This is a genomic window from Enterocloster sp. OA13 (assembly GCF_022440595.1).
In the GTDB taxonomy this organism is placed as follows: Bacteria; Bacillota; Clostridia; order Lachnospirales; family Lachnospiraceae; genus Enterocloster; species Enterocloster hominis.
Genome location: NZ_JAKNTF010000001.1, coordinates 3,056,591 through 3,979,336 on the forward strand (window position 1 = coordinate 3,056,591; position 922,746 = coordinate 3,979,336).

At 49.4% G+C, this 922,746-nt stretch carries 818 protein-coding genes, 3 tRNA genes, 1 other RNA gene, 17 pseudogenes, 1 CRISPR repeat array and 4 riboswitches (2 of these 844 only partly in view); of the genes and pseudogenes, 168 read left to right on the plus strand and 671 right to left on the minus strand.

What is annotated here, in order from left to right; genetic code table 11:
- Window positions 1-918 carry the 5' portion of a MalY/PatB family protein gene (locus MCJ35_RS13525; protein WP_025486757.1) on the minus strand. 246 nt of this gene lie to the left of the window's left edge, so the window shows 918 of its 1,164 coding nt (coding positions 1-918); it begins with the start codon at window positions 916-918; the stop codon falls past the left edge of the window.
- Between the two features lie 185 nt (window positions 919-1,103).
- Window positions 1,104-2,024: an AraC family transcriptional regulator gene (locus tag MCJ35_RS13530; RefSeq protein WP_025486756.1), complete on the minus strand. Its 921-nt coding sequence runs from the start codon at window positions 2,022-2,024 to the stop codon at window positions 1,104-1,106.
- Window positions 2,025-2,289: 265 nt separating this feature from the next.
- Between MCJ35_RS13530 and MCJ35_RS13535 the strand changes: the two genes are divergently transcribed.
- Window positions 2,290-3,777, plus strand: coding sequence for an alanine/glycine:cation symporter family protein (locus MCJ35_RS13535; RefSeq protein ID WP_025486755.1), 1,488 nt, complete (start codon window positions 2,290-2,292; stop codon window positions 3,775-3,777).
- 64 nt (window positions 3,778-3,841) lie between these two features.
- Here the strand turns inward: MCJ35_RS13535 and MCJ35_RS13540 are convergent, their stop codons facing one another.
- From MCJ35_RS13540 to MCJ35_RS13610, 15 genes and pseudogenes are all read right to left on the minus strand, one after another.
- On the minus strand, window positions 3,842-4,066 hold the full coding sequence (locus MCJ35_RS13540) for a hypothetical protein (RefSeq protein WP_240299526.1): 225 nt from the start codon (window positions 4,064-4,066) through the stop codon (window positions 3,842-3,844).
- A gap of 15 nt (window positions 4,067-4,081) precedes the next feature.
- Window positions 4,082-4,747, minus strand: coding sequence for a nitroreductase family protein (locus MCJ35_RS13545; protein WP_025486753.1), 666 nt, complete (start codon window positions 4,745-4,747; stop codon window positions 4,082-4,084).
- A 27-nt stretch (window positions 4,748-4,774) separates the two neighbouring features.
- Window positions 4,775-5,380, minus strand: a complete 606-nt coding sequence (locus MCJ35_RS13550; protein WP_025486752.1) for a TetR/AcrR family transcriptional regulator — start codon at window positions 5,378-5,380, stop codon at window positions 4,775-4,777.
- A 157-nt stretch (window positions 5,381-5,537) separates the two neighbouring features.
- Complete coding sequence (locus tag MCJ35_RS13555) at window positions 5,538-7,790, minus strand: diguanylate cyclase domain-containing protein (protein WP_155858506.1); 2,253 nt, start codon at window positions 7,788-7,790, stop codon at window positions 5,538-5,540.
- A gap of 177 nt (window positions 7,791-7,967) precedes the next feature.
- A complete protein-coding gene (locus MCJ35_RS13560) occupies window positions 7,968-8,126 on the minus strand; it encodes a hypothetical protein (RefSeq protein WP_155858505.1) in 159 nt (52 codons plus the stop codon).
- Window positions 8,123-9,808, minus strand: a complete 1,686-nt coding sequence (locus MCJ35_RS13565; protein WP_240299527.1) for an O-antigen ligase family protein — start codon at window positions 9,806-9,808, stop codon at window positions 8,123-8,125. Before MCJ35_RS13565 ends, MCJ35_RS13560 begins: the two co-directional genes overlap by 4 nt.
- Before the next feature lie 26 nt (window positions 9,809-9,834).
- Window positions 9,835-10,365 (minus strand): hypothetical protein, encoded by a 531-nt coding sequence (locus MCJ35_RS13570; RefSeq protein ID WP_025486748.1) that lies wholly within the window; start codon window positions 10,363-10,365, stop codon window positions 9,835-9,837.
- A gap of 57 nt (window positions 10,366-10,422) precedes the next feature.
- Entirely contained in the window at window positions 10,423-14,832 is a 4,410-nt protein-coding gene (locus MCJ35_RS13575) for an InlB B-repeat-containing protein (RefSeq protein WP_025486747.1), read from the minus strand.
- 10 nt (window positions 14,833-14,842) lie between these two features.
- Window positions 14,843-21,061: an InlB B-repeat-containing protein gene (locus MCJ35_RS13580; RefSeq protein ID WP_025486746.1), complete on the minus strand. Its 6,219-nt coding sequence runs from the start codon at window positions 21,059-21,061 to the stop codon at window positions 14,843-14,845.
- Between the two features lie 21 nt (window positions 21,062-21,082).
- Window positions 21,083-22,723, minus strand: a complete 1,641-nt coding sequence (locus MCJ35_RS13585; protein WP_008717278.1) for a PspC-like choline-binding domain-containing protein — start codon at window positions 22,721-22,723, stop codon at window positions 21,083-21,085.
- A 61-nt stretch (window positions 22,724-22,784) separates the two neighbouring features.
- Window positions 22,785-23,636: a 3D domain-containing protein gene (locus MCJ35_RS13590; RefSeq protein ID WP_240299528.1), complete on the minus strand. Its 852-nt coding sequence runs from the start codon at window positions 23,634-23,636 to the stop codon at window positions 22,785-22,787.
- Window positions 23,637-23,654: 18 nt separating this feature from the next.
- On the minus strand, window positions 23,655-24,386 hold the full coding sequence (locus MCJ35_RS13595) for a transglutaminase domain-containing protein (protein WP_008717282.1): 732 nt from the start codon (window positions 24,384-24,386) through the stop codon (window positions 23,655-23,657).
- A gap of 296 nt (window positions 24,387-24,682) precedes the next feature.
- Window positions 24,683-25,611, minus strand: a pseudogene (locus tag MCJ35_RS13600) (tyrosine-type recombinase/integrase).
- A 352-nt stretch (window positions 25,612-25,963) separates the two neighbouring features.
- A complete protein-coding gene (locus MCJ35_RS13605) occupies window positions 25,964-26,956 on the minus strand; it encodes a penicillin-binding transpeptidase domain-containing protein (RefSeq protein WP_081739257.1) in 993 nt (330 codons plus the stop codon).
- A 127-nt stretch (window positions 26,957-27,083) separates the two neighbouring features.
- The gene (locus tag MCJ35_RS13610; RefSeq protein WP_025486743.1) at window positions 27,084-27,527 is read right to left on the minus strand and encodes an Rrf2 family transcriptional regulator; all 444 of its coding nucleotides are present in this window, start codon (window positions 27,525-27,527) and stop codon (window positions 27,084-27,086) included.
- Between the two features lie 136 nt (window positions 27,528-27,663).
- Between MCJ35_RS13610 and MCJ35_RS13615 the strand changes: the two genes are divergently transcribed.
- Window positions 27,664-28,191: a nitroreductase family protein gene (locus tag MCJ35_RS13615; RefSeq protein WP_025486742.1), complete on the plus strand. Its 528-nt coding sequence runs from the start codon at window positions 27,664-27,666 to the stop codon at window positions 28,189-28,191.
- 74 nt (window positions 28,192-28,265) lie between these two features.
- On the opposite strand, the gene MCJ35_RS13620 is transcribed toward MCJ35_RS13615, so the two are convergent.
- Complete coding sequence (locus MCJ35_RS13620; RefSeq protein WP_025486741.1) at window positions 28,266-29,066, minus strand: PhzF family phenazine biosynthesis protein; 801 nt, start codon at window positions 29,064-29,066, stop codon at window positions 28,266-28,268.
- A gap of 160 nt (window positions 29,067-29,226) precedes the next feature.
- On the opposite strand from MCJ35_RS13620, the gene MCJ35_RS13625 reads away from it, so the two are divergent.
- A complete protein-coding gene (locus MCJ35_RS13625) occupies window positions 29,227-30,096 on the plus strand; it encodes a LysR family transcriptional regulator (protein WP_025486740.1) in 870 nt (289 codons plus the stop codon).
- Window positions 30,097-30,293: 197 nt separating this feature from the next.
- Here the strand turns inward: MCJ35_RS13625 and MCJ35_RS13635 are convergent, their stop codons facing one another.
- The 5 genes from MCJ35_RS13635 to MCJ35_RS13655 form a co-directional block, all read right to left on the minus strand.
- Complete coding sequence (locus MCJ35_RS13635; protein WP_025486739.1) at window positions 30,294-30,683, minus strand: NAD(P)H-dependent oxidoreductase; 390 nt, start codon at window positions 30,681-30,683, stop codon at window positions 30,294-30,296.
- A 252-nt stretch (window positions 30,684-30,935) separates the two neighbouring features.
- Complete coding sequence (locus MCJ35_RS13640; protein ID WP_008717331.1) at window positions 30,936-31,499, minus strand: 6-pyruvoyl trahydropterin synthase family protein; 564 nt, start codon at window positions 31,497-31,499, stop codon at window positions 30,936-30,938.
- A gap of 108 nt (window positions 31,500-31,607) precedes the next feature.
- On the minus strand, window positions 31,608-31,985 hold the full coding sequence (locus tag MCJ35_RS13645) for a Fur family transcriptional regulator (RefSeq protein WP_008717334.1): 378 nt from the start codon (window positions 31,983-31,985) through the stop codon (window positions 31,608-31,610).
- 134 nt (window positions 31,986-32,119) lie between these two features.
- Window positions 32,120-32,857 (minus strand): dihydrofolate reductase family protein, encoded by a 738-nt coding sequence (locus MCJ35_RS13650; RefSeq protein ID WP_025486738.1) that lies wholly within the window; start codon window positions 32,855-32,857, stop codon window positions 32,120-32,122.
- A 157-nt stretch (window positions 32,858-33,014) separates the two neighbouring features.
- Complete coding sequence (locus MCJ35_RS13655) at window positions 33,015-33,542, minus strand: TetR/AcrR family transcriptional regulator (protein ID WP_025486737.1); 528 nt, start codon at window positions 33,540-33,542, stop codon at window positions 33,015-33,017.
- A gap of 153 nt (window positions 33,543-33,695) precedes the next feature.
- Between MCJ35_RS13655 and MCJ35_RS13660 the strand changes: the two genes are divergently transcribed.
- A complete protein-coding gene (locus tag MCJ35_RS13660) occupies window positions 33,696-34,472 on the plus strand; it encodes a nitroreductase family protein (protein ID WP_240299529.1) in 777 nt (258 codons plus the stop codon).
- A gap of 48 nt (window positions 34,473-34,520) precedes the next feature.
- On the opposite strand, the gene MCJ35_RS13665 is transcribed toward MCJ35_RS13660, so the two are convergent.
- The 15 genes from MCJ35_RS13665 to MCJ35_RS13735 all read right to left on the minus strand — a co-directional run bounded on the left by MCJ35_RS13665 (window position 34,521) and on the right by MCJ35_RS13735 (window position 50,112).
- Window positions 34,521-36,335, minus strand: a complete 1,815-nt coding sequence (locus tag MCJ35_RS13665) for an ABC transporter permease (protein ID WP_025486736.1) — start codon at window positions 36,333-36,335, stop codon at window positions 34,521-34,523.
- Window positions 36,332-37,015: an ABC transporter ATP-binding protein gene (locus MCJ35_RS13670; protein WP_025486735.1), complete on the minus strand. Its 684-nt coding sequence runs from the start codon at window positions 37,013-37,015 to the stop codon at window positions 36,332-36,334. Before MCJ35_RS13670 ends, MCJ35_RS13665 begins: the two co-directional genes overlap by 4 nt.
- Window positions 37,016-37,088: 73 nt before the next feature.
- A complete protein-coding gene (locus MCJ35_RS13675; RefSeq protein WP_025486734.1) occupies window positions 37,089-38,126 on the minus strand; it encodes a sensor histidine kinase in 1,038 nt (345 codons plus the stop codon).
- A gap of 8 nt (window positions 38,127-38,134) precedes the next feature.
- Entirely contained in the window at window positions 38,135-38,821 is a 687-nt protein-coding gene (locus MCJ35_RS13680) for a response regulator transcription factor (protein WP_025486733.1), read from the minus strand.
- Window positions 38,822-38,885: 64 nt separating this feature from the next.
- Window positions 38,886-39,710 (minus strand): hypothetical protein, encoded by an 825-nt coding sequence (locus MCJ35_RS13685; RefSeq protein ID WP_240299530.1) that lies wholly within the window; start codon window positions 39,708-39,710, stop codon window positions 38,886-38,888.
- A gap of 200 nt (window positions 39,711-39,910) precedes the next feature.
- Complete coding sequence (locus MCJ35_RS13690) at window positions 39,911-41,455, minus strand: BCCT family transporter (RefSeq protein ID WP_025486732.1); 1,545 nt, start codon at window positions 41,453-41,455, stop codon at window positions 39,911-39,913.
- Window positions 41,456-41,505: 50 nt separating this feature from the next.
- A complete protein-coding gene (locus MCJ35_RS13695; RefSeq protein WP_025486731.1) occupies window positions 41,506-41,931 on the minus strand; it encodes an aconitase X swivel domain-containing protein in 426 nt (141 codons plus the stop codon).
- The gene (locus MCJ35_RS13700) at window positions 41,919-43,184 is read right to left on the minus strand and encodes an aconitase X (RefSeq protein ID WP_008717394.1); all 1,266 of its coding nucleotides are present in this window, start codon (window positions 43,182-43,184) and stop codon (window positions 41,919-41,921) included. The genes MCJ35_RS13695 and MCJ35_RS13700 overlap by 13 nt, the downstream gene beginning before the upstream one ends.
- A 26-nt stretch (window positions 43,185-43,210) precedes the next feature.
- Entirely contained in the window at window positions 43,211-44,728 is a 1,518-nt protein-coding gene (locus MCJ35_RS13705) for a BCCT family transporter (RefSeq protein ID WP_008717396.1), read from the minus strand.
- A 2-nt stretch (window positions 44,729-44,730) separates the two neighbouring features.
- Window positions 44,731-45,117: a RidA family protein gene (locus MCJ35_RS13710; protein ID WP_008717398.1), complete on the minus strand. Its 387-nt coding sequence runs from the start codon at window positions 45,115-45,117 to the stop codon at window positions 44,731-44,733.
- Between the two features lie 265 nt (window positions 45,118-45,382).
- On the minus strand, window positions 45,383-47,464 hold the full coding sequence (locus tag MCJ35_RS13715; RefSeq protein ID WP_240299531.1) for an acetate--CoA ligase family protein: 2,082 nt from the start codon (window positions 47,462-47,464) through the stop codon (window positions 45,383-45,385).
- Between the two features lie 37 nt (window positions 47,465-47,501).
- On the minus strand, window positions 47,502-48,041 hold the full coding sequence (locus MCJ35_RS13720) for a 2-oxoacid:ferredoxin oxidoreductase subunit gamma family protein (protein WP_025486728.1): 540 nt from the start codon (window positions 48,039-48,041) through the stop codon (window positions 47,502-47,504).
- Window positions 48,034-48,792 carry a thiamine pyrophosphate-dependent enzyme gene (locus MCJ35_RS13725; protein WP_025486727.1) on the minus strand — a complete coding sequence of 253 codons (759 nt, stop codon included), beginning with the start codon at window positions 48,790-48,792 and terminating at the stop codon, window positions 48,034-48,036. The genes MCJ35_RS13720 and MCJ35_RS13725 overlap by 8 nt, the downstream gene beginning before the upstream one ends.
- Window position 48,793: 1 nt before the next feature.
- Window positions 48,794-49,879 carry a 3-methyl-2-oxobutanoate dehydrogenase subunit VorB gene (vorB, locus tag MCJ35_RS13730; protein WP_025486726.1) on the minus strand — a complete coding sequence of 362 codons (1,086 nt, stop codon included), beginning with the start codon at window positions 49,877-49,879 and terminating at the stop codon, window positions 48,794-48,796.
- A gap of 20 nt (window positions 49,880-49,899) precedes the next feature.
- Entirely contained in the window at window positions 49,900-50,112 is a 213-nt protein-coding gene (locus MCJ35_RS13735) for a 4Fe-4S binding protein (protein WP_008717410.1), read from the minus strand.
- A gap of 232 nt (window positions 50,113-50,344) precedes the next feature.
- Here MCJ35_RS13735 and MCJ35_RS13740 point away from each other — a divergent pair, with 232 nt between their 5' ends.
- Both MCJ35_RS13740 and MCJ35_RS13745 read left to right on the plus strand, forming a co-directional pair.
- Window positions 50,345-51,121, plus strand: coding sequence for an IclR family transcriptional regulator (locus tag MCJ35_RS13740; RefSeq protein WP_008717414.1), 777 nt, complete (start codon window positions 50,345-50,347; stop codon window positions 51,119-51,121).
- A 192-nt stretch (window positions 51,122-51,313) separates the two neighbouring features.
- Complete coding sequence (locus tag MCJ35_RS13745) at window positions 51,314-51,739, plus strand: LysR family transcriptional regulator substrate-binding protein (RefSeq protein WP_353656073.1); 426 nt, start codon at window positions 51,314-51,316, stop codon at window positions 51,737-51,739.
- A 55-nt stretch (window positions 51,740-51,794) separates the two neighbouring features.
- Here the strand turns inward: MCJ35_RS13745 and MCJ35_RS13750 are convergent, their stop codons facing one another.
- The gene (locus tag MCJ35_RS13750; protein WP_025486724.1) at window positions 51,795-52,688 is read right to left on the minus strand and encodes a LysR family transcriptional regulator; all 894 of its coding nucleotides are present in this window, start codon (window positions 52,686-52,688) and stop codon (window positions 51,795-51,797) included.
- 238 nt (window positions 52,689-52,926) lie between these two features.
- Here MCJ35_RS13750 and MCJ35_RS13755 point away from each other — a divergent pair, with 238 nt between their 5' ends.
- Window positions 52,927-54,870, plus strand: a complete 1,944-nt coding sequence (locus tag MCJ35_RS13755; RefSeq protein ID WP_008717427.1) for an oxidoreductase — start codon at window positions 52,927-52,929, stop codon at window positions 54,868-54,870.
- A gap of 26 nt (window positions 54,871-54,896) precedes the next feature.
- Complete coding sequence (locus tag MCJ35_RS13760) at window positions 54,897-55,946, plus strand: DUF7973 family transport facilitator (RefSeq protein ID WP_240299532.1); 1,050 nt, start codon at window positions 54,897-54,899, stop codon at window positions 55,944-55,946.
- 133 nt (window positions 55,947-56,079) lie between these two features.
- Here the strand turns inward: MCJ35_RS13760 and MCJ35_RS13765 are convergent, their stop codons facing one another.
- The 6 genes from MCJ35_RS13765 to MCJ35_RS13790 all read right to left on the minus strand — a co-directional run bounded on the left by MCJ35_RS13765 (window position 56,080) and on the right by MCJ35_RS13790 (window position 63,746).
- Window positions 56,080-57,345, minus strand: coding sequence for a DUF3298 domain-containing protein (locus MCJ35_RS13765; protein WP_025486722.1), 1,266 nt, complete (start codon window positions 57,343-57,345; stop codon window positions 56,080-56,082).
- Window positions 57,342-57,833, minus strand: coding sequence for a sigma-70 family RNA polymerase sigma factor (locus MCJ35_RS13770; protein WP_008717433.1), 492 nt, complete (start codon window positions 57,831-57,833; stop codon window positions 57,342-57,344). Before MCJ35_RS13770 ends, MCJ35_RS13765 begins: the two co-directional genes overlap by 4 nt.
- Window positions 57,834-58,024: 191 nt before the next feature.
- Window positions 58,025-59,413 (minus strand): MATE family efflux transporter, encoded by a 1,389-nt coding sequence (locus MCJ35_RS13775; protein ID WP_008717434.1) that lies wholly within the window; start codon window positions 59,411-59,413, stop codon window positions 58,025-58,027.
- Window positions 59,410-60,033, minus strand: coding sequence for a TetR/AcrR family transcriptional regulator (locus MCJ35_RS13780; RefSeq protein ID WP_008717437.1), 624 nt, complete (start codon window positions 60,031-60,033; stop codon window positions 59,410-59,412). The genes MCJ35_RS13775 and MCJ35_RS13780 overlap by 4 nt, the downstream gene beginning before the upstream one ends.
- 269 nt (window positions 60,034-60,302) lie before the next feature.
- A complete protein-coding gene (locus tag MCJ35_RS13785) occupies window positions 60,303-62,507 on the minus strand; it encodes a sensor domain-containing diguanylate cyclase (protein ID WP_025486721.1) in 2,205 nt (734 codons plus the stop codon).
- Between the two features lie 345 nt (window positions 62,508-62,852).
- Entirely contained in the window at window positions 62,853-63,746 is an 894-nt protein-coding gene (locus MCJ35_RS13790) for a helix-turn-helix domain-containing protein (RefSeq protein ID WP_025486720.1), read from the minus strand.
- 125 nt (window positions 63,747-63,871) lie between these two features.
- Between MCJ35_RS13790 and MCJ35_RS13795 the strand changes: the two genes are divergently transcribed.
- From MCJ35_RS13795 to MCJ35_RS13805, 3 genes are read left to right on the plus strand one after another with little or no spacing between them, the layout of a single operon-like run.
- Window positions 63,872-64,327 (plus strand): histidinol-phosphatase HisJ family protein, encoded by a 456-nt coding sequence (locus MCJ35_RS13795; RefSeq protein ID WP_025486719.1) that lies wholly within the window; start codon window positions 63,872-63,874, stop codon window positions 64,325-64,327.
- Complete coding sequence (locus tag MCJ35_RS13800) at window positions 64,314-64,601, plus strand: LbetaH domain-containing protein (RefSeq protein WP_240299533.1); 288 nt, start codon at window positions 64,314-64,316, stop codon at window positions 64,599-64,601. Before MCJ35_RS13795 ends, MCJ35_RS13800 begins: the two co-directional genes overlap by 14 nt.
- Complete coding sequence (locus MCJ35_RS13805) at window positions 64,591-64,821, plus strand: DapH/DapD/GlmU-related protein (protein ID WP_240299534.1); 231 nt, start codon at window positions 64,591-64,593, stop codon at window positions 64,819-64,821. The genes MCJ35_RS13800 and MCJ35_RS13805 overlap by 11 nt, the downstream gene beginning before the upstream one ends.
- Window positions 64,822-64,888: 67 nt before the next feature.
- Here MCJ35_RS13805 and purD read toward each other — a convergent pair whose 3' ends face one another.
- The 10 genes and pseudogenes from purD to MCJ35_RS13855 form a co-directional block, all read right to left on the minus strand.
- On the minus strand, window positions 64,889-66,175 hold the full coding sequence (gene purD / locus MCJ35_RS13810) for a phosphoribosylamine--glycine ligase (RefSeq protein WP_025486718.1): 1,287 nt from the start codon (window positions 66,173-66,175) through the stop codon (window positions 64,889-64,891).
- Between the two features lie 39 nt (window positions 66,176-66,214).
- A complete protein-coding gene (gene purN, locus MCJ35_RS13815) occupies window positions 66,215-66,808 on the minus strand; it encodes a phosphoribosylglycinamide formyltransferase (RefSeq protein WP_025486717.1) in 594 nt (197 codons plus the stop codon).
- Window positions 66,802-67,836 (minus strand): phosphoribosylformylglycinamidine cyclo-ligase, encoded by a 1,035-nt coding sequence (gene purM / locus MCJ35_RS13820; RefSeq protein ID WP_008717448.1) that lies wholly within the window; start codon window positions 67,834-67,836, stop codon window positions 66,802-66,804. Before purM ends, purN begins: the two co-directional genes overlap by 7 nt.
- Before the next feature lie 41 nt (window positions 67,837-67,877).
- Window positions 67,878-68,393: a 5-(carboxyamino)imidazole ribonucleotide mutase gene (purE, locus tag MCJ35_RS13825; RefSeq protein WP_008717449.1), complete on the minus strand. Its 516-nt coding sequence runs from the start codon at window positions 68,391-68,393 to the stop codon at window positions 67,878-67,880.
- Window positions 68,394-68,685: 292 nt separating this feature from the next.
- Window positions 68,686-69,588 carry a DUF3137 domain-containing protein gene (locus MCJ35_RS13830; RefSeq protein ID WP_162158553.1) on the minus strand — a complete coding sequence of 301 codons (903 nt, stop codon included), beginning with the start codon at window positions 69,586-69,588 and terminating at the stop codon, window positions 68,686-68,688.
- Between the two features lie 56 nt (window positions 69,589-69,644).
- Window positions 69,645-71,690, minus strand: coding sequence for an FUSC family protein (locus MCJ35_RS13835; RefSeq protein WP_025486715.1), 2,046 nt, complete (start codon window positions 71,688-71,690; stop codon window positions 69,645-69,647).
- Between the two features lie 68 nt (window positions 71,691-71,758).
- Entirely contained in the window at window positions 71,759-72,508 is a 750-nt protein-coding gene (locus MCJ35_RS13840) for a carboxymuconolactone decarboxylase family protein (protein WP_051400705.1), read from the minus strand.
- Window positions 72,509-72,526: 18 nt separating this feature from the next.
- A pseudogene (locus MCJ35_RS32080) lies at window positions 72,527-72,925 on the minus strand (cupin domain-containing protein); the annotation flags it as partial.
- Between the two features lie 104 nt (window positions 72,926-73,029).
- A complete protein-coding gene (locus tag MCJ35_RS13850) occupies window positions 73,030-73,872 on the minus strand; it encodes an aldo/keto reductase (protein ID WP_025486713.1) in 843 nt (280 codons plus the stop codon).
- Window positions 73,850-74,392 carry a flavodoxin gene (locus tag MCJ35_RS13855; protein ID WP_025486804.1) on the minus strand — a complete coding sequence of 181 codons (543 nt, stop codon included), beginning with the start codon at window positions 74,390-74,392 and terminating at the stop codon, window positions 73,850-73,852. Before MCJ35_RS13855 ends, MCJ35_RS13850 begins: the two co-directional genes overlap by 23 nt.
- Before the next feature lie 123 nt (window positions 74,393-74,515).
- Between MCJ35_RS13855 and MCJ35_RS13860 the strand changes: the two genes are divergently transcribed.
- On the plus strand, window positions 74,516-75,412 hold the full coding sequence (locus MCJ35_RS13860; RefSeq protein WP_025486712.1) for a LysR family transcriptional regulator: 897 nt from the start codon (window positions 74,516-74,518) through the stop codon (window positions 75,410-75,412).
- Window positions 75,413-75,719: 307 nt separating this feature from the next.
- On the opposite strand, the gene MCJ35_RS13865 is transcribed toward MCJ35_RS13860, so the two are convergent.
- The 8 genes from MCJ35_RS13865 to MCJ35_RS13900 form a co-directional block, all read right to left on the minus strand.
- A complete protein-coding gene (locus tag MCJ35_RS13865) occupies window positions 75,720-76,556 on the minus strand; it encodes an MBL fold metallo-hydrolase (protein WP_034578071.1) in 837 nt (278 codons plus the stop codon).
- Window positions 76,516-77,229, minus strand: a complete 714-nt coding sequence (locus MCJ35_RS13870; RefSeq protein WP_025486710.1) for a 4'-phosphopantetheinyl transferase family protein — start codon at window positions 77,227-77,229, stop codon at window positions 76,516-76,518. The genes MCJ35_RS13865 and MCJ35_RS13870 overlap by 41 nt, the downstream gene beginning before the upstream one ends.
- Window positions 77,230-77,281: 52 nt before the next feature.
- The gene (locus MCJ35_RS13875; RefSeq protein WP_240299535.1) at window positions 77,282-77,866 is read right to left on the minus strand and encodes a DUF1097 domain-containing protein; all 585 of its coding nucleotides are present in this window, start codon (window positions 77,864-77,866) and stop codon (window positions 77,282-77,284) included.
- Between the two features lie 61 nt (window positions 77,867-77,927).
- Entirely contained in the window at window positions 77,928-79,040 is a 1,113-nt protein-coding gene (buk, locus tag MCJ35_RS13880; RefSeq protein WP_025486709.1) for a butyrate kinase, read from the minus strand.
- Window positions 79,037-80,056 carry a phosphate acyltransferase gene (locus MCJ35_RS13885; protein ID WP_008717469.1) on the minus strand — a complete coding sequence of 340 codons (1,020 nt, stop codon included), beginning with the start codon at window positions 80,054-80,056 and terminating at the stop codon, window positions 79,037-79,039. Before MCJ35_RS13885 ends, buk (MCJ35_RS13880) begins: the two co-directional genes overlap by 4 nt.
- Window positions 80,057-80,091: 35 nt before the next feature.
- Window positions 80,092-80,331 (minus strand): acyl carrier protein, encoded by a 240-nt coding sequence (locus tag MCJ35_RS13890; protein ID WP_025486707.1) that lies wholly within the window; start codon window positions 80,329-80,331, stop codon window positions 80,092-80,094.
- A gap of 60 nt (window positions 80,332-80,391) precedes the next feature.
- Window positions 80,392-80,805 carry a Zn-ribbon domain-containing OB-fold protein gene (locus MCJ35_RS13895; RefSeq protein WP_002573870.1) on the minus strand — a complete coding sequence of 138 codons (414 nt, stop codon included), beginning with the start codon at window positions 80,803-80,805 and terminating at the stop codon, window positions 80,392-80,394.
- Between the two features lie 18 nt (window positions 80,806-80,823).
- Entirely contained in the window at window positions 80,824-82,134 is a 1,311-nt protein-coding gene (locus MCJ35_RS13900; protein WP_025486706.1) for a thiolase family protein, read from the minus strand.
- Between the two features lie 136 nt (window positions 82,135-82,270).
- Between MCJ35_RS13900 and MCJ35_RS13905 the strand changes: the two genes are divergently transcribed.
- A complete protein-coding gene (locus tag MCJ35_RS13905; protein ID WP_025486705.1) occupies window positions 82,271-83,821 on the plus strand; it encodes a PucR family transcriptional regulator in 1,551 nt (516 codons plus the stop codon).
- Between the two features lie 395 nt (window positions 83,822-84,216).
- Here MCJ35_RS13905 and MCJ35_RS13910 read toward each other — a convergent pair whose 3' ends face one another.
- The 5 genes from MCJ35_RS13910 to MCJ35_RS13930 form a co-directional block, all read right to left on the minus strand.
- A complete protein-coding gene (locus tag MCJ35_RS13910) occupies window positions 84,217-84,789 on the minus strand; it encodes an NADH-ubiquinone oxidoreductase-F iron-sulfur binding region domain-containing protein (RefSeq protein ID WP_025486704.1) in 573 nt (190 codons plus the stop codon).
- A gap of 13 nt (window positions 84,790-84,802) precedes the next feature.
- Window positions 84,803-86,893, minus strand: coding sequence for an FAD-dependent oxidoreductase (locus tag MCJ35_RS13915; protein WP_025486703.1), 2,091 nt, complete (start codon window positions 86,891-86,893; stop codon window positions 84,803-84,805).
- 36 nt (window positions 86,894-86,929) lie between these two features.
- Window positions 86,930-88,417: an FAD-dependent oxidoreductase gene (locus MCJ35_RS13920; protein WP_025486702.1), complete on the minus strand. Its 1,488-nt coding sequence runs from the start codon at window positions 88,415-88,417 to the stop codon at window positions 86,930-86,932.
- A 43-nt stretch (window positions 88,418-88,460) separates the two neighbouring features.
- Window positions 88,461-90,476, minus strand: a complete 2,016-nt coding sequence (locus MCJ35_RS13925; RefSeq protein ID WP_025486701.1) for an oxidoreductase — start codon at window positions 90,474-90,476, stop codon at window positions 88,461-88,463.
- A gap of 162 nt (window positions 90,477-90,638) precedes the next feature.
- Window positions 90,639-91,583 (minus strand): flavodoxin family protein, encoded by a 945-nt coding sequence (locus MCJ35_RS13930; RefSeq protein ID WP_240299536.1) that lies wholly within the window; start codon window positions 91,581-91,583, stop codon window positions 90,639-90,641.
- Between the two features lie 216 nt (window positions 91,584-91,799).
- Between MCJ35_RS13930 and MCJ35_RS13935 the strand changes: the two genes are divergently transcribed.
- Window positions 91,800-93,416, plus strand: a complete 1,617-nt coding sequence (locus MCJ35_RS13935) for a PucR family transcriptional regulator (protein ID WP_025486700.1) — start codon at window positions 91,800-91,802, stop codon at window positions 93,414-93,416.
- 27 nt (window positions 93,417-93,443) lie between these two features.
- Here the strand turns inward: MCJ35_RS13935 and MCJ35_RS13940 are convergent, their stop codons facing one another.
- The 6 genes from MCJ35_RS13940 to MCJ35_RS13965 form a co-directional block, all read right to left on the minus strand.
- Window positions 93,444-93,923 (minus strand): ureidoglycolate lyase, encoded by a 480-nt coding sequence (locus MCJ35_RS13940; RefSeq protein ID WP_025486699.1) that lies wholly within the window; start codon window positions 93,921-93,923, stop codon window positions 93,444-93,446.
- Window positions 93,920-94,825, minus strand: coding sequence for an ABC transporter permease (locus MCJ35_RS13945; protein ID WP_008717492.1), 906 nt, complete (start codon window positions 94,823-94,825; stop codon window positions 93,920-93,922). Before MCJ35_RS13945 ends, MCJ35_RS13940 begins: the two co-directional genes overlap by 4 nt.
- A 5-nt stretch (window positions 94,826-94,830) precedes the next feature.
- The gene (locus MCJ35_RS13950; RefSeq protein WP_008717494.1) at window positions 94,831-95,916 is read right to left on the minus strand and encodes an ABC transporter permease; all 1,086 of its coding nucleotides are present in this window, start codon (window positions 95,914-95,916) and stop codon (window positions 94,831-94,833) included.
- Complete coding sequence (locus tag MCJ35_RS13955) at window positions 95,906-97,432, minus strand: ABC transporter ATP-binding protein (protein ID WP_008717496.1); 1,527 nt, start codon at window positions 97,430-97,432, stop codon at window positions 95,906-95,908. The genes MCJ35_RS13950 and MCJ35_RS13955 overlap by 11 nt, the downstream gene beginning before the upstream one ends.
- A 107-nt stretch (window positions 97,433-97,539) precedes the next feature.
- Window positions 97,540-98,646 (minus strand): BMP family ABC transporter substrate-binding protein, encoded by a 1,107-nt coding sequence (locus tag MCJ35_RS13960; RefSeq protein ID WP_025486698.1) that lies wholly within the window; start codon window positions 98,644-98,646, stop codon window positions 97,540-97,542.
- A 24-nt stretch (window positions 98,647-98,670) separates the two neighbouring features.
- The gene (locus tag MCJ35_RS13965) at window positions 98,671-100,077 is read right to left on the minus strand and encodes an ADP-ribosylglycohydrolase family protein (RefSeq protein WP_008717500.1); all 1,407 of its coding nucleotides are present in this window, start codon (window positions 100,075-100,077) and stop codon (window positions 98,671-98,673) included.
- A 149-nt stretch (window positions 100,078-100,226) separates the two neighbouring features.
- Between MCJ35_RS13965 and MCJ35_RS13970 the strand changes: the two genes are divergently transcribed.
- Window positions 100,227-101,420: a PucR family transcriptional regulator gene (locus MCJ35_RS13970; protein ID WP_034578062.1), complete on the plus strand. Its 1,194-nt coding sequence runs from the start codon at window positions 100,227-100,229 to the stop codon at window positions 101,418-101,420.
- Window positions 101,421-101,432: 12 nt separating this feature from the next.
- Here MCJ35_RS13970 and MCJ35_RS13975 read toward each other — a convergent pair whose 3' ends face one another.
- Entirely contained in the window at window positions 101,433-102,191 is a 759-nt protein-coding gene (locus tag MCJ35_RS13975) for a creatininase (RefSeq protein WP_240299537.1), read from the minus strand.
- Window positions 102,192-102,407: 216 nt separating this feature from the next.
- Here MCJ35_RS13975 and codA point away from each other — a divergent pair, with 216 nt between their 5' ends.
- The 5 genes from codA to MCJ35_RS14000 all read left to right on the plus strand — a co-directional run bounded on the left by codA (window position 102,408) and on the right by MCJ35_RS14000 (window position 109,255).
- Complete coding sequence (gene codA, locus MCJ35_RS13980; protein ID WP_051400701.1) at window positions 102,408-103,694, plus strand: cytosine deaminase; 1,287 nt, start codon at window positions 102,408-102,410, stop codon at window positions 103,692-103,694.
- A gap of 159 nt (window positions 103,695-103,853) precedes the next feature.
- Window positions 103,854-103,950: riboswitch (purine riboswitch) on the plus strand.
- 81 nt (window positions 103,951-104,031) lie between these two features.
- A complete protein-coding gene (gene xdhA, locus MCJ35_RS13985) occupies window positions 104,032-106,458 on the plus strand; it encodes a xanthine dehydrogenase subunit XdhA (protein ID WP_025486695.1) in 2,427 nt (808 codons plus the stop codon).
- Window positions 106,459-106,483: 25 nt separating this feature from the next.
- Window positions 106,484-107,374 carry a xanthine dehydrogenase subunit XdhB gene (gene xdhB, locus MCJ35_RS13990; RefSeq protein ID WP_025486694.1) on the plus strand — a complete coding sequence of 297 codons (891 nt, stop codon included), beginning with the start codon at window positions 106,484-106,486 and terminating at the stop codon, window positions 107,372-107,374.
- Window positions 107,367-107,861, plus strand: coding sequence for a xanthine dehydrogenase subunit XdhC (gene xdhC / locus MCJ35_RS13995; protein ID WP_008717513.1), 495 nt, complete (start codon window positions 107,367-107,369; stop codon window positions 107,859-107,861). The genes xdhB and xdhC overlap by 8 nt, the downstream gene beginning before the upstream one ends.
- Before the next feature lie 53 nt (window positions 107,862-107,914).
- A complete protein-coding gene (locus tag MCJ35_RS14000) occupies window positions 107,915-109,255 on the plus strand; it encodes a uracil-xanthine permease family protein (protein ID WP_025486693.1) in 1,341 nt (446 codons plus the stop codon).
- A gap of 86 nt (window positions 109,256-109,341) precedes the next feature.
- Here MCJ35_RS14000 and MCJ35_RS14005 read toward each other — a convergent pair whose 3' ends face one another.
- The 14 genes from MCJ35_RS14005 to MCJ35_RS14065 form a co-directional block, all read right to left on the minus strand.
- Entirely contained in the window at window positions 109,342-110,652 is a 1,311-nt protein-coding gene (locus MCJ35_RS14005; protein WP_025486692.1) for a DUF4261 domain-containing protein, read from the minus strand.
- A gap of 110 nt (window positions 110,653-110,762) precedes the next feature.
- Window positions 110,763-112,043: a hypothetical protein gene (locus MCJ35_RS14010; protein WP_025486691.1), complete on the minus strand. Its 1,281-nt coding sequence runs from the start codon at window positions 112,041-112,043 to the stop codon at window positions 110,763-110,765.
- Complete coding sequence (locus MCJ35_RS14015) at window positions 112,040-113,524, minus strand: hypothetical protein (RefSeq protein WP_025486690.1); 1,485 nt, start codon at window positions 113,522-113,524, stop codon at window positions 112,040-112,042. The genes MCJ35_RS14010 and MCJ35_RS14015 overlap by 4 nt, the downstream gene beginning before the upstream one ends.
- Before the next feature lie 251 nt (window positions 113,525-113,775).
- Window positions 113,776-114,747 carry a PepSY domain-containing protein gene (locus MCJ35_RS14020; protein WP_025486689.1) on the minus strand — a complete coding sequence of 324 codons (972 nt, stop codon included), beginning with the start codon at window positions 114,745-114,747 and terminating at the stop codon, window positions 113,776-113,778.
- 138 nt (window positions 114,748-114,885) lie between these two features.
- The gene (locus MCJ35_RS14025; protein ID WP_025486688.1) at window positions 114,886-115,710 is read right to left on the minus strand and encodes a nitroreductase family protein; all 825 of its coding nucleotides are present in this window, start codon (window positions 115,708-115,710) and stop codon (window positions 114,886-114,888) included.
- On the minus strand, window positions 115,685-116,026 hold the full coding sequence (locus tag MCJ35_RS32555) for a DUF6783 domain-containing protein (RefSeq protein ID WP_488473299.1): 342 nt from the start codon (window positions 116,024-116,026) through the stop codon (window positions 115,685-115,687). Before MCJ35_RS32555 ends, MCJ35_RS14025 begins: the two co-directional genes overlap by 26 nt.
- Window positions 115,917-117,161 (minus strand): anti-sigma-I factor RsgI family protein, encoded by a 1,245-nt coding sequence (locus tag MCJ35_RS32560; RefSeq protein WP_240299538.1) that lies wholly within the window; start codon window positions 117,159-117,161, stop codon window positions 115,917-115,919. The genes MCJ35_RS32555 and MCJ35_RS32560 overlap by 110 nt, the downstream gene beginning before the upstream one ends.
- Window positions 117,158-117,889 (minus strand): sigma factor, encoded by a 732-nt coding sequence (locus MCJ35_RS14035; protein WP_025486685.1) that lies wholly within the window; start codon window positions 117,887-117,889, stop codon window positions 117,158-117,160. The genes MCJ35_RS32560 and MCJ35_RS14035 overlap by 4 nt, the downstream gene beginning before the upstream one ends.
- 228 nt (window positions 117,890-118,117) lie before the next feature.
- Window positions 118,118-119,194: a sugar ABC transporter substrate-binding protein gene (locus tag MCJ35_RS14040; protein WP_240299539.1), complete on the minus strand. Its 1,077-nt coding sequence runs from the start codon at window positions 119,192-119,194 to the stop codon at window positions 118,118-118,120.
- 33 nt (window positions 119,195-119,227) lie between these two features.
- On the minus strand, window positions 119,228-120,169 hold the full coding sequence (locus MCJ35_RS14045; RefSeq protein ID WP_025486682.1) for an ABC transporter permease: 942 nt from the start codon (window positions 120,167-120,169) through the stop codon (window positions 119,228-119,230).
- A 31-nt stretch (window positions 120,170-120,200) separates the two neighbouring features.
- Window positions 120,201-121,697, minus strand: a complete 1,497-nt coding sequence (locus MCJ35_RS14050) for a sugar ABC transporter ATP-binding protein (protein WP_025486681.1) — start codon at window positions 121,695-121,697, stop codon at window positions 120,201-120,203.
- Window positions 121,698-121,713: 16 nt separating this feature from the next.
- Window positions 121,714-122,943, minus strand: coding sequence for a hypothetical protein (locus MCJ35_RS14055; RefSeq protein WP_008717528.1), 1,230 nt, complete (start codon window positions 122,941-122,943; stop codon window positions 121,714-121,716).
- Window positions 122,936-123,907 (minus strand): N-acetylglucosamine kinase, encoded by a 972-nt coding sequence (locus tag MCJ35_RS14060; RefSeq protein WP_008717530.1) that lies wholly within the window; start codon window positions 123,905-123,907, stop codon window positions 122,936-122,938. The genes MCJ35_RS14055 and MCJ35_RS14060 overlap by 8 nt, the downstream gene beginning before the upstream one ends.
- A 4-nt stretch (window positions 123,908-123,911) precedes the next feature.
- Window positions 123,912-125,027, minus strand: a complete 1,116-nt coding sequence (locus tag MCJ35_RS14065; RefSeq protein ID WP_025486679.1) for an ROK family transcriptional regulator — start codon at window positions 125,025-125,027, stop codon at window positions 123,912-123,914.
- A 230-nt stretch (window positions 125,028-125,257) separates the two neighbouring features.
- On the opposite strand from MCJ35_RS14065, the gene MCJ35_RS14070 reads away from it, so the two are divergent.
- Window positions 125,258-125,932 carry a FadR/GntR family transcriptional regulator gene (locus MCJ35_RS14070; RefSeq protein ID WP_025486678.1) on the plus strand — a complete coding sequence of 225 codons (675 nt, stop codon included), beginning with the start codon at window positions 125,258-125,260 and terminating at the stop codon, window positions 125,930-125,932.
- 100 nt (window positions 125,933-126,032) lie between these two features.
- Here the strand turns inward: MCJ35_RS14070 and MCJ35_RS14075 are convergent, their stop codons facing one another.
- On the minus strand, window positions 126,033-126,185 hold the full coding sequence (locus tag MCJ35_RS14075; RefSeq protein ID WP_155858504.1) for a hypothetical protein: 153 nt from the start codon (window positions 126,183-126,185) through the stop codon (window positions 126,033-126,035).
- Window positions 126,186-126,321: 136 nt separating this feature from the next.
- Here MCJ35_RS14075 and MCJ35_RS14080 point away from each other — a divergent pair, with 136 nt between their 5' ends.
- Window positions 126,322-126,963, plus strand: coding sequence for a CatA-like O-acetyltransferase (locus MCJ35_RS14080; RefSeq protein WP_025486676.1), 642 nt, complete (start codon window positions 126,322-126,324; stop codon window positions 126,961-126,963).
- A gap of 44 nt (window positions 126,964-127,007) precedes the next feature.
- Here the strand turns inward: MCJ35_RS14080 and MCJ35_RS14085 are convergent, their stop codons facing one another.
- From MCJ35_RS14085 to pyrE, 5 genes are read right to left on the minus strand one after another with little or no spacing between them, the layout of a single operon-like run.
- The gene (locus tag MCJ35_RS14085; protein ID WP_025486675.1) at window positions 127,008-129,308 is read right to left on the minus strand and encodes an aminopeptidase; all 2,301 of its coding nucleotides are present in this window, start codon (window positions 129,306-129,308) and stop codon (window positions 127,008-127,010) included.
- A gap of 16 nt (window positions 129,309-129,324) precedes the next feature.
- Window positions 129,325-129,648, minus strand: coding sequence for a hypothetical protein (locus tag MCJ35_RS14090; RefSeq protein ID WP_025486674.1), 324 nt, complete (start codon window positions 129,646-129,648; stop codon window positions 129,325-129,327).
- On the minus strand, window positions 129,645-130,118 hold the full coding sequence (locus MCJ35_RS14095) for a VanZ family protein (protein ID WP_025486673.1): 474 nt from the start codon (window positions 130,116-130,118) through the stop codon (window positions 129,645-129,647). The genes MCJ35_RS14090 and MCJ35_RS14095 overlap by 4 nt, the downstream gene beginning before the upstream one ends.
- 15 nt (window positions 130,119-130,133) lie before the next feature.
- Complete coding sequence (locus MCJ35_RS14100; protein ID WP_025486672.1) at window positions 130,134-130,283, minus strand: hypothetical protein; 150 nt, start codon at window positions 130,281-130,283, stop codon at window positions 130,134-130,136.
- A 31-nt stretch (window positions 130,284-130,314) separates the two neighbouring features.
- Entirely contained in the window at window positions 130,315-130,992 is a 678-nt protein-coding gene (pyrE, locus tag MCJ35_RS14105; RefSeq protein WP_025486671.1) for an orotate phosphoribosyltransferase, read from the minus strand.
- Window positions 130,993-131,466: 474 nt separating this feature from the next.
- Here pyrE and MCJ35_RS14110 point away from each other — a divergent pair, with 474 nt between their 5' ends.
- Window positions 131,467-132,444 carry a hypothetical protein gene (locus MCJ35_RS14110; RefSeq protein WP_240299540.1) on the plus strand — a complete coding sequence of 326 codons (978 nt, stop codon included), beginning with the start codon at window positions 131,467-131,469 and terminating at the stop codon, window positions 132,442-132,444.
- A 169-nt stretch (window positions 132,445-132,613) separates the two neighbouring features.
- Here MCJ35_RS14110 and MCJ35_RS14115 read toward each other — a convergent pair whose 3' ends face one another.
- From MCJ35_RS14115 to pyrF, 3 genes are read right to left on the minus strand one after another with little or no spacing between them, the layout of a single operon-like run.
- Window positions 132,614-133,516: a dihydroorotate dehydrogenase gene (locus tag MCJ35_RS14115; RefSeq protein WP_025486669.1), complete on the minus strand. Its 903-nt coding sequence runs from the start codon at window positions 133,514-133,516 to the stop codon at window positions 132,614-132,616.
- Between the two features lie 17 nt (window positions 133,517-133,533).
- On the minus strand, window positions 133,534-134,466 hold the full coding sequence (locus MCJ35_RS14120) for a dihydroorotate dehydrogenase electron transfer subunit (RefSeq protein ID WP_240299541.1): 933 nt from the start codon (window positions 134,464-134,466) through the stop codon (window positions 133,534-133,536).
- A 60-nt stretch (window positions 134,467-134,526) separates the two neighbouring features.
- Window positions 134,527-135,444, minus strand: coding sequence for an orotidine-5'-phosphate decarboxylase (pyrF, locus tag MCJ35_RS14125; protein WP_008717553.1), 918 nt, complete (start codon window positions 135,442-135,444; stop codon window positions 134,527-134,529).
- A gap of 161 nt (window positions 135,445-135,605) precedes the next feature.
- Between pyrF and MCJ35_RS14130 the strand changes: the two genes are divergently transcribed.
- Window positions 135,606-136,496, plus strand: coding sequence for a class I SAM-dependent methyltransferase (locus tag MCJ35_RS14130; RefSeq protein WP_025486666.1), 891 nt, complete (start codon window positions 135,606-135,608; stop codon window positions 136,494-136,496).
- Between the two features lie 38 nt (window positions 136,497-136,534).
- Window positions 136,535-137,479: a GNAT family N-acetyltransferase gene (locus tag MCJ35_RS14135; RefSeq protein WP_240299542.1), complete on the plus strand. Its 945-nt coding sequence runs from the start codon at window positions 136,535-136,537 to the stop codon at window positions 137,477-137,479.
- A gap of 19 nt (window positions 137,480-137,498) precedes the next feature.
- Here the strand turns inward: MCJ35_RS14135 and MCJ35_RS14140 are convergent, their stop codons facing one another.
- The gene (locus tag MCJ35_RS14140) at window positions 137,499-138,281 is read right to left on the minus strand and encodes a PHP domain-containing protein (RefSeq protein ID WP_025486663.1); all 783 of its coding nucleotides are present in this window, start codon (window positions 138,279-138,281) and stop codon (window positions 137,499-137,501) included.
- A gap of 422 nt (window positions 138,282-138,703) precedes the next feature.
- On the opposite strand from MCJ35_RS14140, the gene MCJ35_RS14145 reads away from it, so the two are divergent.
- A complete protein-coding gene (locus tag MCJ35_RS14145) occupies window positions 138,704-139,147 on the plus strand; it encodes an Hsp20/alpha crystallin family protein (protein WP_025486662.1) in 444 nt (147 codons plus the stop codon).
- A 141-nt stretch (window positions 139,148-139,288) separates the two neighbouring features.
- On the opposite strand, the gene MCJ35_RS14150 is transcribed toward MCJ35_RS14145, so the two are convergent.
- The gene (locus MCJ35_RS14150; protein WP_025486661.1) at window positions 139,289-140,947 is read right to left on the minus strand and encodes an amidohydrolase; all 1,659 of its coding nucleotides are present in this window, start codon (window positions 140,945-140,947) and stop codon (window positions 139,289-139,291) included.
- A 121-nt stretch (window positions 140,948-141,068) separates the two neighbouring features.
- On the opposite strand from MCJ35_RS14150, the gene MCJ35_RS14155 reads away from it, so the two are divergent.
- The gene (locus tag MCJ35_RS14155) at window positions 141,069-142,631 is read left to right on the plus strand and encodes a phospholipase D family protein (RefSeq protein ID WP_240299543.1); all 1,563 of its coding nucleotides are present in this window, start codon (window positions 141,069-141,071) and stop codon (window positions 142,629-142,631) included.
- A gap of 27 nt (window positions 142,632-142,658) precedes the next feature.
- Here the strand turns inward: MCJ35_RS14155 and MCJ35_RS14160 are convergent, their stop codons facing one another.
- From MCJ35_RS14160 to MCJ35_RS14180, 5 genes are all read right to left on the minus strand, one after another.
- Window positions 142,659-143,162 (minus strand): GNAT family N-acetyltransferase, encoded by a 504-nt coding sequence (locus MCJ35_RS14160; protein WP_025486660.1) that lies wholly within the window; start codon window positions 143,160-143,162, stop codon window positions 142,659-142,661.
- 1 nt (window position 143,163) lies between these two features.
- Window positions 143,164-144,555: an MATE family efflux transporter gene (locus MCJ35_RS14165; protein ID WP_025486659.1), complete on the minus strand. Its 1,392-nt coding sequence runs from the start codon at window positions 144,553-144,555 to the stop codon at window positions 143,164-143,166.
- A complete protein-coding gene (gene pepF, locus MCJ35_RS14170) occupies window positions 144,552-146,336 on the minus strand; it encodes an oligoendopeptidase F (RefSeq protein WP_025486658.1) in 1,785 nt (594 codons plus the stop codon). Before pepF ends, MCJ35_RS14165 begins: the two co-directional genes overlap by 4 nt.
- A gap of 87 nt (window positions 146,337-146,423) precedes the next feature.
- Window positions 146,424-147,131, minus strand: a complete 708-nt coding sequence (locus MCJ35_RS14175) for an LrgB family protein (RefSeq protein WP_025486657.1) — start codon at window positions 147,129-147,131, stop codon at window positions 146,424-146,426.
- A gap of 5 nt (window positions 147,132-147,136) precedes the next feature.
- Complete coding sequence (locus tag MCJ35_RS14180) at window positions 147,137-147,517, minus strand: CidA/LrgA family protein (protein ID WP_025486656.1); 381 nt, start codon at window positions 147,515-147,517, stop codon at window positions 147,137-147,139.
- 227 nt (window positions 147,518-147,744) lie between these two features.
- Between MCJ35_RS14180 and MCJ35_RS14185 the strand changes: the two genes are divergently transcribed.
- The gene (locus MCJ35_RS14185; RefSeq protein WP_025486655.1) at window positions 147,745-148,638 is read left to right on the plus strand and encodes a GNAT family N-acetyltransferase; all 894 of its coding nucleotides are present in this window, start codon (window positions 147,745-147,747) and stop codon (window positions 148,636-148,638) included.
- A 32-nt stretch (window positions 148,639-148,670) separates the two neighbouring features.
- Here MCJ35_RS14185 and MCJ35_RS14190 read toward each other — a convergent pair whose 3' ends face one another.
- Entirely contained in the window at window positions 148,671-149,384 is a 714-nt protein-coding gene (locus MCJ35_RS14190) for a GTP pyrophosphokinase (RefSeq protein WP_025486654.1), read from the minus strand.
- A gap of 141 nt (window positions 149,385-149,525) precedes the next feature.
- On the minus strand, window positions 149,526-150,362 hold the full coding sequence (locus MCJ35_RS14195; protein ID WP_025486653.1) for an Mrp/NBP35 family ATP-binding protein: 837 nt from the start codon (window positions 150,360-150,362) through the stop codon (window positions 149,526-149,528).
- Between the two features lie 308 nt (window positions 150,363-150,670).
- On the opposite strand from MCJ35_RS14195, the gene MCJ35_RS14200 reads away from it, so the two are divergent.
- On the plus strand, window positions 150,671-151,213 hold the full coding sequence (locus MCJ35_RS14200) for a hypothetical protein (RefSeq protein ID WP_025486652.1): 543 nt from the start codon (window positions 150,671-150,673) through the stop codon (window positions 151,211-151,213).
- Window positions 151,214-151,396: 183 nt separating this feature from the next.
- The gene (locus tag MCJ35_RS14205; protein WP_240299544.1) at window positions 151,397-152,257 is read left to right on the plus strand and encodes a Nif3-like dinuclear metal center hexameric protein; all 861 of its coding nucleotides are present in this window, start codon (window positions 151,397-151,399) and stop codon (window positions 152,255-152,257) included.
- Here MCJ35_RS14205 and MCJ35_RS14210 read toward each other — a convergent pair.
- The 19 genes from MCJ35_RS14210 to MCJ35_RS14305 all read right to left on the minus strand — a co-directional run bounded on the left by MCJ35_RS14210 (window position 152,252) and on the right by MCJ35_RS14305 (window position 172,403).
- Window positions 152,252-153,484: an NAD(P)/FAD-dependent oxidoreductase gene (locus MCJ35_RS14210; protein WP_025486650.1), complete on the minus strand. Its 1,233-nt coding sequence runs from the start codon at window positions 153,482-153,484 to the stop codon at window positions 152,252-152,254. The genes MCJ35_RS14205 and MCJ35_RS14210 overlap by 6 nt on opposite strands.
- Window positions 153,481-153,933, minus strand: coding sequence for a 4Fe-4S dicluster domain-containing protein (locus MCJ35_RS14215; RefSeq protein WP_008717597.1), 453 nt, complete (start codon window positions 153,931-153,933; stop codon window positions 153,481-153,483). Before MCJ35_RS14215 ends, MCJ35_RS14210 begins: the two co-directional genes overlap by 4 nt.
- Before the next feature lie 11 nt (window positions 153,934-153,944).
- Window positions 153,945-155,828 (minus strand): anaerobic carbon-monoxide dehydrogenase catalytic subunit, encoded by a 1,884-nt coding sequence (gene cooS / locus MCJ35_RS14220; protein WP_025486649.1) that lies wholly within the window; start codon window positions 155,826-155,828, stop codon window positions 153,945-153,947.
- A 146-nt stretch (window positions 155,829-155,974) separates the two neighbouring features.
- Entirely contained in the window at window positions 155,975-156,376 is a 402-nt protein-coding gene (locus tag MCJ35_RS14225) for an RrF2 family transcriptional regulator (protein ID WP_227807818.1), read from the minus strand.
- 138 nt (window positions 156,377-156,514) lie between these two features.
- Complete coding sequence (locus MCJ35_RS14230) at window positions 156,515-157,279, minus strand: nitroreductase family protein (RefSeq protein WP_025486648.1); 765 nt, start codon at window positions 157,277-157,279, stop codon at window positions 156,515-156,517.
- 338 nt (window positions 157,280-157,617) lie between these two features.
- Entirely contained in the window at window positions 157,618-158,130 is a 513-nt protein-coding gene (locus MCJ35_RS14240; protein ID WP_025486647.1) for a dihydrofolate reductase family protein, read from the minus strand.
- A gap of 250 nt (window positions 158,131-158,380) precedes the next feature.
- Window positions 158,381-158,785 carry a GNAT family N-acetyltransferase gene (locus tag MCJ35_RS14245; protein WP_025486646.1) on the minus strand — a complete coding sequence of 135 codons (405 nt, stop codon included), beginning with the start codon at window positions 158,783-158,785 and terminating at the stop codon, window positions 158,381-158,383.
- 44 nt (window positions 158,786-158,829) lie between these two features.
- Window positions 158,830-159,339 (minus strand): GNAT family N-acetyltransferase, encoded by a 510-nt coding sequence (locus MCJ35_RS14250; RefSeq protein WP_025486645.1) that lies wholly within the window; start codon window positions 159,337-159,339, stop codon window positions 158,830-158,832.
- A gap of 304 nt (window positions 159,340-159,643) precedes the next feature.
- Window positions 159,644-160,651 carry a PDDEXK nuclease domain-containing protein gene (locus MCJ35_RS14255; protein WP_227795498.1) on the minus strand — a complete coding sequence of 336 codons (1,008 nt, stop codon included), beginning with the start codon at window positions 160,649-160,651 and terminating at the stop codon, window positions 159,644-159,646.
- 535 nt (window positions 160,652-161,186) lie between these two features.
- On the minus strand, window positions 161,187-162,362 hold the full coding sequence (gene fliB, locus MCJ35_RS14260) for a flagellin lysine-N-methylase (RefSeq protein WP_025486644.1): 1,176 nt from the start codon (window positions 162,360-162,362) through the stop codon (window positions 161,187-161,189).
- Window positions 162,359-162,925, minus strand: coding sequence for a methylated-DNA--[protein]-cysteine S-methyltransferase (locus MCJ35_RS14265; protein WP_025486643.1), 567 nt, complete (start codon window positions 162,923-162,925; stop codon window positions 162,359-162,361). The genes fliB and MCJ35_RS14265 overlap by 4 nt, the downstream gene beginning before the upstream one ends.
- A 64-nt stretch (window positions 162,926-162,989) precedes the next feature.
- A complete protein-coding gene (locus MCJ35_RS14270; RefSeq protein ID WP_008717619.1) occupies window positions 162,990-163,589 on the minus strand; it encodes an HD domain-containing protein in 600 nt (199 codons plus the stop codon).
- A 261-nt stretch (window positions 163,590-163,850) separates the two neighbouring features.
- Window positions 163,851-164,984, minus strand: a complete 1,134-nt coding sequence (locus MCJ35_RS14275; RefSeq protein WP_025486642.1) for a mandelate racemase/muconate lactonizing enzyme family protein — start codon at window positions 164,982-164,984, stop codon at window positions 163,851-163,853.
- On the minus strand, window positions 164,981-166,555 hold the full coding sequence (locus MCJ35_RS14280) for a BCCT family transporter (RefSeq protein WP_025486641.1): 1,575 nt from the start codon (window positions 166,553-166,555) through the stop codon (window positions 164,981-164,983). Before MCJ35_RS14280 ends, MCJ35_RS14275 begins: the two co-directional genes overlap by 4 nt.
- Window positions 166,556-167,782 carry an MFS transporter gene (locus MCJ35_RS14285; protein WP_025486640.1) on the minus strand — a complete coding sequence of 409 codons (1,227 nt, stop codon included), beginning with the start codon at window positions 167,780-167,782 and terminating at the stop codon, window positions 166,556-166,558. It abuts the gene before it with no gap.
- A 5-nt stretch (window positions 167,783-167,787) separates the two neighbouring features.
- Window positions 167,788-169,215 carry a HAMP domain-containing sensor histidine kinase gene (locus MCJ35_RS14290; RefSeq protein WP_025486639.1) on the minus strand — a complete coding sequence of 476 codons (1,428 nt, stop codon included), beginning with the start codon at window positions 169,213-169,215 and terminating at the stop codon, window positions 167,788-167,790.
- On the minus strand, window positions 169,212-169,880 hold the full coding sequence (locus MCJ35_RS14295) for a response regulator transcription factor (RefSeq protein WP_025486638.1): 669 nt from the start codon (window positions 169,878-169,880) through the stop codon (window positions 169,212-169,214). Before MCJ35_RS14295 ends, MCJ35_RS14290 begins: the two co-directional genes overlap by 4 nt.
- A 101-nt stretch (window positions 169,881-169,981) precedes the next feature.
- Complete coding sequence (locus MCJ35_RS14300) at window positions 169,982-171,151, minus strand: MalY/PatB family protein (RefSeq protein ID WP_025486637.1); 1,170 nt, start codon at window positions 171,149-171,151, stop codon at window positions 169,982-169,984.
- Between the two features lie 13 nt (window positions 171,152-171,164).
- Window positions 171,165-172,403, minus strand: a complete 1,239-nt coding sequence (locus MCJ35_RS14305) for an MFS transporter (RefSeq protein ID WP_120056321.1) — start codon at window positions 172,401-172,403, stop codon at window positions 171,165-171,167.
- A 291-nt stretch (window positions 172,404-172,694) separates the two neighbouring features.
- Here MCJ35_RS14305 and MCJ35_RS14310 point away from each other — a divergent pair, with 291 nt between their 5' ends.
- Complete coding sequence (locus MCJ35_RS14310; protein ID WP_025486635.1) at window positions 172,695-173,837, plus strand: aldo/keto reductase; 1,143 nt, start codon at window positions 172,695-172,697, stop codon at window positions 173,835-173,837.
- 65 nt (window positions 173,838-173,902) lie between these two features.
- On the opposite strand, the gene MCJ35_RS14315 is transcribed toward MCJ35_RS14310, so the two are convergent.
- The 4 genes from MCJ35_RS14315 to MCJ35_RS14330 are packed head-to-tail and all read right to left on the minus strand — an operon-like array spanning window position 173,903 to window position 177,872.
- Window positions 173,903-175,174 carry a TRAP transporter large permease gene (locus tag MCJ35_RS14315; RefSeq protein WP_008717628.1) on the minus strand — a complete coding sequence of 424 codons (1,272 nt, stop codon included), beginning with the start codon at window positions 175,172-175,174 and terminating at the stop codon, window positions 173,903-173,905.
- Entirely contained in the window at window positions 175,168-175,653 is a 486-nt protein-coding gene (locus MCJ35_RS14320) for a TRAP transporter small permease (protein WP_008717631.1), read from the minus strand. Before MCJ35_RS14320 ends, MCJ35_RS14315 begins: the two co-directional genes overlap by 7 nt.
- Before the next feature lie 8 nt (window positions 175,654-175,661).
- Window positions 175,662-176,759, minus strand: coding sequence for a TRAP transporter substrate-binding protein (locus tag MCJ35_RS14325; RefSeq protein ID WP_025486634.1), 1,098 nt, complete (start codon window positions 176,757-176,759; stop codon window positions 175,662-175,664).
- 21 nt (window positions 176,760-176,780) lie between these two features.
- Entirely contained in the window at window positions 176,781-177,872 is a 1,092-nt protein-coding gene (locus MCJ35_RS14330) for a mandelate racemase/muconate lactonizing enzyme family protein (protein ID WP_025486633.1), read from the minus strand.
- A gap of 361 nt (window positions 177,873-178,233) precedes the next feature.
- Between MCJ35_RS14330 and MCJ35_RS14335 the strand changes: the two genes are divergently transcribed.
- Complete coding sequence (locus tag MCJ35_RS14335) at window positions 178,234-178,929, plus strand: GntR family transcriptional regulator (protein WP_025486632.1); 696 nt, start codon at window positions 178,234-178,236, stop codon at window positions 178,927-178,929.
- A gap of 195 nt (window positions 178,930-179,124) precedes the next feature.
- On the opposite strand, the gene MCJ35_RS14340 is transcribed toward MCJ35_RS14335, so the two are convergent.
- Window positions 179,125-179,649 carry a flavodoxin domain-containing protein gene (locus MCJ35_RS14340; RefSeq protein WP_025486631.1) on the minus strand — a complete coding sequence of 175 codons (525 nt, stop codon included), beginning with the start codon at window positions 179,647-179,649 and terminating at the stop codon, window positions 179,125-179,127.
- Window positions 179,650-179,870: 221 nt separating this feature from the next.
- Window positions 179,871-180,233: a winged helix-turn-helix transcriptional regulator gene (locus MCJ35_RS14345; protein ID WP_008717641.1), complete on the minus strand. Its 363-nt coding sequence runs from the start codon at window positions 180,231-180,233 to the stop codon at window positions 179,871-179,873.
- A gap of 123 nt (window positions 180,234-180,356) precedes the next feature.
- Here MCJ35_RS14345 and MCJ35_RS14350 point away from each other — a divergent pair, with 123 nt between their 5' ends.
- A complete protein-coding gene (locus MCJ35_RS14350; RefSeq protein ID WP_008717643.1) occupies window positions 180,357-180,752 on the plus strand; it encodes a pyridoxamine 5'-phosphate oxidase family protein in 396 nt (131 codons plus the stop codon).
- 107 nt (window positions 180,753-180,859) lie between these two features.
- Here MCJ35_RS14350 and MCJ35_RS14355 read toward each other — a convergent pair whose 3' ends face one another.
- Together MCJ35_RS14355 and MCJ35_RS14360 are read right to left on the minus strand one after the other, a co-directional pair.
- Window positions 180,860-181,426 carry a DUF3795 domain-containing protein gene (locus tag MCJ35_RS14355; protein ID WP_025486630.1) on the minus strand — a complete coding sequence of 189 codons (567 nt, stop codon included), beginning with the start codon at window positions 181,424-181,426 and terminating at the stop codon, window positions 180,860-180,862.
- A 19-nt stretch (window positions 181,427-181,445) separates the two neighbouring features.
- Complete coding sequence (locus MCJ35_RS14360; protein ID WP_025486629.1) at window positions 181,446-182,159, minus strand: metallophosphoesterase; 714 nt, start codon at window positions 182,157-182,159, stop codon at window positions 181,446-181,448.
- A 261-nt stretch (window positions 182,160-182,420) separates the two neighbouring features.
- Between MCJ35_RS14360 and MCJ35_RS14365 the strand changes: the two genes are divergently transcribed.
- Window positions 182,421-182,654 (plus strand): PF20097 family protein, encoded by a 234-nt coding sequence (locus MCJ35_RS14365; RefSeq protein WP_025486628.1) that lies wholly within the window; start codon window positions 182,421-182,423, stop codon window positions 182,652-182,654.
- A gap of 72 nt (window positions 182,655-182,726) precedes the next feature.
- Here the strand turns inward: MCJ35_RS14365 and MCJ35_RS14370 are convergent, their stop codons facing one another.
- From MCJ35_RS14370 to MCJ35_RS14380, 3 genes are all read right to left on the minus strand, one after another.
- A complete protein-coding gene (locus MCJ35_RS14370; protein ID WP_025486627.1) occupies window positions 182,727-183,746 on the minus strand; it encodes an SDR family oxidoreductase in 1,020 nt (339 codons plus the stop codon).
- A 184-nt stretch (window positions 183,747-183,930) separates the two neighbouring features.
- The gene (locus MCJ35_RS14375; RefSeq protein WP_025486626.1) at window positions 183,931-184,803 is read right to left on the minus strand and encodes a methionyl aminopeptidase; all 873 of its coding nucleotides are present in this window, start codon (window positions 184,801-184,803) and stop codon (window positions 183,931-183,933) included.
- Between the two features lie 62 nt (window positions 184,804-184,865).
- Window positions 184,866-185,450 (minus strand): hypothetical protein, encoded by a 585-nt coding sequence (locus tag MCJ35_RS14380; RefSeq protein ID WP_240299546.1) that lies wholly within the window; start codon window positions 185,448-185,450, stop codon window positions 184,866-184,868.
- Window positions 185,451-185,775: 325 nt separating this feature from the next.
- On the opposite strand from MCJ35_RS14380, the gene MCJ35_RS14385 reads away from it, so the two are divergent.
- Window positions 185,776-186,006, plus strand: a complete 231-nt coding sequence (locus tag MCJ35_RS14385; RefSeq protein WP_008717650.1) for a hypothetical protein — start codon at window positions 185,776-185,778, stop codon at window positions 186,004-186,006.
- 96 nt (window positions 186,007-186,102) lie between these two features.
- On the opposite strand, the gene ahpC is transcribed toward MCJ35_RS14385, so the two are convergent.
- The 13 genes from ahpC to MCJ35_RS14450 all read right to left on the minus strand — a co-directional run bounded on the left by ahpC (window position 186,103) and on the right by MCJ35_RS14450 (window position 198,740).
- Complete coding sequence (gene ahpC, locus MCJ35_RS14390) at window positions 186,103-186,666, minus strand: alkyl hydroperoxide reductase subunit C (protein ID WP_025486624.1); 564 nt, start codon at window positions 186,664-186,666, stop codon at window positions 186,103-186,105.
- Between the two features lie 228 nt (window positions 186,667-186,894).
- Entirely contained in the window at window positions 186,895-188,190 is a 1,296-nt protein-coding gene (gene eno, locus MCJ35_RS14395) for a phosphopyruvate hydratase (protein WP_025486623.1), read from the minus strand.
- A gap of 475 nt (window positions 188,191-188,665) precedes the next feature.
- Window positions 188,666-188,851, minus strand: coding sequence for a hypothetical protein (locus MCJ35_RS14400; RefSeq protein WP_240299547.1), 186 nt, complete (start codon window positions 188,849-188,851; stop codon window positions 188,666-188,668).
- Window positions 188,852-188,856: 5 nt separating this feature from the next.
- Window positions 188,857-189,426, minus strand: a complete 570-nt coding sequence (locus MCJ35_RS14405; protein WP_025486622.1) for a hypothetical protein — start codon at window positions 189,424-189,426, stop codon at window positions 188,857-188,859.
- Window positions 189,427-189,448: 22 nt separating this feature from the next.
- On the minus strand, window positions 189,449-190,843 hold the full coding sequence (locus MCJ35_RS14410) for an amidohydrolase (RefSeq protein WP_008717665.1): 1,395 nt from the start codon (window positions 190,841-190,843) through the stop codon (window positions 189,449-189,451).
- A 205-nt stretch (window positions 190,844-191,048) separates the two neighbouring features.
- Entirely contained in the window at window positions 191,049-192,125 is a 1,077-nt protein-coding gene (locus tag MCJ35_RS14415; protein ID WP_034577969.1) for an immunoglobulin-like domain-containing protein, read from the minus strand.
- A gap of 519 nt (window positions 192,126-192,644) precedes the next feature.
- Entirely contained in the window at window positions 192,645-194,720 is a 2,076-nt protein-coding gene (locus MCJ35_RS14420; protein ID WP_025486620.1) for a heavy metal translocating P-type ATPase, read from the minus strand.
- Between the two features lie 112 nt (window positions 194,721-194,832).
- Complete coding sequence (locus MCJ35_RS14425) at window positions 194,833-195,150, minus strand: DUF6110 family protein (RefSeq protein ID WP_008717672.1); 318 nt, start codon at window positions 195,148-195,150, stop codon at window positions 194,833-194,835.
- 92 nt (window positions 195,151-195,242) lie between these two features.
- Window positions 195,243-195,614 (minus strand): heavy-metal-associated domain-containing protein, encoded by a 372-nt coding sequence (locus MCJ35_RS14430; protein WP_025486619.1) that lies wholly within the window; start codon window positions 195,612-195,614, stop codon window positions 195,243-195,245.
- On the minus strand, window positions 195,584-195,862 hold the full coding sequence (locus tag MCJ35_RS14435) for a Fur family transcriptional regulator (RefSeq protein WP_025486618.1): 279 nt from the start codon (window positions 195,860-195,862) through the stop codon (window positions 195,584-195,586). The genes MCJ35_RS14430 and MCJ35_RS14435 overlap by 31 nt, the downstream gene beginning before the upstream one ends.
- Before the next feature lie 149 nt (window positions 195,863-196,011).
- Window positions 196,012-198,186: a ferrous iron transport protein B gene (feoB, locus tag MCJ35_RS14440; protein ID WP_025486617.1), complete on the minus strand. Its 2,175-nt coding sequence runs from the start codon at window positions 198,184-198,186 to the stop codon at window positions 196,012-196,014.
- 85 nt (window positions 198,187-198,271) lie between these two features.
- Complete coding sequence (locus MCJ35_RS14445) at window positions 198,272-198,493, minus strand: FeoA family protein (RefSeq protein WP_008717677.1); 222 nt, start codon at window positions 198,491-198,493, stop codon at window positions 198,272-198,274.
- A gap of 37 nt (window positions 198,494-198,530) precedes the next feature.
- Window positions 198,531-198,740, minus strand: a complete 210-nt coding sequence (locus MCJ35_RS14450; protein WP_025486616.1) for a FeoA family protein — start codon at window positions 198,738-198,740, stop codon at window positions 198,531-198,533.
- A 171-nt stretch (window positions 198,741-198,911) separates the two neighbouring features.
- Between MCJ35_RS14450 and MCJ35_RS14455 the strand changes: the two are divergent.
- Window positions 198,912-199,028 (plus strand): annotated as a pseudogene (locus MCJ35_RS14455) (metal-dependent transcriptional regulator); the annotation flags it as partial.
- A 9-nt stretch (window positions 199,029-199,037) separates the two neighbouring features.
- Here the strand turns inward: MCJ35_RS14455 and MCJ35_RS14460 are convergent.
- From MCJ35_RS14460 to MCJ35_RS32565, 9 genes are all read right to left on the minus strand, one after another.
- Window positions 199,038-199,718, minus strand: a complete 681-nt coding sequence (locus MCJ35_RS14460; protein WP_008717680.1) for a DUF554 domain-containing protein — start codon at window positions 199,716-199,718, stop codon at window positions 199,038-199,040.
- A gap of 16 nt (window positions 199,719-199,734) precedes the next feature.
- Window positions 199,735-200,160, minus strand: coding sequence for a MarR family winged helix-turn-helix transcriptional regulator (locus MCJ35_RS14465; RefSeq protein ID WP_025486614.1), 426 nt, complete (start codon window positions 200,158-200,160; stop codon window positions 199,735-199,737).
- Between the two features lie 190 nt (window positions 200,161-200,350).
- A complete protein-coding gene (gene dpaL, locus MCJ35_RS14470; protein WP_008717682.1) occupies window positions 200,351-201,556 on the minus strand; it encodes a diaminopropionate ammonia-lyase in 1,206 nt (401 codons plus the stop codon).
- Between the two features lie 15 nt (window positions 201,557-201,571).
- Window positions 201,572-202,735, minus strand: a complete 1,164-nt coding sequence (locus MCJ35_RS14475; RefSeq protein ID WP_008717683.1) for a M20 aminoacylase family protein — start codon at window positions 202,733-202,735, stop codon at window positions 201,572-201,574.
- A gap of 68 nt (window positions 202,736-202,803) precedes the next feature.
- Window positions 202,804-204,204 (minus strand): alanine/glycine:cation symporter family protein, encoded by a 1,401-nt coding sequence (locus tag MCJ35_RS14480; RefSeq protein WP_025486613.1) that lies wholly within the window; start codon window positions 204,202-204,204, stop codon window positions 202,804-202,806.
- 283 nt (window positions 204,205-204,487) lie between these two features.
- Window positions 204,488-206,203, minus strand: a complete 1,716-nt coding sequence (locus MCJ35_RS14485; RefSeq protein WP_227795519.1) for a sigma 54-interacting transcriptional regulator — start codon at window positions 206,201-206,203, stop codon at window positions 204,488-204,490.
- 99 nt (window positions 206,204-206,302) lie between these two features.
- Complete coding sequence (locus MCJ35_RS14490) at window positions 206,303-207,085, minus strand: protein-ADP-ribose hydrolase (protein ID WP_008717689.1); 783 nt, start codon at window positions 207,083-207,085, stop codon at window positions 206,303-206,305.
- A 99-nt stretch (window positions 207,086-207,184) separates the two neighbouring features.
- A complete protein-coding gene (locus MCJ35_RS14495) occupies window positions 207,185-208,132 on the minus strand; it encodes an SIR2 family NAD-dependent protein deacylase (RefSeq protein WP_025486610.1) in 948 nt (315 codons plus the stop codon).
- Between the two features lie 6 nt (window positions 208,133-208,138).
- On the minus strand, window positions 208,139-208,342 hold the full coding sequence (locus MCJ35_RS32565) for a DUF6783 domain-containing protein (protein ID WP_371829070.1): 204 nt from the start codon (window positions 208,340-208,342) through the stop codon (window positions 208,139-208,141).
- Window positions 208,343-208,421: 79 nt separating this feature from the next.
- Between MCJ35_RS32565 and MCJ35_RS14500 the strand changes: the two genes are divergently transcribed.
- On the plus strand, window positions 208,422-208,745 hold the full coding sequence (locus MCJ35_RS14500; RefSeq protein WP_008717697.1) for a winged helix-turn-helix transcriptional regulator: 324 nt from the start codon (window positions 208,422-208,424) through the stop codon (window positions 208,743-208,745).
- Between the two features lie 34 nt (window positions 208,746-208,779).
- Here MCJ35_RS14500 and MCJ35_RS14505 read toward each other — a convergent pair whose 3' ends face one another.
- The 3 genes from MCJ35_RS14505 to MCJ35_RS14515 all read right to left on the minus strand — a co-directional run bounded on the left by MCJ35_RS14505 (window position 208,780) and on the right by MCJ35_RS14515 (window position 212,574).
- Window positions 208,780-209,175, minus strand: a complete 396-nt coding sequence (locus MCJ35_RS14505; protein WP_008717699.1) for a pyridoxamine 5'-phosphate oxidase family protein — start codon at window positions 209,173-209,175, stop codon at window positions 208,780-208,782.
- A gap of 224 nt (window positions 209,176-209,399) precedes the next feature.
- The gene (locus MCJ35_RS14510; RefSeq protein WP_008717700.1) at window positions 209,400-211,649 is read right to left on the minus strand and encodes a putative bifunctional diguanylate cyclase/phosphodiesterase; all 2,250 of its coding nucleotides are present in this window, start codon (window positions 211,647-211,649) and stop codon (window positions 209,400-209,402) included.
- A gap of 172 nt (window positions 211,650-211,821) precedes the next feature.
- Complete coding sequence (locus tag MCJ35_RS14515; protein ID WP_008717702.1) at window positions 211,822-212,574, minus strand: SseB family protein; 753 nt, start codon at window positions 212,572-212,574, stop codon at window positions 211,822-211,824.
- Between the two features lie 289 nt (window positions 212,575-212,863).
- Between MCJ35_RS14515 and MCJ35_RS14520 the strand changes: the two genes are divergently transcribed.
- Window positions 212,864-214,900, plus strand: a complete 2,037-nt coding sequence (locus tag MCJ35_RS14520; protein WP_025486609.1) for a VIT and vWA domain-containing protein — start codon at window positions 212,864-212,866, stop codon at window positions 214,898-214,900.
- Entirely contained in the window at window positions 214,890-215,684 is a 795-nt protein-coding gene (xrtK, locus tag MCJ35_RS14525; protein WP_240299548.1) for an exosortase K, read from the plus strand. Before MCJ35_RS14520 ends, xrtK begins: the two co-directional genes overlap by 11 nt.
- A gap of 190 nt (window positions 215,685-215,874) precedes the next feature.
- On the opposite strand, the gene MCJ35_RS14530 is transcribed toward xrtK, so the two are convergent.
- The 5 genes from MCJ35_RS14530 to MCJ35_RS14550 all read right to left on the minus strand — a co-directional run bounded on the left by MCJ35_RS14530 (window position 215,875) and on the right by MCJ35_RS14550 (window position 222,247).
- The gene (locus MCJ35_RS14530; RefSeq protein WP_025486607.1) at window positions 215,875-216,594 is read right to left on the minus strand and encodes an aspartate/glutamate racemase family protein; all 720 of its coding nucleotides are present in this window, start codon (window positions 216,592-216,594) and stop codon (window positions 215,875-215,877) included.
- 2 nt (window positions 216,595-216,596) lie between these two features.
- On the minus strand, window positions 216,597-218,123 hold the full coding sequence (locus tag MCJ35_RS14535) for an alanine/glycine:cation symporter family protein (RefSeq protein WP_025486606.1): 1,527 nt from the start codon (window positions 218,121-218,123) through the stop codon (window positions 216,597-216,599).
- Window positions 218,124-218,153: 30 nt separating this feature from the next.
- Window positions 218,154-218,996 (minus strand): polysaccharide deacetylase family protein, encoded by an 843-nt coding sequence (locus MCJ35_RS14540; RefSeq protein WP_025486605.1) that lies wholly within the window; start codon window positions 218,994-218,996, stop codon window positions 218,154-218,156.
- Window positions 218,997-219,869, minus strand: a complete 873-nt coding sequence (locus tag MCJ35_RS14545) for a polysaccharide deacetylase family protein (protein ID WP_025486604.1) — start codon at window positions 219,867-219,869, stop codon at window positions 218,997-218,999. It abuts the gene before it with no gap.
- 281 nt (window positions 219,870-220,150) lie between these two features.
- Window positions 220,151-222,247: a sigma-54 interaction domain-containing protein gene (locus MCJ35_RS14550; RefSeq protein WP_227807785.1), complete on the minus strand. Its 2,097-nt coding sequence runs from the start codon at window positions 222,245-222,247 to the stop codon at window positions 220,151-220,153.
- A 135-nt stretch (window positions 222,248-222,382) separates the two neighbouring features.
- Here MCJ35_RS14550 and MCJ35_RS14555 point away from each other — a divergent pair, with 135 nt between their 5' ends.
- The gene (locus tag MCJ35_RS14555) at window positions 222,383-223,768 is read left to right on the plus strand and encodes an AraC family transcriptional regulator (RefSeq protein ID WP_240299549.1); all 1,386 of its coding nucleotides are present in this window, start codon (window positions 222,383-222,385) and stop codon (window positions 223,766-223,768) included.
- A 47-nt stretch (window positions 223,769-223,815) separates the two neighbouring features.
- Here the strand turns inward: MCJ35_RS14555 and MCJ35_RS14560 are convergent, their stop codons facing one another.
- The 3 genes from MCJ35_RS14560 to arcA form a co-directional block, all read right to left on the minus strand.
- A complete protein-coding gene (locus tag MCJ35_RS14560) occupies window positions 223,816-224,916 on the minus strand; it encodes a putative NPN-dependent ornithine cyclodeaminase (RefSeq protein WP_025486601.1) in 1,101 nt (366 codons plus the stop codon).
- Between the two features lie 71 nt (window positions 224,917-224,987).
- Window positions 224,988-225,980, minus strand: a complete 993-nt coding sequence (gene argF / locus MCJ35_RS14565; RefSeq protein WP_008717722.1) for an ornithine carbamoyltransferase — start codon at window positions 225,978-225,980, stop codon at window positions 224,988-224,990.
- 63 nt (window positions 225,981-226,043) lie between these two features.
- Window positions 226,044-227,264, minus strand: coding sequence for an arginine deiminase (gene arcA / locus MCJ35_RS14570; protein WP_025486600.1), 1,221 nt, complete (start codon window positions 227,262-227,264; stop codon window positions 226,044-226,046).
- 285 nt (window positions 227,265-227,549) lie between these two features.
- On the opposite strand from arcA, the gene MCJ35_RS14575 reads away from it, so the two are divergent.
- The gene (locus MCJ35_RS14575; RefSeq protein ID WP_034577960.1) at window positions 227,550-228,449 is read left to right on the plus strand and encodes a LysR family transcriptional regulator; all 900 of its coding nucleotides are present in this window, start codon (window positions 227,550-227,552) and stop codon (window positions 228,447-228,449) included.
- 22 nt (window positions 228,450-228,471) lie between these two features.
- On the opposite strand, the gene metF is transcribed toward MCJ35_RS14575, so the two are convergent.
- The 6 genes from metF to MCJ35_RS14605 form a co-directional block, all read right to left on the minus strand.
- Window positions 228,472-229,335, minus strand: coding sequence for a methylenetetrahydrofolate reductase [NAD(P)H] (metF, locus tag MCJ35_RS14580; RefSeq protein WP_130789858.1), 864 nt, complete (start codon window positions 229,333-229,335; stop codon window positions 228,472-228,474).
- Between the two features lie 88 nt (window positions 229,336-229,423).
- Window positions 229,424-230,848 (minus strand): DUF512 domain-containing protein, encoded by a 1,425-nt coding sequence (locus tag MCJ35_RS14585; protein ID WP_025486599.1) that lies wholly within the window; start codon window positions 230,846-230,848, stop codon window positions 229,424-229,426.
- Between the two features lie 135 nt (window positions 230,849-230,983).
- The gene (locus MCJ35_RS14590) at window positions 230,984-231,721 is read right to left on the minus strand and encodes an ABC transporter permease (protein ID WP_025486598.1); all 738 of its coding nucleotides are present in this window, start codon (window positions 231,719-231,721) and stop codon (window positions 230,984-230,986) included.
- A complete protein-coding gene (locus MCJ35_RS14595; protein ID WP_025486597.1) occupies window positions 231,712-232,560 on the minus strand; it encodes an ABC transporter ATP-binding protein in 849 nt (282 codons plus the stop codon). The genes MCJ35_RS14590 and MCJ35_RS14595 overlap by 10 nt, the downstream gene beginning before the upstream one ends.
- Window positions 232,547-233,272: a precorrin-2 C(20)-methyltransferase gene (gene cobI / locus MCJ35_RS14600; protein ID WP_025486596.1), complete on the minus strand. Its 726-nt coding sequence runs from the start codon at window positions 233,270-233,272 to the stop codon at window positions 232,547-232,549. Before cobI ends, MCJ35_RS14595 begins: the two co-directional genes overlap by 14 nt.
- Before the next feature lie 78 nt (window positions 233,273-233,350).
- A complete protein-coding gene (locus MCJ35_RS14605; RefSeq protein ID WP_025486595.1) occupies window positions 233,351-235,783 on the minus strand; it encodes a response regulator in 2,433 nt (810 codons plus the stop codon).
- Between the two features lie 220 nt (window positions 235,784-236,003).
- Here MCJ35_RS14605 and MCJ35_RS14610 point away from each other — a divergent pair, with 220 nt between their 5' ends.
- Window positions 236,004-237,476 (plus strand): GntR family transcriptional regulator, encoded by a 1,473-nt coding sequence (locus tag MCJ35_RS14610; RefSeq protein WP_025486594.1) that lies wholly within the window; start codon window positions 236,004-236,006, stop codon window positions 237,474-237,476.
- A gap of 72 nt (window positions 237,477-237,548) precedes the next feature.
- On the opposite strand, the gene MCJ35_RS14615 is transcribed toward MCJ35_RS14610, so the two are convergent.
- From MCJ35_RS14615 to MCJ35_RS14700, 18 genes are all read right to left on the minus strand, one after another.
- On the minus strand, window positions 237,549-238,652 hold the full coding sequence (locus tag MCJ35_RS14615) for an ABC transporter ATP-binding protein (protein WP_025486593.1): 1,104 nt from the start codon (window positions 238,650-238,652) through the stop codon (window positions 237,549-237,551).
- A gap of 10 nt (window positions 238,653-238,662) precedes the next feature.
- Window positions 238,663-239,682 carry a FecCD family ABC transporter permease gene (locus MCJ35_RS14620; RefSeq protein ID WP_025486592.1) on the minus strand — a complete coding sequence of 340 codons (1,020 nt, stop codon included), beginning with the start codon at window positions 239,680-239,682 and terminating at the stop codon, window positions 238,663-238,665.
- Window positions 239,683-239,694: 12 nt separating this feature from the next.
- Window positions 239,695-241,005, minus strand: coding sequence for an ABC transporter substrate-binding protein (locus MCJ35_RS14625; protein WP_025486591.1), 1,311 nt, complete (start codon window positions 241,003-241,005; stop codon window positions 239,695-239,697).
- Entirely contained in the window at window positions 241,002-241,964 is a 963-nt protein-coding gene (locus MCJ35_RS14630; RefSeq protein ID WP_488473300.1) for a hypothetical protein, read from the minus strand. The genes MCJ35_RS14625 and MCJ35_RS14630 overlap by 4 nt, the downstream gene beginning before the upstream one ends.
- A 101-nt stretch (window positions 241,965-242,065) precedes the next feature.
- Complete coding sequence (locus MCJ35_RS14635; RefSeq protein ID WP_025486590.1) at window positions 242,066-243,145, minus strand: sirohydrochlorin cobaltochelatase; 1,080 nt, start codon at window positions 243,143-243,145, stop codon at window positions 242,066-242,068.
- A 475-nt stretch (window positions 243,146-243,620) separates the two neighbouring features.
- A riboswitch (cobalamin riboswitch) is annotated at window positions 243,621-243,831 on the minus strand.
- A 101-nt stretch (window positions 243,832-243,932) separates the two neighbouring features.
- Window positions 243,933-245,294, minus strand: coding sequence for an MATE family efflux transporter (locus MCJ35_RS14640; protein WP_008717755.1), 1,362 nt, complete (start codon window positions 245,292-245,294; stop codon window positions 243,933-243,935).
- 21 nt (window positions 245,295-245,315) lie between these two features.
- Window positions 245,316-246,233 carry an alpha/beta hydrolase fold domain-containing protein gene (locus MCJ35_RS14645; protein WP_025486588.1) on the minus strand — a complete coding sequence of 306 codons (918 nt, stop codon included), beginning with the start codon at window positions 246,231-246,233 and terminating at the stop codon, window positions 245,316-245,318.
- A 91-nt stretch (window positions 246,234-246,324) separates the two neighbouring features.
- Window positions 246,325-247,203 (minus strand): DAPG hydrolase family protein, encoded by an 879-nt coding sequence (locus MCJ35_RS14650; RefSeq protein WP_034577980.1) that lies wholly within the window; start codon window positions 247,201-247,203, stop codon window positions 246,325-246,327.
- Window positions 247,204-247,222: 19 nt separating this feature from the next.
- A complete protein-coding gene (locus MCJ35_RS14655) occupies window positions 247,223-248,452 on the minus strand; it encodes a lactonase family protein (protein ID WP_008717760.1) in 1,230 nt (409 codons plus the stop codon).
- 39 nt (window positions 248,453-248,491) lie between these two features.
- On the minus strand, window positions 248,492-249,445 hold the full coding sequence (locus tag MCJ35_RS14660) for an ABC transporter ATP-binding protein (protein WP_025486586.1): 954 nt from the start codon (window positions 249,443-249,445) through the stop codon (window positions 248,492-248,494).
- A gap of 2 nt (window positions 249,446-249,447) precedes the next feature.
- Window positions 249,448-250,425: an ABC transporter ATP-binding protein gene (locus tag MCJ35_RS14665; protein WP_025486585.1), complete on the minus strand. Its 978-nt coding sequence runs from the start codon at window positions 250,423-250,425 to the stop codon at window positions 249,448-249,450.
- Between the two features lie 11 nt (window positions 250,426-250,436).
- Window positions 250,437-251,324, minus strand: a complete 888-nt coding sequence (locus tag MCJ35_RS14670) for an ABC transporter permease (protein ID WP_025486584.1) — start codon at window positions 251,322-251,324, stop codon at window positions 250,437-250,439.
- Window positions 251,314-252,276 (minus strand): ABC transporter permease, encoded by a 963-nt coding sequence (locus MCJ35_RS14675; RefSeq protein ID WP_008717764.1) that lies wholly within the window; start codon window positions 252,274-252,276, stop codon window positions 251,314-251,316. Before MCJ35_RS14675 ends, MCJ35_RS14670 begins: the two co-directional genes overlap by 11 nt.
- Window positions 252,277-252,312: 36 nt before the next feature.
- Window positions 252,313-253,923 (minus strand): ABC transporter substrate-binding protein, encoded by a 1,611-nt coding sequence (locus MCJ35_RS14680; protein ID WP_081739250.1) that lies wholly within the window; start codon window positions 253,921-253,923, stop codon window positions 252,313-252,315.
- Between the two features lie 378 nt (window positions 253,924-254,301).
- On the minus strand, window positions 254,302-254,784 hold the full coding sequence (locus MCJ35_RS14685; protein ID WP_025486581.1) for a hypothetical protein: 483 nt from the start codon (window positions 254,782-254,784) through the stop codon (window positions 254,302-254,304).
- Between the two features lie 14 nt (window positions 254,785-254,798).
- Window positions 254,799-256,169, minus strand: a complete 1,371-nt coding sequence (locus MCJ35_RS14690) for an MATE family efflux transporter (protein WP_025486580.1) — start codon at window positions 256,167-256,169, stop codon at window positions 254,799-254,801.
- Window positions 256,166-257,551, minus strand: a complete 1,386-nt coding sequence (locus MCJ35_RS14695) for a neutral/alkaline non-lysosomal ceramidase N-terminal domain-containing protein (protein ID WP_155858500.1) — start codon at window positions 257,549-257,551, stop codon at window positions 256,166-256,168. The genes MCJ35_RS14690 and MCJ35_RS14695 overlap by 4 nt, the downstream gene beginning before the upstream one ends.
- Before the next feature lie 32 nt (window positions 257,552-257,583).
- Window positions 257,584-259,650 (minus strand): PHB depolymerase family esterase, encoded by a 2,067-nt coding sequence (locus MCJ35_RS14700; RefSeq protein ID WP_025486578.1) that lies wholly within the window; start codon window positions 259,648-259,650, stop codon window positions 257,584-257,586.
- 141 nt (window positions 259,651-259,791) lie between these two features.
- Between MCJ35_RS14700 and MCJ35_RS14705 the strand changes: the two genes are divergently transcribed.
- The 3 genes from MCJ35_RS14705 to MCJ35_RS14715 all read left to right on the plus strand — a co-directional run bounded on the left by MCJ35_RS14705 (window position 259,792) and on the right by MCJ35_RS14715 (window position 263,488).
- On the plus strand, window positions 259,792-260,727 hold the full coding sequence (locus MCJ35_RS14705; RefSeq protein ID WP_025486577.1) for a LysR family transcriptional regulator: 936 nt from the start codon (window positions 259,792-259,794) through the stop codon (window positions 260,725-260,727).
- Between the two features lie 274 nt (window positions 260,728-261,001).
- A complete protein-coding gene (locus MCJ35_RS14710) occupies window positions 261,002-262,210 on the plus strand; it encodes a GGDEF domain-containing protein (RefSeq protein WP_025486576.1) in 1,209 nt (402 codons plus the stop codon).
- Window positions 262,211-263,488, plus strand: coding sequence for a GGDEF domain-containing protein (locus tag MCJ35_RS14715; protein WP_025486575.1), 1,278 nt, complete (start codon window positions 262,211-262,213; stop codon window positions 263,486-263,488).
- 71 nt (window positions 263,489-263,559) lie between these two features.
- On the opposite strand, the gene MCJ35_RS14720 is transcribed toward MCJ35_RS14715, so the two are convergent.
- From MCJ35_RS14720 to MCJ35_RS14785, 14 genes are all read right to left on the minus strand, one after another.
- A complete protein-coding gene (locus MCJ35_RS14720) occupies window positions 263,560-264,606 on the minus strand; it encodes a LacI family DNA-binding transcriptional regulator (RefSeq protein WP_025486574.1) in 1,047 nt (348 codons plus the stop codon).
- A 19-nt stretch (window positions 264,607-264,625) separates the two neighbouring features.
- On the minus strand, window positions 264,626-266,104 hold the full coding sequence (gene malQ / locus MCJ35_RS14725) for a 4-alpha-glucanotransferase (protein WP_025486573.1): 1,479 nt from the start codon (window positions 266,102-266,104) through the stop codon (window positions 264,626-264,628).
- A 41-nt stretch (window positions 266,105-266,145) separates the two neighbouring features.
- The gene (locus MCJ35_RS14730) at window positions 266,146-267,015 is read right to left on the minus strand and encodes a carbohydrate ABC transporter permease (RefSeq protein ID WP_025486572.1); all 870 of its coding nucleotides are present in this window, start codon (window positions 267,013-267,015) and stop codon (window positions 266,146-266,148) included.
- Complete coding sequence (locus MCJ35_RS14735; RefSeq protein ID WP_025486571.1) at window positions 267,015-267,857, minus strand: carbohydrate ABC transporter permease; 843 nt, start codon at window positions 267,855-267,857, stop codon at window positions 267,015-267,017. The genes MCJ35_RS14730 and MCJ35_RS14735 overlap by 1 nt, the downstream gene beginning before the upstream one ends.
- Window positions 267,858-267,977: 120 nt before the next feature.
- Entirely contained in the window at window positions 267,978-269,369 is a 1,392-nt protein-coding gene (locus tag MCJ35_RS14740) for an ABC transporter substrate-binding protein (protein WP_025486570.1), read from the minus strand.
- 175 nt (window positions 269,370-269,544) lie between these two features.
- On the minus strand, window positions 269,545-270,681 hold the full coding sequence (locus MCJ35_RS14745; RefSeq protein ID WP_025486569.1) for a LacI family DNA-binding transcriptional regulator: 1,137 nt from the start codon (window positions 270,679-270,681) through the stop codon (window positions 269,545-269,547).
- Window positions 270,682-270,740: 59 nt separating this feature from the next.
- Window positions 270,741-272,996: an alpha-galactosidase gene (locus tag MCJ35_RS14750; RefSeq protein WP_240299550.1), complete on the minus strand. Its 2,256-nt coding sequence runs from the start codon at window positions 272,994-272,996 to the stop codon at window positions 270,741-270,743.
- Between the two features lie 27 nt (window positions 272,997-273,023).
- Window positions 273,024-275,795: a sigma 54-interacting transcriptional regulator gene (locus MCJ35_RS14755; protein WP_240299551.1), complete on the minus strand. Its 2,772-nt coding sequence runs from the start codon at window positions 275,793-275,795 to the stop codon at window positions 273,024-273,026.
- A 150-nt stretch (window positions 275,796-275,945) separates the two neighbouring features.
- A complete protein-coding gene (locus MCJ35_RS14760; protein ID WP_008717787.1) occupies window positions 275,946-276,773 on the minus strand; it encodes a PTS system mannose/fructose/sorbose family transporter subunit IID in 828 nt (275 codons plus the stop codon).
- Window positions 276,766-277,605 carry a PTS mannose/fructose/sorbose/N-acetylgalactosamine transporter subunit IIC gene (locus tag MCJ35_RS14765; protein ID WP_008717789.1) on the minus strand — a complete coding sequence of 280 codons (840 nt, stop codon included), beginning with the start codon at window positions 277,603-277,605 and terminating at the stop codon, window positions 276,766-276,768. Before MCJ35_RS14765 ends, MCJ35_RS14760 begins: the two co-directional genes overlap by 8 nt.
- A 26-nt stretch (window positions 277,606-277,631) precedes the next feature.
- Window positions 277,632-278,117: a PTS sugar transporter subunit IIB gene (locus tag MCJ35_RS14770; RefSeq protein WP_025486568.1), complete on the minus strand. Its 486-nt coding sequence runs from the start codon at window positions 278,115-278,117 to the stop codon at window positions 277,632-277,634.
- 73 nt (window positions 278,118-278,190) lie between these two features.
- Window positions 278,191-278,607, minus strand: coding sequence for a PTS sugar transporter subunit IIA (locus MCJ35_RS14775; protein ID WP_025486567.1), 417 nt, complete (start codon window positions 278,605-278,607; stop codon window positions 278,191-278,193).
- 277 nt (window positions 278,608-278,884) lie between these two features.
- Window positions 278,885-280,558, minus strand: a complete 1,674-nt coding sequence (locus MCJ35_RS14780) for a glycoside hydrolase family 13 protein (protein WP_025486566.1) — start codon at window positions 280,556-280,558, stop codon at window positions 278,885-278,887.
- Between the two features lie 118 nt (window positions 280,559-280,676).
- On the minus strand, window positions 280,677-281,261 hold the full coding sequence (locus tag MCJ35_RS14785) for a LysE family transporter (RefSeq protein ID WP_025486565.1): 585 nt from the start codon (window positions 281,259-281,261) through the stop codon (window positions 280,677-280,679).
- A gap of 128 nt (window positions 281,262-281,389) precedes the next feature.
- Between MCJ35_RS14785 and MCJ35_RS14790 the strand changes: the two genes are divergently transcribed.
- Together MCJ35_RS14790 and MCJ35_RS14795 are read left to right on the plus strand one after the other, a co-directional pair.
- Window positions 281,390-281,941 (plus strand): helix-turn-helix domain-containing protein, encoded by a 552-nt coding sequence (locus MCJ35_RS14790; RefSeq protein ID WP_008717798.1) that lies wholly within the window; start codon window positions 281,390-281,392, stop codon window positions 281,939-281,941.
- Between the two features lie 268 nt (window positions 281,942-282,209).
- Window positions 282,210-283,637: an MATE family efflux transporter gene (locus MCJ35_RS14795; protein WP_025486564.1), complete on the plus strand. Its 1,428-nt coding sequence runs from the start codon at window positions 282,210-282,212 to the stop codon at window positions 283,635-283,637.
- Between the two features lie 83 nt (window positions 283,638-283,720).
- Here MCJ35_RS14795 and MCJ35_RS14800 read toward each other — a convergent pair whose 3' ends face one another.
- The 4 genes from MCJ35_RS14800 to MCJ35_RS14815 form a co-directional block, all read right to left on the minus strand.
- Complete coding sequence (locus MCJ35_RS14800; RefSeq protein WP_240299552.1) at window positions 283,721-284,704, minus strand: MarR family winged helix-turn-helix transcriptional regulator; 984 nt, start codon at window positions 284,702-284,704, stop codon at window positions 283,721-283,723.
- A gap of 21 nt (window positions 284,705-284,725) precedes the next feature.
- Window positions 284,726-285,097, minus strand: coding sequence for a metal-dependent transcriptional regulator (locus tag MCJ35_RS14805; RefSeq protein ID WP_025486562.1), 372 nt, complete (start codon window positions 285,095-285,097; stop codon window positions 284,726-284,728).
- 23 nt (window positions 285,098-285,120) lie between these two features.
- Window positions 285,121-286,011, minus strand: a complete 891-nt coding sequence (locus MCJ35_RS14810; protein ID WP_025486561.1) for a cation diffusion facilitator family transporter — start codon at window positions 286,009-286,011, stop codon at window positions 285,121-285,123.
- A 165-nt stretch (window positions 286,012-286,176) separates the two neighbouring features.
- Window positions 286,177-288,099 (minus strand): sensor domain-containing diguanylate cyclase, encoded by a 1,923-nt coding sequence (locus MCJ35_RS14815; RefSeq protein WP_234852331.1) that lies wholly within the window; start codon window positions 288,097-288,099, stop codon window positions 286,177-286,179.
- Between the two features lie 354 nt (window positions 288,100-288,453).
- Here MCJ35_RS14815 and MCJ35_RS14820 point away from each other — a divergent pair, with 354 nt between their 5' ends.
- A complete protein-coding gene (locus MCJ35_RS14820; protein ID WP_025486559.1) occupies window positions 288,454-289,893 on the plus strand; it encodes a GntR family transcriptional regulator in 1,440 nt (479 codons plus the stop codon).
- A 131-nt stretch (window positions 289,894-290,024) separates the two neighbouring features.
- Here the strand turns inward: MCJ35_RS14820 and MCJ35_RS14825 are convergent, their stop codons facing one another.
- The 9 genes from MCJ35_RS14825 to MCJ35_RS14865 form a co-directional block, all read right to left on the minus strand.
- Window positions 290,025-291,110, minus strand: coding sequence for a response regulator transcription factor (locus MCJ35_RS14825; RefSeq protein WP_025486558.1), 1,086 nt, complete (start codon window positions 291,108-291,110; stop codon window positions 290,025-290,027).
- Window positions 291,107-292,555, minus strand: a complete 1,449-nt coding sequence (locus MCJ35_RS14830; protein WP_008717815.1) for a sensor histidine kinase — start codon at window positions 292,553-292,555, stop codon at window positions 291,107-291,109. The genes MCJ35_RS14825 and MCJ35_RS14830 overlap by 4 nt, the downstream gene beginning before the upstream one ends.
- Window positions 292,556-292,619: 64 nt before the next feature.
- A complete protein-coding gene (gene nhaC, locus MCJ35_RS14835; RefSeq protein ID WP_240299553.1) occupies window positions 292,620-294,020 on the minus strand; it encodes a Na+/H+ antiporter NhaC in 1,401 nt (466 codons plus the stop codon).
- The gene (locus MCJ35_RS14840) at window positions 294,004-294,915 is read right to left on the minus strand and encodes a DMT family transporter (protein WP_025486555.1); all 912 of its coding nucleotides are present in this window, start codon (window positions 294,913-294,915) and stop codon (window positions 294,004-294,006) included. Before MCJ35_RS14840 ends, nhaC (MCJ35_RS14835) begins: the two co-directional genes overlap by 17 nt.
- A 133-nt stretch (window positions 294,916-295,048) precedes the next feature.
- Window positions 295,049-296,464, minus strand: a complete 1,416-nt coding sequence (gene nhaC, locus MCJ35_RS14845; RefSeq protein WP_008717820.1) for a Na+/H+ antiporter NhaC — start codon at window positions 296,462-296,464, stop codon at window positions 295,049-295,051.
- 8 nt (window positions 296,465-296,472) lie between these two features.
- Window positions 296,473-298,542, minus strand: coding sequence for a molybdopterin-containing oxidoreductase family protein (locus tag MCJ35_RS14850; RefSeq protein WP_025486554.1), 2,070 nt, complete (start codon window positions 298,540-298,542; stop codon window positions 296,473-296,475).
- A 15-nt stretch (window positions 298,543-298,557) separates the two neighbouring features.
- A complete protein-coding gene (locus tag MCJ35_RS14855) occupies window positions 298,558-299,034 on the minus strand; it encodes a 4Fe-4S dicluster domain-containing protein (protein ID WP_008717822.1) in 477 nt (158 codons plus the stop codon).
- A 19-nt stretch (window positions 299,035-299,053) separates the two neighbouring features.
- Entirely contained in the window at window positions 299,054-300,292 is a 1,239-nt protein-coding gene (locus tag MCJ35_RS14860; RefSeq protein ID WP_008717823.1) for an NAD(P)/FAD-dependent oxidoreductase, read from the minus strand.
- A gap of 277 nt (window positions 300,293-300,569) precedes the next feature.
- Window positions 300,570-301,280, minus strand: coding sequence for a Crp/Fnr family transcriptional regulator (locus MCJ35_RS14865; RefSeq protein WP_008717824.1), 711 nt, complete (start codon window positions 301,278-301,280; stop codon window positions 300,570-300,572).
- 279 nt (window positions 301,281-301,559) lie between these two features.
- Between MCJ35_RS14865 and MCJ35_RS14870 the strand changes: the two genes are divergently transcribed.
- Together MCJ35_RS14870 and MCJ35_RS14875 are read left to right on the plus strand one after the other, a co-directional pair.
- A complete protein-coding gene (locus MCJ35_RS14870; protein ID WP_240299795.1) occupies window positions 301,560-302,438 on the plus strand; it encodes a TylF/MycF/NovP-related O-methyltransferase in 879 nt (292 codons plus the stop codon).
- A gap of 20 nt (window positions 302,439-302,458) precedes the next feature.
- Window positions 302,459-302,791 carry a hypothetical protein gene (locus MCJ35_RS14875; protein WP_025486552.1) on the plus strand — a complete coding sequence of 111 codons (333 nt, stop codon included), beginning with the start codon at window positions 302,459-302,461 and terminating at the stop codon, window positions 302,789-302,791.
- On the opposite strand, the gene MCJ35_RS14880 is transcribed toward MCJ35_RS14875, so the two are convergent.
- The 4 genes from MCJ35_RS14880 to MCJ35_RS14895 form a co-directional block, all read right to left on the minus strand.
- On the minus strand, window positions 302,784-303,236 hold the full coding sequence (locus tag MCJ35_RS14880; RefSeq protein ID WP_162158548.1) for a leucine-rich repeat protein: 453 nt from the start codon (window positions 303,234-303,236) through the stop codon (window positions 302,784-302,786). The genes MCJ35_RS14875 and MCJ35_RS14880 overlap by 8 nt on opposite strands.
- Window positions 303,237-303,354: 118 nt before the next feature.
- Window positions 303,355-305,790: an FAD-dependent oxidoreductase gene (locus MCJ35_RS14885; protein ID WP_025486550.1), complete on the minus strand. Its 2,436-nt coding sequence runs from the start codon at window positions 305,788-305,790 to the stop codon at window positions 303,355-303,357.
- Window positions 305,791-305,804: 14 nt separating this feature from the next.
- Window positions 305,805-308,081, minus strand: coding sequence for a xanthine dehydrogenase family protein molybdopterin-binding subunit (locus tag MCJ35_RS14890; RefSeq protein WP_008717828.1), 2,277 nt, complete (start codon window positions 308,079-308,081; stop codon window positions 305,805-305,807).
- A gap of 1 nt (window position 308,082) precedes the next feature.
- Window positions 308,083-308,598, minus strand: coding sequence for a (2Fe-2S)-binding protein (locus MCJ35_RS14895; protein WP_008717830.1), 516 nt, complete (start codon window positions 308,596-308,598; stop codon window positions 308,083-308,085).
- A gap of 268 nt (window positions 308,599-308,866) precedes the next feature.
- Here MCJ35_RS14895 and MCJ35_RS14900 point away from each other — a divergent pair, with 268 nt between their 5' ends.
- The gene (locus tag MCJ35_RS14900; protein ID WP_025486549.1) at window positions 308,867-309,754 is read left to right on the plus strand and encodes a TylF/MycF/NovP-related O-methyltransferase; all 888 of its coding nucleotides are present in this window, start codon (window positions 308,867-308,869) and stop codon (window positions 309,752-309,754) included.
- A gap of 440 nt (window positions 309,755-310,194) precedes the next feature.
- A complete protein-coding gene (locus MCJ35_RS14905; RefSeq protein ID WP_008717838.1) occupies window positions 310,195-310,722 on the plus strand; it encodes a hypothetical protein in 528 nt (175 codons plus the stop codon).
- Window positions 310,723-310,915: 193 nt separating this feature from the next.
- Here MCJ35_RS14905 and MCJ35_RS14910 read toward each other — a convergent pair whose 3' ends face one another.
- On the minus strand, window positions 310,916-311,158 hold the full coding sequence (locus MCJ35_RS14910) for a hypothetical protein (RefSeq protein ID WP_025486547.1): 243 nt from the start codon (window positions 311,156-311,158) through the stop codon (window positions 310,916-310,918).
- 191 nt (window positions 311,159-311,349) lie between these two features.
- Here MCJ35_RS14910 and MCJ35_RS14915 point away from each other — a divergent pair, with 191 nt between their 5' ends.
- Window positions 311,350-311,697, plus strand: a complete 348-nt coding sequence (locus MCJ35_RS14915; RefSeq protein WP_025486546.1) for a hypothetical protein — start codon at window positions 311,350-311,352, stop codon at window positions 311,695-311,697.
- A gap of 200 nt (window positions 311,698-311,897) precedes the next feature.
- Here MCJ35_RS14915 and MCJ35_RS14920 read toward each other — a convergent pair whose 3' ends face one another.
- The 8 genes from MCJ35_RS14920 to MCJ35_RS14955 all read right to left on the minus strand — a co-directional run bounded on the left by MCJ35_RS14920 (window position 311,898) and on the right by MCJ35_RS14955 (window position 318,988).
- Window positions 311,898-312,926 carry an immunity protein Imm33 domain-containing protein gene (locus MCJ35_RS14920; protein ID WP_025486545.1) on the minus strand — a complete coding sequence of 343 codons (1,029 nt, stop codon included), beginning with the start codon at window positions 312,924-312,926 and terminating at the stop codon, window positions 311,898-311,900.
- A 69-nt stretch (window positions 312,927-312,995) separates the two neighbouring features.
- Window positions 312,996-313,271 carry a hypothetical protein gene (locus MCJ35_RS14925; protein ID WP_025486544.1) on the minus strand — a complete coding sequence of 92 codons (276 nt, stop codon included), beginning with the start codon at window positions 313,269-313,271 and terminating at the stop codon, window positions 312,996-312,998.
- Window positions 313,272-313,440: 169 nt separating this feature from the next.
- Window positions 313,441-315,804, minus strand: a complete 2,364-nt coding sequence (locus tag MCJ35_RS14930; RefSeq protein ID WP_025486543.1) for a xanthine dehydrogenase family protein molybdopterin-binding subunit — start codon at window positions 315,802-315,804, stop codon at window positions 313,441-313,443.
- Window positions 315,797-316,288: a (2Fe-2S)-binding protein gene (locus tag MCJ35_RS14935; RefSeq protein ID WP_008717848.1), complete on the minus strand. Its 492-nt coding sequence runs from the start codon at window positions 316,286-316,288 to the stop codon at window positions 315,797-315,799. Before MCJ35_RS14935 ends, MCJ35_RS14930 begins: the two co-directional genes overlap by 8 nt.
- A 12-nt stretch (window positions 316,289-316,300) precedes the next feature.
- Complete coding sequence (locus tag MCJ35_RS14940; RefSeq protein WP_008717850.1) at window positions 316,301-317,167, minus strand: FAD binding domain-containing protein; 867 nt, start codon at window positions 317,165-317,167, stop codon at window positions 316,301-316,303.
- A 140-nt stretch (window positions 317,168-317,307) separates the two neighbouring features.
- The gene (locus tag MCJ35_RS14945; protein ID WP_165443075.1) at window positions 317,308-317,481 is read right to left on the minus strand and encodes a PF20097 family protein; all 174 of its coding nucleotides are present in this window, start codon (window positions 317,479-317,481) and stop codon (window positions 317,308-317,310) included.
- 127 nt (window positions 317,482-317,608) lie between these two features.
- Complete coding sequence (locus MCJ35_RS14950) at window positions 317,609-318,301, minus strand: YoaK family protein (RefSeq protein ID WP_025486542.1); 693 nt, start codon at window positions 318,299-318,301, stop codon at window positions 317,609-317,611.
- 183 nt (window positions 318,302-318,484) lie between these two features.
- A complete protein-coding gene (locus MCJ35_RS14955) occupies window positions 318,485-318,988 on the minus strand; it encodes a CarD family transcriptional regulator (protein ID WP_008717856.1) in 504 nt (167 codons plus the stop codon).
- A 290-nt stretch (window positions 318,989-319,278) separates the two neighbouring features.
- On the opposite strand from MCJ35_RS14955, the gene MCJ35_RS14960 reads away from it, so the two are divergent.
- A complete protein-coding gene (locus MCJ35_RS14960; RefSeq protein WP_025486541.1) occupies window positions 319,279-319,821 on the plus strand; it encodes a hypothetical protein in 543 nt (180 codons plus the stop codon).
- Here the strand turns inward: MCJ35_RS14960 and MCJ35_RS14965 are convergent.
- Window positions 319,818-320,072, minus strand: coding sequence for a hypothetical protein (locus MCJ35_RS14965; RefSeq protein ID WP_025486540.1), 255 nt, complete (start codon window positions 320,070-320,072; stop codon window positions 319,818-319,820). The two genes, MCJ35_RS14960 and MCJ35_RS14965, sit on opposite strands and share 4 nt — an antisense overlap.
- A 182-nt stretch (window positions 320,073-320,254) precedes the next feature.
- Here MCJ35_RS14965 and MCJ35_RS14970 point away from each other — a divergent pair, with 182 nt between their 5' ends.
- Window positions 320,255-320,545: a DUF2325 domain-containing protein gene (locus MCJ35_RS14970; protein ID WP_025486539.1), complete on the plus strand. Its 291-nt coding sequence runs from the start codon at window positions 320,255-320,257 to the stop codon at window positions 320,543-320,545.
- Between the two features lie 32 nt (window positions 320,546-320,577).
- Here the strand turns inward: MCJ35_RS14970 and MCJ35_RS14975 are convergent, their stop codons facing one another.
- The 14 genes from MCJ35_RS14975 to dapA form a co-directional block, all read right to left on the minus strand.
- Complete coding sequence (locus MCJ35_RS14975) at window positions 320,578-321,744, minus strand: aminotransferase class V-fold PLP-dependent enzyme (RefSeq protein WP_240299554.1); 1,167 nt, start codon at window positions 321,742-321,744, stop codon at window positions 320,578-320,580.
- A 28-nt stretch (window positions 321,745-321,772) separates the two neighbouring features.
- A complete protein-coding gene (gene yqeB, locus MCJ35_RS14980) occupies window positions 321,773-322,600 on the minus strand; it encodes a selenium-dependent molybdenum cofactor biosynthesis protein YqeB (protein WP_025486538.1) in 828 nt (275 codons plus the stop codon).
- A gap of 64 nt (window positions 322,601-322,664) precedes the next feature.
- A complete protein-coding gene (gene yedF / locus MCJ35_RS14985; RefSeq protein ID WP_025486537.1) occupies window positions 322,665-323,396 on the minus strand; it encodes a sulfurtransferase-like selenium metabolism protein YedF in 732 nt (243 codons plus the stop codon).
- A gap of 33 nt (window positions 323,397-323,429) precedes the next feature.
- A complete protein-coding gene (selD, locus tag MCJ35_RS14990; protein WP_008717867.1) occupies window positions 323,430-324,455 on the minus strand; it encodes a selenide, water dikinase SelD in 1,026 nt (341 codons plus the stop codon).
- Window positions 324,456-324,469: 14 nt separating this feature from the next.
- Window positions 324,470-324,847 (minus strand): winged helix-turn-helix domain-containing protein, encoded by a 378-nt coding sequence (locus MCJ35_RS14995; RefSeq protein ID WP_025486536.1) that lies wholly within the window; start codon window positions 324,845-324,847, stop codon window positions 324,470-324,472.
- A 189-nt stretch (window positions 324,848-325,036) separates the two neighbouring features.
- Window positions 325,037-325,246 (minus strand): sulfurtransferase TusA family protein, encoded by a 210-nt coding sequence (locus MCJ35_RS15000; RefSeq protein ID WP_025486535.1) that lies wholly within the window; start codon window positions 325,244-325,246, stop codon window positions 325,037-325,039.
- A 15-nt stretch (window positions 325,247-325,261) separates the two neighbouring features.
- Complete coding sequence (gene yedE / locus MCJ35_RS15005; RefSeq protein WP_025486534.1) at window positions 325,262-326,323, minus strand: YedE family putative selenium transporter; 1,062 nt, start codon at window positions 326,321-326,323, stop codon at window positions 325,262-325,264.
- Window positions 326,324-326,556: 233 nt separating this feature from the next.
- Window positions 326,557-327,348 (minus strand): alpha/beta hydrolase, encoded by a 792-nt coding sequence (locus MCJ35_RS15010; RefSeq protein ID WP_025486533.1) that lies wholly within the window; start codon window positions 327,346-327,348, stop codon window positions 326,557-326,559.
- Window positions 327,349-327,368: 20 nt separating this feature from the next.
- Window positions 327,369-328,217, minus strand: coding sequence for an MBL fold metallo-hydrolase (locus tag MCJ35_RS15015; protein WP_025486532.1), 849 nt, complete (start codon window positions 328,215-328,217; stop codon window positions 327,369-327,371).
- Window positions 328,218-328,235: 18 nt separating this feature from the next.
- The gene (locus MCJ35_RS15020) at window positions 328,236-329,522 is read right to left on the minus strand and encodes a TRAP transporter large permease (RefSeq protein WP_240299555.1); all 1,287 of its coding nucleotides are present in this window, start codon (window positions 329,520-329,522) and stop codon (window positions 328,236-328,238) included.
- A complete protein-coding gene (locus MCJ35_RS15025; protein WP_025486531.1) occupies window positions 329,519-330,007 on the minus strand; it encodes a TRAP transporter small permease in 489 nt (162 codons plus the stop codon). Before MCJ35_RS15025 ends, MCJ35_RS15020 begins: the two co-directional genes overlap by 4 nt.
- Before the next feature lie 77 nt (window positions 330,008-330,084).
- Window positions 330,085-331,188 carry a TRAP transporter substrate-binding protein gene (locus tag MCJ35_RS15030; RefSeq protein WP_025486530.1) on the minus strand — a complete coding sequence of 368 codons (1,104 nt, stop codon included), beginning with the start codon at window positions 331,186-331,188 and terminating at the stop codon, window positions 330,085-330,087.
- Between the two features lie 330 nt (window positions 331,189-331,518).
- Complete coding sequence (locus tag MCJ35_RS15035) at window positions 331,519-333,825, minus strand: helix-turn-helix transcriptional regulator (protein ID WP_025486529.1); 2,307 nt, start codon at window positions 333,823-333,825, stop codon at window positions 331,519-331,521.
- Window positions 333,826-334,005: 180 nt separating this feature from the next.
- A complete protein-coding gene (gene dapA / locus MCJ35_RS15040; protein WP_240299556.1) occupies window positions 334,006-334,896 on the minus strand; it encodes a 4-hydroxy-tetrahydrodipicolinate synthase in 891 nt (296 codons plus the stop codon).
- A 127-nt stretch (window positions 334,897-335,023) separates the two neighbouring features.
- On the opposite strand from dapA, the gene MCJ35_RS15045 reads away from it, so the two are divergent.
- Both MCJ35_RS15045 and MCJ35_RS15050 read left to right on the plus strand, forming a co-directional pair.
- Complete coding sequence (locus MCJ35_RS15045; protein WP_025486528.1) at window positions 335,024-335,848, plus strand: dipicolinate synthase subunit DpsA; 825 nt, start codon at window positions 335,024-335,026, stop codon at window positions 335,846-335,848.
- A 36-nt stretch (window positions 335,849-335,884) separates the two neighbouring features.
- Entirely contained in the window at window positions 335,885-336,472 is a 588-nt protein-coding gene (locus tag MCJ35_RS15050; RefSeq protein WP_008717889.1) for a dipicolinate synthase subunit B, read from the plus strand.
- A 16-nt stretch (window positions 336,473-336,488) separates the two neighbouring features.
- On the opposite strand, the gene MCJ35_RS15055 is transcribed toward MCJ35_RS15050, so the two are convergent.
- From MCJ35_RS15055 to MCJ35_RS32105, 3 genes are all read right to left on the minus strand, one after another.
- A complete protein-coding gene (locus tag MCJ35_RS15055) occupies window positions 336,489-337,610 on the minus strand; it encodes a pyrroline-5-carboxylate reductase family protein (protein WP_240299557.1) in 1,122 nt (373 codons plus the stop codon).
- 174 nt (window positions 337,611-337,784) lie between these two features.
- Window positions 337,785-338,540, minus strand: coding sequence for a 4Fe-4S binding protein (locus tag MCJ35_RS15060; protein ID WP_025486525.1), 756 nt, complete (start codon window positions 338,538-338,540; stop codon window positions 337,785-337,787).
- A gap of 11 nt (window positions 338,541-338,551) precedes the next feature.
- Complete coding sequence (locus MCJ35_RS32105) at window positions 338,552-338,815, minus strand: DUF6783 domain-containing protein (protein ID WP_353656120.1); 264 nt, start codon at window positions 338,813-338,815, stop codon at window positions 338,552-338,554.
- Here MCJ35_RS32105 and MCJ35_RS32110 point away from each other — a divergent pair.
- On the plus strand, window positions 338,720-338,926 hold the full coding sequence (locus tag MCJ35_RS32110; protein WP_353656121.1) for a DUF6783 domain-containing protein: 207 nt from the start codon (window positions 338,720-338,722) through the stop codon (window positions 338,924-338,926). The two genes, MCJ35_RS32105 and MCJ35_RS32110, sit on opposite strands and share 96 nt — an antisense overlap.
- Before the next feature lie 67 nt (window positions 338,927-338,993).
- Here the strand turns inward: MCJ35_RS32110 and hydA are convergent, their stop codons facing one another.
- The 5 genes from hydA to MCJ35_RS32115 all read right to left on the minus strand — a co-directional run bounded on the left by hydA (window position 338,994) and on the right by MCJ35_RS32115 (window position 344,182).
- Complete coding sequence (gene hydA, locus MCJ35_RS15065) at window positions 338,994-340,376, minus strand: dihydropyrimidinase (RefSeq protein ID WP_025486524.1); 1,383 nt, start codon at window positions 340,374-340,376, stop codon at window positions 338,994-338,996.
- A gap of 5 nt (window positions 340,377-340,381) precedes the next feature.
- The gene (locus tag MCJ35_RS15070; RefSeq protein WP_008717893.1) at window positions 340,382-340,900 is read right to left on the minus strand and encodes a GNAT family N-acetyltransferase; all 519 of its coding nucleotides are present in this window, start codon (window positions 340,898-340,900) and stop codon (window positions 340,382-340,384) included.
- A 163-nt stretch (window positions 340,901-341,063) separates the two neighbouring features.
- Window positions 341,064-343,646: a selenium-dependent xanthine dehydrogenase gene (gene xdh, locus MCJ35_RS15075; RefSeq protein WP_025486523.1), complete on the minus strand. Its 2,583-nt coding sequence runs from the start codon at window positions 343,644-343,646 to the stop codon at window positions 341,064-341,066.
- 38 nt (window positions 343,647-343,684) lie between these two features.
- Window positions 343,685-343,924 carry a putative Se/S carrier protein gene (locus tag MCJ35_RS15080; RefSeq protein ID WP_008717899.1) on the minus strand — a complete coding sequence of 80 codons (240 nt, stop codon included), beginning with the start codon at window positions 343,922-343,924 and terminating at the stop codon, window positions 343,685-343,687.
- A 156-nt stretch (window positions 343,925-344,080) separates the two neighbouring features.
- Window positions 344,081-344,182, minus strand: a complete 102-nt coding sequence (locus tag MCJ35_RS32115; protein WP_327395555.1) for a DUF6783 domain-containing protein — start codon at window positions 344,180-344,182, stop codon at window positions 344,081-344,083.
- On the opposite strand from MCJ35_RS32115, the pseudogene MCJ35_RS32120 reads away from it, so the two are divergent.
- Window positions 344,141-344,287, plus strand: a pseudogene (locus MCJ35_RS32120) (DUF6783 domain-containing protein); the annotation flags it as partial. The gene MCJ35_RS32115 and the pseudogene MCJ35_RS32120 sit on opposite strands and share 42 nt — an antisense overlap.
- A 194-nt stretch (window positions 344,288-344,481) precedes the next feature.
- Here the strand turns inward: MCJ35_RS32120 and ygfK are convergent.
- Together ygfK and ssnA are read right to left on the minus strand one after the other, a co-directional pair.
- Window positions 344,482-347,466: a putative selenate reductase subunit YgfK gene (ygfK, locus tag MCJ35_RS15085; protein WP_025486521.1), complete on the minus strand. Its 2,985-nt coding sequence runs from the start codon at window positions 347,464-347,466 to the stop codon at window positions 344,482-344,484.
- A 249-nt stretch (window positions 347,467-347,715) separates the two neighbouring features.
- A complete protein-coding gene (ssnA, locus tag MCJ35_RS15090) occupies window positions 347,716-349,047 on the minus strand; it encodes a putative aminohydrolase SsnA (protein WP_025486520.1) in 1,332 nt (443 codons plus the stop codon).
- A gap of 339 nt (window positions 349,048-349,386) precedes the next feature.
- On the opposite strand from ssnA, the gene MCJ35_RS15095 reads away from it, so the two are divergent.
- The 9 genes from MCJ35_RS15095 (at window position 349,387) to MCJ35_RS15135 (ending at window position 358,577) form a co-directional block, all read left to right on the plus strand.
- A complete protein-coding gene (locus MCJ35_RS15095; protein WP_008717908.1) occupies window positions 349,387-350,049 on the plus strand; it encodes a helix-turn-helix transcriptional regulator in 663 nt (220 codons plus the stop codon).
- Between the two features lie 47 nt (window positions 350,050-350,096).
- On the plus strand, window positions 350,097-351,305 hold the full coding sequence (dpaL, locus tag MCJ35_RS15100; RefSeq protein WP_008717909.1) for a diaminopropionate ammonia-lyase: 1,209 nt from the start codon (window positions 350,097-350,099) through the stop codon (window positions 351,303-351,305).
- Window positions 351,306-351,417: 112 nt separating this feature from the next.
- Window positions 351,418-352,734 carry a YgeY family selenium metabolism-linked hydrolase gene (locus MCJ35_RS15105; RefSeq protein ID WP_025486519.1) on the plus strand — a complete coding sequence of 439 codons (1,317 nt, stop codon included), beginning with the start codon at window positions 351,418-351,420 and terminating at the stop codon, window positions 352,732-352,734.
- 311 nt (window positions 352,735-353,045) lie between these two features.
- A complete protein-coding gene (gene ygeW / locus MCJ35_RS15110; RefSeq protein WP_025486518.1) occupies window positions 353,046-354,239 on the plus strand; it encodes a knotted carbamoyltransferase YgeW in 1,194 nt (397 codons plus the stop codon).
- Window positions 354,240-354,378: 139 nt separating this feature from the next.
- The gene (gene arcC, locus MCJ35_RS15115; protein ID WP_025486517.1) at window positions 354,379-355,326 is read left to right on the plus strand and encodes a carbamate kinase; all 948 of its coding nucleotides are present in this window, start codon (window positions 354,379-354,381) and stop codon (window positions 355,324-355,326) included.
- A 20-nt stretch (window positions 355,327-355,346) separates the two neighbouring features.
- The gene (locus tag MCJ35_RS15120; RefSeq protein ID WP_025486516.1) at window positions 355,347-356,717 is read left to right on the plus strand and encodes a uracil-xanthine permease family protein; all 1,371 of its coding nucleotides are present in this window, start codon (window positions 355,347-355,349) and stop codon (window positions 356,715-356,717) included.
- Window positions 356,718-356,941: 224 nt separating this feature from the next.
- Window positions 356,942-357,283: a hypothetical protein gene (locus MCJ35_RS15125; RefSeq protein ID WP_025486515.1), complete on the plus strand. Its 342-nt coding sequence runs from the start codon at window positions 356,942-356,944 to the stop codon at window positions 357,281-357,283.
- A gap of 27 nt (window positions 357,284-357,310) precedes the next feature.
- Window positions 357,311-357,805, plus strand: coding sequence for an RNA polymerase sigma factor (locus tag MCJ35_RS15130; protein ID WP_008717915.1), 495 nt, complete (start codon window positions 357,311-357,313; stop codon window positions 357,803-357,805).
- Window positions 357,780-358,577 (plus strand): anti-sigma-I factor RsgI family protein, encoded by a 798-nt coding sequence (locus tag MCJ35_RS15135; protein WP_051400689.1) that lies wholly within the window; start codon window positions 357,780-357,782, stop codon window positions 358,575-358,577. Before MCJ35_RS15130 ends, MCJ35_RS15135 begins: the two co-directional genes overlap by 26 nt.
- On the opposite strand, the gene MCJ35_RS15140 is transcribed toward MCJ35_RS15135, so the two are convergent.
- On the minus strand, window positions 358,574-359,614 hold the full coding sequence (locus MCJ35_RS15140; protein WP_008717919.1) for an amidohydrolase family protein: 1,041 nt from the start codon (window positions 359,612-359,614) through the stop codon (window positions 358,574-358,576). The two genes, MCJ35_RS15135 and MCJ35_RS15140, sit on opposite strands and share 4 nt — an antisense overlap.
- A 109-nt stretch (window positions 359,615-359,723) precedes the next feature.
- On the opposite strand from MCJ35_RS15140, the gene MCJ35_RS15145 reads away from it, so the two are divergent.
- Window positions 359,724-360,599, plus strand: a complete 876-nt coding sequence (locus tag MCJ35_RS15145; protein ID WP_025486513.1) for a LysR family transcriptional regulator — start codon at window positions 359,724-359,726, stop codon at window positions 360,597-360,599.
- 17 nt (window positions 360,600-360,616) lie between these two features.
- Here MCJ35_RS15145 and MCJ35_RS15150 read toward each other — a convergent pair whose 3' ends face one another.
- The 9 genes from MCJ35_RS15150 to MCJ35_RS15190 form a co-directional block, all read right to left on the minus strand.
- Window positions 360,617-361,360 (minus strand): SDR family NAD(P)-dependent oxidoreductase, encoded by a 744-nt coding sequence (locus MCJ35_RS15150; RefSeq protein WP_240299558.1) that lies wholly within the window; start codon window positions 361,358-361,360, stop codon window positions 360,617-360,619.
- Window positions 361,361-361,371: 11 nt separating this feature from the next.
- Window positions 361,372-362,634: a lipase family protein gene (locus MCJ35_RS15155; protein ID WP_025486511.1), complete on the minus strand. Its 1,263-nt coding sequence runs from the start codon at window positions 362,632-362,634 to the stop codon at window positions 361,372-361,374.
- Window positions 362,635-362,682: 48 nt separating this feature from the next.
- Complete coding sequence (locus MCJ35_RS15160; protein ID WP_025486510.1) at window positions 362,683-363,642, minus strand: ABC transporter ATP-binding protein; 960 nt, start codon at window positions 363,640-363,642, stop codon at window positions 362,683-362,685.
- A gap of 3 nt (window positions 363,643-363,645) precedes the next feature.
- The gene (locus MCJ35_RS15165; protein WP_025486509.1) at window positions 363,646-364,626 is read right to left on the minus strand and encodes an ABC transporter ATP-binding protein; all 981 of its coding nucleotides are present in this window, start codon (window positions 364,624-364,626) and stop codon (window positions 363,646-363,648) included.
- Window positions 364,627-364,643: 17 nt separating this feature from the next.
- Window positions 364,644-365,507, minus strand: coding sequence for an ABC transporter permease (locus MCJ35_RS15170; RefSeq protein ID WP_025486508.1), 864 nt, complete (start codon window positions 365,505-365,507; stop codon window positions 364,644-364,646).
- Window positions 365,504-366,463 (minus strand): ABC transporter permease, encoded by a 960-nt coding sequence (locus MCJ35_RS15175; protein ID WP_025486507.1) that lies wholly within the window; start codon window positions 366,461-366,463, stop codon window positions 365,504-365,506. The genes MCJ35_RS15170 and MCJ35_RS15175 overlap by 4 nt, the downstream gene beginning before the upstream one ends.
- Window positions 366,464-366,518: 55 nt before the next feature.
- Window positions 366,519-368,228, minus strand: a complete 1,710-nt coding sequence (locus tag MCJ35_RS15180; protein WP_240299559.1) for an ABC transporter substrate-binding protein — start codon at window positions 368,226-368,228, stop codon at window positions 366,519-366,521.
- 251 nt (window positions 368,229-368,479) lie between these two features.
- Window positions 368,480-369,358: a DMT family transporter gene (locus MCJ35_RS15185; protein ID WP_008717931.1), complete on the minus strand. Its 879-nt coding sequence runs from the start codon at window positions 369,356-369,358 to the stop codon at window positions 368,480-368,482.
- 175 nt (window positions 369,359-369,533) lie between these two features.
- Window positions 369,534-370,307 carry an SIMPL domain-containing protein gene (locus tag MCJ35_RS15190; protein ID WP_025486505.1) on the minus strand — a complete coding sequence of 258 codons (774 nt, stop codon included), beginning with the start codon at window positions 370,305-370,307 and terminating at the stop codon, window positions 369,534-369,536.
- A gap of 253 nt (window positions 370,308-370,560) precedes the next feature.
- On the opposite strand from MCJ35_RS15190, the gene MCJ35_RS15195 reads away from it, so the two are divergent.
- A complete protein-coding gene (locus MCJ35_RS15195; protein WP_025486504.1) occupies window positions 370,561-370,899 on the plus strand; it encodes a YqfO family protein in 339 nt (112 codons plus the stop codon).
- A gap of 126 nt (window positions 370,900-371,025) precedes the next feature.
- Here the strand turns inward: MCJ35_RS15195 and ssrA are convergent.
- From ssrA to MCJ35_RS15230, 7 genes are all read right to left on the minus strand, one after another.
- Window positions 371,026-371,365, minus strand: a transfer-messenger RNA (tmRNA) gene (gene ssrA / locus MCJ35_RS15200).
- A 157-nt stretch (window positions 371,366-371,522) separates the two neighbouring features.
- Window positions 371,523-372,086 (minus strand): hypothetical protein, encoded by a 564-nt coding sequence (locus MCJ35_RS15205; RefSeq protein WP_025486503.1) that lies wholly within the window; start codon window positions 372,084-372,086, stop codon window positions 371,523-371,525.
- A 25-nt stretch (window positions 372,087-372,111) separates the two neighbouring features.
- Window positions 372,112-372,594 carry a hypothetical protein gene (locus MCJ35_RS15210; RefSeq protein ID WP_025486502.1) on the minus strand — a complete coding sequence of 161 codons (483 nt, stop codon included), beginning with the start codon at window positions 372,592-372,594 and terminating at the stop codon, window positions 372,112-372,114.
- Window positions 372,595-373,113: 519 nt separating this feature from the next.
- Window positions 373,114-373,458 (minus strand): hypothetical protein, encoded by a 345-nt coding sequence (locus MCJ35_RS15215; protein ID WP_008717937.1) that lies wholly within the window; start codon window positions 373,456-373,458, stop codon window positions 373,114-373,116.
- A gap of 264 nt (window positions 373,459-373,722) precedes the next feature.
- Window positions 373,723-374,388: a phosphatase PAP2 family protein gene (locus tag MCJ35_RS15220; RefSeq protein ID WP_025486501.1), complete on the minus strand. Its 666-nt coding sequence runs from the start codon at window positions 374,386-374,388 to the stop codon at window positions 373,723-373,725.
- Window positions 374,389-374,547: 159 nt separating this feature from the next.
- A complete protein-coding gene (locus MCJ35_RS15225) occupies window positions 374,548-375,162 on the minus strand; it encodes a helix-turn-helix domain-containing protein (RefSeq protein ID WP_025486500.1) in 615 nt (204 codons plus the stop codon).
- A 34-nt stretch (window positions 375,163-375,196) separates the two neighbouring features.
- Window positions 375,197-375,772, minus strand: coding sequence for a hypothetical protein (locus MCJ35_RS15230; protein ID WP_025486499.1), 576 nt, complete (start codon window positions 375,770-375,772; stop codon window positions 375,197-375,199).
- Window positions 375,773-375,985: 213 nt separating this feature from the next.
- Here MCJ35_RS15230 and MCJ35_RS15235 point away from each other — a divergent pair, with 213 nt between their 5' ends.
- Window positions 375,986-377,296, plus strand: a complete 1,311-nt coding sequence (locus MCJ35_RS15235) for an O-acetylhomoserine aminocarboxypropyltransferase/cysteine synthase family protein (RefSeq protein WP_025486498.1) — start codon at window positions 375,986-375,988, stop codon at window positions 377,294-377,296.
- A gap of 120 nt (window positions 377,297-377,416) precedes the next feature.
- Here the strand turns inward: MCJ35_RS15235 and MCJ35_RS15240 are convergent, their stop codons facing one another.
- The 4 genes from MCJ35_RS15240 to MCJ35_RS15255 form a co-directional block, all read right to left on the minus strand.
- Window positions 377,417-377,776: a hypothetical protein gene (locus tag MCJ35_RS15240; RefSeq protein ID WP_025486497.1), complete on the minus strand. Its 360-nt coding sequence runs from the start codon at window positions 377,774-377,776 to the stop codon at window positions 377,417-377,419.
- Between the two features lie 108 nt (window positions 377,777-377,884).
- Window positions 377,885-378,814, minus strand: a complete 930-nt coding sequence (locus tag MCJ35_RS15245) for an N-acetylmuramoyl-L-alanine amidase family protein (RefSeq protein ID WP_025486496.1) — start codon at window positions 378,812-378,814, stop codon at window positions 377,885-377,887.
- A 273-nt stretch (window positions 378,815-379,087) separates the two neighbouring features.
- Window positions 379,088-379,456 (minus strand): desulfoferrodoxin family protein, encoded by a 369-nt coding sequence (locus MCJ35_RS15250; RefSeq protein ID WP_008717952.1) that lies wholly within the window; start codon window positions 379,454-379,456, stop codon window positions 379,088-379,090.
- Window positions 379,457-379,561: 105 nt separating this feature from the next.
- The gene (locus tag MCJ35_RS15255) at window positions 379,562-380,065 is read right to left on the minus strand and encodes a DUF6933 domain-containing protein (protein WP_025486494.1); all 504 of its coding nucleotides are present in this window, start codon (window positions 380,063-380,065) and stop codon (window positions 379,562-379,564) included.
- Between the two features lie 284 nt (window positions 380,066-380,349).
- On the opposite strand from MCJ35_RS15255, the gene MCJ35_RS15260 reads away from it, so the two are divergent.
- Entirely contained in the window at window positions 380,350-380,835 is a 486-nt protein-coding gene (locus tag MCJ35_RS15260) for a hypothetical protein (RefSeq protein ID WP_008717956.1), read from the plus strand.
- A gap of 497 nt (window positions 380,836-381,332) precedes the next feature.
- Window positions 381,333-381,404: transfer RNA gene (locus MCJ35_RS15265), tRNA-Glu, on the plus strand.
- 72 nt (window positions 381,405-381,476) lie between these two features.
- Here the strand turns inward: MCJ35_RS15265 and MCJ35_RS15270 are convergent.
- The 7 genes from MCJ35_RS15270 to MCJ35_RS15300 form a co-directional block, all read right to left on the minus strand.
- Window positions 381,477-382,031, minus strand: coding sequence for an HD domain-containing protein (locus MCJ35_RS15270; protein WP_025486493.1), 555 nt, complete (start codon window positions 382,029-382,031; stop codon window positions 381,477-381,479).
- Between the two features lie 17 nt (window positions 382,032-382,048).
- Window positions 382,049-382,516, minus strand: coding sequence for an SsrA-binding protein SmpB (smpB, locus tag MCJ35_RS15275; RefSeq protein WP_008717959.1), 468 nt, complete (start codon window positions 382,514-382,516; stop codon window positions 382,049-382,051).
- A 4-nt stretch (window positions 382,517-382,520) separates the two neighbouring features.
- Window positions 382,521-384,842 carry a ribonuclease R gene (rnr, locus tag MCJ35_RS15280; protein ID WP_240299796.1) on the minus strand — a complete coding sequence of 774 codons (2,322 nt, stop codon included), beginning with the start codon at window positions 384,840-384,842 and terminating at the stop codon, window positions 382,521-382,523.
- A 116-nt stretch (window positions 384,843-384,958) separates the two neighbouring features.
- Window positions 384,959-385,213 (minus strand): preprotein translocase subunit SecG, encoded by a 255-nt coding sequence (gene secG / locus MCJ35_RS15285; protein ID WP_008717963.1) that lies wholly within the window; start codon window positions 385,211-385,213, stop codon window positions 384,959-384,961.
- 168 nt (window positions 385,214-385,381) lie between these two features.
- Complete coding sequence (locus MCJ35_RS15290) at window positions 385,382-386,329, minus strand: type I phosphomannose isomerase catalytic subunit (RefSeq protein WP_008717964.1); 948 nt, start codon at window positions 386,327-386,329, stop codon at window positions 385,382-385,384.
- Window positions 386,330-386,494: 165 nt separating this feature from the next.
- The gene (eno, locus tag MCJ35_RS15295; RefSeq protein WP_025486492.1) at window positions 386,495-387,775 is read right to left on the minus strand and encodes a phosphopyruvate hydratase; all 1,281 of its coding nucleotides are present in this window, start codon (window positions 387,773-387,775) and stop codon (window positions 386,495-386,497) included.
- Window positions 387,776-387,850: 75 nt separating this feature from the next.
- The gene (locus MCJ35_RS15300; RefSeq protein WP_025486491.1) at window positions 387,851-388,816 is read right to left on the minus strand and encodes a hypothetical protein; all 966 of its coding nucleotides are present in this window, start codon (window positions 388,814-388,816) and stop codon (window positions 387,851-387,853) included.
- Window positions 388,817-389,107: 291 nt separating this feature from the next.
- Here MCJ35_RS15300 and MCJ35_RS15305 point away from each other — a divergent pair, with 291 nt between their 5' ends.
- From MCJ35_RS15305 to MCJ35_RS15320, 4 genes are all read left to right on the plus strand, one after another.
- Complete coding sequence (locus MCJ35_RS15305) at window positions 389,108-390,211, plus strand: glycosyltransferase (RefSeq protein ID WP_025486490.1); 1,104 nt, start codon at window positions 389,108-389,110, stop codon at window positions 390,209-390,211.
- A 16-nt stretch (window positions 390,212-390,227) separates the two neighbouring features.
- On the plus strand, window positions 390,228-391,610 hold the full coding sequence (locus tag MCJ35_RS31650) for a collagen-like protein (protein ID WP_275891636.1): 1,383 nt from the start codon (window positions 390,228-390,230) through the stop codon (window positions 391,608-391,610).
- 117 nt (window positions 391,611-391,727) lie between these two features.
- Window positions 391,728-392,336 carry a helix-turn-helix domain-containing protein gene (locus MCJ35_RS15315; protein ID WP_025486488.1) on the plus strand — a complete coding sequence of 203 codons (609 nt, stop codon included), beginning with the start codon at window positions 391,728-391,730 and terminating at the stop codon, window positions 392,334-392,336.
- Window positions 392,303-392,743: an integrase core domain-containing protein gene (locus MCJ35_RS15320; protein ID WP_025486487.1), complete on the plus strand. Its 441-nt coding sequence runs from the start codon at window positions 392,303-392,305 to the stop codon at window positions 392,741-392,743. Before MCJ35_RS15315 ends, MCJ35_RS15320 begins: the two co-directional genes overlap by 34 nt.
- A gap of 146 nt (window positions 392,744-392,889) precedes the next feature.
- On the opposite strand, the gene MCJ35_RS15325 is transcribed toward MCJ35_RS15320, so the two are convergent.
- Both MCJ35_RS15325 and MCJ35_RS15330 read right to left on the minus strand, forming a co-directional pair.
- Window positions 392,890-394,683 (minus strand): M56 family metallopeptidase, encoded by a 1,794-nt coding sequence (locus MCJ35_RS15325; protein WP_025486486.1) that lies wholly within the window; start codon window positions 394,681-394,683, stop codon window positions 392,890-392,892.
- On the minus strand, window positions 394,680-395,060 hold the full coding sequence (locus MCJ35_RS15330) for a BlaI/MecI/CopY family transcriptional regulator (protein WP_008717981.1): 381 nt from the start codon (window positions 395,058-395,060) through the stop codon (window positions 394,680-394,682). Before MCJ35_RS15330 ends, MCJ35_RS15325 begins: the two co-directional genes overlap by 4 nt.
- A gap of 353 nt (window positions 395,061-395,413) precedes the next feature.
- On the opposite strand from MCJ35_RS15330, the gene MCJ35_RS15335 reads away from it, so the two are divergent.
- The 3 genes from MCJ35_RS15335 (at window position 395,414) to MCJ35_RS31655 (ending at window position 398,501) form a co-directional block, all read left to right on the plus strand.
- Window positions 395,414-395,677 carry a DUF6870 family protein gene (locus MCJ35_RS15335; RefSeq protein ID WP_025486485.1) on the plus strand — a complete coding sequence of 88 codons (264 nt, stop codon included), beginning with the start codon at window positions 395,414-395,416 and terminating at the stop codon, window positions 395,675-395,677.
- Between the two features lie 120 nt (window positions 395,678-395,797).
- A complete protein-coding gene (locus tag MCJ35_RS15340; RefSeq protein WP_025486484.1) occupies window positions 395,798-397,489 on the plus strand; it encodes a recombinase family protein in 1,692 nt (563 codons plus the stop codon).
- 625 nt (window positions 397,490-398,114) lie between these two features.
- The gene (locus MCJ35_RS31655) at window positions 398,115-398,501 is read left to right on the plus strand and encodes a BclA C-terminal domain-containing protein (protein WP_025486482.1); all 387 of its coding nucleotides are present in this window, start codon (window positions 398,115-398,117) and stop codon (window positions 398,499-398,501) included.
- A 196-nt stretch (window positions 398,502-398,697) separates the two neighbouring features.
- Here the strand turns inward: MCJ35_RS31655 and MCJ35_RS15350 are convergent, their stop codons facing one another.
- From MCJ35_RS15350 to MCJ35_RS15530, 37 genes are all read right to left on the minus strand, one after another.
- A complete protein-coding gene (locus tag MCJ35_RS15350; protein ID WP_240299560.1) occupies window positions 398,698-399,672 on the minus strand; it encodes a peptidylprolyl isomerase in 975 nt (324 codons plus the stop codon).
- A gap of 46 nt (window positions 399,673-399,718) precedes the next feature.
- Entirely contained in the window at window positions 399,719-400,504 is a 786-nt protein-coding gene (locus MCJ35_RS15355) for an HAD family hydrolase (RefSeq protein WP_025486480.1), read from the minus strand.
- Window positions 400,497-401,111 carry a Maf family protein gene (locus MCJ35_RS15360; protein WP_008717994.1) on the minus strand — a complete coding sequence of 205 codons (615 nt, stop codon included), beginning with the start codon at window positions 401,109-401,111 and terminating at the stop codon, window positions 400,497-400,499. The genes MCJ35_RS15355 and MCJ35_RS15360 overlap by 8 nt, the downstream gene beginning before the upstream one ends.
- An 86-nt stretch (window positions 401,112-401,197) precedes the next feature.
- Window positions 401,198-401,749 carry a putative ABC transporter permease gene (locus MCJ35_RS15365; RefSeq protein ID WP_008717996.1) on the minus strand — a complete coding sequence of 184 codons (552 nt, stop codon included), beginning with the start codon at window positions 401,747-401,749 and terminating at the stop codon, window positions 401,198-401,200.
- Window positions 401,750-401,796: 47 nt separating this feature from the next.
- Complete coding sequence (locus MCJ35_RS15370; protein ID WP_025486479.1) at window positions 401,797-402,243, minus strand: divergent PAP2 family protein; 447 nt, start codon at window positions 402,241-402,243, stop codon at window positions 401,797-401,799.
- A gap of 42 nt (window positions 402,244-402,285) precedes the next feature.
- Window positions 402,286-402,798, minus strand: a complete 513-nt coding sequence (locus tag MCJ35_RS15375; protein ID WP_040380747.1) for an HD domain-containing protein — start codon at window positions 402,796-402,798, stop codon at window positions 402,286-402,288.
- Window positions 402,799-402,855: 57 nt separating this feature from the next.
- On the minus strand, window positions 402,856-404,301 hold the full coding sequence (gene glgA, locus MCJ35_RS15380; RefSeq protein WP_008718001.1) for a glycogen synthase GlgA: 1,446 nt from the start codon (window positions 404,299-404,301) through the stop codon (window positions 402,856-402,858).
- Between the two features lie 97 nt (window positions 404,302-404,398).
- Window positions 404,399-405,217: a sporulation transcription factor Spo0A gene (spo0A, locus tag MCJ35_RS15385; protein ID WP_008718004.1), complete on the minus strand. Its 819-nt coding sequence runs from the start codon at window positions 405,215-405,217 to the stop codon at window positions 404,399-404,401.
- A gap of 926 nt (window positions 405,218-406,143) precedes the next feature.
- Window positions 406,144-406,887, minus strand: coding sequence for a hypothetical protein (locus MCJ35_RS15390; RefSeq protein ID WP_025486477.1), 744 nt, complete (start codon window positions 406,885-406,887; stop codon window positions 406,144-406,146).
- 815 nt (window positions 406,888-407,702) lie between these two features.
- A CRISPR array of direct repeats spans window positions 407,703-409,008; the repeat unit is 33 nt; unit sequence GCTTCAATCCACTCCCTTCGCAAGAAGGGAGAC.
- A gap of 171 nt (window positions 409,009-409,179) precedes the next feature.
- Entirely contained in the window at window positions 409,180-409,470 is a 291-nt protein-coding gene (gene cas2, locus MCJ35_RS15395) for a CRISPR-associated endonuclease Cas2 (RefSeq protein ID WP_025486476.1), read from the minus strand.
- Window positions 409,471-409,478: 8 nt separating this feature from the next.
- Window positions 409,479-410,510, minus strand: coding sequence for a type I-C CRISPR-associated endonuclease Cas1c (gene cas1c, locus MCJ35_RS15400; RefSeq protein ID WP_025486475.1), 1,032 nt, complete (start codon window positions 410,508-410,510; stop codon window positions 409,479-409,481).
- 76 nt (window positions 410,511-410,586) lie between these two features.
- On the minus strand, window positions 410,587-411,246 hold the full coding sequence (cas4, locus tag MCJ35_RS15405) for a CRISPR-associated protein Cas4 (RefSeq protein ID WP_025486474.1): 660 nt from the start codon (window positions 411,244-411,246) through the stop codon (window positions 410,587-410,589).
- Complete coding sequence (gene cas7c / locus MCJ35_RS15410) at window positions 411,236-412,093, minus strand: type I-C CRISPR-associated protein Cas7/Csd2 (protein WP_025486473.1); 858 nt, start codon at window positions 412,091-412,093, stop codon at window positions 411,236-411,238. The genes cas4 and cas7c overlap by 11 nt, the downstream gene beginning before the upstream one ends.
- Window positions 412,090-414,039 carry a type I-C CRISPR-associated protein Cas8c/Csd1 gene (gene cas8c / locus MCJ35_RS15415; protein WP_025486472.1) on the minus strand — a complete coding sequence of 650 codons (1,950 nt, stop codon included), beginning with the start codon at window positions 414,037-414,039 and terminating at the stop codon, window positions 412,090-412,092. Before cas8c ends, cas7c begins: the two co-directional genes overlap by 4 nt.
- The gene (gene cas5c / locus MCJ35_RS15420) at window positions 414,027-414,767 is read right to left on the minus strand and encodes a type I-C CRISPR-associated protein Cas5c (RefSeq protein ID WP_275891638.1); all 741 of its coding nucleotides are present in this window, start codon (window positions 414,765-414,767) and stop codon (window positions 414,027-414,029) included. Before cas5c ends, cas8c begins: the two co-directional genes overlap by 13 nt.
- 30 nt (window positions 414,768-414,797) lie before the next feature.
- Window positions 414,798-417,242 carry a CRISPR-associated helicase/endonuclease Cas3 gene (locus tag MCJ35_RS15425; RefSeq protein ID WP_025486470.1) on the minus strand — a complete coding sequence of 815 codons (2,445 nt, stop codon included), beginning with the start codon at window positions 417,240-417,242 and terminating at the stop codon, window positions 414,798-414,800.
- A gap of 378 nt (window positions 417,243-417,620) precedes the next feature.
- Complete coding sequence (gene spoIVB / locus MCJ35_RS15430) at window positions 417,621-418,898, minus strand: SpoIVB peptidase (RefSeq protein WP_025486469.1); 1,278 nt, start codon at window positions 418,896-418,898, stop codon at window positions 417,621-417,623.
- 166 nt (window positions 418,899-419,064) lie between these two features.
- Complete coding sequence (recN, locus tag MCJ35_RS15435) at window positions 419,065-420,723, minus strand: DNA repair protein RecN (protein WP_025486468.1); 1,659 nt, start codon at window positions 420,721-420,723, stop codon at window positions 419,065-419,067.
- A 23-nt stretch (window positions 420,724-420,746) separates the two neighbouring features.
- Window positions 420,747-421,199 carry an arginine repressor gene (argR, locus tag MCJ35_RS15440; protein ID WP_008718047.1) on the minus strand — a complete coding sequence of 151 codons (453 nt, stop codon included), beginning with the start codon at window positions 421,197-421,199 and terminating at the stop codon, window positions 420,747-420,749.
- 1 nt (window position 421,200) lies between these two features.
- A complete protein-coding gene (locus tag MCJ35_RS15445; protein WP_008718050.1) occupies window positions 421,201-422,043 on the minus strand; it encodes an NAD(+)/NADH kinase in 843 nt (280 codons plus the stop codon).
- Between the two features lie 64 nt (window positions 422,044-422,107).
- The gene (locus MCJ35_RS15450; protein ID WP_034577905.1) at window positions 422,108-422,932 is read right to left on the minus strand and encodes a TlyA family RNA methyltransferase; all 825 of its coding nucleotides are present in this window, start codon (window positions 422,930-422,932) and stop codon (window positions 422,108-422,110) included.
- Window positions 422,932-424,797 (minus strand): 1-deoxy-D-xylulose-5-phosphate synthase, encoded by a 1,866-nt coding sequence (gene dxs, locus MCJ35_RS15455; protein WP_025486466.1) that lies wholly within the window; start codon window positions 424,795-424,797, stop codon window positions 422,932-422,934. The genes MCJ35_RS15450 and dxs overlap by 1 nt, the downstream gene beginning before the upstream one ends.
- Window positions 424,798-424,827: 30 nt before the next feature.
- On the minus strand, window positions 424,828-425,739 hold the full coding sequence (locus MCJ35_RS15460) for a polyprenyl synthetase family protein (protein ID WP_025486465.1): 912 nt from the start codon (window positions 425,737-425,739) through the stop codon (window positions 424,828-424,830).
- The gene (gene xseB / locus MCJ35_RS15465) at window positions 425,732-425,959 is read right to left on the minus strand and encodes an exodeoxyribonuclease VII small subunit (RefSeq protein ID WP_371829079.1); all 228 of its coding nucleotides are present in this window, start codon (window positions 425,957-425,959) and stop codon (window positions 425,732-425,734) included. Before xseB ends, MCJ35_RS15460 begins: the two co-directional genes overlap by 8 nt.
- A 90-nt stretch (window positions 425,960-426,049) precedes the next feature.
- The gene (xseA, locus tag MCJ35_RS15470; RefSeq protein WP_008718061.1) at window positions 426,050-427,336 is read right to left on the minus strand and encodes an exodeoxyribonuclease VII large subunit; all 1,287 of its coding nucleotides are present in this window, start codon (window positions 427,334-427,336) and stop codon (window positions 426,050-426,052) included.
- A 3-nt stretch (window positions 427,337-427,339) separates the two neighbouring features.
- Window positions 427,340-427,789: a transcription antitermination factor NusB gene (nusB, locus tag MCJ35_RS15475; protein WP_008718063.1), complete on the minus strand. Its 450-nt coding sequence runs from the start codon at window positions 427,787-427,789 to the stop codon at window positions 427,340-427,342.
- 300 nt (window positions 427,790-428,089) lie between these two features.
- The gene (locus MCJ35_RS15480) at window positions 428,090-428,473 is read right to left on the minus strand and encodes an Asp23/Gls24 family envelope stress response protein (RefSeq protein ID WP_025486462.1); all 384 of its coding nucleotides are present in this window, start codon (window positions 428,471-428,473) and stop codon (window positions 428,090-428,092) included.
- Window positions 428,474-428,781: 308 nt separating this feature from the next.
- Window positions 428,782-429,642 carry a SpoIIIAH-like family protein gene (locus tag MCJ35_RS15485; RefSeq protein WP_025486461.1) on the minus strand — a complete coding sequence of 287 codons (861 nt, stop codon included), beginning with the start codon at window positions 429,640-429,642 and terminating at the stop codon, window positions 428,782-428,784.
- 17 nt (window positions 429,643-429,659) lie between these two features.
- Window positions 429,660-430,385: a hypothetical protein gene (locus MCJ35_RS15490; RefSeq protein WP_008718071.1), complete on the minus strand. Its 726-nt coding sequence runs from the start codon at window positions 430,383-430,385 to the stop codon at window positions 429,660-429,662.
- Window positions 430,339-431,067: a stage III sporulation protein AF gene (locus MCJ35_RS15495; protein ID WP_025486460.1), complete on the minus strand. Its 729-nt coding sequence runs from the start codon at window positions 431,065-431,067 to the stop codon at window positions 430,339-430,341. Before MCJ35_RS15495 ends, MCJ35_RS15490 begins: the two co-directional genes overlap by 47 nt.
- 24 nt (window positions 431,068-431,091) lie before the next feature.
- On the minus strand, window positions 431,092-432,411 hold the full coding sequence (locus MCJ35_RS15500) for a stage III sporulation protein AE (RefSeq protein WP_025486459.1): 1,320 nt from the start codon (window positions 432,409-432,411) through the stop codon (window positions 431,092-431,094).
- Window positions 432,408-432,794 carry a SpoIIIAC/SpoIIIAD family protein gene (locus tag MCJ35_RS15505; protein ID WP_008718077.1) on the minus strand — a complete coding sequence of 129 codons (387 nt, stop codon included), beginning with the start codon at window positions 432,792-432,794 and terminating at the stop codon, window positions 432,408-432,410. Before MCJ35_RS15505 ends, MCJ35_RS15500 begins: the two co-directional genes overlap by 4 nt.
- A 37-nt stretch (window positions 432,795-432,831) precedes the next feature.
- Complete coding sequence (spoIIIAC, locus tag MCJ35_RS15510) at window positions 432,832-433,026, minus strand: stage III sporulation protein AC (RefSeq protein ID WP_002569682.1); 195 nt, start codon at window positions 433,024-433,026, stop codon at window positions 432,832-432,834.
- Window positions 433,027-433,072: 46 nt separating this feature from the next.
- The gene (locus MCJ35_RS15515) at window positions 433,073-433,606 is read right to left on the minus strand and encodes a stage III sporulation protein AB (RefSeq protein ID WP_025486458.1); all 534 of its coding nucleotides are present in this window, start codon (window positions 433,604-433,606) and stop codon (window positions 433,073-433,075) included.
- A 91-nt stretch (window positions 433,607-433,697) separates the two neighbouring features.
- The gene (gene spoIIIAA, locus MCJ35_RS15520; RefSeq protein ID WP_025486457.1) at window positions 433,698-434,696 is read right to left on the minus strand and encodes a stage III sporulation protein AA; all 999 of its coding nucleotides are present in this window, start codon (window positions 434,694-434,696) and stop codon (window positions 433,698-433,700) included.
- A gap of 662 nt (window positions 434,697-435,358) precedes the next feature.
- Window positions 435,359-436,324: an alpha/beta hydrolase gene (locus MCJ35_RS15525; RefSeq protein ID WP_008718091.1), complete on the minus strand. Its 966-nt coding sequence runs from the start codon at window positions 436,322-436,324 to the stop codon at window positions 435,359-435,361.
- Window positions 436,325-436,343: 19 nt separating this feature from the next.
- Window positions 436,344-438,191, minus strand: coding sequence for a DUF6320 domain-containing protein (locus MCJ35_RS15530; RefSeq protein WP_025486455.1), 1,848 nt, complete (start codon window positions 438,189-438,191; stop codon window positions 436,344-436,346).
- 208 nt (window positions 438,192-438,399) lie between these two features.
- Here MCJ35_RS15530 and MCJ35_RS15535 point away from each other — a divergent pair, with 208 nt between their 5' ends.
- The 3 genes from MCJ35_RS15535 (at window position 438,400) to MCJ35_RS15545 (ending at window position 441,707) form a co-directional block, all read left to right on the plus strand.
- Window positions 438,400-439,572 carry a D-cysteine desulfhydrase family protein gene (locus MCJ35_RS15535; protein ID WP_240299561.1) on the plus strand — a complete coding sequence of 391 codons (1,173 nt, stop codon included), beginning with the start codon at window positions 438,400-438,402 and terminating at the stop codon, window positions 439,570-439,572.
- A gap of 121 nt (window positions 439,573-439,693) precedes the next feature.
- Window positions 439,694-440,815: a C45 family autoproteolytic acyltransferase/hydrolase gene (locus MCJ35_RS15540; protein WP_025486453.1), complete on the plus strand. Its 1,122-nt coding sequence runs from the start codon at window positions 439,694-439,696 to the stop codon at window positions 440,813-440,815.
- Window positions 440,816-440,828: 13 nt separating this feature from the next.
- On the plus strand, window positions 440,829-441,707 hold the full coding sequence (locus MCJ35_RS15545; protein WP_008718098.1) for an AraC family transcriptional regulator: 879 nt from the start codon (window positions 440,829-440,831) through the stop codon (window positions 441,705-441,707).
- A 24-nt stretch (window positions 441,708-441,731) separates the two neighbouring features.
- Here the strand turns inward: MCJ35_RS15545 and MCJ35_RS15550 are convergent, their stop codons facing one another.
- From MCJ35_RS15550 to MCJ35_RS15610, 13 genes are all read right to left on the minus strand, one after another.
- On the minus strand, window positions 441,732-442,676 hold the full coding sequence (locus MCJ35_RS15550) for a hypothetical protein (protein WP_025486452.1): 945 nt from the start codon (window positions 442,674-442,676) through the stop codon (window positions 441,732-441,734).
- A gap of 134 nt (window positions 442,677-442,810) precedes the next feature.
- On the minus strand, window positions 442,811-443,632 hold the full coding sequence (locus MCJ35_RS15555) for an AraC family transcriptional regulator (protein ID WP_025486451.1): 822 nt from the start codon (window positions 443,630-443,632) through the stop codon (window positions 442,811-442,813).
- Window positions 443,633-443,699: 67 nt separating this feature from the next.
- On the minus strand, window positions 443,700-444,344 hold the full coding sequence (locus tag MCJ35_RS15560) for a DUF1062 domain-containing protein (protein WP_008718103.1): 645 nt from the start codon (window positions 444,342-444,344) through the stop codon (window positions 443,700-443,702).
- A 93-nt stretch (window positions 444,345-444,437) separates the two neighbouring features.
- Window positions 444,438-444,740 carry a CD3324 family protein gene (locus MCJ35_RS15565; RefSeq protein ID WP_008718105.1) on the minus strand — a complete coding sequence of 101 codons (303 nt, stop codon included), beginning with the start codon at window positions 444,738-444,740 and terminating at the stop codon, window positions 444,438-444,440.
- A gap of 220 nt (window positions 444,741-444,960) precedes the next feature.
- Window positions 444,961-445,722 (minus strand): tRNA(His) guanylyltransferase Thg1 family protein, encoded by a 762-nt coding sequence (locus tag MCJ35_RS15570; RefSeq protein WP_025486450.1) that lies wholly within the window; start codon window positions 445,720-445,722, stop codon window positions 444,961-444,963.
- Window positions 445,723-445,725: 3 nt separating this feature from the next.
- Window positions 445,726-446,205, minus strand: a complete 480-nt coding sequence (locus MCJ35_RS15575; protein ID WP_034577894.1) for an AAA family ATPase — start codon at window positions 446,203-446,205, stop codon at window positions 445,726-445,728.
- Between the two features lie 48 nt (window positions 446,206-446,253).
- Entirely contained in the window at window positions 446,254-446,619 is a 366-nt protein-coding gene (locus MCJ35_RS15580) for a DnaJ domain-containing protein (RefSeq protein WP_025486449.1), read from the minus strand.
- 154 nt (window positions 446,620-446,773) lie between these two features.
- Window positions 446,774-447,196: a hypothetical protein gene (locus MCJ35_RS15585; RefSeq protein ID WP_025486448.1), complete on the minus strand. Its 423-nt coding sequence runs from the start codon at window positions 447,194-447,196 to the stop codon at window positions 446,774-446,776.
- A 17-nt stretch (window positions 447,197-447,213) separates the two neighbouring features.
- Window positions 447,214-447,693 (minus strand): 23S rRNA (pseudouridine(1915)-N(3))-methyltransferase RlmH, encoded by a 480-nt coding sequence (gene rlmH / locus MCJ35_RS15590; protein ID WP_008718115.1) that lies wholly within the window; start codon window positions 447,691-447,693, stop codon window positions 447,214-447,216.
- Between the two features lie 3 nt (window positions 447,694-447,696).
- Entirely contained in the window at window positions 447,697-448,197 is a 501-nt protein-coding gene (locus MCJ35_RS15595) for a GNAT family N-acetyltransferase (RefSeq protein WP_025486447.1), read from the minus strand.
- Between the two features lie 89 nt (window positions 448,198-448,286).
- Window positions 448,287-448,994: a response regulator transcription factor gene (locus tag MCJ35_RS15600; protein ID WP_008718118.1), complete on the minus strand. Its 708-nt coding sequence runs from the start codon at window positions 448,992-448,994 to the stop codon at window positions 448,287-448,289.
- 59 nt (window positions 448,995-449,053) lie between these two features.
- A complete protein-coding gene (locus tag MCJ35_RS15605) occupies window positions 449,054-449,791 on the minus strand; it encodes a helix-hairpin-helix domain-containing protein (RefSeq protein ID WP_025486446.1) in 738 nt (245 codons plus the stop codon).
- A 95-nt stretch (window positions 449,792-449,886) separates the two neighbouring features.
- Complete coding sequence (locus MCJ35_RS15610) at window positions 449,887-450,312, minus strand: DMT family transporter (protein WP_008718121.1); 426 nt, start codon at window positions 450,310-450,312, stop codon at window positions 449,887-449,889.
- A gap of 134 nt (window positions 450,313-450,446) precedes the next feature.
- On the opposite strand from MCJ35_RS15610, the gene MCJ35_RS15615 reads away from it, so the two are divergent.
- From MCJ35_RS15615 to MCJ35_RS32125, 4 genes are all read left to right on the plus strand, one after another.
- Window positions 450,447-451,217, plus strand: a complete 771-nt coding sequence (locus MCJ35_RS15615) for a TMEM164 family acyltransferase (protein WP_025486445.1) — start codon at window positions 450,447-450,449, stop codon at window positions 451,215-451,217.
- A gap of 60 nt (window positions 451,218-451,277) precedes the next feature.
- Window positions 451,278-451,706 carry a C-GCAxxG-C-C family protein gene (locus tag MCJ35_RS15620; protein ID WP_025486444.1) on the plus strand — a complete coding sequence of 143 codons (429 nt, stop codon included), beginning with the start codon at window positions 451,278-451,280 and terminating at the stop codon, window positions 451,704-451,706.
- Window positions 451,707-451,829: 123 nt separating this feature from the next.
- On the plus strand, window positions 451,830-452,360 hold the full coding sequence (locus MCJ35_RS15625) for a DUF6756 family protein (RefSeq protein WP_025486443.1): 531 nt from the start codon (window positions 451,830-451,832) through the stop codon (window positions 452,358-452,360).
- A gap of 41 nt (window positions 452,361-452,401) precedes the next feature.
- Window positions 452,402-452,494 carry a DUF6783 domain-containing protein gene (locus MCJ35_RS32125; protein WP_353656075.1) on the plus strand — a complete coding sequence of 31 codons (93 nt, stop codon included), beginning with the start codon at window positions 452,402-452,404 and terminating at the stop codon, window positions 452,492-452,494.
- Between the two features lie 303 nt (window positions 452,495-452,797).
- Here MCJ35_RS32125 and MCJ35_RS15630 read toward each other — a convergent pair whose 3' ends face one another.
- A complete protein-coding gene (locus MCJ35_RS15630) occupies window positions 452,798-453,343 on the minus strand; it encodes a DUF5662 family protein (RefSeq protein ID WP_008718128.1) in 546 nt (181 codons plus the stop codon).
- 236 nt (window positions 453,344-453,579) lie between these two features.
- Here MCJ35_RS15630 and MCJ35_RS15635 point away from each other — a divergent pair, with 236 nt between their 5' ends.
- Window positions 453,580-453,777, plus strand: a complete 198-nt coding sequence (locus MCJ35_RS15635) for a cold shock domain-containing protein (protein WP_008718130.1) — start codon at window positions 453,580-453,582, stop codon at window positions 453,775-453,777.
- A 198-nt stretch (window positions 453,778-453,975) separates the two neighbouring features.
- On the opposite strand, the gene hslO is transcribed toward MCJ35_RS15635, so the two are convergent.
- The 3 genes from hslO to MCJ35_RS15650 form a co-directional block, all read right to left on the minus strand.
- Window positions 453,976-454,854, minus strand: coding sequence for an Hsp33 family molecular chaperone HslO (hslO, locus tag MCJ35_RS15640; protein ID WP_008718132.1), 879 nt, complete (start codon window positions 454,852-454,854; stop codon window positions 453,976-453,978).
- A gap of 15 nt (window positions 454,855-454,869) precedes the next feature.
- A complete protein-coding gene (locus MCJ35_RS15645) occupies window positions 454,870-455,619 on the minus strand; it encodes a class I SAM-dependent DNA methyltransferase (protein ID WP_008718134.1) in 750 nt (249 codons plus the stop codon).
- Window positions 455,620-455,716: 97 nt separating this feature from the next.
- Window positions 455,717-456,226: an SEC-C metal-binding domain-containing protein gene (locus MCJ35_RS15650; RefSeq protein ID WP_025486442.1), complete on the minus strand. Its 510-nt coding sequence runs from the start codon at window positions 456,224-456,226 to the stop codon at window positions 455,717-455,719.
- A gap of 152 nt (window positions 456,227-456,378) precedes the next feature.
- Between MCJ35_RS15650 and MCJ35_RS15655 the strand changes: the two genes are divergently transcribed.
- Window positions 456,379-456,552 (plus strand): DUF1540 domain-containing protein, encoded by a 174-nt coding sequence (locus MCJ35_RS15655; protein WP_008718137.1) that lies wholly within the window; start codon window positions 456,379-456,381, stop codon window positions 456,550-456,552.
- 225 nt (window positions 456,553-456,777) lie between these two features.
- Here the strand turns inward: MCJ35_RS15655 and MCJ35_RS15660 are convergent, their stop codons facing one another.
- The gene (locus tag MCJ35_RS15660; protein ID WP_166441696.1) at window positions 456,778-456,930 is read right to left on the minus strand and encodes a hypothetical protein; all 153 of its coding nucleotides are present in this window, start codon (window positions 456,928-456,930) and stop codon (window positions 456,778-456,780) included.
- 94 nt (window positions 456,931-457,024) lie between these two features.
- Between MCJ35_RS15660 and MCJ35_RS15665 the strand changes: the two genes are divergently transcribed.
- Window positions 457,025-457,097 (plus strand) — tRNA-Ala (locus tag MCJ35_RS15665).
- Window positions 457,098-457,153: 56 nt separating this feature from the next.
- Here the strand turns inward: MCJ35_RS15665 and MCJ35_RS15670 are convergent.
- The 10 genes from MCJ35_RS15670 to MCJ35_RS15715 form a co-directional block, all read right to left on the minus strand.
- Window positions 457,154-457,684 (minus strand): tyrosine-type recombinase/integrase, encoded by a 531-nt coding sequence (locus MCJ35_RS15670; protein WP_025486441.1) that lies wholly within the window; start codon window positions 457,682-457,684, stop codon window positions 457,154-457,156.
- A gap of 87 nt (window positions 457,685-457,771) precedes the next feature.
- Complete coding sequence (locus MCJ35_RS15675) at window positions 457,772-459,346, minus strand: recombinase family protein (RefSeq protein ID WP_024728257.1); 1,575 nt, start codon at window positions 459,344-459,346, stop codon at window positions 457,772-457,774.
- Window positions 459,337-461,037, minus strand: coding sequence for a recombinase family protein (locus MCJ35_RS15680; protein WP_024720744.1), 1,701 nt, complete (start codon window positions 461,035-461,037; stop codon window positions 459,337-459,339). Before MCJ35_RS15680 ends, MCJ35_RS15675 begins: the two co-directional genes overlap by 10 nt.
- Complete coding sequence (locus MCJ35_RS15685; protein WP_024720745.1) at window positions 461,038-462,735, minus strand: recombinase family protein; 1,698 nt, start codon at window positions 462,733-462,735, stop codon at window positions 461,038-461,040.
- Between the two features lie 139 nt (window positions 462,736-462,874).
- Complete coding sequence (locus MCJ35_RS15690) at window positions 462,875-463,123, minus strand: DUF6870 family protein (protein WP_005344286.1); 249 nt, start codon at window positions 463,121-463,123, stop codon at window positions 462,875-462,877.
- Window positions 463,104-463,484 (minus strand): type II toxin-antitoxin system PemK/MazF family toxin, encoded by a 381-nt coding sequence (locus MCJ35_RS15695; RefSeq protein ID WP_024720746.1) that lies wholly within the window; start codon window positions 463,482-463,484, stop codon window positions 463,104-463,106. The genes MCJ35_RS15690 and MCJ35_RS15695 overlap by 20 nt, the downstream gene beginning before the upstream one ends.
- A 573-nt stretch (window positions 463,485-464,057) precedes the next feature.
- Entirely contained in the window at window positions 464,058-464,603 is a 546-nt protein-coding gene (locus MCJ35_RS15700; RefSeq protein ID WP_034549718.1) for a sigma-70 family RNA polymerase sigma factor, read from the minus strand.
- 254 nt (window positions 464,604-464,857) lie between these two features.
- On the minus strand, window positions 464,858-465,289 hold the full coding sequence (locus tag MCJ35_RS15705) for a hypothetical protein (RefSeq protein WP_024720748.1): 432 nt from the start codon (window positions 465,287-465,289) through the stop codon (window positions 464,858-464,860).
- 4 nt (window positions 465,290-465,293) lie between these two features.
- Entirely contained in the window at window positions 465,294-465,506 is a 213-nt protein-coding gene (locus MCJ35_RS15710; RefSeq protein WP_024720749.1) for a sporulation initiation factor Spo0A C-terminal domain-containing protein, read from the minus strand.
- A gap of 150 nt (window positions 465,507-465,656) precedes the next feature.
- Window positions 465,657-465,974 (minus strand): helix-turn-helix domain-containing protein, encoded by a 318-nt coding sequence (locus MCJ35_RS15715; protein WP_008688152.1) that lies wholly within the window; start codon window positions 465,972-465,974, stop codon window positions 465,657-465,659.
- Between the two features lie 179 nt (window positions 465,975-466,153).
- Between MCJ35_RS15715 and MCJ35_RS15720 the strand changes: the two genes are divergently transcribed.
- On the plus strand, window positions 466,154-466,360 hold the full coding sequence (locus tag MCJ35_RS15720) for a DUF6219 family protein (protein ID WP_024720750.1): 207 nt from the start codon (window positions 466,154-466,156) through the stop codon (window positions 466,358-466,360).
- Between the two features lie 76 nt (window positions 466,361-466,436).
- Here the strand turns inward: MCJ35_RS15720 and MCJ35_RS15725 are convergent, their stop codons facing one another.
- The 5 genes from MCJ35_RS15725 to dinB all read right to left on the minus strand — a co-directional run bounded on the left by MCJ35_RS15725 (window position 466,437) and on the right by dinB (window position 469,367).
- Entirely contained in the window at window positions 466,437-466,808 is a 372-nt protein-coding gene (locus MCJ35_RS15725; RefSeq protein ID WP_008688148.1) for a hypothetical protein, read from the minus strand.
- 9 nt (window positions 466,809-466,817) lie between these two features.
- Complete coding sequence (locus MCJ35_RS15730) at window positions 466,818-467,390, minus strand: ArpU family phage packaging/lysis transcriptional regulator (protein WP_008688147.1); 573 nt, start codon at window positions 467,388-467,390, stop codon at window positions 466,818-466,820.
- A 250-nt stretch (window positions 467,391-467,640) separates the two neighbouring features.
- Complete coding sequence (locus MCJ35_RS15735) at window positions 467,641-467,880, minus strand: hypothetical protein (RefSeq protein WP_024720751.1); 240 nt, start codon at window positions 467,878-467,880, stop codon at window positions 467,641-467,643.
- A gap of 12 nt (window positions 467,881-467,892) precedes the next feature.
- Window positions 467,893-468,105 (minus strand): LexA family protein, encoded by a 213-nt coding sequence (locus MCJ35_RS15740; RefSeq protein ID WP_024720752.1) that lies wholly within the window; start codon window positions 468,103-468,105, stop codon window positions 467,893-467,895.
- Window positions 468,106-468,119: 14 nt separating this feature from the next.
- On the minus strand, window positions 468,120-469,367 hold the full coding sequence (gene dinB / locus MCJ35_RS15745) for a DNA polymerase IV (RefSeq protein ID WP_024728258.1): 1,248 nt from the start codon (window positions 469,365-469,367) through the stop codon (window positions 468,120-468,122).
- A 194-nt stretch (window positions 469,368-469,561) separates the two neighbouring features.
- On the opposite strand from dinB, the gene MCJ35_RS15750 reads away from it, so the two are divergent.
- Entirely contained in the window at window positions 469,562-470,293 is a 732-nt protein-coding gene (locus MCJ35_RS15750; RefSeq protein ID WP_024720754.1) for a helix-turn-helix domain-containing protein, read from the plus strand.
- Window positions 470,294-470,349: 56 nt separating this feature from the next.
- On the plus strand, window positions 470,350-470,550 hold the full coding sequence (locus MCJ35_RS15755) for a helix-turn-helix transcriptional regulator (protein WP_005344265.1): 201 nt from the start codon (window positions 470,350-470,352) through the stop codon (window positions 470,548-470,550).
- A gap of 57 nt (window positions 470,551-470,607) precedes the next feature.
- On the opposite strand, the gene MCJ35_RS15760 is transcribed toward MCJ35_RS15755, so the two are convergent.
- Both MCJ35_RS15760 and MCJ35_RS15765 read right to left on the minus strand, forming a co-directional pair.
- Window positions 470,608-471,042: a flavodoxin family protein gene (locus MCJ35_RS15760; protein ID WP_024720755.1), complete on the minus strand. Its 435-nt coding sequence runs from the start codon at window positions 471,040-471,042 to the stop codon at window positions 470,608-470,610.
- Entirely contained in the window at window positions 471,039-471,413 is a 375-nt protein-coding gene (locus MCJ35_RS15765; RefSeq protein WP_024720756.1) for an MmcQ/YjbR family DNA-binding protein, read from the minus strand. Before MCJ35_RS15765 ends, MCJ35_RS15760 begins: the two co-directional genes overlap by 4 nt.
- A gap of 250 nt (window positions 471,414-471,663) precedes the next feature.
- On the opposite strand from MCJ35_RS15765, the gene MCJ35_RS15770 reads away from it, so the two are divergent.
- Complete coding sequence (locus MCJ35_RS15770) at window positions 471,664-471,987, plus strand: plasmid mobilization protein (RefSeq protein WP_024720757.1); 324 nt, start codon at window positions 471,664-471,666, stop codon at window positions 471,985-471,987.
- On the plus strand, window positions 471,954-473,333 hold the full coding sequence (locus MCJ35_RS15775) for a relaxase/mobilization nuclease domain-containing protein (RefSeq protein WP_024720758.1): 1,380 nt from the start codon (window positions 471,954-471,956) through the stop codon (window positions 473,331-473,333). The genes MCJ35_RS15770 and MCJ35_RS15775 overlap by 34 nt, the downstream gene beginning before the upstream one ends.
- 14 nt (window positions 473,334-473,347) lie before the next feature.
- Here MCJ35_RS15775 and MCJ35_RS15780 read toward each other — a convergent pair whose 3' ends face one another.
- The 7 genes from MCJ35_RS15780 to MCJ35_RS15810 form a co-directional block, all read right to left on the minus strand.
- Entirely contained in the window at window positions 473,348-473,647 is a 300-nt protein-coding gene (locus MCJ35_RS15780; RefSeq protein WP_024728259.1) for a hypothetical protein, read from the minus strand.
- Window positions 473,648-474,344: 697 nt separating this feature from the next.
- Window positions 474,345-474,725, minus strand: coding sequence for a metal-dependent transcriptional regulator (locus MCJ35_RS15785; protein WP_024720760.1), 381 nt, complete (start codon window positions 474,723-474,725; stop codon window positions 474,345-474,347).
- 11 nt (window positions 474,726-474,736) lie between these two features.
- Window positions 474,737-476,473, minus strand: a complete 1,737-nt coding sequence (locus MCJ35_RS15790) for an ABC transporter ATP-binding protein (protein WP_024720761.1) — start codon at window positions 476,471-476,473, stop codon at window positions 474,737-474,739.
- 14 nt (window positions 476,474-476,487) lie between these two features.
- Window positions 476,488-478,233 carry an ABC transporter ATP-binding protein gene (locus tag MCJ35_RS15795; protein ID WP_024720762.1) on the minus strand — a complete coding sequence of 582 codons (1,746 nt, stop codon included), beginning with the start codon at window positions 478,231-478,233 and terminating at the stop codon, window positions 476,488-476,490.
- Entirely contained in the window at window positions 478,230-479,702 is a 1,473-nt protein-coding gene (locus MCJ35_RS15800; protein ID WP_024720763.1) for an ABC transporter ATP-binding protein, read from the minus strand. The genes MCJ35_RS15795 and MCJ35_RS15800 overlap by 4 nt, the downstream gene beginning before the upstream one ends.
- Before the next feature lie 12 nt (window positions 479,703-479,714).
- The gene (locus tag MCJ35_RS15805; RefSeq protein WP_024720764.1) at window positions 479,715-480,455 is read right to left on the minus strand and encodes an energy-coupling factor transporter transmembrane component T; all 741 of its coding nucleotides are present in this window, start codon (window positions 480,453-480,455) and stop codon (window positions 479,715-479,717) included.
- Window positions 480,455-481,039: an MptD family putative ECF transporter S component gene (locus tag MCJ35_RS15810; protein ID WP_024720765.1), complete on the minus strand. Its 585-nt coding sequence runs from the start codon at window positions 481,037-481,039 to the stop codon at window positions 480,455-480,457. Before MCJ35_RS15810 ends, MCJ35_RS15805 begins: the two co-directional genes overlap by 1 nt.
- 210 nt (window positions 481,040-481,249) lie before the next feature.
- On the opposite strand from MCJ35_RS15810, the gene MCJ35_RS15815 reads away from it, so the two are divergent.
- Window positions 481,250-482,251 carry a helix-turn-helix domain-containing protein gene (locus tag MCJ35_RS15815; RefSeq protein ID WP_024720766.1) on the plus strand — a complete coding sequence of 334 codons (1,002 nt, stop codon included), beginning with the start codon at window positions 481,250-481,252 and terminating at the stop codon, window positions 482,249-482,251.
- 136 nt (window positions 482,252-482,387) lie between these two features.
- On the opposite strand, the gene MCJ35_RS15820 is transcribed toward MCJ35_RS15815, so the two are convergent.
- The 48 genes from MCJ35_RS15820 to MCJ35_RS16045 form a co-directional block, all read right to left on the minus strand.
- Window positions 482,388-483,830: a thioester reductase domain-containing protein gene (locus MCJ35_RS15820; RefSeq protein ID WP_024720767.1), complete on the minus strand. Its 1,443-nt coding sequence runs from the start codon at window positions 483,828-483,830 to the stop codon at window positions 482,388-482,390.
- A gap of 60 nt (window positions 483,831-483,890) precedes the next feature.
- Window positions 483,891-484,949, minus strand: coding sequence for a Gfo/Idh/MocA family oxidoreductase (locus MCJ35_RS15825; RefSeq protein ID WP_024720768.1), 1,059 nt, complete (start codon window positions 484,947-484,949; stop codon window positions 483,891-483,893).
- Window positions 484,950-485,052: 103 nt separating this feature from the next.
- Entirely contained in the window at window positions 485,053-490,470 is a 5,418-nt protein-coding gene (locus tag MCJ35_RS15830) for a non-ribosomal peptide synthetase (protein WP_024720769.1), read from the minus strand.
- A gap of 82 nt (window positions 490,471-490,552) precedes the next feature.
- Window positions 490,553-498,229 (minus strand): non-ribosomal peptide synthetase, encoded by a 7,677-nt coding sequence (locus MCJ35_RS15835; protein ID WP_024720770.1) that lies wholly within the window; start codon window positions 498,227-498,229, stop codon window positions 490,553-490,555.
- Between the two features lie 14 nt (window positions 498,230-498,243).
- Complete coding sequence (locus MCJ35_RS15840) at window positions 498,244-499,833, minus strand: (2,3-dihydroxybenzoyl)adenylate synthase (protein ID WP_024720771.1); 1,590 nt, start codon at window positions 499,831-499,833, stop codon at window positions 498,244-498,246.
- Entirely contained in the window at window positions 499,823-500,521 is a 699-nt protein-coding gene (locus tag MCJ35_RS15845; protein WP_024720772.1) for a 4'-phosphopantetheinyl transferase family protein, read from the minus strand. The genes MCJ35_RS15840 and MCJ35_RS15845 overlap by 11 nt, the downstream gene beginning before the upstream one ends.
- On the minus strand, window positions 500,511-501,257 hold the full coding sequence (locus tag MCJ35_RS15850; protein ID WP_024720773.1) for a thioesterase II family protein: 747 nt from the start codon (window positions 501,255-501,257) through the stop codon (window positions 500,511-500,513). The genes MCJ35_RS15845 and MCJ35_RS15850 overlap by 11 nt, the downstream gene beginning before the upstream one ends.
- 114 nt (window positions 501,258-501,371) lie before the next feature.
- Window positions 501,372-501,941, minus strand: coding sequence for an accessory gene regulator B family protein (locus MCJ35_RS15855; protein ID WP_199484343.1), 570 nt, complete (start codon window positions 501,939-501,941; stop codon window positions 501,372-501,374).
- Entirely contained in the window at window positions 501,941-502,099 is a 159-nt protein-coding gene (locus MCJ35_RS15860) for a cyclic lactone autoinducer peptide (RefSeq protein WP_015528432.1), read from the minus strand. Before MCJ35_RS15860 ends, MCJ35_RS15855 begins: the two co-directional genes overlap by 1 nt.
- Before the next feature lie 102 nt (window positions 502,100-502,201).
- Window positions 502,202-503,497, minus strand: coding sequence for a sensor histidine kinase (locus MCJ35_RS15865; RefSeq protein WP_024728262.1), 1,296 nt, complete (start codon window positions 503,495-503,497; stop codon window positions 502,202-502,204).
- Window positions 503,494-504,231, minus strand: coding sequence for a LytR/AlgR family response regulator transcription factor (locus MCJ35_RS15870; RefSeq protein WP_008688094.1), 738 nt, complete (start codon window positions 504,229-504,231; stop codon window positions 503,494-503,496). Before MCJ35_RS15870 ends, MCJ35_RS15865 begins: the two co-directional genes overlap by 4 nt.
- Window positions 504,232-504,319: 88 nt before the next feature.
- Window positions 504,320-504,559, minus strand: coding sequence for a helix-turn-helix domain-containing protein (locus MCJ35_RS15875; RefSeq protein ID WP_008688092.1), 240 nt, complete (start codon window positions 504,557-504,559; stop codon window positions 504,320-504,322).
- A gap of 284 nt (window positions 504,560-504,843) precedes the next feature.
- Window positions 504,844-505,050, minus strand: coding sequence for a PIN domain-containing protein (locus MCJ35_RS32130; RefSeq protein ID WP_024728263.1), 207 nt, complete (start codon window positions 505,048-505,050; stop codon window positions 504,844-504,846).
- 27 nt (window positions 505,051-505,077) lie between these two features.
- Entirely contained in the window at window positions 505,078-507,837 is a 2,760-nt protein-coding gene (locus MCJ35_RS15880; RefSeq protein ID WP_024720775.1) for a YodL domain-containing protein, read from the minus strand.
- 80 nt (window positions 507,838-507,917) lie between these two features.
- A complete protein-coding gene (locus tag MCJ35_RS32570; protein ID WP_024728264.1) occupies window positions 507,918-515,600 on the minus strand; it encodes a DEAD/DEAH box helicase family protein in 7,683 nt (2,560 codons plus the stop codon).
- A 68-nt stretch (window positions 515,601-515,668) separates the two neighbouring features.
- Window positions 515,669-516,757, minus strand: a complete 1,089-nt coding sequence (locus MCJ35_RS15890; protein ID WP_024720776.1) for a DUF5688 family protein — start codon at window positions 516,755-516,757, stop codon at window positions 515,669-515,671.
- Between the two features lie 6 nt (window positions 516,758-516,763).
- The gene (locus MCJ35_RS15895; RefSeq protein ID WP_240299562.1) at window positions 516,764-516,904 is read right to left on the minus strand and encodes a hypothetical protein; all 141 of its coding nucleotides are present in this window, start codon (window positions 516,902-516,904) and stop codon (window positions 516,764-516,766) included.
- An 88-nt stretch (window positions 516,905-516,992) separates the two neighbouring features.
- Window positions 516,993-523,277 (minus strand): SpaA isopeptide-forming pilin-related protein, encoded by a 6,285-nt coding sequence (locus MCJ35_RS15900; protein WP_024720777.1) that lies wholly within the window; start codon window positions 523,275-523,277, stop codon window positions 516,993-516,995.
- Between the two features lie 69 nt (window positions 523,278-523,346).
- The gene (locus tag MCJ35_RS15905) at window positions 523,347-525,419 is read right to left on the minus strand and encodes a DNA topoisomerase 3 (RefSeq protein WP_024728265.1); all 2,073 of its coding nucleotides are present in this window, start codon (window positions 525,417-525,419) and stop codon (window positions 523,347-523,349) included.
- The gene (locus tag MCJ35_RS15910) at window positions 525,420-526,850 is read right to left on the minus strand and encodes a CD1107 family mobile element protein (protein ID WP_024720787.1); all 1,431 of its coding nucleotides are present in this window, start codon (window positions 526,848-526,850) and stop codon (window positions 525,420-525,422) included.
- The gene (locus tag MCJ35_RS15915) at window positions 526,804-527,106 is read right to left on the minus strand and encodes a DUF4315 family protein (protein ID WP_008688068.1); all 303 of its coding nucleotides are present in this window, start codon (window positions 527,104-527,106) and stop codon (window positions 526,804-526,806) included. The genes MCJ35_RS15910 and MCJ35_RS15915 overlap by 47 nt, the downstream gene beginning before the upstream one ends.
- 42 nt (window positions 527,107-527,148) lie before the next feature.
- Window positions 527,149-529,950 carry a CD1108 family mobile element protein gene (locus MCJ35_RS15920; RefSeq protein ID WP_034549892.1) on the minus strand — a complete coding sequence of 934 codons (2,802 nt, stop codon included), beginning with the start codon at window positions 529,948-529,950 and terminating at the stop codon, window positions 527,149-527,151.
- 145 nt (window positions 529,951-530,095) lie between these two features.
- Window positions 530,096-532,552: a VirB4-like conjugal transfer ATPase, CD1110 family gene (locus MCJ35_RS15925; protein ID WP_240299563.1), complete on the minus strand. Its 2,457-nt coding sequence runs from the start codon at window positions 532,550-532,552 to the stop codon at window positions 530,096-530,098.
- Window positions 532,434-532,898, minus strand: coding sequence for a PrgI family protein (locus MCJ35_RS15930; protein WP_024720790.1), 465 nt, complete (start codon window positions 532,896-532,898; stop codon window positions 532,434-532,436). Before MCJ35_RS15930 ends, MCJ35_RS15925 begins: the two co-directional genes overlap by 119 nt.
- A 23-nt stretch (window positions 532,899-532,921) precedes the next feature.
- On the minus strand, window positions 532,922-533,791 hold the full coding sequence (locus tag MCJ35_RS15935; protein WP_024720791.1) for a VirB6/TrbL-like conjugal transfer protein, CD1112 family: 870 nt from the start codon (window positions 533,789-533,791) through the stop codon (window positions 532,922-532,924).
- A 12-nt stretch (window positions 533,792-533,803) separates the two neighbouring features.
- Complete coding sequence (locus MCJ35_RS15940; protein ID WP_017144663.1) at window positions 533,804-534,019, minus strand: Maff2 family mobile element protein; 216 nt, start codon at window positions 534,017-534,019, stop codon at window positions 533,804-533,806.
- A 123-nt stretch (window positions 534,020-534,142) separates the two neighbouring features.
- Window positions 534,143-536,029 carry a VirD4-like conjugal transfer protein, CD1115 family gene (locus MCJ35_RS15945; RefSeq protein ID WP_034549741.1) on the minus strand — a complete coding sequence of 629 codons (1,887 nt, stop codon included), beginning with the start codon at window positions 536,027-536,029 and terminating at the stop codon, window positions 534,143-534,145.
- On the minus strand, window positions 536,026-536,517 hold the full coding sequence (locus MCJ35_RS15950) for a PcfB family protein (RefSeq protein WP_024720793.1): 492 nt from the start codon (window positions 536,515-536,517) through the stop codon (window positions 536,026-536,028). Before MCJ35_RS15950 ends, MCJ35_RS15945 begins: the two co-directional genes overlap by 4 nt.
- A gap of 82 nt (window positions 536,518-536,599) precedes the next feature.
- On the minus strand, window positions 536,600-537,394 hold the full coding sequence (locus MCJ35_RS15955) for an ATP-binding protein (RefSeq protein WP_024720794.1): 795 nt from the start codon (window positions 537,392-537,394) through the stop codon (window positions 536,600-536,602).
- A complete protein-coding gene (locus tag MCJ35_RS15960) occupies window positions 537,394-538,212 on the minus strand; it encodes a replication initiator protein A (protein ID WP_024720795.1) in 819 nt (272 codons plus the stop codon). Before MCJ35_RS15960 ends, MCJ35_RS15955 begins: the two co-directional genes overlap by 1 nt.
- 9 nt (window positions 538,213-538,221) lie before the next feature.
- Window positions 538,222-539,100, minus strand: coding sequence for a replication initiator protein A (locus MCJ35_RS15965; RefSeq protein WP_024728267.1), 879 nt, complete (start codon window positions 539,098-539,100; stop codon window positions 538,222-538,224).
- Window positions 539,093-539,485 carry a hypothetical protein gene (locus MCJ35_RS15970; RefSeq protein WP_008688048.1) on the minus strand — a complete coding sequence of 131 codons (393 nt, stop codon included), beginning with the start codon at window positions 539,483-539,485 and terminating at the stop codon, window positions 539,093-539,095. Before MCJ35_RS15970 ends, MCJ35_RS15965 begins: the two co-directional genes overlap by 8 nt.
- A 13-nt stretch (window positions 539,486-539,498) precedes the next feature.
- On the minus strand, window positions 539,499-539,897 hold the full coding sequence (locus tag MCJ35_RS15975) for a single-stranded DNA-binding protein (protein WP_005344165.1): 399 nt from the start codon (window positions 539,895-539,897) through the stop codon (window positions 539,499-539,501).
- A 13-nt stretch (window positions 539,898-539,910) separates the two neighbouring features.
- A complete protein-coding gene (locus MCJ35_RS15980; protein WP_024720796.1) occupies window positions 539,911-540,309 on the minus strand; it encodes a hypothetical protein in 399 nt (132 codons plus the stop codon).
- Window positions 540,310-540,440: 131 nt separating this feature from the next.
- Window positions 540,441-540,752, minus strand: a complete 312-nt coding sequence (locus tag MCJ35_RS15985; protein ID WP_022068206.1) for a DUF6050 family protein — start codon at window positions 540,750-540,752, stop codon at window positions 540,441-540,443.
- Complete coding sequence (locus MCJ35_RS15990; protein ID WP_164468309.1) at window positions 540,749-540,910, minus strand: hypothetical protein; 162 nt, start codon at window positions 540,908-540,910, stop codon at window positions 540,749-540,751. The genes MCJ35_RS15985 and MCJ35_RS15990 overlap by 4 nt, the downstream gene beginning before the upstream one ends.
- A gap of 4 nt (window positions 540,911-540,914) precedes the next feature.
- Window positions 540,915-541,049, minus strand: a complete 135-nt coding sequence (locus MCJ35_RS31660; protein WP_255420280.1) for a hypothetical protein — start codon at window positions 541,047-541,049, stop codon at window positions 540,915-540,917.
- Entirely contained in the window at window positions 541,046-541,951 is a 906-nt protein-coding gene (locus MCJ35_RS15995) for a ParB/RepB/Spo0J family partition protein (RefSeq protein ID WP_024720797.1), read from the minus strand. The genes MCJ35_RS31660 and MCJ35_RS15995 overlap by 4 nt, the downstream gene beginning before the upstream one ends.
- Window positions 541,941-542,726: a ParA family protein gene (locus MCJ35_RS16000; RefSeq protein ID WP_024720798.1), complete on the minus strand. Its 786-nt coding sequence runs from the start codon at window positions 542,724-542,726 to the stop codon at window positions 541,941-541,943. Before MCJ35_RS16000 ends, MCJ35_RS15995 begins: the two co-directional genes overlap by 11 nt.
- Window positions 542,727-543,533: 807 nt before the next feature.
- Window positions 543,534-544,640, minus strand: a complete 1,107-nt coding sequence (locus MCJ35_RS16005; protein ID WP_025486434.1) for a hypothetical protein — start codon at window positions 544,638-544,640, stop codon at window positions 543,534-543,536.
- A 276-nt stretch (window positions 544,641-544,916) separates the two neighbouring features.
- On the minus strand, window positions 544,917-545,387 hold the full coding sequence (locus tag MCJ35_RS16010) for an MBL fold metallo-hydrolase (RefSeq protein ID WP_025486433.1): 471 nt from the start codon (window positions 545,385-545,387) through the stop codon (window positions 544,917-544,919).
- Window positions 545,388-545,490: 103 nt separating this feature from the next.
- Window positions 545,491-548,346 carry a leucine-rich repeat domain-containing protein gene (locus tag MCJ35_RS16015; protein ID WP_081739241.1) on the minus strand — a complete coding sequence of 952 codons (2,856 nt, stop codon included), beginning with the start codon at window positions 548,344-548,346 and terminating at the stop codon, window positions 545,491-545,493.
- A 387-nt stretch (window positions 548,347-548,733) separates the two neighbouring features.
- Window positions 548,734-552,393, minus strand: coding sequence for a DUF6273 domain-containing protein (locus MCJ35_RS16020; protein ID WP_240299564.1), 3,660 nt, complete (start codon window positions 552,391-552,393; stop codon window positions 548,734-548,736).
- Window positions 552,394-552,466: 73 nt separating this feature from the next.
- Window positions 552,467-552,700 carry a hypothetical protein gene (locus MCJ35_RS16025; RefSeq protein WP_025486430.1) on the minus strand — a complete coding sequence of 78 codons (234 nt, stop codon included), beginning with the start codon at window positions 552,698-552,700 and terminating at the stop codon, window positions 552,467-552,469.
- A 489-nt stretch (window positions 552,701-553,189) separates the two neighbouring features.
- Window positions 553,190-556,570 (minus strand): hypothetical protein, encoded by a 3,381-nt coding sequence (locus MCJ35_RS16030; RefSeq protein ID WP_240299565.1) that lies wholly within the window; start codon window positions 556,568-556,570, stop codon window positions 553,190-553,192.
- On the minus strand, window positions 556,539-556,715 hold the full coding sequence (locus MCJ35_RS16035) for a hypothetical protein (protein ID WP_240299566.1): 177 nt from the start codon (window positions 556,713-556,715) through the stop codon (window positions 556,539-556,541). Before MCJ35_RS16035 ends, MCJ35_RS16030 begins: the two co-directional genes overlap by 32 nt.
- 274 nt (window positions 556,716-556,989) lie before the next feature.
- Window positions 556,990-557,478 carry a hypothetical protein gene (locus MCJ35_RS16040; RefSeq protein WP_025486428.1) on the minus strand — a complete coding sequence of 163 codons (489 nt, stop codon included), beginning with the start codon at window positions 557,476-557,478 and terminating at the stop codon, window positions 556,990-556,992.
- 94 nt (window positions 557,479-557,572) lie between these two features.
- Entirely contained in the window at window positions 557,573-557,728 is a 156-nt protein-coding gene (locus MCJ35_RS16045; RefSeq protein WP_155858492.1) for a hypothetical protein, read from the minus strand.
- A 76-nt stretch (window positions 557,729-557,804) separates the two neighbouring features.
- Between MCJ35_RS16045 and MCJ35_RS16050 the strand changes: the two genes are divergently transcribed.
- Entirely contained in the window at window positions 557,805-558,059 is a 255-nt protein-coding gene (locus tag MCJ35_RS16050) for a hypothetical protein (protein ID WP_025486427.1), read from the plus strand.
- Between the two features lie 62 nt (window positions 558,060-558,121).
- Here the strand turns inward: MCJ35_RS16050 and MCJ35_RS16055 are convergent, their stop codons facing one another.
- On the minus strand, window positions 558,122-558,295 hold the full coding sequence (locus tag MCJ35_RS16055) for a hypothetical protein (RefSeq protein ID WP_008718181.1): 174 nt from the start codon (window positions 558,293-558,295) through the stop codon (window positions 558,122-558,124).
- Between the two features lie 123 nt (window positions 558,296-558,418).
- Here MCJ35_RS16055 and MCJ35_RS16060 point away from each other — a divergent pair, with 123 nt between their 5' ends.
- From MCJ35_RS16060 to MCJ35_RS32575, 5 genes are all read left to right on the plus strand, one after another.
- Complete coding sequence (locus MCJ35_RS16060) at window positions 558,419-558,691, plus strand: helix-turn-helix domain-containing protein (RefSeq protein WP_025486426.1); 273 nt, start codon at window positions 558,419-558,421, stop codon at window positions 558,689-558,691.
- A gap of 125 nt (window positions 558,692-558,816) precedes the next feature.
- Entirely contained in the window at window positions 558,817-558,960 is a 144-nt protein-coding gene (locus MCJ35_RS16065; RefSeq protein ID WP_008718183.1) for a hypothetical protein, read from the plus strand.
- Between the two features lie 231 nt (window positions 558,961-559,191).
- Window positions 559,192-559,947, plus strand: a complete 756-nt coding sequence (locus MCJ35_RS16070) for an AIM24 family protein (protein WP_025486425.1) — start codon at window positions 559,192-559,194, stop codon at window positions 559,945-559,947.
- A 140-nt stretch (window positions 559,948-560,087) separates the two neighbouring features.
- Window positions 560,088-560,160 (plus strand) — tRNA-Val (locus MCJ35_RS16075).
- Window positions 560,161-560,755: 595 nt separating this feature from the next.
- Entirely contained in the window at window positions 560,756-561,121 is a 366-nt protein-coding gene (locus MCJ35_RS32575) for a hypothetical protein (RefSeq protein WP_240299567.1), read from the plus strand.
- A 108-nt stretch (window positions 561,122-561,229) separates the two neighbouring features.
- Here MCJ35_RS32575 and MCJ35_RS16085 read toward each other — a convergent pair whose 3' ends face one another.
- The 23 genes from MCJ35_RS16085 to nifJ all read right to left on the minus strand — a co-directional run bounded on the left by MCJ35_RS16085 (window position 561,230) and on the right by nifJ (window position 592,651).
- Window positions 561,230-563,659: an Hsp70 family protein gene (locus tag MCJ35_RS16085; protein ID WP_240299568.1), complete on the minus strand. Its 2,430-nt coding sequence runs from the start codon at window positions 563,657-563,659 to the stop codon at window positions 561,230-561,232.
- Between the two features lie 263 nt (window positions 563,660-563,922).
- Window positions 563,923-565,245, minus strand: a complete 1,323-nt coding sequence (locus MCJ35_RS16090) for an MORN repeat-containing protein (protein ID WP_240299569.1) — start codon at window positions 565,243-565,245, stop codon at window positions 563,923-563,925.
- A gap of 736 nt (window positions 565,246-565,981) precedes the next feature.
- Window positions 565,982-567,244, minus strand: coding sequence for a metallophosphoesterase family protein (locus MCJ35_RS16095; protein WP_025486420.1), 1,263 nt, complete (start codon window positions 567,242-567,244; stop codon window positions 565,982-565,984).
- 76 nt (window positions 567,245-567,320) lie between these two features.
- Window positions 567,321-567,764, minus strand: a complete 444-nt coding sequence (locus MCJ35_RS16100) for a hypothetical protein (protein WP_155858489.1) — start codon at window positions 567,762-567,764, stop codon at window positions 567,321-567,323.
- A 62-nt stretch (window positions 567,765-567,826) separates the two neighbouring features.
- On the minus strand, window positions 567,827-568,561 hold the full coding sequence (locus tag MCJ35_RS16105; RefSeq protein WP_025486418.1) for a LytTR family DNA-binding domain-containing protein: 735 nt from the start codon (window positions 568,559-568,561) through the stop codon (window positions 567,827-567,829).
- Complete coding sequence (locus tag MCJ35_RS16110; RefSeq protein ID WP_025486417.1) at window positions 568,561-569,064, minus strand: hypothetical protein; 504 nt, start codon at window positions 569,062-569,064, stop codon at window positions 568,561-568,563. The genes MCJ35_RS16105 and MCJ35_RS16110 overlap by 1 nt, the downstream gene beginning before the upstream one ends.
- 10 nt (window positions 569,065-569,074) lie before the next feature.
- A complete protein-coding gene (locus tag MCJ35_RS16115) occupies window positions 569,075-569,893 on the minus strand; it encodes a cysteine peptidase family C39 domain-containing protein (protein WP_025486416.1) in 819 nt (272 codons plus the stop codon).
- Entirely contained in the window at window positions 569,890-570,453 is a 564-nt protein-coding gene (locus MCJ35_RS16120; protein WP_025486415.1) for a hypothetical protein, read from the minus strand. Before MCJ35_RS16120 ends, MCJ35_RS16115 begins: the two co-directional genes overlap by 4 nt.
- Before the next feature lie 22 nt (window positions 570,454-570,475).
- Window positions 570,476-573,184 (minus strand): ATP-binding protein, encoded by a 2,709-nt coding sequence (locus tag MCJ35_RS16125; RefSeq protein WP_025486414.1) that lies wholly within the window; start codon window positions 573,182-573,184, stop codon window positions 570,476-570,478.
- Between the two features lie 128 nt (window positions 573,185-573,312).
- Complete coding sequence (locus MCJ35_RS16130; RefSeq protein WP_155858488.1) at window positions 573,313-575,244, minus strand: hypothetical protein; 1,932 nt, start codon at window positions 575,242-575,244, stop codon at window positions 573,313-573,315.
- A 705-nt stretch (window positions 575,245-575,949) separates the two neighbouring features.
- Window positions 575,950-578,019 (minus strand): HelD family protein, encoded by a 2,070-nt coding sequence (locus tag MCJ35_RS16135; protein ID WP_034577867.1) that lies wholly within the window; start codon window positions 578,017-578,019, stop codon window positions 575,950-575,952.
- A 401-nt stretch (window positions 578,020-578,420) separates the two neighbouring features.
- Window positions 578,421-578,570 carry a hypothetical protein gene (locus MCJ35_RS16140; RefSeq protein WP_227796164.1) on the minus strand — a complete coding sequence of 50 codons (150 nt, stop codon included), beginning with the start codon at window positions 578,568-578,570 and terminating at the stop codon, window positions 578,421-578,423.
- A 123-nt stretch (window positions 578,571-578,693) separates the two neighbouring features.
- Complete coding sequence (locus MCJ35_RS16145) at window positions 578,694-579,161, minus strand: threonine/serine exporter family protein (RefSeq protein ID WP_025486410.1); 468 nt, start codon at window positions 579,159-579,161, stop codon at window positions 578,694-578,696.
- Window positions 579,158-579,913: a threonine/serine exporter family protein gene (locus MCJ35_RS16150; RefSeq protein WP_050927294.1), complete on the minus strand. Its 756-nt coding sequence runs from the start codon at window positions 579,911-579,913 to the stop codon at window positions 579,158-579,160. The genes MCJ35_RS16145 and MCJ35_RS16150 overlap by 4 nt, the downstream gene beginning before the upstream one ends.
- 162 nt (window positions 579,914-580,075) lie before the next feature.
- Window positions 580,076-580,480: an acyl-CoA thioesterase gene (locus MCJ35_RS16155; RefSeq protein WP_025486409.1), complete on the minus strand. Its 405-nt coding sequence runs from the start codon at window positions 580,478-580,480 to the stop codon at window positions 580,076-580,078.
- Between the two features lie 30 nt (window positions 580,481-580,510).
- Complete coding sequence (locus tag MCJ35_RS16160) at window positions 580,511-581,428, minus strand: MBL fold metallo-hydrolase (RefSeq protein WP_025486408.1); 918 nt, start codon at window positions 581,426-581,428, stop codon at window positions 580,511-580,513.
- A 137-nt stretch (window positions 581,429-581,565) separates the two neighbouring features.
- Window positions 581,566-582,915 carry a 2-hydroxycarboxylate transporter family protein gene (locus MCJ35_RS16165; RefSeq protein ID WP_034577865.1) on the minus strand — a complete coding sequence of 450 codons (1,350 nt, stop codon included), beginning with the start codon at window positions 582,913-582,915 and terminating at the stop codon, window positions 581,566-581,568.
- Window positions 582,916-582,967: 52 nt separating this feature from the next.
- Entirely contained in the window at window positions 582,968-584,074 is a 1,107-nt protein-coding gene (buk, locus tag MCJ35_RS16170) for a butyrate kinase (protein WP_025486406.1), read from the minus strand.
- Window positions 584,071-584,985 (minus strand): phosphate acyltransferase, encoded by a 915-nt coding sequence (locus MCJ35_RS16175; protein ID WP_008718209.1) that lies wholly within the window; start codon window positions 584,983-584,985, stop codon window positions 584,071-584,073. Before MCJ35_RS16175 ends, buk (MCJ35_RS16170) begins: the two co-directional genes overlap by 4 nt.
- Complete coding sequence (locus MCJ35_RS16180; protein WP_025486405.1) at window positions 584,982-586,814, minus strand: aconitase/3-isopropylmalate dehydratase large subunit family protein; 1,833 nt, start codon at window positions 586,812-586,814, stop codon at window positions 584,982-584,984. The genes MCJ35_RS16175 and MCJ35_RS16180 overlap by 4 nt, the downstream gene beginning before the upstream one ends.
- Window positions 586,815-586,827: 13 nt before the next feature.
- Window positions 586,828-587,979 (minus strand): aconitase family protein, encoded by a 1,152-nt coding sequence (locus MCJ35_RS16190; RefSeq protein ID WP_025486404.1) that lies wholly within the window; start codon window positions 587,977-587,979, stop codon window positions 586,828-586,830.
- Window positions 587,980-588,001: 22 nt separating this feature from the next.
- Complete coding sequence (locus tag MCJ35_RS16195) at window positions 588,002-589,111, minus strand: isocitrate/isopropylmalate family dehydrogenase (protein WP_025486403.1); 1,110 nt, start codon at window positions 589,109-589,111, stop codon at window positions 588,002-588,004.
- A 15-nt stretch (window positions 589,112-589,126) separates the two neighbouring features.
- Window positions 589,127-592,651: a pyruvate:ferredoxin (flavodoxin) oxidoreductase gene (gene nifJ, locus MCJ35_RS16200; RefSeq protein ID WP_240299570.1), complete on the minus strand. Its 3,525-nt coding sequence runs from the start codon at window positions 592,649-592,651 to the stop codon at window positions 589,127-589,129.
- A gap of 401 nt (window positions 592,652-593,052) precedes the next feature.
- Between nifJ and MCJ35_RS16205 the strand changes: the two genes are divergently transcribed.
- The 4 genes from MCJ35_RS16205 to MCJ35_RS16220 all read left to right on the plus strand — a co-directional run bounded on the left by MCJ35_RS16205 (window position 593,053) and on the right by MCJ35_RS16220 (window position 596,924).
- Window positions 593,053-594,069, plus strand: coding sequence for a LacI family DNA-binding transcriptional regulator (locus tag MCJ35_RS16205; protein ID WP_025486402.1), 1,017 nt, complete (start codon window positions 593,053-593,055; stop codon window positions 594,067-594,069).
- A 72-nt stretch (window positions 594,070-594,141) separates the two neighbouring features.
- Window positions 594,142-594,843 (plus strand): hypothetical protein, encoded by a 702-nt coding sequence (locus MCJ35_RS16210; RefSeq protein WP_025486401.1) that lies wholly within the window; start codon window positions 594,142-594,144, stop codon window positions 594,841-594,843.
- Between the two features lie 247 nt (window positions 594,844-595,090).
- Window positions 595,091-596,488, plus strand: coding sequence for a pyruvate carboxylase subunit B (locus tag MCJ35_RS16215; protein WP_025486400.1), 1,398 nt, complete (start codon window positions 595,091-595,093; stop codon window positions 596,486-596,488).
- A 40-nt stretch (window positions 596,489-596,528) separates the two neighbouring features.
- Window positions 596,529-596,924, plus strand: coding sequence for a carboxymuconolactone decarboxylase family protein (locus tag MCJ35_RS16220; RefSeq protein ID WP_008718229.1), 396 nt, complete (start codon window positions 596,529-596,531; stop codon window positions 596,922-596,924).
- 624 nt (window positions 596,925-597,548) lie between these two features.
- Here MCJ35_RS16220 and MCJ35_RS16225 read toward each other — a convergent pair.
- The 9 genes from MCJ35_RS16225 to MCJ35_RS16265 all read right to left on the minus strand — a co-directional run bounded on the left by MCJ35_RS16225 (window position 597,549) and on the right by MCJ35_RS16265 (window position 605,223).
- Complete coding sequence (locus MCJ35_RS16225) at window positions 597,549-597,905, minus strand: hypothetical protein (protein WP_025486399.1); 357 nt, start codon at window positions 597,903-597,905, stop codon at window positions 597,549-597,551.
- Between the two features lie 59 nt (window positions 597,906-597,964).
- Complete coding sequence (locus MCJ35_RS16230; RefSeq protein WP_025486398.1) at window positions 597,965-598,876, minus strand: AEC family transporter; 912 nt, start codon at window positions 598,874-598,876, stop codon at window positions 597,965-597,967.
- A gap of 85 nt (window positions 598,877-598,961) precedes the next feature.
- The gene (locus MCJ35_RS16235; protein WP_240299571.1) at window positions 598,962-599,135 is read right to left on the minus strand and encodes a hypothetical protein; all 174 of its coding nucleotides are present in this window, start codon (window positions 599,133-599,135) and stop codon (window positions 598,962-598,964) included.
- Window positions 599,136-599,259: 124 nt separating this feature from the next.
- Window positions 599,260-600,567 (minus strand): TRAP transporter large permease, encoded by a 1,308-nt coding sequence (locus tag MCJ35_RS16240; RefSeq protein ID WP_008718235.1) that lies wholly within the window; start codon window positions 600,565-600,567, stop codon window positions 599,260-599,262.
- A gap of 3 nt (window positions 600,568-600,570) precedes the next feature.
- Entirely contained in the window at window positions 600,571-601,068 is a 498-nt protein-coding gene (locus tag MCJ35_RS16245; RefSeq protein ID WP_008718236.1) for a TRAP transporter small permease, read from the minus strand.
- A gap of 1 nt (window position 601,069) precedes the next feature.
- Window positions 601,070-602,071: a TRAP transporter substrate-binding protein gene (locus MCJ35_RS16250; protein ID WP_420315229.1), complete on the minus strand. Its 1,002-nt coding sequence runs from the start codon at window positions 602,069-602,071 to the stop codon at window positions 601,070-601,072.
- 299 nt (window positions 602,072-602,370) lie between these two features.
- The gene (locus MCJ35_RS16255; RefSeq protein ID WP_240299572.1) at window positions 602,371-603,378 is read right to left on the minus strand and encodes a response regulator transcription factor; all 1,008 of its coding nucleotides are present in this window, start codon (window positions 603,376-603,378) and stop codon (window positions 602,371-602,373) included.
- Window positions 603,375-604,862 (minus strand): sensor histidine kinase, encoded by a 1,488-nt coding sequence (locus tag MCJ35_RS16260; RefSeq protein WP_025486395.1) that lies wholly within the window; start codon window positions 604,860-604,862, stop codon window positions 603,375-603,377. Before MCJ35_RS16260 ends, MCJ35_RS16255 begins: the two co-directional genes overlap by 4 nt.
- 142 nt (window positions 604,863-605,004) lie before the next feature.
- Window positions 605,005-605,223: a helix-turn-helix domain-containing protein gene (locus MCJ35_RS16265; protein WP_025486394.1), complete on the minus strand. Its 219-nt coding sequence runs from the start codon at window positions 605,221-605,223 to the stop codon at window positions 605,005-605,007.
- 146 nt (window positions 605,224-605,369) lie between these two features.
- Between MCJ35_RS16265 and MCJ35_RS16270 the strand changes: the two genes are divergently transcribed.
- Window positions 605,370-605,561, plus strand: coding sequence for a hypothetical protein (locus MCJ35_RS16270; RefSeq protein WP_025486393.1), 192 nt, complete (start codon window positions 605,370-605,372; stop codon window positions 605,559-605,561).
- 9 nt (window positions 605,562-605,570) lie between these two features.
- Here the strand turns inward: MCJ35_RS16270 and MCJ35_RS16275 are convergent, their stop codons facing one another.
- From MCJ35_RS16275 to kduI, 3 genes are all read right to left on the minus strand, one after another.
- Window positions 605,571-606,278 (minus strand): GntR family transcriptional regulator, encoded by a 708-nt coding sequence (locus MCJ35_RS16275; RefSeq protein ID WP_008718242.1) that lies wholly within the window; start codon window positions 606,276-606,278, stop codon window positions 605,571-605,573.
- A gap of 71 nt (window positions 606,279-606,349) precedes the next feature.
- A complete protein-coding gene (locus MCJ35_RS16280; protein WP_025486392.1) occupies window positions 606,350-607,156 on the minus strand; it encodes a gluconate 5-dehydrogenase in 807 nt (268 codons plus the stop codon).
- A gap of 62 nt (window positions 607,157-607,218) precedes the next feature.
- Window positions 607,219-608,061 carry a 5-dehydro-4-deoxy-D-glucuronate isomerase gene (gene kduI, locus MCJ35_RS16285; protein ID WP_008718245.1) on the minus strand — a complete coding sequence of 281 codons (843 nt, stop codon included), beginning with the start codon at window positions 608,059-608,061 and terminating at the stop codon, window positions 607,219-607,221.
- Between the two features lie 290 nt (window positions 608,062-608,351).
- Here kduI and MCJ35_RS16290 point away from each other — a divergent pair, with 290 nt between their 5' ends.
- Window positions 608,352-609,581: a 6-phosphofructokinase gene (locus MCJ35_RS16290; protein WP_008718246.1), complete on the plus strand. Its 1,230-nt coding sequence runs from the start codon at window positions 608,352-608,354 to the stop codon at window positions 609,579-609,581.
- 8 nt (window positions 609,582-609,589) lie between these two features.
- On the opposite strand, the gene MCJ35_RS16295 is transcribed toward MCJ35_RS16290, so the two are convergent.
- Complete coding sequence (locus MCJ35_RS16295) at window positions 609,590-610,432, minus strand: SDR family oxidoreductase (protein WP_120056908.1); 843 nt, start codon at window positions 610,430-610,432, stop codon at window positions 609,590-609,592.
- 363 nt (window positions 610,433-610,795) lie between these two features.
- Window positions 610,796-611,845: a mannonate dehydratase gene (locus MCJ35_RS16300; protein ID WP_008718250.1), complete on the minus strand. Its 1,050-nt coding sequence runs from the start codon at window positions 611,843-611,845 to the stop codon at window positions 610,796-610,798.
- 184 nt (window positions 611,846-612,029) lie between these two features.
- On the opposite strand from MCJ35_RS16300, the gene MCJ35_RS16305 reads away from it, so the two are divergent.
- Together MCJ35_RS16305 and MCJ35_RS16310 are read left to right on the plus strand one after the other, a co-directional pair.
- Complete coding sequence (locus tag MCJ35_RS16305) at window positions 612,030-612,920, plus strand: helix-turn-helix domain-containing protein (RefSeq protein ID WP_025486391.1); 891 nt, start codon at window positions 612,030-612,032, stop codon at window positions 612,918-612,920.
- Window positions 612,921-612,950: 30 nt separating this feature from the next.
- Window positions 612,951-613,946, plus strand: a complete 996-nt coding sequence (locus tag MCJ35_RS16310) for a radical SAM protein (protein WP_025486390.1) — start codon at window positions 612,951-612,953, stop codon at window positions 613,944-613,946.
- Window positions 613,947-614,997: 1,051 nt separating this feature from the next.
- Here MCJ35_RS16310 and MCJ35_RS16315 read toward each other — a convergent pair.
- Complete coding sequence (locus MCJ35_RS16315) at window positions 614,998-615,543, minus strand: TetR/AcrR family transcriptional regulator (protein ID WP_025486389.1); 546 nt, start codon at window positions 615,541-615,543, stop codon at window positions 614,998-615,000.
- A 131-nt stretch (window positions 615,544-615,674) separates the two neighbouring features.
- Between MCJ35_RS16315 and MCJ35_RS16320 the strand changes: the two genes are divergently transcribed.
- Entirely contained in the window at window positions 615,675-616,046 is a 372-nt protein-coding gene (locus tag MCJ35_RS16320) for a hypothetical protein (RefSeq protein WP_025486388.1), read from the plus strand.
- A 102-nt stretch (window positions 616,047-616,148) separates the two neighbouring features.
- Window positions 616,149-616,361 carry a hypothetical protein gene (locus MCJ35_RS16325; RefSeq protein WP_488473301.1) on the plus strand — a complete coding sequence of 71 codons (213 nt, stop codon included), beginning with the start codon at window positions 616,149-616,151 and terminating at the stop codon, window positions 616,359-616,361.
- Window positions 616,362-616,622: 261 nt separating this feature from the next.
- Here the strand turns inward: MCJ35_RS16325 and MCJ35_RS16330 are convergent, their stop codons facing one another.
- From MCJ35_RS16330 to MCJ35_RS16355, 6 genes are all read right to left on the minus strand, one after another.
- Entirely contained in the window at window positions 616,623-617,468 is an 846-nt protein-coding gene (locus MCJ35_RS16330) for an alpha/beta fold hydrolase (protein WP_025486386.1), read from the minus strand.
- Between the two features lie 243 nt (window positions 617,469-617,711).
- Window positions 617,712-617,870 carry a hypothetical protein gene (locus MCJ35_RS16335; protein WP_155858485.1) on the minus strand — a complete coding sequence of 53 codons (159 nt, stop codon included), beginning with the start codon at window positions 617,868-617,870 and terminating at the stop codon, window positions 617,712-617,714.
- 265 nt (window positions 617,871-618,135) lie between these two features.
- On the minus strand, window positions 618,136-619,020 hold the full coding sequence (locus MCJ35_RS16340; RefSeq protein WP_008718267.1) for a ribokinase: 885 nt from the start codon (window positions 619,018-619,020) through the stop codon (window positions 618,136-618,138).
- A 119-nt stretch (window positions 619,021-619,139) separates the two neighbouring features.
- A complete protein-coding gene (locus MCJ35_RS16345) occupies window positions 619,140-620,240 on the minus strand; it encodes an alginate O-acetyltransferase AlgX-related protein (protein ID WP_025486385.1) in 1,101 nt (366 codons plus the stop codon).
- A 34-nt stretch (window positions 620,241-620,274) separates the two neighbouring features.
- Entirely contained in the window at window positions 620,275-621,687 is a 1,413-nt protein-coding gene (locus tag MCJ35_RS16350) for an MBOAT family O-acyltransferase (RefSeq protein WP_025486384.1), read from the minus strand.
- 93 nt (window positions 621,688-621,780) lie between these two features.
- Complete coding sequence (locus MCJ35_RS16355) at window positions 621,781-623,142, minus strand: MATE family efflux transporter (protein WP_008718272.1); 1,362 nt, start codon at window positions 623,140-623,142, stop codon at window positions 621,781-621,783.
- Window positions 623,143-623,579: 437 nt separating this feature from the next.
- Between MCJ35_RS16355 and MCJ35_RS16360 the strand changes: the two genes are divergently transcribed.
- Window positions 623,580-624,137, plus strand: a complete 558-nt coding sequence (locus MCJ35_RS16360) for a manganese efflux pump MntP (RefSeq protein ID WP_008718274.1) — start codon at window positions 623,580-623,582, stop codon at window positions 624,135-624,137.
- Window positions 624,138-624,252: 115 nt separating this feature from the next.
- Here the strand turns inward: MCJ35_RS16360 and carB are convergent, their stop codons facing one another.
- The 3 genes from carB to MCJ35_RS16375 form a co-directional block, all read right to left on the minus strand.
- Window positions 624,253-627,471 carry a carbamoyl-phosphate synthase large subunit gene (gene carB, locus MCJ35_RS16365; protein WP_240299573.1) on the minus strand — a complete coding sequence of 1,073 codons (3,219 nt, stop codon included), beginning with the start codon at window positions 627,469-627,471 and terminating at the stop codon, window positions 624,253-624,255.
- On the minus strand, window positions 627,471-628,625 hold the full coding sequence (locus MCJ35_RS16370; RefSeq protein WP_008718277.1) for a carbamoyl phosphate synthase small subunit: 1,155 nt from the start codon (window positions 628,623-628,625) through the stop codon (window positions 627,471-627,473). The genes carB and MCJ35_RS16370 overlap by 1 nt, the downstream gene beginning before the upstream one ends.
- Before the next feature lie 230 nt (window positions 628,626-628,855).
- Window positions 628,856-630,106 (minus strand): peptidoglycan-binding protein, encoded by a 1,251-nt coding sequence (locus MCJ35_RS16375; RefSeq protein ID WP_025486383.1) that lies wholly within the window; start codon window positions 630,104-630,106, stop codon window positions 628,856-628,858.
- A 148-nt stretch (window positions 630,107-630,254) separates the two neighbouring features.
- Window positions 630,255-630,369, plus strand: a riboswitch (FMN riboswitch).
- A gap of 388 nt (window positions 630,370-630,757) precedes the next feature.
- On the opposite strand from MCJ35_RS16375, the gene ribD reads away from it, so the two are divergent.
- Genes ribD through ribH form a run of 4 tightly spaced genes read left to right on the plus strand, consistent with a single transcriptional unit; the run spans window position 630,758 to window position 634,283 of the window.
- On the plus strand, window positions 630,758-631,870 hold the full coding sequence (ribD, locus tag MCJ35_RS16380) for a bifunctional diaminohydroxyphosphoribosylaminopyrimidine deaminase/5-amino-6-(5-phosphoribosylamino)uracil reductase RibD (protein WP_025486382.1): 1,113 nt from the start codon (window positions 630,758-630,760) through the stop codon (window positions 631,868-631,870).
- Window positions 631,852-632,514, plus strand: coding sequence for a riboflavin synthase (gene ribE, locus MCJ35_RS16385; RefSeq protein WP_025486381.1), 663 nt, complete (start codon window positions 631,852-631,854; stop codon window positions 632,512-632,514). Before ribD ends, ribE begins: the two co-directional genes overlap by 19 nt.
- Before the next feature lie 44 nt (window positions 632,515-632,558).
- On the plus strand, window positions 632,559-633,773 hold the full coding sequence (locus MCJ35_RS16390) for a bifunctional 3,4-dihydroxy-2-butanone-4-phosphate synthase/GTP cyclohydrolase II (protein ID WP_025486380.1): 1,215 nt from the start codon (window positions 632,559-632,561) through the stop codon (window positions 633,771-633,773).
- Window positions 633,774-633,785: 12 nt separating this feature from the next.
- Window positions 633,786-634,283, plus strand: coding sequence for a 6,7-dimethyl-8-ribityllumazine synthase (gene ribH, locus MCJ35_RS16395; RefSeq protein ID WP_025486379.1), 498 nt, complete (start codon window positions 633,786-633,788; stop codon window positions 634,281-634,283).
- On the opposite strand, the gene MCJ35_RS16400 is transcribed toward ribH, so the two are convergent.
- From MCJ35_RS16400 to MCJ35_RS16420, 5 genes are all read right to left on the minus strand, one after another.
- The gene (locus tag MCJ35_RS16400) at window positions 634,280-635,590 is read right to left on the minus strand and encodes an MATE family efflux transporter (RefSeq protein WP_240299574.1); all 1,311 of its coding nucleotides are present in this window, start codon (window positions 635,588-635,590) and stop codon (window positions 634,280-634,282) included. The two genes, ribH and MCJ35_RS16400, sit on opposite strands and share 4 nt — an antisense overlap.
- 215 nt (window positions 635,591-635,805) lie before the next feature.
- A complete protein-coding gene (locus MCJ35_RS16405; RefSeq protein ID WP_008718294.1) occupies window positions 635,806-637,194 on the minus strand; it encodes a hypothetical protein in 1,389 nt (462 codons plus the stop codon).
- A gap of 45 nt (window positions 637,195-637,239) precedes the next feature.
- Window positions 637,240-637,896, minus strand: coding sequence for an RraA family protein (locus tag MCJ35_RS16410; RefSeq protein WP_025486378.1), 657 nt, complete (start codon window positions 637,894-637,896; stop codon window positions 637,240-637,242).
- 31 nt (window positions 637,897-637,927) lie between these two features.
- Entirely contained in the window at window positions 637,928-639,265 is a 1,338-nt protein-coding gene (locus MCJ35_RS16415) for a mandelate racemase/muconate lactonizing enzyme family protein (protein WP_025486377.1), read from the minus strand.
- Window position 639,266: 1 nt separating this feature from the next.
- A complete protein-coding gene (locus MCJ35_RS16420) occupies window positions 639,267-640,256 on the minus strand; it encodes a 2-hydroxyacid dehydrogenase family protein (RefSeq protein WP_240299575.1) in 990 nt (329 codons plus the stop codon).
- A gap of 202 nt (window positions 640,257-640,458) precedes the next feature.
- Between MCJ35_RS16420 and MCJ35_RS16425 the strand changes: the two genes are divergently transcribed.
- Window positions 640,459-641,367, plus strand: coding sequence for a helix-turn-helix domain-containing protein (locus tag MCJ35_RS16425; RefSeq protein ID WP_025486375.1), 909 nt, complete (start codon window positions 640,459-640,461; stop codon window positions 641,365-641,367).
- A gap of 289 nt (window positions 641,368-641,656) precedes the next feature.
- Here the strand turns inward: MCJ35_RS16425 and MCJ35_RS16430 are convergent, their stop codons facing one another.
- The 7 genes from MCJ35_RS16430 to MCJ35_RS16460 form a co-directional block, all read right to left on the minus strand.
- Window positions 641,657-643,108 carry an IS4 family transposase gene (locus MCJ35_RS16430; RefSeq protein WP_240299576.1) on the minus strand — a complete coding sequence of 484 codons (1,452 nt, stop codon included), beginning with the start codon at window positions 643,106-643,108 and terminating at the stop codon, window positions 641,657-641,659.
- 7 nt (window positions 643,109-643,115) lie between these two features.
- Window positions 643,116-643,319, minus strand: coding sequence for a 2-C-methyl-D-erythritol 4-phosphate cytidylyltransferase (locus MCJ35_RS16435; protein WP_240299577.1), 204 nt, complete (start codon window positions 643,317-643,319; stop codon window positions 643,116-643,118).
- Between the two features lie 198 nt (window positions 643,320-643,517).
- Window positions 643,518-646,400 (minus strand): hybrid sensor histidine kinase/response regulator, encoded by a 2,883-nt coding sequence (locus MCJ35_RS16440; RefSeq protein ID WP_025486374.1) that lies wholly within the window; start codon window positions 646,398-646,400, stop codon window positions 643,518-643,520.
- 163 nt (window positions 646,401-646,563) lie between these two features.
- Window positions 646,564-647,088: an anaerobic ribonucleoside-triphosphate reductase activating protein gene (gene nrdG, locus MCJ35_RS16445; protein ID WP_025486373.1), complete on the minus strand. Its 525-nt coding sequence runs from the start codon at window positions 647,086-647,088 to the stop codon at window positions 646,564-646,566.
- Between the two features lies 1 nt (window position 647,089).
- Window positions 647,090-649,249 (minus strand): anaerobic ribonucleoside-triphosphate reductase, encoded by a 2,160-nt coding sequence (nrdD, locus tag MCJ35_RS16450; protein ID WP_025486372.1) that lies wholly within the window; start codon window positions 649,247-649,249, stop codon window positions 647,090-647,092.
- A 235-nt stretch (window positions 649,250-649,484) separates the two neighbouring features.
- On the minus strand, window positions 649,485-649,724 hold the full coding sequence (locus tag MCJ35_RS16455; RefSeq protein WP_008718323.1) for a hypothetical protein: 240 nt from the start codon (window positions 649,722-649,724) through the stop codon (window positions 649,485-649,487).
- A gap of 267 nt (window positions 649,725-649,991) precedes the next feature.
- Window positions 649,992-651,017, minus strand: coding sequence for a LacI family DNA-binding transcriptional regulator (locus tag MCJ35_RS16460; protein WP_008718325.1), 1,026 nt, complete (start codon window positions 651,015-651,017; stop codon window positions 649,992-649,994).
- A 306-nt stretch (window positions 651,018-651,323) separates the two neighbouring features.
- Between MCJ35_RS16460 and MCJ35_RS16465 the strand changes: the two genes are divergently transcribed.
- From MCJ35_RS16465 to malQ (MCJ35_RS16475), 3 genes are read left to right on the plus strand one after another with little or no spacing between them, the layout of a single operon-like run.
- Complete coding sequence (locus tag MCJ35_RS16465) at window positions 651,324-653,492, plus strand: PTS transporter subunit IIBC (protein WP_025486371.1); 2,169 nt, start codon at window positions 651,324-651,326, stop codon at window positions 653,490-653,492.
- A 46-nt stretch (window positions 653,493-653,538) separates the two neighbouring features.
- Window positions 653,539-654,486 (plus strand): endonuclease/exonuclease/phosphatase family protein, encoded by a 948-nt coding sequence (locus MCJ35_RS16470; RefSeq protein ID WP_025486370.1) that lies wholly within the window; start codon window positions 653,539-653,541, stop codon window positions 654,484-654,486.
- A 17-nt stretch (window positions 654,487-654,503) separates the two neighbouring features.
- Complete coding sequence (gene malQ, locus MCJ35_RS16475) at window positions 654,504-656,003, plus strand: 4-alpha-glucanotransferase (protein ID WP_025486369.1); 1,500 nt, start codon at window positions 654,504-654,506, stop codon at window positions 656,001-656,003.
- Between the two features lie 44 nt (window positions 656,004-656,047).
- Here malQ (MCJ35_RS16475) and garR read toward each other — a convergent pair whose 3' ends face one another.
- The 20 genes from garR to dapF (MCJ35_RS16575) all read right to left on the minus strand — a co-directional run bounded on the left by garR (window position 656,048) and on the right by dapF (MCJ35_RS16575) (window position 680,290).
- Entirely contained in the window at window positions 656,048-656,932 is an 885-nt protein-coding gene (gene garR, locus MCJ35_RS16480; RefSeq protein ID WP_025486368.1) for a 2-hydroxy-3-oxopropionate reductase, read from the minus strand.
- A gap of 74 nt (window positions 656,933-657,006) precedes the next feature.
- A complete protein-coding gene (locus MCJ35_RS16485; protein ID WP_025486367.1) occupies window positions 657,007-657,936 on the minus strand; it encodes a transketolase family protein in 930 nt (309 codons plus the stop codon).
- A 2-nt stretch (window positions 657,937-657,938) separates the two neighbouring features.
- Window positions 657,939-658,781 carry a transketolase gene (locus MCJ35_RS16490; protein WP_025486366.1) on the minus strand — a complete coding sequence of 281 codons (843 nt, stop codon included), beginning with the start codon at window positions 658,779-658,781 and terminating at the stop codon, window positions 657,939-657,941.
- Between the two features lie 12 nt (window positions 658,782-658,793).
- Window positions 658,794-659,816 (minus strand): zinc-dependent alcohol dehydrogenase, encoded by a 1,023-nt coding sequence (locus MCJ35_RS16495; protein WP_025486365.1) that lies wholly within the window; start codon window positions 659,814-659,816, stop codon window positions 658,794-658,796.
- 81 nt (window positions 659,817-659,897) lie between these two features.
- A complete protein-coding gene (locus MCJ35_RS16500; RefSeq protein WP_240299578.1) occupies window positions 659,898-661,682 on the minus strand; it encodes a glycoside hydrolase family 2 protein in 1,785 nt (594 codons plus the stop codon).
- Between the two features lie 5 nt (window positions 661,683-661,687).
- Window positions 661,688-663,196: an arabinosylfuranosidase ArfA gene (gene arfA / locus MCJ35_RS16505; protein ID WP_025486364.1), complete on the minus strand. Its 1,509-nt coding sequence runs from the start codon at window positions 663,194-663,196 to the stop codon at window positions 661,688-661,690.
- A 79-nt stretch (window positions 663,197-663,275) separates the two neighbouring features.
- Window positions 663,276-664,109, minus strand: coding sequence for a carbohydrate ABC transporter permease (locus tag MCJ35_RS16510; protein WP_025486363.1), 834 nt, complete (start codon window positions 664,107-664,109; stop codon window positions 663,276-663,278).
- A 14-nt stretch (window positions 664,110-664,123) separates the two neighbouring features.
- Complete coding sequence (locus tag MCJ35_RS16515; RefSeq protein ID WP_008718343.1) at window positions 664,124-665,020, minus strand: carbohydrate ABC transporter permease; 897 nt, start codon at window positions 665,018-665,020, stop codon at window positions 664,124-664,126.
- A gap of 127 nt (window positions 665,021-665,147) precedes the next feature.
- Window positions 665,148-666,503 carry an ABC transporter substrate-binding protein gene (locus MCJ35_RS16520; protein WP_025486362.1) on the minus strand — a complete coding sequence of 452 codons (1,356 nt, stop codon included), beginning with the start codon at window positions 666,501-666,503 and terminating at the stop codon, window positions 665,148-665,150.
- Window positions 666,504-666,716: 213 nt separating this feature from the next.
- Window positions 666,717-668,249 (minus strand): response regulator transcription factor, encoded by a 1,533-nt coding sequence (locus MCJ35_RS16525; protein ID WP_025486360.1) that lies wholly within the window; start codon window positions 668,247-668,249, stop codon window positions 666,717-666,719.
- Complete coding sequence (locus MCJ35_RS16530) at window positions 668,224-670,044, minus strand: cache domain-containing sensor histidine kinase (protein WP_025486358.1); 1,821 nt, start codon at window positions 670,042-670,044, stop codon at window positions 668,224-668,226. The genes MCJ35_RS16525 and MCJ35_RS16530 overlap by 26 nt, the downstream gene beginning before the upstream one ends.
- Before the next feature lie 13 nt (window positions 670,045-670,057).
- Window positions 670,058-671,206: a galactonate dehydratase gene (dgoD, locus tag MCJ35_RS16535; protein ID WP_025486357.1), complete on the minus strand. Its 1,149-nt coding sequence runs from the start codon at window positions 671,204-671,206 to the stop codon at window positions 670,058-670,060.
- A 262-nt stretch (window positions 671,207-671,468) separates the two neighbouring features.
- Window positions 671,469-673,538, minus strand: coding sequence for a diguanylate cyclase (locus MCJ35_RS16540; protein ID WP_240299579.1), 2,070 nt, complete (start codon window positions 673,536-673,538; stop codon window positions 671,469-671,471).
- 157 nt (window positions 673,539-673,695) lie between these two features.
- Window positions 673,696-674,478, minus strand: coding sequence for an N-acetylmuramoyl-L-alanine amidase (locus tag MCJ35_RS16545; protein ID WP_025486355.1), 783 nt, complete (start codon window positions 674,476-674,478; stop codon window positions 673,696-673,698).
- Window positions 674,479-674,543: 65 nt separating this feature from the next.
- Window positions 674,544-674,984 carry an Lrp/AsnC family transcriptional regulator gene (locus MCJ35_RS16550; protein WP_008718351.1) on the minus strand — a complete coding sequence of 147 codons (441 nt, stop codon included), beginning with the start codon at window positions 674,982-674,984 and terminating at the stop codon, window positions 674,544-674,546.
- Between the two features lie 26 nt (window positions 674,985-675,010).
- On the minus strand, window positions 675,011-676,231 hold the full coding sequence (locus MCJ35_RS16555) for an LL-diaminopimelate aminotransferase (protein WP_025486354.1): 1,221 nt from the start codon (window positions 676,229-676,231) through the stop codon (window positions 675,011-675,013).
- A 255-nt stretch (window positions 676,232-676,486) separates the two neighbouring features.
- Window positions 676,487-677,317, minus strand: a complete 831-nt coding sequence (gene dapF / locus MCJ35_RS16560) for a diaminopimelate epimerase (protein WP_025486353.1) — start codon at window positions 677,315-677,317, stop codon at window positions 676,487-676,489.
- A 9-nt stretch (window positions 677,318-677,326) separates the two neighbouring features.
- The gene (locus MCJ35_RS16565) at window positions 677,327-677,875 is read right to left on the minus strand and encodes an ANTAR domain-containing response regulator (protein WP_025486351.1); all 549 of its coding nucleotides are present in this window, start codon (window positions 677,873-677,875) and stop codon (window positions 677,327-677,329) included.
- Between the two features lie 53 nt (window positions 677,876-677,928).
- Window positions 677,929-679,266, minus strand: a complete 1,338-nt coding sequence (gene glnA / locus MCJ35_RS16570) for a type I glutamate--ammonia ligase (protein WP_025486350.1) — start codon at window positions 679,264-679,266, stop codon at window positions 677,929-677,931.
- 163 nt (window positions 679,267-679,429) lie between these two features.
- On the minus strand, window positions 679,430-680,290 hold the full coding sequence (dapF, locus tag MCJ35_RS16575; RefSeq protein WP_008718358.1) for a diaminopimelate epimerase: 861 nt from the start codon (window positions 680,288-680,290) through the stop codon (window positions 679,430-679,432).
- A gap of 153 nt (window positions 680,291-680,443) precedes the next feature.
- Between dapF (MCJ35_RS16575) and MCJ35_RS16580 the strand changes: the two genes are divergently transcribed.
- The 7 genes from MCJ35_RS16580 (at window position 680,444) to MCJ35_RS16610 (ending at window position 687,512) form a co-directional block, all read left to right on the plus strand.
- Window positions 680,444-681,322, plus strand: coding sequence for a helix-turn-helix domain-containing protein (locus MCJ35_RS16580; protein ID WP_008718359.1), 879 nt, complete (start codon window positions 680,444-680,446; stop codon window positions 681,320-681,322).
- Between the two features lie 153 nt (window positions 681,323-681,475).
- Window positions 681,476-682,636 carry an ABC transporter substrate-binding protein gene (locus MCJ35_RS16585; RefSeq protein WP_008718360.1) on the plus strand — a complete coding sequence of 387 codons (1,161 nt, stop codon included), beginning with the start codon at window positions 681,476-681,478 and terminating at the stop codon, window positions 682,634-682,636.
- 152 nt (window positions 682,637-682,788) lie between these two features.
- Complete coding sequence (locus MCJ35_RS16590; protein WP_008718361.1) at window positions 682,789-683,670, plus strand: branched-chain amino acid ABC transporter permease; 882 nt, start codon at window positions 682,789-682,791, stop codon at window positions 683,668-683,670.
- 10 nt (window positions 683,671-683,680) lie between these two features.
- Window positions 683,681-684,796: a branched-chain amino acid ABC transporter permease gene (locus tag MCJ35_RS16595; protein WP_008718362.1), complete on the plus strand. Its 1,116-nt coding sequence runs from the start codon at window positions 683,681-683,683 to the stop codon at window positions 684,794-684,796.
- Window positions 684,796-685,650 (plus strand): ABC transporter ATP-binding protein, encoded by an 855-nt coding sequence (locus tag MCJ35_RS16600; protein WP_008718363.1) that lies wholly within the window; start codon window positions 684,796-684,798, stop codon window positions 685,648-685,650. The genes MCJ35_RS16595 and MCJ35_RS16600 overlap by 1 nt, the downstream gene beginning before the upstream one ends.
- Entirely contained in the window at window positions 685,637-686,344 is a 708-nt protein-coding gene (locus MCJ35_RS16605) for an ABC transporter ATP-binding protein (RefSeq protein WP_025486348.1), read from the plus strand. The genes MCJ35_RS16600 and MCJ35_RS16605 overlap by 14 nt, the downstream gene beginning before the upstream one ends.
- 307 nt (window positions 686,345-686,651) lie before the next feature.
- A complete protein-coding gene (locus MCJ35_RS16610) occupies window positions 686,652-687,512 on the plus strand; it encodes a barstar family protein (RefSeq protein ID WP_025486345.1) in 861 nt (286 codons plus the stop codon).
- A gap of 69 nt (window positions 687,513-687,581) precedes the next feature.
- Here the strand turns inward: MCJ35_RS16610 and MCJ35_RS16615 are convergent, their stop codons facing one another.
- Entirely contained in the window at window positions 687,582-688,220 is a 639-nt protein-coding gene (locus tag MCJ35_RS16615; protein WP_025486344.1) for a type I phosphoribosyltransferase, read from the minus strand.
- 238 nt (window positions 688,221-688,458) lie between these two features.
- On the opposite strand from MCJ35_RS16615, the pseudogene MCJ35_RS32150 reads away from it, so the two are divergent.
- A pseudogene (locus MCJ35_RS32150) lies at window positions 688,459-688,596 on the plus strand (DUF6783 domain-containing protein); the annotation flags it as partial.
- Here MCJ35_RS32150 and MCJ35_RS32155 read toward each other — a convergent pair.
- From MCJ35_RS32155 to ftsH (MCJ35_RS16650), 8 genes and pseudogenes are all read right to left on the minus strand, one after another.
- Window positions 688,573-688,710, minus strand: a pseudogene (locus MCJ35_RS32155) (DUF6783 domain-containing protein); the annotation flags it as partial. The pseudogenes MCJ35_RS32150 and MCJ35_RS32155 sit on opposite strands and share 24 nt — an antisense overlap.
- Before the next feature lie 273 nt (window positions 688,711-688,983).
- Complete coding sequence (locus MCJ35_RS16620) at window positions 688,984-689,901, minus strand: ABC transporter permease (RefSeq protein ID WP_008718370.1); 918 nt, start codon at window positions 689,899-689,901, stop codon at window positions 688,984-688,986.
- Between the two features lie 4 nt (window positions 689,902-689,905).
- On the minus strand, window positions 689,906-690,970 hold the full coding sequence (locus MCJ35_RS16625; protein WP_008718371.1) for an ABC transporter permease: 1,065 nt from the start codon (window positions 690,968-690,970) through the stop codon (window positions 689,906-689,908).
- On the minus strand, window positions 690,951-692,501 hold the full coding sequence (locus MCJ35_RS16630) for an ABC transporter ATP-binding protein (protein WP_034577798.1): 1,551 nt from the start codon (window positions 692,499-692,501) through the stop codon (window positions 690,951-690,953). The genes MCJ35_RS16625 and MCJ35_RS16630 overlap by 20 nt, the downstream gene beginning before the upstream one ends.
- Before the next feature lie 165 nt (window positions 692,502-692,666).
- Window positions 692,667-693,773 carry a BMP family protein gene (locus MCJ35_RS16635; RefSeq protein WP_025486339.1) on the minus strand — a complete coding sequence of 369 codons (1,107 nt, stop codon included), beginning with the start codon at window positions 693,771-693,773 and terminating at the stop codon, window positions 692,667-692,669.
- A 216-nt stretch (window positions 693,774-693,989) separates the two neighbouring features.
- Complete coding sequence (locus tag MCJ35_RS16640; protein WP_008718375.1) at window positions 693,990-694,754, minus strand: response regulator transcription factor; 765 nt, start codon at window positions 694,752-694,754, stop codon at window positions 693,990-693,992.
- 163 nt (window positions 694,755-694,917) lie between these two features.
- Window positions 694,918-697,008: a sensor histidine kinase gene (locus MCJ35_RS16645; RefSeq protein ID WP_240299580.1), complete on the minus strand. Its 2,091-nt coding sequence runs from the start codon at window positions 697,006-697,008 to the stop codon at window positions 694,918-694,920.
- Between the two features lie 30 nt (window positions 697,009-697,038).
- On the minus strand, window positions 697,039-699,213 hold the full coding sequence (ftsH, locus tag MCJ35_RS16650; protein WP_025486336.1) for an ATP-dependent zinc metalloprotease FtsH: 2,175 nt from the start codon (window positions 699,211-699,213) through the stop codon (window positions 697,039-697,041).
- 230 nt (window positions 699,214-699,443) lie between these two features.
- Between ftsH (MCJ35_RS16650) and pyrG the strand changes: the two genes are divergently transcribed.
- Window positions 699,444-701,042, plus strand: a complete 1,599-nt coding sequence (gene pyrG / locus MCJ35_RS16655; RefSeq protein ID WP_025486334.1) for a CTP synthase — start codon at window positions 699,444-699,446, stop codon at window positions 701,040-701,042.
- Between the two features lie 195 nt (window positions 701,043-701,237).
- Window positions 701,238-701,426, plus strand: coding sequence for a hypothetical protein (locus MCJ35_RS16660; RefSeq protein ID WP_025486333.1), 189 nt, complete (start codon window positions 701,238-701,240; stop codon window positions 701,424-701,426).
- Between the two features lie 202 nt (window positions 701,427-701,628).
- Here the strand turns inward: MCJ35_RS16660 and MCJ35_RS16665 are convergent, their stop codons facing one another.
- The 5 genes from MCJ35_RS16665 to MCJ35_RS16685 form a co-directional block, all read right to left on the minus strand.
- Window positions 701,629-702,372: an amino acid ABC transporter ATP-binding protein gene (locus MCJ35_RS16665; RefSeq protein WP_008718381.1), complete on the minus strand. Its 744-nt coding sequence runs from the start codon at window positions 702,370-702,372 to the stop codon at window positions 701,629-701,631.
- Complete coding sequence (locus MCJ35_RS16670; protein WP_008718383.1) at window positions 702,369-703,172, minus strand: amino acid ABC transporter permease; 804 nt, start codon at window positions 703,170-703,172, stop codon at window positions 702,369-702,371. The genes MCJ35_RS16665 and MCJ35_RS16670 overlap by 4 nt, the downstream gene beginning before the upstream one ends.
- A 36-nt stretch (window positions 703,173-703,208) precedes the next feature.
- Window positions 703,209-704,150: a transporter substrate-binding domain-containing protein gene (locus MCJ35_RS16675; RefSeq protein ID WP_025486330.1), complete on the minus strand. Its 942-nt coding sequence runs from the start codon at window positions 704,148-704,150 to the stop codon at window positions 703,209-703,211.
- Window positions 704,151-704,452: 302 nt separating this feature from the next.
- Window positions 704,453-705,349, minus strand: coding sequence for a class B sortase (srtB, locus tag MCJ35_RS16680; RefSeq protein ID WP_025486329.1), 897 nt, complete (start codon window positions 705,347-705,349; stop codon window positions 704,453-704,455).
- A 47-nt stretch (window positions 705,350-705,396) separates the two neighbouring features.
- Entirely contained in the window at window positions 705,397-706,263 is an 867-nt protein-coding gene (locus MCJ35_RS16685; protein WP_008718388.1) for a hypothetical protein, read from the minus strand.
- Window positions 706,264-706,454: 191 nt separating this feature from the next.
- Between MCJ35_RS16685 and MCJ35_RS16690 the strand changes: the two genes are divergently transcribed.
- Window positions 706,455-707,693 carry an AfsR/SARP family transcriptional regulator gene (locus MCJ35_RS16690; protein ID WP_008718391.1) on the plus strand — a complete coding sequence of 413 codons (1,239 nt, stop codon included), beginning with the start codon at window positions 706,455-706,457 and terminating at the stop codon, window positions 707,691-707,693.
- Window positions 707,694-707,767: 74 nt separating this feature from the next.
- Here MCJ35_RS16690 and MCJ35_RS16695 read toward each other — a convergent pair whose 3' ends face one another.
- The 7 genes from MCJ35_RS16695 to MCJ35_RS16725 all read right to left on the minus strand — a co-directional run bounded on the left by MCJ35_RS16695 (window position 707,768) and on the right by MCJ35_RS16725 (window position 716,214).
- Window positions 707,768-709,132: an MATE family efflux transporter gene (locus MCJ35_RS16695; protein WP_008718393.1), complete on the minus strand. Its 1,365-nt coding sequence runs from the start codon at window positions 709,130-709,132 to the stop codon at window positions 707,768-707,770.
- Between the two features lie 131 nt (window positions 709,133-709,263).
- On the minus strand, window positions 709,264-710,700 hold the full coding sequence (locus tag MCJ35_RS16700) for a L,D-transpeptidase family protein (RefSeq protein WP_025486328.1): 1,437 nt from the start codon (window positions 710,698-710,700) through the stop codon (window positions 709,264-709,266).
- Window positions 710,701-710,909: 209 nt separating this feature from the next.
- Window positions 710,910-711,671, minus strand: a complete 762-nt coding sequence (locus MCJ35_RS16705; protein WP_025486327.1) for a peptidylprolyl isomerase — start codon at window positions 711,669-711,671, stop codon at window positions 710,910-710,912.
- Between the two features lie 179 nt (window positions 711,672-711,850).
- Window positions 711,851-713,047 (minus strand): putative hydroxymethylpyrimidine transporter CytX, encoded by a 1,197-nt coding sequence (gene cytX / locus MCJ35_RS16710; RefSeq protein ID WP_025486326.1) that lies wholly within the window; start codon window positions 713,045-713,047, stop codon window positions 711,851-711,853.
- A 12-nt stretch (window positions 713,048-713,059) separates the two neighbouring features.
- The gene (gene thiD, locus MCJ35_RS16715) at window positions 713,060-713,851 is read right to left on the minus strand and encodes a bifunctional hydroxymethylpyrimidine kinase/phosphomethylpyrimidine kinase (protein ID WP_025486325.1); all 792 of its coding nucleotides are present in this window, start codon (window positions 713,849-713,851) and stop codon (window positions 713,060-713,062) included.
- A gap of 145 nt (window positions 713,852-713,996) precedes the next feature.
- A riboswitch (TPP riboswitch) is annotated at window positions 713,997-714,105 on the minus strand.
- Window positions 714,106-714,200: 95 nt separating this feature from the next.
- A complete protein-coding gene (locus MCJ35_RS16720; protein ID WP_025486324.1) occupies window positions 714,201-715,505 on the minus strand; it encodes a sensor histidine kinase in 1,305 nt (434 codons plus the stop codon).
- Between the two features lie 7 nt (window positions 715,506-715,512).
- Window positions 715,513-716,214 (minus strand): LytR/AlgR family response regulator transcription factor, encoded by a 702-nt coding sequence (locus tag MCJ35_RS16725; protein ID WP_008718404.1) that lies wholly within the window; start codon window positions 716,212-716,214, stop codon window positions 715,513-715,515.
- Between the two features lie 203 nt (window positions 716,215-716,417).
- On the opposite strand from MCJ35_RS16725, the gene MCJ35_RS16730 reads away from it, so the two are divergent.
- Entirely contained in the window at window positions 716,418-717,875 is a 1,458-nt protein-coding gene (locus tag MCJ35_RS16730) for a sodium:solute symporter family protein (protein ID WP_008718406.1), read from the plus strand.
- A gap of 104 nt (window positions 717,876-717,979) precedes the next feature.
- Here the strand turns inward: MCJ35_RS16730 and MCJ35_RS16735 are convergent, their stop codons facing one another.
- From MCJ35_RS16735 to udp, 4 genes are all read right to left on the minus strand, one after another.
- Window positions 717,980-718,558 carry a L,D-transpeptidase family protein gene (locus MCJ35_RS16735; protein ID WP_025486323.1) on the minus strand — a complete coding sequence of 193 codons (579 nt, stop codon included), beginning with the start codon at window positions 718,556-718,558 and terminating at the stop codon, window positions 717,980-717,982.
- Between the two features lie 91 nt (window positions 718,559-718,649).
- Window positions 718,650-719,399: an SIR2 family NAD-dependent protein deacylase gene (locus MCJ35_RS16740; protein ID WP_025486322.1), complete on the minus strand. Its 750-nt coding sequence runs from the start codon at window positions 719,397-719,399 to the stop codon at window positions 718,650-718,652.
- A gap of 123 nt (window positions 719,400-719,522) precedes the next feature.
- Entirely contained in the window at window positions 719,523-720,422 is a 900-nt protein-coding gene (locus tag MCJ35_RS16745) for a DMT family transporter (RefSeq protein WP_008718413.1), read from the minus strand.
- Window positions 720,423-720,501: 79 nt separating this feature from the next.
- Window positions 720,502-721,281, minus strand: coding sequence for a uridine phosphorylase (udp, locus tag MCJ35_RS16750; RefSeq protein WP_025486321.1), 780 nt, complete (start codon window positions 721,279-721,281; stop codon window positions 720,502-720,504).
- A 304-nt stretch (window positions 721,282-721,585) separates the two neighbouring features.
- On the opposite strand from udp, the gene MCJ35_RS16755 reads away from it, so the two are divergent.
- On the plus strand, window positions 721,586-722,344 hold the full coding sequence (locus MCJ35_RS16755) for a GntR family transcriptional regulator (RefSeq protein WP_025486320.1): 759 nt from the start codon (window positions 721,586-721,588) through the stop codon (window positions 722,342-722,344).
- Between the two features lie 54 nt (window positions 722,345-722,398).
- Here MCJ35_RS16755 and MCJ35_RS16760 read toward each other — a convergent pair whose 3' ends face one another.
- The 5 genes from MCJ35_RS16760 to MCJ35_RS16780 all read right to left on the minus strand — a co-directional run bounded on the left by MCJ35_RS16760 (window position 722,399) and on the right by MCJ35_RS16780 (window position 730,047).
- Window positions 722,399-723,028, minus strand: coding sequence for a response regulator (locus tag MCJ35_RS16760; protein WP_025486319.1), 630 nt, complete (start codon window positions 723,026-723,028; stop codon window positions 722,399-722,401).
- 26 nt (window positions 723,029-723,054) lie between these two features.
- Window positions 723,055-724,701 (minus strand): histidine kinase N-terminal 7TM domain-containing protein, encoded by a 1,647-nt coding sequence (locus MCJ35_RS16765; protein WP_025486318.1) that lies wholly within the window; start codon window positions 724,699-724,701, stop codon window positions 723,055-723,057.
- A gap of 168 nt (window positions 724,702-724,869) precedes the next feature.
- On the minus strand, window positions 724,870-727,860 hold the full coding sequence (locus MCJ35_RS16770) for a hypothetical protein (RefSeq protein WP_240299581.1): 2,991 nt from the start codon (window positions 727,858-727,860) through the stop codon (window positions 724,870-724,872).
- A gap of 131 nt (window positions 727,861-727,991) precedes the next feature.
- On the minus strand, window positions 727,992-728,894 hold the full coding sequence (locus tag MCJ35_RS16775; protein ID WP_025486316.1) for a PHP domain-containing protein: 903 nt from the start codon (window positions 728,892-728,894) through the stop codon (window positions 727,992-727,994).
- Entirely contained in the window at window positions 728,848-730,047 is a 1,200-nt protein-coding gene (locus MCJ35_RS16780; RefSeq protein WP_240299582.1) for an MFS transporter, read from the minus strand. Before MCJ35_RS16780 ends, MCJ35_RS16775 begins: the two co-directional genes overlap by 47 nt.
- 147 nt (window positions 730,048-730,194) lie before the next feature.
- Here MCJ35_RS16780 and MCJ35_RS16785 point away from each other — a divergent pair, with 147 nt between their 5' ends.
- Complete coding sequence (locus MCJ35_RS16785; protein WP_025486315.1) at window positions 730,195-731,073, plus strand: helix-turn-helix transcriptional regulator; 879 nt, start codon at window positions 730,195-730,197, stop codon at window positions 731,071-731,073.
- A 519-nt stretch (window positions 731,074-731,592) separates the two neighbouring features.
- Here the strand turns inward: MCJ35_RS16785 and ppdK are convergent.
- From ppdK to MCJ35_RS16840, 11 genes are all read right to left on the minus strand, one after another.
- Window positions 731,593-734,223: a pyruvate, phosphate dikinase gene (gene ppdK / locus MCJ35_RS16790; RefSeq protein ID WP_025486314.1), complete on the minus strand. Its 2,631-nt coding sequence runs from the start codon at window positions 734,221-734,223 to the stop codon at window positions 731,593-731,595.
- 455 nt (window positions 734,224-734,678) lie between these two features.
- Window positions 734,679-736,202 carry a response regulator transcription factor gene (locus tag MCJ35_RS16795; RefSeq protein WP_025486313.1) on the minus strand — a complete coding sequence of 508 codons (1,524 nt, stop codon included), beginning with the start codon at window positions 736,200-736,202 and terminating at the stop codon, window positions 734,679-734,681.
- Window positions 736,203-736,221: 19 nt separating this feature from the next.
- Window positions 736,222-738,003 (minus strand): cache domain-containing sensor histidine kinase, encoded by a 1,782-nt coding sequence (locus tag MCJ35_RS16800; protein WP_025486312.1) that lies wholly within the window; start codon window positions 738,001-738,003, stop codon window positions 736,222-736,224.
- A 124-nt stretch (window positions 738,004-738,127) separates the two neighbouring features.
- A complete protein-coding gene (locus tag MCJ35_RS16805) occupies window positions 738,128-739,600 on the minus strand; it encodes a sulfatase family protein (protein ID WP_240299583.1) in 1,473 nt (490 codons plus the stop codon).
- Window positions 739,601-739,615: 15 nt separating this feature from the next.
- Entirely contained in the window at window positions 739,616-740,362 is a 747-nt protein-coding gene (locus tag MCJ35_RS16810; RefSeq protein ID WP_025486310.1) for an ABC transporter ATP-binding protein, read from the minus strand.
- Between the two features lie 13 nt (window positions 740,363-740,375).
- Window positions 740,376-741,149, minus strand: coding sequence for an ABC transporter ATP-binding protein (locus MCJ35_RS16815; RefSeq protein WP_025486309.1), 774 nt, complete (start codon window positions 741,147-741,149; stop codon window positions 740,376-740,378).
- Window positions 741,128-741,916 (minus strand): ABC transporter permease, encoded by a 789-nt coding sequence (locus MCJ35_RS16820; RefSeq protein WP_008718460.1) that lies wholly within the window; start codon window positions 741,914-741,916, stop codon window positions 741,128-741,130. Before MCJ35_RS16820 ends, MCJ35_RS16815 begins: the two co-directional genes overlap by 22 nt.
- The gene (locus tag MCJ35_RS16825; protein ID WP_227796091.1) at window positions 741,913-742,716 is read right to left on the minus strand and encodes an ABC transporter permease; all 804 of its coding nucleotides are present in this window, start codon (window positions 742,714-742,716) and stop codon (window positions 741,913-741,915) included. Before MCJ35_RS16825 ends, MCJ35_RS16820 begins: the two co-directional genes overlap by 4 nt.
- A 68-nt stretch (window positions 742,717-742,784) precedes the next feature.
- Window positions 742,785-743,897: an ABC transporter substrate-binding protein gene (locus tag MCJ35_RS16830; RefSeq protein WP_025486308.1), complete on the minus strand. Its 1,113-nt coding sequence runs from the start codon at window positions 743,895-743,897 to the stop codon at window positions 742,785-742,787.
- A gap of 344 nt (window positions 743,898-744,241) precedes the next feature.
- Entirely contained in the window at window positions 744,242-744,931 is a 690-nt protein-coding gene (locus tag MCJ35_RS16835; RefSeq protein ID WP_008718465.1) for a response regulator transcription factor, read from the minus strand.
- On the minus strand, window positions 744,903-746,423 hold the full coding sequence (locus MCJ35_RS16840; RefSeq protein ID WP_008718469.1) for a sensor histidine kinase: 1,521 nt from the start codon (window positions 746,421-746,423) through the stop codon (window positions 744,903-744,905). The genes MCJ35_RS16835 and MCJ35_RS16840 overlap by 29 nt, the downstream gene beginning before the upstream one ends.
- Before the next feature lie 228 nt (window positions 746,424-746,651).
- On the opposite strand from MCJ35_RS16840, the gene MCJ35_RS16845 reads away from it, so the two are divergent.
- Together MCJ35_RS16845 and MCJ35_RS16850 are read left to right on the plus strand one after the other, a co-directional pair.
- Entirely contained in the window at window positions 746,652-747,266 is a 615-nt protein-coding gene (locus MCJ35_RS16845; protein ID WP_008718473.1) for a CDP-alcohol phosphatidyltransferase family protein, read from the plus strand.
- Window positions 747,267-747,286: 20 nt separating this feature from the next.
- The gene (locus MCJ35_RS16850; protein ID WP_025486304.1) at window positions 747,287-748,168 is read left to right on the plus strand and encodes a phosphatidylserine decarboxylase; all 882 of its coding nucleotides are present in this window, start codon (window positions 747,287-747,289) and stop codon (window positions 748,166-748,168) included.
- 8 nt (window positions 748,169-748,176) lie between these two features.
- On the opposite strand, the gene MCJ35_RS16855 is transcribed toward MCJ35_RS16850, so the two are convergent.
- From MCJ35_RS16855 to mtaB, 15 genes are all read right to left on the minus strand, one after another.
- On the minus strand, window positions 748,177-750,000 hold the full coding sequence (locus MCJ35_RS16855; protein WP_025486302.1) for a leucine-rich repeat domain-containing protein: 1,824 nt from the start codon (window positions 749,998-750,000) through the stop codon (window positions 748,177-748,179).
- 156 nt (window positions 750,001-750,156) lie between these two features.
- Window positions 750,157-751,545, minus strand: coding sequence for a glycine--tRNA ligase (locus MCJ35_RS16860; protein ID WP_008718479.1), 1,389 nt, complete (start codon window positions 751,543-751,545; stop codon window positions 750,157-750,159).
- 36 nt (window positions 751,546-751,581) lie between these two features.
- A complete protein-coding gene (locus MCJ35_RS16865; RefSeq protein ID WP_240299584.1) occupies window positions 751,582-752,235 on the minus strand; it encodes a hypothetical protein in 654 nt (217 codons plus the stop codon).
- A gap of 127 nt (window positions 752,236-752,362) precedes the next feature.
- On the minus strand, window positions 752,363-753,013 hold the full coding sequence (gene recO / locus MCJ35_RS16870; protein WP_025486299.1) for a DNA repair protein RecO: 651 nt from the start codon (window positions 753,011-753,013) through the stop codon (window positions 752,363-752,365).
- Between the two features lie 92 nt (window positions 753,014-753,105).
- Entirely contained in the window at window positions 753,106-754,017 is a 912-nt protein-coding gene (era, locus tag MCJ35_RS16875; RefSeq protein WP_008718484.1) for a GTPase Era, read from the minus strand.
- Between the two features lie 13 nt (window positions 754,018-754,030).
- Window positions 754,031-757,000, minus strand: coding sequence for an insulinase family protein (locus MCJ35_RS16880; RefSeq protein ID WP_025486298.1), 2,970 nt, complete (start codon window positions 756,998-757,000; stop codon window positions 754,031-754,033).
- 71 nt (window positions 757,001-757,071) lie between these two features.
- On the minus strand, window positions 757,072-757,899 hold the full coding sequence (locus MCJ35_RS16885) for a YdcF family protein (RefSeq protein WP_025486297.1): 828 nt from the start codon (window positions 757,897-757,899) through the stop codon (window positions 757,072-757,074).
- A gap of 43 nt (window positions 757,900-757,942) precedes the next feature.
- A complete protein-coding gene (locus MCJ35_RS16890) occupies window positions 757,943-759,178 on the minus strand; it encodes a peptidase U32 family protein (RefSeq protein ID WP_008718491.1) in 1,236 nt (411 codons plus the stop codon).
- 24 nt (window positions 759,179-759,202) lie between these two features.
- Entirely contained in the window at window positions 759,203-759,850 is a 648-nt protein-coding gene (locus MCJ35_RS16895; RefSeq protein ID WP_025486296.1) for an O-methyltransferase, read from the minus strand.
- Window positions 759,847-760,521 (minus strand): endolytic transglycosylase MltG, encoded by a 675-nt coding sequence (locus MCJ35_RS16900; protein ID WP_025486295.1) that lies wholly within the window; start codon window positions 760,519-760,521, stop codon window positions 759,847-759,849. Before MCJ35_RS16900 ends, MCJ35_RS16895 begins: the two co-directional genes overlap by 4 nt.
- A gap of 132 nt (window positions 760,522-760,653) precedes the next feature.
- Window positions 760,654-763,041, minus strand: a complete 2,388-nt coding sequence (locus MCJ35_RS16905) for a ribonuclease J (RefSeq protein ID WP_025486294.1) — start codon at window positions 763,039-763,041, stop codon at window positions 760,654-760,656.
- Window positions 763,042-763,058: 17 nt separating this feature from the next.
- On the minus strand, window positions 763,059-763,337 hold the full coding sequence (locus MCJ35_RS16910) for a DUF1292 domain-containing protein (protein ID WP_025486293.1): 279 nt from the start codon (window positions 763,335-763,337) through the stop codon (window positions 763,059-763,061).
- On the minus strand, window positions 763,327-763,773 hold the full coding sequence (gene ruvX, locus MCJ35_RS16915; protein ID WP_025486292.1) for a Holliday junction resolvase RuvX: 447 nt from the start codon (window positions 763,771-763,773) through the stop codon (window positions 763,327-763,329). The genes MCJ35_RS16910 and ruvX overlap by 11 nt, the downstream gene beginning before the upstream one ends.
- Before the next feature lie 331 nt (window positions 763,774-764,104).
- Window positions 764,105-764,365 carry an IreB family regulatory phosphoprotein gene (locus MCJ35_RS16920; RefSeq protein WP_025486291.1) on the minus strand — a complete coding sequence of 87 codons (261 nt, stop codon included), beginning with the start codon at window positions 764,363-764,365 and terminating at the stop codon, window positions 764,105-764,107.
- 167 nt (window positions 764,366-764,532) lie between these two features.
- Complete coding sequence (mtaB, locus tag MCJ35_RS16925) at window positions 764,533-765,915, minus strand: tRNA (N(6)-L-threonylcarbamoyladenosine(37)-C(2))-methylthiotransferase MtaB (protein ID WP_025486290.1); 1,383 nt, start codon at window positions 765,913-765,915, stop codon at window positions 764,533-764,535.
- A 210-nt stretch (window positions 765,916-766,125) separates the two neighbouring features.
- On the opposite strand from mtaB, the gene MCJ35_RS16930 reads away from it, so the two are divergent.
- A complete protein-coding gene (locus tag MCJ35_RS16930; RefSeq protein WP_008718507.1) occupies window positions 766,126-766,356 on the plus strand; it encodes an HPr family phosphocarrier protein in 231 nt (76 codons plus the stop codon).
- Here MCJ35_RS16930 and MCJ35_RS32160 read toward each other — a convergent pair.
- A pseudogene (locus MCJ35_RS32160) lies at window positions 766,349-766,669 on the minus strand (DUF6783 domain-containing protein); the annotation flags it as partial. The gene MCJ35_RS16930 and the pseudogene MCJ35_RS32160 overlap by 8 nt on opposite strands.
- On the opposite strand from MCJ35_RS32160, the pseudogene MCJ35_RS32165 reads away from it, so the two are divergent.
- Window positions 766,586-766,768 (plus strand): annotated as a pseudogene (locus MCJ35_RS32165) (DUF6783 domain-containing protein). The pseudogenes MCJ35_RS32160 and MCJ35_RS32165 sit on opposite strands and share 84 nt — an antisense overlap.
- Here the strand turns inward: MCJ35_RS32165 and thiI are convergent.
- The 8 genes from thiI to MCJ35_RS16970 form a co-directional block, all read right to left on the minus strand.
- A complete protein-coding gene (thiI, locus tag MCJ35_RS16935; RefSeq protein WP_008718508.1) occupies window positions 766,737-767,921 on the minus strand; it encodes a tRNA uracil 4-sulfurtransferase ThiI in 1,185 nt (394 codons plus the stop codon). The pseudogene MCJ35_RS32165 and the gene thiI sit on opposite strands and share 32 nt — an antisense overlap.
- A gap of 34 nt (window positions 767,922-767,955) precedes the next feature.
- Window positions 767,956-769,110 (minus strand): cysteine desulfurase family protein, encoded by a 1,155-nt coding sequence (locus MCJ35_RS16940; protein WP_025486289.1) that lies wholly within the window; start codon window positions 769,108-769,110, stop codon window positions 767,956-767,958.
- Between the two features lie 123 nt (window positions 769,111-769,233).
- A complete protein-coding gene (locus tag MCJ35_RS16945; RefSeq protein WP_025486288.1) occupies window positions 769,234-769,983 on the minus strand; it encodes a 16S rRNA (uracil(1498)-N(3))-methyltransferase in 750 nt (249 codons plus the stop codon).
- A gap of 79 nt (window positions 769,984-770,062) precedes the next feature.
- A complete protein-coding gene (gene prmA / locus MCJ35_RS16950; RefSeq protein ID WP_025486287.1) occupies window positions 770,063-771,019 on the minus strand; it encodes a 50S ribosomal protein L11 methyltransferase in 957 nt (318 codons plus the stop codon).
- Window positions 771,020-771,033: 14 nt separating this feature from the next.
- On the minus strand, window positions 771,034-771,789 hold the full coding sequence (locus MCJ35_RS16955) for a sulfite exporter TauE/SafE family protein (RefSeq protein WP_008718517.1): 756 nt from the start codon (window positions 771,787-771,789) through the stop codon (window positions 771,034-771,036).
- A 392-nt stretch (window positions 771,790-772,181) separates the two neighbouring features.
- Window positions 772,182-772,946: a GNAT family N-acetyltransferase gene (locus MCJ35_RS16960; protein WP_008718521.1), complete on the minus strand. Its 765-nt coding sequence runs from the start codon at window positions 772,944-772,946 to the stop codon at window positions 772,182-772,184.
- Window positions 772,947-772,962: 16 nt separating this feature from the next.
- Window positions 772,963-773,361, minus strand: a complete 399-nt coding sequence (locus tag MCJ35_RS16965; protein ID WP_025486286.1) for a hypothetical protein — start codon at window positions 773,359-773,361, stop codon at window positions 772,963-772,965.
- A 68-nt stretch (window positions 773,362-773,429) separates the two neighbouring features.
- Window positions 773,430-774,200 (minus strand): hypothetical protein, encoded by a 771-nt coding sequence (locus MCJ35_RS16970; RefSeq protein WP_025486285.1) that lies wholly within the window; start codon window positions 774,198-774,200, stop codon window positions 773,430-773,432.
- A 335-nt stretch (window positions 774,201-774,535) separates the two neighbouring features.
- Here MCJ35_RS16970 and MCJ35_RS16975 point away from each other — a divergent pair, with 335 nt between their 5' ends.
- Genes MCJ35_RS16975 through MCJ35_RS16985 form a run of 3 tightly spaced genes read left to right on the plus strand, consistent with a single transcriptional unit; the run spans window position 774,536 to window position 778,628 of the window.
- Window positions 774,536-776,260 carry an ABC transporter ATP-binding protein gene (locus MCJ35_RS16975; RefSeq protein ID WP_008718529.1) on the plus strand — a complete coding sequence of 575 codons (1,725 nt, stop codon included), beginning with the start codon at window positions 774,536-774,538 and terminating at the stop codon, window positions 776,258-776,260.
- Window positions 776,260-778,149 carry an ABC transporter ATP-binding protein gene (locus tag MCJ35_RS16980; RefSeq protein ID WP_025486284.1) on the plus strand — a complete coding sequence of 630 codons (1,890 nt, stop codon included), beginning with the start codon at window positions 776,260-776,262 and terminating at the stop codon, window positions 778,147-778,149. Before MCJ35_RS16975 ends, MCJ35_RS16980 begins: the two co-directional genes overlap by 1 nt.
- A 26-nt stretch (window positions 778,150-778,175) precedes the next feature.
- Entirely contained in the window at window positions 778,176-778,628 is a 453-nt protein-coding gene (locus MCJ35_RS16985; protein WP_025486283.1) for a MarR family winged helix-turn-helix transcriptional regulator, read from the plus strand.
- A 2-nt stretch (window positions 778,629-778,630) separates the two neighbouring features.
- On the opposite strand, the gene MCJ35_RS16990 is transcribed toward MCJ35_RS16985, so the two are convergent.
- The 3 genes from MCJ35_RS16990 to MCJ35_RS17000 all read right to left on the minus strand — a co-directional run bounded on the left by MCJ35_RS16990 (window position 778,631) and on the right by MCJ35_RS17000 (window position 781,689).
- Window positions 778,631-779,527 (minus strand): D-isomer specific 2-hydroxyacid dehydrogenase family protein, encoded by an 897-nt coding sequence (locus tag MCJ35_RS16990; protein WP_025486282.1) that lies wholly within the window; start codon window positions 779,525-779,527, stop codon window positions 778,631-778,633.
- 54 nt (window positions 779,528-779,581) lie between these two features.
- Window positions 779,582-780,367, minus strand: a complete 786-nt coding sequence (locus tag MCJ35_RS16995; protein ID WP_025486281.1) for an aspartate dehydrogenase domain-containing protein — start codon at window positions 780,365-780,367, stop codon at window positions 779,582-779,584.
- A 131-nt stretch (window positions 780,368-780,498) separates the two neighbouring features.
- Window positions 780,499-781,689 carry a coenzyme F420-0:L-glutamate ligase gene (locus MCJ35_RS17000; RefSeq protein ID WP_008718538.1) on the minus strand — a complete coding sequence of 397 codons (1,191 nt, stop codon included), beginning with the start codon at window positions 781,687-781,689 and terminating at the stop codon, window positions 780,499-780,501.
- A gap of 176 nt (window positions 781,690-781,865) precedes the next feature.
- Between MCJ35_RS17000 and MCJ35_RS17005 the strand changes: the two genes are divergently transcribed.
- Both MCJ35_RS17005 and MCJ35_RS17010 read left to right on the plus strand, forming a co-directional pair.
- Window positions 781,866-782,684: a MurR/RpiR family transcriptional regulator gene (locus tag MCJ35_RS17005; protein WP_025486280.1), complete on the plus strand. Its 819-nt coding sequence runs from the start codon at window positions 781,866-781,868 to the stop codon at window positions 782,682-782,684.
- Window positions 782,668-783,426, plus strand: coding sequence for a MurR/RpiR family transcriptional regulator (locus MCJ35_RS17010; RefSeq protein WP_025486279.1), 759 nt, complete (start codon window positions 782,668-782,670; stop codon window positions 783,424-783,426). Before MCJ35_RS17005 ends, MCJ35_RS17010 begins: the two co-directional genes overlap by 17 nt.
- Window positions 783,427-783,476: 50 nt before the next feature.
- Here MCJ35_RS17010 and MCJ35_RS17015 read toward each other — a convergent pair whose 3' ends face one another.
- The 8 genes from MCJ35_RS17015 to MCJ35_RS17050 form a co-directional block, all read right to left on the minus strand.
- Entirely contained in the window at window positions 783,477-785,000 is a 1,524-nt protein-coding gene (locus MCJ35_RS17015) for a MutH/Sau3AI family endonuclease (RefSeq protein ID WP_025486278.1), read from the minus strand.
- Between the two features lie 175 nt (window positions 785,001-785,175).
- The gene (locus tag MCJ35_RS17020) at window positions 785,176-786,699 is read right to left on the minus strand and encodes a PTS transporter subunit EIIC (RefSeq protein WP_025486277.1); all 1,524 of its coding nucleotides are present in this window, start codon (window positions 786,697-786,699) and stop codon (window positions 785,176-785,178) included.
- Window positions 786,700-786,736: 37 nt separating this feature from the next.
- Entirely contained in the window at window positions 786,737-788,062 is a 1,326-nt protein-coding gene (locus MCJ35_RS17025; protein WP_025486276.1) for a 6-phospho-alpha-glucosidase, read from the minus strand.
- Between the two features lie 261 nt (window positions 788,063-788,323).
- Complete coding sequence (locus MCJ35_RS17030; RefSeq protein WP_025486275.1) at window positions 788,324-789,049, minus strand: CAP domain-containing protein; 726 nt, start codon at window positions 789,047-789,049, stop codon at window positions 788,324-788,326.
- 166 nt (window positions 789,050-789,215) lie between these two features.
- Window positions 789,216-789,575, minus strand: coding sequence for a TfoX/Sxy family protein (locus tag MCJ35_RS17035; RefSeq protein ID WP_008718548.1), 360 nt, complete (start codon window positions 789,573-789,575; stop codon window positions 789,216-789,218).
- A 38-nt stretch (window positions 789,576-789,613) separates the two neighbouring features.
- Window positions 789,614-789,904, minus strand: coding sequence for a DUF3795 domain-containing protein (locus MCJ35_RS17040; protein ID WP_025486274.1), 291 nt, complete (start codon window positions 789,902-789,904; stop codon window positions 789,614-789,616).
- Window positions 789,905-789,979: 75 nt separating this feature from the next.
- Complete coding sequence (locus tag MCJ35_RS17045) at window positions 789,980-790,909, minus strand: helix-turn-helix transcriptional regulator (RefSeq protein ID WP_025486272.1); 930 nt, start codon at window positions 790,907-790,909, stop codon at window positions 789,980-789,982.
- A gap of 134 nt (window positions 790,910-791,043) precedes the next feature.
- On the minus strand, window positions 791,044-791,457 hold the full coding sequence (locus tag MCJ35_RS17050) for a YjdF family protein (RefSeq protein ID WP_025486271.1): 414 nt from the start codon (window positions 791,455-791,457) through the stop codon (window positions 791,044-791,046).
- Window positions 791,458-791,809: 352 nt separating this feature from the next.
- On the opposite strand from MCJ35_RS17050, the gene MCJ35_RS17055 reads away from it, so the two are divergent.
- Window positions 791,810-792,625, plus strand: coding sequence for a DUF305 domain-containing protein (locus MCJ35_RS17055; RefSeq protein ID WP_025486270.1), 816 nt, complete (start codon window positions 791,810-791,812; stop codon window positions 792,623-792,625).
- Window positions 792,626-792,713: 88 nt separating this feature from the next.
- On the opposite strand, the gene MCJ35_RS17060 is transcribed toward MCJ35_RS17055, so the two are convergent.
- From MCJ35_RS17060 to MCJ35_RS17095, 9 genes and pseudogenes are all read right to left on the minus strand, one after another.
- Window positions 792,714-794,231: a Na+/H+ antiporter NhaC family protein gene (locus MCJ35_RS17060; protein ID WP_025486268.1), complete on the minus strand. Its 1,518-nt coding sequence runs from the start codon at window positions 794,229-794,231 to the stop codon at window positions 792,714-792,716.
- A gap of 109 nt (window positions 794,232-794,340) precedes the next feature.
- Entirely contained in the window at window positions 794,341-795,294 is a 954-nt protein-coding gene (locus MCJ35_RS17065; RefSeq protein WP_234852322.1) for an ABC transporter permease, read from the minus strand.
- 41 nt (window positions 795,295-795,335) lie between these two features.
- Window positions 795,336-796,841, minus strand: a complete 1,506-nt coding sequence (locus tag MCJ35_RS17070; protein WP_025486266.1) for a sugar ABC transporter ATP-binding protein — start codon at window positions 796,839-796,841, stop codon at window positions 795,336-795,338.
- Between the two features lie 46 nt (window positions 796,842-796,887).
- Window positions 796,888-798,063 (minus strand): sugar ABC transporter substrate-binding protein, encoded by a 1,176-nt coding sequence (locus MCJ35_RS17075; protein WP_025486265.1) that lies wholly within the window; start codon window positions 798,061-798,063, stop codon window positions 796,888-796,890.
- Window positions 798,064-798,173: 110 nt separating this feature from the next.
- A complete protein-coding gene (locus tag MCJ35_RS17080; RefSeq protein WP_008718631.1) occupies window positions 798,174-798,950 on the minus strand; it encodes an SDR family oxidoreductase in 777 nt (258 codons plus the stop codon).
- A gap of 30 nt (window positions 798,951-798,980) precedes the next feature.
- Window positions 798,981-799,478, minus strand: a complete 498-nt coding sequence (locus tag MCJ35_RS17085; RefSeq protein ID WP_008718633.1) for a secondary thiamine-phosphate synthase enzyme YjbQ — start codon at window positions 799,476-799,478, stop codon at window positions 798,981-798,983.
- A gap of 11 nt (window positions 799,479-799,489) precedes the next feature.
- On the minus strand, window positions 799,490-800,221 hold the full coding sequence (locus MCJ35_RS17090; protein WP_025486262.1) for a triose-phosphate isomerase: 732 nt from the start codon (window positions 800,219-800,221) through the stop codon (window positions 799,490-799,492).
- A gap of 15 nt (window positions 800,222-800,236) precedes the next feature.
- Window positions 800,237-800,290, minus strand: a pseudogene (locus tag MCJ35_RS32170) (DUF6783 domain-containing protein); the annotation flags it as partial.
- A 6-nt stretch (window positions 800,291-800,296) separates the two neighbouring features.
- Entirely contained in the window at window positions 800,297-801,100 is an 804-nt protein-coding gene (locus MCJ35_RS17095) for a sugar phosphate isomerase/epimerase family protein (RefSeq protein ID WP_025486261.1), read from the minus strand.
- A gap of 349 nt (window positions 801,101-801,449) precedes the next feature.
- On the opposite strand from MCJ35_RS17095, the gene MCJ35_RS17100 reads away from it, so the two are divergent.
- The gene (locus tag MCJ35_RS17100) at window positions 801,450-802,550 is read left to right on the plus strand and encodes a LacI family DNA-binding transcriptional regulator (protein WP_155858483.1); all 1,101 of its coding nucleotides are present in this window, start codon (window positions 801,450-801,452) and stop codon (window positions 802,548-802,550) included.
- Window positions 802,551-802,599: 49 nt separating this feature from the next.
- Window positions 802,600-804,105, plus strand: a complete 1,506-nt coding sequence (locus MCJ35_RS17105; protein ID WP_025486259.1) for an FGGY-family carbohydrate kinase — start codon at window positions 802,600-802,602, stop codon at window positions 804,103-804,105.
- A 63-nt stretch (window positions 804,106-804,168) separates the two neighbouring features.
- Here the strand turns inward: MCJ35_RS17105 and MCJ35_RS17110 are convergent, their stop codons facing one another.
- The 6 genes and pseudogenes from MCJ35_RS17110 to tnpB form a co-directional block, all read right to left on the minus strand.
- Window positions 804,169-804,933, minus strand: a complete 765-nt coding sequence (locus MCJ35_RS17110; protein ID WP_025486258.1) for a GNAT family N-acetyltransferase — start codon at window positions 804,931-804,933, stop codon at window positions 804,169-804,171.
- A gap of 9 nt (window positions 804,934-804,942) precedes the next feature.
- Window positions 804,943-805,209: a DUF3795 domain-containing protein gene (locus MCJ35_RS17115; RefSeq protein WP_025486257.1), complete on the minus strand. Its 267-nt coding sequence runs from the start codon at window positions 805,207-805,209 to the stop codon at window positions 804,943-804,945.
- 125 nt (window positions 805,210-805,334) lie between these two features.
- Window positions 805,335-806,126: an RNA polymerase sigma factor gene (locus MCJ35_RS17120; protein ID WP_025486256.1), complete on the minus strand. Its 792-nt coding sequence runs from the start codon at window positions 806,124-806,126 to the stop codon at window positions 805,335-805,337.
- A gap of 259 nt (window positions 806,127-806,385) precedes the next feature.
- A pseudogene (locus MCJ35_RS17125) lies at window positions 806,386-807,390 on the minus strand (IS1380 family transposase); the annotation flags it as partial.
- A 61-nt stretch (window positions 807,391-807,451) separates the two neighbouring features.
- A pseudogene (locus tag MCJ35_RS17130) lies at window positions 807,452-807,859 on the minus strand (IS66 family transposase); the annotation flags it as partial.
- A gap of 193 nt (window positions 807,860-808,052) precedes the next feature.
- Window positions 808,053-808,337, minus strand: coding sequence for an IS66 family insertion sequence element accessory protein TnpB (tnpB, locus tag MCJ35_RS32175; RefSeq protein ID WP_081739233.1), 285 nt, complete (start codon window positions 808,335-808,337; stop codon window positions 808,053-808,055).
- On the opposite strand from tnpB, the gene MCJ35_RS17135 reads away from it, so the two are divergent.
- Entirely contained in the window at window positions 808,260-808,595 is a 336-nt protein-coding gene (locus tag MCJ35_RS17135) for an ATP-binding protein (RefSeq protein WP_353656123.1), read from the plus strand. The two genes, tnpB and MCJ35_RS17135, sit on opposite strands and share 78 nt — an antisense overlap.
- 311 nt (window positions 808,596-808,906) lie before the next feature.
- Here the strand turns inward: MCJ35_RS17135 and MCJ35_RS17140 are convergent, their stop codons facing one another.
- Window positions 808,907-809,617, minus strand: coding sequence for an IS630 family transposase (locus MCJ35_RS17140; RefSeq protein ID WP_155858482.1), 711 nt, complete (start codon window positions 809,615-809,617; stop codon window positions 808,907-808,909).
- Window positions 809,542-809,997: a helix-turn-helix domain-containing protein gene (locus tag MCJ35_RS17145; RefSeq protein ID WP_025486251.1), complete on the minus strand. Its 456-nt coding sequence runs from the start codon at window positions 809,995-809,997 to the stop codon at window positions 809,542-809,544. Before MCJ35_RS17145 ends, MCJ35_RS17140 begins: the two co-directional genes overlap by 76 nt.
- Before the next feature lie 230 nt (window positions 809,998-810,227).
- On the opposite strand from MCJ35_RS17145, the pseudogene MCJ35_RS17150 reads away from it, so the two are divergent.
- Together MCJ35_RS17150 and MCJ35_RS17155 are read left to right on the plus strand one after the other, a co-directional pair.
- Window positions 810,228-810,991 (plus strand): annotated as a pseudogene (locus tag MCJ35_RS17150) (IS5 family transposase).
- A gap of 92 nt (window positions 810,992-811,083) precedes the next feature.
- On the plus strand, window positions 811,084-811,860 hold the full coding sequence (locus MCJ35_RS17155) for an ATP-binding protein (protein WP_240299585.1): 777 nt from the start codon (window positions 811,084-811,086) through the stop codon (window positions 811,858-811,860).
- A gap of 351 nt (window positions 811,861-812,211) precedes the next feature.
- On the opposite strand, the gene MCJ35_RS17160 is transcribed toward MCJ35_RS17155, so the two are convergent.
- The 5 genes and pseudogenes from MCJ35_RS17160 to MCJ35_RS17180 form a co-directional block, all read right to left on the minus strand.
- The gene (locus MCJ35_RS17160) at window positions 812,212-812,568 is read right to left on the minus strand and encodes a hypothetical protein (RefSeq protein WP_025486248.1); all 357 of its coding nucleotides are present in this window, start codon (window positions 812,566-812,568) and stop codon (window positions 812,212-812,214) included.
- Window positions 812,569-812,572: 4 nt separating this feature from the next.
- On the minus strand, window positions 812,573-816,130 hold the full coding sequence (locus tag MCJ35_RS17165; protein ID WP_240299586.1) for an Eco57I restriction-modification methylase domain-containing protein: 3,558 nt from the start codon (window positions 816,128-816,130) through the stop codon (window positions 812,573-812,575).
- A complete protein-coding gene (locus tag MCJ35_RS17170; RefSeq protein ID WP_025486245.1) occupies window positions 816,123-819,296 on the minus strand; it encodes a helicase-related protein in 3,174 nt (1,057 codons plus the stop codon). The genes MCJ35_RS17165 and MCJ35_RS17170 overlap by 8 nt, the downstream gene beginning before the upstream one ends.
- Window positions 819,297-819,340: 44 nt before the next feature.
- Window positions 819,341-819,511 carry a hypothetical protein gene (locus MCJ35_RS17175; protein WP_025486244.1) on the minus strand — a complete coding sequence of 57 codons (171 nt, stop codon included), beginning with the start codon at window positions 819,509-819,511 and terminating at the stop codon, window positions 819,341-819,343.
- Between the two features lie 175 nt (window positions 819,512-819,686).
- Window positions 819,687-820,056 (minus strand): annotated as a pseudogene (locus tag MCJ35_RS17180) (TnpV protein).
- A gap of 88 nt (window positions 820,057-820,144) precedes the next feature.
- Here MCJ35_RS17180 and MCJ35_RS17185 point away from each other — a divergent pair.
- The 3 genes and pseudogenes from MCJ35_RS17185 to MCJ35_RS17195 all read left to right on the plus strand — a co-directional run bounded on the left by MCJ35_RS17185 (window position 820,145) and on the right by MCJ35_RS17195 (window position 823,391).
- Window positions 820,145-821,547 (plus strand): annotated as a pseudogene (locus MCJ35_RS17185) (IS1182 family transposase).
- A gap of 115 nt (window positions 821,548-821,662) precedes the next feature.
- Window positions 821,663-822,160: pseudogene (locus MCJ35_RS17190) on the plus strand (transposase); the annotation flags it as partial.
- 364 nt (window positions 822,161-822,524) lie between these two features.
- Complete coding sequence (locus MCJ35_RS17195) at window positions 822,525-823,391, plus strand: IS3 family transposase (protein ID WP_025486239.1); 867 nt, start codon at window positions 822,525-822,527, stop codon at window positions 823,389-823,391.
- Between the two features lie 241 nt (window positions 823,392-823,632).
- On the opposite strand, the gene MCJ35_RS17200 is transcribed toward MCJ35_RS17195, so the two are convergent.
- Window positions 823,633-824,814, minus strand: a complete 1,182-nt coding sequence (locus MCJ35_RS17200; RefSeq protein ID WP_120058845.1) for an ISL3 family transposase — start codon at window positions 824,812-824,814, stop codon at window positions 823,633-823,635.
- Between the two features lie 213 nt (window positions 824,815-825,027).
- Here MCJ35_RS17200 and MCJ35_RS17205 point away from each other — a divergent pair, with 213 nt between their 5' ends.
- Entirely contained in the window at window positions 825,028-826,209 is a 1,182-nt protein-coding gene (locus MCJ35_RS17205) for a hypothetical protein (RefSeq protein ID WP_025486237.1), read from the plus strand.
- A 140-nt stretch (window positions 826,210-826,349) separates the two neighbouring features.
- On the opposite strand, the gene MCJ35_RS17210 is transcribed toward MCJ35_RS17205, so the two are convergent.
- From MCJ35_RS17210 to MCJ35_RS17230, 5 genes are all read right to left on the minus strand, one after another.
- Window positions 826,350-826,718 carry a hypothetical protein gene (locus MCJ35_RS17210; RefSeq protein WP_240299587.1) on the minus strand — a complete coding sequence of 123 codons (369 nt, stop codon included), beginning with the start codon at window positions 826,716-826,718 and terminating at the stop codon, window positions 826,350-826,352.
- A gap of 462 nt (window positions 826,719-827,180) precedes the next feature.
- Entirely contained in the window at window positions 827,181-827,321 is a 141-nt protein-coding gene (locus MCJ35_RS17215) for a hypothetical protein (protein ID WP_155858480.1), read from the minus strand.
- A gap of 1,312 nt (window positions 827,322-828,633) precedes the next feature.
- Entirely contained in the window at window positions 828,634-829,119 is a 486-nt protein-coding gene (locus MCJ35_RS17220) for a hypothetical protein (protein ID WP_025486234.1), read from the minus strand.
- 75 nt (window positions 829,120-829,194) lie between these two features.
- A complete protein-coding gene (locus tag MCJ35_RS17225; protein WP_025486232.1) occupies window positions 829,195-829,872 on the minus strand; it encodes a hypothetical protein in 678 nt (225 codons plus the stop codon).
- Between the two features lie 229 nt (window positions 829,873-830,101).
- Window positions 830,102-830,497: a hypothetical protein gene (locus MCJ35_RS17230; RefSeq protein ID WP_008718684.1), complete on the minus strand. Its 396-nt coding sequence runs from the start codon at window positions 830,495-830,497 to the stop codon at window positions 830,102-830,104.
- Between the two features lie 484 nt (window positions 830,498-830,981).
- On the opposite strand from MCJ35_RS17230, the gene MCJ35_RS17235 reads away from it, so the two are divergent.
- Together MCJ35_RS17235 and MCJ35_RS17240 are read left to right on the plus strand one after the other, a co-directional pair.
- Entirely contained in the window at window positions 830,982-831,959 is a 978-nt protein-coding gene (locus tag MCJ35_RS17235; RefSeq protein WP_025486229.1) for a DNA cytosine methyltransferase, read from the plus strand.
- On the plus strand, window positions 831,956-832,669 hold the full coding sequence (locus MCJ35_RS17240) for a DNA-methyltransferase (protein WP_034577771.1): 714 nt from the start codon (window positions 831,956-831,958) through the stop codon (window positions 832,667-832,669). Before MCJ35_RS17235 ends, MCJ35_RS17240 begins: the two co-directional genes overlap by 4 nt.
- A gap of 102 nt (window positions 832,670-832,771) precedes the next feature.
- Here MCJ35_RS17240 and MCJ35_RS17245 read toward each other — a convergent pair whose 3' ends face one another.
- The 5 genes from MCJ35_RS17245 to MCJ35_RS17265 are packed head-to-tail and all read right to left on the minus strand — an operon-like array spanning window position 832,772 to window position 837,494.
- Entirely contained in the window at window positions 832,772-833,437 is a 666-nt protein-coding gene (locus tag MCJ35_RS17245; RefSeq protein ID WP_008718692.1) for a hypothetical protein, read from the minus strand.
- A 34-nt stretch (window positions 833,438-833,471) separates the two neighbouring features.
- A complete protein-coding gene (locus MCJ35_RS17250; protein ID WP_051400678.1) occupies window positions 833,472-834,989 on the minus strand; it encodes a transglutaminase domain-containing protein in 1,518 nt (505 codons plus the stop codon).
- A gap of 21 nt (window positions 834,990-835,010) precedes the next feature.
- A complete protein-coding gene (locus tag MCJ35_RS17255; RefSeq protein WP_034577770.1) occupies window positions 835,011-835,871 on the minus strand; it encodes a hypothetical protein in 861 nt (286 codons plus the stop codon).
- 14 nt (window positions 835,872-835,885) lie between these two features.
- Complete coding sequence (locus MCJ35_RS17260) at window positions 835,886-836,581, minus strand: hypothetical protein (RefSeq protein WP_025486227.1); 696 nt, start codon at window positions 836,579-836,581, stop codon at window positions 835,886-835,888.
- A gap of 55 nt (window positions 836,582-836,636) precedes the next feature.
- Window positions 836,637-837,494 carry a hypothetical protein gene (locus MCJ35_RS17265; protein ID WP_025486225.1) on the minus strand — a complete coding sequence of 286 codons (858 nt, stop codon included), beginning with the start codon at window positions 837,492-837,494 and terminating at the stop codon, window positions 836,637-836,639.
- A gap of 499 nt (window positions 837,495-837,993) precedes the next feature.
- Here MCJ35_RS17265 and MCJ35_RS17270 point away from each other — a divergent pair, with 499 nt between their 5' ends.
- Window positions 837,994-838,233: a helix-turn-helix domain-containing protein gene (locus MCJ35_RS17270; RefSeq protein WP_008718702.1), complete on the plus strand. Its 240-nt coding sequence runs from the start codon at window positions 837,994-837,996 to the stop codon at window positions 838,231-838,233.
- Here the strand turns inward: MCJ35_RS17270 and MCJ35_RS17275 are convergent.
- The 12 genes and pseudogenes from MCJ35_RS17275 to MCJ35_RS17330 all read right to left on the minus strand — a co-directional run bounded on the left by MCJ35_RS17275 (window position 838,226) and on the right by MCJ35_RS17330 (window position 847,623).
- On the minus strand, window positions 838,226-838,450 hold the full coding sequence (locus MCJ35_RS17275) for a hypothetical protein (RefSeq protein ID WP_008718703.1): 225 nt from the start codon (window positions 838,448-838,450) through the stop codon (window positions 838,226-838,228). The genes MCJ35_RS17270 and MCJ35_RS17275 overlap by 8 nt on opposite strands.
- A gap of 14 nt (window positions 838,451-838,464) precedes the next feature.
- Window positions 838,465-838,863 carry a hypothetical protein gene (locus MCJ35_RS17280; RefSeq protein ID WP_025486222.1) on the minus strand — a complete coding sequence of 133 codons (399 nt, stop codon included), beginning with the start codon at window positions 838,861-838,863 and terminating at the stop codon, window positions 838,465-838,467.
- Between the two features lie 894 nt (window positions 838,864-839,757).
- Window positions 839,758-840,678 (minus strand): RsiV family protein, encoded by a 921-nt coding sequence (locus MCJ35_RS17285; protein WP_008718707.1) that lies wholly within the window; start codon window positions 840,676-840,678, stop codon window positions 839,758-839,760.
- Between the two features lie 974 nt (window positions 840,679-841,652).
- A pseudogene (gene mobQ, locus MCJ35_RS32580) lies at window positions 841,653-842,561 on the minus strand (MobQ family relaxase); the annotation flags it as partial.
- Window positions 842,562-842,731: 170 nt separating this feature from the next.
- Window positions 842,732-842,971: a DUF3847 domain-containing protein gene (locus MCJ35_RS17295; protein WP_008718712.1), complete on the minus strand. Its 240-nt coding sequence runs from the start codon at window positions 842,969-842,971 to the stop codon at window positions 842,732-842,734.
- Window positions 842,972-842,976: 5 nt separating this feature from the next.
- Window positions 842,977-843,318, minus strand: coding sequence for a DUF5688 family protein (locus MCJ35_RS17300; protein ID WP_034577765.1), 342 nt, complete (start codon window positions 843,316-843,318; stop codon window positions 842,977-842,979).
- A 3-nt stretch (window positions 843,319-843,321) separates the two neighbouring features.
- Window positions 843,322-844,284 (minus strand): ArdC-like ssDNA-binding domain-containing protein, encoded by a 963-nt coding sequence (locus MCJ35_RS17305; protein ID WP_051400677.1) that lies wholly within the window; start codon window positions 844,282-844,284, stop codon window positions 843,322-843,324.
- A complete protein-coding gene (locus tag MCJ35_RS17310) occupies window positions 844,256-844,426 on the minus strand; it encodes a hypothetical protein (protein WP_008718716.1) in 171 nt (56 codons plus the stop codon). Before MCJ35_RS17310 ends, MCJ35_RS17305 begins: the two co-directional genes overlap by 29 nt.
- Entirely contained in the window at window positions 844,426-845,391 is a 966-nt protein-coding gene (locus MCJ35_RS17315; protein WP_025486220.1) for a DUF5688 family protein, read from the minus strand. The genes MCJ35_RS17310 and MCJ35_RS17315 overlap by 1 nt, the downstream gene beginning before the upstream one ends.
- A 100-nt stretch (window positions 845,392-845,491) precedes the next feature.
- Window positions 845,492-847,000 (minus strand): type IV secretory system conjugative DNA transfer family protein, encoded by a 1,509-nt coding sequence (locus MCJ35_RS17320; RefSeq protein WP_240299588.1) that lies wholly within the window; start codon window positions 846,998-847,000, stop codon window positions 845,492-845,494.
- Entirely contained in the window at window positions 846,972-847,121 is a 150-nt protein-coding gene (locus MCJ35_RS17325; RefSeq protein ID WP_155858479.1) for a hypothetical protein, read from the minus strand. Before MCJ35_RS17325 ends, MCJ35_RS17320 begins: the two co-directional genes overlap by 29 nt.
- Window positions 847,122-847,269: 148 nt before the next feature.
- Window positions 847,270-847,623, minus strand: a complete 354-nt coding sequence (locus MCJ35_RS17330; protein ID WP_008718725.1) for a hypothetical protein — start codon at window positions 847,621-847,623, stop codon at window positions 847,270-847,272.
- A gap of 1,464 nt (window positions 847,624-849,087) precedes the next feature.
- On the opposite strand from MCJ35_RS17330, the gene MCJ35_RS17335 reads away from it, so the two are divergent.
- Window positions 849,088-850,020, plus strand: a complete 933-nt coding sequence (locus tag MCJ35_RS17335; RefSeq protein ID WP_025486219.1) for a toprim domain-containing protein — start codon at window positions 849,088-849,090, stop codon at window positions 850,018-850,020.
- 54 nt (window positions 850,021-850,074) lie between these two features.
- Here the strand turns inward: MCJ35_RS17335 and MCJ35_RS17340 are convergent, their stop codons facing one another.
- From MCJ35_RS17340 to ftsH (MCJ35_RS17410), 15 genes and pseudogenes are all read right to left on the minus strand, one after another.
- Window positions 850,075-850,695, minus strand: coding sequence for a hypothetical protein (locus tag MCJ35_RS17340; RefSeq protein WP_240299824.1), 621 nt, complete (start codon window positions 850,693-850,695; stop codon window positions 850,075-850,077).
- A 150-nt stretch (window positions 850,696-850,845) separates the two neighbouring features.
- A pseudogene (locus MCJ35_RS17345) lies at window positions 850,846-851,301 on the minus strand (TniQ family protein); the annotation flags it as partial.
- Window positions 851,301-852,812 carry an ATP-binding protein gene (locus tag MCJ35_RS17350; RefSeq protein WP_025486216.1) on the minus strand — a complete coding sequence of 504 codons (1,512 nt, stop codon included), beginning with the start codon at window positions 852,810-852,812 and terminating at the stop codon, window positions 851,301-851,303. The pseudogene MCJ35_RS17345 and the gene MCJ35_RS17350, both read right to left, overlap by 1 nt.
- A complete protein-coding gene (locus MCJ35_RS17355; protein WP_025486215.1) occupies window positions 852,809-854,578 on the minus strand; it encodes a Mu transposase C-terminal domain-containing protein in 1,770 nt (589 codons plus the stop codon). The genes MCJ35_RS17350 and MCJ35_RS17355 overlap by 4 nt, the downstream gene beginning before the upstream one ends.
- A gap of 4 nt (window positions 854,579-854,582) precedes the next feature.
- Complete coding sequence (locus MCJ35_RS17360) at window positions 854,583-854,978, minus strand: hypothetical protein (RefSeq protein ID WP_008718737.1); 396 nt, start codon at window positions 854,976-854,978, stop codon at window positions 854,583-854,585.
- A 668-nt stretch (window positions 854,979-855,646) separates the two neighbouring features.
- The gene (guaA, locus tag MCJ35_RS17365; protein WP_025486214.1) at window positions 855,647-857,188 is read right to left on the minus strand and encodes a glutamine-hydrolyzing GMP synthase; all 1,542 of its coding nucleotides are present in this window, start codon (window positions 857,186-857,188) and stop codon (window positions 855,647-855,649) included.
- A gap of 301 nt (window positions 857,189-857,489) precedes the next feature.
- Window positions 857,490-860,348, minus strand: a complete 2,859-nt coding sequence (gene uvrA / locus MCJ35_RS17370; RefSeq protein ID WP_025486213.1) for an excinuclease ABC subunit UvrA — start codon at window positions 860,346-860,348, stop codon at window positions 857,490-857,492.
- Window positions 860,349-860,419: 71 nt separating this feature from the next.
- Entirely contained in the window at window positions 860,420-862,090 is a 1,671-nt protein-coding gene (locus MCJ35_RS17375; protein WP_240299589.1) for a M20/M25/M40 family metallo-hydrolase, read from the minus strand.
- A 17-nt stretch (window positions 862,091-862,107) separates the two neighbouring features.
- On the minus strand, window positions 862,108-862,581 hold the full coding sequence (locus MCJ35_RS17380; protein WP_008718746.1) for an LURP-one-related/scramblase family protein: 474 nt from the start codon (window positions 862,579-862,581) through the stop codon (window positions 862,108-862,110).
- Window positions 862,582-862,986: 405 nt separating this feature from the next.
- On the minus strand, window positions 862,987-863,967 hold the full coding sequence (locus MCJ35_RS17385) for an ABC transporter permease (RefSeq protein WP_008718748.1): 981 nt from the start codon (window positions 863,965-863,967) through the stop codon (window positions 862,987-862,989).
- Between the two features lie 16 nt (window positions 863,968-863,983).
- Window positions 863,984-865,102 carry an ABC transporter permease gene (locus MCJ35_RS17390; protein WP_025486207.1) on the minus strand — a complete coding sequence of 373 codons (1,119 nt, stop codon included), beginning with the start codon at window positions 865,100-865,102 and terminating at the stop codon, window positions 863,984-863,986.
- Window positions 865,095-866,627 (minus strand): ABC transporter ATP-binding protein, encoded by a 1,533-nt coding sequence (locus MCJ35_RS17395; RefSeq protein ID WP_240299590.1) that lies wholly within the window; start codon window positions 866,625-866,627, stop codon window positions 865,095-865,097. Before MCJ35_RS17395 ends, MCJ35_RS17390 begins: the two co-directional genes overlap by 8 nt.
- Before the next feature lie 180 nt (window positions 866,628-866,807).
- Window positions 866,808-868,088: a BMP family ABC transporter substrate-binding protein gene (locus tag MCJ35_RS17400; protein WP_240299591.1), complete on the minus strand. Its 1,281-nt coding sequence runs from the start codon at window positions 868,086-868,088 to the stop codon at window positions 866,808-866,810.
- 253 nt (window positions 868,089-868,341) lie between these two features.
- A complete protein-coding gene (locus MCJ35_RS17405; protein ID WP_025486206.1) occupies window positions 868,342-868,626 on the minus strand; it encodes a DUF6809 family protein in 285 nt (94 codons plus the stop codon).
- Window positions 868,627-868,720: 94 nt separating this feature from the next.
- A complete protein-coding gene (gene ftsH / locus MCJ35_RS17410) occupies window positions 868,721-870,604 on the minus strand; it encodes an ATP-dependent zinc metalloprotease FtsH (RefSeq protein WP_025486205.1) in 1,884 nt (627 codons plus the stop codon).
- 309 nt (window positions 870,605-870,913) lie between these two features.
- On the opposite strand from ftsH (MCJ35_RS17410), the gene MCJ35_RS17415 reads away from it, so the two are divergent.
- The gene (locus tag MCJ35_RS17415; RefSeq protein ID WP_025486204.1) at window positions 870,914-871,414 is read left to right on the plus strand and encodes a MarR family winged helix-turn-helix transcriptional regulator; all 501 of its coding nucleotides are present in this window, start codon (window positions 870,914-870,916) and stop codon (window positions 871,412-871,414) included.
- A 145-nt stretch (window positions 871,415-871,559) separates the two neighbouring features.
- On the opposite strand, the gene MCJ35_RS17420 is transcribed toward MCJ35_RS17415, so the two are convergent.
- From MCJ35_RS17420 to MCJ35_RS17465, 10 genes are all read right to left on the minus strand, one after another.
- Window positions 871,560-872,309, minus strand: a complete 750-nt coding sequence (locus tag MCJ35_RS17420; RefSeq protein WP_008718763.1) for an amino acid ABC transporter ATP-binding protein — start codon at window positions 872,307-872,309, stop codon at window positions 871,560-871,562.
- On the minus strand, window positions 872,299-872,991 hold the full coding sequence (locus MCJ35_RS17425; RefSeq protein ID WP_025486203.1) for an amino acid ABC transporter permease: 693 nt from the start codon (window positions 872,989-872,991) through the stop codon (window positions 872,299-872,301). The genes MCJ35_RS17420 and MCJ35_RS17425 overlap by 11 nt, the downstream gene beginning before the upstream one ends.
- A gap of 161 nt (window positions 872,992-873,152) precedes the next feature.
- Entirely contained in the window at window positions 873,153-874,001 is an 849-nt protein-coding gene (locus MCJ35_RS17430; RefSeq protein ID WP_008718767.1) for a basic amino acid ABC transporter substrate-binding protein, read from the minus strand.
- Window positions 874,002-874,168: 167 nt separating this feature from the next.
- Window positions 874,169-875,011 (minus strand): bifunctional 5,10-methylenetetrahydrofolate dehydrogenase/5,10-methenyltetrahydrofolate cyclohydrolase, encoded by an 843-nt coding sequence (locus MCJ35_RS17435; RefSeq protein WP_008718769.1) that lies wholly within the window; start codon window positions 875,009-875,011, stop codon window positions 874,169-874,171.
- An 88-nt stretch (window positions 875,012-875,099) separates the two neighbouring features.
- A complete protein-coding gene (locus MCJ35_RS17440) occupies window positions 875,100-875,726 on the minus strand; it encodes a cyclodeaminase/cyclohydrolase family protein (protein WP_008718771.1) in 627 nt (208 codons plus the stop codon).
- 61 nt (window positions 875,727-875,787) lie between these two features.
- The gene (locus tag MCJ35_RS17445; protein WP_008718773.1) at window positions 875,788-876,390 is read right to left on the minus strand and encodes a pentapeptide repeat-containing protein; all 603 of its coding nucleotides are present in this window, start codon (window positions 876,388-876,390) and stop codon (window positions 875,788-875,790) included.
- Window positions 876,391-876,400: 10 nt separating this feature from the next.
- A complete protein-coding gene (locus MCJ35_RS17450; RefSeq protein ID WP_025486200.1) occupies window positions 876,401-876,865 on the minus strand; it encodes a pyridoxamine 5'-phosphate oxidase family protein in 465 nt (154 codons plus the stop codon).
- Between the two features lie 25 nt (window positions 876,866-876,890).
- Entirely contained in the window at window positions 876,891-877,646 is a 756-nt protein-coding gene (locus MCJ35_RS17455; protein ID WP_008718776.1) for an AAA family ATPase, read from the minus strand.
- A 31-nt stretch (window positions 877,647-877,677) separates the two neighbouring features.
- Window positions 877,678-880,842 carry an AAA family ATPase gene (locus MCJ35_RS17460; protein ID WP_025486198.1) on the minus strand — a complete coding sequence of 1,055 codons (3,165 nt, stop codon included), beginning with the start codon at window positions 880,840-880,842 and terminating at the stop codon, window positions 877,678-877,680.
- On the minus strand, window positions 880,839-881,981 hold the full coding sequence (locus MCJ35_RS17465; RefSeq protein WP_025486197.1) for an exonuclease SbcCD subunit D: 1,143 nt from the start codon (window positions 881,979-881,981) through the stop codon (window positions 880,839-880,841). The genes MCJ35_RS17460 and MCJ35_RS17465 overlap by 4 nt, the downstream gene beginning before the upstream one ends.
- Before the next feature lie 153 nt (window positions 881,982-882,134).
- Between MCJ35_RS17465 and MCJ35_RS17470 the strand changes: the two genes are divergently transcribed.
- Window positions 882,135-882,371 (plus strand): hypothetical protein, encoded by a 237-nt coding sequence (locus MCJ35_RS17470; protein ID WP_025486196.1) that lies wholly within the window; start codon window positions 882,135-882,137, stop codon window positions 882,369-882,371.
- 129 nt (window positions 882,372-882,500) lie between these two features.
- Here the strand turns inward: MCJ35_RS17470 and MCJ35_RS17475 are convergent, their stop codons facing one another.
- The 18 genes from MCJ35_RS17475 to MCJ35_RS17560 form a co-directional block, all read right to left on the minus strand.
- Entirely contained in the window at window positions 882,501-882,920 is a 420-nt protein-coding gene (locus MCJ35_RS17475; protein ID WP_227797294.1) for a DUF1893 domain-containing protein, read from the minus strand.
- A gap of 17 nt (window positions 882,921-882,937) precedes the next feature.
- Window positions 882,938-884,119 (minus strand): MalY/PatB family protein, encoded by a 1,182-nt coding sequence (locus tag MCJ35_RS17480; RefSeq protein WP_081739230.1) that lies wholly within the window; start codon window positions 884,117-884,119, stop codon window positions 882,938-882,940.
- Between the two features lie 48 nt (window positions 884,120-884,167).
- Window positions 884,168-885,529, minus strand: coding sequence for a C4-dicarboxylate transporter DcuC (gene dcuC / locus MCJ35_RS17485; protein WP_025486192.1), 1,362 nt, complete (start codon window positions 885,527-885,529; stop codon window positions 884,168-884,170).
- Between the two features lie 468 nt (window positions 885,530-885,997).
- Window positions 885,998-886,501, minus strand: a complete 504-nt coding sequence (locus MCJ35_RS17490) for a MarR family winged helix-turn-helix transcriptional regulator (RefSeq protein ID WP_025486191.1) — start codon at window positions 886,499-886,501, stop codon at window positions 885,998-886,000.
- A gap of 99 nt (window positions 886,502-886,600) precedes the next feature.
- Window positions 886,601-887,818 carry a phosphopentomutase gene (locus MCJ35_RS17495; RefSeq protein WP_034577727.1) on the minus strand — a complete coding sequence of 406 codons (1,218 nt, stop codon included), beginning with the start codon at window positions 887,816-887,818 and terminating at the stop codon, window positions 886,601-886,603.
- Window positions 887,815-888,981, minus strand: a complete 1,167-nt coding sequence (locus MCJ35_RS17500) for a YhfX family PLP-dependent enzyme (protein ID WP_240299592.1) — start codon at window positions 888,979-888,981, stop codon at window positions 887,815-887,817. Before MCJ35_RS17500 ends, MCJ35_RS17495 begins: the two co-directional genes overlap by 4 nt.
- On the minus strand, window positions 888,982-890,076 hold the full coding sequence (locus tag MCJ35_RS17505) for an aminotransferase class V-fold PLP-dependent enzyme (protein ID WP_025486187.1): 1,095 nt from the start codon (window positions 890,074-890,076) through the stop codon (window positions 888,982-888,984).
- A gap of 12 nt (window positions 890,077-890,088) precedes the next feature.
- Complete coding sequence (locus tag MCJ35_RS17510; protein WP_025486186.1) at window positions 890,089-891,003, minus strand: phosphotriesterase family protein; 915 nt, start codon at window positions 891,001-891,003, stop codon at window positions 890,089-890,091.
- Window positions 891,004-891,041: 38 nt separating this feature from the next.
- The gene (locus MCJ35_RS17515) at window positions 891,042-892,094 is read right to left on the minus strand and encodes an amidase family protein (protein ID WP_025486185.1); all 1,053 of its coding nucleotides are present in this window, start codon (window positions 892,092-892,094) and stop codon (window positions 891,042-891,044) included.
- Entirely contained in the window at window positions 892,091-892,447 is a 357-nt protein-coding gene (locus MCJ35_RS17520) for a DUF2620 domain-containing protein (protein WP_025486184.1), read from the minus strand. Before MCJ35_RS17520 ends, MCJ35_RS17515 begins: the two co-directional genes overlap by 4 nt.
- 20 nt (window positions 892,448-892,467) lie before the next feature.
- Window positions 892,468-893,790 carry a YhfT family protein gene (locus tag MCJ35_RS17525; RefSeq protein ID WP_025486183.1) on the minus strand — a complete coding sequence of 441 codons (1,323 nt, stop codon included), beginning with the start codon at window positions 893,788-893,790 and terminating at the stop codon, window positions 892,468-892,470.
- Window positions 893,791-893,816: 26 nt separating this feature from the next.
- Window positions 893,817-894,179, minus strand: coding sequence for a PRD domain-containing protein (locus MCJ35_RS17530; RefSeq protein ID WP_025486181.1), 363 nt, complete (start codon window positions 894,177-894,179; stop codon window positions 893,817-893,819).
- A 120-nt stretch (window positions 894,180-894,299) separates the two neighbouring features.
- Complete coding sequence (gene yhfZ, locus MCJ35_RS17535; protein ID WP_025486179.1) at window positions 894,300-895,232, minus strand: GntR family transcriptional regulator YhfZ; 933 nt, start codon at window positions 895,230-895,232, stop codon at window positions 894,300-894,302.
- A gap of 170 nt (window positions 895,233-895,402) precedes the next feature.
- Window positions 895,403-896,125 (minus strand): PHP domain-containing protein, encoded by a 723-nt coding sequence (locus MCJ35_RS17540; protein ID WP_025486177.1) that lies wholly within the window; start codon window positions 896,123-896,125, stop codon window positions 895,403-895,405.
- On the minus strand, window positions 896,122-896,529 hold the full coding sequence (locus tag MCJ35_RS17545; RefSeq protein WP_008718793.1) for a hypothetical protein: 408 nt from the start codon (window positions 896,527-896,529) through the stop codon (window positions 896,122-896,124). The genes MCJ35_RS17540 and MCJ35_RS17545 overlap by 4 nt, the downstream gene beginning before the upstream one ends.
- Window positions 896,526-897,926: a [Fe-Fe] hydrogenase large subunit C-terminal domain-containing protein gene (locus tag MCJ35_RS17550; protein ID WP_008718795.1), complete on the minus strand. Its 1,401-nt coding sequence runs from the start codon at window positions 897,924-897,926 to the stop codon at window positions 896,526-896,528. Before MCJ35_RS17550 ends, MCJ35_RS17545 begins: the two co-directional genes overlap by 4 nt.
- Window positions 897,927-897,950: 24 nt before the next feature.
- Window positions 897,951-898,373: an ATP-binding protein gene (locus tag MCJ35_RS17555; protein ID WP_008718797.1), complete on the minus strand. Its 423-nt coding sequence runs from the start codon at window positions 898,371-898,373 to the stop codon at window positions 897,951-897,953.
- Window positions 898,374-898,402: 29 nt separating this feature from the next.
- Window positions 898,403-898,750 (minus strand): DRTGG domain-containing protein, encoded by a 348-nt coding sequence (locus tag MCJ35_RS17560; protein ID WP_008718799.1) that lies wholly within the window; start codon window positions 898,748-898,750, stop codon window positions 898,403-898,405.
- Window positions 898,751-898,975: 225 nt separating this feature from the next.
- Between MCJ35_RS17560 and MCJ35_RS17565 the strand changes: the two genes are divergently transcribed.
- The 5 genes from MCJ35_RS17565 (at window position 898,976) to MCJ35_RS17585 (ending at window position 904,095) form a co-directional block, all read left to right on the plus strand.
- Entirely contained in the window at window positions 898,976-899,470 is a 495-nt protein-coding gene (locus MCJ35_RS17565) for an NADH-quinone oxidoreductase subunit NuoE family protein (protein WP_008718801.1), read from the plus strand.
- A 4-nt stretch (window positions 899,471-899,474) separates the two neighbouring features.
- Window positions 899,475-900,032, plus strand: a complete 558-nt coding sequence (locus MCJ35_RS17570) for an ATP-binding protein (protein WP_008718803.1) — start codon at window positions 899,475-899,477, stop codon at window positions 900,030-900,032.
- A 68-nt stretch (window positions 900,033-900,100) separates the two neighbouring features.
- Window positions 900,101-900,478: a (2Fe-2S) ferredoxin domain-containing protein gene (locus MCJ35_RS17575; RefSeq protein WP_008718805.1), complete on the plus strand. Its 378-nt coding sequence runs from the start codon at window positions 900,101-900,103 to the stop codon at window positions 900,476-900,478.
- 17 nt (window positions 900,479-900,495) lie between these two features.
- Window positions 900,496-902,286, plus strand: coding sequence for an NADH-quinone oxidoreductase subunit NuoF (gene nuoF / locus MCJ35_RS17580; RefSeq protein WP_008718806.1), 1,791 nt, complete (start codon window positions 900,496-900,498; stop codon window positions 902,284-902,286).
- A gap of 18 nt (window positions 902,287-902,304) precedes the next feature.
- Entirely contained in the window at window positions 902,305-904,095 is a 1,791-nt protein-coding gene (locus tag MCJ35_RS17585) for an NADH-dependent [FeFe] hydrogenase, group A6 (RefSeq protein ID WP_025486174.1), read from the plus strand.
- A gap of 129 nt (window positions 904,096-904,224) precedes the next feature.
- On the opposite strand, the gene MCJ35_RS17590 is transcribed toward MCJ35_RS17585, so the two are convergent.
- Genes MCJ35_RS17590 through MCJ35_RS17600 form a run of 3 tightly spaced genes read right to left on the minus strand, consistent with a single transcriptional unit; the run spans window position 904,225 to window position 909,664 of the window.
- Window positions 904,225-906,033: an NADH-dependent [FeFe] hydrogenase, group A6 gene (locus MCJ35_RS17590; protein ID WP_008718810.1), complete on the minus strand. Its 1,809-nt coding sequence runs from the start codon at window positions 906,031-906,033 to the stop codon at window positions 904,225-904,227.
- Between the two features lie 20 nt (window positions 906,034-906,053).
- On the minus strand, window positions 906,054-909,149 hold the full coding sequence (gene nuoF / locus MCJ35_RS17595; protein ID WP_025486173.1) for an NADH-quinone oxidoreductase subunit NuoF: 3,096 nt from the start codon (window positions 909,147-909,149) through the stop codon (window positions 906,054-906,056).
- Window positions 909,149-909,664, minus strand: a complete 516-nt coding sequence (locus MCJ35_RS17600; protein ID WP_008718813.1) for an NADH-quinone oxidoreductase subunit NuoE family protein — start codon at window positions 909,662-909,664, stop codon at window positions 909,149-909,151. Before MCJ35_RS17600 ends, nuoF (MCJ35_RS17595) begins: the two co-directional genes overlap by 1 nt.
- A gap of 608 nt (window positions 909,665-910,272) precedes the next feature.
- Between MCJ35_RS17600 and MCJ35_RS17605 the strand changes: the two genes are divergently transcribed.
- Window positions 910,273-911,850, plus strand: a complete 1,578-nt coding sequence (locus MCJ35_RS17605) for an SPFH domain-containing protein (protein WP_025486171.1) — start codon at window positions 910,273-910,275, stop codon at window positions 911,848-911,850.
- A 105-nt stretch (window positions 911,851-911,955) separates the two neighbouring features.
- Here MCJ35_RS17605 and MCJ35_RS17610 read toward each other — a convergent pair whose 3' ends face one another.
- Entirely contained in the window at window positions 911,956-914,481 is a 2,526-nt protein-coding gene (locus tag MCJ35_RS17610; RefSeq protein WP_025486170.1) for a sensor histidine kinase, read from the minus strand.
- Entirely contained in the window at window positions 914,453-915,163 is a 711-nt protein-coding gene (locus tag MCJ35_RS17615) for a response regulator transcription factor (RefSeq protein WP_008718823.1), read from the minus strand. Before MCJ35_RS17615 ends, MCJ35_RS17610 begins: the two co-directional genes overlap by 29 nt.
- Before the next feature lie 301 nt (window positions 915,164-915,464).
- Here MCJ35_RS17615 and MCJ35_RS17620 point away from each other — a divergent pair, with 301 nt between their 5' ends.
- Window positions 915,465-916,238, plus strand: coding sequence for an SDR family oxidoreductase (locus tag MCJ35_RS17620; RefSeq protein WP_008718826.1), 774 nt, complete (start codon window positions 915,465-915,467; stop codon window positions 916,236-916,238).
- Window positions 916,239-916,261: 23 nt separating this feature from the next.
- A complete protein-coding gene (locus MCJ35_RS17625; protein ID WP_008718828.1) occupies window positions 916,262-916,600 on the plus strand; it encodes a hypothetical protein in 339 nt (112 codons plus the stop codon).
- Between the two features lie 100 nt (window positions 916,601-916,700).
- On the opposite strand, the gene MCJ35_RS17630 is transcribed toward MCJ35_RS17625, so the two are convergent.
- The 6 genes in view from MCJ35_RS17630 to MCJ35_RS17655 are tightly spaced (at most 23 nt apart) and all read right to left on the minus strand, a layout consistent with a single transcriptional unit that may run on beyond the window.
- Entirely contained in the window at window positions 916,701-917,138 is a 438-nt protein-coding gene (locus MCJ35_RS17630; RefSeq protein WP_008718829.1) for a chemotaxis protein CheW, read from the minus strand.
- The gene (locus MCJ35_RS17635) at window positions 917,119-919,155 is read right to left on the minus strand and encodes a chemotaxis protein CheA (protein WP_240299593.1); all 2,037 of its coding nucleotides are present in this window, start codon (window positions 919,153-919,155) and stop codon (window positions 917,119-917,121) included. Before MCJ35_RS17635 ends, MCJ35_RS17630 begins: the two co-directional genes overlap by 20 nt.
- Window positions 919,156-919,170: 15 nt before the next feature.
- Window positions 919,171-920,109 carry a GGDEF domain-containing response regulator gene (locus MCJ35_RS17640; RefSeq protein ID WP_025486168.1) on the minus strand — a complete coding sequence of 313 codons (939 nt, stop codon included), beginning with the start codon at window positions 920,107-920,109 and terminating at the stop codon, window positions 919,171-919,173.
- A gap of 23 nt (window positions 920,110-920,132) precedes the next feature.
- Complete coding sequence (locus MCJ35_RS17645; RefSeq protein WP_008718832.1) at window positions 920,133-920,609, minus strand: chemotaxis protein CheD; 477 nt, start codon at window positions 920,607-920,609, stop codon at window positions 920,133-920,135.
- A gap of 4 nt (window positions 920,610-920,613) precedes the next feature.
- Window positions 920,614-921,225, minus strand: a complete 612-nt coding sequence (locus tag MCJ35_RS17650; protein ID WP_025486166.1) for a chemotaxis protein CheC — start codon at window positions 921,223-921,225, stop codon at window positions 920,614-920,616.
- Window positions 921,226-921,248: 23 nt separating this feature from the next.
- Window positions 921,249-922,746 carry the 3' portion of a methyl-accepting chemotaxis protein gene (locus MCJ35_RS17655; protein ID WP_025486165.1) on the minus strand. 179 nt of this gene lie beyond the right edge of the window, so the window shows 1,498 of its 1,677 coding nt (coding positions 180-1,677); its start codon lies off the right edge, out of view — the gene reads right to left on this strand; it ends in the stop codon at window positions 921,249-921,251.

Here is a 922,746-nt window from a genome sequence, read left to right on the forward strand (position 1 = left end):
CTCCATATATTCCGTCATATAATCCAGATTTCCTGACAGATACGTGTTTACTTCCTGCAGCCATGAATCCGCCTCCGGACTCATGGCTGCCTCGGATGCAACAATACTGAAACTGTTTACCGCAAAATCATAGGAATATCCGGTCATGGCCTTTTCATACTTTTTTCGAAGTTCCTTATCAGGAATCAGCAGGATGCAGTGCGTCAGTCCCATCACATTGTATCCCTTGCTTGGACTGGTGAGCAAAACCACATGTTCCCTGACCTTCTGGCTCAGTCCCACTGCCGTGATATGTTCATGTCCATCAAACAGGATATTTGCATGTACCTCATCTGAAATCATGACCACTCCGTTATCTGCGCAGATGGTTCCCAGCGCCTCCAATTCTTCCCTGGTAAAAGTCCGCCCTGTTGGATTCTGTGGATTTACCATAAAAAATACCGCAGGATGATACTCTTCCACCTTTCTCCTAAAATCATCCAAATCCAGTTCATATTTCCCATCAACAAGTAACATCGGATTTATAATCACCTCACAGCCTGCATCCTCTGCACATACAATGATTGGATGGAAATGCGGCGCCTGTACCAGAACCCTGTCACCTGGTTTCGCATAAGTTCCAAAGCAGATTCTGGCTGCAGGCCAGACACCTGGGGTATGTAAAATCCACTCTCCCGGAACTTTTAGATTGTACCGGCGGCAAAACCATCCGGTAATTGCATCATAATAGGAATCCGGTTTTAAAGTATATCCATACTGTCCTCCTGATGCGAATTTTATTAGGGCTTCCCTGATACACGGTGCAGACAGATAATCCATGTCTGCATTGCTGAGGGCAATCACCTCCGGATCCTGATATTGGTCCCACTTAATGGAACCTGTTCCAATCCTGGACGGTGTACTGTCAAAATCATACATATGTTCATTCCTCCTCAATATATTGCAAATATTACTTCTTGATACTGCATTCATTCCTACTTTCTAAAATATGACAGTATTTACATCACAAGGCTTTCATTTGCCATGAAGTATAGCTTTTTGCCCTTTCAAAATATACCCTGATATTGAACTGTATTTGCAATATATTGAGAAAAGGCCGCAGACTATACGTCCGCAGCCTTATTCGATATAGCCTTAACCTTTTTCCTATACTCCGACGGTGCACATCCCACCTTCTTTTTAAAACAGTTTGTAAAATGGCTGAATTTGTCGAATCCCGAGTCCATTGCGATTTCACCTATGGGCATGTTCGTATACGATAAAAGATTGATTGCCATCATCAATCTGTAATCCGTAATATAGTTAAAACAGCTCATCTTTAATTTACGTTTAAACAGCCGGCAGATTTCCTCCTTGCAGATATGGAGATGTCCTGCAATATCACTGAGGGATATTTTTTCTTTGTAATGTTCCTCTATGTAAATAATGGCATCGCGGATACGCTTCTGCTCCAAATCGAATTCCGAGGAAAAATCATCGATGAAGCTTTTATTTTCTGTAATTAAAATATGCCATAATGTAATCAGATCCGAGACAATCTTTAATTCGTATCCAAAGGGTTCTCCCACATACAGATGATAAACTTCCCTTAAAATCCCTAAAATCTGATTCTGCCATGGTATCCCGTCCTGCAGGAATATGGCGGAGAGATTAGGATTCGTGGTGAATTTATCCACATATTTATGTCCGTCAAATTCGTGGAAAAATACATAGAAATTCTTTAACTGGATGGTAAAATTCATGTATGCACTGTTTTCCTCTAAAGCTTTTGCCATATGGATTTTATCCACATTGATAAATATGCCCTCCCCCTGTTTCACTCTATATGGGATATTCTCAACCCAAAATTCAACGCTGCCCCTTGTCACATAGCTGATTTGGATATAATCATGGGAATGCAGCATGAAACAGCCTGTTAATGCCAGGATGTTGGGGTTCTGATATACAGCTATCAGATAGGTTATTGCTCCTTTGGTTTTTTCATTAATCAACGTATAGGATGACGGTATATCATAGTAATCCATATCAGTTTTCCTCCAAGTCGGCTACAGTCATATTTTCATACCATTCTATCAGCATAGACAGAGAATTACAACACAGTACTCAACCAGATGCAAATTTTCCACAAAATCAGGGTATTCAGCCATCCTTTAAAATATTATTATCGTGTTACAAGGCTTTCATCTTTCACACAGATATTTACTCAACTTTATTTCAGGAGGGAGAAGTTATGTCAGTAAGACCAGAACAGGAAAACAGTGGGGTTTATCACAATTGGGAGGTACGGCAATGAACATAGAACAGATTGCAGCCGCGTTAGATAATTTTACCTGGGGACCGGTCATGATAATCATCATGGGGATAACCGCTGTCTTTTTTACAATTTTAATGCGTTTTCCCCAAATCAGGCTTTTTAAACACCTTATCAGCAATACCTTTGGCGGCAGAGGAAAAAAGGATGGGATTTCCCCATTCCAGAGTTTCTCCATTGCACTTGGGGGAAGGGTGGGCACTGGAACCATTACGGGAACAGCAGGAGCCATTCTTGCAGGCGGACCCGGAGCCGTGTTCTGGATGTGGCTTATGGCCCTTCTTGGTTCGGCTACCGCATTCGCCGAGTCAACCCTTGGACAGATATTCAAGAAAAAGATAAAGGGAGAATATGTAGGCGGTCCTGCATTTTATATTGAGACCGGTTTGGGATGGAAAAAAACAGCTTCGGTTTATGCCGGTGTAACCGCCTTTTTCATGCTGGTTTTCGCAAGCATCCAATCGAATGCATTTTCTTCCATCGTGAAATCCAGCTTCCACGTATCCTCGGCCTTAATCGGACTTGCTTATGCAGTACTATTATTTCTTGTTATTTTTGGCGGGGCAAAAAAAATCGCCAAGGTTGCGGAAGTCATCGTGCCATTCATGACAGCCGGATATATTCTTTTGGCAGTCATAATGTTCATCGTGAACTATCATGAAATCCCACATATTTTCGGGATGATTTTTAAATCTGCATTTGGAATGGACGCAGTTTTCGGAGGAATTGTGGGCAATGCAATATCCTGGGGATTTAAAAGAGGATCGCTCAGCCATGAGGCCGGTCAGGGGACCGGTGCAATGGTATCCGGAACCGCAGAAGTATCCCATCCCGCTAAATCCGGATTAGCCCAGGCATTTTCGGTCATCGTGACAATCCTGATCAGCACGGCAACTGTATTCATGATTTTCTCAACCGGCAGCTATAACGTGGCTTCACCCGCCGGCGGTTTTCTTATGGAGAATGTCCCCGGACTCTCCAGCGGAGAATTCACTTCACATGCCATCAATGTTTTTGTACCCGGATTTGGGGCGGCATTTATTTCATTAGCCATGTTCCTTTTCACTTTTACAACGGTTTTGGCATATTCAATCTATCTGGAATCCAGCGTTGTATATTTCCTCAAGGAAAAGGCAGAATCATCCATGCTGAAAAAATGTATGACAGTCCTGAATGTACTTATGATAGGTATGGTGATTGCCGGCGCATTTGTATCAGCCGACCTTGTTTGGAGCATTGCCTCCATATGCAGCGGTATCGTGTCCATCATCAACCTGATTAGCGTATTCTGTTTAAGGAAATATGCAATCAATGCACTAAAGGATTATGAGAGGCAGGTGCATGCCGGAATTGACCCTGTTTTCATTCCAGAGGACTGTGGAATCCAACATGCACAATTGTGGGCCGAAATTGTGGATGGGCAATATGCAGAAGAAAAAGCAGCGTATATGAAAGCATTTTACTAAAGATATATTATAAAGGACTGCTGTCCAGGAATTTGACCAATCCGTCAAATAACACTTCATTACTTTAGGAGCATGAAGGTCCATGTCTACTGCCAGGCAATCCTTCCGGGCGCAGGACCCGTTTATTGATATGCAATAATTCCTTGCTGTCATCTACCAGCAGGACTGTCTTCCCCGCATGCCGCAGTGAAACAGCCCTGCTTTTAGACTGGCTGGTCCATGTCTCCCTCAGTTTTACCAGTTCCTTCTGATTGATGGGGGAAGTCACATTTCTTCCTATATTCCACAAAGCAGCCTCACCCGTTCATGCCCATATCCATTGCTTTTCAGTTCCGGCGCCAATCTCAAAATGGTATTTCACAATGCCGGTATTAATTTGGGACATGGGACTATTGTCCTTTGTGCAGATGGACACGGTATTCCCATCAGCTTCAATAAAAAAATTCTGTCTGTTAAGACCTGTTGGGGCAAGAACAGCCGCATTCATGCCATTTATAAACCATGCCTCACTGCACGGCTTACATAGACGTTCCATGCTCTTTGACTTATGCGGCGTACCGTCAGAAGCGCCATAACCAATCGCAATGACACCAGCCAATTCCTCATCAGGAGCTAACGAAACCGGACACTTTTTCGCATTGTACGTATTTGTGACCCAGCACGAATTCAGGCCTGCCTGTTGGGCTTTAATCATAAGACGTGCTCCATAGTAGCCACACTTCTCATAAAAACCGCTTTGCTTTCTGGCTGCCAGCGCAATATAGTTTTTCACATTTTTAAATCTGCCAAATAGGGGAATGAAGCTTTTAAATGCCCCCTCGTCTTCCGTTATTAACTGGATATGCAGCTGTCCCAGCTTGTTACACTGTTCAATTTCTTCTTTCAGTCCACCTATGACTGCCGGCGGGAGCGGTTTTGCCGTATAGTTCCTGACCGCGTGCCTCGCCCTGATTGCCTCTGATTCCGTCATGATCCATTCCTCCTATCCCAACTTATGTTACAACATTACTTTGTTAAGCAGTATCCTCTCCGTAAGGGCGCCCCAGTCACCATTTTCATACTGTATCCCTTTCATGTTAGCCATTGCCGCCAGACCGTGTACGGTTGCCCACATTACCAAAAGGTCATCCCTTAATTCTTTTTCATCAATGCCCAGCTCCCTCATCCCTCTTTTTGCACCATTTACAAAAACTTCAAATGGAGTAAAGGAGCGGTTCCATGTGATTTCGGTTTCTTTTATCTGAATGCCCAGATACTCACTGTCAAATAAGAAATTAAAATAGTGGGGATACTTTGCAAAAAATTCCACATAGGCAACGCCCATGGAAATAGCAACATAATGACAGGGATTATCTTCAACCGCCTGCTCCAGGACGGCTGTAAATCTGCGGACGACATACCCGTACATCCCTTCAAGCAGTTCATCAATATTCCCAAAGTGATTATAACAGGCAGCCGCCGATACACCGACTTTCTTCGCCACCTTTCGTAAAGAAAACTTTTCAATCCCCTCCTCATGGATTAACTCAAGTCCCTGTTCAATAAGCGTTTCTTTTAAATTACCAAAATGGTATGGGGGTTTTCCGCTTGTATCTGTGTTCATATCATATCCCTCCAAATTAACAGGTGTTAATATATTATATCCATTATATTAACACTTGTCAACATTTCAACGGTATGTTACATGAAAAAAATTGCCGGCCATCACAGGGATGACCGGCAAACTGATTTTTCAAGTATCCTTCCTTGCCTTATTTCTTCTATATCCTTCTATTCCTTTTATTCTGTATCAGGAACATTGATAATATCTGGGAAATCAGCTGCAGGGTGCTGACTTCCTCCTGGGTCCACAGACGCAGTCCCGTGCACTCGTCAAATCCCACAAATCCGGCAAAGACAGCATCCGCTTCAAAGGCACACTGAAGGACGGAACAGATACCCTGGCTGGAAAACAAAGCTTCGTGCTCCGGTTTCAGGCTGTGGATATCCCGGCAGTAGAAAATCATATTTTCATCAAAAAGAGTTTGATAATCCCCATGCTCCTTATAATTGGCATTCTGCAGTCCCGCCATCTTGGAAGTAATGCCTTCATTGCACCACTCATAAGTATTGGACCCGTATTGCCCGTCTTCCGTATTCTCAAATATGTAAACACGGCTCACATCAAACTGCTTGCCCACAATTTCCAGGACCATATTGACCGTACGGTCAAAATCCTTTGTCTGGTAAAGATTACGGAACACGTAGCGCGCCAGGTTATCGAAGCCCTCTGCATACTGCCGCTCCGAATCAATTGCAGCGCCTATGGATGACAGGCCGCTTCCTCCCATATCAGCCGCAGTGCCGTCATTATAAATCACATAGTTATTCTTTCCCTTGCTCTTAGCCTGATATAAGGCTTTGTCAGCGCTGGCATAGATTTCCTTAAAGGAGGCGCCGTCCTTTGGATAGATGGCAATCCCCATGCTGCAGCTTACTTTAATAGGACTTTTCTCCGATTCGAACAGATGGCGGAACAGATGCAGAAGTTCCTCTGCTTTTTCCTCTGCGTCCTCAGCAGAAGTAATATCCTTCATGAAAACCGTAAATTCATCACCGCCAATCCGGCCCACCACATCGCTTTCCCGCATCAGCTTTTTCATGCCGGAGGCGATTTCCGTCAGCACCACATCCCCAATCATATGTCCCTGGGTGTCATTAATCTGCTTAAAATTATCCGTATCAATCATGAACAGGGCACCTATGGTATCCGGATTGGACATGAGGTACGTTCCAATCTGATGCTCTGTCTCCTCCCGGTTATAGATACCGGTCAATGCATCCTTCTCTGCCCGGTGTCTCAGTGTCTCCATCTTCCTTCTCTCTTCCGTCACATCCAGCCCTACGCTGTAGATGGAAGGGATGCCGTCCCAGCTGTCATCCCCGCTGATATAGCACAGGGTTACCGTCCATATACGTTCTTCCCTGGAGCGTGTGTACGCCCTTGCCTCCAGCACCACATTTTCCCCGGACTGCTTTAATCCCCTGGCCAGCTTGACGGCCCGCTTAAAATCGTCCGGATTCATATACGTACACTGGTTATGTAATTCCTCCTCAAACTGCACCTTCGTATAACCAATCATCTTGAGGAATATGTCGTTGTACCACAGCACGGTGCGGTAATCCCGGATATCAAGGCGTATCATGCCTGCGGGAACGGTCTTTAATATGGCCTCCCTTTCCTGGTCCTTTTTGGCAAGCTTATATTCAGTGCTGTACATGTCATAGGACAGCTCGATACGCGCCCTGCGTCCCTCCCAGTTTATCATACGGTCCTTGATGATGAAGGTGCGCTTCAGGTTGGGATTGTAAAACTCCCATTCATAGGTCCCGTCCTCTTCCAGATACTGGTTCGTACAAAATGGACATGGTGAGGATCTTCCCTGGATGACCTCATAGCACTTTCTTCCAATCAGCGCATCCGCATGGACCTGCAGCGTTTCACTGGCATGCTTATTCAGGTACAGCAGCTCATATGTGTCCATATCGCTGATGTAGACATTTCCCGCGTATTCGGACATCATCCACCTGAAATTCCCTGTCTCTTTCTCCCTGCTCCTGCCCAGCCTCTCCTGCTCCAGCATCCACTTACTGATGTCCGAGTACAGGATATAGAGGATTGGCGGGCCGCCTTCCGGTGATTCCACGATTGTGCCGTTCATTTCCACCCATATGGATTCCCCGCTACACACAGTCATGGGAGCCTGATATACGGCGCTTACCCGGCCCTGTGCATATGTCTCCTCAAAACAGGCCTTCATCCCGTCAAATACACCCGGCTCCATTCCGTAATACCGCCTGAAATCAGGGTATTCACGTAAAAAATCCTCTTCCTTATATCCCAGCATCTTATAAAATGCGGGATTGCACCAAATTATCGATAACGGATCATCCATATAATGTTTGCTGATTCCGGTACCCAGTAATCCTAAAATGTCCTCTGTCATCATCGTTCTTCCTGGCTGTGTCATCATCCAACCGCTCCCATTGCCTGTTCATGTAATCATATCCCTCGATTATACCAAAATGCCCCCCATATTACAAGGAGATGGCACAAGGACTTTTCCATAACCATGGGAGGACAGTCCAAGCCTGCGGAAAGCCCAGGAATCATTTTCCGTCATCCGGGAAATCCGGGAATACTGCTCCCATCATTCCCTGGACTCCCTGTATCTGTGAAGGTATTCCATCTGGGCATCATCGTCCGCCTGACGTCCGTATGGTATGGTTCCTGCAGCACAGCAATAGACGACAATTCCTATGATGCATACGGCTAAAAGTATCAGGATAACTGCTATCATCTTCTTCATTCCTTTCCATCCTGCTTATGTATCAAGTCTGGGATGCCTTTATCGGTCCCATCCTCCCCGGATACCCCCATGGCCAGCAGCATCAGCATGACAGGCGTCACGATGGGGACGCTGATATTGACCGCTGCCTGGGCGGCATAACAGATTACCGCAAAGGCAATTGCCATCACGTAGGGCCGTTTCCCGGCCGAACGGATCATTTTCCGGATGGATGTAACCAGCAACGCCAGATAGGCCGCAAGTCCGGCCAGCCCCACCGTTACCAGATATTGAAGGTATTCATTATGGGCGCTGTCGAAAAATTCCCCATAGCGCATCACCATCTCATCATAATACTTCTCCATGACAACCGCACCATATGTATCGGGTCCGGCCCCAAACAGTTTCTGTGTAAAGGGAAAGCCTCCATAGCTCTCCATTCCAATCCTCCATATGTACCAGCGGTGCGTCCCCCAGTCGTCATTGATTGCCAGGTACTGCGCCAATCCGCCGTAGTTTCCTGCATTTCCACGGACATTCACATCATAAAGGGCAAAGCAGGCCAGGATGACCACCATGGACAGGAACGCCAGCCAGACCCACCTCCCCCTGTTCCCATCCTGCATAAGGGGGTGTGTATCCGGCAGCCTCTGTATCATCCGGCACAGTATGAAGTACATGGCCCAAAGGGCCGCCACCAGGACAATCAGGTAATGGGAGCCGGATATGACCCGGTACAATCCTCCCATATGGCCTGCAGCGCCAGAAGACGGCTTTGTCATCCTGGGAAGGATCCAGAATTCAGACCCCAGCACTGCAAGTATGAAGATATAAGTCCTGGCCCCCCTTAGGTTCTTGAACGCGTACAGTGGTAAAAGCCCAATCAGGGCCAGTATTGCAAGGTAGGCATTATCGCTCATTCCGGTAATCAGTGCAAAGAACGAGACTGACATGCAAAGGAGATACCATGCTTTCCTTATCCCGGCCTCCTCCGTAAAGAATAGCAGGGCGGATGCCCCGGCCAGCAGGGCTGCATAGGATGTATATGTGTTAATATTCCCAATGGTGGATGTGAACATATAGTATTGTTCCGGATCCATCAGATTCTTAAAGCCGATGGGATCCATATCAAAGTACTGAAGGATTCCTATGATGCAGGCCGCCATGCCTGCCCCCAGGAACAAATCCAGATACCATTGTCTTAACCGCAGGTTCTTGCTTACGGCAAAATACATGAACGCATAGGCAATCCACAGCAGAAGGCCGGAGAACCTCCCATCGCTTCCCATCAGGGCCGCAGCCGGAGACGCGGACTTCAGGGTGGATATCCCTGCTATCAGTATGAAATCCAGCATGGACCAGTCAGCGGCGTTAAACAGCCGGTTCCTGCCCGGGTTCCTCACACAGCCAAGATAGATTGACAGGCTCAGAAAGATTCCATTTACCATCAGGAACACGGCTGCAAAGATAATTACAACCCTGTAATAAAAATATGTCTTAAAATTCAGTATGTCAAAGTAATAATCCCTGAACACAAGGGGGAACACCCCAATTATGATGACAGCGAAAACACCTGCCAGTGCACAATTCGTACTTTTCCATGCTGAATGGAACCTTACGATATTTAAAATGCCGGTCTTCTTACTACTATCCATGATTACTCCCTTTAAGGAAATCCCAGAAGCAGCCATGGCTGATACCATGGCTGCCTCCGATACTCCATCTGTTTTTACATCTTTAAATCCTTATTCTTCCGGTTCCTGCACATATAGGTATTGGCCTCATCCAGCATGCGCATCAGTTCCAGCGCGCTGCGGAACGCGATATAATGCGTTCCTGTGCAGCTGCACTGAAGCCTTCCCTGCATGGATGAATTCTGTCTATACAGCACATGGACCAGGATGACTGACTTTGCAGCTGTCACAAAGGGGAACATCTTCCCTGCCACATCCTCTTTGACCAGGACTTTTTCAGGCTTTTTTTTCTTTTTCCCCTTAAGCGCCCGATACTGCTGCTCCCTTTCCTTTTGCAGGAAACGCGGTTCTGTGGTTGCCATGGGGGCGCCTACCATTTCACATACCTCATCAAGGGCCAGTACCATCCCATGGATACCTTTAAAGTTTACAGGGCGGGGCAGATGATAATTCACAATGATACCGTATGGCACATTATTTTCATGTCCGTTGATACACACAAGCATCATGCACGCCCTGTCTGTACCTGCCATTTCAATCTGACGGCTCTTTTCTTCACTCAGCATGTTACACTCCTTTGCAGCACAACCGCAGACATATGTCTGGAACTATAATCGCCTGTTTTACGGTGTTTCCCTCATCCATCTGCCATTCTCATCCACCGGATATCCATCCGGGGTCATTTCATTTACATATAACGTTCCCATCGGCCTTCCGTCCAGGCCTCCGGTGCTGAAGTAATACCAGTACTCCCCAAGCTTCTGCCATCCGGTTGCCATGCCTCCGGTAAACTGGTTCAGATAGTACCACTTCATGTCCTTTGCATCATAGTACCAGCCCATGACCAGACGTCCAAAGTCAGCTCCCAGATTATCATTAAGATAGTACCAGTGTCCGCCCGCATCCATGTACCAGCCGTAATCCATGATACCGGCCGCATTAAAATGATAGGTGCAGGTCTGCCGGGCATCCTCGTACTTTATGTTGATCCATTGGTCTTTGATGGTTCTTCCGCTCCTCAGGATAAAGGACCATTGTCTTCCATCCGTGCCAATGCTTTCCCACCGTCCTTCCGTGCCGACGGCATAGGTCCTGTAATCATTAAAGGTTGTTCCCGGCCCAAGGCTTCTGCCCCCGCCGGAGCCGCCGCGTGAGCCGCCTCCACCGCCGCCTCCGCCGTTGCCTCCCGGCCGGTTGGGATTGTCCGGGTCATCCGGATGGTTCGGGTCATCGGGGTTATCCGGCGGATTGGGGTTATTCGGATCATCGCCGCCGGAAGTGATGGAATCCACAAGGGCCTTTAATGTATCATAGGTATCCAGAAGCTCGTCCACGGTCGGACGGTAGATCCTGTTGGCAACTTCCAGTGCGATATCAATTGCATCGCTTAATTCTTCCTTATCCTCTTCGCTTACCGATGGATTGTCCTTTAATGCCTGGGCTATGGAAATCTGGCCCAAAAGCTTCTGCCTTGCCTCCTGCCACTGGGTATCATCTTCCATCTGGTAGCGCACATGCAGGGTCAGGTTCTTTGTGACAGGTTCGCCCGTGTCATACCCGTTGTTCGAGGAGGCTGTCCTTCCCAGCCCATCATACTCCCACACAACTCCGGTAATGGGATCCGTATAGGCATCGAATATATCCAGTTCCATGAATCCCTGCGCATCCTCCAGGGCCGAACCGGACCTGACCTTGATGATATGTTCCACGGAACGCTTATCATCGATGATCCTCACTTCATGGGCCTTCAGGTATGTAAGTACATAGGTGCCTTCCACATTTGCATCAAAGGACACAACTCCTGTGAACCCGGAATCCGCGTCATCCGGATCCGGCTCCATGGGCACCTGCGTACATGTATATTCCCCGTCCAGGTCCTCCACGTTCCACAGCTGGTAATCCGTATAGCCTTGCATGCTGCGGTCAAGGACAGCGTATATCCTGATATCCGGCTCCTTGTCCACACCGGGCGGGATATCCTTGTTGCTGCCTCCCACCTGTCTTGTCAGTACGGACGATAAGGTCCACGGTACCTTTACCGCATCATTGCCAACTTCGGCTTTTACAGCCTCGGACTCTGATGCCTTGGGCGCCCGCTGGGTGAACTTGACTGTGTAGAGCACGTCAACCCCCGCTGTCATGGCGTCCTGGTCGCTGCTGTTATCCGTAAGTCCGTCAATCAGGTCCGCCATCCTGTCATCTGACAGGTCAAGGGCCACCGCCCCTGTCTTAGGCGTATAGTCAATGGAAGCATTGCCGGGTGTCGCTGCCGACACTGCGGCATAATAATTTGCCTGAAGCACCAGGTTTCCCTCCGGCATGGTGATGGTGGGGTTCCTCCTGGTCTTATCGGCCAGTGTCAGCCTGCCGATCAGCGCGCTCCACTGCCGGAATGCCTGTCCCTGGCTGTTGGTGGTTTCCGCATCCAGGGAAATCAGATCCCCGGCCTTTACCACTGCTGTCTTATCATCGTCAAAGTCAACGGTCGCGCCGCCCCGTACGATTTTAGTGATGAATCCGCCATTTGTAAGGGCTATGGTATAATCCTGCTGTTCCTGTGAATTTCCTATGACCGCTACCTGGGTGCCCAAAAGTATCTTATCGGCAGCCCCGGTGTCCTCTCCCGGCTGTTTTGCAACCACCACGTATAACTGGTTTGGCTCCAGCCCGCCAAGTACGGCACGGGGCGTGGCGCCGGAAGACATGACCCATCCGTCCTCATCTGCACCGGGGACATCCATTACATCCCCTTCAATATTAAGGATTGCATACAGGGTTCCCGGATCTGCAGGCTCAACCACCACCTGTTTCATACCGTTCCCATCGTCCTGCACATCGTAATTGCTGCCAAGGGCCGGTACCGTCACGCGCGAAGGCGGGCTGAAGGTACCTGGGTCCAGGTTCTCCGGAAGGATTACCCCCACATCCGGGTTGGCGCCCTGGGTCATCTCATAGACATAGTAGCTTGTACATGGGTTTAACCCGGTAAAACCGGCATTCTTTAACTGGCTTCCCAGTTTGGTCCCAACCACCTTATAATCCATATCAGTCAATGCGTACCTGCGGTTTTCGTTGGCGCCTGATACGCTCACCTTCCCGCTGCCATCGCTTCCTATGGTGCCCTGGGCATCCGGCATGGTCAGTATGTTATCATCGCTGAGCCCGATGGGGATGAACCTTGCCGTATAGGTCTGGTCCGCGTTGATTGTCTGTGGACCCTGCATCCTGTTCCCGTTTTCGTCAAACCAGCCGTCAAACATGTAGAATTGATCGGGATGGGTGCTGGGAAGTATCAGGGATGACCAGTATGTGCCTATTTCCACATGGCTTGTCTTATTCCCTTCTATGGCGCCGTGAGGCCCGGAGACAAACTTCAGGTCAAACCATTCGCCTTCTGTCTCCTCAAAGTTTGCAAATAATTTGATGGAGGTATTGATTACCGTGTCATCTGCCAGTCTTGGTCCTGTTTTATTGCTTCCGTTGGATGTGGCCTTATACCAGCCGTCAAAACTGTAGTGGGATGAGGGCGTGGGCATAAGCCCTTCCGTCACCTGGGCCAGGGTATTGTCCCCGGACTTTTTGACAAACTTAGGGGCCGTACTCCCGTTAAAGGATCCGTTCTGGCCATTGTAGAATTCTACTTTTGCCCAATAGTTCTCATCCGTCAGGTCTTCGGTATAGGTGATGGTTACGGTCCCACCCTGAAGATTCGGGGTCAGGCTCAGTTTCTTAGTCTCCTGGTCCAGGGATACCTCTGACAGGCTGTCCTCCCATACGATATTGGGCGGATAGACATAACCTGACATTTGATCCACGTCAACTTCCACCGGAACACCGGGATTCACGGACCGCGTCTCCTCTTCCCGCAGGATATTGCCGTGGTTATCCATACGCTTCACCCGGAGTATGGTTTCAAAGCTGGGGTCCAGTCCATATTGATAGGTAAATGTGATGGCCTGGTTCGGCATCTTTCCTGTAAAGTGATAGTCAGATGGATTAAGGCTGACCCCTGCATCCTCTGCAGAGATGACGCCCGTACCATCCAGATCCGTGATTCCTCCGTCCGTCAGTTCCGCTGATTCAATCAGATAGGAATTAATGACAGCCGGTTCAATGACATAGTCGGATTCCACCGGAAGGGCCCTGCTCTCCGGGGCTTTAATCTGATTGCCTTCCATATCCACGTACCGCACCGTGATTGGGAATTTTTTCGCTGGGTCAGGCTCATAACGGTAAGCCGCTGTCAGGTTGTCATTGGGCATACTGCCCCTTACCGCATAGGTGGAGTGATTGATGCTGGCCCCGCCCTCCGGCATGGTGCCCTGTCCGCTTGCCTCGCCGTACTTGCGGACTTTATTGTTCTTTATGAGAACGGACTTAAACCGGTATCCCGGTATATCCCTTCTGTAGGTTGCGGAAATGGGATTGTTGGCCATCTGGTCACTTTCCCAGGATGATTCGAAGAATTTCCTTAAATCAGGATCCTCATAATCCTCCGGCCATCCGCTGCTGTCGTTCTCATCCGCCTCATCCCTTACTGTGTTAAAGTCCCTGTAATGCTCTACCCTGAATGTATAGGGAGTTGTCTCATTACTTTTCCACACCGCGCTGTAGGTTGTCACGGAATCATACGGGAAAGCATATGGGAGTGTGTCCACCCGGTTGCCGTTGGCTCCATACCAACCGTCAAATGTATAGCCGTCCCATGTAATGCCGCTAAAATCCGGTACCTTTGGCCTTGCCCCTGACCCAAAGTTATCCGTGGGCAGTCCTGCAAAGTTGGCGGAACTGGTCAGGGGACTTCCTGCCTGCCCGCTTGCCACAAACAGACTGCCCTCCATGGCCCCGCCGGATGCCACACCGCTATAGCTGGAAAGCTGTACTCCCGGCCCATTCTGGGGATCGAACTTAATCTTAACCGGATCCCCGAAATTAACCGCATATGCCGGGTGTCCCGGGGCAGCCATGGAAAATACCATGACTGCCGCCAGCATCCCTGCCAGCTTTGATTTTATATTATATCTCTTTCTCATCCGGTTCCTCCTACTGAATCCATGCACCGTCGGCATCTGTCTGGTATCCGTCCGGTGTTATTTCATTCTTATACATGGCGCCTAAGGGGCGTCCTGCGCCTCCTCCATAGGTCCACCGCTGGCTGGCTGGGTCATAGGCATATACGCCCGCCCCCACCGTGGAGAAGTAGTACCATTTCCCATCTATCTTCCTCCAGCCCTGGGCCATCACGCCGCTGGCCGGATCCAGGTAATACCAGTTGCCGTCCCCTGTATCCAGTCTCCAGCCCGTGAGCATTTTCCCGTAAGGTAATTCAGTCTCCGTGTTGCAGTAATACCAGTTTCCTGCCATATCACGGATCCAGCCGCTCTGCATGATACCCTTGTCGTCAAAGTAATACCAGCCGCTGTCGTCCGGCCTGGTCCCCTCGGGATAGTGCAGCTTGGCCCACATGCCGCTCAGGCGTGTTCCTCCGTTGAGCACGAAACTCAGCTGTCTCTCACCGGATGGCCCGGTGCTCTCCACCCAGTTTCCGTTAGTGCCTATCTGATAGCTCAATGGCGCGGTTCCTGCAAATGGCGCCCTCTTACTTCCGCCGCCGCCTCCGCCGCCACCTTTGCTGCCGCCTTTGTTCCCGCTTTCCTGAAGGTCATCGTAGTGGTCATACCGTCCATCCAGCAGCTCCTTGTACGGAGCCGTCTTATCCTTCAGTTCGCGCAGGGCTTCCTCCAGCTGGTCGATGGTTGCCTTGGGTTCTTCACGGTCCAGGACTTCCAGCGCCGCCTCAATATACTCCTTCAGCTTCTTGCTCTCGCCCAGCTTCAGGAAATGGTCGTCGCTGATGCCGATGGCCTCCCGGATGGCCTCCTCCAGCTCTTTGCGGACATCGTCCAATTCTTTCTCATTGTTGTCATAATATGCGTATACATAGGTCTTGCGGGTTATCTTGCGGTCCGGTTCAAATTCCCTGTAACGGTCCTGGCGGTAACTCCAGCCCAGATAACTGTACTCCGCCCCCGCCGGGCTGATGAAATAGTCAAGCTGCTCTTCCAGTCCCCCATACTCTGACTCGTAATAGGAATCTGCCGGGGACTCCTCCCTGCGCACCTTGAACCAGTAGCGGTAGATATCCGGGGCCGTGTTATTGAGGAAATACACCCGGTAGGCGCGGTTATACACCATTATGTAGCGCCGTCCTTCCGTGGCAGTGAAGGTGAACAGGCCGCCCGTTTCTTCCGGTTCATAATCCATAGGCACCAGGCTTACCACCATTTCCGTATCCGGGTCCCCGCTGATTTCATACAGCTGGTAGTCCATCATATCCACATCCTGCCTGCCCAACTGTACATAGGTATTGAAGGATGCCTCCGATGCGCTTGCCCGGTTAACCTTCCTGCCGTTCACATATCTTTCGATGGAAACATCCAGGCCCCAGGCCGCCTTGTAGGCTGCTTCATGGTCCGTATCGTAGCTGCCTCCCATCTTGATGGCATTGGATTCCGATGCGCGTACGCTGTTCTTTCTATATACCACCTTATAGGTCACGTCCGCATGGTTTACGTCCAGCAGTTCCCTGTCCGCGTCCGTGGTAAGTTCATCCTCCAGGACCGGTATCTCTCCAGGATCCAGGGCCACCTCCTCACGGCTGCCTCCCCGCACCTCGTCCACCACGGTGGCGTTGCTTGGGGTTGCGGCCCGTTCATATACCGCTGTCAGGACCAGGTTCGTATCCGGCATGGTGAAGCTGGCTTCCCTGGAATTAATCCTGTTTTCCATACCTTCAACCGAACCGATGATGAACTTCCAGTGGGAGAAGGGACGGTTCTCATCGTTGACTGCTTCCGCCTTGATCTTCACTAAATCGCCCTTGTGGGCCTCTTCATAGCGGTCTTCCCCTACGGCTTCATCCCCCACGCTTACCACCTCACCGTTCAGGGTCTCGATGATGTAGGCCGGGAGTTCCAGGTCGCCGCCCGGATCCGTAGTGATGACGCTGCCATCTTCCCGGCAGCTTTCCGCGGTGACTGCACTTTGGCCTTTTGGACGGGCCACCACCGTATACTCCTTGTTATAGTCAAGGCCGCTAAAGCTTACGCTTCCCGGATTGCCCGACACGCCCTGCCATCCGCCTGCGCCGGTCTGGGGCGTGGTTACCACATGGCCGCTGCTGTCCAGTACCGCATAATCCGATGCCGGATCCGCCGGCCGGATGATCAGCCTCGTCTTACCCTCGTCTTCTTCATCATATAGGATCTTATAGTTGGTATCCACCACCGGTGTCAGTACCTCCACACCGTTGCTGAGCGTACCTTCCACATCCCCAATCATGTTTCCGGCCTGTACCGTTGTCTGTCCTGTTGCCTCGTACACCAGATAACGCATGCCGGGATACAGGTTGTCAAATACGGTGCGGCTTGTAAGTATGTTGCCCTTGTTGACTGCCAGCACCTTGCCATCAAGGTCCGTAAGGATATATTTATAACCCTGCGTGGTACCGAATACCGTGATTCGTCCCTTGCCCTGGCTGTTAAGTCCTGCGACCGGTTCCGGGTCCGTCACCTCAGTGCCGAAGATGGCCGGGTCCGGATAGAACTGGATGGTATAGGTCTGGCCGTTCATCAGGTCCATATCATCGTCCACCGGTTCGCCCTGTACATACCAGTCATCCACCAGATAGTTTACCTCCGGTGTGTAGGACGGAAGACTTGCCGCAATGTCCCCCCATTTCTTATCAAAGGTGGTGCGCAGGGTCAGGGGCTGTCCCGCGTCAATGGAACCGTGGCTGCCTGCCGCAAAACTGATATTAATCCAGGCATCCGGATTCTCCTCGAAATAGGCGGTTATGGTTGCCGGAGCCGTGAACCGGTAATCCTGGGGCAGGATTGTCTCCCCGTTGTCCATTATCCCGTTTCCGTCCGTGTCGATAAACCAGCCTCCGAAGCGGTAATAGTTGTTCACCGGCCGGGTTTCCGGCATAAGACGCCGTTCCTTTATGGAAGCCAGGGTATAGGACTGCTCCCGCCCTGCAGGCGAACCGTCATCCAACAGCACGCTGGCCTTAAATCTTCCTCCTGACAATGCCTGCACATCCTGGGATACGCTGCTTCCTCCCTGCAGGGTTCCGTTTGCTCCGGGCTTATATGTGATATCTCCCCACAGTGCCGGAATCCTGTCATGCTTATACGTAATTGTCACATCATCATTGGGCATGATCCCGGACCAGTCATTGCCGCCAAACTGTATCTGTGAATCCGCCGGCCTGACCGTGTGTGATTCCAGGCTGTATCCATACTGCTCCTGGTATACGCCTTCTACATCGCTGTCCGCTGCATAAGGTCCTGAATTCTCAGGCGGTATGATGTCCTTTAAGCGGCTGTCCGCTGTCCCGTTGTCTTCATATTTGACCGTTATCCCATATCCCTGGATGGATGACTCATACAGGTACACAAGACGCACCGGCTGGTTGGGCATGATGCCGCTGAACATGAAGCTTTCATCAAAATCACCTCTCACGCCGTTTACCAGGCCGTCCGCCAGTTCGCCTGCCTCATCTCCCAGGTCGAACCGGTAACCGATGCACTCATAGCCGTAAACCTGTGCGGGCTGGGCAGTGATTTCATTTTCCGGGTAATACAATCCTGACTGGGCAGCAGATACCGTGGTCCCGTTATTGGTTTCATGCAGGACCTCGAACAGGGACCTGGCATTGGGGTCGTCATATCTCACTTTGTAGCTGTAGCGTATGGTAGCGTCCTGCCCCGGCATCTTCCCGGTGAACGTGCCCGCGCCATTAAACTGGCCTATGGGGACAGAGGTCCCGCTGAAGTTATATTCCGATGGGGTTGTGCTGGAATCGTCCTGACTCCAGGTATATCCCCTGACCGTCTTCTTCTCCTCCAGTATCGGTTCCTCCACGCTATAGGCGCTGTCCATGGTATTTGTATCAAACATGATGTCCCCTGAGACATTGGAGTGCTCTACCGTATAATTGAATTTAACACTGGGGTCCGCCTCAAATATTGCATAATAGGTGATAGGTGTCTCCGGGTAAACAGCCGGCAGCCGGTCGATGATCTGGGGATGGTCCCAGTCATTTACCGGACTCCAGCCTTTAAATATATAGCCATACCGTGTGGTTGTGGGAAGCAGTGAATTGACCGGATTCCCGGCAGTACCGACCAGGGTCTCTGGTTCCGGTGTACCTCCGTTGCTGTTGAATATGATCTGTGAACCCACCTTCTGGTATTCATAGTTCACTGCCACATCCTGGTTGGGCATGGTTCCCGTAATCCTGCCAAAGTCTGCCGACCCCGGCGTCAGGTCTGCCGTCAGGGACGGCGGTGTCCCCTGTTCAATGACCACATTGGACAGCTCGTATCCCGTGATGGACGGTCCGGGCGCAAGATCCACAGGTTCCCCTGAGCCTTTGGAAACCGGGGGAATCGGGGTAACGCCGGGGATGGAGCCGCCTGTCTGTGCGTCCTTCACCACAAAGCTGATCTGAAGCCCGTTCCGTTTGATTACTGCATTCTTATCATTTCCCGTTCCGGCGCCAGGCAGGTTCCTTGTCCCCACCGACACATACACACCGGTGCCGTCAGCTTTTGCCTGGTCTGCGAAGAAATTATCCGCAAAGGGGCTTGGGGCTGTATCCACGCCGCTTTCTGGCAGGGGCACCGCTATTTTTATCTCCTGTCCGGCTTCCGTGGAGATTCCTCCCGGAGAGGCAGCCGGCTGCTGGGCCGTGGTGACCCCAATCCTTGAGGCGTCCAGGTCACCCGTCACGGTAATGGTCCGTCCTGTTTCCAGGTATATATTGGCCTTGGCGCCTGAAGGGGTCGTGTTGTCCTCTGCCATCACGTCATTGAGCACATCAAACCTTCCCGTGCTGTTAAAGTAAACAGCGCCCTTGCCCTCTGACAGGTTCCCGGATACCTTGCCATAGTTCATGGAGAGGGCTGCGCTTCCCGTTATATTAAGGGCGCTGCCCTGGCTGCTGCTGTCCCCATGGCAGTTCTTAAGTTCCGCCCCGCTGTTTATCTCCACCCGGCCGGAACCGGCTGATACAAGCGGGTCACTGCCTATATTGCCGCTGCCGTCCAAAACAAGGTCCGTCAGTTTCAGGGTTGCCCCGGTAACCTCAAAAATCGGCCCGGTATAGGAACCGGCGCGTCTTAATGTCTTGATATAATCCGCATCCTCGTTGGTGGGGTTGCCGTTCCTGTCATAATCCGTACTTGCTATGGTAATATCCTTACTGGAACCGGAAACCGGTATGGGGGCCGTGATATCCGGATAATCCATGATATAGATATACCCTTTCTTATTCCCTATCTGCCCCATGGCATATTCGATGGTTTTAAAGGGACTGCTGTAGGTGCCGTCGGCAGCAGTTGAATCCACTCCGGTTTCTGATACATAATAGGACGTGTCCCTGATTGCAAATGCAACCCTTTTATGTACCATCTCATATGGATGAAGCTGGAAATGCCAGGAATAGGCCATACCGGAGTCAGTCCCGCTTAAGGAATCCCCGCCGCCTTCTTCGAACACATTATTTCCCCAGTTACTATAGTGACCAATCCATCTTGTGGTCGGGGGCGTGACATCAAGGCTGCTGTCGTTGGTGATACAGTCAAAGGTGGTTTTCACATACTGGTTCACCATATGGAAACCCCTGTTATTTTTATAAACCGTGGCATAGTCGTCTTCCTTGCTGCCGCCTATCATGACATCCGTGCCTGTCCCCAGTTTTACGGATCTGCCAGCGGTTCCGCCCTGCCCCGTCTTGTCATAGACATAATAATCCACGAACACATATTTATTGTCCGGGCTTGGTGAGAGGGCAATCTTAAGTTCAATTCCCATATTGGTCAGATCTTCCACCGCGCCGTTGGCAGTTCCGTTGGCCTTATATTTGTTGCCGTTATCCACCTGGATATAGGTGGCGTATCCCTGCCAGCTAAAAGTAGTCTTAATCCCGCTTCTGCTGTATCCTGTCTGCCCTGCCTGCAGTCCGCACAGATCAAAACGGTAAGTGTTGCCGCCAACTTCACCTGTCCCGCCTTGGGGACCAATCCATGCATAAGCCGTTCCCTCGCTGGCTCCATTCCCCAGATTCTCATTGGGAAGCTCCGTGGAGGCATATGCAACCATTGCCAGATGCGATGACCCAAGTCCCACAATCAGGCAGATTGTTAAAATCAAGGAAACGAAACGTTTCCATATCTGATATAATTCTTTATTCATTCCTCACATTGTCTCCTCACATTAAAAATTCAGCCGTTCTTCCTCCGGCAATCCGTCCAGCAGAGGTTCCATATTACTCCCTGTAATCAGACCGCCCGCATATTTATCTTCCTTATTATCAGAATCATAATGATAGAATCCGGTACCTTCTTCCCCTTTATGCCATCTTGGCTTAAATTCGTCATCTACCCTGGCCGCAAACCGGCTGTTTATGATAATGAGCCATCCCCCGTCCTTATCCCTGACAACCTTTTTATTTCCAGTGACGGTCTTTCCGTTGGTATTGACCACCCGGTAAGAATTTTCATTCTCCCTGACCACACCGTAACCATATTCCTCATCCGCTTCCAGCCTGAGTCCATTTATATAGTAGGAATCCTTTACCCTCTTGAGGCGGTTGCGGTTTCCGTAGGCAACGCCGTCGCTTTTAAACCCGAAGGTGTATACCCCGTCCTCCAGTTCGACCTTCAGCTCATTTCCGGTCTGCATGGAGCCGTCATTCAGCTCGTCCGGTGAAAAGAAATAAAGGTCCGCCTTCTCAATGCCATAGATATTCCCCTCTATGAAATCATCTGATGACCATGCGTCCATGTCATACTGGGCAACGAACGTGCTGCGTGTGTCAAAGAGCACAAATCCGGTCTGCATCCTGCCAAGTCCGTCAAATGCATAATACCGGCCATTGACTTTCTTTATCTTATTCTGATATATCTTTCCGTTCTGATCCGTGCGCCACCAGCTGTACTCCCCGTCATCATAGTCATCCTGAATCAGATTGTCCGACGGATACATCCAGAGCCAGGCGTTCCTAAGAAGGCTTCCGCCGTCATACCCGGCATAGAACCTGGCGGGCGCATCGCTGGTGGGATTGCTTTTATCCGCATTGCTGACGCTCGCCACCTTGGTCCACCAGGGAAGCATGATTCCATACTCATCAAAGCCGTAGGTGCTGCCGTCTATATTCTTTTGTACCAGCTTGTCCCCATTGCTTTTTACCTTCTTGGACCGGTTGTTAAAATACAGCCATACCTGGTCATATTCGTTGTAGTCCCTGCCGCTGATATCGCTGGACAGGTCCTCAAGCCCCCTTATCTCCAGCTGCGAATAATCCAGCCACTCCTCAGTTTTTAAGGCGCCGTCCGCATCCGCATAGTACACGCCTTCCTCCAGCGGATTGTCCTCCTCGTCCAGCGGATTCCCATCCTCGTCAAACCATCCGGTCAGCATGCGGCCGCTTTCATCAAATATGTAACTCCTGCCATCCACGGTCCTCTTAAAAGAAGATGCGGTCCCGCGGTACGCCTTGCCGTTGGCGCCAAAATAATACCACCCGGCCTCATGTCCATCCTCATCCGCCTCATCCACCAGGACCCATGTATGTTCAGCCCGCGCTCCATCCTCAAACACATAATACAGGCTGTTTCCCTGTTCAATGAAACAATCCCTCAGCATGATTCCCTGGCTGCCCAGATAGAACCAGGAATCCCTGGACTGCCTCCATGTATTTTGCAGCGGCTCATCATTTTCATCTAAATATCTCCACTCCTCACCTTCGCTCATCCATCCCTCAACCGCATAAGCGGTCACTGTCTGGAATTTAGTCAGTGCAAAAGCCGTAACGGCCAGGGCGCTGGCAATGAGCATGATTCTCCTTTTCTTCATCCTGCTATCCTTCCAATCCTTATTTTAAATATTTATATTGAACCCTTTATCAGGGGTAGTTTTACTCCTCCAAATACACGTATTTGTTTTTCCTTCCGTACAGGACCGCCTCTTCGTGGGTATCAAAATAGATATCCAGCTGATTTCCCTTTACCGCCTTCCCGGTATCCTCCACCGTGTAAACCACGCCATCAATTACAATCCGGGTGCCAAGGGGAATCACGGACGGGTCCGCGGCGATTGTATGGGCTGCCTTGGGCACGGTTTCCGTCTTGGTAAGCATTTCCTCCTTTTCCCCACAACACAGCGGACAGCTGCAATAGCCCGTGACCTGGAACTCCCCCAGACAATCCATTCCTTCTAAAGGCCCATCGGAATGTCTGTATACAGGACAGATCTTCCGCCCGAACTGTTTTGCCTCCTCATAACTGCCAAAATAAATCCGCAGCTTCTCCCTGGCCCCTTCATCCACCTTATCCTCAATCACATAGGAATCCCCATCAATCAGGACCGTATCCCCTATTTTGAAAACAGACAGTACGCCGGCCGCCGTACGCCCGTTCACGGGAACCACGCCGGAATATGTCATATCCTTCCCATCCGAACTATAGGCAGCCACCTCAAGCTCCCCCAAATATGTAAACTCCGGCTGGGTTGCCTGGACCGGTGCCTGTGACGGATTTAAGTCCAGCGCCTCCACGGGATACGGATTGTCAATGGTTCCCGCTCCCCCCAGGTCTGCCCGGGCCTGTTCCGCACCTGCCGTATGGAGCTGGACCAATGTGAATCCGGCCGCCAGGACAGTAAGACCACAGCCCAGAAGGAATGGCCTGAGATATTTCCTCATCATATTATGCCTTTGACAGGATTTCCTGAATTCCGTCATCCTGTATCCATGAATGTTATCTGTCATCCCCCCGCCCCCTGAGCATCACAAATTATTATGCATGGAATCCGAATCCATATCTTTCTGCGTTAAGAACTTCCATGTGCTGCCTCCTAAACTTTTATCCCAGGTAATATCGCAGTATCTCCACTCTCCGTCAATCCAGGTCCTGTTCCATGCATGGTTTCCGGCATATACAGGTTCACATATCAGGCCCGCGCTTCTGCACAGCATCAGATAGGCGGATACATATCCCCAGCACACGGAACTTCCGTCCACGACCGCATCGTAGATGGTCTTATTCTTAAGCGTCTGGTCATAGGAGACATGATTGTAGACCCAGTCATAAAAATATTCCGCCTTCTCCCTGTCCCCCAATGTCCTGCATGACTGCACCACATCCGAGAGCCTGTCCTGTACCTGTCTGTGTTCCGATACCGCCTTATCCGGGTTCCCACACGAAACGTAGATGGCAGACTTCCCATTTTCATCAAATGAATACAGTGTCACTTCTTCTTTTCCCAGATATATGTACCGGTAATAATATCTGCCAAAGGAAAATGCTTCTTCCTCCGAATTAAAAACAATACCTGTTTTTATATAACCGCCGTCCTTCCTCCCTTCTTTGAGCGCATCCATCACCGCTTCCCCAAGAGCTTCAAATCCTGTATTCCGGCTGGTCATCTGACTGGCCGACCGGCCTGTGAAGACTGCCTGCCCGCCAGATGGTTCCGGCTGCTGCATGGCAGATGAATGTATCTCAAAATGAATGTTCATGATAAATAAAATGGCCAAAAAAAGGCAGATGGAACTGAACTTCTTAATTTTTTATCCCTCCCATCCTGTATTTACAACTGAATATTTCTTTTGTTGTACTTAAAAAACAGGGAGGGGGACGATAAAACGGGACAATTACTGATTATGGAAAATTTTAGGAGAATTGATTCCGAAGTTTAAGAAAAGGGTAAATAACAAATAATCTGTTAAAATATTCAAGTTGGTTTAATTTGTGACCCAGCTTGGTTGCTATACCCTTTTTTATCGAATTATTTTTAAAAATATGTAGAATTTTGTCAATAAATGTAGTATACTTTTTTTAAATCTTTCAGGAGTATCCTAAAGTACAACAAAAGAAATATTCCGTTGTATCCTGCAATAGCAGTCTCATCTTTTCAAGCTGCAATCTGTGCTGGCTTCCACTTTCCTTTGTATAAATCCTGGTTGTATTAATATCCCTGTGTCCCAGGATATCCGCTAATTTTGACAGGTTTTTTTCTATTTCATAATATGTCCTTGCAAAAAGGTGTCTTAGGTTGTGTGGAAAAATCTTTTCATTCTTAACTCCGGCCTCCATGCCAAGAGCTTTCATTTCCCTCCATATGTTACTGCGGTCCAGGGCTTTTCCGCTTTTTGTGACAAATATCATACCTGTGCTGATATTCTTTTTTGATGCATAAGACTGCAGGATTGTACAAAGCTGTCTGGTTAACAGCACGGTCCTTATCCTGCCCTTGCACTCAATCTCCGCCTGTCCCCTTCGAATGGCTTCCACTGTGATGAACGACAGTTCCGATACGCGGATCCCGCTTACGCAGATGGTTTCCAGCACAAGGGCCAGCCGTTCATTCCCATTGGCAAAAGCCGTTTTTACCAGCCGCCCATATTCATCCTTTGTCAGTTCCTTCCGCTCAGGATAAAAGGAACTTTTGCTGATTTTTAAAAACTTACTTTCACAGCCATCCCATCCACAGTATTTGAAGAATCCGTTGAGAGCGGCTATGACGCAGTTGATGGTGACCGGGGTCAAACGCTCCCGCAGGTCTGCTTTCCATAACAGTACCACCTCCTTGGTAACCGGTCCATCTCCTATGAACTCTTTAAACTGCTTTAAATAATGTCTGTATTTCTTTACTGTCTCCCTGCTCCTTTCGCAACTTTCCAGCCATTGTCCATACTCCTCTATCTTCTGGTAAGTTATGATCCTTTCATTTTTTCTTTTCATTCCAGCCTCCTGTAAATGTGTATTTGGGTTTAGTCTGCTCAGATGGCAAAAAAACATCCAATATCCCCTTAAGGATGTTGGATTGTTCTGCTTATTATTAGACATTCAAATCATATCATAGCGTTTTTTGAAGCTATGACATATAGTCTAATGAATAACTATATACGGTTTTTAATTCTTTGCATACTAATATTTTCTTACATTTTACATAAATTTTACATAAATTTTACTTAAGTACTTCCAGGACGCAGGCGTGACGCGCAGGCATTGTCATATCCAGGTACCATAAAAAGATAGGATGATTGCCAAAATACAATAAATAAGGGTGCGGCCACCATGACCACACCCAATCTTACAGAGTATTACAGACATCTGAAACAATATTGACCGCTATCTCTTTTGCCTTTGCACTGGACACCGCCCTGCCATCGGACCTGCCTATATATACGCAGAAATACCTTCTCCCATCCGGCGTGTCCGCAAAGCCTGTAAACCAGGAATCCACAACAATCCCTTTATCCTTTCCCATTCCGGTCTTTCCATAAATCTTAACCACCGCCTCATCCTGTTGCGTTACCAGCATGACCTGTTTTAATTGTTCAAGGGTTTCCTCCCCATAATGTGTATCCCTGCCAAAAATACGTTCCATGACCTGAGTCTGCTCTTTTGCCGAAATCTTCAGGGAGGATTCAATCCAGAACCCTGTCAGGGCACGGTTATCATTATTGGTATTCAACCGCCCTTCCCAGTCTGAAATATCACAATTCCCATACAATAGCCCATTAAGCACCGCCTGAATCCTGTCTGCCCCAACTTCATCAATGATCTGTCTGTAATACCAGACACAGGAGGTGCGGAATGCTTCATGGAAATCAATATCCTTGTTCCACTTTTCATTCCAGAATATTTCCCCACTCCATTCCCGCACCGAATGTTCCGGTTCAATGATTCCATCCTCCATGGCAATTAAAGAGGATATGATCTTGAAGGTGGAACATGGGGAGCGGCGGGTTTCAACCAGCTCCTGGTTGTAAATCATGTATTGTTCTTCATCTGGATCATAAATAACAGCGGCGCCGTTCATACCGTCAAAATATCCTGACCAGTCATACTCGGTAATTGCCGATACGGTGCCCGTATCCTCAACCGTCTCCCTGGGCGGCTCTGTGTATGGCGGTAATTCCTGGGGAGTCCGGATGGTTGGCGGTAATTCCTGGGTAGTCTGGATGGTTGGCGGTAATTCCTGGGTAGTCTGGATGGACGGCGCTGTCCCTGCCGGTTCAGGATTATTATTCCCATTCTTGTTGCCAGCAGAACAGCCTGTTATTACTAATAATAAAATCATCAGTAAAAGCCCTTGCAATCGCCAAAACCCCTTTTTCGCTGATGATGGACCGTTTGGTTTCTTATCATAGCCCATGGAATGATTTATCCTCTCAATCATATTTATTGAACACATAAGTCCCCCATAATCACTTATCCGCCGGCATGACTCTCTGATTCCGCCACTCTTGCTCCAGCTGGGCCAGTGAAACCGCATCCATCTTCTCCGCCATGGCCTGTACGGCCTCATCCAGATGCACACCTAAAATCTCCTTAAAGAAACGCCCAATCTGACAACCTTCCGATATCCTGGGATGGAACTTAAACAGCTCATTGGTGTCATACCCCTCCACCGCCATATATATATCCCACAGACTTATATCTTCCGGATCCCTGGCAAGTACGGTGGCCCCCCTGCCTGTGGATACATGTAAGATTCCGGCCTTCTTCAGCTTGCCAAACAGCTGTCTGACCATGATGGGATTCCCTCCCGTGCTTTCGGAAATCATTTCACTGGTCATCTTTTTATCTTTGAATACCAGGATCATCATCAGCATCTGGACTGTCACTGTAAATTGTGTACTCATGCGCATGTCACATTCCCCCTTTGACTGTATTCTATAAGCCATTGTTTAAAAAGTCAAGTGTAGCCATTGACACTACAAACAAAATGTGCTACCATATTTGTAGCATAATAAGTTACAAATACATAGCAGGAGGTATCCATATATGAAAAATGAAGCTTTGGAAGTCCTTAAAAACAGGCGTTCCATCCGCCGGTTCAAGCCCGAACAGATTTCCCAGGAAGTCCTTGATGTTGTCCTGGAAGCCGGAACCTACGCCCCCACCGCGGCAGGAACACAATGCCCTGTCATTGTAGCGGTCCAGGATCCGGACCTGGTTGCCAGGCTGGACGCAATGAATGCAGGAATACTAAACAACCAGAATATTTCCCATCCCTATTACGGCGCGCCGACCATCCTCATCGTGCTGGCGCCTGAGGATGCAATCGTACCGGAGATTGACTGCGCCCTGGCAGGCGGCAACCTGTTAAATGCAGCCTATGCCGCAGGACTCGGCTCCTGCTGGATACACCGTTCCAGGGAAATGTTTGAATCCGCCGAAGGAAAGGCGTTATTGAAACAATGGGGACTGCCGGACACCATGACGGCCGTTGCATCCATTGCCCTGGGATACCCCGACTGTCCCCATCCGCAACCCGCGCCGCGCAAATCCTCCTATATCATTAAGGTCTGATTCATAAGGCCGAAACCGCAGAACAGGCATCGGAGCATATCGTCCGATGCCTGTTCTGCGGTTTTGATATATGGTTATCCTTGATTCCATCCCAAAAGATTCCCAATCAACAATTCCGCCTCAGAATAAAGCACTGCATTTCCTGCTAATTTTATCCGGTCACCCTGCTGCCTGCAATAAAGCGTGCCGCCCCGCCAGGATGCCTGCCGCGCGACAATTTTTTCCTTATTCTCCTTTTTCGCCCACAGCGGCACAATATGGCAATGCCCGGAGCCGCAGACCGCGTCCTCCGCAACTGCCATTTTAGGTGCGAACGTACGGCTGACGCAATCATACCCTTTTCCTTTTGCCGTAATATGAAGCAGCAGCCCCTCAAGGTTTAATACCTTTTCCTGATTGGGTTTTGCGGAATAGATACTGTCCTCGCTATCCAGTACGCATACTAAATCACGGCCTTTCCATGCTTCCACAGGGCGTATTCCAATGGCGGCCTCCATTTCGTCCGTTACCTCCACCTGTTCTAACCGGTACGCTGGGAAATCCATTTCATAAAGACCGTCTGTATGTATCACCTCCAATGGCCCGCTTTGGGTCTGGAATGTAATCCTGTCTTTATCCGTTTCATAATAACGGAATAAAATAAATGCTGTTCCCAGCGTGGCATGGCCGCAAAGGTCGATTTCACCGCCGGGAGTAAACCAGCGCAGATGATATCCGTCCTCTTCCCTGACCGTAAATGCCGTCTCCGCAAGATTATTTTCCTGTGTGATTTTCTGCATCAGCGTTTCCGGCAGCCACTGGTCCAGGACACAGACTCCCGCGGGATTTCCCTCAAATAATTTTTCCGCAAACGCATCCACAACATAATACTTCATATTTTCCTACCTCCGGTCCATTCACCAGCCCATTTTAGTCCGCTGCCGGTGTTATCAGATGTCCAAATTTCCCTTTTGGGTTGACTGTATTATATCGCCGGCATTATAATAAGTAAAACGAATATTTCTAATAGAAGCATTAGGAAAGGCGATTTGTGGAATGAACCGGTATCTTGCACTCCAAAAAATAATAGAGCTTGGAAGTTTTACAAAAGCAGCTGAAGCGCTTGGTTATACCCAGTCTTCCATCAGCCAGATGATCGGTTCCCTTGAAAATGAACTGGGAATCAAGCTGCTGACCCGTTCCCGCACCGGTATCAGACTGACCATTGAAGGCGCTGAACTCTATCCATTTGTTGAGCGCAGCATCATACAATACCGCGCCATGCAGGAAAAGGCAAATGAAATCAAGGGGCTGGAAACCGGAATCATCCGCGTGGGTACCATATCCAGCATCACCTGCCACTGGATGCCGGAGTTAATCAAAGGATTCCAGGAACAATATCCCCATGTGCAGTTCCTGTTCCATCAAGGGGATTATACATCCATCCCGGAATGGATCCGGACAGGCGCCGTGGACTTTGGATTCATCGCCCCGTCCGCTGTCACGGATCTGACAGCCATTCCGGTAAAGGACGGGGAAATGCTTGCGGTTTTGCCTCAAGGCCATATCCTCGCCAATAAAACGGAAGTCAAGCTTGAGGACCTGGCAGCAGAACCCTTCATCCTGCTTGAAGAAGGACAGTTTAACGAACCGTTAAATGCATTTCACGATAGGGGGCTGGAACCCAGTATCAAATATACGTTCCATGATGATTACGCCATCATGACAATGGTCGAGGCAGGTCTGGGCGTCAGCATACTGGCCGAGCTTGTGCTACGCCGGACCAATTATAACATCGTCTGCCTGCCCATCGCCCCGCCGGTATACCGGACTCTGGCCATTGCATATAAAGAAAAGGATGGTTTACCGATTGCCAGCAAGTATTTCATTGCGTATCTGATGGAACATAAAGGCAGGCTGCCGTAAATATCAAATTACTTAAAATCATCTTCCACAACAAAGTTTACATTCCCATTTGATATGTAAGACACTGTTATCCAGCCTTTTCTGCAGGACCCGGCAAGTGGCTGTCTTTCCCACTCCCATGGTTCCGCCAATTATATATAGCCTTTTCATGATGCTTTTCCCTCTATTGTTCCAGTGCCATCGGATGATTTTCGGTATCACAACTCCTCCGGCGCCGATATCTCCTTTCCAACAAGGTCAATCACGTTCTTAAATCCATCCCTGTTTTTAAGCGTACTTCCCAGAGATGTTACAACTGCCGTGATTTTCTCCCGTCCCACTTCTTCTGTGAAAGTCTTCACCCCAGGCGGCATGGCACCTGCCCAAAGAGGAAATACCACAACAATATCATCTGCTTTCCCTGGCCTTTCATATGTAACCGGAATGGTCTTTCCGCCCATAGCCATGGCACCGGCCTTCACATAATTTATTTTCCCGCCCCATTCCCTATTGTCATTAATCATCCTTGCAGTAACGCCAAAACGGCCGGCAAGCTCTTCTGCAATCTTTTTGCTTCTTCCTGTCCTTGAAAAATAGTATATCTGCATATAATACGCCTCCTGTCCTATCTCATCCCAGTGCCCCATCCGGCCAGATACCGATAGCCCCAGCAAATCCAACGCCCCCAATAAGTTCAGTTTACTATAATAAAAGTTCTGCGTCCACAATAAGACGAACATCCAGATATAAAAATCCAGACATGGAACAGGGCAGCCACACCATACGGTGCCGCTGCCTTGGATTGATTTATAAAATGATTGATTTAAATAACCATACCCTGTCCGATGGATGCCATCCCTTTACTTCCTGTATCCGCACTTAGGGCAGACACCGTTTTCGTTTAATGCGATACCGCATAACGGACAGCGTTCAATGGTCCTGGAAGGCTGGTATTCCTGGGTTGCAGCATTGACGCCGCTGCTGAAGGTAATCTTTGCAATATTCAGCTTATCCTTCAGAAGGTCATATACAATCTTAATCATGCCTTCCACTGTCATGGTTTCTTTTGTTACCACCAGGCGGCACTCGGGATAGGCGGTGGCAAGCTCTGTCTTAAACGCCGGGCCTTTCATCTTGTTGGTCGGGGCGCCGTCCCTGATTCCCTGTTCCTCATAGACCTTGAGGATGGCGGGAAGCAGCGGGTCGTCCTCCCTTAAAATCAGTGCATGGTCAAAATTCTTCAGGACTTCCCAGGCAGTCTTCTGGATTTCATTGCATGGGAAAACCATGTTAACACCTGGTTCGATGGAATCCTCCACTTCAATGGTCAGAACCCCCGTGTGTCCGTGCAGATACTGTGCTTCTCCTTTAAACCCAAAAAACCTGTGTGCGTACTGAAGGTCGAGTGTTGTGATACTTCTCATATTTCGTCTCCTTTTCATGCGATTTATAATTTACAGGCTCCTCATCCGGGCCTGCATTCGCAGCAATTGTAGGTGGAGGGCACAGCAGGCTTTAAAACTTACGGATCATCATTTACATTCCGGGCAGATTCCCCTGAAAATAATATCACAGCCTGTAAATTCAAACCCATGGGTATCCCTGATTTTTTGATACAGATCTTCGATGACATCCATGTCCACATCAAAAACCCTTCCACACTTTTCACATAGGATATGATAATGTTCCTGACAACGGTGGTCGAAACGGTCTGCTGCTCCCGGTATCTCTATCTTCCGTATCTTCCCGATTTGGGAAAGGCGGTTCAGGTTCCGATACACGGTGCCTCTGCTTATATTGGGATATTCCCTGGCGACCTCATCATATACCTCAACCGCAGTAGCGTGACACTGCAGCTTGTTCACTGCTTCTAATACCATTGAACATTGTATTGTATTTCTGTTAATCATAATCCATTTCCTTAATAGTATTTATTACTAATTAGGATTATATCCTAATAAGAACCATATGTCAATAGTAAACTGATAGAAATAATAGTAGGCTGAATGGAAATGCATCTGGCTTACCGCCTCTTTTATCCGGTTCATTCTTCCTTCTTACCGGCGGACTTTACAAGATAGCGGAGCCATACAGCGTCCCCTGTAAGCACATCGGCGCCTTTCAGCGTAAAACCGACCGGCTCATCCGTGCTCAGTCCTTCTTTTGTCTGGAACAATGTCTGCGTCTTGGTGGAACCATCCGCACAGGGAGCGATTACCACACTGATTTCATCGCACATTCCCGCCTGGATAAAGGACCAGTTCAGCACACCTCCCCCACCCAGCATCAGTGTCTCAATTCCAAATAAATGCTTTAATTTCATCAGGGCCTCATCATAATCCAGTGTTTCTTGTCCTGCAATGATATAGGAAATACCCAGTTTCCGCAGAAATGCTTTATATGCATTGGATGCCTGTCCGGTCAGGACCTCCAGCACATGGGCGGTGGTGTCGATGTAGGCCAGCGAATTCTTTTCCCAGCCAAGTCTGCCGGACGGGTCAATGGAAACATAGTACATCGGTGCTTTTTCAGCAACAAAATCCCCTTCCGGGACCTGGGGCGCATGTTCCTCCAGGACTGGTTTGCGGTACATGGTAAAATTGTCATCCGTGGTAACCCGCCCTGACAGCCACCCCTGATGTTGATATTTGGGTTCCTTGCCAAAAGCGATTTGGTAAAAAGCATCTCCAGCCGGTCCGGATTCCGGCATTTCCATAAAATTGCCCATGATCTTGCCATCCAGCGATGTCATCATGTGGCAGAAAATATATGGTCTGTCCATTCTTAATCATCCTCCTGACGATAAAATTTTTCGTAAATTGCAGCCTGATAAGTTTCATATACAGGTTCAATCAGACTATACCACCTGGAGTCAGGTCCAAGTCAATATTTTTTAAGGTTTTTATACGGTTTTTATAGGTTTTGATGTTCAAACACCCCTATCGTCCATTGTTCACAATCCGCAGGAACTCATCTGCCATTGCCTCCGGCCCTTCTTTCATACCGTTTTCCAGCCAGCAGAGCATCATGTTATAAAATGCCCCTGAAAAATAGTACAGCTCATACTTCGATATGGAACTGACCGGCATATCGCCGTGGGCTTCGATTTCGCAGTCAGTAATCACATCCAGAAGCGTGGTTGACACCTTCGCATGATGGAATGCCAAGACAAGTCCGGCATTTTCCTGATAAAAACGGAATTTATACAGCACTGCCCCGCGGCTGCGGAAATCCTCATTTGAATCCCCTTTCCCCTCATGGTAACGCAGGGCCATCTGCTGGATTCCATAGTCTATCAGTTCCTCCACGGACTTAAAGTTGCGGTAGAAGGACGCGCGGGCCACGCCTGATTTTTCAATCAGCTCAGTGACGGTTAACTTTGACCAGTCTTTATGCCCTGCAAACTCAATCAGAGCGGTAAATAAACGGTCCTTTACCCTTTTATTGGCTGCCTTTCTCTTATCCATGATACAATACGCCTCCTTTTGTCTCAGGTTGGCCAATTGACTTCAAAGCCAATTGTGATACAATATGTATCATATTAAAGCATGTCAGCTTTGTCAAGAGAAGTATATACTATCACAAATCGTTCTGCATTATATAAATGGAGGTAGATTAAATTGAAAAACAAACATATAATCCGGATTAATCCTGAAACATGCATTGGATGCGGCCTGTGCAAAAGGGATTGCCCTGCGGGCAACATCCAGATAGAAAACAAGAAGGCAAAGATTCTCACACAGTCCTGTATCATGTGCGGCCATTGCGTGGCAATCTGCCCAAAAGCCGCTGTCACCATGACGGGCTTTGACGAACCGCCAATAGAGATTGGAAAGCCAGCCACATTGAACCCACAGGAGCTGCTTGCCGCACTGAGGACACGCAGAAGCATCCGGCAATTTACAAAACAACAGGTGGAGCCTGAACTGATAGCCCAGATCATCGAGGCCGGGCGCCTGACACCTACCGGAAAGAATGCCCAGGACGTATCATATATCGTGCTGCAGGATGGAATCAATCGGTTCGAGCAACCGGCGGTACGGTTATTCCGGCGGATCCTTCCGCTCATGAAGCTGGTTAGCCCGGTGGCGAAACGGACGGTAATCGATGAGCATTTCTTCTTTAAGAAAGCCCCTGCAGCCATAGCCATTGTATCACGCGACCAGATAAACGGCGCCCTTGCCGCCGCTGACATGGCGCTTATGGCTGAGTCCTGCGGTTTAGGCGTGTTATACAGCGGTTTTTTCTCCATGGCCGCAAACCACTCCCGTTCTTTGCGCAGGATGCTTGGATTAAAGCGCGGGGAAAAGGTTGTCATGACATTGGTTCTAGGCTATTCCGGCGTAACCTATCACCGGACCGCACAAAAGGAGGCTGCTTCCGTACGGCAGTTTTAGGAGGCGGCCCTGGCATCCTAAAGCCGCCTTGCCAAAAGCCGGATGTAATTATAGTTCGTTAATTGTTTCAGTCACAGTCATGTCCCGTATTCTTTTAGCCGGGGCATAAACAGCCGCCGACGCTGCAAAAACAACAAACAGGAGGATGACCGCCAGTGATTGCCACGGCAAACTCCATACCGCATAGGGAAAGTGGGCGGAAATAAGAAAGCCATATAGCATCCTGCTGAGCGGCAGACCAATTGCACAGCCAATCCCGCCGCCCCAAAAGGCATAGGTCAATGCCTCCGCAAAAATCATTTTCGTGATCTGGTGTCCGTCCATTCCCACTGCCCGCATAGCGCCGTATTGTTTGGTTTTGGCCGCCACACTCATTGAAATGCTATTCGCGATATTTAACAGCGTAACCAATGTAATTATTCCTAAAAAGCAACCGATACAGAACACAAACGCAAGATACGTGCCCGATGTGCGCTGGTCCCGCTTATCACTGAACCGGCAGCCGCTCCCCACCGCTGTACTGCGGAGCGCAGACACATCTTCGTCCGTTGCATGGGAAGCTGTCTGTATCATAATGAGTGAGTATCCGGATATCCCGGTCAGACGGGTAAAGGTCTCGCCGGAAGTAATCAGTGTGATTTTTCCATCTGTAAGGCCATTACTGCTGAATGGGTCATATTTCAGTAAACCGGCAATCTCAATTTCTTCCTCCCCCACAAGGATTCTATCACCAATTCCCCATGGGCTGTCTTTATCCCATGTTGCAACCGCATAGCTGCTGTTCCCATAGATTTTAGAAAGATTGCTGCCACGGCGGAGAGCGCCATCCTTTTTCAGACAATCCAGATCAAAACCGTCGAAGGAAACAAGGTCAACCGTACCGGAAACCAATGTTCCTCCCTTCCACTCTGCCGGAATATCAAAACTGCTGCGGCGTCCATACACCTGTTTTACACCGCTCATTCCCCGAAGCGTTTCCGCCAGTCTGCTGTCAATGGAATCCAAGCCGTCACTGCTTGTAATATCAATATCTGAAGCGGCTGCTGATTGGGGCATGAGATGATTGACAAAATCAATCAATACCGTGAAGCTCAAAAACAGGATAATACTAAGGGCAAAGGAACCTGTCATTAAAAACAGGTTTTTCTTTGCAGAAACAGCATGGTGGATACCAAGTGCTGTTTCTATTTTGATAAAGCCGGTATGGACCGGATGATTCTTCATTTTCCCATTATCCGGGTTTCCAGAGACAGCCGTGACAGGAGATACTTTTGCAGCCTGCCGTGCCGGGGACCTTGCCGCCAGCAGCACCGTGACAACTCCCATCACGATGCCGCTGACGATTCCAGTTACACTGATACCGAAAAGCGGGATACCGGAGAATTCTTCTCCGACAGCATACCGCAATACACCGCACAGGATCCAGGTTGCCGAAACACCAAGGGCAAGTCCTATGGGGACTGCTGTTTTACACCAGTTTAACGCTTCCAGATGCACGAACCGGACGATCTGTTTCCTGCTCATTCCAATACAGCGCATCATTCCAAAGAATTTTGTCCTCTGCGCTACGCTGCTATTGATACTGCTAGAAATCATCAATACGCCTGCGGATAAAATCAGCAGGAACAGGATTCCGGCGCTTAGCATGAGCGTTTGTCCCATGGCGCTGTTAAACAGGACAGATATGGAAAATCCGTCATGTTTATCCGCAAGCCTTGCCTGTTCCATCCTTGCCCCCATTTCCGCCATGCTGAACACGGAAGTTACCATGAATACAGCAAAAATGATACAAAGCAGCGTCATCCGGTTCTGCCTGCGGTGTACCTTTGCAGAGATTGGGATTAAACTTAAATAGCTCTTCATTCCCGGCACCTCCCAAAATCGGTCATCACTCCGTCCGACACCTGCAATATCCGGTCTGCGGTCCGGGCGATACTGCGGCTATGGGTAATCATCATGATGGTCTGCTCGTATTTTTTGGATGCCTCTTTTAACAGTGAGATTACTTCACCGGTATTCTGCGTATCCAAATTTCCGGTCGGCTCATCTGCCAGGATCAAGGAGGGGCGGGTAATCAGTGCGCGCCCAATCGCCACACGCTGCTGCTGGCCGCCGGATAGCTGGCTGGGAAGATGATTCCGCCGCTCCTTCAGGTTCAGGACCGTCAAAAGCTCTTCCAGATATTTTTTGTTGGGCTTCTGGTAGTCCAGCAGGACCGGGAAAATGATGTTCTGCTCAACCGTCAGTTCCGGGATCAGATTGAACGACTGGAAAATAAAACCGATGTTCCTGCGCCGGAACACCGTAAGCTCCCGGTCCTGCATGGAGAAAATATCTTTGCCGTCAATGCAGACCTTGCCGGAAGTGGGTGTGTCCAATGCCCCCAGCAGATTCAACAGCGTGCTTTTCCCGGAGCCGGATTCCCCCACAACCGCAACAAACTCTCCCTTCGGTACGGAAAAGCTGGCAGCTTTTAAGGCGTGAACAGCAATATCCCCGGTACCATAGGTTTTAGATAGTGATTGAACCTCTAACAGATTCATGTCATGAACACCTCTTCCTTTAACTGATACCCAAAGATTACCACCGCCGCCTTACTGTGATATTACTGTAATGCTACAATTTTGTAGGAATCAGGAAGCTGATACGGAACACCGTGCCCTCCCCCAGCCCGCTTTCAACTTCAATGGTGCCGTCATGTGCTTCGATGATTGCCTTTGCCAAAGGAAGGCCCAGGCCAATGCCCTGGGTATCCTGTGAGAAACGGCTCCGGTAAAACCGTTTGAAAATGTGGTGTAAATCCTCCGGATGGATGCCGCAGCCTGTATCTTCCACTTTAATCTGAATGATGGGCGCGGACTGTTCCCATCCAATCCGGATGGAATCCCCCTCTTTCGTGTGGTCAAAGGCGTTTTTGACAATATTACTGATTGCTTCCAGCAGCCAATCCCGGTCGCAGGGAAACATGATGGGTCCCTTTCCGGAGAGAATAAGTCTTTTGTGTTCCAGACTGGCACGATAGGAAAAATGAAGCCCTATGTCCTTCATCATATCGGAAATATCCTGGGGCGTCTTTTCCATTTCCAGCGTCCCTGCGTCCAGACGTGTGATTTTAAGCAGATTTTGTACCAGTGTCTCAATCCGGTCAAGCTCCTGCTCGGACAGTTCTGCGAACGCTTTAATTTCCGGCAGGTCTCCTGCTTCATTTTGCAGAAGCCCGTTATAGACATTCAATGCCGCCAGAGGGGTCTTGAGCTGATGGGAGATATCGGATATGGTGTCCTTCAAAAACGCTTTGTCCTTCATCCCATTGACAGCATGGGCGTTTAATACCGCTGCCATTGTATTGATTTCATGGAACAGGCGGTATAATTCCCCCTCATGGTTACAATCGATACGGGCCTCCGCATGGCCATCAAGAAAAGCTTCCATCTGATGGACCGCATGTTCCATGATCCTGTCCTGGCGGATTAAGTACCGGACATATATTGTCAGCACACAGGCCGCCAGAAGCAGGAACAGGATAAAAAATGCCATGGACAGCTCTTTGCAGTATACCCATAGTAAGGCTTCCCCGGATGCAGCAAACAGGAGCAGGACGGCAATGACAGCGCCGATAAACCGTTTATTTTCTTCATTCACAAATAGCTTCATGGCATCCCTCAACGTACAACATTCCATTTGTAGCCCATCCGCCGGACAGTAAGGATCATCTGCGGCTCCCCGGGATTGTCCTCTACCTTCATGCGCAGCCGGCGGATGTAAACAGTGAGCGTATTATTGTCTATATAGCTGCCCTCGCAGTCCCACAGCTTATCTAATATCTTTTCTTTCGATAACACCGTATTGGGATTTTGCATGAACAGACACAGCAGTTTGTACTCTGCCGCAGTCAATTCCAGAAGGTCACCATTTTTATATACCTGCCCCTGTAACAGCAGTACCCGTATCCCGTTGGATTGGAGTTCTGTTCCTGCTGTGCCAAAATCCTTTACCCGGCGCAGCAACGCATTGATTCTTGAAACCAGGACACCCAGCTTAAACGGTTTTGTGATATAGTCATCGCCGCCCATGTCCAGTCCCATGATAATATTTGTTTCCTCGTCAGAAGCGGTTAAGAAGATAACCGGGACTTTGGAAACCAGCCGTACCATCTTACAAAAATCAAAGCCGGAGCCATCCGGCAAAGACACATCCAGGATCAGCAGGTCGTATTTCCCGTCAGACCAAATTTTTTCCGCCTCATCCAGCGTTCTTGCAATGTCAGTTTCAAAGCCCTGCTTTCTGAACGCAAATGCCAGGCCGTTAATCAAGCTCAAATCATCTTCCAGAAGTAAGATCCTGCTCATGTCCATCCTCCTTTTGACGTCCGCTGTCCAAAAACCTCCGATTCTTCAATCCCGGACATCTGTTTTAACCAAGAATACTCCTTAAAACAAAAAACAGGACAACTGCCAGCAGGATAAGAACCAGAAAAATCATCCCGACTATTTTCACTATCCGCCCAGCCTGTGCCGACCCCTGTTCTGCCATGTTCCCCAACAACTGTTCCAATTCATCCGCAGCCCCTTGACCGAATTCCCGGGCAATCCAGTTGGGATTGTATTTGTCATTATTCCTGCCATAGGTATAGCTTACGGAAATCTCCACGGAATTCCTGGTCAGGCTTCCACTATTATTATATTTCCTGTAATCATAATAAACCGTAAAAAAGCACAGGACAGGAACCATCGATGTATACCCATCTTTTATATGAAGATAATAGACATCCAGGTTGTCGATAACGGTAAGCGGCTTTGTGATCTGTGCTATCTGCGTATCATTTTCATAAATTGATACATAATTATTTTTCCCCTTATCAATGCTGTATCCCAGGCATACCCTTCCCTTATGTTCAATACAGAATTTATTGTCACACACGCCATTCTGCATGATATAAAAGCTTCCCTCGTTACCATCCCTGCCAACGATTTCAAACTGTCCAAAACGCTGTTCTTTTGTTATCAGATATTTAAAAGGAACGGCTTCTTCAATCATATTGGAAATCAATTTATAATGCGTTGTATAAAGTTTCTCCCCTGAGGCATCCGTAAAAATAATCTCCCGCATATGTTCCGCGTTAAAGGGTAAGGAAACATCCATCCATGGGGCCTTTGCACGGAATAATACCTGCCCGGAGGATGACACCTCAAATAAATTCTCAAAATTTGATTTCACCTGTTGTATTGTAATAAGCATGTCCTTAATCCTTCCTGCCTGATAATCCCTATATAACCACGTATAGACCGTGTATGAAATTATAGCATGCCGGACCGGTTCCCACAACCGTTTCGTGAATCCATCCATACCACAAAAGGACACCCTGATGAGTGTCCTTTTGTGTAAATCCTATTTGTATACCACTACATATCTTATCCGGCACGGACTGCCGCAATCATTTATTCCGGGTCATCCTCCATGACAATATTGTCATCCTTTGCTTCACATTTAGCTGCATTCCTGAACACGGATACCACCACCAGGATCAGCAATATGGAAATAGGTAACCCAACAATATTCCACATCCCTTTGACAGAATTCACGCCGCCGGAAGCAACCAGAAGGTAAGCAATCACGCCCATGATAACGCCCATCACGATTTTAATCTTATTGGGTGCCTCATCATCCACACTCAGTCCGTGGATGCTGATGGTGGCCAGGGCCGCTGCCACCGGGTCCGCCATGGTGGAGAACGAGGTGAAGATGGATACCACGAACAGTACAATCAAAACCTTCCCCAGAGGGAATGTATTCAGTATGTAAAAGATTGTGGACTGCATGCCTGCCGTATTCACGCCGTTCCAGATGTCAAAGGTTCCGGTTGTCTGCAGCTGTACGGTCAGTCCGCCAAACACGGCAATCCAGACAATACAGAACATGGACGGAGCCAGGACATTTACAAGGATGAACTGACGGACCGTCCTTCCCTTTGCCAGGCGGCTTAAAAACATTCCCAGGATTGGCGCATACACCACGAAGGAAGCCCAATACTGTATGATCCAGTCCGCATACCAGTTATCCCCAGGCGCCATGGAATTGAGGATGGCTGTCTTTTCAAAGGGATGGTCCAGAAGGTAAGCAAAGGATTCCGTTCCCAGTTTTGCACAGAAGGTGGTAGGGCCTAAAATCAGTACGTATACCAGTATGGCAATAAAGACGAGGGTGGTAAATGAAGATAGCTTTTTCAGCCCGTTTCCAATACCGGATACACAGGAAGCTGTAAACAGTGCCACAATAATAACCGCAACCACAAGCCACACAATCTTGGACTGAGGCAGCCCTGTGATGGACTCGATTCCCGCGCCGATCTGCATCAGGCCCACGCCCATGGAACAGGCCACTGCGCCGCAGAGGGAGAAAATAACAATTGCATGCACCAGCGTTTCAAACTTTTTACCCTTTTTCCCAATACTCGTTGTCAGCACCGGGCCAAAGGCCAGCGGCTTCTTCATGTTGAATGTGAGGAGCGCGAACGCCACGGCGCATATGGTGTACATGCAGTACTGAGGCACGGACCACTGCCACATGGTCTGGGATATTGCAAATATGGCAGCCTCCCTGGACCCTGCTTCCACCCCAGCCGCAACCGGCGGCGTCATGAAATGGAATATCGGTTCCCCCATTGCCCAGAATAAGAGTCCTGTACCGATTCCTCCGCACAGGGACATGGTAATCCAGTTCCAGGTCTTGAAATCCGGCGTGGCGTCCGGGCCGCCAATCTTGATGTTGCCGAACTTAGATAACGCCAGGACAAATGTCAGGATTATGATCAGGATTGCAATCAGTTCAAAAAACCAGCCAACCCTGTCAGCCATGCCATATAAAATTGTATTGAGGATATTTCCCATTGCCTCCTGTTTAAAAATCCCGAATGCAATAAAAATCCCAAGACAGACGATTGCAGGCCAAAAGGCCAGTTTATTTAATTTGTTTTTATCGTTCATTATTTCCCCCTTAGAAACTTAACCTTGCCGGTAACATTAAGCCGGTAACATTAATAATACACGTCAATGTAATCCTTATCTTCAAAGAATTCTATTTCCTTAGCCCCTTCCAGCTTTTCATAGTCCTCTTCCGACAGGTTGACAACAGGGATGCTTTTATTATAAAAATGTTTCGCGATTAACGGCCCCGTCAGGATGACCGGATCGCTTCTCAGGTTAATGATTGCCGCCGGGGCACAGTCCAGACGCACCTGTTCCAGAATGACCAGCCCTGCCCCGCTGCTTCCTTTTCCAAATGGAAATGCAAACACCTGGCCCGCCATGTTCTTCTCATAGCAGTCGCTTCGATTGTCACGGATCAGCCCGCTCTGTGGGTCTGCCCCGCCCCAGAAGCAGAATGAATCTTTTGAATACAGTAATTTTGCCCTCACATTGCCGGACACTGCCACCTTACACTTTATGCTCACTTTTTCCATGGTCTTGCTCCTTTCACAATCTTCCCTGCAACCGCGGTCTCCACGCACTCCCACATATTTCCAAATACCGGCTGGATTCCTCTCATACTGAAGCAATATGTATCAAACTTTCCGGAATTGGACATGATGGTTTTTGTTCCCAGCTTCTGTGAGCGGTATTCCAGTATGCAGCCGTCGCTGTAAATCTGGATTCCCAGTGCAGTAAGCCTTTCATACAGTCCGCTGTCCTTTAAGCGGTCCACGGTGGCCCTTCCCACGATGATCCATAACTCCGTGGAATCGCTTACCTTCCTGCCGTTCATCAGGAATTCCAGTTTGGCGCATTCATCATAAGAGAAATGCGGACATCCCAGCAGCACGATATCGATATCCCCGTCCACTTCATAGTTGGTGAGCTGGCGCTCTGCCTCCTCCAGGTCCTTGATGTGGATTTCCACCACTTCCTCCGGTTTCTTTCCGCCGAATGCCATCTCCCGCGTCTGTGCCTCCGGTGTTACCCCAATCATATGGAACAGCGCGATGCCGCCTGATGAAGCAGCCGTAGCGCTGCATTGTTTCAGATTGTCATTGGTGATATTGGTGGGCATGCCTTCCAGCGCCCAGATCCGGTCCCCGACAATGGAACCGAACGCATAGGAAACCAACGGATACATGGACTCATCCTCAAAGTATTCCAGCCTGATATCATCCCCTAACTTTACAAGGCCCTGTGCGTAACGGTTCTCCGGCACATGCAGCCCAAAGTAAGGAACCCTGCCCGCAATGCCGCAAAGCAGCTCTAAGGGACCTGCATAGCGGTTGGTCCTGGCGCCGATGATGGAGTTATAATAACAGATTACATTGGACTCCGCGCAGGCCAGCTGCTGTCCGAAGGATGGCTGGAATCCGGCCTGATAGGGCGCGCAGGACCAGGTGGGGATGGCCCCCATTTTTATATGCGACGCCTCGATACGGCGGGTTGCGCTCATTACCTCCACATCATGTTTCTGGCGGTGCCATTTTAACATATCACAGGCCGTGGCATTGGTGGTTGTGGGAACCGCGAACCTGGCCCCCTTTTCAGCCAGCATTTCCGCAAATGCAACCTGTGCCTCCCCCGCATATACGGTGCTGTCATCATGGCATCCCACAATCTCAACAAATCTGTCTACATCATGGAATGCGGCCAGGTCGTAAAGAACCTGCATTGCCTGCTGCCGGACTTCCCCATGGTCACCGTTCAGCATCTCCTTCTCGTAATCAGTCAGTTTCATAAATTACTCCTTTCCTACTAATAAGTTCATTTTTTTCCATCCTCACGCAGCCATTTAAAAAGTACGATCTCCATAAATATCATTACAAACATAAACGGGATGGAAACCAGGATAGCCAGGCTTTTTAACGCCGAGAAATCCGCTTTCACAAACATCACGGATAAGGGTACCAATGTCAATACCAGGCAGCATGCCACCCTTAAACCTGTGCTTACGTTCCCGCTTCGGTCCAGTTTGGATGTGACGGTCTGGGCCAGTGAAAAGGAGGCGGAATCCAGGCTGGATGCCACAAATCCGGCAATCATCACCAGCATGACAAACGGCAGTCCCTTCTTTCCTCCCGGCAGCGTTTCAATCACGCCATATACCAGGTCCTGTCCTCCTCCTTTGGACAGGATATCTGTTACACTTACAATTCCCTGGGTCTGGGCATAAATGGAATATCCTCCGTCTATGGCAAATAAGACCCACACGCTGATGCTGATTCCCAAAAGGCAGCAGAGCGAAACTTCCTTTATGGTCCTGCCCTTTGAAACCTTGGCAATGAAAATCCCCATCAACCCTGTATAGGTAAGACAGAATGCCTGGAAGAACAAGGTCCACTGTTCCGGAAAACCCGAATTTTCAATGGGATCCGTGAAAAAGCTCATCCGCAGGTACTTATCCCCCATCCATCCAAGGCTGCTGATGAAATTCTTAAGGATGAAATTGGTGGGACCTGCAAACAATATGTAAAGTAAAAATAAAATACACAGTCCGGCCGCCAGGTTACTGATGGTCTTCTTGCCCTTCTCCATTCCCAGGAAGGATGTGAATGTAAAGATTGCCGCGATTGCCAGCACCACTCCCACCTGGACTGCAAATGTTGTCTCAACCCCAAATACCTGCTTTAACGCTCCTGTCTCCAGGGGCACTGCCAGTCCCAGCGTACACCCGGCCGCGCCGATGATGCAGAACACAACGGAAATATCAATCAGTTTCCCTATGATCTTCTTATATTTGAAATCCCCCATCATGCATTCGCAGACAGTACTTATTTTTATGAAAGAAACTTTTTTGTTGTAGACCGCGTACGCAACCGCGACACCGGCCAGCACGTATGGTCCCTGTGTGGCAAATCCCCAGTGGAAAAAGGAATATCCCAGGGACGCCTCCAATGCCTCAACCGAAAATGGCTCCAGATGGATGCCCGGCGCTTCGTAATAGGCCGCCCATTCCGTAAAGGACCAGTACACTGCGGCCGAAGCCAGCGCTGCCAGCGCCATCATGGTAATATAGCTGAAATTGGAATACTCCGGTTCCCCATCGCCAAGGCGGATGCTGCCATATTTACCAAAGGCAAGATAAAAGGCCAGTACCGTTGTCACAAAGGTAAATAACATCAATGGTACGGAAAAAATCTTCGTCGCTCCCAGGAATGCGTCATTCACTCCCGAGAGCATCTGAGCGGGATACTTCGCCAAAAAGAAAACAAAGGTAAAAACAGAAAACACCCCAACCCCTGCGGTAATCAGGCTGACTCCCCATTCCTGCTTTTTATCCATCCCTATTCCCCTGCAAAAGCAATCATGGACGCCTCAAGCGGAACATCCCCCGGAAGCGCCGCCACCTGCACGCAGACACGCGTGGGCTTGTGCTCACCGAAAAACTCCTTGTACGCTTCGTTAATCAGGCCGAAATCATTTAAGTCCTTGATATACACGTCCACCCTGGCAATACTCTCCCTGCATCCGCCGCCCGCTTTTACAATGCTTAACAGATTATTCAGGACCAGGGTAGTGGCCTGTTTGATTTCAAATACATACTCGCCATCCTTTGTAAGCGGAATCTGGCCGGATGTGATGATCATGTCCCCATACTTGCGGCCATGGCAATACGGCCCCAGTGCCGGTGATGCTTCCGGACTCACAAGTTCTTCCAGTTTCATCTTCATACCTTTTACCTCGCATTCTTTTTATTTTGTTTCATATTTTATTTTATCGTTTCACTTTTTGTTATTATATATCATATAATACGACTATATGTGCATTTTGTCAATAATTAGTTTCAAATTATTTATGCGTTCGTCATTATTACCAAATGAATATATGGTTTTTCGTGACAATATCCAGGGGGGCATAAACCAGCGGGGCGGGCAGGTTTTCCCCTGCCTTTCCCTGCCGTTCCCCCTGCCGTTTCCCTGCCTTTTCCCTTCATCTTCAGTCATCATACATAACTAACAATGCATCTGCGATGGCTGCCCCGTCCTCCGTGATGAATACAGGGTTGATGTCCAGCTCTTTTACCTTGTCCTTGCCTTCTGCCGCCATTTCGCTGATTTTTACAAGGAGGTTTACAAGGGCCTCCTTATCGCAGACCGCTCCGCCGCGGTAGCCGTTCAACAGCGGATAGGAGGCAAGGCTTTCTATCATATCCCTGGCCTGTTTTCCGGTAAGAGGCGCCGGGGCCAGAGCCACATCCTTAAACAGTTCCACAAACACGCCGCCCATCCCTACCATGATCATAGGCCCGAAATCCCTGTCATTGTTCACGCCGATGATCATTTCCGTGCCGTATTTAAGCATGGGTTTCAGGAGGACGCCCTCCAGCCTTGCATCCGGGGCATTTTTCGCGCAGTTGTCCATGACGGCTGCAAATGCGGCGCGCAGTTCCGCCTCGTCCCTGATGTTCAGCTTCACCCCGCCTACGTCCGACTTGTGCTGGATATCCCTGGAATGAATCTTTACAGACAGGGGATAGCCCAGTTTCCCTGCTTCCTCCACCGCTGCGTCCGCTGTTGCGGCAACTGCCTGGGGCGGAACCGGGACGCCGTGGCTGCTCAGATAGTTCAGGCTCTCGAACTCGCTCAGGCTGTGGGAACATTCATGCTTTCCCTCAGGAACCGCCGGTTCCATTGGTTCGAATGTGCGGACGGCAAAATCCAGTATCTTTTTAAGCGCGGTGCAGCCATAGCGTCCGGTGGGAAGCAGGGGCGTGCCCGCGGCCTTCAGGATATCCGCGCTTTCCTGGTGCCTGGTGTGTTCGATGAACGGAATCCAGAACACTGGTTTTAACGTCTTATCCCGGCGCGCAATGGACACCGCCTCAACCATATGGGAGATGGTGTCATCCCAGATTTCAGGGGTAATCGTATAGGCCACCACGATGGCATCCACGCCCGGATCCTTAGAGATTGCTTCCATGGCCTGCACCATCACAGGCGTATTGTAGCCGATGCCGGCCGTCATATCAAAGGGATTGTTCACGGAGCCATAGTCAGGAACCAGCGTCTTCAGGTACGCCTTTGTCTCCTGCTGCATTTCCGCCAGACGGATGCCGTACTCTTCCGACAGGTCGGCCATGACGCCCGCCTCGCCGCCGGACACGTTCATGAACACGCAGCGTTCCCCCTTGGGCAGTTCTTCCAGCCATGAGAATGCCGCCGCAAGGCTCATAAGCTCCTCCAGATCGCCTGCCTCCACAACGCCATACCGTTTAAACACGGCGCGCAGCACCTTGTCCGCCCCGGACAGGGAACCTGTGTGGGACTTGGCCAGCTCCTGCGACTTGCTGGAACGTCCGGTCTTTAAGACCACCACCGGCTTCTTTTTAAGGGCAGCCTTCTGGAAGGCGGCAACCAGCTTCTCAGGCTTTGTAACGCCTTCCATATAGGCCGCCACCACCTTGGTGTCCTCATCATCCACCAGGAAATCCAGATAATCCTCCACCTTCACATTACATGAATTGCCGGAGGAAATCACATGGGAAAAGCCCATGTTAGGACTGTCCAGACCGCCTAACACAATCTGGCCGCTCTGGGAAATCATACCGATATTGCCCCCGCGCTCACGCTCCTCCACCAGGAAGGCAAATGCAAAGATCCCGTCCACGAAATTGGCGAAGCCCGCGCAGTTGGGCCCCATGACGGCAATGCCCAGGCGGTCGGCTGCTTCCACCAGCTCCCGCTGGCGCTCCCTGCCCTCCGGCCCCACTTCGCCGTAGCCACTGGCAAATACAACCGCGCCGCCGCAGTTTTTCCCCGCTGCTTCCTCCAGCAGCGGGATGATTGTCTTCTGCGGGGTGCACAAAATAACCAGGTCCACATCCCCCTCTATCTCCGAAAGGGAATGATAGGCGCGGCGGCCGAATATGGTATCCCTTCCAGGATTCACAAGGTAAAGCTGATCCAGGTTTTTGGAGAATTTAAGATAGTTCCTGGTGGTATCACCGCCGAATCCGGCCTTTTCGCTTGCACCCACAATCGCAATGGTTCTTGGTTTTAATAATTGATTAAGATTCATGCCGAAACCCTTCCTCCTGTTCCATTTCCACTACAGATCAGCCGATTTTCCCTGCCTTCTCGTAGCCTGCCTCAAAGCACTGCACGTTCTTCTCACTGGGTATGCCCTTATGGTCAAAATAATCCCTCAGCGTATCGGAGAACTGCTGTTTATCCATCATCTGTGTGGCCGCAATCATGGCGCCCATCATGACCAGGTTGGCGCCCCTGGTATTGTTAAGGTCCGCGGAAATACCCATGGCATCCACCCCGAACACCTCCACATTGGCAGGATACTCCCTGTCACTGAACAATGACTTGTTAATGATGATCTTGGCGCCGTCCGCTGCCTGGTCAATATATGTATTATACGCATCCTCGTTCATGCACACCAGGACATCCAGCGTATCCGGATAGGGACTGCCGATTTCCTCGTCGGATACCACCACGCGGCAAAGGGCGATGCCGCCGCGCATTTCTGCGGAATACTCGCTGGTCCAGCTTACATTCTTCCCATTCTCCGCAGCAATCTGTATCAAAATCTTACCGGCTGTCAGGACACCCTGACCGCCAATTCCTGCAAACATTATATCAGCCATTTGCTTCACCCCCGTTATTTGTATGGTCCACGTATACCTTCACCGGAAATACCTTTTCATTTTCTTCCTTCAGTTTCTTCATCGATTCCACCGGAGTCATCTTCCAGTTGGTCGGACAGGGCGAAAGCACCTCGATGATGGAGAATCCCTTATCGTTCATCTGGTTCTCGAATCCCTTTTTTATCATCTTCTTTGTCTCGTTGATGTGCTGGGGGTCATAGAGGGCGCCCCGGGCAGCATATTCGATGGGATACTGGCTGATGATGTTCAGCATGTCAAATGGCTGGCCTGCAACGCGGTCATCCCTTCCCTTCTTGCTGCTGGTCGTCTTATCCCCCACCAGGGTGGTGGCAAGGCACATCTGTCCTCCTGTCATGCCGAAGATTCCGTTGTTCACCACGATCATGGTGATGGGGACATTCCTCTGTGCCGCAAAACACGTTTCTGAAAGTCCGATTACATAAGAACATCCGTCGCCTGCGTGTACATATACATTGGCCTCCGGGCGCACCTTCTTAATACCTGTGGCAACAGCGGCACAGCGTCCGTGGGGGCCTGCGATGCCATCGCAGTTCAAGGTGTCGATGGACCAGTAGGCACAGGCAATATCCACAACCTGTACGGTTTTCTCTACAATTCCCAATTCCTCGCAGCATTCCGCAATCAGCCTCTGAATGATACCGTGTCCGCAGCCGCCGCACCAGCCCACCTGCTGGTTGATCATTTCCGGTTTTGTTAACTTCACAGCCATATTAGTAAACCTCCAGTTCCTTTTCTTTTCCTTCGAGTACCCGTTTGCAATAGTCCACGATTCCCTGTGTCTTAGGAACATACTTGGATGTCAGATAAGCATATACAGGCAGGGAGAACCTGGAAGCCAGACAGAGATCCTGGCCCATCTGTGCGGACAGGCTCATCTCCACGGAAACAAGTCCCTTCACGCTGTCCGGTAAATTTTTAAATGCCATTTCCGGATAAGGCCATGCGCTGATCAGGCGGATCAGGCCAAGCTTCACGCCCTGTGTCCTGGCGCGGCGGACCGCTGATTTACACACCCTGGAGGAGATTCCATATGCCACCAGCACCAGGTCGGCGTCATCCACCATGAATTCCTCCCAGCGCTGTTCATTGTCATGCATCTCCTTAAACTTATCCCGCATCATGGAGTCATACGCTTCATAATTCATGGACCGGTCCAGATTGGTCACCTTTACCTTTGGTTCATCTTTTGTCTTGTATCCCTTGATTGCCCAGTCAAACTTATCCTTGTCGTGCTCTTTTGCCTCAGGCAGCACCACCTTCTCAATCATCTGGCTGATTCCGCCGTCGCTTAAGATGATTACAACCGTGCGGTACTTCTCCGCCAGGTCAAAGGCCAGGTATGTAAGGTCCGCGCACTCCTGTGCCGAGGCAGGGGTCAGGACAATCTGCCTGGAATCCCCGTGTCCGCCTCCGCGGACCGCCTCCCAATAGGAATCCTGTCCTTCGGTAATCTCGCCGTCGCCGACGCCGTATCTCATGACATCAACAAGAACAGCCGGAAGGTTGTAGGATGCCAGATAAGAGATTCCTTCCTGTTTCAGGTCATATCCAGGGCCGGAAGAACTTGTCATGACCCTCTCGCCGCAGGCAGCCGCGCCCCACAGCATGCTCATACTTGCAATCTCGCTTTCCCCCTGAATGAATACCCCGCCGCGGGCAGCCATGTTGGCTGACATATATTCCAGGATCTCACTCTGCGGTGTAATCGGATACCCTGCGTAAAAGCGGCATCCCGCCCGAAGCGCGGCCTCCGCAATCGCTTCGTTTCCTTTCATAAGCCTAAATTTTTCACCCATGTCTCTTCTTTCCTCCCCTGCTATTCTACGGTACTGATGGTAAATACGTAATCCGGACAAATTGTGTAGCAACGTCCACAGCCAATACAGGTTTCCTCATGAATCCGGATAATCTCATAGCCCTTCTTGTTAATCTCCTCCAGCGGTTCAATCGCCTGGACCGGACAGGCGCCCACACAGAGCCGGCATCCTTTGCAGAGACTTACATCTGCGCTTGCTTTTGCTTTTGCCATTTCTACCTCCTATTATTTCGTTTCACTTTTTAATATATTATTTCATTTTTTATTTTGTAGTTTCATATTATCACTATTTATACTATTTTTCAAGTACTATTTTAGGTTTATTATGGTTAAATTTCACTAATCTTTTTTTGCTTGCAAAAGACCCCAGTTTCTCCTATAATAGTAAATAATAGTGTAACGACCGTCTCAAAATGCGGCTGTTCACTGCTAAGGAGGATTTATAATGGGAGAAGAAACCGTAAAAACAGAGACCATACAGGCCGTGGACAGGGCATTACAGATTCTGGAAACCATAGGGCGTGTGAACAGTATGAGTCTGGCAGAATTAAACAGGGAAATCAAAGTAAATAAGGCGTCCCTTTCACGCCTTGTCTATACGCTTGTACAGAATGGATATCTTGCAAAGAATGAAAAAAGCGGGGAATTTTCCCTGACTTTAAAAACATATGAGGTGGGGTTGAATGCGGTACAGAACCTGGACAAACTGTCCCTGATCAAGTCCACCCTGGTGGACCTGAACAGCCGGTGCGGCCGGATTGCACAGTTTTCCGTGGAAGACAACAACCAGCTCCTATGTCTGCAGAGTATCGGAAAGGAAGCCATGTCATTTTCAGTCTACACCAGCGTAGGCCACCGCTCCCCGCTCTACAGCACCAGCGCGGGCAAAGCCCTGTTATCCGCTTATTCCAATGGGGAAATCATAGAAAAGTGGGACAAGATGAACATCCAGTCCCTGACAGAGAATACATTGACAGACCTGCAGCTGTTCCTGCAGGATATCGGATTGACCCGCCAGCGCGGATACGCCCTTGACCGTGAGGAAAATGAATACCATGTATTCTGCGTGGGCGCCGTTGTCATGGACTTCTCCAACCGTCCAATCGGCGCCATCAGCATCAGCGGCAGCACCCTCACCCCCCAGGAAGAACAGGAGGTAAGCAGCATGCTGCTCTCTTCCAGCCGCAAGCTTTCCGGTCTTTTGGGGTATGCGGTGCGGTAAGGGAGGATTGATCTGCCTTTGGCCTTGCGGGAGTTTCCATACTCTGATATGAATGGATAGGGCGGTTAGCGCTGTTAAAATATCATAAGGGCAAAAAAACAGGGAACGGGTCGGCATTTCGCCGTCCCGTTCCCTGTTTTACACTTATTGCTAGTGGACTTATCAAAATATAATTATCTGAAAATCCCGTCCGTGGATTCATGGGGACTGCTGATGCGAAGGGATGATCCGCTGTCACAGCAGACCTCAATCCGGGCAGACGATTTACTTAACATCCCAATCATCATATCCCGTCAGGGGATGACGGAGGATTTCCCCAAATGGCTTGGGGAAAAACAGGATAAACTGAACATAGTGGCTACCTATGATTTGATTTTTAATGCATCTGTCATGGTAAGGGAGGGACTTGGCTGTGCATTGGGTTTTGATAAGCTGATTCACACAGGTGCGGACAGCGGATTGTGTTTTCGTCCATTGGAACCTGGCCTGGTAACACCTATGTATGTTATCTGGAAAAAGTATCAGGTGTCTACGCCCATTGCGGAGAAATTACTTGATGAATTGATGGGGCGGTTTTCCGATGCACCGATGTCTGAGTGCCTGTTCCCTTCCATTTAAGGAGACAGAAGGACAGCCCCTTTTGCGCTTACTGCCCATGACTGTCCCCAGGGTTTCATTCATATCCCTTTTGGTAACAGGATAAAAAATAATCGATAAATAATTTAGTTTTTTTGTCAAGTTTATCATGATTTTTTGATATTATCCCCAGTTCCCAATACATCCCTTCATCTGCAATTGGAATGCACACCAGATTTTCATGTGCGCTTTCTTCATACACATGCTTTACACACAGCAAAATCCCCTGCTTCTGCGACGCCATTTTCACAAGCTGGCTTACATCCGATGATTTATAGATAATATGCGGGGTAAAGCCAGCCTTTTTGCAGCTGTCCTTTGTCCTGTAATGAATATTATAACGGCTGTTAAAGAACAAAAAGTCCTCATCCGCCAACTGGCTTACATGTATCTCCTCCTGTTTGGCCAGCGGGTGTTCCCTGTGGGCAATGAAGAACATTTTTTCACGATGCAGCGGGCTATATTGTAATCCCTGATCATGCCATGGTTTTGTGGACAGGGCAAAACGATGGCTGTCCGCAAGCACATATTCTTCCATGTCCAAATCGGGAAATTCTACCTGTTCCAGCTTCAAACCAGGATATAGCGTTTCAAAGTTTAACAGATAATTGGCAGACAGGCTCCGGAAGACCCCGGGCGCTACGCCGATGGTTATGGTCCCTTGCTGGATTTTAAAATATTGATACGATTCCCTGACTGCTTCCTCATACCCTGCACACACTGGGAGGAATTTATGTTTCAGATATACCCCGCTCTTTGATAATTTGATTCCCTTACTGGTGCGGAGGAACAGACGTGTATTCAGTTCCGATTCTAAATTTTTGATTGATTTACTTAAAGCCTGCTGGGATATAAACAATTCTTTCGCTGCCTGGGAAATACTTGTGCTTTCAGATAATTTCATAAAATACTGGATCTGTCTGAATTCCATTGCTCTTCTCCACCGTAATCTTAAGACGTGTTCTTGCCGACTCAGCTTTAGTTTATCACAACTATGAGTGATGGTAAATACAATTCTCCGGCATATTCCATGCATTTCGGGGCTGCTTTGGGGCTGCTTTTTGGCACAACTCCAGGTTGTGGCAATCACAAACACTATGTGTTGTTAATTAGTTAACAATACTGCTAGAATAGACTTACATAGAACATGATTAAGGAGGAAGTAACAAATGAAAAACAGATACTACCCCAATTTAGCAAGTCCCATCACAATCAATGGCGTCACATTTAAGAACCGCATTTTCGGCGCGCCGATGTCGAATCCGGAATTGGATCCGGATTGCCACATGAGGGAAGAGGATATCGCGTTTCATGCAAACCGCGGACGCGGCGGCTTGGCCAGCGTATGCATTGGTCTTGGTATTGTTGAAGCCGTAGGACGCTCACACACAAAAGAAGTAATCCTTTATGATGACCTGTCCCTCCCATCCTTAAAGAGAATGGCCAATGAATTCCATAAACACAACTGCATGGCTACCATGGAATTAGCCCATGGCGGAAAGTTCGGGGCCGCCAGAAGCCACTCTGCTGCCAAAAGCACCCTGATTGGGCCAAATGACGAATTAAATGCCCAGGGCGTTCCTGTAAAAGCCATGACGGAAGAGCAGATTGAAGAGACCGCCACCGCATTCGGCAGCGCGGCCAGGCTGGTAAAAGAGGCTGGTTTTGATATGGTCTTAATCCATGGCGGGCATGGATGGCTGTTAGGCCAGTTTGCTTCTCCATATTTCAATAAGAGGACCGACCGCTGGGGCGGAAGCCTGGAAAACCGTATGCGTTTTTCACTGCTTGTCATCGAGAAGGTGCGTGAGGCGGTGGGTCCGGACTTCCCAATCGAATTCCGTATGAGCGGTTCTGAGTGTATTCCTGGCGGATATGATATTGATGAAGCAGTTGAAATGGCTAAGATGATTGACGGAAAGGTGGATATCATCCACGTATCTGCCGGTATCCATGAGAATAATGACGTATTTGTAATTACACATCCTTCCATGTTCACTGAGCATGGATGCAATGTCCAATATGCTGCTGAAATCAAAAAACATGTCAAAACTCCGGTTGCTGCATTGGGCGGCATCAACGATGTGGATATGATGGAGGAAATCATTGCTTCCGGTAAAGCTGATATCATTGAAGTAGCCCGTCAGTCCCTTGCAGATCCATATTTCCCGGAGAAAGCATTTTCCGGACAAAAAGACGATATCACACAGTGCTGCCGCTGCTATTCATGTTTCTTCAATTACTTATCCAACAGGAATTACTGCTGCGCGTTTAATCCGGTCATTGGAGACGAGCTTGAACATAAATATGGCTTCCCGGCAACAACGCCGAAAAAGGTCGTGGTTGTAGGCGGCGGGCCAGGGGGCATGGAGGCCGCTGTTACAGCCGCCCAAAGGGGCCACTCCGTTACACTTTATGAGAAGAACAGCAGGCTTGGCGGACAGATTGTACATGAACAGCACATCCCCTTCAAAAAGGATATGTATCACTTCATTGAGGTCCTTGCTAAGCGCTGTGAGGATGCAGGCGTGGACATCCACTTAAATACAGAGGTTACTCCTGAGGAAGTTGCGGCAATGGGTGCGGATGTCGTGATGACAGCCGTTGGCGCGAAACCAATCATTCCGCAGATCCCGGGAATTAACAGTGCCAAGGTTGTGGGCCTGAAGGCACTTGAGGGCAGACAGCCGTCAGTGGGACAAAAAGTGGCAATCCTTGGCGGAGGCCTGGTGGGTTCTGAAGTTGCCATTTATCTGGATATGATTGGAAAAGACGTAACAGTTGTGGAAATGAAGGATACCTGGGCATCTGACGCTTATTGGATGCACAAGGTTGCCATGGACAAATATATCCGTGACAGCAGGATTGATATCAAGGTAAACACAACAGCCAGGGAAATTACCGACGCTGGCATTGTATGCAACACGCCGGATGGTGAAATCCTCATTGAAGCCGATACGGTCCTTCTTGCCGCAGGTATGAAAGCGGACCGCGCCTCTGCGGATGAATTTCTCAATACGGCTCCCCGGGTATTTGAAATCGGAGACGCCATCAAAGCCGGACGCGTGGTTGAAGCAGTGAAGCTTGGATACTATAGGGCATTGGATATTTAGCTGCCAGCAACCTGAAAGGAACGAAAATGATGGACATTCTTGTTACAATTTTCACTGCCTTTGTTTCAGGCGTACTGGCAACCGCCCTGGGCGCCCTTGGTTCAGTAATCCTTACAGCCCTTGTTTCCATTGTTGGGGTATTCTCCATTATGGCGGGATGCGAATATAATATCATCGGGAACATTTGCTTTGGAATGTTCCTGGGGCCGCAGGTAGCCTTTGGGCCGGCCCTCTGCGCAATGAATTATGCATGGAAAAAGGGATACATAAAGGACAGCAAGGGACTGGCCCTTCCATTGGGATCATTGCAGAAAACAGATGTATTAGTATTTGGCGGTATCTGCGCAGTAGCGGGATGGTACTTGAATACAGCCCTTGGCACCTTCCTTCCGGGACTCTTTGACTGCGTTGCGGCAACCATTGTAATCCTTAATGTGATTACAAAAATCATGTTTGGGAATGAGGGCCTCATGGGGAAGGTTCCTGAGGGAGATAAGAGATTTGGCTTAAACAGCAAGAATAAGTGGCTTCCCCACATGACCTATGGCCACGGCTCCATGTTCTGGCTGTTCGGCGGCAGCGTTGGTTTTATTGCCGCATGGCTATTGTATCAGATGTGCCGTTTTTCTGAACAGGTGGGCAATCCCATGATTGCAGGTATTTCATTTGTACCCCTTTGGGCCATTGCAGTCGTGTTCTTAATCTTCATGTGCTGCGGCCTGCCCTGCCCTGTATTTCACCATGTCGGGCTTGTGGGCGCTTACGGCGCCCAGATGGCATATAATGCCGGATGTTCCGAAATCAGTGTTTACCTGTGGGGCTTTGCATTTGGTATCTTTGCACATTATGCAGGCGATCTGCTTGCGGATCTTTTCTTTGTATATGGGGAAGGATATGTTGACCCGCCGTCGCTTTCCATGCTCTTCTGCTCCGTATTTGCATTTGCTGTCTTTCCGGCGCTTGGATTGGTTAACCCCGATAGTGCGGTTTCCGTCATCGCGCCCATGGCCATTATCCTGGCATTTGGGATCTTTGCATATTTTACAGGGAAATGCAAAAAGGCAGACGTGTCATAGGCAGCCAGAGGCAGGGCTTTGATGAGGGTCCTGTCCTTGCCGTATCCGCATTGGACAATAACCCTCTGGTATGCCACATGTAAAAGGACACACCGTATTATCGTTGTGTCCTTTTACAGTCCATGAACCGGATTCAATAATTAATCCCTTTTACAGCCAGCGCCCCATCGGATACCCCGAATACAATATTGGGGATTCCATCTTTTTTAAGGACAAATCCGGCCATGCTGGGGGAAAGCGTCTCCCCTCCGGCAGCCTCCACTGCTGCTGACAGCTCCGGTGTGAATATACGGTCTGTTCCCAAGGCAGCCAGCTCTTCCGGCGAACCTGCCCAGACGCCTCCGTCCTTAAATCCCACGTACAGTGGATAGGAGGCCAGGGAGGACAGGGCGTCCATGTTTCGGTCCGCAACGGCTTCCTTTATTTTTCCGGCAAAAGCAGCCACCTCATCCTCGGGTACCAGGAAATTGTCCGTATAGCCAGTTTTCCCTGTCCCCTCCCCTGTTTGGCCTATCTCAAACTCCAGTTCCCCATATGCGCCGGGAGCAATCTCATATTTGTCAAACACAATGACCGGATTTCCATTTTCATTCATATAAAACCTGGTTTCATCCGTAATTCCCGTAAAGCCTCCCTCTGACCCGGACCAGAAGGCAATGCCGTCCCTTTCCTTCATTTCCTCCATCTGCCGCAGTATGCTGTCATCCGCAATCCTGGCATAGTCCTGGCCCAGGACATCTTCTAGTGTAACCATCTTATAATCCTTCAGATCAATGTTGTAGTATCTTGTCTCACTGTAGGCCGTGGACCAGCTCTCTGTTCCCAGTACTGCAAAGGAGAGATATTCTTCTGTCTGGGCCTTGATTTCATATCCTACACGGATTTTAATACCATGTGCCTCCCATTCCTCCTCAGTCCCTCCCGTTTCCATAAACGCCTTCTTATATTCCCTGGCGCGTTCCACTGCCTCATCTGCGTACCGGCTGCATAAATCGTATATTTCCTGATTCAGGGCAGCATCCAGCCCATCCGTATCCTCAGCTATCATCTCCACACTTGGGATTTCCACGGATATCTTCCAGTCCCCTTCATCCTTTTCATAGGACCGGAAGGTAAGGATCCGCGCCGCCGCTCCTATGACAGGGAGTCCGGCTGCCATTTCCGCAAATGCCGTATTTGTATTTAAGGCAGCAGTAAATATCAGCACAAGGGCTGCCGCCGCACCGGCACATGTCCCCCATATCCTGTTCCTTCTGTGTATCCCGGCCATCCGTTTCCTTTGCTCCTGGCTTCTTCTCTTTTCCTCTGATTGGGCAATTGCCGCCTGAATCCTTCCGGACAGTTCAGGCGGGACCGGTATCCCTTCATACTTTTTTCTTGCATCTTCCATACGGCTCATGAATCCACCTCCTGTATATTCTGTTTTAACAGTCTTAAGCCACGGTATAGTCTTGCCTTAACCGTATTCAGGTTTGTGCTTGTCACATAAGCGATTTCCTTCAGTGTCAGCTCCTCAAAATACCGAAGTTTTATAATGGTCTGCACATCCTCATCCAATTGGTTTAACTGTCCGTATATATCCGGTTCACCATTATATCCTTCCTCATAATATGGCACATCCTGCCCTATCCCGTCTTCTGTGGGTATCTCCATCTTCTGTTTCCTGATTAACAGCAGGCTCTCATTTACAAGGATGCGGTAAAACCATGTCCTGATGGCATTTTCATTCCTGAGCGCCCCGTAGTGGTCCAATGCCTTGCAGACAGCACTCTGGACAATATCCATTGCATCCTCCTGGTTATGGACATAGCTGTAGGCCAGCCTGTAAAATTTCTCCTGATTGCTGACAATATAGTCTACAATCCTGTTATATAAATCTTGATTCATGGGGTACTTAATCCCTCCTTACAGTATGATTTCATGGTACATCACAGCGTATATCGCCATCACTGATATATAGATTCTTTTTTCCTGCCAAAAGTTGCATCTGATTATATTTTCCTGTCATAAAACAAGGACAGGAATCCCTTCGATTCCTGCCCTGTCCGGCAGCTGCCCCATATTGCCCTGTTCCTGTCTCATCCCTTTTCTACCCGGATTGCCGCCATATGCCCTGTTGCAATCCGCTTCATCGGTTTTACCGAGTACAGGCAGACTGCCATGGTCAGTATATCTGCCGCCGGCTGTGCCAGATAAATCCCCGTTACCCCCAGCATCCCGGGCAGGATTAATATGAACGGTACATAGAACAATCCCTGACGGATGACGGACAGGAACAGTCCGTACTTTGAGGAGCCAATGGTCTGAAACGTTATTGTCATCATGTAGCACAATCCAAATGCAGGATAAAGGGCCACCTGGGAAACCAGAAGCCTGACCCCATAATCAATGACTGCCGGATTCCCGTTAAACAGCATGATTAACGGCCTTGCCAGAAGTATATAGGTTCCCGCTACCAGTATGGTAAGAATCAGGGATGTCCGTAACGCAAAACGGACCGACTCATGAAACCGTTCCTCCTTTTTCGCGCCAAAGGAATAGGAAGCTACCGGCTGATATCCCTGCATGAACCCCATGATCACATAGCATCCAATCAGCACCAGGCGCTGCACCACGCCGTATGCCGCTATGATAAGATCTGAGTCCGCCATGGGCTTCGCCGCAATATTCGTAAGGGATGTTGCCACTGCAAGGCAGATCTGTATGACGGCCGTAGGTATCCCGATGAGCGTGACGGATCTGATGAGCGTCCATTGGGGGTTAAAATACTCCCTCTTTATCTTTATGATGGAGCGTCCGGTGATATAGAACCACCCAAGGATGAAACACGTGACGAACTGTGAAACCGTTGTGGCAAGGGACGCTCCCTCCACTCCCATCCCCAGTCCCCAGCTAAACATGAATACAGGGTCCAGGATCACGTTAAGGGCCGCGCCGGTCACAACGGCAATGGATGAAATCCTTACGGATGACTCTGCCCTGGCCGCACAGTTCATACTCTGCGCAGGAAGGTTGGCAAGGGCTGCCACAAACATCCAGAATGCATACTCCCTGGCCTGGGGCAGCACAGCCTCGGAGGCACCGAAGGAACGCAACAAAGGGTCCATGAAAATGATGCCTGCCGCACATAAAAGGATTCCAATGAGGACCGATAACCCCACCACGGATGTGACTGTCCTGTTTGCGCCGTCCCTATCGCCTGCCCCCAGCTGCCTGCCCGCCAGGACCGCTGCCCCGGCCGCAAATATATTTTCCACCGAGACCATGATGAGCAGCAGCGGCAGGGTAACGCCCACTGCCGCAAGCGCTATATCCGACCCCAGCATCCCGATATAAGCCGTATCCACAATGTTGTAGACAGCCTTTGCCAGCAGCGCCAGGGTAGCCGGGACTGCCAGTCTGGTAATGGCCCTGGAGGGCTTCATATCACCAAGTATGGATTCCTGCTGTACATTTCCGTTCTTCATATCCCCACTTCCTTCCGCTCCACCACGCCATAAAGCAGCACATCCAATGCCCTGCGGCAGTCCTCTTCATGTGTCTTAAAATCAATCTCCTGCTGCCCGGATGTCTGATGCTTTGCATTGACATAATCCTGAAACTGCAGGAATATATCCACCACCGTTTCCCTGGATACCCCGTCCCTGAGCTTAAGAGGCTCCAGTATCCGGTTCAATATGGATATATTAAACTCATCAAACCCGGACTTACGCTGTCTGACCGCAGCTTCCAGATGGGCCGGCGGCATGATGACCGCCTCGCAGAAAATCCTCCGGTACACGGGAAATGTCTGGAAAAATTCAAACCTCGCATCAAAATAAAGCTGCAGCTGTCTGGGAACGGATACCGCTTCCAATATCAGCTTCCCCTGCAGATATTCTGTCAGGACCTGGAAACATTCATCCACGCAGGCCAGATACAGTTCGTCCTTGGTCTGGAAATAGTGGTAAATGATTCCCTTCGAGATTCCCTCCCCGCTGCATATATTGTTAACGGAACTGGCTCCATATCCCTGTCCTGCAAACTCCTCCAGTGCTGCCTCCATAATCCTGCGCTTTGTCTGTTGGTTTTTCTCTTCCCGTTTCATGTGCTTCCTCCCGAAAATTATTGACCTAGTGGTCTATTTATCATCAGGATACCACAAATTGACCATAAGGTCAATATTTTTCCATATCCAATTAATTTATGACATCGATTCAGTGCCTGCAATACAAAAGACGCCCATTCCCTGAGCGTCTTCTACAATCCGGTCTTGTCCTTACAGGCATTTCCCGTCTCCAAAATGTCATGATCCGGCTTCCTGCCGGGAGTATCTCCCATGCCGGCAAAGGCTGACCTTAAAAGAACGGTGCCCACTCACCTTCTATTTTCCTGCAGCCGTTTATATTCCGTGATGTCGGCGCAATTAATCAGATACGCATCGTGTTCGCCCCATTTCATCGTGGAGTACCGTATCCTGGTCCATACATCATACTGTGGGTTATATACCTCCGTGGTGCCGGTCAGCGGACAGCTTTCGCAGGGAGTGCTGCGGCCGAAAAACGCCTGATGGCAAGTCATGCCGGCCCTGGCGGACGGATCCAGACGGAGTGTCTTTTGATTCACATACAGCAGCTCATAGGTGCCCTGCCGGATGACGTAGATATAGGCATCCTGCATATCCAGGATTGTGTTGAGCTGGACCATGATCTGCTCGTTGCGGTCCGCCTCCCGCTTTTTCAGGAGGAATGTATTCATCATCTGGGCAATCAAAGAGAGCATGCCAATCTCCTCTTTGTTCCACATCCTCAGACCCGTGCACTCGTCAAACCCGATAAAGCCCCGGAATTCCTTTCCATCGTAAAGCGCGCACTGGAGCGTGGAACAGATTTCCTGACTCTCAAAAAGCGCGGTCTGGGTAGGGGTCAGGGAATGGATATCCCGGCAGTAAAAAATAGAGTTATCCCGAAACAGCTCCTTGTAGCCCTCCACGTTTTCATAAGGATAATGCTGTAAAAACTCCTTTTGCGGCGCAATTCCCTCATTGCACCATTCATAAGTATTATCGGTATATTCCCCGCTTTCGCTGTTTTCAAACACATAAGCCCGGCTCACATCGAACCGCCTTCCCACAATTTCCAGGATTGCTTCCACGGCAGTGTCAATATCATTGGTATCATACAGGATTTGAAACACATAATTGACCAGGTCCCCAACCTTCCCACTTACGGTCTGGTCGGAATCAATGGCCGCCCCCAGGGAGGAATATCCAATCCGGTCCACTGCCTCCAGACTATTAACGTCATATCGGGCATACTGGTTCTTGCCCTGGCTTTTAGCCTGGTACAGTGCCAGATCCGCACAGTGGTACAGGGTCTGGTAATCAGTACCGTCCCACGGATAAATGGCCAGACCGATGCTGCAGGTCACCTCAACGGGCTGTTTTTCCCCCTGGAACATCTGCTGGAACATCGCCAGAAGTTTCCCTGCCTTCTGTTCAGCAATCCGTGTGGAAGGAATATCCTTTAAGAACATTGCGAACTCGTCCCCGCCGATTCTGCCGATTACATCCGACTTCCGCGTCAGCTTTTTCATGCCGGCTGCCAGTTCAGCCAGCACTGCGTCCCCAAACAGATGTCCCTGCCTGTCGTTCACCAGCTTGAAGTTATCCACATCAATGATGAACATGGCACATACCGTCTCTGGCCGGCCTGACAGATACTGTTCTGCCCTGTGTTCCATTTCGGCATGGTTGTAAAGACCGGTCAGGGCGTCCAGCTCCGCCCGCCTGCGCAGTTCTTCCACCATCCGCTTTTCTTCGTCAATATCTGAAATGGTCCCTACCGCGCGCAGCGGCCTGCCGTCTGCGTCATATTGGGTAGCGGCCCGCAGCCGGCACCAGATATACTGCCCCTTTGTATTGCGGATACGGACGTCAAGGACCGAATTGGACACCCCCCGTTTCACATCTTCCATAAGCGCGGCCATCGGCCCGATATCATCAGGATAGAAATGCCGCAAAATTTCCTCCTTCTGGAGTCTGCTGTCATAATTAGGCGCATAACCAAATTTCCCCAGCCAATTAGGTGAAAAGGAAATGGCATCCTCAATAAGGTTCCACTCAAAGATGATATCCGAGGATTGATTCATGATGATTTCCAGATGCTCCAATGACAGACGAAGCTTCTCCTGGGCATCCCGTACCTCAGTGAGGTCCAGAAAAATACAGAAAAAGCGTTCTTCCTGTTCGTCACCGAACAGCTGGGCGCTGCTGGCAGTCCATTTATAACTGCCGTCCTTACACAAGACCCGGTAGCTCAGGGAAAGCTGGTTGCCTTTATTCAGCTGGCGCCCCACTTCACCCAGGAAATTTTGACGGTCCAATGGATGGATCATTGTGAGGAACTGATTTTGAAACAGCCCCTCCAGTTCTTCCCTGGTAAATCCGAATATACTGAGGAAACCATCGTTGACCCCAACAATGGTGTATTCATTGTCATTCCTGCATTGCATGACTCCACCTGGAATGAGGTTCAGGATAGCCTCACCCTCCTGACTGAGCCCTTTCAGCAATCTATTCACATTTATTCCCCCTCACAATCCTGGCACCCCAATCGGGAGTGTCAATGACCGGCGTTCCTCTGCGGTTTCTGCCGATAGTGATGCTCCTGCTCCTCGTTTTCGGCAGCCCATCAATCGCTCACATACATATATATTTGCATTGAGTATAGCAAAAACCATAAAAAATAGCAATAGCCTGTCCTGCTGCCTGATACATCATACAGGCAAGGAAATAGATTCCCCAATCGTCCGGGATTCCCCGAAACCACCATAAAGGAAATGGCTGCAGCGGCAAAGGCCTGCGGTTCAGGAGTGCTGTAGGGCGGCTTCTGTGCGGCTGTTCCGAAAAGAACCGTCTGTGGGACGTTAACCCTGCTTCAGATATTCCTTCCTCATCTGTCCCGGTGTCTTTCCGTATTGTTTCCGGAAATACTTTGTATAATAACTGGCATTATGAAAACCGGATCCATATGCTATCTCCGTAATTGGAAGCCGTGTTTCTGTAAGCAGAACCGTGCTCTGCGCAAGACGGTATGTAATAACGTAATCAATCGGAGAGGTATTCATATACTTTTTAAATATATTACAGCATGCCGTCTTACCCATCTCCCCAATTTTCGCAATATCGTCCAGCATGATGGAATCCTGATAGTGTTTTTGGATATAGCCGACCATTTTCCTTAATTGAATGAGAGAAATATCAGCTTTCTCTGATTTCTCTGAAAGCAGCTCCATATTGTTCGTATACAATAGGGTAAATATCCTAAATACCGCTTCCTGGCACAAAAGATAAAACTCCGGGGCATCCTGATCCAGATGAAAGACGGTCCATAACACTTCCAGTAATTCATTCTGCCACTTCTTATCCGGACGTAAATGTAAAAACGGAATTGCCTGGCATTCTGTAAAAGGGCGCACATAACGCTCCCTGATATATGGATTACCGGACAAAACCGAGGGATGGATGATGAAACATATGAACCCGCACTCTTCTTTCTTATCTGAATATCCAAAATGAAAGTTCCGGCTGTTTACCACAATCCCCTCATTCTCATAAAGCGTGATGTTTTCCCCGTTTACATCATACTGCATGGTGCCGGACAATACATATATGATTTCAACATCCTCATGCCAGTGTGATACCGCAGTATAATTGCGGTACTGCGATAAAAACGCGCTTCGTATATAGACAGGATACTGTGGAATCATATAATCCATCACTTCTGAAAAATCCTGCTTAACATTGACCTGCATTGCCATATAGAACGTCCCCCGCGTTTCCTTCCCATTAAGGTGAAATATATTTATATTATTTCGTAAGATTATTATATTATTTTCTCTTGTTCCGTAATATAATTATAAAAACACAGAAGGAGGATGTCAAGATGAAGGCAAATGCCGTCATAGAAGACTATCATGTACATTCAGCGTATAGTGATGATTCCACTTATCCTCTAAGACAGGTGGTCATGGATTCCATTGATATGGGAATAAAAGAAATATGCTTTACGGATCATGTGGATTATGGAATCAATCGGGACTGGGACGATCCCCTTGGAATCGGATACAGGTCAGGAGCCGCCGGGCCGGAGCCCTTTGCGAATGTGGATTATCCGAAGTATGCAGATGAAATATCCGGCTTACAGAAAGAATACGGAGAACACATATCCATCAAGCTGGGGTTGGAATTTGGAGTTCAGGTCCACACAATCCCTCTATACGAAAAACTCTTTTCCCGATATCCTTTTGATTTTATCATTCTTTCAATCCATCAGGTCGGGGATAAGGAATTCTGGACACAGGAATTGCAAACGGGACAGACACAGGATGAATACCGATGAAAATGAGAGGAAAAACATACTGGATGAATTACTTCCGACAAGAGGAGAGGGGGCATACTTACAGGGACCCATTTATTTTGACTATGGGATTCATACCAGCCTTGGGAAAAGTTTCTATGTCAATTCTAATTTTACCGTACTGGATGTCTGCCGCGTAACGATTGGGGACAATGTGTTCATCGGGCCCAATGTATCCATTTTTACCCCCCATACATCCGCTTCGCTGGCAGGACCGGAATATGTATGTATCGGAAAAGGGGACGATGACAAATAAAGAGTATGGCGCGCCTGTAACGATTGGGGACAACTGCTGGATTGCGGGAAACGTTACGATTCTTGCCGGCTCCAAAATTGGTTCCGGCTGTGTAATCGGCGCCGGTTCCGTTGTATCCGGAGAAATCCCTGACCATTCGGTGGCATATGGCGTCCCATGCCGTGTCGCCCGTGCGGTTACAGATCATGATGGTCTTGAATATCACAGGGAGCTGTTCTAACCATATAAAACTTCTTAAAAAAAAGAAGTCCCCTGGTCCACTACCCAAACCAGGGGACAAGCGTCATCTACTTAACGCCCTCAGCCTCATCAATCGCCTTCCCAATATCATGTCTCATATACTTATTCCCAAACTCAATCCACTCCGTAGCCCTATAAGCATTCTCCCTGGCTTCCTTAAGTGTCCTGCCCTTGGCCGTAACCCCCAGCACCCGTCCGCCGTTGGTCACGATGTTACCGTCCTTGTCAAACTTACTGCCCGCATGGAACACATAATAGCCGTCCCTGCCCTCGAAGTTCTCAAACCCGGTCATCTTATATCCCTTTTCATAATGCTCCGGATAGCCCGCGGAAGCCAGCACCACGCACACGGCGGCATTGTCCTCGAACTCCAGCTCTATCTGGTCCAAGGTCCCGTCCACGCAGGCCTCGAATACGTCGATGATATCATTTTTCATCCTTGGCAGCACTACCTGTGTCTCAGGGTCGCCGAAACGTGCATTATACTCCAGCACCTTAGGCCCCTTCTCCGTAAGCATCAGGCCAAAGAAAATAATCCCCTTAAACTCCCTGCCCTCTGCCTTCATGGCGTCCACGGTGGGCTGATAGATATGTTCCTTACAGAACGCGTCCACTTCCTCTGTATAAAAGGGACTGGGTGAAAATGTCCCCATTCCCCCGGTATTCAGTCCCTGGTCCCCGTCCCCTACCCGCTTGTGGTCCTGGGCCGAGGTCATGATCTTGATGGTCTTACCGTCCACAAAAGAGAGCACGGATACCTCCCGGCCTGTCATGAATTCCTCCACCACGATCCGGTCCCCGGCGGAGCCGAACTGCTTATCTAACATCAGGGTCCTGACGCCTTCCTTTGCCTCTTCCCTTGTGTTGCAGATAAGCACGCCTTTCCCCAGCGCAAGACCGTCGGCCTTAAGTACGATGGGAATGGGCGCATCCTCAAGGTATGCCAGGGCCTCTTCCGGCGAATCAAATGTCTCATATGCAGCCGTAGGAATATTATATTTTTTCATCAGGTCCTTGGAAAATGCCTTGGAGCCTTCAAGAATGGCCGCGTCCTTCCTTGGCCCGAACACCCGCAGCCCGGCTGCCTCAAAGGCATCCACCGCGCCTGCCGCCAGCGGGTCATCCGGTCCCACGATTACCAGGTCAATCCCATGTTCCCTGGCAAAGGCTGCCTGCGCGTCAAAATCCATGACCCCGATATCCACGCACTCCGCCAATCCGGCAATCCCGGCATTGCCAGGAGCACAATATATCTTCTCCACCTTTGGACTCTGCGCCGCCTTCCACGCAATCGCATGTTCACGTCCGCCGCCGCCTACGATTAATACTTTCATGCCGTTACCTCCTGCCTGTTTGTCCTGTCATATCCCGTCCTATACCAATTGATTCGCAATCATATGGATGGCCTGGGGAAGGATTACCCATTCCGCTTCTTCCATCACCCGTTTCTGCAATATCTCAGGCGTATCGCCCTTCTTCACTTCCACGGCCTTCTGCAGGATGATGGGGCCTGTATCCATGCCGCTGTCCACATAATGCACGGTTGCCCCTGTGACCTTTACGCCCCGGGCCAAAGCCGCTTCATGGACCTTCAGCCCATAATACCCCTTCCCGCAGAAAGAAGGAATCAGGGACGGATGGATATTGATGATGCGCCCCTCGTATTTCCTTGTCATGGCCTCGGGTATGGCCACCAGGAATCCGGCCAGCACGATCAGATCCAGATGATATGCGTCCACCTTGGCCAGAAACGCCTCATTAAACGCATCCCTTGACCCATAGTCCTTTGGGGAAATGCACACTGCCTCGATTCCCCTAAGCCGCGCCCGCTCCAGCGCATAGGCATTGGCATTGTTGCTGATGACCACGGCCAGTTCCGTGTTGGTAATCCTGCCGCTGTCCATTGCGTCCATGACCGCCTGAAGATTGGTGCCGCCTCCGGACACCATGACGCCTATCCTTAACATAAGTCCACACCCTTTTCACCGCTCTCAATGGAGCCGACCACATAGGGGGCATCGCCTGCGGCCCGGATGGCTTCCATGGTCCTGTCCACATCCGCGGCGTCCACTGCCAGGATCATACCAAGGCCCATGTTGTATGTGTTGTACATCATCTTCTCTTCAATCTGTCCCTTTTCAGCCAGCAGCTTAAAGATGGGAGGCACCGGATAGCTGTCCTTCTTAATCACCGCACGCACGCCGTCCTTCAGCATGCGGGGAACATTTTCATAGAAACCGCCGCCGGTGATGTGGCTGCATGCCTTGATGGTGACCCCTGCTTCCTTGACGGCCTTCAGGGCCTTCACATATATCTTGGTCGGGGCAATCAGCGCCTCCCCAAGAGTGGTTCCAAGAACATCCATGTAGGTGTTCAACCCCTCTTTTGTCAGTTCCTTCTCAAATACCTTTCGGACCAGTGAAAAACCATTGCTGTGCACGCCGGAGCTTGCCATTCCGATCAGCACGTTCCCGGCCGACAGGTTTTCGCCGGTAATCAGATCCTTCTTATCCACGATGCCCACCGCAAACCCGGCCAGGTCGTATTCGTCCTCCGGATAGAATCCAGGCATCTCGGCCGTCTCCCCGCCAATCAGCGCCGCACCTGACTGGTTACAGCCCTCCGCCACACCCTTCACGATGGTCGCAATCTTCTCCGGCACATTTTTGCCACAGGCAATGTAATCCAGGAAAAACAACGGCTCGCCGCCAGCACAGGCAACATCGTTCACGCACATGGCCACACAGTCGATGCCCACCGTATCATGCTTATCCATGAGGAAAGCCAGCTTCAGCTTGGTTCCCACACCGTCCGTGCCCGAAAGCAGGGTGGGTTCCTCCATCCCCTTGAATGCAGCCATGGAAAATGCGCCTGAGAATCCGCCGATTCCGCCTAATACTTCAGGACGCATGGTTCCTTTCACATATTCCTTCATCAGTTCAACCGACTTATATCCTGCCTCAATATCAACTCCGGCCTTCTTGTAATCCATCATGGTTTTATCATCCTCCGCCTTATTTAAAAATCCCTGAATCCCTATTTCATCTGTGCCAGATATTCCTTGTATCCGATGGATTCCAGCTTTTCAGCCTTCCCGACCACGTCGTTCTTCAGGCTCTCTGAATACTCCTTAAGCCTGCCTAATAAAGCCTCATCGGAAGTGGCCAGGATCTTGGCAGCCAGGATGCCTGCGTTTGCCCCACCGTTAATCGCAACCGTTGCAACCGGGATACCGCTTGGCATCTGGACAATGGAGTACAGGGAATCCACGCCGCCCAGGTCGGAGGTCTTCATGGGGATACCGATGACAGGCATCGGGAAAATGGCTGCGCACATGCCCGGAAGATGGGCCGCCTTGCCTGCCCCCGCTATGATTACCTTGAATCCCTTTCCTTCAGCCGCCTTTGCCCAGTCAAAGAAAACATCCGGCTCCCTGTGGGCAGATATGATTGTCATCTCGTAGCTGATTCCCAGTTTGTCCAGAATCTCAGCCGCCTTTGCCATGATTGGCATATCAGAGTCACTTCCCATTACAATTCCTACTTTTGCCATCGTCCAATCTCCTTTTCCACTTAAATCCATCGTCTCCCCACCTCAGGAAGCAGAAATATCCTGTTATTTTAGATAGGGATGTTTATTATTAGTTATTCTTATTAATTTCTTTTATTATACCTTTGTTACTTATAATTATAATACTAGGAAATTTTTCATGAGTCAATACAAATCTACAAAATTTTCTCCCGATGAATGCTGAAATGCCGGTACGGCCCATGTTTCCAGGCCCTCCCGGCATTTCGTATATGAAAATATGGAAAAACAGGGCTGTACGACCAACTGGATGTATTCAGGTAAAAAGCTCCCCGGCTGCTTGGATCATCCTGATATCTTTCAGCAATTCCGCCTTTTGTCCGGAAACCGGTTTGTCCACAAAGACATCAAACAGGTTCCGCGGCCTGTGTACAGCGACAATGGCTGATGAGCCTGAAAAAGTAAATGAAACCCATTTTCCTGATTTGTCCGCAAATGCCTTCATTTTCTCTATTAACACTGGCGTCAATGGGGTATCATCCCCGTCTGATGCATAAACCTGGAACCTGCCGTCAAATCCCGGATCTCCTGTTTTAATCTTATATGCGGACGGGCGGTCTTTGAACCCTGCCACATATTTATTATCAAATACCCGCATGGTCCCCTGGAAGCCAAGCAGGGCAGGGACATTGTCAAAACGGATGACCGGACCATGGAATATGGAATCGGATGTGTATATCTTCCCTACCTTACCTGTCCTTCCCGTATTCACATTGCAGAGAAGGAACCGGATGTCCCCATAATATCCGGTCAGCCGGTCCGTACTGGAAAAATGGTTTTTTACGCCGCAATCCACCACATGAAGACCAGCCACTTCGTCATAGCCCAGGCCGCTTTCCGGGAAATATTCAAGCGTTTGGAATCTGCCATTTTCCATCAGGAGGGGCAAAACATACTGTTCCTTATAGGCCCTGATGAAGCCTTCCTGTGCCCGCCTAATCAGCAGCAGATAGCAAAGGCAGCAAAAAATAACGGTCAGCAATGCGGTTATGATAAGCGTGAATAATCCCCACTCGAACAATGTATAATCCTCATTGTGGATTCCATGACGGCCGAACATCATAAGCGATGCCAGAATAAAACATCCGCACAGAAACATGGCCTTTTTATACTGACCATATGCTTTTTTCCTAAGTATTTCCAGTCCTTTATCGTCCATGGGCGCCGTCTTCCTTTCCTGTTTATCTGCATTTCCAAACATGCCCTGATATACTTTCAGCCGTTTATATTAGCATTTTCCGTCTGTCTGCATACGCACAGGTACAGCCTGGATACCTGTTTTGAATACTGCTCCATCAGCCTGGACAGCCGTTCCTCCCCTTCCATGGTCCGTCTATAGGCCATGGATTCCCCGGCTGCCGGCACATGGTCTGCCCGCATGTTTAACCGCTTCTGTATGTCGCTGATGATGCAGGCCGTGAATATGAGATAATCATCCATCTGTTCATTGTCCATGGAACTGATTTTCCGGCTGTTAATCAGGTACAGCATCTGCTCTGCCTCGGAAACCATGTACCAGGAAATCCAGAGCATTTCCCTGATGAATCCTTCCTTCTCATGTCCGGCTTTTTTCAGGTACTCCTGAATCTGGTCATGGACAAGATGGTAGTGGATCTGGATATCGCAGATGACGCCGTAGTCCAGGGGCATTTTAAGGCTGCGTCCCAACAGCCTGAGATATACCTGGTGTATGTGGAGCAGCTGGTTCAGGTTATAGGTAAACTGGCTCTTTAAGCTGGTGGGGAAAAAGAACCGGTTCGCTGCCAGCACCATCAATATGGCAATCACCACATATAGGAACCGCAGCTCTGCCGCCAGGGTCTGTGGCAGGGCCATGGTGGTAAGCGTCAGGGCAAAGCAGGTGGAAAAAAGGGCCTGCTGCCATGTTCCGGCTGTCTCCATATACAGGCCCACCGCCATGACCGTGGCCAGCACAAAATGCCATCCGGTCCCATGGAATAAGGGCAGAAGCAGCTGCAGGAGCAGGCATCCTGCCATGGTGCCGATGAAACGCGACTTCATGCGGGAGGCGCTGTCCTCATACATGGGGCGCAGCAGCAGGAACGCATTCAGCGCAAGCCAGTAGCCGTGATTGGCCTGGCTCATCATGCTATAGGCAAAACCGGCTGTCAGGACCACGCTCAGACGCAGTGCGAAGCGTGTTTCAAAGGTGTCCGTCCTCATGTGGCAGAATAACCTTCGGACCGGGCGGCGGTACACCGGCAGCTTCCAGCCAGGTGACGGGACATTTTCATCTATCCTGCGCAGATTCTCCAGGATAAGAAGCAGAAGCCCAAGGAAGTTGCGCACGAATATGTAAGGTGCCTCCTCCCTGCCCGCTGCTTCGGCAAGGAGCTCCTTTCCCTGTTTTGAGAACGCTTCGCTGCTGAGTCCGTCCCTGTATCCTTTGCTGCATCCGTTCCTGCCGTCTTTGCTGCCGCCCTGCTGAAAGCCTTCCTTTCCCATGGTTTCCATATACCGGGCAAGGCGGAGGAGGATGCCCCGGCAGCTTTCATCAGCCAGGGTTCTTTCCTGATATGGATTGGTAAGGAAATAGACAGACCGCTGAAACAGCAGCGCGAACATGTACTGGATCCTGCCGCGGGCATTGACCACCTTGGTCAGGCCCCGGCTTTTATACGCTTCCTTGTAAAGTCCCTGAAGGATGGGGAACAGGCTGTCTGCCGACTTTTTTCCATCTTCAGGAACAGGGCCTGCGGCAGATTGGAGTTCGGCCGCAAGCAGCAGAAGTCCCTTTTCCGCCAGGGCGAAATCGTCCCCCTTCCTGCTTCTGCGTGAATGGAAATATAAAACCGCTGTCATTACAGCCAGCCCGTAAGCCAACGCCGCCATCTGCATGGCCAGGCCCTGCCAGCCAACCGGGCGCAGCTGCAGGAATGTAAAACACATGGCCCCGGTATAGTATCCCAGCTGGTTAAACTGCGAGGACTGGAGGAACACAAGCAGGAACGGCACGGTCAGGTTCAAAAGGATGCAGAGCGGCAGGTTCAGGGTCGCAAGGAAGCTGAGAAAGGCCATGAGGAACTGTGTCCCAACCAGCCCCATAAGCTGCCTGGCTGTCATATATCTCCGGTAATTGATTTTGAACAGTATGGTAACCACTGACACAAGAATCACATGTGAAATCCCAAATATCAGAATAACAGAATAGAATAAGAACAGAAAAAATAATATGATTGGCAAAGCTTCCATAAACTTGGAACGAAGCCCTGCCAATCCTGTCTGCAATTTGCTTTTCATGGATAAAAACCTCTCCTTCAGGATTTCATTATACAACTAAGGCCGGAGGATGTCATCCATATATTTATTTATGACTGAGCGTCTTCCACCTCATTCACACACCGCAGTGCATTCAGTGAGCGTGGATAGCCGATATAGGGCAGGCACTGGCTGATGACCCGGATCAGGAACTGTCTGTCATTGCCAATCCGGATGTTGGCGGCCGCATGGCTTGCCAGCTGCGGTCCGCATCCGCCCTGGGCTGCCAGGAAACAGAATGTCATCATCTCCCTCTGCCTGTCATCCAGCCCCCTTCTTGTATAATAATCCCCAAAGCAGTTATCTGCCAGCCATTTGTTGATATGCCTGGATTCCTCCGGCCCTGACAGATAAAAGCCTTTCATATGGGGGCCGAACAAATCCACCTGGGCCTGGTTACCCTTTTCCAGCCGGTCCTCTTTGGTGGTGGTTGCCATGGCTTTTAAGGGCAGTCCATATCCTTGTCCCTCAAGGATTTCATTTGCAGCGGTCAGGAACGGGTATACCCTTCCGATTCCCAGATAGGCGGTTGCCTGGTACAGGATTTCCTTTACTTCCACAGGCGTCACCCCAAGGTTCAGGGCGGCGGGGAGCATTACCTTGAATTCATCCATTCCCTGGCACCCCAGGAGGGCTGATAAGACTGCCATCATCCTTGTCCTGTCATCCATGGAGGCATGTTTCTCATGGATGACCTCGTCCAGCGCAAATTCATTGAAAAGCGCGGCAAATTCCGGGTCGCTCTGCTCCAGGCCGGATACAGGGGTGGGGGATATTTCCCCGGGATGTCCGCTTTCCATCGCCGGTTCCACACGGCTTTTGCACATTCCATATTCCTCATCCGACACCGGTCCGCACCATTCATTGGAAGCCCCCTGGGCCGGGACCTCGATTGCCAGATGGGCAAACCAGCTGTCCGGGGCAGCGCCGTGCCAGTGCTTTACCTCCGGAGGGATGTTCACGACATCCCCCGGATGAAGCTCCTGAGGTTCCTTTCCCCACTCCTGATAATATCCCCGGCCCGCGGTCACCAAGAGGATCTGCCCGCCTTTGTGGTGGATATGCCAGTTGTTCCGGCATCCCGGCTCAAAGGTCACATTGCCCACTGCCAGCCCTTGCGTCGTAAGCATGTTAAGGTAACTCTGTCCTTTAAAATACGCTGCAAATGCTTCATTCTTTTCCCCAATAGGAAATACGCTTAATTTTGAACTATCCATGACAACATACCGCCTTTCATTCTATGGAACCTTCCATTCTATGGAACCTTGCCTTCCAGGCATTACCATCCACTCCTTACCTTCCAATCCTTGCCTTCCAGTCCCTATCTTCCAAGCCCGGTCAGGAATTCCACTGTCTCCGGGTCATAATGGGAGAAAAATGCACTCTCCTTCTCATCCAATACCTCAATGGCCTGCATATCCCCATCATCCAGCACAAAGTCAAATACATCCAGGTTCTGTTCCATGCGTTCCCTGTGGACGGACTTGGGGATTACCACCACATCCCTCTGGATCAGATACCGCAGGGCAATCTGGGCCGCTGTCTTACCATGCTTTTCCCCTATCTCATTCAAAACAGGATTGGTGAAGAAATCCTTGCGGCCTTCGGCAAAGGGCCCCCAGGATTCATGCTGCACATGGTACCTGTCCATAATGATGCGGGCATCCTCCTGCTGGTGGAACACATGGGTTTCCACCTGGTTCACGGCCGGGGCCACCTCCACAAACCTGCACAGGTCGATGAGGCGGTCCGGATAAAAGTTGGATACTCCGATTGCCCGGATATATCCTGCCCGGCAGGCTTCCTCCATGGCCCGGTATGTGCCGTAATAATCATTAAACGGCTGATGGATTAACAGCAGGTCGATATAATCCGTCCGAAGCTTTCTCATGGATTCCTCAATGGATGCCTTCGCCTTTTCATATCCTGCGTTGGATATCCACACTTTTGTTGTGAGGAACAGCTCACTTCGCGGAATGCCGCATTTCATGATGGCATTTCCCACGCCTTCTTCATTATAATAGGCCTGGGCCGTGTCAATGGACCGGTATCCTGCGCTGACTGCATCCAGCACACAGCGTTCACATTCCGCCGGATTTACCTGATAGACACCATAGCCCAGGATTGGCATTTTGACTCCATTATTCAGTGTTACGTATTCCATTCTTTTTCCTCCTTAACCACTCCCTGATTACCTGTTCCTGCCCTGCCGACTGAATCCTTGTGCCATGTATTGCCATTCCCGGCTCCACAACAGCGTCCGGACAAAGCCTGCGTATGTCCTGTTCACTCCGCCCCAGCCCGCTTCCCTCATGGGTGCAGAACGGCCGGATGGTTTTCCCGGCAAATCCGCAGGTTTCAAGCAATGTGAACATGTGCATCGGCATGGTTCCCCAATAATTAGGATATCCAAGATAAATCACATCATATTGTTCCAGATGGTCCGGCATGGCCGCAATCCCAGGTCTCGCATCCTTTTTCTGGTCCTGGCGTGCTTCCTCAATGCACGTATTGTAATCCTCCGCGTACGGTACCACGGGCTGGACCTTAAACAGTTTCCCGCCAGTCAGCTTCTGTATGGTTTCTGCCGCAATTTCCGTATTTCCTTTTTTCAGATACTGAAGCGTACCGCTGACGTAATTCTCGCCTGCACGCGAGAAATAAATAATAAGCGCTGATTCCATGGATTTCACTTCCTTTCAGATACCTTCATTATATCCCCAAAGGGATTGACCCGGAATCTCCGATATGTTAACATCGTATTAACTAAAAGTTTATATGAATACGCAAGGACATGGAGGATAAAAATGTTCAATCCACAGCTGACTGCCTTTCTCTGCGCTGCTGACTGCGGCAGTTTCAACAAGGCGGCGGACCAGCTTTACATCTCCCCCACCGCAGTCATGAAGCAGATCAATGGGCTGGAGAAGCATCTGGGCCTTGCCCTGGTAAAAAGGACGAATCAGGGCATCGAACTGACCAGGGCAGGGGAATCCATTTACAGGGATGCCAGATATATGATTGCCTACTCGGAACAGGCCATCCAAAAAGCCCGGCAGCTTATGACAGAGGAACAGGAGGTTCTGCGCGTCGGCACCTCCATGCTCAATCCGTGTAAGGTTTTCATGGATCTGTGGTACCGGACCAGCAGCCGCTTCCCCCAGTACAAGCTGCAGATTGTCCCATTTGAGGATGACCATCAGGGAATCCTGTCCGTCATTGACCGGATTGGAGACAGCTATGATTTCATTGTGGGGGTATGCGATTCTGCGAAATGGCTGGACCGGTGCAGCTTCCTTGCACTGGGGGAATACAGGAAAATGATTGCCGTCCCCTTAAAGCACCGGCTGGCCAAGAAACACTCCCTTAGAATATCCGATCTGTACGGTGAAACCATGATGATGGTAAAACGCGGCGACTCCGCCCTCAATGACCGCCTCAGGGATGACCTGGAGCAGAACCACCCCCGGATCCGGCTGGAAGACACTCCTCAGTTTTACGACATCGACGTATTTAACCAGTGCGTGGAAAACAACCATCTGCTTCTGAACCTGGAATGCTGGAAGGACATACATCCGTCACTCATAACCCTGCCGGTGGAATGGGGGTATTCCATTCCTTATGGGCTTCTCTATTCAAAAAAACCGGAGGGCTGCGTGAAAGCGTTCCTGGAGGCAGTGAAGGATGAGGGGATGATTGGATAATGAGTTTATGAGATAATGGTGTGATGAGGTTATGAAATACTGAGGTTATGAAATAATGAGGTTATGGGATAGTGAGGTCTTGGAATCAAGGAGGTCATAGAATCAAGGAACCGTAGCGGCAATCGGTTGAATATCCTTCTGTCCGGCATAGGGCATATGAGATAAAAAGTCAGGGCATGTTTGAAAATATCATTGAACATTCATTTTTCCCTCTGCATGCCCACTTTTCAAGAGGCACAGATGACTAAAAATCCGTTTCAATGAAATCTTCAAACATGCCCTAATCTGTCCAAGCAGTTATGATACATCAGAGGTTCCCCCTGTCATCCTCCCTGTCATCCTCCCTGTCAGATTCACATATCAGCGCCACTGGTTCCCCTTCCATGGAGTCCAGATATATTCTTCCCTTTGCATAAGGAGGATAAGGATACTGGTAAGGATGCCATTTTCCCTTCCCGCTGTTTTCAATACACCGCATCAGCCTGTCTATGGTCTGCCTGGGAAACCATTGGTTGTGATGGGATGTCAGATAATAGTCAAAATCCAAGTCCTTCACACATCCCAGCGTATGGTACTGTGTCTCAACCGGCATATGGTTCTGGAATATCAGGCACATGACAGGCGTAAGGGCATCCCCGGACAGCAGTAAACGGCGTTTAGGTATCCATATGCCGATGGACCCCCTTGAGTGTCCTCTCAATGGAATGACCCTGCATTCCAGCCCGCCAAGATTGAATGAGTCAAAATCCAGCGCTTTCATATTATTCCACTGCTTATCCCATTGCCCGGCTTCAAAAGGCTGGCAGAAGCCATCCTGTCCAGGGGCCAGTTCCCGCCTCCACTGCCCAAGGATTTCTGCCGTATAGGATTCCAGGATCACAAAATCGTCCGGGTGCATGTAAACTGTGTCAAACTGGCCATTTCCCCCAATATGGTCAAAATGTCCATGGCTGTTAATCACGACAAGGGGCAGTCCTGTAATCCTGCGTATCAGTCCATGGATATCATCCGCGCCTGAACCCGTATCAAAAACCAGGGCTTTTTCCTTACCTATGACAAGATTCACACAGCACCCCGCCCGGTCTGTCAAAACATATACATCATCACATATACAGGTAACTTCTGTCTTCTTCAACTGATACATAATACTCTCCATATGCAGCACATGCAATCATGTATTCCTTGAATCTAAACGAATGTACGCCCGAAAGCAGTCTTGCGCCTTCGGATTCAGTATTGCCTGCTTCAGTACTCCCTGGTTCTGTACGCCTTGGTTCTGTACTTCCTGGTTCTGTACTTCCTGGTTCAGTACTCCCATCCCTGGCATTTCCAGGCGTAATCCCTTCCGCAAACCCGGTCCCCTGAAGTTTTAATGCTGCCTCGCACTCTGTCCAGTATTTCGTAAACAGTTCCGGCTGTTCCATTTCCCCGGCCTGTTCCAACTGTTCCTGCTGTTGTAAGGTAAAAACCTTCCGCACCGTGGGCCAGTGGACGTCCCTTATCTGTTCAATATCCACGCCTATGTCAATGTCCGCCGCAGCCAGCACAGCATATCCCCCGCTATGGGACAGGTTAAAATAATGCTTTCCTGACTTCAGCGCGGGTTTCCCATGCCCCAGTCTCACCATCTGCCCATCACGGCTGACATCCAGATACTTTTCCAGCAGAAAACCGGCTGCCAGTTCCTGGTCAGCCTCCTGCTTTCTCTTTATTCTCCGGTATTGATCCGCGTAATATTGTGGGATATTGTCAATTATTTCCTCTGCGTGCAATGCAATCCGTCCTGCATCTGCAATCCTTATCCTGACTAAATGCATATATACTCCTTACATGCCGTATGATATTGAATTACGCAAGGCAGTATTATCTTCATTTCTCCAAAGCTTCCTCTCTCCTGCCATCTGCGCCTCCGGTCTGCCCTGCAGCATTCCCCGCAGCGCCTCCACGCGCCAGCCTGCGCACAAGCATTCCCTGGAACGCATCCACGCCCACACCAACGTAAATCACGCCCACCAGCATTGCCACGCCAATCTGGATTGGCAGGGTCCCTATTTCATTCACTTTCATAGGACCCATGATGGTAAGGCCGATGGCCCAGCCGCACAGCCAGGAGGGAGTGAAGATCATCCTTGAAAATGTCTCGCCGATGATGACTGCCAGTCCGCCCATGACGAATAGTGTGGCATACAGTTCCACATTGGGATTCCACTGCAGGGTTTCCATCACCCATACGGCAATATAAGCCCATAAGTCACCTAACAGGAAACCGATGGAGATTTTCACGGAGTCCTGCCGTCTGTTACCGTTGGCCACAAAAAGCCCGGCGCAGATTAAGGCCACCGCCCCGGTGCCGACTCCTATGAAAGGGGCCAGCACAGCCCAGATCGGAGGCATGAACGCTATGCCGAAAGCCAGGGTCAGCATATTGATTGTCTTCCGTTGTTTTTCATCCATATTTTTTTACTCCTATGCTTTTCTTTCCCATGCACTCATTTTCCAGGCCCTTCCGTCCCCATTACTCCCAGTCAAACCCATCCCACACAGGCTTTCCGGTATATGTCTTCAGCTCCTCCTCGCCTTCCAGCACGCGGATTGCCCCGGCTGCCATGGCCTCCATCTCAAACTCGCCCGGATAAGCGGTCACAGGGGCGATGAAGGAACAGGCATCCGTTATCTGCTTTACAAGATCCTGGTTATGTACCATGCCGCCGCCCAGCAGGATGCCGTCCACCTGTCCGTGAAGGACTGCCGCCATGGCGCCGATGCATTTTTCAATCTGGTATATCATGCTGTCCCAGAGAAGTCCTGCATACCGGTCCCCTGCTTTGGCCCGCTCCGTCAGTTCAATGGCATCGGAAATCCCCACATGATTCACGAAACCGCCTTTGCTGGTACAGAGTTTTTTCACATCTTCCAGACCCGCCTGGTTCATTTTCATATATTCCAGAAGGTTTGCCACGGAAATGCTTCCGCATCTGGTTGGGGCCATGGGTCCTTCTCCTCCCACAATATCATACCCGTCTATCATCCTTCCCTTTTCATGGGCGGATATGGAAATGCCGCCGCCGATATGGCATACCACATAACTGCACTCCCCATATGGTTTCTTCATCACGTCCTTGCTGTGCCGGATGGCGGTTTCCTTCAGGTTCAGGGCATGGAGGTGGATGATGCGGTGTACGCCCCGGATGCCTGTCATGCGGGCAAGGTCCTGAAGCTCATCCACATCCGGCGGGTTTACCACCATTGCTTTGGCGCCATAGGCCTGTGCAAATTCATTGGCCAGCTGTGAACCCAGGGCCGCCGGATGGATGACGCCGTTGGCACATGTCCTGGCGTGCTCCAGCATCAGGTCCGTCACCCCGTAGGTTCCGCCTTCCATGGCAATCAGGCCTCCGCCCCGTCCCACGAATACGTCCACTTCCTCAAGACGTATGCCTGCTTCCTTTAACAGCTTTAAAACCGTGTCCCTGCGGTAGGGCAGCTGCTCTGACATGGATGCATACTGCCCAAGCTCTTTTGCCTCATGGGAGACATTCTGGGAATACAGGCATTCCTCCCCCTCAAAGAGGGCCACCTTGGTTGAGGTGGAGCCAGGGTTGATTGTCAGTACTTTATACGGTTTCATACTGGTTCCTCCTGCCTTTTACTTCCTGCGGCCCTTACTGCGCTGATTACGATATTTCCCTTAATCTCGGACACAGGGGCGCCTCTGGAGCAGTCGCACACCACTTTGTTGAAGCCCTGGAGCATTGGGCCGTAGGCATCTGCGTGTCCAAACTGCTGTATGAGCTTAACCCCTACATTGCCCACATTCAGGTCCGGCCAGATAATCACATTGGCTTTTCCCGCAACCCGGCTCTCCCTCTGCACCTTTTTAGCAGCCACTGCCGGCGATACGGCTGCGTCAAACTGGAATTCACCGTCAATGGCAAGCTCCGGCCTCTGCTCATTGGCAATCCTGACCGCCTCCGCCACTTTATCCACCAGTTCCCCCTGTCCGCTTCCCAGGGTGGAATAGCTGACCATGGCGCATCTCGGCTCCCAGCCCAGCAGGTCCCTGACCGTGTCGCAGGCAGAAACAGCGATTCCTGCCAACTGCCCTGAATCCGGGTTGGCGCACACAGCGCTGTCGCCGATTGCAAGAAGGCTTCCTTCACTTCCCTTAAATCCTGGGATATCGCATAACCCGATGCTTGAGATGGTGCTGATTCCCGGCTTCAGACCAATGATCATCTGTCCGGCCAGCAGCACATCCCCGGTTGTATTGTCAATCCCCGCAAAGGTCACATCCGCCTCGCCCACTGCCTCCATGACCATGGCATAATACAGCGGATCCTGCATGCGGCGGTTCAGGGCCTTTTCTTTTAACAGGGTGTGCGGCAGGGCCACATACCGGTCTATGAGTTTCTTTTTATAAATCTCTTCCCTGATATCCACAATTGTGAAAATATCTTCCTCATATCCTTTGGAGGATAATGCTTCCCTGATTTCATCGGCATATCCCACAAGCACGGGAAGGATATACCCTTCCTTGCCTGTCTCATAGGCTGCCTGCATCATCTTTTCATTGACTGCTTCCGGAAATGCTATCCTCTGGGGATTTTCCTTTGCTTTTTCATAAATCTGTTCCAGTAAACCCATCTCTACTCCTTTCGGTCAGATTGGCTGAATCCGTCCTACATTTCCTTTTCAATCAGGTCCGTCAGGTCGCCGATAGTTGCGCAGGCGCTGGCTTCTGAAAGCATGATTTCCACGTCCAGTTCATTCTCAATCTCAGACACAAGGGCAACCATCTGCACGGATGCGCCGCCCAAGTCCTCCTTAAAGGATGTGGATACGGAAATGTCGCTGATGTCCTGTTTGTATGACATTGCCACCATGTTAAGTACCTGTGTTTCCAATTCTTTTCTGTCCATTTTCATTCTCCCTCTATGTTTTTATTCGCAGCTGATCCGTTTCGGATTCCATGTTTTTATTCACGCTTCGTCCAAGTCAAATACAACGGTCTTAAATCCGCCTTCCCTCTGGAAGATTGCCGCATGGCAGTTCAGGGGAAGCTTTTCTGAAAGTTCCTTCCTGTTCTTTTTGCTGATGCCACGGACAACTGCGTTTAATTTCGTGCCTTCCTCCAATTCAACTTCCCCGTACGCGTATTTTCCCAACTGCTTATATTCCGGTTTGGATGAAAGGGCTGCAGGCAATACAATGGAATGCAGCCTGGCCTTTCCGCTGATTTCATACCACTCTGTCTCATAATTCCCGCATGCATTGCAGGCATATACCGGGGGGAATTCCACATTGCCGCACTTGGGGCATTTGCGCCCTAAGAGTTTCCCTTCTTCCAGTCCTTCGTAAAATGTCTGCACGACCTTTTCTAATTTAATACTCATAACGCATCTCTCCTCCTGCTATTCATCCAATAAGCCAAGCAATACGGCCGCAACGTTCTGCGCCCCGCCGTAGCCCCGGAGCATGGCTGTCCTGGGCTGGTTTTTCACCTGGTGTCCGCCGCATTCGCCCCACATCTGCTTGCAGGCCTCGTACACATCCGCCAGACCTGAGGCGGCATGGGCATGTCCAAAGGAGGTACGGCCGCCATTGGTGTTAATCGGTTTATCCCCATCCCATGCGGTGCGGCCCTCACAGATGTATTTCCAGCCTTCACCGTAAGGAAGATATCCGGCAATCTCCGCGGATACAAGATGGGATGTGATGATGAAATCATTTGCATAGAACAGGTCCAGGTCATCTCCTGACAGGCCGGTCAGCTCATATGCCTGGCGCACGGCTTCCTCGGTTGCCCGGACTTCAAAATGCGGGGTGGTTGCCTCACAGGCAGCGCTTCCGATTCCCAGCACCTCAATGGGACGGTGCTTCAGGTTCCTTGCTATGGCCGGAATCATTTCCGTGGCGCATACAATGGCTGCCGCTGCGCCGTCACATTTTAACTCAATGCCGCCGGCCCGGAGGAAATCCCCCATTTTGGGATTATAGGGTGAGTTCATATATTCATCCAGGGTCATGCCTGCTTCTTCTGCAAGGGATTCATATGTCCTTCTTTCAATGGCAAGGGGATTGACCGACGCGTTGCGCCTGTTGTTGATGCACATCCAGTTCAGTGTGTCGTTCATCTGCTCTGGCGTGATTCCCCTGGTGCGCACATACCACTCCGCCGCATCGTCATAAATCAGTTCCTGCCCGGCCATCAGGCTCCTTGTATAGGTGCGGTCATATAACCAGGAAGTGGTCTTTAAGAACTTTTCCATGGTCATCTTATCCCGCTTGTATGGATGTTTGGGGCTTTCCACATTATCAGCTGGGGACGGGGTGCTGTCCCCAAATTCAACCGCTCCGGTGAGGACACAGTTGTATTTCCCGGATGCCACTGCGTTGACCGCCTGCTCAATGGCAAGATAACCTGTGCAGCATGCCTCGGAGTGGTGGATGGAACCTTTTCCCTTCATCCCGAACCAGTTAGCCACCTGTACATTGGGCGTCAGATAGTTGGAGCCGTTAAGCGGGCTGGCCTCGCCATGGAAATAAAAATCCACATCCTGAGGATTGACACCTGCATCCTCCATTGCTTTTAATGCCGCATATCCGAACATTTCCCCTTCTGTCAGTCCATCTGTCTCCGGATTATCTACCGTGTACATAAATGGAGTACAGCCAACGCCTATGATAGAGACGCTTCTGTTATACTTTCCTAAAGTGCCCATAACCATCTTCCTTCCTTTTGCTTTTTTCAAGATTATTATATATAATAAAAATGTTGGAATCATCGTGTCCAAAGCTAACTATGACTTGCATCACCACCCCATTTTTGTGCAGGCGCACAATGCCAAAGGAGACATCATGGAATTTCAGGTTTTGTTAAACAAACTGGAAAAAATAAACTACCGCCCGCTGATATTCGGGAACCAGGACAATAACTGCGACATGCTCAATATAAGGATCCTGACAGAAGGGCAAAGCCATTTTGAGGAAACCATACTCTACTTAACTTCCACCGGGCTTATGCCGGATTCCGGCAGCGGCCATCCGTTTATCCTGTTCTGCTATGGGAAGGCAATTGACTTTTCCCTGTACCGGGAAAGTTCTTTTACCATTGTCTATTTTGGGGCTGACATTTCCCAGGCCGAACTTTTTAATGTGACCCTGGAGAACCTGACCGAGCTTCAGCAGATCACTGCCGGCATGCATATCCTGACCAATGCGCTGTTTTCCGGGAACGGGCTTCAGTATCTGGTTGATACGGCCTCCCATATCTTTGGCAATCCCATCTATGTGGTGGATCTTCAGAACAAGTATCTTGCCATGTCCGCGGGAATTGTTCCGGATGACGATTTTTTCCGGGAGGAAAGCGCGTCCGGGTATATCAGTGAAAAGGGAATCCGCTCCATCCGGGCCAACAAAGTGGATGAAAAGGTCCGGGGGGCCGATACCGCTTATTACTTTGTCAACAGCCTGGTCAAGAAGGGAATGCTGGTGGATGCGGTGCACATCCAGGGCGTGGAGGTTGGGCATGTGATGATGCTGGAGTCCGAACACCCCTTCCTCGAGTATGACCCGGACTTTTTCCACCGTTTCTGTAAGCTGGTGTCCATGGAGCTGCAGAAGAATTCAGCCTATTCCAGGAATAAAGGGGTCATGTATTCCTACTTCCTGGCCGACCTGCTGAAGAATCCAAGGCAGAACGTGTCCGATATCAGGGAACGGCTTAAAATCCTTGGCTACAGCCTCAAGGAAACATTTTATATCGTGGCAATCCCGCCTGTGGGCCACAGCTTTTCCGATTTAAAGCTGGAGGTCATCCTGGAGCATCTGAAGCAGATTTTCGCGGGCAGTATCTATGTGATTTATGAGGATACCATTGTGTTCCTTATCAGCAGGGCCATGGACCAGAACCTGAGTGAATATGAGATTTCCCAGCTTTCCGGATATCTCACAGCCAATAGCCTGAAGGCTGGGATCAGCAACTTCTACCAGAACCTGGAGGATACCCCCAGGTTCTACCGGCAGGCCATTGATTCCGTCCACCTTGGCCTGAAGCTTAAGGATTCCGCGCCGATTTATTATTACAGTGATTATTATCTGTACCAGATGCTGGAGCTGTACGAAAAGGAAGATTCCGAGATACGCTTCCTGATCCATCCCGGGCTTATGAAGCTTTACCTCTATGACCAGGAAAAAAATACGGACTTCATGGCCACACTGAGGGAATACCTGACACAGCCCGGACAGCCTGCTAAAATTGCGGAAAACCTGCATATCCATAAGAATACACTGCTGTACCGGATGGGGAAGATCAAGGAGATTACGGACTGCGATTTTATTGAAGGGGAGGATTTTATGAATTTTAATCTGTCGGTGCGGATCATGAGATATCTGGGGATGATTGAGTAGGGGGAGGGTTCATCATACTGATTGTCCACTGATTTGATTTTATATATGATTCATGATATGATAATAGGGTATTTTCAAAAGCGGAAAGAAATAGGATGCAGATATTGTGTGCCCTCTAGTATACGAAAGAGAGGGTGATGCCCATGAGCATAATGGAAGTTCTTACCTTACTTCTCGTTATATTCGCGGCACTGTCATACATAGACAACAAACACAATAAAAAATAGCATCCCACCGCCTAAAGTGAATGCTATTTTTTAGCCAAAACTGAGGGCATCAGATTTTGTATCTGAATACCTTTCTGCCTTGATTATACACTAGGCACTTGATTTTTTCAAGTGCCTTTTTATAAATGCAGACATTCCGCTTTCAGTCAATATCCATACATCCCCCGCCTACCGTCTGCATGGGACCGGCTTTCTTGGACATTTTGGCTTTACCAAGCCAGCCCTTACGATTGCGTCCTCTTCACACGCGGACAGACAGGCGCCGCATTGGGTGCATTCGTCCTGAAGGATGATGTGGACGAAGCGGGATTTGCCCTGGATGGCGTCTTCTTCGCATTCATCCATGCAGTCCCCGCAGCCGGTGCATTTGTCAGCCAGGATGTGATAGGTCATGAATTTTTTGCAGACCCCGGCTTTACAGGCCTTTTTGCCGATGTGCGCCTCGAAGTCCGCGGGGTATGTCTGGATGGCGGCCAGCACTGCCTCCGCTATCTCCTCCCCTGTCTCGCAGAGGGATTGGGTTTTCATCATCTGACACAGGTCCTTCATAAGGTCCAGGTCCCCGCTGCGCCCCTTTTTCTCCGTGATGTCGCCCAGGGTAAGCTCAAGCTGGGTGATGCCTTCGTAACCGAATACACATTTCCCACAGGTCTGGCACTGGTTTGCCCTGACTTCCTTTAAGAGGATATCTACGATACAGTCTGTCTCTTTCAGGTTTTTTATTCTTTCCAATGTACTCATTGCGGACACCCCCTTAATATTCATTCCACAGCTTTGGTTTTGTAAGCTGGAGCCTTAAGTCGCACTGAAGGCATCTGGATGCCTCGCACATGGCCTGCTCACAGGTGAACACTTCTTCCACCTGCGTAAAGCCCTGTATCCTCTGGTCCGGCGGCGCGGTCCGGGGGGATGTGCGCTTTTGTCCTGCAAAGCCTTCCATCCGGCCAATATAGGACGGCGGGGTTTCCTTATCCAGAAGCATCTCGCTTATATCACCGTCTCCGCCCAGATACAGATCCATCTGCCCTGCTGCCCTGCGTCCTGCCGCGATTGCCTCAATCACGGATTTTGTCCCGGTCACGACGTCTCCTGCCGCATAGACGCCTTCCAGGCTGGTCCGCTGGTTTTCATCTGCCAGGATATATGGGCCGTGGGTCAGTTCCAGTCCCATCTGCTCCGTGTCCTCCGGCCTTTGTCCAACCGCGAATATGACATGATCCACCGGTATTACCTGGTTCGTCCCCTCCTCCAGCTCAATGACCGCCTTCCTGTTTTCATCAAAATAAAAACGGTTCACCTTCTGGAGTTCCACTCCCTCCACACGGTCTGTACCCGTGATGCGGAGGAATGAATGGGCCGCGTGGAGGAGGATGCCTTCTTCCGCGCCTTCAGCGATTTCCTCCGGCGTGGAGGTCATCTGCTGTTCATTTTCCAGACAGGCCACATGCACCTCTTCCGCCCCCAGACGAAGGGCTGTCCTGGCGCAGTCATAGGCAACGTTGCCGCCGCCAAGGACCATGACCCTTCCGCTTACGGGAAGCGGTGTTCCAAGCCTTGCCTGTTTCAGGAAATCGGTATTCACATATACCTGGGGCAGGCCGCTTCCCTCAAGGGGAAGCCTGGTTCCTTTGTGTGTTCCCACTGCCACGAGTACGGTGTCATATCCCTGTCCCAGAAGCTGGTCCGGGGATGGGGGCTGTGTGTTTGTCCTTAATTCAATTCCCGCTTCCAGGATGGTATTGATTTCCCTGTCCAGCAGCTGATCCGGGAGACGGTAAGCCGGGATTCCGTACCGGCACTGGCCTCCGGCCTTTGAGTTCTTTTCAAACACGGTAACTTCATGTCCCTTTTTTGCCAGATAATATGCAGCGGTCAGCCCCGCCGGACCGGCGCCGATTACAGCCGCCTTCTTTCCGGTAGCCGGTTCTTTGCGGACGCGTTTTTTCCATGCACCGCTTTCATTTGCAGCCGCAGCCCGTTTTAACCTGCACACGGAAAGAGGGGCGTCCAGTTCATTCCTCTTGCATCCGCTCTCACAGGCATGATTGCAGATACTTCCCAGTGTCTCGGGAAATGGTACCTTTTCGCGGACAACCGCTGCCGCTTTGTCAAAATCCCCTTCCCTGATATACCGTATGTACCTGGGGATATCGATATGGGCCGGGCAGGTGCTTTGACAGGGTACGATGTTCTCTGCCATGGAGCGGTTTTCCTTCATGATCTTCACCTGGTCCATGATGGAACCCGTGGGACAGACCTCGATGCATGCCCCGCAGAAACGGCATCCGGCTTCCTTCAGGGTCTTTCCCTCCGGAATACCTGCGCGGACCCCTGCGTCTGTCTTAATATAATCCAGCACCTTTACGCCGCGAAGGTCCTGACAGGCGCGGATACATCTCCCGCAGCGGACGCATCTGGTGAACAGGTGGGATATCAGGGGATTGCTGTCGTCATTAGCAACACTTCTGGATTTCTTCCTCCAGCGCTCCGGGCTGACGCCCATGTACTGGTACATGGACTGGAGTTCGCATCTGCCATATTTGGGACAGCCCGTGCAGTCTGCGGGGTGGGTTGCCAGGATCAGCTCCATGGCCATTTTCCTGACTTTCTCCGCTTCCGGACCGTTGACCCTGATATTCATGCCCTCCTCTGCCATGGTTTCACATGCCGGGACCGCCCCGCTGCCGCCTTCGATTTCCACGGAGCACAGGCGGCAGCCTCCCTTGGCTTCAAGGTCCGGATGGCTGCAGAGATGGGGGATGAAGATATCGGCAGCCAAGGCAGCCTCAAGCACGGACTGGCCCTTTTTTGCTTCTATTTCTTTTCCGTCTATTGTAATCTTCATTTTTTCACTCCTGTTTCAGGCCAGGTTTCCCTGGTATCAGTACTCAAACCCATCCAGCTCCGCCGCCGCGTTCTCGCCTGCAATGCGTCCGCTGTTCAGGCAGAAGCCCATGGTGTTGCCCGCAAGGATAAATGGATAGCTGTCTCCGAAAATATTGCATGCGTCCGTTCCCACGCAGTATAATCCCGGAATCACCTTTGCCTCCTGGGTCATGGCCTGTGTCCTGTGGTTAATCTTGACGCCGCCCAGGGAGCCGTATGCGCCCACGTTCTGGCGGCAGCAGTAGAACGGCGCCTTTGCAATGGGCTGCATGTAATGCCTGTCTTTTTCAAATATCTCGTCAAACCCGGCTTCACACATCTCATTGTATTCTTCCACCTGGGCGGCCAGCCCCTCGGGGTCGATTCCAGCCTTCTGTGCAAGTTCCTCAATGGTATCCGCCTGTGTTATGGGTTCATAGCCATCTGCCAGGTCCCTCTCCCACTGCTCGTCAAAATGGTCGTACAGGTCATGGGGATGTACGTGGCTTACAATGTCCGGACCTTTCTTTTTATACTTTTTCAGCAGCTTGCTGTCAAAGATGGAGAAGGCCACGCTGCCCGGCTGTGCCGTGATTGCATTGCCTGTGAAGGTGGTATTGCCGATCTGGTCCTCCGGCATGAATCTCTGGCCGTTGCGGTTCACCCACAGACATGGCTGGCGGAATGCGCCGTCCAGGATAAAATGGTTCATATTATCAGGAAGCTGGTACATAAGTTCCATTGTGCAGGGTTCCTTGCCTGCGCCGGCCTCCCATGCCATGCGCAGCCCGTCCCCCTTCATGCCGGGAATCGCAAAGTTGAAAATGGTCTTTCCGAACTCATATCCTGTTTCTTCTTTAATCATGGCCGGGTTGTCCCCAAAGCCTCCAGTGGCAAGGATGACTGAATTGGCCCTTGCCTCAATTTCTTCCCCGTCCTTGTCCTTTGCCAGCACGCCCACTGCGCGGCCGTCCTCCATGATGATTTTGTGGACCGGTGTCTCAAGGAGGAATTCCACGCCCAGCTCCTTGGCCCTTTCCGTCATTTTCTTGGTCATGGCAGTGGCTGCCCTGGGTCCTGGTATCCCGCCGCCCTCAGGCTTACACACATGCCATGTGAACTCCCCGTCCGAATAAGCCCTTGTGTCCTCCGGCGCGCTGAACGCCCTCTGCACGCCTGCAAACTCCACGCCCATGTCCATCAGCCAGTCAATGGTGTCCCCTGATTTGTAGTAATAGTCACGGACCATCCTGGCATCCACACGATAGTGGGTAAAATACATGTGCTTGCGGAACGCCTCCCCCGGTGTCAGGGAAATCATGTGCTCCCTCTGGATCCTGGAGCCGACCCCAAGAGGTCCCATTCCCATGTTGGCCGCGCCCCCGGTGGTGCCGGACTTTTCAAAAACCAGTACCCTGGCTCCGTTCTCTGCCGCTGATATGGCTGCCGCAAGGCCGGAAAGGCCGGCAGCTGCAACAATAATGTCTGTTTCCATCTTCTTCATGTTTCTTCCTCCATTTTCTTTTATCCCTGTTAATCCGGGCGTATTACACAATGTCAATGGCGGCTTCATATCCCCCATGGATTGCATCACCTGCTTTTCCGGCTTTGTCACAATCACCGATTACATAGGTCTTAATGTCCCCGGCCATCTTAAGTATCTCCTGTACCGATGCCTGATCCGCCTTCATTCCCATGGAATATATGCAGGTATCTGCGGGAACCAGCTCCGCCCTGCCGTCCCGTTCCACCACAACGCCCTCTGCCGTGAATTCCAGAACCTTTGTATGTAACATCTGCTTCAGGCCCCGTTTGTCCATCTCGTCCAGAAGGGCGTTCCTATAGTATCCGAATGTCTCAAAAGCCATCATCTCCTGCATCTCAACCACCGTTACCTCATGGCCGCGGCCTGCCAGGTGAAGCCCCACTTCGCATCCCACAAGCCCTCCTCCGGCGAGGACAACCCGCTTCCCAATCCTGTCCATATCATGATATGCCTCCAGTGCATTCATGGCCCGGTCAATTCCCTTGATGGGCGGTTTGACAGGATGGGCGCCAACGGCTATGATGACGGCGTCCGGTTTTATCTCATCCAGGATTTCCCTGGTACATGCTGTTTCCATACGGATATCCGGGCAGCTTTCCCTTGCCTCACGGATTAGGAGATTCTTAAAATTCCTCAGGTCCACCTTATCCTCATCCTGGTCCGTGAAATTAATCGTGCCGCCCAGTTCCCCTGTCTTTTCCAGAAGCGTCACCCTGTGTCCCCGCTTTGATGCGGTAACTGCTGCCTGAAGGCCGCCCACACCGCCGCCCACAACCAGCACCTTCCTGCTTTTTGTGGGATACGGATGCCTGTCTTCATACCATCCAAACCCGGAATCCGGGTTGATGGCGCAGCGCCCCATGGACGCCGGGCTGTAAATACGGTCAACCTCTTCCTTGGAAAGCCCTTTCTCCCAAAGGGGGACATCGGTTTTGTGCTCACAGAAACCAGGGTAGCAGGAAAAGCATCTGACACATTTGCGTATATAGTCTTCCCTTCCCGTAAATGCCTTGTTGGGGAATTCCGGATCCGCAAAGCCCTGGCGTCCCAATTCGATAAAATCCGCTTTCCCATCCCCAATCACCTGGTCTGCAAAGGCCGGGTCATTGATTCCGCCGATGACAGCCACCTTTGATTTCGTTACTGCCGCCTTGACCTGTGCGGCAAACCCGACATTGACGCCGTGTACGTCAAAGAAATCCGAAAATGTCTGGGTCTGGTTCCCCGCCCATTTAAGGCCGTTGGAAACGTGGATGATGTCGGCCATCCCATCGATTTCCCGGCAGAATCCCACCATATCGCGGATGTCCATGCCGCCGTCCACACCATCCTCGGCCGACATGCGCAGCTCCAGGATCATGTCCTCCCCAATCCCTTCCCGCACTGCCTCCAGGATCATTTTGGGGAACCGGGCGCGGTTCTCCATGCTTCCGCCGAATTCATCGGTCCTGTGGTTGGTCCAGGGGGAAATGAACTGTTGGATGTTAAATCCATGTCCTCCGTGAACCAGGACGCCGTCAAACCCGCAGGCCTTTGCGAATCTTGATATCCTGCGGTAATCGTTGCAGATTTTTTCCATCATCCCCAGGTTCAGCGCATATACCTGCACCCCGTCCTCCCGGACATAAGCATCCGGCCCCCACGGCACATATGGGGCTTTTGTTTCAGCCACAGCGCCTTCGTGGGAAAACTCAAGGTAGGCAAGGGCGCCGTGCTTTTTGATACGGTCCGCATATTCCTTCACCTTTTTGAAGTCATCCCCGTCATAGTCTTCCATGTCAATGGCCCGTTCCATGAACAGTGTGGTTCCCTCTTCATTGTTTACCGGAAGCTCGCCTGTGGATACGGCGGCAAACCCGCCCTTTGCCCGGTTCTCCACCATACGGTATACATTTTCAGCTATCTCCGGCAGAAAAAACACGGAATGCGCAAACAACGTGGGGGCTGCGATTAAACGGTTTTTGTAGACCTTTCCCCGGATGGTCATGGGGCTTTCCAGATGTGTGAATTTACTCATATGTCCTCCTTTTTCATCTAAACCTGAATGGAACCTGGATTCCTTATTGTCCTGTCTGGTTCAAATTATAAAGGATTGACAATCCCTTAACATCATGCCTGCACCTTATGTTTTCTTCCATATGCAGCTTGTTTTTGTGCAAAGGCACAAATCCGCTTCGCACTAAACGCGTTTAAACTGTTTGTTTTTATATTTCTGAAGCCTTTCCTGAACCAGCTTCAGATTCTCAGGATCCGCATAGAACCCGCCTTCGGTGTGACCGATTTCCTCCAGGTGTCTTGCCCTTCCCGCCACCGTGGTGCGGTCCTTCAGGTATCCGTCTTTCTGGATGACGAATTTCCATTTTCCATCCCCTGTCTTTTCCAGATTGCCGCCGGCGCCGCAGACCTGGCATTCCACGGGATAGTGAAGCCCGTCCCACTGGGGTTCCCCCAGAACCAGGGCATTGGAATGGCAGTTTGGGCACCAGCCCATATCCTCATCCCCCAGCCAGGTCCGCTCCCCTGCCGGTGTACGGACTGCTGTCATGATGTTTTCACCCATCTTCCTTGCCCGCGCCATCAAGCCTTCATCCAGCAGGCACTGTGCCCGTCCCGGCACCCTTGCGGCCAGTATCATGTCCACCACCTTCATATCGGTTGTGAACATGGTGGCCTGCATGGCCTCCAGGGCCATGGACTGCCACGCCCTTGTGGAACCTCCGGCACAGATCAGTCCCGCAACCCTGTCCTTATGCTCAATTGCACCGATTGTCTCTAAAAATGCAGTCTCATAGCTTAAGCTCCTCTGGGCAAATATCAGGTACTCCGCATTGGGCATCAGATCATAGGTTGGCGCGGAAAAAATAACGGCGTCCTGGGCCAGCATGACCTCCATGATTTTCTTTTTGTCATCCTTTGCATCCAGCACACAGCCCACATTCTTCCCCTGGGCCATTCCTCTTGTACAGGAAGTACATCCTGTACAGCTTTCAATATGATAATCCTTCAGATTGACCATGGTTACCTCTGCACCGTCCTCCTCACAGTACATAAGCGCTTCTTTTAACAGTATCTCGCTGTTGCTGTCCTTTCTTCCTGCGGTGATACCCATTACTTTTACTGACATTTTCTCTCCTCCTGGACTTTTGTCTGAATCATTTTTTCTAACAGATGTTATGGATTAGATGTTACGGATGGATAGTCGGAATTGAAACCTGTCCGCAAATCTGCTATACTTTATATAAATATATCAGTTATTTTTTTAACAATCATCCATTCCAAGTCGGATATAATCCGCAATCATCTGCTGTTTTTCAGACATTTGTCTGATAGGAGGTTTAACATGGCATACTTAGGAACCATTGTCCGTCATCTGGAAACCACCTTTCATGTGAAGGTACATGGGCAGTTCCATACACGGACTGAAATTGAAGGAACACGCTTCCTCACGCAAAAACCGGAAACAGACCCGGACCATGGGGACAAGCTGCTTTATATCGCATGTTCCCAGGCCGCGGCCCCTGACAGGCACCCTGAGGCCGCTCTCTCCGCTGGGGCCACACAGGCCGCCTTCCCTGCCGGGCGCCCTGAGGCCGCGGCGCCTTCCTGCCATCTGCCGAACATCCTGCTGACCGGGCAGGATACACCCCCGGATAACCCCCGCATCCTCTACATCCAGGAAGCCCTGGATGCCTGCGGGGTATTCAACGCCATCCAGGAGGTCATCTTCCGGCATTATACGCTGAAGCTGAAACAGGAGGAATTATTCCAGTCACTGCACAGTGACAACGGGATTGACGGTATGGCCCATGTGGCCCATACTTTTCTTGGCAACCCTGTCACTATCTGTGATACCAGCTTCTCGGTCATTGCCGCCAGCCCGGTTGTGAAGGATGCGGACAACCTGGAGGAAAAGCACGGGCGTCTTTACCTGAAGGATTCCCTGTTCCAGAACATGGCGGACCAGAACATCATCCGGCACATCTACTCCTCCACCGTGCCGTATAGAACCACCCTGGACGATTACCCGTATCAATGGGTATTTGAAAGCATACGCATCCATCACGCCGTGGTGGGCTATATCTGTGTCCGGGGTACGGTCCGGGAATTCACGGAAGACGATATGGAATTCATTGATGTGTTTTCCAAGATGCTTTCCATTGAAATGCAGAAGGATTCCAGTTACCGCCATCCCACGGGACTGAGATACGAGTACTTCCTCACGGAGCTTCTGGAAGGACATTTTGACCGGGCAGAATACATTGCCAGCCACCTGGTCCAGCTTGGACGCGCCCAGATGCCTTATTACACAATCCTGCTTCTTAAATTCACGGATCCGTCGCGCAAGCCAAGGCAGTACAAAGGATATTTTGAACAGCTTTTGTCCCTTCTCCCAAACTGCATGGTGGTATTGTTCCACGGCGACCTGGTTGTCCTCCTGCCCAGCGGCAGCGGGAATCCCTTCCGTGAAACAGGCAGGAACCGGTTTGCCGCCTTCCTGCAGCTAAACCACATGCAGGCTTACGTCAGCTATCCTTACACGGATATTGCAAAGAGCAGCATCTATTGGCAGCAGGTAAAAGAGCTGTCCCTGTTCCATGAAAAAACCGGCCTTAAAAAAGACCGGCATTTCATCTATTATGAACAATATTATCTGGAGCATGGCTTCTGCCAGTATAAGGATACCGGGCTTTTGGCCGCCTCCGTCCACCCGGTCATCACACAGATGACCGCATATGACCGCACCAACAACACGGAATACGCCAGGACACTCCGGGTCTACCTTGCAAAGAACCGGAATGCCCTGGCTGCTGCCGGGGAACTGCATATCCATAAAAGCACCTTTTTCTACAGGCTGGGGAAAATGGCCGACCTGTTCGGCATTGACATGAATGACGGCCTGGCCCTGTTCAGCTATGAATACTCCTTCCGGGCGCTGGATTATCTCGGCATGGGGTGATGCAGTCCATTCCGTCCCTCCGCCCGGTCAGGCTGTAACCGACACCCCGTCCCCGGATACCCGGACCCAGAGGGCCGGGGCAGGTCCCTGGGAGGCAAGGTAATAGTAAGCACTCCTCTTCCCGATGCCATGGCATGCGTCATGCCAGATATTCCGGTCCAGGACCGCCACATCCCCCGGATTCAGGATAACGGCCCGCACATCTTCGGCCCGGGGCGGCTCATCCCCCCTGGACTTTGCCACGCAAAGCACGACCGGGTCAGCGGCGCAGAACAGCGCTTCCTGGGTATGGTCATGTTTCTCCATGGCCTTTACAACATAGGGCGCATCCATGCCGATGGTATACCCCAGCTGCCCCGGCGTATCGATGAGCGGCGTCTTTGTCATATAGTCCTCAAAGTCCTCCCCCAGGGTCCTGTAAACCCGGTCCCTGTCCCCTGTCATATTATAATATGTACCGTATCCGGTAAAATCAAATTCCTTAATATCCACTGCTTTCAGTATCATACGCTCTCCTTTTTAAGCTCGTTTAAGTTGGTCAGGCACATTACCACGATTGTCACCACATAGGGCGCCATCAGCACCAGCTGGGACGGTATGTTAAAGCTCTGCAGGCCCACGGAAAGCGCGTCCGCAAAGGAAAAGATAAAGCAGGCAAAAAAGGATTTTAAAGGGTCGCCCTTGCCGATACGGGCCGCGGACACAGCCAGGAAGCCTTTTCCCGCAGACATGTTCTCCGTGAACATGGATATGCCGCTCAGCGGAAGGAACGCGCCCGCTGCCCCCGCCAGGACGCCTGTGATGATAAGGCTGGCCCACTTATACTTTACCACGGACACCCCCGTTGTCTGCACCGCCTTGTCATTAATCCCAACGCCCCGCAGACGCAGCCCGAAGGGCGTCCTGTACATGACAATCTGGGAAAGGATGACCACTGCAAATGCCATGTAGACCAGGATGTTCTGGTTATTAAATATCTCATTCACCACCGGGATTCCATCCAGGAAGGGCATGTGGATGCTGCCAAAGCTCTTGATCCTTGGATCCAGTATGGAGCCCCTGATATGGAATATATTGAACAGCAGCAGGGAGGTAAGCCCCCAGGAGCTTAGGTTCATGGCAATGCCCACCACGATGGGGTCTGATTTAAAATGCAGCACAAAGGTTCCGAAAACAGCGGACATGACAATCCCTGCCGCGATGCCGAACAAAAGCCCCATGAACGCATTCTCAAACAGATAGCTGCCCCAGGTGGCGAAGAATGCGCTTGTAAGCACATAGCTCTCCAGACCGATATTGAATATCTTTGCCTTATGGCCGAACACACTGCCCATTGCAGCCAGGGCCAGGGGCGCGGACAGCCGGATTGTGGCGGCTAATGTGGAAACACTGAATAGTAATTTAAACATACCTTCTACACCTCCCCTTTCTGGCTGCGAAGCATCCTGATCTGGCGTTTTTCACACAGCCACTTATACAGGGCCTCATAGTCCACAGCCACCAGCAGTACGAATACAGCCTGGAGCACGGAGATTACCAGACGGTTGGTATTGGTCACCCTTTCCATGTGGAAGGAACCGCTCTTTAACATCCCCCAGAATATGGAAATGAAAATGACCGCAATGGGATTGTTCTTGGCAATGGACGCAATCATGACGCCGTCCCAGCCCAGATTGGTGGCAAACGCAGGCCTGAACTTGCCAAAGGAGCCGGTCATCTCGGTTCCGCCGCAGACGCCTGCGATGAATCCGCTCAGCAGGAAAATCAGGATGAAGGTCCTCTTATAGTTAATACCGCCGTATTTGGAGAACCTCAGGTTTTCCCCCACCATCTTTAGCTCATATCCCTTTACCGTATATTTATACAGAAGATACACCAGGATGGCGATTCCAAGGGCAATGAAAATAGCGGTGCTGGCGCTGGTCTTAGGTATGATGGTGCCAAGGCGCGCAGTGGGAAGCATGTCCGGCGTGGCAATGGCGTCCGCCAGTTCAGAAGCGTCAAACCCCATGTATTTGAAGGTCAGGTACTCCGTAAACAGGGAGGCCGCATAGTTTAACATCAGGGTACAGATCAGTTCATTCACATTCAGCGTCAGCTTTAGGATTGCGGGTATGAATGCAAACAGCATGCCGCCGATCCCGGCAGCCGCCAGACACAGCGGTATGTGTATGATTTTCGGTACCGCAACGGACGCCCCGATGATAGCTGCGAGGAATGCGCCGAAATACATCTGCCCTTCAATCCCCACGTTCCAGATTCCGGACTTGAATGCAATCACGGCCGCAATTCCTGTTATGATGCTGGGGGTTGCCCAGCGGATGGTTGTCCCGATGGCGCTGACGCTTCCCACGGAACCTGTAATCAGGGCTGAAAATGCCTCTGTGGGACTGTTTCCCTGGGAAAGTATGATACAGGTGCCGATGAACATGACCATCAGCATGGATAAGATGTATTTCAGGATTTCCAGCTTGGTATTCTGTGCCAGTCTAAATTTCATCCCTCTTCCCTCCTAACATGTACAGTCCTATGGTCTTCTCGTCCAGGTCCGGCGTATTTTCCAGGTTCCCCACGATCTCGCCGTTATACATGACCAGGATCCGGTCGGAAAGCTCCATCACCTCGCCCAGCTCATGGCTTACCAAAAGCACGGAAACACCTTTCTGGGCAATATCGATGATTTTCTGCCAGATGAACTCTATGGCGCCCACATCAATGCCCCTGGTGGGGTCCTCTATAATCAGCAGGTCATTGTCCTGAAGGAACTCACGTCCCACAATGGCCTTCTGGATATTGCCGCCCGACAGGGTGCCCATCTTGTCATGGATACCCTGGGTCTTTACCTGGAACTGTTCCACCACTTCCCTGGTAAATTTCTCAGCTTCCTTTTTATTCACAAGAAGGGGATTCCTGAACCTGTGGGCCACGTGATAACCCATGATGCAGTTTTCCACCAGGCTGCAGTTCGTACTGCATCCCGTGGCCAGACGGTCCTGGGGCACATATCCGATTTTCTTTTCCCGTTTCTCCTTTGGCGTTGCAAAGGTTATGTCTTCGCCTTTATATGTAATCGTTCCGGTTTTCGGCTTCCTAAGCCCAAAGACCGCCTCTATCAGTTCACCCTGTCCAGAGCCGGCAACACCTGCGATTCCCACGATTTCGCCTTTTTTCACTGACAGACCCACGTTCTTTACTTTCTCAATCCCATCGCTTCCCACAACAGTCAGCCCTTTTACGTCAAGCACCGTGCTGCCTGTATCTTTTTCATGCTTACTGGTATTGAACAGTACCTGGCGCCCCACCATAAGGCTTGCCAGCCCATGCTCGTCCGTATCCTGCGGATAGAGGTTCCCGGTCACCTCGCCATTCTTCAGGACCGTGATGTAATCCGATATCTCCATTACTTCCTTAAGCTTATGGGTAATCAGGATAACGGTCTTTCCGTGCTTTGTCAGGTAACGGATTGCCTGGAACAGCCCCTCGATACCCTGGGGCGTCAGCACGGCTGTTGGCTCATCCAGAATGATAAGTTCCGCACCCTTATACAGTATCTTTACAATCTCAACCTGCTGGAGGAGGGACACGGGAAGGTCCTCGGCCCGTTCATCCAGAGGGATGGAAAAACCATACTTCTGCGCAATCTCCTCAATATCTTTTTTGGCAGTCTTCTTATCCAGGAATCCTCCTGCCTTCTTTGTCTCAAATCCCATCATCAGGTTTTCCAACACCGTAAGCTCCGGGAACAGCATGAATTCCTGGTGTACCATACCAATCCCGCACCTGGTGGCATCATTGGGATTCCTGAACACTTCCTTCCTGCCCTTTACAAAGATTTCCCCTTTGCTGGGTTTATAGATACCTGAAATCATATTCATCAGCGTACTTTTGCCAGCTCCATTTTCCCCGATGATGGAGTGCACGGTACCTTTTTTTACAGTCAGGCTGATGTCATTGTTTGCCACCAGCTGCCCAAAGTACTTTGAAATGTGTCTTACCTCAAGGATAACTTCATCCATAAGATCCCTCCCTTTTAAGGAATTCCCCGGCAGCAAGGTAAACTGCCGGAGAATGTTCCTGCCCCCCTGCCGGGGCGTAAGCCGTGCCAGGGTATGCCTTAAGTCCCCTAGTTAGCGGTGTCCTTTGTCACGTCAATGGTGCCTGCCTTTATCTCATCCCCCACTGTTTTCACTGTTTCCTGAAGTTCCGGGGACAGCTTGTCAAATTCCTGCTGGGTATACATCGGAAGATCCTGGGCCATTCCGTATTCCTTGTCCCCGCCTTCAAAGGTTCCCTCAAAGGATGCTTTTCCTTCTTTATACAGGGCTTCATCAATGGGCTTTAAGGCGGACCAGATGACGCTCTTTCCAACATCGCCCTGATAATCGTCGCTGCCGATACATTTTACATTCAGCTCATCACAGCCCGCAATCACGCCAAGGCCGCTTCTGGAAGCAGACTGGAAGATTAAGTCAACGCCTTCGTTCTGGATCATCAGCTTGGCAACCTCCTGTCCCTTAACAGGATCCTGGTCATTGCCCACATAAGCAACGGATACCTGGATGGACGGGTCTATATAGTGGACCCCATGGATAAAGCCATCCCTGTACTTGCGGCTGACCGGACGGTCTGCATGGGCAATGAAGCCGACCTTTTTCTTTTCCGTATTATTGGCCGCAACCACGCCGGCGATAAAGGAGGACTCGGACGGGTCAACGGATACCGAGCTTACATTAGGTTCATTGGTTTCCATGTATACGTCGCACAGGACAAAATCCGTATCCTTGTATTCAGGCGCAAGCCTCAGTGCGATTTCCGAAAGGTCGCCCCACATGGTATAGACAGGGTTATACCCCATGTCCGCCATGGCGCGCACCTGGTCCTCATACTCGGCCTTGTCCAGTGTCTCCACAATCTTTAATTCTGCTCCCTCTTCATCTGCCAGGCGCTGCAGGCCCTTGACACAAAGGGCAATGAACGGGTCCCCCACAGGTGACGGGATCAGAAGGCCAATCACCTTTTTCCCATCGCTTTTTTCTTCCTCTGCCTTGGTTTCCTCCGCAGCCGCATCTGTTTCCGGCGCCTTGGCAGACGCGTCCTGTTTTGTGTCCGTCTGCCCTGCTGCGGCTGTCCCGCTTTGCCCAGTCTGTGCCGTCTTCCCACAGCCGGCCAGTACGGTTGATAACCCCAGTGCAACACACAATGTAACCGCTGCTAATTTCTTCACTCTCATAATCGTTCCTTCCCTTCTCATGGTTTAATTATATTTCAGAATGGCTTCGGTGGTCTTTTTGGATAATGACGTTATGGACTGGCTCTCCATGGTCCTCACATAGGTATCCAGCTGGTCCCTGAGGGGAGCGACAAATTTATCATCCAGTGCATCCAGTCCAAGCATTACCCCATACGCATGTCCTATGGGGCCGCCCGTACAGTCATTATCCTGACCGGCCATCATCAATATCGTCATGGCGCGCTCAAAGCTGTTGCCCGCAAAACGGATTGCCACAACCTCTGCAGCCAGGTTGGGGTACGCATGTACCCAGTTGTATTCCTTATACTTTTCCTCACACAGTTCCCATGCCTGGCGGTAATCCCTGGACTGACTGCAGGCCTGGCATGCAAATGCGAGGACGCTGTAGAATTCACTGTCACGCGGGATCATCCGCATGGCCTTGTCAAGGATTACCTGCATGTCGGTTTCCACATAAGCCATGGAAACAATCAATGCGTTAAACACTTCTGCCAGGATGCCGTTGTTGTGATGGGAAACACACCCGTCCCTCCACGCCAGCTCTGCCGCCATCCTTGGGTTTCCCGGCGCCAGGGCGCCGCAGATGGCGGCGCGCATGGCGGCCCCGATCATCTCCCGGTATGGGTTGGCCACATAACCGCTTTCCGGCGGATAGATGCCGTGGCGCAGATGGTTCAGCGCAATCTCCTCCGCAGTATAGGCAAATGGAATATACCCCACCCATTTATCCGCGATATCCTCCGAGGTTATGTCATACCCCTTTTCCCGGAACGCTTCCAAAAGGGCCAGTTCAAATGTAATGTCATCGTTCAGGGTTTCCGGCGGTTTCACATATTCCGTTATTTCGCCGAATACCTCCCATATCCTGGAGGATTTAAACCCTTCCACTGCGGTTCCCAGGGCGGAGCCAATGATTTCCCCCAGCCATCCTGCATGGACCTTCTCAAAGAGCGCATCCTGTCCGGGCAGCCTGTATTCCGGGTATTCCTGGAACTTCACGGACTGCGCGTACTGTTCAAAGCTGTTGTAAACCGTGTAGGACCAGTAGGGGTGGCTTTCTATCTTCGGCGCCTCTGCCAGGGCTTTAAATACCCGGGCATTGATGATCTGCAGGTCTATGAGCCTGTCCTCATCAATGGCCCTGAATGCTTCCGGTATCAGGCGGTCTGCTTCCTGTACATCGTATCCCATGTTCCTCATACTGGAAATCGCACCCAGCATCTTGGAGTAGGGCGCCTTGGATTCCGGCAGCGGCTTAATCCACGCCCCTTTGCCGGTTTCCAGCATCTGCCTTGCCTCCTCCAGGAATTTTCCCTCCAGGAGGTTGTCCCACTGGATCAGATCCGTGCGGTCCCTGACCGGAATTGCGTCACAGAAAAATTCATAGTCATATTCCCATGCTCGTTTCATAATATTTTCTCCTTATATTCATATTTTTTTGTCTGTTCTGCACAATGGTTTTATATAATTCTTCGTTCCCCCCACACATGTATGCTTATCCTATCTTTTAGTATAATTTTAGATAATACTGTCAGCAGACAATGAAAGGAGTAACAACAATGGCTATTTACTGTGAAGATCTGTTTAAACTGTCCACCTTCCGCGACGCGCGGTTAAGGGGAGGCAGGACCGGCCTGGGGAGGAAAATCACCTGGCCTTACGTAGGCACCACCCCCAGCGTATCCCAATGGCTCCACGGAGGTGAAATCCTCTTCCTGACAGGGGTAGGCATCCCCTCGGACGATGAATCCCTGCTGAACCTGACCGAGGAATGCATCCAGAAAAACTTATCCGGCATCGTATTCCTGCTCAATCCGGATTACATTCCCGAAATCCCTGAAAAGGTGATTGAAAAAGCGGACCAGGAAGGGCTTCCCGTGTTCCAGATGCCCTGGAACGTGAAGCTGATTGACGCCACCCGGGAAATCATTGAACTGATGGAACAAGTCAATGAGAAAAGCAAGAACGTCCGTTTCTTCCTTGAAAGCCTGCTTTTTTCCAACAACAGCGATATTGACTCCATCATGCATTTTTATAACATCCGCCTTCATTCCCAGTACTGTATATGCGTGGTGGAATCCGCCGACAATGTATTCTCAGAAGCCATTGAATCCAACTTCCAGCACCTGTCTGCCTCTGTGCGGAACATTGCCCTGTCAAGCCGCCTGGCCATACTCAGCTGTTCCTATGCCAACCGGCTGATCTTCCTTTTGACGGCCGACAGCAGAAGCGATACCGTCTATCTGCAGAACACCATATCGAATAACTTCGAATACATCCAGGCGCTTCATGCATCCAGGGGAGGTTATATGAAAATGGCTTTCAGCCGCACCTTTACCAAGCTGAACCAGATCAAACAATGCTACCATGAAATCACGGTGGCCCTGTCCACCAAAAACCTCCACGCACTGTTTCCCAACCACATCATCCACTACGAAAACCTGGGAATCTACCGCATCCTGTTTGAACTTGATAAGAATGAGTCCATCCGGGATTACTGCATTAAGAACATCGAACCCCTGATTACATATGACACACAGCATTCATCCAATCTTCTTGAGACACTCCGGCTTTATTTCATCAACAACTGCCATTCCAGCCAGACCGCCCAGGCCCTGTTCATCCACAAGAACACCCTTGTTTACCGTTTATCCCTGATAAAGGAACTTCTTCACACGGATTTATCCAATGCGCTTAAAAACCTGGAGCTGTTCAACAGCATCCTCCTGTACGATTACCTTCATGCCGTCTAGCAGAATTCCCGTCTAACAGAATTCCCGTCTGATGAAATCACTGATATTGGAAACCACATCCTCCACAATCCACTGCCCCTTCAGGGCAGAGGAGGATCTGGCCGTGGCCAGCACCCCGTTGGACGGTATGCTGTTTTTATCAATGGGATACCGGTAGCAGAATCCCGGGTCCACATGATCCACGTCTGCAATCAGGTCCTGACGCACCAGTTCCGGCGCAAAGTACATCATCAGGGAGGTTTCCGTAATGGCAGCATGCTCCAGCGCCCAGCCCGGGAATGGCACCTGGTCAAATATCCGTTCAATCATATTGGTTGACATGGGGTCCCACCAGTTCATCAAAAGAAGCTTTACCCCATCCCCATGCCTGGCTGAACACAGGTCCATGGCCTCCACTACAAATGGTTCATTCTCAAAATGCGCATTGAACAGCAGGATTCGGCTGAACCCATCCCTTACAAACTCGTCAATCACATCCTGCACCAGGTTCTGCAGCGTCTGTCCGTTCAGGTCAATTGTTCCGGGAAACAGAGGGCCTCCTCCGCTGAAGGGCTTCGATTTATATCCATAACAGAGGGCCGGGGCCACAATCCCATCCACCTGTCCTGCGATGCGGTATGAAAATTCCTCCGCCAGCACCGTATCCACACACAGGGGAAGATGCGGCCCGTGCTGTTCCGTTGCCCCGATAGGAAGGATCACGATGCCATCCTTTCTCCCCGCATATTCCGTCCATGTCATTTCCTTCATCTTGATGTGTCCTGACATCATTTTGTCCCTCCCTTTGTCTCATCTTTGTATCATGCCACTATCATACTGTTTTTCCCCTGTCCTTTTAAGGTGTGGTCCGCACAAAAATACAGGCCATGCTTTAGGCCCGACGCACACAAAAGAACCGGGGATTTTTTGGTCCTTTGGCACAATTACTTTTTTATCCTTTTCCTGTAATGTGGTCTTAGAGCATGTTTGAAAACTCATATGGAGGGAATGAATCAATTGAATACAATCTTGTTTACCAATGCGCATCTTTATCATGAGCCGGATTTATGCGACCTGCTGGTGGAGGACGGCCGTTTCCTGGAAATCGGGCCATGCCTGAATAAAAAATATCCTGTGGGGAATATCTGCGACCTTCACGGAAAGCTGGTGCTTCCTCCGTTTGTGGATTCCCACATCCATCTGGATTACGTATACACTGCCAGGGAACCGGGGGCGGGCAACTATTCCGGGACCCTCTTTGAGGGGATTGAACGGTGGTCCCGCGGAAAACAGAACCGTTCCGTGGAGGAAATAAAAAGACGGGCCAGAATCGCGTTAAAAAAGGAGATACTGAACGGAACCCAGTACATGAGGACCCATGTGGATGTCACGGATCCGTCCCTTAACGGGCTAAAGGCCATCCTGGAGCTGCGGGACGAACTGAAGGGGGTGCTGGACCTTCAGGTCATAGCATTTCCCCAGGAAGGGATGTATTCATATACCAACGGCGATAAGCTGGTGGAAGAAGCCCTGATCATGGGGGCTGACGTGGTGGGCGCCATCCCCCACTATGAATTTGCCAGGGAATGGGGCGAACAGTCCATTAAGACGGTCATCCGGCTGGCCCTTAAATATGACAAGCTGATTGACATCCACTGTGACGAGACAGACGACGAGCAGTCACGGTTCATTGAATCCCTGGCAGCCCTGGCCTACCAGAACGGGATCGGCAGCCGTACGACTGCCAGCCACGCCTGCGCCATGGGTTCCTATAACAATGCATATGTCTATAAGCTCTTTAAGCTCCTAGAGCGTTCCGGCATCAACATAATCTCCTGCCCCACCGAGAACATCCATCTCCAGGGCCGGTATGACTCCTATCCAAAACGCCGCGGCCTGACCCGTGTCAAGGAACTGAGCGATGCAGGAATCAACGTATGCTTTGCCCAGGACTCCATCTCCGACCCATGGTATCCTTTGGGCAACGGCAATCTCATGACCATCCTGGACTTTGGCCTGCACATCTGCCACCTGATGTCATTTCCTGAAATAGAAAACAGCTTCCGCTACATCACGGACAATGGCGCCCGCACCCTGTCCATGGAAGGAAGCTATGGGATACGGCCGGGCAATGACGCCAACTTCATTGTGCTGGACGCCTCCGATCCCTATGAAGCCATCTGCGAACGGGTCGGCGTCCTGGCATCCGTGCGCAGGGGCAGCTTCCTGTTCCGTAAACAGCCTGCCAAAACCGAACTCAACTGCGGTTTTCTCAGCAAAGTGCAGGATGTATAAGCGGAAACACATGGATGCGTTCACATTTATTGGCAATAATGTACGAGGATGGCGCCATTATTTTTATGCATATTGCACAAGCATTTTCAAATATTTTTTAGAATTTTGCCTATGGACTAAAATTTTTTTAGGTATTATAATATACCACATGAAAACAATTTAACATATCCATTGCCAATATGTATATCCTGGGGATTGGCCCAGAGTCTCTACCAACTACCTTAAAGAGTTGACTACATATCTTATGTAGCCAGCTCTTTTTTTGTTTGTGTAAGGGCATTTCTGAATATTCCGGTATATCTTTTGGCAAAAACAATACAAGGAGGAAAATAGAATAATGAATATTGTAGGGCAGCAAGTGAAACGTGTTGATGCTTACGGAAAGGTGACGGGTGAAGCCAAATATACGGCGGACCTGGAACCCAGGGACATCCTTCACGGCAGGGTCGTGCACTCCACCATAGCCAACGGGCGGGTCAAAAGCTTTGATCTGACGGAGGCTTACAAAGTGCCGGGCGTGGTTAAGATTGTCACCTGTTTTGACGTACCCGACTGCCAGTTCCCCACAGCAGGACACCCCTGGAGCGTGGAAACCAAACACCAGGATATCTGCGACCGCAAGGTGCTGAATGAACGCGTCCGGCTGTACGGGGATGATATTGCCGCTGTTGTGGCGGAGGACGAGGTCGCGGCTTTCCAGGCGGCGCGTTTAATCAAGGTGGACTATGAAGAATATGAGCCCATTGTCACGGTTGAGGCAGCCATGGCAGAGGGCGCCACACCGCTGCACCCGGATATCAGGAAAGACAACGTGATCGTGCACTCCCATATGACCATGGGGGACAGCAGTTTTACATATGAAGAGGGGCTTAAAAAGGCCGTGGAAACCTATGGCGCTGACAATATTGTTTCCATGGATGTGGAGTACGATACCCCCCGTATCTCCCACTGCCATATCGAACTTCCTGTTTCATGGGCCTATGTGGACACCAACGGTAAGGTCACCGTCATCTCCTCCACCCAGATCCCGCACATTGTCAGGAGATGTACGGCCCAGGCCCTTGGCATTCCCATCGGCAGGGTGCGCATCATCAAGCCGTATATCGGCGGAGGCTTTGGCAACAAGCAGGATGTGCTCTACGAGCCGTTAAATGCATTCCTTACCCTCTCCGTGGGCGGACGGCCCGTGAGACTGGAAATCAGCCGGGAGGAAACCATTTCCGGAACACGCACCCGACACGCCATAAAGGGTATATGCAGGGGCGTTGTGTCCAGGGACGGACGCGTGCTTGCCAGGAAACTGGAGGCTTATGCCAACAACGGCGGCTATGCCTCCCACGGCCATGCAATCTGCGCCAACTGCGGCAATGTGTTCAAGGATTTATACAGGGATGAGTTTGGCACCGAGGTGGACTGTTTCACCGTATATACCTCCTCTCCCACGGCCGGGGCCATGAGGGCCTACGGCATCCCCCAGGCAGACTGGTTCGCGGAATGCCTGAATGACGACATGGCCTATGCCATTGGCATGGACCCCTGCGAATTCCGGCTTAAGAACTGTATGGAGGATGGATTCGTGGATCCGGCCAACGGCATCACCTTCCACTCCTACGGATTAAAACAGTGTATCGAGGTCGGCAGGAAGCACATCCGCTGGGACGAAAAATGGAGCGCATACAGGAACCAGACAGGACCTGTCCGCAAGGGCGTGGGCATGGCAATCTTCTGCTACAAGACAGGCGTGCATCCCATTTCCCTGGAAACAGCTTCCACCCGCATGGTATTAAACCAGGACGGCTCCATGCAGCTGTGCATGGGCGCCACGGAAATCGGCCAGGGCGCGGATACCGTGTTCTCCCAGATGGCGGCGGAAACCACCGGCATTTCCTTTGATAAGGTGTATATCGTATCCACACAGGACACGGACATCACCCCCTTTGATACAGGCGCCTATGCATCCCGCCAGACCTATGTGTCCGGCATGGCCTGTAAGAAATGCGGGGAAGAGTTCCGCCACAAGATCCTGGAATACGCTGCATATATGCTGAACCACGATGTAACCGACCTGTCAAGGACCGTGTATGCCGAAGAGGTAAAGGCTGCCGGGATGCGGATCAGGGAAGCCCTTGGCCTCCACGAAGGCGAGGAGATTACCGAGGACATGCTGGACATCGCTGACAGCAAGGTCATCGTAAGCGGCGGCGCACCGGAATTATTTGACGTGTCCGTGGTGGCGGATACTGCCTTCTACTCCCTGGACCGCTCCGTACATATCACGGCGGAAGTGACCAACCAGTGCAAGGACAACACCTTCTCCTCCGGCTGCTGTTTCGTGGAGATTGAGGTGGATATGCCCCTGGGGCTGGTGACTGTGACGGATATCGTCAATGTCCATGATTCAGGAATCCTGATCAACCCCCAGACAGCCCGCGCCCAGGTTCACGGCGGCATGAGCATGGGACTGGGATACGGTCTTTCAGAGGAACTTCTGGTGGATGAGAAAACAGGACGCCCGTTAAACAACAACCTTCTGGATTACAAGATACCCACTGCCATGGATACGCCGGACCTGAATGTGGAGTTCATCCAGTTAGAGGACCCCACCGGCCCTTACGGCAACAAATCCCTGGGCGAGCCGCCTGCCATACCGGTCGCTCCCGCCATCCGCAATGCAATCTTAAATGCAACCGGGGTCCACATGAACGTGACACCTATGACAGCCCAGAGGCTGATTGAGAAATTCAAGGAAAAAGGTCTGATATAAAGAGGACCGGTATAAGGAGAGAGCCATGTTTGACATTAAATCATTTTATGAGGCCGTAAGCGTGAAAGACGCAATCCAGGCCCTTGTGAAGGATACGGATGCCGAAATCATCAGCGGCGGCACCGACGTATTAATCCGCGTGCGGGAAGGTAAGGATGCCGGACGTTCCCTGGTATCCATCCACAACCTGGAGGAATTAAAGGGCGTGAAGCTTCTTGAGGACGGCAATCTGTGGATTGGCGCCGGGACGTCCTTTTCCCATATCACCAATGACCCGCTGATTAAAGAATACATCCCCATGCTGGGGGATGCCGTGGACATGGTCGGCGGCCCACAGATACGCAACACCGGTACCATCGGCGGGAATATCTGCAACGGCGCAACCTCTGCCGATTCCGCGTCCACCATGTGGACCCTGGAAGCGGACGTGGTCCTGGAAGGGCCGGAAGGTGAGCGCACCGTGCCTGTATGTGAATTTTACACCGGGCCCGGACGGACGGTACGAGACCGCTGCGAGGTCTGTAAAGGTTTTGTGATCCGCCGTGAAAGCTTCGAGGGCTGGACCGGACACTACATCAAGTACGGCAAACGTAAGGCCATGGAGATAGCCACCCTGGGATGCGCCGTAAGGGTAAAGCTGTCCCCTGATAAGAAACGGATTGAGGATGTACGGCTGGGCTATGGCGTGGCCGGTCCCACCCCCCTTCGCTGCCTCAAGGCGGAAGAAGGCCTTAGGGGCCATGACATCAATAACAGCGACGCCATCCTTGCCTTTGGAAAGGATGCGCTTACGCAGGTCAATCCGCGTACCTCATGGAGGGCTTCCAAGGAATTCAGGCTTCAGCTGATTGAAGAGCTGTCCAAGCGCGCGCTGAAAGAGGCAATTAAAAAGGCAGGAGGAGAGATAGATGCTTAAAATCGTACACATGAAGGTAAACGGAAAGGATGTGGAGCTGGCAGTGGACGAACGGGAGTCCCTGTTAGACACACTGCGCCAGCGTCTGGGGCTTACATCCGTCAAGAAGGGCTGCGAGGTCGGGGAATGCGGCGCCTGCACCGTACTGGTAAACGGGGAAGCCATTGACAGCTGCATCTATATGACACTTTGGGCAGAAGGCAAAAGCGTCATGACCGTGGAAGGATTAAAGGGGCCAAACGGGGAACTGTCCCCCATCCAGAAGGCATTCATCGAGGAGGCTGCGGTACAGTGCGGTTTCTGTACGCCCGGCCTTATCATGAGCGCGGTGGAAATCGTGGGGACCGGCAAGAAGTATAACAGGGAAGAACTGAAGAAGCTGATTTCCGGCCATCTGTGCAGGTGCACGGGATATGAAAATATCCTGAACGCAATGGAACGGATTGTGGAAGAGGTATATCAGATCAGCCATAAGACGGAGTCTTAAGGGATTGCCCGCGCGGCACCAGATCCTAAAAAATAACAGGGGGTAACAAAATCATGAACAGCAATGCAAATTGCAGCATTAATAATATTTATAAGCTGGAGGGACGGGTGCCGCTTGGCAAAGCCATCCCCTTCGGCCTGCAGCATATTCTGGCAATGTTCGTTTCCAACCTTGCGCCGATTACCATCATCGCAGGCGCTGCACAGCCCGCATTAACCCAGGCCCAGACAGCCATCCTGCTTCAGAACGCCATGTTCGTTGCAGGAATCGCCACACTGGTCCAGCTCTATCCGGTCTGGAGGATCGGTTCCAGGCTTCCGGTGGTCATGGGCGTCAGCTTCACCTTTGTCACGGTCCTCAGCACCATTGCCGCCAATTACGGGTATCCATCCGTGGTGGGCGCTGTGCTGATCGGCGGTATCTTTGAAGGGACCCTGGGACTTCTGGCCAAATACTGGCGTAAGATCATCACCCCGGTTGTTGCCGCTTCCGTCGTGACAGCCATTGGATTCTCTCTTTTTACGGTCGGCGCCCGGTCCTTTGGCGGCGGTTATGCAGAGGACTTCGGCTCTGCCCAGAACCTGATCCTCGGCACGCTGACGCTGCTCACCTGCCTTTTGTGGAACATTTTCGCAAAAGGATATTTAAAACAGCTTTCCGTCCTGGCCGGGCTGATTGTGGGATATGTGATTGCCATTTTCCTGGGCAAGGTGGATTTAAGCCTGATCATGTCCGGCGGCATCATTGCCCTTCCCTCCCTGCTTCCCTTTGTTCCTGAGTTCCATGCAGGGGCAATCATCTCTGCCTGCATCATTTTCCTGGTGTCCGCGGCAGAGACCATCGGCGACACATCCGCCCTTGTATCCGGCGGCCTGAACCGTGAAATCACCGGAAAGGAAATCTCCGGTTCCCTTGCCTGCGACGGATACTGTTCCGCTGTCTCCACCCTGTTCGGATGTCCTCCGGTCACCTCCTTCTCACAGAACGTGGGACTGATTGCAATGACAAAAGTAGTTAACCGCTTCACCATCATGACAGGAGCGGCCTGTATGATCCTGGCCGGGCTGCTTCCTCCGGTAGGCAACTTCTTTGCCTCCCTTCCCCAGGCGGTCCTGGGCGGATGTACCATCATGATGTTCGGCTCCATCCTGACCTCAGGCGTTCAGATGATTTCAAAATGCGGCTTCTCCCAGCGCAACATCACCATCGTCTCCCTTTCCCTGGCAGTGGGCATCGGCTTCACCACCGCCAGCGAAATCGGCATATGGGATATCTTCCCGGAGCTTGTGCAGTCCGTATTCTCTGCCAATGTGGTGGCTGTCGTGTTTGTCGTGTCGGTGTTCCTGAGTCTGGTGCTGCCGAAGGATATGGATATTAAGATGTTGGAGGACTAACTGTGTGGACGGCTGTAAGTCCAAGATCCATGTAAGTCCAGGGTCCATTTAGGGCGGGGAAATTCCCCGCCCTTTCCATATTGATACTATGATTCCGGATACCCAATCTTCAAAGTAACCCCATCCAGTGACACTCCCTTACTCCGCGTAATAGGCAGCTTCTGCTCCGCAGTGAATCCAAGGGTCTCCCCGTCCCTGAGCACCACATCCCCATCCAGCACATAGTATGCCAGGTTCAGGAGATAATCCCTCAGTTCCTGGGGTTCGGCCCTGACATCCAGCACTTCCATCTCATCCCTGCCAAATGCCCTCATTCCATAAGTATAGGTGTTCCATCCCCCTTCGGTCTGGTACAGGCCGAAATAAATCCAGTTCAGGATGGGAAGTCCGCCGTCCTTCATCATTTCTGAAGCATCCAGATAAAACCGGGGCTGGAAAACGGTTCCGCTTGTATAGACGCCCAGAACGGTTTCCTGTCTGCAGCAGGCAGCCATAAGCTTGGCAAACAGCAGGCCGCGCTCCTTTACAGGCGCGTCTTTTCCCATGATTGCAACCATCAGATGGGCTTTATGTGTCTTAACGGTTTCAACGGCCTCGGGCCACATATAGTTGTTGGCGGCATTCGCCTCTGCTTCCCCCTCCGGCACAGGCGCATCCATCATGGCGACCACCAGCCTGATACCGTTGACAGAGTAGATGTGGGGGGCATCCTCGTCATCATGTGCCGTGTTCCCTTCGTCATTGGCGGATACATCTTCCCCTGATGTCTCCCCATCCTCTTCCTCAATACAGTCAATCCCCCAGTCCGCCTTCATATCTGCCGCCAGCTTGTCCGGTGACCAGTGGGGTTCTGAGAGCAGGACAAAGCCTACGAAGGTTCCGGTTTCGTCATTTTCCTCCTGATTCCCATCCTCATCTATATCATTCCTATCTGTATCATTCCCATCTGCATCATTCCGGCCTGCATGGTTCCTGTCTGCATCCTTCCTTCCCGCATCCTCTCTACATGCATCATTGACGTTCCCGCTATCTTCACCTGAACCTTCAGGATCTGCAGGACGGGCCTCCTGTTCCAGCGCCTTTGCCTGTTCCATCCAGTAACGGCGGATCATCTCCACCATTTCTTTTGCCTTGTCCACAGCGGTTGCAGCATCGTATGGTTCCATCTCGCTGAATACATGGCCGCAGTGCTCCGTATCTCCTGGTCCGTATCCGCCGCAGACGCCCAGAAGCCATTTGCCAAGAATCCCTTTCTTATAACGGAACATGTAATAATGCAGGCCATGAAGGTCAAACTCCCCCGCTGGTTCTATCTTTGCCGGTTCCCTTCCAAGCTCTCCCGGATGTGAAAGCCACTCTTTCATTGACTGCATGGCTGCTGCCTGTTGTTGGTTCATGCTGTTATCCTCCTGCTATTTTCTATAATTGAAGTACCGCTCATGGAAATGTCCTGATGAAACTGATTGCCGGGGCCATTCTGTCTGTGGAGTTCGTTCTCCTGACAGGGTTAATTGTAAGCCTCTGTATGTGTCTCCGGTTCCTGGTCCTTAACCGCCTTTAATTTACCCAGCAGTCCATAGATTCCGGCCCGCTGTCCCTCCTCAAAATAGGTGATGGTCACAAGAAACAGGGATGGTCCTGAAACAGCCTTGCAGAACACCTGATAATAGGCTTCTTCCTCATCCTCCACCTTGCGCCAGCCCCAGCGCGCCCGGCCGTTTGGCATGTCCAGGTCCTTAAGCTCCCTCAGGCCGTCAAAACCACCTTCCAGTGAGGCGTCCTTACCCTGAAGCCGGAACCCGTTCACCCGCCATATGGGATCCTTGCCGGTGCCGTCCCACCATAAGTCGCAGCCCCTGCCATTTTCCTGTTCCTCCCACTCATACAGATAATTACCCGGAAGGGTCAGGCGGAGGACACCATATCCGTATGTCACTTCCCCCCTTCTGAATCCCACCGGATACAGGGACTCCAATACCTGGGCCGTATCTGGTATGACGGGCGTCCTTTTGTCCAGACCGCACAGCAGCAGGTATGCTTCCATGGGAAGGGGAATCCTGGAATCCAGCCTGTATGCCTGTTCCAAATCATCAAGGGCAGCCCGGTTAAGGTCCGCGTCCTGAGCGCTGCGGTCCGATGGGCCGAAGAAGCATTTTTCCCACATCAGGTTCAGGGCACAGTTCCTGTAGTATGCAGCATCCTTCTCAGGCTGGTTCCATATGAAGAACCGGTCTGCCAGCCATCCGGTTCCAAGGCACTCCACGGTCTTAACCATGCTGGCAATCCCAAACCGTCCCATGGGTGTCACAACGGTTCCCGGGATATCCTCGGGCTGGTACTGATTTATGTCCCAGCACAGACAGAGGCTGCTGTATTCCTCTGAAGCCAGGCGCTCCCTGCACAGGTTGACTAGCATCTTAAGCCATGGATGGAAATGTTCCTCTTTCATACGCTGAAAATCCCTGTGACTGTAATAATCAGTCTCATCTGACACAGTCAGGCCCTTAAGGACGGATTTGCCCAGTGCATCCACAAATTCCACCGCCGCCTTATGGAATCCTGGCCCGCAGGGTGTGGAGTAGCATTCCCCGGATATGACCCATTGACCCAGCAGTCCGTTTTCATGTTCCCAGGTCATGGAAATGCCGCCCATGGGACAGAAGGATATCCATATATGGTCATTGTCCTCCTGTACGGTCTGCCCACCGGATTCTGCAAGACTGCGGACAGCCTGAATCAGCGCTTCCTTCTTCCTTACCTTTGCGCCAAATGCAAACCGTATGCTCATGCCTCCTCCTTCTTTATCCGGATACTGCCCGCATTGCGGCGGAAGGTATGGAATAACGCCTCCTTAACAGGCAGGTTCCTGAATACCTCCACCGCGGCGTTCAGCACAGCGGTCAGATCCCACGCAATAAAATCCAGGTATCCGCACTCCGTCCCCGTGGCGCCTCCGGTAAATACCACCGCATCCCCACATTTTCCTGATATCTCCTGTTCCAGCTTATCCCGCAGATCCAGTATCTGATTCCTTGGTATACCGTCCAGCGGATAATAGAAAAATCCAGGGACCGCCCCATCCTGGTGGAAATCCTCCATGATTCCGTCATCCCCCCTGTAATATGCGCTGACAACCGGAATACAGGTGGTTACTCCCGCATATACGTCTTCACGCAGATCCCACCCTTCTTCCTCCGACGGCTTCATCTCATATGCGCTGTACCACTGGCACATCTGGTCCGCAGTGACAATCTCCCTGTCCTTTTTTATGTATTCCAGAAGGTCTGCCAGGCAGATGTCCTCCCCCTCCTGAGGCGTTTCCAGCAGATCCATATATCCCACATACCGGATGGCGGGGATTTCCCCAATGGCCTGGTCCAGCAGGACAGACATGAGGCCATACGCCTGGTTCTCATTTTCCTTCAGCAAAGGCAACAGCTTTTCACAGTAAATGGACAGTCCGATCTGTTTATCATCCAGTTCCTCCACCCAGACCCTTGCATCTTCCGTACCGATATCCCTGTCAAACATCCTGAGCACAAATCCGTTGGCTGGCTGGCGTCCCACCAGGATATTCCAGTTCTGATGCACCTCCTTTGGCGCATGTTCCATAAAGTACTTCAGTTTGAAAATGCGGCTCTTGTCCCCCTCCGGCGACAGGATCAGGTCGTATTTACTGCCATTGCGGCCCACTTCAAAATACAGTCCTGCAAATGCAGGCGAAAGAAGCTGATGACACAAACCAGCCACCTGTTCCCCTCCCTGCTTTACATCCAACAGTTCCCTGAGTTTCCCTTCCCCCTCCAGGAATGACTGCCATCCCTCCTTTACCCTCTCGCAGAAGGGTTTCATTGCATTGGGAAGGGTAAGGGCCTTCCTGCACAGGGATATCATCTCCAGCGTATCCTCATCTCCCGGCCTGTACTCCAATGCCTTTTCAAAATAGTACCTTGCTTTGGATTCCTGGTCCAGATAATACAGCGCGTAGCCCATCCTATAATTCCAGTCATGTTCCCCTGCATATTCCTTTTCCACGGATTCCAGGAGTTCCACCGCCTTTTTAAACAGATGCCTGTCCCCCGGCTCCGCCAGGTTGTTATATGCGCGCGCCAGCTGGCTGGTTAATTCCGGTGTCTGCTGCTCCCGGGGCAGGGCTTCAATCGCATCAATGATATTCTGGAACTGACCGTCCTCATGCCACTGTTCCAGCGCTTCAGGAAGGTGGGATGGGGTGCGTGGGTTTGTTTCATTTTCAGGCTTCTGCTTCATGGTATTTACCTCCATCTTGTCTTTCAATCATTATACACTAGAGAGGGTGGAATGGATAGTAAGCGGTAGAATTATTAAAACAATCGTAACAAACAGGAACGGCATACCGGAATCCCAGTATGCCGTTCCTGTTCCTTTAATCCATGTTCCTTTAATCCGTGTTCCTTCAACCCATGTTCCTTCAACCTTTTACTTTATTGGTATGTTTGCAGATTAACTGATTCTGTGAAATGTGTCATGGACGTGATGCATCAGTCATCGTCGCGGTCGCCGTCATGGACATCGTCGCGGTCGTCATCATGGTCATCATCCCGGTCATCATCATGGTCATCGTCGCGGTCATCGTCATGGTCATCATCGCGGTCGTCATCATGGTCACCATCGCGGTCAGCATCATGGTCAGCATCCCGGTCATCGTCATGGTCATCATCCCGGTCATCGTCATGGTCATCATCCCGATCGTCATCATGGTCATCATCCCGGTCATCGTCATGGTCATCGTCATGGTCATCATCATAATGCCCATCATGATCATCATCCCGGTCAATATCCAGCACTGCCCCGGTTACCGCGTCCAGTTCCACTTCATGTCCAACTCCCTGGATTACTACCTCTATTTCATAAACCCCGTCATCCAGTTCGTATTCCTTGAATTTCAGGCTGTCTTCCTTTAATCCAAACTGTTCCAATACAATTCTCTCAGCAGTTTCCCTGTCGATATACCCCTTGTCATCCAACGAATGGGTTCCCACTACCTTGATATACGCATTGATTTCACGGTCCTTTGCAACATCACGGACTTCATCCTCTATCTCCCTCATAAACATGTCGTCCGGATACCTGGAGCCTTTTTCAGCCTTTACCACCAGGCTCTTTCTGGAACCGTCTGCATTTTCACTGAACCAACCCTTTTCATCCAGGCGTCTAATCAGCCTTCCCACTGCTGTTTTACAACTTTTTCCAACATACCCGTCCTGTCCTTCCAGGAATTCCTTACCATCCCGGTCAACCCCTTTTATCTCCAGCACCGTACCATCCTTATCATAGGAAATGGATATATCCGGTCCCGCGCTCACCAGGATACGCCCCTTAATCTCTTCCTTATTGCTCGATGCTTTGTAAGACGGAGCCCCGAACGCTGTATTTCCTGCTCCTGCTGCCCCTGCTGCCAATATGGCGGCACATGCAAATACGGCTGCCCTGTTTAATCTTCTTTTTAACATATTCATTTTCCTCCTGTAATCTGTGGATGTTTTTGCTTATATACATAGATTACGGAAGCATATTTTTAAAACTGGGGTAGAGATGATTTTTTCTGAAAAATTATATTTCCCATTGGGAAACGGCATTCCCGTGGACAGCTACCACTTTTCATGATGAATCTTTGCGGTTTCCCACCGGCAGACCGATTCCTTTATCCCGGCAGGCCAGCCAAAAGCAATCACGGAAATGGGTTCCAGCTTAGGAGGGAGCGCCAATTGATGGATTAACAATTTCCGCCAATCAGAATTAGACGCCACACCGCACCAGACACCTCCCAGTCCTAATCCGTGAATACTGAGCAGCATGTTTTGCGTTGCGGCCGCACAATCTGCATATAAGAACTCTTTTATTCCTTCTATATTCTTATCTCCGCAAACAATAATTGCTCCTGCGGATTCTTCCATCATCGCAGCATTGGGATTATTCCGGGCCAGGATTGATAGGACATGCCGGTCCCTTATCACGATAAAATGGTACGGGCGCTTATCTTTTGCCGTAGGAGCCTGCATGCCTGCAAAAAGGATGGCATTTACCATATCCTGGCTGACTGGTTTGGAGGTGAATTCCCGTATGCTTCGCCGTGTTTTTATGGCAGTAAGGATATCCATATCACTCGTGATATCAACCAACTTTTCAGGTTTTTCCCTGACAGCATCCATATCCTCGCAGGACATGGTAATCTCCGCTGCCATCGCCTGACCGTCAAACCCAACGGACTTCTGCACCGTCTTATCTAAAACCATGACAAATCTCCCGCCGCCGCGGGATAGTAATTTACTTCGGTATCCAATGCCATTAATCGTACCGCTTACATAAATCGTCCCCTTAGGTTTACTGAATACCGCTTTTGCATCAAACGGAATTTCAACAATGGTCAGTCTGCCTGAACCGTCCTTTTTAATCAGGGCATCGAATCGTTCCATTGCGTTCCTCCTTCCATGTATTCGCTTTTTTGCATGATGGAGCGCAAGGGCGTGTTTGAAAATTGCTTTCCGTCAGATGTGCGTCCCACTTTGTGGGAGATTTGGTCCCGATGAGGAAGGCGTAGCGGGCTACGTTGACCGAATCGGGGCCAAATATGCCGCGAAGTGGGACGTGCAGATGGCGGGAATGAATTTTCAAACAGGCCCTAGTCATCGTCCTCATTACTGTCCCCATCATCTTCTTCATTTTCATTTCCTCCATTCCCGTCCTCATCATCCGCAGCGCCATCTCCATCGTTTTCATGACCGCTGTCATCTTTCCGGTCATCTTCCTGGCTATCTGCGTTTCCACGCCCATCGTCCCGGTCATCTCCATGCCCACGCCCATCGTCCCGGTCATCTCCATCCCCACGCCCATCATCCCGGTCATCTCCATCTCCATGCCCATCGTCCCGGCCATCTCCATCCCCATGCCCATCATCCCGGTCATCTCCATCTCCATGCCCACCATCGTCCCGGTCATCTCCATCTCCATGCCCACCATCATCCCGGTCATCCTCTTCTCCGCGCCCATCGTCCCGGTCATCTCCATCTCCACACCCACCATCCCGGTCATCCTCTTCTCCACGCCCATCATCCCGGTCATCTCCATCTCCGCGCCCATCATCCCGGTCATCCTCTTCTTCATCGTCATCATCCCGCTCACCTGTTCCACCGCGTCCCGCGCCCCCAGTCATCCCTTCTGCCGCCTTTGGCACAGCCGGCGCAGCTGCAGGACGGGCCGGCATGGAAGGATGATGGCCGGAAGCAGGACGGGACTCAGGACGGACCACTGGAGCATCCGGCGCAGCGGTCCGGTCATCCCCATCTGCATCCTTCATATCCCCTGCGTCATCCCCTACCTTTATCTCCACTTGCATCCTGCCTTCAAACTGTCTCCTCAGCCCGGTACCGATATCGTCTTCCCTCTTCTGTTTCCACCGTATGCTACCCCCGTCTGCTTTCACCATCACGGTTCCACCTTCAGCCAGGTACCCCATGTCCACGGCGCGTTCAACCAGAAGCCGGGTAACCTCCTCTGCATGCTTCCCTTTGTAAGACACCTGTCCAATCAGTCTGTTCCCATCCTCATTCAGCCCTTCCAGGCCCACTACCCGGTCCATGTAACTCACGGACATCAGGACATCCGGATTGATTTTCAGGTGCACGGTCCCGTAGGGAATGAAACAGGCCCCGTATCCCCCGCCTCCCAGGACGGCAAGGCAAAGACAGGCCGCAGCCACCATGGATGCAAGCCTCATCCTAAACAGCGCCGGCCTGTGCTGCTGTTCAATGACATCATCCACCTTCTGCCCCACCTCATACCCCATATTTGCCACTTTTATGATACGGCCTGCCTGATCCAGCACGATTGCGTATGCCGGATGGCATTCCATCACCAGATATGTCATACGGATGCCTCCTTTCCCCCGGATACCTGACACAGGTGCCCCCGGATAATCTCGTAACCATTTGTATATGCAAGTAAAATGGCCATCATGTAGGAACGGTGCCGTTCCAGGGTCTTTCTCGCAACTCCGGATACAGTGGTCAGTTCCGCCAGGGGCAGCCGCCTGCTTTTCACAAACCGGTCCAGAATCCCCGGATTCTCCCTGGCTGCCTGCAATGCCTTGTGGCAGGCCTGCAGTGTACGCTCCTGTTTCGGACAATTGTCCGCTACTTCGGACAGGCTCAGGCCATATTCCATAAGATTATTTGCAAATTCCTCCAATTCCTCCCTGGTAGCCTCCCGGACCGTCCATTGCTTCATCCCGTCTTCCCCGGCAGGAATCATATCAGAAAGCGTATGTTCCTCCCCATCCCCCAATGGCGCGTCATAGGAAACCGTCCCCTTATGGCGTTCCTCTTTTCTGTTATAATCAACCAGACGGTTGCGGATGGCTGCAGAAGCATAAGAAAGAAAGCTGCCTCTTCCCCGTTCATATCCCTGAACCGCCTCATAAAACGCAAACATGGCAATGCTAAGCTCATCATCCCTGCCCTCAGAAGGTACGGCATGGGTAAACCTGGCTGTCTCAGACCGTATGAAATTCATATATTGGGAAATTAGCTCATCGGCAGCCAGCGCGTCTTTCTTTGCCCTGTATACCATATGAACGATTGCATGCTCTCCTCCCATCCTGCACCTCCATTTATTATAGTATACGGATCCATATCCGTTTTTTGGGGGTAATGCGGGTAATTATGATTCCATTGTACCATATAACGAAAAGAACTGCCGCTGATAACGGCAGTCCTTTAAAAAAATCCCGGTCTCTGATTGTAACATACCACTGTTGCGCAGGCCTTCCCGGCACCGCACGGATGCCTTTCATGATTCCAGCCATTGCCGGGGCATTACAGGGTCTTACCACTCACCCTTGAATGTATCCACATTATCCTTGTTCACTTCCACCTGCCTGATTTCCGTCACAGGCTCCACCTTTTCACCGTTTAAGTATTTTACAGATGTCTCGATGGCCAGATGTCCTTCTTCCACTGCCGACATATAGGTGGTTCCGTCAATCACGCCGTCCTTGACCGCCTGGAGTCCGTCCTTACTTCCGCCAAGCCCGATTACCTTCACATCTTCCTTCATCCCGGCTTCCTTAAGGGCCTGTCCTGCGCCGGTTGCGGAGTTGTCATCCTGGCAGATGACCACGTTGAATTCCATCTTCTTCTGGATCAGGTCCTCAACAATCTTTAGTGCCTGCTCCTTTTCCCAGTTGGAGGTCTGGTTATAGATAATCTCAATGTTGCTGCCTTCCAGGGCCTGCTCCAGTCCCTTCTTGCGGTTAATCTGAGGCGTGGTTCCGGGAACCCCTTCAATCAGGATTGCCTTACCGCCGTCCCCGCCTAACAGGTTCTTTGCGATTTCGCCTGTAACGGCGCCTGTGTTGACTTCGTTCTGCCCTACATAGGATACCAGCCCTGCATATTCACCGGTTTCCTCGGACCCAATTGCATTGGTAAATGCCAGTACCGGGATATCGGATTCCTGGGCGGATTTCACAATTTTCTCACCGGAACCGGAATCCACACAGCAAAGCGCGATTAAATCAACGCCCTTGACCATGAAATCCTCTGCCTGTGCCAGCTGTTTGGATGCATCCCACTGGGCATCCGCATACTCAATGGTAACCCCGTACTCAGCCGCGGCAGCGTCCACGCCTTCCTTGGTTGCCACGAAATATCCTGTGGGACCAGGAAGCAATACCGCTATCTTATAATCCTTCTTTTCCCCTGTGGTTTCAGCCGCCTTGGCCTCTTCCCCGGAACTTTCCCCTTCCGTCTTTGCCTCCTCTGTCTTCGGGGCCTCGGTGGCCGGCGCTGCCGTTGTCTCCGGCGCTTTAGTTGCATTGGCAGAGCCTGTACAGCCAGCCAGTCCTGCCGCCATTACACATGCCATCCCTACTGCTACTGCGCGTTTTACTGTTCTCCTCATAATCCTCACCTTTTCCTTTCAAAATACTTTTTTCTATCTTGTAGCAAGTCTCTTCTTGCTGTAAGAATCAAACCCCACTGCAACCAGGATGATCAGCCCCTTGAATATGTACTGGAAATACATGTCCACCCCCAGAAGATTAAAGCTGTTGTTAATCACGCTCATCATCAGGACACCGATTACCGTCTTAAGGGCCGAACCGGAACCTCCGGCCACCGAAGTACCGCCAATCACGACCGATGCAATGGCATCCATATCATATCCATCTCCGGCCGCAGGACTGGCCGTGCCCATCCTGCCCACCAGCACGATGCCTGCCAGGCCTGCCAGCACTGCATTGATGATGAATACCTTTATCTTGTATGCATCCACATTGATGCCGTTTAATTTACTGGCATCCGCATTGCCGCCCACCGAATACACATACCGCCCGAACCGCGTTTTGCTGAGCACGACCCAGGCCGCCAGCACGGTCAGCGCAAATATCACCACGGGAACCGGAATCCCCATCAGGTAGCCATTGCCAATGGCATCCAGCACCACAAACGTTTCCGTGATAGGGTACCCGCCTGTGAGCATGAGCATGGAGCCTTTCACAATGCTGACCATGGCCATGGTGGTTATCAGGGAAGGAATCCCTATCTTGGCCACCACGAAGCCGTTCACACTGCCGATGATCCCGCACACGGCAAGCGCCAGTATCATTGCCAGGAACAGGTTCACACCTGAAGTTGCAAGCTTCATGATCACTGCCCCTGAAAGGGCTGCCACGGCTCCCACGGATATATCAAAATTCCCGGATATGATGACAAAGGTCATTCCCGCTGATATGATCCCGATGATGGAGGACTGCCTCAACAGGTTCAATATATTCTTGTGGCTTGCAAATGCCGGCGTTGCAATGGTTATCATCACACACAGGGCCAGGAAGCCGATGACCACACCATACTCTCTTAAATTTATCTTTTCCCTCATACGTTTCCCATCAGACATCTTATTCACCCCGCTAAACATTAAATATCTTATTCATGATATCCTGCACCGTCAGGTCCCGGTTCTCCATCTCACAGACAGCCGTCCCATCCCGGATTACCATAATGCGGTCAGATACCCGGATTACTTCCTCCAGGTCCGAGGAGATAAAGATGACCCCTATGCCCTGGCTGGAAAAATCCTGTATGGTACGGAATATATCTTCCTTGGCAGCAATATCAATACCTTTGGTCGGCTCGTCATAGATGATTAAATCCAGGTCCTGTCCCAGCCATTTTGATACAACAACCTTCTGCTGGTTGCCTCCGCTTAATTCCTTAACCTTCTGGGTCACGCTGCTTATCTTGATACCCAGCTTCTTAACCCCGTCCTCTGCAAAATGGATTTCCTGGTTCCGGTTCAGTAACCCATGTTTCCTGAACCTGCTGACCTGCACCGCGGTTGCATTTTTATAAATCTCCTGGTCCAGTATAAGGCCCAGGTTCTTCCTGTCCTCGGGAATGTAGCCGATTCTGTGCGCAATGGCCTGCTGGGGCGACCTGATATCCACAGCCTTACCGTTCACCAGGATTTCTCCCCCTGTCTTCCGGTCAATCCCGTAAATCAGGTTAATTATCTCGGTCCGCTTGGAACCCACCAGCCCGGCCAGCCCCACTACCTCCCCTTTGTATACCTTCATGTCCACATCCCTGACCACATTTCCCCTGGACACGCCCTTCAGTTCCAGCACTGGGACGGCAGTATAATCCGCGTAGTGGTAATCCTTGGAATCCTTAATCCGGCTGTCCGCATTGCCTGTCATCAGCTGGGTTATCTTTGCCTTGGTCAGCTCCCCTATATCATAGCTTCCCACCAGCTTCCCGTTCCTCATGATGCTGGCGCTGTCACAGACACGGAACACCTCCTCCAGGATGTGGGTGATGTATATGATGCTCTTGCCCATCTCCTTCAGCCGTCCGATGATCTGGAACAGGCCCTCCTTCTCATTATTGGTCAGCGAGGTGGTGGGTTCGTCCATGATCACAAGGTCCGCATTCCAGGACACTGCCTTCATGATTTCCACCATCTGCTGCTTGGCAATGCTGAGGCGCGACACAACCGTATCCGGGTCAATATCAAAATCAAAGTCCTTGCAGATGCGTTCATATTCCCGGTACATTTCCTTTTTCTTTAAAAATCCGCCTGCCCCGGCGCTTTCCCGGCCCAGGAACATGTTCTGCACCACCGTAAGGGCCGGCACCAGGCTCAGTTCCTGGTAAATGATGCTGATTCCATGGGATTTGGAGTCATGCTCATTCTTAAACGCCACCTTGCCGCCCTTTAAGAACACCTCTCCCGAGGTCTGGCTGTGCACGCCTCCCACGATTTTAATCAATGTGGATTTACCGGCCCCATTGGCTCCCAGAAGGGCCCTCACCTCCCCCTGGATCAGGGAGAAATCAATGCCTTCCAGAACCTTAACCGGGCCGAAGCTCTTATGAATGTCTTTCATTTCCAGTATGTATTCCATATCCTGCCTCCCCCTGTCAGAACGGTCTTCCATCCGATGGTCCTGCGCCCAGATGACCGCTGACCGCCGCCAGGTTCCCATCCGTGGCGCCCATCAGATCCCATGAAAGGACATATCCTTCCATATCCACCTGCTTCAGGCCTTCCATGGTCTCCCGCAGATACTCCGGGCTGGACGGCGCTGCCTCATTGCAGTTTACCTCAATCCCGCAGTATACCGGTACGCCCAGTCCTGCCATATATGTAAGCTCCCTGGCTGTAAAATCCAGGTCAAATGCCTCTGTTCCAGTGTCATGGCACCCCAGCACCTCAAAAAAGGCTTTCCGCGCCCTGGTTCTGGCATCCACGTCCATCTGCGTCCCATTGCACCGCACGGTTTCCCGGATCAGGCAGTCCGTCTCAAAAGGCATCCCCGCCGGGGCATTGGTAATGCGGTACATCATGGGCTTGATGAAATCCGCCATGGGCGCCAGCCGCTTCATATCCTGCCCTGCAAAATACGCCAGGTACGGGGCAAATGTATCCATCCCCACCTTCATCCCCCTGGCATGGAAATAACCGGTGACCGTCTTTAAGGCCCTGGCGATATCCTCCGCCTTTTTCCTGTAAAATTTCTCCCATACAGGATGTGCGAATGTGTAATTCCCCTTATCATAGGCAGTTATGCCAAGAACCTGCTCCCCATATCCGCCGGCCCCGTCACGCACCAGCCCCATCTGGTGCTTCAGCTCATCCACATCAATCCCGCACTCCTGGTACCGCTTCATGCAGGCCGGGCAGAAGCAGCTGAACACACCGCCCAGGCCATTGGAAAATGACCCATACCGGATTTTGTCCAGGAACACCCCGTCAAAACCCAGACCGTCAAAATGCTCCTCATAAATCTGCAAAAACGATGTTATATTGCGCTGCTGGTCCGGGCAATAGAATTCAAAATTCTCCCCTTCTGTCAGGCAGTAACTTTCCGCCTCCGTACCTGTATCGTCAACCAGCTTCCCGGTATCCGCCTTCAAAACGCCTGTCTCGGAAAACACGGGAAGCCACAGATAGCACTCGATGCCCCGCTGTCTCAGGAATCCGGTGACATGCTCATATAACTCCCGGCTGCAGGACCAGCCGATAATCACCTTGCTGACCGCAATCGTTCCAAGCAGCTGCATAAGCTTCCCGCACACCGCTTCATGGGTAACCTTATGTTCCAGATAGCCTCCTGTTGAAATCTGGACAATGATTTCCTCTTTATTCATGCCAATCCTCCCCCGAAAGCCCGCCCTGTCCCTGCAGGCCCTGCCCCAATATCCTGCGTGCCAGACGTATGCCCCCGTAAACAGGCGCATGTTTCTGAATGGAAAATGTCACATGCTCCAGCGGGATCTGCCGTGCCAGTTCCTCCTTAATCAGCTGCTGGTAAATCCTGCTTTTCAGCACACCGCCCGAAAAAACAATGTTCAGTTCCATCCTGCTGTCAAATCCCATCCGCCTGTAAATGCTTCCCATGAGCCGTGCAATTACCTCCGCCCCATGCCTTAATATCCCAAGGGTCACTTCTTCCCCGCGTCCGGCTTCCTCCGTCACAAGCTCAGCCAGCCTGGCAATCTCATAATAATCCGTCACCTCAGTAACCACATAGGGCAGGCGCTCAAAACTGTCTGCCTTAAAATACTCCCTGATACAGTCAAAAAATGGTGAATATCCGCCGCAGCCGTCACAGTACAGCAACGTATGCTTAAGGGCCTCCGCCCCAATCCAGTACCCGGAACCAATGTCGCTGATATTATAGCCCCAGCCGCTGGCCCGTTTATACTCCCCGTCACTGCCAATCCCAAGTATGATGGAACCAGTCCCGGCAATCACCACCATCCCCGGCTCCATGGCCTGGGCATAAAAGGCAAGTATGCCGTCATTGCACAGATAGCTCGTCTTCCCGTCAATCCCAAGCCCCTCAAGGACTGCGCGTATCAGGGAAAAATCATGCTCCGAATCACATCCTGATATTCCCCACACACTGTAGCGCAGATCCCCACGCCGTATTCCCTTCTTTTCCAGCAGCTCAAACCCTGCCTGAAAGCTTTCTCTGACCGCTTCCACTCCCACGGATTTGTAATTGCTGCATCCCACGATGACACTGTCCTTTATATGGCCCTCCATATCGCTGATGCAGAATTCCGTCTTAGTTCCTCCGCCGTCCACGGAAAGTATATAATCAGCCATTCCCTTATCCCCGTTTCCTGCTTGACAAAGAGTAGGTTGGCGTTATCTCCCGGATACACATGCCAATCAGACCGTAAATGCTCTGCTCCCTGATATCATCCAGCTTAATCAGCTTGGGAACATGCTCTTCGCCAATGCATTCCTTTAACAATTCCTCAATTCCCTTTACATCCGCCCTTGAAATCCGGCTGCACACCAGTCCCACCACCTCCGGGTTGATGACACAGATAATGCTGAGAAGCCCGTTGGCAACCGTGCGCCTTAAAAGGCTTTTAAGCTCCTTCCTGCGCGTGCCGCTGCTCTGTCTGATTTCCTCTTCCAGATGGCTCATGGTGTGTTCAAAATCCCCTTTATACCGGCTGTTCCCGTCCTGCCTCCCAGCGCCCTGGCTCACCGGCAGGTAACTCAGCTCCCCTGCAAAGTTCGTGGAACCCTTAAACAGCTCCCTGCCCAGAATCAGGCCGGAACCAATACCCTGTTCCAGGTATACCAGGGCCAGGCTTTCCACCTTATCCTTGTACTGGCCATAATACACGCCCATGGCAGCCAGGTTGATATCATTCTCCAGAAGCACCGGGGCGCCGTACTTCTCTTCCAGTACATGGGCAACATCCATGCCCTCCCAGCTAGGGATGTTAGGGATGTTGGTTACCACACCTTCCTTCACGACACCCGGCACGCCAAGGCCTATGGCCGCAATCTCATGGCCTGTGCAAAACCCGCAAAGGACATCCAAGGCCCTGTACGTGTCCTCCATCACCTCGTCATAGGAATCCGGCCTTACGGGAAATTCCTTTCTGTATATGATATCCCCTATGCTGTTGGACACGGCGCCTATGTACATATTGCAGTCATAATGGAGTCCTATGATATAGTGCAGCTCTTCATTTATCTCAAAATACTGGGCCCTGCGCCCAACCGACGAATCCTGCACATTGCTGAGCTTTACCTTATTCTCCTTCACCAGGATATCGACGGTCTTGTTCACCGTCACCAGGCTCAGGTTGGTCAGTCTTGCAATCTCCGGCTTTGTAATGGGTCCGTTCACCTTGATGATGCCCTCTATTACATCCTTGTTCAAAAGCTTGATCATTCTGGGAGTCCCTACCATCTCAGCCATATCCTCATCTCCTCACCGTGGAATTAATAAATAAACTTTATTAATTAAGTATGGCTATATTATATGCACAAACCAGGCATATGTCAATACTTATCCGTCAATTTATCTATTTTATTTTTTCACCAACATATCTTTTTATGCACTTTCCATATCCACCCTGTTTTTTGTCTTATCCGGTATACATGCAATGATAAAAATAGTATAATAACAAAAAAGAATCAGGTGGTAAGATGAATCAAGAAAAAATGCTCTCACAGAACGCAGCCGAAACCATATTATCCATGATAACGGTTGAAAAGCGGTTTTCAACCGGGGACAGGCTGCCCAATGAAACAGAACTGGCAGAAGAACTGAATATAAGCAGGACCACGTTAAGGGAAGCAATCAAAATACTCATCGCATATGGTATCCTGGAAATCCAGCGCGGAAGAGGCACCTATGTCATCAGGGACACCCTGCCCCAATCCACGGAGCTTAAATCCCTGGCAACCGTAAAGGTCAATGCCAGGGACCTCTATGAGATGCGTCTCATATTTGAGCCTGAGGCCGCTTATCTGGCTGCTGTCCGCGGCACGGACGCTGAAATCAGGCGCATCACGGGATATGGAAAGAGAATCGAGGAAGAAATACAGAACGGGCAGGACAGGACCAGTGACGAACATGCCTTCCACAAATCCATTGCCCAGGCAACCCACAATGAATTCATGAACCAATTAATGCCGATTTTATACCAGGCCATTGCCAAAGGCGTCTGCCTGGCCTCCGGGAGCGGCAAAGCCATACAGGACACCGTCACGGACCACCGGCTAATCATGGAATTCCTGGAGCAGCGCAATGCCGAGGGCGCAAGGAATGCCATGAAGATCCATATCATGCACGCCATGAAGGAACTGGACATGGAGTGAGACGTAAGCCGTTACCCCACCGGGGGCCCTGTACCTGAGCCGGAAAACTGAATATCCCATGATGAAAGCCAGTATCCGTCCATCCGGCGGCACTGGCTTTTTAATGTCCACAGCCCATTATTACAGAAGCTGTCCAGAGTTTCATTCCTTCCCGAAGTATCATTCCTGTCTGGAGTTTCATTTCTGTCTGGAGTTTCATTCCTTCCTGGAGTTTCATTCCTGCCTGGAGTTTCATTCCTGCCTGGAGTTTCATTTCTTTCTAGCATAGAAGTGACATATAATCCTATGAAAAACAAACCCATATACATACTATGTCTTATTGACATCATATGTCTACAGGCGTATAATCAATCCATATAATAAATCATTCAAAACGGAGGTCTGCAAAGATGAGAGAATCAAAGATAAACTGGATTGACATACCAACCTGGGACAGGGCCATGCATTATCAGGTATTCCGGAACATTCCCCAGCCTCAGTACTGTGTGACATTTGAACTGGACATCACGCAGTTCCTTCCACGGATCAGGAAAAAAGGGTACTCATTTACCTTTTCCATGGTATATGCCGTTACCCGGTGTGCCAGCCAGGTGGAAGCTTTCCGGTGCCGGTTCGTGGATGGGAAGCCTGCTGTCTTTGATACAATCAACACCTCGTTCACATATCTGAATCCTGATACGGAACTGTTTAAAGTGGTGAATGTGGACATGCAGGACACCCTGCGGGAATACGTCGCCCTTGCCTCCAGGACAGTCCTGGACCAGAAGGAATATTTTACCGGCCCCATGGGCAATGACATATTCCAGTTTTCCCCATTCCCATGGGTATCCTATACCCATATTTCCCACACGGACTCCGGTAACCGTGACAATGCCGTACCGCTGTTCGACTGGGGAAAATTTTATGAAAAAGGCGGCAGGATAAAACTGCCATTTTCCGTCCAGGTACACCACTCTTTTGTGGACGGCGTACATATTGGGAAAATGGCAGATCTTCTGCAGACTTATCTTAATGACTTTAACGCCGGATGACCAATCCGGAAATCAACTGATCCGGATACCAACCGGTCCAGACATCATGAAAGTGCTTCATTCAGTTCCTCAGTTCCCGGCAGCACGAACCGTCCCTGCCGGATAATATAAACCTCCTGCCCGTCCTTCCCCACGGCCTTGATGTCACCGAGTTCAGAATAAGGGATGGTAATGTCCGTATGGCAGCTGAAGTAAGCTTTTGACATATCCTCCTTGCGCAGAAGGGATATCTCGTTATCCCTGGCAATGATTTCCTTGCCATCCGGGTTATACATAGGCGAATCCTCGGCAAAGCTGTAACAGGTATCCCCCACCGCAAAGTGAGGTCCCATCTTCTCCGCAATCAGGATGGGCAGCTTATCCCCGATACCAAACTTCCGGGCCATGGCATAGGCAGCCGTGTTGGTGCCAATGGCAAATTCCCCCAGGGGCAGCCACTCATGATTGCGCATGATTACCTGCTTCACCAGCGCCCTGCCCTGGGCAGCACCGTTCTCAGCAGCATCGTTATCGGCAACATCGTTCCCAGCGGCATCGTTATCGGCAACACCGTTCCCAGCGGCACTATTCTCAGCAGCACCGTTATCGATAGCACCGTTCCCGGCGGCACCGTTCTGGGCATCCCCGCCCAGTACAGCCCCATCCGTTTCAAAATTACCGCAGGAAAACTCCGTGACCCTTCCATCCTTAAACCGCATCCTAAGGTTTTTGAACTGATAATCCTCCACATACACATTGCGCACATGCAGAAGCCCTTCTGTCCCGGTCAGGACAGGAGAGGTGAACACCTCGCCCAATGGAATATTCACATCGGAAACACAGTTCTCAAAGTTCGTTTCCCTGCCCGCGTCATTCAGGGTATGGAGCATCACCTTCATACAGGTCTCGTTATCGTCCCGTCCGGTTATGATTATATGCCCGGCCTGATCCAGGGCGTCGATGATGTGCTGCTGGATGCGCTGGTATCTGCCGTAATCCAGGGTGTTAATCCGTATGGTCTCCCGGAATATCTCCTCAAAATCCGGCCCGATATCGGGCTTTGGAAATGCAATGATGGTAAAACTGGTCTCATCCCCTGGCATATACTGGTTTACAATCTGCCTTGATTCATTGGCATAGGCAACCGTCAGTTCCTCCTGGTGTCCGTTAAGGGCCAGGGCTGTTTTCTTGTTGACAGGCGTGAACCCGGCCTCCCCAAAGGTCTCCACCAGGGCCGGTCCGGCGCACCAGGAAGCCAGCTCCTTATACTCCTCATAGGCAGTCTTCAGCACGGAAAGCCTGCGCTCCTTAAAGCCATTACCCATATACAGGGCGCTGTCATAGCGGTGGTCATAATCATACTGCCTGTTGGCCGAAGTCCCATAATAACCACGTTTTCCGCCGGCCCTGCGGTTCACGGACTCCACTGTCGCCCGGTAGGAAATCACGTCCAGGCCCATGGCACGGAAATTCTCCACTGCCTTTCGTATCATCCGCTCAAAGCCCAGCTGGTATTCCACCACCACGGTCTTTTTCCTGGACAGGTCCCGGCCCATGACCTCAAACCCTTTGCGGTAACCCTCGGTATATGTGTCCGCCATCCTGTCAATGGTTTCCTGGGGCAGGCTGTTCATAAAGGATGCCAGCTTCAGTTCAGTATCCGATATATATTCGCCGTACTGATACAGATACTCCAGGCTGCTTAAGTCACTGTCCATGATGATATCCCTGGCAAAGGACAGACCGGGGTCCAATCCCTCCCGCACCCGCCAGGAAACAGTCAGGTCCGTATAATCGCTGACAAACCAGTACAGGGCGTCCTTGACCGCCTGCTTATCAGGCGCATCCCTTCCCTCTTCCCATGCAAGGACAAACAGGTTATAAACCTCCAGGAACACCTCGTTCAGGATTGTCATGTGGGTCAGCCGCATCTCGTAGGCATACACGATATCCCCGCGGATTTCCGTATAGAGAAATGACAGCAGCTGCCCCATGCCATCTGAAAGCTCACTGACCGCATAATCGGGATTGGCATAGCTCTCCCCATAGTTTTCAGGCAGGATATCCTCATACAGGGCGTGGTTTTCCCGCTTAAGTCCTTCCAGGTCCATGTCTGTATGACCGTTTCCGGACGCGGGGCAGCCCGCCGGGTTTTGTCCTCCATCCCCGGCATTTTCCCCGGCTTCTTCCCCTCTTCTCCTGACCACTTCCCCCACCTGCATGATGAATGCAGCTGTCTTCTTAAAATAACTGCCGTAAGGCAGCCTCATCTCCTCCGTCTCCATGGCCTTAATCCGTTCCATGGACAGTTGGTAGCGTTCCCTTACGGCATCATTTTCTTCCTGTAATAAAATTCTGTAATCCATACGCATTTACTCCCATCTATCTTACAAACCCGGTGATTATGATGACAATCCATACAATCAGCAGCACCAGGCTGATACTGATACCAATTTTTGCCAGTATGTAATTACGCTCCTTTTCCGTAAATGACAGCAGCCCGAACCACATTCCCATAAGGGCCGCCGCAATGCTGGCAAACCCCCATGCGCCTGTATTCAGCCCGCCCTGGCCTGCCCTGGCCACGGACAGGTACATACTGCCCGCCCCAAGGCCAAGGCTTAAGATGGCAAGCCCCAGGCAGTAATAGCTGTTCCTTGCAAAGGGATTCCTGACATAAGATACCTTATCCCCAATCTGTTTCACTTCATTAACCTCCTGCGTCTTATCCTGACCCGCGCCCACTGGACGAACCTGTACGCCAGATATCCAAGAGCCGCGCCAAGGGTATTAAGCTGCATGTCATCCACATCAAAGCTGCCTACCATGAATATGAGCTGCAGTGTCTCCAGCATCAGGCTGAAACCAAATCCCAGCATGAGCGTGTTATACCATTTCTTGCTCCTTCTGCTGATGATGGGGAGGAAAAAACCAAAGGGCATGAAAGCCGCGACATTTCCAATCATGTTAATAAGAAACAGCAGAGGCCCAATGGTACTGTAATACCGGAAATATCTGGAGATTTCCTTAAAGGGCACCAGATTATACTGGTACCCCCTGCTGGTGTCCGTCCGCCCGAAGCTCTCTGAAAAAAACATGAAATAAGCCAGAAGGCACAGGTACAGGATAAACAGCACCCAGCCCAGTTTTTGGCGTTTTGTTGTATTTTTAATCATTGGCAGCCCCGTTCGTTAAAATACAATATCTGATTTACGCTTTAAAAGCAGGGCACCGTTTATTATGGAAATGACTCCCACTGTAAGTCCTGTCACTGCAATGATGATGCCGATAACAATACATCCCGCGCCTGTATTGCGCATTGTCTTATATATTTTCTCCATATTCATCGCCTTTCCTGTTGGTAACGTGTTGTCATGCCTGGGCGCCATACTGCTCATAGTAAGCGTCAATGGCTGCCTTTATCTGATCGTCGATGACTACTTTGCCGCCGCAGTCCCTGTTATAAAGATGCTCAACCACATCCGCCATGGATACGATGGCTGCTGTCGGGAATCCGTATAAATCCTTAATCTCGTCCAGGGCGCACTTCGTCCCCTTGCCCCGTTCCATGCGGTTCAAGGATACGATAAGGCCTTTAATCTCCACATTCCCCTGTGCCTTAAGGATTGGGAAGGTTTCCTCAATGGACTTACCGGAGGTGGTGACATCCTCGATGATCATGACCCTGTCCCCGTCCTTTACAGGGCTTCCAAGCAGGATGCCTGTGTCCCCATGGTCCTTTACTTCCTTGCGGTTGGAGCAGTAGCGGATATCCTTGCCGTATAAATCGCTGATTGCCATGGTGGTTGCAACGCTTAAGGGGATTCCCTTATAAGCCGGCCCGAAAAGCACGTCAAAATCCAGTCCAAAGTTATCATGGATTGCCTTTGCATAGTATTCGCCCAGTTTCCTTAACTGGGTTCCGGTCACATAGCTTCCTGCGTTCATGAAGAAGGGGGACTTACGCCCGCTCTTAAGTGTAAAGTCACCAAACTTAAGTACATTGCTCTCAACCATAAATTCTATAAATTCCTGCTTATAGCTCTCCATATTATCATACGCTCCTTATTATTATAGGCATTTTCGCCATTTCTATTTTTCTATTTTCCAAATCTGCCTTACTGTATCATCATAATGTCATTTTATATCAAGCCCATGGGCTTATCCGTCCATTTCCCAATTCCTTCCCCGGGAGATTTACCAGTGTCCCCTCCTTTCGACGATAATAATCGGGAAAGAACCGTCATCAGGACATTCATCCTTGATTCTATCACACCTGGTATATATTTTCAATCTTCAATCCTTATAGAATTTGATTCTGGAAAATTTGTCCCGTTGCCTTTCAGTCATGGTCCGGCCCATGTCCTGGAATTGCCGGACCAAATGGACATGGCTGACCGCTTATGATAAAATATCCATAGTACCATCAGCAGCAAGGTCAACAGCAGGACTGACGGCATGGTCAACAGCGTGACAACACCGGCATGCTCCAAACCATATATGGAAAGGAAGGTTAAAACAAAAATGAAATGCAGATGCGGCGGTCTTTTACATATGAGCGCAGGCGACTCCATACGGGACGGGGTGTACCGTTGGCATGCCTCATACCATTGCAGTCAATGCGGTCAGGAAACGGAAGTGGATGGGACAGGAATCGGCCTTCCGCCTGATATCCAGGACTCCATCACTGCGTTCGAAGGGGTATGGGAGGTGAAGGCAGGCGAAGGACACGCCGCATCTGCCAGCTATTTATTGGGTAAAATCTTAAAAGACTGCCAGCTGCCCGGCATTACCAGGGATTCTGGCAATAGCGGCATGGTCTATTACGGAACCCGTAACCAGGCATTATGGCTGAAGGATAAGATGATTCAATCCGGGATGGCTGAACAGGGCCTGATCTGTCAGGAAGCCGTGTGTGAACACGTTCTTGGCCCCGAAGACATAAAGGCCTGGCTTGGCAGCCGCTATGATGCTGTCCACCATCTCACCGGGAAGGTACTCCTCACCAAATGGCCGTCCTCCAAAGCGGAGGGCCTGCTTAAGATTAAAAAGACATTCAAATTACAGGTATCTGCATCCGTGTTACTGAAGGCAGGGCTTCCCTATATCATAACAGACCGCCTCATCCAATGGGATGCCCTGGAACGCATGGAGGAAACAGGCTGCCCGGAATGCCTTGAATTTGTCTGTGATACCCAGGTGGCGGATGGAAAGGGATATTTTTCTTTTAAAGAGGTCCTGATCCGGTATGCCGGAGAGGAAACAGGTATAAAGCGTTGTGATTTTCACAATACCGTGGAATGCCGGATTGCCACTGAGGAACAGGCGCTGGAACGCGCAAGATCAGAATGCACCATCGGGTACACGGATACCCGGGTTTACCGCGACTTCACGGACCAGATGTGGCTTGTCTTATTCTTTACCGCCAGTGCCCTGGGCGGCTGCCAGGAAGTTTATATGGACAGCAGCGGGATTACAAGGTTAATCGTGTATGGTGAATGAGAAGCATGGAAGCCGTGGATGTGTTATACATCAAGTTCCACCCACAAGGCAGGGAACGAGAAATCATGTAAAATAACAGACCTGGACGCGGATTCAATCCCACGTCCAGGTCTGTTTCATATATGGACCAGATCATCTTAAGAACCAACTATCTTACCACCCTAACCAGCTACCTTACCGCCCCAATCAGCTGGCTTATATCGTCAATCCCATACCGCTCCATATAGGACCGGATTCCTTCCACTGCTTCCACCGTTGCATAAGGATTGTGGAAATTAGCTGTACCGATTGCCACTGCACTGGCGCCTGCCAGGATGAATTCCAGGGCATCCTCCCCATTCATGATACCGCCCATACCGATAATGGGCACCTGTACTGCCTGGGCTGTCTGGTAGACCATGCGCAGGGCCACGGGCTTGATGGCAGGGCCGGAAAGCCCTCCCGTCTTATTGGCCAGGGCAAAGGCTCTTTTGTGTATATCAATCTTCATGCCGGTAAGGGTGTTAATCAGGGAAATGGCATCCGTTCCCCCGGCCTGGGCCGCCTTGGCCATGACTGTGATGTCCGTCACATTGGGGCTTAACTTCATGATGATTGGCTGCTTTGCATGTGCCTTCACCGCCTTGGTAATGGCCTCAACCGCTTTGGGGTCCTGTCCAAAGGCAATACCGCCTTCCTTTACATTGGGGCAGGAGATGTTAATCTCCAGCATATCCACCGGCTCATCCCCCAGCCGCTCCACCACATCAATGTAATCCTCCGTAGTCCTGCCGCATACATTCACGATAATCCTGGTGTCGTATTGTCTTAAGAAAGGGATGTCCCTTTTGATAAACACATCAATCCCCGGGTTCTGCAGCCCGATGGCATTAATCATCCCGCCGTAAGTCTCTGCAATCCTGGGCGTGGGGTTGCCGGGCCACGGCACGTTGGCCACGCCCTTTGTCACAACAGCCCCCAGCTTGTTCAAATCCACAAATTCGCTGTATTCCACGCCGGAGCCAAATGTGCCCGACGCCTCCATCACCGGATTCTTGAATTCCACACCGGCAATCTTTACACTCATATCCATCTTCCGGGCCACCTCCATCATAGTTCAATCTCATCTGCCAGGAACACGGGACCGTCCTTGCAGATACGTTTGTTGTGCACCTGGGAATGGCCGTCCACATCCTTGGACTGGCACACACAGGCCAGACATGCCCCTACACCACAGGCCATCTTCTCTTCCAGGGACAGGAAACAGGGGATACCCAGCTCAGCCGCGTACGCTTTCAGCGCCCGGAGCATGGGGGTGGGTCCGCAGGCATAGATGATGTCCGCTGACAGCCCCTGTTCCCTTATGGCATCCAGTACATTTCCCGCCGTGCCTGCGCTTCCGTCCTCGGTTGCCACATGGACAGGCCCAAATGCCGCAAATTCATGTTTCAGGAACATCTGGCTGTCCCTGTATCCCAGGATGGACTGAACCAGCCCGGTCCGTCCGCCGTCCTGTTCCGGCAAGCCTCCATCCGGCTGCGCGCCAGCCTGTGCCAAAGCGCTTCCAGCCGGCTGCGCACCGGCCTGTGCCGAAGCGCTTCCAGCCAGCTGCGCACCAGCCTGTGCCAAAGCGCCTCCATCCAACCGTGCGTTGGCCTCTGCCAGCGCTTTTGCCAGTTCCAGCATAGGCGGGATACCAATGCCGCCCCCAATCAGGAACGCCTTCTTTCCAGGCTCCATGGGGAATCCATTGCCCAAAGGCCCCAGCACGTCGATGGTATCCCCTGCCTTCAGCTGTGAGAACTCCTTTGTCCCTGCTCCGGCAATGCGGTAAACCAGGCGCAGTTCCCCGGCCTCCCTGTCAATGCCGCACAGGCTGATCGGTCTTGGAAGCAGCTTTGCGCCGTCCTTTGTATAAAGGGAAACAAACTGGCCCGGCACAGCATCCTCTGCAACCTGGGCCGCCTTTATCCTCATATCAAATATATCCTCAGTCAGCTGTTCCTGTCCTGTAACCACAGCCGTCATCTTTATCTTTGCCATAGAAAATCTCCATCTTTATGTTCTTACAGCACCGGCAATGCCTGCCGGTGCTGCAGTTATTTACAGTACGCTGTTAATATCATTCACCATATCCACAACAGCCTGTCTGGATGCCCCGCCAAACTGTTCCGGACCAAACTGCTTATACTTCTCCTGCTTATAGGCGGCAATAATGCCTCTGGATGAGTTCACGATGGCGCCCAGCCCGTCCTCATTAAAGCAATGCTTTAAATCCTCTGCCGTACCGCCCTGCGCGCCATACCCCGGCACCAGGAAATACGTATGCGGCATGAGCCTGCGAAGGATCTTACTCATCTCAGGATAGGTGGCTCCAACCACGGCGCCCACGTTGCTGTATGCGCCGTCCATGGAGGATTCCCCCCACTCCATCACCTTTTCAGCCACCCACTCATATAAGGGCCTTCCGTCAATGAGACGGTCCTGGAACTCGCCGCTGCTTGGGTTGGAGGTCTTCACCAGCACGAACAGTCCCTTGTCATCGCTGCTGCACACATCCACAAACGGCTTCACGCCGTCTGTCCCCAGGTATGGGTTCACGGTCAGCATGTCCACGTCAAATCCGCTGAAAACATTGCTTCCCACCTGCACCTTGCCCAGGTGTCCGGCTGCATACGCAGCAGAGGTGGAACCGATATCGCCCCTCTTGGCATCGCCAATCACGATTAGTCCCTTTTCGTGGCAGTAATCCACTGTTTTCTTATATACAATAAGACCTTCTATGCCAAACTGCTCATACATGGCAATCTGCGGCTTAACAGCCGGAATCAGGTCCCATGTATGGTCAATGATTTCCTTATTAAATTCCCAGATGGCCTCTGCGGCTCCTTTCAGGGTTTCACCGTAGGTGTCAAAGGATTTCTTCACCACATGCTCCGGCACATAGGACAGCATCGGATCAAGTCCGACACAGATGGGGGCATTGGTTTTCTTTATCTTTTCAATCAACTGGCTAATCATAGCGTCCTCCTTATGTATGGGTACTGAAAAACTCTTTCCCCATTCTAACATATAAAGTATCGTGTTTCAAGGGCGGAACGTATTTACTCTTCCTGATTTTTATTGTATGCTAATACTACCTTACAAATCAGAAAACAGCAACAGGATCAGGAGAAACCATCATGAGTGTATTTCATAAAGACAGGGAACTGGACCACATGTTTGAACTGCAGGAGAAAAACAGGGACAGCGGTCCTGACCGCACGGCGGACATGTGGGACAAGAGGATGAAAAACTGGAAACAGAACTTCTGGACAGCCAACCTAAAGGACAATGGTTCCGGCAAGTCCATGCGCAGGGTCAGGGAAACCGCCGCTTATCTGAAGCAGGCAGGGGTCCTTGGACCAGACACGGATGTGATTGACATCGGCTGCGGCCCGGGACGCTTTGTCGCGGAGTTTGCCCGCACCGCCCATATGGTGGTGGGCGTGGACATTTCCCCACGTGCCATTGAATACGCCCGTCTGTTTACAAAAGAGACCGGGCAGATGAATACCAGCTTCCTTGTCAGCGATTTTTCATCCCTTAATCTTGAAGCTGCCGGCCTTAACCGTACATATGACCTTGCATTCTGCTCCCTCTCTCCCGCTGTCTCAGGCAGGGAGGGCCTCAACAGGTTCATGGGACTCACCCGCTCCTGGTGCTGTATGAACTCCATTGTATCAGGCCGTCACGGACTCCACCAGCGCATTGCCAGGGAGGTCTTTAATAAGGAGACGCTGGAGAGCTGGAACGGACAGCATTTTTACACCACCTTCAACATCCTTCTGCTGTCAGGTTATCAGCCCGTAACCAGCTATTACCAGCAGGTCAAGGAAAATGAACGCCCGGCCAGCAGGGAATTCGCAGAGATATCCGCCTCCATCATACTGCCGGAAAAGGAACGGACCAGCGATGCGATTGATAAGATATACCACTGGATGGAAATGCACGCCGACACAGAGGGCAATCTCCATGAAAGCTCCCTGTTTACCTATGGGCGGCTGCTGTGGAACATCCACCAGACATATTGACTAAGGAAACCGATTTTAATAGAAGACAGGGGAAAATCATGTTCAGGACAGAAACAATGACAGCAGGCCACAAAGATTATCCAAGCGTAAAAAGACTATATGGAACCGCATTTCCAGCAGAGGAACGTGTTCCTATCCGTTATCTGGAAAACGGCCACCAGGGAAACGGGGACTTCATTGCATTTTACGAGGATGATGCATTCTGCGGATTTTTCTATCTGCTGACCTTTGGGGACCTTACCAACATCCTGTTCCTGGCGGTTGAGGAATCCTTAAGGGGCCATGGCTACGGCACCATGGCGCTTCAGGCCATCCGCAGCATGAAACCTGATAACCGCATCATCCTGGACATCGAGGCCGTGGACAGGCATGCGGACAACCACGGCCAGCGCCTGATGCGCCGGAATTTTTATCAGAAGAACGGGTACACCGGATCCGGCATCACCTACCGCTGGCGCGGCGTGACATATGAACTTCTGATTGCAGGGGGAACCATAACAGAAAAGGAGTTTAAAGAATTCTGGAAAATGCCGGACAGGCAAAGGGACTCCCTGATGGAAGGACTTTTACAGAAGCCTTATGCCGTGATTGATATATTCCCGGCACAGGTTCCGGCTGACCGGAGCAGTGTATATCTGGAAACAGAAAGCTGGTTCCTTAATAACGGTGAATCCAAACGTCTTGCCCGTAAATTGGCACGCATTCTGGTAAAGCTGCACTGTTACTTTGATATCGACATGCACACAGAGGGCTGGCACAGCGGCATATCCGCTGCAAGGCTGGAAAAAGCAGTGCGTCACGCCGTGAAAAACAGCAAGGGAGGACTGGGCCTGCTTCTTGCACAGGAGCAGACCTTAATCTGCCTGGAATGCAGCTCCCTCCATATGACCGTATACCATCCAAGCAGCAGGGTACGGGAAATCCTAAAACCCCTGGCTCAGTCGGAAGGATTGTTCTGGCGGGAGACTCCCAATGATTTTTAAACGGAAACAGACCCTCAATCTATGCTTCAGCAATAAGCCTGTTTAGTTCCGGGATTTTCCAGCCTACATCTTCCGGGCAATGTGCATCCGAAACAGTGATGATTTTGATATTATGTTTTTTCATGCATCTCAGCAAATCCTTATTCATACCAACTTCAGCAGTATCGGGACACCTTCTGTTGATGCCGCTGCTTTGTTCCGCATACATATTTTGCCCGGAAAGCGCCTGGGCCATTGCTTCATAATATCCATCAAGTGAAAATGTAGGCGTATGGCCGAACAGCTTTATGCAGTCAGGATGGGCGATGCCGTCATATATGCCGCTCTGAATCAGTTCCAAAGATGTTTCAAAATACCTTTGGTATATCCGGTCCACATCCTTGCCATCCCAATGTCCGGCTTTGTGATCAAAGGCAAAATCATCCACAAAATGAACGCTGCCTAAAACGAAATCAAAACCCCTGTCCTTTGTCAAACCAGCCACTAATGCCTCAAACTCTTTGAAATAACAGATTTCAAGTCCAAATTTGATTTTTATCGGAAATGCACTTTTCCTGGCTTCATGGATAAGCCTCAAATAATCATCCAGCCCCAGCACCCCCGCCTGTCTATGAAACCATTGATTGACATATCCGCTGTATGCGCATACGGAATCATACATAGGAACAAATTCGCGAAAACGGTAACAATGCTCAAGAAGCCATATTTCATCGAGGCCATGCTCAAGGCCCTCATCTGCAAAACGCCCTATCCATTCAAGCGTGTATCTGCCCCGTTCAATATGAATGTGGCCATCTACCATAGCGCAAACCTCCTCTGCACAAAACATAACAATATCACGGTTGTTTTTGGGATTCCATTATACCATATCCTTTGTTGATTTACCATTTTATATAAAACCCAAAATCAAACCCCAAAATCAGGCTTCACACTTTTTTAATAAAAAATTAGCACTCACCTCTTGACAGTGCTAACAATCGTGCTATAATACAGTTATGAAAAATAAAACAACTCAAACAGTTTAACAAATATTAGCAAGGATTCTCCCATCCTCTAAGGTGGTGAGATGAATTGCCAAAAACAAACTTAACGGCAGTGGCGGGCAGAGAGTAATCGGTATCCCCCACTGCCATGAGGTCAACCACGCATCTACGTAGGATGCAGTCGCACTTCGACAATATACCGAGCGTGGATTGAAACAATATATTTAAGGAGGATATGATCATGATGTTAATCCCAAGAAGAAACTATGGACTTAATTTATTTGATGAATTTTTCAATGACCCATTTTTCAGCGGTTCCACCGAAAAGGGCAGTGACAGCAAGAAGCTTCCCATCATGCGTACCGATATAATGGAAAAAGATGGAAACTACCTTATGGAGATTGAACTTCCCGGATTTAAGAAAGAAGATATCAAGGCAGAATTAAAGGACGGCTATCTCACCATTACGGCTGAATCCAATAACTCCGCTGAAAACAAGGACGAGCGTGGTACTGTTATCCATAGGGAACGCTACACCAGCTCCTGCAAGAGATCCTTCTTTGTGGGAGAACAGATCCGACAGGAGGATATCAAGGCTGGGTTTGAAAACGGCATCCTGAAGCTTCAGGTACCAAAGGACAGCCCTAAGGTGGAAGATACGCCAAAGTATATTGATATCCTGTAATATGGCTTACCGTACAGCCTGCAGTAAACCGTTCCACTTATTTACCACCACTCCCTTTTCATATATATCATATGTCATGCAGGATGCCGCCGGGTCCCCCAACCCTGGCGGCATCCTGCATTCTGTGATGATCACGCCATGTCATTCTGCATGCCCATCCATCCCCTGCGTCTGCCTCTTCCATATCAGCCTGTCCTCCTTGATTGTAGCCAGTACCCGGATATCCCTTATGGCCTCCGGTTCCACGGACATGGGATTCCTGTCAAGGATTACAAAATCAGCCACTTTCCCATTGACAATGGAGCCTTTTTCATTTTCCTCAAAATACTGATACGCTCCGTTTATGGTCAGGGCCTTTAATGCTTCCCATACAGGCAGGCATTCCTCCCTGCCAAGGACCATGCCGCCCTTTGTCTCCCTGTTCACGGCGCACCAGAGGGTTTCCAGCATATCCGGGCGGATGACCGGGCTGTCCTGATGCAGGGTAAATAGGATTCCCTCCTTCAAGGCCAATCCTGCCGGGCTTATATGGCTGGCCCTTTTGATGCCGAAATTGCGGACATGCACATCGCCCCAGTGATACACATGGGCCAGGAAAAATGAAGGGATTACCTTTAATTCCTTTACCTTGGGAAGCTGGTCCGGCGAAAGGAGCTGCGCGTGGATCATGACGGGACGGATATCCCCTGGATAAGATGTATTGCCCTTCTTCTCCCCCAAAATCCTGTACGCGGCCTCCAGCTGGTTCAAATACTGTCCGCAGGCCATGTCGCCGTTACAGTGGGCCAGCAGCTGCATGTCATCCTGTTCTGCTTTCATGATACCGGCTAATACCTCCTCATCGGAAAGCGTGCCGTATCCTTTATAATCAGCCGGCTGGTTCCATCCCTCTACCTGCTCATAGGGTTCCCGCATCCAGGCTGTCCTGCCCTGTGGGGAGCCGTCCAGGAACATCTTATAGCCGCCAAGTTTTATATGGTTCCTGTAGCATTTTACATAATCCTTCATCGCTTCCGCCACCGCATCGCTTTCCCGGATATCGGCATATGCCACCAGGTCCAGTTTCAGCAGGCCGGCCCCCTCCAGCATCCGGTACAGGGGCAGAAGCTTTGCAGGCAGCATTCCTTCCTGGACCGTGGTGATGCCGTTGGATGCATACAGCTCCTGGGCGCGGCCATAGGCCTTCAGGAACTCCTCGGGCGACGGCATGGGAACCTTGTCCTGGTACTCCAGGAATGCCCTTTCCTCCATATATCCGGTGGGAATCCCATCCTCCTTTTCAATAAGGCCGCCCTGGGGGGACCGGGTCTGTGCATCCACTTCCAGCTGGTTTAATGCCATGGTGTTGAATACGCCCATATGGCCTGACTGATGCTTTACAATCAGCGGGTTCCTGGGACTTGCCTTGTCCAGCACCTTCCTCCTTGGATGGGTTCCTTCCCCCAGGCTGTTGTGGTCATATCCTGCCGCCTGGATCCACCTGCCTTCCGGTATCTTCTGCTCCCTTATAAATGCCTGGATACACTGGATGATTTCCTCAAAATCCCGGGCATGGCTTAAATCCACCTCCATGGTCTGGCTGGCACAGGCCGTAAAATGGCTGTGGGGGTCAATGAATCCGGGCAGCATCACATTTCCCTGTAAATCTGCCATCTGGACTCCCGGCTGCGCCATCTCCTTCAAAGATTGGTAGTCCCCGACGCCAAGAATCCTCCCATTCCCAGTGAGTACCGCACCCACACACGGCTTTTGGTCCTCCATGGTCAGTATGGTCCCGTTATGATAAAGTGTCTGTCCCATATACTGCTCTCCCTTCCCAATCATGTGTTTTAAATGATTTGACTTTCTTGTCCATTCTTAGTATATTACCCTATAGATTGATTCCCATTTGTTTAAAGTATGCTCACAAAAGGAGTTCCTTATGATTGTCAAATGGATTAAAAAACACAGGGTCCTGACCGTCCTGCTATTTGTATTCCTTTATCTGGTCATCGGCGCAACCGCGCCCTTTTATCATTATAAACCGGTTTCCGGGATAACGAAAGCCAATACTTCTGCCTCAGACTTCTATCAGGATGGAACCGGCTGTGACAGGGCCATGATCCTGGAGACGAACCAAAGCGCATGGGATGAAAGGATGCGCCTCATGAGCCTGGCAAAGGAACGGATCATACTGTCCACCTTTGATTTCAGGGACGGCGAAAGTCCCAGGGACATCATGGCAGTCATGCTCCATAAGGCAGACCAGGGGGTGAAGGTCCAGATTCTGGTGGATGGGTTCTCCGGGCTGGTGCGCATGGAACGGAACAGCTATTTTTACGCACTTTCCAGTCATCCCAATATAGAGATTAAGATTTATAATAAATTGAACCTGCTTCTGCCCTGGAAGACCCAGGGCAGGATGCACGACAAATACGTGATTGCTGACGACTACGGCTATATCCTTGGGGGCCGCAATACCTTTGACTACTTCATCGGCTCCTATCCCACCAATTCCCGCAGCCATGACCGTGAGGTCCTGGTCTATAACACGGCCCACGGCACTGCCGGGACCAGCCAAAGTTCCCTGAACCAGGTGGAGGCTTACTTTAACCAGGTGTGGGATCTGGATGTATGCTCACTGTTCCATGATGATGAAACGCTGGCTGAAAAGGATTCTGTTCAAAAGGCAGCCGGGGTTTTAAGGGACAGGTATGATATGCTGGCAAAGGAAAATCCGGAACTGTTAGGCTGGGAAATGGAAAAATCCGCATCCTGTGGCGCACCGGGACAGCCCGCCTGCCCCGCCCTGCCCATTGACCCGGACATCAATGATGATGACCAGGAGATACTGGCCTCCATCAAGCCAGCTCCCCTTGCCTATTATGAGGAACACACGGTTCCCGCCGGAAAGATTACCCTTGTGTCCAATCCCACGGACATATATGCAAAGGAACCAGTGGTTTTCTACACCATGACGGAATTGATGAAAAGCGCCAGGGAACAGGTTGTGATCCACACTCCCTATGCCGTATTCAACAGGCACATGTACGACGCCCTGACAGAGGTAACGGCCCATGTCCCGGTAACCATGATGATTAATTCAGTTGAAAACGGAGACAACTTCTTTGCCTCCAGCGATTATCCAAGACATAAAAAGTCATTCATCCAAACCGGTATGGAAATCCTGGAATATGACGGCGGCCTTTCCTACCACGGCAAGTCCCTTCTCATTGACCATGAACTGTGCGCCGTGGGATCCTATAATTTTGACCTGCGCAGCACCTATATGGACACGGAACTGATGCTGGTCATCCAAAGTCCCGAGCTTACATCCCAGCTGGAGGAATACATGGATTCCTATCAGGCCGACTGCAGGAGGCTCCTGCCGGATGGCACCTATGACATACCGGAACACATCACGGTTGCTTATGTCCCGTTTTATAAAAGGGCGGCGTGGAAGGTGGTCGGGTTCGTGATGCAGCCCTTCCGTTTTTTGATATGAATGGAACATGGATGCACAACACCGGGCTTATTTCAGCTTCCCATAAATGCAAAGATCATAAACCCGTCCTTCTTTTACAACTGCATTCTTCAGTATTCCCTCCAGCAAAAACCCGTTCTTCTCCAGTACCCGGCGTGAACCGCTGTTGGGTTCATAGACCAGCCCGGTAATACGGATGATATCCAATGAGGAAAATGCGATATCACATATCTGTCCCACTGCTTCGGTCATGATTCCCTGTGACCATTTTTCCGTAATGAGCAGATATCCGATTTCCGCATCCTTCCCATAAACATCTGATTTCTGTTCAACGGAAATATTCCCCACAATCATCCCATCCACTGAGACAGAGCGGAAAATGCCGTCTTTCCCATCGTGTCCCTCCACCATCTTAAGCCACCAGTCTGCATCCGCCTCCGTATAGGGAAACGGAAGGCGGCCGGTCAGATAGCTCCGGTCAGCCGCATTACATATTGCCATAAGGCTTTCCTTGTCATTGACAGTCCATTTTCTTAATTCAATCTTCCCCATCCTATATCACCCTCCTATCCTTCCACTTCCCTGTCATATACCGGCTAAAGGAAATCACATAGTTGGCAATCCAGCCCATGGGCACCGCATACCATACAGCCGCAACGCCCCACACAGGAGCAAAATGGAAGGCTGCGTAGACACGTATCCCTAAGTTGACCAGGTTGGCAATGGTGAATACCAGCACGTCGCCGGAACCGCGCAGCACGCCGTCCGTCACTGCCTTTAGCCCAATGAACAGGAAGAAGTATGCGATGAAGGACAGATATCCCGTGCCTGCGGCATATGCCTCCGGGCTCATGTCCCCGCCCAGGAAGGAGGCAATCACCGGGCCGTTGAACAGGGATACCACCACCGCGATCACGACGGCAAACCCCAATATGATCCGGTAGCTTGCACGGTAGCCTTTCCTTACACGCTCCAGCTTTCCCGCGCCAATGTTCTGTGCCGTGAAGGTTGACACGGCATTGCCCGTGGCAATCATGGGCACCACGCAGATGGATTCAATCCGGCTTCCGGCGGAGTATCCGGCCAGGGCGGCGGAGCCGAATCCATTGACAACCGACTGTACCAGCAGCATTCCGATGGAGACAATGGACTGCTGCAGGATGGACGGCACCGCAATCCTGGTGCCTGAACCCAGCATGGCCCTGTCATAGAACCGGAAAACATCCTCCCATGAACGTTCATAGCCCTTCAGCTTCTTTAACAGCAGGCTGAAGGAAATCAGCGCGGAGATTCCCTGGGCCATGACCGTGGCAATGGCAACGCCGTCCACGCCCATGCCCAGCCATGTGACGGAGATGATATCCAGGACCACGTTCAGGATGGAGGAAAATATCAAAAGATACAGGGGCGTCCTGGAATCACCCAGGGCATTGAATATGGCTGCCAGCACATTATACATGAACAGGAACGGCAGTCCCAGGAAATAAATCCCCAGGTACAGCCTGGCCTGTCCCATTATGTTTTCCGGCGTATTGAGGGCTGTCAGGATTGTCCCGTTCATGGCAAATCCCACGCCCAACAACACCAGGCTTACGGCCAGGAAGGTGATAAGGGCAGTGGAAATGGATGTCTTCATCTTTCCATGCTGCCTGGCGCCCAGATACTGGGATGTCAGCACCGAGGCCCCGTTTCCGCCTCCAATGGCAATCATGATGAACACATTGGTCAGGGCATAGGATGCACCCACTGCCGCCAGTGCATCCTCACCCACGAAGTTGCCCACAATCATGGAATCCGCCATATTGTAAAACTGCTGGAACAGGTTGCCCAGGATCATGGGAAATGCAAACATCAGCAGACTCTTCCCCGGACTCCCTTCCGTCAGGTCAACCTGTTTCTTTAACTGACGCCCTGAGGCGTTTTCACTTACCGTATCCTGACTCATCTCAATCCCTCAAATTCATCCAGAAGTTCCCCAAAGAATGCCAGCGCCTCATCCACCGGCCTGGTGGTGGACATATCCACGCCGCACAGCTTTAACAGTTCGATGGGCGTCATGGAACAGCCGCCGCTTAAGAATTTCTTATAGCCCTCCAGCGCGCCCTCTTCCCCCTTCATGATCCGGCTGCTGATTGCCACTGCCGCGGAAAACCCGGTGGCATACTGGTACACATAAAATGGGGTATAGAAGTGGGGTATCCTCTCCCATTCATAGTCAATCTGGGCATCCACCTTCATTTCCGGCCCAAAGTAGTCCACATTCAGCTGGCGGTACATCCGGCAGAGGCTCTGCGCTGTCAGGCTTTCCCCTGCGGCCCCTTTCTTATGGGCCATGTCCTCGAACTCAGCAAACATGGTCTGGCGGAACAGGGTCCCCCTAAAGCTTTCCAGGAAATGATTCAGCAGATATGCCTTTTCCTCCCTGCTCCCCGCCTTCTTAAGCAGATGGCGGATTAAAAGCGCCTCATTGCAGGTGGAAGCCACTTCCGCCACAAATATCTTATATCCGGCATAGGTAAAGGGCTGGTTCTTATCGGAATACCAGCTGTGGATGGAGTGTCCCATCTCATGGGCCAGCGTGAACACGTCGTTGAGCGTGCCGTGGAAGTTAAGGAGTACGTAAGGGTGGCTGCCATAGGTTCCCCAGGAATACGCCCCGCTCCTTTTTCCTTCATTTTCATACACATCAATCCAGCGGCTGTCAAAGCCTTCCTGGAGGATGGACAGGTATTCCTCACCCAGGGGCGCCAGGCCTTCCTTCACAATGGACTTGGCCTCCTCATAGGTATAGCGGCGGTCATATTCAGCCACCATGGGCACGTACAGGTCATACATATGAAGCTCATCCACGCCCAGCAGTTTCCTTCGCACCCCGGCATAACGGTGGAGCTTTGGAAGGTTATCCCGTACCGCCCGGACAAGGTTGTCATAGACCAGTTCCGGCACCTCATTCCCAGCCAGGTAGTACTGTCTGCTGGATTCATACTTCTTCGCCCTTGCATAGAACACGGCCTGCTTGATATTGGCGGAAAATGCAGCCGCCAGGGTGTTGGAGTACTGGGCATACACACTGTAAATCCCTTCAAAGGCATCCTTCCTGATCCTGCGGTCCTGGTTCTCCATCAGGGAAATGTAGTTGCCGTGGGTTATCTGCACAGCCTCCCCGTTCTCCCCTGTGATCACAGGGAACTTCACATCCGCATTGTTGAACATGGTAAATATCTGGCTGGCTCCCTGGGTGGCATCATAGGACTGGGCCAGCAGCTCCTCCATCTCCCCGGAAAGGGTATGCTCCCTTTTATTAAGCACCATCTCCAGCGCACGCTTAAAATGGCTGATTCCATTGTCCGCCTTCATGTATGCATCCAGCTTTTCCTCTGGCATGGAAAGGATTTCCGGCACAATATAGGAGGAGTACTCAGACGCCTTGTAGGACAGGGACTGGGCCCTGGAAAACATATCCTGGTATCTCTGGTCTGCGGTATCCTGGTCGGAGCGCATCCTGGAATATACATAGAGAAGTTCCGTCTCCCTTGATATCTCATCATCAAACTTCAGGCACGCGTACAGCGTATCCGCGGATTCATCCAGTCTTCCCTTGTAATCCGCATACTGCTTTACCTTGGAGGACGCCTCCTCAAACAACTGCTCCCACCGGCTGTCGCTGGCAACCATATCCTCCAATTTCCATGTGTCCTTGATTTCCACTTCACTGCGCTTCTTCATGCGGCCACGCTCCCTTCTTACCTAATGTGTGTTTAACTGTTTCCCTGGTTATCTTTTACATTACCTTCCATACGTAATCTTCCATTATTATTTTATAAGATTCGCCGCCAGCGGCACCACAATCACGGTCATCAGACCTGCCACTGCAATGGAAAGGCTGCTCATGGCGCCTTCGATTTCTCCCAATTCCAGGGCCTTGGCCGTCCCCACCGCATGGGCGCTGGTTCCAAGGGCCAGCCCCTTTGCCACCGGATGATGTATCCTGGCCAGCCTTAATATGGATTCCCCGGCCATATTGCCCAGGACCCCGGTGAGCACGATACTCATGACTGTCAGGGTCACGATGCCTCCTGCCTCCTGGCTGACCCCCATACCGATTGCAGTGGTAATGGACTTTGGCAGCAGGGTCACATAGTGGGTATGGGTCAGTCCCAGGACCCGGCACAGCAGGAAAACACTGACCGCGCTGGTGACCACCCCGGCCGTGATTCCAAGGATAACCGCATCCCCATGCTGTTTCAGCAGATGCAGCTGCTTATATAGCGGGATTGCAAGGCATACGGTGGCCGGAGTCAGAAGCCAGCTCAGATAGGATGCACCCTTATTATATGTTTCATAATCCATTCCTACTCCAAATATACAGGCAATGATCAGTGCGGCGGATACCAGCAGCGGATTCAGGATTGCCAGTCCGGTCCTTTTCTTCAGCCAGCAGGCAAACAGATATGCCCCGATGCTGAGGACCAGGCCAAAATACTGGGACTGTTCTAATATAAGGCGGATACTATCCCTTATGCTGCTCATGCTGCATTCCCTCCTTTGGCTTCCTGCTTTGCTTCCCTGCGCCCCATGACCCACTGGGCCATCCGTCCGGTCACGATCATGACCAGTATGGTGCTGACTGCTATGATTACAAGGAATGGGAGAAGCACGGCCCTGACCTCGGCTATGGATTCCACAATCCCCACGGTGGCTGGTATGAACATCATGGTCATGGTGTCCATGAGGAAATTGCCGGTTCCCTCCACGCTTTCCAGTTTCACTACCCCGCACATAAGTGCTGCCAGCATGATAAACAGCCCATACACGCCTGCCGGGACAGGCAGGGGCAGCACCTGGTACAGGATCTCGCCAGCCATGGTAATGCCCAGAACAATTCCAATCTGTTTTACATATTTCATCTTTATGCCTTCCTTCTGATGCTTTTGCCGGAGAAATGTCGAATCTGCCCCGCACATGGCTTTTATTCTACCACCCGGTTTTTACAGATTCAACCCGTAGATTGAGAAATACACAAGAAATACAATCCTGCACCGTTGCATTTTCCCCTCCCATCCCCTACAATAAGAAGATATCAGGCAGCCGCATCCGCCTTCCGGCCAGACTGGAAAAAGAAAGGAAAAACGCCATGAAAATAATCCATACCCCATCATTATCCCAGGAACAGACCAAAGACATACACGCCATCACCGGACTCTGCCGCCAGACAGACGGCACCGTCCTGTCCTGCCCGGAGGACGGGGATCATTTCTGGCTTTTATATGGGGACGGCAACCGTATGGATGCATTTTTCGCAGCCTATCAGATGGATGGTTCCTCCTGGGAATGCAGTGCATTTACCCGGCCGGACTGCCGCAATCAGGGGCATTTCCATGCGCTGCTGGAACAGGTGTGCAGGGACAGCCAGGAGGAAGGCGAACCTGACCTGTGCTTTGTCACGGACAACCGGTGCCCGGATACCCTTAAGACGCTCAGACATCTGGATGCGGAATTCTTATATGATGAATACATGATGGAGGCAGACCTCTCCCAGGCAAGGGGCGGACTGCGGCTGCAGGACCTGGACAGCCTCTGTTCCGTCACCGCGGAACCCATAACGGAGGATGGGGAAATGTCCCTGGCCATGTGGATTTCCTCCGGATTGGATTCCTCCCTGGGGGGGTCCTCCGAATCGGATTCCTCCCTGGGGATTTCCGCAATTCAGGTTTCTTCTGACCGCACTTCCCCTGCTCCGGCCAAACCATGTCCCGCTCCCCATCCGGACCGTGACAGCCTTCCCGCGGGCGCCTGCCGGATTGCAGTCCATGGAACCGGCGCCTACCTCTATGGGCTGGAAATCCTTCCCCAACATCGCCAGAAGGGGCTGGGGACATGGTTTTTATATCACATCATGTCCATGCTGGCAGGACAGGGCTGCCAGTGCCTGCGCCTTCAGGTATCAGGAACCAACGAGCCAGCCCTTGGCCTCTACAGAAAAACAGGGTTCCGCATAACGGAGACCCTGTCCTATTTCTTATATTAGTATTAGCTGCCTTTGGGGGCTGCCGCCCGTTATCAGTCCCTGCGCACCGTAACGCCCTGGGCCTCAATCCGCTTGCGTATCTCAAGCATCTTCTGGTCTGTCTCGGCAATTACGTTTGCGCACTTTCTGAGTTCTTCACTGATTTCTCCATTGTCGTCAATAAATGATTTCTTATACTTCAGCTGATGGTCCAAACTGGCCCAGAAATCCATGGCAATGGTGCGGATCTGCACCTCCACCCGGATCGGCTTCTTGCTGTCGGAGAAAAACACAGGAATCTCTATGATCATGTGGTAACTCCGGTAGCCGTTGGGCTTCGGGTTCTTAATATAGTCCTTGACCATGATCACGGTCACGTCATCCTGGCGCACCAGCATGTCGGCCACTTCATAGATATCATCCACAAAGGAGCAGATGATGCGGATTCCCGCAACATCATCCAGGTTCTTTTCCATTGATTCCAGCGAAACCTCAAACCCTCTGCGCTGAAGCTTCTCCACAATGCTTACGGGTTTCTTCACCCTGGACTTAATCATCTCAATGGGATTGCGCTGGTTCTTCACAGACAATTCATCATTGAGCACTTCCAGCTTTGTCTTCACTTCACGGATTGCGCAGGTATACCTCATCATTGCCTGCTGAAACTGACGCGCCTGGTTCACCCAGACTTCCGGTACCTGTACCAGATCCGGCACATTGACGATGGACTGATGAAGTTCGCTGTTGGGATTCATGTTAATGTTCATATTCATCGGTTCACCTCATTATCTGTTGCTATTTCATCTCATTCATCCTGCCTGATAGCCTCATGCGCCGCTGCATATGGTGCCGCTGCGCATGATACCACTGCGTACGATGCCGCTGCTCATGCTGCCGCATCATAGGCATCACATTGTCCCGACTATCTCCACTGCGTGTTCAAACCACGGCATATCCAGATACTCCACCTGTCCTGCATCCACCATCTGGGCAATCCTGGGGTCAATGGGAATCTGTGCAAGGACCTGTATGCCGTGCTCCTTTGCCACCTCTTCCACATGGCCTTCACCGAATACGCTGATGCGCTTTTTGCAGTCAGGACATTCCAGGTAACTCATATTCTCAACGATTCCCACAATGGGAATATCCATCTTCTTGGCCATATTCACTGCTTTTGCAACAATCATGCTCACCAGCTCCTGGGGTGAGGTGACGATAATGATGCCATCCACGGGCAGTGACTGGAATACGGTCAGCGGGACATCGCCTGTCCCGGGAGGCATATCCACAAACATGTAATCAATGTCCTGCCACAGGGTTTCAGACCAGAACTGCTTAACAGCGCCCGCAATCACAGGCCCTCTCCAGATGACAGGATCCGTATCCTTATCAAGAAGCAGGTTGGCGGACATGATTTCCACACCTTCCATGGATCTGGCCGGCAGCATCAGCTTGCCGTCCGGCGAAGTCATGACGCCCTCATTGCCGATGCCGAATGCCATGGGGATGGACGGCCCCGTAATATCCGCGTCCAGGATTGCTGTCTTCTTACCCTTGCGGTTCATGCTGACAGCCATCATGGAGGTTACCAGGGACTTTCCCACCCCTCCTTTGCCGCTGACCACACCAATTACCTTCTTCACGGAGCTGGCTGGATTAAGCGCCTCCAGGAATTCACTTTTATCAACGGTACGGCTCTCGCAGTTGGCGCTGCAGGAACCGCAGTCGTGGTTACATTCACTCATTTTCGTTCTCCTTCCAATTCTTGTTGGGCTGTGTCTGCTAAAAAGTTTCAAACACAAACCATATCATGTACATTATAAAACCATTTGAAACTATTGTCCATTCTTTACTCAATAAAATATACATGAAAGTAAAAAAACCATACCTTTTCCTGTAATTTTTTTACAAAATTGTGAACTTTTAACAATATCCCCCCGGCTTCATTTACTTTTTTGTGCTTAAATGCTAATATAATAATAGAAATATGTGAAAATTCTGTGAACAGATATATTTTTCATGCCAACAGGCAAAAGGAGCGGAGGTGCGCCATATGAAGGCTTCTACACTGGGGATATTCCGCCGCAGTCCGGCTGCATATGAACTTTACGCTGAAAATAATCCGGAACTGACCAGGATCAAGGTGGCGGAACATTACGTACGCAATAAAGGAATGGTGGATTTCTACCGCCATACAACGAAAACTGCCATGACCGCCGCAATCCTGGTCATGGTTGCCACACTCGCCGCTTTATCAGGCATCGGTTTCAGGACCATCACCCATTCAACGGCAAACAGGTATGCATTTGAGTCCTCCCTGGACAATCTGGTGCAGGAGAATGCGTCCATTGAAGAGATACGCATGGTTGATTACAGCAATTATTATATTTACGTGGATGACTCTGTCTGGAATGGATTCACACAGTCAGAAAAGTCCGCTTACTGCCTGGCACTTGCGGATTCCTTAAATGACGCCTGCCATTCCTATCATATATTAGGAAGCAGGAAACAGGCCCAGGTCTTTTTCTATGATCCGGACGGGAACCTTCTAGCCCAGCCGTCGGAGGACAGCGGGGAACACACGGTTTTACAATAGGATTACACCTTAAAAAGCGCGGACCATGGTTTGGGTTCACAGGAAACCCATACCATGGCCCGCGCTTTTTCCTTTTCCTTCTTCCCCATGCGGATACCCTTCTTTTATTTTACAGGTGGCAGATGAACCTGCCTTGTGATAGAATAGGTTAAATAATCAAAAACCACCCAAAGGAGGACGCTTATGGATTCACGCAGCCTGTACCGCAAACTGGAACTGGATTTTAATTTAAAGGACATGAAGGACGACTGGAGCTTCATGTCCCTTGACAATGATTTCATCTTCCCGGAATTTAAAAGCAGGTATATGGGACTGGTGGCTGATAATACAGAACAGATCCGGAAAGTTTATACAGCCACATTTCCCGACAGGGCAATCCTGGATGGGATTTTTAAAAGGAATGAGACGGATGTGCTGCTGTTCGCCCATCATGCAATGGGATATATTGCATCCGATGAGGGTTTTCCATTCCATGACATTCCCTTGGATTATCTTAGGGAAATGAAAAAGCGGCGGATTTCATTCTATATGCTGCACACGCCCCTGGACCAGTATGGTGAATATTCCACTTCCGTCAGTCTTGCGAAGGCGCTGGGCCTGCGGATTGTGGAACCCTTCTGCCAGTATGATGGACATACCCAGGTGGGTGTGATCTGCCAGACCGGAATGTCCTCCGTCCTGGAACTTAAGGATCAGGTGGCCCGCACGGTGGGGCATGACGCAAAGCTGTACCCATACGGGGAGCCGACCATCAAGGACGGCAGGGTAGCCATTGCCGCAGGCGGCGGAAGCTACCCATTTGTCATTACCGAACTTGCACAGAAGGATATCCACTGCTATATCACCGGATTCACCAAGCCCCTGCCCCACTTTGAGCCGACCCTGGAATTCCACAGGCTGGCCGGGAACCATGGGGTCAACGTCATCGGGGCAACCCACTATTCCACGGAAAAGTTTGCCTGCATGGCCATGACCGGATATTTTTCCAGGGCCGGGGTTCCGGCTGAATTCCTGGAAGGGACCTGGTATCTGGAGGACTTATAGGCAGTTCCAGGCATATTTGCCGTCCGTCTTGTCAAACCCGTAAAAGTCCGCAAAGGAAAGGCGGAAAATGTCCCGGCCGGTGACAGGCAGCTTTATCCGGTTCTTAATCAGGTACTGGTAGATACCGCTTCCCGATATGTCGCCTAACAGAAGGATGCTTTTGAGGATTCCATCCTCCACCAGGGCCTTCCTGTAATTGTGCCTGTCTTCCTCCGTGATGACCTGGGTGTTGTCACCCGCACAGTTGATATCGCCGATACAGAGGGCGGGCAGGCCAAAGAAATTCATGGTGTTCTTCATGGCATAGGTATCGTCATAAACCGTGGGGATGCCGCACATGTTCTTGGCTGCGGTCACTCCCTGCTTCATTGCATTGGGCCAGATCCCGGACAGGCCGCAGACATCCCCGGCCCCATAGACATGGGGAACCGTGGTTTCCATGTACTGGTTCACGGTTATGGCCCTTCCGGTCTCAATCTTGCAGTTTTCCAGGAAACGGATTTCCGGACGGACCCCTGCCGCCACTATGATGAAATCACATTCCAGCTCTTCCCCGCTGTCAAGGATCAGGGCCTGCACATTCCCGTCCGCATCCAGACGTGTTCCTGAGGCCTTGGCCGACAGCCGGAACCTGCATCCATGGGTTTCAAACAGTTTCTGGTATTCGGCTGCCGCCGGGGCATCCAGCTGCAGCGGAAGGATGCGGTCCGCCATCTCCACAATCACCGGGTTTATCCCCTGTTCCAGAAGCGCATAGGCGGCGTCCATGCCCACCAGGCCGGAACCTACGATGACAGCCTTTTTTCCAGGCCCTGCGGCATTTTTAACCGCCTCTGCGTCTGACAGGTCGCGGAACCCGAATACATTGTTTGCCTCCCTAAGCCCCGGCACGGGGGGAACCAGATAGTACGCCCCGCTGCATATCAAAAGCCTGTCATATGGTATCAATGTCCCATCGTCCAGTTCAACCGTTTCTTCATCACAGTGAAGCCCTGTCATGGCCTTGCCTGCAATCCAGTCAATGCCCTGGGACTCAAAGAAACCCGGCGGCGCAAAGTCTATCTCCTCTGCCGTCCTCTGGCCTCCCAGATATTTGTGCAGCATACAGCGGGAATGGACTTTTTCATCTTTGGACACCAGGACAATCTGCCCTTCCCGGTCCAGCTGGCGCAGCGTCCTTGCCGCGCTGATCCCGGCTGCGCCGGCTCCTACAACCACATATCTCATGACTGCACCTCCTCTACCCAGATTGCCTTTTTGGGACATGCCTTGACGCAGCTTGGCTCACTGCCGCTGTCCTTGCAGAAATCGCACTTGATGATCCGGCTTTTAGTGGTGCTGTCCGGCTTCAGCACACCGAAGGGACAGTTCATCACACACATGAAACAGCCGGCACAGCGTTTTTCGTCATACTCAACAATCCCTGTTTCCGGGTTCTTACTTAATGCGCCGCTCATGCAGGAGTTTACACATTCCGGCTCATCACAGTGGCGGCAGAACACGGGACGGTAAGTGCCGTCCGGCTGCCGGTGGATGAAATTGCGGCTCTCATTGGACGGGTCCGCCAGATTAAGGTCATATATGCTGCCTTTGTCCGCCCTGTGGGCATTCATACAGGCAAGTGTGCAGTTCAGGCAGCCATCGCACTTGCAGGCGTCAATCCATATTCGTTTCATAGCCACCCCTCCTATATATTCAGCGCTTTCCGTTTTTCTTCAATGATCTGTTCCAATATCCCCGCTGTTTCCACTGCATCGCTGTTCACAATGACCTGGCCTCCGGTAAGGGCCTTCATATCCTGTGTAAGGACCTTGGTCACCAGGCTGCTGCCTGTTATGAAGGGAGGAAGCCCCAGATGAAGGGGAAGCCCCAAAGCCAGGCCAAAGGCGCCGTCGGCCAGGGCCTGTTCTTCCAGCCACTGGGCAGCGGAGAGCACCAGGGGAAGCTGGGGGATATCCACCCCAAGGGCGGATGCAAGCTCGGTTGCCACCATCTCCAGCCTGCCGATGGCAAGACATGGCCCGAAGTTGAGCACCGGAGGAATCCCAAGGGACTGACAGACAGCCTTAAGCTTCGGTCCTGCAAACTCTGCTGCCTCAGGCGTCATAAGGCCGCAGTTTTCCAGGCCCCCTGATGAACATCCTGCGGTAAGTACCAGGATGTCCCTGGCAATCAGTTCCTTTGTCAGGTCCACGGTCAGCACATCATGGCCTCCGGCTGTCAGGTTGGAGCATCCCACCACCCCTGCAATCCCCTTGATGTCGCCGGATGCAATCAGGTCAATGAGCGGTTTCCAGCTGTCCCCCAGGAACTTCTTCAGGGAAACCTCGCTGACACCGGTAATGGTATTCTGGTTGCCGTGGTCCTTAAGGAGGTTAAGGGACACGATGGTCCGGCGTTCCCTGTAAGAAGCCAGAACATCCTCTATGATTTCCCTGCTGATGCGTTCCCTGTCCTCAAACACAAATGGTTTCAGCTGGGCATTCTGCTTCTTCGCCACATCGTCCAGACAGATCTGCTTAATGTGCAGTGAATCACAGATAGGCTCAATTCCGGGAAGGGTGCAGTTAAATTCACTGAGCACCGCATCAATGGCCCCTGTGGCAAGCACGGCCTCGCTGGTGTAGTTGTTGCCCGCATGACCGCTGAATATATCCTGGTAATGCACGCCGCGCAGCTGTAAATCCTGGCCCACGCAGGTGCAGCCCACCAGGCGGAAGCCCTTTGCCCCGGCTGATCTGGCCAGTTCCTGGACCTCCGGCTTCTTAAGCTGTTCCTGAAGATGCACGAAAATGGAGTGCTGATGGCCTGTTATCATGATATTGATGTAATCCGGGTCAATGACGCCAAGTCCCACGGGGGCAGGCATGATTTCCGGTTCCCCAAGCATGACATCGTTGAGGAGATTGGTCAGCATGAGTCCGTATACCCCGGTGGATATGCCAAGCTTCAGGCAGTGGAGCAGCATGTCAACCGGGTCTGAATTCAGGTTGGTGGAGCATTTGACCACGCCTGCACAGACCTCGGATTTGGCCCCGCCGGGCAGGATGCCAAGCTCCTTCCACTTCTCAAGGCGCGGGCCGTAAGCCAGCTTCTGCTGCAGCTTCATGGGTACGTAATCCGGCAGGTATAAATCATCCAGCACGGCCTGCGCCACGGCGGCAGCCTCGGTGTGCGGGTCGCTTTCCGGAATCCCGAAGAGTCCGCACAGATGCTTCAACGCGTTCATCCCCTTTATCTCCCCCTTTGCCAGGGCGGTCTGTTTCAGGTTCAGGGCAGTTGTCTCAATCACATGGATATAACAGCCGGATCCGGATGCAACGGCGCGCAGGAAATTCCTTGCCACGATTACGTCTGCCGACGCGCCGCAGATGCCATGGGGCGCTTCCGGGGTGATACGGCAGGGACCGTTGGAGCAGAGGCGGCAGCAGACGCCCTGAAGCCCGAAGCCGCATTTGACGGACTGGCCCTCCACCCTGTGGTGGGATGTTTCCATCGGAAGTCCTGCTATGTATCCTTCCAATGGCTTATCTGCGCTTTTGCAGGTTGTACAGCTGTAACAATTGTTCATGGTAAATACCTCCTGTTGAAGTTTTGAATGGAACTGTGGGTTTGGATTAAAAGAATAAAATTATGTATATCATAAAGTGGATAAAAATAATCCACTTTCTAAACAAAAAATAAGGTTGGTATTAAAAAAGGATATGGAATTCCCGGTCAGCAAAACAGCTCTGCCAGCGTCCTGTGCTTCAGCTCCCGCTCCAGGATTGCCTGTACCCTGGCCAGTTCGCAGTGGACCGTGCAGTTATGGCCGCTGCCATCTGCATACTCACAGCGGTACCCCTCCCTCAGACAGGGATTAAGGAAAAATTCCTCGTCGGTGGCGCGTATGACATCCAAAAGCGTAAGCACATCAAGGCTTTGTCCCAGGCTGCACCCGCCGCCTGCTCCCCTGCGGATAAGCACCAGCCCTGCTTTTTCCAGCTTCTTTAGTATCTTATAGGCAAACTGCCTTGGCACCTGCTCCTTCTGGCATATCTGCCCAATGGTCAGCTGCTCCCCGTCCTTCAGGGCGCGGATCATGCGCACCGCATAATCGGATTCTCTTGTTATCATCATGTTCATGCCGCCTTTATTGTTAAAGATATAACAATTCATATGTAATATTATACCAAAGTTGACAAAAATTATCAAGTATGAAAGTAATATTTATATAAAATGTTGCTTATCAGCCCGGCAGGTTGGAATCTATACAAATTATACAAATCTGTAGACTGCATTCAAAGTCCGGGGGACATCACCGCCTTTGTCAACATAGATGCTTCTATTGTAACGTATACCGTTCTTCTTAAGACATAATTCCAAAAAACACATGAAAATACCAATATCAATCCGATTGTAAAAAGACACCTTATCAGACGGCATGATTCCACGCTTACCAGCTTTTTTGTATCTGTAAACCGCCAAACCAACCGCATTGCATTCAACCATCCACGGCTGTGTGTTGCAGGAACTGGGAGCAAATCTTACAATGTCAGCCACATCAGCCAGCATATTTCCCGCCCATATATCCTCTGCGGTCCTGCGTTTGCTTTTGAACATGTTCTTTCGGAATTTTCTTTCATCATCAATTTTGGCAATGGCAATCATGATGACAAATTCCAGGCCATGGATTAAACCTTCTTCCGCTTTTCCAATCCCATACCATAAAGTGCCTATGTTTTTTGAAACCAGGTACAAATCCAACTGCCCGCCGATATATCCTATATTCTGAAGGTAATTGTCTTTCTTCTCGCTGTACAGCAGGATACAGTATTCCTGTCCCCGTTTACACGTTGTCTCATTTGCCGGCAGCACTTTTACCGCTGTTTTAATATCAGGACACAACGGTGTCAATGACGGATATACTTCTTCAATTTCCCTTATTTCCTCCCAAGAAATTGATTCATCCCCAATATTCCTGAAAAGATGGAATGATTTTCTTTTGAAAATCATTTGATAAAGCATGTTTTCATCTATCATGTTTTCCTCATATATTCTCCCCTCGGTGGAACGGGAGTTTTATACTACATTATAATTTTCCAACCGGAATTACTCTTTGTCATAAACAAAATGTTGATTTTCTTTTTTCTTATCATATTCTAACGCTTCATACCCTCCCTGCAGTTCCCGTAACAGTTCCTCTTCACTTGGCAGATATAGCTTATACTTTGAGGCAAAAATCTATGTTTCATTTTCTGGCAACGTATACCTGACTACAGATTCACTTTTATAGCCTTTCAAGCTGTCGTGTACTCCAATTTGATTTGATTGCCTCTTCTGTATAGAACTGACGGGCATTTTCATTTTCCACACGTATCTTATCCCTTTTCGTAAACTAATTCTGCAAACTGTCCATATTTTTTTACTGATTCCAGCCGAAAGCGCTTTAATTCCTCTTTTTGCGTAAACAAAGGAATCCCTGTCCCCAATAATACGGGTGCAACCTGCATTATAATATGGTCAACCATGTTATTATTCAACAGAGGTCTCAATATCGTGTTGCCGCCGATAATCCAGATATTCTTGTCTTTGTCTATCTGTTTTACAAATTCCACAACATCAGCATTTATGGATGTGAATCCATTTTGAGATAAATCACTGGCATGGGTAAAAACATAATTTTGGGTAGTCGGATAGAAATCCAAAATATTTTCTGCCTTTTCTATTTCATTAAATGTCCTTTTACCCATAATCGTAATATCCATTTGTTTATAAAACTCTTCATAATCTGTTTCCGTTGTAGTGCCCGTTTGATAAAGCCAATCTAAATTATGGGCTTTGTCAGCAAGATATCCATCCATCGTAATACAGCCATAAAAATATATGCTCATATCTAATGCTCCAATCATCTCCAAATTAAATATTATACTTCTTCAACCTCATTAACCTTAACAATTTCATCTATTATTTCTTTCGATTGCTGATGATAACCTCCTTTTCCCTATAAAAAGGCCAGCAAACCAACCACCAATACCTCCTACGGCAAGCAATCCATATGGTGCAGACATGGCAGGCTTTATTTTTCCGGCATTCCCATGGTCCTTTACTCCTCCTCGGAACAAGGCATAGTCAACCGTTTTTCTAAAAATAGCAGACCATGATATATTCTTCCTCATTCTCATCAACAATTTCAAATCCCACTTTTTTGTATAATTTCACGGCATAGTTTTCCTTTTGTACAGCAAGTGATGCCTGTTGATATCCTCTTCGTTTTAATATACAAAGCATTTCCTGCATTAAAGCAGTACCGATTCCCCATCCCCGATACTCTTTATACAGGGAAATGGCAAAGGAAGGTGTCGCATCATCTATATGTCCGTAATCGTTCATAATACGGACCCAGACAGCGCCGACTACTTTTGTGCCAACTTCTGCCACCAAAGCAATGTCGTCTTTTTTCTTCCCAAAATCCGTTACATATACCTGTAGCTCAAGCTGTTCGATGATTGATCTCAGCGGAGCGGGTACACCGATAATGTAATTCATGGATACCTCCAAGTCTGTTCTGACAGTTCAGCAGACCGGACTCGTCAGCGATATACGATATAGCGGTAATGCGGCATATCGACACCTTTATAATATTTTGTCCATGTGTCCGTCATTGTCATACCGTTCCTTATGGCTACATTTTGAGATGCAACATTGGTATCTCTGATAATAGAGCAGACTTCATCCGCTTTTAATATTTCAAACGCATACTTTTTACAGGCCTTTGCCGCTTCGGAAGCATACCCTTTATGCCAGTATAGCCGTTCAAAAAGATAACCGATTTCAAGCACTTCCTCATCTTTCCACTGCTGCATCGTAAGTCCACATTGACCAATCATTTCATCCGTCTGTTTAAGGATGACAGCCCATAATCCAAAGTTCCATTTTTGATAACGGAAAATTTGTCTATCCAACCATTCCTGCACTTCAGTATCACTAAACGCTCCTTCGTAAGCGTACATAGTTTCCTCATCCTGTAATATCTTGCATAAAGATTTGAAATCAGACTGATTCATCTCTCGTAAATACAACCTCTCCGTTTCAAATATCATATCATCCCTCAAATTTCAAATTTTCAGCTAGTGCTCCATCCAGTTTACTATAGTTTAGACAAAGCGTCCATATCAAGTGTCTTTTTCAACCTGCTTTTTCGGTCTCAAGTAAGCTAACGGCAGCCTTTTGTTCCGTGGTATAGGTTTTTCCAAATCGTATGACTTTTGCCAAAAAGTAAGGGTTTTGCCCCGTAGTATCATTTTACTGATAACCACATGGCAAAAGTATTTCCATTACATAATGGTGGGGTAAATTTCTTCGTCAATTTTACCCATCTTACATTACACTTTCTCTAAAGTAAAGTTATTTTGATTTTTCTTTATCATATTCCAATGCTCTGTACTCTCTTTGCAATTCCTGTGACAGCTCTTCTTCGCTTGGAAGGTATAGATTATACTTTGACGCAAAAATCTGTGTTTCATTTTCTGGCAATGTATACTTTACTACAGATTCACTTTTATCCGCACAAAGTACAATTCCTATCGGTGGATTATCCCCCTCATTCATCAATTCACGTTCGTAATAATGGACATACATCTGCATTTGCCCCAAATCCTGATGTGTCAAATCTCCGATTTTTAAATCAATTAATACAAAACATTTCAAAATATAATTATAAAAAACAAGATCTATTCGGAAATGCCGGCCATCAAATGTAATCCTCTTCTGTCTGGCAACAAAAGAAAATCCTCTCCCCAATTCTAAGAGAAACTTTTGCAAATGCGTTATCAATGCTTCTTCAAGATCACTCTCATAAAAATCGTCTTTTGGATTCAATCCCAGAAACTCTAATACGTATGGATCGCGGATAATATCCTCTGGTACTTTTGCAGCCTCCAATTTCTGGATTTCTTCCGAAACTTTTTCTTTATTTTGGCTGGATAACAGCCTTTCATAAAAGAAAGAATTAATTTGCCTTTCCAACTGCCGTGTACTCCAATTTGACTTTATTGCCTCCTCTATATAGAACTGGCGCGCGTTTTTATTTTCCACACGCATAAGCAAGCGATAATGTGTCCAACTCAATTCGCTACGCAGTGCGTAGCTTTTTGGAAATGTAAGATAAAACTGGCGCATATTTTTAAGATTTGCAACTGTGAATCCCTTTCCAAAATCTGTAGTCATCTGTTTGGATAGTTCTGCTATTAGGCGGACTCCATATTCCGCCTTTTCCTCACCGCCCTGCTGTTCTACGATACTTTTCCCTATATTCCAGTACGCTTCCACCATCGCAAAGTTTGCAGTTTGATATACCTTGTTTCTGGCTTCAGAAAGAATTCTTTTAATCTGCTCATAAAATTGTTGTTCCATGGCTCCTCCTTCTTTCAATTACTGTTGTGAAAATAATATCATAATTTTATACACTCATCCAAACTTTATATAGGCAAGTGATATCTCCATTTCAATATCATCTAGTTTTTCCCATAGTATTTTTTATAAAACTTTTTTGAGGGTTTCCAGATTTTATGTAAATGAAACGTACAAATAATAAATCCCTGCAATCTGTCTGCAGATGGACAACAGGGAGCTTTCAAAAAAATTCGACGGAGGCGATGCTTCAAAGCGGAGACTGGTCGTCACAAGGGCAAAACTTTCGCAGATGGTTTCATCAGGCCAAACCTGTTCCCCATCTAATCCTTTGCCCAGAATGCAACGCTATCCATGTGCATCCAAAGGGGCTGCCCTGCGCCGTCATCCCCATACATATTCTCTATGATGCAATCCAGGTCCTACTGCCCGTCCCGGTAATGGGCCTTCCAATGTTCCATGGCAATCAGCCGCTCCTTTTAAGGGCAGGAATGAATCCTCAAACATCCCCAATCCCCTTTCTTACCCCAGTTCCGATTCAGCTGTTCACCGCGTTCAGCAGATACTCCAGTGAAAACGCCTTCCCCTTCGCCATCCAGTCCTCCAGGCGTCCCTTATTGATATCTGAATGCTCCACCTCCCTTGAGAAGCGGTGGGCAACATCCACAAAATCCAGGAATTCCAGCTGTCTCCCATTCTGCTGCCAGACAGCCAGCGCCAGTTCCTCAATTAACAGGGTGCAGGCCGCAGCCATTTTCATTTTCCTGAAAGGACTGTTGTTATAGACCGCGCCGCAGAAATAGGTAAATACAAAGTAAACCATGAGCTGTTCCCTCCACAGCGGCAGTTTCTTTCCCGCCGGACCATTCAGGAACGCCGTCCTCATTTCCCCATACACAGTCTCCCCTTCACCGTACAGGGTCCTGTCCGCCCGGCTGGCAAAGTCCGGCCAGTCCTGTCCCAGGACCTCCAGATCTTTAAAAATCCCGAACATCTCCTTCACGATGCCATAACGCGCCACCTGGGTCATCCGGTAATCCGCCAGTTTCCTATGGAAAAATCCGTCCCGCTCCTGTATCGCACGGTAATCATCACTGCTGCCTGCGTACCGCATGAGCAGTGCATCCGCATCAAACAGGCGCCCCTGCCGTATGCGCCGCTCCAGGTCATGGGCCAGTGCAAGGCATATGGAAATACGCATGCTGATGTCCATTGACCTGTCCTGCAGTAAGGACAACGCCAGCTCCCGTGTATCCATCAGCTTTGTATAAAGGAAAAAATCAAAATCTTCATAAGATTCCGCCTTCCCGTCCTCCTTTGTGATGAACCGCACCGGCTCCTCACAGCCCAGGATAAGCTTTGCCGCCTCAATGCAGGACATGCACAGGGATATTTCCCTGCATCCCTCAAACTCCTCAATGTGTCTTGGATAGGTGCGGCAGGTCCTGCAAAGGTTCTCTGGCCCTGTCTCGGCGTAGATATCACAGAGGTTTTCTTCATTTAAAAATGCACACCTCCCCTCATACTGCCTGAATGAGGCTTCCTTCCAGTCAATGGAGTTGTGAAGGCGGTTTCCAAATGGGCCTTTCATCTGCCGGTAGTTCTCCAGCGCCTTCCTGTCAATCATGATGGCCCACCCGGCGCAGCAGGTATCCGTACAGCCGGATGCGATGCACCGGAATTGTTTATAATAGTGCGGGATTGTGTATATCATTCGCCTCTCCTGCCTTCCAGCTCCAGAAGCATTTTCTTCACATCCATCCCAGCCGCATAGCCGGTAAGGCTGCCGTCCGCCCCCATGACCCGGTGGCAGGGAATCATTATGGATATGGGATTATGTCCCACTGCCCCGCCCACGGCCTGGGCCGACATGGTGGGCCTTCCCAGTAACTCCGCCACTTTCCTGGCGATTTCGCCGTAGGTTGTGCTTCTGCCATATGGGATTTCACATAATATCTTCCATACCATCTGCCGGAACGCGCTGCCCTGGGGTTCAAGGCTTGGAAGGAATCCAGGCTCCTTGCCCTTAAAATATGCATCCAGCCAGGTCCTTGCCTCATCAAACACGGGAAGTTCCGCTTTTTCTTCATACAGACCCGGAACCCTTTCTGATTCCTTAAGCTTCCACCCCCCGCCGTCAATACGCTCCAGCATGTTACGGTCCAGCGTGCTTCCATAATATTTCTGTCCCTCTATCCACAGGCCTGTTATGCTCTTCCCATTGCTGGAAAGGGTGAGAAGTCCTGCGGGGGAAGGTATTTTACATATGTATACCATATAAACCATTCTCCTTTTCTTCTATCATGTTTCCTTCCGTTACCTTATCCTTATCTGAGCTTCCTCACAGGAATGTATTCTCCCTGACACCTGGAAGCAGGTCATAAATCCCGCATCCCATCCGCTCCTCAAAATACTCCTTGATTCCCAGTATCTTCTTCCATCTGGGCACTGTGGAGGGGTGCGTCCCGTATCTAAGGGTCACGTCCACAAACCGCTTCTCCAGAAGGCAGAACCCGCTGGGCAGGGCCAGGGAATCGCATAACTGCACCAGACGGTCATAATCATCATACACCGCTGATTCGATGAATTGTTTCATGAACTGCCGGTCCTCCTCAGGCATATCGAATACGCCGATGGATGTCCCTATGTCCTGAATCATGAAGGCATGGCTGATGCAGATTTTAGCCGCCTCATCCCACCCATGCTCCATGCATCTGCGGTATCCCTCTATCAGGTGGCGTTCCGATATCCGGCCCGGAAACCGGCCCACGTCATGGAGAAGCCCCGCCACGTAGGCGTGTTCGTTGTCAAGCCATCCGCACCGGGATGCAATATATTCACAGGCCATGGCCACATATCTGGAATGGTCCACCCAGATTCCCGGATTCTGTTCCCCGGCCCATACCAGTTCTTCCTCAGCCCGTTTTCTGTCTGGCAGCATGATAAACCTCCTTGTTGTATATACCAGGGTGTGTTTTCATTTTCCCAATATCTCTGTTCATTGTACTACCAAAAGGGATGAAGGGCTACTCTTTTTATTGTATTATATCCCTGCCTATTATATCCCTGTGTTCCATACCATATGGACATGCGGATGGCAGGAATGGATTTTCAACATCCCTTAACACGGAAAAAGCCGCCGGACGTCCCAACAGACGGCCCGGCGGCCATATCATCATATCATCAGACCTGCGGGAACCCTTTATTCCCCCACATAGTACTCCTTCACCTCATATTCCCTCAGCGCCTCTTCATCCGGCTCAAATCCCAGTCCCGGCTTCTGGGGCGCATGCATGTATCCGTCCTTGTCAATGAGCACCCGGTCCTCTTCCCTGAGGATATAATCCCGGCGTTCCACGGTCCACACCGGAGGATCAAACGGGTATTCCAGGTACTGCGCGTCACTGACCGCACAGGCCATGTGGAGGTTGGCCAGAAGGCCCACTCCATTGGACCAGGTGTGGGGACAGAATACGGCGCCCTTGGACTGGACATAATCCGCAATCTTCCTGGTTCTTGTAAATCCTCCGCATAAAACCGTATCCGGCTGATATACATCGTAGCTTCCCCTGTCCGCCAGATCCCGGAAATCATGCCATCTCCGGTTCATTTCCCCGCCCGCAATCCTCAGGCTGGTCATCTGCCTGAGCCTGGCCAGATTATCGTAGTCCGCATGGTGCAAGGGTTCCTCCAGCCAGTATACGTCGTATTTTTCCAGTTCCTTTGCAACCTTAAGGGCTTTCTTCAAATCCCATATCCGCTCCACGTCCCAGGGCATCTTCCAGGCCTGGTTGCCGTCCACCATGATTTCCATCTTATCGCCGATGGCCTTCCTGACTTCCTCCACCACCTTGATGTCCTCCCTGACATCCTCATGGTGGAAACGGATTTTCATGGCCTTAAATCCCATCCCCACATATTCCTTTGCCTTTTCTGCCCTCTCCCCGGCGCTGATGCGGGCGCCGCAGGAACAGTAGGCCCTCATCTTATCCTGTTTCCCGCCCAGCAGTTTGTAGATGGGCTGGCCGCATTTCTTTCCGATGATATCCCACAGCGCGATATCCAGGGGCCAGCACCTGCCGTAATGGAAATCAATATTGTCAATCACCTTATTATGGTTCTCGATTTCAAAGGGATCCTTCCCGATAAAAAACTTCTCATGGCCTGCAAATCCGGTCATCAGATCACCGGAGCCAATGCCTGTTATGCCTTCATCGGTGTGGACATACACAATCGTGGACGCAAACTTCACCCTTGGATTGGGGTCCCATGACGCCAGGAACGGCGGGTACAGCGGCTTTGCGTACTGTTTGATCTCAATACCTGTTATCTTCAATTTTTATCCCCCTCTTCTTCCTTCTTTGAGTAAATATCATATTTCCCCGGGTTGCGCATGATTTTCAGCAGGGCCGCACAGGACGCCATCTGCAGGAACATGGAAGGAAATCCTCCGATGCTGGCCAGCGTCTTGGCGCCACCCACGCCCGTGAATACCGCCATCACGGCCGCCATGGCCCCGATTATGACGCCCCACAGGATTTTCATGGAAACAGGCGCCTCCATCTGTTCCTCCGACATGCCCGAGGTGCACACCGACGCAATGGCATTGGTATTGGAGTCAGCCGCCGTGACAAAGGAAATGAAGGTGGCCAGGACGAACACAGGCACACACAGCTGCCGCAGGGGCAGTACCCCAAAGAGCTTATACACAATGGACTCCGCCCCGGAGGTTTCCAACAGTGGAAGCAGGCTTTCCTGCATATGCATATGGATGGACGTGCCTCCGAAGATGGCGACCCAGACCATGGAAAATGCAGTGGGCACAAACAGGTTGATGATGATACAGTCCCTCACCTTATATCCCCTGGCAAGCTTCCCCAGGAACAGGGCGGTCACAGGGGCCCACGCCAGGTAGCTGGCCCAGTATCCCACCTTCATGTTGGCAAGGCTGGACCAGGCGCTGTTTCCCAGGTTCATGGAATCCGTAAACAGGTTGCGCATGAAAAATGAATCCAGCATCTCCCCCACGGATTCCATGCCGAAGTTCAGGATGAAACGGGTAGGACCGAACACGAATAGGAACAGGATGAGGAAGGAAAATATGTACACATTGAAACTGGACAGCCATTTAATCCCCTTCATCAGTCCAGAGGACGCGGAAATCGTATACACCAGGATGATGGCTGCCATCACAAGGATGAGCATCACGCTGCTGTTGGGGATTCCCGTTATATTGGAAACCCCGCCTGCCACGGAGAATGCACCCGTGGACAGGGAACCCGCCATGCCTGCGCACAGGATGAAAATACACAGGGCGTCAATGGCATCTGAAAGCCTGCCCTTGATGGCCCGCTCACCAACCAGCGGGTATATGCAGGCGCCTAAGGTAAAGGGCTTTTTCATATTGTAGTACACGAACGCAAACACGGTTGCGGCCAGGGCATAGATGGCATACGGGGTAATCCCCCAGTGCAGGTACATCTGGGCCATGGCAAATACGGCTGCCTGGGGCGAATCCGGCTCCAGGCCGAAAAACGGCGATGGGTCGCTCATCAGGTACAGCGGTTCAGCGGCAGCCCAGAACATAAGGCCGGCCGCGATGGTGGTGCACAGGCTGATGGCAAACCAGTTGAATCTGCTGAGTATGGGTTTGGCATCCTTTCCGCCTATGACCGTGTCCCCGAACTTGGAAAAACAGGCGTAACAGCAGACCACCACCGCCACCATCCCATATCCGGAGAAAAGCCACCTGAAGTTCCCCCATATCCAGTCTTTTATATGATTAATGAATTTCAGGAATACGTCCTGGGATACGAATCCCAGAAACAGTACCAGAAGCAATACCAGGAACGGCGGCCAGAAAACCCATTTCCTGAGCCTTCCCTTCTTATCAGTCTTATCTGTCATCTATCTTTTCCTCCTCTTTACAGGATGCGCTCCTGTCAGCATGATCCCCGTCACAATGGTCCCAAGCAGGATCACAACAATTGCATAGGTAAACATTCTATAATAGCCGTCCATTCCCGCATCAATCCAGTTCCCCACCATGCTGTACATGAAGGTATCCGGCAGATACCCGATGGCGGCCACGATACCGACCGTTCCCCCGATACAGGAGGAATCAATGGAATTCTCTGAAATCAAGGCATAATACAGCCCCTTAATCCCATAGACGGCAATGGAAAATGCAATAAAGCCAAAAATCCCCAGCATCAGGGAAGACATATCATAGGGCTGGATGATGAATACCAGGATGGAGGCCAGCATCAGGATAAAGCCCCCGAATATGATTTTATAGCCGGACCTGGCCCGGTCCGCCAGATAGCCCGCCAGGACCGCGCCCACAATCTGGATTCCGTAACGCCATGTGGAAAGGAACCGGCTGACCTCGATGGAGGAATTGTAGGCTTTCAGGAAAAACGGCGGCACAAAGCTTAAAAGTGCGTACATGGAATACCCCGAAAACACAATCAGGCACATGATCCAGACCCTTGGATTCAATACCACATCCCGAATCTCCTGCTTCAGCGGAATGGTGCGCTCCACATGGATGTATTCGTCCGGCACGACAAGGACCACGCCGATGCCCAGTATGATGTTCAGGATGGCATATGCCTTAATGACCCATTCAAACCCGAACCTTCCCTCCCCCAGCGCCTGAAACAGCAGCTGGATCACAAAAAAGGTCACGCCTGCGAAAATCCCCTTCCCGGCCTCCATCCATCCAAATATCCGCCCCTGTTCGTATCTGCCTCCCAGGTTCTTGAGGATGCGGATGGATGTGGAAAAAAAGGTCATGACCGTGGTGATCCCCATAAGGGCAAATATGATTTTCAGTTCCCCATAATCCGGAAAACGTGAGAACCAGAACCCAAGGATGCCCGTGCCTGCAAAGGGCAGGAACAAAAGCCACCTGGAATTCAGCCGGTCCGAAAGAAAACCACCCGCAACATACATGACCAGGCTCACCGTGGAATAGATACTGGAAAGGACCCCGAATTCCTGGTTGTTAAGGTTCAATGCCTGACAGATGGGCACATAGAAACTGTTTCTGATATAGGGCAGCTCAAAAATCAGGGCCAGGCCGGATACCAGCACCAGGAACGTGCTTATTTTCTTAAAGCTGTCATTCATATCGTTCACTCCTTTGCGTCTGACTTCTCGAAAAGCTCATCCTGGGCCTGGCTCAGATACAGGTACTCCTCATATGGAAAATGAAGCCGTATGATGGTTCCCTCCCCCAGCACGCTGGATATCCCAATCCTGCCGTCATGGGCCTGGATAATGGACTGGCAGATGGAAAGCCCCAGGCCGATCCCATTCTGGGAACGGCTCCTGGATTTGTCCACCATATAGAATGGTTCCGTCAGCCTGTCCAGTTCCTCCTCCGGTATGCCTATCCCAAAATCCCGTACCGATATCTCCTCTACAGCGCCTTCCCTGGTAACCGCATCCACTATGATACGTGAATGTTCCCCGGATGCCTTCACGCTGTTATCCAGCAGGTTCACAAGAAGGGTTGCCAGCAATTCCTCATCCCCGTACATATAAGCATCGGGCCTGTTCCTGTATTCAATCCGTATATCCCGTATTTCCGCCTGGGTCTGTATGGAAATGCACGCCATATTCACCACCTCATCCAGACACACCCGCTTTTTCTCCACCTGTCTGGATTCCACAATCAGGAATCCCATGATCTTCTTCACCAGGGAATTCAGCCTGCGCGCCTGCATCAATATATAATCCACGGCCTCCTCCCTGCACTCCCCGGTACAATCATAGGATTTCAGCATGTCCGCGTAACCGATGATGGACGTAAGAGGGGTTTTTACCTCATGGATGAAATTGTCAATGGCAAATTTGTAATTGCGGATATTGTTTTCAATGGCGCCGCACATGATATTGAAATTCCCGGATAATTCGTTCAGTTCATCCGTGCCCGTGACCGGAAGCCGGTATGCATAATAATTGTTTGAGACTATCTTTACCGCCTCATTTATCTTCTTGATGGGAACCGTGATGATGAGGGAGGCTGTCAGCATGATAAAGGCCGAGACAACCGACAGGATGCCGCACAGGAGGAACAGGGTCTGGAGCTGGGCATTGCACCTGCCATACACATCCGACAGGTCCCTGACCAGCACCAGCCTTGCCTCCTCCCCGCCCAAGGACAGGGGTTCCTCTGCAAACAGGTAATTCACCTTATTGATGGCTACTATCTCAAGAGGCTCCCTCTTTATATCATAGCCAAAATCATAGCGCAAAGGCTCCGGCTCCAGTCCGAAGCCGTCATATACCTTCTCCTGTCCGCAGAATACCTGGAAGTACGTATCCTCCGGAATCAGGGGATTCCCAAATGCCGCAAGACAGCTGCCGGACTTCTGATACGCCGCCTCCGCCTCCTCCTTCATCCGGCCCGCCATCCAGACAGCCTGGGCTTCCTCCGACTGGAGGTTCCGCTTGTGTCCGGAAACCGTGGTAATGATACCGCAGACAGCAAATAAAAGAATACTGGCAATCAGGGAACTGATGAAAATTTTCTGCCATAATTTCATTTTATAAATCATTTCTGCCCTCTTTTATCCTCCAGGATATATCCCACTTTTGTCACGGTCCTCAGCTCCTCATTCAGCCCGGCCTTTTTGCGCAGACGCTGGACATGGATTTCCACGGTCCTGCTGCTTTCCAGGTATTCCTGCCCCCAGACGTGGGCTGAAAGTTCCTCCCGCCTGATTACCTTGTCCTGGTTTTCCATAAAATACCGCAGCAGTTCAAACTCCTTGGGCGTGATTTCCAGCTCCCTGCCGTCCTTATGCACGGCGTGCCGGTCCACATCCATCACGATATCCTTAAATTCCAGCTTCCCGCAGGCCCTCTCTGTGCGCCTGAGCACCGCCTCAATCCTGGCTATCAGGTCCGCGCTCTCAAAGGGCTTGGTGATATAGTCATCGGCGCCGGCCCGCAGCAGGCGCACCCGGTCCACAAGGCTGGATTTTGCAGAAACCACAATAACCGGCAGCTGCAGTTTCTTGATGGACTCAAGGACCATTTCCCCATCCACATGCGGCAGCATCAGATCCAGGATGACCAGGTTATACTTCTCCTCCTCCAGCATCACCAGCGCTATCTCCCCATCCTGGGCAATGACCGCCTCATAACCTGCAAAGGAGACATGTGTCTTTATTAATCTGGCAATTGAGATATCATCTTCTATTATGAGTATTGTTTTCATACCACACCCCGCTATTTTCAGATTTTAGTCTAATTATACCAGATAACAATACAATTGTGGGACGGAACCATCAGAAATTCCGTCCCTTCCTTCACAGCCTATTACTTATTGAAAAACTCCTTATACCTTTCATACACGGCCTCCATGGCTTCTTCCAGGACGCTTCTGCTGCACGCCACATTCAGCCGCATGAAGCCGTCCCCGGCAGCCCCATAGATACTGCCTTTGTTCAATGCCACGCCAGCCGAGCGGAAAAATCCATCCACCTGGTCGCTGTCCATATCCCAGCCATGGAAATCAAGCCACATGAGATAGGTGGCATTGGGCTTAACCATCCTGACCTCCGGCATTTTTTCTTCCAGGAAATGTTTCAGGTACATGATATTATCCCACAGGTATGCGTTCAGCTCATCCGTATACGCATCTCCGTGTTCATAGGCTGCAATCTGGGCCGGAACCCCGATCATGCTGAAATCAAAATGATGGTTTGCATACGCAATCTCAAAGGCATCCCGTATCTGTCTGTTGGGAATGATGGCATAGGACACATAAAGCCCGTTGGTGTTAAAGGTCTTGCCCGCCGAGTTGATGGAGGCGCTGTTCATGGCAGTTTCCCGGCTGACGCAGATGAACGGCACATGCCTCGTTCCCTGGTACAAAATGTCGCTGTGGGCCTCGTCGCTTACCACAAACACATGGTTGCGGCGGCAGATTTCCGCCACCCGCTCCACATCCTCCCTGCTCCAGGCATGGGCCACCGGGTTGTGGGGATTGCAGAATATCATCATGGTCGTTCTTGGGTCAGCCGCTTTCCTCTCCAGGTCCTCAAAATCAATGCGGTATCCTTCATTTTCATAAATCAGGGTGTTCTCCAGTATATTCCTTCCGTTCCTGCTGATGATGAGGGAAAAGTTGAAATACACAGGCGGCTGGATGATTACATTATCCCCCACATGGGACACTGCCTCCATGAGCATCTTGATTGCCACGATCAGGCCGGGCGAATAGGTAACCCAATCCGCGTCCACATCCGCATCGTGCCGTTTTTTGTACCAGCGGGAAACAGAATCATAAAATGCCTGAGGCATCACGCCATAGGCAAAGTTGCCCTGGGCGGCCTTCTTCATCACTGCCTCAGTCACTTCCGGCGGGGGCAGGAAATCCGTGTCCGCCACCCCCAGCGGGTAGGGGCATTCCTTTCCTTCCTTGTCCCATTTCCAGCTGTCCGTACCCTTCATATCCTTCTGCTGACCAAAATCATATCGTCCCATATGCCATCCTCCTTTAATCATTCCCTGTCTTCAGGGATTTGCCGTATCTGTAAATATAGAATCCAACCCCGGTTGCAAGTACCAGGAACACGGTTGCAAGAATGAAGATGTAACGGTATCCCTGAGCACCGGGCAGGTTGTCAAGCCATCCGCCCATGATGTTGAAGATGAACATGTCAGGCATGTAACCAAGAACAGAGATCAGACCGGAAGCCGCGCCTGTCAGCGCAAGCGGAATGCCTGCTTCCGCCATGGGTGAGAAATAGATTCCCCTTGCAGCAAATACCACAAAGCTGAACAGCAGGGTAAGGGCCACCGGAACCATGAGGAACTCCGGCTTTACCGGGGTCACCAGGTACACTGCCATCAGCGCAACGCCAAGGATGGATGCGTAGGCCAGTGTCTTGGAGCAGGATTTAAGCCTGTCTCCCAGAAAGCCCGCCAGGGGAGCCGCCACAATGCCGATTCCATATGCCCTGATGATGCTGAGCGTGCTGATTGCAACAGAGGAAACACCGTAAACATTGGTCAGATAAGGAATCGCATAGGATGTTGTGCAGTAAACCATGTACCAGCAGAACACCAGCGCACACACAAGCCATGTGCCTTTATGCTTGAAAGCTTCAACCAGATCCCCCATCACAAAGGTCCTTTCCGACCCGGTCTCCTTTGGGTTCGGAAGAAGGATCATGGTGATGATGCCGACTGCAATGTAGATGACGCCATAGAATATAAGGGTTCCCTTCATTCCTCCCACCTCGGTTGCAGCCACCTGGATGATGCCCATGACGATGAAGCTGGCTATGATGCCGCTGATGCCGCGGATACCCTCGGCAAGTCCGAACATGCGGCCCTGTTCCTCGTCACTGCCCAGGGAACGCACTGTTTTCACAAATGCGGACCAGTATGTAAGGATGGTCGTAACGCCCATCAGCCCGAAAATAACCTTAATCATACCGAATGACGGCATGGTGGAGCACCACAATGACAGCACCCCGCTGCCTATGAACGATAGGGTCAGCAGCTTTTTATAAGATACCTTATCCGCCAGGATACCGCCCGGCAGATAGCTGATCAGGGCCACGGTCCCGTAGATGGAGCTGATGGTGCCAAGCTGGGTATTGGTAATCTGGAATCCCGACAACATGGCGTCATAAAATGCCTCCCTCATGTAGGCAACCTTGTAAATCACACCCGCCCCCAGTGCAATCACGGTCAGAAGAAAATACTTTTTGAATGTTTCACCTTTCATACATTTCACCTTCCCTAATTATTATTCAGCATTTTCACATCCGTATATGGAATGTTTAATACCCTGGGCCTATATTAGCAGTTATTACCTGATCCATGTGGTTCCGTAGCATAATATTATCTATTTTGTTGCAACTTTGATGCATTTCCAGAAAATGTATGGGTTTTATTGATATCAGACAGCCCCATCTCCTGCTTCCCATCCGGCCTGGATCCTGATATGATTATAAGTATCATGAACAAACAGATAAGCTGGGGCATGTTTAAAATGCCTCAGGAAAGGAGCCACTGCATGAGATACAGAAAACTGGGCGGCACAGGACTTGAGGTAAGCGAGATCGGACTGGGGGCGGAATGGCTGGAACGCCATGATACAGAAGAGGTGAGGCAGGTTGTTGCCTATTGTGAGGAAAAGGGAATCAATATACTGGACTGCTGGATGTCGGAGCCGAATGTCCGCTCCAACATCGGGGCTGCCATCAGGGGCCGCAGGGAGCGCTGGATCATCCAGGGACACCTGGGTTCCACCTGGCAGGACGGCCAATATGTGAGGACCAGGGACCTTGAGAAGGCCAAGGCGGCATTTGCAGACCTGCTTAAACGCCTTGGGACGGATTATATTGATCTGGGGATGATCCACTTTGTGGATGAAATTGCGGAATACCACAGGATCATGGACGGGGAGTTTTACGCCTATGCAAAGGAACTGAAGGAGCAGGGCGTGATCCGGCACATCGGCATGAGCACGCATAATCCGGCTGTTGCAAAGCTGGCAGCGGAGAGCAGGCGGATTGAGATGATCCTCTTCAGCATCAATCCGGCCTTTGACATGCTTCCTGCCAGCGAGAACATGGAGGATTATTTTAAGGAAACTTACGATGAGCAGTTAGGCGGGATTGCGCCGGAACGGGCAGAACTGTACAAGATTTGTGAAAAGAACAACATCGGGATTACGGTCATGAAGGGTTATGCGGGCGGACGGCTGTTCTCAGCAGAAACCTCACCCTTCGGCGTGGCGCTGACCCCGGTACAGTGCCTGCATTACGCCCTGACCAGGCCCGGGGTTGCCAGCGTGATGGTTGGATATGATACCGTAGGGCATGTGGACGAGGCGGTTGCATACGAGACCGCCACCGAAGAAGAAAAAGACTATGCCACCGTACTGTCCAAGGCGCCCGCCCATGCTTATTACGGGCAATGCACCTACTGCGGCCACTGCGCGCCCTGTCCGGCCGGCATCGACATCGCGATGGTCAATAAATTGTATGACCTGGCTGTGATGCAGCCGGAGGTCCCTGCCGCGCTGAAAGCCCATTACGATGGACTGTCTGCCAACGGCAAGGACTGTGTCGGCTGTAAGGGATGCGAGGAACGGTGTCCGTTCGGGGTGGCTGTGGCTGAAAGGATGGAACAGGCGGCTAATCTGTTCCGGTAATTCCGTCCGGGCCAGCCCTTTCATAATCCTCTTAATGATGGCCGTGAAGCCTGGGCACATCTACATTAATAAGGCACAGGCAGCCCGGGATTCACCGCCATCAGATATGTATACACAATAATCAGCAGGATAACCCCGGCGGACACAACGATATACGGGATGATTGCTTTTGATATCTTTTCAATGGATACGCCGGACACGCCGGACAGCACAAACAGCACCATCCCCACCGGAGGCGTTACCAGGCCGATCAGGAGGTTCAGTACCATTATGATGCCGAACATGACCGGGTCAATCCCAAGCGCCGTGATGAACGGAAGCAGTACCGGCGTCATGATGACAATTGCCGGGGTAATATCCATGAACAGGCCGATGAACAGCAGTATGACGCTGACAATGACAAGGGCCATCATCGGGTTATCCGTCAGATTCATTAAATATACCGCCACGGTCTGGGGTATCTGTGAAAATGTAAGGATCCATGAAAACAGTGTGGCCGATGCAATGATGAACAGCACCCCAACCGTCACATCCAATGTCTGCCGGATTACGGACGGCAGCTCCTTCAGCGTGATGCTCTTATATAAAAATCCCAGAAGTATCCCATATACAACGGCTATGACCGCTGCTTCCGTCGGCGTGAAAATCCCGGCAATGATCCCTCCCCTGATGATTACAGGAAGAAGCAGCGCCCAAAAAGACCATTTCAGGCATTTCCATATTTCTTTTAATGTCGCCCGTTTCCGCTTTTCATAGCCCTTGTTCTTACAGATGCAATAGTTAACAGCCATCATTGCAATAGCCAGCAGGATTCCCGGAAGGATTCCTGCCGTAAACAGGTCCCCTACCGATACGGAAGCAGTAACGCCGAAAATAACCAGCGGAACGCTTGGGGGGATGACAGGTCCGATCAGGGAGGATGCCCCTGTTACTGCCAGGGAAAAATCATCATCATAGCCTCCGTCCTTCATGGCCTGCAGCTCGATTGCCCCCAGTCCCCCTGTGTCCGCGATTGCACTGCCGCTCATCCCTGCAAAAATCACGCTGGCCAACACATTGGAATGTGCCAGCCCGCCTGTAAAATGCCCTACCAGATGGTCTGCAAAGGAGAATATACGCTTTGTGATTCCTCCCTGGTTCATGATATTTCCCGCCAGGACAAAAAAGGCAACGGCCAATAAGGGAAAGGAATCCACCCCCGCAGCAAGCCTTTGGGCAATCAGTTCCAACGGCAGTCCATAGACCACCATATATGCCACCGAGCTGATGAACATGCTCATGGCAATGGACGCTCCCATTAACAGCAGCAGGAAAAAAAGTCCAAATAAAATCAGCATCCGTCTTTCCTCCTTTGCAGTATTTTCCTGATATCACTGACAATCATGCCCATATCGTATGCCATGTAAATCACAGCCCCCACTGGTATGACCAGGTAGACCAGCTGCATGGGCAGCTCCATTGCAGTTGAAACAACATTCTGGTGGGCAAGAAACTGCAGGGAGGTCCGAAACAGCACTATGAATGCCAGGAATCCCGCCACATCCACAATGAGTCCGCAGAGCGCCTTAAGGACCGGTGGCAGCCTGTCCTTAAGGAGCGTCATCCCGATATGGGAACCTCTGCGGATCCCGTATCCAATACCAAGGAATGTAATCCATATCTGGAGATACCTTGCCAGCTCCTCAGCCCATTTGAGAGGAGCCGAAAAAAAGGTGCGCATGATAATCTGGACAAACAGAACGATTCCCATCACGGCAAGGCACAATATCAAAGAATATTCTTCCAGTTTATGTAAGCCACTAATCAACCTTTTCATAACCTACCTCATTCAACGGCGCGTATCTTATCAACAAGTTCCTGGTCAAAATCATCATATATGAACGCCGTCATTTCCCTGAATGCTTCTTTGTCCACATCGTCAATGATTTCCATACCGTTGTCCTCCAGCTGCCGGATATATGTATCCTCAGCCTCAAATGCCTTATCATCAATCCATGCCGACGCTTCCCTGGCAGCCTCGGTTACCGCCGTCCTGTAAGTCTCAGGCATGGATTCCAGTGTCTTTGTGCTGGCGTAAAGGGCATTGGCCCCCATAATATGCTCTGTCTTAATAAGGTAATGCTGGACCTGGTCGAATTTATTGGCAGCAATTGTGGCCAGTGGATTCTCCTGCCCGTCAATGACCCCCTGCTGCAGGGAAAGGAAGACTTCGCTGAAAGCCATGGGAGTTGCCACTGCCCCCATTGCAGTCAGGGTGTCAATATAAAGCTTCTGGTCCGGCACCCGTATGTTAAGCCCCTTCATGTCTTCCGGGCCGGACACCGGCTTGTCTTTTGTTGTCAGATACCTGGCTCCATAGTAAAATGCCCCGATTCCCCTGGCTCCCATGTGTTCTTCCATTTCATCAAACATGGAATACACCGCATCGCTGTTTAAAATCCGTACCAGATGTTCCCTGTCATCCGCAATATACGGAGCGTCCAGGATTCCTATGTCCTGATACTTTTTCGCCGGTTCCCCAAATCCAATGATTGCAAAGTCAATGGAGCCGATTTCCACTGCGTCGAATATCTCCTTTTCATTCCCAAGCTGGGAAGCAGGAAACACACTCACGGTCACATGACCATCTGTTTTTTCCTTTACAAGCCTTGCAAACTCCTCCGCCCCCATTCCGTTCGGATGGTCGATGGGCATGATATGGGCCAGCTTCAGTTCGGCGTGATAATCGTTTCCTGCTTCCGCAGCAGCCCCGCTGGTTCCGGCCCCGTCAGCCACGGCGCTGCCGGAATCTTTCCCTGCGCTCCCTGCCCCACTGCCTGCCGAGCCGCACCCCATCAGTGAAATACTGCATGCGCAGGCCATGATTCCTGCCGCAAGACGCCTCATATGTTTCTTCCTCCATACATTTAACTGCTTTGACATAAACCCCTTCTCCTTTCATATTTATTGATTCATTTTTTCCAATTTCTCCCAATCAAATTCCACTCCGGTTCCAGGCAGATCCGACGGTTCCAGGTATCCTTCCCTGATAATCAGCGGCCGCTTCGTATACTGCCAGATTGGGAAGCTGTGGAACTCAATATATCCTCTGTTTTCTAGGCCTGCCAGTATGTTGACGTGCAGCTCCTGCATACCGTGTGAGTGGACCTTTAAGTGATATTGTCCGGCCAGCCCGGCCACCTTTACAAATCCGGTAATCCCTCCTGCATTCGAGGCATCGGGTATGGGACATTTGATGTGTCCAATCCGCAGCGCCATCTCATGCTCATAAATGGTGTGCAGGTTTTCCCCCATGGCAATGGGTATGGATGTGGCCTGCCCAATCCTTGCATAAGCCTCATAATCATCCGGATCCGTGGGTTCCTCCAGCCACGTGATGCGGAACTCCTCCAGACGCTTTGCCATCTCAATGGCAGTCACTTCATCCCAGGCCATATTGGCATCCACCATGAAAACAGCCTTATCCCCTATGAGGCGGCGCACCGCCCGCACCCTGGCAATATCCTCATCCCCATCCTGTCTGCCCAGTTTAATCTTAAATGCATTGTGTCCCTGTCCCATCTGGCCTTCAATCTGGCTTAGCAGCTCCTTCTCCGTCAGCATTAAGTCAATACCGCCATAGTAGACAGGCACTTTCGATGATGGATTACCTAAATACCCTGACAGACCCATCCCTTTCTGTTTCAGCATTGCATCCCAGAATGCAATATCCAACGCGGAAATGGCAAAGGAGGCAATCCCTCCCCTGGCAACATAGTGGATTCCCCGCGCCATCATCTGGTTCATGGTTTCCGGGCACTGCATTTCTTTTCCAATCAACAGGGGCGTTAAGTCCTTCTCTATCATAACCGCAATGGCCGCCCCGCCAATACCGCCCGTATATGTATATCCCACCCCCTTTACTCCGCTTTCCAGCATCACTTCAACCGTGATGACTTCGAAAAAGCTATGCTTTCCGTGGATTGCATCCACCAGATTACCTTCCAGCGGCAGTCTGAAATACCTTGTATCAATTGATATGATTTTGCCGTACACCTGACTTCTCCTTTCCCAGCCTTGAGGAGCGTTTAAAAATATATTTCCGCCGCTGCAAAGGCCATCAAATCCGGAAAAATATTTATGTATTTTATTTTTCCTATATTTTTATATTATTGTATACTATAATATCAAATTAATCAAGTATTTTTGTATACTATTTTGAAAAACCCAATACAAAGCATTCTGTCCTGCTATATTCAGTCCATTTTTTAACACTAGACGCCAAATTATTTTTATATTTTGCTCTTTTATGTATACATAAAACTCGTCCAATTCATTAGTATGTTTTATTTTTATGTATACAATTTTCTTTTACTGAGTTAAAATAGATTTATCCATTGAAAAGGAGATAGCTTATATGCCCAGGCTAAAAGGAAATGCCTCCGACACGGCATTAAAAAAGATTGTCCAGAAAATTAATGATTATGAGTTATCCTCAGGCGAAATCGTATCCGACCTGGAATTATCCAATGAGCTGAATATCAGCCGCACCCCGGTCAGGGAAGCAATGCAGCAGTTAATTGATATAGGGTTACTGGAGCGGACAGCCACCAAGGTGGTGGTAAGATCCATCACCCTTACTGATATTGTGGAAATATTCCAGATACGGGAAGCAATCGAAATCATGAGTGTTAAGATAATCCTGTCCAACGGAGGATTAACGGAAGCCCAGAAGCTGGAACTGATGGATATCCATCAGAATCTGTGTAATGACATTTCAAATGGGAACTTCGACAAAAACTTTTCCGATGACACGGCGTTCCATGAGAAGCTGATAGAATATTCCGGCAACTCACGTATGGAAGACATATCCAGACGCATCAGCCTGCAGAGCCAGAGACTGCGCTGGCTGACCCTTCTTACTCCTTCCAGATACGCAGGAACACGGGATGAACACGAACGGATCATCCAGGGTATTTTAAACCAGGATTTAGACAGCACTGCCAGGGCCATCCAGGAACATCTGCAGGGCAGCCTTGAAAACTATACCCAGATACTTAATAATAACCAATGGATGAAAATCATGAGTGAACTTAAGAATATGAACCCGTAAAGGAACCCCCGGAAGCCGCCCTGCAGAAGCACAAAAGTGGCAGGCAAAGTGTGTACCACTTTGCCCTGCCTGCCGCTTTTAAAAATAACGATAGCGTAGTGTTTTATTCTCATAATATCATCACTCCGGACCCCCATTTCATCGTTCCCCGCCCTATCTGCCAAAGGCAATCCGAAAAGCCATACCAAGCGGAATTCATTGAACAGCATCCATAATTGGTGACAGGGATTCAAAATTAATGAAATTGACTTTCTTACCGAATGTCTCAATCATTGCTGTTATTTCAGCAGTTTTCTTTTCTTCAGGCAGGCTCTTGGCTTTCCTGTATAGCAACGTCATCATGGTTTTATGCTTAAAGTTCAGTTTGCCATAATCAATCCCACCTCGCAGATGAAATACCTGCGTGTTCTTAAGAATTTTCTCAGGTACTTGTTTACTGATAGACTTTTTTATATTGTCCGTATTTTCTTTATCATTTACATCCGCCAATCCGACTGTTACGATAATTAATGCTGTATCATCGTTCATTGCCTTAACCGTCTTTCTCAAACCTTTCACTCCGCCAGCAAATAAACCGCCAAAATGTATGATAAGGCCGTAGTCTGACAATGACTGCATATCCTCATAATTCATGACAGGAATACCTGTCATCTCTGAAAACCTGGATGCATAAGTCCTTGTCGTTCCATATCCGCTACCGTAAATAATCAGTTTCTTCATCTGTTTTCCTCTGCAACTTTCAATTTTCATTACTGAAAATCAATATCAAACCACTACTGATTCCCTTCAACAACAATGTGGGGACCGGACTTTGAAATATGGTCCATGGTGAAGGACTTTCTTCCCACCACAGGGGAGCGCCCTACTGAAACAGCCTTTCATTTGAGGGACATTTAAGCAGGCTGCAGGTTTGAAAAAATTGTGCGTCTATTTCGCTAATATCATGTGCCGGCTTCTCTTAACGTTCTCTTAACGTCATCTAGGTATGCTATATACTCATTTCCCCACACTTCAAGAACGGATAGGACTTTTCTGAATTTTTCACCGATTTCACTTAGCTGATACTCAACTTTAGGAGGAATCTGTTGATATTCAATGCGAACAATCAACCCTTCGTCTTCAAGCGTTTTTAATTGCCTTGATAAAGTGGTATGTGTCATTTCTTCCGGCATACGTCTTTGCAACTCATTAAAACGTATTGGCCCGTCAGTTAATAGATATAGGATATACATAGACCATTTTCCTGTAAGTACCTTTTGCGCGGTTACATAAGGGCATAGCCCGAACAATTCCTTTTTTGCCATGTATACGTTCCTTTCTGATACTGGTATCATTAAATATCGTACTTGCATTATCACTCCTGCGCTATATAATTATACTTGCAAACAGAAAGAAACGCAACCCACAATCTGAAAGGAGTTTTTATCATGAATGAAGTTTTGGAGTATTTGAAATCATGCGGCACTTTTTATCTCGCTACAAGTGAGGATGGACAGGCTCATGTACGTCCCTTCGGTGCGGTCTGTGAATTTGAGGGCAAACTCTATTTTGTTACAAACAATCAGAAAAAGGTATACCAGCAGATGAAGAAAAACGGGAAAGTTGAAATCTGTGGAATGCACAAGGGTACATGGATCCGTGTTGAGGGTGAAGTGAAAGAGGACACGCGCCGGGAAGCAAGAGTGTCCATGATGCATGACAACGAGGCTGCTTTAAGTAGCATGTACACTGTCGACGATAATCTAATGACCGTATTTTATTATGAACATGGTACTGCTTCCATCTATTCATTTACCTCTGATCCAAAGGTAATTGAACTGTGATTAAATCATAAACAGCAACGCCGGACAGAGCATTTTAGCCTCGTCCGGCGTTGTTCAACCATGCGCTTTTCAGCTGATAGGGACGCCGCAACCAGCTGGAAAAACAACTATTTCTTATTCTTCAGCCGCAGCTCAATCCCCCGTTCCCCGGCCATCTCCTCAAACATCTGCACGGCCCGGGCAGCCCGTTCCTTCACATTCCCCTCTTCCACAACCGTCTGTTCCCGGATGCGCCCGACCACAGCCTTCACGTCTTCAAGCTCCAGCAGGTTGACTGCCAGACAATAAAAATTCTTGCGTCTTCCGTCGTTACAATATTCCAGCAGCCACCGCAGCAGGCCAATCTTCTCATCCAATTCAGCCCGATATGCATTTATCCCGCTCATTCTTACCTTTTCAAAATCCCTTGTCACATTCCTGTATGTAATAAATGAGTCCTCCGGATGCTCATCCACATACCGCCTGCAGGGAAATTCCTCACACAGCACACAATATTCCACCCCGCCGTGGCGTTGGCCGCAGTTGATAATGGCGCAGGATGGATGCTTGAGGTAAAATCCCTGCCCGCCGCATCCCGGACATCTGGATCTGCCCTCCGTGTGATACCGCGGGCAAAGGCCGCAGTTCAGGCCGCAGGCCGCGTATTCAGGGTAATCCCTGTAATGTTCCTTCATAGCTGTCCCCCTCCCTTCGTCATCCCATGATTTTCTCCGGCCTGAATTTCAGGTAATCCGCTGAAACCAGCCTGTACTCAATCCCATCCACCTCGCCCAGGAAGCTGTCCTGATACCGGGCCTCCCCGTGGCAGTGGGAATAAATCACCATCTCCGCCCCATATTCCTCTGCCATCCGCGTAAAGCAGCTCTCCATCTCCCCTATGCTGGTGGGCGGATAATGCAGGAACATGATGAAATGTTCATATCCATCCGCCGCAGCCGACTCAAAGGATATGCGCAGCCGTTCCTGTTCACGTTTCACGATTTTCTGAAAATGTTCCGGGGTGTCCTTTCCCTCATAGCAATACCCCTTGGTTCCAACAAGGGCATGGACCACCTTGGAACAATCCTCATAGGTATAATAGTTGTTCTGCAGGAAAGACAGCTTTCCTTTATACAGTTCATTTAGCAGACGGGTCTTTTTAGCGTCCCAGAACATGTCATGGTTTCCGCGCAAAAGGATTTTCCTGCCCGGAAGGGAGGCAATGAATCCCAGGTCCGCCCTGCTCTCATTCAGATTCCGCCCCCAGGAATGGTCACCCGTAATAACGACCGTGTCCTCTTGATGGATCTGCTTTTTCCAATTCTTTTCAATCTTCTCCACATGGTCCTTCCATTCTTTTCCAAAGACATCCATGGGTTTATCCGTGGATAAAGACAGGTGAAGGTCCCCTATTGCATATAATCCCATATATCACTCCAATTTTCCATCTATTATTCAGGCATTCCATCATTTACAGATAACACCATTTAGTATCATTATAAGATGGATTACGGTAAAATACAACGCATGTATTACCGGATCCACAAATGCGGATCCACAAATGCGGATTCACAGATACGGGTCCACAATCGTGAATACCGCCTTCGCAAAAGCCCCTGCAAATCAAGGGATACATTTTTTTCCTCATCTGCTATAATAAGATTATATCTGTCCTATGGAGGTGAGACCATGAAATGTCCATATTGTAATCAGGAAATGAAAAAGGGATATATTACTTCAGATGCGCGCTTGATTGCCTGGCGGGAAGAAAAGCATGAATCGGCAAATGTTAAAAAAGGAGAGGGTATCCAGCTGGCCAAAAAAATCTTTGGAGGCGCAGCCACAATATCAGATGCGTACTGCTGTAAGGTATGCGGTAAAATTATCATCGATTACGCCAAAACAGAGGCTTATACCGTGTAAACCATTCATAGTCCCACGGCAAAGCCCCTGTCTGATGCATTGCCAGCCTGATACCAGGGCCAATAGCCCTGTCTATCCCCTCTCCTCAAAGGCCCGGTCAGCCGCCAGCTGCGCCTCTATGACCCGGTCGCACCACTGGTCAAACTCAGGGTCCTCCACCTGTGTTTCGGGATGTTCCACCATATATCTGGCAGCCTGCCGGATTCCCTCGGCCATGGAGACCGTACACACAAAATCTGGTACCGCCCGCTTTATCTTGGAATTGTCAAATACCACGCTGCAGGATTTATCGCCCTGAAGTTCTCCTTCCAGGTCATACTGCCTCCCATGCCGTACCAGGAAATCCGTTGTCACATGGACGGCCTTTAAAGGCATTCCCATGGCATCTGCTATGGTTTCATAAATCTGGTTCCATGTCATGCTTTCGTCGGTTGTGATATGGAAGGAATGTCCAATGGCATGCGGATTGCCCATCAGCCCCACATAGCCTTTGGCAAAGTCCGACGCATGGGTCACAGTCCACAGGGAAGTGCCGTCCCCGGGGATGATGACCGGCTTACCATCCAGGATGCGCTTTAATACCTGCCAGTTTCCTTTTGCGCCGTGAGGCGTGACAGGCGGTTTTTTCCCGCAGTGGGTATGGCTTGGCCTCACAATGGTGACCGGAAAGCCATCCCTGCGGTATGCGTCCATAAGCGCATTCTCAGCGTCTATCTTCTGCCGTGAATACTCCCAGTACGGATTGGCCAGCGGCGTGCTTTCCGTAATCTTGTAATCTGACACGGGTTTCTGATAGGCAGAGGCGCTGCTGATATAGATATACTGTCTTGCCGCGCCTGTAAAAAGCCGGATATCCCTCAGGGCGTCCTCTGCCGTATAGCCGACAAACTGCGCCACCACGTCATATGTTGTTCCCGCAATGGCCTTTCCCACCGCCTCCTCGTCGTGTATATCCGCAACAATGGAATCCATCCCGTCCGGCACCGGCCTGCTGCCTCTGTTTAACAGGGTGATGTCCCATCCACGTTTCAAGGCCAGCTCTGTCACGGATGCGCTGATTGTACCTGTCCCGCCAATGAATAATGCTTTCATGCCAATTCCTCCCTTGCCTTATTAATGTAAAATGTCCTTTGTCCAATGGTTTGATTGTACCACACCTTATATCAATCAACAACCATTCCCGTAATCCGATTCCTTCACCGATTCCTTCAGACCACTGACCTTCATCTGAATATTCAGTCCCCATATGGGCCCGGTTCCTGAACCGCAGGAAACCTTAATATGACATTATCTCATATCCGTCTTCCGTGACCAGAACCTGGATTTCCCACTGGGCAGAGGGTTTCCCGTCAGCCGTGTAGACGGTCCAGCCATCTTCCTCATCCGTGAAGATTTCATCTGAGCCCATGTTAATCATGGGCTCTATGGTAAATATCATGCCTGGGACCATGAGCATTTCCGTGCCCTGTCTTGACACATAGCTGACCCATGGGTCCTCATGAAATTCCAGCCCCACCCCGTGTCCGCCTATTTCCTTCACAACCGTATATCCGTTCTGCTTAGCAAAGTCATGGATGGCCTGGCCCATATCCCCCAGGAACCCCCATGGCCTTACCTGCTGAAGGCCGATGTCAAGGCTCTGCCTCGTCACTTCCACAAGGCGTTTCTTTTCCTCCGAAACCTGGCCAATACAGAACATCCTGGAAGAATCCGAGAAATACCCATTGTAGATGGTGGACACATCCACATTGATGATATCGCCCTCCTGAAGGATTACATCCGGCGAAGGGATGCCGTGGCATACCTGGTCATTGACAGAGGTGCACACGCTTTTGGGAAATCCCTCGTAATTCAATGGGGCCGGTATTCCATGGAGCCGCGTTGTCTGCTCATAGACCCAGCGGTCAATCTCTTCCGTGCTGATTCCTTCCTTTATCCTCTCACTGATGTAATCCAGGACAGCGATATTCACCTTGCAGCTCTCCCTGATGCCTTCAATCTGTTCCGCATTCTTGATGATACGGTGGGACGGTATCACCGCTCCCCTGCGGGCATATTCCTCCAGCCTGCTGTCAAAGCTACTGTGGCACTTCTTATACTTCCTGCCGCTTTGGCACCAGCACAAATCATTTCTCCCTAATTTAAACATAGCTGTGACGCTTCCTTTCCTGCTTTCCTTCTACACTTATCACCGGCACGGTATGGCGTACCTCACTTTTCTGATAGCCATTTGATGTATTCATGTTCCGTAATAAGAATAGTCTCCCTATTTTCTGTTTGATTATTAAATGCACATAAAACCAAATCCGTATTGCGCCACTCCATAAAGTCTACGTCGTCGTACCGGTCATAGCCATTTTCCAGGTGTTCCTGCACATCCGCCCAGATACCAGGCTCTTTCATTGGATGCGAAAAATCCATAAGTAACGTCCCAAACGGACACGCCCAATAACAGCCTGAAACAGCAATCAGATTCGTTTTCTTATTGTAAGACACATCCGTCCAGATAAAAGTCTCACCTTTTGGAAACGAACCGGAGGGAATATAGTGAAAATCCTGTAATGTATCTAAGTCCAAAACGCTGTATCCATATAAATCCGAGCGGAAAACCAGATATTCGTGGCCATTGCCATGCTCTATCAATTCACAAAATTCGCAGTCATCATTCAGATTTTTCCAGGTGTAAAGCACCTTTCCTGTCTCATCAATCAGTTCATTCTCCGTAGCATGGAGCGTATACCCGCCCACCTTACCGCTATAGGAGAATTTTTTCAGATAATAATGCGGGAAAATCATTGTGGTCTTACTATGACGCAGATAATCCGCACAGAAAACCCGCTCCTGCTCTTGGCGGTATGTCCTGTATTCCTGCGAATACGCTACATTTACCATTCGTTTTTTCCTCTCTTTCCCACACACGTATTCTACCATGCCTTGCCACCCATGTCTATCTTATTACCGCTTCTTCCCGCTCTGGCTGACCGGGCTTCCTGCCTTTAAATATAAGCTGTATTTATATACATTATGAAAAAACTTCTCATATGAATTGTTTAAAATTTCCATTTTGGGAGAATCATACTATTAGAAGTTACTGATTCATAGTTCAGAAAGGTAGGATCCAATGGGACGCAGTTATCATTTATCAAAAAAAATTGCAGAAAACCAGGCAATGGAAATCCTCATGGAAATCAATGGTTTTTCTGACATCAAACAGGCCGCTTTCAGTTCAGGGATGGATTATCTGGAGATTGAGGCAAAGGGACATGATTATTCCGAAATCATGAGCAGGGCCGTTAACCTTTTCAGCAAAAAGGCAGATGGCTGTGAGCTGTCATTTGCGCGTTTTGTATAAAGGGAACAGGCACCCGGCCCTTACCATGTAGATGGCGGCCGACATTCCTGTCAGGCCGCCGCCGATTATCATCACACCCATTAATCCTGTTCCGTATTAAATCAAGCCTACCAGATCCAGGCTTGGTTTCAGGGTATCTGCCCCCGGCCTCCACTTAGCCGGGCAGACCTGGTCGCCGTGTTCTGCCACGAACTGGGATGCCTGGACGCGGCGGAACAGCTCGTCCGCATTCCTTCCCACATTGCCTGCAATTACTTCGTAGGCCACAATCCTTCCTTCCGGGTTCACGATAAAGCTTCCTCTTTCGGCCGTGCCGTCAGCTTCAATCATCACGTCAAAATCCCTGGCAAGACTGCCTGTGGGATCTGCCAGCATGGGATACTGTATCTTCTGTATGGTCTTGGATGCGTCACGCCATGCTTTGTGGACAAAATGGCTGTCACAGGAAACACTGTAAATCTCGCAGCCAATCCCCTTAAACTCCTCATACTTATCAGCCAGGTCCTCCAACTCCGTTGGGCACACAAAGGTGAAATCCGCCGGATAGAAAAAGAATACGCACCACTTTCCTAGTATATCCGATTTCTTTATCTCCTTAAACCCGTTGCCTGTAAATGCCTGTACTGCAAAATCGCTTATTTCCTTACCAATTAATGACATAAGCCTGTCCTCCTTTGTCTGTTGTGGTTTTTATTTCATATATATACATTAATTACAGCTAATTTGCTTTTATTTTATCAGTCTCTCCCGATTTTGTCAATAAATAATATTGATAATCATTCTTATTTTTATATTTGATATAATAAATTCAGCCGCAAGGAAATCATGTCCCCCCTTACGGCTGAAAAACCAATCCTGTCATCATGACCGGATTGCATCCAATCGGTTTTATGCCTTGATATTAAACGCATTGATTCCAGGATATACCGCTCCTGCCCCCAGCTCTTCCTCTATCCGCAGCAGCTGGTTGTATTTTGCCACACGCTCGCTCCTGCTGGGAGCGCCGGTCTTAATCTGGCAGGTATTCAGCGCAACCGCCAGATCTGCAATGGTCGTGTCCTCAGTCTCGCCGGAGCGGTGGGATGCAATGGCCGTATAACCAGCCTTATGGGCCATCTTGATTGCCTCCAGTGTCTCAGATACGGTTCCTATCTGATTCAGCTTTATCAGGATGGAATTGCCGCAGCCCAGGCTGATTCCCTTTGAAAGACGCCGGGTATTGGTCACAAACAGGTCGTCCCCCACCAGCTGCACCCTGTCCCCCAGTCTGTCCGTCATCATCTTCCAGCCCTCCCAGTCTTCCTCGTCCAGGCCGTCTTCAATGGAATGAATGGGATACTGGCCAACCAGCTTTTCCCAGTGGTCCACCAATTCTTTGGAAGTAAAGCGTTTTCCGGTCTTGGGCAGCAGGTATTCTCCCTTTGTACCGCTCTTCCACTCACTGGAAGCAGCATCCATGGCAAGGACAAAATCCGTTCCAGGCTTATATCCCGCCCTTCTTATGGCTTCCATGATATACTCGATTGCTTCCTCGTCACTTCCCAAGTCCGGCGCAAATCCGCCCTCATCCCCAACGGATGTAGCCAGCCCTTTTCCCTTTAGCAGACCGGCCAGGGCATGGAAGACTTCCGTGCACCAGCGCAGTCCCTCCTTAAAGCTTCCGGCCCCAACCGGCATGATCATGAACTCCTGCACATCCACTGTATTGGCGGCATGGGCGCCGCCGTTGAGTATATTCATCATGGGGACTGGAAGCCTGTTTCCATTTACACCGCCAAGGAAACGGTACAGCGGAATCCCCATGGCGCCAGCGGCAGCCCGCACGCAGGCAATGGACACTGCAAGGACTGCATTAGCACCCAGCTTTGACTTGTCCTTTGTGCCGTCCGCCTTAAGCATGGCCTGGTCCACCGCATATATATCGGCTGCATCCATCCCTTTCAGCGTATCTGAGATAACCGTGTTGATGTTCCTGACCGCCTTCAACACTCCCTTGCCGCCAAACCGCGGATTGTCCTGGTCCCTTAATTCCAGGGCCTCAAATTCCCCGGTGGAGGCCCCGCTGGGAGCAGCCCCCCTGCCAATGGTCCCATCCGTCAGATAAACCTCGGCCTCAACCGTTGGATTACCTCTGGAGTCAATGATCTCACGTCCAATTACCTTTTCAATTTCTAAATATCCCATATCATTCCTTTCCCATGGATATCATTTACCTCAGGGATATGCGGGACAGCACTGCGTATCTCTTGAGATGAATCCCCAACGAATCCCTGTGTAAACTTCTATCCCATGTCTGGCTGGTCTGTTGTAATTTATATCTTTTAAAGTTAGTTATTACTAACTAAATATGAGTATATCAGATTCTTTCCTGAAAGGCAAGTCCGGACAATGACATTTTCCATTAATTTTTGCCCTTATCCGGCATCCATCTGCATTTATTGTTGTAAGAAAGGAATCCGTATAATCCGAAAAGCCCATACAGGCCTGTGTCATGATTTAAGAAAATAACCTTGACCCTCACATGATATGAGGGTCTGTATCCCACTTTCCAAAATGAAAAAAGATATGGATGATTACATGGTACATCCCGGCCCGGCCGCCGGAACTTCGTTTTTTTGAGCGGGAAAACGAAGTTAACTTTTAGAGTATGTCCAAACCATTAAGGCCTGACATCCTGAGGCCCGCATCCAGCGGCTGCATGTCTCAGCCACTCCTCATCCCCCTGCCCGACCAGCCGTGCGTACTTCGTCCACTGCGGTGACCCCGCTTCCTTAAGTGCTGTCAGTACGGCCAGTTTCTGATACTGTTCCAGCTCCCCTGAATATTTCCTCCAACAGGCCCCCAATCAATTCATTCTCCATCAGAAATTGTTTCCCCGCCAATCACAATAATCCCGTCCGGCGTTTCCTCATCTGGCTCAAACACAGGAAATGTCTTCATCTCATCAAGCATATCATACAACAGATCCGACTCATAATAATTATCCAAACTCCAGACACGCCGCAGCGAATCGCCATCAAAACCGCACTGGCACAATATGTCCGGGAACTCAGTGGAAAACTCTTCATCAAAGCCGAAATCCTCTATTATACCTTCACCTGCACATACAAACTTCCGGACAGCCCCATCTTTACAGACTACCAGAAAAACAACATCATCGTCCAATACAGATAATGCAATTACATTTGCCTGAAAATGATTCCCCATCTCTTTTAACAGGTCTTCATCCAGATTCTCAGCCTGCCATACCAGTTCTTCCGAAAATACAGGAAACCATCCAAGGCCCCTGCCATGGTATATCTTCAGGTCTTCTATGAAATACTCCTGCATGACCGCCTTAAACCCATTAAACTGCTGCTCCAGTTCTTCCTGTGTCTGTTTTCTGTTCTGGATAAAATAAAATGCCTTCGTCATTCCCATATGATACCTCCCAGCTTCAAAGCTATACCAGATTCTTAAATGCCGCACTAGGTTCCCTTATGACCCGGCTGCAAAGAGCCTCGCCCTCGGCGGCCAGACGTTCCTCATCCACACCGGTCAGGGCGCCGTCCCGGTAAACCACATCGCCGTTAATCATGGTCAGCCATACCGGACCTGTAAGCCCTACCCTGGCAATGATGTTCTTCGGGTCGTGAAGCGCGCCGGTCAGTTCCAGCACAGCGGTATCAATCATGAACAGGTCCGCCGCCTTGCCCGGTTCCAGGGAGCCAAGGTCAGGGCGTCCCAGTGTTTTGGCGCCGTTGATGGTGGCAACCTTAAGCATTTCATAGGCCGATACGCAGCCTCCCCTCTGTTTGCTGTGGTAGGTCTGCATCAGATATGCAATCCTCAGCGCATCCAGAAGGTTGGAACTGTCATTGGTGGCCGAGCCGTCGCAGCCAAGGCTGATGTTGATGCCGGCCTTAAGCATTTCCTTAATGTCCAGGATGGGGAAACCGCCCAGGATAGCCGGGGACGGACAGTGGGACACCCCTGTTTTGGTGGAAGCCAGAACCCGGTATTCCTCAGGCGTCACTTCCCAGTCATGGGCATACCACACATCCTCTCCGATGAATCCCAATTCCGCACACCAGTCCATGGTCCTCTTGCCCCAGCGGGCCACCATTCCCTCGTTCTCCCCTTCGCCCAGATGGGTGTGCATGCGCACGCCCTTATCCCTGGCCATGGAAACCGTCTCCTTGAAGGTATCCCTGGTACAGTTAATGGGCTGGCACGGCGCCATTACAATCTGTCTCATGGAAAATGCCCCGGGATCGTGGTACAGGTCAATCAGCCGTTCACAATCCTTCAGGAACCCGTCCGTGGTCTCCAGCATGTTGTCCGGTATGGAACTGCCGTCCGCCCTTGACAAGGTGTTGGTACCCCTTCCCGCGTGATACCGGATTCCCAGAAGCCCGGCTGCTTCCATCTGGCGGTCCACAGGCGTCTTGCCGGTCTTATTGGTATAGCAGTACTGATGGTCAAAGGCACAGGTACAGCCATGCTTAATCAGGTCCCCCAACGCAGTAAGGCTGGAATAGTAAATCACATCTGAATCAATGATCTGGAAAATCCTATAAATCTTATCAATCCAGTCCATGACCATCAGGTTAGGATAATCAATGGAGGTCAGATTCCTCACAAAGGTCTGGAAAAAGTGGTGGTGGGTATTGATTAAGCCCGGATAGACAAACTTGCCGTCCCCACGTATGATTTCCGCGCCGTCTGCCTCTATATCCTTTCCGATTTTAAGGATTTCCGGCCCCTCAATCAGGATATCGGAATCCCAATATACCTGGTCCCTGCTGTCACAGGTCACAATCGCTTTTGCATTTTTAATCAGTATCTTTCTTTCCATGGATCCTCCGCCTTGTCTTTTAGCTTTTATCTTTTAGCTTTTATCTTTTAGTTTTTCTTATCTTAATCTACTGTTTTCTTCATCATACAGCCATGATAAAAGTATACCATATTTTCACATAACTTCAATTATCATATGGAAATCCGTAGTGAAACCAGTGCCGGGCGGCATTCGGGCGTGTTTGAAAAAGGCATTCGGGCGTGTACTATGGATTTATGGTAAAGCTGAAGGTGCGTTCAAAGTCCGTGTACCCTGCCGTCCCGTTTACATCCTTCACGGATTTTGTAATGGCATAGGTTCCTTCCTCCAGGACGCCATAGAGGGACTCCCAGTCCACTGTCCACTCCACCGGATTCCCCCGCCTGGGCTTATAGGCAATGCTGTGAAAGTAAATCCCGTCTTTCTTTAACAACGGTTCCATATCCACCCATGATTCCCCGTCATACTTCTGAAGCCTGAAATCATCCCCAAACACAATATCCAGGTCTGTTTCATTTTCCAGTGAAAGCTTCATGGACGTTGGTGTAATATCGCTTTCATCCGCAGACATGCTGACCTCCCCCGGCAGGCCAAAGGATTCGTTCAGCCCATTGATGGCCCTCACCTTAAGTCCCTGGGATGATAAATCGTCGTTCAATGCTTCCACCACCCATACGCGGCCTGTTTTTCCAAGCATGATGCCGCTCCAGTTGCAGAACATCCTGCTGCAGGTTTCTTCCTCCAGCTCCACGAAAAAATAGGGATTCAGATCAGCCCCAAAATCAGCTGCCAGGAATTCTTCCGGCGTATCATAGATTGCCCCGTCTATGGTAACAGGATACGACAGTTCCCCGGATAATGCGTCCCAGTCCTGTATCATCAGCTGCTGTTTTACCTTCTTAGCAAACTGTTCCACCTGGGATGCAGGGATATCAGTAGCCAGACTGTAAAAGTCCTCAGGAACCGGATCATCTCCCGCCAGCACATCGTTCTGGTCTGCAGGCTTGAAATCAGGATCCGTACCTTGGGCCGCATGGCTGGTCACATAGTCATTACTGCGGGGCACCCCGTGGGCGGTTTCCTTCCCCTGCCCTGGTGTCTGTACTTTTATCCCGGCGCTTTCATCCGCTTCCCTCTTTGTCCCGTCCTCATCCTGACCATCACTTTCATCCATGGCCATGGTTTTGGCGCTTTCCGTTGTCCGGGAAACGGAACGTGCTTCTCCTTTGCATCCCCAGAGCAGCATTGCACACATCACCACAGCCATGATTTTCCTTGCTTCCCTGATGCTTTTCTTTCTCATAATACCACCTCTCCATACCATATCCGTCCTGTCCCAGGTGCGGATAACCCTTAATATCCATCGCCTTCTGCCGCCTTTTGGCATTATCCCTTAATCATCAATAAAAATCCTCAATGACATACAGTTTATCCGTTTTTCCATCAATGAGAAGAAAGAGTACATTGCGCCCGTCATCCCTCCCACGCATTTTTAACACAGAAAATGGCTGTCCGAAATCAGGGGCATATGCGGATGGGATACCAAGCGGTTCCATGATTGTCCTGATTTCCTCTGCTTCACTTTCAGGAATCCTGGAATCCGTCAGCGTAAAACCCAGGTCTGTCTCTTTTTTATACTGAAATACATGATACCTCTCCCCATCCCCATGAAAGCTTGCGCCGCTGTCTGCCCGGAATACTTCCCTTCAGCCATCCCGCTCCAGCCACTCCGGAACAGCCATCTAATCAAAGGATATCACATCGCAGCGGATTTTCAATTAACGTTACCTTAAACTTTATTAATTTTCAGACGGCAGGTCCGTTAATCCAACAGGTTCGTCATACTCTTAAGGCTGATTGCAAGGGTGGATGTATTGTGAAGCAGGGCCGATGTGGCCGGGGCAATCACTCCGCCCACCCCGAGTAAGATAAGCGCCAGGTTAAAGCCGATGACGCACCGGTAATTCCGGTCGATCCGGTCCATCAGGCCCCGGCTGATTGCCCTGAGTGTCACTAGCTGGTAAAGGTTATCCTCTGAGATTGTGATATCTGCAATCTCCCTGGCAATCTCAGCCCCTTCGCTGATTGCAATGCCGGCGTCCGCGGCTGAAAGAGCCGGGGAATCATTGATTCCATCGCCAATCATGATGACTTTGCGCCCCTTTTCCTTTTCTGCCTCCACAAATCCAGCTTTGTCCTCAGGCAGTACCTCCGAATAATACTCATCTACCCCGACACGTGCCGCAATGGCCCTGGCCGTGCGCCCGCTGTCGCCTGTCATCATGACTATCTTGGATATCCCCTGCCTGTGAAGGGCGCTGATGACAGCGTCCGCTTCTTCCCGCAACGGGTCCTCGATGCAGATTGCAGCGGCCAGCATGCCTCCGATTGCCAGATACAGATGGGAATACTCCGTGGACAGGCCCTCAAACGCTTCCTTCCCGTCCTCCGGTATCCTGCATCCCTCATCCTCAAATACGAAGTGGTGGCTTCCGATTACCACCCGCTCATCCCCCACATAGGTGGCAATACCGTGGGCCACGATATAATCCACCCTGGAATGCATTTCCTGATGTACCAGGCCGCGCTTCACCGCCTCATTGACGACTGCATTGGCCATGGAATGAGGGAAATGCTCCTCCAGGCAGGCCGCAATCCTGAGCAGTTCATCCTTATCCTGTCCATTGAACACAACCACATCCGCAACCTGGGGCTTTGCCTTTGTCAGGGTTCCTGTCTTATCAAACACAATGGTATCTGCTGCCGCAACTGCTTCCATATATTTGCCGCCCTTTACCGTAATATGATAGGCGCCGGCCTCACGCATGGCCGAAAGGACAGATAGGGGCATGGCAAGCTTTAAGGCACAGGAGAAATCCACCATAAGGATGGACAGGGCCTTGGCCGTATTGCGGGTCAGAAGCCATGTAAGCACGGTCCCGCCAAGGCTCCAGGGAACCAGGGCATCAGCCAGCGTGGCTGCCTTGCCTTCCGCTGTGGACTTTAACTGCTCGGATTCCTCAATCATGGTCACGATGCGCTCAAACCTGGTGGAACCAGCTGTTTTTTTGACGCACAGCGTGATTTCCCCCTCTTCAATGACTGTTCCGGCATAGACATACATGCCCTTTTCCTTTTTCACCGGAACGGACTCGCCTGTCATGGATGCCTGGTTCACCATTGCTTCCCCTGAAACCACCACCCCGTCCAAAGGGATTACGTTTCCCATATGTACGGTTACCAGGTCACCCTCCACAATTCCTGAAACAGGCACCAGGACCTCTGTCCCATCCACGTCCTGCCATACCTTGCTGATATTAAGGGACATGCTTCTGGCCAGGTCCCCCACTGATTTCTTATGGGTCCACTCTTCTAAAAGCCCGCCAATCCCCAACAGGAACATCACGGAACCTGCCGTGTCAAAGTCCCTCCGCACAATGGATACCATAATGGCCGTTGCATCCAGGACTTCCACTTCCAGTGAACCTTTTAACAGACAGCGGATTCCTTTTATCAGATACCGGACCGCATGGAGGACCGTATAGACCGCCCGCAGCGGCATTGGGAAAAAAGATTTGGTGACGGCCCTGACAACAAGCTTCTGAACCAGCTTTTCTCCATACTCCTGGTTCAAGGCCCTCGCGCTGTTCTTTGGCACGATTTCATTGAGCCGCTCATTTTCATAGGAAAAACGGCAGATTCCTTCCAGGATTTCACTCCTGCTGCCGTCAAAAAGGATAACCGCATCCGCCGTCCTCTCATATACCTTAACGCTCCTGACCCCTGGCAGGGAACTGATATGATATTGCAGCAGATCTGCCTGTCTCAGGTTCATCCCCTTTTGATACAGGTGGATCCTGACCCTTCCCCGTAACTCATGTCTTATCACAAATTTCATCGCTGATTGCTCCTCATCTGGTAAAAAAGTACCGCCCAGGGAATTTCCCCGGGCGGATTACATGGCGGATTCCATGGCTGATTACATGACGGATTCCATGGCTGATTACATATTACTCCGTAACCACGTCTGCTGGAACCTGTGTTTCATTTACCCCATCAGCATCCGCAGCCCCGCTCCCATCCTCAAAAACCTCTTCCTGTCTGCGCTTTTCATTGATGTCCTTTGCTTCTGCCAGGATGTCCTCAGCATTTTCCTGAATGCTGGTGGCCGTGGTCATCACACAGTCCTTTGCCCTTAACCCGGCCGCAAGGCAGTTAATGTAAAACTTCTTGGCGTCCGTACTTGCCAGCACCTTTACCCCGGCTGTCCCAAACAGGACTCCACCTAAAAAAAGACCTATTTTCCTGCATTTAAAACAATCCATCATTCTCTTTTCCTCCTATTTATGCCTTTATCCGGTAATACTGCCCCCGCTATCCCCGGTTCGTCAATTCCAATACATCTGATTGAGAAATTATATCAGTTAACCTGCTCAATCCTAAAAACCGTATACCCGCAGGCCTTTACCGCATCTTTCAAAGCCTTGTCCCCATATTCCTGTTTCATGTATACACTTGCCTCCCCTGACTCCAGATCCACCCGTGCCCAGACCCCGTCCATGGCGTTCAGTGCGTTTTCCACACGGATTGCACAGTTCCCACAGGACATACCATCCACCTTAAGGATACACTGGTGAGGATAATGGGACAGGTCCCGGTCTTTTACCTTTATCCGTTTCACGGCCTTTTCACCGGATGAACCGCAGCAGCCGGAGGTCAGGCGCTTCAGGTAACTTTTTATGCCAAACACACAAATAACAATTAATAGGATGCATATGACTGCTGTTGACAATCTTCTTCCTCCTTTGGCGAAGAATATTGGAAGGTCCGGGCAAGGACCCCCATCTCCTCAAGGGCGCTTACCGTGCGGTAGACCGTGGCCATTCCCAGGTTGGGGTCGCGTTTGCGGGCCTCATAGTAGATGTCCTTGCAGTTTGTCCAGTTCCCTTCCAGGATGACATCCAGAAGCATTCTCCTTTGCTGTGTTATCCGCTTTCCCCTTTTCTGGAATTCATCAAGCACCTGCTCTTTTTCCCACATATGGTTCCTCCTTACGCAATCCCAGGCGCCGCAAGAGCGTGCCCCTAGGCCGGAACGCGCCTTCAAACACGCTTCCGGAAATAAACTCAAAGACACGCTCCTGATACTGCACTTCACAGGTTCATATATAATTTACATACAATCCGGCGTTACGCTGCTGATTTGGCTTTTACGCCAACGTTCAGGGAACGGCTCTCTTTGTACGGCCTGATTAACAGGTAAATGAACAGGGCTACCAGGATAATGGCTGCGACCGTCCCCATGCCAAAGCTACCTGTCATGAACCAGCTGCCCAGCTGGTAGATGCAAAGGGATACGCCGTAAGCCAGGACAGTCTGATAGCCAATGGCAAACCAGGTCCACTTTGCATTGTTCATCTCCCGCTTGATGGCGCCCATGGCCGCAAAGCAGGGCGCGCACAGAAGGTTGAACACCAGGAAGGAATATGCGCTGACCGCTGTAAAGCTTCCTGCCAGGGTTCCCCAGATTTCCTGTCCGTCTTCCGCAACCTCTGCAAATCCATAAAGGATACCGAAGGTGCCGACCACATTTTCCTTTGCAACCAGTCCAGTGATGGCCGCCACGGCCGCCTGCCAGCTGCCCCATCCCAGAGGAGCGAATATCCACGCAATGCCCCTTCCGATGGAAGCCAGGATGCCGTCTGACAAATCTTCCACCATCCCAAAGCTTCCGTCCACAAAACCGAAGCTGGATGTGAACCAGATGAAGATGGTCGACAGAAGAATCACGGTTCCTGCCTTCTTAATGAAGGACCAGCCGCGCTCCCACATGCTTCTGAGCACGTTGGTGACCGTGGGCATATGATATGCGGGAAGTTCCATGACAAAGGGCGCAGGGTCGCCTGCAAACATCTTCGTCTTCTTTAAAATGATGCCGGAGAAGATAATGGCTGCAATCCCTACAAAATAAGCGCTTGGCGCAACCCATGAGGCGCCGCCGAATAAGGCGCCTGCAAACAAAGCAATGATCGGCAGCTTTGCGCCGCAGGGAATGAAGGTGGTGGTCATGATGGTCATCTTGCGGTCCCTGTCATTTTCAATGGTGCGGCTTGCCATGATGCCGGGGACGCCGCAGCCGGTTCCAATCAGCATGGGGATGAAGGACTTGCCGGACAAACCGAACTTGCGGAAAATCCTGTCCATGATGAATGCAACCCTGGCCATGTAACCGCAGGCCTCAAGGAATGCCAGGAAGATGAACAGCACCAGCATCTGGGGGACAAAGCCCAGCACGGCGCCAACGCCGGCAACAATACCGTCCAGGATCAGGCTGGACAGCCAGTCAGCACAGCCCACAGCGGTGAGGAATCCTTCTACCAGCACAGGTATTCCTGGTACCTCCATCCCGAACAGGCTCCATCCTTCCCCGAATACCCCGTCGTTGGCCCAGTCAGTCGCCCAGGTTCCCACGGTCGTGACCGATACATAATATACAATCCACATGACCACGGCAAAGATGGGAAGGGCCAGCCAGCGGTTGGTGACAATATGGTCAATCTTATCGGACGTGCTCAGTTTCTGCCTGTTCTTCCTGACATAGCAGCCATTGATGATGGAGGCAATGTATGTATAGCGCTCATTGGTGATAATGCTTTCAGCGTCATCATCCATGGCCTCTTCAGCGCCTTTGATGAGCCTCTCGACATCCGGGACCATGGTCATCTGTGCGGCAATCTTATCATCCCGTTCAAAGAGCTTGATGGCATAGAAACGTTTCTGCGCCTCGGGGATACCGCCTCCCAGGCTGGCCTCAATCTCATCCAGCACATGCTCCACCTCTGAGCCGAACGCATGGACAGGCGCCGCCTTGCCGCCTGCCCTGGCCAGTTCCACTGCCTTGGCCGCAGCATCCATGATGCCGGTGCCCTTCAGCGCTGAAATCTCAACCACCGGGCAGCCCAGTTCCCTGCTCAGGGCGTCTATATTGATCTGGTCGCCGTTTTTCTTCACGATATCCATCATGTTCACAGCCATAAGCACAGGAATCCCCAATTCCATCAGCTGCGTGGAGAGATAAAGGTTGCGCTCAAGGTTGGTGCCGTCCACAATATTAAGGATTGCGTCCGGGCGCTCCGTAATCAGGTAATTCCTGGCAACCACTTCCTCCAGGGTGTAAGGGGACAGGGAATAAATTCCCGGAAGGTCCATGATGATTACATCCTTGCTGCCCTTCAGCTTCCCTTCCTTTTTTTCCACCGTGACACCGGGCCAGTTTCCTACAAACTGGTTGGAACCGGTCAGGCCGTTAAACAGCGTTGTCTTTCCGCAGTTCGGGTTGCCGGCCAAAGCAATTTTTATTGACATTTTCATATCCTCCTCTTCCTCTTATTGAGAAAATTTATCAATAAATTAGTATCAACTAACTCATCGTCTTAAAAAAAAGCAGCCCCTACTGCACTTCAATCATCTCTGCATCTGCTTTTCTCAGCGATAATTCGTATCCTCTTACATTCACTTCAACCGGATCGCCAAGCGGCGCCACCTTGCGGACAAAAACTTCCGTCCCTTTTGTGATTCCCATGTCCATGATCCTGCGTTTAACAGCTCCCTCGCCGTGAAGCTTTACTACGGATACCGTGTCCCCGCACTTAACCTCTTTTAATGTGTGCATGTTGTGATGCTCCTTTCCTCTTCCTGCCCTTTTACTGCTATATCATGATTTTATTGGCCATTTCCCTGCTGATTGCAACGCGGGCTTCCTTTACGTTAACAATCACATTGCCGTTGTTGACAGTCACAACCGTCACATCCGTGCCCGGCACAAATCCCATATTCTCCAGATGGCGGCGCACTTCCTCTTTCCCGCCTACCCGCTTGATGGATGTCACTTCACCCTCTCTTGCCATTGTCAAAGGCATACGAATCACTCCTCTTCTCTGTTGATGTGATTATGAACTTACAATTATGCAGTCCTGGAAAGTTATGGTATCCTAACTGCATCTCTAAGTTAGCACTGATTAACTCAAATGTCAATAATTTTTTTCAATTTTCTTAAGATAAATCCTAAAAACCTTAATGAGAAATTCAGGCTGGGCCTGGACGGGAAGACGGCGGCGGAAGACGCCTGCCGCATTGAACACGTGGTCAGCGCCAAAAGCTTTAAGGCCATCAAGGACCATATCATGCAGGGAAATGAACTGCCTTAGGGCATACATTTACAAAAACAGGGAAAAGGGGAAGACCAGCACAAGGGACGGCAGGATATTCAGCACCCTGGACCGCTTGATATCCGCAATCTTAAGCCCCACGGCCAGCGTAATGATTCCTCCGCATGCCTTAAAATTAGACAGCATGGTTTCTGTCACAAAAGGCAGTATGTAGGATGCCCCGGCAAACAGCAGGATACCTACCAGGAATTGCGGCACGGCCACAAATCCCACCAGATATCCGGCTGTTGTCCCGAATATGACTGCCGTAAAAAAGTCCATGATTGCCTTGGCAATCAACACGGAATGGTCCCCGGTCATCGCTGAATTCATGGCCCCGAAAATGCCTGTGCCGCTGAAGCAGAACAGGATGATCATACTGATCAGCACATCCAGCTGCCCGTCATTAAGGCTTAACGGAAGCCTGGATTCCAGGCCGTGAAGTCCGTGCATCAGGTTTGTTTCCAGGTTCAGGAGTTCCCCGATGACCGTACCGATGATAATGGCCAGGATGACAGCCGACAGGCTTTCAAGACGGATAATCAGCGTAACCCCCATGGTGATGGCGGATAATCCGAAGATGCCTGGCAGCGACTCCTTTAGCTTATCCGGAAAATAATCCTTTAAAAAGGCCCCCAGAAGGCCTCCAATCAACACTGCTGTACAATTAATCATGATACCGTATGGCATACTTTCTGCTCCCTTCCTACTCTTTCATCAGCCGTTCCCTCAGGCGCCGGTGGATTTTCCCATATAATTCCATGAACTGCCCCACTTCTGCCTCCGGCATCCCTTCAAAGGTCTGTTCCTCTATTCTCAGGAATGCCTCCAATACCCTTTCCTGCTGTTCCCTCCCCTTTTGTGTAAGGAAGATATGGAAGGTGCGGCGGTTCCCGTTAAGACGCCTGCGCTCAATCAGTCCCTTGGCCTCCATTCCGTTGAGCACGGATGTGAGCGTGGCAGCCTCAATATAGCAATGGGCCGCAATCTCCTTCTGGCTGGCCCCGTCATGTCCGTCCAGATAATCCAGCACCTTTGGCTGGCCCGCCGTCAGGCCGGAGTCTTCCAGGATTTCCATCAGCACCTTGTTGTAAATCGCATGGTTTGCCATGACCATATAGTGGAATGTCATGCTTTCTCCTTTCACAATAGTTAGATTTCTAATAATTATAATTCTAACTATCATTCCTGTCAAGCCTGATTATCTTTGATTCAGGTCAGTGATTCCGGGCAGTGATTTTGGACCCTGGTTGGAATCCGCATAACACAAAGCAGGCATCCATGCCTGCCGCTACACAGTATATGGATGCCTGCCCATGATATCAATAACTGGGATGAAGCCCATCCCACACAATCCGTCTGTAATTCTCCCGGTCCGTATCCCCTTCCGTGGAAAAGCACAGGATCCTGGAATCCTGATTCAGGCCCAGGGCTTCCCTCAGCCAGTCCAGTCCCCTATTCCCCATGACCTCTGCCACCAGTCCCAGGGTTGCCGCACCGCTTTCACCGGACACCACCCTTGGGTCATCCCCCATGGGATTGCCCAGAATGCGCATTCCCTTTGCAGCCACATAATCAGGTATGGATACGAAGTGGTCCGCATGGTCCTTCAGGATATTCCAGCCAATGGTGCACGGTTCACCGCAAGCCAGTCCTGCCATGATGGTATCCATATGTCCTTTCACCGTATGGATCTGCCCATCGCCGGCCTGTGCGGTACGGAAAATGCAGTCCGCCTTATCAGGTTCCACGACAGTGATTACAGGCCGCTCCTCATCCCCATATAGGTCTGCAAAGAATCCCGCCATGGCCCCGGACATGGCCCCCACGCCTGCCTGAAGGAAGATATGGGTAGGCTTCTCCTTCATCTGGCCGGCCGCCTCATATGCCATGGTGGTATATCCCTGCATGATCCACTGCGGTATTTCCTCATAGCCATCCCAGGCAGTATCCTGTACCATGATCCAGCCATAAGTCCTGGCATGTTCATTAGCCAGCCGGACCGCATCATCGTAATTCAGTTCCGTGATGAATGCGTCTGCCCCCAAAGCTTTTATATTATCAAGACGTTCCCGTGAACTGCCCTTAGGCATGTAGACCACGCTTTTTTGCCCCAGACGGTCAGCCGTCCACGCAATCCCCCTCCCATGATTCCCATCCGTAGCCGTCACAAAGGTAAGCCCGCCTAATTTTTCCCTCACACCAGCATCCCTTATCTTATCATACGGAAGTTCACTGATATCTACCCCCAGACGGTCTGCTATATACCTGCCGATACAATAACTACCGCCCAACACCTTAAATGCATTAAGTCCAAACCGGTAACTTTCATCCTTTATCTGGATATCCGCAAGCCCAAGGGAAGAGGCCAGGTTCTTAAGGCCCGCCATAGGTGTTACACTGTACTCCGGGAAACTTTTGTGGTATTCATTCACCCTTCTGGCAGTTTCCGGACCAAATGCCATCACCGGGCACAGGCCATTGCCCTTTTTTCTCTTATAATGAACTGCCTTGATACACCCGTCCATTTCCATATCCTCCTTTTATCCAGGCAGGCGCACACGCACCAGCTCGGCAAAAAACTCAGCACCTGTCTCCAGGACCTTGTCATTATAATCAAACCGTGAATTATGAAGGGCAATATTATCCGCTCCATTTTCACAGTCCCCGCTTCCCAGGAACACGAAGCAGCCAGGTATCCTTTCCAGGAAAGTCCCAAAGTCCTCAGAAGCCATCCATGGCTCACAGCTGGCATTGGTTCCCTTTTCGCCTGCCACATTGACAGCCGCCCGCGCAGCCACTGCCGCACACTGTTCCCAGTTAACTGTGGGTGCAAATTCATGTGTGTACGTAAATTCACATCCGGCACCGTTCATCTGGCAGATTCCCTCACAGATGCCCCGCATCCGCTTCTCAATCAGCGCCTGCATGGCTGGCGAGAAACTTCTTGTATCTCCCAGTATCTCCACATTGGACGGAATCGCGTTGTGCACGCCGTCCGTATGGATTTCCGTGCAGGATATGACAGCAGGGTCCAATGGGTTGGCGCTGCGGGAAACCACGGTCTGAAGCGCCAGGATAATCTGGGCCGCCGTCACAAGCGGGTCGATTCCCAGATGGGGGCTGGATGCATGACCACCCTTTCCTTTTATACGTATGGTAAAATTATCCTCACTTGCCATGATTCCACCCACCTTTGTATGGATGGTTCCCGTGGGCAGGGAGGGCATATTGTGAAGCCCGTATATCTCATCCACTGGAAAACGGTCCAGCAGCCCGTCCTCCAGCATGGCCCTGGCACCTTTGCCCGGTTCTTCTGCCGGCTGGAAGATAAAGCGTACGGTCCCATTAAAATTCTTTTGTTCCGACAGGATCTTTGCAGCGCCAAGAAGGGTAGCCGTGTGCCCATCATGACCGCAGGCATGCATTTTCCCGGGATTTAGGGAACAATAGTCCGGTTCCCCTGTTTCCGTCATATTGATTGCATCCATATCTGCCCTTAAGCCGATTACCTCCGTTCCGTTCCCTGCACTCAGGGTCGCCACAACGCCGGTTCCTCCTATATCTGTATGTACTTCCAGCCCCATCCCGGCCAGCAGCTTTGCCACATAATCCGCTGTTCCCGTTTCTTCAAACGCGCTTTCCGGATGCATGTGCAGATAATGCCTCCACTCTTTCATCTGGTTTTTAATTCCTTCACTTACCATATCATTCTCCTCCTGATTCTGCTGTATGTCCATCTTATCATTAGCATCCATGTCTGCCTCTGGCTGGTTCACTGTTCATCTGACAGCCTGGTTAAATCCATGGCCGTTATATCATTTTCCACATCCCATACAGGCTGTGCCTTACCCTTATCCTTCTGCCCCACAAAATCCTTCAGCACATAGACTACATATCTTGCCAGCCCGATTAACGCTATTACATTGAAAAATACCATGAACGCGCTTACAAGGTCAACCAGGTCCCATACAATGGGGACTGGCGCAACCGCCCCGATGATGATGAAGACGCAGCAGATAATCCTGTAAACCGTAACCGCACCGGGCTTTTCAGAAACAAGTGACATCAGGTTTACTTCCCCATAATAAATATCCGCCAGCAGCGTGGTAAAGCCAAACAGCGACATTGCCAGGAATACAATCCATTTTCCAGCCCCGCCAAGGGCATTGTGGAAAGCCACCTGGGTCAGTGCAATCCCTGTTTCCCCTGAATCCAGTGCGCCCGTAATCAATATGCAGAATGCAGTACAGCTGCAGATAATGATTGTTGTGATAAATGTCCCAAGCATTGCAGCCAGCCCCTGGTTCACCGGATGTTTTACCACGGCGGACGCATGCATGCTGGGTGCTGTCCCATTCCCTGCATCATTAGAAAACAGTCCCCTGGCAACGCCATAGCGGAATGCCTCCTTAATGGTATATCCGGCCACGCCTCCGGCAGCCGCCCGGAAACTGAAAGCGGATTTGAAAATAAGTGTGATGACACCGGGAAGCATCTTGATGTTCATTACTACGATGATGACCGCTATCACCAGATAAGCCAGCGCCATGAACGGCACCACCAGTGAGGATACCTCTGACAGACGTTTAATGCCTCCGAATACAACAAGACATACCAGCGCCAGAAGGACCAGGCCCGCAATCAGCGGCTTGATATCCACCACCCCTGTCAGCGCAACGGAAATGGAGTTACTCTGTATCATGGCATAGAAAAATCCGATTCCAATCATGACACTGATGGAAAACAGCACGGACAGCAGTTTGCTGTGAAGCCCCTTTTCCATGTAATAAGCGGGTCCGCCCCTATAGGTCCCATCTGAATTCTTCTCCCTGAACAGCTGTCCAAGCACTGCCTCACTAAAACTGATGGGCATTCCCAAAAGAGCCGTCATCCACATCCAGAATATTGCACCCGGGCCGCCGGATGCAAGGGCTGTTGCCACCCCTACCAGGCTTCCGGTCCCAACCTGGCCGCCCACTGCCGCACACAGGGCGCCAAATCCCGATACACCTCCCTCTGATTTCATGCTCTCCCTCAGATTACCAAACAATTTGGTAAAATACCGTATCTGTGGGAATTTCAGCCTGATTGTGAAGAATACACCTGTGCCCAGCAGGATCCCTGCCACCAGCCATCCCCAAAAAATCCCGTTTAAAGTTTGAATTACCTGCATACCTGTTCCCCTTTCTATTCTATCTCCATGTAGTATGATGGTACTATAGTTGAAGAAACCGGAGGTGTCAAAAGCAGGCCATATACGGTTTCTACCGGCTATTATTTATCAAAATGAGAATCATGATCAAAAACGCCTGGCCTGTCCCCTGTATTTCCATATTTATCATATTGAGAACACACTTTATCATAATGAGAATTTATTCAAATAAAAAAGAAGCTGCAGCAATTTACCAGCCTCTTTTTTGTATATTTTGTATAAATCCTGGCCGCCTTTTCTACATTCACAAACCATACTTATCCAGTTTGCGGTAAAGGGTAGCCATACCTATGCCCAGTGCACCCGCTGCTTTTTTCTTGGCCTCCACGCTTGTGCCATAGCGGCTGACTGCCTTTTCTATCATCCTCTTCTCCATGGACTCCAGATTCAGGTCATCCTCTGCCTGCATGACACCTGTCCTGAGGTTGGCGGGAAGCAGGTCAATATCAATCATGCCGTCCAGTTTCATCATATTAGCGGCATATTCCATAGCGTTACGCAATTCCCATTTATTACCAGGCCACCCATACTGCCTGATACAGGCATAAAATCCGTCGCTGATTGTCTGTATGTTTTTGTTCATTGACCTGGCATACCTCTGCAGGTACTTCTGGGCCAGAAGATTTATATCCCCTTTCCTTTCCCTCAGAGGCGGGATGTACAGTGGCAGGATATTAATCCTGTAATAAAATGCAGGCAGGAACCTTCCCTGTTCCACCAGTTCTCCCAGGTTGACAGAAGAAGTGCAGATGATCCTGGTATTTACCCGTACCCCCTTAAGGGCGCCCTGCCGCACCACAAGCTGGCTGTCCAAGAACTCCCCCAGCCGGAGCTGGACATCATACGGCAGGTTCTCTACCTCCTCCAAAATCAGGGTTCCCTTAGATGCAGCCTCCAGCTTCCCGGCCTTGCCTTTTGAAGCAGCTGTCCTGGCCGTACCGAACAGTTCCCTCCCTATTTGGCTTTGGGGCACGGTTTCACAGTTCACGGTACATACCATCTCTCCGGCCCTCTCCCCCTCTTCGTGGATTGCCATGGCAAATTTTGTCTTCTCAGTCCCCTTTTCCCCCAGTATCAGAACCGGCGACGGCGAACTGACCATACGCAGCATCTCCTGCTTTACCGCCTGTATCTGAGGGGAATTACCGTCAATACGCTCCAGCCCGCTCCTTTCCCTTTTGCCTGCAAGGCCCAGGGAATCCTTAAGGGTACGCTCCGCCTGGTTAAACAGGAAGAAGGTCATCCTACCCTCCGTATCCAGTTCAAATACCTTGCCAACCAGCCTGTAGCTGGATTGTCCGGCGGTAAGCCTGTACTCATCCAGTCCGCCCACAAAATTACCTGTAGGCGCAAGGCGGACCGGGACCGTGAATAAATCCCCCTCCCGCATCTTCAGTATCTGGCAGCACATACGGTTGGTCTGTACCACAAGGTTATGCTGATCCATGACAATGACCCCGGCGTCCAGACGGTCCACAATGGTTTCCAGCAGTTCCTTCATAGCCAGATTCTTTTTATTCTCCAATGCCTCCTGAGCCTTGGCAGATATTAAATCCGCAAACTGCTGGAGGAACTGTTTAAATATTTCCTGGTTTTTCAGGGCATGGCTTCTCTGCTTCTGATTAAAGCAGGTAAAACAGATTACACCGATTGCCTGTCCCTTTATCATGACCGGAGTACTCATATGAAATGTCTCCCTGCAGTGTTCCCTGCTGTGGCAATCCCTACATATCTCATTCTTCCCAGGTTCATTGACAATCTGTGTCTCACCGCTCTCCATTGCTTTCTTCAGTATATGCCCTTCTTCAGACATATCTGTATTGATTTCCTTTATCAATCTTCCCGTTCCTGCAATCCGCTTAAAACTGCTGTTGACAATGGTAACGTCAATCTTCAATATCTGTGCCAGGATATTGGCATAAAGAATCACTGTATCCTGTATTTCATCCAAAATTTCCAATGGTCCCACCGCCCTGCGTGAAATAAGGGAGCCACGGTGCAGCCCCCTGTTGACTTTTCCATCCTTTTATTATAAGCAATCTTCCATCCGGTTGCAACCTCAGCCTTCCAGCTGCTCCCGGTAAAGTTCCCGGTCCTTATCCGTAAACACATTGAATATAACCTGTCTGAGGGAAGAATCATGTTCCAGGAAACGTGACACGGTTTCCACAGCAATTTCCGCCGCCCTTTCCTGCGGAAAATGAAATACTCCGGTAGATATACAGCAGAAAGCAATGGACTGGATATCATGCTTTACCGCCAGTTCAAGGCATGACTCATAGCACCGTGACAGAAGATCACAGTCCCCGCTGCCGAGGGGGCCTGTTATGATTGGTCCCACTGTATGAAGCACATACTTTGCCGGAAGATTAAATCCAGGAGTGATTTTCGCTCTGCCGGACTGCTCTGCATGTCCCTGGGCCTGCATGATATCATTACACGCCAGCCGCAATTGGACTCCTGCATAAGTATGGATTATGTTGTCAATACAGGAATGGCAGGGATGGAAGCAGCCCAAAAGCGCGCTGTTTGCGGCATTGACAATGGCATCCGCTTTCAGGCAGGTTATATCCCCCTGCCAGAGAAAGATACGTTTGTCCTTTCCCACATGTTCCAAAAAACGGCAGTCCGCCATGCCCCGCCTTCTGACCTCCTCTGACAGGTATCCGTCCTGCACAGACAAAAAATCCTTCCCAGCCGGCATGGGCGGCCGTACGTTAAACAGGGAGCGCAGAACCCTCCATCTGGCCTCCTCACCCCCGGGAATGTCCATATACCGATACTGGGGCATCTCCTTTAACAGGGTCTCAATCAGATATTCCCGTCTCTCCTCCTGTGTCACTGTTACCCCTCCTTTCTTTGGAATATACTTTATCCCCTGCTCCCGGTGCCTCGCGGCAGTATTCCTGCAGCCCATTCCTTACAGCCCATTCCCTACATCCTATTCCTCATGACCGCTGCCCTCTCCTGTCCCTTCCCTCATGGCTGTCCTTATATCCCCGACGCACACCGCCAGATCCATGTTGATCCCCACCGCCCGGTATCCCAGGCTTTCCGGCACCGCTGCCTCATCAAGGTTCAGACGGATCAGGCTCCACTCCCTGTTTTCGCCCATCATTTTCTCAAATGGAAAACGGATGATGGCCGGGGTGTTAAATCCAACCCCAAGTTCCAGCAGCACCAGCCTGCGTCCGACTGCACGGTTCAGGAAATCCCCATACCGCCCCGCTGCCTGATGCCAATGCCCATCTTCCACAAAATATCCGTCGCACCGCAGGTTCATGGCCATGGGGCCTTTGCAGACCGGGCATCTTGGCACCATACCGGAAGGAATCCTGCAATCCTTCACCGCCTGGTTCATGCGTACGAAAAGTCCTGTTGCATCGTAGGTTTTGCCATGACAGGCTTTTGCGCACTGAATCAGCCCATAGTCCCCCTGGGTTGCAAAGATATCCTCATCCTCAAACCCGGCTTTCCGGAACTGATGGTCCACATTGGTGGTCAGGACAAAATGTTCCCTGCCGCAAACCATCTCAAACACCTTGAGATACAGGGGCAGGGCCTGCGGTTCAATCCGGTTCACATAAGCATGCCTTGACCAGTAGCCCCACCGTTCCTCTTCCGTGGGAAAGGGGTAGAAACCTGCCGCATACATATCCCTCATGGCAGCAGGTCCATACCGCTCAATGAATTCACCGAAATTCTCCGTAAAGCGGCGTCCTCCATAGACAAGCCCAGCCGCCGTGGACAGTCCGGCCCCGGCCCCAATCAGGACCGCATCCGCGCGGTTCAGCAGGCCTGCCGCCCGTCTGACCTGTTCTTCATAGGGTGTTTCCTGATATACGTAATCCCTGGCAGGGGTTCCGCTTAAAAACTGCATCCAATCCATACCGTTTCACTCCTTTTCCGTCCATCCCTCATTAGAGCGTGTTTGAAAATTGCTTTCCGTCGGCTGTGCGTCCCACTTTGTGGGAGATTTGGTCCCGATGATGGAGGCGTAGCGGGCTACGCTGACTGAATCGGGGCCAAATATACCGCGAAGTGGGACGTGCAGACGGCGGGAATGAATTTTCAAACAGGCTCTAGCCTGCCCTTGCAAAAAAATCCCCTATGGTCTATAATCGGCATATACAGCCCCATACCACTGTACATCTATAAATATACCAGGAGGTACATAAATGGAACATACAAAAACCATACCCGACTGCCCGGTGGAAATGACCCTGCAGCTTATCGGCGATAAATGGAAAGTCCTTATCATACGCGACCTGATGACCGGAACCAAGCGTTTCAATGAGTTAATGCGCTCCGTAAGCGGGATTACCCAGAAAGTCCTTACCAGCCATCTCAGGGCCATGGAAAAAGACGGCCTGGTTACCCGGACCGTTTACCCTGAGGTCCCGCCCAAGGTTGAGTATACGCTTACCGGGACCGGATACAGTCTGAAACCCATTCTGGATTCCATGTATACGTGGGGTAATGAATACAAAGCCAGTCTGTAATGTAATAAAAAACGGATTAATTTTCAAACACGCCCTAAAACACATACGGAGGATTGCCGGAAAAATCAGCAATCACGCCATGGGGATGTTCCAGATAAAACACGGTAAAGACCGGATTCTCCGCAGTGCCGTACTGCCCTTTTACGATGGGGTTGCCCATACAGGCCTCCTTAACTTCCATATTGTCTTCAAATACAGCCTTTCCATGCAGGCGGATCCAGGCAAAGCCGGCGTCAGCAACGCTCACCTCAATCTCCGGGTTCTCCTGCATATCCTTATACACATCCTTCTGGTTGTTGGTGCAGAACCAGAGCTTCCCATCCTTTTCAAAACAGAACATGAACGGACGGCATTTTGCCTTCCCATCCCTTCCAACCGTTGCCAGATACTGTACGGGATTTGCCTGTAAAAATTCAACTACTTTCTGCATACTGCTTCTCTCCTTTATCATCCATCATTTTGAGGAATGGCCATTTCCTATGGTCTTATTATAAAGGGGGCCGTTAATTCCTGTAAGTACGCACTTTGAAGTGGGATAGGTTCCCAAAAGGTACTTAGTATCAAAAAGATACTCAACATCCAATGGATATCATCTGACCAATCCAGGAGGACCGGCCATTTGAAGATGCCCCTTCAAATGGCCGGTCCTCCTGCTCACACATCCTTGGGAACCAAAGGCTTCCTTCCCTGTTCCTTCACCAGGCGGTCAAATTCCTCCAGCGGCATGGGTTTAAAGAATGTATACCCCTGCACCACATCACATCCGCAGTTCTTCAGGAATTCCACACTGTCCGTATCTTCCACGCCCTCGGCAATGGTCTTTATCTTCAGCTCCTTTGCCATATGGATGAAATTGGAGATTACAATCCGCTCCCTTCCCATGTCCCTGCTCTTGTGAAAGAACATGATATCCAGCTTCAGCACATCGATGGGAAGATTCTTCAGCAGGTTAAGGGAACTGTAGCCAGAACCAAAATCATCCAGGGAACAGGTAAAGCCATTGGACTGGAGCTGCCGCACAATGTCGGAAAACATATCCGTATCGTTTAACAGCACGCCCTCTGTAAATTCCAGTTCCAGATAGCCGTCAGGAATCCCAAAGCAACGCTTTGTCTCTGAATAATACTGAATGAAGTCCTTCCGGAGAAGACCCACCTTGGAAACATTGACCGCAATGCTTAACGGGCGTCCACCTCCGTCCAGATAATTCCGGTACCATCTGCAGACCTGCCCGAACATATACCGGTCCAGCATCACGATCCGGTCGCTTTTCTCAAACAGGGAAATGAACCGGTCCGGAGGTACAAGTCCCCTGGAGGGGCTGAGCCAGCGCACCAGGGCTTCGGCGCCTGACAGGCAGTTATTGTTCTGTATATTGACCTTGGGCTGCATGTAAACCTTGAATTCACCGGCCTCAATTGCCTTCTCAGCTTCTGACTCCAGGATGGAATCCTCTATCTGGCGCATCCTTAGCCCGCTGTCATACAGGGCAAAGTTACTCCCTGGTTTTTCCTTGGCAATCTTGTGGGCCATGTTGGCATAATTCATCAGCACATCCATGGAGAGCTTCTCATCCCCGGGACTGAGCCGGTAAATCCCCACAGACAGCTCAATGAACGCCTGGCCTTCAACGCCTGCATTTTTTATATGGTCCAGTACCTCCTGAAACTTTATGTTCAGGCCTTCCTGATTCCCGCACTTTGCGATTCCCGCAAAATTATCGGCAGATATACGGCATACAATACACTCCTTATCTTCCAGTTCCTGAAGATATTCCGATATAAGCCTGAGGATCTTATCCCCTTCCTCGTATCCAAGTATGTCATTGATGAACTTAAACTTTTTTAAATCCCCATACCACAGCACGTAGGAGGACAGGTCATTCTTTTCCATGAACGGCTTCACATCCAGTTTAAAGCCGTCAAAATTGCGCAGGCCTGTAAGGGAATCCCGGTATGCCAGGTTCATAAGCATTTTCTGGGTCCTGGCGGCCATACTTCTCTGCCTTGAAAGGAACAGGGCAAACAGACAGCAGGACACCACGATGATTGTCATGATCCCGGCAGCTGTCTGCGTATACCTGGCACGCAGCACACGGTCAGGCACCATGCTGTGCAGGTACCAGCGGTCCTTCAGGATCGGGATGATCACAGATACCTGCTTCCTGCCGGTCTTGTCTGTCATGTCAAAGGATGCGATTCCTCCTGTCCCAACCGCTTCCTTAACCAGCTCCCGGTTCTCAGGCAGGATATCCCCGGGATAAGCATTGATGGAGCGCAGCACATAACTGCCGTCCCCATTGACTATATTGGAAAATCCCTGGCCGCTGAGCACAGGGGCATCCAGGATCCGGCGCAGCACATCCGCGGAATGGACCGCGCATAACACGCCCATGGTCCCTCCTTCCGGATTGCGGATATTGACTCCATAATAATTCACATAGTGGTCCTTCACACGCTCATCCGGGAATATATCCGATACCGTGCTGGTTCCATGGAGCGCCTTCTGGAAAAACTCCATGTCATACAGGCTGAGTTCATAGATACTGCCATCTAAATCCACCAGCCAGGCGCTGCCGTCCGGCCAGGCAAATCCCATCTGGATAAAAGCATTGTCATTATTGATTTCCTGCAGGATCGGCAGCAGCTGCTCCCGCTCCATTTTCCCAATCTCGCCCAGGACTACCGCAAGGCCCTCCAATGTCTGGAGGTCTCCCTGTATCTGCTTTACAATGGTGGTTTTTTTCTGTTCCGCCGCATTATACAGCGCCTCGATTGTCTCCACCTGGTTCTTTCTGATCATCTGCACCAGAAACAGCAGGCTGCTGGCAATAAAACATGCGCACAGTAACAGTGGAAGTACTGTATCCCATATCCTTTGCCTTTTTCTGTCCGACCCTCTCATCTCACATACCCCGGCCTTTTCTCACAGTAATATACTCATATACCGATTATTCAGGTAATATTATAATAATATATCCGGGAACAAATGGCAATCAGAAAAACAGGCAGCAAAACCGCTGCCTGTCACCAAACTTTTTGTCCATGGCCAAGCCATGGATGAATGACCATATACCTTACTGTTCCGCCCGTTTTACCTGAAGCGGCATCCTTACGCCCATGGGGTTAAGGAGCACCCCAGTGGCCTCCGCCACAAGGATCTGTGGAATCTTGTCAGCTGTCACGACAATGGGGCGGAGCTGGTTCTCTTTATTGAACTTCTGGAATTCCATGATATCGGTGAATATGGCCTGGTAAACTTCCTTATCATTCAGCTTCACCACGGGAATCCCATTGCCCTCTTTCTGTACGGCAACAATGAAGCTTCCTTTGCTGAAATAATTGGAAATCTCATCCTGCCATTCTTTTATCTGTGGATTCTCCTCCTGTCCCGGCTGCTTCCTGGTTTCCTGCATATAGTAAAGGGCGGTCAGGTGCAGGGCAGGATTCTCCACCCACAGCTTGCCCTCCGGGTCCTGCTCCGGTTTATTGCGTCTCACAAAATCAGCCAGCTGGATCAGGGTCTGTGTGTCCCCTTCGCTTACCAGAAGTGCGTTGATGCCCATGGTGTACAGGCTGGTATAGAACAGCAGCATCTGCCTCTGCTCCAGTTTTACGATACCCACAGGTATCCCGGCCTCCCGCAGCTGCTTTACCTTCTCTTCCGCATCTTCCGCGCTGAAAAACATCATGATCTCATCATCAAAGGTTTCCGGGTCGCAAACCACATATGGTTCCTTGGTGCACCCTGATACCAATGCCCAGAGTGACTCTGCGGTTTTAAGGCGCTGTATGATTTCCTGATTCCCTGTGTTTTCATTGTTGTTCATTGGGTTCTCTCCTTTTCTACCTTTTTAAGTACATCCGTGCAGGGCCTTGTACCATCTGTCCTTGTGCGCGGAATACCTAAACCAGACTATCGTTTCCTATTATATCATTCCTTTCACTCATATGCCATTTATTTTATAAATCTTTTCTATTACGTTTCCATTACCTCTATTTTTGTCCCATTTTCCTATATGATACAACTTTGATGCATCTTTGATGCTTTTTTGATGCCTGGGTATTGTAAATTAAACAGGAAGTCAATTCCAATAAAGAACAAATGAGGTGCGCAATATGAAAAATAAGAAACTATGGCTGTGTATGCTTTCCGCAATCCTGCTCCTGTCCCTGTGCCCGGCTGCCTACGGCGAAGAATCCGGCAATGACACCGGGGACAGGACCCTTGCCCCTTATTTCATGGTTGAAGGGGCGGATCCGTCGACCGACAGCTTTCCGTTAAAGGATACAAAGGTATCAACCGTCATAAACGGTGTCATAGCTGAAACCTATGTTACCCAGACCTATGGAAATGAAGGCAGTGTCCCTGTTAATGCGGGCTATGTCTTTCCTGCATCCACCAGGGTTTCCGTCCATGGCATGAAAATGCAGGTCGGGGACAAGGTTGTCACCGCCAAAATCAAGGAAAAGGAAGAGGCAAAGCAGGAATTCGATGCGGCTAAAAGTGAAGGAAAAAGCGCATCCCTCCTTGAACAGCAGCGCCCCAATGTATTTACCATGAATGTTGCCAACATCATGCCCGGGGATACGGTAAACATAGAACTGCACTATACGGAAATGATTGCCCTGTCCGAAGGTTCCTATGAGTTTGTATTCCCGGCCGTTGTGGGTCCCAGATACTCCAGCCCTTCACCGGACATGGAGGAAGACGGGGATCAATGGGTGTCCAGTCCATATCAGGAAGGGGGCGCTGTTCCCAAAGGGACCTATGACATTGCAGTCAGCCTTTCCACAGGCGTCCCGATTACCGGGCTTGTTTCCAGTTCCCATAAAATCAATATAGAACAGTCCGCTGACTCCTCTGCCCATATCACGCTGAAGGACCCGGCGGATTACGGGGGAAACCGCGATTTCATACTGCGCTATCAGCTGGCCGGACAGACGGTAAGCAGCGGCCTTATGCTGAATACCGGGGACAGGGAGAATTTCTTCCTGCTCATGGTCCAGCCCCCGGAACGTGTCCCTGCAGAAGCCATCCCACCACGTGAATATATTTTTGTCCTGGATGTGTCAGGTTCCATGTTCGGATATCCCCTGGATACTGCCAAGGAGCTAATCAGGAACATGGTTTCCAATCTGCGGGAAACCGACACCTTTAACCTGATACTGTTTTCCAATGACGCCATCCGTATGTCGGCCAGATCACTTCCTGCCACGGATGAGAATGTGGAGCGGGCCATTAACCTGATTAACCGCCAGAAAGGCGGCGGCGGGACCGAGCTGGCCCCGGCCTTGGAAAAGGCGGTGGGAATCCCCATGGATTCCGGCGCAGGCAGCGTCTCACGCAGCGTCGTGGTCATCACGGACGGCTACATGTCCGACGAACAGGCCATATTTGACATTGTAGCAGGAAACCTTGACACCACCAGTTTCTTTTCCTTTGGTATCGGCACCTCCGTGAACCGTTACCTGATTGAGGGCATTGCCAGGACGGGCGGCGGCGAATCCTTTGTTGTCACGGATTCATCCGAATCCGCGGATACGGCCAGACTTTTTGACACCTATATACAGTCTCCTGTCTTAACGGATGTCCAGGTGGACTATGACGGATTTGATGCCTATGACGTCGAACCCACGGCCATCCCCACCCTTTTTGCCCAAAAGCCCATTGTGCTGTTCGGCAAATGGAGGGGTAATCCCGCCGGCGCCATCCACATCACGGGGAAGTCCGGGACCGGGGATTACAGCCAGACAATCCAGGTTTCAGAAGCATCCTCCTCAGCAGAAAACAGCGCCATCCCTTACCTGTGGGCACGCACCCGCGTGGAGAACCTGATGGATTACGGCTTCAGCGGCGGGGATGAGGAGGCTGTCAGGAAAGAAGTGACCGCCCTGGGCCTTGACTACAGCATGATGACATCCTATACCTCCTTTGTAGCCGTGATAGATGAAGTGCGCAATACCACAGGTGAAAGCAGGGACGTGGACCAGCCGCTTCCCCTTCCCCTGCAGGTATCTGACCTGGCGGTGGGAGGAGGTTACACCATTGGCTCGGAACCCAGTGTCCTGATTCTTATGGCAGCCGCGGCTTTTATATTGATTTTGAATACCGTTGCCGGCAGCCATCATACCGGAGGTAAGAATGATGACTGAGACATGGGCGCCAGGCCCCTGTAAACAAAAGTCCATGCTAAGACGGAACTGGCCATTCTATCTCACCGGGACAGCCACCATAATCATCATCAAAGGCTTTTACACACATGGGGCCGCCAGCCGCCTTACATGGATCCTGGCCCCCACGGCCCGGTGGGTCAGGACCTTAAGCGGGATTCCCTTTGAATATGACCCCATTGCAGGATATGTGAACTATCCCCTCCGCTTTATCATTGCGCCATCCTGTTCCGGTGTCCAGTTCATGATGATTGCCATTGCCATGCTTATCTTTTCTTATGTGCACCGCATGGACACCATAAGGAAAAAAGCCATCTGGACCGTTTTCAGTTTCGTGATATCCTATCTGTCCACCGTCCTTGTCAACGGGTTCAGGATTGTGCTGTCCATATATCTTCCGGCCTCACTTCCGCTCTGGCTGCACAATCCCCGGCTTTATGACGGATGGCTGACCCATGGACGGCTGCACACCATCATCGGCGTAGCTGTGTATTTTACCTCCCTGTCCATCCTGTATCACGTGGCCGGACATATTTCGGGCAGGCCGTCCTTCCGGTGGCTCCCGCCCGTATTCTGGTATGTTTCCATTGTGCTGGGCATCCCTTTCCTCAACCGTGCATACAAAGATAACGGACACCGCTTCCTGGAATACGCAGCCCTTCTGACAGCCGTATGCGCGGTCATCCTGTTCCTTTTCTTTGTGGCAGGCAGGATGAAAAGATGTTTTATGAAAAAGGATGGAAATGTTTCCAGGGACAAAATTTAGCTGATTTATAAAATTCCCCTGCCATCCGGCGTCCAGCCGGTCAGCAGGGGAATCCTCATCTTATCCGTCTTATCTCATCACAGTTCTACATGTGTCACAGCCCTCACAGCCCTACATGTGTCACTGCCCTACACATCATCACAGCCCTACCTGTATCACTGCCCTACACATCATCATCGTTCTACCTGTATCACAACTCCACGTGGCTGGTATTCTGAAACACCGGATACACCGCCGTAGAATGCACCAGCCCCAGCCTTACGCTCATCTCAGCATATGCAAGCGCGATAAACGCGGGGTCGAAGACCTTAACTGGAAGTTCCTTTTCCAGCATCGCCCCATAGCTTGCCATGCCCAGGCAGCCCAGGATGACGCCGTCCGCCTGTTCCTGCCTCACCGCCCTCCCGCAGACCTGTTTCAGATACCGCGCAGTTGCCCCAGGGTCGGTCCTCAGTTCACCGATGGGAATGTCAAGCGCCTGCACGGAGGTCATCTTTTCCCTGGCAATCCCATTGCGCATCAGCCTCCGGTATGTCCTTGGTATATTAGCGCCCTCCGTCGTGACTACCACGAAACGGTTGCACAGCAGGTTGGCAGCGCAAAGACTGGTCTCCCCGGGTCCGATGACCGGGATCCTGACATTTTCCCGCACCGCATCAATCCCCACATCGCTGAAGCAGTATATGACAATGGCGTCATAGCCCTCCTTCTCGGCTTTTATGCCCTCCTTTACAAGTTCCGGGGCGGCAAATGCCTCGTCCGTGTTGCAGTCCAGCTCATCCGGCCCTTTCTTTATGCAGTCCACGGATATCACCACGCCCTCTGACACGGCGGCTGACAGCATCTTTTCCCTCTGGTCCATGGTTTCCCGGTCCATGGCCTTGTCTGTCATGATTACTTTAATCTTCATTCCTACCTCCACACATCTGTCTCGATGCCTATCTCAGATGACACAAAACGCCTGCCTCCGCTGCATTTATAATGCTTATATGCATTGAGGATGATATTCCTGGCCATGAGCAGGGTCGGGATATTGATGAACACCAGCACTACGTTAATCAAATCCGATACATACCACAGGTTATCCAGCTGAAGCCCTGCCAGCACGGTAATTGTTCCCAGAGGCACAAAGAAAAATGCGCCCAGCACGCGGACAAAACCGATAAAACCTTTGCTGGTGGAAATCTTGTTGGCTGCAATCTCCGCATAGGTCAGGTCGCACAACAGGGTTGTGAATGCAAACAGTCCGAATGCAACGGCCACGAAGATCAGCACCGCGGTGTCCATGGCAGTGCCTGGAACCAGTTCTTTGACAGAGGTCAGGAAGGTGCCTATCTTATCCAACTTCAGGGTATCCCAGTCAAGGGCGGGATTCTCCCAGATGGTTCCCGCCGTGATGACAAAACCGGTCAGGGAACAGATTACGATGGTATCCACAAATACGCCGATGGCCTGGACAAAGCCCTGTTCACAGGGATGGTTTGCATCGGCAATGGAGCTGGCCTGGGTGGCAGTACCCATACCTGCCTCATTGGAGAGAAGTCCCCTCTTGAGTCCCTGGGCCATGGCCACGCCAAAAGCGCCCCCGAAGACCGCCGATGGCTTGAACGCCCCTGCAAACACAGCAACCACAAAGGCCGGAACCTTATTCAGGTTCAGTATGATAAGCAGCGCAATCACTGCAATATATAGCGCCGCCATCACAGGAACAGCCTTGTCAGAGAACCGGACCACGCTTTTAATCCCGCCAAAGGTAATGACCGCGATAATCACCACAATGGCAATGGCAATGATATAATAAAGGGGTTCTGAAACCTGGGTCACACGCCCGGTCACCTCATTGGCAATGGAGCTGGCAGCCGTAAACACATGGAACGTATGTACCGGGATACTGAGCATGTTGTAGAGCAGGTACAGGATACACATCCCCCCGCCGACCCATGCCTTGTTCTTCCATATCTTCTGGATATAAAAGGTAAATCCGCCCACATATTCATCGCCCTTTTTCTCCTTGTATATCTGCGCCAGGGTGGCCTCGCCAAAGGAGGTTGCCATGCCTGCGAAAGCAGATATCCACATCCAGAAGATTGCGCCGGGGCCGCCGATTGTGACGGCGCCCGTAACGCCCACGATGTTGCCTGCCCCTACCCTGCCGGCCATACTGATCAGGAAGGCTGCAAGCTGGGTGGTGCCCACCTTGGCCTTTGTCTTTGCAGTAAGCAGCTTAAGGCCGGTCTTAAATTCCTTCAGCTGGACAAAATTGAATTTAAAGGTAAAGTAGAAACTGCCTCCCAGCAGCAGTAAGATTGCCAGGGAGAACTGTCCCAGAACCGGGATACCGGAATACCACGCATAATTGGTTGGGAAATCCCATAGGAAATCCGCAACAGGCACAACGCCTGCAAACATCCTGTCCACCATCTCAAAAATTCCCGCCATGAACCATTTCCTCCATCTCATCTTGTATTGTTAATGTTTTCCACCGCATCCGCTGTAATAACGGTACATTTCCTCACCGGTTGCCCACCAGACACCGCCCAGATCATTGATATGATCAATCAGTTCCTCCAGCATCCCAATCCTGCCTGGCGCTCCGATGGCAGCTGGGTCAAGCTGCAGCACATAGCATAGCCCGTATTCATGGCAGCCGCTAAACTCATCCTTCCAGTTGCTCAGCACGCCTGTATAGTTGGCAATCCTTCCCTGCCCTGCCGGAAATGCAGGATGATAGTTAAATGCAAAATAAGGCAGGTCATAATTCACCCAGTGTATGGGAATCTCCAGGATGGAGGCCCCATCCCCCAAATCCTTTACATACGGCCTGTCATCATCACAGAGATTGCTGGAATATACCATGCCATGCTTTCGCGCAATCCTCAGCGTATCCAGGGTCAATTCGCCTTCCGGGCTTCTGAATCCCCTGGGCCTTATGCCGCAGAGCCGTCCGATGGCCTCCGCGCCCTTCCGGATGGCTTCCTCCTGTTCCTCAACGGACAGCAGGGCCATATTCTCATGCCGGTAGCCCAGGGCGCCGATTTCATGGCCCCGTCCATGGACTTCCAGGACTTTATCCGGGTATTGCTCCGCCACCCACCCGGGGGTGAAGCATGTTGCCTTTATCCCTTTATCATCCAGGATATCGAGGATGCGGTCCAGGCCCCGGTTCATCCCATACTGTCCCAGGGACAGGGTCTTTGGCATATTGACACATGTCTGGTCCAGCTGGAGCCAGAAAAGCTCTGCATTCAAATTAATGGTAATCATGGCCGCGCATTTTTTCCCGCCGGGCCACTGGGGTCTTTCTAATCTCATCTATCCCACCTCCTGAATCTTACTGTAATCAGAACCGGAATGTTCTCTGTACCAGTCGGCAATCTGGGACCCGGTTGCAATCCACACATCCTTTTTGGACGTAATGTGCTGCAGCAGATGGTCCAGGATCCGTATCCTTCCCGGGGAACCGATTACCTGGGGATGGCTCATGAAGGAAATGCACAGTCCGTATCTGTAATGCCCCTCAAACTCGCGCATGAAGTTATCCTCCACATTCCGGTAACAGGAAATCCGGTCCTGTCCCGCCGGCTCTGCCGGATACATGTGGTAGGCCATGGCAACATAGTCGTCCACCTCCCACTTGGTGGGAATCTCGATAAAATCCGTCTCCCTGCCGTCAATAACAGTCCTATAGGGCCGGTCATCCCCTCTCATGGAACTGGAATAACGGATTCCCCTTTCATACAGCAGCTTCGGCGTTTCCACGGCCCAGTCCCCGGAGGGCGTCCTGAAACCTTCCACATCGTGTCCTATAAGCTCCCTTAATATCCTCTGGGGCTTTTCAATGATTTCAATCTGCTCCTCAGCCGTCTTTCCGGCAAACCTTTCATGGGCATATCCATGGAGTCCTATCTCATGTCCTGCGGCGGCAATCCGTTTTACCACCTCCGGATAGCGCTCCGCCGTAAGGCCGGGAATGAAAAAGGTTGCCTTTACCCCATACTGATCCAGCTTATCCAGGATCCTGTCCGCGCAGCGCTTGGGACCGTACTGTCCCACGGACAGGGACTTGATGTACTGTTCCCCGTTCGGAAGCCCCCTGTTTCCATTTTCCCAGGTTGTATCACCGTCCAGGTCAAAGGAAAACATAACCGCGCATTTTTTGCCCTCCGGCCATTGAATTTCATCCATGCTCCATCGCTCCTTTTCATGATTATTGTATATTTATTAACAATAGTATGGCTGTGTATTTAACTTATTGTTGTTTATATATAGCAAGAACCATGCCAAGGAGAAAATAACGTATTTTTATGCATTTTCATTTATATTGATATGAGAAATAGGGTTTATAGGATAATATTTATCCTGCAAACCCTATTTATTCCATGGCCTATCCTGTTGGTTTTAATAATCTATCCCATAACCCATTCTGCTGGTTTTATTAACTTATCCCATAACCCATTCTTCTGTTCTTAATAACTTCCCCCATGACCATCACGCCCCTCAATGGCCTGGAGAAGGGACAGCCCGTCCTCCGTGATTACACTGCCTCCCCGGCCCCTGACAGACCTGACGAACCCGTGGGCGGACAGCTTAGACAGCGCCTTCCTCACCTCGGCTTCCGTGTAGAACCCTCCGTTGCCGTTCACCTTCTCCAGCAGCTTCTGCCGCCCGTAACGTTCCTTCCGCTCCAGGGATTCACGCAGCTGCACAAGGACTGCCTTATATAACCCCAAATCCTTCCACTCATTTAATATGAACCGTTCCAGGATTCCCGGCTCCTTCCCCGCCGCCTCCGGCATGCGGGTCTTCTGTCCCCTGCCCGCAAAACCGGGGACAGCCCTTTCCCTCCCGGTCCGCAGGGGCGGCAGGTCCTCTGCCCCAATCACCTGCTTTTCCTTTGTCAGAAGGAACTCCACCACATTGCGCAGCTCCCTTACATTGCCCCTCCACGGATAATGGGTGAGGATTGCCTCTGCCTCCGGCGTCAGCTCCATGTCCGAACGGTTCCTGCCTGCAAAGAAATAGAATATGGGAAGTATGTCCTGGGTCCGCTCCCTTAAGGGGGGCACGTTAAGGGGCAGTACATTTAAACGGTAGAACAGATCCTCCCGGAAGCCGCCATTTTCCACCATGGTAAAAAGGTCCTTGTTGGTGGCTGCAATCACCCGCACATCCACGTCAATGCTTTTATCCGAACCGATCCGGTCCACCTTCCGCTCTTCCAGCACGCGCAGCAGCTTGGACTGGAGGGACATGGGCATTTCCCCTATCTCATCAAGGAAAATGGTCCCTCTGTGTGCCAGTTCAAAGTACCCCATCTTGCCGCCCTTCTTGGCGCCGGTAAAGGACCCTTCCTCATAGCCGAACATCTCGCTCTCTAAAAGGCTGTCCGGTATGGCCGCGCAGTTGACGGCCACGAAGTTATAATTTTTCCTGGCGGACTCGTTGTGTATGCCCTGGGCGAACATTTCCTTGCCTGTCCCGCTTTCCCCCGTGATCATCACGGCCGCGTCGGAGCGCGCCATCTGCCTGCCGTTGTTCACGGCTTCCCGGATGGCCCTGCTGGTCCCGATGATATCCTCAAAGGTATACCTTGCCCTGTGGCTGGTCCCGTACAGCTTGGAGCGCATGTCATGCTGCCTGGTCTCCGCTTCCTCAAAGTCCTTTAGTGTTATGATATGTCCTGCAACCTTATCCCCGGAACGGATTTCCACTGCGGATGCAATCAGGTTGCTCTCCCCTGTCTTAATCAGCTTTTCCCAGGCGCTCTTCACATCCAGCTCGGGCAGCAGCTCCTCAATGTTAAACCCCAGAAGCACCCTGGAGCGGTGGGACATCAGCTGCCTGGCCTTCTCATTGCACAGATACACGCGGCCCACCACGTCCGTTATGATGATTCCCTCATTCATCAGGTTCATGAGGGTATTCAGCTTATCCGACATATTTTCCTTGTCATTGAGCAGTTTATCCATGCTGGAGTCAATGTAATAATACTCCCTTCTGGCAGCAGCCGCTTCCTTGGAGGAAAACTCATCATAAACCCCCAGTTTCTCAGCAATGATATACAGGCTGTTCATGTCAACCGAGCTTTCGCCCACATCGATGACCTGGCTGATTCCCTGGGGCACCAGGTGCCCCTCATTGGGGGTGATGGCCAGCCGGATGGACCTGTCGTATTCCCCCGTCCCATAGTACGGGAACAGTTCCACATCCCGAAAGCCCGAGGCATACATGCTGGTTATGGTGTGCATGCAGGTCCTGTGGTCAAAGTTGACCAGCAGCGCCTTGGTTCCCTTTGGTATCTTCTTAAGCTTTTCCATTTGTTTTTTGGTCAGGGCCAGCGAGAGGACCACGATTTCGGACTGGTCGCTGATTTTCTGGCGGACCTGCTGGAATATGTTAAATGCCGACACCAGCACATAATCCTCCTCTATCCGTTTAAGGGTCTCCACTTCCGCAATGGAATAGGCCTTAAAGCTTGCGTATCTGCCCAGATATTTGCTGATGTTGTCCATCAAAAACCTTGCATATTGCTTTTCCGTTGCCACTACCGCTATCTCTTTCATCCACCGTCACCTCGCCCGTACCGCATATGGTCAATTATACCTGAGGCGGATATCTTTTTCAACTCCCCTGCTTCTTGCACATACCGTGAAAGCTGTATATAATGGTATGAGACAATCCGTAAAATGGAGGCCCATATGGCAAAAATCGTACCAATGCAAAGCCTGTACTGCTCCATGCAGGACGAGAATAAAATATGCAGTTTTGACATCGAGGTCCTGACAGGACCAACCACGCCCCTGATCCATCCCATGTCCCGTTTCTGGCTGGTCAACAGCGGGAAAGGGACGCTTATGCTCAACAACCGTCCCTATGATCTGAAACCAGGCGCCGTGGTCTGTGTCCTTCCCTGGCAGATCAGTGACATCGTGGAGGTGGAATTGCCCATACAGTTTTTTGTGATGGCGTATTACTTTGACAATATCAATGAAATCATCAAGACCTTTTATAATCCGGGCAATGAACCGCTCTCCATCATACAGACCCTTTCCGCCAACCCGGTCCTGTATCTTGAAGGCGAGGCCCTTGCATCCATGCAGAAGCTGTTCCTTCAGATTAAGGGAGAAATCGGCATGGAATCCACCATGGAAATCGGCACGGAACCCGCCGTGGAGTCCGGAATGGAAACCGCTGTGGAGTCCGGAATGGAATCCGTCGTGAAATCCGACATGAAATCTGCCCCAAAGTCCGTGGCCGACATGCCGCAGGATTCCCCCATCCACCCATCCGCTGCATCCTGTCCCCCTTCCCAGGAACTCAGCAACCTCTATATCACCAACAAGCTCATTGAAATCATCATTCATTTCCTGCGCGCAAAAAAGGCGGCATTCCTGCCGCCTTCCGCCCGGATTATTGAACCCAGTGAGATATTCCAGTATCTGTACAGCCACCTGAACGAGAAAATCACACTGTCCATGCTGTCCCAGATATTTTATATGAGCGAGTCCTCCATCAGCGCCTATATCACAAGGACCACCGGACTGTCCTTCTTTGACCTGTTAAATGAAATGCGGATTGGAAAAACCATCAATTTCCTGCTGTACACCGACTTTACCCTGGAAGAGCTGGCTGAAATCCTGGGCTTTGTGGACAGCGCCCATATCAGCAAGGTCTTTTCAGCCAGGGTAGGAATGAAGGCCAATGAATTCCGCGCCACCTACCAGAAGGTGGGCAGCCTGTGCCGGATTAAGGACAGGAAGGACTTCTACACCATTGTTTCCTATATCTACCGCCACTACAGCGAGCCATTAAATCCGCGCATGGTGGGGGAACGCTTCCACCTGTCGCCCAGAGAGCTGAACCGTATCCTCCTGTACCAGGTGGAGATGAATTTTTCCGATTACCTCAACTTCATACGGGTCAACCGGGCGTCCGAGCTGCTGCTTTTGACCACCAGGAGCATCCTTGACATTGCCCTTGATACCGGATACCACAATGAGAAGACGCTGACCCGCAATTTCCTTAAGTTCCGCTCCATGACCCCCGGCAAATTCCGCCAGGCTGTGGAACTGCAGGAATTTTAGTCCCCGGACCGCTTTTCATCCCCAGGCCAGTTTTCATCCCCGGACCATTAATCGATTACCTTCAGCCCCTTTGCCACAATGGTGATGAAGTCCTGGACATTGGTAACCACGGTGGTGGCGCACAGGCTTCCCCTGTCCAATAGCTTGTTTACAACAAACTCATCCGCATCCACGGTGTACAGGTAGACCGGGCGTATGGTGCCATCCGGCATCACCCGGAAGGACGGCGTCATATTGCCAGTGGCAATGGTGTGAAGCATGGTTGCCAGGCAGATGACGCAGGTAGACTTCTTCACAAGGCCGCGCATGGCGCCCTGTCCCTCATACGCGCTGGCAATCACCTCCGGCATGGGTCCGTCGTCCCGTATGGATCCGGTCAGCACCATGGGGACATGGTTCTTCACGCAGCTGTATATGATGCCGTTGTCAATGTCATAATCCTTTATGAACTGGGGAATGGAGCCGCTTCTCCTGACCTTGTTGATTACATCCAGATGGTTGTAATGTCCATTGGGCTGGGATACCTGGGTATAGATGTCCTGCCCCAGGGCGGTGTGCAGCAGCGCTCCCTCCAGGTCATGGGTTGCCAGGGCATTGCCTGCCATCAGCCCATGGGCGTAACCGTTGTCAATCAGCGCCTGCATGGCTGCCCTTGCATCCGCGTCAAAGGAAAATGCAGGCCCCATGACCCATACGATATTGCCGTATTCCCTTTCATGCCTTAACAGTTCAAACAGGTTGTCATAATCCCGCGCATAGGAGGTCTCCCGGCTCCTGCCCTGGCGGAACACGAACTGGTCCTCCAGCTGCCCCCCTTCTTCCTCAAAGCCGTGGCAGTGCATGTAGATCCCTTCCTCACATTTTTCCGTCCGTCCGAGGATTACCTTGTCGCCCTTCTTAATATTCCTGTTCTCAACCACTTCAAGGTGACCGTCGTCACAGAGCACCACGCTGGAGTCCATGCGGCTCTCCTCGGCCAGCACCCATTTCCCATTGATTTTAAAATATTCCGGATACATGGAGGTGCTGTGATAGTTATCAGGCGCAACCCCGTCCATGTCCGCTGCCTCGTATTTCACATCCGGGGCATTCACGAATTTCTCCTGGGTAAAATCAGGATGATGATATTCTGGTAATTGAAATGACATATGGTTTTTCCTCTCTTTTTCTTAAATTAATCAAACACGCCCTGGGCCGGGAGCGGATTTCCAAACACGCCCTAACAAAGGGTGGCATAGATAACGGCCTTGATTGTATGCATGCGGTTCTCCGCCTGGTCGAACACAACCGACTGCCTTGACTCAAACACTTCATCCGTCACTTCCATCTCCGTGATGCCGAACTTTTCAGCGATTTCCGCTCCAATGGTGGTCCTGGTGTCATGGAAGGAGGGCAGGCAGTGCATGAAAATAGCCGTGTGCCTTGCCTTCTTCATCACCTCTTCGTTGACCTGGTACCTGCGCAGCAGTTCAATCCTGGTTCCCCAGACAGAATCCGGCTCCCCCATGGACACCCAGATATCCGTGTACACTGCGTCCGCATCCTTCACACCCTGGTCCACATCCTCTGTCAGCCGGATGGTGCATTCATTTTCCTCTGCAATCCGCCTTGCCTCGTCCACCAGTTCCTGAGCCGGGAACAGTTCCTTTGGGGCGCAGGCCGTAAAGTGGATGCCCATCTTGGCGCAGGCCACCATCAGGGAATTGCCCATGTTATTCCTTGCATCTCCCATGTATGTAAAGCGCAGCCCTTTGAGGCAGCCGAACTTCTCCTCCAGCGTCAGAAGGTCTGCCAGCATCTGGGTGGGATGGAACTGGTCCGTAAGCCCGTTCCACACGGGCACGCCCGCATACTCCGCAAGTTCCTCCACAACCGACTGGTCATAGCCCCTGTACTCAATGCCGTCATACATCCTTCCCAGGACCCTGGCCGTATCTGCAATGCTCTCCTTTTTGCCCATCTGGCTGCTGCCCGGGTCCAGGTAAGTCACACCCATGCCCAGGTCCCGTCCCGCAACCTCAAAGGCGCAGCGGGTGCGGGTGGACGTCTTTTCAAACAGAAGCACGATGTTCCTGTTGTCCAGGTATTTGTGGGGAACGCCGTTCCTCTTCATGTTCTTGAACTGTTTGGACAAATCCAGCAGATAGCGGATTTCCTCCGGCGTGTAGTCCAATAACTTCAGGTAATTCCTTCCTCTGATATTCACTGCCATCTTCCTTACTCCTTTGCTATGTTATTTGATTGTCCGGTCGCGCTCCAGGTCGGGAATGGATGTTCACCCGCGTTCCAGGGGCATGCTCATGCACCTGGGGCCTCCCCTTCCCCTGGACAGCTCCGAACTGGGCATTTCAAGGACCTCGATGCCTTTATCCCTGAGCATCTCATTGGTTATATAATTCCGGTCATATACCACCACCTTGCCCGGCTCAATGCACAGTGTATTGGAACCGTCATTCCACTGTTCCCGCTCCGAGGCAACCCGGTCCTTTCCGCCGCAGCGTATCATGGTCACCTTATCCGTCCCCAGGTAATCTGCCAGGACAGCCGGAAGCGGACGGTCAAGTTCCCTTACCGCAAGCCTGCCCTTTTGGTCCCCGCGCCGGATTTCATAGATGCGCAGGTTCCCCAGGATTCCGGGATGGATGGTGAACTTGTCGTAGTCCACCTGGGTGCACACCGTATCCAGATGCATGAACGCACGGATACTGGGGATATCCAGGGCCAGGATGGTCTCCACCTCACAGGAGCTGTCCTCAAACAGGTTCTGGGCCAGAAGTTCAATTGCCTCCGGCGTGGTCCTCTGGGAGATTCCCACGGCCAGGACCTTGCTGCCCAGGTTCAGGATATCGCCTCCCTCAATGGAGAAAGGATACTCCCTCTTATAGTAAAACGGCGTCTGCCCCCTGTAGTCCGGATGGTGCTCCAGTATATACTGCCCGTAGATGGTTTCCCTTCTCCTGGTCCTTGAATACATGCAGTTCAGGCTGACTCCCGTGCCGATGCACGCAAACGGGTCCCTTGTAAAGTACAGGTTGGGGATGGGATCCATGATGAAACGGCTGTCTGATTTGACCAAATCCACTAATGGACTGTGGGTTTCAGACTTAATCTCATGCATGCTGACGCCGGACATTGTCTTTAGCACCAGCTCCTTTTCATCCGGAATATCCATCAGGAAGCCAAACAGCTGGTTCCTGAACTTCTGCGCGGTGTTCCCGGCCTCACTGATGAACTGCCGGATGAAGTTCTCCCTGATATCCCCGGACTGTCTTAACACGTCCGCCATCATGTCCTCCATATAGACCACCTGGCTTCCGTTTTCCTTTAAAATGCGGGCAAAAATATCGTGTTCCCCCTGGGCTGTCTTAAGGTATGGGATATCGTCAAACAACAGCCGTTCCAGTTCCCCCGGAACCAGGTGTTCCAGTTCCTTCCCCGGCCTGTGGAGCATGACCTTTTTCAACTTTCCTATCTCGCTTTTCACACAGATTGGCATGCAATTATCTCCTTTGCGCTCTTGTTCCGCTCTCTTATGGATATTCTATTATATTTTTATTGGGACGATAGGACATCCAGGGAGCCTGCACTGGTATTTTAACCTGTTTTGGCATGGAATATGTCCGGGACATATGCGCCGGAACCGGCGCAATACAAAGATGTAAGAATGGAAACCGCGCCCTTTTCCAGTTCCATGGAGCGGTTTAAATACAAAAATATTTTCCTTATTTGTCTGAAATATGCTAAAATACCTCCATGGCATAAAGCAATGGAGGTATCTGTCATGACACTGCAGCAACTGCGGTATATTGTAACAATTGTAAACTGCGGCTCGATTTCCGAGGCGGCAAAGCAGCTCTTCATCACCCAGCCCAGCCTTTCCAATTCGGTGAAGGAACTGGAAAAGGAGATGGGGATTTCCATCTTTAACCGCAGCCCCAAAGGGATTGCCCTGTCCTCTGAAGGCACGGAGTTCCTATCCTATGCAAGGCAGGTACTGGAACAGGCGGAACTGCTGGAACAGCATTATACGGGAAGGAAACCCTTAAAACGGATCTGCTCCATATCCACCCAGCATTATGCATTTGCGGTCAATGCATTCGCCAACCTGGTATCCAGGCAGAATACGGATTCCTATGAATTTACCCTGAGGGAAACCCGCACCTACGAAATCATAGATGATGTGAAAAACTACCGGAGCGAGCTGGGCATCCTGTATGTCAATGAATTCAACCGCAAGGTGCTGGAGAAGCTGTTTAAGGAAAATGGACTTGTCTTCCATCCCCTGCTCCAGGCCGACCCTCATATATTCATCAATGTATCCCATCCCCTGGCCGGCCGCAAAAGCGTTTCCATCCAGGAGCTGGAACCTTATCCATTCCTGGCCTTTGAACAGGGGGAACAGAATTCCTTTTACTTTTCTGAGGAAATCCTGAGTACCATTCCCAGGAAAAAGGTAATCTATGTAAGCGACCGGGCCACCCTTTTTAACCTTCTGATTGGATTAAACGGCTATACCATATGCAGCGGCATACTCAACAGCAATTTAAACGGTGATTCCATTATCGCCGTCCCCCTGGAGACAGAGGAATCCATGCTCATCGGATGGATTGCCAATCCCAGGCTGCATCTCAGCGAATTTGCTAAAAAGTACCTGGAGGAGCTGGAACGGCTGATCCGGTGATACCAATCCCCTGCTTTCCCTGTCAGGAAGCCATCAGCCGGAATACGGACTCATGGATTTTATTGGCAATATAGGGATTGTTCATGGTATACAGATGGATTCCGTCCACCCCATGGGCCGCCAGGTCCACAATCTGGTCAACCGCGTAGGCGATTCCCGCATCCCTCATGGCCACCGGGTTATCCCCGTACCGCTCCATCATGGATGTGAACTTTTTAGGCAGCCGGACGCCGCAAAGGGAAACCATGCGCTCAATCTGCTTTTTATTCACAACCGGCATGATTCCCGCCTCCACCGGAACCCGGATGCCCGCCAGGTCAAGCCGTTCCCTGAAACGGTAAAAATACTCATTGTCAAAAAAGAGCTGGGTAATCAGCTGGCTGACCCCTGCGTCCACCTTGTGCTTCAGATTGTGGATATCCCGCACCAGGCCCCCGGATTCCTGATGGCCTTCCGGGTAACAGGCGCCAATGATATTAAAATCGCCGTGCTCCCTGATGAATCCCACCAGATCCGCGGCATACTTAAAATCGCCCGCAGGCTCCCTGTCCGGGATGCGGTCGCCTCTCAGCGCCAGGATATTCTCAATCTGATGGGCCTTTAACTGTAAAAGTATCTCTGCGGCATCTTCCTTTGTCAGATGCAGGCAGGGTATATGGGCCACGCTTTCAATCCCGTACCTGTGCTTGATGGAGGATGCAATCTCCAGGGTGGCGCGGCTGTTCTCACTGCCTCCCGCCCCGTAGGTCACACTGATGAAATCCGGCGTCATGCCCTTAAGTTCATCCAGTGTCTTATATATGGTATCCACGGGCGCTGTCCGTTTGGGCGGAAATACCTCCAAGGACAGCACTGTTTTCTGTTTAAAAAATTCCGATGTCTTCATACATTTTCCCCTCTTTCCTGATTGCAGTCATCATAGCACAAACAGAAAAGAGGCGGATAATTCCTATTTTTTATGGCTTTCTATAGATTTAAACTATATCCCTGTCATAAGCCTTGATATACACAAAGTTTTCATTGTTCCGGTCCATGGTATATTCCGGATTCAGGACAGCGTCAATGAATTCTTTCCCGCCCGGCTCAACCGCAGCCAGCTTCATGCCCAGTTCCCGCTCCACATCCTCCACCGTCAGGTCGTCCAGGAATACCTGTTCCCCCATGCGCAGCATATTGGAAGGAATCAGCAGCACGCTGCCCAGGTCCTCCCCCTTATCCTGGCGCTCCTTCAGCTGCCCGATCAGGTCCTGTCCCGTTATCAGACCCGATACGGTGATGGTCTCCCCGAAGAAATCATTCCTGATATAATACACATGGATGGTCAGGTGGGGGAACGCCTTCATCAGCTTGTCCGCAAACCCGCGGATGGTGGGGTATGCCAGCTTCCCGGTTGCAATTGTAAGCGTACGCCTTACCTGCCCTGCCGGCGCTTCATGGCCCGCGCCGTGAACCACCTCATCCAGGGCCTTCTCAAATTCATTGATGAGCATGCGCATCATACCCACGCCGTTCTCCAGCTGGATATAACCGTCATAGCGCTCCTCCTCCGGGAACTCCCGGCCTGCCGTGATGTACCACTCGTCGCTTGCATGGATGAAATGCAGGCCGAACCTGTCATAGTATTCCTGCTGGCGGCTTTCTACCATGTCAATCACGGCCCCTGCCTCTTCCTTTGTATACAGTCCGATGGGGAACAGGTTGTCCCGGAACCTGGTGATTCCGGCCGGGACAACCGATACGCTCCTTAAAAACGGCAGGTACCGGGCCAGGTCATCCATGGTCCGTTCCAGTTCCGCCCCGTCGTTCACATTCTTACAGCACACAACCTGTCCGTTCATCTCCACATGCCCGTCATAGAGCATCTGCAGATACTTCAGCTTCTCCCCCGCAAAACGGTTGTTAAGCATCTTACACCGCAGTTCCGGGTTCGTGGTCTGCACGGAAATATTGATGGGCGCCAGCTGCATCCGGATGATCCGCTCAATATCCCTCTCCTTCATATTGGTCAGGGTGATATAATTCCCCTGCAGGAAAGAAAGGCGGGAATCGTCATCCTTAAAATACAGGGTATCCCTCATCCCCGGCGGCATCTGGTCGATGAAGCAGAAGATACACTTGTTGCTGCAGGAGCGGTAGTCACTCATGAGTCCGTTTTCAAACTCAATGCCCAAATCGTCGTCGTACTCCTTATCAATCTCCAGCAGCCATTCCTCGCCGTCCTGTTTCCTTACCAGCACCTCAATATATTCATCTTTTATCATGTACCTGTAATCAAAGACGTCCTCCACATCCTGGTCATTGATTGCAAGCAGCACATCCCCTGGTTCAATCCCCATTTCTTCTGCAATGGAACCGGGAAACACTTCCTTTATCACATGTTCATTCTTTTTTATTTTCAACTGTAATCCCTCGACCTATCATTTATTCAATTCACACAGACCAGAATAGCAGTAATGGAAGCATTTTTCAAGGGCTAACCCTTTTCTTTTCTGCATTCCCTTTTATTCACAGTTATCTACGCAACGCAGTACTAGTCACGCCTTCGCCTCACGGTAACAGGACCACACGCAGCAGCCTGTAAACAATGCCACGAACAGGGCCGATACGCCCATGGACAAAAAGCTTACGCCGCCCCCAAAGGAGATTTCCCGGATCAGGCGGGTGGTATGGGTCAGGGGCATGATGTCCACAACCCACTTTAATGCCTGTGGTATGCCGTCCAGGGAAAAGAAGGTACCGCACAAAAAGGACATGGGGGTAATCACGATATTGGTAAAGTTATTCATATCGTAATGGCTTTCAATCATCATGGCCGCAAAGAAGCCCAGGGCTGCAAATATCAGTGAATTAAGGATTACCGCGGTCAGAAGCCAGCCGTTTAACACCAGGTCCGCCCCGGATACCAGCCCCAGGATCACGATGAACACGCCGGAATACATGCCACGCAGCGCGCCGGCCAGGATATGCCCCGCAGCCAGCAGATACATCCGGGTGGGGGAATAAAAATAACATTCAAAGCTTTTTTCATGGAGCCGCATCACGCTGATACGGGTGGATACGGACGTATAGCTGTTGCGCATGGTGGTCATGGCCAGCAGTCCCGGGATCAGGTAATAGAGATAGGGCCGCCCGCCCACATCCATCATTCTCCCCAGGCCCATCCCAAAGGTCACGAAATACAGGAAGGGGGACACCATCTGTGAAAATGTGACCCGCCAGAAACGTCTCTTGAGGAACAGCCATTCCCTCCATAGAATCGTGGTTATTTCCATCCTCCCACCCCCTTGCTGGTGTGGTGGAAGAACACATCCTCCAGGGTGGAGGGCAGAACGCTGCATGGCACATCCAGGGAGGCCGCCCTGGTCTTTGCCTCCGGCAGGCTTCCAAAAAACTCTGCCTTCATCCGCTCATCCTTCCCTTCGTATTCCACCTTAAAAGGCCCGATTTCAGCAATCAGCCCCTCCGGGGTATCCTCCCGGAATATCTTTCCCCCGTCAATCAGCATCACGTCATCGCACAGGTGCTGGGCCTCCTCTATATAATGGGTGGTCAGGAGGATGGTCTTCCCCTCCTTGTGCTGCATCCTGAGGAAATCCCAGATATCCCGCCTGGCATTGGGGTCGATGCCCACCGTTGGTTCATCTAAGAACAGATACCTGGGATCATGTATCAGGGCCTTGGCAATCATCAGCTTGCGCTTCATGCCTCCTGACAGGCTCTGGGATACCCGCCTGCGCACGGATTCCAGGCCAAGGAAGCTTAAGAGCCTGTCCGTGGACGCAGCAATATCCGCCTTTCCCATCCGGTAAAGGCGGCCTGCAAATTCCATATTCTCTTCCACGGTCAGCTCCTTGTCCAGGTTGATGTGCTGGCTGGTAACGCCGATTGCCTGCTTGACCGCCACCGCGTTCCGGTCCATGGGCTGCCCGTCAAACAGGATGGTTCCCGTATCCGGGCTTAATAAGCCGGTCATCATACGCATCAGCGTTGTCTTCCCGGCGCCGTTGGGACCAAGCAGTCCCAGGAATGTCCCGTCCTTTATCTCCATGGACACCCCGTCCACCGCCGTGACCGTTCCGAATGTCTTATGAAGGCAGTCACACACAATCATGGGTCTGCCTCCCCTGTTTCTTAATGATGATGGTTGAAAGATAAGGGATATCGTACTGCTTAAGCTCCTCAAAATCCGTGACCAGGCGCTCCTCCCCTGTTCCAGACTTGGTAATCAGGACAAAATTATCCTCCAGATGGTTTTCACGGATGGCCTGGATCAGCGCCTCCTGATTGGAGGAAGGCTTCATCAGCACCACATTGTCGTGCTCCCTCAATACCTTTCCCAGGTCCTCGCTGCTGTTCTTGCGCACAGGCGCCACCACAAGGTCCTCATCCCAGGCCACCAGGGGCATCTTCATGGAATCCGCCACAGCACAGAAGGATGTGATTCCCGGTACGACCTCCACTTCAACGCCCGCCTGTTCCATATATGGCAGGGTGTACATGAAGGTGCTGTAAACAGCCGGATCCCCCAGGGTGATGAACGCCCCTGTCCCGTCCTCCTTCAGCTCCCCTGCAATCAGGGCCGCATTCTCCTCCCACATCCGGCGCAGCTTCACACCGTGGTAATGCATGGGATAGACCAGATCCACAATCCTGGCCTTTGTATCCTTAAGCAGGTCTTTTATGATGTCAAATGCAAAACTGCCCGCCCCGGCTTCCTTTTCAGGGCAGAATATGACATCCGCCTCCTTAAGGATCCGGTATGCCTTTAAGGTCAGCAGTTCAGGGTCTCCCGGCCCCACGCCGATTCCGTATAATTTTCCCATACTCCATTCCTCTTTTCGTTCTTCGTACCATGACATGGTAACATATCAAAACTCAAAGAGCAATTCTTTCCCGCTATTTTAATGAAAATGTCCGCCAATCCATTCGGCCAGGGTTTCATATAATAAATCCGGGTCAATGGGCTTTGCCAGATGCCCGTTCATACCAGCCTCCCCGGCCCTCACCACGTCCTCATGGAAGGCGTCGGCCGTCATGGCTATGATGGGGATGCTCCCGGCCCTCTCATGGGTCAGGCCGCGGATGGCCTGGGTTGCCTCGTAGCCGTCCATCACCGGCATCTGTACATCCATGAGGATCAGGTCAAAGGAATCACCGTGGGCCAGGAACTGGTCCACGGCGTCCCTTCCATTGACCGCACATTCCACCGTGATATCGGCCATGTGCAGCAGTTCCACTGCAATCTCGCGGTTGAGCACATTATCCTCCACCAGCAGCACGTGATGCCCTGCCAGTTCGGGACGCTGTGACTTTCCTGCCGGAGGGCGAACGGCGCGTTCTATTCCGGTCACGGAAAGCAGGGTATCATAAAGGGTGGAGGCGAAAATAGGCTTGGTAATGAATGCGTTGGCTCCGGCCTGCCTGGCGCTGTTCTCAACTGCACCCCAGTCATATGCCGTTATGATGATGATCATGGTCCCGGCTCCCACGATTTCCCTTATCCGGCGGGTTACCTCAACCCCATCCATATCCGGCATCCTTAAATCAATGAGGCAGACGTCATAATCCTCCCCGGACTGGTGGGCCAGACGGACGCGGTTTATACATTCCTTACCGGTCAGGACCCAGTCCGACCGGATTCCAAGGTTCTCCAGCAATAGGGCTGTATGGACGCAGCTGTCCCTGTCGTCATCCGTCACCAGCACCTTCAGGGATTCCATCACATACTGTTTGGGCGCAGGCATTTTCCCCTTATCCTTCGGGAGGTCAAAATCCAGCTCCACGGTAAAGGATGTCCCTTTCCCCAGCTCGCTCTGCAAGGTTATGGTGCCGCCCATCAGCGTGACGAGATTCTTGGTAATGGGCATCCCCAGGCCCGTGCCTCCTGCGTTCTGGCCCGCGGACATGTCTTCCTGTTCAAAGGGCACAAAAAGACGCTCCATGAATGCGCTGCTCATTCCTATTCCTGTATCGCTTACCGTAAAACGAAGCCGGATCTTGCCGTCCTTTTTCAGCATCTGCCGGATTTCCATACGGATGCTGCCGCCTTTGGGGGTAAACTTAAGGGCATTGGATAAAAGGTTGAGAAGGACCTGGTTCAGCCGCAGGGAGTCGCCTATCAGTTCCGTTTCCGTAAGTTCCACCAGAGGCACGGTGAAGTCCAGCCCCTTTTCCCTGGCCTGCGGATAGATGATGGAGGAAATGGACTCCACCACGGTCTCCAGTTTGAACGGTTCGTGGGCAATCCTCATCTTTCCCTCGGAAATCTTGGACATATCCAGCACGTCATTAATCAGTGTCATCAGGTGCTTGGATGAATACCCTATTTTTTCCAGGCAGTCCGCCACACGCTGCTTATCGTCAATATAGGCTGCTGCAATGGTGGTCATGCCGATGATTGCATTCATGGGGGTGCGGATTTCGTGACTCATGCGTGACAGGAAGTCTGATTTGGCCCGGTTGGCATGTTCTGCCACGGTAAGGGCATCTTTAAGGGCCGCTGTCTGCTCCGTCAGCTTTTTCTGCATTTCCCTTAATTCGGTCACATCGGTTATATCGATGAAGATAGCCAGGTATACAGGGCTTTTCTCCTGCCAGTCAATGCAGGCAGCGTTCACCTGAAGCCACAGGTTCTGTCCCTTCCTGTCCTTCACATGCATGACAAAACGGACCGGCTCCCCCTTTAGCAGTTCGTTCCTGTGGGACTGGATTGTTTCCATATTGTCCCTTATGTTCTGTCCCTGAAGGGCATGCAGCTCCCCGTTTGTATTATCCCCGAAATACTCCATGAAACGGGCGTTGGCGTCCAGCAGGACCATGCCCAGGTCCTGGTCAATCCTGTACTTTGCCACAAAACCCGGAAGGTTCTCATATGTGACGGACCGCTCCCTCTGCATCTGCACCAGGTCATCAATATTCGTAAGCACGGAATACGCCACCTGGTACCCGTCTATATATTCATCTGAAAACCTGGTGGAGAACTGGACCCAGATATACTCCCCGTTCTTCCGCCTGAGGCGCGATACCATCTGATATCCGCCCTGGCGCGACTCGAGTGCCTTTATGACGGTCTGGGTAAGGTCATCCCACAGCTCCTGGTCATCCTGATAGTAAAGGTCCGGCTGGTTATGGAACATTTCCTCGTATTCACCGCGCGGCCAGCCAATGAGGTCATAGTAAAATTCATTGGCCCAGACCAGTGTGAAATGCTCATCCAGCAAATGCTTGCTTACACTGACCCTCAGCAGGTTCATCAGCGTGTCATATTCATAACCGGCCGGCATGCCGTTGGTCCCGTCCCGGCCGGCTGCGTTTTTCTTTTCCTGTTCCGTCATCCTGTTGGTTCCCCCTGGTCCTATTTCTTTTCCTGATAACACCCATACTGTCTGCTTCCCGGTGATTGCATAACGCAAGGTACCTTGTTCATGTGCATGTCTTTTTATTATAATTCAAGTATAAAGAAAATTCAACAGACTTCTGGAAATGGCCTCCATAAAATGATAAAATAGACTGCATGACGAAAGAATTCATTTTATTATACGAGGTATTTGACTGTTGAAAACAAAACTAAGGGTCCATAACCTGATTTACCAGTACTTTCTTTTCCGCATCCATTTCCAATATTACCAATATGGAGATACCCTGCCTTCCATCGACACCCTCTGCCGTGAATTCAGTGTTTCCGCACAGACCGTGGCCACTGCCTTACAGCGGCTGCGTGCAGAAGGCTATATTGACATGCACAACGGAAGGCAGACAAGGGTCCTGTTCAGGCAGACCGATGAAGAATACAGGGCTTTTATCCGCCAGTTCTTTTCAGGGCGCATGGCTGCTGCTTCCGGGTTAGCCAGGGCCGTGGAGATGGTCTGCATCCCTCTGATGACGGAAGGATTCATGCGCATGGACGATAAGGACCTGGCATACATCGCCCCCTTTGTGGAGCGTTCCGGAGCTGATGATGTCCTCTATCTGTTCTGTTATGCCCTGCAGAAGCTGGAGAATCCCCTGGCCATGAATCTGTTCTGGGAAACCTCCCTGTTTCTTGGCCTGATGTTCATCAGTAATAATAAAGAAGCTTCCATGAGGAAAAACATGCATGTCCGGGAACAGCTGGAAGCCATCCTGTCCTTGTGCAAGGCCGGGGACAGGGAACAGGTTCATGAAGCGCTGCTTTATTTTCAGGGAAGTTCCGTAAAAAAGGCGTTCCAATTCATCCGGCATTCACTGGCCCCTATGACGGAAAGTGAACCGGTTTCCTTTGTCTGGCGGATTTACTGGGAAAGGCCCCAGATCTGCTATGGGCTGACCATGAGGATCCTCCATGGAATCTATCTGGGGGAATACAAGGACGCGGAATATCTTCCTTCCTATGGGAAGATGTCTGAGAAATATAACGTATCCGTCAGCACGGTCCGCCGGACCATCCATATGCTGAACCAGACAGGCGCAGCGGTTTCCGTCAATGGCGTGGGGACCCGTATCTTCCCTGCAGGCGTACGCTGCAACCTTCCTGACTTCCAAAGCCCTGCTGTCCGCCGCAACCTGTCCCTCTTTTTGCAGTCCTTTGAAATCATAGCCTACAGCTGTGAGGAAGTGGTCAGCTCCACCCTTTTGTCGCTTACCCGGGGACAATACTCCCAGCTGGTCTGCGTGATTGAACAGCACCGGGATTCGGGGCAGCACGCCTTTACCTTATGGCATCTGCTGATCTGCATCGCCACCCACAATCCACTGGCTGGTATCCGGGAAATCTACTCCAAGCTGTACGGACTCCTTCTCTGGGGCTACCCGCTGAAGGCATCCCTGCCGGAAGCTTCCGGATCCGACCATATCATACGGCAGTTTTCAGACGCCATCTTCCTCTGCCTGCGCAATCATGAACCAGACCAGTGCGGCGCTGCCGTGAGGGAAATGATCACAAGGCTGTTCCCTGTTGCGGAAGGGTATCTGCTGTCGCGCGGGATTTCCGCTGAAGAACTGCGCATGTCCCCCTCCATCCGGCTTCTTCTCAATACCCAGATTGAATAGCATTTACTTTTTCCCACAAAATACCGCCCCTTCCGGATTCTTATGCCTCGCATCCGGAAGGGACGGTATGTTTCACCCCATCATATGATTTTTTTCCCTGCTCCTGCCCAGTTCTGCCAGGCGCCGGTTCTTCTCATTCACCGGCCCGAAGTCCTTAAGACAGCAGATGACCTGTCCACAGGATGTAAGGAGGGCGGCCGCCCGCTCATAGGTTTCATCTTTTATCAGTTCAAAGGGAGCTTCCGACACCACCTCTGCGGCCAGGGCTTTGGCAACCGGATAATCAATGTCATTTTCATGAAGGATACCGGCCGCAAAGGGAATGCCCCTGCGCTGGAGCTTCCGGTAAACCGGTATCCCGCTTCCATTCCCACCTATGACAAAGACCTCCGGCTTTCCCTTTACCGGCTCCATCTCAAGGCAGCCCAGCTCTGCATGGTAGCTGCCTTTGGAAATCCCATACAGCTGTGTGATATAGGTGGATGTGAAAATCTCTTCCGGGGTCCCGCAGCGTTCAATGGTATCCCCATTGACGCACACAATATAGTCTGACAGCTTCTGTGCCAGGTCCAGTTCGTGAAGGGACAGGAGTACTGCCACCTGTTTCTCCCGCACCAGATCCTTTAAGATGGTCAGAAGCTCCAGCTTGTGCCGTATATCCAGAAAAGAAGTAGGCTCATCCAGGACAATGGCCTCCGGCTCCTGGCAGATGGCCCGCGCCAGAAGGACCCGCTGCTTCTGCCCGTCGCTTATCTCCATGAAGTCCCGTTTCCCAAGATCCGCTGCATGGACCAGTTCCATGGCTTCCCTTACCTTTTCATGGTCCTCCTGGTTCAGGATCCCCAGCCGTCCCGTGTAAGGGTAGCGCCCGGTGGCAACCACATCCTCACAGGTCATAAGCTCCGGCCGTATCCGTTCCGTCATCAGCACCGACATACGCCTGGCTATCTGTTTTTCCGTCATGTCCTTCATGGAAGCATGGTCCAGGTACACGGCGCCTTTTAACAGGTCCATCTGCCGGATGATGCTCTTCAGTATGGTGGATTTCCCGGCTCCATTCGGCCCGATCAAGGTCACGATCTGACCGCGCTTCACGTGGATTTCAATCCGGGCAATCAAAGGCACCTTCCCATATCCCACCGTCATGTTTTCTGTAACAATATAATCCTCTGCCATGGTTTTCTCCTTACTGCATGCCCTTTTTGTTCTTCACCATCATATAGATGACAACCGGCGCGCCGAAAACAGCCGTGACCGAGCTGATGCTAAGCTCAGTGGGCGCAAACACGGTCCTGGCAATCAGGTCGCAGAACAGGCAGAACACAGCTCCGCCCATGAAACAGCCCGGAATGACCACCAGGGGCCTGGCTGTGCCCAGCATGCGCTTCACAATATGCGGCACCGCAATGCCCACAAAGGAGACAGGACCGGCAAATGCTGTCACACTGGCGGACAATATGCTGGAGAGCAGGATCAGCGCCACCCGGAACCGCAGGATATTCACGCCCATGTTCTGGGCGTACACCTCCCCCAGCTGATATGCGCTGATTGGCTTGGCCATCCAGAACACCAGGAGCAGCGACACGGAAATCACGGCCGCCATTACCCGGACATTATCCCAGGACATACCCGAAAAGCTTCCCATGGACCAGTTATGAAGATTGACAATGTTGGCGTCATCTGCAAATGTGATGACAAAGTCAGTCACCGCAGAACAGATATAACTTATCATCACGCCGCAGATGACCAGCATGGACATTTTCTTTACCCGCCCCGAAATCAGGAGGATGAACCCCATGGATATCATGGCCCCTGCAAATGCCGCCAGTATCATGCCCCCGGAACTGATGGATATGCCCCTGCCAAGCAAAAGGATCATGACCAGGGACACCACCAGCCTGGCGCCGGAAGAAATCCCCAGCACGAACGGGCCTGCAATGGGGTTGGCAAAAAAAGTCTGCAGCAAGAAGCCTGACACGGACAGCGCCCCTCCCAGCATGACGGCCGACAGGATGCGGGGCAGGCGGATATCCCACACAATGTGGTAGGCGGTCCCTTCATCTGTCTGCCCCAGCAGGATTTTCCCTATCTCCCCCACGGTGAGATGGACGCTGCCGGAATTAATATTCCATAAAAACAGCAGACACATCAAAAGCCCCAGGAGGCTGAATGTAATGCAGTATTGTGTGTATGTTCTTTTAGACATTGGGACAACTCCTTACCGCAGCCTGTGCATGTAGGCCATTTCTTCCTGGTCCGGCGCTTCCTCAGTGAGGATCCGATGGATATCCAGTATCATATTGCCCAGGCCCATGGTTTCCTGGAACAGGCTTTTCTCCGTGCACCAGACATTTCCTTCTTTCACAGCTTTAAAATCCGCCAGGAGGCTGCTTTTATCCAACAGCTGGGCAAGGGACTCCAGTTCCCCGTCAATGGTGCTGTTATAAATAATATAATCCGCTTCCTTTGCCGCTGCGTAAAACGCCTCCATCTGCATGTTCATGGTGGACAGCGCATTGCCGTTTCCGTCAAGGCCTTCCGGAACATAGGTCCCGCCAGCCAGTTCAATCATTTTAGCCACATAATCCCCGGACTTCCTCACATTCACATATCCGTTGGAACTGATGTAGAAAAATGCCACTGTCTTTCCCGTGGCATCCTGGTCCAGCACAGGCTTCAGGTTCTCCATCTGTTTCCGGAAACATGCCTCTGCCTGCTCCTCCCGGCCGGTAAGCACCCCGTACAGCTTCAGCCACTCCATCCTTCCAAGGGGATGGCTTTCATAGCTGGAGCGCTCCACCAGCACAGGTATGCCCAGCTGTTCCAGCTGTTCCTTTACTTCCGGGGAATGGCTGATCATGGTTGATTCGATTGCCAGGCCGCATGACTTTGATAGGATCAGCTCGTAATCAGGGGCGTTGTATTTGCCGGCATAGAACATACCGCCATCTTCCAGGGCCTGCCTTGCCTCTTCAATATACCAGCCCTGGGCGTCCGTGCCGGACAGGGTAATCCGGTCCATGGCGTCCAGGCTCTTAAACAGGTCCATGGCCGAGGTTGCAACCAGATAGATATTCTTAACCGGCTGCCGCAGGACCGTCACATCCTCCGGCAATCCTTCGGGCTGTGTTCCCTGTTCAGGAACCACCAGGAACCGCCCGCTGTCCCTGATGGATATCATGGCGCATCCGTCGTCATAGTAATCCACGGAAAACTGGTCCGCGTACAGAAGTTCCATGCTGCGGATGACTTCCCGGTCATCCCAGGAATCCTTGGATGGCTGCGGATGTGCTGTCTGCTGACTGCCTGGCTGCGGTCCTGCTGCCTGCTGCTGGCCTGGCTGTGGCCCTGCTGCTTGCTGTGGCCTTGTCGCCGGTTGCTGGCCTAGCTGTGGCCCTGCTGCTTGCTGTGGCCCTGCTGTCTGCTGCTGTGCGCCTGTCTCCCGGCCTGGCGCGGCGCATCCGCAGGCAGCTGCCATCAGAAGACAGATTATCATGGTTGTGGTTATTATCTTTCCTGTTCTCATCACTGAACCTTTACAATTGTGGCTGAATCAATGATCAGCCCATACTCAATCTCATGGGGTTCACTCATGGCTACCGTATCCGCGATAACCGGTATATTCCTGTCAAATACAGCCACCGGAATCTCAAACGCAGAATTGCCTTCTGTACTTATGAGGTCAAACTTCCCACCGTCCACCTTCATATAATCGTAGTTGGCGCTGCCCCAGACAATGGTTGCAAAGACATTTCCATCTTCCACCCTCAGGGATGCAGGGGATTCAACGGAGGCCCTTCCGGACCCGCCTGTCAGGGCAACCTCAGCCGTATACATCCCATCTTCCAGGCTCAGGCTTCCTGCCGTTGTGACATTTCCCTCAGCAAAGCATTCCGGCGGCAGGGAATCAGAGCGGAACATAAGGACACGGTCATACCATTTCTCCTTCTTTTTGCTGAATGCACTGCAGTCAATTTCCATATCCAGGGCTTTGACAGGAACCTTAAACGTATGCGTGCCCTCTGCCGTCTCCACATATGGGATGAAATCAGCCTCGGAAGCCTTTCCTGCCGCCTCTCCAGTTCCCATATACAGCTTCAGGTATCCGGTGCCTCCCATGGTCATGACCGCGCTCATGGTGCCGTCCTTTACCGTGAGTTCGCAGGCGGTAATCTGGAACATGTTGGAGCTGGATTCCACTTTTATAGGATATACCCCGTCTTTTATCTCATCAGCGTATACAGGTGTCTGTTCATTGGCTTCACTGTCCGGGGTCCTGGGAGTGGTTTCTCCTTTATCCTGGTCTGATTCAGTTTCTGGCGCCTGTGTTACGGTTGCTTCTGCCTGTGCACCAGCCCCTGGCTCCTGTGCCCCGCTTCCTTCTGCCTGTGCCCCGCTTCCAACTGCCTGCGTTCCGCCCCCACATCCCCCAGCCAAAAGCATCATTGCAATCATGACTGCAGATAATCCTGCTTTTTTAAATCTCATCTTCATTCCACCTTTAAAAGGGCGATCAGCAACATTGTCCCGACCGCCCATTCTTCCTGTTTTACCTGATAACCTTTTTACCTGATAACTTTTTTACCCAATCACTTTGACAGGCTATCCACTGCCGCCTGTGCGTGTTCCACAAAAAGCTGCTGGATTTTTTCCATCTCCCCAAGGCCGCGTACAAGGCACGTCACCTCATAGCCAGCGCCCTCAAATGCAGTTTTCCATGAATCCTCCCCGTCCCCCGCCATATCGTTGTTGGCATGGTCGCCTGCCACTATCATTAACGGCTCCAGGACTACCTTCTTATAACTGCCTTCCTTAACCTTGGCAAGGACATCCTCCAGACCAGGCTCCGCCTCAACCGTTCCTACGTAATAATTCTTATATCCTGCATCTGCCAGCATATCCTGCATCTTTGCGTATACATGGTTGGAATCCGCCTCTGTACCGTGCCCCATGAAGCAGATGGCTGTTTCCCCGTCATCGTACTCAGCCGTTGCCTCGGTAACAGCCTTCATGACAGCTTTAAAATCATCATCCGTGGTCAGAAGCGGCTTACCGATTGCCACCTTATCAAAGGCATCTGAATACCCCGCCACTTCATTCACAAGATCCGTATACTCCAGGCCGTCCATTAAATGGGTGGGCTGAATGACCAGGTTCCTGACCCCATTCTTCTCCGCACGTTCAAGCGCCTCGCCCACATTGTCAATAGCAACATTGTCACGTGACTTCACATGGTCAATGATGATCTGGCTGGTAAATCCCCTTCTGACAGAGTAATCCGGAAATGCCTTCTCCATTGCATCCTCAATGGCCCCTACCGTCAGGCGCCTGTTATCGTTGTAGCTGGTGCCGAAGCTGACCACCAGAAGCTCATCCTCACCAATCCCGTCCTGGTTCCTGGTGTTATCCTTGGAAGCATCACCTGTATCATAGTTCTCTTCATCTTCTTGTGCCATTGCGTCTGCAGCCTCCTCTTTACCTGATTCTTCTGCCGTGTTTTCTGCTGCTGTGGTTTCCGCTGACGTGGTTCCTGCTGTGGTTTCTGCTGCCGTCCCTGTCCCTGCACCGGATGCCACTGCCTCTGTTTCCTTTGTGCCTGAACACCCTGCCACGGCTGATGCCGTAAGGGCTGCTGCTGTAAGTAATACTGCCAGTTTCTTGATTTTCATCTTCTCTTCCTCCTTATTTTAAACCATATCGGTTCCGGAACCATCTTAGGGCGTGTTTGAAAATTCATGCCCTCATGATGATGCATCGGGAGCACGTCCTTTGACGGCAATCCGACAAGATATAGGAATACGCCAGAAGCAGCTGAAGATTTCCCCAGTACGGCAGACACAAAAAAACACAGGGAACATTCCCTGTGCATCTGATTCCTTCCTCACAGGGACCCGCATGCCCTGCGGAATCGTCCCTGGGCTGTAAATACTTATAACCATACCCTGAAGCAGATTTCCGCAAAAGCAGTCATTCACCGTCTGAGTCAGAAATCTGCGGTCATAAACATGCCTGCGGGGTCCATTTCCCCATATATATCAATCATGATATATACCAATCACGGTGGAAAGGACTGCCCAGGCGCGCTTCAAACGCCGTAAACCGGTACGACCAATTACTCGTGGTCTGGAACCATATTCCTGTACCAACAGCTGGCAGGTTTCCTGACTTGCCGCTCAACACCCATAACCGCCTTCCCAATCCGGACCGGATCAGTGGCTGTACATGACAATGGTTATGGGCTCCCGGCTTACAGTGACGAGATCGTACAGGATTCACACCTGTTTCCCTATTACCCGGCGCCTGGAGGATCGGTCATGTCTCCATGACGAAGCTTCAGCCGCCGGCACCAGCTGCTCTAAACTCGATATGCTATATCCTACCATCTATTGGCAGAAAAAGCAACTCTGTTCCTGTGGTCATTGATAAAAAGAAATATCCTGTATCAGGAATGGCACATTATAAAATCGGTCTTATTTTTTTCTGGTATTCCCTGTGAAAACAAAAAATGGAAAATAACACCGCCACTGTCTCCGATATCCACGCCGCATACCATGCGTAATTAAGTCCATAACGGGATGCGATGAATCCTGCCATGGGAACCAGCAGCACCAGCTGGCGCATACAGGTACTGAGCATGCTGACCATGCCGTTTCCCAGTGCGGAGCAGGCAAAGCCGATGGTGATGGAAACCGCTGCAACCGGAAACGTAATGGACATGATCCGGATTAAAGGTGTACCGATTGCCATCAGTTCATCCCCGGCAGCATAAAGGCCCAGCAGCCTCTGGGGTATCAGGAAAAACAAGGCCGCGCCCGCCAGCATGATACACATGGCTGCCGTAACGGTTAAGCGGAACGCGGTCCTCACCCGTTCTCCATTTTTGGCTCCATAGTTGTAGCCGATAATGGGCAGCAGCCCCTGGGCCAGCCCGCTGACCGGCATATAGACAAAGGTCCACAGTTTATAATACACACCGAATGCAGCCACTGCAGCGGAAGCAAAGCCCGTAAGGATGGCATTCATACCCACCATCATAAGACTTCCCATGGTCTGCATCAGCATGCTGGGGATGCCAACCTTATAAATCCCAAGTATCAGATGTCCATCCGGGCGGTATCCCTTTATCTTAAAATGGATTTCATGATTCATCCGGCGGTTCAGCCCCAAAGATGCCGCAGCAGCCACCCACTGTCCGATCACAGTGGCAAGGGCGGCTCCGGGAACCCCCATCCTTGGCAGTCCAAACAGGCCGAATATAAGGATGGGGTCCAGTATGATATTGGTCACCGCTCCCCCAATCTGCGCCATCATGCTTAAAAAGGTATTGCCCGTGGCCTGAAGCAGACGTTCCCCCGTGGTGGCCAGGAAGATTCCCGGACACAGGAGCATGCAGATCCGCAGATACCGTACGCCGAAATCCGCGATTACACTGTCATCGGTAAATGCCCTGATGAATGTCCCGCTTGCAGCCGCGCCCAGAACAATGAACACCATGGATGAGAGGACTGCCAGCATCAGGCCCTCCGTAGCCACCTGATTTACCTCTTCATAATTTTTCTGTCCCAGCTTCCTGGACAACAGGGAGTTCACCCCCACGCCGGTCCCCACCGCCACCGCCAGCATCAGCATCTGGGCGGGATACGCCAGGGAAGTGGCTGTCAGCGCGTCCTCACTGATCCTGGATACGAATATACCGTCCACAATATTATAAAGGGACTGGACCAGCATGGAAATCATCAGAGGAACCGACAAACGGAAGATCAGTCCCCCCACCGGGGCATTCCCCATCTTATTCTCTTTTACTGTTTTTTGCTCCAATATCTTATCCTCCTAATCCAATCAGCCCATATTCCGGTCCAGGAAATCAAAACACAGATCGGATAACCATGGCTCATGCCACCAGTTCCTCCCATGGTGGGGTGCCCCATCCCCGGTATATAACTCTGCCTTATCCGGCCCGGCGGCCTGCTGCAGCGTCCTGAAAAATGTCTCCGACTGCTCATAAGGAACCACAGCATCACCGGTCCCATGGACAATCAAAAACGGAGGGATTGCTTTGTGTGCATATGTACAGGGATTGGCCAGCCTGACCAGTTCCGGTATCTCCGGAAGAGGGCTGCCTAAGAAGACGGATTCCGGGGAGTCCGGCAGATTGTGGTCCGGCACTCCTTTTTTTGTATGTTCAAACGCCTCATCCATGGCAAGGAAGCCGCCGCATGGCCCGCACCAGTCAATGACAGCCGCCACCCGGCAGTCATACCCGCCATTTCCCATGGATAAATCCTCAAATGCGGGATTGCCCTCCGTCAATGCAGTGATGGACACCAGCCAGCCGCCGCTGGACGGTCCCCACAGCGCAATCCGGTCCGGATCCAGCTGGTAACGCCGGGCATTGGCTTTCAAATAACGGATTGCCGCTTTCGCATCATACACCATGGCCGGGAAGCGGGACTCCCTGCTTTTCCGGTATTCGCAGTCCACCACCACATATCCGCGGTCTGTCCCGCGCAGCACCGGCTCTGAGCTGTCCTCTCCCTTGCCCCCATGCATGAATCCTCCGCCGTGAAAAAACAGGATGACCGGATAAGGACCTTCCTTCTCCTCATTGGGATACCAGATATCCAGTTTCTGGGACTGTGAATCGCCACTGTATGGGATATCAAACTGTTTCCTCCTGATATGCCCGGCCACTTCGGGTGATAACATGTGATTTACCGTCTGTTTGGCTGTCTCAGGTGATAACATATGTTCTTTCATTTACTGTCTCCCGTTCTCCAATGTATGCGTTCCAAGGACTGCAGATACCGTCAAACGCAAATGCCAGTCAATAGGGTGCCAATCCACGGTATCAGTCCGCATCATCCGGCAGTTCATGGTATTCCTCATATAAATCAGCCAGGAACACGCCCAGCTGCTGCGCTTCCACCGTGCTGTGGGTGATTACCTTCTTTAAATACGCGTCACTGAACATGTAATCCGGCGTCGTATCATCCTTCACGATTTTTCCGTCCCTGACGCCGTAGCCGATCCATTCACGGCTGCATTTCTCCATATATCCCAGTGGACTCTGTCTGGAAAGCGTCAGGCACAGATGCATGCCGCCTAACTGTTTATGTTCCGCATCCATGGTGTGGAACGTCTCATATGCGCAGTCCACGAAGCAGCCAGCCGCTTTCAGTTCCTGCTCCTTCTCCTCCGTCAGGCCAAATTCCCTCAGGTTGATTGCATGGCGTATGGTATACGTTTTAGCCTCTCCCGCCCCCAAGTCCAGGGATTCCACGGTCCAGATGCCATCCTGCTTATCCTTTCCATTGATGAACCCATGGCCCACATGGTCGGCCGGATTCCATATCTTATACTTGATATTATCATATCCCATGGGCCCCACAGGCTGGCTCTTCGGCGGGATATTCAGCCAGCGGAAATACCAGGCCAGCATCTTCGGCGTGCATCTGGGATAAGTTGTGTACACTGCGATATACCCTGTGCCGTCCGGCATGTGGCAGTATCCGTATTCCAGTTCCTGATACCCCTCGGGCTGCAGCAGATTCAGCCAGTTTTCCGGCAGGATGGCCTTTGCCGGATCTGCAGGGCATCCCCGCTCAATCAGTTCCCTCTCACGGGGCGCCAGCTCATATAACGGCAGGTCATAGTATTTGGCAAGGGGAAGCTCCCTCTCCCTTGGGTCCAGTTCCGGTCTTACTTCGATGATTCCTTTTCTGCTCATATCATTATCCTCTTTCTGTTTATTGTGCAGCCGCATCGTCCATCCCGGCCCGGAAGAACTGGATGGCCGATGGCGATACTGCTTTATATAGTTTTCCGGTGGATTCTAACATCCCGTTTTCATGGATGAAGAATGTGGTGATATCCCCTGACACCATATTGCCCGATACCAGGAATCTGCCGTCCGGGGAAATGTTGATACCCCTTGGAAGATTGCCGCCGGACGGTATGTTCTGCTTTACTGCCGGGATCCCGTCCTCCCCAACGGAAAGGACCACAATCTGGTTCAGTCCGCACAGTGTGACATAGAGTGTCCTTCCATCCGGATGGATCAGGATGTCCTGCGCCCCAACCGGCTTCCCTTCAATCAGCCCCACCTCCTCGGACAGCAGTTTCACCTTGCAGAACAGTTCTAACTTACCTGCATCCTCGTCGTAGTGGAAACAGTTCAGCTGCGCCAGGTTTTCATTGTTGGCATAGAATACCGGCAGGGTGGGATGGAAGGTGCCGTATCTGGGGAAACAGGCAACCTCCTCGGTCACATACTCATCCGTAATCACAATCTTCTCCTGATTGCGGTCCAGCTTAAATGCAATCAGCTTATCCATCCCCTTGTCGCAGGCCACGAACATCCCTCCGCCCGGGCTTTGGACCACTGCATGGAGCCTGGAGATGACCTGGACCAGCTGTATGTGATTGGTGACCGGGTCCACGTTCTTGCGTGAATTCGGACCGTTTCCGCCCGTTCCCGGGGTTATGGCCACATCGCATACATCACCTATTCCTCCATCTTCCCGTATCCTGAACATCACGATTGCAGTATCGTCAAACAGGACTTCATTTTGGAATGTCCCATCCTCATTCTTCTTTATTTTGGTCACATGCCAGGGATCCGCACAGTGGCACGTAAGGAGATATTTCCCCGACTTATCCAGACACAGATAGGATGGCTCGGGAAGCAGCGACTCCTTCTCATTAATCAGCGTAAGCCCCCCTGTCTCCGGGTTGATACGGAATGCCAGCAGATATCCGCCTCCGCCGATTTCCCCCCTCCGCTCCCCGCATTCATTAACCGCGTACAGGATCCGGTTCTTTGCGTCCAGACACAGCTGTCCTGCGGCAATGTCATAGCGGATGGTTTCAATCAGGGCCATTGCTCCTGTTTCCTGATTGAACTGAAAGATGGATATTCCCTTTGGCGCCGGAGCAAATCCCCAGTTTCCCACGTAAGCATATATTTTTTCAGTCATACTGATTCTCCTGTTTTCCTGTTATTTCATATTCACATCTTATGGATTGATTTCCCTGGCCCGGCAGCAGGACACAAAGTGTCCGGGGCTGATTTCTTCCAGCCTCTGGGGCTCGTGGCATCTTTCACACACATGGACGCAGCGGGCCGCAAACCGGCAGCCTGGTTTGGGATCAATGGGGGATGTAATCTCGCCCTTCAGTACAATACGCTCCATCTTCTTATCGATGTTAATGGACGGGATGGCGGAAAGCAGCGCCTTCGTATAGGGATGGTACTGTTTTTTGAACAGTTCCTTTGAAGGACAGGTTTCCACCAGCTGCCCCAGGTACATGACGCATATATTATCGGAAATATGCTTTACCACGGAAAGGTCATGGGTGATGAACATGTAGGTCAGGTTCTTTTCCTGCTGCAGGAACTTTAACAGATTCAGTATCTGGGCCTGGATGGACACATCCAGGGCGGAAACAGGTTCATCGCACACGATGAACTCAGGATTCAGGGCCAGGGCCCTTGCAATCCCCACCCGCTGGCGCCTGCCTCCATCCAGTTCGTGCGGATAGGACATGCGCAGCCTGGGCGCAATCCCCACCAGGTCCATAAGGTCCGTGGTCTTTCTCTGGATTTCACTTTTATTAAATTTACCTGACACCACCAGGAATTCCCGGATGGATTCTTCCACGGTATATCTTGGGTTCAGTGAGGAGTATGGATCCTGGAAAATCATCTGCGCATGCTCATGATAGTCCTTCATATCCCGCTTTCCAAGTGTCGTGACATCCTCGCCTTCAAAGAGGATGCGCCCATCCGTGCTTTCAAGCAGATGGACCAGCATGCGGCCCAGGGTGGATTTCCCGCACCCGGATTCGCCTACCACGCCAAGGGTGGTGCCTTTGGGGATGGTGAATGATACGTCATCCACCGCATGCAGCGTTCCCCTGCCTGTTTTAAAATATTTCTTCAGATTCTGCACTTCTATCAGATGATCCATCCCTACACCTCCTCCCCCGCCTTCAGACAGCGGCACAAATGTCCTGACGATACTTCCTTAAGCCCAACCTGGCTGCATTTACAGGCATCCGATGCCCGGGGGCACCGCGGATGGAATTTACATCCTTCCGGCAGGCTGGTGGGGTCCGGCGGCAGCCCGTCTATGGGCTGCAGCCATTCCACCTCCTGGTTCACCTTCGGCAGGGCGCCAAATAATCCAATCGTATAAGGATGGGAGGGTGACTTAAATATATCCCTAAGGGAGCCGGATTCCACAATCTCCCCTGCGTAAATCACAGCCACCTGGTCGCACATCTCGGCGACAACGCCTAAATCATGGGTAATCAGGATGGTAGTGGTATCATTCTCCCGGTTCAGCTCCCGCATCATCTCCAGCACCTGGGCCTGGATGGTCACGTCCAGGGCCGTGGTCGGCTCATCTGCAAGCAGCAGCTGGGGGTTACAGGCCAGGGCAATGGCTATGACCACCCTCTGCTTCATACCGCCTGAGAACTGGTGGGGATATTCACCATAGCGTTCCGCAGGGATCCCCACCTTCTCCAGCATGGCCTGCGCCCTTTTGTACACCTCGTTCTTGGGAATATCGCTGTGAAGCGCAATCACTTCCGCTATCTGTTGTCCTACCGTGATGACCGGATTTAAGGATGTCATGGGGTCCTGGAAAATCATTGTGATTTTCTCCCCGCGTACCTGGCACATCTCCTGTTCCGACAGTTCCAGCAGGTTGTTCCCTTCCAGAAGGACAGCCCCCGATCTTAACTGGGCAGGCGGCTCCTGGAGCACGCGCAGGATGGTGCGGGCAATGGTAGTCTTACCTGCCCCGGTCTCCCCGACCAGTCCCAGTACCTTACCCTTTTCCAGCTGAAAGGATACGCCGTTCACCGCATGTACGGTTTCCTCTTTGGTCACATATTCTACATTTAAATCCCTGACCTCTAAAAATGGTTTATGTTCGCTCATGGCTTCTCCTCTTATTTCTTAAGCTTTGGATCCAGGGCATCCCGCAGGCCGTCGCCAAGCAGGTTGAGCGACAGGACCACGATCATGATGCAGATGCCGGGAATAAGACACATGTAAGGATATTCCATCAGGAAATTACGGCTGTCCGCCAGCATGGCCCCCCATTCCGGGATAGGCGGCTGGACCCCGATTCCAATGTAGCTCATGCTGGCTGCCATCATGATCCTGGCCCCCACCCCCATGGTGGCCTGCACCAGCATCGGCGCAAAGGTATTGGGGAATACATGCCTTGCCATGATACGGATGTCGCTGCAATTGCCGATGGAGGCAGCTTCCAGATATTCCATCTTCCTTACATTCAATATGGAGGAACGCATCAGCCTGGCTGAACCTGCAATCCCCTCAAATCCCAGGGCAAGAATGGTATTAAAGATACCAGGCCCCAGGGCGCAGGCCAGGGCGATGTTGAGGATAAGGCCGGGAATGGACTGGATTACATCACAGACCCTCATGATGATGTTGTCAATCCTTCCCCCGTAATAACCGGACACAGCCCCAAATACAATCCCAAGTCCGGTGCTCAGGGCCACGGAGCCGATACCGATGGTCAGCGAATAACGTGCCCCGTACAGAATACGGCTGAATATATCCCGGCCCATCTGGTCCGTCCCAAACAGATGGGCCGCACTGGGTCCGGTCAGACGCTCTTTCACGCTGATGGCCGCATAATCATAGGGTGCAAGAACCGGTGCGAATACTGCTGCCAGGAATACCAGAAGAAAAATGATTCCGCCCAGCATGGCCCCTTTGTTATAGGATAGCTGTTTCATTATCTTAACAAACTGATTCTGGCGTCTGGGTTCCAGAACCGCGCCTTTTACATTCAATTCACTTGTCATCTTTCTTTCCCCTTTTCCTGCTTCCGGTAATCTGGGCCTTGACACGCGGGTCTACCGCTGCTATCAGAAGGTCGCAGAGCAGCATAATGATGGAAAATGTGATTGCCAGAAGGATTACACCGCCCTGCACCACAGGATAATCACGGTTGTTCACTGCATTTACAATGTACACGCCAACGCCGGGAATGGAAAATATGGTTTCCGCTATCAGGGTTCCACCCAGGGAGGTGCCAAAACTCATGCTGGCCACCGTAATCACGGGAATCAGCGCATTGGGCAGCGCATGTCTGTAAATCACTGCCTTCTGCTTGACGCCCTTGGCCTTTGCCATGGTGATATAGTCCGCATGTATGACTTCCAGCATACCGGAGCGCATCTGCCGAGCCATGGTGGTCATTCCCGCAAACGCCGTGGATACGATTGGCAGGATCCAGTACTTGATTCCCCCAATCCCATAGGCGGGAAGCCATCCCAGCCTGCTGGAGAACAGCATGATCAGTACCAGGGCAAACCAGAACCCGGGAAGGGAGGTGCCCACCAGGGCCAGGGACATGGTCCCATAATCAGGAAAACGGTTCTGGTGGACAGCTGCCGTGACGCCAAGGGGGATTCCGATCACCAATGACAGGACCATACCGGATACCGCGAAAATCAGGGTCTTGGGAAATCTCGATACCATTTCCGAAGTAATGGAAACATTGGTGATATAGGAGGTCCCAAAGTCAAATCGGATGAACACGTCGTAAAAATACCGTCCCAGCTGTACAATATAAGGGTCATTCAGGCCCATGGATTCCCGCAGTTCGTTAATCTGCGCATCGGTTGCCGTGGTTCCCAGTATGACCTGGGCCGGGTCGCCGGGGGTAAGCTGCATCAGTGTGAATACAAGGACTACCACACCGAATATGACCGGTATCATGAGCAGAATCCTCTTTAATGTATATTTAAGCATATTGTTTATCTCCTCCTCACAGGCAGGGATGCATGATTAATCTGCCAGCTCAATGGTATTCACGCGGATGAAGCGGTTCCAGTCCGTATAGAATCCCGTTACCTTTGCCGAATTATAGGCGGCGTAATCAGGCATGCTGTAGATTTCATAGTAATAAGCGTTATCTGTGATGTAATCATAAAATGCGTTTACATTTTCCTGTGTATATCCATCCGCAGAAGCCAGTGTATCGTAAAGGGACTGGAGCTTATCGTCCAGCAGGCCTGCCCAGGTCCTGCCGGAATCATAATTCTTCCGGTTGAACAGGGTGTTCCATAAGTCCTGTGTGGCGTATCCGGAATTGCCAGGCCCTGCATATGCCATCTCATACTGGCCGCTGGTGCCGTCCCTGTATGCGCCGTAGGTGGTTCCCTCGCACACATTCAGCTCCGCGTCAATACCCACATCCAGAAGGTTGGCCTGTATGATCTGCCACATGGTCGTAATGGTTCCGTTGTTGTTTGCCAGAAGACGCAGATGCAGTCCTCCCTCCCCGTAACCGGCCTTGGCAAGCAGTTCCCTGGCCTTATCCGTGTCGTACGCATAGGGACTGCTCTCCCATGAGGGATCATAACCGATGGTCAGCTCTTTGCTGCCGCAGGTCACCTTACTGGGTTCTGCATATCCATAGCCGCATGCCTCTGCCACTGATTCATTGTCAATGGCATATAACACGGCCTGCCGCAGTTCCAGATTATCATAAAACGGGCTGTCCTCCGTCATACAGAACATGATGCCTCTGTCCTCGGAAGAGGGCACACCGTAAATTTCAATACCATCCTTGGCTGCAACCTCATCCAGCATACTTGGCTGGATGAACATGGCGACCTGGATGTCGCCCTTTTCAATGGCCAGCGCCAGCTGTGTTGCTTCCTCCAGTATGTTAAATTCTATGATATCCGCATTGGCCACGCTTCCCGGATAGGCCAGCTCATCCGTCTGCCAGTAGGAATCCGTCTTCTCAAGGGTTATGGAGGTTCCCGCCACGTAGTTGCTCACCGTGTAGGGCATGGTGCCGCAGGATGTGGTTGCAAACTGGTCCGGGCTGTCATTGTATGACTTCTCGGTGGCGATTGGAACTTTACACACAATATACTCAAATGCACCTGCCGCTGCCGTATTGAGTTTCAGTTCCACCGTGTACTCATCCTTTACCAGGGCCTCCTCCACCACCGTGGCCCAGTTCTTATTGTACTGGTTAAAGCTGAACACCACGTCGGACGCCGTAACCGGATTGCCTGCTGCGTCCTTAATATTGTCATAAATCGTGACATCGAAGGTTACATCATCCACTTTCTCATAATCCTTCATCAGGATCGGTTCCAGATCCGCGGAACCGCTCTGACAGCTGGCCAGTGTCTCATACAGTGTGTATGTGACCATATCCTTTGTAATACGGCCGCTGGTCCAGGGATTCAGGGAATCCAGTCCTCCGTACAGACCCACGGCCAGCTTTTTCTTCCCATCGGCCATGTCCTGGCTTTGTTCCGTTCCGGCGGAAGCCGCCGTCGCCGTGGTCTTCTGGCCGCCAAAACCGCAGCCGGTCAGTGATACTGCCATTGCACAGGCCAACATTGCTGCAATCGTTTTTTTTCTCATTTGTCTCATTCCCGCTACCCCTTTTCTCTTATTTTGCCCCCGCAAAATGAATGTTTATTGTTCTATGTTTTCTCTGAATTATCGTACAATTTCACTAACTTTCTCTGTTTTATCCCTCCTTTATTATGCATTTTATCATCCTGACCGCATTTTGTCTAACATCTATGTACCTGCCAATCTACAAGTATTTACTTGTATTTCATCACCTTTCCATGCGGGACGTCCGTTGGGAATACACCCGGTACATCCGGGCAGCCCCAAACAGCAAAAAAGGAAACAACATTGCCAATTCAGCAGGCAATGCTGTTTCCTTCTTTTTGTCCGGCGGGAACCCGCGGACACTTAACATCTCATACCGGGCGCGGGTTAGGAATACGGATGCATCCATTACCTGATCAGACATATGGCCCCAAAGAAAATCCCCCAGGCCCCCAGGCCTCCCACCGCAATCTTCACATAGCGGAAATAAACCGCCTCCATATGCGCCTGGGCCTTGCTGGCTGCAGGTTTCCCGGAACCATTCCCGGACCCTCCCGGCATCTTAAACCCATCGCCGGCCGTCCTCCTCATAAACCTTCCCCTCACCTGCCTCACAGCAGCCAGGCTGCATGGAATCAGGACGGCGGAAAAAAAGAGCCAGGCAAAAAATCCGGTAACAGCCACATTGGACAGCAGGTGCAGGACGCCTTCCTGCATGTCAAAGCGTATGAAGAAACTCACGTCCACCGCAATCATGCTGGCCGTCAGAAGTATCATGCTCCAGAATATAATCCGGCAGAGAAGCGGCAGGACCGGTTCCTCATACGTGCGGATGATCCGGTTCTGCTTATTCAGGTTCCATTTATCCTGTCCTTCCCAAAAATAGCCCATGGATGTCCCCTCCCTTACACAGTCCTTATTGCCTTAATCCATCTTCTGCTCTTTAAACGCCATATACACCAGATTGTCTTTAAGATATTATCCATCCTCAGGCATATATAAATCCAGAATACCGGGGCATGCCATACAAAACCTGCCAGAAGCCCCAGGGGGATGGAAGAAATCCATAAAAACAGATTATCCGCAGCCACCAGTACCTTGGTATCGCCGCCTCCCCTCAATGCGCCTTTGGTCAGTATCATATTGGATGCCTGGAATATCATGATTAAGCTGACCGCATACATCAGATGCCTTGTAATCGCCGCCGTCTCCTCAGTCAGGCGGTACATGCCGACCACCGGCTCCGTAATCAGCAGGATGATTGCAGCCGACAGGGTACCCAGCAGGATTCCAATCCCAAGGAATGCCCAGCCCTGACGCTCCGCCTCCCGTATCTGTCCCCGGCCCAGGGTATTGCCTACCATGACCGAACTGGCCTGGGACACGCCCTGAATCAGGTTGCCGGTCAGCCTGGAGATGACGGAGACGATTGCATTGGCCGCCACAAAAGCCGTGCCCAGGCGTCCAATCACCATCATGACCACATTTTCCCCAAAAGAAAGAAGGATATCGCTGATCAATACAGGCAGCCCAAAATGGACATATTCCCGCACAAGTCCCCCTGTCCTGGCAAACAGGTCCCTAACGCGGAACCTGAGCTTATTCTCTGCCAGAAGCAGATACCCGCAGATAACGGAGCATTCGTAGATACGCACCAGCAGGGTGCTGAAAGCCGCGCCGGATAACCCCATGGCCGGGGCGCCCAGCTTGCCGAACATGAATATATAATTGGCTGCGATATTGATGAAAAAACCAGCTATGGACACATACAGGGCCAGTCTCACCTTTCTGATACTGCGCAGGATGACCGTGGTGGTTATGGATAAACCATTGAAAAAATAAGCCAAGGTACAGTATTTCAGATATTCGGTCCCATACCGTATAACCTGCGGCTGTGCGGTATACAGCCTCATGATTACCCCCGGGAAAGAAAAGGTAAGCAGGCCGAACACGGCGGCCAGGACCAGGGACAGGCGGTACATGATTGCAATCACTTTTTTGAGGGAATCCATATCCTGCATCCCCCAGAAGCGGGAAGCCAGCACAGAGGCACCCATGCTGAGTCCCATGGAAAAGGAACGGTATGTATTCACGAACTGGGTGGCCAAGGATGCCGCCGACAGCTGCAGCTCCCCCAAAGAGCCGATCATCAGGGTGTCTGTCAGGTTGATTCCATCCGTAATCATCCCCTGCAGGGCGACCGGAAGGGCAAACAGCAGGATTTCCTTATAAAATTTCCCATCATCATATACCAGAGGTCCCGGTTTCATTTTCATGTGGATTCCTCTTTAGCAGATGTCTCTTTAACAGATGTCCCTTTAGCAGGCGCCTCTTTTGTGAACAGACCTTTTTCAAGACGGCGGCAGGATTCCTCCAGCGCCGGTCTGATATATCCTCTTGCCATGAAGCAGCTTTTCCTTCCCGGAAGGCTGCGCCGGATATCCCGTTCCAGGGTTTCATCATCAAAAATGTAACCGCTTGGAACCATCAGGCTGCAATCGTGATTGATGATGACGGTTTCCCCTGCATCGGAAACCGCTTTAAGGGCGGTTCCCAGTGAGGAATACAGTTCCCCGCTGGCTCCAATGAGGGCCAGGTCCCCAATCTTCAGCAGGTGCATGCGCACCTCATAGGACGTATCCATGGGCCTTCCTTCTGAGTCCTCAGAGGGAATCCTTATCCAGTCAATCCGTCCATGTAATTCTGTATTTTCTTTATAGGAAGGCAGGTGCCTGATTACCTGGCATACATCCGCATACTGCCGGGCCGACAGGTTTTTTAAGGCTGCCCGGGCCATCTCCCCGTTTTTGAGGATCAGACGTGTCTGACGGCCTGTTTTTATGTCGGGATAATAGATTTCGTTGCCCATCACCGGATTGATATCCCCTGCCGCCCCGCTGGTCCAGAGGGCCACACTGCCGCCGTACGCTTCTTCCAGATACCGGCAGACAGCACCTCCCACATCGGAGCTGACCGCCGGTTTCCCGTCCCTGCCGCAGGGATTCTGGATCATGACGCAGTTGTGCATGGGATAATTGAGGAAGAAGCCGATGGTGTCCCCCTCCGGCCCATCCACCTTCAAGACGAACATGGTCCGGTCCACGGCCTTTCCCGGATTGATTCCCAGTCCGCATTCCGCCGTAACATGACCGTTCCCATCTTTTACATAATAATCCTGTATCCTGTCCACATTGATACAGCATTCGCCGGACCCATAGGTAAGCCTGGCTGGACGTTTTCCGGCCACGGCCCGGCCTACGGCCTCCATCATGCACTCTGTTATGAATGCTTCATATCCCGCGGTTGCCTCCTGCACATGGCGCGGCTTCTTACTGATATCATTGGGTCCTTCATTAATCCGGATTCCGGTCACAGGAGCTGTGTGCGTATGTATGCTGGTAAGTATTATGTTCTGTTCCGGTATCTGAAAACGCTGTTCCAGCGTTTGCAGAAGCAGGCCCGGATGAGGCACCTTGTCCAGATCGAATGTAACTATCAGGGACTTTTCACAGCCATCGTCAAACAGCAGCGCCCTTACGTACAGATCATCCAATATCCCTGTGAATTCTATATCCTGAAGCCCCCGCAAATCCTTCAGCCATTCCTCCCGGGGGGTGATTTTCATTTTTCCGGCTCCACATTGTAACTGCTCTTTCATCTGCCCTCCAACTTTCTCAAATGATATCTCCATTATGGATGCTGCTCTCCCAGCACCTGTTCAAACAGCCAGTCCCTGATTTCCTCTATATCATAGGCAAAATGCATGGAACTGTTATGCTCATTGGGCGTCTCTTCCTCCGGATTCCCATCCCATGTGGTCCCAAGCCTGAACATGGTATAGTGGACAGGACTCCCCTGCGCGCGCATGTCTGCCGCGGCCCGGGCATATTCTTCCCTGCTCCACCTGGCGTCCCATACTCCTTTGGCAACAGCAGCCCCATCTGCTTCCCATGCAGCCACGCTGGCATTCATCCCCGGATACCCTCTCTTATCCCCCTCGGAAATGATGATCCAGATATTCTCATCCTTCATCACACGCATGGCATCCGGATCCGACTGGCCGGCAACCAGAAGCAGCCCTGCAAAGAAGCCGGGATACCGTATATCCATATCAATGGAACGGATACAGCCCGCGGACTGGCCGCTGGTATAAATGCGGCGGGAGTCAATCCTGTATTCAGATTCCAGCTGCCCAATCAATTTCATTACGGTGTCATTCATGGTTTCCGGTGCGTCCTTCCTGAATTGTGGTGCCAGCACGAAGCAGGGATGTTTTGCCTGTTCCTCCGGCCCTGCCCAGACCACCGCCCCATTTCCCTGGCGCAGGGTTATCATCACATCATCACCGTCCGCACTGGCATCCGCCATGAAAAGAATCAGGGGATATTCCTTCTGCGTACTGTAGTCCTCCGGTATATATAGATTATACATCAGATATTCCCCTGTGTCCGGGTCCCTGAATATTTTTTGCTGAAAATCATCCACTGTCCTGTTTTTGACCTCTGTATTCGGATAAATACCACCATTGGGCAGCAATGGGATATCCTCTTCTGTCATTATGGTTTTTTCCTGTTCCACACTGGCATAAACAGCTTTGACCACGCCGGATCCCGTTGTCCCCGTAGGCCCGTTACCACCGTTTATAATACCTCCTTCATAGACAGAAGACAATTCATCTGCCGTGGACAGCTCCAATATCACATATCTGCCATCGGTCCCCGCATCTGCCCTGTCAGCTTCTGTATTGGCGTACGCCTTCATAATGGTGCGTCCCTGGACAAAAAAGCTGTCTGACGCGACGGAACGGTTCTGGATTTCCCTGTCATATTCCAATATCACCGCCGTTATCTTCTGGCCATTGCCGAATACCTCCGTGACAGCCGTCACCTGCAGCGGCTCCCCATATTCCACCTCATATCCCGTAGCCGCTGCCTTCTGATACCACGAATCCGCCTGCTGCCAATCCGGTTCTGTTCCCTTTCCGTATTCATAAAGGCCGGCCATGCCTATCATGCCCACGGCTGCTGTCTTATCCCCCCGCCCGGCTGCCGTTTCATACCACTGCATGGCCATGCCATAATCCTGAGGTACGCCCTGTCCAAACTCATACAGCCGTCCCAGATAATACTGGCTTGTTATATCCCCACGCTCTGCCCCCAGCTGGTAATATGCTGCCGCTGCTCCATAATCCTTCTGTACTCCCAGACCTTTCTCAAACATCAATCCTGCATAACGCGGTCCCTTCCTGTCACCTGCACGTATGGATTCCATCATCCATTCCATTGCTGTCTGATAATCGGTTCCGACGCCATTGCCGGTAAAATACAGCAGGCCTATGCTCATCATGGCTTTAGGGCTTCCCTGGGCCGCTGCCTTCCGGTACCACTCCATGGCCCGTCCTGCATCCGCAGTTCCATATTCCCCTTTCTCCAGATCCTCCCCCAGCTGTTCCTGGGCTTTCAGATATCCGGCCCCGGCGGAGTCCTTAAGATACCGCATTGCCTGTATCATATCCCCGGATGCCTTTGCCTGTCCGTACTGCCGGTAATACTGCTGGCCGGCCTCTTCTTCCCCGTCCCCATCCGACATTCCGGTTCCCCCGGATGCCCCGGCCACTTCTGATATCCCAGTCATTGCCGGTGCCCCGGATACTTCCGGCGTCCCAGGCGTCCCACTCACTTCTGCCATCCCGCTGGTTCCTGTTATACAGGAAACTGTCATTGCCATCCCAATTGTAAACACCATCTTTTTAACCACAAGCTGTATCCCCCTGTTCCTATACTTTTAACAACTATATTTCCTTGTCTTAGCTTTACAAATAGAAAGGTATACTATATAATTATTACAACCATTTACTTGTAATTCAAATCAACCGCATCCTCATATATGGAGGGAAAAATGAACTTTTTAAGCCTGGAATACTTTCTGGTCATTGCAGAAGAAAAGAATTTCAGCCGGGCCGCGGACAAGCTGTTCGTATCCCAGCAATCTTTAAGTGAACACGTCAAGAAGCTGGAACAGGAACTGGGGACACCGCTGTTTAAACGGGGCCGCTCCCTGACGCTTACGGTTGCCGGCGAGTGTCTGGTTACCGGAGCCCAGGAGATCCTGGATGCCCAGTCACGTATGCTCCAGCAGATTGCCTTTGTGACAGAAAACAGACGGAAGAAAATCACAATCGCTGTCTCTACCTTTGATGTCCCGCCCTTCCTGCCCGAACTTCTGGCCAGATATAAGGCCAAATACCCCAATTATGACGCAGTGGTGGTAAAGCGCCAGGTTTCGGATATCGCTTATAATATGAGCGGTGTGGACCTATATATCAGTTTCCTTCCCCTTAATCCCAATCTGGAGAACATCATCCTGAGCCAGGACCACTTTGTAGCGATAGCCTCAAAGGAACTGTTCTCCCAGACCTACGGAAAGAAATGGAAGAAACTGGAACAGGAACTGCAATCCCATGAAGCCCTCTCTGTCATCAGGGATATCCCATTTATCCTGCTCTACGACAAGAACGGCATCCTCTCCCGGGATTTGGACCATATCTTTAAAACCTACCACATCACCCCGCGGGTTGGTTTCCAGTCTGAGAATAATGAACTGAACGCAGAGATGTGCGCCTGCGGCATGGGCGTCATGCTGGCCCCCTATGATTACTGCATCCGTAAATTCCGCCTTGACTCGGATGAGAAACGGAACCAATTCGGCATTTATCCAATACAGACACCTGGATTAGATGCATGCATCGCCATATCCTATGAGAAGGGGAGGCATCTGAATCCAGCGGAGAAACATTTCATTGAACTGGCCAGACAATATCTGAGTAATCCATAAGTATTGGGAGGGAATGATTTTCAATCATCCCTCTCCTTTTTGTGTACACATTGCACAATTATGATAGTTTTCCTTTACATTCATATGTCTATTTAACTATAATCCGACAAAAATGTCCAACACCGTCAAGCCTTTGGGGTTACAAGCCTTTCCTTGTACAAAAATCCCCTTTCTGTGAAATTATTTCAAGTACCATGGGACATAATGACGGATATTTGGTATACTGAAAGAAAATCCCATATATTCCTAATGGGAGAAGGGGGATGATTGGCAAATGAGGTACGTATTTCCTTTCCTGTGGATTGTAATATATGTCCTTCTCTATCTGCATGAGTCCAAGGCAGTCCACATGCCGGGCATAAAAGAGGAGGAGTCAGGCACCCGGACAGAATATGCCCTGAGGGCTTTTGTAAAAGCGGGTATCCTGTTTTTAGGCTGGTATGTCCATCTGCCCTTATTTATCGTGTATCTGTTGATACTCTGCGGGTATGGGATGACGTTCCGGTCAATCAGGACCAGGAATAAGATGGACCTGTTTTTCTGGGGCAATTTTTTCAGTATCTGCTTCACCGCCGTTCATCTGATCTGCCTGGCCGTCATCTCAATGGTTACCGGATATATGCTGAGGGATGTCTATCTGAATCATATGACCTTCCTGCTGTCCATGGTCATGACCCTCCTCATCCTGAACCTGGCCCACATACTGTGGAAAAGACAGGCCTTTGTGGAATGGATCACGCTTTTAACCAGTGATGAAAAGAGATTCAACCAGCTGGTCTCTTTTGAGTGGTATGCGGTGGGATATCTGCTGTTTGACAGCATTTCCTGTGTTTTCGTACTGCCCTATTTCCTGTTATCCGTTTTTCTGATCGGCAGCTGCATCCTTCTGATAATCCAGTTCATACTTTTTTTGGTACATACTTACAGGATCATAGAGAAGGCCCATTATGAAGCGGAATACTACAGGCTGGAGGAGGAAAGGGCCGACCATGTAAAGAGGCAGATGAGCCTGCAGAAGCTGGCCTATATAGACAGCCTGACAGGGGCGTTTACCAGGAGATATGCAATGGAAATGCTGGAATCCATGCAGAAGGACAGGCTGGATGTCACGGTTGCCTATATTGACGTGAACGGGCTGAAAATGGTCAACGACACCCTGGGACACCCCGAGGGCGACCAGTACCTGAAAATAATAGCAAACAGCCTCAATGAAAGCCTGAATAAAAGCGATATCCTTGCGCGGGTTGGCGGTGACGAGTTCCTGATTGTCTCCAACAGCACGGAAAAAGACGCTTTGGAGTCCATGCTTTCAAAAGTCAATGAACGCCTGAAGGACATGGGCCGGGAAGGCTACAGGCCATCCTTCAGCTATGGGACCGTGTCGGCGTCCCATCATGAACCCTTTGACCTGGATGCATTGTTACGCGAAAGCGACCGCCGGATGTACGATCATAAGATGCAGTTTAAGAAGGGGGTAATCTAAATGAGGCTGGTACTGCCCTGGAACGGCTATTATACCATGTTTGTGGCAATCTGTTATTACATATATAATCACCAGATGTTCTCCTATATTGATTATCTCACGGGGAAGAAGCTTCCCAAATGGAAAAGCAGCATCATAACCTTCATCATCAACTACGAGGTGTTCATGCTGATTTCCCAGCTGCGTTTTTACCTAATCATCAACTGGACGATTTTCGCCATCTTCCTGGTGCTGGAAATTGCGGTAATCTACCGGGTGCCGTGGACCATGAGCCTGTTCTGCGGTATACAGGGCGCAATGATCGGCCTGGCATTTAATTTCATCACAAGGTCGGGCACTGCCCTGCTTGTGAACCAGTCCCTTGCGGCCTTTGACTCCCGGATCATGAGCAGCATAGCCAGCTTGAAGCCCTATCCCATTGCGGCAGGCTTTGTACTTGCAGGTTTCGGTTTTTGGGTGCTTCAGCATAAATTTAATGACTGGGCGGAAAAAGAGGAGAATCCGGACAAGCCGGTAAACCTTATTTTCTCCCTCTGCCTTGTGCTTTCCCTTTTTATTTATCTGGACCTGAACCTGCTGATTTATTTCACCCCCAGCAATGAACCGATCATAAAACTCTGGGGAATGAAATCAGGCATATGCGTATTGATTGGGTATTATATCGGGATTAGCCATATCCATACCCTGACAAAGCTCCAGCATTTTGAAAGGCAGAGCTATACCGTGCGCAAAGAGCTGATTTCACATAAAATCATGGTGGATAAACTGGAAAAGCTAGCGTTTTATGATATCCTGACCGGCTGCCAGAGCCGTGAAGCGGCCTTGAATGCCATGAAGCATGATTATGAGGAGGGGAATCCCTTTTACATATGCTTTGCCGACCTGAATAACCTAAAGCCGGTGAATGATAATCTTGGGCATGACGCCGGGGATCGGTATCTGGCAGCGGTGGCCCATGCCCTCCAGGAAGCGGCGGGAACCGGGGACATTGTCAGCAGGTACGGAGGGGATGAATTTTTACTGATCACACCCCAGGACGGGATTGAACGGGTCAGGGCAGGCTTGGATAATGCCAAGTGGTCCTTAAAAGAGCTTTCCAATTCGTCTGAATATCCATTTGAACTTTGGATAAGTTACGGAATTGCCTTCAGCGGGGAATGCGGGGATCTGGAGGAACTTATCAAGCTTGCGGACGACAGGATGTATGAGAATAAACGCCGCGATAAGCAGGAAAGGAATATCGGCCAGGCAGGCCCAATCCCGTTTGGGCCTTCATAAAAGCAGTCCGGCACAGTGCCATCCCTTATAGGCACTGTACCGGACTGTTTTCTGTCATACGAGTCTGATTTTCAGGTTTTCCATGTTACGTTGCGGGTTGACTCACCTTCCATTAACTCCGCCTTAAACACCCGCTTCTGATGGTCCGCATGATTGCGTACCACGTCAAACAGGATCTTAATGGTGGCTTCCGCCATCTCCTCCACTGGCTGCCTTATGGTAGTCAGCGTCGGATTATAGTAATGGGCGATGTCAAGTCCGTCAAATCCAGCCACCGAATAGTCTTCGGGTATCTTCATGCCGTGTTCCGTGATGGCCTTGCAGGCACCGATGGCAATACTGTCCGATATGGCATACACCGCGGTAAAATCCGTCTTTTTTTCTTCCAGGATCCGGCTCATGGCCATAAAGCCGTAATCCATGGTGTAACAGTCCCTTCCTACCCCGGAAAAAATGCAGAGATTTTCATCCGGTTCGATTCCATTGTCCTTAAGGGCCTTCCGGTATCCCTCCAGACGCAGCTTTCCGATACTCTCATCGTCCTGGGTGGCTGCCAGGATTAAAATCCTCTTATGTCCAAGCCTGCACAGGTAATCCGTCATCTTATAGCTTTCCGCAAAATCATCCACGGAAACCCAGGAATAGAAGGAGGCGTCTTCCAGGGAATCCGTCATCCCAATCGTGCTGAGCACAAAGGGGACCGTCAGCTGTTCCAGCTTCTCCTTACTGTGTGAGAAAAATCCTCCCAGGAACACAATCCCCCGGGGCTTCTTTTCCTTAATCAGTTCAAGCGCCACATCCACCTCGTCTTCTCCTGCATCCACATGCTGCATGATGAACGAGTACTTCTTCTTCTGGATTTCCTTTTCAAAAATCCGGATCATCTTGCTGAAAAAGGGGTTGCTGATTCCCTTGATTAAAACAGCGATAGCCTTTGAATCCGTGCGCTTTAAGTTGCGGGCGCTGTTATTCGGAATATAATTATGTTCCTTAACCACCTGCATGATCATATTCTTTGTCTCCGGATTAATGTCCGGATGATTGTTAATGGCACGTGACACCGTACTTACGCCCACTCCGCAGATTCTGGCTACGTCTTTAATATTAATCGATTCCATAAGAAATACACATCCCCTGTCATCCTCTGCCGTAAAGCTTTGCCATCTTCCGGCACCTTACCGCAATCTCATCTGTTATTTCCCCGGGAACCATGCGCCATCTCCAGTTTCCTCCTAGTGTGGATGGCGTATTAATCCGCGCTTCCCCTCCAAGCCCCAGATAGTCCTGGACCGGAATCACCGCCAGCTTTGCCACGCTTGACAGCGCAAGACGCACGAAATCCCAGTGGATTTCCTCTACAGGCGTATGCGGATTGTTCATATAATCCACGGAAAGCTGTCTGTCTTCTTCCCCCATCTCCCCATACCATCCCCTGATGGTATTATTATCATGGGTTCCAGTGTAAACCACACAGTTCGAAGTGTAATTATGGGGCAGATAATCGCTTTCCTCCCTTGAATCAAATGCAAATTCCAGCACCTTCATTCCCGGGAATCCTGTATCTTTTACTAATTCTAGCACAGATGGTGTCAAAAATCCAAGGTCTTCCGCAATAATATTAAGTTTTCCAAACTTTTCCTGCATTTTCCGGAAAATATCCATGCCCGGGCCTTTTTTCCAGGTTCCGCTGACCGCCGTGCTGCTTCCCGCTGGTATGGAATAGTATTCGTCAAAGCCGCGGAAATGGTCCACGCGCACCACATCGTACATGCAAAAGCTATATTCCATGCGCCGCATCCACCATTCATATCCAGTCTCCCTATGATACTCCCAGAGATACAGCGGATTGCCCCACAGCTGTCCTGTGGCCGAAAAACCGTCGGGAGGGCAGCCTGCCACCGCCACCGGATTCCTGTCCTCATCCAGCTGGAACAGCTCCGGATGGTACCATGTGTCGGCGCTGTCCAGTGCCACATAGATGGGGATATCCCCGATGATACGGATTCCATTTTCATTGGCATAGGACTTAAGCGCGCTCCACTGTTCTTCAAATTTCATCTGGAGGAACGCATAAAATCCGGTTTCATCCGCCAGTTCATGCCGGAGCACCTCCATGGCCCCCTGCTTCTGGAGGCGGATATCCTTATCCCACAATGTCCAGGTCCTGCCCTTATAGCGGTTCTTAACCGCCATATAAAAACAGTACTCCACCGTCTCAGGCCAAAGTCTTCCTTTGGCCTCTGCCGCCGTATGTCCCTTCTCCTTCCACCGTCCATAGGCCCTGCGGAGTAATGGAAAACGGTTTAAATACAATTTCCCATAATCAATCGCCCTGGGATTGTCACCGAAATCGGCAGAGGTACACTCTGCTTCTGTTAAGAGACCTTCTTCCACCAGTCTGTCCAGATTGATAAAGTACGGATTGCCCGCGAAAGCTGAAAATGACTGATATGGGGAATCCCCGTAGCTGGTTGGCCCCAAAGGCAGAATCTGCCAGTAATGCTGCCCCGCCTTCTTTAATATATCAATAAACCCATATGCCTCTTTAGAAAACGCTCCAATCCCGTACCTGGACGGCAGACTGGCAACCGGAAGCAACATACCACATTCCCGCATCGTGTCCCTCCTTTAATTATGTCTGAATTTTCCGTATATGCCTATCCCTTTACCGCACCTGCAGCCACACCCTTGATGATGTATTTCTGGCAGCTCAGATAAAAAATAATGATTGGCACAATTGCCAGGACCAGCATGGCCATCATGGCTCCCATGTCAATGGAACCGTAACCGCCCTTAAGGTTCTGGATAACCATGGGTATGGTGCCTTTTTCCTGGGGAAGGATCAGGCTGGGAAGCAGATAGTCATTCCATATCCACATGGCATTTAAGATTGCAACCGTGACAGCAGTCGGCCGGAGCATCGGAAATACCACATGAAAATAAGTCTGGACAGGAGAACAGCCGTCAATCATGGCCGCCTCTTCAATCTCCAGCGGTATTGCCTTCACAAACCCGCAAAACAGGAATACCGCCTGCCCTGCTCCGAATCCCAGATACAGAAGTACAAGTCCATAGATGGAATTCAGATATAAGTCATTGGCCGTCTTGGACATGGTGAACATGACCATCTGGAACGGCACTATCATGGCAAATACGAAAACATAGTAGAGAATACTATAAAACTTTGTTTTAACCCTGGTGATATACCATGCGGTCATGGAGGTAAACAGGACGATTACCGCCACGGAACAGACCGTGATGAACAGGGAACGCCCAAACGCCATGAAAAATCCCGTCTTCCTCACGCCTTCAAAATAGTTTCCAAGACCCACATAGGCTTCTGCCATCGGGAACCGGAACGGGGCGTCACTGATATAAAGCTTACTCTTAAAAGCATTCATGAAAACCAGGAGTATGGGAAACAGGAATGCAAGGGAAAGTACGGAAAAAAATATCGTCATCATCATGCCTGTGAACCTGCTGACCTCCATCTGCTGGTCATCTGTATTTTTATCCTTCCTGCCCATCAGTTTTCCACCTCCTTACGCCTTGTTATATAAAGCTGTGTCAGGGCAATGACCGCCACCATGATGAAAAATACAACTGCCTTGGCCTGGCCCACGCCTTCCCAACCCACCCTGCCGTAAAATGTACTGTAGATGTCCAACGCCAGCATACTGGTCTGCCTTCCCGGCCCTCCCGCCGTCAGGGCCAGGTTCTGGTCAAACAGCTTAAAGGAATTGGTCAGGGTTAAGAAAAGACAGATTGTAAAGGACGGCATCACCATGGGGATTGTAATCCGGCGCAGTGTCTGTGTCTTCGTGGCCCCGTCAATCTTAGCCGCCTCAATCAGCTCAGGCGGGACATTCTGAAGCCCGGCAATATAGATGATCATCATATATCCAATCAGCTGCCAGTTCATCAAAATAACAAGGCCCCAGAAGCCATATTTGGCGTCAAAGGACAGGGTGACCCCGAACCGGGCCAGGATGCCGTTTAACAGGAGCTGCCAGATATAGCCCAGGACAATTCCGCCGATCAGGTTGGGCATGAAGAATACGGTACGGAACAGATTCGTCCCCTTGATTCCTCTTGTCAGGGCATAGGCCATCAAAAACCCAAACACATTGATCGTAACAACGGATACAATGGTGAACTTCACGGTAAACAACAGGGCGTTTATAAAGTTCTGGTCCAAAAATATCTTTCTATAATTACTTATGCCCACCCACGCAGCGTCCCGTACCGTGGTAAATTCTGTGAATGACAGATAGATACCGATGATAAACGGATACAGGAATGCAATGATAAACGCAATCAGCGTTGGCAGCACAAAAATCGGAAAATACCGTTTCATTGATTTTTGCATGGCGCACCCTCCTTAAAAATCACATGATGATCCTCATCCCTCAGGTAAAGGCCCTCAGGCAACGAAATGGGTGAGGAAGATTCCTTACGCTCACCCATGTCAAGTCCGGTCCTTAAAATCTTATTTGGTCATGGCCTTTTCACTTGCCCAGCCTGCCTTCATGTCATCCACAACCGCCTGCCATTCTTTCCCGCCCTGTACATACTGTAACAGGGATGCTCCAAAGTCATCCTTAAAGGTCTGGCTTGGGAAGGAAGTGAAATTCCAGGATACAGAATACAGATCGCCATTACCCATGTATCTGTCAACTTCTTTGGCCAGTGGGTCGGATGGCTTCTCATCAGCTGTAAAAGTGTCAAATGGCGCGATGAAACCTAACTTATTTGTTATATAGTCCTTACCTGTCTCAGAACTGAACAGCCATGTTAAGAAGTCAAGGGACGCCTGCTGGTCCTCGGCCTTGGCCTGGCTGTTGATGGAAAAGAAGTTCTCGGTACCGATACATAAACCCTGCTTGTCTTCGCCGGACATTCCGGTGTAAATTGGAAGGAATTTCACATCTTCTGCTTTTACAGTGTTGCCTTCAACGCCGGCTACCTGGCTCCATCCCCAGTTGCCGTTCTGTACCATGGCAACCTTGCCCAGTGCGAATTCAGCCATGGAATCCTCTACGGTCTTAGCGCCTACCATCTTCGGGTCCGTGCAGGAATTATTCAAATATAAATCGAAAATGTTCTTAAAATTATCGGAATACCTAAAGTCGATAGCATCCTTGTCACTCACACCGTCATCTTTATATTCATAATAAACCGGAAGGTTTGCAAGATGGGTCTGCCATCTCCAGTCCTCGCCGGGCGCAAAGGATGTGGAAGCGAACACGCCGTCAATTCCCAGATCTGCTTTCCTTGCCTGCATATCCTCGGAAACAGCCTTTAATGTATCAAAGTCATGGATTTCATCCATGGATGCTGCCTTAGCGCCGTCCAGGGCAAAATACTTCTGCATGATTGCGTCATTATAAATAATCCCGTAGCCCTCTACCACATAGGGGATGCCGTACACGCCGTCACCATCGGTCACCGCCATGGTCTTATCTACCAGGTGGCCGTAGATTTCCGTATCACTTAAATCGAGGCAGTACTTAGCCCATGACTTATAGCCAATGGGTCCGTTAATCTGGAACAGTGTGGGGGGTTCCTTCTTCGCCACTTCAGACTTCAGGGTCTGCTCATACGTCCCGGCCGCCGCGGTCTGGACCTTCATCGGTACCCCGGTCTCAGCCGTGTACTTCTCAGCCAGTTCTACCCATACATCTGCAACCTCAGGTTTAAAGTTCAGGTAGTAAATCTGTCCCTTTCCTTCGGCCGATACCGGTTCCCCTGACTGCGTCCCCTCCCCCGCTTCTCCTGCAGGAGATTGTACGGTTCCTGAAGGTTTGGAAGAACACCCGGCCAGTGTGCCTGCCGCCATAGCTGCTGCCAGTGAAAGTGCTGCCAGTTTCCTCAGTTTCATAATGATATCCTCCTTCCGTATCCACGTTCTCTGCCGCGGACACTTTCCATGCTGTGTTACCTTTATACAATGTTCTCAGAAACCTTCCCGGTAACGATATCGGTAACGTTTCCAATAACCTTGGATTTAATATAGCACAATACATGTAATGTATCAAGTATTTTTTTATTACCATTTATATTTTTGTTGTTATATCACAATTTTCCCTTACATTATTATGCAAATCCCACAAATCCAATCGGCTTGTTGTCTCCCGGACCACCAGCTTTACAGGAAGCAGGATTTCCCTTCCTTCCCCGGCTGTATTCCTGCCTTCCACCATATCCGCCAGCATTTCCACTGCCAGGGCTGCCTTGCGTTTCATATCCTGCCGTACCGTAGTCAGCCCAGGACTTAATAAGGATGCGTACGGGATATCGTCAAAGCCTGCGATTCCAAGGTCCCGGGCTATCCTAAGGCCCTGGGACGTAAAGTATCCCAGGGCTTCCAGGGCATACAGGTCCGACAGGCAGAACAGGGCCGGTCTTAGTCCCGCCTTTATGTTAGCCTTCACAGGCTGCACAAGGGCTTCCAATGTTTCCCTGCGCTTCTTACGGTCCATGCCCAAAGATACGAACCTCACCTGGCCGCTGTCCGCCTTACCCTCCTCCTTACCGTCCTTCTTACCCCGCTCCTTTTTACCGGCCTGGCATCCCAGATACCTCACATGGTCCACCCCATGGTCCCTTCCTGCGCACACATAAACAGGACCGTATCCGCATGCAAGCAGATATTCGGTCATGAGTTTTCCCCCTTGCCAGTCATCAAGGCCGACGTTGGGCACATTTCCCCGGCAACCACAGCCATCGATGGAGACCACCGGGCGTTTTAGAAGGCCCGCAATCTTGTCACAGTCATTCTTATGGAAGCTCAGGGTTATGACCCCTTCCACCTCCTGTTCCATGACCATCCTGAAAATGTCATCCATGTCGGAGGACGAGTAGAACATCATATAATATCCTTTTTCCCTGAGACACTGCTCTGCCATGCCTATGATTTTCCCATAGAAGGGATCGGCGCCAATGGCATCCTCATAAACCTTGTGGGGATTCGCCACCAATGCGACCAGGCGGGAACCTTTTTGTGTTCCCGCCGCCTTTTCTCCTCCCTGGGCATACCCCATGGCCAGGATCAGCTCCTGGACACGGCGTATGGTGCCGGGGGAAACCCGCTTCGTCTTCCCGTGTATGACATTGGATACCGTGGCCGTACTGACCCCTGCCAGTTCTGCCAGTTCCCTTATGGTAACGCCGTGGCTGTCCTGTTTCTCCATATCTCCCCAAGCGCCTCCCTGTCCCAGGTTTTCATATCTTCCCCGCCTTCATTTCCATATCATGCCTCCAGTATATAGATCCTGGACTGATAATCCCCGTTGGTCCCGTCGTACTTCTCCTTATTGTCCCCGGATGAGGAATCGGATACCATAAGGCCGTAATTCATCAGCTCGTCGCCGTACACGTCCATTTCCTTAAATCCCCCGTGATATCCGCCGCCCTGTATGGATACGTGATACATCATCCCTTCCTCCAGGCCGGACAGGCGGATTTTCCGGTATCCTTCATTTACCGGCTCCAATATCCGGTAATATCCTATCAGGGCCTTTTTGCGGTCCCCGGATACCACCATCCAGGCAGTCACGTTGCCCCTTCCGTCAAACGGGCTTATCAGCCTGATGAATGTACCGGACTGGATCAGTTCCCGGTTCTCCTTCATGAAGGCAATCTGCAGCCTTATCTTCTCCAGTTCCTCACCGTTCAGCTGATTCAGGTCCAGTTCATATCCAAAGGTCCCAAAGTACGCCACATTCGCCCTGGTTTCAAGAGGCGTGGTGCGCAGGACCTGGTGGTTGGGTACGGCCGACACATGGGTGCCCATGCTGCTCAAAGGATAGACCATGGATGTGCCGTATTGGATTTTCAGCCGTTCCACTGCATCCGTGTCATCGGATGTCCAGCACTGGGGCGCATAGTAAAGCATCCCGGGATCGAACCTTGCCCCTCCGCTGGCACAGGATTCAAAGAGGATTTGGGGATATCGGCCAATCAGCTTCTCATACAGGCTGTAAACCCCCAGTATATACCGGTGGAATACCTTTCCCTGTTCCTCCGGCCGGGCGCAGTGGGAATAGACCTCCGACATACACCGGTTCATATCCCATTTGATATAGGAAACCGGGGCTTCGTCCAGCACCCTTATCAGCATCTGGTAAATATGATCCACCACTTCTTCCCTGGAAAAATCCAGCACAAACTGGTTCCTGCCGTGGCAGGCGCTGCGTCCCGGCGCGGACAGCATCCAGTCAGGATGGGCCTTGTAAAGATCACTGTCCTTGTTCACCATCTCCGGCTCAATCCACAGACCGAACTTAAGTCCCATGGCCTCTATCCTGCGGGCGATTCCGGCTACCCCGTCCGGCAGCTTTGCCTGGTTGGGATACCAGTCCCCCAGCGAGGACCTGCTGTCGTCCCTGTGGCCGAACCAGCCGTCATCCAGGACGAACAGCTCCACCCCCACATCCTTGGCGGTCCTGGCCAGTCTTAGGATTTTTTCTTCATCAAAATCAAAATACGTTGCTTCCCAGTTATTAATCAGTATGGGCCTTGCCTTATCCCGCCATGGTCCCCTGGCCAGGCGGCTCCGGTAAAGCCTGTGGTAGGTCTGGCTCATACCGTTCAGTCCTTCACCGGAATACACCATCACCACCTCCGGTGTCTGGAATTCCTCCCCTTTTTTCATGGGCCACGAAAAACAATGGGGATGGATGCCCAGCATGATCCTGGTGACCTCATAGGTGTCCACCTCTGCCTGGGCCAGGAAATTGCCGCTGTACACCAGGCTGAAGCCGTAAACTTCCCCTGAACACTCTCCTGCATCCGGCCGTTTCAATGCAAGGAAGGGATTATAATTGTTGCTGCTACATCCCCTCATGCTGTATATTGACTGGATTCCGTGTTCCAGCCTCCTGGTCTTCACACTCCGCTCCCTGGCCCAGGCCCCGGTCAGCTCCACCATCTCAAACCCACTGTCCGGAAGGTCCACGCTGGCGCTCATGGCCTGGTTTAAGACCACTCCTTCCTCATTATCACAAATGAACCTGGCGCTCCTTGTGATGACGGGAAGGTCCTCATAAATGGTATATGTAAGGACCAGCTTTGTCCTTATCCATGCGTCCCCAAGGACAATCTCCAGGGTGGACGCCTCTTTTGGATCTTCGGCGTAAGCTGCGGGAAGCCCCTTAAGCCCAGGCTTTCCCTGATAAATCCGGTGGCTTTCATAGACAAATTCCGTGATATGGCTTCCATCCGTCTGAAGGATATCATACGCCGGGGCACGCATGTCCCCGTGTCCATAGGACGGGTATTCCTGCTTGATGTGCTCCATGGAAAACTCCCTGTCGCCTTCGTAAAAGCAGGGGGCCATGGAACGGATCCGTATCTCCAGCATGTGTCCGAACGATTCCCGGTCCCTGATGGCCTTCCCATAGTACAGGTGTCCCAGCTGCCCGTTGCGCAGGATTGTCATGATATAGCTTACCTTATGGTTATACAGGTGGAATTCCTTTCCATCCCCATGTACTTTAATTGGCATATCTTTTACCTCCCAAGGATTATATGTCTAATCCTTTTCTTCAATGATGATTCTCCTGAACAGTTCATAGAGCAGGGAAAGTTCATAGGAATTCATCCTGATCCTGTACTTCTGCTCCATTTCCTTGAAAACCTCCCTGGATATCCCATAAAACCGATTTTCCTGGGGGGACAGTCCGCGCGTCTGTTCCTGCACCGGGTCCGTGGTCATAAGCCGCTCAATCATGAACGCAATGTGCATATACAGGTTCAGCCTGACATGCCCGGTCATTTCCAGGTGATAATACTGCTCGTACTTCATGAGGACCAGTTCCACCTCGTTGATGACCACCGTGGGGTTTAAGAACCGGAGGCGGCTGACAATCCCTTCTATGGAAAAAAACCGGATGTACTCCCGTTTCAGCTCCTCGAATTCCTCCCTGGTAATCAGTCCCTTAAAGGACCCCCAAAGCTGGTCCTCCCCCTTGCCGTCCAGGATGTCGTAGATATTCAGCCAGGGCACCCCAACATGTTCCGGCAGTGCCGAAGTGGTGAGTATGAGCAGGGTCTGCTTAAAATACTCCCTGGGGTTCTCATCCAGCAGCCTGCGCAGTTCCTGGTAATCCATTGTCACGATGTCAATCAGGGACTGGTCGATGACCTTGCACATGGCCTCCTGAAGCTTTTCCGCTATGCCTACGCCGGACATGCAGGACACGATGATGTTCCTGCCCCTGGATATCCCCTCAAAATACTGGATTTCAAAGGCATATGTCTCCCTGGCAGCCTTCACGATATCCAGGAAGGAGCACCGCCCCAGCATCTTGATACCCACATCCAGGGCAATGGCCGTGGTCACATTGTTGATGATCAGCAGATCTCCCGCCAAATCGTTCTTGATGGAGGAATACAGCTGGCTGAGGGAACCGGTGTCCACCAGAAGGATCATCCCCTTCCTCGCATTGACCCGTTCCAGGTACTGCCTGACCTTTGCTATGGTATCCTCCACCGCCGTCTCCATGGGCATGTCGATGGCCTCAAACACAAAGGTGCGGCAGGTCCGGTTGGCAACCTTCTGGATACTGCTGGCCGTGGAATCCCCATGGGCAACAATCAGTCCATGGAATTCCATGGTTTCCACCATATATTCGTGGAGGGACAGGGCAAACAGGAAATCAAGGGCGCCTCCCGTTTCCTGGTCCATCTCATAAAGCCTGCTGCAGATCTGTCCCGCCACATAGTATGCCTTGGGCATGGCCTGCTCAAAATAGGCATCCAGTTTCCTGAATAAGTCTTCCCCCGGACTACTGGATCTGAATAAGCCGTGCAGGAACCCCAACTCTTCCAGGACAATCTTTACCTCCCCCACGCCGTAGGAACAGAGGATTTCACGGCAGATTGGAACAAACAGGTTCCAATCCGGCTCCCCCCTGTAACCGGCGTGTTCCCGGGCCTTCAGTTTCTTCACCATGCGTTTGAAATTAAGGTATACGCTGTCCACCGAAGGTTCCATCCGTTCAAAGGGGATTCCGGAAATATCTTCCCACAGCGCCTTTATCTCCCTCCCCGTCCCCTCCTCAGGCAGCTCTGCCTGGTCAAAGGGCAGCCCCTCCCCGTCCACCAGGATGGAAGGCAGGCCGTAATATTGTGACAGCTGGCTGCGGCAGTCTGCCTCAGGCAGTTCCCTCATGGTAATATGCAGTATATCGCTTCCCCCCTGCCTGTAAAATGCATTGGCACAGCTGACCTGTATCAGGTTCTCCAGCTTTCCGATGTTCCCCTGCAGCCGCGTGAGCATCAGGGCCTGCGCCACCTCTCCCTCCACCTCGATCCGGCGCCCCACCTTCCTGGCTTCCTTCTGATAAAAGAGATACAGCATCTGAAGCCGTTCCTTTAAGGGGCGGTCCATCATGCTGGGGATGGGAACATGAAGGGTGATACGCCTGCGGAAGGTTTCCAGCAGGACTTCATCCGGGTTTTCCGTGGTGGCGAAAATGAAACGCACCCTGGAGGATTTCCACATATTGTCGCCCAAAGGGCGGTACTGTCCTGAATCCATGAACAGGAACAGTTTTTCCTGGTTCTCAAAGGACAGCCTGTGGACCTCATCCAGGAACAGATAGCCTCCGTCCGCCTCTTTTAAAAGTCCGTCCCGGTCCTTGTCTGCCCCGGTAAAACTCCCCTTCTTATATCCCAGCAATGTGGCTGAGAGAAGTTCCGGGTTATTGGCATAGTCCGCACAGTTTAAGACCACGAAGGGGGCGTTGGCTTCAATGACCCCCTGGCTCAGGGCATATGCATGGATCAGGCGGGCAATGAAACTTTTTCCCACCCCGCTCTCACCGGTAAGGAGCATGGGCAGACCATCCGGCGGATAATTGACGGCCGCCATACACATTTCCACGGTCTGCTTCTGGCTTCCCGCATATCCAACCATGGATGAGAACACGGAGCAGGGCCTGGCGGCATCTGAATTGTCATGCATGGCAGGCCGCGCGGCGGCATCCGGATTACCGTACATGGCAGGCCGCGCGGCGGCATCTGAGTACCCGCCCGGGGCAGCGGCCTGGTCTGGCTTCGTCCCTGCATTCCCCCACACGTCCTCCCCGAAAAATTCCAGATCCTCCGAGGTCACGGGGAACCAGTACACCGGCCGTGTACTGGTTTTTACCGCAAGCCCGTCCTCCATGAGCCTTGTAAGATAATGGCTCACCACCTGGCGGCTCAGGTTCAGTTTGTCTGCCAGATCTGCCGCCGTTATCTTCCGGTTGCCGCTGCATGATTCCTTTAGCGCTTCATAGACCCGTTCTTTTGCCTGCATGGATAAGATCCTCCCTCATACCTGATTTCCATTTCTCCTCTTCCCTCAACGGGACAGATCCGTTCTTTTACCTTACCATCATCATACCATGGGGATTTGTTATCATGCAATTACAAAACCATGCGGTTCCTAAACTACGCGGTTTCAAAACTACGCGATTCCCAATGCGGAGAGCACGATGCCCAGGACAATCACCCCCACAATCAGCACATTGATGCTCATCTTCTTTTTTGTCAGAAGATAGAAGCATAAAAGGGTAAGGCATAACGGGACCAGGCCCACGAACAGCTGGTCCAGCATGTTCTGGAGGGAGAATATTTCCGTTCCTTCCATGGACAATGAAAGCTTACTGTTAAATACCACCATGCTGCTGGCCATACCGCCTACCATCATGAGTCCCATGATACTGGCCGCCTTGGTGAGGACGGTAATCAGGCCGCCGCTGTACAGCTTCTCAATATATTCAGAACCCAGGCTGTATCCCAAAAACGTGCCATAGTAGCGCACCACGTTGCTTGGGATGTTGAATAACAGCAGGAACACGAGGGGGGCCAGCACATTGCCTGCCTGGGCCATGCTGATGGCTATGCCCGCGCAGATGACCCTCCACACACCCCAGAATATGGAATCACCGATACCTGCCAGCGGTCCCATGAGGCTGGTCTTAATCGGGTTGATGGAACCCGCATCAAAATCCTTATTCTCGCTGTTCTCCTTCTCCATTGCGCCGCAGAGTCCCATGATGAAGGTGGACATGGGAACCGTGGTATTGAAATAGGAAATATGCCTTGCCATGGCCTCCTTCTTACCTTCCGGATCATCCTTATAAAACCGGTTGATGAAGGGAATCATGGAATAGCAGAACCCGGAGGCCCCCTGTTTCGCCGGGGTCACGGATGTATATAAGGTAAAGGAACGAAGGAATACGGACCTGAGCATCTTCTTTTCTTCTCTGGAAACATCGGTTATCTTAGACATTGAAAAAATCCTCCTCTTCTTCATCTAACATCCCCTCTGCAGGGACAGTGGCAGGTGCAGCGGCTTTTACCCTTATAAGCTGGTTAAGTTCCAGATCCCTCTGCGCCACCAGCAGGGCTGCTATGACCCCCAGGGCTGCAAGGGCAATCAGGGGCAGCTTCAGATAGGCCACCAGCACGAATCCCAGGAAGAAGTAAACGCAGATTTTATGGTTCCACAGAAGCTTTAGAAGCATGGCCATACCTACGGCAGGAAGCAGGTTCCCGCACACCGTAAGACCGTTCATGATGACAGCCGGGATTGCCTTGACCGCAGCTTCCACTGCCTTGGAGCCGAAAAGGATTGCAAAGAATGGAATCAGGCAGTACAGCCCCCAGTTCAGACACCACAAGCCATAGTGGAGTCTTGTAAGTTTTTTGTCCTCCCCATTCTCAGCCAGCTTATCAAATACAGGCGCAAACCAGCCAATGATGCCGATCCAGATAATATTTTTCGCCTGCTGTCCCAGCATTCCGATGGGAAGGGCCAGCGGGAGGGCAACCTCAGGGCCTCCTCCGCTCATGATGGCAAATGCGCAGCCCACCACGCTTGCGATTCCGCACTCTGCTGCGGATGCGCCTCCTATATTTACGATTCCCATGAACACGGCTTCCAGGGATGCGCCGATGAGAAGTCCCTGCTGTATATCCCCGAACAGCCACCCTATGATAGGGCAGATGAATACGGGACGGTCCAGCATGGTGAATCCCAGCAGGTCCCTGACACCGGATGCGATAAGTACCATGACTGCAATCACAAATGCAGTAACAAGTATGGATGAATGTGCTAACATGAATGAATCCCCTTTCTTTCTATGATTTACAATACTTCTGAAACAAGCTTCTTTTCATCGGAAGGAACCATCTGTAGGGCTGTATCCGGAGCCAGCTCCACCAGTTCCCTTAAGGCTTCCATCTCGTCGGCCGTCAGGCTTACCGACCGGGAAATGATGGTGCGCTCCGTACCGTCGCCGCTGGTGAACCGTCCTGCATTGCCGATGTTCACATATTCGATACCAGGTACGGCCTTATAAATTTCCAGGGCATTCCTCACCGTCCTTACCAATACCAGTATCCTCATACCCTCAGACCTTGGATTGTTAAGCAAGGCAATGATTTCCGGCATTGTCTTGATGATGCATTTGATGCCGTCCGGCACAGCCATTTTAAGCGTCATCTTCTGCATCTCATTGGCGGCTGCCTCGTCATCAGCAACCATGATGCCCTGTATCCCCAAATCCCTTGTCCATGCCATGGCCACCTGTCCATGGATCAATCTCTCATCTACCCTTAAAGCCTTAACCATAATCTCTCTCCTCTCTCATTATGGGCTTCTGGCGTCCCTGTCTTAGACGCCGCCCTGCGGTAAACGCCACTGTTTACCCAAAGAAATCCTCATCCTGTCCTTCCTGGTTGACCAGTTCCACAAGCTCCATCTGATTCCTGGAATCCTCGATATACTGTTTAATCCCGTCCTTCGTGATTCCTTCCGGCGCAATGGCCAGGGCCACCAGCAGCGGCAGGTTAAAACCTGCGACTAAAAATACATTTTCCCTGACTGCATATGGCACGATTTTCTGGTTCACGCTTCCGCCCTTGATATCCGTGAGCACAATCACCTGATCCTCCGGCCGGATCTGGGCGAAATACCGTTCCAGTGTCTCCACCAGATTCTCATCCTGATCCACATAAGCGTTGATGCAGGTAATATTTCCTACATTCCCCATAAGGAAGCGGACCGTGCTCTCCGCCCCGGAAGCAAAGGTCCCGTGGGTGGCTATCAAAATCTTCTTCATATTGGAACTCCTTCCCTTTTCTGTTTGATTTTCATTTCACTTATATATTAAGCAAATACGGTGCCAACTTTTTTTAGACACTTAAAATACGCTGGAATTGCCTTGATTTCATAGTCATATAAAAATTTTACCATACCACCCCGTAACGTGTCTAATTAAAGTGTCCAATACTTGTGTCCAAAATGTCTGTTTAAAATCCTGCTGCGGGACAGATGGAATTGGACACAAAAAAAGCCAGCAGTCCAAAGCTGCTGGCCGGGAACAATCCGTTCCCAATTTACGACTCCACTATAAAGGCTTCATATGGCTGCATCATGCCATCCTCCAAGATTTGCGGCCTGTTTTGGATGACCGCCCTGCAGCCGGGATACAGGATACCGTCCAGCCGCCCGGCCGGAACCGGCCGGTCCGTCAGGTTCGCTGCCACCAGCCATCTCCTCCCCCTGTATTCCCGTTCATACACAAACAGGGATTCATCCTCCGGAAGTAACAGGCGGTAGCTTCCTTCTGTAAGGATTTCCTCCTGGTGGCGGAGCCGGATCAGCTTCTGATAATAATAGAACACGGAATCCTGGTCTTTAAGGGCTTCCTCCACATTGATTTCCTTATAACGCGGATTCACCTTGAACCACGGGGTGCCGGAGGTGAATCCTGCATTCTCCCCATCTGTCCACTGCATCGGGGTCCTGGCATTGTCCCTGCTCTTATTCCATACTGCCTTCTGAAATTCCTCCCTGCTTATGGTCTTTTCACGTTCCACCAGCTCCAGGAGGGCATTTTTCACTTCCACGTCCTCATACTCCTCCAGCTGGTATGAGGCATTGACCATTCCGATTTCCTCCCCCTGGTACACATAGGGGGTGCCCTTCATCCCGTGAAGGATTGTGGCATAGGCCTTGGCGCATTCCTTTCTGTAGCAGGTATCATTGCCCCAGCGGGAAATCACCCTGGGCTGGTCGTGGTTTTCCAGATAGAGGGCATTCCATCCATGTCCCTCCAGCTTTTCCTGCCAGTCCGACATGACCCGTTTTAAATCCCGGACATCAAATGGTTTCAATGCCCACTTGCGGTTCACATGGCCCGGGATCCGGTCAATGTTCATATGTTCAAATGTAAAAATCATATTCAGTTCCTTCCGTCCCGGGTCCACGAACAGACGGGCATTCTCCGAAGTGGAGCCAGGCGCCTCCCCCACGGTCATGCAGTCATAACCTGCCAGCGCTTCCCTGTTCATTTCCTGAAGGTACTCATGAAGCCTCGGTCCATTGGAATGCATGAACCCGGTATAATAACGCCTGCCTGGCTCTTCCGGGTAATCCGGGAAATCCGTATACTTGGAAATGGAGGCAATCACATCCATGCGCCAGCCGTCCACGCCCTTATCCATCCAGAATTTCATAAGGTCATAGACCTCCCTGCGCACGGTCTCATTCTCCCAGTTAAGGTCAGGCTGCTTCTTATCATAAAAATGCAGGTAATACTGCCCCCGTGTCCCGTCATAGGTCCAGGCACTGCCGCAGAAGCTGGAACCCCAGTTATTCGGCTCCCCTCCCCCGTCCTTTGGATCCTTCCAGATATAATAACCGCTGTAAGGATTATCCCCTGATTTCCTGCTTTCCACAAACCACCTATGTTCATCCGAGGTATGGTTGGCAACCAGGTCCATGACAATCTTAAGTCCCCGGTCATGGGCCTTTTGAATCAGTTCATCCATATCCTCCATGGTGCCGAATTTCCCATACATCTTCCGGTAATCCCGGATATCATAGCCATTATCCTGCTGGGGTGAATCATAGACAGGGCTGAGCCATATGACATCAATTCCCAGTTCCTTCAGATAGTCCAGCTTTTGGATGATTCCCTGGAGATCCCCGAAGCCATCCCCGTTGGAATCCTTGAAACTTCTGGGATAAATCTGGTACACAACGGACTTCTTCCACCAATCGCCCATATACATATCTCCTCTTCTTAATTAAATTTCCTGAAAGCGCCTGAATCCGCCTTCATGTCCTGATGGGATTATATACAGATACCGCGTCCGTGGTCAACAGGTTACGCCCATAACCTCCTTATTGCACAAACAGCGCGGCCGCGCAGTAAACCAGAAGGACCGCCATCATAAGGTTGACCCCCTTTGCATGCCTGGCAAGATATTTACAAAACGCCGAACCGCACAGCGCCCACACAAAGGAGCCGGACGCGCCGATAAGCGCCAGCAGGATGGTGAATCCAATGATTGCCCCGGTGGAATGATACACTGGAAGGATATAAAGCGTCATGGCCGTAACCGCATAAATATAAATCTTCGGATTGGCAAACTGCAGTATCATCCCGGATAGGAAGCTGGCCTCCTTACTGCTGTCCGCACTTGGATTGACCGGGCTTTTTAAGACCTTCCATGCAAGGTAAAGCATATACGCCGCCCCGAAAAACTGCATGGTTAACTTTAATCTGGGCAGAAGGGTGTACAGCGTTGTGCTGCAAACCGTACAGACCGTCATGACAACGGAAAACCCGGCCAGTATACCAAGATTGAATCGGAAGCTGCGGCGAAAGCCAAGCCGTGCCGCATTGCTCATGGATAATAAATTGTTAGCGCCTGGGGTGTACGCTGTAATAAAACAGTAAATCAGGAAATCGGATAAATGAAACATTTGTGCCCTCCTCTTTACAAGTCCTGTCATAAATTATATAATAGTACAAAATGACTATTATATTGTACTTGTACGATATAATAATACATCTTGTTCGTTATATTGTCAATAAGAAGGAGGAACGTTTGATGGATTCCATGAATTTGATTGTCGCTAAAAATATACGGAGACTGCGTGAAGAAAATAAGCTGAGTATGGACGAACTGTCAAAGTTAAGCGGTGTCAGCAAAAGTATGCTTGCACAGATTGAACGGGGGGAGGGAAATCCAACCATTTCAACCCTTTGGAAACTCTCAAATGGCATGAAGGTGCCTTTCGACGCTTTAACCGTCCGCCCGAAAAGTCCTTATGAGATTGTGGATACGGCAGAATTACAGCCGCTGCTTGAAGATGGCGGGAAGGTTAAAAACTATTCCATCTTCCCGGATGATGAGAACCGCAGGTTTGCAGTCTATTATCTGGAATTGGATGAGGGAAGTTTCTGGGAATCAGAGCCGCACCTGAAAGGCACCACTGAATTCATCACAATATCTGCAGGCCGTATTGAAATCAGCGCCGATGGACACCGGTTCACGGTGGGGAAGGGCGAAAGCATACGGTTTAAGGCTGACTGTGTCCATTCTTACAGGAACACAGGGCATGAAACCGCAATCCTGCATATGATTTTGTATAATCCGTAAAAGGCAGGAATGGATTTCACCACACCCACCAGACCCCACCCTAAAAAGCGCCCATCCAGCAGATCCTGCAGCGTCCATATGGTAAATCTGCACTATATATACCGAGGAAAATTTTGTAAATTTTTCACAATTACACAGACCGGGAAATTTTGATATATTAGATACTGCAATATGGCTGTAGCTTCTGTCGTGAAGGTCATTCACGGAGGCTGCAGCCTTTTTATGTCTGCAAAAAAAGAAAATCAAAGAAAATCAAACGGAGGTTTTTATGAATCAGGATTCAAACCATTACATGGCAGAAGAACCCATAGGAAGGCTGATGCTCAGGTTTTCCATCCCCTGCATCATGTCCCTGCTGGTATCTGCCCTTTACAACATCGTGGACCAGATCTTCATTGGCCGCGGCGTTGGATTTCTGGGAAATGGAGCCACCAATGTGGTATTTCCCGTGACAATCATCGCCCTTGCCCTGTCCCTTCTGGTGGGTGACGGATGCGCCGCCTTCTTAAGCATCTGCCAGGGACGGATGGACGGGGAGCAGGCGCACAAGAGCGTGGGAAATGCCGTCGGTATCATCACCGCGTCCGCCATCCTGCTGACCCTGGTATTTGCAGTGTTCCGCGACCGCATCCTGGTGGGCTTCGGCGCAACCGCCAATAATATGGGGTATGCCAGGGAGTATTTCTCCTGCCTGATCATCGGTATTCCATTTTTCATGTTTACCAACTCCATGAATTCCATCATCCGTGCCGACGGCAGCCCTCAGTTTGCCATGGGTTCCACCCTAATCGGATGTTTCATCAACGTAATCCTTGACCCCATAGCCATATTCGTGCTGGGCTGGGGCATGAAGGGCGCGGCGCTGGCTACCATCACAGGACAGATTGTGTCTGCCCTTCTGGCAGTATACTACCTGGCCAGGGCAAAATCCTTCCGCCTGAAAAAGAGCAGCTTCATACCGGATACCGCTATACTGAAGCATATCCTGCCCCTTGGGATCAGCAGCTTCCTGACGCAGATATCCATTGTGGTCATCATGGCCGTAATGAACAATGTACTGGTCATCTACGGCGCACAGTCCAAATATGGGGCTGACATCCCGCTGACCGTGGTGGGGATTGTCATGAAGGTATTTCAGATCGTGATATCCATTGTGGTCGGGATTGCGGCCGGCTCCCAGCCCATCGTGGGATATAATTACGGCGCCGGGCACTGGCACAGGGTAAAATCCATCTTCAGGACCATGATGATGGCCGAGTTCTGCGTGGGACTCATATCCATGATATGCTTTGAGGCCTTCCCACTACAGATCATCAACCTATTCGGCAGTGAGGACGGGCTGTACAATGAGTTTGCAGTGCTGGCCTTCCGCATTTTCCTGGGAGGGATCGTGCTCTGCTGCATCCAGAAATCCTGCAGCATTTTCCTGCAGTCCATCGGAAGGCCCACGCTGTCCATGATGCTGTCCCTGTTCAGGGACTTTATCTTAAGCGTCCCCTTAACATTAATCCTGCCCAGGTTGTCCGGCGTAACCATGACCCTGTATTCCGGGCCAATCGCAGACGTGGTTTCCTTTGGGGCGGCTGTCCTGTTCATGTACCGGATTCTCAGGGAACTGGACCGGCTGGAGGACAGCGCAGGGGAACCGGCAGATATCCAGGGAAACATCCGATCCCTTGAAAAGGCCGGGTGCTGAAAAACCGGCGGTTAAGGAACTATCTGCTAAAAAGCCAGGCGATGAAAATTCAGCGGATAATAAACCAGCCAATATTCCCATCATTACCGTCTCCGCCTGTCAAAACGCCTTCCAGGATCCCTTTCGTCCTCATACCGGCCGCGTCCAAAACCATTGCCAAGGGGGCCATCCCCATGGAAATGCTCCCTGCGGCTGTGGCCGCGGCTTAATATATAATCATGCATTTCCTTCATCCTGCCAAATGTATAGTCAGAAGGATGCTCCGGATCCATATGCCTTATGATTTCGTCTTCCAGGCGTTCCAAAAAACCTTTGAACTGCTTCTGCTCCTGATCATCAAAGCAGTCAAACAGGCGGTCCGTGTCCCTGCCGTCAAACCCATCCGCCTGTTCTACCGCCCTGCGGCCCTCTTCCGTCAGTATGATATTCATACTCCGTCTGTCATGTTCACTTGGCACGCGCTTCACATAGCCCTTGTTCTCCAGCTTTCTTAATAGTTCGCTCATGGACTGGGTACTGATTCCAAGAAGATAGGACAGTTCCCTGTGGCTTATCTCCGGCTTCAGCTTTAAGATTGCCAGGATCCGGCCCTGGCCTTTAAATGGGCTTCCCATGGGGCCATTTTCCTTGTAAGCCTCTGTCTGGTAGCGGTGTAAGAGCATTCCGATATGAAAGAAGTGTTCGGACAGGTTTTTTCCATTGTCCTTCTGCTCCTGGCCTATACCCTGGTCCCTATCACAGTCTGCGTCACAGTATGACCCCCGCTCCCCATCATAGCCTGCATCCTGGCCCATTTTGGGTTCCATGCCATGTTCCTTTTTGAGTTCCGTGCCATGTTCCATTTTGACTTCCATGCCATGTTCCTTTTTTGGTTCTATGTCATGTTCCTTTTTGACTTCCATGCCATGTTCCTTTTTTGGTTCCATGCCATACTCCATGTCCTGCTTCCTGCTCTCATCTTCATTTCCCTTACTTATATTGCCCTCGCTCATATTTCCCTCATTCATATTGCCCTCGCTCATATTTCCTTCATTCATATTTCCTTCATTCATATTTCCTTCATTCATATAACCCACATCCAACTCCTTTCATTCTGCCGCCTGTTCCATGATTCCCCTGATACCTATTATGGATTCAGGGCTTAAATAATGCTCTATCCTGCATGCGTCATGCTCCGCGACCTCTTCCGGGACTCCGATGCTGCACAGGAACCGTTTAAATGTTTCATAGGAATCGTTGATTTTAGACGCAATTGCATAACCATCTTCCGTCAGGTCAACCTCATGGTTTTCATGTACCTTAATCAGGTTCTCCGATGCCAGTTTACGGAACGCAATGGAAACGCTTGGTTTTTTGACGTCCAGTGCCGATGCCACATCAATGGCCCGCACATGCCCATTCTTATTTTTCAAATACAATATGGCCTTTAGATAATTCTCTTTTGAAACCGTGATGTTCATGACTCACCCTTCTTATATTCCAGCTACCCCAGAATCTGTTCCATACTCAACGAAAAAACGGGACTCAGCCCAAGCGCCCTCAGTTCTCCTTCAATGCCGTCCATACATCCATTGACCTCCTCCTGGGAACAGGATGGATTTACCGTGATCTGCAGCGACACAATCCTGCGCTCCGGCCCGTAATCGTGGAAATCAATCTGCTTTAATGTCACAAGTTCCTTCCTTGCGTCAAAAACCGCCTGAATCTGGGACTGCTGCTGTCCGGATATCCCCTCGCCCAGAAGCAGTGTGAAGTGACTGATGAATGACTGGAATCCATCCTTCATGACCAGCACACTGATCATGATTCCCACAATCCAGTCCGCAGAAAGACCGGTCAGGGAATAAAGGGCCGCAGAACCAATGGTCAGCATGGTCATCTTGATGTCCGCTGCCTCATTCTGCTCACAGGCAGCCAGGGCCATGGAATCCAGCTCACGGTTCACATGTCTGGTATACGCCGACATACCGCACTTGACCAGGATGGACAGGAGGGATACCCCATAGACCAGAAGGGGCAATGAGCGGTCCCGCGGGTGCCGGATCCAGTGTATGGATTCCCGGAACATGGAAACTCCTGCCAGGATAATGGTCATGGAAATAATGAGGCCAAGGACATATTCCACCCTGCCATGGCCATAAGGATGAAGGCTGTCCCCCTTGCGCCCGGACATCCTGAATCCCAGCAATACCAGCAGGGAGTTTAATGCATCCATCAGGTTATCATACCCTTCCGCCAGGACAGCCACATTCCCGCACGTGATTCCGGCCGTATACTTACAGGCAAAAAGCAGGAGGTTGCCGGCCGCGGACAATATCCCCACCCTGGCGCCAAGGTTTTCCCTGGACATGGGCTGTGTCAGTGTTTGTTCCATATATACCACTCCTCTCCGGGCCGGCATGGGCCAGCCATATGGACGATTTTACGGATACCCCGGTATCCGTACACGCAAATTACATCAGGTACCTGATATAAATATAGCAGGTACCTGATGTATTGTCAACCCGGAGTTTAAAATCAGTTCACCGGCCCAGACAGATCACGAATCGACCGTATAACCATTCTTCCCTTTCTGTTTGGTGCGGTAAAGCGCCTGGTCCGCCTTTTCATACAGTATGTCAAAGTCCCGGTCTTCTTCCGAAGCCACCGATATCCCGATGCTTGCGGACATTTTCCATGTCTTTCCATCCCTGGTGCATTCCGTGTCCAGGGCATGTGAGAGTTCCGCCGCCTTCTTCCTGACCCAGTCCGCGCCCGGAATGGGAATGAATGCCACAAACTCATCCCCGCCAATCCGTCCCAGCACATCACCCTCCCGGAAATGTTCCCGTATGATCCTGGTGAATTCCCGTATGCAGTAATCCCCAAATGCATGGCCAAAGCAGTCATTGGCCTGTTTGAAATTATCAATATCAAAGATGAAGAATGCGTATGCCTTTTCAGGCTCCTCTGTCAGCAGCGCAGTCACCTTGCGCTTGGTGGCGGCCTTGGTCAGGAACCGTGTCATCTCATCAATATAAGCCAGAAGCTCCTTTTTCTTTTCCTCATCAATATTCTTACGGTAGGTAAACATGTGCAGGCAGTTATCCTCATGGGAAAAGAAGATATACGCGTCAATGCGCATCCAGAAATAACCGCTGCCGTCCTGGGTTATCATGAAATCGTATTTCAGGTGGCTGTTTCCATTTTCATATTCCCGGATTACATTCTCAGGAGTGAAGGTAGAGATGTAACCCTGCCTGAATTCCTTCTTAATCTGCTTCTGCGCTATGACCCGCAGCGCCTGGTCATAGGGCAGCCCCTGGGCACCCAGGCTTTCAAAGTACTGGGCCGTGCGCTGGTTTCCCGTACAGTTCCTAGTAATGTTCAGTTCGTAGATATTGTCGTAGAGCTGTTCCGTTGCCTGCTGGAATGCATTTTCCCGCTCCTCCATAAGCTTTGTGATCTGCTTGTTAAAATTGCGTATGACCGTGGTGATGATGAACAGCACAATGGAAATGATGACAGCAATGCCAAGGATGGTCTGGTACAGGCGGTCCCGTATCACATGGACCGTATCCTCGCTGTCCTGGTCTATGACAAGGTGCCAGGACAGATCCGGTATGTATCTTGTGACCACGAAACTCTTCCCCTGGTCCAGGGAGTTGTCGGTCCAGAATCCAAGATTCTCCGTATCCTCTTTAAATCCCATGATTTCATCCCGTATCCCCTCCTGCCCGTGAACCTCAAACCAGTCTGTCTTACTGTAACCCGTATATGTGGTGGATACCTCAATTATACCGTCCTCATTGACCAGGCATATGTTCATGTTGTATTTGTCCTCATAGCCCTCAAGGAATTCTTTCAGGTAGCTGATGCGGATTCCCACCCCTACAATTCCCAGTATATTCCCGGAGCTGTCCGCCACCTTACAGTTCACGAATACCGTGATGGCATCATCCGAACCATCCACCTCATCGTTATCCACATTCATGGAATATCCAAGGCCGCTGTCCATCAGGTCAAAATACCATCCATTCTCCGGATCATCCTCAGCCAGCACCCTGTCTATGCCGTTGAAATTGTAATACCGCCTGGTCGCTGACGATACCAGGAAAACAGAATCAAACCCGTATTTATCCCGGTAGGTTTTAAGGTAGGTCTGAAGCCTTTGGACATATTCCCCATTCTCAAGGTTTTCTGTCTCACAGGACAGCTGCTCCACCAGGAGGCTGTCATGGGCCATTGTCAGCGAAATGTTGACCGGCTTTGTCAGAAGGGTCGTAAGCTGGTAATGAATCCCCTCCCCTGTCAGCGATGCAACCTGTTCAATATTATTAAGAGTGGCCTGGTAATTGGCCCTGTAACTGAAAAACGCGGTCATGGAAAATCCTACAATCAGGACGATACTGATCAGCAGGTTTGTTTTGATTAATTGATTATTCTTCACAGCTGTTGTCTCCATTCTCATACCGTTATTCACCCCGTGCCCTCCTATATAGGCCACCCTATATAAGACATTCAATATGTGCCATCCTGCCAGGGAAGGATGGTCCATTGCATAATAAAAAGCCGCCAGAGGATTTAATTGCTCTGTGCAGCTTTTGAAATTCATATGGTTGCAGGTCACACCATCGTCCCTATTCTTATTATACACGACTTTTCTGTTTGTGGAATCCGTTTATTAAAAGAATATGAAAGGAATATCAGGTTCCGGAAATTCTTATGCCCTGATTTCCGCCTTACCTTTTCTCCAATAGTATGGTAAAATCTTATATAATCCGAGAAAATCAGGGCCTAATTTACAGCAGATTTCATACGATAGGGGGATGTGACATTGATAAATGAGAATGAACTGCAGCAGGTCATCTACAACGTACTGCTGATGCAGATCCGGTTTGGCGCGTACCGTTACGGGGCACGCCTGCCCACGCTGGAAGAAGCCAGCCAGCTGTTCCTTGTGTCCATTGACACGGTCCGTGCCGCCTATCTGAGCCTGAAACAGGAGGGCTATATCAGTCTGTCCAGAAGCGTGGGGGCTTCTGTCAGGGTATTATACACATCTGAGGAGATAGAACAGCACATACAGGCATTTTATGCCCTCAGGAAAGATGGGCTGATTGACGTAAGCCGCTCCATGCGGCCCCTGTTCAGCCATGCACAGTGCATTGGCTTTCAAAACGCCTCACCGGAAACATTGGATAAAATCCAGGCGCTTTCCTCTGACAGCCGCCTTCTTCCTTCCCATGCCATGATCCGGATCCTGCAACACATTTATGGTTCCCTGGATAACGACCTGCTGATGCGCCTTGTATGGAGGATATTCATGTTCTTCCAGGCGCCCTTCCTCAGTATAGACCAGAACATAAAACACTTCGAGGAAGAAGCCAATCCACTCTTTAACATGATTAGGCTCTGCCGCAACAAGGAGTGGGAAAGGCTGAGGATTGCGGTGGAGGATTTTCAGGAACAGCTTTCCACGGCCCTGATTGGTTTTTGTGACAAGCGTATCATGATGTCCCCTGCCGGCAAGCAGATTGAATTCCATTGGTACAGCTATGAGAAGGCTTCCCAGCTCCGTTACTCCCTTGGCATGGAAATCCTGATTTCCGTCAACCGCGGCCTCTATCCGGTCGGCTCCTTCCTTCCCTCGCTGGATAAGCTTTCAAAGGAAAAACATGTTTCCGTCAGCACGGTACGCCGTACCCTGAACCTGCTCAACAGCATCGGCGTAACAAAGTCCATCAATGGGCTGGGAACCAGGATCCTCTCGCAGGAGGAAATTGCTGATAATTGCGATTTAACCCAGCCCGTTGCGCGCAGGCGCCTGCTGGATTGTGCGCAGGGTCTCCAGGCCATCGCCCTCTCCTGTAAGGATGTGGCTGAACTGACCGCTGCTTCCCTTGACAGCGAGGCAATATGCCAGTTTTGGCAGCATCTGGATTTATTGAAACAAACGGACAGATATGAACTGACTGCATTTTCCATCCTCAAGTTCTTCATCCATCACGCCCCCTTCCACGCAGTCAGGACAGCATACGCAGAACTGTTCCAGCAGCTGATGTGGGGGCATCCGCTGCGCGGTATGCGCATGGAATCAGAGTACCTGAAGGCATTCTACCTGCCCTATCTGGATTTCTTTGCAGGTTGTGCGAAAAGGTCTGATTTTACCGGGTTCCCGGATAAGCTGGAGGAGCTTATCCTGTTTGAATTTAAGTCAATGCTTGGAAAACTTGAAGTCCTGGGGATTCCGGAAGCCTCCAACCTGCTTTTTTAGACAGGGCTTCCGGCAACTGGTCCGTCTGCCGTTTCACAACGCTTCAGCCAAACCCTGTTCTCTGAAACCTATTGGCCTGGGGATTCCCAAAACGGGAAAACAGTTGGAAAATATAAGGCGGGATTGCATGCCTAATGGAGCCGCCTCCATTCCCTGGGCGTCATTCCGGTCTCATTCTTAAATACACTGCTGAAATATTTTGCATCATTATATCCCACTGCCACGGCAACCTCATATATTTTGCCGGCAGGATTCTTTAACAGCTCCTTGGCCCTGTTGATACGGCATCCCACAATATACTCAGTCAGGTTCTCCCCTGTCTCCTTTTTAAACAGGGTGGACAGGTACGCAGGATGTACAAATGCCACTTCGGCCAGCATGGCCAGCGATATATTGGTGTCCAGGTTCTGTAGGATGAAATCCTTGACCAGACGTACCGTGTCACATACACTCTGTCCCGCACATCCATACACGGCCTTTTGGGATAAATCCCTGTAAAAAAGCCGCAGGTCTTCTTTGTTACGGGATGGCCCTTCTGCATGCATCCTCTGCCCTGCCCCCGTATATTCTGCCAGCAGGCGGATTCCCTCCTGCAGGTTCCCTTGCCCGGACGCGCCCAGAAGTACGTACAGCCTGTCCCTGATAACTGCCGTCACAATCCTGAACCGGCCCTGGGCTTTTAATTTCCTGATTCCTGATTCCATCTCGTGGCCCGTATCTCCGGCCGGCCCGGCTGGAAATAATATCAGTGCAAATTCCCCAGACAGTTCCAGCTTATCCCAATAATACTCCCTGGCCTCATCCGATAGCGCCTCATATCCTGTCAGGTAGCTGTAAAGGCATCCGTCCCTGGCCAGTTCCATCTGTTCATAAGCCAGATTCAGTATATCCTTTATCTTAACCGCGCTGACGGGTTTGAGCACGTAATCCAGCACGGAAAAACGGATTGCCTGGCGGGCATAGGAAAAATCAGCATAACCGCTTACAATCACAATCATCCTTCCCTTCCGGTCCAGCTGGGACAGCATCTGGAATCCATTCATCCCCGGCATTTTAATATCTGTAAAAATCAAATCATAGTAAGAATCCCTGCATAGTTCAAGTGCCTTCTGACCGCATTCCGCAGCAGACACCTCTGCGTCCGGTCTGAGATATCTGACCAGCATCAGAAGTCCTTCCCTTGTTTTCAATTCATCTTCCACAATTAATATCCTCATGCCGGTACCTGCCCTGTATTTATTCTGATTGTGACAAGGGTATGGTCCCCTTCCACACTTTCTATGGTGAGTCCGCTTCCTTCCCCATACCGGTATCTCAGGCGGTTATGGACATTGGCAATCCCCAGATGGAAATCCTGCTCATCTGCAATCTGACCGCTGCCGTTCATCCTGTCCCTCAGCAGCCCCAGGGTTTTCCTGTCAATCCCCTTCCCGTCATCCCAGACCGTTATCTCAATCCCATCCGGAACAGGGACTCCCCGTATCCTCAGCATGCCGTCTTTCCCATCCTCAAGACCGTGGGATACTGCATTCTCCACCAGGGGCTGTAAAATCATCTTGGGGACCTGTTCCTCAGCAATTGCCCCATCCAGATACACATGATATGAAAACCGGTCTGAAAACCGGCTTTGCTGTACAATAAGATAATTCTCCACCTGCTCAAACTCTTCCCGTACCGTCACGGTGGATTTTGTATCATCTATGCTGTATCTTAGGATGGAGGATAGGGATACAAGAAGCTGGCTGCTCTCAAAGTCGCCTTTCTTTAAAAGGTTCCAGTTCACACAGTCCAGGGCATTGTAAAGAAAATGTGGGCTTATCTGGGACTGCATGGCCCGTATCTTGGCATTCCGTTCGCTGATTGTAAGCCTCAGCGTCCTGTTGACCAGTATATCCATTTCCCCGGCCATGCTGTGGAAAGCATGGGATAAATCCGCAATCTCGTCATTTCCCTTTATGGTTGACATATCACTGAAATCGCCTTTCCTGATTCTTTTAATATCCTCTGCCAGCAGTTCCATTCCTTCTGTGTAACGGTATGATATGATGTAGGAGAAGCTGACTGCCAGAATCATCATGATCAGTGAGGAACGCACAAGTAGCTCTGACCAGAATCTGTCTTTTTCCAGCACCCCTTCTTTTGGTACACCCACAACCGCGGTGACAGCCCCGCCAAATGCCCCAGCACCGGCAAATACCCGGCTGCTGTCCCGGGCCCTCCGCTGCTCCAGTACTTTGTCCAGGCTGTCTTTTGTACGTATAAGTTCAATTGTCCCTTTCTCCAGGCCCAGATATTGTATCAGTTCTTCCGGATCCAGGTCCAGATAAACCGTCCCCGCCCTTCCTGTTACGGACACTGTCAGGCCATCTCCCCCATCTGAGGCCTTACTGCCCGGCACCGCCCATGCGTCCCTGACCCACAAAAGCTCCTTCACTGACCGCAGCGCTTCCTCGGCCGTGGACCGGTCCACGCTTGTCCCGGTCTGCGCCTCAACCAGCTTAAGGTTTGAACTGATTTTATCTTCCAGCAGTTCCTCCGCCATGTGGAGATGGTTTTCTGGCTGGACCGCTATAAGTACAAACCAGTTGAACAGGATTGGCAGCGCACTGACCAGCAGAAACAATATCAGCAGTTTATTCCTCATTGTATTTACAATTTTCAACGCGTTCCTCCTCCATTCCGTATCTGCTGTTTCATGCCTGCTATTTTGTATCTGTCCAGCTGTTTTACCTGCCCTTCTTAAGCGCCAGTCCGATTCCCGCTGCTGCCATTAACATAGAAACCACGGGATTAACAAGATTCAGCAATGCAAACCGCCCATATTCCAAAGCGCTGACCCCCAGGGCACCATATATGAATGCGCTGGCAGCGGTCCATGGAATGAGGGGCGTGGACATGGTTGCCCCTTCCTCGATTGTCCTGGAAAGCACGGCACGGTCCAGCCCTCTCTCATCATATGCCTCTTTGTATATATTTCCATTGAGTACAATGGTCAGGTATGTATCCCCAAAAACAGCATTTCCCAGAATACTGGTCAGCATGGTGACTGCTATGAGGGAGAAATGGTTCTTAAGCCGCCCTGTAACCCGTTTAAGGATGACATGCAGGAACCTGGATTTCTGCAGGATTCCTCCAAGGCACAGCGCCATGAACCCCAGCAGGAAAGTCGGCAGCATGCTGTTGATTCCTCCCCTGTTTACCAGAAGGTTCACTTCCTCGGAGATTGTCTCAACATATCCCCCATCCATGATGGCCCTTAAGGCCCCGGAAACCGTATTTCCCTGGACCGCCACACTGCATACGCACCCGGCCCCAATCACAAGGATAAGGGACAGGACCGCATGGATCCTGGCAATACAGAGGATGACCAGCAGTATTGCGGGAAGGAATACCCAGATGTTGATTACAAACTCCTGCTGGAGTATATCCCTTATCTGGCCAATCTGTGCTGTATCCAGCACAGCGTTCCTGGCATATTTCCGGTTCAGCAGGAAGAACAGGACCAGGCTCACCCCATAGGACGGAAGGGTGGTCTTTGCCATTGAACGGATGTGACGGTATACATCGGTGCCGGAAGATGCTGCTGTGAGTACGGTGGAGTCGGATATGGGAGACATTTTATCACCAAACCAGGATCCGGCCACAATGGCGCCGGCTGTCACCGCCGCCGGGACAGATATGCCGCTTCCCATGGAAACCCCCATGATAGCAACCCCCACTGTCCCCACCGTCCCCCAGGAAGTCCCCAGTACCAGTGACACCAGGCTGCATATTAAAAAGGAGGACAGGAGGAAATAACGGGGTGTCAGGATGCCAAGACCATAGTATACCAGGGCTGGCACTGTCCCTGCCTGGATCCAGACCCCGATGATGGCCCCAATGAGCAGAAAGAACAGGAGACCTATAAATGCCTGGGAACATCCCTCCCTCATCCCATCTAAGGAATCCTCCATGGTCATTCCTGAGCATGTCCCAACAGCTGCAATAAATATGATGCTCAGGATCAACAGCACAATGATATCAGTCTTAAGCAGAAGTGTCCCTGTGAAAAGTATGCATAGTATTCCAAGGACACCTAATAAAGAGATTTTTATATCAGGGAGCTTCACATCACCCCATCCTTTCATTTTCAGCAGTTTCTTTTTTCGTCCCCCTGACAATATCCAGAACCACGAGGACGATTCCTGCAAGTATGAATAATACGCCTGTTAACCGGCGGGGGCTAAGATGCAGCCCCGTCTTTCCCATATCCAGGGCCATCACAAGCACAGGCCCTATAATCAGCACAAGGCTGGAAGGAATCGGGCCGATTTCTTTAATCCCCTTTGCATTTAATACAAAGCAGATGAATGTGCAGCATATGATCAGATATGCCAGACAGACCAGCTGCCCGCCGTCTATCTGCCCAAATTGGTTGTCCTCTATGATCATCCATGGGAGAAGGATGATTCCGGTCAGCCAGAACTGACCGCGGATCAGGTTCCCTATCCTGTAATACTCCAGCAGTTTTGTCAACAGGACACAGTATATGACCCAGACTACCATGGCTGACATCATGACGGCATACCCGGTTTTCACCAGGCTTGGGGAGGACTGGAATTCCATCAGCAGCACGGCCCCGATGCCCGCCATTCCGATATAGATGCTGGTTAAAGGTTTTATCTTGCTGCCCAGCAGCAGGCTTGCGATAATCATGGTAAGAAGGCTCTGGAACGAAGAAAACATGATGGACTCTGTCTCATTCAGGCTTAAACTGGCTATATTAGACAGGACATAATGAAGGGGGATCATGGCTGCCGTCACCAGATACAGGCACCGGTCCTCTTTCCTTATCTTTGTTTTGGAATGTAAAGGGACGCACAGGACCGTCATCAGACAGGCCGCTCCTAAAAAGCGGATACACACCAAAGATACCGGCCCTGTAAAAGACAGGACATCCTTTGTAACCGCGAAACTTGGCGCCCAAAATAACGATACCACCATCATGCCCAGTAAAGCCTTAATCCGTCTGTCCATAACCATTCCTTTCATCTCCCGCATCTTAGCCACATTATAACACATCCGGTTCCGTAAGGGCAAGGAACGGCACAGAGCGTGCCTAAAGCCACTGGTCCTCAATGCCGTTCCTGTATAAATAGCAATGTATCTGACGCTTTTACGCCTTCTTTCCTGATTCCTTGTAAATGGCAATTCCTGCAAATGCACAGATAATTGAAATAAGCGGTGCCAGATAGCAGAGGATTGCATAGGGCAGGTACGAAAGTGTAGCCACTCCCAGGGTACCGGCCATGAAAGCGCCGCAGGTGGTCCATGGCACAAGGGGGCCTGACAGGGTGGCACCTTCTTCTATGGTCCTTGACAGCACGGCAGGGTCCACCTTCTTATCCTTATATATATCACGGTATAAAGAGCCGTTAATGATGATGGACAGGTATACCTCCGCCATGGCCATACAGCCCACGATTCCGGTAAGGTAGGTGGATATCACAAGGCAGCCCACATTTTTAATTTTTCCTGCAAAGGTTCCCACCAATGTTTTCAGATATCCTACCTTTTCCAATATCCCGGAAAGCATCAGGGCAATGAATGCCAGGGAGAATGTCCACATCATTCCCTGTATGCCTCCCCGGTTGACCAGGGTATCCACCATGGCGTTGCCGGTATCCATGCTGATTCCGCTGTTAAGCAGGTTGACAAACTCAGTAACGGATACTCCCTGCCATATGACGGCAATGGCTCCCCCTGTAAATACTCCCAGCAAAAGTGCGGGTATGGATGGGAATTTAATTGCACTTAATACCAGTACCAGCACCACGGGTACAAGTGTCACAGGGCTGATGGTAAAACTGCTTTTAAGGGTTGACAGGATTTCATTGGTAGTTGCGGCGTCATATGCGTTATTATATCCATGTCCCATGACTGCCAGTATGATGGTTGTCATGGCCAAAGCCGGTATCACGGTTAATGCCATGGATTTTACATGGCGGTATAAATCAATCTGTGCGGACTGGGAAGCCAGTATGGTTGTATCGGACATGGGTGAAAGATAATCGCCAAACGCTGCTCCGGAAACCACCATGCCTGCAATTAAAGGGGCCGGCACTCCCATGCCTGAACCCATTCCCAACAATGCAATACCGATGGTTCCCGCCGTCCCCCATGAAGTTCCCGTGACAAATGCGGTTGCACAGCAGGCCAGGAACCCAAGGGGAAGGAACAGGCCAGGCGTTATGAAATTCAAACCGTAATAAATCAGGGTAGGCACCGTGCCCGCAGCAATCCAGGATGCAACCAGCATGCCTATGATAATAAAGAATAACAGCGATACCGAGGCATTTTTAAGGCTTACGGCCATGGCATCAAACAACTCGTCCATGGTATAGCCAAGGGTCATGGATATTGCAAAGGTCCCCAGCACACAGAGTACCAGAAGGCTGATGACATCCATCTTAAAAACCGCGATGCCTACGGACAGCAGTAACAGGATTCCCAGGAATACCCCGGCCGAAAGCCCGATGCCCGGCTGTCTCTTTTCTATATTCTTTTTCCCCGTTGGTTTCTTATTCTCCATTGTTTTCCTCACCTCTCCTCGTATTTTTCAATTGATACCTGGACTGATTTCATCAGCGGGAACCCGCTGATTGGGTCAAATGTGTCATCATGGGTAATATTGTTCACATTATGCTTCTTCCACCCATGGGTAATCTGCACTACCCCTTCCCCAATCTCATCCCCTTCCATTATCCTTGCCCGTACCGTCATATGTCCGATGGACGAAGCCACCTTTACCATGTCGCCATCCTGCAGATGAAGCCTTGCCGCGTCTTTTTCGTTTATTTCCATTTCAGCTTCTGTTAGGGCCGATGCCAGGGCCGGTATATTGTGGTTCCTTCCATGGTAATACATGACTTTCCTTGCACCTGTCACAAGGGTGAAGGGACGCGCCGGGTCCGTGGTATTTGATTTTGGAGGTATGTACTCCGCCAGTTCCTGGTATCCATATTCCTTGAGTATTTCCGATGTGAATTCAAATTTCCCTGTTCTTGTATTAAAAGGCTTTTCCTGGTTTTCTTTTCTTATTTTATGCTTTTCATAAACTTTTTGCGCATACTGGTATCCGGAGGGATTACTTCTCAGCACATCCATGGACACCCCGCTGTCCGAGATAAGCCATTCATTCAGCTGGTCCTCGTCCTTCCATGGGAAATATTCCCCTGCTCCAAGCCTCACCGCAAGTTCGCGGAACATGGTATATTCATCGGTTATTCCCGGATCCGGTCCAATCATCCGGTTGGTCAGGGTAATTGTCTGGTAACCGCCGTGGACATGAAGTTCGCTGCGCTCCAGATATGAGGCCGCTGGAAGTATGTAATCCGCAAGCTGGGCTGTCTCCGACAGGAACAGGTCATGAACCACCAGAAGTTCCAGGGCGCTTAAGGCTTTTCTGACCTTGCTGCTGTTTGGATTGGTCATGGCCGGATTGGCTCCGGTCAGGACCATGGCCTTGAAAGGATACGGTTTTCCGGTCAGTATCTGGTCCATCAGGGTCATGGTATGACATTCCTGGCGGTAATGGTACAGGATTGGGAACCGGCCGCGTCCCACGGGATTCAGTTCCAGAAGGGGTTTCTCGTTGTACAGTACCAGTTCCTTCATCGGAAATCCCACTGGAGAGTAATTGGCGCCCTTCTGGTCCACTGCCCCAATCAGGCCGTCCAGATAGGCGCAGGCCCGTATATTGTTGATTCCATTCTCGTGGTGCTCCAGTCCATTGCCCACATAGACCACTGTGTGGGGCATGCTTTCCTTTATCTTTAAGGCGGTTTCCCTGATTAAGGTTTCTGCATCGCAGCCTGTTTCCCGTGCCACATACTCATACGTGAATCTGCCCGCATATTCCTTTACCTGATCAAAGCCCACGGTAAAATCCCGGATGAATTCATGGTCAATCCAGCCGTTCTGAATCAGTTCCCGCATAAGCCCCCAGGCAAATGCACCATCGCTTCCAGGTTTCACCTGAACGAACAGGTCCGCCTGCCTTGCAATCGGGCTGTATCTTGGGTCGATTACAATAAGGGAAGCGCCTTTCTCCCTTGCCCGGTTAATCTGCTGGGTCATGTTGGGATGGGCGTGGGGCGGATTGGCTCCCCATATGATGATGCAGCGTGAATTTTCAAAATCCGGCTGGGCATTCCAGCGTCCGTACACAAGGGAATATCCTATCCACCGCCCTGCAAAACAGGCTGAATCATTGGAAAAATAATTGGGTGAGCCAATTGCATGGATGAAGCGTCTGGCAAGTTCCTCCTCCTGTGCGAATCCGACCGCCTCCCCTTTCCATACGCCTACGGACTGGGGGCCATAGGTCCCTTGTATTGTCCTGATTTTCCCGGCAATTTCATCCATGGCCTGTTCAAGGGGTATTTCCACAAACCCCTGCCCTGTTCTCTTAAGTGGTTTCCTTATGCGGTCAGGCGCGTAAACCATATCAGTTCCATGGCTGCCCTTGATACAGAGCCTGCCCCTGTTCCACACATGCTCCTTATTTCCTTCGATTTTAACTACCTTCCCATCCTCCATCCAGCAGTCAATGCCGCAGTGGTCATCGCACATCCTGCACAGGCTTTTTACTATTTTCTTCTCGCTCATGTCCATTTCCTCCAATCAAAGCCCTTTGACCATATCCGCCAGCTTGCGTCCAACGGACTGCTGCTTCCTGTCATTGCATTCATCCGGGTCTTCATAATTCAGCGCGCCGCCGATACAGTGCTTCACACATTCAGGGTCACCTGCGCACAGGTCGCATTTTCTGCTCACCAATTTTTCATGGTCAAAATGAATGTTTCCATACGGACATGCCAGCATGCACATCTTGCATCCCGCGCACCGCTCTTCCCTTATCTCCACTGCCCCTGTCCGTGCATTCCTGCTGATTGCATGGGCCGGACATACCTCCATGCACCATGCCTCCTCACAGTGGAAACAGGTCATGGGCATCACAAACCGCTGCGATGCATATACGCTGACCCGTATGTTGGAATGGACGCGCATGCAGTCACTTCCTGTGCTGGCAAATGCACATGCCATCTCGCAGTTCCTGCAGCCCACACATTTCTTTAAATCAACTGTAACTGTCTTCATCTGTATTCACTCCCCTTTTCTAAAGTTTCCTTGATGCAAATGCCCGCATATTCACGTATTGCTCCAGATATTCCACAACACAGTCAACTTTTTCCCCGCCTTTGATTAATGGCCTGAGCTTGCCCAGCACGGTTACTGCATCACTGCTGCCCACAAGACAGGCGCCGCAGATTTTTCCGTCCTTATAGCAGACCTTTAAGTATCCCTTTCCCTCCGTTTCATCAAAATAGGCCGCGTCATCAATTACATCGTCATTGAATTTTCCAATGGATGCCACAGTTGTATCGTACATCTGGGTCACGTTCATATTAAGGCTTCCCTCGTACTCCAGCTGCTTTCCGGCCATGGTGCGCCCGGCTGTCTTCCCCATCTCCACAGCCGTGGGCCACAGGGCATGGATTACATGTTCCTCCCCAAACGTGGTTGGGCCGGCCGCCACATCGCCTGCCGCGTAGATATCAGGTATATTGGTCCTCATGTACCTGTCCACAGGAATCCCCCGCCCGACAGCCACCCCACTTCCCTCCAAAAACGCGGTGTTAGGCCTGACCCCTGTGCCGATTATCATAAAGTCAGCCGGAATCGGCTCCATACCCTTTACATGTACCAGGAAACTTCCGTCTTCCAGATGCTCGATTTCCTGTGTGCTTGCGCCTGTATATAGGGCTACCCCCTTCCCCCTTATCTTTTCAGTCAGTATCCCTGCTCCTGTTTCATCCAGCACGGATGGCATGATGCGGTCCATAAGTTCAATCACGGTCACCTCCAGGCCCAGGAACCTGGCTGCCCATGCGGCCTGGAGGGCTACAAATCCGCTTCCAACCACGACCGTTCTCTTATACTGCCTGAAATATGGCATCAGCTTATCAGCATCCTCTCTGGTCCACATGTTGCAGATCCGTTCATCCCGTATTCCCGGAATAGGCGGCATCACGGCAAATGAACCAGTGGCAATCAGCAGCCGGTCATAGCCGTATTCCACCCCATCTGCGGTTATCACAACCTTCCTGCCGGAATCCACCGAAACCACTTCCGCTGTAATACATTCAGTGTCCAGCCCGCAAAAATAATCACCATCCCTGATTTCCATCCCTTTATAGGGCAGCTTTCCCCGAAGGACATAGGGAAGCAGGACCCGGGAATAAGGCATGGACCCTTCCTTTGAAATCATCACCACATGGCTGTTCCTGTCCCATCTGCGGAATTCCTCAAGCGCTGACAAACCGGCAGCGCTGTTTCCAATGATTACTATTTCCATCTGGCATCTCCTTTCTGTCTGGTTTGATTTCCAACCTTCCTACCTGCACTATATTAAAAGAATGTTAATAATTAAATATTTAACATTCTTTTAACAAATATTTTCTACCTTATTCTTTAAATACTCTTCCTTTTTCCATCCATGGCCCAATCTGTTCCGGCTGTTTGGGACATAAAAAGTCCGGGACAACCATCCCGGACCGTTTCATGTATTCCTATTTGATTTTAATATGTAAATCCCTCTGCCTCAGCCAGCCGCCTGCCCGTTTCCTTCCGCCTTACTGGCAGATCCTCTCCTGATGCCGCTTCAGCTGCTCCAGGCTCCTGATACAGTAATATCCGTTAATCTGTTCAATCAGGGCCATCTCCTTCAGCTCCTTGATTGCCCTGACGGCCGTAACCCGGTTGATTCCTAACAGGTTGGATAGAAGCTGCTGGCTGATTTTCTCCTTAATCAGGATCTTGCCGTCATAGGGTACTCCGTAGTGCTCTGCGAATATAAGAAGAAGGTCGCATATCTTCCAGGCCGCATTATGGAAATTCGTATGCCGTATCTGCTCCATGGAGGAAAGGAACTTGGTGGACAGGGATTCCATGATATCCATGGATAACTGGGGGTCCCTGGCAATCCCCTCCAAAAGCATGTCCTTTGTAATCAGTATCAGCTCAGACGGAAGGACCGTCTTAAAATTAACCGGGGATTCCTGGTCAAAGAGAAGGTTCCCCTCCAGAAGGATGGAGTTGCTTTCATTAAAATTGTAAATCCGCTCCTCCCCTGTTATGGTGGTCTCAAAGGCAGCCACCCTGCCCTTCTTGACAATGTAGCAGTAGCCCGGCTTTGTTCCGGCCTGGACCAGCATATGGTTCTTTGGAAATACCTTTCTCTGTCCCAGCTTCTCAAGCCTGGAAATTCCCCTTGGAAGATACAGCAGACGCGAGACAAAATTCGCATGCGGCATCTGTACGGCAGCGCCCGATTCCTGATTCACAAAAATCCCCCTCCCTCAATATGAACTTTTACCAGCCTTACCAGCACATGCCCGGGAATCCATCCCCGCCCGGACATGCCCTGAAACGCCCCCAACGTTCCCCTTAACTCTTAACAAGATTATAACACTGTTATGTTTTTAACGACCAGTAGTATATACTACATTATAGCAGATTTTTACACTTGTTGAAAGTGATAAGATTGTAGTATTGCCAACTTCCCTGAATCCGGTTATTATGATATAAGTAGGTATATTGGGAGGGGTCTTAATTTGAAAACAGTGATTATATTAGGCGCAGGACAGTTCGGGCGTGCCGTGTCCAGGCTGCTGAATACAGAACAGATGGATTTGATTGCATTCGGGGACAACAATCCTGCCCTTCACCATATGGGTGAGGAGGACAGGATCAGGATGGGATTCCCGCCCCGCGTCCCCATCCTCCCGGTGGACCAGGCGGTCACCATGTCCCCAGACTGTATCCTTACAGGCATCACCGATGGATGCAGGACCAGGCAGCTGAAGGAGCAGGCCCTGTCCCTTGGTTTCCGCGGGGAGTTCCTCCTTCTCGAGGAGCTTTACCGCTGCTTTGATATACGCAGCGCTACCTTAAAGCAGATGGCCAGACGGTTACATCAGCAGGACATTCCCGGGCAGATTGCCGAACTTGGCGTCTATAAGGGTGATACGGCCTGGAAACTCAATGCCCTGTTCCCGGACAGGAGGCTGTACCTGTTTGACACCTTTGAGGGATTCGATTCAAGGGATATACAAAAAGAAGAGGAATATGGATGTTCCTTTGCAAAGAAAGGGGATTTTTCCGATACAAGTGAGGCAGCGGTCTTAAACCGGCTGCCGTTTCCCGGACGCGCGGTGATACGTAAGGGGTATTTCCCGGAAACCGCGTCCGGGCTGGATCATGAAACCTATGCCCTGGTAAGCCTGGACGCAGACCTTTACGCGCCGCTTCTGGCGGGCCTCCAATACTTTTATCCCAGACTTTCCCCCGGAGGCATGATACTGATGCATGATTATAACAATGAGCGGTTCCAGGGCGCGGCACAGGCGGTGGCTGATTATGAAAAGGATGATCAGCGGCTTTCCCTGGTCCCGTTGTGCGACCTGCATGGCAGCGCTGTAATCATGAAGCCTGCGGTATAGGGAAAAAGGGGGCGTACCACATGAATAACCAGGATTTCAGACAGCATTTCATCAATACCTGTGAGCTGCTGGGCATAAAGGATTACCAGCACCGCATTTATACCGTACGTCCTGTCATGGAGCCGGGTAAGACCTACTCTTCTTCCGATGATTTGATGCGCCTCCTCTTTCTCCCCAGGCAGAGGACCTGTACCTTTAACCAGGTCCTGCACCTGTTCACGTGGAAAGAGGGGTTTTATCCAGTCTGGATAAAGGCAGCCTGCAGCGGGAACGAGATCACGCTGGATACCAGCCTGCGCATAAGAAAAGCCGGGGCCATGGACGACGGCCGGTTCTATCCTTTTATCACCTGATATACACCAGGTCCACAATATGCTCATTGGAGTGGGACTTGTCCCAGCCATCCTTTTTTTTCATCTCCAGGATGGCCTTATCTGTAAATGAACCTTCCACGCACCGGATCTGGGGGTAATACTCCTTCGTCTCCACCACATGGGTGAATCCGAAATTGCTCTCCAGCTTCTTAACCAGCGCGCCCTCCTCCAGTTCTTCCACACTTTCAGGCACTTCAATATACTCCAGGTCCACACATCCGTTAACCGCGTATTTCCCAATGCGCTTCAGCCCCTGGGGCAGTTTCAGCCCGGTCAGTTTTTTATTCTGGTAAAAGGCCTGGGCGCCGATTCCAACCGTTCCCTCCGGCACCTCAATCCTGCCTTCACAGTTTCTTCCGCTCTTTACAACCCCATTTTCAATCACTAGTCCGGATTGCGTGGTTCCGGTAAATAATCCTTCCATATGCATACCTCACTTTCCAACTTCCATCCTCCTGCCGCAGCAGGCTGCAAAGAGGGATTTTCCAAAAAAGCGGAAAAATCCCTCTTTTAAATCCTATTTTACAGATACGCGCCTAATCTCAGCTCCTGGCCTTCAGGATTGCATTTCTCATCAGGTCCTTCATCATGAACAGCTTATATTCATTCTTTCCCATGGGCCGCGCATCCCTGACAGCCAGTTCTGCCGCAGCTTCCGCCACCTCTTCCGTTATGGTCCTTCCTTTGAGGAATTCCTCCACATGGGTCATACGGTATGGCACGGGAGCCACGCCGCCGTATACCAGCCTGACGCCCTGGATGACATCATCCGTTACATCCAGGCAGGAGGCCAGGGAGACAATGGCAAAATCAATGGCATCCCTTACACGCTTCTTGTCATAATGCATCCGGCCCTTTAACCGTGGCACACGGATTTCCTTTATCAGCTCACCTGGGTTCAGGATGTCCTGGACCGTCAGTTCCCTGGTCAGCAGTTCCTCCGCAGACAGGGTGCGCTCCGTGGTAACGATCTCAGCCTCTGCCATCACCAGCACAGGGCTTATATCGGACGGGGAAACAGCGTAACAGCCGCAGTTCATGCAGCGCCCAGCCTCTGCCATGGCAGTCCCGCGGTCAAAGGAGGCAGCATCCTCTTTTACCAGGCTCCGCTCCTCCAGGGGAAGCTCCTGCAGCTTGTTGGATATCCCTGTCCCCACGGATTTGGGATCAAAGTGGAGGAATGGATTACTGCCGGTTCCTGCACCACTGCACCGTGAACGGCTGCCTTCCTCACTGCCGCACGGTACCCCGCCGCACGCCGGGCCGTCCTCCTCAGAACCGCCCAAATCCCGGTTCATCCCTGCGGCGGCAACACGGCCCGCCTGAATGGCCCGGATGGCAATATCCGGCCCCGTGACAGCGTCCCCTCCGGCATAGATTCCTTCCTTCTTTGTCTTAAAGGACTCCGTATCCGCATCAATCAGTCCTCTGGCGGATTGGAGCTGTTCCCCGAACCGCTCTCCCAAGAAACTTAAATCCACCCTCTGTCCTGTTGCCAGGATGATGGTGTCCGCATCCATGACCATCCGGTCTTCCTCGTCATATACGGGTGAGAAACGGTGCTCACCGTTAAACACGGACAGGCATTTCTTAGCTTCCAGGCCAGTCACCTTCCCGCTGCCGTCCGTCACGATGCGGCCCAGTCCCCAGCCGTTATAAAGCTTTACGCCCTCTTCTTTTGCCCTGGCAATCTCTTCTGAAGCAGCTGGCATTTCATGTTCCTGTTCCAGGCATACCAGTTTCACCTCTTCTGCCCCCAGACGTGAGGCAGTCAGGGCCACGTCCATGGCCACATTGCCTCCGCCGCACACCAGCACCTGGCTGCCCATGGATTTCTCCAGATATGTATTGACCTCCACCAGGAAGTTAAGGCCGAACTGGGTCAGGTTCTCCCCCTCAAGTCCCAGCACCGGCTGTTTCCACGCGCCGGTCCCCATATAAAGGCTGTCGGATTCCTGCTGTATCTCTTCCACCGTGATATCCTTCCCCACGCAGACACCCAGCCGGAACTCCACGCCCATATGCGCAAGGGCATCCACATAGGCGTCCACAATATCCTTTGGCAGGCGGTAATGGGGGATTCCGTAGCGCAGCACCCCTCCTGCCTTTTCCATGCGGTCGTATACAACCACCCTGTGTCCGGCTTTCCTCAGATAATAGGCCGCAGCCAGTCCGCCGGGACCCGCGCCGATGATGGCCGCCTTCCTGCCGCTCTCCTTTTCCGGCGCGGTATAGTATTCCTCTGCGTGCTCCAGGATATAATCGCCCAGGGACCGCTCCACACCATGGACATTGACGCTGTCCCCGTAGGTACACTGGTTGCAGTCATCCTGGCACAGGTGGGGGCAGATGCGTGAGGTCATCATTGGCATGGGATTATAGCGCAGGATGATCCTGGCCGCCCCGTCCCAGTCCCCTACCCTGAGCCTTTCCATGTACCCCGGCACATCCGTCCCTGCCGGGCATGACCTTGCACACGGCGAACCGTGGCAGTCCATGCCGCCGAACACGGAATGGTAACGGTTCTCACCGTTAATGGCATAACAGGTCTTTCCTCCCTTGCGCTTACAGTCCAGGGCCTTCCCCACGGAATCCGGATAACGGTAATACCAGCACCGCACATCCTGGCAGATGTTGCCGCCAATGGTCCCAATGGAGCGGATCAGGGGTGATGCAACGGAATACGCCGCCTCCGCAAGGGCCGGACATGCCTCTTTTACAGCCTGTTCCTCAGCAATCCGGTTCAGCCTGCAGCCAGCCCCGATCTTAAGGCAGTCCTCCTGCGCTTCAAGGACGTCAACCCCCGGAATCTTCTTCAGGTTGATTACGGTTTCAGGATATGTCTTTAAGATACCGTCTTTATAGACGCCCAGCAGGTCCGAGCCTCCGGCCATGGCCTGGGCCGCGCCCTTTGAATCTTTTAACATCCTGCCCGCTTCCTCGAAGCTGGCAGCATTTACATGATTAAACTGTTTCATGGTCCATTCCCCCTCTATTCAATCTTTCCCATGGCTTTTAACACAACGGCCGGCGTGGTGGGATACTCCTTCACTTCCGCACCGATGGCATTGGACACAGCCATCAGGATGGCTGAGGGTGCGGGCGAACCGCTGATTTCACCGAATCCCAGTGCATGGAAGGATTCCGTATCAAACTGGCTCTCCAGTATCACGGTGTCAAAGGGCGGGAACTCATTGAAGGTGCGCCATTTATAATCAATCATATTACCGCTGACAAACCGTCCCAGCTTTTTATCCATGACCATCTCTTCAAACAGGGCCGTGTCAGCCCCTGCAGCGCCAAAGGAGCCTTCTGCCTGCATCCGCACATTGACCGGGTCAATGATCTGGCCCACATCCGTTCCCTCCAGGGCGCGGAGCAGCCTGACCTCCCCTGTCTCAAGGTTTACCTCCACTTCTGCAAAATACAGGGCGAAGTTGGGCTTGTCAAAGTTCTGCTGGTAAAGCCCCATTCCGGTGATGGTCATCTCAGGTGTGCCGGTAATGGCAATCCAGGGAAGGCGCATCTGCGGATTCTTCTTCGGGAATACCAGGAAGTCCTCCGTATCCAGTTCTTCCGCATCCATGTGCAGCTTCTCAGATGCCAGCGTAAGAAGCTTCTTTTTGGCATCATTGGCAGCCCGGACCGCACAGGTGCCCATGGTGATGGTTCCCCTGGAACCGATCATGCCTGCATCGTATCCCGTCCCATGGGTATCGGAGTTCACCAGCTGGACGCCGTCAAAGGGAACCTTCATGACCTCCGCCACCATTTTCTGGATGGCATGGCGCTGGGCGCCTCCTGTTTCACCGATACACATTTCCACGGTCACGCTCCCAAAGGGATGGAGCTTTACAAACCCTTCCGTGGGGTCTTCGCCGATGTCCGCGTTGCCGTGTACACCCACGCCCACGCCGATGGCCCGCTTTCCGTCCTCACTGACCCAGGTTGGGACCTCCCAGCCCTTCCATTTGTCCTTCCAGCCAAAGCTGGCCGCGGATTCCTCAAATGCAGCCGTAAAGTCCACGGAGCGCACTTCCCACCACTTATAGTCACGCCAGATATAGGAGTCCCCGGCTTTTACGAAATTCTTCTTAAATACCTCATAGGGATCCATCCCGGCTGCCCGGATTGCCGTGCAGACAAGGGGAATCAGCGCGCCTTTCAACTCCTGCCCGCCAAATCCCCGTATGGGCGCCTGGGAGCTGTGGTTGGTGGCAATCAGCATGGTATCCAGGTCCCAGTTCTTACATTTGCCGCAGAATGCCTGGGCCTCCCCCAGCCCCACGGCCGTCATGGCCTGGGCGTAAGTGGAGGACATGCCGGAATCAATGTACCACATGCCCTGGATGGAATTGATGATGCCGTCCTGCGTGATTCCCACCTTGCCGCGGATACGGCTGCCCTGACGCAGTTCATAGGACAGCATGTGGTCCGTGCGGTCCATCATCAGCTTCACGGCCCGGCCCGTCTCGCGGGCCAGGGCGATGGCCTGGAGGGCCAGATGGGGAATCAGCTGCTTGCTTCCGTAGGAACCGCCGGAGTGGCATGCAATCACGCGCACCGCCACGCCGGGTATGGATGCCTCTGTGTTGAACTTCTGGAGATGGGGCGCGCCGCCGTTGTAATAAAGGGTCACTGCGCTGGGGCTGGTCCACTGGGCAATCACGCCCGGTGATTCCGGCGGCAGCGGATGGGGCAGCTTGTCGTAGCAGTAGTATCCTTCCGCTACGTATGCTGCTTCCTCAAACCCTTTTTCCACGTCCCCCACATGAATCTGATTAAAAGGCTCCTCGGAAAAAGGCGTTACCTTGGGCAGAACATTGCCCGGAAATTCATCATAAAGCTGAGGCGCACCAGGCTTGATGGCCTCCTCGCAGTCCAGCACAAAGGGCAGTTCCACATACTCCACTTCAATCAGCCTGCATGCCTCGTCCGCTGCCTCCAGTGTCTCAGCCGCCACCAGTGCCACACTGTCCCCGGTAAAGCGGACACGCCGGTCCAGGACCCGTCTGTGCTGCGGCAGCCCGCATTTCCAGTCAGGGGCGTCCTTATAGGTCAGTACTGCCTTGACTCCGGGCAGGGCTTTTGCTTTCTCCACGTTGATATCCGCAATATCTGCGTGGGGATAAGGACTTCTCAATACCCTGGCAATGAGCATTCCCGGAATCCGCACATCGTCTATGAACTGGCGGCGGCCGGATATCAGATCCCTGCCGTCCGCCCGTGTTACATGTTTTCCTATGTATCTGTAATTGCTGCCGCCCATACTATACCTCCCCCTTTGCCCTGATGTCCTTCATCCGTCCAATGGCGTCCTCAATGGCAATCATGACCTGATAATGGCTGATGCACCTGCAGTAATTGCCTGACAGGGCTTCCTTTATGTCCTCCCTGGTTGGGTCCGGCTTTTTGTCAAGCAGGGCCTTGGCCGACATGACGATTCCCGGCGTGCAGAACCCGCACTGAAATGCCGAATTGTCCACAAAGGCCTTCTGCAGGATGCTCAATTCCCCTGTTGCCTGGTCTTCCAGCCCCTCGATGGTGGTCACCGCAGCCCCGTCACAGTCAGCGGTCAGGATCATGCAGGACGCAACCGGGTCGCCATTTAAGATAACCGTACAATTGCCGCAGGCCCCGTGGTCGCATCCTATCTTGGTCCCCGTCAGGTCCAGCCTGTCCCTGAGGGTATGGACCAGCGTCTCGGACGGCTTCACACAGCCCTCTGCGTCACCGATGATGAATGTCCGCATTACCCCATTAATCTGAATTGAAACTTTGTCCATTGTTACCTCCTGTATCTTTTATTTCCGGACGTACCCTCCGGCATTTTCCCCTGTTACCGTCATGCCGGACCTTCCTGTGGCGCCGGATTGCATATACCGTGCTGGTTCCATCATACCATCCGGCACCGGAATTATTAAGTATGCCAGGCCACAGATGGAATCCCGGCAACAAATGTAATCTGGCATCAGGTGTAACCTGTACTACTTGTTCTTTTCCACTGTCCCGTCTACACTATTGTTAAATAGATGACAAAGGGGTGCGGGCTATATGAAAACAGTTGTAATTCTTAGCGCCGACAGTCTGGGGATGGCTGTTGCGGAAATGCTGAATCCGATGGAAATGAAGCTGGTGGGCCTGGGGGATTTAAGGGCTGAAGCCTGGAACGTGTTCTCTGATTTGGAAAAAGGGGAACTGAAGGAAGAAATCGAGGGCATGCCTGTGATGCCCGTTGACCTGGCCGTGGGGCTTCAGCCGGACATCCTTGTCATAGCCACCACGGATGCGGAGAGAAGCCATGCACTGGAATACATGGCTATCCGGGCCGGATTCCTCAACGACATTGTATTCATAAGGGATATCCATGAGCAGTTCTCCATCCGCTGCAGCGTCCTGCGCCGCCTGTGCCGCCGTCTTGACGGCCTGGGAGTGGAGGGAAATGTGGCGGAGCTGGGATGTTACAGGGGGGATACCTCCTGGCAGCTCAATGCCCTGATGCCGGAACGCAGGCTTTACCTGTTCGACACCTTTGAGGGCTTTGATCCCAGGGACGTGGCAAAGGAGCTGGAACTGGGATGTTCCGAAGCAGAACCCGGCCGTTTTGGGGGTGCGGATGAAAAGAAGCTTCTGGAACGCATGCCCTTCCCGGACAATGTAACCGTCAAAAAAGGATGGTTCCCGGAAACTGCGTTTGATATGGAGGAAGAGACATTTGCCCTTGTCTATATGGATGCCTGTCTCTATAACCCCACCCTGTCCGGGCTGGAATTCTTCTTTCCCCGCATGGGGAGGGGAGGCGTGATCCTGCTGACAGGATGTGATGACATGAAATACCGCGGCGTTGCAAAGGCCGTGGAGGATCTGGAAACAAAGTACGGCGCCCTGCTGATGCTGCCTGTGGGTGACCTGGAAGGCACGGTCATAATCGTGCGCCCTTGATTGCATATACCAATGATTACATATACCAATATGGGGCATCCGCTGTCCATGCAGGACAGCTGCATCGGTCCGGCCGTCACCAGAATGGAAATAACCGGCACAAGCCACGGCTGCAAAACAAAAGTTCCTGCGTTCTCCTGGTTTTAAAGCCGCCGGCTTGTGGATGGGAAAGGGCTGTATCCGGCCCGCCGCCGCAGGGCATGGAAACATGCCGCATAAAAAAGCGCCTTGTATGTATTGGGGAATACGTAAAAGCGCCTTGGGGGGAGGGATGAAAAGGTAACGTTTTCGGGGCTGTAAGTATAGGACCGGTATCTTCCGCGCCGCAGAAGCACATGCGGGCAGGTACCGGTCATCCAACCCTGGTTGTAAAGAAATTGATTGGCATGTACCCATGTTCATGCCAGGCTTTGTATCAAAGACCAGAAAGGACAAATTATATGAACTTTTACAAAAATCATTTTGGTATGATTATTTCGTCTGTTGTAGCCATATGCATCTCCTTAATCATGGCAACCTCTGCCATCTTTGTTGACAAACTTACGTTCACGGTGCCTTTGCTTGTGAAGAACTGGGGAACCGCCTTTCTTGTGATTTCGCTGACAGGCATGATATTCCCGCTGACCGACTGGTCCTTTGCCCTTGGAAGGAAGCTGGGGCTGAAGCCGGAAACCCTGCCCCATGTGCTTCTGGAGAATTTTGTGGCCACCCTGTTTTTTAACACCACCGCAACCATTGTCCTTACCGCGGTAAACGTGTTTAACAATCCGGAGATAGAAGGGGCTGTGGCAGCCGGATTCCTGCCAAGCACCTCCGCTGTGTTTGTAAACGGCGTGATTCATGACTGGCCCATCATGTTCGTCATAAGCTACATATTTGCATTCTTTGTGACCAAGGCCGCCATTAAGATTGCAAAATCATCGGTGGGTGAATTAAAATCACCCCATTCACCTCAGAACCAGTTCTGATGCATGCCCTGGAATAGGATCCGCAGGTTTGTATTGTTCCGGGGTTTTGAATATGTATACAGCGAAAAGCCGTGACGATTCCAGGTCACGGCTTTTCAATGCATGCATTTGGGGATAAACAATGCAACGGCCATTATTTACCCAAAAGCCATCGCAGAAGTCCAGCGCATTAAAGTACATCATATATTGAGGTTTACAATACCCGGGAAATCAGGTTATATGCTGTAACCGCATAAAGCAGGACCGTCATTACACCAAGACAGACCGCCTCCCCTTTTGAACCTTTATCATAACTTTCTTTTGCATTCACTATCATTGACAATCCCAAAAATACAAACATTATTGGCATGGAAATATCAAATGACACCAGCCTCAGCAAACCAACCGCAGCAAAAAGTATCGTTAATACTGAAAATATGGCCTTCCACTTACGCATCTCTTTTCCTCCTGGCAGTATATGTTATCTTAATTGTAAAATAACCGGATTAGGAAAGATAGTATCTGAATCCTTAATATTTACTGCATTCCTGTTGATGGTTGATGGATTCTATTGTATTCTGTATTTAACAAACCGGAACAGCCTCCGGAGATGCCTCATAAAATAAAACGGTTAAGGAGAAATTAAATATGCCATTTGCGGAAACATGTATCTATCAGGTTAAGCCCCAGAAGGTGGATGAATTTGAATCATTGATGCTGGAAATCCAGGATTTTCTAAAGAAACAGGAGGGATTACTCCTGCTACGGCTGGTTAAGAGAGGATACCATATAGACCTGGAACAGATCAGGGAAGGTCTGCCTCCCAAAGAAATCACCCGCATCATCAAAAGCGTCAAGTATGTGCTTTACTGGGAATTTGATACAAAGGAAAGTTATGGAATTGCCCAGAAAAATCTTTATGACAGCCACTGGAAGTCCATTGAGAGATGCCTGGTAATGCCCCATGATAAGTACTTGGGTGAAGTATTATTCTGACAGCAGGATTTAATCCAACGCTGCCCAATTACGTTTACATGGCGCCTTGCGGCTCATTTCCACCGTAACAGCATCCGTACCCGCAGAATGTCCCATATAAAGGATTTCCAGGTAAATGCAAAAGACCTTCAGCCGTAAACAAAACAGCCGAAGGTCTTTTCCCTTCCCCCTGCCTGGGGAAAAATATGATTTACCATTATTCAGCGTTCACGCTCCCACTGGCCCTTGCTGTTGCGGCCAAATGCACTCCCGCCCCCTGCCTCCACATACCCAAGTATGTCAGGATACAGGTTGCATACGGTATTCAGGGACCAGATGGATGCATGTCCGGGATTATTTACATATTCATCGGTCTCATCGCCTGCAAAAAAACGCCAGCCCGTATCCGGCCACTTGTCGCTGGTATCCTCATCCCGGTACATATATCCGATGGCCCTTCCCTCTTCAATCTGCTTTGACACAATGCAGCCGCCGTTATGGGGAAGCAGCTGGACCCATTCCCTCTCATCCGGCACATACCAGGCATTCCTGTACCACGCCCCGCCTTCTTCCAGAAGATGGCGTACAAGGTTTGCATTGATGTCCAGGAAGGACAGCATATCCTCCTCATTGTTTTCCGGGACAAAATAAACAGCCCCGCAGATACAGCTTATGGCATATTCCTTGAAACTGTGGTAAAACACCTGCGCCTTGGCTATCTGATAATCGAATATCCCAAAAAACTCCTCTTCCGTTATCATGCCGCACGCAAATGCCTTCCGCCCCAGTCCAATCCGCTCATTGATATCCCATGCATAGAATCCCCGTTCCTCCAGGTAGGGACGGAACATGGAGGCACGGTCAATCCGCTCTTCAAAGGCCATCCTGCCCTCTTCCCCCAGCTCCTTAAGGTCAAACAGCGGCGCGCCGCACCAGAAGGTCATGAACTGCTCATACTCCTTGCCCGATGTATACTGCTTCATGCAGGCCTCCTCCAGGCTTTCCCTGTCATGGATGCCGTAAAGCCGGAACAGGTGGGCCTTCAGTTCCTCTGCATCCTTATCATCCTGACACCTGTAGAGATTTTCATATCCCATGTGTACCGGGATTCCCGGCGCCTTACGGCATGTGGCGATGCCGCTTAAGAGCAGGGCAAATTCCTTCCTGTCCGTGACCCGGGGCTGCTGCGGTTCAGGCATTGCCTGTATTTCCGTTAAGACGGCCCTGAGGGCTTGTGCTATCTTATCCATCTGACTGCCTCCTGTATTTGATAGGGACAGTATAACATATACATGCATTTACATCCAGATGGAAATCCTTTATCCCATCACGGCCTTCCCCGCATACCCGCATTCCCCTGTAATCCCCTGGTACCGGCAGGTGCTGCACTCCGTGATATACCCCACATACTTATCGGTTTCAATATAAGCCCCGCACAGGCCCTGATGGCGGGCATATACCTGAAGGCACATATCCGCTACAAAATTACAGGCAGTGGCTTTGCCGCTACAGTATTTACAGACATAATCCCCACAGGCCCTTTCCTCTGCCTCCATACCGTTTGGAAGACGCATTTTCTTTAACTGACGGCCCATATGCCATGGCCTCCTTTCCATTGATGACGCCGGGTTGCCTCCGGCCCTATGACTAAGCGCTGCCCGGCTTAAATCCGCCGCCCGGCGCCCGGTATCTGAAAGAAGGCGGCAAGGAGCCGCCTTCCTGGTTATTTATCTGGTTTCTTATCTGGTTGCTTATGGAAGCCGGCTACTTGGAATTCCTGTCATCCTTCATGCCATGGAGCGCTCTCCAGATATGCTCCGGATCCAGAGGCAGTTCCGTGAAGTATACGCCGGTTGCCATATTAACCGCGTTGGCAATGGCCGGAGCCACCGGAGCCGCAGAGCCTTCGCCAGCTTCCTTTGCGCCCAGGGGGCCTTCCTCATCCGGTGCAAAGTCGTAGAAAGTACGCATCTTAGGCATGTCAAGGGCGGTTGGCAGACGGTAGTCGCGGAAGTTGGGGTTCAGTATCTTACCTTCCTTGGTCACATTGTGCTCATAGACCGCATATCCAAGGCCCATCCCGATGGAGCCTTCTAACTGTCCTTCCACAGCCCTCTTATTCAGGGCGCGGCCGCAGTCATGGGCGAACACGAATTCATCAATATCCAGCACGCCTGTCTCCTCATCCACGGTCAGATGGGCTGCCCCGGTGGAGAAGCTGTAGGCCGGCGCATAGTTGGTGGTGTTATTTCCATTGTACTGGGAGTTGTCGGTGCGGTGATAATAGGAGCCCACGCCAATCAGCTCATCCCCGCCCTTGACGGTCATGTACTTGAACATGGCATCCCCAATGGGCATCTGGAATTCTGCGTTCTCCTTGCTGATTACCTTTCCGTCCAGGCACTCTAAGGTTTCAGGCATGACGCCCCACATGGGGGCAATGACCTCAAACAGCTGGCGCTTGGCGTCCACGGCAGCGCGGCGGGCAGCATTGCCTGCCAGGAAGGTCACGCGGCTTCCGTAAGAACCGGAATCCCAGGGCGTAAGGAAGGTGTCGGACATGAAGGTCTTCACCATATCCATGGGAAGCCCCAGTTCCTCAGCCACAATGGCGGTCATGACCGTATCGGAACCCTGGCCGATGTCATGGGAACCAATGTACAGGGTGGCCATGCCCCTCTTGTTCATGCGCAGGGTCACGCAGGCAGAACTCTGGTTGGGAGCTTCCAGCACTGCAAATCCGGTTCCGGATACAAACCCGGTTCCTGCAAAGCCGATGCCCTCTCCCTTCTTCATCTTATCCTTTTTCTCATACCAGCCGATTTCCTTTGCAGCCGTATCCAGGGTTTCCTTGTACGCGCAGCTGGTGATTGCCAGGCCAGCAGGAGCCACGTAGCCCGGGTCAGCCGCGCTGATCTTGCGGAATTCCACAGGATCCATGCCCAGCTGGTCCGCCGCGAACTGCATGTTCAGGTCATGTGCAAAATGCACCTGGCAGGCAGTATATCCCCTCATGGCCCCGGCGGACGGGTTATTGGTGTACACGCGCCTTGCCAGGAAATCCACGGAATTCATCTTATACGGGAAGTTGGCCCACAATGTGGACTGGGCGCACGCCGCAACACCGGAACCGCCGTAAGGGCCGCCGTCCAGCACGTGATAGCATTTCTTGGCAAGGAGCCTGCCGTCCGCCCCAAAGGCAGTGTCAATGTGCATGTAAATCGGATGACGGTTACGGGTGGTCTGGAATACTTCCTCACGTGACAGGATCATGCGCACCGGGCGCCCTGTCAGCTCCGACATCTTGGCGGCGCAGAGTCCAAAGGAATAGGAATCCAGCTTGCCGCCGAATCCGCCGCCCACCAGGGGTTTAATCACCCGCACCTGGTTCTCGCCCACGCCCAGGCAGCGCGCATACCAGAACTGGTCCACAAATGACATCTGCGTGGACATCCAGATGGTATAGGTGCCGTTCCTGTAGGTGGCCACCGCGCCGTGAGGTTCCATTGCCGCATGGACCATACGGTGGGTCTTATAATCCCTGTGCTGCACATAGGATGCCTGGTCAAATTCCTGGTCAATATCCGTTCCCGCCTTCATCACGGACTGCATGCCGATATTGTGGATGCCCTTGCCCTCCCAGTTAACCTCGGGCGCATCCTCTTCCATGGCCTCAAAGGGGTCGAACACACCGGGAAGCACCTCATACTCCACCTTAATCAGGTCAACGGCCCTCTGGGCTGTCTCCTCGTCCACAGCCGCCACCGCTGCGATGTCATCGCCTACCTGGCGTACTTTTTCAGAGCACAGCACTTCCTTGTCCGCGAACTCGGCCGCGAATTCCCCGTTTCCGACAAAGGACTTCCACTCAAAATCCCTGGCTGTCAGTATGCATTTTACGCCTGGAAGCTTCTCAGCCTCACTGGTGTCAATAGAAATGATCCTGGCGGAGGCATAAGGGCTTCTGACCATTTTACCGGTAAGCATGTCAGGGAACATGATATCGCCAACATACTGGCCGTGTCCTGTCACCTTATCCTCAGCGTCAATCCTGACGTAATTGTTCTCACCGGTCAGGCGGTAAAACTCCGGTTTCTTAAAATAATGTTTGTCACAGTCTTTATGCATTCTCTGATTCCTCCTCCCAGTCCATCTCTGCGGCGGCTGCCTGGATTGCCTCCACGATCTTGGCATAGCCGGTACACCTGCACAGGTTGCCCTCAATGGCTTCCCTGATTTCCAGTTCCGTCGGATGCTTATTCACATCCAGCAGCGCCTTGGCTGACATGATCATGCCCGGGGTACAGTAACCGCACTGCATGGCCCATTTCTCTATGAACTGCTTCTGGATTGGGTGGAGCATCCCTTCCTTTGCAACGCCCTCCACGGTCAGCACCTCGTGGCCGTCGCATTCCACTGCCAGGGTACAGCAGGAATTGACCGGCTTACCGTCCAGCAGCACGGTACATGCGCCGCATTCGCCTTCCTCACACCCCTTTTTTGTCCCGGTTAAGAACAGCTGGTCGCGGAGGAAATCCAGAAGTGTCAGGTTATCTTTTACAATTGCATCAATGGGGTCTCCGTTGATGATTAAATTTATGCTATGTTTCATATCCCCGTCCTCCTATAAACTTTCCATTGCCTGTTTGATGGCACGTTTTGTAAACACACGGATCATATCCTTCCGGTATTCTGCTGACGCACGGATATCGGAGATAGGATGACAGGAATCCATGGCTTCCTCGGATGCCTTAACAATGGTTTCATCCGTAAGGGCCTTGCCGATAAGGGCCTGTTCTGCCTTGGGGGCGCGGATCGGGGTCGCGGCAACTGCGCCCAGGGCAATCCTGGCGTCCGTACAGATGCCGTCTTCCACTTTAATCTTGACTGCAACGCCGATGATGGCCAGGTCCATTGCCTTTCTCACCGCATGCTTTATGTAGGCGGCGCCCTCGTTTTCAGCCAGCGGCGGGATGATGATGCCGGTTACGATTTCCCCTGGCTCCAGGGATGTCTTCTTGACGCCCAGGAAAAAGTCCTGGATTTTGATGACCCGGTCCTTGTTCGGGCCCTGTACCAGGATTTTTGCGTCCTGTGCCAGCAGATTGGGGGCAGTGTCACAGGATGGGGATGCATTGCAGATATTCCCTGCCATGGTGCCCTTGGTCCTGATCTGGGTGGATGCAACCACCTTGGCCGCATGGGCAATGGCCGGGTTCTTCTCTTTTACAAGGGACGAGGTCTCAATGGTGCGCAGGGTTGTCAGCGCGCCGATCTTCAGGCCTTCCTTCTCATCATATTCCAGATAGTCCATGTCCGGAATCTTCTTTAAATCAATGATATACTCCGGCGAAATCACCTTATCCTTCATTGGCGGGATCAGGTCCGTGGCGCCGGCCATGACTTTTGCCGTGCTGCCAAGCTCAAGGAGCAGATTGCACGCCTCCCCAATGGTCTTAGGAGCCAGATACTCAAATTGAGGTAATACCATTTACGTTTTCCTCCTTATATTTCCTTCGTTTTGCCTGTTAATTGTTACGTTCTCCTTATGTATCTGATTGTAGAAGGAAATGGGGGAACTTGCCAGAAGTGTATATCACAGATGTTACAATTGCTACAGGTATTATTTTTTTACACTTTCATTTCCCTGTAAAATTCAATATAGCCGCAGTCCCTGCAAACATAGGCAATAGTGGGGCCCAGAGGTTTATCCGGGTCCGGGACATGGTCCAGTTCATCCACCCATACCAGATGGGTCCGGATATGGTTTATCTCCATGGTTCCATTACATTTCGGACAATTCATCAATTTTTCTCCTCCTTTATGTAACTTTTTTACTTGTCCAGTATACACCAAAAAGAGAGAGGCGTGAATACCCCCTCTCCCCATTTAGCTGTATGGGTTACATATCAGTCATAACCCGGTATATTATTTAAAGCCCTTCTTTCTTCTCAATATCCTCCCGCACGAACATGATGAGGAAGCTTGCCAGAAGGAGGATGCAGCTGAGCCAGATGGTCTTTTCCCCCATAAGGGATGTGGACACGCTTCCCATCACCGCACCCACTGCAAATATTAGGATGACCCCATAATACCGCACGCACCTGCCCAGACATTCCCTGTCCTTTGTATGACGGAATCGGTACAGCTGTTCCGTGGCGCTGCGCAGGTTTCCGATGCACATGGTGGATGCATAAGGACTTCCTTTAATCTTACGGAAGGCATCGACCTGCAGTGCACAGACAAATGACACCATGATGTTGGCAGCCATATTCATGGACTGGGGCATGAATCCAACTGCAAACAGCAGCAGGATCTCAATGGCCACCACCATCTGCCTCCAGTGAAGTCTCCCATCCCGCTGGTGAAGCCGCCTGATGTGTTCTGCCATATACACACCCGCTGCAAATGCGGCAACCGGCCCAAAATACCGCAGGGCCACGCCCCACTGGCCGGAAGCCAGGTAGCTTCCCATCAGCACGATGTTGCCTGTCTGGGCATTGGCAAACACCTTTCCACGGCAGTAATATGTATAAGCATCCTGAAATCCGCCTGACAGGGTCAAAAAAATACCCGTTGACACAGCCTCTGACATCTGTCCACGGGTATATATATGTTTCTCCATCTCTCATGCCGCCTTTCCCAAGTTAATGATGATATCTTTCCAACTCAAGATTGTATCACAGCTGAGACTAAATGAAAATAGCAAATTACCAGTACAGTGCACCGGTGTCTGCGCATGGCAGTGATGGTGCCGCATGGCAGTAATGGTGCCGCCCAGCGTGAATATATCAGGCGGCACTCAATCTTATTGACAGGGCAGTCCGGTGTGGCCCTCGATATACTCCGGCACATCCTCCGGATAAATATCAAGCGCGGCCGCCAGTTCCCCGAACAAAAGCCTTCTTGCAGCCTTTGCCCCGTCCTTTTCCCGGACAGACAGAATCCTTCCTTTGCCCTTGCGGGACTGTTCCATTCTGGATATCTCCTTAATCATGGATGCCAGTTCCAGACAGTCTCCTGACTGGATAGCCTCCTTATAGGCCTGGGGCCGCTCCCTGTCATTGGCATACTCCTTGCACTCCACATCCGGCCATGCCTTAACAAAACGCTCGGCATCCTTCCGGCTCATGATGCCCCTCATCATAACCTTGTCGCTATCCACCGGAATACAGATGGTCGTGTCTTTTTCGTATCTTGGCACCAGATAATAATACAGTCTGTCATTATCTGAAAAGTCTGTCCTGGAGATTTTCTCTACCTGACATACACCTACCGTTCCATAGAGTATGAATTCACCTTTTTTGAACAATTTCCCACCTTTCTGAACACATTATGTTCAAGCGTTTACCGGGTATTTATCTATTATAGCACATTTTTCATATTATGTAAACCCAGCCTGTCCCACTCCACGGCATACGCATGAATATGAGATTGCAACGGAATACAGTGTGCGGTTAATTGACAGGAGCAGGCAAGGGGAGGATGACGACAGTTTTTAGGATCAGAAGGCCATGATTGGGGATTTTAGTGTCATATCATTCTATACAACCATGCCAACTCTGATTATAATAAACAAATAAAAACAAAGGAGTGTGTGACATGCCATTATTACTATTTATCTGTATCATTGTACTGGTTGCCCTTTTGGTCGTCAAAAGCAAACAGGCGTCCCAAAAGAAAAATGCTGCCAAAATCAAGGCAAAGGAGGAGTCGTTCTGGGATATGGTCCGTAAAAATGTAACAGGCATCATTCCAGAAACAGCCGGCCTTGATTTTGTACTCGCCGCAGGTACCAAGGACGTCAAGGCTTCGTTAAACGGATACAGACGGCTGCAGACAGGTTATGATGAACTGCCCGTTTATATCATTGCCTATGGCGGGGATGAGATGTATCTCACATCCGTAAAATGCCCTTCTGCCAGGTTCATGAATCCGGATGCTTCCTTCATCCTGCACATGACAACCCAAAACGTAGAAAAAATCGATGCAGGGAACCGTAAGGCAGCCATTTATTTAAAAAATAAACAGTTTATCGCTATGTCTGTTGAATCCCGCATCATTTCCGGAATTGAGCAGCCGGAAGAAAGCAGGAAATTCCATGAATATCTAAAGGCCTTCATCGAGAAGGTGAATCATGATTAAAATATAGGGACGAATGGTATTACTAAAAGATAAAAATCCCATGTCATTTTGTGGACTACCCGTTGTCTAAAGCCGATGGGTAGTTCACTGCGGCTGAACCCTCCAATCCCATCATTGGATTCCCACTTCAGACACACGTCCAGATTGCAATGGGAAATTTTTCCCATAACCTTCCTAACCGTCATGGCCTTCACAACCTTGTTAATTGGCTGAAGAAACCCAGATTTTCCGTATATTTTGTTAAAATCCATCCGGCCTCCGCGCTATTTGAAAAACTTTCTCAAATAAATGGCTGGACAATTCCCCCGCCTTCCTGTATGATACTTTTATAGTTAGTCAATACTAACCATAAATTGAAACAGTAAAGATACCTGCAGCTAAAAAACCATATAGCAGCCACAACAATCTGAATCACGGACAAGGAGGATTTCACATGAGTGTTGTCATCATCGGAGGCCATGACCGCATGGTAAGCCAGTACAAAAAAATCTGCAAGAACTACAACTGCAAAGCAAAGGTATTTACCCAGATGAGCGCAAGCCTGGACAAACAGATCGGCCGTCCCGACCTGCTGGTGCTGTTCACCAACACGGTCTCACATAAAATGATACGCTGCGCCCTGGACGAGGTGGGGAATGGTACGGAAATCGTGCGCTGCCACACCAGCAGCGGCACAGCCCTCACAGAAATCCTGGAAGAAAAATGTGCTGTCTGTGCCGTTTGATACATCTGCCGGTTGAAAATCCATTCCCGGCGTCAGTAAGCTCTGAGGGCAGCAGCGGCCAGATCCACTTCCTCCGCTGTGTTAAAATGGGAAAAGCTGAATCTTACAGCCCCCTGTTCCCTGGTTCCCAGGGCTTCATGCATCAGAGGCGCGCAGTGTCCGCCTGAACGGGTATAAATCCCATGCTCCTGTGCCAGGTAATCACTGACCTCACCCGAGTCTTCATCCCCCAGGTTCAGGGCCACGATGGCAGCCCTCTCCTGCTGTTCAAAATCCCCATATATACATACCCCGGGAATGGCGCTTACCTGGTCATGAAAACGGCGCATCAATGCCAGTTCCCTATCCCTTATGGTCCCATCGCCCTGCTCCCTGATATAGAGCAGCGCCGCCCTGAGTCCGGCCAGTCCGTGGGCATTGAGGGTGCCTGCCTCCAATGCAGTGGGCATGGAGGCGGGATGGGTTTTGGAGTAGGTCATGATGCCGCTTCCGCCCGACAGCAGGGGGCGCACCCGGATTCCTTTCCTGACGCATATCCCCCCGGTCCCCTGAGGCCCCATCAGACCCTTATGCCCTGTAAAACACAGGATGTCTATATTATCCCGTTCCATATCAATGGAAAACACCCCCGCTGTCTGGGATGCGTCCACCAGGAACAGGGCGCCCGCCTCCCGGCACCAGCCCCCAATCCTCCTGATATCCACCAGATTGCCGGTGAGATTAGAGGCATGGGTACATACCACGGCTTTGGTTCCCGGGATAATGGCAGCCTTCAGGGCATCGTAATCCAACGCGCCCTTATGTCTTTCCTTTTCACTTCTCCCGCCCTGGTCCATTTCCCCGGTACAGCCAACTACCACCAGATCCACGCCCTGGCGCTCCATTTCATAGAGGGGCCGCAGCACGCTGTTGTGTTCCAGCGCCGTGGTCACCACCCGGTCACCCGGATCCAGCACACCTTTTATGGCAATATTCAGGCTCTCCGTGGAATTAGCCGTAAATGCAACCTGCTCCGGTCCATCCCCATGGAACAGTCCGGACAGCAGGTCCCTTGTCTCATACACGGTCCTTGCGCTGGTCAGGGCTGTCTCATAGGTACCCCTGGAACAGTTTCCCATGGTGTTAATGGCCTCTGCCACTGCCTCTGCCACTGTCTTTGGCCTGTAAAAAGAAGTAGCCGCATTATCCAGATAAATCATTGTTAACTCCCGTCATTTCCCTCAGTGTTTAATGGCCCTGCTTCATCTCCAGCATCATCAGCCCTTCCACCACGGAGCCCGCGATGCATCTGGCCTTGTCTGAAATGGTAAAGCAGTTCTCATACTCGCTCTTCCTCGGATCGATATCCGCTATCTTAAATCCCTTTACCACTGGAAAACCATCCTTTATGATTCCCCTTAAAAGTCCGGTCAGGGAGGCCTCAACCGCCACCTCCCCCTGTCCGGTCACAACCGTCCCGATCAGCTGTCCTTTTTCCACCATGCCGCCAATCATTGCCTTTCCAAGGAAAATGCCTTTGGCCGGTGAATGGATGACCCGCTCCGCCCCAACGCCGCCGATGATTCCTGGTATGCCGGTGTTGGGTTCGGCGCTGCCATTGCCGATGATCCGGCCCAGGTTATGCCCTCTCATGGTCTCTATCACAAGGTCCACATCCTGACCCGCGGTAAATCCAGGCCCCAGGCCAATGGTCTTATCCGCCATGTCACGGCTGGTTCCCAGATTCCGCTTGGCCAGTATGGCATCCACCACAGCCCATGGCCTTACCTTGTCAAGGACCTGGCATTGCTCATCAATCATTACCGGGACAACCCCCTGTTCCATCATGGAACAGGCTTCCTCATAGCTGGAAACCTTGACACAGGCCACGCCCTCCACCTCGGCTGACCCGTCATACACTGCTTCCGAAAATGCCACGCACCTTCGGATGGCAGATGGGAAACCTGTCTCCAATATCAGCACCGGGTATCCGCAGCGGTGAAGCCTGTGGATGGTTCCCGTTGCAATATCGCCTCCGCCCCTTACGATTACCAGCTGCTTTGTTCTGTCTGTCATCATAACAATTCATTTCCTTCCCTGAAACGCACCGCGGACAAGGATCCGCGATAGCGCCTGACTCCTATGGACGCACCAGAAGCCTGGCTCCTGTCATGCGTTCCACAATCTCATACATATTTGTAACACTGCCCACCTTCAGCTTATCTGCCAGTCCATAGTGGTTTAAACAGGTGCCGCAGGTAAGTATTTCCACGCCCTGGGCCTCCAGATTCTTTAAATCCTCCACATTGTCCGAGCCTTCGCAGGACAGATATGCGCCGCTGTTATATAAAAGTACGGTTTCCGGCAGGCTGTCCTGCTCGGTCAGGGCGTATACAAACCCCTTCATGAGAAGCTTCCCAAGGGTCCCGTCCCCCTGCCCCATCAGATTTGAGGACAGGACCACCACCATGCCTTTCCTGCGGCAGTCAGGCTGGCAGACGGTATCCTGGGCGTCTCTGGTATCCCCTGCATCAGAGCCGGTTCCCATTCCTGAACCAACCCCGTCATCCGGGCCAATTCCAGTCCCTGAAACAATTCCGTCATCCGGGCCAATTCCATTCCCCGATCCAGCCCCGTCCGTTTTTTCCGGCCCTGCTGCGCCCGCCGTTATCCTCACCTGGAATTCCCTGTCACCGGCCTTTTCATAGGAGGACTTAAGTCCCTTATGGTCCGCCATCTTGCGCAGGTTCTGGACCGCTATCTCATTGTCAACCACCACTTCCACTACTTCCCCCGCATGACAGCGCTCCAATGCCTTCTTTGTATCGATAACAGGAAGCGGACACTGTTTGCCGCGTTCATCTAATCTCATATTTTCCTTCATCCTTTCTTCACATGTACTGTTTTATTTAACAGTAACTGCCTTTTCTTCCCTTGGCCGGATTTCCCCTACAATGGCGCAGGGCAGGCCCAGCTTCCGGATTTCCTCCAGGGCCGGGGCCGCATCCTCCCTGTCCATGGATACCAGCAGCCCTCCCGAGGTCTGGGGGTCGAAGAGGATTTCCTCCAGGGCAAAACCGCAGCCTGCAAATTCCACCTTATCCCCCACATGGTTCCGGTTGCGCTGGGCTGCGGCGGTCAGGTAGAACTCCTCCACATACGCCTCACACTCCGGTATGAAAGGAATGCTGTCCCTGTAAATCAGGGCCGAATAGCTGTCCCCCAGCATCTCGCAAAGATGTCCGAGGAAGCCAAAACCAGTCACGTCCGTGCATCCATGCACCCTGTACCTTCGCACAATTTCAGAGGCATACTTGTTAAGGCTGGTCATGGATCTGACTGCCAGGTCCATGGCTGCATCCGATGCCTCACCCATCCGGGAAGCCGTGCATACGATTCCCACGCCCAGGGGCTTGGTAAGGATTAAAAGGTCGCCCTCCTTACATCCGCTGTTGGCAAATACCTTGTCCGGATGTATGGTTCCTGTTACAGAAAGGCCATACTTCACATCCGAATCAGCAATGGAATGGCCTCCTGCCAGCACTCCCCCTGCCTCCCTTACCTTCTCACTTCCTCCAAGAAGGATCTGGCCAAGGATGTTTAAATCCATGGCTTCCGGGAAACAGACAATGTTAAGGGCCGTCTTCACATCGCCTCCCATGGCATAGATATCGCTCAGCGCATTGGCCGCGGCTATCTGCCCGAATATATATGGATCCTCCACCATGGGCGGGAAAAAGTCCAGGGTCTGTACCATGGCCAGGTCATCTGTCAGCCTGTAGACAGCCGCATCATCCGAGCCTTCATACCCAATCAGGAGATTGGGGTCCTTTGTCTTGGGTATCTTCTCCAATACCTTTGCAAGGGCTCCCGGCCCCAGTTTCGCCGTGCACCCTCCGCCTCTGCAGAATACAATCTCTTCCTGTCCCACGTTCCTTCCTCCTGTCAGTTCGATGATATCTTTAATTCCTCTACCCATTCCTGTGAAAAATGCTTTTCAAACAGCCGGTCCAGCTCCTGTCTGCTCTCCTTCATGAAAGCATCGTAAGCCTCCAGGAGACTGACTGCCTGGGGCGTAAGGGTGGAACCGCCTCCATCCCTTCCCCCTGTCTCCCGCTCGGTCAGCATGAAGCCCCAGGCCTTTTCCGACTCCTTTAACATCTTCCAGGCCTTGCTGTAAGCCATGTTCATGGACTGGGCAGCGCCCTGGAGGGACCCAGTTTCCTCAATCCCCCGCAGCAAAGTTGACATCCCCGGACCAAATGCCTTATTGTCAAAATACAATTTCAGTGATATGCCGTAATGAAGCTGGTTCTGATTCATTTCCTGGCCCCTCTCTTGGTTATGTTTTCAAAAGAATAACGTTTCCCAAACAAAAAAGCCACTCCGGCCATACCAAATACAATGGCTGCCACTGGCTTTTACGATTACCTGCATAAAGCTCCAAACTGCTATTCTTCCGCTGCTTTTATTATAGCAGATTCGCCTGGATATGCAAATGGTTTTTCCAGATCAGCCCTGTATGATGATTTCAAAATCCTTTCCTCTCATCCCAACCCTGCAGTCCCGCTTATACTCCCCTGCCAGCTTCACGATATTATCCCTGGTGTGGGCCGCATCTGCCAGCACGGCCAGGTCCTGCCCCGGATCGGCATCCATCTCATCCATCACGATCAGTACCGGCTCCGGGCAGGACAGTCCCCTTACATCAATCTCCTTCATTCCATCTCCTCCTCACTACTTATCCGATTTCCGTTTACAGCTAAAACCAATGATGAACAGCACCGCAATACATACGACGCACATGATCCTTCCGGCAGGCGTGGTACCCGTACCGCTGGAAGCCAGCCCGAAGTTATGGCAGAAGGCAGCGCCTGCAGACATCCCCAGCACATTGACGGCCGCATCCCCGGAACCTTGTCCAGCCAGGATCAGCTGCCTCAAAGGACATCCTCCTGCCAGCACCGCGGCAAAGCCGACCACATACATTCCCGCCATGTTCCACAGCGCCTCGGTATGCGCCACTGGCTGTCCTGCAAATCCCGGTTTAAATCCTCCTGTTGCAAGGTTATATACCGTCATCACGGCAAACAGGCCGATGATGACCGTCAGCAGGTCAAAATTCTTCATGAGAATCACATCCCTGATGCCTCCTGCAAAGCAGGTCCTTGACCGCTGTGCCGCCGCGCCGAATATGAGGCCGCCTGCCAGGGATGCCGCCACAGGCGCATGCATGCTGCCAGGGCCTTCGGTACTTGCCGCAAACAGCGGCGTCAGGATGCTCAGCAGAAGCAGGACCGCCAGAATGGCAGGAAGGATATAGCCGCTTTCCTTTCTTGTATCATAGGCCCGCCCCAGGCTGAATCCCTTTTTCAGGAAAAAGCACCCTGTGGCTGCCCCCAGCACAAAACCGGCCAGACCCACATATGCGTTCCAGTCACCGGCAGCCATCCTGAGCACCATGCGCAGCGGACAGCCCAGGAATATAAGGGCCCCTATCATGGTCACCATGCCAAGAAGGAACCGTATCATGGGCGATGAACCGGATGTGGAACGGTATTCCTTTCCCAGCAGGGATAGGACAAAGGAGCCTGCCGCCAGACCTGCAATCTCCGGTCTCATATATTGGACCACCCCAGCCGTGTGCAGCTTACATGCGCCTGCGATATCCCTGATAAAGCATGCGATGCAAAATGCCATGTTCCCCGGGTTTCCCATGAATGCCAGCGCGGCAGCCACCAGCCCCAATATGCCTCCCCATAGTAACAGCCCTGTTTTTGAGTTCCATTTCCCCTCCATTGTTTCATTTCCTCCATTCGTTATTTTCTAAAAAGAATAACGCTTTCAATAAATAAAACCGGTCTGACCAACTCAGGACTGTGGTCAAAACCGGCTTTTTCAGAATTTGTGCGCAAAGCTCCAAACTGTTATTCCTTTTATGGAGACAAATATACCATAAAATGCCATTTCAGTCAATATGGTGCCTGTCTAATACCGCTGTTTTCTTTGAGCCAGCCGGTCCCCCAACTGCCTCATAGCCCAAAAAACCTCAAAACAGAATCAATCTGGCTGTCCCAGAATATCCAGTCATGATTCCCCGCTGCTTGCGTGTATTGGTATTCCAGTCCGGGCATTTCCTGCTTCAGCCACCTTGAAAATTCCAGATTCACAGGATACAAAGGATCCTCCGTTCCTATGGACTGCATTATTTTAGGCCAGTCCGCCGCATCCCTTTTCTTCAGATCCAGACATTTCTGCCTTAAATCGTATTCTGAGCCGTCCGCCTGCTCCGGACATCCGAAGCAGTCAGCGATATTTTCCCTGAAATCCGGAACGGAAAACATCTGGCTGCCCACATCCAGGACAGCGCCCGGCGTAACCGCGGCCGACAGCGCCGCCGCCCCCGCATATTGTTCCGGGCAGGACAAGGCAAGATAAAGGGCGCCGTATCCTCCCATGGACAGGCCTGCAATATAATTATCCTTCCGTTCCAGGGAACCGTGGAAAAAATTCCCAACCGCCCGGGGCAGCTCCTTTGCCAGGTAATCAAAATACCGGTAGCCATGTTTCCCATTGATGTAAAATCCCCTATGGGCCGTGGGCATTACCACAATCAGTTCCCTGTCCCTCACCTTAAGTTCCAGCATGCTCTTCCTGATCCACCCGGTCTGGTCATCCCCATGTCCGTGAAGCAAATACAGTACCGGATATTTCTTATGGGAGTCATCTGATATGGGCATGCCCCTCTCCTCCGGCAAAAGCGCCATCACAGACGTGTTCATCCCAAGATAGTAGGAAAAAAAGTTCAACTCCGCCAATGCCATCCCTGTTACCCTCCCTTATATTATTTTCGCTGCTCCGCCAGAAGCATGCGCTGGAAATTCGCGCCCGCGGACCGGATGAATTCCTGCCACTCCCCGGAATCGATAAACGGATTGTCTCCGTCTTTTTGGCTTTTCATTTTTTCATATTTTTCCAGTGTATGATTCTGGGCCGCGTGATTGCCCAGTGTAATATCCACTTTTTCATTGCGGATTTTCTCAAGACTTTCCGGGAACTGCCGCCTGCACTGGGAATTGTGGTAACGGGCAATGAAATCCGATGTCATTGTATTCACACCCGCCCCGCCGAAAAGCCCTGCCCGAAGGACGTTCGTCCCATCGGCCACATCAAAGAAAAACGACATGACCCCATCCGTGTGCCCCGGTGTCGCGACCGCTTTGATTTCTGTATTCCCCAGAGAAATGATGTCCCCGTCGCGGATTTCCACATCCGGGACAAAGGGTTCGGTATACGCATATCCCCTGCAATCCGCACAGAGGGCCAGCTGCGGCTGTTCACAGAACATCCTGGCGTCCGCCTCCCCCAGAAAGGTCCTGGCCCCGGACAGCGCCTTAATCAGCGCGGTCCCGCCAAAATGGTCAAAATGTCCATGGGTATGCAAAATGATACGTATATCCTCCGGCCGGAATCCCAGTTCCCAGATTGACTGGATTAAGAGCGCCGCCGTGGACGGATAAGTGGTGTCAATCAGGATAAGGCCATCCCCGCTGTCAATCAGGTGCGCGCCCACATCCGCATTTCCCACATAATACAGGTTCCCAAATATACGGAACGGTAAAACCCGGTATTTCTCCGGATATTTATAAAGTCCGTACAGCTTCTTAATATCCATGTCAAATTCAGTAGCCATATGTAAGCATCCCTCCTATCATCTCATCAAAAGGTTGGGTATGGTTGTAACAATCTGCGGGAATATCCCGCAGGCCACAAGCACACATACAATCACTGCCAGGAACGGCAGTACGGCCCGGGCTGTTTTTGTCACGGAGACATTCCCCACCCCGCTGATGACAAACAGCAGTCCCCCCACAGGAGGCGTGATGTTACCGACCACTGCGGTGGTACAGAGGATTACGCCAAAGGCCACCGGGTCAATCCCCACCTGCTGGATGACCGGAAACAGCAGCGGCGCCAGTACCGGGACAATGGCGGCATCCGCCAGAAAGCAGCCAAGGAAGAGCACGAATGCGATTATGATAAGCATCAGTATCTGCGGCTGCGAGGATATTCCGATAAGCAGCCTTGTCATCATCTGCGGGATCTGCAGGCTTGTCAGAATCCACCCGAACACCGCTCCCGTCCCCATTAAGAACAGGATGTTGGTGCTGGACTTAGCTGCGTTGAGCAGGATCCTCTTTACATCGCTTATGTGGATCTCACCGCTGAGAAAGCCCACCGCCCCCGCGTATGCCACACCGATTGCCCCTGCTTCCGTGGCTGTAAACATGCCGGACAGGATACCTCCGATAATCACGATTGGCAGGAGCAGAGCCGCCAGGGATTTCCTGAAGGACACCATGATTTCCTTCAGGGAGCATCGTCTGGCAAGCTTCGCCTGGTAGCCCCTTTTTTTGGAAATACGGTAGGCCGTGAACATCAAAAGCATTCCTATGATGATTCCCGGGGCAATACCGCCTAAAAAAAGCTTTGCAACGGAAGTGCCTGTCAGGGAAGCGTAAACCACCATGATGATGCTGGGCGGAATCACCGGCCCCAACACCGCCGCGCTGGCGATGACCGCCGCACTGAAGTCCACATCATAATTCTCTTTCTTAAGGGCCGGGATCATCATGGAACCCACTGAAACCCCTGCAGCCGTACAGGAACCGCACATGCCCGCAAAAATCATGCAGGCCAGGATACTGATATGTGCAAGCCCTCCTGTTATATGTCCCACCAGCTTAGATGAGAAATCCACAATTTTACGGGTAATCCCGCCGCTGTTCATCAGTTCGCCCGCCAATATGAACAGGGGAATCGCCATCAATGCAAAGGAATCAACCGTAACAAACATCCGCTGCGGAATCAGGATGGCCGGGATATTCGGCGTCAGCAGGATGTACACCATGGCCGCCAGCCCCGTGGCAAAACTGATAGGCAATCCGCTGATTAAAAGTACAAAAAAAAGAATCCCCATTATGATTGCTGCATTCATTCCTCCACCTTCCCCTCCCCGCTTCCTTCCCTGAAGTCCCATATGGCGCGCCGGATACTGTTAATCCCCATGAACACGCCGGAAAATGGAATCGTCATGTAAACCCACCCCAGCGGGATCCGCAGGGCCGGAGACACCTGATACATATTTTTAACCGCAAGCTCCCAGCCTGCTTTTGCCAGGAACAGGGAGAACAGGAACATCAAAGCATAGAGCAGGAGGCTGTAATAGCGCCTTACCCTGCACGGCAGCTGCTGTATTATGATATCCACGCACACGTGTCCCTTGTCCCTGACGCAGATAATGCCACCGAAAAATACCACCACCGAGAATAAATACCGGCTGGCCTCCTCCGACCATGGGATAGAACTGTTAAACACATACCGGAATACCACCTGTGTGAAACAGAACACCGCCATTGCAAAGGTGCAGCTTACCAGCACCCATTCCAGTATACTGTCAAAAATCCTCCAAATCTGTTTCATAAAAAACCCTCCATTTACAAGGGGCAGGCATAGGCGTCTGAACATCCATTCCCGCCATATGCGCGCCCCAAAACCGTCTATTCAGCCATGGCCCGGATCTGGTCAATTGTCTCCTGGTCAATCACATCCTTAAAATATTTCTCCGAAACACCGTTCATGGCTTCCCGGAACTGCGCCATCATCTCCTCGGACGGGATGATCTGCTGGATTCCGCTTTCCGCAATTACCTTCTCGTATTTCTCAGTATCCGTGACCATGTTGGCCCGGTCCGCATCGGAGGCCTCCTTAACCGCCGCCAGCAGCATCTGCTGCTGTTCCCCGGTCAGCGACTGATAATATCCCTCATTAATCAGAACCACCATGGCCCCGCTTACATGGTTTGTAACCGTCTCATACTTGACCACTTCATTAATTTTGCCGCCCACAATGGAGCTGACGGGAAGTTCAACCCCCTCGATCATTCCTGTCTGCAGGGCCGTATAAACGTCCCCCGCCGGAAGCGGCGTCGCATTGCAGCCAAGGGTAGTGAACATATCAACAAAAATCGGTATCTCCGGGACCCGAAGCTTCAGCCCCTTAAAATCAGACAGGGATTCAACCGGCTTATCCTTGGTCCAGACCGTGCGGAACCCTTCATTAAACAGGCCGATTACACGCATTCCCTTCTGGTCGCAAAAATCCTGGAGGATCTTCTGGTTGATATCGCTGTCATAGAACTTATAGAGATGGTCGTTATCCTCAAACAGGAACGGCATCCCATAGATGGAAAACCTGGGTTCAAATGATTCTAAGGCCCCTACGCCTACGATACACATTTCCACGGTCCCCATGGAAACGCCTTCCACGAAATCACGCTGTCCCCCCAACTGGCTGGCTGGGAATATCTGGATATCAACAGCGCCCTGTGTCTCATCCTTAAGCTTAACGCTCATGTCTGTCAGACATTTGATAGGCGACGTGTCCGGCATCAGGGTTGCCGCCAGCTTCATCACTTTCTGTTCCTGAGCGCTGCCCTCATTATTTTCTGCCGCAGCGGACTGTGGCTGCGCTTGGGTGGAAGTTTCGGATACGGTTCCTTTATTTGAACCGCAGCCGCTGATTACCATGCTGCTCACGGTCGCCAATGCCATAATACCCATAATGGAACGTTTTGACGCACGACACAATTTTTTCAATATCATACCTTTATCTCCTCTCAATCCATGGACCTTCGTCCATCCTTCATAACGGTTCTCTTATTTTACCGGCGGCCGCCTGGCTTGTTTTTACTATACCCACAGCTTTCCCAAATGTAAATGACGTTTCCTGTGGATTGTTCACAATTCTTTCATCAGCAAAAAAAATGTTAATCATCACAGATATCATTCATTGCGGACATCCCCGCCATTGGGCCGGTCCACCCTGACCCAGCCTGCCCAGACCCGGTCCAACCTGACCCAGTCCAACCTGACCCAGCCCACACAAAACGGGCCGGAAGGAATCCTATTCCCTCCGGCCCGTTCCCGGTACCGCTAACCACGCTTCAAATCCCTGTACTGACCGGGTGTGACATTCTCATATCGCTTAAATACCCGGATAAAATTCTGGACCGAGTTAAATCCTGTCCTGTAACCAATCTCCTTCACGGTCAGACGGTTTGTCATCAACAGCTTTTTCGCCTCCTCAACCCGGCATTCGTTCAGGTAGTCATTAAAATGCTTATGCAGCGCCTCCGTAAAAAGCTTGCTCAGATAGGACGGATTCACCCCAAGATACCCGGCCACCCCGTTGAGTGACAATGAACTGTCCGAATAATGCTCATCGATGTAGCTCCGGGCGGCGACGATGAATTTATGACGCCGTTTTTTATAATAGCCCTCCAGCAGGGATACCAGCCCGCGTCCCGCCTCCTGTGCCTTTCCGGTCAGTTCCTCCACCGTCCTGTCCCCGTATCCTGAATCCAGGCCCGTATCCCCCTCCGGCCGGTCAACATGCAGCTCAATCAGGCATTCCTCCATCGCGTTGCAATAGTCGGTCAATGCCTCCCGGGCCTTCTGCCCGTTTTCCGTATCTGAGGTACACTCCGAAAGAAGACGGTCCGCCAGGGCCTGTGCGCCCGCCATGTCCTCCTCTTCCACCATCTTTGCCACCTGCCCCACACGCATGCGGTAATATTCCAGCTGTGACCGCGGTTCATTCGGCGCCCCGCCGCCCTCATTTTCCCCGGTGCTCTGATCCATATAACGGATATACATCAGCTGTTCGCGCGCCTGCTGAAAGGAAAATCCAATGTCCTCCATGGAATCATATACCTGTCCGCGGCCAATCTGGACCTGGAAGGTGGCATTCTGTACCGCGCTGCAGAAATCGCGTATCAGGCCGGATGTAAACTCCTTTACCTTAAACACGGCAGTCCGGCGGTCAAATTCCAGAACCGCAGCCGCCAGATTCCCCTCATACAATTGGACATGGAGGGCGCAGTCCGTGCCTGCCAGCTTGTACAGCAGGTTCCTTGCACCTACGAAATATACCCCCGCTTCAACTTCGTTCAATTGTCCGCTTTCCGGGGTCGTCAGGAGGATGGCCAGCGCAACATATCTTCCCTCACAGCCAAACACGCTTCCGACCCTTGTAAACGCGGCACGGAGGTCCGTCCCCGGCTCCCAGTGTCCCGACAAAAGGTCGCGGAACAGCTTTTTCTCGATATCCGGTGCAATCTCCCGGATGACCGCGTTCAAATCACTGTTCTGCACCGCCGCATGGTCGAAGGCGGCGGTCAGCAGATCATACTCGTTGCGTATATCTGCCCCGTCCGATGGCAAGGGCATCCCTTTCCGGGTGACAGAGGACAGCAGACGGTTAATGGGCGCATAAATCGTACGGGTTATGTATAGGGAAAGGAACAGGCTGACAAAAAAGAACATGATGAGCAGCGGCAGGATTAAAAGCAGGATATCGGATATCTCCGGCGCAAAAAGATGGCGGTCTTCCAAAAGCACATATCCCCACCCGGTCAGGGCGGAGGTGACCCGGAACGTCAGCCCCTCCCCGTTATCCGTATAACCGTCCATATACCCGGCTATCTGCATTTCCTCCCGGGGAGCCATGCCCTTCCCATGGCGCGCCAGCCCGTCCCCGCCATCCCCGCCGGGCACCGGCCCGCCAAACAGTTCCTCTCCTCCTGCATCCATCACAAGGATACGGCCCGACAGCGCCTGCCGGCCCGCTGCCAGCTGGCGGAACGCCTCCGGGGACAGCTTATAAAACAGGGTCCCCAGACGGTTGATCCCGGTCATGGGAAAATCCCGGACCATATACACGTCGTCCCCATAGTGGAACAGGCGTGTATCGGTACTGCCGAATGCCGCACTACCGGAAGCATTTTCAATGAACGTTTCCACGGTATCCCTTCCCTCATACCGGTCAAGGGGAGTGACTTTCTGACTGGATGTATATACGGTACGGGAAAATGGCACATACAGCAGGATTTCCTCAACGGAAGGATTCTTCCCGGCGGACGCATGCAGCAGGTTCGCCACCTCAAAATCCCGCTGCCCCTGTTCAGACGGCGCAACCACGGTGCTGATGATATTCTCATTCTCACTGACCTGGGTAATGCTCTGATTGATATAAGAAAGCGTCAGGTCAATGGCATCACATGTCTTCCCCAGCATATTCAGGTTAGAAAGACAGAACTTCTCCGTTATCTGGTCCGAAACCACCTTATAACTGAAACCATAAAAAATCATGATCAGCAAAAACATCAGCCCGATTAGGATTGCCAGTGTTTTTGTGAAAATACTCCTGTATTTGTACCTGCTGATAAATCTTAAGTCCATGTCCCGCCCCTTTTGTCCACCCCATGATGGATCATGATTGATTGTACCGTATTGCATATCCCCCCTATCCCCGGATATGCAGTATGAAAATATTATACTGTAGGACAAATTCTTTCGCAATACGGGAGGGGGATTTTATTCCTGCCCTCCCGGTTCCGCTTACGCAGCCCTGCCTTTGCTTCAGCCGCAAATCCCATACCGCCGCATCACCGCAGCCAGCCGCTCCTTCTGCTTCCGTCCCATCGGCGTTAACGGCAGGCGGCAGCTGTCGGAACACACACCCATGATGGACAGGGCCGCCTTGACAGGAATGGGATTCACGTCCCAGAACAGCGCCTCCATGATGTCCAAAAGCTTCAGCTGCATTTCCCGGCTCTCCTTAAGCTTCCCGTCCAGGAACAGGCGGCACATGTCATGGGTCTGTCCGGGCATGATGTTTGCCAGTACGGAAATCACTCCTTTGCCCCCAAGGGCCATGATGGGCAGGGTCTGGTCGTCATTGCCCGAATAGATGTCGAATCCGTCCCCGCAGAGCGCGGCCGTCCTGGCCAGGGCCGTCATATTGCCGCTGGCCTCCTTTGTCCCCCTGATGTTGGGGTGTTCGGAAAGGATCTTATATGTCTCCGGCCGGATGTCCACGCCGGTACGGCTAGGCACATTATACAAAAGGATGGGAATCCCCACATGGTCCCCCACCTCCGTAAAATGCCGCACCAGCCCTTCCTGGGACGCCTTGTTGTAATAAGGCGTTACCTGCAAAAGTCCATCCGCCCCCAGTTTTTCAGCTTCCCTGGAAAGCTTTACCGCATGTTCCGTGCAGTTGCTCCCTGTCCCGGCAATCACGGGAATCCTCCCGTCCACATGGCGGATCACATACTCCATCACAGACAGCTTCTCCCTGTCGTCCAGGGTAGCGGACTCCCCGGTGGTCCCATTGACAACAACCGCATCGGTCCCCCCGTCCACGATCCGGTCAAGGAGCCTGCCCATTGCTTCATAATCCAGGTTGCCGTATTCATCCATGGGCGTTACTATGGCAGCCGCGCTGCCTTCAAATATGCTGTGTCTCATTTACTCTCTGTCCCCCGGTTCATTCTCTATACTATCAGAAATATGACAAACATCCGCCATTGGTACCACTCACCAATTATTTCCTTTTCACATATAACAAAATATAATGAGATGAAAGGAGTTCCTTATGCATCACTTTCTCATTCTGGGCGGCGACCCCAGACAGCTTTACCTGTCACGCCTGTTAGAACAGGCAGGGCAGGAAGTATCCTTATATTATGAAAATCCCTCCTTTTCCCTGGGGGAAGCAATGGAGGATTCCGATATCATCCTCTGCCCTGTGCCATTTTCAAAGGATAAAAAAAACATCCACGCTGAAAACCAGCTTAAGGACATGGATATAAACACCTTCTTAAGCCGCCTCACATCCGCCCACACACTGTTTGGCGGCAGTATCCCCCTGTCTGTCACGGAGTACTGCAAGGCCCATGACATCCCCTGCATTGACTTCATGAAACTGGAAGAGGTGGCCTGTAAAAATGCCGTTGCCACTGCGGAGGGCGCTGTGGCCGAGGCCATTTCCCTAAGTCCCATGAACCTGCGGGGAAGTTCCTGCCTGATAACGGGATGCGGCCGGTGCGCCGAGGCGCTGGCAGATACGCTTACAGGCATGGGCGCCCATGTGGCCCTTGCGGGGCGGGATGCGAAAAAGCTGGCGCGCGCCTGGTGCCACGGCTATGGGGCGGTTCCCCTTGCGCAGCTGGATTCCCATATCCACGGATATTCATTTATCTTCAACACCATACCGTCCATGGTTTTAGATGCAGGTCTTGCTGCCCTCATGGCCAGGGACACGGTTGTCATTGACATTGCCTCGGCCCCGGGCGGGGTTGACCTTGAGGCCTGCAATGCACACGGCATCCGTGCCAGGCTCTGCCCCGGCCTTCCCGGCAAGTACTCACCCATGTCCTCTGCACGGATCCTGTATGAGGCCCTGTGTTCCCGCATCTGAAAACCATAGGCGCGGCCTGTTAGAAAGGAGTTTTTTATGGAATTAAAAGGAAAAAGTATCGGCCTGGCCATGACCGGGTCCTTTTGTACGTTTGCAAGGATGGAACAGGAAATCCTGAAGCTGAAGGAAACCGGGGCCATCCTGTACCCCATTTTCTCCGGCAATGTCCAGACCACGGACTCCCGTTTTGGGGATACCGGGGAATTCATCAAACGGATAACCGGCATGGCCGGAAATCCTCCCATCCTGCGCATCGAGGAGGCGGAGCCAATTGGCCCCAGGGCATATCTGGATGTGCTCCTCATTGCCCCCTGCACCGGCAATACCCTGGCTAAGCTGGCCTGCGGGATCACGGACACCCCTGTGCTCATGGCCGCCAAGGCCCATCTGAGGAACGGGAAGCCCCTGGTCATCTCCGTGTCCACCAATGATGCCCTGGGGATTAACTTTAAGAATATCGGGGAACTGTTTAACACCAAGAACATCTATTTCGTGCCCTTTGGCCAGGATGACCCGGTGAAAAAGCCCAGTTCCATGATAGCCAGGACCGGACTGATTGAGGATACATTAAAAGAAGCCCTGGAAGGCAGGCAGATCCAGCCTGTCATCCGGGGCTGGCAGTGATGGATATCCAAACCATTCATCCGCGCTCCAGGGATATTCCTCTCTGATACACCTGCTCCGCCAGTCTGTAGGAAATATCATAGGCCATGGACCCACTGCCCTTTAGGGGTATCCGGCATCCATGGGCGCCGCTCTGCACTTCCTCCCACAGGCGCTTAAATTCCTTCACAGCCTTCTCCGTCATGCCGCCGGGCGTGGCGTGGTCCTTCAGCTTCTCCTCCAGGAACTGCCTGGACTCAAGCTGAAGGGAGAGCAGGTGAAGCTCAAATGCCTGAGGCGCAAGGACCCGGACATTGGGGGACGGCGCGCCGTCCGGCAACCTGCCATGTCCGGCGGCAAAGTCAAATGCCCCCTCGTACCACCCCTTCTCCAGCCAGGCCAACTGTCTTTTATCCGCCTCCTCCGGTTCCGCCACAGGCTTTACAAGTCCCGGCCTACCCAGTCTCCCACAGTTTAAGGCGTATAATATTCCCGCCGCCCTTGCGCACCCCCCTGCCCCATAATGTCCTTCCAGGGCAAAGCAGAGAAGATACAGCATATGGTACGTAATATTCATGGATAAAAGGGCCATGGACTCCTCGGGCGTACACCATAACACCTTGCCCAACGGCTCAAGGAAACGGCCGACGGCTTCCCTGTGCCCTTCGGCCAGGGGAATCCCCTGGTCATATGTAACCTGGCTGCTGGCCAGGGAATACACGTCGACGCCTCCAATGGATGTCTCCATGGCCGGAAGCACGCATACGGTCCTCACATCCTCTCCCAGGACCTGCGTATACCATTCCGGGCGCGGGCTGGGGGCAAATGAAATTATCAGGGGCATGGGGGCGCCCTGGTTCCTCAGGAACCCTATATAAGGCTTTACCGTGCCTTCCACCACACCGGCCATCTCGTAAGGCCGGACCGAAAGGACCAGGAAGGCGGGTCTTAAGGCCTTCAGCCGTTCCAGGCAGTCCCCTGTCATGATCTCAAATCCATACCGTTTCCTTAATTCCTCAAGCCGCCTGTCCGTTGCCTTGACTGCCAGTATCCTGGACTCATAACCATTTCCCAGAAGGCGTTCATAGCACGGGACCATATATTCCCCAATCCATCCCATGCCGATGACAGCCAGTCCGGCTTTCCCATAATCAATCATATATCCTTAACCTTCTCCCATCCAACCTGTACATATCCTTAACCTTCCCCATCCAACCTGTACATATCCTTAACCTTCCCCATCCAACCTGTACATATCCTTAACCTTCCCCATCCAACCTGTACATATCCTTAACCTTCCCCATCCAACCTGTCTGAACAGCCGCTTCCCGCCTTACAGGAACAGTTCATTCTCCCTTCGGATTGCCTTGACCGGGGCCAGCTTCTGCTCCAGCATGGCCTGGGCCTGGGCGGGCAGCGACCTTGCGTGGACCGGACAGACAGCAACGCAGCGCATGCACAGCATACAGGTCCCTGAATTGGTCGTACCTGGCGCATCCGCGGGTATGGCCCCGGTGGGACATTGTTCTGCACAAAGGCCGCAGGCTATGCAGGTATCATCTGCAAGGGGAACAACCGGCATCTGTTTCCAGTCGCGGTAAGGCCGGTCTCCCGGGACCTGGGGTTCCTGCCATCCGTCCTTTGCCAGCTTCTCCAGGATTCTTCCTGCAAATCCACGGGCATCCTCCTCATCCTTTTTATCCGGGCGTCCTGCTGCAACCTCCCTTGCCATGGAATGCTCGGCCAGAAGGGCGGCGCTTGCCCCGATCTTAAATCCCAGTTCCTTTAGGGCATCATTTAATTCTACCAGGGCGTCCTCAAAAGCACGGTTGCCATAAACAGCCACGGTAACGGCCACTGCCCCGTTCCCCCTGCACTGCTTAAGCAGCTTTGCCGCAAACCCCGGAATCCTGCCTCCAAACACCGGCATCCCCACTATCACAAGGTCCCCGGATTCAAAGGAGCACTCTCCCTTCAGGGTGCAAAGGTCCACCTCCCTGATGTCTCCCCCCATCCCGGATGCCAGGTTAAGGACGGCCTTCCTTGTGCCGCCTGTGGGGCTGAAATATACTGCTGATATGTTCTTCATGCTTCTGCCTCCTATATGTAATATTTTTCCATTCCTGTGACATGATACCAGGATTTAACTGTATCAGCTTTTCCGGTATTTTTCAATACCATGGTCATGTTTCGGGATGTAAACTGATCAGGCCTCCTAGAGCGTGTTTGAAAATTCATTCCCGCCATCTGCACGCCCCACTTCGCGGCATATTTGGTCCCAATTCGGTCAACGTAGCCCGCTACGCCTCCCTCATCGGGACCAAATCTCCCACAAAGTGGGACGCACAGCTGACGGAAAGCAATTTTCAAACACGCTCTAGTAAGACAAGGCAGAGGCTGCCAGCTTATCGCCGCAGACCTCTGCCTTCGTACATTCAGGATTTTATATCAATAAAGTGTATTTCCTGCGTTTAGCAAACCTATATACAGCATTTCTCACGCTCACCAAACCTGTACACAGCATTTTTAGCACTTAAAAAACCTACAGATCATACTTCCCGCGCTTAACAAACTTACCTGCCTTCTCCACCACAACCTGATGGTCCCTCACCACCTGGGTGCCGCGCAGGTACACGCTTTCGATGCGCGCGGTCAGCTTCCTTCCCTCAAAGGGCGCATAGTCCACGTTCTGTATCTGGTCACCGGCCGTTACCACGTCATCCACACCGGTCCGCATCACCACGATGTCCGCGTCGCTTCCCGGCGCAATTGCGCCTTTTAACGGATACATGCCGTACAGCTTAGCCGGATTCTCCGACAGGAGTTCACACATCTTTTCCCTGGTAATCCTTCCTGTATCCACGCCGTATGTATAAAGAAGGGTTCCTCTTGTCTCAACCCCCGGCATACCGCCCGGTATCTTGGTGAAATCATCCATGCCAAGCTTTTTCTGCTCCGTGGTAAAGCTGCAGTGATCCGTGGAAACCGTCTGTATGGTGCCGTCAGCCAGGGCCTTCCACAGGCACTGGGAATCCTCCTTTTTCCTTAATGGAGGCGCACACACGTATTTAGCGCCTTCAAAGCCCGGAAGTCCGTAAAGGCTGTCATCCATAAGCAGGTACTGGGGACAGGTCTCCGCGTATATCTTCTGCCCTCTTCTCCTTGCTTCCATGATGACATCATAGCCTTCCTTACAGGTAAGGTGCACCACGATTACAGGGATATCCACCACCTCTGCCAGGCGCAGCAGGCGGTCAATGGCCTCTGCCTCCGCGGCAGCCGGACGCGTGGCCGGATGGCTTTCAACCCCCATCCTTCCCGCTGCCTTTGCCTCTGCCTGGAGGGCCGCAATCATGCCGCTGTTCTCACAGTGCACTCCAGTAATCCCGCCCACTTCCTTCAGCCTCCTAAGGATTTCGAAGATTGTCCTGTCATCCACCTGGGTATCATAAGTCATGTACAGCTTGAAGGAAGTAATGCCTTCTTCCATCATATCATCCAGTTCCCTGCTGACCGATGGGTTCCAGTCCGAAATGGACATGTGGAAGCTGTAGTCGCAGGAGCATTTGCCGTCCGCCTTTTCATGCCAGTTCCTAAGCCCGTCCGCCAGGCTCTCGCCCGCATACTGGGTGCCGAAGTCCACGATTGTGGTGGTGCCGCCCCTGACAGCTGCCCTGGTTCCCGTTGTAAAGTCATCCGCGGTCACGGTTCCTGCCACATGCAGGTCAAAATGGGTGTGGGCATCAATGAATCCAGGGAACAGAAGACAGCCTGTCACATCCGCCACCTGGGTGTCCTGGTCCGCCAGACGCGCGATTTCTTCCGTACTGCCTACAGCAGCCACCTTTTCCCCGTCAATGAGCACATCCTCCCGGAAACTGCCGCTTCCGGTCACCACTGTCCCGCCTTTTAATATCTGCTTCATAATCCTCACTCTCCTGTTCTGTCTATGTGATAAAGCTGTTGTCCCTGATCCGCCATCCGGCTTAACTGCTCCCCGTCTATCCGGTAGACCGTCCAGTCGCTCATGGCCTTGGCGCCCATGCCCAGATAAAAGTCAATACTTGGCTTATTCCAGTCCAGACACCACCACTCCAGACGGCCGCATCCCCGTTCCACTGCAATGGAAGCCAGCTGGTTTAAAAATGCCTTCCCAAATCCACGGCCCCGGTACCCGGGACATACATATAAATCTTCCAGATAAATGCCTGCCCGGCCCAGGAAGGTGGAAAAGTTATGGAAAAACAAGGCAAAGCCCACGGTTTCCCCGTCACAGCTTCCAAGAAGCACCTCCGCCTTCTGCTTTTCAAACAGCCACTGGTCCAGCAGTTCCTCCGTAGCCACCACCTGGTCCAGCATCCCCTCATAATCAGCAAGTTCCTTTATGAACCTGAGAATCAGGGGGATATCTCCCCGCTCCGCGAAACGGAACCTGATTGTACCATCCATCCCGTCACCTCCTGTAATATGTTTCGTCCAAACATGCGCTTATGTGGAACAAGCGAAAAGCAGGATACCTGCCTTTCGCCGTCCGTTTCAGATACCTGGTCAGGAAATCCCCCTCCCCGGGGCCTGTTTGAAAATCCATTCCCAGCATCTGCCGTTTATTCATTTATTTCTTTTTCTTATAGAATGTATTCTCCATAGGAAGCTTTGTCCTCAGCACATGGTCCATGGCGTAATAAGCGCCCTGGACTGCCGGGGCCGTGGGGATGGTGGCAATCTCGCCGATTCCCTTTGCGCCGTATGCAAATGGCAGCTGTTCTTCCTTCTCCACATAAATCGCATGGATATCCGGAATCTGTGTGGAACGCATCAGTCCCAGTGTGCCGTACTTGGCCTGCGGAACGCCGTTCTTCAATGGGAAATCCTCTGTCAGGGCATATCCCAGTCCCATCAGCACGCCGCCTTCAATCTGTCCCTGGATGGAAATCGGGTTCACGACCTTGCCTGAATCATGGGCAGCATACACCTCTTTTACCTTGCCGTCATCGTCCAGGATGACCACATGGGTTGCAAAACCATAGGCCACATGGCTCTTTGGATTGGGGACATCCGCTCCCAGCTTGTCTGTGGGGTCAAAGAATTCAGCAAAGAACTCCCTGCCTTCCAGCTGTGTCATGTCACCGCCGGCTTCCTTAAGGGCCTCCAAAAGGTCTGCCGCGGCCATCCTCACCGCCTCGCCCGTAATCAGGGTCTGGCGTGAACCGGAGGTGGTGCCTGAATCCGGTGCAACCTCGGAATTGGCGCCCATGTTCTTAATCTGGTCCTTCTTAAGTCCTGTTACCTCTGCAACCATCTGTACAAATACGGTTGCGCAGCCCTGTCCGATGTCGGAAGCAGCCGCATATAACTCCACCCTTCCATCATGGACCGCAAGCTTTGCGCGCCCCTTGTCAGGAAGGCCCACGCCCACGCCTGCGTTCTTCATGGCACATGCGATTCCTGCCCTGCCGGGATTGCCCTCATATGCATCCTTAACCGCCATAAGTGTTTCCTTCAGCGCGGTGGAGCAGTCGGCAATCTGTCCGTTGGGAAGCACCTTGCCTGGTTCGATTGCATTGCGGTAGCGGATTTCCCATGGGGAAATGCCCACCTTCTCAGCCAGAAGGTTGATATTGGATTCCAGCGCAAATTCACTCTGGCACACGCCAAAGCCGCGGAACGCGCCTGCAGGCGGATTGTTGGTGTAATAGCCGAAGCCGCGGATATCCGTGTTCTGATAGCAGTATGGTCCCACGGAATGGGTGCAGGCCCTTTCAAGCACGGGTCCGCACAGGGAGGCATATGCGCCTGTATCAAAGTAAATCTCACAGTCAAGTCCTGTGAAGATTCCGTTTTCATCACAGCCCAGGGTGAAGGTTCCTTCCATTGCATGGCGCTTTGGATGGAAATTAATGGACTCCTGTCTGGAGAATATTACCTTAACCGGCTTCTGTACCTTTAAGGCTGCCAGTACGGCGATATGCTGGGTGGAAACGTCCTCTTTTCCGCCAAAACCGCCGCCAACCAGTTTGTTTTCCACCACAATGCGGTCCGGGTCCCAGCCCAGCATGATGGAGATTTCCTTACGTGTATCGTATACGCCCTGGTCTGAGGTATAAACCTTGACACCATCCTTATAAGGAAATGCAACTGCGCATTCCGGCTCCAGGAACCCATGCTCTGTAAACGGAGTGGTGTAGGTCTGGGTCACCACGTACTTGGAATTCTCCAGCGCCTTTTTTGCATCGCCGCGTGTCACATGGCGGCTCTGGCACAGATTTCCCTTTTCATGGACCTTGGGCGCGTCCTCAGCCATGGCCTCATGGACAGAACATACCGGGGTCAGTTCCTCGTAATCAACCTTAACCAGCTTCTTTGCTTCCTCCAGGATATCCCTTGTCTCGGCAACAACCAGGCATATGGCATCGCCCACGCAGCGGGTGATATCGCCTTTTGCAATCATCACATCCCAGTCCTGCTGGAGATGGCCCACCTTATTATTAGGCACATCCTCGGCCGTAAGCACGGCCAATACTCCCGGAAGGGCCAGCGCCTCCCCGGTGTGGATATCCAGCACCTTTGCCCGCGGATACTTAGAACGAACGGCTGATGCATAAACCATTCCTTCCATCTCCACATCGCCAGGGTATTCGCCGTATCCCAGCACCTTTTCCCGCACATCCAGGCGGAAGGCACGCTCTCCCACCCCGTAGGAATCGCCCTTTTCCAGGGACTCCTCTATCTTCGCATCCCCTCTCAGGATGGCTGCGGTCAGCTGGATGCCTTCGATGATTTTCTTATATCCGGTACAGCGGCAGATATTTCCCTTCAGGGCAACCTTGATTTCTTCCTCAGTGGGGTCCGGCACCCTGTCAATCAGGGCCTTGCCCGCCATAACCATGCCGGGGGTACAGAATCCGCACTGCACGGATCCCATTGCGCCGAAGGCGTATACAAATGCCTCCTTCTCAGCATCGCTTAAGCCTTCCGTGGTAATGATGTTCTTCCCCACTGCGCGCTTGGTTGTCAGGATGCAGGATTTAACCGCCTTCCCGTCCACCACGATTGTACATGTGCCGCAGGCGCCCTCGCTGCATCCGTCCTTTACAGAATGCAGGTGAAGGTCCTCACGCAGATAACGCAGAAGAGGTTTATCCTCACTGGTGCTGCGCATCACTCCATTTACCGTAAAACTATAGTTCTCTCCCATCTTTACCTCCTGCCTTTACGCTCCAACGTAAAATAGCTTTATAAAAAAAGATTATGGATTCCCTCTGTCTCTATCCCGTTTTCCTGAATCAGTGATTCCAGCCCTGGCCGTTCTGCTGCCGGGGCGCTCCAGGCCATGCCGCAGCCGGCGCTGATCTGCCTTGGCACAGGTATCAGCCGCCCCGGGCTTCCTGCATCCTTTGCGCACTGCTCCATCCTCATAGCCATCGTCGTGGTATGGAAGGTAAATACCACCTTTTCCGTCTTTTCCCTAGCCATCCGAAAACACCTCATCAATCTGCCGTGATCCTGTCACAGACAGAAGTTCCTGTCTTTATTCTACCAAAAGAATAACGTTATTTTTTTAACAATTCAGCGCGTGTTTGAAAATCACATTCCTCTCCCTGTCCTGCGGACTGCCGGATTGGGGCGTGTTTAAAAATTGCTTTCCGTCAGCTGTGCGTCCCATTTTGTGGGAGATTTGGTTCCGATGAGGGAGGCGTAGCGGGCTACGTTGACCGAATCGGGACCAAATATACCGCGAAGTGGGGCGTGCAGATGGCGGGAATGAATTTTCAAACACGCCCCAGGACCGGACAAACCGCGAAGCTGGTCCTGCTTTGTCCTAAGGGGTACCTTTGATGGCTTCATCAGGGCAGGGGGAATGGACTTTCAAACACGCACTGGAATATAAGGAAATCCCCCTATCTTCACCGGGAACTTCCTGCTGCGCCAGGATATGTTTAAAATTCATTCCCGTCAGCTGACGGAACACAATTTTCAAACACACCCCGGGGCTGTCAGACACACCTGCAGCCCCCGGCGCACATTTTCATTTATAACATATAAGAATAATCTTTGATTACAGTTGCAATGATCTTCTGGATTCCGTCCGGCACATCCCCGTTCGCGGAACCAACCGTGTAATCCATCACATTGCCCTGGAGCCTTACCTTGCAGGCGCCGCTCACAGCATCCAGAACCGTGAAGCCCTGGTTCTTGCTGTTTTCCATATCCTTCTCATTGGCAAACAGGGTGAACTTGTCAAGATACGGCGCGCTGTCCCATGGACAGAAGCTCTTACAGTTGCCGCACTCATTACACATATAATCCACATGGATGATCTGGTGCTTCTCCATTCCCGGGACAACCAGGGAAATGTTGGCCCTGTTGGGGCATACCTCTACGCAGTTCTCGCAGTAGCTGTTACAGGACAGGCATCTGGTGCTGTCAACGATATGGTCATTCTCCTCTGCCAGCCTGCCCTTGCGGCCATAGATGGTGCCAGCGTCAGACAGCTTGAACAGGTCTTCTGCCAGTACCTTGCCCACAATTGCCTCTGCGGCCATCTTGCCGTCGCGGATTCCGTCAACAACCGTGGCAGGTCCATACAGGCCGTCGCCAGCCACGTACACGCCCTTCACGCTGGTTTCCAGGGTATCCTGGTTTACCTGGGGACGTCTTCTGCTGTCCAGGGCAATGCCGCATTCCTCGTAGAATGCGCCCGGAACCTTCTCGCCCACGGCTGCGATAACCGTATCAGCCGGCACGGTCACAACCTCGTCCGTCTCCACGACGCCTCGGCGTCCGCTGGCATCATAGTCGCCCAGGACCATCTTCCTGCAGTACAGGGTTTTGTCCTCCAGCTTAACCGGGGCCAGAAGCTCGGCAAATTCCACGCCGTCCTCCATTGCCATCACCAGTTCTTCCTCGTCAGCAGGCATGAAGCGTCTGGTCCTTCTGTATACCAGGGAAACCTTCTCCACACCCGCGTTCCTCTTAGCCGCCCTTGCGGTATCCATGGCAGTGTTGCCGCCGCCGATGACAACCACGTTCTTACCTAAATCCAGCTTGCCGTCCGTTGCCTTGAACTGAGCCAGGAAATCCAATGCATTCATGGTATCCCCTGCTTCCAGCTTAAGGGTTCCCTTATCAGAAGCGCCCACTGCCAGGACAACGTAATCATATTCCTTCTTTAACTCATCAATGGAAGTGATTTCCTTTCCATTCACCATCTCCACGCCCATGGCTGCAACAATCTTCACATCGTTGTCAATGGCTTCATCGGAGATACGGAATCCCGGAATCACGTTGCGGACAACGCCGCCCATCTTTGCTTCCTTTTCAAAGACAGTTACCTTTACGCCGCCCCTGGCCAGGAAGTAAGCAGCCGCCAGTCCTGCCGGTCCTCCGCCCACAACAGCAGCCTTCTTATCCGTGGTCACTGCCGGAGCCTTGAACTTAGACATCACTGCCTCAAAGCCGCCTTCAGCTGCTTCCAGCTTGGTCCTTCTGATATCCACAGGACTCTCGTAGAAGTTCCTGGTACATTTACTCATACAGTTGTGTGCACAGATGGTGCCTGTGATGAATGGAAGCGGGTTCTTGTTCAGGATGACTTCCAGGGCCTGTTCAAACTCACCGGCTCCGGCCAGCTGCAGATAGCGGGTGATATCCTGGTGGATCGGACAGCCTTCCTGACACGGGGCCACGAAACAGTCTGTCAGCGGTACCGGCTTCTTAATCTTCCTGGAGGGAAGGGGTTTTACTGCCTTTACATGGTGCTTGTCGCTCTTGACAGCCTCTACCAGTGCAGCCACCTTATCAGCATCCACGCCTGTGAACGCAGCCGCATCCTTTCCTGCAAAAATCTGGCCGATCTGCTCCAGCCTCTCATAGCCGCCCGGCTTTAACATGGTGGTTGCCATGGTCACGGGCCAGATGCCTGCATCCACGATATCTTCTATATTAAAGTAATCAGCGCCGCCTGAGTAGGAAATGCGCAGCTTGCCGCCAAAGTCCTTAGCCAGCTTCATGGCAACTGACATGGATAAGGGATACAGGGACTTGCCGGACATGTACATCTCTTCGCTTGGAAGTTCATTCTGCTTCACGTCAACCGGGAAGGTGTTGGTAATCTTAACGCCGAATTCCAGTCCCTTCTCATCAGCCAGGGCCTGTAACCTCTCAAGCATGGGAACCGCATCCTCATACTGAAGGTCATCCCTGAAGTGGAAATCGCCGAATGCAACGTAGTCATAGCCCATGTCGTCCATAAGCTTCCTTGCGTACTCATATCCCAGAAGGGTGGGGTTGCATTTGATGAAGGTATGTACTTTCTTCTCCTCAATCAGGTAACGGGCAATGCGCTCAATCTCCTGCGGAGGACATCCGTGAAGGGTGGAAAGGGTTGCGCAGTTGCAGACCTGCGGGGAGATTCCCTCCACATCTTCCTTTGTCACCTTCTCAAACTTGTCAAGGTTATCGAGGAGCCACTGCCTGCACTCATTGAAAACAGCTGTCCCGGATGCATCCTTCATGCCCTCGATGAACCGGTCAATCTTCTCCAGCTTAATGCCCTCCAGGTCATATCCAACAGACATGTTGAACTGGAACCCGTCCATGGCACCAAGGCCGTATTCCTTAGCCAGCACCTTACATGCGAACCATGCTTTCACATACTCGTCAAATGCCTGGGGAACATACAGCTCCGTGGACCACTCACAGTTATAGCACTCGTCATCCGCCTTGATACATGGCTTTGCAACAGGAAGGTCCTCGCCGTCCAGCTTCTGTACGGTCTTCAGTTCAAAGAAACGGCTGCCGGCTACATAAGCCGCAACAATATTCTGGGTCAGCTGGGTGTGGGGGCCTGCCGCGGGACCGAAGGGTGTCTCCAGCTTGCGGCCGAATATCTCATAATTCTTTTCCGGGTCTGCCTTAAAAGGTTTCCTGACTCCGAAAACAGCACCTTTTTTGTGCTCTTTTAGAATCCAGTTCATCAGGTTTCCAAATGGAATGGGTGTCATGATATCGCTCATTTTATTCTTATCCTCCTTATTATAAGCACCAGACCAGGTCCCAGCACCGGACACAAGGGCCGCGGGGCTTAGAAATCCCCCAGGCCAATGTCCTCCATCCGGCTCAGCCGCCCAGGGTATGTTTCCCTGAGGTGCTGATTCCCGCCGCCCTGCAATCAGTTGTTTACTTAATTATACATGCTGCGCCTTCTTCATTATAGAGGAAAGCCTATCCAGGCCTGGAAGGCAGTTCCTTCCATCCGCGCATCCTTAACCGTTGATGGAACGCTCCAGCTTCTTAGCCTCTTCCCTTACCTCATAAAGGATCTTCTCCTCATCCAGGCCAATCAGTTCCCGGTCTTTCATAAGGACCTTGCCGTTACATACAGTGGTGATGACGCTCCTTCCGGTCATTCCGAACAGGATGTGTCCGTTGATGTTGGAAGCATCCATCGGTGTTAACGGGATGTAGTCGGTTACGATCACATCTGCGGCAGCGCCTTCCTTGAGCACACCGAGAGGCTTCTTGAAGTAACGGCCCGCAATCTTTGCATTGCCCTCAAAGAGCATCTGGGGAACCTCGCCCCATGCCGCGTTGGCATCGCACAGGTGATGCTTATGCAGTACATTGGCCACCTTCATGGACTCGGTCATGTCATGTGTATAGCCGTCCGTTCCAAGACCGGTTAAAATACCCCTGTGCACGATCTCCATGGTTGGAGGGCATCCGCAGGCATTGCCCATGTTGGACTCGGGGTTATGTACGACCATGGTATCCGTATCCTTAATCAGATCCATCTCATGGGAATTTACATAGATACAGTGGCCTAACAGTGTCTTGCTTCCTAAGATATTGTTGTCCATGAGACGGTCCACAATCCTCTTGCCGTACTTCTTAAGGCAGTCGTGAAGGTCCTCAATGCCCTCAGCCACATGGATGTGGTATCCCACTTCGTCAGGCTTGTTGGCCGCTGCCAGCTCCATGGTCTCATCGGAAATGGTAAACTGTGCGTGCATACCCATCATGCCTGCCAGCATGTCTGTCCCATCAGCCAGGGCATGCTTGATCCAGGCCGCATTCTCCATAACGGCAGCCCTTGCCTTGTCCATGCCGTCCCTGTCCGAAACCTCATAGCAGAGGCAGGTCCTGATACCCATCTCCTTGGCAGCATCCTCGATGGCAAAAAGGCTGTCGTGGATCTCGCCAAAGCTGGCATGATGGTCAAACACAGTGGTGACGCCGTTCTTGATGGAATCCAGATAAGTGGCCCTTGCGCTCTGGCGGGTCTGCTCGTTGGTCAGATGGCGGTCAATGGTCCACCACATCCCGTCCAGGATATCCAAAAATCCTTTCGGGTTATATCCCTTAATAGAAAGTCCTCTGGCCATGGCGCTGTAGATGTGCTCATGGGTATTGATGAACGCCGGCATGATGACGCCCCCCTTGGCGTCAATGAACTCAGCCTCCGGGAATTCCTTCTTCACTTCTTCCAGTGTCCCTACTTTCTTAATCACATTCCCGTCCATTGCCACCGCGCCATTCTCAATGAATGGATTAGCGGCATCCCTTGTCACCAGACGTCCGTTCCCAATAACTAACATAACCTCTCTCCTTTTCTTTTATAGAATACTTTAAATGAATTATATGTGTCAGACAGAAACAATTTGTCCTAAATCCCATCTTAAAACCATAAACTTTAATAAGATAGAACAGGACTTCCTGTAACCCTATACTAACACCTTATAACCCCATTTGCAAGCATAAAATGCAAAATTTTTTAGATATTCTAAATTTTTTTGTAAAAACCTCTTGCAATTCATTTTTTTTGTGCTATGATGGAATCATAAACAACGCGTCACAACATAGCGAAATGTTTATTGTACAAAGTAACCAGAAACTGATTGGAATTTGAAGAGTCCGAAGAAAGGAAGAAGAAAGCTATGGCATACACACTAGACCTTTTAAAGCAGCTTGCTGATGGCCTGGCAAGGCAGTTCGGACCAGACTGTGAAATTGTGATCCACGACCTGGCAAGGCATGACCTGGAACACTCCATTGTACATATCAATAATGGGCACGTGACCAACCGCCAGGAAGGCGACGGACCCTCCAAGGTAGTTCTGGAGACCCTTCACAAGGATCCGGCCACTTTAAAAGACCATCTTGGATACCTTACCCGTACATCCAACGGCAAGATACTGAAATCCAGTACCTTTTATATCCGTAATAAGGAAGGCGATTCCATTGATTACCTGCTTTCCCTTAATTATGATATAACCGGACTGATGACCGTGGACCGTTCCATCAAAGCCCTCATCGATACCGAACCCCAAGCGGACGTGAAGCAGCAGCCCGAACAGATTGTCCACAATGTCAATGACCTGTTAGACACCCTGATTGAACAGTCGGTGGCCCTTATCGGGAAGCCGGCCGCCCTTATGAATAAGGAGGAAAAAGTAACTGCCATCCAGTTCTTAAACGATGCAGGCGCCTTCCTTATCACTAAGTCGGGTGACAAAGTTTCCAAGTACTTCGGAATCTCCAAATTCACTTTGTACAGTTACATTGACGTTAACAGCCGCAAGGCAGATGATAAGAAATAACATTATAATCATAAACAGCAACACACATACAAGGAGGATTATGTAATATGGATCAGAAGATTCAATGGGCGGTCAATCATATGCCAAAGACAGATGATAAGAACCTGCCGATCATGGGCCTTGAGGAAATCGGAAAGGCAAGGACCTTCCACGAAAGCTTTCCTCAGTACAGCAAGACACCACTTACAAAGCTGGACCACATGGCTGAGTACCTGGGAGTAAAAGAGATTTACTTAAAGGATGAGTCCTACCGCTTTGGCCTGAACGCATTTAAAGTACTGGGCGGTTCCTTCGCAATGGCGCGCTACATTGCCAGCGAGACAGGCAAGGATGTGTCCGAGCTTCCTTATTCCGTCCTCACTTCTGACCAGTTAAGAAAAGAATTTGGCCAGGCAACCTTCTTCACAGCCACAGACGGCAACCACGGCCGCGGCGTTGCATGGGCAGCCAACCGCTTAGGCCAGAAGGCCGTTGTACATATGCCTAAGGGTTCCACCCAGACACGTCTTCAGAACATCGCAAAGGAAGGCGCACAGGTAGACATCCAGGAGATGAACTACGATGACTGTGTACGTCTGGCAGCCAAAGAGGCGGACGAGACAGAGAGAGGCGTGATTGTGCAGGATACTGCATGGGACGGCTACGAGGAGATTCCGGCCTGGATCATGCAGGGCTACGGAACCATGGCCATGGAAGCTGGCGAGCAGTTAAAGGAATACGGCTGTGAGCGTCCGACCCACATTTTCGTACAGGCAGGCGTCGGTTCCCTGGCAGGCGCGGTTGTGGGTTACTACTCCAACCTTTACGCTGATAACCCGCCAACCTTCGTTGTTGTGGAAGCGGAAGCAGCCGCATGTCTCTACAAGGGCGCTGCTGCTGGCGACGGCGACATCCGCATCGTGGACGGCGACATGGAAACCATCATGGCCGGTCTTGCATGCGGCGAGCCCAACACCATCTCCTGGGATATCTTAAAGAACCATGTAAAAGTATTCATCGCTGCCCCTGACTGGGTAGCTGCAAACGGCATGCGTATGCTGGGCGCTCCCATTAAGGGCGACGCACCTGTTACATCCGGTGAATCCGGCGCTGCTCCATTCGGCGCACTGGCAGCCGTCATGACCATGGATGAGTACAAGGATTTGAGAAATGACATCGGACTGGACGGATCTTCCAAAGTCCTGCTCTTCTCAACAGAAGGCGATACGGACCCTGACCGTTACAAGAACATTGTATGGAAAGGTCTCGATAAATAAGCAATAAAGCATCATCCAATAAACCCAATCACCACCGCTGCCCCGCGGTTCACCCCCGCCGGGCGGCACCACCACAATATGAATGCAAATGTATATGGAGGAAATGAAAACAATGAGTCTGGATTACGCAAAAATCAAAGAAGCAGCACAGAATTACGAGAAGGACATGACCAAATTCTTACGCGATATCGTTAAGTTCCCAGGTGAGAGCTGCGATGAGAAGGCACACATCGACCGCATCGCTGAAGAGATGAGGAAGCTTGACTTCACCAAGGTTGAGATTGACCCCATGGGCAACGTACTTGGCTACATGGGAACCGGCAAGACCTTAATCGGCTTTGACGCCCACATCGATACGGTTGGTATCGGCAATAAGAACAACTGGAACTTCGATCCATACGAAGGTTATGAGAACGACACCGAGATTGGCGGACGCGGCGTGTCTGACCAGTGCGGCGGTATCGTAAGTGCTGTTTACGGCGCTAAGATCATGAAGGACCTGGGCCTGTTAAGCGACAAGTACACGGTTCTGGTAACCGGTACGGTCCAGGAAGAGGACTGTGATGGTCTTTGCTGGCAGTATATCATCAATGAAGACAAGGTACGTCCTGACTTCGTTGTATCCACAGAGCCTACTGACGGCGGCATCTACCGCGGACAGAGGGGACGTATGGAAATCCGTGTTGACGTCAAGGGTGTTTCCTGCCACGGTTCCGCCCCAGAGCGCGGCGACAACGCAATCTACAAGATGGCCGATATCCTTCAGGATGTACGCGCACTGAACGAGAATGACGCTGCTGATGACAAGGAAGTCAAGGGCCTTGTGAAGATGTTAGATGAGAAATACAATCCAGAGTGGAAGGAAGCCAACTTCTTAGGACGCGGCACGGTTACCACCTCCGAGATTTTCTTCACCTCCCCAAGCCGCTGTGCAGTTGCCGACTCCTGCTCCGTATCCCTTGACCGCCGCATGACTGCCGGTGAGACATGGGAGAGCTGCCTGGATGAGATCCGCGCCCTTCCTGCTGTTAAGAAATATGGCGATGATGTTACTGTTTCCATGTATGAGTATTCCCGTCCTTCCTACAAAGGACTTACATATCCAATCGAGTGCTACTTCCCAACCTGGGTCATCCCGGAAGACCACGAAGTCACCAAGGCCCTGGAAGATGCTTACAAGAACCTGTACGGCAATGAGCGTATCGGTGTTGCCGCTACCGAGGAAATGAGGAAGGCACGTCCTCTCACAGACAAGTGGACCTTCTCAACCAACGGCGTTTCCATCATGGGACGTAACGGTATCCCCTGCATCGGCTTTGGACCTGGCGCAGAGGCTCAGGCCCATGCCCCCAATGAGATTACCTGGAAGCAGGATCTGGTTACATGTGCGGCTGTTTATGCGGCACTGCCGACTGTGTATTGTAAGTAAGGAATATCATTATTTTAGATTATTGTCCGCAGGGTGATTTTTTGGCTGCCATTCAGTGTGGTTTTGCCATCCCGCTGGTCCGCAGTGCCATCTTCTTGGCCTGTGGGGCGGCCAAGAAGCATAGGGCATACGCCCTATGAAAAATAAAATATAACTGCATCCTGCTTATTCGTAAACCATTTTCCATGAAGTCCTAGTGACCTGTTTTATTTCGGCGGCTTATGCTGAAAGCCGCCGAAGGATTACAGGCCCGGGCACCCAGACATTGAAACCAAAAAATATAAATAAATCATATTAAAGGAGTTAATCAAATGAAAACATTACAGGATTACATTGATAAGTTAAGCAGCCTCAATTTCAAGGAAATGTACGAGAACGACTTCTTCCTGACCTGGGAGAAGACCGATGAGGAACTGGAAGCAGTATGGACCGTTGCCGACGCCCTGCGCTACATGAGGGAGAACAACATTTCCACAAAGGTATTTGAGAGCGGCCTTGGCATCTCCTTATTCCGTGACAACTCCACACGTACACGTTTCTCCTTCGCTTCCGCATGTAACCTGTTAGGCCTGGAAGTCCAGGATCTGGACGAGGGTAAGAGCCAGGTTGCCCATGGTGAGACTGTCCGCGAGACAGCTAACATGATTTCCTTCATGGCTGATGTCATCGGTATCCGCGATGATATGTACATCGGCAAGGGCAATGCTTACATGCACGAAGTGGTTGACGCTGTCACACAGGGCCACAAGGACGGCATCCTTGAGCAGAAGCCAACCCTGGTTAACTTACAGTGCGATATCGACCATCCCACACAGTGTATGGCTGATATGCTGCACATCATCCATGAGTTCGGCGGCGTAGAGAACTTAAAGGGCAAGAAGTTAGCCATGACATGGGCTTACTCTCCTTCCTACGGCAAGCCGCTCTCCGTTCCTCAGGGCGTTGTAGGCCTGATGACACGTATGGGTATGGAAGTTGTCCTGGCTCATCCGGAAGGTTATGAGATCATGCCTGAGGTTGAGGAAGTTGCTAAGAAGAACGCAGCAGCTACCGGCGGTTCCTTCCGCGTATCCCATGACATGGCTGACGCATTCAAGGATGCTGATATCGTATATCCGAAGAGCTGGGCTCCGTTCGCAGCCATGGAAAAGAGAACCAACCTGTACGCTGAAGGCGATTCCGAGGGAATCAAGGCCCTTGAGAAAGAACTGCTGGCTCAGAACGCAGAGCACAAGGGCTGGTGCTGTACCGAAGAACTGATGAAGACCACCAAGGACGGCAAGGCCCTGTACCTGCACTGCTTACCTGCTGACATCAACGATGTAAGCTGCAAGGACGGCGAGGTTGAGGCATCTGTATTCGACCGTTACCGCGATCCCCTGTACAAGGAAGCAAGCTACAAGCCATATGTAATCGCTGCCATGATCATGTTAGCTAAGTTTGCTGATCCAGCTGAAATCTTAAAGAAACTGGAAGAAAAAGGAACACCAAGAGTATTCAAATAAATCCCAAACCTAGTCGTAGTACATTGTAGGGGCTGCCGGACAACGGTCCTGCGGCCCTTTTTGTCTCCAAAATAAGTTGTATTGTGCAAATAACAATGCGGGATACCCTCATATCCCGCCTGTAAAGGGGAATTTCACTATGGAAAACAAGAAAAAACGTATTGTCATCGCATTGGGCGGCAACGCACTTGGCAACACACTTCCTGAGCAGATGATAGCTGTTAAGATTACCGCTAAGGCTATCGTGGACCTCATCGAAGAAGGTTGCGAAGTCATCGTAGCCCATGGAAACGGCCCGCAGGTCGGCATGATCAACAATGCCATGGCTGCCCTGAGCCGCGAGGACGCAAACCAGCCAAACACTCCCCTCTCCGTCTGTGTGGCAATGAGCCAGGCCTATATCGGCTATGACCTTCAGAATGCCCTGAGAGAGGAACTTTACAACCGCGAAATGTACGATATCCCGGTTGCTACCATGATCACACAGGTGCGTGTGGATGCAGAAGATCCTGCATTCGACACCCCCAGCAAGCCAATCGGCCACTTCATGACCGAGGAACAGGCCAAGATTGCATCCGAGAAATACGGATACATCATGAAGGAGGACGCAGGACGCGGTTACAGACGTGTGGTTGCTTCTCCAAAGCCAGCTGAAATTGTTGAAATCGGCGCTATCCGCTCCCTGGTTGACTCCGGTCAGCTGGTCATCGCTTGCGGAGGCGGCGGAATCCCGGTTACCCGTCAGGGCAATCATTTAAAGGGCGCCAGCGCTGTTATTGACAAGGATTTTGCCAGTGAGCTGTTAGCAGAGGAACTGAACGCTGATTTCTTAATCATCCTCACTGCAGTAGAAAAGGTAGCTATCAACTTCGGAAAACCGGAAGAAAAGTGGTTGGATAATCTCACACCGGACCAGGCCAAGGTATACATGGAAGAGGGACATTTCGCCCCTGGCTCCATGCTGCCAAAGGTTCAGGCCGCTGTGAAATTCGCAGAGTCCAAAGATGGACGTACTGCACTCATAACCTTGCTTGAAAAAGCAAAAGAGGGAATCCAAGGACTGACCGGAACTCAAATTCACCAATAAGCCCAAGGAGGAACTTAAATATGAATCAGGCAGGTAATCAATCAGCTTTATTTGACTATTATGGAAAACCCAGTTTTTCCCAGGCGTTCCCACTTGCAATGCAGCATGTGGTGGCCGCAATCGTGGGGTGCGTAACCCCCGCCATTATCGTATCAGGAGCAGCAGGGCTCAATCCCACTGATAAAGTCTTTTTAATACAGGCAGCCCTTGTTGTGGCAGGTTTAGCCACACTATTACAGCTTTTCCCCATCGGCAATAAGAACGGTCTTCATATCGGAGCCGCCCTTCCTGTCATCATGGGTGTGAGTTTTGCTTATGTCCCCAGCATGCAGGCCATTGCAGGCCATGAAAGCGGGCTGGGGGTTCCGATGATATTAGGCGCCCAGATTGTAGGCGGCGTGGTGGCAATCATTGTTGGTTTTTCCATTAAGAAGATACGCAAGCTGTTCCCGCCGTTAATCGCCGGTACTGTTGTGTTTACCATCGGTCTTTCCTTATATCCCACTGCCGTCAACTACATGGCAGGCGGAGCCGGCAAGCCCCTGGCAAGCGAAATCGGTAAACTGGGCTTTGGCTCATGGCAGAACTGGACAACTGCGTTGATTACTTTAGCCGTTGTCACCGTTTTAAATCATTTCACCAAAGGTATCCTGAAACTGGCCTCCATCCTTATCGGCGTGATTGTGGGTTATGCCGTTGCCCTGGGATTTGGGCTGGTTGACTTCAGCGGCGTTGCCTCGGCTGGTATTTTCCAGTTCCCGACCCCGCTGCACTTTGGGGTAATATTTGATCCTTCTTCCTGTATTGCAATCGGCCTTTTATTTGCCATCAATTCAATCCAGGCAATCGGTGACTTTTCCGCAACCACCACCGGCTCCATGGACCGTATGCCGGAGGACAAAGAATTACAGGGAGGTATTGTGGGTTACGGTATCTCCAATATCATAGGCGCTGTGCTGGGCGGGCTTCCAACCGCCACCTACAGCCAGAACGTAGGAATCGTAGTGACCACCAAGGTAATCAACCGCATCGTTCTCGGAATGGCGGCTGTCATCCTGCTGGTTGCAGGCCTGATTCCCAAGTTCTCAGCAGTCCTGACCACCATTCCCCAGTGTGTACTGGGCGGCGCTACCATCACAGTATTCGCATCCATTGCCATGACCGGCATCAAGTTAGTCATGACAGAGGACATGAACTACCGCAATACTTCCATCGTAGGCCTTTCCGTAGCATTAGGAATGGGCGTTACACAGGCAGCCAATTCCCTGGCAGCATTCCCTGACTGGGCAACCACCATCTTTGGTAAGTCCCCTGTTGTGGTTGCAACCTGTGTGGCAATCCTGCTGAACGTAATCCTTCCAAGGGATAACACGGCAGCGAAAAAGAATTAATCCTCTAATTGTATGTAATGGTACAGCTAGTTTATAATGTTTGGAAATGCCTCTGGCCTGGATTCGCGGCCGGAGGCATCTTCATGTTCCCCTTTTTCCTATTCCCAATATCCGTTTTAAGCATGTTTTTGCAATTCATAACAGAATTTCAATCATCCTGAAAGGATACGGCCTTCACAATCGTATTATGGATGAGACACTAATTAAGAAGGAGATTGAAAATCATGAAAATCAGGACTATAATAGCAACAGCAGTAACAGGAATCGTATTAATGGCAGCAGGCAGCAGCCTTGCCTTTGGCGCGGACTGGACGTGTCCAAGGGGCTATGGGGACTGTACCAGCTATGAATACTGCACCACCCATGACCATGGGGACTGTGACGGACACTGGTCTGAGGAAGGCGACTGGGTGTGCCCGGACGGGACCCACAGCTATAGCTGCTCCTCTTCCACCGCTTCCTCCCCATCCGCCGCTTCCGGCAGCAGACGCGGTCACCACGGTGAACACAGGCAGGGCGGTCAGGGACATCACGGCAGCCATGGATGCGGGACGGGTCGCAGATAAGCATATGCCATACCAGATGGAGAAACAATGCGGCAGGAAACAGATGTAGAGCAGGCAATCGAGCAGTATGCTGACATGATAAAGCATATCTGCCTTGTCTATATGAAAAATGAAAGCGATACAGAGGACGTGTTTCAGGATGTGTTTTTGAAATACGCCCTTTTTTCTGAACCCTTTGAGTCGGAAGAACATAAAAAAGCCTGGCTGATTCGTGTGGCCATTAACCGGTGCAAGGATGTGCTCCGAAGCTTTTTCCACAGGAATACATGTTCCCTGGACGAGGCCATGGCCGTGGCCGCCCCTGACAGCGGGGACTTCTCCCATGTGCTGGAGGCCGTCATCCGGCTTCCTGAGAAGTATAAGATCCTGGTGTACCTGCACTACTACCAGGGATATTCCGCCGTGGAGATTGCAGGCATCCTGCACAAAAAGGTGAATACCGTATACACGCATCTGGCAAGGGCCAGGGCAGAATTAAAAGACATGCTGGGAGGTGATGAAGGTGAAACAGGAAATCCGTAAGGCATTTGACGCGGTCCGGTGCGAAGACGGACTGAAGGAACGGACACGTGACCGTGTAATACGCAGGATGGGACAAAAGCAGCCAAAACCTGCCCTGCGCCGGATGAGACTTGCCGTGTCCCTGGCGTGCCTGCTGGTGTTTGCCGGAAGCGGATTCGGCGGATACCAGCTCTACTATGCGGAGGCAGCCACCATCAGTATTGATGTGAATCCCAGCATTGAACTGGGAATCAACCGGTGGGGAAGGGTTGTGGAGGAAGTCCCCTATGGCAGGGACGGTGAAATGGTGCTGCGCCAGGTTTCCCTGCGGCATCTGGAATATGAGGAAGCCCTCAACCGCCTGCTTGGCAGTGAGGTCATGCAGGACTACCTGAAAAAAGACGCCCTGCTGTCCATCACACTGGAGAACAGGGGCGGGGACGGCATTTTACTGGAAAACCTCCAAAGCTGTGTGGACACCACCCTCAAACAGTGCCACAGCCAGGCCAGGACAGAATATGTCAGCGTGGACGGCCACATGTGCCAGGAAGCCCACAGCCTTGGCATGTCCGTGGGGAAATATCACGCCATACAGGAACTTCTCACCGCGGACCCGCAGGCCACCCTGGACGAGTTCAAGGATAAGTCCATGAAGGAAATCAAGGGACATACGGAGCACTGTGGGCACAAGGCACAGGAAACAGGGGAAAAGGAAACAGGGGAAAAGGAAACAGGGGAAAAGGCAGCCGATGGCTGCCATAATAAGGGGCATCACGGAGGGCGGGAGGACTAACAGCCCTCAATCCCATAAAGCCTCACGGCATTCCTCCAGAGGATGTCCTCCTTCTCTTCCCCTGATATATCCAGACTTCTTATGAAATCAGGCCCGTCCGTAAGCCATTCCATGCGCACAGGGTATGAGGAGCCATAGATGATATGGTCTGAACCAAGTACCCTTACCGCGCCCTCAAGCGCTTCCCTGCCCCATGGCTGCGCATGGCTGGTCTCAAAGAACAGGTTCTCAGATAGATACCGCTCCATCTCATCCCCGTTATCCTCAAAACGTCTTACCTCATCCTTTCCCACCGACCTGGCAGGGACCATCATGTTCCGGAAGGCAAAGAAGCCGCCGCCCAGCATGGAATGGACCATCTTAACATGCGGGTATTTCCCGAACATCCCGCTCATCATTTCCCTGCACACGGCCGTCATCTGGTCGGCACAGCGGCCGTAGGACCTGCGGAGGTTGTTATATGCCAGCAGGGAACCATGGTCAACCGGCAGCGGGGTATGGTGGACGTAAACCGTCATCCCGTACGCCTCCAGCCGTTCAAACAGGGGGGCAAAGGCTTCATCGTCCAGATACAGCTCCCCATAATGGGCGCTCATCTGTACGCCCTTCATTCCCAGTTCCTCATGGCATCGCTCCAGCTCCCTCAAGGACGCCTCCCCGCCAAAGGGAGGTATGACCGCAAGAGGGACCAGACGCCCATGGCTGCGCACACCGTAATCCGCCATCCCATCATTGAAAAGCCTGGCCATGTCAAGGCCCATCCATTCATGGCAGCAGGGTACCTTCATGACCGCCCGGTCAATACCGGCCCGGTCCATGTCCGCAAGCTGTGTATCAAAATCATAATCCCCCTCCGCATAATTCACGCCTGGGCAGCCTGCGGGGCGCTCGATGACGATTTCCTTTCTTCCGTCATTGTCCCGGACCCGTCCCAGGGTTCCATAAGCCCGGGGAATATCTGCCAGGAACGTTTGGAGCAGCCTGTCATCCTTGAACACCTGTTCCGGGAACCAATATACATTTGCATCTATTACCATCTTACGATACCTCTTTCTCTTGATTCATGGCTTGCGGTTTTTAGCAGAAAACCTTATAATGTTTAGGAAGGTATCTCACTTTTAACCGAATTAATACAGGAGACCATGAATGGATATTGACTATATACATGAATTCGTTGTTCTGGCCGGGACCGGCAACTACATGGAAGCCGCGGACAGGCTGTTCCTCACCCAGTCCTCTCTCACCAGGCATATACAGAAGCTGGAAGCCGACCTTGGCGTCACACTCTTTGACCGCACCACCAGGCGCATTGAACTGAATCAATACGGCAGGCTGTTCCTTCCCTATGCGGAGCAGATAGCGCTGCTGCAAAAGGATTATACCACGGCCTTCTGCAACGAACTGAACCGTGAGCGGGGCACCATACGCATTGGCGCCATTCCCGTGATGGCCCAGTACCATATCACGGATATCCTTGCCCGTTTCCAGCAGGAGAACCGGAATTACATGCTGGATATCCAGGAAGCGGATTCCCTGCAGCTGATCCAGATGCTCCGTGAGGAAAGGATTGACTTTGCGGTCATACGCGAATCCGATGACGCATCCAGCTCATTCAGGAAGATTCCCATTACCCAGGACACCCTGGCAGCCCTGATGCCGAAGAACCATCCCCTGGCCGGCAGTGGACATATTGAGCTAAAGCAGCTTTACCGCGATTCCTTCCTGCTTCTTGGAAGGGACACGTTCATGTATTCCCTTTGTGTCCGTGAATGCCGTACGGCCGGCTTTGAGCCTCATATCGCATTTACCAGCAACCGGGTGGACAATATCATCGGACTGGTAAGCAAGGGCATGGGCGTGGGACTGCTTACCAAACGGCCTGTCATGTCAGCCAACCACTCCGACATCGCGGTCGTGGATGTCCTTCCCGCCATCACCACCACCATCAGCCTGGCCTATCTGCCCGATAAGAAGCTCACAGCCCCCCAGCAGCAGCTGGTCCAGCTTTTTGAGAGCCTGTAAGTGCACAGGCTCCTTTTTTATCCCATAAACAGCCCGCCGTTAAGGCGGAGTACCTGCCCGGTCATGAATCCTGCTTCCTCGCTTGCCAGATAACACACCACAGCCCCAAACTCCTCCGGTGTCCCATTCCGTCTTACCGGTATCCGGGGGACCAGCGTCCGGTTGTCCAGCTCGTCTTCCCCTTCCGGCGCATGGTCATTCTCCATGCCGCCCCTGGCAATACAGTTAACCGTTATGCCCTGGACGGCCAGCTCCCTGGCCAGATACCTGGTCATGGAAATCACCCCGCCCCTGGCAGCACATTCTAAAAGTCCTTCCTCTAAAAGCCCGTTTTCCGCACCTGTACCGGACACCAATATGACGCGCCCCGCCCTGCTTTTCTTAAGATAGGGGATTGCCTTCTGCACCATGGTAAAGCTTCCGGTGATCTGATGGTGGAGCTTCCCGTCCAGTTCCTCCTCCGTTATATCGGATAAATCCTGACGGCGCGCCGCCGCGCCCTGGTTCGGTATGATCACATCCACTGAACTGAATCTCCGGTATACCTCACCATAGACAGCCCCATCCCCGTCCTCATTGCTAAGGGCAATGCATGTCCCGGGATTATCTTCCACTTCCGCAATCAGCCGTCCCGCATCTGCCATGTTGTGGGTTACCATCACCACATTCATCCCGGCCGCGGTCAGCATCCTGACCGCCCCGGCCCCCACATGGCCCGTTGCCCCGGCAATGACTGCCGTACGTCCCTTTAATGTATACATACCCATCTCCGTCATATGAACCGTCCATTCTGGTCAATCCACGAGTCTACAAAGTCAAACAGCACCTTAACCGTATCCCCGAACTGCCCCGGATATGTCTCCGCCTCATAAGCCGGGGTGAAATTATGTCCGGCCCCTTCCACAAAGCCAAGGGTCTTATCCGTGCTTCCCGCCCGCTCATATATCACCTCGGACGCCAGATATTCATAGCTTCCCGTCATCCCCATGACAAGCATGGGAACATGGATTCCCGGCACATTGGAGGGTGGGCAGCAGTAGCTGGAATCCCAGTCAATCCCGTAAACGCCGTCTTCCCCCACCCGGAAATCCTCCGTGGTCCGGACGGCCTGGGAACGCAGATATGTCTTGACCGTGGTCATGACCCCGCCGCACCTGAGGGAACCTGTATTCTGCTGTCCCGGGCGCGACACCCTGACGCTGGGCACCACCTGCAGCGTGATGCTGCCATCCCCATGCAGCAGGGGCCACTCCTTCTTTGTATGGGACAGCAGGCTGAGGTCCTGGGGAAACAGTTTGTTGTTAGGCGCAATCTGGTTGGCGCCCGGAATCACCATAGGCTCATCATCCGAGTACGCCCCCCTTCCCTCCTCAATATCCCTGAGCCGGTTAACGGCATGTTCAATCAGCCGGTTGCCCCGTTCCCCCTGGGCCTTATAAAACCTGCGTTTAAACCCTTCGCTGTAATGGGCGCCGTCCGGGTGGAACCCATGATCCATGTTAAATAAATCCAGCCCCGGATCCCGTCCGGCACCCCCTGACTCCTCCATGACGGCAGGATCCAGGCTGAAGAGTGTCATGGCCCCGTTGCCAAAGTTGGAATCCAGGAAAACCACCCCGTCCGCAGCAGGCAGTGTCTCAATCAGCCCGCAGGGAATCAGCTTTTCAGGCCCCTGGAACACCTCCACGCCGTTTTCAGCCACGCACTGGTATGCGCTCATAAGGGTGGCGCCGCCGCTGTGGCCCAGCAGAAGTACCTTTTCAATACCGGGATAGCCCTTTAAAAATTCCACGGCAGCCTTCACATTCAGCAGCTTATCGTCCAGCGTTGATTTGGCATCTACCACCGTTGCAGCCAGGACGCGGTATCCCCGCCTGGCCAGTTCCGGAGCCGGTAAAAATCCCAGATAGCTTTCATCTGAATGCATCAGCACAATGCCGATCTGGCTTTTCCTGCCCAGCAGTTCCGGTTCATACAGCAGTCCCGTCACCCTGTCCGGCAGCGGTACAAATGCGATTCTATAATTATCAGACATATAAGACCTCTCTTATTTTCCTTTTTAGATTACCAGGGAGTACAATCCCTAGAGCGTGTTTATCTCCGCCACACGGCAGCAGGACACAAAATGACGGTCAGAAACCATGGTCAGCTGCTGCGGTTCCCTGCACGCCTCCTTTGCATAGGGACATCTGGAATAAAACCTGCATCCCGGCTTCGGGTTGATGGGCGAGGTAATCTCCCCCTTCAGCGGAAGCCGCTTCATGGGATGGAGGATATCCGTGGACGGGATTGCCGAAAGCAGCGCCTTTGTATACGGATGCAGGGTGTGTGCAAACAATTCCCTGCTGGGCGCCTTCTCCACCAGCTGCCCCAGATACATCACGCATATATTGTCCGAGATATGCCGCACCACGGAAAGGTCGTGTGTGACGAACATATAGGCCACCTTGCTCTTCTCCTGCAGGTCCATCAGCAGGTTCAGCACCTGGGCCTGGATGGAGACATCCAGGGCGCTGACCGGCTCGTCGCAGACAATGAACTCCGGGTTCAGGGCCAGTGCCCTGGCAATCCCCACCCGCTGGCGGCGTCCCCCGTCCAGTTCATGGGGATAGGAGCGTCTGAGCCGCTCATCCACCCCCACCAGGTCCATCAGGCGGTTGGCCTCATCCCGCAGTTCCGCCTTGGAATGAAACCTTCCCGAATGCTCCAGAGGTTCCATGATGGTGGATTCAATCCGCATGCGGGGGTTCAGGCTGGAATAGGGATCCTGGAACACAATCTGCATCTGTTCCCGCACCCTGCGCAGTTCACCCTTGCGTACATGGGTGATATCCTGGCCATTTAACAGGATCTGCCCCTCCGTGGCCTCCTGCAGGCGGATTATGGTGCGCCCCAGGGTGGATTTACCGCATCCCGACTCCCCCACTACCCCAAGGGTCTCACCTTTTTCAATGGAAAATGATACATCATCCACCGCATGGTTGGTTCCAGCAGGCACTTTGAAGTATTTTTTCAAATGTTTTACTTCTATCAGGGACGGCATACACTAATCCTCCTTATGTTTGAGACCGCATCTGCAAAAATGCCCGGGTGCAATTTCTCTGAATTCAATTTCCCCTTTGCCGCATCCGCCCTTTGCATGGGGACAGCGCGGTGCAAATGCGCAGCCCTCCGGCAGGTCCGTGGGGTCAGGCGGGGAACCTGCAATGGGTTTTAACCGCCTTACATCTGTATTCATGCCTGGCAGTGACTGGAACAGGCCAATGGTGTATGGGTGGGACGGATGGAGGAACACGGCCTCTTTGCTGCCATATTCCAGGATCTGCCCCGCATAGATCACTGCCACGTAATCACTTGTCTCCGCCACCACCCCCAGGTCATGGGTAATCAGCAGCATGGACGTGTTATATTTACATTTCAGGTCCTTAATCAGATCCAGCACCTGGGCCTGTATGGTGACGTCCAGGGCCGTGGTTGGCTCATCGGCCAGCAGCAGGTCCGGGCTGCAGGCCAGGGCCATGGCAATGACAACCCTCTGCTTCATGCCGCCGGAGAACTCAAAGGGGTATTCCCCAAACCGCTCTGCCGGGATACCTACCATCTCCAGCATATTGGCGGCCTCCTCTTCCGCCTCCTTCCTGGTATAGCCATTGTGCAGCAGAAGGCCTTCCACAATCTGTTCCCCCACCGTCATGATGGGGTTCAGGGCCGTCATTGGGTCCTGGAAGATCATGGCGATTTTCTCACCCCGGATTTTCAGCATTTCCTCCTCCGGTTTTTTTAACAGGTCCTCGCCCTCCAGGATGATTTCCCCACTCCTGAGCCTGGCGGGCGGATTGGGCAGGATTCCAAGGATTGCCTTGGCAATGGTGGTCTTGCCCGCGCCTGTCTCCCCTACCAGGGCCAGCGTCTCCCCCTTATCCATGTCAAAGGAAATGCCGTTGACCGCATGAACCGTCTTCCTGCCTGAGGTATAGACCACATCCAGGCCGCGCACCGAAAGAAATTTTTCTGTTTTCTCATTCATTTCCACAAACTCTCCTTTCAACTGCGCAGCTTCGGGTCCATGGCGTCGCGAAGCCCGTCGCCAATCAGGTTAATGGCCAGCACGGTCAGCGCAATGACAATACCAGGGAACATGATTAAATGCGGGTAATTCAAAATGTGGGTGCGGGCATCCGCCAGCATGGCTCCCCACTCCGGCGTAGGCGGCTGTACCCCCAGGCCGATGTAGGAAAGGGCGGCAGCCATGGTGATGTTCATGCCTATGTTCATGGTGGCGTCCACGATGACCGGAGATACCACATTGGGCAGTATATGGCGGAACATGATGCTCAAATGGGAGCAGTTGATGGATTGGGCCGCCTCCAGGTAATCCTTGGAACGTTCGGAAAGAATCTGCCCGCGGATCAGACGCACATCAATGGGCACGTTGCCAATGGCCAGCGCCAGCACGGTATTGAAAAATCCGGCGCCCAGCACAGCGGAAATCAGGATACACAGCAGCATGCCCGGCAGGCTGGACCAGATATCCAGAAACCGCATGATGACAGTCTCTGTCCTGCCCCCGAAATAACCGGCAATACTGCCTATGATACATCCCATGACCGCGCTGAACAGTGCGGCGCAGATGCCAAGGGCAAGGGAATAGCGTCCGCCGTAGAGCAGACGGCTGAACAGGTCCCGTCCCATTGCATCCGTGCCGAAGATATGTCTTCCTGAGGGTGTAGCAAACATATTGGCCAGGTCCATTTCATTGACGCCATAGGGCGCCAGCAGGGATGCCGCCGCACAGGATATGGTAATCAGGGCAAGAAGGATGACACCCACCCTTGCGCCTTTATTTTTCCAGATTCTTGCAAATGTCTCTGCAAGCAGCGATGATCCGCCCATACCATTCATTTTCATGCTTTCACCGCCTTTCGGGCTTTACCGCCGGAATACTGCGCCTTGATACGCGGGTCAATGAATGCGTAAATCAGATCCACTGCCAGCATGACCAGGGCTGTGAAAACCGCAAAGAACAGGACGCATGCCCGGACCACCGGGTAATCGCGCATATTGATGGCGTTCAGCATGTAAAGACCCACGCCAGGCACTGAAAAAACACTTTCAATCACAGCCGAACCTGCCACTATCCTTGCAAACCCGGCCCCGATGGAGGTGATGATGGGCATCAGCGCATTGGGAAGCATGTGCTTTAATACCACCATTTTCTCACGCTGTCCTTTTGCCCTTGCGGTTGTGATATAATCCTCCCGGAACACGCCCAGCATGCTGGCCCTTGTCTGGCGCGCATTGACCGCGATTCCTCCCAGGGCGCTGCAGATGATGGGCATCACATAAAACTGGGGACCTCCGATGCCATAGGAAGGAAGCCAGCCAAGCCTGGCTGAAAAAAGCAGGATCATCATCAGGGCCACCCAGAAATCCGGGCAGGAGATGAAGATCATGGCAATTGCCATGGTAAGGGAGTCCTGCCATCTTCCCTCGTGGGTTGCCGCGAAGATTCCAAGGTACAGGCCCAGGCCCAGGTTCAGCACCATGGCGCAGACCCCGATTAATATGGTCCTTGGAAGGCGGACCAGCATTTCCTGATAGACCGGTTTATCATAAACCCAGGAATTGCCGAAATCAAACCGGATGAATGTATTGTAAAAATAGTCTCCAAGCTGTACCAGATACGGCCTGTCAATCCCCATCTTAGTCCGCATGAGAGCAATGTCCGACGCGGAGGCATTGCCTCCGGCAATCACGATAGCCGGATCGCCGGGGGTAAAATAGAGGATTGTGAATATGATGAATGCCGTACCAAGCACGATTACAATCATCCAGAGCAGTCTTTTCAATATATATTTTCCCATATGTCTCACTCCGATTTTTGAAACCTGCCTGATTCACAGGAACTGTTTTCAGGAACTAGTCAAGGTAATAGTCGCATGCCCCGGGAAGCAGGAATTCACTTTCACGGTAAACCAAGGTTGCAAAATCCTTACTGTACACCGCGTTCATCTGCGGCATGCACAGGGCGTGGTAGTAGGCGTTTTCTACAATATAGTCATGTACCCTGGTCATGTTTTCCTCGTTGTGCCCGTCAACCGTATTGGCGGTCATGAACAGCTCCTGCAGTTCATCATCATGGAGGAATGCCATGTTAAATCCGGTGCCGAACTCATTATAGTTGATTGGACGGTTCCACTCCCCCACCTGTGTGCCGCCTCCGGGGTTCCAGAGAAGGATGTCCCATGCATCCGGATTGTTCACATCAGACTGGACCAGCGCGCTTTCCTTGGCATTGATTTCCACATTGATCCCGGCCTGTAAGAGCAGGGCCTGTATCATGGTCATGATGCTCTTGATATCTTCCCGGTTAAAGCCTTCCAGCCTCAGGGTCTCGCCGTTATAGCCGGACTGTTCCAGATATTCCTTGGCCTTTTGGAGGTCATATGTATTCATATAGGTTTCCGTGCTCTCCCACACAGGATAATAATCCTCAAAGAACGGGGTGCCGAATGCCCTGGCTGCAATGGATGTGCCGGTGGCTGCCGCAATTGCTTGATTGTCAAGGGCATAGAAGATTGCCTTTCTCAGATTGACATCGCTCATCAGGTTGTTTTCAGAGCAGTTGGGAATCAGGGTATACAGTTCCGAACCCTGGGTCACATATACGCCATACCGGTCCGCATACTGTCCGCCCTCTGAAAAATCCTTCAGGTTCTCTGCCGGGACAGCCTGTGAATACTGAATCTGGTCCGTGCTCAGTGCAATGACGTGCTGGGATGCCTCTGCAATGATGTCATACTCAATGGTCTCCACATTGGCTTTGTGGTTTGAATCCCTTAATTCCGCTGTCTGCCAGTATTTATCATTGGCTTTTAAAGTCAGATGCGCGCCGGAAACATATTCAGACACCACATACGGCCCTGTCCCGATTGGCTTGTCCGCAAAGCCGCCGATTTCCTCATAGGATTTCTGGGAAACCACCATGGTACGGCACCAGGGCCATTCCAGGGCGCCCACCTGTACCACGGGACCTGTCCATGTGTATTCCAGCGTGTAATCATCAATGGCCTTGACGCTGTCAAAAATATCATACTTTACGGCATTTCCCGAATCCACCAAAAGGCCTGTGGAGAATACCACGTCCTGTGCCGTGATATGATTGCCCGCGGCATCGTAGATGTTGTCGTGGAGGGTCACCCTTGTATGGGTTTCATCCACATCCTGGTACTCCTTTGCCAGGATAGGGATATATCCGCCTCCCCTGAAATCAAACAGCGCCTCATAAATATTATAATAAATGTACTGCTTGCTCTGGTCGCCCGCCCAGGTATACGGCGCAAGGTCCTGGGGGTCACTGGACAGGGCAACGGTCACCTTCCCATACCGTTCATCTGAATCCGCCGTGGTCTTCCTGCTGCTGTCCGCCTTGGGCGCTTCTGACGAGGCAGCCGGCGCCTCTGCCGGTGCAGCCCCTGCCTGCGCGGCGGTTCCCCCTGTCCCGGAAGCACTGCCTCCCGGACTGCCTGGATTGCCGCCCCCGCAGCCTGCCAGTGAAACCGCCATTGCGGCTGCCAGCGTCATTGCCGCCACACGCTTAGCCATGTACTTACCCCATTTTTTTTGCATTGTCGTACCTCCCATTTTTTGTTACACTGTTATTTTGCAGACATTTTGTACAAAGTACATATTTCAATGTAGTTTTATTTTAGTATATCCATGGATAATGTACAAACCGTATTTGAAGTTGATTTATGCAGTTTGTGCAATTATCCCTGGAGAGCACAAAAAAAGCAGCCTGAGGAAACAGGCCGCTTTGATTGCTATACTCAGATTTCAGATGCCGGCTCATTCCCGGCTGCGTTTTATCCATACTTACATTACCTGTGCAGGAACATGTCCTTCTCCATTACGCTGACAATAATACCCATGCAGATCAGAACGCCGCCCACAACAAAGTTCCATGTAAGGACCTCCCCCAAAAGGACCACCCCCAATACAGCGGATGTAAGGGGCTGTAGCGGGTAAAACATGGAGCACACGCTGGCGTCCAGAAGCTTAAGCCCCATGTTCCAGAGTGTGTGGGCCACCGCAGTTCCCACTACCCCCAGGTAAATGCAGGCAAGGACAGCGGACCCGGTCAATACGGGCGGTGTTTTTACCGCTTCCACCATGGCGCACGGAACCGTGAAGATAAGGGCAGCCCCCAGCCCGTACAGCGCAATCTGGACCGGGTCATATCCCCCGGAAACCTTCCTGATGGCCACGGAAGCAGTGGACCATAAGAGTACGGAGCAGACAGAGGCCGCCAGCCCTGCCGCGTTCACTGACGCGCCTCCCACCCCCAGGATGATGTATACCCCCGCAATCGATATGCAGATGCTGGCAATATGCCGTTTACGTATCTTTTCCTTCAGGAAAACAGCTGCCAGAAGGGATATGGTAATGGGATTCATGCCGTTAATCAGGGAGGCCAGGGATGCATCCAACAGCTTGGTTCCTATCAGCTGGAACGTAATGGAAACAAAATATCCCAGCCCGCCTACAATCCATATGTATTTCCAGTCCCCCTTCTGTACGGTGCGCCTTGTCTTTCTCATGTGCAAAAGCACGGTAAGGCACGCGCCCGCCACCAGATACCGGAAACACAGCACGGTAAGAGGCCCCATGGACGCCAGGGCGTATTTGCTTGCTATGTAAACACTTCCCCATATAAAACATGTAATTATGACATATAAGTAGCCGATACGGTTTTTCATTTCACGCTCTCCTTTTCCCCGTCATCCTGTCCGGAGCCAACAACTGCAATCATAATATATCTGCCGGAAAATATCAATATGGAATTTCCGATTATGTGCCATTATGGGCCGGGCCGGGGAACCAGGAAAACGGCGCCGGGAAAATAAATCTCCCGGCGCCGTCCCATGACCATGCTTATTGGATTGTAAAGTCCACTGTTACCTGCGCCTCCACGCTTACTTCCCCCGGCATCACAGCCATGTCAGCCGCTGCCGCGGTTCCCGCCGCCTTGCCTGGACCGGAACTGTTATAGGATGCATATCTTGCATTTGGATTGTATCCGTATTCCTCCACATGGGAAACGCTGCCAACGGTCTTGCCGCTAGCCTCTGCCAGCGCATCTGCCTTGGCCCTGGCCACTGCCATGGCTCCCTTTAACGCCTCCTGGTAGCTTGCGTCATAGCTGCTGGAAAAGTATGTAACGGAATCAATTCCATTGACGCCTGCCGACACTGACTCTGCCAGGATGGTTCCCGCCTGGTCGATGGGGATATCCGAAACCGTCAGCCTTGTGGTCATCTCATATCCTGTAACCGCCTGGTCAGATGAGTTCCAGTCATGGATGGGGTTCAGCCCATAGGATGAGGTCTGGATGGATTTCTCCTCCACCCCAAGGGATTTCAGCTTCTCAATGGCTGCATCCAGATTCTTTGCATTCTCTGACTGGCACTCGGCAGCCGTGTCCTTCTTGGTATAGATGGAATATTCAATTTCCGCCATGTCCGGTACCACCTTCACCTCTTCCTTGCCGATGACGGTGATTGTATTGCTTGCCGCGTCCACGTTCTGCACCTTGATGGTGTCCGGTATCTGTGTCCCTGTGCCGCAGCCTCCCAGCCCCAACGCCGCCGCTGCCACTGCTGCGGACAGGCCTGCTGTATAGATGGTCCTCTTCATGTTTATCTTCATTATAAATGCCTCCCTTCTTCCATGCCATGGAAGATATTTTTTCTACATCCTTATATTACCAGAAACATCCGGCCATGGTATTTCTTTTCTCTTAAATAATAGGTTTTATTTGTTTACGAAGTTTCTACGAAATTATTGCTCCTGGCATATTTGTGTTTTCATATCAATCTGTGTTATATTTATGAAGGTGATGGAACATCATAGGAAGGCGATGGAACATCATAGGAAGAGAACAGGAAAGGCGGAATACGCAATGGAAACATTTAAGAACTGCAAGCTGGAGATTTTCATCCCCCAGTCCCATCTGTCCGCGCTGCAGAAAGCGCTTCAGGCAGTGGACGCCGGACATATCGGACAATATGACAGCTGTATGTCATACAGCCCTGTGACAGGCTGCTGGCGGCCGTTACAGGGAAGTACGCCCTATATCGGCAATATGGGGGAGCTGAGTACGGAACCGGAGATGAAGGTGGAAGTGACCTGCCCGGCTGAAAAGGTAAAGGAAACACTTAGGGCCATTAAAAATGTCCATCCCTATGAAGAGCCGGTCATCAATGTAATCCCTCTGTACATGACCGGTATGGATGTATGAAACAGAATCCCAACAAAAAAGACAATGCCGGAAACACTTATACTAAGGATTACCCGGCATTGTCCAGCGTGTAGCAGATAAAGCAAAATCCGAACCCCTGTTAAAGAGTTCGGATTTAAGCTTATCGAGTGGAGCTGAGGGGAATCGAACCCCTGTCCGAAAACCAATTCCCTGTTCTTCTACTATCATAGTCCCTTATTTGACATTCCCTCTGCCATCAGAGAAAGGACACCCGGATGGTTTCAGTAGCTTCATCATACGCCCATATGCTCAAAGCTTTGCATAAGTCGTTTCCCACATAGTCGATGCCAGGGTCTTAAAGTGCGGGTGCTCTAAGTCTGACAGCTGCCATTAGGCAGCGATTGCTAATTCGTCGTTAGCGTTTATATTTATTTTTGCCATTTAACCCATCGCATGGGGATAGCTTCACCAGCTGCATGACCCCCGTCGAAACCAGTACAACCCCTGAATGATCAGTGTTCCATGTGTCTGGTATGCTAACGAATCCTGCGCTTTCTACATAATAGCAGTTTCCCCGTCCGTTGTCAAGGGTGGAGTTTGGAAGAAGGACGCATGGGCTGGAACCGGACAGGAACCTCATTCCCTGATTTAAATGCCTGCGCTTAGTCATACACCCCTGATTCAGCAAAAAAATAATGGCGTTCCGTTTCCCCAAAGAACTTATCATAAAACGCACCCGCAAATAGTGAACAGACCCATTTCGTGCCCGCCATTTCCTGCTCCAGCCGTTTTTTTCCGGACTCAGGGGCATTTCCCGGCATCCACCATAACAGCTCCTTCTGAAATGCTTCCACGTCCTTATCCTTAATATGGAACCAGCGGTTTTTAAGCCCAAAATAGTCATCAATCCAATAACCGCGCAGCGCGGCAATCCACTCAGCATCCGGCATCCGCCTCACCACCTGCTGGTCCGGCGAGGTCCGCTCCTGCTCACTGCATATCCAGTCATTCTGGTAGTACAGGTCCAGAATGAAAAGCACGGAAAATGCTTCCTGCCAGCCTTCCACCAGCGGCTTTTCCACGCCAATAAAGGAAACTCCCAGCGGATATTGGAAAAAGTCATGGATTTCCCCATCATATTTCCTGATATCAATGGCTGCCGCATTTATAGCCAGCCTTTCTTTGTCCTGTGTTAACCAATCCAGCTGTTTAACCAGATTCCCCATTTTCCCACCTTATATTCCCTTATATTTAAAAAACCCCCAGGCCCAGCAACTGCAGGACCAGCAGCCCCAGAAGAAAGGAAACGGCATTGGCCGCCGCCGTATACTTCAGTATGGACTGCTTTGGAAACCTTCCCCCCATGAAGCGCAGATAAATCCGGTATTCTGCCGCCAGCACAAGGATTTCAAACACACACATCACGGGAAAATAATATCCCCTGAGATACAGACGGAAGGTGAAATCCAGATACCCTAATAAAACATTCATAATCAGGTTGGTGCCAATATTCGTAAGGAAAATCACCCGTTTTGGCCCAACACCCATGATGGCCCCGGCTGCTGTTTCAATCCCCGCATTAAAAAGCACGGTCAGAACCAGCATGATGGCTGTTCCTGCAAAATATTCCCTGTAATGAACAGGGGCCGGAGAATTGGCATACACCTGAATCATTCCAGCTTCCATGAAAAGCATTGCCATAAGACAGGATTTTCCCGCACAGTCCTTCTTCAAATTCATTCCTCCCTGTACCTAGTATAATACTCCAACCCATTTTATTGATCATTACATGCCATACAGCCCCGGTCATCTGCTCCAAATCACGGATCCGGCTGATAATAATATCTTCATTGGGTCCATAATCCAGCGTATCCCAGCCAATCTTCTCCCTCACGCCCTTCAGGACCTGTCATATCCCTCCCGGTATCCGGGGTATTAAGTATCCTATTGGTAAAATGCACAAAACAAATTTTCATAATCGATAAAGTTTGTGCAGACTTTTTTCATACCATATGCTATTATAATTAATGTAAACCCCCCCAATACATTATATAGTTTTTGCTACACCCCATAAGAAACGAAATACCTTCTCCTAAAATGACCGGTTCCCCGACCGGTCATTTTTCATTGTGTTTAATCTGGTTTTAATGCTGCCCCTCCTGACTATAAAGAACATTTTATCACATCCTCTTTGATTTTCCTACCATATTCCATAATACAGGCTGGAATCCGTCGCCGGATATCCGGCTTATATTAATATGCTTCCGGCGGCTCCGTTACCATATCCTCCCCATATTCAAACTCTGCCTTATAAAACTCCCTGCCCTGGTCCATATCATATTCATTATGGTAGCACCATATGACCAGACGGTCCGGCGTGCCGTTCATTTGATTGTACTGGATTACAATCTTTTCAACGGTTTCCCCCACTCCCCATGGCCTGTTGATGATTACATACAGCTCTGTTTCCCTGTAATCCATACCTGAATAGGAAAATGACCGGCAGATCCTGTATTCCGGGCTCCAGGTTTTATATGCCAGGAAAATCAGGGCAGCCATTATTAATAACGCAGCGAGATATATTGTACACTTTTTCATTCCTAATTCCTCCAGTATTTATAGAACGGATGAACAGCGCAATAATCCCCCTCCTGTTTTTTTCTTCCATTGTTTTCATCGCGCGGATGTCGAAAATTGTCAATTGAGGTCTGATTCTTTACCCCCAATATAAAAAAGGCCCGGCCGATATGGATATACCGGCCAGGTGCCTGATTTTAAATAATATATAAATGATTTGAGATAAAGAGAAATGACGGCTTTTTTCTTTTGCAGCCATGCGGCGGTATACGGGATTATTTCATCTTAGCCCTTCTTTTCCTCTATATATTTTAGGGCGGCATAATAGAGAATAATTAAGGCTGATGAGAGTAAAATGCCTGCCACGATATCAGTAAACCAATGAACTCCCGATATAAGTCTTCCTACTACCGTTACTGCAACAATCAAAACAGAAGCTATATCCATTATCCATAGACAAACTTTCCTGTCACGTAAATAATAATGAAACTGCAACATTGCTGTGACCATAATACAGATTACAATCATTGCATGAGAGGACGGAAAAGATGCTTCTAAACTTTGGGAGAGAATGACCGGTCTATAATTGATGATTACAACTTCAAAGAAAACATAAAATACAATGACAATAAAATAAAATGCACCAAGCAATAGAATGCGTGAATCAACTTTCCAAATGCTTTTACGACGTATGAGTTGGATCAGTCCTAGGATTGCAAACCCCAAAGCAATTACTATGGCAACAACACCCAGCCAGTCAGTAATGCTATACCAAAGCAGGTTCACCCCAAAAAGGTTAAATACAAACTGATTAAGAGTAGCAAGTCCTATCATAGACTGCTCCGGTCCGACAGGCTGTACATCAAGTGTCTTAATCATAACAGTAAAAAGCATAAAAATCAGAAACAGAATTCCTGTCATGATGATACATTTTTTTGATTTCTTTTGCATAGTATACATTCCTTTCTTTTTGCCGTGATAAATTATGTGTAAGCTCACTTTGATTATCCATCCACGCGGCCCAAAGTACAAGAAACCTGCCGTCACAACAGAAAAAAGCTCCGTCACTTATCGTGTCAGAGCCTGTTTTTAAGGAATTTATGACTATTTTTATTTTCTCCTGCTTTGCTGTAGCAATAAAAATATCTTTACTGCAAAAAACAAAAATAGCAGTATGGTTACATACGGTTCTCTTGCGGCAGCAAATAAACAGATTGCTGCCGCCCCTGTTGCCACAGAAACTTTTGAGATAATGCCACACAAATGCTCTTTATCAAAAGAAATAAAAGCAAGTCTGGCAATCCCAAGCCCAATTATAAGTAAATAGATAGCCCAATGTATTCCAATATCTATATTTGATAAATGAGTAATTGACAGAAGATTTACATGATAAAAATGGCTGCCTTGAAGTTCCCCATAGATTGGTAATACAATAAGCGCAACTGCCAATACATCTACTATTCCGCTGATAATGTCATAAATCCTTTTAACATTCGCGTTGTTTTCGGTTTCTGCAAGGGTAATTAGTTCTTCACCCGATAGCAGCTCATCTATGGTTATGGAAAAAAATTTGGAAATACACTTGAGTGACTCAATGTTAGGGTAGCCTTTGCCGCCTTCCCATTTTGAAATTGCTGTCCGTGATACATATAATTGCTCTGCAAGCTGTTCCTGCGTTAGATTTTTCCCAATCCTAAGCTGGCGCAGCTTTTCGTTAAACTCCATGATTGTCCTCCTTGCATCCTGCCTTTTTCATTCCTTAATCCGCCTTCATCGGAATATTAAGGGTCATATCCCCGCTGTTCATCCTGCCGTATCCATCCGTCAGCAGCCGGACAATCCTTTTTGTGCTAATGGAATAGTCAGGATTCTTTATTCTGAATCCATTTCCATCCGTCAATATCTCTCCGCCAATGCTCAGGCTTTGAATTGTCTCCTCCACCGCAGTCTTGTAACGCGATAGGATGACCGTTTTATATTTACTGTCATATTGGCCCATATACCATCTGAAATCTACCAGGCATACTGCATATCCGCCCTGGGCAGCACTTCCGGATATACGCTGCAATACGTTCAGGGCATCATCGAGGCGGCGGCCCTCTGCTTCCAGCGCTTCGAAGATGGGGTATACACGGTCACGGTCCTCCTCCGTCCCGCTGTCTTCGACATAGTATTCAAGGCTGCTTAAAAGGACGGATACATTTAACAGGTTCAAATAGGCAGAGTCCAGGTATTCCCTCTTTATTTCATTACGGCGCATATAACAGGTAATATTCATGAAAATGGATATCAGCAGGACAATAACCACTGCCAGCTGCAGTCTGTTCCTCTTCATAAGAACCCCCCTTTGCTTATTCAATGCCACATATCATCACCGCTCATTCCCCTTACCTTCCATTTCCATTTTATCATGCCTCCCACGGTCCCGCCACCAGTTTCCCTCCTTAAATATATAAAGTCCGTTCAATAAACGCTTGACAGGAAAAAACTCCCATGCTATTATCAACTAAACCTATAGAAACAGTAGGAATGGAATGGAGGATAAATCATGGGAGAAAAACTTAGAAGAGAGAACAGACAGTTCAGGTTTGAGACAACACAGCTTCATGCAGGACAGGAACATCCGGATACGGCTACCGGTTCCAGGGCGGTTCCGATTTACCAGACATCTTCCTATGTGTTTGATGACTGCGACCATGCCCAGGCCCGCTTTAACCTCAGCGATGCAGGCAATATCTACAGCAGGCTGACCAATCCTACCCTAGATGTGTTTGAGGCCAGGATGGCTGCCCTGGAAGGCGGAGTGGCGGCCCTGGCAACCGCCTCGGGCGCAGCGGCCCTGGCCTATACCTTCCAGAACCTGACCCGCTCCGGCGACCATATTGTGGCATCCAGCCATATCTATGGCGGCACCTATAATTATCTGGCACATACATTTCCCGAATACGGGGTGGAAACCACATTTGTGGATCCGGCCAATCTGAAGGCATTGGAGGAGGCTGTCAAAGACAATACAAAAGCCATCTTCATAGAAACCCTTGGCAATCCCAACTCGGACATTGCGGATATAGAATCCATTGCGGACATTGCACACCGCCACCAGATCCCGCTGGTGATTGACAACACCTTCGCAACCCCTTATCTGGTCCGCCCCATTGAGTATGGCGCTGATATCGTGGTCCATTCAGCCACCAAATTCATAGGCGGACATGGAACCACGGTAGGCGGGGTGATTGTGGACGGAGGACACTTTGACTGGGTTGCTTCCGGGAAATTCCCCGGGCTTACGCAGCTCAATGCAAGCTACCACGGCATCCGCTTTGCGCAGGATGTGGGCGCCGCTGCATTTGTCACCCGCATCAGGGCCATCCTTTTAAGGGACACAGGCGCAACCCTCTCCCCCTTCCACGGATTCATGTTCCTCCAGGGGCTGGAAACCCTGTCCCTCAGGGTTGAACGCCATGTGGAAAATGCACTGGAAGTGGTTGATTACCTGAAAAACCATCCCCTGGTGGAAGCAGTCCATCATCCGGCCGTGAGCCAGGATCCCGGACAGCAGGCGCTGTACCGGAAGTATTTCCCCAATGGAGGCGGCTCCATCTTCACCTTTGAAATCAAGGGCGGCGCTGGGCAGGCCAGGAAATTCATCGACAGCCTGGAGCTGTTTTCCCTGCTGGCCAATGTGGCTGACGTGAAGTCCCTGGTCATCCATCCTGCTTCCACCACACACTCCCAGTTAAATGAGGCCGAGCTTCTGGAACAGGGTATCCGGCCGGGAACCATCCGTCTGTCCATCGGTACCGAACACATTGACGATATCCTGGAGGACCTGGAGGAAGCGTTCAACTCCATCGTATGAATACTGCATGACGTACAACTGAATCCGCCGGACGGGCCGCAAAACCGGAAACAGTTTTGCGGCCCATATGCCGGATTTATCCGTATTTACAAATTAAATCAAAGAATCCTCTACCAAGCATCACCGGCACCTTCCCACAACAATGACCTCATACTCACTTAATGCCTTTGTAATCCATCCTGCAAATCCAATGTAGAAATCAAACGCCGTATCATCAAACCGTATATTACCCATGTCGCGTTCCATCTCCTGAATCAGGCTGTTCCACTGGTCCCTGTCCATCCGGTTATCCTGACAGGCATCAAACCCTGGACGCACATGCTCCAGATAGGGAAGCAGCAGCTTCACATAATCTGTCCGGAACACGGTCAGTGTATCTGCGCACGTATCATACCAGCCCTCCGGCCCGATATCTGCATTACATGGATAAAATGTCAGTGTGGTGGTTTCATCCGGCAATGAGAAACATTTTAGTACCATGCTGTATCCCCCTTTTCTTCCATCCCGATGATAATCAGGTCAATGGAAGGCATCTTCTCCTTCTATTATACTCCATCCCTTAACGCCGGACAATAAAAATCCCCTCCTCTATCCTTCTATTTTCCCACATTCAGTGATGGTTCCCATATCCGGGAACTTAAGTGCCCCCTTTTCATCTGTCTCAAGGCATACGCAGCCCTCAAACATGCTTCCGTCCTCTTTCAGGCGGTAGAGTTCATGTTTCCAGATAACCCACTGGTCCTTTGCCATGGCTCCATTTCCCTGAAGGTAATACCATTTTCCATCCGAGCCTGTCTTCCAGTCATTGTGCACCATCATGCCTGCAGCGTCAAACCAATACCAGTAATCCCCATCCTTATACCAGTCATTGGCCACATAGTCCCCGGTATTGCCCAGATAGAACCTCCATCCCCCGTTTTCTTCCACCCAGCCTGATTTCTTAACCGGTTCTGTTATGCCGTAATACAGGGCAATGGTATCGGCCTGGGCGCTGGCCAGACGTTCAAGGTTGGCATCATTTAACAGCCACTTCACAACCTCACCATTGGTATGGAAGGAATTCTCCAGGATCAGCCCCGGCGTCCCCACGGCCGTTGCCCCGCGCAGTACGCCATAGTAATCGCCATTGCTTCCCCTGCGGTGTTCAATGCGCGCAGGCTGGCCTGTTCCGATGACCGTCTCCACACACTGTGCCAGGGCCATCCCGATTCCATCCGCACTCCCGTTAATGGCGCAGTATGCCGCAGGATAATCCACTGTATTGTTAACAGAGTCCCCCACTGCATTGGTATGGTCCGATATAAACAGGTCGCATCCCCTGGAGGTAGCTCCCCTGTCATATAAACCTCTGTCCGTGTCCTTGTCTTCCCTGGTAGTGATTACCTCGATTCCATAGGCTTCCAGGTATTTTTTCTGAAGCAGATGCAGCTTCCATACGATTTCCGACTCATAATAACGCTTGTCTGCCGGGCTTTGATTATATCTTCCATAATGGCCTGCGTCTAAACATATCTTCATACTATGATCACATCTCCTTTCTGCTATGGTATATAATACGCAGGAATTCCAGGATTGTCCCAAAGGGGAGGAGGAGTGCATGGGTATGCATGGGAATGACCGGGATACTGTATCCACAGGTCAGGGCAAAGGACGGACAGAACGCCGGGTTCTCTGTGCCGGGAACACACAAAGCGGAAGGCCGGGGCGGAAACCTCTGCTCCGTCCCGGCCTTCACTGCCCGCTTACGCCTACGGGTAAAAGAACCTGGTCTTCTGTACCGTGCCTATCGGCCTATGCTTTCCAAAGGCCGTGAAGATTACAGTATGCATAAACTGCCTCAACCCCGTCGCCCTGACAGACCATGAATTCTGCCTGGGGCTTCTGGCCCGGCTTCAGTTCCTTTCTCTGGTTGCCCTGTGTGGTGGCAAGGGCAATCCACTGGATATAGTGCTCAGGTGTCATGGGATGCTCTGCCGCCCCAACGGTAACCGTAACCTTCTGTCCGTCCACCGTAACCACCGGAACATGCTTTTCAACGGCTGCATCCGTTGTGTTGGCAACCAGCTCCTGCATCTTTTCACCGCAGCACATGACCGGTACCCCGCTGCTCTTTACGTACGCAATAATATTGCCGCAATGACTGCAAATATAAAATTTCATGTTTCTGCTCCTTCCTTTATGTATTTTATTATATATTCTAAGTCTATCACATTGATTACAATTTACAATGCCATATGTACATATTTATGATAAATGTCATGTTTTTTACTGCTTCATGTCCATTTCCAGGCACTGGAACGGCAGACGGTTTCCCTCATGTCCACCCATTTTGCAGATCTGGCGGTTTGCCTCCAGACAGTGTATGGGCTGGAAGAGCCGGTCTTTACTGATGAGGGCCGGAAGGCTCCACAGATAATCATCCATCCGGTTCAGACTGGCCACTGGCCGGCGCCCATGGGTCCTTGTCAGGGTGACTGGCCCGGCCTTGTCCAGATATTCCTGTATCTGAAGCCCGGAATACCCCTCTGCTTCCAACATCATCCTCACGCCTTCCACAAACAGCGCTGTAAAATCCCTCCACCCGGCAGCATCCATGCCGCACAGGACCACGGCTGCACGGTTGCTGGCATTGACCGCAACCAGGGTATCTTCTGCCTGCAGACGGATACGGTGGACCTCCCAGCAGTAAAACAGCTTCTGTTCCGTCCCGTATTCCAGGTTCCTTATATTCAAATGCTTCTGTAAAGGTATGGTAATCCCCAGCTCCATGGCCCTATCCTCCTGTTCCTGCGATGAATTTCCCTTATTCACAAACTCCTTACACTCTGTTCATAATTTTGTTACAGAATGATAAAATTCTCCTCATATTTTACCGATATACTAAATATTGTAAAGAGTTAATGCTAATAAAACTTTTTTTCATAATACTCGGCCGGTAAAGATGATTTACCGGCCTCCTCCTTTATCTACGGCTTTTCCGATTCTTTTCCCGGATGCACCAGTGCCCCTTTCCCCCGTATCAGCATATGATAAACAAAAAAGGATTTTTCCTTATGAATTACGAACATCTTACCCCTGTCATGGGGACCATCACCGACATTACCGCTTATAATGATGACTGCTGCAGCCAGTTCGTCACCCTCAGCGTGGACGGACAGCAGATTAATATCATCATGACCCATGATACCTTTGTTGTGGATACCATGCGCCTGTTCCCGGGAATGCGCATCGCTGCTTTCTATGACAGCACCCAGCCTGTTCCCCTCATCTATCCGCCCCAGTACCGCGCTGACCTGATTGCAGTGCTGCGGCCTGAAGAGGATGTGGCCATCGGTTACTTTGATGACAGCCTTACTGCCATTGATAATTCCTTAAGGCTGAACCTGTACCAGTCCACCATTATTTCCACCATGAACGGCCAGGCCTACCTGTGTTCGCCTGCCAACCATTACCTTCTGGTTTATTACACGGCCACCACAAGAAGCATTCCCCCGCAGACAGCCCCTGGACGCATCATCGTGCTGTGCCAGGCCACTTGAGGCATATCCCGATGTTACTTTGCAGGTCCTGATGCCCAGTATATATAGATTATGGAAATGAACAGCAGGATACACTACGTTGAAAATGATGAGGCTTACCAGACACTTCCGGTAAGTCTCACATATAAATGTCGGAAAATGAGTATACGGCTGGCACATTTCCCATGTCACTGTAATAATGCATATAAACTTTTTTTGAAATAGTAAATCTTTGTGCACACTTTTTTTATCACCTATGCTATTATAATTAACGTAAACCCCCCCAATACATTATATAGTTTTTGCTACACCCCATAAGAAACGAAATACCTTCTCCTGAAAAGACCAGTTCCCCGACTGGTCTTTTCACTTTCCAGGATTGGTAAATTCCATCGGATAATTCCGTTGGAAAACTCCATCAGATAATTTTTTAATTTTTTTCAAAAAATACTGGACAAATTAAAAACTCTATGGTATTATAAACAAGCTGTCGCTGATGAGTACAGCAGACAACCTAAGGCCTGATGGTCAAGCGGCTAAGACGACGCCCTCTCACGGCGTAAACCCGGGTTCGATTCCCGGTCAGGTCATAAGAAAAGCAAGCAGATGATGCTTGCTTTTTTCTTATCCAAAACCGTCCGGAAAACGGATCCATAACATCCTTAGGGTTCCTTCATCCGTTCCCTTGTCTCCTTGTCAACCAGCTCCCGAAGCTTTGTCAGCCTGCCGTCCAGCCCGTAATATTCCTTTCCGTAAGAAAGGTTAAAGCCATAGTCAAAATCCGGCGGATTCTCTCCCTGGCTGTGCTGCAGGATGGTTTCCGCCTTGTCCATGGCCTTTACGAACCTGGCTTCCGGCGTCCTTGCCTGGTTATACTCCTCACACAGGCTAATGATTTCCTCTGCGCAGGCCCCTGGAAGGCCGGCAACCGCTTTTGCCACATCCCTCTGTTCCTGGTCATGCTTTTTCCCTGCATCCGGCCGGAGCGCCGCGGAAACATCCCCGCTGTACAGTTCCCCAAGGTCATGGACCAGGCACATGAGCATCACCTTTTCCCTGTCAAGTTCAGGAAATTCATGGCAGAGCACTGCCGCGCCAAGGGCCAGGCGCCAGGAGTGCTCTGCCGTGCTCTCCTGGCGTCCTGAAACAGTCCATGCTGTCCTCAGCGTGGATTTAAGCCCTTCCACTTCCTTTATGAAATCCAGATATTCCTTCATGTTTTGCCGTCCCTGTCCTAATAAAGGTTTTTCACCTTAAAATCCTTTTCCAGTTCCCTTCTCTGGTCCTTCTTGGCAATATCCGCCCTCTTGTCATAAAGCTTTTTACCGCGGGCCAGCCCAATCTGAACCTTAACCAGGCTTCCCTTAAAATACACCTGAAGGGGAACCAGGGTATAACCCTTCTGCGCAATCTTGCCGCCCAGCTTCATGATCTCATACTTGTGAAGCAGGAGCCTTCGGGTACGCAGCGGGTCCTTATTGAATATATTGCCCTTCTCATAGGGGCTGATGTGCATGCCGCAGACATACACCTCTCCCTTGTCAATCTTGACAAACGCTTCCTTGACGCTGCATTTGCCCATACGGATGGACTTTACCTCGGTGCCGAAAAGTTCGATTCCGGCCTCGTATTTCTCATCAATGAAATAATCATAGTATGCCTTCTTATTATTGGCTACCAGCTTAATACTTTCCTTCCCCATGCGTCTATTCCCCTTTCTCGTCCGCCGTATGCTTCTCCCAGTCCTTTGCCAGGATTAAGTCAACGGTTCTTAAAAGCCTGTCCGTGGAGGACACGGTCACCCTTATGGGCTGTCCCAGCTTATAGGTCTTTTTCGTCATCTCCCCTATGAGTTCATAGTGCTGTTCATCAAATATATAATAATCGTCATCCAGGTCGCTCATGCGCACCAGGCCCTCCACGGTGTTGGGAAGCTCCACATACAGACCCCAGTTGGTAACACCGGATATGGCTCCGTCAAAATCCTGTCCGATGAACCGTGACATGTATTCGCATTTCTTCAGTTTATCCGTCTCCCGCTCCGCTTCATCCGCCCTGCGTTCCAGGGCAGAGGTCTGCACCGCCACTTCCGGCAGGATTTTCTCATAATGTCCTGCCCTCTTATCGCTTAATCCTCCCTTCAGCGTCTCCTTGATGATCCTGTGGATCTGAAGGTCAGGATAGCGCCTGATAGGAGAGGTGAAATGTGTATAGTACCTGGTAGCCAGGCCAAAATGCCCGGAACACTGGGTGGTGTACTTTGCCTGTTTCATGGAACGCAGGGTCAGTCTGGAGAGCAGCGCCTCCTCCGGCGTGCCTTCTATCTTATCCAGCAGCTTCTGAAGCTCCTTGGGGTGGATTTCCCCGTGCTGCATCTTAATGAAGTAGCCAAAATTGTTGATGAATGTCCCCAGCTGTTTCATCTTTTCCGGATCCGGGTTGTCATGGCTCCTGTAAAGGAACGGGATGGACTGCCAGTAATAATCCTCGGCCACGGTTTCATTGGCTAACAGCATGAAATCCTCGATGATCCTGGTGGCCGCGTTGCGCTCATAGGGCTTAATCTCCAGGGGCTTTCCCTGTCCATCCAGAACAATCTTGCTCTCCGGGAAATCAAAGTCAATGGCTCCCCGCTTCCTGCGGCTCTCCCTGAGAATATCCGCCAGCTCCTTCATGCAGTCAAACATGGGGACGAAATCCTCATATTCCGCCATCACAGCCTCATCCCGGTCCGTCACAATGGCATTGACCGCGGTATAGGTCATGCGCCGGTCCACATGGATCACTGTCTCGGCAATCCGGTGGTCCAGCACGGTACCCTGACCATCCACCTCCATGATGCAGCTTAAGGCCAGCCGGTCCGTGCCTGCGTTCAGGGAACATATGCCGTTGGACAGCTTGTGCGGCAGCATGGGTATGACCCGGTCCACCAGATAGACGCTGGTGCTACGCTTGAACGCCTCCCGGTCAAGGGGGCTTCCTTCCTTCACATAATGGCTCACATCCGCAATATGGACCCCCAGGATATAATGTCCCTGATTGTCCCTGCATATGGTCACCGCGTCATCCAGATCCTTGGCATCCTCGCCGTCAATGGTCACGGTCTGAAGCCCCCGCAGGTCAAGGCGTCCCGAAAGCTCCCCGCCCCATCCATCGTGGGACGAAAGGTCACTGATGCCATAAGGGCTGCCCGGCTTTGCCGGCTGGCCTGGAATGCCTGGCTGGGCCGGAACATCCGGCTGGCCTGGAACATCCGGCTGGCCTGGAATATCTGGCTGGCCCGGTATCACCGGCTGGCCTGGAACCGTCACATCCTCCGGGATGTCCTCTATCTCCTCCATCACCTCCTGGGGAAATGCCTCAGGCAGCCCATAGGCCCTGACAATGGACAGGATATCCGTGCCCGGGTCGTTGACATGTCCGATGATTTCCGTGACACGCCCCTCCGGCTTATGTTTCTCACTGCCAAAGTCCGTAATCTTCACAACCACCTTGTGTCCGGTCACTGCTCCCATATCGCAGCCCTGGGGGATGAAGATATCCTTTGCCAGCTTCTGGTTGTCCGGTATGACAAAACCAAAGTTCTTATTCTTCTGGTAATAGCCCACTATCTCCTGGTTGGCATGTTCCAGGACCCGGATGACAGCGCCCTCTGCCCTGCGTCCGCCCGAACCCATGCCGGAACGGCTGCCGGACATCCTGCTGTCATGTTCCACCACAATCTGCACCCGGTCCCCATGAAGGGCTGCCCCTGTCTTATCCTCCGGTATGAACACATCCTGTTCCATCCCCTCCACTGTCACAAACCCAAAGCCCTTGGGATGCCCGGAAAATATACCGTTTACGGAAAATGTCTCAGCCTTTCCATATTTCCCTTTCTTGGAAACACCAATCCTGCCTTCTGCCACCAGGGCATTAAGGACCTCCATCAGATCCTCCCTCTGTGATTTGGGAATGTTCAAAAGGATGGCCAGTTCCTTGGCCTTCATGGGCACATAGGCCTTGTCATCCATTAATTCCGTCAATATCTGCTTGCGCTGTTCCAATAATTCTTTTTCCATATACCCTCTTTTCCGCCTAAAGAAATAAAACACCCTTATATGAATACAAGGGTGTTTTGGTCACGTTCACTTCTTTTCTCTTATTATCCCGCAATCTTCAGAAGAATATTCAGGATAATGGTAATAATCATAAATACAATCGCGCCGTATCTTGTAAAATGCTCCAGGGCGCCCTCCATGGAACGGCCTCTGTTCTTGCTCCAGTAACTGTCTGTGGAGATACCGCCGATTGCACTTCCAAGTCCGTTGGACTTACCTTCCTGCATCAGGATAACGATTGATATGGCAACACCAAGGATTACATATATGATTGATAATATAACCTGTATAACTGACATCCGCCTGCACCTCTTCATTTTCTTATAGTCAAACACAGATATCTTATCACACTTTGTCCGAAAAAACAACCTGTTTTCCCATTTTTACACAGCTTTTATGCCCTTTCATGCCGTGTCACTGATATATGGAAATAGTGTGTGACAGCCAATCGGCCGTCTTCCCCAAGGCTACATGGCCTGGGATGTGATAAAGGACAGATTCCCCTGGAACCTGACGGTCCCGTATCCGGCAGGTACAATGAAATGGCATCCCTTTTTCACTGCGGTGCCGTCCACCGTGCCTTCGCCTTCCAGGATGCTCACATTGGCAAACCTGTCCCCGAAGTCCTCCTCCCACTCACCTGCCATATCCACCTTGTCAGCGGTATAATAGCAGCAGGTAATCAGGTGGTACTTCTTACCGTTGTCCGTTTCCTTCACAAGCACTGGCTGCTCATCCTCACGCTGCACAAAGGGCGCTTCTATCACGTCAATGCTCTGCTGCACATGCAGCTGCCTTGGCCTGCCCTCAGAAAGCCTGTCATAGTCATAGACCCGGTATGTAATGTCACTGCTCTGCTGTGTCTCCAGGATTAAAGTCCCTCCCTTGATTGCATGGACGCACCCGGGGTTAATCTGGAAGAAATCACCTTTCTTAATGGGTACCTCCCGGATGAACTCCGTCCACCTGCCCTGTTCAATCATGGACCTCAGTTCTTCCTTATCCTTTGCATGGTGGCCGATGACAATGGTCCCGTCCTCATCACAGTCCAGGATATACCAGCATTCCATCTTCCCAAGGGAACCGTTCTCATGTTCCGCCGCATATGCATTGTCCGGGTGGACCTGGATGCTTAAATCATCCCTTGCATCGATGATCTTCACCAGCAGCGGGAATTCCCCGCAGGAATCAGCCACGGTCCCAAACAGTTCCTTATGCTCCCTCCATAATGAACTTAAGGTATGTCCCGCATATGTACCGGATGACACCCTGCAATCACCGCTTCTGTGTGCGCTGATAGCCCAGCACTCCCCTGTGTGCCCGCTTGGGATATCATAGCCATACACTTCCTTCAGGCGGCTTCCGCCCCAGATTGCTTCCTTAAATACCGGTTCCATCATTAACAGTTCTTTCATTCCCTTATCTCCCATCCTTACTGCATTATTTATATTTCAATATTGCCTTATTTCATCATACATAAAAATGGGGGGTTGTCAAGATTTACTGTTGAAGTAGCTGAAAATAAACAGCATATACCCGGCTGTCCCGGGAAAGGACAGCCGGATGCTGCATATCCGTATTTATTCAGCAGACAGGTTGAGGTTCTCCTCAATGCGGAGCAGCTGGTTGTATTTAGCCACACGGTCTGAGCGGCAGGGCGCCCCTGTCTTAATCTGTCCCGCGTTCACAGCTACCGCGATATCGGCAATGATGGAATCCTCTGTTTCACCGGAGCGGTGGGAGATAATGGTCCCGAATCCGGCCCGCTTTGCCATCTCAATGGCTTCAAAGCTTTCCGTCAGCGTGCCGATCTGGTTGACCTTTACAAGGATTGCATTGCCCGCCTCCAGGTCAATGCCCTTTTTCAGCCGTTTCGTGTTGGTCACGAACAGATCGTCCCCCACCAGCTGGATGCGGTTTCCCAGCTGTTCTGTGAGCATTTTCCAACCATCCCAGTCTTCTTCCTCAAGTCCGTCCTCAATGGAGCAGATGGGGAAACGGTCCACCAGCCCCCTGTAATATTCCACCATCTCCCCGGCGCTGCGCTGCACCTGTCTGCCCGCCATCCGGCTCTCGCCCGGGAACAGGTACAGGCCGGTGGCTTCATCGTAAAGCTCACTGGACGCCGCATCAATGGCAATCTTCATATCTGAACCAGGCTTCAGGCCGTTCTTCTCCATGGCCTTTACAAGATACTCCAGCACCTCCTCTGAGTTCTTAAGGTCAGGGGCAAAACCGCCTTCATCGCCCACACCCGTGCTGTATCCGTCTTCCTTTAAAAGCTTTTTCAGGGTATGGTATACCTCCGCACACATCCTTAATCCTTCTGAAAAGCAGCATGCGCCGTATGGCATGATCATGAATTCCTGAAGGTCCACCGTATTGTCCGCGTGCTTTCCTCCGTTTAGGATGTTCATCATGGGGATGGGAAGCTTTGAGGCGTGGATCCCGCCCAGGTACCTGTATAAAGGCATATGAAGCCCATTGGCCGCTGCCCTGGCCACTGCCATGGACACCCCAAGGATTGCGTTGGCTCCCAGCTTTGCCTTATTCTCAGTCCCGTCCGCCTCTATCAGCAGATGGTCAATATACCTCTGGTCCAGGACGCTTTCAAAAAGCACTGCCTCGCTGAGCACTGAATTCACATGCTCCACTGCCTTTTTCACACCCTGCCCATTATAGCGCTCCCCGCCGTCCCTTAATTCCACGGCCTCAAACTTACCAGTGGACGCGCCTGACGGAACGGCAGCGCGTCCGCTTGCCCCGCCCGTAAGGCAGACCTCCACCTCCACGGTCGGATTCCCTCTGGAATCCAGTATCTCACGGCCCGTGACCGCCTCTATCTCCAACTCATTCAACATAAAAAATGACCTCCTCATATCAATCTCTCAATGATATAAGGATAGCCATTTTTTAGCATTTTATGTATGAAAATCTTAATTGAGCCGCGCCCCGTCCGCACCTACCGTATATCCGTCCGGCGTGACCGTGCCCGCCAGCATGGCCCCGCTGTCATCGCAGTAATAAAACTTATCATTCCACTGGATCCAGCCGGTCTTCATATAGCCTTCCCCGTCAAAAAAGTACCACTTCCCGCGGATAGACTGCCAGCCATCCTTCGTATAGCTTCCGTCCGGATTCACATACCACCATCCCCTGTCATCCCGCATCCACTGTCCGTTCAGCCTGGCAAGGTCTTCCTCCGTCACATCCATATAGGTGGATTCCTGCCAGTCCCCAGCATTGCTGCGGCTGTCAACGGCCCTTACCTTAAAGTAATAGGTTCCGGTCCTGGGGAACCTGCCTGAAAAATCAAAGCTGTTCTCCTTCACCGTATACACGTTTCCAATCCCGTCATCCGAGGTTGTGGAATTATTGCCATAGCGGCACAGACGCACCTTGTAGTTCTTAGCCAGGCTGTTATGGTCCCAGTGTGCAATGCCGTTGTACTCATCCCAGGTAAGCCCGCTGACATCCAGGTCCTCATCATCCTCGTCCAGCTTTTCCAGGGTAACGGTAAGCACCATCTCAGACTTGTCAGACTTGGTGGAGCTTGTCACATACTTCACCTTGTCCCCGCTGAAGGAAAATGCACTCTTGCCTGACTTTGCAAAGTAATAATCGGAATCAGCAGACAGCCACACCTCCACCTTCGGCTTGTCCCCGCCCACCCAGAAATCCTTTTCATTAACAATATCCACACTCTCAACGGAGCAGTTGCCGCTGCCCAGAGTGACATCCACATCGCCTCCGGACTCTCCTGCCTGGATATCATAAGAAAACGACAGTTCAATGGTGCCGACCTTCTCACGCTCCTCTTTTGCCAGGCTTACCATGGATATGGATGCAGCAACGGCCAGGGACAGCCCCAGCGTGATGACCCATTCCCGCTTTCTTCCCATAAGAAACTCCTCCTTTGAATTATTCTCACTTCATCATATCACAAAACCATGATAATTTGAATCTCATTTCCAGACCTTGGGTCTTATTTTTCCTGGGTCTTATTTTGCCCTGCACCTTATTTTGTCCGGATTCCTGCCATAAGACAGAGGACGGAAATGAATTTAAATACTGCCCCTGGACAGCGCTGGTGCCGCATACACCAAACTTGTTCTATTTTCATATAGTACTAATAAGCCGGCAAGCCCCATGGCCCCGGCCCCTAAAACAGTTTGACGCAGGGGGATTACCGCTTGATTACATTAAGTCTATGCATGATTGTGAAAAATGAAGAGGCAGTGCTGGAACGTATCCTGAAACCCATGTCCCTGGCCGCAGACCAGATTATCATTATGGACACCGGCTCCACGGACAGGACCAGGGAGATTGCCAGACGTTATACACAAGAGGTCTATGATTATCCCTGGAAGGATGATTTTGCCGCTGCCAGGAATGCTGCCTGCGAAAAGGCTGTCATGGATTACTGGATGTGGCTGGATGCAGATGATACCGTCAGCCCTGAAACAGTAAGGAAGCTTATAAAACTGAAGGAAGAACTGGATCCATCCACGGATGTGGTAATGATGAAGTATGCCACTGGCTTTGATTCCAAGGGCAGGACAACATTTTCCTACTACAGGGAAAGGCTTTTAAAAAATCATCATGGTTTCACCTGGCGGGGACGTGTCCATGAGGCCGTTACCCCAACGGGGCAGATTATATACACGGATATTGAAATCCGGCATAAAAAGGAGGGAGAAGGGGACAAAGACCGCAACCTCAGGATTTATGAGGCCATGCTTAAGGACGGGGAAGCGCTGGAACCCAGGCATCAGTTCTACTATGCCAGGGAACTCTACTACCATGGGTGCTATGAGGATGCCATCCAGGCGCTGGAGGGCTTTTTGAAAGAGCCGGAAGCATGGATTGAGAATAAGATTGATGCCTGTCTGCATCTGGCCTACTGTCATGAAAAACTGGGCAGGCAAGAAGACGCCATGAAGGCCCTGACTGAAAGTTTTGCCTATGACAAGCCCCGCGGGGAAGCCTGCTGTGAGCTTGGAAAACTAAAAATGGACACCGGGAAACTATCAGAAGCAGTTTACTGGTACGAACAGGCCCTCTCTTTGGATCCGGATGAACAATCCGGGGCCTTTGTCCAGAAAGACTGCTATGGGTACCTTCCTTCCATCCAGCTGTGCGTATGCCATGACAGGCTGGGTGACCATAAACGGGCATACTATTATCACCAGAAATCACAGAAATTCAAGCCGGACAGCGAGGCAGTAAAGCTGAACCAGGCATATTTTGAACGGATATTGAAACAAATAGCGGAGGCAGTGCCTCCCAAACAGTAAACAAGGAGATGTTGCTATGTATTTTAATTTTCCAAATGGAATGAATCAATATAATGACGGCGATATGGACGGCCGCGGAGAATCCATGAACATGGGCCAGCGCCGGCCAGGCTGCGGAGGCGGGTTTCCTCCTATTCCCTGTCCTCCCCCGGATTTAGGATGCGGATGCCCTAGAAGAGGGCCCACCGGACCCATGGGACCAACCGGGCCTGCGGGACCCATGGGACCGCGGGGATGCCCTGGAGTACAGGGACCAACCGGCCCCACTGGCGCCATGGGACCGCAGGGATATGTTGGACCGACCGGGGCCACAGGAGCCAGGGGACCACAGGGATATATCGGGGCAACCGGGCCGGCCGGACCTCAGGGACTGCAAGGCGTCCAGGGACCTGCCGGACCACGCGGCGCTACCGGAGCCACAGGACTTCAGGGACTGCAGGGTATCCAGGGGCCAACCGGTGTTACCGGTATACAGGGAATCCAGGGACCGCAGGGTATCCAGGGACCTGCCGGCGCCAGAGGAGCGACAGGCGCTACCGGCGCTACCGGTGTACAGGGTCTACAGGGTCTCCGAGGGCCTACCGGGGCAACCGGCACAACAGGAGCCAGCCCTGTCATCACTGTAGCAGGAACCGTCACAGGCGAGCCTGGCTCACAGGCAGCTGTAGATGAAACCTTTACCCCCAACGGGGCACAGCTTCTGTTCACCATACCGGCAGGCGCCACTGGGGTCCAGGGACCCATAGGACCAACTGGGCCGACTGGGCCGACCGGACCTATTGGGCCGACCGGATCTACTGGCCCTGCCGGAACATCCGGACCAACCGGAGTTGCAGAAACGATTACAATTCGCAATACCACCACAGGTACACCTGGATCATCCGCCGCAGTTGTGGATGTGACCGGCAGCCCTGACCATGTGCTGGATTTTATCATTCCCGCAGGGGTAAATGGGGCTACTGGGGCTACTGGAGCCACTGGCGTTACCGGGCCTGCTGGACCGACTGGAGCTGCCGGTGTTACCGGGCCTACCGGGCCCACTGGTGCTGACGGCGTTACTGGAGCGACTGGACCCACTGGCGCTACTGGTGCCAATGGTGTTACCGGGCCTACCGGACCCACTGGCGCTGACGGTGTTACCGGACCTACCGGGCCCACTGGTGCTGACGGTGTTACCGGGCCTACCGGGCCCACTGGCGCTAATGGCGTTACCGGGCCTACCGGGCCCACTGGTGCTGACGGCGTTACCGGGCCTACTGGGCCTACCGGGCCCACTGGTGCTGATGGTGTTACCGGACCGACCGGACCGACCATAATAAGAAAACGGCTATATATCCATTGTAACAGCAAAAATAAAATACGAGCTTATCACTTTACCGGACAAGCGCCGCCCAAGTAGAGACTACGGGTGGTGTTTTCCGTTGTGAGGCGGGAAGGAGGACAATTCCCATGCTTCGGGCCAACATGATATGCTCCCTATAAGAGAGACAATGAAAAACAAAACAAGGGAGCAACTATGGGAAAGCGAATAGAGATGGATTTAGAAGAAAAAGTGTTTCTGGTAAAGGAATACATAGAGGGTCGAATCAAAGGCCGGGAAGCAGCCCGTCGGGCCGGAATAGGATCTTCAACGATGCAAAGCTGGATCAGCCGTTACCGGGCGGAAGGGATCGAGGGGCTCCGTCAGGATGGAAACAAGGATAAGCGAAGGTACGACAAACAGACCAGACGAAAAGTGGCTGAGGAATATCTATCCGGCAAGGGTAGCTCCCTGACCATCGCAGAAAAGTATAAACTTCGCTCAGGAAACTTGGTATTAGATTGGGTTAAGGAGTATCATCGTCATAACAGAAAAGAAACAGGAGGAGATGTTATGGCGAAGAACAGATACACATTAGAGGAACGGGTACAAGTCGTGAAAGAGCATCTGGAGAATGGAAAAAGCTTTTCAGAGATTGCCAATTCCTATAACTTGAGCACTCAGTTGGTCCGTACCTGGGTGAAAAAATACCGGGAAATGGGTCTGGCAGGGCTGGAGGACCGGCGGGGGAAGCGTACGGCAGAGCAAATACCCCGGACGCCGCATGTCCGGTGCTGCACAAGATTTACCTCAGTGCCATATTGAATTTCTGCGACAGAAGGATTGTAGCCTTTGTCATTGGGGACGCTAACGACTGCGCATTGGTGTATGATACTTTTGACCAGGCAATTGCGAAGAACCCAGGGGCGTATCCGCTCTTTCACAGCGACAGGGGAATCCAATACACAACGCAGGTGTTCCACAATAAGCTGGCGGAGGCAGGCATGGTTCAGAGCATGTCGCGTATTGGCAAGTGCATTGATAATGGCCCCATGGAAGGCTTTTGGGGAATCCTTAAGCGTGAGCGTTATTACGGCAGGCGTTTTACCAGCCGGGAAGAGCTGACCCGGATGATTGAGGAGTACATGGCCTATTATAATTTCAGGCGTCCCCAGCGCGGCCTGGGCGTTCTCACGCCGCTGGAAAAGCACGAACTGTATAGAGCGGCATAATTGGACCTGCACGAACCGTCTTGGGTTACCTCCGGAGAGCGGATGGCTTTTGCATGGCAACATGAATAAACCGTAAATTATTTCAGTGTCTACTTGACGGGGAGCAGTTCAACTTGGCCCGAAGCGTATATTCTCTTTTTTAAAAATTACTCGTTTATACTAATTTCCGTATATCCATGATTGCTGATTTTTACTGTTGGTTCTCCACTACCCAAACTATATGTTTTAGTCCATCCAGCAGGTAACACAATTTCACCACGGCAGGCAGATACATCCAATTCAAGATTTTGTGGCATTTGATTGAATATCAGTTCACATTCTCCGTCACTCGTTATTGAAATGTCACTGGAAATGGCAGTTGATATGATAGATACACTTCCAGAAAGATTGTTTATATTATATATCCCGTTGGATATTTCCATATCGGAAAGTGAAATTGAGCTATCATCAGCTTCTATATTTATCGCAGCATTGAAATCTGGTAGAGACACGGGGGCTCCATCAAGTATCATGGTAATGTTTTCATACTCTTTATCTGGTATACCAATTTGAACTACATTGGAATAGTCCGGGCCGCTTTCATCAATATAATATTGCCCAGCGGTGGCCCGGGCCGCTGTTCCGTCAACAGCTATTTGTAAAACATTATCAGTCTCCATTGTATAATTGACTTTGAACTTTGTTGTGTCAGTAATACCCAAATAGTCAAACGTAAACTTTCCACTGTCTGATTTAACCAGTTCAATCCCGCAACTATCTACTGTTAGCGTGATAGCCTTTACGTTATTTGCTTCTAAATCCTCTAATGCAGAAACTGGCGTTGTCGTAATTGTTGGGGCTTCTATATTGCTCGGTGTATTGGGCTTTTCGGTATTGCCAATAGGTTCTGGCGGCATTTGCGTCTTTGCATAGGCACCTATGGCCGTTGCACCTGTCACCATTAGGAGCGTAATAGCGAGCGTGACAGTTAGCATTATTTTTGATGTTCTCTTATATTTCATAATTGCGTCTAACCTCTCTTTCAGCAGTTCCTTACTTTCATTGAGTGTTACAGAGGCAAGGAAATCTTTGTAGCCCCCTCCGGCTCCAATCGCGTTCAGCAGAGTATCGCCATAGGCACGCCGTCCTTGTGGGTCAAGCGCCTTGATAACTGCTTCATCACAGGCAAGCTCACACGCCCGGCCCACTTCCCGCCCCATCGCATAGACAATCGGGTTAAACCAGTGCAGGCAGATAACAAGCTGAACCAGCCACTTATAAAACATATCCCGCCGCTTGTAATGCGTTAGCTCATGCAGAGTGGTATGTTCAAAATCGGCGGGCGCTAGATTGGTGGAGGGGAGCACGATACAGGGCCGGAAAAAGCCAAGCAACAGCGGCGAGGAAATGAGGCTGTTTGTGTATATTTCTACTGGCCTTTTAACTCCTGCTTGCTCTCCAATCAGCGCCAATCGGTCTAAAATCGCCGTGTCGGAAACCTCCGCGCGTCCAGCCCTGATATATTTTATAAAACCTTGATAGATTGTAATTTTCCGTATAATCAGAATGAGCGCCACTACCAGCCAAACAAGCCAAAGATTTTGTATAAGAACTGTAAAAAAACTTTGTAGTGTCGGTGTGGCTTCCGTTTCCCCATTTTTCGGAGCAGTATCATTCTTAACCGCCGTATCATCTCCCGATTGCGGGGCGGGCGCTATATTTTGTCCGGGAGTGGTGTCCGTCTGCACAATCACACGGTCTACTTGCTGAAACAGAGTGCCGACGGGACTTGCCTCCGGCGTAAACGGCAAAAGCAGACGGGCGATTACCACCAGCCAGATATAATACTGCCAACGCTTGCTAATCCTGTTCCTGATTAGGGGCTTGCAGAGAAGAAGAACAAGAATTAACAGCGACCCAGAAAGGGAGAGCGACAAGACAATTTTCAGTATCTCGTTCATCTATCCTCACCTCCACCTTCCCAAAACTTTTTCAAGTCCTCGTAGTCCGTGGCGGTGAGCATTTCCCTTTGTATCAGCGTAGATACAAGCCCCTTTGCGTTGCCCTCATAGAGCTTATCAAGTAAGGTTTTTGTTTGTGCCGCTTGATAGTCCGCTTCGGTTACGATAGCCGTATATTCGTTGCGTCGTCCTATCTTGTTGGTTTTCAGCAGCCCTTTTTCTACCAGACGGGAAAGCAAAGTAATCACCGTGTTTTTCTGCCAGTGGTTGCCCGTTTCCGCCAGTGCGTCCATTATCCGGGCATACAGGGCCTTGCCGCCCTCGGCCCAGATAATTTTCATCAATTCCAATTCGGAATCCGATACCTGTCCAATCATTTTCTCTTTCGCCCTCCTTTAACAACAACTTGTAGTCCATACTTATAATAACATTTTGTAGTCCACATGTCAACAGCCTTGTGATTGACGCTGATTTTCGGGGTTTCACAAAGTGGCAAGCGATGCAAGTGTCTATACACTTGCGAATTTTCCATGTTCCGGCCTCCGCCGAAACCTGAAAAATCCCGCTTGTTGGGGCCAACCCCAAACCCTGCAAAACCTCGGGCCAACTTGGCCCGAGGTCTTATGGGCAGATGGCAAAGGGCAGCGCGTGAGAATGGGCCGCCTTTTGTCATTTCCTCATAGGACAATCAGGGAATGACATACACATGGAAGAAAGGGGGCGAATATCCATGCAAAAACAAATTCATTTAGCGGAGCTCGCGGGGGTTGATATAACCACAGTCAACAAAGAGGACTTAGTTGACGTGTCCGGGCTGGCCTTCGATAACACGGTTCCGAGAGAACAGCGGGCGGCGCAGGTGCTCCGAAAAGTAAAAAATCCGTACTGCTTCCGGGTGGGCGATATGGGCGTTAAACTGGAATTTCTGGATAGCGCCCCGCCCCTTGAGGATTGCTTCACTGACTTCCTTCAACGTAAAAAGAGCGGCCTGTAATCAGTGTGCAGGCCGTTTTTGTCGGCCTCGGGACAAGATTTGCAAGGGCCGGGCAACATTGTCCACACCACCTATAAATGGTATAATATAGGTGTAAAGTGATAAAGGAAGGAGGTTCACATGGCGCGAAAGAGCCGTGTTATCACTGAAACTCAAAAGCAGGAAAGCGTAAAATCATTTGAATGGAAAATCGGTATTTATATCAGACTTTCCAAAGAGGATTTAAGGAATAATGATGAATCCGAAAGTGTAACCAACCAGAGAAAAATCAATCTGGAATTTGTGGAAGAAAAATTCTGCAACGAAACGTATATCATTTATGATATTTATGTAGATGATGGACGTTCTGGAACAACAGAGGACACACGACCTGATTTTCAACGGTTATCAAAAGACATTCGTGAGGGTAATGTGAATTGCGTTGTTTGCAAAACTCTTGCCCGGGCCTTTCGTAACTATGCCGACCAGGGGAAGTTTCTGGAACAGTATCTCCCTACATACGGTTGCCGCTTTATCGCATTTGGCAATCCCTACGTTGACACATTCGCAAACCCTGACTGTACGCAAAACATGGAAATCCCAATAAATGGCCTTATGAATGACCGTTACGCGGCCAGAACGTCGGAAGATGTACGAAAGACATTTCGGACAAAACGCAACAATGGTGAGTTTATCGGTGCATTTGCCCCATACGGTTATTTGAAAAATCCAGAAAATAAAAATGCCTTTATTATTGATGAAGAAGCCGCTGAAATTGTAAAGGAGATATTCGAGAAATATCTGGCTGGTATGAGTAAACTCTCTATTGTACGGTACTTAAACGACCATAGTATTCTCTGCCCAACGGTATATAAACAAAAGCGATTAGGCTTGAAGTACCAAAATCCGCACAGTGACCCAACAAAAAACCCTCTTTGGAGTGAAAAGACAGTGGGGGACATACTTAAAAATCAAATGTATTGCGGTGATATGGTACAAGGGCGTTATCGTATAAAAAGTTACAAGGTCCATATTCAAGAGAAAGTCCCGGAGGACGAATGGTTTATTAAAGAAAAAACTCACGAGCCAATTATCGACCGGGAAATCTTTGATAAAGTCCAGCGGTTATTACAAAAGGACACTCGCACATCTCCTAAAAATGATACGCTATATTTGTTCAGTGGTTTCCTGCGTTGTGCTGACTGCGAAAAAGCTATGATAAGAAGTGAAGTTAAAAAACATGTATATTACTACTGTTCGACTTATAAGAGACGGTCAAAAAAAGCCTGTACGAAACATTCCATACAGCATAATCGCTTAGAAGCGGCTGTCCTGTTTGCAATTCAGCAGTATGTATACCTTGCAATCGACTATACAAAAATCATTGAACAGATTAACAGGGCTCCAATCATCAAGAGCCAGGATAAGAAATTGTTGGAGGCTATCTCCAAAAAGGAACGGGAGCTTGCCAAGGTAATTCGATATAAACAGGCTGTTTATCAAGATTGGAAAGACAACGAGATTAGCCAGACCGATTACCGCCGTATGCGGGAGGACTATGAAGCACAGGAAAAAGAGATAACTACAACGATTAAAAAACTACAAAACGAGAGAGCCGAACAAGAAAACGGTGTAGACACTGAAAATCCTTTTCTGGTTGCCTTTCGCAAATATGAAAATGTCACCACACTATCAAGGGACATTCTGATTGATTTTGTTGACAGTATCACAGTTTATGAAGGCGGCAATATCAGCATTGTTCTTCGCTTTGCTGATGAACTCCGCCGGGTGCAGGATTTCATTGAAATCAACACCCATTCCGAAGCGGTTTAATATGACCGCATTTTAATTAATAATTGGTTTTCTTATTATCCATGGCCCCACCGGACCCACTGGACCCACTGGCGCTGACGGTGTTACCGGGCCTACCGGGTCCACTGGCACCAAAGGCGTTACCGGGCCTACCGGACCTACTGGCGCTGACGGTGTTACCGGACCGACCGGACCCACTGGCGTCACTGGTGCCAATGGCGTTACCGGACCGACCGGACCTACTGGCGTCACTGGTGCCAATGGCGTTACCGGACCGACCGGACCGACTGGACCTACTGGCGCTGACGGTGTTACCGGACCGACCGGACCCACTGGCGCTACTGGTACCAATGGCGTTACCGGGCCTACCGGAGCCACTGGAACAGCAGGTGCTGCCGGAGCTACCGGACCGACCGGAGCTACTGGTGCTGCCGGAGCTACTGGCCCAACCGGAGCTACTGGCCCAACTGGTGCTGCCGGAGCCACTGGTGCCGCCGGAGCTACTGGCCCTACCGGAGCCACTGGCCCAGCCGGAGCCACCGGCCCTACCGGTGCCACTGGTGCCGTCGGAGCTACTGGCCCAACCGGAGCCACCGGCCCAACTGGTGCCACTGGCCCTACCGGAACTTCTGTTACTGCCACCAGAATGAATGCACTTAACACATCAGGAACCACCCTTGCGGTAATTCTTGGGGGTACAGCAGTTCCACTTCCTGATGACCATGTATTAAACAATTTTACAGTCAATGCTGCCAATACAATCTTTACCGTTTCAGCAACAGGCTCTTATCTTATAACCTATACGGTCCGAACCACGGCCGCTTTGCTGTTATCCTCACGTATATTGAGGAACGGCACTGCATTACCTGGCTCCGTTATATCTCCTGCTGTATCAGCCAGCGCTTTCTCGACAACCCTTATTGCCGACCTGACTGCCGGTGATACACTGGAAGTACAGCTGTTCGGACTTGTGGGAACCGCCGTACTTCAGGGAGGTACCGGCGCAAGCCTGGCAGTGGTACGTCTCGCGTGACAATGATAAAAGGGGCCGGATATCCGGCCCCAGACTCATAGAAGCATAATCGCCCTATTCTTAACACACCCTAATGTCCTGGACTGTACTTAAAATCCCTGTCACAGGGATACGATGTCAACGCAGAGGGTTCCAATGTTGACCGCAGCGGATCAGCTGCCAGTCCATACCAAGTCCATCCCGCCCTCCGTATCCTCTAACGGACCGTAAAATAATTGTGGTACATCTGGAAAAAGTTATCCGTGGTACATCCTTCCCCTTTGGAGAAATCCACGATTTCATCCAGACTATCCTTAAGTTTTACGGTGTGTTCCTTTACAAACGGTTCATAGATGGCCAGGAATGCCCTGGTCTTTTTCTCCTGGGCCAGCATGCTCTTTCTCGCCGCGGTGGCTTCCTCATCATAGGCATTGGTACATTTAAGGATGTAATATTTCCCATCCAGTTCCAGGATATCGCTGATTTCATTCTGCTCCAGGGAAAATGCAACCTCCTCCCTGGTATCCATTTGGCTGCTCCATTCCAGGGTATGGTTAATCTGCACATCCCTGGAACTCCTGGATGCAATATTGGCAAAGTCGGCATTGGCCTGCTGTACCTGGGACAGTATATCTTCAGCCCGTTCCCTGGAGTCCAGCACAATCTGCTGTACCTGGATTACTTTTGCCTCTGCATCGCTCACCTCCAGATTCTCATCCTTTGTAAGTTCTGCCACCAGCTTATCCGCCCTGTAATATTCACAGTACAGGTCATAGACCTCATGCTCAGTCACATCCATATAATCCCGGTCCTGCTCCGACAGCCCACGGTAATATTCTTTTGCCAGTGACTTCAGACTGTCCTTTTCCTGCCCGGTCAGTTCTATCTCCTGTTCATCCGCCATAAGGTTGGTGGTCCCCAGTTCAATGAGGAACTGCTCAATCTGGCCCAGCAGCTTTTCCTCAAATGTGGCGCCGCTGTCATCCGCCTTTACAGACCACAGCTGGCTGGTATATATGTTCTGATACCGGTTGCGTTCCGTGGCTGCGACCACCATGATCTGTCCCTTTGTGTAATCCTTTTCAACTGTCCTCACACCTTCAGATGATACCGTCTTTTTGGAACAGCCGGTAACCGACAGCCCAAATACCAGGCACATGGCCAGCCCCATATAAACAGCCCGCTTTTTCATCCCCCGTACTCTTATTATTTTACTTATGTCCAATACGGAACTCCTTTCAAAGCAGGTGTTTCAGGATTTTAAGCACACCGTCATTCTCATTACTGTCTGCCTGGAACCTGGCTGCCTTCCTCACCTCATCCCTTGCATTGGCCACCGCGAAACTATAGTAAGCCTGTTCCAGCATTTCCAGGTCATTTAACTGGTCCCCGAATGCCATGGTCTCTTCAGGCTTTATGTCCAGGCTTTCCTGAATCGTGCGGATTGCCCTGCCTTTATTCACACCTTTGGCCATACAGTCCATCCACATATCACCTGCACAGGACATCTTCAGTTCGTCCTTAAACTCCTCATAAATGTCCCTGCTGGCAGCCTCAATGCCTTCCGGCTTATAAATCGATACCTTCACACACGGCTCATCCAATTCAAGGAGGTCATTTACCCGTGTCAGATTGAACTTATAACTCTCTATGAGCCAGTTCATCAGTTCCTCATTGGAGGATTCCAGATAATCCCCATTGGCTCCTGCATAAACAATCTCCAGGTCCGGATATTGGCGGACCTTTCTTATCATGCGGTGGACCAGTTCCTTCTCTATCGAATACACATAAAGGCTCCTGCCGCAGCAGCCCACATACGCCCCATTGTTGGCGACATAGAATATCTTCCTCTTAACCGGTTCAAATGCATGTTCCACGCTGGCCCAGGGCCTTCCGCTGGCAATGGCAAACTGAATCCCTTTTTCGCGCAGCTTTAAAATGGTCTCAAATACTTCCGGATTAATCTTTGACGAACCGTCCGGCACAAGGGTCCCATCCACATCCGATACAATCAGCTTAATCATCTTCCCTGTCCTCCAAAAGTACTTTTATCTCCTGGTTCAGCCGCCCAAGAGGCAGGCCCACCACATTGGCATAATCCCCGTCAATCCCCTTTATATAGGCTGCAAACCGGCCCTGTATCCCGTATGCGCCGGCCTTATCAAGAGGTTCGCCGCATCCTGCGTAGTCACTCATTTCCTCAGGCGTCATGGGATATACATGTACATCGGTCTTCTCAGCAAAGGTAACTCCATGGGTCCTTCCCTCTCCCAGGCAGAGAAGCACGGTCACCCCGGTATATACCTGATGGGTTCTGCCCTGAATTTTCCCAATCATCTCATATGCCCTCATAGGTGTTCCCGGCTTTCCAAGAATCTCACTTCCCACAGCCACCACCGTATCTGCCCCGATTACCATGGTACCTGCCCCGCATCCGGCTGCTATGTCCTCCGCCTTCTGCCTGGACAGTTCCATGACCACCTGCTCCGGCCTTCTTTCGCCGGTCTCTTCCTCCAACTGACTGGGCCTGATTTCCGGTTCAATGCCAATCTGGCCCAGAAGTTCCTTTCTCCTGGGAGAGGCGGACGCCAGCACAACATGGTATCCGCCCCATTGTTCACCTCTATTCATGTCTTACTCCTATCATAATCTTCAGCCTCGCACAGCCTGTAGGATGTGCGGCCAGCATACCTGCCATACCACAGCGGTACGCCATGTCAATAAACCTTCAGCCGTCCTATAACCGGCTCCTCTTCCTCCATACCGCCCATGCGCAGCCTCAGGCAGTGTATGAAATCCACCAGGTAGAATACCGTCAGCCCCACTGCCAGCATATTGCCAACATTGCCGGGGATGCGGATTACCAGGGTGCGGACCCTGCTGTCCAGCACGTAGAAGAAAAACAGGCCCAAAAGCCCCCAGGCCAGGCTGCTCTCCAGGCATACCATTCCTCTATAATTAAATGCCTTGTGGCTGTAATCCCACCAAAATGCGCCAAACAGGCGCACCATGATATTGGCAGTCACCAGCTCCAGGGTGGTGGCCATTGCCATGGATGCAGTATAAAGTTCAATCGGCCTTCCTGAAACCGGGCTTAAAAGCATACATGCCCCCAATGCCCCAAATCCATATATGATGCAAAAGGGGCCATGGCCAAAGCCACGGTCCACCACCGGCCGCTTATATTCAACACTGAGAACGACACATTCCAGTAAATATCCAAGGAAACTATACATAAAAAACCAGTTGATGAAGCTATAAATATCCATTCTATCTTCTGTCCTTCCTGTCTAATGTGACGCTATCCCCCAACACACTAAAAGTAAGGATTCATTCCCAGGGCCAGCAGGATTCCAAGAATCGCACCAGCCATGACCTGAAGCGGCGTATGTCCCACATATTCCTTAAGCTTCTCCTGAAGCACCTCCGCGTTCAGCTTCAGTTTCAGCGGATTCTCACTAAGGATGGAATTGAGAAGCTTGGCCTGCTTGCCGGTCTCGCGTCTCACCCCGATGGCGTCATACATAACAACCATGGACACCACGAATGACACCGCAAATTCAAAGGAGCCAACCCCGTATTTAAGCATGGCGGCCGTGGTCATGCCGCAAACAGTGGCTGAGTGGGAACTGGGCATGCCGCCTGAACCCACCAAACGCTCCGCATTAAAGCTTTTATTGAGAGCAAAGTCAATCAGTGTCTTAAGGAACTGGGCAACCACCCATCCCATGACCGCACTGACAAGAACCTGATTGCCAAGCATTTCTGTCCAAACATTCATATTGTTTTTCTCTTTCCCCTTTCGCTAACGTCTGGCCGGCTGTGCAAAAAAGCACATCATCAGCCAGCGCTTAAACCGGGCCGTTGTTTCCAATGTACTGCATAGCTTATCCGCACAGGTCACGGCATATCCAGCCTTGGTCACAGGCGGTATGGGCGTCAGGGGCCACATATGGCGGAGGATGATAACCTCCTCTTCCCCTGTCAGTTCAAAATACTTCCCTGCGTTGCGGAGCGCTTCCTTGGGATGGGTAAACCCATGAAAATGCTTCCCTGTTTCCCTGGCATGTGTATGCCAGTCGTATAAAAACAAATCATGGAGAAGCCCTGCTCTCGCAGCGCTTCTCCAATTTCCTCCAAACCTTTTACATAACTTATATCCTAAATATGAAACCTGTATGCAGTGGGCTTTACATGTGGTAGTCCCATGCTGTATATACTGATCCATAGACTGGAATACAGGATGCTCTAAAATGTCCCTGACACAATCCATATATTCCTGATTCCCCGTGTAGTCATATAATCCGGACGGCTCCATGGGCATCACACCTTTCTTCTTTTATCAGATTCATTATCTGACATTTCAGGTCCGCTGTCAATATCCAATCAGCCAATCATAAAGTTCCTGATACTTGGCGGCAGAGGTTGACCAGGAATAATCCTTTGCCATGGCCCTGTCTATGATCTTGTTCCATTCACGGCGCTTATTGTAGTAAATATACATTGCATACCGCACGCTGCCCAACATCTCATGGGCATTGTAGTTGGCAAATGAAAATCCGGTACCGGCGCCCTCATATTCATTATATGGTTCAACCGTATCCTTTAATCCGCCTGTCTCCCTTACAATGGGAACCGTTCCATAACGGAGGGACATGAGCTGGCTCAAACCGCACGGCTCAAACAGGGACGGCATAAGGAATGCATCACACGCCGCGTAAATCTTATGTGACATTGGCTCAGAATAGTAAATCTGAGCGGACACCTTATCATGGTACTTCCAGTCATAATGACGGAACATGTTCTCATATCTCTCGTCGCCGGTTCCCAGGACTACCAGCTGCATGTTATCATTACACAGCTCATCCATGACGCCCTGAATCAGATCCAGGCCCTTCTGGTCCGTGAGACGTGAGACAATTCCCACCATGAACTTCTTCTCATCCACAGGCAGTCCCAGTTCCTCCTGGAGCGCCTTCTTATTCTTTGCTTTTTCCTTGCGGAAATTCCTGGCATTGTACTTCTGGACAATATATGGGTCTGTCTCAGGATTGAATTCATCGTAATCAATACCATTGACAATACCTCTCAGGCTGTTTGCCCGGGATCGCATAAGTCCATCCAGGCCTTCGCCATAGAACGGCATCTTAATCTCTTCCGCATAGGTATCGCTTACCGTGGTAATGGCATCTGCAAATACAATTCCGCCCTTTAACAGATTACCGTCCTTATAAGCTTCCAGCTTATCCGGAGTAAAGTAATAGCTGGGCAGTTCCGTAAAGCGCTGGATTGTCTTAACGTCCCATACGCCCTGGAACTTAAGGTTATGGATAGTGATGACAGACTTCATATCACGGAAGAAATCACCCTCATGGAACTTATCCTTAAGAAGCACGGGTATCAGTCCTGTCTGCCAGTCATGGCAGTGTACCACATCAGGCTGGAATCCGATAACAGGCAGTGCGGACAAAGCCGCCCTGCAGAAGAAACAGAACTTCTCCAGATCCCAGTACCAGTCTCCATATGGCTTGGGACCGTTAAAATAGCTTTCATTATCAATGAAATAAAAAGTAATGCCTTCATGTACATACTTGAGGATGCCTACGTAGCGGCTCTGTCCCAGGAAGTCCATATAAAAATGGTCCACATATTCCATCTTGGAACGCCACTGTTCCTTGATGCACAGGTACTTCGGTATCATGACCCTTACATCGAAATACTCTTTGTCAAAGCATTTGGGCAGAGAGCCAACCACGTCTGCCAGTCCTCCTGTTTTGATAAACGGCACTGCTTCTGAAGCTGCAAATAATATTTTCTTCATCCAAACCTCCCTCTCCTGACGAACAGGTTCCTTATGCCTTTCCATATAGTATACCGTATTTTACCGAAATTAGGAAGTTTTTTCTGACGAAATTGTTTTAAATTTTTTTGTATTCTAACAATATTTTATCTGAAATCAGCGCAATAAACTCGGAGTTGGTAGGTTTACCTTTGCCTGTGCTGATTGTATACCCGAACACCTCGTCAATGGTCTCCATTTTCCCTCTTCCCCATGCAACCTCAATCGCATGACGGATGGCTCTTTCCACACGGCTTGCAGTTGTCTGGTTCCGTTTGGCGATGGCGGGATAGAGGATTTTTGTGACGGAACTCATCATCTCCTGGTCCTCCACGGACATTGCGATTGCATCCCTTAAGTACTGGTAACCCTTGATATGGGCTGGTATCCCAAGTTCATGAAGCATTTTCGTAATATCCGTCTCCAGATGTTCCTTCATGTACTCTTCCCTGGTGATGTGCGACTCCTCTCCAGGTTCAAATGGAGCAGATACCACCTTTCCAGTCATCTGTTTCTCAGGCAGTTTTCCAATATGACGAATTTTATTCACCAGGATTTCTTTGTCAAAAGGCTTCATCAAATAGTAGTTGGCGCCTGCTTTAAACGCATCTTCTGTCATCTGTTCCCCGCCTACTGCACTTAAAATGATAAACGCAGGGTTTTTCATAAATGTATGTTCGCTCTTGACCTTTTCCACAACAGATATACCGTCAATTTTCGGCATAACTAAATCCAACAGCACAATATCCGGCGTTGTATCTACAATCATATCAATGGCATCTGCGCCATTGTCAGCCTTTCCAATCACGGATAATCCATCTTCAGCGTTAATCAGCTCATCCAGAGTATTCAGAATCAGCGGATTGTCATCAACAATCGCAACATTCAGCTTTTCCACTTCCTTTTACCTCCTAAAATTGTTTGCCTATGCTAAACTGCCTGCTAAAATATGTGTTAGTTGATTTTCGACCTTATGGTTTACAAAAATCCATATCATTCGTCCTGAGCTCCTGGCGAATCTTATTATATATGCTCCCCATAGCATATATCAACGATTCGTGGTCGCAATTTTAGACACGTGTCGAATTATCATTGTATCATTGAGGGTGACATTTTGCAATATATTGTTTTATCTATTAACAAATTTGTAATTAATATCCAGTACATTTTTGGAAATATTACACAATTCGACACCTTTTTTATCATTTCCCTCTTTTTTCGACCATTATGTCCATATTTCTACAGGCAATATATAGAACGCACAGTCCCTTCATTTCTCCCTGTCTTTTGATTCAGAAAATTTTAAAATCCTGTCGGAACAGGATACCTGTAAACCGCAGATTCTTTGTGGAATGCGTATAGAATAGCCCCCCTGCCGCCGTCTATATGAGACACCGTTCCCCGGCAGATACCATACCGTTCCTGGATGTCCTTGGTATATTATCAAAATAATCCCGGGCTTTGCAGCATTAAATTGTTATTTAATCCACTGGATTGCAGGTAAAAAGAAGGAAAAGCCATTTCATGTGCCATAAAATAAAGTTATATGGCCGTGATTAAACAAGCTAGTTATATGACACAGAATTATGTCTGTCTCCTGATTTGGTATCTATAACAATAATTCATACAATCCAGCAGCTGGCGCCTTTTCTCTTTCAGAACCATCTAATTCCGTTACTCAACAGGAATACGGTTTACTGTGCATTATCCGACATCAGGCACATCCAGTCCTGGTTCTCATAACAGATAACAGATGAAAAAGACGGCCCGCTCATAAGAACCGGCCGCCCATTGACATGTCTGTATCAGACAGACATTATCTCGTCATCTGTGTTTTTTCTTTTCATTCTCATAGATTTCCAGAAACTCCACTGGATTTTTAGTAAAGATTTTTTCCAATTCATAAGACAGGGAAAATGGATCATAATCACTAAAAACATTGGGTATGTACTGATAAAGCTTATCCGCTATGCCCTGGACATGCTCTATATCAGTCCCGGTCAGGCTGTAGATTTTATTTTCAGTGAAAATGAGAAGCTTCACAATAAACGGGCCTCCCTTAATCCCAACTTGGGCGCATATCCAATAAACCTTATGGCGTGGGATAGCCGTTACCTTTGAAGTACCTTTGGGGCCGCCCTTTACCCCGCATAGAAGCAAATAAGAAGGCATCAAAACAATCTTCTCTCCAGATGCCTTCGCAGGATCTGAAAATTTGTCTATGTATTCCTCTACCAGGATTTTACCCTCAAGCGCTTCCCCGTCAATAATCCTTCCAGCCGCTTCCTGTGTATTATCCTTATAAGGGAGAAATAAATTATCGCCGTTCCTGGCGGTCCGTCCTGTTGCAATCAATTTAATCACTGTGCAAACCAGCACAAGACCTATTATGATGATTAAGTAAAAAGATATACTGCCATAAGAAATATCGTTGAAATTGATGGAATCCTTTCCAAGAAGATAAATTACTGCGAGGGCACAGGCAAACACAATCAATAATTTGTAAAACATTTTCCTCGTTGCCCTATTAACACGTTCTGATTCCTGTTCCAAGTATCCATGATCCATATTGGCTTTCTCCTTATAAGTTTATTCCGTACTGTTTACTTACGTATAACTGCATGGTTTATTTTTCAATTCATTATACTGTTTTTTCTTTCTGAGCACAAGTCAATTCAGATGGGAAGATGCTGGATTGTAAGTTACCAGGATTGAGGTAACCAAGGCCTTGAAGCAGCCACTCCTGGGGATACAATCCTTTAACCTCCTCTGAAGCAGTTACCTGGAATGTTATTGATATTGATAGGAGGTTACATTTCTGCCGTTATCATAAAAAGGCCCCTGCATATTCAGCTATGGCGGAGCCGTTTAATTATGTTTAATTTTTTAAGCTGTTAGTGTGGAATTGCTGGGAACAGACTTTTCTTTATATTTTTAAACATTAAAGGCGAACCCCATAAATCATATTGTTGCAATCGCCTTCAACTTATTCTAGAAATATATGATATATCTGATTAAATTTAATATCGCAATGTTTTTCAAGATTAAAATATTCACTTCTGAAAAAACTTTTCTCTCTGTTTTTTCGGATGGGATTTTTTCTTGAATACAGATTATAACTATTTCATAATCACCAGGACCATATTTTTATATTACTTCCTGCAAAACAATTTGCATCAAACATTTAGTCCTTACTGATACACAATATCATAATTCCGTAACACAAGATAGAATAATTCTTTGCTTAAATTACATAGTTGAATCATACTTTTTCCACAAAGGGCGACTGTTTCGATTTTTCCTAATCTGGTCGTACTTTTACTTCTATCCTCCCTTTATGAAATGAGATACATGCAGACATCATATAGTACCATGTATTATCAATTTCAATTCACTCCCTTCGCAAGAAGGGAGACCTTTTCGAATACCAGTCCTGTATGCCAATAGAATCTCTTCAATCCACTCCCTTCGTAAGAAGGGAGACGCCAATCGTGACTGTATAAGTCTTGTCACTTATATGCTTCAATCCACTCCCTTCGCAAGAAGGGAGACGCCTCCGGTTCTCTTTACAGATACCTGTCCATCGCTTCAATCCACTCCCTTCGCAAGAAGGGAGACCAGCGTGTCATAGATGTGCTTTGGGGCATTGTCGCTTCAATCCACTCCCTTCGCAAGAAGGGAGACAGGGTACGTACCCATATCAACTGACCTGTATTATGCTTCAATCCACTCCCTTCGCAAGAAGGGAGACAATTTTAGGAGAAACCCCAATCCAATTATCAACTGCTTCAATCCACTCCCTTCGCAAGAAGGGAGACAAACTTCCTGTAATCTTTATTATCGTGAGATAATGCTTCAATCCACTCCCTTCGCAAGAAGGGAGACTGCATGGCCATTGCGTTGGATGTGGCGGCTTTTAAGCTTCAATCCACTCCCTTCGCAAGAAGGGAGACGAGGGGCCCTGCGGCCCCTCAACCTGACAGGAGGGCTTCAATCCACTCCCTTCGCAAGAAGGGAGACGAATAGGAAAGAGTACGTTTCTGGCCTATCTGGGGCTTCAATCCACTCCCTTCGCAAGAAGGGAGACCCGGTGAGATCTGCGCTCTGGAGTCCGGCAATATGCTTCAATCCACTCCCTTCGCAAGAAGGGAGACAGGCCCCTGGCAGGGCTGAGTGCAAGAAAGGGAATGCTTCAATCCACTCCCTTCGCAAGAAGGGAGACAAGGGGAGTATGGAAGACTTGCGGACTATTTCGTGCTTCAATCCACTCCCTTCGCAAGAAGGGAGACAACTAACTCTAAACCCACATACCCACAACACACAAGCTTCAATCCACTCCCTTCGCAAGAAGGGAGACCATTTGAGCCCCCCCTTTGTTATTATCCGTTTGGCTTCAATCCACTCCCTTCGCAAGAAGGGAGACTGGCAATGGCATCATAATCTGTATCACGTTGGTCGCTTCAATCCACTCCCTTCGCAAGAAGGGAGACCGTAAATTCAGCCCCTGCTACTGGCATCCCTCCTGCTTCAATCCACTCCCTTCGCAAGAAGGGAGACATCGAATGTGGCTGCAAACTCCCCAAGTGCACTGCTTCAATCCACTCCCTTCGCAAGAAGGGAGACAGTGAGGATTGCCACAAAATCACTAACTGGCACGCTTCAATCCACTCCCTTCGCAAGAAGGGAGACAGCAAATATTACCAATAAACCACTCTAAAATTTATCTATAACTAACATTTTTTCTACCATACACGTCCCAAAACTTCCCCCAAAACAATCAAACCGTTTATCATAATCCCATATCCATATCATAATCCAGTGCGAATCCCCCAGGGTTTTAATGAGAGCATCACATTCGCACTACATAATCAAAGGTTCTGTTACATCGAATCCTGGCTTTGCCCCCATATGCTCCACCTTATTTTTATACTTGTCACCCAAATAGTAAAATCTCAGGCTATCCACATTTTTATCTATAATCTTTTCCAGGATAGCTTTTACTTCCCTGCATTTTGCAGCATCCATATTACATTCAAAGACTGAATTCTGGACCCGCTGGCCATAATTGACACATTGCTTAGCCACCTGCCGGAGACGTTTCCTTCCAGCCGCTGTTTCTGTATTCACATCATATGTGATTAACACAAGCATCCCATCACCTACTTCCAAAAGAAGGGAGGATATTCATCCAAGTCACCACGGATATACCGAGCCAGCAATAGGGCCTGAACGTATGGTACCATCCCCCATTCTACTTTTTCTCCTAAAAAGGGATGACGGATTATCTCCTGTTTTTTCATCTGCCACTGAGACAGGAACAGCTTTCTGGTGTCATCATCCATAATCACTGCTCCATTTTCCTTTTGGTCAAATCCCTCCGGCTTCACTATTTTTTTATTAATTAAGGTCAACACAAAACGGTCCGCCAGCACACTTCTTAATTCTTCCACCATATCCAAAGCTAATGATATCCTTCCTGGTCTGTCTGTGTGGAAAAACCCCGCATATGGATCCAATCCCACCGTCTCCAACGCTCCTGCACACATCCCTGTCAACAGTGTATACGCAAACGACAGCATGGCGTTTACCTTATCTGTGGGCGGACGCTTTGATCGTCCGCGAAAAAAGAAATCCTCTTTTTGCTGCAATATCAAATCATCAAATACGGAAAAATAAACAGATGCCGCTTCTCCCTCAAGCCCCCTTAACACATCCGGTTCCTTACACACCCTTATTTTTTTCAGGGAATCTGATAAAAAACCGGATTTTCTCTTCAGCTTCTCTCCATCTAACCTCATAGGATAATCCCTAACTGCGCGCTCCAGTACCCATTTTTCATTATATACTTTTCCTGCTATGCAGTTCCGGGAAATATCCATGCTCTTCTCTAAATCCCAGGCAATCCTATATTGTTCCCTGCGCAGTGTGATATTCCCACGCACCTCGCCGGACACCCTGGCCAGAAACCGCCCGCTTCTTGACAGGAAGGATATGCCGATATCCCGTTTCGCACATGCTGCCATAAGCGCCGGACTGGCTCCCGTATAGCCAAAGGTCACGATTGCTTCCAGATTATGCAGAGGCACCCTTCCTATTTCTTCCTGTTTTTCATAAACCACCACATTTTCCCCGTCCAGGGACAGATATCGGTCCGGTGAGGTAATATAAAGTGTGTTCAGAAGTCTTTTCATGACAGCTCCTTATCTGGTATAGTATTGTGTAAATCCCTGTGATAATCATGCTCATCACGTAATTCAATCCCATCCTTCACTTTTCATCCAGCATCTTATCGATATATGCTTTCGCTGTCTTATCCTCTCCCAGTACTGGAAGGCAGATATCCTTTAAGGAACAGGCATTACAGCTTTTTGTACGTTTTACCCGGGGAGTATGCTTTTTTTCAAAATATTGATGCATTTCACGGAACATATCCCGGGTTTTCTCTCTCATCCTATCTGTAATATCTATCTGCGTCCTATGTCTGGTTTCCCCGTAAAACAGATATCCCACCGGTATTTCGCAACACATCATCTCTTCCAGGCACATGGCCTGGGCCGTCAGCTGAAGTATATCTGAATCGTTTTCCTTGGGTTCTCCTCTTTTGTACTCCACTGGTACCACCTGATAGAGCCCATCCCTGCCGATAAGGGGAATCCCACTCTGGCTTCTATGGAATTCTACCACATCGCACTCCCCACTGATTCCCAACTCCCTGGAATGGACCGGCATTGCCCTGGAAACAATGATATCGCCCCGTTTCTCTGCAATTGTCCTGTCATGGGCCCGTTCGTGAAGCAGATGCCCTTCTACAGTCCGTACATTTTCATTCCACTGGAGTTCAATATATGCCAATGCCCACTGTCTCCTGCAAAAGGAAAAGTGTTGGATTCCTGATAACTGGAGGAATTCATCCTCTTCATACAAAATCGTATACCTCCGGTTTTACACTGTCAACAGGTTCCCATTCCACCTGATAATCCTCAAATGACTTGGGACGCTCTACCTTGGGCGTAATCTTTACACTTCTGTGAATTTTTGCAGATGGAGTCTTGGGTGTCTTCTCATCATGCTGCCACCAATACAGGCGGCATACCTCCATGCTGCCTTCCGGCCGGGCAGAGGAAGCATCATTTTCAAATAATGTTTTAAGAGCCTCTTTTAAGATGTCAGCATCTTCCTGGGAAAATCCGGTTTTCTCAGCCAGCTGTACGTTGACACTGCCTTTCACCACATACAACCCGAACCCAATCCTGTGCTTTGTGCCCATGGTGTCCGATGCCTTTCCCTCTTTTCCAGACTCACTGTTCACGCTTTTTGTAATCTGCATACTGATTATATCCACAGGAGACTGGCTTACTGCCTGATGGATTGAAACAGGACCGCGGATTCCCAGGGAAACATCCACGCCCTTAAAAGCAAAAACCTGTCCGAAACTTCTCACATCCATCCATTCCCGGCATGCAATCTGGGCGCACTTCTCCTTGTTGGCCTTTTTTCCCTGTTTCATCTCAGCCTTCAAGGCTTCACAGCCCTCCGCACGCTCCCTCAGGCTACCGAAGCCATCATCCGCACGGTCATCAGATTGTACAAAAATCTTCTGTCCCATATCCTGGAACCGGTTCCTGATTTTTCTCTTAATACAGACATCGGAAATCTCACCATAACCATCAAAATTCTCCCTGGGGCGGTTCCCGTTAAGCGGATCTCCATTTGGATTGGCATTGGCAGCCGAAATCAGAAGTACAAAATCAATTTTTCCCTTTAACTCACTCATTTCTTTTCCTCCTCTGCATAATTTCTAAATGCATATGACTGATTGTGGTATCCCAACAGATAAAGGCCATTCAAGGCGTCATTTTTCTCAAATTCCCCTTCCTTGAACTTCCAGCTGATGTCCTCTATCATATGTTCATAATACAACCTCTCTGGCAATGGCAGCTTGACAAAGTATGGTTCCAGCCTTTCTTCTATAACTTTCCACGTCCTAAAAGGCTGTTGGGAAAATGCATTCATAAAACGCTTTGCATTAGTCTCCCTTACCTCATCTTTTTCAAATGTCCGGTACTCCACCCTGTCAGCTACTGCCAGCAGTCTCCCGTATAGGTAATTCCTGTCCTGGCTCTCTGTATTAAGTGCCACTGTCCATTCCTCCTTCCTCTGTTCCATCCTCTTTTTCTTCTCAAAGGAACACGCCAGCGCCAGCACGCGCTCCCAATTATACCGGCTGTCATATGACACTGGGGATGAAGCCTTCCGGTAGGCCAGGTGTACCATATCCTCCGGAACCGGACGCCCGGAAATAATGCAGGGCAGCAGGCGTTTTAAAACCTCCGCATACATCTTCTCATTCCCGCCTTTTAAGGTCAGCATCCCATTCTGCTCCGACCCATATAAAATATCAGCTATATCCCTCACCCCGGCCATCCCATAATATAGGAAGTACTTTTTATCCTTAAATTTCGGATGCAGCCACCCACAGCCGGCATGCCATTCCTTCAACCGTTTCAGATAACGGCTGGAATCAAGGCTCTCATATTCCATCATGGCAAGGCGCCCGGTGGTAGCAGCGTCAAAAGCCATCAGGACTGTCCTGGAATCCACATCCAACCTTGCCCCATATCCTGCAATCGCGGCCTGGAATCTGGCGGCGCCTCTGGAATCCGTCCCCATATATTCAGGCACTTTCTTACTTTCTTCTTCATCCCCCCAGATATCCTCTGACTCATAAATATCACAGACCATATCCGTATCCAGACACCAGTCCGGAAGGGGAATCAAGTCCGACTCCCAAGTCACCACACAGAGACTGTTCCAGTTTCTCCCCTGTCTGCGGATAATCCATTTCAGGGCATTATGGGCTTTCTGGGAATCCTCATATCCGATGGCAAATGCCTCTTCCTTATTGGAAAATCTGCCCCTGTATGTGTAATATGTCTCATCATTGGCTGAAATCAGCTTTGCCCCGTCCCCTTCATTCCTTATCTTTTTAGGGTGGAGATAGGAAATCTGTTCCTGATTCCCGGTCAGGTAGGAAAGCCCTCTCTGCTGCCACGAAGCGCGGCAGTAGGCAATATAAGCATTTTCAAGAGAAACATCCAGCCAGCACTCAGGCCGTTCCGTCCCGTCCTTTTCCTCCAGCAGGTTTTCCTCAGCATCCCAGGGCTTCTCAACCCGGAACCTCACAAAAGAGTCTACCTGGGATACATTCTGTATTTTTATCGTTTTCAAGACCTTACCCTGCCCATCCGTTTTCAGGCACCCATAGGAAACCAAATCCCGCATCAGACATTCCTGGTTCAGATAATTCCAGATAGCATGTACCTTTTCATGCGAAAATGCAGATTCAGCCCATTTCTTCAGCCCATCCATATATAGCTTGTGGTTTTCTGTATAATCTTTTCCTTTATCCGGCACCACGTAATCCATATAATCACCAGCCAGATATTTTAAATTATCACAGAGTGGATGGGCTTCTACACCAGCTGTCCGGCTGGCCGATTTCTCTGTCACCGGTATCACGGTCAGCTTTTCCTCATCCTCCACAGGAACCGCCCGTAAAAATTCCCCTTTTTCATTAATGGTCACCGTAATCTGAGCTGCAACCGTAGAGTGGAAGACTGGAAGTAGAATGAGTGGTTCCCCAAAACGGCCCTTTTCATACTGACCGGCAAGATTCGCATTTTTTTCATATAAATCACATAATTCCCTTACCCAGTCCACTCAGACACCTCCTCTTCGGAAAATTCTTCTAGGCCTGAAAAATTCCTGTTATCAAACAGCTTCATCTCCATGTCTTTAATATGACGTTTATCCATACACTCTTCCGGTCTTGGGAAATGAATTACGCCATTTCTCATCACCGGACGCCAGAACCTGACTGTCATCCTGCCTTTATCTTCATCCAGGACAGCCTCATCCGCATAAGTAATACCGTGATACATGAATCCGTACGCCAGTTCTGCAATGCCGGAATAAAATCCCTCATCCTGCCCCGTTTCAAAATCACATGGCTCCACATATCCCTGGCACTCTCGTGTCCCAAGGAAAATGTCACGGCGTCCGCCTCTGGCTATCATCCGTTTAGCAATATTATGATGCTTGTTCTCATTGCGGTCCGCGGCAAGTTCCGGACGGTTCATATTCCATTCGAAATGTGCCCTTACCTGATACCGAACATGTTTCAGATATGTGTAGTAGGAAAGGTCATTTCCCCCTCCATATCCGATAGGGCGCACGCCCTTTGTCTCTGTCTGGATTGGATTCATGATACGCACAGCGTCAATAATCCAAACTATTGTTGGCTTCCAATATATGCTTTGCAGTATGCCTTTTAATGCCTCATACGTAGGAATCTGATAGGAAAGCTTTTCCCCTCCCACTCTGGTTACCGGGTCTGCAAACATTGCATAATTACCGCTGACCTGAAATTCCACCCTGTTTTCATGCATAATCCCTTTCACCTCCTTTTCTTTCTCTGCCTATATCATCAATTCGGTCATCAAGCCTGGATTCTGGGTAACCCCCAGATTCTCTTTGTCATAATACCGCTCGTCCAAAACCAGCACTCTCCCCTCCCATACAGTATGAATAGCGTCCCCCAATCCTTTTTTCTCTGTCCCGGATATGGCAACGGTAAAGCGCTGCAGCTTTCTAAGCGCCTGCTTCTTCTGCTGTAAGGAAGCCGATCCGCCTGACAACCTGGACAGCAATTGTACAGCCTCTTCATTGTACGGAACGATGACCGTGGTCTTTCCATTCTCTTCAATTGCCTCAAATAAATCCCCCGCGGTCTTAAATGCCTGTTTTAATATGGGCAGACCTGCACCTTTACACGCTGTTGTCCCTTGCTGGGATGGCAGGAAATCATGGTTCCCCGACAACAGTTCCACCAAGCTGGTGGAAACCCCTTCCACGGTTTCCCGGTATTCCATCTCCTTCAGCCATTTTTGGAAATTACATTCATAGTACATCTTTACTGCCAGACTGCTATCCAGCCGTCCACCTAATACTTCAGGGTTCCTGTAAAATTGGGCCAGCACCTGTTCCGTGGATTCCTGTGCCCTCCGGATATAGGCCAGATGGGAGAGATTCTCAGCATCTCCCGACATTTTCACAATAAAAACCTTTCCCATGTCAACTTCCTTGTGGCGGTTACAGCGACCCGCAGCCTGGATGATATTATCCAGCCCTGCAAGGGAACGGATTACACATCGGAATGAAAGATCTACCCCTGCTTCAATCAATTGGGTGCTGACGCATATAAGAGGAATCGGATCCTCCCCATGGGATTTCAAACAGTCCGACAAATCCTTCAATACATCACTGCGGTGCTCTGGACACATCCCTGTACTGAGATGATAAAGCTTAAATCGATCTTCATTCAGCGACTCCAGCATCCCAAATAATTCCCTGGCGCACCGTTTTGTGTTAACCACGAATAATACCTGTTTCAACTCCCTTGCCTTTTCCAGCACAAATCCCGCTGCTTTCCGGATATCCATACCGCCCGGAACCAAATCCGTACAATCTATTATCTCCGTCCTGCGAAATGCTTCCTGATAGAAATCCACATATCCCGTCATATCTTTCGGTGGACGGAGTCGGTTTACAGGTATCCTGTCCAAAAGGGGCTGGGTTGCCGTGCACAGTACCATGGTGGTATCCGCAAACTCTGTCAGGAAATTTACAGCCATGTTGAATAACTGGATGGTCCTGACCGGCAGGGACTGCACCTCGTCCATGATGATGACACTATTACATAGACTGTGCATCCTTCGTATGTTACCAGTCTTACCGGCAAAAAGGGTATTCAGGAATTGCACGGCCGTAGTGACGATAACAGGAAGCGACCAATCTTCTGTAACACGGTCATAGTATGCCTGTTCTTCCTCTGTTTCCAGAATAATATTGCAATGATGCTCCAGCACGATGCCAGGATAATCCAATGCATTCCTAATCTCCTCTGCATTCTGGTCCAGGATTGATTGATATGGAGCTACATAGATAATCCGCCTTTTATGATACTCAAGGGCGTGGCGGACCGCAAAACGGAGGCTGCTTAACGTTTTCCCGGAACCGGTAGGCACTGTCAGGTGATAGAGCCTTATATTCTGCAGCGCCTGTTTCATGCATCTGTCTGATATCTCACTCCGGTAGCGGTTTATACCGCTCTTGTCCATGAAATCAGCATACTTTCTTTCCACATGTTCCACGCATATCCTCCAGACATCCTGAAGCTTTTCGGAAGAATACTCTTCCGGCTGACGGACCGCTTCACCATCCTCGGTCATGAAATCTTCCGTATCCCTGCGGTCGGCGTCAATAAGCAGGGATAATAAAATGCGCTCATACATTCCAAGGAAAAAATCCCTGTTGCCATAAAGTTGCGGATTATCCCAGCTCTTCATGATATCCTTGATTCTTTTAGGAATCAGCTTTGATTCTTCCCTGGCTCCGGCACATCTTTTTTCAAATTCCGATGGTTCTACCGCCTGATAGAAATATTCCTTTGCCTCTTCTATAGGCAGCTTCTTCGCCTTTTCCATCCGCTGGCGCAACAGGATGGAACTGTCAATTATGGAAATACAGTCCCTCAGGCCATGGTGGGAGTAGATGGCTATCTGTATCATCTCAGATAGCAGCGTACCTGGAAAGATTTCCTGAATCAACTGACCGCCCGCCGTAGTATGGTCTTCCTTAGGGCCGGATGGAATGCCATCATTACAAATGGCTTTCATGAAATACTTCTGCCAGCGTTCTGGATACTTTCCGGAATCGTGAAGGTGACAGGTCAGCCATAGAATGTCTTTTAAAATAGGGATGGGATTTTTCTTTTCTGCGATTACAGCGGTGTCGGAATTGTGTGTGGAATTTAGTTGATATGTATCAGAGTGGGGGTTATAATGAGCATAAGGTTGGTTCATTATTCATATCCCTCCTTTGTAAAGTAGTTAGAATTGTACAATGTGACCAGTGACTGGGTAGGGGGTTAATTCTAAATATAGATTACTACTTGCAGGATTGATTGTCAATGATATTTTTATTATATTTTATATTTCATATAATTTAAATCTCATAAAACTTAAATGTATTCTTCTATTTTATTTTATAGGAAATTATAGTTTTGACAAAACGTTCTTATTTCATTATAATACAAATGTCGAATGATTCATATTTCGTGGATTGAAAGAAATTTTATGAAATTTACAGCAGCTTTAAAGAATAGGGTCCATCACACTGAATAAACCAACCTGTGTGATGGTCCCATCTTCTCCCCAATACCTTATTCTCTATTACCGTACTCAACGCTCCAACATATTCTCAATCAAAATCCCATACCCCCTGCTCGCATCCTGCACAAACACATGGGTCACCGCCCCCGCCAGTTTCCCATCCTGTATAATCGGCGACCCGCTCATGCCCTGCACAATCCCGCCTGTCAATTCCAAAAGTCTCGGGTCCGTCACCTTGATTACCATGCTCTTATTCTTGTGGCTGGCATTATAATCCACCTTCTGTATGTCTATCTCATAATCCTCCAGTTCCCCGCTGATATTGCTTCTGATATAGGCAACTCCCGGTTTCACGTCCTGGCGGCAGGCAATCTCCACCGGCTCCCCGGTCAGTTGCTTCTTGAACTGCTGGTTCACGGTTCCGAATATCCCCTCGTTGGTATTTTCAGCTATATCCCCCATATGGGACTGCGGGCCATAATAGATGACGCCTGAAAGCAGGCCCGGTTTGCCGATGGTTCCCTTTTCAATCCCCATGATTTCCGTGGAATACAAGGCGCCCTGGGACGTCTCCACCAGGTCCCCGGTGTCACTGTCGCTGATTCCATGGCCCAGTGCACCGAAATTACCATTCATATCCACATAAGTAATGGTTCCGATTCCCTGGGTATCGTCCCTGACCCAGGCCCCAAGCTTATATTTCCCGTCTGAACCTGCAATCGGTTTTACGCTGACATCCACTGGTTCCCCGTCCCTGCGCACGGTCACAACTGAATCCTGGCCGCCTGATTCATTTACCGCGCTTATAAGGTCTTCCTTTGTCTTCATGGGCTTACCGTTAAATGCTTCTATATAGTCCCCTGTTTTTAAAATGCCGTAGGCAGGCTCCACTTCCATCCCGTCCGGCCCTGTAATCCGGCCGGTGCCGATTACCATGACTCCGTCTGATTTCAGGTAAATGCCGATTGGGCTTCCGCATGGGATTGCATACCGCGTATCCACCACATCCACCTGGATGTCCTTTAATTTTATAATGCCAAACAGCTTAAGCCCCACCTGGTAGCTTCCCTGTTCTCCTGCAATCATGGAAAAATGCTGCCTGCCGCTGATGGTAATCTGGTCGGCCGGTATATTGCTTTCATTTCCAAGGGACACTTCCTCACTGTCACTGGAAATGGTTGCTTTTAAAGGCAGTCCAAAGGAAAAATCCTCCTCCTGGTTTTGTATGATGCTTACCCGGTCCGGCACCGCCTGATCCATATAATACCACGTGTATCCTGTTACAGCCACAATGGAAAGCCAGAAAATACGTCCCAGCCACCGGTAAAATTTAGATTTTCCTGTCATCGCCCTGCCTCCTTATATAGTCTTCATGTTATTTCGGCAAGAGCGTGTTTTTAAATGCTTCCGGGCGCTTTTTTACCCGCCGGATTCATTTTAAAGTCAAAAAAAGAAAGACGCATGCTCACTGCCTCTTTCTTAGTATTATCCGTCCTGCGGATTTCAATCTGTTTTATTTTGTCCTGTCTGCCAAATCCTTCATTTCGGCTGCATTTTTACGCACTGTATCCGTAATCTCCGCGCCGCCCAAAAGCCTGGCCAGCTCCTCTACGGATGCCTGGCGGTCCAGAAGGCGGATGGTTGTGAGGGTGCTGCCATTTATGGCAGATTTTGAAATCTCAAAGTGGGCGTCCGCCATGGCTGCTATCTGTGGAAGGTGGGTAATGCAGATGACCTGATGGCTGCCTGCTATATAGGATAGCTTTTCCGATACCTTCTGGGCAGTCCTGCCGCTGATTCCGGTATCAATCTCATCAAAAATCAATGTGGGGATATCATCGGAATCCGCCAGCACGGTCTTGATGGCCAGCATGATCCTCGACAGTTCACCGCCCGAGGCCACGTCCTTTAAGGGCCGCATGGGCTGTCCTGGATTGGTGGAAATGATGAACTGCACCTCATCCCATCCTGATGCGCCAAAATGCTCCAGGCGCTTGAATTCCATGTCAAATTCCACATCCAGGAAGTTCAGGTCGACGAGTCCGTCCCTGATTTTTTTAATAAGGTCCCTGGACGCTTTTTTACGTATCCCTGATAATTGTGCGCAGAATCCTTCTAAATGATTCCTGCATTGTTCCAGTTCCTTCTTGGTCTGTTCCCTGTGATAATCATAATCCTCCAGTTCGTCCAGCCGTTTCCTTTTTTCTTCCAGTTTCTGGTTGATTTTAGAAATGGTTGCGCCGTACTTGGCCTGCAGGTTATGGATTAAATCCAGCCGTTCCTCGGTCTGGCGGAATGTCTCCTCATCAAATTCCATGGAACCCATGTAGGAGGATATTTCCCGCTTTGCATCTTCCAGTATGGAATCCGCATCATAAAGCTGGTCCCGGATACCGTCCAGGGCATGGTCAAATTCCACCACCTGCTCCACTTCCCTGAGGGCCCGCGACAGCCACTCCCCCTCCACCGCATTATAGGCATCCCCAAGGCTGGCCGCTATCTTCTGGGAATGGGAAAACCTTCTGTAAACAGAAGTCAGTTCCTCTTCCTCGCCTTCCTTCAGCCCGGCCTCCTCAATCTCCTGTATCTCAAAGCGCAGGAAATCAGCTTCACGGATACGGCTTTCGCTGTCCATGTCAAACTCCTCCAGACGCTTGATAAGGGCGCGGTAGGACTGGTATTCCTTTGCAATCTTCTGTTTGACAGGCTGGGTGCTGGCCTTAACATAGGCGTCAAGAATTTCAAGATGTTTTGATTTATATAGCAGGGACTGGTGTTCATGCTGCCCATGGATATCCAGGAGAAGGCCTGTGATCTGGCGGAGCCTGGCCGTGGTGACCGTCTCATCATTGATACGGCTTACGCTTCTGGATGGCATGATCTTGCGCGAGACAATCACGGTTCCATCCTCAGCAGGCTCCACCTCCAGCTCCTTTAAGGCCTTAGCCTTATCCTCCCCGGACACAGAGAATACAAGTTCAACATAGGCGTAATCCGCCCCATGGCGGATGCTCTCCCTGGAGGCCTTTCCTCCCAGGGCCATGGTCACGGAACCGATTATGATGGACTTACCGGCGCCGGTCTCACCCGTGAGTATGTTCAGCCCTTCGCCGAATTCCACATCTGCTTTCTCAATCAGGGCCAGATTCTTTACATGCAGTTCCAGCAGCATCTTGCACCTCCCATTCCTATATATTAATCCTGTACCATCTTCTTAATCTTCTCCATCACAATAATCGTATCATCCACGCTTCGGATTGCGCACATGATGGTGTCATCTCCCGCAATACAGCCCACAATCTCAGTGAAGTGGATGGCATCCAAAGCAGCTGCCACAGCCATGGCCATGCCGGATACGGTTTTAATCACCAGGATGTTCTGCGCCATGTCCATGGACATGAAACCATCCTTCAGGATACGGATATATTTGATGGCTGACGTGCCGGCCGGGCTTTCAAGGACCATGTAACGCTGCCTTCCGCTCTCCGACTGCATCTTGGTCAGCTTCAGCTCCCGGATATCCCTGGACACGGTTGCCTGGGTCACGTTGAACCCTGCCTGGTTCAGCTTTTCAGCCAGCTCCTCCTGGGTCTCTATCTCATACTTTCCGATTAGTTCTACAATTTTACTGTGCCTCTCTACTTTCATGTCATATTCTCCCCAAATGATTGCTGAGATTCTGCATAAATGAAACCTGTTTTAATTTAACCATGACCGTCTCCAGCCTGGAACATTCAATGCTGATGCTGTCCCCCGCTGTCAGCTCCACAAAACTGTCCCCGTCAAAGGAAACCACCTGTCCGCTGTTAAGAAGCCGGATTTCTATCTTGTCCTCCGGCGCCAGCACGATGCTCCTGGCATTCAATGAGTGGGAACAGATGGGCGTAAGCACCATCATCCTGGCCGATGGCGCTATGACCGGGCCTCCGGCCGACAGATTATAGGCCGTGGAACCGGTGGGCGTTGCGACCAGCACGCCGTCCGCCGCATATTCGTTGAGATATTCATCATTTACATAGACTGAGTACCGCAGGACTTTTAAGGGGTCCTGCCTTGTCACTGCTATTTCATTGAGCGCGATGTCCTCAAGGACCGGCTTGCCGTCATGGTACGCAATTCCCTTGAGCATCATCCGCTTCTCCAACTGGAAGCGGTCCTCCAATAGCGCGTCCATTACAGGGGCAATGTCCTCCTGGCGGCTGATCTGGTTCAGATAACCCAGGTGTCCCCGGTTTACCCCCACCATGGGGATACATCTTCCGGCCAGATCCCTGGCCGCCTGTATCAGTGTCCCATCCCCTCCGATGGTGATGATGCACTCCGTGTCCCCCGGCACCTGGCCGGAATCCGTGTGGGTGCTCTCCCGCCCCTTCTGGTATGGATTATTCAGCCTGCACGCGGCTCCCTTGGCCTCCAGATACGTCTTGATGAATGCCTGGGCCTCTTTTACATATTCTTTATCCAGATTGGCAATAATATAAAAATGTCTCATGGTTAGGCTCCTGCCGTTTTATGTGTATGCTCTGTCATATCATTGATGCATTGATGCGGATATGTCATTTATCCAGGGATCCATGGGCCTGCTCCACAATCTCCCTGGCATTCACAGGCACCTGGCTGTACAGGACCATTTCCCCGTCCTGCCCCTCAGGGTGGTTCTGAAGGTAAAGCAGATACTCGATATTGCCCTCAGGCCCCTTAATCGGTGAGAATTCCAGGTTCAGCACCTCAAAACCAATGCCCACCGCATACTGGATCACCATGTCAATGACCTCCAGATGCACGCTCTTTTCCCTGACAACCCCCTTCTTGCCCACCTTCTCACGGCCGGCCTCAAACTGCGGCTTAATCAGGCACACAATCTGCCCTTCCTCCGTAAGCAGGTTCTTCACCGGCCCCAGCACCTTGGTCAGGGAGATGAAGGATACGTCAATACTTGCAAACATGATCCTGTCCCCGATATCGCCGGGCAGTACATAGCGGATATTCGTCTTTTCCATACAGACAACCCGCTCGTCATTCCTGAGTTTCCATGCCAGCTGTCCGTGTCCCACGTCCACGCTGTACACCTTAACCGCCCCGTTCTGGAGCATGCAGTCCGTAAATCCCCCGGTGGAGGCTCCCACGTCCATACACACCTTGCCCTCAAGCTCCACGCCAAAATGGCTCATGGCCTTTTCTAACTTCAGGCCGCCCCGGCTTACATACCTGAGCGTGCTTCCCCTGACCTCAATCTGGGCCGCGGTATCAAAGGAGGTACCGGCTTTATCTTCCTTTTGTCCGTTTACATAGACGATTCCCGACATGATCAGCGCCTTGGCCTTTTCCCTGGACTCCGCCAGGTTCTTCTGTACCATAAGCACATCCAACCGTTCTTTCATTATCCCAGCCATCCTCCTGCCTTCATGCTCCTAATGATGGAATCGCTGTCGATTCCCAGCCCTTCCCTTAATATGGACACATTACCGTGCTCCACATAGGCGTCAGGCAGCGCTACATTCAATACTTTTATATGAGGGAAATGCTCATGGATATAAGCCGTCACCGCCAGCCCATATCCGCCCTGGAGCACATTTTCCTCCAATGTCACAATAAGGCTGTGGTTCCCAGCCAGATGTGCTATCAGTTCCGTGTCAACAGGCTTCACAAACCTGCCATTGGCAAGGGAACAGGAATATCCTTCCTTTTTCAGCTTTTCCCTTACGTGTTCGCCTGTGCTGACCATGCTTCCCACTGCCAGAAGGGCGATGTCCTTTTCCTCGTAAAGCATCTCGCCTTTGCCGTAGGCGATGGGCTGGCGGAATTCCTTCAGCCCCCGGTATGCCTCCCCCCTGGGGTATCGGATGGCCAGAGGGCCGTTATATTCCATGGCAAATTCCAGCATGGCCCGAAGCTCCCACAGGTTCTTGGGGGCCATGACGCTCATGTTGGGGATGCAGGTAAGGTAGGAGTAATCAAAAATCCCCTGGTGGGTCTCCCCGTCGCTGCCCACAAGCCCGGCCCGGTCCACTGCAAAGAGCACGGGCAGGTTCTGGATGCAGACATCATGCAGGATCTGGTCAAATCCCCTCTGTAAAAAGGAGGAATAGACCGCCACCACCGGCCTTAACCCTGCCGCCGCCATTCCAGCCGCAGAGGTCACTGCGTGGGCTTCCGCTATGCCTACATCAAAGAAACGATAGGGGAATTTCTTACCAAACGCAGTAAGCCCCGTGCCGTCCGGCATGGCTGCCGTCACCGCCACCAGATTGGGATACTGTTCACCCAGATGGCAGATTTTCCTTGAAAATACATCCGTATAGGACGGATACTGCTGCTTTGACAAAGGCTTCCCGGTCTCCACGTCAAAGGGTCCCACCCCATGGAACTGGGAAGGATTCTTTTCTGCCGGACGGTAGCCTTTTCCTTTTTTCGTGATTACATGGACCAGCACTGAGTGGTCCAGCTTCTGCGCCTCCCTAAATACCTTGCACATGGCCGGGATATTGTGGCCGTCCACGGGACCAAGATAGGTAATGCCCATGTTCTCAAAAAGCATTCCCGGTATGAACAGCTGCTTGATGCTGTTCTTGGTGCGCTTAATCTTGTCTATCATCACAGAACCCACAACCGGTATCCGGTCAAGGGCATCTGCCACATTCTTCTTTAAGTCATTATATCCGCTGCCTGTACGCAGACCATTTAAGTAGCGGGACATGCCCCCTACATTCTCCGATATGGACATTTTGTTGTCATTGAGGACAATGATGAAATTCCTCTTCATCCTTGCGGCATTATTAAGCGCCTCATAGGCCATGCCGCCCGTAAGCGCCCCGTCACCGATGACGGACACCACCTTATAATCAAGTCCTTTTAAATCCCTGCCAAGGGCAATCCCCAGTCCCGCGGATATGGACGTGGAGCTGTGTCCTGTGTCAAATGAATCATATGGGCTTTCCTTGCGTTTGGGAAAACCGCTTAAGCCCCCATACTGCCTGAGTTCATCAAAATCAGCCATCCGCCCGGTCAATATCTTATGGGTATAGGACTGGTGGCCCACATCCCAGATTACCTTGTCCTGCGGCAGGTTGAAGGTAGTATGGAGGGCAATGGTCAGTTCCACCACGCCCAGGTTTGAGGCCAGGTGGCCTCCCGTATGGCTGATTTTCTCTATCAGGAAATCACGTATCTCCTGAGCCAGGGTTTTTAAATCCTCGGGCGGAAGAGCTTTCAGCTCCTCCGGCCCCTTAATCTGTTCCAATATCATATTGATGGTTCTCCAAATAGTTACACCGGCTTACTTCTGCCTGTTAATCAGCACATGGATCAGCTGCTCCAGGAACTCATTGTTGCCCGGAAGTTTATTCAGTTCCTCAATGGCTTCTGCGGATATCAGCTCCACATCCTTCTTTGCCTTGTCCAGGCCCTCCAGCGTCACATAGGTTGTCTTCTTATTCTTCTCATCGCTGTTCACCGGCTTGCCGATTACTTCCTCGCTGCCGGTCACATCCAGGATATCATCCTGGATCTGGAACGCCATGCCGATCTTCCTTGCAAGGGATTCCACAATCTTACAGTCCTCATCCGCTGCCCCGCCCAGTACGGCTCCGATCAGCATGGAGGCTTCAATCAAGGCGCCTGTCTTCAGGCGGTAGATGAAATCCAGCTTATCCTTTGGAATCGGGCCTCCTGCCAGCTCCACATCCACGGTCTGTCCGCCGATCATGCCGTACACGCCGGTCTTGCGGGCAAGGATTCCCACGGCTTTTCCAATCCTTGACAGCTCATCCGGGTCAATGCTTGTCTCAAATGCAGACGCCGCTGTCTCAAATGCATACATCATAAGCGCGTCACCTGTGAGCACGCCGATATCCTCTCCGAACTCAGCCCATGTACTTGGCTTGCCCCTGCGCATCATGTCGTCGTCCATGCAGGGAAGGTCATCGTGGACCAGGGAAGAGGTGTGGATCATCTCCACTGCCGCCATAAACGGAATCACGGACTCCAGGAGGCAGCCTGTGAACAGACGGCACATCTCCTGCATCAGCATGGGGCGCAGACGCTTCCCGCCGGCCATCATGCTGTAGTTCATGGCTTCCAGAATGGTTTTCTGGTGTCCGGACTCCTCCGGCAGATACGTTTTGATTAACTGTTCAATCTCCGCTGTGCGTGTTTTCAATTCCTGCTTAAATGTTTCCTTGTCATTCATCTTCATCACCCTCGCTCAATATCTGAATTTTCTTTTCCACTTTATCAATCTGGCTGCCCAGGGACTTTACCAGCTTCATTCCCGCCTCATAGCACGTAAACGATTCTTCCAGCGTGATGTCCCCTGCTTCCAGTTTTCTTATGATTTCTTCCAGCCGCACAAAATTTTCCTCTATGCCCGGCTGTTTTTCTTCCTTTGGCTGCATTTTTGCATCCTGCATCTTTGTGTCCTGTATCTTTGCATCCTGTATCTTCGTGTCCTGTTTCTTTTCTACGTTCTCCTGCGCGTCTGCTTTCCTGCGTGGCATTCCTTACTCCTCACTTTCCGGCAGCCTGACGGCTACGGTCTTTGTTACCTGTGCCTCTATCCGGCCGTCCCTTACACTTATCCCAATCCTGTCCCCTATGCCTGTCTGCTCAATGCTTCTGACAGCCTTTCCCCGCGGATCCGTTACGAATCCGTAGCCGCCGCTGAGCTTTTTTAACGGGGACAATGCGTCCAGGCGGCCAGCGGCCAGCGCCAGACGGTGCTGTCCGGCTTTCAGGCTGTCCGACATATACATGTCCAGGCGCTGACGCCGGTCCTCCAGACTGCGCCTGTCCTGCTCCAGCTTATCCTTTAACCTGCGTTCCAGGAAACTCTCGATATCAGCCAGACGTTGGCGCCGGTCCACCAGCAGCCGCTCCGGGCTGCGCAGCTTCAGGCGCATCTTTCCCTGCTCCAGACGGAAGTGGAGCCGTTCCAGCTTCCTCTCCATGGAACGGTTTAAAACCTGGCTGTACAGTCTGACCTGCTCCTCAAACTGGCTGTAATCAAACACAGCCAATTCAGCCGCAGCGGACGGCGTGGGCGCCCTAAGGTCCGCCACATAGTCCGCAATGGTCACATCCGTCTCATGTCCGACCGCTGATATCACAGGGGTGGAGCAGTTAAATATGGCCCTGGCCACCATTTCCTCATTAAAAGCCCACAGATCCTCAATGGAACCTCCGCCCCTGCCCACGATGATTACATCAAGTCCCATGGCATCCAGGGTTTCGATTCCTTTTACAATGCTGTACTTTGCCTTCTCACCCTGAACCAGGGCCGGATATAACACCAGCTGCACATAGGGATTCCTTCTTGCGGAAATGTTCATGATATCGCGGATGGCAGCGCCTGTGCTGGCAGTTACGATGCCAACCTTCCTGGCGTATTTGGGAATGGGCTGCTTGTAACAGCCGTCAAACATCCCCATCTCCTCCAGTTCCCCGCGCAGCTTCTCAAAGCGGGCAAAGAGGTCGCCTCTTCCTTCCCTGGTAATCTCCTTTGCATAAAGCTGGTATCTTCCGTCGCGCTCATACACATCCACATTGCCGGTTACCGTGACTTCCTGGCCTTCCTCCAGTTCAAAGGCCAGTCCCTTCCTCTGCCCTGCAAACATGACGGCGGCAATCTGTGAGCCGCCGTCCTTCAGGGTAAAATAAATATGTCCGGATGTGTGGTATTTACAATTAGAGACCTCGCCCTTGATGGAAATCCGGTTCAGTGCGAAGTCCTGTGTAAACATGTTCCTGATATATGCAGTTACCTGTGATACGGTATAAACACTTGCCATACGCTATCCTATGAACCTTGCAAGAATCCCATTGACAAAAGCAGGCGAATCATTGCCGCCAAACTTCTTAGCCAGCTCCACTGCCTCATTGATGGATACCTTCTCCGGGATATTCTCATCATACAGCATCTCAAAAAGGGCCAGACGCAGGATGGTCAGTTCCACCTTGCCCATACGCTTTGTCTTCCATCCGGCCGCCACCTCGTTCAGCTTCGCATCAATCTCCGGTATCTTATCTATTATGTTGACTGTTCTTGCCTGAAGATATTCACTGTCTTCTGATTTTAATTCTACTTTATGCAATACCTGAAGGACACCTTCCGGATCTGTGTCGTATTCTTCCGGGGATTGGAAATACTGGTCCAGCTGGGCCACGGCCTCCTCCTGGGTTGGATAGAAGTCTGCCGAGAACAACATCTTGAAACAGTGCTCCCGCAATTCTCTTCTGGTCATTTTCTCTTCTTGTACCTGAAAAGCTCCTGGGCATGTCCCTGCGCCGGGCGGCGCCTGGTCTGGTTTTATAAATGCTTTCCTCATGCATCAGGCCTTCCGTACATTTTCCTTTCTTCAATGTTGGTTGGTCCTCCCCCGATAAAGGAAGTTCCGCTGTAGACATTATAGCAAAATCACTGCATAAAAACAATAAAAAATGTATAAAACACTCCCCAGGCAACGCTCCGGGGAGTGTTCTTATCCACATGACTGAGTGCTCCTGGTGGGATGGAGCACTCGTACTTCTTCGGGAAAATCCGGCTACTTACCCTCTTCCATATTAACGCCGGCAATCTTAATGTTTACATCCAGCACGGTCAGGCCTGTCATGTTCTCAATGGCCGCGCTTACCTTATCCTGCACCTGCTCGCTTACAGCCGGAATGTTGTAACCGTACCGGATGTTCAGGGAAAGGTCCACGGACACATGTTCCTCGGTCACTTCCACCTTCACGCCCTTGCTCAGGTTCTTCATGCCCAGCTTGCCGACCAGCTCATTGGTGATATTGCCTGCCATGGAGTCAACTCCCTCCACCTCTGTGGCCGCCAGTCCGGCAATGATTGCAACTACCTCGTCCGCAATCTGCACCTCGCCGATCTTATCCTTTTCGTATAATTTATGGGTACTGCGATTTTCCTCTGCCATCACAAATAACCTCCTGTTAAGACTTAATTAATTAGTATTATAACAAATCTGCGGAAAGATGTATAGGATTAATTTCCTTAGATATCCAGAACTTGTATCCAGATATTCATACCCTGATGTTTTATGGAATGGTGCGGAATGACCGGGTGAGACCGTCCGGCTTCCCTGGACGCCGGACCTGCCGCTTTTCCCGCCATGTCCGTGAAGTAAAAAACAAGGCCTGCAAAACAGGACTTCCTGTTCTGTAAGCCTTGCCGCAGCTATAGGTTTTGCCGCATTACTGTACTGCCATATTTACCCTGGCAGGTTTACTCCGCCATATTCAACAACGTAATGATGATCTGGTCAGCCCCAACCTCTGCCTTACGCTTCACGATATCCTCAATCTGGGCGCGCTGTGGGTCCGTGATGGACGGGGCGTTGATGACAACGTCCACCTTATCCTGGGTGATGCTGACGACCGGGTCAGAGAAACCTTTTGCCATCAGGAGGGTTTCTGCGGCATTTTCCTTCTCGGAAACCTCGGTAAGTTTAATCATATCCTGGATTGCCTGCTGTTTGGCTGCCTCGTCAATGCTTGTGCTGTTAATGAGGTTCATCAGGGTTTCCTTATTCTTTGCACGTATCTGCTCCCTGCTGAGCTGTACATTTGCTATGTAATCCGCCACACTCATGCCGCTGGTCAGCACTGCCTCACCCGGATTCTCAAGACCGGTCTGGGATGCCCCGTCCTCTGCCTGGGCCAGCTGTCCGGCATCCGTTCCCGTATCAGCTGCTGCCTGGGTTGCTTCTTCCACATCCCCTGCCTGTGCAAGCTGGTTGGCGTCGGTGCCTGAATCAGCGGCTGCCTGCGCCCCATCCATATCGCTGACAGCATCCAGGTCCGACGGGTCCTGGTCCAGGCTCTGTATCTCCTGAAGCCCCGCCTGGCCATTGAGGGAGGCCGCCTGGTTCTCTGCCAGGATATCTTCATCCGAGATGTCCATGGCTCCCGCCTCATATACCCTGTTTCCATTTGCCAGATCCTTTTTGCCTGCGTAGTTCAGGTACCCTGCTGCTGCAATCATCACGGCCAGTGTGGTGATGATGATCTGGTTCCTGCGGAACAGACGCTTCATGTTCATGTCCTTCATATGCTCTTTTACCTGTTTCATATTCTTGATCTTCATATCCTGCACTCCTTTATTTATTCCACCCTCTTTAATACTTTTATTTTATGTGGGGGAAGGCCAAATAATGCTTCCATTGCCTCAGAAATTTCAGCTTTTACGGTTGGACTGCCTCCGCCCTCCGCGCTGATGATGATTCCGGACAGTTCCGGGCTAAGTTCCTTCTCTATAATGGGGCTGTTCCCGCTTGAGCCGGAGCCGGAACCGGACAGGACCGTGCTTTCCTGTAACTGGTTATTCACCACATCACGGGTGCCTCCGCCGGAATCCTTTTCCTGGGTGGTGCTTGAATTGGTGCTCCGGTCCACATGCACCACCTTTTCGCTGGAGGATTTTAAGACCACCATCACGTCTACCTTCCCCACCCCGTCCACGGATTTCAGGATATTCTTAATCCGGTTCTCCATCTGCGTCTCATAGGAACCCTCTCCCCCTGCCGAGGCAGAGGCAGGGTAAACGCTGTCCGGACCAGCCCCGGAGCCGTCCTGGCCCGGTCCATTAAGGGATGCCTGGTCCGCTGCGCCTCCTTGGTCATTTTCCTGTGTATCCCCTGTCCAAAGGGGGACCGCACCCTGGTTCGGGCTGACCTGTCCTGCCTGGCTTTTCTCATCCTTTCCGGTACTTTTACTGCCCGGCAGGGGAAATGACAGAATCATGAGAAGTACCCCCACCAGCAGCAACAGAAGCCATTTTTCCTTAGTCATCTTTCCACTGAACTTTGATATGCGATTCTTCCAGCCCATAGTACTGTGCCACCTTTCCTGTTAAATGCTCCAAGCCAGGATTACCGTCCTGCTTCTTTCCCACATCCCCGCCGTCCTTCAAAGCGTCCTCCAAGGCATCCTTTCGAATGTCCTTTTCCTCGTTCTTCCCACCGCTATCACCATCGTCCTCCCCCAGCTCCACAGGCCTGACCTCAATGCTGCCCACATTGCCCGCCTCCACATTCACAGGCCTGCTTACCATGTAATCTTCCTTCCCGCTTTCCTGTTCCTTATCATCCTTTACTTCCATGCGGATTTCTTTCACCTGGCCGTAAGTGCTGCTGTTCCTGTCCCCGTCTATCTGCACCTGTGCGCGGACACAGGTAAGGCCGTCCGCTGCCGCCATGGCAGCCACATCCGCTTCCACTGCATCCTGATACCGCCCCAGAATCTGGTCCAGACGTTTTTCATCCATGTTCCACAGACGGCTTTTTAAATCGCTGGCATCGTTATGGAGGGAAATGGACTGGAACATGGAGGAAATCTGTTCATCCAGACGCATTTTCCCTGTAAGAGGGCTTACAACCAGGAGGATCAGCACCATCCCGGCAAAAAAGCGGATGTATTTTTCGTATTTTGAATCTGCCAGGAGATTGTTTACCACTGCCAGGAAAATCATGAAGTATATGATATTTTTGACCCATCCGTATACTGCCTGCATTGGCTCCTCCTTCCGGCACGATAGCTATGATGCAAAGTAATTCACATTCGTTGAGGCGCAGGTGATTGCAATGGATATCATGAACAGGAACATGGAATACAGCACAATCTGGATCAGCATTTTATGTCCCTTTGACACCCCTGAGACACAGGATACGATCCGCTTATCACACACGGGCTGCATCACCGCCGCCACACATTGGTACAGGACCATCAGGACCATCAGCTTGATGATGGGAATGACCGTGATGACCGCCAGCACCACCACGGCGGCGGCGCCTATGGTGTTCTTAATCAGGACGCCTGAGCCCAGCACCATCTGCGCCATGGCCCCTGCCCCCTGCCCCAGTCCGGGTATGATTTCTATCAGGCGTTTCATTCCAGCCTGCCCGGCCGCGTCCGCATAGGGCAGGATCATGGCCTGTATCAGATGGAACCCCACCACCAGGCCCGTAAGTGTCTTAAGGCTCCAGCCCACTGCCTGTTCCAACAGCTCGGTCAGCTTGGAGAGCAGTGCCTCCTTCACCACATGGCTGCCCAGCACCATAAGCACATAAATCCGAACCATGGAAAGCAGGACCGTGCTGCACAGCCACTGTATCAGGGTTACCGCTCCCAGCATCCCCTCATAGAGGGCCAGGGCGCTCATGCTGCCCCCGGAAAATGCCACCGACATGAAGTAAGCAGGCATGAGCAGCCGCATGAATTCCAATATCTGATCCAGCACCTGGGCCGCCACCTGGAGGCTGGCCGTAAAGCTGGCGGCCAGGCAGGTAAACAGCAGAAGGTAGGTCACGAAAAAACCTGCATCGGATATCTGCCCGCCTTTAAAAACAGAAGACACATTGGAAAACACGGCTCCGATGATTCCGATTGCAGCCACCTGGAACAGCATGTGACCGCCTTTGCCCACCTCGGAGAACAGGGTATTCCTGATACCTGCCCCCACTTGTCCCAGGACCCCGCCCAGATTGCCTTTCACCAGCTCTTTCATCAGGTCCCAGAAGGAGAAATCCCCCATGCCTCCCCCCTGCTGTCCCATGACCTCATCCAAGAACTGCTGCATCCCTTCCATTTCCTGCTGGATTCCAAGCTCCTTTGCCCCACGCATCAGTTCCTCTTCTGAATCACCGCTGTCCGTGGGACTGCCGGACATGTCCGTACCGGCAGCGCTGACTGTTTCATCTGCCGTCCAATAAGTTCTGTCGGCTCCATTCCCCATTCCATAAGCACTGCCCATCCCATCTCCCGCCGCCCACACCGCGCCCGCCCCGGCGCCTGCCAGCAACACGGACAAAGCCAGGACAGCCAGTCCCTTTTTCAGCCATTTCCCCATCCTTTTCATCGCAGAAATGTCTCCAATGTCCCAAACAGCGCCAGAAGTATGGGCATGCTGATTCCCAGGATGGAGAGCTTCCCAAATATCTCTATCTGGTTTCCAAGGGAACCATATCCTGAATCCTTACAGATACCGGAAGCAAATTCCGCCACATACGTTATGCCTATCATCTTAAGCAGGGTCACAAGATATACACTGTTGACCTTTATATAGCCCTGGATCTGTTCCAGTGCATCCAGGATTGCCCTCAGTTTTCCCGTGCCGTAAAAAAAGATGAAAAAGCCTGCCGCCATGACCATATAGGCAGCATACTCCCCCTTAATGCCCTTTAACTGCACTGCAAGCAGGACGGTTGCAATGCCGGCCGCCGCAATTGTGATGATTGTCATTCTATCCCCACCTTCCCTGAAACAGGCCAAAGGGCCATTATAATGCAAACAGGTTCTTCATGGTTTCAAACAGGTCATATATGTAAGGAATCATCCAGAACAATACCAGTACAAGCCCTGCAAGGCTTGTAAGGAATGCCTGTTCATCCCTGCCGCTGTGCTTTAATACCTGGCAGATCACGGAAACCAGGATTCCCACTGCCGCTATACGAAATATCAGATTTACACCCATTTGCCGTCTCCTCAACTATTCTTATTCCTTTTCCTTCAGGTATGTCCTAATACATCACAATGACAAGGAACATGCCGCCCATGATACCCAGGCTGGTATACAGCCTGCATTTTTCCCTCTGGTTTGTCCTGAGATACTCAATGGAAATATCCAGCTGTTCCAGGTACAGCTTCAGCGTACGCTCCTGCATGTCCACATCCAGATATCCCAGATGCTCCCCCAGGCCTGCCAGCTGTTCCAAATCCTCCTCTGTAAGAGAAAGCCGTATCTTTGGCGAGGAAAGGGCCTGCACCTCCCTGCGCCATATCTCCTGCAGGGATTCCCCTTCCTGGCGGCAGATTCCCTCCGCCGCAGCGGTAAACAGCTGCCCCAATGGGCCTGTCTCCCGCTTCCCCACACGCTCAAGCGCCTCCGCCAGAGGTGCGTGGCTATATGTAATCTCACCTTTCAGGAAATAAATCATCTGCCGCAGCTTTTCCAACAGACGGAGCCGTTCCCTCCACTGCCTGGAAGACCATATCCCAAAACCGCCGGCCGAAAAAAGAACCAGCATGCTTCCTATCCACTTCAATGCCATGATGTCCTCCTTCCCGTCATAACCGCTTATAATACCCCTTTATCATATCCTTTTATCACAACCGCCTATCATGATCACTTATCGCAACTTCCCATCACAACCTCTTAGGAACCGTCCCATCCTCATATAGGATGCGGCTCCTGCCATCCCATATACATTGCACATGCCCAGGCCCTTCCCTGCTGTCAAGCAGGATCAGCCGTTCAAATGTCCCCTGTGCCAGAAGTCCCCCCATGGACGGCTTCTGCCTGATATCCTCCAGGGAGCTTCCATGTATGGTTGCGGCCAGTGCACAGCCGCAGTTCCTCACATATTCAATTGCCTCCGCGTCCTGGCGGCTGCCGATTTCATCCACCGCAATCACGCCGGGAGCCATGGTCCTTACCAGCATCATCATGCCCTGGCTTTTCGGACAGCAGTCCAGCACATCCGTACGCATCCCCAAATCATTCTGGGGAACCCCCTGATAACAGGCCGCAAGTTCGGACCGCTCATCCACCACCCCCACGCTGACCCCGGGGACCCTGTCCCCGGAATGCCTCACCCATCCGTCCGAGACCTGCCGTATTATATCCCGTAGCAACGTTGTCTTACCGCACCGGGGCGGCGAGATGACCAGCGTATTCAGGAACCTCCCATCATAAAGAAAATCCATCACACCATCAGCACAGCCTGGAACCTGGTGCGCCACCCTGATATTAATAAAAGAGATGAACTTCATCAGCCGGATATCCTGCCCCTGGACCAAGGTCCTTCCAGCAACCCCAATCCGGTGCCCGCCCTGGATGGTCAGGAACCCCTGGCGGAGTTCCTCCTCAGCCGCATAAAGGGAAAAGCTGCCCATATACTCAACCGTCTCCTTCATCTGGGCCTGGGTTGCCGCCAGGAACATATCCCGGTCCAAATTCCCGGTATCCTGCCTGAGGCTTCCATCCCTGGCCACCAGGAACTCCTGGCTCCCACAGATCATCATAAGCGGCATCCCCGTCCTCAGGCGTATCTCCTGGACCTCCTTAAAATCCACCGGAACCTGTCCCAACACGGACCTCAGTTCCCTTGGAAATAGTTTCAAGATTTCTTCCCTCTTCGCCATCTGTCTCACCCCTTTTACCTCAATATATGAGACATGCCTGAAAATATGACTGTATATTAAAAATGAAAAACCACTTACCCCAAAACACATCCCCATAAAACACCCTCACCCAAAACAAAAAAAGTCCCAGATAATCCCCCGGATTATCCAGAACCACCTGACACTTACATCAAATACTTACAACTTCTTACATCCGCCTCTATCTGCCGCCTCCCCCTGACTCCCCTCCCCCATAATAATACCACCCACCGCCCCTAATCCCCAGCCATTCCACCCCTAATGACCGGAGTCCCCCAGTCTGCAGGACGGGCCAGGGCGGGCTTTGTCCCATGGGGGCGGGCGGGGGCGGGGAGGTCCCTTCGGCTGGCGGGGGTTCGGACGCATGGTGGAGAAGGGAGCAGCTTCTAAGATCCTGGCAAGTAAAAAGGCGGGGGTGGACGAATGCATCAAAGCATGAGTCCAAGGTGCTCTGAGCTGAGAAAGTCCTTCAGGATTTCTCAGCGAATAGCACCGGTCCCCCGTCTTTTTACTTGTCAGGATCTTAGAAGCTGCCCCTTCGGAACCCTGCGTCCGAGCCCCCGCCAGCCGAAGGGACCTCCCCGCCCCCGCCCGGAACCCATGGGACAAAGCCCGTCCTGGCCCGTCCTGCGGACGCACCCCCGCTACCTCCCCCTCTTAACCTTCCTGACCACCTGCCCCGACCGTCTCCGGTCAATCCGGAACACAATCTGCATGAAGCGGGCCACCTCATCCCATGCCTCCCTGCTCTCAGGTATCAGATCCATGCTCATCTGGAACACATGGAACATGCCCTCATAAACCGAAACCCGGCGCCGCACGCCAGCCTGTCTGGCATTCTCAGCGGCTGCCAGCGTATCGCTGAGAAGCATTTCATGGCTGCCTGCCTGTAACAGCATGGCAGGAAGTCCCCTGTAATCGCCGAATACCGGGGACAGATACGGGTCCCTTGGATCCGCATCCCCGATATACGTGGAATTATAAAGCATTGTCTCCCTGGAATTGCCAAACAGCGGGTCCTTTTCAAAATTAAAATCATAACTGTCGCCGCTACATGTGACGTCCGCCCATGGCGACATGAGCACCAGCCCTGCAGGCTGCGGCAGCCCGTGGTCCCTGAGGTAAAGGCACAAGGCAAGGGCAAGGCCGCCGCCGGCCGAATCCCCGGCAATCACTATCTGTCCCGGGCGGTAGCGTTTTTCCTTCACCAGCCACTGGTAGGCATGGAGCGCGTCCTCCAGGGCCGCCGGATACGGATATTCCGGGGCAACCCTGTAATCCGCGGTCAGCACATCCCCGCCAAAGCTGAGACGGGAATAGCGCACCGCAAACTTCCGGTATATGTTCTTCATGGGACCGATATAGCCGCCTCCGTGCAGCTGCAGCACGGCCCGTCCCGTCACCACGCCCTCGGGCTTTAAGAACTCCATTTTAAATGGTCCATTTTCAATAATCTCATACTCATAACCGGACGGGCAGACCCAGGCAGGTTCCACTGGATTCTTCCTGAATTCGCCTGTCTGTATGGGCTTTCCTAAGGAAGTCTCCATGATGTCGTGTATCATATCACGCATCAGGCCTCCCCGGATGCTTACCTTCTTATTCCGCATTTGGTCTCCTCCTGGTTCCCTATAGATGGAACCGTCTGATTAATTCATTCTTCACTCCCCTGTCCCCCAGGAAAATGGTCATGGCCAGGATGAACACAGTGAGCACCACTGTAATCAACGCCATAAGCGGCTTTGTGACAAGCCCCGCCGCCCACAGGATCAGCGGTATGAAGCTGAATATGGTGATGGCAAGCTGGTACATGAAATAGCTCTGCCAGTTCAAACGGTTGACAAGTATCAAAAACACCACAGCCACATCCGCGAACAGGATGGTGGCAGGCACCGCATAATTCACGGACCATCCCTCATAGCCAAGCACCCAGTCAATCATGATTAGCAGTACCTGCATCCCAACCGTCTCGATGACAACCGTTTTCCCCAGATTCGCATGCTTTAGTATGGAATAACGGACCGTAAGCCCTGCATAGGCAATCCCGGGTATGGCGATGCCGGACCACCAGAGATGGTCATAGGTGGCAATATTCACCACCCCCAGCACCACGGCAACCGCGGCCAGGATTCCGTAAAATATATAAACCAGCTTCTTCCACTTATTCTTATCATATTCCACAACCGGGTAGGTATCCTTCCACGCTTCCGGTTTCGCAAGCCCGTTGCTCTCCAATCCCACCGGTATCCCGGCCTGTTCAAGGTGCCCGAAAAAACAGTCCTCCAGGCGGCTGTCCCCAAATACTTTGGTAAATGTAATATTGACCTTTCCCTCATAGGCGCATACACCGCATTTGGCTGGCTGGCGTTTGGAAACCCCGATGAGCAGATGGAAATTCTCAATCTCATCCCGGTACTCCTCATCCATGGTGATGGGACCGATGTTGGACAGTGTCATGGTATGCGCCCTGTCATTGCGCCTGAAAATAAATCCCAGGGCCAGCCATTTGATAAACAGGGGCAGGATGCGCACATACCACTTCTTCTCATTGGACACATTATAGGAAATGGTCTGTTCCAGCTTTTCCTTCACAATATTGTCATCCATCTGGCTGCAGACCGCGGCCAGGATGGAATCAAAGGAGCCGTCCCCCTTCTCCCCGTCGTAATCAATGGCTGTCACCGCAAAGAAATTGGACGCCGTGTCCGAGCCGAAAAATGCCCTCAGGTTAATGGGCAGGTTGATGCCGATTGGCTGCCCGCCGGGCGTTCCGTCCATATAAACCTGGCAGATGGACCATATGAGGGAGGCGGTCAGGTATTTTGTGACGCTGACTCCTTTTTCACGGCATGCCCGTTTCAGATCCTGTATATCCACAGTGCCGTGCACCACGCTCTCACCGCCCATGGAAAGGTATTCCCCCTCCATCTTGTAGGCTGGTTTGGAACTGTAGCGTCTGCCCGGCATCTTTTTGTAATTCTTCAGATAGCTGTCCTCAATCTTATAGACAGCCCCCGGTTCTTCCTCCCTGGACGGATGAGGCGTGCCCCGCTTCAGGTCAAGATAGCGGGCGGTCAGTTCACGGATGAAATTCACGGCCCCCATGCCGTCCGTGACCGCGTGGAACACCTCCAGGTTGATGCGGCGGCCATAATAGCTGACCCGGAACAGATACAGCTGGTTGCTCTTGGGGTCAATATAACGGCAGGGCCAGGAGGTTTCCTTTTCTATATAAGGCGTGCGTTTGTTACCTTCAAAGTAATACCAGAAAAACCCACGCTTCAGTTTCACCTTGAATCCCTTAAACATGGGTAGGGTATCCTCCAGCGCCTGCTGAAGCAGATTGGGCACTATATCATGTTTTAATATGACTGAGATGCGGAACACGTTGCTCAGGTTTTCATTGGCAATCATGGGAAATATCTTTCCTGTATTGTCAAGCCTGTGCCAGCGCTTCCCCTGAGGATCCTTCTTCATGGCCTGCCTTCTTCCTTCTGATAAATTATAATGGGAAAATGCCCTGTAAGAGACATTGATTTACACAACACAGTATTAGTATACCCCAAAGAAACATCTTCCTGCAATCATTATCTGTTTTCCCTTCTGGAAACATGATATACTATGGTCATACGACCCGCATGGAAATGTATATACTATCAGGGATAACAGATGGAGCATATCAGGGATGTCAGATGCAGCATATAAGGGATATCAGACGCAGCATATAAGGGATATCAGATGCAGCATCCGTATGTGCCTGAACATGCTCTATCAGGACGAGGAGGATTACAAAATGAATGATTTAAGACAACGGTGCGCCGCGGCGCGCAAACTGCTGGAAAGGATGCCAAAGGCAGGGCTTGGATTCTTTCCCACGCCCTTTTACAGGCTTTCTAACCTGTCCGGGGAACTGGGGGTTAACCTTTATATCAAACGGGATGACTTCACCGGCATGAACCTGTTTGGGGGCAACAAGGTGCGAAAGCTCCAGTATCTGATTGGGGATGCTGCCGCAAAGGGATGCGAATATGTATTCACCTTCGGCGCAACCCAGTCCAACCATGCCATGCAGACCGTATCCGCCTGCCGCCGCTGCGGATTAAAACCAATCCTATACCTGGTGGCAATCGTGGAACCGGACGAGGAGGACCTGCGCGCCAACCTTCTGTTAGATAAAATCATGGGCGCTGAGATACACATTGTGAAAATGCTGCCCGGCGAAGAGGAAAATGCCGCCGATGAACGGGCCGTGGCCATGGCCAGGGAACACATGAAGCGCCTGGAGTCAGAAGGACACCGTTGCTATGAAGTGCCCATGGGCGGGGCCAGTCCGGTTGGCTCCGTTGGTTTCATTGAAGGCTATGTGGAATTCATGGAACAGACCCTTTCCATGGATTTCCATCCTGACTATGTGTTCCACGGCACCGGCACCGGCGGGACCATGGCAGGCCTGGCAGCAGGCCGTGTCCTTACAGGCTCGGACGCGGCAATCATTTCCATCAACGTAAGCTGGAAGGACGAGGGCTATCCCGGCCGCGCCGGGGCGCTGGCGAATGAAAGCCTGAAACTGATAGGGGCGGACGTGACCGTGGATGCTGACAGGGATATCCATACGGACCTGAACTATTACCTGCCCGGATACGAGATTCCCAACCAGGCATCCACTGAGGCGATCCGTCTCCTGGCTGAAAAGGAAGGACTCTTCGTCGACCCGGTCTATACGGGAAAGGCATTTGCCGGAATGCTGGACTACATCCGAAGCGGCAGGGTGCCTCAGGGAAGCAACGTTGTCTTCTGGCACACAGGCGGGGCCACGGCCCTGTTTGCGGAAAAGGAAATCCTGGGCGCCATTGTATAGTTCCTGGCGCAGGCATCCTCTCCCCTTCAAAACCGCAGGAAATATCATGAAATAAATTCCCTTTCCGGTACAATATAAGTGTCTTATAAATAAAAACACAACCAGAAAGAGGAGGATTTCCATGAAAACAGTATATACCCGCAGCACCCTGCTGACAGGAACACATTATGAGGCCGGTTACCGCCTGGGCACACAGTACGCAGCCATCCCCCAGCTGAAGTCACATTTCACAGCCGGATACCCGGGCTTTGGGACAGAGGAATGGGAAAAGGCCGCTGCCCTGTTTTCCCAGTGGTGTCCGGGACTGAATGAGGAACTGCAGGGGGTTGCGGACGCCCTTCAGACCCGGCCCCAGAACCTTGTCTATTATGCCATGACCTGGCTCCGTCCCGGATGCAGCCACATTTCCCTGCTGCCGTCCATGACAAAGGACGGACACCCAAAGGTTGCGCGCAACTATGAATTCAACGATGCATTTGAGGATTTTAATGTAATCAAGACCAGCATACAGGGCGCATACGCCCATATCGGGACCAGCGTCCTGGGGCTGGGCAGGGACGATGGGTTCAATGAGATGGGACTTGCGGTAACCATGAGTTCCACCACCTTCCCTGTGGGGGTTGATGGGAACATGCGCCGTCCCGCCGTCACCGGGCTTCAGTTCTGGGCCGTCATCCGCACGCTGCTTGACACCTGCCGGGACGTGGCCGAATGCCTGGAGCGGTTAAAAGACATGCCCATTGCATTTAATATGAACCTGATCCTCACGGACAAGGCCGGCAATGCAGCCCTCTATGAGACACTGGACGGGCGGAAGGCTTTCAGGACCATCAATCCTGACTCCGACGCGCAGTACCTGTATGCCACAAACCATCCGCTCCTTGAGGAGCTGATTCCCCATGAACCCCAGGTCCTGGAGAACTCCCTGAAACGCTGCGGGAACATTAAGGCATTCCTGCAGCAGCACGGGGAGGGGCTTGATACGGAAGAATTAAAACAGTTCCTCCTCACCCCTTACCCGGCCGGACTGTCCTGCCCTTATTATGATGACTTTTTCGGCACCACAAAAAGCATGGTCATTGACCCGGCAGCCGGGACCATGGAGCTTTGCTGGGGCGGACAGGAAGGAAATGGCTGGCAGCATTATTCCCTGGAAGGAGATTTCACGGAAGGCGTCAGGGCTGTAAAACTGTGCAGCCAGCCTGCTCCCCCATCCCTCTTCCAACTGACAGACAATAAATAAACAGGAGTTTTTCATGAATTACGAACAATCACTGGAACAGGCCGTTGTGTATATTGAAAACCATCTGGGCGATGCACTGACAGTAGAGGAGGTGGCCCGCCACGCGGGCTACTCCTACTACCATCTGACCCGGGTATTCTCAGCCCTGCTGGGCGAAAGCGTGGGCAGTTATATTAAGAAACGCCGTCTCTCCAGTGCAGCCAGGGAACTGCTCTACACGGACAGACGGATTATTGACATCGCGGTCAGCCATGGCTTTGAATCCAGCGAGGCATTCAGCCGCGCCTTCAAATCCGTCTATCACGTAAGCCCTGTTAAGTACCGTCAGAACCGCCTGGAGCTTTTCATCAGCTCCAAGCCAAAAATGGACCAGCTCATGCTGGCCCATCTGACGAACAACCTGACCGTCCACCCCAGGATCCTGGAGCTTCCTGATATAAAAGCAGCCGGACTGCGCGGCTTCACCACACTTGGCGATAACGTGATTCCCGGACTGTGGGAAACCTTCCGCGCACAGATGCACCTGATTCCCAACACATTTGCGGACAGCCGCGGCTTTGGCATCTGCGAGGCCTGCGAAGACGGCAACAACCTGTATACCATGAATGATAATGTGCTGTTCCCGGAGGTGGCCGCGGTGGAGGTCTCCTCCTTCGACAACCTTCCTTCCCCCTTTATCCCCAAGATCCTGAAGGGCGGGAAGTACGCCGTATTCACCCACACGGGAAGCCTTAAAAGCCTGTCCCTGTCCTTCCGGTATATCTGGAGCACATGGTTCCTGACAACGGATGAGCAGTTGGACGAGCGGGAAGACTTTGAGCTGTACGATGAACGCTTTCTGGGGTACGACCACGCCCACAGCCAGATTGACCTCTATATCCCTGTGAAATGAAGGCCGGGGCGTCCTTCCATCCTCCTACTTCTCCATCCTTCCAAATGCCTCCAGGAAACTCAGCTTCTCAATTGCCTTGGATGCCATCCACCAGTTCTCGCTAATCGCGAATTCCTTTGGATACTCATCCCCCAGGCCAAACCATGTCCATGTAATATTCCAGACGCCTCCCGGATTTCTTGTATCCACCAGGTAATCCAGCTCCAGATTCACAACCTCCTCATTCCCAGGATAAAAGGGACATTCAGGCGACCAGATGAATTCAGACGGCCTGGGCGTATAGGATGCCCAGTTATCCGGATTGCGCTCAATGGAACGGTTCACCAGACCTGGCAGGGCTTCTTTTATGGATTCACAGTCAAAGCGGCGGCCCAGACCGCATGCCTCCAGCTCCTGGACCAGCATGCCGGTGCCTCCTGCCCCCATTTCCCCAAGATCCTCTGTCCGCTTCATTTTATCCAGTATCCGTCCAGCGTACCCGATGGCCTTTGCATAAAGCCCTGACTGCCTGTCCCCATGGCGCAGGATAAATGTACATAAGCCTGCTGAGATTCCCATATCCTGCACCCGGTTGACGGACTCATCATATGTCATCCAGGGCGCCCTGGGATAATCATCATTGGACGGGATACTGAAATTCCAGCCGTCCTCCGACATATGCACCCCGCTGTCAAGGTAGTTAAGCATTCCTTTTATGACCGGGTGGTCATTGTCCGTAAATCCAATCCGCCTGAGTATTCCCGTGACAACCAGGACAGCGTAAGGCGAGGACTCCGTATTCCAGCAATCCGGCTCCACCGCATTTCCAAATCCCCCGTCCTCATTCTGATAAAATTCCAGCATTTCCATGATGCGTTCCCTGGTCCCGCCTTCAAAACAGAACTGCCATAACGCCAGTTCCAGGGGCCGTGCATTGCGGTATATCCAGGTGCGTACTTCCCTGTATGCTGCCTTGCTTAATTTCTTCATCTGATACCTCCGAATCATGTTTGGAAAAACTATATCATAAGAGGATGCATCTGTATTGAAAAAAAACGACATCCGGTATCACGGCATCCGATACACCCTGGTCCTCCGTGCAGGAACAGCACGAAAAACAGCGTTCAGACCCACTCCAGAGCGGACTGCCTTGCCTGGTCCGGCCAGACGCCGTGAAACCGTCTGAACTCATTGAGCAGATGGGACTGGTCCGAGTATCCATACCGGTACACCGCATCCTGAATCCGGAACTCCCTTTGTCCCACTATCTCCCGCCATACATTCTGGTACCGGACCAGACTGGCTGTCCGCTTCATGGAAATGCCGATGTCCCGTTGGAAAAGGCGTTCCATCTGCCTCTGGCCCACACAGGTGTGGCCGCATAATTCTTTTACCGCAGCATTTCCCTTTGTCTTCAGGATATAGTCAATGGCATTATACAGGTTGGGATTATATTGGTCCGGCTTCAGCTTTTCCAGCAAGAACCGTTCCATCCATGCAATCCGTTCCCCCGCCAAACGGTAATAAAGAAATATATCAAAACCAGCCGTGTATCCTGGCTGCACCAGTTCCAGGTCCCACACCTGGTTATATAAATCCCTGAAATCCAAATCCAGAAACAGCCTGGCCGCCCAAAAATAAAACCTGACCGCAAAGCTGGTCACCTCATCCCCGGTCACCCTGTGCGGTTTAAACACGGAATAGTCCTGTAACCCGCACAGCCTGGTTTTTACGGTCTGTCTTGAGTGGTTGATTTCAATAATAATGTCCATGCAGGTGTCCGGGATTACCCGCACGGCGCCGCCCTTCCCGCTGCCTTCCATGGCCCAGAAACAGGCGATATAGGGGCGCAGGGCAGGGCAGGGTGCATATTCAGTATAAGAATCATCCCTTAAAAAGGGCCGCGATGTCAATGGGCGGTATCGTGTGTCAAATGCAGGTATCATGAAGCGTATTCCTTTTCCCTCAGACTTTGTCAGGTTCAGACACGCTCTAGTATAAGCCATGGGACCGTTAAATACAACCCATATCGCCTGACGCCCTCTCCATTGCCTCCTGGCCCTGTCCTATTTCCAAAGATGTCCTCACATAAAATTCCTGGCCGTCCCTTACCCTGGCATTGGCCTCAGCCTTTCCTTGCGGACACCGTATCATTTCCTGCCCGCAGAGACGTTTCACCTGGCTTCTGGAAATCCCCAGCTGTTTCGCAAACAGCGTGTCCAGCCTTGGGGTTATGCATCCTCCCAGCTTAATCTCGATTTCATCCCATCCCTCATGCCTGCACGGCACCGGGGTATCCACCGCCTGTACCGTATACCCGCTGGACGCAAGCGCCCACTCTGCCCGGTTCCTGGCAAATATGGCCGGGCTGCTTCCATATTCCGCTGCCAGATGCATGTCATTGTCAAGAAAACTCCTGTATTCCTCCTGCTTCAGACGGTCCGGTCCCACCCGTTCATATATGGTCATATTCCAGGATGTCCCGCACGTCATGCACCGGTAAATCAGCCATACATCCAGCAGGCGCCCGTTTGCATTGACGCGGAACTTCCCGCTGTTCCCAAACTCCGTTTTCTTCCCGCATTTAGGGCACCGTCTTAACACCACCGGAAGTGATTCCGGCATTATGATCCATTTTTTCCTGATATTCTGTTTCATCTCAAATCTGCCTCCGCAGTCCACTCTATCATCCGCGGACCCGGATATAAACCTCAAACTCAAGCCAGAAACAAGGAAAAGGCAGTGTATCCGCTATTCCGGTACACTGCCTTGTTTCCCCTCATTCTTTTTCCGTTCCTGAAGCACAATCCTCTGTATGCTTTTTTCCGACAGGAAATATTGCTTTGCCAGGTCCTTCACACCCAATCCCTGACTATATTTTACAAATATTTCTATATTTCTTGACTGAAGTTCCTCTCTTGCCCGGGAAGCCTCTCCCCAGCCCTTTTTATTTTCCTGCTTTCTGGGGATGTATACATATTCCCCGTCAATATAATCCTGAATCAACTCCACCAGTTCCACCGGAAGAATCTCATTTGCTTTCTGATAGCGCATCGCTGCCTCCCAAACATATTCTGCTGTCCGGAATAGCAAAGGCTATACAATTACTCTGTTTTCACTGCATCAGCCCATGCTATGCAGCGATAATATATTTCCTCATAAAAACAGGGCCTCCTTATCATGTTTATCCATTAACCATTGGCTTGTCCATTATATCATGGAAACCGTGGATTAAAAACCTCACGCATTTTACAGAAACATTCTTAATCTTCTTTTAATCCTGCGGAATCTGTGAAATGACCCAGTCCGTATACGCCTCACCGATTTCCAGGTCCATGTTCACGTCAAGCCTGCTCCGGATGCTGGTTACCTCCTCATCCTTCACCGGATTATATCCTTTCTTCTCATAGGATGAGTAGTATAAGCCCACCCCGCGCTTCTGCCAGTTTGGCAGATCATTGAAATTGATATTCCTGGAAAACAGGAGTTCATTCTTAAATGCAATGGTCTTTCCCTCAATCTCCCTTGTGGCTTCCCTGGCAGACATGCCCTCCCTGCGCAGAAGCCAGTAACAGTGGGCATTCAGGGAGTTCCTGTGGGCATCCTCCTGCCTCCAGGAAAAATAGTCCTTCACGCATTCCAGATTGGGCAGCGGCACCACCCTGCAGTCAAAGCAGGCCAGTACCCCCAGGCGCAGTGAGAAAAATGCGCTGGCCTCCCCTGCCAGGACAGAATTAATCTTCCTTGTCTTCCTGCCAAATGTATTGTCCCTTGGATGGAACAGCAGGGAAATCTCATCACTCTGGGTGTAGCCGTACACAATGCGAAACCCACAGTCCATCAGATGCTTCACCGTATCAACCATGGCATCCCTGAACCGGATGTCAAAAGGCGCCTCGAACCGGCAGGTTTCCTTGGTCAGCTTTGTAAAATTCCTCCCGTCAATCCTCACCGCCATATAAAGCTCCGGAAGGATGGTCTGATCCAGGGAAGTCTCAAACCTGCGCATGCCTGTATCTAATTCATCAAAAATCATTGTCTATCCCTCCATCTTATCATTCCACACATCAACCACGAATGCATCATCCTGGATCCGCACAAAATACAGTACGTCGAATCCCTCCCCATAGGAGGGAAGTTCCAGACGGTTTGAGGTGCAGGCAATCGCCCTGCTGGGAATACACGCCTTTCCAAGGCGCTGGGAATTGCGCTCCACACAGTCCCTCACAATGGACTGGAAAAAGTATCCTTCTATCCGGTATCCATGCTCCCTGGCCGCCTTTATGTACCGATTCCTGTCCTCTGCGGTGGGATTTGTATTGTCCACCACAAACGATACCCGTTTCTGCAGGCACTCCTCTAATAACGCCGCCTCCTTGTTCCTGGTGTGCAGCGTGTCCAGATTGATATGTACAAAATCCGGCGGGAAATGCTGTTTAAAAAAAGTAGATTTCCCGCTTGCCTGAATACCGGTGAAAATAACGGCTTTGGGCGCCTCCGCCTCCAGCTTGTGCTCCATTGTTTTCCGTCCTCCTGTCATTATCCGGTTGTCCATGGTCCATCCAGGCTAAAATTTCCTGCTGATGATGAACGTAAGCAGCGCCAATAGGAATATCAGCAACTCCTTCAGAGGGTTTTCGGCAATATCATCCACCAGCTGTTCCAACCTTGTCTTCCTGTGATTCTGCCGGACCTTCTGTTCCAGTTCCTCCATGGTCATGACGGCCCGGCTCTGCTCCGCATCATAGCATTTCCGTCTGTCCGCATCCGACAGTACCATGTAAGCCTCCGTCAGCTCCTTTGCCTGCTGGTCGTTGAACGCCCGGCCCTCCATCTCATACCATCGCTTCTCCCGCTGGAACGCGGCGTCGATTTCTTCCGGGGCAGCGTCCGGATTCAAATGCAGGATTGTATAGTAGCCGTTCTTTTTCATGTGTCCTCCTAATACCAGGGATGTCCCGGCATCAGTCCGGGACTGCCATCCACACCTATTCATCCATCCCTGCGGCTGATACCTGACAAGCGTCCAAAAAAGGGGATAAGAAGAACCTTTCAGAATGAATCAGTTCATGATTGCATCCGTAATTTTATCCAGCGGTATGCCAGGGCTTTGATGATACCGGGCATACAGGAACCTCTTCCCCATCCTCCCCTGCTTCCTCCCAAGACAAGATATCATAGTCCCCTTTTGCTACCTGAACCAGTTCCCCGTCCAGGATACTGTATACATCGTCCAGATAGATTAAATCAAACGAATCAATTTCCCTTAGATCGCAGGACCCAATATAATCTATGTACGCCTTTTTCCATAAATCCCCTGTATCCCACTGCTCCATTTCTGCGGCTTCTTCTGTATATGCCACTGTGGAAATACCTATTTCCTCTTCTTTCTCTGCATTACCCCCGCAGGAGGTAAGGATGCCAAGTGTCAGGATACATGGGATTACCCGTAAATATTGTACATACATTCTCCGGCACCGCTTCTTTCCACCAATAAAGCCGTTTTCCATCAGCACGGTCCTCCCCGCTACTTATGGTACGGTTCCCCGGCCATAATCCGGTAACTCCTATATATCTGCTCCAGCAGCACCACCCGCATCAGCTGATGCGGAAATGTCATCTTTGAAAAACTCAGGGCATAATCCGCCCGCCCCATCACCTCATCCGACAGGCCAAGGGAACCGCCAATCACAAACACAATATGGCTTATGCCATCCACCCCCAGCTTCTGAAGCCTGGATGCCAGCTCCTCACTGGAAAGCATCCTGCCTTCAATTGCCAGGGCAATCACATAAGCCCCATCTTTAATATTAGAAAGGATGCGCTGCCCTTCCTTATCCTTAATCTGGCGTTCCACGGCCTCACTGGCCCCATCCGGCGTCTTCTCGTCCTGCACCTGGACAATATCCAGCTTGCAGTAACGGCCAAGACGCTTGGAGTACTCCTTTATGGCATCCTCAAAATACCGTTCTTTTATCTTTCCTACCGTTACAAGTGTTATCTTCATCCGTTAAAACTCCAGTACCATGTCATACCACACAGCCCCGCCGTGAACTGACTTTGAAACACCCATATTCACATACCCGAACTTCTCATAGTAACCGATAAGCCTGTCCTTGCACGTCAGTATAAGCCCTTTCCTGCCCTGCTTCCCTGCGGTTTCTATCATGGTCTGCATAAGCCGGGAGGCCACCCCCATATGCCGGTACCCTTCTATCACATCCAGCCCGAAAATACTCTGGTACGCCCCCTTGGGGTCATGCAGGGAAATATCCTCAAACATCTCATCTGCAATCGTCCTTTCATCTGTAACCGCGCCATTGATGAAACCAATGATCCGCCCGTCCGCTTCCGCCACCAGGAAGCTCTCCCCAAATGCCTCCAGACGCGCTTTTAAACTTTCCCTGTCAGCCGCCTCCGCTGCCGGAAAACAATTAAGTTCCACCTGTGCCACCTGATCCAAATCATCCGGCACCGCTGTCCTGATTCTGTATGCATCATTCCCTGTCATCTGTATGTCATCCTCTCAGCCTACCCGGCCATCCTCTAAACCCATCCAGCCATCCTCTAAACCCATCCGGCCATCCTCTCAGCCTTTTCTCAGCCCTTTACGCGGAAATAGTAACCAACGCCCCACTTCGTATGTACATACTTTGGGTCGCTTGGGCTTGGCTCTATCTTTTCCCTCAGCCTTCTCACATGGACATCCACGGTACGGACATCGCCGCTGTCCATGGCCTTGTTGCCCCACACATAGGTGAGCAGGGCTTCCCTGCTGTATACCTTGTTGGGATTGCGCACCAGAAGCTCCAGCAGGTCAAATTCCTTGGCTGTCAGGTTAATCTCCCTCTCGCCGATAAATACCCTGCGGCTTTCCGTATCCATCTTAAGGTCACCCTGGCCAATGACGCTGTTGTTGGCTTCCTCCTTCTTCAGGCGCTTGTTCTTGGAACTGCGCCGTATGATGGCCTTGATCCTGGCCTTGACTTCCAGGATGTTAAAGGGCTTGCTTATATAGTCATCCGCCCCATACTCCAGTCCAAGGATCTTATCCATGTCCCCGCCCTTGGCGGTCAGCATGATGATCGGCATGTCGGAAAACTCCCGGATGGCCTGGCAGACCTCATAACCGTCCAGTTTGGGAAGCATCACATCCAAAAGCACGATATCGTACTCCGTCTTCTTAGCCAGTTCCACTGCTTCCTCGCCATCATATGCACAATCCACTTCCATACCATCCTGTTCCAGGCTGAAGCGGATACCTTTTACAATTAATTTTTCATCATCTACAACTAATACTCTCGGCATGTTCATTCCCCTTATCTATCAATGGCGGCCCAAATCAAACCTCGGGCCGCCCAACTCTTTTATACTGTGATACTGTCCTTAATCTTTTCAAACGCAGCGTCCTTGATGCCGGACACATTCATAATATCCTCTATGGACTGGAATCCGCCATACGTTTCCCTGTAGCGGATAATATCCTCTGCCCTGGACTCCCCGATACCGCGAAGGCTCATAAGCTCCTCCCTGGTAGCCGTGTTGAGATTCACCATGGACCTGGTCTTTGCTTCAGGATCCGCAGCGGGCTTGATGCCCTGTGCCTCCCACTCTTTTACCTGGCTCTCACTGGGAACTTCCAGCTTCATACCGTCCCTCAGCGTCTCCGCCAGGTTCAGATAATCTGCCGCTCCGCCGTCCACAATGCCTCCGGCCGCCTCAACCGCCTCATATACCCTGCTTCCCTCCGGAAGGCCGTATACGCCCGGCTGTCCCACCTCTCCGCAGACATGTACATAAACCATGGCGGCAGATGGTTGGGTGGAATCCGGCTGTCCGGAATCAATCTGTCCTGAATCCGTTTTTCCTGAACCGCTCTGTCCTGAATCCGGTTTTCCCGAACCGCTCTGTCCTGAATCCGGTTTTCCTGAACCGTCCTCTTCCGAATCCGGCTGTCCTGAATCTCCCAAATCCATAACAATTCCTTCATTTCCGGAATCAACCGCACAATCCGGCTGCCCGCCGCAACTATAACATATGCCTGCAGCCAACATGCATATGACGATGGCAGGAACCTTTAATGTTTTTAAAGATATAAGTCTCATCTGAATGGTATCCCTCCTTTATACGGGTACCATCCCAGCCTGATAGTACTATTCTAACTGTTAGTCTATTTAAATACAAGAGTTATTTCCAATTTTTATCTTTCAAAAACAATGATTCCGCCGATGGCAATGGCAGCGCCAATAAGCTTATGCCATGCAAATGGGCTTTTTTCCACGCCGAACATACCAAACAGCTCAATCCCATACGCCACGATAATCTGGGAGATGACGATTAAGAGGGCTGTCTGGGCAGGTCCCAGGCTGGCCATGCTGCGGATGACCGTGTATGTGATGAGCGCCCCCAGGATACCTCCCACCATAACATATTTTGGCGTTACCTGCATCAGACCCGCAATAGGCTCCCTTCCCGTAAAAAGCCAGATTACCACACAGGTAATAAACGCGGTCAGCTGTACCCAGCCCGCAGCCACCCACACGCTGGTCTGCTTGGTAACCTCCGTATTAAATACGCCCTGTATGCTCATTAATGCGCCTGACAGCAATGCTATGACAAATCCCATATCTTTTCTTTCCTGCCTTTCCATTATTTTTCCTGTTTCTTTAGCTTTCCCCTTGAATATAATTTTATTCTAAGTGAAGGAGTTGTCATGCATCTGCATATGATGTATAATCGTTCCCACAGGAGGCACTGTCTATGAGTACCATTGCAAAGGCTTTATTCCAGATGTCATCGTGGCCCATGAGGACACCTGTTCCATATTCCGGCTTCCATCTGGTTTTTGGAGGAGCCGGCATCCTTGCCGCCATTTTCCTGGCATGGAAACTGTCCCGGAGCAGGCATCTGCACGTCCTGTCCGCCTGCGGCCTGATCCTGGCTGTCAGTGAAATTTATAAGCAGGGATTCCTGTATTATATTGTCAACGGGGAACAATATGACTGGTGGTATTTTCCGTTTCAGCTGTGCAGCATCCCCATGTACCTGTGCCTGCTGCTTCCATTCATCGGGCCGCGGATGTCCTCCCGTCCAGCAAAAGCAGTATATACCTTCCTGCAGGACTTTGCCCTGTTAGGAGGCGTCATGGCGCTGGCAGAACCCAGCGGGCTGATGCATCCGTATCTTGTATTAACCCTTCACGGGTTCATATGGCATTTTATCCTGATTTTCATTGGACTTTACTGTGCATTTACCGGTAAGGGCGGACGAAGCCTGTCTGACTTTGGGGATACGCTGCCATTATTGTGCGGGTGCGCTGCTGTTGCCACCCTCATCAATGTGGCATCCCATCCTTATGGAAATGCCGATATGTTCTACATCAGCCCCTATTACCCCAACGGACAGGTTGTCTTTCATGAGATTGCCCTGACCATCGGGACGGTTCCAGGTAACATACTGTATCTTTTATCTGTGGCCCTGGGCGGTTTTCTGTTCCACGTCATGCTCAGGCATATCCCACGGCAGTCTTAATGCCCGCTGGGATCATATTACAAAAAACACGGTTATATTTTATAATAAGGAGATTTGAATATGTCAAAGATATCAGGAAACGAAAGAGCAAAACAGGCAATCGCATTCCATGACAGGGGCTTCAACTGCGCCCAGTCTGTTGCATGCGCATTTACGGATAAAACAGGGATGGATGAAAAGACCCTGTTCCGGATAACCGAAGGACTTGGCCTTGGAATGGGCTGTATGGATGCAACCTGCGGGGCAATCTCTGCTGCCGCTGTATTGTCCGGCCTGAAATGCAGCACCGGGCATACCCAGGCGCCGGATTCCAAGAAGATTTCGTATGAGGCATCCGCCTCCTGCCTCAAGGCATTCCTTGAAAAGAACGGCAGCCTTACCTGCCGTGAGTTAAGGGGTGAGGATACAGGGACACCGCTGCGTTCCTGTCCCGGATGTATTGAAGATGCGGTTCAGATCATTGACGGACATCTGTTTCCCGAGGAATAGGAAAAGCTGGCTATGATAAGGCGAATCAGAAGTTGCGTTTGGATGCCTTTGGCGTAAAAGACGGGAAAAGTGCCGGCCAACGGATTGGAACTCATGAACTGAAACAGGAGCAGCAGTGTAGGGATGAAGAAAGTGCCATATGATTTATTCCGGATAGAGAATGAGATAATAGAGAAATGCAGTATATCTGTAAACCGTTTCCATAAGGTCAGCAGCACTCAATGGGAAAACATATATCAAACGATTGCAGAAAAATATGCCGACAAAACAGGAACATGGAAAAACGGTTTACATTGGGCTAATATCAAAGGTTACAGTCCAAAAAGCATGAAAAACTTTTTAGGGAGTTTTCCAGTTGATGGTTCAACATGGTTTTATCTCCTGCCGCAGATCATATCAGGGGATGAGATGGTTTATTTTTTAATTGACAAAGGCAGTGATTGGTATTTGGGGGAAAAGTTTTGGATATTTGAAAGCTATGTACCTGAATTAGCAGAGGCGCTTAATTTGTTAAATCAAACTGCCTTTTTAGATACCGGATGGGCGGACTATTATATTATTTCAAAAAAATTCCAATGGCTTATAGGCTTTAATCACCATGATATAATTTCATGTGTTGGAGAGGGGTTAAATCTTAATTGTCTCAAAAATTAAGTAATAAAACAAGTTCCGGTCCGTCGGACTAATTTGCTAGGGTGTGTTTGAAAATTGCTTTCCGTCGGCTGTGCGTCCCACTTTGTGGGAGATTTGGTCCCGATGATGGAGGCGTAGCGGGCTACGCTGACTGAATCGGGGCCAAATATACCGCGAAGTGGGGCGTGCTTTGTCCTAAGGGGGTACCTCTGGTGGATTCCTTAGGGCAGACGGCGGGAATGAATTTTCAAACAGGCTCCGGGGCATACCTGCAAATTCATTTTAAATAAAGTTGTCTGGATATCAGATGCCATTCATCAGTTGGCATTCTGTATTTTTATGAACTGCATGAATAAATGAATCAGCGGAATGTAGTTTGTCTACCGTTTGAAAGCTGGCTTCACTTAGCATTTTTTCTTTATCCGGCATTCCTTCCGGCTTTCTTTTTTCCTTTTTCCTTAATAACTCCCTTTTTTCAGCAGCTTGCGAAGATAAGCATAGGTTGCCTCTTCGCCCTTATCCTTCAGCATGATAAGCAGCTTTTCCAGCAGCGCCCTTGTTCTTGGATGGATGGTGATATACTTTTTGGTATATTCATAATATTCCAGCGGGGCCGCGCTGGTGTAGTCCTTTCCTTTATACACTTCGCAGGCCGCAATCCTGTCGCATATCATCTCAGCCACATACCTGACCGGCATTTTGTTGCCCACCAGTCCCTCTTCCTTGTGGTTGGAAATATCAATCCAGTACTCATAATGGTGCTTATTCCTGCCTTTGTGGTGCAGCCAGGCCCTGGAATACCCCACGTCCTCCCGCTCTGCAGCGTTCGGGCTTCTGTCGCCCTGGTAGTACCGGACACCCGTCCAGAATTCCTCAGGGCTGTACTTGGAAAGATCATGTGTCAGTCCCTGCCAATACAGGCCGATTTTAAAACAGTGCCTGCGCACCAGGCGCCTGTGTTTTGTAATGGTGCAGTAATGCCTCCATATATTTTGAACCTTCATTCATAAATCCCTTCTTTTTTTACCCTTTATGCCAGTTAGTATATCATATAATTCACCCTTTTGCCCTTTTTTCTTCATATTTTAACCTTTGAACAATAGAATCTAAGGTTTGTATAAATTGTTTATGCTTTATCACCAAAAACGTTTGACACTTTTCAACATTTGTGATATCCTAAGGACAGTTGCGAAATAACTTGCAACAGAACAATTTTTTTATATTTTTTGGAGGTATCGTAATGAAAGGTACAGTTAAGTGGTTCAACAACCAGAAGGGTTACGGATTTATTTCAGATGAGCAGGGCAACGATGTTTTCGTTCACTATTCAGGTCTGAACATGGATGGCTTCAAGTCCTTAGATGAGGGCGCAGAAGTTGAGTTCGAAGTAGTTAACGGAGCTAAGGGTCCTCAGGCTACTAACGTAACCAGATTATAATCAATGAACAACAGTGTACCTTTTTCAAACATATATCATCATTGATAGAGTTGAAGTAAGTTATATCTGATTTCAAATGATTACAAGTAAGAGCCAGTCTTCTGACTGGCTCTTGTTGTTTTCTGTCCTATATCCGTGGAATCAGTGTCTTCCCTCCATGTCTTCCCTCCGCGCCTTCCCTTTATCCGCCATCCAATCCTACCTGGCGCGTTCCAGTATGTCCTTCAGGTCGTCGGTTGAGAACTCATAGTGCTTTCCGCAGAAATGGCAGTTCACCTCAATGGGCTTTCCGTCTTCAATCATTTCCTGGATATCCTTTTTTCCGACACTGATTAATGCCTTTTCCACCCTGCTCTTGGTACAGTTGCAGTAGAACTGCACCGGGGTCCTGTCGTTTATCTCCAGCCCAAACTCACCGAGGATGTATTCCAGTATCCGCTCCGGGGTGTTGCCCACATCCAGCAGCGTGGTAATGGAGGATATCTCCTTAAGCTTGTCTTCCAGCCTGCCGATGACTGACTCGGATGCCCCCGGCATCAGCTGGATCATGAAACCTCCGGCCTGACGCACCGTGTTATCCTTATTCATCAGGACGCCCAGGGCCACGGAGGAAGGAATCTGTTCCGATGTGGCATAATAGTAGGTAAGGTCCTCTGCAATCTCCCCGCTTACCAGAATGGTCTGCCCCACATATGGCTCTTTCAGGCCGATATCCTTAATCACACTCAGGACGCCCACGCCCAGGGCGCCGCCCACATCCAGCTTCCCCTTTGCATTGGGGGGCAGCATGACCATGGGATGAAAGGCATATCCTTTTACATTCCCAAGGGAATCAGCGGTCACGGTTAGTCCGCCTATGGGTCCGTCCCCCTGTATCTTCAGGGTCAGAAGGTCCTTTTCCCCCTTCATGTCAATCCCCATCATGACTCCTGCGGTGAGAAGCCGTCCCAGTGCAGCGGTTGCTACCGGGCTGGTATTATGGGCCTTTCTTGCCTCTTCCACCAAGTCCCTTGTGGTGGAGGCAAATGCACGGATTTCACCGTCCGCCGCAGTTGCTCTTATCACATAATCTGACATTGTATCTCTCCTATCCTATTTTCCGTTTTCCCGCGCAATCACGTAAATCCGTTCACTGTCCTGCTGCACGGGATTCCGGGTGCAGGCGTCATATGCCGCCACAAACTCCATCCCAGCCTCACTGACTGCCCGCCGGACCTCGTCCAGACTGTATGCGCGCTGGTAATGGGTTTCCTCAAATTTCCTGTAAAGCTCCCCTTCCTTCACAAAAAGGGTCAGGTCATATTCATTGACCTTGTCTTCCTCATCATAAAAATTATTCCAGATAAAGCTGGATTCTTCCCTGTCCTCTGCAAATGTATTGTCAGCCAGCATTTCCCTGTACTTATATTCTGTGTTAAGGTCAAAAATAAATACGCCTTTGGGGTCCAGATAATTGTTGACCAACCGGAACACCTCCACCAGTTCCTCATATTCCATCATATAATTCATGGAATCACAGATGCTGATGACAGCCCTTACCGTTCCATACAGTTCAAAACCGCGCATGTCCTGCAGCAGGTAAAGGATATCCAATCCCGATGCATTGCGCTTGTTCATGGCTATCTGGAGCATTTCCCCGGAATTGTCAATCCCGATCATATCGTACCCGGACCTTGCCATAAGCTCGGTCAGGCTGCCGGTCCCACAACCCAGGTCCAGCACCAGTCCATCCGTGACCTGGTATTCCTTAAGAAGTCCTGTGACATAGCCGCACCACTCTTCATAGGGTACATTGTCCTGGAATATATCATAAACCTCCGCAAAACCAGTGTAAGCCTCCATCCTTCATCCTCCTGCTTTCCATACTGCAAAAGCGCCTGCCCGGAGCTTCCTCCGGACAGGCGGCTTACAATCAGACGTCCTCAGACACATATGGATCCTATGCGTTCTTACCGCAGCACTTCTTATACTTCTTGCCGCTTCCGCATGGGCACGGATCGTTGGGGAAAACTTTCTTTCCCTTGCGGACTGTGCCGGAAGCCTTCTGCGCCTTGTAAAGCTCCTTGCGCTTCTCAGGCGTAAGGATGCTGTCCCACTGTGGAAGTTCAAACAGCCAGTTGGCCTTTGCCTCTACCATATTGTAATACAGCTTCTCAGGGTCAATCTCAATCTTGACCTGGGTGTCCTCTTCCATTGTCTCAATCGGGTTCTCGTATCCCTTAAGACTCTCATTGATTCCATCCAGGAATCCGGTCATGATCAGGATTTCAGTCTCATACTTCTCAGCCAGTTCTTTTACGGTTCCGGTAACTACTTCCCCTGGATTGCTGAGGATCTGCTCATAAATTCCTTTTTCAATCTGAAAATATCCAGCCCACAATTCTTCTTTCTTTTTATCATCCAGGCCGTCGCCATACGCCAGATTTCTCCATGTCTCTAACAGTGCCATAGTAAAACCATCCTTTTTGTATTATTTATGTGCTAGTCCATAGTATATAACAAAAGTAAAGATTTTTCAAATATATTTTACGCTTTACATACTTTTCGGTTTTGTGCAGATAATAAACATGTAATCCAATCAAAATTAAAGGAGGTTTTTCCATGAAGGTAAATGGCAAAAACGAGAGCATTGAATGTACCATCAAGAACTGTACGTTCCATGACCAGAAAGAAAACTACTGTACCCTGGACAGGATCAAGGTTGGCACACATGAGGCAAACCCGACACAGAAGGAATGTACGGACTGTGAGTCTTTTGTAAACAAGGCTCAGTAAGTCAGGAATTGGGACAAAACTTTGGCCGCATAACGGCAGGGTTTTGTCCCAGTTTTTATATAAATGTGGATAAGCCGTTTTATTTTTCAGATAATAACACTTTATCCACAATCTTTTCCACATTATTGTGGATAAGTGGATAATTCGTGTAATTTCGACAAAATAAAAGTACCCCTGGGCGCGAGGGACAGTCGAAAGAATGTCCCATCGCCTCCCGCGGCGTACTTAACATGGTTTCCGTTTGGTATTAGGTCCCATTCCTTCCCTGCGGGAGTTATGGGTCTGGTTCTGGTTTTCCGGTTTTTGTTTTTCTGTTATGCTGTTGAACATTTCATTTGATTTCTTCCTTGCGGCCTTTTCTTCTAAATCCCTGTCCATTATCATCACCTCAATGATAGTATGGCAGGGACAACTGATTTCCACTCCATGATGTTCTTGTAATTTTTTCCATTTGTGCTATAATATATCTCATGGGGACATAGCTCAGCTGGGAGAGCGCTGCGTTCGCAACGCAGAGGTCGCGGGTTCGAATCCCGTTGTCTCCATTATATGATGTGCTGAAGGCCTTGATTTTTAAAGGGTTTAGCCTATTTTTTTTGCTTTATACAGCCTGACTTTTTGAATAAATTTGAATACATTTGCTATTAGCCGTTAATATTGAGTTGTTTTTTATTTTTTTTGTTATATCCTCCCTGAACGGATTATAAATATATTTAAGTGTGGTTTCCAAATCCGTATGCCCCAGCCAACGTCTGATCTCATCTAGCGCAATCCCTGATACATTCATCCGAGATGCTACTGTCCGCCTTATACAATGCGATCCTTTCTCTTTCTCGAACCCGATTGCTCTTTCAGCCCGCCTAAGTTTATTTAGGAATTGAAGCTTAGTCTTCCGCGCCCCCACTTCATTACAGAAAATATATTCCGAAAGAACTTGGCTACTATTCTTAATTAATTTAAGCATATTAATAACAGAATCCGTTAAGACCAACTCTCTATATCCCGCTTCGGAATCTGACTTTACATATTCCACTATATTACCAGAACTGTCTTCCATTCTTTGAATAAAAATCGTTTCATTTTTCCAGTTTATGTCGCTCCATTTAAGAGCACATAATTCTGCTTTTGTCAATATAAGTCTAAAAAAAATTTGCTTTTAATTCGCAAAAAGCACCACTGTTTTCATCCAGTGATGCTCCTGCGAACAATCTTATTCCGTTTATGCTTTTTCTTCTTTGTAGAAAATGTCATCCATCTTCCAGCTTATCTCCATACGACCTGGTTCATAAATAAAGACTTTCTCAATAATCTTTGACAGCTGTATTTTGTCAAAATCCTGCAATGCTGCAATCTCATTTACTTCCATTTCTTTTTCTGTTGCTTCATCACATTTTTTCTTCGCTACTGCAATCTCATTCTCCAATTCTGCTATCTGCAAAGTGATTTCTGAAATACGGGAAGTCGTTTTTTCCAGTTCTTCCATATACCCTTCCTTGTCCAACACTTCTGAACGATAATCAGAATACAGTTTCATTTTTCTTGACGAGAGTCGCTTTTTTTCACTTTCCAGTGTTGCGATATTTTCTTCTTTCAAAATTGTTTTATGCCATTCTCTTTTCTTTTTCTCAAGATTTTCCGAAATGAATTGTGCCATATTTCTGGCTGCATCCAGTACTGTTTCTTCTGCTTCTTTCCTGTCCATTTTACTTTCCGCACACCCACTAAGACCGCTGATATGTGCCTGCATACAGCGATACCCAGTCTCTCTGCTGGTAAAACCAAGTCTTCTTCCACAGGTCGGGCAAAAGAAAATAGGGCAGGCTACTCCTCTTTTTGCAAGAACTTTTTTCTGGTTAGTAAACGCTTTCTCATTTGCTTTCCGGAATAATTCATCGGATATAATTGGTTCATGTGCATTTTCTACAACAATCCACTCCTCTTTATCATTGGAAACCAATTTATTGCTTCCTGTTCTTGCCACTCTCTTTTTATTCCAAATAATTTTTCCAAGATACACTTCATTTTTGAGCATATCTGAGATTGTCGTGACTGACCAGAGTTTCTTTTCTTTTTCGTTTTCTCTGTGCATTTTTATACCTTTTCTGCACATATACTCCCGGCATGTAAGCACATGGGTTTCGTTCAGATATTTTGCTATCTGTCCTTTTGTTTTCCCATCTGCCGCCATTGTGAATATCAGTTTCACTATTTCAGCCGCTTCTGGGTCTATAACCAGATGATGCTTATCTTCTGGATCTTTAATATATCCATATTTGGGAAAAGCCGGCATATATTCACCGTTTTTAGCATGTGTTTTCATAGCAGAACGAACTTTTCTGGACAAATCTTTGCTGTACATTGCATTCAGCATATTTTTTAACGCTACACTCATTCCTCCAGTAAAACCAGAGGAATTGATACTGTCAAAGCCATCGTTAATTGAGATAATTCGAATACCAAGGACTGGCAGGATTTTTTCCAGATAATTCCCCACTTCCAGATAATCTCTTCCAAATCTTGAAAAGTCCTTTATAACAATACTTTTTATACGTCCTGCTTTTGCATCTTCCATCATCCTCTGAAAGCCAGGACGGTTAAAGTTTGTACCACTGTACCCATCGTCTACATATTCAACTACTGGACAGTTAGCAAATTCGTCCTGTTTTTTGATAAATTCGTTTATCAGCATTCTCTGTGCACTGACACTGTTACTTTCGGCTTTTATACTGCCATCTACATCATTATCCTCCGACGAAAGTCTGATATAAACAGCGATACATTCTGTTACTGGCATAACTCAGCCTCCCGTTCTTTTGCATATTTTCTTAATTCTTCCAACATATCATCATACACCAAACGTACCGTAATAGAACCGCTTTCATGTATTTCGATTTTTTCTACAAAAGCATTGACCATTTCCTTTGTCAGCGTTCTCGTATTGCGGTATTTATTGATCAATGTTTCCCATTCTTCCTCTGTGTGAAAATTTTTTTCATATCCAACCTGATGCTTTAATAAAATTTCCATGTTATTCTGGATCTCTTTTTCTGTTTCCGCATCCTGCTTTGAAAATGTTTCATACTGCTCTGCATCAATAATACGGCACACATAATCCTCAAACAATCTTTCCCGGTGTACTGCCACTTTTTCCAGTTCTTTCCGGCATTTCTTGATTTCCCTGTTAAACACATCATATTTTTTAATGCTTTCCTGTCTTTGATTCAACCGCCGAATCAAATCTACATTTTCAACATATACATTGATATGTGCACGTATCACACGCAGTACATAATCATTCACTTCCAAATCAGTGATAGAATGTGGCGTACACTTCCCGTAGAGCTTATTATTTCCACAGTAAAACCTACGATGATTGCCTTTTGTTTTCCCATATAAATACATGGTTTTTCCACAGTCTGCACATACAATTTTCTGCTTGAAAAAGTTGAAGTCTCTTACATTATTGCCATTTGATTTACGAGCTTCATTAACCCGTTTTACGATATGACCAATCTTTTCCTGTACCTCATCAAAATCCTTTCTGCTCACAAGTGCCTCATGGGTATTTTTGATGATGATCCATTCTTCTTTCTGATTCATTTTCTGTCTCTGTGCTGCCCAGGAATCATTGGTAAACTGATTATGCACACTATCACCGGCATAATATTGATTCTCAAGGATTTTGTGGACTGTTCCTCCACTCCATGTCCATGTCGCTGACTTTTCATTTGCTTTTCCTGCTTTATCCAGCTTGTAGGCTTTCGGGCAGAGATACCCATCCGCATTTAATTTCCGGGCAATCTCTGCATAAGTCATTCCATCAATAAAATACTGAAATATCTTTTTCACCACTGGTGCTGCTACCGGATCTGGAATCAGCTGATGAGGATTATCCTTGTCTTTTTCATAACCATAAGCCATCTGACCGGAAGGAAATTCGCCATTTGCCCAGCTCGTCCGGTATGAACTTCTTATTTTCTTTGCCAAATCTCTGGAATAAAACTCATTATACACGTTTGACATGCTGATCAGCAGGCTTATGTCATCTCTGAACGAATCATAATGATCATTCACCGAAATAAAACGCACATTAAAGAATGGGAACACTCTTTCAATATAGCTTCCTGCCTCTACATAATTTCTTCCAAGTCTAGAAAGATCTTTAACAATAACACAGTCAATATTTCCCTCTTTGATGTCCTGCATCATCTCATTAAAACCATCTCTCTCAAAATTAGTTCCGGTTTTAGATATATCATAATATTCCTTTGCAACCACGATATCTTTCTGTTCTTTTACGAAATTATGAAGCAGAACCATCTGCGTTTCTATCGTATTTCTTTCTCTGTTCTTTTCACTCTCATAGGAAAGCCTTGCATAAAGGGCTGCATGTGAAACTTTTTCACACTGGTTTTCAGCTTCTGTAACCAAATTTTCTTTATTTCCAACATTTACATAATCTACTTTTCTTGATTTTCGAGCCATTTATACGACCTCCCTCTTTTGAATTTCTATTCTTCCGTCCATACCTGTGCTGACATCGCATCCCACCGACTGTATCTGCCGTAACAGAGATTGATAACAATCATCAAAATTAAATCTGACTTCAATATGTTTTTTGTCATATACTAATATCTGGTCAATCAGTTCAACAGCAACAGTTCTTGTAAGTTCCTGTATATTCTGATGCTCGGCAAAATAATCAAGCCAATGATATTTATCACTTTTTGATTCCAGGACTTCACTGATCTGTTGATCAATGCTTCGGACTGCTTCCTCGGCTTTTTTCCGTTTTTCTGTGTACCCGTCATGAAGCTCTTTATAATCTTCTTTTGAAATGATTCCTTCACGGAAATCCTCATATAGATAATCTCTTAACTCCCGGCATCGCACGGCTTCTTTTTCTTTTGCTTCTTTTCTAATTTCCAGTTCTTTTATATCCAATTCTTGAAATGGTACTTCATGGATAAAATCCATGATTTTTTTCATATCAAGGATATTCTCAATATGGATTTTTACCAGTTCCAATACTGTTTCTTCTAGTTTACCCATTGGTATTCTGTGTGCTGCACACGCTTTCGTAGCCGCATGTCTGGAACAGATATAGTAAGCGTATACCTTTCCTCCTGCCGGAACATCCCGTTTGATCATCATTGCCCCACAGTCTCCACAAACCGCAAGTCCAGATAATGGATATACCTTTTCCTCGTTCGGAGAAGTCCTTGTATCTATCCCTAATAATCTCTGCACCAGTGCAAATTCTCGTTCTGATACGATAGCCTCATGATTTTTTTCAATTCTAACCCAATCTGTCTCCGGCTTTTTCATCAATTTTTTTACTTTATGGTTTGGTGTTGTTCTTTTTCCCTGCACCAGAGTTCCAGTGTATACTTCATTTTCAAGGATTCTTTTTACCGACATGGCGCTCCACTCTGCCTGTTCGTGTGTTTTAAAATTATCCTGAATCCTTATTCCAAGACTGTGCTTATATTCCATTGGTGAAAGAACACCCTGTTTGTTCAATGCATTGGCAATTGCTGTCTGGCTCATACCTGATAATTTCATGCGGTAAATTTCTTTGACGATACCTGCCGCATATGCATCTAGCACCAGTTTGTTTTTATTATCTGAATCTTTCTGGTAGCCATACGGTGTAAACGCTCCAATATATTCCCCATTTTTTCTCTTTACTTCCAGGTGGCTTCTTATTTTGATAGAAATGTCACGGCAATATGCATCGTTAATGAGATTCTTGAAAGGAATCACGATTTCGTCTGCCTGACTTTTCCCTTCCAGGCTGTCATAATGATCATTGACCGCAATAAACCGCACGCCAAGTGCCGGAAATAATCTTTCGATATATTTTCCGGCATCAATATACTCACGTCCAAAACGGGAAAGGTCTTTTACAACGACACAATCCACAATTCCTTTTTTGATATCTTCCAGCATCATCTGAAATGCAGGACGTTCAAAATTAGAACCGCTGTAACCGTCATCCACCCGTTCTGATACAACAACTATATCCTTTTTATCTTTTAGGAAATTTTTTATCAGATCTTTCTGATTTGAGATACTGTTGCTTTCACGCTTTCCAGCAGTAGCAACATCGCCATCTTCTTTCGATAAACGAACATAAATGGCTGCATGATAGATTTTCTTTGAATTGTTAATTTGATTCATCTTCATCCTCCTTAGTTTTACCTTTCCATCAACATTGGTAAAACCCAGAGGGTGAGTCGATTTTGTCCTGATATGAATGAGGAGTCCTGAATTCCTCGTCTCCATATTAACATAACTCTTCAGATTTTACCATCACTTTTTATACAGAAAGCAAAAGTTCCTCAAATGCATCTTCAAAAGATACTCCATTGTTTGCAAACCTTATTTTCACTTTTACATTTCCTATACAGACAAGATAGGGATTTCCCACCTGTCTGAGATATTGAGCTATTCTTTTTTCCTTCGTCTGATTCCGGTCAATCCTTATTTTTCGGATATCCTTCAATTCCTTCAGATCCACATCATCAAAATCCGTTTCCAGATAGTTTCTATATTCTTCTGCCGTCATGCACTTCTCCTTCCATTCCCATCTGAATCCGTACTGCTTTCAGTACCCGATCCAGGATCCACTTATTTACTCTTCCGCATTTCTCAATAATACATTTTGTGGAAATGCTCATAACCTGTTCAGCCAGTGCCAAACTTCCTTTTCGGATTCCCGTCATATCATATTTACTGATAAATACATGTGTTGGCAAATACCGTTTCTTATATATTCTTGATGTCAGCGGAACTACCGTTATGACTGAACTGTATGTATTGGCTTTATTATTGCTCACTACGATCACCGGTCTTACACCACCCTGAACAGATGTTGTAGGAAACATACCGAGATCTGCCCATAAGATATCTCCTCTTCGAATCGTCACTTGTCATCTCTCCAATCTTTTTTTATTTGTAAAGCATTCATAGCGCTATATTGGCTCCACAGGGATACGGCAGAGTTCCTTTCCAAGCTGGAAAGCTCTGCCGCATAACCTCTATAGCCAATTTGATTATTAAACAGTGCTCGCTCGATTCTATTTATCCTCGATACCCCGAATCGTTACTCCTGCATCTGCAGGAAGGGAATAATAACCTGTCCGGATGCTACACTCCGGACCACAACCCAAAAACTCTCATTTCCAGGCTCTGGCAGTTCATAGGTTTACCAGTTACAGACTTCTCAGGGTCTGCAAGTGTATCGCATCTCACACATGTCCTCGCATCACCAGCCTGCCAACTGGCTTTGGTCAGTGCTTTTTCGCAGCATTATTAGCTCTAAAAATGTTTTTACGTCTTATAATCCTATAGCGGCATCTTCCTCGTGCTCACTGTATGAAATGTCACGTCAGTTATTATTGGATATTCAGTTATCATGGTGCAATTTAGGGAGTCCTTAAAGCTCCTCTAATTACTAAAGTCAAATGACTTCGGCAGATGCAAAAAATTTTCAAAATTTTTTAAAAAAATTCTTTCATATACATTTCACGCATTTTATTAAGGATCGTTTTCAGCTTGTACGCTAATACTTGTCTGGAAATCCCCATAATCTCTGCCATCTGCGTCTGAGTCTTATTTTCAAAGAAAATGCCATAAATAATCATGCGTTCCTCCGCATTCAGCTTATCGATCACTTTGTGAATATCCTGCTGTTCCATTTTTGTCAGTACACTGTGCTCCACATCACAGTTCAAATCCGGGAAATCCTCAATCATGAATCCTTCTCCATCAATAGACTGTCCACTGTAAGGTACCTCCCGCAGCATCTTATCCACGACCTCTCCTAATTCGTTCTTAATCTCAACTTTTTTTGCCTTGCTACTTCTGTAAAAATTGTTCATCGCATACGCAACTTCTTTTGTAATCTCGATCATTTCTCCATCAATATTTGCGTAGTACTTTCCTTCATAAAAATATGGGTGTTCAATGTACATATCCGTTCCTCCTAAATTTGAAATCTTGTTGCTCGTTTCAAATCCAGAAGGCGGACCTCTGTTTAGAATCATGCCTGCTCCGCCTTTATCCTGCCGGGATACGCCCGCAGTTATTGGCTGAGAAATTCAGGCACGAAAAAAAGCCCCAGTAGTTTTTTCTTAACTACTGAGGCTTTCGTCTCTTTCTTGTATTCAGTTATCTATGCCTTCTTTCATCAGCATAATCATTGTATCAGGATAAAGTTCACAAAGTATCCGCAATATGTTCCCATAAGTTCATATCATTATTGGAATCGTACATATTTCAGTATAAAAAGTTCACCGTGTTATTCTTCTACTTCTTTTCCATCTATATATAGTTGAAATTTATCAGGATTATTGACTACATCATAGTCCTTTCCATATTCTACAGGTCTGTATTCGGCTGTCATTACCGATTCCCCATCTTCAATATCCTCTTTCCATAAATAGATGTTCATATCAAGACTCGTCGCATATCCCCTGTCTGTGGAGAATTTTGTCGAATAAAAAGAATCATCCTTGTACATCTGCAAAAGCTCTCTTACAAACGCTTCTCTATCCTCAATATTTTTCCGGTTAGCAACCACGGTTAAATTTTCATCCCGATTTACGGAAAATGTTCCAACTACATCCGGTTCGCCTTCCTTATGACCAGATTCAGATTTCCCATAAATACTTCCTGCAGCAATTATCAAGATCACTGCTCCTGAAATCAATGCAATTATCTTTTTCTTCATATTTTTATTTTCCTTTTAGTTTTTTTACTGCGTAATTGATTACTTCTTCCGGTGTAGGTCTTTCTCCTTTAAGTGTCATTTTCTTCCATTCTTCCTGCACAGCCGGATCAGGATTATCAAATCCTGCATCTATGGCTATCTGCATTTCTCTGCGTACTTCTTCTGGTGTTGTGTTGTACTTTTCTGCAATCTTCTCATAAATAGTTTTTTCTCTCATTCATTTTCCTCCGATATATAACTGGATTTACAACTTGTTCTATAGAACCAATTTAGCATATTTCTATTATCATGAAAAGACACTTTACAACTTAAATCTGAATAAATGGTCAAAAAAAGAAGAGCTACTTGCTCTTCCCAGTTTGTCATATCACTCTTCCAATAATGTGTGAATTACTTTGATGATTTTTTTCTGTTCTTTGATTGGAAGTTTTTCAATTTTTTCTGTCAGTTCATTTGTAACACCTGTAACTGAATGTGCCACAACATCAATTAAAAGAGTATCTGCAGAAACATCTAACGCATTTGCAATTGCAACAAAGGTATCCAATTTTGTAACTTTCAAGCCTCTCTCTATTACACTCACATGCGTCGGGCTTAAATTTACTAATGCAGCCAGTTCCTCTTGTGTGAGATTTTTTGCTTCTCGTGCCGATTTGATTCGCTGTCCTACTGCTTTCAAATCCATCGTAACACCTCCTCCGGAACGAATAATCGTTCTGGATTTAGTATACTTGTGGATGTCTTCAATATACAGAATCGCAAAACCAAGTTCTAATTCTATAGAACTATATTTCAAGATTTTCTTTGCATTTTCGTAAAAAAGCGTTATGATTGAATCAGTTAAATCAAAGGAGGTATCAAATCATGAAATCACATAAATACTGGTCCTTAGGCGCACTTTTCTGTATGTTGGGATGCATTTATTCTGGAATCAAAAAATCTATGACTGCACATAAATACTTTGCCTATTCTTCATTGCTTTGTATTGGCATGTCCATTTATTCCGGTCACAAACTGGTTTCTCCAAAGAAGAAAAAAATCACTGAATCAAATAATAGTGAGAATAGTTAAATGAAAATTTGACCTTTATTCATCAAAGACAAAGTTGCTGGAGAATATTTTTTCTCTCCAGCAACTTTCTTTATCTTTAAGCCATTGAAATACAATACTGTCCAATCAGCTTCGTCCAACTATTATATTTATTCTTTTCACACACCTTTCGGCAAATTTCATTTTCCATCAATACACAGAACATCTTATCATAATCAAATGCCCAAACAGCACCATTCACATGGTTTTCCACTGCTTTCTGATCTATGCTCTTTAAGCGTGTGACCATTTTTTCAATTTCTCCATTTCCCAAGTTACCGATATTTTTGCAGATAAACCGAAAGAAATTCAACGTTGCATATTCGTCATGCCAATGGAACTCTTCTGGATTGTTTTTAATTTTACTGGCTCGTTGCTGTTCTTTGATTATCTGATCAGCTACACCTTTCATCGAATCTTCGTATCTCATATTATTCACCTACTCTTCCTCTACGCCCAGTGACGGTTTAAATCTTTTATCCTTTGCCTGCGGTACCACGATCTCATAAAAATAAAATCCTAAATACCCAAGTGCCTGCTTCTTCATTTTATAAAATGAAGTCCTGCCTATTCCTAACTCCTGTTGTACTTCCACATCTGTCTTATTATAATGACTGCAAAAACAGGAATGAAGGATCTCACTGAGCATCACACCATTCGGTGCATAGAACTTAACCAGTGTCATTCCACGATAGATCATATCTGACAAGCCATAAATGATCATCAGGTTATTCATTTCCCGGTGCATCTTTGGCACATTCAGCTGATTGTTATAAATGCTCAGATAACTCAACGCATATGCCATATCTTCATTGATTTTCTCCTGGCACTCCATATCCAGTTCTTCTAACACAATCTGATTTTCCAAAATCAATTTCTGATAGCTTGTCATCAATTCTTTAATATCAGTATAATGTCTTTCAATCGTTACTTCCAAATAATCCTGTGCATGGCTTGCCATCTGGAAGGTAATCTCTTTCATTGATTTAATTGCATAATCTCTGTCTGTCATCAGTTTCAAAATCTCCTTATCATCATCACACTAACTGGCGGTCTTTCAGACCAGTTCGCTTTCCCCATGATTTTGATGGGAAGCAATTACTTACTACAACTTGCAGAAGCGGATATCCAAAAGGCATTGTGGGAGCTGCCTTTGCTGACCGGAATCCATCTTCTTATGTAAAACCTGCAGGAATAAAAAGGGAAAGTGACTATCCCTGCCGGTTAATAATCCAAATAATATCGTCTATACCAAGCTCTCCTTATGCTGTTTTTCTCTCCATAAACCATTTATCCACTTCGTAAAACAAGTGGCTTTCCTGCCCTTGTATCATACAGGTGTACATCATTCCTACACCGCCTGCCTTTCTGCTGGCGCATCGCTCGATTTTCAAAATTCTGTCAATGCTATACTTTCTTCCATCCTCCCATGTAAAAAATATGGGAACCAGCTGTCCGTTTTTCCGAAACTCTGCTACTACATCTACATATACTTTGTTCATGCCGACACCTCACTATAAAATCTCAATTGCTCTTGGCGATGCCGGGATTCTGCGGATATATCCATTTAACTCCAACTGCTTGATTCTGGAAAATGCTGATGATGTTGATTTCACCCCGATCAATTTTCCAAATTCCCGTATTGTCGGTGGATATCCATGTTCATTGGTATATCGTAAAATACACTGATAACTTTCTTCCTGTTTTCTGGTTAATGCTTTTTTCAAATCTATCCCTCCAATTACCCATGGAAATAACTATGTGGATGGATCGTGTGCGTACCAGCGTCTAAGTGGGATAAGACTTTATCCTGATACATTGCCGCTCGCTGTATACTGAAATAACCAAACCGTCGTCTGATCTCATCTACAGTACGATCCAGCTTCTCTAACTTTTCCTTTTTCTCCTGATTTCCAAATAAATCCAACTGCACGGGAATATCATCTAACACAAGATCCGCAGCTCGGATTCCCAGGCTTCTAATGGGATGTTCCCATTTGTAATTATCTTTAAATAGCTGAAATGCTGCAGTTACAATCTCGTTTGTAATATTCGTTGGCTGTCGTAAATGTATCTGTCTGGAAAAACTATACAATCGATTATCTCGAACTGTAATTTCTACTGTTTTGCATTTAAATCCATGTTTCCGCAATCGTGCAGCTACACTTTCTGCCAATGCTATTTGAATGATCCAGACATCCAGATCATTTTCCAGATCTCTCGGTGTTGTAGTGCTATTACCTATCGACTTTACTGGTGCTTCATATCCTTCCTTGCAAACCGGATCTTCATCCCAGCCATTTGCGAAAGCCCATAATACATTTCCTATTTTTCCAAAATGACTCTCTAACAACTTTTCGTCTGATTCCGCAAGTTGCCCGATTGTCCGGATTCCAAGTTTTTGCAATTTCTTATTTGTCTGTCTTCCGACATAAAGCAAATCTGACGCTGGAAGCTGCCATATCCTGTCTTTATAATTTTCTCGATTAAACTCTGTGATTGCATCCGGCTTTTTATAATCTGAACCAAGTTTCGCATAAATCTTATTCCAGGAAATTCCAATACTTACCGTTACACCCAGTTCGTATTTAATCCGATGGCTGATTTCTCTTGCAATCGTCATTCCGCTTCCTTTCAGATTTCTGCTGTCCGATACATCCAGCCAGGCTTCATCAATTCCATATGGCTCAATCTTGTCCGTATACTCCGAATAGATTTCTCTTGCCATCTTTGAAAATCTCAAATACAAATCCATCCGTGGTGGTACAAATATGATTTCCGGACAAATCTGTTTTGCCTGCCATAATGCCATTCCGGTCTTTACACCTTTTTGCTTTGCAATATAATTTGCTGTCAGCACAATCCCATGTCTGGCTTCCGGATCGCCACCGACTGCCAGCGGCATTCCGGCAAATTCCGGATGATGCAGCATTTCTACACTGGCATAAAAACAGTTCATATCACTATGCAGGATCACACGCTCACTCAAACTTTTCACCTCCCAGCTGTTTCCTTCAACATGATGTCTTATCAATTTTTGTATGTTTAGTATATATCGACATTCCGGAGATAGTCAAGTAACATCTTGGTTGTATTTTCTCCATTTTGGAGATTATTGTTGATTTTATTTCTAACATACGGTATAATGCATATAGAAAATTCAAATAGAAATGAGGCGAACAAATGCGTGATTTCGGGGAAATATTAGCAGAAAATAGAAAAAAGAAAGGATACTCTCAATCAGATCTGGTAGACCTGCTTTCTCAGGAAGGTATTCAGGTCACTACAAAAGCAATCTCCAAATGGGAGACCAATGCACGAGAACCAGCTTTACATGTTTTCCTGACACTTTGCCAGTTACTTGATATCGAAGATATATATGAATCCTTCTTTGGAGAAAACCCATATAACATTATGAGTGGATTGAATGAAGAAGGCAGAAATAAATTGATTGAATTTGCTGATATTTTGAAAGCTTCTAAAAAGTTTTCTCCACTGTCTGCAAAAATTATCCCATTCCATCATCCTGTAGAAATTACCTGGGAACCAGTTTCTGCTGGTACTGGAAATTACCTGGAGGATTCTGTAAAAGAAACCTATGATGTAGGACACCTTGCTCCTGAGCAGACTGACTTTGGTGTACGGATTTCCGGTGACAGTATGGAGCCACTTTATCATACAGACGATGTTGCATGGATTCAGAAAAAAGATTCTCTTGCTAATGGTGAAATTGGAATCTTCTATCTCAACGGCAATACTTACATCAAGGAATTACACGATGAGCCAGATGGTGTTTATCTGATTTCTTTAAATCAAAAATATCGTCCTATCCAGGTTTTGGAATCTGACTCTTTTAAGATTTTTGGAAAAGTAATCGGGAAATGCAAAGGTGCAGAAATTCCGGGATTTCATTAGACTTCAACAGCAGGTTCATGATCCTGCTGATAACAATAAGCAAAGGAAGTGATTGAATGGCAATCAATAATACACTAAAAGATATTCGTGAAGAACGGAATCTCATTCAAGCAGATTTGGCTGAAGCCATAGGTTCCTGCAGCCAGACTATAGGCCGCATCGAACGTGGAGAACGTAATCCCTCTCTTGAGATTGCAATCCGGCTGGCACATTACCTGAAAGTGCCTGTAGAAGATATTTTTCAGGTTGAAGACTGAAACACAGCTGCCAGAAAACCGAGGAGTAAAATCCCCGGTTTTCCTTTTGCTCAAAAATCAGTGTAATCCTTTTACGAAATCCGCTGCGTTTTTCATATCTTCTTCATTCGGATGGTCTTTAGCAATACCTCCAACCAGTTTAAATGGTCCGAATGTGTCATACCCTTTACAACCAAATTTTCCAACCACACTGGCATGTCTTTTATCCAAAATCTGCTCTATGGTTTTATAATTCGCACTCCCGCCATAAGTACAGATCAGAAATATCTTTTTGTCGTCCGGTAGATTCTTCTCTGCAAATTCCAATATCGACTGATGAAACTTTGAAAAATAGATTCCTGATGCAAACCCAATCATATCATAACTGCTCAGGTCTGCATCTGGCTGTTTCACAGCATCAATCAAATCCACCTGACATTCTTCTGCGATCCTCTTTACTAATTTTTCTGTATTTCCATGATGCACAGATGCGTATACTATCGCTGTTCTCATTTTTCTTCCTTTCCGTCTGCTCCGTCAATCAGGTCATAGCTCATATCCAAAAAGTCCAATATCTTCGCTTCACTGACTGAACCATCCAGTAAAATCGTGATCCAGTGCTGTTTATCCATATGGTATCCTGGTAAAAATCCATAAGTCTGAATAATCATGCTGGTCATTTCTGGATTGCACTTTACATCCATAATGTCAACCAGATCATTTCCCTCTAATCCCAGTTTCGATTTTTCAACCGTCATGATCACTGCATACCATTTTCCATTTTTATGTCGAAGTACTGCACTGTCCGATAGTTTACTCCATAAATATTCCGGCATTGTGCCATACTGTTTCTGCACATATTCAAAAATTTCTTCTTTCTTCACAATCTATTCAACTCCTGATTTTTCTGATATCCTGCCCATAATCATACCACATTTTCGTATCCCATACTACCTGCCAAATTCTTTTGCATTTTTCCGGTTCTCCTGACTTTAACTAATAGAGGGGTAAAACAGCAAGGACAGGAAGTGAGGATACACTTCCGGAAAATCCCAATTTAGGGTACCCTGCCCTAAATTGAAAAAACGCTGAAAGCAACGATACTACTGCCCTCTCAGAAAGGAGAACCCACCAATGGCTGAAAGAAAGAGAAACAAAGAAATTCATTTTTATGTCACCGAAGAAGAAAGGAAGCTAATCCGCAGGAAGATGATAGAATCAAAAACCAAAAACATGGGAGCTTATCTGCGAAAAATGGCAATCGACGGTTATATCGTCAACACCGATACCACTCCACTGAAGAAACAGTATGAGGAAATGCACAAGATTGGTGTAAATATAAACCAGATTGCAAAAAAGGTAAATATCACCGGAGATCTATATCCGGAAGAAATGCAAGAATTGAAAGAGATGGTGAAAGAATTATGGCGTATCTTAAGATCTTCCCCGTTAAAGTAACAGACAAGAAAGCTCTGGACTACATCACGAATCCAGATAAAACAGATGAAAAACTGTTAGTTTCCAGTTTTGGCTGTTCCCCGGAAACTGCAGATCTTGAATTTTCTATGACAAGAGAAATGGCAAAAAAGAATGGAATGGACAAAGGTGATAACCTGGCATTTCATCTGATCCAGTCCTTCAAGCCTGGAGAAGTTGATGCCGAAACCGCTCATCGCTTAGGGCAACAATTTGCAGACGAAGTACTGAAAGGAAAATATGAATACGTGATCAGTACTCATGTTGACAAAAATCATATTCACAATCACATCCTCTTCAACGCTGCAAGCTTTGTTGATCATCACAAGTATGTTTCCAATAAACGGAGCTACCACAAACTTTGTAGAATCAGCAATCGTATCTGTCATGAAAATGGACTTGCCACCAGTATGCCAACCGGAGAAAAAGGTAAAAACTATAAAGAGAACATGGAATATCATCGTGGCACCAGTTGGAAAGCCAAGCTACGTGTTGCGGTTGATAAGGCAATCTGGGTTTCCATCAACTATGAGGAATTTCTGCAAAAGATGCAGTTAGCCGGATATGAAATCCGCCAAGGAAAGCACCTGTCCTTCCGTGCACCAGAGCAGAAAAACTTCACTTATATGAAATCTCTCGGAAGCTATTATTCCGAAGAAAATGTTCGCATCCGCCTGGCAAAAAATCGTAGCAAAGTAAAAGCTCCAAAGCATCTGTCCAGAGAAGCCCGCCTGTATATCAATATCTCCACGTATGTTACAACCGGCAATCGAGAAGGATTTGAACGATGGGCAAAGCTCAATAATTTGAAAGAGGCGGCCCGCACCTTCAACTATCTTTCCGAAAATAACTTGCTGAATTATGACGATTTCAGGCAGCATGTATCTGACATTGAAGCTTCTGTGAAAGTTGCCGACCAAAGAATAGCACAAATCAACAGTGAACTGAGCACGCAGAAAGTCATTCAGAAACACTGTGATTCTTATCGGCTTTGCCGTAAAGTAATTGAAGATTGTAAATCTGCTAAAAATCCAAAAGCATACCGCACCAAACATCAGGCAGAATACCAGCTCCACGATTCACTAAAAAAAGAGCTTCAGGATCTCGGCGTTACCAAAATCCCAAGCCCTAATAAAGTCCAAAAGCTGATTGAAAATCTTGAATCTGAACAGGCTGCTACTGTCCGGGAAAAACAGGAATTGCAGAAAAAGCAGAAAACCTTGGAAATCATTCAGCAAAATTTCTCTGTGCTGCTCGATGCTCCGGAAATCAATTCAGACTTACTTCCGGCAAAACGGGAATCCGTTTCTGTCACAAGAGGTCAATAAGATTGCACTGCAACTCACTCATTTTCTTCCCAAGGTTTCAGACCCATTTCCTCCCAGGTGACACCATACGGTGCACCTCCGGAGGTATAACCGGCAATAAAGAAAAATCTGTCATCTTGCAAGATTTCTTCTTTAGCCAGATTATCTCTTGTTTCTTTTTTCTGTCTTGCTCGCCTCTGCTGCTTCTTTTGTTTCGCAAAAGCTGCTTTTCCCTGATATGCTTTCGTGTACTCCATACAGTAGAACGCAGCCTGCCGGTCTGCGGCAAGCTGCGCTCCCGCAGCGATGTTTCCATCGACCAGTCCTCCCCGCATTAGGTTCAGCACCGCACGGAGCACGACGGGAAAGAGTGTTGCTTTTTCCCCCTTATCGCCTTGTTGTAGCAGGAACAGTCCTCTTCCTTCGTTGAATACCGCACGCCTCCATCTATCGCCCTGTCAAAAGGTGCCGGCAGATCCATCCCAATCTGCCAGCTGTCAAATAATCTGGTATTTGCCATACGTTTCTGTTTCCTCCAATCTTTTATTTCCTACAATCCCTTGTAATTCTTTCGGCCGCTTCTTTGAAAAATCTCTCTTCCAGGTTCCTTACCGTACAATACAATTCGGGTAAAAGGTATTTGGGTTCTCCACTTTTCCACATTCCAATCCATTATATAAATATATTCGATCAAAGGTTGTTCTTGTCTTCCCTCCTTTTGCCAGCCTGAACATAAAAAAAGACACCAAAAAACAATTCTTTGCTTTTTGATGTCTTTTCTGTCTTTTCAGGCTGATGCCCGAATCAATATTACAGAAGTCCGAACAGACTTCTCCTGTACTTTTCGCACAATCTACTTTCAAATCCCGGACCTCTCCAGAATGAAATTTCTTATTCAGGATATTTCCCAAATAAAACTATTTACGCAATTATCATAGCACTGTATTTTGTTTGCGTCAACATTTCAATCACAATATATAGATAATATCTGTTGATTAGATGCAAATTTCTGTGCTAAATAATTCATTCAAGTTATGCTGTATCATTGCTCTGTTTTTCAACCGAAGCTTTCAATTTCTGAAAAGTCTCTTCGCTGATTGCATGTTCTATCCGACAGGCATCCCTTTCTGCGGTTTCCCGATCAACCCCGACAGCTACAAGCTGCTCCGTAAAGAACTGATGCCGTTCATAAATTTTCTCAGCAACCTCCCGCCCGTCTTCGGTCAGATGGAGATATCCATCTTCATCCACGGTCAGAAAACCGCCATTCTTTAACACACCTACTGCATGGCTGATACTCGGTTTACTGAATCCCATGTGTCGGGCAAGGTCAACGGAGCGAACCATGCCTTTTTCCTTTTGCAATACAAGGACTGCTTCCAAATAATCCTCGCCCGACGCATAAATCTTCATTGCCGCCTCCTTTACTGTGCCAGTTTCCAGCCGATAGCTTCCTGCCTTTCGGATACGAAGTCCGCATACAGACCCTTCTGCTGGATCAGTTCTGCATGAGTGCCGCGCTGAACGATATGGGAATCATCCAATACCAATATCTGATCCGCACCCCGGACGGTTTTCAGACGGTGGGCGATCATAATAATAGTCTTGTCGTGCGTCAATTCCGCAATCGCCCGCTGCAATTCTTCTTCATTTTCCGGGTCAACGCTGCTTGTGGCTTCATCCAGAATGATAATCGGGGCGTCTTTCAATATGGCGCGGGCAATGGAAATACGCTGCTTCTCACCACCGGACAGGGTTCCTCCGCCTTCCCCGATCACCGTATCATACCCGTCGGTCAGGGCGGAAATAAATTCATGGCAGCAAGCCTTTTTCGCCGCCTCTACCACCTGTTCGTGCGTGGCATCCGGGCAGCCGAATTTGATGTTGTTCTCAATCGAATCGGCAAACAGATACACGTTCTGAAATACCATGCCGATATTCTTCATCAGGCTGTCCAGTTTAAAATCCCGGACATCTTTGCCGCCAACCGTAATTCTCCCGGCGTCTACATCCCAAAATCGGGCAATCAGGTTGCACATAGTCGTCTTGCCAGAACCGGACGGGCCGACAATGGCAGTGGTCGTTCCGGCAGGGATCGTAAAGCTGACATGATCCAGAATTTTTCGGTCTGCATAGGAAAAGTCCACATTATCAAATATAATTTCCGAGGATGCCGGAACCACATCTGCGCCCTTTTCATCCATGACCGGCGTATCGTCAATAGAGTTTGCCGTATCCATAGAAGCCGCCAGCATTTGCAGCAGGGAGGCCATGTTTCCGGCGTTTTCCAGATCATTGAACACCATAAAGGAAGCGATCACCAAAATCACGCCATAGGCCAATGACAGGGAACCGTTCAGCCAGAAGTAAATGGAGGCCAGGAGCAGCAAAACACTGAACACCCGGACAACAACCTGTTTCAGGGCATCATAGGGGACACTGGCTTTTGTCAGTTTCAAATTGTCCCGGCAGCTTGCCTTGATTGCGCTGTCAATGGACTGTGTGCTGTCCTTCTCCATACCGAAGGCTTTCACGATCCCCATCCCCTGGATATACTCCAGGACGGATTCCACAAGGCTTTCCTGTGTATGCTGCCGCACTCCGCTTAAGCGCTCAGATTTGCGGAGCGCCAGTTCCGCCGCTGCAAGATAAAGCAGGACGCCGACTGCGGCAATCAGACCGATCCGCCAGTCAAAAACCACCAAAACGATGACAAGCGCCACCGAATTGAAAAATCCGCCCAACACAGATACCAGCACACGCGCCGCCGAATTTTCCACATCCCCTAACGTGGTGGTAACGATAGCGGTAATGTTCCCGATACTGTTCTTGTTAAAATATCCCATCGGGATGTAACGCAGCCGGTCTCCGATGTGGATACGCTTTTCCGCCACCATACAGTAGCCGGTTTCCGTCTGCTCCATCGTGGAGAAATAGGTCGTGATGATCCTTCCAACCAGGGAAACAGCCATGATGCCCAAAGAAATCCAGATAAACCGGCTGTCCCGGTTATCGGATACCAACGCCTCCACCACGATAAAGAGGGCGGCAAACTGTAAAGCCGCAAACAGGCCGGAGAGGAACGCAAACAGCAGGGATTTTTTCAGCAGTCCCTCTTTGCTGCCAGCAAACGCAAAAATTTTTTTCAATGTTCCATACATTTGACAACACCCCCTTACATATGATCCTTTGCGCCGATATGCGCCTGCCACATATCCCGGTAAAGGGGACAGGTTTCCAGTAACTTATCATGCGTTCCCCGGGCATGGATAGTTCCATCCTTGACCACCACAATATTGTCCGCACCGATAATGGTAGACAGGCGATGGGCAATCACGATCAGCGTTTTACCCACTGTCAGGGCAGAGATTGCTTTCTGCACAACTGCCTCATTCTCTGGATCGATATATGCTGTCGCCTCGTCCAAAATGACCACAGGGGCGTCCTTCAGCATGGCGCGGGCAATGGCGATTCTCTGTCGCTCACCGCCGGAAAGATGGGAACCGGCGCTGCCGACAACGGTATCATACCCTTGATCCAACTTGCGGATAAAGGTGTTACAGCCACTTTGTTTTGCTGCCTGCTCCACCTCCGCATCTGTGGCGTCCGGCCTGCCCATGCGGATATTTTCCCGGATGCTGCGGTTAAACAGGTAATTATCCTGCGATACATAGGAAATCTGGGCGACAATTTCAGACAGCGGTATCTCCTTCAGTTCATGGCCGCCCAGGGTAATACTACCGGACGTAACATCCCAATACCCAGCGATCAGCTTCGCCACGGTAGATTTTCCGGAACCGGACGGTCCTACAAGGGCGGTCATGGTTCCCGGCTGAATGGAAAGGCTCACATCATGCAGCACCTCAGTTTCCCCATCATAGGAAAAGGAAACATGGTCGAGTCCGATACTGGTATCTGCCAGATTTACTGGCGTATCTTTATGGTTCAGTTCTTCCGCGTTCAATAGCTGGCTGATTTCCTCCACATTGGTTCCCAGTACAGCCAGGTCATCCGTAAAGGTAAAGACGGACATGATCGGTCCCACAAGCCCCAGGGAGAAAATCACAATGGAGAGGAACGCAGATAATTCCAGGCTGTCGGACAGCCAGAAGGCAAACCCACAGGGCAGCACACAGATCAGCACTGAGGGAAGGATCGCATTGTAGGCACTCATGGTTTTCTGGTTTTCCCGCATCCATTCCACATAGTAATTCGCATTGTAATTCACGGCGTCCGAATATTTCTTGTAGGAACCGGCTGACTGGCTGAACGCCTTGACGACTTCAATCCCGCCGATATATTCCACAATGGCATTCGCCATATCTTTTCCGGCTTTGACCGCACCCTCCCATTTCTTTGGGTAACTCATCATACCGACAGACATTACGGCAAGACCGACTACCAGCGTAACAAGGGACAACAGCGCCATGCGCCAGTCCATAATGAAAAGATACACGACAATTACCACCGGAACCAGGATGTTTGCGGTCATCTCCGGGATGAGATGTGCAAACGTGGATTCCATCCCTTCTACCCGGTCAACAATCGTTGTTTTATACTGACCGGACGGAGTATCCAGGATCGTTCCCATCGGAACGCGGGCCAGTTTCCCTGTCAGCCTCTCCCGGATATCCCGCAGCGTGTAATAGGCCGCTGTATGGGAAATAGTCGTTGACAGACTGGAAAACAGCACTTTCCCCAGGTAGCCGCAAAGTGCGACCATGCAAGCTGTCACATAACGGGAAAAATCCTGCTCCCCGTCCAACATCATTGTGACGATATGCGCCACACAGAAATAAGGCACCATCTGACAAGCAACACCCAAAACCGCAAGGACGACACTGCCGATGAATTTTCCGTGATACGGTTTGCCCCATCCCAATAAAACACTTATTGGCGACGCTTTCTTTTCTTCCTTCATTTTTCAGATACCCCCTTTATGAAGTATTCTCTTATTTTTCTGAGGCCATCTTCATCCATTCCGTACTGGTCAATAATCGAACCATCCTCAAAATGAATGATGTCCGTACAGCAATCTAAAATCAGTTCCAGGTCATGGGTAATGACATACACAGTGATTCCGGCATCCCTGACCTGCCGTAATACATTTGCAACCTCTTTCATATGCCTGTAATCAAGGCCGCTGGTCGGTTCATCAAAAAACAGGATCGAGCGTTTTGAAGCGATTACCGAAGCAATCGCAACCCTTTGTTTCTGGCCACCGGACAGGGACATGGGATGCCTGTCCTTAAAATCCAGTAAATCTAACCGACTTAGGATTTCTTCTGCCCGCTTCTGGTTTGCTTCCTCCATACTGATCAGCACTTCATCAAGGACCGACTCGGTGAAAAGCTGATGATTTACCTCCTGCATGACCATATAGCAGGTATTCAGCCGGTCTTTCGGACGGTATTTCTTTCCGTTCCAGACAATCTCCCCACAGCGCTTCTCCAAGCCACAGAAACAGCGTGAAAAAGTGGATTTCCCGGCGCCGTTATTCCCGATAATTCCAACGATCCGGTTCGTAGGGATTTCACAATCCATGATATGTAAGGTTTCCGGTTCGTTTTTATAGGCAAAGTGGAAATTACGAAGCGCAAGGGCGGTCTTTTCCTGCTGCGGTAAAACCGGAGGCAGGAGACGCTCCAAAGCAAACGTGCGCAGTCCCATATCGGAACGCTGCTGCTCCGTGAGCTGCTCAAATTCTGCCGCAGAATAATCATGACTCACCTGCCCGTCTGCCAGATAGATAAACCGATCCGCTAGACCGCGAAGATAATAAAGTCGATGTTCCGATACAATGATTGTTTTCCCCTGCGATTTCCAAAACGCAAGAATCTTTCTCAAATCAAGGATGGAAGCCGCATCCAGGTTAGATGAGGGTTCGTCCATAACGAGAACATCCGGTTCCATAATGGATACCCCGGCACAGGCAATCTTTTGTTTCTCCCCGCCAGATAAGTGGAAGATATTACGATCCATCAGCTTCTCCAGCCGGAAGTCCCGAACCGTTTTTGCCAACCGTTCCCGGATGTCTTTTTCTGGCTGTCCAAGATTTTCGCAGCCAAATGTAATTTCACTGGTGGTATCCACATTGAAAAACTGGGACCGGGGATTTTGAAACACGCTGCCCACAACTGCAGCTGTATCGTAAAGGGGCTGTTCGGAAACCTTGGCTCCATTTACCCATACTTCTCCCGTCATCTTTCCCTCATAATAATGTGGGATCAGTCCATTAATCAGGCGGGTGACCGTAGTTTTTCCACACCCACTTTCACCGCAAAGGACAACAAACTGACCATCCTCTATATTTAGATCAATATCCCGAACACCGCCGGTATTTTCATTCTCTTCTCCATAAGAAAATGAAATATGGTCAATCTTTATCATAAGCTCACCCCCTTAAAAAGAAAAATACTGTCCCAGCAAAAACAGAGCGAAACATATAGCACAGAGCAGGATCGCAATCATGTCCTGAACATGAAAACCAATCTGACATACGTTAGTCCGTTTGACCGGAGCGCCAAGCCCCCGCGTCAGTGCAGCGGCGGAAAGTTCATCTCCAATTTTCACAACAGACACCATCAGCGGTACAAGACGGTATTCCACCATCAAAAATGGATTTTTCCCTCCAAACCGGATACCCCTCATTTTCATTGCATCACTGATTGCCTGGTATTCTTCGCTGATCGTAGGGAAAAAGCGAAAAATAACAGACAAAGGGATGACGATTTTCTCTGTCAGGTGCATACGTTCCATCGAACCGATAAACTCACTGACTGAGGTGGAGGAAAGCAGCCAGGCCCCCGTCATAATACCAGGGGCAAACCGCGTCATAATGGATGTCATCGCCAAAACCACAAAGGACAGCAGATCGCTTAATGTCGTCAGCGCTATGCGTTCCAGTGCAAAGCAGGCGAGATATAAAAGCAGGTACTTGCCTGCCGTTTTGAAACGGCGTTCCGACAGGATCAGCACAAATGGGATTAGGCTTAACACAGGTTTTACAAAATTCATAATCCCTTCGTTGCTGGTGCTGAACATCAATGTAGTAACCGTCAACAGCAAAATCAACTTCGTACGCGGGTCGAGCCGGATTCCTTTCCTTTTGTCCGTTGTGGCGGAAAAGGATACCCCCTCCATTATGCGATGCCCGCTTTCGCAAAATGTTTTTTCAGAAGCGTTTTTCCAAGCAGTCCGCCCAAAATGGCAAAGACAAAAATCCCGGCAACCACAAGGATAATGCTCCACATCGGCATAACCGCCATTACCCGATCGGCATATTTTTCCCCGAAGCTGGCGGCAAAGCTTGCCCAGGAGTCCTCGACCATAAAATACATCGGAATATATGTACCTACCATCCACAGGCTAAATACAGCATAACCAAGGATGCTTTTCTTTGCGCTTTTATAGTCGCCGGATTTCAAAATGAGATCCCCAAGCAGGCCGAAAATCAGTCCCATAGGAACACCCCAAAACCCCATGCCGGTAAGTCCCATCAGCAGACCGCTCAAAACACCCATGATTGTAACCATGCCAAATTTCTTAACCCTTGTGAGGAACAGCATAAAAGGGATACCGGTAATCAGCGACCACAGGCTTCCGAGAACAGGAAGAAAGATCGGGACAAACCCAATCGGAATGGCGACACAGCAGCCAATGACAAAGTAAAGAACCGTGAACAGACCAAGGTTAATGAGGTCTTTTGCTTGTAACTTGTTATTCATGATGAATACCTCCACATTCATTTTCCAGTTAGCATCTTCTAACCTTTTTTTATAGAATAGCATAGTACCGGCTGATTCTCTACAACCAATCATCTTTTTAGCTCCAAACAGCACCGAGTTTTTCTGTTGACTGACTTTGACTGTGATCTTATAATAGAAGTGCAAGGCTCAAACAGAGCGGTTAACAGACCAAATGACAGGAGTTAGAAAATGAAGATAGATGAAATTATCAAGAAAAGCATTGAAATTCCAGGTATATCTATAAAACGAGGCGAATTTAGCGCAGAACTCATTCTAAAGGAGAGAGACGGGAAAGGTTCCATGACTTTTTTCCCTCTGTTCCCAGGAGTTACATTGGCTTATATTTTTGTGAACTCTCCTGCCTGGACAGCCCCAGACTTTCACGATAATGGCTCCATGGAAACAGGACCATTACTCTTAAATTACTGTGTAACAGGGCGATGCGAACTCATCCTGAATAACGGGAACTTTGTGTATGTGAAAGATGGGGAGATATCCTTAACCGAACGATTCGCCAGACAGCAATACGTTTATCCCCGCCGAATCTATGAAGGAATTGAGTTTTTTGTGGATATGGATACCGTAAATGCTCAAAGCTCCTGGGTAGAGGCTGAATTTGATATTGATTTCCACAGACTCAGAGATCTTTACTGCCCGGATGGGGGTACTTATATTGCGTCGGTTACGACTGAGATAGAAGAAGTCTTAAAAAAGCTGTGGTCATTACTGGATATTTCTGTTCCGCTGGCAATCCCACAAATGAAAATCTATACCCTTGCCCTGTTTTCACTGCTTCAAAATCTGAAAGAAATACCACCTTCCCAATCCTGCACATTCTTCACAGAAACACAGGTAGACATTGCAAAACGTGTGGAAAAAATCATCACTTCTGATCTGCGCCAACACCATCCTGCGTGGGAACTGGCTGCACAGTTTTCCGTCAGTGAAACCAGCCTGAAGAACTACTTTCGCGGAGTTTATGGTCAAAATATATCAATTTATTTACGTGAAATTCGTATGCAACGAGCTGCTGAATTACTCACTACTACAAACTTATCTGTATCGGAAATTGCAGAACAAGTTGGTTATTTGAATCAAAGCAAGTTTTCTTCGGCATTTAAGAAGCAGTTCAACGCTTCGCCATTAGAATTTAAGCGCCGCAAAAATTTAGAGAGAAATACTTCCAACTGACGGGTTCTAACATTTTTCACAATAAATATTTTTATTAGAAACTCATGACAAATGAAGTCAGAGTCATTTCTTATATTATAGGAAGTGACTCTGATTATTATAATTTATAAAAGTACCTATAAATTTTGCATAAGCTTTAATCAATTATTCCTTCTTCAATAGTTTCTTCTTTCCATTGCTCTTTATTCTTAATATACGCATAATATTTATATATAAGTTCATATGTCATGGGTTTAATTTCTAGATTCATTTTTTTTAATTCAGAGCGTAAGTTTTCTGTTGAAAATTCTATCTGTCTTTCTTGTTTCCAATATTTATCATCAAAAAAATCAAGAAATAACGTTATAGGCAAATCATCTCTATTATTCGCAATTTCTATCCATTCGTTTTTTTCTAAAGGTTGCAAGCAAATCCCTATCCTATCTACAATATCTACAGCATCTTGAAAGCTAATCTCTTTCGTATTTATAACATGATATGTCTTGCCATATTGATCTTCTATTTGGGATATTCCTACCACGATTTTCGCGACATCATCTATCGCAATCGGCGCTATGCTTCCTTTAATATCAGGATATACTCCTAGAATTAAACAACTTTTTATTATTCTAAAAATAAAGTCTCCATCATTACATACTCCTGTTTCCGAATCCCCAACAACATGCCCCAATCTGTAAACCATTACAGGGATTCCACATTCTTTTGCTTTCCATATCAGTCCCTCTGCAACCCATTTACTTTGTGTATAACCAATAGGTAAAATACCCGGATCAGAAATATCATCATTTTCCATAATTATATTATCGTTTGTTCTAAATTTTGAAAAAATTGATATTGTGGAAATATAAAATATTGCTTTTATTTTCTTATATCCTGCAAACCGTATTATTTCTTTTGTTCCATTTACATTTATATTCTTTAATTCATAGTAATCGCTCAAAAAATGTACCTTTGCTCCATTATGATAAATACAATCAACTTTTTCAGCTAATTTCTCATAAACATCCATGTCCATTCCCAGATTAGGTTCTCCCAAATCGCCTAAAACGATATGAACTCTTGCTTCTTCATAAAGTGACATATTAATTTTATTTAATACTCCTTCTAATCTGTCCTGTGCAGCTTCCATTGATTTCGCCCTTATCAAGCAATATATTTCCATATTAGTTTGCCTTAATATTTCTTTCAACAGATAGTTTCCTAAATTTCCTGTTGCTCCCGTCAATAGACATACTTCTTTTTTTATTGGCACACTCTTTCCTTTTAAATCTATATCCAATTTTACTTCCATCTCTAATTCTTTTGATGTCAACCCTGCTTTTAAGCAACCATTTAAAATTTCATATATGGCATTACTTAGTTTTTCTACTGTAGGATAAGAAAAAATATATGAAAATGGTATATCTATGGAATTATCAAATAATTTTTTTATTTCCCCAACTATCCGAATTGCATTTAAACTATTTCCTCCTATCAGAAAATAATTTTCATTTATTTTCAAATCCTTTCCCAGTTCTTCGCTCCATATTTTTTTTATTTCATCTTGTAATTCATATACAGTATACTTGTTTTTTCTCATATGGCTTTTATTGTTTCTCCTACTATTATCATTATATGTTCTACATAAATAATCCTTAATTTAAAGCCCCTTAATACAAATTGGCGGAAATTTATCGGGATAAATATCATGTGTAGGTCCTATACATGTGCCAATATCATTCCATAACTTACATAAATTCAATTGGTATTGTATAAACTGTCGATCACATTTTTCTTTAATTATAGTAATAAATTCATCAAAGGCATTGGCTATTCCCTCCGGCCATATATTCTCATATATGTCTTGATATGTGTATTGAAGGCATTCTTCGTTTAACACTTCACTTACTTTTTGTTTTGAATACTCATTGTCTCCAAACAGCTCTAGTATATTATCTTTCTTAGGGATAAAATATCGCGGTTCCCACAGTACAGCTCCTATGGAATTATCCATAACTAATTGACCGCTTTTTGTAAAAACTACGATTCTATGAAATAATAATGCATAATTGTCTGAGTCTTGCGAAACCATTCTATTTTCAACTTTCAATATCAACGGAATTTCGTTTATGCTCCCTTCCAGTATTGTTAATATTCCATTTTTTTCTCCTGTCTTATATACTTTACATGGTGTAATCCCTCCCAACATTTTCCCTATAATGTCCAAAAGAGGATACAATACTTGTATACTACATTCTGCTTCTACTAAAATCGGATCCGCTAAATGAAGAATTTTATTTGCATATCTAATAGCTGCCATACCAGACGGTAGCTTTGAATAAAAATTATTAATATAATAATGGCATTTATTCGCTATTGCTATTGCATACAATTCCTTCGCATCTGTAAAATGAACTGGTTGCTCTTGAATCACGTTTATTCCTTTTTTTAAACACTCTTTAGCAATTTCCGTTCCTTTTCCACCAGTAATAGATGATTTTACAGCCACACATACAATATCTACTTCACTGCTACTTATTTGTGAAACATTTGTATATAATGGAACGCCATTACTTTCTGCACACTTTCTAGATTGTTGACTCCCTTTTGATAATATCCCAACCAACTTACATTTTGTAGTTTTTCTTGTGATACCTTCTATATATATTCTTCCAAAGTTTGTCCCACAAACTATAACCCGATAAAATTTATTTTCCATATTTAATTTCATCCTATCTACTTTGTTTAATATAATTCATAATCTTAATCAAAGAGAATAAAGTAAACATCTATAGTTGTATTTACTTTATTCTCTTTTTTGTTTATTTTATTAACTTGGCCACTTCACGCACATATGGTTCTTTAAGACAGCTAATATGTTCCCCTGGAATATAATCTACAGTTAATTGTCCTAACACAATGTTTTCCCACAAACTTTTATTGGTAATATTTCTAACAGGGAAAAAATGCTTCGTATCATCTTCCACAAACATTGCTTGTACATCTCCTACATATACCGAAGGTTCATAGTGCATGATTCCTTTGAAACTGTGTCGAAACAGAAGAAACAACATTTTAAACATACTTACATTATCCGCATCAATTTTCTCATCACCAGAAACATTCTCATATATTTTTTTTAGCCTTTCTTCTTGTGATAATTTATTTAATTTTCTAAAACTCATGCCCAAAATTTCATATTCTCCATGTAATGCACATAGATCTCCTATCGATATACCTTTATCCCCATTTTCCTCTTTGTATGTCTCTAGTGCTTTTTGTAGCAAATCATTACTCCCCAAATATCCGGCTTTTTCTATATCCGCTCCTATAGACAGTCCAAATGCCCTTTCAAGAAGCAGTTCATTATCATAATTATGACCGCACAGACTTGAGCTGATTGTAATTACTCTGCTTACATTTTTCCCTTTCTCAACCAGAATTCTTGCCGTTTCCAAAGCCAACCATCCGCCAACACAATAACCAATTAAAATATACTCTTCTGCTGGATGCTCTTCTAAAATGTCTGCATATACTTTCGCAGTTTCGATGATCAAACTATCCGTATCTCTCTCCAAATATTTATCAAAACTCCCAAAATTGAAGCCACATAGCAGATCACAAGGAGCACTGATATTTGCTAAATATGGAAGAAGTTCTTTATAGGAACTTAATGTTCCTGTTCCAGCATGAAAAAGTACTCTTGCCTTTTTACAATCTCCCTCCGCATCTTTGAACGTAATAAATGGAGAAATTTCTGGGACATTCTCCTTTTTTTCACTTTTTGTCACAAAATTATTTTGTAATTTTTCGGCAATTCCTCTTATAGTTGCATTTTTCATCATCTCCATCATTAAAGCATCCCATTTCCAGTTTTTTGCTTCCGGTAAGTTTTGAATCATTTTACTAATCGCTTGTGCAATGAGTAATGAATCACCACCTATCGAATAGAAATCATCATTTCGTCCTATGTTCTGACAACCGATAACTTCACACCATATTCTCTCAATTCGCTTTTCCAAGTCATCAATGCATTCTTCTTTTTTCTCTGTTTGATTAGAATTGTTTTTTTGTAAATACAATTTTTTCCTATCAATTTTGCCATTATTAGTCATTGGCAACTCTCTTAACTGAACTATTCTATTCGGAATCATATATGTAGGAATTTTCCCTTTTAAATATTCTTTTATTTCTCTTATATTTAATTCACTTTCCGACGAAAATTGAATTCCCATCAATACTTGTCCAGCAGGATATAAAATGTCGTTTTTTTCAGGATATGACATAAAAATATTACCCTCCATAGTTTTGATAATGCGTTGCCACTCATCAAAATTTATAAATATACTTTCACTTATTTTACGCCCATCCTCATATTTAACAGCCGCTTCTGCGAACTCAAACTCCACAGATGTCATCAGTGCATATCTTTTTCTTACTTCTTCTATAATAAATAAACTACCTTCATTATGAAGCATTTCTTTTAGATTATTGAGACTTTTTTTAATATCAACAGCATTATGCAAAACATTTCCACATAATATAATATCAAATTTCTCATTTTCAAATCCTTGTTCCCAATTCGATTTATTAATATCATAGATTTTGTATCGAATCCAATCATTATATTGTGAAAAAATCACTTTTGCCTTATTGAAAAAGAAATTAGATATATCTGTAAAATAATATTCTACATTACATGACTGTATTTTACTTAATAATTCTATGCTACTACCTCCAACTCCAGCTCCAACCTCCAAAATTCTTATTTTCTTTTTCTTTTGCTGTTTTATAATCTCTAATACTTCGTTGTGAAGTATTCTGTTAATAGATCTATTAACAATATTATCTTTATATGCAGCATATGCTATATCAAAATTTCCTTGAGGGAACAACAACTCATTCGGATGCATTACTCCTGTAATTAACTCTTTGAGATGCATGGAGGACTCATGTATATACTCCATCAATACGTCACTATATTGAATCTTCTTATCTACTAATTTCCACTCTTCCTCTGCTTTTTCTGCAATATTAGTACTATATATCTCTTCAATATAAAATCCTTCTTTATCCAAATGAAGATATTTGTTTTCTTTTAAAGCCATCAACCATCGCATAAGTAGCTGCTCATATTTCGGTATTACATTTAAAATACCTTTAATTTGTTCGAAGGAGTATCGCTTTTCAACATCCTCAAATACTTTTTCATTTACCAAAAAGCGTAAGATATACATCAAGGCTGTTTTATCTGCTTTTTCAATCCATTCTTGAAATTCCTTTCTTGTAAATTGAAATTTAAATTCTTTCTCCTCATCAATTATTTTTTTCTCTATTACCTTTTTTTCTTGCTTGCCTTTATTTCCTAGAATGTAAGCAGTTAAACTACCCTCATTACTTTTTACAACTACTGCATTTTCTATTCCCGGGTATCTCTTTAATGCATTTTCTATTTCGCCTAACTCCACTCTGTATCCATTAATTTTTACTTGTGTATCTTTTCTTCCTACAAATTCAATTACCCCATCTTCCCTATATAAACCCAAATCACCCGTTTTATATACTCTTTCCTCAATTTCAGTAATAAATTGAAATTTTTGATCTGAGAGAGTTACATCATTCATATATCCTTTCGCAAGACTCTTTCCAGCTATACAAATCTCTCCTATAACATAATCAAGGCAAGGCAAATTCTTTTCATTCAAAATATAAAATCTTTGATTAGATAAAGGAATTCCATAAGGTATATTTTTATCCGTACTTTTTACTCTATCCGTTGGATAATATATGGACCAAATGCCCCCTTCCGTAGCTCCGCCCAAACTAATACATTGAACATTTGGCATTTTTTGATGAATTTTTTCAACTAATTTAACTGGAATCCAATCCCCTGATAGCAAAATTAAGCGCAATGTATCCAGCTTGTACTCGGTAGTCTGTAAATAAGCCATATACATTTCCATTTGCGCCGGAACCAAATTAAGCACTGTTACACCATGTTCCTGACATAGTTTAAACCAAAAGGAAACTTTTTCCTTTTCTGTTTCTGATGGTAAAATCAATGTTGCCCCAACAAAAAATGTCGCAAAAATATCAAATACAGATAAATCAAAGTATAAATTTGAAATTCCGAATATTCTATCTTTCTCTGAAATATTAAATTTCTTGCACATATCCATAATTGTATTCATCGCTGCGGCATGACTCATCTCTACTCCTTTTGGAATTCCTGTACTTCCAGATGTAAAAATACAGTATGCCGTTGACTGTGGATCAATATACTTATATTTTATATCCCATACGTTGTTAAGCATTTCCGCATTTAGCAATATACTTTTTTCATCTTTCCAGCATGTTTGTTCATCACATATATTCAATTTTATATTAGCTTGAATCATTATTTGTTGTATCCGTTCAGCTGGTTGCGTAATATCAATTGGCACATATACTGCTCCAACTGACATTACCGCAACCACTGACGCAACTTGCCATACACCTTTTTCAAGCAAAATGCCTATTTTATCCTCTTCCTCTACATTTTTTTCTATTAATCGCTGTTGAATTGCACTTACATATTTTAGAAGATCGCTATATGAATATTTCTCTTTCTGATAAATAAGCGCAGTATTATAAGGTGTATTCCTACATCTCGTAAAAAAACCATCAACTAAAGATTTCTCATCAAAAGGGGTATTGGTATCATTAACTCTTGCCCGTATTTCTTTTGTTCTATCGCTTATCCCTACTTCTAAATTTTTTTCAAAAAAATCCTCGTCGCTTATGCTTTTATTAATTAGCTGGATGAATGATGCAAACATTTCATCAATTAATCCTTTTGGAAATACCCCATCTCTTATATCCCAATTAATCAATATTCCATTTATTTGTTTACTGATTTGGCAATCTATAATAACCTGAGGCGTTTCACTTATTTTATATAATAATTGTCTCTTACTTAATGTGCTGTCTTCACTTTCGCCCCCTATTGTACTTGTAAAAACATACGGGAAAAGATTTTCTTTTCCTTTTCTTTTTAGTTCCCGCAAAACTGCTATTCCAGTAAAGCTATCATGTGCTAAATTTTCAAATAAATTGCTTTGTACCTTCTCTACTTGTGCGTTTACTTTTCCCTCAAACGTTCCATCGAATTCAAATAACGATGTTGTTGTAAAATCCCCTACTATTCTCTGAATATCCTCATGAATACTTGGTCGTTGTAGGGTTGTAATATTAACTGTAAATTGACTATTTCTTGACCAATTGTTTAATGTTGCACAATACAAATACAAAAGCAATGCTGTCGGAGTAAAATTTAATTTCTCACATTTACTCACCAAATATTGCCACTTTTTAGGATCAACTGTATATTCTTTACATATGAAAGTTCCTTTCCTTATAATCTCCGGTTCCTCTCTTGTATACAGCTCCGGTTTTCCAGGAAAAACATCAACCTTATTCAGCCAATATTTTTCATCCTCATAATATTTGATTAAAAAATTTATATCCTCTTTCTGATTCTGATTATATATTATATAATCTCTGAAATTCAGTGTTAGCTTTTCCATTTTTTGATTATTGTACAATTTCTCCAAATCACTAATAATCAAATCTATACTAACAAAATCTCCAATTAACATATCCAATGACAAGCATAAAATGCTCGCATTGTCATGGATGAACAGACATAAATCAAACAAAATATCCTTCTCTGGATCATATTGTTTAAATTGCATTTCTTCCCTCTTGGCAAGTATTTTATGTTTTATTTTTTCTTTCTCCCAGCCTCTTATATCGTAAATTTGGACAGGTGCATTAAATATGTATGGTAAAAATCTTTGCTCGCCTTCTTTCGAAAATTGAACTCTTAGCATTTCATGTCTTTCAATAAGTTTTTTTACAGCATCTCGAAAAATAATCTCATCTGTAAATTCAGTTAAAAACTCAGCATAAACTTTACAACCTATTCCACCATAAAGATACCCCTGATTTCTTCCAAGCAGATATGCTGTCTGAATATCTGTAAGCGGAAATGGCTTGTATTTTTGATCTTCGCTAGATTGAATTTTTTTTCTCTCTTTTCTGTTTAAGTATTCTATAATTGCGTCTTTATTTACTTTTATATTTTGTTTTAGTTTTTCATCGAAAACGCCGACTGGACTTCTAAAATGCAATTTCCCATTTTCAATCCATAATTGTATTTTTCTTTTAGCGCATTCTTCAATAATACTTTTTAGTTCCATCTTTTCACCCTGCCTTAATAATTTTCAAACACAATAAATTTTATCTACCCTTCCGATTTCCAAATTATTTTGCAATTATCTTTTATAATATTCCTTCATTATAGTCCTCCGTCTTTTCTATAATTCTCTTTGCCAATTTTCTTACACTCGCATTTTCATACAAATCTTTTATCGTTATTACAATATTATATTTTTCATTTATCTTCCTTATTAGTTTCAATGCATTTAATGAATCTCCTCCAATAGAGAAAAATTCTTTATCAACACTTACGCGAATCCTCAGGATATTTTCATACTCGTCTAAAAGTCCCCTTTCCAAAGGAGTTGTTATTTCTGTTTTTTCCTTATTATTTTCTTCCTCGTATTGATACTCTTCTGCCAATTTTTTTCTATTTATCTTGCCATTATCTGTAAGTGGAAACTCATTTATATTAAAAATCCGCTTTGGTATCTCATATTTAGGAATTGTCGATTCTAATTTTTTCTTAATTATTTTTTCATCGTAATAAAGTTTTCCTTCTACTATTCCAATTATTACAATTCCATTGTTCCTTTTAATAGGAATTACCACAGACCTATTTTCTGGGAAAATATCGGATACAGCAGCTTCAATTTCGCCCAACTCTACCCTGTACCCATTGATTTTCACCTGATTATCCAGTCTTCCAAGGAATTCAATATTACCGTCATTCCAGTACCGTCCCATATCCCCGGTACAATACAGTCGTTCTCCATTTCTATCTAAAACAACAAATTTTTCCTCTGTTTTTTCTTTATCGTTTAAATATCCCTGTGCAACACCGTCTCCGGCAATATAAAGCGTCCCTGGTACCCAGTCCGGACAATCTTCCATATTCTGATCCAGAATATAATACTTCTGGTTTGCAAGTGGTTTTCCATACGGAATACTCTTCCAATCTTCCGGCACAACCTCTGGAATCTCGAAATGATTAGACCAGATACTGCCTTCTGTTGCTCCTCCAAGAGCAACAATCTCAACATTCTGGAACAGATTACGAATTCTCCCCGGAAGTGAAACAGGAACCCAGTCGCCACTCATCATTATCAACCGCAGCGATTGTGAAGTTACCTGCCTTTGATATTCCTCATATTCTGCCAGCATTTCTACAAAAGCTGGCACGCTGTTCCATACGGTAATATTCTCATGATTCAACCAGTGAATCCAATGCGCTGGATCTTTTCCATATTCCGGATCCGGAAGAACCAATTTCCCACCTGCGCCTAAAACGCCAAAAACATCATAAACAGACAGGTCAAAATGAAGATTGGAGATTCCAAACGCCGTATCCTGTTCTGTAATCTGATAGCGTGCATTGATATCCAGTATTGTATTCACTGCATTATGGTGAGTAATCATTACTCCTTTCGGCATCCCGGTTGTTCCCGACGTATAGATTACATACGCAAGGTCTCCCGCCTTATTCTCCTGTGCTTTGTATTCAGAATCGGTTTTTAATCCAGACACAGAAATACAATCCCACTCGTGCAGCCATTCGGTATCCTGATCATACGCCTGATTCTGCACAAGAATGATTCTTGTTCCACTGTCACGGAGAATCTTTTCAACTCGTTCTCTCGGATTATGGATATCTATCGGAAGATATGCGGCTCCGGCAAACAGGATTCCATAAACAGCAACTACCTGCTCCCACCCTTTTTCCATAAATACAGCTACCGTCTCTTCTTTTTTTATTCCCATGCTCTTCAACTGCCCGGAAATGTAAAACGCCTCTTCTTTTATCTCCCGATAAGTCATCCGCCTGCTGCACGTTACCAGCGCCTCCTTATCCGGAAATTTGTCTGCCGCCTCCAAGAATAATCCATCCAACGTTTTCTCTTCAAATTCAGCTGCCGTTTCATTCGCCTGACGCCGTTTTTCTGAAATTTCCGCTGTTACCAGACTTGCCGTTTTTTCCTGCATGATCTCCGGATGAACTGCTAGCGTATGAAGCAGGCCGGTATATGCCCGGAACATCTCATCCAGCATTCCCGGATAAAATAATTCGTCCACGGAATCCCAAAACAGGCATAAACAGCCATCCATTTCAACCACCTGATGATCCAGCCACACCTGCGGCGTCTGTGAAATGTTATAGTTCAGTTTTCCAAGCCACTTTCCTTCATTCCACTGCTCCACGCCAAGGCCACTGGTAAACACTACCGGCATAATAGCGCCCCGCATATTTCCAGTCTTTTTCTTTAATTCGCGCTCCAGTTCAACCGCGCCATAAGCTGTATGCTCCAGATCTTCTGTAAGCTGCTTCTGAATTGCCTTTGTCCTTTCCGCAAAATTATTCCCTGCATTCTTTATCTCCAGCAATGTCAGTGTTGTAAAATCTCCAACCAGATTGTTCACTTCCGGATGCAATTGTTTCCGGTCAAACTGCGTCAGATTAAGTGTAAAATCCTTATTACTGCTCCACAAGCGGAGAGTCTCCGCATAAGCACTCATCAAAAGAACAGAAGGCGTTACCTCCAGTCTTCCCGCCGCGTCTTTTACAGACTGCCATTCTTTCTGTGACAGTTTTGCGCTCCGGCGACAGAAACGCTGCTCTGTAATCTGGCTTTCGTTCTTTGCAAGCGGCAGATCCGGTGCGTCCGCAAAAGTCTCCACCCGGTCTTCCCAATATTTTTTATCTTTCTCATAAGCAGAGGTAGACTTTATCTGCTCCAGTCCCAGCACGTAATCCCGGAAAGACAAAGTAATCGGCATTTCCGCTTTTCCATTTCGATATACTTCTGCCCACTCATTTAAGAGATGGAACATACTCCAGCCATCAAAGATAATATTGTCAAAACTGATATGGATTCTATGCTTCTGGTCCTCTATTTTAGTGATTCGCACATCAAACAGAGGCCATTCATCTGTCTGAATTACCTGATGAGACATCTCTGCCCGTTTTTCATCCAATGCCTTTTCTTTTTCTGTCACTTCCAATTGTCGGATATCCGTCACGTCAATATGATACTGGGGAGTATTCTCCAGTATGCGCTGCATACCATCCGGCTGGATAATAACACGCATCATCCCATGCCTCTGTATCAACAGATTCCATGCCGTCTCTGCGCACTCAGTATCAAGGCCGTCTGCATCCAGTTCAAAATAACAGTGCGTTGCAACATTCCCCAATTCATACAATCCGCTTCTGCCAAGCCAGTAAGCATACTGCACATCGGTTAATGGGAACGGATGATATGCTTCCTCCAGATTCGGTTTGATCTGCAGTGTATCTTCTTCTTTCTGTTCGGACTGTTCAATAGCTTTTGCCAGAGATTTTACGGTCAGATTTTCAAAAATCGTGCTGATCGTTATTTTGCAGCCGAAGGTTTTCTGTACTTCCGAGATCAACCTTGTGGCAATCAGCGAGTCTCCCCCAAGGCTAAAATAATTATCTTCAATTCCGATATTTTCATATCCAAATAATTGTTTCCAGATATCTAAAAGCTTTTCTTCTGTTTCTGTCGTTGCCTTTGAAAATCGGATAACCGCAGTTTCTTCTTTAAAATCTTCCCGCAATTGCTTCCTGTTAATCTTCCCATTGGACAATGTTGGGAGCTGCTCCATGAAATGATAATTCTGTGGAAGCATATACTCCGGCAGTTTTTCTGACAGATATTCCCTTAGTGCTCCATTATGATAGGACAGGACAGACGCCTGCTGTCTGCTGCAGCATATACATCTTCCATATCTCTCTGTCACAGCACAGTCTTCGCCCAATCCTGCCTCTGATAAACATTCTCTCCACAGCAGGCAATCCGGGGTAACCAGCCCTGCTTCTTTTCTCTTGTCCCGAATATCCGCAAAACCATTTTCCAAAAAAGCCGCTGTAAGTTCCTGAAGGTATGTCCTTACCACAAGGTCAGTCATCAGCAATATTCCGTTTGGCTTCAGTAATTCCGCTACTTTCTTTACCGCATCCGCAGCATCAATATTTCTATGTAAAGCATTTACCGATATCACAACGTCATAACTATGCAAGGACATCTGCTGCTTATCCATGCCTTCTTCCAGATTCAGCATCTCAAACTCGACTCTCTCATATCCCGCAAGTTCTTTCTCTGCTTCCTGCAGAAAATATTTTGAAGAATCCGCATAAGTATAAGCCACGCTTACATCTTCCAGTGCATTCAAAAACTGTCTTGTAATTGCAGTGTCCCTTGTACCAATTTCTATAATCTGGAGTGGCTCTTTTCTGCGTTCTTCTGCCAGAAGCCTTAATCCCTGCACCAGTCTTTCCACTGTTTCCTCGCAGCCCGGAATCCTCCGAAGCAGCATATTCGGAGCCAAAGCCGGCTCTTTCTGGTAGAATACGTCCAGCGGAACTTCATTCCCAGTAACCATATGCTTCAGATGCGGCTTCAGTTTATTAAAATACGTTTCCGTATCTCCAGCTTTTTCCGGTACAGCCACTTCCTTCCCGGTACGCGATAGTCTGCCGTCCTCTTCTCTCAGGATTCCTTCCTTCTTTAAAATTTCCAACCATCTTGCCACAGTATTCTTCTGTGTTTCCGTAATGCTCCCTTTTTCAAAAATTTCCTTCTGCGAAAGAACTTCCTTCTCTGATACAAAAATGCCTAACTCTATGAGTGTCTCCAGCATAAGCTGTACACATCTCTGGTCTGCATAGGCAAGGAAATTTTTGTATGCTGTCTTCCGTTCCTGCTGCATCTGCCAATTGCTGACATCATCCTTCAGTTCTTTCCAGCCCCCGCCAAAGATATCTGTGCCGTACAAATACGTTGTAACTTTAGAATCTTCCTGTATCGGCGCTCCGATATAAGCAGCCAGCGTTTTATTGCCATGACCATCACTAACTGTATCAACAACTGCATGAGCCACACCCGGAAACTCCTGAATCACATGTTCAATTTCTCCCAATTCAATCCTGTGTCCGCGAATCTTTACCTGATGGTCTTTTCTTCCCAAAAATTCAATTGTCTCATCATCCCAGATTCTTCCGAGATCGCCGGTCCGATACCATCTTCCATACTGATCTGTGATAAATTTCTGCCCCGTAAGCGCAGAATCTCCCCTATATCCTTTTGCTACACCAAAACCGCCAATCCAGAGTTCGCCTTCTGCCCAGTAAGGGCAATCCCTTCCATACTCATCCACAACACGATATGCCTGATATCTGAGTGGCTTTCCATAAGGAATAGATTTCCAGTTTTTCGGCATCGGCAGGGTAACATTCTGATAATTGGACCAGATACTTGCCTCTGTAGCTCCTCCCATAGCGACAAACTGGCAATCCTCTGTCCATGCCGCAACCCTCTGCGGGAGATCCATCCCAATCCAATCTCCGGAAAGCATAACCGCCCTGATCGGCAGTTTCTGTTTCATGGATTCCGCCCGTATCAAAAGCATATCCAGAAGCACCGGCACTGAATTCCAAACGGTAATCTGATATTTCAACACTTGTTCCAGCCAGTAATCCGCATTCCTTCTCTCCTGCTCTGGAAGCAATACCAATGTTCCTCCTGCGCCTAAAATTCCAAAAACATCATATACCGACAGGTCAAAATCCATAGCTGATACAGCCAGCGCCCGATCTGCACTTGTCACATGGTACTTTTCATTAATATCCTGAACCGTATTCCATGCGCTTTCATGCGCAATCTCTACACCCTTCGGAACACCTGTAGAGCCTGACGTCATGATGATATAGGCGCTGTCCTTCGGCGACACCTCTGGCAGTCTCACATTTTCCTGTCCCTCTTCCATACCTTCCATCACAAGGATTTCCGTACCTTCCGGCCAGTCCAGTTTTTCGGATAATTCCCGATTCGTGACCACATAGCGGACTCCCGTCTTCTCATGGATTAACGCTCTCCGATCTTTAGGCTGGCTTAAGCTGACCGGAAGGTATGAATTTCCGGAAAGCAAAATTCCTAGTGCCGCCTCGATCTGTTCTATCCCGCGCGGCAGGGTAAGTGCAACCGGGACTCCCTTAATATCCTTTTCTGAAATCCCTGCCGCCACTGCTGTCGCCCGTGCTTTTAATTCCCCATAGGAAACCGATCTTCCGCTTCCCGCATCAATAAGCGCAATATCTTCCGGGCAAACTTCCGCATGGTTCATAACAGCCCAATGCAGGCATTCCACACGCTCCGGCACTCCTGTACGCGCTGTATCTTCAATTTCTCTTTTTCTTTTTTCAGGAAGCACATCAAATCGCTGATTCCAGTCCTTCTTTCCCAATTCATGCAGAAGATTCTCAAAACACTCCAGCATATCCGGGATCATATTCTCCGGGAATAACTTATCCACGCTGTCCCATGTAAGCTGTACGCCATTTTCATCTTCATAACTCTGGAAGTCATTCCACACCTGCGGCGTTTGGGAAATCATATAGGAAAACTGCCCCAGTTCTTTCCGGAACGTATCATTTACCAACGGCGTTCCCAGATTGCAGGCAAAAACAACCGGCGCCACTGCCGATGCGTCTCCATACATCTGTGCAAGATCTCTCTGGACTTGCACGCCGGAATATGCCGTATACTTCATATCCTCATGAAGCTGCTTCTGAATCCTGTCCAACAATTCCGCAAAAGTCGGATTTTCTTCGCAGTTAATCTCCAGCAATAACAGAGTAGTAAAATCTGCTATTACTTCCTCTAACCCCTGCTGCTCTGTTTTCCGGTTAAAAAACGGAATGTTAATAAGGAAACAATGATTCCTGCTCCATCGTTCCAGAACCACCGCATATACAGTAAGAAGAACCATTGCCGGAGTTGTCTGGTATTTTTTTGCCCGCATTTGCAAATGATCCCATTCTTCCTTTTCGATTCTCACAATCCTGCGGTTGAACACCGTTTTTTCCACTTCTTGCGGACGTTTTGCCAATGGAAGGTCAGGGCCTTTTGGCAAATGCTCTAAACGATTCTTCCAGTATTTTTCTGCGTTTTTCCGTTCCTCCTCTTCTTCCTGTTTCTGCCGTTCCAGATAGGAAGCAAAATTCCACCCTTTTGATTCTTTCGGCAGGTTTTCCCCTCGGTAAGCAGATGCCAAATCCCTCAATAATATCTGCAGACTCTGTACATCAGCAACCAGAAGCGCCATGTCCACATGAAGGCGTGCCTTATTTTCAGGAAAAAGCGTAAGCTCTATTCCTGCTACTTCGCCTTCCTCAATCTTTAACTTCCGATGGGATAAACGTTCTCTGACAGATACTGCCATTGCCTCTGCTTCCTCAGATGACATCCGGGAAAAATCATGAACCTTTATTTTTTCACAATACGGCTTATCCAGGATTTTCTGTGTTCCATCATCCAAAAAGCAGGCGCGCAGCATAGGATGATGATACTGCAGTACATTCCATGCTTTTTCCAGACGCTCCGGTTCTATGTTTTCCCCATCAAACTCCAAATATGCGTGACAGTCTATCCCTCCAAGATACTGTTCTTCATCCCTGCCAACCCAATATGCATACTGTACGTCTGTTAAAGGAAACGGCTGTTTCATATCCTTTTCCGGCGTTATCTTAGATTCTTGCGCCCGTTTTTTGCCCGCTTTTTTCTTCATGCTGCTCTGGATTAACGCCCACCAGCCTTCAAAGGTGGGATTTTCCATCAATGAACCGAAAGAAACCTTAACCCCCTGTTTTCTCCACTGGTTTACCAGACGCATGATCGTCAGGGATGAAAGCCCAAGCTCCAACAGATTTTCGGAATCTCCAAAATCTCTGGCTACCGGCAGTTTTTGTTTGATCTGTTCCTTTATCTCTATATATTCCATGCTACTGTCTCCTTCTACTTTTCCTGAGCCATCCGTTCTAATGCTTTCTTATCTATTTTCCCTACGCTGGTCAGCGGCCATGTTTCAACCCGTTCTACCTGATCTGGCATTTTATACGCCGCAACGCCTATTTCCCGTAGAAACCTGTGGATTTCCTGTAAATCGATCCCGGCTTCATCATCGGTTACAAGGAATGCGCATATCCGATTTCCAAGGGTTTCATCCGGAACGCCGACAACGGCTGCCTCTTTGATCTCCAGATGCCTGCAAAGGTAAGCTTCAATCTCTGAAGGCATGATCTTTTCTCCGGCGCGGTTAATCTGCTCTTTGATCCTCCCACCCAAACGCAGTCTTCCGTCTTTCGTCCACATAGCCTTATCGCCCGTCCGATAAAATCCGTCCGGCGTAAAGCTCTTTTTATTCGCTTCCTCCGCCATATAATAACCATCAATCGTATACGGGCCTCTGGATAATAATTCCCCAAAAACTCCTTCCGGTACGGTCTTATCCTCTTCATCCACAATCTTCACTTCATCCGCAGGAGACACCGGAGTTCCCTGGCATCTTACGATCAGGGAATCTTCATCTTCCGGACTGGTAAAGGACAGCAGCCCCTCCGCCGTACCAAATACCTGCATCAGTTTGCAAGGCCATTCTTCAATGATCTTATCTGCAAGGGAATCTTCCAGCATTGCGCCGCCCACCTGCAAAATTCGCAGGCTGGATATGTCATAATCTTCATCCCATTCCAACATTTCCATGCACACAGTAACCATAGCAGGAACCAATGCGGTAATCGTAACGCCTTCCTCTGTAATTGCGTCAAGAATATCGTCCGGGCTGGTCGCAGACGCAAGCACAACTTTTCCTCCCACATCCAGCGTACCTAAAAGCCCCGGGCAGCATAACGGAAAATTATGGGCTACCGGAAGAGACGTCAGATAAACGTCGCTGCTATCCAGGCGGCATCTTTTCGCGGACATACGGGCATTATACATATAATCCGTATGGGTGCGCGGAATCAGTTTCGGAACCCCTGTCGTCCCGCCGGACAGCAAAAGAACCGCCGTTTCATACCCATCCACAGCCGGAAATGCTCTATTTTCTCCACACGTTTCCGCAATCATTCCACTGATATCCCCGGATTCGCTATCTACAAATATATGCCGGATATATGAATATTTCTTTTTCATCGCATTTGCCATCGGCACATATGAAAATCCCAAATATTTCTCCGCCACAATATAAGCGGCCGGCTTTGCCAGTTCAATAATTCCTTCCAGTTCCGCCTCCCTGTGGGCCGGCAGCATCAAGATCGGCACCGCCCCGATCTTGGAAAGCGCAAAAAACACGACCACAAAAGAAATCCTGTTCGGAAGCTGTACAAGCACTTTGTCTCCCTTTAAAATCCCTTTACGCAGAAAAGCTGCCGCAAGACAATCTGCTTTTTGCTTTAATTCCATATAACTGATCTCGTCTTCGCTGTCCGTGACCGCAGTTCTTTCTCCATATTTTTCCGCCCACTTATCAAGCTGTTCTCCAAAACTACATCTCTCCCAACCTTCCAGATACTCATATTTGCTCATATCTTTCTTATAACCCATTTGATTCATCTCCTTTCTTATGCACCGCCACATACGCAGCATATCCTTTGATCCTGACCGGATACAGGAACCAGCCCTGATCATTCCTGCCTTTTTCTATAATTTCCCCGTTTCTGACAGAGAAGAAATCCATTCCTCTTCCTAATCCAATACCGAGCGCTTTTACATACGCTTCTTTGGCCGCCCAGTACTGGAAAAACAAAGTCGATCCTTCCTTTATTACATCTTCCGCTTCTTCTTCCGTATAAAAATTCCCGGCTATCTCCCAGTAATCCGGACATCCCGCCATTTCCTGCACATCCACTCCGATGTCCATTCCAACAGCGAATCCCGCCAGTATGAATTCTCCCGAATGCGAAATATTAAAATCTACGGTCTGCTTTCCTGCAATCTTTTTATGATAAGGCTTGCCCCGTTCACTGACAGAAAAATCAATCGTTTCCACATCTAAATATCTTTTCAAGAGAAGCCGCACGACAACCTTCCCGGCTATATAACGCATCCTGTCTTCCGAAAAGCGGAATCTTCCGACCTGCTCCGATTCCTGCTCACTCAGGATATATTCATGGTTCACCCAGAAATCTGTCATTTCCGGCCAGCAGATGCACCATATATGTATCTCATTTTCACGGATACAAAGTTTGCCTGCCGCCAGAAATTCCTTCGCTCCATACCGTTTAATCTCCATCTTTTATTCCCGGCAGGCGCCTTATAACTTCACTTATTACTTCGTCTTCGTAATCCCGCAAATAAAAATGTCCTCCCGGAAATATCCGGTAGCTAAAATCATTATCCGTATACTTTCCCCATTCGCAGATTGCGCTCTCATCCGCTTCGCCATCCTTTTCTCCGCCAAATGCAGCGATAGGCGCATGCAGTACTATTCCCGTCTTGTCATAATATGTTTCATCCATGGTAAAATCTGCCCGTAGCATAGGCAGAAAGAAATCCAATAATTCCTGATTCTCCAGTATCTCTTTTGGCGTCCCCTCAAATCTTCCCAGTTCCCTCTTAAACTCTTCATCCGGAAGATGATAGATCGGCTTCGGCTCCGGAATACTGGGAATCCGGCTACCGGAAATAAACAGACAGCTCGCTGTATATCCGACCGCTTCCAATCTCTTTTCCAGCTCATAGGCAATCTTACCGCCCATACTGTGCCCCCATAAGGCATACGGTCCATCCACAACCTCTCTTACTGCCTCTTCCAGATCATCTAACATAACCGGCATATCTATATACGGCTTCTCCATGATCCGTTCTTCCCTTCCCGGAAGCTGAACCAGACATACCGTTACTTTTCCCTGCATCTTTTTCGCCCACTGGTTATAAGCAGAAGCGCCGCCCCCCGCAAACGGCAGACAAAACAAAGTTATTTTCTCTTTGTTAATATTTTCTGTATTTTTTATCAACTTCAAATTCACTTTTATGTTCCTCTTGCATCATGTTCTTTTTTATTCTGTTTATTATCATTTTGTGATATGCTTTTCCCAAGCATTTCTTATTCCTATCCAGGATTAGTTAACTCTAACTCTTTGTCAAAAAAAATTTTTGATCCATCCCAATATTAAACCGGACGCCAAAACAATATGCGCTACCATAATCCCGTTTACGACCAGGAAATATCCGGTTACAGAAAAAACACCTGCTATCGCGCATTCAATAATTAAAATTGCCCTCGCGCGCATACCATAAACTTTCTTTTCTTTCTCATCCAGTTTCTTACTGCTGGCATCCACCGGTGCCATAACAAATATGACTCCAACTGCAGCAAGCCATATGATCCGTATTTGCCACATCACAGCCGAACCAGACGCCAGATACTGACCGCACAGAAGGACAAGGATACTGGAAACAACCATGCAGCTCCCTGCTTTTTCTAAATGAATCCCTCCGGCATACTGCCTTAGAACAGTAAAGGGCAATAAAAAGACTAGCATCTCCAGCCAATTCCCCGTTACAATGCCAAGTATGACAATGATAAGGTATATCGCCACCCTGCCCAGCAGTACGCCGTAAGCATATTCATACAGCCTGCGGTCTTTCTCTTCAAGAATCCCGTTCCTGTTTTGCACTTCAAAAAGCCAGCCGGTAGTTTTTTTCCACACTAGAATTTCCTCATTTTCTTAACTTCTTCCGGCTCTTCTTCCTGATAGTACAGCCAGTTGCACGCCAGATTTGCCGTATATGCCGTCAGGCAGAGTGCAAGACAGTTTACAACTCCAAGTACTTTGATACCCAAGCTTTTTCTGATTGTTTTTTTCATAGTTACATGCCTCCATTTTTTTCCGATAGTTTACACAAAAATCGCCCTTTTTTCAATTACCGTGGCAAAAACGGTAACTTTTTGGGCGATTTTTGCACATCTTTATTTTATTGTAAAGATCAGCTTAACAGAGAACTCCTGTTCTCCGACCTCCACTCTCATAATTCCAGCATACTTTTTAACCAGTTTTCCAACCGTATGCAGTCCGATCCCGTGACTGTCTGCATCTCTTTTGGTGCTTATGTACCGGTCCTTGTCCTTTAACAGTGGAACAACATACCCGTTGCAAAATTCCATAACAAGGAAATGTTCCTCATTTCCCATATACATCCTGCATTCCACATATCGGCCATCTTTTGTCTTTTCTGCCGCTTCCAGTGCGTTATCCAAAAGATTACCTACGATTGAGATCATATCCAGTTCTTCCAGAAAGTCCAGCCTGAGATCATTACCCAGGGTAATCTTATAGGAAATATTCTTAGATTCCGCAAGGAATTTCCTTTCGCACAGGATGCTGTTCAAGATCGGGTGTTCGCAATACACACCTTTTTGAAGGCTCTGAATCCGGACACCTAAATGTTCCATAATCTCCTTAACCTCTTGATTTTCTCCTTCTTCCATCAAACCGGCTACTGTACAAATAAATTTATTTATATCGTGTAAGAATGCCCTGTTATCCTCATTGACCTTATTCATATACTGTAAATTAGCAATCTCCGCCCTGCTTTTCTGGTATAGCCGGTCCATCTTCTTCACTTCTTCTGATTTTTCTACAAACCTGTCAAATACTGTGAAAATGAAGATATTCGTCATTAACAGAAGCGAAGCTCCTACCGGAACCATAACCCTGTTCATTCCTTCAAAAGAAATATTTGAATAAAACACACATCCTAATATAATGATCGTAGCGGTTGGCAGCATGAGCAGCACAGTAAAAGTTTTATTCTCAATCGTCAGATAATCCCTTTTCCTTGTTACCTGATTAATGCATTTAATAAACAGAAATGTCATGGTACTCATCAGCAGGAGTGCTAATGTCTTTTCTGTTTCAGTCCTGAAGCCCTCGGACGCACCAGTCACGCCATATGCATTCGTAAGTGCCGCAAAGAGAAATTCGGGAATAATTGCCAGCACATAATAGCAGCATACCGTAACCAGCTTCTTCCATATATTTCCCCGGAACACAACCATAGACGCAATCATATAGATTACCGGAATCATTACCATATTAAGTATTGAGGATTCCAGGCGGTTGGTTCCGAACATTGCCAGTGCTGCGATACAATATACGAGAAATTTTTCCCAGAATCTTTCTCTTCTGTATGGGAGTATGTTCTTTTCCAAGTCCTCCAACAGATACATCTGAAGAAGACAAATCAAATAATCTCTTATTATCATACCATGCCGTTCCTTTCCCCAAGAAATGTTATCAGTGCGTCGGCAAACTGTCCTTTTCTCGACCTCGAAACATTCAACTGGATTCCAAACGGCAGCAACGCAACGTTCTTTTCCAATCCTTCCACTTTTGCCAAATTCACAATATAGCTGTTGTGTGCATACTCAAATCCCCTTCCGGCCAGACACTCATACAGATCACTTAAAGATTCCTTGCAATGCATCTCTTCTATCTTTCCCTGTCTGGCAATGTATATCGTACAGCCCCTTTTCGCCAGACAGATATATAAAATGTCTTCCGTATGGATGCGCATTATCCTTCCCGCCGATGTAACTGTCACGGAAGAATCTCCACAGCACAATTTCACTTTTAATAAAATCATAGGTATTTCCTTTTTCAGACTTCTGTCATGCAGATCCTTCATGATGTACCGGAACGGTTGTCCAACATTAATGCTGTCAGGAGTCGGTTCAAAACAGCCGGAGCAGAACACCAATATCGCTGCTTCATTATATTCCCTCAGCTTCAGTACTGTTTTATTTCCATCCAATCCAGGCATACGCATATCCATAAAAATCAGATCATGCAAAATATCCGCATCTTCCAATAATTCTTTTCCTGATTCATATTCATAAAACCGTATCTCATTCGAAGACAGAATCCCTTCCGTTTCTATGACCGTCTTTATTTTCTCCCTGTATTCTTTATCATCGTCGCAAATTGCTATTTTACACATATTCATCCTCCAGTGTTAGTTTCTTCTAACCCTTTCCCATAAAAAAACCATCTTGCAGAATCTGAATCCTAAGATTATTTGCCTGTTCCTATAACTCCGGTTCCAAATCTGCAAAGATGGGATCTTCAAAAAATTCCTGTATTGTAATATCCAATCCATCGCATATCTTTTTAATTGTAACTACGCCAGCATTCCTGCTTTGTCCATACAAAATATTTTTCAGTGTTGAAGGCGGGACGCCTGAGCGCACCGCCGCTTCATTCACTGTGATATCTTTCTGCTTAATCAGATCGTTTAACCGATATATGACCGCTGTTTTTATATCCACGGTATCGACCACCTTTTTTTCTTCTATTTTATATAAATCGGCTTTAAAAGGTCGCCCATATATAGTCTTTTTGATCTATGCACGATATTTTTTTAACAGTTTTTCTTATTCTAGCAGAAATCCGCTAAATTTCTATATTTTATTAGATACATGAAACCCTGTGAGAACATTTCTGATCCTACGCAGGGTTTTCCACTTTGTTATAAAATTTTTATATTTTGCAGTATGCTGGATCGGAGTTATCATTCAACTTTCCTTCTGCTGCCGATTGTAAAAACATATTTTTACGAATAAATATTCAGCAGTTCTTCCGGAGAAAGCAGTGTAATCCAAAAGGAAAGAAAATCCTTTTTATTCCTTGTCACAATCGCATCACACTGATTCTCCTTCGTACAAGTTGCAAGTAGGCAGTCTTCAAAATCAGATACTCTCTGCAAATAAGCAGGCAGCACATCTTCGTTCGTCACTGTCAGCACTTTTGCTATGTCCAAAACGGAGCCAAGTGCCTTTCTATAAATTTATACCGTTCTTACATCCCGATCAGCTCCTCTCTCCAGCTCATCTTTTCCCTGCTTTTCTTGGATTTTTCTCTTATTGATTTCCAGTCGTTCATGAATAGATGGCTTCTTTGCCTTCGTAGTTGCTTTATTCTTTTCTGTTTGCATACTCGAAACTACCTTTTTCACAGCTTTGTCATTATCCCCTTTTGTCACATTCGCTGCTCTTGACGCTTCTACTCTGCTGTCCTGCTTTTCTGCAACCTGCCGTTCCTGCTTTTCCTGCACACTTTTTTCTTCCAGACTGCAAAAGCTCTGCAAATATGGCAGCACATGGTTCTGCATATCGGTCAGATCTTCCATACACTTCTGAAACTCTTCATTTCCCTTGTTTTTCAGATAACCAATCCAGCTTTCATCCGTAAGTTTCAGTTCATTTTGGAGTTTCAGCTGACTTAAAATACCGCCATTTCCTGTTCCAATATCTATTTTCCCTTTGAAATGTTGCATCATTTTATCGCCTTTTTCCGCATAATATATAGTAAAAAACATCTGGGCTGTTACCATCGGCTCATCCGTCCTCGGATTACGGTCTGCGTACCATTCCTTATCCTTCTGTGCAGTACGGGAATCCAAATCTGAGAGCTTCTGACAGCGTGGTTCCATCAGCTCTCGCTTTTCACAGTAATTCACATACACCATCGGCTCTGTTTCTTTGGATATATCTGGTTCGTAGGATTTCAGCCGTTCCAGCAAAACACCTGCCCACACGGACTGCTCACAGTCTTCTTCAATCACATCCTTCAGAAAGGAAATATAAGAACCAACATTTCCACTTTGCAGATCCAGCATGACTTCCTGTATGGTATCCTGCCCTGGCTCTACATGGTCCCGATAGTCATACGGATCGAAGTCTTCCGCAATCTCATCCAATGCTGCTGCCAGTTCTTCTGTTGTCATTTTTTTCGGATACATTGCCTCACGCACATCCTGAATCGGGATATATTTATAATCAGGCAATGCTTTATGAATCTTCTCCAAACCTTCACGCACCACCGGCTGATCTTTTAAAAACCGCACATTATCCAAGAAGTCGCCGTGTATCGTTGTTCCCATTACAATTAACAGTTCTGTTTCATCAAACAAGCTATCCTCCGGATCACGATAAATAATCCCCATTCCACTGCCTTTATAAGCGTTTTCCGGATCTTCTCTGTACTTCTCATAGATTGCTGCGATTTCTTTCACATCTGTGCTTTTCTCATAAGCTCCCATATCATGAATTTCATCACATTCTGCAGCATAATATTCCAGATAAGCTTCTTTCTTAGGCGGCATATTATTGAGTACATTATCAATCATGTTATAATTGGCCTCTTCCAGTTCCTCCACCTTTGCCAATGGCTTATATTCGCCCTGGCTTTTCTGAATCTCTGCCATTACAACTTCATCCATTTCTTCTACTTTCTCCATCAACCGATCATAATCTCCACGGATGCGTTCTCCAGTCCAGCCTTCGTCTTCCAAAAGTTCCTCCGCCGCTTCTTGAATAGAAATTTCATCATTCTCATAAACGCCACCATCCATCAAGCGGAAATCTTCATCGTAAAAGGAATAATCATATCCTTCTTCTGTTCTCTGAATAGCAAAGTAACGTTCTCCTACCTCATATGCCAGTTCACTAAGGACCTGTTCTTCCAGATTCAGGAAAGAATCTAGCTGTTCAAAACTGATACTGTCTACAAAATGAGCAGTTACTTTTTCCCCGTCATTCAGAACTACGATATCACTGACAGACAGGGAATGCCCACGGAAATCTTCCGGTCTATCAATGTTGAACCTTTCAAAAATATCATCCAGTGACATATTTCCTGATAATTCACCAACATAGACCAGCTTGTAATCTTCTTTTTTTATCTTCATACCATGACTTTCAATAAAACTCATATTCATAAAAGCATAGTTTTCGCCCGGTGAATCATCCCGGATCTGATAAATACCAAATACCCTTCTTGTTCCTAACAACAGGTTTGCTTCTTTCAATGACTGAATCTGTGGATATTTCTGCATTTCCCATTCCAGGTTACGGAAACGCTCCAGTTCTGTCATAGACATCTGATAATGCTCTGGTCCTCGTTCAATTTCCATACGTTCTGTGACATACATCGGTGATGAAAAATTAGTGATCAGATAGATATCTGCTCCTGCATCGTATAATTTCAGTGCTTCTTCCTGCTCAATGACACTCATAGGCTCCTGAAATGCTCCTAAATTTTCTTCTGCATGATCTAGGTTGTTATCCTTTATCCGTTCCCACATCTGCAATTCCATTCCAAACAAACCGTCGTGTGCCTGTATCATTTCTTTACTCGCATATTCACCTTTACTGCCATCACTTCCAAGGCAATAAATCTTAGAACCCATTCTGTGATAATCCAAGGCTGCTTCTTTTCTAAGTGGCACCATATCTTCTGCTGTATATCCATAGTCACGTAATTCCAGCTTACCTATGGTTGGATCCAGCAGTTCTTGAATATCCATTCTTGCGTCATCCAGCAAATCCTCTACACCTTCTTGATCTGCCTGACTCACTGCATCTGCCAGATTTCTTACCAAATTCCTAACTTTCTCTTCCTCGCCGATCAGATTCGCATATTCAAAAATCTGTTCTTTTACATCTGTTGAAAATTCTATATCTCTACGCTCTGCCTGAGCAATCCGTTCCTGCGTATATTCCTGCATTTTCTGCGTTTCTTTTCCTGTTATCATACTTCTCGCCATTCAAATTCCTCCTGTGTTCTAAAAAATGGCATAACAGGCAGAACCTTCTTCTACCAAATTATGCCATCTTTCCTGTTTATTTATTCCAGACCGAAGTCCCGTTTTCTGTTTTCCTTGCCAGTTTCACTTTCCCGCTGACTCTTTTCTTTATAAATCTGCAGTTTTTCATGGATAGAACCACGTGTCGGTCTTTCTTCTTTCTCATCTGATTCAGACACCTCTGTTTCTGCATCTTCCCGTTCATCCATATTGAGCAATGCATTTAATTCTGACAGTCGCTCCAGTTTCTGGTTCAACTCCTCTTCTTTTGGAAATGGCTTTCCAACCTCTTCTTTTGCATTTGCAAGCTGTTCATATACTGTTTCCAGTCTTTGTTGTGCTTCTGAAAGCTTCTCTGGATAACTGTCCAACAGATTGTTGATACGAGTAATATTTCCAAGTGCATCTGCTCCAAGATGAACTTTCGAGACAGCCTCATGTTTGACAGATAGAATAAATTCTTTACTCCATCCATCAAACTGAATCCTCATATTGAATCCCTGATAGTTTCCGATATCCATCGCAGCATCTACAGCTTTAATATCTTTACATACCGCCAGAAGTGCTGCTCCTGCCTCTTTCTTTTCTGTGAACTCTTTGCCGCCAATCTCCATAGTAAACTGCTCTGGATCTGTGATTTTATGCTCTGAGTAATGAGCGATGTCTGCCTTGTAGCTGTCAATGATTTCTGTCAGTTTTGCAATCTGTTGTGGAAAATTCCTTGCAATATCATCTTCCAGGCGGTACTGGTTATTCATGTGGTTGGCTTTTAAAAGTTTTAATTTTGCCACATCAACATCCAATGCCATCTTCTCTTTTACTGCTGGATTTCCGGTTGCAAGAGCTTTGACCTCTGCATAGGAAAGTGCCGCTTCGTCCACATCTTCACAGCTTCGCACAGGTGCTTTGCTGGTCATAATCTGAGAAATGAATTTCTGCTTGTTCTCAACCAACTGCCACATGTAGCTGTCAAATGTGGATTCAGTTACATACCGGAAGATATGAACCTTTTTATTATGATTTCCCTGACGGATAATACGCCCTTCCCTCTGTTCCAAATCAGATGGTTTCCAGCCAATATCCAGATGGTGCAACGCAATCAGACGGTCCTGCACGTTGGTCCCGGCACCCATCTTTGCTGTTGAGCCAATCAAAAAACGAACCTGCCCGGATTTCACTTTTCCAAACAGCTCCGTCTTCTTTGCTTCTGTATTTGCATCATGAATAAAAGCAATCTCTTTTTCCGGTACACCTTTCGCTATCAGTTTCTGCTTCAAGTCATCATAAACATTGAAACTGCCATCACCTTTCGGTGTGCTCAAGTCACAGAAAATCAATTGTGCAGATTTCTGTGCTGCCGTGTCTTTCCAGATCTCATAACTTTTCTCTGCACAGACTGATATTTTGCTTTCTGGATTATCTGGCAATAATTCGTTCACCAAACGCTGATCCAATGCCAATTTTCTTCCATCATTGGTAATTTTCAGCATATTATCAACCGAAGCATCTACCCCTCCGTTTCTGACAACTTCTGCACGTTCCCCCAGACTTTCTACGATTTCTTTCTGCTGTTCCGTTGGTTTCAGCACCACTGTTTCATATTCCGCCTCTGGCACAGGAAGCTTTAACTGATCGGAAGTCTTGATATCTGCAATCTCCTTAAACATATTCATCAGTTCCGGAATATTATAAAATCTTGCAAATCTTGACTTTGCACGGTAGCCTGTTCCTTCTGGTGCAAGCTCAATGCTCGTGACTACCTCGCCAAAGGTGGAGGCCCAGGAATCAAACAGTCCAAGTCCCATATTTTGTAATTTGCTGTTCTGCAGATACCTCTGCATAACATATAATTCCGTCATGCTGTTGCTAATCGGTGTGCCCGTAGCAAAGGTAATGCCTTTTCCTCCGGTAATCTCATCCAGATACTGACATTTATTAAACATATCCGCCGACTTCTGTGCTTCATTCTGTGCAATCCCGGCTACATTTCTCATTTTTGTATAAAGAAATGCGTTTTTATAACTGTGTGCTTCATCTACATATAAATGATCCACTCCCAGTTCTTCAAACGTAACTACCTGATCTTTTTTCTCTTTCTGATTCAGTTTCTCCAGCCTTGTCTGCAATGTTTTTCTTGTCTTTTCAATCTGTTTGACGGTATAACGTCCACCATCCTGTTCATACCTTGCACTCTGGATTGCCATTTCCAGATCATCAATCTGCCTCTGAAGCATGGCTTCCTGTTTCTCATCAGAGATTGGAATACGCTCAAACTGGGAATGACCAATAATAACAGCATCGTAATTTCCCATAGCGATTCTGGCACAGAACTTCTTTCGGTTTGCCGGTTCAAAGTCTTTCTTGGTTGCTACCAAAATATTTGCTCCTGGATATAACTGCAGGAACTCCGCTCCCCACTGCTCTGTCAAATGGTTTGGCACAACAAAGAGATTCTTTTGTGATAATCCCAGACGTTTGCTCTCCATTGCCGCCGCTACCATTTCGTAAGTCTTCCCAGCTCCTACTACATGTGCCAGAAGCACATTATCACCGTATAACTGATGTGCGACTGCATTTTTCTGATGCGGACGAAGCTCTATTTCCGGATTCATTCCTGGAAAACTCAAGTGACTACCATCATATTCACGGGGACGGATACTATTGAAACGCTCATTGTACACGCTTACCAGCCTTTCTCTCCTCTGCTGATCCTTAAAAATCCAATCTTGGAATGCAGCCTTCAAGGCATCCTGCTTTTGTGATGCCAACATAGTTTCTTTTTTATTCAAAACTCGCACTTCATCCCCATTGTCATTTACGACTTTATCATAGATTCTAACATCTTTTAGATTCAAGGTATCTTCCAGAATCCGGTAGGCATTTGCTCTCTCCGTTCCATACGTTGCATAAGCAAACGCATTTCTTGGACTGTCGGCGTTCTTTCCTGTAATCCTCCACTCACCATTTACCTCAGAGAATTTTACCTGTATTTCCTTCTGTGCAAGATACCTCGGCGTATGAAGCAGTTCCACCATAAAATCCTGATAATCCGAAGGTTCAATCCAGGTGGCTCCAATACGCACTTCAATCTCCGACGCTTCCAGATCTCTTGGCTGAACTGCCTCCAATGCACGCACATTCGGTGTGAATTCCGGATGATTCTCTGCAAAAGTTCTCGCTGTATTTAATTTATCTCTGACGTTTCCAGACAGATATTCATCTCCGCTTTCCCACTGGTCTGTCAGTGGATTTTTGAAGATAACTCCAACCAGCTCTTCTGTGATTTTCTCTTCGGTCTTTCCGGTCAACTGTGCCATATATGGAAGATCTACTTTAGCCTTTTCATTTAGGGACAGAGCAAGTGCTTCTGTGGCTGTCTCCACACTTGTCACAGCGACCGCCTTTTTAATGGTTCGTTTGGTGAACATGTCCGCTTTCCGCTTCAATGTTCCATCTTCATTCAAGTCTTCCAGGGAACACAGCAGACAATAAGAAGAGTCATCAGAAAATGCACGTTTGTTAGCATTACTTCCAATAACTCCATACTTTGCTGTGTAGGTATCATACACCTGATTCAGTTTTTTCTGCTGTTTCTGGATTTCTTCGTCTGTGACAAATTCTTCCATCTGCATGGCGATCAGTTCACGAACGGTATCACGGATTGCAACCATGCCTTTTACACGTTCTGCAGTGACTGCAGGCATTTTCACCTGATTCATCAAAGAATTGACACGGTAATATACCTGATCATCTACCACCGTATAGCTGTAATTTCGGACATTCGGATCTGCCGGAATACTCTCTGGCATCTCATCCAGTTCTGCCTCTATATCTACTGCCGCTACCATGCTTCCTCTGATGTGTTTTACAACTTCTTGTAACTGTAATTCCAGATCAGCTCCTTCCATTGGAGCACAGGTTGTTTCCATACCATACGGACCGGACACTTCTTTCATCTCACCAAGAATCAATCCCGGATGCTGAACAAAATACTTGTTAATGGTAATCCCATTTGCATCACTCTCCAAATTCACCCAGTCTGGCATCACTTTTGTGAAACTCTCACGCTTCTGGAAAAACAAAATATCAGCACTGACTTCTGTTCCTGCATTTGCCTTAAAAGCTGTGTTCGGCAGTCGGATAGCCCCCAGCAGGTCTGCACGCTCTGCCAAATATTTCCGGACTTCCGGTGATTCCTTGTCCATAGTTCCCTTTGTTGTGATCAACGCAGCTACACCACCTGGACGTAACTGATCTATAGTCTTGGCAAGAAAGTAATCATGAATCATAAAATTGTAGCGGTCATACTGACGGTCATTGACCTTATATGCACCGAATGGCACATTTCCGATTGCCACGTCAAAGAAATCATTGGGATAATCCGTCTTCTCAAAGCCTTTGATCTGGATATTGGCATCTGGATAGAGAAGTTTAGCAATTCTGCCACTGATGCTGTCCAGTTCCACTCCATAGAGTTTGGACTGGTTTAGATTCTCTGGAAGCTTTCCAAAGAAGTTCCCGACTCCCATAGATGGCTCCAGGATATTTCCCTTTGTAAATCCCAGATTCTCCAACACCTGATACATACTTTCAATCACAATCGGCTGTGTATAATGAGCATTTAATGTGGAAGCTCTGGCTGCAGCATATTCTTCCGGTGTAAGGACGGTCTTTAATTCCAAATATTCTGTCTCCCATGCAGATTTTGTCTCATCAAATGCATCTGCAAGACCTCCCCAGCCGACGTACCTGGATAAGATTTCCTGTTCCTCTGGTGTCGCATTGCGGTTCTCATCCTCACATTTTTTTAACAGCTGAATAGCCATAATATTGGCTCGGAATTTCTCCTTCGGTGTTCCCTGTCCAAGTTCATCATCTGTGATATGGAAGTTCGTTGCTGGAATCAGTTCTGCTATTCCGTTAATCTCTTCCAATGATTCTTTTTCTTCCAATACCTCAACTTCTCCCGACAGTTCTTTTTCTTTTTTATCATAATCTGTCCACACACGTTTAGAAATAGCAGTAAAATAGGAAGACTCTTCCTCCATGATTTCTTCCTTGATTTCCCGTAATTTATCTAAGGTATCCGCATTTACTGTTTTGTTGTGATAATGATAATAAAGTACTTCTTGTCCAAGTTTTACATCCAGACGTTCCAATTCTTGTGTTGACATTCGCTCCCAAATATCATCTTTTTCCGTATGAATCGTGAAACCTTCTCCATCATCATGATATTCTAATGTGTATTGAAGTCGATTCTCTTCTCCCTTAACTTTGCAAGCAAAATCATAGATTTTTGTTCTGGTACCGGACATATATTCTGAATCAACTAGTCGCAGATCCGTTATATCTTCCGCTGTAAAAGTATCCTGTTCCAGCTGTTCTCCTAACATCTGCTGTGCTTCTTCCAGGTCTGCCAGTCTTTGTGCTTCCTGTCGTTCTTCGTACTTTTCCATTTCTTCCGGTGACAAATAATCATCTGTGCGGATTAACTGGCGAACACGTTCTGCAACCTTGTTCCACTTTAATAAAACTTCTACCTCTGGACTGCCAATTTTCCCTTTTGCAAGTTTTAATCCTTTTGCATCATGGGATGCATCGGAAGCATCTGCTCCTGGTATTCCGGGTGAGGAACCACCTGTTCCATACTCATTTTTCAGGAACTCAGCTGCATCTTTCATATCATGATGTTCCATGAAATACTCATAGATTCGGTTACGTCCTCCTGCAGTAATGCCGCCTCTTCTTAACACTGCGTCAATTTCATCCTGTGTGATAAAGGATAGTGCCGGACGTTCGACCGTAAATTTCTGGTCTACCCAGGAACGCTCCCTCTGAAGATCCTGAAAGCGTTGGAAATATTCCGGATTATGCTGAATCTCCCAGCGGTGATAATCTCCCGGATTCTCATCCATATATTTCTGCAGCCATTCAAAACGATAGACAATCGCATCTGCTTCCTCTTGATCTGTCCATGCTCCACTCACTACATCCTGCCAGTCTGAATATGATTGTTTCTTTTCCCAGTTTCTGCAAGTATCCCGAAAATGAAGTGCAAGAAGATTGGTCATTTCTTCCTGCTCCTGTTCAATGGCATTATTGGAAATCAAATTATCCACGTAATTTCCATCCTCATACATATCCCGAATTCTGTTCGCTGCTTCTTCCCACGTAACCATGCGGTCAAAGTTTCTTCTGGCAGAGTCCCCTCGCCGGATACGGATACCATCATTGTCATACCAGATACTGATTTTCTGACCATCTATGGTAAATCCTTTGCCACCAGTTCCATATTCATCTTTCAGAAAACTCCGCATTTCTTCATTATCCAGACCTTCAATCAGTCTTGCTGTAATATGAAACAGTGTATTTTTCTGTCCGCTTCCCGTGCGGAGAATATCATTTACCACTTCATCGGAAATAAGAAAAGCGGCTGGCTGTTCCAATGCAGCTGCCGCTTTCCTTATTTCTCCTAACTGTTCCTCTTCTGTTGGGAACAGACTTAACTGTAAATAATCTCCTGAATCACCAGCTCCTCTGCCTGTGCCTTGATCTGGTTCATGTGTCTGGTCCATGCCATCCCGTCTGCCATTTTGTCCGGTGCCGGATCTTTCTCCAGAAGTTCGTTCATCAGGTCGTCTACTCTCTGTCTTGCCTGGCTGTCGATCTCCATCAGATGACTGTCCAGACGGTTCTGCAGTGTCAGAATGTTGAACCTGGCTACCTTGTGATTTCTCAGATACTCTTTCCGCATCATTCCGTACTTGCCGATGGTTCCTCTCGTCTCTTCCAGGCTGATATCTGGAATCTGATACTCTCCGTTCTGGCTGTAACTGATCTCTCTCATAGTCTGTTTCCTCCTTTTTTTCTTCTCTATCTTCTGTGTTATCTGTATTACTTTCACGCATTAACGTGTTAAATTCATTATAGACTACTTCTTTTTCTTTTGCAACCGTTTTCAGGTCATTTTCCAGATTATTCAGCACATATCGTCCAATCTGCATCAGGACTGGTCTGCTGATCTCATTGACTGCACTTCCCAGATGTCCTAATACTATCAGCTGATTAAAGTCCGTAATATGCCGAAAATCCTCTGCATCCAGATATTCCTGTGCATCCAGTCCACACCGGTTTAGTAATACATACCAGACACTATTGGTCATCAGTTCCCGAAATTCGACTTCCTGATTCTGTTCGTCCAGTTCTTCCAGAAATGTCCCTGTTACGTCCAGTCTCAGTTCTTCCAATGCATCTGGAAGCCATTCTTGCATACTCTCCTTCGCTGCCTGATGCAGACTTTCAGCAAGTCCTCCTTCTGTATCTTCCAGTGATAACTGCTCCTGCAGATAATCTGCCACCAGCTGTTCTCCTTCCACCGGAAGATTCCATAACTGAGGATCCTTTCCAAGATTCCGCACTTTATAAGTGTCCTGCACATCAAATACATACCGAAGTTTCGTTTTCGGTCCGGAAGTATTGTCAATCAAGGCAATCCCTTTGGATCCCTTTTTGATCCAGCGGTACATCTTCTGATTCCAGATTTCCATGGATGCTACGGCAGTTGCTTCCGGTCGCTGTGCATAAATTAAAAGCTGTTCTGGAAAAGTGTATTTGTACAGTCTGGATGCAGTGTTTAGGAACCGCATCCATTCCTGCGGACTGGCAGCTACATCTTTTGCCACCTCTTCCGTCAGCTGTTCCATTGCATATAATTTATTTGCCATGCGCTACTCCTTTTCATAAAATCAGGGACTGCTTAGCACAGTCCCCTTAAAATCATCGTTGTTACTCTTTATAATGCTGTGGCAAGCTCTTTTGACTTATTCTTTGGCACTTTGTCTCCCTCTTTTGCCTTGATTTCTGCCTTAGCTTTCTCCAGTCTTCCATGGATTCCACCTTTTACTTCCGCTTTTTCGGCTGCTTTTTCTTTCTCCAAACGAGCTTCCCTACGCTCAGCATTTTCCATAACTGCCGTTTTCCCATCACAAAACTGAACTTTATCGGAAAGCTGCTCCTGTCTCTCCACCTTTGTCTCATTGACTTCCTGTACCATCGCATTTAATTCCGGAACCTGAAAAATGCCGTTATCAGGAAGAATCAGCACTTCATGAATGGAAGATGGGATGACAAAGTAATCACTTCCCAGGCATTCCCCAATCTGTTTACGAATATCTTCCTGCAGTAACAGGGAAGCTCCATTCATCTTAGCTTTGTTTGTCAGACAGAACATTGGGTTTTCCATGGCTTCCATATCCATTTTTTCATTCAGCAGGTTTTCTGGTTCTTCACCAAAAATCATAGATTTGATAATCTCATTCATATCCATAAGTGTGACACCACGTTTTCGGTCTGCCACCATCGCATCCGCTTGAATCTGTTCGGCAGATACTCCCCACTCGTTCATCAGAGAAACAGTTACCGGAATACTGCTGATCCCTTCTCCATTTTCCTCCAGATTTACTGCATAATAAGCTGCAAAATCTCCGTGTTCTGTGACTACTTTATCTGCAAGAAGATCGGTATTCCATTCCTTATCACAAATTCTCATCTGTAATTTGTCCTTCATCTTTTCATAATCCAGAATATCTGGAACTCCCATATCAAAAAATTCTGCTTTTCCCTGTGCCTCAATACGCATATCAGCCACATCGCCAACACAAGAGTCTACATCTTTTCCATGGATATATTCCTGGTAGAGGGAATCCAGATAGACTGTCGGTACGATTCTCTGATCTCCATTCGGAATCGTAATACCTGTCAGCTTCAAACCATTGTTTTTTTCTACTTCCTGCAGTTTAATTTCTGCATCCTTATAAGACTCTGGCAGATACTCCTTTACATTGTCTTTGACATATTCATAAAATTCTTTTCTGTTCATCATACGCTTTTACCCCTTTCTGATCATGTGATGGTTCATTCTTTTTCTGCTGACCATCTGCTCGGATTTCTTCTGATAAGCCATCATTCTCTTTAAAGTTTTCTCCTGGTTTTTTCGTGCTTCCCGTCTTTTTTCCATTGCTTTCATCATAGTTTTCTGTTCCTTTCTGTGATATTTTTGTATGAAAAAGGGAGCCTCACATAGAAGCTCCCAATCATAACCGTTGGTTTTAGTTTCCTTATTTGCTTTTCCTTTTCCTGCTGATATACAGTCCTGCCATACCTCCTGTGGAGATTACAAGAAGCAGGATCGGCAGCCAGATATTCGTGCTGTCACCTGTTTTCGGTGCGTTTGATACCTTTGTCTCTTCATGGGATTGTGGTGTGTTCGGTGTTTCTGGAACTTCCGGTTTCTCATTTGTCAGATTAAAGGTAACTTCTACAACCGGTGTACTGTCATCTGCATAGGCAAATGTCACTTCATGCTTGGTCTGATCCAGTGTGTATCCGTCCAGTGTCTTTGTTTCCACCAGATAATACTTGATAGCGGTATCATATTTGCCGTTCTTAAATGTGGCAATCTCATACAGCTTACTTTCTGCATGACCGGCAGCATCTGTCTTTAAGGTTTCCAGAACTTTTCCTTTGCTGTCACGAAGTTCAAATTCTACCCCTTTCAGCGGTTCTCCTGATGATTTATCTGTCTTATTGAGAATCACTTTTCCCTTGGCAGTGTCATCTTTCATAGCTACTTTCTGGATCTCTCCAGTATCCTTTACTTCAAAACTAACATCCGATGTCAGAAGATATCCTTTCGGTGCCTGCTCTTCACGTAAGGTATATTTACCGATTGGAAGTTTTTCGATATAGTGTGCTTCCTCTGTGGAAGTCCAGCTCTCTACTACCTGATCATCCTTATCGAGAATCGTCAGTTTCGCACCTGGAATCTCAGTTTCTCCTGTGATATCCGTCTTACTGATCTGCACTTTTGTCACATCATCTTTCATCTCTACTTTCTGAATCTCGGCTGTATTTTCTACTGTAAAGGTAATACTTTCTGCAGTGACATATCCATCTGCCGGTTTTGTCTCTGTCATGGTGTATTCCTTACCAACAACCAGTTCTTTGATCACATGGGGTTCTTCCGTAGAAGTCCATTCATCCACTGCATTGCCATCTGAATCCGTCACTTTCAGGTGTGCACCTGGAAGTTCTTTACCTGTTGTCAGGTCTGTTTTGGTCAGCTCCACTGTGGTTGGCTGATTCTCAAAAGTAAAGTCGTAGCTTACTTCTGCCTGGTCTTCTCCGGCATATTCAAAGGTAAATTCCTGTATTTCTTCTGTTGTAACAAATCCGTCCGGCGCAAAGATCTCTTTCACATAGTATTTTCCATCTACCGGAAGATCTGCCGTAAAAGTAATCTGTCCTTTTTCATCCGTTACCCTCTGCTCGATCAGACTGCCTTTCTCAAGGAGTACCTCGCCCTTTGCATTTTTGATATCTTCACTGGTATAAAGACCAAAGACACCACCTGCAAGAACACGTTCTGTATCTTTTTCTTTCTTCAGAACCGTAACCTTTACTTTCTGACGGGCATTCTGCCATTTCTCATCATAAGTGATGACTGGTGTGTCCTGATCACGGTAGGAAAGGTCAACATATCTCGGCTCTTTGTCCAGCACATAACCGTGGGCTGTTTTTACTTCCTTCACATAGTATTTTCCAGCCGGGAGATCTCCCATCTGTGCAATACCATTGGAATCTGTGGTAATGGTTCCTACTTTTTCATCTGCTTTGAAATAATCTTCACTGACACCATCTGCCGCTTTGATATCTTCCGCAGCAAATACATCGAAAGTCACATCTGAAAGGCTTCCGGTTACATACTCAAAAAGATGCTCCACGGTACCTTTTACATGATCCAAAAGTGTCACCTTATCCAGAAACTCTCCATTTTTGTTGATGATCAGAAGTCCTGTTGGAACTTCATCTTTCATCTCTACTTTCTGAATCTCGGCAGTATCTTCCAGTGTGAACTTCACATCCGTCGTTTTCAGATATCCATACGGTGCCATTTCCTCTCGAAGGGTGTATTCTTCACCCACAGTCAGTCGTTTGATCACATGTGGCTGATCTTTTACAGAAGTCCACTGATCCACAACATTTCCTTCTTTATCAAGAACGGTGAGTTTTGCCCCATCCAGTTCCACACCTGTTGTTACATCAGATTTTGTGATTTCAACTGTTGTCGGCTGGTTCTTTTTCACTGTTTTCAGTTTTACTGTCTTCACATCCTGCCCCTGGTAAGAAGCATCCAGATTCAGAACTTCATCAGAGGATACAAATCCCGCCGGTGCTTTTAACTCCTTCACATAATACTGTCCAAGTGGCAGATCCAGCGTACATGCTGCAAGACCATCGTTATCAGAAGTCATTTCCTGTAAGAGTGTGTCTGCTTTCACGATTACTTTTCCATCCGCCTTAATATCCGCCTTGTTATAGATACCAAAGACAGCTCCCGCTACGGTTGCACCATTTTCTGCATCCTGTTTTTCTACCTGGATTGCAACTTTCTGGCGGTCATCGCCAACCGTCACTTCCTGTTCGATCACAGGTGTATCCTGATCCGCATAGACAAATGAGACATCCGATCTGTCATGGTTCAGGACAAATCCTTCCGGTGCAGTCTTTTCTACCACATAGTAAGAACCAAGCGGCAGGTTATCAGCAACTGCTTTTCCGTCTTCCCCGGTCGTTACCGTTGTTACCAGTGCATCTTTTGCATAGATCAGCTGTCTGTTTCTGTTTTCATCTTTCTGATAATCCGGTGTATAGATATTTTCAGCTGCATAGACATGAAATGATGCACCCTTCAGGTATCTTTCTTCATAAACAAAATCCTTTTTAAATCCGGTCAGCATCTCACCTTTTTTATAGATCGTCAGTTTTCCTTTTACCGGATGGTTCTCGTAGTCTACCGTAATAATGGCATCTCCGCTCTCAGAATCCATCTGGTATGCTGTGTTTGCATCCACCGCAATCTCTACATAGTTCTTATTGATTGTGTACCCTTCCGGTGCGTTGACTTCCTCAATCCGGTAATGTCCGATCTTCAGATTCTTCGGCATGATCAGATATCCCTGGCTGTCCGTAAAATAGGACTTGTGAGTAGTTGTCACTGGGTAAGTTGTTACCTGCTCCACATACTTCTTGTTGTCCAGGTCATATACCTTAAATTCTGTTCCGGCAATCAATACAGATTTCTTTGTTTCATCGTCTTTTTTCACGATTTTCAGTTTTGCCTTAAACTCTTCATCCAGAAGCACTCTCCAGATCTGTGGCTCGTTTGGATGATGTTCTGTGATATTCACTTCAAAATCATCGACTGGCTTGTAATTGTGCGGTGTTGTAGTTTCACGCACGATATAGCTTCCAAATGGTAATGGAATACTGCAGGCATACCCTTTTTCATCTGTGAAAATCTCAGTTGCTCCATTTTCTCCACTCACTACTGGTTTGGCAGAATCAAAATCATAGCTTCCATCTGCTTTCTTTGTAAGAGAAGATTTCAGATAAACTGTAAATCCGGCTCCGGATAACAGATCTGCATCGGTCTTTCCATTGTTGGCTGCCTTGATGATCTGAAATGGCTGTTTGATGACCTGCTCACTGGAAGTGCACTCTCTTTTTACTTCTGCTGTCATATCTCCTTCATAACTGCACACAAGATCATGCTCTTCTGTATCTGCCAGGTATCCGGTCGGCGGTGTGATCTCTTTGACATAATATTTTCCAAGATATAAACCTTTTACAGAAGACTGTCCTTTGTCATCTGTTGTAAGAGATGCTACCTGTTCTCCTGCTTTATAAATAGTTCCGGTTGCTCCGTCCGGATGCACGATATCTTCACGGGCATACAGACCATAAACTGCACCTTTCAGTGTGGCATCTCCCTGTGGTACTGCTTTTCCTGTTTCTTTATCAACTTTGAATAAATTGATCTTTGCTGTCACACGGTCATTGCTGAAGGTATGGGCAAATGATACGGTTGCTTCTTTATCATTGGTGTAAGAAAACTTGAACGTATACACATCTTCTGTATTTCTTACATAGCCTTCCGGCGCCTGATCTTCTTTTACGGAATAGGAATATCCAATCGGAAGATCTGCTGTGAATTTTGCTGTTCCATCTGCTCCAGTAGTTGCTTTCTCAATCAGTGTTCCTTTTTTCACAACAACGGTTCCGTCTGCATTTCTAATATCATCGGATGCATACAGAGCAAAAATACCGCCATTCAGTGGTTTCTTTGTATCTTTATCCTGTTTTACTACGGAAACATCTGCTTTCTGTCTTTCGTTGTTAAAAGTCACATCTGCAAATACAACTTCTTTATTCTGTCCGGCATAAGTCAGAGTCACTGGCTTTTCTTCGCTGCCGTTATAGAAATTGTCCGGTGCTTTTGCTTCTTTCACCACATAGCTTCCAAGATGCAGATTCTTCAGTGTAACAGAACCATTCTCTCCCGTAGTCAGATTATCTTTTACCAGGTCACCTTTGCTGTACACTTTTGTGCCATAAGCAGTTACGATATCTGCCCCGGCATACACGTTATACACTGCATTTTTCTGTCTGCGGTTTTCATACTGGAATACCGTTCCATTTTCACTGACATCTGCTCCGGTAAGAACTTGTCCTTCTTTGTAAATGGTAAGCTCTGCAAGCTGTTCTTTATTTTCTACAGTCACAGAGGAAGTCTTACTTGCTACCAGTTTTACATTTGTTGCCGTTGCATTTACTACATATCCCTGTGGTGCTGTGATCTCTTTCAGATAAACGGTATCCTGTGTCTTGATGATCGTAACAGAAGATTTTCCATTCTTATCTGTTGCCGGCATCTGAGTGATCAGCTTTGTACAAGCCTCATCGCTGTATACACCGAATACTGCACCTGCAAGATTGACATCCGCTGTATCGTCTTTCTTTACGATTTCGATCGTAGCCTGTTCAATCCAGGACACCTTTAAGCTTACATATTTTTCATCAGCGACACCTTCTCCAAACACAAATGCCAGATCCTGAACACTTGCATTCGTAGTCAGTTTATATGCTGAATAATCTTTTGTAATACTACCCTTCATTTTTGCAGAAAAAGTAGCACTTACATCTTTTGTCTGTGTCAGAGGTGCTGAAAGATAAAACGTAGTTCCTCCTCCAATTGTTACGCTTGCACCTGCCGCACTTACATTTCCAGTAGATACATTATAGAGCTTTACACCCTTTGGTAAGTCCATTGTAATTTTCTGCTGGGAAGATGCATTGAACTTAATGTTCTCCGTTCTCTGAACATTTCCATCTACATAAGCTTTTACATTCGGTTTTGAAAATGACATCGCTACATCTGGTATTTCCGGCTTATTCACACAATAATTATAGAGTTCTTTTGCCAAAGCCTCGCCTGTAGCATTTGTTCCATAGAATGCATCACTGCTTCCATTGGCATACGATGCAGCCATGTGAATAATGATAAATCTTTTTCCTTCTGAGAAATCCGTGTGTTTATTCGCAAAAAAACTTTCGCTCCCTGCGGCATCTGTACCGTAATAACACACTTTTGCTAACGCCTGATTGTCCCCGATCTTTGTGATTGTATAATTTCCAGATCCTGGTCCTGGTTTTGCTGGCTGTACACAATACGCAGTTGCTCTGACGCTTCCGTAGCTGATATAGTACGGCTCTGTCAGATAGGTTCCAAGATTATAATCTGCATATCTATACAGAGGTCCTTTTTCAATCGTTACCTGCTGTGTAGTTCTTGCTGAATAAGCCGAAACTGCTTCAAATGTTGCAATCTCTCCCTCTTCCATAGAATCAAGATCCACCCCTTCGTCTCCTGCCTGTTCCAAAACATCGTGAAGCTCTAACCCTGATTCTTCATCATAGGTATCCTGATTCTGTGCCTGCTCTACTAAATCATCAAATTCATCAGCATCAATATCGGTAATCTCCGAGTCTGCTTCGGAATCCTCCGCTTCTTCTGTCTGCTGTTCACTGCCAGCTGTTTCGGATTCGGTTACCGCTTCACTCCCTGCAGTTTCTGTCTGCACTTCTGTTTCTTTCTCACGCACAATCAGCTTTCGGCTGATCTGATACTTCGGATGCTCCTGATTTACCGGTTCCACATAATAGACCGCTTTGTAAGTGTCCGCATGATCTGTCGTAAAATCCTCATCCTTGTCGTTCTTTGCTTCCTCGAATGTGACTTTGACCTTGTTATCATCCTTGATTTCCAGTCCTGTGTAGTCTGATTTCACATCAAATACACTGCCTGTTTCGATTTCATAATCTTTGGCAGTCACCACCTCATCTTCATCCAGAAGGTCTTTCACTTCCTCATAAAGTGGCGGTTTTTCCTCTGGCTGGATCTCCGCTGCATATGCAGTCATCGGAGATAACACTGTACTAAGCATTGTCATGCCTGCCAGCAATCCAGATACTACTTTTCTAAAATTACCTTTTTTCTTCATGCTAAGGTCCTCTCTTTCATAATAATTGTATTAAAACAGACAGTCCTTAGACTGCCTGCAATACACTACTTATCGTTGTGGAAAAATCAGATTGAACTGCACATTCCCCTCGCCGGGATCAACCATTTCCACAGTTGCTTCATACTGTCTCCCTGTTTTTCTTGATACCAGATCTTTATAATGGATTTTTCCTTTAGACAGGAACTTCTTTGCTGCCGCCTTATCCATCTTTTTTCCCTGGCTTGCAAGGAATTTATCATTCTTCCACAAGGTAAAAGCACAGTTCCGATCAGAACAGTAAAAGTTTACTTTTCCTTCCCTGACATCAGCTCCACAACGGGGACATTTGCCAATGACTTCTCCTTTTGCTTTTCCCTGAAACTGCTCTTTCTTTTCTTCTGAAATACCCTGATATCTGGCAACCAGTTCCTGCATCAGCTCTGTAATCCCATTTAGGAATTCATCTGCTGTCTCTGTATTCTGGGCAATGTGATTCAATGCCATTTCCCACTCTGCTGTCATCTTCGGAGATTTAATCTCATCCGGCAGAACCGTAATCAGCACATTGCCATCATCTGTCGGCACCAGATTTTTCTTTTCCCTTTTCACAAAACCAGACTGAATCAGTTTTTCAATGATTGCTGCCCTTGTTGCTGGAGTACCTAGTCCTTTCTTTTCTGTATCTTCGGTCAGTTCTTCATTCCCTGCACGTTCCATCGCAGAAAGCAGGGTATCTTCTGTGTACTGTTTCGGTGGCTGTGTAAAATGCTCCGATACAAAAGAATCACAGGGACCATAATGCTTGCCTGCCCAGATATCCAGCTCCGGCTCTTCTTTCTCACTCTTTACGCCAAAGAACTGTTTCATTTTATTTTCGATTGCCTTGAATCCTTCCTGCTTTGTTTTCTTTGCCGTGAGATAAAACGTATGATAATTACAGGTAATCTGGCTTTTATGACTCTCATAAATATAAGGATCTGCGGTTGCTGTCAGTACCCTGGCACTGATCAGGTACAAAATCTTGCAGTTTCGTTCTTTCAGTTTACCTATATCTGCCTTTGCTACTTCCATGGTCGGGATAATCGCATGGTGATCAGATACTTTCTTTGAATTTAATACCTTACTCACGTCCGGCTGATATTCCAGGCTTTCAGCATAAGGCATTTCCCCAAGTAACATCTGAATCAGAGTTTCTGTGCTTTCTCCCATCTCATCTGTCAGATACTGGCTGTCTGTTCTCGGATAAGTGACAAGCTTCTGCTCATACATCTCCTGCACGGCATCCAATGTCTGCTGTGCGGTATAGCCAAACATTCTGTTAGCTTCCCTCTGCAGGGTGGTCAGATCATAAAGCTTCGGAGGGCGGACTGTTTTCTCTTTCACATCATCCTTTTCCACTTCGCACATCCGCTCCATGCAGTCCGCAGCCACTTTATCTGCATCCTCTTTTTTCTGAAAATGCTCTGTAACTGCATCCATATCATCAAACTTGATATGAGCCATATAATATTTTTCTTTGGTAAATTCCTTGATCTTCTGATTTCGATCCACGATCATGGCAAGTGTTGGTGTCTGCACTCTTCCGACTTTCAGATTCTGGTTATACAGAACGGAAAAAAGACGGCTCGCATTGATTCCCACCAACCAGTCTGCCTTTGCCCTGCAAAGTGCTGACTGATAGAGACTGTCATAACACGAACCGTCTTTTAATGACGCAAATCCATCTTTAATTGCCTGTTCTTCCATGGAAGAAATCCAGAGCCGCTTCATCGGCTTTTTACATCCTGCCTGCTCATACACCAGACGAAAGATTAACTCTCCTTCACGTCCTGCATCAGTAGCACAGATCACTTCATCTACTTTAGAATCTCTCATCAGTTTCTTTAAGATTCCAAATTGCTTTTTCGTGCCTTCCAATACCTTGTGTTTCCAACACTCCGGCACAATCGGCAGATCTTCATATCTCCATTTTTTATATTTTTCATCGTATTCCGATGCATCGCATAATCCAACCAGATGTCCTACGCACCAGGAAACGATATAACCGTTTCCCTCCACGTAGCCATCTTTTCTTGTTCTGGCTCCAAGCACGGAAGCCAGTGCCATCGCAACCGATGGCTTTTCTGCAATCACTAATTTCATTTACTCCTGCTCCTCTTCTTCATCTTCCAGTACATCATCATTAAAATCTTCATCTCTCAGGATTTCCGGTTCTGCACTTTCTTCCTGCTCATCTGCATCGTCTACTTCCCGTTTTTCTGACTCTGAATCTTCGGATTCCTCTTCATCCTCTTCCATCTCATCCTCGTCATCATATTCATGCTTTGGTTTATAGACTTTGAAGTAATAACCTCCTGCCGCAGCTCCGACTGCAACCAATCCGATCAGCAGATAAGTCCCTGCTGAACTTTTGTCTTCTGGCATCTGAATGTCATCCTCTACTTTATCTTTCTCATCTGTCTCTGCCGTTTCCGGCTTTTCTTCTTCAGCCTGTTTCTCTGGTTCTGCATAAACAGTATCTACTTCCGGAAGTGTCACTGAATCAGAAAGTGTGAAGTTCATCAGATCTTTCTCACTGACTTCTGTAAGGAAATACACATTATCCTGAGATTTTGAATTGTCAATAATCAGATAGAAAATCTTACCACTCTTCGTTGAAATGGTATAAAACTCTTTTGTACCTTCCGTAGCTGTTTTGGTAACGGATTCTGCCGTCTCGCCTTCTTTATTAAGCTGTTCCTCAATACCTGTTACTGTCCGATCATCCACGGTTCCTTTTGCATCTGTCGGCTCAGAAGCCTGTGCATCCTGTGGAAGCGGAGAAGTCGTTGTTTTTTCAGTCCCCGTCGCATCTGCACTGGTCGTAGTTGCCATTGCACCATTGCTGTCACTGGAAGATTTCTGTTTTTCTGCCTGCTTCTTTGCCCATTCATAGTAAGGATTCTGCAACACATACTTTTCAGAAGTATTTCCAGCACCATCTGTTACCGTAATCTCAATCTGTTTTGTAGTAAAATCTTTCTGTGTCAGTTGCACTCTCAGCATTCCATCCTTCAAGTCTGTATAAGTGGTGCCATTGACTGTTACCGCAGTAATCCCGGATACTGTATCATTCCCCTGAATCGTCAGCACACCATCTGTCAGGGAAGCAGTGAGTGTCGGTTTTTCCGTGTCATAACACTTAATAGAGCGATTCTGCTCATAGACCTTTCCCTCACCATCTGTCACACGCACATACACTGTCTGATTTCCTGTAATCGTGATACTTCCGCTTCCTGTTACATCCTGCCAACTTCCATCTTTTCCTGCTTTTGCTTCAATCTTCGCTATTGAGAAACCTTCCGGCATATGACTGGCATCTACCGTAACAGCAATGGTTGTTTCTCCCTGTTTCCAGCCATCCGGTTTCTCAATCGTAATCGCAGGTGCGGTATTCTCAGCTGCATAAGCAGTCTGTGTCTGGAGCAAAGGTGTTGTCAGGCAAAGAAATGTCGTTGCTGCAAGCAAGCCCTTTTTTACCCTGCTTTTAGTAATTGTTCTCTTCTTCTGTTTCATTTTTTCCAGATTCATCATCGGCTTTTGTTTCCTCCTTCTGTATTTCCACCCTGCCGGGCAGTTCATTTTTCATTCTCTTTTTGAAAGCTTCCAATTCAGGAATACTCATATCCATTGCACGGATAATTCTTACAATTTCCAGATTTTCCGCTTCTGTTTTTGCAATCTCCGCAGCCTTGAACCGCTTTAAGTCTGCTTCATATCTAGCTTTGGATGCTTCCATTTTTTCCTTGGCTTTCTCATAATCCGCCGTTGCTTTTTCAAGACTTTTCATCGCTTCTCCTTTCCGGACGGCTGATGCAGCCGCCCTTTTTTCTTACCATCGTCCAAATCCATAGAAATGGCTCTGCCAGTATGGTGAATTGATGGACGTGTACTGCACCGGATGACCGCAATGGATCATCTGACCATTGCCTACATAGATTCCAATGTGCGTTACCGGAACTCCTGCATCATAAGTGCCTGTAAAAAAGATCAGATCTCCCGGCTGTGCTTCTGACTGAGATACCGGCGTGCAGATGTCATACAGTCCCTGTGCAGTCAATCTTCCTGTATTCCTTACACCAGAGTTTGTCAGGCAGTAACTTACAAATCCAGAACAGTCAAATCCACTTGGAGAATATCCACCCCACACATACGGTGTTCCTAGATATCTCGCTGCTTCGTTCAACAAACGCTGTGCCGCTTCACTGGTGTATTCATTGCCGCCAAAGCCTGCCCCTTCTCCAGTTTCCAGATAAAAGATCGGGTTTAAGCGCTCTCCATTTTTCAGAAGTTCAATATGAAGATGGCTTCCTGTAGAATTTCCAGTATTTCCTACAAGACCAATCTCATCACCTTTCGTGACGGATACACCTGCAGATACACTCCGGCTGCTTAAATGTGCATACCGCAGTTCATAGCCTTTACTGTCCTTGATCACAACATAATTGCCATAGCTGTCGTTATAAGCAGAAGTTGTAACCGTTCCGGTCAGCCCTGCCATTACTTTTGTTCCCTCCGGCGCTCCGATATCCATACCATTATGAAGCTGATTTGCTCCTGAAATTGGATGAATCCGATATCCATAATAACTTGTCACACTGGAATACCAGTTAAAATCAACCGGTGTCGCAAACATCTGTAAATTACCTTTCGTATCGTTATAGGCACTGAACAGTTCTTTCTGGAAAAATCCCAGCCTGTCCTGACAGATCGACATCAGATTTCCGCTGTTTAAGGTGACATTCAGCACATCTACATCTCTTGTCCTGGTCACTTCCACTTCCTGGCTTCCATTATCATCTGCCAGATAGCATTCCCAGGTCTTATGACCATGTGCGGATGCTGCCGCATGACTGTCATAATAGACATCAAACTGTACACCGTATCTTGCGAAAGCTCCGGTATCTTCTACCGTATATTCGACACCATTCATGACCACCTTTGTTCCCATTGGAACAAACGGATTGGAAGCATCTACTGCTAAGGTATGATTGGCTGTTGGATATGCTCCACTGGCAGTCGGTCCTCCACTCCAAATACCACAACAGATTGGACAGTTACAATATCCGCTTGTTACAACCTGTCCCAAAGATTCTCCAACTCTTACTGTTGCTGTCTCTGTCACAGTTTCATTGACTGCTTCAGTAGTCAGATGATATTGCTCTGCAAACAATACATCCAGTTCCGGCTTGACCTGTTCAAAAGTAAACTCCTCATACTTTGCTGACAGATAACTGATCAGGATAAACGGATCATGCTCAATAGGTCCGATGTTATATCGGTATTCCTCATGTCCCGGTTCTTCAGATTCCATGTTGTTAATCCGCTCCTGCAGATTAGCTTCCAGCTGTGTATAATACAGTTCCGCTTCCCGGATTGCTTGATCCGATGACAGATAACTGGTTCCCGTGTAAGTGATCACATTTTGTAAAAACACTGCAGAGCATGACGTGACATTCGTTATAATCAGAAACATCAATCCGATCAGAACTGCCACACTGATATACACCTTCCGGTTTTCTTTAAAGAAATTGGTGACTTTGCCGCCAATCTTCTTGATATAATCAATCGTACCTTTTGTAGCTGTACCTACGGTCTGTTCACTTCGCTTTGCTTTGGCATAATCCCGTTTGATCTGTTGCTTCTGAATCTGTTTTTTTAGCTTCTTCTGCTCCTGACGGGCTGCCGCCTGTGTCTGTTTCTCTGCCTGTCTCTCCAGTCTGCTTCTCTTTCTGGAAGCCCTCTGTTTCCTTCGTCTGGCACTTCTCTGTTCCAGCCGGTAAATACCTTCGCATCCTTCTTCCAACTTATGGGCACCTTCTACTGCCGCATTATCGTCTTCATTTTTACTGATCTCACGGTGCAATGCTGCGGAAGTTGCACTTCCTGCTTTCTTAACAACAAAAGCTTTTTCTGTTTTCACAGATTCCCCTTCCCCAAACTTCAGGCGGGATTTCTTCTTTCCAGAACCCTCTCCTTCATTTGCCTGATAAACCTGTGCCTTCTTGGAATGCTGCTTTGCTTCCTTTTTCTTTCTTGCTTCCTCATAAGAAAACTTTTTGGCTTTTTCCTTCTGTTTCTGATGACGGAAATTGACTCCATCCGTATCCATCTGGTTCAATTTCTCCATATCTTTGTCATTTTTCACAGAAGCACCAGTCTCTTCATAAGCAAATTTCAGACGCTGTTTCTGCTTTGGTTTCTTACTTCCACCATTCTTCTTACTCCGGCTGTCTCCTCTGTTTTCTGAAAGATCCGCACGTTTTTCTTTCAGTCTCCCTGACTGGCTGGCTTCAGATTTTTCCGCAAATCTTGATTCTTTTCTGTTCTCAGCACGGATTCTTTTCCGGTTTTGTTGCTTTCTATTTTGTCCAAAATCCTCACTTTGGTTCTCCGTTCGCATCAGTTCCGGTGCATCCCTGGATTTTTGCACAGAGGGACGAATATTTTTCCCACTCCGCTTAGACTGGCGGGGAGACTTATCCACAAGGTTTTCTGCTTTTTCCCCCTGTTTTATTCCCATCTGCACATCACTGGCACGGTTACTGACACGAACAGAAGATTTATCCGTCAGGTTTTCTTCCACCAGACCATCTTTGGTCATCTTCTGGACCTTCTTATCCCTGACTTTCATTCTCTGTTCTGCCACTGATTACTCCTCCTTCTTCGGATACCCTTTCCCTGCCTGTAATAAACAGAGAAAAGCGATGCCAAATACAGCACCGCCACTAAAAGTTAATACATATGAAATTGCTCGTAACATGGTCTTCTCCTTTGATTTAACCTGCTTCGGAAGTTTCCTCCAAGCGGGTTGTCATGATTTTATAGAGGGAATTCTTCGGGAATCTGTCTACAAATGGAATAATGACATTTCCATAGAACAGAAGTCCTTCCCCCTCATTACTGTTGGTTACATAGGACAGCTGGGTTGGTGAGATATTCAGCTGTTTTGCAAGAATCTGCCGGTCACCGGAAGCCTGGTTGAGCATATAAATAAAATCTGAATTTTCAAATATATTCTCTATCTCCCTGGAAGACAACAAATCCTTAATATTCTGGGTGATACCAGTTGGAATACCACCCCATTTACGAAATCTCTTCCAGATTTCCACACTATAAGCTGCAGTCTGCTCTTCCTTCAAAAGAAGATGGAACTCATCCACATAGTATCTGGTGGACTTATGGGCAGAACGGTTCATCGTTACCCTGTTCCAGACCTGATCCTGGATTACGAGCATCCCAATCTTTTTCAGCTGTTTGCCAAGTTCTTTGATGTCAAAGCAGACAATACGGTTATTGATATCCACGTTCGTCTGATGGTTAAATACATTCAAAGAACCTGTAACATAGATCTCCAATGAAGTGGCCAGTCGCTGTGCTTCTGGCTCTTCCTGTTTTCTCAGAAGGTTGTATAAGTCCTCCAGGATTGGCATCTTCTCCGGTATTGGATTGGCAAGGTATTCCTGATATACTAACCGAACACAACGGTCAATAATCGTTTTTTCTACCGGCTCCAGTCCATTCTTTCCGCCAACAATCAACTCACACAGAGATAAAATAAAATCTGCTTTTAATGACAGCGGATTGTCTTCCTCGGAATAATTCAGGTTCAGATCCATCGGATTGATATACTGGTCAGATACCGGTGAAACCCGAACCACCTGTCCATGCAGCGCCTGCACAAGTGCCGAATACTCGGCTTCTGGATCGCAGACAATGATATCGTCTTCCGTAATCAGAAAACAGTTCGTAATTTCCCTCTTTGCTGAAAATGACTTACCAGAACCTGGTGTACCAAGAATCAGTCCATTTGGGTTCTTCAGGCGTTTCCGATCAACCATGATCATGTTATTGGATAACGCATTCAATCCATAATAAAGAGCTTCCCCTTCCTGAAACAGTTCCTGTGTCGTAAATGGCACAAAGATTGCGGTTGATGATGTGGTAAGCCCTCTCTGAATTTCAATTCGATTGACTCCCAGTGGAATACAGGACATAAGTGCTGCTTCCTGCTGATAATCCAGCTGTTTTAAGGAACAGTTATATTTCTGTGCGATCCCCTGCACCTGGAAAATATTATTATCCAGCTTCTGCCGCTTCTTTGCGGTATTCATAACCAGAACCGTCACAAGGAACATTCGCTCATTTCTGGACTGCAGATCTTCCAGCAGGTTTTTCGCCTCTTCTCCATAGGTTACAAGGTCCGATGGAAGCACGTCCATATCATAACCGGAACGTACTGCCCGCTTCTGCTCTTCAATCTTCATCTTATCCAGATCTGAAATCTTGCTCTTGATCATCTTAATCGCAGAACTCTGGTCAATGGACTGGATATGAATGTTGACATTGATGCTGTCATCCACATCCAGGAAATCTGCAAGCATCCGGTCTGTCAGCTCCGGTGCAAGAATCTGCAGGTAACTTACACTTCCCATCGTTCTTCCCATCAAAAATGTCTGATTCTTGGAAAAGTTAAAGGAAGTCGGTGCAATAAAATCTTTGGTTTTTAATCCGGTTTCCGGCAGCATCTTATACTGGAACTTAAATGGTTCGATCCGATCCTGGTTGAACACATGATACAGAATCTCAAGCCTTTCCAGTCCATTCAAGGAATGTGCCTGTGCTCCCAGAACCTTAAAGTTGTTTAAGATATCTGTTTCGATTCTTTCAAGTCTTGGTCTTGCTACCTTCAGACTCTCTGCTTCGATTCCAAAAGTGATATACTTCGTCTTTACCAGACCATTATTTCCCTTGGAAAGCTGATTTTTCAGCATAGTACGGTACTCTTCACGAATGGCATTGAAGTCATCCGTCTGATCCGGAATATCAATGCTTTTTTCAAATTCTGCCACATCCACCTGCTGATTGATGAAGGACAGCTGCACACTGATGGAAGAATCAAAGTAATTTAAGAAATCACAGTAATTCTCAAATATCGTGGTCTTATCCTCGTTTAAAGCAAGCTGATAATTGATGTCGTAAAACTGAATCGTCTTGGAGAAAAAGGTCTTTGTCACCTGGCAGATACCATCCTGCAACATCCGAATATACGGAATACTCTGCTGTGCAGTTGTAGGAATGCTTTTCTGTTTCCTGCGGTCCCGTTCCTGTTTCTTCTTACGCTTTTCCTGTTCTCTTTCTTTTCTGCTTTTTTTGTTTCTTCTTTCCTGACGGTTTCTTTTTTCCGCCAGGGACAGACGCTCCTGCTGAGTCTCCTGCTTTGTCTTTTTTGCCATCCGGCACACCCTCCTTTTTTACAAGGGTGGAAATCTCCTGATAAAAATTTTCTGTCTTATATGGTCTTACTGCCGGACAGATAAACTTCTGTCGAATGATATTTGCCACCACTTTTTCAAAGGGAAGTCCGTCTTTTTCATACATTGCCATGAAGAAAAACGGAAGCATGATCGTTACCATCAAAATGGCAGCAATACTGGAACCGATTGGTTTTCTCATGAACAGATAAAACGGAATTCCCACAACTGCGGCAAGTGAAAAGAAAATCAGCTGCCGCTTTGTCAGATTTAATGCTACTTTTGTTTTGACCTTGGTAAGGTCTTTTGGTACTGGTACATACGCCATGGTATGCGCTCCTTTCCTGCCCGCTAGTGGGCATTGAATATAGATTTGCTAAGGCTTCCGGTCTTGAATAATGAAAATGCAAGAATCACGGTATAAGCCGCTACTGAAAACATAGCTGCATGAAGATCACTGGATATGGTCATTGCATTTACTAAAACTGCATAAATTCCCACACAGACCATCATGAAGAATCCCTGAAATGCCAGTGCGAACAAGCCTTTTAAATAGTTGTTTCCGATATTGCCCCATTCCTTATTGGTCATGGTGGCAAACGGAATTGGTGCTATGGAAGTATAAAGGTAAATTTCTATCATTCTTCCGAACAAGATTACCGTAATGATAATTGACAGAATGTGCATGGTAACACTGATCAACATCGTTTCCATGGATAGCAGGAACAAATCCCCTAACTCCATATCCTCCAGGGCATCCACAATCCGTGAAATTGCTTCTGTTGCATCCACCGCAGTGTTTCCTGATATCACCCCGGCGGCATTGTTGACCACATGCTGGCCAACATCAAAGACCGCCATCGTGATATTGAACGTATTTGTCACCAGATAAATAGCTACATACGCTTTGAAGATCCAGAGGAAAATATTGTAAGTCTCAAATTCATGGAAATTGTTTTTCTGTGTTACCATCGTGATCAATTCATAGCACAGGACAAAGGTGATGATCAGTCCCGCAATGGGGACAATCACTGTTTGGGATAAATTCTGAATCAGATTAAAAATCCCTGTATTCCATCCCTGCGGTGTCTGTCCCACCTGCCCGGCTATGGTTCCCACCTGCTCATTGACAGACGTGAACATGTTATCCAAACATGACTTGATAAGCCCGATCAGGATATCCTTTATCGCTTCCGTAATTCTCTCAATGATGGTGTTCATCTACCACTCCTCTTAAGAGAACAATGTTGCCAGCTGTGGAATCAGGGTAGTTCCCAGCAGCATGATTCCGGCACCAGCCATCAGCTGTTTGATGCCCTGGCTCTTAGCGCCGGGATTGTCATTTCCATATCCTTCCAGAAGGTTTACGACACCCCACACACCAAGACCTGCGCCGATTGCGACTACAAGAGTTTTTAAAGTTGTAATTGCACTGCTAAAAAATGCCATATATTCATAAACCAAAACTGACTTCTTTCAAGTGTTTACGGGAATGAAAAAACACCGACTAAAAAGCCGGCGCACCTAATGTCAGTTATTCCTTTCCTCATTATTTTTCGTTCATTCCCAAGGTTACTCCGACAGTTCTACATGAATCACTTCCACCTCTTCTTCGGGTTTCGGTGTGTACTGCGGATTTAACTCTTTCTCTACTTTGTACCGGTTCTTCTCGTTTTCATCTGCAAGAAGCCGATAGTTTTTGTGTTTCGTGATATCATATTTATCCGAGAAAAATGGTCTGGCACCACGGATCTGCAGGATACATTTTCCTCCATCCATGACTGCAATCTCATCTTCTGTCATCAGCTGTTTGCCTGTTTTCTGGTAATTCAATCCAAAAGACTTCTGATTACTCCTCGTCTCCGAAGTGTTATACAGGTCAATGGTTTCCTTACCCAGAAGCTCACTCATTTCCTTTAATGTGGTCTTCTCTTTCCCACCAAGGAATAAAGTCGTATCACAGTTGCCCAGAATGGTATCTGCACTATCCTTATACATTGCCTTTAACTGACTCTGTGACTGCAAAATAATAGAAGCAGAGATTTCCCTGCTTCGGATAGTTGCGATCAGCTTGTCAAACTGAGGAATTTGTCCGATGTTGGCAAACTCATCAGCGATGACACGCACATGCACCGGAAGTCTTCCACCATATTCATCATCTGCCTTATCGCAAAGCAGATTGAAAAGCTGTGACTGTAACATGGCAATCACAAAGTTAAAGGTTGTATCTGTGTCGGACATAATCAAGAACAAGGCTGTTTTCCTGTCTCCGATCTTATCCAGTTCCATTTCATCATAAGACATGATCTCACGAAGTTCTGCGATATCAAATGGGGCAAGTCTGGCTCCACAGGATATCAAAATACTTTTCGCTGTCTTTCCAGCCGCCATTTTATATTTTTTATACTGTCTGACCGCAAAGTGCTGCGGATCTCTTTCTTCCAGTTCCTGGAACATCATATCCACCGGATTCTGATAAGTTTCATCCTCTTCACGGGTTTCGCTTTCGTTCAAAAGATCCAGAAGGGTATTCAGATTCTTTTCCTCTTCATCCCCTTCATACCAGATAAAAGCAATCAGTGCTGTGTACAGCAATTTCTCTGCTTTCACCCAAAAATCTTCGGAAGCTTTTTCCCCTTCGCCTTTGGTATTCACAATGATTGTTGTCACCAGCTTCAGGATATCTTTTTCAGACCGTATATAAGCAAATGGATTGTAATGAAGCGATTTGGAAAAATTGATGGTATTCAGAACCTTAATCACATATGGCTCATGAACCACTTTTCCAGATTTATCTTTCATAATATTTCCATTCTTATCTTTCTTAGGCGGTCCCTTTGCTAACATCTTCCCGCACTCTTCGATCAGAGTACCTTTCGGATCTGTAATGACCATGGAACAATTCATCTGCATGACCGACGGCTTTACAAAAAATCGTGTCTTTCCGGAACCACTGCCACCGATGACCACGATATTTTTATTTCTCGCATACTTCGGCTGCTTTGGTCTGCTCTCCATAGTCAGTGCTTCTGTTGCTGTCAACGGAATATTCATCCAGGGATCATCTGACATATAAGGCTTGATATCCTCTGCAGTTCCCCATCTGGCTGAACCATACTCGATTCCTTTCCGAAGTTTCTTTGCATCTGACTGTTTCTGCCAAACTAATAGTTTCAAAACAACTGCGACAGTAACTCCAACCAATAGATCTCTCAGGTCAAAACTCAACAGAATCCCTGTAAAAATCCGATCTGCATGTTCCATCGCATATAACAGTTTGTTCCCTATATCTTCTCCGGGACTGCTCCTGTATAGGCAGGATGCTCGATCCGCATAAAAAGCGGTCAGAACATAGGGAAGATTCGTAAGAACCAGTTTCTTTTTATCCAGGGCGGACAGCCTGACCCCAGCTTTATTCTTCCACTTCTGCATCAGATTATTGCCGTTTTGTTTCTTCATCGGCTCTGTTCCTGATGTCGGCTCTTTACTTTGTCCTTCGTCTTCTTTGGCATCATTGCCCGGTAAGCTGCAAGACGCTTATGAATGGAAGGTTTATTCGCTTTTTGAATCTGTTTCTGGGAAAACTCACGGAAAGCAGCATTGAGGGCATCCTGATCACGTCCCTTGAAAAATACCAGATAAACCGGCGGCTCTTTGCTCTTGTCTTTTTTCAGAGCATAATTGATCCCATATTTTCTGGCATACCGTTCAAAGGACTTGATATTTTTGTCCGTGATCTCGATATTGACCATCCCGGCATTCTGTTTTGCCAGCTCTTTTACCGTGACCTTTCCCTGTTTCGGCTGATTTTTCTGTGCTTTCTTCTCTACTGATTTCTGCTTCTGATGACGCAGATACGCAACAAGAACCTTTTTCAACAGGTCTGCCGTAATCTTAGTAGCCCGAATACAGAACGTGACCGTTTTCTGAGTTACCTCTTCCTGCATGACTTTTCCCTCCTTTCAGCGATTCAACTGCTGTCCAAATCTGTAATCATGGCAATCACCCCCTTTAATGAAAAAAGACAGATTAACCGGTAATCAGGTTCTGCACCTGTACGAGTTTTTCTGTCCCTTCTTCTTTTCTCTTATCTTCTCCACCACAATAGATGGGAACACACATTTCAAGTATTCTACTGTAAATACGCTGATGGGCAGTATCCAAATCTGTGGACTTCATTTCATTCAGTCCCAGATTCGTTGTTATGATCAGCGGAAGCATTTTACAATAGCGGCTGTCTATCACATTATAGACCTGCTCCAAAGCAAACTCGGAATTTCGTTCTATTCCCAAGTCATCAATAATCAGCAGCGGATAATCCACAAGATTTTGTATAATCTGGTTCTTATCTGCCTGATAGCTGGTCATTTCATTTAAAATCCTGGAAAAGTTTGTCATCATGACACGTTCTCCCTGTTCCAAAAGTGCATTTGCAATACAGCCTGCAAAAAAGCTCTTCCCGGTTCCAACCGGTCCCATCAAAAGCAATCCTACATTTTTTCTCTTCATATCTGTCCAGTTTTCTACATACTGCCTGGCGATTAGTATCTTCTGGTTGCTTCCATTGTCATTTTCAAATTTCCATTCCCAGAATCTTCTTTCCCGAAGTCCGACGGATTTTCTCTGATAAAGCTGCCGCTGTTCTTCTTCCCGCTGCATCTTCTCATCCAGTTCCTGCCTGGCTTTTACCTCGCATTCGCACAAACAGGACACTACATGCTCAAAACCCATCAGACTGACTTTCATCTGTTTTCTTTTTCCACAGGTGCCACAATGAAGACATCCCTCTTCGTCCAGATAATCTGCTGTTACTTTGTTTTCCATCACAGGCTTTCTCCTTCCTGAAATTCATATTTATCCATTCCTATCCTGGTTCCATCCCTTTCTGCCCAAAGACAGATTGTTGCAAAATGGTTTTGATACTCTTTTCCACTGGATTTCATATAAACAGAAAGATGATCAATCCGTTTCTGGTAATCCCATGGAAATAGCGTCATCAACTCCTGCAGTTCAGCTTCCGACAGAACAACATTTTTAAATCTACCATATTGACTGAATTTTTCTTCCAAAGCGGGTGTATTGCCCTTACTCTTATCAGTATGATTCTTTTCAGTCTTATTTATCTTAGTATTACTTCCATCCAGATTCTTGCAGTCCGGACTTCTATTTTTTTGCGTTCCGGACTTCCAGTTTCTTGCAATCCGGATTTCCAATTCTTTGCAGTCTGGATTTCCAGTTTCTGGCATTCCAGAAACAAAGTATCTTACTGGCTTTCCTCTACTCCGTTTTACAAAATTTTTCACATATATGACAGAGGGACGATTATTCCCCTGCCGATACCGCTCGATCAATCCAATCCCATGCACACTATCCAGCTCATATAGAAGCTTTGTCACTGTCGTATGCGACATTCGCAACAGCTCCTGCAATTCTGCGATCGTGTAAATGATATAGACATAACCCTCACTGTCAATCCAGCCATTTTTCTTGGACAGGCTGATTCGATCAAGCAGAATTCCATAAAGGAGCTTTGCGTCTGTGGACAGGCTTGCAAACTCTTTTTCTGTGAACAGAGCTTTTGGTATCCGAAAAAAAGAAAACTGGTCAGATTCTTCTGCTCTGAAATATTCAAAATCTGCCATAATATTTTCCTACTCTTCTACATCAAAATCACAATTTGCTGCACTGCCTGTACCATGGCACATCTCATCAAATACAAAATTGAATGATTGAATCATTTCGTCCAAATAATAATTTCTGGCCTTCTTGTTACAAGCATACATATCACCAATAAAGCCTTCATCATTCCCCATCGCATGAACAAGGGTTTCCAGGACCTTCATAAACTTCTTTTTTGAACAGCTTTCATACTGTCTGTTCACATATTTCTGGATATCTAACACACGAGCAGGATTATTTTCATTTTCCTCCAGAATTCCAAATGCAAGATCCATACCAAACTCATATCCATCAGCCTTAATTTGATCAATATCCATCTCTCCAAGCTCATCCTGGTATCCTCGCTTTTCCATTGCAGTTAAAGACGTTTCATATTGATCAATATATCCCATATCCGCAATAGTTTCAAAAATATCTCTGGATGCTTTCACCATCTTATCCATAATAATTTCTCTTTCAGCCAGCGGCATATTTGCCATGATAGTATCTAATGTCATCATTGATTCTTCCTCCATCTCATTTTCATAAATACCATTGATATAAAAGTGGTTCGCCTTTCCATTGTTTGGAATGATACGCACCAGTTTACCAACCTGAACCAGTTCCTGTACTGCCTGATCTACTCCATACCGAGTCGTATTCAGGTCTTTCTTTATTTCACTTTTGGGATAGATAACAAACAGATTCCCGTTATGATCTACCCAGCCATTTTGCACCGCAAATTTCAAACGATCCAGAAATAAGCTGTATAGAATCTTTGCTGTATTTGACAGATTTTTGTATTTTTCCATCTGAAACAGCACCTTTGGCACCTGCAGACAATCTACCGGCATATACTCCATCTTACTCATTGATTGTTTCCTCCTTCTGTTTGTACAGCACTTCGGCTGAATTAATATTGATTTCCAGCATCCCTACAAACACCTGATAGTACAGCAGGCATATCTGTTCATCCTCTCTTGCCAGATACAATCCTTCCAGTTCATTGGACGGATGTTTCATTCCGTATACTGCCTGACAGATATCATGGATTTTCTCACATTCCACACTTCTAAGATGCATCTCCAAGGTGTGATTAAATCTCTGCCAGTCCTCCAGTTTCTGATTTACTGCCATCATGCACTGGAACAGTTCCGCTGCTTCACATGCTGCTGACAGCACTACATTTTTGTTGTTGATACTTCCATCGGCATTTTTCATATGCCCTACCATATACGCCTGATCTACTGAAACCATCTTTTATCCTCCTCTATCTAAACGGCATTTCTTCTTCCATACCCTCTGGGATCTCTAAGAACCCTTCCGCATCTTCTGGAAACGGTGGTCTGTCAACCATTTTTGCACCTGCGAATTCAATCCGGTTTGCATACACTTCGGTGGTATAGATCTTTTTCCCAGTATCCTTATCTTCATAATTACCTGTGACAATCTCGCCTTCCACCATGACCTTCGTTCCCTGCATCAGATAATCTCTGGCAAATTCTGCTTTCTTTGCAAAAGCCTTTACCGGAATGAAACTGACTTCATCGGAATAATTTCTTCTGACTGCCAGAACAAACTTGGCAATCTTATGAAGTCCTTTTTCATTCTCCACTTCGTTGTATCCGGGATTTCTTACTAATCGCCCGGAAATAACTGTTGTATTCATTGGCTTACCCCTCCTATGCTTTCATTGATTTGTAACAGATACCGATACATGGTCCACATTTTCCATAGGCACATCCGTAACATTCATCTTTTTCCAACTCTTCCTGCTTCATTTCATCGGCAAACATTCCTAACAGTGTTGTGTAAATCTTTTTCATTGCCAGGAATTTTTCTTCTGCTTTTTCCATCTTCTCTTTGTAAAATGGGATCAGTTCACGAAGAACTGGATGGAAACGTTCATTTTCATCATCCCAGGCACAGGTTTTCATCATACAGCGTGGCTGTTTCTCATAATTGCCCAGATAATATGGGCAGAACGTACAGCCTCTTTTTTTAACAATTGCCACCGGAATCACTGGCATCTGACTTTTGATTTCCTTTGTTACATGCTTACTTTCAATTCGCTCTCTCATCTTAAAAATCCTCCAAGAATATATATATTTGCAAAAGGGAATTCCCCTGAATTGCCTGTTTTTAAGCACAAAAAAAGAGGCAGACTTACGATTTTTATTTTCGCAAGCCTGCCTCTTATCAATCTAATATTCTATTTTCCAATGACATACCGTATAAACACGTATATCGCTCTGATCACATACACTGGAATCATGATGCTTCCAATCAATGCTCCAATAATGACACTTAATGCAGCCATCCCAAGTGTTGCTGTGGTATCCATTCCTCTCGGAATTAGAATCAACCGCATTTTATGTATTCCAAATGGAAGTCCGGCAATAAATACCCACCAGAACCAATCCGTCTGCCCACTGACCTTCATAATTGTTTTTGTCATCCAAAACCAGAATACCATAAATGCCAGTGGCAGAATTGATTTTTTAATTACATCTTCAATCGTCATCTTTTTTTCTCCCTCTGTCTGATTCCTTCCGCCACCTCCCGATTAAGGTTTGCCAGTATTTCTCTAACCACAGGAGAATCCAATCGAAAGGTTTCCAGATCTTTCTCCGTAAGCTCCCTTCCGTTCGCATCATATCTTCGTACAATTTTTAAAGCCATACTTTCACTTCCTTCCTGCTGATAATCCTAATGTTTTCAACAAATGTTTAAATTTCTCTCTTTTTATCCGTTTAACACGTATCTTTTCTATCTTTTTCAGATAGACTTGTATTCTACTTGCCATATCTTCATTGTTCATTCTTTACCCTCTCTTTCTGCCCACGATGCCAGAAGCATAAATATAATTTCTTCCATCTGAGTCTTTGTATATGTCTCTGGAAAATATTGTTTCAATTTCTTCGCCGGAATCTGCACCTGAACTTTTTCAATACTTTCATTCATGCAAATCTGGTCAATCTCTGAATACGTCAACATCCGTTCTTTTGAAATCTGTTTCAATTCCTTTGCCTGCTTCATGGACGGTACTATATTGTGATTATGCATATACTGAAGTAATATCTGCTGCTCTTCAGTTCTCAAATAGGAAACTTCAACAGCTGTATTAAAGGGAAGCTTCTTCTCGTCTGCCAATTCTAAAAACTCTGCGATCAACTCTGTCAGATGAATATATCGAAGAATCTGTCTGGAACTATCTCCTGTATTCTGACTGACTTCTTCCGCCGCTAACTTCTTGCCAACTTGGCAAGAAGTTAAATCAGACCGTTTCCCCTGACGCTTTAACGCCTCATATTTCATTTTATAAGCGAATGCCTTTTCGCTGATTAGTAGCTCTTCTCGCTGAATGTTGGAATCTACCATGATCACCGTCGCTTCGTCATCTGTAATATCTTTGATGATAACCGGCATTTTCTCTAATCCTGCAAGTTCACATGCTCGTTTTCGCCGATGACCAGCTACAAGCTCATAACCACCGGACTCTCTCAACCGCACAATACCGGGAACCAACACGCCATATTGTGTAATGCTTTCAGACAATTCCTCCATTTTCTTATCATCTTTTACTTGAAATGGGTGATTTGGAAACGGATGAAGGCTTCCTATTGCTATCTCACTGATTCCATTGGTTGTCTCTTCGCTTGTTCCAAACAACGCATCAAGCGGCTGTAAGGAAATGGGTGTTGCTCTTTTTTTAGATGGCATCTTTCAGCACCTCCTCCGTCACTCTCCGATAAGCTTCTGTAGCTTTGCCTTTCGGATCATAAGAGAAAATACTCTGTCCTTCTCTGACTGCCTCCTTCATTCTTACGGAAAATGGAATATAATTATCAAAGATATTAATTTGACTTCCATATACATTTCTGAGAAGTTCCATATTATTCCTGGCATCATTCGTATGAGCATCCACCATCGTAAACAGAATTCCACCGACTTGCAGCTTCGGATTGATTTGCTTACGGACCTTACCGATCGTTTTTAATAACTGCTGCAATCCTTTGATTGGCAGGTAAGACGCTTCAACCGGAATTAGTACTTCATCTGATGCAGCCAGTGCATTGATTGTGATCATTCCCAATGATGGCATACAATCAATGATAATTGCATCATATTGATCCTTGATACCATATAAAATCTGTTTCAATACATATTCCCTGCTCATTGCATTTACCAACTGTACTTCCGTACCTGCCAGTCCAATGTTAGAACAGATAATGTCTATTCCTTCTGCCTGATGCCTGATATAACAGTCTGAAGGAATATCTTCATCTTTCATTACTGTATCCATAAGAGCTGTAAGTGTTTCATTACTTTCATCACAATCACGATATCCAAATCCTGCGGATACATCAGACTGTGGATCTGCATCTACAATCAACACTTTCATATTCTTTTGTGCCAATCCTACTGCTAAATTAGCTGTACATGCGGATTTTCCCGTTCCCCCTTTTTGGTTTACAATAGAAATAATTCTAGCCATTTTTTCATCACCTTTCAATCAATAAAAATGACCGAATCAGCTAAACAGATTTTCATCCATTACGAGCTAATTCGGTCCTGTTTTTCGCTATTAAATTGTAATATCACCACTTTCGTGATACAGTAAAAGCATCTCAGATAAAAGCGGAAATTTTCTTTCATCTGAATAAGTTTTTTATAAAAGGTAGGCCTTTCCTTCATAAATTTGTTGATTCGTTGCAAGTTTTTTTCAGGACCAAATCGACTCAACCCCTTGTATTTACTGGGTTTCCGTTGATTTAGTCTTATTTTATCATCATCATCTCCAATACGTAACCCCCAATCAAAATTTGACATGATGCCTATACACGCCGAATTACAATTGGTTTCATACCCTCGCATTAGTTCCGTTAAAAGAGCCTCAATTTCATCAGGATAGAACACCATCTCTGAAGATGGCTTTCTTCTAGGGCTAGACAGAAGGCCCTATAATCTAATTCTTCGCTTATCCATGGGTTATCCGTTATATACCCCTTCTTCTTTGCATAAAGCATGGCATTCATTACTACAATTTTATGCGTATTGAATGCTTGGGCCGTCATGCGAAATGCGGTCAGTATATCAATGGCCCATTTTTCAATATCAATAGTGGTAATTTTTTTTAGAGGAATCTTATCGATTTTCCTATTTTCAACATATTATATATCAAATCGATATGATAAAATGTAATGGCCTGGGATGTAAATCCCAAAGCCATTTTGTCTACAATCTGAGAGTCCGCAAAAGTATACTTTTACGGGCTCTCTTTCAATATAAATTATAACAATTTTCAGTTAAACATAAATTCTTTTACTATTTGAATATCTTCTAAGGTATCATAAGATTTCATATCAATCCCATCCATAAATTCTAACTTTTCAATAACATCTTCATTTTGCTCCTCATCTAATATCCAGTCATTAACTTCATACCATTCGCTATGTTCCTCTTTAAGAATGTCTGTAAATCGTATATTTATATAAAAATAGTCGTCTATATCTACTTCGGAATAATCTTCACTTAAAATATCCTTTAGCTCTCTTCGCATTTCATAAATATAATATGAGTTTCTTAAATTCATCGTAGCGCTGGGATACACATTATTTTCCAATAGATTGAAATATAAAACACTATCATAAAAATAATCATTTAAATATACAAAAATTGAGTTTGCATAATCCTTATCTACAGTAACTCTCAGTATCTCATATGGATATATAACCGCATTTGTAATTTTTCCTCCCTTATTCGATATTTGAAGTGTAGCTTTATTTTCGCTACGTATAGTTTTATTCAGGTGAATTTTTAATTGTGGCATCATGCTTGAGTCACCATTCCTAATGTTTTTAATGACACAAGGACCAGATGCAGCTATCATTCGTTCTAAACTTCCGATAATCATATCGTCTGTATATCCAAAATGTGGGTCAGAAACAAAAATAGCGCTATCAAAGGTTCCTGAATACTCTAAATCTTCTATTATCTCATCAAAATCAAAATCAATTTCGCCCATATCATCCAAACCCAAAGCATAGAAATCCAAAAAGTCAGTAACAAAGCCTGTATCATCCCTTCCAAAAGATACTTCAAAAAACGGCATTCTTTCTTGCATACTAATTTCCATTTCTTTTGAGGCAAGATCCGCTTCCCTAGATGCGATTTCCGCTTGTCTCTCATTAATTGTATTCGCCATTGAAGCCACTTTAATACTAGCATATGTCAGTGTTGCCGACATAACTGTCCCTAATATTGTAAAAATAGTTCTATAAACAACTTCATTCTTAGTAAGAGATAATGTGATTTTCCCCCAAGCTGTTAAATGCTTTTTTTCTGATATTAAATCAATTTCATGCGTATGGGAGTCGTAATGTAACTTCGTATCTTTTTCATTCTTCATAGCTTGTACCACCTAGTCGTGATTACTATTTGAACATCCCTCTTATGGGTTACACTTCTTGCAAGGCTCATATCAGTATCTTTACGATTGGCAGTTGGCAAGCTCCCGCATGAAGTTCTATGAAATTTCTTCGTTTTTGTATTAATGCACATACGTAAGTCCATTCTTCGGTGCTTCTGTAACAGGAACCGAGGCTGTTATTGGAGCAACTGTTTTTTCTGGAACCTTTTCTTCATTTTTATTTCCAGTTTTACCTGATGTACCAGGCCGAGTATTTCAGTTCATATCCGTCCCATTTGATGTCGCTATTACTATCCCCTGTTCATCTGTCCGGAATATCTGGATACCCTTTGCAGATAACTTACCCGTAGTTTCCTGATGCGGATGACCATAAGAATTCCCCATGCCACAAACAACAGTATCTCCCTGGTCATTTTCACCAGCATCAACCAACATGTTGTGATTGCCAGACTGGATAAAGATACTGTCCCCCTGACCCACATCAATGAAATGAACTTTAAGTTCTGAAGATGTCTTTGTAGCCTTTACTAAATCTGTATCGTTTTTGTTAATCTCAGCTCTTACAGATATATCTTGTATCGTCCTTGCTGAGCATCCGGTGAAACTACTTATGAATACCAATGACGTTAGTAACCAAATAATACCTTTTCTTGCTTTACTTATAGACCTTCCCTTTTTAATCCCTCCCATATTTTCTATTATAAGTGTATCATCTGGTTTCAGCATAGGCAACCAAATAAGCTATTATTTTCATCTTGTAACACAAGGGACTCCCATAAAATATAGGAGTCCTCATAATTGTTAATATAATTAGTATATTTTACATTAATTATTCTATCCATTCCCCTTTCTCATTTACATAATAGCCATCCGGAGTAACCGTATTGTACAGCAGCCGTCCTTTTGTACCATCGGATTCCATATTGAAATAATACCATTTGTCATCAATTAACTGCCAGCCGGTTACCATACTGCCCTGGGTTGAGCCATCAGTTGGTAAAAGATAATATTGATTTCCATCTATATCGGTATACCAGCCAGTCTGCATATATCCTTCCTCATTAAAATGATACCAGATTCCATTCACTTCTTTCCAGCTACTTGTAGCCCAGGTCTGGTCAGGATTTTTGAGACGCCATCCTTTTTCATCCCGTATCCACTTTATAGTCGGAACTGTAATGATTGAGCCGCCGCCCCCGGATGATGAAGACCCTCCTCTGGTGATGATTTCTTCGAAGTTCGCTGTTACTGTGCTGTTTCCAGAGAGAATAAACCCAAGGACCAGGCTATTTCCCACCTCCGCACCATCGCGTGTCCATCCGGTAAAATGATACCCAGTGTCTGGAACTGCGGACAGGATTACTTCTTTTCGGTCAAGGTAGTAGCCCTCAATACCTGGATTCTTAACATCTCCGAATATAATTTTACCTCCACTGCCAGGCTTAATGTCAAGTAAACTTCCGTCTGGTGCCGTAAAAGAGGTAAGCGGCAAGTTGCTGCAGGACAAATCCGTAAGGCTCGTCAAGCCGGATAAGTTCAGCTCTGTCAACTGGTTATTGCTACAGTACAGCATTTTCAATAGAGGTGAGCCGGATACATCCAGTACCCCCGTCAACTGGTTATCGAAGCAGCCCAGAATAGTCAGGGATGTCAGGCCGGACACATCCAGCCTTTGCAGCCGGTTATCGAAGCAGGACAGTGCTCGCAACGAGGATAAACCAGACACGTCCAGTGCCGTCAACCGGTTATCGAAGCAATACAGAGAGGTCAGGTTCTCTAGGCTCTCTAACCCGTTCAAAGCCGTCAACTGGTTATTGCCACAGTGCAACTCCGTCAGTTCCGTCAGCCCAGACACGTCCAGCATCCCCTTCAACTGGTTATCTCCACAGGACAGATGGGTCAGAGATGTATTCTTTGATACGTTCAATCCAGTCAGATTATTTTTGCCACAAAACAGTATGCCCAGGTTAGTTAGGGCAGAAATATCCAGTGTCCCCCTCAAGCCTTTTTCATATATGTCCACGTAAGTGATTCTTTTTGGGGTGCTACTATCCCATCTTACTAAGTCATCTGTTTCCCAACCTGCCGGGTCATCTTTTGTGGCAGAGAGGTCATTATTTTCAATGATGCCATTGATAACCGCCACATCGCCGTCATGGTAGCCGTCATTGTTTACATCATCGGGGTTGGCTGCCGCAAAGACTGCCTTTATGGACATATTGTCGTTCAGCATAAAGATAACCGGATTATCGAGATATATGCCGCTCGGTATCCGCCATTCCTGAAAGGAAAAGTCGGTGTCGGGACTTGCCTTCAATGTTATCTTGTTGTTGCTGAAATCAAAGGCAGTCATCCAAACCGTGCCGCCCGTCGTCTTATCAACGGTTAGGGTATGGCCGTCCTTTGGTGTGAATGAGGCTAAGGGGTTATATTCGCAGGACAGAATGGTCAGATTCCTATTTTCTGACACGTCCAGTGTCTCCAGCTGGTTAACGCCGCAGTACAGGTCGGTCAGTTCCGTCAAATTCTCCAGCCCGACCAGCGTCTCCAACTGATTATTTTGGCAGTTCAGCCCGGTCAGTTTCTTATTCTCTGACAAGTCCAATACTTTCAGCTGGTTCTTGTTGCAGCCCAGCTTGGTCAGTTCCGTCAGCTGATCCAGTCCGTCCAGCGCCTCCAGCTGATTATTTTGGCATTGCAGACTGATCAGGGCCGTCAAATCGGACACGTCCAGTCTCCCGGAAAGGCCCTGGGAGTTTAAAATCAGATAGGTAATTCTTTTCGGGCTGCTATTGTCCCATACTATTCCCTTACCAGTCCAATTTGCCGGGTCGTCCTTTGAGATGAACGTCAGGCTGTGAGTGTCAATTATGGCATTGATAGCCTCCACGTCATTCTTGCTGTATTCCGTACCGACGTAGGAAAGAGTGTCCACCTGTCCGCCAATCCGCACATAGATTTCCGGCAGTTCCACATCTCCCGCGCAGGTGTAGCCGTCTGGAAGAACAGGTGTAAAGATATAGCTGCCCTGTTCGGCGGTGTCGTCATAAACTTCGTCTGGCTCCCATGTCACTCCCTTAATGGTAATCGGTTCCGGTGTGGGGACGGTATCGTCCTCTATGGTGTAGCCGGACGCGCCCAGCGTGGCGGGCAGGTTCAGCTCGTCCAGCTTTGTTCCGGGTGAAACGGACTGAAACTGTACCTTCTCGTCCAACACATCAAAGTCTGTGATGATGAGCGTCTCTACTTTCCCCTGCTGATTCGGAATCTGATTTGGTACCTCCGTCCCAGGATGCTTATCCTCCGGCTCCGGTATTTCCGGCAGGACGTTCCCGCTGTCCGCATCCGGCTCCTCCTTGCCACATACGTCACAGATAAAGTCACAGGGGTGGCCCTTCACTGCCTCATTGTACCCGCAATCATCGTCATGCTCCCCGCGCTCATGGGGGCAGTCCAGTTCATAGCACTTCTTTTTGTGTACATGGGTGGCGGAGCTGTCCGTTGCCCAATCCATATCCTCATCGTCATAGCCGCAAATCAGTTCGTCCGTATAACATTCGTCCGTGTGGACGTGTTCACAGCGGTGACCCTTGACAGCCTCTACATAGCCGCATTCTTCCGTATGTTCCGGGTGGTGTTCGCATAGCACCCCCCCCCCGGTTGCTTGACGACTTTTCCTCCGCATACACGGTCATCCCCATCTGTCCTGCCAGCAAAGCGGCGCACAACAACAATGAAAGTCCACGTGCGAGTTTCTTATTTTTCATCCTTTTCCCTCCTTGAATTTTGATAATATTGCTACATTTATGTTTAGTACACCTCCTCCCCTAAGATGAACAAATCCGTTCATCTTCCCTAAAACGACGAAATGCGAACGGCCATAGCCATTCGCAATCTCTTGTTTAATTATATCAAGTTCTGGTATGGCTGTCAAAACTAATTTGGGGAACTTATCACTTGGTCATAGTTTCATCATCTATCGGATAGGCACTCGTTTTCCACATATAACACAAAGGACTCCCTTATTTGGGGAGTCCCTAATTAAAATTCAGTTTTTGATAAGTTTATTGCACTACTGTATCCATTCCCCCTTTTCATTTACATGATAACCATCAGGAGTTGTGGTATTAACGAATAGGATACCATCAACTCCAAGGTAATACCATTTGTCCTCTAATTTAATCCAACCTGTTTTCATTGCGCCTGTTGTAGGGTCAAAATAATACCATGCACCATTTATGTCTTTCCACCCAGTAGTCATGGCTCCCATTGTCCCATCTGAATCAGGATTAAGGTAATACCAATAACCATTCCATAAAATCCATCCTGTCATCATATAACCGTTTTCATCAAAGTAATACCAATCATACCTTTTATTATAATCAATATAATAGAATCCATTAGATGACCAAGTTCCGCCTTCATACCTATACCACCATCCCTTATCATTCTTTTCCCAAGAACCTTCAACAATATCACTTAATTCATCTCTGTTTATGTACTGATTTATGTAATTAGTCCTATTACCTATTATGATTTCAATCCCCTGCACGATTTTACCATTTATATCTTCTAAATTAATATTATTAAATGATTGAATCACCCCGTCTTTTTCTATATTTAATTCGGCTATTTGGATTTTATCCGTGCTAATAACTATATTTTTATTAATTAATATCCCTATACTTTCATCCGTTTTAACATAATCGCTAATAGACACGGCAATCCGTTCATCATTCTGTTGTAAACATATTTCTGTATTACCAGTCCCTTTGATTGATAACTCACCAGTATTACAGTCAAATGCCAATGTTCCTCCATCAATCTTCCCTACTGTAACATGATGTTCCGATAATAACCCAAAAGAACAGGCACCCTTTACTGTATACGGCTGAATTGGCATATTAAAGAAACCACCTAAATCTCCCCCACCTTCACAGTATGGAACAAACTCACATATATCTGAACAGTATACCAAATCATTATTCTTTACTTCGGCCATTTTATTATTTTGACAATCATATAAAGAATAATCACTTCCATTAAAATATATAAACGCCTTGAGTGGATCATATTCCAATTTTTTAGAAAAAAAATTATCGGGTAGTTTGCTCAAATCATAAAAATACATGTTACTATTTGTATTACCACTTTTCCTTTCTATGCCATGTGAACTATATATCCATTGACCTGATTCCGTATTTACATCAAAATATGCTGTGGAATTAAGGTATGAATCATGAGGATTTTCAAGCATTACACTATTATTGGGATAATTGCAGTCATATATAGGTATTCTAACCCAGCCTTCTCCCATATCTGTAGGTTTTTTCGCTGTTTCAATAACTACTGCATGATGGGTCTTTGTTATACAGAATACTAGTGGCTTTGCGCTACTACTATTCAAATAATCAATAAGGTCCCTATAATTATTTTTTGCATAATCTTCAAATACTCTACAATTTTTTACATCCATAGAATTTTGAGATATCATTACCCTTTCAATTAATTCTATTATGTCTCCATTACCATCCAGAGTGAAATAATCCTTCCCCTCCTCTGTTTTATATATATCCTGATATCCATAATAATATAAACCGATATCCTGTCCAGCCCCTGACATATAATCATCCAAATCAATTTTACCAATATAATCAGCGACTGCTAATGTTGATAGTCCGAAGCAATTTCCACTCCATTTTACTATTCTTGTTCCTGTAAGTTCAAGCAATGCCATTATATCCAAACCATATGTGTCACTATAACGTTCGACTGGAATTCTGTAATTATTATCATATCCAAATCCTAATCTACTATTGGCAATACACCAACCGTCAGTTTCGGTACTAAAACCATCATATCCCTCATGCATCCATTTTGCATATATTACCAAATCACCTACTGTATTGAGTCCAATTAAATCTATTCTGCTGTTAACTTTAAATGTTGGTGTTGTATACCATCCTCCAAAAATATAATCCTTACGGGTTGGCCTTTGGAGAACAACACCATTTCCGCCTACTACATATGTTGCTGGATTTAGTGAATGATTTATTCCTCCATTTAACACATACGTTATCGCGTGTGTGTTTCCAGTCCATATTGCGTTGATTATGGTTTCATCCGTAATACTACTAAAATCCTTATCCCATGCTAACGTATATCCATCTTTAATTATTGTCGGAGGTGTTGCAGCTGTACCATCTTCAACCATTACTTCTCTTACAATTGTATCCCCATCTTTAAAAGTTACTTTGTATTGCCGTTTCTGACTTTCTGTTACTGTAACTCTACACATCGCAATATATTGTCCTTGAATTGCATAGATATTAGCCGTACCATTACTCATTGCTGATAATTTACCATCAACCCCAATTGATACTACTGATGGATTTGTGGATATCCATTTTAAATTGGTTAGATTGTCGTCAATATTAATAGGGGCAACCTCCAAATCCTTAATATCCCCAACTTTCATCTCCAATGCAGATTTATCAAACTTAATTCCAGCGTTTAAATTACTGTCTGTTTTATTAAGGCCAAAGCGTTGTGAATCCAAATCCAGCCTGAGCATTGGACGGACTCCCAGTATCCAGCTGCAATACCGATTCGCTCCATAGCCGCACAGCCCCTTTTCAGTTACAAAAACTGGCCTTAACAATGTGTAATTTAAATCTCCCCTACTACGCGTCCAATAGCTTCTGTCACTTGCCGTATTACTAGACCTTAAGGAATCATTATTATATGTCGTTTTGCGTGACAGGCTTTCTCCATTTATTGGGAATCCATAACCTTCATCAGTAAGTTCTTCCTTTGACGGGAGAAAAATCTTGTCTTCAGTTGAATTTCCTTCCGGCAGATTACTGTCCGAATTAACAATATCGGTAACCGTACTTTCCTTAATATCGGTCTGTTCTTCAAGTGTGAAATGATTTGCCATAAATTCATCATTCAGCCAGCGTCTCATATCACTTGTTTCCCAGGTTGGATGGTCATTATTTGCAGTCCCATAATTATAAACATCCAACATCTCATCTGCCAAAAGAAGTAAAGCGCTTCCATTATTATTCAATATCCTCCACTTTATGGGCGTCATTAAATCTGCGCCGGAATACAATTGCCCATTAAGCCTATAAAATTCACGGTCATTAACGTAGTCCTTAATTTCTAGCCAGTTGTCATTCCCACTATGCTTGTTGCTCTCCAATCCTTCCCATCCGAAATAAATATAATTCCCCTTCCAGTCACCAGAAGTGGTTCCACCAATCAAAGGATTCCCTAATGGGTCCGTATCCTGTGTATATGTGGTTGTGAAACCATATACAGAAAAATGGTCAGCTTCAAAACTTATCCCATCACTTTCCTGCCTTGAAGGGATAAGTTCTAGATTTTGATCATCATCAATATGAAAAACCGTGGTTTCTCCATCCACAGAAAGCTTGGGACAAATAAAGGAAACATTTACCTTTCCGTTCTCTATCTGTATCTCATCATTACCATCCCAGAAACTGATATCAAATGCAACGGTTTCGTCCTTCTTAAATCCTTCGATTGAATCACGCAGGACTTTTTCCAGTTCATTATCCTGGTTAACCTTAATTATTCTTACTTCTACATTTTTAGGAAGTATTCCGTTGCTCGCTGTTATATGGATGGTTATACCATCAATAGTCTCTTCATAATCAAACCCCCAATAGAGAGACACAGTGATTCTCTTGATATTACCAACCATAAAACTCACTTTATCTGGTAAATTCTCTCTGGCACAATTAATGGCTAATGGGATATCAATGTATTTATCTAAATCATGTTACATCTTCTTCATCTTGTTCTTTTCTTGACGCATTGGAATTGGAGGCAATCCCCACTTCTTCGTCAGAGCCATCCTCTTTGTCATCATCCCTTTTTCCATTGGATGATGTTGCTATGCCTTCGTCACCAATTGTCTCTGCATAGCTAAATTTGGGCGACATATCAACTGCCGAAAGACTTACGACAAGAGCGCCTGTTAACATTAATGACAATGCTTTTTTATACATACTTATTTCCCCTCCTTTTAAATCTATCAATATAAATATTAGCACATTATTTGCTATTACCAAACAAAAATATTAGATATTTTGTGTGATATATCTATTTTTTCACTTATTTTACCATCTTGTAACGCTATTGCAACTAAATTATACCAACAAAAAGCGGATGAGCCATCGCAGCCCTCCGCCTGTTCTTATCTACTTATCAATTTCACATTTATATAACTTTACTATGCATTTAATATTTGAGTTGTAAATCCCTATAAAACCATATTTACAAAAAAGTATAAAACATAATTTCATCCTTAGAAATCTTCATATACAATTTTTTCTTAATTTATGCTATTATAATTAACGTAACCCCTTCAACACATTATAGTTTTGTTAGCCCCCAAAAGAAACGAAATACCTTCTCCTGAAAAGACCAGTTCCCCGACTGGTCTTTTCTCTCCCCGTAGACTTTAAATAGCCAGGATATTAATTTAACATCATTAATCAATATTCCTTTTGCATTCCTCCATTCCATATTCCATTCTTGTCCACGTACCAACCATCTATCCACGTATCTACCAACATAATTCCCATCTTTCCATCTGAAACCGGATTAAAATAACGCCAAACACCGTCAATCTGCTGCCATCCGGTCCTCATCCCATAATTGATATCTACGCAGAACCAGCCATCATAATATGCATCAAATATCATACCATCTTTTAAATAACAGTCCGCACCAAATGCATACCATACTCCATTAATTAACTCCCATCTGTAATACTCAGACTGTTTCCCAGTTGAATCTGTTTCCCTTCGCCCCTGTGCCCATGTCCCATCTGCTTTCTGCCAACGCCATCCAATGTCATCTTTCAGCCACTTCCCATTTGTCACGGGTGTGGTATAATCACTACCATCTGAGGAAACATCCGAACCTACTACATTATAATCATTTATGGAAATAATCCTATCCCCCATATAATTATCCTGCACAACAGGAATGTATTCCACGCTTAGGACATGATTGCCTGCTGAAGGGTTTTTCCACGTTGCAGATGACAGTAAATCCCCATCTATTGGGCACTGTGCTATCGCGACACCATCTGCACTGAACTTAACCATCCCTTTGGGGATGTCATTACCTATTGTCCCGCTTATACCTGCCTGCAGTTTTATCTCCTGCCCGGCCCGTGCCTCAACCGGTTCTACCTCCAAAGATAATGACAGTTTTTTAGGCTGGACGGTTACTACTATGTCCCCCGTTGCTATACTGTATAAATCCCCATAAATGCTTAAGGGTCTGAATGACATCTTGTATGTCTTTTCCATACCGTCTTTTACCGATGGCACAATGGTATCATCGCTCCACACAAAATCCCCATCCAGTATCCTATGGTCTTCATCAAATGCCTCCCCGCTGGAAATATCACCATCTGCAAGACTTTCCCCATATGTAAGGATCACTTCCGGCCAATCCACATCCGGGACAATTGCCGTACCTATCTCAACATATCTGGCAGGGCCGGTACTTTCATCCTCACCTATGGTATTGATATAAATCCATGCGCCATAAATATCAGGGTTCAGGAGCACGGTAAAGCACTTTCCACCCTTTCGGATTACAAGCCCGTCCCCTAGTTCAATCTCCTGCGGAAGTTCTGCATACTTAGGGTCATCATAGTATAACTTTTGAAGCTGGATGGCCTGACAGTGCGCTTCTGCCTTATCAACGTCTATGCCGTCCACGTCCTCAGAAGCAGATGCGGATGCTATCAGTGTGCTGCCCGGTTCTAACTGTAATGATGTGAACTGTTGTTTACCCGAGTTCTCCAGATTGATACAGATTCCTGTTCCCGCAGCGTTTCCCCCTCCATATAAATCATGTCCATCAGTGGTGGCGTCTGCCGTAATTGTACCGGAATTGATGATGGTTGCATCCCCTGAATAATTAAGCAGGTCGATTCCATAGCTATATCCTTCCAAACCACTCGCAGTCAAATCCCCCTGATTATCAAGGGTGACACTGCCGCTCCCATCCATTTCAAGGCCAATTGCATGCTCATAAGTACCGTTCTTCCCTTTATTTGTAGCCTTAAGTTCCATCGTGCCGCAATTAAGCACGTGGATATCCTTCCCACCAACAATTGAAAACGCATTAGAATGGTTAGACCAGCGCGAGAGACTGATTGTTCCATCTATATTACCACCGTAAGCCAGCACTTCTGCGTGAATCATCCCATCCTGGCCATTTACCCACTGTTCAGATATGGATGTGCCCCTCAATCCATAAGCCTGTCCATTCGTCGTCGTGACCGAGATATCAATGTCACCATTATTTTCCATTCCGGCCCCATAAATGACCATCCCATATGCGTTTGCCCATTCTCCTGAATCCAGGCTTCCATTATCAATGATTATTTTTATACTACCTTCATTGTCAAAGGATGTTTTTGCTGGTACATCATATGTCCCGCATCGTATTCCAAATATCGTCCCAACGAGACTCCTGTCTTGTGCCCCTAATATATCAATCCCAATGTCAGCATAGTTTTGGAAGCCATCGGCAGAATCTATTCCGCCAAGGTTCTTACCTGTCCCTAAATCCCCATCCTGCTCCAATGAAATGGTAAGCGAACCGGATGTGTCCGTACCATTTGCAACAGAAATACCTCCACCTGGATTACTGACTGCAAAGTATGATTGGTCGGCATGGTTTTCCACATGGATGAGGTTTTCTCCCTCTACCACAATCATCAGATCCTTACGGTTAGACGATATGACAGCATCATCTCCGGATTTCCCATCAACCGTCCTACTTAATTGAACATTTGATAATTCCAGTTTCCCCTGCTCTGCATCCCAATGGATGTCATGCTCACCTTGAGTTCCATAAACAACCTTATTATCGTCATCCACCCTCGCATACTGATACACATCATCCATCAACAGGCCCGCGACCATAATTTGGTCTTCGGGATTGGTCATAAGGTTGGTTCCGCCGAACTGTACCTTTATCTGCAGTGGCTTTACACCATCCTTTACCGTATATCCTTCCGGAAGCAGTGCCTTAAAGATAAATTCCCCTTCATATCCCCCATCCTCAGGATAGTCACTGCATTCCCATCCTTCAATTCCTATTTCCGATTTTAAGTCCTCTGATACGTCTCCATCCGCATATATTACAGTTGCACTGATTTTTTCCGGCAGCATGGATACTATGATTTCATGGCCTACCCTGTTAATTTCACTGGCACCCGGCAGGGAAAGGATATTGCCTGAGAGCAGTTCCTGCTCATCCATCCATTTCCAGTCGGTAACCATATCACCATCAGCACCAGGTAAGACTTCCACCACTATTCTTGGCAGCTCCGCCGAAGCCAGCTGATATGTATCACGCACCAATACAGCATCGAATACATAGATACCCGGGACCTCCCCATCATACTCGTCCCTATCGCTAAAGCCTTCATCCAGTTCCCACTTGACACGGATATTTTTCCACTCCCCATCCTCAGTTTTCGTTGCCGTACTGGATGTTGCCACGGTCACATCTTCATCCTCTTTTTTGATTGCCTCTGAAGGGGATGCTGTATACCCCTTATCCTCTTCATGGTCCTTGGTTGCCTCTGACGAGGATGCGATATGCTTTTTAGCTTCAGATGGAGTTGCAGTATCTTCATCATCAAAGGATTCAATCACTACAAAACCACGCAGCCTTTCCGGTAAGTCCAGGTTTTTCTTTTTTGTTCCGTTAGGGACCTGTTGATACAGTATTTCCTCTGGCAGTTCCTCAAACTCCTCTATCTGCTTTGAGACATCCTGCTCTGCACCATAGGGCATTATACTTCCTATATTACTGCATACTAAAATGATTCCCAATACCAACAGCAGTTTTCTGCGTCTTTTTGCCCCCCCCCCCCCGGTTGCCTGACGATGTTTCTTCCGCATACACAGTCATCCCCATTTGTCCTGCCAGCAGGGCGGCACACAGTAGCAGCGAAAAGTTACGTACATGTTTCTTATTTTTCATTCTTTCCCCTCCTTAAATTTTGACAATATTGCTACATCTATGCTTAATACACCTCCTCTCCCAAGATGAACAAATCCGTTCATCTTCCCTAAAACGACGAAATGCGAACGGCCATAGCCATTCGCAATTTCTTATTTAATTATATCAAGTTCTGGTGTGGATGTCAAAACTAATTTGGGGAATGACATCAAAGTCACCTCATAATGCAAAGGCTGGATATGTGGCAACCCATTTAAGACATCCTTCTTTGTTGACCATCCTGCTACTGTTTCCCCTATAGGATATCATAGAAATAAAGAAAGATATTTACAGCCGCAATTGTAATCATAATCAGGCCTGTCAAAATCCACCAGCCATATTTAATATTTTTATCCTCATTCGGGCAATAAAACTCCCTTCCATCCCTTGGATTATAAAATATTTCTACGGAATCCCCTGGATTTCCTGCCTTGAAACATGCGATTGGCATCCTTGCGTCAATCCCAAGGTAATCCTTATCTTTCGCATTATATCTATATATTGTATGGCAGACAAGAGTAAATGAAGGCCAATAATTCATCTTTAATCCCCGGCGGCTTATTTTCATTCCGTTAAAAAATCCACTGCGCTCCGTGTGGTCAATCACTCCGCTTGTTATTGCCGTGCATCTTTCCTTAATATTCCTTTCCGCCTTTCTTTGACGGGTATTAAGGTATACGGCAATCACAAGCACTATCACACTCAGTATGACGCATTCTTCAAAACCACTTAAGGCTATAACCATTGGAATCACCTGATTTCATTCTGATATTTTCGAAACACGTCTTTACATATCTTTACGGAAATATAATCCGTTTATATCGACTACGGATTTGACGTCATCCATCATCCCTGTATCCCTTCCGCGTATATCCGCCTAAATACCATTCCATAAACAGATTAATATCTTCCAGCACATCCATAATCCTCCATCTGTATTCCTCATTTTCCTTCAGTTCCTTTAACAAATAGGGCTTCACGATACGTTTCTCCATGATATCCTCCCTCCTATCTGTAACCATTTTCCTCCAACGTCATATAGTATAGAAAATGCATCCGGGAGGGACCAATATGCCTGGAAGCTGGGAATATCAGCCATACCTGACAACCTATGAGTCATTTATATTCTATAATGCCATTGGAAACCACGATGACTATTTCTATCATCCCATAGCAGTGGCTAAGCAGATTGTCAATGGGACTAATTACAGGTTCATGACCATTGCCGAGCCAAAAGAATCCGGCCTTTTACCACATTTTGCAATTGTTGACATCTACAAGCCAATAAGCGGTGAGGCATATGCAACAAAAATCACACCTTTGTAATGCATATCCCGGACAGGACAGACCTGGACTTTCTTCATTTCCGCCCCAGGCCGGCAGGCCGGCTATTTGTCATGCCCATGTTCAATCTTATTCATTATCTTATCCAGTTCATCCGGTTCAGGCTGTGGGACCTCGCTTTCATCCACAGCCTTCTGCGCCCAGCACACTTCCTTTAAAAGCTGGTCATCTTTGTATTCCTTCAGAATATTCTTATTAAGCCTGTCATCGCCCTCCATTACATTCCCTCCTTCACATTACCATACATAAAAAGATTCTCTATTACGAAACATTATACTTATATAAAAGTTTAGAATCAAGATAAAAATTTCGCTATAGCGAATCTTCCAGGAGGCCGTAACATGCAGAAATTAAGACCGGACATGAACATTGGACAGAATATCCAGGTATTACGCCACCACAAAAAGCTGACACAGGATGCAACTGTTGCAAAATTAAATCTTATGGGCATTGAAATAACAAAAAGTACTTACGCAAAGCTGGAGACAAACCGGATGAATGTGAAAGTCAGCGAGCTGATTGCCTTGTCCATCATCTTCTCATGCAGCATGGAGGATTTCTTTGCCGGACTAAAAAATGAATTTATAAAATACATGCACCGCGAAATGACATAAATGCACGATATCCGGCATGATATCGGCATGATATCGGCGCACAATCTTTATATTGAGATATTCCGGGTAAAATGATAAAGTAAGTATATGGATAGTGACTGATTCAGAAAAGCGGAGGGCCTGCTGTGAAATTTATTGTTAAATGTCTTGTAATCATATTAATCATCGTCCTTGCCATGGGTTTATATGACACAATCCGTAATGGCCTGTTAAACGGCGACGGCTACCGCCCTGTTACGGAACAGATGAAGGAAGTCATCGGCAATTGAAGGCATTGTCCCGGCTTCACAAACTTCTTACAAACTGTTCATATTTTGTCCATGCTTTGTCTATTGAATGCTCATATTTGCTGAATATACTATATCTTGTAAACAAACAATGCTTATAAGATTTTTTTCATAATACTCAGCCGGCAGAAGGAATTCTGACCGGCTCCTCCCTTTTTTAGGGGGAATACCTGATTGCCGCTGGCCAGACATAAGAAAAGAGGAGATAGAAGAATGGTAAAATGTAATAACCTTTACAACAATGGCAACATGAAAATGATAGATGAACGGGACTGTATCAAAGTGTTTGAGCATCAGCGTGATTTAAGCGTTAACCCAGGCTCTGCCATGGCTGCTTACTATGCAGCGGAAATGAACGTGCGCAGACGCCAGGTACTGATTGAATTAAACGGAAATGCGTTTACGGTTCAGGCAGGTGCAATGCAGTGGATTGCAGGAGCCGTTAAAATGACATCCGGCATCAAGGGAGTAGGCGACTTCCTGGGAAAAGCCATTGCTTCCAAGGTAACGAAGGAAAGTTCTGCCAAGCCGGAATACTCTGGGAATGGTCTGGTCATGCTGGAGCCTACTTATAAGCATATCCTGCTGGAGGATGTAGCTGAGTGGGGAAGCCTGGTTTTAGAAGACGGGCTCTTCCTTGCATGTGATTCCAATATAACTCAGAAAGTGGTTGCCAGGACCACCCTCTCCTCTGCAGTTGCAGGCAAAGAAGGACTTTTTAATCTCTGCCTTACCGGCAGCGGCATTGCTGTACTGGAAAGCCCGGTCCCCCGGGATGAGTTGATTGAGTTCAACCTGCAGGACGATGAAGTGAAGATTGACGGCAATATGGCTATCGCATGGTCCAACTCCCTGAAATTCACGGTTGAGCGTTCTTCAAAGTCCCTGGTAGGCTCCGCTGTGTCCGGCGAAGGCCTGGTCAATGTCTACCGTGGCAGCGGACGGATTCTGATGGCTCCAACAGAATAAAATCCCACGACAGCCTGGATGGTTTGAATTCTCTATTTGATGGGCTTAATTGGGTATATTATTTGAAAATTTTAAAAATTTTAAAAATTACACTTTTTTATCTTGCCATCTTCCGGTCTGCTATGCTATAATCGCCCTATGGAGACATAGCTCAGCTGGGAGAGCATCTGCTTGACGTGTAGAGGGTCGCAGGTTCGAGTCCTGTTGTCTCCAGTGGTTGAAGAGTGCTGGAATCCTTGATTTTACAAGGTTTTCGGCACTTTTTCCGTTTTATGCGACCTGGATTTTTGAAGGCAATTGAAGACAATTCTTGTTTGTCGTTAATATAGGGTTGTTCTTGATTTTTTCTTATGTTTCATCTTCCCTAAACGGACTATAAATATATTTATGTGTCGTTTCTAAATCCGTATGCCCCAGCCAATGTCTTATTTGAACAGGGGTGCGGACGTTTTTCTGGACTTTCTGGGATTCCGAAAGGAACTAAATCAGTTTGTATTCAAGAAATAAGATTAACATCGCATTGCAGATTTATAATCAGTCGGGGGAAGTGACGGAGACAATCAGTGTTTTAGGTTATCCCACGTGAAGGGCCTTATATACTTGGATTCGTAATGATGGGGCCAAAAATCCCCCAGCATCGGTCAGACCGCCCTGAAAAATAGAGGGAACGACACAATCGTATTGGCTCAGATACGGCTCTAAGAGTCCTTCAATTTCCAGTATACTGTTTGAATCAACGCCCCACTGTTCTAATAACTGTGGGGCGTAATTTAAAACAATTATTCGAAGTTCGCGGTAGTACTAAGTTGTGTCACAGTATTATAAATTCGTTAAAATAATACTAATTGAGGCTAAAAGCACTGCTATAACTTTCCCACCTTTTATCGGCTCTGCAAACAGCAATGTACTGAGTACATTCCCCATCAATAGTGTTCCTGATGCAAACACAGGTATTACAACAGAAGCCGCAATTAACTCCAAGCTTTTTAGCTGTAAGGCTGTATTGAGGATATTTGATATCCCAAACAGCAATCCTATTGCCAATGGCATCCCGGAAAAATGTGGATGCCAGCTACCGTTTCTATATTGTATCCAATTAATGAGCAGGCAGAATAAAAAAGCTATAAAATATGATACTGTTAAAAAGACTATCTTATATTCAGGAAGTGCATAATAAGCATATATTCAGTACCATAAAAGTGTAGTTGTTATCATCTAAAACAGTGCTTGCTGCATATGTAACATTCGGATCCGCCATTTTACTTTTTACAATTTTAGACTATTAGGATACATTCCAGGAACATACAAAATTCACACTATTTGCGATTATAGTCTTTCCGTCTTTAGAGATATCCATGTTTTTGATTCCGGTTAACTTTTCATGACATAATGTTTTTAGGAACTTTCCTGTTGCTATATCCCATAGATGAATAGAGTTATTTTCTTCAGAAATTAACATCTCTCCGTTAGAAGACACTGCAAAAAGGCTACCATGTATATCCCGCAAATGTATGTCATGTTCTAAATCCCAAATCTGCGCTAAGGATTCCTCTGTAACAAGAACTCCAATTTTACCATCATCAGATAGCAATACCTTCCCCTTCGTAAAGTAACTGCTTTTAGAATCTTTTTTTACAGTATATCGGCTGCCTTTTTTAGTGTCAGCAAAGGTACAGATATATTCTTCATTATTACTGCTGGTGCGCATCTCCAGTTTTGATAATCCGTCTTTTGACATCGCTACGCTTTTTATTCTGGGATGCATCATATGGGACTCTTTTCCAAATGGTGTTTTCAATTTACATTCCGTAAATCCAAAATAGTAAATTTGATTGTATGATATGATATATACTCCTTTACAATCGGATGTAACCAAATATGATATTATAGTCTCATCCCTAACCGGAAAACGTATTTTCTTTTCACCTTCTGCTATTCTTTGAAATTTGCCCAAACTATCCCTTTGGTATATTCTTATAATCAATATATCATTACCTTTTCCCAATAAAGCAGCAATTTCTCCTGGTATTTTTTTTGAAAGGATGACCAGACGATTCTTTTGTGTTGTAAAAACTCCAATAACATCCTCCTTGCTTTTAAAAGTCACCTGAGGATTCACAATATCATATACACTCAATATGCCCATATTCTTTTCTGGATAAGCATACTGCCTGATTTCATACACGGTTCCCCAATTTGTATATCCAAATATCCAACCTGAATCATCTAACTCTACCTTATCTAAATATTCGTATTCATATTCTGGCGGCATTGCTGAAAAATGCTCAAGACGGGCGTAAGGTCCCTCATCAATTATCTCTGTGCTTTCGGCCTGACCTTGAAAAACACAGATTTTCCTCAATTTAAGCTTCCCGGCCACAGCTGTGCATGTTCCCTCATACCATAGTTTTGACGTATGCGCAAGTTCAGGAATTATCAGTGATAATGACAGCGGGCTGTACACAAGTCCCAATGATACAGTCTCCTGAGGGCTAGGCAGGCAGATGACCCGCTTTTTATCAGACTGTACTCTGTTTAAAAGTGGATGGTTCAATCCTTCCTGGGTTCCATCCAGGATATCTTTGGCAAAATACCAGTTACTATGCCCTCCTGTAAGTATCACAAAATCCAGGTAGTTTTCGGATAACCCCTCGTCCTCCCTCTGCGCTGCCTGCAATCCGCCTTCCAGAAGCTGCCTGAAATCTAAAATGTGTCCTGAAATCATCTGCTCAAACTTGAAACGGTCAAAGCCTGGAAAGGGGGCCCCGCCGAATATCATGGAAAACGCAGCAACATATCCGCAGGTTGTGACTGTTTTTCCTTCATTCAAGTCACGTGAAACCGTCTCCTCCTTCCACCTCTTTGCTGCGGAGTTTGCTGATGCTATCTGCTCCGCCTGTTCAGGCGAAAGGGACTGACCATTACTTTTCATTCCTTTCAGATAGTCTGCCACATACTTCTCCAGGACTTTGTCAATCTCACGGCCTCCACAGGCCAGCCGGCTCCCCTTCACAGGCCAAGTTACTATGATTTCATTGGAGATATCCTCAGCGTGAAGGATTCCCATAGTTTTTTTTGCCACATGGTACCGGCTAAAAGCCAAATCCGTAGTTCCTGCCCCCATATCTATCAAAAGCAGATAACCTGTCTGGCCGCTCTTTAAAATCCCTTTTTTTCCCAACTCCCCAGACTGTTGACTAAGCACTGTATACAAGGCTGCTGATGCCTCATTCATGGAAGTGACATTCTGAAATCCTGCCTTTATGGCTGCCTGTTTCATAAAGTTACGCGTCTCGTCCTTCCATTTGACCGGATAACTGATGATGGTCTGCTCCACATCCTCTGCGGCGCCAAGGGTGCTGGACTGCTGCACATACCATGTATACAAATACGACAAAAAACTTTCTGTCAACTGCTCTGCCTGTTCTTTCTTTACCGGATTTTCGCTTTCCAGCTTCATCTTAAAATCTTTAAATATTTCGGCCCCCTCCACTGGTTCATCCGCATCCCGCCCACAGGTCACGGTTCCGTCCGCATTTCTACGCACAATTGTGGCAGCTTTCGTATCCGCTTCTCCATTCCCAAAAGTGACTCCTTTTGTGAAAAACCGGTCGCCCAAAGGTTCTCCATTCTGATATCGCTTCACTTTGATTAACGATGTACTGGTTCCAAAATCAATACCTACAACCCGTGTGATTTCAGTTTTTCCCATATGACTGCCGTCCTTTCATCTATATTCTTACAAACCGCGGTGCCTGAAAAATCGCATTTATATTATTCCACACGCTCCCAAATATGACTAAGATTATACTATATTTGGAATGATTCCTCAATGTATACCCACACATAATATCCTAAACCTTACCAGTAATTAAAGCAAGATAAGTTAACATAAAAAGGCATAGCAGGAATTGACCGAAAAACTAAGGACTAGGCCATATAGCCCAGTCCCCATCCATTTTCCGCCTAAATACCTTATTTGAAACCATAATACCAGGTTCCATCACTGCAATAATTTATCCATAATCCATTCACGTACGGTTCATATGTAGACGGCTTATAAAACCATCCCCCATCTTTCAATGCAGCCGGAGCCGCTGTTTTATCAGGACACCAGTCAGCTTCCATAAAACCGTCCGCGAGATTATTGGACTGGATTCCATGCCCCGCCAGAACTCCCCTGATCCATGTCCCTGTGATTATGTGAATGTCCCCATCTTCGTTATCTGGACCAAAATCATAAAACAATATCCCATCTCCATTACGGATTCCATCCTGGAAATTCCCAAGATAAATACAGTCATCCCGCAGGGATATCATTAAGCCGTATCCACTTGCCACACCATCTCTAGTCTCTCCACAGTAAGCCCCCTGCAACTCACCCCGCGACATATAATTAATCACGTCTGGTCCGTCCCCTGCTTTCTTTCCTTCCTTATCCATCAATTCATAATATCGTCCACCTGAACTTTCCTGAAAATGTACCCCCTCTTTCATGATACCATTTTCAAAACGTCCGGCAAAAACCAGTTTATCCTTTTCCTTATATAAGCCATAACCGCTGCGGATACCCTTTTCAAATTCTCCGAAAAAAAATGAGTCCCCCTTCATTTCCCCACCATATCCTTCCAGATATCCATTCATCCGCTTACCGTAATAAGAAACCCCATTTTCTTCCCACCTTTGGAATGTTTTAATATCTGCAGGCAATTCTTCCCTGTGGTAGCAATCCATTCCCACCGGATTTTTCCTCATCAGACTTTGTGGATTCGGATTCCATACGGTGGTAAAGGGAACCAAAAACAAAAATAGTAATAATAATATAATTTGCCAATTCGTTTTTCCCGTATCCTTCTGCACTTTTTCAGTTTCTTCCACTTTTTTCACATCCATAATCTCCGGCAGACGATACAATATACATACTAAGGGAATCAATTCCACACCGCCTCCAAGAAAAGGAAATACTGTTCCAAGTCCAGCATTGCTATCAATCATAAACAGTTCCCGGGCAATCCCCATGACAGCAATCAACCATAATTCCAAACGGATATAGCGGGCAATACGCCATGTCCTTTTCCTGTGATAAGGGATATTCGCTGCGGCAATCATCATACTTATAAAAAGAAATAAGATTACTCCAACTGCGAATTTGCCATATGCAACATGAATGCATGTAAGCGGTTTCCACTTCCAGGTAAAAATCATAAGGTTATCTTTTACATAATGTGTAACCGGATTAATGACCCACTCATCAATAGCGCCAATATTACGGTTCCAGTTTATAAGCAATGCATCCATACGATAATTCAGCCATCCAACATCCCGTATGGTGCCTTCCGGGTCCAACAGATGACAGCCAAGGCTGTAGATGATTTCCCGGACCCTGCCGTCCCTGTAAAACAGCAGCAAGGCCAGGCAGCCGTATAAGACTGTTCCTATGCCAATACCAAGCAATTTCCCTTTGGTGCCTTTCATGTCTGTTACGCATTCCCCATAGAATACAATCACCGCAACCGCAGAAAATATGAATATTTCCATGAACAGTCCCTCAAACGTATGTACACTGGCCAGCTGCAGCATATCATCCAGGATTAGGATTCCATAAAAGGATAAGAGGACATAAAGGGTACTTCCGGTCAATATATGGAAAAAACCACCTCTCCTGATTTGTTTTCCCGATACACTGGCAGCTTTTATCATTGCAAACACCCAAAAGCTGCTGAGAATCGATTTAATGGAATATACGCTAAAACCAAATGGGGGCAATTTGTGATTATGTAACAGAGTCCACCAGTTTCTTCCAAATAGGTACAGAAATATAAGAGGTATAATCAGATAAATGATACTCTTTTTCCTCTGCCCAGAGATGAAACACTTAATTCCTGTAATCAATCCGCAGCTTCCAATCAAGGATCCAAGTGCTGCAGTCATATAAATCAATGCATCAACCCTTTCCCCCTGTGACCACTGATAGACCAGCTGTAACAATGTAAACAGGATAAGCATACCGGCTGCTGATAAGATGCTTATTTTTTCAACCAACGGATAACTGTTCCATCTCAACTTCCACTTCGTTCTGTAATTTGTATACAGCATGATTTTGCCCCGCTTTTACATTAAATTGATAGTATCCCCTTGCCTGCTTTTTTCCTGAATACAGTCCAACCGTTGTTATTTCCAAATCACTTTCAGAAATTCGTAGCAGAACCCCACTGCCTTCCGTCCACATGGACGGTACATACACTTCCCCTGTATGCATTGTGGTTTTACGGATGCTTCCAACATTCAGATACAGATTCTCCCTAAATTCATCCCATTCCACACAGCCAGAAAGATTATTCAAAGAAAAATGTGTATGACCAGAGATAAAAATAATATTACGATGGGTATCCAGAATATGCTGCAGCCTGTCATCCCTGCTCAGATAAGGCGCGTCTTTTCCTGGTTTCCTCTGTGGATTATGATTAAGAAGCGGGGCATGACAAAGGATGATATGCCACTTCAAACCCTTTGTCTCATCCAGATGGTTTGAAAGCCATTCCAGCTGCCTGCCCTCATGGAATACAAAACGGCGAAAATGTGATACACATTGAATACCGATGATTTCCATATGCTCTTCCATTGGCACGGCATAGGCGCCGCTGACATCCTGATTCCAGACAATGCCCACAGATTCATTCCGTTCCTTCATCCATTTTTGAAACATTGGATATCCGCCCTGTCCCTGCTTTCCAATAGAAGGGGTTGGTTTCAGCGGGATATCGTGATTGCCCGCAACTGTGTAAATAGGGAGGAAAATACCGTATCTTCTCCAATTTTCCATCACGCAACTTTTCAAGAACTCAAACTGCTGTTCACTTCCATCATTCACTGTATCTCCCGCCAAAAGAAGTCCGTCTGATCCTGTTGCAAAATCATACAGCTTCTCAAAAGGCGTTGCTTTATTGGATATATGCAGGTCACTGGCAACCGCGAAACAGTAACTCTTAGCAGAAGTTTTTCTTATCTCTCCCGGTATGAATTGCAGACACTCCCTTATCTGGCTGCAGTCCTCTGAGACCGCACGGCAGAGGACCGATACAGCAGTCTCCGGGATTGCCCTCTTGCCCGAAAAGTCAAAACTCCCACTGCCCGATATCAGCGGAACATATGCAAACGGTGTCCAGTCCGGCAATGCATGTCCCTCTTTATCTGCCCAGAAAAGTACTGCCATCATGAAACCTGGTGCAATAATCCGATATCCCCCATCCGCACCATCTGGATTTTTAAGCTTAATCATCAAACGGAGTTCATTCATTTTACAAATCCTTTCCTACTATTTGCGCCTAACATCCGAAAAATCATAATAAATGGATGGGAGTATCCATTCCCGTTCAGTTACCGGCTTCCCTGCTGTCATAGTAAAATTTAAAGTCATTCTTTAATAATTGGGTTCCCTTTTTTTCAACTGTTATCAGATACACCATACCATCCGGAAAAGTCCGGGTCTTCTCCATCCATTTCATATCGTACTCAAGAATCAACTTTACCATACACATAAGATTACTAGGTGTTGCAATCACAAATAAATGCTCGTAATCCTTCCAAAGCAGATCTTCCGGAAACAAAAGACTCTGATAACATGGAATATTACGTTTTGTAAGACCCAGTACTGCGTCTAAAAGCTGAAATGCTTCCTGATTCAAATGTGAATTCTTCATCCATACTGCGGCTTTATCAGAAAGATCCCCAAATGCAATTCGCTTAATATAGGTATCCAGTTTCTGTGCTTCCTGTTTTATGTATGCAGGATGATTACTAAGAAAATAAATATTCATGTTTTCCCCTTCCATATATTTCCTTTAAATATCCGTAAAATATGTGCATCCAACTACTTGAATCAAAACCGCTCCAACCTGCCGCGCACTTCTTTGATATACCGCTTGCTTACCGGAATCTGGCTTCCATCCAGCAGCAGGAGCATATTCCGGTTCTTATCAAAAGCAAGAACCTTGGACATATTTACAAGGAAACTCTGATGTACCCGCAAAAAAAGATCCGTGTCTTTTTCCAATCTCATCTGTGCCGCATCCAGCTTTCCCGGAACTTCATAAATCTGGCCCGATACCATGGCAAGAAGCAGAATGGTCCGCTGACTCTGGATATAAAAAAGCATGTCATAGGGAATTACGTAGGCAAACTGCTTACTGTCCCACTTAAAACACTGGCGCTGTGCCTCCACAGCAGCACACATATCCTCAATCTGCTTTTTCCAAATCAGGATACGCTCCTGTACGCTTTCCACATGACGCATCACCGCCACAGGACGGGCCGCAAAATAGGGTTGCAGATTAACCGCAGTTCTTCCATAAAACACAATCTGGCAATAGACATTGCTGTTTAATATCCACTTTCCGGTACGGACAGCAGCCATGGTATGGTTTCCCACATGAAGAAAAGCCATATGCGCCTCTTTCCCGTGACGTCCCACAACTTCTTCAGTTTCAACTGAAATCCAGTCCACCTGGAATTCACAGTCCATCTTCCAAGCCATCTCTGACAGAAGCTGTCTCAGCCACATCTGCCTTTCTTCGTCCCCGTCACATACCATGATTGTAAACTGTTTCATCCCCATCAGTCTTTTATCCCCGTAAGCTTGCAATATGTTTCGTACTGTTCCGCCAGTAAAAGTTCCTTTAACGCCCTATGATACTGCCTTATCCCATCTCTCAGCCTCTGAGTCCTCCCCTCCCCCGCCGGTTCCCCAGCCTCCTTAATCACATAAGCCAAGGCTTCCTCATGCAGCTTTGCCGCCTTTTGGTATCTGTTTTTTTCCTCCTGGCTCTTTGAAGTAAGCAACTGCGGCGTATGATAATCCTTATCACAAAACCCGGGATGGTACATCAGGTTCTGGACACGGACCAGCCTTCCCTGGGGATACAACACAACGGCCTCATACTGAGGTTTCCAGATTTCCAGTCCATTCTCCTTAATCCGCATACGATGATAAAGAAAATGTACACACAGTTCACCATTTATTAAAGAAAACGCAGGATACAGCATTCCCTGTTCCAAAGGAATCATTTTCCCCAAAATATCATTTCCCTGCACATTAACCATAAATTGTTTCCATTCCATATGTTCCTCCTTAATCACGGTGCGCAATCAGCAGATAGTTAAGACCCGTAGACCATGCGTCTTTAAAATTATCATAAGAAACTTCCTTCAGACAGCCATCCGCTATCCCCGGGTCATTGATAATGACCTTCTGATTCACCTCGTCCACGGTTACAATTTCAATGGCGTGATTAGATGAAAAAAATGGGTAGTAGTCGCAATATTCGGTGTTAAGTGCACAATCGTTCACCGTAACAATCATCCGCTCGTCCTGTCGGGATGCCTGTAAAATATCATCGAAAGAGGCCGCCATTTTCTCCGTCGTACGCACTCCATACAGTTCCAGAAGATTTCCTATATCCTCTTTCAGGGTACCCTCACCCGGCACATACCAGCCATGATTCATGGCTGCAAATCTCATTTCATCCTCTGTTTCCATAACTTTCGTATACTCATTAAGAATGAACTGCTGGGAAACAACCGCACAGGTATCATCATACTTCTGCATATGCCATTCCTTTGCGGCCTCGTCCGCATCATGTATGCCAATCTGCTCTCTTTCCCGCTCCTGTATCATCTTTTCCAGCAAGGGGGACCGGATTGTTTCCCGGAGCGTGCCGTCCTCCATCCTTTCCCTGGAAATATGGACACCGCTGTTTTCCTGCCCTTCCCGTTCTGATTCCTGCAGGTTTTCCTTCATCTTTTTCCATTCTTCTGAATCCTGTTCTCCGGACTCAGGTTTCTCCTCAAGATTATTAAGGATGCTTTCCCACTCTAAATCCGTCTCCTTTGCAGGATTCGTGAGGTCAACAATCTCTTCCGGTTCAAAATACTCAAATTCAGAACTCATACTTCCATCTCCTTTGGCATAAGCATTCCCTGCTCCACAAGCTTTCCGTCATGGTACCATGCCGGTTTGAATACTGTACACACAGTCCCGTCTACCGGGACAGAGGATGCCAGATACAGATAATCCCTCAGCACCCGTGCACTTGTCTTTAGTTCCTGCTCCTGTGAACGGTAAATACCTGCTTTCCCAATCAGTTCCAGCAAATGCTTTGCCGTTACTTGATACGTTGCTATGCCCGCATTTTCCCCTATATCCAGTTCGCTTAAAAAAGCGGTCCGAAACCTATCCTGACTTTCCAGATGTCTGACCCTTCCGCACCACTCCAGATACCCGTCCCGGTTATCCAGTTCCGGTTTTAATACAGACTGATACAGACTCTCATACAGACCATCAAAAATCCCTGCATTTTCTGCTATTCCGCAAACCAGCAGCTTCTCCAGTTCCTGTCGGCGTAAGGCAGTCCGTTTCATTTTTCTAAGTTTACAGATTGCTGCTCCTGCCGCAATTACCGCTGCCATCATAACAAACGAGGCCGCCGCCCTTATTATACTACTTCCCATTTTCCCTCTTTTCTGCTAATTGCTAGAGACTCAAGTGAACCCAGGCCGCCGCATCATCCTTATCGCCATAGACAATGGCATGACCAACCGGAAGAGCTGGGATTAATGCTTTCTGCTCCTCCCTAAGAGCCAGACTGGATGCCATGGCCTGGCAGTCATCAGGAGCTGTCATACGGTGGACGATTTTATAGTTGGTATTCTTAATTGCATCCGGAATCAGACGGCTGGGTACCTGGTCCACAATCATCAGCCCTTCCCCATAGCTGCGTATTTCCGACAGCATATTGCTGAACAGATTGGCTACCACCTGCTGGGGATTGCCAGTACCGCCAGCATCTGATTCCGGCTTCATCAGCACATTATGCGCCTCCTCCACCAGTGTCAGGTGTAAAAGTTCGTTCCTGTCAGCGCGGGAACGGTATTCTGCGCTGTTCTCATAGATGGATTTACGGTATTCATACAGACTCAACATCAACAGGGACATAATCAATGCCTTATCCTTTGCGGAAGAAATACCGCTTATATTGATTATTGTGGGATGGCTGAACAGGCTGTCATAATCAGTGGAACGACCCACAGCCAACAGGCGTCCTCTGGTTCCCCTGTTTAAATACTGGAAACGCGTTTCCAGACAGGCCATCAGATTATCCTTCACTTTTTGCTCATAATGTTTCTTATCCATTACTACTCTTGCCATCTTCGTCAAAAAATCCAGTGTCGGATATTTTTCCTGCTGTTTCATAGGAAAACCATTTACAAATTCCTCCCCGTAAAAACCGCGATAGAGATTGTAAACCGTTTCATCCATAAGAACCGGAAGGATATCGCTGGTGGGAAGACTGGCGTTTAATAGCGCAATCAGATTTTCACAGCGGGCCGTCATGTCAACCTTTGCTCCGGAAACTGCTGCCGGCTCAAAAGGATTCAACTGGAGCTTTTGCAACAATTCTCCGTTAAACTCCATATGTCCCGGCATAAATATCTGAAACTGCATATCTTCTGGCAGCTGTTTGTTCATCTCCATAGCCCAACGGACATAATCATCTTTAGCCGGTTCAATAATCAGCACCGGCACTTTCTTTTGCAGCAGTTCTTTTAATATCTTCTTTCCACTAGTACTCTTTCCAGAACCAGTGCTTCCCGTAATAAGTGCATGCCTTACCAGGACATCAGGTTCAATCCGGTATTCATTTTTCTGCTCCACTCCCATATCCACTATCTTACCGAGACATATGGTATCCCCCTCTGTCACAGGCGGGTTATTGGCAAAGCGGACAGCTGTCTTAACAAAACGCAGTCCCGGAACGTCACGCCTTGGCAAAGAAGTAGTCAGGGCCAGTTCTTTGGTGTTCATAGGAGTACTCAGATATTGATAATTGCGTCCGAATACATGCCATTCCACCTCCTCCGACATTCCATCTGCATTTGCATTGTAAAGGGGAATCATGTTAAAACCGCCCCGGACAATATCTATGGCTCCTGATTTTTCATTCAGCACATGAAGGCGGATAGGTTCAAGATAACTCTCCCTTCCAGAATAGATGGCGCGCAACATACCATTAACCGTAGTCACATCCTTGCGGTTCTTTCCCAGGACGTAGACTCCTACATTCCAATATCCCAGATTTCGTCCCTGCTTCATCCGTTCGATATGTTTTTCCGTCAACTCTTCGGCATATTGGGCGTATTTATCCAGATAAGAAGTGTCAACAGAAAGGGAGAAGCTGCTGTTTTCCGTTTTGCTTAACTGTCCAAGTCCTACACCCAAGGCAGTTCCTAACAGTCTGCCTGCACTGCTGCCCAAAGTCTGGCCGATTACAGTTCCGACGCCCGGTGCAATCACTGTACCCACACCCGCGCCTAAGGCACCTATAATCTGTCCCAAGCCAGAACCGGCCATTTTCCCCACATCTGCTGCCGCATAAGGATTTAATCCCTTCTGACTTGATACACTGTTACTCTCATTTATGCTGATGCGCCGTTCCACATCGGAATGGATTTCGCTTCCTATGGAACGCATTTTATTGATAATCTCATTGGTACCGGCATCAGATATAGGATCTGCAATGACCAACAGGGAGTAGGGGCGATCCTCACTCTGGGTTCCCCGGATGCCAAAGGCCAGGGAATCCAACGTCTGCAACACACCTGGTTCCTTCTCGGAAAAAAATGATGGCAGGCCTGTCACTGCACCAATACAGCCATAGCCCTGCAGGGGAAAATTGATTTCCATAGCCGCCTCCATGTCTGTCAGCGACCGCAGCTCTACTCCCGGCATACTGCCGGAACTGGCTTCCTTCACCTGTTCAATGGCATCTGAGGCAATAAAGTTGGGGTTGGACGACATTGCTCCCAGATAAAGATGGGTCTTTCCCTCCCGTCTCTGCAACAGGAAGAGGAAACGATATCCCCATGCATGCAGCGAGGAAAGTACCCCCTGCCAGCGGTTGAATAAATCATAGCTATCTGAGTTATCGGGATGGACCGGCAGACGTATAACCTGGAGCCAAGTGGCTTTGAACGGCTGCGCCGATCCATCATTCTGGGGAAATATCTTACGATTACTGATATAATCCAGATAACTACGCTCCATGGAGCAGTCAAGCAGTTCCCGGTAAAAGTTATTTGGAACCTGGATTGGATTGTCGATTACTAATGTGTTAGGGTCTATTCCATGAAACAGGTCCTGAAAGCGGATGGACGGCCTCTTTTTTGAATTGCTGACTTCCATATGTATTCTCCTTATTTATTTCTTCTTATGAATTTATTATAGCATTCTGTTTTTGTAAATTTGGATATAATATACATTTCGCCTGTGAAACCGTATTTTTGTCATTTTCCATTGCTTTATAATGAAAATCAACACAGCTTAACCGAGGTAACCTCAGGTGTATCCAGATAACCGTAATCTTTTATTTTTCCTCGCCAATTAACCTGAGCTCCCCAAGTCGTATGAATAACCCGCCCATTCAACCGTACTGCAGCTGTCCGTCTTCCATCTGCAATGACATCCAAAAATTTCCCTCTGCCGTAACATAACGCAGCAACTCCAAAATTATATATCGGATAATATATAAATGGCCGGTTATCACAATCGCATACCACCATCTCTCCTTTCTTTGTCAATCCAACCAAATGGCTATCCCCTATCGAAATAGAAATAATTTTCTTCCAGTTTCCTGCCTCTGCAAGCATGGCACTGGTCATGACGGTTCCGTCTTTTTTAAGGCCTGCATACAAAGCTTCGTCGTCTGGACTCATAACAAACTGTTCCAACCCATACCAACTCCACTCATGCTCCTTAACATTTCCATATAAATGCTGGTCCTCTGCAACAGAACCATTAAACTTCCAGAGACTTCCATCTGCCCTAAAAAAGCATATACACTCCCCTGTGCCTGTCATGTACACAATATCATTAAACGGCGTCAGATTTCGTCCTGTCTCACTGCCATCCAATTCCACAATCCTTCCATCATATGTCAGCCCTATTAAATACATCAGCTGCGGAAAACCATGACGCAGAAAATCCACGAAACGGCCAGTTACTTTCTTTGCTGCAATAACAGTCTCTTGTATTCTATTTTTATTTAGATTTGTATGGAATGAGGGATAACCCCTCTTGTCTATTGCTACAAATATTTGAAATACCTCCAAGTGAAACACCTCAAGGTAACTCACTGCAATGAGTTTATCAATTTCTTTTAGATTGGAGAAAAACACATCCTGAGCCGAGCAATATACGGTTCCATCGGGTCTGACTATAGCAATATCCTCCCCGCCAACCAATAAAACATTTTGTGACCAATTCTTATAATATTTTCGCGGAAACACCAACGGTGTAGGACGCAACGGGGAAGGCACTGGTATATGCAGATTATTCAGTTCTGTTTCCAATTCTATCTTATTCCCTATCCCTGTCTCTGTCTCTGTCTTTTTCTTCGTCTCCATCTTAAAAGGAAGGAGGCTGTACACAAGTCCCAATGAAACTGTTTCCTGCGGATTCGGCAAACAGATGATGCGTTGCTTCTCAGACTGAACTCTGCTTAGAAGTGGATGGTTCAATCCTCCCCTGCTTCCGTCCAGCATATCCTTGGCAAAATACCAGTTACTGTGCCCTCCTGTGAGTATCACAAAATCCAGGTGGTTTTCGGATAATCCCTTGTCTTCCCTCTGCGCCGCCTGCAATCCGCCTTCCAGAAGCTGTCTGAAATCTAAAATGTGTCCTGAAATCATCTGCTCAAACTTGAAACGGTCAAAGCCTGGAAAGGAGGCCCCGCCGAATATCATGGAAAACGCAGCAACATATCCGCAGGTTGTCACTGTTTTTCCTTCATTCAAGTCACGTGATACCGTCTCCTCCTTCCACTTCTTTGCTGCGGAGTTTGCTGATGCTATCTGCTCCGCCTGTTCAGGCGAAAGGGACTGACCATTGCTTTTCATTCCTTTCAGATAGTCTGCCACATACTTCTCCAGGACTTTGTCAATCTCCCGGCCTCCGCAGGCCAGCCGGCTCCCCTTCACAGGCCAAGTTGCTATGATTTCATTGGAGATATCCTCAGCGTGAAGGATTCCCATAGGGTTTTCTGCCACATGGAACCGGCTAAAAGCCAAATCCGTAGTCCCTGCCCCCATATCTATCAAAAGCAGATAACCTGTCTGACCGCTCTTTATCATCCCTTTTTTTCCTAACTCACCTGACTGTTGACTAAGCACTGTATACAAGGCTGCTAATGCCTCATTCCTGGAAGTGACATTCTGAAATCCTGCTTTTATGGCTGCCTGTTCCATAAAGACACGCGTCTCGTCCTTCCATTTGACCGGATAACTGATGATGGTCTGTTCCACATCCTCTGCAGAGCCAAAGGTGCTGGACTGCTGCACATACCATGTATACAAATACGACAAAAAACGTTCTGTCAACTGCTCTGCCTGTTCTTTCTCTACCGGATTTTCACATTCCAGCTTCATCTTAAAATCTTTAAATATTTCAGCCCCCTCCATTGGTTCATCTGCATCCCGCCCGCAGGTCAGTGTCCCATCTGCATTTCTGCGCACGATTGTTACAGCCTTGGTATCTGCCTCTCCGTTCCCAAAAGTAACTCCGTTTGTGAAAAACCGGTCCCCTATGGGTTCTCCACTCTTATATCTTTTCACTTTAATCAATGATGTACTGGTCCCAAAATCAATACCAACAACTCGTATGATTTTATTTTTTCCCTTCTCTTCCATATAGTTGCACCCCATTATATTTTAGCCTGAAAAACCACATTTTTGTTGTTCTGCCTATCCTCAAATCTGATTACGATTATACTATAATTAGAATGATTTCTCAATATTGCAAATCTTTGCACAGGTATTTTCATATCAGATGCTATTATAATTTAATGTGCATCATTAGACGAATATTTTTTAAAATATCACATCATTCCATAAAAACAAAATAAAAATCCAGACAGGTGTCAAAAGATACACCCTCTGGATTTCCCCCACCGCCTATATGAGCAGACCGGACACCTCCCCCACGTAAAAGAGTGTCAGCCGGTGCATGGCTCTTGTGCAGGCAATATAGAGCAGGCTGCGGTCATAATCATCTGAATAGGTCCCTCTGTCCGCCTGCGGAACGATGACCTCGTCAAATTCCAGTCCCTTTGCCATCTGAATGGAGGTGACTGATACGCCTCCCTCATAGTGCGTGCTGTCCGGCGATATCAGTTTTATACGGTCCCCGCCGGATTGTAAACCACAGGAAAGCAGGTCATGGAATTCCCTTGCAGCCCTGTTGTTTTTCAGGATGATGCCCAGTGAAGCGTTTTCCCCGGCTTCAAATTCCAGGATTGCCTGCTTTATCTGCCGGATTTCATCCTGTTCATCCTCACAGGCTACCATGGACGGTTCCTCCCCATGGCGTTCCACCGCGTCAAGCCCTGCAACATCCCGGATGTGTTTAGCGAAATTCATGATTTCAAAGGTAGAACGGTAACTTCTGTTCAGTTCCACATAATCAGCGCCTTCGTAAATCCTAAGGATATCCTCCAGGGTGTGCGGATGATATGGATTCAGGTTCTGTCCAAAATCACCCAGTATGGTTTTCTGGCATGGGAACAGCCGGTTCATCACGGCATACTGGATGGGCGTATAGTCCTGCATCTCGTCAATAACCAGGTGCTTTGTAATGACGCTCTCCTTTACGCCCTCAAAGGCCGCTTGGAGATATAAAAATGGAAACACGTCAGGCCATTCCAAAGTTTTTCTGGCAGGCATCACGAACAGATGGGGTTTTCCAATGGATTGATAGAAGTTTTTGTACAGGGCCAGTGTACTCTTAACAGCCAGCATGGAGGCCAGGCTTTTTGCAATCCTTCCCGGGCCTGGCAGTTCATCCTCCCATATATTTTCATTCTTGAACCGGTTATGGATATCCTCTGCTGTCATGGAAATCCTCTGCCTGACAGGATATTTCCCATAAGCACGGAAACGGTCCCGTATCCATCGGGCATCTGCCGTAAAACCGCCAAAGCAGTAATCCTCTGGCACAAAAATCCAATCCTCCATGCCACTTATGTACGCATCCATCTGCCCCACAAAATCCAGCGTGGATTTAAAGCGTACCCGTTCCATCCATTTTCCATCCTCCATTTCCAGAGGGTCCTTGTCCGGTTCGAAATTGATTATCTTCTCCAGCTGTATTTCCGCAATATCCAAAAAGCCCATTTCATAGACAGGTTCCTCCCCCAGTTCCGGTATCACGTTGGATATATAGCTGCCAAAGACTTTGTTGGGGGACAGGATTGTCACGTTCCGGGCGCTTAGCTGGTTCCTGAACCGGTAGAGCAGGAATGCAATCCGGTGCAGGGCGATTGAGGTCTTGCCGGAACCGGCCACACCCTGTATGATCATGGTCCCGGTCTTCTCCCTTCGTATGATCTGGTTCTGTTCTTTTTGGATGGTTGATATGATGGACTTCATCTTTTCATCCGAAGTATGGGACAATTCCCTCTGCAGGATATCATCCTGCACATGGGCAGAACTCTCAATGGCATATTCCATGACGCCGTTTCTGATCTTGAACTGCCGTTTCCTGGTCAGTTCACCCTCAATCCGTCCCATGGGGGCATCATATCCCGCCGGGCCAACCTCATAATCATAGAACATACTGGCAACCGGCGCACGCCAGTCAAAAATCAAAGGCTCATTTCCATAATTAAATGCAGATGGCCCTATGTAAAACCTGGCAGGCGCCGCGCTGTCCCCGCCCTTAAAATCAATCCGGCCAAAATAGGGGGATTCCCTGAGCCTAGCAAGCCTGTCACGTATGTCCACGGCAAATGCGCCGGTCTGGTCTGTCTGTTTGAGAAGCAGTTCATTCTGAAACATTTCATGAGGGTCAATCTCACCCCTGTTTTCCGCCATGTAGCGTTTCTCATCCCGGTACTCCCTGTCTATGCGTCTTACATCGTCCCGGGCTTTTTCCAGCGCTTCATCCAGCTTGTGGCTGATTTCAGAAAGATAGGCGGCTTCTTCAGGAAATATAATACCCTTTTCTGTTATCTGGTCATTACTCATTGTCATCCTCCTTCCGGACTACCATTATACAAAGATCCGGAAGACGGCGTTTAATCATTCTTGCTGTTTTATGCCAGGGTTCCCAATGCGGATTTCTTCCCAGTGCGGACATCCTACACTCCCAAAACATGGGAACTTCAAATAGATGGAATCTTTATGCCAGTTCCCATGCTTTCCAATGGAATCTTTATTCCGTTTGGCATTATCATAATATCAGCCAAAGAGATGAAAGGAGGCGAATCCACTATGAAAAAACAGACAAGAGAGGATTTAATGGGATTGGCGTTCATGTTCCTTCTGTTGATGACTGCAGTAGGTGTAAGGGCCTATATCTGGCTCTGACAGCAGCCGTGACCACATATAAAAAGTAACGGTCCTGATGCACCATCACATCAGGGCCGTTACCTTCTGCACTCTTCCTCAATCCGTTTTATAATCATCTCAAACTCGTCCGGGGCTGGCTGTGGTACGTCTTCATCCCTTACATGTTCTTCTGCCCACTGGAATTCCTTTAACAGTTCTTCCTCCTGCCCAATCTCTTTCCACTTCATATCCGCCGCCTCCTTCTACTATTATTGTAAAACACAGGCGGCTATATAGATAGAGCAAACTTATTACATTTGTTGAAATATTTCCTAAAATGAAACGAAAGACTTTTTCATAATTTGTTCCTTTCACCCGCGGCTTCTGCTGCAAAATCCCGGAATCCGCCTCAGTTTCCCGGCTGTCCAGGCAAACATGCCCTGAGGCAGTTCAAACACAGCCACAATCCCCAGCACGATGGCAACCGCTGCCTTGACAGCCGCATACCCGGTATGCACGGCCAGCCCCAGCTGGTCCGTGACAAGATAATATACGGTCCAGTAAATCCCGGCTCCGGGCACCAGGGGGAATATACCGGATATCAGGAAAATAGTAACCGGACAGCGGTTTATGACAGCGGATGCCCGGGACAGGAAAATGACCACTACCGTGGCAGCAAAGGAAGAGCCTACAATCCCCCACCGGCCGGACGCCAGCACATATACGGCCCATCCCGCGCCCCCAATCACACCGCACCATGGATAGTATTTCCTCGGAACCCCGAATAACAGGGAAAAAGCAATGGTCCCGATCATTGCTGCACATACCTGAGATATCATAACAGCGCCCCTCCTGTCATCCAGCCCGCCAGTGCAAATCCCACACCCACGCCAATGGCAATGCAGAAAAACACCAGAAGGGCATCCAGCATCCTTACCGAACCCGAGATATAATCCCCGTCCGCAATATCCCTGATGGAATTAGTAAAGGGAACACCCGGTATCAGCGGCATGATGGAACCGATGACCATGAAATTCAGATGATTCCCGATTCCCGCCGAATACAAAAGGATGCATATGGCCGTGACCAGGGCGCCGCCGCTTATATTGCCCACGATTTTAGACAGGTGCGGCCCGCTTATATACAGCACATACAGATACAGAAGGACCCCGGCTGTAAATGCAACCGCACTGTCCGCTGCATTACCTCCAAACAGATAACAGAACGCTGCGCTGCCGCAGCCGGATGCCAGCACCTGCATGTGCTTTGTCTTACCAGGCATCCGTTTGATATCATCCAGCCTTCCTGCCACCTCGCCGATGGTGTATCTGCCCTCTTCTATCTCCCTGGACAGCTGGTTCACCGCCGCCACACGGTCCAGGTGGGTGCCGCTGACCGGTATATGCTCCACCTTTGCAAATACAGGCTCATTCCTATTCCCCACGGTTACGAATATGCCGTTGGTCAGCACAAAGGCATTGCCGGAATGTACCCCATAGTACTGGCAGATACGCTCCATTGTCTCCTCTACCCTGGATATCTCAGCCCCATTTTCCAGAAGCAGATGGCCGGCCTGCAACGCGGCCTCCATTACTTCCTTTTCCCTGCTCTCCTCCACGGATGTCCCTCCTGATTACAGAAAAGATTGATTCAGCCCCGGACTGGCCGGAGGCCTGTATCATACTGCTGATATCATATCACAGGGAATGGGTTGGCGCCATACCTTGTTTCATCCAAACTGCGCAATGCGGTACTAAGTATTGGAAATTTCCTTTTCAATTGTCCTGGGCTTCCCCATTTCATCCAGAGCCACATAGACAAACAACGCCTCTGCCACAAGGACCTTATCCACCTTTTCATCTCCCTTGACGCCTCTGTGCTGTGAATCCATGCTGACATCTATCTTTACCCTCAGGGATGTATTCCCCACTGCCGTAACAGCTCCGGCCACCTCTATGAATGCCCCCACTGGAATGGGTCTTAAAAACTTCATCCCTTCCACCGCCGCCGTGGTGACCTCGGGACCTGCAAACCGCTTTGCCGCGATTCCTGCCACCTCATCCATCCATTCCATCAGCATACCGCCAAACAGCACCCCTCTGAAATTTGTCATGGACGGCATCACGGCCCTTGTCATGATTGTCATATCAGACATCATTTTCCCACCTCCTTCCCACTTCGGACCTTCCTATGAAAGTGCAAAGCCAAAATCATACCATCTATGGTGTTCCAGCATCATAAGTTCCGTGCTTGGGGATTGTTCCCGGACCGCATTCCCCAATGCCCTCAGATACTTATCCATCTGAAACACACCGTCTTCAATAAAAACCTTCTGGTTCTCCTCACTCATATCCTTCATTGCCTCTGGAACCATCCTGAAAAATCCTTCTGTAAAATCATAGTGGTGGGGAACCACGATTTTTGTTCCCATTGCCTCCACCAGTTCTGCAAATTCCCTAAAATCCTGCTTCGGACTGACATGCATCAGGGATATATCGGAGCGTATTCCTCTGAGCCGGTTCTTCTGGTCCGGCGATGTCATACCGGCCCATACCATGATCCGCGTTCCGTCACAGAGGGTCAGACGGTAATTGTTAAGCTCCAGGTTTCCATACCAGTCCGACAGGCTCAGGCTTCCGTCCGGATTACGGAATTTCCTGCCTGCCCGGTAATACCCCCTTGGCGACTCCGTATGGCGGCCTGCAAACACCTCCACTTTCAAATCATCCATTTCATAAACCTCGCTGCTTCTCACCCGGAAGATACGCGCGCAGTTAATATCCTGCCATTGGCACAGCGGGTCCGCGGACAAATCCCCCACGAAAAGAATGACCTCCGGGAACTTCTTCTGGATCCTTGCCACATCTGCCGCATGGTCAATATGGATATGACTCAGAAAAAGGTAATCACACCGTTCAATTGCCTCTATATCCATTGGATGGCACACCACCCCGTCAACCTCCCCTGACAGAAACGGGTCCAGGAGGATGTGTTTCCCATTGGACATGACGATTTCAAACCCGGCGGTGTTGATCCAGCGGATTTTTCCTCCGTTATTTAATTTGGGGACAGTCCCGGCTTCCCCTTCATTGCCTTGTCTTGACATGGTGTTCATTTCTCCTTCCCAAAATATACTATACATCCATCATAATATAAAATCCATCCCATAAAAAGGACGCCGGAACGGCTGTCATGCCGGACCCAGCGTCCCTGCTTCCATCCTTGTCAGATGGTGCATCTGTTTTACCGCATGAACAGCGGGTACAGCAGACCAATCCATATGACCATCAACGCCCCTCCAATCCGGGTGGAGATGGATGCAAATGCCAGCAGGTTCATACGGTTGCCGGCTGTCAGTACCGCTATGTCTCCGGAACCGCCGATGTTGCAGCAGCAGAGCCCGGCCGTGATGCCTGCCTCATACGGATACAGTCCTGCCAGACGCCCGAAGATCATGGCTCCGATAAATGCCCCAAGCACACCAAGCACAATGACCACCAGCACCCCAAGGCTGAAGAACTTGGTCAGGTCGGTGATGTTCAGGGAACAGATCCCGATACCTGCAATCAGCATGGGAAGGAGGGCCTTCAGTGCGAAGTTCATGGAATACACGCAGTTATCAGCAAACTCATCCGGAATGATGCCTGTACATTTTACAATGATTGCAAGGATGATGGTCCATGCAAGTCCGGCTATGTTGTTTAATACCGGAAGGCTTCCCAATACATTACCTGCCAGATAAAAACACAGGGACATGAAGATCCCGCTTCCCAGATTCACATAATTCGCACTGGTTGCAGGGCGCTTCACTTCCTTCATCGCCTCCTCAGATGCCTGGGATCCGGCCTTGAGGATCTTGCCCTTGCCGTTCCATCCAGGAATCTTCTCAGTAACAGCGCCTCCAATGGCAGCAAATAATACGGCCAGCACATTGGCAATGGACGCATAACAGAGGAACTGTCCTGCAAGACCGGTCATGTCCGCGCCTGCAAGGCTGGAATAAAGTGCCGGAAGCGTGGTGATCGCGCCGCCTGAACCGCCGGACATACAGGGGGCGCCTACATAGAACAGGCCGTCAGCCCCGCCGAAGCCGGTAAGCATGCCGCCAAGCACACATGCGCCCAGGGCAAATACCTGGCTTCCCAGGATGGCCGGCATATACCTGGCGGTTGCGCTTAAAAGTACCTTCCTGTCCATGACCAGGATGGAACCGACTAAAAGCAGCGCAATGTACATGTCCTGGAACCCGCCCTTCATCCACACCTTGGCTCCGTTCACCAGCACCTCAGGTATCAATCCCAGATGGTTCATCAGGGAAGCCCCGAACAGCGGAAGCAGACAGGCGCCGCCCAGATAACTGCTGACAATGGGAATCGTATTGCCCAGCCAGAAGAAAATCCCGCCGATTGCCATAAGGAACGCCCATGTCTGGATAAAACTGGTCGCCATATAGGTGCCTGCATCATTGGAATAAATCTTTACCGTAGGCATGAACCCGCCGTAGGTGACAACCATTACCACTATGAAAAATGGCAGGAAGTATTTTAAATTCAAACCGCACACACTAAAATCCACACGCTTTTTTTCGCTCATTGTTCTCCCTCCATAAAGAGATTGTATTTTATCTTTGCCATAACTTCAACTGTTACTGCACATCAAATCCATTCCATACCGGGATTCCCGTATATGCCTTTGCATTTTCCTCCCCATTCAGGACGCGCAGGGCGCCTGCCGCAAGGGCCTCCATCTCGAATTCCCCTGCCATCACGGTAATGGGCGCGATAAACTTAAGCATACCGGAAAGTTTTTCCACCAGATATCCGTCATGGGAAATACCTCCTGTGAAAATGATCCCGTCCACATTCCCTTCCAGCACCGCTGCCATGGAACCGGCGTATTTTCCAATCTGGTATATCATGGCATCATATACCAGCTTTGCATATGTATTCCCCTGTTCCATCATGGCGCGCACTTCCCTTGCGTCGGAGGTCCCAAGATGGTCAACCAGACCGCCTGTTTTGGTGATTTTTTCATACAGTTCCCCCTCCGTATACTTCCCGCTAAAGCAGGCCTTCACCACATCCTTGACCGGGATGGCGCCGCATCTGGTGGGTGCCATGGGGCCGTCCCCCTGGGCAATATCGTTAGAGTCCACCATCTTACCCTTTTTATGGGCCGTGACTGATATGCCCCCTCCGATATGGCAGATAATCAGGTTCATTTCCTCATACTTCTTTGCCACCGATGCCCCATAGCGGATGCCGATTTCCTTCTGGTTCAGGGCATGGATCCTGCTTTCCCTGTATACCCCCTTCCATCCGGTTACCCTGGCCAGATCACTGAACTCATCCACATCCGGCGGATTCACCACAAACGCGCTGCCGCCATATGTTTTTGAAAATGCATCTGCCAGCTGCGCACCCAGCATGGCCGGATGTTTTACCGAAAACCCGGCCCTGGCATGTTCCAGAAGCGTTTCATTGATTGCATAAACCCCGCCGTCCACGCTGGCCAGGCCGCCTCCCCTGGCGGAAAAGGCATCCACACCTTCCAAAGTAACCCCGGCCTTCTTAAGTTCTTCCAGGATTGTTTCCTTCCTGTAATCAAACTGGGCGCTGATTTCCTTAAACTGTTTCAGTGCCCGGGAATCGTGGGACACATTGCTGGAAAATACGGCCTCCCCGCCTTCAAACAACGCAATCTTGGTGGATGTGGATCCCGGGTTGATTGCAAATATCTTATATGGGTTCATTGTCTGTCTACCTCCTGGTTCCCCTTCCCTATCAAAGCGGATATAACAATGGACATGTATTTATCATCCGCAGAAGCAGCCCTGGATACAAGAAGCACAGGCACCATGGCGCCCAGCACGGTTCCTCCCGTGCGCCCGCCTCCGATACAGGTAATGGTCTTGGCAGCCACATTGCCGCTTACGATATCAGGCATTACCAGCAGATCCGCATCCCCGGCAACCGGGCTTTCATATCCTTTGATACCGGCTGAGGACGGGTCCATGGCCAAATCGTAGCTGATAGGGCCTTCGATGATACAGCCTTCCACACCTTCTGCCTTAATGGCGTCTGCCTCCACGCTCTCCTTCATCTTAGGGTTCACCTTTTCCACCGCGGCTATGACAGCCACCTTGGGAGTTTCCACCCCCAGGCTGTGGAATGCGGCAACCGCGTTCTGTATGGCTGCCTTTTTCTGGTCCTTGGTGGGGTAGGTCAGAAGTCCCACATCCGTTATTCCGAATACCTTGTGGTAATGGGGACTTTCCATGAAGGCCAGCAGGCTCATCACATCGTTCTTCCGGATTCCTGTCTCCCTGTTGACCAGAACCTTCATCAGGGTGCCTGTCTCCAGCCTGCCCTTCATGATACAGTCCGCTTTTCCCTCTTTTGCAAGCTCTACCGCCTTCTTTGCACATTCCACTGGGTCGTCCACGGAAATGATCCTGGCCAGGGATGCATCGTAATCCAGGTTCCTTAAGATATCCCGTATCTCATCCTCCCTGCCAATCAGGATGGGGTTTATCATGCCGTCCTTTGCCGCATGGACGACCGCCTCCAGGGTATGTCCATCCTGGGCAGCCACCACGGCAACGGTACGCTTAACCGGTTTCTCCTTAAGCATCTGTTTTAACTGATTAAAATCCTTTATCATCCAATGCCTCCTGTTCCTCTCACTGTAATCTGCCGTACGGCTTCCCTTGGGTCGGTCACAACTCCGGCCAGCGCCGTGGCAGCCGCCACAGCCGGGCTTGACAGGTAGCTTAAGGTCTTCTTGGTTCCCTGTCTGCCGATGAAGTTACGGTTTGCAGTGGACAGGATGCGCTCATCGTCATACATCAGGCCGTAGGGCATCCCGCAGCACAGTCCGCAGCACGGGTGGCTGATGACGCATCCGGCTTCGATGAATGTCCTTATGTATCCGGCTGCGATGGCATCCTTAAACACCTTGTTGGTGGCTGGTACCACAATCACCCTCAGATTATCCGGCACTTTTTTTCCTTCCATGATTTCCGCTGCAATCCTCATATCCTCCAGGGAACCATTGGTACAGCTTCCGATATAGACCTCGTCTATCTTCGTGCCTTTGACTTCACTGACAGGATGGACATTGTCAACCCCCTGGGGACAGGATAGCTGGGGTTCCAGTCCGCTGACATCGTAGACCAGCACCTTTTCATAGACAGCATCCTCATCCACCTTCACCCAGTCAATCTCCTCAAGGGCCATGCCATAATATTCGGCTGTTTTTTCATCTGCTTCGAACAGGCCGCATTTTGCACCTGCTTCCAAGGCCATGTTGGCAACCGTGAACCTGGCCATCATGCTCATTTCCCTGGCAGCCGGCCCGGTGAATTCCAGGCTCTTGTACTGTCCGCCGTCCGCACGTATGTCGCCCAGGATTTTAAGGATTACATCCTTTGAAAGGACGCCGTCCTTAAGGTGCCCGTTCAGCACGATCTTAATGGCTTCCGGCACCTTGAACCACAGTTCACCTGTTATCAGGGCAGCCGCCATCTCAGCCGTGCCGATTCCGGAACAGAAGTTGCCCGCGCCTCCGTATGTGGTGGTGTGGCTGTCCGTTGCAGTGGCAATCTGGCCCGGTTTTGCATATCTTTCCTCATGCATGATGCTGTGGCAGATTCCCTGGCCGATATGGAGTTTCTTAATTCCGTATTTCCCTGCCAGGGCAATGCCTGCGTTGTAGTGGGCATAGTCATTCTTAGCAACCGCCGTGGGCATGCAGTGGTCGAATATGATGGTCACCTTGTCCGGATCGTCTATTTTCCCTGCCCCCATTTTCTCCAGGGTATCATAGAGATAAGGGGTGTAGATGTCATGGATCATGAACATGTCCGGATGGGTAATCACGATGTCACCCGGCTGCACATGGTCCAGGCCAGCATTGTTCTTAAGCAGTTTTTCCGCCATGGTATAACCGCTTTTACGTTTCTGTGCATCATCCAGCTCCCTGCGGACCGGCTTCTTAATACCGGCCCGGATCCTCATCTTGGTGTCTTCTATGAGACCTCCATGCTCCACGATGGCCAGCAGGTTTTCCGGTACGGTTCCCACAGGGAATGCCTTTCCGTTGACCCGGACACATTTTCCCACTTCCACCGTGACCATGTCCCCGCCCTCACAGTAATCCTGGATTCCATCACACTGAATCAGCAGGATTCCGCTGTTGAATGCATTGCGGAAGAATATCCTGGCAAAGCTTTTGGCAATGATGCAGCGGACACCGTTGGAGGACAGGACCGTTGCGGCCTGTTCCCTGGAGGAGCCGCAGCCAAAGTTGCTTCCGGCCACCAGGATATCACCCGGCTGTACCGTGGAGCCAAACTCAGGCTTTAAAAGTTCAAACGCGTACTTTTTCATCTCTTCAATGGTTGGGATGGTGCCGCGTTTTCCGGGAATGATGGTATCCGTATCAATGTCATCCCCAAATTTCCATATCTTTCCTTTGAATTCCTTTTCCATTGTCCCTGCCCTCCTATGCCTGGCCGCCTGATGAATCATCCATGGCCGCCTCTGTATCAAATGATGCCGCCATGATGGTTTCCACGGAAGCTGTCATCACCTGGGCATCCTCACATCCCATGGCGCCTGCGAATGTATATAGCCCGGTTGTGAGCAGCAGTTCTTCCGGCCCCATGGCGCCCGCGCCCTGGGGAACCACGCTGTGGTCGCCTGCCGCACTGATCTGGGCGCCAAAATCAATGAATGCTGTGATGATTCCCTCTTCCATGGCCTTTATGTAATCTGCGCTTGTGGCCGGGCAGACCGTAAGACGAAAGCCCAGCTTCAGTTTCCGTCCCTCCATCATCTTTGCTGCAATCCGCAGGCTTTCCATGATCCCGCCATTGCAGCCCCCTATCTGTCCGGCGTGGACGCGGCGGCCTTCCAGCGCCGAAGCAGGCTGGAACCCTGCCTTTATCTGGGAATTCCTGTCACTGCACGGCATTCTCAGCATGGGGATTACCTGTCCCAGATCAAGGACGCAGTCAGCTGTTCCCTCTTCTGTCCAGAACGCGGTATACGCCCCCGTGTCACATGCCATATGGCACAGAACGGTTTTTTCATGGTCCGTCAGGCTGCCGCCAATGAATTCAATGGCCTTGCCCTGTATATCCGCCTGCTCCTTTAGGAAACAGAGGGCCGCATCTATGATGCCGCATCCCTGCGCAAGGCTTCCTATCACCTGTACGCCCACGGTATCCGGGACTTCCACATGGTATTTTCCCGATGCCAGCACCCTGGAAAGCTCCGTGTTGCTGATGCCGATTCCCAAGGCCCCCATGGCGCCTAATACAGAGCTGTGCCTGGTACCGGTGACCACAATCTGGCCCGGCTTTATCTCTTCCTCCATCAGATACCGGAGCGCGGTTCCTTTTGCCTGGAGGAAACGGGTATCATATTTTCTTGAAAATCCCAGGATTTCCCCAAAAATCCTGGCATCCTCAGGCGAACCCGAAGGTACGTTGTGGTCATACATGACCAGTACCTTTTCAGGTTCAGCCACCTGGGTGACGTATTCCGTTACCCCATGTGGGAATCCGTTGGTAATCAGTATCATATCCGGGGAAACGGTGGCGATTTCGCCTTTTGCCGCCCCCAGAAGCTTTTCTATCATTCTTTCTCCCATTTTCCTGTCACCTCATATGATTTTATAGACATTCCCTGACAGCTTCCCCGATGGCGGCCGTGTCCGCTGTCTGTTCCCCGCCGGACCAGCACGGGCGTCCATGAATCCCCTGTTCCATCACAATGGACACCGCCCGTTTCATGCCTTCTGCTTCCCGGACAAGTCCAAAGGAATACTCAAGCATCATGGCCGCTGCCAGGATCATCCCCACGGGATTGGCCCTGCCCGTACCTGCCAGTTCCTCATGCACCTGGTGAAGCTGGTTGGGACAGTAAATCCCTTTCCTTTCCGCATTCAGGCTGCCGGCCGGAAGGAATTCCCCTGCACCGGTAAGCCCGGCAGCCTCATCTGCAATGATGTCGCCAAACACATTGGATGCCACGATCACATCAAACGCATCGGGCGAGCTTACCAGCTTAAATGCCCCATGATCCACCAGCATGTGCTCTAGTTCAATCTCCGGGTAATCCCTGTGGGTTTCCTCCAGTATCTGGCGCCACAGGACGCTGCTGGACAGCAGGATTGCCTTGTCCAGGCTTGTGACCTTCCTCTTCCTGGACGCGGCCAGCTGGAAGGCCAGTCTGGCAGAATCCCGTATGAGGGTCTCATCGTAGCTTTCCGTATCCCATGCAGCCCTTACATTGCAAAGGTTGGAGGATTTTCCCTCCGTGGTGAACATGCCTCCCGCAATGTCCCGTATGATCAGGATATCCATTCCTTTCTTGCGTATCTCCTCCTTAAGCGGACACAGTTCCCTGAGGGCTTCTGCAAAAAAGCAGGGACGTATGTCGCTTCTCAGGCAGAGTCCTGTCCTCAGAAGTCCAAGGATGCTTTCCGGCCTTTCCTCAAACTTCAGTCCCGGATGCCTTCCCACTGCAAGCTTGCCCATAAGTATGCTGTCTGCTTCCAGACAGGTTTTAAGGCTCTCCCGCGGCAGGGGACATTGTCCCCGGTCAAGGGCCGCGGTTCCGGCTATGGCTTCCGTGAACTGAAAGCTGCGGCCGTATACTTCCCCTGCCCGTTTCAGGGTCAGCACTGCCTCCCTGGTGATTTCATATCCAACGCCGTCACCGGGAATAAGGGCAATGGTATAAATCCTGCTGCCATTCCTTAAGGACACAATGTCATCCATCCTTTCCTCCCCGGCCTATTTCAGCGCCAGCCCCTTATATGCCTCATACCTTGATCTGGCCTCTGCCTCTGACTTCCGGTAAAGGGCATCTGCTTCTTCAGGGAAAGCCCGCTCCAATGAGGAATAGCGTACCTCGCCCCTTAAGAACTCCCTGTAACTGCCGTCCGGCTCCTTGCTGTCTAACTGGAATGGATTCCTGCCCTCCTCAGCCAGCGTCGGATTGTATCTGTAGAGGTGCCAGTAGCCGGCTTTGACCGCCCGCTTGATTTCGTCCTGTACCTTTGCCATGCCGCAGCGCAGTCCATGGTTGATGCACGGCGCGTATGCGATGATCAGGGACGGTCCGTTGTAGCCTTCAGCCTCCTTCACTGCCTTTAGCAGCTGGGCCTGGTCTGCCCCCATGGCAACCTGGGCAACATATACATCCCCGTAGCTCATGGCCATCATTCCCAGGTCTTTTTTCTTGGTGCGCTTGCCTGCCGCGGCAAACTGGGCAACAGCGCCGGTAGGCGTTGCCTTGGATGCCTGGCCGCCTGTGTTGGAATACACCTCGGTGTCAAATACCATCACATTCACATCCGCTCCCGATGCCAGCACATGGTCCAGGCCGCCGTAGCCAATATCATATGCCCAGCCGTCGCCTCCGAACATCCAGACGGATTTCTTCACCAGATGCTTTTCATTTTCCAGGGCAAATGCTGCCTCCTGCGCCACGGCGCTGCCTTTATAGCTGTGAAGCGCCGCCTTTAGCGCCTGGCTTACCTCCTTGGTGGCTTCTTTATCATCAAAATGCGCCAGCCACTGGACCGCTGCTTCCTTCAGCCTCCCATCATCCGACTTCCCTGCAATTTCCTCAATCCTCAGGCACAGGCTGTTCCTCTGCTGGTCGGCCCCAAGATAGATACCCATGCCGAACTCCGCATTGTTCTCAAACAGGGAACCGCCAACGGCCGGGCCCTGCCCCTTCTTATTCGTGGTGTAGGGGAAGCTTGGGAAGCTGGTCGCCCATACCTGGCTGCATCCCGTGGCAGTTGCAATATACATCCTGTCGCCGAATAACTGGGTTACAAGTTTGGCATAAGGCGTTTCCCCGCAGCCCGCACATGCGCCGGAGAATTCCAGCAGCGGCTGTTCAAACTGGCTTCCCTTTACATTGGCAGTGCCGAATGGATTCCTGATTTCAGGAAGCCCTTCCGTGTAATCCCAGATTGCAGCCTCCTTCCTCTCTTCCTCCAAAGGCTTCATGGTAAGGGCCTTTTCCTTTGCAGGGCAGACATTGGCGCAGCTTCCGCAGCCAGAGCAGTCCATGACGGAAACAGCCATGTGGAACACATACCCTTCCCCTCCCTTTCCGATGGCCTTTGCTGTCTTCATCCCTTTTGGGGCCTCCTGGACCTCCTCCTCAGTGAGAAGCAGGGGGCGGATGACCGCATGGGGGCATACGTAAGCACACTGGTTGCACTGGATGCATGTATCAGGATTCCAGGAGGGCACCTTAACCCCAATCCCGCGTTTCTCATACTTGGATGTTCCCTGGGGCATGGTCCCGTCGGCATGGTCCTCGTAGAACGCGGATACGGGAATGGTATCTCCCTTCATGCTGTTCACCGGCTCCAGTATCCTTGTGATGAACTTAGGTTTCCCTCCGGTGTCCTTTGGCCTGTCCGGCTCAAGCCCGGACCAGGCTTTTGGCACATCCACCTTCACAAGGTGTCCCACGCCCGCGTCCACGGCGGCGTAGTTCATGTTCACCACTGCCTCACCCTTATTGCCATAGGATTTAAGGATGGCTTCCTTCATATACCTGGACGCGTCCTCTGCCGGGATGATATTTGCAATTTTGAAAAATGCCGACTGGAGCACGGTGTTTGTACGGCTTCCCAGCCCCAGCCCCGCAGCAATGCCCACGGAATCAATGATGTAAAGGTTAATCTTCTTATCCGCAATTGCCTTCCTCATATACGCGGGCAGATGGCTGTCCAGCTCCTCTTCCTTCCAGTCACAGGCAAGCAGCAGGTTGCCGCCCTCCTTTAAATCCGACACAATATCATACTTGTCAATGTACGCCTGGTTATGGCAGGCCACAAAATCCGCCTTGTTCACCAGATAAGCGCTTCGGATGGGCGAGTTGCCGAAACGCAGATGGCTCTTGGTGACGCCCCCTGATTTCTTGCCGTCATACTCAAAGTAGGCCTGTACATGCATATCGGTGTGGTCACCGATGATCTTAATGGTATTCTTGTTGGCTCCCACGGTCCCGTCTGAGCCAAGTCCCCAGAACTTACAGCTGACCGTGCCCTCCGGGATGATATCCAGCTCCTCCCCATAGGGGATGGAATGGTGGGTCACATCATCCACAATACCGATGGTGTAATGATTCCTTGGGTCCGGGGCCTCCATGTTCCCATACATGGCCGCAACCTGTGCCGGGGTCGTATCCTTGCTTGCCAGGCCGAAACGGCAGGCATATGCCTTAACCGTGCTTCCTGCATCCAAAAGCACGCTGCAGATTTCCTCAAACAACGGCTCGCCCACAGCCCCAGCCTCCTTATCCCTGTCAAGGACCGTAATCCTCTTAACGGTTTCCGGAAGTTCCCGGAAAAAATGCTTCGTACTGAACGGGCGGAACAGATGGACTTCCAAATACCCCACCTTCTTCCCCTGGGACCTGAGGTAGTCAATTGTCTCCTGGATGGTTCCTGTCACACTGCCCATCCCGACCAGGACCATCTCCGCGTCCGGGCTTCCGTAGTAATTAAACAGCTTATAATTCCTGCCCGTAAGCCCGTTAATCTGGTCCATGCAGGCCTCCACCACATCCGGAAGCGCCTCATAGTAAGGGTTGGCAGCCTCCCTCTGCTGGAAATATGTATCTGCATTCTGTCCGGTGGTGCGCAGTACCGGGCTTTCAGGATTCAGTCCATTATCCCGGAACCGTTTCAGTTCCTTTTGATTCACCAGCTTCCCAAGCTCATCATAATCCAGGCATTCCACCTTCTGGATTTCATGGCTGGTCCTGAACCCGTCAAAAAAATGAAGGAAGGGCACATGCCCCTTAATGGCTGCCAGATGGGATACGGCGCCTAAATCCATGGCTTCCTGGACCGTGGAGCTGGCCATCATGGCAAACCCGGTCTGGCGGCACGCCATCACATCGGAGTGCTCCGCGAAAATTGAGATGGCGCTGGTTGCCACATTGCGGCTGGCCACATGCACCACGCCTGGTTTCAGCTGCCCTGCAATACGGAACATGGTGGGGATCATCAGCATAAGCCCCTGGGATGCGGTATAGGAGGATGCCAGGACGCCTGCGTCCAGTGCGCCGTGTACAGCGGAGATGGCTCCTGCCTCAGACTGCATCTCCACCAGCTTCACCGGTGTGCCGAATATATTCTTCTTCCCATGGGCCGCCCATGCATCCACATGCTCTGCCATTGGTGATGAAGGTGTGATAGGATAAATGGCAGCCACCTCCGTAAATGCATAGGAGGCATATGCCGCTGCTTCGTTTCCATCCATGGTCTTCATGATTTTACCCATAATCCATTTCTCCCTTTCTTCAGACATACGGTTCTGTCTTATTGTGAATTCGTTGTAATTAATTGTAATATTTAACTGGTTTATCGTGTTAGTTTAACGTTTTAGCTTAGCTTTATTATAGTTTTACGTTTTAGCAAATGTCAATACCCACTTTTTATTTTGTATCATTCATACAATTTATTTCTTGCTTATTTGTGCATATTTTAATTTTTCTATGCTGTGTCTTCATAATAAATGGAAATTCTGCGGCTTTGTCCTGGTTTGCCTCCATGTCTGCCCCTTACCTCTGTCCGGATGTCCCAATCCTTGACAAATCCCCCTGCACTCCGTATGATAGAGACAGACTGAACATACAAAAACATCTTACAGGAAAACATTCTGACAGAAAGGAGGTGCAGTCCATGGTGACGATTAAAGACGTAGCCAGCTTTGCCCAGGTCTCACCCACCACGGTATCCCTGATCATCAATGGCAAGGCAGAGGAACGGCGCATCTCGCCCCTGACCTGTGAGCGGGTCATGCAGGCCATGAATACCCTGGGCTACCAGCCCAACCTAAGCGCCAGGCGCCTGCGCTCCAATGAAAAACTGCGCCCCATCATTGCCTTTTACTGGCCCATGGATTACCGTACCAACATCCTGGCCTCATTCCTCTCCAGCTTCCAGGGAATCATACGCAGGCTGGGTTTTGACTGTGAACTGGTGGTGCAGACCTATGAAAACAATGCACTTGAAAAACATTCAGACGGTATCATAAAGAACAGCTACCACGCAGTCATCATAGGCGGCGCATCCTCCCAGGACATTGCATATCTGGAAACCCTGAAACCGCAGATTCCCCTTGTGCTGATTAACCGTACATCGGAAAAGTATTCCACGGTGTCAGTGGACACAAGGGAAATGGGACTTCTGGCCGCCCGCCTGTTCCGGCAGAAAGGATATACCGAGGCAGCGGTCCTGACCTCCAGGCAGCCATACCTGGCCACCGGCCAGCGCACCCAGGCCTTCCTCAATGCATGTTCCCAGATAGGAATCAGCATTGAGGCTGCCCATATCATCCGGGTGGAGAATACCATGGAAGGAGGGGTTAAGGGAGCGGACGCATACTGCAGCCTTCCTGCCGCCCCAAAGGCAGTGTTCTGCGATTCAGATTCCATGGCCCTGGGAGCCCTCTACTCCTTCCACCGGCACGGACTGTCACTGCCCCGGGATGTAGAGCTGCTTGCCATCGGCTTCCTTGACCCGGAGGCCACCATGTACTCCATCCCCCCTGTCAGCGTCATATCCATGCCCAACAGGGAGGTTATGGAAGGCGCCATCCGCGTGGTCATTGATGCCCTGTCCGTATCCGCCGGTGAACCTGTCCATACGCTGATTGAGCCGGAAATCGTGCTGCGCGAAACATTCAAGGCAGTATAAGCCCCCGCATACAGACGGATATGCCGGGAAATGTGAATGCCATATGTTTTGGAAAGGTCATTGTATCCGCTAATGGGGGGTGTTAGCGGTGAGAAGGCATATCTTTTGCGCCTGTCCCCTGAAAAGGACCCGGCCCCATTAGTAGCTGCCGCCAAACGTTATCTGGATGAGGATGTGCAGTACGATTATCCTGATTTGATATTCTTTGCGGGCTTATTGATTTACCGCGCAGTCCGTCCCACACCCAGATGGCAGAAAATCACCGACCTGATTCTTAATATGGCATGCCGGGAACTCGATAAGCTGCTTAATAAAGTGATACATAAAGGCAATGTTCCTGTCATGGTATGTTCCCAGCTGGTATACCAGTGCTACGCTGACTGCGGGACAGATTACCGGATCATCCTGAAGGACGGGCTTCTTGAAACCGGCCTTCCCGGCACAATCCGTCTGGCAGATATGATAGATGATGCATGGGGAGAGAACCTGAGGTACCCTTCCGATCTATTCCCCGGTAACCTTGACCTGGAAGTCCTGGCCCAGGAATTCTATTCCGCCCTGAACGAACCCAGTGACGACCTTGCCCTCCTTGGTTCAGGAGAATTGAGGAATACGGTCAACCTGGCCGCAGACTTCCTGGATCTTGTGGAACAGGTCCTGAAGCACTCCGGCATCGATATACCGGTACCTGCGCTGTTTGTGGCGCCCAGCGATTTATTGTGCCATGCAGTGAACCTGCAGCAGTACGGGACAGCTATGATATCCCGTATTTAAGCCATGCCTGTTATGGATGTCAGTCTGCCATGCGCCCCTTTTTAAGGACCAGGCAGACTGACACGGCATATGGCCAGTCATTTCTTTTTTATCCAATACATCCATTCCATTAAAAAAACCAGGATCCTGGTTATCATAAATAATTCCAAATTTCCTCTTGACAAAAAATATTATTTAATTTATATTTGTTTTAACGATTTAGTTTAACGTTTTAGCAAACTCTACTAAATCGAAAGGACGTGAATCCGTGTTTTGGAAAAAGAAAGGAACATTCCCCTCCGGCCACTCTGCCTCTGACTTCGCAGGCGCCGGTTCCCCGGTCAGGTTCAACAGCGTGGAATTCCGGGATGGGCAGCAGTCCCTGTTTGCAACAAGGATGACCACTGCCGACATGGTTCCACTGCTCAGCGCCATGGATCAGGTGGGATATGACAGTATGGAGATGTGGGGCGGAGCCACATTTGATGTGGCGGTCCGTTTTCTAAAGGAAGACCCTTGGGACCGCATTCGGGAATTTAAGAAATATGTGAAACATACACCGCTTAAAATGGTGCTGCGCGGCCAGAACCTGGTAGGCTATAAGGCTTACCCTGATGATATTGTTGAGAAGTTTGTTGAAAAAGCTGCGGCGGCTGGTATTGACGTATTCCTGATATTTGATGCCCTCCAGGACCTGCGCAACTGCGAATCCGCATTCAGGGCAGTTAAAAAAGCAGGAAAGAAAATCGAGGGCTCCATCCAGTACAACATAAGCCCCTTCCACACCATAGAAAAATTTGTGGAAAATGGAAAAGAGCAGGAAAAAATGGGCGTTTCCCTGCTCCACGTGGAAGACATGGCAGGGCTTATGACCCCGGCCGCTGCCTATGACCTGATAAAAGCATTAAAAGCCGAACTGAAGGTGCCGATCCACCTTCACTGCCACTGTACAGGCGGAATGGCTGAGATGGCCTATTGGGAAGCCATCCGCGCAGGCGTGGACGGTCTGGATGTGTGCGTCTCTTCCATGTCCATGGGACCGGCCCATCCTCCCATTGAAAGTTTTGTTACTGCATTAAAGGGAACCAGCCGCGACCCCCACATAGATGTGGCCCAGTTTAAGGCCATCAATGAAGGCTTCCTGGCCCTGCGCAGGAAATATGCCCAGTTTGAAACAAAACTGATTGGCGTGGACGTGGGATGCCTGGAGCACCAGATACCGGGAGGAATGCTGTCCAATCTGGAAAGCCAGCTCACTGCCATGAAGCTATATGACCGTCTTCCCCAGGTCCTGGAAGAAGTAACCAGGGTAAGGGCCGACATGGGCTATCCTCCCCTGGCGACCCCATCCAGCCAGATGTGCGGCGCGCAGGCCACTACCAATGTGCTTACAGGAAAACGCTACATGATGGTCAGCAATGAAATCAAGGATTACTGCCGCGGAATGTACGGAATGCCTCCAGGCCCGGTTTCACCGGAGCTGCTGGAGGCTGCCCTTGGCAGTGAAAAGCCAGGTACCCAAAAACCGGCGGACATGCTGGCGCCCGGCTACGAAGCAGCAAAAGCGGAAGCCGGGCCACTGGCCCGCACAGAAGAGGATGTACTTACCTATGCCCTTTTCCCCGCCTATGCACCTGACTTTCTCAGGTCCAAATATAATCTGTGATACATAAATACATAACATCAATTCATCACTGGAGGTATCAATGAAACAGCAGAACCCAGAAAAACTACTCCGTTCCCAGGAGGTTTTAAAAGAACTGAAGGAAGCCAGAGGCGGCTCCCTGTTAAACTCCCATCAGGTCATGGGTAATGATCCCAACCTGGTCAATGCATTCTTGCAGCAGTACTTAAACTGCAATAAACGGGATGTTGAAATCCCAAGAAAATACCGCGAACTGATTGTCATGGCCATCGGCATGGCAACAGGGACATCCACCACTACCAAGGTCCATGCCGGGCTTGCCCTGGAAAACGGCGCTACCGTGGACGATGTATTTGAGGTAATCCGCATCATCTTCTTTACCTGCGGCGTTTCCAAACTGCTCCCGGCATTAGAATGCCTGGAAGACTTCTTTGAACCGGTAGGCCTGGAAGATTGAATAACCAGCCGGTATGATTTACCGGTTCCAGAATTAAAGGGCGGGACATGAGGACGTGCAATCATTCGCATAATAAAATATTTTTTCATGATTGTGTATATTCTCCCGCAACGTGTCCATAATAGGAGTATACACGAAAGAGAAAATAATTAATACTTATCCTCCCCTTTTTTCCAGGCTCACTGCAAGGTTGCGGTGGGCCTGGATTTTTTCCTTTAAGTACAAGGAATTGATTCCCTCCCCTGCCGCCAGACCTGCCATACCGACACGGTAAGACTGGGCGATTCCTCCGTCCAGCCCAAATAGGCCACACCCATAAAGGAAAACCATCTATTTTCAAAATAATTCTTTTACATGTATATTCAAGAAAAAACAGGCAATAATGAAAATGTTAAGAGAATTCTTAATACTTATCCTCCCCTTTTTAAGAACCCTGCATCCATCATGTGTGCGGGGTTTCTTTATTATGGACTGCCCTCATGAGTTCCATCCTCCGTCCCATCCTCCCCAGCGCACATATATCCTTTCCCCGTCCCGAAAAAGCAAAATAAAAAGCCTCAAGCCCATATCAATCAGCTTGAAGCCTTCTATCCTCATACTTCCATTACATAATATGCCAGTACACTAGACACTGTCAAAGTAAAAAAAATTAGTGCTGCATATACTGATAGTCACATAAGGATTATCAAGCTTCTGCTTCACATCAAGAATGACCCTCCGTATTGCGCTGAAATATGCTTCACTGTCCTCGTAAAGCACGGGATTGCGCGCAGCTATGATTCTTAGCCCCTGGCTGTCCGTACCGCACTCATCCCTTATGTCACAGATTAATTCCAGATGCTCAATCACGCCGTTTATAAACACCCCGCAGCGCTCATTTTCTTTGATAGCAGCATTAATCCAAATCCTTTTTACTTCTTCTATGCCGAATCTTTTATCACCTATGCTGTAAAAGTTAATGATATACCGCTCAGTTATCATCTTTTCAGCCTTTTTTATTATATATATTGCTGTCCCGTCTGATTTATTCAGGCAGCCGTTTATAAAATCACCAGGAGGGTTCCCGTAATCAGCACAATACTGATTACAATGGAGATTGAATTAATTGCGCTTGACAGTCCGATATCCCCTCTCAAATCCGCGGTAAAGGCCGGAGCTGCAGATGCGATGGGGCTGAGGGCCAGTATGGCCAGGGCCTGTCTGTACTCCAGTCCAAAGGGCAGAAGGAAATAAAAGGCCGCTGCCAGCGCTATGGAAACAGCATACCGTATGGACAGTATTGTTATGATTTTTCCCATCCGGCTTTTATCCAAGGTCATCTTAAATCCAACGCCCAGCATGAGCATTGCCATAAATGCATTTCCATTGGCAATGATCCCGGTAAATGAAACCACAGGCGCTGGCAGGGTCAGATGCAGTAAGGACAGGATGGTCATCAGCAGATATGCATCAAACGGCACGGATAATAACAGGGTCTTTATGATGGGCATGACGCTGAACTTATTCTTCTCCCCCTTAGCCATTACAGCCACGCTGTAAGCGCCTCCCAGACAGACCAGCGCATTGCCTGAGTCAAACAGGCTGGTGGCAACCACCCCCATGGGCCCTAAAAAGCCCTGGGCAAAGGGCATGGTGAAGTTCCCTATATTATATCCGGAAAGATTGACGATATTAAATGCCTTTTCCCCGCCGCTTTTACCTGCGCTGATCAAGAACGCAATGCCAACCAGCAGGACTCCGCCGCCCAGTCCCAGCATGCTCATGAGCAGCATGGACGGCTTCAGGTCAATTCCGGTAAAATTCGTCACGATGGCTGCCGGAAGCGTAATCTTCAGCACGATCCTGGACAACACATAAAAATCTTCCTCTTTAAAAAATCCTTTTCTTCTCAGCATATACCCCATTATGATAATAGCCACAAAGGAGCCTGCCTTCATAAGTATCTCTGTCATGCCTGTTTCCCTCATCCATTTTCAAGTTATGCCTGAACGCACGATATGTACTATAGCAGAATTCGCCCCCAACCACAACCCATATTCATCCACAAATTTCACCTTTTCCGTATTTTCTTCCGCTGTTCCATTTCCCTGTCCTTCCTGCATTGGCCTGCCATACCCCTGCCCCTGCTTCGGCCTGCCATACCCCTGCCCCTCCTGCTTCGGCCTGCCATACCCCTGCCTCTGCTTTGGCCTGCCATCTGCGTCCTTCCATCTACAGCCTTCCATCTACAAACATGCCGCACAAAAAAATCTGCCGCCCGCCGCACATGACCTGCAGCAGACGGCAATATTTCCCAGCCCGAATGAATCAGATTCAAATCCCAATCAGCCTTCCATCACACATACCCCAGCAGTCCCGGCAGCCACATGGACAGGATCGGAACATAGGAGACAAGGAGCAGCACAATGAATATGGCGGCAAAATAATAAAGCAGCGGCTTAATCACATTTTCAATCTTGCTCTTACCCACCTTAACGCCTACAAACAGCGTGGTTCCCACCGGCGGTGTGATGGTGCCGATACACAGGTTGAATATCATCATGATACCGAAATGCACGGTGTTCATCCCCAGGGCCTGGCAGATAGGCAGGAAGATAGGGGTGAAGATCAGGCAGGCAGGCGTCATGTCCATGAATGTGCCGATAATCAGGAGCAGGATATTGATGATGAAGAGGATCACATACCTGTTGTTGCTGATTCCCAGCATGGCCTCGGACACGGCAGAAGGTATCCCCGTAAATGCCATGACCCAGCTCATGATACTGGACACGCCGATAAGGAAAATGATGATACCGGTCATCTCCGCGCTGTCCAGGAAAATCTTAGGCAGTTCGGAAAGCTTGATTGACTTGTAGAAAAACAGCGACAGGATCAGGCTGTACACAACAGCCACCACGCTTCCCTCCGTGGCCGTGAAGATACCGCTTATGATTCCCCCGATTACAATCACAATCATGAGAAGACACGGGATTGCCTGGAAGAATACCTTAACCTTTTCTCCGGCGCTGTATTTAACCGTACTGCGGTATCCCTTCTTTTTGGCAAAATAAAAGATTACAGCCATACAGGCCAGTCCCCATAGGATTCCGGGGATATACCCTGCCATGAACAGGGCTGCCACTGAAGTTCCCCCGCTCACAAGGGAATAGGTAATCATGACGTTGCTGGGCGGAATCAGAAGTCCGGTGGGCGCCGTGGCAATATTGGCTGCCGCAGAGAAATCCCTGTCATAGCCCTCTTCCTCCTCAATCGGCCCGATGATGGAACCCATGGCAGACGCTGCCGCCGTACCGGAACCTGATATGGCGCCAAAGAGCATATTGGCAACCGCATTGGTGTGCGCCAGGGCGCCTGGAATGTTTCCGGTGAACAGTTTTGCAAAATTAATGAGACGGATGGCAATCCCGCCCTTATTCATGATATTTCCAGCCAGGATAAAGAAAGGTATGGCCAGAAGGCTGAACACGGAAATGCCGGAAAATATCCTCTGTGCCCCGGTAAGCACGGCCGCTCCTGTATTCAGCACAGGAAGGATGGCGCAGATGGACGACACGGCCAGGGCCACTGCAATGGGAACTCCGGCCAGAAGCATGATGACCAGTAACACTAATATAATCAATCCACAGGCAACTGCTATATTCATCTCCTACACCTCCTCTTTCCCGCTGAAATCCCTGTGCAGCATATCCGCCGCATTCATCAGGCTGAACAGCATGATCAGCACGCCCGCCACAGGCACGATTACATAGATGTATCCCATGGGCACCCTCAGGGATGCCGTGGTCTGGATCATGGTCAGTTTCGTAATGGAAATGCCTCCGTATACCATGACAACGCCTGCAAATGCAAAGGTCAGTAAATCAATGGCCACCTCCAGGTATCTGCGGCCAGGCCCTGTAAACTTATCCGCCAGGAAGCCCATGCGCATGTGGTCCCGCTTGCCGAACACATAGGCGGAGGCCAGCAGGGCCATCCAGGTAAAGGAGTAGGTCAGAAGCTCCTCCGACACAGTGCTTGGGCGGTTAAAGAAATATCTTGTCACAATCTGATATGTGCCGATCAGGGTCATCAGGGCGAACAGGCAGGTAATCACAATCCCCAGGACCCGCATGATTCCGGCTCTTATTTTATGCATGTTCTCCATCCTACTGTCCTCCCTTGGCTTTTTCATTTACTTCCTGGATATACAGGTACAGGTCTGCAATCTTGGGATTTTCCTTCAGCATCTTCTCATGCAGGGGAAGCACCTTCTGCTTAAATGCATCCACATCCACATCGATGAATTCCACACCCATGTCATTAACCGCAATCTGTTTTGCCTCCTCAATGCTCTTATCCCACTCCTCCATCTCGACCTGGGTGGAAAGAAGGGCCGCATCCTTGAAAATCTGGTACTCCTCAGGATCCAGGCCCTGAAGGAATTTGAGGTTTGCCACCAGCATGTCCGGTACCATCTGGTGTTTATTGTAAGCATAATATTTTGCAACCTCGCCGTGCTTGTTGTTGGTAAGGGCCAGCTCATTGTTCTCAGCCCCGTCAATCACGCCCTGCTGGATGGCTGTATACACTTCCCCGAAGCCCATGGGCGCCGCGGCCGCTCCAAAGGCATTGACCATGGCAACGCTGGCCGGGCTTTGCTGTACCCTTATTTTCTTACCCTTAAGGTCCTCAGGGGTGCGGATGGGCGTCTTGGCGTAAAAGTTCCTGGTCCCCGCATTATACCAGGTCACAACCCGGAACCCGGCCTCATCCGTGGACTCATACACCTGCTCCATGTAATCCGTATCCTGCATCACGGACTTATACACATCCTCGGAGTCAAAGAGGTAGGGCATGCTGAAAATCTCATACACGCCTGCAAATGTCTCCAGGTTGGCGGTTCCTGCCACCACAAAATCAATGGCTCCTGTCTGGGTCAGCTCAATCGCCTTCTGGGCAGAACCCAGGATCTCATTGGGGAATATCTGTACCTCGTACTTGTCCCCCAGACGTTCCTCCACATATTCCTTGAATGCAAGCAATCCTATGTGCTCGGGATGTGTCTCCGACTGTGCATGGGATATACGGATGATCCGTTTCCCGGAAGTCACGGAACCACAGCCCATAAGGCCTGCCGCCACAGCGGCAGACAGCATGACGGCCGTCATTTTCTTTATGAATTTCCTCACCATTTTCCATTCCTTTCCCTTTATACGGCAAATGTTCCATACAATCTGTACTTATTCTGGTCTGTACTTATTCTGGACTGAAATCCTCCATACCATACCGCATAAAAAGAAACCCCGCGGCTGTACAATCCAGAATTCATTAAGGTTTTGGCGCCTTCCTTAACACTTTCTTAATTATATAGCCCGGGGCATTTAATTTGTACCGTAAAAGTTTGTCATTGGGGAAGAAGATTTTGTCATTTTATTAACAAGACCAGGGGGACATTTCCAAACACGCCCTAATGCTGCGTCCGGCTGTCCCTGTACTCCGAAGGGATCATGCCCGTAATCCGCTTGAAAACCTTGGCAAAATAATTGGAATCATAATATCCCACCTGCATTCCCACATCCTTCACGCTGATATTCCGGTTCTTCAAAAGCTTCTTTGCCTCGTTCACCCGGAAATTAGTCAGATAGGAGGTAAAATTCTGGTCAAAGCACTGTTTAAACAATTTGCAGAAATACGCATCCGAATAATTCATCACCCTTGCAGCATCCTGCATGGAAATCTCCTTCATGTAATTATTCCGTATATACTCCCGCATGGTTTCTGCTGCCTGGGCCATGCGGGCGGCTCCCGCGTCCTCCAGCCCATGGCCGCCCTGGGGGATTGTGTCCGAACGCCCGGATCCATCCCCCATCCCGGCCGCAGTCCCCGGTGTATCCCCAAATGGGGTTCCCGGTGCACCTCCCTTCTGGGTTCCCGGTGCAAATCCCTCCTGGATTCCCAGTGCACCTCCCTCCTGGGTTCCCAGTGCACCTCCCTCCTGGGTTCCCGGCACGTTCCCGCCCAGGCCCACCGGTATATGCCCATCCGGGACCGTCCCCGCATCCAAGCCGGATTCCCGCGCCTTCTGTAACGCCCTGCGGTCCGTAAGACGCATGGCCTCCTCCATCACCGACACCAGCTCATCCTCGTCACAGGGCTTTAAAAGATAGTCCAGGGCACGGATTACGATTGCCCTTTTGGCATAGGCAAAATCATCATAGGCTGTCAGGAAAATGATGACGCAGTCCTCATCCATTCCCCGGATGTGCTCCGCCGCCTCCGCCCCGTTCATTTCCGGCATGGAAATATCCATGATCACAATCTGGCTCCGCTCCCTCTTAAACACCTCCAGGGCATCCGCTCCATTGACAGCCTCGCTGATTGCCAGGCTGTCCCCAAAATGCTTCACAAGCCGTTTTGCCAGCGCCATCCGCTCAATCTGTTCATCGTCCGCCAGCAATATGCGATATCTGTTCATACTTCATCCTTTCCGTTCAGGTCTTTCCCTGTGAATGCCATCTGCACCACCGTACCGCAGCCCTTGCAGCTGTACAGGAACATTTCCCCATCCTTATACATGCCGTGAAGCCTCCGGTAAATATTGCCAAGCCCCACCCCGGCCGCCTTCTCATCCCCGGTCCTAAGCGCTTCCCGTATCTCCTGAAGCCGTCCCTCTTCCATCCCAAGCCCGGTATCCGCCACGGATATCCACAGCCGTCTCCCCTCCATCCAGGAACGTATGTGGATCTTCCCGCCCTGGCTTCTGGGTGAGATGCCATACTTGATGGAATTTTCCACCAGCGGCTGGAGCGCAAAGGAGGGAACCAATAGTTCCAGCGTATCCGGATGGCAGTCGCAGGTAAATGTAAGCCGCTGTCCAAACCGCATCTTCTGCAGGTACATATAATCCTGGATTACCTTAAGCTCCCGCTCCAGGGGCATGACCGAGTCCGACGATTTCAGATTATAGCGGAACAGCCGTCCAAGGGCCGTTATCATTTTCTCCGTCGTATCAGCGTCCTCTATCTGGGCCGTGCTGGCAATCATGTTCAGGGTATTGAACAGGAAATGGGGATTGATCTGGTTCTTCAGCATCTGAAGCCGCACCGCGTCCAGCTGCTTCTCCATCTCATGCTTTTCAGTCAGCGCCTCGATATAGCCCTTTGTGGACTCCTTCATGGTACAGAACGCCCTGACCAGGCTGGCAATCTCATCCTGTCCCTCTGCCTGGATATCCGGCCCAGTAAAATCATTTTCACCAATGCGCCTTGAATCCTCCGCCAGTTCCACCACGGGCCGCACGATGCTGCGGTTCACCGAACGCTTCAGCCACCGCACCATGAGCAGGGCCGCCGCCCCCCAGAGCACGCTGATCACAGGCACGACAATCAGCAGGGGCTGCTGCCTTTTATAACTCTCATTCCCCATCTCAACCGTCATCTGTTCCAGGCGGCCCGCGTGGTTCTCCAGATATCCCTGGACGCGGTAGATGGTATACAGGCGGTCCATGTACCCCTCGTCGCCCTCACGCATGTCCAGGAACCCATCCCTTTCCCTGGCATAGTTTTCATACATATTGAAAATGGACCAGGTCCTGGCATACCGGACCGCCCCGATCTTACTGTAGTCAAAGCTCAGTCCCTCAAGTGCTGCTTCTGATTTAAGACACGCCTCATGAAACCGCTTCTGGTTTTCCTCCGTCCGGTCCCTGACCAGGGTCACAAACGCGCTGCTCTCCCCTGACATGGCGGACCAGAAGGACAGGGCCTGGGAATTATTCTGAAGCACTGTGTTAAATCCCTTCATGCCAAAGCCTGCAACCAGGATATTGGCCACAATGGACAAGATGACCACAATTGCAGCCGAACCAGCGATATAGCGCACCTTCCGTTCCAGGGAACAGGAAAGCCAGATGCGGCCAAAGAATCCCGGATTGCTTTTCTTATTCTGTTCCGTCTCCACAGCCCGCCTCCTTTCATCCTGAAAACATTCTATAATAGTTTGGTCTGTTTTGGAAGGGATAATCAAAAAAAATGCCCGCTGGCCACGGCCACGGGGCCAAGCTGAAGGGCATCTGTCTGGTTCTCTGATTTGTCCGGCCAAGTTACAGCTTCTGGTCCTCATCCGAGGCCACATAGGTTGCGATATTCTCTATATCGCAATTCAGTATCCTGCACAAATCATTCACTGTCTTCATGGAAATATCCTTGTTGTGCTTCAGTCTGTGAAGCGTGCTGTCCGACACATGATGATGTTTGGTAAGGGTATACCAGTTTTCCTCCGATTTTTCCAAAGTCTTCCAAAAGGGTGAATAATCTATCATCTTTTACTCCTATGTAATTGGTCTGTTTGATAGATTAAGCATAAAATAGATTTCAGATATTGAATATCTTCGCAATTACGAATATACTATAGGTATTAGGATGTATAAATTACATATATTGGAAATAGAAAGGCAGGTAAATGACGATGGATTATTTTACGGATGAAAAAATCAAACAATTACTGGATGACGAGGAGGTGGTGAAACGCCTGATTGATTTCGTCTCCATGGACGGGGCAGCCTACTTTGAGGAGGTCCGTTCCAACCTCTCCCCAAAAGACCTGGAAGCGTATCTGGAAGAAAATCCGGATGAACGGATTTATCTTAAAAAAGAATAGAACGGCTTGTCATATGACAAACCGCCCTTCTTCTGGTTCTTCTTCAAAATAATCTTTATAATCCACTTCTATGGAATGGCGCATGCGCTTCATGCTGTAATACAGGTGTTCCTTGAGCGATTCCTCCAGCTTCTTTTCATTTCCTTCTGAAATCAGCCGGAACAGTTCCTCATGTTCCCCAATGATGCGCGTAAAATCAGTCTCAGTGATGAAATCCAGCATACGGAACCTTGTATAGTGAAGCTGCTGTGCCTGAAGCATTTCCCAAAGCTTCTGGCGCCTTACAGCGCCAAACCATATGGAATGCATCTGGGCGTCCATGTGGTAAAACTGCTCCGGCTCAAACCCGGCCTCCTCAATCAGCGCCCGCTGCTGTGCAATTGCATGGCGGATATCTTCCATCACCATGGGCGTGCGGTTCTGCATGAAATCCCGCAGCACCATGGTTTCAACCGCAACACGCATGTAAATCATCTGCTTGATGTTATCCAGGCTCAGAAGCGTCACATAGGTTCCCCGGTAGGGGACGGTCTCTGCGAATCCCTGTTCCTGCAAAAGCCTGAGGGCGTCCCGCACAGGAGTCCTGGACACGCCGAAGCGGTCGCATATTTCATTTTCACTTATCATCTGTCCCGGCTTCAGACGCAGGTCCAGAATCTCCCGCTTCAGGGTCTCAAATACCAGCTCGCCGCGGTTCTTGAAATTCATCTCTCCCATGGTTTAACCCCCATACCGCCAGGCAGCCGCCTGAATACTGTTAAGGCTGCCTGACATTCAGCTGCTTCGATTTATTTTGGCTGCTTGCCGATGTAGGCAAGGATGCCGCCGTCCACGTACAGTACAAGGCCGTTCACAAAATTAGATGCCTCGGATGCCAGGAATACGGCCGGCCCGCCCAGATCCTCTGCCTCGCCCCAGCGTCCGGCCGGTGTCTTGGCAATGATGAACTGGTCAAAGGGATGCCTGGAGCCATCCGGCTGGACCTCGCGCAGAGGCGCTGTCTGTGGTGTGGCAATATAGCCAGGCCCGATGCCGTTGCACTGGATGTTGTATTCGCCGTACTCAGACGCAATGTTCTTGGTCAGCATCTTAAGGCCGCCCTTGGCTGCCGCATATGCGGAAACAGTCTCGCGTCCCAGTTCGCTCATCATGGAGCAGATGTTGATGATCTTGCCGTGGCCCTTCTTAATCATGCTGGGGATGACTGCCTTGGACACGATGAACGGCGCATTCAGGTCCACGTCAATTACCTGTCTGAACTCAGCGGCAGACATGTCGCACATGGGAATCCTCTTGATGATTCCTGCATTGTTGACCAGGATGTCAATCACGCCGACTTCCTTCTCAATGGTGGCAACCATCCCGTTCACGGCATCCTCATCCGTCACGTCGCATACATATCCGTGGGCTTTAATCCCCTCTTCCTTGTAAGCCGCAAGGCCCTTGTCAACCAGCTCCTGCTTAATGTCATTGAATACAATGGTTGCCCCTGCGCCTGCCATGGCCTTTGCAATGGCAAAACCGATCCCATAAGACGCGCCTGTAATCAGCGCAACCTTGTCGTTCAGTGAAAAGTTCTGTAAATAATCTGTCATATCCTTATCCTCCTTCATTGGCAGGCATCCCTGCCATCGTCATGTGTTATCCGGCTGCTGTATTATTTCATCTGGTTCGGCATCATGGTGTCCATGTCGTCAAACTCCATGTTCTCTCCGCCCATGGCCCAGATAAATGTATAGTTGGATGTACCGGCACCGCTGTGGATACTCCAGGACGGGCTGATGACAGCTTCCTCGTTCTTCATGATGATATGCCTTGTCTCTGTTGGCTCTCCCATCATATGGAACACAACGTTGTCACCCGGAACCTCAAAATACATGTAAATCTCCATGCGGCGCTCATGTGTGTGGGCCGGCATGGTATTCCATACACTGCCTTCCTCCAATACGGTCATACCCATGGACAGCTGGCAGGTCTGAAGCACATCCGGATGGATGAACTGGTTAATCACGCGCTTATTCGCTGTCTCAGAAGCGCCGCACGGTCTCTTGGCAGCCTTCTCGATGGGGATGTAGGTGGTGGTGAAGGATGTATGGGCAGGCGCGCTTACCATATAGAACTTAGCTGGATTGGCAGCGTCAACGCTTGAAAAATACACTTCCCTGGTGCCCTTTGTGATATACAGGCAGTCCTTATAGCCCATGTTGAATTCCTGTCCGTCAGCCACGATCTTTCCTGCCCCGCCAATGTTGAAGATACCGATCTCACGGCGTTCCAGGAAGTAGTGGGTGCCAAAATTCTTCCAGCAGTCGATTCCCTTGTCAATGGAAACAGTCTCTGTCACAGGCATGCATCCCAATGTCACCATACGGTCCACATGTGAATACACGGCAACCACCTCATCTGCCACGTACAGGTTCTGGATCAGGAACTCATCCCTTAATTCCTCAGTGGTGTAGCGCTTCACATCTTTCTGATTTGCAGAATAACGAATATCCATTACTTAAATCCTCCTTTAACTTCGTGATTGTATTCCAATCATCGTACTTGTATACAACTTTTAATATCTGTATACAGATTAGCACAGACCTTATGTGTTTTCAATTGGCAATATACACAAATTTGGAATGGAATTCTATACATGTTAACAAGAGCTGATTGCATTGTCCTTTTGTTTGTTATATACTCATAAAGAAACTTGCTCAAAAGACCTGAACAAGAAGAACAACAGGAAGAACAGATAAGGAACAACATTAAGAACAACAAGGATAACAATTAAGGAGAACCATCATGAGAAAGAATATCCTGGTCGGCCAGTCCGGCGGTCCCACCGCTGTCATCAACGCCAGTTTATACGGAGTAATCACAGAAGGCGGCAGCCACCCTGAACAGATAGGCGCGGTTTACGGCATGGTAAACGGCATTGAGGGTTTCCTCTCCGGCCACTGCATGAACCTGTCGGAAAGCCTTAACAGTGAAGACCTGCTCCTATTAAAGCAGACCCCCGCCGCTTACTTAGGCTCCTGCCGTTACAAGCTCCCGAACAACATGGACGCGCCTGTCTACGGGCTTCTGTTTGAAAAGTTCGCATCACTGGACATCGGCGCCTGCTTCTACATCGGGGGCAATGACTCCATGGACACGGTGGACAAGCTGTCCCGGTGCGCGCGCCTGCGCCATGAAACCATATCCTTTATCGGGGTCCCCAAAACCATTGACAACGACCTTCCGGTCACGGACCACACCCCCGGCTACGGAAGCGCTGCCAAGTACGTGGCCTCCACGGTCCGGGAAATCTGCCTGGACGCCTCCGTGTACCAGCAGCCCGCCGTCACCATCGTGGAACTGATGGGCCGCCACGCCGGATGGGTCACCGCTGCCAGCGTCCTGGCAAGAAGGCATGTGGGGGACAACCCGCTGCTCATCTACATGCCCGAAGTCCCGTTCTCCATGGAACGCTTTTTTGATGATGTAAAAAAAGCCCTGGACCGGCAGCCCAATGTAGTAATCTGCGTGTCCGAAGGCATACGTGATAAAAGCGGCAAATTCATATGTGAATATTCCAATGAAGCACAGCTTGATACATTTGGCCATAAAATGCTCACAGGCAGTGCAAAAATCCTGGAAAGCTACGTTCGCAACCGTTTCCAGGTCAAGGTCCGTTCCGTGGAACTGAACGTGAACCAGAGGTGCAGCAGCCTCTTAGCCTCTGCCGCCGATGTGGAGGAGGCCGTCCTCTCAGGCCGCACCGCCGTGAAACAGTCCCTTAACGGTGCAACCGGGTGCATGGTATCCTGCTCCCGCGCAGACGGCCCTGGCTACCGCCTGGAATTCGGCCTTACGGATGTGGGCAATGTGTGCAACAAGGAAAAGGGCTTCCCGGTGGAATGGATAACCCCGTGCGGCACCGACATCAGCCCTGCGTTCCATGAATACGCCCTTCCCCTGATTGCCGGAGAACCGGAGCGGATCATGGAAAACGGCCTTCCCCGGTATATCAGCAGGGCCGGGGCCTGTTAAGCCTCCGGTCACACCCCTGCGTTAGCTGCGAATCCCCCGTCAACCGGGAGGATTACCCCGGTTATGAAACCGGCCGCCTCATTATTTAAAAGGAACATCAGCGCCCCGTTCAGCTCCCCGGGCTTACCAAAACGGCCCATGGGAGTGGCGGCCAGCACCTTGGCCGTCCTGGCTGCCGGAGTGCCGTCCTCCTCATACAGCAGCCCCTCATTCTGCTTTGTCACAAAGAAACCTGGGGCAATGGCATTGACACGGATTCCCGCCCTGGCAAAATGCACTGCCAGCCACTGCGTGAAGTTGCTGAGCGCAGCCACGGCGCCGCTGTATACCGGAATCCTGGTCAGGGGCCGCAGCGCGCTGGCCGAGGAAATATTTAATATATTGCATCCTTCCCTGCCCACCATATCCTTTGCAAATACCTGGCAGGTAAGGAACGCGCCTAAAAAGTTCAAATCCAGCACCTTCTGCACGCCCCTGTATTCCAGATCAAAAAAGGTAGCCACATCCGCCTCAATATCCCCCATCTCAAAATACTCCTTGGATGTATTGGCACATGCCTGGTTGCCCCCGGCGCCATTAATGAGGATATCGCACGGTCCAAGCTCGGCCAGCACCCTGGCATGGACGCTTTCCAGCCTGTCCTTGTCCATCACGTCCACTTCATAGGCAGCCGCATTGCCTCCCAGGGCCTGTATCTCCCTGGCCGTCCGCTCCGCCGCCTCCAGGTTGATATCCAGCAGCGCCACCGATGCCCCTGCCTGCGCAAGGGTCCGGGCAAACATACCGCACAGGATGCCTCCTGCTCCCGTCACCACAGCCATGCGTCCTGACAGATCCAATCCAAACTCCATATCCATATACCTCCTTACATCCATTGCTTAGCATGCTTTATCATTCCTCAGCATACATTACCATTCTTCACCATGCGTTACCATTCCTCACCATATATTTCCATTCCTCACCATGCGTTTCCATTCCTCACCATGCGTTTCCATTCCTCACCATACGTTTCCATTCCTCACCATACGTTTCCATTCCTAAGCATGCATTACCATTCCTCACCATGCGTTTGCCACATCAAAAAACCTGCATAATAAGGAAAAAGGACCAGCCCATCTTCCCACTGATCCTTTCCCATCGCTTTATGAAACATATCTTTCATGAAATCATTTTACAAAATCCAATCCGCAGAACCGCCCACAACCGTCCACGGATTACCGGCTCATCTTCTCCACTGCCTCAAACAGTCCGTTCAGATAAGTTGCGCCCAGTGCCCTGTCGTACAGGCCATATCCTGCGCGTCCTGTCTCGCCCCAGATCATACGTCCGTGGTCAGGTCTTACATAACCGTCAAATCCATTGTCCACCAGGGCCTTCACGATGCCGAACATATCCAGGGAACCGCAGGAGGACAGATGTGCCCTCTCCTCAAATCCATTGTCCAGCACAGCCACGTTCCTGATGTGGGCAAAGTGGATCCTGCCCATGGCGGCGTACTTCCCGGCCATCCTTACCACGTCGTTCTTGGCAGAGCAGCCCAGGGAACCGGTGCACAGCGTGATGCCGTTGTGCTTGTCGTCCACCAGCTTTAAGAAACGGTCCAGGTTCTCCTCGCAGGTAATGATTCTTGGCAGGCCGAAAATGCTCCAACATGGATCGTCCTCATGAATCGCCATATTCACATCGCACTCAGCTGCAACCGGAATCACGCGCTCCAGGAAATACTTTACATTATCCCACAGCATATCCTCGGTCAGGTTGTGGTATTCCTCCACAACAGCCTTAAGTCCATCCCTTGTGTAGCTGGAATCCCAGCCCGGAAGGGTCAGGTCGCTGTCGCTGTTTAACGGATTCACTGCATCTACCTGCTCCTGATAATATACCAGGGAAGTGGAACCATCGCCCAGCTCATGGTCTAACTGGGTCCTTGTCCAGTCAAATACCGGCATGAAATTATAGCATACGCACTTGATGCCTGCTTCAGCCACACGGCGGATGTTCTCACAGTAGTTCTCAATATATTTGTCCCTGGACGGCTTACCCAGCTTGATATCCTCATGGACCGGGATGCTCTCAATCACATCAAAGCCAAGGCCTGCTTCCTCAACCTGCTTTTTTAACTTAGCAATGCTCTCGCGGCTCCATACCTCGCCTACGGGCACATCATACACAGCAGTTACAATTGACTGCATGCCCGGAATCTGGCGGATGTTCTCCAGGGTTACCTTGTCATCTTCTCCGTACCATCTGAATGATAATTTCATGTGTAAACTCCTCCTTAAGAATTGTTGTTGGTATCTGTCCCTTAACTTAGTTTTATTATAACAGATTCAGGATTTTCGTCCATAGTGATACTTGTTGTGCATATTGCAAATGTTGTTGTTTCATGCTAAGATTGGGTAAAATAAATCAGGTCCGCACGAAAACCGGCCGGAAAGGAGACTCCCCGTGAAAAAACAGATATCCTCGGATTTCAACACCAGGCAATACATGCAGCCCGTTGATTTTGAGCTGTTCTATTACAATGATGCCACGCTTAAATCCGTGGCCGCCCATGTCCATGATTACTATGAGTTCTACTTCTTTCTGGAAGGTGACGTGGAATATCACATGGGGGATAAAAGCTATCAGCTGGAATACGGCGACTGTCTCCTGATTCCTCCGGGCGTCCCGCATTTTCCCGAATTCCTCTCCCATGACAAGCCCTACCGGCGCTTTGTCTTCTGGCTGGGAAATGATTATTACCGCAAACTGCGCCAGGCAGATGAGGAACTGGCTTACGGCTTTGATTATGCCGAAAGCCATCAGGTCTACCGCTTCCACACAGATACCATCACTACCCAGGAGATTCAGGGAAAACTGACCGACCTGATTGAGGAATCCGGCAGCGGGCGGGCCTTCCACCGTCTGGCATCCGAACTCATGGCCGTATCATTCCTGGTCTATATCAACCGCCTGCTCTATGACAGCCTGCATCAGAAGTCCGCGGTCTACGAAAATGTCCTGTACCTCAATATCTGTGACTATATAAACCAGCACCTGGAAGGAGATTTAAGCCTGGACAGCCTCTCCGCCTTTTTCTATGTGAGCAAATACCATATCTCCCACATATTCAAGGATAACATGGGCATCCCCCTTCACCAGTACATCCTTAAAAAGCGCCTGCATGCCAGTAAAAATGCAATCCTGTCCGACCAGCCAATCAGCCATGTGTACCACCAGTACGGCTTCAAGGACTATACCAGCTTTTTCCGGGCCTTTAAAAAGGAATACGGGGTTTCCCCAAAAGAATACAGGGAGCAGCACCGTCTGCCTGCACAGCAGGACTATACCATTTAGGAGAATATAAAACCAGGAGAATATCAAATCATGCAGCACAGAACCCCTATTTCCTTTGACAGCTACACATCCTGCAGCCTTTGTCCCAGGGCATGTAAGGCCGACCGTACCAGGGCCGGCCATTCCATGGCTGAAGATACCAAGGCTGACCCTACCATGGCTGAAGATACCAGGGCCGCGGGCTTCTGCGGCTGCACCCATGAGCTGAAGGCTGCCCGCGCCGCCCTCCATCACTGGGAGGAGCCTTGCATCAGCGGGCCGGAAAATGGCCCCGGCGGCAGCGGGACCGTGTTCTTCTCAGGCTGTACCCTGCGCTGCTGTTTCTGCCAGAACTGGGAGCTGAGCAGCCAAAACTTTGGGAAAGAGCTGTCCACCAGACAGCTGGCCCGCATCTTCCTGGATCTGCAGGCCAAGGGCGCCCATAACATCAATCTGGTGACACCGACCCAGTACCTGCCCCATATCACGGCGGCCCTGGACCTTGTCCGCCCTGAGCTTGCCATTCCCATTGTCTACAACAGCGGCGGCTATGAGACCATTGAAACCATCAAGGCCCTGGAAGGTTATGTGGATATCTGGCTTCCTGATTTCAAATATTATGATAACCGTCTGGCCCTCAGATATTCCCGCGCCGGTGATTACTTTGAACGGGCCTCCCTGGCCATCCTTCAGATGATACGCCAGACAGGCGCCCCTGTGTGGCAGGAATCAGACCCGTCCCTCATGCAAAAAGGCGTCATCATCCGCCACATGGTCCTTCCCGGCCATAAGGATGATTCCATTGCACTTCTGCACTGGATAAAAGAGAACCTGCCCCAGGACCAGTACCTGATCAGCCTCTTGAGCCAGTACACGCCCTATCACCGCAGCAGCAGCTATCCCGGCCTGAACCGCCGCATAACCACCTACGAATACAACCGCGTGGTGGACGCCGCACTGGAGCTTGGTCTCACCCATGGTTTCATGCAGCAAAAGAGCAGTGCAAAGGAGGAATACACGCCCCCCTTTGACCTGGAAGGCCTGTAAAACCCACAAAAAAAGCGCCCCTTCATCCGAAACGCCCAACATTCCCTCTTATCCTTATCATCAAGGCTTCCTACACAACATAGAAGACGGATATCGAATCTTTGACTAACCACGTTCTCGATTACGATATCCGTCTTCTGACTATTTCGTCCATTGGACCAAGCCTCACTTTTCTGAAACAATTGTTTCTTTTTACTTCTATATTAAGTTGTTACACCTCTCTACTATTGCTACTACGCTCCTGTTACTTCATCTTACCAGTATGTCTGATTCATTTTCCTTACTTCTTGCTTACTATACTATCCGGTATCAATCTATTTCGTTCTAATGATACTTTCTCGTCATATCACTAAACCGATACACGATTTTTATTGATACTCTTGAGATAGCTAATTGAAAATGCTATCAACCACTTAATAATAAATGTTTCTACTTAACAGCTTGTTTCTTTAAATTATCTCTTTAAATACTGCAATTGCTTTTTAACTCTTCAATTTGTTGACTTGCTTCTATAATATTAAATACTTTTCTTTTGTGAACTTACCCATTCACTTGGAACTTCTTTAATCTATTGAAACTTTGTTACTCTTTGAATCGTTTACCAACCGATTGGATTCTTTTGTTTCTTTAAATCAATTACTTAAATTACTTTACTGTTTGAGCGTTTTGCTTTTAGTAGATTGGTTTCTCCTGGTCTCATATATAATAAATTTCTTTGATTATATATGAAACTAAAATTCAGTCTTTGGTGGTCCGTACCTCCTTTGCTTGGATTTAAGTTACTTGTGAACTGATTGTCTACAGTTCCTTGAATTCTTTTTGTTCTCTGTTCTTTTGTTGTCTTTATTATAGTAAATGGCCTGTCATTTGTCAATGCTTTTTTCGTTTTTTTATAATCTTTTTAGTTTATTTATATTTATAGCCAATTAATTACAATTGTTCCTATTTTTATACAATTGATGATGCATGAATCTTATTAATTGTTTATATTTTCCGATAATTATGTGAAATTTAAGCAAATTTACGCCAGTTCCGGCATGTCCAGCCATATTTATTCCTTTATGGAAAATAACTTATCACGCCCCTGATACTCACTTTTTATGATTCCGAACATATCTTCAGGACTTTCTTTGCAGCCGCCCTGCAGCCATAATTTGATGATCCTTGTTATCCCACTTTTAAAAAATTCCATATGATAAACAATAAAACGGTTTTGGAAATGCTGTCCTGCAAGGTTCATATCATAAGTGATGATCTTGTAGTTATCGTCATACCCCAGTTTGAAGTAGGTCTTATAGAATATCTGGTTGTCCTTTATGTGACGGAACAGTTTAAGATAATCGTTGCTGTTAAATCCCTGTGTGATTTCATCCCGGTATAAGTTGGATAAATCAGCTTCCAGTTTGTCCCGTATTGAATCGGCCAATCCATATATATCCGTATAATTTGCATAAAAAGTCGTGCGGTTTAATTTGGCCTGTTTACAGATATCCGATATGCTGATTTCAGCTAATTCCCTGGTTTGGAGCATGTCAAGAAAAACCCGTTCAATCCGTTCAATGGACTCTTTCTTTCGTTTATTATTGGGTGTATTCATAAAAATCTCCTTTATCCCAACATTTGTTGGGAAATTGATGATTGTTTTAGGTTATCAGGAACATTATACTATATTCAGATTAAAGCAACAACTGTTGGTTTAATAAATATAACATTCAGGAGGTCTTTTACATGAAAAAAAGTAGTTTTGTTGCAATGATGTCAGGAACTGTGAGCGGTGTGCTTTTTGCCCTTGGTATGTGTATGGCTCTTATCCCGGAATGGGCGGCCTTCCGGCCCGGACTTGTGTGCGGCTGCGCTGGTCTGCTGATGGCCCTGATTACACTGCTTGTATGGAGGAAAATGGAGCATAAGAAGCCCATCCGGCTTTCCGGAAAAATAATTTTTACAATGATTGCCGTGATTGCCGGTACGCTGGCTTTGGGCATGGGGATGTGCCTGACCATGGTATGGGGCAGGATGATTGCCGGAACCGCAACCGGTCTTGTGGGAATCCTCATCCTGATCTGCCTGATTCCATTGACAAAAGGCATAAAAGAATGAGACCGTTCCATCTGCCGCCTCCGCCATATCCCAAACCGGAACTGGCAGGAAATTCATACGCAGTCAGCGTGTGGGGTATTTTTGTTAAAGAAAGGAATATGAATGATGGCAAAATCAAACCTTGTAAAGGCAAATGAAAAAATAGCCAAAGCTGTCACAGGGAGTTTTCATAAAATCGAACGCAGTGTAATAGACGGATACACAAAAATTGAAGACAGGTTTGTAGACGCCTATCTTACGAAAGACGGCGAAACCGTTTCCGGGGCCAAAGAAAGGTTACGGCAGAAACAGGCGCAGCGCCAGAAGGATAAATAGGCAGACATTCATTCCCAGACCAAGGAAACGCGCCGCCCCGCCTCCTTCACCTGTCTCCCCGCCCGTCTCCGGAAAAGTCAAGACCACCGGGGAGGGCAAGCACACTTGAAGCGCTAGGAAAGCCACACGGGGGCTTTCCTGCCTTGATTACTGATAAGCAAACCAGGAAGAGGGTGTCAGGGACCGCGTACCGCTTATACTATCCTTGACATCCTCTCCCTATTTTGCTGCCTGCACCTTTATCCAATAAGGCATAGTTTCCTAATTTATATTTTTTTCAATATATTCCGATATAAAAGTCCTCGATGATTGGGCGATTTCCTGATATACAAACTTATACAAATTATGTGGAAAGTCAAATACTTCGTATTGTGAAACTTTTATATGATTTAAATATTGTAAAGAACATTCAATCCAATTCTCTTTTTTGAGTGTCGTACCTTCTCCGTTCGATAAAAAGAATAACATTGGAACCTGCAGATATGGATCATCCCTTTCCACTAGACCAATCGCATTTCTCAAGTTTTCAGCTTCACTAATCCAATTTTGGTTGGCCAGATTACGGAATGCCAAAATTTCAATTTCATTCTTTTCCATATTGGAAATATCCTGTTCTCCCATTAATTGTTCCACTAAGGCACTAGCGGTTGCTTTTCGGCAGAGTGCATCCACTGACATCCCTTTCAGTTTTTTTGTAGCCTCTTCTACATTAAACTCCCTGTAACAATCTGGCGTTGCAGGGTCAATGCCAAGGATACCAGCGATTTCAAAAGGGTACTGCTGTCCCCAGCGGAGAGCCTCTAAAAATCCCATACTATGTGCTGCCAACACAACAGGTGAATTTATTCCTAATTTTTGTAATACGCTTCTATATTCATGAATAACGCTGTCAATATCCCGATTGTTTTCAGCCAGGTCACTGCGTCCATAACCCAACTTTTCAATTCCAATTACTTGATAGGTTTCGGATAATGATTTTGCCAGAGTTTTGTATTCCAAGCTCGGGAAAGGTACTCCCGACCCAGACAAAAGCACCAGGGTAATAGAGCCTTGACCATAACAATATACAAAATTTTTATAGCCGTTCACTTCCACAAATTTTTCCATATACATCTCCTCCCAAATTTTGTCATGCACGCCTTATTATCCAAAGGCGCATATCTCACTTCGGGCCAACTTGGCCTGAAGCTGTTTTCCATACCCGTATTCTACCATTCCCCAGAAAATCTGTCCATCTTGTTACCGCTTCCTGCCCCTCTGGTTTACCGGATTTCTCGCCAGTTCGGACTTTTGCGATACGGGTTAGCCACTGTTTTTCTTTCTCCGTCAATCTTTCTCCATCAAACGGCTTTATTTTAGCTTTGCCTGCCTGCGGAAAAGCATTATCAGCTTTTCCGCCCGGCTCCCCCTGAAGTCCGCCACTTCCTCCATATCGCATTTCAATTCCTTGGTGGCGGAGTTCTCCGGCCGCTGGTGCTGTCCTTTGTGGGTTTCTTTCAAGTCCTCCATGATACCCGTCTATATCGTCATGTACCCGACGGATTGCAGCACAGGAGTTTCTTTTATCTGAAAATATTCCCTCCCCCTGCAGAGCAGGTGTTTTTTTGTGACATAAACAAAGCAGAGGTTTACGCAGCCTCCGGCCACCTACCTCTGCCTCTAACCTCTAACACCTAACCTCTAACACCTAACCTCTAATACCTAACCTCTAATACCTAACCCTTCATCCCGACCTCTAATCCCGACCTCTAATCACTCTCTTCAATCCCAGCTCCTAAAACCGGTCCACTTCCTCCTTAGAAGGAATCGAAGGCGCTGCCCCTGGCCGTGACACTGCAATGGCCGCTGCCTTGGCCGCCCATTCCAGCGCATCCGCCGCATCCATGCCCTGAACCAGTCCTCCGATGAAGAACCCGGTAAAGGTATCCCCTGCTGCAGTTGTATCTGCCACCTTGACCTTGTAAATCCCCTGCTTCAAGAGCCGGTCCCCATCCCTGTAAAGGGATCCGTCGCCGCCCAATGTCAGTACGATTTTGGCGGATGGGAACTTGGCAGACAGCTTCTTAAGGAGTTCCTCGCCCTCTCCCTGCTCGCCGCAGATATCCCCTGCCTCAATCTCATTTAACAGGAAATAGTCCACATACTCAAGCGGGTATCCTGCAATCTTGTCATCCATGGGCGATGGGTTCAGCACAATCTTCATCTGCCTTTCGTGGGCCTTCTCCATGATATAGCCGATTTCGCTTATCTCATTCTGAAGCACCAGATAGTCCCCTGCCTCAAAATGGCTGATGACCTCATCCACCATTGTCTTTGTTATCATCTGATTGGCGCCGCCGTATAAAAGGATACAGTTGCCCCCGTCCTTTGCCTTCTGGATGATGGCATGTCCTGTCTTTCCTTCCAGTACCGCAATCAGCTCCGTGTTAACCCCTGCGCTTTTAAGCTGTCCTACCAGGAAATCCCCGTCCCCTGTCCCGATTGCCCCTGCGTGCCATACCGCTGCCCCGCTCTTACTCAGGGCAATGGACTGGTTCAGTCCCTTTCCGCCGGAAAACACATTCATGGTTTCTGACGATAAGGTCTCCCCGCCTCTTACAAAATGATCCACACTGTAGGTGTAATCAATATTCAATGACCCAAAATTTAAAATCTTCATGTCTGTCCTTCTCCTTTACTTAAAATATGCCAAACCATTCCATCTGATTATACGATATTTCATGGGTTTGCAAAAGTGTTTCTTAACCTTTTCTGCATAAAATTTACAGTTTGCCCCTGTTAATCAGCATTCACGGGCACCATTTTTGCCACATCCTGGGGAATCCTGGTCAGATCCCTCTCCACAATTTCATAAATCACTGCATCCGGCGGATTTTCCTCCAGCATGGTGTAATCAAATGCCTGCCAATGGTAAAAATCCATATTGGCAAAATACCTGGGCAGCTTGTCCATCAGGGCCGTGCCAAAGGAATCGCGGATTACGGCAATGCGCCTGCCGTCCGGCGCCCCCGGCGTGGACATGTGGAGGATGTTCTTATCCCCCAGCACATCCTCCACATGGACGGCCAGATTGTCGCCAAAGCCTGTGATGACCGCATTCTCATCACTGCAGTATTGTTCCGGCAGATGGAACAGGTTCACCAGATCACCTGGCGCAGCCGCCTCATAGGTCACGGTTACATCCTCTATGGGCACTGCATTTCCCCCCAATGCCTCTATGATCATCTGGGAACCCACATATCCCCCTGCAAAGTTCCAGTGGGTATCCGTCTTATAGTACCATGTATAATCCCGGTTGGCGTTAAAATACTCCCTGGGGTCCAGCACCGTGATACCGGAATGTTTCCCAAGATATTCCTCCAGCTGGGACGGACGGTTCCCGTCCCAGACCCGCTCATAGCAGTCCGGCATATATTCCCTGTAAACGCCTTCCTTGTTGGGCGGGATCATCATCAGGAAGGGAATCCCCCTGCCCTCATAATAGCTGGCGGCCCGGATGATCTCATTGCCGATCATGGCCACGTCATCCTGATAAAAAGGCTCTGTGCCAAGGGCGTCAAACAGGCTCATCCCGCCTGCAAAAAAGTACCAGCCCTCTTTCCCCCGTATGACGTCCTGGGAATCCGCATAACCGAACAGCTTCAGGTTAAGCACGGAGTTAATGCTCAGGAAACGGTTCCTGAACGCGGCATGGTCATTGATATAGCTGTCCACTTCCGAAGGATATGCCTCAAAGTCTTTTGCCTCAAAGACCGGGAATTCAGCCAGGCTCCGGTTCTCCGCACTGCCGCTGTCCCCATTTCCTTTTACCAGCGGGAACAGAAGGTTCGGGAGAAGCAGGATAGCCCAGAAGCCCCCAATCATTATTTTCTTTATCATAAATGTACTCCCTTATATGTATCGGAATCATGTATCAGAACCTGAAGTAGATGAACGCCTGGTAGGTGCTGCTGACCATCAGGACGGTGCAGAGCAGGAGGAGTGCCGCCATGACAGCCACATCCAAAGCCCCCGTCCGTTCCTCGTCATACAGACGCTTTGTAAGCCCCGGAAACAGTTTCTGCACAGGCCCGCAAAAGCAGACCGCCAGGACCAGCAGGAAAATAATCCTGTTATCCATGAAAATCCTCAGGTTCCACAGCCCAGCCCTGGGCGACAGCATGGCCGTCACCAGCACCTTGGCCTGATGCAGGCTCCCAACCCGGAACAGCAGCCAGCCGAACATGACCACAAGCAGGGTATACACATGATTCAGCGCCTTGCAGGGATTCTTTTCCAGAACCTTGCCAAGCCACAGCCGCTCCGCCACAATGAAGATTCCATAATAAATCCCCCAGCAGATGAAGTTCATGCTGGCCCCATGCCACAGCCCGGTTGCCAAGAACACCACGGACAGATTGATGCAGGTCCTTGTAAGCCCCTTGCGGTTGCCGCCCAGGGGAATGTAGAGATACTGCTTAAACCAGGTGGACAGCGATATATGCCACCTGCGCCAGAACTCGCTGATGGAGGCGGACAGATACGGATAGTTGAAATTCTCCTGGTAGGTAAACCCAAACATCCGCCCCAGCCCGATTGCCATATCCGAATAACCGGAAAAGTCATAATAAATCTGGAGGCTGTAGAGCAGGATCGTAAACCAGACAACTGCCGTTCCCAGCTGTTCCAGGGGAAGGCCCCATATCCGGTCCACCACCTGACCGAACATATTTGCAAACACCATTTTCTTGGCAAGGCCGTAAACAAACCTGCGGATGCCATATGCGTGCATGGAAATGCTTTCCCTGCGCTCCCCTATCTGCGGCTCCAGTTCGTTGTATTTCACAATGGGGCCTGAAAGGATCTGCGGGAACAGGGATATGTACAGGGCCAGCCGGAATATATTTTTCTGGATTGGCTTTACGCCCCGGTATATATCAGCAATATAGGAAACAGCCTGGAAGGTATAAAAGGAAATGCCGATTGGCAGCGCAATGTTCCTGGGTATGAAGCCCTCCTTTCCCATTACGGTATAGGCAAGCTCCAGGAAGAAGTTAAAGTATTTGAAATATCCCAGAAGGCACAGGTTGGCCCCGATGCACAGGGCCAGCGCTGCCCGCTTAAGGCCCGTCCTGTCCCCAAGCCTTCCGATTGCAAGGCCGAAGAGGTAGTTGAACAGGATGGATAAGATGACCAGCGCTACATACCTTGGCTCGCCCCAGCTGTAAAACAGAAGGCTGGCAATGAGCAGGACTGCATTTTTAAGCTTCCTGCCCGGCGCCAGGTAATAGACAAGGGCCAATGCAGGAAGGAAAAACCATACAAATGTAAGTGAACTAAAAAGCATATGGTTCTGCTACCTTTCTTATGTATCGTATTCTATCATGGGGAAACGGCCCCCAATCGCAGATAACGCCATCAGGAAACCTGGCGCCATCTCCTACGCCAAAGGCATCGAATCCTGCCGCGGTATCTTCCTGCGTATCTTGCGGAAGGTAATCATATGGGCAACGGCCGTGATGGCCCAGGACACCGGATAGGACAGATAGAGCACGTCCAGGGAACGGTATGCCGCAAACACGGTAAATACCCAGAGCACACGGAATCCGCAGGCCCCTGTCAGGGACACGAACATGGGAATGATGGAATATCCAAGGCCGCGCAGGCTGCCCACCATACAGTCCATGATGCCGCAGAGGAAATAAGTGCCGCAGATGATTTCCAGCCTCAGCATGCCGTAGTGGAGCACCTGGGCATCCGAGGAATAGATTCCCAGCAGCAAATCGCCTGCCAGCACGGCTGTTATCCCCAGCGTGATGCCCACAATGGTCACCACAGCCAGGCAGATATACATGATCCTGTTAATACGGCTGTATTTCCTGCCGCCGAGATTCTGGCTGGTAAAGCTGAGATTGGTCTGGTACACCGCGTTCATGGCTGTATACACAAACCCTTCGATATTGGCGGAAGCGGTGTTGCCAGCCATGGCAATGGAGCCAAAGGAGTTGACCGAGGACTGGATCAGCACATTGGAAATGGAGAAGATGGCGCCCTGCATGCCGGCCGGAAGCCCAATCTTCACAATCCGTTTCAGCTTCTTTGGATAAATCCGCAGTTCCCTGAGGTTCAGCTTCAGGGCGCCCGGGGCTTCCATCAGGCTTTTCAGAACCAGAAGGGCTGACACATGCTCGGATATGACGGTTGCCCAGCCAACCCCGTCCACGCCCATTCCAAGACCTATGACAAAGAACAGGTTCAGCGCCACATTGACCACGCCTGCCATGAACAGGAAATACAGGGGCCGTCTGGTATCCCCGATTGCCCTCAGGATGGCCGCGCCGAAGTTATAGACCATCAGCACCGGCATGCCCAGGAAATAAATCCTCATATAAAGCACGGCCTGGTCCAGCACGTCATCCGGCGTCCCCATCAGGTGGAGCAGGGGCCTGGCTGCAACCCCTCCCAGGATTACCAGGAAAAGCCCGCTTAGCAGGCTTGTCAGCACGGCCGTGTGGACAGTCTCGCTCATGTCCTTTTCCCTCTGGCCGCCATAATACTTGGCCACCAGGACATTGACGCCCACGGAAAGGCCCACAAACACATTGATAAGCAGATTGATAAGGGAGGAGGTGGAGCCCACCGCCGCAAGGGCGCTGCTGCCGGCAAACCGGCCCACCACAATGATATCCGCCGCATTGAACAGAAGCTGCAGGATGCCTGACATCATCAAAGGAACGGAAAATAAAAGGATCTTGCTCAGAAGCGGGCCATTGCACATATCAATCTCATATGACTTTTTCATCTCACATACTATCTCCGTATATTCTGTTTTTTATCTTAACCAGGGCGCCCTGCCGCCGTGGCCTTCTGCCGGTTAAGGAACCGGGGCGTGTCTGCGTGAAGAATCCATGGAACGCCAGGCATGCGTACGTTTTTCAGTTTAGCACAAGGGCTGTTTTTTTACAATGAATTGAGAATTTTTCTTGACATTTTCTTCCTGGTCACTTAAAATGTAGCAAGTGATAAGGGAGTAGTTGGCATGCGGCGCATGTAATAAAGTCAACATACTGATAGTTTCTATCTGGCTTTATTTCAAATAATGAGACTTATCTACGGCATGGAAACCATAATTCCGGCAGTCTGTGAAGACAGGACTCCCGGAGGATACCGTACATGGCCGTAGGTGGGTCTTTTTTTATACACCGTTCCATATATTAAACAAGTACGGGAGGATTCACTATGTCGTTAACTGAGCTGTTTATCATTGCCGTGGGGCTGTCCATGGATGCATTCGCAGTCTCTGTCTGTAAGGGACTGGCCATGCCGAGGATGAACTGGAAAGGCGCATTTATCGTGGGCCTGTATTTCGGGGGGTTCCAGGCCGCCATGCCATTGTTCGGGTACTTCCTTGGATCCAGGTTCAGCATGGCCATCAAGGCATATGACCATTGGATTGCGTTTATCCTTCTGGCCCTCATAGGTGCCGGCATGATAAAGGAATCCCTTGAAAAAGACGCAGAATGTGCCGACGCCTCCCTGGGTGTCCGGGAAATGGTCCTGCTCTCCGTGGCAACCAGCATCGACGCCCTGGCCGTGGGCGTCACCTTTGCATTCCTGGACGTGGACATTGTCCCCGCCGTGTCCTTTATCGGCGCGGTCACATTTACCCTGTCCATGGTTGGCGTAAAGGTTGGAAATGTCTTCGGCTGCAGGTATAAGTCAAAAGCGGAACTGACCGGCGGCATCATCCTCATCCTCATGGGAATCAAGATACTGCTGGAGCATCTGGGATTATAGTGGAGCGGACTGTCCACGAAGCGGGCCAGGGCCGTGTCCGTGAATCAAAAGTGCAGGTTATTCCTGTGCTTAGATTCACGGACACGGCCCTGTTTTTCCCTCCGGCCCCTGCTGTCTACGCGTTCTTCACCGTGGCGATATCAATCAGCGTCAGCTCCTTGGCCCGGTTCTCCAGGCTGGTCACAAGGGCTGCCGCCGTATCCAGGGAAGTCAGCACGTTCACGCCTGTCTCGATTGCATTGCGGCGGATGATGAAGCCGTCGCGGCTGCGCTCTGCCCCCTGGGCCGGGATGTCGATGATCAGGTCAATCTGATGGCCCAGCACCAGGTCCAGGATATTGGGTGATTCCTGCTCCAGCTTGCGGATTTCGTATGCCTTTACGCCGTTTTTGTTCAAGGTCCTTGCGGTTCCCCGTGTGGCAAATATCTGATAGCCCACTGCCGCGAACCTGCGGGCAATGTCCACTGCCTCCTCCTGGTCGCTGTGGCGCACGCTCATGATCATTTTCTTATACTTTGGCAGACGGATCCCGGCTCCCTCAAAGGCCTTGTACAGCGCTTCGTTGAAGGTCTTTGCAATGCCCAGGCACTCGCCTGTGGACTTCATCTCCGGCCCAAGGCTGATGTCCGCGCCCCTGATCTTCTCAAAGGAGAACACGGGCATCTTGATGGCAATGTAATCCGCTGCCGGCTGCAGTCCGGGCCTGTAGCCCAGCTCCCTTATGGTGTGTCCGCAGATGATCTGGGTTGCCAGCGGCACGATGGGTATGCCTGTCACCTTGCTGATGTAGGGCACGGTACGTGAGGAACGGGGATTCACCTCGATGATATACACATCGTCCCCGTCCACAATGAACTGGATGTTAATCATTCCCTTTACATGAAGGGCCCTTGCCAGCTTCTCGGTGTAGTCCACGATGGTGTCAATGTTGTGCTGGGTGATATCCATGGCCGGATACACGGATATGCTGTCGCCGGAATGGATCCCGGTACGCTCAATGTGCTGCATGATGCCAGGAATCAGGATATCCGTGCCGTCGCAGATGGCGTCCACCTCGATTTCCTTGCCCATGATATATTTGTCCACAAGGATTGGGTGTTCCTGGGCAATCATGTTGATGATGCCGATGAACTCGTCAATGTCCTCGTCGCTGATGGCAATCTGCATGCCCTGTCCGCCCAGCACGTAGGAGGGCCTTACCAGTACGGGGTAGCCCAGCTCATGGGCAGCTTTTTTGGCCTCTTCTGCCGTGAATACGGTGTGCCCCGCGGGTCTTGGGATGTTACACTGCTCCAGGATTTCGTCAAAACGTTCCCTGTCCTCTGCCGCGTCCACATCCTCTGCCGCAGTGCCAAGGATGGGAACCCCCATCTTCATCAGGGCCTCTGTCAGCTTGATGGCTGTCTGCCCGCCGAACTGCACCACTGCCCCGTCCGGCTTCTCGATGTCCACGATGCTCTCCACATCCTCCGGGGTCAGGGGCTCGAAGTACAGCTTGTCCGCGATATCAAAATCCGTGCTCACCGTCTCCGGATTGTTATTTACAATGATGGTCTCATAGCCTTCCCGGCTGAATGCCCAGGTGCTGTGCACGGAGCAGAAGTCAAATTCAATCCCCTGTCCGATACGGATGGGGCCTGAACCAAGGACCAGGACCTTTTTGCGCCCTTCTGTCTTCTCTGCCTCGTTCATGCTTCCGAAACAGGAGTAATAATAAGGCGTCTCAGCCGCAAACTCAGCCGCGCAGGTGTCCACCATCTTGAATGCCGCCCGGATATCATTGTCATAGCGCTGCTTCTTGATTTCTTCCTGGGCAATCCCGGTAAGCCTTGCAATCACGTTGTCCGGGAATTCAATCCTCTTGGCCTCTGCAAGAAGCTCCGTGGTCAGACGGGCCTTGCCTTCCCCAACCGCCTTAAGGGCCTGTTCCATTTCCACCAGGATGGAAAGCTTGTCAATGAACCACAGGTCAAGCCGTGTGATTTCGTGGATTTCTTCATAGGAAATGCCTCTGCGCAGGGCCTCGGCAATCCTCCAAATCCTCATGTCGTCCACTTTTTCCAGCTGTTCCCTCAGCTCACTGTCCGTAAGCCCGGTAAAATCATAGGACAGCAGGCAGTCCACATGCTGCTCCAGGGAGCGGATTGCCTTCATCAGGCCTCCTTCAAAGTTGGTGCAGATACTCATGACCTCGCCCGTTGCCTTCATCTGGGTTCCCAGGGTACGCTTGGCGCTGATGAATTTATCAAATGGAAGCCTTGGCATCTTGACCACGCAGTAGTCCAGCATTGGCTCAAAGCTTGCGTATGTCTTCTTTGTGACCGCGTTCTTAATCTCATCCAGGGTATAGCCCAGGGCAATCTTGGCTGCCACCTTGGCAATGGGGTATCCGGTTGCCTTGCTGGCCAGGGCCGAGGAACGGCTTACACGGGGGTTTACCTCGATGACGCAGTATTCAAAGCTGTCCGGGTTCAGGGCATACTGCACGTTACAGCCCCCGGTAATGCCCAGTTCGCTTATGATGTTTAAGGCTGAGGTGCGCAGCATCTGGTATTCCTTGTCGCCCAGGGTCTGGGATGGCGCCACCACGATACTGTCGCCCGTATGGACGCCCACCGGGTCGATGTTTTCCATATTACATACCGTGATGACATTGCCTGCGCCGTCACGCATGACCTCGTACTCGATTTCCTTCCAGCCCGCGATGCAGCGCTCCACCAGGACCTGTCCCACACGGGAAAGCCTGAGTCCGTTTTCCAGGATCTCGGCGCACTGTTCCGGGTTCGCTGCAATACCGCCGCCGGAGCCGCCCAGGGTATAGGCAGGACGGAGTACCACTGGATAGCCGATCTGGGCCGCAATCTCCAGTCCGTGCTTCACATCCTCCACAATGTCGGAAGGAGCCACAGGCTCGCCGATTTTCTCCATGGTCTCCTTAAACATCTCGCGGTCTTCCGCCTTCTTGATGGTCAGGGCCGTGGTGCCGATCAGGCGTACATTGTGTTCCTTAAAAAAGCCTGCGTCCTCCAGCTCCATGGCCAGGTTAAGGCCTGCCTGTCCGCCCAGGGTGGGCAGCACGCTGTCCGGCTTTTCCTTTAATATAAGCTGTTCCACCACTTCCACGGTCAGGGGTTCAATGTAAACCCGGTCCGCAATATCCTTATCCGTCATGATGGTGGCCGGGTTGGAGTTTAAAAGCACCACCTCCACGCCCTCTTCCTTCAGGGAACGGCAGGCCTGTGTGCCCGCATAGTCAAATTCAGCGGCCTGTCCGATGATGATCGGGCCGGAGCCAAGTACAAGGACTTTCTTAATATCAGGATTCTTTGGCATCAGTCATTCACCTCCATCATTTTCAGGAAACGGTCAAACAGGTAACCGGAATCCAGTGGTCCGGGGCAGGCCTCGGGGTGGTACTGCACCGTGAAAATATTCTTGCCCACATATTTAAGCCCCTCATTGGTGCCGTCATTTACATTCACGAAGGCGGGAACCGCGATATCCGGGGTCACTGTCTCCATATCAACCACATAGCCGTGGTTCTGGGATGAGATATATACCCTTCCTGTTTCTAAATCCTTTACCGGATGGTTGCCTCCCCTGTGTCCGTATTTTAACTTATAAGTATCCATGCCGTTGGCCAGGGCCATGAGCTGGTGTCCCAGGCAGATGGCAAAAATCGGCACGTCCGATGCATAAAGTTTCTTTATTTCTTCTATGACAGCCGTATTCTCCTTGGGGTCCCCGGGGCCGTTGCTGAGCATGATGCCGTCAGGGCAGGCTGCCAGCACTTCCTCTGCCGGGGTGTCTGCGGGATATACGGTAACCTCACAGCCAAGGCTGTTCAGGGAACGCGCAATGTTCTTCTTTGCGCCGTAATCCATAAGGGCCACCTTCTTGCCCGCGCCCGGGAAGCTGCCAGCCGGAAGGCCGTCTTTGCCGGAAAGCCTGCTGTTGTCTGAAGGACCGCTGTCAGCAAGGCTTTTTCCAGGAAGCACATACTTCTCCTTCGTGGTGGTCTTCATGACCACGCCGGTGACGCCGTACTCTTTCATGCGCTTTATGGGTCCGCTTAAATCGGTATATTCACTGGTGGTGATCATACCGTTCATGGTGCCTTTTTCTCTTAAGATTTTGGTAAGGGCTCTTGTATCGATACCGCAGATGCCGGGAATGTCGTGGCGTTTTAAGAAGTTCTGGATGGTATCCTCGCTACGGAAGTTGCTGGGGATTCTTGATAATTCTCTAACAATATAGCCGTCCGGCCAGGGTTTTGCTGATTCCATGTCTTCATGGCAGATTCCGTAATTGCCAATAAGGGGATATGTCATGACAACTGCCTGTCCCGCGTAAGACGGATCGGTCAGCACTTCCAGATAACCGGTCATTGATGTGTTAAACACGATTTCACTGATAACTTCACGTTCTGAACCAATACTTGTCCCGGTGAATACAGTTCCATCTTCCAGTATGAGGTATGCTTTCATATGGGGGTACCTGTCCTTTCTTATGTGTTTGCTCATGGGCCAAGTTATCTCAGCCCAAATTGTAAAGATTATACTGTATTTCGATTTATTATTCAATAGCTTTAAGGGCTAAATTTTTTTGTTTCAATCTAATAGTTTTTTAGAACAGGCCGGGCCGCAAGCAGGGCCTAAAAAACAGCATCAGACCGCCCGGCATAAGCGGCCTGATGCCCATCTGTCTGTTATCCCTGCTACACCAGCTCCGCAATCCTGGTAATCCCCACATAGATATGGGATATCCGATACCATGTGGCAAAATCCACCACGCCGGTCTGGGGAAGCCCGAAAATGGACTGGAATTCCCGCACCGCATCCGCTGTCCTTGGGCCGTAAATCCCGTCAGGGGTCACCCTTGGGATGGCAGTATAAACAGTTGCAATCATATCCAGCTGTTCCTGCATCTGGCGGACCTTGTCGCCTGTGCTGCCAAGGGTCAGGTCATTGCCGGGCCAGGATGCCGGGATACCGGATATCTGCTCTGCCGTGTTGACATAGATGCTGTCCCCATAAAAATACCGCAGGATTTCAATTGGACTGTAACCCTGTTCCCCCAGGGAGCATGACCCCCACTGTGTCATCCAGTTTGGACACTGTACCTGGCGCCCGTCACAGTACTGGGTCAGGATGGGCTGGCGCACGCCTGGCCTGGACAGGTAATTGTCAAATATCTCATCTACAATCAGGGAAATGCTCTCAAATATGTTCCTGCCGTATATCCATTTATGGTCAAAGGCAGTGGAGGATGTGATGGTAAAATCATACCCCTGGTTCCTGTACCACTCCGTATAGACACGGTTCAGGGTAAATGACATGATGGCCAGCACGTTGGCCGTGATGGTGGCCCTGGGCCAGGTGGAGTAGATTTCACTGGAAGCCACATTTTTAATGTAATCCCTGTAGGGCACATAGTAATCCTTTGCCGTCCGGTCCGTGGGCGCCCCGTCATGGACCACCACGGTCTGGGGGACCACCACGCGGCTTAAGACGATTTCCCCGCTCTCGTTCACAGGCTTTATCTCTGCCTCTGCAATCTTGGGCGGATAATTCCCATAAAGGGTGTGGTCCGGAATCACAATCGGGTCCTCGGGAGGCGTCCCCTCCCCTGCCGGCGTCATGCTGACCGGCTGGATGGCAGTGGACTCAGCCAGTATCTCGGTTCCCGATACCTCCACCGGGTCAAATCCCTCCGCCTCCACGGTCAGGTTGTATTCCGAATATGGCTGGATGATGCCTGGTTCCAGGCTCAGCTCCACCGGAGGCGCGGGAAGGGAGACCGTCTCTGTCTGGCCTGAACTGTTGGTCTGAAGCTGCTCCAGGGCGCTTGTTGGCTCTCCCTTGTAACTGATTGTAACCCTGGCATTCTGGATGGGGAAATTGTTCTGGATGTTGATTACATTAATCTGCAGCATTCCACTGGATGTCCGTTCTGGATTGGTTGCCATGTAATACCTCATAATCTCTTATCATTACCTAAATATAAGCAGGGCCTTCTTATTATATGCATGTCCCGGTTGGAAAAAGGTATTTTACATTTTTCAGGAAATGCTTGACATCCGTGCCCTGCCTGTCTATAATAACATTCAATTGAATCAATATCTTCAGGGCAGGGTGCGATTCCCTACCGGTGGTACAGCCCACGAGCCGCAAGGCATGATTCGGTGTGATTCCGAAGCCGACAGTATAGTCTGGATGGAAGAAGATGGACATGGATGTTTTATGATGGATGGATTATGATGGATTATTTATCCCGGTCAGTAGTATGTCCGGGATGGATTTGAAGACTGGTCCCATCCGTATGAAGAATGTTAATGGCTGCCCTGGTATGACGACATACCGGGGCATTTTTTATCATAACATGTAAAGCAGACCGTATTATGTTGATTTCACCCGATTGGCGGATGCATCTGATAGTGGATTCATCTGATGATGGATGCATCTGATGGCGGATTCATCCGATGGTGGATGCAGGCCAATCGATGTACGGATATCGGCATATCTCAAAGATTCCCCTTCCCCCCGCCCTGGACCTGGTGTTCAAGGCGTTTTTTATTCCATTCTTTTACATTTTCCCATCATAAAAAGGAGGTGTCCAAATGTCGGAAACATCCGATAACATCTACATGGGCCGCGCCCTTGCCCTTGCTGCAAAAGGGGAGGGCCGCGTTAACCCCAATCCCCTGGTGGGCGCTGTCATTGTCAGGGACGGCGCCGTCATCGGCCAGGGATATCACGGTTTTTACGGCGGTCCCCACGCTGAACGGGCCGCCCTTGACTCCCTGACCGCGCCAGCCAATGGGGCCGTGCTCTACGTCACATTAGAGCCATGCTGCCATTATGGCAAAACCCCGCCCTGCACGGATGCCATCATAAAAAGCGGCATCCGCCGGGTGGTCATCGGCGCCAGGGACCCTAACCCGCTGGTTGCGGGAAAAGGGATTGCGGCCCTTAAGAGTCACGGGATTGAAGTAATCCAGGGCGTTTTAGAGGAGGAATGCATCCGCCAGAATGAGGTCTTCTTCCACTTCATCCGCACCAGGCAGCCCTATGTGGTCATGAAATACGCCATGACCATGGATGGCAGGACAGCCACATCCGGCCGCCTGTCCAGATGGATTACCGGGGACCAGGCCCGGGAGCACGTCCATAAGACCAGGAACCGTTTAAGCGCCGTCATGACAGGGCTTGGGACCATCCTTGCAGATGACCCGCAGTTAACCTGCCGGATCCCGGGCGGAAGGAATCCGGTGCGCATCATCTGCGATACCCGCCTCATGACACCGCTTACATCCAACGTAGTCAGGACCGCTCCCCATGTCAGGACCATCCTGGCAACCTGCTGCCAGGACCCTGCCGCCATGGCTCCCTTTAAGGATGCGGGCTGCGAAATCCTGATCCTGCCCGAAAGGGACGGTCACACGGACCTTAGGTTCCTGATGGAACGCCTGGGCGGGATGGATATTGACAGCGTCCTGCTGGAAGGAGGCAGCGCCCTCAACTGGTCCGCGCTGGACCAGGGCATTGTCCATAAGCTTCAGGCCTACATTGCCCCAAAGATTTTCGGCGGAGAAAAGGGACTTTGCCCGGTAGGAGGGAAAGGGGTGGAACTGCCCGGAATGGCTTTCTCCCTGGAACCCCCAAAAATCACGGTCCTTGGCAGGGATATCCTTTTAGAAAGCGGGGTGGTTCCTTGTTCACAGGCATCATAGAGGAAACAGGAATCCTGGTGTCCTCCATCCGCGGCCCCCGCTCCTGTGTGTTGGATATCAGGGCGCGCGCCGTCTTAGACGGCACCTTGCCCGGTGACAGCATTGCGGTTAACGGCGTATGCCTCACTGCCTCCGCTGTCTCATCAACCGGATTCACGGCTGATGTCATGCCGGAAACCATGGCGCGTACCGGTCTTGGGTCCATGAACCCCGGCGCACTTGTGAATCTGGAGCGGGCATTGGCTGCAGACGGGCGGTTCGGCGGACATATTGTCTCCGGCCACATTGACGGCACCGGAACCATTTCCATGATAAAACGGGAAGGCAATGCCATCTGGTACACCGTCCGCACCTGCCCTTCCATCCTGGACCTTATCATAGAAAAAGGCTCCATTGCCATGGATGGGATTAGCCTCACCGTTGCCAGGGTGACGGACCGGGATTTTTGCGTATCTGTCATCCCGCACACTGCCGGCCATACGAACCTGGTCCGTAAGACAGTGGGAAGCACGGTGAATCTGGAAAATGACTGTGTGGGGAAATATGTAGGGAAATACCTAGCAAAGCTGCTTACAGTCCCGCGCCACGACAGCCATCCCGGGTCCGCCGTGACGGAGGAATTTTTATTAAGGAACGGTTTTTAATCTTACCCATCCATATGAATCCACAAATAAAGGAGGTTAACATCATGTATCACTTTAACACCGTAGAGGAGGCGCTGGAAAGCCTGCGCCAGGGCAGGATCATCCTGGTCACGGATGATGAGGACCGGGAAAATGAAGGCGATTTTATCTGCGCCGCCCAGTATGCCACCACGGAGAATGTCAACTTCATGGCAGTCCACGGCAAAGGTCTTATCTGCATGCCCATGAGCCGGGAGCTTTGCCAGAAGCTTAAATTCCCGCAGATGGTAGCGGACAACGGCGATAACCATGAAACTGCATTTACGGTATCCGTGGACCATATAAGCACGGCCACCGGCATTTCTGCACAGGAACGCGGGACCACGGCCCGTTCCTGCGCGGATGAGGGTGCAAAGCCCGGGGATTTCCGCCGTCCAGGCCATATGTTTCCCCTGATGGCAAAGGAAAACGGCGTCCTGGAGCGTCCCGGCCACACAGAGGCCACCGTGGACCTGATGCGACTGGCCGGACTGAAGGAATGCGGCCTATGCTGTGAAATCATGAAGGAGGACGGTACCATGATGCGCACACCGCAGCTCATGGAACTGGCCGGACACTGGGGGCTTGCCATCACCACCATAAAAGCCATCCAGGATTACCGCAAGCAGCATGACTGCCTGGTGGAACGCGCGGCCTGCACCAGGATGCCTACCCGGTACGGGACCTTCCGCGCTTACGGCTACGTGGACAAGCTAAGCGGCGAGCACCATGTTGCCCTGGTAAAGGGAGACATCGGGGACGGCAGGGATCTTCTATGCCGTGTACACTCCGAATGCCTGACAGGCGATGGGTTCGGCTCCCTGCGCTGTGACTGCGGGCAGCAGTTTGCCGCCGCCATGGGACAGATTGAAAAGGAAGGGCGCGGCATCCTGCTCTACATGCGCCAGGAGGGACGGGGCATTGGCCTGATTAACAAGCTGAAGGCATATGAGCTTCAGGACCATGGGATGGATACCTTGGAAGCCAACCTGGCCCTGGGATTTAAAGGGGATATGCGGGAGTATCATATCGGCGCCCAGATACTCAAGGACCTGGGCGCCAGGACCCTGCGGCTGCTGACCAACAACCCGGACAAGGTATACCAGCTCTCCGGGTTCGGATTGGAGATCATAAAACGTGTCCCCATCCAGATGGAACCCACTGGCCATGACCTTTTTTACCTGAAAACAAAACAGCAGAGGATGGGACACATCCTGCACTACGAAAGGAATACAATATAAGGAGGATCCGTTATGAATATATATGAAGGAAAACTGATACCGGACAACATGAAGGTGGGCATTGTAGCCGCCCGTTTCAACGAATTCATCACCTCCAGGCTCTTAAGCGGCGCCCTGGACGGATTAAGGCGCCATGACGTGGAGGACGGGAATATTGACGTTGCATGGGTGCCCGGAGCTTTTGAGATTCCGCTGGCAGCTTTAAGGATGGCTTCCAGCGGCAGATATGACGCCGTCATCTGCCTTGGGGCCGTCATCCGCGGCAGCACAAGCCACTATGACTATGTGTGCAGTGAGGTTTCCAAGGGAATTGCCCATGTATCCCTTACAAGCGGGATTCCTGTCATGTTCGGCGTGCTGACCACGGAAAATATCGAACAGGCCATTGAACGCGCAGGCTCCAAGGCCGGCAACAAGGGCTATGAGTGCGCCATGGGAGCCATTGAGATGGCAAACCTGATGCGTGGGATGGGTGCATCTGGCGGGAATGCATTTCCAGGCACGCCCTAACGCGCGGCGCCGGCCCTCCTGATTCCCCACACGGACACCAGGCAGGCCAATGCCTCAGCCAGCACAAACGCAAGCCACACCCCGTCCATCCCCCATATGCCAGGCAGCAGGAACGCAAGGGGGATGATGGCCAGGCAGCCCCTGACAATGGATATGGCGAATGCTTTCCCGGTTTCGGTCACAGCACTTAAAAAAGCCGCGCTGACAATGTTAATCCCTGCAAAGAGGAATCCTGCAAAATACAGCTGGATTCCCCGCCTTGCAATGGGCACCAGCTCCTGGCTGCCTTCGCTGTTGAATATGGCGATGATTCCCTGCCACCATGAATTGGCGCAGGCATAGATACCGGCCGCCAGCACAATGGAAAGGATGGCCCCATACCGGAACACAAGCTTTAACGTCTTTCCATCCCCCGCCCCGTAACTGCGGCTTGCCAGGGGCTGCATCCCCTGGGCAATCCCTGTGAATACAGCGGTCACCACCAGCGCCAGGTTTGCCACGATGCCGTAGGCCGCCACCCCGGTATTGCCTGCCAGGGACAGGATGATGAGGTTAAACATCATGAGCACGATGCCGGATGACAATTCCGTTATAAAGGAGGACACGCCCGGTGACAGGATGGATACGGCTTCCCTCAGGCTCCACCTGCACCTTACGATGGACAGGGAGCTTTTTTTCCCGGACAGATGCAGGGCAAGCACCCCCATGCTGATGACAGGAGCAAGCCCGGTCGCAAAGGCCGCTCCGGACATCCCCATGGAAAAGGGAAACATGAACAGGTAATCCAGGGCAATATTGGCCAGGCTTCCCGTCAGCATGGCTGCCATGGACAGCTTTGGGTTCCCGTCATTGCGGACAAAGGCCAGCAGGGTATTGTTCATGATGAAACAGGGGGCAAAGCAGAGGATGACCCTCAGGTAGACCACCGTATTGTCCATGGTGTCCCCGTCCGCCCCCAGGACAGCCGCAAGGACGGGCGCGCACAAAAGACCGGCTAAAAGGAACACGCCTCCCGCTGCCAGCGCCAGTCCCACGGTCCTTGTGAATACCTGCCCCGCCTCCCTTTCATGCCCCTGGAACCTGAAGATGGAAAACCGGGTGCCTCCTCCGGCGCCCATCATAAGTCCGGTGGCATTGATTACACTGTACACGGAAATAGCCAGGTTAAGGGCTGCCAGGCCGCTGGTTCCCAGGGCCTTGGATACAAAATACGTATCGGCCAGGATATAACATGACAGCCCGATCATCCCCATCACGTTGAGTCCCACATATCTGAAAAATTCATAAGCTCCGCTGTTTTTTCCCATCCCTGTCCTCCCTATGCAGCCGGCGGAAAGCAATTTTCAAACACGATTCAGTGCCGCCGGCTGGATTTTCCCGAAAAAAAGCCCGGACACATTCCTTCTTTGACCTAACGGAATGTGTTCAGGCACATAAGCGCTGCATACCCGGTGGCAGGCAGCTGTGTTTACTTATTCATATCTTGATAAAGTCTATCATGATTCTGTGATATTTTCAAGGACTATAGAAACCATTCTGCCCCCAGTCCTGTCACAGTGAAGAACGTCAGTATGTACAGGCAGATGGATGTAATATAGGCAAATGGAATTGAAAGCTTCAGGAAATCCCTGGACTCTACTTTTGTATAAGCCAGCCCCCATGCAACCCATGACTGTGTGATGCAGGAACCCACATTCACCGTTATGGCTGGAATTGCAAATACACAGAATAGGAATGGGACAGAAAAGCTTGCCACATGGGACAGAACCCCCAGGGTTGCCGCGCCACATCCAAACAGTGTGAGAGGCCCCCGGAAAAAAGCAAATGCTGTCAGCAATGCAAAAACAACACACACAACCAGCTCGCTCCTTGGCATGATGGAACCGATTATCACATTAAAATAAGGGGATGCATAGGCCGCGCAGGCGTTAAACATAGGCAGGGTCAGAAGAAAACCTACCAGCGGAGCCGTGTCCACCACACCATCGTAGTATAATTTATTGACCAGCTGACAGTTTTCCTTAAACGTCCCTTTCATCCTGCCGCAAAGAAACAATGCTGCAAAGCCGGCAATAATGAATCCTCCGATAACAGAAAAATCCAGCCATATCTTAAGGACCACTGGTACGATAGGCAGAATCAGGGCATATATGGGGGCATCCTTCTGGGCAGGAACACTGGTGCGTGCAGCCCAGGCATGACTGACTTTGCGTTTTCTCAAATAGAATGCGGTAAGCAGGTTAACCACAACCAGGGTGATTACCAGCGCCATATACCCAAAATGCGCCGCGTACCATCCAAAGGAAAAGGCAGGCATTCCATCCACCGATACCACAAATGCCCGAAGCTGTGCGTGCAGCACAGGATTCAGATACATACCAGCGGACACGGATGCCATAAATGTGAACATGGCAATTCCTTTAGGTATTCCAAGTGATAAAAGGATAGGAAGAACAATAACACCGATTGCAATCACAGGACCGGCCCCCATCATGGCTGTAAAGATAAATGCAGTGGCAATATTTAGGAGCAGGATGGTGATGACCGGCCTGTCACCCCCTAACTCCACTACTTTGCGGATGATTGTGGAAGCAATGCCCGTGTCCATCAGCACCCGGCCAAACCAAGCTCCCCAGCACACATTCACCAGTGTAATCCCCCAGTTTTCCGATGCCGACTGGAAAATTTTATTTAAAATTCCCACCAGGGGTGTCCCGGTTCCTTTGCCAAACTGCAGAATGCTGTTATCCGCCAGGAACTGAGGCGATAAAAAGAAGGTGCCACCCAATGATAATACGGTCCATAATACCGTCATCACTAAAAAACCAATCAATAAATTATAGCCTTTTACACAATAATATGCCAATCCGAAAAATGATAAAATCAGAATAATGCCAATTACATACTCCATACCGATTAACCTCCATTTCAAATGACGAATCATCCTTAAATATCATTACAATATCCCGAATATCCGGAAAGCCTCTGTTGCGCCCATACCATTTTCAATGGCTTTCCTTACCTCCTTTTCCCCGGCTGCTTTTTCAAGTGCCTTTTCAATGCATTCCCCTGCAATTGCCTTTGGAATGATAAGCACCCCGTCCACATCGCCAAATACCAGATCCCCGTCATGTATGATGACACTGCCAATTTCGATGGTACACCTGAAATCAATAACATTGGTGCGTATACTGGAGTCCTGTGCCCAGCAGCCAGCAGAAAAAACAGGGAATTGCTGGTCCAGTACCTGAGGCGTGTCCCGGGTATAGCCGTTCAGAACCGCTCCAACCGCCCCCCGCATCTTCGCTGCAGCGGTCAACAGTTCTCCCCACATAGCGCTGTTATGCGCCCCGGTAGCAAGATAGACCTCATTCTGATCCAACTGATCCAAAGCCTCCGTCAGCAGGCCAAACGGCTTTTCCTGTGCTTCAAATACATCACACTCCAAAACAGTGCATGCCTTTCCCGCAATCTTCATCCCTTCCTTTAACGGCCGGATTCCTGCCGGCAGGAACTGGTGGGAATACCCCATGACATCCAGTATGTCCCCCACCACCGGCGTATACAGCCTCTCCCTCATAAGGGAAAACATCTCCTCTTCACTTTTCCACATGGCTTCTCCTCCTTAGCTGGATTTTACATCGTTAACTCCATATACGGTCATGGGCCCATTCATGGTTCCATTCCTCTGTACTCTCCCATACCCCAGGCCGTTTGGGATTGATATGTTCAGCCAGTACCTCATCGTCCAGTTCCTCTATTCCAAGTCCCGGACGGTCCGTAAGTTCCAGCCAGCCGTTCTGTACGATTGGCCTGCTGCTTCCCTTTACCATGCTGTCCCACCATGCTACATCGTGGGCATGGTATTCCATGGCCAGCAGATTATCTCCTGCCGCCGTACAGACATGTGCGGCGGCCATACAGCCCACGGGAGTCTCCGCCATATGCACTGCCGCCGCGATTCCCTTTTCCTCCGCCATTTCAATAATCCTCATGGACTCACCAATCCCCCCGGCTGTCAGTACATCCGGATGAATGACGGAAACTGCCCGGTTCTCAATCAGGGGCCGGAATGCATCCCTTCCGAAGATATCCTCTCCCGTACACATAGGAACCGTGGTGCTGTCACTTAACACCTTCCACTGGTCCGTATAGAACCAGGGCACACAATCCTCCATCCAAAAAATATTAAATTTTTCCAGCCTTTTTGCCAGCTTCAGACATGACTGGTAATTCACATGACCAATGTGGTCGATTGCCAGCGGCACATCATAACCAACCATGTCCCTGGCCTGTTTCACGTAATCCTCCAGATAGTCCAGCCCCAGTTCTGTAATGGAAAGGCCCGTAAAAGGATGCTGTGTATTCATGAAGTCTGTAACGTTTTTATCTGTAATTCCAAAGGATAGCTCCTCCCGATTATGTTTCCTCATCTGTTCCACATACCCCAGCGGTGCATTTAATGCTCCGTCCACATCTACCAGAAGATCCACGCCCAGATCCATTTTCAACATGGTATAACCGCTTTCCATCCTGCTTTTAAGTGCAAGTCCCATGTCCCGCCCTGTATGCTTTCCGCTTACATCCGTATCACAATAGACCCTCACCTTATCCCGGCATTTTCCACCTAACATCTGATAGACCGGTACCCCATATGCTTTTCCAGCCAAATCCCACAATGCCGTTTCAATCCCGCTCACACCTCCTCCCTGGCGGGCATGACCTCCAAATTGACGTATCTTATGGAATATCTTATTGATATAGCAAGGATTCTCCCCTAAAATAAGACGCTTCAGTTCCAACGCATAGAAACGGTTGGAAAAATCCCGGATTTCCCCATATCCGCTGATTCCCTGATTGGTATCAATCCGAAGGACCGTGCAGTCCATGGGCGCCCCCACAATATCCGTGAACCTCATATCAGTAATCCTAAGTCCGGACGGATAGGATGCTGTCTTTATATTTGCTTCACATGTCTGCACGTTACATGACCCCCTTCCAGTATTTCAATATTTTTTTGTTCACAACATTATCCGGTATGATTCCTTCTGAAAGTTTCTTTACGCCATCCAGACATTCCCCAGCCATATGAATACGTGCATCCCATGTCTCGCTGGCCACATGGGGCGTCAGTATGACCTGTTCCATTCCTTCAAGTTCCCCGCCCGCATAGGGTTCTGTCTCGAATACATCCAATGCCGCTCCTTTTAGCCGACCTGTCTTAAGGGCGTCTGCCAGCGCCTTCAGATCCACCAGCGCTCCCCTGGATGCATTGACAAAATAAGAACCGGTTTTCATAAGGGCAAAAGCGGATGCGCCAAACATATGACGGTTTTCTCCTGTATAGGGAACATGCAGGGAAATACAGTCGCTTTCTTTTATCACCTCCTCCAGCGTCCCATACCGGAACCCCTCCTTCTCCTCTATTTCCGTGGAAAGCCGCACGGGGTCATAGTAGGACACATCCATGCCAAGTGCAGCCGCCTTCCTTCCCACACACCGTCCAATCCGCCCCATCCCGATAATGCCCAGCACATGGCCTGCCACGGAAGTCTGGGTTGTCCCAAAAGGCTCTGTGGACCAGACTCCCCTCTTTATCTGGGCCGTATAGCGGTACAGGTTATGGAAAATCCCCATAATCAAGGCAACCGTATGCTCCGCTGTTGGATCCGATACCTGTGTAGGGCTGTTAATGACAGGCAATCCTAAACAGTCCGCATGGCCCATGTCCACATGGTCGAACCCCACTCCCAGACTAGCAATCATTTTCAGGCATTTCCCGGCGTCCATTATAGGACGTGTGACGGGCATGCCTGCAATAGAAAACAGGACCTCCGCCTGCGCAATCATTCCCATCAGCTCGGTCTGGCTAAAACTTCCCTTCATCCTGTCCGGCCGGATAAACTCAAACACATCCTCATATTCCTGAACACACTCATCCGGAATCCATTTCGTACATAATACCTTCAACATGTCCATCCTCTCTTTCCTGCATTCTACATCTCATATCCCATATGGAAAAAATAACACATATATCCAGGTAATAACATGGATTTTATTGCAATATATGGACAAAATCGTACTAATATTTCACCCCGGCTATTTCCATTACAGGTCACGGCAGGTATAATGAAGATACTGGTCCATACGTCATTATTTCCCACAGGAGGCAGCCATGCTGGAGTTACAGCCATTCATCCATTCAAAAAATCTGATTTTGGTCCCTTATCTTGGAAACATCAGCCGCCGTAAACAATTCTCCGGATGGTACCGCGGAAAAGTTGTCCAGGAGGACCGGCATGAGTTTTATCTGATTACCCGCGGACAGGGCACATTAACCGTCGGCGAACAGTCCTATTCCGTGACAGAGGGTAATCTGATTTACATTCCATCGGTTGCAGGCACCCGCTATAACCTGATTCCCGGGGAAGGGCTTATAGACTACTATTCCATCAACCTGCGCTGCGCCATGGCTGTCCACAAAAATGAGGTGTGGCTTTATAATGAAAATACACGGTACCATTATCAGTCCGTTCCTTACCCGGAAAACGAAGAGTGGTCGTTTGAGCGCTGCAGCGGCCCCATGGACCTGCCGGTGGTCCGCGCCATGTCCAACTACACCCTATTACGTGAATTACTATCCAGGATTTACCACATCCGGACTGATACGGACTCCATCAACTTCTGGGCTGAAAAAAATATACTACAGCAGTTTTTCTGTGAAGTCGCACTCCAGAATAAAAAAGCCGGTCAGGAGGATATGAACACGCGCAGGCTCAACAAAATCATCCACTACATAAAAAAGTACTACATGGAGCCCATTACCCTGGACAGCCTATGCAGTACTGTAAATCTCAGTCCCAGTTATGTCATCAAACTTTTTAACCACTATACCTCACTGTCCCCCATGGCCTACGTTAACCGTGTAAGAATAGAAGCTGCCAGGGAAATGCTGGCAGAGACACCCCTGTCCGTTTCGGATATCGCAGCACAGACAGGTTTCAAGGACAGTTTTTACTTTTCAAAAAAATTCAAGGCAGTCACCGGAATCACTCCACGGCAGTATCGGAACAGCCTTCCCTAAATCCGGCGCCACCAAATAGTCAAGAGGGATTTTCATTTTTTTATGGAAAACATGCAGGATCATCCTGATATGGTTCTTATAAATGCCGGAAATGCCGGGTGCACATCCGTTTCATGCTGCCGCAATATGAAAGGGACCTGCATCAGCAAGTCCCAATGGCATCAACCAGTTCGTCAAATTGTCGAACTGGTTTTTTGCATCAAAAAAAAGCGCAGAGATACCCCTGTATTTCAACACTAACTTTAAAAAATATATGAAATATATGTTTCTATACTACTTCTGCATTCTGCTACCGTTGCGTAGTAAGGTATCCGGGACCATTATAGAGTTTCTTGATTGGAGGATTGCGTCTGCCATCAACTCTAAACTTTGCTGTTGGTATCCAGGTCATCCAACGCCCCCATCTGCGATAATGCCTTCCAGGTCGGACTGGCACTTTTGTTTTAGCAAAATCTCTGACTAAACTCGAAAGGTATTCTGCTGGCATAATCTCACGCTCATACATCTTGAAATCTGACAGCAGCTTTAGAAACCGGTGTTCTGCCCGAAGGGTATCTGTTATGTTCTTCATGTTGGGAATATATTCATATTTGTTGGATGGTTCTCTTATGTGACTGTTTTCTTTACTATCTTCACATGCTGCTTCATAAAACAAACCGCAAACTGAGAAACAAAGTATTTTTCCATAAATCTCATTTATAACGATATTATATTTTGTGGAATTAAAACGTTCGGCTTCCAGATGGTTTTTGATATCAAAGTATACGGTTTCATTATCCCAACGCTGTACATGATAAAGCTCTAAGATACGTTCTGTTGAAAATGAGTTAGATTCCAGGTTCGTAAAATAAATAGAGTCTGTAACGGTCGGGGGGGTAGTGGTTTTGCCATCAGTCAATGTATACTCATACGTATTCCTGATCACGCGAAGTGATAAAGCCCCAACACGCTCCGCATAAGCCCTGTTATCCTCATATTTCAAACGTTTGATCCATGCCCGATTAAAGGGGACTTCGATGATTCCGTCTCTTTCAATGCTGTTGACATACTCTTTGTAGAAATTTGTTTTGCCTCGCACAATAAACTTGTAATCTTTCAGGGCATTATAGAGGAATAAATCAGCAGAACCGTAATAGCGGTCACAAAGCAGAATGATTTTCTTTCCCTGAAGAACCTCCTCGCAATTCTTTAAATGTTCAAATAGCATTGGGAGCTCGGAGGTTTTGTATGGCGCTATGACAGAATCAAGGATTACATGATTTAAAACATCAACCAGAATCGAACACTTTGCCTGTGGTTTCTTTACCTGGCTATTATCTTTTATGTACATGTTTGTTACCCCACCATAATACCCTCTTAATTCTGATGAATTGGGCAGGTCAAGTACCGAGCCATCACAGGCAAGTATCAGATAATCATCCAGTGTATGATATTCCTGATGCATATAGAATTCTTTGGCAAAAGAGTGTATGATAAAGGGAAACACATCGGGATTAAGTTTGTTTAGAGCCTTAAACATAGCCTGTTTTGAAACGTTCGGTTTTTCAAGCTTTGAAAAGTAAAGAGCCATGTCCTTGTTTGTGGTTTCGGCAGACCGAAATACATAGAAAAGAAGTACATCGCGCAAGGATATCTTTCTTGACTGTGTAAATCCTCGTATGGTTGTTCTTGCAGCGCTGGCGGTATCGGGAGAACTGAGAAGCCAATCAAGTGCCTCCAGCGCACGCTTGATGTCTATCATTTCTATACTACGCCCCCTCGTCATCATAAATCAGACGAGGTTTCTTTTTTGCATACATAGCTTTCAGATACGGCACCTGCTCATTCTCAAGAAGGCCGAAATTCTTAAGAGTGCGGTGTTTAATCTTGCCATGATCGCGGTAGGATTCCACAAGGTAGCAGAAGCAGGTATTTTGATTGCCCTTGACATTAGGTACAACTTTAATAAACATATAAGTCTCCTTTCTATACTACAAATATACATTAAAATACTTATTTTATCAACTTTTAACAAAAAGCACTATACTACATTTCGACATAAACAAAAGTCCTGACCCCCAAAATGGATCAGGACTTTTGTTTATTTTTTATAACTGGTTGATGCCATTGGGACCTGCATCAGCAAGTCCCTTTCTTCATGGTTCCCATGTCTATATATACTTTTTAAGTTCATCCAAAACCACCTTTATATCCAACGGCTTGACCAGATATCCTGTCATCCCCGCCTCCATGGCTGCCATCCTGTCTTCCTCAAATGCATTGGCAGTCATGGCCAGAATCGGAATCTGCCCTGCATCCCCGCGTTCCAGTCCGCGGATGGACCGGGTTGCCTCCATGCCGTTCATGACAGGCATCCGGATATCCATAAGTACTGCCTGGTAATGATCCGGGGCGTTATCCCGAAACAGGGCAACTGCCTCCTGGCCGTCCCGGGCAGCCTCCACCTCCATGCCATACATCTCCAGCAAGGTCTTGGCAATCTCCCGGTTCAGCTCGTTATCCTCCGCCAGCAGGATACGGCAGTGATGGAAATCCGTCTTTTCCACCCGTTCCTCCTCAGGATGGCTCCGCCTCACGGCTCCTGCAAATGCATCAAACAGGGAATTCCTGAACAGCGGCTTTGGTACGAAACAATCCACCCCGGCCTTCCTGGCGTCCTCCTCTATGAAGCTCCAGTCATAGGCCGATATCATGATGATCGTGGTATCAGGTCCCACCAGCCTGCGGATGCGTCTGGCGGTCTCCACACCGTCCATATCCGGCATCTGCCAGTCAATCAGGGCAATATCATAGTACCTGCCATGCCTGAGCTGGCGTTCCACTTCCTCCACCGCCTTAAAGCCCGAGTCCACCCAGACAGAATTAGCTCCGGCGTCCTTTAGGATTTCGGTACACTGGCACCCCACCACCGGGTCATCATCCGCCACCAGGACGGCCAGACCGTTTAACAGTTCCTGCTGCTTCCTCTGCCTCTCCTTCTGCTCATCGTCCTCCACCAACTTAAGGGGAATGGTCACTGTAAATGCAGCCCCCTTGTTCTTCTCACTCTCCACTTCAATAGTCCCGCCCATAAGCTGCACCAGGTTATAGACAATGGACAGCCCCAGGCCGCTTCCCACATTATTGCGGGCAGCCTCCGGGGACTCCTGCTCAAATGGCTGGAAGATACGGCTGCGGAACTCCTTTGACATACCGATTCCCGAATCCCTGACACAGAACCGGATATAGGAAAATCCATTGGTGCGCTTCTGTTCCTGGATATTAATCTGTATCAGTCCGTCGGCCGAAGTGAATTTAAGCGCATTGGACAGGAGGTTTAAGAGGATCTGCTTGACCCTCAGGGAATCACCCACATAGTACTGTTCCAGGGGTTCCTCATGGTAAATCTCGTACCGGATTTTCTTTTCCTGCGCCTGCGGGTAGACAATCTGGTCAATCTCCCCTATCAGTTCGGCAAAATCAAAATATTCCTGGGACAGTTCCATCTTCCCTGTCTCTATCTTGGACATATCCAGTATGTCGTTAATCAGGGACAGCAGGTACCTGGAGGAAGCGTCAATCTTCCGGAAACAATCCTGCACGCTCCTATCGTCCCCCAGCTTCAGCTGGCCGATGGTGCTCATGCCGATGATGGCGTTCATGGGCGTGCGGATATCATGGCTCATCCTGGAAAGGAAATCGGATTTGGCCCTGTTGGCAGCCTTGGCCGATGCAAGAGCGTCCCTGAGAAGCTGCTCCTGGCGGGCCTGTTCCGCCCTCTGGGCATCCAGGACCTTGACCAGGATAATGGCAAGCATGTCACCATTAAACGGGTTCTCCACATAGATGATCTGCAGGGAAATCCAGTGGTATTCATCGTCCTTCCCAATCTGCCGGAACTCCATATAGATTTCCCGTTCCCCGGCCGCAAAGCGCTCCATCACATGTTCCCGCTTAAAATGGCTGATATAATCTTCCTGATAAGCAGGATATACAAGGGGACAGAAATATTCAAGCATCCCGGAGTAGCTGCCCTGGCGCTTACCGGCATAAAGCTCCTGCCCTTCGATGAAGCAGTTAAATGTATCCCTTGTGAGGTTCACGCTCATGATCAGGGGGTATGCGGTACAGATGGCTGCCTGCAGGGACCTGTTCTCAATCATCTGCTGGCGTTCCTGTTCCAGCTCCATGCGCCTGAGTTCAGTGATATCCGTAAATACGGCCTGTATCACTTCCAGACCGTCCGCATTGACAATCCTTCCCATAACCACGCTGATCCATATCTGCCTGCCATCCCTGCGGACCCCCTGGCGTATATAGGCCACCGTGTCCCCGTCCAGCACAAGGCCGTCCACCAGGTCCTCAATCCATTTCCTGTCCTGGTCCGATACCAGGTCATAGGGACTTCTGATGACGGAACGGTATTCCGCCTCTGATCCGAACCCGTATGCTTCCCACACCATCCGGTTCACATTGATGATCCTGTGTTCCGGGTCCGTGGAAAACTGCAGGATCCCGCATGGCACCGAGTTATACAGCTGCGACAGGAAATCCGCCTGCTGCTTATACTCCTGCTCCTTTTTCTCCAGAACTGACTCCAGTCTCTGATATGCCTGCGTGGCGGCCTCCAGGGGGAACAGCTCCCCCTCCTGTATATCCTTAAAAGGCGCTGAATTATGTATGTGGATTGTCTTAAGCCCATCCTCATGTTCCTGGAAGATAAAGGTAATCCTTTGATGGATATTCAGGAATATCCCGGTTCCAGCCTTGGAGCGGAGCATGCTCATCCCCTCGCACAGGTAATTGCCGCCCCCCAGATTCCTGGTTTCATAGACTTCGTCAAACATGTCACATGGCGATAATTCATCCTTTCCAGCCCTAAAGCAGGCAGCCACAGCTTCCTTCCCCTCTGCCTTCTGCCTCTCCCCGGCCCCAAGCCATACAATATCATCTGTAAATGTGGATATAAGGAATTCCACATCACAATCGCAGAAATACCTGGTCAGGATCTTCCTGGCAAATCCCTCTATTTCTTCCTTAGACCTATTACCCATACTCTCTTTTAAACCTCATAATAAAAGCCTCCCGGCTGATTTCCGTGTGAACCGCTCATCTATACCATAACTAATCCAGTATAACATTTCAGCAGGCCAAACGCAACGCGCAGGGAGGCAGATAATCTTATATTTTCAACTTTTTCTAACTTATCCGGCTCTGTCAGGACAGTTTCTTCATGACAATTCCACTATTTTCCAAAGATGCCCTCACATCAATGATACGCTGGTTGGAGGAACCGCGGAAAGGAAGGCTGATATCCTTCAACCCTTCCACAAACCTACCGTCCACCAGCACATCGATCATGCCCAGCATCCTGTCCGTAACCTCACACCTGGCCCGGCTCTCTTCCAGAAGTTCCTTATCCATGAGATATCCTGTATAACACCAGATATCCTTCTCAGGAAAACGCTCCCTTACCCGTTTCAGAAACGGCAGCAGCGTCCTCTGGTTCTCCGGCTCAAAAGGCTCGCCGCCCAAAAGCGTCAGGCCGTTAATATAATCCGGTGACAGGGCGTCCAGTATCTCCTCCTCTGTCTCAGGAGTAAAGGGATTTCCGTATGAAAAATCCCAAGCCTCCTCATTAAAACAGTTCCTGCAATGGTGTGTGCATCCTGACACAAACAGGGATACCCTGACGCCCTCCCCGTTGGCGATATCATTTTTTTTGATTGTCCCGTAATTCATATTATAAATGCAGCACCCTTTCCTTTATCTCCTGGGTCCTTCCCTGGTTCCAGAACTGGGTTCCGATATAACCGCAGGTCCTGCGGGCCACATTCAGCTTGTTCTCATCCCGGTTGCCGCACTTGGGGCATTCCCATACCAGCTTGCCGCTGTCATCGTTCACAATACGGATTTCCCCGTCAAAGCCGCATTCCTGGCAGAAATCGCTTTTTGTATTCAGTTCCGCATACATGATATTGTCATAAATGTAGCGGATCAGCTGAAGCACGGCCGGAATATTATTCTGCATGTTGGGGACCTCCACATAGCTGATGGCGCCGCCTGTGGAAAGGGCCTGGAACTGGGATTCGAATTTCAGCTTTGCAAATGCGTCAATCTCCTCTGACACATTCACGTGATAGCTGTTGGTGATATAGCTCCTGTCCGTCACTCCCTCAATGATGCCAAAACGCTTCTGGAGGCATTTTGCAAACTTGTAGGTGGTGCTTTCAATGGGTGAACCGTAGATGCTGAACCCGATATTGGTTTCATCTTTCCAGCGGTTGCAGGCTTTGTTCATATACTCCATGACCTCCAGGGCAAACGGCGTTGCCTCCGGGTCGGTGTGGGACTTGCCTGTCATATACTTCACGCACTCATAGAGGCCCGCATATCCAAGGGAGATGGTGGAATACCCGCCGTACAGCAGCCTGTCAATGGTCTCCCCCTTCTTAAGCCGCGCCAGCGCGCCGTTCTGCCAGAGGATAGGCGCCGCATCTGAAAGCGTGCCCTTCAGACGGTTATGGCGGCACATCAGCGCGCGGTAGCAAAGATCCAGGCGCTCATCGAATATGTTCCAGAACGCATCCATGTCCCCGCCGGAAGACAGCGCCACATCCACCAGGTTGATGGTGACCACGCCCTGGTTGAAACGGCCGTAGAACTTATAATTGCCATCCTCATCCTTCCAGGGGCTTAAGGCACTGCGGCATCCCATGACAGGGAAGCAGTTGCCTTCCTTCAGTTCCATCATCTTTTTCTCGGAAATGTAGTCGGGAACCAGACGCTTTGCAGTACATCTGGCAGCCATTTCCGTCAGGTAATAGTACTCGGTGCCCTCAGTGATGTTATCCTCCTCCAGCACGTAAATCAGCTTGGGGAACGCGGGCGTGATCCACACCCCTGATTCATTCTTAACGCCCTGGTAGCGCTGCTTTAAGGACTCCTCGATGATCAGGGCCAGGTCCTTTTTCTCCCTCTCGTTCTTCGCTTCATTCAGGTACATGAACACAGTCAGGAAAGGCGCCTGTCCATTGGTGGTCATCAGGGTTATGACCTGGTACTGGATGGTCTGCACGCCCTTGATTACCTCTTTGCGCAGCCGGTTCTCCACCACCTGGCGGATGGCTTCCTCGGAAGGGGTGCAGCCGAATGTCTTAACCTCCTCCAGTACCTCCGCATGTATTTTCTTTCTGGATACGTCCACAAAAGGAGCCAGATGTGCCAGGCTGATACTCTGTCCGCCGTACTGGTTACTGGCTACCTGGGCAATGATCTGGGTGGCAATATTACAGGCCGTGGAAAAGCTGTGGGGCTTCTCAATCCTGGTCTCGCTGATGACCGTGCCGTTCATAAGCATGTCCTCCAGGTTTACCAGGTCGCAGTTATGCATGTGCTGGGCAAAATAATCGGAATCATGGAAATGTATGATTCCCTCCTTGTCCGCCTCCACAATATCCTGGGGAAGAAGCATCCTCTTGGTCAGGTCCTTGCTGACCTCGCCCGCCATATAATCCCTCTGCACGCTGTTGACCGTCGGGTTCTTGTTGGAATTTTCCTGCTTCACATCCTCATTATTGCACTCAATCAGGGAAAGGATACGGTTGTCCGTGGTGTTGGCCTTACGGATAAGGGAGCGCTGGAAGCGGTACCTTACATAATCCTTCGCCAGCTCAAAAGCGCCTGTGGACATGATCTGGTTCTCCACCATGTCCTGGATTTCCTCCACTGATACTGCACGGTTCAGCTTATCACATTTGTACTCCACATAATCCGCAATGTCCTTGATCTGTTCCATGCTCAGCTTGCTCTTGCCCGCTGCCACGTTGGCCTTGGAGACAGCCACCACAATCTTATTTATGTCAAAATCTTCCTCCGCGCCATTCCTCTTGATAATCTTCATTGTCACTACACTCCTTTTATCCGTCTACTCTCATACGCCGCCGCGTCCCCCGCGGTCCGGTGTATCTGTATCCTATCATATAATCCTGGAAAAATCTGTTGCTTGTGCAACAGTATATGATTTTAGCACTAAATGTTGTGTTTTTCAAGGGGAATATATACGATAGGATGTATTTCAGTAAAACGCTTGAAAGGCGTGGATTTTAGTAATGCCAGTTCATCATTGTGCTGATTTCCTAATCCAGGTAGGCTCCCACCGGGGAGGTATTATACTGCTTCAGTATCTCAATCAATACGGACCCGTCCGGCTCCACTGTCTCGGAAAGTATCTTGTACTGGGTCCGGTTCCGGTCCAGCTGCATCTTGTATTTGTCCACTTCCTCTTTGACCAGCTTCACCGCCAGGTCGCTGCTTACATCCTCCTTCAGCATAAAATGCAGGGTCTGTCTGATACATGCCGCTTTGATTCTTTTCATTCCTTACACCTTCCTAATCATAATTTTATATCAATGCCAAAAGCACCAATACCGTCTTATACGGCAACTAAAAAAGGCCCTTCTCACTCAGCGAATTTGAGCGAAACAGGCCTTCTTCCGTTTACCCGAAAATTACCAGTGGAGATTATCCATATAGATGAAAAATCCTCTGAAATCTTATGTTTTCCGGTATTGATTATATCATATTTCCCGAATCTTCGTAAGTAAAATTTTCCAGTTCCTGCACACTTTCCTTACATATGGTCCTTATCTGCCGGCCCTTGCGCAGCTCCCCCGCTCCACCATATGATGGGGCACGATGATCTTCGTTGCAACCAGTTCCGGATTCTCCACATGGCTGATCATCTGGGCCGCTGCCTCTATCCCCAGCTGGATGGAATTCACATCCACGGATGTGAGGGGCGGGGTGGTGAACCTGGAAAGCAGGGAGTTATTAAAGGAAATGATGGAGATGTCCTCAGGTATGGACAGCCCCAGTCCGATACATGCCTTTTCAAGGGCCACTGCCAGTATGTCATCACTGACCAGGACAGCAGTGGGGCGGTCCTCTCTGGTAAGCAGGGCCATCAGCACCTGGTTCTGGTCTTCCGGCACAGCCGGCGCCTCCACACACAGCCCGGGCCGAAAGGGAATCTGATGTTCCGTCAGGGCCAGCATATACCCCATCTTCCTGTCATTGTTAAACAGCAGGGAGTGGTCGCCTGACAGATAGGCAATCCTCTCATGGCCCAGGCTTAACAGGTAAGCCGCCGCCTCCCTGCCTGCAAGCACATTGTCATTATCCACATAGATGGTCTGGTTCACATTCCTGTACGCCTTTCCAATCAGCACATATAACAGCCCTTCCTCGTACAGGTAGTCCAGGACCGGGTCCTGCTCCTTGGAATACAGTACAATAAATCCTTCCGCCAGCCCGGTCCTTGCCATATTCTTTATGACCTGAAGTATCTCATCCTCGTTCTGGCCCGTGATTACCGTATTGATATACTGTTTCTGATTACAGTACTGGCTGATGCCCCTGATCACTTCCAGATAAAACGCATTCTGGTATGCCTCCCACTGGGATGGCGGCAGAATGATCCCAATGGTCCTGGAATTCTGGGTAGCCAGGCTGCTGGCCTGGAAATTAGGCTCATACCCCAGTTTTGCCATGGCCTGCCGTACCTTCTCCTTGGTCTGGCGGCTGATGGACGGATGGTCCTTGCAGGTGCGGCTCACGGTTGACGGGGATACTCCGGCAAGGGCGGCAACATCTTTAATTGTAACAGGCATAACGCGCCTCCTTAATCATCAGATTCACTTGAGGATTCAATCACTCTTCCTATATTGTAATATTCAATGCAACTTTTGTCAAACTTTTTCGTATTGTTTGCGTAAATTCCAATCCTATAATTGCATGAATTTACACTGAAATCTTGCACAAAACCCCATTGCCATTTTTGTGCAAAAGGTAGAAAGAACTGTTTTTTCATAAATGATGCTTGCATTCCATCCGCAAACGGGCTATATTTAACGCAAGCGGTTGCGTAATTTAATGCAACTATTCGCGTAACATAATTTCAGGAGGTCAGGTCACATATGAACAAAAAAGACGACGGCTGTATCGGCATCAGGATTTTGTCTCCCTTAACAGGGACAGCAGTAGCATTAGAGGAAGTACCGGATCCGGTATTTTCCCAGAAGATCATTGGGGATGGGATTGCCATCATCCCACAGGACGGGAAACTGGTAAGCCCCATTGACGGTGAGGTTGTATCCGTGGCAGAAACCCTTCATGCCTATGGGCTGCGCTCAGAGGACGGGATTGAGGTCATGGTGCACTTCGGCCTGGAGACCGTGGCATTAAAAGGGGAATATTTTACATGCCATGTAAAACAGGGGGATAAGGTAAAAGCAGGGGACCTGCTGGCAGAAGCCGACCTAAAGGGGCTGGAGGAAAAGCAGGTCAGCCTCATCACTCCCGTACTCATCTGCGGCGGTATGGAAAACCGCACCATGAGCACGGTCACCGGCCCTGTATCCGCTGGCAGGGATACCGTAATCACGCTGCTGGATAAGTGTCCGCCGGATGACGCCCCTGCCCCTGGACCTGAAAAGAAAAAATCCAGGTCCCCCATTAACTTTGATTTCCTTCAGAAGCTTGGCAAGGTCCTGATGACCGTAATCGCGGTCATGCCCGCAGCCGGACTCATGATCAGCGTGGGGAAGCTGGTACAGATGGCCGGAGGGGACATGAATTTTGTCCTTACCCTGGGAAGGACCATGGAAACCATCGGATGGGCCATCATCAATAACCTGCACATCCTCTTTGCCGTGGCCATCGGCGGTTCCTGGGCAAAGGAACGTGCCGGAGGCGCATTTGCAGCCGTGATTGCATTTGTCCTTATCAATGTCATCACCGGAGCCCTGTTCGGTGTCAGCAGCGCTGACATAAGTAATCCTGAGGCCGTCACCCGCACCCTTCTCGGACAGGAGATCCTGGTAAATGGATACTTCACCTCAGTCCTTGGCGCTCCTGCCCTTAATATGGGCGTGTTCGTGGGTATCATATCCGGATTTGCAGGCGGGGTCATCTATAACAAATATTACAACTACAGAAAACTGCCGGATGCATTGGCATTCTTTAACGGCAAGCGTTTCGTTCCCATGGTGGTCATTGCATGGTCCGTCGTCATTTCCCTGGTGCTGGCCATTGTGTGGCCGGTGGTGCAGACCGGGATTAATTCCTTCGGCGTGTGGATAGCTAATTCCTCTGCCACCTCCCCCATACTGGCGCCCTTTATATACGGGACCCTGGAACGTCTCCTCTTGCCCTTTGGCCTCCATCATATGCTGACCATACCGATGAACTACACTTCCTTTGGGGGAACTTACACCATCCTTACCGGGGTCAACGCAGGCTCACAGGTATTTGGCCAGGATCCCCTGTGGCTTGCATGGGCCACTGACCTGATTAACCTGCAGAACGCCGGGGATATCGCCGGATACCAGAACCTGCTCACCACCATCACCCCTGCCCGCTTTAAGGTGGGACAGATGATTGGCGCAACCGGACTGCTTCTTGGTATTGCGCTGGCAATGTACCGCCGCGTGGACGTGGATAAACGCAGTAAATACCGCTCCATGTTTGTTTCCACCGTACTGGCCGTATTCCTGACCGGTGTGACGGAACCGCTGGAATTCATGTTCATGTTCTGCGCACTGCCACTATATCTGGTATATGCCGTGCTTCAGGGATGTGCATTTGCCATGGCCGGTATCATCCATCTGCGTCTGCATTCCTTTGGAAACCTGGAGTTCCTGACCCGTATCCCCATGTCCCTGAAAGCCGGACTGGGAGGCGATATCATTAACTTCATCATCTGTGTCGCGGTTTTCTTTGCCGTTGGATACGCCATTGCCTATTTCATGATTGGCAGGTTCCATTTTGCCACCCCGGGACGGCTGGGCAACTACACGGATGATAACGGGTCCGGGGACAGCCAGGACGCGCCTGAAAAGCAGATTTCCGGCAACCGTCAGGCTGAGCGCATCATCACGCTGTTGGGCGGCAGGGATAATATCCTGCTGGTGGACGCATGCATGACCCGGCTGCGCGTTACGGTAAAGGATATCACAAAGGTGGCTGAACTGGCTGACTGGAAGGCGGAAGGGGCCATGGGCCTAATCAAGAAAGACCAGGGCATCCAGGCCGTATACGGCCCGAAGGCAGATGTACTGAAGTCCGATATTAATGATATACTGTAAAACAGAGCCGGAGCGGAATATCCAGCAGCCCACAGGAAGGAGTACCATGAAACTGATGACATTAAACACCCACAGCCTTGAGGAAGAAAACTACGAGGCCAAGCTTCACGCCTTTGCCGAAGGCGTCTGCAGGGCTGAGCCGGATATCATAGCGCTTCAGGAAGTCAATCAGACCCAGACCTCTGCCCCGGTGGACAAAAAGGATCTGGAACTGTATGGGTATGTGCCATGTGCTCCTTGTACTCCATATGCCCCCCATGCGCAATGTGCGTCCGTCTCCCCATGCAGCGTTCATCCCTCCCCCATCCCCCGCACGGATAACCACGCATACCGCGCAGCCAGGATCTGCGCGGAGCACGGCAGGCCCTACCATTGGACCTGGATTGGGGCTAAGACCGGATACGGTAAATACGATGAGGGCCTGGCCATCTTAAGCCGGATTCCCATTGCGGAAACAAAGCAGTTTTATATCACAGCCTCACAGGACTATGCCAACTGGAAGACACGCAAGATCTTAGGGATAGGGATTGCCGCGGAACATGGCATGGAATATTTTTACAGCGTCCATATGGGATGGTGGAAGGATGAAGACGAACCATTTGAAGGACAGTGGGAACGGATCCGAAGGGAGCTGGGGGATGGGGCGTGTCTGGAAACATACCCTGGCCCTGTATCTGGCCCTGTGTGGCTCATGGGCGATTTCAACTCCCCTGCCCATGTACGGGGCGAGGGCAGGGACCTGATACGCGGCTCCGGATGGCTGGACAGCTACGAACTGGCCGGCAGCAGAGACAGCGGGATCACGGTGGGCCATGCCATTGACGGCTGGAGGGAACAGGAGGATGTTTCCGGTATGCGCATTGATTATATCTGGACCAGCCGCAAGGTCCCGGTCCGGTCCTCCCGCGTCATATTTAACGGCTCCTATGAGCCAATCGTGTCGGACCACTATGGAATCATCGTGGAATATGAACCAGGGCATCATTGCCCATGAAAAGGAGTATATAGAAAATGAAACGAGAAAGCGGAATCTTACTGTCCATTGCCAGCCTGCCTTCCAGATATGGAATCGGCTGTTTCTCAAAGGAAGCCTACGAATTCGTGGACCAGCTGAAACAGGCCGGCCAGTCCTGCTGGCAGATCCTTCCCCTGGGTCCCACAAGCTATGGCGATTCCCCCTACCAGTCCTTTTCCACCTTTGCCGGGAATCCATATTTCATCAGCCTGGAGGATTTGATTGAGGAAGGGGTGCTGACCAGAAAGGAATGTGAAAGCGCTGACTTTGGGGCGCATCCCGGGGCCGTGGACTATGCAAAGATATATAAGGAACGTTTCCCCCTCCTGCGCCTTGCCTATGAGCGCAGCAACATCAGCCAGGATGAGGAATTTAAACAGTTTTCAGCCGATAATAAGTGGTGGCTTGAAGACTACGCCCTGTTCATGGCCGTAAAATCCAGATTTGACGGAAAACCATGGACACAGTGGGCAGAGGATATCCGCCTGCGCTGGCAGAATGCCCTGGACTACTACCGGAGGGAACTGTATTATGACATTGAGTTCCATGAATATCTCCAGTTTAAATTCATCCGGCAATGGAATAAGCTAAAATCCTATGCCAACCATAACGGCATCCGCATTGTAGGCGACATCCCCATCTATGTGGCCATGGACAGCGCCGATGCCTGGGCGCATCCTGAACTGTTTGAGCTGGACCGGGACAATGTCCCCACTGCTGTTGCCGGCTGTCCGCCGGACGGCTTCTCCTCCACGGGCCAGCTCTGGGGCAATCCGCTTTACCGCTGGGACTATCACAGGCAGACCGGATACCAGTGGTGGATCAGCCGCCTGTCCTACTGCTATAGGCTGTATGATGTGGTGAGGATTGACCATTTCCGTGGATTTGACGAATACTACTCCATCCCGGCAGGCTCTGACACAGCCATCGGGGGCCACTGGGAACAGGGGCCTGGCATCGGGTTCTTCCATGCAGTAAAACAGGCCCTGGGCGAAAAGGAAATCATTGCCGAGGACCTTGGGTATGTGACGGACTCGGTCCGCCAATTGGTTAAGGACTGTTCCTTCCCTGGCATGAAGGTGCTGGAATTTGCCTTTGACTCCAGGGATTCAGGCTGCGCCAGCGATTATCTGCCCCACAACTATCCTGAAAACTGTGTGGCCTACACAGGTACCCATGACAATGAAACCATCACGGGGTGGTTTAACTCCATCACGCCCGCGGAGCAAACGCTTGCCAGGGACTATCTGTGCGATTCCCATACGCCGGAAAACAGATTATATCTGTCCTTCATCAGCCTGATCATGCGCAGCCAGGCCCGGCTGTGCATCATCCCCCTTCAGGACTACATGGGACTGGACAATGACTGCCGCGTCAACACTCCCTCCACGGTAGGCGCAAACTGGAAATGGAGGCTCCTCCCCGGCCAGGTCACAAAGGAACTGCTTCAGACCATCGGGGCTGTCACGCTACGGTACGGGCGCTGGAACTGGTAAGGACATGGGAGGGATATCCCCCATCCTTTTTTATCCCCGCCATATCAGACGCGGATTTCCGTTCCCGTCAGCTTCTCATAATATCTTGCAATGGCGCTGTGGTCATTCTCCCCCAGTCCGTCCGCGTGCAGGTTCTGCATCATCTCCATCACCTGGGAGGTTAGGGGAAGGGGGGCGCCGACTCCGTGGCCGGTTTCCAGGGCATTGCCCAGATCCTTGATATGGAGGTCAATCTTGAATCCCGGTATGAAATTGCCGTCCGTAATCATGGGAACTTTGGCATTCATGACCGTGGAACCGGCCAGCCCGCCTTTGATGGCCTCAAATACCTTAACCGGGTCCACACCGGCCCTGGTACTCAGCATGAATGCCTCGGATACAGCCGCAATGTTAAGGGCCACGATTACCTGGTTCGCCAGCTTGGTGGTATTCCCTGCGCCGATATCCCCGCAGTGGACCGCACTGGCCCCCATGGTCATGAGCACGTCATAGACCTGGTCAAATACCTCTTTATCACCGCCCGCCATGATGGACAGGGTTCCGTCCACAGCCTTTGGTTCCCCTCCCGACACCGGCGCATCTATCATCCTTATGCCCTTTTTTGCACATTCCCGGCATATTTCCTGGGAAGCCAGGGGCGCGATGGAACTCATGTCAACCAGGATGGTTCCCGGAACAGCGCCTTCAAGGACCCCGTCCGTTCCCAGCACCACGCTCTTTACATGGGGTGAATTGGGCAGCATGGTGATGACCAGGCCGCACCGGGCGGCTGCGTCCTTTGAGGAGGAAGCCGCCTTCGCGCCGTCCTTTACCACCTCATCCATGTTGGATTCCACCACATCGTATACGATTAATTCATGTCCTGCCTTTAACAGGTTCCTGACCATGGGTTTTCCCATGATTCCCAAACCGATAAATCCGATTTTCATCGTCCTTTGCTCCTCTCTCTTTTCCTAACCGCTTATTATTCCTAACCGCTTATATATCCGCCGTCTTTGGCCGCCTATATGCCTGCCATCTCCCTGACCGCCTCTGCAATGGCTGACTTTGTCAGCCCATGGTACTCCAGTACCTCCTGGTAATTGTGTCCGCTGCACCCGAAGGTATCCTGGATTCCCACCATTTTCATGGGTTTTGGCTCCCCGCAGAGGACTTCTGCCAGTGCGCTTCCAAGGCCGCCCCTTACATTATGTTCCTCTGCCGTCACCACTGCCCTGCAGCCTTCCGCCATCTTCCTCACGGCCTCAGCGTCCATGGGCTTGATGGTGGACACGTTGATGACCCTGACGGAAACAGCGCCTTCCAGTTCCTCTGCAGCCTCCATGGCCAGCCCCACCATGTATCCTGTGGCAAACAGGGCCACATCCGTCCCTTCCTTTAATACGGTTGGCACGCCGATGGTGAATTTCTCCCCTTCCTTTGTCACATTGGGATAGTCATTCCGGTTCAGGCGCAGATAACATGGGCCGTCCATGGCAGCCATGGCCTTTACCGCCTCCACTGTCTCATTGGCGTCAGCCGGACAGATGACCGTCATGTTGGGCACTGCCCGGAAGACTGCCAAATCCTCCACACACTGGTGGGTCGCGCCGTCCCCAAAATCCGATAAACCGGAGGAGGAGCCGCAGATTTTCACATTCAGTTTCCCGATTGCAATGGTCTGGCGTATCTGGTCATAGGCGCGCCCTCCTGCAAACACTGCAAAGGAATTGGTAAACGGGATTTTCCCTGTCTGCGCCAGTCCTGCCGCCACACTGGTCATGTTGGCCTCCGCAATCCCCATCTCAAAGTGTCTCTGGGGAAATTCCGCCTCAAACAGCTTCCCCATGGTGGAGGCGCCCAGGTCCGCGTCCAGCACCACGATCCGCTCATCCTGCCTTCCCAGTTCCACTAATGTATTGCCATATGCAATTCTCTGATTTGTATAGCCCATGTCTATGCCTCCTGTTCCTGTGCGGATAATTCCAAAAGCGCCTGTCTGTAAGTTTCCTCTGTCAGCATACCGTTGTGGTATCCCACCACGTTTTCCGCAAAGCTGACGCCCTTTCCCTTGACCGTGTTGGCTATGATGGCCGTCGGCACCCCCTTCACGGTTTCCGCCTCGTCCAGGGCACTGAGAATTTCCCTCATGTCATGTCCGTTGATTTCAATCACATGCCAGCCAAAACTCAAGAATTTGGCCATGATATCCCCTGTGTCAAACCGCTCCTTCGTCCTTCCGTTGGCCTGAAGCCGGTTCCTGTCCACAATGGCCACCAGGTTATCGGCCTTAAATGCGCTGGCCGCCATGGCCGCTTCCCATATCTGGCCTTCGGCAATCTCCCCGTCCCCAACCAGCACATACGTCCTGCTGTCCAAGCGGTCCAGCTTAAGGCCCAGGGCCATGCCAAGGCCAATGGAAAGCCCCTGCCCCAGGGAACCGGTTCCGGCCTCGATGCCCGGGGTTTTCTGCACATCCGGATGTCCCTGCAGGTAGGAGCCGATTTCCTTGGTATGCTTTAAATCCTCCACCGGAAAATACCCGCACTCCGCCAATGCCGCATACTGCAGGATTCCCACATGTCCCTTGCTGAGCAGGAACCGGTCCCTTTCCCTCCACTTCGGATGTTTGGGGTCGTGTCTCATTTTATGGAAATACAGCGCGGCCACAATGTCCGCAGAGGAGTTGGAACCTCCGATATGTCCAGCCACTCCCACGCCGATGCTGATTACCACGTCCCTTCTCAGCTTCTGCGCCTTGTCCTCTAAATCCTTTATCAGTTTATCATCATATTCCATCACAGATTCCTCCTAATCCACCATTACCACTTTAATCAGGCTGCCCGGGTCCTTTGCCAGTTTTTCAAAATAAGCCGGCGTTTCCTCCATGCTGACTTCCTTGCTTATGAGCGGGGCCACATGGATCCTGCCCTGGTTCACAAGCCCCACCACGGTCTTGAACTCTTCATAACCGTACAGGAACGACCCCTGGATGGACAGTTCCCTTGTAACGATTTCCTGCATGTTAACATCCACAAATGGTTTGTTGTTGCCGATCCAGATGGCCCTTCCCCCAAACCGCAATGCCGCCATGGCCTGCTGCACCGTGGGAGCGGCCCCCACCGCCTCGATGGCCACATCCACGCCCTTTCCCCCGGTCTCTGCAAGAATCTGTGCCTTCCAGTCACCGCTGCCCGGATTGACGGTCACATCCGCCCCCATCTCCCTGGCAATCCCAAGGCGGTAATCGCTTAAATCCGACAGGATGATCTTGGCAGCGCCTTTCATTTTCACACATGCCAGGGCCAGCAGCCCGATGGTACCTGCGCCCACGATGAGGACCGTCCTGCCCGTTAAATCCCCGGCGTGTTCCACGCCCCGGTAAGACACTGCCAGCGGTTCCATCAGGGTGCCGATTGAATAGGGTATCTGGTCCGCTACCCGGAAACAGCACTTTGCAGGAACACAGATATACTCTGCAAACGCCCCGTCCACATCCAGAACCCCAAATGCCCGCTTATTCAGGCAGAGGTGGACATCGCCCTTCCTGCACATTTCACAGTGGCCGCAGAAATCCACGGGATAGACGGCAACCCGGTCCCCTTTCTTCCACTGGTCCACTCCCTGGCCCAGCTCCGCCACCTCCCCGGCAAATTCATGGCCCATCATCATGGGCGGAATCCTTCTGCCTGTGATGCCCAGATAACCGTGTACATCACTTCCACAGATACCGCATGCCCTGACCCTGAGCTTTACCTCTCCCGGCCCCGGACTTACGTCACCCACTTCCTTTAAACTAAGGATATTCGGTCCTTCATAAACAATTCCCTTCATTACCCTGTCCTTCCCTTCCCGACAGGCATGAAGCCTGTCTTAAAATTCCTGTCATATATCCCCGTCATCCGGCGGTGTCCCTTACTTCTTCTGAAGAAAGCATTGGAGATTCACCTTGCGTATCGTTTCCACCGGCACCTTCGGCTCCCTGTCATAGGTCAGAAGCCCATTTATCTCCTGCTCCACATCACACAGCTGGGTATACACAAAGCCCTGTACCAGAGGTGATGCGGCCAGGGCGGCAATCAATCCCTCATATTCCTTCAGGAATTCCTCCCCGCTTTCAGCCACAGCATACCCCCAGCCCTCATCCTGATTAAGCCTGTAGGCCACGCCTCCGAATTCCGACACAATGACCGGCTGGCCTTCATACCCATATCCATGGGCAAACAGGGTCCTGTTCGCGGGCATGGAGGAAAGCAGGCATTCCAGGTTCCCGTACCGTTCCTTTAATACCGCCGGGTCACAGGTATAATCATGGATGGTGAGCAAATCCGACTTTGTGTGGTTCCATCCATCATTGGAAATGACCATCCTGGTGGAATCCATGGATCTGGTCAGATAGTACATGCATGCGCTGTGGGCCTGTTCCTCCTCACGGTACATGATGTTGTCCACGCCCCAGGACTCATTGAGCGGGACCCATGCAACGATGCACGGATGGTTATAATCCCGCTTCACGATCTCCATCCATTCGGGAATCATCTGTTTTATATATTCCCTGGAATAGAGATAGGCATTGGCGCACTCCTCCCATACCAGAAATCCCAGTTTGTCGGCCCAGTACAGGAACCGCTCCTCCTCCACCTTCTGATGCTTCCTCACCCCGTTGAATCCCATTTCCTTGCAAAGGGTGATATCCCTTATCAGGGCCTCATCGCCGGGCGCCGTCATCAGGGAACCGCGCCAGTATCCCTGGTCCAGCAGCATTTTCTGATAGTAAGGACGGTTGTTCAGGAGAAATGTCCCATTCTCCACGCTGACCTTGCGCATGGCAAAATAGGAATCCGCCTCATCCACTGCCGTCCCCTGGCTTTCCAGCTTATAATGGACATCGAACAGGACCGGATGTTCCGGCGTCCACTCATAGGATTTGTGTTCCCATTCCAGGTTCAGGTTCTGGTCCAGCTTCCACTCCCGGACCGCCTTCCCATTGAGGACGGTGACGGTATCGCAGACCATCCTGGTTCCCTGGTATGTAATCTCCACCTGCAGCCTGGCCTCTGTTTTTTGGTCCAGAAGGATTTCCATGCCAATCATCTTCCGGTCCACATCCGGCGTCATCCACACCTGCCGGATGAACTGGCTTCCCACCGGTTCAAGCCACACGGTCTGCCAGATCCCGGTTGTGCGGGTATAGAAAATGGATGCGGACTCCTGTTTCCAGTACTGTTTGCCTCTGGGCTGTTCCAGGTTCCTTGAATCGTCCCCGGCCCGGACCACCAGGACATTCTCCCCATCCCTGAGGAAATCCGTGATTTCAAAGGAGAAGGACGAATGTCCGCCCACGTGGGCGCCGGCCCATTCCCCATTGACCCAGACTTCGGTCCTGTAATCGCAGGCCCCGAAATGAAGTATGTAGCGCTTCCCCGGTTCCAATGCCCGTCCGTCAATGCTGCGGCGGTACCAGACCACATCGTGGAATCCCGTGTCATGGATCCCGGACATTTCTGTCTGGTACGCGAACGGGACTGTAATCTGTCTGGAAAAGGGGTGGGACAGATACCATTTTTCCCTCTTCCCCGCATCCTTGTCATCAAAACCAAACTCCCATTTCCCGTTCAGGTTCATCCAGTCCTGCCGCCTGAACTGGGGCCTGGGATATTCATTCTTAGGTATATCCGGCTGATCTGTATGTGCTCCCATATCGGTCATCCTTTCGTACGGAAACGGAACATGTGCCAGGAAGACCTGGGTATCACCACTTCCAGCCGTCCCTGCGCCAGGATGTCCGTAGGTTTAGGGGACGGCGCCACCCGGTCCGGTTCCAGGGCCGAATTGGCTTCCTCATATCCGTAACCTTCAAGGGCCGTATGGCAGATACAGGACTCCGCCTTTACGCTTCTTAAATCACAGGAAAGGGCGATATCCTCCTCCATGCTGCGGTTGAGCACGAACATGGTTACCGTGCTTTCCCCTTCATCCGCCACAGCCACCGCGTCTAATACAGTCACATCCGTGTACTGCCTGCAGTCGTATCTGGGGCAGTCCATGTTCACCTTTAACGCGGTTCCACGGCCATAAAGGCTGGTGTAATAGAATGGATAATAAATGGTCTGCTTCCACGCCTTCCCCCCTGTCTCAGTCATGATCGGCGCAATCACATTGACCAGCTGGGCCAGACAGGCCATCTTCACACGGTCGGAATTCTTTAGGAGGGAAATCAGCAGCCCTCCCACCACCAGGGCGTCCTCAAAGTTATAGATATCCTCCAGTCTGGGCGGCGCCTGTATCCAGTGTTCAATCTTCTTGTCGCTTTCCTTGGTGTGGTACCATACATTCCACTCATCAAAGGAAAGGTTGATGGTTTTCCTTGAACGCTTCTTTGCCTTCACGTAATCACAGATAGCCGTGACGGACCGTATGAAATCATCCATCAGGACGCCTCCTGACAGGTAGGACTGTGTATCGCCGTCATAATTACCCCAGTAATTATGCAGGGATAGGTAATCCACTTCATCGTAGCACTCTGTCAGCACCGTTGCCTCCCAGTCCGCAAAGGTGGGCATCACCATCTTGGAGCTGCCGCAGGCCACCAGTTCAATGGAGGGGTCCACCCATTTCATCATCTTGGCCGTCTCATTGGCCAGCCGCCCGTACTCATATGCCGTCTTGTGTCCCATCTGCCACGGGCCGTCCATCTCATTGCCCAGGCACCAGGTCTTCACGTTATAGGGTTCTTCTTTCCCATGGGACCTTCGAAGGTCACTCCAGTAACTGCCTTTCCCATGGTTGCAGTACTCCACCAGGTTCCTGGCCGCGTCCGCTCCCCGGGTTCCCAGGTTCACTGCCAGCATCAGTTCTGAATCCACTTTCTTAAGCCAGCCGTCAAATTCCTGAAGCCCCACTTCATTGGTCTCCGTGGTAAACCAGGCCAGGTCCAGCCGGGCCGGGCGCTGTTCCTTAGGACCCACGCTGTCCTCCCAGTTAAAGCCGGATACAAAGTTGCCCCCCGGATACCGTATGACAGGGACATGCAGTTCCTTCACCAGCTGGATCACATCCCTGCGGAACCCATCTTCGTCCGCTAGGGGATGGCCTGGCTCATATATCCCGTTGTACACAGCCCTCCCCAGATGTTCGATGAAGGAACCGTAGATGCGGTCATCAATGGTTGAAATGATATTCAGACGGTCTACCGTCATATCTGCCTTTTTCAAACTGTTATCTCCTTCCTGCGGCGTGCCGGAACAACCGCCCCGCCCGGTCACGCCTTATAACTATAACCCTAAACCATGATTATCCCTTAATACCGGTCATGGCAATGCCCTGGATGATCTGTTTCTGGAATATGAGGAATACGATGATGGCCGGTACGGAGGCAATCACGCTGGCCGTCATGGGCAGTGTGAATTCCGAAAGGTTCGCCCCCTGGAACTGGGGGATTCCCACAGGCAGGGTCATCATTTTCTCCGATGTGATGGATAAAAAGGGCCAGAGGAAATTGTTCCAGGAATTGGTAAATGTGAATATTCCTACGGCCGCCATGGATGATTTGGATACCGGAATGCAGATATTCCACCACCGCTCAAAGGCATTGGCCCCGTCCAGCACTGCTGCCTCTATCAGCTCATCGGGAATGCCGTCATAACACCGTTTCATGATCAGCACGCCGATGGGGGCCGCCAGGCTGGGGCACATCAGGCCCACATATGTATTGAGAAGCTTAAGTTCCGCCATCTCCTGGTACAGCGGTATGATGATGGATTCAATGGGCACCATCATTCCGGCCGTGATAAGGAGGAAAATGGCGGTTCGCCCTTTAAACTTCAATTTTGAAATGGCGTAGGCCGCCAGGGAAGTCAGCATCAGGGTGCCTATGGTAACCGCAATGGCAACGGAGGCACTGTTAAAAATCCATTTGATGATCGGCGCCTTTTTGGCAACCACTGTGTAATTATCCAGGGAGAACACACCGGTCAATACCTTGGACAGGATGCTGACAGGGGTCCCATAGGGTTTCAGCGATGAAACCAGCATCCAGATTACCGGGAAAATCCAAAACAATGCCGCAATATAGACGATAATATATAAAGCAGCCCTTCCCACGGTCATTTTTTTCTTTGTCTTCATGGGTTTCCTCCTTCTCAATCTTTTTTCCTGCCCAGGACTTTGTTCTGCAGCATGGTGATGATGAACACCATCACAAAAAACGCAACGGACATGGCTGCCGCCCGTCCCATCCTCCGGTTTGTAAAGCCTGTCTCATAGATATAGTGCACAATGGTCCTTGTATGGGTACCGGGACCGCCTCCCGCCATCAGGTAGGTCTGCCCGAACAGTTTAAAGGAGGCAATGGTCTGGAGCATGATTACCAGGACCGTGGTGTCCTTTAACATGGGAACCGTGACCGAAAACAGCATCTGCCGTGAATTGGCCCCGTCAATCCTGGCTGCCTCGTAGATGTCTTCCGGTATATCCTGAAGCCCTGCCAGGAAAAGGATCATGTTAAATCCAACGGTCCACCACACAGTGGTAATCAGGATAGCCAGCCATACCAGCCATTTCGTATTGAGCCAGTACATTTCCCCAATGCCCAGTACATTGGTAAGCTGTGTCACAAGGCCGGTGTAAGGCTGGAAAATAAAAATCCAAAGGCCGGTCACCACGGACATGGACAGCACATAGGGAGAGAAAAAGCAGGTCCTGATGAATATGGTGCCCTTTAACCTGGAGTTGATGAACATTGCAAAGATAAAACCTACCAGGACAATCGTAGGCGTGGAGATTACCACAAAAAACAAGGTGTTGAACATGGCCTGCCAGAACCCTTTGTCCTGAAACATCGCAGCGTAATTCTGGATGCCGATAAAAAATGTCCTGCCGCCCAGCGTCGCATCAAAAAGGCTGAGTTTCATGCCCTTAAGGATGGGATACAGGAGAAAGCACAGGAAAAAGAGCAGGAACGGGATGATAAAGCACCACGCCGTTATGTTCTCCCTCACCGCATTCTTCCGTTTGATTGATTGATATGACTTATCCATGGAATGCCTCCGATTTCATTGCTGTTAAGTTCCCTCGCCGCCTGTTTTTTAAAACTGCCGCAGTATTACCTGCAGCAGCCTCAAAAAATATATTTTCCTAACCCGGTATTTCCGTATCCCCGCCGTCCTATCTGTTATAGGAATCCAGGATTTCCTGGAACTGTTCCTGCATATGGTCCATGGTAGCCTGCACGTCCTGCTCCCCTGCAATCATGGCAGCCAGTTCCCTGTAGGTCATCTCCGTAAGTCCGGCCACGCCGCATACCTGAGGATAGAATTTTGCATAGTTAGCGGAATCCGCATAGTTTTCCCTGTAGGGAAGGGCCTTGAATTCCTCGGATTCCATGACCGAGGTCCTGCTGGGAATATGGCCGGACTTGGCCCATTTGCCTGTGTTATCCGTAATCCATTTCATGAATTCCATGGCAGATGTCTTTTCCGCGTCCGTAAGGTTGGCATTCTTAGGCATCACCAGGGTATGGGAATCCGCATAAACGGATTTGGTGGTACCTAACTGCGGGAATGACATGGACACGAAGTTCAGACCATTGGTTCCCTCAAAGGTGGGGATTGCCCAGTCACCGTTGATGGTGGCCACCGCAACGTTGCCGGTAAACAATTCCGCGCCGTTCTTCTGGTTCTTGGGCCATATCTCACTGTCCACCATACGCATCATGATTTCCAGCGCCTTCCTGTTGGCATCGCTGTCCAGGGTGGCCGTCTTGCCGTCGGCATCGCACACATCGCCGCCGAACTGGGTCAGCAGGGTGTACCACACATACATGGGAAGCCCGTTCATGGAGGTTCCTGACAGAGGCATCTTGCCGCTGTCCGCCTTAACCTTTTCAAAATATTCAAAGAACGCCTCTTCCCCATCCGGCACAACCACTGTCCCGTCATCTTCCAAAAGGCCCATCTTCTCAAATTCATCCGTGTTAAAATGCATCAGCAGCAGATGGGTATCCATGGGCATGCAGTAGTGGGTGCCATCCACCTGGGACGCTTCCTGAAGCCGTTTCGTAAACCCGGTCCAGTCCACGGAAGCATCTGCGGCCAGGCTGTCCAAGGGTTCCAGCAGTTCATCGGTCACATATTCCTTAATCCTGGTAATATGGTTGACCGCAACCGTGGGAGCGGAATCAGAAGTCATGGCTGCCAGCAGCTTGGTATAGTATTCCTCTGATTTGATGATCATGAATTCCACTTCCGTGGTGGGGCTTTGGGCATTGAACTCATCCACAAGGGCCGTCATGATATCGCCGTCCCCGCCTGAGAACGGGGCCCAGTAGGTAATCTTTGTCTTTTCCCCGGACGGGGCCGCGGTATCCGCGCCCTCTGCCGCCTTGACTGTGTTTTCCGTGCCCCCGGACGTCCCGCCGCCTGCGGCTGCTCCCTGTCCTCCTCCGCACGCTGCCAGTGACGCCATCATGGTCCCTGTCAATACCAAAGCTGTCATTTTCTTTACAAGGTTTCTTTTCTTCACGTCTGTTCCTCCTTTTTTCTCTGGGCCGTAGCCGGGACGGGTCCGGTCACCCATTCACGCCCCGTGGGATTTTCCCAATAAAAAGACCTGCCATAAGACAGGTCCTTTCCATTCCCAGGATACATGTTCCTAACAACAAGAGCCATCTCATTTGATGAGATAAGCATATCATGTAATCCATACACCGTAAATTTGACTGTTTTAATAAAAGTGTCAATTCTTAAACTGATTTTTCCCATTCGTCCGGATATATTCCCCCGGGCTGACCCCCGTATATTTCTTAAATACTTTCGTGAAATATTTCACATCCGGAAAGCCGCTGGCCTCGGCCACCTCATAAATCTTGAGCTTTCCCTCACTGAGCAGGCGTTTGGCCACGTCAATGCGTATCTGGGCCCGGTAGGTGGTATACTTAATCCCCAGTTCCTTCATGAACAGGGTGCTCAGGTATTCCGGCGTCACATTCATGCGCTGCGCCATCTCATCTAAGGGCAGGTCGCTTTTGTACTCCCTGTCCATGATTTTAAGCACCTGGTTGATGATTGGGTGGTTGCCGGACCTGAGATTCCTGGTATACTGTTCATACTGCATCAGCACGTTCAGGATAAGCTGGGGATAATGCTCCAGAAACAGGCTGTCCCTCACCCACTCCAGGATATTCAGGTTGCTGATATTCTCATACAGCCCGTAGCTGGCCCTCCGTATGGCGTACAGGACAGCGGCCGTCAGGCAGATAAGGGCTTCCCGGATATCCGTGTAGGAGTAAACCTTCTGCTTGAGATACAGGAGGAATTCATCCAGATACCCTTCCACCGGCAATATATCCCCCTCATTGATGCAGGTGATGATCTTCCTCTCAAGTTCCGATGGATAGCTGAATTTCTGTGTCTCAATCCGGCTTATCACCTCCTCCGTAAGGACCACCGGTTCCCCCACGGAAAGGTTCCAGTTGGTCATATCAAGGAGCCGTTCCCTCTTTGCCTTTATCTCATCCGTCCCCTTAAGGCAGGTCCCTGCAAAAACCAGATAAGGGTTAACCTGCTCCCTGCACCGCCTTACAGCCGGGTTCAGCCTTTCGTTGATTCCCTCCTCGTACCCACGCAGCAGGATATAATTTTCCTTGTGGCGCGCTTCCCGGCACACGCAGGCTTCAATTCCCGGCACCGCCTGTACCAGCTCCGCCACGATCCGCTCCCAGTCGGCCTGTACCACCCGGTTCTCACCCCGTATGAGGAGAAGGAAGTCCATCTCCCTGGACGTGAACCGTTTCTTCCACTCATCCTCGAATTTGGACCCGGAGAATCCCTGCATGAACAGCGCCCGCTCCAGGATCTGTTCCGTGTCCATGGATGAGGTCCTGATATTCTGGGCCTCCTCCTCAATGGCTGTCCTGACCTTGCGCAGGGATTCCTCCAGGATTTCCTTTGTGATCGGCTTCAGCAGATAATCCATGCTGCCCAGGCTGATGGCCTCTTTGGCGTACTGGAATTCCGCGTAGCCGCTGAGGATGATATAGCGGCAGCCCAGCTTTTCCTCATTCAGCGCCTTAATCATTTCCAGCCCGGTCATGCCGTTCATCCGGATATCCGTAATGATGATGTCCGGGTGCAGTTCCATTGCCATACGGATTCCCTCTTCCCCGCTTCTGGCCTGGCCGGTCATCTCGTACTCCCCTCCCAGCTCGGCAATCAGGTTTGATAATCCTTTTAATGTCTTCCATTCATCTTCCACTATCAGTATTTTCACGAATCTCCTCCTGGCCTGGCCTCATGCACTGCCTGGGTATCACGGTTTCAATGGTGGTTCCTTTCCCCTCACCGCTCTCCACATGGATGGAGTAGGCGGTCCCATAATACAAATCCAGCCTTGCCAGCACGTTCAGAACGCCGATGGAATTACCCGGATTCATCCTGCGGACAAAAACAGCGTCAATCTGTTCTTTGGACATGCCCAGTCCGTTGTCGCTGATGATGAAGGCCAGGCGCTCCTCATCCTGTTCCCGTATCTGGACCTTAAGCAGTCCTCCGTGCTCCACATCCGCCATCCCGTGAAGGATGGCATTCTCAATGAAGGGCTGGAATATCATCTTGTGGATCTTGCAGGTCTTCACCGACTCCTGGCACTCTATGACGTACTCAAAGCTGTCCATGAAACGTACCTTCTGAAGGTATAAATACCGCTCCAGGTAGGATAGTTCCTCTGAAATCATGACAATCTGGTTGCTCTGCTGGATCTGGTAACGGAGTATCTGGGCAAATTTACTCAGCATGCTGCTGATTTCCTTCTGGTCATTCTCAATGGCCAGCCAGTTGATGGAATCCAGGGTATTGTAGATGAAATGCGGGTTGATCTGGGCTTCCAGCGCCCTGATTTCCGCCTCCTTTTCCCTTACTCCCGACTCCTTCACCATCTGCATCTGTTCATTGACCGTGTTCATCATGATGTTGAAATGGGTGGCAATCTGGCTGATTTCATTTTTCTCATCCCGGTGGATTCCCACCTTTGCGTTCAGCTTGCCGCCCTGGACCTTGTTCATCGTATTGACGATATCCGTGATATATTTGGACATTTTCTTAGACACGTACAGTACGGCCGCCAGCACGGCCAGGGCCAGCAGGAAAGAAACGGCCAGCACGGTCTTCTGGATTTCATACAGCCTGTGATAGACATAATTCTCATCCAGCACGCTGTACATCCTCCATCCGGTGGACGGGACCTCCTCCATAAGCACCATATGGGGGCTGTCCGGATCCTTCCTGTCCGCCTCCTCAAAGTATCCGTCCACCAGATTGCCTATGACGTCCTTATCATAGTGGGAAATGATCCTGCCGTCCGCATCCGTGATCAGCAGGTAATTGATGTCCCTGTCCCCGCTTACCTGTCCGTTGGCGCATATCTCGCTTAACACGCTTTCCTCAATGCTGACTATCCCCGTCCCTACCTGGCGGTTAGTGTAGTAATCCATGATCTGCTTGCCGTAGGAATACACATAGTATTCCCGGGTCCCCTTCCGGTCCAGGTACTGGGTGGACATCCATTTCCCCTTAAGCCCCCCGTTGTCCTCAAAAATCCCCTGGCTGAAATACTGCTGGTGCAGGCCGGATATCTTGGGATTGAGCAGTTCCACCTCCTGGCGGTCATAGCCGTAGCTGATGTCCGAAATGGTGCGGATGGACATGCTGCGCACCTCCGAACGGTAGGTCAGGAACTCCTTCATGGTTTTATCCAGTTCAGACTTGATTTTCCACTCATTCTCCTCATTCATGCTGTTAAGCGCATTGACCGCCATTATGAAATCCGTGTCCCGGAACAATTCGTCTATGGCCTTCTTATAGCCCTTTAAGGAGGTATCCAGGTTCAGGGTGGTCTGGCGCAGGGAATTCTGGTAGGATTCCTCAATCTTCTCCTTCATGAACCTGCGCATATAGGAACTGCTGAGTCCCTGTACGATGACCAGCTGGAACAGGAATACCCCCATGAAGACCATGGTAAGCTGCCTGGCGAATGTCTGCCGTTTCCAGATATGTAATATCCCCTTCATGCCCTATTCCCCGTTACCACTCAGCCACGGAGCCATCCGCATGCCTCCAGACCGGGTTCTTCCAGTTATGGGGCGTCCGGTTCTCCTCAAGGACCAGCTCCTTATTGACCGCAACGCCAAGTCCCGGCCTTGTGGGAAGCTTGACAAAACCGTCCACAAACCGGAAATCCTCCGGGTTATCCACATAATCCAGCACGCTCCTGCCCACATTATAGTGGATTCCCATGCTCTGTTCCTGGATGACCGCGTTGTAGCAGGTGGCATCCACCTGCAGGCAGGAGCTGAGGGCGATGGGCCCCAATGGACAGTGGGGGGCCAGGGCCACATCATAGGCTTCGGCCATGGATGCAATCTTCTTTACCTCCGTGATGCCTCCTGCATGGGACAGGTCAGGCTGGATGATATCCACGCCTCCCATCTTAAACAGGCGCTTGAAGTCCCATCTGGAATACAGCCTCTCCCCGGTGGCAATGGGGATCTGGCAGGCAGCCGCAATCTCCCGGAAGCTTTCCATGTTCTCGCAGAGCACCGGCTCCTCGATGAACATGGGGTCGTAAACCTCCAGCTTCTTAGCCAGGATTTTAGCCATGGGCTTGTGCACACGGCCATGGAAATCAACGGCAATGCCGAAATCCTTCCCGCAGCTTGCGCGGATTGCATCCACCCGTTCAAGCACCGCGTCAATCTTATCATAGCTGTCAATGAACTGCAGTTCCTCCGTGGCATTCATCTTCACTGCCGTGAATCCTGCCTCCATCTTCTCCCTGGCCGCCGCCCCCACGTCCGAGGGCCGGTCGCCGCCAATCCAGGAATATACGCGCATCTTATTCCTGCAGCTCCCACCCATCAGCTGATGGACAGGCGCATTAAAGTATTTCCCCTTGATATCCCACAAAGCCTGGTCGATGCCGGAGATAGCGCTCATCAGCACGCCTCCTCCCCGGTAAAAGCCGGCCCGGTACAGGACGGTCCAGATATCCTCAATATTGGCAGGATCCGCCCCGATCAGATAATCCTCCATCTCATGTACGCAGGCCAGAACCGTGCCTGCATGCCCCTCTAACACAGCCTCCCCCCAGCCGCTTAACCCTTCGTCCGTGATGATTTCCACAAATCCCCAGCGCGGACGGACAAAATACGTGTTGACTTCCTTGATTTTCATATAAGCCATCTCCTTTCCCAACAGGTTCATCCCATCTGTACCATCTGTAAATGACACTATCCACATAACATGTGGCATCATACAAAATATCACACAAAAATCCCCATGTCAATTTTTATCTAAATCCCGCCATCCAGGGGGGCTGTAATCATCAGATTGCACAATCATTATTAGAAGGATTGAACCAATAAAACAAAACGCCGGCCTGCATCCTTTCCTCAAGGCCATGCAGACCGGCGCCGATTTTCCTTTCCCTCTATCCTTACTGCCCCTGCTCCCCCATAATCCTCAGCAGGACCCCCACGATATCCGGATCATACCAGGAAGCGTTCTCCTCAAACACACCTCCATCCTCCCCTGAAGCAAAATATGCGTCAGCCGCCGCGATGATACGGGAGAGCAGGGGAATATCCCTGCCAGCCAGGCCTACCGGCCATCCGCTGCCGTCCCAATGCTCCGTATAGTGGAGCAGGCAGGCCGCTATATTCCTGTATTCCTCCAGGGAAGACAGGAGACGGTAAGCATGTTCCGTATGTCCCCGGTCCATCCCGTCCTTATCCGGGCCGCCCGGCCGGAACAGGCTGCACATGCCAATCCTGCGAAGCTGGTAACCCTGTTTTAACAAAGCAGCAGAGTCCGGGCACAGGGCTTCTGCCAGTTTCCCAAGAACCTCCTCTTCCGGCCTCGACAGGCGGGTAATCAGGCCCTCCCCCTGTGCGGCCCGGATAATATTGTCCACCGTGTCCCGCTTCATCTGTACGCTCTCCGTCAGCTTCTCCTCATACATCATACGGTCCGCCTTATGCAGGATATCCTCCATGGATTCCGTTCCCTCCGCCTTCACGGCATAGCCCAGGGAAGCCGAAACCTCTGCCCCGCATATATTCTCCTTGGGAAACCCCAGACGTATGCGGCTTATGATTTTCCGGGCATCCTCAGCCGTGGTGCGGGGCATGAGGATGGCAAATTCATCCCCGCCAATCCGCGCCAGGATATCGTCCTCCCTGCAGCCGCGTTCCAGGCACCGGGCCACCCTGCATATCAGCCGGTCCCCCACATCATGGCCAAACACGTCATTGACCAGCTTCAGACCGTTCACATCACAGCATACCGCGCACAGCGGATAATTGCGCGGGGTATCAAGGCGCTTCAGTTCTTCGGCAAAATAACGCCTGTTATACATCTCTGTCATGGAATCGTGGAAACTCAGGTATTCGGCGGCCTTCTGCATCTCCTCCCGTTTGCCCATATTCAGGACAATAACCTCAATGCTGTCAGCAATCCCGTTAATCTCCGCATTGGTAAAGCCCAGATCAGGATTATCCTCCGGGCAGCCGTCCGCTACCTTTTCAATCCTGTCCCGCAGCGCCATGATTGGCCTTGCAAACCTGTATATCAGCACCCGGCTCAATACAAATCCAAGGATGACTGAAATGAACACGACCAGACCCACTAACAGTATCACGCCATGCACAATCGGAAGGATTACCTCGGAGGCGTCAATGGCGGTGGCCACAAAAAAGCCAGTGTCCGGTATCCGTTCAAAGTACGCCATGGCGTTGACCCCGTCCTTTTCATATTCACCGTAATTGGTGGTCCCTTCCACCACTGCTTCCCATACAGACGTGTCTATATAGTTCATCAGCGTATCGTCGATATATCTTTCCTCCGGATGGATGATTACATTTCCATCCATATCCATGATATAGCTGCGCTGGGACTTATACTGGTATCTGGCGCTTAACTGCCTGGATATACTGTCATTGGAACAGTCAATGCTCACAACGCCCACGGTTTCCCCATCCTGATCCACCAGCTTCTTACACTGGCTGAACAGCCATTCACCGGTGGCCGCGTCACTGTAAGCCAGCCTTGCGACCCCATCCGTTTCCATAGCCGCGTCATACCAGGGCCTGTCCATGGGGGAATAGCCGGAAGGCGTGTCATAATCACTGATGTACAGGCTTCCGTCGTCATATCCCGAATATATGTAGGTAATATTGCTGTTGTCCGCCTGGATTGCGCCGTAAATGTCCAGAACCGCCTGGGGATTCCCATACCCTCCGTGGATAACCGTGTCATCCCTGGACAGGATACCCACCACGGCTGCATTTTCATGGAACATGCTTTCCGTGTAGGTGACAATCTGGCTGTTGCATTCCCTCAGGGAATTCCTTGCATTGTCCACATTGGCTGTGTACAGGATCCGCAGGAATACACAGGCAAAAATCAGCGATACAATGGACAGGGAAATAAAACTGAGCAGGAATATTTCCTTTTTAATGGTCAAAAAACGTTTTTTTCCGTCCTTTACCCTTCCCTCGTCCCCCATGGACCTTCCTCCTTACACACATCGTTTTACTAGATTATAGCACATACATGACAAAACAGTTACAAAAAATGCTGCCGCAAAATGCCATACAGACATTTCACGGCAGCATCTGCCATTCCATACAATTCAATCAATAGCCCGCTCCCTCACAAGCCAATCAATAAATAGCCCGCTCCCTCACAAGCACCGTAGGATACCCCAGGTTACGGAGGGTCCGCTCCATGCGCACCGCATAATCCATGTTGAGGAACGCGCCCACCCTGACCTTATAAAGGCCGTCATCATACACCACGAACGCTGGCAGTCCCTTGGCCTGGAGTTCATTTACCAGACGGTCCGCAGGCATCCTGGTGCGAAACGCGCCCACCTGGACCTGATAATATTCCGGCCGCTGCTCCTCCTGCTGGCGTATGGTCTCCAGGATGCCGTCCGCAATTGCCTGGGCAATGGCGTCAAAATTCTCATCAAAGAATCTGTTGTCCTCCGGATTATCGATAAATCCCGCCTCCACCAGCACGGCCGGCATCTGGGTCCGCCTGAGCACGATCAGGCCCGGACGCTCCTGGATTCCCAGGTCGTTAAAGCCGGTCTGCACCAGGTTGCGCTGGATATTTTCCGCCAGCATGGCCGGGACCCCTGCGTTCTCATATACAAGGACCGTTGCCCCGCTTCCCGTGCCGGGCACAGGCATTGCGTTGCGGTGGATGGACACAAAATAATCAGCGCCGGAACGGTTGGCAATCTGCGCTTTTTCAAGGGGCGTGTCAAACACGTCCGTGGTCCTTGTATAAACCACGTCCACCCCGTTATTCTCTAATATCTGCCCTATTGCAAGAGCCAGCCGCAGGGCGTCGTCTTTTTCCCGCCGCCCGTTAAACATGGCGCCGGGTTCTTCACCGCCGTGGCCGGCATCGATAATCACTCTCTTAATGTCTGCCATATCAGACTCTCCTTCACATATGACTCTACACTATACCATATGTGAAAGTGAGACAAATGTTGACACTAAATTTCGTCCACATCCACTCCCCTGGGACCCACATGGGTGGAAAATACAATCTGTGTGCTCGTCTTACCGAACTTCTGAAGCTGTCCGATGAACATATCAAGCTCCATGGTGCTCTGGAACGCCACTTTCATCAGCATGGAAAAATCCCCTGTAACGCAGCTGCACTCCAAAACATTGGGCACTTCCTTCGCATACGCGTAAAATTTGGGCTTGTCTTCCGGCACCACGTCCAGGTTGATGAAAGCCAGGATGTGGTACCCCAGCTTCATGGGGTCCACCATGGCATGGTAGCCGGTTATGATTCCTTCCTTCTCCAGCCGCTCAATCCTGGCGGACACGGCCGGCGAGGAAAGGAAGGTGTTCTCTGCAATGGTCTTAAGGGACATCCTTGCATTGGCCTGCAGAAGCTTAAGTATCTTGCGGTCGATATCATCCATACTCTTATGTTCCTCCCTTGGCAGCGTTATTGTCTGAGGGCCTTTAACCTCTCCACTGCCTTTACTGTATTTTCATAAGTTCCAAATGCCGTAAGACGGAAATATCCCTCGCCGCTGGGTCCAAAGCCGCTGCCAGGGGTTCCCACCACATTGGCCTGTTCCAGGAGATAATCGAAAAATTCCCAGCTGGTCATGCCATTTTCCGTCTTAAGCCAGATGTAAGGGGAGTTCACGCCTCCGTACACGCTGTACCCTGCCTCCTTAAGCCCCTCATGGATGGTCCTTGCATTCCTCATGTAATAGGCAACCTGCTCCATGACCTGCCGGTTCCCCTCCTCTGAATACACTGCCTCTCCCGCCCTCTGTTCAATATAGGGCGCTCCGTTGAACTTGGTCCCATGGCGGCGGGCCCACAGGGAATGAAGGGACATGTCCCCGCACTTCAGGTCCTTCGGCACCACGGTAAAGCCCAGGCGGACGCCGGTAAAACCAGCCTTTTTTGAAAATGAACGGAACTCAATGGCGCAGGTCCTGGCCCCTTCTATCTCAAAGATACTGTGGGGGACGCCGGGTTCTGAGATATACGCCTCATAGGCGGCATCATAAAGGATGACGGCCCCTGCCCGGTTGGCATAATCCACCCACACCTTAAGCTGTGACCTGTCAAGGGTTGTCCCTGTGGGGTTGTTGGGGTTGCACAGGTAAATCAGGTCCGGCGTCTCCTTTGGAAGCTCCGGGGAAAACCCATTCTCCTCCGTACAGGGCATGTATATGACATCACTCCACATCCCGGTGCCTTCATCATATTCACCGGTGCGCCCGGCCATCACATTGGAATCCACATACACCGGATACACCGGGTCGCACACCGCAATCCTGCTGTCCCCGCTGAAAATCTCCTGGATGTTGCCGCAGTCGCTTTTGGCCCCGTCAGAAACAAATATCTCATCTGCCTCCACCGGACAGCCCCAGGCCCTGTAGTCTTTTTCCACAATGGCCTCCCGAAGGAAGGGGTACCCCAGATCCGGTGCATAGCCGTGGAATGTCTCCGCGCGTCCCATCTCCTCTGCCGCCCTGTGGATGGCCTCCACCACCGCCGGGGCAATGGGCAGGGTCACATCGCCGATTCCCAGGCGGATGACCGCCTTGTCAGGGTTGGCCTGCTGATATGCCGCCACCTTTTTCCCAATGGTTGAAAAGAGATAACTGCCAGGCAGTTTCAAATAGTTCTCATTAATCTTAAACATGTGTGTTCCTCCTGTCCTTTCCGGAAGATATCTTGCCCCGCCTCCCCGGAACCAGTGCCCGGTGCTAAGGCGTGTCTCCCATAAACGTAAACGCTCCCAGGAAACCCGTCCGGCTCCGTACAGGACTGAAAGGACAGCAAATAACCACCATCACAGGGCCTGTACAGAGACAAACAGCACATCTTCGTGCCCGTGGTCCCTGAGAGTGTATTGATTACATATAGTTTAAAGTGTTAACTGATTAAAGTCATCTTGTCAATCATAATATATTTCCTGCGGTATGTCAATACTTCCGTTAAATACTTCCACCGCAGGGCCTGTCATGAAAAGACGGCCAGTGGCGCGGTCCAGGCGTATCATAAGCTTTCCGCCGCGCAGGGAAACCTCCGCCTCATCATCCACATACCCCATGAGGATGGATGCCAGCACGCTGGCCGTGGCGCCTGTGCCGCAGGCCCAGGTTTCCCCGCTGCCCCGCTCCCAGACCCTCATGTTGAGATGCTTCCGGTCCACCACTTCTATGAACTCCGTGTTCACCCGGTCCGGCGCAAACCGCTCATGGTATTCAAAGGCAGGGCCGGTTTTCTCCAAATCCAGCCTGTCAATGCCGTCCATATAGTACACCGCATGGGGATTGCCCACATCGATGCCCACAAACCTGTAATCCTTCCCATCCACCTGTATGTCCTCAGGAAGGTCTGAAGTCAGGGTCCCCTCTCCCATATCCACGGTGATTGACACGGCCTTCCCGTCCTTCACCTCCAGTTCAAGGGTCTTGATCCCGCCCAGCGTCTCTACGGTCATGGTCCTCCTGTCAGCCGGCACCAGGCCGTGGTCGTAGGCGTACTTCCCCACACACCGCACCCCGTTGCCGCACATGGTTCCCTGGGAACCGTCCGCATTGTACATCTCCATCCTGCAGTCCGCCTTCCCGGACGGGCAGATAAGGATAAGGCCGTCCGCCCCTATCCCGAAGTGACGGTCGCTTATGAACCGGGCTACCTTTCCCGGCTCCTTTACCTGTTCCTTAAAACAGTCTACATACACATAATCGTTGCCAATCCCCTGCATCTTTGTAAACTTCATTCCCACACCTCACACATGAATTAAACTGATAACCATCTGGGCTGTTTCCACCAGGTTGGTGCCGCTGTCCATACTGCACTTCTGGATGTACCTGTGAGCCTCTGATTCCGTCATATTGTTGCGCTCCATCAACAGCGCCTTTGCCTCGTCAATCAGCCTGCGTTCCTCGCCGCTCCGCTCCCTGGGCCGGTTTTTCATCTTCCGGCGGAAACGGACCTGGGCCTGCACCATCATTTCCAGGGTGCTTATAAGGTCATGGACCTTCAGGGGCATGGGAAGGCAGATTACATTGCCCGGGGCCTGGCCTCCCCAACGGCTGGGAGAGGAGATGAGCAGCATGTCAAATGAAGCCGGCAGATACTGGCGCAGCTCATCGTACAGCATATCCTCAAACCGGTAGCCGCTCACCACGATGCCGCTGCCCACCCCTTCCGCCGCCGACAGCGCCTGTGAACCGGATGTACAGACAGCGACCACCTGATAGCCGTTACGCACCAGAATCCCTTTTATATTCTTTCCATCCTCCGGTTTGGAGAACGCTACGATAATGTTAGTCACATGCCTCACCTCCAAGCAAGCATTGGGACCGGAACCTCATTGCAGTACCGGCGTCAATATTTATAAAGATATTCGCTTACTTCCCAGTCAGTGACCTGAGCCCTGAAATCGCGCCACTCCTTTTCCTTTGCTTCCAGATACTTGGTATAGATATGGTCCCCCAGGACATCCTTCATGAACCAGTCCCCGTCAAACGCCTCAATGGCATCCCCCAGCGTCTCCGGTATGCGCTCCACATTCCTGGACTTCATCTCCTCCGGCGCCATGGTGAACATGTTGCCTTCCACGCACTCCGGAAGTTCCATCTGCTTCTCAATCCCGTCCAGGCCAGCCCTCAGGCATGCCGCCAGGGCCAGGTATGGGTTCATGGCTGAATCCGGGCAGCGCAGTTCAATCCTGGTGCTTTCCCCTCTGGGTGAAGGGATGCGGATAAGGGAACTGCGGTTGGAGGTGGACGACCAGGCGATATAGATGGGCGCGTCGTACCCAGGTATCAGGCGCTTGTAGGAATTCACAAGCGGGTTGGTAAGGATGGTCATAGGCTTCATATGGTGCAGGATGCCCGCCATGAAATAGTAGGCCGTGCGGCTCAGCTTCAGTGGGTCCGAGTCGTCTGCAAACAGGTTCTTCCCGTTCCCGTCCGACAGGGACATATTGATATGCATCCCCGAACCGTTGATGCCTTCCTTCGGCTTTGGCATGAAGGTGGCATGAAGGCCATGGCGCTTGGCAATTGTCTTGGCCGCCATCTTGAAGGTTATGATGTTATCCGCCGCCCTCAGGGCATCCGTGTACTGGAAATCAATCTCATGCTGGGCCGGGGCAATCTCATGGTGGCTGGCCTCAATCTCAAATCCCATCTCTTCCAGGTTAAGCACGATGTCCCGGCGGACATTCTCAGCCAGGTCAATGGGGGATACGTCAAAATACCCGGCCGTCTCATGGGTATTGGTGGTGGGCCTTCCCTCCTCGTCCGTGTGGAAAAGGAAGAACTCGCACTCAGGTCCCACATTGAACACATATCCCATGCCGGCGGCCTTCTTAACCGCCCGCTTCAGCACATTCCTGGGATCCCCCGTAAATGCGGTCCCGTCCGGATTATACACATCGCAGACCAGCCTTGCCACCTTGCCCTGCTGGGGCCTCCACGGGAATATCTCAAAGGTATCCAGGTCCGGGTACAGGTACATGTCGGACTCGTCAATCCTTACAAATCCCTCAATGGCGGAGCCGTCAAACATGCAGCGGTTATCCAGCGCCTTCCCAAGCTGGCTGGAGGTAATGGCCACATTCTTAAGCATACCAAAAATATCCGTGAACTGAAGGCGGATGAACTCCACATCCTCTTCCTCCACCATGCGGATAATGTCGTCCTTACTGTATTTGCTCATCTCTATTCTCCCTCTCTTGCAAACTGCAATACCAACCATGTGGATCCGTGAAACAGGAAAGGCGGGGACGCCCTGGAGCTCTCCCGCCTCGCTCTACAAAAAATATAGCAACAGAATTTTTATTTGTCAATGTGAATTGACGATTTCGTGTTTTTTACCAATATCACTTTAAAGCGCGAAGTTGTTCTGTGAAATGATTACCTAATTTCATGGTGCCCACATACCCCACATCCCCGGTCATGTGCACAACGCCATCCTCGTCAATCTCAATCTCCAATGTTCCGCCGGGCATCTGGACCACCATCTTGGGGTCTGTCAATCCCAGACGGTAAGCCGCTGCCGCTGCCGCGCAGCATCCGCTGCCCGAGGCCAGGGTATATCCTGCGCCCCGCTCGTAAACCTCGGTCTGGATATGGGTCCTGTCAAGCACCTTCATGATCTGCGTATTGATTTTCTCCGGGAACTGCCTTGCGCCCTCTGAATATTTCCCAATCCTGCACACCAGGTCCTTAGATATCTCATCCATAAGGATGACACAGTGGGGATTGCCCACGGACAGGCAGGTCACGGGATATGGAATCCGTCCGAATACCATTGTCTCATTGATGATTTCCCTGCGCGGGCCTTCCACCGGCACGTCGCTGCTCCAGAAGGAGGCCCTGCCCATGGACGCCTTCAGCCGTGTCCCTTCCTCGTTCAGGTAGTGGATTGCCGCCTCGCCTCCGCTGGAATAGATGGTAAAATCCTTTTTCTGCACATATCCCGCGTCCTTCAGGTATTTGGCAAATATCCTGACCCCATTGCCGCTTTTCTCCGCAATGCTTCCGTCCGGATTCCACACCACCATGGAAATCCTGTCCTCACTAATCACAGGCCCTTCCAGCACGCCGTCCGCCCCAACGCCGAAATTCCGGTTGCACATCAGCTGCACGTTGGACGGGTTCAGTTTCATTTCATTTTTATTAGGGTCATAAACCAGATAATCGTTTCCCAGTCCATGATATTTCTCCACTATAAGCCTCATATCCATATCCTCCATATTTTCCAGGCATTCCACTTTACATCCTGTTTTATATTTTATCAGGCATTTTATCATAAAAATATAGATATGATGCTATTTTATATTGCAAATAATGCTGTCATTCGTATATACTGTTCCTGTAAGGAGGAATAATCCATGTATATAAGCGACGGCTCCCCTGCCACCCAGAAGCAGGGATATCTGGAAGGCGACTTCCGTCTGTTCCACATTAAGGATAAACTGCAGCGCACCTACGATTTCCACTATCATGATTTCCTCAAGATCCTGGTACATCTGGAAGGAAATGTAACTTATACAATCGAAGGCCGTTCCTATTCCCTCTGTCCCGGGGACATTGTGTTGGTGGACCGCGGACAGATCCACCGCCCCCAGGTGGATTTTACATCCCCCTATGAGCGCCTGGTCCTGTACCTGTCCCCGGACTTTCTGGAGCGGTACGGCGAAAATGGTTCTTCCCTGGACAGCTGTTTTTCCACCGCGGCCTACCGCCATTCCAATGTGCTGCGCTTAAAGGAGGATACCCGCCGTCCCATGCTGTCCCTCCTTCGCAGGCTGGAGCGGGCCCAGAACTGGCAGGAAGAAGAATTTGCAGGACCGCTGTACTGCCGCCTGCTGTGCCTCGAATTCCTGGTGGAACTTGGACGGGCATCCATGGACGCCAACGCCCAGTACATCCCCACCGGCACTTTAAACTACCATGTGTCAGGACTTATATCCTATATTAATGAGCACCTGTCCGGGGACCTGAGTATCCGTACCCTTTCTGACAGCTGCTGTCTCAGCCCCTACCACATGATGCGCATGTTCAAGGAGGAAACCGGTTACACCATCGGAAACTATATCACAGAAAAGCGGCTGTTACGGGCCCGCGACCTGCTTGCCCAGGGAAAAAGTGCGACCGAAAGCTGCTTTTCGTCCGGGTTCCAGAACTATTCCACCTTTCTCAGGGCTTATAAACAGCACTATAAAGAACTGCCCAAACGTTCTGTCCGGTTAAAAAACAGTAAAAATTAAAGTATTTCTGATTTTTTCTTGAAATTTTCGTAATATCTGATATAATATACTCATTGTTTTCCCATTGAGGACAGTTGTCTTTGCCAGATGAACACACCTTGCGCAGGGGATTTGGAATCAATGGATCATTCATGAAATGAGGAGGATTGTAGTATGAGAATCAGGAAAATCATGGCCGTAACCATGGCCGCGTGTCTTGTTGCAGGTTCCCTTGCAGGATGCGGCAAGAAAGCAGAAGAAAAAGTCATCAAGATCGGCGTGTTTGAACCGACCACAGGTGAGAACGGCGGCGGCGGATTCCAGGAAGTACTGGGTATCCGTTATGCAAAAGAGATGCACCCAACCGTAACAATCAATGGCGAGGAATACAAAGTAGAGCTGGTGGAGGTTGACAACAAGTCCGATAAGACAGAGGCTGTCAACGCAGCACAGAAGCTGGTAAGCGAGAAGGTAAGCGTGGTCCTTGGAAGCTACGGCTCCGGCGTATCCATTGCAGCCGGACAGATATTCGCAGACGCCAAGATCCCTGCCATCGGCTGTTCCTGTACCAACCCGCAGGTAACGGAGGGCAATGATTTTTACTTCCGTGTCTGCTTCATCGACCCGTTCCAGGGCACGGTAATGGCTAACTACGCATTCCAGAACGGAGCAAAGAGCGCTGCTGTGATCACCCAGCTGGGCGATGACTACTCCTCAGGCCTTGGTTCCTTCTTTAAGGATGCATTCGCCAAATTAGGCGGGGAAATCGTAAGCGAGGAGCAGTTCCAGACCAACCAGACTGATTTCAAGGCAATCCTGACCAATATCAAGGCAGCCAACCCTGACATCATCTTCGCGCCATCCTCCATCACCACTGCACCGCTTATCATCAAGCAGGCCAGGGAGCTTGGCATTACGGCAACCATCGCTGCAGGCGATACATGGGAGAACTCCACCATCATCGAGAACGCGGGCAAGGATGCCGAGGGCGTTGTGCTTTCCACCTTCTTTGACGAGGCTGAACCGGCCAATGACGAGGCAGCCGCCTTCATCAAGGGCTTCAAGGAATATCTGGTAAAGAACAAACAGGAAGACATCATCCCGGCCGTATCCGCACTGGGCTATGATTCCTACCTGGCAGCCATCAAGGCCATCGAGACAGCTAATTCCACCGACACCACTGCAATCCGCGATGCGCTGAAGGGCGTCCAGATTGACGGCGTGACCGGAAGCATTACCTTTAATGAGACAGGTGATGCCAACAAGGATATCGCCTTCATCAAGACCATCAAGGATGGCAAGTTCCAGTTCCTTACAACTACAACCGTAGAGTAAGGTCATCTGACAGTTACATATGACACAGAGGCCGCAGGCGGCAGCCATTGCCCCGCGGCCTTTCTCCGGCTTATGGCGGAGGCGCAGGATACCATGTCCTCATGCCATTCCCTGCAGGATACAATTATTAAGAAAACAGGAGGCAGACTCTTATGAGTTTAACAACATTTCTACAGCAGTGCCTGACCGGTATCTCCCTTGGCGGCGCCTATGCGCTGATTGCCATCGGCTATACACTGGTATACGGCATCCTCCGTCTGATTAATTTCGCCCATGGCGACATATTCATGATGGCAGGTTATTTTATGATTTTCGCAATGGCCAGCCTTCCCTGGTTCATCGCAATCCCGGTTACCCTGATTGTCACCGTTGTCCTTGGTGTTACCATTGAACGGGTGGCTTACCGTCCCCTGCGTTCTTCCCCCAGGATGTCCGTCATGATTTCAGCCATTGGCGTATCGTATCTGCTGCAGAACCTTGCTACCTATCTGTTCACGGCCCTTCCAAAGGGATATCCTGAGATTCCTTTCTTAAAGAGGATTTACCAGATAGGCGGTCTTTCCGCATCCTTCGTAACCTTCCTCACGCCAGTCCTGACCCTGGTCCTGGTATATCTTCTGATACTCCTGATCAACCACACCAAAATCGGCATGGCAATGAGGGCTGTTTCCAAGGATTACGAAACCGCGTCCCTGATGGGCATCAAAATCAATAAGACCATCTCCTTCACCTTTGCAGTGGGTTCCCTGCTGGCAGGAATCGGTTCCATCCTCTATTTCACGGACCGTATGACCGTATTCCCGTTCTCAGGCGCACTGCCCGGCCTCAAATGCTTTGTTGCCGCTGTATTCGGCGGTATCGGAAGCATTCCCGGCGCTGTCATCGGTGGTTTCATCCTTGGACTTGGGGAGACAGCCCTGGTTGCCATGGGACAGTCCACCTTCAGTGACGCATTTACATTTATCCTGTTGATTGTTATGCTTCTCATCCGCCCGACCGGCCTGTTTGGTGAGAAGACAACCGATAAAGTGTGAGGTGGCGGACATGAAGAATATGACAAAGAACAAAAACAAGGTTTATACCATCATTGCCCTGGCCGTGCTCATTGGAATCCTGGCATTCCTGCAGTCTGACACGGCAGAATACAGTTATCAGATATCCATCCTGGAGCGGAGCGCCATCTATGCGGTGGTGGCTGTTTCCATGAACCTGCTCACCGGCTTTACCGGGCTGTTCTCCCTTGGGCAGGCAGGCTTCATGGCAATCGGGGCCTATGTCGTGGCCATATTCACCATCCCTGTAGGCTCCCGTGCCAGCGTATACTATGTGAGCGGGATCTCACCCGTGATTGCCAATGTAGCGCTTCCCATCCCCGTGGCCCTGCTCCTTGGCGGGCTTGCCGCCGCTGTCCTGGCCGCCCTTATCGGCATCCCGGTGCTGCGCCTTAAGAGCGATTACCTGGCCATCGCAACCCTTGGCTTTTCAGAAATCATCCGCGCCTTCATCGCAGCGCCCATGTTTGACACTGTCACCAACGGTTCCTACGGTCTGAAAAGCATCCCCGGCTTCCCCAATATCTTTGCTGTATTCGGTCTGGCAGCCCTCTGCATCGCGCTCATGGTACTGTTAATCAACTCCTCCTACGGCCGTGTCTTTAAGGCCATCCGCGAGGATGAGATTGCAGCCCAGTCCATGGGACTTAACCTGTTCCGCTACAAGGAGCTTTCCTTTGTCATCTCCTCTTTCTTCACCGGGGTTGGGGGCGGGATGCTGGCCATGTTCATGCGCTCCATCGATTCCAAGACCTTCCAGGTGGCGCTTACCTACGACCTTCTTCTGATTGTGGTCCTGGGCGGTATCGGAAGCGTCACGGGAAGCGTCCTGGGCGCGTTCCTGGTAACCTCGGGACGTGAACTGCTGCGGTTCTTTGATGACCCGTTAACCATTGCAGGGGTGCATATCCCGCTGTTCCGTTCCGGTTTCCGCATGGTCATCTTCTCCATCCTTTTGATGGTAGTGGTGCTGTTCTACCGCCGCGGGATCATGGGCAACAACGAGTTTTCCTGGGACGGACTGTCCCGGCTCATACGCGGCATACCCGACAGGCTGAAGAAAGGCCGCGGTAAGAAAGCCGCCTCCAAAAAAGGAGGTGCCAAGTAATGGATAACATGAAAAACGTACTTCACATGGACAACGTAACCATGCAGTTCGGCGGCGTGGTAGCTGTCAACGGATTATCCTTAGATGTAAATGAACGCGAAATCGTGGCCCTCATCGGACCCAACGGCGCCGGCAAGACCACTGCCTTCAACTGTGTGACAGGCATCTACCAGCCCACCTACGGCTCTGTTTCCTTTAACGGGGAAATGATCCTGGCCGACACGCCTCAGGGCAAGATGCGCCGTCTCTACGCCGGGGACGTGGCGCCAAAGGAGCTTACGCCCGTGCGCAAGACGCCGGATGAAGTGACAAAGCTTGGGATTGCCAGGACATTCCAGAACATCCGTCTCTTCGGCAACCTGACCGTATTTGACAATGTACTGATTGCAAAGCACATGCGCGCCAAACAGAACGTATTCTCCGCCACTCTGCGTTTAAACCATGCAGAGGAAAAGCGGATGCGGGATGAATCCATGGAGCTTCTTAAAATGCAGGGCCTGGCACACCTTAAGGATGAGATTGCCTCCTCCCTGCCCTACGGCCTGCAGCGCCGTCTGGAGATTGCACGCGCGCTGGCCACCAACCCCAGCCTGCTCCTTCTTGACGAGCCTGCCGCGGGTATGAATCCCCAGGAGACACAGGACCTGACCGATTTCATCAGGCAGATCCGGGATGACTACCATCTGACCATATTCATGATTGAGCACCATATGGACCTGGTCATGCAGATATCCGACCGCATCTATGTACTGGATTTCGGCAAGCTCATAGCCCATGGCACGCCGGATGAGGTACAGAACAATCCAAAAGTAATTGAAGCATATCTGGGGGTGAGTGACGATGTTAACGATTAAAGATCTGAGGGTAAACTATGGGGGGATTGAAGCCGTAAAAGGCATCAGCTTCGAGGTCCCGGAAAAATCCATTGTCACCCTGATTGGCGCCAACGGCGCGGGAAAAAGCACCACCCTGCGTTCCATCACAGGACTGGTCAAGGCCTCCGGCGGTTCCATCCAGTTTGACGGCGCGGAGCTTCTGGGCATGGACACGCCGGATATCGTGGCAAAGGGCATTACCCTGGTACCGGAAGGCCGCCGGGTATTCCCCGACATGACGGTAATAGAGAACATCAAGATTGGGGCCTACTTAAGAAGCGATTCCCTGGAGGACAATATCAACTGGGTCTACGACCTGTTTCCCCGTCTAAAGGAAAGAAGCTGGCAGCTGGCCGGCACCCTTTCCGGCGGCGAGCAGCAGATGCTGGCCGTTGCAAGGGCCCTCATGAGCCGTCCCAAGCTGATGATGATGGATGAGCCGTCCCTCGGTCTGGCTCCCCTGATTGTTAAGGACATATTCAGCATCATCAAGGAGATAAACAAGCAGGGCGTGACCATCCTCTTAATCGAGCAGAACGCCAACATGGCCCTGAGGATTGCCGACCAGGGGTATGTACTGGAAACAGGACGCATTGCCCTGACCGGCACCGGCAGGGAGCTGCTGGCAGACGAGTCGGTAAAGGCGGCATATCTGGGAAAGAAAAAGAATTAAACACCGCTTCAGATTGCAAGGGAAACCTGGGCTGTATAAAAGCAGACGATAAAACACAAGGGAGGAGGATGGCCTGGATTGGACAATGGGAACCAATCCAGACCATCCCCTCCCTTGTCCTTGTGTGTGGACATCCTGATTTACAATCATCCATATACATTTATATCCCTGCCCGCTTATGTCCTTATACACCCATGGATATCCCCTATACCGCACCCCTGTCTAAATCCGTCCCAAGCATCATAGGTTTCCTGTCAGAAAGACAGGATTAAACCAGCCAAATCACACCTGCGGGGAGGTAAAAGGTATGGATATAAATATCTTCAATGAAAAGTTTAATATAACGGTTTCCAGGGATATGACCTATACACCGGATTCCGTTGACAATAAGCCATATGACATGGAAATCCGGGCAATATCAACCATCCATGACGGAGGACATTATTCCTGTCATTCCATCGCGGTCGAAGATTTTTCAGATGGCGGGACTGTAACAATCATCCTGGTAGGGGACTACTGTTCCAATGTGGGAAAGGATTCCGTTATCTTACGGAACGATACGCTTATCATACTGCTGGATGCCGTCATCGTGGTATTATCACTAAAGAGTGCCATGGACCCTGGAAGTCATGATATCCACCGGATAAAAAACAATTTCGGGACCTACTATTCCATCTATCCTGTTGGAAACAACTATATCATCTACGGGGAATTAGAAGTAAAGATGCTGGACAAAGCATTCCGTGAAGTCTGGACCTATTCAACCACGGACATCCTGATCAACCCGGATTACCACCTTAACATAGATGATAAGCAGATTTCCTTTACGGACTGGGATGGAAACCACCACCTGTTGGATATGGACGGACATCTTCTCTGTTATAAAAAACGGGAGCTGAACGTGATTGAAATCAATGTAACCCCCATAAACACCCCCAAAGAACTACAGGCAATCATCAAAAGCAGGCTAAACATGCCGGACTTTTACGGAATGAACTGGGACGCCTACTGGGATGGCATAACCGGACTCATCCCCATGCCGGACAGGATCATCCTGCGCGGTTGGGATATTTACAAAGAAAAACAGCCCGGGGATGCAGCCGCATTCGAAAAAATCATGGCAAGATATACCCGTCTATATGGGCATTGCCAATGCATCTATACATAAAACAGAAGCAGGTATGGCATCGGCTGCCAGCCGTACACCATACCTGCATCCACTTCCATCATCCAGCCATCACAGCTGTGTGAATCCATAAGCATTCACCAGTGCATCCAGCTTACGCTTCTCCCTGCACAAAGGACAGTCCCTATAATCATAATATGCGTAATCCGGCACATCCTTCTTACCAAAAATAGAAGTAATCCGATACCCATTCACCTCATCCACAGCGCTGAATATGGCAGTAACCCCTCTCAGGATGCCGCCATAATACTGAATGGCCTCAATCCCCTTATTAAGGGCCAGTCCCGTGGTAACAGACGCCGTCATGATAAGGACGTTCTTATCCCTGATCATAGGAAGGTTATTCTCCTTAAAAATCATCTGGCTGTTGCTATTATACTCCGGGGTCACTATGTACATGGTCTTATGTGCATTCATGGAAAGGACGCCCGCGCTGGTCAGCTCATCCGCCAGAAACGCCCCAATGACCTGGGTTCCCTCCAGGCACACGATCGTATCCACCACCGTATCATAGAGGAACATCCCCACCAGGCTCTTTGCAATCTCCCTTGCCTCACTAAGCCTGGTCTTCAGGGTGGTCATATCAAGATAATAATTGATATGGGCATGATTGGTTGCAAAATGACCGGGTGTAATCTTCAGCGGCGCATTACATCCCGCTGTCTGAATCTTTGTATACTTAACATCCATAAAAACGCCCCCTTCTGCATCGGGCATGTTTGAAGTCAAGCCTTCAAGCACACTCCTTTTTCCAACATCAGTATCTATCTATTATTATACTAAAAAAACCATTCCCGCACAAGAGTCGTATAATTTATCATCCCAAAATCCATTTGACAGTTTTCAACCACACCAAAGAACATTTATCAAAAATCCTTCTCCCTCCAGCCAACAAAACCCCCACCGCGAATCCCCCATCCTTTCCTTCATGGCCGGAGTACACAGTCCGGGAAGCCGGGCGGGGCTTGTCCTGTGCGGGGCGGGAGGGTTCCTTAGGGCGTGTTTGAAAATTGCTTTCCGTCAGCTGTGCGTCCCACTTTGTGGGAGATTTAGTCCCGATGAGGGAGGCGTAGCGGGCTACGTTGACCGAATTGGGACTAAATATACCGCGAAGTGGGGCGTGTAGATGGCGGGAATGAATTTGCAAACACGCCCCAGGGCAGCTGTGGATTGGACGCATAGTGGAGGAGGCAGCAGCTTCTTAGGACCTGGCAGATGAAAAGACGGGGGTGGATTCCTGCATCAAAGCAGGAATCCAAGGTGCTCTGAACGTAGAAAGTCCATCAGGATTTCTACGTGAATAGCACCGGTCCCCCGTCTTTTCATCTGTCAGGTTCTTAGAAGCTGCTGCCTCCGCAACTCCGCGTCCGATTCACAGCCGCCCTAAGGAACCCGCCCAAACCCGCGCAGGACAAGCCCCGCCCGGCTTCGCGGACGTACCTCCCACAACCACTCAATTCTCCTTACTATAACTAACCCCCAGTTTCGCCGGCACATTAAAACTCTTCCTTGAAACCGTCAGCACAATCGTCAATATATAAGGCAGTGCAATGAACAGCTCATTGGGGAAGTATCCGCCTCCGCCCATGGACTGCATATAGATAGCCACGGCCTCCGCCAGTCCGAACACCACCGTGCCGATCACAGCCCCCTTTGGATTCCAGTTCCCAAGGAAACAGATGGCAAATGCAATCCATCCGCGCCCTCCGATCATGTTGGTGGTGAACATCCCCAGATACCCAACCGAGTAAAACGAGCCTGCCACGCCGCCCATAACGCCTGCCAGCAGCACGGTGAGGAAACGCACCGTATTCACATTGATACCAGCCACGTCCACTGCCTCCGGGTTCTCCCCCGTGGAGCGGATGGTCAGCCCGATGGATGTCTTAAACAGTACAAAATAAGACACCGGAATAATCAGGTACACAATATAGGTCAGTATATTCTGCTGGAACAGCACCGGCCCAAGCACCGGAATCCTGCTGAGCACCGGAATGGCAATCTCAGGCAGGGGACTGATTTTCAGGGGCGTGGTGGGGACACCGAAGAACACCCTCTGAAGGTACGTGCAGATACCGGCTGCCAGCACGTTGATGGCGGTTCCCGTAACCACCTGGTGCTGCTTCAGATAGATACACACCACCCCATAAACAGCGGCCGCGGCCACACCTGCCAGGATGGCGCACAGGATGCCGATAAAGGCATTGCCCGTAATATAGGTTCCCACGAATCCGCCCCAGGCGCCCATGAGGAAAATGCCCTCAATGGCAGTTACCATCATGCCGGAACGCTCCGCAACCACCTCTGCGATGGAGCCGAAAAGCAGAGGCGTACTCATCATCAACGCACGTTTCAATAAACTTACAACCATAGCCTTACGCTCCTTTCTGCAGTTTCAGTTTTTCTCTCCGGTTCTCCAGATAATGCCGGAAGAAATAGGAGACAATGACAAACAGCATGACGAACCCCTGCATCAGATCCACGATGCTGGACGGTACGTTTACCCCCGGCATACGGCCCATCAGGTTGCCCATGACACCAAGGGCGCCGAAGAGGATGGATGCAAAAATGATACCGATTGGATTGGCATTGGCCAGTATGGCGATGCCCAGGCCTGCGGAACCAACCCCGCTGTTAAAATCCTGGATCAGCATGTGCTGCACGCCGTTTACCTCTGTGAATCCAGCCATTCCGGCCAGGGCGCCGCTGATGAAGAAAGCGGTCACAAATACCTTTTTAGAGTTGATGCCGGACATCCTGGCCGCGGAATCATTGCTTCCAACCGCGCGGATGCGGTATCCAAGAGGCGTCTTGTACAGAAGGATCCAGATGCCGATTGCCACCAGCACAGCCAGCACAAACCCCGCATGGAGCCTGGTTCCCTTTACAATGGTCGGCAGCCACGCCGCCCTTGTGATGGCGTCTGTCTGGGGATACTCCCCCTTGGACTCCTTTAGGAAGGTGCGCAGCAGATAGTTCATCACATTCAGCGCAACATAGGTTGACATCATGCTTACAAGGAATTCATTTGCCTTGTAATGGGCTTTCAGGAACCCGATTAAAGCACCAATCAGGCCGCCTGCCACTGCCGTCGCAAGACAGACAACCACCAGAAGCACCGGCGCCGGCACCTTGCCGTCCAGTTTAAGGGACAGCGCAATGGCAGCCACGGCGCCCATATAGAACTGGCCCTGTGCGCCGATATTGAACAGGTTGGCCTTAAAGGTAAATGCAAATGCCAGCGCAGTGAATATAAGGGGCGTTGCCTTTAAGAAAACCTCCCCCGTGGTATATTTATCCGTCAGCATGGTGGTGACGGAGTATGTAAATACCTCCACCGGATTGATATGCAGCATAAGAAGCATCAGACCGGAAAGCAGCAGGCCGGCAAGTATGGCAACCGCGTTGGTCACAATCATATCACGTATTTTCCCATTCATGCATTGTCCCCTCCTCTTCTTTGTAGCCTGCCATGAGAAGCCCGATCCGCTCCGTTGTCAGTTCATCATGGCGGTAGATTCCCATAAACGCGCCCTTATATATAACCGCAATCCGGTCGCACAGTTCAAAAATCTCAGACAGTTCCGTGGATACCAGAAGAATGCCCTTGCCCTTCCTGCGCTCTTCCAGTATGCTGGTGTGTATATTGTTGATGGCCCCCAGGTCCAGGCCGCGGGTGGGCTGGTCCATGATCAGCATTTCCCCGGCATTGCCCACTTCCCTTGCCAGGATCACCTTCTGCTGGTTGCCTCCTGAAAGCCCGCGTATCTGGGCATCCGGCCCCGGGGCCTTGATTTCAAAATCCTCGATGGCTTTCCGGGTATAGTCATACAGCTTTTTCCGGTTGAGGAAGCCGTGTCTGGTCCATGTCCGGTCAAAGCTTGTCTTGAGCATCATATTCTCAGCCAGGGTCATTTCCCCAACCATGGCGTCCCTGTACCGGTCCACAGGCACATAGCCGATTCCAAGACCGATCCGTTCCCTGACCGAGGTGCCCGTGATATCCTTTCCTTTAAGGAATACGCTTCCTTCCGTAACGGGAAGGGCGCCGCAGATGACCTCGCACAGTTCCTCCTGCCCATTACCGCTGACCCCGGCCACGCCGAAGATTTCCCCCTCCATGATCTGGAAGGAAAGGTTATCCAGCACCGGCATGGCGCCCTTCTGCTTCACGGTCACGTTTTTAAGCTCCAGGCATACATTTTTTCTGATGCCATCCTCTTCCTCTTCCCGCTTTGCAACCACCATCTCCTTGCCCATCATAAGCCTTGCCAGTTCCACCTCATTGGTTTCCTTGGCCGTCAGGTTCCCTGTTAGCCTTCCATTCCTCATGACAATAATCCGGTCCGCCACTTCCATGACTTCCTTCATCTTGTGGGTTATGAAAATCACGGAATTACCCTTTGCCGTGTATTCCTTTACAAACTGCATCAGGGTTTCCGATTCCTGGGGCGTGAGGACAGCCGTAGGCTCATCCATGATAAGAAGGCTGGTCTTCAGATAAAGGGCCTTTAATATCTCCACCTTCTGCTGTACGCCGACCGCCAGGTCCGCAATCTTTGCATCCACAGGGATATCAAAGCCATACTGCCCTGCCAGCTCCTCCACTTCTTTCCTGCATCGGTCGTAATCAATGACGCCGTGTACATTGCCCAGTATGATGTTTTCCGTCACCGTATGTGCATTTACCAGGGAAAAATGCTGCTGGATCATGGAAATGCCCAGGGCCATGGCGTCCTTTGGGGAGCCTATCTTCTGTTCCTTTCCATCCATGAATATCTGCCCTTCATCCGCTTTATAAAGGCCGTACAGGATCTTCATGACCGTGCTCTTCCCCGCCCCGTTTTCCCCTAACAGGGCCAGAACCTCCCCCCTTTGTATGGAGAAGGAAATGTCTTTGTTGGCCACTACCCTGGCGAAATATTTTGATACATTCCTCAACTCAAAAAACGGTGTATCCACAAGCGTCATCCTCCTTTAATCCATTGGTGCGCGGCCCGCGGCAGCTGCCGCACCGCTATAAAACCGCACCGCTGTAAAACCGCGCTGGTATAAAACATTGCTGATATAAAACCACACCCAAAAGGCTGCTGCATCCAAAACCATTCCTGCAGCAGCCCTTTCATATCTACCATATTATTTTTCAAACATTGCCTGCAGATCTACTTTCCCATCCTTGAAATCCTTCAGTCCCTGGTCAACCGCAGCCTTCACCTCATCGGTGATGTTGTCCGTGTATACAGGTACGAAGATATCCTCATTGATGCCGGCCTCATGGACCATGTTGCCTGAAAGCTTTCCTTCCATGTACTGCCCGATTGCCCATACATAGAAGTTCTTGAAATCAAAGTTTACGGAAGCCACCACCGTGTTTGGGTCAATGGTGGTCTGGTCGCTGGAAAAGCCGATGAACTTGGCTCCCTTTGCCTTGGCTGCCTCAATACATCCCAGTCCCACTTCGTTGGCATATACAAACAGTGTATCCGCGCCGTTGTCAATCATCTGCTCAGCCATCTGTTTGCCCAGGGCCACATCATCCCATGTATTGGCATAAGCCCTTGTTGCCTTTGCGCCGGAGATGCCTCTCTCCTCTGCGATTTTAACCGCGTTTTTCTCATATACATCCATCAGATGCTCCATCGGCTCATTGGGGAAGCCGCCGATGGTTGCGAAGTTTCCGTTCTCTGTCACGTATCCTGCGATAATGGATGCCACATAGCTGGCTTCATATTCCTTCGGGAAAATAGGGGCCACATTGTCGCCGTCACACTTGGAACCATTCACGGCGCAGAAGGTGGTGTCCGGATAGTTGGGGGCCACGGCTGCAACTGCCTCGTCAAACTGGGAACCGGCCGCCATGATCAGGTCATATCCCCGCTCCGCATATTCCCGGAATGTGGATTCATAGTCAGAGGCCTGAACATTCTCAACGTATTCCATCTTGGTGCCCAGTGTCTCATTACATGCAACCAGGCCCGCATAGTTGGTTGCGTTCCAGCTCTGGTCATTGATTGGTCCCGGAAGGATCAGTACAATCTTATAATCCGCCGCGCTTTTGCCGTCTGCTGCGGGCGCAGCTGCCTCAGCCACCTTGGTATCAGCTTCCTTGCCATCCCCCGCAGGCGCCGCCGCCTCAGTGGCTGCCTTTGTCTCAGCTGGTTTGCCGGAACTGCAGCCGCCCAGTGCCGCCGTACTTATCACCATGGATGCTGCCAATAATAACGCGCCTAATCTTTTCTTCATAATTACAGTCCTCCTTTTTACTTGTCTGTCAACGGTCTTACGTGTACGAATTTCTTATAGCAATAGTATATCAGCGGCCTATGTGTCCCACAATTCTGTGAGATTACTATTTACTCCAAAATATTACGGAATTTGTTGGTATTGTCCAATAAAATAAAGACTGGATATGATTTTTCGTCATATTTCCAGCCTTTTTCATGATTCCACAAAATCCTTTTATCTCTTATTACGGTATTCCAGGGGTGTCATCCCATACATTTTCTTAAAAGTGCTGCTGAAATACTTGGCCTCCTTGTACCCCACCATCTCAGCCACATCCGATACTTTATACTCCACATGGTTCAGATAGTTCCTGGCCTTCATCATCCTGTACTCAGTTACATACTCCATCAGGTTCTTACCCGTATGGCGTTTAAAAAGCTCGCACAGATAATTAGGGGAAAGGTGCAGTTCTTCCGACATGTCCTTCAGCGTTATCCTCCCTCCGTAGTGTACCTCCACATACTGGATGGCCTTTTGCACCAACAGGTTTCCCACGCCGTCCCCGTCTGCCCCGGATCCGGCTTCCCCCTCCTGAGGCGGCTGCTTCTTATCCGGCGCATCCCCTGCGCCCTGCTTCAGCTCCTTCTCGATGCCCTCCAGCACCGCAACCAGTTCCCTTGGATTGGTGGGTTTCAGCAGATACCTGGTCACTCCCAGTTCAATGGCTTTCTGGGCATAAGCAAAATTACTGTGTCCGCTCAGGATCACGATATGTATGTCCTGGTTCCTCTCCCTTATCTGCCGGATCAGTTCCAGGCCGGATACCTCCGGCATCTTGATGTCCGTCACAATCACATCCGCCTCATTGTCATAGAGTGCGGTCAGGGCCGAAAGGGCGTCCTCAAACACTCCGGTAACCTGCCATCCATCCCTGGCCCCCAGGAGTTTCAAAAGGCCGTTCCTGATCTTCGGCTCATCATCCACAATCATCAATTTCACGTTTCAATGTTCCTCCCCTCTCCCAATACACGGCTTATCCGGCCAGGTCTGGTCCTTTATGCCCTGCCCGGCCTGATGTCCAACCTGATATCTGTCCCGATGTCCGGCCTGATATCTGTCCCGATGTCCGGCCTGATATCTGTCCTGATGTCTATCCCGACGTCTAGCCTGATATCTGTCCCGAGTTTTCTTTTGGTATCCTCAGATGTATGGACGTCCCTTTTCCATACACACTTTCAATCCGGATGCGGTACTGCTCCCCATAGTGAAGCCGGATGCGCCTGTCCACATTGCGAAGTCCGATTCCGGTGTGTCCTTCCTTCTCCAGGTCCGGCAGTTCCTCCTTCAGGTGGTTAAGCTGTTCCGGCGTCATCCCTATCCCGTCGTCCTCCACTGTAACCAGTATCTCGTCCCCCGCATCCCTTATGAGGATGCTTACCTTTCCCTTCTGCTTGCGCGGCTCTATGCCGTGGGTGATTGCATTTTCCACCATGGGCTGCAGTATCAGCTTGGGTACCTTCTCCTGGCGCAGCCTGTCATCCACCTGCACCTGGTACTCCAGCTTGTCCTCCAGGCGGTTTTTCTGTATTTTCAAATAGCTTATCACATATTCCACTTCCCTGTCCAGAGGCACAAAGGCGTTCTCGTCCTCGATGCAGTAGCGCATCAGGCTGCCCAGGGAAATGATGATGTCGCTGATATCATACTCCTCCCTGTCAATGAGCATCCAGTTCACTGAATCCAGGGTATTGTACAGGAAATGCGGGTTGATCTGCGCCTGCAGCGCCTGTACCTCCGCATTCTTCTGCGCAATCTTCTCCTGGTAGACCTGGCGGATCAGGGTATTGATCTTGTCCACCATGTAGTTAAAGGAATCTGTCAGTTCCCCAATCTCATCCTTCCTCCTGTTTGGCACACGCACCGTGAAATCCCCTTCCTGCACCTGGCTCATGGCCACGCAAAGGCGTTTGATGGGCCTTGCCATGGCATAGACCAGCACCGCAATCACCAGGGCAATCCCAATGGTGCACATCATCACCACCAGCCAGATTGCGCTGCTTAAATCCTTGGCCTGGGGGAACAGGCCTTCTGCCGGGATTGCGGAATAGGACTTCCAGCCAGTGACCCCGTTGTACTGGCCGCAGACATAATATTCCTTCCCCCTCCACTCCAGGTCAAAGCGGCGGATCCCCCGCTCAAACCTGTCGTCAATCTCCTCCTGCCATCCCTTGTCCACCTTGGGGTTGCTGCATATGACCTCCCCCTTCTGGTCCACAATAAAAAGATACTGGTACTGAAACAGCCCCTGGTTGCCCAGCAGCAGGTTGCTGAACATATCCGGATCCAGCTCAATGACCATGATACCCAGCACCCGGTCCTGGCGTTCATCCATAATGGCCCTGGCGACCGTCACCACCTGGCGTTCCTGCTCCGGACCTGCAATCAGGGCAGGCATGATTCCCGCCCACACGGCCTTATTGTGCCTGTCCCCTACCGCGTCATAATATTCGGCCAGCATTTCCCCTGACAGGTCCCCTGGACTTACCCGGCCGTTTTCCCCCGTGGTATATAAAATCCCGGACTGGCTGATAATGGAAATGTCCATCTGCTCGCCAATGGATTTAATGAGGCTGGAGCAATAGTCGTCCAGGTAGGTCCTGCGGATGCTCCTCTCCCCCTGGTCCCATCCCGTCAGGCAAGCGCCCCGCACCAGTTCGCTGTCCGCCGCGTTATCCAGCACCTCCATGATATAGCGCACCTTCACATTGATGTTGATGTCAATGCGGTTAATGGTATCCGACATCTCCTGTTTCTTGTTCTTCACCACGATATCCCTGCTGTGGAAATAGGAAAATCCTCCAATGAGGGCGCCCTCAATCATGACCGTCACGATAAATACCAGCGTAAGCTTTAAGCGGAATGACATATGTCCCATAACCCGTTCCTCCGGATACTGTTCATTTGATACTGCAGCATGCAGTTCCTCCATCCTATTATAGCAGAGATAGGCGCCGGATTCACTAGGAAGAAATAATACCTCCAGATCTGCATCCACACCTGTATCCATACCTGCATCCACACCCGCATCCATACCCGCATCCACACCTGCACCCACACCCGCATCCATACCCGCATCCACACCTGCACCCACACCCGCATCCATAACTAAATCAAAAATCCCCCGGACATCCGCAATGTCCGGGGGAAGCATATCATTCATATCAATCCTGTAACCTATCCTTATCCCAATCAATACACCAATCCTAATGCCCGGCGGGAAATATCAGCTCCTGTATCCATCTCCGGGATGATTCCAGCGGTTTTCCTGGGTATCGTCAGAAGCAGGATACCTGCCGGATGTACTGTCTCCAGGGGTATGGTCAGCAGAAGGACCGTCAGCCGGGAAATTCCCTGCATCCTGTCCGGCTGTATCCTGGCTGCCTTCAACCGGATCCTGCCCGGCCCCATTCCCGCCTACAGGCGCCTGTTCCTGCGCCCTGTACTCACGGCCTGTATCTTCATCCTCTGGCATTTCCCCAGCACGATTTCCTGACTCTCCTTTGGACCTATCCTCCGGCTTATCCACAGCCTTGTCTTCCGACTTCTCCTCCGGCTCCGGTATTCCCTTTACCTTGCGGAAAATCTGCATGAATTCCTTACCTGTAATGGTTTCCTTCTCAATGAGGAATGCCGCAATCTGGTCCATGGCATCCTTATTATCGCTCAGCAGGCTGATTGCCTCGTTATAGGAATCCTTAAGTATCTTCATGACTTCCTTGTCAATCTCCGCCGCCGTGGCATCACCGCAGTTTAATACATTGCGCCCGGTCAGGTACTGGTTCTCCTGTGATTCCAGCCCCATGAGGCCGAACTTCTCAGACATGCCGTACTGGGTTACCATGGCCCTTGCCAGATTGGTGGCCTGCTGGATATCATTGGCCGCTCCGGTGGTGACTGTCTCAAACACAATCTCCTCTGCCGCCCGTCCGGCCATCAGCTCAACCAGCCTTGCCTGGAGTTCCTTCTTGGTATTCAGGTACTTCTCCTCCTCGGGCACGTTCATCACATAGCCCAAAGCGCCCATGGTCCTTGGCACGATGGTAATCTTCTGTACCGGCTCCGAGTGCTTCTGAAGGGCGCTTACAAGGGCGTGGCCCACCTCATGGTAAGATACGATGCGGCGTTCCTCCTTGCTCATAATCCTGTCCTTCTTCTCCTTACCTACCAGCACAACCTCCACTGCCTCGAACAGGTCCTTCTGGGACACGGCGCTGCGTCCATGCTTAACCGCATTGATGGCTGCCTCATTCATCATGTTGGCCAGGTCGGCGCCCACGGCGCCCGAGGTAGCCAGGGCAATATCCTTAAAGTCCACACTCTCATCCAGAAGCACATCCTTGGAATGTACCTTGAGGATGTTGATACGTCCATTGAGGTCAGGCTTATCCACGATGACACGCCTGTCAAAACGTCCCGGACGGAGCAGGGCCGGGTCCAGGATTTCCGGACGGTTGGTTGCGCCCAGTACCAGAAGTCCCTTGGTGGAATCAAAACCATCCATCTCGGAAAGGAGCTGGTTCAGTGTCTGCTCACGCTCATCATTGCCGCCCATACGGCTGTCACGGCTGCGTCCAATGGCATCAATCTCGTCGATGAAAATGATACAGGGCGCATTCTCCGTTGCATTCTTAAACAGGTCACGGACACGGGAGGCGCCCACACCCACGAACATTTCCACAAAGTCGGAACCGGACAGGGAGTAGAACGGCACATGGGCCTCGCCTGCCACTGCCTTTGCAAGCAGGGTCTTACCGGTTCCCGGAGGTCCCACAAGCAGGGCGCCCTTTGGAAGCTTTGCGCCTATCTTGGTATATTTGCCGGGATTGTGCAGGAAATCCACAATCTCGGTCAGGGATTCCTTGGCCTCGTCCTCCCCGGCCACGTCTTTGAAGGTGACGCCGGTCTCCTTCTGCACGTACATCTTGGCGTTGCTCTTGCCAACGCCCATGATTCCCCCGCCGCCCATGCGCTTCATGGTGAAATTCATGAGGAACAGCAGGAACAGGAATGGGACCGCATAATTGAGGAGTACCAGCAGAAGGGTATTGGCGTCCTTGTTTTCCTGATGTGTCTCCACATTATTATCCAGGAAACGGTCCACGAACTTATAATCCCCCGGCACCTTCACCACATAGTAATCCAGATCCTGGGAATACTTCGTATTATCCTTCTTTGGCACGACTGTAATCTCGGTGCCGCCTATCTTGATGGATTCCACTTCGCCGCCGTCCACCATCTTGACAAATTCATTGTAGGACAGCTCCTGGCGCTTTTTGGAATTCAGGTAGGAGTTCATCCAGCTCACCAGTCCAAATGTAAGCAGTGCAGCAATCAGCAGCATGGTGATGGTCTGCCAGTTGCTCTTCATATTCGGATCTTGTTTGTTATTATTATCCATATTGTACAGATTCTCCCTCTGAATGGGCCTATCTATCATTTACCAACAAAAACCCATTCTCTACCATTATAGTGTCAGTCTCCCCATAAATCAAGAAAAGAACAATTAATTTTCTTAAATTTTTACAAAAACTCCTAGATTTATTTTACATGCCGATGTATAATGTATCAGTTATTTTTTTGATACTATCAACACAGACGTCACACAAACCAAAAAGGAGGTATCCCCACATGCCAGTCAAGTACGTATTTGTTACCGGCGGCGTTGTATCCGGCCTTGGAAAAGGCATTACGGCAGCGTCCCTGGGCCGGCTTTTGAAAGCCAGAGGCTACAAGGTAACCATGCAGAAGTTCGACCCCTACATCAACATTGACCCCGGCACCATGAACCCTGTCCAGCACGGAGAAGTGTTCGTGACAGATGACGGCGCCGAAACAGACCTGGACCTTGGCCACTACGAGCGCTTCATCGATGAAAGCCTTACCAGGAATTCCAATGTGACCACGGGAAAGGTCTACTGGACCGTTCTGCACAAAGAGCGCCGCGGAGACTTCGGCGGCGGCACCGTTCAGGTAATCCCCCATATTACCAACGAAATCAAGAGCCGCTTCCACCGCAACTATTCCGAGACAGAAACCGAAATCGCCATCATCGAGGTGGGCGGAACCGTGGGCGACATTGAAAGCCAGCCTTTCCTTGAAGCCATCCGCCAGTTCCAGCATGAAGCAGGCCCCGGCAACACCTGCATCATCCATGTGACCCTGATTCCTTATCTGAAAGCTTCTGAGGAGCTAAAGACGAAGCCCACCCAGGCCAGCGTCAAGGACCTTCAGGGAATGGGCATCCAGCCCGACATCCTTGTCTGCCGCTCTGAAAAACCTCTGGACAAGGGCATCAAGGACAAGATTGCCCTGTTCTGTAACGTTCCCCCCCACCACGTCCTCCAGAATCTGGATGTGGACGTGCTTTATGAAGTTCCCCTTGTCATGGAAAATGAACACCTTGCCCAGTCAGCCTGCGAATGCCTGAACCTGCCATGTCCCGAACCCGACCTGACCGAATGGAAGGATATGATTGACGCATGGAAACACCCGGAAACAGAAGTAACCGTGGCCCTGGTAGGCAAATACATCCAGCTTCACGACGCCTATATTTCCGTGGTTGAGGCCTTGAAGCACGGCGGTGTTGCCAATCATGCCAAGGTCAATATCAAATGGGTGGACTCAGAACAGGTCACCGGTGAAAATGCTCCCCGGCTCTTTGGGGATGTAAAGGGAATCCTGGTGCCCGGCGGATTCGGCGACCGCGGCATTGACGGTAAGATATACGCCATCCAGTATGCCCGCGAACATGGGATTCCATTCCTGGGACTCTGCCTCGGCATGCAGCTTTCCATCGTGGAGTTTGCCCGCAATGTAATCGGATTCAAGGACGCCCACAGCGTTGAGCTGGATCCTTCCACCACCCACCCGGTCATCCACCTGATGCCGGAACAGGATGGCATCGAGGACATCGGCGGCACCTTAAGGCTTGGTTCCTACCCATGTGTTCTGGACAGATCCTCCAGGGCATATGAACTTTACCAGGATGAAACCATCCATGAACGCCACAGGCACCGTTACGAAGTAAACAATGATTACCGCGGCCTGCTTACCCAGAACGGCATGAAGCTGTCCGGCCTTTCCCCGGACGGACGCATCGTGGAAATGATTGAAATCCCATCCCATCCATGGTTCATCGCCACTCAGGCCCACCCGGAACTCAAATCCAGGCCCAACCGTCCCCATCCGCTGTTCAGGGGATTCATAGAAGCCGCCCTGAAAGCATGATCAGATTCATGAATGGTTCGATAAATGCATGATCAGATAAACGCGCCATGACAGACAGGCCGGAACAGCGAACAGGCAGCCCTTCACACCGGCTGCCTGTATCTTCCCCTTAACTCCATGCCAATCATATATTTTCCAGTATAACATCACTCCCGCTGCACAAACTATCCCTAAACACAAAGCGGAGGTAATGCCATGAATGAACCAGAAAACAAAGCACAGGACAAAGATCCCTTTGACATAGACATCCAGGCCTGTTCCACCATGGACTGCACCGGCCTGATTCCCTCTTTGCCCCAGGACGAGGCGGAGCAGGAGGCATATGAGGACCTTTATCCCTATATAACAATGGCGGTAAAGGATGAAGGGGATGCGGAGGGATGAATCCCGGATGCACCCATCTGCAAGGGATAATAAAGGGATACTATGGGAATGCGGAAACCCAGGAGCTTCTGCACGGAATCATGGTATCCCAAGACCTTATCATATACGTTAAGGGGAAAAGCACCCTGGCCTTAATAACAGGCCTGGATACTTTTCCCCTTATTTTTTAATGATTGAGTTAATGATTGAGTCAGACCGTATATCAGCCATGCATGAAGCGGCTGAGGAATTCCTGGGTCTGCCTGTCCTTAGGCGCTCCGAATATCTGTTCCGGTACCCCTTCTTCCACGATGACTCCCCCGGCCATGAATACCACATGGCTGGATACGTCCCTGGCAAATGCCATCTCGTGGGTTACGATAATCATGGTCAGGCCTTCTCCGGCCAGCTTGCGCATGACCTCCAGGACCTCTCCCACCATCTGGGGATCCAGGGCCGAGGTCGGCTCGTCAAAGAGAAGTACCTCCGGCTCCATTGCAAGGGCCCTTGCAATGGCTACCCTCTGCTTCTGCCCGCCGGAAAGCTGTCTTGGCTTGGCATTGATATATGGCGCCATCCCCACCTTTTCCAGATAGTACATGGCGTTCTTTTGGGCTTCCGGTTTATTCTTTTTCAGGACCTTGGTCTGTCCTATCATACAGTTTTCAAGTACCGTCATGTTGTTAAACAGGTTAAAGCTCTGGAATACCATCCCCACCTTGGAGCGGTACTGGGGCGCATTCACCTTCTTGTCCGCAATGTTGGTGCCGTGGTAGACGATCTCCCCTGTGGTCGGTGTCTCCAGCAGGTTCAGGCACCGCAACAGCGTGGACTTTCCGGAACCGGATGCCCCGATGATACAGGTAACATCCCCGCTGCTGACTGAAAAATCAATATCCTTAAGAACCAGGTTGGTGCCAAAGGTCTTGCTCAAATGACGGATTTCTAAGATATTATCACCCTTCATCCCGCATCCTCCTTATTCTTGGCCTTATCATCCGGGAAACGGTACATGCCGCTGGTATACGCCAGGGTATCCGTGGTGGCCAGGTCGAAGTTGTCCGCCCCGTCCATCCGGTTCTCCCACCAGCGAAGGATCCTGGAGCAGGTAAATGTCATGATGAAGTACATGATCATGGTAATGGTATATGTCTCAAAGTTCATATAAAGAGCTCCTGCAGCAGCCTTTGTCTTGTACAGCAGCTCCGTGACACCGATGACGGAAAGCACGCAGCTGTCCTTAATATTGATGATCAGGTTATTGCCGATCTGGGGCATGATGTTGCGCAGGGCCTGCGGCAGGATTACATATATCATGGTCTGCACATGGGTCATCCCGATGGACTTGGCGCCCTCGGTCTGGCCCGGGTCAATGGAAAGGATCCCGCCCCTTACCGTCTCTGCCATATATGCGCCCGTATTGATGGAGAGGATGAAATTAGCAGCTCCCCACATGGACATATCAATGCCTAACAGAGGCAGAAGCCCGAAGTAGATGAACATGGCCTGGGCCATCATGGGCGTTCCGCGGAAAAATTCCACATAAGCGTTGAGAATCAGCTTTATGATCCAAAGCAGTACCCTCTTAACCGGATTGTCTCCCTTTGCGCTGGGTATGGTCTGCACGATACCAACGGCAAAACCGATGATACAGCCCACCAATGTACCAACCAGGGCAATCCTCATGCTGACGCCGGCGCCCTGCAGCATTGACATACCATATTTATTGAATACGACCATTACACGGCCGAAAAAGTCTGTAGGCATATCCTTTCTCCTTACTGTCCCTTCGTACTTTGTTGATTAATTAGCTAATGGCTGTACAGAGATTGCCTCATCCATCATACTGGAGAAGTCATCCTTTGTCATCTTGGTAAGTACGCTGTTGATTGCTTCCTGTAACTCAGTATTGCCCTTCTTTAAGGAAATACCGATGTTGATATCTTCTTCCGTCACCTGGAAATCATCTGCGCCGCCGCCAAACTCAAGCATCCTGAAGTTGGGGTATGCAACCAGCGCGCCCTTGCCTGTGGGCTGGTCTGTCACCACCAGGTCACATTTATCAGCGTTCAGGGACATCAGCATGTCAGGTGCGCTTGCAGTGGCTGCCAGTACATTGGCTCCCTCAATCTGAGGCAGGCATGTATTGTACCAGATAGTGCTCTGCTGGGAGGTACAGGTAGCGCCAGCCAAATCGGCAACGCTCTTTGCATCCGCGTACTTGCTGCCTTCCTTTACCAGGGTAACAATGGTTGCGTAGTAATATGGCTCGGTAAAGTCAACTGCCTGAAGACGCTCGGAGGTGATGGACTGTCCGGCAATGACACAGTCAACCTTGCCTGTCGTGACGGCCGGAATCAGGGAATCCCAATCCAGACGGACGATTTCCAGGTCATATCCCAGTTCCTCGCAGATTTTCTTTGCCATCATGACGTCGTATCCGTATGCGAACTCATTGCTGTCAGCAATGGGTACAGCGCCGTTGGCGTCATCGGGCTGTGTCCAGTTATATGGCGCATAGGCGCACTCCATGGCAACCCTTAAGGTCTTCTTCTCACCGGATGCTTCTGCTGCCCCGGCGTCACTTTCACCGGATGCCTCGGTTGCTGCTGCTTTGTCATCCTGTGCCTGGGTTGCTGCTGCAGTGGTATCTGCCGTACCGCTTCCGCCGCATGCTGTCAGGGAACCTGCTGCCAGGACGCCTGCCAGAACCATGCCTAATACTTTCTTCGCATTCATTTTCATAATAATCTCTCCTCTTTGATTGAAACTATGCCGGTATGGCTGTCTAAGAAAAAAGCCACACCCATCCACACAGGTATGACTCCAATGTCATCTGATGACCGGCAATCTCTTAAACAGTTTAACCTTGCCCTATTATCCCTCGCACACTTTATTTTCTTAAATAAATGTGCCTAACGTGCTAAGTATAGCATAACTCGTCCTGATTTCCAATACCTATTTATGCTTTTTTATGCGTAAAAACAGTATAAATATTTGTAAAAACAGCCACTAATCCACCAATTTGGATTTGTGGCTGCTGAAAATCAGTTCTTCTGCCCTTCATTCCCTTGTGCTGCCGCGGAAGCTGCCTGGGCCCTTTCCTTCATCAAATCATCCATCTTCTGGAGGAACTGCGCGTCCGGCCCAATCTCATTGCCGTCCTCATCCACCTCCACTGCAAACAGGAAGGTCCTGGCATCATTAATCTCATAGCTGCAGGTAACCAGGGTATAAACCGTCTTAGCCGGATATGTAACGTCCTCTGCAAAGGAACAGGGCTTAATCATCTCATGCACAAACGCATCAAAGGATTCCTGGGACTTGAACCGTGTCTTGCGCACAATGGGCTGTGCCTCGCCGTAATAGCAGGCAACCGCCTTAAGCCTAATCTCACGGTCCGGCGTGTAGATGCTGAAATACTGGTGTTCCTTAAAATATTCCTCATCCTTATAATGAATCACATCCTTGAACATGCTTCCATTCTTCATGTTATGTCCGTACAGGATGTTGTTGCGGCCCACAAAATCCCCCTGGCTTTCAAAATCCAGGTAAATGGCCCCGCCAACGCTCTCTTTCCCATAAAAATCATGGTTCAGATAAAAATCATTGTCCGTACCCTGGACAATGGGGTAATCAATATTGGTATCCGGTACCTTTATCCAGCCTATGGTATCCGGGTTCTCCTCCATCAGATCCTCAAAATTAATGGGGGAAACATATGGTTCTGTCTCAGGCTCTGTCTCCTCCGGCGCTTCGGGCGCCTCCGTCTCCACGGGTGCGGTTGTCTCCCTGGCAAGTTCTGCCAGCCGTTCGTACTCCTCCTGTGCCCGTTTATCCTCCAGGTAGCTGTGAAGGCTTAAGCCTCCGCTGACCAGCATGACTGCCGCCAGCAGGAGGATGATGATCCTGCGTACCCTGCTTCTGCCCTTGTTCTGCTCCATCTATCCCTGTCTGTCCTTTCCAGTTCTGTCCATGTCATGTATCACGCCTATACCGCTGCCGTCACTTCCGGTCCTTCCTCTTCCCATCCCTCGCTGTAAATCACTGCATCCTGCATCAGGAGAAGCATCTCCAGGAAGCTGCGGAAGCTTACCTGACAGCGTTTTTCCTTCCAGCATATGGTTCCCTGCCAGGTGGAATTCCGCTTGAAGAGTATGCGGACCACGAATGTGGCAGGACCAAAATTACCTGTATTGACAGTCACGGTCCTGGGTACGATCAGATTCTCTTCCTCTGCCCCAACAGGCAGGGGGTTAAGCATATATCCAATCTCTTCCCTCAAATCGAACTCATTGCAGAAATCCATCCGCTTTTCCACTGCCGGATGGGAGACATCCCCGCTCATGACAAAGTCCTCATAATTGCGTACAACCACTTCGCACATCTTCTTGCCAAGGCCAAAGGGGTTCTCCCCGCCATTGTCCCCAAGGGTCCTGCTGAAATACTCCATCAGTTCCAGGAAGCTTAAAAAGGAAAATGTCTTCCCATCTTTTAAATTCCTGATATCTCCCTGCCATGTGGCGTGGAACCGGTACTTTACGTGAAGCCTGAATTGCCCCAGCCTTCCCTCTGTCCGTCCTTCTTTTTCCCCTGGCCCGTCAGATATATCCCTGCTTTTGGCAGACAGGGATCTTTTATGGAAAATCCTTTGCTCCACACTATTCATCGGATAGTGCAGTCTGTCAAACATGCTTTCTAATATTAATGCCATTTCAGAAAGGCTGCGAAACCGCAGTCCATGATCCAGGCTGTCATGATAAACCTGTCCTCTCAACAGGCGTCCGTCAAAACTATCTATGCTTATGGTATAATATTTGTGTGACTCCTGCAGTGCTCCTGTTCGCGAAACAGACATATATTCACCTACTTTTCTATGAAATGTTAGAAAACGCCCCATTTATCCTGTCACCAGTATAACAGTGGCCGGTTACATTTTGGTTACAAAACTTCCTTTTCCTAAAACTTTTTTTGATTTTTTTTCTGGACATTTCCATTATTGATTAGTATACTAAAGTGTAGTACTCTGTAATGCAAAGGAGAATCGCCATGATAACATCAGCTTCAGAAGAAAAGCCCACAATCCATGTCAATACCCTGGGCGGTTTCTCAATAAAGGTTGGTGATAAAGAGATAACCGACAACAGCAATCAGTCTAAGAAGCCCTGGTGCCTTTTAGAGTATCTTGTTGTGTTCCAAAAAAAGGACATCAGTCCCAATGAACTGATAAATATCATATGGTCAGACGACCCAGGAGTCAATCCCGGCGGCGCATTAAAGACACTGATGTTCCGTTCCCGTAAGCTCCTTGAACCACTGGGGCTTCCTCCCCAGAAGCTGCTGGTACAGCAGAGAGGTTCCTATGCCTGGACCCAGGAATACCCTACGGTTCTGGACATTGACCAGTTTGAGTCCATCTGTACCCGGGCAATCAGCCAGCCCCACAACGGGGATGACATCCTTAAGCTCTGCCTTGAGGGCCTGTCCATATACAAAGGTGATTTCCTTCCAAAATCAGAATATGAATCCTGGGTCATCCCAATCAGCACGTATTACCACTCTCTTTATCAGAAGCTGGTGTATAAGACAGTGGACCTGCTGCTGGAGCGGGAGGACTTTTCACAGATTACCTCCATCTGCCAGGCCGCAGTTGGAATCGAACCGTTTGATGAAGAATTCCATTACTATCTGGTATACTCCCTGTACAAGGACGGACACACCAGCCAGGCCATTGAAGAATACAACCATACCATGGATTTATTCTACAATGAATTCTCTATCTCCCCATCGGATCATTTTAAGAATTTATATAAAACCATCCGCAGCAAGGAACAGGGCATCAACACCAACCTGGATTCCATCCAGGAAACGCTGCGGGAAGAGGCTTCAGGCGGGGCATTCTACTGTGAATACCCGGTATTCCACGACCTGTTCCAGCTGGAACGCAGGGCCATAGAACGGACAGGTGATTCCATCTATCTTTGCCTTCTTACGGTCAGCGACCTGGATGGACATGTGCCTAAGCTCGCCATACTCAACAAAGCCATGGAACATCTCAACTATGCCATACGCAATTCCCTCCGGTGCAGCGATGTGTACACGCGTTACAGCATCAGCCAGTACATTGTCCTGCTTCCAACGGTCACTGCCGAGAAGGGTGAGATGGTATTAAAGCGGATAACCTCTAATTTCCGTAAGCAATACAACAGGAAGGACCTGCGTGTGGAATTTAAACTCCAGCCGGTCCTGCCATGGGAACGCAGTTCCGAGTCTGCGATTCCACTGTAACCATGACATTCATATCAAGGTAATATATAAAAGCTGCGGACATTGGTTGCCGCAGCTTTTCTAATGATGATTCCTTATGCCTTTGCCTTTCCGTAAAACATCTTATTCAGACTCTTCATCACATACCGATATGCCGGTATCAGGAACAGGTCCGCCGCAATCCACGCCACCGGATTGGCAATACAGACTGCCAGGTAGCCAAACACAGGTACCAGGCAGAAGCCCACAAAGGAACGGGCCGCCATCTCACACACACCTGCCAGGATTGCCAGCCTTGGATACCCAAGGCCCTGTATCATGAAGCGCACCACATTGACCCCCAGAAGCGGTATGAAGAACAGGCTGTTGGCAATCAGGAACCACTGTGTGTTCCTGAGTATCTCCGTCTCGCCCGGATCCACGAACATCAGGGCAACCCATTCCCCCATGAAGTAGAGTACTGCAAATGCCACCACCGCATAGACACAGCCTATAAGCGTTCCCGCTTTCAGGCCTTTATCAATACGGTCCAGCTTCCTTGCCCCCACGTTCTGGCCTCCGTAGGTTGCCATGGTGGAACCCAGGGCGTCAAAGGGACAGCAGAAGAACATGCTGATCTTACTGCCCGCGGTCACCGAGGCCACTGCCATGGAGCCAAGGGAATTAACAGAGGTCTGCAGGATCACGCTTCCGATTGCCGTGATGGAATACTGGAGTCCCATGGGTATTCCCATGTTGCACAGTATCTTCATATAATGGCGGTCGGGCTTCCACTCCTCCTCATCCATCTTAAGGATCGTGAACTTCCTGCGCATGTAGACAAGGCACAGGATTCCTGATATGGCCTGGGCCGTTATGGTGGCCCACCCGGCCCCCGCCACGCCCATGTCCAGTACCAGGATGGTAAACAGATCCAGAGCCACGTTCACCACCGATGAAAATACAAGGAATATAAGCGGGGTCGTGCTGTCCCCCAGGGAGCGTATGGTACAGGACAGCAGGTTATACAGATACGTTGCAGGGATTCCCAGGAAGATCACGAATATGTAGCTGTAAGCCCCCTCGATGATATCCTCCGGCGTCTGCATCAGGACCAGGATGTCACGGCAGAAAAAGCAGACAACAACCGTCATGACAACTGCAAATATGGCTGCCAGCCATCCGCTGTTTGCCACGAACTTCCTGAGCGCCTTCATGTTCTTTTCCCCGAACTTCTGTGCCACGGGAATGGCAAACCCGCTGCATACCCCCAGACAGAACCCGATGATCATGAAATTAATGGAACCGGTAGAGCCGACTGCCGCCAGGGCCTTCACCCCCAGGAACTTTCCCACGATAATGGTGTCAGCCATATTGTACAGCTGCTGGAACAGAAGTCCGAACAGCATGGGGATGAAAAACCCCAGTATCAGTTTTACAGGCGACCCTTCCGTCATGTCCTTTGTCGCACTCTTGGCCATATCTTATCCTCTCTGCTTCTATGAATTCATCTGATTAATTTACCCTGTTTGCATTTATTTTGCAAGTAGAAAATAATCAGGATTTTATGGGCAGAGCATACATTTTTAACAATTATCCCAGAAGACCGCCGCTACTCGTAACAGAGTACCGGCATCCCCTTATAAACCAGCCCGTAAAGCTCCTTTGCCTTGGCCGGGGGCAGGTTGATACATCCGTGGCTTCCGCTTGTCTGGTAGATGGCCCCTCCGAACTTGCTTCTCCAGTTGGCGTCATGGAGGCCGATTCCTCCGTTAAAGGGCATCCAGTAATCCACATGGCTCTCGTATTCATAGGTGCCGTCCGCTTTCTTGGCTCCCCTGAGTATCCGGTCCATCTCCTTATAGGTCAGGCTGTAGATTCCCGCAGGCGTGTTATAATTCTTGGCAATGTTCCCTGTGACACAGGGCGCTTCCCACACCAGGTTCCCTTCCTGGAACATGTACACATGCTGCCCGGTCAGGTCGATTTCCACATATGTGGTCCCCCAGTCAGGCGCTGTGCGGCTGGCGGCCGAGGCGGCATATACCGGTTCCCTGTCCTGCTCCCCCTCTGCAAGTCCTGCCTGGATCAGCTGGGTCAGGGCAGCGCTCTCCCCCGCCACATCCAGCCTCCATCCGTAAGGTCCGGTGATTTCCACGTCCCGGCCTCCCGCTGTATGGAATGTCCTGGCGGTCCCTGCCGTATCGTACTTTCCTGCCAGGCCGGCGACAAATGCCACCACCTTCTCCTGGTCCAGGATTGCCGTGGTTCCCTGGCTTCCTGTAATCCAGCTGCAGATAGTCTCTCCTGTAAGAGGTTCCTTCACATCCCCGAACACATAATTGATGGTTGCGTTCCTGTACCGGTTCATGGTGTCGCACAGGGCTTTCAGCTCCCCGCTGTCTTCCCGCACATTGACCTGGTAATAGCATCCGGCCTGGTCCACGTCCACGGATGCCTGTCCCGCCTTTACCGCTGCCTCAATCACGCTTATGGTCTTATCCTCATCCACATTATTACCCTGCACCGAAGGGATGATGGTAAAGGGCTTCCCTTCCTCATACGCAGAGATGCGGGCATCCATTGTCACTGTGATACCGGAACCGCTTATAAGGGATAACGCCTTTATCCTTGCCGTCAGGGCCTCCGCGTCATAGGCCGCCGTCATGTCCATGGTATGGGAGTTGTCCGTGGACGGACCCGAATTGCGGCCCGATGCATTCTGGGCATCCAGGATGGCCTGAAGCCCTTCGGGAACCGTTACCTTGTACCCGATGTCCGTACCCTTGATTGTTTCCTCTGAACCCCCGCGTCTGCGGATGGTTAATGTATATTCGCCATCATAAAAACCTTCTATCCTGGTTTTTGCCTCATCTGTTGTAAGACCGCCGATTCCCACGCCGTTCACCCTGGTGCCGGGCACGAATCTGGATGTATCAGCATCCTGGTCTGCAAGGGATGTCACTGCAAATGCAGCTGCAAGGGCCGCTGCTGCCAAAGCCGTCACGAACATCCTGCCAATGGTTCTTCCTTTTTCTGATTTCTGCATAAATTAAACCCCAATCTTACTTCTTTTTCCAGAATTACCCCATTGGGGCATTCTGCCTTCTTAACATAACAACCTTTTAGCATAATTTCAACCGGTTAATGGAAAATGTAAGAATTAATTAATGATAGGTTAGGATTTACCTAAGAGGAAAGTAAGGCGGGGATGGCGTCCTGCATCAAAGCAGGAATCCATCCCCGTCTTTTGTCCTCTTAATCAATCACTTCAACACTCTCAATAACCGGCTGGTTTTCCCTTGCCACGGTACCGTTGTTATCCTCTACCTTGGTGTCCCCGCAGATTGCATCCACTACCTCCATGCCCTCTGTCACATAACCGAAGCATGCGTATTCCCCGTCCAGGAACGTGCTGTCCTCATGTACAATAAAGAACTGGGAACTGGCGCTGTCCTTTATCTGCGAGCGGGCCATGGATATGGCTCCCCTTGTGTGGGATAAGGGGTTCTCCACGCCGTTGCTGGCAAACTCCCCCTTGATTTCCTCATCGGATCCGCCTAATCCGTTTCCCAGGGGATCGCCGCCCTGAATCATGAAACCGTCAATGATGCGGTGGAAGGTAAGGCCGTCATAAAAGCCTTCCTTGGCCAGCTTCAGGTAATTCGCCACTGTAATCGGCGCCTTGTCCCCGTCCAGTGTTACGGATATGGTCCCATAATCCCTGACCGTGATTTTCACATGATGCTCTCCGGCCGCTGCCTCCAGGTCTTCAGGTGAGATCCAGCTGTCCCCTGCCTGTCCTTCTGTGCCTGTGGTCTCTTCACTGCCCGCCTGTTCCTTTGTTTCCGTCTTCGTATCCGTCTTTGTTTGCTCCTTCGTATCTGCCTCTGTCCGGCTTTCCTTCTCCGCTTTTGTGGTCTGGGCCACCGCATCACTGCTGCCTGACCTGCCGCCGCATCCGGCCAGCATGGAAACCGCCAGCATGGCTGTCACACATACGCACATCCATTTTTTCATCATAACTGCTCCTCTTTCATCTGGAACCGTATATCACCGCCATAAGCCGCATGTCCCGGCACATCCCGGGCCTGTTTTCCAACACGCCCTGCAGTGGAAGGTTCCTGGTATTAAGCATGAACTGCCAGAGCATATTGTAACATCCAAACCTTGTCCACGTAAAGGACTTTATGGAATTATCACATTTTCATCACATTTACCGTTCCCGTATCCTTTGAGGATACCTTGTGGCACACATAGGTGAGCGCCATGGTGGCCGCCATGTCCGGCAATGTGTTCCCCACCGGTGTATCCACCTGCATCAAAAGCCGGTAGAGGATGAATCCGGCCAGCCATATAAGCAGGTTCCTGACGCAATAGGCGTCCCTGCTGCAGTCCTTGCCAAGCAGGAAATAGTCGGTTATCTGGATGGCAATCATGGGCGCGAACACGGATCCTATCAGATAGAGGAAGCCCGTGATATTGTCCATGGGAAATGTGACGGCCGCCGCGGTACCCACCACCGTCACTGCCACTGCCGCCCATTTTTCCTTTATGGCGGAAGAGATGGATACACTGGATACCCCGGCTGAATATGCGTCCAGGAATGTGGTGGTAACCGTGGACAGCACCACAATCAGAAGTCCGGTAAGGCCCAGTCCCGCCTTTACCAGGATGACGGAAATATCATACTCCCCTGTATGGATGGCCGCCCCCATACCGATTACGTACATGAAAATGCTTACGATACCATACACCGCCGCGCTGGCCGCCGTGGCGGCAAAGGGCTTTTCAGTCTCCCTGGTATAATCGCTGATCAAAGGGAACCAGGACAGGGGCATTGCCACGGACAGCTCCACGGCGGCCCCGAAGCTCATGGTCCCGTCTGATATGCCAACCGCCGCGCCATGGCCTGCGAATATGACACGGCACAGGATAAGGGTGAGGATGAAAAGCGCCCCCATGGCTATTACGTTGATTTTCCCCAGGTTCTGGATTCCAATCAATATCCATATGAGGATTAGGCCGCCGATGACCAGGCACCAGACCCAACGGCCCGCCCCATAGATGCCTCCTGCCGCCAGGGCGCCGTCGTATATCATGATGGAGGTCCATCCCACCAGCTGAAGCACATTAAGCAGCACAAACAGAAGGCTCCCCCGCTCCCCAAAACTCATCTTCACGGTTTCCATGGCGCTCTTTCCCGTATACCCGCCAATGAGGCCCGCCAGGAACAGAAGGGCGCAGCCAATCACATGTCCCAGTATGATGGCTGCCAGCCCCCTGCCAAATCCCAGGGGCGCAAGATATGTACCTGTCAGTATCTCCGCAATGGACACTCCGGCCCCGAACCAGATTAAGCCATTGCTGAATACAGAAGTCTTTTTTCCGCTCATATCCCCGCCTCCTTAATATTCGCCACGGATGGCAAATGCATGGTTCATGGGACCGCTTCCCTTTCCCAGGTCAAGCATCGCAGCCAGGGCGCCGGACAGATATGCCTTGGCCCGTTCCACGGCCAGGTCCATGGGCATCCCCTTTGCCAGGTTGGAGGCAATGGCGCTGGAAAGGGTACATCCGGTTCCATGGGTGTTGGGATTGTTGATCCGCTTTCCGTAAAACCACTTAGCCTGCCCGTCCATGTACAGCAGGTCATTGGCATCGTTCTGCTGATGGCCTCCCTTGCACAGCACGGCGCATCCGCACCTGTCCCCGATGAGGCGGGCCGCCTGTTCCATATCTTCGGGGGAGTTTATCTTCATCCCTGACAGGATTTCCGCCTCCGGCACATTGGGGGTCAGAAGGTCCGCCATGGGGATCAGCCTGTCCTTAAGGACAGTAACCGCTTCCCCGTCAATGAGCCTGAATCCGCTGGTGGCTGCCATGACCGGATCCACCACAATATGGGACGCATGATAGAAGGCCAGCTTTCCCGCAATCATCTCAATCAGTCCTGCCGAGGAAACCATTCCGATTTTTACTGCATCCGGGAAGATATCCGTAAAAATATCATCCAGCTGCTCACCCAGAAATTCAGGTGATACTTCCATTATTCCTGTTACGCCGGTTGTGTTCTGTGCAGTAAGGGCCGTGATTGCGCTCATGCCGTAAACCCCATGGGCTGTCATGGTCTTTAAATCTGCCTGGATGCCGGCGCCTCCGCTGGAATCACTTCCTGCGATTGTTAATGCAGTGTACATAGTCATTCTCCTTTTCGCATTAATTTTCTTAGGCGGCAGAAGGTGGTGCCCCCGATCTGCCGCCGGGCCATAAAGTAACTGAAACGGATACCGGCCTCGTGCAGGCGCGCCAAAACGGCGGTACACCAAAACAGGTGCACCGCCGGCATATAATCCCTATGGTCCCTACGTTGGCATTATCCAAATCAGGTAATGGGTCTAGGCATGAACAGCCTACTCTCAGCCCACTTAAGTGAGCTCCCCGTTGTCTATTTACAAATCCTATTATAACTCGTAATCAGGAAAAAGCAATCTGTTTTTCCATCCCGCCATGATGGCCGCTGCAATCCTTATCCCGGCCTTTGGCCAGCTATCTTATCATCCTGTCCACGATTTTAACCATGGCGGTAAATGTGGCGCCGTCATAATCCATGTCGAATTCGTCCCCCGGGTGGTTTAATATCCTGCGTATGCTGAGGATTCCCAGGCCGCCGTCCTTTTTGCTGGAAAGGATCCTGCCGCCGCTCTGCTTTATCTGGCCGTCATAGGAATTTTCCACCATCATCATCAGGTGGTCCTCCATCCATCTGGCCTGGATGCGGACGAACCGTTCCGTTTCCAGGCGCCTGCATGCCTCGAAGGCATTTTCCAGAAGGTTTCCGATGACAATGCACAGTGTCAGGTCATCCACCGGGACATGGGCCGACAGGTCCATCCTGGCCTCGAAATCAATCCGGCCCTGCCTGGCCCTTGCTGCATATTCCTGAAGCAGGCCGTTGACAGCCTGGTTCTGGCAGAATACCATGTCGGCCGCGCGGTCCAGCTCCTCCTTCAGGTTCTGAAGATACCGTTCCTGCTCCTCCTTGCCCATGTTCTGCAGCGCATGGATGTGATGGCGGAAATCATGCTTGATGATGCGGACCTGTTCGATATAATCCAGTGTCTGGTTATAGTGCTCCCTCTGCTTGCCGATGAGCTGCCTTGCAAACTGCAGTTCCTCCTCCGTCTTCCTGCGGCATATGATTCCCAGGGTATTGCCCAGGATCATCACATAGAGTACCAGGATCATGGCGCAAAGGGCAAGGAAGAACAGGATGTCCTCTATCCCCCTGATTGCCAGGGACCTGGGCGAGAATATGGTGTTGGTGCCGATGAACAGGACGAGCAGGGATACGGACGGATACGTAAGCAGCAGGGAACAGGAACGTTTAGAGAGCTGTGCAAAAAGGCGCTGCACCGTATCCTTAAGAAAGTAACGGACAAACAGGCAGAATCCGGCTGCAGAGACCAGGGACACTACCACGGAAATCTGCCCATAGGTCAGGCTGACCCGGTTAAGCAGCAGCCAGGCCGCGAATTCATTCAGGGACGTGGACAGCACTGCAAAAAGCCAGGCGGATATGTAGAGGAATGCCTTTTCCAGCAGGCCGCCCTGGAAGAAGATAAGCAGCACAAGAAAAAACAGGCAGGAAAACACACCCTGAAATACAAAAAACACCTGCGGCCTGATATGGAACAGGGACTGCATGGATACCATGATGACCCACAGATAGGCGGACACGGCCGCGATATTTTCCCGGTTCCTGTGTTTTGGCTCCAGACATACAAAGATGGGCATCATGCGCACGGCCATGTTGATCAGGTTCAGGATAATCGTACATGCATTGTCGTTCATAGGAACCTCATTTCAGCCTGTGATGGTAATATGCATTCTTGCTCTGCTTGTAAAAGTTCCTGGATATGGGAATCATCTGGCCGTCCTTCATATAGAAGCAGGAATCCTCCAGCCGTTCCACCTGTTCCAGGTTGACCAGATAGCTCTGGTGGCAGCGCAGGAACCCCGGGTATCCCCCCAGTTCCTCCTGCAGTTCGGTCAGCTTCTGGTGGATGGAAATCACTTCCCCGTCCGTAAGGGTTACAAAGACCCGGTGAAGCCGGTTCTCAAACCATGCAATCCGTTCCAGCTTAAGCTGCAGGGGCACGCGGTTATGTACCACGGATATACAGGCGTCATCCCCACCCAGGCGCTGCTTTACCACCCGCTCCATGGTGGCCTCAAAGTCCTTTTTCCCCACGGGCTTCAGGATGAACCCGGCTGCATTGACACTGTAGCCATCCACCGCCGCTTCCAGGGACGAGGTGATGAGGACCACCGGGCTGCTCCCTTTTCCCAGACGGGCAGCTGTCTCAATGCCGTTAAGCCCGGGCATCATCACATCCAGCAGATACAGGTCATACTGCTTCCCGGATTCCAGCAGTCCGGTCCCGTTCCCATATGTATCAATCTGTACTTCCCTGCCGCGTTCCCTAAAAAAAGCAGATGTATACCCCACGACCAGGGCGCATTCTTCCTTTGTATCATCGCAGACAGCAATCTTAAGCATCCTTCATCCCCCTCCGCCTATGGAACCAGGCGCCTGTCCGTAATATCCCCCGTACATTTCCTTCTATTTTATGGTGATTCCTCCCATAAGTCAAGTTCTGGCGGAAATGTCATATTTGGTATATTTTCTGCAGAAATGGTCATTAAGTACACAACGGGTTTATGGTACACTTATTGTAAGAAAATTATTACAGGAGGGATTTTATGGGTACAAACATCATTGTAACAATCATTGTAATCGTCTACCTGCTTTTCATGCTGTGGATCGGATGGTATTCATCCACCAAGATTTCCACCAACACCGACTTCATGGTAGCCGGACGCCGCCTTGGACCGCTTCTCATGGCAGGCACCCTGGCAGCCACTGAAATCGGCGGCGGAAGCTCCCTGGGCGTTGTTCAGAACGGTATGTCCGGCTATGGACTCAGCGCTTCCTGGTACATCACCACCATGGGCATTGCATTCATCATCTTAAGTTTCATTGCCCCCAAGTTCCGGGCAGCCACCGTTAAGACGGTTCCTGAGTATTTCCGCAGACGCTACGGCAAGTCCTGCGGCATCATCACAGCCATCATCATGCTGCTGCCCCTGGTGGGTCTTACAGCCGGACAGTTCATTGCATCCGCAGTCATCCTGTCCACCATGTTAAACATTGATTACCAGGTAGCCGTCATCATCGTTGCCGTGGTGGTTACCATCTACTCCATCATGGGCGGCCTCTGGAGCGTCACGCTGACAGACTTTGTCCAGGTATTCCTGATTGTGATCGGCATGATCATCGCTGTTCCGTTTGCCATGAATTATGCAGGCGGCTGGGGACAGATATCCGCCAACATCCCGGCAGGCACCCTGAACCTGTTTGAGGGATATGACCTGTTCGGGATCATTTCCCTGGTCATCATGTACACGGCCACCTTCTCCGTGGGCCAGGAAGCGGTGTCGCGCTTCTATGCCGCAAGGGATGAAAAGGCTGCCAAGGGCGGCGCATGGCTGGCCGCGCTGGTGAACTTCATCTATGCGTTCATACCGACCATCCTGGGTATCATTACCCTGGCATTAATCAATATGGGCAAGTTCAGTTCCGACCAGTTTGCCGCCGTTGGCGCGCGTTACGCCCTTCCGGTACTTGCCATCAATACCATGCCCGCCATCATCTGCGGCCTGCTGTTTGCCGGAATTATTTCCGCAACCATGTCCAGTTCCGACTCCGACCTGTTAGGCGCAGGCTCCATTTTCGCCAATGACATCTACAAGGCCGTGTTAAAACCGGATGCATCCAGCCAGTCCGTCATGAGGGTGACCAAGATTGTCATGTGCCTGGTGGGTGTGGCATCCATGCTCATCGCCCTGTTCAACACACAGAGCATCGTATCCATCCTGATGTTCTGCTTCACCCTGAGGGCCGCCGGTTCCTTCTTCCCATATGTAATGGGACACTACTGGAAAAAGGCTTCCACCGCAGGAACCATTGCTTCCCTGATTGCGGGAACCATCGTGGTTGTATACCTGGAACATGTATCCAAGGGAATGCTGTTCGGCATCAAATTCAGCCAGCCCATCATCCCGGGCCTTGTGGCGGCATTCATCTGCTTCATCATCTTCTCCTATGCCATGCCGCCGAAGGTTGAATCCACGGAACTGGCGCCGGAAGAGGATGACTGATAGGAAATAACGTATCATATAAACAAGAACAGACCCGGCGCCGTCCCACCCTTTGAAGGTTTGGGACAGCGCCGGGTCTGTCATGTTTATCCGGGGACGGACGGTCATGGTCCCACCGTGACCGGTACCCCCAGGTTACAGTATTCCCATAATATATCCATCACGTCGTTGGTGACGGCAATACATCCTGCCGTACCGCCCCCCTGCTCGCCATGTATCATGATGGCCCCGCCTAAGGGCGTATCCCAGGGCGGCTGCTCTCCTGCCTTGTTGGCATCCACGATTGCCTTGTACTGCTCCTCGTTAATCAGCCCGTCGGCCAGGCCCCGCTCTGCGTCGTCGATGTTGGGATAGGATAGCCCCAGGGACAGATAGTACTGGCTCTGGTCATTCTTCGTGCACACGTAGAACTTGCCGGAAGGAGTTATCTCATCCCCCTGCTGCACCTTGTCCCCTGTTGCGGACTCCCTTCCAATCTGGGCCGGCCAGCTTCCGATGGTGGAATTATAACGGCTCAGGGTGACCGTGCTTCCCTTTTTGCTTACATAGATACTGATACCGTTCACGGACGGCCTATAGACTGCCCCCGGTCCTGTCTGCCCAGCCATGGCGCTTACAGGGCCTGATACCGCCAGGGCCAGTGATAAAAGCCCAAGCCCAAGGCATTTACGGATGTTCCTCATGTCTGTTCTCCTTACAACCATTTTTTACCTGACGCCATTATACCATATGGACCCGGAAATGGAATGCAAGTAATAAAATCGAAAGGAAATCCTAAGCATTTATTTCCTCCCCGTATCCCAGTAACGGAAGCACATCCATGGGGTAGTCCAGGATGACCAGCGCAGCCTCCTTATCCAGATAGTGTTCCTGTTTGTGGATGATCACGATATTGCGTCCTGTAAAATACTCAATATACTGCCGGAATACCTCGGAGGCCAGGGTGGTTCCCAGAAGCAGCAGGGTATCCGCCTTTGTTATCTCAACCGTGGTCTTGGTCATGTTCTGGCTGTCCACCATCTCCCCAATCAGGGAAATCATGGGCCTCACAGGGATATTGCAGGATGGACAGATCGGTACGCGCCTGGCCTGGGCTATATATGTAACCGGATATTTCTTCTTGCACCTTGGGCACTGGTTCTGGTAAATGCTTCCGTGAAGGTTAATGACATGACGGCATCCTCCCCTTCTTGGCTTGTCATAGATGTTGCTGTCTATGATGCACTGAAGCTTCCCCGCCCGCTCCATGGCGGCCAGGGCCGGACCGGATGCCGTATCCCTTGGGGCGTTATGGAGCATTTCCTTTTTATAAAACTCAAAGAACTGTTCCGGACGCGTATTGTAAAATGCGCTGGAATACATTTCCTCCACACCATAGCCATAACGGTTTTCAATGTCATATGCCTTATCCTGCTTCTTGATTCCTATGAATCCTCCCTCTTCCATCATGCCGGAACCACAGAGCGCTACCGTATAGTTGCTGTCATCCAGGATCTTCCTCAGCTGTTCTATCTTCCCGTTCATAGTGATACCTCCCTTTAGTCCCTCTCCCGGCAGTGCCGGAAGGTTAACCATTGTCATGTATTATCACTATTATATATTTTTTTCCAGATTATTACCACATTTTTCCGCTTATTTTTCTAACTATTATGATTGTTTTTCCATATTTTCTTTCTTTTCCACATGGGAATAGAGCAATACGCCCCCAATGGTAACCGCTCCCCCTGCTATCTGGAGGGGGGCCGGGACCTCCCCAAACACGAACAGGGCAATCACGGCCGCCACCGCCGGTTCGCACAGCTTGGAGGCTGACACAAAGGACGGGGACAGGAACTTCAGGCACCAGCTGAATATACTATGGCCCAGAAGGGTGGAGCAGACACTGAGAAGCAGTCCCACGATCACGGACCGCGCCCCGTAGCCGGTAAATGCAAGCCCGCTGGCAGCCGTGGCAATCCCCAATGCCAGGGCGCAGAACACATAGACGATATAGGTGTATACGGTAGTCGACATATGCCCCCTTGCCTGCCGTCCAATCAAGGTGTACACGGCGCAGAACACAGCCGCGGCCAGGGCCAGCATGTCGCCCAGCAGATGATTCCCGCCCGCCGAGTAATCGGAAAAGGCAATCAGCAGGCTTCCTCCCACCGTGACAAAGATGCTTCCTGCCGCTGCCAGGGAAATCCTTCCCTTCAGGAACAGGCAGTAACCGATTGCCACCCAGATGACCTCGGTGCACACAATGGCAGTGGAACTGGCCACGGAGGTCTTGTTCAGGGACTCAAACCACGTGGTAAAATGCATGGCCAGGAACAGTCCGCTTAAGGCGCACAAAAGCACGGACTTCCTGTCCGTCCCCATGAGTTCGCGCCTGGACTCCCCCCGTCCAAAGACAACCGGCGTCATCAGGACCACGGTCCACATCAGGCGGTAAAAGGCCGTTACCACGGAGGGGGCCTGGGAATATTTAACAAAAATAGCCGATAATGAGATACCGGCTATTCCAATTACAATCATGATTAACGGATGTTTTTCTAAGAATTTCATCTTGGGTACCTTTGCCTTTGCTGGTTTATCCACGTTATTCTACCACAGGAACCAGGCCGCGTCCAGACCCTGTCTTATCCTATGCCTCTTTATCCGCCCGGATCAGCCTGCGGACCGCCTCAACGGCCACCTTGATGGCTGCCTCCGTATCATGGACAATGGGGTTATCCAGCCCGGCAGCCTGGCGCTCCTGGTTACCCACCACCAGGAAATCAGAACCGCAGCGCACCCTCAGATGGCTGGCAGCAACGAACAGGGCCGCGGATTCCATCTCCGAAGCCTTACACCCCAGGCGCTTCCATGCCTCCCATTTGTTCAGCAGTTCATAACCTACAGGCATGCGCTGGGGCTCATGCTGCCCGTAAAATGCATCCTTGCACTGTACCACGCCCGCATGATAGGTATATCCCAGGGCTTTTGCCGCAGAAACCAGGGCATTGGTCACTTCCAGGTCCGCAACCGCCGGGAACTCGATGGGCGCATATTCCCTGCTGGTGCCTTCCATGCGGATGGCTCCCGTGGCAACCACAATATCACCGCCCTTTACATCCATCTCCATTCCGCCGCAGGTCCCCACCCGGATGAATGTATGGGCGCCGCAAAGCACCAGTTCTTCCATGGCAATGGAGGCAGACGGGCCGCCGATTCCGGTGGAGGTCACGCTCACCATCTCACCGTCCAGATATCCGGTGTATGTAATGTACTCCCTGCTGTCGGCAACCAGCCTGGCATCGTCAAAGTGGCTGGCTATCCTGGCACAGCGCTTGGGATCCCCGGGCATGATCACATACTTGCCCACATCCCCTTTCCTGATCTGTAAATGATACTGTAAACCCTCTTCACCTGAATAATTCTGCATGATATTCCTTCCTCTCTTTCCCTTTACTTTTCATTCCAGCCTGTCTTTTCAACTTGTATATGTATAATATCATTTTACTTGTCTATTTTATAGTTGGGATTTTATACAATCATTCCAGACGGTTTTTGTACATTTTCACAAGTATCTCGCGGTTATATTTGGATTTTACCTTGTTATCATTCATGGTTTTACTTTTATACAACTAGACATGTCTATTTTATTGACAAAAAAACGTTATGGACTTATGATGTTTGATAAGAACCTGTATACTTTATTAGACAGGCAGACAGGAGATGACAGCCCCATGGAACAGGATGAGGTAAGTGGGAAGGTAAAGAAATTAAAGCATGTAAAAGTATATAACCGTCTGTATTCCATGATACAGGACGGGGTCTATCCCCCGGGCAGCCAGCTTCCCTCTGAACCGGAACTGGCACAGCAGATGGATGTGAGCCGCATGACCCTGCGCAGGGCCCTGGCCCTTCTTCAGGAAGACGATCTGGTCATCAATATAAGGGGAAAAGGGAATTTTATCAATGAGACAGACCCGGATGCGGCCCTTCCCGGCATGGAAACCATCCAGCATCCGGTCCTTGGGGCATTGGCCGGTACAATCAGCGAAACGGAACTGGAATTCCGCATCGAGCCGCCCACGGAACCAATCATCCAGTGCCTGAAACGCAGGACTCCCGTGGTCGTGATTGCCGACCGCTGGTACAAGCAGGCAGGAAAAGCCTGCGCTTACAGCCTGAGCTTTGTGCCGGTTGAGGTGATTTCTGAAAAACAGATTGAGTTAAACGGCAAGGAGGATTTATTCCAGTATCTGGAACATGACTCCTACCAGGATGCCAGCCACAGTACCTGCCAGTTTTCCTATACCACCACAGGTAATTTTACCGCCACCAAATACCTGCTGTCCCAGCACCCTTCCTTTATCCTGATACAGGAAACCCTGTACGACAGAAACCACCGGGTCCTGGTATCCAGTAAGCACTATATCCCGGTGGAACTGTTTAAGATGCAGATTAACAGCGGTGCCGGACACGGCCCGGACGGTGAATGAAAACAGACTGCCCCGGTGTGCAGGGGACACGGATTCTCCTGTACACCGGGGACATCATACATCCAGGTTATTCTTCACTGCAAATACAGCCAGCTGGGTCCTGTCCTTCAGCTTCAGCTTCTCCAGGAGACGGGATATATTGTTGCGCACGGTCCCCTCTGCCAGGAACAGCCCTGCCGCTATCTCCCTGTTATCCATGCCCTGGGCAACCAGGCGCATGATATCCATCTCCCTGGGCGTTAAGTCCAGGTCAGCTTTGGCCCCTGGCAATGCCATCTGACGGCGCATGCCCTCAAACACGCTTCCGCCGAACACGCGGATTCCCGCGCATACAGCCTTCACGGACTGTATGACCTTGTCATCCTCCATCTCCTTAAGGATATATCCGTCCGCCCCGCCCTGCACGGCGGCGTCCACGGTTTCCCTGTCGTCAAAGGTGGTAAGCACCAGCACCCGTATGTCCGGGAAATCCGCCTTAATCCTGCTAATCCCATAGCTCCCGTCATACTGGGGCATGCGCATGTCCATCAGCACCACGTCCGGCTTAAGCTTCCTGCACAGCTGCCACGCCTCCCTGCCATCCGCTGCCAGCCCTGCCACCTCTATCCCATCATCCTGCTCCAGGATGGCTTTAAGCCCCTGCCTCAATATCTGGATATCATCAGCAATCACTGCTTTTATCATACCGTATCCCCCTTATTCCCTTGTATTCATGCCGCGCCAAGCGGCAGCCGGATGTAAATCTGGAATCCTTCCCCATTGCCGGATATAATCCGGACAGTCCCCCCAGCCGCTTTTATCCTCTGGCGGATACCGCGCATCCCATTGCCTTCCTGTATCTCCCCGCATCCTGTCCCATTGTCAAAAATATACAGGTTCAGGCAGCCGCTGCCAAATTTAAGGATTACGTCCATGTGGGTGGCATGGGCATACTTGAGGCAGTTGGTGACGGCTTCACGCAGACATTCATATACAACCGGGGAAAGGTGGGAATATGCCTCCCTGTCCTCCCCCTGTATCTCCACCTCCACCTCAAACTCCTTCACGCTTTGGGCCAGCTGGTACACGCCCTGGGTTATCAGGCCATAGGACGAGGACTGCCTGAGATTGTTGATGGAACAGCGCAGTTCCCGGATGCCGTTGCCCGCCAGCTCCTGGGCCTGTCTCAGGTACTCCGGGATTCCGCTTTCATCCGTCCCGGCTGCCTTTCCGCCATTTTCATATTCAATGCGTATCAGCTTCAGCAGGGAATTTATCATGGTAAGGGTATGGCCCGTTGTATCATGGACCTCCTGGGCTATGCGGTTGCGCTCCTGTTCAATGGCCAGCTTCTGGTTGGACACAGCCAGTTCCTGCTCCTGCTCCAGAAGCTGGTAATATTTACCCACATCAGTAAACATCACTGCCCCGGCAATGCTTTTCCCCTTCCTGTCCCTGTAGGCATAACGCTTCACCTCCAGCTTCCGGCCGGACGGACCATCCCCCAGCGTCATGACCCGTTCCTGTCCCTCCCCTGTTTCCTCCGGGCTGATTCCATTTTCCCTCAATATCCCCCAAAGCGCATCCATGCCGTCCCCGGCCTTCAGTCCGAACCAGCCCATGGCTGCCCCATTGCAGTATGTAACCTTTTCCCTCCGGTTGTACACCACCACCCCCTCTGCAATGGAATCAAACATCCGGTCAAATGCCATGGTATTCACATCCAGGAAATCATACCGGAACACGGCCAGCAGCATCAGGATGCTGGACAGGGCAAATGCGGGCGGCGTCAGATCGAACCCGGATTTTACCAGGCCCGTCATATAGAGCAGGTTAAACCCAAGGGGCACTGCGGCTGATAAAAGAATGACCGCAATATGGGACAGGGCAACGGCATTTTTCCTGAATGCCGTCAGCACCACCGCCATCCCCGCCAGCACACAGGCATAGGTATAAATCATGTGGACATAAAAGACAGGCCCGTAAACCACCTGCCCCACCTCAAAGCTTGTATAAAACAGATGGTGGTATTCATTGGTCAGCAGGAAGGAATAGTTCAGCGCCCCAATGCCAAACAGCACGGCCACCGCCAGACGGCCCAGCCTCCTTTTGCTGTAAAGGAAGGCAAACACCAGCCACGCAGGCCCGATAAAACTGATTCCCACATAGGAAATCACATAGGTCAGGTATTTTATCCCTCTGGTTACGGACAGGGACGTGAACAGCTGTGGTATACACCATATTATGATAAGGAACTGGCAGATGGCCAGGGCGCCGGTGGTCTTATTCTTATCTGCTTTTATCAGCAGCCATCCGGACGTGCAGAATGACAGGATGATGGCCGAAAGATATGCAATTTTCAGCAGGATATCCAACATAACAGAACCTCCCCGGAGAGCTTATTGCTTTCCGTTTTTCCTTTTTCTTTCTCCTGAAAACACATCAGGGGACAGAAAAACCTGTCCCCTTGATTATAGCCTTTATGTAACAATGTGTCAAAACAATACTGGCGCCAGGGTGTGTCTGAATGCTTATCCAGTGCTTTTTCAGTGCTTTTTCAGTTCCGTGGATGCCGCGAAGATGATAAGCCCCAGACCGGCTGCCAGAAGATATACCCACCAGGACAGGCTGAGCCAGAATCCCTTGGTCATATACAGCGCTACCGTGACAATGATGATGCCGGAAATACGGAACCATCTTACACATTTCCTTACATGCGCCCACAGGAAGATTACCAGGCACACCGCTTCCAGGATCAGTGCATCGCCTACATTTCCCGTATAAAACGCGTCCAGTATCATGGCCCCCAGGCACAGGCAGCAGATGGCTGTCTGAAACCAGGGAATGCACGCCTCGTCCTTCCATATACGGGCCAGGGACCAGCTAAACAACGCCGCCGGCGCCAGCTGTACCTCCAGCCGGATAAGGTCGGGCCACTGGATATACGGCTGTATCCAGAAGGCAAGGACTGCCAGGGCAGATGCAATGGTAAGCGAACCTTTCCTCAATGGCTTCACCGCTGTATACTGAAGTACATAAAGCGCTGCCAGAACCGTGTAGGCACATCTCCAGCCCCGTCCTGCATCAAGGGCCAGGGAAACCAGGGGCAGGATGACCAGGATATGGAACCAGTCCACATCCCATGCAGCCGGGACATTTTCCCGCTGTCTGAGGATTGGCCTGTAATACCGGAACAGGATACCCGATATAAGGACCGCTGCCCCTGTAAAACCGCAGGCCTGGTTCCCTGTCCATCCGTACCTTAAGGCTGCTGCCAGAGGAAGCGGCAGTACGGCGATGGCCGCCGCCAGGTGAAGCCACATATTCCCTCCCCTGTAAAACATGACATAGAATACTGCAAAGGATGCCAGACAGGGAACCAGGTTCCAGGCAGAAAGCCCGGGATTCCAATAAAATGCGGCCATCGTACAGAGGAACACGGCCAGTCCGGTCCCATCCCAGAACCATGTCCCGGCCTGGCTGCGGTCCCGGCAGCACATGACGGCGTATTCGGCCCCATATGCAAAGGTTACCCACATCATGACCGCCACCCCGTTATCGGTATGGCTGCTGGCAAGGATATAGACGCCTGCCAGGGAATACAGACAGCTCCCCTTAACATACCATCCCTGCAGTTTCCCATCCTTTCTAAAGGACCAGATTAATAGATATACGGCCAACAGGATGAAGAACGGAAGGGGCTTTTGTCCATTTATCTGAAAAAGGATCTGTGCGGCCGTCCCTATTACCAGGATGGCCTCCCCGAACCTGTCGCGTCTGAGCACATCCCACACAGCCATGATCAGGATGTATGCAAATACAATCACATCATATCGCGGTTCAAATCCCGGAATCTGTGCCAAAGCCCTTCCCGCCGTCATGGTAAGTGCATAGAGGATGACCGGAATGATTTCGCGCAGGACTGGATACTGTCTGCCCCACCATGCCGTGACGGCTGCCAGAAGCAGGACCGCGGCAGATACCGCTGCCTGGGTTCCCAGGTCATGCCAGTACAGGGATTCAGCCAGAAGCATCAGCGTATCAATGGCAAGGACTGCTGTCAAGACACAGCCGCCCGCCTGGCTGCAAAGAGGGCTTCCCTTTTTCCGCTCAGCCAGGAACCATCCGCCAGTCAGGACCGCCCCTGCAAATATCTGATATACGGACTCAAAGGGGAAGCAGAGACCTGCATACTGGAAAAATGCCGCCATGGAAACGCTGTGAAGGACGCGCATCTCCATACGCCTGTCCCTCAGGGCTTTCAGTGATATCCCTGCTGTTGTCAGCCCCAATGCCAGGGTGCTCCATGGTGTTATCCGGACGATTCCCAATAAAGAAAAACCGGTTATGCCAGTCATCCATCCGGTTATTGCCGCTAATGCCATAAGGCCGCTGAATATCCAGAAATGAAGGTTTACAAAGAAACTGAATCCGGCTTCCATGAATTCCGGAAGTAAATATTTATCGGAAAGCCTTGCCGCGGCCCCATCCTGTCTTCTTCTGATTCCCTCGTCCCACAAAAGCAGCAGGAAGGAATAGTATACCATCACGTTAAGGCAGCCCGCGTACCCCAGGCCCAAGGCCCCCATAAGGAAGGTCATGCTGACCGTCATCCCCCAGAAACAGGACTGGGTATAAAGCCTGTCGCGGAACTTCCTGGTTCCTGCAAGCATGGCAATCTCCGTCACCATACTGCCAACCCAGAGTACCCGGTAACGGTTCTGCCCCTTAAGGATGAACTCCGGCCCTATGAGGCCGAAATATCCGGCAGCCAGGACGGTCAGGAAAAGAAATATGCTTCCAAGGATGTAAAATGCCTGGCTGGTCCTCTGAATCTTAAGGATTTTCCCAGCCAGCAGGCTGGAACCAAAGAACAGGCCCGAGAACCCCAATACCATGATCACTTTGCAGTAACTTGGAAGGACATGCCATGCCGTGGTGGCAAATATCAGCCCTGCCAGAACCACAAATACAACGCCGATAATCAGGGCCGCGGTTCCCTGATAGAAGTGGGAGTCCGCTTTGCGGGTCCTGGCGGGGGAATCCGGCCTTGTGTTGGAAGATGTGGGGTCCATGACTGCCGCCGCTATCCCCGCAGGCACCTCCGTTACTTTCATGGCAGATGACACAGTACCTTCCATAGTCTCTTCCATAAGCCCTTCTATAGTCTCTTCCACAGGCCCTTCCACATACCCTTGCCCAGGCTTTTCCTCAGCCTCTTTCACGGCCCGCCTTCCATCATATCCCGGCACCAGCCATTCATCTGACGGTATTTCAGGTTCCGGTGGATTGGGGGACTCAGGTTCCGGCGGATTGGGGGACCCAGGTTCCGGCGGATTGGGGGACTCAGGTTCCAACAGATTAGGGGGCATTTCCCCTTCCATGGTCCTCTTCCTCTCAAAACCGTACAGCCTTTGGCGCTCCAGCTGGCAGGTCAGTTCCTGTATCCTCTTCTTATGACGCCCGTTGGTGACGGCGAGTCCGATTATGACACCGGCTTCTGCAAAAGGAGCCACCAGCCATATTAATAAAATCATGATTATCTCCATATCCATTCCCCTTTCATCAGATACTTCCTCTTCATGATTTTATTATAGATAAATATCCCAGCACTTCCCAGATGTCTGGCGTCATTATCAGAATGACATTTGTCACTGAAATTCCTATATCAGCACCCCATAAGCCTGCCCAGCTGCCCTAATATCTCCTCATCCGGCACCAGGCTTACATATCCGCCCAGGCAGATGGATGGTTTTGTCTTTCCATGGTAGTCGCTTCCGCATGTAAATATCAGCCCGTTCCTCCTGGCTGCGTCATAATAAAAGGCTGCCTGCTCCGGCGAATGGTAACTGCTGAAGGCCTCTATCCCGAACAGTCCCGTTTCAATGATCGGCTCCAGCAACCCGCTGCGGCCCTTTAAGTTAACGCCGGGATGGGCCAGTACCGCACATCCTTTATTTTTGTGGATAATATCAACCACCTGCTCTAAATCCGGATATTCCATCTCCACATAGCAGCATTTTCCCTGTGAATAGTAATCCCAGTAAAAATTCACATAGGGATTATCGGCCCGCTCCCCGCCCGGACGGTAAGGCCGCAGCATGGGATGGTCTGCGTATTCAGGTTTATCCAACAGTACTTCGGCGAACATTTCCCCGGTCCATATGTCCTTATTAAAATTGTTCTTTGCCAGTTCCTCCATCTCCTGTTCCGAAACCTGAAATCCCATCTTCCTTGTGGCCTGAAGCATCTGCCGCGATGCAACGGCCCCCTGGGCAGCTATATTATCCTCTATTTCAGCAAAATCCTGGCTCTCATATTCTATTCCATATCCCAGCACGTGCAGGTTTACCCCACGGAACGTGCAGTCAATTTCGATTGCCGGAATATAGGTGATGCCTGCCTTTGCGGCTTCAAGCTCTCCCCGGGCATTGGCCCGCACCGAGTTATGGTCCGCTATGGCCATGACCTTTATGCCGCTGTCACTGCATTTCCTCACCAGTTCTTCCGGTGTAAACTCCCCGTCATCGCTGTAATAGCTGTGCATGTGTAAATCGATTGATTTTCCCAACATGGATTTTTCCCACCCTTTCCGTCATTATGATCATGAAACCGCCAAACACCAGCAGGCATAGCGGATACAGTCCAATACTGATACGCTCTCCCAGCAAGCCGAACAATGGCGGCATGAACGTGCTTCCCATATACGCGCAGGCCATCTGCATCCCCATCATGGACTGCGAGTACTTTGTGCCGAAATTATCCGGTGTCTCATGAAGCAGGCTGGGATAAATAGGCGCGCAGCCAATTCCTATCATGACAAGGCCTGCCAGCACAGCCCCATCCCCAAAAGCCGCCAGCATCAGGACAGCCCCCGTGCATGCCGCCGCCTGACCGCACCGCACCATTTTCCTGTCCCCCATACGGTCTGTAACAAATCCGCATACCAGACGCCCTGCCGTAATCCCCAGATAAAAAAGGGAGGCCCATTTTGCTGCCGTCCCAGCCGGTATCCCTTTGTGAAGGACCATGTAACTGCTGGCCCATAGACCTGCCGTGGCCTCAAGGGAACAGTAACAGAAAAATGATGCCAGAACCGCCTTTGCCCCCGGAAGCCTCAATGCCTCTCCTATTCCTATCTTTTCTCCTGCGTCTGCGTTTTCTGCACTGGAGGCTTTTTTCGATTTCCACAGAGGCAGGGACAGGACAAGGACCGCCACCAGCACAACCTGTATGATTCCCACTGACATATAGCCTGAATCCCATCTCAGCCCTCTGGCAAGACACAATCCCATGATATAGGGGCCTGCGGTTGCCCCGATGCCCCAGAAGCAGTGCAGCCAGCTCATATGCCGTGATTTATAGTGCAGGGCCACAAAGTTATTTAACGCGGCGTCCACACTGCCTGCCCCTAATCCATAGGGAATTCCCCAGATACAGAGCTGAAGGAAGGTACGGGAGGATGAAAAACCGAACAGGGCAGCCGCTGTCATGGCCACGCTCAGCGCGGTAACCGCCCCGGTCCCTATCCTTCTTATCAGCCGGTCGCTCAGGATACTGGATATGATGGTACCGCCTGCAATAATCATACTGATGATTCCTGCATAGGATACCGCTGCGTCCAATTCCCTGTACATGGACGGCCAGGCGGAACCCAGCAGCGCATCCGGAAGCCCAAGGCTGATAAAAGCCAGATAAATAATTACTAATAACAACTGAAACATTGTGTCCTCCTGAATCATAACCTTTTATTGAAAACCGCCGTCTTCTTAGAAGGAGGCTTTCAGTAAAAGGATACCGTCTTTCTTTCCTTGATTCAATTCAAATCTCGACTTATAATATAAGAAAAGCGACCAAACGGAGGTGTGACCATGGGATTACAGAAATGTGCCCTCAACCTGAACCGCATAGGCAAGGAGCTTCAGCCCCATGGGACGGCAAAATTCCCCTGTGCAGGTTATTCTGCCGTCTATACGGACAGGCCAGAGGATGTCATCCCCTGGCACTGGCATGAAGAGCTGGAAATCGTGTATGTGGAAACCGGCGGCTTAAAGCTTCAGATTCCCGGAAAGACCTTTCATGTAGGGCAGGGGGAGGGATTTGTCATCAATTCCAACCTCCCTCATTTTGCAGCAGCGGAAAACTTCTGCGACCTGCATTCCCTGGTCTTCCATCCTGTTTTGATAACCGGCAACAAGGACTCTGTCTTTGCAGTCAGATATATGACGCCGCTGATCCATTGCAGCACATTTGACGGTTGTCCCTTAAGCCTGGCGGATGCATTTAACAGGGCGTTCCGGGCATTGAAGGAGGAGCGCACGGGATATGAATTCATTGTCAGGGAAAATCTGTCCCTGATCTGCCTTTCCCTTCATGAACGCTATGCCCATGAGATTGACTCGGGTGAAACAGGGCTGGATCCGGACAGCAGGCGCATCCAGATCATGCTGGAGTTCATTCATGACAACTACCATGAGAATCTGGATCTGACACAGATTGCGCGGTCAGCAGACATCGGTGAACGGGAATGTCTGCGCTGCTTTAAACGCAGTATCCAGAATTCCCCCATGCAGTATCTGTTAAAATACAGGACCACCCAGGGCGCAGCCATGCTTCTTCAGGATCCCGGCAGCAGTGTCTCCGAAATAGCAGCCATGTGCGGATTTAACAGTTCCAGCAATTTCTCCCAGATGTTTAAACGTTTTTACAAATGTACCCCCAGGGAATACAGGAGGGATCATGGCAGGTAAGCCCCTGCCTGCAATGCAAAAGGTTCCGGCGTAGAATCAGCCGGAACCACTGCATTTCATCAGGCAAAGTCAGTTAAACTCCGGTCATGCCGGATCATATCTCCTCAGTCAAATCCTCACCTGAATCAGGGATTGCGATAAATCAAGCAAATGCCCTTTGTCGATTGCTTACTTATGATTCAGAGCTGCCTGGGTGGTGGATGCCTTTGCAGAGCAATCTAACCTCCTATATTTTTATATCTTTCCACTCTACTAAACACCATGGTCTAACCCTATCAAATATGATATACTATGTGTGTTGTCGCACCCTATACTGGCAGCAGGAAAGGGATGCTTACTTCATTTGCGAATGGCTAGATAGGAGATAACGGCGACAATTAGCCTAATGAAAACCCCAGGACTGGTACTCCTGGGGTTTTCGCTTTGTGCTTATATATAGAACTACTCTCTTTTGCCTGCCTATATTATATCAAACACAGTCTGCAAAATCAGTCCGTAGTTTCTGTATAAACCGCAATGTTACTTATTATTCAGAGCCGCCTGAGCTGCTGCCAGACGTGCAATCGGAACACGGAACGGTGAGCAGGATACGTAGTTCAGTCCAATCTTATGGCAGAACTCTACGGATGACGGATCTCCGCCGTGCTCGCCGCAGATACCGCACTTAAGGTTCGGTCTTGCAGCGCGTCCCTTCTCAACAGCCATCTTGACCAGCTGGCCAACACCTTCCTGATCCAGTCTTGCAAATGGGTCAGACTCGTAAATCTTAGCCTTGTAGTAGGAATCTAAGAACTTGCCCGCGTCATCACGTGAGAAGCCGAAGGTCATCTGTGTCAGGTCATTGGTTCCGAATGAGAAGAACTCTGCCTCTTCAGCCACCTTATCAGCGGTCAGGGCTGCTCTTGGAATCTCAATCATGGTGCCGATGTGATACTGGATATCGGAATTCTTTTCCTTCTTAACCAGCTCAGCAATCTCAACTACGATGTCCTTAACAAACTTAAGCTCTTTCTTCTCGCCGACAAGAGGAATCATGATTTCCGGAACAATATCATATCCGCACTCTTCCTTAACCTCGATGGCAGCCTCCATGACAGCCCTTGTCTGCATCTTGGCAATCTCAGGATAAGTAACAGCCAGACGGCATCCGCGGTGACCCATCATTGGGTTGAACTCATGAAGCTCTGCACACTTGGCATTTACTTCCTCTACCGTCATTCCCATATCGTCAGCCAGGGCCTTGATATCCTCCGGGTCCGTAGGAACGAACTCATGCAGAGGCGGATCCAGGTAACGCACGGTCATAGGTCTGCCTTCCAGGGCCTTGAACATGGCCTTGAAGTCACCCTTCTGGAAAGGAATCAGTTCATTTAATGCTTCTTCCCTCTGCTCAACTGTCTCAGACAGGATCATCTTGCGGATCTTAGGAATCCTCTCCGCGTCAAAGAACATATGCTCGGTACGGCAAAGGCCGATGCCCTCAGCGCCAAGCTTAACAGCGTTCAGTGTATCTGCAGGAGTATCTGCATTGGTGCGCACGCTCAGGGTCCTGAACTGGTCAGCCCACTCCATGATACGCTCGAAGTTGCCGCTTACAGTTGCTTCCTGTGTAGCGATGTCGCCCTTGTAAATCTTTCCGGTAGAACCATCCAGGGAAATGTAATCTCCCTCATGGAATGTATGTCCGCCAAGTTCAAATACCTTAGCTTCTTCATTAATCTTGATTTCACCGCAGCCGGATACACAGCAGGTTCCCATGCCACGTGCAACTACTGCTGCATGGCTGGTCATACCGCCGCGGACAGTCAGGATACCCTGTGCAGCGTGCATGCCTTCGATATCCTCAGGGGATGTCTCCAGACGCACCAGGATGACCCTCTCGCCTCTGCCGCCCTTGCCGGCGTCCTTGGCTTCATCAGCAGTAAAGTATACCTTACCGGCTGCAGCGCCAGGAGATGCGGGAAGTGCGCTTCCGATTACTTCGCCGGCCTTCAATGCTTCCGGTACAAAAGTAGGATGCAGTAACTGGTCTAAGGACTTGGCTTCAATCCTGCATACTGCCTCTTCAGGAGTAATCATTCCCTCGTCTACTAAATCGCAGGCAATCTGGATGGCTGCCGGGGCAGTCCTCTTGCCGTTACGTGTCTGTAAGAAATACAGTTTGCCTTCCTCAATGGTGAACTCCATGTCCTGCATGTCGCGGAAATGATTCTCCAGCTTCATGGCCAGGTTCATGAATTCCTCATAGCACTCCGGAAGGTCTTCTGCCAGCTTGGAGATTGGCTGAGGTGTACGTACACCTGCAACAACGTCCTCGCCCTGTGCATTAATCAGGTACTCACCGTAGATACCCTTCTCACCTGTGGATGGGTTACGTGTAAATGCAACGCCTGTGCCGGATGTCTCGCCCTTGTTACCGAATACCATGGTCTGGACGTTAACAGCAGTACCCCAGTCGCCAGGGATATCATTCATACGGCGGTATACGATTGCACGTGGGTTGTCCCATGAACGGAATACAGCCTTAACAGCGCCCATAAGCTGTTCCTTTGGATCCTGTGGGAACTCCTCGCCGTTCATGGCTTCCTTGTAAACAGCCTTGAACTTCTCTGCCAGCTCTTTTAAATCATCGGCTGTCAGGTCTGTATCAAAATGTACGCCCTTTGCTTCTTTCATCTCATCGATAATCTTCTCAAAATAGGACTTGGGAACTTCCATGACAACGTCGGAATACATCTGGATGAACCTGCGGTAGGAATCATAGGCAAATCTTGGATTGCCTGTCTTCTTGGCAAAGCCCTCAACTGCAACGTCATTTAATCCCAGGTTCAGGATGGTGTCCATCATGCCTGGCATGGATGCACGTGCGCCGGAACGTACGGAAACCAGCAACGGATCTTCTGTATCACCGAACTTCTTGCCGTTAATACCTTCCATCCATGTAATTGCCTCAAAAATCTGCTCCTGGATTTCATCGGAAATCTGCTTGCCGCAGTTATAGTACTCGGTACAAGCCTCTGTAGTAACTGTAAATCCCTGTGGAATAGGCATTCCCAGGTTGGTCATCTCTGCTAAGTTGCAGCCCTTGCCGCCAAGAAGGTTTCTCATTGCTGCGCTGCCTTCATGGAACTTATAAACCCATTTTGCCATAAGTTAATTTCCTCCTCATGTTCTTGTAGACTGGCTTTCTACTCTTATATCTGCCTTATTCTTTCCGGGCGGAACAAATGCTTCTCTCTTGTCCGTCCACCTCGTCCATTATATCACAAACATTTCTTGAGTAAAGAGTTTTTCCGCGAAAATTTGTTAAATTTCAAGTAAAAAACGGTGTAAGTACTTTCATTTTCTGTCATTTTCACATATCCGTTATTGATTCGCATATACGAATATGCATCCGGGGATGTACGCATTTTTATACATCCGGCCTGATATGCTGCCTGTTTTTCATATCCGCATTCCCATCTGTTTTATGTAAGCGCTTACAAGTTTTCACCTGCATATCAGGCACTGTCCTCATCAAGCATTGCCTGCATCCGGCACTGTCCCCATCAAGCATTGTCTGCATCCGGCACTGTCCCCATCCGCCGCTTTCATCCGTCCGTGCTTTACCCCATGCTGTTTTTACAGTTATTCTTATAGTCAAATGGATTCTGCCCAAAGTTCTTTTTGAACACCGTTGAAAAATAGCTCAGGTTGGAATACCCCACCTGCTCCGCGACCTCATATACCTTCAGGTTGGTTGTCTCCAGCAGGTGCAGCGCATGTTTCAGCTTCAGATTATTCAGGTATACCACGAACTTCACCCCTGTCTCCTCCTTGAACAGGCGGCTCAGATACTCGGAGCTTAGGCCCGCATGGGCAGCCACGTCCGGCAGGGCCAGGGATTCTGCAAAATGCTCCTCCATATAGCGGACCGCGTTCCGTATGGGCGCCGAATACGCTTCATTCCTCACACCATGGATGCCGCACCAATCAAATCCCTGTTCCATCACAGCGTCCAGCTCATCTAAGGACATTGCTGCAGCCATGTCACGGTTCAGGCATGACAGCTGTTCCTCCACCTTATCCACGTCATCCTTAGTTATATGGTACAGGGAGGTCAGGAAAAATGAATACAGCTTCTTCAGGTATTCAATGTCCGTGACCTCCTCTGAGCGCGCCTCGGCCATCATCTCGTCCCTGATTTCCTCTGCCCTGGAATAATTCTGGTTTACAAGTTCCTTGCTGAACCGGATTTTGTATTTTTCCCCGCCTGGCAGACGGTATCTTCCCGTTGGCTGCACGGAAAATATCTTCTCCCTTGGATGATAAAAACATAGCTTGACCCGGTCATGGGCCTGCCTCATGGCATCCCCCAGCCTGCCCAGATCGTCATATATGTCGCTGCACCCAATGTGGCAGGAAACCTGCTTTAAGATCAGCTGGCAATAAAGATGCAGGTCCTCCATCCGGCGCAATCCGGACGCAGAAGGACTGCGCCGCAGGTTCCCAAGAAGGATGGTATGGTTCAGCTCCAGAGGCACTTTTATCATATGCTCCAGCGGGCCGTCACCAGGCAGATCAATCCGCAGCGGCCCTTCCTCCTCCGTCATGATATCCAGCGCAGCGAACTCCCTCTTTTCCAGCGTGACATCATATTCCTGCAGCATGGAACCGCTTACCTGGACCGCGTGTGTGCTTAAGACCAGCGAGCGCAGATAATGGTTCCGGTTGGAGATCTCCTCATAATGCTTTTTCAGCCCGCCGCCCGGCTCTCCCACGACCGCCTTCCTTCCATTTTCCAGCGCCTGACGCAGGCTCTCCTCCGTAATCTCTGTTTTTAATATGTATTCAGAAGCACCCAGCTTGATTGCCTGTCTGGCGTACCCGAAATCCTCATGGCTGGTGAGCACTGCCACATAAACAGCCGGGTTGATGCTCCGTATCAGCTTAAGCATTTCCATACCATCCATAACAGGCATCCGTATGTCCGTAATAATGATATCCGGCACAGTCTTCCTGAATATGGAATATCCTTCCGCCCCATTGGCAGCCGCACCCACAACCTGGTATCCTTCCATCTTGTTAATGCAGAATTCCAGCCACTGCCGGATTGGCACTTCGTCATCCGCAACCAGTACCTTTATCATGGCATCTCCTTTACATATCTTAATCAATTGCCGGGAGGTTCAGGATGATTTTCGTACCCTCCCACTGGACACTTTCTATCTTCATTCCATAGTTCCCGCCAAAATTCAGCTGGATCCGTTCCTTGACATTCACAATGCCCACATGGGCCTTTTCACCCATCCGTTCCCCCCTGTTGATCTTCTCAATGGTTTCGGGAGCAATCCCCATGCCGTTGTCCTCCACCGTCACAGCGACGCCGCCGTCCAAGGCCCTGGCCGTGATGATGATCAGCCCTTCCCCTTTTTTGAATTCCACCCCGTGGAAGATGGCATTTTCCAAGAGGGGCTGGATGAGAAGCTTGGGTATCTTTTTTTCCTCCACCCCTTCATCACATTCAAATATTACCTGGAAACCGTCATCATATCGGAATTTCTGGATTTCCACATACTGGCGCAGCACCTGGAATTCCTCCCGTATCATCACGAACTCATTGGGGTTGGACAGGGTGCTGCGCAGAAGCTGGATAAAGGAAACCAGCATCCTGGACGCCTCCTCATTCTTTTCCATGTCCACCATGCACTTGATGGAAAACAGGGTATTATACATGAAATGCGGGTTGATCTGGGCCTGGAGGAAACTCAGCTCCATCCTCCGCTTCTGCTTCTCCTTCTGCCTGATTCCCTCCATCAGACCCCTCATCCTGTTGAGCATGGCATTGAGCCGGTTGCTCAATATGTTAATCTCCGTATACCCGTGGACGCTGCATTCCTGATCCAGGTTCTCACCTTCCACCTGCAGCATGAACTCACACAGCTGGGAGATGGGGCGGGTGGTCTTATCCACAAAATGGCATGCATAAACCCCCGCCGCCCCCACGGCCAGAAGGGCCATGGTCAGGATTACCAGCCGCACCTGGCGGATAGGCTCCATCAGCACGGACAGCGGTATCTCCTCCAGGACCGTGAACCCGGAAGCCTGGTCATAATAATGGGTAAAAAGAATATTCTCCCCCTGCATCCTTGTAAATATATAGGGCGCACCGCCAAACAGACGTTCCAGGTTCTTCATATGGAAGAACTCAAATCCATTGAGCTTGCGGTTGCTTGAGGATATGATGGTTCCTCCCTCATCCACCACATATACCGTATTCCGGTTCCCCTCTGTCAGCGACTGGTACATGCCGTAAATCTGGGACTCCTCCATGTTAATCATCAGGTAGGCCAGGGGATTGCCTTCCTTGTCATTGATGGAGCGGGCCACACAAAAGTAATCGGTCTGGTTCTCCTTATCCTTAAAGCATGCGATATCAATCATATCCCCATACGCAAAAAGCATTTTCTTATACCAGATCTTTGTCTTGGGACTCATGTAACTGCAGTCCACGTGTTCCGGGGTATGCACCATACAGTATCCCCCGCCATGTTCCAGGGCCAGGGTCACCTGGAACTGCCGTCCGCTCTCATAAAAAGAATTCTGGTACTGGGAGGTCAGCCGTTCCATGTACGCCTCAAACTCCGGCGCCAGTTCCTCCTGTTCCCCTGCATCCATCCTCTCCAGATAGCCGTACAGGGTGCTGTCATAATAATAAAGGTTGGAAAGGGTATAGGCGTTCTCCTTTACCTGGCGGACACGCTCCCCTACCTGGCGCAGTACATCGGCCCGGTTGTGTCCAATCTCCGAAACCAGGGTCCGTTCAAATGTTTTATAACCAATGGCCGACACGATGATGGTCAGGATGAACACCGCTGCAAACAAAGTGAAAAGCAGACGTATTTTCATGCTGTTCTTATCCACCCGCCAGGACCAGATGCTGCTTTTCACGGCTCACATATCCCCTTTCTGATTTTCTGATCAGCTTTTAGTATAGCATATATAAAAATGCAAAAACAACCCCAGCGCCTTTTTCCGGGAACAGTCCGCGGACAAAGGCGCCGGAGGTAATCCGTCAGTATTTTCCAATCCGCAGGGGAAGCGGGTCTTCTGTTTCAATGATGCGGTCCATGAGTTTTTTCATCATATAAGCCTTTACAGCCCCATAAGCCTCATCATCCCACAGATTCTTAAACTCTTCCGGGTCCAGGTTCCGGTCATAAAGCTCCCCGTATTCCTCCCCCGCATAATAGGTCAGCTTGTAATTGCGTCCGGTCAGGGTCTTCACGCTAAGCCCCCAGTCATAACAGTTAAATTCCGTCATGGCATATTCCTTACCTGCCCCCTTGTCCCCCCTCAGGATGGGCGCCATGGAACAGCCCTGGACACCGTAGGGAGGCCGCACCCCTGCGTACTCCAAAAGGGTGGGCATGATGTCCACATGTTCCGTGACCTGGCTGTAGCGGGATCCCTGTGGAACCACCCCCGTCCACTTGATGATCATAGGCGCTTTGATGATACAGTCATAGTGGAACGGCCCCTTAAACAGCAGTCCGTGGTCCCCCAAAAGCTCCCCATGGTCATTGGTGAACAGGATCAGGGTATCCTTTTCCAGGCCATTCTCCCTGAGCGCATCAAGGATCCTTCCGATGTTGTCGTCAATCAGGGTTATCATGCCATAGTAAGCCGCCTTTATCTGACCCCACTGATGGTCTGTCAGCTTCCGGTAGTCATATTTTTCATTGGAAAATCCCCTTGCGGTCAAAGCCTTCCTGAAATGGGGCGGTTTGTCAAGAAGCTCCCCTTCCATCCGTACCGGAACCTCAAGGGCATCCGGGTCATACATATCCCCGTAAGGCTTTGGAGGGTCAAAGGGATGATGGGGATCCACAAAGGAACAATAGGCGAAAAACGGCTGGTCCGGCCCGGATTCCTCAATCAGGTCAATCATCCGGTCCGCAATCCAGTGGGACTGATGATAGGATGGATTGATGCCGCTGGGATAAACCTGGGGCGGCCCGCCGGTATCCTTATCCGCAGCCGACGCCCTGTCCTCTTTTGCCTTGCGCTCCCCTTGCATTTTCACTTCCTCATAATCCTCAGGACTTGCCGCCTTCAGCCAGTCCAGGTATTCGCCTGTCTTACAGTCACAGGTCGTGTGGATGATATCAAACCCGTAATTATCCTCAGGCCAGTCCTCCTGTTCATCCTCCTTGGGCACAAACTGGGTTGTGATATGCATCTTCCCGATGGCCGCCGTGCGGTAGCCGTTGTCCCTCAGTGTCTCAGCCAGGGTAATCTCCGAATCCCTCAGGGGGATGCCGTTGTCCCTGGTCCCGTGGTTTTTCGGATACCTGCCCGTGAGCACCGTGCATCTGGAGGGGGAGCACACCGGGTTCTGGACAAAATGATTATCAAATGTGCTGCCGTTCAGTGCAAGGCTGTCAATATGGGGCGTATGTATCTGGTTGTTCCCATAGCAGCCCAGGGCATCAAAACGCAGCTGGTCACACATAAACAGGATGATATTGGGCCGTCTGTCCGCCATTTCCCTTTCCCTCCTTTACCACCATTTAATTAATTCCGTCACATGATTGCGTATTTCCACAAAATCCCTGTCCGTCACATCCCGGGGCCATGGCAGGGTATTGGCAATCTCTTTTTTGATTTTGGTCGGCTTATTGGTCAGCACAAGGATCCGCTGGCTTAAATAGACCGCCTCTTCTATATTGTGGGTGATGAAGATGACCGTGGTCCCTGTTTCCCGCCAAAGGCGTATCAGTTCATCCTCCAGGCGGAACCGCAGGGAAATGTCCAGCTGCCCGTAAGGCTCATCCATGATCAGCAGCTCGGGCTGCACTGCAAACGCCCTTGCAATCACCACCCGCTGCAGCATGCTGGCTGACAGCTGGTCCGGGTAATAGCCGCGGAATTCCTCCAGCCCGACCATGGCTATCACCTCATCGGCCCGCCTCTGCACCTCATCCTCAGGCAGCCCCTTGATGCGAAGGCCGTATTTTACATTTTCCTCCACCTTAAGCCAGGGAAATGTGGAATACTCCTGGAAAATATATGCGATGTTGTGCCTCTTCAGATCCACAGGCTCCCCGTTCACCAGGATTTCACCTGCCGTGATATCGTACAGTTTGGTCAGGCTGTTTAAGAATGTGGTCTTGCCGCAGCCCGTCGGCCCCACGATACAGAGGAACTCCCCTTCCTTTACCTCAAAGGAAATGTCGTCCAGCACCAGAAGGTCCCCGAATTTTTTCGTCAGGTTCTTCACCTTGACCTTTACCTTATCCTCACTCATGACGCGCTCCCTTCTACAATGTCTCGTCCGTATTATCCAGTATTTCCTTTCTCAAGCGCAGGAATTCCGGGTCCACATAGCTTCTGGGCCTGGGCAGGTCCACCGCATATTCCTTCTTAATGGTAGTAGGACAGTTGGTCAGCAGGATGATCCGGTCAGCCAGATAGACCGCCTCCTCGATGTTGTTGGTAACAAAGACAACCGTGCGTTTTTCCTTCTGCCAGATTTTTTCCAGTTCCTCCTCCATCATATAGCGCGTCTGGGCATCCAGATGTCCGAAAGGCTCATCCATGAGCATGACCTTGGGATCGTTACAGTAAGCCCTGGCAATCCCCACACGCTGGCGCATCCCCCCTGAGAGCTGGTTTGGAAAACTATTTTCAAAGCCCTGAAGTCCTACCAGGTCAATGAAATACTGAGCCCGCTCCCGCCTGGTCTTCTTGTCAATCCCCCGCGATTTTGGACCGAACTCCACATTGCCCATGACGGTGCAGAAGGGGAACAGCGCCGTGGTCTGATATACCACGCCACGGTCCGCGCCAGGCCCTTCCACCTTTTTACCGTCCACGGTCACCGTGCCCTCCGTCACCAGCTCCAGGCCGGCAATCAGGTTAATCATGGTGGTCTTGCCGCACTGTCCCGGCCCGAACAGCACCACGAATTCATTTTCCTTCACTTCCAGGCTTACATTATCCACTACTTCCTTCACGCGCCCCGCAGATTCAAACCGCTTCGTCACGCGGTCCAGGCTGATTACACTATGTCCTAGACGTCCATTCTGTTCCATGAACAAAGCCTCCTTTCCGCCGCCCGCATAAGGGTGGCCAGTACCAGGCCCACCACCCCGATCACAACCATTCCCACAAGGACCAGGGGAATGTTGATGGTATCGCTGCCCCTGAGGATGATCCAGCCGCAGCCTTCCTGGGCGCCCACCATCTCCGCTGCCAGAACCGCCATCCACGCAGTGGACAGCGCCACCTGCATGCCTGCGAATATCTGGGGAAGGCTGGAGGGAAGGATGACCCTCAGGAAAATATCCCTGTCGCTGGTTCCCAGCATCCTGGCACAGCCGATCAGGGTGGGGTCCACGCGCTGGGCCCCGGTATATGCATTTAGGGTAATGTTCGTAAAGGAACCGATAAAGATGATGGCGTATTTGGGCAGTTCACCGACCCCGAACCACAGGATGACCAGGGGAATCCAGGCAATGGGGGGTATGGGACGTATCAACTCAAACAATGGCTTGATGATTGCTTCCGCATAACGGGAGGTTCCCATGGATAAACCCACCACAATGCCGCTTACCGCTGCCACCGTATATCCCACCAGCACCCGCCTCAGGCTGTAATACAGATGCCCGTAGATGGTATAACGGCCAATCGGCTCAAAAAAGGACGTGAACAGCAGGCGGATGACCTGAACCGGACCAGGGGTCGTCTCCCCTGCAGCGGTAAAGGTAGTGATGAAAGCCCAGGCCAGGAAAAAGGAGGCGATTGCCAGGGCGGCGTAAACCGATTTTTCCGCTTTTTCAGAAACACTCATTTTCCTCATGACTTCTTCCCTCCCTTCACCATGTGGTCCTCCATTTTCGTCAGTACCACGGCAAAGATGGTGCCGATAAAGCCGATGGTCAGCATGCCCACGATAATCAGGTCGGCCCTTGCAAGGGAACGGTTCAGCTGTATCATATAGCCCAGTCCCTTGTTGGCTGCCAGCATCTCAGCCGCGCACAGGGTGGTCCAGGCAGCCTGCAGGGATATCCTGAGCCCGGTGAAGATCAGGGGCATGGCAGTTGGGATTGCCACGGTAAACAGCATCTTGGTACGGGATGCGCCAAAGGTCTGGGCCACCCACAGATGCACCGGCTTGGTCTGCTTGATTCCGGCATAAGAGTTAATAACACACGGGATGAATGCAGACACAAAGATAATGGCGGCCTTTGCCCCCAGGCCAATGCCAAACCATAGGATCATCAGTGGAATCCAGGCAATGGTGGGCACCGGGCGCACCAGGTCAAACAGAGGCGTAACGAATAAATCAATCCGCTTGAACCATGCCATGCAGATACCCAGCGGGATCCCAATCACCGCGCCCAGCACATACCCGCTCAGCGCCACCTTAAGGCTGGCCAGGATATGCTGGAACAGGGTGCCGCTGTCCGGCGCCTTGTGGTTCAATTTATATATAAATGCTTCCAGCACCTGTACAGGACTTGGAAGGCTGTAATCCGGCATCAGATGCAGGACAGCAGTCGCCAGATACCAGATCCCGAAAAACATCACCAGGGAACATACGGAGATTGCGGCAAACTTACGTCTGTCATGCAGCTGTTTCTTCTCTAATTCTGTCACGTCTAACCCACCTTTCAATAATTGAGGGCGCTGTTTCAAGCGCCCTTATGATCCGTATGGTCTTATAATCAGTAACCCAGAGCTTCCTTAACAATGGTATCGTCCACATGTTTTGCAATATCCGGGAACCTGGATTCCTCCAGCAGTTCCTGGGATACCCAGAATTCTCCTGTTATCTGGACAGAATCGCCGATTGTTATGGTCTTTGCCTCCTCAGAGGTCACAAATGGACGTGTCTCAATTTCTGTTTTACAGGCTTCCAGGGAAGATTCCGACCCATTCTCCGTGTACCAGTCAAGAAGCAGCTGGGCCGCCATGTCCGGGTCGGCCTGCAGTGCGTCGGTGGCCTCAAAAAATGCTTTCACATAATTCACAAGCACATCCCTCTTGTCCGTAAATGCCTTATTGCTGACAATGATGGAATCAAACTGGGGCACTCCCAGGTTGGTCAGGCTGGAGGTAATGACCATCCCCTCACCCTCTGCCTGATAGGAAGTGGGCGGATTCAGGGCAGCCACATCGCAATTGCCTGTCATGAGAGCCTGGTATGCGGACGGGAAATCCATATGTACAATCTCCACATCCTCAGTGGTAAGTCCCAGCTTCTCAAGCCATTTAATCACGTTCAGATGGGAAATGGTTCCTGTATTGGTGGCAATGACCGCGCCTTTAAGTGTTTCGGCATCACCGTATACATCCGGGTAGGATGGGTTATTGCCCTTAACCTTTGCAATGGGTGAATCCGGCTTGCACAGTGTATAAAGCCCGCCCTCTGAATGGCCGATATCAGCAATACAGTATGCCCCGTAGATGGCCAGGGAATTGACCGCGGCCGCGCTCAGGGTCCCCACCTCCCACTGGTCGGCTGCCAGGGCCTCGTTCATGGCCCCGCCGTTGGCAAAGTAAACTGTCTCAATCTTAAAACCATTCTTGGTATCCAGCCCCTGGTCTATCATATACTTAATCGGGATACTGTTTAAGAAGGGCATGACCGCCACCTTCAGCACAGGCAGGTCCTCCGTATCCGGAGCAGCCTGGGTTCCGGCCTCCGTTGTATCCCCGGAAGCCTCCGTGGCCTTGGTTGGGGCCGGTGTTGCCTCCACGGGTTTTGGCGCACATCCTGCCAGTGTGCCTGCCAGCATTGCAGCCGCCATTACTATGCTTATCCATCTTTTCTTCATTACGCATAACCTCCCTTTCATACGCAGACATGAACCTGCATGCTGCATGTTGTCATGTTTCATTTGATGGGATAATCATACTAAATTCCTGGAAAACCGTATATCTGTTTTCTTATGGTTTTTTTGAAATTTTTGTCCTGTTGGATTTTTTATGTGAGGATGTTTTGAATTTTTGATATTATTTTAGATTTTTTAGACTGGTTTCAGTATGGAACGGAATCAGGTGTTTTGCATAATTGAAATCCCGTGTACTGGCATACACGGGATTTCGCTTTGTGACCACATGGACACATATAACTTCCTAGATAAAATTATTTCACATCAAAATTCATGTAATGTCAACATCACACCTTAAACCGGTACCCAACCCCCCAGATAGTCTCAATATATTGGGGCTTGGCCGTGTTAAATTCAATCTTCTCCCGTATCTTCTTGATATGCACCGTTACAGTAGCAATATCACCAATGGATTCCATATCCCAGATCTTACTGAACAGTTCTTCCTTGGTAAACACATGGTTCGGATTCTGGGCCAGGAAGGTGAGCAGGTCAAATTCCTTGGTGGTAAATGTCTTCTCCTCCCCATTAATCCATACGCGGCGTGCAGTCTTATCAATCTTCAGTCCGCGGATCTCGATGATTTCATTGGAAGGCTGGCCGCTGCCAATCAGCCGCTCATATCGGGCCATGTGGGCCTTTACCCTGGCCACCATCTCGCTGGGGCTGAATGGTTTGGTGATGTAATCGTCCGCCCCAAGCCCTAAGCCGCGGATTTTATCGATATCCTCTTTTTTAGCCGAAACCATGATGATGGGGGTGTTCTTAACCTCCCTTACTTTCTTGCAGATTTCAAATCCATCTGTTCCGGGAAGCATCAGGTCCAGGATCAGCAGGTCATAGTCTTCCTTTAAAGCCTTATCAAGGCCCTCTGTCCCGTCATTCTCAATCTCTACTTCAAAACCGGACAGTTCCAGATAATCCTTCTCCAGCTCTGCTATGCTCTCCTCATCTTCCACTATCAGTATCTTGCTCATCCTGTATAACCTCCTGATATTTTCTTAGGACAAAGTGGATTTCCGTTCCAATCCCTTCCTTGCTGGTAGCCCATATACGGCCTCCGTGGTCCTCTATGATCTTGCGCACGATGGACAGTCCGATACCGCTTCCGCCCTGGGATGAATTCCGGGAAGAATCCGTGCGGTAAAACCGGTCAAATATATTAGGAAGGTCTTTTGCCGCAATGCCCTTCCCGTTGTCCTCAATCTCCACCTGGATGAAATCACCCACATCCTTTATCCGGATATTGATAATACCCTTTTTCTTATCCAGGTATTTGACCGAATTGCTGATGATGTTGTTGATGACCCGCTTCATCTGTTCCGCGTCAGCAATCACCACGATATCCTCATCCACGTAATTGAAGTAGCCCAGTTCAATCCCCCTGGCCTCCATATCCACTCCCACTTCCTCGACGCAGTCCCTGAAATACTGGGCCACATTGATTTTGGTAAATGCATATGGAATCTTGTTGGTATCAATCTTGGAATAAAAGGTAAGCTCATCAATCAGTCTGTCCATGTCATTAGCCTTATTGTAAATGGTACGGATATATTTGTCCAGTCTTTCCGGTGAAGAGGCAACGCCGTCCATGATTCCCTCCACGTAACCCTTGATGGCCGTTATGGGTGTCTTCAGGTCATGGGATATGTTGCTGATCAGCTCCTTATTCTCCTTATCATCCTGTATCTTCTCATCCGCATTCTCCCGGAGCCTGATGCGCATCTCTTCAAAATCCTGGCACAGCTGCCCTATCTCATCGTCCGCATCCACATCCAGGGTAAAGTCCAGGTTGCCGTCCCGTATCTTCTTGGTGGCCTCCTGCAGTTTGTTAAGCGGGCTTAAGATAGAACGGTAAACCCAGAGTGTAAGGGCGATACCCGCTATCATCAGTATCATGGCCCCCAGTATCAGCATCTCGCGGAGCATTGACTTTACTTCCGGAACCAGGTCGTCCACGTTGGAAATGATGAATGCGGTGCCGGCTTCCCCATCCGGAAACGTAAAATCCATCTGCTTAATCAGGTGCTGGCTTTCGCCGTCCAGATAGATACCGCCTTCCAAATCGCCCTTCATGGCGCCAAAATGAGGGAGCTGGGCACAAAGCGCCTCATCCTCCTTGATATTATCATCCCCACAATAGATGATTGCATCCCCTTTCAGGACCATCAGGAATGCATAGTGGCTTTTCAGTTCCGCATTAATGGAATCCAGGTAGTCCTTATCGCTGTACTTCCCTGGATTCTTATCCAGTGACTTGCGGATATCCTCCTGGGAACGCTTTGTAAGCCGGTTGAATATCTGCATGGAATTGCCGGAGAAGAAATCCACCGGCTCCGTCAGCTCATATTCCTTGATAAAGGATTTGGCCTGATAATTGCTAAGCACCATGGCCATCAGACAAAACAGCATCATGGGTACAATGGTAATAGTCAGAAATGCTACTGCAAGACGGGTCTTTAATTTCATAAGTCCCATCCTCCTTCATTAACTTGCGGTATGACGCTGTACATAGAAAGACATACTGTCACCCGCTATTGACAGTATATCACAATTACTTATAATCGTTTATAAAACTATTATAAATTTTATTAATAACTCTCCCGTTTATCCTTGTTTCCTCGGCAATTTCTGATATAATAATACTATTGCCCATGAACAGACGGGCGAAAAAGCAGTAACGATTGGGGTTAAAATATGATTGGTTTTTACAGTTACACTGTGATTTTGACATACCTTGGGCTGGCATCCGCTGCCCTGGGCATGATGCTTACATTTAACGGTTTTGCCAGATATGCCTTGTTCTGCCTGGCATTCTCAGGACTGTGCGACATGTTCGACGGCAAAGTGGCCCGGACAAAGGCAGACCGCACTGAGGATGAGAAGCGTTTTGGCATTCAGATTGACTCCCTGTGTGATGTTGTCTGTTTTGGCGCATTTCCCATGATCTTGTGCTATTCCATGGGAATGAGGGGGATTGCCGGAATCTGCATCCTGGTCTTTTATCTGACGGCAGGTGTCATCCGCCTTGCATTTTTCAATGTGATGGAGGAACGGCGCCAGGATGAGACGGACGAGGCCCGCAAGTACTACCAGGGGCTTCCGATTACGTCCATTTCCATTATCCTGCCCTTATTCTGCACCCTGCGTCCCTTGCTTGGGCACCGTTTCCTGTCTGAGCTGCACATCTGCATCCTCACGGTGGGACTGCTGTTCATCATCAACTTCCAGCTTAAAAAGCCAGGCTGGAAAATGCTCACATTCCTGATATCCATCGTGGCACTGGCACTGATTAAGATATACTTTTTTTAAGGAAAGAAAGGTGTGATTGAATGAAATACGCTGACAGAACCGGACGCATCCATGGCAGCGACACATTACAGGACAGATATCTGCGTCTTCTCTACGGCAGTCTCCCCGGGCGTTTGCTTTTAAAGCCGCTGGTCCATCCAGCCATATCCAGAATCGGGGGCCGTCTGCTGGACTCTCCCCTGTCATCCGCCCTGATTGGGCCATTCATACGTTCCTGCGGTATTTCCGTAAGGGGATGTGAGATTCCGCCCGGAGGCTCCTACCGTTCCTTCAATGCTTTTTTCACACGTTCCCTGAAGGAAGGCGCCAGGCCCTTTGATATGGATCCGGATGTGCTCTGCAGCCCCTGCGACGGGCTGGTAAGCGCATATACCATCAGCCGGAGCCGGCATTTTTCCATCAAGCACACGGACTATACCCTGGACCAGCTGCTAAAGGACCGCAAGCTGGCTTCCCGCTACACAGGCGGCACCGCCCTGGTGTTCCGTCTTACCGTGTCAGACTATCACCGCTATGCTTATATTGACGACGGAAAGCGCTCATCCTACCGCAGGATTCCCGGCGTACTCCACACAGTGAATCCTTCCGCTGCCGCCAGCCGCCCCATCTATAAGGAAAATACACGTGAATACACCCTGATTAAGTCCCAAAACTTCGGCACCGTGCTGATGATGGAGGTGGGCGCCATGATGGTCGGCAAAATCATGAACCACCATAAGGCCTACACCAGCCTGGATGTTTTCCGCGGACAGGAGAAGGGATACTTTGCCTTCGGCGGCTCCACTGTCATCCTGCTGTTTGAACCAGGCGCAATCCGTACCGACAGCGATATACTGAGGAATACGGCGCTTGACATAGAGACAAAAGTGCGGATGGGGGAACCTGTGGGCAGGCGCTCCTGATTCCCCTCCTACCTGTCATATGCAGGCAGTCCCGATGGATACACAACCCTTACCGTCTTCTCCTCCTGGCCGTAATCCGTCAGGGATTCCCTGTAAGTCCCCATATCTGAATCAATCAGCGTCATTTTCCCGGGGCACATCCGGAAGGTCTGATACCTGCTGTCATACCCGTTTTCATCCTCATGGTCCCGGCGCAGGTTGAGGTGGATCAGTCCATTGACCCGGAACAGTATCCCGTCCACCTGGAACCCATCTGTCTCCGTTTCCCCCAGAACCTCCTTTGCCCCCTGGCAGGCAAGGAATTCATCCACTGTAACCTGTATGGCGCCATACTCCGTAAAATCCCCATTCTCATAAAAGAAATAATACGGCTTGTAGCTGTGACCGCTTACAAACGGCTCACTGCGTCCGTCCCCCATCTCCATATATGACACCGAACCGTCATATGCGCTTCTAAGCAGGCACACATTGCCCATCTCATCCATATGGAACCCCATTCCCAGACCGGATAGATTCATGGGACGCGGCGAGCCGTCCCTTACGGTCCAGAGATAGGATGTGGATGAGGTAAATGCGTCCAGATCCGTCAGACTGATGACTTTAATATCCTCAAATCGATAATATCCACTGACATACTGGCCTCTTGTTTCCCGTTTCACTTCTTCCATGGATTCCTCCGTGACAAACACCAGCGCCCCCATATATCCTTCAAAGACACGGGATGCTGTTTCCTTTCCGTCTGCCACAAAGGCAAATGCCTCATATGCGCCATCGCCATCATAATCGTCATAATCCAGGGTCAGGATGGTCCCGTCCGGATATGCGCCCTGAATCCTTTTAACCCAGTTTTGCGGACAGGAAACAGCACCCGCGTTTTCCACAGGTGGACGTCCGCTTACATCCACCACATGCTTCACAGGTTCCCAGTCATCCCAGGCCAGGTTTGTACCGCTTAGCGTAAGGTAGGTGTGCGTACCAAGGCCGGACAAGGGGGTAATATCCCTGACCGGATTACAGTCCAGGCATAGAAGGCTCAGCTTCCTAAGGTCCGCGAGAGGTGACAGGTCCTCAATATCATTGGACTGCAGGCGAAGTTCTTCCAATTTATGCAAACCAAAAAGGGGGGAGATATCTTTAATCTGATTGCCAATCAGGCAGAGGTCCCGCAGATTCCCAAGCCCTGACAAGGCGCTTATGTCCGTCAGGCCCTCATAGCTTACATTCAGTACTTCCAGCCGGGTCAGGGTTTTCAGCGGTTCCAGGTCATCCGGGGAAAACGAGTGAAAAGCCAGCCTCAGGTCCCTCAGTCCGGTGAGCCGGGAAAGTTTTGCATAATCTGTTCCATTGCATATGGTTATGCTGGCGGTTGACGCTGAACCGGATATTGTCTGTATCTTCCCATCCCAGTCCGTGAATGTCACATATTCGGATGGTTCCAGCGCTCCTGGTTGGGCAGACGGCATACTGGCCGTGTCACCGGACTGGCCGGCGGCGGTATTATCGGTATGTCCATCACCAGCAGCATCAACACGTCCATCATCAGTAACATCCGTATGCCCAATGGCCGCCTGGCTGCTTGAAACGTCTGATATCGGGCTACACGCTGAAAGCAGTAAGGAACACAGGAGGACAGCCAGGAAACAGCCTCCATAGGCGCCCCTCATGTGCAGGTGTCCAGCAGATGATGCTTCTTCACATAATCCTTCCACATACGTGCCTCCGGCATCTAACCCTCCCCCGCACAAACCGTCTGCAGTTAATCCCTCTTCACATAATCCGCCTTCGCACAAGCCGCCCTCCAACACCACATCCCATCCTCTGCCGCTCTCCATCTCCGCCTCCTCAACAAACCTCCATAATACAGGGAAAGCCGCACATCCAGGCCAGTCCTTAAGGTGTGCAGCTCTCCGTTATTATCCCATCTTATGATTATGCAAAATGCAGCCATACAAATTACAGCTCTATCGAATGTAAATACTCAATTTCCCCTAAAACATGAACTTATCAGCGAAGTAATCCTTCAGTTCGCTAATCGGAATCCTTACCTGCTCCATGGTATCCCTGTCGCGTACCGTCACCGCGTGGTCTTCCTCGGAGTCAAAGTCATAGGTGATACAGAACGGGGTGCCGATTTCATCCTGTCTCCTGTATCTCTTACCGATATTGCCCCTGTCGTCAAACTCACAGTTAAAGTACTTGGAAAGCTCGGTGTAAACCTTCTCGGCCCCCTCGTTCAGTTTCTTGGACAGCGGAAGCACGCCTACCTTCACAGGCGCCAGGGCCGGATGGAAATGAAGCACGGTCCTAACATCCCCCTCGCCAATCTCTTCCTCGTCATATGCAGCGCAGAGGAATGCCAGGGTCACACGGTCAGCGCCCAGGGACGGCTCGATTACATACGGGATGTACTTTTCCTTTGCCTCGTCATCAAAGTAGGACATATCCTGTCCTGATACGTTCTGGTGCTGTGTCAGGTCATAATCCGTCCTGTCGGCGATTCCCCACAGTTCGCCCCAGCCGAATGGGAACAGGAACTCCAGGTCCGTGGTTGCCTTGCTGTAGAAGGACAGTTCTTCCTGCTCATGGTCTCTTGCACGCATCTCGTCTTCCTTGATTCCAAGGGCTTTTAACCAGTCGATGCAATACTGCTTCCAATATGCGAACCACTCCAGATCCGTATCAGGCTTGCAGAAGAATTCCAGCTCCATCTGCTCAAATTCCCTTGTACGGAAGGTAAAGTTACCTGGCGTGATTTCGTTACGGAATGACTTGCCGATCTGTGCAATGCCAAAGGGAACCTTCTTTCTGGAAGTCCTCTGTACATTCTTAAAGTTGACAAAAATGCCCTGTGCTGTCTCCGGACGGAGATAAACCGTGTTCTTGGCATCCTCGGTAACGCCCTGGAAGGTCTTGAACATCAGGTTGAACTGGCGGATTTCCGTAAAATCATGGGCGCCGCAGCTTGGACAGCAGATATTGTTGTCGTCAATGTACTGCTTCATCTGCTCCTGGGACCATGCGTCCACGGAGCCTTCTATCTTAATACCGTGTTCATCGTTAAAATCCTCAATCAGCTTATCTGCACGGAACCTCTCCTTACACTGTTTGCAGTCCATCAGGGGATCAGAGAAACCGCCCAGATGTCCGCTGGCCACCCAGGTCTGGGGATTCATCAGGATTGCGCAGTCAACACCCACATTGTATGGGCTTTCCATTACGAACTTCTGCCACCATGCCTTCTTTACATTGTTCTTCAGCTCTACGCCAAGGTTGCCGTAGTCCCAGGTATTGGCAAGGCCGCCGTAAATCTCAGAGCCGGGATAAACAAATCCCCTGTTCTTGGCAAGCGCCACAATCTTTTCCATTGTCTTTTCCATATCCGTATCCTCTCTTTTATCTTCATTCATTCTATATTAATCTAAGATGATATAGCTGGTGCCTTCCTCCGGCGTCTCAACCGTGTTGGAATCCCTCAGGCTGCACCCGTCACTGACATAAAGGATTTTCTTTTCCGTCTTGATGACACCAGGGCCTTCTGCCTTTACCAGCACCTGCTGGCCGTCCGACACTGCCTGGGATGCATCCACCGCATTGCCCTTGACATCCTTAAATGCCACGTCCTCCAGGCCCTGGCCCAGAACCGCTACCCTTCCTGCCTCCAGCGCTGTGAAGGTCACATTATAATCCCCGATTTCCCTGGCAAACTCTATGATGCGTGAAGCCGTATCATATTCAGTTACGGTAAATGCCTTACCATCCCCAATTTTGGCCGATACAAGGGCTACAGGCAGCTTCTCAGCGCCCTCGGTGTTCTCGGACTTTGCCGCCTTGCCAAGGGAACTGTTGAAATCGCTGATGCGCTGTTGCACAAATGCCTTCAGCTCCTCCTCCGTATAATCCCCCTTGTCATAGGTTTCCACGGATGCCCACTGGACATTGCCGTCCTTTTCTATCATCACGCTGTTCTCCACAGGCGTCCCCTTGCCCGGTGCGCCGATTCCGGCACAGCCCGTGGCCAGGACCGCGGCCGTCATGAGGGCCAGCGCCATTGCCATGATTTTTTTCATACTCAATCCTTTCGTGTGATTAATCCGCAGACCCGCCGGCAGAAACCAGTACCCATTGGCGTCCGTCATGGGCCTACCCGGATATTATATCCTCTACATCCTATAATTTCAAGCCTTAGAATGTATTTTATCCGGTGAGCTCATCCAAAATCTCAAGGGATTTGAACTCATGGCGCACATAATAGCGCCTGCTGGCCTCCACCACTGATTCAAACTCCCTCATCACATCATCCTTTAAGATGAATTTATAAAGGGATTCCACCTGGGAACACACCACATATTCCCAGGCATAGCTGCAGGATTCCGAAACCGGCCTTGGCGGTTCCTCCGTATACTCCCCGTTAATGACCATGGATTTAAGCTCAAACACCCGCCTTGCCAGACGGTTAGGGATGGATGGGTTCAAAAGGGCGCGAAGGGACTGGTAAAGCAGCTTTAAAAGTTCGGTGCCGTCCATATTTTCCTGTGAAAAATAATCCGCCACCTCCAAAAAATAGGAGCCGTAGCACGTGCACTCCATATCCAGTGACAGCCCGTCAAAATAATTGGCAATCTGCGACGACTGAAGGTTATAGGCGCTCCTCCCCTCATACAGGGTGAAGGTCCCAAAGGAAAAAGGCCTGCTGGATGCCATCAGGGGATTTCCTGGTTTTCTGGCGCCATGGGCAAACGCGGTAATACGTCCCCGCTCCCTTGTGAGCAGCACCAGCCTCCTGTCATAATCCCCGGAAGGAGCTGAAATGAGGACCATCCCGGTCAGTGTTACTGTCTCTCTCATTTCAGAATCCCCTCCCCTCTGCTATCCATCAGACCTTATCTTCGTTTTATCTTGTGGCATTCGCCATATATCCGTTGTAAATACAACGTTTTTTACACATCCTTGCCATCGTAACCATAGTTCTTCATATAAAGTTCGCTGTCCCGCCATTCCTTCCTGACCTTGACCCACAGCTTTAAGTTCACCTGGATTTCCATCATGCGCTCGATGTCCTTCCTGGCTTCCGTACCAATCCGCTTTAACATGCTCCCGCCCTTGCCGATGATGATGCCTTTGTGGGAATCCCTCTCACACACAATGCTGGCGTCAATGTCCATGATGCCGTCCGGGCGCTCCTTCATCCTCTCAATGGTCACCGCAATCCCGTGGGGAATCTCATCGTTCAGAAGGCGCAGCGCCTTTTCCCGGATCAACTCAGCCGCAATCTGGCGCATGGGCTGGTCGGTCACCGTATCCTCGTCATAAAACTGGGGACCATAGGGAAGATACTTGAAAATCAGTTCGGTAAGCAGGTCCGTGTTCTTCTCCTTCAGGGCTGACAGGGGTACTATCTCGGCAAAATCACATATGTCCTTGTATGCCGCCATGAAGGTAAGGATTTCATCCTGGTTCTTAACCGTATCAATCTTATTGATGACCAGGATGATCGGTGTCTTCACCTTATTCAGCTGCTCCGCGATATGGCGTTCCCCTGCCCCGATAAAGGTGCTTGGTTCCACCAGCCACAGGATGACATCCACATCCCGCAGCGTGTGTTCCGCCACATTGACCATATATTCGCCCAGCTTGTTCTTGGCTTTGTGGATACCTGGTGTGTCCAGGAATATGATCTGTCCCCTGTCATCCGTGTAAACGGTCTGTATCCGGTTCCTGGTGGTCTGGGGCTTGTCGGACGTAATTGCAATCTTCTGTCCGATCAGATGGTTCATCAGGGTGGATTTCCCCACATTGGGCCGCCCAATCAGTGTCACAAAGCCGGATTTCTTCTGTGTATTCTCTTCCATTCATATCTCCTTATCAGTGGTACAAATTCTTGATTTCCCCAAACATTGCCCGGTCCGCCTTAATCTGTTCATCATTGCCGATCACGCACAGCGCCCCTGTATCCAGCACGGCCTGCACGATGTCTGCCAGGTTCCTTATATCCTCCTGGGTCACGTCCAGGATTTCCTCCCTCTCCCGCTGTATCATCTCATCGGTCACGCCGGAGAGATAGGCGGAAAGGTTCCTGCTGCCCTTCAGGGACGGGGTAAGGGGTGTGTCCACATCACTGATGGTGCCGATTACATATTTGGTCATATCCCGCTCATCGATGGTGAAGCTTCTCAGATAATCCGGTATGCCTTCGTATATCTCATTGGTTTTCGCCATGTTCGGGTCGCGGTAGGATACCATGTACCCTTCCCCCGACCTGCCAAAGCTGCTCATACATCCATATGCGCCACCTTTTACGCGCAGGTTCATCCAGAGATACTCATAGTTCATGATGACCTTCAACACCCTCAGCGCCCCGGTATACTCCAGGCTGCGTCCATTGACACTCTTATCCGCAAAAGAACCGCACCTTGCCACATAATTGACCTGGGAAGCTGTTTTATATCCTTCATTGCGGTTGCCGGCTTCAAAGGTAAATGCGTGCTTTTTCCCGCTGCCTTCCAAAAGGCCTGCCTTAAATGTCTGAAGCTCCACAGGAAGGCGTCCATAGCCCTCCTCATCCGCCGTATACGCCACAAGGATATTATCCTTTGTAAACAGCTGCCGAGCCGTGCTCTTCAGCTTTCCTATCAATTCCTTCCTGTACTGCGGCTCCTCACTGTACCTGCGGCTTACATACTCCAAAAACTGATAATATCCGATTCCGCCTATGATATCGTTGAATGCCGAGGTTGCCGAGTAGTAGGAGGACGCCCTGCCCACCGCGGCCGCATGGGAGGAATCCTCCATCTTCATCCTGGCCCTGGAACGTGTCTCGTCCAGGATTTCCCCCAAACGCTTCTCATTATCCAGATTGGAACGCGTAAGGATTTCGGTCAGGATGGAAAATGCAAAATCCAGTTTTTCATACAGTACCTTTGCGCTGGCAACAAAGGCTCCGGTAAACCGGCCCGGATTAGCCATATCCGGATATGAACTTACTGCAAAGTTCACCCCTCCGCTGTTTAAATATATCTCGCTGGACAAATCACTGTAGCTGTAGTGCTCCGTATCCACATATCCCAGGACGGACTTGAGGAGGCCCACATAGGAAAAATCTTCCACCGGCACACGGTCCGTATCAAAAAGCACCTTCAGATAGCCGATGCCGGAAGTAAACATACTGCTGTGGATTACCCTTACCCCATCCTCCATCTTAAGCTCATAGGAGAGCTTTGCGCCCTCCCGGTCAATATCCTCCCGTGTGAGCATGGGGATTTTCTCCAGGTCTTCCTGGGAGGAGGTTTCCTCCTGGTATGCCTTCAGCGCTTTGGTCCGGGCCACAAGTTCTTCTATCTCTTCCCTGCCAAGGGAGGCTTTATGGGCTGCCAGCCTCTCTGCCAGCTTCCTGTCCTCCTCGGCTGTCTGGTTTATCCTGGGGCTTACCATGATGACAGCCTCATGTGGGTTATCCAACAGGTATTTGAGGATCAGCTGCTCAAAATACCCTTCCCCTGCCGCCTTCTTAAGGAAGTCAAAGGTCTTCTGGTATTCCAGGTGCAGCATGGGGTCCCCGTCATAGAGCCAGCTGTCCATGGACCACAGGCCGTACATAAGTCCTTTGGGGGCGGAACCATAGTCCGCTTCCCTGTAACGGAACTCATAGTAATTCAGTCCGGCTAAAAGGCTCCTCTTATCAATCCCCTGGTCGGCAAGCCTGCGCAGGGTGCCCTTGACAACCGCCAGGAATTCCCCCTTCTGCTCCGGGTTGGCATTCTTGGCTATGACGGAAAAGTAGGGCTGGAGGATCCCGCTGTCATACCCGCCCAGGATATCCTGTCCGATTCCCGCATCAATCAATGCCTGCTTAAGGGGCGCGCCCGGAGCATTGATCAGGGTATATTCCAGTATCTGGAAAGCCACATACAGTTCCGGATCCAAATCCGTGCCAACCACCGTGTTCACGGACAGATAGGTCCTGTCGGCCGTCCCCTCCTCCTCTGTGACGGAATAGGTAATCTCCCGTTCCACCGGACCGTCAAATGCCTTCTGCATGGGAATGGAGGAGTCCGCATGACAGTCCTTCCTGTCATACCTGCCCAGATATTCCTCATCCAGCCATGTAAGCTTCTGCGCCATGTCCATGTCCCCGTACAGATAGATATAGCTGTTGGCCGGATGATAGTAGTTCCTGTGGAATTCAATGAACTGCCCATAGGTCAGGTTGGGGATTACAGCCGGGTCCCCGCCAGACTCATTGGCATAGATGGTGTCCGGGAACAGCACGTTCCTGGTGAACCGGTCCAGCACGCTCTCAGGAGAGGAAAATGCGCCCTTCATCTCATTATACACAACGCCGTTAATGGTCAGGTCATCCTCAGGGGACTGCATCTCATAGTGCCAGCCCTCCTGCAGGAAAATCTTGGGTTCCCTGTAGATGGCAGGGTGCAGCACCCCGTCCAGGTACACGTCCATCAGGTTCTGGAAATCCTTTTCATTGCAGCTGGCCACCGGATACACGGTCTTATCCGGATAGGTCATGGCGTTTAAGAACGTATTCAGAGATCCTTTCACCAGCTCCACGAACGGGTCCTTGACCGGGAACTTCTCAGATCCCTCCAGCACACTGTGTTCCAGAATATGCGGAAGTCCGGTGCTGTCCTCAGGAGGCGTGCGGAAGCCGATACAGAACACCTTGTTATCGTCATCATTCGACATAAGGAACAGCCTTGCACCGCTCTTAATATGTTCCAGCACCATTGCGCTGGAATCCATTTCCTCCACAAACTTCTCCCCGGCCACACGGTAGGCGGCCAGCCCTTTGACTGCTTCCAGTTTCCTTTCATCTGCCATAGATTCACTCTCTCCATTTCTATATCATACTACTTCATAGTCTGCCTTGGTTGTCCCAGCTTATTCACATCCTACATATTTCCCATGAGCCTGTCTTTGACAATGGACGCACACTCCCTGACACAAAGATGGATAAACAGCACAGGGTCCGAGTCAGCTGAAATTCCATAGACATTTTCAATCCCCCACTTTTCAGCGGTCAGCCTGGCCCTGTATATATGGAAATTGCTGGTAAGGACACCGATTTCCAGCGGTTTATCCGGCGCAATGGCATAGGGTACCGAGGTGGTCCTGCGGGTCAGGGGAACCAGTTCCTTCTTATCCCGGTTCCGGTGTTCCTCAATCACGACCTTGCTGTAAGCAATATTCTCCACCGTGCTCACCGAACGGTCCTCTATGAGAAGCTGTTCCGGCCTTACCCCGTTGTATTCCAGATACTGGCGCATCACTTCCGCCTCGCTGACATCCTCACCTGGACCGCGTCCCCCGGAAAGCACCAGAATGGTGTCAGGATTCTCCTCCGCGTATTCAATCGCCTTATCCAGCCGTTTTTTTAATGAATTACTCACCGTGTGTTCCTTTACCCTCGCACCCAGCACAATCACGTAATCCAGGTTTTTCTTATCCGATGAAGCAGCGCCCAGGAACACGAGCACGCAGAGCACGGCCAGCGCCACAACCCCTGCCACGCAGGTGGTGACAACGGATACCGGGACCCATCTTGGAATCCGGTCCATGTTCCTGCTGTAATACCAGCGTCCATAAACAAGAAACAGCAGCAGGGCAGCAAAAAACAGCCAGATAAAGGCAAAGGACGTACCGATACCAGCATACACCACTATCACTATAAAATAGGCAACGCACAGCACTCCAAGCCCAATAAGTATTCCGTCTACCATCCCCAGGCACCTCCTGTCAGCAGATACTTTCATGTATGTCCGGTCAGTTTTCCTCTTTTTTGCGTAAAATGTCGTAAACCGCCAGGTCTGCCTCCGGCCCCAAATCAATCCAGAGGACCTGCTTGGGATGAGGCGCGCTTTCCTGTGCATTTCCGTCCTCATCCGTTATGGCAGCCACCTGGACCATGAGATTGCGGCCATCCGGCTTCATGATTTCCATGGTTTCGCCCACAGAGAATTTGTTCTTCTGTTCAATCCTGCACCTTCCCCGGCCGTCCACCTGTTCCACGGTGCCAAGATAGGTATAGTTCTTCACATATGTGTTATTGTCGTATATCTGTGCATCCTCAGTGGGTTTGCCAAAATAGAAGCCGGTTGTAAACTCCCGGTAGGTGCATTTGCCTATCTCCTGTCTGTACCACTCCATGTTGGCTTCGTAGAGGGCCGGATCCTTATTGTAATCGTCAATGGCCTTCCGGTAAGTCCGGGCCACCGTGGCAACGTACAGGGCGGTCTTCATCCTGCCCTCTATCTTGAAGCTGTCGATACCCGCGTCCATCATCTCCGGGATATGTCCGATCATGCACAGGTCCTTGGAATTGAATATGAAGGTCCCCCGTTCATTTTCATAAACAGGCATATACTCCCCCGGCCTTGTCTCCTCCACAATGGAATACTTCCAGCGGCACGGATGGGTGCAGGCGCCCTGGTTGGCATCCCTTCCCACAAAGTAATTGCTTAACAGGCATCTCCCTGAATAGGAAATGCACATGGCGCCGTGTATGAAGCTCTCAATCTCCATGTCCTCCGGGATCCGGGACCGTATCTCTTTGATTTCCGCCAGGGAAAGCTCCCTGGCAGTCACCACCCGTCTGGCCCCAAGCTGGTGCCAGAACAGATACGTCCCGTAGTTTGTATTGTTGGCCTGGGTGCTGATGTGGATTTCCATGTTGGGAAGCACCCTCTTTGCAATGGCAAACACGCCTGGATCGGAGATGATCAGGGCGTCCGGGCCGACTTCCTTTAATTCTTCAAAATAAGCCTCCACCCCCGGCAGGTCCACGTTATGGGCCAGGATATTGGCCGTGACATAGACTTTAACCCCGCGCGTATGGGCAAAGGCAATTCCTTCCTTCATCTCTTCTTTGGAAAAATTATGGGCCTTGGCCCGAAGGCCGAAGGCCTCACCTCCAATATATACGGCATCCGCCCCATAAATGACAGCTGTCTTAAGCACATCCAGGCTTCCCGCCGGTATCAACAATTCGGTCTTTCTCATTTTCTTCTCTCCACAGAACTAAAACTATTTTATCCTGGTGCTGATTGTCACGCCATCCCCAATGGGAATCACCGCGGTCTCCAGTTCCTCCATGTGTTTCAGGGTATGGAGGTATTCCCGCATCCTGCTGTGGATGGTCCTGTTCCTGCGCTGGACGGCAAACCTGGATTCCACGATATCGCCGTCCTGGAGCACATTGTCCGATATCAGGACCGCCCCCACAGGCATGACCTTCAGTAACAGGGGCAGCCAGTGCAGGTACTGCCCCTTGGCGGCATCCATGAACACCAGGTCAAAGCTCCTGCCTTCCAGTTCCTTAAGAAGCTCATCCGCATCCCCTTCCAGCAGGGTAATCCTGCTTTCTTCACCCGCCTTCTTAAAATTCCCGCGGGCCACGGGGATTCTCTTCCCATACTTTTCAATGGTCGTTATATGGCATTCCTGGGGCATGGCCTGGCACATGAGAAGCGCCGAGTACCCAACCGCCGTGCCGATTTCCAGTATCTGGGCCGGCTTAAGGGCCGCCACCATGGTGCGCAGCAGGGACGCCGTCTCCCTTTTTATGATGGGGACATAGGCCTTTAGCGCCTCTTCCTCTATTGTGTCTAAAAGCACTCCCTGGCTGGATTCCAGGGAATGCAGATAATCCCTTATCCTGTCGTTCACAATCATGGATCCTGTCCCTCAGTCACGTCCTCAAACCATCCGCCTTCCATCTCCTGGTCCTCGCCCTCATAGGTCTCCTGGTTGGCTATCTCATCGCTGTTTTCAGCCTCCGGATCCATGGAACGGCCGGCAGCTTCCTGGCTTCCCGTATCTTCTGCAGCCCCTGTCTGGCTGGCGGCAGCCGGAACACCGGCTTCCCCTTCCGGGACAGTCTCCCCAGCCGTCTCAGCGGTCTTAGCCGCAGGCGCGGCGGCAGCCTTGCCAGCTCCTGACTGGGCCGGCTTTACATCCTCCTCAGTCTCCGGCTTTTCGTTGAGCTGCTGGAGGATTTCCTTGGAGGTCATGGAGGTATTCAGGGTGTAGGTACCCGGGTAAATGGTTTCATAGTCGTAGAATTTACTCTGGAATATAAATGCAAACTCGCTTTTGATAAGCCCTTTGCGGGCCAGGAATTCCGCTGCCTCGGACACGCTTTCACCATCCGTCATCTGGACTACCATGTCATGGCCCGGGGCCTCCTCCACTGCTTCCGCATAAAATATCTCATGTCCGAAGGCATATCCCTTTGCCACCGCCTCATACAGCAGCAGGACAATCAGGGCATATACGATGAGTTTCACCGATATGCTGATTATGGTGGTTGTTATCTTGTTGATTTCTCTCGTTCTGTTGCTCATAATCCATTCCTCTTGCCCTGCCTGGCAGACCATGACATCCGGCGCATCCCGGCGTTGACACGCCATGAAATCAAGCTTCTCCCGGCGTTGACACGCCGGGATATGCGGGCTGATATCCGCACCGGTGCCTGGTTATACCTCCATGATGATCGGCAGGATTACGGGGTTGCGCTTCATGCGCTTCCATAAAAAGTCACTTAAACTGTCCTTGATGATGTTCTTTATCTTTCCCCAGTCATTCACACGGCGGCCCATGCAGTCATCCACCGCATTAACCACCACGGAATGCGCTTCTTCCAGCAGGTCCTCTGATTCCCTTACGTACACAAAGCCCCTGGACACGATGTCCGGCCCTGCAAGAAGCTGGTTGCTGTGCTTTTCTAATGTGAGCACCACTACAATAATACCATTCTGAGCCAGGTTTTGTCTATCCCGCAATACAATATTGCCCACATCGCCCACTCCAAGGCCATCTACCAGGATTCCGCCGCAGGTCACATGGTCAATCACCTCACAGGTTTCCCCGTCCAGGGCAACCACGTCGCCGGAGTTGACCAGCACTGCATTGTCCTTGTCAACGCCCATGAACTCAGCCAGTTCCTTCTGCGCAATGCGGTGGCGGTATTCGCCGTGTACCGGTATTGCGAACTTGGGATGGATTAGGGAATATATTAATTTCAAATCTTCCTGACAGGCATGTCCTGAAACATGGGTGTCCTGGTTAATGATCTTTGCCCCCTTCATGGACAGTTCATTGACCACGTTGGAAACAGCCTTTTCATTACCGGGAATCGGGGTAGAGCTTAAGACAACCACGTCCCTGGGTGTGATGGAAACCTTCTTATGGATGCCGGACGCCATGCGTGAAAGGGCTGCCATGGACTCTCCCTGGCTTCCTGTGGTAATAAGCACGGTGGATTCCGGCGGATAATTCCTCAGATGCTCAATATCAATCAGGGTGCCTTCCGGTACATTGATATACCCCAGCTTGCTGGCAATGTCCATGACCGTCACCATGCTGCGGCCTTCCACCACCACCTTGCGCCCATACTTATACGCCGTGTTCACCACCTGCTGCACCCGGTCCACATTGGACGCAAAGGTTGCAACAATGATGCGCTGGTTCTTATGCTCTGAGAAAATGTTGTCAAAGGTCTTGCCCACCGTGCGCTCAGACATGGTGAATCCCGGCCTTGTGGCATTGGTACTGTCTGCCAGCAGTGCCAGCACGCCCTTTTTGCCCAGCTCGGCAAAACGCTGAAGGTCGATGGGGTCGCCGAATACCGGCGTGTAGTCTATCTTAAAATCGCCTGTGTGAAGCACGATTCCAACCGGCGAGAAAATTGCCAGTGCGGACGCATCCTGGATGCTGTGGTTCGTCTTGATGAATTCCACCCTGAAGCAGCCCAGGTTCACGGACTGTCCGTGCTTCACAACCTTGCGCTTGGTGTTCTTCATCAGGCGGTGCTCCTCCAGCTTGTGCTCAATCAGCGCAATGGTCAGCTTGGTACCGTATACAGGCACGTTAATCTGCTGCAGGATATAAGGAAGGGCGCCGATATGGTCCTCATGTCCATGGGTAATCACAAAGCCCTTTACCTTGTCAATGTTCTGCTTCAGATAGCTGACATCCGGAATCACCAGGTCAATGCCCAGCATGTCATCTCCCGGGAATGCAAGTCCGCAGTCCACGATGATGATGCTGTCCTCATACTCAAACGCGGTGATATTCATTCCTATCTGTTCCAGGCCGCCTAAGGGGATGATTTTCAGTTTCCCTTTGCCATCCTTCTTGCTGTCCCTGGAGGCCTGTCTCACCGGCGCCAGCACCTTCAGGTCCTGGGATGCAGGTGCTGCTTTGGCCGCAGCTGTCTTGGCCTGGGACCGGGATGCCTTTGCAGTTCCCTGACCGGACCGGTTGTCCTGCCGGGATGTCTTGGCCGTCTTATCCTGCTGGGACGTCTTGGCTGCCTTGTCCTGCTGGGACGTCTTGGCTGTCTTCTGCTGGGATGCCTTGGACGATGTCTGGGCTGACTTGGATGCGGACTGGGCTGCTTTGGCCGATGCCTGTCCACTGCCGTCCGCTGCCTGCTGCTTTGCCTGTCCTGCCTGCTTGGCGGTTTTTGACGCCTGGGCGCTCTTTCCGCTGCGGCTTCCCCTCTGTCCCTGGCCTCTGCCGGAACCCGAAGCATCCTTGTCCGCTGTCTCCGCAGTACGTCCGCCCTGCTCCTTGGAAACGCTCTTTCTCTGTGCCGGCCTTCTGTTCTGAGGCTTCTTAGCCTGCTGTTCCGGCGCTGCTGCCTGGTCTGATGCCGCTGCCTGGTCTGATGCGGCTGCCTGTCCTGCTGCCTGCTCCGGTGCGCCCGCCTGCTCTGATACGACTGCACGCTCCGGCGCCGCTGTCTGTACTGATGCCGCTGTACGCTCCGGTGCCACGGTCTGTCCTGATACTGCTGTCTGCTCCGGTGCCGCTGTCTGTGCGGCCACCTCCGGCATGTTGTCTTTTTCTTCTAAATTCAAATTGATTCCTCCAATCTCTATTTCTCAAGCTCCACATCTGCATCGCTTAACAGTTCCTCAAACACGCCCATGAGGCCGTCCAGTTCGCGGTCATCTTCCACAAACTCATAAACGGCTTCAGCGTCCTGCTGCCCGGATACATCCTTTAAAATGTAACACTCTCCGTCCTGATCCTCCGGCGCATCTGTCACAAGCAGATAGTTTACTGCATTGATTCTTGTTTCCTCTAACACATAAAAATCCACGGATTCTCCGGAATCCGTTATCATTGTTATCATATCCGTCTTATCTTTCATTGTTTTCTCCTAAACCATTGGACAGGCTGTCCAGATATCCCTGTAAGATCATGGCCGCCGCAATCTGGTCCACGCTTTCTTTTCTGTGTTCCCTGCGCACGCCGCTTTCAATCAGCACCCTGCTGGCCGCCACGGTTGTAAGACGTTCATCCCAGAGCACCACAGGAAGACCTGTCCGTCTCTCAAGGGATGCCTTGAATTCCTCTGTCTTCACAGCGCGCTCCCCAAGAGTATTGTTCATATTCTTAGGATATCCAAGAACAATCCGTTCAATCTCATACTGGCCAATTAATGCCTCTATTCTTGCAAGGGTCTGCCTCAGTTTATTTTCATCTTTCCGCGTGATGGTCTCCACTGTCTGCGCAGTGATACCTAAAGGATCGCACACCGCCACCCCGACTGTTTTTGAGCCAAAATCCAGACCCATGATTCTCATATTCATTTTCCTCCGTTATCATATAAAATAACGCACAACAAAACCAGCTGGCTGTCCACCAACTGATGCATCCCTGTCTTATCTTACATATCCGTACATTGCCGAGAAGGCCCGCATAACGGGCCTTCCCATCTTTCGCCACGGTGTGCCTGACCGTGCCTGTCCCAATCCTGCCTCTTCCTGATACCAAAACGTGTCTCATCATTCGTTCCACGTCCTGGTTGGGCATCACGGGTACAGCGCTCCGTCCGGCATCCCCTGAACCGTACGCCTGTCACGAAAGCATCTTCATGCCTTAATACGTGTCTGGAAAGGAATCCGCAGACACGTCCTACCGCAAACGGGCATCAATATACACAGCCATCAGTTCTTCCAGAATCTCATCCCGTTCAACCTTCATGATAAGGCTTCTGGCGCCCTTATGGCTGGTAATATAAGTCGGGTCCCCAGACATGATATATCCCACTATCTGATTCACAGGGTTATATCCTTTCTCGGTCAAGGCAATATACACCTGCTCCAGCACATCGCTTACTTCTATCTTCTTGTCCTGAACAGCTTGAAAATATTGAGTTTCACTTATATTGCCCATGTCATCACGTCCTTTAAGTATTCTTCTCTATTCTACATTATATTTTCCTATTCGGCAATAGATAATTTTCTTAATTTTTTCTAATTATTGTCATGTATTTGTAAAATTTCGCATAATATTTCCGTCAACCCAGGGAAATGTTTCTATTTTTGGAAAAATATATACCATCAACAATCCTGCATTTTCCTGACTTCCAGCAACTCCCCTGTCAGCAATCTGACTGCATCAAGACAGAGGATCTGACCAGATAATACATTTTCCTCCCCATCCTTAACAGGAAGGGCCGCCTTCACATACTGCGGGGTATGGCCCGTGATATATTTCCTGCCATCCACCTCCGCCACGTCTTCGAAGAGTACGGATACCCGGCTTCCGGCAAAATGTTCCCTGTATTCCCGCGACATGGAGGCTTCCAGCTCCAGCAGCACATCGCTGCGCTGCGCCTTCACCTGCTCCGGCACCTGGTCCGGCATCAGGGCTGCCCTGGTTCCGGCCCGCTTGGAGTATTTAAATACATGCATTTCATAAAAATGCACCTTTTTAAGGAACTCCCTTGTGATTTCAAACCCCTCCTGGGTTTCTCCCGGGAATCCCACAATCACGTCCGTGGTAATGGCCGGATGATCAAACCATTTCCGCAATATGCCGCAGCGCCTTAAATAGTCCTCCGTGGTATAGTGGCGGTTCATCCTCTTTAATGTGGCGTCGCAGCCGCTTTGGAGGGACAGGTGGAAATGCGGGCAGAACTTAGCCAGGCCCGCCAAAGCCTCTGCAAATTCCTCCGTGATGATCCGCGGCTCCAACGATCCCAGGCGGATACGCTCCAGTCCCGGTATCCGGTGGATTCTTCCTATCAGGTCAAGCAGGGGGCCGTGGTCCCAGTTACCGCCCTGTACCGGCCCTCCCTCCCTGTGTTCCATCCCATAGGAGCTGAGGTGGATTCCGGTAAGGACCACTTCCTTGTATCCCCTGGCAACCAGGCCTTCCACCTCCGCCTCCACATCTTCCGGCTTCCGGCTCCTCACCCGGCCCCTGGCATAGGGGATGATGCAATAGCTGCAGAACTGGTTGCAGCCGTCCTGCACCTTGATGAACGCCCTTGTGTGGTCCGCGATATTGTCCACGTGAAGAGGCTCATATTCATCGGTGCCCCCGATATCCAGCACGTGTATACCGGATTTTGGCCCTTCATCCTCCTTAAGCCTGCCCTCCATATATTCATCCAGGATCTGTACCAGCTGGCCCTTTTTGTTATTGCCGATAATCACGTCCACACACGCGTCCTCCTTAAGCGTGTCCGCAGCCACCTGCACGTAGCATCCGGCCGCCACCACCACGGATTCCGGGTTCAGCTTCTTGGCCCGGTGAAGCATCTGGCGTGATTTCCTGTCCGCAACATTGGTCACGGAACATGTGTTGATGATATAGACATCCGCCTTTTCATCAAAGGGCACGATCTCGTATCCGTGCTCCCTGAGCTGCTGCTGCATGGCCTCTGCCTCATAAGCATTTACTTTGCATCCCAGGTTGTGCAGGGCTGCTTTTGGCATGTTAAAACCTCCTATTTATCAGGTCATGGCCAGCCTCCATCCCCCGATTGCCGGGGGCAATGTACTGCCATAACCAATTTACCAGTTTCTTACTGAATTTTTCATGCAATCTCACTATTGACTTTTACCCCCGCGGTCTGTAGTATTAAAGCAAAGCAGTTATACTAAACTGCAATTCAATTCACACACACCACAAGGAGGGTTCTTCGTATGAAAACAGTTCGCATTTCGTTAAATTCCATTGACAAGGTTAAGTCATTTGTAAATGATTTAGCTAAGTTTGATGTTGATTTTGATTTAGTTTCCGGCAGATACGTGATTGATGCAAAGTCCATCATGGGCATCTTCAGCCTGGATCTGTCCAAGCCCATCGACCTGAACATCCATGCAGAAAGCAATGTTGAGGAGATTCTGGGCATCCTGAAGCCTTACATCATCTAATCGTTGTCATACATCCCACGGCGGGGACCACACCGCATGGTTTAACAAGGAAAGAAGCAAGAGTCTGCTGACGCAGACTCTTTTTTATATTTCCTGCAATCCTTGGCTGACGGATATGTCCTGCCTTTTTGCGCGATTCGGACAGACCCCAGAGCGTGTTTGAAAATTGCTTCCCGACAGACCCCAGGGCGTGTTTGAAAACTGCTTTCCGACAGGCCCTAGAGCGTGTTTGAAAATTGCTTTCCGTCGGCTGTGCGTCCCACTTTGTGGGAGATTTGGTCCCGATGATGGAGGCGTAGCGGGCTACGCTGACTGAATCGGGGCCAAATATACCGCGAAGTGGGGCGTGCAGACGGCGGGAATGAATTTTCAAACACGCTCTAGCCCTGGCAGAGGATCTGCTCCGTGGTAGCAAGCGCTGTCTCCACCAGTCCGTCAATCTTTTCTTCCAGATGACGTTCCGAGCTGTGGATTACATTGATGTTGGGCTTTGTCACGGGATGCTTTGCCACGAAGATGGTGCAGCAGTCCTCAAAGGGCTGGATGGATGTCTCATAGGTGCCGATTTTCTCGGATACGTCCACAATCTCCTGCTTATCAAATCCGATTACCGGACGGAATACAGGCATGGTACACACTTCGTTGGTGGCTGCCAGGGACTGCAGTGTCTGGGATGCAACCTGGCCGATGCTCTCGCCTGTAATCAGGCCGATGGCCCCGTTCTGTCCTGCAATGGTCTGGGCAATGCGCATCATATAGCGGCGCATGATGATGGTCAGTTCCTCATGGGGGCATTTATCGTAGATATAAAGCTGGATATCCGTGAAATTCACCACGTGCAGCATGATTGGCCCGGCGTAGCGCGCAACCAGATTGGCCAGGTCCACCACCTTCTGCTTGGCCCGCTCGCTTGTGTAAGGCGGCGCATGGAAATATACGGCGTCTATCTTCACGCCCCTCTTGGCAATCATGTACCCTGCCACCGGGCTGTCAATGCCGCCGGAAAGCAGCAGCATGGCCTTTCCGTTGGTCCCTATGGGCATGCCGCCCGGTCCTGGGATCATCTGGGAGAACAGATTGATTTTCTGGCGCACCTCCACCCGCAGCAGCACGTCCGGATGATGGACATCCACCTTCATCTGTGGGAATGCTTCCAGGATTACCTCCCCTAAATCCCTGTTAATCTGATCCGAGGTCACAGGATACTGCTTATCCCCTCTCCTGGCGTCCACCTTAAAGGTAAGGTTCTTGTCCGGGTAAACCTGGTCCATGTATTCCTTTACATGATGTTTCAGGTTTTCATAATCCTTGTCGTCAATCTGCACCATGGGGCAGATGTCCGCGATTCCGAACACGCGTCCAAGGGCTTCCACGGTATCATCGTAATCGTATTCCCCATCCGCCTTCACATAGATGCGGCCGGATTCCTTTGTGACCTCGAACTGGCCATCCACATCCCGCAGCGCATACCGTATCTGTTTCATCAGGGCATCCTCGAACATGTAGCGGTTCTTTCCCTTGGTGCCGATTTCCGCGTACTTAATTAAAAATGACTGGTACTGCATGTTTTACCTCTTTCTTTCATTGTTGCGGTGTCATTTATCCTCTGTGATATTTCCTGAGTACGGGAAGAAGTCCTTCCAGCGCCTCCATACAATAATCAATCTCCTCTTTTGTGTTAAACAGCCCAAAACTGAACCTGAGGGTGGAATCCAGAAGTTCCTTCTTTACCCCGATGGCCTTTAAGGTGCCGCTGATTGCAGGGTGGTTGGATGAACAGGCCGAACCCGAGGACACGTAGATTCCCTTGTCCTCCAAGGCGTGAAGCAGCACCTCGCTCCTGACGCCTGCAAAGCCGGCGCTGACAATCTGGGGCGCGCCCTGGCTGCCTTTTAAGCTGTTGACCGTTACCCCCTCCAGCTGTTCCATCCTGTCTATCATATAATCCTTGAGGCTGATGATATAATCCACCTTTTTCTGGTGGTCCGTGTACATTTCCCAGGCAGCAGCGCCCATTCCGGCAATCCCCGGGACATTTTCCGTGCCGGAGCGCAGGTCCTTCTGCTGTCCTCCGCCGTAGAGCAGGGGACGTATCTTCACCCGTTCGTCAATGAACAGGAAGCCCACGCCCTTTGGCCCGTGGAACTTGTGGGCGCTGACGCTTAACAGGTCAATTCCCTGTTTCTTTGGGTGGATGACCAGCTTGCCGTATGCCTGTATGGCATCCACATGAAGGAGGATGGCCGGGTTCTTACCATGGACCAGGGAGGCAATCTCTTCTACCGGCTCTATGGCCCCCACTTCATTATTCACATACATGACGGACACCAGGATGGTATCCGGCCGTATGGATGCTTCCAGCTCCTCTAAGGAAATGTGTCCCTGGCCGTCCACGGACAGATAGGTCACCTCGAAGCCCTGCTGCTCCAGGAATGCCAGAGGGTTATACACGGAGGCGTGCTCAATCCTGGTGCTGATAATGTGCTTTCCAGCCCTCTGGTTGGCCATGGCCGTCCCTATCAGGGCCATGTTATTGGATTCCGTGCCGCCGGAGGTAAAGAGGATTTCCTTATCCTTAACCTTCAGGGTCTTTGCAATCCTGGATGCGGCCTGGCGCACATACTGCTCTGCCTCCATCCCCTTTTTATGCTTGGCAGAAGGATTGCCGTAATCCTCTGTCATTACCTTTACCACCACATCCCTGACGCTGTCAAGCACACGGGTTGTGGCGGAATTGTCAAAATATACTTCCATGGTCTGTCTCCTATATTCTATCTGCCTGCCCTTTTACGGGCCTATAGCCTGTCATCCGGCCGCACTGCGGGCCTTTTGAGTTCATGCAGCCCGCCTTTCAGCTGCACTACTGGCCTTCTGTCACTACAGCCCGCCCTCCAGCCGCATCATGAGCACGGACAGCATGGCAAGTCCCGCTGTCTCTGTCCTCAGTATCCGTTTCCCAAGGCTTACCGGGCGCACGCCCTTTTTCAGGGCAAGATTGATTTCCGCCTCGTCAAACCCGCCTTCCGGGCCAATGAATACCGCAATATCCTGCCCAGGCCCAACGCGGGAAAGCTCCTGCCTGCTGCCTTCCATCCCGGCTTCGTGCTCATATGGGATCAGGCGCAGGGCGAACTGTTCCTTCTCTATATAATCAAAGGCCTGTCCCAATGTCATCAGTCCCATGACCTCAGGCATCAGGCTGCGCCCTGACTGTTTGGCCGCGCTCTCTGCAATGGCCTGCCACCGCTTGCGCTTGGCCTCCTCCTTCTTTGCATCCAGCTTCACAACCGCATTCTTCGTGGACACCGGGACAATGCACGCCGCCCCCAGTTCCACCGCTTTCTGGATGATCAACTCCATCTTATCAGATTTGGGCAGCCCCTGGAAGAGCCAGATCCTGGAAGGCAGTTCCCTTCCATCCCGGTCCACGGACACAATCCGGGCTTCAACGCAATCGCTGTCCAGGGATGACAGGGCGCAGCGGTAATCCGTTCCCGTGCCGTCACTGATCAGCACCTCTTCCCCGGTTTTCATGCGCAGGGCATTTTTCATATGGTTCACATCAGGACCTGTGATGCGTATACAATCCCCCATGACCTGGGCCGGGGCCACAAAAAAATGATGCATGGCTTACCTCCAATCCATATCTAGTGCTCCGTCCAGACAGCACGTTTTCTGCCTGGATGGAGCACTGGCTTCGGTGTCATCAGCGTTTCCTTGCTGTCACAGAAACCCATTCGCCCTGATAAGTCACTTCCACAAGTTCCAGTTCCTCACATTTTGCAAATGCAGCCTTAACCGCCTCTTCCTTCATATTGATGATGCCTGAGGTGATGAAATAGCCGCCCTGCTTCAGATGGGCCGGAATCTCGTTGACCAGCAGGATGATTACATCAGCCAGGATGTTGGCCACCACTATATCGTACCTGTCATAGCCGGCCCAGTCCTTGACGGATCTGTCATCGATGATGTTGCCCTGTATCACATGGAACCTGTCCGTGGAAATGCTGTTGGCCTCCAGGTTCTCTCCCACGGCAGTGATGGCATTTTCGTCCAGATCCGTGCCCCAGACTTCCTTTGCCCCCAGTTTTAAGGCCGTGATTCCCAGGATGCCGCTTCCGGTTCCCACATCCAGCACCAGGGTGTCCTCATCCACCCGCTTCTCCAGCTGTCGGATACACAGCTGGGTTGTCTCATGCATGCCTGTCCCGAAGGCAGTGCCAGGGTCAATCTGCACCAGAAGCTTGTCCTTGTGTTCCTCCGGTATGGTCTCCCAGGTCGGCTTGATCAGGATATGGTCCACGGTAAACGGCTTAAAGTACTGCTTCCAGTTGTTAATCCAGTCCTTATCCTCTGTCTCGCCAGCGGTGATGGTCCTGGCGCCCAGGTCGGTGAACAGGCTCAGCTCATCCAGCCCCGCTTCCACATTCTTAAGGATTTCCTTCACATCCGCATCGTCATCCAGGTAAAAGCTGACCTTGGCGATTCCCTCGTCAGGCGGAAGCTCCGGAAGGATATCGATGAACATCCCCTTTGTCTCCTTGTCGGTCAGGGGAACATTGTCCTCTATCTCAATCCCCTCAATCCCAATATCATCGAACATGCTGCTGACCAGGTCCACCGCTTCCGTGGTGGTGGTTAATGTAAATTTTTTCCATTTCATAATGCATACTCCTTTTATTTTCCGCTGATGATCTTGACAAACAGCACGGCCAGTACCAGAAGGACAACCGGACGCACCACCTTTTTCCCATTGTGGGCAACCATGCCCGCTCCGATATAATGGCCTGCGATAGAGCAGACCCCGGCCGTAAGGCCCAGCGGGTAAAAAACATTTCCAGTGGCAATGAAGGTTACAAGGGCCGCTATGTTGGACGCCAGGTTAATCACCTTTGTCTGGGCGGACGCGCTTCTGGTATCCAGTCCCGCCGCCCCGGTCAGGATGAGGATCAGGAAGGTTCCTGTTCCCGGTCCGTAAAACCCGTCATAGCCGCCTATAAAAAATGCAGCCGCGATACAGATTGCAAATACCTTTGCCTGTGGGATGGTGCCTGTCTTTTCATTTTCCCCCATGTCCTTATTCCTTAATACATAGAATGCGACAATGGGCAATACCACTATCATCATGTGCTTGATGACTTCCCCCGGCACCATCAGGGCCAGATGGGCGCCCAGGGCTGAACCGATGAGCGCCGCCACGGCCGAGCATACGGCCATGAGCATTTTCCCGCGAAGATAGCCGTTCCTGGCAAACCGGGCCGTGGACACGACGGTTCCCATGGCGGAACTCATTTTGTTGGTTCCAAGGGCCATATGGGCGGGTACCCCTGCAATGAGATATGCAGGCAAGGAAATGAGCCCGCCTCCTCCGGCAATGGAATCAACCAGTCCGGCCACGAACACAAGCGGGCATACAATGAGATACTGTATCATGATCTTATCCTCTTTTCCGTAAAACAACCTTTATATTATCATATATTAAAACCACTGGCAATAAGAGGCAATTTTTTTTTGCAATAAAAAAGCAGGATCCTGCATTAACATTATGAACGGATGAAAAACAACTGTAAGGGTCCGGGGATTCCGGCACATATTAAATCAGCCGCCCCCGCCGCACTGCGGGCAGGCAGGCATAAGAAATTCCCAGATTGCATTACAACTCCATCACACACTCCGGATGGGACGGACCCCTTGCAGGATTTTCATTTTACCAATGAAGGATATCACGAAAGAGAATGAGTTTGTTCTGGTCTTAACAAAAGATACCATACGATAAGGACAGAGGACCGCGCCCCTGCTTGCCGCAGGAGGACGGTCCTCTGTTTTTATGATTGGGCGTCCTGTTTTTTCAGGATCCTTTTTAGATAAGCCTCATCCAGCAGGTTCACTGTCTCAAAAACCCCTTTGTAAAACACGGCCCAGTTATTGAATACACAGGGCAGTGCCTTCGCTTTTTCCAGCGTATCCACCGGAATCAGGGATACGGGGACATCATTGATCCTGCAGAACTGTTTTATCCTCTCAATGTTCTGGGGGATATAGGGGCATTGGGCATCGTAATAAATGGTCAGGTCCTGGCTTTCGATTTCCTGCTTTTTAACGTTTGGTGCGAACTTTGGCGTTGTCCCGTCAAAGGAAAGGGCAAGAAGCTCATATCCGTCATCCGTGGTATCGGCCACCTCAAAACCGGACTTCCTGGCAAAGGACTGGTCGGAAAGCCAGGATTTCTGTTTTTTTGCCCCAAGCATGCAGACGCCGGATTTCCCTTTCTCCCTCGCATCGGCCAGGCAGTATTCCATCAGCGCCTTTCCATAGCCCTTTCCCTTGTAACTGCCCGAAACCCACAGGCAGTACAGATAGTAATAATTGTCCCCAAGGATGGGGACCCAGGCGGTTTCAAGAGGGGCATATTCAATAAAAACCACTGCCTTTTCATTTAACTTCCTGAAGACATGGCCTTCCTTCAGCCGTTCCGAAAGCCATTGCCGCTTTGCCTCAATCCCCGGATGGGGCTTTTTACTGCGGATGATACAGCATAAATGCTCATGGGCAAGGTTCTCCGCTGTCAGGTTGATGAAATCAGTATCCACAAAGTTTCCCTCTCTTTCAGTTTTCTGTCCGGGCAGCATGGGTTCTGCTTCCCAGGGAGTACTCGAACCGGTACCCCAGTTCATGGAGGATATCCAGGCCGTCCCTGTATACCAGAATCCCCCGGGAGGATGGCCCCAGGCGGTATTCCAGCAGATAGCGCAGCAGCTCCGCCACGAACCGGGGCTGGTTCATATTCACGATAACCGGTCCGCCGTCTTTCACAGCCGGCAGGCCTGCGTTAAACGGGCACTTGCCGATTTCCCATCCAGGCGAACGGAAATACAGGATTATCTTCAGCTTCCGGTCCACGGAGCGGAACACAAGATGGGACGGCTCCTGCCAGTCATAGTCGTCAAAGGTATATTTCCACTCATATTCATGTCCATCTACAACAATCTTCCGGAATAAAGCCATTTCCCCTCCTAATCATATCAAAATCCTGCCGCCTCCGCGTTTTACCGGATCAGCGCCGCGGCTGCGTCCTACTGGATCAGCGCCCCGTCCGCCCCCACCTGATAGCCGTCAGGGGTGGTGGCGTTCACAAACAGCCGTCCCATGGTGCCGTCTGACTGCGTGTTGAAATAATAGGACCTGCCGTCAATGACCTGCCAGCCCGTGCGCATCATGCCAAGGGTGCCGTCATCCACGGGATTCAGATAGTAGCGGTTGCCGTCCCCATCCGTAAACCAGCCCGTGACCATGTACCCGCTCTGGTCAAAGCGGTACCAGCGGCTGTGTATGAGCTGCCATCCATTGGACAGCCAGCTGCCTCCGTAAAGCTGGAACCACCAGCCGTTGGGGCTGTAACGCCAGCCCTGTCCGTACTGGACGCCGGGACCTCCGCTGTAATACCACCAGTCGTCGTCATCGTCCCAGTCATCCCAGTCATCGTCATCCCAGTCCCACCAGTAATCCGGGTTGAATTCGTAGCTGGACGTGTCCGGCACATTGGTGTTAAAGCCGGGATATGCCCTTACCACGTTGTCCGAGGTGACCTGGGCATTGCCCTGGGTGCCCGATGGCCCGCCATAGTCCATGACCCCGGACGGGCCCACGCCGTAATCATACCCTCCCGGGCCCCAGCCATAGCCATAGCTGCCGGGGGATCCTGTGCCGTAATCATAGTCCACACCAGGGCCGCCCCTGTGATACACGCTGCTTCCCGGCCCGTAGGCCATTGCCGTAACCGGCGTTCCCATGGTGAATATCATGGCGGCTGTGAACAGCAGGGCGCCGGAATAAATTTTCCTCATATGCTTCTCCTCTTGTCTGAATCATTTCAATCCACGCTCGGTATATTGTCGAAGTGCAACTGCATCCTACGTAGATGCGTGGTTGACCTCATGGCAGTAGGGGATACCGATTACTCTCCGCCCACCACTGCCGTTAAGTTTGTTTTTGGCAATTCATTTCACCACCTTAGAGGATGGGAGAATCCTTGCTAATATTTGTTGAAACAACATTATTAAGAAGTATACCACAACCACATTGACATTTTCAACACATGAGCATACAATAATTGCATATGCAACTATTGCTCATGCAATTCAGTTCCATAAAGATTAAATGCAACAAGGAGGAATCCGGAATGAAGGATTTTCTAAAGTATCTGCGGCCATACAAAAGGGATGCCGCCCTGGCAGTCCTATGCATCGAGCTGGAGACTGTGTTTGAGCTTATCATCCCCCTTGTGATGGCGTCCATTGTGGACGTGGGGGTTGCCAGCGGCGACCGGCACTATATTCTGATGAAGGGGCTGCAGATGGTGTTTTTTGCCCTGATATCCCTGGTGTTGGGGCAGGGGTCGGCCATGTTCTCGGCCCGGTGCGGCCAGGGCGTGGGCGCTGAGATCCGCAAGGCGGAGTTTGCAAAGCTCCAGCAGTTTTCCTTTGCCAACACGGACCATTTCAGGAGTTCATCCCTTGTCACAAGGCTTACCAGCGATGTGACCACCATACAGAACTCCCTTGCAACGGGCATGCGCCCGGGGTTCCGTTCCCCGGTGATGATGCTGACAGCCATGGTGGCCTCCTTCTATATTAACCCGAAGCTGGCCCTGGTCTTCTTCGTGGCTGCCCCGGTGCTTGGCATCCTGCTGTTCCTGATCATCAGCCATGTACGGCCCCTGTACGGAGTGATGCAGGGCGCCATTGACCTGGTCAACCGGATCATCCAGGAAAACCTCACGGCCATCCGTGTGGTGAAGTCCTATGTCCGCGGGGATTATGAGATACAGAAATTTGAACAGGTCAATACCAACCTGCGGGACACCGCACAACACGCCTTTGGCCTGGCAGCCCTCAATATGCCTGCCATGCAGTTTGTCATGTATTCCACCATCCTCTGCATCCTTTGGTTCGGGGGCAGGCTGGTGACCGTGGGCGGCGTCAAGGTGGGCGAGCTGACGGGATTCCTCAGTTACGTGCTTCAGGTGCTTAATTCCCTGATGATGTTTTCCAATGTGTTCCTGATGACCACCAGGGCGCTGGCCTCCTGGAAGCGTATCTCGGAGGTCATGGACGAGGAAATCGATATTAAGGAAGACATGGCCCTGGACCTGAATGTGGAGCAGGGTGATATACGGTTTGAACATGTGTATTTTAAATATAATAAGGATGCGGCCGAGTATGTGCTGTCTGATATTTCCTTCCATATCAAACCCGGGCAGACCGTGGGTATCATCGGACAGACCGGGGCGGCTAAAAGCACGCTGGTCCAGCTGATTCCAAGACTTTATGAGGCAACCTCCGGCACGGTCTATATTGACGGCCATCCGGTCCAGGAATATCCCTTAAAGCATCTGAGGGATTCCATTGCAATGGTGCTGCAGAAGAATACCCTGTTCTCCGGGACCGTGAAGGATAACCTGCGCTGGGGCAAGGAGGACGCGACGGATGAGGAAATCGAAACGGCGTGCCACATTGCCTGTGTGGATGAATTCATTGACCGGCTGGAACGGGGATATGACACGGAGCTTGGCCAGGGCGGCGTCAATGTGTCCGGCGGCCAGAAGCAGCGTCTGTGCATTGCCAGGGCCATCCTCAAATCGCCAAAGGTAATGATACTGGATGATTCCACCAGCGCGGTGGACACGGCCACGGAGGCCAGGATAAGGGAAGGCCTGGCGCAGTACATGCCGGGAACCACCAAAATCATCATTGCCCAGCGCATTTCCTCCGTGCTTCACGCGGACCAGATCATCATCCTGGAAGATGGGAAGATCAATGCGTCCGGCAGCCACGAAACGCTTTTGGCAACGAACAGGATTTACCAGGAAATCTATTATTCCCAGCAGGAAGGGGCGAATCTGTAATGGCAAGAATAGCAAATTATAACAGACCGAAAAATACCAGACGCACATTGATGCAGATGTTAAGCTACCTTGGACGCCATAAATGGTATATGCTGATGATTGCGCTCCTGGTCACGGTCAGCGCTTCGGCAAGCATTTTGGGAACCTACCTTTTAAAACCAGTCATCAACAACTATATCATCCCCGGCGATATACCGGGACTTGTGAAAATGCTCATACTCATGGGAATCCTGTACCTGTGCGGGGCGCTGTCCTGCTATGCGTACAACCAGATGATGGTCCACATTTCCCAGCAGGTGGTAAGCGAGATACGTTCCGACCTGTTTGTCCACACCCAGCGCCTTCCCCTGACCTACTTTGACGCCCATACCCACGGGGAACTGATGAGCCGGTTCACCAACGACGTGGATACGATCAGCGAGGCGCTTAACAGCAGCTTTGCCATGATGATACAGAGCTTCATCACCATCACCGGCACCCTGACCATGCTCCTTATACTGAGCTGGCAGCTGTCGCTGATTGTCATGGTCTTCCTGGCCCTTATGATACTGTTCATCCGTTTCAACGGCAGACGGAGCAGGAAATATTTTGTACAGCAGCAGAAATACCTTGGAAGCATCAATGGATTTGTGGAGGAAATGGTTGCCGGGCAGAAGGTTGAGAAGGTATTTAACCACGAAGCCCAGGATTATGAGGAGTTCTGCCGCCGCAACGAGGCCTTCCGGGCAGCCGCCACCAAAGCCCTCACCTATTCCGGCATGACGGTCCCCACCATCGTTTCCCTGTCCTATATCAATTACGCCCTGTCGGCATGTGTGGGCGGGCTTTTTGCACTGGCAGGGCTTACGGACCTTGGAACCCTTGCATCCTATCTGGTGTATGTGCGCCAGAGCGCCATGCCCATGAACCAGTTCACGCAGCAGATTAACTTCCTGCTGGCAGCCCTCTCCGGCGCGGAGCGCATCTTCGATATGATGAACGAAGGACAGGAACTGGACGAAGGCAGCGTGACGCTCTGCAATGTGGCGGTGGACGAAAACGGGGAAATGAAGGAGTGCAGCGGATTCACAAAGGACTTTGCGTGGAAGGTGCCGGCCGGGGTGGCGGTATCAGCGGATGCAGACCCAAATGCCTCATCCTTCCGTCTTATCCCACTGAAAGGCGATGTGCGTTTCAACCAGGTGGTGTTCGGGTATACGTCTGAAAAAACCATACTGAACGGCATCAGCCTATATGCCAAACCCGGGCAGAAAATCGCTTTTGTGGGTTCCACAGGGGCAGGCAAGACCACCATCATCAACCTGGTCAACCGTTTTTATGAAATCAACAGCGGCAGCATCACTTATGACGGCATTGATATCAGAAATATTAAAAAGGATGACCTGCGCCGCTCCCTGTCCATGGTCATACAGGATACCCATCTCTTTACCGGGACCATTGCCGACAATATACGGTATGGGCGCCTGGATGCAGCAGATGAGGATGTGGTGAACGCGGCCAAGGTTGCCAATGCCCACTCCTTCATCCGCCGTCTTCCCCAGGGATACGACACCATGCTCCACAGTGACGGTTCCAACCTGTCCCAGGGCCAGCGTCAGCTTCTTGCCATTGCAAGGGCCGCCATCTCCCGTCCGCCTGTGCTGATTCTGGATGAGGCAACCAGCTCCATTGACACCAGGACGGAAAAACTCATTGAAAAAGGAATGGACGCCCTGATGGACGGACGTACCGTGTTCGTCATCGCCCACCGCCTGTCCACGGTGCGCAACTCCAAGGCTATCATGGTATTGGAAAAAGGGGAGATTATTGAGCGTGGGAACCACGATGAACTGCTGGAACAGAAGGGACGGTATTATCAGCTTTATACCGGACAGTTTGAGTTGGAATGAACCATTATGGAAAGGAAGTCTGTACTATGATTGAACGTTATCAGGTCCGCCGCCTGCTTGTAAGGGCGGAGAAGGCGCGTAAACGCCTTCTCCAGCCGTTCTTTAACTCCATCGGCCTTACCTTTGGCCAGGGCCATGCCCGGATACTGGATTCCCTGCTGGTCAAGGACCATGTTACCCAGAAAGAACTGGCAGATATCTGCCATATGGATGTGACCACCATGTCCCGTTCCCTGGACCGCCTGGAGGAATCCGGGTACCTGGTCCGGGAACGGGACCCTGGCTGCCGCCGCTCCTTCCTCATCTGTCTCACAGAGGCAGGTGTGGAGGAAGCAGATAAAGTCCATCAGATCCTTGACTTTGCGGACAGGCAGATATGGAAGGGCCTGTCCGATGAAGAGATGGAACAGTTCTGTACCAGCCTGGAAAAGATATGTGATAATCTGGAGAACTGCGATACGTTAAAAGGGCCGTTTTGAATTTATTCAGCCAGGAACGTGCGGATGTTATCCAGCACCTTGGCGCTCAGAAGGTCAAAGGCCTGCCTGGTCCTTCCTGCCGATATGTGGGCGCAGAATACGTGAGGATGCTTTATAAGCTCTCCGGAAGGATCTCCCAAAGCGCCCTCCGTGTCGCAGACAAAGTAATTGCCTTCCCGGTCCAGCCATGCTTTAAGCGCCGGGATGTCAAAGGCCGGCCCTATGGACGTGTTGAAAAGGATCTTGCCCGTGCCAAGGTGGCCGAACTCCTCCTCGTGGAGCAGGATGGCGTTCTTGTTCAGGCATGCGAACACCACCTCGCTGTATTCCAGAAGTTCTTTTAAGGGACGGTATGTCATGCCCTGGGCTTCCCTGTCCATTTTCCTGGAACGGCTGTAATAGGAAAGGTCGGCGCCCATGAACTTCATGGCGTCCGCAATCATTCCGCCGGAAACGCCCATACCGATAATACCCACTTTCAGGTCCGTAATCTCAATGGGCATTTCCCGGAACATGGGACGGTCAAAGCCGTGAAGGAAACGCACCAGTTCACTGACCACATATTCCACCACTCCCCGGTCCCCGTAATCCCGGATTCCCAGCACGGTGATGCCGTTGGCCCTGGCGCATGCAATGTCCACGTTGGCGCTTTCCTCCGAGTAAAGGCTGCAGCACATGCCGATATAGCGGATGGAAGGACAGCTTTCAATCACATGGGCGCTGATTCTTGACGTATAGCTTACAAGGACACCGTCCGCATCCCCAATCCTTTGTATGATTTCCTGGTCATCCCCAGGGATATCTTCATAAAACTTAACTTCCCCGGCATACCGGCGCAGTTCCTCTTCTGCCTTTGGAACCAGGTTCACCGGCTCAATCGCAACGATTTTCTTAAACATATGGATTCCTTCTCCTGTTCTTATTTATTTTCCTGAAACAATGCCTGCAGATTGTCAGAACACGATTGGCGACACAAGGTTCCTGAGCACCGCCACCACACTCCATCCCGCAATGGCGCTGGTACTGGAATAGATGTCCACAACCGCCTTTACCCCGTCTATCTCTGCGGTTATCTTATGGTCATCCCCTATCATTCCGGGCACGCTGAAAATGTCCACGCTGGTGTCCTCCGGTCCGGTCGTTGCCAGGGACGCGGCCACCGCTACATTCACCTTGGTTGGCAGTATGGAGATTGCCTCCTTGGCATTGCCTTTGAAAACCTGCTTTTCTCCCTCCTCCGTCATCAGTGCATCATCATACAGAGGGGTATTCTTAAGGGATGCCGGTCCCTTCCTGGTGCAGATGCCGGACTTGGCCTGACCCATCAGGGATACGGTGCGCAGCACATCAAACCCGCCCACTGCCCCGGAAGCAATATGTACTTTTGTATCATGCTCCGTGGCTGTCTCTTTTATCTTATCATACAATGCCTTATCTGCAAATGCGCCGATGGAAAGCACAATCAGATCCACACCCGAGGACAATATCTTTTCTGCGTTGTCCCTTATACATTGTACGGATGCGGCCTCTGCCACGACATCGGGTTTCAGGGCCAGCAGTTCCTCAACCGTGCCGCATGCCTTACATCCGCCTCGTCCAGCTATGGCGGCAGTCTTATCCGGGGTGCGTCCCATCACCCCCACCAACTCGTATTCATCTAAAATGCCGCTCAGATAACCGTCCACTATAATTCCGGCCAGATAGCCATTTCCCATAATCCCAAACTTTTTTTTACCCATGATATCCTCTTTCTTTTTTAATTTTACACACATACTGATACCTTACACCGAAACAGCTCCACCAATCCTGCGGGTGCAGGATTGCTGAAGCTGCCCATACGTAACAGTCCAAACGGCTATTTACTCCGCTTCTAATTGGTATAGTTATCAAAATACCCCTGTACCAGGATGATCGGAGTCCCCTTGTCCCCGGAGCCGCTGGTAAGGTCGCAGAGCGAACCAATGAGGTCCGTAAGGCGTCTTGGGGTGGTTCCCTGGGAAGACATGTCTCCAACCAGGTTGGACTTCTTCTCCTTGATTCTCTGTGAGATGGCGTCCTTCAGTGCTTCGCCTGACAAATCCCTGAAGTCATTGTCAGCCAGGTATTTTAACTTGACTTCGTTGGGGGTTCCCTCCAGCCCTTCTGTATTGGCAACGGCAACACATGGGTCGGCCAGTTCCCAGATTTTCCCTACCGGATCCTTGAATGCCCCGTCGCCGTATACCATGACTTCAACATGCTTTCCTGTCCTGTCAAGCATCTGCTTCTGAATATCCAGTACCAGGTCCGTGCATTCCCTTGGGAAGAGCTTGATGCTGTCCTCCGTAGACTTGTTGGATCCGAGAAGCCCGTACTTCTCATTGCATCCGCTTCCATTGACCGGCGCGTTCAGGATATCGTCCATTCCGCACACCACCTCTGCTCCGGCCGCCTTAAGGATACGTTTGGTCCTTGCGCGGGAATGTATGTCACAGGTCAGGACCCGGCTGGTATGGTTAAGGATCTCCTTGGGATTATTGGCAAAAATAACTTCCGCCTCCGCGCCCGCGTCCCTGATGATCTGACAGTAATAATCCACATAGTCCACTCCGGTGAATTCATGCCTGTTCTCCCCAAAAAGCTCCCTGTAACGCTCCAGGGTAAGCACGTCGCTGTATGGATTGATTCCGGCCTCATCTACCTGGTCCAGGGATACCAGTGAGTTGCCCACCTCGTCCGTGGGATAGCTAAGCATAAGGACGACCTTCTTTGCGCCTCCTGCGATTCCCTTTAAGCAGATGGAGAAACGGTTTCTGGACAGGATTGGGAATATGACGCCGATGGTCCCTCCTCCCAGCTTTGCCCTGACATCCTCTGATATGGCCTGAATCGGGGCATAATTTCCCTGGGCCCTTGCAACCACGGATTCCGTCACGGAGATGACATCCCTGTCACGGATTTCAAAGCCCTCGCTCTCTGCTGCTTCCAGAACACTGTTCACCACAATATCTGCCAGATTGTCGCCCTCCCTTATGATTGGGCAGCGGATTCCCCTTGAAACTGTACCTACTTTTCTTTCCATATGTATTGTCTCCTGTACATGATATTTATCTTCAACTATTGTATTATAGTATAAAAAAGCGGATTGTGGAAGTGTTTCATATAAATTAAATGAAAATCAAAATACCTTTACAAAATACTGGCGGCTTATGGCTGATTCGTGATAAAATGGACACAAACGTTTACAAGGAGGTTCCCATGGTCACACTGCACCTGGACGATGCCGTCATCAAAAGCCTGAGCAACAATGAGCTGAATATTTTGAAATTCGTCTATGAGCATGGCGAGGATGTGCCGGACATGAGCATCCAGGCCCTGGCCTCCCAGGTGTGCTACTCCTCCGCAACCATCCTGCGGTTCTGTAAAAAGCTGGGATATTCCGGCTTCGCAGAACTGAAGTACGCACTGAGGGCCGCGGCTAAGAAGGAGCCATCCCGGCCTGACACCCATAAGGCCCAGGATTTTACCACCTGGATGATGATGGACAGCCTGTGTTCTGATATTGAAGGGACCTCCAAGCTGATATCCGAAGACCAGCTTGGACGCACCTTCCGCTATTTTGACAGCAGCTGTCCCATCTATCTCTGGGCGCCCGGCGGAATCACCAGCATACTGAGCGACTATTTTGAGAAACTTCTGTTCTCCATCGGACGCCAGAACGTATATAAGATTGAATCCGCCAAAATGGGGGAACACATATTAAGGAATGCCCATACCGAATCCCTGCTGATACTTATCAGCACCACGGGGAATTTCGGGCCAACCGTACGCCTGGGCAAAATTGCCCGCATGAATGATATACCGGTCCTCTCCATTACCCCATACACCAGCAACGAGGTGGCTGGCCTGGCCACGGTCAGTTTCCGCTTTTTCACCGACCAGCGGGAGAACCGCGGAGCGGAGTTCACCTCAAGGCTCCCCGTATTTTATGTAATCAACAGCATCATACGCTGTTATCTGGGTTATAAACGGTCCGGAGAACAGCCTCAAGGAGGAAACCATGATTCCCATATTTGAAAAAGCCCACCAGCTGGAACTTACCGGGACAGAGGAGGAAATCCTCCAATATTTTGAATCCAATCTGCCTGCTTCCATATACACCAGCCTCAATGACCTCAGCGCCAGCCTCTATACCTCCAATGCGACCATTGTCCGTTTCTGCCAGAAGCTGGGCCTGAAGGGTTATAATGAATTTAAATACCAGGTACGGGGCGAGTTAAAGCAGCTTCATATGACCCCGACTTCAGATGACCTGATGTATCATACCCTGGCCCTGTTCAGGGATAATCTGGAGCAGATTGACGTTGCAAAGCTGGAAGAGATTGCAGGCCTCCTCACCAGCGGGCGGCCCATCTATATATACGGCTCCAACTTAAGCTCACTGGCCGCCAAATATCTTCAGACCGTCCTCACCTCCCTGGACTACCCCTGTATCCTCATTGAGTGGCAGCGCCTGCTGAACGGGCTTGCCTATGAACTCAGCAGCGACGCCGTGCTCTTCATCATCACGGCCCACGGGGATGCCAGACGCTACCTCTCCGTGTTCCAAAGGGCCAGGGACCGGGGAACCACCACGGTCCTGCTTACCTGTGAGGAGGACAGCCCCCTGATTCCATACAGCACAATCGCCCTCTGTACAAACGACCAGAATGAAGAATACCGCCATGTTGATATCAATCCCCGTCTGGGCATCCTGACCATCATCCAGCTGCTGATTGAACTGGCCGCACAGACCAGGCAGGATTCCCGGATTGATTAGATTGGATGGATTAGACCGGATTGATTCAAATCGATACGTGTCCCCGGCACTTATATGAAATCAATTTTCCTTAACATATCGGTTATGTATCTTCCTTTTATCCATATCTGCTGGGAATAGGCATGTATGGTATCTGTCCCATCCGCTGCACGGCCTTTAAATACCCACGGTTTCGAATTGCTGTCCGTACCCGTACCTCTTACAAAAACAGACGACTGGGCCTGTTTGGGAAAATTCAATGCTGTCATGGGAACCCCGGTATCATTAATCCGCTGCCTACCATCCTTCCGGTATACATAGCTTTCCACCACACCGTTGTTATTGATCTTATCTGAAATGTCCTTATATACATTCCTGATTGTCCCGTTTATCATCCCATCATCAAAGACCAGTCTCTTGAATCCCAGGAATACATTATCATTCAGAGGCGCAGCCGTGCATGGTTCCTCAAACATGATGCACAGCATCTGATGATTGCTGAAATACTCATAATAGCTTGTGTCTTCATACTCAAGGGAGGAATCTGTTATTTCATCCAGGTCCATGGTAAACAGTTTCATCTGCTCTGTTTCCATACCCTTTTTCGTGACAGTAATGGTCTTTGCTATCAGTCCGATTTTTTCAAATAATTCTATGCTGCTGATTCTTTTGGATGTTCCGCCAAGCATACGCACAACAATTGTTTCCGTTATATGTTTGCATAGCTTATGAATGTCCTTCACTTCTATGTCAAATATATGTATCAGTTCTTCCACGGTCCGGCCGCGATACTGTTTAGTCAGCGCGTGCAGCCTATGGTCTAATTCGCTGTATGAATTAAATTCCTCACTGAGCTTTTCTAATTTATGATTGTAGAAGCCCTGGAACAATGTATTTACATAGGATTTCTTAAACCGGAATCTGGGCGTCTGCCTTGGCTGCTGCTTAAATCTTGGGGCAATGTCAATGTAAAACAGGTCTTTCTTTATTTTCTGATGCAGCAGCGGATATAAATCATACCGGTCCTCCCGGTTTTCTATACTGAGCAGATAATCATGGACCTGGGTCCAGTCATTTTCAAACTTTGCCAATTCATCTTTATCATCTGCAATATCAAGGAACTTATATCCCAAAACCGGAAACCTGTCATATTCAGCATAGGGAACCACCTTCTGTCCGCTTTTCCTGTCATAGACATAGAACACGAACAGCATATGGGCAATCTTATTATAAAAATGGGATTCCAAAAATTTCTCATGTTCGATCACCCCGATGCTGACGGCTGTCAGTGACATGGGCTCCTTTGCCGCGTATTTCTCCCCCTGTTTATTGGAAGGTTCTACCCCGGTGACCTTTAATTCCGTATCCTTATAACTGCCGTCCGCCTGTAGGATTGACAGATCGGCTTCCTGTGTGGAATTCTGTTTCATGGACAATACGCTCTGTTCAATGACGCAGCCGGCAATCCCCTTGGCAGGCACCTGTGTGTGGAACACATCCCTTACATCCACCTCCCCAAGTGTTTTTTCACCGTCAAACACTTGGAATTTCCGGATGATTTCTTCCCTTGTGAAATATTTATCATGATATTCCATGGCATTCCTCCATCTTATGATTTTCCATATATTTGAATTTTAGCAGAAATACATCTGTTTTGCCATCACTAACACAGAAAACCTCCTGATCCACATAATAAAAACAGGTCTTCTAACAAGTTCATGCCTTGATAGAAGACCTGCCGTATGGCCAGGCCAATGCTTTTTACACAGCCTAATATTTCAATACTTCCCTTACATGGGATGCAATCCCTTCGACCTTCGGTCCATAGATCACCTGGATGTGCACGTCGCTGGGACGGACAAATCCCATGGCCCCGGTCTTCTTCAATAACTCATCATTTACCAGCGCCATATCCTTTAAATCAACCCGAAGCCTTGTCAGACAGTTATTCACCACCACGATGTTCTCGCGTCCCCCAAGTCCTTCAATGATCCTGGACGCAAGGATATGCTGTTTCTCATCAAGGCTGCCCCCCTTGGTCTCCTGTTCCGGCTCTTCATCGGACACGTCAATGGACAGCTGTTTTCTGCTAAGATACCATTTAAACACATAATAGTATGCCACTGAGAAAAACGGTCCGGTAATCAATACCCAATACCAGTGTGAGCCTGGCTGGAACACGCCCCATATGAGGAAATCAATGAGGCCGCCTCCCGTATTTCCAATGATGACGTTAAACGCGGACATCAGCATGAAGGAAAGCCCGCCCATCAATGCGTGGAACAGATACAGGGGAGGTGCGATGAACATAAAGGAAAATTCCAGCGGCTCGGTGATGCCGGATACAATACTGGCGGCAACGCCCGCAATCATCAGCGCCTTCACCTTTGCCTTTTTCTCCGGCGGGGATGTCCTGTAAATGGCCAGCGCCGCTGCCGGAAGACCGAACATCATCATGGGCATCTTGCCCTGTCCCAGGAACACGGTAAAAGGCTTAAGCTGCGAGATATCCACCTTATCAATAAACTGCAGGAAAATGTTCAGGCAGCCCTCCACCCCCTCATAGACACCGCCGATGGAGGTGGTACGGAAAATGCCGTTAAGCACATGGTGAAGCCCGGTGGGAATCAGCAGGCGCTCCAGGAAGCCGTATCCGAATACCCCTGCCAGCCCGGTAGCGGATATCAGCCCGCCCATGCCGTCAATGGCCATGGATACGGGTGACCAGACAAAGGGCGCCGCCAGGCCCACGGCAGCCATTGCCAGAATGACCACAATCGCCACAAAACGTTTGCCCCCATAAAAGGAGACAGCCACTGGGAACGTGATTTTATGGTACCGGTTGTGCAGCGCGGCAGTCACCACGCCGGTGACAATACCCGCCACCGCGCCCATATCCAGCGTTTCCACCCCCAGGATGGTAGATATCTTCAGCGCCCCAAAGTTCATGAATCCTGATTGGATCATACAGGAAGAGGCCACTAAAAACGTATAGTATCCGATAAAACCTGCAAATGCGGCTATCTCCTTTTCCTCCCTCGCCATCCCGAAGGAGATGGAGATGGCAAACAGGACCGGAATCAGTGTAAATACAACACCCGCAACCTTATTTAACGTTGAGATGATGAAATACAGAAGCTCCTGCTGTAAAAACGGGGCCGCCGCCTGTACCTGTGCTTTCATAAGCGCGGAAGTCAGTCCCAGTACAATACCGCATGCGGCCAGGGCCGCAATGGGCATCAGCAGGCTGCGTCCCAGCGCCGAGAAAAAATCCATTACTTTATTCTTCCCCATAATCTTACTATCCTTTCCCTCCAAATTATCCTACTGATCATCTTAACTCAGGCCACATCCCCCGGTTTGCTTCAATCAGCGCATCCAGCACCTTCCTCGCCTTCTTGGCATCGTTAATCAGACGGTTAAGGGTGAATGCCTCCAGTGCCTTCTGGTAGGAGTTCTCAAAATAAGCATCCACAATCAGCTTCTCACAGGATACCTGGTTCACCAGGAGTCCCAGGTTGAACTGGGGGATATTTCCCACCCTCATGGGACGCGGGCCGTTGGCTCCCAGTTCGCACACCACCTCCACCATGGCATCGTCCTGCATATTGGCAATGGCTCCGTTGTTCTCAACAATCAGGATGTGTCTGTCATTCTTATTGTAAGCAATGGCCTCGGCAACCTTAATCATCATCTCGGCATGGGCATCGGAAATAGCATCAAACCTGTCCCCCAGCTTACCTTCCCTGATTACCTCCTCACACTCGCCGAATACGCGCTTCTCCCTTCCTGCCATGACCTCGTCCGCACGGGTGAAATCAGGATCCAGGTGGCTGGCCTTATATTCAGGGTACAGGTAATACTGGTCGTATGTATTGGGCAGGAAATCCGGGAAATCCGCCATAAGGGTCTGCACCATCCCATAGGTGTCCAGCCAGGATTTATCCCTCTGCTCGGCATCTTGGGGAAGGAAACCGTTCCGGGCAACCATTTCCCTGATTTTAGGAAGCAGGTCCTCGCCTGTGCGGCTGTCATACATGTGGGTAAACCATCCGTAATGGTTCAGTCCGAAGTATACCGGGTCCAGATTTTCCCAGCTGCAGTTAAGGAGACGGCTGCAGGAACGCACCACGTTCTCCGGCTGGTCGCAGATATTTAAAAGCCTCCTGTCCCCGGGAAATTCCCTTCGGAGCGCTTCCGCCACAATGGCCGCCGGGTTGGAGTAATTCAGGATCCAGGCGTCCGGCGCATATCTGCGGATATCGTGCACTGCCTTAATCATGTCCACGCAGGACCTGAGTCCGTAGGCCATTCCGCCTGCCCCGCATGTCTCCTGTCCGATGATTCCCATGCTCAGCGGTATATGCTCGTCCTTGGCGCGCATGGGAAGCCCGCCTGCGCGCATCTGCATGAACACAAAGTCCATCCCCTCATACGCTTCCCTGCAGTCTGTGGTATATGAAAAATCCAGTTCCGGGAACCGCTCCCTGAAAAGGATCTCCCCATATTTTCCAATGGGTTCCTGGCGTTCTGCATCAATATCGAACAGCACCAGCTTCTTCAAAGGGAATTCTTCCCTGAGCCTGACAAATGACTTGAGGAATCCAAGGGTAAAGGTACTCCCGCCTCCCACGATACATAAATTAAATGCTTTCATTTTCCTTCTCCTTTTTCAACGTTTATAGTTGTCTGTCTCTGATGACCTTATGATACTTCATTCTGTTTTGTATGTAAATAGTTCCAGATTCATACGGATGGCATCCCTTATTTTAATATTTATGACTTATATAGTAATTTTTTTCATAAGTTGTGTGGCACCGGAACAAACACGCCTATGACAAAAGGCGGCCGCACCGATTGATAATCCGTGCGGCCGCCCTGATTTTACTTTGTAACTGCAGTCCGATCAATATGTATGTTAGCGGATAAATAACTGGGTCCAGTAATTAACGCCTGATGCGTTCTGGTAATGTCCTACGCCGATGGAGGTATAGCTGCTGTTCAGGATATTGGCCCTGTGGCCGGAGCTGTTCATCCAGCCCTCCATCACCTTTTCCGGTGAGTTCTGTCCATAAGCAATGTTCTCCCCTGCGCCGCTGAAGTTCACACCCGCTTCGGTCAGGGCAGAATTAAAGCTGCTGCCATCCGGTCTGGTGTGTGAAAAGGATTTCTCTATCTCCTTGGCTCTTACCTGGGCTGCGCTGGCTGCGCCTCTATCCACGGTAAGGGCCGGAAGGCCGGCCTTGGCCCTTTCTTCATTTACCAATCTCACGACTTCATTGGCAAATGCGTCCTGGGAACCGTCTGTCCCGGGCTGGTCCGGAGCAGGGTTGCCCGGCTGGTCCGGAAGCATGCCGCCGGGCTGGTCCGGAAGCATATTACCCGGGAAATCCGGGATTGGGAAATCCGGGGCAGGCAGACTGTTGTCCGGGATATTGGAACCTGGAATATTGATGCCCGGGATATTAACACCTGGGAAACCAGGCAGTTCACAGTTGGAACCATTCATGCTGCCGCCGATGACAATCATCTTTCCTCCCGGAATGTTATATGTACCGGTTGCTGCTAATGCGGTTACCGGAACCGCGCCCGCTGCCGCCATGGCTGTTGCTGCTGTCAAAAGGCAAACTGATAATTTCCTCATGGTATGTCCTCCTATTATTACATAAATATTACATTTCTGTTACAAAAATATAATACCACATAATCAATGGAAAATGTTTAGGAAACCAATGGTAAATCTGGAAATCCTGTTTCCAGTGCTCCATCCCACCACTCAGTGCACGCCTTCCCGGGAATGGGTCTGAACATCACCTTCCGTCATCCGTGCTGTGTATTTTCTTCGCTTTACCCGCTTTCTTCTTCACCTTGGGTTCAGGCAGTTCCCCGCAGGTCTGGATGACCAGCCGGGCAAGGAAGTCCGCATCATCCAGATCCTCCACCAGATACATGCCTGGCTCCCCTCCATGAGGAGCTGCCGGTTCTGCGTCCGGTAAAAGCAGATGGCCCGCATTGGTCATTTTCACATAAAACTGGTTGTCCTCCACGGTTCCAAAGAACTTGCCGCCGCACCAGAGGCCGTATTCCCCGAATAATTTCTTATAGGTAATCACGCCCGCGCCCGCCAGCTGGGATGCAACATATTGTACATATCCTAAACTTGAAGCCATAGCCCTCCTCCTTGTCTTTCACGTGCCGGGTTCTGATCCTATTCCATCGCCTTCAGCACCTCAATCATCTGCCTTAAACCCTCTGCATTCTCTTCCGGTGTCCGGGTGGGGTCCTGCTGGTCAAACCGCGCACAGGGCAGGGTAGCACAGCGGCCGCAGTGGGGCAGTTCCTTTTCATTAACACAGCACTGGTATATGCTGCATATCTCCTCCCCCCTATATTCCAGCCAGAAAGGCTTCCCGCCTATCTTTGGACACCCCTGGCAATCCGCAGGATAATAGGGACATTCATCACATATGCATCCACAGCACGCCACTATCTTTTCCATAACCATACCCCCTTTTTTCTAATCATAACACCACAAACATGACAACAGAATGTCATATTTATACATTTTATCTGTCTAAATAACCGATTCCCCATCCTCCGGTTGATACAGTGTGCGTATCCTGCCTGCGGTCTCTGCCAGTTCTTTTCTGAACGCCTCCGGCTCCAGCAGTTCTATCTGGCTGCCTAGGCTGAGGACCCACCCAAGCAGATTCTCCTTATCGGAATAGCCTGCCTGGAACAGAAGACGGCCGTCTTCCATTTCCTTCAGGCTTTCAATCCCAAACTCTTCTATAATGCGCCATTTGACTGCCGGCTGGCAGATGGCCTTTACCTGGAACCTTACCGGAAACGGGCCTGTGGGTTCATTTTCATAAGCAGGCATATTACGTTTTGTAAAATGCTCCTGGCAGAGTTCCAAATCCGCCATACGGTTCAGTTTAAACATCCGGTAATCTTCCCTGAGACAGCAATATCCCCACACATACCAGGATGACCACTGGAATACCAGCGTATAAGGTTCAATGCAGCGGGAAGTCTCGCCGGACGGGGAAAAATAGGAAAACCGGGTCAGCCTGCATTCCTCGATGGCTTCCTGGAACAGATGGATTTTAGGCGTAAGGGTCTCTTTGTACCAGGAGGACAGGTTAATCATGATATGGCTGTCAACATGAATCAGATCATGGTTCCCCACAGACAGCTTGTCCATCAGCTGTCTGTACTGCCCGGTAAAGGATACGCTGTCCAGGCTTCGGAGTCCTGCCAGGATGGACTGCATTTCCCTGGATGTGAGCAGGGTTTTATCCATCCTGTACCCTTCCATGATGGAAATGCCTCCGTTCACACCCCTGGTGGTCACTATGGGGATTCCTGCCTTGCATATATCCTCAATGTCGCGGTTGATGGTGCGCCGGGATACCTCAAATTTATCCGCAAGGTAGGGCGCGGTCACCTTTTCTTTCTGGAGAAGGACGGATAAAATACCGATGAGACGGTCAATCTTCATATGGCTGAAACCTCCTTTGCTGCCTGCATACCTTATCTTACTATCAATATTTTATTTGTTCAATTTCTTTTCTCCAAAACCAGCAGAAAACACAGCAGTGAATTACCGCTGTGTTTTCTGCTCTTATCTTTGATTCATCTTCCCCGGTGCTTTTCTTTCCGCTTTTGCTGCCTGATTTCAAACTGGCGCTGTTTTTCTTCTTCCTTCTGCCTGCGGCCCTTCTCCTTGCGCGCCAACTTATCCTCTTCCTTCTGGAGACTTAACGCCTGCTGGGATTTGGTCCCGGTCCCGTGTGCTTCCAGCTGTTTCCTGATATTCCTCTGCATGCGCTTGGGATTAACCTTTGTTTCCTTTTTCCCGCCAGCTTCCACCGGCGGGCTGAACCGCAGTTTATTCCAGTTCTTTAAAAGAAATTCATATACCTCATAGTCCTTTGGTTCTGCCCCGAATGTGATTTTGCAGGCTTCCAGCTTTCCATCCTGGATGCGTTCATAGATACCGATCCAGAAAATGCCGTCAAAAAATACTGTCAGTTTACTTTTTTGCATAAAAAACACTCCTCGCTTTCAACAGCAAAGAATGGACAACCGAGGAGGCAGGTTACTGACAGATTTTTGGAACTGCGCCCGGACTACCGGCCGGGACTGTGTTTTTATCTTTGCGTTATTTAGTTTTATGGTATCATTTTACCTTATTGACTTCTTATTTGCAAGTATTGATACGGAGATTGGCACGTTTTTCCCTGACCCGGCACTGTCTTGCGTAAAAACCGGTGAATCCAGCATCCACCATCCGCGCAAGGACTTACAATACGCTGTACCAGTATATTTTCCAGAAACCAGCAAATACTAACCCCATCTATTATCAAACCACCAATCTAACAATACAGGAGATTTTACTATGAACAAAAACATGCGTATCTGGATTATCGGTATCTGCGTTGCACTGGTCATCATCATCGTGGCAGCGGCAGCGTCCATGAACAGGAAAAACAACAGCCAGGGGCAAACCGGAACCACCTCGGAAAGCGGGGTGACAGAGGATCCCAACGCCGCATCCTCCTCCATGTCCGGCACGGACAACGGCTCCATGAACGGTTCAGAAGGCACATCCATGGCCGACAGCCATATGGACCATTCCTCCCACGGCGGCCAGGCATCCGGCAATGGCGATAACCTAAGCCGTTACCTGACCGAACAGGATTCCATCATGATGAATATGATGGATGACATGATGATCCGCGAAAAATCCGGCAGTGCCGACATTGACTTTTTAAAAGGAATGATTCCTCATCATGAGGCTGCCATCAAAATGTCGGAGAGCTATCTGGACTACGGCGGGGAAGTTTCCGGCCTTGAGACCCTGGCACAGGATATCATTACCGCTCAGAAAAAAGAACTGGCCCAGATGAATGACCTGGTTAATAAATACGAAAAAGAAGGAAAGAAGAATCAGGAAAATGAAGACGCTTACCTTGCAAAATACAGTGAGATGTTCTCCGATGATTCCATGTCCCATCACATCAATCCTTCCGGCGTCGACAACATTGACCAGGCATTTGCAGAAGGCATGATCATGCATCATCAGATGGCTGTGGATATGGCCAGGGATATCCTGGATTATTCAGAGCAGGAGGAAATAAAGAAACTGGCCCAGGATATCATCGATGTCCAGGAAAAAGAAATCGAACAGATGCAGAAGCTGATACAGAAATAATAGGAAACTCCGGAAATACGGTTCATTTCCAGAATGCGTCCCCTGATGGGAAACGCATCCAAGCCGTATTTCCGGAGTTTTTTTATCCCTATTCCCCACCAGCCAGACGTGCCGCCGTAATCCGGTTCAGCACTGCCATCACAACTACCAGGGCAACCACCGCAAAGCCAAGGGCTGCCTCGCTTCCGGTCAGTCCTGCTATGATATAGGCAATGAACGCTATGATTCCATTGACAGCAGCATAGGGCAGCTGAGTCTTGATATGTTCCACCAGGTCGCACTCCGCGCCTGTGGAGGACAGGATGGTGGTATCCGATATGGGTGAGCAGTGATCGCCGAACAGGCCGCCGGACAGGACTGCACCAACCGCAATATAAAATGGTATGCCGAATGCATGCGCCATCGGGATTGCAAGCGGCATCATGATGGCGAACGTCCCCCAGGAACTGCCAGTTGAAAAGGATATGAACGCCCCGAACAGGAAGATTGCAGCCGGCACAAGGGATGCGGAAAAACTCATGTCCTGAAGGAATCTGACTATGAATTCAGCCGTCCCCAGCCCGCTGATCATCTTACCCAGGGACCAAGCCAAAATCAGGGTAATGGCCACATCTGTCATCCCCTTCATACCGCCCACATATACCTTGAATGTTTCGTTAAAATCCATGACCTTAAACAGGCAGATTAACGCCATCAGGACAACTGCCCCAAAGAAATATCCCATGGTCAGGGCCACGCGGAACGCGTTGCCGTCCACCTTCGCGAACGGGAATCCCAGAGGCGCCAGGGTTCCGAACAGGGTTACGAATACAACCACAATCGGAAGGATTACCATGATTGGCTTTGCATGTTTAAGGGAATATCCATTCCTTGTCTCATGGACAATTTCCTCCTTGACCAGGTCAGCGGCCCTGTTTTCCTTCCCAGCCCTCATTTCCGCCTTTTTCATCTGGGAAAAATCCAGCTTCGTAAATGCCACCAGAGGAATCATGAGGATTGCAAGGATGGCATAAAACTGGAACGGGATTGCGCGGACAAATGTCGTATAATCAGACTCCGCCACCCCAAGATTCTCAAACTCCGCCTGAATCAGCCCCATGATATAAACGCCCCATCCGATGAATGGAATCAGGATTGCCACAGGGGACGAGGTGGAATCCAGTACCCAGGCCAACTTTTCCCTGGATATCTTCAGTTTGTCAAACAGCGGCCTGAACACCGGTCCCACCAGAAGGGGCGTTCCCAGGTCCGAGAAAAAGATAAGGATTCCGCCGGCCCACGCGCACATCTGCGCCTTCAGCTTCGTATTCACGTACCGGTACACGCTTTGGCTGAATGCCTGTGCTCCCCCGGATTTCTCCATCAATTTAATAAATCCCCCGATAAATACCACCAGGACAATCACACCTGCGTTGTAGCTGTCCGTCAGTTGGACAAACAGGTAATCGCCAATCATGGATTTCACGGCCAGGAACGGATTGCCCCCGCAGAATATCATGACCCCCACAAATCCCCCGCAGAACAGGGACAGGATCACGTTCCTGCTCCTGATTGCAAGGATAACCGCGACAATGGGCGGCAACAGGCTTAATGCACCGTAATTCATACTTTCCTCCTCATGTAACCCTTATTATGTTTATACATGAAAATGCATAAACCACAACTGATTTTAATGGATTGGGGAGAAAATAGCAAGAGGTTATTTCCAATTTCCTTCAGCCCTGCTGTGTCTTCAGCCTGACTGCGTCTAAAAGCACTGCCACAAAGATAATCAGGCCATTAATCATCTGCACATAGTAGCTGGATACACCCAGTATCTGCAGTCCCACCTGGATGACGGTGAGGAGCAGGACGCCGCCCAGCACTCCCAGGACATTTCCCTGGCCGCCGCTGCACGCCACGCCGCCGATTACAGTGGCTGCAATGTTATTCATGTCATAGGAGGTACCAAATGTGGAGGTGACAGCCCCCATGTAGGCGGAAAGGAAGAATCCGGCAACGCCTGCCAGGAATCCTGAGATGGTAAAGGCAATGATTTTTATCCTGTCAACCTTGATACCTGACACATAAGCCGCGTCCTCATTGCCGCCTACCGCGTACAGACTGCGTCCATAGGGTGTCTTATTCCACAGGATATATACGAATACAAACACTGCAACCAATGCAATGGGAAGGGTGGGAATGCCTGCAACGCTTCCCTGCCCGAACCATTTGTAGGAATCCGGCATATTGGTAATGGCGCGCCCCTGGGTGATGACCAGGAATGCCCCCAGCAGGGTCAGCTTCACGGCAAGGGTTTCCACCAGTGCCACTGCTTTCAGCTTTGCTATCAGCACTCCGTTTAAAGCGCCTATAGAGGCGCCTACCAGGAAGATGGCCAGGATGGCAAGCGCGGCAGGGCAGCCTTTTTCAAGCAGCAGAAGTCCGCAGGTTGCGGAAAATGACATCACGCCCAACAGGGACAGATCGATTAAGCCAAGCATGATTGCAAAGGCCTGGGCAAAGGAAAGGATTCCAAGTACCGTTGCCTGTGAAAGGACATTCCCTAAAATCGTAGGTTTGAAGAAGCTGGGTTCCAGGCCGCCCACAACGGCAACCGCCAGGACCAGCAGGATCCACACAATATTATTCAGCAATTTTCTTTTTAATTTGAACCATTTTATATTCACTTTTATCCCTCCATGTCTCATACATTCACAAACAATGGCATTTAACCCACAGAATCACGGATGTTGATTACATCCTCATGGCTCAGTCCATGATTCCTTACATCCTTTTCCAACCTGCCGTTTTTGAAGAACAGTATCCTGTCAACGGTACGGATAAGCTCGTCAAAATCATTGGTCAGGTACAGGACGGATGTATGGTCCTCTTCTGCTATCTTATTGATATTTTCAATAATCTCCTCACGGCTCTTAATATCAATTCCAATGGTGGGTTCATCCAGCATCAGAAGCTTCGGACCGGTACTGACCGTCTTTGCCACAACTACCTTCTGCTGGTTCCCGCCAGAAAGGCTGTTAAGTTTATCCTCTGTGGAGTTTGCCTTAACATGGAACAGTTCAAAATAATGCTCTGATATATCCCTGGATTTTTCCATATCCACAAATCCCAGCTTATTCTTAAGCGTGGTGTACAGGGACGGCAGGCTGATATTCTCACGGATGGACATAAGGCCCACGATTCCCTCCTTATGCCTGTCATAGGAGACATAGGAAATCCCGTTTTTCATGGCATCGGACGGGTTGCGGATCCCCACCTTCTCATTGCCCCCTATCCATATTTCCCCCTCGGTCATTTTCTCCAGGCCAAACAGGGTACGGCACAGTTCCCTTGCGCCTGAACCTGGAAATCCCACCAGACCTGTAATCTCGCCGCGGTATAGCTTTACGGACACATCCTTAAGGATATGGCCGGACATGTTCCTGCATTCCAGCAGCAGTTCCCTGCCGCTGTTGTCCGGAAGCTTTTCCCGGTTTATCAGTTCCACTTCCTCGCCTGCAATCAGGCTTGCCAGACGTTCCTCATTTAGCTCACCGCCATCAGAACCTGAAAAGGAACGCCCGTCCCTTATGACCGTCACATCATCTGACAGTTCCACCACCTCCTGGAGGTAATGGCTGATAAAGATAAATGCAGTCCCTTGGGCCTTTAATTCATTGACAAACACAAACAGTTCCTGACGCTCAACCGATGAGAGGGCGGTTGTCGGCTCGTCCAGGATAATCAGCTTTGCGCCGCCATGCATGGCCCTGATGATGTTTACCTTCCTCTGGTCCACTCCATTTAAGTTGCGCACCTTTTCTTTTGGGTCCACATCCAGGCCATATTTACGCAGTTCTTTTTCCGCATCTATGAATAATTTCCCCCAGTCCACAAAACCGCCCTTTTTCCTGGGCCATATGCCCATGAAAACATTTTCCCCGACAGTCAGTTCCGGAACAATGCTGGCGTGCTGCGGCACTATCTTAACTCCCATATTCTGCCGTTCAAAGACAGAATATGGGGTGATATCATTGCCGTCCAGCGTAACAATGCCGCTGTTCTGTTTATAGATTCCGGCTATGATGTTGACAACCGTGGATTTTCCGGCTCCATTCCTTCCAAGCAGAGAGTGGATGGTCCCTTTTTTTATGGTAAAGCTCACATCCTTCAGGGCCTGGGTTGCACCGAAGTTCTTGCTGACATGCTCAACCTTCAGGAGTATTTCTTCCATGTTTCACCTGTCCTTTCCTATGGTTACCCGGTAAACACCGCGCGGGTCATTTCCCTTCTGCCTTCAGTGCAGCCACACCCCAGTGTCCGTCCTCATTGACATTGCTGCTGTCCAGGGCGTAAGGAGGGACCTGAAGGATCGGACCGGTCTCTCCGTCCATGAATTCAGCTGTCTTCCAATAGAAATCCTCGTTGGTATAGGTTCCGGAGGTGGGAACCGGCTCCCCTTTAAAGATATACTGTACCAGCATATCAACTGCCATTGGCCCATATGCATAGGCATCTTCTACGATAATCGCATCGTAATATCCATCCTGAAGGAACCTGACCGCATCCGGCTCCCCGTCTCCTGTGACGAATATCACATGATCCTCATCCCCCACCGGGTGCCACATGCCGGCAATCTGCATGGCTTCCGCACATCCCAGGCCAGGGTCATCGGATGGGCAGTGTACCGCATCGATTTCCTTATCGTACTTGGCAATTACATTGGTCAGGGCTTCCTGGGATTTGGAGCGCTCACCTTCTCCGGGCACTTCAATCTTCTCAATTTCCGGATACTTATCCATCACAGCGTCAAAGCCATCCTTGCGCAGGCGCCAGCACTCGGAACTCATGGCGCCGTAAACATTGACCACACGGCCCTTAGGGGAACCGTATTTTGCTTCCAGCGCTTCCACAATCCGCTCCGCCGCCATTTCCCCGCATTTTAAGTTGTCAAACTTGATGGAGCAGTCCACCACTGCCGTGGAAGCAGGGTTATCCACCATGACCACCGGGATTCCCGCTGCCACTGCCGCGTTGGCAGCATCATTAAGGGCGTCCGAGTCAACGGTATTGGCAATGATTGCCTTTGGATGCTTGGAGATGAAATTCTGCATCTGGTCATTCTGAAGCGTGGAATCGTTGTTGCAGTTAGCCACTTCCGGCTGATATCCGGCTGCGGTGATTGCTTCCTCCACCTTCTGCTGCAGCGCCACATGGAAATACTGGTTCATGGTTTTCTGGGTATAAACAATTAATCCAGAATCATCCGAAGCATTTCCTGCTGCTGATTCCGAACCTGATCCGGAGCCGGACTCCGAACCGTCCTTCGCCGTTGTCTGGGCGCTTTTAGACGTGGATGCGTCTGCGCCTGCATTGGCAGCTGTCCCGCTGTTGCCGCAGGCAGATAAACTTGTAATTGTCATGATTGCCATTGCCATACATAATATTTTCCTCATAATTCCCCTTCTCCTTTATCTTGGATTCCTTTGTGCCTGATCTTCTATCATTGCATAAAACGGTTTGTTCCCCAAACATTCCATGACAGTTTTTACAGCTGCATTTTGCATCAGAAGCAGGTGTACGCGCCGTCCACGCGGAAATCCGCGCCTGTTGTATAAGAACTCATATCCCCTGCCAGATACACGGCAATGGCCTGCAGCTCCTCCGGCCTGCCCATACGGTGTACCGGGATCATTTCCTCCCACTTTCCGATTAAAGGAACCAGTCCAGGGTCATTGAGCGTCATTTCCGTGGCCATATAGCCGGGGCTTATGGTGTTGACCCTTACATTCTTATCCGCCCACTCCACTGCCATGTTCCTGGACATTGCAATGACGCCAGCCTTGGACGCCGCGTAGGAACACTCCTTTTGCGGGATGTTGGTGATATGGGCGGACATGGAGGCCGTGTTAATGATGGAGCCGCCGCCCTGCCGGATCATTTGCCTTCCGGCTGCCTGGGCGGTCAGGAAGGTTCCGTTTAAATTGACCTGGATGACCCGGTCCCAGTCAGCCAGGTTGTCATCCTCCACCGGGACGCCGTGGCCGATTCCCGCATTGCAGAATGCCACGTCCAGCCTGCCGAACGCTTCCAGTATCCGGGCCATCATATCATCCACTTCCTGCGGTTTGGTGATATCGGTCTTAACCGCGATTGTTTTGGTATGGTTTGCAGCTTCAATCTCCCGGGCAGTCTTCTCTGCCTCCTCCAGGTCCACATCCACAATGGCAACATCCGCGCCTGCTTCCGCCAGTGCAATGGCAATGCATTTCCCAATCCCGCGTGCGCCGCCTGTTACAAATGCCTTTTTTCCGTCCAGCCTCATTTTCTCAAGAATTCCCATGATTACCTCCTAGTTTTATCCATATATGTTTTATTCCCCTACTATCTGCACCCGTACCTTGCGTTCCCTGGCCCTTGTCTGGTCCATGTCAGAAAAATATATGCGCCCGAATTCCCCCAGCGTCATCTCCCCCTCAACCAAGGGAATGGTCTCGGAACGGCCTAACAGCACGGAGCGCAGATGACCATCCGTGTTCAGGAGCCACTCCGGCTTCTCGTCCCTGAGTTCCATTGCATTTTTTGTGTGGATTGGTCCAGGATGAAGATACTGGCCTTCATTCCGGCAGGTGGGGAACACTTTCTCCATGGCATTGACCATATCCTGTAATATCAACGGCGTGTGCCAGTAGGTTTCATCCTCTGAGTCCTCCTGTATGAATACACAGCAGCTTGTATGCTGTGAGAAGACATTCACCAGCCCATTGCGTATGCCTGACTGTTCCACAATATCCTGTACCTTTTCCGTCACATCCTCAAAGCTTACCCTCCTGTCTGTCTCAACAGGAATGATTTCATGATATACCGCCATAATCATCCTCCTTATCGTCCTCGTTCCTGGCCCTGGCATGTCTGATGCCGGGCAGTCCACGCGGCTGCCACGGAGGCAATCATTTTCTCCATCATTTCACATGGATTGTCTGCCTTCATGATCCCGCTGGTGGAGCCGGTTGCATCCGCTCCTGCTTTTATGACCTCATATACATCCTTTTCATCACTGATTCCTGCGCCGTGCAGTATCATCATCCCAGGCGCCACCCTGTGCACCGCCTGGTTAATCCTGTCTATCTCCTCCATGTCCCCTGGTCCTCTTGCCCCTTTTCCAATCAGTCCGGGGGCTTCCGCCAGTATCATGTCCGGGCCAAGGGCCGCCACCGCCGCTGCCTCCTGGGGCGTTCCTGCGCACACCAGCGTTGCCAGCCCCACTTCCCCTGCCCTTACAACCGACCTGCGGATTCCGTCAAGGGTCAGGGGCCTTTCTGCATGGTTTAACAGGACGCCCGCCGCCCCTGCCTCCTTAAGGGCTTCCGGCAGCACGGCCCCTATCCCCCTGCCAGGATAAACCGGATCCATGTGCTGGGCAAATACCTTGATATGGCTGGTGGCTTCTGCGATGGGCCGGATGTCCGTGTACTGGGCTGAAAATATGATGTCCACCTGGTACTTCCTGCCGGCCCGGTCTGCCGCCATGGCAAGTTCCAAGGCCTTCTTTCCATATATGTATGTCTTGGGTCCTATTTCAAAAAACGGTTTCCTGATTGTAAATCCTTCCATATTGTAAATCCTTCCCTAAGGGCGTGTTTGAAAATTCATTCCCGCCATCTGCACGCCCCACTTTGCGGGTACTTCTTATCCAATCAGTTTCCTGAGGTAATCAGCCGTTTCAGGCAATGTTAGCGCCGGATTCCCGCAGGTGCTGCATTCCAGGTTCACAAACCCCTTGTACCCTATCTCCTTAAGCGCATCAAAGCATGCCTTCCAGTCTGTCATCCCGTGTCCCGGAAGCAGGCGGTTGCTGTCGCCCAGGTGGACATGTTTTATGTATTCCCCTGCATAGAGGATACTTTCCCTGTAATCGGACTCCTCGATGGACATATGGAAGAAATCCGCCAGGACACCTGCCTCCTTTAAGCCAAGGGACTCAACCATGTCCCTGCAGTCCCTGATGCTGTTTAAGTAGGGACTTTCGTAGCGGTTGATTCCTTCTAAAAGCATTTTTCCTTCCGTGCCTTTTAATGGTTCCGCCAGTTCCCGGTACATCTCACAGAACTCCTGTTCCTCCTCCTTCCCCATCTTCGCATACGGATGGAAAAGCGGAAGAGGTGACTGCGGTCCGTATTCGAATTCAAGTTCAGTCACAGCGCCGATTTCACCGCTGATCCTGGCAGCCAGCTTGTACATTTCCCTGCTCCTCTTCCTTATGTCAGGATTCCTGTCCATCAGATGCCCATATATCCCATCCCCAAAAGCGAACTCACAAGGAACGACTCCCGTGCGTTCCTGTAAGGATAAAAGCTCCTGGTACAGTTCCTGGTTCCAATCTTCATAGTCCACAAAAACAGCAATGCCTTCATATCCCCATCGGCTCAGGTTCCTGGCCTTTTCCGTAAGGTCCTTTCCCGGAACCATGGTGCTGGTACACGATAATCTCATGAATTTCCCTCCTCATTTACAACGTTGTAATTATTAGTTAAAAAATTTTGGCTCATTGAGCCTCCGTTTAAATATTTCAAACGTTGTAATTATCATATAATCGTGTGTCGGATTTGTCAATAGATTTTTATTTTTTCTTAGTTTTTTGTTTATTATGCTTTGTTTTTTGTCTTTTTTTCGTGCAAATAGCAGAAGTATCCTTGATTATAATGATTTTACAACTGGTTTTTTTCCAGAAATTTTAAATATTCTATAAAACGACTATTGACAACGTTGTAATAAAAGTGTAAGCTGAAACCAATGAAATCATGTTACCATAACCATGTTACATAAATAACAAAGGAAAGGGGTGAATTTATGTATTGCAGCAGATTTGCCTGCACAATACATTCATCTTATGGCCGATACAGCTTCTAATAAACCTGTTACAATTAAATCCATTGCCAAGGAACTGGGAATCTCCTTCTCCACTGTCTCCAAGGCACTTAACAACAATCCCCTGGTCAAGGAAGAAACCCGCAGGCTGGTCCTGGACACAGCCAAGGAGATGGGATATACCCCCAATTCCCTGGCCAAGGGACTCCGGAGCAATTCCACCAAAACCATTGCCGTTATTTTCAATGATATCGAGAACCCGGCCCTGACTTATATTTTCCGCAATATCTCCATTGAAATGGCCAATCACGGATATACCACCATGATATTTGATTCCCAGTTCAGTGAGAAGCAGGAGCTTGCCAATATTTTAACAGTCTTATCGCGGCAGCCGGACTTTGTCATACTGGAGCCAACCACCACCAACCCAGAGAACCTGAACCTGCTCTCAGGCATTACCCAGAAGCTTATCCTCCAGGGTGCCCGCTATGAGTCCGTAAACTGCCATCATGTGCATGTGGACTATGCCCAGGGAGGCTATATGGCTGCCTGCGAGATGCTCTCCAAAGGTCATCGGGACTGCCTGGTCATCACCACTCCCCTGACCATACCCATCAGCAGCCAATTTGTCATTGGAATCAGGCGGGCCTTTGAGGAATATGGGGTTCCCTTCCATGATGATATGATAAAGGATACCTGTAACTCCTCCATCATGGGCGGATTCCAGATCATGAACGAACTGTGGGACCATGAATCCGGCCGTTTCAGCGTGCCGTTCACAGGTGTCCTGACTTTTGATGATACACTGGCCCACGGGGTCTATAAGGCAGCGTCCCAGTTCGGCCTGCGGGTGCCTGAGGACATCAGCGTCATTGGATTCGATGATAATCCTCTGTCAGCATTTTCCATGCCTCCCCTCACCACCATCCATCTTCCCAGGGAAAAGATGGCGGAAAGCTGCATCAGCATATTGAATGCTGTCCTGCTGGAAAATAGGACCGATACCTGCGTGTTCTCCTTGGAACCGTACCTGGTCCAACGCAGCTCTGTATATAATCTTTATAAGAAAAAATAAAGCGGGGCCTGGGCAACGGCCATCATCATGTTACAGGAGGGTTAGGTTTATGAACATTATTTCCATTGATTTAGGCACCACCAACATTAAAGTCTCGGTCTATGACCAAAAGCTTCACCCAATTGCCACTCTTTCAGAAACCGTGCAGTATGACAGGGATGGGGATTTTGTGGAATTTGACTGCGATAGGTATTTTCGTTCCATCGAAGAAATGATACAGAAGGCGGCTGGCGCCGGGAAGGACGCCAATGTCGGGGATGTGGTTCAGATTGTACTGACAGGTCAGGCCGAATCCCTGATTCTCCTGGGGCAGGACAGGCAGCCCATCCATCCGGCCATCTCATGGATGGATATGCGGTCCGGCGGGGAGTGCGCCCTGCTGTCTGAGCATTTTCCAGCTGACCTGTGCTATCATACCACCGGACAGCCGGAACTGATTCCCACCTGGCCCATAACCAAGATGCTGTGGATGCGGGAACACAGACCTGACGTATTCAGGAAAACGGCCCATTACCTTCTTTTAAAGGATTATATCATATTCCGGCTTTGCGGGCGTATGGCCGGTGATTACTCCATTTACAGCTTTTCACATTATTTTGATATTATCCGAAAATGTTACTGGGCGGATATCCTCAGTTTCTGCGGGGTCAGCCTGTCACAGCTTCCGGAGCTGCTGCCGCCCTGCAGCATTGCGGGAACGCTGCTTCCTGAACTGGCCCATGGCAATGCAGGCCTTACTCCTGACACAAAGATTAACGTGGGGACGCTGGACCATTTTGCCGGAATGATTGGAACCGGCAATATCCAGGAAGGACTGGTCAGCGAGTCAGCAGGCACCGTGCTTTCCATTGCAGCCATGGTCCGCGGCCCCCTCTTTGACGACAGCCGTCTGCCCCTGAACTGCGGTCCCTTTCCCGGGACCTACGTACTGCTGCCTGTCTGTGAAAGCGGCGGGTTCAGCCTGGAATGGTATCGGAACACATTCCTGAAGGACGTATCATTTTCCCAGATAAACCAGATAATTGAGTCCCGGCCTGACAGGGTTCCCCCGGTATTCCTGCCGTATCTTACCGGCGTCAATTCACCTGATTTTAACGAAAATGCTTCCGGCGTCTTCTTTGGGCTCCGCGCATCCCATGACCAGTATGACCTTGCCCTGGCAATCATGGAAGGGGTTGCCTGTCTTTTAAAAAAGAACCTGGATTACATGGCAAAATCCGGAATCCCTATCAGCAAAATCATATCCACTGGCGGAGGCGCCAAATCCTCCCTCTGGACCCAGATTAAGTCCGACATCACAGGGCAGGTAATCGAGGTTCCGGAAAATGAAGAAGCCCCCTGTCTGGGAGCTGCCATCATCGGCGCTGTTTCGGAAGGCTTCTTTCCTTCTTATGAAGATGCGGTAAGGGAATGCATTTCCATTAAAAAGAGATATGAGCCTTCCTGCCATGAAAAATACAAGAAAACATATGAAGTGTTTGAAAACGTGTATGATGCACTGGCCGGGGCTTACCGGATGGATGCGGTCAGGCGGGAGTCGGGCAAAAAACATTGAGGAACCCCAGCCTTTTACAGCCCCATCCCTCAAAAAACCGCATCCAATCATATCCGTATGCGGCTAATATGGGTGGATAAGAAATGCCGGATATGGGTGGTCGTAATGATATCCCAGCTTTTCTGCCAGCGCAACGGATTCCAGGTTGTGCGCATCCCAGCTTGGATAAATATTTCTCTCAAGGCATTCCAGGATTAATCCGGCTCCACATGCATATGCCAGGCCCATGCGCCGATATTCCTCCCGGGTATCGATTTCTATCTCAATCCCCTCCCTATAGGTTGCATAGGAGGATGCGCCGGAAACCGGCTGGTCGTCCTTTAATGCCACGACCCCCAGCCCAAGCCTTTCATACATTCCATAATCCGGGTATTGGGAAACCAGGTCCCGGCTCCAGGCGTTTAATCTGCACTGGTCATATAAATCCTCATCCATCATCCTGATGGTAAAACCAGGCGGAAGGGAGGAAACAGCCCGCCGGAGCCTTGACTTATCAAATACATCCGGCTCCTTTTTGATTGCATGGCGGGTTATCCTTTCAGCCCTGGTTCCGTAACACGATTCAATCAGACCGGACCAGCTGTCATTTTGAGGTACCATTATGACTTCATCATGGCAGCAGTCCGGCCTGTACAGAACCAATTCGCGGTTTGGGATTCCTGCCAAAAAGCAGAAATCCCCCAGAGCAGCCATTGCAGACACGGGATATTCCCCATTGTCCGCATAGATTTCCCCCATTATCCCCTGGAGGCAGGACCAGATTATGGTTTCATCCCAATGGACAAAAAGCGGATTGGCTTTTTGCGGGATGTCCAGTCTGATAACCATGACACGGCTTCACTCCTTCCTTTCACAGGCCCATTTCCTGCATTGCCCCAACCTGGGCGCCGGGTCAAATCCCTCTTCCACTCCCATGGTTGACAGCATTTCACAGGGAAACCCATCACATTCCCCGCAATGGTTCAACCCCTTGGATTCACAGCATGATTTGACGCCGCAGACGCCTCCCCAGAAAGGGGCATCCATATTGATGCATCCCCTGCAGTTAACAACCTGTTTCCTTTCGCATGAATCACAGCATACCCCGCATCTTGACTGAAACATTATCCATTCCTCTTTTCTCTTTGTATTTTTGCTTGGAAATTTCTATTTGTGTATGTTTTTCCTTACATAATAAGAGATGACATTTTTAAGCAAAAGTCCCGGGCGGTCCGGATTTTATTTTAAAATCATGAGTAGGACGGATCATACAGCAATGCAGCTATCTTCTCAAACCATTCCTGTGAGGGTCTCTGCTCCGGCAGATTACGATAATAGTAAAGCATTTTCCTGCCTGTCTCAGGGTTGTGGACATATCCCTTTTCCTGATAATCCAGATACGCTTTCTTTTGCCTGAGTTTTTCCTGGAACGTATTCCTATCCTTCATGAATTCAATCCAGGCCGTGCATTGGCAGGGATTGTGGATATCCATGAAGCTGCAGTGGTCATTGAAAAATGATTCCAGGTTCATCCTGGCACGGTACAGCAGTCCCTTGACTGCCTTGGGTGTCAAATCAAGGATTTGGGCTGTCTCATTGATGGAGATGCCAAACATATCAATCAATGAGAATACCATCCTCTGGTTCAATGTCAGTTTCCGCGTCATTGCAAGGAAACAGCCGTCCCGCAGCTTGGTAACTTCCTCCGCCACCTGGACTTCATCAATGGGCAGCGGCCTGGGGTCCACCAGGAATTCCCCATCATGTTCCAGCTCATCCATACTCTCTGCGTACCCCATGGTCCCACGCTTTTCTTTTCTTATCATCATACGGAATTCGTTGATGCAGATGGTGCGGAGCCATGATTTTATGGCATCCTCATTCTTTACCGCAGAAATGTTGGCCCAGGCCTTGATGAAGGTTTCCTGGGCTAAATCCTCTGCTCTGTCCGGGTTGGCTGAGAGTTTGAGGGAAAGGTTGTAGATATAGGAGGCGTATTGGGTGATGATTGATTCGATGGTTAGGGAGGTATTGTTGTCCATTTATGGTTCCTTTTCATTTTGTTGGGGAGTTTTTTGTTTTTTGGGGAGGTATAAAGGAGGGACTGTGGTTGTTCTTTTCTACAATATATAACTTATTCTGAATTATTCATGGAACTATAATCTTCACGAAATAATTCAATTTGTTTGATTTGAACCGACGAAAATCTGATTTAGCAGGAAAATTCTTTGAAAAAAGGGTATAAAATCCCTCTAAATCTAAAAATGCAGCATTTTCGTTTTCAAGGTTCAAGGATTTTTGTTATTCCAGCTGTGGCTGTAGCCTGCTTATGTTTTCTAATGTTTCGTAGAATTCATTTTTATAAGAACAACTGCTGCATAGCTTGAATATGATATATCTTGCTGAATGAACGACTTTTGCTGCTGCCTTCAGCAATTTCAATCGTATGGTATCTACCAATTGCTTACGCATTGTCTCGGGTAATACCAAACGTTTAAACCAGTTAAAAATGTTGTATGCCAGAGCGTGTACCTGCACGCGGTTTGCATTTACGATTTTTGATGAACTGCTAACAGCTGTAAAATCAAATCCATTTTTACTTTCTTTTATGAAGTTCTCCATGGTGCCGCGCTTGCAGTAAAACTTTATTACCTGTTCCGGCGATGAGTCCATGTTGGTTACGATAAACGTATACAGGTGTACGGACTGCCCTGTTGGCTTTTTGACTTTACAGACAATGCGCCGTGGGTATTCCCAGGAGCCAGCCTGATACAGGAACTCACCATAGGAAACTGCGTAAGAGACAAGATTGTTTTTTGTGATTTCTGTCAGGTGCTCATCCATATCAGCAGCCATTCTCCGAAGAGGGTTACTCTCTTTTAAGCGTATGGCATAAGAGACACCATTTGTCTCGCACTGCTTATAAAACTCTGGTTTTGTAAATCCGCTGTCTCCACGTAAGAGCAACGGAAGACTGGAATAATCATTCTGAACCCCATCCAACAGTGGCTGTAAAAAATCCACTACACCGGTGGAAGAATAATCCGTGCCATCACGAAGCTGGATTTTCAACAGGTCACCGGTTATTCCATCATAACAGACAAGTGGATGATAACCATGGCTCTGATAGTGGAAGTTAAAGCCTTCGCCTTCCTGGTGGCCATAGGTATCAAGAAAGGTGGAGTCCAGATCCAACAGGATGAATCCTGGTTTTTTAATCGAATATACAATCTTACGAAATCGACGCATAAGGTCATAAAACTGGTTCAGCGTAGATTCATCCATGCGATTGAAGAATCTGGATAAAGCGTTTGACAGTTTCTTTTGTTACAACTTTATATTTGGTATTACAGTCCGGACAGTATCAGTCCGTGCCTGCCAGCTTGTACTCGATCACTTCCGTGGTCTCAAAAGCGGAAAGGTCTTCTCCCTTTTTGCCGGACCGTTTCTTCCTTTTATAGGAGGAGGGATGGATTTCCTCCATTTCCGACTCCTGCACGTTTAAGTCTGCTTCCTGTTCGGCTTCATTGAAGAGGTTTAACTGGGTATAACCATCCGCATATTTTTCGCTGGATGCGCCAAACTGTTTCCGCTGCGCAAGGGTCAGACGGTCAGAAAGCATCGCGTTCAGGAATTCCAGTTCCTTTGTTTTTTCCTCAAGGACCTGGGTCTTGGTTTCCTGTTTCTGATAATGCGCCTGCATGGTTTTCATCAAGGAGATGATATCCTCCCTGCTCATCCTGTTCAGTTGTTCCTCTGTGAAAAGTGGATCCATAACGCAACCTCAACATTCTCTAATCTCTAACTGAAAGTATACCATAGAAATGATTCCATTCCCATAGGAAACTGCGTTCGGGAGCTGAGGAAAATCCGTGCATAAGAAAAGAATTTTCGGTTTTTGCGAATTGACAGAATCCGGGATTATATAACAATCTTCGGGTGACGCCGTTCAAAAGCGCCGTTGGGTTTCAAGGATAATGATTATTCCGGGCCGCACCGTAATATTCAGATAACCCGTCACACAGCCAATGGATTTCTTTTAACGTGACTTTCTGTAGTTCATCCGGTGTGTCCGGCCAATGAAAAGAATCACGGTCCAGGCGTTTCATCAGAATCCAAAATCCTGACCCGTCCCACTGGAGGATTTTGATTAATGTGCGCCTGCGATTGCATGTATATTCCGGGCAAACGCGCTCATGAATGAATTGGAGCGCGCAAGGGTGAAAGCAGGGTATCTTGAATATGTCAACCAGCTGGCCGGACTCGACCTGCTGATTATAGACGACTTTGGTCTTATGGAGATGGATCTCGACAAATGCCGAGGCCTGTTTGAGGTGATTGACAGCCGGGAGTCACGAAAGTCAACCATGTTTGTATCCCAGCTTCCCGTAAAGGCATGGTATGGGCTATTTGCTGACAGCACCTATGCGGATGCCTGTCTTGACCGTATGGTACACAAGGCGTACCGCCTGGAGCTTAGCGGCCGGAACATGAGGAATCCGAATTCGTAAAAACCGGCTTACACTTACTATCGACAGGACGGTGGCGTTTCACGCAAATCGGTACGAAACGCCACGCAGTTCCTGCGTGACGGCTACGCCGTTAAACCAAAATATGCATTATCCATGTCATCTTCCCTTATATCGTTAAGAATACTGGTGATTATTCCGGGGCTCTTTGAGCCAACTGTCCGGACTTTGAGAGCCACTGTTCCGGAGAATGGGAGTCGCAAATTCCGGTAATTCAGAGCCACTTTGGGCTCTATTACATCTAGTGTAATGACTAGTTGTTATTAGTAGTTTAGTTATGTGAAGTATCCTTTTTATGAAAGCACAATTTTAGGATAAAGAGACTTCAAATTGATTCTTGCATCTGCCGTTGTAAACTGCCAGTCTACTGTACCTTTTACTTTATTCCGTGTACTTTCCCAGGCGATTAGTTCTGAATACAAGGTATTGATATCTGGTATCCGGCGTTTTAAACACTGGCGTGTCATGACATTGAGTTCTATTTCTGCTATATTTAGCCAGCTCCCATGCTTTGGGGTATAGCGGATATCCAGCCGTTTCGCCAGTTCCCTGGCTTTTTCTGGCGGGAATGCCTTATAAAGTGACGCACATGTGTGAGTGTTTAAATTGTCCATAACCAGTATGACTTTTTCCTGGTTCGGATAAATGACAGTTAGTAAATATTCAATTTCCCCTGCCCAATCAACCATGGTACGGGTCTTTCTTACACTGGCGTGGCGATAATTTGCCAGCGGCTGTGCAAAGACAAAGATACTGCACGTCCCTTTCCGTTTGTATTCGGCATCTTCTTTCCGGATACTGCCGGGCTTAACGGGGAGAGGTTTCAAAACCTGATTCAACAGCTGGTACGGCTTTTCATCCATGCACACAACAGGGATTTCCTCATTGTAAGGAAGTTTATAAGTATCCAGGATTTCTTCCATACAGGCTACGAACTCTGCGTTTTGCTTTGGGGGGATGCACCAGTATTCGTTTTTGTGAGGCTGCAGTTCATTTTTTTTAATGCAGAGCGCACGGTTTCTACGGCAACAGGCTCAATGATTTTAAGTTCGACGGCTTTATCCCGCAAGAGCTGCAGGGACCAGGAGGAATGGCCTTGAGGAGCTGCACTACAGGCCAGTTGGACCAGGCGGGCCTGCTGATCCCCCTGTATTTTGCAGACGTTGTTTTGTCTGGGGTTGCGGTGAATCGTAGTACATTCATCAAACCCCAGGTCCACAAAACGTTTTACCGTACAATGTACGGTTGAAATAGAAACATCCAGACTTTCAGCAATCTGGCGGTGGGTAAGATTTTTACCAGAATCTTTGTGTAGGGCAAGAAGGATCAGAGCGCGCTTCTTTATCGTAAGTGTTGTTTCATTCATGGAAAGTAATGCTTTCAAAAAAGAAATCTGCTCATCATTAAGGACCACCTCATATTTTTGGTTACGTTTATTATTTGAACCTGTTCTTGCTATGTGTAATAACCGCCTTTTTCTTTAATGTTATCACACTAAAGTATATTTGACAACTAGATACTACACTAGGGCCTGTTTGAAAATTAAAAGTTGCACAAAACATATGTTTTACTGCCCTTTTTCATGTTAAAATAAAAGAAAAAGGGGTGTTCGTTATGTTGAAGCGATATGAACTGACTGACCAGGAATGGAATCAAATTACTCCTTTATTACCTCCTGAAAAATCGAACCGGCCTGGCCGTCCTTCTAAGGATAACCGCACGATGCTCAATGCTATGGTATGGATTGCACGCAGTGGCGCTCCCTGGCGGGATCTCCCGGAGCGTTACGGCCCTTGGGAGACGGTCTATAGCCGATTCCGTAAATGGATTGAGGATGGCTTTCTGGACAATATTTTCCATGTACTCAGTCTTGAGGCCGAATTAGAGGAGCTTAGTATGGACGCCTCCATTGTAAAAGCCCATCAGCATAGTGCCGGAGCTAAAAAAGGGGGCCAGCAAATCTGATTGGCCATAGCCGGGGCGGGGCCAGCACAAAAATCCATGCAATCGTAGATGCTTATGGATACCCAGTCTATCTACGGTTGAGCGAGGGGCAGAGGAACGATATCAATATGGCAATCCCACTGTTGGAACAAATCAGCCTGAATGGTAGCCAGGTCCTGGCTGATAGAGGATATGACAGTAATCAGCTGATTGATTATAATTATGACCACGGTGGGGAACCTACCATACCCTCCAGAAAAGGTGCCCGGTTCGAGCGTCACTGTGACTGGTGGCTTTATAAGGAAAGACATTTAGTAGAATGTTTTTTCCTAAAACTGAAGGCCTACCGAAGAATCGCGACACGTTATGATAAACTGGCCAGTACCTATCTGGGGTTCATATGCATTGCTTCAATCTTAATTTGGTTAAAATGACTAAGGATATATAATTTTCAAACAGGCTCTAGGGCAGAAGCAAAACCACATGGCATTACTAGAGGTGCCAGATACTATGCAGGTAAAAAATCATGACAAATCAAAGTACACTTGATAAACTTATTGAAATGCGTCTTACTTCCATGGCAGATGCATTCCGTACCCAGATGGATGACAGCAGCATGAAGGAAGTTCCGTTTGAGGACCGTTTCGGTATGCTGGTCGATGTTGAATACAGCAGTCGCAAGAATAACCGGCTGAAAAGGCTGATTCGTTCAGCAGAACTGGAACAGCCCGATGCAAGTATAGCAGCGATTGACTACCAGTCCGGCCGCAAACTGAATAAAACACTGATTGGCAGACTGGCAACCTGTGAATACATCACCGAATGCCGTAACATCTTTATTACCGGAGCAACCGGAAGCGGTAAAACCTACATGGCCTGTGCCTTTGGTATGGAAGCCTGCAGGCATTTCTATTCGGTAAAATATGTACGCCTTCCGGATTTATTACTGGACTTACAGGCTGCCAGAGATAATGGCACATTTGCTGCCACTCTGAAAAAATACACCAAGCCAGTACTGCTGATTACCGATGAATGGCTGCTGCTGAAACTCACAGAAGCTGAAGCTAGGAACCTGTTTGAACTGATTCATAAGAGACGGAAAAAATCCTCTACGATTTTTTGCTCTCAGTTCCGTGAAAGTGAGTGGTATCAGCAGATCTGTGGTGGTGAAAGCACCCTTGCAGACGCCATCATGGATTGTATATCCTACGATTCATACAAAATTGATATTGAAAGCATTGATCCGACCAAAGATCTCTCGATGAGGGAAGTATACGGTCTGGATCCGGCACAATCTAAGTAACAAAACAGGTGGCTCCGTTAGTCCGGACAGGTGGCTCTCGCCACACTGGACTGGCGGCTCCGCCGCACCGTAATATTCAACTGGATAGTAATTTGTCCGTCCGCATATGAGTCTATTATCTCACATATGATGATTTTGAAAAGGTACTTACTATTTGGCGTTTACAGAGAAACTATCGGAGCACATACGAAAACAAAAAAAGCAGGACTCAACGGGCCGCGCATAACTATGGCCCCATAATTGTCAAGGTACTGGCTATTGAGCATTTACGTGCCAACCTTTTGCACTTTCTGATAAGACGCCTAACTCTTCTTTTATTTCATACCTAATATCTGCCATTTTTATCCCCTTCTATATTTTTTTAATTTTAGCCACTAACTCTTTTATATCTATTCGACTGTTAAGCACCTGTTTTCCCAAAAAGATTTTCTCTTTATCACAGGTCATGAAGCATGACTTTACCCAATTATTTTCTTTCGGTAAGTCAATATAGTAAAGCTGTTCCTTTGAAATGTTGTACAATAATACACTGTATGGTAATTTATTGCCATCAAGATACTCGAAAATATCACGTTCCATTATGAAACTTCCATCCTTACATTCCAGATACAACAAGTGTTTTCTTCCACCTACCTTATATATTCTAAAGCCATCATCCTCATCTATAATTTTACAATCAATCTCTGACATAATTTTATCAATTTCCATAAAATCATCCTTCCTTGTATGAACTAAGTGTGCTATTTATCAATTCATTCTCATCATCTGTAATATGTAAATATTCACGTATATAATTATTAAAGTTTTCTTGCGACATTCTTTCAAAAATATGTTCTGTGTCTTCAATTAAAACAATTGGTAATTCCTTCAGAAATGCATTTTTATATATTGAGTATCCATTTGCCTTGGGAACCGAAATTTTTTTATAGACATATGTTACCACATCAGAATTTAAATACAGTAACAAATATGGATAAAATTGTTTATATTCCTGTCTCAGCTCAGCACCACATGCACTATCTGTATAAAAACATTTTTCAACAAGTACAAAATCATTAAACATATTTATTTCTGCAAAAACAAATTTTTTGTTATAAAAATGTTCTTTTTTTCTTGAATTCCACAATTCAAACCATTGTTTAGAACTCTTATTAAAATAATCTCTCTGTGACAATTCATCTTTCTTTTCTAATAGATAGTCATACAGATTAGGTGATGTCTGTTTAAAGGTTTCTTCTGAGACTGCCACTGTTTTTCCATTCTCTATAACATATGGATAAAATACATATGTCCCTGTGTCAATCAGCTTTCCATTTCGAATATCTTTTCCTTTATATGCCGGTTCCAAATATAACAGTTCAAGTGAATTGTCCGATATAGTTTCTTGCGAAATCAAATAAATATTATTAAATCCAGTAACAATACCCTGCGAAATGGAGAGTGTTACATCTCCAAATTTTTTTGTCGAATATTGTAAAAGCTTATTTAATACTGAATTATCCTCTGCCTTTTCAATATTCCAATTTGGTTCCTCTAAATCACTTTGTTCAATATAATATGCCGAACTATCAGACAAATTTTCTTCCAATATCTTTATTTTTGCGTTTTCACCCATCCCCTTCTGGGCTCCAAAAATACAAGTGTATGTTAATGCAGTATTAAATATTTGATAATCCGAAAAATCTGCAATATATTTTATACTTGTGTTCTTTAACAGCAAGTCTCTAGTATTCTTACCATAGTTTCTTTTATAAAAGTATGATGGACAAATAAATGATACCAATCCCCCTTGCGTAAGCAAGCGAATTCCCTTTTCAATAAAAAGTACATAAAAATCATATTTTCCATTCGCTGTATAATAATGGTCTTTATAGTATTCCTTATCCGGTACATTATGAAAACCTATGTATGGTGGATTTCCAATAACTACATCAAACCCACCGTTATCTCGGAATACTTTTGGGAAATATAATTGCCATAACACAAACGGTCTTGATGGTTCTAATAAGCTTTCATAATACTCTTCAATTAAAACAGGATTTCCCTGTATCTGCTCCATGACTATATCATTATATATTTTTTGGATATTTTCTTTAATCTCTTCTTTGTCACTATGCTCTTTGGTAAAAAATAGCTTATCCTGCAATTCAATAAGTTTACTAATCAACCCATCTACTCCACTTTGAAATACAGAAAGCTGACTATTTTCTGATACATTATTCAAAAGCACACTTTCTGTAATAAGTTTATTTCCCTTAAATTCATCAATTAAACTATTTCCACATATGATGTTACAATCCAAATTTGGTAACTGTCTTGGTTTGGTATGTACGTCAAATTCTCCGTTGCCAGCTTCATCAGCGATTTCATCATCAATAACTATCGACAACCATAACCGAAGTTTCGCAATATCAATTGCACTTGGTTCGATATCACATGCAAAGATACAATTTTTAATTGTAGTAACTTTCAGGTCATATGGTTTTCTCTCATAAGCATAAAAACTCTTTTTCTGGAATCCATTCATCTCAATTGCAAGATATTCTGTAAGAACTTCACGTGTCTTTACTATCTCGTTTAACATTCCCAGCGGAAATGCACCAGAGCCAACAGCCAAATCTGCAACCCTAACACACGAGAGCAAATCATCCAGTTCCTTCAAACGGTTTACCTTCTTCTTAAAACTGAATATCTCCTCAGATATCAGCATATCTTTATTCTTGTCTATTTCATAATGCATCTTACCATTATCATCTGTTATTTTTAATGTCTTTATTGTATCCTCATCACGCATGTATTCGCCATATAGAATCAAATCACGCACTGCCTGTTCCGAAATACCTGTTTTATTTACCAAATAATTGATAAGTGCTTCTTGACACATATAATGCACGATTTCACGAGGAGTATAAAATGCCCCTTTTGATTTTCTGTCTTTTACATCCAGCAGATTCTCAAACACTTTTCCAAGCATCTCTGGATCGATAGCTACTTCTCGCTCCATTGGTTCATCTTCATTCATTGTAAAATTATATCTGTCAAAAATATCCAAAATGCCATCTGCGTCCCTCGAGCCCTTTTCATCTTTATTAGAAAAAATATGATTCGGGATATTGAAATTATTATTTTCCCACTCGTAATTATCAAGCTGTTCAAATAATCCACCATTCAGAAATGGAATACGACGATGTAATGGCGGAAAAAATCCATTTTCGCCACGATTTTTATTAAGCCCAGTATAGAATAATGGTTCAAGATAATCATCAAAAAAATTCTTTCCAGCAGATTTACATCCTTCAAAAATCTTTCGCATAAAGTCTTTTGGTCCTGTTCCCCATGGTTTCCCCTTTACAATTCCTGCCAAAAATTCTTCATCCTCATCGGATAATTGTTTCAATTTATCAAATATGATTTTATATGTACCATCTGTCTGAACCGCATATACACGGCTTACAATATTCCTTGATTTTTCTCCCCTTGCCCAATATGCCTTATTATATTCCTTTTCTGTCATAGTTACAGGAATTGCATCCACTCCAAGCCAACCTTTTTTCTGAATAAAATAGAGAAATACAATCTGTCCCAATAATTTCTTTGCAAACTGTTCACTGGTAAAATTTCTGATTTGAGCCTCTTGCATAAATTCTTCGTTAGATTCCAGATATTCTCTAAGCTCATGGAATTTCTCGCAATAAAGCTGAAAAAATTCATTTGTGACCTTCTCTACGCTAAATGCTTCTTCAATGTCATCCAGTCCAGAATTATTTTTATCATCATTAAATATAGGAAACAATCTCTGTTTCGCAGTATTACATGGCTCGCCCTTACCTACAAGATATGAATATCTTCTGGCAGGTGTCAGTTTCTCCGTCACCTCCCCTTTCGAGAATTCATAATCCAGACGAATAAAAGAAAGTCTCCATTTTTCTGATTCTTCTAGCATAAAGAAGGCAACCAAAGCACCCGCACAATTACCATTTTCAATCAGCGGTTTTATAAAGTTCCTCTGCATAGTCCTTGCACGTTCAACTGAATCGCCCTTTTTTAGTGCAACTGAAAATACAGCAATCTTTTCTCCATCATCACCCTGATAATTACCAATATGATAGTATCCATCAACATAATACGAAAAATTGTTAAATACCTTCTTATACTGTGTCGGTGCTACCAACGTAACATCATTTAAAAACTCTCTGACAAAGTCAATGAACAAATCGTGTTTATACGGATTTGTTAAAACTGATTCAAAAATATCTGATTTTCTACTCATTAATTTCTACCCCTTTCATGTAGCAGGATAAGATTACCTGTTTTTCCTCTCCATCCACACGACTTGCCATCTGTTTTCTTCCAGCAAAATATTTGTCATCGACCTGAGATACAATTTTATAGTAAGCTTCTACACCATCTTCGATATTTTTAATACTCTTTACTATATTTTTTGTATCATTCGTCGGCATATCTCCGTTTTCCCAGATTTTTATCATGCGTTTAATATTTTCTTCCTGTTCATCTGTAAATGTTTTGATATTTAACAAACCACGCAAATATCGAATCATTTTCTGGTCATTCGCTGCAACAGCAGGTCTTGAAGTCGTAATGACTTCTTCTTTTGTAAAAGATTCATCAAAAGCCTGATTATTATAATCAAAGTGTTCAAAGTATTTATTTCCTACACTGATTCTTGGTTCATCTGATTCACATTTTAAGTACGATACCGCATCTATAAATGATATCTGCTTTGTATCATAGGATTCAGTCCTATAGAAAGTCTTTAGATATCCCTTCTTTATAAATGTCATAGTTGCCTCATCTCGTACTTTTTCTGACATTCTTCCTGTTTTGGCTTTTCGTGGCAATCTTTTTATTTTATCAAACAAATCGATATCATTATCACGAATATGTCTTATAATGGCCAAGTAAGCTAATTCTGGGTTAGCGCTTTCCTCATCTCCATTTAAATCAGCATTCAAATCTTGGAATAACTTCTGCGAACTAACCTGCTCCTCATCTGACAGGTACTTAAAATCCTCTCCTAACGTATCATGGAAAGCCTGTAACTTTTCAATAATGCGGTCTTTTAATTGCAAATGCTTGCTGCTCTGAGCCGTTGGAAAGAAATTGAATACATATATTTCATCAAATTCTGTACCTACACGATTAATACGCCCAACACGCTGCATGATTCTGGTGGGATTCCATGGAAGGTCATAATTTATCAGGGCATTTGCTCTATGCAAGTTAATACCTTCAGCAAGAACGTCTGTTGTTACAAGCACATCATACTTGTCATTATCCTTTTCTCTCATCTTAGGATTAAAGCTGTCCTCAATCGCAGCCTTCAAAACCATACTACTTGCACCCGTATATGCAATTACTCTATCACCAAACAATGATTCAAGCTCTCTTTCCAGATATTCAGCAGTTTCCTTTGATTCAGTAAAGATAATCTTTTTATTACCTTTAAGTTTTTTATTTTTTTTCAAATCTTCTTTAAACTGATTCAATTTAGGATCCTTGGTAATCGTTTCCCACATCTGGCTAAGATATTTCAGCTTTGTTAAGTCCCATTTTAAATTTTTAATAAACTGGTCTTGAAATTCTTCCGACTTAAAATGCATAATAGTCTCATCCTCAACCAGCTTCATCAGCTTATTATCATCACCGCTATCTAAAAGGTCGTAAACATCCACCTTTTTACTGATATATACCTCCCCTTCATCATACATGGCAATGAATTTTTCGTAAGATGACTGAAATCTTCCCAGTGTATTCTTAAATGCGAAGAAACTACTCTCTAAACGCTTAACCAATATGGATTTCATGAACCCTCCCATATTGTGCTGCGAGGTTAATATAGATGCAAATTTCTTAGTGTCTTTAAGATAAGTTAATGGCTTGTATCTAGAATACTTAAAATTTTTTATTACATCAATCGTCTCACTGAACATCATATTTGTATCATCATCAAATTCATATGCAATCGGTATAGGATTTCCTAATTTAGGAAATGTTAATCCTTGCTTTGCAAGGTCATCCACATAATACTGCAGGATTTCACCACGTGTTCTACGAATCATAACATGACGAAGAATTTTATCTCTGATTTCCTCTGAATTTGCTCTAAGTTGATTTACATATTGTTGTGAACCCTTTGAAAATTTGTTTTCTTTTCTATGTAGTTCTTTAAAAAACGCTTCAAGGTCACGCAATCCAATAATTGTACTGTCATGTTTTGGCTGGAATAAATACAACTGATTCTCTATATCACTGGAATAGTTATTGATAGGTGTTGCTGATATCAATACTACTTTTTTCCCATAACAGATTTTATGCAAGTTACTGAAACTCTCTGTTCCTTGATTTCTAAATCTATGAGCCTCATCAATAAAAATATACTTGTACTTATCTACACCTTTATCCAATATACTCTCCAATTTACCAAGAGATTGTACCTCTGCAGCAACATCAAACTCCTGCAATATTTCCTTCCAGTAGTCAACTAGAACAGGAGGACATATGATGAGTTTTCTTCCTTTTGGAAGGCTTTTAGCTAGCATTGCACAAATATATGTTTTACCAAGACCTACGACATCGGATACAAATACTCCATTGTAAGATTCCAATATCTTTCGTGCCTGAACAACAGCATCTAACTGATACTGTAAACGCATATATCCATCTGGCAGTAAATCATCCCCTAGCAATTCCTTATCTGCATTGATTTCTTCTTTGAAGAATTCATATAATGTCTTTAGATATATTTCATATGGTGTAATGTCATTGCTCAACCATGTTTTTTTCTCTACAGTATCAATATACTGTTCTGTAATAGGTACTGATTTTTCCCATAATTCTTCAAATTTTCCAAGGGCAAACTGTACATCACGACTATCCTTCAACTCTACATTAAATTCCAGATTGTTCTGTAATCCAGCTTCCGAAAAATTGCTTGAGCCTGTAATAACACTTCCGTATGTATCAGGTGTTTTCTCCATATTCTTACGCATAATATATACTTTTGCATGGATAGGTGCCTCTACATATATACGCATCTCTAGTTTTCCACTCTTCAACCACTCCACGAAGATTCTTACCCCTTGTTCAATCGCTGATGTAGTATCTGATTTTTCAAATTCACTTACTATATCTTCATCAAAAGCTTCTTTTGCCTCTTTCGCTGTCATTTTCGCAAAAGCAACTTCATTATTTGCTTTATCAATAATCTTAACCGTATATTTATCAACATTCAGACCTACTAATATTCTGATTTTCTCTACATCTGCCATCGCTTCACACATTTTGAAGAATCCGCTGGTTCTAAAATACCCGACTAGAATATCAAAAAACTGCGTATTGCTTTGTAATATTTTACTGAATCTACCATATAAATCTCTATCAGGTTCATTTGTAAAAAATGTCAAATCGTTATGCACTGTATTCTCTCCTTTGCAGGTATTCTCGGTATTGTATATCTAACTCATCTCTTTTTGAGACGACCATCTTCGGGCTTCATAGCATCTGCCAGAATCAACCACATCTTGCCTTTTTTAATTACTCCATCAATACGACCTTCCGTACATAAAACTCCTATTCTTCTAGAAGAAACATTCCATTTTACTGCTATTTCTGTGGTAGCTAAATATTCCATTGCATAGCCCTCCTAATATTTTATATTATATTCTACTATCGGAACAATAACAACTGGAACCTCTATGGTTTTTAATGGTTTCTACAGTTTTATCTTTTTATTTGATTATCAAGAATGTCACATATATGTATATTGCAGCAAGGTTTATGCCCCCTCCCCCCTGCTGCTTTTGCTACTACAAGAAAAGCATTTTTCTTTCCACAATCCCCCTCACACACGCCTGTATATTATTCATTCTTCCAACCCACTCCATAGCATTTTCAACCTTTAACTGCTCTGTCACACCTTGCCTGTCGGCATATTCCTTTACCAGCCGAGAAAACATATCCTCCCGCCTGCTCGTCAATATCAGCAAGATAGCTGTTCAGTCTACCACTTGTAAGCAGCGTGGTGTAAATTGCCCTTTTCTGCTCTTGCAGATAGCGTTTGTGACGCTGCCCCCAAACACTAATAACTTTGTTTTCTTTTTCGGCTGGTAGTGTAAGGCAGGGGATAAGATAATCCCCTTCAGACTGTCGACAAAGCCCGAGGCTCACGCCTCGGATTTTTCTTTAAAAGAGCTATAAAGCCTCCTGTTATCGGGATTTTATAGCTCTTTTCTGATATAATGGAAGTATCAAAGGAAGGTGGGATATTTCTATGATGACTCATAATAAGGACAAGAAAAGAGGACAGATCCAGATGTTCTGTATGGATGACCTGGTTCCCCAGGATTATCTTCTACGGATTATTGATAAAGCGATTGACTGGAACTTCATCTATGGCCTTGTAGTGGACAGGTACAGCCCTGATAACGGCCGCTCCAGCATGAATCCTGTCATGTTGATAAAACTTCCATTCATACAGTACCTGTATGGCATCATAAGCATGCGTCAGACCGTAAAGGAAATTGAAGTGAACGTAGCTTATCGATGGTTCCTTGGCCTTGAAATGATGGATAAGGTCCCTCATTTCTCAACGTTCGGAAAAAACTACACCCGCCCGTTTTAAGGATACCGACCTCTTTGAGCAGATATTTTCCCATATATTGCAGGAATGCTATAAATTCAAACTGATAGACCCAAGTGAGGTCTTTGTGGATTCTACCCATGTTAAAAGCCAGGGCAAACAATAAAAAGATGCAGAAACGCATTGCCCAGGAGGAGGCTTTGTTCTTTGAGAATCTGCTGAAGAAGGAAATCAATGAAGACCGTGAAGCACATGGTAAACGCCCGCTTTAAAAAAAGGATGATGACAATGACCCGCCATCCGGCGGAAAGGGAGAAAAAACAATTAAAGCAAGTACTTCTGACTCTGAAAGTGGATGGTTCCGCAAAGGGGAACATAAGAGTGTATCTGCCTATGCAGTACAGACCGCATGTGATAGGAATGGCTGGATTCTTGGGTATAGCGTTCATCCAGGAAACCATCATGACAGCAGGACCTTTAAGTCCCTGTATGACAGGATAAAGGGGATTGGGGTAAAGACACTGATAGCCGATGCAGGATATAAAACCCCCAGTATAGCAAAGCTTCTGATTGATGATGGGAGCAAGCCGCTCCTGCCCTACAGGCGTCCCATGACAAAAGAAGGGTTCTTCAAGAAGTATGGATACGTTTATGATGAGTATTACGATTGCTATATCTGTCCAAACAATCAGGTACTGTCCTACCGTACAACCAACCGTGATGGATATCGGGAATATAAGAGTTGTGGAAGTGTCTGCGTAAGCTGTCCATACCTTACACAATGTACCCAAAGCAGGGACCATGTAAAGGTTGTTGCACGCCACATATGGGAGCCATACATGGAAATATGTGAGGAAATCCGTCATACACTTGGGATGAAAGATTTATATCCGCTAAGAAAAGAAACCATTGAACGAGTATTCGCAAGTGCAAAGGAGAATCATGGATTCCGGTATACACAGATGTTTGGAACAGCCCGAATGGAAATGAAAACCGGGCTTACATTTGCCTGCATGAATCTAAAAAAACTGGCGAAGTTAAAGGCAAAATGGGGACTCCTGGAAGAAGGGAATCCACTCAAAATTTGAGTTTGTGAAAGTTTTTCTGTAATTAAAGATGTATAAGGTCTTTTATGATAAAATAAAAATTATAGGAGGCCTTTTTATTATGGCAAGAGAAAAGAAATCTGTACACAAAGTGTAAATGACCGATGGAAAGCGAAACATCATCCGGCAGCTTCTTGAGGAGTATGAGATTGAATCTGCCCAGGACATTCGGGATGCGCTCAAAAATCTACTGGACGGTACCATCAAAGAGATGATGGAATCCGGGATGGACGAGCACCTTGGCTATCGCAAGTCAGAACGTTCCGGTTGTGATGACTATCGCAATGGCTATAAAACCAAACAGGTGAATAGCAGCTATGGAAGCATGAAAGTCGAAGTCCCACAGGACCGTAACCCCACCTTTGAGCCACAGGTGGCAAAGAAACGCCAGAAAGATATTTCTGATATCGATCAGAAGATCATATCTATGTACGCCAAAGGGATGACAACACGGCAGATTTCGGAAACACTGGAGGATATCTACTGCTTCGAGGCCTCCGAAGGCTTCATTTCGGATGTGACGGATAAGCTTCTGCCCCAGATTGAAGACTGGCAGAACCGCCCCCTTTCCGATGTCTATCCGGTGCTTTATATTGGTGTTAGTATATAAGTATGGACACGAAAAGTTGAACAGCCTATAATAGCAATTGAAAGAGTTAAGGAGATATTCAACATGGTGAAGAATCAAAAACACTACACTCCGGAATCCAAACAGCAAATCGTGAATCTGTACAATGCCGGAGGAACCTCGTTTCCACAACCAGAATGTGAATATGACGTAAATCGGAGTACTCTCAGCGGCTGGGTAAAGCATCCCTCCCCATCAAAGTATCAGAGAACGAGACCGTTACAATCAAGGAGTACAAGGCTTTGCAGAAGGAGATGCAGCGCCTGAAAATCGAAAATGAAATATTAAAAAAAGTGACCACCATATTCGCAAAAGAACAATAACCGAGATTGTGACTTTTATCCAGAATAACCTTGAATACGATACCGTATCCCAGCTTTACAGTGCTTTGAAATTCCCCCGGAGTACCTACTACGAAACTCTGGTTCGTGTACCTTCAAAACGCCAGCAGGAATACACCGCATTCAGCCAGAAGGTAAAACAGGCATTTGATGAATCGAAGTATCGGTATGGAGCAGTGGGGATCTGCCGTTCCCTAAATGATTATGGGACTGCCTGCAACCTGAAACGCGTGCAGCGGCATATGGCGATACAGGGACTCCGCTCTGTTGTGGTAAAAAAGTACAGCCACCATGCGAATAACGGCAAGGTGCCGGATGACAGGGAAAACATCCTTAAGCGTAATTTTGAAGCGGCCTCCATCAACCAGAAATGGTGCACGGACATCACCCATATTCATGTATTAAAAGAAGGCTGGACGTATCTGGCCTCCGTGATGGACTCATGCAGCCGCAAGATTATTGGTTATGCCTATGGAACTTCCATGACTACCAATCTGGCTGTAGAAGCCATAAAGAATGCCTGTCTGAACGTAAAAGCCACAAAAGGGATTATCCTTCATAGCACTCTTGGCAGTCAAGACACAAGCCAGGCCTTTGAGGATTACCTGTCTGGAAAAGGAATAATCCATTCCTTCAGCCGTAAAGGGAATCCGTATGATAATGCATGCATTGAATCCTTCCATTCAGTATTGAAGAAAGAAGAAATCTATCTGCATACATACCAAAACTTCAAGGAAGCCCGGAGGGCAGTCTTTGAATACATAGAATCCTGGTATAACAGAAAGAGGATTCACAGTGCCATTCATTATATGACACCTCAGCAGAAGGAGGATGAGGAACTAAAAAAGGTGGCATAAAGGCAGCTACTCATAAAACAGTATCACAACAAACTGAATATAGGGTAGCTGCCATACAGGGTGCAGAAAGACCACATACTGTTTTGATATGTGGTCTTTTTCTGGCTCTTTGTCAATAGTTGGGGTGGGATTTGTAAAATCCCGCCCCAATTCTATGAAAAGGGCCCTTTTTATGTTTAGTTCCAGGTTTTACTGATTTTGGGCATGCCAAATAAGCCTCCGCATTACCGACCTTTTTATCCTATGATGTACAGTGAAGTATCCGGGTTCGGAACCGTTTGAAATTCCGGATTCCATAGCTACTCCGTTTTAATACCTTTATCTTGTTGTTAAATCCTTCTGTGGGACCATTTGTCAACCCGTATTTAAAGGCATTCAGGATTTCTTTTCGCCAGGCCCTGTAGGTCTTAGCACAGGCTTCAAATTCCTTGATCCCACAGCTCTGTGCATTCGCAATCCAGTCATCAAATTCCTTCTGCTGCTGACGATACGCTTCCATCTGGCAGATATCATAGAACCACTCTTTCATCCGGTGTGCCAGACGTAGATCCTCGCTATAGTGAAGCATTAAATCACAGGCCTGTTTGTTCTCATCCTTCAGCTTTTTATAGCGGGTCAGAATGAGTTTCCGGCTGCGTTTATAATACTTACGCAGAGAAACCGGCATGGACCGCTGCAGTCGTTTGCGTACATTTTCAATCGCCCATGTCACCTGCCGGATGAAATGATATTTATCCACGATGATTGTAGCGTTTGGAAAGAAGGTCTGTGCAAGTTCGGTGTAGGGGCGCCACATATCGCAGACGAAGAACTTTACCTTCAGGCGTTCTTTCCTGGGAATGTTCCGCCAATAATCAGCCAGATGGCTCTGGGTCCGATCCGGGAGAATGTCGAGGATCCTGCGCTTTTTCGGATCAACCAGAATGCACTGATATTTACCGGTAGAAGCATTGCCTTTGAATTCGTCAATGGAAAGCGCTTGCGGAAGCTGGTCAGGCGGAGGATAGCAAATCGTGTCCAGAAGGCGGCAGACCGTCTGGACGGAAACACCGGTAAGCTCTGCGATCTGTTTTAAGGAAAAGGTCTGCCGGAGCAGGGAGACAATGTAAAATGCCAGCCTGCGGGTCCTGCGGTGGTATCTGGGGAGGAACGAATAGGGTTCCGTGAACCGTTTGCGGCAGTATGGGCAGAGGTAGCGGCGTTTGCGAAGGAGCAGGATAACTTGTTTTCCCAGTAAGGGAATGTCCTGGACCTCTTGTAAACGGTAATCATGAATCCGTTTTGTATTAGCCCCACAGCAGGGGCAAGTCTGTTCTACCGGTTGGGACTGGATGAAAATTTTAATGAAAGAGTCTGCCTGAACCACTTTTTTAATAAAAACACCTTCCAAGTTAAGGAAAGCCTTGGTATAATTAGGGTACATCTATAAGGGGTCACCTCCATAACATTAAACTTTGGTCGGAATAATGGGTTTGGGAGGCTTCTTATAGATGTATTTTATTACAATCAAAAGAATGTTGGAAGTGTGCTTTTCAGCACACCCCAACATTCAGTATAGAACCATTTTTCTTTGCCTTTTGAATCAAAATCTGATACTATTTAGTAAAAGAATTTTGGCAGACAAAGGAGCAAGAATATGGAAATAGGTAAAAATGATATACCCAAATCACTATGTGATTATCTGTCCTTGTTGCAACTAAAATATGATTGTGAAACAGTTTGCAGTTTAGTATCATCTTTACAAAAAGATGGCGTAACCGCATTTGGTATAATACCTTACATTTCGTTGACAACTATGTCTGCTTTAGAAATTTTGGCATCTGACAAGGACTTATTTCAGGAATCTGACATTCTGCAAATAAAGGACGTTCGTCTAAAGCTTAAAATCTTTGAAGATGGATACGGTAAATCAAAGAAAATGTTGTTGAATATTGATTACTTACAAGACCAAGTTTTTAAAAATATGCTTAAGTTTGGGTTTATGAAAACTTGGAATATTCATCAGAATCTTGGAATATACACTGACGCAAATAAACGAGTAGTCGGAAATACACAATACAGTTACTATCTATTGCAGGACAATCGTTTATTAAAAAAGAGTATTGAAAAAGTTGCTGACGCATATTTTACTTCACCAGATAAATTTAATTTGGACGAGCAAACGGGTAGAGATTGCTATGAATATGCCTACAAATGTGGACAAATAATTGGGTCTATTCAGTCTGGTTTTGAAAACTTTGACACACCAGTGTCAATAGCCACAAAAAGGAGTACTGTACAATACCATTATACAGATTACAACACAAATGTGAAGTCCTCACTTTTTCCGAGGGGAGAGGATGGGAAAGCAACTACGCTTTATCTATTGCATATTCTATCTACAATAAATTTTCTTCTATACGTTCTTAACTCTTATGAAAATGATGATTACGGTTGGTGGCTTAAAGTTAATTATATTGCGTATTACTATTCCATACATAAATTGAAAGATTTACAGCAGCATTTTATTCAGAATAAGCTAATGACACAAGATATTTCGAACTATTTTGAAGATCTGGACATTGAGAATGCACCCTACATAAATGGAACATTTAGAAATTGTGTTATGCATTCCAGACTGGTTGACAAAAATGAGATTGCCATAATTGCCCCAGCATATTTAGATAAAAGTAAGCCGCTTTTTGGATTAGTCGAAACTTGTTTTAATGGTATGGATTATCAGCAGCTAAAACTGTCCCTTGTTTCGGAAACTACAAAAATATCGAATGTATTGTCACGTTGGTTAGGGGTAGAGTCTTTACAAGTAAAACCGTTATAATTGTAAATAGTATATAACTTAAGTAAAATACACTCGCTTGTTACGCAATAGAATGCCATTTTGAGGGGTATAAGTATAAAACCCTTACCTCCCCTCATTATGCCTTTGCAAAGCCGCATGAATACAGGATTTTTCAACCCCTATTGCGTGACAAAGAAAAGCTCACCCCATGCCTTTTGTAAAAAGGCTTTCGCAATATCTATTTTTCGATATTGCGGGTGTATCCCAAAAAAATCAATACTCCCTATTTCATTGTTAAAAGCCATTGCGCCGATGATAATAGTTTCATCTTTCATAATCAGCACCTGTTTTTTCTGAATATATCGCTTTAGCTGCTCCAAATATTCAGCTTCCTTTAGGTATGGAAAACCATCAACGACAAGATAGACTAAATCCATCCAAGCCGGAATATCGGTTTCCTCAGCAAAAATAATATCGGTTTGCCAATCAATATCTGTGCTGATTTTTGTGGGCTGATTATGTCGAGGTGCAATCCAAAACCACCTCATTATCCCACCGAAAACAGCCCTCACCAAAAGCCTATTTTCCCTTTCCCTCTTACTTCTGATTTTTCAGTACGGATTTTCCCTCTTTCCCTCTCCCTTTTCAGCCACCGCAACGGTGGCCTTTCCTGCTCTCTGCCACTCACACTCGCAATCACCAACCTTATCACCATAACTCTTTTTCGTTCTTCACTTTCATTTTTTCTTTTAAAATAAAGGCTTTCCGGGTTTCCTTTTCTCTTTTGGGTCTCTTTCTTTAAGAGGGAAAAGAGGTTGGAAAGATGCAGGAAAGTGAAAAAAGTTGAGTGGCTGCTTAATGTCGGTTAAAAAAAGTGAAACCAAAAGCATGAAAAAAGCAGAGTCAGCAGGATTGTAAAAATCCTGCTGACTCTGCGAAAAGTCGGATTACTTTATGCTATTCTGGGCCGGATGATTGGTTGGGTGCCGGTGGGAATGGGATAGATTTGTTCAAGTGCAATCAAAATCCGCCCTCTTGTCCCACCCAAAATAGCCCATTCTTTTCCCGGCTTTTTTTTCGGGTTTATTATCATTTTTGAAATACAGATGTGTTTTTTCTGCCTTCTTCTCTGCTCTTTTTCCGGCTTTCATGCAGCCACATCATTTGAGACTGTCACAGCCAAAGAACAGGAACAAAAACAGGTTGAGTTTTGTTTGGATTGGTTTTGTATTTGAATTTTCCTTGTAAATACGTTGTTTCCGGGTGTTTTCCTTTTCTATTTTTCTTTCCTATTTGCTCTTTCTCTATTTTGAAAACAGAGAGTGAACACAGGGCAAACGGCAGAAATTGGTTGGAAAGAAAAGGCGGAAAACAAAAAGCAGAAGTACCGGGATTGTTAGTCCTGATACTTCTGCTTGATTTTACTTTATTCTATTTTCGACCGGAACATTGAGTTAAAGCCGGTGGGATGGGAACAAGATTATTGTTCAAGTGCGATTGAAAATCACCCTTTTGTCCAGATTAAAATAGACTTTTTTATTTCAGCATTTTAGACGTTTAGATGTGTCTGATTCTGGTTTTTTTTCTGTTTCAGTTCCTGTTTTCATCAGCAGATTTGACCTTAGATACGGATACAGAATCTAACTGTAATACTCATAAAACCTTGAAAATACATTGTTTTTGACTTGTTTCAGATTTTTTCTTCCCTTTTTCGCCCTTAGTATAATTGGATAGAAGAGGGACAGATACAGAAACAGAGCCGGCAGGATCTTAAATCCTGTCGGCTCTGCCAGTGTATTACTTTATTCTATTTTCGGTTGGACAACAGACACGGAACCGGTGCTATGGGAACACTACTTGTTCAGGTGCGAATGAAAACCACCCTTTTGTCCAGATTAAAATAGACTTTTTTATTTCAGCATTTTAGACGTTTAGATGTGTCTGATTCTGGTTTTGTTTCTGTTTCCGTTCCTGTTTTCAGATACAACCTTTCCCTTAGATACGGATACAGAATCTATCTGCAATACTCATAAAACCTTGTAGATACGTTGTTTTTGACTTGTTTCAGATTTTTTTCTTTCCTTTTTCGTCCTTCGTATAATTGGATAGAGTAGGGACAGATACAGAAACAGAGCCGGCAGGATCTTAAACCCTGTCGGCTCTGCAAGCTTATTACTTTATTCTATTTTCGGTTGGACAACAGACACGGAACCGGAGGGATGGGAATAAAGTAATCAGGATTAATTCAATCTCTGATTATATTATACTATCCCTTTATTGGGTCGTACAGCTGGGAATCTGCACAAAAATATATGTCTTACTGGTATGACATTCTTTCTTCGTTCTGTTATAATTTGGGGTGCTATATTGTTTTCATTAACGGTATCAATGCCCGGTGATTTTTAAACAAAAAAATAGCCAGACGGCCCACATAGGCTATCTGGCTATCAATCATCTATCCGTTTAAGCGGCTTTCATCAATTCGGTCATATCCTCTATGGCTGTCTTGAAATCATACCCTGGGATCTCTTTGTACTTCTTCATAATTGGCTTAACGTACTCACGTTCCGCAAAGACTCTGACACTGTTTTCGTTTAAGTTCTCAAAATTCAATATGTGCGGATATAACTCTATTTTGAAATAATTTTTGAATTCCTGTGGGTCATCTATATATCCTAATATATCTTCAATGCTGAATTTAATTCCATCAAATATATGTTGAAATGCGTCCGTATCCACTTCCCCTTGTGTCATTCCACAACCTGCAAATTCCGCTGCGTCCTCTACCAGATATTTTATCCTGTTTGGATTCAATGTCTTATATTCTTTTGCTAAAAATCTGCGGTTCTCATCATCACTTACATACTGTAAAAATTTGTCTGCAACAAAGTTCTGCATATCGTTTTCTGCTTTCATTAATTCATCAATTGTATATTCTTTTTTTAACATATTTTGTTAATCTCCTTTTCATTTTGGTGTTATGGGCTGCCCCTTAGCAGACAGCCCGGTAATTGTTCCATCTAATTAAACTGCTACGTCTGTTCCATATATATCTTCCCATGTAGGAAGTTTTGGTTCCTCCATATCCTTAAACCACTCGTCATCCTCATAGCGTGCAGGGAATCCAATCATCACTTTGGAAACCAGTTCCTTTTCCTCTGGGGTTTTTGCCATCTCCAAAAGTGTTTCATCATTCATGTGGTGATACTTTCCAGATACCCACATGAAGATGTCGCCCTTTGTGGTTTTGAAATAGCAATCTTTGTATGTACTGCAATAGGCTCTGAAAGCATTTGACAGCCCGCATAGAGTGTCATAATCATAATCACAGAAAAATGCCTTTTCAAACCAGGTACAAAGCTCATTCCACAATCCTTCCAATTCCTTGGAACTATTATCACTATTATAAACAGCTTCATATTTTGAAATATCAAAACCAGCGTGTTTATAAATCTCTTTCAACATTTTCAACTGTGATTTTATAACCTTACGATCCTGATTAAAAGCTGCCCTGCGTTCCTTTTTAGAAAGCATTGCTTCATCATAATCCCTCATAAACTTGACCTCACGTTTTGAAGTGGCAAGGCAGTATGGATCAAGCTCTCCCTCAAATCTTGCTATCAGCTCCGCTAACTTCTGGTACAGTTCAATGTTCTTTCTGTCATCCTCATTCTTGAAAATATATACACACGCACAATTCATGTAAAATTCTCCTTTTTCTGTTCATAATATTTATTTGGTAATGGGGCTGTGGATTCCCGCTCTTGCTTATTCTGTCAATATCCTTATCTAGTTCCTTTGGGGTTGCAGCTCCTATTCAGTTTTCGATTTTATATTGTTTGATATTTATGTAAACACTCATGCCAGTATAGAATATCCACTTCCCGGCAGTTTGGAGTGGTTCAATGGAGTTTATCTATCTAACATTTTATCAAGCGGCAAACTCCGTTTCCCTTGCTGCTTTAATTTGTTTCAACTGTTCCTGTTCTTGTTTTAATGCCTGCAAATAATCGCTAAGAGAGGTGATACATCCTTTTTCTCCAAAATAATATTTACAGTTACACATAGCTGAGTAATCATTCTTATCAGCATATGCACCTTGTATCGCTTTTTCCATTCTGTTAACTTCTAAGACAGTAATCTTTGAGTTAAAGTAGAACCGATACTTTCGGCAGTTATCCGGCGCACTATAATTCTTATAATACGTTGGTTCTGATTCCATATGGATGATATTCCGTTTTTGCAGCCGTTCCATAATCTGGTTAATGTGCTCACAATCTTCATATGTAGCAAATCTTATATCCGGTATACAAAGTATATAGTTCATAGATTTTCTCCTTATTTCATCAAAGTTTTTTGTGATTCTTAACGCCTATTCCACCGTTCTCCTTTCTTCCCGCTTGGGAAATGAGTGTTTTACGAGTTCGCCGCCATTTATTCCTTAAACCGCCGGGCGTAGTTCCGGTACAGGGCCTTTCGGACCATCGGTGTTGCGACTGATTCAGTTTTCAATGTGCAATTTGGGACACAAAAAGGCCAACTCCCTATAACTACTTACCTTTTACCTTGTGGTTTTTTGGTGTTCGTTATAATGAGTTGGCCAACTCTTTAAATTAATTTTTCATTCCATCTACATGATGGACTTATATTCTACCACCATACCATTTGCCTGTCAACATATTTTTTAAAAAATATGTTGAATTGAATACATTTTGGAACATTCAAGCACAATTACGCCTTTTCCCAGCACTCAATCTTACATCATGTTTTTATAGGAATTTTCCTAGAAAAAACAAGGAGATGTAAGATACATGAAACAATTTACTTTTATTGATTTATTCTGCGGGATAGGCGGCTTTAGACAAGCACTGGAAAGTGTGGGAGGTACTTGTGTTTTTTCCTGTGATAAAAACAAAAATACCCGGTTGACCTATCAGTCTAACTATGGCGATATGCCAGACGGTGATATAACAAAAATTGAAGCGAAAGATATTCCACCATTTAACATCCTATGCGCCGGCTTTCCCTGTCAGCCGTTTTCAATTGCTGGAAAGCAACGAGGGTTTGCAGACGAACGGGGTACTATGTTTTTTGAGATTGCCAGAATTATTACGTATCATAAGCCGGAAATTGTCTTTTTAGAGAACGTGGCTAATCTGACCCGTCATGATGGCGGAAACACCCTAAAGGTCATAACAGGAACTTTAAAGAAGCTGGGCTATCATGTAAAGTGCGAGGTTCTGAAGGCAAGTGATTATGGCTGTGCGACAATCCGCAAAAGAATTTACTTTGTATGTTTCCGTAAGGATCTGAAAGCAAAGTTTTCTTTCCCTGAATCTTTTGAAAGTAATATCGCTGTTGAGGATTTTTTGAATCAGGAAGTGGACGAACACTATTACATAGATAGGCCGGATATTGTCTTTTATAAACCGGATATTACAGAGAGAGTACATGATACTTACCGGATGGGCTACATAGGCAGCATAGGACAGGGACGGAGGATTTACAGTGTCAAGGGCCTATCACCTACTTTTGTTGTTTCTGCCAGAGGTCCGGCAGGGGGAACCGAAAGTTATTATATCAATGGACGGGTCAGGAGATTAACACCGGATGAATGCAAACGAATCATGGGATTCCCGGACAATTTCATTTTTCCGGTGAAAGAGGAACGAGCCTATGAGCAGTTGGGGAACAGCGTTGCAGTTCCTGTCTTGAAAGCAATCGCAAAGCAGATCATGGCAACAGATGTGTTTGAGGACGTCCAGGACGAGCCAGGTCAGGTGATATGATGGAAACTGATAAAATCTACTGCCTGGACTGTTTAGAGGGCCTAAAACAGCTCCCGGATAAATCCATTGATTTGATTATGACTGACCCGCCTTATCTTATTAAAAGCACCAGGGCAGGAGGACATTCCCGGCTAACCCGGTCAATTCAGCCCGTCAATAACTTATTAAAAGAAAACAGCCTTGACACTGGTATGGACCCGGATGTACTCCCGGAGTTAGTGCGCGTTATGAAACGGATTAATTGTTATATCTGGTGCAACAAGGCACAGATACCGGATTATCTGGATTACTTTGTGGGGGAACTAGGCTGCTCCTTCGACATACTGATTTGGTGGAAAACGAATCCTCCACCGACATGCAATAACAAATACCTATCTGATAAAGAGTACTGTCTTTACTTTCGCAAGGGGGGATATTGCCAGCCTACATCATACGGGACAGCAAAAACAGTATTTCATCAGCCAATCAATGTTTTGGATAAGCAGACATATCCGCACCCTACGATTAAGCCTTTAAACATCATTAAAATGCTTATCGAAAACAGTACAAGACCGGGGGATATAGTTCTTGACCCTTTTATTGGTTCGGGGACTACGGCTGTGGCTTGTATAGAGTTAGGGCGGCAATATATAGGCTATGAGATTAATGAGGGGTATTTCGAGGTTGCACAGAAACGGATACAGGATACAATAGAACGATTAGAGGTATAAGGGCAGATAGCCCTTTTTTGTTGCTTATAAACTGGATTGAAAGCGGATGTAAAATGGAAATGCGCCCCCGGTGGAGAGGGCGCAAATCTTTGATATAAATTACTATTGAATCCATGCGCCATCTGCGCCTACTTTGAATCCATCTGGTGTTATAGTATCGGAAAGCATATAACCGTTGCCATTAAAATAATAGCATTTATCGCCAATCCACTTCCATTCATTGGCAGGATAGGAGCCATCATTATTCTGCCACCACCAGCCGTTGGTATCCTGTTTCCAGCCTTCATTTGCAATCTGATCCGAATTTTCATTGATTGAATCCGGATTAGCGGTTACATAAAAAGCTACATCAGGAATCATGCTATCATCACCTACAAAGCAAACCCATTCTTCCGGAAACGGGACTTGCCCGTCCCATGGTGACGATGTATGGTTGCTGCTTAATCTGTCCATGATTTCTGCCATATCCAATTCTTGTGTCGGATAAACACTAAAATCAGCCATGATACCATCATAGGCCAGCAGGGAACTGTCCTTGTTATAATCATTTGTAATCGGCTGTCCGCTGTCACCTGTTAAAGTGATTTTCGCATCCATAGTGACTACCGGTATCACCATACTTTGTCCTGTATATGGATTGATCCATGTAGTCGTTTTACCGGTATTGCCAGAAGTAACCTGATATGTAAGATTTCCTGCGAAAGCCGTAATACTCATAGCGATTGTTAATGCGACTGCTGTTAAAGCTGTCCTCCACTGTTTTTTCATATTTTTGTTCCTCCACTTAAATTTGAATTTTAGTTTAGTTTACAAATTGAAACTCCTCAGGGATTTCGCCTTGTTCTACAGCGTCCCAATATAACTGTGGGAGCATTTCCTTTCCTCCTAACGAATATGTATCATCGTTGTGATTAAGCTGGACACTTCCACTTGGAAAAATTGAAAATACTGTTTTTCCATCCTGCCCTGCGTAACGAAGCGGTTCATGTTCTTTGAGATATTCAGCTGTATACACACCAAAACACGCTGCTAAATCACGGATATAAAATAAATTCTTCTGTTTTATACCATCTAATTCTAAGTATCGTGGAGAAAATCCAAAATTCTTTTCACCACCTAAAACATTACTCTGCCATGCAAAGAAATTAGCTATATGTCCATCCCCCTTTTTATACCATACGCCGTGCGTATCTGATTGCCAGTCTGCTCCCGGCTGTTTTCCTCTCGCCCGTTCATCCCTTAAATCAGAAATGATTGACTTTTCCTGCCTGTTTCTAGTTGATAACGGTTCTAATTCCCACTCCACATGTGCTTCGATATCAAAATAATAATCTCTGCCGTCGATTCTCACCCATTCCAGGCGGCAATACTCTCCATTTTCTTTTTTATAAGCCCTTTTGCCATTGTCGTCAAACCATCCGGCCGCCTTGTTTTGATCCAACGCGTTGGAATCCACAACATAGTTGACCTGTTCATTCGTATTCTGGGAGTGGGCCTCATTATTTGCTTCCTGTACCCACGCACCGTCCGCGCCTACCTTATACCCATCCGGTGTGTCTGTATCATGAAGCATATAACCGTCACTGCCAAAATAATACTGTTTGCCGCCGATCTCTTTCCATGCATTCTGGGGGTAGGAACCGTCCGCGTTCTGATACCACCATCCGTTCCCATCCTGTTGCCACCCCTCGGTTACAATCTGCCCCTGTGTTTCTGCGGTACTCTGTCCTGACTTTGAACCGATAGCAGGAAGCTGACTCATATCACAAGTGTATGGGTGGGTGGAAGAATGATAGATTGCATTAAATCCTGAACTGTCATTTGCTTCTACGTCAATAAAATAAAATCCGTCATTGTATTCCACCATGTTCCACTGGTGGCTGGGATTTCCGGCAGTTGCATCCGCATGAATATAATAACAGGAAACATCCATAGAATCACAGAGGGCTTTAAATGCCCTGGCATATCCTGAACAAGCGGCCTGACCTTTTACTAAAGCTCCATATGCGGTATTAGCTCCCTCTCCCTTGTTCCAGTCAATATAAGATACATTGTTTACCAAAAAATCATGAGCGGCTTTTATCTTCTGGTCGTTATCCATGTTGTCTGTAATGTAATTCGTCTTAAAGTCAGATACGGATTGAGCTACTGCGTTTAACTGATTCTGATTGAGAGAAGGACCATATGCAGAGCTGGTCCCGGCCGTGTAACTTCCCGGATTCTTGTTGATTATATCCTGTGCCGTGGCGGCATAGGCTGTCATACTCATTGCTAAAGCTGTCAATCCGGCAATCACTGGAACTAATATTTTCTTTCTCATGATGTCTGTTCTCCTTAATAATTATCCTATTTCTCCAGTCTTTACGCTAGCAGAATTTGCATAATAAACATTTGTCTCAAAACCTGTCCTTATTGCGTCACTTGCGGCATTTTCATCTATGACAGAAATATTTATTATAATATCATTTTCCAGACAAAATCTTGACAGTTCATCGGCTGTCATATTGTTTCCAGTGAAATCCAAAGAATATGCTTTGTCATATTCAAGATTATACCGAATAGGGTCACCTAGAACTGTAAAAGGAAATGCCTCTTGAAACTTTTCATTATCTGCTACTGTTCTTGTTGCTCCATATACTAAAACATAATGATCGACCGGATTTACATTTGTTTGCGAACTAGGAAATCTAAATGTCCCCACCTGCGTATCTAGTATAGTGCAATTTACGCCTAAATGAGTTTCGGGTTCATAAATTGGTAATCCTTCTTCATCAAACCAAAAACCAATATTCGCCCCTTCTTGAGAAGTACGATATATTTTATCTGGATATGGATTCGCTGGTTTCATTTGTTCATGGTATGCCTCACAGCCGTCCCACATTCCAAACTCGTTTGTTTTATATCCGTCTGGTGCAGTTCCATTTATTAAAAGCTGTCCATTGGAATCATAATAGTACCAATAAATCCAATCAGTATCAGCACTTTTCTTTTGCACCCACTGATTATAAACAACTGTCCCATTTACTAAAATCTGACTATTTCTATATGTATGCTCTGGATCTACATATGTCCATATTTGTCCATAATCAGCAAAATCAAGACTTATGCTACTTTGCGGAGGTACTACATCGGCCCATGCTGTTATACTCATGCTCACGGCCAGTATTCCGGCTGTTAAAAGTGTTAATAGTTTCTTTATCATTCTGTTTCCCCTCCCTATTCAATGTTCCAATATGAAAAGTAAAGATTATCTTCTTCTGCGTTTTCTTCCATATCCCCATATTCCGGGCGGATATAGATTGATTTTTCAGAACCATCCTGAATAGTGATTGTGTCTTTCCCATCAAAGCTAATCACAAGGTTATCTCCGAAACCCTCTTTGATTTCAGCAATTAAATTTTGACTATTTCCCAAATACTGGAATGTATATACCCATCTAAAATGATGAACTCCTGTTTCTTGATCCACTGTCAGTCGATAGGTTCCGTCCATTACGTTGTTAGTCCAAACCGGCATAATACAGATGCATTTTCCCGGCGCATCGCCATTATGGAGATAATCATAAACAGTCCCATTCTCGAAGAATACTCCAACAATACTTTTTTCTTCGTTGGAATCCAGTATAAGCACTTCCCCTGAATATGGGTCAATGACTTGTCCGTTTTTATTTATCGGATTTCCGTAATGAGTGGTATTGACTAAAAGCCAACCGTCTTTGTCGAAATAATATTTTTCAGAAATACCGTCTCCGTTTCCGTCTATCCATTGGCTCTCGTCTTTGGGATAACTGCCATCATCGTTTTGATACCACCATTGTCCGTTGCTCTGTTTCCATTCTCCGGCAAATACTGTCATACTCATGGTTGCCGCCATGATTGCTGCGGATAGTAGTATTGTGATTGATTTTCTCATGATTAATCTCTCCTTCATATATGGGATTTCTAAGTATCAGATATTACATGCTTCATTACTTTCTTTCAACAGAGTTGACATATTTCAATGAATACAAACTTAAAGAATCATACTGGACCTTTACAACTTCACCTTCTTGTAAATCATATGGAAGGTCTGGTTGGTTGGTAGAACAATATGATACTTCTGGATCATTATTCATTTCTCCAATTTGTATTTTGACATTCTTAATTCCGTCCTTTTCTTTATAGTTGACCCAGCGTATCTTGTCTTCGACCTCTAATGGCTCATAAGGAACTCTCGTAATACTATACTCATTTTTAGTAAGTCCATCTTCCCACGTAAGAGTTACTATTGTGTACGTCTTATCGTCATACTTATAATAAATTCTATCTCGCTTTCCCGTAGGATCATCTTTAGATTGTACGGAAGCCTCCGGGTGTTTACTTAAAACATATTCTTCAATTTGAGTTAGATAATCCGAATAATAGGCTCTTTGGGAATAACAATTATAGCTTTCTATCCCTTCAGGCTTTTTCCCTGTTTTCTCATCAATCTTATATTCTTTTGTGGAATACTTTACATTATAAGAAAAATCTGGTTCAGGTTTAGGAAAATCATTATCCAATCCAAACATTTCAAAAATATTATTACTATAAGGATCGACATCATTTAGCTGGATTCCAACATCATTCAAGTCAACACTTTCGTTGCTAACTTTCTTCTTATCTTCCCCTTTTAACTCTGTCTGTGCCTCCTTGATTGCCGCCTTATCATCTGCGCTTAGTTCCTTCTCCAGCTCTGCGGCAAGTTCGGCTCTCTCATTTTTAGGACTACTGGAACCACCTCCGCAAGCTGTAATTGCCATTGAAACAGCTACCATCATTATACCAGTATAGTATTTCTTTTTCATCTTCTTTTCCTCCTGATTTGTAAATTGTTTACTTATAAGACGATTCTGTGACTGAATCAGTTTTATCTTTATAAAATGTTTTTATTGCTATCTCTACATGATTTTCTAAATCAACCTTGTTTCTGAAAAGATGGATTGTCAATTCCTCATGTACGCCGTTTAACCTGTCGTGAAAAGCCCGGATTTCGTTGAAAATATTTTCCGTGTCTGTATCTTCTGTGCATTGTATTACCCAGATGCTGCACTCTGTATAGTCTCCACCTGTCATTGAGAAAGCACGCCAGATACGGAAACGTTGGCCTAGGTCAGGCTGGATGCGCTTTGGTGGGCTGTGTGATGCTGAAAGTGTGCATGATACCAGAATCATTACCAATACTATATATCGCCGCTTCATTGTTCTTCATACCATCTTTCAACCCATTAGTAAGCTATACGGATACCCGATTGCTGATTTTATAGTATACCATTACCTTATAAAAATCAAGGAGTTTATGACTGTATGAACGAAATTAAAATCCGCTCCGACAATAGGATTAGTGTTGGTGCAAATATTAAACGGATCAGGCAGGCCAAAGGTATCCGGGCCTATGACCTGATCCGCGAATTACAGTTGCAAGGATTGGACATTAACAAGCAGCGGTATTATAAGCTGGAGCACGACCTAGCTAACGTCTTTGCTTCTGAACTGGTTGCCATGGCAAAATTTCTTGATGTTGATATTTCCGAATTTTTCAAGTAGGAAGTTGCTCTGGTACTTCCTGCTTTTTTTGTGCTTCTAATTTCTCCAATAGTTCTTTTTTATCCCTGTACAAGTTAAGATTTTCATTATTTAAGTCGCTGTTAAGCCATGTAGCAATCATAACCTTGTAGAATAAAAACAGTGTTGATGTCAACAAGACGGCTGACAGATTCAACAGGATTGAGATTATTAGGTTGCGGTTATCTTTCATATCCATAAATACGTTCTCCTTCAAGATGATTTCAAATCAAATGTTAAAACAAGCACAGGATCACCATCCTCATTATCAACCAAAATATGTACGGCTGACATAATCGCCATATACAAACAATGACTTTCACTTGATATATCCAGCCCAACAGGATTGCGGAGCGTGGCTTGTATGAGAGTTTCCCTGTCCCGTTCAATGTCGAGGATTGATGAAGTCCGTTCTGCATATGTTTTAAGGATTGGGAGAATTGCATTGTCAAACCACTCCATCTGTTTTATGGTTTCCTCTGTCTCTGTATCCTGTTTGATTCTTTGGATTGCTTCATGTACTGCAATCATTTCTTTGTTAGTCAACCTGTCCAGTTCTTCCGGGACGCTCCCGGCCATATCAGTATTGACTGTAAAATCATATCGTTCCATAGGCATTTTCTCCTTAAAATATAGTGGCGCCACTCTAATTTTACTACCCTAAAGAGACTAAGGACAGCCGGAAGAACCGCTGAAAATTCCGATTTTGGTCTGTGCAATTTGATATAGATCCATGGAAAGTGCCTAATGTATATGGGCGATATCATGATGAACGCCGTTGATTGTGCTGTACCCGGATAGGGCCGGGGACTGTCCGCTGGATAATGAACCAGACAATTTTTAAAAAAGCCGGAATCTTTCATTTGAGTAAGTCCGGGCAAAAAGAACATTGACTTTTCAAGAGCCTGTGCAACCTATACAAAGATGAAAGACAGGACTATTTTTATATTTGGGAATAGCATGTAAACAAAGAAGTTTCTCCTATAAATATATTGGTTCCGTATAAGAGCCGTTGATTTTAACGAACCTGTTTTTTGTATACATCATAAATAGGACAAAAATCCGTGAACATCTACCAGAATCAGACACATTTCAGAAAAGCGCTTATTATCTGATTATTGAGAAAATGTTTTAGAATCTATTGATTATTTGTTTGGGGGCCTGCCCAAAGGCAACGGCTTAAAAAGAGGGTTGTTTTTAGCGGATGCGGGTGTAAGAATAGTTGAATTGCTATCGCCAGCATGGGATTTTGGGAGAGAATTTATAGTTTGCTCCAGTTTTTTCATAAAGGAATGAATGAGTTTTAAGAAAACAGGGGGTGAATTGACAGCTATGGATTTTGTGCGTAAACTCGTTTTTTGAGTTTTCCACAATATCCATGGCTGACAAGAGGGGGGTGTTTTCTTGGAGCGTAGCGAGTTCTTATGCCCCCTTTTATATCCTGAACATAGAAAAAGCGCTACCATTATAGTAACGCTTCAGACTAATTTCTATCATCTATTCCGCTTAATTTGAATCAATCAATCCCTTCCCGTAGCTGTTTAAGGAATCCTTAACTTCGTCATAAGGTACTATTATATCAATTGCTCCAGCAGCGTATGGAGCAATCGTAGCTTCCTCGAACAGAATGTGGATTCCATCTTCTAAGAGCAGCCAGTCCTTATCAAATGATATATTTATACTTTCTGGATCAGCTGAGATTATTCCTTCATGGCTGTCTTTTCTGGCTTTCAAAGTTCTTTTAACAGATGCTACAATGTCATCCTTTAGCTGTTTGCCTCCAATATCACTGATTTTTAGTATTCCTTTGTCAGGAGTAATTGTATAATAGGCATGGATATTATAGTTATGAGTCGCCTTATCATGATAAAGTAAATTATCGAAAGTCAGGCTAATATATTTTTGCCTGGATATATCCTCATCATTTAAAATAAAATCGTATTCGACTTCATTTACTTTCATATCTTCTGTATTCTTTTTTATCACATCATCAATATACTTGGATATGATATCATTTGTTTTTGAAACACATTCTCTCTTTTGTAAATAAGAAACCTCAGGATAGTATAAACTCCCATCTAAGTTTGTTTTTTCTTTTGGTCTGATTTTTATCCAATCTGGCAATGTCCGTTGCTGGATCACACCTTTTACAGTCCATTGTCCGTCACCATTGATATCTCTCCCATCAATCCGTATATTCTCTTGCATTATTTCATCTTTTATATAATAGCATTCATATATACCATCTTTATTTCCATCAATCCATTTCCAGCCCTCTGGCTGGATTGAATTGCTGTTCATATATCTCCATGTATATGTATCACTTTCTTCATTATCATGTTTCCACCAAGTACCTGCAAATGAGTTCATTGTAAACATAATGCTTATTCCAACTGTTGCACTCAATATCCTGATTAACTTTTTCATACAAGAAGCCCTTTCTATTTATTCTTACAAACTCTGGCGAATTTCAATTCTGGCCGTACATGCTTTCCTGAAGATAATTTTACCATGGGAACATATGTCTTTCAATGAAATAATGAATGGGTTTGAAGAAAACCACGGATTTCTTATTTACCCTTTTATATCCTGAACATAGAAAAAGCGCTGCCGTTACAGCAACGTTATCTCCTGTGAGATTTAGTATTTTTAATTCCGGTATTGTTTATCTCCGGCAGTTCTGGGGCCTGCTCCCTGGCCTTTGTTAGTATTGATTTCTCAAATTTATCTGCAAAATGTTCTTTTAACTTAACCTCGGTGTGGATATCATAAGTATTCCGCTTCCTACTGATTAAAGCCCGGAGTTCTGCCATGTTCTCCTTGTTTTCCTCCACCAAAGAATAAAATTCCTTATAGGTTTGAGCTTGGATTTCTTTTAGGGTCCGCATCCGTTTCCTTTTCTGTTCTACGGATTCAGAAGTAGAAACAGGGACAGACATTTCCGGCTTGTAAGCTGATTTGATTTCATCCAGACGGTTCATGACAGCTTTTATCTTCTTCTCTGTGCTTATGATTTCAGATTCTAACTCTTTACGTTTCTTCATCTGAATAGGGTTTAAAGTTTCAAGTTCCTGTTGTTTTACTGCTAAAGTCTGTTCCAATGTTTCAAGGACTTTTAATAATTGTTCTGCTCCTTTCGCCATGGCTGCGGCAACTGCAAGCTGTGTCTGGGTCTGGTCCTGCTCACTGGCAAGGGTAGCCGACAACATAATTTGCTGATAGGCGGATGCTATGTACTGTGCCCTTAATCCCTCTAACCTGGAGGATAGCTTTTCCAGTTGTTCCGTCTGTTCTTTCTCCATGGATTCAATCTGCTGTTTAAATTGATTGAGGAAATAGTTGTCCTCCGCAATTTCCCGGTTGAGATTTCCTAATTCTGTTTGTACACCCCGTTTCTCTGCCTGATGTGCCGATGGGCCGAGATGAACAGACGCAACTTTATTAATTCCCTGTGATTCGTAGGATCGGTGGTCGATTTGCTCATTGATTCCATTCTCTTTTAAAGCATGATTACACATACTGGCCCAGGATTCACGCCAACGGTTTAAGCTGTCTTTTGAGTTCCAATCTGCTATGATGGGATTCGGAACATTCACGGATTTTGGCTGTTTGTCAACACGTTTCAAGTCTTTCTTAGCGGCAGAATCAGAAGTGAGCCAGATTTTTTTCTTTCCTACATGATAACGATATTGCTTTGTCCATCCGTCTGCTTCTGCCTGTTTAATCTCGGTGACAGGGATTGATTTTTCTATGTTGTCTTTTCGGCAGAGATAGCTTTTTTGATACTTGGGTTCCCATTGACCATCTTTATCAAGTGGACGCATGGTAAGCATGATGTGTGCGTGCGGATTTTGAAAAACCATTTGTTCTGGATTATGGGTAGGATTTCCGGCAGAATCAAGAGGGATTCCATGACCATCTGTGACGGGTGGATTGTGAATTGCAACGTCTGCACACATCCCTTGTGATGTGAAATTTTGTTCTATGTATGTCCTTACTAGGACGGTTTGTTGTTCTAAGGTGAGTTCCCTCGGTAAAGCAAGTTCGACCTCTCTTGAGAGTTGGGAATTACCGGATTTTTCTGCAAGTTCAACAGAGTTCCAGAGAGTAGAACGGTCTTTGAAAGATTCCGGTGCATTGTCTGGAAGTAAGATTTCTGTATGTTCAATCCAATATTTACGGCTGTAATCATGTGTGATCCCATCATATTGGTTTGTGATTGTATCCCCGGAACGATAGCAGGCGGCTGCTACTGATGACCTGCCGGTGCTACGTCCTATTATTTTGACTGACAAATGGTAAATTGCCATGATGAATGTGTCAACTCCTTTGTATTGGGTTTTGATTATGTGCCTTTCGGCACTGTTGGTTCTTGGTCTTTTGCTTTTAGCCCCCTGCAAGGGCTTCCAGCGGACGCACACCAGTTTAGCGAAGCGGGCTGGTAATAAGTGCGCCCTTTTTATTAAAAATAGAGCGGGAATCAACGTCCCAACTCTGATATGTAGTCTGCGGTTGCGGGGGAAAGAATGGCGAAATAGATAATTTTCTGGATATCAGCATTAGTGAAAGATTCGGCAGGACAGATTTCATTGATTGCGGCTTCAAGGATTGCTCCACGCTCGATTAGCCTGTGGGCTCTGGCTTTCCGTTCCTTTAACTTTGCCCGTTTCCGGGCGGCTTCTTCTCTGTGTTTTTGTTGTAGTGCTTCCAGTTCCGTCATGTGTTTTATCTCCTGTGATGATGTGGTTTATGATCTTGAATTGGCTCTGTAAAACCGATTTTTTGTGATTCTGATTTTTTCATCCCTATATCTGTGTTTTGCTTTGCAAGAGACAATACTTCTTCCCGCGTCATTTTCAAAACCGATAAATCATTATTGTGGATTCGACATGTAAAACCATCACCATGATCCCATACAGCCACGATTGCATCATTCAAAAATCTTTCATGTGGAATATTTCTTAATGCTTCTTCATTTATCACGTAATCTATTAATTCTGCTCTAAGTGCAGTTCTGGCTTTCTCTTTAGATATTTTAAAATCTGGTTCTTTTTGATAATTATTCATGATCTACCTCCTGTGTCTATGAGTATCACCTATACCTGATATTTTTATCGGTTCATCAGCTATGGATAAAGAAATATCAAGATTGTTGGTATTTTTGAGGATTGCCCTGTCAAGGTTCTCTATGACCTCATGTGCTGTCTTTTGGATCGTCTGCAAAGAGGATTTCAGTTCCGGCAACGTCTTATCGCTGCTCCATCCTGCTAAATACCCAAAGCTATAATCCGACGTATCAAGTCCTAAATGCTGGCACACAATAAAAGCGGTACTTTCGGCCTCCACCTCCATGGTGGCGCTGTCCCTGATATGGGCCCGGTCTTTATGTAAAATGCTATGGGCTGTTTCATGAAATGCTGTCTTAACTGTCTGCAAATCACTCATGCCGGATTTAATCACAATCTCCTTATTCATTAAATCGTAGTGGCCTTTCTTTGAGCCTTCCCATGATTCAAAATGAATCGGCACAGGAGCAACCTCACGGATGGAATCCATCAACACCTTGTAATCTGGTATCTCTCCCTTTAGTTCCTCTGCGAGTTCCGGAAGTGGCCTGCCCTCTGTTTGTGAAATGTCAAAAATGGAGACTGCCCGAAAACTGGCATATTGAATCTCTTTTACTTCCGTCATAGGGTTGCCATATGAATCCCTCTTGACCTGGCCTGTCTTATCATCCAATACCTCCACCGTTTTTTTAGTCTTATAGGGACACGGTGCAACAATTGTAATCCCTTTTTCGCCCTTGCGAACATGACGGTCCAGCGTTCCCCATGTCTTATATCCGGCAACATAAGAAGCCTCTGGTTTTTGTAAAAGAATTAGCATGGAGTTATTAAAGCTGTAGCTGTGAAATTTGTTCATGACGGAAAGATACTCACGGTATCGATCAGAGGTGAAAACCTCTTTAATTCCCGCCTCTAACTTCTCCGTGAGTTCTTTAATCTTATCGCTTTGTCCTTTCTTCTCTGCCATGATTCACCTCTATATTAACTGCTGTTGTATCTTTCCCAAAAACAAGAGGTACTGTATAATCAATGCTCCGGCTTGGATAGGAGAGGAGCCGAATACAGGTTCCATACTGTTCGATTAAATCTAATTTTTTCTGCAAGTTCATTATCTTCCCCTCCTATGTGTGATTGTATCAGCTATGTTATGTTCTTGTGTTAATCCGACTCCTGCCAGTTTTAAGCTGTGGCCGTCAAACTCATAAACATTATCGGATAGCCTATCCTGGGGCGGAACTTCTGCTTCGTTGATTGATGATACCATCTGTCTTAAACCCTCAACATCGTCCAGTTCTGATTTTGGAATAATCAAAACTTCATGGACTGAAGATGGAAGGATATAAAAATCTTCACCTATCTGCTTCTGGACTTCCTTTAGGACTTCTGGACATGCAATGACGGCTGCTCCATCAATCCCGCTTTCATTTGTTAATACCTGGAATGGTGCTGAACGAAACTCCATTGTCATAGCCTCCGCAAGCTCTTTATCCATGCCCTCGTCTGTCAACATCCCTGCCATGATAACGTCCATTCCCTCGAATCTTGCACTTTTGGCCGTGTTGGACTTTGCGATTTTTAAGGTTTCCTCTTTGGTGAGCTGTAAGTGGGCTAGAAGCTGATCCGTGACTTTTGCAGTTGCCCTCACGCCGGAGCTGACATCTCCAAAATCCCATTTAGCAAAGACGGCCAGATCGGATATCCGTTCATGAGGAACTTCTTTTAACCAATCTTTGTTATCATCATAGCTAACAATGGCGGCCTGTAAATGCGTGATGGCAGAATTGCGGTTCATGCCATGAATATTAAACTTTGACAGTTCCGGTGCAGTCCCCATGAGTTCAGTTCTTATGCCAGATACAATATCACCCATGGAGTTTCCCTGTCTCCAATCGTCATAATAAAAATCCGGGTATACGGTTGGTGCCATAGAAACATCGGGAAATTGAACTGTGATCCCTTTCATCATGACATTGTTTTTCGGTATGGTTACCTCATGCAGTTGTCCACCGCTTGGCTCCATGGCCTTTTCCAGTGCCGAATAAAATTCATTGTAAAATTGTTGTTTATCGTTCATTTTGTTTTACCTCGTTTGATTTATTGTTATGGGCCTTGACCTCATCGGCCAGGGCTTTTAATTTTTCGTCTCTGAAATATGGACATTTTATGGTCCTAAGTTATCCGATTCCACCTAAAACAAGAATCTCTTCACCTTTTCCTGCCAACTTTATTAAATCGTTCGCATCCACAATCGGTTTGTCCTCATATGTATAGCTTTTGTGTCTGTTTTTTCCGCCATTCAAAGTTTCTTTTTTATCCCTATATGTTCCGCACCAATCGGAAATAGCCTTCTGTGTTTTCGGATCGTTACATTCAAGTATGACTTTGACACGGCAGTTATCCATCAGAATCCTTGCTCCATCATCTCCATAAATCTGCTCTGCCTGTGCAAGTGATTGAAACGCAAGCAGAACCATCACATTACGGCTTCTAAGTGTATAAAGGGCATTGAAAACACCTTTGATTTCTCCGATTCTGGCAAACTCATCTATAATTAGCAGGATAGGCTTCTTTTGTTCCTTAGGCCGTCGCTCCAACTCTTTGAATACCTGGACCGTGCAAAGGCGCATGATAGCTTTATAAGTTTCCAGCATATCTTCTTTAATTGACAGGAATACGGATTTTCCCTCCAACAGACTGTACGGACTGGCTTTCTGATAATTATCCCTGAAGCAAAATCGTACTGAATCTTTGCTGAATACGCTCAATGAAGTACACATTTCCGTGAAAATATCCTGTACGCTTTCTGCAGTTTTGCCGTTGAATTTGGCTAAATACTTATACCAAAGGTCTGATGGTTCACTGTCTTTGATAATTTCCGTTATAAGTGAAGCCGTATCTGATTCCAATATTCTATTGACTGAATCAATGAATGACTCTCCACGCATATAGTAATAAACCAACAATCCAGTCAAAGCAGTTTTTGCATTTTCCACAAAGAAAAAATCTTTTGAATTTGTGCTTACAATCAAACCTTCGCTAATTTCTTCAATGGCCGCAAGAATCAGGTCATTACTCGGATGATTATGAAGGCGGTAATAAACATCCCAGCCACAGGAATCTCTATTTTCTGGATCAACTACGATTACATCCGGGTTGAACATGGGAGAGCTTACCTCATGCAATTCCCCTTTTATATCAATGCTGAAAGAAGTAAATCCATTTTTTCCACCAGCAAAATTTGCAAGTAATGAATTCAGGAGCACACCCGAACTTTTACCTACACCTGTACCACCCAAAATGCAATAGTGATAAATGTCTTTTAGCGGCACCCGAACATATTGATTTTTATACTTGCCTAAAATGATTCCTTCAGGTTCTTTTGATAGCAGTTTCGGCGGCACTTTGGGATACATAGCAATCCGTTTCTGTGGCGATTCTTTTTTTAATCCGGTTTCCGGCACAAGTCCATCACCGATATGTATTTCATCAAGTTGCTTTCCCTCGCAAGCAACGATCCAGAAATTGTTAAAAGAAGTCCATGCAATTAAAACCAGATTAATTATCATAATCTGCCTGGAAGATATGCCAGGAATGATATGTGGAAGAAACAGGCATAGAAACGGGGGCAGATACAGGCCCGTAAAGGCCAGGATACTATAAAGCCGTTTCAACAGCTTGCTCATGCTCTAATTCCTCCCAGTCAATTTCTGCCATAACTTTATACTTGTAGTACCAGTCAAGTTTGTATCTGATTTCGTCCATTTCAATTTCTGATACTATGTAATAGTTGCCTATTTTTTTCATAGTGAATGTCCTCCCTATGTGCTTTGATTTACGTTCCCTTACACTTAATATTATGACAGTTTGGGTCGGTAAAAATGGCTTAGTTAGAGGGTTTCTACCCTTATGTACTACTATTTTTTTGAAAAAGAAAAAGACGCTCTGGGCGTCCTTAACCTCCAAAAATAAAATCCTCAACTTCTATCTTTCTGATTGCGTTGGCTTCCTCCTCCGCATAACTGCATAGCTCCGCAATCGCTTCATGGTATTTTATTCCCATAAAGTCAATCAAAAACTGGATTGCGTCATTGCAATAACCGGGTTCCCCGCGCTTGTGTTTCTCATGATCACAATAGTAATAAACACCGTTCTTTCCTCTGTAAAAAGTTATGTATGTCTGTTTGGCATAGGCATATTGTCCTGGTGATTTCTCAACGATTAAATCAGGATGATATTTTAACAGATACCGGATTAAGTTTGTATGTCTGGCTATTTCCTTAGATTCGTTTGATATGTTGTTTTGCATTAATAAGATCCCCTTTCATATGGTCTAATATTAATATGACAGATTCAAAGCGAATGGTGCTACTTGAATAAAAATATTTTCTTGAATCTTCTAATCCTATAAATGGACAGAGTTATCCCCTTTAAAGGATATTGGTATTTTGTAATACATAGAGCTTACGCATTATCTTATTCTTTACTCCATAGCATAGAACTTTACATATCATAGAGTTTACACAGTCCTTAGAGCTTACGCACACTAAGGGTTTACACAGTCCTTAGTGTTTCACACCTTAGAGCTACCGCACAGCCACACACTGGTTTTTTGGAAACCAATGTGTGGAGCTCGACGAAAAGAAAAATTAGGGGGAGTGGTAATTTCTGTGAGCAGCTATACTTTTCTTTTTCGCCCAGCTACAACAGGGAACAAAATTTTTTGTTTCCTGTTGCTGTGTGCTACGCACTCTATGTGTGTGAAACTCTATGATTGGAATTGCTTAAAACAATTCCTCTATGATGTGGAACTCTATGCTTGATATTCCTCTATATAAGGAATATCCCTATGATTGGAATTGTATCAAACAATTCCTCTATGATGTGAAACTCTATGCATATATACATAATAGATATATAACGTAAGCTTTACTGAAAACAGAAATGTCCTTAGCCAACTTAATGACAAAGGTACATGATAAATAGTTCAAATGAAAGCGGCGTTATCCTGTCCTACCGCATGAGCATTACTGCTCCTACCAATCATGTCCTATCCCATACGCAACCAATATAGAATCCAGAACCGAACCTAACCATTCACTTTTAATCCCATAAATCCCATCTGTTATCAATTTATGTCCGCTTTTCAGCATGTCGGTACAGGGCATAGTTGTACCTAGACAGTGGTTGTGAATCTTTACCACATGACACGGGCCGGTATCATGTAAGCATCCACTATGCAGGATGGTCTGTCTTACACTGGCCGGCTGGCCGGGGGCTGGCTTGTTTTAACGGTGCCCAACCGCAAATTACATTTTATACTGGCACGGGACCCAGATAGCCATATACACTAGGTTGCCTATTATGTATATGACACTTCCATGATGCCGCATGGACACACCTGACTGTTTTCATCTGCCTATTAGTAATCCGTCCGTCAGCAATCGGATTACGGCTATTCAATTGTTTGCTACTGCCAAAGTTTCAAAATGCAGTACACCTTTCAGACAAGGTTTATAAGTCTAGTATGCAAGATTCAAGCAGGGTTGACGGTAATTCCATACCGTTTATTTATTAATTTTTTATGAACAAAGTTAAGGTCAGTTTATAAAATGTTTAGATTTGATTTCGGCTCTATTCGCTCTGAATCTGTCATATTAACTGTGTAGGCAGTTTGACTTTCTTTTCACGCCAACAGCTTACATCAAATACTCAAAACTATTTAACCAAGCAATAAAAAACACACCAAATTTCGATTGAAAGGGGACAGGCAATGCTTTTATCAGACAGCACTATAAAAGCGGCAAAAGAAGCTAATTTAATTGATTACATGCTTACATATCATCCTGACTGTGTTATGGACTATTACGGTATCCGGGATATAAGCCACGATAGTCTGGTTCTGTATCCTGATTCATTCTGTCGTTATTCCACCGGGGAAGTCAAGGACAGCATTTACTATCTGGTGCATTATCAAGGCTATGAATGGAGGGACGCTGTCCTAAAACTCAAAAAGTTTTCAGAATCTCATCCTGATGAATCCCCAATGGCCCGTTGCTTCTCTGGTAAGAAAAAGGAATCCCATTTCTACAAGCCTATACAGACGAACCATATTAATTCAATCCGTGAATACCTCCACTATGAACGGGGAATCTCACTCCCCACCATAGATACGCTGATTCAGCAGAAGAAAATCTATGCCGCAACTGCCCCCGGTTATGGGGCTGATTATGTCTGCTTTTCAAACTCACATATGGGTTTTTACTCCCTCCGCAACATATCAGGTGAGGGTATGCCTAAACTGCTGTTCACAAAGAAACCAGGGGGATTCTGGTGGTTCACAACAGAAAAGCCTTGGCAACCGGATAATCTAATTGAGCGGCTGGCCTGCCCTATGCCTGTTTACTCTATGGATACACCTATCTATGTATTTGAAGCACCCATAGACGCAATCAGTTTTTATGAACTTTACGAGGAACCGGGAATCTATACTGCCATGGGTGGACTAAAGGATACAGCTCTTGATAAAATCCTTAACGCTTTCCCCATTTACAAAGAGGATCACAGGCTCTACCTTGACAGGCAAGTGATACTTGCGGTTGACAGGGACGGAGCCGGGGACAGATTTTCAGAGAAACACAATCAATTTGAGCGGATTAAACCAACAGGAAAAGACTGGAACGAGGATTTAACTTCTTCCGCATAAAGAAAAAGGATGGGCTGCTGATACCGATAGTCCATCCTTTTCCATGTTTATATATTAACTTGCTGTTATCCCGTCCGTCCTGTCTTTCATTTCATCCACACAATAGCGAATGAATCCAGACGCACTTGAAAAACCATATTGATTCACGCACCCATTAATATAATCCCATTCACTCTTTGTAAGGTTCAATGCCAGTTTATAACTTTTGGGATTCTCTGTCTTTGGCTTTTGCTCCCAGAATGGCTTTATCCCTAAGTTATGGGAAATGTTATCCAGATGTGTTTCTTTTACTCCCAGATTTTCCGCAACAAACTTTTTGGAACGGATTATTTTTGATTTACTCATTTCTATAAACTGCCTATCCGTGTTGTTCTGGATTCTTGTATGGCTGAATGTTGTTTCCGGCTCCTGATTTAGGAACATTGATAGAATTGCATACTGTTCCGGTGATTTTTTCTGCCACCGCCGAATCTGGCCGATTAAAGCGGCTCCTAATACTATACTCCCAAAATGATGGGAAATAAATTCTTCACCGTACCTATCACATAAATTCATGGATAACCGTTTATAGTCTACACTGTAATACATATCCTTTCTGGCAAGTCCATATCCGGCATTTAGTAATCCCTCATATAGATTGTTATATCCATCTGTCGGTCCTGCTTCTAACGGCATTTTCAAATATCTTGTGAGCATTTTTGTAAATTCCAGTTCCGTTTCTGATACCTGATAATCCGCACTGTCCGTATCTTTGTATTCCGGCAGGATAAAGTTATTGTTCAGTTCATTCTTGTATTCCCTTTGGCGGGTTATCAAATAACATTTATGTTTCTGACAGACTGACACATATGGTATCTGGTGGCTTAAATGCCAATATGTCTCTCCATGCTTCTTAAAATCTTCCTGCATACAGAGAGGGCAGGATTTCAGTTCCATTGATTCATACGGCTTGGATATTTTCACTGGAAAATTAATCTTTCCATGCTTCGTCATTTCAAGAATATTATTCTTATTCTCCAAAGGCTGGAAACGGAAGATATATTTAAAAAGTGTGTGGTTTAAGGCAATATCTTCAATATCCAACGTCCCATCCGGGAGCTGCCCTGCAATATCAAAAATCAGATTATTTGGCAGGAAACTACCTAAAGCGGCATGATCCTTACCTCCAAACAATTCACGGAATGTTGCGGCACTGGTTGTATTTCCTGTTCTTATATGATACCTGCATAACACGCTGTACCAAAGTTCATCCGGGTATGGTGTGGGAAAATACTGCAACATTAAAAGCACCTCCGTTCTATCATCTGATAGGTTTCCAAAATCTTAAAGAAATTCTCTGCGGATTCATCCTGCTTCCAGATTGACAGCAGGTCGTCTTTATCCCTGTCCGTCTGCTTTCTCCCACGCTGGGTAGCGTAAAACCGCTTTACGGGCTTTGTAGTGGCTTCTGTTGGCACTTCTGGTTCTTCCTGTGTCTGTATGATAATTTCTTGTACTGGCTTCGGTTCGGAAACTACTGGAAGTGTAATTACTTTTGATTCGTCTACTACACTGCACTCAACCTCAATCTCTGATCCGTCAACTTCATCGACACCGATTGTCTCAAACTCAATCTCCTGTACGGCAAAATCAGAAATAGATGTTCCACCACGGGCATATACTTTCGGCACCTCAATCCCTAAGTAAGACACTGCCTGTTTAATGGATTCATAGGTGATTTTCTCCTTACCGGATAAAATGGCTTGTGTCTGTGCTTCTTGAAATATCTTCACGATATAGGCAGGGATTCCGGCTGACAGATCGTAAATCTGTTTCATCAGTTTTTCGCTCAATTCCGCTTTTTGTAATGTCATTTGATATTCCCATAGGGTAGAAATAAACTTCCGGTAAATCACATCATATTTCATTGGCAACAATCTCAAACCTCTGGTACGTCTCTTTAAGTGTTCCTGCTTCATAAATAAATCTTCGGCTTCCAGTGTTCCACAGAAACAGATTCCGGTACTCGTTTCGTTGGTAAGTTCCACAAGAAATTTAATCAAGGGTCTTGTCTGCTTATTTTTTGCGGCGGTCTGGATTGCGTTCTGTATCTCGTCAATGACAATCAATCCAATATGGTGATTCATGCAAATAATTTTCAACCTCGTTGTCAATGCGCTGGATGATATGCTCTTTAAGCTCCCTGCCTGGGTGAAATATTCCGAACCGATTGCCCGGTCAATGGCAGACAGGATGTTAAAAGCTAGAGTTTTCACACTACAATCAGAGGGACATTCCACTACGAGATAGTTAATCTGTTTCGTATAAAATTGTTTCTCCTTATACTTCGTGTGGATTATCACTTGCGGCATGGTACTCAAGCACCTTTGGATTGTTGATGTTTTACCAATTCCCGGCACTCCCAAAACTGCTCCGCTGTATGCCTGGGTCGAGTAGTTTAATGTACGTTCTCTCCCTGTGCGAAAATCCATATAAATTTCGTTTAACTGCCTTACGGATTCAATCACTGTCTTTGTCTGGTAAGTAGTTGCCATGGCTCTGTAAAGCATATCGTAGAGAGTATACATATAATCCATAGGCTGAAACCATGTTGTCAGTTCCGTCAAATAATTTCTCCGTTCCTGTGGACTTTTCTCTTGAATGTCATACGGAAACTGTATCTCACTTTTCATGCGTTCCGTAAATTCCGCTTTCCCTAATAACTCCGGCAGGGCTTCCAAAAAAAGATTGCCCTGCTCTTTGTCATATTCGGCTGCGACTGTGTTTGTATGCTCGTTTCTATATTTCATCATGCCAACTCCCTCCTGCGATTCTGCTGAATCTCTGTTCCATCAATTTTACCCTTATCAATGCACTCGGCTTCACCTACAATAGATTGGATACTTTGCAATACCTTGATCCGTCCCTCTGTGTCCAGACGTTCCAACTCTTTGCTATTAGCTCTATGCTTATCTTTCTCCATCTGATACTCGGTCTGTGTAGCTCCGATATACTGTTTACAATAGCTTGCAAGTTCAAAAGGTATGTACTCCATACCCTCAATCAGGTATACACGGCTCACATTATTCGGATCGTATGCAATCTGTATTGTATCGCCCACTTTTTTATATTCCATGAGCTTCTTGAACTGCGCTCCTGTATACCAAAGCCCGTTGTTACTGATTCCCTTGCGGGAGAGGGTAGCTGCTTTCCTTGGAAGTCCAAACTGGTAAAGCTGTTCTCTGGATACTGGAATTATCATGGACTTGTTTTCATCCTCATACCAGTTCCATAATCCGGCGGCTGTGGGCGTTGCTTCTCCCACCTGGCTATTCTGGATGATCCGGCAGCTATTAAGATACAAAACACAATGAATCACTACCTTTGTAAAATCTTCCAGTGTCAACACGGCCTGGCTCCTATAATCTACCGCCCACCGTTCCTGTGCGTCTGCTTCGATTACTCCCTTACCTCGTAGGGCCGGTTTGTATTTCTGTTGCATAAGGTCAAAGGACTTCTCCACAAGGCTTTTCCCATCCGGCCTGAATGGCGGCAGGGATTCAAACTCAATCCCGTACTTCATGGCAAGTTCTTCCATACGACTTCCGATAAACTCTTTTCCCTTATCTGTGATGATCTCACCCGGCAGGCCCGTGTTGGGCCATTCTTCCTGTGTTATCTCAATTCCGTATTGTCCGCAAAACTCAACTTTATCCATGGCTGCATTTGCAAGACAATTTATCACCGCCTGTTCTCCTGCGTCTAAGCCTACATAAATTCCGGCTATTAACTGTGTTGCAGTATCCACTGCCATATAGATGTTTGGACGTCCAATCACGGCTGATTTATCTAACCTGGACACAAGGTGTATATCTGCCTGTGTTGCGTCCATCTGATACGCTCCAATTTTATCCCTCCAACTCATAGCACTTCCAAAAAGAGGACGTTTGTTTCTCTGGTAGTCTGTCAATCCGTTTCTGGCAATTGTGTTTCTGGATTTTGCATGATAACCGCCCTCGTAGAAGTAATGGCGGAAACAGTGCCAACTTGGACGAGTTTCTAATAAGCGTCCATCTGCATCCGCGTATTTGGAAAGCAACATCATGTCATAAGCACTTCTTAGGGACATTTTCTTTGCGGAATAATAAAAGGTGTCAATCGCCCAACGGAAGTTTTTCTGTTCCTGCGTCTCCGGCTTCTCTGGAAGTTTCCGTTCCTCTACCAGCGACCGCCCTGCCAACTGACGAAAATATAGTTTTTGAATCCTCTTGACTGTGCTCCCCTCACGCTCTGCCAGTTCCTTAATTTTCCGGTTCCGTATCTGTTTGTCCATGATGTAAAGTTCATCTTCCATAAGTTCAGCTATAAGTTCAAGACGTTTTCTCTGTCCCTCTGTTGGATTCTTTTGCCTGTCAATATATTTTAAGTATTCCTGTGGCGGTTCTATTCTGGGATATAATTTCAAATCCTGTTCTGATACAAAATATGGGCTGCATGGATTCTCATAAGATATAATCCATGCTCCGCTTTCTGCCTTTAACACAATCCTGTAAACCTCTCCTGATATATCAATGAACATAGATTTATTCCCCTTTCTCCATAATGATGATTTTCCAATCCCGGACAGATTCAGATACGGACCAGTACCGTCTGGAAAATTCCAACTTCTCAATAGTGGCTCTCTTTGCTAACGTAGCTTCTGTGGCAACCTCCCGGATACCTATGCTTCCATCTTCAAAGTGAAGAACAAAGTCCGTGGCCCACTCTACGTCAAAATAGTCTTTGCGAATATCAACCGGATTTATAAACTGATACCTCTCCATGTCCAACGCCTGACAGGTTTCATAAGAAACAACCTCCGGCTCCTGTTCCAATATCCTTGCATACTCTCTAGCCTCCCTACTGTGGACACATACCACCTTTTTGTTTTTATCACTGCGAAAACTTATGTCCCTACGTTTTACCCCTGCTTTGTCCATTCAACTCACTCCTTATCAAAATTAGATTTAGTCAGCGAATGAATTAATCCCAATTTTAAAAACCCCATCCCCAAAACCAAAAACTCCAATTAATTCCGAATTAATCTTAATTTTTGTAGCCAAATTCTCCAATTAATTCATAGAGCCAGTCGAATTAATCCTAGTTTTTGTAGCCAAATTCTTGGATTAATTCAATATCAACCGAATTATTCCGAGTTTTTGTAGCCAAATTCTCCGATTAATTCAAAATCCGGAGCCAAAAACTCCGATTAATTCCAATTAATTAGAATTACTTTGTTCAGGTGCGAATGAAAACCACCCTTTTGTCCAGATTAAAATAGACTTTTTTATTTCAGCATTTTAGACGTTTAGATGTGTCTGATTCTGGTTTTGTTTCTGTTTCCGTTCCTGTTTTCAGATACAACCTTTCCCTTAGATACGGATACAGAATCTAACTGCAATACTCATAAAACCTTGTAGATACGTTGTTTTTGACTTGTTTCAGATTTTTTTCTTTCCTTTTTCGTCCTTCGTATAATTGGATAGAGTAGGGACAGATACAGAAACAGAGCCGGCAGGATCTTAAATCCTGTCGGCTCTGCAAGCTTATTACTTTATTCTATTTTCGGTTGGACAACAGACACGGAACCGGAGGGATGGGAACACAACTATTCAAACTCAATCGTAGCCGGCGGCTTCCCCGTGCAATCATACAGCACCCGGTTAACCCCCTTCACCTCATTCACAATCCTGCTGGTCACCTTCCCCAGTACCTCCCAGGGAATCTGCGCAGCCTCCGCGGTCATGAAATCAGATGTAAGCACGGCCCTCAGTGCAACCGCATAATCATACGTCCTCTCATCACCCATGCATCCCACGGAGCGCATATTGGTAATGGCTGCAAAGTACTGCCCCAGGTCCTTATCCACCCCGGCCTTTGCAATCTCTTCCCTGTAAATCGCATCCGCATCCTGTACAATCCTTACCTTATCAGCCGTTACCTCGCCGATGATCCTGACGCCAAGGCCCGGACCCGGGAATGGCTGCCTGAATACCAGATATTCCGGAATCCCCAGTTCCAAACCAGCCTTACGCACCTCATCCTTAAACAGCAGACGGAGAGGCTCCACCAGTTCCTTAAAGTCAACGTGCTCAGGAAGCCCGCCCACATTGTGGTGGGATTTGATGACAGCGGACTTGCCGAGGCCTGACTCAATCACATCCGGGTAGATGGTTCCCTGAACCAGATAATCCACCGCGCCAATCTTCTTTGCCTCTTCTTCGAATACACGGATGAATTCCTCGCCTATGATCTTGCGCTTTGCCTCTGGCTCTTCCACGCCCTTCAGCCTTGCATAGAACCTCTCCTGGGCATTCACACGGATAAAGTTCAAGTCATACTGTCCTTTGGGGCCGAATACGGCTTCTACCTCGTCCCCCTCATTCTTCCTCAAAAGGCCATGGTCAACGAACACGCAGGTCAGCTGCTTACCGATTGCCTTGGACAGCATGACCGCAGCAACCGAGGAATCCACTCCGCCGGAAAGCGCGCACAGCACCTTCCCGTCGCCAATCTTCTCCCTCAGCGCCTTAATCGTGGTATCTACGAATGAATCCATCTTCCAGTCCCCGGAACAACCGCAGACATTGTAGACAAAGTTGGACAGCATCCTGGTTCCCTCTTTTGTATGGACTACCTCAGGATGGAACTGAACCCCATAGAAATTCCTTTCCGCACACTCCATACCCGCAACCGGGCATGATTCCGTATGGGCTGTAATCCTGAATCCGGCAGGCACCTGGGCGATATAGACCCCATGGCTCATCCAGCACACGGTCTTGGGCGATACTCCCTCAAACAGCTTGCTGGATGTATCCACATCCACCTCCGTGTGTCCATACTCGCTGACAACCGCTTTCTTGACAACGCCCTCCAGCAGATAACTCATCAGCTGGGCTCCATAACAGATTCCAAGAACCGGTATCCCCAGTTCAAATATCTCCCTGGAACAGCGCGGAGCGCCGTCTTCAAATACCACATCCGGTCCGCCTGTGAAAATGATTCCCTTGGGATTCATCTCCTTAATCCTGTCCAGGCTCATATTGTAAGGATGGACTTCACAGTATACATTGCACTCGCGGACGCGGCGCGCAATCAGCTGATTATACTGACCGCCAAAGTCCAAAACGATAATCATCTCTCTATCCATGAGATTTCTTCCTCCATGTCATGTCTTTTCTGGATATTCCCGCCAAAACCTAAAATCCAAACTACCTCTCCCTATACCATGACCCAATTTATCAGAAAATATTTATATCCGCATAAATTGAAAGAGATTGTACAAAATAGTACAATCTCTTTTTTATCTTTCGTATGAATATATTATACGGCACCCTGCCGCAAATAGCAAGTAATTTCGACAATTTTCTCAGACTTTTTTCTACCCCCATTTTCCATGTGGTTTTTCCGGCTTCAACTCCAATCCGCCCAAGCCCGCGCCATCATCCTGTCTATGAATCCATCCCTGCCTCATGCTGTCTGTCCATGTCCAGGTATTTCTTAATATAGATTCCGGTATAGGAAGCAGGATTCGCGGCCACGTCCTCCGGCGTTCCCTTGGCAATCACGGTACCGCCCTTGTCACCGCCTTCGGGTCCGATGTCAATGATATAATCAGCCGTCTTAATCACATCCAGATTATGCTCAATGACCACCACCGTATTACCGCCGTCAGACAGCCTGCGGAGGATATCAATCAGCTTGTGCACGTCTGCAAAATGCAGCCCCGTGGTAGGCTCGTCCAGGATATAGATGGTCTTGCCCGTGCCGCGCTTGGACAGTTCGGTTGCCAGCTTGATACGCTGGGCCTCACCGCCTGACAGCTCCGTGGAAGGCTGGCCCAGCCTGATGTAACCCAGGCCCACATCATACAGGGTCTGTATCTTCCTGGTGACAGATGGGACATTCTCAAAGAACTTAAGCGCCTCCTCCACCGTCATATCCAGCACGTCATAAATGCTCTTGCCCTTGTACTTCACATCCAATGTCTCACGGTTATACCGTTTGCCGCCGCAGACCTCACATGGCACATATACATCAGGAAGGAAATGCATCTCAATCTTGATGATTCCGTCGCCGCTGCAGGTCTCGCACCGCCCGCCCTTGACGTTAAAGCTGAACCGTCCCTTGGTATATCCCTTTGCCTTTGCATCCACTGTGGATGCGAACAGATCACGGATTAAATCAAACACGCCTGTATAGGTGGCCGGATTAGACCTTGGCGTACGTCCGATGGGGGACTGGTCTATGGCAATGATCTTATCCAGCTGTTCCGTGCCGTCTATTCCCTTGTGCCTGCCGGGTATGGTCCTTGCACGGTTCAGTTTCCTGGCCAGGGACTTGTACAGGATTTCATTGACCAGTGAACTCTTGCCGGAACCGGATACTCCTGTGACACAGGTCATGACGCCCAGTGGGAAATCCACATTGATGTTCTTCAGGTTATTCTCAGCAGCCCCCCGTACCGTAATCCAGCCCGTGGGCTTCCTGCGCTCAGCCGGCACAGGTATCCTAAGCCTGCCGCTTAAATACGCCCCTGTCACAGAATCCTGGTTATCCATGATTTCCTGGGCCGTACCCATGGCAATTACCTGTCCGCCATGTTCGCCTGCCCCAGGACCGATGTCCACGATACAGTCCGCTGCCAGCATGGTATCCTCGTCGTGTTCCACCACCAGCACGCTGTTGCCCAGGTCCCGCAGATGAATCAGGGTCTTTAAAAGCTTGTCATTATCCCTCTGATGAAGGCCGATGCTTGGCTCGTCCAGGATATAGGCAACGCCCACCAGGCCCGAACCGATCTGGGTCGCCAGACGGATCCGCTGTGCCTCCCCGCCTGACAGGGTTCCGGTTGCCCTGGAAAGGGACAGATAATCCAGCCCCACGTCAATAAGGAAACAGATTCTGGCCCGTATCTCCTTGAGGATGGACGCCCCAATGGCCAGCTGCATATTGGTAAGCTTCAATCCATCCAGGAAATCCTTGAACTTCACAATGGACATATTGGTGGCCTGGAAGATATTCATATCCCCCACCGTAACTGCCAGTGACTCCTTCTTAAGCCTCTGCCCCTTACACGCAGGACAGGGGGTAATCCGCATATAGGTTTCGTACTCTGCCTTGGATGCCTCGGAAAATGTCTCCTTATAACGCCGGTTCACATTCTCAACCAGGCCCTCAAAAGCCACGTCATACACGCCCTCGCCCCTCTGGCTCTTATAGCGTACCTTGACTTCCTTCCCCCCCGTACCGTACAGAATCACGTCCTGGATTTCCTTTGGATAGTCCTGGAAAGGAGTGTCCAGACGGAACTTATATTCCTTGGAAAGCGCCTCGAGGATTGCCCTTGTAAAGCTTCCCTTGTCCGTACAGGACTGCCATCCCAGCACCACAATGGCGCCGTCATCAATGGAAAGGGACTTGTCGGGAATCATCAGGTCCTCGTCAAACTCCATCTTATATCCAAGTCCGAAACACTCCGGACACGCGCCGAAGGGGTTGTTAAAGGAAAAGCTTCTGGGCTCCACCTCATCCACGCTGATACCGCAGTCCGGGCAGGAAAAGCTCTGGCTGAAGTTCACCGGTTCCCCGTCCGTCACATCCACGGTCATAAGCCCGCCGCTGAGGGCCATCACGGTCTCAATGGAATCCGTAAGACGCTTTTCAATGCCTTCCTTCACGATCAGACGGTCCACTACCACTTCTATGTTATGCTTGATATTCTTATCCAGCCTGATATCTTCCGAAAGCTCATAAAGGTTCCCGTCAATGCGCACCCTCACATAACCGCTCTTGCGCGCCTGGTCCAGAACCTTCACATGCTCGCCCTTACGCCCCCTGACAACAGGAGCCAGAAGCTGGATTTTGGTACGTTCCGGCATCTGCATGATATGGTCCACCATCTGGTCAATGGACTGCTTGTGTATCTCCTTGCCGCACTTGGGACAGTGTGGAATACCCACCCTGGCATACAGAAGCCTCATGTAATCATAAATCTCGGTCACGGTACCCACCGTGGAACGCGGGTTCCGGTTCGTGGACTTCTGGTCTATGGAAATGGCCGGCGACAGCCCTTCTATGCTCTCCACATCCGGCTTCTCCATCTGTCCCAGGAACTGGCGGGCATAGGAAGACAGGGACTCCATATAACGCCTCTGCCCTTCCGCATAGATGGTATCAAAAGCCAGTGATGACTTACCGGACCCGGACAGTCCGGTCAGCACCACCAGCTCGTTTCTCGGTATATCCACGGATATATTCTTCAGATTATGCTCATTGGCCCCGCGGATTTTAATGTACTGCTTTGCCATTCAAAATGCTCCTTGTCTCTTATCAGTAATCTTTACTTAAAACTCTCCCCAAAGTGTATGGCGTAAGTATATCACATTCCACCGTCATTTGCAAACATTTGTTCGATGAAATGCTGTAGGATTGCTGGAACTTCTTCCAGCAGGCTCCTTGCATTGACACGTTCCGACATCTGATGCGCATCCCTGCCCACGGGGCCGAACAGAAGGGCCGGAACCTGGAAAACAGACATGGCGTCCAGGTTCATTCCATACAGCTTCCCCCACAGAGGGGCATTGGCCGCATAAGCCTTAAGCTCCTCCATATCCGGCCCTGCGCAGTAACTTAAATCCGAGATACCACAACAGTAATTGCGCTTTCCCAGCCGGATACCGCAGGTCTCCCCCGCTGCCTTTTGAAGCATTTCATAGAGCGCGCTTCCCTGTCCTGTCCTTCCCGGCAGGCGGTCACTGTGAAAAGCCGGATAATACGGCGGTGCAAATGCAATCACCATGATAGGCGCCGTAATCCCTGAATAGGTCAGGGCTGCATCCATGATTTCCAGGGTCGCCCGGGGATAGTTCCACTGGCCCAGGCGGATACGTTCCCCCGCATCCTCATACAGCGCCCTGAACCATTTTCCCGCCTCCTCCCCATGCCGCTCCCGGCACAGCCTTACCAGTTCCCCGTACTCCATGACACAGCGGGACAGATCCACATCCGGCAGGGCTGCGCCGGACCGGACCGCTGCCTCCCGGGCCTCCATCCGTTCCATATAAGAGGAAAATGCCTCCCGCCCAATCTCCTTAAGCCGTCCCATGACAGAATCCGCCGTCTTCCCAAACCCCAGCATGCTCATATAGCCCGCTGCCCGGTGGGGCACCGACACATCATACCCTTCCTTGCGGTCCCTCAGGTTAAACCAGGTGGGCGGCGGACACGGTTCCCCTTCCCATCGTTCTGAAAACTCAGGGGCCAGCTCCGTGCGCATGAACATTTCCGCCAGGACCCCGATTGCGTTCAATCCACGGAAACAATCCACCACATGCGCCTTCACGCCCTGGACCAGCACCGCGGGCATGGTCTTCCCCACAGACCCGATATAGATCTGCTGCCTGCCATCCTCATTAAAACTGGGCTCCAGATCCACCAGGCATCCATACTCCAGGCCAAACTGTTCCTGCAGCCCCGTAAAAAACGGAATGGACCCCCTCATACCGGCTGAATAAGCCTCCTCATCCGCCACCGCGGCAAACAGAAGGCAGCCCGGCAGTTCCGGATGTTCCAGCATCAATTGCCCATACCAGTCCATCAGGGCCATGCCCACCGCAAGTCCCCCCTTCATGTCGTTGACACCCCGCCCGAACAGCCATTCCCCTGTCTCAAAATCCGCCCTGGCCTCCTCAGGCAGCATTGACATCAGGTCCTCCAGTTCCTTTCCCTGCGCCAGCTTCCACGCCTCCACATCATACGCATAGGGCCGGAAATCCCCATACTCCTCAGTATCCACCACATCATAATGCCCGGTAAGGATAACTGTCCTTGAAGTGCTCCCCTTCACCAGCCCATAAGGGGTCCCCCGGGACAGGATATCCCCCTCCAGCCCATACATTCCCGTAAGTTCAGGATGCGCCTTAAAATACGGCTGCCGCCCCAGCTCCTCCCTTATGTAATCCCCTGCCGCCTGTTCCTCCCTGCTGTTGGAAATACTGGGGATTGCAACCAGTTCCTTCATATAACGGTAAATCTCATTTTTCATTTCCATAATCATCCGCCTCACTGTCAATTATCCGATGAACATTTTGCAGCATCGATTGCCAGGGCCGCCATAAGCACATACAATGCGTCTTCCGGGTTTCCAATCTCAAGCACATATGTATCAGTCAGCTTAAACAGCTGCTTGGACAGCCCCGCTACCCGTCTCCCCATGGCATCCTCTATGTAATAATCCCATTCCAGGATATCCCCAGCAATATGCCATCCCCTGACATCCATCTTAAAAGACGGCCTGAAAAACGTGAATTCCTTCCAAACCTCCCCCACCAGCCGTTCACCCACATACAGCCGGAACCTTGGCAAGAAAGTAAGCACCTCCTGCTTAACAGTACCCAGATGCCTTCCCTGCGCATCATATATCTCCAGCCTGTGTCCCCAGGCCAATTTCCCCTGGACCGTATAAACCGTCCTGCCGTCCTCATCAAAAACATCGTAACTGTCAAACCACGAGAAAAACCTCTGCCGAAACAATAACTTCATCCCACATCCTCTTTCTCCGGCCCACACCCGGCCATAGTCCAAAATCCTTATGGAATCATCCGCTTCTAATCATAACAGCATAATCCCCCTTGTCAAGCCATCCCAAAAACTCCCATGCCATTCTCTGCCAGAAACTAACACCACCGCGCTCCCCTTTTTGAAGCGCCAGCAGATGTCCACCACCATCCCACGCCCTCTTTTCTGAAGCGTCAGCGGACGTCCACCACCACCACCCGCCCCTTTTCTGAAGCGTCAGCGGACGCCCACCACCACATTCAAGTGCCGACGGACTCCCACCCCTGCCAGTTTAAAAGAGCCGAATGGCGCTGCAGCATACGGCCGCAGCGCCATCCCAATTCTCCCACGGACAAAATCCCTCCCCCGTCCGCGTCCATTCGACGTAACCTACCTCTCCTCCCTGAAATAAGCCAGTCCCAGGCTCTCAGGCGGCTGATACTCCCTCTTCTTCCTCAAGCTGGTAATCACCAGCACCACAATGGTCACAACATATGGCAGGGCCTTGAAAATCTCCTGGGCCCCCCTGTCCAGTCCCGGGATATAGAGATAAAGGATATACAGGCCGCCGAACAATATGGAGCCCCAGATTGCATTGACCGGCTTCCACAGTGCGAAGATGACAAGTGCGATGGCCAGCCAGCCCCTGTCGCCAAATCCGTTATTGGTCCAGGTCCCGCCGGAATACTCCATCACAAAGTACAGTCCCCCAAGTCCGCTGATACCGCCGCCCACACAGGTGGCCAGGTACTTGTACGCAGTCACGTTAATGCCCGCTGCATCCGCGGTTGCCGGACTCTCGCCCACAGCCCTCAGGTTCAGCCCCTTCCTGGTCTTACCCAGGAAGAAAGCCAGTACAATTGCCAGGAGGACCGCCAGATAGGTAAGGAATCCATAGGAAAACAATACCTGCCCCACCACTCCCAGCTTAGAAAGCCCAGGAACCGGCGTCTTGTAGGCCGCGCCCGTAACCGCCACGGAAATCTGTCCCACGCCGCCTGCCAGCTTTGCAAGGGAACCGCCGAAGAAGTTGCCGAAGCCCACGCCAAAGGTGGTCAGGGCCAGACCCGTGACATTCTGGTTGGCCCGCAGCGTAATGGTCAGCACACTGTACACCAGACCGCCCAGGGCCGCGCATGCGAATGCGCACAGGAAGGAAATCAGCATCCCCACAAAGCCGTTAGGTGTCCCCACTGAATTTTCATATAAAAATGCACCAATCAGTCCTGCAATCCCGCCCATGTACATCATCCCGGGAATACCCAGGTTCAGGTTGCCGGACTTCTCCGTCATGATCTCGCCCAGGGCGCCGTACAGAATCCCTATGCCCTGCCCAATGGCCTTCTGAATGAATATAACTAAAAATCCCATATCCTTGTCCTCCCTCCTAAGCCTGTGTGTCTTTGCGCCTGCTGCGCACCGCTACTTTGTAATTGATGAAAAACTCACAGCCCAGGATAAAGAACAGGATGATTCCCGTTATGACATCAGAGGCATTTTCATTCAGGTTGAACTGTGACGCGATCTGCCCCGCGCCCTTCTGCATGAATACCAGGAAAAAGGATACCAGGACCATGGCAAATGCATTGAACTTGCTGAGCCATGACACTATGATTGCCGTAAATCCCCGTCCTCCCGCCGTGCTGGTGGATATGGTGTGGCTTGCGCCGCTTACAATGATAAAACCGGCAATGCCGCAGATAGCCCCGGACAGGGCCATGGTGCGAAGGATTACCTTCTTCACATTGATACCCGCGTACCTGGCCGTGTTCTCACTCTCACCCACCACAGCAACCTCATACCCCTGCTTGCTGTATTTCAGGTAAATGAACATGGCCAGGGTCAGAACCAGGACGATTACCAGGTTCCACCCGTAGTCCAGCCCAAAAAGCTTGGGAAGCCAGCCGCCTTTTGTAGCGGAGTTGATGGTGCCCACCGAGTTGGACCCCTTTGGGTTCTCCCAGAAGATAATGCAGTATGTGATGACCTGCATTGCCACATAATTCATCATCAGTGTAAATAGTGTCTCATTGGTATTCCAGTATGCCTTGAAAAATGCCGGAATTGCAGCCCAGACCATGGCGGACAGCGCGCTTCCCGCCAGCATCAGCGGGAACAGCAGGATTGGCGGAAGGGAATTACCCAGATAAATCATCATGGCCGCCGATGTGACGCCCCCGATCAGGACCTGCCCCTCGGCGCCGATATTCCAGAACCGCATCTTAAATGCCGGGGTAATGCCGATTGCAATGCACAACAGGACCAGGGTGTCCCGTATGGTCATCCAGACTCGCCGTTTGGTTCCCACCGCTCCGTCAAACACCCCTTTGTACACTTCAATGGGATTCAGGCCAGTAAGCGCGAAGATAACGCCTGCACAGACAATCAGGGATATGAGGACCGCCGCCAGCCTGATAAGCCACGCCTTGTACGGCTCTATGCCGTCACGTTTGGATATATGCATCAGAGGTTCCTTTACCGATACCGCTGTCATTTCCTTACTCACTCTGGTCACCTCCTACTTTTGTCATCATCAGGCCCACGCCCTCTTTGGTGGCTGTCCTGCCGTCCACGATACCGCTTATCCGGCCGCCGCACAGCACCAGGATACGGTCGCACAGTTCCAGAAGCACATCCAGGTCCTCTCCCACACAGATGACCGCCGCCCCCTGCTGCTTCTGTTCATTGAGCAGATGGTAGATGGTATAGGATGAATTGATGTCCAGCCCCCGCACAGGGTAGGCAACCATAAGTACCTTGGGATTGGAGGAAATCTCACGTCCCACCAGGACCTTCTGCACATTTCCGCCGGACAGCTTGCGCACCGGCGTGGTGACGCCGGGGGTCACCACCTCCAGCTCCTCGATGATATGCTCCGCCAGGCTTCTGGGCGTCTTCCTGTCCGCAAAGAAAGGACGGCCGTTCCGGTAGCCCCTGAGCATCATGTTGTCCGTCATATCCATGGAACCCACCAGTCCCATGCCCAGCCTGTCCTCAGGCACAAAGGAGAGCTTCACACCCAGCTTGCTGATGGCGGAAGCCGACATGCCTGCCAGGTTCTTTTCCCCGCCCTCAGGCGGATAATATGTAATGGTTCCCGACTCCATGGGCTGTAAGCCTGCAATGGATTCCAAAAGTTCCTTCTGTCCGCTTCCCGCGATTCCGGCCACCCCCAGTATCTCTCCGCTGTATGCGGTAAAGGTGGCGTTGTCCAAAGTCCTGACACCTTCCTTATTCAAACAGGTGACCCCCTGTACCTCCAGACGCTTCTGGGGATTGACAGGCTCCGGGCGGTCGATATTCAGGCTGACCTTCTTGCCTACCATCATTTCGGTCAGGGACTCCTCCGTTGCCTCGGCTGTCTGCACGGTCCCGATGTACTGGCCCTTGCGCAGCACGGAGACCCGGTCTGACAGCGCCAGCACCTCATGGAGTTTATGGGTGATGATGATGATGGAATGGCCTGCCTCGCGCATATTGCGCAGGACTGCGAAAAGACGGTCTGTTTCCTGGGGTGTGAGGACCGCCGTGGGCTCGTCCAGGATCAGGATATCCACACCGCGGTACAGAAGCTTGACAATCTCCACGGTCTGCTTCTGGGATACGGACATGGTGTATATCTTCTGGTCCGGGTCCAAATCGAAGCCGTATCTGCCCGTCAGTTCATTAATCCGTGCCGCCACGCTTTTCATGTCCAGGATTTCTTTTCCTGAAAGGCCCAGGATGATGTTTTCCGCCGCGGTCAGGACATCCACCAGTTTAAAATGCTGGTGGATCATGCCGATTCCCAATGCAAATGAATCCTTGGGCGAACGGATGGCCACCTCTTTTCCATTCACATATATCTGCCCCTCATCCGGGTAGTAGATTCCCGATATCATGTTCATGAGGGTGGTCTTCCCGCTTCCGTTCTCACCCAGGATGGACAGTATCTCCCCCCGCTTGACAGACAGGCATACTTTGTCATTGGCAGTTACCTTGCCGAATCGTTTTGTGATGTTTTTCAGTTCAATTGCGTATTCTCCGCTCACCCGGCAGACCTCCATTTTTATTATTTTTATCTTGCTTGCGGCAGGGCGCTGTACCAGTCCGTGTTTGAAAATCCATTCCCGCCATGCACCCCAATGCCTCCGTGGAAAAAAGCGGAGCCAGTCAGATAGCTCCGCTTTTGCAGCTTTTACAAATTCACCCAGCCTGGTACCTGCGGGAAATTAGTTGTCAATTGTATTAATTCCGTCAATCAGTATGTCGAATGCGGGCGCAGATGCAAATTCGGACTCATGGAAATATCCGTCGGAAATGTACTCATTGCCGTCATCCTTCTTATATTTATCCAGTGTCTCGCCCTTAACGGTCCAGGTGGAGGTATCGAACACATGAAGCTCGCCTGCTGCCAGTTTGGCCTCAACCTCTTCCACCTTTTCCTTGGTTCCCGGGGCAACCGCTGCTTCGTTCAGTTCAGTGATAAGCACTGCGCCGTCTGAGAAGCCCTTGCACCAGTCAACCGGAATCTCGGTTCCATCCACAACATGCTGTACGGCCTCGGTCACATATGCGCCCCAGTTGTTGGTGGAGGATGTAAGGGCCTGGGTAGGAGCCGTTGCAATCATGGAAATGTTGTAGCCCACACATGGAACGCCTGCTGCCTCACATGCAGTGGGGGCGCCGGTTGTATCGGCATGCTGGCTGATCAGCACGCAGCCATCGGAAATCAGGGCGTCTGCCGCTTCCTTTTCCAGGTCAAAGCTGGCCCAGCTGTTGGTGTACTTAACTTCCATGGTGGCATCCGGGCATACGGAGCGCACGCCTAAGAAGAAGGAGGTATATCCGCTGATAACCTCAGCATACGGATAAGCGCCCACATAACCGATCTTGCAGGCATCCTTTGCAACGGTCCCGTCCTCTATCATCTGGTTCAGCTTCAGTCCGGCAACCACGCCAGACACGTAACGCGCTTCATAAATAGCCGTGAAATAGTTATGCATGTTGCTCAGTCCGCTGGATGCTGCCTGGAAACCGGTAGCATGGCAGAACTGGACCTCAGGATACTCCTTAGCTGCCTCAATCACATAGGACTCATGTCCAAAGCTGTTGGCAAATACAATCTGGCATCCCTGGTCAGCCAGATCCATAGCCGCATCCTGAGCAGTCTCATCCTCCGGGATATTCCATTTAACGATAATCTGGTCATCGGACAGGCCAAGGGCATCCTTCATCTCCATGGCGCCCTTATAATGTGCGGCCGTATAGCCTTCATTCTCATCACCGATGAATACAAAACCAACCTTTAAATCTTCCTTTGCCACACCGCCTGCAGGCGCTGCCTCTTTGGCCTCTGTCTCCCCTGCTTCTGCAGCAGTGGTGTCTGCCGCCGCCTCTGTGGACGCTGCCGGCGCCGCGGTCGTATCTGCTGTTCCGGAACCGCCGCAGGCTGCCAATGACAATGTCATCACACCCGCCATTGCTACGCTGACTAACTTACGTAATTTCATAATGCTCTCCTCCATGAAGTTGGGATATAGGCACATCCAGACGAAAATACGTCAGGTATTGGCTGCCATTGCCCCTGACGTTCCATCGATGTCCTATCCGTTAAAATGTAACACAAATACGTAGTTAAGTATATCACTTTTTCCATCATTGTCAATATTAACCATTTATTTAAAACAATTTTATACACAATAAAGCGGGATTGGTTTAATTTATCACCAATCCCGCCTTATATTCTTAAGCTACGCTTATATTTCAGGCCTGCGCCCGGCCATTTTCACTGAACACCTCGCACATAATCCCGGCGCCCAAACGGAATCCATGACTGAACGTCTCCGTCTTTTCCAGATAAGTAAGCTCCAGATAATGCTCCATCAGGGTATCAAATTCCGCCTTCATTCCCGCGTCCAGCTTCTCCGTGAAGCGCTCCACTTCCTTTAGGGATTCCCTGCACAGGGCCTGGTAATCCGCTGAATCCTGCATCACACAGTCAGCGGGGTGCAGATCCCCTGCATATAACATGTTCAAAATTTTTCCCATTCCTGTTCCTGCCTTTCATCTGTCTGTATGCAACAGGGGCGAAAGCATTCATGCCCCCACCCTGTCCATACTTCCAGAATAGCACAGCCCCAGGTCAATTGCAATGGACGGATGGCTCCTTATTAAATATTTCCATGAACTCCTCACCTGTAATGGTCTCCTTCTCCAGAAGATAAGCGGCAATCTCATGCAGCTTTCCTTCATTTTCCCTGAGGATGTCAAGGGCCTTGGCGTGCTGCCCCTTCACGATGCCCACCACCTGCTCGTCAATGCGTTTCGCTGTCTCAGGCGCGCAGGCCAGGGACGTGTCACCGCCCAGATACTGGTTGGTCACTGTCTCCATGGCAACCATGTCGAATTCATCGGTCATGCCGTAGCGTGTCACCATGGCCCTGGCAATCCTGGTGGCCTGCTCAATATCATTGGACGCTCCCGTTGTGATGGAATGGAAAATCAGTTCCTCCGCAGCACGTCCTCCAGTGAAGGTGGCAATCTTGTTCAGCGCCTCCTCCTTGCTCATGAGATACCGCTCTCCCTGCTCCACCTGCATGGTATAGCCCAGGGCGCCGGAGGTTCTCGGTATGATGGTAATCTTCTGCACAGGTGCGGACTGGGTCTGGCAGGCAGCCACCAGCGCATGCCCCACCTCATGGTATGCCACGATTTTACGTTCTTCCTGGGAAATGACCGCGTTTTTCTTCTGATATCCGGCGATGACGGTTTCCACGCTTTCTTCCAAATCACCCTGGACGACTGCCCCGCGGCCCATGCGTACGGCCCGCAGCGCCGCCTCATTGATGATATTGGCCAGTTCTGCGCCGCTGGCCCCTGCCGTGGCCCTGGCAATGGCGCTGTAGTCCACATCATCGGACATCTTGACATTCTGTCCGTGTACCCTTAGGATGGCCTCCCTTCCCTTCAGGTCAGGAAGTTCCACCGGCACACGCCTGTCAAAACGGCCCGGACGCAGGAGTGCCTTGTCCAGTGATTCCGGGCGGTTGGTGGCGGCCAGGATCACGACCCCCTTCTTGCCGTCAAATCCATCCATCTCGGTCAGCAGCTGGTTCAGGGTCTGTTCCCGCTCATCATTGCCGCTCATACCGCCGCCGTCACGCTTCTTGCCGATGGTATCAATCTCGTCAATGAATACAATACAGGGCGCCTTATCATTAGCCTGCTTAAAGAGGTCGCGGACCTTGGCAGCGCCCATGCCCACGAACATTTCCACAAATTCCGAACCGGATATGGAGAAAAACGGCACATGGGCTTCTCCGGCCACCGCCCTGGCAAGAAGGGTCTTACCGGTTCCCGGAGGGCCTACCAGCAGGGCGCCCTTTGGAAGGTTTGCACCGATATCCGCATACTTCTGGGGATTATGGAGGAAATCCACGATTTCCTTTAAGGCATCCTTGGCCTCCTCCTCGCCTGCCACATCCGCAAATGTGATTCCTGTTTCATTCTCCGCGTAAATCTTGGCATTGGATTTGCCAAAGGTCATGGCGTTGTTGCCGCCCATACGCTTGGAAAGCATACGCCCCATAATCTGCCCGATGATAACAAACATCAGGATCGGGGCCACCCATGACATCAGGAAACTGAGGAGCGGGGACGCCTTGGTGGGAATCTGCCTGGAGTAATTGTCCACCTTCCCCTCACTCTTGGCTGTCTCCAGACGCTGGGCCAGGTTATCTCCCGGCAGGGGCCCTGTCTTATAAGAAGCAACATTCCACTGCTGGTCCTTGGTAGAAAACTGGATCTGCGTCTCATCACTGCTCATGTACACATCTTTTACATTGCCTGCATCCAGCTGCGTGATAAACTCACTGTACGGCACCTCGACGGTATGCTCCATCATAGGGAATACCAGTGCGTTCAGTATCATGACAATCAGGATGACAAGGAAATAATAGTAAATGAACGGTTTTTTGGTTGGACCGTTCTTCATATCCCGCTTTCCATTATCTTCATTCACACCCATATAGGTTCTCCTTTTCTTCTTCATACTCTTCTATAGTATCGCCGGTTAGATACCGGCCTATTACGGCTGGCGGCACTGTTTTACTGGTCATGCAGCATAGTTCCGTGCACTGCAGTGTCATCCGCCATCCATCTGTAAGATAATACGAAAAGCAATATTTGTCAATCTTTTATTGTAAAACTTTATTTACTTTTAATATTTATTGACATTTAATCAGGAATATGGTACAACGGGTACAGAGAACAGGCGTGGATCCAGCTAGGGTTCCAACCAGATATCCGCGCCCTGACAGAGGAGGTATTTATAAACATGACTGAACATACCCCGGATTACAGGACGGTAGGTGAACATTTCCTGGATTTTACCATCACATTCTTTAATCTGGCGAAAAGCAAATATCAGCAGCAGAACCAGATTAAAGCCAACTCCGTGGGTTTCCAGGCCCTTATCCTGTTAAACCAGCCGGGCCGCAGCGCCCCCACCATGTCGGAGCTGGCTGCGCGGCTGGAAATCACCAAGCAGCAGCTGACCAAACTGGTCAATGACCTGGAGGAAAAAGACCTGGTCAGACGGGAGCATGATTCCAGGAACAGACGCCAGGTCTATCTGTACATCACCCCCACCGGAGCCGCCATTGTCAGCCAGTTAAAGGAAGCCATGCTCAGCTGTACCGTGGCAGGCCTGTCGGGTTTCTCAGAACAGGAACTGAAGGAACTGGACAACTGCCTTACGAGTTTATCCGGCTTACTGTCCAAATTCAACCCGGATGCCCCCGGAGCCGTTAAGTGCCCGGAGTTTCCCAGTCTGTGAACAGAACCTTTAAAAAGTTAAAATCCAGGAAATCCCTTTCCTCCCACACATACGGCCGATTCTGCAACAGAATAAACTGGTCGTATGGTTGAAAGTCCGGGATTCCCTGGATTTTCTATTTTACCTGTCAATCTGGACCGTAATCCTACAGCACCTTGCTGAGGAAGGATTTCAGTCTCTCATTCTTCGGATTCCCAAAGAACTCCTCGGGAGCGGCTTCCTCCATGAAGTACCCCTCATCCATGAACATGACGCGGTTGGCAACCTCCCTGGCAAAGCCCATTTCATGGGTAACCACCACCATGGTCATCTTTTCCTTTGCAAGGTCGCGCATAACGCTTAAAACCTCGCCCACCATCTCGGGGTCCAGGGCGGATGTGGGTTCGTCAAAGAGCATCACATCCGGCTTCATGCAGAGCGCCCGCACAATGGCGATACGCTGTTTCTGGCCGCCGGAGAGCTGGCTTGGGAATGCATGGGCCCTGTCAGCCAGGCCAACCCGCTCCAGAAGCTGCATGGCTTCTGTCTCCGCCTCCTGCTGGCTTTTTCCCTGCAGTTTCATGGGGGCGAGGGTCAGGTTCTTCATGATGTCCATATGTGGGAACAGGTTGAACTGCTGGAACACCATCCCCATCTTCTGGCGGTGCTTGTCAATATTGACCTTGGGGTCCGTGATATCCGTGCCTTCAAAGAAAATATGTCCCTGGGTGGGTTCCTCCAGAAGATTGAGGCATCGCAGGAAGGTGCTCTTGCCGGAGCCGGACGGCCCCACCACGAAAACCACGTCACCCTTGTATATATTTACATTAATTCCCTTTAATACATGGATGCTGCCAAAGCTCTTGCCCAGGTCCTGTACCCGGATTAACGGCTCGTTATTCATATTAGCGCTCATTCTGCCTTAACCTCCTCTCCAGAATCTGAATCAGCTTTGTAAATATCATGACAATGATAAGATAAATCAGGGCAACTGCAATCAAGGGCATGAACGCGCTGTATGTCCTGCTTCGGATGATGTCGCCGCCCTTGGTCAGATCCTGGATTGCGATATATCCGGCCACGGATGTCTCCTTTAACAAGGAAATGAACTCGTTGCACAAGGTGGGCAGCACGGTCTTAAATGCCTGGGGCATGATGATATACCACATGGTCTGGGCATAATTAAACCCAAGGCTCCGTCCTGCTTCCATCTGGCCCGCGTCAATGGACATGATGCCGCTTCGGAATATCTCAGCCACATATGCGCCGGAATTGATGCCAAAGGCCAGGATGGCCACCAGGACCTTGTCAATCCTGATGCTGCCAAAGAGCACGAAATAGATGATTAACAGCTGTACGATTACAGGTGTGCCGCGGATTACGGTCAGGTACACTTTGCAGATGGCATTTAACAGCTTCAGCTTGTGGGTCTTTTCGTAGGTAGAGCGTATCATGCCCACGATAAAGCCCAGGACAATTCCCATCAGGCAGGCAAAAAGTGTAATAATCAACGTTGTCTTGAGACCGTCTGTCAGATACTTCCAGCGGTTCTCAGAAACAAAGTTCAGGTAAAATGCATCTGTAAACGTGTTCCACATGCTCATCATCCTCTGCTCTCTATTCTATAGTTAACCCGTAAAAACTGCCGCAGCCTGCCGGAACAGATCCTGTTTCCTTCCCGCAGCCTGCGGCAGTCCAATACCGGCCCATTATGCCAATGCCGGCACTCTCATGTCGTTATGTCAGTAGTCCCGGCTGATTACTCCGCCTTGATGTACTTGGCAACAATCTCATCCAGGGTTCCGTTATCCTTAAGGGTCTTTAATGCGCCGTTAATCTTCTCCAGCAGCTCGGTGTTGCCCTTCTTGACAGCGATTGCATATTCCTCATCGGTGAAGGATTCCTCAAGGATCTTCAGGCCCTCGGTCTGTGCAACAAATGTCTTGGCCGGCTCGCCGTCGATTACAACAGCGTCAATCTTGCCCTGGCTTAATGCCTGGACAGCCTCAAAGCCCTTGTTGTAACGCTCTACGGTGGTGCCATCTGCTTCCAGGTCAGACACATAGATGTCGCCTGTGGTTCCCTGCTGCACGCCTACGATAACGCCTGTCAGGTCATCCGGGGAAGCGATTGCGCTGTCTTCCTTTACGATGATCTTCTGGGAAGCCTTTGCATAAGTATCAGTGAAATCCACGGACTGCTTACGGTCTTCCGTCACAGTCATGCCTGCCAGGCCCATATCAGCCTTGCCGGAAGTAATCTCAGGAATGATGGAATCAAATGCAATGTCCTCAATCTCCAGTTCCATGCCCAGCTCGTCAGCAATGGCCTTTGCAATCTCTGCGTCGATACCGACGATTTCCCCGCCGTCATGGAATTCATATGGCGGGAACTCTGCGTTGGTTGCCATCACCAGTACGCCGCCAGCTGCTTCTGTCCCAGCTGCCTCTGCGCTTGTTTCCTCTGTCTTCTCAGCTGCGGTTGTATCGGCTGCATCAGCATTTGCAGTCGTATCAGCTGCTGTGGTCTCTTTTGCACCGCCTCCGCATGCGGTCAGGGAAGCTGCCATAAGTGCTGCCATGGTCAATGCTAAAACTTTCTTCTTCATAATTACTCTCCTCTTTTCTTTTATGCATCAAAATGCATAACTATAAAAAAATTATTAACGTTTTATATTATAAAGCATTTTTAAAGTTTAGCAAGAGGAAAATACGGGAATCCGCCTTATTTTTATAATTTCCGCTGTTTTTCCGGCCATTCCCGGCAGGATGCCTGTCAGCCGGACTTCTGTCCTGCCGCCAAGAGGAGATGCTTGGCCAGGACCGCCGTGGTCACCGCGCCGACGCCTCCCGGGACAGGGGTTGCCATGGATGCGGCACCGGAAATGGAGTCCATATCCACATCCCCGCACAGCTTCCCGTTCTCATCCACATTGATGCCCACATCAATCACAACCGCGCCCTGGCCCACATACCTCTTATCCAGCATCTTGGCCCGCCCCGCGGCAGCCACCAGGATTTCCGCGGACCGGCAGGTGCCCTCCAGGTCCGCTGTCCTGGTATGGCAGATGGTGACGGTTGCATTTTCCTTGAGCATCAGCATGGACAGGGGACGTCCCACCACCATGCTGCGTCCCACAATGGTAACGCGTTTTCCGCTTATGGCAATCCCGTTGGCCTTCAGGACCTCGATGACAGCTTCCGCCGTACATGGGGCAAATCCCGTGCCGTCCCCTGCAAATACCTTTGCGATATTGGACGGCGATATCCCGTCCAGATCCTTTGCCGGGTCAATCATCCGTTCGATATCCGCCTCACAGATCTGTTTTGGAAGGGGACGCAGCAGAAGGATTCCGGTCACATCCTCATCCTGGTTGATGTTCCTGAAGGCTTCCTTAAAATCCTGGTCGCTTATGTCCGCGGGGAATACATAGGACTGCACCCTCAGCCCAAAGCCCTCCATTTTTTTGATGGCCCCCCGCTCATATGACATGTCATCCGGGCGTTCCCCCACCCTGACGATTGCCAGCTTCGGTACATTCCCCCCCAGTTTTTCAAGCATCCGGGCTGCCTGTTCCTTTATCTTTGCAGATACCTCTGCGCCTTTCAGTAATTCCATGGCTGTCTTCCTTTCTGACTTTCTGAAAATGTATGTTCTTTTACACGCCCCGGGCCTGTCCGGACATGCATCCCTCCCGGCGCAGCCCCTATCTCAGCTGATCCAGCACCCTGGCGTAAATCCGGTCCGCCCACGCAGTCCCCTCTTCAATCAGCTTCCCGGCCCTTGCGTTCAGTTCCTCCGCCTTCTCCCTGTCCTTCATGGATCTGGTGTTAATATACACATTCATGACCGCTCCTAAAAGCGCGGTGCGGATAAACTGCACGCCCACGCCCACATCGCTGACCGCAAGGCGGCTGCCCTTGTCCCCAAGGATTTCAAGGATACCCAGCATGGCAGACGCATGTTCCATGATCTCAAGGGGAACAAGGCTGGCATCCAGAAGACGCTCTTCCATGACCGTTTCCTTATAAGCCTTTTCTTCCTCCGTGGCAGACGGAAGTCCGTAGCACTGTGCCAACGGCGCAAATACTTCTGCGTCCCGGTCAGCCAGCGTGACAAAGACGGCCTGAAGTTCCTGCATCCGTCCGAGAAGTTCCTTTATCTCTTCTTCCACGCCCGCGTACTTTTTCTTTCCAATGGTCAGGTTCGCAACCATCTGTCCCAGGGCATTGCCCAGGGCGCCTGCCAGGGCGGAAGCCCCTCCGCCGCCCGGTATGGGTTCCTTGGATGACAGGACCTCCAGGAATCCTTCTATTGTTTTCTGTTCAACCATTCTGTTCTCCTTCCTTTATCCTTTTGTTCATATTGGACTGCAGTCCGATTATGTCACGATGTCACACAACCTTAACCCCCATCAGCTTGGCAAGTTCCGCTGCCTGGAAAAGATTCACCTTCACACCTGCAAGCTCCGTATACTGGTCTGATACCATTATATTGTCAATGGTGCAGTCTGACAAGTCCATTCCTCTCAGCATGGTCCTGAAAAAATCCACGCTGGTGAAATCCGTCCTGGAGCATATGGTTTTCTTGAACCTGACCTCGGACAGGAACGCCTCCCTTAAGCTGCAGCCCGTTATCTCTGAGAATTCCCAGTAAGCCATGGAAAAATTGGCGTACCGGAACTGGCTGTCCGTCAGCTTCACCCACTTAAAGCTTGCATTGGAAAAACGGCTTCCATCCCCTTTGCAGCCCTCTGCCCTTGTATTTTTCCAATAGCTGTCCACAAAAGAGCTGTTGGAAAAATCACATTTATCAAACACCACATTGCAGAAGGATGCCCCCGTAAAATCACAGTCCGTGAACCTGCATCTTACGAAATGGACGGAATCAAATTCCAGCTTCTGCCCACTGACAGAGTCAGCTGTTTCATCCGTGTATGTCCGGTCTGATACAGGCCATTCCTCTGCGGCCGCCTGCAGGATTTCTTCTGTTAACATAGTCTTCCCCCTATCTGTTGGACTTGGCGCAGAGTTCCTCCACATCCAGGCGTATGACCGCTGTCAGCTTAAGCATGGGGTCCGGGTATTCCCACCGTCCGCCTCCCGCCATGTGTTCCATGATGCAGTCCAGGCCATGGCGTTTCTCCTCCGGGTCATCCACCATGGTAATCCTTCCCTTGCCCACAATACTGCTATATTCAAACGAAAAACCGCACGCCTCATCAGCCGTCACCAGGCGGTGGTCCGTATCCATCTCAAAACCAGCGTATCCATTCTGGCGTATCAGATCAATCTTACGCCCCTGGGCTGCGCCGTGAAAGTAAAATGCCTTCCCGGCCTTGTCATATCCGAAATTCACAGGCACGATATATGCACATGCCCCATCTGCAAAAGCAATCCTCATGCACTGGCAGGCATCGATGATTTCCTGTATCCGGTCACTATCCGTGATTTCCCTGTCTTTTCTTCTCATGTCCGTTTCTCCCTGTATTGATTTGTCAAACCATTGTTTCATCCAAAAGCCGTTTCAAAAAGTATTCCCTGTTGTTTATGAACATTTCCGTTACCTGGTAGCTCTCCGTCTCCTCATAGCTTACCGGTTCCAGCTTCCCGTTGTCAAAGGACAGGATCTGGGCCCCTGGAATGCCGAGGAGGATGGGCGAATGGCTGGCAATGATGAACTGCGCCCCGCCTGCCGCCAGCTGGCAGATATGGATCAGCAGGGTCAGCTGCCTCTGGGGCGAAAGGGCTGCTTCCGGCTCGTCCAGGATATACATCCCTTTTTCCTCAAAGGTATTCTGCATCAGGGCCAGGAAGCTCTCGCCGTGGGACTGTTCATGAAGCGAACGTCCTCCGTACCTTTCATAATACCACTTAGGGTCGTCCCCATCCCTGTATTCCTCTATCTGGGTAGCAACATTATAAAAGCTCTCCGCCCTCAGGAAAAAACCATGCCTTGGCCTGTGTACCCCTTTAATCAGGGTAATGGCGCCGTAAAGCTCCGAATGTGTCTGTCTGGTGGCAAAGTTAAAATTCCTGCTTCCTCCCTCAGGATTAAATCCATAGGCCACCGCAACCGCTTCCAAAAGCGTGGATTTCCCTGTTCCGTTTTCCCCCACGAAAAAGGTCACATTGCTGTGAAGCCGCAAATCCCTGATACCGTGGATTGAAGGAATATCCCTGACATAGGAATCCTCATCCACCTTATCCCAGTCAATCCTTATTTCCCTGATAAACATATCTGACTGCCCCATTCCATGCATCTCCCCTGTGAACACCGCGCCCTTAAACCTGTATCCGCGCCCTGCTGCCCCCGCTCTTTTCCTTCACCACCACAATCTGGCGCTCAATCCGTTCCTTTAATTCCGTTACATGGGAAATGATTCCCACCAGCCGTCTTCCCTCTGCCAGGTCCCCCAATGCCTTCATTGCAAGGTTCAGCGTATCCTCGTCCAGGGAGCCGAAGCCCTCGTCCACGAACATGGTGTCCAGGCGTATGCCGCCTGCCGCGGACTGGATTTCATCGGACAGCCCCAGGGCCAGGGACAGGGATGCCTGGAAGGACTCTCCTCCTGACAATGTCTTGACGCTGCGCTGGGTGCCGTTGTAATGGTCAATCACGTTCAGGCCAAGGCCGCTTTTTCCGCGGTTATCCTCCTCGGTGCACCGCTTCAGCTCGTACTGGCCCCCGCTCATCACCATGAACCTGGTATTGGCCCGTGCGATGATCCGCTCAAAATACGCCATCTGTACATATGTCTCAAACGTGATTTTTTCCTTTCCGCCCACTTCGCCCGAAGCAGTATCGGACAGGGATTTGACCCAGGTCCACTGCTGCTGTATTTCCTCCATGGCGTCCTTCTGCTTCAATATCCGTCCGTATGCGGTGCGGTTGGTTTCCAGGCGGTGATGGATACGGCTCTTTGTCTGTTCCTGTGATTCCAGTTCAGCCCTTACCCTGCCCTGGGCAGCGGATAGTTCCTCCATCTGCCTGCCCAGTCCCAAAGCAGTCACTTCCCCGTCTATCCTGGCATCCTCCAGCTGCGCCCTCAGAGCTTCCATGCGCGACCTGGCATCGGCAACCTTCTGGTTTACTTCATGATATACTTTCTCCGCTTCCCTGTAGGCCTTTTCCCCGGCCTCAAAGGCCGCCCGTTTGCCAGCCAGTTCCTCCTGGGCCTGTTTCCTGTCCTCAAAGGGAAGTTTTCCAGCCAGTTCCTTTATCTGATGTTCCAGGCCTTTTTCCCGTTCTTCTGCTTCAATAAGAAGTTTCAGGGCCTCCTGCTTCCTCTCCCCTGCTTCCTCCAGGGATTTCTGATGGCCCACACGCCCTTTCTCCAGTTCTTCCTTATGTTTCAGGCGGGCGCGGCAGTCCGCGGACCGCTTTTTCGCAGCCGTTTCCTGGCGGGCCAGCTGGTCCTTAAGTTCTCCCAGCATGTCCTCCCATACTTTGAGGAAATGCTGCCGGCCCCCGGGGCTGGCAGCATTGCCGGATGGACTACTGACCGCCCCTTCATCCGCCCTGCATTCTGCCTGGTTCAGGCGTTCCCGCCACGATTCCTTCCAGGACCCTACCTCGGCATCAATCTGCTGCCTCATCCTGATATAACGCGTTTCCAGGCCGCCTGCCAGCCTTCCGGCCTTAAGGCTTAGTTCCGAAGCCTCCCTGGTCCTGGCTTCAGAATCCTTTGCGGCCTGGTCTACCAGTTCCTTTGTCACATCACCGTCAGAATATGGGCCTTGGAAGATGGTTTCGGGCTTCATCCCGCCCGGAACCGTGTCTGCCCGGACTGTGTCTGCCTGAACCTCACCTGCCCAGACCGCGTCTGCCCGGACCTCACCTGCCTGTCCTGCGTCTGCCCGAATCTCACCTGCCCGTCCTGCGTCTGCCCAGACCTCACCTGCCTGTCCTGCGTCTGCCCGAATCTCATCTGCCCGTCCTGCGTCTACCCGAATCTCACCTGCCCGTCCTGCGTCTGCCCGAATCTCATCTGCCCGTCCTGTTCCTGCCGGAGCCGGATGCACGGTGGAACCGCACACCGGGCATGGTTCGCCCTCTGCCAGTTCCCTTGCCAGGATTCCGGCCTGGTTGTCCAGGAAACGCTGGTACAGGCTTCTGTATACCTGGTCCGCCCTGCGCCGCTTCCCGTCCGCCTCCCGGTAGAGTTCCTGGGCCTGCTCCAGGTTTTTGCGCTCCCTGTGGTATTCTGAAAGCTCCCTCACAAGGGAATCCACCCTTATCCTGTACTCAGCCAGCTTCTCAATGGCTAACCGGGATGCCTGGTAATCCTCCCCGGCCGTCTTAAGGTCCGCCAGTTCATTGTCATCCTTTAAAAGCTGTTCCCGCCACCGCGCTTCCTCCTCCTGGGTCCGGAGCGCCATGGCCTTTAGCCCGGCAATCCGCTTAAGGCATTCTTCCCGGCCCGCGGTCAGGCCGTCATACTGTACGTATGACTTCATGGCCTCTTCCATCTTTGTGATGGTGACCATCAGGATATCCCGCTCTGCCTGGCCTTCCTTTTCCTTATTATAATTGCATTGTGCAGCCGCCAGCCTGGGAGCCTCCCTGTCCAGGACCAAACGGGCTGCTTCCATGTCCTTTAGCGCCTTTGACGCTGACTGCGCCTTTCCAAGCTTCAGTCCCAGGGCGGACATCTCCTCACGGATGGCCTTCATCCTCCCGTCTGCGGCATGTTCCTCTTCCATATCCGCCGTAATCATCTGTTCCAGCAGCTCCAGCATAACCTCAAGGCTTCCCTTTTGCGCTTCCTTCCACCGGATTGCCAGGTCCGCCCTCTCTTCGCCGGGAATGACGCCGTCCGTATACTGCCCAATGCTCTTCCTGGTATCTGCATACTGCCCATACAACGCCTTAGCCTGGTCCTTTAACTTCTCCTGGAACTGCTGGTAGGGCCTGGTTCCGAAAATCTCGCGGAATATGGTTCCCCGGTCCTCTGTCTTACCGGAAAGCAGTCTTGAGAAGCTGCCCTGTGCCAGCATGGCAATCTGGGAAAACTGTTCACGGCTCAGCCCCAGCAGGGTTTCGATCTCCTGGGTCACGGCCTTGTCCCCTGTAATCACGCGTCCGTCCGGCATACGCAGTTCTGCATCCGGCTTCTCCTTTGTCTCCCCTTCTCCCCTCTGCTTTGCCCGCATGTATTCAGGATTGCGCCGCACACAATATCCTGCCTCATTGTATACAAACGACATTTCCACAAATGTCCTTGCGTCCATGGGCGCATATTTGCTCCGCAGCATCTTTGGCCTGCGTGCCTCTCCGCTGGCATTTCCATAGAGGGCAAATGTAATGGCATCAAATATAGTGGTCTTTCCCGCGCCTGTATCGCCTGTAATCAGATACAGGCCCCGGTCCCCTAAGGCATCCATATCCAGTTTCATTTCCCCTGCATATGGCCCGAATGCGGATATGGTTAATTGTGTCGGTCTCAATGTACATCCTCCCAGATCATTTCCATCAGTTTTAAGGAAAACTCCCTCTGCCGGTCACTCATGGGCTGGTTATTCTGAAGTTCATACAACTCCCCGAACAGCTCCATGGGCGATTTGCGTATCTCCCCCGCCTTATCCACGGACTGCCCCGACCTGGTGCGCTGGTTGTCATAATCCAGCTTCATCACATTGGGATAGATGGACCGCAGTTTCCCTATGGCATCCAGTATGTCATCTTCATCCGTCAGGGTGATATGCAGGTAGTCATCCACCGCGGTCCCCTGGTAAAATCCCAGGTCCGTCACCTGTTCATAGCTTCCTTTTATATTGCGCATATCGTGCAGCGGCTTAAGGGGCCTGGTGGATACGGTCACATTTCCCTTTTCCAAAAGTTCCACTACGGTTACGGACTTCTTATGTCCTGCTTCGGAAAATGAATACTTAAGCGGGGTGCCGCAGTAGCGCAGGGTATCCCTACCAATCCTCTGGGGTCCATGGATATGCCCCAGGGCCACATAGTCAAAATCCCGGAACCAGTCCGCGCCCACCTGCTCCAGCCCTCCGATGGACAGTTCCTCGGAGTCACAGGCCGAGGCCCCCATGACAAACTGGTGGGCCATCAGGATATTGCGTTCACCGGGCCTGAAGCCATCCTTAGTCATGTGCGCCAAGGCACAGCCCACCCCATCATCAAAGCCCTGGATTTCCTCATCCGGGAAACATCGCCGTACCATGGCCGGCTTTATGAAGGGCAGCATATAGATATATACACTGCCGTAAGCATCCTTAAGCTCCACCGGCTCCACATGGCCGTCATACACCGGGGCCATATGCACCCCTCTGCCCACCATCAGCTTCCCGCCAAAGGCCAGACGCTCCGGGCTGTCGTGGTTCCCGCTGATTACAAACACAGGCACGCCGCTGTCAGCCAGGCTGGTGAGAAATGCATCAAATACCTGAACCGCCTCGGCAGGAGGCACCGGCTTATCGTATACATCGCCTGCAATCAGCACAGCCTCCGGCTTCTCCTGGCCGATGATGGACAGTATCTCATTCAATATATATTTCTGATCCTCCAGCATGGGAAATTCATTGACACGTTTCCCGATATGGAGGTCAGACAGATGAATCAGCTTCATATATCTTCCTTCCTATTATTTCCTTATTCCCCAATATCCACACCATTGTACCCAACATCATACCACGCTTGCCACATCCATTACAAGCATTTCCATTGCATGGAAATGGACTCTGTGGTAAATTAATACTATCATACAATGAGGTGAACCAATATGAATCCAATGCTTATCCTACAGTTAAGACCAGCCTGGGAACAGTTTAAGGGCAACCACCCAAAGCTGCTGAATTTTGTAAAGGCAGCCTCCAAAGACAGCTTCATAGACGAAGGCTCCCTGATTGAAATCAGCGTCACCAACAGCGCCGGAAAGACCATTGCATCCAATGTACGTGTGAAGGGGGATGACCTGGCCTTTCTGTCCGCACTAAAGGATGTGCTGGAAGGGGATTAACGGGACTATCAGGACTCTATGAGTCAGATGAGCCAGGTGCGCACATCCATGGTGTAAACGCAGATAGTGAAACATAAAAAGCGGCGTCAGACGGTTCCCGGTAGTTAGGAATCATCTGACGCCAGCTTTTTATTTATATCGTTCCTCAAGAAACTCCCATTGGTCCTTTCTGTCTCCGTGTTCAAAAAGGAACTGTTCAACCGGGCAGACTTTACTATCGTCCTTGGAGGATTTCACAAGGGGGATTACCTCTTCATAAGTAACAGCAATCCCTCTTTCATTCAATATCCTTAACCCGCCTTCTGATACCCTGGCTGCATGGCATTCCCTGATGGGAATCTGCTCCGCCATGATTCCCATGGCAATGCCGGCCTGATTGGCATAGAGGACCAGATTTCCGGTTCCAGTCAAACCGCCCTCATAGTATGCGTGATACATGCCTGCCACCGGGCTTTTGTCTGTTTCCCATATGATGCTGCCGGAATCATCGGTCAGGATTGCAAGGGCTTCCCTGGTTGACACCTTCTGTAACAAATCCTCTCTCATCATGTCACCTGCTCTCACCTTTACAGCCTGTCAGCCGCCTCCTTGATTCTTCTTAATCCTTCCATGACAACCGCCCTGGGCGCTGCAAAGTTAAACCTCATGAACCCGCTTCCTTCTTTTTCCCCAAAGGTGGTTCCGTCATTTAACAGTACCTTGGCATCCTTAAACATGAAGTCTTTTAATTCCTTCTGTGTTTTGAAGCCAAGGCCGCGGCAGTCCATCCAGATCATGAAGGTTGCTTCCGGATTAACTGCATGGATTTTGGGGATGTTACTGTTAATGTATGCAACCGCCTGGTTCTTCGTCTCATTTAAGTATGCGACACACTGGTCCGCATAGTCATCCCCATGGTTATAGCATGCCATCAATGCAACATTTCCAAATATATTGCGTCCCATGCCCTTTTTGTAAGTCTGTTGGTTCATCATCCTGCGGTAGATTTCTTTATTATGCGTAAACCATGCAGCGGTACGGAAGCCAGCCACGTTGAAGGTCTTGGCAGGGTTTATGAATGTCACGGAATGGTTGGCAAATTCATCTGAGATGCCGCAGAACGGAACAAATTCATGTCCGTCAAAAATGATATCCGCATGGATTTCATCCACACCGATCATCACGTGATTGCGGATACACAGCTCTCCCATCCTTACCAGTTCCTCCCTGGTAAAGCATCTGCCGGTTGGGTTCTGGGGGTTGCAGATAAAAAGGATTTTTACCTTGGGGTCCGCTAATTTTCTTTCCAGGTCCTCAAAGTTAATTTCATACCGTCCGTTAATCAGGTCCATTTCATTGTAGACAAGCTGGCGTCCGTTATTTTTCACCAGGTCATGGAACGGAGGATACACCGGGGTCTGAAGGAGGATTTTATCGCCGATGCTGGAAAATTCTTCTGTAAACCAGATCATGACCGGTATCACACATGGTGAGAAATCTATGTACTCAGGATTCAGGTCCGTATCATGCCTCACCTTATACCACCTGGCAATGCTTTCCTCAAAAGCAGTATCAATATACGGATAACCGTAGTGGTTAACCTCCACACGCTCCCTTAAGGCTTCCGTCACTTCAACCGGGCTTGGGAAATCCGTGTCCGCAATCCAGAATGGAAGTACATCCTCCGGGCACAGGGACGGGTCATACTTCTTTGCATCGGTTCCTCTTCTCTCTACACCTTTATCAAAATCATATATTATCTTACTCATGATGAAATCTCCTTTTCCTTATTTAATAATAGCATATTATCGTCCATTTTAGACAATCGCATATGAAACAATCAGGTTACATACAAACATGACCACGGCCGGGACAGAGCACCTTTTCACAATGTCCATGATATCCAGTTCCGCCATGCCTGAGATGGCAATCACAACGCCCGCCACCGGTGACATACAGCGCCCGATACCGGATGACAGCTGCATCGGAAGTGCAATGGTGGCAGTGGAAACCCCCATCTGGGCCGTCACATCCGGCACCAGCGGACCAAAGGCATACCAGGACGCATTGCCTGAACCCAGCAGCATGCCTGCAAAGAATGTTATCATGGACATCAATGCCATGGTAATAATAGGAGCGCTCTTAACAGCTGCCAGGGTATTGGATATGATTGTGATACCGCCTAACAGTTTGATGGCTTCCGCGAAAACCGCCGCGCCAATCAGGATACTTACAACATTGGCAAATGAGTTCCCCATTGCTTTCATCACAACGCTGAAATCAGCCGTCACTTCTTTCCTGTCCCTTCTCCTTACCAGTTCCAGGATGAATACGAAGAACAGTCCAATCAGGTTGGCTGTAACCACATCCAAGCTGATGGAGGGTATGAAGCTGAACACGGTAATCAGCACCAGGGGTACGATGGGGAGCAGCGCATAGCACGCGGGGCAGCTGGCATCCTGGGGCATCTGCGCCTTTGCCACGGTCCCTCCGGCTGATACGTCCTTTTTGTCCATATGCCTCAGATATATGGGCAGGAACACGGCACAGATAAGGATAAGTATGGCTGCGGTCTTCCCCTGGTAGGTAAGGAAATAATCCATCATGGGCATTCCAACCACATTCTCTGCTGCAAATATCGCGCTTGAATCATTGGGGCCCCAGTCGACAAAGCCACACATGATCATGACCGTGGCAGCGCTCAGTTTACTGATTCCCAACGAGGTAAGTATGGGGAATGCAATGGCCATTAAAAGCATGGCCAGGCCTGCGTGGCTTGTAATCACCAGCTTTAACAGGGTGCCGATGATAAAGAGCATGCTTAAAACAATATATGGGTTCTTAATCTTCGATAATGGCTTGGTTGCCAGGTATGCCAGCTTTGTGGACGCCCCGATATGGGACATGTAAACAGCGTATCCTGTTACCATCATCAGGGTCAGTCCAACGCCGGATGCATTGGACTTAAATGCATTGGCCGCATAAGCGAACACATCTATGACAGCATTTCCGGTAGTCTTATCCCCCATGATTGAATGACCGCCAATGATAGCCGATATCAGCAGGATTGCCATACCTGATACCAGGAATACAAATACAGAATTATACTTTTTGATTACCAGCGTTGCAACTATTACTATGTATAGCAGCGTTAATATCACAGCTATGGTATTATTCATTCTACCTCTCCTGTCTCTTGCGGAAGGACTGTTTTTATGTTCCGGAAAATAATACAGATTCCACAATTCTTTCATGATTAGTTTTTCCCAAACCGGCCTGCAGTACCGGTTTGTGTAATGATACAGGTATACAGGACTAAGGTTTATTGTTTAGATTCTTAACCTTTAGTTTAGTATGTATACCTCTTGTTTAGATTCTAAACCTTTTAATATCTATTGTCAATATTATTTATACACTTTGTCAATATGCACGAATATGATACCTATATTTTGTGCAATATATCTAATTTTATTCTTATAAAATAAAATACTCCCTTATACCGCCTGCCCGGAAAGCAGCAAAGGAGCCGCAGCAACCGCTGCGGCTCCTCAACCGTCTTATCAGTCATATATCCCTATGGGATTCGTGCCATAGGGTTCTTATTATGGGCTTCTTATTATGGGCTTCTTACCACATACTTCTGCTATTTATCTCTTCCTGGCCTTCTTCTTTTCATTCCTCTTATCCTGGACCCTGCGCCTTATATCCAGCCATGCCTCAAGCACGCGGAACGTGGTATTGATTTCATCCTCGGAGAACTGTTCCCTGACCACATCCATTGACTCGCCAAACCCTACCTCATCGTACCTGCGGTGGGCTTCATCCAGTTCTTTTCCTTTATCGGTCAAGAACAGATGGTAGCGGTTATCATTCTCAGGATCCACTTCCCTGTAAACCAATCCTTTGCTTTCTACCTTTTTCAGGATTTGGGAAACCGCGCCTTTGGTCTTTCCATAATCCCTTGCAAGCTCAGTCACCGTAATTCCATGGTGGTCGGCAATATGCTTTAACGTATGTACCTCTACCGAAGTATAGGCTTCACCTGTTCCATAATCATGAGGCACTTTTGTAGAGATATAAAAGTTCGAGACCTGGTGCAGTATATCGACCGCCTCTACATCGTTATATGATTTTCTTGCCTTCTCATCCATACTTATACTCCTAATCCTGCAATATACCTTATCCGCCTTACCATGAATTGTTAAAGCATTGTTAAAAGTATACTATATTTAGATATCAAAGGCAAGTTTTTATTCAGTCCGCTTCAGGTACTCCATAAACGAACTGCCATTTTGAGGCGCCTTTACACCAAAGGAATCACACACACTTGCACCCACATCAGAAAGGGTCTTCCTGGTCCCCAGCATCTTTCCGGTCACGCCCTTTTTATATACAAGAAGAGGTACGCACTCCCGGGTATGCCTGCTGTGTCCGATTGCAGGATCGTTGCCATGGTCCGCCATGACCAGAAGCACATCCTCACCGGTGAGAAGGGGCAGCAGCTCCCCGATTCCCTTATCCGCTGTCTCCAGTATCCGTTCATAGACGGCTGGGGACTGGGAATGCCCGGCCAGGTCTGTTTCCTGGATATTCGTGCAGATGAATCCCTTCTCCATATGTCTAAATTCATTTATGGTGTGCTCCATGCATTTTGCAGTCGGCACGCAGGAAATGCTTTTCCCGCCGTTGTTTGACACAATGTCCGCCACCTTTCCAATAAGGGTCACGGGTATCCCGGCGCCTGTAAGTATGGTTGGGGCCTGTACATTTTCATCAACCCCGTATCCCAGGTGAAGGCACTGGTAGCCCTGCCTGTATGATTTGGACTTTGCTGACGCGATTCCGATAAAGGTATTGTCCTTTATCTCCTCGGCGGCCCACAGATCCTCCATGGTGTTCCCGGTCCCGCCAAACACAATCACACGGCCCACTGTCACCACCTGGCGTACCAGCCGCCCAATCCCATACTCCTTTTCAAATGGAATATAATCCAGGGGAGCCGTCACATTGTAGCACATTCCCAGGTCTGCCTCCAGGTTGTCTGCCACTGTCACGTAATCGTCACAGAGCACATAGCGCAGACCCTTCCGCTCAATGATTTCCACCTTGTGCCCATGTTCCCTCAGATGGGCCGCCACCGCGTCCACCTTTTCCTGAAACGGATGGACATCGGGTTTGCGCGGGAATGTACCCATGATTTCCTGATGCCCCATAAAGGTATCGGCTCCAAAATGCATCAGCTCCAACCGGCCGAAATTGGCATCCCCTGACATCTTCATCCGGCTGCTTTCAGCGCCGTAGGCATTCATCAGCCCCAGCTTCTCCAGGTTTGGAAGCTTCATATCAGGATCATGCGCCAGGATGCTTCTCAGTGTATTGGCCCTCTCGTCCCCAGGGCGCGCTGTCACGGCATCGTCCATTGCCCCTATCCCAAATCCGTCCAACACGATTACAACAAATCTCTTCAAAATTCATCCTTCTTTCTTCCCTGGCTGTCATAAATGCCCACAATCCCAGGACACCCTTCCTGGATTCCCTTTACCAGGACCACATCGCTTCTTGTAACAAAAATCTGGAACCGGAACGCCATCACGGCCGTGTCCCCCACCGCGCATTCCTCAGATATTCCAAAATGATAGTCAATGCTCTCATCGGTGGGTGGTATCACCGTAAGCTCCCTGCTGTGCCCAAGGGACGTGCCCACCCGCACCTTCTTAACATGAGACCGCCTATAATGACCGCCTCCAAAGCAATATGCATTGCCCATGAAATTATGGGAAATCTCACTGACATATACCACGGCCGGCCTTTCCTCCAGTTCATATACCGCATGCATGGGCGTTGTCCCGCTGAGCCCATGTCCCGGCTCCCCGCAGTTGCCTCCAAACTCCGCCATCCTGTCAATGGTCCTGCAGCAGGTGGCTGACGGGGTATTGATTAACGCTATGTCAATGCCGCAGGTCTTCAGGATCTCCACCGCACATTTTACCGTCTCCAGGTTTTTGGTGGGCAGCACGTCCCCGGCCTCCCCGTCATAGAGATAGCAGGGAAATGAAGTCACGCCCTTTATCTCAAGATGGGGGCACTCCGTCTTAATCCAGATAGCGGTCTCCTTCAGTTCATCCAAATGGAATCCCGCTGTCTGTCCGGAATATATCATGTCAAAATCACCATATACCCGCAGCATCACCGCCTGCCTGCATCCAAGACCGGCTGCCGCTGCCTCGATTTCCCTGGCCTTTTCCCTGGAATAAATGGTCATTACCTCTGGTTTATATGCCACCAGTTCCTTAATGAGGGCCCCCGGCGCCTGCACCAGATGTCCCACATTTCCGATGGGAATCCGGTTTTTCATCATCACAAGGGCTTCCCTGAAATCCACAACCACCGCGCCGCTGTAACCCATTTCCATCAATGCCTTTGCCAGATATGGGTTCCGTCCAATCTGTTTTAACATGAAGTACAGCCTGATATGGTTCTGCCCTGCCTTTTGAAGGAGCCTGCGGGCATTTTCCAGAAACACATCCACATCCACCAAATAGGAATCCGGGAGTATCTTCCCCTCCTGATGAAGCATGAACGCGGTTTCCACTAATTGGGGATTCCGTCTGATTGTCTGGTCCAGAAACATCTACTTCACCCTTTCTACTGATTCCTTTATGATTCTTAAGATTGTATCCGCCCCGGCACGCATGGGGTTAATCCTTATCATGCGGTGTTCCAGGGTGGGGTCGGCTCTACGGAAGGTGCCGGAGACCCGGTAGAACATGGGAATCATCTCGTATTTTGATTCCGCGCCAACGGGATTGGGGGCAGCCCCCAGTTTCTCCGCCTCCGCCAGTACCTGTCCTGCAATGTCTTCCTGGAATTCCACCAGAAGCACCTTGGACTGGGCGTTTGCCAGAAATGCATCCCTGACCTGGGTAATCTCGCCTGCCTTCAGCCTTTTTACGCACTCCTCGCCTACCTGGGCTTGGATTGCCAGCGATACGGGCGCATAAACCAGGCCGTGGAGCACATCCAGGGCCTCATGCCCCTGGGTCTGCATCCCTCCGGAATAACTCTCCGATATGAGACGGTCTATATAGCGCTTCCTGCCCGCAATCACCCCGATGCCCTCTGGCCCCAACAGCTTGAAGGCCGAAAAACAGGACAGATCCGCGCCGCACTGCACTCCGATGTCCTTTACCTTCATTACCGCATAATTATCATCGGTTAGGACCGGGATATCCCTTGTACGCTTGATGGTCCTGACAACCTCATGCATATCATAGCGGTCATCCAGCTTCTGCCTGGTATACTGTACCAGCGCCCCCTTGATATCAGGATGGGCATGAAGGACTGCCTCTATGTCCGCCAGGTCATTAAAATCCGCCTCCACCGGAATCAGCCCCAACATTTCAAAGGATGTGCCCGTGGTATTGTAAACCGGCGCTTTGTGCACCAGTATCTTATCCCCGCATGCCAGCATGGCGTGAAGCCCGAACCGTATGGCGCCGCTTCCGGCACCCCGGACCAGGACACATGCTTCCGTATCAAAAATACGCGCAATCACCTTTTCCACCTTGCTGGTCGTAACCGGCTTATTAAGCCCCATCACCACGCCAAGGTCACCTCTGTTTAAAAACGCGTGTCCTTCAAATTCTCTTGTAATACAATCCGTCACTTTAAACTGAAGCTTTACTGCCTCCTCAAGGGACAGGCTGTTAAGCGGATATGTCTGCATGTCTGAAACCTCCTAATCATACTGTCTGCCCAGAAGAATCCTCTTCGGATTCTCCTTTAGCAACATGTCTATCTTCGCCTGTGTAAATCCCACTTCCAGCAGCAGGGGGATGAATACTTCAAACATATAAGCATATCCAATCCCTCCCCTGGACTTCAGGTGGGATTTCCTTGTAATATCCATGGAAAGCACCACCTGGGAAAGCATTCCCTCCTGGTCAATCCGCTTCAGGGCCTGTGCGCGGAAGGTATCCGGGCAGTAATTCAGTTTTCCCACTGTGTCAAAGCCTACATTGACGCCCCTCTTCAGGACATCAAGGATAACCTCCACGTCCTGGGATAAATCCATGTGCCCAATAATGATGTCCTCCGGCCTTACCCCATGTCCAATCAGATAATCCGCCTGCTCTGCGCCCATGGTTCCCAGCGTGGTATGGGTTGTCACCGGCGCTCCGGTCCTTACAGCGGCCAGGGCCACGGCGTCAAATACCTTCTGCTCCATATCCGTCATCTGCCGGTTGCTGGTTCCGGATTCCCCAATCACAGACGCACGCATCCCCGTATCTCCCGGTACAGACTCCCATGGGCCGTTAATACCCTGTGTCAGTTCCTGTTCCATCATAAACCCCAGTTCCTCCACAGACCGCCCGTATACACAGTCCGGCAGGAACGGCTCCTTGTAAAACCCCGTGGACACAAGAATGTTGATTCCTGTCTCCTCAGACACCCGCCTGATGTACCCCACATCCCTGCCCATCCCCAAGTTGGTCACTTCCAGTATATTCCGTACCCCATATCCGTACAGGCTTTTAAACTCTTTCACAGTTTCCTCAAAACAGGTAAGCCTGCAGTCCTCATCCTTTTTCACGCCTGACAGATCAATTGTCACATGCTCATGCATCAGCGTATAACCATCTGCTAGTTTCATTTTTTTCTCCAACCCGTCCATACTTGACAATTCTTTATCTATTCCCCGAGAAGCCCTTCCTCTAAGGCCCCATAGGAAAAATAGGCATCCATGTTCCTGAAATACCTTTCTATCAGTTCGTCTTCTACCTTCGGAAAATCCTCTGCAATACTGAACATTTTTTCTATCTTCTCTTTTTTTGACTCACACAGCAGCACATAGCCGCTTGCAAAGGCATTGTCTGGAATGCACAGGGCTGTTGCACCAACCATATTGGCCACCCTGATTAAAAATTTGCCGCTTTTTAACTGATTCTCCTGGGTTTCCTCATCAAAATGGCCAAGAATACTATCTCCTATACCATTTACATCAATCTTTTTTTCGTAATGAATCAGCACGTCGCAGCCAGGAAGATACTGTTTCAGGAAATCAATCATCGGCTCCCTGCTGTTATCAAAAACAGGAAAATCCACTGTTTCTATCTTTATCTTGGTTTTTTTATGAATCTTTTCCGGCAGTTTTTGGTGTTCCTTCCATACTTCCGGGCAGATTACATGTACAGGCATATCGTTTTCCCTTAATTCAAGGCAGATTCCGGCGGCTTTCTTTATTACAGCTAAGTCCCTGGTAATAAATCCCAGAGATGGCGTAAAACACAAGCCATCCGTGGAACATTTCCCATACTGTTTCATATGCTCCTGTTCCATCAACGGGCTGATAAATCCGTAACATTGTACACTCATTGCCGGAGCAAGAACTGAACCTCCTCCATCCGTTCCGATTCCCAAATCATTGATTCCCAAAAATACATTGATTGCCGTACCGCTGCTGGAACCTGTCATCCTTCTTCCGGTAATGGGATTCCTTAACTGCATATCAACTGCCCTTCCATTAATACTGCACCGGTCCACCGTATGCAGTATATATCCATGGGCTTTCAGCCGCTGAATAAGCTGCAGGGGGATTTGGACCGCATTTTTCATACCGATATAATGGATATCATCATGTTTTTCCAGGGCATGGATTGCCTGAGGATATACTCTCTCTACTGAATGGTATGGATCTTTCATTGCAAGAAAGGTTTGCTGTGCATGTTTTATTATCTCATTCATCCCATGATTCCCCGCATGATTACAGGTATTACACTGGCCGCCGCTTCAGGGACAAACCCAAATGCCTTCTTTCCGTTTTCTATTGATTTTAAAATCTCATCATCATCCAGTACCCTTCCTACCATGGCAACCGTAATACATTTATCCATTCCGTTCATGGCAATCGCCATCCCCAACGCCCCTCCGGCCCCTGTCTGGCAGGAACCAAAATAATAATCCGCCTGTCCATTTTTTAACGCCAATGCCGCTTGTATGTCCTGCATGATAACCACTTCCACCTGACCGTTTCCATACTTCTCTATTAACTCAGCATTCTCTTTTTTATTCAATGCTCCACCTACAACAATCTTCATTGTACAATACCTCACTTTTCTTAAATTAACGCAAGTCCCAATACCTTAATCAGATTTGCTACAAAGCCCATAGCAATTGTAACTACCGGTCCTACAGCCATTGGTATCAGGAACGGCTTTTTGGCACACTTATTCATCATCCATACAATCATAACAATCATGGATCCAATATATGACATCCCCACTTCGTTCATGATTGCCCCCGAAGCCGTAAATCCTCCTACCAGCAGCGCCACCTCAAGAATTTGTGACATCGCATTCCTGATATGGTCTCCCAATTCCCTAAGCGCCGGGAACTTATCTAACATATTCCCGATACTTCCAAGAAAAAATGTCTCCATTGTAATAACCGCTGCTCCGCTTACAAAGGCCGCTGCACAGGTCACCGGAGTGGAGAAACCGAAAGACGCGCAAAGCATCCCTGCTGCCACAGAAAAATAGGCACCTGCCGGGGAAAATACGCCTGTTACAATAGCGGTTGTATAAACCAGGGGGATATAACCGATTGCCCGGATGAATGCAACCAGGGATGCCTGGGCAAACTCACCTTTCATCTGGAGAGGTCCTGATATTACATCCGTTGTCAATACGCATTGGGAAGATGCAACTGAAAGCAATCCACCCATAATTAAAAAGTAAATCCAGTTTTTCTTAATGCGGTTCACATTATCTGTAAAAATATTCGTCAAATCAGCTCCAATCGCATCCTGTTTTGTCCTGACTGCAAACATAATCATCACAATGCTTCCTGCAAGCATGGACATTCCATCTGCATTAAGAGAAAGCTTGAACTCCCCAATATTAAAAACCCCAAAATTTTTAATCAATACATAGACTGCTAATGTGATAACCGCAGTAATTCCGCCTTTTTTGATTCCATGCTGATATGCCACGGCAAGGGACGGAAAAATAGCAAAGGTTGCTACAACAATATCCGCTACATTTCCTATATAAGGCAGGAAGTTTACAGGTAATATGGAGAAAAAATTTGCAATCGATGACATAAAGGCAACTACCATAAGCCCCCATACCGCACCGATTACTCCTGATACGACCGTTCCTTTGGGCGTATCAGGGCACCATGTCCCTATAATATCCCCCATCAGCAAAAAAGTATGGATTATGATGATTCCCATAGCAATAGAATTTGTAAAACCAAATCCAACAATTAATCCAAAACTCACGGCAAAGGATGTGGCAGCCAGGGATTTCCGATCCATCCTCCCATTAAAATACTCCGCATATACAGGCCGGAATCCATCATTGTATACAGCAACATTCTTATTTGCTAAAATAGATGACATCGCGCCGATTCCGGCTGCTAATAAATAATTTAACATCATAACTTTCCCCTTTCTCCGTAATGGAATTACATTAATATATTACACAGATGGACCGTCAAAAAGTCGGTTTCCGCTTGTGTGAATTTTAGCGTTGTACATTCTAAAATTTTCCGGCTGACTCCACACGCCTGCGGATAAACCCGTTCCTCTTTTACTGTGTCCAAAACCTCCCGGCTGATTTGCATCTCTCCTGTATCTCCTTTCTTCATTCTTTCCCCTGCCAATGCCAGATGGGTAATCAGCATATTCAGTTTATCCGAATCTGTGCCTGCGTGTTCTGCTAAAATCAATCCCGCCGCCATCATACAGAATTCGGACACCCCACAGGAAATCATCCCCGCATCCTCCATGATTTTAAGCCTCTCCTTAACTTCAGCCATCCTATCCATTTCTTTCCCCCTTTTTTTGAATATACATTTTTTTGTACTTTGAATTATATATGAAAGAGCGGACAATGCGCTCTTCATACTCCTCAATATAGCTCCCTTTATAATTTTCGCTTTGTTATTTTAGAAATACGGCCGTCTGATGCCGTCCCTTACCTCTCCAAGAATCTTTAGCGTACCCTCCACGCTGATATACTTCATCAGCAGTTCTGCCAGATTTTCATTCCCTTTCTTAATCACCATCACCGCGGTGGAAAACATGTTACTATACTGATCCTCTGCCAGGAATACAATCTTCAGGTCATCCAGACGGTGGTTCTCAATTATATCATCATAATTCCACACACCTGCGTCAATGGTCCCGTCCAAAAGTGATGAAATCGTCTGTTGGGTCCTGATATCCACAAGATGAACCTTCCTATTTTTAATCAGGTTCCTGGTAATACGGCTCTGGTCCAGGGAATCCTCATCATAGGCCACTTTCATGCCATCCATGATTCCCTCAGCCTTCTGGTCTCGAAGCAATAGGATATGCTTGGACAGGAAGCTGCCCGCCCCAAAGTTCATCAGGCATTCAATATTCCTTCCGTAGGAAATGGCGTGCTCCGCCGCGTACTGGGATACGATGGCAAACTGGTAGGTCCCTGATTCCACCAGCTGAATCCTTCCCACAGCCCCCCTTGCATAGGCCATGTTGAATTTAAGCTTCTTTAACTGCTCATAGATGGCCGTAGCAAACCCCTCGTAGGTCTGGGAATAGGGAAGAGGCATGATGCCCATGATTTCCTGCTGCAGGCAATTCTCCTGAAGCTTCACATAATCCAATGCTTCTATGTACGTTCCCTGATGTCCATGGTGTGCCAGCGTCACCGCCCCAATGTCCTTAAGGTAATTAAAGGCGTTCTGCATGGTTCCCCTGGATACCTGGAACTCCTCCTGGTAGTAAGATATGGGCGCAATGCGGTCCCCCACATCCTTGGAGAGCAGGTTCAGGGCCAGCTTGCTGATGGTAACACCTTTTTTTTGATATAAAACCTGACTGGCATCCATTTTCATACTGTAAGCCCACCCCTTTGGTAACCTTTAACCATAACCAACAAGAATCCTTCGGTTTGAATGTACATTTTTTTGTACCTTCTATAGTGATAGAATAACACTGACTGTATAAATTGTCAAGAAATTTATCAGAAAATATTTGCAGGCAGTCCCGTTGGACCTGGCATGATTTATCCTACCTCCCCCAGCAGCGCGTCAATAATCCCCTGCGCCGTCTTCTCCTCCACCTGCAGCGTCAGTTCCGGCTCGTTGATATGCTCCAGATAATGCGCATCCGAATTACTGATAATCCTGCACTTATCCAGATACGGGTTGTCTTTCCTCAGCTGATGGAGCTTCTTTAAATCCTTTACCTCAGCCGTCTTAAACCTGCTGTCCGGAGGAATGAAGCCCAGGTTTGCAATGAGGCTGTTGGCCGTCTTATCCACATGGGCAGGGAACATGACACCCCCGTAAGAGCGCACCAGTTCCCACAGCCCGTCAAATGAAATCTCAGTAGCATTGATTAGAAGGTTTGGCTCTGTCCCGCACACCTGATCCTGCTCGTTGTATATCTGCTGCTTACCGAATATGGCTTCATTATTGGGGAATTGAATCAGCTTCCCATAGACATAGGCATCAAAACCAAGCGCTGCTTCCAGGTTGGGGAACAGGCACACCGCATGGACCTCCTCCGAGGTATTGATCTCCATGCCAGGCACTGCCAGCACGCCGTATTCTTCAGCCGCTGCCATGAACGCAGGACAGTTGCGGCAGGTGTTATGGTCGGTCAGCGCCACCGCCTCAAGACCTTTAAGGGCAGCCATGCCCGCGATATTGGCGGGCGTCATATCATCATCCCCGCAGGGCGACAGGCAGGAATGGATATGAAGGTCATAGGTCAGGCTCATCATTGCCGGGAATCACCTGCCGCAGGGGCGTTGTCCGAAGATGCGCTGTCCCCAAAGCCTCCGGCTGGACAGCCATTGCCCAGCAGCCCATATATCTGAAGCGCCGCCTCAAAGATAGGCATATCCGTGGACATCACTGTAATCTCCTGGTCCGCCGCCTTCTTCTTTGCCACCTCATCCAGGACCGCTCCTTCCGCCAGGACCACGCAGGCTGCATCCGTCAGCGCGGCCACCGCCAGTGTGTTCATGTTCCCCATGACCGTCACCCATGCGCACCCGGCAGGCGCACGGCCCATGGCAATGCTCAAAAGGTCGCAGCAGAAAGGCGTGGTAATCTCCCGCTCCAGGCCGTCCCCCTCATTCACTACATTAAATATTCCATGTTCCATCAATCCCTGTACTGTCACGGTGAATCCTCCTCCTCGTCCTTTTTATCCAGCAGGGACATCTCATCCGATATCCTCTGTATATATTCCTTCAGGATGCGCAGGGTCTCCTGGCCTCCCCTGTCCCCGGCATGGAGGTCGTCAGCCAGTACCGACACTTCCTCGGACAGCTTGTGCAGGTTCTCCCTCAGATAGTAGACGCAGTCCGTCTCAATGGCATTGCCCCTGACAATATCCTCTGCCAGCGCCTTACAGGTAGGCGCGCCGCAGGAACCGCAGTCCAGCCCGGGGAACTTCTTCATCAGCCGCTCCACCTGGTTCAGCCTGGAAAAGCTCTCCATCATATTGTTGCCCAGGTTAAACACAGGCTCATACTCAACCCCGGTGGTCCACTTGATCAGCCGCTCCTCGCTGTCATGCATGTGGCTCCTGGCCACCGGCATGTACTTGCGCAGGCGTTTTAATTTCACCTCCGCCACATAAGGGTTCTCCACGGTCAGCACACCGCCCACACAGCCTCCGTTGCATGCATTCAGCTCCACGAACCGCAGGTTGGTGAACTTTTGGTCCTCCATGTCCTCCAGCACCCGGATAACGTTCTCAATCCCGTCCGCAGCCAGATAATTCTCCGTGAACAGGCCGCTGGCCTCCCCGCCGCTGTGTCCCCAGCTGATTCCTATCTTCCCCGAAGTGCCGATGACAGGATAATCCTCCCCGGCCACTGCCTTCATGCAGGCCAGAAGCTTGGGATAAACATCCTTTATGGCCAGCACATGGTCCACCTGGCTTTTTTCCGTCCCAAGGGGCGACTTTACATAGGTCACCTTGGACGGACATGGGGAAATGAACATGATTCCAATCTTCTCCCTGGGAAGCCCCGTATCCTTCATGGCCTTCTCCGCCGCCAGGATACCCGCCACCTCCACCGGCGGATTGAGGGGCAGGAGATGGGGAATCAGGTTGGGGAAACGCACGCGGATCAGGCGTACGACGGACGGACAGGCAGTACTGATAAGAGGCAGCTGCCCCTCATGCTCGGATATGTACTGTCTGGTGGCCTCGCTCACCAGTTCCGCTGCCGCGCTCACCTCAAACACATCGTCAAATCCCATCTTCACCAGGGCGTTGAGCACGATGTTCACATCATCCAGATTGTTGAACTGGCTGTAAAGGGACGGCGCCGGAAGGGCCACCGTGTATTCATACTGTTTCATCACATCCATCTTGTCATAGGTGGCAAGCTTTGCATGATGTGGGCAGACCCTGATACATTCCCCGCAGTCAATACAGAACTTATTGTTAATGCTGGCTTTTCCTCCCCGCACCCGTATGGCCTCTGTGGGACAGCGTTTGATGCAGTTGATGCATCCCTTGCACAGGGATTCGTCCAGCCTCACAGAATGGTAAAATTTATCCATATCAACCTACTCCCTTGCTATACCTTATATCTTCACTGTCATGGTAATGGTGGTTCCCTGGCCCAGCCTGGTGTCAATCTCCATGTCATCCGAATATTTCTTCATGTTGGGAAGTCCCATACCGGCGCCAAAGCCCAGGGAGCGGATTTCGTCCGGAGCCGTGGAATATCCGGCCTGCATGGCCAGTTCCACATCAGGGATACCTGGACCAACGTCCGCCAGTATCATCTTAATCTGCTGAGGCGTTATCTCCACGGTAATCAATCCCCCTTTTGCATGGATTACCATGTTGATTTCCCCCTCATACATAGCAATGGCCACCTTCCGGATGGCCTCAGGGTCAACACCCATCTGCTTTAATTTCCGTTTCACATCGCTGCTTGCCTCACCTGCCCTGGTGAAATCATCAGCTGATATGTCATATGTTAAAACAATTGCGTCCTCCATAATCGGTTCCCTTCATTCATTATATTATACTATATGGCCCCGCCGTGCAGCCCGGCCTCATAGAGCATGCCGCAGGCAGAGAACATCCTGTGCCCCGTGGCCATGACCACCAGGCCCCTGTCCTTTGCCATCTCAAGCATGGCCTCGTCCGGCTTCTTCCCTCTTACGAAAATAAGACACACGATGTCCAGCATTTCCGCCGTCCTTATGACCTGCGGATTGCACAGTCCTGTGAGCAGGATGGAGTGGTCCTTGGAAAATGCCAGCACATCGCTCATCATATCCGAGCCGCAGGCCGACCTCACTTCCCTGTCCAGATACTCTTCCCCTACCAGTACCCTTGCGCCTAAAATGTCCCTTGCATCCCTTACCGTCATACCTTGCCTCTCCTCATTGAAAATTTGATTAGTTACCTCAGACAATTGTATACAATTTAATACAATATAGCATACCATCCATCTTGTTGATTTTCAATACAATTCCGATTTTTTACATGTTTTTTATCGTTAGATTTTTCACATTAAAGGTAGATTTTTTTAGTGTTTCATGATAAAATATTGATACATTGCACAATGTACAACCTATGAGGAGGTAATAAAAAGATGGCTTGCAAAAAACAAACCGTTCCCTTTGCGGGAACACCTGAGCAGGAGGCAGAACTGAAATCAGTGATTGCCCAGCTTAAGGACCAGCCTGGTGCCCTGATGCCGGTAATGCAGAAGGCCCAGGACATTTATGGTTATCTTCCTATCGAAGTGCAGACCATGATATCTGACGAAATGGGTATTCCGCTGGAAAAAGTCTACGGAGTATCCACATTTTATGCCCAGTTCGCTCTACAGCCAAAGGGCAAGTACAAGGTATCTGTCTGTCTCGGTACAGCATGTTACGTTAAAGGTTCCGGCGAAATCTTCAGCAAACTGGAAGAATTGTTGGGCATCACCAATGGTGAATGCACAGCAGATGGCAAATTCTCCCTGGATTCCTGTCGGTGTGTCGGCGCCTGCGGACTTGCTCCCGTCATGATGATCAACGGCGAGGTATACGGACGTCTTACGGTGGACGATATACCCGGCATCTTAGCAAAGTACAATTAAGCCTATGATGACAGAGATTTCCCTGAATGTACTGGATGTATCAGAGAATTCCACACGGGCAGGCGCTTCCCTCGTTACCATTCTGGTCACAGCTGACACGGCCGATGACAAGCTGACCATTGTCATAGCGGATGACGGTTGCGGAATGACAGAGGAACAGGTGGCCCATGTAACGGACCCTTTCTTTACCACCAGGACCACAAGAAAAGTAGGACTTGGGATTCCATTTTTCAAATACGCCGCTGAAAGTACGGGCGGCAACTTCCATATTGAATCGGAACCAGGTAAGGGAACCACCGTAACAGCAGTCTTCGGACTGTCCCACATAGACAGGATGCCCCTGGGTGATATGAATCTGACCATACATAACCTGATTGTGTACCATCCTGATACAGATTTCGTCTATACATATACGTATAATGATGCATCATTCACGCTGGATACCCGGGAAATGCGGGAGATTCTTGGAGGAATCCCCTTAAATGCCCCCGAGATATCCGATTACATACTGGAATATCTGAAAGAGAATCAACGGGAAACTGACGGCGGTGTCCAGCTCTAAACCGGACACACGTCCCACAACCATGTAAGTGCTCATAATGAGCCACTCATAATTAGGAGGATAATCGCATGAAAACTCTTGCTGAATTACAGGCAATCAGAGAGAAAATGCAGAGCCAGGTCAACCTGCGCGCCGAGGACCACAACCATACACGCGTGGTAGTAGGCATGGCTACCTGCGGTATTGCAGCCGGTGCAAGACCGGTTCTGAATACACTGGCACAGGAAGTCCAGTCCAGAGGACTGACTGACAAAATTTCCGTAACACAGACAGGCTGTATCGGCTTATGCCAGTACGAGCCGATCGTGGAGGTAATCGAGCCAGGCAAAGATAAGATTACATACGTTAAAATGAACCCTGACAAAGCCCTTGAGGTGATGGAGCGCCATTTAATCGGCGGCCACCCGGTAGAGAAGTACACCATGGGCGCAGCAGGCCTTAAATAATAAAGGAGGAAAGTACCATGTATCGTTCACACGTCTTAGTATGCGGCGGCACCGGCTGTACTTCCTCTGGAAGTCCAAAAATCATGGAAGCCCTGCACAATGAAATCAAGAAACAGGGACTGGAAGAGGAAGTGGCTGTTGTTGAGACAGGCTGCCACGGACTCTGCGCTTTAGGTCCCATTATGATCGTATATCCGGATGCCACCTTCTATTCCATGGTGCAGCCAAATGATATACCGGAGATTGTATCCGAGCACCTGTTAAAGGGCCGTGTGGTAACACGTCTTCTTTACCAGGAAACCGTCAGCCCTACCGGCGGCATCAAGGCATTAAGGGATACTGATTTCTACAAGAAACAGCACCGTATCGCACTGCGCAACTGCGGTGTCATCAACCCTGAGAACATCGAGGAGTACATCGGCACCGGCGGCTACCAGGCCCTTGGTAAGGTTTTAACGGAAATGACTCCTGACGATGTAATCCAGACCCTGCTTGACGCCGGTCTTCGCGGCCGCGGCGGCGCAGGCTTCCCAACCGGATTAAAGTGGAAACTGTGTAAGCAGAATGACGCTGACCAGAAGTATGTCTGTTGTAATGCGGACGAGGGCGACCCAGGCGCATTCATGGACCGTTCCGTTCTGGAAGGCGACCCTCATGCGCTCCTTGAGGCAATGGCCATTGCCGGTTATGCAATCGGCTCCAACCAGGGTTATGTCTATGTGCGTGCAGAGTACCCAATCGCAGTGGACCGTCTGAACATCGCCATCAAGCAGGCACGTGAGATGGAGCTGTTAGGCAAGAACATTTTCGGAACCGGATTTGACTTTGATGTGGATATCCGTCTGGGCGCAGGCGCATTCGTGTGCGGCGAGGAAACCGCCCTCATGACATCCATTGAAGGCAAGCGCGGCGAGCCAAGGCCAAGGCCTCCGTTCCCAGCACAGAAGGGCCTGTTTGGCAAGCCAAGTATCTTAAACAACGTTGAGACTTATGCAAACATTCCTCAGATCATCCTCAACGGACCTGAGTGGTTTGCTTCCATGGGTACCGAGAAATCAAAGGGTACCAAAGTATTCGCCCTGGGCGGCAAGATCAACAACACAGGTCTTGTGGAAGTTCCCATGGGAACCACACTGCGCACGGTCATCGATGAAATCGGCGGCGGCATTCCAAACGGCAAGAAGTTTAAGGCTGCCCAGACCGGCGGTCCTTCCGGCGGATGTATCCCGGCTGAGCACTTCGATATCCCCATTGACTATGACAACCTGCTCTCCATCGGTTCCATGATGGGTTCCGGCGGCCTGATTGTCATGGATGAAGATGACTGTATGGTGGATATTGCCAAGTTCTTCCTGGAATTCACGGTTGAGGAATCCTGCGGCAAGTGTACTGCATGCCGTATCGGAACCAAGCGTATGCTGGAGATCCTGGAGAAGATTACCAAGGGCACTGCCGAGATGGAGGACCTTGATAAGCTGGAGGAACTCTGCCACTACGTAAAGGCCAACTCCCTGTGTGGTCTGGGCCAGACCGCTCCCAACCCTGTACTGTCCACCCTTCATTTCTTCCGTGACGAGTACGAGGCACATATCAAGGAAAGACGCTGTCCGGCCGGCGTATGTAAGGCGCTTCTGTCTTATGTCATTGACCGCGACAAGTGCCGCGGATGTACCCTGTGCGCACGTACCTGTCCTGCAGGTGCAATCGTGGGAAGCGTTAAGAATCCGCACGTTATCGACCTTAACAAGTGTATCAAGTGCGGCGCCTGTATGGAAAAATGTAAGTTTGGCGCAATCTACAAGAAATAATAAGGGAGGGAATAGACGATGGAGACAATTAATCTTAAAATCAACGGCATTGCAGTCACCGCTCCCAAGGGATCCACTATCCTGGAGGCAGCAAGACTGGCACATATCGAGATTCCTACTCTGTGTTTCTTGAAGGAGATCAACGAAATCGGTGCCTGCCGTATCTGTATTGTAGAATTAAAGAATGGAAAACTGGTAACTTCCTGCGTATACCCGGTTGAGGAAGGCATGGAAGTATTTACCAATACACCAAAGGTCCTGGATTCCAGGAAGAAGACCTTACAGCTCCTGTTATCCAATCACAACCGCTCCTGCTTATCCTGTGTGCGCAGCGGACACTGCGAGCTTCAGGAACTGGCCCATGAACTGGGAGTTGAGGACGAGGCTTTCTATGACGGTGAAAAGACACCCTCTGAGATTGACTACTCCGCTGCCCACATGATCCGTGACAACAGCAAATGTATCCTGTGCCGCCGCTGTGTGGCCGTGTGCGACCAGATACAGGGCATTGGCGTGATTGGCGCCAACCACCGCGGGTTTGCAACTGATATCGGCTCCGCATTTGAGATGGGCCTGGGTGAAACCTCCTGCGTTTCCTGCGGACAGTGTATCGCCGTATGTCCTACGGGCGCCCTAACAGAAAAGGATTACACCGGGGATGTATTCGCGGCAATCGCCGACCCGTCCAAGCATGTAATCGTACAGACAGCTCCTGCCGTACGTGCAGGACTGGGAGAGGAATTCGGCCTGCCAATCGGTACCGATGTGGAGGGCAAGATGGCTGCCGCACTGCGCCGCCTTGGCTTTGATAAGGTATTTGACACCAATTTCTCCGCTGACTTAACCATCATGGAAGAAGCCCATGAGTTCCTGGACCGCGTACAGAATGGCGGCGTGCTTCCGATGATTACTTCCTGTTCACCAGGCTGGGTTAAGTACTGCGAGCACTATTTCCCGGATATGACCGAGAACCTTTCCACCTGTAAGTCTCCTCAGCAGATGTTTGGCGCCATCGCCAAATCCTACTATGCCGAGAAGGCCGGCATCGACCCTAAGGACATCGTAAGCGTAAGCGTCATGCCATGTACTGCCAAGAAGTTTGAGATTGGACGTGAGGACCAGGATGCCAACGGCGTACCGGATGTGGACATTTCCATCACCACCAGGGAGCTGGCCCGCATGATAAAGAAAGCCGGCATCAGGTTCTTAGACCTTCCCGATGAGAAGTTTGACGATCCCCTGGGTCTTGGCACGGGCGCGGCCGTTATCTTCGGCGCAACCGGAGGCGTCATGGAGGCAGCACTGAGGACAGCCGTTGAGACACTGACCGGCGAAGAACTGCCTAAGCTGGATTTCGAGGAAGTCCGCGGCACAAAGGGCATCAAGGAAGCCACCTACAATGTAGCCGGCATGGATGTGAAGGTTGCTGTTGCTTCCGGCCTTGGCAATGCAAAAGAGCTGCTTGAAAAGGTAAAATCCGGCGAAGCAGACTACCACTTCATCGAAATCATGGGATGCCCGGGCGGCTGTGTAAACGGCGGCGGACAGCCCCAGCAGCCAGGACATGTGCGCAACACGACAGATATCCGCGGCCTGCGTGCAAAGGTCCTTTATAACATCGACTCCGCCAACCCAATCCGTAAGTCCCATGAGAATCCTGCAATCAAGGAACTCTATGCAGCTTACCTGGGCGAGCCTGGAAGCGAGGTAGCACACCACCTCCTTCACACCACTTATGTGAAGAGGACCATCAATAAGCAGTTTACCAGGGAAGTACCCAACATTGCCATAGAGGTTGGAGATTATTAAGGTTTTTTGCAAGCAATATTAATATACAGAACAGCGGATTGCAGGCTTGCCCCTGCATCCGCTGTTTTGGCGTTTTTCCTTATATATCTACCTGGCCCGCCATCCAAACAGTCCGTCCATCACACTCCATCATACCAATTCATTATACTTCCCGCGCTTCACATAATGGGTGTGCAGCAGGTGATGGGACAGGTGCCCGTTGGGCGTTCCCAGGTAATCGTTATACAGCTTCATCAAATCCGGGTTCTCATGGGATTTGCGCAGTACCTTGCGTTCATCTTCGCTGTACAGGGCCTTGGCGCGCTTCTCGCGGTAGTTCTCCTCACTGCAGCGTGGCTGGCCGCCTCCGTTGATGCATCCGCCGGGACATCCCATAACCTCGATGAAATGATAAGGGGAGGTTCCCTCCGCCACTTCCTTCATCAGCATGGATGCCCCCTCCAGGCCGCTGGTTACTGCTACATTCACAGTCACCCCTTTCAGATGTCCATACTCAGGAAGCGTCTCTTCTATCGTAATGGAGGCTGTCTTCACCTGGTCCAGTCCAACGATTGGCGTTACATGGAGTTTTTCAAACGGCAGTTCATTTCCGGTCACCACTTCGTATACCGTGCGCAGGGCCGCCTCCATCACGCCTCCGGTTACGCCGAAAATGTCGGCTGCTCCTGTTCCCAGGCCAAGAGGCGCGTCAAACTCACCTTCTGGAAGGTTCACAAAGTCGATACCGGCTGTCTTGATCATCCTGGCCAGCTCCCTTGTGGTCAGGACCGCGTCCACGTCGCGCTGTCCGTCCACTTCCATCTCCGGACGCTGGATCTCGTATTTCTTGGCCGTACACGGCATCACGGACACCACGAACATATCCTTGGGGGCCGTGCCTGTACGCTCCGCGTAAAATGTCTTCACCACGGCTCCCATCATGGTATGGGGGCTTTTACAGCTGGACAGGTGGTCCAGTTCATCCGGGAACTGGTGCTCAATGTGTTTGATCCATCCCGGCGAACAGCTTGTAATCATGGGAAGGGCCGTATTGACCCCATGGCCGTCCTCTCCCTGCGCCCCATCGCCCTTAAGCACTGCATTTAAACGTCCCAACAGTTCCGTTCCCTCCTCCAGTATGGTCAGGTCGGCTGAGAACAGGGTGTCAAATACATCGTCAAAACCGATTTCATGAAGGGCGGATGCCATTTTCCCGGTGACGGGGGTGCCCACCGGAAGGCCGAATTCCTCGCCCAGGGCCGCGCGCACGGCCGGAGCCACCTGGACAACCACGCGCTTATCCGGGTCAGCCAGGGCGCGCCATACAGGTGTGAGGCCGTCCGTCTCCTTCAATGCCCCGGTGGGACAGACAACCGTACACTGACCGCACATTGCGCAGGCCGTGGAATTAAGCGGCAGGCCCATGGCCGGGCTGACCACTGTGTCGAATCCCCTGTTCTGGGCTTCAATGGCCCCTACCTTCTGTATCTGCTTACACACGGTGACACACCTGCGGCACAGGACACATTTGCTGGTATCTCTTGTGATGGACGGGGAAATGTCCACATGGGGTTTGGTCATGGCGCCTTCAAAGCGGCTTTCGGCCACGCCCAGTTCATATCCCAGGTCCTGAAGTTCGCAGTTGGTATTCCTGCTGCAGTTCAGGCAGTCCTTGGGATGGTTGGACAGGAGCAGCTCATAGAGCACCTTCCTGGCTTCCAGAACCTTGGGGGAATGGGTCCTTATGACCATTCCTTCCCGTACCTTTGCCATACAGGATGCCTGAAGGTTCTTCATGCCCTCCACTTCCACCACGCAGATACGGCAGGAGCCGTACTGGTGGACATGTTTCATATGACAGAGACTGGGAATCCTGATTCCCACGGATTCTGCCGCTTCCATGATGGTGGAGCCTTCCGCTGCCTCCACCGGTTTTCCATTTATGGTTATATGTATCATACAATCATTTCCTCCTCTCCCTATCTCCGGTCACAGTGAAGACATCTCAGGGCCTCGCCCATAGCATCCAGTTTATGGTAGCCGCAGTTCACTTCCTTAAAGTTGTCTTTCCGCTCTTCCACGGACAGGCATCTGGTGGGGAACCGTTTATGCGGCTCGCTTACTTCTATGTCAATCTCAGGAATCTCGAACCATTCGCCCATGTTAAGTTCCCCGGTGCCGCCCACGTATTTATCAATCTTACCGGCGGCCTTCTTGCCGTCCGCAATGGCCTGGATGACCACGTTGGCGCCCCACGGGCTTACATCCCCGCCTGCGAATACGCCTTCCTCGCCTGTCTCGGATGTAAAGCGGCCAATAGCCAGCTTGCCGTTCTTCTCCACTTCCACATTGGTGGTCCTGTATGCCTGATGGTCCACATCCTGGTTGATGGCCGTGACGATGCCGTCACACTCCAGGAAGAAATCAGAATCCGGGATATGTGCCGTACGCCTGCGGCCGTCCTTCCCATAATCTGTTTCTTTCCTGCGCACAAGGTGGATTCCGTTTACCTTGCCGCCAGCCCCGAGGAACTCGACCGGGGATGCCATGGTAATCAGCTTCACGCCCTCCTCCCTGGCCTCGGCGATTTCGTCCCTGCCTGCCGGCATGTCTTTCTCAGACCTGCGGTAAATCACGGTCACATCGGTGCTGCCCAGACGGATTGCGGTCCTGGCCACGTCCATGGCCGTGCTTCCGCCTCCGATTACCACCAGCTTATTGGGAACATCCATATCACGTTTTAAACCAATCCTCTTAAGGAATCCAAGGCCGCTCTCCACGCCCTTTAAATCCTCACCCGGTACATCCAGAAGTCTGGATACCTGTGTTCCGGATGCAATATATACCGCATCGGACTGCTTCTTCATATCCTCGAAGGAAATATCGGTTCCGATCTTGGTGTTCAGATGGATTTCCACACCGCTCATCTCAATGGCATGGATTTCCTTCTGAAGCACTGCCTTAGGCAAACGGTATTCAGGGATACCCCAGTACAGCACGCCTCCTGCCACGGATTCAGCCTCATATACATGGACCTCATGGCCCAGATTAGCCAGATAATAGGCACAGGAGAGTCCGGACGGACCTGCCCCGATAATGGATATGCGTTTTCCTGTGGCTGGTTTCGGCTCTATCAGAGGGATATTGTACTCATCGCGCAGCGCGTAATCCCCGATAAAGCGTTTCACGGAGCAGATTGCCAGAGGCTCATCCACCTGGGAACGGCGGCAGTGGTCCTCACACGGATGTGTGCAGACACGTCCGCAGACAGCCGGGAACGGATTATCCTGGCGGATCAGGCGGTAAGCATCGTCAATCTTACCAGCTGCCAGCATGGACATATAGCCGGGAATGAATACATTGGCCGGACATGCGTTGCGGCAGGGCGAGGTCTGAAGCTCTGCGCACACGCCTGCGCTGCAGTGTTTTTCGTAAATATGGGCCTCATACTCACTGCGGAAATACCTCAGGGTGGACAGGACCGGATTCGGAGCGGTCTGTCCAAGCCCGCACATGGCTGTCTGCTGTATGGTCTTAGCCAGTTCTTCCAGCAGGTCCAGGTCCCCGGGTTCTCCCTTGCCCTCTGTAATCCGCTCCAGGATTTCCAGCATGCGCCTGGTGCCGTTGCGGCAGGGAAGACATTTTCCGCAGGACTCGTCACAGATGAAGTCCATGAAATACCTGGCCGTATCCACCATGCATGTGTCCTCATTCATGACAATAAGGCCGCCGGACCCCATGATGGCCCCAAGCTTGGAAAGGGACTCATAGTCAACGGATGTATTCAGGTGTTCCCTGGTAAGGCACCCGCCGGAGGGACCGCCGGACTGGATGGCTTTGAACCGCTTGCCGCCAATGATCCCGCCGCCAATCCTGTATATGATGTCGCCCAGGACCGTACCCATGGGGACCTCGATGATTCCCGCATTGACAATATCCCCGGCCAGTGCAAATACCTTTGTGCCGGCGCTCTTTTCCGTGCCGAATCCATGATACCACCCGGAACCGTTCAGGATGATGGGAGCCACATTGGCCAGTGTCTCCACGTTATTGATGATGGTGGGGCTTTCAAACAGGCCCTTTTCAAATGGGAACGGAGGTTTCTGCCTTGGCTCTCCCCTCTTTCCCTCAATGGATGCCAGCAGGGAGGTTTCCTCACCGCAGACAAACGCGCCTGCGCCGATACGGATTTCCAGATCAAAGGAGAAGCCGCTTCCCATGATATCCTCACCCAGTATCCCGGCCTTCCTGGCCTGGTCAATGGCATTGCCCAGACGCTCCACCGCAATCGGATACTCCGCGCGCACATACACATATCCCTTGGACGCCCCGATTGCGTATCCTCCCAGCATCATGCCCTCGATAATGCTGTGGGGGTCGCCTTCCAGGATGCTTCTGTCCATGAATGCGCCGGGATCGCCTTCATCCGCATTACAGACCATGAACTTCCTGCCGTCCTCTGAAACTGCCTTAAGGCCTGCCTCCCACTTAACGCCTGTGGGGAAACCTGCACCGCCCCGGCCCCTGAGCCCGGAAGCCTTCATCTCATCCACCACATCCTGGGGCGTCATGCCGCACAGTGCTTTTGCAAGGGCGCCATATCCGTCCCTGGATATGTATGCCTCAAGGGAGGCATACTCCATATGGCCGCAGTTCCTGAGTGCTATGCGCACCTGGCCCTGGAAGAAATCAATGTCCTCCATCCTGGGAACATATTTGCCTGTCTCCTCGTTAAAATATGTAAACTCCTCGCAGATCTCATCCTTAAGAAGGTGTCTTGCCACAACCTGTTCCACCTTATCAGGAGTCATTTTCGTATAAAAAACCCCCTCCGGCTCCACCAGGATGACCGGGCCCATGGCACATGTGCCCATACATCCGGTCACCATGACCTGGACTTCACCGGACAGCTGGAAGTTTTCCACTGCCTTAACCAATGCGTCCCGCACTTCCCCGCAGTTAGACGAGATACATCCCGCTCCGCCGCACACCAGCACCTGGCGCCTGTAGGATTCCTTCCGGGCCAGGTATTCTTCTTTTATCCTTAACAGGTCTTCCTGTCTCTTCACTTCCATCACTGCTGTCCCTCCTCTTCATAGTAGCGCTCCAGAATCTGCTCCAGTTTGTCAGGATTGACCTGCTTATACACCTGGTCGTCAATGGACATGGCCGGCGCCAGTCCGCATGCTCCGATACAGCGTGCCACCTCAAAGGTGAACTTCCTGTCAGCTGTGGTCTCCCCGATTTCCACATCCAGCAGCTCCTTAATCCGTTCCACGATTTTCTTACCGCCCCGCACATAGCAGGCCGTGCCAAGACAGACACGGATGGTGTGCTCCCCTCTGGGCTGTGTGGAGAAGAAGGAATAAAATGTCACTACCCCGGACACCTCCGCCAGCGGGACCTCAAGCGCGTCCGCTATCACCTTCTGTACTTCAAGAGGCAGATATCCATATATTCCCTGCGCCATGTGAAGGACCTGTATCAGGCTTCCCTCCCTGCCCCTATACTCTGCCGCCAGTTCACCAATCCGTTTTAACAGCGCTTCCTCACTGTGGTCACAGCAGCACGTATGCGTGTGTTCACCCATAACTTTACCTCCTTTATTTTACCGCTTTTGTTTTCCATTTGTATTAAGCGTTGCGTGCTGGCCTGGCAGGCGGCTGCAGTCCGCCTGATGGCTCCCTCATCGCAGGTTCTCCCATATTGGGAAGAATGTATTGTGAAAAATTATACAAAGAAATGGCGGGAACAACCTTACCGGCTGCTCCCGCCAAAAAGACCCTGTATAACTTTTTCCGACTTTTTAAAAATGTCCTGCCTGCCCTGCCGCAGGCGGATATTCCCTCTCACTAAATCCATCGCGCACCTCAATTGATTAAAAATATCTGATTCACTAATATATACAATCAGTTGCCGTTCAGCCATCCAATCTTTTATTATTGTACCTAAAAAATTTTGTTATCTCAAAATAATTTTGTATATTTTTGATGATATCATAGAAGATTGTACTTGTCAATATACAATTAAATTTTTCACAAGCAAGTATATACGCTGTATTTTATATTTTTTTCAGTTTATTCTGAATTTTTTCGGTCGATTTCTGTCGTTTTTCTGAATCGTATTTTCATTTTTTCCAACATATGGTACAATATCGTTAACAAAATCTTTATACTTTTTTCACAGAAAGGAGCTTCTATGTTTGACCTTGATTTTATCCTTAAAGCACTGTCCATTCTTGTTCCTGTCCTGTTGGTCATCATCATCATAACCCAGGGCTATGTAAAGGCGCCGCCGGATCACGCCTTCATCATCTCCGGCCTGCGCAAGCAGCCCCGGGTCCTTATCGGACGGGCGGGCATCAAGATCCCATTCTTTGAGCAGATGGATAAATTATACCTTGGACAGATAACCGTTGACATTAAGACGGACGAATACATCCCCACCAACGACTTCATCAATGTCATGGTGGACGCGGTTGCCAAGGTCCGGGTTGCCGATGATGACGGGCGGATGAAACTGGCCATGAGGAACTTCCTGAACAAGGAACCGGCAAAGATTGCGGCCGACCTCCAGGATTCCCTCCAGGGCAATATGCGTGAGATCATCGGCACCCTTACCCTGAGGGCCATCAATACGGACCGTGATTCCTTCTCAGACCAGGTAATGATTAAGGCTTCCAAGGACATGGAGAAGCTGGGCATCGACATCCTTTCCTGTAATATCCAGAATGTCACGGATGAACACGGACTGATTCAGGACCTTGGTATGGATAACACCTCCAAGATCCGCAAGGACGCATCCATTGCAAAGGCGGAGGCGGAAAGGGATATCGCCATTGCCCAGGCTGCGGCGGATAACGCTGCCAATGACGCCAGGGTAATCGCCGAGACAGAGATTGCCCAGAAGAACAACGAGCTGGCCATTAAGAAGGCCGAACTCCAGAAGGCGTCTGACACCAAGAAGGCGGAGGCGGACGCTGCTTACGAAATCCAGAAGCAGGAACAGCAGAAAACCATCCAGACCGCCACGGTCAATGCCCAGATTGCCAGGGCTGAGCGCGAGGCGGAACTGCGCAAGCAGGAAGTACTGGTTCAGCAGCAGGCGCTGGAAGCCGAGATTAACAAGAAAGCGGATGCCGACCGTTATGCCATCGAGCAGGCGGCTGCAGCCGGACTGACCAAACGCCAGCGTGAGGCGGAAGCCAAGAAGTACGAGCAGGAGCAGGAAGCCCTGGCCAAGAAGGCCCAGGCCGATGCGGAGCAGTATGAGCGCGAGAAAGACGCGGAGGCCCAGAAAGCCATAGCAGAAGCACAGAAGTACTCCATGGTCCAGGAGGCAGAAGGTATCCGCGCCAAGGGTGAGGCGGAAGCCACGGCCATCCGTGCAAAGGCGCTGGCTGAGGCCGAAGGTATGGAGAAAAAGGCCGAGGCCTACCAGAAGTACAACAAGGCCGCCATGGCTGAGATGATGATCCAGGTGCTTCCTGAAATCGCAGGCAGGATTGCTGAACCTCTGTCCCAGATTGATAAGATTACCATCATCGGCAGCAGCGGTGACTCAGATAATGGTATCGGCACGGTCGCCGGTAATGTACCGGTTGTCATGGCAAAGCTTTTCGAATCCATGAAGGAAACAACCGGAGTGGACCTGGCGGAAATCATGAAGGCGGATACATACGATGCCAAGGTTACCAGGAACGTCAACCTGACCGGAGCGCCGGATATCGTACTGGGTGCCAATGCTGCATCTGATTCCGTACAGCCTGAAACATAGGATTACATGATGTCCTGGATTGAAGTCATATAAAAAGATTGAAGTCATAAAAAAACAAGATGGTGCTGCAGAACCAGCTTTTGCCGGAACTGCAGCACCACCTTTTTATCTGTCTGGCTGGTCAGTGAAACGTCCAGCTTCATCCTCTTCTGTTTCAGTCCACTCTCCGGTAATGATCCGGTTGTCCTCCGGGTTCCAGAACGTTTCATAATTGTTGTTTTCAGACGGGCTTATGTCTCCCGCTTCCTGGTTCTCCTCCGGATCGCAGGGGCTCTCCATCCCTGGATTTTCCTCCTGCGCATTTTCCTTCCAGCGTATGGTTACCCGGAACAGGTCGTCTTCCACTTCAACCATCATGGTGCCGCCCTGGACCTCCACGAAGCTCCTTGCAATGGCAAGGCCAAGGCCTGAGCCTTCTGTGTTGCGGGCTGAATCCCCGCGCACGAACCGCTCCGTCAGTTCCTCCGGCGATACATTCAGCTCCTGGGCCGATACATTGCGCATGGATATATTCACATATCCTTCCGGTTCCCGTGCCACCTGGATATAGGCCCTGGTGCCCGGCATGCCATACTTTGCGATATTAACCAGCAGGTTCTCAAAAATACGGTAGGTCTTCTGGCTGTCCAGGTACAGCACTACCCGCCCCTCAGGCAGGTTGAACCGGAACTCAATCCCGCTGGCAGTCATTTTGTCTGACAGTTCAAACCGCACCTGCTTTAACAGGCTGATGATATCCACATTTTCCGGGTGCAGTGTCACGGTGCCGCTGCTGGCCTTGCTTACCTCAAACAGGTCTTCGATGAGCACCTTCAGACGCATGGATTTCTGGTCCAGGACCTGGATATAGGAACTGCGCTCTTCCTCTGTAACATTTTCCTGCTTCAGCAGGTTCACATAGGTGATGATGGCTGTCAGCGGCGTCTTCAGGTCATGGGACACATTTGTAATCAGTTCTGATTTTGTCCGTTCGCTTTTCACTTCCTGGGCAACCGCCTTTTTAAATCCATTCTGGATTTTGGACAGCTGTTCCTTAAATGGATTGAATATGCCCAGATCTTCTTCTATCTCCACATTCAGGTCGCCTTCCGCCATCTGGTTGATACCGTCCAGCAGGATCCTGTATTTCTTCTGCATCTGTCCCCAATATTTATTCAGCATGAAGAACAGCACGCATGAGTAGATGACCAATGCGCCGATTCCCCAGAACCAGAGACAGGATATGAGGGTCAGTATAATGAAGTTGCCGATGACCGCCTTGCCTAAAATCCTGGTGGAACGGCTCTCCCAGTCCGTTTCATTGAATACATTAAGCGCATTGCAGCACCAGCGCTTGATGAACCGCAGGAACCTTCCAAGCCAGGTGCGTTCCTTGAAATAGCGCCATGGCCCCATTGAGAAGATTGCGCGGTAACACATGATTCCCCAGCAGAAAAGCCCGTATACCACTGCCCAGAACAGCAGGTTGATGACAAGCACCGCTATATCAGCGCTCCAGGAAAGGAATCCGGCCCTGAGGATTTCCTGTTTCAAGGTTCCGTCCAGGGTGGCGGCTATGAGGCTTGACGGTATACCGCCTTCCCCCATTATACTCATCCATCCCACGCCTATAAGGCTCAGGGGTTCAAAAGACAGACGGCAGAGCGCGCTTTTACCCAGGCGGAAGGAACGGACCGCGGGCAGGGCAAGGGCAAGAACCATGAGGATGGCCATCATCCCGCCAGCTACCGTATAGTAACCGCCTCCGTACAGCAGCGCCCGTCCGTTAAGCATCGTGTTGTCCGATGTACTGTAGGAACTGCCGGTAAATGTTTCCGGCACACAGCGGAACATGATTTTTATATTCCTTGGCCCGGTGAACTGCATGCCGCTGTACCGATAGCTGTCAGACAGGCGGACGGCCAGGGGATCGTAGAATTCGAACCGGCCCATGGCCTGGAGGATCTTGGACGCATCCTGCTCATCCCCGGTAAAGCCCGACACCTTTAGGCTGCCTGTGGAAGTAAATTCTACCGTGAAACCGACTTCCTTTTTAGCGGAATCCAATGGCGTACGGAAAAATTCCCCGGGCTTATTTACATTGCTTCTCTGAAAGCCTCCGTTTTCATCTATTACAGCATAGAAAAGAGAGGAGTTATATCTCTGGTAATACCGCTCCCAGTCCTTACCCAGGGAATCCATCATGGACTGCAGCTCCTGGTAATAATCCAGATTAAACTCAGAGTCCACATAGTCCTGGGCGCCCATGGCCACCTCATAATTTTCCCCATCTTCCATGTCGGAATCCTGGATTATGACATGGCTGGATGCCACTCCGTATTCTTCTTCCCTGAGCGTCCTGATTTTCTCATCCAGGCCAGGGAGGAAGGTCTGTGAATAAGAGAGCACGCCGCCCTCTTCCTCCTGTTTCTGCTGGTGCCATATCTCATAGCTGAAATTCATGACCTGGGTCGCCAGGTCGCCGTAATCACTTCCCTGTTCCTGTATCCGCACGGTCCTGTCAGAAATATACTCCTCTGATTTTGCCTTCATATACGGATACAGCCCAATGGTTGCCGCCGATAAGGCCAGAACCGTCAGTACAATTATCAATACGCCGATTTTATGGTTGTTTTTCAATCTTGTATCCAACTCCCCACACCACCTTTACATATTTGGGCTCCCTGGGATTCACTTCAATCTTTTCCCTCAGGTTACGGATGTGTACCATGACCGTATCCGTGTTAATCGCCCTCTCATTCCAAACCCGTTCATATATCTCCTCAGCGGGGAATACACGTCCCGGGTTCTGTATCAGTAACAATAGAATCTTGAACTCAATGGGAGTCACCTTTACCGGTTTGTCATCTACCATGACCTCCACTGTCTCCTCATTGACCTCCAGGCCTCCCAGCCTGTGAATCCTTGGATCCTCAGCCTGTTTGGAACTCAGTCTGTCTAAAAACCTGTGGTAGCGCCTCAGATGTGAGTTAACCCTGGCCAGAAGCTCCATGGGCGTAAACGGCTTTGTGATGTAATCATCCGCCCCCATGTTCAGTCCCAGTATCTTGTCGACTTCCTCTGATTTTGCTGACAGGAAAATAACAGGAAAATCATACTTTTCCCTGAGCTTGGCGGTCATGGTGATCCCATCCATCTTCGGCATCATCACATCCACGATGGCAAGGTCAATCTCGTTGTCCTCCAATGCCTTAAGCCCTTCCAATCCGTCAGCTGCCTGGAATACCACATATCCCTGGCTCTTTAAAAATATCTCAACGCCCTCTCTGATTTCTTTATCATCCTCTACCAGCAGAATCCGGTCCCCACTCATGTACATTTCCTCCTTGTGCATATAATCCTAACAACTAAATCAAAATTTAACCTGCAAAAAATATAAAAGAATTTCTAAAGTCTTATTGTAGCATTCCTAAGGATAATGTTCAACGGGGGGCCGGACGTGTTTGGAAAAATCATTCCATCCTCCCCCTGTAATGCAAAATACGCAATTTGAAAGACTTTGTTATTTATTTAATTAAATTGACAAATACTTCTGCCAATGATATGGTTTTTATATTCAATAATAATAATTACTGTTATTTATTTAGCAAAGAAACGGTAAAGGAGGTATTTCATTGAGTACATATGTTATAACAGGCGGTACCACAGGCATCGGCGCTGCAACCCGCAAGCTGCTTCAGGCACAGGGACACGAGGTGTTCAATATTGACTTTAAAGGCGGCGACTACCTGGCCGACCTTTCCACGCAGGAGGGCCGCCAGGGCGCCATTGACGAGGTTTTCAGGCGATACCCCGATGGGATTGACGTCCTGATCTGCAACGCAGGCGTGGGACCCACGGCGCCGCCCCAGATGATATTCGCACTGAACTTTTTCGCAAGCGTGCGGATTGCGGAAGCCCTGCGCCCCTTGTTAAAGAAAAAACGCGGAAACTGTGTCATCACCTCATCCAACTCCATTACCAACATGACCGTGCGCATGGACTGGGTGGATATGCTGTCCAATGTAATGGACGAGGAACGGATCCTGGAATTTGTCAAGGACATCCCCCGCACCCAGACTGCTTCCTGCTATAGCTCATCCAAGCACGCTTTGGCGCGCTGGGTCCGCCGTATATCCCCATCCTGGGCAGTGGACGGGCTGCGCATCAACTCCGTTGCCCCGGGCAACACCACCACTCCCATGACCCAGAACATGACCGATGCCCAGATGGACGCCGCCTTATTGATTCCCATTCCGACCCGCTACGGCAGAAAGGAATTCCTGGACGCGGAAGAGATTGCCAACGGCATCGTCTTCCTTGCATCCCCCATGGCCAGCGGCATTAACGGCGTCATCCTGTTCGTGGACGGAGGCATTGACGCACTGCTGCGCTCAGAACGTTTCTAATTGTAAGTGAGGAGGATAATTATATGACAATATTAGAACAATACATTGACTGTATGCAGAAGGGGGATGAAACCGCCCTGGCTGATTTATTCAATGAATACGGGGTCCTTCACGACTCTTCCGTATACAAGGCCGGCATGGATACCATCCACCTGGAAGGCAGGATGGCCGTGGAAATGATGTTCCACCACAAATTCGGTTTTAACGGCGGACCCTTCCCAATCCACAGCGTGAAATACGTGGATGACAATACCGTATGGTACTTCATCACCTATCATGAGCACGTTGTCCCGGTGACCGCGTTTCTTTCAGAGGTGGATGAAAAGGGGAAGATTAAGAGGCTGAATATTTATCCGCTGTAGGCGGGAATCCATGGGCAGGGGACAGACGTAATACACGTGTCCCCTGCCCCGGTTCAGTCAGAAGCCGGATTCCATTTCCATTTTATTTTGTTATTATATCTCATTTCTGTACCATTTTCTTAACGGTTCCCTCCAGGTCCAGAAGGAAATAAAGTCCGTCCTGGCACATGTAGTATTCTTTTTCCATCCAGAGTCCTGTCTCGGATTTCTCCGGGCCTTTAATCTGGTTGTCCGGGGTTGCTTCTGTCAGGAACGGTTCCTGGTCCGTAAGGATTCCGAAGCTGTATTTTTGATATTGAAGGATGACGATGATATTCTTTTGTTCTTCCCCTTCCTTAGGAAGCCCAGGCTCCTCCAGATACGCAATTGGGACAATGGTTCCCTTGTAGTTGCAGACCCCGGCAAAATACGCGGGCAGGCAGGGGATGGGGGACATCACCATGTCCTTGCATATCTCCTTGATATAGGGGAATTCGATTGCGCACCTCCTGTTCCTTCCGGGTATGCAGAGTACGGTCTTAGTGTTTTCTGACGGCATTTTTCCCCTCCTTCTGGTACAGGTCAATGATTATCTCCGTGTCCAGGGCCGCACAGACATGGCCGCTTCCCATGATACTGCAGCCGCAGATTCCAGTCCTTCCCCTGAATCCGTTTCCAAATAATGGCGGAAGCGCCTTGATTACAATCCGCTTCTGTCCGTAAATGGAATCCATGATGATGCACCCTTCCTGTTCAGCCCCTTTTACGTAAACAAGTACAGCCCGTTCCGGTGTGTGCCCCGGAAGGGAATAGAAGCATCGCAGGTCCACAAGGGGCACCAGCCTGTCCTCATACAGGATATAATCCCGCCCGCTGATTTCACGGGTCGTATCCTTTACCGTGTTGTAGTCAAGGAAACGGTATACATGACGGGCAGGCAGGGAAAAGCGGTAGTCCCCCACCTTAAACCTGACGCATTCCATGGAGGCCAGGTTTAAGGGGACCGCAATGGTAAAGGCGCTTCCCTCGCCTTTTTTGCTTTTGATGTACAGGTTGCCGCCCACCTCGTCCATGATGTTCTTGACCACGTCCAATCCCACTCCGCGGCCGGAATATTCGGTTACTGTTTCATTGGTTGAGAAACCGGGTACCAGCAGGACGTCCCTGATTTTCTGGAAGTCACTTTCTTCCTGGCTTCCGTCCATCAGGCTCTTTTCCCTTGCCTTTTCCCGGACCTTATCCTCATCAATTCCCTGTCCGTCATCGCTGATGGTCAGCCGCAGTTCACCTGCCGTATTCTCAGCCGTAAAGGTTATCTTACCTTTTCTGTCCTTTCCGGCTGCCTCCCTCTGCTCAGGAGGTTCTATCCCGTGATCCACGGCATTGCGCACAATATGCAGAAGCGCTTCCGACACATAGTCCACAACGCTTTTATCAGCTTCCACATCCGCACAGCGCACGACCAGCTCTGCTTCCTTTTTCTGGTCGCGGCAGATGTCCCGCAGGGCCCGCTTCAGTTTTGGCAGTATCCTGGCAACCGGCACAAGCCGCATTTCCATGACGGAGCGTTCAATCTGGCTGACCAGAAGGCTGATCTGATGGGCCGTCCCACTTTCAATTTCATCCAGCCCGCGCCTGCCAAGTTCTGTCTCCAAAGTCTGCATATGAAGCAGCAGCTCCGCTGCAATGTTCTGTAGGAGGTCCAGACGTTCGGTCCGCACCTCCATGAAATCCCCCTCCAGGGATTCCTTATCCCCGTTTTCCTGTGTCTCCCTCTCTTCCCCATCCTTCTGCTTCACGGTATCCGCGGCGCGGCTGTCCGCCACCACCCTGCACCGTGCCACGAAAAGTCCTTTTTCCAGGGTATCCAGGACCGCTTCCTTATCATTGGCCTCAAAGCGGATGTATAGGCCGTGCTTCCCGATATATTCCGCGCTTTCCCCCGGACTTTCCAGGTTCTCAGGATAGGTCTCAATCAGGGAACAGAGACCGGATATGGACCGGACCAGCATGAATGCCCGGATGTTCTCCATACGGCATCCTTCCTCCAGGGTCACATTGGCCACGATACCGCTTTTTGATTGGAATATCTCCGGCAGCTGGGGCAGTTCCTCCGTTTCTTCCTTCCCCGCCGATTCCTGTAACACTTCTTCCTGCTGTATATTATTTAATAGGTTCAGAAATGCATCGGTCTTTTTTTCTATATCCGATGTATCCCGTGGGGAATATTCCGCCCGGGTCATCTGTTCCAGCTCCTGCTCAATAAAATCAGAGGCGGAAAACAGCAGGTCAAACAGACTGGAATCCGGGGCTTCCAGCCGTTCCGGATGCTCCCTGTAATAGGAGAACAGATCCTCCAGCTTATGGGCCATGGAGGACAGACCTCCAAGCCCCATCATGGCAGAGGAACTTTTTATTGTATGCATGACCCTGAAAATGCTGCGAATATCATCCTCGCCAAAGTACCCGGTCCGTTCAGCTTCTAAAAGGATATCTGCCATCTGGCTGTTGAGCTGCCTTGTCTCAAGAAGATAAACCTCCAGCATTTCCCGGGCATCCGAATCAAAATATCCCATAATATGCTCCATCCATTATAAATCCTCAAACCAGACGCTCTGGTTCTTACCGTTCCTTTTGCCGTAATACAATGCTTTATCCGCACAGCTTATGCATTCTTCCAACGCCTCATGCGGTTTGAATACATGAAGCCCCAGGGTTATGGTGCAGGAAAACCACTCTTTTCCATAAGGGACCACAAACTGTTCCACCTGCCTGCGGATTCTTTCACAGATGTCAAATGCCTCATCCACCGTGACATTGAACAGGATGATGAGGAATTCCTCCCCGCCCCAGCGGACCACCCTGTGTTCGCGGCAGTTGCTTTCCAGGATATTGGCAATGCACACAAGGGCCATATCCCCTGCATCATGGCCATATGTATCATTTACGCGCTTAAAATCATCAATGTCCACCATGGCAAACACGGTTTCCACCGCCTCTTTTCCACAGCTTCGCATGTCCTCCAGTAAATCGCCCACAACATAGCGGCGGTTATACAGTCCTGTAAGCCCATCCCTGTAAGCCATGTAGTTCAGTTTCTCCATGCTGTTGCGCAGCTCCCTGTTCTGGCGGTCCAGTTCGTCCTTCTGCTTTTTCTGAAGAAGGTGGGCGTGGATCCTGGACTGCAGCTCCGCCTTCACAAATGGTTTCTTGATATAATCACATGCACCCACAGAGAATCCCCTGACCACATCCTCATCACTGGATTTGGAGGTCAGGAAAATAATGACCGCATTTTTCTGGTCCGCCTCCTTAAGTGTACCGTAAAGCTCGTAACCGTCTGCATCCGGCAGTACCACATCTAAAAGGATTAAATCCGGCTGATGCTGTTTTATCTGCTCCACTGCCTCCTGGCCCGTATGCGCTTCACAGATATTGATGTCTTCCTCCTTCAGTGCCAGTCTTATCTGATTGCAGATTAAAAGGCTGTCATCCACAATCAGCACGGTCTGTCTGCCGTCATTTTCCATATACATAAACCTACCTCCTGGTTTTAAAGCATGATATCCGCATGCCTTACCGTACTTATTTTAAGCGTCCCATCCCCTGCGTGAAAGGAAATGGTCCTGCCATAGTTTCTTCCTGTGTCCTGGGCCGTCAGCTTAATGCCCTCCTGCTCCAGGCTGCATCTTACTGCCTCCACATTCCTCTGGCCGATATCCATGGTATTCCCGGATGTTTCAAACATCCTGGCGCCTCCTGCAATCTTGGCTGTCATCCTGCCCTTCCTGGCTCCGTGGCGCTCCATTTCCCGTATCAGTTCACGTACGCCCTGGTCCGCAAACTTATACAGGTTCGTTTTATCTGCAGCATACTCCGTGCAGGGCAGGATGACATGGGCCATGCCCGCTATGTGTTCCTGCCAGTCATAAAGGCAGACCCCCACACAGGACCCAAGGGCATAAGAAACCAGCACCTGGTCTCCTTTTGCAATTTTTCCTTCTGCAATCCCTACAATAATCTTATCCATGTCATTACTCCCTGAGCCTATGCAGCATTTTACCCAAATCTTCCTGCTCCGGAAGAAACAGGATTGTTCCCTTAAATGCCCTGCCCGACATATGGAACATATTCTCTATCAGCAGTATGTCATCGCCCGCAATCACCCACCTGGTCATGGGATAGCTGAGGATGGCGCCGCCCATATCAATGCACAGTTCCGGGACCGATACATCCATTTCCATGTTCATGAACCGGGACAAGGCCCTGATATAAGAACCGCACATGATATTACCCATCTCGCAGATAAGCGACCGCTCCATGTCATCCAATGCCATGAGGTCCCGCTCTCCCTGTCCAAGGATTGCGCTGAGCACTGATTTTGTAAATGTTTCGCTGAGCAGGAAAAGGAAGATTCCTTTCAGCTGTCCGGTGACCTCCACAAGGATTCCTGTCTGGGGCTCATCGGGCCTTTCCAATATATCATATACATCCTGGTATCCCATGATCCTCAGGACCGGCACCTCAAGTTCGACGGGCTGCTCCATCATCTGTGCAAGGGAGGTTACCGCGTTGCCTGCGCCCACATTGCCGATTTCCCTCAGTATATCCCTTGATATCTCGTCCATCTCCCTGTAATGGTCCATTATCATACCTCTCTTTATCATTCCTATAATTCGAACTTCCCTACCAGTTCCTTAAGAATCTGGGCCTGGGCTGAAAGTTCTTCGCTTGCGGCAGCGCTTTCTTCCGAGGTTGCGGAATTCCCCTGGACAATCTCTGAGATAAGCTCCACGCTCTTCCGGACCTGTGCAATGGCCTCTGCCTGCTGTACGGACACCTCTGAAATCTGATCCATTTTCCGGTTCACCCTGCGGGCGCCTTCCACAGATTCCTTTAAGGTGCGGGCCGTTATGTTCACCGCGTCCACGCCGTTCCTGGCCGCATCCGAATTCTTCTCAACCAGTTCCGCCGTAAGCTTGGATGCCCCTGCTGCCTTTGTCGCCAGGCGCCGTACTTCCTCTGCCACCACGGCAAAGCCCCTGCCTGCCTCCCCTGCCCTCGCAGCCTCCACAGAAGCATTGAGCGCCAATATATTAGTCTGAAAAGCGATATCTTCAATCTGGCTTACTATCTCTGTAATCTCTCCCGAGTTCTTCTTTACCTGTCCGATGGATTCCATCAGGGCTGCCATCTGGGCATCGCAGGCCTCCAGTCCATGTCCCACGGAAGCTGCAAGCTGGCTTGAAGCCACTGCACTGTCCGCATTCTGCTTCACACTGTCTGCAATCTCGTTGATGCTCACTGCCAGTTCCTCCACGGAACCAGCCTGTTCCGAAGCCCCCTGGGCCAGGGCCTGGGCATTGTTGGACACCTGCTCAGCGCTCAGTGATACCTGCTCAGCGCTGTTGTTGATCTGCTGCAGGGACTGGCGCAGCAGGCCTCCGATTTCCTTAAGGCCATTGCCGATGGCAACAAAGTCCCCCTTAAATTCCGTTGACGCCTTATAACCCAGCTGGCCGTTCCCAAGAGCTGTCAGGCCCCGCTCCACCTCGGAAATATAACCGGACAGTGCCCTGGCCGTGTGGCGTATATCATCTGCCAGCTGTCCAAGTTCATCCTTGGACCGGTACTTAAGGTCAATGTCCAGCCTGCCGTTGGATATGGTATTGGCCGCCTTCTTAACCTCATTGACGGGACGGACAATATTCCTTGTTATGAGTATGCAGACAAAAACCGTAATCACTATACAAACCAGGGACAGCGTTATGAGCATGAACATGATATGATGGTTGTCCTCATGTCCTGCCGCCAGGCTGTTTTCTGCATCGGCAACGGAAATATCCACGACATCGTTGAGGACGTTCCTCACGATGTTAGCCTGCGGAAGATACCTGCTTATATATGCATCCAGGACTTCCTCATCCTTTCCTGATTCCAGAAGCGCCATCACGGCTTCCCGCTCAACGGACAGCTTGTCAAACTCCGCCTGAAGTTCCTTTACCTTCTCCGGAGCGCTGATATAACCGGTGGTCAGTTCCGCCAACGACACTTCCTCGCTGGCAATCAGCTCCTTTGTCTTATTCAGATATTCCTTTTCATCCACCATATCCTCCGTGGCTGACAGTACGGCTATATTCCGTTCCACTGCCCGGAGGTTTGCTATC

Excerpts from the sequence above, each read along its gene's own strand:
- MCJ35_RS15910 (WP_024720787.1), bottom strand. The coding sequence starts at position 526,850 with ATGATGAATCTGGAAAAAATGAAACAGAAGAAGAGAACAATTACTAAA.
- MCJ35_RS17575 (WP_008718805.1), top strand. The coding sequence starts at position 900,101 with ATGAAAACTCTTGCTGAATTACAGGCAATCAGAGAGAAAATGCAGAGC.
- MCJ35_RS16085 (WP_240299568.1), bottom strand. The coding sequence starts at position 563,659 with ATGGGAAAAACTGAAATCACACGGGTTGTAGGTATTGATTTTGGAACC.
- MCJ35_RS14270 (WP_008717619.1), bottom strand. The coding sequence starts at position 163,589 with ATGCTGCCAGACAGAAAACGGGCTGAGGAAGAACTGGTATGGGCCGGG.
- MCJ35_RS17095 (WP_025486261.1), bottom strand. The coding sequence starts at position 801,100 with ATGAGATTATCGTGTACCAGCACCATGGTTCCGGGAAAGGACCTTACG.
- MCJ35_RS15750 (WP_024720754.1), top strand. The coding sequence starts at position 469,562 with ATGCGTGATTTCGGGGAAATATTAGCAGAAAATAGAAAAAAGAAAGGA.
- MCJ35_RS14855 (WP_008717822.1), bottom strand. The coding sequence starts at position 299,034 with ATGAAGACAGTTACAGTTGATTTAAAGAAATGTGTGGGCTGCAGGAAC.
- MCJ35_RS15300 (WP_025486491.1), bottom strand. The coding sequence starts at position 388,816 with ATGGGAAGAAAGCGGGAATGGGTCATCACGCTGGGGCTGTCCCTGGCC.
- MCJ35_RS16300 (WP_008718250.1), bottom strand. The coding sequence starts at position 611,845 with ATGAAATTATCATTCAGATGGTACGGAGAAGATGACAAGGTAACCCTG.
- MCJ35_RS14805 (WP_025486562.1), bottom strand. The coding sequence starts at position 285,097 with ATGAACATCACGGTTTCAAAAGAGAATTATCTAAAGGCCATATTGTAT.
- MCJ35_RS14555 (WP_240299549.1), top strand. The coding sequence starts at position 222,383 with ATGGCAAAAATCGTACCAATGCAAAGCCTGTACTGCTCCATGCAGGAC.
- MCJ35_RS15460 (WP_025486465.1), bottom strand. The coding sequence starts at position 425,739 with ATGAATGACAAGGAAACATTTAAGCAGGAATTGAAAACACGCACAGCG.
- MCJ35_RS17425 (WP_025486203.1), bottom strand. The coding sequence starts at position 872,991 with ATGTGGAACACGTTTACAGATGCATTTTACCTGAACTTTGTTTCTGAG.
- MCJ35_RS16980 (WP_025486284.1), top strand. The coding sequence starts at position 776,260 with ATGGCAAGAATAGCAAATTATAACAGACCGAAAAATACCAGACGCACA.
- MCJ35_RS17340 (WP_240299824.1), bottom strand. The coding sequence starts at position 850,695 with ATGCCGTTAGAAGCAGGACCGACAGATGGATATAACAATCTATATGAG.
- MCJ35_RS16250 (WP_420315229.1), bottom strand. The coding sequence starts at position 602,071 with ATGACGGCCGTCATGCTGTCTGCCGCTGTGGCGGCAGGCCTTATGGGC.
- MCJ35_RS15960 (WP_024720795.1), bottom strand. The coding sequence starts at position 538,212 with ATGGCAGATTTTGAATATTTCAGAGCAGAAGAATCTGACCAGTTTTCT.
- MCJ35_RS14935 (WP_008717848.1), bottom strand. The coding sequence starts at position 316,288 with ATGAAACATAGCATAAATTTAATCATCAACGGAGACCCCATTGATGCA.
- MCJ35_RS16155 (WP_025486409.1), bottom strand. The coding sequence starts at position 580,480 with ATGATGTCTGATATGACAATCATGACAAGGGCCGTGATGCCGTCCATG.
- MCJ35_RS17245 (WP_008718692.1), bottom strand. The coding sequence starts at position 833,437 with ATGAAAAAACAGTGGAGGACAGCTTTAACAGCAGTCGCATTAACAATC.
- MCJ35_RS16355 (WP_008718272.1), bottom strand. The coding sequence starts at position 623,142 with ATGAAAAAGTCATATGAGATTGATATGTGCAATGGCCCGCTTCTGAGC.
- MCJ35_RS31650 (WP_275891636.1), top strand. The coding sequence starts at position 390,228 with ATGTATTTTAATTTTCCAAATGGAATGAATCAATATAATGACGGCGAT.
- MCJ35_RS17515 (WP_025486185.1), bottom strand. The coding sequence starts at position 892,094 with ATGAATGAGATAATAAAACATGCACAGCAAACCTTTCTTGCAATGAAA.
- MCJ35_RS13805 (WP_240299534.1), top strand. The coding sequence starts at position 64,591 with ATGACAAATAAAGAGTATGGCGCGCCTGTAACGATTGGGGACAACTGC.
- MCJ35_RS16255 (WP_240299572.1), bottom strand. The coding sequence starts at position 603,378 with ATGAACAGATATCGCATATTGCTGGCGGACGATGAACAGATTGAGCGG.
- MCJ35_RS15220 (WP_025486501.1), bottom strand. The coding sequence starts at position 374,388 with ATGCAAAAGAAATCAAAAAAATGTATCATCATGACAGGAATTCTGTTT.
- secG (WP_008717963.1), bottom strand. The coding sequence starts at position 385,213 with ATGTCAGTTATACAGGTTATATTATCAATCATATATGTAATCCTTGGT.
- MCJ35_RS16050 (WP_025486427.1), top strand. The coding sequence starts at position 557,805 with ATGCCTGGAAGCTGGGAATATCAGCCATACCTGACAACCTATGAGTCA.
- MCJ35_RS15755 (WP_005344265.1), top strand. The coding sequence starts at position 470,350 with ATGGCAATCAATAATACACTAAAAGATATTCGTGAAGAACGGAATCTC.
- MCJ35_RS15130 (WP_008717915.1), top strand. The coding sequence starts at position 357,311 with ATGCGGCAGGAAACAGATGTAGAGCAGGCAATCGAGCAGTATGCTGAC.
- MCJ35_RS14705 (WP_025486577.1), top strand. The coding sequence starts at position 259,792 with ATGAACTTTTTAAGCCTGGAATACTTTCTGGTCATTGCAGAAGAAAAG.
- MCJ35_RS17250 (WP_051400678.1), bottom strand. The coding sequence starts at position 834,989 with ATGAGAAAGAAAATATTAGTTCCAGTGATTGCCGGATTGACAGCTTTA.
- MCJ35_RS17360 (WP_008718737.1), bottom strand. The coding sequence starts at position 854,978 with ATGGACAAAGCAGGGGTAAAACGTAGGGACATAAGTTTTCGCAGTGAT.
- prmA (WP_025486287.1), bottom strand. The coding sequence starts at position 771,019 with ATGAAATGGAAAAAATTTACATTAACCACCACCACGGAAGCGGTGGAC.
- MCJ35_RS15540 (WP_025486453.1), top strand. The coding sequence starts at position 439,694 with ATGAAAACAGTATATACCCGCAGCACCCTGCTGACAGGAACACATTAT.
- MCJ35_RS15930 (WP_024720790.1), bottom strand. The coding sequence starts at position 532,898 with ATGGCGTATGTACCAGTACCAAAAGACCTTACCAAGGTCAAAACAAAA.
- MCJ35_RS14920 (WP_025486545.1), bottom strand. The coding sequence starts at position 312,926 with ATGGATAAGATAGCACAAGCCCTCAGGGCCGTCTTAACGGAAATACAG.
- ppdK (WP_025486314.1), bottom strand. The coding sequence starts at position 734,223 with ATGGCAAAATGGGTTTATAAGTTCCATGAAGGCAGCGCAGCAATGAGA.
- thiI (WP_008718508.1), bottom strand. The coding sequence starts at position 767,921 with ATGCAGTACCAGTCATTTTTAATTAAGTACGCGGAAATCGGCACCAAG.
- MCJ35_RS14000 (WP_025486693.1), top strand. The coding sequence starts at position 107,915 with ATGAACAGCAATGCAAATTGCAGCATTAATAATATTTATAAGCTGGAG.
- MCJ35_RS16765 (WP_025486318.1), bottom strand. The coding sequence starts at position 724,701 with ATGTTGGATATCCTGCTGAAAATTGCATATCTTTCGGCCATCATCCTG.
- MCJ35_RS15830 (WP_024720769.1), bottom strand. The coding sequence starts at position 490,470 with ATGGAACTAAAAAGTATTATTGAAGAATGCGCTAAAAGAAAAATACAA.
- MCJ35_RS14360 (WP_025486629.1), bottom strand. The coding sequence starts at position 182,159 with ATGGGATTATATGCAATAGGGGACCTTCACCTGTCTTTATCCACGGAT.
- MCJ35_RS17400 (WP_240299591.1), bottom strand. The coding sequence starts at position 868,088 with ATGAAATTACGTAAGTTAGTCAGCGTAGCAATGGCGGGTGTGATGACA.
- MCJ35_RS16115 (WP_025486416.1), bottom strand. The coding sequence starts at position 569,893 with ATGAGTTCTGAATTTGAGTATTTTGAACCGGAAGAGATTGTTGACCTC.
- MCJ35_RS15840 (WP_024720771.1), bottom strand. The coding sequence starts at position 499,833 with ATGGGTTATAAGAAAGATATGAGCAAATATGAGTATCTGGAAGGTTGG.
- MCJ35_RS17110 (WP_025486258.1), bottom strand. The coding sequence starts at position 804,933 with ATGGTTATCAGACTGGACATCCCGCAAAAAGCCAATCCGCTTTTTGTC.
- MCJ35_RS15070 (WP_008717893.1), bottom strand. The coding sequence starts at position 340,900 with ATGGATGGTACAATCAGGTTCCGTTTCGCGGAGCGGGGAGATATCCCC.
- MCJ35_RS17550 (WP_008718795.1), bottom strand. The coding sequence starts at position 897,926 with ATGGATAAATTTTACCATTCTGTGAGGCTGGACGAATCCCTGTGCAAG.
- MCJ35_RS15255 (WP_025486494.1), bottom strand. The coding sequence starts at position 380,065 with ATGGAGCTGGGGATTACCATACCTTTACAGAAGCATTTGAATATAAGG.
- hslO (WP_008718132.1), bottom strand. The coding sequence starts at position 454,854 with ATGTCAGATTATGTGATAAGAGCAACTGCGGCGGACGGTGAAATCCGT.
- MCJ35_RS15545 (WP_008718098.1), top strand. The coding sequence starts at position 440,829 with ATGAATTACGAACAATCACTGGAACAGGCCGTTGTGTATATTGAAAAC.
- MCJ35_RS16745 (WP_008718413.1), bottom strand. The coding sequence starts at position 720,422 with ATGAAATTCTTAGAAAAACATCCGTTAATCATGATTGTAATTGGAATA.
- MCJ35_RS15020 (WP_240299555.1), bottom strand. The coding sequence starts at position 329,522 with ATGAATGCAGCAATCATAATGGGGATTCTTTTTTTTGTACTTTTAATC.
- MCJ35_RS16975 (WP_008718529.1), top strand. The coding sequence starts at position 774,536 with ATGAAGGATTTTCTAAAGTATCTGCGGCCATACAAAAGGGATGCCGCC.
- MCJ35_RS14095 (WP_025486673.1), bottom strand. The coding sequence starts at position 130,118 with ATGATTAAAAATACAACAAAACGCCAAAAACTGGGCTGGGTGCTGTTT.
- MCJ35_RS16860 (WP_008718479.1), bottom strand. The coding sequence starts at position 751,545 with ATGGAAAAGACAATGGAAAAGATTGTGGCGCTTGCCAAGAACAGGGGA.
- MCJ35_RS16370 (WP_008718277.1), bottom strand. The coding sequence starts at position 628,625 with ATGAAAGCATACCTCATACTGGAAGATGGAACTGTATTCACCGGGACA.
- MCJ35_RS14195 (WP_025486653.1), bottom strand. The coding sequence starts at position 150,362 with ATGAGTGAATGTAACCACGACTGCGGTTCCTGCAGCGCCAACTGCGAG.
- MCJ35_RS15700 (WP_034549718.1), bottom strand. The coding sequence starts at position 464,603 with ATGATTCTAAACAGAGGTCCGCCTTCTGGATTTGAAACGAGCAACAAG.
- cobI (WP_025486596.1), bottom strand. The coding sequence starts at position 233,272 with ATGGGAAAATTATACGGAATCGGCGTGGGGCCGGGAGACCCTGAACTG.
- MCJ35_RS15655 (WP_008718137.1), top strand. The coding sequence starts at position 456,379 with ATGAAGGTAAATGGCAAAAACGAGAGCATTGAATGTACCATCAAGAAC.
- MCJ35_RS15950 (WP_024720793.1), bottom strand. The coding sequence starts at position 536,517 with ATGCAGGAAGAGGTAACTCAGAAAACGGTCACGTTCTGTATTCGGGCT.
- MCJ35_RS14795 (WP_025486564.1), top strand. The coding sequence starts at position 282,210 with ATGAATCAGGATTCAAACCATTACATGGCAGAAGAACCCATAGGAAGG.
- MCJ35_RS17230 (WP_008718684.1), bottom strand. The coding sequence starts at position 830,497 with ATGAACTATATACTTTGTATACCGGATATAAGATTTGCTACATATGAA.
- MCJ35_RS17635 (WP_240299593.1), bottom strand. The coding sequence starts at position 919,155 with ATGGGATATTTTGATTCGGATGCCCGGGAAATGCTGGAGGTTTATCTT.
- MCJ35_RS14590 (WP_025486598.1), bottom strand. The coding sequence starts at position 231,721 with ATGGAAATAACCACGATTCTATGGAGGGAATGGCTGTTCCTCAAGAGA.
- MCJ35_RS15185 (WP_008717931.1), bottom strand. The coding sequence starts at position 369,358 with ATGAAAAACCGTATCGGCTACTTATATGTCATAATTACATGTTTTATA.
- MCJ35_RS14070 (WP_025486678.1), top strand. The coding sequence starts at position 125,258 with ATGAATCAAGAAAAAATGCTCTCACAGAACGCAGCCGAAACCATATTA.
- MCJ35_RS17630 (WP_008718829.1), bottom strand. The coding sequence starts at position 917,138 with ATGCCGTCAGAAAACACTAAGACCGTACTCTGCATACCCGGAAGGAAC.
- MCJ35_RS17570 (WP_008718803.1), top strand. The coding sequence starts at position 899,475 with ATGATGACAGAGATTTCCCTGAATGTACTGGATGTATCAGAGAATTCC.
- MCJ35_RS16945 (WP_025486288.1), bottom strand. The coding sequence starts at position 769,983 with ATGCATCATTTTTTTGTGGCCCCGGCCCAGGTCATGGGGGATTGTATA.
- MCJ35_RS15105 (WP_025486519.1), top strand. The coding sequence starts at position 351,418 with ATGAGTCTGGATTACGCAAAAATCAAAGAAGCAGCACAGAATTACGAG.
- MCJ35_RS14575 (WP_034577960.1), top strand. The coding sequence starts at position 227,550 with ATGACACTGCAGCAACTGCGGTATATTGTAACAATTGTAAACTGCGGC.
- MCJ35_RS15140 (WP_008717919.1), bottom strand. The coding sequence starts at position 359,614 with ATGGTAATAGATGCAAATGTATATTGGTTCCCGGAACAGGTGTTCAAG.
- MCJ35_RS14620 (WP_025486592.1), bottom strand. The coding sequence starts at position 239,682 with ATGTCTAAAAGAACATACACACAATACTGCATTACATTCAGCCTCCTG.
- MCJ35_RS14365 (WP_025486628.1), top strand. The coding sequence starts at position 182,421 with ATGAAATGTCCATATTGTAATCAGGAAATGAAAAAGGGATATATTACT.
- MCJ35_RS16900 (WP_025486295.1), bottom strand. The coding sequence starts at position 760,521 with ATGAGCAACAGAACGAGAGAAATCAACAAGATAACAACCACCATAATC.
- MCJ35_RS15535 (WP_240299561.1), top strand. The coding sequence starts at position 438,400 with ATGTCAGATGCAGCATATAAGGGATATCAGACGCAGCATATAAGGGAT.
- MCJ35_RS17115 (WP_025486257.1), bottom strand. The coding sequence starts at position 805,209 with ATGTTTCAGTCAAGATGCGGGGTATGCTGTGATTCATGCGAAAGGAAA.
- MCJ35_RS14240 (WP_025486647.1), bottom strand. The coding sequence starts at position 158,130 with ATGAGCATATATTTTTATGGCTGTATTACGATGGATGGATATCTTGCT.
- MCJ35_RS14515 (WP_008717702.1), bottom strand. The coding sequence starts at position 212,574 with ATGAACAACAATGAAAACACAGGGAATCAGGAAATCATACAGCGCCTT.
- MCJ35_RS17350 (WP_025486216.1), bottom strand. The coding sequence starts at position 852,812 with ATGATGAAATATAGAAACGAGCATACAAACACAGTCGCAGCCGAATAT.
- MCJ35_RS16510 (WP_025486363.1), bottom strand. The coding sequence starts at position 664,109 with ATGAAGACAAAGAAAAAAATGACCGTGGGAAGGGCTGCTTTATATATT.
- MCJ35_RS17470 (WP_025486196.1), top strand. The coding sequence starts at position 882,135 with ATGAATCCAATGCTTATCCTACAGTTAAGACCAGCCTGGGAACAGTTT.
- MCJ35_RS16400 (WP_240299574.1), bottom strand. The coding sequence starts at position 635,590 with ATGGGAAAAAACAGCGGAGCTTATGAATTTTTCAGATATGTGGGACTC.
- MCJ35_RS14665 (WP_025486585.1), bottom strand. The coding sequence starts at position 250,425 with ATGAGCGAACATAAACCATTTTTAGAGGTCAGGGATTTAAATGTAGAA.
- arcC (WP_025486517.1), top strand. The coding sequence starts at position 354,379 with ATGGAAAACAAGAAAAAACGTATTGTCATCGCATTGGGCGGCAACGCA.
- MCJ35_RS16840 (WP_008718469.1), bottom strand. The coding sequence starts at position 746,423 with ATGAAATTAAAGACCCGTCTTGCAGTAGCATTTCTGACTATTACCATT.
- MCJ35_RS16940 (WP_025486289.1), bottom strand. The coding sequence starts at position 769,110 with ATGGAAGTATATTTTGACAATTCCGCCACAACCCGTGTGCTTGACAGC.
- MCJ35_RS14445 (WP_008717677.1), bottom strand. The coding sequence starts at position 198,493 with ATGCACACATTAAAAGAGGTTAAGTGCGGGGACACGGTATCCGTAGTA.
- MCJ35_RS16985 (WP_025486283.1), top strand. The coding sequence starts at position 778,176 with ATGATTGAACGTTATCAGGTCCGCCGCCTGCTTGTAAGGGCGGAGAAG.
- MCJ35_RS16615 (WP_025486344.1), bottom strand. The coding sequence starts at position 688,220 with ATGGATGTTAAGTATACAAAGATTCAGACAGCGGGATGTAATGCGCCG.
- MCJ35_RS16760 (WP_025486319.1), bottom strand. The coding sequence starts at position 723,028 with ATGATAAAAGCAGTGATTGCTGATGATATCCAGATATTGAGGCAGGGG.
- MCJ35_RS17220 (WP_025486234.1), bottom strand. The coding sequence starts at position 829,119 with ATGTTAAAAAAAGAATATACAATTGATGAATTAATGAAAGCAGAAAAC.
- MCJ35_RS16605 (WP_025486348.1), top strand. The coding sequence starts at position 685,637 with ATGTTAACGATTAAAGATCTGAGGGTAAACTATGGGGGGATTGAAGCC.
- MCJ35_RS15905 (WP_024728265.1), bottom strand. The coding sequence starts at position 525,419 with ATGAAATTAGTGATTGCAGAAAAGCCATCGGTTGCGATGGCACTGGCT.
- MCJ35_RS13920 (WP_025486702.1), bottom strand. The coding sequence starts at position 88,417 with ATGAAGAAGATGGAAACAGACATTATTGTTGCAGCTGCCGGCCTTTCC.
- MCJ35_RS16270 (WP_025486393.1), top strand. The coding sequence starts at position 605,370 with ATGGATTATTTTACGGATGAAAAAATCAAACAATTACTGGATGACGAG.
- dapF (WP_008718358.1), bottom strand. The coding sequence starts at position 680,290 with ATGAGGCTTATAGTGGAGAAATATCATGGACTGGGAAACGATTATCTG.
- MCJ35_RS14200 (WP_025486652.1), top strand. The coding sequence starts at position 150,671 with ATGAAGGCTTCTACACTGGGGATATTCCGCCGCAGTCCGGCTGCATAT.
- MCJ35_RS15810 (WP_024720765.1), bottom strand. The coding sequence starts at position 481,039 with ATGAATAACAAGTTACAAGCAAAAGACCTCATTAACCTTGGTCTGTTC.
- MCJ35_RS15845 (WP_024720772.1), bottom strand. The coding sequence starts at position 500,521 with ATGGAGATTAAACGGTATGGAGCGAAGGAATTTCTGGCGGCAGGCAAA.
- nifJ (WP_240299570.1), bottom strand. The coding sequence starts at position 592,651 with ATGGGTAAAATCATGAAGACCATGGATGGAAACGAAGCAGCGGCATAT.
- MCJ35_RS15495 (WP_025486460.1), bottom strand. The coding sequence starts at position 431,067 with ATGCAGGCAGTATACGGATGGGTCAAAAATATCATATACTTCATGATT.
- MCJ35_RS16420 (WP_240299575.1), bottom strand. The coding sequence starts at position 640,256 with ATGTTGAAGGTATTATGTACGAAATGGATTCCGGATGAGTGTGTTCAG.
- MCJ35_RS15975 (WP_005344165.1), bottom strand. The coding sequence starts at position 539,897 with ATGAATACAACAGTTATTTCCGGGCGATTAGTAAGAAATCCCGGATAC.
- MCJ35_RS15445 (WP_008718050.1), bottom strand. The coding sequence starts at position 422,043 with ATGAGACATTTTTATATTATTGCCAATCTGGATAAAGAATATGTAAAA.
- MCJ35_RS14315 (WP_008717628.1), bottom strand. The coding sequence starts at position 175,174 with ATGCTGATTTTATTTGGACTTTTTTTCCTGCTGCTGTTAATGGGAGCG.
- MCJ35_RS17300 (WP_034577765.1), bottom strand. The coding sequence starts at position 843,318 with ATGAATAATTATCAAAAAGAACCAGATTTTAAAATATCTAAAGAGAAA.
- MCJ35_RS15775 (WP_024720758.1), top strand. The coding sequence starts at position 471,954 with ATGGCGTATCTTAAGATCTTCCCCGTTAAAGTAACAGACAAGAAAGCT.
- MCJ35_RS14320 (WP_008717631.1), bottom strand. The coding sequence starts at position 175,653 with ATGAAAAGGTTGATTAGTGGCTTACATAAACTGGAAGAATATTCTTTG.
- MCJ35_RS17175 (WP_025486244.1), bottom strand. The coding sequence starts at position 819,511 with ATGGAATATTTAGCTACCACAGAAATAGCAGTAAAATGGAATGTTTCT.
- MCJ35_RS14770 (WP_025486568.1), bottom strand. The coding sequence starts at position 278,117 with ATGGTTAAGGCTTTAAGGGTAGATGAGAGATTGATCCATGGACAGGTG.
- MCJ35_RS14730 (WP_025486572.1), bottom strand. The coding sequence starts at position 267,015 with ATGGGCAGGAAGGATAAAAATACAGATGACCAGCAGATGGAGGTCAGC.
- MCJ35_RS14670 (WP_025486584.1), bottom strand. The coding sequence starts at position 251,324 with ATGACAAGTGAATTGAATGTAAAAGGCGCGGTTCTGGAACCCAGACGC.
- MCJ35_RS14065 (WP_025486679.1), bottom strand. The coding sequence starts at position 125,027 with ATGGCTGAGATGGTAGGGACTCCCAGAATGATCAAGCTTTTGAACAAG.
- MCJ35_RS16620 (WP_008718370.1), bottom strand. The coding sequence starts at position 689,901 with ATGGTTGTAAGTTTATTGAAACGTGCGTTGATGATGAGTACGCCTCTG.
- MCJ35_RS17650 (WP_025486166.1), bottom strand. The coding sequence starts at position 921,225 with ATGGACCATTACAGGGAGATGGACGAGATATCAAGGGATATACTGAGG.
- buk (WP_025486406.1), bottom strand. The coding sequence starts at position 584,074 with ATGAACCCATATAAGATATTTGCAATCAACCCGGGATCCACATCCACC.
- MCJ35_RS14160 (WP_025486660.1), bottom strand. The coding sequence starts at position 143,162 with ATGGGGAAGATTGAATTAAGAAAATGGACTGTCAATGACAAGGAAAGC.
- MCJ35_RS16625 (WP_008718371.1), bottom strand. The coding sequence starts at position 690,970 with ATGAATGGGAAAATACGTGATATGATTGTGACCAACGCGGTTGCCATA.
- pyrG (WP_025486334.1), top strand. The coding sequence starts at position 699,444 with ATGCCAGTCAAGTACGTATTTGTTACCGGCGGCGTTGTATCCGGCCTT.
- MCJ35_RS13735 (WP_008717410.1), bottom strand. The coding sequence starts at position 50,112 with ATGGCAAAAGCAAAAGCAAGCGCAGATGTAAGTCTCTGCAAAGGATGC.
- MCJ35_RS17005 (WP_025486280.1), top strand. The coding sequence starts at position 781,866 with ATGGTCACACTGCACCTGGACGATGCCGTCATCAAAAGCCTGAGCAAC.
- MCJ35_RS16740 (WP_025486322.1), bottom strand. The coding sequence starts at position 719,399 with ATGAACGGGAAGATAGAACAGCTGAGGAAGATCCTGGATGACAGCAAC.
- MCJ35_RS16995 (WP_025486281.1), bottom strand. The coding sequence starts at position 780,367 with ATGGGTAAAAAAAAGTTTGGGATTATGGGAAATGGCTATCTGGCCGGA.
- MCJ35_RS14535 (WP_025486606.1), bottom strand. The coding sequence starts at position 218,123 with ATGGCGGGAATTTTTGAGATGGTGGACAGGATGTTTGCAGGCGTTGTG.
- MCJ35_RS15365 (WP_008717996.1), bottom strand. The coding sequence starts at position 401,749 with ATGGATATTTATAGCTTCATCAACTGGTTTTTTATGTATAGTTTCCTT.
- MCJ35_RS16820 (WP_008718460.1), bottom strand. The coding sequence starts at position 741,916 with ATGAGGAAAATGAGTGTTTCTGAAAAAGCGGAAAAATCGGTTTACGCC.
- nuoF (WP_025486173.1), bottom strand. The coding sequence starts at position 909,149 with ATGGAAGTGAAGAGACAGGAAGACCTGTTAAGGATAAAAGAAGAATAC.
- MCJ35_RS17615 (WP_008718823.1), bottom strand. The coding sequence starts at position 915,163 with ATGAGTGGGGACCGGATTCTGCTGGTAGAGGATGATAAAGAAATCAGA.
- MCJ35_RS13675 (WP_025486734.1), bottom strand. The coding sequence starts at position 38,126 with ATGAAGCTATTTGTGAATGAAGAAAATAAACGGTTTATCGGCGCTGTC.
- MCJ35_RS16220 (WP_008718229.1), top strand. The coding sequence starts at position 596,529 with ATGAAACAGCAGAACCCAGAAAAACTACTCCGTTCCCAGGAGGTTTTA.
- MCJ35_RS17560 (WP_008718799.1), bottom strand. The coding sequence starts at position 898,750 with ATGACGGTAAGGGATGCAAGGGACATTTTAGGCGCAAGGGTACTGGTA.
- MCJ35_RS16955 (WP_008718517.1), bottom strand. The coding sequence starts at position 771,789 with ATGATACAGTATCTCATTGTATGCCCGCTTGTGTTCGTGGCCGGACTG.
- ygeW (WP_025486518.1), top strand. The coding sequence starts at position 353,046 with ATGAAAACATTACAGGATTACATTGATAAGTTAAGCAGCCTCAATTTC.
- MCJ35_RS14325 (WP_025486634.1), bottom strand. The coding sequence starts at position 176,759 with ATGTCAAAGCAGTTAAATGTATGGAGGAAGAAACATATGAGGCGTCTT.
- MCJ35_RS15055 (WP_240299557.1), bottom strand. The coding sequence starts at position 337,610 with ATGATTGATTATGGGAAAGCCGGACTGGCTGTCATCGGCATGGGATGG.
- MCJ35_RS17510 (WP_025486186.1), bottom strand. The coding sequence starts at position 891,003 with ATGAAACTAGCAGATGGTTATACGCTGATGCATGAGCATGTGACAATT.
- MCJ35_RS15315 (WP_025486488.1), top strand. The coding sequence starts at position 391,728 with ATGGGAAAGCGAATAGAGATGGATTTAGAAGAAAAAGTGTTTCTGGTA.
- MCJ35_RS15095 (WP_008717908.1), top strand. The coding sequence starts at position 349,387 with ATGGCATACACACTAGACCTTTTAAAGCAGCTTGCTGATGGCCTGGCA.
- MCJ35_RS15685 (WP_024720745.1), bottom strand. The coding sequence starts at position 462,735 with ATGAATCAAATTAACAATTCAAAGAAAATCTATCATGCAGCCATTTAT.
- MCJ35_RS15710 (WP_024720749.1), bottom strand. The coding sequence starts at position 465,506 with ATGAGAGAAAAAACTATTTATGAGAAGATTGCAGAAAAGTACAACACA.
- MCJ35_RS16010 (WP_025486433.1), bottom strand. The coding sequence starts at position 545,387 with ATGCTGAAACCAGATGATACACTTATAATAGAAAATATGGGAGGGATT.
- MCJ35_RS15015 (WP_025486532.1), bottom strand. The coding sequence starts at position 328,217 with ATGGCTACTGAATTTGACATGGATATTAAGAAGCTGTACGGACTTTAT.
- MCJ35_RS16040 (WP_025486428.1), bottom strand. The coding sequence starts at position 557,478 with ATGGTTATAGCCTTAAGTGGTTTTGAAGAATGCGTCATACTGAGTGTG.
- MCJ35_RS16090 (WP_240299569.1), bottom strand. The coding sequence starts at position 565,245 with ATGGATGCATTGCTTATAAACTGGAACCGTAATATTGGCGCTATTGAT.
- MCJ35_RS15035 (WP_025486529.1), bottom strand. The coding sequence starts at position 333,825 with ATGGACTTAAGATTTATCAGCAGGTACAAATACAGGAGTATTTTCACA.
- MCJ35_RS15865 (WP_024728262.1), bottom strand. The coding sequence starts at position 503,497 with ATGATAATAAGAGATTATTTGATTTGTCTTCTTCAGATGTATCTGTTG.
- MCJ35_RS31655 (WP_025486482.1), top strand. The coding sequence starts at position 398,115 with ATGAATGCACTTAACACATCAGGAACCACCCTTGCGGTAATTCTTGGG.
- MCJ35_RS17355 (WP_025486215.1), bottom strand. The coding sequence starts at position 854,578 with ATGTTCATTGATATATCAGGAGAGGTTTACAGGATTGTGTTAAAGGCA.
- MCJ35_RS17105 (WP_025486259.1), top strand. The coding sequence starts at position 802,600 with ATGAACATTATTTCCATTGATTTAGGCACCACCAACATTAAAGTCTCG.
- MCJ35_RS17215 (WP_155858480.1), bottom strand. The coding sequence starts at position 827,321 with ATGAAAGCCGGAAAAAGAGCAGAGAAGAAGGCAGAAAAAACACATCTG.
- MCJ35_RS14520 (WP_025486609.1), top strand. The coding sequence starts at position 212,864 with ATGAAAAATAAGAAACTATGGCTGTGTATGCTTTCCGCAATCCTGCTC.
- MCJ35_RS16150 (WP_050927294.1), bottom strand. The coding sequence starts at position 579,913 with ATGGAGGCCGCGTTGCAGGCCGGCCATCTGCTTCTGGAAAATGGGGCT.
- MCJ35_RS14495 (WP_025486610.1), bottom strand. The coding sequence starts at position 208,132 with ATGGATTGGATGCAGTTTTTAAGCGGAACCCCTGCCAGGGATTACGTA.
- MCJ35_RS15600 (WP_008718118.1), bottom strand. The coding sequence starts at position 448,994 with ATGCCGAGAGTATTAGTTGTAGATGATGAAAAATTAATTGTAAAAGGT.
- MCJ35_RS15560 (WP_008718103.1), bottom strand. The coding sequence starts at position 444,344 with ATGAAACAGAATATCAGGAAAAAATGGATCATAATGCCGGAATCACTT.
- MCJ35_RS16835 (WP_008718465.1), bottom strand. The coding sequence starts at position 744,931 with ATGAGCAAGATACTGATAGTGGAAGATGAGGAGAGCATAGCAGAGCTG.
- MCJ35_RS14135 (WP_240299542.1), top strand. The coding sequence starts at position 136,535 with ATGTTCAGGACAGAAACAATGACAGCAGGCCACAAAGATTATCCAAGC.
- MCJ35_RS15530 (WP_025486455.1), bottom strand. The coding sequence starts at position 438,191 with ATGAAGAAGGATCCTCAGGGGAAGCGCTGGCACAGGCTTGACAATACA.
- MCJ35_RS16930 (WP_008718507.1), top strand. The coding sequence starts at position 766,126 with ATGAAAACAGTTCGCATTTCGTTAAATTCCATTGACAAGGTTAAGTCA.
- MCJ35_RS14110 (WP_240299540.1), top strand. The coding sequence starts at position 131,467 with ATGAAATGCAGATGCGGCGGTCTTTTACATATGAGCGCAGGCGACTCC.
- cas1c (WP_025486475.1), bottom strand. The coding sequence starts at position 410,510 with ATGAAAAGACTTCTGAACACACTTTATATTACCTCACCGGACCGATAT.
- MCJ35_RS16275 (WP_008718242.1), bottom strand. The coding sequence starts at position 606,278 with ATGGGAGAGATGAATTTCAAGAACCGCGGCGAGCTGGTATTTGAGACC.
- MCJ35_RS16630 (WP_034577798.1), bottom strand. The coding sequence starts at position 692,501 with ATGACGCTTGTGGATACACCGTTTTTTGAGTTGAGGAATGTATCAAAA.
- MCJ35_RS14760 (WP_008717787.1), bottom strand. The coding sequence starts at position 276,773 with ATGTCTAAGATAACCGATGTTTCCAGAGAAGAAAAGAAGATGCTCAGG.
- MCJ35_RS15010 (WP_025486533.1), bottom strand. The coding sequence starts at position 327,348 with ATGGCATTGGCGGAGTTGAACTTTTTTTCCTACTATCTTGGGATGAAC.
- MCJ35_RS15920 (WP_034549892.1), bottom strand. The coding sequence starts at position 529,950 with ATGAAAGTCAGGGATAAGAAGGTCCAGAAGATGACCAAAGATGGTCTG.
- MCJ35_RS16025 (WP_025486430.1), bottom strand. The coding sequence starts at position 552,700 with ATGTATAAAAAAGCATTGTCATTAATGTTAACAGGCGCTCTTGTCGTA.
- MCJ35_RS15610 (WP_008718121.1), bottom strand. The coding sequence starts at position 450,312 with ATGGGATTTGTCATAGCATTGCTGTCAGGCGCATTAATGAGCATACAG.
- MCJ35_RS16465 (WP_025486371.1), top strand. The coding sequence starts at position 651,324 with ATGAACAAAAAAGACGACGGCTGTATCGGCATCAGGATTTTGTCTCCC.
- MCJ35_RS17590 (WP_008718810.1), bottom strand. The coding sequence starts at position 906,033 with ATGATACATATAACCATAAATGGAAAACCGGTGGAGGCAGCGGAAGGC.
- yedE (WP_025486534.1), bottom strand. The coding sequence starts at position 326,323 with ATGGAGGGGAAATGGAACTCAAAAACAGGGCTGTTACTATGGGGAGGC.
- MCJ35_RS17305 (WP_051400677.1), bottom strand. The coding sequence starts at position 844,284 with ATGGCAGAGAAGAAAGGACAAAGCGATAAGATTAAAGAACTCACGGAG.
- MCJ35_RS15635 (WP_008718130.1), top strand. The coding sequence starts at position 453,580 with ATGAAAGGTACAGTTAAGTGGTTCAACAACCAGAAGGGTTACGGATTT.
- MCJ35_RS17240 (WP_034577771.1), top strand. The coding sequence starts at position 831,956 with ATGATGGAAACTGATAAAATCTACTGCCTGGACTGTTTAGAGGGCCTA.
- MCJ35_RS14690 (WP_025486580.1), bottom strand. The coding sequence starts at position 256,169 with ATGAAAATGAAACCGGGACCTCTGGTATATGATGATGGGAAATTTTAT.
- MCJ35_RS14190 (WP_025486654.1), bottom strand. The coding sequence starts at position 149,384 with ATGAACATTAACATGAATCCCAACAGCGAACTTCATCAGTCCATCGTC.
- MCJ35_RS15935 (WP_024720791.1), bottom strand. The coding sequence starts at position 533,791 with ATGAACACCATCATTGAGAGAATTACGGAAGCGATAAAGGATATCCTG.
- MCJ35_RS15990 (WP_164468309.1), bottom strand. The coding sequence starts at position 540,910 with ATGGCTTTAAAAATTGTACGAAGATATGATGCGAACGGAAGGGAGCTT.
- MCJ35_RS16855 (WP_025486302.1), bottom strand. The coding sequence starts at position 750,000 with ATGGAGAGCGGCAGAGGATGGGATGTGGTGTTGGAGGGCGGCTTGTGC.
- MCJ35_RS13935 (WP_025486700.1), top strand. The coding sequence starts at position 91,800 with ATGGCATACTTAGGAACCATTGTCCGTCATCTGGAAACCACCTTTCAT.
- MCJ35_RS16920 (WP_025486291.1), bottom strand. The coding sequence starts at position 764,365 with ATGGGCAATATAAGTGAAACTCAATATTTTCAAGCTGTTCAGGACAAG.
- MCJ35_RS15825 (WP_024720768.1), bottom strand. The coding sequence starts at position 484,949 with ATGGAAAATAAATTTTATCGGGTTATAGTTTGTGGGACAAACTTTGGA.
- MCJ35_RS16815 (WP_025486309.1), bottom strand. The coding sequence starts at position 741,149 with ATGGAACAGAATGGACGTCTAGGACATAGTGTAATCAGCCTGGACCGC.
- MCJ35_RS15965 (WP_024728267.1), bottom strand. The coding sequence starts at position 539,100 with ATGAGTAAGATGGAGTATATGCCGGTAGATTGTCTGCAGGTGCCAAAG.
- MCJ35_RS15680 (WP_024720744.1), bottom strand. The coding sequence starts at position 461,037 with ATGGCTCGAAAATCAAGAAAAGTAGATTATGTAAATGTTGGAAATAAA.
- MCJ35_RS16035 (WP_240299566.1), bottom strand. The coding sequence starts at position 556,715 with ATGAAAAATAAGAAACATGTACGTAACTTTTCGCTGCTACTGTGTGCC.
- MCJ35_RS15060 (WP_025486525.1), bottom strand. The coding sequence starts at position 338,540 with ATGAAGAACATATCAGCAGTATATTTCAGCCCCACAGGCGGCACAAGG.
- dapF (WP_025486353.1), bottom strand. The coding sequence starts at position 677,317 with ATGAAGTTTACAAAGATGCAGGGGATTGGCAACGATTATGTGTATGTA.
- MCJ35_RS15615 (WP_025486445.1), top strand. The coding sequence starts at position 450,447 with ATGAGTACCATTGCAAAGGCTTTATTCCAGATGTCATCGTGGCCCATG.
- MCJ35_RS13835 (WP_025486715.1), bottom strand. The coding sequence starts at position 71,690 with ATGAAAAGCAAATTGCAGACAGGATTGGCAGGGCTTCGTTCCAAGTTT.
- MCJ35_RS14480 (WP_025486613.1), bottom strand. The coding sequence starts at position 204,204 with ATGCAGGTAATTCAAACTTTAAACGGGATTTTTTGGGGATGGCTGGTG.
- MCJ35_RS16830 (WP_025486308.1), bottom strand. The coding sequence starts at position 743,897 with ATGAAGAAAAGATGGATAAGCATAGTAATGGCGGCTGCAATGCTGGCA.
- MCJ35_RS14020 (WP_025486689.1), bottom strand. The coding sequence starts at position 114,747 with ATGTTAAAAAGAAGATTAAACAGGGCAGCCGTATTTGCATGTGCCGCC.
- MCJ35_RS17050 (WP_025486271.1), bottom strand. The coding sequence starts at position 791,457 with ATGCAAAAAAGTAAACTGACAGTATTTTTTGACGGCATTTTCTGGATC.
- xdhA (WP_025486695.1), top strand. The coding sequence starts at position 104,032 with ATGAATATTGTAGGGCAGCAAGTGAAACGTGTTGATGCTTACGGAAAG.
- MCJ35_RS16180 (WP_025486405.1), bottom strand. The coding sequence starts at position 586,814 with ATGGAAAAGGAATTCAAAGGAAAGATATGGAAATTTGGGGATGACATT.
- cooS (WP_025486649.1), bottom strand. The coding sequence starts at position 155,828 with ATGAACAATTGTTACAGCTGTACAACCTGCAAAAGCGCAGATAAGCCA.
- MCJ35_RS14785 (WP_025486565.1), bottom strand. The coding sequence starts at position 281,261 with ATGTTTCATTTATCCGATTTCCTGATTTACTGTTTTATTACAGCGTAC.
- MCJ35_RS14925 (WP_025486544.1), bottom strand. The coding sequence starts at position 313,271 with ATGGGCCGTCAGTTAAAGAAAATGCGTCTTCCAAACGGTATGGAGGCA.
- MCJ35_RS13550 (WP_025486752.1), bottom strand. The coding sequence starts at position 5,380 with ATGAACACAGATACAAGCGGAAAACCCCCATACCATTTTGGTAATTTA.
- MCJ35_RS14075 (WP_155858504.1), bottom strand. The coding sequence starts at position 126,185 with ATGAAACTCCAGGCAGGAATGAAACTCCAGGCAGGAATGAAACTCCAG.
- carB (WP_240299573.1), bottom strand. The coding sequence starts at position 627,471 with ATGCCAAAGAATCCTGATATTAAGAAAGTCCTTGTACTTGGCTCCGGC.
- MCJ35_RS14145 (WP_025486662.1), top strand. The coding sequence starts at position 138,704 with ATGATGTTAATCCCAAGAAGAAACTATGGACTTAATTTATTTGATGAA.
- MCJ35_RS16345 (WP_025486385.1), bottom strand. The coding sequence starts at position 620,240 with ATGATAAAGAAAATAATGATTGGGGGCTTCTGGGCTATCCTGCTTCTC.
- MCJ35_RS14765 (WP_008717789.1), bottom strand. The coding sequence starts at position 277,605 with ATGTTAGCACATTCATCCATACTTGTTACTGCATTTGTGATTGCAGTC.
- mtaB (WP_025486290.1), bottom strand. The coding sequence starts at position 765,915 with ATGCCAAAAGCAGCCCTGCACAACCTGGGATGCAAAGTAAATGCTTAT.
- MCJ35_RS13950 (WP_008717494.1), bottom strand. The coding sequence starts at position 95,916 with ATGAAATTTAGACTGGCACAGAATACCAAGCTGGAAATCCTGAAATAC.
- MCJ35_RS13775 (WP_008717434.1), bottom strand. The coding sequence starts at position 59,413 with ATGAAGAACGGAAATGTACAGCAGGAATCCATACTTGGTGATATGAAG.
- MCJ35_RS15770 (WP_024720757.1), top strand. The coding sequence starts at position 471,664 with ATGGCTGAAAGAAAGAGAAACAAAGAAATTCATTTTTATGTCACCGAA.
- MCJ35_RS13640 (WP_008717331.1), bottom strand. The coding sequence starts at position 31,499 with ATGAGAAGTATCACAACACTCGACCTTCAGTACGCACACAGGTTTTTT.
- MCJ35_RS16205 (WP_025486402.1), top strand. The coding sequence starts at position 593,053 with ATGGTGACGATTAAAGACGTAGCCAGCTTTGCCCAGGTCTCACCCACC.
- MCJ35_RS15645 (WP_008718134.1), bottom strand. The coding sequence starts at position 455,619 with ATGGAGGCTTACACTGGTTTTGCGGAGGTTTATGATATATTCCAGGAC.
- rlmH (WP_008718115.1), bottom strand. The coding sequence starts at position 447,693 with ATGAAGATAACACTTGTAACGGTAGGAAAGATAAAAGAACGGTATTTT.
- MCJ35_RS13595 (WP_008717282.1), bottom strand. The coding sequence starts at position 24,386 with ATGAACATTCATTTTGAGATACATTCATCTGCCATGCAGCAGCCGGAA.
- MCJ35_RS14465 (WP_025486614.1), bottom strand. The coding sequence starts at position 200,160 with ATGACATTCCACTATATGGTCATGGCAAACCATGCGATTTACAACAAG.
- dxs (WP_025486466.1), bottom strand. The coding sequence starts at position 424,797 with ATGATATTGGAACAGATTAAGGGGCCGGAGGAGCTGAAAGCTCTTCCG.
- MCJ35_RS14215 (WP_008717597.1), bottom strand. The coding sequence starts at position 153,933 with ATGAAACGAATATGGATTGACGCCTGCAAGTGCGATGGCTGCCTGAAC.
- MCJ35_RS14960 (WP_025486541.1), top strand. The coding sequence starts at position 319,279 with ATGCCATTATTACTATTTATCTGTATCATTGTACTGGTTGCCCTTTTG.
- MCJ35_RS16485 (WP_025486367.1), bottom strand. The coding sequence starts at position 657,936 with ATGGGCTATACAAATCAGAGAATTGCATATGGCAATACATTAGTGGAA.
- MCJ35_RS16810 (WP_025486310.1), bottom strand. The coding sequence starts at position 740,362 with ATGAGTGAGGATAAGGTAAAGGTCAAGGTGAAGAACCTGACGAAAAAA.
- MCJ35_RS14800 (WP_240299552.1), bottom strand. The coding sequence starts at position 284,704 with ATGAATGAAGGAAATATGAATGAAGGAAATATGAATGAAGGAAATATG.
- MCJ35_RS14035 (WP_025486685.1), bottom strand. The coding sequence starts at position 117,889 with ATGGGAGGAGAGCATGCAATCGTTCATATGGTATACAGGGCAAAGAAA.
- MCJ35_RS14905 (WP_008717838.1), top strand. The coding sequence starts at position 310,195 with ATGAACTTTTACAAAAATCATTTTGGTATGATTATTTCGTCTGTTGTA.
- MCJ35_RS17540 (WP_025486177.1), bottom strand. The coding sequence starts at position 896,125 with ATGATGAGCCTGACCTATGACCTTCATATCCATTCCTGCCTGTCGCCC.
- MCJ35_RS13545 (WP_025486753.1), bottom strand. The coding sequence starts at position 4,747 with ATGACGGAATCAGAGGCAATCAGGGCGAGGCACGCGGTCAGGAACTAT.
- MCJ35_RS16895 (WP_025486296.1), bottom strand. The coding sequence starts at position 759,850 with ATGATTGTGAACGACAGGATAAGGGATTATCTGCATTCCCTGGAATCC.
- MCJ35_RS17335 (WP_025486219.1), top strand. The coding sequence starts at position 849,088 with ATGCTTTTATCAGACAGCACTATAAAAGCGGCAAAAGAAGCTAATTTA.
- yedF (WP_025486537.1), bottom strand. The coding sequence starts at position 323,396 with ATGAGATTAGATGAACGCGGCAAACAGTGTCCGCTTCCTGTTATCGAT.
- MCJ35_RS14010 (WP_025486691.1), bottom strand. The coding sequence starts at position 112,043 with ATGAGCATACGGTTTGCATTTGGCGCAAAGGTAAGGAAGAAGGAAGCG.
- ribD (WP_025486382.1), top strand. The coding sequence starts at position 630,758 with ATGTCGGAAACATCCGATAACATCTACATGGGCCGCGCCCTTGCCCTT.
- MCJ35_RS16060 (WP_025486426.1), top strand. The coding sequence starts at position 558,419 with ATGCAGAAATTAAGACCGGACATGAACATTGGACAGAATATCCAGGTA.
- MCJ35_RS17265 (WP_025486225.1), bottom strand. The coding sequence starts at position 837,494 with ATGAAAAAGAAATACTATACTGGTATAATGATGGTAGCTGTTTCAATG.
- MCJ35_RS17040 (WP_025486274.1), bottom strand. The coding sequence starts at position 789,904 with ATGGAAAAGATAGTGGCGTGCTGTGGATGCATATGTGATGAATGTCCC.
- MCJ35_RS15650 (WP_025486442.1), bottom strand. The coding sequence starts at position 456,226 with ATGGCACTGTTAGAGACATGGAGAAATCTGGCGTATGGCGACGGCCTG.
- MCJ35_RS13915 (WP_025486703.1), bottom strand. The coding sequence starts at position 86,893 with ATGAAGATTACAATAGACGGAAAAGAAATAGAAGCAAAAAAGGGCCAG.
- MCJ35_RS15980 (WP_024720796.1), bottom strand. The coding sequence starts at position 540,309 with ATGAGAGAGCGAATTGAAAGTAAGCATGTAACAAAGGAAATCAAAAGT.
- fliB (WP_025486644.1), bottom strand. The coding sequence starts at position 162,362 with ATGATATACACAATCCCGCACTATTATAAACAATTCCGGTGCATCGCA.
- pepF (WP_025486658.1), bottom strand. The coding sequence starts at position 146,336 with ATGAAGAAGCGCAGTGAAGTGGAAATCAAGGACACATGGAAATTGGAG.
- MCJ35_RS15155 (WP_025486511.1), bottom strand. The coding sequence starts at position 362,634 with ATGTCTGATAATTATAGAATCGCATTTGTACCGCTGCCGGACAGGGTG.
- MCJ35_RS15425 (WP_025486470.1), bottom strand. The coding sequence starts at position 417,242 with ATGAACCAACCTTATGCTCATTATAACCCCCACTCTGATACATATCAA.
- MCJ35_RS13625 (WP_025486740.1), top strand. The coding sequence starts at position 29,227 with ATGAACCGGTATCTTGCACTCCAAAAAATAATAGAGCTTGGAAGTTTT.
- MCJ35_RS17440 (WP_008718771.1), bottom strand. The coding sequence starts at position 875,726 with ATGGTTGAACAGAAAACAATAGAAGGATTCCTGGAGGTCCTGTCATCC.
- MCJ35_RS13535 (WP_025486755.1), top strand. The coding sequence starts at position 2,290 with ATGAACATAGAACAGATTGCAGCCGCGTTAGATAATTTTACCTGGGGA.
- MCJ35_RS16580 (WP_008718359.1), top strand. The coding sequence starts at position 680,444 with ATGTATATAAGCGACGGCTCCCCTGCCACCCAGAAGCAGGGATATCTG.
- MCJ35_RS15815 (WP_024720766.1), top strand. The coding sequence starts at position 481,250 with ATGAAGATAGATGAAATTATCAAGAAAAGCATTGAAATTCCAGGTATA.
- guaA (WP_025486214.1), bottom strand. The coding sequence starts at position 857,188 with ATGGATAGAGAGATGATTATCGTTTTGGACTTTGGCGGTCAGTATAAT.
- MCJ35_RS13960 (WP_025486698.1), bottom strand. The coding sequence starts at position 98,646 with ATGAGAGTGAAGAAATTAGCAGCGGTTACATTGTGTGTTGCACTGGGG.
- MCJ35_RS17020 (WP_025486277.1), bottom strand. The coding sequence starts at position 786,699 with ATGGGGAAGAATAAAGTAATGGATTTTTTCTCGGCGCTGGGACGCAGC.
- MCJ35_RS16325 (WP_488473301.1), top strand. The coding sequence starts at position 616,149 with ATGATGGCAAAATCAAACCTTGTAAAGGCAAATGAAAAAATAGCCAAA.
- MCJ35_RS15970 (WP_008688048.1), bottom strand. The coding sequence starts at position 539,485 with ATGGTTTCAGTAGATCAGGCGTATATGGTAGGGCATATGAAAAATGCC.
- MCJ35_RS17310 (WP_008718716.1), bottom strand. The coding sequence starts at position 844,426 with ATGAACTTGCAGAAAAAATTAGATTTAATCGAACAGTATGGAACCTGT.
- MCJ35_RS16665 (WP_008718381.1), bottom strand. The coding sequence starts at position 702,372 with ATGAAGGGTGATAATATCTTAGAAATCCGTCATTTGAGCAAGACCTTT.
- MCJ35_RS14415 (WP_034577969.1), bottom strand. The coding sequence starts at position 192,125 with ATGAGAAAGAAAAGCATCAGGGAAGCAAGGAAAATCATGGCTGTGGTG.
- MCJ35_RS16295 (WP_120056908.1), bottom strand. The coding sequence starts at position 610,432 with ATGGAGTTTGGATTGGATCTGTCAGGACGCATGGCTGTGGTGACGGGA.
- MCJ35_RS15050 (WP_008717889.1), top strand. The coding sequence starts at position 335,885 with ATGGAATTAAAAGGAAAAAGTATCGGCCTGGCCATGACCGGGTCCTTT.
- MCJ35_RS14880 (WP_162158548.1), bottom strand. The coding sequence starts at position 303,236 with ATGGAAGGATTATTTACCGGAACCACGCAATCCGGACTAGTGATTGAA.
- MCJ35_RS15565 (WP_008718105.1), bottom strand. The coding sequence starts at position 444,740 with ATGCGCTATCAGAAAGCAAATGAGATTCTTCCGGTGGAACTGGTGGAG.
- MCJ35_RS17080 (WP_008718631.1), bottom strand. The coding sequence starts at position 798,950 with ATGGGAATTCTTGAGAAAATGAGGCTGGACGGAAAAAAGGCATTTGTA.
- MCJ35_RS15485 (WP_025486461.1), bottom strand. The coding sequence starts at position 429,642 with ATGAAGATCAAGAATATGAAACAGGTAAAAGAGCATATGAAGGACATG.
- MCJ35_RS16410 (WP_025486378.1), bottom strand. The coding sequence starts at position 637,896 with ATGTGGAAAAGTGAAGAGGAGATGTTTTCCCTTATGAGGGAGAGGCTG.
- MCJ35_RS14005 (WP_025486692.1), bottom strand. The coding sequence starts at position 110,652 with ATGAACCAACAACAGGCAGCAGCCATGCAGTCAATGAAAGAGTGGCTT.
- MCJ35_RS15625 (WP_025486443.1), top strand. The coding sequence starts at position 451,830 with ATGAAGAAAGTGCCATATGATTTATTCCGGATAGAGAATGAGATAATA.
- MCJ35_RS16100 (WP_155858489.1), bottom strand. The coding sequence starts at position 567,764 with ATGAATATTTATTTTCTTAGTAATCATCCTGCATACATAAAACAGGAA.
- MCJ35_RS17070 (WP_025486266.1), bottom strand. The coding sequence starts at position 796,841 with ATGGAAGAAATACTCCTGAAGGTTGAGCATGTCAGCAAGAACTTCGGT.
- MCJ35_RS17010 (WP_025486279.1), top strand. The coding sequence starts at position 782,668 with ATGATTCCCATATTTGAAAAAGCCCACCAGCTGGAACTTACCGGGACA.
- MCJ35_RS17330 (WP_008718725.1), bottom strand. The coding sequence starts at position 847,623 with ATGCAAAACAACATATCAAACGAATCTAAGGAAATAGCCAGACATACA.
- MCJ35_RS13760 (WP_240299532.1), top strand. The coding sequence starts at position 54,897 with ATGATGGACATTCTTGTTACAATTTTCACTGCCTTTGTTTCAGGCGTA.
- MCJ35_RS15705 (WP_024720748.1), bottom strand. The coding sequence starts at position 465,289 with ATGAAGAAAAAGATAATTGCATTGATTTCAGGAGCAGTGATCTTGATA.
- MCJ35_RS13975 (WP_240299537.1), bottom strand. The coding sequence starts at position 102,191 with ATGATGTCAGGACACATCAAGATGAAGGAAATGACATGGACGGAATAT.
- purN (WP_025486717.1), bottom strand. The coding sequence starts at position 66,808 with ATGTTAAGGATAGGCGTCATGGTGTCCGGAGGCGGCACCAATCTTCAG.
- MCJ35_RS14475 (WP_008717683.1), bottom strand. The coding sequence starts at position 202,735 with ATGGTAAGTGAAGGAATTAAAAACCAGATGAAAGAGTGGAGGCATTAT.
- MCJ35_RS13700 (WP_008717394.1), bottom strand. The coding sequence starts at position 43,184 with ATGAAACTGACTGATTACGAGAAGGAGATGCTGAACGGTGACCATGGG.
- MCJ35_RS14180 (WP_025486656.1), bottom strand. The coding sequence starts at position 147,517 with ATGAAATATGTAAAACAGATTGGAATTGTTCTGGGCATTACCATGGCT.
- malQ (WP_025486573.1), bottom strand. The coding sequence starts at position 266,104 with ATGCGGGAATGTGGTATGTTGCTTCCGGTTGCCAGTCTGCCGTCCAGG.
- MCJ35_RS15620 (WP_025486444.1), top strand. The coding sequence starts at position 451,278 with ATGTCAAAGATATCAGGAAACGAAAGAGCAAAACAGGCAATCGCATTC.
- MCJ35_RS16755 (WP_025486320.1), top strand. The coding sequence starts at position 721,586 with ATGGAACAGGATGAGGTAAGTGGGAAGGTAAAGAAATTAAAGCATGTA.
- glgA (WP_008718001.1), bottom strand. The coding sequence starts at position 404,301 with ATGAAGAAAATATTATTTGCAGCTTCAGAAGCAGTGCCGTTTATCAAA.
- MCJ35_RS14895 (WP_008717830.1), bottom strand. The coding sequence starts at position 308,598 with ATGGACAAAGTTTCAATTCAGATTAATGGGGTAATGCGGACATTCATC.
- MCJ35_RS17085 (WP_008718633.1), bottom strand. The coding sequence starts at position 799,478 with ATGGCGGTATATCATGAAATCATTCCTGTTGAGACAGACAGGAGGGTA.
- MCJ35_RS15260 (WP_008717956.1), top strand. The coding sequence starts at position 380,350 with ATGAATTACGAACATCTTACCCCTGTCATGGGGACCATCACCGACATT.
- MCJ35_RS15780 (WP_024728259.1), bottom strand. The coding sequence starts at position 473,647 with ATGCGGGGAGGACTGGTCGATGGAAACATCGCTGCGGGAGCGCAGCTT.
- MCJ35_RS14910 (WP_025486547.1), bottom strand. The coding sequence starts at position 311,158 with ATGCGTAAGTGGAAGGCCATATTTTCAGTATTAACGATACTTTTTGCT.
- MCJ35_RS17295 (WP_008718712.1), bottom strand. The coding sequence starts at position 842,971 with ATGACGGAACTGGAAGCACTACAACAAAAACACAGAGAAGAAGCCGCC.
- MCJ35_RS15940 (WP_017144663.1), bottom strand. The coding sequence starts at position 534,019 with ATGGCATTTTTTAGCAGTGCAATTACAACTTTAAAAACTCTTGTAGTC.
- MCJ35_RS16735 (WP_025486323.1), bottom strand. The coding sequence starts at position 718,558 with ATGAGGAACATCCGTAAATGCCTTGGGCTTGGGCTTTTATCACTGGCC.
- MCJ35_RS14750 (WP_240299550.1), bottom strand. The coding sequence starts at position 272,996 with ATGCCAATTAAAGTACATGGGGATGGAAAGGAATTCCACCTGTATAAC.
- MCJ35_RS13615 (WP_025486742.1), top strand. The coding sequence starts at position 27,664 with ATGAAAAATGAAGCTTTGGAAGTCCTTAAAAACAGGCGTTCCATCCGC.
- recO (WP_025486299.1), bottom strand. The coding sequence starts at position 753,013 with ATGAGAGAGACAGTAACACTGACCGGGATGGTCCTCATTTCAGCTCCT.
- MCJ35_RS17490 (WP_025486191.1), bottom strand. The coding sequence starts at position 886,501 with ATGGATGAGAAGGCAAGAAAATCATATAACGATGTAGAGGCGGTCGAT.
- MCJ35_RS15000 (WP_025486535.1), bottom strand. The coding sequence starts at position 325,246 with ATGAAGGAGATTGATGTAAGGGGACTGTCCTGCCCGGAGCCGGTACTG.
- MCJ35_RS16685 (WP_008718388.1), bottom strand. The coding sequence starts at position 706,263 with ATGTCTGTTTCGCGAACAGGAGCACTGCAGGAGTCACACAAATATTAT.
- MCJ35_RS14255 (WP_227795498.1), bottom strand. The coding sequence starts at position 160,651 with ATGGAACAACAATTTTATGAGCAGATTAAAAGAATTCTTTCTGAAGCC.
- MCJ35_RS16470 (WP_025486370.1), top strand. The coding sequence starts at position 653,539 with ATGAAACTGATGACATTAAACACCCACAGCCTTGAGGAAGAAAACTAC.
- MCJ35_RS15150 (WP_240299558.1), bottom strand. The coding sequence starts at position 361,360 with ATGTATACATTAAAGGGACGTACGGCAGTCATTGCCGGGGCAACGGGC.
- metF (WP_130789858.1), bottom strand. The coding sequence starts at position 229,335 with ATGAAGACATCGGAATTTTTTAAACAGAAAACAGTGCTGTCCTTGGAG.
- MCJ35_RS14025 (WP_025486688.1), bottom strand. The coding sequence starts at position 115,710 with ATGGAACGATTCGATGCCCTGATTAAAAAGGACGGTTCAGGCAGACTG.
- MCJ35_RS15835 (WP_024720770.1), bottom strand. The coding sequence starts at position 498,229 with ATGGAATATATAGAGATAAAGGAACAGATCAAACAAAAACTGCCGGTA.
- MCJ35_RS31660 (WP_255420280.1), bottom strand. The coding sequence starts at position 541,049 with ATGAACAATGAAGATATGGCAAGTAGAATACAAGTCTATCTGAAAAAG.
- MCJ35_RS17025 (WP_025486276.1), bottom strand. The coding sequence starts at position 788,062 with ATGAAAGCATTTAATTTATGTATCGTGGGAGGCGGGAGTACCTTTACC.
- spoIIIAC (WP_002569682.1), bottom strand. The coding sequence starts at position 433,026 with ATGGGTGTAAATCTGATATTTCGTATAGCGGCAGTGGGAATCCTGGTT.
- MCJ35_RS15490 (WP_008718071.1), bottom strand. The coding sequence starts at position 430,385 with ATGGGCTGGAAGAATCGCATATCAAAGTTCAGTGGAAAGATGACTAAG.
- MCJ35_RS13755 (WP_008717427.1), top strand. The coding sequence starts at position 52,927 with ATGAAAAACAGATACTACCCCAATTTAGCAAGTCCCATCACAATCAAT.
- MCJ35_RS14300 (WP_025486637.1), bottom strand. The coding sequence starts at position 171,151 with ATGGGACGATATGATTTTGGTCAGCAGAAGGATATGAAGGGTACGGAC.
- MCJ35_RS15570 (WP_025486450.1), bottom strand. The coding sequence starts at position 445,722 with ATGATTTTTGATGAATTAGATACAGGCATGCGCAGGTTTGAGACTTCC.
- MCJ35_RS13710 (WP_008717398.1), bottom strand. The coding sequence starts at position 45,117 with ATGAAGATGAAACTGGAAGAACTTGTGAGTCCGGAAGCATCACCGGCA.
- MCJ35_RS13830 (WP_162158553.1), bottom strand. The coding sequence starts at position 69,588 with ATGGACGATAAAGGACTGGAAATACTTAGGAAAAAAGCATATGGTCAG.
- MCJ35_RS15325 (WP_025486486.1), bottom strand. The coding sequence starts at position 394,683 with ATGAACGAGATACTGAAAATTGTCTTGTCGCTCTCCCTTTCTGGGTCG.
- MCJ35_RS13635 (WP_025486739.1), bottom strand. The coding sequence starts at position 30,683 with ATGCAGATATACTATTTTTCAAGGACAGGAAGAAGCAAAAAGATTGCA.
- MCJ35_RS14890 (WP_008717828.1), bottom strand. The coding sequence starts at position 308,081 with ATGGGCGGCAGCAATTACAGATACATAGGAAAACATGTAACACGGGCG.
- MCJ35_RS15800 (WP_024720763.1), bottom strand. The coding sequence starts at position 479,702 with ATGATAAAGATTGACCATATTTCATTTTCTTATGGAGAAGAGAATGAA.
- MCJ35_RS15660 (WP_166441696.1), bottom strand. The coding sequence starts at position 456,930 with ATGGACAGGGATTTAGAAGAAAAGGCCGCAAGGAAGAAATCAAATGAA.
- MCJ35_RS13865 (WP_034578071.1), bottom strand. The coding sequence starts at position 76,556 with ATGTATCAGTTGAAGAAGACAGAAGTTACCTGTATATGTGATGATGTA.
- MCJ35_RS16290 (WP_008718246.1), top strand. The coding sequence starts at position 608,352 with ATGAGAAAGAATATCCTGGTCGGCCAGTCCGGCGGTCCCACCGCTGTC.
- MCJ35_RS17000 (WP_008718538.1), bottom strand. The coding sequence starts at position 781,689 with ATGGAAAGAAAAGTAGGTACAGTTTCAAGGGGAATCCGCTGCCCAATC.
- dpaL (WP_008717682.1), bottom strand. The coding sequence starts at position 201,556 with ATGGACGGGTGTATCAAGGCAGTTCATTATAAGAGAAAAAAGGGCAAT.
- MCJ35_RS15795 (WP_024720762.1), bottom strand. The coding sequence starts at position 478,233 with ATGAAGGAAGAAAAGAAAGCGTCGCCAATAAGTGTTTTATTGGGATGG.
- MCJ35_RS14165 (WP_025486659.1), bottom strand. The coding sequence starts at position 144,555 with ATGAGTCAGGATACGGTAAGTGAAAACGCCTCAGGGCGTCAGTTAAAG.
- MCJ35_RS14285 (WP_025486640.1), bottom strand. The coding sequence starts at position 167,782 with ATGAATGACAGCTTTAAGAAAATAAGCACGTTCCTGGTGCTGGTATCC.
- MCJ35_RS16515 (WP_008718343.1), bottom strand. The coding sequence starts at position 665,020 with ATGGATAAGTCATATCAATCAATCAAACGGAAGAATGCGGTGAGGGAG.
- MCJ35_RS16340 (WP_008718267.1), bottom strand. The coding sequence starts at position 619,020 with ATGAAGATTTTAAATTTTGGGTCATTGAATATTGATTACACCTACAGT.
- MCJ35_RS16315 (WP_025486389.1), bottom strand. The coding sequence starts at position 615,543 with ATGAATACACCCAATAATAAACGAAAGAAAGAGTCCATTGAACGGATT.
- spoIVB (WP_025486469.1), bottom strand. The coding sequence starts at position 418,898 with ATGACAGGAAAATCTAAATTTTACCGGTGGCTGGGACGTATTTTCTGG.
- MCJ35_RS17285 (WP_008718707.1), bottom strand. The coding sequence starts at position 840,678 with ATGAAAAAGTTAATCAGGATATTGAGTGCAACAGTTGGAATAAGCATT.
- MCJ35_RS16175 (WP_008718209.1), bottom strand. The coding sequence starts at position 584,985 with ATGATAAAGGATTTTAATCAGTTAAAACAGATGCTTAAGGAGAAACCG.
- MCJ35_RS15690 (WP_005344286.1), bottom strand. The coding sequence starts at position 463,123 with ATGACGGCAGAAGAATATAGAAACTATCTGGAAACGGATTTTGATGAT.
- MCJ35_RS17475 (WP_227797294.1), bottom strand. The coding sequence starts at position 882,920 with ATGATGAGAGAGGATTTGTTACAGAAGGTGTCAACCAGGGAAGCCCTT.
- MCJ35_RS14810 (WP_025486561.1), bottom strand. The coding sequence starts at position 286,011 with ATGGAACAAACACTGACACAGCCCATGTCCAGGGAAAACCTTGGCGCC.
- MCJ35_RS17200 (WP_120058845.1), bottom strand. The coding sequence starts at position 824,814 with ATGTACCCTAATTATACCAAGGCTTTCCTTAACTTGGAAGGTGTTTTT.
- MCJ35_RS16990 (WP_025486282.1), bottom strand. The coding sequence starts at position 779,527 with ATGTTTAAGAAAATCGTTGCGATTGAGCCGGTGAACCTGGTTCCAAAG.
- MCJ35_RS13970 (WP_034578062.1), top strand. The coding sequence starts at position 100,227 with ATGGCTATTTACTGTGAAGATCTGTTTAAACTGTCCACCTTCCGCGAC.
- MCJ35_RS16190 (WP_025486404.1), bottom strand. The coding sequence starts at position 587,979 with ATGGGAGAAAGAATGATAGAAAAGCTTCTGGGGGCGGCAAAAGGCGAA.
- MCJ35_RS14940 (WP_008717850.1), bottom strand. The coding sequence starts at position 317,167 with ATGGTATTACCTCAATTTGAGTATCTGGCTCCTAAGACCATTGGGGAG.
- MCJ35_RS16670 (WP_008718383.1), bottom strand. The coding sequence starts at position 703,172 with ATGCCTACAGACTTTTTCGGCCGTGTAATGGTCGTATTCAATAAATAT.
- MCJ35_RS14130 (WP_025486666.1), top strand. The coding sequence starts at position 135,606 with ATGAGTGTATTTCATAAAGACAGGGAACTGGACCACATGTTTGAACTG.
- MCJ35_RS14635 (WP_025486590.1), bottom strand. The coding sequence starts at position 243,145 with ATGAAAATCAAGAAACTGGCAGTATTACTTACAGCAGCAGCCCTTACG.
- MCJ35_RS16320 (WP_025486388.1), top strand. The coding sequence starts at position 615,675 with ATGAAAAAAAGTAGTTTTGTTGCAATGATGTCAGGAACTGTGAGCGGT.
- MCJ35_RS16700 (WP_025486328.1), bottom strand. The coding sequence starts at position 710,700 with ATGCAGAAATCAGAAAAAGGAAGAACCATTGGCAGGATGTTCGTGACG.
- vorB (WP_025486726.1), bottom strand. The coding sequence starts at position 49,879 with ATGGGTGAAAAATTTAGGCTTATGAAAGGAAACGAAGCGATTGCGGAG.
- MCJ35_RS14510 (WP_008717700.1), bottom strand. The coding sequence starts at position 211,649 with ATGAGAGGGTCGGACAGAAAAAGGCAAAGGATATGGGATACAGTACTT.
- MCJ35_RS16885 (WP_025486297.1), bottom strand. The coding sequence starts at position 757,899 with ATGGTAGACGGAATACTTATTGGGCTTGGAGTGCTGTGCGTTGCCTAT.
- ssnA (WP_025486520.1), bottom strand. The coding sequence starts at position 349,047 with ATGTTAGTTATTGGGAACGGACGTCTGGTGACAAGGGATGCCGCTAAT.
- MCJ35_RS15945 (WP_034549741.1), bottom strand. The coding sequence starts at position 536,029 with ATGAAGAAACAAAACGGCAATAATCTGATGCAGAAGTGGAAGAATAAA.
- MCJ35_RS16435 (WP_240299577.1), bottom strand. The coding sequence starts at position 643,319 with ATGTTTATTAAAGTTGTACCTAATGTCAAGGGCAATCAAAATACCTGC.
- MCJ35_RS15805 (WP_024720764.1), bottom strand. The coding sequence starts at position 480,455 with ATGGAGGGGGTATCCTTTTCCGCCACAACGGACAAAAGGAAAGGAATC.
- MCJ35_RS15165 (WP_025486509.1), bottom strand. The coding sequence starts at position 364,626 with ATGAATGAGAAAACAGAAAAATTTCTTTCGGTGCGCGGCCTGGATGTG.
- MCJ35_RS13565 (WP_240299527.1), bottom strand. The coding sequence starts at position 9,808 with ATGGTATCAGCCATGGCTGCTTCTGGGATTTCCTTAAAGGGAGTAATC.
- MCJ35_RS14280 (WP_025486641.1), bottom strand. The coding sequence starts at position 166,555 with ATGACAGATAAGACTGATAAGAAGGGAAGGCTCAGGAAATGGGTTTTC.
- ftsH (WP_025486205.1), bottom strand. The coding sequence starts at position 870,604 with ATGGGTGTGAATGAAGATAATGGAAAGCGGGATATGAAGAACGGTCCA.
- MCJ35_RS15450 (WP_034577905.1), bottom strand. The coding sequence starts at position 422,932 with ATGAAAGAACGGTTGGATGTGCTTATGGTACAGAAGAACCTGGCGGAG.
- smpB (WP_008717959.1), bottom strand. The coding sequence starts at position 382,516 with ATGGGGAAGGAAAGTATTAAGCTGGTAGCCAATAATAAGAAGGCATAC.
- MCJ35_RS15860 (WP_015528432.1), bottom strand. The coding sequence starts at position 502,099 with ATGAAAAAAACAATCAGAAAAAGCTTGGGTATCAAAGTACTTGGAGTT.
- MCJ35_RS16440 (WP_025486374.1), bottom strand. The coding sequence starts at position 646,400 with ATGGGTAATAGGTCTAAGGAAGAAATAGAGGGATTTGCCAGGAAGATC.
- MCJ35_RS15080 (WP_008717899.1), bottom strand. The coding sequence starts at position 343,924 with ATGGCTAGGGAAAAGACGGAAAAGGTGGTATTTACCTTCCATACCACG.
- MCJ35_RS14720 (WP_025486574.1), bottom strand. The coding sequence starts at position 264,606 with ATGGAATCGATTAATATTAAAGACGTAGCCAGAATCTGCGGAGTGGGC.
- MCJ35_RS16780 (WP_240299582.1), bottom strand. The coding sequence starts at position 730,047 with ATGTTTCAGTTGTTATTAGTAATTATTTATCTGGCTTTTATCAGCCTT.
- MCJ35_RS16130 (WP_155858488.1), bottom strand. The coding sequence starts at position 575,244 with ATGGAACAGGCAGCCATAAAAGCAGGATTTCAGAATGTCACTTCCAGG.
- MCJ35_RS16055 (WP_008718181.1), bottom strand. The coding sequence starts at position 558,295 with ATGGAGGGCGATGACAGGCTTAATAAGAATATTCTGAAGGAATACAAA.
- MCJ35_RS15785 (WP_024720760.1), bottom strand. The coding sequence starts at position 474,725 with ATGAAGATTTATGCGTCGGGCGAGGATTATTTGGAAGCAGTCCTTGTA.
- MCJ35_RS16545 (WP_025486355.1), bottom strand. The coding sequence starts at position 674,478 with ATGGCAGACATTAAGAGAGTGATTATCGATGCCGGCCACGGCGGTGAA.
- MCJ35_RS17235 (WP_025486229.1), top strand. The coding sequence starts at position 830,982 with ATGAAACAATTTACTTTTATTGATTTATTCTGCGGGATAGGCGGCTTT.
- MCJ35_RS13860 (WP_025486712.1), top strand. The coding sequence starts at position 74,516 with ATGTTCAATCCACAGCTGACTGCCTTTCTCTGCGCTGCTGACTGCGGC.
- MCJ35_RS17325 (WP_155858479.1), bottom strand. The coding sequence starts at position 847,121 with ATGAAAAAAATAGGCAACTATTACATAGTATCAGAAATTGAAATGGAC.
- MCJ35_RS17045 (WP_025486272.1), bottom strand. The coding sequence starts at position 790,909 with ATGAAGATTGACCGTCTCATCGGTATTTTATCCGTCCTTCTCCAGAAA.
- garR (WP_025486368.1), bottom strand. The coding sequence starts at position 656,932 with ATGAAAATCGGATTTATCGGTTTGGGAATCATGGGAAAACCCATGGTC.
- MCJ35_RS14630 (WP_488473300.1), bottom strand. The coding sequence starts at position 241,964 with ATGAGATTTAAAAAAGCAGGATTATCTGCAGTCATGATTGCAATGATG.
- MCJ35_RS14045 (WP_025486682.1), bottom strand. The coding sequence starts at position 120,169 with ATGAGGGAAAAGATAAATTTAAGAGAGTATGGTGTGGTCATCGGCTTC.
- xdhB (WP_025486694.1), top strand. The coding sequence starts at position 106,484 with ATGTTTGACATTAAATCATTTTATGAGGCCGTAAGCGTGAAAGACGCA.
- MCJ35_RS15270 (WP_025486493.1), bottom strand. The coding sequence starts at position 382,031 with ATGAAGGAATATCTGGATTTCATAAAGGAAGTGGAAGGGCTTAAATCC.
- yhfZ (WP_025486179.1), bottom strand. The coding sequence starts at position 895,232 with ATGAAAATGGATGCCAGTCAGGTTTTATATCAAAAAAAAGGTGTTACC.
- MCJ35_RS14650 (WP_034577980.1), bottom strand. The coding sequence starts at position 247,203 with ATGAGCAGAAAAGGAATCATCGAAGTAAGACCGGAACTGGACCCAAGG.
- MCJ35_RS14460 (WP_008717680.1), bottom strand. The coding sequence starts at position 199,718 with ATGCCATACGGTATCATGATTAATTGTACAGCAGTGTTGATTGGAGGC.
- MCJ35_RS13800 (WP_240299533.1), top strand. The coding sequence starts at position 64,314 with ATGAATACCGATGAAAATGAGAGGAAAAACATACTGGATGAATTACTT.
- xseA (WP_008718061.1), bottom strand. The coding sequence starts at position 427,336 with ATGGCAAGTGTTTATACCGTATCACAGGTAACTGCATATATCAGGAAC.
- MCJ35_RS16555 (WP_025486354.1), bottom strand. The coding sequence starts at position 676,231 with ATGTTTAAGATTAATGAGAACTATTTGAAACTGCCTGGCAGTTATCTC.
- MCJ35_RS16660 (WP_025486333.1), top strand. The coding sequence starts at position 701,238 with ATGAATGAACCAGAAAACAAAGCACAGGACAAAGATCCCTTTGACATA.
- MCJ35_RS15390 (WP_025486477.1), bottom strand. The coding sequence starts at position 406,887 with ATGGATCATGGATACTTGGAACAGGAATCAGAACGTGTTAATAGGGCA.
- MCJ35_RS15890 (WP_024720776.1), bottom strand. The coding sequence starts at position 516,757 with ATGATGAACAGAAAAGAATTTTATGAATATGTCAAAGACAATGTAAAG.
- xrtK (WP_240299548.1), top strand. The coding sequence starts at position 214,890 with ATGATGACTGAGACATGGGCGCCAGGCCCCTGTAAACAAAAGTCCATG.
- MCJ35_RS13790 (WP_025486720.1), bottom strand. The coding sequence starts at position 63,746 with ATGGCAATGCAGGTCAATGTTAAGCAGGATTTTTCAGAAGTGATGGAT.
- MCJ35_RS16210 (WP_025486401.1), top strand. The coding sequence starts at position 594,142 with ATGGGGGGTGTTAGCGGTGAGAAGGCATATCTTTTGCGCCTGTCCCCT.
- MCJ35_RS14825 (WP_025486558.1), bottom strand. The coding sequence starts at position 291,110 with ATGAGGATATTAATTGTGGAAGATGAATTGAAAACAAGGGAAGGACTT.
- MCJ35_RS16310 (WP_025486390.1), top strand. The coding sequence starts at position 612,951 with ATGCAGCACAGAACCCCTATTTCCTTTGACAGCTACACATCCTGCAGC.
- MCJ35_RS13695 (WP_025486731.1), bottom strand. The coding sequence starts at position 41,931 with ATGGAAAAAGTGAGCATAAAGTGTAAGGTGGCAGTGTCCGGCAATGTG.
- MCJ35_RS13670 (WP_025486735.1), bottom strand. The coding sequence starts at position 37,015 with ATGAATCTGTTAGAGGTTCAATCACTATCTAAAACCTATGGTACCGGG.
- MCJ35_RS15125 (WP_025486515.1), top strand. The coding sequence starts at position 356,942 with ATGAAAATCAGGACTATAATAGCAACAGCAGTAACAGGAATCGTATTA.
- MCJ35_RS16045 (WP_155858492.1), bottom strand. The coding sequence starts at position 557,728 with ATGGAGAAACGTATCGTGAAGCCCTATTTGTTAAAGGAACTGAAGGAA.
- MCJ35_RS16585 (WP_008718360.1), top strand. The coding sequence starts at position 681,476 with ATGAGAATCAGGAAAATCATGGCCGTAACCATGGCCGCGTGTCTTGTT.
- MCJ35_RS14545 (WP_025486604.1), bottom strand. The coding sequence starts at position 219,869 with ATGGATGAAATTCAATGGCCGGAGGGCAAAAAATGCGCGGTTATGTTT.
- MCJ35_RS14715 (WP_025486575.1), top strand. The coding sequence starts at position 262,211 with ATGAGGCTGGTACTGCCCTGGAACGGCTATTATACCATGTTTGTGGCA.
- MCJ35_RS17275 (WP_008718703.1), bottom strand. The coding sequence starts at position 838,450 with ATGGATATGAAAGATAACCGCAACCTAATAATCTCAATCCTGTTGAAT.
- MCJ35_RS14975 (WP_240299554.1), bottom strand. The coding sequence starts at position 321,744 with ATGATTTATCTGGATAATGCGGCTACTTCTTTTTACAGGCCAAAGACA.
- MCJ35_RS14945 (WP_165443075.1), bottom strand. The coding sequence starts at position 317,481 with ATGAATTGTCCGAAATGTAATGGAACCATGGAGATAAACCATATCCGG.
- MCJ35_RS13715 (WP_240299531.1), bottom strand. The coding sequence starts at position 47,464 with ATGAATCTTAATCAATTATTAAAACCAAGAACCATTGCGATTGTGGGT.
- MCJ35_RS16635 (WP_025486339.1), bottom strand. The coding sequence starts at position 693,773 with ATGAAGAAAAGATTAGGCGCGTTATTATTGGCAGCATCCATGGTGATA.
- MCJ35_RS16460 (WP_008718325.1), bottom strand. The coding sequence starts at position 651,017 with ATGCCTGTTACAATTAAAGATGTTGCCGCCCTTGCCGGAGTATCCCCG.
- uvrA (WP_025486213.1), bottom strand. The coding sequence starts at position 860,348 with ATGGCAAAGCAGTACATTAAAATCCGCGGGGCCAATGAGCATAATCTG.
- MCJ35_RS13570 (WP_025486748.1), bottom strand. The coding sequence starts at position 10,365 with ATGCTGAGTGAAGAAAAGAGCCGTCAGATTGAAATGGCAGGTACAGAC.
- MCJ35_RS16690 (WP_008718391.1), top strand. The coding sequence starts at position 706,455 with ATGATAACATCAGCTTCAGAAGAAAAGCCCACAATCCATGTCAATACC.
- MCJ35_RS14675 (WP_008717764.1), bottom strand. The coding sequence starts at position 252,276 with ATGCTTAAATATACATTAAAGAGGATTCTGCTCATGATACCGGTCATA.
- MCJ35_RS15895 (WP_240299562.1), bottom strand. The coding sequence starts at position 516,904 with ATGATGAAAGCAATGGAAAAAAGACGGGAAGCACGAAAAAACCAGGAG.
- MCJ35_RS14660 (WP_025486586.1), bottom strand. The coding sequence starts at position 249,445 with ATGGATCATCTGATAGAAGTGCAGAATCTGAAGAAATATTTTAAAACA.
- MCJ35_RS16125 (WP_025486414.1), bottom strand. The coding sequence starts at position 573,184 with ATGGAAGTCAGCAATTCAAAAAAGAGGCCGTCCATCCGCTTTCAGGAC.
- MCJ35_RS15025 (WP_025486531.1), bottom strand. The coding sequence starts at position 330,007 with ATGAAACAGATTTGGAGGATTTTTGACAGTATACTGGAATGGGTGCTG.
- MCJ35_RS14560 (WP_025486601.1), bottom strand. The coding sequence starts at position 224,916 with ATGTCATTTCAATTACCAGAATATCATCATCCTGATTTTACCCAGGAG.
- MCJ35_RS17525 (WP_025486183.1), bottom strand. The coding sequence starts at position 893,790 with ATGATGTTAAATTATTTATTAGCAGCCGGAATCGGCGCGATGTCATCT.
- MCJ35_RS17405 (WP_025486206.1), bottom strand. The coding sequence starts at position 868,626 with ATGGGAAAAATTTTGAACATGTTATATGCAGGGGATCTGCACCCCGCT.
- malQ (WP_025486369.1), top strand. The coding sequence starts at position 654,504 with ATGAAACGAGAAAGCGGAATCTTACTGTCCATTGCCAGCCTGCCTTCC.
- MCJ35_RS15120 (WP_025486516.1), top strand. The coding sequence starts at position 355,347 with ATGAATCAGGCAGGTAATCAATCAGCTTTATTTGACTATTATGGAAAA.
- MCJ35_RS17270 (WP_008718702.1), top strand. The coding sequence starts at position 837,994 with ATGAACGAAATTAAAATCCGCTCCGACAATAGGATTAGTGTTGGTGCA.
- MCJ35_RS14405 (WP_025486622.1), bottom strand. The coding sequence starts at position 189,426 with ATGGGAATGACGAAGGCATTTTATTTTATCCAGAACAGAAAACAGACA.
- MCJ35_RS14680 (WP_081739250.1), bottom strand. The coding sequence starts at position 253,923 with ATGAGACAAATGAGAAAAAAAACGATTGCAGCAATGTTGGCCTGTGCA.
- MCJ35_RS16375 (WP_025486383.1), bottom strand. The coding sequence starts at position 630,106 with ATGGCAACCAATCCAGAACGGACATCCAGTGGAATGCTGCAGATTAAT.
- xdhC (WP_008717513.1), top strand. The coding sequence starts at position 107,367 with ATGCTTAAAATCGTACACATGAAGGTAAACGGAAAGGATGTGGAGCTG.
- MCJ35_RS13780 (WP_008717437.1), bottom strand. The coding sequence starts at position 60,033 with ATGAAACGGGAAGAGAAAAACCAACAGACAAAGCGCAGGATTATGGAG.
- MCJ35_RS14420 (WP_025486620.1), bottom strand. The coding sequence starts at position 194,720 with ATGAAATTTGTGATAAGACATGAGTTACGGGGAAGGGTCAGGATCCAC.
- MCJ35_RS14210 (WP_025486650.1), bottom strand. The coding sequence starts at position 153,484 with ATGAGATATGTGGTTGTAGGAGCCGGCGCAGCCGGGATCAGCGCGGCA.
- MCJ35_RS14040 (WP_240299539.1), bottom strand. The coding sequence starts at position 119,194 with ATGAGGAGAACAGTAAAACGCGCAGTAGCAGTAGGGATGGCATGTGTA.
- MCJ35_RS13705 (WP_008717396.1), bottom strand. The coding sequence starts at position 44,728 with ATGGATAAAAAGCAGGAATGGGGAGTCAGCCTGATTACCGCAGGGGTT.
- cas7c (WP_025486473.1), bottom strand. The coding sequence starts at position 412,093 with ATGAGTGAGTTAAAGGGAAAAATTGATTTTGTACTTCTGATTTCGGCT.
- ahpC (WP_025486624.1), bottom strand. The coding sequence starts at position 186,666 with ATGTCATTAATTGGTAAGGAAATAAGCGATTTTGCAGTACAGGCATTT.
- MCJ35_RS17315 (WP_025486220.1), bottom strand. The coding sequence starts at position 845,391 with ATGAACGATAAACAACAATTTTACAATGAATTTTATTCGGCACTGGAA.
- MCJ35_RS15230 (WP_025486499.1), bottom strand. The coding sequence starts at position 375,772 with ATGAAGAGGAACAGACTGCAGCTGGCAGTGGTTATTGTCCTGCTGATA.
- MCJ35_RS14500 (WP_008717697.1), top strand. The coding sequence starts at position 208,422 with ATGGAACATACAAAAACCATACCCGACTGCCCGGTGGAAATGACCCTG.
- MCJ35_RS16140 (WP_227796164.1), bottom strand. The coding sequence starts at position 578,570 with ATGAAGTGGAAAGAGATTGGGCAGGAGGAAGAACTGTTAAAGGAATTC.
- MCJ35_RS17165 (WP_240299586.1), bottom strand. The coding sequence starts at position 816,130 with ATGAGTAGAAAATCAGATATTTTTGAATCAGTTTTAACAAATCCGTAT.
- MCJ35_RS14595 (WP_025486597.1), bottom strand. The coding sequence starts at position 232,560 with ATGATTGTGTGTGACTGCCTTCATAAGACATTCGGAACGGTCACGGCG.
- MCJ35_RS14345 (WP_008717641.1), bottom strand. The coding sequence starts at position 180,233 with ATGGCAAAAAAGGAATTGTTCGGGCTATGCCCTTATGTAACCGCGCAA.
- MCJ35_RS15555 (WP_025486451.1), bottom strand. The coding sequence starts at position 443,632 with ATGATACCTGCATTTGACACACGATACCGCCCATTGACATCGCGGCCC.
- MCJ35_RS13955 (WP_008717496.1), bottom strand. The coding sequence starts at position 97,432 with ATGGATGAAGTTATCCTTGAGGTAAGACACATTTCAAAGTACTTTGGG.
- MCJ35_RS15735 (WP_024720751.1), bottom strand. The coding sequence starts at position 467,880 with ATGAACAAAGTATATGTAGATGTAGTAGCAGAGTTTCGGAAAAACGGA.
- MCJ35_RS13685 (WP_240299530.1), bottom strand. The coding sequence starts at position 39,710 with ATGCTTATTACAATACAACAGGTGAAATCAAATTTTGAGAATTTATTT.
- MCJ35_RS17625 (WP_008718828.1), top strand. The coding sequence starts at position 916,262 with ATGACAATATTAGAACAATACATTGACTGTATGCAGAAGGGGGATGAA.
- purE (WP_008717449.1), bottom strand. The coding sequence starts at position 68,393 with ATGGCAAAAGTAGGAATTGTAATGGGAAGTGACTCTGATATGCCAATC.
- MCJ35_RS17430 (WP_008718767.1), bottom strand. The coding sequence starts at position 874,001 with ATGAAGAAGAAAGTTTTAGCATTGACCATGGCAGCACTTATGGCAGCT.
- MCJ35_RS15480 (WP_025486462.1), bottom strand. The coding sequence starts at position 428,473 with ATGGCAGAGGAAAATCGCAGTACCCATAAATTATACGAAAAGGATAAG.
- MCJ35_RS17155 (WP_240299585.1), top strand. The coding sequence starts at position 811,084 with ATGACAAATCAAAGTACACTTGATAAACTTATTGAAATGCGTCTTACT.
- MCJ35_RS14305 (WP_120056321.1), bottom strand. The coding sequence starts at position 172,403 with ATGAAAGGTGAAACATTCAAAAAGTATTTTCTTCTGACCGTGATTGCA.
- nusB (WP_008718063.1), bottom strand. The coding sequence starts at position 427,789 with ATGACCAGAAGAGAATTGCGGGAGCACTGTTTCAAGATGTTGTTCTCG.
- MCJ35_RS17435 (WP_008718769.1), bottom strand. The coding sequence starts at position 875,011 with ATGGAATTACTGAAAGGCGCAGAGGTATCTGCAAAGATAAAGGAACAG.
- MCJ35_RS13890 (WP_025486707.1), bottom strand. The coding sequence starts at position 80,331 with ATGGACAGAAAAGAATTGGAAACACAGGTACTTAACATGGTGGCAATG.
- MCJ35_RS16265 (WP_025486394.1), bottom strand. The coding sequence starts at position 605,223 with ATGATAGATTATTCACCCTTTTGGAAGACTTTGGAAAAATCGGAGGAA.
- MCJ35_RS15225 (WP_025486500.1), bottom strand. The coding sequence starts at position 375,162 with ATGGAGTTTAACGAAAAGCTGCGCCAGCTTAGGATTGGGAAAAATCTA.
- MCJ35_RS16730 (WP_008718406.1), top strand. The coding sequence starts at position 716,418 with ATGGGTACAAACATCATTGTAACAATCATTGTAATCGTCTACCTGCTT.
- MCJ35_RS13840 (WP_051400705.1), bottom strand. The coding sequence starts at position 72,508 with ATGGAAAGCGGACATCCCGGGGAAATATCCCCCACCCCTGTATCCGGC.
- MCJ35_RS17015 (WP_025486278.1), bottom strand. The coding sequence starts at position 785,000 with ATGGAATATCATGATAAATATTTCACAAGGGAAGAAATCATCCGGAAA.
- MCJ35_RS14120 (WP_240299541.1), bottom strand. The coding sequence starts at position 134,466 with ATGGCAAAGATAAAGATGACGGCTGTGGTTACAGGACAGGAACAGCTG.
- eno (WP_025486492.1), bottom strand. The coding sequence starts at position 387,775 with ATGTTGAATGAGTTGGAGATAGAGGCGGTCACGGGCCGTGAGATACTG.
- MCJ35_RS15175 (WP_025486507.1), bottom strand. The coding sequence starts at position 366,463 with ATGGGAAAATATATATTGAAAAGACTGCTCTGGATGATTGTAATCGTG.
- MCJ35_RS32570 (WP_024728264.1), bottom strand. The coding sequence starts at position 515,600 with ATGGCAAATAAATTATATGCAATGGAACAGCTGACGGAAGAGGTGGCA.
- MCJ35_RS13945 (WP_008717492.1), bottom strand. The coding sequence starts at position 94,825 with ATGTTTAAATTACTATTCAGTGTTTCCACATTAGCCGCCACAATCCGG.
- MCJ35_RS17120 (WP_025486256.1), bottom strand. The coding sequence starts at position 806,126 with ATGGACAACAATACCTCCCTAACCATCGAATCAATCATCACCCAATAC.
- MCJ35_RS16530 (WP_025486358.1), bottom strand. The coding sequence starts at position 670,044 with ATGAAGGGGATATTACATATCTGGAAACGGCAGACATTCGCCAGGCAG.
- MCJ35_RS13925 (WP_025486701.1), bottom strand. The coding sequence starts at position 90,476 with ATGAGTAAATTCACACATCTGGAAAGCCCCATGACCATCCGGGGAAAG.
- MCJ35_RS16795 (WP_025486313.1), bottom strand. The coding sequence starts at position 736,202 with ATGATAAAGGTACTGGTTGCGGATGACGAAGTGCCAATCCGGCAGTGG.
- MCJ35_RS14050 (WP_025486681.1), bottom strand. The coding sequence starts at position 121,697 with ATGGAATACATACTGGAAATGAAAGACATTCATAAGAGCTTCGGCCCG.
- eno (WP_025486623.1), bottom strand. The coding sequence starts at position 188,190 with ATGGGATATTTAGAAATTGAAAAGGTAATTGGACGTGAGATCATTGAC.
- MCJ35_RS15160 (WP_025486510.1), bottom strand. The coding sequence starts at position 363,642 with ATGCCGTCCCTGATAGAAGTAAAACATTTGAAAAAATACTTCAAAGTG.
- MCJ35_RS14290 (WP_025486639.1), bottom strand. The coding sequence starts at position 169,215 with ATGATTTATAAAATGAAATTATGGCAGAAAATTTTCATCAGTTCCCTG.
- MCJ35_RS16490 (WP_025486366.1), bottom strand. The coding sequence starts at position 658,781 with ATGGAATATGATGATAAACTGATAAAGGATTTAGAGGACAAGGCGCAG.
- MCJ35_RS13905 (WP_025486705.1), top strand. The coding sequence starts at position 82,271 with ATGGAATTTCAGGTTTTGTTAAACAAACTGGAAAAAATAAACTACCGC.
- MCJ35_RS16590 (WP_008718361.1), top strand. The coding sequence starts at position 682,789 with ATGAGTTTAACAACATTTCTACAGCAGTGCCTGACCGGTATCTCCCTT.
- MCJ35_RS13560 (WP_155858505.1), bottom strand. The coding sequence starts at position 8,126 with ATGAAGAAGATGATAGCAGTTATCCTGATACTTTTAGCCGTATGCATC.
- MCJ35_RS15525 (WP_008718091.1), bottom strand. The coding sequence starts at position 436,324 with ATGCGGAATAAGAAGGTAAGCATCCGGGGAGGCCTGATGCGTGATATG.
- MCJ35_RS16120 (WP_025486415.1), bottom strand. The coding sequence starts at position 570,453 with ATGGGAAGTAGTATAATAAGGGCGGCGGCCTCGTTTGTTATGATGGCA.
- xseB (WP_371829079.1), bottom strand. The coding sequence starts at position 425,959 with ATGCAGGATGCAAAAATGCAGCCAAAGGAAGAAAAACAGCCGGGCATA.
- cas2 (WP_025486476.1), bottom strand. The coding sequence starts at position 409,470 with ATGCTTGTGTTAATCACATATGATGTGAATACAGAAACAGCGGCTGGA.
- MCJ35_RS14860 (WP_008717823.1), bottom strand. The coding sequence starts at position 300,292 with ATGGAAATAGTAATCATTGGAAACAGCGCTGCCGGTTTGTCAGCGCTT.
- MCJ35_RS14995 (WP_025486536.1), bottom strand. The coding sequence starts at position 324,847 with ATGAATCAGAACCAGCTTCATTACGGCATATCACTGAAATTGTATTTT.
- MCJ35_RS15145 (WP_025486513.1), top strand. The coding sequence starts at position 359,724 with ATGGATATTGACTATATACATGAATTCGTTGTTCTGGCCGGGACCGGC.
- codA (WP_051400701.1), top strand. The coding sequence starts at position 102,408 with ATGAATCAATTGAATACAATCTTGTTTACCAATGCGCATCTTTATCAT.
- MCJ35_RS15235 (WP_025486498.1), top strand. The coding sequence starts at position 375,986 with ATGGGAGAAAAACTTAGAAGAGAGAACAGACAGTTCAGGTTTGAGACA.
- MCJ35_RS14185 (WP_025486655.1), top strand. The coding sequence starts at position 147,745 with ATGAAAATAATCCATACCCCATCATTATCCCAGGAACAGACCAAAGAC.
- MCJ35_RS15190 (WP_025486505.1), bottom strand. The coding sequence starts at position 370,307 with ATGAAGATAAACATGAAGAGGACCATCTATACAGCAGGCCTGTCCGCA.
- MCJ35_RS17455 (WP_008718776.1), bottom strand. The coding sequence starts at position 877,646 with ATGGGGCAGTCAGATATGTTTATCAGGGAAATAAGGATTGACTGGGAT.
- MCJ35_RS14205 (WP_240299544.1), top strand. The coding sequence starts at position 151,397 with ATGGATTCACGCAGCCTGTACCGCAAACTGGAACTGGATTTTAATTTA.
- pyrF (WP_008717553.1), bottom strand. The coding sequence starts at position 135,444 with ATGATTAGCCAGTTGATTGAAAAGATAAAGAAAACCAATGCCCCCATC.
- MCJ35_RS16390 (WP_025486380.1), top strand. The coding sequence starts at position 632,559 with ATGTATCACTTTAACACCGTAGAGGAGGCGCTGGAAAGCCTGCGCCAG.
- MCJ35_RS17465 (WP_025486197.1), bottom strand. The coding sequence starts at position 881,981 with ATGAAGCTGATTCATCTGTCTGACCTCCATATCGGGAAACGTGTCAAT.
- MCJ35_RS14755 (WP_240299551.1), bottom strand. The coding sequence starts at position 275,795 with ATGCAGGCAAAAGAACGGGTCTATGAAGCGCTAAAGGAATCATGCAGC.
- MCJ35_RS32555 (WP_488473299.1), bottom strand. The coding sequence starts at position 116,026 with ATGACAGCGGTCATGAAAACGATGGAGATGGCGCTGCGGATGATGAGG.
- MCJ35_RS16230 (WP_025486398.1), bottom strand. The coding sequence starts at position 598,876 with ATGACAGAGATACTTATGAAGGCAGGCTCCTTTGTGGCTATTATCATA.
- MCJ35_RS16015 (WP_081739241.1), bottom strand. The coding sequence starts at position 548,346 with ATGCGGAGGAAAAGTCGTCAAGCAACCGGGGGGGGGGTGCTATGCGAA.
- MCJ35_RS16225 (WP_025486399.1), bottom strand. The coding sequence starts at position 597,905 with ATGATAACTGAGCGGTATATCATTAACTTTTACAGCATAGGTGATAAA.
- era (WP_008718484.1), bottom strand. The coding sequence starts at position 754,017 with ATGGAAGAGAATACACAGAAGAAATCCGGCTTTGTGACACTGATTGGG.
- MCJ35_RS16910 (WP_025486293.1), bottom strand. The coding sequence starts at position 763,337 with ATGAAAGATAAGACGGATATGATAACAATGATAACGGATTCCGGAGAA.
- MCJ35_RS13740 (WP_008717414.1), top strand. The coding sequence starts at position 50,345 with ATGGGAGAAGAAACCGTAAAAACAGAGACCATACAGGCCGTGGACAGG.
- MCJ35_RS13650 (WP_025486738.1), bottom strand. The coding sequence starts at position 32,857 with ATGGACAGACCATATATTTTCTGCCACATGATGACATCGCTGGATGGC.
- MCJ35_RS14385 (WP_008717650.1), top strand. The coding sequence starts at position 185,776 with ATGGGACGCAGTTATCATTTATCAAAAAAAATTGCAGAAAACCAGGCA.
- MCJ35_RS14265 (WP_025486643.1), bottom strand. The coding sequence starts at position 162,925 with ATGGTATACATATGTAAAATACCTTCCCCCGCAGGACTTCTCACCCTT.
- MCJ35_RS16550 (WP_008718351.1), bottom strand. The coding sequence starts at position 674,984 with ATGGATGATATCGACCGCAAGATACTTAAGCTTCTGCAGGCCAATGCA.
- MCJ35_RS15595 (WP_025486447.1), bottom strand. The coding sequence starts at position 448,197 with ATGACAGGGAATGATGCATACAGAATCAGGACAGCGGTGCCGGATGAT.
- MCJ35_RS17375 (WP_240299589.1), bottom strand. The coding sequence starts at position 862,090 with ATGGAAATGAAAAATGAGATTTACCGTTATATGAAGGAACTGGTTGCA.
- MCJ35_RS14645 (WP_025486588.1), bottom strand. The coding sequence starts at position 246,233 with ATGAAAGAACATATGTTATCACCTGAGACAGCCAAACAGACGGTAAAT.
- MCJ35_RS14540 (WP_025486605.1), bottom strand. The coding sequence starts at position 218,996 with ATGAGATTAGAAAGACCCCAGTGGCCCGGCGGGAAAAAATGCGCGGCC.
- MCJ35_RS14970 (WP_025486539.1), top strand. The coding sequence starts at position 320,255 with ATGAGTGTTGTCATCATCGGAGGCCATGACCGCATGGTAAGCCAGTAC.
- MCJ35_RS16000 (WP_024720798.1), bottom strand. The coding sequence starts at position 542,726 with ATGGCTAGAATTATTTCTATTGTAAACCAAAAAGGGGGAACGGGAAAA.
- MCJ35_RS17415 (WP_025486204.1), top strand. The coding sequence starts at position 870,914 with ATGACTGAACATACCCCGGATTACAGGACGGTAGGTGAACATTTCCTG.
- MCJ35_RS14450 (WP_025486616.1), bottom strand. The coding sequence starts at position 198,740 with ATGCCTTTGACAATGGCAAGAGAGGGTGAAGTGACATCCATCAAGCGG.
- MCJ35_RS16280 (WP_025486392.1), bottom strand. The coding sequence starts at position 607,156 with ATGACAGATTATTTACAGAACTTTTCACTGAACGACAAGGTTGCGCTG.
- MCJ35_RS15355 (WP_025486480.1), bottom strand. The coding sequence starts at position 400,504 with ATGATTAAGCTGATTGTATCGGATGTGGATGGGACCCTTGTGCCGGAC.
- MCJ35_RS17450 (WP_025486200.1), bottom strand. The coding sequence starts at position 876,865 with ATGAGAAGAAAAGACAGGGAAATCACGGATAGTGACCGGATACAGGAA.
- MCJ35_RS15915 (WP_008688068.1), bottom strand. The coding sequence starts at position 527,106 with ATGAAAAGTCTTGAAAAAGCAACGGCGGATTATGAGAAAGCCAAGGAA.
- MCJ35_RS14550 (WP_227807785.1), bottom strand. The coding sequence starts at position 222,247 with ATGAAAGAGATAGCGGTAGTGGCAACGGAAAAGCAATATGCAAGGTTT.
- MCJ35_RS16890 (WP_008718491.1), bottom strand. The coding sequence starts at position 759,178 with ATGAGAAAGACCGAATTGTTGATACCGGCGGGAAGCCTGGATGTGCTT.
- MCJ35_RS14335 (WP_025486632.1), top strand. The coding sequence starts at position 178,234 with ATGCCCAGGCTAAAAGGAAATGCCTCCGACACGGCATTAAAAAAGATT.
- MCJ35_RS15925 (WP_240299563.1), bottom strand. The coding sequence starts at position 532,552 with ATGGCAAAAAAGACAAAGCAGGAGACTCAGCAGGAGCGTCTGTCCCTG.
- MCJ35_RS14055 (WP_008717528.1), bottom strand. The coding sequence starts at position 122,943 with ATGAATAAAGAGGAAATCATTGTCCAGATTTCAACAGGAGGCTATCTG.
- MCJ35_RS14875 (WP_025486552.1), top strand. The coding sequence starts at position 302,459 with ATGAATAACCAGGATTTCAGACAGCATTTCATCAATACCTGTGAGCTG.
- MCJ35_RS14140 (WP_025486663.1), bottom strand. The coding sequence starts at position 138,281 with ATGGTAGATGGCCACATTCATATTGAACGGGGCAGATACACGCTTGAA.
- MCJ35_RS15505 (WP_008718077.1), bottom strand. The coding sequence starts at position 432,794 with ATGACAATCATCACAATTGCGGCGGCCGGCATTGCAACCGTCCTGCTT.
- kduI (WP_008718245.1), bottom strand. The coding sequence starts at position 608,061 with ATGGATATTCGTTATTCTGCAAATCAGAAAGATGTGAAGCGCTACACC.
- MCJ35_RS13530 (WP_025486756.1), bottom strand. The coding sequence starts at position 2,024 with ATGGATTACTATGATATACCGTCATCCTATACGTTGATTAATGAAAAA.
- MCJ35_RS14355 (WP_025486630.1), bottom strand. The coding sequence starts at position 181,426 with ATGAAGGAACATTACAGGGATTACCCTGAATACGCGGCCTGCGGCCTG.
- purD (WP_025486718.1), bottom strand. The coding sequence starts at position 66,175 with ATGAAAGTATTAATCGTAGGCGGCGGCGGACGTGAACATGCGATTGCG.
- MCJ35_RS15245 (WP_025486496.1), bottom strand. The coding sequence starts at position 378,814 with ATGAAGATATGTTTAGACGCAGGCCATTATGGAAGATATAATCAAAGC.
- MCJ35_RS14710 (WP_025486576.1), top strand. The coding sequence starts at position 261,002 with ATGAGGTACGTATTTCCTTTCCTGTGGATTGTAATATATGTCCTTCTC.
- MCJ35_RS32560 (WP_240299538.1), bottom strand. The coding sequence starts at position 117,161 with ATGACATATCTGGTGATGGAATGCCATCCGGCATACGCAATCGTGCTG.
- MCJ35_RS14340 (WP_025486631.1), bottom strand. The coding sequence starts at position 179,649 with ATGAAGAAACTGATTATTTACGGTAGCGGATATGGAACGACAAGGACT.
- nrdG (WP_025486373.1), bottom strand. The coding sequence starts at position 647,088 with ATGAATTACGGGACAATCAAAAAAAATGATATCGCCAACGGGGAGGGC.
- MCJ35_RS16970 (WP_025486285.1), bottom strand. The coding sequence starts at position 774,200 with ATGAGGAAAATTTATTCCGGCGCCCTGCTGTTCACAGCCGCCATGATA.
- MCJ35_RS13720 (WP_025486728.1), bottom strand. The coding sequence starts at position 48,041 with ATGGCTGATATAATGTTTGCAGGAATTGGCGGTCAGGGTGTCCTGACA.
- MCJ35_RS16405 (WP_008718294.1), bottom strand. The coding sequence starts at position 637,194 with ATGGAGTATGTAATTGGCATTATTCTGATTTTATCATTTTTCGGATTG.
- nrdD (WP_025486372.1), bottom strand. The coding sequence starts at position 649,249 with ATGAAGATTATCAAGAGGAATGGCGCGGAGGAAGATTTTGACATAAAT.
- MCJ35_RS15375 (WP_040380747.1), bottom strand. The coding sequence starts at position 402,798 with ATGGAGCCGTCCGGATTATATGACTACACGGGGAATCAGGAATATATG.
- MCJ35_RS13575 (WP_025486747.1), bottom strand. The coding sequence starts at position 14,832 with ATGAGAAAGAGATATAATATAAAATCAAAGCTGGCAGGGATGCTGGCG.
- MCJ35_RS16070 (WP_025486425.1), top strand. The coding sequence starts at position 559,192 with ATGGTAAAATGTAATAACCTTTACAACAATGGCAACATGAAAATGATA.
- MCJ35_RS16720 (WP_025486324.1), bottom strand. The coding sequence starts at position 715,505 with ATGAACGACAATGCATGTACGATTATCCTGAACCTGATCAACATGGCC.
- MCJ35_RS15630 (WP_008718128.1), bottom strand. The coding sequence starts at position 453,343 with ATGAAGGTTCAAAATATATGGAGGCATTACTGCACCATTACAAAACAC.
- MCJ35_RS16005 (WP_025486434.1), bottom strand. The coding sequence starts at position 544,640 with ATGAAGAATGAAAAAGATACGAAGTTACATTACGACTCCCATACGCAT.
- MCJ35_RS13620 (WP_025486741.1), bottom strand. The coding sequence starts at position 29,066 with ATGAAGTATTATGTTGTGGATGCGTTTGCGGAAAAATTATTTGAGGGA.
- xdh (WP_025486523.1), bottom strand. The coding sequence starts at position 343,646 with ATGGGAGAGAACTATAGTTTTACGGTAAATGGAGTGATGCGCAGCACC.
- MCJ35_RS17255 (WP_034577770.1), bottom strand. The coding sequence starts at position 835,871 with ATGATAAAGAAACTATTAACACTTTTAACAGCCGGAATACTGGCCGTG.
- MCJ35_RS16095 (WP_025486420.1), bottom strand. The coding sequence starts at position 567,244 with ATGAATGAACTCCGTTTGATGATTAAGCTTAAAAATCCAGATGGTGCG.
- MCJ35_RS16330 (WP_025486386.1), bottom strand. The coding sequence starts at position 617,468 with ATGGAAAAATTTGTGGAAGTGAACGGCTATAAAAATTTTGTATATTGT.
- argR (WP_008718047.1), bottom strand. The coding sequence starts at position 421,199 with ATGAAAGTAGAGAGGCACAGTAAAATTGTAGAACTAATCGGAAAGTAT.
- udp (WP_025486321.1), bottom strand. The coding sequence starts at position 721,281 with ATGCAGAATTATTCAGGTGAAGAGGGTTTACAGTATCATTTACAGATC.
- MCJ35_RS13770 (WP_008717433.1), bottom strand. The coding sequence starts at position 57,833 with ATGAATCAAGATTTATATAACAGGATTGTAGACTATATTGTCAGCAAT.
- MCJ35_RS15340 (WP_025486484.1), top strand. The coding sequence starts at position 395,798 with ATGGCGCGAAAGAGCCGTGTTATCACTGAAACTCAAAAGCAGGAAAGC.
- MCJ35_RS16965 (WP_025486286.1), bottom strand. The coding sequence starts at position 773,361 with ATGGCTTTATTCCGGAAGATTGTTGTAGATGGACATGAATATGAGTGG.
- MCJ35_RS14425 (WP_008717672.1), bottom strand. The coding sequence starts at position 195,150 with ATGATGGATTGTTTTAAATGCAGGAAAATAGGTCTTTTTTTAGGTGGA.
- MCJ35_RS14375 (WP_025486626.1), bottom strand. The coding sequence starts at position 184,803 with ATGTTTAAATTAGGGAGAAATGATTTGTGCTGGTGCCAAAGCGGCAGG.
- MCJ35_RS13750 (WP_025486724.1), bottom strand. The coding sequence starts at position 52,688 with ATGGAATTCAGACAGATCCAGTATTTTATGAAATTATCTGAAAGCACA.
- MCJ35_RS17530 (WP_025486181.1), bottom strand. The coding sequence starts at position 894,179 with ATGGATAGGATGGCTGAAGTTAAGGAGAGGCTTAAAATCATGGAGGAT.
- MCJ35_RS15900 (WP_024720777.1), bottom strand. The coding sequence starts at position 523,277 with ATGAAGAAAAAAGGTAATTTTAGAAAAGTAGTATCTGGATTGCTGGCA.
- MCJ35_RS16335 (WP_155858485.1), bottom strand. The coding sequence starts at position 617,870 with ATGGAGGACTTGAAAGAAACCCACAAAGGACAGCACCAGCGGCCGGAG.
- MCJ35_RS16865 (WP_240299584.1), bottom strand. The coding sequence starts at position 752,235 with ATGAAAAAAATCATGGCAATGGCGCTGGCCCTCATGACGGCCGCGGTC.
- MCJ35_RS15240 (WP_025486497.1), bottom strand. The coding sequence starts at position 377,776 with ATGGTACTAAAATGTTTCTCATTGCCGGATGAAACCACCACACTGACA.
- nhaC (WP_240299553.1), bottom strand. The coding sequence starts at position 294,020 with ATGAAAGGATGGGGTGATGTGAAGCTCCCTGATATAAAAATCTCTTTA.
- MCJ35_RS13870 (WP_025486710.1), bottom strand. The coding sequence starts at position 77,229 with ATGCATTTAGTCAGGATAAGGATTGCAGATGCAGGACGGATTGCATTG.
- ribH (WP_025486379.1), top strand. The coding sequence starts at position 633,786 with ATGAATATATATGAAGGAAAACTGATACCGGACAACATGAAGGTGGGC.
- arcA (WP_025486600.1), bottom strand. The coding sequence starts at position 227,264 with ATGCCAATCTGTGTGAAAAGCGAGATAGGAAAGTTGAAAAAGGTCATG.
- MCJ35_RS15370 (WP_025486479.1), bottom strand. The coding sequence starts at position 402,243 with ATGCTTGGCAATCAGGTTCTTGTCAGTGCGGTCATGGGATGGGTGGTT.
- MCJ35_RS17605 (WP_025486171.1), top strand. The coding sequence starts at position 910,273 with ATGTTTGACCTTGATTTTATCCTTAAAGCACTGTCCATTCTTGTTCCT.
- MCJ35_RS14310 (WP_025486635.1), top strand. The coding sequence starts at position 172,695 with ATGAGATACAGAAAACTGGGCGGCACAGGACTTGAGGTAAGCGAGATC.
- MCJ35_RS16145 (WP_025486410.1), bottom strand. The coding sequence starts at position 579,161 with ATGATATCTCAGGTATGTGCAGCAATGATCGGGACCATTGCTTTTTCC.
- MCJ35_RS15605 (WP_025486446.1), bottom strand. The coding sequence starts at position 449,791 with ATGAGACTTATATCTTTAAAAACATTAAAGGTTCCTGCCATCGTCATA.
- MCJ35_RS15350 (WP_240299560.1), bottom strand. The coding sequence starts at position 399,672 with ATGAAAAAGCGGGCTGTTTATATGGGGCTGGCCATGTGCCTGGTATTT.
- MCJ35_RS15575 (WP_034577894.1), bottom strand. The coding sequence starts at position 446,205 with ATGGAGCACAAGCTGGAGGCGGAGGCGCCCAAAGCCGTTATTTTCACC.
- MCJ35_RS17445 (WP_008718773.1), bottom strand. The coding sequence starts at position 876,390 with ATGTTAACAGAAGAAATCCTGCAGGCGGCCGCAGAGGAATGGCCTGTA.
- MCJ35_RS15215 (WP_008717937.1), bottom strand. The coding sequence starts at position 373,458 with ATGAAAAAGTGTACAATATATCTCGCTGCGTTATTAATAATGGCTGCC.
- MCJ35_RS14915 (WP_025486546.1), top strand. The coding sequence starts at position 311,350 with ATGCCATTTGCGGAAACATGTATCTATCAGGTTAAGCCCCAGAAGGTG.
- MCJ35_RS17380 (WP_008718746.1), bottom strand. The coding sequence starts at position 862,581 with ATGAAGTTATTGTTTCGGCAGAGGTTTTTCTCGTGGTTTGACAGTTAC.
- MCJ35_RS14950 (WP_025486542.1), bottom strand. The coding sequence starts at position 318,301 with ATGGAGAAACATATATATACCCGTGGACAGATGTCAGAGGCTGTGTCA.
- MCJ35_RS13965 (WP_008717500.1), bottom strand. The coding sequence starts at position 100,077 with ATGAAACGAGCATGGGAATATGACTATGAATTTTTCTGTGACGCAATT.
- buk (WP_025486709.1), bottom strand. The coding sequence starts at position 79,040 with ATGAAACCGTATAAAGTACTGACAATCAACCCTGGCTCCACCTCAACC.
- MCJ35_RS13875 (WP_240299535.1), bottom strand. The coding sequence starts at position 77,866 with ATGGATGAAAAACAACGGAAGACAATCAATATGCTGACCCTGGCTTTC.
- MCJ35_RS16245 (WP_008718236.1), bottom strand. The coding sequence starts at position 601,068 with ATGGAGAACATGCATAAAATAAGAGCCGGAATCATGCGGGTCCTGGGG.
- srtB (WP_025486329.1), bottom strand. The coding sequence starts at position 705,349 with ATGGAGCAGAACAAGGGCAGAAGCAGGGTACGCAGGATCATCATCCTC.
- MCJ35_RS17035 (WP_008718548.1), bottom strand. The coding sequence starts at position 789,575 with ATGGCTTCAAGTTTAGGATATGTACAATATGTTGCATCCCAGCTGGCG.
- MCJ35_RS13655 (WP_025486737.1), bottom strand. The coding sequence starts at position 33,542 with ATGGATAAGAGAAAGGCAGCCAATAAAAGGGTAAAGGACCGTTTATTT.
- MCJ35_RS16350 (WP_025486384.1), bottom strand. The coding sequence starts at position 621,687 with ATGCTTTTTAGTTCACTTACATTTGTATGGTTTTTCCTTCCTGCATTG.
- MCJ35_RS17600 (WP_008718813.1), bottom strand. The coding sequence starts at position 909,664 with ATGGGTGAACACACGCATACGTGCTGCTGTGACCACAGTGAGGAAGCG.
- MCJ35_RS17160 (WP_025486248.1), bottom strand. The coding sequence starts at position 812,568 with ATGGAAATTGATAAAATTATGTCAGAGATTGATTGTAAAATTATAGAT.
- MCJ35_RS14295 (WP_025486638.1), bottom strand. The coding sequence starts at position 169,880 with ATGAAAACAATACTCATAATAGAAGATGATATCTCAATTGCCAGATTA.
- MCJ35_RS15585 (WP_025486448.1), bottom strand. The coding sequence starts at position 447,196 with ATGGAAAACGGCTTTATTGGTGGAAAGAAGCGGTGCCGGAGAATGTAT.
- MCJ35_RS15675 (WP_024728257.1), bottom strand. The coding sequence starts at position 459,346 with ATGCCAGTAACAGAATGTATCGCTGTTTATATCAGACTTTCGTCGGAG.
- MCJ35_RS15790 (WP_024720761.1), bottom strand. The coding sequence starts at position 476,473 with ATGTATGGAACATTGAAAAAAATTTTTGCGTTTGCTGGCAGCAAAGAG.
- MCJ35_RS16880 (WP_025486298.1), bottom strand. The coding sequence starts at position 757,000 with ATGGCAGATGAAAGGAAACTGGAAGCAGTCAAAGGGCTGGCCGCCTAC.
- MCJ35_RS17520 (WP_025486184.1), bottom strand. The coding sequence starts at position 892,447 with ATGAAGATTGTTGTAGGTGGAGCATTGAATAAAAAAGAGAATGCTGAG.
- MCJ35_RS14745 (WP_025486569.1), bottom strand. The coding sequence starts at position 270,681 with ATGGAGAAACAGGACAGCCACGGCGTTACCATAAGGGAACTGGCAGAA.
- MCJ35_RS16695 (WP_008718393.1), bottom strand. The coding sequence starts at position 709,132 with ATGGCCAAGAGTGCGACAAAGGACATGACGGAAGGGTCGCCTGTAAAA.
- MCJ35_RS14840 (WP_025486555.1), bottom strand. The coding sequence starts at position 294,915 with ATGGTTATGGACAGACGGATTAAGGCTTTACTGGGCATGATGGTGGTA.
- MCJ35_RS14150 (WP_025486661.1), bottom strand. The coding sequence starts at position 140,947 with ATGGGACAGACACTTTATCATAACGGGACCATACTGACCATGGAGGAC.
- MCJ35_RS15715 (WP_008688152.1), bottom strand. The coding sequence starts at position 465,974 with ATGGATTTGAAAGCAGTAGGACAGCGAATCAAATCGGCACGAGAAGCA.
- MCJ35_RS13895 (WP_002573870.1), bottom strand. The coding sequence starts at position 80,805 with ATGAGTATTAAATTAGAAAAGGTCGTGCAGACATTTTACGAAGGACTG.
- MCJ35_RS15955 (WP_024720794.1), bottom strand. The coding sequence starts at position 537,394 with ATGGAAAACAAAGTAACAGCAGATTATCTGGACGAAGAGGGATGTCTT.
- MCJ35_RS17385 (WP_008718748.1), bottom strand. The coding sequence starts at position 863,967 with ATGGGATTTTTAGTTATATTCATTCAGAAGGCCATTGGGCAGGGCATA.
- MCJ35_RS16160 (WP_025486408.1), bottom strand. The coding sequence starts at position 581,428 with ATGTCAAGACAAGGCAATGAAGGGGAAGCCGGGACTGTCCCCAAATTA.
- MCJ35_RS14155 (WP_240299543.1), top strand. The coding sequence starts at position 141,069 with ATGATTGTCAAATGGATTAAAAAACACAGGGTCCTGACCGTCCTGCTA.
- MCJ35_RS14230 (WP_025486648.1), bottom strand. The coding sequence starts at position 157,279 with ATGATAGATGAAAACATGCTTTATCAAATGATTTTCAAAAGAAAATCA.
- MCJ35_RS16500 (WP_240299578.1), bottom strand. The coding sequence starts at position 661,682 with ATGGGAGCACATACAGATCAGCCGGATATACCTAAGAATGAATATCCC.
- MCJ35_RS15760 (WP_024720755.1), bottom strand. The coding sequence starts at position 471,042 with ATGAGAACAGCGATAGTATACGCATCTGTGCATCATGGAAATACAGAA.
- MCJ35_RS13645 (WP_008717334.1), bottom strand. The coding sequence starts at position 31,985 with ATGATTAACAGAAATACAATACAATGTTCAATGGTATTAGAAGCAGTG.
- dapA (WP_240299556.1), bottom strand. The coding sequence starts at position 334,896 with ATGAGACACAGCATATTTGAAGGCAGCGCGGCTGCCATAGTAACGCCC.
- MCJ35_RS15995 (WP_024720797.1), bottom strand. The coding sequence starts at position 541,951 with ATGCCATCTAAAAAAAGAGCAACACCCATTTCCTTACAGCCGCTTGAT.
- MCJ35_RS15720 (WP_024720750.1), top strand. The coding sequence starts at position 466,154 with ATGAAATCACATAAATACTGGTCCTTAGGCGCACTTTTCTGTATGTTG.
- MCJ35_RS15195 (WP_025486504.1), top strand. The coding sequence starts at position 370,561 with ATGGAAACATTTAAGAACTGCAAGCTGGAGATTTTCATCCCCCAGTCC.
- pyrE (WP_025486671.1), bottom strand. The coding sequence starts at position 130,992 with ATGGAGAGCTATAAGCAGGAATTTATAGAATTTATGGTTGAGAGCAAT.
- MCJ35_RS17260 (WP_025486227.1), bottom strand. The coding sequence starts at position 836,581 with ATGAGAAAATCAATCACAATACTACTATCCGCAGCAATCATGGCGGCA.
- MCJ35_RS17555 (WP_008718797.1), bottom strand. The coding sequence starts at position 898,373 with ATGGAGGACGCAATTGTTTTAACATATGACATATCAGCTGATGATTTC.
- MCJ35_RS15550 (WP_025486452.1), bottom strand. The coding sequence starts at position 442,676 with ATGAAGAAATTAAGCAAGGCAGCATACAGGGAAGTACGCACCTGGATA.
- MCJ35_RS13680 (WP_025486733.1), bottom strand. The coding sequence starts at position 38,821 with ATGAGCAGGATCTTACTTCTGGAAGATGATTTGAGCTTGATTAACGGC.
- MCJ35_RS15880 (WP_024720775.1), bottom strand. The coding sequence starts at position 507,837 with ATGGCGAGAAGTATGATAACAGGAAAAGAAACGCAGAAAATGCAGGAA.
- MCJ35_RS16540 (WP_240299579.1), bottom strand. The coding sequence starts at position 673,538 with ATGGGGGACGAGGGAAGGGTAAAGGACGGAAAAAAACGTTTTTTGACC.
- MCJ35_RS14780 (WP_025486566.1), bottom strand. The coding sequence starts at position 280,558 with ATGGGCGATTGGTGGAAGAAGTCCGTTGTGTACCAGATTTATCCCAGA.
- MCJ35_RS17500 (WP_240299592.1), bottom strand. The coding sequence starts at position 888,981 with ATGTTTCTGGACCAGACAATCAGACGGAATCCCCAATTAGTGGAAACC.
- MCJ35_RS16495 (WP_025486365.1), bottom strand. The coding sequence starts at position 659,816 with ATGAAGGGAATTGTTTATGAAGGACCGAATATCCTTAGTTTAAAGGAA.
- MCJ35_RS13585 (WP_008717278.1), bottom strand. The coding sequence starts at position 22,723 with ATGAAGAAAAGGAGAATCATGCTCATTGCCAGCGCCCTGGCCGTTACG.
- MCJ35_RS13725 (WP_025486727.1), bottom strand. The coding sequence starts at position 48,792 with ATGGCTGTGAAGTTAACAAAACCGGAAATGATCAACCAGCAGGTGGGC.
- MCJ35_RS13885 (WP_008717469.1), bottom strand. The coding sequence starts at position 80,056 with ATGGGTTTACTGGAACAGATTTATGAAAAAGCAAAGGAAAATCCCCAG.
- MCJ35_RS15170 (WP_025486508.1), bottom strand. The coding sequence starts at position 365,507 with ATGAAAATGAATGGTATGGGCGGATCATCGCTGCTTGCAGAGACATTT.
- MCJ35_RS14900 (WP_025486549.1), top strand. The coding sequence starts at position 308,867 with ATGAAAACAGTTGTAATTCTTAGCGCCGACAGTCTGGGGATGGCTGTT.
- MCJ35_RS15180 (WP_240299559.1), bottom strand. The coding sequence starts at position 368,228 with ATGCAAAAAAAATGGGGTAAGTACATGGCTAAGCGTGTGGCGGCAATG.
- thiD (WP_025486325.1), bottom strand. The coding sequence starts at position 713,851 with ATGTACACTGCATTAACAATCGCAGGAAGTGATTCCAGCGGAGGCGCC.
- MCJ35_RS13900 (WP_025486706.1), bottom strand. The coding sequence starts at position 82,134 with ATGGGCACTTTAGGAAAGTATAACAGAAGCGTCTCTATCATAGGCGTT.
- MCJ35_RS16235 (WP_240299571.1), bottom strand. The coding sequence starts at position 599,135 with ATGGAAGGACGCAGATGGCAGGCCAAAGCAGAGGCAGGGGTATGGCAG.
- MCJ35_RS14685 (WP_025486581.1), bottom strand. The coding sequence starts at position 254,784 with ATGGGCTATTTTTGGGAAGGACAGGATAAATGGAACCTGAATAAGCAG.
- MCJ35_RS13590 (WP_240299528.1), bottom strand. The coding sequence starts at position 23,636 with ATGACAGATAACATTCATGGATACAGGATGACGGAATTCAGGAAATCC.
- MCJ35_RS14085 (WP_025486675.1), bottom strand. The coding sequence starts at position 129,308 with ATGGATTACAGAATTTTATTACAGGAAGAAAATGATGCCGTAAGGGAA.
- MCJ35_RS16425 (WP_025486375.1), top strand. The coding sequence starts at position 640,459 with ATGCTGGAGTTACAGCCATTCATCCATTCAAAAAATCTGATTTTGGTC.
- MCJ35_RS14930 (WP_025486543.1), bottom strand. The coding sequence starts at position 315,804 with ATGCATAAAGACTGTGACAAACATTATTTTAAGAAACCGGAGTTTTAC.
- yqeB (WP_025486538.1), bottom strand. The coding sequence starts at position 322,600 with ATGACAGACAGAACAAAGCAGCTGGTAATCGTAAGGGGCGGAGGCGAT.
- MCJ35_RS16770 (WP_240299581.1), bottom strand. The coding sequence starts at position 727,860 with ATGATTTTATTAATATGGCTGGTGGCTCCTTTTGCAGAAGCCGGTGTC.
- MCJ35_RS17585 (WP_025486174.1), top strand. The coding sequence starts at position 902,305 with ATGGAGACAATTAATCTTAAAATCAACGGCATTGCAGTCACCGCTCCC.
- MCJ35_RS16195 (WP_025486403.1), bottom strand. The coding sequence starts at position 589,111 with ATGGATGACATTGTGTCCTTAAGGAATGGCAGCAGGATTTATACCATT.
- MCJ35_RS15335 (WP_025486485.1), top strand. The coding sequence starts at position 395,414 with ATGCAAAAACAAATTCATTTAGCGGAGCTCGCGGGGGTTGATATAACC.
- MCJ35_RS17420 (WP_008718763.1), bottom strand. The coding sequence starts at position 872,309 with ATGAGCGCTAATATGAATAACGAGCCGTTAATCCGGGTACAGGACCTG.
- MCJ35_RS17645 (WP_008718832.1), bottom strand. The coding sequence starts at position 920,609 with ATGGATAAGATTATTGTAGGGATTGCAGAAGGAAAAATTGCAAAAGGA.
- nhaC (WP_008717820.1), bottom strand. The coding sequence starts at position 296,464 with ATGGAGAATAAGAAACCAACGGGGAAAAAGAATATAGAAAAGAGACAG.
- MCJ35_RS14225 (WP_227807818.1), bottom strand. The coding sequence starts at position 156,376 with ATGATGATAACAAGAGAATCCGATTATGCGGTGCGCATGATCCGCGCC.
- MCJ35_RS14775 (WP_025486567.1), bottom strand. The coding sequence starts at position 278,607 with ATGAAGAAGATTTTGATAGCCACCCACGGGACCTTTGCTTCCGGGGCG.
- MCJ35_RS13795 (WP_025486719.1), top strand. The coding sequence starts at position 63,872 with ATGAAGGCAAATGCCGTCATAGAAGACTATCATGTACATTCAGCGTAT.
- MCJ35_RS13610 (WP_025486743.1), bottom strand. The coding sequence starts at position 27,527 with ATGCGCATGAGTACACAATTTACAGTGACAGTCCAGATGCTGATGATG.
- MCJ35_RS16725 (WP_008718404.1), bottom strand. The coding sequence starts at position 716,214 with ATGCTTAAGATTGCTGTCTGCGATGATACAAAGGAAGAATGCGCCCTG.
- MCJ35_RS14655 (WP_008717760.1), bottom strand. The coding sequence starts at position 248,452 with ATGACTGAAAAAATATATGCTTACGTGGGAAACTGGGGATTTGCTCCG.
- MCJ35_RS15820 (WP_024720767.1), bottom strand. The coding sequence starts at position 483,830 with ATGAGAAAAAACAAGTATACTGTATATGAATTACAAGATGAAATAAAA.
- MCJ35_RS14885 (WP_025486550.1), bottom strand. The coding sequence starts at position 305,790 with ATGAAACAGTTTAATCATGTAAATGCTGCCAGCTTCGAGGAAGCGGGC.
- MCJ35_RS13580 (WP_025486746.1), bottom strand. The coding sequence starts at position 21,061 with ATGAATAAAGAATTATATCAGATATGGAAACGTTTCGTTTCCTTGATT.
- MCJ35_RS14435 (WP_025486618.1), bottom strand. The coding sequence starts at position 195,862 with ATGTGGGAAAAAGAGCAGGTGCTTGATGAATTCCAGAAAAGGGGAAAG.
- dpaL (WP_008717909.1), top strand. The coding sequence starts at position 350,097 with ATGGATCAGAAGATTCAATGGGCGGTCAATCATATGCCAAAGACAGAT.
- MCJ35_RS15985 (WP_022068206.1), bottom strand. The coding sequence starts at position 540,752 with ATGACGATTGAAGATGTAATTAAAAAATCAATTCTGCCACTGGCATTT.
- MCJ35_RS15500 (WP_025486459.1), bottom strand. The coding sequence starts at position 432,411 with ATGAAAAGGATGGGGAAATGGCTGAAAAAGGGACTGGCTGTCCTGGCT.
- MCJ35_RS17480 (WP_081739230.1), bottom strand. The coding sequence starts at position 884,119 with ATGAGTAAGATAATATATGATTTTGATAAAGGTGTAGAGAGAAGAGGA.
- MCJ35_RS17280 (WP_025486222.1), bottom strand. The coding sequence starts at position 838,863 with ATGGAACGATATGATTTTACAGTCAATACTGATATGGCCGGGAGCGTC.
- MCJ35_RS17640 (WP_025486168.1), bottom strand. The coding sequence starts at position 920,109 with ATGGAAAATGACGGCAGACAGACCGTGCTGATTGTGGATGACAGCCTT.
- MCJ35_RS13765 (WP_025486722.1), bottom strand. The coding sequence starts at position 57,345 with ATGAGCCGTATGGAAGATGCAAGAAAAAAGTATGAAGGGATACCGGTC.
- cas5c (WP_275891638.1), bottom strand. The coding sequence starts at position 414,767 with ATGCATGAAAACAGGGTGGAATTTCAGGTCAGCGGTAATTATGCAATG.
- MCJ35_RS16105 (WP_025486418.1), bottom strand. The coding sequence starts at position 568,561 with ATGGGGATGAAACAGTTTACAATCATGGTATGTGACGGGGACGAAGAA.
- glnA (WP_025486350.1), bottom strand. The coding sequence starts at position 679,266 with ATGAGCAAATACAGTAAGGACGACATTATCCGCATGGTGGAGGAAGAG.
- MCJ35_RS15360 (WP_008717994.1), bottom strand. The coding sequence starts at position 401,111 with ATGAATAGAGGTGAACAATGGGGCGGATACCATGTTGTGCTGGCGTCC.
- MCJ35_RS13930 (WP_240299536.1), bottom strand. The coding sequence starts at position 91,583 with ATGTCAGTAAAAGTAATGGGTATCACCGCAGGAAGAAAGGACAGCAAC.
- MCJ35_RS14080 (WP_025486676.1), top strand. The coding sequence starts at position 126,322 with ATGAGAGAATCAAAGATAAACTGGATTGACATACCAACCTGGGACAGG.
- MCJ35_RS14615 (WP_025486593.1), bottom strand. The coding sequence starts at position 238,652 with ATGGCAGAGGATTATATTGTTACAGAAAACATGACGGTGGGATATGGG.
- MCJ35_RS16850 (WP_025486304.1), top strand. The coding sequence starts at position 747,287 with ATGAAATACGCTGACAGAACCGGACGCATCCATGGCAGCGACACATTA.
- MCJ35_RS14965 (WP_025486540.1), bottom strand. The coding sequence starts at position 320,072 with ATGGATTTTAACAAAATATACGGAAAATCTGGGTTTCTTCAGCCAATT.
- MCJ35_RS17030 (WP_025486275.1), bottom strand. The coding sequence starts at position 789,049 with ATGAGGAAATTATCAGTTTGCCTTTTGACAGCAGCAACAGCCATGGCG.
- dcuC (WP_025486192.1), bottom strand. The coding sequence starts at position 885,529 with ATGAATAATACCATAGCTGTGATATTAACGCTGCTATACATAGTAATA.
- MCJ35_RS13940 (WP_025486699.1), bottom strand. The coding sequence starts at position 93,923 with ATGATACTGAAAGCAGTGGATATTAAGGAATTTGATTTTACCGGATAC.
- MCJ35_RS14735 (WP_025486571.1), bottom strand. The coding sequence starts at position 267,857 with ATGCAAAAATCAATGAAACGGTATTTTCCGATTTTTGTGCTGCCAACG.
- MCJ35_RS15730 (WP_008688147.1), bottom strand. The coding sequence starts at position 467,390 with ATGACAGACAGAGATTATGCAATTAAATCAATGAAAGAGATTACCTTC.
- MCJ35_RS15250 (WP_008717952.1), bottom strand. The coding sequence starts at position 379,456 with ATGAAATTTTATATTTGCAGTCATTGCGGCAATATTATTGCGTACGTA.
- ftsH (WP_025486336.1), bottom strand. The coding sequence starts at position 699,213 with ATGGATAATAATAACAAACAAGATCCGAATATGAAGAGCAACTGGCAG.
- dgoD (WP_025486357.1), bottom strand. The coding sequence starts at position 671,206 with ATGAAAATCAAGGAAGTCAACACGTATTTTGTCCGTCCGCGCTGGGGA.
- MCJ35_RS13850 (WP_025486713.1), bottom strand. The coding sequence starts at position 73,872 with ATGGAATACGTAACACTGAATAATGGAGTCAAAATGCCAATCCTGGGC.
- MCJ35_RS16360 (WP_008718274.1), top strand. The coding sequence starts at position 623,580 with ATGTCGTTAACTGAGCTGTTTATCATTGCCGTGGGGCTGTCCATGGAT.
- MCJ35_RS15205 (WP_025486503.1), bottom strand. The coding sequence starts at position 372,086 with ATGGGGAATCTGGTTAAACAGCTGGATTGGTTAACACAGGACAAAGAA.
- MCJ35_RS17320 (WP_240299588.1), bottom strand. The coding sequence starts at position 847,000 with ATGAGCAAGCTGTTGAAACGGCTTTATAGTATCCTGGCCTTTACGGGC.
- feoB (WP_025486617.1), bottom strand. The coding sequence starts at position 198,186 with ATGTCAATAAAAATTGCTTTGGCCGGCAACCCGAACTGCGGAAAGACA.
- MCJ35_RS14790 (WP_008717798.1), top strand. The coding sequence starts at position 281,390 with ATGGATTCCATGAATTTGATTGTCGCTAAAAATATACGGAGACTGCGT.
- recN (WP_025486468.1), bottom strand. The coding sequence starts at position 420,723 with ATGCTGCTGGAACTGCATGTAAAGAATCTGGCCCTGATTGAGAAAGCA.
- MCJ35_RS14015 (WP_025486690.1), bottom strand. The coding sequence starts at position 113,524 with ATGAAGCAGAAGCCTGAAAATGAAACAAACCCACGCACCCCATCCCAC.
- MCJ35_RS14410 (WP_008717665.1), bottom strand. The coding sequence starts at position 190,843 with ATGGAAAGAAAGATACTGATTAAAAATGCAAAAGCGATTGTGACCTGT.
- MCJ35_RS14530 (WP_025486607.1), bottom strand. The coding sequence starts at position 216,594 with ATGAAGATTAAAGTAATCATGACAGACAAGGCCATGGACCGGGAAACC.
- MCJ35_RS14380 (WP_240299546.1), bottom strand. The coding sequence starts at position 185,450 with ATGATTTTCCCGCATTATTATCTGAAAAAATTCTCCTATAGCGGTAAG.
- MCJ35_RS16600 (WP_008718363.1), top strand. The coding sequence starts at position 684,796 with ATGGATAACATGAAAAACGTACTTCACATGGACAACGTAACCATGCAG.
- cytX (WP_025486326.1), bottom strand. The coding sequence starts at position 713,047 with ATGAGCGGAAAAAAGACTTCTGTATTCAGCAATGGCTTAATCTGGTTC.
- MCJ35_RS15330 (WP_008717981.1), bottom strand. The coding sequence starts at position 395,060 with ATGATTGGACAGGTATCGGATTCCGAATTGGAATTGATGAAAATTATC.
- MCJ35_RS14605 (WP_025486595.1), bottom strand. The coding sequence starts at position 235,783 with ATGACGGAACAGGAAAAGAAAAACGCAGCCGGCCGGGACGGGACCAAC.
- MCJ35_RS15580 (WP_025486449.1), bottom strand. The coding sequence starts at position 446,619 with ATGAAAAAGAACGGCTACTATACAATCCTGCATTTGAATCCGGACGCT.
- MCJ35_RS17210 (WP_240299587.1), bottom strand. The coding sequence starts at position 826,718 with ATGAGGTGGTTTTGGATTGCACCTCGACATAATCAGCCCACAAAAATC.
- MCJ35_RS13855 (WP_025486804.1), bottom strand. The coding sequence starts at position 74,392 with ATGGAATCAGCGCTTATTATTTATTTCTCGCGTGCAGGCGAGAATTAC.
- MCJ35_RS14115 (WP_025486669.1), bottom strand. The coding sequence starts at position 133,516 with ATGGATATGAGTGTAAAGATTGCCGGTGTGGAATTCAAGAATCCGGTG.
- argF (WP_008717722.1), bottom strand. The coding sequence starts at position 225,980 with ATGGCAGTGAATATCAGAGGAAGGAATTACCTGAAGTTATTGGACTAC.
- MCJ35_RS13555 (WP_155858506.1), bottom strand. The coding sequence starts at position 7,790 with ATGATGACACAGCCAGGAAGAACGATGATGACAGAGGACATTTTAGGA.
- MCJ35_RS14060 (WP_008717530.1), bottom strand. The coding sequence starts at position 123,907 with ATGGCTGATTATATACTTTCCGTGGACGGCGGAGGAACTAAGACGGAA.
- MCJ35_RS17505 (WP_025486187.1), bottom strand. The coding sequence starts at position 890,076 with ATGCAGACATATCCGCTTAACAGCCTGTCCCTTGAGGAGGCAGTAAAG.
- MCJ35_RS13910 (WP_025486704.1), bottom strand. The coding sequence starts at position 84,789 with ATGAGTACATTGGAAAGAATAAAAAACCTGAAAGAGACAGACTGTATC.
- MCJ35_RS16135 (WP_034577867.1), bottom strand. The coding sequence starts at position 578,019 with ATGAGTAATGACCAGATAACAGAAAAGGGTATTATATTTCCTGAAGAA.
- MCJ35_RS16455 (WP_008718323.1), bottom strand. The coding sequence starts at position 649,724 with ATGAAAAGAATCAAAGCGGCATGTATCAGACAGACCCTGCATTTTATG.
- MCJ35_RS13665 (WP_025486736.1), bottom strand. The coding sequence starts at position 36,335 with ATGAAGAGCTATTTAAGTTTAATCCCAATCTCTGCAAAGGTACACCGC.
- MCJ35_RS15135 (WP_051400689.1), top strand. The coding sequence starts at position 357,780 with ATGAAGGTGAAACAGGAAATCCGTAAGGCATTTGACGCGGTCCGGTGC.
- MCJ35_RS16675 (WP_025486330.1), bottom strand. The coding sequence starts at position 704,150 with ATGAAAATGAATGCGAAGAAAGTATTAGGCATGGTTCTGGCAGGCGTC.
- MCJ35_RS16020 (WP_240299564.1), bottom strand. The coding sequence starts at position 552,393 with ATGGTTGGTAATATCAAGAGAATCACTGTGTCTCTCTATTGGGGGTTT.
- MCJ35_RS16705 (WP_025486327.1), bottom strand. The coding sequence starts at position 711,671 with ATGAAAAAATGGATGTGCGTATGTGTGACAGCCATGCTGGCGGTTTCC.
- MCJ35_RS13605 (WP_081739257.1), bottom strand. The coding sequence starts at position 26,956 with ATGATTTTATTATTAGTAATAACAGGCTGTTCTGCTGGCAACAAGAAT.
- ruvX (WP_025486292.1), bottom strand. The coding sequence starts at position 763,773 with ATGAGAATCATGGGTCTGGATTTTGGCTCAAAAACAGTCGGGGTGGCG.
- ygfK (WP_025486521.1), bottom strand. The coding sequence starts at position 347,466 with ATGAGCGATATCATGACACCCATTCCATTTGGAAACCTGATGAACTGG.
- MCJ35_RS16845 (WP_008718473.1), top strand. The coding sequence starts at position 746,652 with ATGATTGGTTTTTACAGTTACACTGTGATTTTGACATACCTTGGGCTG.
- MCJ35_RS16610 (WP_025486345.1), top strand. The coding sequence starts at position 686,652 with ATGGATATAAATATCTTCAATGAAAAGTTTAATATAACGGTTTCCAGG.
- MCJ35_RS17205 (WP_025486237.1), top strand. The coding sequence starts at position 825,028 with ATGGAAATAGGTAAAAATGATATACCCAAATCACTATGTGATTATCTG.
- MCJ35_RS15030 (WP_025486530.1), bottom strand. The coding sequence starts at position 331,188 with ATGATATTGAAAAAATTGTGTCGTGCGTCAAAACGTTCCATTATGGGT.
- MCJ35_RS14370 (WP_025486627.1), bottom strand. The coding sequence starts at position 183,746 with ATGAAAGCATTATTCATTGGCGGGACAGGTACAATCAGCGCATCCGTG.
- MCJ35_RS15045 (WP_025486528.1), top strand. The coding sequence starts at position 335,024 with ATGCATCACTTTCTCATTCTGGGCGGCGACCCCAGACAGCTTTACCTG.
- MCJ35_RS16165 (WP_034577865.1), bottom strand. The coding sequence starts at position 582,915 with ATGAGCGAAAAAAAGCGTGTGGATTTTAGTGTGTGCGGTTTGAATTTA.
- MCJ35_RS16595 (WP_008718362.1), top strand. The coding sequence starts at position 683,681 with ATGAAGAATATGACAAAGAACAAAAACAAGGTTTATACCATCATTGCC.
- MCJ35_RS14850 (WP_025486554.1), bottom strand. The coding sequence starts at position 298,542 with ATGAGCGAGAAGAAAATAGTAAAAAGCCTGTGCAGGATGTGCGATGAC.
- MCJ35_RS14245 (WP_025486646.1), bottom strand. The coding sequence starts at position 158,785 with ATGAATTACATTATCGGTGTACCCGCTCCGCTGAGATCAATCATCGAA.
- MCJ35_RS14100 (WP_025486672.1), bottom strand. The coding sequence starts at position 130,283 with ATGGAGAAAATATATAAGACAATGCGCAATACAGGCGCGGGATGTATT.
- MCJ35_RS16785 (WP_025486315.1), top strand. The coding sequence starts at position 730,195 with ATGGGATTACAGAAATGTGCCCTCAACCTGAACCGCATAGGCAAGGAG.
- MCJ35_RS13690 (WP_025486732.1), bottom strand. The coding sequence starts at position 41,455 with ATGAACGATAAAAACAAATTAAATAAACTGGCCTTTTGGCCTGCAATC.
- hydA (WP_025486524.1), bottom strand. The coding sequence starts at position 340,376 with ATGAAGCAGATATTAAAAGGCGGGACAGTGGTGACCGGAAGCGGCAGT.
- MCJ35_RS17055 (WP_025486270.1), top strand. The coding sequence starts at position 791,810 with ATGAACAAAAACATGCGTATCTGGATTATCGGTATCTGCGTTGCACTG.
- MCJ35_RS17090 (WP_025486262.1), bottom strand. The coding sequence starts at position 800,221 with ATGGAAGGATTTACAATCAGGAAACCGTTTTTTGAAATAGGACCCAAG.
- MCJ35_RS15725 (WP_008688148.1), bottom strand. The coding sequence starts at position 466,808 with ATGAGATACGAAGATTCGATGAAAGGTGTAGCTGATCAGATAATCAAA.
- MCJ35_RS17225 (WP_025486232.1), bottom strand. The coding sequence starts at position 829,872 with ATGAATTGTGCGTGTGTATATATTTTCAAGAATGAGGATGACAGAAAG.
- MCJ35_RS14695 (WP_155858500.1), bottom strand. The coding sequence starts at position 257,551 with ATGAAAGAGCAGTTACAATGTGGAGCCGGAAAAATGAAAATCACCCCC.
- MCJ35_RS14250 (WP_025486645.1), bottom strand. The coding sequence starts at position 159,339 with ATGATATTTGAAACGGAGAGGTTGTATTTACGAGAGATGAATCAGTCT.
- MCJ35_RS17075 (WP_025486265.1), bottom strand. The coding sequence starts at position 798,063 with ATGAGGAAAATATTATGTATGGCAATGGCAATCATGACAATTACAAGT.
- MCJ35_RS14505 (WP_008717699.1), bottom strand. The coding sequence starts at position 209,175 with ATGCAGAAAGTAGTTGAATTTTTACAGGCAAATCCCGTACAGTATCTG.
- spoIIIAA (WP_025486457.1), bottom strand. The coding sequence starts at position 434,696 with ATGGCGAAGAGGGAAGAAATCTTGAAACTATTTCCAAGGGAACTGAGG.
- MCJ35_RS14350 (WP_008717643.1), top strand. The coding sequence starts at position 180,357 with ATGAATGAAGTTTTGGAGTATTTGAAATCATGCGGCACTTTTTATCTC.
- purM (WP_008717448.1), bottom strand. The coding sequence starts at position 67,836 with ATGATGGATTACAAGAAGGCCGGAGTTGATATTGAGGCAGGATATAAG.
- MCJ35_RS15290 (WP_008717964.1), bottom strand. The coding sequence starts at position 386,329 with ATGAAAGAACTGTTAATGATGGAACCGGTATTTAAGGAAGCAATCTGG.
- MCJ35_RS16430 (WP_240299576.1), bottom strand. The coding sequence starts at position 643,108 with ATGATAGACATCAAGCGTGCGCTGGAGGCACTTGATTGGCTTCTCAGT.
- MCJ35_RS16240 (WP_008718235.1), bottom strand. The coding sequence starts at position 600,567 with ATGAATATAGCAGTTGCCTGTGGATTGATTATATTAGTGTTACTGGTC.
- MCJ35_RS16110 (WP_025486417.1), bottom strand. The coding sequence starts at position 569,064 with ATGGAATGGAAACAATTTATGGTTAATGTGCAGGGAAATGATATTTTG.
- MCJ35_RS17060 (WP_025486268.1), bottom strand. The coding sequence starts at position 794,231 with ATGAATTACGGTGCATTAAGCCTGTTGCCGCCCATTGTCGCGGTTATC.
- MCJ35_RS15870 (WP_008688094.1), bottom strand. The coding sequence starts at position 504,231 with ATGTGTAAAATAGCAATTTGCGACGATGATAAAGAATACAGGGAGAAA.
- MCJ35_RS14740 (WP_025486570.1), bottom strand. The coding sequence starts at position 269,369 with ATGAAACTGAGGAAACTGGCAGCACTTTCACTGGCAGCAGCTATGGCG.
- MCJ35_RS16805 (WP_240299583.1), bottom strand. The coding sequence starts at position 739,600 with ATGGCGGACAGACGGCCCAATATCATCCTGTTTATGTGTGACCAGCTG.
- MCJ35_RS17565 (WP_008718801.1), top strand. The coding sequence starts at position 898,976 with ATGGCTTGCAAAAAACAAACCGTTCCCTTTGCGGGAACACCTGAGCAG.
- nuoF (WP_008718806.1), top strand. The coding sequence starts at position 900,496 with ATGTATCGTTCACACGTCTTAGTATGCGGCGGCACCGGCTGTACTTCC.